Origin of the sequence: Hymenobacter psoromatis (genome assembly GCF_020012125.1) — a bacterium.
In the GTDB taxonomy this organism is placed as follows: Bacteria; Bacteroidota; Bacteroidia; order Cytophagales; family Hymenobacteraceae; genus Hymenobacter; species Hymenobacter psoromatis.
In genome coordinates this window covers 1,378,037-2,293,135 of the sequence record NZ_JAIFAG010000001.1, presented here as the reverse complement: position 1 = coordinate 2,293,135, position 915,099 = coordinate 1,378,037, and the positions used below count along the sequence as shown (strand labels likewise).

At 61.1% G+C, this 915,099-nt stretch carries 790 protein-coding genes, 4 tRNA genes, 7 pseudogenes and 1 CRISPR repeat array (2 of these 802 only partly in view); of the genes and pseudogenes, 371 read left to right on the top strand and 430 right to left on the bottom strand.

What is annotated here, in order from left to right:
• The 6 genes from greA to LC531_RS09875 form a co-directional block, all read left to right on the top strand.
• Positions 1-428, top strand: partial view of a transcription elongation factor GreA gene (gene greA, locus LC531_RS09905; protein ID WP_223650132.1) — the 3' portion only. Its footprint begins 46 nt before the window's first position; 428 of the gene's 474 nt are visible here — the last part of the coding sequence; its start codon lies off the left edge, out of view; its stop codon occupies positions 426-428.
• 179 nt (positions 429-607) lie between these two features.
• Positions 608-1,465, top strand: a complete 858-nt coding sequence (locus LC531_RS22900; RefSeq protein WP_332874885.1) for a nuclease A inhibitor family protein — start codon at positions 608-610, stop codon at positions 1,463-1,465.
• Between the two features lie 12 nt (positions 1,466-1,477).
• Entirely contained in the window at positions 1,478-2,233 is a 756-nt protein-coding gene (locus LC531_RS09890) for an enhanced serine sensitivity protein SseB C-terminal domain-containing protein (RefSeq protein WP_223650131.1), read from the top strand.
• Positions 2,234-2,273: 40 nt separating this feature from the next.
• Positions 2,274-3,902, top strand: a complete 1,629-nt coding sequence (locus LC531_RS09885; RefSeq protein WP_223650130.1) for a M28 family peptidase — start codon at positions 2,274-2,276, stop codon at positions 3,900-3,902.
• 64 nt (positions 3,903-3,966) lie between these two features.
• Positions 3,967-4,317 carry a hypothetical protein gene (locus LC531_RS09880; RefSeq protein ID WP_223650129.1) on the top strand — a complete coding sequence of 117 codons (351 nt, stop codon included), beginning with the start codon at positions 3,967-3,969 and terminating at the stop codon, positions 4,315-4,317.
• Between the two features lie 85 nt (positions 4,318-4,402).
• Entirely contained in the window at positions 4,403-5,236 is an 834-nt protein-coding gene (locus tag LC531_RS09875; RefSeq protein ID WP_223650128.1) for an alpha/beta hydrolase, read from the top strand.
• Positions 5,237-5,298: 62 nt separating this feature from the next.
• Here LC531_RS09875 and LC531_RS09870 read toward each other — a convergent pair whose 3' ends face one another.
• From LC531_RS09870 to LC531_RS09820, 11 genes and pseudogenes are all read right to left on the bottom strand, one after another.
• Complete coding sequence (locus tag LC531_RS09870) at positions 5,299-5,703, bottom strand: hypothetical protein (RefSeq protein WP_223650127.1); 405 nt, start codon at positions 5,701-5,703, stop codon at positions 5,299-5,301.
• Positions 5,681-6,448 carry a class I SAM-dependent methyltransferase gene (locus LC531_RS22695; RefSeq protein ID WP_262903278.1) on the bottom strand — a complete coding sequence of 256 codons (768 nt, stop codon included), beginning with the start codon at positions 6,446-6,448 and terminating at the stop codon, positions 5,681-5,683. The genes LC531_RS09870 and LC531_RS22695 overlap by 23 nt, the downstream gene beginning before the upstream one ends.
• Positions 6,436-7,179, bottom strand: coding sequence for a DUF2071 domain-containing protein (locus tag LC531_RS09860; protein WP_223650126.1), 744 nt, complete (start codon positions 7,177-7,179; stop codon positions 6,436-6,438). Before LC531_RS09860 ends, LC531_RS22695 begins: the two co-directional genes overlap by 13 nt.
• Complete coding sequence (locus LC531_RS09855) at positions 7,179-7,556, bottom strand: DoxX-like family protein (RefSeq protein WP_223650125.1); 378 nt, start codon at positions 7,554-7,556, stop codon at positions 7,179-7,181. Before LC531_RS09855 ends, LC531_RS09860 begins: the two co-directional genes overlap by 1 nt.
• Before the next feature lie 142 nt (positions 7,557-7,698).
• Positions 7,699-9,180: a DNA/RNA non-specific endonuclease gene (locus LC531_RS09850; protein ID WP_223650124.1), complete on the bottom strand. Its 1,482-nt coding sequence runs from the start codon at positions 9,178-9,180 to the stop codon at positions 7,699-7,701.
• Positions 9,181-9,362: 182 nt separating this feature from the next.
• Positions 9,363-10,676 carry an NAD(P)/FAD-dependent oxidoreductase gene (locus LC531_RS09845; protein WP_223650123.1) on the bottom strand — a complete coding sequence of 438 codons (1,314 nt, stop codon included), beginning with the start codon at positions 10,674-10,676 and terminating at the stop codon, positions 9,363-9,365.
• A 159-nt stretch (positions 10,677-10,835) separates the two neighbouring features.
• The gene (locus LC531_RS09840) at positions 10,836-11,093 is read right to left on the bottom strand and encodes a Txe/YoeB family addiction module toxin (protein ID WP_223650122.1); all 258 of its coding nucleotides are present in this window, start codon (positions 11,091-11,093) and stop codon (positions 10,836-10,838) included.
• A 25-nt stretch (positions 11,094-11,118) separates the two neighbouring features.
• Positions 11,119-11,406, bottom strand: coding sequence for a type II toxin-antitoxin system Phd/YefM family antitoxin (locus LC531_RS09835; RefSeq protein WP_223650121.1), 288 nt, complete (start codon positions 11,404-11,406; stop codon positions 11,119-11,121).
• Between the two features lie 172 nt (positions 11,407-11,578).
• Positions 11,579-12,430 (bottom strand): SH3 domain-containing protein, encoded by an 852-nt coding sequence (locus LC531_RS09830; protein WP_223650120.1) that lies wholly within the window; start codon positions 12,428-12,430, stop codon positions 11,579-11,581.
• 130 nt (positions 12,431-12,560) lie between these two features.
• Positions 12,561-13,451 (bottom strand): hypothetical protein, encoded by an 891-nt coding sequence (locus LC531_RS09825; RefSeq protein WP_223650119.1) that lies wholly within the window; start codon positions 13,449-13,451, stop codon positions 12,561-12,563.
• Between the two features lie 70 nt (positions 13,452-13,521).
• Positions 13,522-13,740, bottom strand: a pseudogene (locus LC531_RS09820) (hypothetical protein); the annotation flags it as partial.
• A gap of 85 nt (positions 13,741-13,825) precedes the next feature.
• On the opposite strand from LC531_RS09820, the gene LC531_RS09815 reads away from it, so the two are divergent.
• Entirely contained in the window at positions 13,826-14,749 is a 924-nt protein-coding gene (locus LC531_RS09815; protein WP_223650118.1) for a DNA-methyltransferase, read from the top strand.
• Here LC531_RS09815 and LC531_RS09810 read toward each other — a convergent pair.
• A pseudogene (locus LC531_RS09810) lies at positions 14,738-15,550 on the bottom strand (hypothetical protein). The gene LC531_RS09815 and the pseudogene LC531_RS09810 sit on opposite strands and share 12 nt — an antisense overlap.
• A 44-nt stretch (positions 15,551-15,594) precedes the next feature.
• Positions 15,595-16,563, bottom strand: a complete 969-nt coding sequence (locus LC531_RS09805) for a hypothetical protein (RefSeq protein WP_223650117.1) — start codon at positions 16,561-16,563, stop codon at positions 15,595-15,597.
• 285 nt (positions 16,564-16,848) lie between these two features.
• On the opposite strand from LC531_RS09805, the gene LC531_RS09800 reads away from it, so the two are divergent.
• Together LC531_RS09800 and LC531_RS09795 are read left to right on the top strand one after the other, a co-directional pair.
• A complete protein-coding gene (locus tag LC531_RS09800) occupies positions 16,849-18,606 on the top strand; it encodes a DUF885 domain-containing protein (protein ID WP_223650116.1) in 1,758 nt (585 codons plus the stop codon).
• A 65-nt stretch (positions 18,607-18,671) separates the two neighbouring features.
• On the top strand, positions 18,672-19,025 hold the full coding sequence (locus LC531_RS09795; RefSeq protein ID WP_223650115.1) for a thioredoxin family protein: 354 nt from the start codon (positions 18,672-18,674) through the stop codon (positions 19,023-19,025).
• Positions 19,026-19,184: 159 nt separating this feature from the next.
• Here the strand turns inward: LC531_RS09795 and LC531_RS09790 are convergent, their stop codons facing one another.
• The 8 genes from LC531_RS09790 to LC531_RS09755 all read right to left on the bottom strand — a co-directional run bounded on the left by LC531_RS09790 (position 19,185) and on the right by LC531_RS09755 (position 35,354).
• Entirely contained in the window at positions 19,185-21,296 is a 2,112-nt protein-coding gene (locus tag LC531_RS09790; protein WP_223650114.1) for a glycoside hydrolase family 97 protein, read from the bottom strand.
• Between the two features lie 65 nt (positions 21,297-21,361).
• Entirely contained in the window at positions 21,362-22,750 is a 1,389-nt protein-coding gene (locus LC531_RS09785) for an alpha-amylase family glycosyl hydrolase (RefSeq protein ID WP_223650113.1), read from the bottom strand.
• 143 nt (positions 22,751-22,893) lie between these two features.
• The gene (locus LC531_RS09780) at positions 22,894-24,087 is read right to left on the bottom strand and encodes a T9SS type A sorting domain-containing protein (protein ID WP_223650112.1); all 1,194 of its coding nucleotides are present in this window, start codon (positions 24,085-24,087) and stop codon (positions 22,894-22,896) included.
• A gap of 100 nt (positions 24,088-24,187) precedes the next feature.
• A complete protein-coding gene (locus LC531_RS09775) occupies positions 24,188-26,686 on the bottom strand; it encodes an alpha-amylase family glycosyl hydrolase (protein ID WP_223650111.1) in 2,499 nt (832 codons plus the stop codon).
• Between the two features lie 260 nt (positions 26,687-26,946).
• The gene (locus LC531_RS09770; protein WP_223650110.1) at positions 26,947-28,572 is read right to left on the bottom strand and encodes a RagB/SusD family nutrient uptake outer membrane protein; all 1,626 of its coding nucleotides are present in this window, start codon (positions 28,570-28,572) and stop codon (positions 26,947-26,949) included.
• 183 nt (positions 28,573-28,755) lie between these two features.
• A complete protein-coding gene (locus LC531_RS09765; protein WP_223650109.1) occupies positions 28,756-31,839 on the bottom strand; it encodes a SusC/RagA family TonB-linked outer membrane protein in 3,084 nt (1,027 codons plus the stop codon).
• Positions 31,840-32,239: 400 nt separating this feature from the next.
• Positions 32,240-33,886 (bottom strand): DUF6377 domain-containing protein, encoded by a 1,647-nt coding sequence (locus tag LC531_RS09760; protein ID WP_223650108.1) that lies wholly within the window; start codon positions 33,884-33,886, stop codon positions 32,240-32,242.
• A gap of 70 nt (positions 33,887-33,956) precedes the next feature.
• Positions 33,957-35,354, bottom strand: coding sequence for an NAD-dependent succinate-semialdehyde dehydrogenase (locus tag LC531_RS09755; protein ID WP_223650107.1), 1,398 nt, complete (start codon positions 35,352-35,354; stop codon positions 33,957-33,959).
• A 209-nt stretch (positions 35,355-35,563) separates the two neighbouring features.
• Between LC531_RS09755 and LC531_RS09750 the strand changes: the two genes are divergently transcribed.
• Entirely contained in the window at positions 35,564-36,124 is a 561-nt protein-coding gene (locus LC531_RS09750; RefSeq protein WP_223650106.1) for an RNA polymerase sigma factor, read from the top strand.
• A gap of 13 nt (positions 36,125-36,137) precedes the next feature.
• On the top strand, positions 36,138-37,007 hold the full coding sequence (locus LC531_RS09745; protein ID WP_223650105.1) for an anti-sigma factor: 870 nt from the start codon (positions 36,138-36,140) through the stop codon (positions 37,005-37,007).
• 95 nt (positions 37,008-37,102) lie between these two features.
• Here the strand turns inward: LC531_RS09745 and xseB are convergent, their stop codons facing one another.
• Both xseB and xseA read right to left on the bottom strand, forming a co-directional pair.
• Complete coding sequence (gene xseB, locus LC531_RS09740; protein WP_223650104.1) at positions 37,103-37,414, bottom strand: exodeoxyribonuclease VII small subunit; 312 nt, start codon at positions 37,412-37,414, stop codon at positions 37,103-37,105.
• A 169-nt stretch (positions 37,415-37,583) separates the two neighbouring features.
• Positions 37,584-38,966: an exodeoxyribonuclease VII large subunit gene (gene xseA / locus LC531_RS09735; RefSeq protein ID WP_223650103.1), complete on the bottom strand. Its 1,383-nt coding sequence runs from the start codon at positions 38,964-38,966 to the stop codon at positions 37,584-37,586.
• A gap of 175 nt (positions 38,967-39,141) precedes the next feature.
• Between xseA and LC531_RS09730 the strand changes: the two genes are divergently transcribed.
• Together LC531_RS09730 and LC531_RS09725 are read left to right on the top strand one after the other, a co-directional pair.
• Complete coding sequence (locus LC531_RS09730; protein ID WP_223650102.1) at positions 39,142-41,199, top strand: M13 family metallopeptidase; 2,058 nt, start codon at positions 39,142-39,144, stop codon at positions 41,197-41,199.
• 188 nt (positions 41,200-41,387) lie between these two features.
• Complete coding sequence (locus LC531_RS09725; protein WP_223650101.1) at positions 41,388-43,448, top strand: M13 family metallopeptidase; 2,061 nt, start codon at positions 41,388-41,390, stop codon at positions 43,446-43,448.
• A 152-nt stretch (positions 43,449-43,600) separates the two neighbouring features.
• Here LC531_RS09725 and tssD read toward each other — a convergent pair whose 3' ends face one another.
• The gene (gene tssD, locus LC531_RS09720; protein ID WP_223650100.1) at positions 43,601-44,440 is read right to left on the bottom strand and encodes a type VI secretion system tube protein TssD; all 840 of its coding nucleotides are present in this window, start codon (positions 44,438-44,440) and stop codon (positions 43,601-43,603) included.
• Between the two features lie 143 nt (positions 44,441-44,583).
• On the opposite strand from tssD, the gene LC531_RS09715 reads away from it, so the two are divergent.
• A complete protein-coding gene (locus LC531_RS09715; RefSeq protein WP_223650099.1) occupies positions 44,584-45,714 on the top strand; it encodes a zinc dependent phospholipase C family protein in 1,131 nt (376 codons plus the stop codon).
• A 159-nt stretch (positions 45,715-45,873) separates the two neighbouring features.
• Complete coding sequence (locus tag LC531_RS09710; RefSeq protein ID WP_223650098.1) at positions 45,874-46,602, top strand: peptidylprolyl isomerase; 729 nt, start codon at positions 45,874-45,876, stop codon at positions 46,600-46,602.
• Between the two features lie 101 nt (positions 46,603-46,703).
• Here LC531_RS09710 and LC531_RS09705 read toward each other — a convergent pair whose 3' ends face one another.
• Positions 46,704-48,008: an amidohydrolase family protein gene (locus LC531_RS09705; protein ID WP_223650097.1), complete on the bottom strand. Its 1,305-nt coding sequence runs from the start codon at positions 48,006-48,008 to the stop codon at positions 46,704-46,706.
• Between the two features lie 114 nt (positions 48,009-48,122).
• On the opposite strand from LC531_RS09705, the gene LC531_RS09700 reads away from it, so the two are divergent.
• The 3 genes from LC531_RS09700 to LC531_RS09690 all read left to right on the top strand — a co-directional run bounded on the left by LC531_RS09700 (position 48,123) and on the right by LC531_RS09690 (position 50,440).
• The gene (locus tag LC531_RS09700) at positions 48,123-48,992 is read left to right on the top strand and encodes a sterol desaturase family protein (RefSeq protein ID WP_223650096.1); all 870 of its coding nucleotides are present in this window, start codon (positions 48,123-48,125) and stop codon (positions 48,990-48,992) included.
• 55 nt (positions 48,993-49,047) lie between these two features.
• On the top strand, positions 49,048-49,302 hold the full coding sequence (locus LC531_RS09695; protein ID WP_223650095.1) for an acyl-CoA-binding protein: 255 nt from the start codon (positions 49,048-49,050) through the stop codon (positions 49,300-49,302).
• 91 nt (positions 49,303-49,393) lie between these two features.
• The gene (locus tag LC531_RS09690) at positions 49,394-50,440 is read left to right on the top strand and encodes a hypothetical protein (protein ID WP_223650094.1); all 1,047 of its coding nucleotides are present in this window, start codon (positions 49,394-49,396) and stop codon (positions 50,438-50,440) included.
• Between the two features lie 290 nt (positions 50,441-50,730).
• Here LC531_RS09690 and LC531_RS09685 read toward each other — a convergent pair whose 3' ends face one another.
• The 3 genes from LC531_RS09685 to LC531_RS09675 all read right to left on the bottom strand — a co-directional run bounded on the left by LC531_RS09685 (position 50,731) and on the right by LC531_RS09675 (position 53,999).
• Positions 50,731-52,542 (bottom strand): class A beta-lactamase-related serine hydrolase, encoded by a 1,812-nt coding sequence (locus LC531_RS09685; protein WP_223650093.1) that lies wholly within the window; start codon positions 52,540-52,542, stop codon positions 50,731-50,733.
• Between the two features lie 633 nt (positions 52,543-53,175).
• Entirely contained in the window at positions 53,176-53,406 is a 231-nt protein-coding gene (locus LC531_RS09680) for a CDGSH iron-sulfur domain-containing protein (protein ID WP_223650092.1), read from the bottom strand.
• A 68-nt stretch (positions 53,407-53,474) separates the two neighbouring features.
• Complete coding sequence (locus tag LC531_RS09675; RefSeq protein ID WP_223650091.1) at positions 53,475-53,999, bottom strand: GNAT family N-acetyltransferase; 525 nt, start codon at positions 53,997-53,999, stop codon at positions 53,475-53,477.
• 147 nt (positions 54,000-54,146) lie between these two features.
• Here LC531_RS09675 and LC531_RS09670 point away from each other — a divergent pair, with 147 nt between their 5' ends.
• Positions 54,147-54,659, top strand: coding sequence for a hypothetical protein (locus tag LC531_RS09670; RefSeq protein WP_223650090.1), 513 nt, complete (start codon positions 54,147-54,149; stop codon positions 54,657-54,659).
• On the opposite strand, the gene LC531_RS09665 is transcribed toward LC531_RS09670, so the two are convergent.
• Positions 54,656-55,090: a hypothetical protein gene (locus LC531_RS09665; protein ID WP_223650089.1), complete on the bottom strand. Its 435-nt coding sequence runs from the start codon at positions 55,088-55,090 to the stop codon at positions 54,656-54,658. The two genes, LC531_RS09670 and LC531_RS09665, sit on opposite strands and share 4 nt — an antisense overlap.
• 88 nt (positions 55,091-55,178) lie before the next feature.
• Here LC531_RS09665 and LC531_RS09660 point away from each other — a divergent pair, with 88 nt between their 5' ends.
• Positions 55,179-55,802 carry a deoxynucleoside kinase gene (locus tag LC531_RS09660; RefSeq protein WP_223650088.1) on the top strand — a complete coding sequence of 208 codons (624 nt, stop codon included), beginning with the start codon at positions 55,179-55,181 and terminating at the stop codon, positions 55,800-55,802.
• Between the two features lie 122 nt (positions 55,803-55,924).
• Here the strand turns inward: LC531_RS09660 and LC531_RS09655 are convergent, their stop codons facing one another.
• The 7 genes from LC531_RS09655 to LC531_RS09625 all read right to left on the bottom strand — a co-directional run bounded on the left by LC531_RS09655 (position 55,925) and on the right by LC531_RS09625 (position 66,765).
• The gene (locus LC531_RS09655) at positions 55,925-56,599 is read right to left on the bottom strand and encodes a DUF2461 domain-containing protein (RefSeq protein ID WP_223650087.1); all 675 of its coding nucleotides are present in this window, start codon (positions 56,597-56,599) and stop codon (positions 55,925-55,927) included.
• A 154-nt stretch (positions 56,600-56,753) separates the two neighbouring features.
• Positions 56,754-57,599 (bottom strand): MOSC domain-containing protein, encoded by an 846-nt coding sequence (locus LC531_RS09650; protein WP_223650086.1) that lies wholly within the window; start codon positions 57,597-57,599, stop codon positions 56,754-56,756.
• Between the two features lie 42 nt (positions 57,600-57,641).
• Positions 57,642-58,637 carry a YitT family protein gene (locus LC531_RS09645; RefSeq protein WP_223650085.1) on the bottom strand — a complete coding sequence of 332 codons (996 nt, stop codon included), beginning with the start codon at positions 58,635-58,637 and terminating at the stop codon, positions 57,642-57,644.
• Between the two features lie 105 nt (positions 58,638-58,742).
• On the bottom strand, positions 58,743-60,527 hold the full coding sequence (locus LC531_RS09640) for a S8 family peptidase (RefSeq protein ID WP_262903276.1): 1,785 nt from the start codon (positions 60,525-60,527) through the stop codon (positions 58,743-58,745).
• Between the two features lie 210 nt (positions 60,528-60,737).
• On the bottom strand, positions 60,738-60,956 hold the full coding sequence (locus LC531_RS09635) for a PID-CTERM protein-sorting domain-containing protein (protein ID WP_223650084.1): 219 nt from the start codon (positions 60,954-60,956) through the stop codon (positions 60,738-60,740).
• A gap of 130 nt (positions 60,957-61,086) precedes the next feature.
• Entirely contained in the window at positions 61,087-64,938 is a 3,852-nt protein-coding gene (locus LC531_RS09630) for a DUF4331 family protein (protein WP_223650083.1), read from the bottom strand.
• Between the two features lie 33 nt (positions 64,939-64,971).
• Positions 64,972-66,765 carry a DUF4331 domain-containing protein gene (locus LC531_RS09625; RefSeq protein ID WP_332874886.1) on the bottom strand — a complete coding sequence of 598 codons (1,794 nt, stop codon included), beginning with the start codon at positions 66,763-66,765 and terminating at the stop codon, positions 64,972-64,974.
• An 84-nt stretch (positions 66,766-66,849) separates the two neighbouring features.
• On the opposite strand from LC531_RS09625, the gene LC531_RS09620 reads away from it, so the two are divergent.
• Positions 66,850-67,068, top strand: coding sequence for a hypothetical protein (locus tag LC531_RS09620; RefSeq protein WP_223650082.1), 219 nt, complete (start codon positions 66,850-66,852; stop codon positions 67,066-67,068).
• A gap of 311 nt (positions 67,069-67,379) precedes the next feature.
• Here the strand turns inward: LC531_RS09620 and LC531_RS09615 are convergent, their stop codons facing one another.
• The gene (locus LC531_RS09615; RefSeq protein WP_223650081.1) at positions 67,380-71,000 is read right to left on the bottom strand and encodes a UvrD-helicase domain-containing protein; all 3,621 of its coding nucleotides are present in this window, start codon (positions 70,998-71,000) and stop codon (positions 67,380-67,382) included.
• A 28-nt stretch (positions 71,001-71,028) separates the two neighbouring features.
• On the opposite strand from LC531_RS09615, the gene LC531_RS09610 reads away from it, so the two are divergent.
• Positions 71,029-71,514 carry a hypothetical protein gene (locus LC531_RS09610; RefSeq protein WP_223650080.1) on the top strand — a complete coding sequence of 162 codons (486 nt, stop codon included), beginning with the start codon at positions 71,029-71,031 and terminating at the stop codon, positions 71,512-71,514.
• 3 nt (positions 71,515-71,517) lie between these two features.
• On the opposite strand, the gene LC531_RS09605 is transcribed toward LC531_RS09610, so the two are convergent.
• Positions 71,518-71,937 carry an acyl-CoA thioesterase gene (locus LC531_RS09605; RefSeq protein ID WP_223650079.1) on the bottom strand — a complete coding sequence of 140 codons (420 nt, stop codon included), beginning with the start codon at positions 71,935-71,937 and terminating at the stop codon, positions 71,518-71,520.
• Positions 71,938-72,092: 155 nt separating this feature from the next.
• Here LC531_RS09605 and LC531_RS09600 point away from each other — a divergent pair, with 155 nt between their 5' ends.
• The gene (locus tag LC531_RS09600) at positions 72,093-72,290 is read left to right on the top strand and encodes a cold-shock protein (RefSeq protein ID WP_223650078.1); all 198 of its coding nucleotides are present in this window, start codon (positions 72,093-72,095) and stop codon (positions 72,288-72,290) included.
• A 439-nt stretch (positions 72,291-72,729) separates the two neighbouring features.
• Positions 72,730-74,745, top strand: a complete 2,016-nt coding sequence (locus LC531_RS09595) for a DEAD/DEAH box helicase (RefSeq protein ID WP_223650077.1) — start codon at positions 72,730-72,732, stop codon at positions 74,743-74,745.
• Positions 74,746-74,955: 210 nt separating this feature from the next.
• On the opposite strand, the gene LC531_RS09590 is transcribed toward LC531_RS09595, so the two are convergent.
• The 3 genes from LC531_RS09590 to LC531_RS09580 form a co-directional block, all read right to left on the bottom strand.
• Complete coding sequence (locus LC531_RS09590) at positions 74,956-75,408, bottom strand: PA2169 family four-helix-bundle protein (protein ID WP_223650076.1); 453 nt, start codon at positions 75,406-75,408, stop codon at positions 74,956-74,958.
• Between the two features lie 126 nt (positions 75,409-75,534).
• Complete coding sequence (locus tag LC531_RS09585) at positions 75,535-76,830, bottom strand: BaiN/RdsA family NAD(P)/FAD-dependent oxidoreductase (protein WP_223650075.1); 1,296 nt, start codon at positions 76,828-76,830, stop codon at positions 75,535-75,537.
• Positions 76,831-76,861: 31 nt separating this feature from the next.
• The gene (locus tag LC531_RS09580; RefSeq protein ID WP_223650074.1) at positions 76,862-77,722 is read right to left on the bottom strand and encodes an NAD(P)-binding domain-containing protein; all 861 of its coding nucleotides are present in this window, start codon (positions 77,720-77,722) and stop codon (positions 76,862-76,864) included.
• Positions 77,723-77,901: 179 nt separating this feature from the next.
• Between LC531_RS09580 and LC531_RS09575 the strand changes: the two genes are divergently transcribed.
• The gene (locus LC531_RS09575; RefSeq protein ID WP_223650073.1) at positions 77,902-78,750 is read left to right on the top strand and encodes an SDR family oxidoreductase; all 849 of its coding nucleotides are present in this window, start codon (positions 77,902-77,904) and stop codon (positions 78,748-78,750) included.
• A gap of 7 nt (positions 78,751-78,757) precedes the next feature.
• Here the strand turns inward: LC531_RS09575 and LC531_RS09570 are convergent, their stop codons facing one another.
• From LC531_RS09570 to LC531_RS09540, 7 genes are all read right to left on the bottom strand, one after another.
• The gene (locus tag LC531_RS09570) at positions 78,758-79,759 is read right to left on the bottom strand and encodes a LysM peptidoglycan-binding domain-containing protein (protein ID WP_223650072.1); all 1,002 of its coding nucleotides are present in this window, start codon (positions 79,757-79,759) and stop codon (positions 78,758-78,760) included.
• A 283-nt stretch (positions 79,760-80,042) separates the two neighbouring features.
• Positions 80,043-80,534: a YkvA family protein gene (locus LC531_RS23005; RefSeq protein WP_416138909.1), complete on the bottom strand. Its 492-nt coding sequence runs from the start codon at positions 80,532-80,534 to the stop codon at positions 80,043-80,045.
• 83 nt (positions 80,535-80,617) lie between these two features.
• Complete coding sequence (locus tag LC531_RS09560; RefSeq protein ID WP_223650071.1) at positions 80,618-81,808, bottom strand: hypothetical protein; 1,191 nt, start codon at positions 81,806-81,808, stop codon at positions 80,618-80,620.
• Between the two features lie 67 nt (positions 81,809-81,875).
• Positions 81,876-82,718: a type 1 glutamine amidotransferase gene (locus tag LC531_RS09555; protein ID WP_223650070.1), complete on the bottom strand. Its 843-nt coding sequence runs from the start codon at positions 82,716-82,718 to the stop codon at positions 81,876-81,878.
• An 85-nt stretch (positions 82,719-82,803) separates the two neighbouring features.
• Positions 82,804-83,907, bottom strand: coding sequence for a carboxylate-amine ligase (locus LC531_RS09550; RefSeq protein WP_223650069.1), 1,104 nt, complete (start codon positions 83,905-83,907; stop codon positions 82,804-82,806).
• Between the two features lie 102 nt (positions 83,908-84,009).
• Positions 84,010-85,164, bottom strand: a complete 1,155-nt coding sequence (locus LC531_RS09545) for an ATP-grasp domain-containing protein (protein WP_223650068.1) — start codon at positions 85,162-85,164, stop codon at positions 84,010-84,012.
• A 93-nt stretch (positions 85,165-85,257) separates the two neighbouring features.
• Positions 85,258-85,962: an alpha/beta fold hydrolase gene (locus LC531_RS09540; protein WP_223650067.1), complete on the bottom strand. Its 705-nt coding sequence runs from the start codon at positions 85,960-85,962 to the stop codon at positions 85,258-85,260.
• A 114-nt stretch (positions 85,963-86,076) separates the two neighbouring features.
• Between LC531_RS09540 and LC531_RS09535 the strand changes: the two genes are divergently transcribed.
• A complete protein-coding gene (locus tag LC531_RS09535) occupies positions 86,077-87,603 on the top strand; it encodes an alpha/beta hydrolase-fold protein (RefSeq protein ID WP_223650066.1) in 1,527 nt (508 codons plus the stop codon).
• 539 nt (positions 87,604-88,142) lie between these two features.
• On the opposite strand, the gene LC531_RS09530 is transcribed toward LC531_RS09535, so the two are convergent.
• Positions 88,143-88,769: an RNA-binding domain-containing protein gene (locus tag LC531_RS09530; protein ID WP_223650065.1), complete on the bottom strand. Its 627-nt coding sequence runs from the start codon at positions 88,767-88,769 to the stop codon at positions 88,143-88,145.
• Between the two features lie 236 nt (positions 88,770-89,005).
• Positions 89,006-89,437: a DUF3127 domain-containing protein gene (locus LC531_RS09525; RefSeq protein ID WP_223650064.1), complete on the bottom strand. Its 432-nt coding sequence runs from the start codon at positions 89,435-89,437 to the stop codon at positions 89,006-89,008.
• 269 nt (positions 89,438-89,706) lie between these two features.
• On the opposite strand from LC531_RS09525, the gene LC531_RS09520 reads away from it, so the two are divergent.
• Complete coding sequence (locus tag LC531_RS09520) at positions 89,707-90,648, top strand: isoaspartyl peptidase/L-asparaginase family protein (RefSeq protein ID WP_223650063.1); 942 nt, start codon at positions 89,707-89,709, stop codon at positions 90,646-90,648.
• A gap of 92 nt (positions 90,649-90,740) precedes the next feature.
• Here the strand turns inward: LC531_RS09520 and LC531_RS22895 are convergent, their stop codons facing one another.
• From LC531_RS22895 to LC531_RS09505, 3 genes are all read right to left on the bottom strand, one after another.
• On the bottom strand, positions 90,741-93,185 hold the full coding sequence (locus tag LC531_RS22895) for a T9SS type A sorting domain-containing protein (RefSeq protein WP_223650062.1): 2,445 nt from the start codon (positions 93,183-93,185) through the stop codon (positions 90,741-90,743).
• Between the two features lie 230 nt (positions 93,186-93,415).
• Positions 93,416-94,300 (bottom strand): cyanophycinase, encoded by an 885-nt coding sequence (locus LC531_RS09510; protein ID WP_223650061.1) that lies wholly within the window; start codon positions 94,298-94,300, stop codon positions 93,416-93,418.
• Positions 94,301-94,408: 108 nt separating this feature from the next.
• Complete coding sequence (locus LC531_RS09505; RefSeq protein WP_223650060.1) at positions 94,409-96,220, bottom strand: M1 family metallopeptidase; 1,812 nt, start codon at positions 96,218-96,220, stop codon at positions 94,409-94,411.
• A gap of 299 nt (positions 96,221-96,519) precedes the next feature.
• On the opposite strand from LC531_RS09505, the gene LC531_RS09500 reads away from it, so the two are divergent.
• From LC531_RS09500 to LC531_RS09490, 3 genes are all read left to right on the top strand, one after another.
• A complete protein-coding gene (locus tag LC531_RS09500) occupies positions 96,520-98,271 on the top strand; it encodes a L,D-transpeptidase family protein (protein WP_223650059.1) in 1,752 nt (583 codons plus the stop codon).
• Between the two features lie 315 nt (positions 98,272-98,586).
• Positions 98,587-99,327 (top strand): helix-turn-helix domain-containing protein, encoded by a 741-nt coding sequence (locus LC531_RS09495; RefSeq protein WP_223650058.1) that lies wholly within the window; start codon positions 98,587-98,589, stop codon positions 99,325-99,327.
• 1,039 nt (positions 99,328-100,366) lie between these two features.
• Positions 100,367-100,543 carry a hypothetical protein gene (locus tag LC531_RS09490; RefSeq protein WP_223650057.1) on the top strand — a complete coding sequence of 59 codons (177 nt, stop codon included), beginning with the start codon at positions 100,367-100,369 and terminating at the stop codon, positions 100,541-100,543.
• Between the two features lie 182 nt (positions 100,544-100,725).
• Here LC531_RS09490 and LC531_RS09485 read toward each other — a convergent pair whose 3' ends face one another.
• Both LC531_RS09485 and LC531_RS09480 read right to left on the bottom strand, forming a co-directional pair.
• Positions 100,726-101,199: a hypothetical protein gene (locus LC531_RS09485; RefSeq protein WP_223650056.1), complete on the bottom strand. Its 474-nt coding sequence runs from the start codon at positions 101,197-101,199 to the stop codon at positions 100,726-100,728.
• A 199-nt stretch (positions 101,200-101,398) separates the two neighbouring features.
• The gene (locus LC531_RS09480) at positions 101,399-102,817 is read right to left on the bottom strand and encodes a DEAD/DEAH box helicase (RefSeq protein WP_223653919.1); all 1,419 of its coding nucleotides are present in this window, start codon (positions 102,815-102,817) and stop codon (positions 101,399-101,401) included.
• Positions 102,818-103,026: 209 nt separating this feature from the next.
• Here LC531_RS09480 and LC531_RS09475 point away from each other — a divergent pair, with 209 nt between their 5' ends.
• The gene (locus tag LC531_RS09475) at positions 103,027-103,542 is read left to right on the top strand and encodes an NUDIX domain-containing protein (RefSeq protein ID WP_223650055.1); all 516 of its coding nucleotides are present in this window, start codon (positions 103,027-103,029) and stop codon (positions 103,540-103,542) included.
• Between the two features lie 61 nt (positions 103,543-103,603).
• Here the strand turns inward: LC531_RS09475 and LC531_RS09470 are convergent, their stop codons facing one another.
• The gene (locus tag LC531_RS09470; protein WP_223650054.1) at positions 103,604-104,179 is read right to left on the bottom strand and encodes a hypothetical protein; all 576 of its coding nucleotides are present in this window, start codon (positions 104,177-104,179) and stop codon (positions 103,604-103,606) included.
• A gap of 151 nt (positions 104,180-104,330) precedes the next feature.
• On the opposite strand from LC531_RS09470, the gene LC531_RS09465 reads away from it, so the two are divergent.
• The 4 genes from LC531_RS09465 (at position 104,331) to LC531_RS09450 (ending at position 108,191) form a co-directional block, all read left to right on the top strand.
• A complete protein-coding gene (locus tag LC531_RS09465) occupies positions 104,331-104,600 on the top strand; it encodes a hypothetical protein (protein ID WP_223650053.1) in 270 nt (89 codons plus the stop codon).
• Entirely contained in the window at positions 104,600-105,493 is an 894-nt protein-coding gene (locus LC531_RS09460; protein ID WP_223650052.1) for a UDP-2,3-diacylglucosamine diphosphatase, read from the top strand. The genes LC531_RS09465 and LC531_RS09460 overlap by 1 nt, the downstream gene beginning before the upstream one ends.
• A gap of 62 nt (positions 105,494-105,555) precedes the next feature.
• Positions 105,556-106,596, top strand: a complete 1,041-nt coding sequence (locus LC531_RS09455; RefSeq protein ID WP_223650051.1) for a glycosyltransferase family protein — start codon at positions 105,556-105,558, stop codon at positions 106,594-106,596.
• A gap of 110 nt (positions 106,597-106,706) precedes the next feature.
• On the top strand, positions 106,707-108,191 hold the full coding sequence (locus LC531_RS09450; protein ID WP_223650050.1) for a GH1 family beta-glucosidase: 1,485 nt from the start codon (positions 106,707-106,709) through the stop codon (positions 108,189-108,191).
• On the opposite strand, the gene LC531_RS09445 is transcribed toward LC531_RS09450, so the two are convergent.
• Positions 108,157-108,780 (bottom strand): hypothetical protein, encoded by a 624-nt coding sequence (locus tag LC531_RS09445; protein WP_223650049.1) that lies wholly within the window; start codon positions 108,778-108,780, stop codon positions 108,157-108,159. The two genes, LC531_RS09450 and LC531_RS09445, sit on opposite strands and share 35 nt — an antisense overlap.
• 168 nt (positions 108,781-108,948) lie before the next feature.
• Positions 108,949-109,953: an SAM domain-containing protein gene (locus LC531_RS09440; RefSeq protein WP_223650048.1), complete on the bottom strand. Its 1,005-nt coding sequence runs from the start codon at positions 109,951-109,953 to the stop codon at positions 108,949-108,951.
• Positions 109,954-110,157: 204 nt separating this feature from the next.
• Here LC531_RS09440 and LC531_RS09435 point away from each other — a divergent pair, with 204 nt between their 5' ends.
• The 4 genes from LC531_RS09435 (at position 110,158) to LC531_RS09420 (ending at position 115,216) form a co-directional block, all read left to right on the top strand.
• On the top strand, positions 110,158-112,506 hold the full coding sequence (locus LC531_RS09435) for a TonB-dependent receptor (protein ID WP_223650047.1): 2,349 nt from the start codon (positions 110,158-110,160) through the stop codon (positions 112,504-112,506).
• A gap of 3 nt (positions 112,507-112,509) precedes the next feature.
• A complete protein-coding gene (locus LC531_RS09430; RefSeq protein WP_223650046.1) occupies positions 112,510-113,337 on the top strand; it encodes a DUF4249 domain-containing protein in 828 nt (275 codons plus the stop codon).
• Positions 113,338-113,511: 174 nt separating this feature from the next.
• Positions 113,512-114,291, top strand: a complete 780-nt coding sequence (locus LC531_RS09425; protein ID WP_223650045.1) for an NIPSNAP family protein — start codon at positions 113,512-113,514, stop codon at positions 114,289-114,291.
• A 46-nt stretch (positions 114,292-114,337) separates the two neighbouring features.
• Entirely contained in the window at positions 114,338-115,216 is an 879-nt protein-coding gene (locus LC531_RS09420) for an alpha/beta hydrolase (protein WP_223650044.1), read from the top strand.
• Positions 115,217-115,256: 40 nt separating this feature from the next.
• Here LC531_RS09420 and LC531_RS09415 read toward each other — a convergent pair whose 3' ends face one another.
• The 5 genes from LC531_RS09415 to katG all read right to left on the bottom strand — a co-directional run bounded on the left by LC531_RS09415 (position 115,257) and on the right by katG (position 119,501).
• Positions 115,257-115,712, bottom strand: coding sequence for a VOC family protein (locus LC531_RS09415; protein WP_223650043.1), 456 nt, complete (start codon positions 115,710-115,712; stop codon positions 115,257-115,259).
• 77 nt (positions 115,713-115,789) lie between these two features.
• Positions 115,790-116,041: a DUF3601 domain-containing protein gene (locus LC531_RS09410; protein WP_223650042.1), complete on the bottom strand. Its 252-nt coding sequence runs from the start codon at positions 116,039-116,041 to the stop codon at positions 115,790-115,792.
• Between the two features lie 5 nt (positions 116,042-116,046).
• Positions 116,047-116,634 (bottom strand): TMEM175 family protein, encoded by a 588-nt coding sequence (locus LC531_RS09405; RefSeq protein WP_223650041.1) that lies wholly within the window; start codon positions 116,632-116,634, stop codon positions 116,047-116,049.
• 8 nt (positions 116,635-116,642) lie between these two features.
• Positions 116,643-117,131, bottom strand: a complete 489-nt coding sequence (locus tag LC531_RS09400; protein WP_223650040.1) for a hypothetical protein — start codon at positions 117,129-117,131, stop codon at positions 116,643-116,645.
• Positions 117,132-117,290: 159 nt separating this feature from the next.
• Complete coding sequence (gene katG / locus LC531_RS09395) at positions 117,291-119,501, bottom strand: catalase/peroxidase HPI (RefSeq protein WP_223653917.1); 2,211 nt, start codon at positions 119,499-119,501, stop codon at positions 117,291-117,293.
• A 432-nt stretch (positions 119,502-119,933) separates the two neighbouring features.
• On the opposite strand from katG, the gene LC531_RS09390 reads away from it, so the two are divergent.
• From LC531_RS09390 to LC531_RS09375, 4 genes are all read left to right on the top strand, one after another.
• On the top strand, positions 119,934-120,692 hold the full coding sequence (locus tag LC531_RS09390) for a nucleotidyltransferase domain-containing protein (protein WP_223650039.1): 759 nt from the start codon (positions 119,934-119,936) through the stop codon (positions 120,690-120,692).
• 61 nt (positions 120,693-120,753) lie between these two features.
• The gene (locus tag LC531_RS09385) at positions 120,754-121,842 is read left to right on the top strand and encodes a DNA polymerase beta superfamily protein (RefSeq protein ID WP_223650038.1); all 1,089 of its coding nucleotides are present in this window, start codon (positions 120,754-120,756) and stop codon (positions 121,840-121,842) included.
• Between the two features lie 176 nt (positions 121,843-122,018).
• A complete protein-coding gene (locus LC531_RS09380; protein WP_416138919.1) occupies positions 122,019-123,005 on the top strand; it encodes an acyl-ACP desaturase in 987 nt (328 codons plus the stop codon).
• Between the two features lie 173 nt (positions 123,006-123,178).
• Positions 123,179-124,024 carry a cupin-like domain-containing protein gene (locus LC531_RS09375; protein WP_223650037.1) on the top strand — a complete coding sequence of 282 codons (846 nt, stop codon included), beginning with the start codon at positions 123,179-123,181 and terminating at the stop codon, positions 124,022-124,024.
• 106 nt (positions 124,025-124,130) lie between these two features.
• On the opposite strand, the gene LC531_RS09370 is transcribed toward LC531_RS09375, so the two are convergent.
• Entirely contained in the window at positions 124,131-124,412 is a 282-nt protein-coding gene (locus LC531_RS09370) for a DUF427 domain-containing protein (RefSeq protein ID WP_223650036.1), read from the bottom strand.
• A 139-nt stretch (positions 124,413-124,551) separates the two neighbouring features.
• Between LC531_RS09370 and LC531_RS09365 the strand changes: the two genes are divergently transcribed.
• The 3 genes from LC531_RS09365 (at position 124,552) to LC531_RS09355 (ending at position 127,590) form a co-directional block, all read left to right on the top strand.
• Entirely contained in the window at positions 124,552-125,661 is a 1,110-nt protein-coding gene (locus LC531_RS09365) for a vWA domain-containing protein (RefSeq protein ID WP_223650035.1), read from the top strand.
• Positions 125,662-125,794: 133 nt separating this feature from the next.
• Complete coding sequence (locus LC531_RS09360; RefSeq protein ID WP_223650034.1) at positions 125,795-127,312, top strand: sigma 54-interacting transcriptional regulator; 1,518 nt, start codon at positions 125,795-125,797, stop codon at positions 127,310-127,312.
• A gap of 5 nt (positions 127,313-127,317) precedes the next feature.
• Positions 127,318-127,590, top strand: a complete 273-nt coding sequence (locus LC531_RS09355; protein WP_223650033.1) for a CPCC family cysteine-rich protein — start codon at positions 127,318-127,320, stop codon at positions 127,588-127,590.
• Positions 127,591-127,645: 55 nt separating this feature from the next.
• Here the strand turns inward: LC531_RS09355 and LC531_RS09350 are convergent, their stop codons facing one another.
• Complete coding sequence (locus LC531_RS09350; protein ID WP_223650032.1) at positions 127,646-128,110, bottom strand: peptidylprolyl isomerase; 465 nt, start codon at positions 128,108-128,110, stop codon at positions 127,646-127,648.
• A gap of 162 nt (positions 128,111-128,272) precedes the next feature.
• On the opposite strand from LC531_RS09350, the gene LC531_RS09345 reads away from it, so the two are divergent.
• On the top strand, positions 128,273-128,908 hold the full coding sequence (locus tag LC531_RS09345) for a fasciclin domain-containing protein (RefSeq protein WP_223650031.1): 636 nt from the start codon (positions 128,273-128,275) through the stop codon (positions 128,906-128,908).
• A 68-nt stretch (positions 128,909-128,976) separates the two neighbouring features.
• Here LC531_RS09345 and LC531_RS09340 read toward each other — a convergent pair whose 3' ends face one another.
• From LC531_RS09340 to LC531_RS09320, 5 genes are all read right to left on the bottom strand, one after another.
• Entirely contained in the window at positions 128,977-129,864 is an 888-nt protein-coding gene (locus LC531_RS09340; protein WP_223650030.1) for an NAD(P)-dependent oxidoreductase, read from the bottom strand.
• 83 nt (positions 129,865-129,947) lie between these two features.
• Complete coding sequence (gene rsgA / locus LC531_RS09335) at positions 129,948-130,874, bottom strand: ribosome small subunit-dependent GTPase A (RefSeq protein WP_223650029.1); 927 nt, start codon at positions 130,872-130,874, stop codon at positions 129,948-129,950.
• Positions 130,875-130,935: 61 nt separating this feature from the next.
• Complete coding sequence (locus LC531_RS09330; protein ID WP_223650028.1) at positions 130,936-132,189, bottom strand: 3-deoxy-D-manno-octulosonic acid transferase; 1,254 nt, start codon at positions 132,187-132,189, stop codon at positions 130,936-130,938.
• Positions 132,190-132,420: 231 nt separating this feature from the next.
• On the bottom strand, positions 132,421-132,999 hold the full coding sequence (locus LC531_RS09325; protein WP_223650027.1) for a peroxiredoxin: 579 nt from the start codon (positions 132,997-132,999) through the stop codon (positions 132,421-132,423).
• Between the two features lie 126 nt (positions 133,000-133,125).
• Complete coding sequence (locus tag LC531_RS09320) at positions 133,126-134,418, bottom strand: aspartate kinase (protein WP_223650026.1); 1,293 nt, start codon at positions 134,416-134,418, stop codon at positions 133,126-133,128.
• 95 nt (positions 134,419-134,513) lie between these two features.
• Here LC531_RS09320 and fbp point away from each other — a divergent pair, with 95 nt between their 5' ends.
• Positions 134,514-135,521 carry a class 1 fructose-bisphosphatase gene (gene fbp / locus LC531_RS09315; protein WP_223650025.1) on the top strand — a complete coding sequence of 336 codons (1,008 nt, stop codon included), beginning with the start codon at positions 134,514-134,516 and terminating at the stop codon, positions 135,519-135,521.
• Positions 135,522-135,595: 74 nt separating this feature from the next.
• On the opposite strand, the gene LC531_RS09310 is transcribed toward fbp, so the two are convergent.
• The 3 genes from LC531_RS09310 to yihA all read right to left on the bottom strand — a co-directional run bounded on the left by LC531_RS09310 (position 135,596) and on the right by yihA (position 137,322).
• Positions 135,596-136,099 (bottom strand): DUF5606 family protein, encoded by a 504-nt coding sequence (locus LC531_RS09310; protein WP_223650024.1) that lies wholly within the window; start codon positions 136,097-136,099, stop codon positions 135,596-135,598.
• Positions 136,100-136,186: 87 nt separating this feature from the next.
• The gene (locus LC531_RS09305) at positions 136,187-136,645 is read right to left on the bottom strand and encodes an energy transducer TonB (protein WP_223650023.1); all 459 of its coding nucleotides are present in this window, start codon (positions 136,643-136,645) and stop codon (positions 136,187-136,189) included.
• Between the two features lie 59 nt (positions 136,646-136,704).
• Positions 136,705-137,322, bottom strand: a complete 618-nt coding sequence (yihA, locus tag LC531_RS09300) for a ribosome biogenesis GTP-binding protein YihA/YsxC (RefSeq protein ID WP_223650022.1) — start codon at positions 137,320-137,322, stop codon at positions 136,705-136,707.
• A gap of 411 nt (positions 137,323-137,733) precedes the next feature.
• Between yihA and LC531_RS09295 the strand changes: the two genes are divergently transcribed.
• From LC531_RS09295 to LC531_RS09280, 4 genes are all read left to right on the top strand, one after another.
• The gene (locus LC531_RS09295) at positions 137,734-139,965 is read left to right on the top strand and encodes an OmpA family protein (protein ID WP_223650021.1); all 2,232 of its coding nucleotides are present in this window, start codon (positions 137,734-137,736) and stop codon (positions 139,963-139,965) included.
• Positions 139,966-140,105: 140 nt separating this feature from the next.
• On the top strand, positions 140,106-140,834 hold the full coding sequence (gene ubiE / locus LC531_RS09290; protein WP_223650020.1) for a bifunctional demethylmenaquinone methyltransferase/2-methoxy-6-polyprenyl-1,4-benzoquinol methylase UbiE: 729 nt from the start codon (positions 140,106-140,108) through the stop codon (positions 140,832-140,834).
• On the top strand, positions 140,831-141,610 hold the full coding sequence (porT, locus tag LC531_RS09285; RefSeq protein WP_223650019.1) for a type IX secretion/gliding motility protein PorT/SprT: 780 nt from the start codon (positions 140,831-140,833) through the stop codon (positions 141,608-141,610). Before ubiE ends, porT begins: the two co-directional genes overlap by 4 nt.
• A gap of 87 nt (positions 141,611-141,697) precedes the next feature.
• Positions 141,698-142,441: an SDR family NAD(P)-dependent oxidoreductase gene (locus tag LC531_RS09280; RefSeq protein WP_223650018.1), complete on the top strand. Its 744-nt coding sequence runs from the start codon at positions 141,698-141,700 to the stop codon at positions 142,439-142,441.
• A gap of 6 nt (positions 142,442-142,447) precedes the next feature.
• Here LC531_RS09280 and LC531_RS09275 read toward each other — a convergent pair whose 3' ends face one another.
• The 3 genes from LC531_RS09275 to LC531_RS09265 are packed head-to-tail and all read right to left on the bottom strand — an operon-like array spanning position 142,448 to position 144,825.
• Complete coding sequence (locus tag LC531_RS09275; protein ID WP_223650017.1) at positions 142,448-143,125, bottom strand: alpha/beta hydrolase; 678 nt, start codon at positions 143,123-143,125, stop codon at positions 142,448-142,450.
• Between the two features lie 6 nt (positions 143,126-143,131).
• Positions 143,132-143,800 carry a YggS family pyridoxal phosphate-dependent enzyme gene (locus LC531_RS09270; protein ID WP_223650016.1) on the bottom strand — a complete coding sequence of 223 codons (669 nt, stop codon included), beginning with the start codon at positions 143,798-143,800 and terminating at the stop codon, positions 143,132-143,134.
• A gap of 11 nt (positions 143,801-143,811) precedes the next feature.
• On the bottom strand, positions 143,812-144,825 hold the full coding sequence (locus tag LC531_RS09265; RefSeq protein WP_223650015.1) for a VWA domain-containing protein: 1,014 nt from the start codon (positions 144,823-144,825) through the stop codon (positions 143,812-143,814).
• A 195-nt stretch (positions 144,826-145,020) separates the two neighbouring features.
• Between LC531_RS09265 and LC531_RS09260 the strand changes: the two genes are divergently transcribed.
• Positions 145,021-145,692 (top strand): HAD family hydrolase, encoded by a 672-nt coding sequence (locus LC531_RS09260; RefSeq protein WP_223650014.1) that lies wholly within the window; start codon positions 145,021-145,023, stop codon positions 145,690-145,692.
• On the opposite strand, the gene LC531_RS09255 is transcribed toward LC531_RS09260, so the two are convergent.
• Both LC531_RS09255 and topA read right to left on the bottom strand, forming a co-directional pair.
• Entirely contained in the window at positions 145,689-146,528 is an 840-nt protein-coding gene (locus tag LC531_RS09255) for a DUF4846 domain-containing protein (RefSeq protein WP_223650013.1), read from the bottom strand. The two genes, LC531_RS09260 and LC531_RS09255, sit on opposite strands and share 4 nt — an antisense overlap.
• Positions 146,529-146,635: 107 nt before the next feature.
• Positions 146,636-149,131 carry a type I DNA topoisomerase gene (topA, locus tag LC531_RS09250; protein ID WP_223650012.1) on the bottom strand — a complete coding sequence of 832 codons (2,496 nt, stop codon included), beginning with the start codon at positions 149,129-149,131 and terminating at the stop codon, positions 146,636-146,638.
• A 231-nt stretch (positions 149,132-149,362) separates the two neighbouring features.
• Here topA and LC531_RS09245 point away from each other — a divergent pair, with 231 nt between their 5' ends.
• The 7 genes from LC531_RS09245 to LC531_RS09215 all read left to right on the top strand — a co-directional run bounded on the left by LC531_RS09245 (position 149,363) and on the right by LC531_RS09215 (position 158,595).
• Positions 149,363-153,115: a methyl-accepting chemotaxis protein gene (locus LC531_RS09245; protein ID WP_223650011.1), complete on the top strand. Its 3,753-nt coding sequence runs from the start codon at positions 149,363-149,365 to the stop codon at positions 153,113-153,115.
• Positions 153,116-153,273: 158 nt separating this feature from the next.
• Positions 153,274-153,858, top strand: coding sequence for a chemotaxis protein CheW (locus LC531_RS09240; RefSeq protein WP_223650010.1), 585 nt, complete (start codon positions 153,274-153,276; stop codon positions 153,856-153,858).
• A 63-nt stretch (positions 153,859-153,921) separates the two neighbouring features.
• Positions 153,922-154,302 (top strand): response regulator, encoded by a 381-nt coding sequence (locus LC531_RS09235; protein WP_133657333.1) that lies wholly within the window; start codon positions 153,922-153,924, stop codon positions 154,300-154,302.
• A gap of 188 nt (positions 154,303-154,490) precedes the next feature.
• Entirely contained in the window at positions 154,491-156,146 is a 1,656-nt protein-coding gene (locus tag LC531_RS09230; RefSeq protein WP_223650009.1) for a chemotaxis protein CheA, read from the top strand.
• 84 nt (positions 156,147-156,230) lie between these two features.
• On the top strand, positions 156,231-156,857 hold the full coding sequence (locus LC531_RS09225; protein WP_223650008.1) for a chemotaxis protein CheC: 627 nt from the start codon (positions 156,231-156,233) through the stop codon (positions 156,855-156,857).
• Between the two features lie 217 nt (positions 156,858-157,074).
• The gene (locus tag LC531_RS09220) at positions 157,075-158,202 is read left to right on the top strand and encodes an agmatinase family protein (protein WP_223650007.1); all 1,128 of its coding nucleotides are present in this window, start codon (positions 157,075-157,077) and stop codon (positions 158,200-158,202) included.
• 54 nt (positions 158,203-158,256) lie between these two features.
• Positions 158,257-158,595: a phage holin family protein gene (locus tag LC531_RS09215; protein ID WP_223650006.1), complete on the top strand. Its 339-nt coding sequence runs from the start codon at positions 158,257-158,259 to the stop codon at positions 158,593-158,595.
• Positions 158,596-158,661: 66 nt separating this feature from the next.
• Here LC531_RS09215 and LC531_RS09210 read toward each other — a convergent pair whose 3' ends face one another.
• The 4 genes from LC531_RS09210 to LC531_RS09195 form a co-directional block, all read right to left on the bottom strand.
• A complete protein-coding gene (locus LC531_RS09210; protein WP_223650005.1) occupies positions 158,662-159,543 on the bottom strand; it encodes a DUF4349 domain-containing protein in 882 nt (293 codons plus the stop codon).
• A gap of 484 nt (positions 159,544-160,027) precedes the next feature.
• Positions 160,028-161,335, bottom strand: coding sequence for a UDP-N-acetylglucosamine 1-carboxyvinyltransferase (gene murA / locus LC531_RS09205; RefSeq protein ID WP_223650004.1), 1,308 nt, complete (start codon positions 161,333-161,335; stop codon positions 160,028-160,030).
• Between the two features lie 75 nt (positions 161,336-161,410).
• Complete coding sequence (locus tag LC531_RS09200; protein ID WP_223650003.1) at positions 161,411-162,160, bottom strand: DUF4290 domain-containing protein; 750 nt, start codon at positions 162,158-162,160, stop codon at positions 161,411-161,413.
• Between the two features lie 84 nt (positions 162,161-162,244).
• Entirely contained in the window at positions 162,245-164,491 is a 2,247-nt protein-coding gene (locus tag LC531_RS09195) for an ATP-dependent helicase (protein WP_223650002.1), read from the bottom strand.
• Positions 164,492-164,719: 228 nt separating this feature from the next.
• Here LC531_RS09195 and LC531_RS09190 point away from each other — a divergent pair, with 228 nt between their 5' ends.
• Positions 164,720-165,289 (top strand): DUF3109 family protein, encoded by a 570-nt coding sequence (locus tag LC531_RS09190; protein ID WP_223650001.1) that lies wholly within the window; start codon positions 164,720-164,722, stop codon positions 165,287-165,289.
• A gap of 45 nt (positions 165,290-165,334) precedes the next feature.
• Here LC531_RS09190 and LC531_RS09185 read toward each other — a convergent pair whose 3' ends face one another.
• Positions 165,335-166,690 carry a Gfo/Idh/MocA family protein gene (locus LC531_RS09185; protein WP_223650000.1) on the bottom strand — a complete coding sequence of 452 codons (1,356 nt, stop codon included), beginning with the start codon at positions 166,688-166,690 and terminating at the stop codon, positions 165,335-165,337.
• 125 nt (positions 166,691-166,815) lie between these two features.
• Positions 166,816-168,198, bottom strand: a complete 1,383-nt coding sequence (locus LC531_RS09180; RefSeq protein WP_223649999.1) for a 3-keto-disaccharide hydrolase — start codon at positions 168,196-168,198, stop codon at positions 166,816-166,818.
• A gap of 244 nt (positions 168,199-168,442) precedes the next feature.
• Between LC531_RS09180 and LC531_RS09175 the strand changes: the two genes are divergently transcribed.
• The 5 genes from LC531_RS09175 to LC531_RS09155 all read left to right on the top strand — a co-directional run bounded on the left by LC531_RS09175 (position 168,443) and on the right by LC531_RS09155 (position 172,196).
• Positions 168,443-168,880, top strand: coding sequence for a helix-turn-helix domain-containing protein (locus tag LC531_RS09175; protein ID WP_223649998.1), 438 nt, complete (start codon positions 168,443-168,445; stop codon positions 168,878-168,880).
• Positions 168,841-169,482: a transposase gene (locus LC531_RS09170; protein ID WP_336245532.1), complete on the top strand. Its 642-nt coding sequence runs from the start codon at positions 168,841-168,843 to the stop codon at positions 169,480-169,482. Before LC531_RS09175 ends, LC531_RS09170 begins: the two co-directional genes overlap by 40 nt.
• A 251-nt stretch (positions 169,483-169,733) precedes the next feature.
• Positions 169,734-170,336, top strand: coding sequence for a TetR/AcrR family transcriptional regulator (locus LC531_RS09165; protein ID WP_223649997.1), 603 nt, complete (start codon positions 169,734-169,736; stop codon positions 170,334-170,336).
• 101 nt (positions 170,337-170,437) lie between these two features.
• Complete coding sequence (locus tag LC531_RS09160; RefSeq protein WP_223649996.1) at positions 170,438-171,283, top strand: alpha/beta hydrolase; 846 nt, start codon at positions 170,438-170,440, stop codon at positions 171,281-171,283.
• Between the two features lie 76 nt (positions 171,284-171,359).
• Entirely contained in the window at positions 171,360-172,196 is an 837-nt protein-coding gene (locus tag LC531_RS09155; protein WP_223649995.1) for an amidohydrolase family protein, read from the top strand.
• A gap of 214 nt (positions 172,197-172,410) precedes the next feature.
• Here the strand turns inward: LC531_RS09155 and LC531_RS22685 are convergent, their stop codons facing one another.
• On the bottom strand, positions 172,411-172,791 hold the full coding sequence (locus LC531_RS22685; RefSeq protein WP_262903274.1) for an IS5 family transposase: 381 nt from the start codon (positions 172,789-172,791) through the stop codon (positions 172,411-172,413).
• 8 nt (positions 172,792-172,799) lie between these two features.
• Entirely contained in the window at positions 172,800-173,165 is a 366-nt protein-coding gene (locus tag LC531_RS22680) for an IS5 family transposase (RefSeq protein WP_262903273.1), read from the bottom strand.
• Positions 173,166-173,196: 31 nt separating this feature from the next.
• Between LC531_RS22680 and LC531_RS09145 the strand changes: the two are divergent.
• Positions 173,197-173,319 (top strand): annotated as a pseudogene (locus tag LC531_RS09145) (succinyl-CoA--3-ketoacid-CoA transferase); the annotation flags it as partial.
• Between the two features lie 110 nt (positions 173,320-173,429).
• Here the strand turns inward: LC531_RS09145 and aspA are convergent.
• Positions 173,430-174,839 (bottom strand): aspartate ammonia-lyase, encoded by a 1,410-nt coding sequence (aspA, locus tag LC531_RS09140; RefSeq protein WP_223649994.1) that lies wholly within the window; start codon positions 174,837-174,839, stop codon positions 173,430-173,432.
• A 249-nt stretch (positions 174,840-175,088) separates the two neighbouring features.
• Between aspA and LC531_RS09135 the strand changes: the two genes are divergently transcribed.
• The gene (locus tag LC531_RS09135) at positions 175,089-177,509 is read left to right on the top strand and encodes a glycoside hydrolase family 31 protein (RefSeq protein ID WP_223649993.1); all 2,421 of its coding nucleotides are present in this window, start codon (positions 175,089-175,091) and stop codon (positions 177,507-177,509) included.
• Between the two features lie 80 nt (positions 177,510-177,589).
• Here LC531_RS09135 and LC531_RS09130 read toward each other — a convergent pair whose 3' ends face one another.
• Positions 177,590-179,413: an alpha-amylase gene (locus LC531_RS09130; RefSeq protein WP_223649992.1), complete on the bottom strand. Its 1,824-nt coding sequence runs from the start codon at positions 179,411-179,413 to the stop codon at positions 177,590-177,592.
• Between the two features lie 408 nt (positions 179,414-179,821).
• Here LC531_RS09130 and LC531_RS09125 point away from each other — a divergent pair, with 408 nt between their 5' ends.
• From LC531_RS09125 to LC531_RS09100, 6 genes are all read left to right on the top strand, one after another.
• A complete protein-coding gene (locus LC531_RS09125) occupies positions 179,822-180,544 on the top strand; it encodes a pirin family protein (protein ID WP_223649991.1) in 723 nt (240 codons plus the stop codon).
• A 17-nt stretch (positions 180,545-180,561) separates the two neighbouring features.
• Positions 180,562-181,260 carry a GAF domain-containing protein gene (locus tag LC531_RS09120; protein ID WP_223649990.1) on the top strand — a complete coding sequence of 233 codons (699 nt, stop codon included), beginning with the start codon at positions 180,562-180,564 and terminating at the stop codon, positions 181,258-181,260.
• A gap of 205 nt (positions 181,261-181,465) precedes the next feature.
• On the top strand, positions 181,466-182,416 hold the full coding sequence (locus LC531_RS09115) for an alpha/beta hydrolase (protein ID WP_223649989.1): 951 nt from the start codon (positions 181,466-181,468) through the stop codon (positions 182,414-182,416).
• A 139-nt stretch (positions 182,417-182,555) separates the two neighbouring features.
• Entirely contained in the window at positions 182,556-183,008 is a 453-nt protein-coding gene (locus tag LC531_RS09110; protein ID WP_223649988.1) for a peroxiredoxin, read from the top strand.
• Between the two features lie 48 nt (positions 183,009-183,056).
• The gene (locus tag LC531_RS09105; protein ID WP_223649987.1) at positions 183,057-183,362 is read left to right on the top strand and encodes a SemiSWEET family sugar transporter; all 306 of its coding nucleotides are present in this window, start codon (positions 183,057-183,059) and stop codon (positions 183,360-183,362) included.
• Between the two features lie 342 nt (positions 183,363-183,704).
• On the top strand, positions 183,705-184,511 hold the full coding sequence (locus tag LC531_RS09100) for an XRE family transcriptional regulator (RefSeq protein WP_223649986.1): 807 nt from the start codon (positions 183,705-183,707) through the stop codon (positions 184,509-184,511).
• A 132-nt stretch (positions 184,512-184,643) separates the two neighbouring features.
• Here the strand turns inward: LC531_RS09100 and LC531_RS09095 are convergent, their stop codons facing one another.
• A complete protein-coding gene (locus LC531_RS09095; protein WP_223649985.1) occupies positions 184,644-186,380 on the bottom strand; it encodes a phospho-sugar mutase in 1,737 nt (578 codons plus the stop codon).
• Between the two features lie 123 nt (positions 186,381-186,503).
• Between LC531_RS09095 and LC531_RS09090 the strand changes: the two genes are divergently transcribed.
• On the top strand, positions 186,504-186,980 hold the full coding sequence (locus LC531_RS09090; protein ID WP_223649984.1) for a Uma2 family endonuclease: 477 nt from the start codon (positions 186,504-186,506) through the stop codon (positions 186,978-186,980).
• An 11-nt stretch (positions 186,981-186,991) separates the two neighbouring features.
• Here LC531_RS09090 and LC531_RS09085 read toward each other — a convergent pair whose 3' ends face one another.
• From LC531_RS09085 to LC531_RS09075, 3 genes are all read right to left on the bottom strand, one after another.
• Positions 186,992-188,257 carry a T9SS type A sorting domain-containing protein gene (locus LC531_RS09085; RefSeq protein WP_223649983.1) on the bottom strand — a complete coding sequence of 422 codons (1,266 nt, stop codon included), beginning with the start codon at positions 188,255-188,257 and terminating at the stop codon, positions 186,992-186,994.
• A gap of 24 nt (positions 188,258-188,281) precedes the next feature.
• A complete protein-coding gene (locus tag LC531_RS09080) occupies positions 188,282-188,785 on the bottom strand; it encodes a hypothetical protein (protein WP_223649982.1) in 504 nt (167 codons plus the stop codon).
• A gap of 113 nt (positions 188,786-188,898) precedes the next feature.
• Positions 188,899-189,330, bottom strand: a complete 432-nt coding sequence (locus LC531_RS09075; RefSeq protein ID WP_223649981.1) for an OsmC family protein — start codon at positions 189,328-189,330, stop codon at positions 188,899-188,901.
• 164 nt (positions 189,331-189,494) lie between these two features.
• Here LC531_RS09075 and LC531_RS09070 point away from each other — a divergent pair, with 164 nt between their 5' ends.
• On the top strand, positions 189,495-190,985 hold the full coding sequence (locus LC531_RS09070) for a GH3 auxin-responsive promoter family protein (protein ID WP_223649980.1): 1,491 nt from the start codon (positions 189,495-189,497) through the stop codon (positions 190,983-190,985).
• A 136-nt stretch (positions 190,986-191,121) separates the two neighbouring features.
• A complete protein-coding gene (locus tag LC531_RS09065; RefSeq protein ID WP_223649979.1) occupies positions 191,122-191,529 on the top strand; it encodes a VanZ family protein in 408 nt (135 codons plus the stop codon).
• Between the two features lie 33 nt (positions 191,530-191,562).
• On the opposite strand, the gene LC531_RS09060 is transcribed toward LC531_RS09065, so the two are convergent.
• Both LC531_RS09060 and LC531_RS09055 read right to left on the bottom strand, forming a co-directional pair.
• Positions 191,563-193,239 (bottom strand): glycosyltransferase family 39 protein, encoded by a 1,677-nt coding sequence (locus tag LC531_RS09060; RefSeq protein WP_223649978.1) that lies wholly within the window; start codon positions 193,237-193,239, stop codon positions 191,563-191,565.
• A 118-nt stretch (positions 193,240-193,357) separates the two neighbouring features.
• Positions 193,358-194,083: a glycosyltransferase family 2 protein gene (locus LC531_RS09055; RefSeq protein WP_223649977.1), complete on the bottom strand. Its 726-nt coding sequence runs from the start codon at positions 194,081-194,083 to the stop codon at positions 193,358-193,360.
• Between the two features lie 395 nt (positions 194,084-194,478).
• Between LC531_RS09055 and sppA the strand changes: the two genes are divergently transcribed.
• From sppA to LC531_RS09040, 3 genes are all read left to right on the top strand, one after another.
• Positions 194,479-196,263: a signal peptide peptidase SppA gene (gene sppA / locus LC531_RS09050; protein WP_223649976.1), complete on the top strand. Its 1,785-nt coding sequence runs from the start codon at positions 194,479-194,481 to the stop codon at positions 196,261-196,263.
• Positions 196,264-196,397: 134 nt separating this feature from the next.
• Positions 196,398-198,275, top strand: coding sequence for a M1 family metallopeptidase (locus tag LC531_RS09045; RefSeq protein ID WP_223649975.1), 1,878 nt, complete (start codon positions 196,398-196,400; stop codon positions 198,273-198,275).
• A gap of 158 nt (positions 198,276-198,433) precedes the next feature.
• The gene (locus LC531_RS09040; RefSeq protein WP_223649974.1) at positions 198,434-199,249 is read left to right on the top strand and encodes a purine-nucleoside phosphorylase; all 816 of its coding nucleotides are present in this window, start codon (positions 198,434-198,436) and stop codon (positions 199,247-199,249) included.
• Position 199,250: 1 nt separating this feature from the next.
• Here the strand turns inward: LC531_RS09040 and LC531_RS09035 are convergent, their stop codons facing one another.
• The 3 genes from LC531_RS09035 to trxA all read right to left on the bottom strand — a co-directional run bounded on the left by LC531_RS09035 (position 199,251) and on the right by trxA (position 202,954).
• Entirely contained in the window at positions 199,251-200,183 is a 933-nt protein-coding gene (locus tag LC531_RS09035; RefSeq protein ID WP_223649973.1) for a DUF4249 domain-containing protein, read from the bottom strand.
• A gap of 12 nt (positions 200,184-200,195) precedes the next feature.
• Complete coding sequence (locus tag LC531_RS09030; RefSeq protein WP_223649972.1) at positions 200,196-202,538, bottom strand: TonB-dependent receptor; 2,343 nt, start codon at positions 202,536-202,538, stop codon at positions 200,196-200,198.
• A gap of 110 nt (positions 202,539-202,648) precedes the next feature.
• Positions 202,649-202,954 (bottom strand): thioredoxin, encoded by a 306-nt coding sequence (trxA, locus tag LC531_RS09025; protein ID WP_223649971.1) that lies wholly within the window; start codon positions 202,952-202,954, stop codon positions 202,649-202,651.
• A 111-nt stretch (positions 202,955-203,065) separates the two neighbouring features.
• Between trxA and LC531_RS09020 the strand changes: the two genes are divergently transcribed.
• From LC531_RS09020 to LC531_RS08975, 9 genes are all read left to right on the top strand, one after another.
• Positions 203,066-203,815 (top strand): polysaccharide deacetylase family protein, encoded by a 750-nt coding sequence (locus LC531_RS09020; protein WP_223649970.1) that lies wholly within the window; start codon positions 203,066-203,068, stop codon positions 203,813-203,815.
• Between the two features lie 46 nt (positions 203,816-203,861).
• Positions 203,862-204,443 carry a Crp/Fnr family transcriptional regulator gene (locus LC531_RS09015; RefSeq protein WP_223649969.1) on the top strand — a complete coding sequence of 194 codons (582 nt, stop codon included), beginning with the start codon at positions 203,862-203,864 and terminating at the stop codon, positions 204,441-204,443.
• A gap of 87 nt (positions 204,444-204,530) precedes the next feature.
• On the top strand, positions 204,531-204,872 hold the full coding sequence (locus LC531_RS09010; RefSeq protein ID WP_223649968.1) for an EthD domain-containing protein: 342 nt from the start codon (positions 204,531-204,533) through the stop codon (positions 204,870-204,872).
• A gap of 41 nt (positions 204,873-204,913) precedes the next feature.
• The gene (locus tag LC531_RS09005) at positions 204,914-206,140 is read left to right on the top strand and encodes a glycosyltransferase (protein ID WP_332874887.1); all 1,227 of its coding nucleotides are present in this window, start codon (positions 204,914-204,916) and stop codon (positions 206,138-206,140) included.
• A gap of 18 nt (positions 206,141-206,158) precedes the next feature.
• Positions 206,159-206,596, top strand: a complete 438-nt coding sequence (locus tag LC531_RS08995) for a GNAT family N-acetyltransferase (RefSeq protein ID WP_223649967.1) — start codon at positions 206,159-206,161, stop codon at positions 206,594-206,596.
• Positions 206,597-206,701: 105 nt separating this feature from the next.
• On the top strand, positions 206,702-207,475 hold the full coding sequence (locus LC531_RS08990; protein WP_223649966.1) for a TatD family hydrolase: 774 nt from the start codon (positions 206,702-206,704) through the stop codon (positions 207,473-207,475).
• A 74-nt stretch (positions 207,476-207,549) separates the two neighbouring features.
• Complete coding sequence (locus LC531_RS08985; protein WP_223649965.1) at positions 207,550-208,635, top strand: asparaginase; 1,086 nt, start codon at positions 207,550-207,552, stop codon at positions 208,633-208,635.
• A gap of 55 nt (positions 208,636-208,690) precedes the next feature.
• Positions 208,691-208,781, top strand: a tRNA-Ser gene (locus LC531_RS08980).
• 60 nt (positions 208,782-208,841) lie between these two features.
• Positions 208,842-209,666 (top strand): DUF4468 domain-containing protein, encoded by an 825-nt coding sequence (locus LC531_RS08975; RefSeq protein WP_223649964.1) that lies wholly within the window; start codon positions 208,842-208,844, stop codon positions 209,664-209,666.
• Between the two features lie 125 nt (positions 209,667-209,791).
• On the opposite strand, the gene LC531_RS08970 is transcribed toward LC531_RS08975, so the two are convergent.
• From LC531_RS08970 to LC531_RS08940, 7 genes are all read right to left on the bottom strand, one after another.
• Positions 209,792-210,085, bottom strand: a complete 294-nt coding sequence (locus LC531_RS08970; protein WP_223649963.1) for a hypothetical protein — start codon at positions 210,083-210,085, stop codon at positions 209,792-209,794.
• Between the two features lie 89 nt (positions 210,086-210,174).
• Complete coding sequence (locus tag LC531_RS08965; RefSeq protein WP_223649962.1) at positions 210,175-210,759, bottom strand: TetR/AcrR family transcriptional regulator; 585 nt, start codon at positions 210,757-210,759, stop codon at positions 210,175-210,177.
• 66 nt (positions 210,760-210,825) lie between these two features.
• Positions 210,826-211,503, bottom strand: a complete 678-nt coding sequence (locus tag LC531_RS08960; RefSeq protein WP_223649961.1) for a cytochrome b/b6 domain-containing protein — start codon at positions 211,501-211,503, stop codon at positions 210,826-210,828.
• Between the two features lie 37 nt (positions 211,504-211,540).
• Complete coding sequence (locus tag LC531_RS08955) at positions 211,541-212,794, bottom strand: pyridoxal phosphate-dependent aminotransferase (protein ID WP_223649960.1); 1,254 nt, start codon at positions 212,792-212,794, stop codon at positions 211,541-211,543.
• Positions 212,795-212,950: 156 nt separating this feature from the next.
• Positions 212,951-213,580, bottom strand: coding sequence for a bifunctional nuclease family protein (locus LC531_RS08950; protein ID WP_223649959.1), 630 nt, complete (start codon positions 213,578-213,580; stop codon positions 212,951-212,953).
• Positions 213,581-213,757: 177 nt separating this feature from the next.
• A complete protein-coding gene (locus LC531_RS08945) occupies positions 213,758-214,735 on the bottom strand; it encodes an electron transfer flavoprotein subunit alpha/FixB family protein (RefSeq protein WP_223649958.1) in 978 nt (325 codons plus the stop codon).
• 84 nt (positions 214,736-214,819) lie between these two features.
• The gene (locus tag LC531_RS08940; protein WP_223649957.1) at positions 214,820-215,560 is read right to left on the bottom strand and encodes an electron transfer flavoprotein subunit beta/FixA family protein; all 741 of its coding nucleotides are present in this window, start codon (positions 215,558-215,560) and stop codon (positions 214,820-214,822) included.
• Between the two features lie 148 nt (positions 215,561-215,708).
• On the opposite strand from LC531_RS08940, the gene LC531_RS08935 reads away from it, so the two are divergent.
• The 3 genes from LC531_RS08935 to LC531_RS08925 all read left to right on the top strand — a co-directional run bounded on the left by LC531_RS08935 (position 215,709) and on the right by LC531_RS08925 (position 218,302).
• The gene (locus tag LC531_RS08935) at positions 215,709-216,044 is read left to right on the top strand and encodes a tetratricopeptide repeat protein (protein ID WP_223649956.1); all 336 of its coding nucleotides are present in this window, start codon (positions 215,709-215,711) and stop codon (positions 216,042-216,044) included.
• A gap of 118 nt (positions 216,045-216,162) precedes the next feature.
• Complete coding sequence (locus tag LC531_RS08930; RefSeq protein ID WP_223649955.1) at positions 216,163-216,846, top strand: response regulator transcription factor; 684 nt, start codon at positions 216,163-216,165, stop codon at positions 216,844-216,846.
• A gap of 73 nt (positions 216,847-216,919) precedes the next feature.
• A complete protein-coding gene (locus LC531_RS08925; protein ID WP_223649954.1) occupies positions 216,920-218,302 on the top strand; it encodes a sensor histidine kinase in 1,383 nt (460 codons plus the stop codon).
• A gap of 43 nt (positions 218,303-218,345) precedes the next feature.
• Here LC531_RS08925 and LC531_RS08920 read toward each other — a convergent pair whose 3' ends face one another.
• On the bottom strand, positions 218,346-220,361 hold the full coding sequence (locus LC531_RS08920) for a T9SS type B sorting domain-containing protein (RefSeq protein WP_223649953.1): 2,016 nt from the start codon (positions 220,359-220,361) through the stop codon (positions 218,346-218,348).
• Between the two features lie 514 nt (positions 220,362-220,875).
• Between LC531_RS08920 and LC531_RS08915 the strand changes: the two genes are divergently transcribed.
• The 7 genes from LC531_RS08915 (at position 220,876) to LC531_RS08885 (ending at position 234,414) form a co-directional block, all read left to right on the top strand.
• Entirely contained in the window at positions 220,876-222,567 is a 1,692-nt protein-coding gene (locus LC531_RS08915; protein ID WP_223649952.1) for a TolC family protein, read from the top strand.
• Positions 222,568-222,671: 104 nt separating this feature from the next.
• Positions 222,672-223,775, top strand: a complete 1,104-nt coding sequence (locus LC531_RS08910) for an efflux RND transporter periplasmic adaptor subunit (protein WP_223649951.1) — start codon at positions 222,672-222,674, stop codon at positions 223,773-223,775.
• 81 nt (positions 223,776-223,856) lie between these two features.
• Positions 223,857-226,964, top strand: coding sequence for an efflux RND transporter permease subunit (locus LC531_RS08905; protein ID WP_223649950.1), 3,108 nt, complete (start codon positions 223,857-223,859; stop codon positions 226,962-226,964).
• A 273-nt stretch (positions 226,965-227,237) separates the two neighbouring features.
• Positions 227,238-228,581 carry a TolC family protein gene (locus LC531_RS08900; protein ID WP_223649949.1) on the top strand — a complete coding sequence of 448 codons (1,344 nt, stop codon included), beginning with the start codon at positions 227,238-227,240 and terminating at the stop codon, positions 228,579-228,581.
• A gap of 129 nt (positions 228,582-228,710) precedes the next feature.
• Entirely contained in the window at positions 228,711-229,808 is a 1,098-nt protein-coding gene (locus LC531_RS08895; RefSeq protein WP_223649948.1) for an efflux RND transporter periplasmic adaptor subunit, read from the top strand.
• 156 nt (positions 229,809-229,964) lie between these two features.
• Positions 229,965-233,117 carry an efflux RND transporter permease subunit gene (locus LC531_RS08890; protein WP_223649947.1) on the top strand — a complete coding sequence of 1,051 codons (3,153 nt, stop codon included), beginning with the start codon at positions 229,965-229,967 and terminating at the stop codon, positions 233,115-233,117.
• Between the two features lie 58 nt (positions 233,118-233,175).
• Complete coding sequence (locus LC531_RS08885; protein WP_223649946.1) at positions 233,176-234,414, top strand: hypothetical protein; 1,239 nt, start codon at positions 233,176-233,178, stop codon at positions 234,412-234,414.
• A gap of 98 nt (positions 234,415-234,512) precedes the next feature.
• Here the strand turns inward: LC531_RS08885 and LC531_RS08880 are convergent, their stop codons facing one another.
• The 5 genes from LC531_RS08880 to LC531_RS08860 all read right to left on the bottom strand — a co-directional run bounded on the left by LC531_RS08880 (position 234,513) and on the right by LC531_RS08860 (position 241,047).
• Positions 234,513-235,448, bottom strand: a complete 936-nt coding sequence (locus LC531_RS08880) for an alpha/beta hydrolase (RefSeq protein ID WP_223649945.1) — start codon at positions 235,446-235,448, stop codon at positions 234,513-234,515.
• On the bottom strand, positions 235,448-236,107 hold the full coding sequence (locus LC531_RS08875; protein WP_223649944.1) for a pseudouridine synthase: 660 nt from the start codon (positions 236,105-236,107) through the stop codon (positions 235,448-235,450). The genes LC531_RS08880 and LC531_RS08875 overlap by 1 nt, the downstream gene beginning before the upstream one ends.
• Before the next feature lie 444 nt (positions 236,108-236,551).
• Positions 236,552-238,630 (bottom strand): VWA domain-containing protein, encoded by a 2,079-nt coding sequence (locus tag LC531_RS08870; protein ID WP_223649943.1) that lies wholly within the window; start codon positions 238,628-238,630, stop codon positions 236,552-236,554.
• 245 nt (positions 238,631-238,875) lie between these two features.
• On the bottom strand, positions 238,876-239,556 hold the full coding sequence (locus LC531_RS08865) for a response regulator transcription factor (RefSeq protein ID WP_223649942.1): 681 nt from the start codon (positions 239,554-239,556) through the stop codon (positions 238,876-238,878).
• 3 nt (positions 239,557-239,559) lie between these two features.
• Positions 239,560-241,047 (bottom strand): sensor histidine kinase, encoded by a 1,488-nt coding sequence (locus LC531_RS08860; protein WP_223649941.1) that lies wholly within the window; start codon positions 241,045-241,047, stop codon positions 239,560-239,562.
• A gap of 138 nt (positions 241,048-241,185) precedes the next feature.
• Here LC531_RS08860 and LC531_RS08855 point away from each other — a divergent pair, with 138 nt between their 5' ends.
• Positions 241,186-241,884: a hypothetical protein gene (locus tag LC531_RS08855; RefSeq protein ID WP_223649940.1), complete on the top strand. Its 699-nt coding sequence runs from the start codon at positions 241,186-241,188 to the stop codon at positions 241,882-241,884.
• Between the two features lie 237 nt (positions 241,885-242,121).
• Positions 242,122-242,664: a helix-turn-helix domain-containing protein gene (locus LC531_RS08850; RefSeq protein ID WP_223649939.1), complete on the top strand. Its 543-nt coding sequence runs from the start codon at positions 242,122-242,124 to the stop codon at positions 242,662-242,664.
• 30 nt (positions 242,665-242,694) lie between these two features.
• On the opposite strand, the gene LC531_RS08845 is transcribed toward LC531_RS08850, so the two are convergent.
• From LC531_RS08845 to fabG, 3 genes are all read right to left on the bottom strand, one after another.
• Positions 242,695-243,246, bottom strand: coding sequence for a YiiX family permuted papain-like enzyme (locus tag LC531_RS08845; RefSeq protein ID WP_223653911.1), 552 nt, complete (start codon positions 243,244-243,246; stop codon positions 242,695-242,697).
• Positions 243,247-243,382: 136 nt separating this feature from the next.
• The gene (locus LC531_RS08840) at positions 243,383-244,168 is read right to left on the bottom strand and encodes a DUF4262 domain-containing protein (RefSeq protein WP_223649938.1); all 786 of its coding nucleotides are present in this window, start codon (positions 244,166-244,168) and stop codon (positions 243,383-243,385) included.
• Between the two features lie 2 nt (positions 244,169-244,170).
• Positions 244,171-244,920: a 3-oxoacyl-[acyl-carrier-protein] reductase gene (gene fabG, locus LC531_RS08835; RefSeq protein WP_223649937.1), complete on the bottom strand. Its 750-nt coding sequence runs from the start codon at positions 244,918-244,920 to the stop codon at positions 244,171-244,173.
• A 97-nt stretch (positions 244,921-245,017) separates the two neighbouring features.
• On the opposite strand from fabG, the gene LC531_RS08830 reads away from it, so the two are divergent.
• Entirely contained in the window at positions 245,018-246,271 is a 1,254-nt protein-coding gene (locus LC531_RS08830) for an NAD(P)/FAD-dependent oxidoreductase (protein WP_223649936.1), read from the top strand.
• A gap of 34 nt (positions 246,272-246,305) precedes the next feature.
• On the opposite strand, the gene LC531_RS08825 is transcribed toward LC531_RS08830, so the two are convergent.
• Positions 246,306-247,118 carry an ABC transporter ATP-binding protein gene (locus LC531_RS08825; protein WP_223649935.1) on the bottom strand — a complete coding sequence of 271 codons (813 nt, stop codon included), beginning with the start codon at positions 247,116-247,118 and terminating at the stop codon, positions 246,306-246,308.
• A 102-nt stretch (positions 247,119-247,220) separates the two neighbouring features.
• On the bottom strand, positions 247,221-247,952 hold the full coding sequence (locus tag LC531_RS08820) for an MlaE family ABC transporter permease (protein ID WP_223649934.1): 732 nt from the start codon (positions 247,950-247,952) through the stop codon (positions 247,221-247,223).
• Between the two features lie 87 nt (positions 247,953-248,039).
• Between LC531_RS08820 and LC531_RS08815 the strand changes: the two genes are divergently transcribed.
• On the top strand, positions 248,040-248,750 hold the full coding sequence (locus LC531_RS08815) for an SDR family oxidoreductase (protein WP_223649933.1): 711 nt from the start codon (positions 248,040-248,042) through the stop codon (positions 248,748-248,750).
• Between the two features lie 109 nt (positions 248,751-248,859).
• On the opposite strand, the gene LC531_RS08810 is transcribed toward LC531_RS08815, so the two are convergent.
• On the bottom strand, positions 248,860-249,639 hold the full coding sequence (locus LC531_RS08810; RefSeq protein WP_223649932.1) for a GIN domain-containing protein: 780 nt from the start codon (positions 249,637-249,639) through the stop codon (positions 248,860-248,862).
• A gap of 22 nt (positions 249,640-249,661) precedes the next feature.
• Between LC531_RS08810 and LC531_RS08805 the strand changes: the two genes are divergently transcribed.
• Positions 249,662-250,357, top strand: coding sequence for an SDR family oxidoreductase (locus LC531_RS08805; RefSeq protein ID WP_223649931.1), 696 nt, complete (start codon positions 249,662-249,664; stop codon positions 250,355-250,357).
• Positions 250,358-250,381: 24 nt separating this feature from the next.
• Here the strand turns inward: LC531_RS08805 and LC531_RS08800 are convergent, their stop codons facing one another.
• Positions 250,382-251,608: a hypothetical protein gene (locus LC531_RS08800; protein ID WP_223649930.1), complete on the bottom strand. Its 1,227-nt coding sequence runs from the start codon at positions 251,606-251,608 to the stop codon at positions 250,382-250,384.
• A gap of 198 nt (positions 251,609-251,806) precedes the next feature.
• Here LC531_RS08800 and gldA point away from each other — a divergent pair, with 198 nt between their 5' ends.
• The 4 genes from gldA (at position 251,807) to gldG (ending at position 255,719) form a co-directional block, all read left to right on the top strand.
• Positions 251,807-252,715, top strand: coding sequence for a gliding motility-associated ABC transporter ATP-binding subunit GldA (gene gldA / locus LC531_RS08795; protein WP_223649929.1), 909 nt, complete (start codon positions 251,807-251,809; stop codon positions 252,713-252,715).
• Positions 252,716-252,729: 14 nt separating this feature from the next.
• Positions 252,730-253,095 carry a hypothetical protein gene (locus tag LC531_RS08790; RefSeq protein ID WP_223649928.1) on the top strand — a complete coding sequence of 122 codons (366 nt, stop codon included), beginning with the start codon at positions 252,730-252,732 and terminating at the stop codon, positions 253,093-253,095.
• An 8-nt stretch (positions 253,096-253,103) separates the two neighbouring features.
• On the top strand, positions 253,104-253,832 hold the full coding sequence (gene gldF / locus LC531_RS08785; RefSeq protein WP_223649927.1) for a gliding motility-associated ABC transporter permease subunit GldF: 729 nt from the start codon (positions 253,104-253,106) through the stop codon (positions 253,830-253,832).
• Between the two features lie 135 nt (positions 253,833-253,967).
• The gene (gldG, locus tag LC531_RS08780) at positions 253,968-255,719 is read left to right on the top strand and encodes a gliding motility-associated ABC transporter substrate-binding protein GldG (protein ID WP_223649926.1); all 1,752 of its coding nucleotides are present in this window, start codon (positions 253,968-253,970) and stop codon (positions 255,717-255,719) included.
• Here gldG and LC531_RS23000 read toward each other — a convergent pair.
• Together LC531_RS23000 and LC531_RS08770 are read right to left on the bottom strand one after the other, a co-directional pair.
• Positions 255,716-255,913, bottom strand: coding sequence for a type II toxin-antitoxin system RelE/ParE family toxin (locus LC531_RS23000; RefSeq protein ID WP_416139062.1), 198 nt, complete (start codon positions 255,911-255,913; stop codon positions 255,716-255,718). The genes gldG and LC531_RS23000 overlap by 4 nt on opposite strands.
• A 95-nt stretch (positions 255,914-256,008) precedes the next feature.
• The gene (locus LC531_RS08770; protein ID WP_223649924.1) at positions 256,009-256,188 is read right to left on the bottom strand and encodes a hypothetical protein; all 180 of its coding nucleotides are present in this window, start codon (positions 256,186-256,188) and stop codon (positions 256,009-256,011) included.
• 132 nt (positions 256,189-256,320) lie between these two features.
• On the opposite strand from LC531_RS08770, the gene LC531_RS08765 reads away from it, so the two are divergent.
• Positions 256,321-257,223 carry a hypothetical protein gene (locus LC531_RS08765; RefSeq protein WP_223649923.1) on the top strand — a complete coding sequence of 301 codons (903 nt, stop codon included), beginning with the start codon at positions 256,321-256,323 and terminating at the stop codon, positions 257,221-257,223.
• 88 nt (positions 257,224-257,311) lie between these two features.
• On the opposite strand, the gene LC531_RS08760 is transcribed toward LC531_RS08765, so the two are convergent.
• Positions 257,312-258,625 carry a peroxiredoxin family protein gene (locus LC531_RS08760; RefSeq protein WP_223649922.1) on the bottom strand — a complete coding sequence of 438 codons (1,314 nt, stop codon included), beginning with the start codon at positions 258,623-258,625 and terminating at the stop codon, positions 257,312-257,314.
• Between the two features lie 226 nt (positions 258,626-258,851).
• On the opposite strand from LC531_RS08760, the gene LC531_RS08755 reads away from it, so the two are divergent.
• From LC531_RS08755 to LC531_RS08740, 4 genes are all read left to right on the top strand, one after another.
• Positions 258,852-261,134 carry an aconitate hydratase gene (locus LC531_RS08755; RefSeq protein ID WP_223649921.1) on the top strand — a complete coding sequence of 761 codons (2,283 nt, stop codon included), beginning with the start codon at positions 258,852-258,854 and terminating at the stop codon, positions 261,132-261,134.
• Positions 261,135-261,287: 153 nt separating this feature from the next.
• Positions 261,288-262,283, top strand: a complete 996-nt coding sequence (locus LC531_RS08750; RefSeq protein WP_223649920.1) for an aldo/keto reductase — start codon at positions 261,288-261,290, stop codon at positions 262,281-262,283.
• A 63-nt stretch (positions 262,284-262,346) separates the two neighbouring features.
• Positions 262,347-263,072, top strand: coding sequence for a class I SAM-dependent methyltransferase (locus LC531_RS08745; protein WP_223649919.1), 726 nt, complete (start codon positions 262,347-262,349; stop codon positions 263,070-263,072).
• Positions 263,073-263,173: 101 nt separating this feature from the next.
• Positions 263,174-263,872: a TIGR02117 family protein gene (locus LC531_RS08740; RefSeq protein ID WP_223649918.1), complete on the top strand. Its 699-nt coding sequence runs from the start codon at positions 263,174-263,176 to the stop codon at positions 263,870-263,872.
• A 100-nt stretch (positions 263,873-263,972) separates the two neighbouring features.
• Here LC531_RS08740 and LC531_RS08735 read toward each other — a convergent pair whose 3' ends face one another.
• From LC531_RS08735 to LC531_RS08725, 3 genes are all read right to left on the bottom strand, one after another.
• Positions 263,973-264,662 carry an SIR2 family NAD-dependent protein deacylase gene (locus LC531_RS08735; protein WP_223649917.1) on the bottom strand — a complete coding sequence of 230 codons (690 nt, stop codon included), beginning with the start codon at positions 264,660-264,662 and terminating at the stop codon, positions 263,973-263,975.
• An 82-nt stretch (positions 264,663-264,744) separates the two neighbouring features.
• The gene (locus tag LC531_RS08730; protein WP_223649916.1) at positions 264,745-265,635 is read right to left on the bottom strand and encodes a hypothetical protein; all 891 of its coding nucleotides are present in this window, start codon (positions 265,633-265,635) and stop codon (positions 264,745-264,747) included.
• Positions 265,636-265,688: 53 nt separating this feature from the next.
• Complete coding sequence (locus LC531_RS08725) at positions 265,689-266,597, bottom strand: DUF58 domain-containing protein (RefSeq protein WP_223649915.1); 909 nt, start codon at positions 266,595-266,597, stop codon at positions 265,689-265,691.
• 74 nt (positions 266,598-266,671) lie between these two features.
• Between LC531_RS08725 and LC531_RS08720 the strand changes: the two genes are divergently transcribed.
• The 4 genes from LC531_RS08720 (at position 266,672) to LC531_RS22890 (ending at position 270,043) form a co-directional block, all read left to right on the top strand.
• Positions 266,672-267,058: a DUF4296 domain-containing protein gene (locus tag LC531_RS08720; protein ID WP_223649914.1), complete on the top strand. Its 387-nt coding sequence runs from the start codon at positions 266,672-266,674 to the stop codon at positions 267,056-267,058.
• Positions 267,059-267,114: 56 nt separating this feature from the next.
• Positions 267,115-268,044, top strand: a complete 930-nt coding sequence (locus LC531_RS08715; protein WP_223649913.1) for an RHS repeat-associated core domain-containing protein — start codon at positions 267,115-267,117, stop codon at positions 268,042-268,044.
• Positions 268,045-268,074: 30 nt separating this feature from the next.
• Positions 268,075-268,452 carry a hypothetical protein gene (locus tag LC531_RS08710; RefSeq protein ID WP_223649912.1) on the top strand — a complete coding sequence of 126 codons (378 nt, stop codon included), beginning with the start codon at positions 268,075-268,077 and terminating at the stop codon, positions 268,450-268,452.
• 253 nt (positions 268,453-268,705) lie between these two features.
• Positions 268,706-270,043, top strand: coding sequence for an FG-GAP repeat domain-containing protein (locus LC531_RS22890; RefSeq protein ID WP_223649911.1), 1,338 nt, complete (start codon positions 268,706-268,708; stop codon positions 270,041-270,043).
• Positions 270,044-270,046: 3 nt separating this feature from the next.
• On the opposite strand, the gene LC531_RS08700 is transcribed toward LC531_RS22890, so the two are convergent.
• From LC531_RS08700 to hemG, 7 genes are all read right to left on the bottom strand, one after another.
• The gene (locus tag LC531_RS08700) at positions 270,047-270,379 is read right to left on the bottom strand and encodes a tRNA-binding protein (RefSeq protein ID WP_223649910.1); all 333 of its coding nucleotides are present in this window, start codon (positions 270,377-270,379) and stop codon (positions 270,047-270,049) included.
• A 32-nt stretch (positions 270,380-270,411) separates the two neighbouring features.
• Entirely contained in the window at positions 270,412-270,978 is a 567-nt protein-coding gene (locus tag LC531_RS08695; RefSeq protein ID WP_223649909.1) for a DUF922 domain-containing protein, read from the bottom strand.
• 131 nt (positions 270,979-271,109) lie between these two features.
• Complete coding sequence (locus LC531_RS08690; RefSeq protein WP_223649908.1) at positions 271,110-272,516, bottom strand: MATE family efflux transporter; 1,407 nt, start codon at positions 272,514-272,516, stop codon at positions 271,110-271,112.
• A gap of 182 nt (positions 272,517-272,698) precedes the next feature.
• On the bottom strand, positions 272,699-273,655 hold the full coding sequence (egtD, locus tag LC531_RS08685; protein WP_223649907.1) for an L-histidine N(alpha)-methyltransferase: 957 nt from the start codon (positions 273,653-273,655) through the stop codon (positions 272,699-272,701).
• Between the two features lie 64 nt (positions 273,656-273,719).
• The gene (locus LC531_RS08680; protein WP_336245503.1) at positions 273,720-274,691 is read right to left on the bottom strand and encodes a TerC family protein; all 972 of its coding nucleotides are present in this window, start codon (positions 274,689-274,691) and stop codon (positions 273,720-273,722) included.
• 104 nt (positions 274,692-274,795) lie between these two features.
• Positions 274,796-275,569: a polyprenol monophosphomannose synthase gene (locus tag LC531_RS08675; RefSeq protein ID WP_223653906.1), complete on the bottom strand. Its 774-nt coding sequence runs from the start codon at positions 275,567-275,569 to the stop codon at positions 274,796-274,798.
• 84 nt (positions 275,570-275,653) lie between these two features.
• Positions 275,654-277,000: a protoporphyrinogen oxidase gene (hemG, locus tag LC531_RS08670; RefSeq protein WP_223649906.1), complete on the bottom strand. Its 1,347-nt coding sequence runs from the start codon at positions 276,998-277,000 to the stop codon at positions 275,654-275,656.
• A gap of 125 nt (positions 277,001-277,125) precedes the next feature.
• Here hemG and LC531_RS08665 point away from each other — a divergent pair, with 125 nt between their 5' ends.
• Positions 277,126-277,629 (top strand): D-glycero-alpha-D-manno-heptose-1,7-bisphosphate 7-phosphatase, encoded by a 504-nt coding sequence (locus LC531_RS08665; protein WP_223649905.1) that lies wholly within the window; start codon positions 277,126-277,128, stop codon positions 277,627-277,629.
• Between the two features lie 79 nt (positions 277,630-277,708).
• Here the strand turns inward: LC531_RS08665 and LC531_RS08660 are convergent, their stop codons facing one another.
• From LC531_RS08660 to LC531_RS08650, 3 genes are all read right to left on the bottom strand, one after another.
• Complete coding sequence (locus LC531_RS08660) at positions 277,709-278,617, bottom strand: TIGR01777 family oxidoreductase (protein WP_223649904.1); 909 nt, start codon at positions 278,615-278,617, stop codon at positions 277,709-277,711.
• A gap of 121 nt (positions 278,618-278,738) precedes the next feature.
• The gene (folE, locus tag LC531_RS08655) at positions 278,739-279,422 is read right to left on the bottom strand and encodes a GTP cyclohydrolase I FolE (RefSeq protein ID WP_416138954.1); all 684 of its coding nucleotides are present in this window, start codon (positions 279,420-279,422) and stop codon (positions 278,739-278,741) included.
• Positions 279,412-279,825, bottom strand: coding sequence for a 6-pyruvoyl trahydropterin synthase family protein (locus tag LC531_RS08650; RefSeq protein ID WP_223649903.1), 414 nt, complete (start codon positions 279,823-279,825; stop codon positions 279,412-279,414). The genes folE and LC531_RS08650 overlap by 11 nt, the downstream gene beginning before the upstream one ends.
• 247 nt (positions 279,826-280,072) lie before the next feature.
• On the opposite strand from LC531_RS08650, the gene LC531_RS08645 reads away from it, so the two are divergent.
• Both LC531_RS08645 and LC531_RS08640 read left to right on the top strand, forming a co-directional pair.
• The gene (locus tag LC531_RS08645) at positions 280,073-280,753 is read left to right on the top strand and encodes a DNA repair ATPase (RefSeq protein WP_223649902.1); all 681 of its coding nucleotides are present in this window, start codon (positions 280,073-280,075) and stop codon (positions 280,751-280,753) included.
• A 206-nt stretch (positions 280,754-280,959) separates the two neighbouring features.
• A complete protein-coding gene (locus tag LC531_RS08640) occupies positions 280,960-281,367 on the top strand; it encodes a hypothetical protein (RefSeq protein WP_223649901.1) in 408 nt (135 codons plus the stop codon).
• Positions 281,368-281,467: 100 nt separating this feature from the next.
• Here the strand turns inward: LC531_RS08640 and LC531_RS08635 are convergent, their stop codons facing one another.
• Positions 281,468-281,989: a hypothetical protein gene (locus LC531_RS08635; protein WP_223649900.1), complete on the bottom strand. Its 522-nt coding sequence runs from the start codon at positions 281,987-281,989 to the stop codon at positions 281,468-281,470.
• Here LC531_RS08635 and LC531_RS08630 point away from each other — a divergent pair.
• The 5 genes from LC531_RS08630 (at position 281,988) to LC531_RS08610 (ending at position 285,996) form a co-directional block, all read left to right on the top strand.
• Positions 281,988-282,182, top strand: a complete 195-nt coding sequence (locus LC531_RS08630) for a hypothetical protein (protein WP_223649899.1) — start codon at positions 281,988-281,990, stop codon at positions 282,180-282,182. The genes LC531_RS08635 and LC531_RS08630 overlap by 2 nt on opposite strands.
• Positions 282,183-282,214: 32 nt before the next feature.
• Complete coding sequence (locus tag LC531_RS08625) at positions 282,215-282,574, top strand: hypothetical protein (RefSeq protein ID WP_223649898.1); 360 nt, start codon at positions 282,215-282,217, stop codon at positions 282,572-282,574.
• A gap of 43 nt (positions 282,575-282,617) precedes the next feature.
• Positions 282,618-283,499 carry a PAS domain-containing protein gene (locus LC531_RS22885; RefSeq protein ID WP_223649897.1) on the top strand — a complete coding sequence of 294 codons (882 nt, stop codon included), beginning with the start codon at positions 282,618-282,620 and terminating at the stop codon, positions 283,497-283,499.
• Between the two features lie 227 nt (positions 283,500-283,726).
• The gene (ispG, locus tag LC531_RS08615) at positions 283,727-285,709 is read left to right on the top strand and encodes a (E)-4-hydroxy-3-methylbut-2-enyl-diphosphate synthase (protein ID WP_223649896.1); all 1,983 of its coding nucleotides are present in this window, start codon (positions 283,727-283,729) and stop codon (positions 285,707-285,709) included.
• 8 nt (positions 285,710-285,717) lie between these two features.
• Complete coding sequence (locus tag LC531_RS08610; RefSeq protein ID WP_223649895.1) at positions 285,718-285,996, top strand: hypothetical protein; 279 nt, start codon at positions 285,718-285,720, stop codon at positions 285,994-285,996.
• A gap of 3 nt (positions 285,997-285,999) precedes the next feature.
• Here the strand turns inward: LC531_RS08610 and LC531_RS08605 are convergent, their stop codons facing one another.
• From LC531_RS08605 to LC531_RS08575, 7 genes are all read right to left on the bottom strand, one after another.
• Positions 286,000-286,188: a type II toxin-antitoxin system HicA family toxin gene (locus LC531_RS08605; protein WP_223649894.1), complete on the bottom strand. Its 189-nt coding sequence runs from the start codon at positions 286,186-286,188 to the stop codon at positions 286,000-286,002.
• A gap of 6 nt (positions 286,189-286,194) precedes the next feature.
• Positions 286,195-286,404, bottom strand: a complete 210-nt coding sequence (locus LC531_RS08600) for a type II toxin-antitoxin system HicB family antitoxin (RefSeq protein ID WP_223649893.1) — start codon at positions 286,402-286,404, stop codon at positions 286,195-286,197.
• An 87-nt stretch (positions 286,405-286,491) separates the two neighbouring features.
• Positions 286,492-287,019, bottom strand: a complete 528-nt coding sequence (locus LC531_RS08595) for a protein kinase family protein (RefSeq protein ID WP_223649892.1) — start codon at positions 287,017-287,019, stop codon at positions 286,492-286,494.
• Between the two features lie 61 nt (positions 287,020-287,080).
• Complete coding sequence (locus LC531_RS08590) at positions 287,081-288,685, bottom strand: DHA2 family efflux MFS transporter permease subunit (RefSeq protein ID WP_223649891.1); 1,605 nt, start codon at positions 288,683-288,685, stop codon at positions 287,081-287,083.
• 211 nt (positions 288,686-288,896) lie between these two features.
• Positions 288,897-289,541 (bottom strand): hypothetical protein, encoded by a 645-nt coding sequence (locus LC531_RS08585; RefSeq protein WP_223649890.1) that lies wholly within the window; start codon positions 289,539-289,541, stop codon positions 288,897-288,899.
• Between the two features lie 149 nt (positions 289,542-289,690).
• The gene (locus LC531_RS08580; protein WP_223649889.1) at positions 289,691-291,037 is read right to left on the bottom strand and encodes an HlyD family secretion protein; all 1,347 of its coding nucleotides are present in this window, start codon (positions 291,035-291,037) and stop codon (positions 289,691-289,693) included.
• A gap of 140 nt (positions 291,038-291,177) precedes the next feature.
• A complete protein-coding gene (locus LC531_RS08575) occupies positions 291,178-292,947 on the bottom strand; it encodes a TolC family protein (protein ID WP_223649888.1) in 1,770 nt (589 codons plus the stop codon).
• 299 nt (positions 292,948-293,246) lie between these two features.
• Here LC531_RS08575 and LC531_RS08570 point away from each other — a divergent pair, with 299 nt between their 5' ends.
• Together LC531_RS08570 and LC531_RS08565 are read left to right on the top strand one after the other, a co-directional pair.
• Positions 293,247-293,423, top strand: coding sequence for a DUF6728 family protein (locus LC531_RS08570; protein WP_223649887.1), 177 nt, complete (start codon positions 293,247-293,249; stop codon positions 293,421-293,423).
• A 15-nt stretch (positions 293,424-293,438) separates the two neighbouring features.
• Positions 293,439-293,789: an MmcQ/YjbR family DNA-binding protein gene (locus LC531_RS08565; RefSeq protein WP_223649886.1), complete on the top strand. Its 351-nt coding sequence runs from the start codon at positions 293,439-293,441 to the stop codon at positions 293,787-293,789.
• A 153-nt stretch (positions 293,790-293,942) separates the two neighbouring features.
• Here the strand turns inward: LC531_RS08565 and LC531_RS08560 are convergent, their stop codons facing one another.
• Both LC531_RS08560 and LC531_RS08555 read right to left on the bottom strand, forming a co-directional pair.
• The gene (locus LC531_RS08560; RefSeq protein WP_223649885.1) at positions 293,943-296,570 is read right to left on the bottom strand and encodes a M14 family metallopeptidase; all 2,628 of its coding nucleotides are present in this window, start codon (positions 296,568-296,570) and stop codon (positions 293,943-293,945) included.
• Between the two features lie 158 nt (positions 296,571-296,728).
• Positions 296,729-298,225, bottom strand: coding sequence for an amidase (locus tag LC531_RS08555; RefSeq protein ID WP_223649884.1), 1,497 nt, complete (start codon positions 298,223-298,225; stop codon positions 296,729-296,731).
• A 241-nt stretch (positions 298,226-298,466) separates the two neighbouring features.
• Between LC531_RS08555 and LC531_RS08550 the strand changes: the two genes are divergently transcribed.
• Positions 298,467-300,521: a S9 family peptidase gene (locus tag LC531_RS08550; protein WP_223649883.1), complete on the top strand. Its 2,055-nt coding sequence runs from the start codon at positions 298,467-298,469 to the stop codon at positions 300,519-300,521.
• Between the two features lie 400 nt (positions 300,522-300,921).
• On the opposite strand, the gene LC531_RS08545 is transcribed toward LC531_RS08550, so the two are convergent.
• From LC531_RS08545 to LC531_RS22835, 3 genes are all read right to left on the bottom strand, one after another.
• Positions 300,922-301,452, bottom strand: a complete 531-nt coding sequence (locus tag LC531_RS08545; RefSeq protein WP_223653902.1) for a transposase — start codon at positions 301,450-301,452, stop codon at positions 300,922-300,924.
• Between the two features lie 71 nt (positions 301,453-301,523).
• Positions 301,524-301,943: a helix-turn-helix domain-containing protein gene (locus LC531_RS08540; protein WP_223649882.1), complete on the bottom strand. Its 420-nt coding sequence runs from the start codon at positions 301,941-301,943 to the stop codon at positions 301,524-301,526.
• Between the two features lie 516 nt (positions 301,944-302,459).
• Positions 302,460-305,432 carry a class I tRNA ligase family protein gene (locus tag LC531_RS22835; protein WP_269808157.1) on the bottom strand — a complete coding sequence of 991 codons (2,973 nt, stop codon included), beginning with the start codon at positions 305,430-305,432 and terminating at the stop codon, positions 302,460-302,462.
• A 487-nt stretch (positions 305,433-305,919) separates the two neighbouring features.
• On the opposite strand from LC531_RS22835, the gene dnaG reads away from it, so the two are divergent.
• The 4 genes from dnaG (at position 305,920) to LC531_RS08510 (ending at position 311,988) form a co-directional block, all read left to right on the top strand.
• Positions 305,920-307,986 (top strand): DNA primase, encoded by a 2,067-nt coding sequence (dnaG, locus tag LC531_RS08525; RefSeq protein WP_223649881.1) that lies wholly within the window; start codon positions 305,920-305,922, stop codon positions 307,984-307,986.
• Between the two features lie 167 nt (positions 307,987-308,153).
• Positions 308,154-309,521, top strand: coding sequence for a phage tail sheath family protein (locus LC531_RS08520; RefSeq protein WP_223649880.1), 1,368 nt, complete (start codon positions 308,154-308,156; stop codon positions 309,519-309,521).
• Between the two features lie 120 nt (positions 309,522-309,641).
• Positions 309,642-310,667 (top strand): potassium channel family protein, encoded by a 1,026-nt coding sequence (locus LC531_RS08515; RefSeq protein WP_223649879.1) that lies wholly within the window; start codon positions 309,642-309,644, stop codon positions 310,665-310,667.
• Positions 310,668-310,752: 85 nt separating this feature from the next.
• Positions 310,753-311,988, top strand: coding sequence for a glycosyltransferase family 4 protein (locus LC531_RS08510; protein WP_223649878.1), 1,236 nt, complete (start codon positions 310,753-310,755; stop codon positions 311,986-311,988).
• Here LC531_RS08510 and LC531_RS08505 read toward each other — a convergent pair.
• Entirely contained in the window at positions 311,976-312,737 is a 762-nt protein-coding gene (locus tag LC531_RS08505; protein WP_223649877.1) for an FkbM family methyltransferase, read from the bottom strand. The genes LC531_RS08510 and LC531_RS08505 overlap by 13 nt on opposite strands.
• Positions 312,738-312,879: 142 nt before the next feature.
• Between LC531_RS08505 and LC531_RS08500 the strand changes: the two genes are divergently transcribed.
• From LC531_RS08500 to LC531_RS08490, 3 genes are all read left to right on the top strand, one after another.
• Positions 312,880-314,067 carry a glycosyltransferase gene (locus LC531_RS08500; RefSeq protein WP_223649876.1) on the top strand — a complete coding sequence of 396 codons (1,188 nt, stop codon included), beginning with the start codon at positions 312,880-312,882 and terminating at the stop codon, positions 314,065-314,067.
• A 161-nt stretch (positions 314,068-314,228) separates the two neighbouring features.
• A complete protein-coding gene (locus LC531_RS08495) occupies positions 314,229-315,464 on the top strand; it encodes a bifunctional 3,4-dihydroxy-2-butanone-4-phosphate synthase/GTP cyclohydrolase II (protein ID WP_223649875.1) in 1,236 nt (411 codons plus the stop codon).
• Between the two features lie 229 nt (positions 315,465-315,693).
• Positions 315,694-316,158: a BLUF domain-containing protein gene (locus LC531_RS08490; protein ID WP_223649874.1), complete on the top strand. Its 465-nt coding sequence runs from the start codon at positions 315,694-315,696 to the stop codon at positions 316,156-316,158.
• A gap of 29 nt (positions 316,159-316,187) precedes the next feature.
• Here the strand turns inward: LC531_RS08490 and LC531_RS08485 are convergent, their stop codons facing one another.
• Positions 316,188-317,990 carry a M14 family zinc carboxypeptidase gene (locus tag LC531_RS08485; RefSeq protein WP_223649873.1) on the bottom strand — a complete coding sequence of 601 codons (1,803 nt, stop codon included), beginning with the start codon at positions 317,988-317,990 and terminating at the stop codon, positions 316,188-316,190.
• 59 nt (positions 317,991-318,049) lie between these two features.
• Between LC531_RS08485 and surE the strand changes: the two genes are divergently transcribed.
• The gene (gene surE, locus LC531_RS08480; RefSeq protein WP_223649872.1) at positions 318,050-318,901 is read left to right on the top strand and encodes a 5'/3'-nucleotidase SurE; all 852 of its coding nucleotides are present in this window, start codon (positions 318,050-318,052) and stop codon (positions 318,899-318,901) included.
• Between the two features lie 94 nt (positions 318,902-318,995).
• Here the strand turns inward: surE and corA are convergent, their stop codons facing one another.
• Positions 318,996-320,195 carry a magnesium/cobalt transporter CorA gene (gene corA / locus LC531_RS08475; protein WP_223649871.1) on the bottom strand — a complete coding sequence of 400 codons (1,200 nt, stop codon included), beginning with the start codon at positions 320,193-320,195 and terminating at the stop codon, positions 318,996-318,998.
• Between the two features lie 125 nt (positions 320,196-320,320).
• On the opposite strand from corA, the gene LC531_RS08470 reads away from it, so the two are divergent.
• From LC531_RS08470 to LC531_RS08460, 3 genes are all read left to right on the top strand, one after another.
• Positions 320,321-321,316 (top strand): hypothetical protein, encoded by a 996-nt coding sequence (locus LC531_RS08470; RefSeq protein ID WP_223649870.1) that lies wholly within the window; start codon positions 320,321-320,323, stop codon positions 321,314-321,316.
• A gap of 94 nt (positions 321,317-321,410) precedes the next feature.
• Entirely contained in the window at positions 321,411-322,646 is a 1,236-nt protein-coding gene (locus LC531_RS08465; RefSeq protein ID WP_223649869.1) for an MATE family efflux transporter, read from the top strand.
• Positions 322,643-323,599 carry a glycosyltransferase family A protein gene (locus LC531_RS08460; RefSeq protein ID WP_223649868.1) on the top strand — a complete coding sequence of 319 codons (957 nt, stop codon included), beginning with the start codon at positions 322,643-322,645 and terminating at the stop codon, positions 323,597-323,599. Before LC531_RS08465 ends, LC531_RS08460 begins: the two co-directional genes overlap by 4 nt.
• Here the strand turns inward: LC531_RS08460 and LC531_RS08455 are convergent.
• The 4 genes from LC531_RS08455 to LC531_RS08440 form a co-directional block, all read right to left on the bottom strand.
• Positions 323,557-323,955 (bottom strand): sugar 3,4-ketoisomerase, encoded by a 399-nt coding sequence (locus LC531_RS08455; protein ID WP_223649867.1) that lies wholly within the window; start codon positions 323,953-323,955, stop codon positions 323,557-323,559. The genes LC531_RS08460 and LC531_RS08455 overlap by 43 nt on opposite strands.
• Before the next feature lie 96 nt (positions 323,956-324,051).
• Complete coding sequence (locus tag LC531_RS08450) at positions 324,052-325,143, bottom strand: OmpA family protein (protein ID WP_223649866.1); 1,092 nt, start codon at positions 325,141-325,143, stop codon at positions 324,052-324,054.
• 212 nt (positions 325,144-325,355) lie between these two features.
• The gene (locus tag LC531_RS08445) at positions 325,356-326,414 is read right to left on the bottom strand and encodes an aldo/keto reductase (protein WP_223649865.1); all 1,059 of its coding nucleotides are present in this window, start codon (positions 326,412-326,414) and stop codon (positions 325,356-325,358) included.
• Positions 326,415-326,568: 154 nt separating this feature from the next.
• A complete protein-coding gene (locus tag LC531_RS08440) occupies positions 326,569-327,609 on the bottom strand; it encodes a Fic family protein (protein ID WP_223649864.1) in 1,041 nt (346 codons plus the stop codon).
• A gap of 202 nt (positions 327,610-327,811) precedes the next feature.
• Between LC531_RS08440 and LC531_RS08435 the strand changes: the two genes are divergently transcribed.
• Positions 327,812-328,144, top strand: a complete 333-nt coding sequence (locus LC531_RS08435) for a type II toxin-antitoxin system HigB family toxin (protein WP_223649863.1) — start codon at positions 327,812-327,814, stop codon at positions 328,142-328,144.
• Between the two features lie 8 nt (positions 328,145-328,152).
• Positions 328,153-328,614 carry a helix-turn-helix domain-containing protein gene (locus tag LC531_RS08430; protein ID WP_223649862.1) on the top strand — a complete coding sequence of 154 codons (462 nt, stop codon included), beginning with the start codon at positions 328,153-328,155 and terminating at the stop codon, positions 328,612-328,614.
• Between the two features lie 106 nt (positions 328,615-328,720).
• Here the strand turns inward: LC531_RS08430 and LC531_RS08425 are convergent, their stop codons facing one another.
• The 12 genes from LC531_RS08425 to LC531_RS08370 form a co-directional block, all read right to left on the bottom strand.
• Complete coding sequence (locus LC531_RS08425; RefSeq protein ID WP_223649861.1) at positions 328,721-329,023, bottom strand: helix-turn-helix domain-containing protein; 303 nt, start codon at positions 329,021-329,023, stop codon at positions 328,721-328,723.
• Positions 328,998-329,141 (bottom strand): type II toxin-antitoxin system RelE/ParE family toxin, encoded by a 144-nt coding sequence (locus tag LC531_RS08420; RefSeq protein ID WP_223653898.1) that lies wholly within the window; start codon positions 329,139-329,141, stop codon positions 328,998-329,000. The genes LC531_RS08425 and LC531_RS08420 overlap by 26 nt, the downstream gene beginning before the upstream one ends.
• A gap of 3 nt (positions 329,142-329,144) precedes the next feature.
• On the bottom strand, positions 329,145-329,348 hold the full coding sequence (locus LC531_RS08415; protein ID WP_223649860.1) for a type II toxin-antitoxin system RelE/ParE family toxin: 204 nt from the start codon (positions 329,346-329,348) through the stop codon (positions 329,145-329,147).
• Positions 329,349-329,511: 163 nt separating this feature from the next.
• Positions 329,512-330,402 carry a DUF4145 domain-containing protein gene (locus tag LC531_RS08410; RefSeq protein WP_223649859.1) on the bottom strand — a complete coding sequence of 297 codons (891 nt, stop codon included), beginning with the start codon at positions 330,400-330,402 and terminating at the stop codon, positions 329,512-329,514.
• Between the two features lie 238 nt (positions 330,403-330,640).
• Entirely contained in the window at positions 330,641-331,003 is a 363-nt protein-coding gene (locus LC531_RS08405) for a hypothetical protein (RefSeq protein WP_223649858.1), read from the bottom strand.
• 203 nt (positions 331,004-331,206) lie between these two features.
• Positions 331,207-331,380, bottom strand: coding sequence for a hypothetical protein (locus LC531_RS08400; RefSeq protein ID WP_223649857.1), 174 nt, complete (start codon positions 331,378-331,380; stop codon positions 331,207-331,209).
• A gap of 106 nt (positions 331,381-331,486) precedes the next feature.
• Complete coding sequence (locus LC531_RS08395; RefSeq protein ID WP_223649856.1) at positions 331,487-331,918, bottom strand: hypothetical protein; 432 nt, start codon at positions 331,916-331,918, stop codon at positions 331,487-331,489.
• A 5-nt stretch (positions 331,919-331,923) separates the two neighbouring features.
• A complete protein-coding gene (locus LC531_RS08390; RefSeq protein ID WP_223649855.1) occupies positions 331,924-335,343 on the bottom strand; it encodes a methylmalonyl-CoA mutase family protein in 3,420 nt (1,139 codons plus the stop codon).
• Between the two features lie 130 nt (positions 335,344-335,473).
• The gene (locus LC531_RS08385; RefSeq protein WP_223649854.1) at positions 335,474-335,782 is read right to left on the bottom strand and encodes a hypothetical protein; all 309 of its coding nucleotides are present in this window, start codon (positions 335,780-335,782) and stop codon (positions 335,474-335,476) included.
• A gap of 52 nt (positions 335,783-335,834) precedes the next feature.
• Entirely contained in the window at positions 335,835-336,410 is a 576-nt protein-coding gene (locus tag LC531_RS08380) for a Uma2 family endonuclease (protein ID WP_223649853.1), read from the bottom strand.
• A 116-nt stretch (positions 336,411-336,526) separates the two neighbouring features.
• A complete protein-coding gene (locus LC531_RS08375; protein WP_223649852.1) occupies positions 336,527-336,934 on the bottom strand; it encodes a GlcG/HbpS family heme-binding protein in 408 nt (135 codons plus the stop codon).
• 78 nt (positions 336,935-337,012) lie between these two features.
• The gene (locus tag LC531_RS08370; RefSeq protein ID WP_223649851.1) at positions 337,013-337,858 is read right to left on the bottom strand and encodes a hypothetical protein; all 846 of its coding nucleotides are present in this window, start codon (positions 337,856-337,858) and stop codon (positions 337,013-337,015) included.
• Between the two features lie 89 nt (positions 337,859-337,947).
• Here LC531_RS08370 and lepA point away from each other — a divergent pair, with 89 nt between their 5' ends.
• The gene (lepA, locus tag LC531_RS08365; protein ID WP_223649850.1) at positions 337,948-339,735 is read left to right on the top strand and encodes a translation elongation factor 4; all 1,788 of its coding nucleotides are present in this window, start codon (positions 337,948-337,950) and stop codon (positions 339,733-339,735) included.
• A 61-nt stretch (positions 339,736-339,796) separates the two neighbouring features.
• Here lepA and LC531_RS08360 read toward each other — a convergent pair whose 3' ends face one another.
• On the bottom strand, positions 339,797-340,168 hold the full coding sequence (locus LC531_RS08360) for a DUF805 domain-containing protein (protein ID WP_223649849.1): 372 nt from the start codon (positions 340,166-340,168) through the stop codon (positions 339,797-339,799).
• Positions 340,169-340,346: 178 nt separating this feature from the next.
• On the opposite strand from LC531_RS08360, the gene LC531_RS08355 reads away from it, so the two are divergent.
• From LC531_RS08355 to LC531_RS08330, 6 genes are all read left to right on the top strand, one after another.
• Positions 340,347-342,737 (top strand): mechanosensitive ion channel family protein, encoded by a 2,391-nt coding sequence (locus LC531_RS08355; protein ID WP_223649848.1) that lies wholly within the window; start codon positions 340,347-340,349, stop codon positions 342,735-342,737.
• A 179-nt stretch (positions 342,738-342,916) separates the two neighbouring features.
• Positions 342,917-343,813, top strand: a complete 897-nt coding sequence (gene folD / locus LC531_RS08350; RefSeq protein ID WP_223649847.1) for a bifunctional methylenetetrahydrofolate dehydrogenase/methenyltetrahydrofolate cyclohydrolase FolD — start codon at positions 342,917-342,919, stop codon at positions 343,811-343,813.
• Positions 343,814-344,034: 221 nt separating this feature from the next.
• Positions 344,035-344,616, top strand: coding sequence for a 7-carboxy-7-deazaguanine synthase QueE (locus LC531_RS08345; protein WP_223653896.1), 582 nt, complete (start codon positions 344,035-344,037; stop codon positions 344,614-344,616).
• A gap of 187 nt (positions 344,617-344,803) precedes the next feature.
• Positions 344,804-346,762, top strand: a complete 1,959-nt coding sequence (locus LC531_RS08340; RefSeq protein WP_223649846.1) for an OmpA family protein — start codon at positions 344,804-344,806, stop codon at positions 346,760-346,762.
• A gap of 394 nt (positions 346,763-347,156) precedes the next feature.
• Complete coding sequence (locus tag LC531_RS08335; protein ID WP_223649845.1) at positions 347,157-347,522, top strand: hypothetical protein; 366 nt, start codon at positions 347,157-347,159, stop codon at positions 347,520-347,522.
• Positions 347,523-347,594: 72 nt separating this feature from the next.
• On the top strand, positions 347,595-347,798 hold the full coding sequence (locus LC531_RS08330; RefSeq protein WP_223649844.1) for a DUF4177 domain-containing protein: 204 nt from the start codon (positions 347,595-347,597) through the stop codon (positions 347,796-347,798).
• 67 nt (positions 347,799-347,865) lie between these two features.
• On the opposite strand, the gene LC531_RS08325 is transcribed toward LC531_RS08330, so the two are convergent.
• Both LC531_RS08325 and mnmE read right to left on the bottom strand, forming a co-directional pair.
• Positions 347,866-349,161: a citrate synthase gene (locus LC531_RS08325; RefSeq protein ID WP_223649843.1), complete on the bottom strand. Its 1,296-nt coding sequence runs from the start codon at positions 349,159-349,161 to the stop codon at positions 347,866-347,868.
• Positions 349,162-349,365: 204 nt separating this feature from the next.
• A complete protein-coding gene (gene mnmE, locus LC531_RS08320; protein ID WP_223649842.1) occupies positions 349,366-350,847 on the bottom strand; it encodes a tRNA uridine-5-carboxymethylaminomethyl(34) synthesis GTPase MnmE in 1,482 nt (493 codons plus the stop codon).
• A 213-nt stretch (positions 350,848-351,060) separates the two neighbouring features.
• On the opposite strand from mnmE, the gene LC531_RS08315 reads away from it, so the two are divergent.
• A complete protein-coding gene (locus LC531_RS08315; protein ID WP_223649841.1) occupies positions 351,061-351,702 on the top strand; it encodes a TIGR04282 family arsenosugar biosynthesis glycosyltransferase in 642 nt (213 codons plus the stop codon).
• Between the two features lie 125 nt (positions 351,703-351,827).
• On the opposite strand, the gene LC531_RS08310 is transcribed toward LC531_RS08315, so the two are convergent.
• Positions 351,828-352,388, bottom strand: a complete 561-nt coding sequence (locus tag LC531_RS08310; RefSeq protein WP_223649840.1) for a dihydrofolate reductase family protein — start codon at positions 352,386-352,388, stop codon at positions 351,828-351,830.
• Between the two features lie 295 nt (positions 352,389-352,683).
• Between LC531_RS08310 and LC531_RS08305 the strand changes: the two genes are divergently transcribed.
• Positions 352,684-353,211, top strand: coding sequence for a rhodanese-like domain-containing protein (locus LC531_RS08305; RefSeq protein WP_223649839.1), 528 nt, complete (start codon positions 352,684-352,686; stop codon positions 353,209-353,211).
• A gap of 26 nt (positions 353,212-353,237) precedes the next feature.
• Here the strand turns inward: LC531_RS08305 and LC531_RS08300 are convergent, their stop codons facing one another.
• Positions 353,238-353,852: a DUF6134 family protein gene (locus LC531_RS08300; protein WP_223649838.1), complete on the bottom strand. Its 615-nt coding sequence runs from the start codon at positions 353,850-353,852 to the stop codon at positions 353,238-353,240.
• Between the two features lie 54 nt (positions 353,853-353,906).
• The gene (locus LC531_RS08295; protein WP_223649837.1) at positions 353,907-354,695 is read right to left on the bottom strand and encodes a DUF547 domain-containing protein; all 789 of its coding nucleotides are present in this window, start codon (positions 354,693-354,695) and stop codon (positions 353,907-353,909) included.
• A 45-nt stretch (positions 354,696-354,740) separates the two neighbouring features.
• Here LC531_RS08295 and LC531_RS08290 point away from each other — a divergent pair, with 45 nt between their 5' ends.
• From LC531_RS08290 to LC531_RS08280, 3 genes are read left to right on the top strand one after another with little or no spacing between them, the layout of a single operon-like run.
• Positions 354,741-355,493, top strand: coding sequence for a TIGR04283 family arsenosugar biosynthesis glycosyltransferase (locus LC531_RS08290; RefSeq protein ID WP_416138968.1), 753 nt, complete (start codon positions 354,741-354,743; stop codon positions 355,491-355,493).
• Positions 355,493-356,506, top strand: coding sequence for an NAD-dependent epimerase/dehydratase family protein (locus LC531_RS08285; protein ID WP_223649836.1), 1,014 nt, complete (start codon positions 355,493-355,495; stop codon positions 356,504-356,506). The genes LC531_RS08290 and LC531_RS08285 overlap by 1 nt, the downstream gene beginning before the upstream one ends.
• Positions 356,496-357,323 (top strand): SDR family oxidoreductase, encoded by an 828-nt coding sequence (locus LC531_RS08280; protein ID WP_223649835.1) that lies wholly within the window; start codon positions 356,496-356,498, stop codon positions 357,321-357,323. Before LC531_RS08285 ends, LC531_RS08280 begins: the two co-directional genes overlap by 11 nt.
• 8 nt (positions 357,324-357,331) lie before the next feature.
• Here the strand turns inward: LC531_RS08280 and LC531_RS08275 are convergent, their stop codons facing one another.
• The 3 genes from LC531_RS08275 to LC531_RS08265 form a co-directional block, all read right to left on the bottom strand.
• Complete coding sequence (locus LC531_RS08275; RefSeq protein ID WP_223649834.1) at positions 357,332-357,991, bottom strand: metal-dependent transcriptional regulator; 660 nt, start codon at positions 357,989-357,991, stop codon at positions 357,332-357,334.
• A gap of 127 nt (positions 357,992-358,118) precedes the next feature.
• Entirely contained in the window at positions 358,119-359,138 is a 1,020-nt protein-coding gene (locus LC531_RS08270; RefSeq protein WP_223649833.1) for a 3-oxoacyl-ACP synthase III family protein, read from the bottom strand.
• Positions 359,139-359,253: 115 nt separating this feature from the next.
• Positions 359,254-360,420 (bottom strand): glycosyltransferase family protein, encoded by a 1,167-nt coding sequence (locus LC531_RS08265; RefSeq protein WP_223649832.1) that lies wholly within the window; start codon positions 360,418-360,420, stop codon positions 359,254-359,256.
• Positions 360,421-360,636: 216 nt separating this feature from the next.
• Between LC531_RS08265 and LC531_RS08260 the strand changes: the two genes are divergently transcribed.
• Both LC531_RS08260 and LC531_RS08255 read left to right on the top strand, forming a co-directional pair.
• Positions 360,637-361,488, top strand: a complete 852-nt coding sequence (locus LC531_RS08260; protein WP_223653891.1) for a 2,3,4,5-tetrahydropyridine-2,6-dicarboxylate N-succinyltransferase — start codon at positions 360,637-360,639, stop codon at positions 361,486-361,488.
• A 51-nt stretch (positions 361,489-361,539) separates the two neighbouring features.
• The gene (locus LC531_RS08255; protein WP_223649831.1) at positions 361,540-361,782 is read left to right on the top strand and encodes a hypothetical protein; all 243 of its coding nucleotides are present in this window, start codon (positions 361,540-361,542) and stop codon (positions 361,780-361,782) included.
• A gap of 210 nt (positions 361,783-361,992) precedes the next feature.
• Here LC531_RS08255 and msrA read toward each other — a convergent pair whose 3' ends face one another.
• On the bottom strand, positions 361,993-362,532 hold the full coding sequence (gene msrA / locus LC531_RS08250; protein ID WP_223649830.1) for a peptide-methionine (S)-S-oxide reductase MsrA: 540 nt from the start codon (positions 362,530-362,532) through the stop codon (positions 361,993-361,995).
• A gap of 116 nt (positions 362,533-362,648) precedes the next feature.
• Positions 362,649-363,536, bottom strand: coding sequence for a 3-hydroxybutyryl-CoA dehydrogenase (locus LC531_RS08245; protein ID WP_223649829.1), 888 nt, complete (start codon positions 363,534-363,536; stop codon positions 362,649-362,651).
• Between the two features lie 204 nt (positions 363,537-363,740).
• On the opposite strand from LC531_RS08245, the gene LC531_RS08240 reads away from it, so the two are divergent.
• Positions 363,741-363,911: a lmo0937 family membrane protein gene (locus LC531_RS08240; protein WP_223649828.1), complete on the top strand. Its 171-nt coding sequence runs from the start codon at positions 363,741-363,743 to the stop codon at positions 363,909-363,911.
• Positions 363,912-363,996: 85 nt separating this feature from the next.
• On the opposite strand, the gene LC531_RS08235 is transcribed toward LC531_RS08240, so the two are convergent.
• Positions 363,997-364,821, bottom strand: a complete 825-nt coding sequence (locus tag LC531_RS08235; RefSeq protein ID WP_223649827.1) for an SPOR domain-containing protein — start codon at positions 364,819-364,821, stop codon at positions 363,997-363,999.
• Between the two features lie 98 nt (positions 364,822-364,919).
• On the bottom strand, positions 364,920-366,542 hold the full coding sequence (locus LC531_RS08230) for an ABC-F family ATP-binding cassette domain-containing protein (protein ID WP_223649826.1): 1,623 nt from the start codon (positions 366,540-366,542) through the stop codon (positions 364,920-364,922).
• A 198-nt stretch (positions 366,543-366,740) separates the two neighbouring features.
• Between LC531_RS08230 and LC531_RS08225 the strand changes: the two genes are divergently transcribed.
• The gene (locus LC531_RS08225) at positions 366,741-367,238 is read left to right on the top strand and encodes a DUF4199 domain-containing protein (RefSeq protein WP_223649825.1); all 498 of its coding nucleotides are present in this window, start codon (positions 366,741-366,743) and stop codon (positions 367,236-367,238) included.
• A gap of 144 nt (positions 367,239-367,382) precedes the next feature.
• On the opposite strand, the gene coaD is transcribed toward LC531_RS08225, so the two are convergent.
• The 3 genes from coaD to LC531_RS08210 all read right to left on the bottom strand — a co-directional run bounded on the left by coaD (position 367,383) and on the right by LC531_RS08210 (position 369,402).
• Positions 367,383-367,847 (bottom strand): pantetheine-phosphate adenylyltransferase, encoded by a 465-nt coding sequence (coaD, locus tag LC531_RS08220; RefSeq protein WP_223649824.1) that lies wholly within the window; start codon positions 367,845-367,847, stop codon positions 367,383-367,385.
• 39 nt (positions 367,848-367,886) lie between these two features.
• A complete protein-coding gene (locus LC531_RS08215; RefSeq protein WP_223649823.1) occupies positions 367,887-368,735 on the bottom strand; it encodes a DUF3822 family protein in 849 nt (282 codons plus the stop codon).
• Between the two features lie 157 nt (positions 368,736-368,892).
• On the bottom strand, positions 368,893-369,402 hold the full coding sequence (locus LC531_RS08210) for an NUDIX domain-containing protein (protein ID WP_223649822.1): 510 nt from the start codon (positions 369,400-369,402) through the stop codon (positions 368,893-368,895).
• Between the two features lie 86 nt (positions 369,403-369,488).
• Here LC531_RS08210 and LC531_RS08205 point away from each other — a divergent pair, with 86 nt between their 5' ends.
• The 4 genes from LC531_RS08205 to LC531_RS08190 all read left to right on the top strand — a co-directional run bounded on the left by LC531_RS08205 (position 369,489) and on the right by LC531_RS08190 (position 372,316).
• Complete coding sequence (locus LC531_RS08205; protein WP_223649821.1) at positions 369,489-369,923, top strand: PaaI family thioesterase; 435 nt, start codon at positions 369,489-369,491, stop codon at positions 369,921-369,923.
• A 107-nt stretch (positions 369,924-370,030) separates the two neighbouring features.
• A complete protein-coding gene (locus LC531_RS08200; protein WP_223649820.1) occupies positions 370,031-370,273 on the top strand; it encodes a hypothetical protein in 243 nt (80 codons plus the stop codon).
• A 4-nt stretch (positions 370,274-370,277) separates the two neighbouring features.
• Positions 370,278-371,714 carry an ATP-dependent DNA helicase gene (locus LC531_RS08195; protein ID WP_223649819.1) on the top strand — a complete coding sequence of 479 codons (1,437 nt, stop codon included), beginning with the start codon at positions 370,278-370,280 and terminating at the stop codon, positions 371,712-371,714.
• A gap of 173 nt (positions 371,715-371,887) precedes the next feature.
• The gene (locus LC531_RS08190; protein WP_223649818.1) at positions 371,888-372,316 is read left to right on the top strand and encodes a DUF1573 domain-containing protein; all 429 of its coding nucleotides are present in this window, start codon (positions 371,888-371,890) and stop codon (positions 372,314-372,316) included.
• A gap of 76 nt (positions 372,317-372,392) precedes the next feature.
• Here LC531_RS08190 and LC531_RS08185 read toward each other — a convergent pair whose 3' ends face one another.
• Together LC531_RS08185 and LC531_RS08180 are read right to left on the bottom strand one after the other, a co-directional pair.
• A complete protein-coding gene (locus LC531_RS08185) occupies positions 372,393-372,770 on the bottom strand; it encodes a DUF423 domain-containing protein (RefSeq protein WP_223649817.1) in 378 nt (125 codons plus the stop codon).
• A gap of 172 nt (positions 372,771-372,942) precedes the next feature.
• Complete coding sequence (locus tag LC531_RS08180; RefSeq protein WP_223649816.1) at positions 372,943-373,458, bottom strand: cytidine deaminase; 516 nt, start codon at positions 373,456-373,458, stop codon at positions 372,943-372,945.
• Positions 373,459-373,547: 89 nt separating this feature from the next.
• Between LC531_RS08180 and LC531_RS08175 the strand changes: the two genes are divergently transcribed.
• The 3 genes from LC531_RS08175 to LC531_RS08165 are packed head-to-tail and all read left to right on the top strand — an operon-like array spanning position 373,548 to position 376,618.
• The gene (locus LC531_RS08175; protein ID WP_223649815.1) at positions 373,548-374,945 is read left to right on the top strand and encodes a saccharopine dehydrogenase family protein; all 1,398 of its coding nucleotides are present in this window, start codon (positions 373,548-373,550) and stop codon (positions 374,943-374,945) included.
• A 21-nt stretch (positions 374,946-374,966) separates the two neighbouring features.
• The gene (locus LC531_RS08170; RefSeq protein WP_223649814.1) at positions 374,967-375,911 is read left to right on the top strand and encodes a hypothetical protein; all 945 of its coding nucleotides are present in this window, start codon (positions 374,967-374,969) and stop codon (positions 375,909-375,911) included.
• Between the two features lie 11 nt (positions 375,912-375,922).
• Positions 375,923-376,618: an ABC transporter ATP-binding protein gene (locus LC531_RS08165; protein WP_223649813.1), complete on the top strand. Its 696-nt coding sequence runs from the start codon at positions 375,923-375,925 to the stop codon at positions 376,616-376,618.
• Positions 376,619-376,688: 70 nt separating this feature from the next.
• On the opposite strand, the gene LC531_RS08160 is transcribed toward LC531_RS08165, so the two are convergent.
• The 6 genes from LC531_RS08160 to LC531_RS08135 form a co-directional block, all read right to left on the bottom strand.
• The gene (locus LC531_RS08160; protein ID WP_223649812.1) at positions 376,689-377,411 is read right to left on the bottom strand and encodes a tRNA1(Val) (adenine(37)-N6)-methyltransferase; all 723 of its coding nucleotides are present in this window, start codon (positions 377,409-377,411) and stop codon (positions 376,689-376,691) included.
• Positions 377,412-377,428: 17 nt separating this feature from the next.
• Positions 377,429-378,346, bottom strand: coding sequence for an ABC transporter substrate-binding protein (locus LC531_RS08155; protein ID WP_223649811.1), 918 nt, complete (start codon positions 378,344-378,346; stop codon positions 377,429-377,431).
• Between the two features lie 584 nt (positions 378,347-378,930).
• Positions 378,931-379,386 carry a ribonuclease HI gene (gene rnhA, locus LC531_RS08150; protein WP_223649810.1) on the bottom strand — a complete coding sequence of 152 codons (456 nt, stop codon included), beginning with the start codon at positions 379,384-379,386 and terminating at the stop codon, positions 378,931-378,933.
• Positions 379,383-380,471 carry an aminotransferase class V-fold PLP-dependent enzyme gene (locus tag LC531_RS08145; protein ID WP_223649809.1) on the bottom strand — a complete coding sequence of 363 codons (1,089 nt, stop codon included), beginning with the start codon at positions 380,469-380,471 and terminating at the stop codon, positions 379,383-379,385. Before LC531_RS08145 ends, rnhA begins: the two co-directional genes overlap by 4 nt.
• Positions 380,472-380,560: 89 nt before the next feature.
• Positions 380,561-382,657 (bottom strand): matrixin family metalloprotease, encoded by a 2,097-nt coding sequence (locus LC531_RS08140; protein ID WP_223649808.1) that lies wholly within the window; start codon positions 382,655-382,657, stop codon positions 380,561-380,563.
• A 167-nt stretch (positions 382,658-382,824) separates the two neighbouring features.
• Positions 382,825-383,304 carry a type II 3-dehydroquinate dehydratase gene (locus tag LC531_RS08135; protein ID WP_223649807.1) on the bottom strand — a complete coding sequence of 160 codons (480 nt, stop codon included), beginning with the start codon at positions 383,302-383,304 and terminating at the stop codon, positions 382,825-382,827.
• Between the two features lie 165 nt (positions 383,305-383,469).
• Between LC531_RS08135 and xerD the strand changes: the two genes are divergently transcribed.
• The 6 genes from xerD (at position 383,470) to LC531_RS08105 (ending at position 393,128) form a co-directional block, all read left to right on the top strand.
• Positions 383,470-384,369: a site-specific tyrosine recombinase XerD gene (gene xerD, locus LC531_RS08130; protein WP_223649806.1), complete on the top strand. Its 900-nt coding sequence runs from the start codon at positions 383,470-383,472 to the stop codon at positions 384,367-384,369.
• Positions 384,370-384,729: 360 nt separating this feature from the next.
• Positions 384,730-386,490: a DUF6044 family protein gene (locus LC531_RS08125; protein ID WP_223653886.1), complete on the top strand. Its 1,761-nt coding sequence runs from the start codon at positions 384,730-384,732 to the stop codon at positions 386,488-386,490.
• A gap of 102 nt (positions 386,491-386,592) precedes the next feature.
• A complete protein-coding gene (locus LC531_RS08120) occupies positions 386,593-389,481 on the top strand; it encodes an FtsK/SpoIIIE family DNA translocase (protein WP_223649805.1) in 2,889 nt (962 codons plus the stop codon).
• A 244-nt stretch (positions 389,482-389,725) separates the two neighbouring features.
• Positions 389,726-390,370: an outer membrane lipoprotein periplasmic chaperone LolA1 gene (gene lolA1 / locus LC531_RS08115; protein WP_223649804.1), complete on the top strand. Its 645-nt coding sequence runs from the start codon at positions 389,726-389,728 to the stop codon at positions 390,368-390,370.
• Positions 390,371-390,510: 140 nt separating this feature from the next.
• Entirely contained in the window at positions 390,511-391,830 is a 1,320-nt protein-coding gene (locus LC531_RS08110; protein ID WP_223649803.1) for a DUF2851 family protein, read from the top strand.
• Positions 391,827-393,128 carry a hypothetical protein gene (locus tag LC531_RS08105; RefSeq protein WP_223649802.1) on the top strand — a complete coding sequence of 434 codons (1,302 nt, stop codon included), beginning with the start codon at positions 391,827-391,829 and terminating at the stop codon, positions 393,126-393,128. The genes LC531_RS08110 and LC531_RS08105 overlap by 4 nt, the downstream gene beginning before the upstream one ends.
• 75 nt (positions 393,129-393,203) lie before the next feature.
• Here the strand turns inward: LC531_RS08105 and LC531_RS08100 are convergent, their stop codons facing one another.
• On the bottom strand, positions 393,204-394,055 hold the full coding sequence (locus LC531_RS08100; RefSeq protein ID WP_223649801.1) for a coiled-coil domain-containing protein: 852 nt from the start codon (positions 394,053-394,055) through the stop codon (positions 393,204-393,206).
• Positions 394,056-394,213: 158 nt separating this feature from the next.
• Positions 394,214-395,122, bottom strand: coding sequence for a hypothetical protein (locus LC531_RS08095; protein WP_223649800.1), 909 nt, complete (start codon positions 395,120-395,122; stop codon positions 394,214-394,216).
• Between the two features lie 131 nt (positions 395,123-395,253).
• Between LC531_RS08095 and LC531_RS08090 the strand changes: the two genes are divergently transcribed.
• The 3 genes from LC531_RS08090 to LC531_RS08080 all read left to right on the top strand — a co-directional run bounded on the left by LC531_RS08090 (position 395,254) and on the right by LC531_RS08080 (position 397,903).
• On the top strand, positions 395,254-395,886 hold the full coding sequence (locus tag LC531_RS08090; RefSeq protein ID WP_223649799.1) for a DapH/DapD/GlmU-related protein: 633 nt from the start codon (positions 395,254-395,256) through the stop codon (positions 395,884-395,886).
• 97 nt (positions 395,887-395,983) lie between these two features.
• Positions 395,984-396,925, top strand: a complete 942-nt coding sequence (gene trhO, locus LC531_RS08085; protein ID WP_223649798.1) for an oxygen-dependent tRNA uridine(34) hydroxylase TrhO — start codon at positions 395,984-395,986, stop codon at positions 396,923-396,925.
• Positions 396,926-397,033: 108 nt separating this feature from the next.
• The gene (locus LC531_RS08080; RefSeq protein WP_223649797.1) at positions 397,034-397,903 is read left to right on the top strand and encodes a nucleoside phosphorylase; all 870 of its coding nucleotides are present in this window, start codon (positions 397,034-397,036) and stop codon (positions 397,901-397,903) included.
• Positions 397,904-398,004: 101 nt separating this feature from the next.
• Here the strand turns inward: LC531_RS08080 and LC531_RS08075 are convergent, their stop codons facing one another.
• Together LC531_RS08075 and LC531_RS08070 are read right to left on the bottom strand one after the other, a co-directional pair.
• Entirely contained in the window at positions 398,005-398,307 is a 303-nt protein-coding gene (locus tag LC531_RS08075) for a hypothetical protein (protein ID WP_223649796.1), read from the bottom strand.
• A 76-nt stretch (positions 398,308-398,383) separates the two neighbouring features.
• The gene (locus LC531_RS08070) at positions 398,384-399,400 is read right to left on the bottom strand and encodes an acyl-CoA reductase (RefSeq protein WP_332874888.1); all 1,017 of its coding nucleotides are present in this window, start codon (positions 399,398-399,400) and stop codon (positions 398,384-398,386) included.
• Positions 399,401-399,530: 130 nt separating this feature from the next.
• Here LC531_RS08070 and LC531_RS08065 point away from each other — a divergent pair, with 130 nt between their 5' ends.
• Positions 399,531-399,881 carry a 4Fe-4S binding protein gene (locus LC531_RS08065; RefSeq protein ID WP_223649795.1) on the top strand — a complete coding sequence of 117 codons (351 nt, stop codon included), beginning with the start codon at positions 399,531-399,533 and terminating at the stop codon, positions 399,879-399,881.
• 164 nt (positions 399,882-400,045) lie between these two features.
• Here LC531_RS08065 and aat read toward each other — a convergent pair whose 3' ends face one another.
• On the bottom strand, positions 400,046-400,699 hold the full coding sequence (aat, locus tag LC531_RS08060) for a leucyl/phenylalanyl-tRNA--protein transferase (RefSeq protein WP_223649794.1): 654 nt from the start codon (positions 400,697-400,699) through the stop codon (positions 400,046-400,048).
• A 471-nt stretch (positions 400,700-401,170) separates the two neighbouring features.
• On the bottom strand, positions 401,171-402,004 hold the full coding sequence (locus LC531_RS08055) for an IS982 family transposase (RefSeq protein ID WP_223649793.1): 834 nt from the start codon (positions 402,002-402,004) through the stop codon (positions 401,171-401,173).
• Between the two features lie 334 nt (positions 402,005-402,338).
• Between LC531_RS08055 and LC531_RS08050 the strand changes: the two genes are divergently transcribed.
• The 5 genes from LC531_RS08050 to LC531_RS08015 all read left to right on the top strand — a co-directional run bounded on the left by LC531_RS08050 (position 402,339) and on the right by LC531_RS08015 (position 411,044).
• Positions 402,339-404,969, top strand: coding sequence for a valine--tRNA ligase (locus LC531_RS08050; protein ID WP_223649792.1), 2,631 nt, complete (start codon positions 402,339-402,341; stop codon positions 404,967-404,969).
• A 191-nt stretch (positions 404,970-405,160) separates the two neighbouring features.
• Complete coding sequence (locus LC531_RS08045; RefSeq protein ID WP_223649791.1) at positions 405,161-406,087, top strand: SPFH domain-containing protein; 927 nt, start codon at positions 405,161-405,163, stop codon at positions 406,085-406,087.
• A 350-nt stretch (positions 406,088-406,437) separates the two neighbouring features.
• Entirely contained in the window at positions 406,438-408,078 is a 1,641-nt protein-coding gene (locus tag LC531_RS22830; protein ID WP_269808156.1) for an OmpA family protein, read from the top strand.
• Between the two features lie 177 nt (positions 408,079-408,255).
• A complete protein-coding gene (gene gatB, locus LC531_RS08020; RefSeq protein WP_223649790.1) occupies positions 408,256-409,716 on the top strand; it encodes an Asp-tRNA(Asn)/Glu-tRNA(Gln) amidotransferase subunit GatB in 1,461 nt (486 codons plus the stop codon).
• A gap of 203 nt (positions 409,717-409,919) precedes the next feature.
• Positions 409,920-411,044 carry a TlpA disulfide reductase family protein gene (locus LC531_RS08015; protein WP_223649789.1) on the top strand — a complete coding sequence of 375 codons (1,125 nt, stop codon included), beginning with the start codon at positions 409,920-409,922 and terminating at the stop codon, positions 411,042-411,044.
• Positions 411,045-411,190: 146 nt separating this feature from the next.
• On the opposite strand, the gene LC531_RS08010 is transcribed toward LC531_RS08015, so the two are convergent.
• From LC531_RS08010 to LC531_RS08000, 3 genes are all read right to left on the bottom strand, one after another.
• Entirely contained in the window at positions 411,191-411,910 is a 720-nt protein-coding gene (locus tag LC531_RS08010; protein ID WP_223649788.1) for a hypothetical protein, read from the bottom strand.
• Between the two features lie 14 nt (positions 411,911-411,924).
• Positions 411,925-412,404: an acyl-CoA thioesterase gene (locus LC531_RS08005; RefSeq protein WP_223653879.1), complete on the bottom strand. Its 480-nt coding sequence runs from the start codon at positions 412,402-412,404 to the stop codon at positions 411,925-411,927.
• Positions 412,405-412,546: 142 nt separating this feature from the next.
• Positions 412,547-413,284, bottom strand: a complete 738-nt coding sequence (locus LC531_RS08000) for a protein-L-isoaspartate(D-aspartate) O-methyltransferase (RefSeq protein ID WP_223649787.1) — start codon at positions 413,282-413,284, stop codon at positions 412,547-412,549.
• A gap of 255 nt (positions 413,285-413,539) precedes the next feature.
• Between LC531_RS08000 and LC531_RS07995 the strand changes: the two genes are divergently transcribed.
• Together LC531_RS07995 and LC531_RS07990 are read left to right on the top strand one after the other, a co-directional pair.
• On the top strand, positions 413,540-414,958 hold the full coding sequence (locus LC531_RS07995; RefSeq protein WP_223649786.1) for a sugar transferase: 1,419 nt from the start codon (positions 413,540-413,542) through the stop codon (positions 414,956-414,958).
• A gap of 281 nt (positions 414,959-415,239) precedes the next feature.
• Positions 415,240-415,848 (top strand): riboflavin synthase, encoded by a 609-nt coding sequence (locus tag LC531_RS07990; RefSeq protein ID WP_223649785.1) that lies wholly within the window; start codon positions 415,240-415,242, stop codon positions 415,846-415,848.
• A gap of 35 nt (positions 415,849-415,883) precedes the next feature.
• Here the strand turns inward: LC531_RS07990 and LC531_RS07985 are convergent, their stop codons facing one another.
• The 3 genes from LC531_RS07985 to hemF all read right to left on the bottom strand — a co-directional run bounded on the left by LC531_RS07985 (position 415,884) and on the right by hemF (position 419,228).
• Positions 415,884-417,125 (bottom strand): DUF418 domain-containing protein, encoded by a 1,242-nt coding sequence (locus LC531_RS07985; RefSeq protein ID WP_223649784.1) that lies wholly within the window; start codon positions 417,123-417,125, stop codon positions 415,884-415,886.
• Positions 417,126-417,632: 507 nt separating this feature from the next.
• Positions 417,633-418,214 (bottom strand): phosphatase PAP2 family protein, encoded by a 582-nt coding sequence (locus LC531_RS07980; RefSeq protein WP_223649783.1) that lies wholly within the window; start codon positions 418,212-418,214, stop codon positions 417,633-417,635.
• Positions 418,215-418,331: 117 nt separating this feature from the next.
• On the bottom strand, positions 418,332-419,228 hold the full coding sequence (gene hemF, locus LC531_RS07975; RefSeq protein ID WP_223649782.1) for an oxygen-dependent coproporphyrinogen oxidase: 897 nt from the start codon (positions 419,226-419,228) through the stop codon (positions 418,332-418,334).
• Between the two features lie 209 nt (positions 419,229-419,437).
• On the opposite strand from hemF, the gene LC531_RS07965 reads away from it, so the two are divergent.
• On the top strand, positions 419,438-421,615 hold the full coding sequence (locus LC531_RS07965) for an alpha-ketoacid dehydrogenase subunit alpha/beta (RefSeq protein WP_262903268.1): 2,178 nt from the start codon (positions 419,438-419,440) through the stop codon (positions 421,613-421,615).
• 130 nt (positions 421,616-421,745) lie between these two features.
• Here the strand turns inward: LC531_RS07965 and LC531_RS07960 are convergent, their stop codons facing one another.
• The gene (locus LC531_RS07960; protein ID WP_223649781.1) at positions 421,746-424,580 is read right to left on the bottom strand and encodes a BamA/TamA family outer membrane protein; all 2,835 of its coding nucleotides are present in this window, start codon (positions 424,578-424,580) and stop codon (positions 421,746-421,748) included.
• Here LC531_RS07960 and LC531_RS07955 point away from each other — a divergent pair.
• A complete protein-coding gene (locus LC531_RS07955; RefSeq protein ID WP_223649780.1) occupies positions 424,571-425,326 on the top strand; it encodes a TrmH family RNA methyltransferase in 756 nt (251 codons plus the stop codon). The two genes, LC531_RS07960 and LC531_RS07955, sit on opposite strands and share 10 nt — an antisense overlap.
• A 110-nt stretch (positions 425,327-425,436) precedes the next feature.
• Here LC531_RS07955 and LC531_RS07950 read toward each other — a convergent pair whose 3' ends face one another.
• From LC531_RS07950 to LC531_RS07935, 4 genes are all read right to left on the bottom strand, one after another.
• Complete coding sequence (locus tag LC531_RS07950; RefSeq protein ID WP_223649779.1) at positions 425,437-426,564, bottom strand: porin family protein; 1,128 nt, start codon at positions 426,562-426,564, stop codon at positions 425,437-425,439.
• Positions 426,565-426,652: 88 nt separating this feature from the next.
• Positions 426,653-427,663, bottom strand: a complete 1,011-nt coding sequence (locus LC531_RS07945) for a hypothetical protein (RefSeq protein WP_223649778.1) — start codon at positions 427,661-427,663, stop codon at positions 426,653-426,655.
• Positions 427,664-427,676: 13 nt separating this feature from the next.
• On the bottom strand, positions 427,677-428,216 hold the full coding sequence (locus LC531_RS07940; RefSeq protein WP_223649777.1) for an RNA polymerase sigma factor: 540 nt from the start codon (positions 428,214-428,216) through the stop codon (positions 427,677-427,679).
• A gap of 166 nt (positions 428,217-428,382) precedes the next feature.
• Positions 428,383-428,745: a CoA-binding protein gene (locus tag LC531_RS07935; protein ID WP_223649776.1), complete on the bottom strand. Its 363-nt coding sequence runs from the start codon at positions 428,743-428,745 to the stop codon at positions 428,383-428,385.
• Positions 428,746-428,914: 169 nt separating this feature from the next.
• Between LC531_RS07935 and LC531_RS07930 the strand changes: the two genes are divergently transcribed.
• Entirely contained in the window at positions 428,915-429,499 is a 585-nt protein-coding gene (locus LC531_RS07930) for a Crp/Fnr family transcriptional regulator (protein WP_223649775.1), read from the top strand.
• A 169-nt stretch (positions 429,500-429,668) separates the two neighbouring features.
• Here the strand turns inward: LC531_RS07930 and LC531_RS07925 are convergent, their stop codons facing one another.
• Positions 429,669-430,580: an NAD-dependent epimerase/dehydratase family protein gene (locus LC531_RS07925; RefSeq protein ID WP_223649774.1), complete on the bottom strand. Its 912-nt coding sequence runs from the start codon at positions 430,578-430,580 to the stop codon at positions 429,669-429,671.
• Positions 430,581-430,735: 155 nt separating this feature from the next.
• Between LC531_RS07925 and LC531_RS07920 the strand changes: the two genes are divergently transcribed.
• Positions 430,736-430,885 (top strand): hypothetical protein, encoded by a 150-nt coding sequence (locus LC531_RS07920; protein WP_223649773.1) that lies wholly within the window; start codon positions 430,736-430,738, stop codon positions 430,883-430,885.
• A gap of 167 nt (positions 430,886-431,052) precedes the next feature.
• Here the strand turns inward: LC531_RS07920 and LC531_RS07915 are convergent, their stop codons facing one another.
• On the bottom strand, positions 431,053-432,621 hold the full coding sequence (locus LC531_RS07915) for an NAD(P)/FAD-dependent oxidoreductase (RefSeq protein ID WP_223649772.1): 1,569 nt from the start codon (positions 432,619-432,621) through the stop codon (positions 431,053-431,055).
• A 143-nt stretch (positions 432,622-432,764) separates the two neighbouring features.
• On the opposite strand from LC531_RS07915, the gene LC531_RS07910 reads away from it, so the two are divergent.
• From LC531_RS07910 to LC531_RS07890, 5 genes are all read left to right on the top strand, one after another.
• Positions 432,765-433,676, top strand: a complete 912-nt coding sequence (locus LC531_RS07910; protein WP_223649771.1) for an HNH endonuclease — start codon at positions 432,765-432,767, stop codon at positions 433,674-433,676.
• A 36-nt stretch (positions 433,677-433,712) separates the two neighbouring features.
• The gene (locus tag LC531_RS07905; protein ID WP_223649770.1) at positions 433,713-434,990 is read left to right on the top strand and encodes an MFS transporter; all 1,278 of its coding nucleotides are present in this window, start codon (positions 433,713-433,715) and stop codon (positions 434,988-434,990) included.
• A 550-nt stretch (positions 434,991-435,540) separates the two neighbouring features.
• The gene (locus LC531_RS07900) at positions 435,541-436,083 is read left to right on the top strand and encodes a DUF2911 domain-containing protein (protein WP_223649769.1); all 543 of its coding nucleotides are present in this window, start codon (positions 435,541-435,543) and stop codon (positions 436,081-436,083) included.
• Between the two features lie 72 nt (positions 436,084-436,155).
• A complete protein-coding gene (gpmA, locus tag LC531_RS07895) occupies positions 436,156-436,842 on the top strand; it encodes a 2,3-diphosphoglycerate-dependent phosphoglycerate mutase (RefSeq protein ID WP_223649768.1) in 687 nt (228 codons plus the stop codon).
• A gap of 150 nt (positions 436,843-436,992) precedes the next feature.
• Positions 436,993-440,640, top strand: a complete 3,648-nt coding sequence (locus LC531_RS07890; protein ID WP_223649767.1) for an AAA domain-containing protein — start codon at positions 436,993-436,995, stop codon at positions 440,638-440,640.
• Between the two features lie 4 nt (positions 440,641-440,644).
• Here the strand turns inward: LC531_RS07890 and LC531_RS07885 are convergent, their stop codons facing one another.
• The gene (locus tag LC531_RS07885; protein ID WP_223649766.1) at positions 440,645-443,209 is read right to left on the bottom strand and encodes a DUF4132 domain-containing protein; all 2,565 of its coding nucleotides are present in this window, start codon (positions 443,207-443,209) and stop codon (positions 440,645-440,647) included.
• A 103-nt stretch (positions 443,210-443,312) separates the two neighbouring features.
• Positions 443,313-443,711: a hypothetical protein gene (locus LC531_RS07880; protein ID WP_223649765.1), complete on the bottom strand. Its 399-nt coding sequence runs from the start codon at positions 443,709-443,711 to the stop codon at positions 443,313-443,315.
• Positions 443,712-444,130: 419 nt separating this feature from the next.
• Here LC531_RS07880 and LC531_RS07875 point away from each other — a divergent pair, with 419 nt between their 5' ends.
• Positions 444,131-446,689 carry an ATP-binding cassette domain-containing protein gene (locus LC531_RS07875; RefSeq protein WP_223649764.1) on the top strand — a complete coding sequence of 853 codons (2,559 nt, stop codon included), beginning with the start codon at positions 444,131-444,133 and terminating at the stop codon, positions 446,687-446,689.
• Between the two features lie 134 nt (positions 446,690-446,823).
• On the opposite strand, the gene LC531_RS07870 is transcribed toward LC531_RS07875, so the two are convergent.
• The 5 genes from LC531_RS07870 to LC531_RS07850 form a co-directional block, all read right to left on the bottom strand.
• Positions 446,824-449,967 carry a DUF6493 family protein gene (locus LC531_RS07870; RefSeq protein ID WP_223649763.1) on the bottom strand — a complete coding sequence of 1,048 codons (3,144 nt, stop codon included), beginning with the start codon at positions 449,965-449,967 and terminating at the stop codon, positions 446,824-446,826.
• Between the two features lie 44 nt (positions 449,968-450,011).
• Positions 450,012-451,352, bottom strand: coding sequence for an SWIM zinc finger family protein (locus tag LC531_RS07865; protein ID WP_223649762.1), 1,341 nt, complete (start codon positions 451,350-451,352; stop codon positions 450,012-450,014).
• 164 nt (positions 451,353-451,516) lie between these two features.
• Complete coding sequence (locus tag LC531_RS07860; protein ID WP_223649761.1) at positions 451,517-451,906, bottom strand: ribosomal maturation YjgA family protein; 390 nt, start codon at positions 451,904-451,906, stop codon at positions 451,517-451,519.
• A gap of 29 nt (positions 451,907-451,935) precedes the next feature.
• Positions 451,936-452,766, bottom strand: a complete 831-nt coding sequence (locus tag LC531_RS07855) for an oxygenase MpaB family protein (RefSeq protein WP_223649760.1) — start codon at positions 452,764-452,766, stop codon at positions 451,936-451,938.
• 294 nt (positions 452,767-453,060) lie between these two features.
• The gene (locus tag LC531_RS07850) at positions 453,061-455,373 is read right to left on the bottom strand and encodes an efflux RND transporter permease subunit (RefSeq protein WP_223649759.1); all 2,313 of its coding nucleotides are present in this window, start codon (positions 455,371-455,373) and stop codon (positions 453,061-453,063) included.
• A gap of 142 nt (positions 455,374-455,515) precedes the next feature.
• On the opposite strand from LC531_RS07850, the gene LC531_RS07845 reads away from it, so the two are divergent.
• From LC531_RS07845 to LC531_RS07825, 5 genes are all read left to right on the top strand, one after another.
• Positions 455,516-455,764, top strand: coding sequence for a hypothetical protein (locus LC531_RS07845; RefSeq protein ID WP_223649758.1), 249 nt, complete (start codon positions 455,516-455,518; stop codon positions 455,762-455,764).
• Between the two features lie 92 nt (positions 455,765-455,856).
• The gene (locus tag LC531_RS07840) at positions 455,857-456,627 is read left to right on the top strand and encodes a hypothetical protein (RefSeq protein WP_223649757.1); all 771 of its coding nucleotides are present in this window, start codon (positions 455,857-455,859) and stop codon (positions 456,625-456,627) included.
• Between the two features lie 42 nt (positions 456,628-456,669).
• Positions 456,670-457,464, top strand: coding sequence for a thymidylate synthase (locus tag LC531_RS07835; RefSeq protein WP_223649756.1), 795 nt, complete (start codon positions 456,670-456,672; stop codon positions 457,462-457,464).
• Between the two features lie 124 nt (positions 457,465-457,588).
• Positions 457,589-458,104 (top strand): hypothetical protein, encoded by a 516-nt coding sequence (locus LC531_RS07830; protein ID WP_223649755.1) that lies wholly within the window; start codon positions 457,589-457,591, stop codon positions 458,102-458,104.
• Between the two features lie 278 nt (positions 458,105-458,382).
• Positions 458,383-458,568, top strand: coding sequence for a hypothetical protein (locus LC531_RS07825; RefSeq protein WP_223649754.1), 186 nt, complete (start codon positions 458,383-458,385; stop codon positions 458,566-458,568).
• A gap of 19 nt (positions 458,569-458,587) precedes the next feature.
• On the opposite strand, the gene LC531_RS07820 is transcribed toward LC531_RS07825, so the two are convergent.
• From LC531_RS07820 to LC531_RS07805, 4 genes are all read right to left on the bottom strand, one after another.
• Entirely contained in the window at positions 458,588-459,397 is an 810-nt protein-coding gene (locus LC531_RS07820) for an aminotransferase class IV (RefSeq protein ID WP_223649753.1), read from the bottom strand.
• 176 nt (positions 459,398-459,573) lie between these two features.
• A complete protein-coding gene (gene dprA / locus LC531_RS07815) occupies positions 459,574-460,701 on the bottom strand; it encodes a DNA-processing protein DprA (RefSeq protein ID WP_223649752.1) in 1,128 nt (375 codons plus the stop codon).
• Positions 460,702-460,857: 156 nt separating this feature from the next.
• Positions 460,858-461,214: a MerR family transcriptional regulator gene (locus LC531_RS07810; protein WP_223649751.1), complete on the bottom strand. Its 357-nt coding sequence runs from the start codon at positions 461,212-461,214 to the stop codon at positions 460,858-460,860.
• 25 nt (positions 461,215-461,239) lie between these two features.
• Entirely contained in the window at positions 461,240-462,304 is a 1,065-nt protein-coding gene (locus tag LC531_RS07805) for a glycoside hydrolase family 53 protein (protein WP_223649750.1), read from the bottom strand.
• 195 nt (positions 462,305-462,499) lie between these two features.
• On the opposite strand from LC531_RS07805, the gene alaS reads away from it, so the two are divergent.
• Positions 462,500-465,241 (top strand): alanine--tRNA ligase, encoded by a 2,742-nt coding sequence (gene alaS, locus LC531_RS07800; RefSeq protein ID WP_223649749.1) that lies wholly within the window; start codon positions 462,500-462,502, stop codon positions 465,239-465,241.
• Positions 465,242-465,406: 165 nt separating this feature from the next.
• A CRISPR array of direct repeats spans positions 465,407-470,963; the repeat unit is 29 nt; unit sequence ATTTCAATTCCACTCGGTCCAATTGAAGC.
• A gap of 202 nt (positions 470,964-471,165) precedes the next feature.
• Here the strand turns inward: alaS and cas2 are convergent.
• The 7 genes from cas2 to LC531_RS07765 form a co-directional block, all read right to left on the bottom strand.
• The gene (gene cas2 / locus LC531_RS07795; RefSeq protein WP_223649748.1) at positions 471,166-471,429 is read right to left on the bottom strand and encodes a CRISPR-associated endonuclease Cas2; all 264 of its coding nucleotides are present in this window, start codon (positions 471,427-471,429) and stop codon (positions 471,166-471,168) included.
• Positions 471,430-471,455: 26 nt separating this feature from the next.
• Positions 471,456-472,466 (bottom strand): type I-B CRISPR-associated endonuclease Cas1b, encoded by a 1,011-nt coding sequence (gene cas1b, locus LC531_RS07790; protein WP_223649747.1) that lies wholly within the window; start codon positions 472,464-472,466, stop codon positions 471,456-471,458.
• Positions 472,467-472,527: 61 nt separating this feature from the next.
• Positions 472,528-473,037 carry a CRISPR-associated protein Cas4 gene (gene cas4, locus LC531_RS07785; protein WP_223649746.1) on the bottom strand — a complete coding sequence of 170 codons (510 nt, stop codon included), beginning with the start codon at positions 473,035-473,037 and terminating at the stop codon, positions 472,528-472,530.
• 64 nt (positions 473,038-473,101) lie between these two features.
• Positions 473,102-474,283: a CRISPR-associated protein Cas7 gene (locus tag LC531_RS07780; RefSeq protein WP_223649745.1), complete on the bottom strand. Its 1,182-nt coding sequence runs from the start codon at positions 474,281-474,283 to the stop codon at positions 473,102-473,104.
• A 30-nt stretch (positions 474,284-474,313) separates the two neighbouring features.
• Positions 474,314-475,633, bottom strand: a complete 1,320-nt coding sequence (locus LC531_RS07775; protein ID WP_223649744.1) for a hypothetical protein — start codon at positions 475,631-475,633, stop codon at positions 474,314-474,316.
• A gap of 15 nt (positions 475,634-475,648) precedes the next feature.
• Positions 475,649-477,865: a CRISPR-associated helicase Cas3' gene (gene cas3 / locus LC531_RS07770; RefSeq protein ID WP_223649743.1), complete on the bottom strand. Its 2,217-nt coding sequence runs from the start codon at positions 477,863-477,865 to the stop codon at positions 475,649-475,651.
• Positions 477,862-478,407, bottom strand: a complete 546-nt coding sequence (locus LC531_RS07765) for a hypothetical protein (RefSeq protein WP_223649742.1) — start codon at positions 478,405-478,407, stop codon at positions 477,862-477,864. Before LC531_RS07765 ends, cas3 begins: the two co-directional genes overlap by 4 nt.
• 67 nt (positions 478,408-478,474) lie before the next feature.
• On the opposite strand from LC531_RS07765, the gene LC531_RS07760 reads away from it, so the two are divergent.
• The 3 genes from LC531_RS07760 to LC531_RS07750 all read left to right on the top strand — a co-directional run bounded on the left by LC531_RS07760 (position 478,475) and on the right by LC531_RS07750 (position 480,073).
• Entirely contained in the window at positions 478,475-478,894 is a 420-nt protein-coding gene (locus tag LC531_RS07760) for a helix-turn-helix domain-containing protein (protein ID WP_223649741.1), read from the top strand.
• A complete protein-coding gene (locus LC531_RS07755; protein WP_336245530.1) occupies positions 478,855-479,496 on the top strand; it encodes a transposase in 642 nt (213 codons plus the stop codon). Before LC531_RS07760 ends, LC531_RS07755 begins: the two co-directional genes overlap by 40 nt.
• A gap of 283 nt (positions 479,497-479,779) precedes the next feature.
• The gene (locus tag LC531_RS07750; RefSeq protein WP_223649740.1) at positions 479,780-480,073 is read left to right on the top strand and encodes a hypothetical protein; all 294 of its coding nucleotides are present in this window, start codon (positions 479,780-479,782) and stop codon (positions 480,071-480,073) included.
• Between the two features lie 373 nt (positions 480,074-480,446).
• On the opposite strand, the gene LC531_RS07745 is transcribed toward LC531_RS07750, so the two are convergent.
• From LC531_RS07745 to LC531_RS07730, 4 genes are all read right to left on the bottom strand, one after another.
• The gene (locus LC531_RS07745) at positions 480,447-481,115 is read right to left on the bottom strand and encodes a CRISPR-associated endoribonuclease Cas6 (protein WP_223649739.1); all 669 of its coding nucleotides are present in this window, start codon (positions 481,113-481,115) and stop codon (positions 480,447-480,449) included.
• Between the two features lie 202 nt (positions 481,116-481,317).
• Positions 481,318-481,390 (bottom strand) — tRNA-Thr (locus tag LC531_RS07740).
• A gap of 110 nt (positions 481,391-481,500) precedes the next feature.
• Complete coding sequence (locus tag LC531_RS07735) at positions 481,501-483,939, bottom strand: DUF349 domain-containing protein (protein WP_223649738.1); 2,439 nt, start codon at positions 483,937-483,939, stop codon at positions 481,501-481,503.
• Positions 483,940-484,017: 78 nt separating this feature from the next.
• Positions 484,018-484,572, bottom strand: a complete 555-nt coding sequence (locus tag LC531_RS07730) for a YqgE/AlgH family protein (protein ID WP_223649737.1) — start codon at positions 484,570-484,572, stop codon at positions 484,018-484,020.
• Positions 484,573-484,702: 130 nt separating this feature from the next.
• Here LC531_RS07730 and pdxH point away from each other — a divergent pair, with 130 nt between their 5' ends.
• The 4 genes from pdxH (at position 484,703) to LC531_RS07710 (ending at position 489,330) form a co-directional block, all read left to right on the top strand.
• On the top strand, positions 484,703-485,362 hold the full coding sequence (pdxH, locus tag LC531_RS07725; RefSeq protein ID WP_223649736.1) for a pyridoxamine 5'-phosphate oxidase: 660 nt from the start codon (positions 484,703-484,705) through the stop codon (positions 485,360-485,362).
• Positions 485,363-485,408: 46 nt separating this feature from the next.
• A complete protein-coding gene (locus LC531_RS07720; protein WP_223649735.1) occupies positions 485,409-486,758 on the top strand; it encodes a DUF1015 domain-containing protein in 1,350 nt (449 codons plus the stop codon).
• A gap of 111 nt (positions 486,759-486,869) precedes the next feature.
• On the top strand, positions 486,870-487,454 hold the full coding sequence (locus LC531_RS07715; RefSeq protein WP_223649734.1) for a Maf family nucleotide pyrophosphatase: 585 nt from the start codon (positions 486,870-486,872) through the stop codon (positions 487,452-487,454).
• 76 nt (positions 487,455-487,530) lie between these two features.
• On the top strand, positions 487,531-489,330 hold the full coding sequence (locus LC531_RS07710) for a hypothetical protein (protein WP_223649733.1): 1,800 nt from the start codon (positions 487,531-487,533) through the stop codon (positions 489,328-489,330).
• On the opposite strand, the gene LC531_RS07705 is transcribed toward LC531_RS07710, so the two are convergent.
• The 3 genes from LC531_RS07705 to LC531_RS07695 are packed head-to-tail and all read right to left on the bottom strand — an operon-like array spanning position 489,293 to position 491,193.
• Positions 489,293-489,718 (bottom strand): EamA family transporter, encoded by a 426-nt coding sequence (locus tag LC531_RS07705; protein WP_223649732.1) that lies wholly within the window; start codon positions 489,716-489,718, stop codon positions 489,293-489,295. The two genes, LC531_RS07710 and LC531_RS07705, sit on opposite strands and share 38 nt — an antisense overlap.
• Positions 489,715-490,197, bottom strand: a complete 483-nt coding sequence (locus tag LC531_RS22995; RefSeq protein WP_223649731.1) for an HAD domain-containing protein — start codon at positions 490,195-490,197, stop codon at positions 489,715-489,717. The genes LC531_RS07705 and LC531_RS22995 overlap by 4 nt, the downstream gene beginning before the upstream one ends.
• Positions 490,198-491,193: an NAD(P)H-dependent glycerol-3-phosphate dehydrogenase gene (locus LC531_RS07695; protein ID WP_223649730.1), complete on the bottom strand. Its 996-nt coding sequence runs from the start codon at positions 491,191-491,193 to the stop codon at positions 490,198-490,200.
• Between the two features lie 159 nt (positions 491,194-491,352).
• Between LC531_RS07695 and LC531_RS07690 the strand changes: the two genes are divergently transcribed.
• The 4 genes from LC531_RS07690 to LC531_RS07675 all read left to right on the top strand — a co-directional run bounded on the left by LC531_RS07690 (position 491,353) and on the right by LC531_RS07675 (position 496,700).
• On the top strand, positions 491,353-492,012 hold the full coding sequence (locus LC531_RS07690) for an HD domain-containing protein (protein WP_223649729.1): 660 nt from the start codon (positions 491,353-491,355) through the stop codon (positions 492,010-492,012).
• Positions 492,013-492,173: 161 nt separating this feature from the next.
• Complete coding sequence (locus LC531_RS07685) at positions 492,174-492,431, top strand: hypothetical protein (RefSeq protein ID WP_223649728.1); 258 nt, start codon at positions 492,174-492,176, stop codon at positions 492,429-492,431.
• A 283-nt stretch (positions 492,432-492,714) separates the two neighbouring features.
• Positions 492,715-495,315, top strand: coding sequence for a DNA gyrase subunit A (gene gyrA / locus LC531_RS07680; protein ID WP_223649727.1), 2,601 nt, complete (start codon positions 492,715-492,717; stop codon positions 495,313-495,315).
• 188 nt (positions 495,316-495,503) lie between these two features.
• Positions 495,504-496,700 (top strand): tetratricopeptide repeat protein, encoded by a 1,197-nt coding sequence (locus tag LC531_RS07675; protein ID WP_223649726.1) that lies wholly within the window; start codon positions 495,504-495,506, stop codon positions 496,698-496,700.
• Positions 496,701-498,492: 1,792 nt separating this feature from the next.
• Here the strand turns inward: LC531_RS07675 and hisIE are convergent.
• From hisIE to mnmA, 19 genes are all read right to left on the bottom strand, one after another.
• On the bottom strand, positions 498,493-499,182 hold the full coding sequence (gene hisIE / locus LC531_RS07670; RefSeq protein ID WP_223649725.1) for a bifunctional phosphoribosyl-AMP cyclohydrolase/phosphoribosyl-ATP diphosphatase HisIE: 690 nt from the start codon (positions 499,180-499,182) through the stop codon (positions 498,493-498,495).
• A 72-nt stretch (positions 499,183-499,254) separates the two neighbouring features.
• The gene (locus LC531_RS07665; protein ID WP_223649724.1) at positions 499,255-499,662 is read right to left on the bottom strand and encodes a VOC family protein; all 408 of its coding nucleotides are present in this window, start codon (positions 499,660-499,662) and stop codon (positions 499,255-499,257) included.
• A gap of 26 nt (positions 499,663-499,688) precedes the next feature.
• Entirely contained in the window at positions 499,689-500,474 is a 786-nt protein-coding gene (gene hisF, locus LC531_RS07660) for an imidazole glycerol phosphate synthase subunit HisF (RefSeq protein WP_223649723.1), read from the bottom strand.
• A gap of 344 nt (positions 500,475-500,818) precedes the next feature.
• A complete protein-coding gene (locus tag LC531_RS07655; RefSeq protein WP_223649722.1) occupies positions 500,819-501,541 on the bottom strand; it encodes an HAD family hydrolase in 723 nt (240 codons plus the stop codon).
• A gap of 9 nt (positions 501,542-501,550) precedes the next feature.
• Complete coding sequence (locus LC531_RS07650; RefSeq protein ID WP_223649721.1) at positions 501,551-502,279, bottom strand: 1-(5-phosphoribosyl)-5-[(5-phosphoribosylamino)methylideneamino]imidazole-4-carboxamide isomerase; 729 nt, start codon at positions 502,277-502,279, stop codon at positions 501,551-501,553.
• 58 nt (positions 502,280-502,337) lie between these two features.
• Entirely contained in the window at positions 502,338-503,018 is a 681-nt protein-coding gene (gene hisH / locus LC531_RS07645) for an imidazole glycerol phosphate synthase subunit HisH (protein WP_223649720.1), read from the bottom strand.
• Positions 503,019-503,077: 59 nt separating this feature from the next.
• Complete coding sequence (gene hisB, locus LC531_RS07640; protein ID WP_223649719.1) at positions 503,078-504,181, bottom strand: bifunctional histidinol-phosphatase/imidazoleglycerol-phosphate dehydratase HisB; 1,104 nt, start codon at positions 504,179-504,181, stop codon at positions 503,078-503,080.
• A 175-nt stretch (positions 504,182-504,356) separates the two neighbouring features.
• The gene (locus tag LC531_RS07635) at positions 504,357-504,584 is read right to left on the bottom strand and encodes a hypothetical protein (RefSeq protein WP_223649718.1); all 228 of its coding nucleotides are present in this window, start codon (positions 504,582-504,584) and stop codon (positions 504,357-504,359) included.
• Positions 504,585-504,592: 8 nt separating this feature from the next.
• On the bottom strand, positions 504,593-505,657 hold the full coding sequence (gene hisC / locus LC531_RS07630) for a histidinol-phosphate transaminase (protein ID WP_223649717.1): 1,065 nt from the start codon (positions 505,655-505,657) through the stop codon (positions 504,593-504,595).
• Between the two features lie 83 nt (positions 505,658-505,740).
• Positions 505,741-507,045 (bottom strand): histidinol dehydrogenase, encoded by a 1,305-nt coding sequence (hisD, locus tag LC531_RS07625; RefSeq protein ID WP_223649716.1) that lies wholly within the window; start codon positions 507,043-507,045, stop codon positions 505,741-505,743.
• A gap of 126 nt (positions 507,046-507,171) precedes the next feature.
• Positions 507,172-508,023, bottom strand: coding sequence for an ATP phosphoribosyltransferase (gene hisG, locus LC531_RS07620; protein WP_223649715.1), 852 nt, complete (start codon positions 508,021-508,023; stop codon positions 507,172-507,174).
• Positions 508,024-508,572: 549 nt separating this feature from the next.
• Complete coding sequence (locus tag LC531_RS07615; protein WP_223649714.1) at positions 508,573-509,256, bottom strand: alpha/beta fold hydrolase; 684 nt, start codon at positions 509,254-509,256, stop codon at positions 508,573-508,575.
• A gap of 165 nt (positions 509,257-509,421) precedes the next feature.
• The gene (locus LC531_RS22655; RefSeq protein ID WP_262903267.1) at positions 509,422-509,556 is read right to left on the bottom strand and encodes a hypothetical protein; all 135 of its coding nucleotides are present in this window, start codon (positions 509,554-509,556) and stop codon (positions 509,422-509,424) included.
• 200 nt (positions 509,557-509,756) lie between these two features.
• Entirely contained in the window at positions 509,757-512,270 is a 2,514-nt protein-coding gene (locus LC531_RS07610; protein WP_223649713.1) for a TonB-dependent receptor, read from the bottom strand.
• A 101-nt stretch (positions 512,271-512,371) separates the two neighbouring features.
• Entirely contained in the window at positions 512,372-513,121 is a 750-nt protein-coding gene (gene rpe / locus LC531_RS07605; RefSeq protein WP_223649712.1) for a ribulose-phosphate 3-epimerase, read from the bottom strand.
• Positions 513,122-513,213: 92 nt separating this feature from the next.
• Positions 513,214-513,537: a hypothetical protein gene (locus tag LC531_RS07600; RefSeq protein WP_223649711.1), complete on the bottom strand. Its 324-nt coding sequence runs from the start codon at positions 513,535-513,537 to the stop codon at positions 513,214-513,216.
• A gap of 200 nt (positions 513,538-513,737) precedes the next feature.
• Complete coding sequence (locus LC531_RS07595; protein WP_223649710.1) at positions 513,738-515,444, bottom strand: S8 family serine peptidase; 1,707 nt, start codon at positions 515,442-515,444, stop codon at positions 513,738-513,740.
• Between the two features lie 131 nt (positions 515,445-515,575).
• The gene (locus LC531_RS07590; RefSeq protein ID WP_223649709.1) at positions 515,576-516,349 is read right to left on the bottom strand and encodes a hypothetical protein; all 774 of its coding nucleotides are present in this window, start codon (positions 516,347-516,349) and stop codon (positions 515,576-515,578) included.
• An 86-nt stretch (positions 516,350-516,435) separates the two neighbouring features.
• Positions 516,436-517,602 carry a tRNA 2-thiouridine(34) synthase MnmA gene (gene mnmA / locus LC531_RS07585; protein WP_223649708.1) on the bottom strand — a complete coding sequence of 389 codons (1,167 nt, stop codon included), beginning with the start codon at positions 517,600-517,602 and terminating at the stop codon, positions 516,436-516,438.
• A 209-nt stretch (positions 517,603-517,811) separates the two neighbouring features.
• Between mnmA and LC531_RS07580 the strand changes: the two genes are divergently transcribed.
• From LC531_RS07580 to LC531_RS07560, 5 genes are all read left to right on the top strand, one after another.
• Positions 517,812-518,444: a beta/alpha barrel domain-containing protein gene (locus tag LC531_RS07580; protein WP_223649707.1), complete on the top strand. Its 633-nt coding sequence runs from the start codon at positions 517,812-517,814 to the stop codon at positions 518,442-518,444.
• A gap of 328 nt (positions 518,445-518,772) precedes the next feature.
• Positions 518,773-519,633 carry a redoxin domain-containing protein gene (locus LC531_RS07575; protein ID WP_223649706.1) on the top strand — a complete coding sequence of 287 codons (861 nt, stop codon included), beginning with the start codon at positions 518,773-518,775 and terminating at the stop codon, positions 519,631-519,633.
• 186 nt (positions 519,634-519,819) lie between these two features.
• The gene (locus LC531_RS07570; protein ID WP_223649705.1) at positions 519,820-520,188 is read left to right on the top strand and encodes a hypothetical protein; all 369 of its coding nucleotides are present in this window, start codon (positions 519,820-519,822) and stop codon (positions 520,186-520,188) included.
• A 223-nt stretch (positions 520,189-520,411) separates the two neighbouring features.
• The gene (locus LC531_RS07565; protein WP_223649704.1) at positions 520,412-520,588 is read left to right on the top strand and encodes a hypothetical protein; all 177 of its coding nucleotides are present in this window, start codon (positions 520,412-520,414) and stop codon (positions 520,586-520,588) included.
• Positions 520,578-521,216 carry a TMEM175 family protein gene (locus tag LC531_RS07560; RefSeq protein ID WP_223649703.1) on the top strand — a complete coding sequence of 213 codons (639 nt, stop codon included), beginning with the start codon at positions 520,578-520,580 and terminating at the stop codon, positions 521,214-521,216. The genes LC531_RS07565 and LC531_RS07560 overlap by 11 nt, the downstream gene beginning before the upstream one ends.
• 14 nt (positions 521,217-521,230) lie before the next feature.
• Here the strand turns inward: LC531_RS07560 and trmB are convergent, their stop codons facing one another.
• The 8 genes from trmB to LC531_RS07520 all read right to left on the bottom strand — a co-directional run bounded on the left by trmB (position 521,231) and on the right by LC531_RS07520 (position 532,808).
• A complete protein-coding gene (gene trmB / locus LC531_RS07555; RefSeq protein WP_223649702.1) occupies positions 521,231-521,896 on the bottom strand; it encodes a tRNA (guanosine(46)-N7)-methyltransferase TrmB in 666 nt (221 codons plus the stop codon).
• Between the two features lie 181 nt (positions 521,897-522,077).
• Positions 522,078-523,418 (bottom strand): bifunctional folylpolyglutamate synthase/dihydrofolate synthase, encoded by a 1,341-nt coding sequence (locus tag LC531_RS07550; protein ID WP_223649701.1) that lies wholly within the window; start codon positions 523,416-523,418, stop codon positions 522,078-522,080.
• Positions 523,419-523,567: 149 nt separating this feature from the next.
• Positions 523,568-524,485, bottom strand: coding sequence for an energy transducer TonB (locus tag LC531_RS07545; RefSeq protein WP_223649700.1), 918 nt, complete (start codon positions 524,483-524,485; stop codon positions 523,568-523,570).
• A gap of 69 nt (positions 524,486-524,554) precedes the next feature.
• The gene (locus LC531_RS07540; protein WP_223649699.1) at positions 524,555-524,965 is read right to left on the bottom strand and encodes an ExbD/TolR family protein; all 411 of its coding nucleotides are present in this window, start codon (positions 524,963-524,965) and stop codon (positions 524,555-524,557) included.
• A gap of 103 nt (positions 524,966-525,068) precedes the next feature.
• The gene (locus tag LC531_RS07535) at positions 525,069-525,776 is read right to left on the bottom strand and encodes a MotA/TolQ/ExbB proton channel family protein (RefSeq protein WP_223649698.1); all 708 of its coding nucleotides are present in this window, start codon (positions 525,774-525,776) and stop codon (positions 525,069-525,071) included.
• A 143-nt stretch (positions 525,777-525,919) separates the two neighbouring features.
• Positions 525,920-527,539, bottom strand: coding sequence for an HU domain-containing protein (locus LC531_RS07530; protein ID WP_223649697.1), 1,620 nt, complete (start codon positions 527,537-527,539; stop codon positions 525,920-525,922).
• A 130-nt stretch (positions 527,540-527,669) separates the two neighbouring features.
• Positions 527,670-529,421: a TonB-dependent receptor gene (locus tag LC531_RS07525; RefSeq protein ID WP_223649696.1), complete on the bottom strand. Its 1,752-nt coding sequence runs from the start codon at positions 529,419-529,421 to the stop codon at positions 527,670-527,672.
• Between the two features lie 186 nt (positions 529,422-529,607).
• A complete protein-coding gene (locus tag LC531_RS07520) occupies positions 529,608-532,808 on the bottom strand; it encodes a tetratricopeptide repeat protein (RefSeq protein ID WP_223649695.1) in 3,201 nt (1,066 codons plus the stop codon).
• 371 nt (positions 532,809-533,179) lie between these two features.
• On the opposite strand from LC531_RS07520, the gene LC531_RS07515 reads away from it, so the two are divergent.
• Positions 533,180-535,501, top strand: coding sequence for an RCC1 domain-containing protein (locus LC531_RS07515; protein WP_223649694.1), 2,322 nt, complete (start codon positions 533,180-533,182; stop codon positions 535,499-535,501).
• A gap of 82 nt (positions 535,502-535,583) precedes the next feature.
• On the opposite strand, the gene LC531_RS07510 is transcribed toward LC531_RS07515, so the two are convergent.
• Positions 535,584-536,504 carry a helix-turn-helix transcriptional regulator gene (locus tag LC531_RS07510; RefSeq protein WP_223649693.1) on the bottom strand — a complete coding sequence of 307 codons (921 nt, stop codon included), beginning with the start codon at positions 536,502-536,504 and terminating at the stop codon, positions 535,584-535,586.
• Between the two features lie 101 nt (positions 536,505-536,605).
• On the opposite strand from LC531_RS07510, the gene LC531_RS07505 reads away from it, so the two are divergent.
• Genes LC531_RS07505 through LC531_RS07490 form a run of 4 tightly spaced genes read left to right on the top strand, consistent with a single transcriptional unit; the run spans position 536,606 to position 539,669 of the window.
• On the top strand, positions 536,606-537,538 hold the full coding sequence (locus tag LC531_RS07505) for a helix-turn-helix domain-containing protein (RefSeq protein ID WP_223649692.1): 933 nt from the start codon (positions 536,606-536,608) through the stop codon (positions 537,536-537,538).
• Between the two features lie 9 nt (positions 537,539-537,547).
• Positions 537,548-538,285, top strand: a complete 738-nt coding sequence (locus tag LC531_RS07500) for an SDR family oxidoreductase (RefSeq protein WP_223649691.1) — start codon at positions 537,548-537,550, stop codon at positions 538,283-538,285.
• Positions 538,286-538,304: 19 nt separating this feature from the next.
• Positions 538,305-539,180, top strand: coding sequence for an NAD(P)H-binding protein (locus LC531_RS07495; RefSeq protein ID WP_223649690.1), 876 nt, complete (start codon positions 538,305-538,307; stop codon positions 539,178-539,180).
• A gap of 48 nt (positions 539,181-539,228) precedes the next feature.
• Entirely contained in the window at positions 539,229-539,669 is a 441-nt protein-coding gene (locus LC531_RS07490) for a luciferase domain-containing protein (RefSeq protein WP_223649689.1), read from the top strand.
• Positions 539,670-539,735: 66 nt separating this feature from the next.
• Here the strand turns inward: LC531_RS07490 and LC531_RS07485 are convergent, their stop codons facing one another.
• Entirely contained in the window at positions 539,736-540,596 is an 861-nt protein-coding gene (locus LC531_RS07485; protein WP_223649688.1) for an aldo/keto reductase, read from the bottom strand.
• A gap of 229 nt (positions 540,597-540,825) precedes the next feature.
• Here LC531_RS07485 and LC531_RS07480 point away from each other — a divergent pair, with 229 nt between their 5' ends.
• From LC531_RS07480 to LC531_RS07455, 6 genes are all read left to right on the top strand, one after another.
• On the top strand, positions 540,826-541,788 hold the full coding sequence (locus tag LC531_RS07480) for an ATP-binding cassette domain-containing protein (protein WP_223649687.1): 963 nt from the start codon (positions 540,826-540,828) through the stop codon (positions 541,786-541,788).
• Positions 541,789-541,873: 85 nt separating this feature from the next.
• The gene (locus LC531_RS07475) at positions 541,874-542,524 is read left to right on the top strand and encodes a CatA-like O-acetyltransferase (RefSeq protein WP_223649686.1); all 651 of its coding nucleotides are present in this window, start codon (positions 541,874-541,876) and stop codon (positions 542,522-542,524) included.
• A gap of 68 nt (positions 542,525-542,592) precedes the next feature.
• A complete protein-coding gene (locus tag LC531_RS07470) occupies positions 542,593-544,164 on the top strand; it encodes an ABC transporter permease/substrate-binding protein (protein WP_223649685.1) in 1,572 nt (523 codons plus the stop codon).
• A 196-nt stretch (positions 544,165-544,360) separates the two neighbouring features.
• Positions 544,361-545,707, top strand: coding sequence for an MFS transporter (locus LC531_RS07465; protein ID WP_223649684.1), 1,347 nt, complete (start codon positions 544,361-544,363; stop codon positions 545,705-545,707).
• Between the two features lie 100 nt (positions 545,708-545,807).
• The gene (locus LC531_RS07460; RefSeq protein WP_223649683.1) at positions 545,808-546,398 is read left to right on the top strand and encodes an HdeD family acid-resistance protein; all 591 of its coding nucleotides are present in this window, start codon (positions 545,808-545,810) and stop codon (positions 546,396-546,398) included.
• A gap of 65 nt (positions 546,399-546,463) precedes the next feature.
• The gene (locus LC531_RS07455) at positions 546,464-548,773 is read left to right on the top strand and encodes a GH92 family glycosyl hydrolase (RefSeq protein WP_223649682.1); all 2,310 of its coding nucleotides are present in this window, start codon (positions 546,464-546,466) and stop codon (positions 548,771-548,773) included.
• Positions 548,774-548,798: 25 nt separating this feature from the next.
• On the opposite strand, the gene LC531_RS07450 is transcribed toward LC531_RS07455, so the two are convergent.
• The 3 genes from LC531_RS07450 to LC531_RS07440 form a co-directional block, all read right to left on the bottom strand.
• Positions 548,799-549,410 carry a hypothetical protein gene (locus tag LC531_RS07450; RefSeq protein ID WP_223649681.1) on the bottom strand — a complete coding sequence of 204 codons (612 nt, stop codon included), beginning with the start codon at positions 549,408-549,410 and terminating at the stop codon, positions 548,799-548,801.
• 11 nt (positions 549,411-549,421) lie between these two features.
• Positions 549,422-549,838: a hypothetical protein gene (locus tag LC531_RS07445; protein ID WP_223649680.1), complete on the bottom strand. Its 417-nt coding sequence runs from the start codon at positions 549,836-549,838 to the stop codon at positions 549,422-549,424.
• 309 nt (positions 549,839-550,147) lie between these two features.
• A complete protein-coding gene (locus tag LC531_RS07440) occupies positions 550,148-551,008 on the bottom strand; it encodes a DUF6615 family protein (protein ID WP_223649679.1) in 861 nt (286 codons plus the stop codon).
• 108 nt (positions 551,009-551,116) lie between these two features.
• Between LC531_RS07440 and LC531_RS07435 the strand changes: the two genes are divergently transcribed.
• Entirely contained in the window at positions 551,117-551,686 is a 570-nt protein-coding gene (locus LC531_RS07435; RefSeq protein ID WP_223649678.1) for a tetratricopeptide repeat protein, read from the top strand.
• A 4-nt stretch (positions 551,687-551,690) separates the two neighbouring features.
• Complete coding sequence (locus LC531_RS07430) at positions 551,691-553,097, top strand: phospholipase D-like domain-containing protein (protein ID WP_223649677.1); 1,407 nt, start codon at positions 551,691-551,693, stop codon at positions 553,095-553,097.
• Positions 553,098-553,356: 259 nt separating this feature from the next.
• Here LC531_RS07430 and LC531_RS07425 read toward each other — a convergent pair whose 3' ends face one another.
• Positions 553,357-553,548 (bottom strand): hypothetical protein, encoded by a 192-nt coding sequence (locus tag LC531_RS07425; RefSeq protein ID WP_223649676.1) that lies wholly within the window; start codon positions 553,546-553,548, stop codon positions 553,357-553,359.
• A gap of 172 nt (positions 553,549-553,720) precedes the next feature.
• Here LC531_RS07425 and LC531_RS07420 point away from each other — a divergent pair, with 172 nt between their 5' ends.
• Positions 553,721-555,442, top strand: coding sequence for a M28 family metallopeptidase (locus LC531_RS07420; RefSeq protein WP_223649675.1), 1,722 nt, complete (start codon positions 553,721-553,723; stop codon positions 555,440-555,442).
• Positions 555,443-555,544: 102 nt separating this feature from the next.
• Here the strand turns inward: LC531_RS07420 and LC531_RS07415 are convergent, their stop codons facing one another.
• Positions 555,545-556,249 (bottom strand): PA2169 family four-helix-bundle protein, encoded by a 705-nt coding sequence (locus tag LC531_RS07415; RefSeq protein WP_223649674.1) that lies wholly within the window; start codon positions 556,247-556,249, stop codon positions 555,545-555,547.
• Positions 556,250-556,336: 87 nt separating this feature from the next.
• The gene (gene holA, locus LC531_RS07410) at positions 556,337-557,389 is read right to left on the bottom strand and encodes a DNA polymerase III subunit delta (RefSeq protein ID WP_223649673.1); all 1,053 of its coding nucleotides are present in this window, start codon (positions 557,387-557,389) and stop codon (positions 556,337-556,339) included.
• Positions 557,390-557,589: 200 nt separating this feature from the next.
• Here holA and LC531_RS07405 point away from each other — a divergent pair, with 200 nt between their 5' ends.
• On the top strand, positions 557,590-559,761 hold the full coding sequence (locus LC531_RS07405) for a M3 family metallopeptidase (protein WP_223649672.1): 2,172 nt from the start codon (positions 557,590-557,592) through the stop codon (positions 559,759-559,761).
• Positions 559,762-559,879: 118 nt separating this feature from the next.
• Positions 559,880-561,187, top strand: a complete 1,308-nt coding sequence (gene tyrS, locus LC531_RS07400) for a tyrosine--tRNA ligase (RefSeq protein ID WP_223649671.1) — start codon at positions 559,880-559,882, stop codon at positions 561,185-561,187.
• 232 nt (positions 561,188-561,419) lie between these two features.
• Here the strand turns inward: tyrS and LC531_RS22880 are convergent.
• Together LC531_RS22880 and LC531_RS07390 are read right to left on the bottom strand one after the other, a co-directional pair.
• Positions 561,420-561,596 (bottom strand): annotated as a pseudogene (locus tag LC531_RS22880) (histone H1); the annotation flags it as partial.
• A 259-nt stretch (positions 561,597-561,855) separates the two neighbouring features.
• Positions 561,856-563,094, bottom strand: coding sequence for an aminotransferase class I/II-fold pyridoxal phosphate-dependent enzyme (locus LC531_RS07390; RefSeq protein ID WP_223649669.1), 1,239 nt, complete (start codon positions 563,092-563,094; stop codon positions 561,856-561,858).
• A 321-nt stretch (positions 563,095-563,415) separates the two neighbouring features.
• On the opposite strand from LC531_RS07390, the gene accC reads away from it, so the two are divergent.
• Positions 563,416-564,921: an acetyl-CoA carboxylase biotin carboxylase subunit gene (gene accC / locus LC531_RS07385; RefSeq protein ID WP_223649668.1), complete on the top strand. Its 1,506-nt coding sequence runs from the start codon at positions 563,416-563,418 to the stop codon at positions 564,919-564,921.
• Positions 564,922-564,954: 33 nt separating this feature from the next.
• Here accC and LC531_RS07380 read toward each other — a convergent pair whose 3' ends face one another.
• Positions 564,955-565,539, bottom strand: coding sequence for a hypothetical protein (locus tag LC531_RS07380; RefSeq protein WP_223649667.1), 585 nt, complete (start codon positions 565,537-565,539; stop codon positions 564,955-564,957).
• Between the two features lie 44 nt (positions 565,540-565,583).
• Here LC531_RS07380 and LC531_RS07375 point away from each other — a divergent pair, with 44 nt between their 5' ends.
• On the top strand, positions 565,584-565,802 hold the full coding sequence (locus LC531_RS07375) for a hypothetical protein (protein ID WP_223649666.1): 219 nt from the start codon (positions 565,584-565,586) through the stop codon (positions 565,800-565,802).
• A 29-nt stretch (positions 565,803-565,831) separates the two neighbouring features.
• Here LC531_RS07375 and LC531_RS07370 read toward each other — a convergent pair whose 3' ends face one another.
• Entirely contained in the window at positions 565,832-566,896 is a 1,065-nt protein-coding gene (locus LC531_RS07370) for a LacI family DNA-binding transcriptional regulator (protein WP_223649665.1), read from the bottom strand.
• A gap of 335 nt (positions 566,897-567,231) precedes the next feature.
• Here LC531_RS07370 and LC531_RS07365 point away from each other — a divergent pair, with 335 nt between their 5' ends.
• The 5 genes from LC531_RS07365 to LC531_RS07350 all read left to right on the top strand — a co-directional run bounded on the left by LC531_RS07365 (position 567,232) and on the right by LC531_RS07350 (position 571,846).
• Positions 567,232-568,215 carry an arabinan endo-1,5-alpha-L-arabinosidase gene (locus tag LC531_RS07365; protein ID WP_223649664.1) on the top strand — a complete coding sequence of 328 codons (984 nt, stop codon included), beginning with the start codon at positions 567,232-567,234 and terminating at the stop codon, positions 568,213-568,215.
• A 122-nt stretch (positions 568,216-568,337) separates the two neighbouring features.
• Positions 568,338-569,480 carry a transaldolase gene (gene tal / locus LC531_RS07360; RefSeq protein ID WP_223649663.1) on the top strand — a complete coding sequence of 381 codons (1,143 nt, stop codon included), beginning with the start codon at positions 568,338-568,340 and terminating at the stop codon, positions 569,478-569,480.
• 163 nt (positions 569,481-569,643) lie between these two features.
• A complete protein-coding gene (locus tag LC531_RS22650; protein WP_262903266.1) occupies positions 569,644-570,000 on the top strand; it encodes a family 43 glycosylhydrolase in 357 nt (118 codons plus the stop codon).
• 32 nt (positions 570,001-570,032) lie between these two features.
• Positions 570,033-570,542: a family 43 glycosylhydrolase gene (locus LC531_RS22645; protein WP_262903265.1), complete on the top strand. Its 510-nt coding sequence runs from the start codon at positions 570,033-570,035 to the stop codon at positions 570,540-570,542.
• A gap of 143 nt (positions 570,543-570,685) precedes the next feature.
• The gene (locus tag LC531_RS07350; protein ID WP_223649662.1) at positions 570,686-571,846 is read left to right on the top strand and encodes an MFS transporter; all 1,161 of its coding nucleotides are present in this window, start codon (positions 570,686-570,688) and stop codon (positions 571,844-571,846) included.
• Positions 571,847-571,865: 19 nt separating this feature from the next.
• Here the strand turns inward: LC531_RS07350 and LC531_RS07345 are convergent, their stop codons facing one another.
• Positions 571,866-573,917, bottom strand: a complete 2,052-nt coding sequence (locus LC531_RS07345) for a glycoside hydrolase family 127 protein (RefSeq protein WP_223649661.1) — start codon at positions 573,915-573,917, stop codon at positions 571,866-571,868.
• Between the two features lie 327 nt (positions 573,918-574,244).
• Between LC531_RS07345 and LC531_RS07340 the strand changes: the two genes are divergently transcribed.
• The 3 genes from LC531_RS07340 to LC531_RS07330 are packed head-to-tail and all read left to right on the top strand — an operon-like array spanning position 574,245 to position 576,624.
• Entirely contained in the window at positions 574,245-574,922 is a 678-nt protein-coding gene (locus LC531_RS07340) for a response regulator transcription factor (protein WP_223649660.1), read from the top strand.
• 25 nt (positions 574,923-574,947) lie between these two features.
• Positions 574,948-576,213, top strand: a complete 1,266-nt coding sequence (locus tag LC531_RS07335) for a sensor histidine kinase (protein ID WP_223649659.1) — start codon at positions 574,948-574,950, stop codon at positions 576,211-576,213.
• Between the two features lie 42 nt (positions 576,214-576,255).
• Complete coding sequence (locus LC531_RS07330; RefSeq protein ID WP_223649658.1) at positions 576,256-576,624, top strand: hypothetical protein; 369 nt, start codon at positions 576,256-576,258, stop codon at positions 576,622-576,624.
• A 17-nt stretch (positions 576,625-576,641) separates the two neighbouring features.
• Here LC531_RS07330 and LC531_RS07325 read toward each other — a convergent pair whose 3' ends face one another.
• On the bottom strand, positions 576,642-577,004 hold the full coding sequence (locus LC531_RS07325) for a winged helix-turn-helix transcriptional regulator (protein ID WP_223649657.1): 363 nt from the start codon (positions 577,002-577,004) through the stop codon (positions 576,642-576,644).
• Between the two features lie 158 nt (positions 577,005-577,162).
• Between LC531_RS07325 and LC531_RS07320 the strand changes: the two genes are divergently transcribed.
• From LC531_RS07320 to LC531_RS07300, 5 genes are all read left to right on the top strand, one after another.
• Entirely contained in the window at positions 577,163-578,170 is a 1,008-nt protein-coding gene (locus tag LC531_RS07320; RefSeq protein WP_223649656.1) for a zinc-dependent alcohol dehydrogenase family protein, read from the top strand.
• A gap of 180 nt (positions 578,171-578,350) precedes the next feature.
• Positions 578,351-579,373 (top strand): Atu2307/SP_0267 family LLM class monooxygenase, encoded by a 1,023-nt coding sequence (locus LC531_RS07315; protein ID WP_223649655.1) that lies wholly within the window; start codon positions 578,351-578,353, stop codon positions 579,371-579,373.
• A gap of 205 nt (positions 579,374-579,578) precedes the next feature.
• Positions 579,579-580,331 carry an SDR family oxidoreductase gene (locus tag LC531_RS07310; RefSeq protein WP_223649654.1) on the top strand — a complete coding sequence of 251 codons (753 nt, stop codon included), beginning with the start codon at positions 579,579-579,581 and terminating at the stop codon, positions 580,329-580,331.
• 132 nt (positions 580,332-580,463) lie between these two features.
• Complete coding sequence (locus LC531_RS07305; protein WP_223649653.1) at positions 580,464-581,804, top strand: beta-propeller fold lactonase family protein; 1,341 nt, start codon at positions 580,464-580,466, stop codon at positions 581,802-581,804.
• A gap of 123 nt (positions 581,805-581,927) precedes the next feature.
• Positions 581,928-582,308 carry a phosphatase PAP2 family protein gene (locus LC531_RS07300; RefSeq protein ID WP_223649652.1) on the top strand — a complete coding sequence of 127 codons (381 nt, stop codon included), beginning with the start codon at positions 581,928-581,930 and terminating at the stop codon, positions 582,306-582,308.
• Positions 582,309-582,341: 33 nt separating this feature from the next.
• Here LC531_RS07300 and LC531_RS07295 read toward each other — a convergent pair whose 3' ends face one another.
• From LC531_RS07295 to LC531_RS07285, 3 genes are read right to left on the bottom strand one after another with little or no spacing between them, the layout of a single operon-like run.
• Positions 582,342-585,527, bottom strand: coding sequence for an efflux RND transporter permease subunit (locus tag LC531_RS07295; protein WP_223649651.1), 3,186 nt, complete (start codon positions 585,525-585,527; stop codon positions 582,342-582,344).
• A 26-nt stretch (positions 585,528-585,553) separates the two neighbouring features.
• On the bottom strand, positions 585,554-586,465 hold the full coding sequence (locus LC531_RS07290) for an efflux RND transporter periplasmic adaptor subunit (RefSeq protein WP_223649650.1): 912 nt from the start codon (positions 586,463-586,465) through the stop codon (positions 585,554-585,556).
• A 36-nt stretch (positions 586,466-586,501) separates the two neighbouring features.
• Positions 586,502-587,836, bottom strand: a complete 1,335-nt coding sequence (locus LC531_RS07285; protein WP_223649649.1) for a TolC family protein — start codon at positions 587,834-587,836, stop codon at positions 586,502-586,504.
• Between the two features lie 369 nt (positions 587,837-588,205).
• Here LC531_RS07285 and LC531_RS07280 point away from each other — a divergent pair, with 369 nt between their 5' ends.
• The gene (locus LC531_RS07280; protein ID WP_223649648.1) at positions 588,206-588,961 is read left to right on the top strand and encodes a COG4705 family protein; all 756 of its coding nucleotides are present in this window, start codon (positions 588,206-588,208) and stop codon (positions 588,959-588,961) included.
• Positions 588,962-589,053: 92 nt separating this feature from the next.
• On the opposite strand, the gene LC531_RS07275 is transcribed toward LC531_RS07280, so the two are convergent.
• The 15 genes from LC531_RS07275 to parS all read right to left on the bottom strand — a co-directional run bounded on the left by LC531_RS07275 (position 589,054) and on the right by parS (position 611,256).
• Positions 589,054-590,760, bottom strand: coding sequence for a GH39 family glycosyl hydrolase (locus LC531_RS07275; protein WP_223649647.1), 1,707 nt, complete (start codon positions 590,758-590,760; stop codon positions 589,054-589,056).
• Positions 590,761-590,919: 159 nt separating this feature from the next.
• A complete protein-coding gene (locus tag LC531_RS07270) occupies positions 590,920-592,761 on the bottom strand; it encodes an NPCBM/NEW2 domain-containing protein (protein ID WP_223649646.1) in 1,842 nt (613 codons plus the stop codon).
• 4 nt (positions 592,762-592,765) lie between these two features.
• A complete protein-coding gene (locus tag LC531_RS07265; RefSeq protein ID WP_223649645.1) occupies positions 592,766-594,256 on the bottom strand; it encodes an alpha-L-fucosidase in 1,491 nt (496 codons plus the stop codon).
• Positions 594,257-594,445: 189 nt separating this feature from the next.
• Positions 594,446-596,515 carry an alpha-L-arabinofuranosidase C-terminal domain-containing protein gene (locus LC531_RS07260; RefSeq protein ID WP_223649644.1) on the bottom strand — a complete coding sequence of 690 codons (2,070 nt, stop codon included), beginning with the start codon at positions 596,513-596,515 and terminating at the stop codon, positions 594,446-594,448.
• A 199-nt stretch (positions 596,516-596,714) separates the two neighbouring features.
• Positions 596,715-598,202 (bottom strand): L-arabinose isomerase, encoded by a 1,488-nt coding sequence (gene araA / locus LC531_RS07255; RefSeq protein WP_223649643.1) that lies wholly within the window; start codon positions 598,200-598,202, stop codon positions 596,715-596,717.
• Positions 598,203-598,304: 102 nt separating this feature from the next.
• Positions 598,305-599,003: an L-ribulose-5-phosphate 4-epimerase gene (locus LC531_RS07250; RefSeq protein WP_223649642.1), complete on the bottom strand. Its 699-nt coding sequence runs from the start codon at positions 599,001-599,003 to the stop codon at positions 598,305-598,307.
• A complete protein-coding gene (locus tag LC531_RS07245) occupies positions 599,000-600,757 on the bottom strand; it encodes a ribulokinase (protein ID WP_223649641.1) in 1,758 nt (585 codons plus the stop codon). Before LC531_RS07245 ends, LC531_RS07250 begins: the two co-directional genes overlap by 4 nt.
• A 177-nt stretch (positions 600,758-600,934) precedes the next feature.
• On the bottom strand, positions 600,935-602,143 hold the full coding sequence (locus LC531_RS07240) for an aldose epimerase family protein (protein WP_416139008.1): 1,209 nt from the start codon (positions 602,141-602,143) through the stop codon (positions 600,935-600,937).
• Positions 602,144-602,160: 17 nt separating this feature from the next.
• Positions 602,161-603,843 (bottom strand): family 43 glycosylhydrolase, encoded by a 1,683-nt coding sequence (locus LC531_RS07235; protein WP_223649640.1) that lies wholly within the window; start codon positions 603,841-603,843, stop codon positions 602,161-602,163.
• Between the two features lie 85 nt (positions 603,844-603,928).
• Positions 603,929-605,461, bottom strand: a complete 1,533-nt coding sequence (locus tag LC531_RS07230) for a RagB/SusD family nutrient uptake outer membrane protein (protein ID WP_223649639.1) — start codon at positions 605,459-605,461, stop codon at positions 603,929-603,931.
• Positions 605,462-605,582: 121 nt separating this feature from the next.
• Positions 605,583-606,026 carry a hypothetical protein gene (locus LC531_RS07225; protein ID WP_223649638.1) on the bottom strand — a complete coding sequence of 148 codons (444 nt, stop codon included), beginning with the start codon at positions 606,024-606,026 and terminating at the stop codon, positions 605,583-605,585.
• Entirely contained in the window at positions 605,920-608,739 is a 2,820-nt protein-coding gene (locus tag LC531_RS07220) for a SusC/RagA family TonB-linked outer membrane protein (RefSeq protein ID WP_223649637.1), read from the bottom strand. Before LC531_RS07220 ends, LC531_RS07225 begins: the two co-directional genes overlap by 107 nt.
• A 464-nt stretch (positions 608,740-609,203) precedes the next feature.
• Positions 609,204-610,193, bottom strand: a complete 990-nt coding sequence (locus LC531_RS07215) for a fatty acid desaturase (RefSeq protein WP_223649636.1) — start codon at positions 610,191-610,193, stop codon at positions 609,204-609,206.
• A 94-nt stretch (positions 610,194-610,287) separates the two neighbouring features.
• Entirely contained in the window at positions 610,288-610,749 is a 462-nt protein-coding gene (locus LC531_RS07210) for an RES family NAD+ phosphorylase (protein WP_223649635.1), read from the bottom strand.
• A 63-nt stretch (positions 610,750-610,812) separates the two neighbouring features.
• Entirely contained in the window at positions 610,813-611,256 is a 444-nt protein-coding gene (parS, locus tag LC531_RS07205; RefSeq protein ID WP_223649634.1) for a type II RES/Xre toxin-antitoxin system antitoxin, read from the bottom strand.
• 195 nt (positions 611,257-611,451) lie between these two features.
• On the opposite strand from parS, the gene LC531_RS07200 reads away from it, so the two are divergent.
• From LC531_RS07200 to LC531_RS07185, 4 genes are all read left to right on the top strand, one after another.
• Entirely contained in the window at positions 611,452-612,465 is a 1,014-nt protein-coding gene (locus tag LC531_RS07200) for an amidohydrolase family protein (protein ID WP_223649633.1), read from the top strand.
• Between the two features lie 96 nt (positions 612,466-612,561).
• Positions 612,562-613,932, top strand: a complete 1,371-nt coding sequence (locus LC531_RS07195; RefSeq protein ID WP_223649632.1) for a sigma-54-dependent transcriptional regulator — start codon at positions 612,562-612,564, stop codon at positions 613,930-613,932.
• Between the two features lie 345 nt (positions 613,933-614,277).
• Positions 614,278-616,044: a sensor histidine kinase gene (locus LC531_RS07190; protein WP_223649631.1), complete on the top strand. Its 1,767-nt coding sequence runs from the start codon at positions 614,278-614,280 to the stop codon at positions 616,042-616,044.
• A 46-nt stretch (positions 616,045-616,090) separates the two neighbouring features.
• Positions 616,091-618,124 (top strand): KUP/HAK/KT family potassium transporter, encoded by a 2,034-nt coding sequence (locus LC531_RS07185; RefSeq protein WP_223649630.1) that lies wholly within the window; start codon positions 616,091-616,093, stop codon positions 618,122-618,124.
• Between the two features lie 60 nt (positions 618,125-618,184).
• Here the strand turns inward: LC531_RS07185 and bshB1 are convergent, their stop codons facing one another.
• On the bottom strand, positions 618,185-618,910 hold the full coding sequence (gene bshB1 / locus LC531_RS07180) for a bacillithiol biosynthesis deacetylase BshB1 (RefSeq protein ID WP_223649629.1): 726 nt from the start codon (positions 618,908-618,910) through the stop codon (positions 618,185-618,187).
• Between the two features lie 171 nt (positions 618,911-619,081).
• Between bshB1 and LC531_RS07175 the strand changes: the two genes are divergently transcribed.
• Positions 619,082-619,378: a hypothetical protein gene (locus tag LC531_RS07175; RefSeq protein ID WP_223649628.1), complete on the top strand. Its 297-nt coding sequence runs from the start codon at positions 619,082-619,084 to the stop codon at positions 619,376-619,378.
• A 137-nt stretch (positions 619,379-619,515) separates the two neighbouring features.
• Here the strand turns inward: LC531_RS07175 and LC531_RS07170 are convergent, their stop codons facing one another.
• The 7 genes from LC531_RS07170 to LC531_RS07140 all read right to left on the bottom strand — a co-directional run bounded on the left by LC531_RS07170 (position 619,516) and on the right by LC531_RS07140 (position 627,515).
• Positions 619,516-620,616: a peptidoglycan DD-metalloendopeptidase family protein gene (locus LC531_RS07170; RefSeq protein ID WP_223649627.1), complete on the bottom strand. Its 1,101-nt coding sequence runs from the start codon at positions 620,614-620,616 to the stop codon at positions 619,516-619,518.
• A 106-nt stretch (positions 620,617-620,722) separates the two neighbouring features.
• The gene (gene trxB, locus LC531_RS07165) at positions 620,723-621,652 is read right to left on the bottom strand and encodes a thioredoxin-disulfide reductase (protein WP_223649626.1); all 930 of its coding nucleotides are present in this window, start codon (positions 621,650-621,652) and stop codon (positions 620,723-620,725) included.
• A gap of 129 nt (positions 621,653-621,781) precedes the next feature.
• A complete protein-coding gene (locus LC531_RS07160; protein WP_068333804.1) occupies positions 621,782-622,645 on the bottom strand; it encodes a sigma-70 family RNA polymerase sigma factor in 864 nt (287 codons plus the stop codon).
• 172 nt (positions 622,646-622,817) lie between these two features.
• Entirely contained in the window at positions 622,818-624,956 is a 2,139-nt protein-coding gene (gene pnp, locus LC531_RS07155) for a polyribonucleotide nucleotidyltransferase (protein WP_223649625.1), read from the bottom strand.
• Positions 624,957-625,159: 203 nt separating this feature from the next.
• Positions 625,160-625,435 carry a 30S ribosomal protein S15 gene (rpsO, locus tag LC531_RS07150; RefSeq protein ID WP_223649624.1) on the bottom strand — a complete coding sequence of 92 codons (276 nt, stop codon included), beginning with the start codon at positions 625,433-625,435 and terminating at the stop codon, positions 625,160-625,162.
• Between the two features lie 106 nt (positions 625,436-625,541).
• On the bottom strand, positions 625,542-626,987 hold the full coding sequence (locus tag LC531_RS07145) for an LptF/LptG family permease (protein WP_223649623.1): 1,446 nt from the start codon (positions 626,985-626,987) through the stop codon (positions 625,542-625,544).
• A 114-nt stretch (positions 626,988-627,101) separates the two neighbouring features.
• Positions 627,102-627,515 (bottom strand): START-like domain-containing protein, encoded by a 414-nt coding sequence (locus tag LC531_RS07140; RefSeq protein WP_223649622.1) that lies wholly within the window; start codon positions 627,513-627,515, stop codon positions 627,102-627,104.
• A gap of 127 nt (positions 627,516-627,642) precedes the next feature.
• Here LC531_RS07140 and LC531_RS07135 point away from each other — a divergent pair.
• A tRNA-Met gene (locus LC531_RS07135) sits at positions 627,643-627,716 on the top strand.
• Between the two features lie 201 nt (positions 627,717-627,917).
• Here the strand turns inward: LC531_RS07135 and rplT are convergent.
• The 5 genes and pseudogenes from rplT to LC531_RS07110 form a co-directional block, all read right to left on the bottom strand.
• A complete protein-coding gene (gene rplT, locus LC531_RS07130; protein ID WP_068333791.1) occupies positions 627,918-628,262 on the bottom strand; it encodes a 50S ribosomal protein L20 in 345 nt (114 codons plus the stop codon).
• A 166-nt stretch (positions 628,263-628,428) separates the two neighbouring features.
• Positions 628,429-628,623 (bottom strand): 50S ribosomal protein L35, encoded by a 195-nt coding sequence (gene rpmI / locus LC531_RS07125; protein WP_068333789.1) that lies wholly within the window; start codon positions 628,621-628,623, stop codon positions 628,429-628,431.
• A 186-nt stretch (positions 628,624-628,809) separates the two neighbouring features.
• Positions 628,810-629,367 (bottom strand): annotated as a pseudogene (gene infC, locus LC531_RS07120) (translation initiation factor IF-3); the annotation flags it as partial.
• 198 nt (positions 629,368-629,565) lie between these two features.
• The gene (gene thrS, locus LC531_RS07115) at positions 629,566-631,503 is read right to left on the bottom strand and encodes a threonine--tRNA ligase (RefSeq protein ID WP_223649621.1); all 1,938 of its coding nucleotides are present in this window, start codon (positions 631,501-631,503) and stop codon (positions 629,566-629,568) included.
• A 180-nt stretch (positions 631,504-631,683) separates the two neighbouring features.
• Complete coding sequence (locus tag LC531_RS07110) at positions 631,684-632,814, bottom strand: tetratricopeptide repeat protein (RefSeq protein WP_223649620.1); 1,131 nt, start codon at positions 632,812-632,814, stop codon at positions 631,684-631,686.
• Positions 632,815-633,135: 321 nt separating this feature from the next.
• On the opposite strand from LC531_RS07110, the gene LC531_RS07105 reads away from it, so the two are divergent.
• The 5 genes from LC531_RS07105 (at position 633,136) to LC531_RS07090 (ending at position 637,951) form a co-directional block, all read left to right on the top strand.
• Complete coding sequence (locus LC531_RS07105) at positions 633,136-633,813, top strand: response regulator (protein ID WP_223649619.1); 678 nt, start codon at positions 633,136-633,138, stop codon at positions 633,811-633,813.
• Positions 633,814-633,898: 85 nt separating this feature from the next.
• Positions 633,899-635,314, top strand: a complete 1,416-nt coding sequence (locus LC531_RS07100; RefSeq protein WP_223649618.1) for a sensor histidine kinase — start codon at positions 633,899-633,901, stop codon at positions 635,312-635,314.
• A gap of 146 nt (positions 635,315-635,460) precedes the next feature.
• The gene (locus LC531_RS22875; RefSeq protein ID WP_332874889.1) at positions 635,461-636,045 is read left to right on the top strand and encodes a SulP family inorganic anion transporter; all 585 of its coding nucleotides are present in this window, start codon (positions 635,461-635,463) and stop codon (positions 636,043-636,045) included.
• A gap of 32 nt (positions 636,046-636,077) precedes the next feature.
• Positions 636,078-637,070, top strand: a complete 993-nt coding sequence (locus tag LC531_RS22870) for a SulP family inorganic anion transporter (protein ID WP_332874890.1) — start codon at positions 636,078-636,080, stop codon at positions 637,068-637,070.
• A gap of 128 nt (positions 637,071-637,198) precedes the next feature.
• Positions 637,199-637,951: a carbonic anhydrase gene (locus LC531_RS07090; RefSeq protein ID WP_223649617.1), complete on the top strand. Its 753-nt coding sequence runs from the start codon at positions 637,199-637,201 to the stop codon at positions 637,949-637,951.
• A gap of 69 nt (positions 637,952-638,020) precedes the next feature.
• On the opposite strand, the gene LC531_RS07085 is transcribed toward LC531_RS07090, so the two are convergent.
• The 3 genes from LC531_RS07085 to LC531_RS07075 all read right to left on the bottom strand — a co-directional run bounded on the left by LC531_RS07085 (position 638,021) and on the right by LC531_RS07075 (position 644,225).
• Entirely contained in the window at positions 638,021-638,968 is a 948-nt protein-coding gene (locus LC531_RS07085; protein ID WP_223649616.1) for a tetratricopeptide repeat protein, read from the bottom strand.
• Between the two features lie 135 nt (positions 638,969-639,103).
• The gene (locus tag LC531_RS07080) at positions 639,104-641,830 is read right to left on the bottom strand and encodes a DNA gyrase/topoisomerase IV subunit A (RefSeq protein WP_262903365.1); all 2,727 of its coding nucleotides are present in this window, start codon (positions 641,828-641,830) and stop codon (positions 639,104-639,106) included.
• A 484-nt stretch (positions 641,831-642,314) separates the two neighbouring features.
• The gene (locus tag LC531_RS07075) at positions 642,315-644,225 is read right to left on the bottom strand and encodes a DNA topoisomerase IV subunit B (protein WP_223649615.1); all 1,911 of its coding nucleotides are present in this window, start codon (positions 644,223-644,225) and stop codon (positions 642,315-642,317) included.
• Between the two features lie 205 nt (positions 644,226-644,430).
• Here LC531_RS07075 and LC531_RS07070 point away from each other — a divergent pair, with 205 nt between their 5' ends.
• Together LC531_RS07070 and LC531_RS07065 are read left to right on the top strand one after the other, a co-directional pair.
• A complete protein-coding gene (locus LC531_RS07070; protein ID WP_223649614.1) occupies positions 644,431-645,693 on the top strand; it encodes an AI-2E family transporter in 1,263 nt (420 codons plus the stop codon).
• A 112-nt stretch (positions 645,694-645,805) separates the two neighbouring features.
• On the top strand, positions 645,806-646,267 hold the full coding sequence (locus LC531_RS07065) for a ferritin-like domain-containing protein (protein ID WP_223649613.1): 462 nt from the start codon (positions 645,806-645,808) through the stop codon (positions 646,265-646,267).
• Positions 646,268-646,548: 281 nt separating this feature from the next.
• Here the strand turns inward: LC531_RS07065 and LC531_RS07060 are convergent, their stop codons facing one another.
• Positions 646,549-647,244 (bottom strand): hypothetical protein, encoded by a 696-nt coding sequence (locus LC531_RS07060; RefSeq protein WP_223649612.1) that lies wholly within the window; start codon positions 647,242-647,244, stop codon positions 646,549-646,551.
• Between the two features lie 330 nt (positions 647,245-647,574).
• Here LC531_RS07060 and LC531_RS07055 point away from each other — a divergent pair, with 330 nt between their 5' ends.
• Both LC531_RS07055 and LC531_RS07050 read left to right on the top strand, forming a co-directional pair.
• Complete coding sequence (locus LC531_RS07055; RefSeq protein ID WP_223649611.1) at positions 647,575-649,053, top strand: exonuclease domain-containing protein; 1,479 nt, start codon at positions 647,575-647,577, stop codon at positions 649,051-649,053.
• A gap of 869 nt (positions 649,054-649,922) precedes the next feature.
• On the top strand, positions 649,923-653,888 hold the full coding sequence (locus LC531_RS07050) for a non-ribosomal peptide synthetase (RefSeq protein WP_223649610.1): 3,966 nt from the start codon (positions 649,923-649,925) through the stop codon (positions 653,886-653,888).
• Here LC531_RS07050 and LC531_RS22865 read toward each other — a convergent pair.
• The 4 genes from LC531_RS22865 to sdaAB form a co-directional block, all read right to left on the bottom strand.
• Positions 653,885-654,721, bottom strand: coding sequence for a phosphatase PAP2 family protein (locus LC531_RS22865; protein ID WP_223649609.1), 837 nt, complete (start codon positions 654,719-654,721; stop codon positions 653,885-653,887). The genes LC531_RS07050 and LC531_RS22865 overlap by 4 nt on opposite strands.
• A 65-nt stretch (positions 654,722-654,786) precedes the next feature.
• Positions 654,787-656,181: an efflux RND transporter periplasmic adaptor subunit gene (locus LC531_RS07040; RefSeq protein ID WP_223649608.1), complete on the bottom strand. Its 1,395-nt coding sequence runs from the start codon at positions 656,179-656,181 to the stop codon at positions 654,787-654,789.
• A gap of 115 nt (positions 656,182-656,296) precedes the next feature.
• The gene (locus tag LC531_RS07035; RefSeq protein ID WP_223649607.1) at positions 656,297-657,850 is read right to left on the bottom strand and encodes a TolC family protein; all 1,554 of its coding nucleotides are present in this window, start codon (positions 657,848-657,850) and stop codon (positions 656,297-656,299) included.
• A 189-nt stretch (positions 657,851-658,039) separates the two neighbouring features.
• Positions 658,040-658,717 carry an L-serine ammonia-lyase, iron-sulfur-dependent subunit beta gene (gene sdaAB, locus LC531_RS07030; protein WP_223649606.1) on the bottom strand — a complete coding sequence of 226 codons (678 nt, stop codon included), beginning with the start codon at positions 658,715-658,717 and terminating at the stop codon, positions 658,040-658,042.
• Between the two features lie 194 nt (positions 658,718-658,911).
• Between sdaAB and LC531_RS07025 the strand changes: the two genes are divergently transcribed.
• On the top strand, positions 658,912-659,907 hold the full coding sequence (locus LC531_RS07025) for a tryptophan 2,3-dioxygenase family protein (RefSeq protein WP_223649605.1): 996 nt from the start codon (positions 658,912-658,914) through the stop codon (positions 659,905-659,907).
• 150 nt (positions 659,908-660,057) lie between these two features.
• Here the strand turns inward: LC531_RS07025 and LC531_RS07020 are convergent, their stop codons facing one another.
• The 4 genes from LC531_RS07020 to LC531_RS07005 form a co-directional block, all read right to left on the bottom strand.
• Positions 660,058-660,951, bottom strand: a complete 894-nt coding sequence (locus LC531_RS07020; RefSeq protein ID WP_223649604.1) for an SDR family oxidoreductase — start codon at positions 660,949-660,951, stop codon at positions 660,058-660,060.
• Positions 660,952-661,012: 61 nt separating this feature from the next.
• Positions 661,013-662,314: a family 1 glycosylhydrolase gene (locus LC531_RS07015; protein WP_223649603.1), complete on the bottom strand. Its 1,302-nt coding sequence runs from the start codon at positions 662,312-662,314 to the stop codon at positions 661,013-661,015.
• A gap of 213 nt (positions 662,315-662,527) precedes the next feature.
• A complete protein-coding gene (locus tag LC531_RS07010; RefSeq protein ID WP_223649602.1) occupies positions 662,528-663,226 on the bottom strand; it encodes a DUF421 domain-containing protein in 699 nt (232 codons plus the stop codon).
• A gap of 185 nt (positions 663,227-663,411) precedes the next feature.
• Positions 663,412-664,101 carry a DUF421 domain-containing protein gene (locus tag LC531_RS07005; RefSeq protein ID WP_223649601.1) on the bottom strand — a complete coding sequence of 230 codons (690 nt, stop codon included), beginning with the start codon at positions 664,099-664,101 and terminating at the stop codon, positions 663,412-663,414.
• 198 nt (positions 664,102-664,299) lie between these two features.
• Between LC531_RS07005 and LC531_RS07000 the strand changes: the two genes are divergently transcribed.
• Positions 664,300-664,827: a hypothetical protein gene (locus tag LC531_RS07000; RefSeq protein WP_223649600.1), complete on the top strand. Its 528-nt coding sequence runs from the start codon at positions 664,300-664,302 to the stop codon at positions 664,825-664,827.
• Between the two features lie 23 nt (positions 664,828-664,850).
• Here LC531_RS07000 and LC531_RS06995 read toward each other — a convergent pair whose 3' ends face one another.
• Positions 664,851-666,728 (bottom strand): M61 family metallopeptidase, encoded by a 1,878-nt coding sequence (locus LC531_RS06995; protein WP_223649599.1) that lies wholly within the window; start codon positions 666,726-666,728, stop codon positions 664,851-664,853.
• 129 nt (positions 666,729-666,857) lie between these two features.
• On the opposite strand from LC531_RS06995, the gene LC531_RS06990 reads away from it, so the two are divergent.
• From LC531_RS06990 to LC531_RS06980, 3 genes are all read left to right on the top strand, one after another.
• Positions 666,858-667,454, top strand: coding sequence for a C40 family peptidase (locus tag LC531_RS06990; protein WP_223649598.1), 597 nt, complete (start codon positions 666,858-666,860; stop codon positions 667,452-667,454).
• 628 nt (positions 667,455-668,082) lie between these two features.
• Positions 668,083-668,526, top strand: coding sequence for a DUF2147 domain-containing protein (locus tag LC531_RS06985; protein WP_223649597.1), 444 nt, complete (start codon positions 668,083-668,085; stop codon positions 668,524-668,526).
• 146 nt (positions 668,527-668,672) lie between these two features.
• On the top strand, positions 668,673-669,308 hold the full coding sequence (locus LC531_RS06980) for a hypothetical protein (RefSeq protein ID WP_223649596.1): 636 nt from the start codon (positions 668,673-668,675) through the stop codon (positions 669,306-669,308).
• An 88-nt stretch (positions 669,309-669,396) separates the two neighbouring features.
• Here the strand turns inward: LC531_RS06980 and LC531_RS06975 are convergent, their stop codons facing one another.
• Together LC531_RS06975 and LC531_RS06970 are read right to left on the bottom strand one after the other, a co-directional pair.
• Positions 669,397-669,822 carry a hypothetical protein gene (locus LC531_RS06975; RefSeq protein ID WP_223649595.1) on the bottom strand — a complete coding sequence of 142 codons (426 nt, stop codon included), beginning with the start codon at positions 669,820-669,822 and terminating at the stop codon, positions 669,397-669,399.
• A gap of 135 nt (positions 669,823-669,957) precedes the next feature.
• Positions 669,958-671,937 (bottom strand): M1 family metallopeptidase, encoded by a 1,980-nt coding sequence (locus LC531_RS06970; RefSeq protein WP_223649594.1) that lies wholly within the window; start codon positions 671,935-671,937, stop codon positions 669,958-669,960.
• Between the two features lie 160 nt (positions 671,938-672,097).
• Here LC531_RS06970 and LC531_RS06965 point away from each other — a divergent pair, with 160 nt between their 5' ends.
• Entirely contained in the window at positions 672,098-674,407 is a 2,310-nt protein-coding gene (locus tag LC531_RS06965) for a T9SS type B sorting domain-containing protein (protein WP_223649593.1), read from the top strand.
• 138 nt (positions 674,408-674,545) lie between these two features.
• Here LC531_RS06965 and LC531_RS06960 read toward each other — a convergent pair whose 3' ends face one another.
• From LC531_RS06960 to LC531_RS06950, 3 genes are all read right to left on the bottom strand, one after another.
• Positions 674,546-675,202, bottom strand: coding sequence for a cytochrome c oxidase subunit 3 (locus tag LC531_RS06960; RefSeq protein ID WP_223649592.1), 657 nt, complete (start codon positions 675,200-675,202; stop codon positions 674,546-674,548).
• 77 nt (positions 675,203-675,279) lie between these two features.
• Positions 675,280-675,627, bottom strand: a complete 348-nt coding sequence (locus LC531_RS06955) for a hypothetical protein (protein ID WP_223649591.1) — start codon at positions 675,625-675,627, stop codon at positions 675,280-675,282.
• Entirely contained in the window at positions 675,620-675,871 is a 252-nt protein-coding gene (locus tag LC531_RS06950; RefSeq protein ID WP_223649590.1) for a hypothetical protein, read from the bottom strand. The genes LC531_RS06955 and LC531_RS06950 overlap by 8 nt, the downstream gene beginning before the upstream one ends.
• A 250-nt stretch (positions 675,872-676,121) precedes the next feature.
• On the opposite strand from LC531_RS06950, the gene LC531_RS06945 reads away from it, so the two are divergent.
• Together LC531_RS06945 and ligA are read left to right on the top strand one after the other, a co-directional pair.
• A complete protein-coding gene (locus LC531_RS06945) occupies positions 676,122-676,322 on the top strand; it encodes a hypothetical protein (RefSeq protein WP_223649589.1) in 201 nt (66 codons plus the stop codon).
• A 154-nt stretch (positions 676,323-676,476) separates the two neighbouring features.
• Complete coding sequence (gene ligA / locus LC531_RS06940) at positions 676,477-678,489, top strand: NAD-dependent DNA ligase LigA (protein WP_223649588.1); 2,013 nt, start codon at positions 676,477-676,479, stop codon at positions 678,487-678,489.
• Positions 678,490-678,606: 117 nt separating this feature from the next.
• Here ligA and LC531_RS06935 read toward each other — a convergent pair whose 3' ends face one another.
• The 6 genes from LC531_RS06935 to LC531_RS06910 all read right to left on the bottom strand — a co-directional run bounded on the left by LC531_RS06935 (position 678,607) and on the right by LC531_RS06910 (position 689,300).
• Positions 678,607-680,352, bottom strand: coding sequence for a S41 family peptidase (locus LC531_RS06935; protein WP_223649587.1), 1,746 nt, complete (start codon positions 680,350-680,352; stop codon positions 678,607-678,609).
• A gap of 28 nt (positions 680,353-680,380) precedes the next feature.
• Positions 680,381-681,586 carry a lactonase family protein gene (locus tag LC531_RS06930; RefSeq protein WP_223649586.1) on the bottom strand — a complete coding sequence of 402 codons (1,206 nt, stop codon included), beginning with the start codon at positions 681,584-681,586 and terminating at the stop codon, positions 680,381-680,383.
• A 192-nt stretch (positions 681,587-681,778) separates the two neighbouring features.
• Complete coding sequence (tkt, locus tag LC531_RS06925) at positions 681,779-683,866, bottom strand: transketolase (protein WP_223649585.1); 2,088 nt, start codon at positions 683,864-683,866, stop codon at positions 681,779-681,781.
• 171 nt (positions 683,867-684,037) lie between these two features.
• On the bottom strand, positions 684,038-685,354 hold the full coding sequence (xylA, locus tag LC531_RS06920; RefSeq protein WP_223649584.1) for a xylose isomerase: 1,317 nt from the start codon (positions 685,352-685,354) through the stop codon (positions 684,038-684,040).
• Between the two features lie 159 nt (positions 685,355-685,513).
• Complete coding sequence (locus LC531_RS06915; RefSeq protein WP_223649583.1) at positions 685,514-686,989, bottom strand: xylulokinase; 1,476 nt, start codon at positions 686,987-686,989, stop codon at positions 685,514-685,516.
• A 118-nt stretch (positions 686,990-687,107) separates the two neighbouring features.
• Positions 687,108-689,300 carry a glycoside hydrolase family 3 N-terminal domain-containing protein gene (locus LC531_RS06910; RefSeq protein ID WP_223649582.1) on the bottom strand — a complete coding sequence of 731 codons (2,193 nt, stop codon included), beginning with the start codon at positions 689,298-689,300 and terminating at the stop codon, positions 687,108-687,110.
• Positions 689,301-689,564: 264 nt separating this feature from the next.
• On the opposite strand from LC531_RS06910, the gene LC531_RS06905 reads away from it, so the two are divergent.
• Positions 689,565-690,743 (top strand): LacI family DNA-binding transcriptional regulator, encoded by a 1,179-nt coding sequence (locus LC531_RS06905; RefSeq protein WP_223649581.1) that lies wholly within the window; start codon positions 689,565-689,567, stop codon positions 690,741-690,743.
• 19 nt (positions 690,744-690,762) lie between these two features.
• Here the strand turns inward: LC531_RS06905 and LC531_RS06900 are convergent, their stop codons facing one another.
• A complete protein-coding gene (locus LC531_RS06900) occupies positions 690,763-691,704 on the bottom strand; it encodes a polysaccharide deacetylase family protein (RefSeq protein WP_223649580.1) in 942 nt (313 codons plus the stop codon).
• Positions 691,705-691,785: 81 nt separating this feature from the next.
• Between LC531_RS06900 and dapA the strand changes: the two genes are divergently transcribed.
• On the top strand, positions 691,786-692,649 hold the full coding sequence (gene dapA, locus LC531_RS06895) for a 4-hydroxy-tetrahydrodipicolinate synthase (protein ID WP_223649579.1): 864 nt from the start codon (positions 691,786-691,788) through the stop codon (positions 692,647-692,649).
• 62 nt (positions 692,650-692,711) lie between these two features.
• On the opposite strand, the gene LC531_RS06890 is transcribed toward dapA, so the two are convergent.
• The 8 genes from LC531_RS06890 to LC531_RS06855 form a co-directional block, all read right to left on the bottom strand.
• Positions 692,712-693,563, bottom strand: coding sequence for a cupin-like domain-containing protein (locus LC531_RS06890; protein WP_223649578.1), 852 nt, complete (start codon positions 693,561-693,563; stop codon positions 692,712-692,714).
• A gap of 120 nt (positions 693,564-693,683) precedes the next feature.
• Positions 693,684-694,433 (bottom strand): (Fe-S)-binding protein, encoded by a 750-nt coding sequence (locus LC531_RS06885; RefSeq protein WP_223653869.1) that lies wholly within the window; start codon positions 694,431-694,433, stop codon positions 693,684-693,686.
• Entirely contained in the window at positions 694,433-694,942 is a 510-nt protein-coding gene (locus tag LC531_RS06880; protein WP_223649577.1) for a hypothetical protein, read from the bottom strand. The genes LC531_RS06885 and LC531_RS06880 overlap by 1 nt, the downstream gene beginning before the upstream one ends.
• 2 nt (positions 694,943-694,944) lie before the next feature.
• Entirely contained in the window at positions 694,945-695,808 is an 864-nt protein-coding gene (locus tag LC531_RS06875) for a hydroxymethylglutaryl-CoA lyase (protein ID WP_223649576.1), read from the bottom strand.
• Between the two features lie 258 nt (positions 695,809-696,066).
• Positions 696,067-698,355 carry a patatin-like phospholipase family protein gene (locus LC531_RS06870; protein ID WP_223649575.1) on the bottom strand — a complete coding sequence of 763 codons (2,289 nt, stop codon included), beginning with the start codon at positions 698,353-698,355 and terminating at the stop codon, positions 696,067-696,069.
• 112 nt (positions 698,356-698,467) lie between these two features.
• On the bottom strand, positions 698,468-699,055 hold the full coding sequence (locus LC531_RS06865; RefSeq protein WP_223649574.1) for a hypothetical protein: 588 nt from the start codon (positions 699,053-699,055) through the stop codon (positions 698,468-698,470).
• Positions 699,056-699,167: 112 nt separating this feature from the next.
• On the bottom strand, positions 699,168-700,751 hold the full coding sequence (locus LC531_RS06860) for a carboxylesterase/lipase family protein (RefSeq protein ID WP_223649573.1): 1,584 nt from the start codon (positions 700,749-700,751) through the stop codon (positions 699,168-699,170).
• A gap of 83 nt (positions 700,752-700,834) precedes the next feature.
• Positions 700,835-701,305, bottom strand: a complete 471-nt coding sequence (locus tag LC531_RS06855; protein ID WP_223649572.1) for a hypothetical protein — start codon at positions 701,303-701,305, stop codon at positions 700,835-700,837.
• Positions 701,306-701,783: 478 nt separating this feature from the next.
• Here LC531_RS06855 and LC531_RS06850 point away from each other — a divergent pair, with 478 nt between their 5' ends.
• The gene (locus LC531_RS06850) at positions 701,784-703,007 is read left to right on the top strand and encodes an AraC family transcriptional regulator (protein WP_223649571.1); all 1,224 of its coding nucleotides are present in this window, start codon (positions 701,784-701,786) and stop codon (positions 703,005-703,007) included.
• A gap of 509 nt (positions 703,008-703,516) precedes the next feature.
• Entirely contained in the window at positions 703,517-704,851 is a 1,335-nt protein-coding gene (locus LC531_RS06845) for a M23 family metallopeptidase (protein WP_223649570.1), read from the top strand.
• A gap of 134 nt (positions 704,852-704,985) precedes the next feature.
• On the opposite strand, the gene LC531_RS06840 is transcribed toward LC531_RS06845, so the two are convergent.
• The 3 genes from LC531_RS06840 to LC531_RS06830 all read right to left on the bottom strand — a co-directional run bounded on the left by LC531_RS06840 (position 704,986) and on the right by LC531_RS06830 (position 708,277).
• Positions 704,986-705,540, bottom strand: coding sequence for a hypothetical protein (locus LC531_RS06840; protein ID WP_223649569.1), 555 nt, complete (start codon positions 705,538-705,540; stop codon positions 704,986-704,988).
• 177 nt (positions 705,541-705,717) lie between these two features.
• Positions 705,718-706,434: a hypothetical protein gene (locus tag LC531_RS06835; RefSeq protein ID WP_223649568.1), complete on the bottom strand. Its 717-nt coding sequence runs from the start codon at positions 706,432-706,434 to the stop codon at positions 705,718-705,720.
• A gap of 4 nt (positions 706,435-706,438) precedes the next feature.
• Positions 706,439-708,277 (bottom strand): S8 family serine peptidase, encoded by a 1,839-nt coding sequence (locus LC531_RS06830; protein ID WP_223649567.1) that lies wholly within the window; start codon positions 708,275-708,277, stop codon positions 706,439-706,441.
• Between the two features lie 153 nt (positions 708,278-708,430).
• Between LC531_RS06830 and LC531_RS06825 the strand changes: the two genes are divergently transcribed.
• Positions 708,431-709,270 carry an OmpA family protein gene (locus tag LC531_RS06825; RefSeq protein WP_223649566.1) on the top strand — a complete coding sequence of 280 codons (840 nt, stop codon included), beginning with the start codon at positions 708,431-708,433 and terminating at the stop codon, positions 709,268-709,270.
• Positions 709,271-709,340: 70 nt separating this feature from the next.
• On the opposite strand, the gene LC531_RS06820 is transcribed toward LC531_RS06825, so the two are convergent.
• The 3 genes from LC531_RS06820 to LC531_RS06810 form a co-directional block, all read right to left on the bottom strand.
• The gene (locus LC531_RS06820) at positions 709,341-710,738 is read right to left on the bottom strand and encodes a M20/M25/M40 family metallo-hydrolase (RefSeq protein WP_223649565.1); all 1,398 of its coding nucleotides are present in this window, start codon (positions 710,736-710,738) and stop codon (positions 709,341-709,343) included.
• 223 nt (positions 710,739-710,961) lie between these two features.
• A complete protein-coding gene (locus tag LC531_RS06815) occupies positions 710,962-712,026 on the bottom strand; it encodes a DivIVA domain-containing protein (protein WP_223649564.1) in 1,065 nt (354 codons plus the stop codon).
• A 115-nt stretch (positions 712,027-712,141) separates the two neighbouring features.
• A complete protein-coding gene (locus tag LC531_RS06810) occupies positions 712,142-713,077 on the bottom strand; it encodes a WD40 repeat domain-containing protein (protein WP_223649563.1) in 936 nt (311 codons plus the stop codon).
• 92 nt (positions 713,078-713,169) lie between these two features.
• Here LC531_RS06810 and LC531_RS06805 point away from each other — a divergent pair, with 92 nt between their 5' ends.
• Together LC531_RS06805 and LC531_RS06800 are read left to right on the top strand one after the other, a co-directional pair.
• Positions 713,170-713,871: a 4'-phosphopantetheinyl transferase family protein gene (locus LC531_RS06805; RefSeq protein ID WP_223649562.1), complete on the top strand. Its 702-nt coding sequence runs from the start codon at positions 713,170-713,172 to the stop codon at positions 713,869-713,871.
• Positions 713,872-713,928: 57 nt separating this feature from the next.
• On the top strand, positions 713,929-714,492 hold the full coding sequence (locus tag LC531_RS06800) for a thioredoxin domain-containing protein (protein ID WP_223649561.1): 564 nt from the start codon (positions 713,929-713,931) through the stop codon (positions 714,490-714,492).
• Between the two features lie 78 nt (positions 714,493-714,570).
• Here the strand turns inward: LC531_RS06800 and LC531_RS06795 are convergent, their stop codons facing one another.
• Both LC531_RS06795 and poxB read right to left on the bottom strand, forming a co-directional pair.
• Positions 714,571-715,434, bottom strand: coding sequence for a transglutaminase-like domain-containing protein (locus LC531_RS06795; RefSeq protein ID WP_223649560.1), 864 nt, complete (start codon positions 715,432-715,434; stop codon positions 714,571-714,573).
• Positions 715,435-715,639: 205 nt separating this feature from the next.
• Entirely contained in the window at positions 715,640-717,367 is a 1,728-nt protein-coding gene (gene poxB, locus LC531_RS06790; RefSeq protein ID WP_223649559.1) for a ubiquinone-dependent pyruvate dehydrogenase, read from the bottom strand.
• A 469-nt stretch (positions 717,368-717,836) separates the two neighbouring features.
• Between poxB and LC531_RS06785 the strand changes: the two genes are divergently transcribed.
• Complete coding sequence (locus LC531_RS06785; protein ID WP_223649558.1) at positions 717,837-718,295, top strand: hypothetical protein; 459 nt, start codon at positions 717,837-717,839, stop codon at positions 718,293-718,295.
• A 352-nt stretch (positions 718,296-718,647) separates the two neighbouring features.
• Here the strand turns inward: LC531_RS06785 and LC531_RS06780 are convergent.
• Positions 718,648-719,559: pseudogene (locus LC531_RS06780) on the bottom strand (IS481 family transposase).
• A gap of 21 nt (positions 719,560-719,580) precedes the next feature.
• Between LC531_RS06780 and LC531_RS06775 the strand changes: the two are divergent.
• The 12 genes from LC531_RS06775 to LC531_RS06720 all read left to right on the top strand — a co-directional run bounded on the left by LC531_RS06775 (position 719,581) and on the right by LC531_RS06720 (position 733,250).
• The gene (locus tag LC531_RS06775; protein WP_416139026.1) at positions 719,581-720,759 is read left to right on the top strand and encodes an ISKra4 family transposase; all 1,179 of its coding nucleotides are present in this window, start codon (positions 719,581-719,583) and stop codon (positions 720,757-720,759) included.
• Between the two features lie 178 nt (positions 720,760-720,937).
• Positions 720,938-721,276: a hypothetical protein gene (locus tag LC531_RS06770; protein WP_223649556.1), complete on the top strand. Its 339-nt coding sequence runs from the start codon at positions 720,938-720,940 to the stop codon at positions 721,274-721,276.
• A 157-nt stretch (positions 721,277-721,433) separates the two neighbouring features.
• Positions 721,434-722,330, top strand: a complete 897-nt coding sequence (locus tag LC531_RS06765; protein ID WP_223649555.1) for an NmrA family NAD(P)-binding protein — start codon at positions 721,434-721,436, stop codon at positions 722,328-722,330.
• 70 nt (positions 722,331-722,400) lie between these two features.
• On the top strand, positions 722,401-722,988 hold the full coding sequence (locus LC531_RS06760; RefSeq protein WP_223649554.1) for an alpha-ketoglutarate-dependent dioxygenase AlkB family protein: 588 nt from the start codon (positions 722,401-722,403) through the stop codon (positions 722,986-722,988).
• Positions 722,989-723,000: 12 nt separating this feature from the next.
• Positions 723,001-724,071, top strand: a complete 1,071-nt coding sequence (locus LC531_RS06755; RefSeq protein ID WP_223649553.1) for a DNA-3-methyladenine glycosylase family protein — start codon at positions 723,001-723,003, stop codon at positions 724,069-724,071.
• Positions 723,962-724,591, top strand: coding sequence for a TetR/AcrR family transcriptional regulator (locus LC531_RS06750; RefSeq protein ID WP_223649552.1), 630 nt, complete (start codon positions 723,962-723,964; stop codon positions 724,589-724,591). The genes LC531_RS06755 and LC531_RS06750 overlap by 110 nt, the downstream gene beginning before the upstream one ends.
• 192 nt (positions 724,592-724,783) lie before the next feature.
• Positions 724,784-725,839: an efflux RND transporter periplasmic adaptor subunit gene (locus tag LC531_RS06745; protein ID WP_223649551.1), complete on the top strand. Its 1,056-nt coding sequence runs from the start codon at positions 724,784-724,786 to the stop codon at positions 725,837-725,839.
• A gap of 22 nt (positions 725,840-725,861) precedes the next feature.
• Complete coding sequence (locus tag LC531_RS06740) at positions 725,862-728,996, top strand: efflux RND transporter permease subunit (protein WP_223649550.1); 3,135 nt, start codon at positions 725,862-725,864, stop codon at positions 728,994-728,996.
• A gap of 133 nt (positions 728,997-729,129) precedes the next feature.
• Complete coding sequence (locus LC531_RS06735; RefSeq protein ID WP_223649549.1) at positions 729,130-730,404, top strand: TolC family protein; 1,275 nt, start codon at positions 729,130-729,132, stop codon at positions 730,402-730,404.
• Positions 730,405-730,470: 66 nt separating this feature from the next.
• Positions 730,471-730,743 (top strand): acyl carrier protein, encoded by a 273-nt coding sequence (locus tag LC531_RS06730; protein ID WP_223649548.1) that lies wholly within the window; start codon positions 730,471-730,473, stop codon positions 730,741-730,743.
• Positions 730,744-730,853: 110 nt separating this feature from the next.
• Positions 730,854-732,095: a putative sensor domain DACNV-containing protein gene (locus tag LC531_RS06725; RefSeq protein ID WP_223649547.1), complete on the top strand. Its 1,242-nt coding sequence runs from the start codon at positions 730,854-730,856 to the stop codon at positions 732,093-732,095.
• 246 nt (positions 732,096-732,341) lie between these two features.
• Complete coding sequence (locus LC531_RS06720; protein WP_223649546.1) at positions 732,342-733,250, top strand: oxidoreductase; 909 nt, start codon at positions 732,342-732,344, stop codon at positions 733,248-733,250.
• Between the two features lie 170 nt (positions 733,251-733,420).
• Here LC531_RS06720 and LC531_RS06715 read toward each other — a convergent pair whose 3' ends face one another.
• Positions 733,421-734,290 (bottom strand): IS3 family transposase, encoded by an 870-nt coding sequence (locus LC531_RS06715; protein ID WP_262903263.1) that lies wholly within the window; start codon positions 734,288-734,290, stop codon positions 733,421-733,423.
• Entirely contained in the window at positions 734,287-734,607 is a 321-nt protein-coding gene (locus tag LC531_RS06710; protein WP_223649544.1) for a transposase, read from the bottom strand. The genes LC531_RS06715 and LC531_RS06710 overlap by 4 nt, the downstream gene beginning before the upstream one ends.
• A gap of 214 nt (positions 734,608-734,821) precedes the next feature.
• Between LC531_RS06710 and LC531_RS06705 the strand changes: the two genes are divergently transcribed.
• The 7 genes from LC531_RS06705 to LC531_RS06675 all read left to right on the top strand — a co-directional run bounded on the left by LC531_RS06705 (position 734,822) and on the right by LC531_RS06675 (position 745,944).
• A complete protein-coding gene (locus LC531_RS06705; protein WP_223649543.1) occupies positions 734,822-736,150 on the top strand; it encodes an McrC family protein in 1,329 nt (442 codons plus the stop codon).
• Between the two features lie 59 nt (positions 736,151-736,209).
• On the top strand, positions 736,210-736,614 hold the full coding sequence (locus tag LC531_RS06700) for a phospholipase D-like domain-containing protein (protein ID WP_223649542.1): 405 nt from the start codon (positions 736,210-736,212) through the stop codon (positions 736,612-736,614).
• 141 nt (positions 736,615-736,755) lie between these two features.
• Positions 736,756-739,062, top strand: coding sequence for a helicase-related protein (locus LC531_RS06695; RefSeq protein WP_223649541.1), 2,307 nt, complete (start codon positions 736,756-736,758; stop codon positions 739,060-739,062).
• A 68-nt stretch (positions 739,063-739,130) separates the two neighbouring features.
• A complete protein-coding gene (locus tag LC531_RS06690) occupies positions 739,131-740,594 on the top strand; it encodes a DUF3375 family protein (protein ID WP_223649540.1) in 1,464 nt (487 codons plus the stop codon).
• Between the two features lie 212 nt (positions 740,595-740,806).
• The gene (locus LC531_RS06685; RefSeq protein ID WP_223649539.1) at positions 740,807-741,394 is read left to right on the top strand and encodes a DUF4194 domain-containing protein; all 588 of its coding nucleotides are present in this window, start codon (positions 740,807-740,809) and stop codon (positions 741,392-741,394) included.
• The gene (locus LC531_RS06680; RefSeq protein WP_223649538.1) at positions 741,378-744,815 is read left to right on the top strand and encodes an ATP-binding protein; all 3,438 of its coding nucleotides are present in this window, start codon (positions 741,378-741,380) and stop codon (positions 744,813-744,815) included. Before LC531_RS06685 ends, LC531_RS06680 begins: the two co-directional genes overlap by 17 nt.
• Complete coding sequence (locus LC531_RS06675) at positions 744,808-745,944, top strand: Wadjet anti-phage system protein JetD domain-containing protein (protein WP_223649537.1); 1,137 nt, start codon at positions 744,808-744,810, stop codon at positions 745,942-745,944. The genes LC531_RS06680 and LC531_RS06675 overlap by 8 nt, the downstream gene beginning before the upstream one ends.
• A 175-nt stretch (positions 745,945-746,119) precedes the next feature.
• On the opposite strand, the gene LC531_RS06670 is transcribed toward LC531_RS06675, so the two are convergent.
• Genes LC531_RS06670 through LC531_RS06655 form a run of 4 tightly spaced genes read right to left on the bottom strand, consistent with a single transcriptional unit; the run spans position 746,120 to position 748,867 of the window.
• Positions 746,120-746,851: a hypothetical protein gene (locus tag LC531_RS06670; protein WP_223649536.1), complete on the bottom strand. Its 732-nt coding sequence runs from the start codon at positions 746,849-746,851 to the stop codon at positions 746,120-746,122.
• Positions 746,841-747,230: a GntR family transcriptional regulator gene (locus tag LC531_RS06665; protein ID WP_223649535.1), complete on the bottom strand. Its 390-nt coding sequence runs from the start codon at positions 747,228-747,230 to the stop codon at positions 746,841-746,843. The genes LC531_RS06670 and LC531_RS06665 overlap by 11 nt, the downstream gene beginning before the upstream one ends.
• A gap of 4 nt (positions 747,231-747,234) precedes the next feature.
• Positions 747,235-748,020 (bottom strand): hypothetical protein, encoded by a 786-nt coding sequence (locus tag LC531_RS06660; RefSeq protein ID WP_223649534.1) that lies wholly within the window; start codon positions 748,018-748,020, stop codon positions 747,235-747,237.
• Entirely contained in the window at positions 748,004-748,867 is an 864-nt protein-coding gene (locus tag LC531_RS06655) for an ABC transporter ATP-binding protein (RefSeq protein ID WP_223649533.1), read from the bottom strand. The genes LC531_RS06660 and LC531_RS06655 overlap by 17 nt, the downstream gene beginning before the upstream one ends.
• Before the next feature lie 324 nt (positions 748,868-749,191).
• Here LC531_RS06655 and LC531_RS06650 point away from each other — a divergent pair, with 324 nt between their 5' ends.
• Both LC531_RS06650 and LC531_RS06645 read left to right on the top strand, forming a co-directional pair.
• Positions 749,192-750,505 (top strand): family 1 glycosylhydrolase, encoded by a 1,314-nt coding sequence (locus tag LC531_RS06650; RefSeq protein WP_223649532.1) that lies wholly within the window; start codon positions 749,192-749,194, stop codon positions 750,503-750,505.
• Positions 750,506-750,641: 136 nt separating this feature from the next.
• Complete coding sequence (locus LC531_RS06645; RefSeq protein ID WP_223649531.1) at positions 750,642-751,379, top strand: SDR family NAD(P)-dependent oxidoreductase; 738 nt, start codon at positions 750,642-750,644, stop codon at positions 751,377-751,379.
• 105 nt (positions 751,380-751,484) lie between these two features.
• Here LC531_RS06645 and LC531_RS06640 read toward each other — a convergent pair whose 3' ends face one another.
• Entirely contained in the window at positions 751,485-751,889 is a 405-nt protein-coding gene (locus LC531_RS06640) for a SpoIIAA family protein (RefSeq protein ID WP_223649530.1), read from the bottom strand.
• Between the two features lie 219 nt (positions 751,890-752,108).
• Here LC531_RS06640 and coxB point away from each other — a divergent pair, with 219 nt between their 5' ends.
• The 7 genes from coxB to LC531_RS06605 all read left to right on the top strand — a co-directional run bounded on the left by coxB (position 752,109) and on the right by LC531_RS06605 (position 758,930).
• Entirely contained in the window at positions 752,109-753,041 is a 933-nt protein-coding gene (gene coxB, locus LC531_RS06635) for a cytochrome c oxidase subunit II (protein WP_223649529.1), read from the top strand.
• A gap of 193 nt (positions 753,042-753,234) precedes the next feature.
• Positions 753,235-754,905: a cytochrome c oxidase subunit I gene (gene ctaD / locus LC531_RS06630; RefSeq protein WP_223649528.1), complete on the top strand. Its 1,671-nt coding sequence runs from the start codon at positions 753,235-753,237 to the stop codon at positions 754,903-754,905.
• On the top strand, positions 754,895-755,467 hold the full coding sequence (locus LC531_RS06625; RefSeq protein ID WP_223649527.1) for a cytochrome c oxidase subunit 3: 573 nt from the start codon (positions 754,895-754,897) through the stop codon (positions 755,465-755,467). Before ctaD ends, LC531_RS06625 begins: the two co-directional genes overlap by 11 nt.
• A gap of 50 nt (positions 755,468-755,517) precedes the next feature.
• Entirely contained in the window at positions 755,518-756,369 is an 852-nt protein-coding gene (locus tag LC531_RS06620; protein WP_223649526.1) for a cytochrome c oxidase assembly protein, read from the top strand.
• A 150-nt stretch (positions 756,370-756,519) separates the two neighbouring features.
• Positions 756,520-756,738: a cytochrome c oxidase subunit 4 gene (locus tag LC531_RS06615; RefSeq protein ID WP_223649525.1), complete on the top strand. Its 219-nt coding sequence runs from the start codon at positions 756,520-756,522 to the stop codon at positions 756,736-756,738.
• A complete protein-coding gene (locus LC531_RS06610) occupies positions 756,731-757,330 on the top strand; it encodes a QcrA and Rieske domain-containing protein (RefSeq protein ID WP_223649524.1) in 600 nt (199 codons plus the stop codon). The genes LC531_RS06615 and LC531_RS06610 overlap by 8 nt, the downstream gene beginning before the upstream one ends.
• Before the next feature lie 208 nt (positions 757,331-757,538).
• On the top strand, positions 757,539-758,930 hold the full coding sequence (locus LC531_RS06605) for a cytochrome b N-terminal domain-containing protein (RefSeq protein ID WP_223649523.1): 1,392 nt from the start codon (positions 757,539-757,541) through the stop codon (positions 758,928-758,930).
• Positions 758,931-758,971: 41 nt separating this feature from the next.
• On the opposite strand, the gene LC531_RS06600 is transcribed toward LC531_RS06605, so the two are convergent.
• From LC531_RS06600 to LC531_RS06580, 5 genes are all read right to left on the bottom strand, one after another.
• Entirely contained in the window at positions 758,972-759,271 is a 300-nt protein-coding gene (locus LC531_RS06600; protein WP_223649522.1) for a HigA family addiction module antitoxin, read from the bottom strand.
• Between the two features lie 34 nt (positions 759,272-759,305).
• A complete protein-coding gene (locus LC531_RS06595) occupies positions 759,306-760,166 on the bottom strand; it encodes a DUF5694 domain-containing protein (RefSeq protein ID WP_223649521.1) in 861 nt (286 codons plus the stop codon).
• Between the two features lie 71 nt (positions 760,167-760,237).
• A complete protein-coding gene (locus tag LC531_RS06590; RefSeq protein ID WP_223649520.1) occupies positions 760,238-761,866 on the bottom strand; it encodes an acyl-CoA carboxylase subunit beta in 1,629 nt (542 codons plus the stop codon).
• Positions 761,867-761,955: 89 nt separating this feature from the next.
• Positions 761,956-762,978, bottom strand: a complete 1,023-nt coding sequence (locus LC531_RS06585; protein WP_223649519.1) for an MlaD family protein — start codon at positions 762,976-762,978, stop codon at positions 761,956-761,958.
• Positions 762,979-763,117: 139 nt separating this feature from the next.
• Positions 763,118-763,933, bottom strand: coding sequence for an N-acetylmuramoyl-L-alanine amidase family protein (locus tag LC531_RS06580; protein WP_223649518.1), 816 nt, complete (start codon positions 763,931-763,933; stop codon positions 763,118-763,120).
• Between the two features lie 176 nt (positions 763,934-764,109).
• On the opposite strand from LC531_RS06580, the gene LC531_RS06575 reads away from it, so the two are divergent.
• Entirely contained in the window at positions 764,110-767,142 is a 3,033-nt protein-coding gene (locus LC531_RS06575; RefSeq protein ID WP_223649517.1) for a putative LPS assembly protein LptD, read from the top strand.
• A 537-nt stretch (positions 767,143-767,679) separates the two neighbouring features.
• Here LC531_RS06575 and LC531_RS06570 read toward each other — a convergent pair.
• Genes LC531_RS06570 through LC531_RS06560 form a run of 3 tightly spaced genes read right to left on the bottom strand, consistent with a single transcriptional unit; the run spans position 767,680 to position 772,039 of the window.
• Positions 767,680-770,040, bottom strand: coding sequence for an FtsX-like permease family protein (locus LC531_RS06570; RefSeq protein WP_223649516.1), 2,361 nt, complete (start codon positions 770,038-770,040; stop codon positions 767,680-767,682).
• Between the two features lie 22 nt (positions 770,041-770,062).
• Positions 770,063-770,746, bottom strand: a complete 684-nt coding sequence (locus LC531_RS06565) for an ABC transporter ATP-binding protein (protein ID WP_223649515.1) — start codon at positions 770,744-770,746, stop codon at positions 770,063-770,065.
• A 33-nt stretch (positions 770,747-770,779) separates the two neighbouring features.
• The gene (locus LC531_RS06560) at positions 770,780-772,039 is read right to left on the bottom strand and encodes an efflux RND transporter periplasmic adaptor subunit (protein ID WP_223649514.1); all 1,260 of its coding nucleotides are present in this window, start codon (positions 772,037-772,039) and stop codon (positions 770,780-770,782) included.
• 480 nt (positions 772,040-772,519) lie between these two features.
• Here LC531_RS06560 and LC531_RS06555 point away from each other — a divergent pair, with 480 nt between their 5' ends.
• The 4 genes from LC531_RS06555 (at position 772,520) to LC531_RS06540 (ending at position 777,419) form a co-directional block, all read left to right on the top strand.
• Complete coding sequence (locus LC531_RS06555) at positions 772,520-773,542, top strand: DNA-methyltransferase (protein ID WP_223649513.1); 1,023 nt, start codon at positions 772,520-772,522, stop codon at positions 773,540-773,542.
• The gene (locus tag LC531_RS06550; RefSeq protein ID WP_223649512.1) at positions 773,539-774,474 is read left to right on the top strand and encodes a hypothetical protein; all 936 of its coding nucleotides are present in this window, start codon (positions 773,539-773,541) and stop codon (positions 774,472-774,474) included. Before LC531_RS06555 ends, LC531_RS06550 begins: the two co-directional genes overlap by 4 nt.
• A gap of 235 nt (positions 774,475-774,709) precedes the next feature.
• Positions 774,710-776,071 (top strand): sigma-54-dependent transcriptional regulator, encoded by a 1,362-nt coding sequence (locus LC531_RS06545; protein WP_223649511.1) that lies wholly within the window; start codon positions 774,710-774,712, stop codon positions 776,069-776,071.
• Entirely contained in the window at positions 776,061-777,419 is a 1,359-nt protein-coding gene (locus LC531_RS06540; protein ID WP_223649510.1) for a sensor histidine kinase, read from the top strand. The genes LC531_RS06545 and LC531_RS06540 overlap by 11 nt, the downstream gene beginning before the upstream one ends.
• A 587-nt stretch (positions 777,420-778,006) precedes the next feature.
• Here LC531_RS06540 and LC531_RS06530 read toward each other — a convergent pair.
• The 3 genes from LC531_RS06530 to LC531_RS06520 form a co-directional block, all read right to left on the bottom strand.
• Positions 778,007-778,546, bottom strand: a complete 540-nt coding sequence (locus LC531_RS06530) for a 2'-5' RNA ligase family protein (protein WP_223649509.1) — start codon at positions 778,544-778,546, stop codon at positions 778,007-778,009.
• Between the two features lie 92 nt (positions 778,547-778,638).
• Positions 778,639-779,658, bottom strand: coding sequence for an SMP-30/gluconolactonase/LRE family protein (locus LC531_RS06525; RefSeq protein ID WP_223649508.1), 1,020 nt, complete (start codon positions 779,656-779,658; stop codon positions 778,639-778,641).
• A gap of 189 nt (positions 779,659-779,847) precedes the next feature.
• Entirely contained in the window at positions 779,848-782,304 is a 2,457-nt protein-coding gene (locus LC531_RS06520; RefSeq protein WP_332874891.1) for an alkaline phosphatase family protein, read from the bottom strand.
• Positions 782,305-782,689: 385 nt separating this feature from the next.
• Here LC531_RS06520 and LC531_RS06515 point away from each other — a divergent pair, with 385 nt between their 5' ends.
• Positions 782,690-783,751 (top strand): DUF3089 domain-containing protein, encoded by a 1,062-nt coding sequence (locus tag LC531_RS06515; protein ID WP_223649506.1) that lies wholly within the window; start codon positions 782,690-782,692, stop codon positions 783,749-783,751.
• 233 nt (positions 783,752-783,984) lie between these two features.
• Here the strand turns inward: LC531_RS06515 and LC531_RS06510 are convergent, their stop codons facing one another.
• The 10 genes from LC531_RS06510 to LC531_RS06465 form a co-directional block, all read right to left on the bottom strand.
• Positions 783,985-785,748 (bottom strand): HAMP domain-containing sensor histidine kinase, encoded by a 1,764-nt coding sequence (locus LC531_RS06510; RefSeq protein WP_223649505.1) that lies wholly within the window; start codon positions 785,746-785,748, stop codon positions 783,985-783,987.
• Positions 785,749-785,832: 84 nt separating this feature from the next.
• A complete protein-coding gene (locus LC531_RS06505; protein ID WP_223649504.1) occupies positions 785,833-787,002 on the bottom strand; it encodes a sensor protein KdpD in 1,170 nt (389 codons plus the stop codon).
• A 174-nt stretch (positions 787,003-787,176) separates the two neighbouring features.
• Positions 787,177-788,361, bottom strand: a complete 1,185-nt coding sequence (locus LC531_RS06500; protein WP_223649503.1) for a porin — start codon at positions 788,359-788,361, stop codon at positions 787,177-787,179.
• Positions 788,362-788,419: 58 nt separating this feature from the next.
• Positions 788,420-790,411: a KUP/HAK/KT family potassium transporter gene (locus LC531_RS06495; protein ID WP_223649502.1), complete on the bottom strand. Its 1,992-nt coding sequence runs from the start codon at positions 790,409-790,411 to the stop codon at positions 788,420-788,422.
• A gap of 200 nt (positions 790,412-790,611) precedes the next feature.
• Positions 790,612-792,069 carry an outer membrane beta-barrel protein gene (locus tag LC531_RS06490; RefSeq protein ID WP_223649501.1) on the bottom strand — a complete coding sequence of 486 codons (1,458 nt, stop codon included), beginning with the start codon at positions 792,067-792,069 and terminating at the stop codon, positions 790,612-790,614.
• A 147-nt stretch (positions 792,070-792,216) separates the two neighbouring features.
• A complete protein-coding gene (locus tag LC531_RS06485) occupies positions 792,217-793,566 on the bottom strand; it encodes an outer membrane beta-barrel protein (RefSeq protein ID WP_223649500.1) in 1,350 nt (449 codons plus the stop codon).
• A gap of 79 nt (positions 793,567-793,645) precedes the next feature.
• The gene (gene kdpC / locus LC531_RS06480; protein WP_223649499.1) at positions 793,646-794,206 is read right to left on the bottom strand and encodes a potassium-transporting ATPase subunit KdpC; all 561 of its coding nucleotides are present in this window, start codon (positions 794,204-794,206) and stop codon (positions 793,646-793,648) included.
• 90 nt (positions 794,207-794,296) lie between these two features.
• A complete protein-coding gene (gene kdpB / locus LC531_RS06475; RefSeq protein ID WP_223649498.1) occupies positions 794,297-796,345 on the bottom strand; it encodes a potassium-transporting ATPase subunit KdpB in 2,049 nt (682 codons plus the stop codon).
• A 203-nt stretch (positions 796,346-796,548) separates the two neighbouring features.
• Entirely contained in the window at positions 796,549-798,249 is a 1,701-nt protein-coding gene (gene kdpA / locus LC531_RS06470; protein ID WP_223649497.1) for a potassium-transporting ATPase subunit KdpA, read from the bottom strand.
• A gap of 93 nt (positions 798,250-798,342) precedes the next feature.
• Positions 798,343-798,465, bottom strand: a complete 123-nt coding sequence (locus tag LC531_RS06465; protein WP_223649496.1) for a potassium-transporting ATPase subunit F — start codon at positions 798,463-798,465, stop codon at positions 798,343-798,345.
• A 383-nt stretch (positions 798,466-798,848) separates the two neighbouring features.
• On the opposite strand from LC531_RS06465, the gene LC531_RS06460 reads away from it, so the two are divergent.
• Positions 798,849-799,160, top strand: coding sequence for a hypothetical protein (locus tag LC531_RS06460; RefSeq protein WP_223649495.1), 312 nt, complete (start codon positions 798,849-798,851; stop codon positions 799,158-799,160).
• A 30-nt stretch (positions 799,161-799,190) separates the two neighbouring features.
• Here the strand turns inward: LC531_RS06460 and LC531_RS06455 are convergent, their stop codons facing one another.
• Complete coding sequence (locus tag LC531_RS06455) at positions 799,191-800,561, bottom strand: sigma-54-dependent transcriptional regulator (protein ID WP_223649494.1); 1,371 nt, start codon at positions 800,559-800,561, stop codon at positions 799,191-799,193.
• Positions 800,562-800,721: 160 nt separating this feature from the next.
• Here LC531_RS06455 and LC531_RS06450 point away from each other — a divergent pair, with 160 nt between their 5' ends.
• The gene (locus LC531_RS06450; protein WP_223649493.1) at positions 800,722-802,629 is read left to right on the top strand and encodes an ABC-F family ATP-binding cassette domain-containing protein; all 1,908 of its coding nucleotides are present in this window, start codon (positions 800,722-800,724) and stop codon (positions 802,627-802,629) included.
• Positions 802,630-802,975: 346 nt separating this feature from the next.
• On the opposite strand, the gene LC531_RS06445 is transcribed toward LC531_RS06450, so the two are convergent.
• From LC531_RS06445 to LC531_RS06435, 3 genes are all read right to left on the bottom strand, one after another.
• On the bottom strand, positions 802,976-803,530 hold the full coding sequence (locus LC531_RS06445) for an SMI1/KNR4 family protein (RefSeq protein WP_223649492.1): 555 nt from the start codon (positions 803,528-803,530) through the stop codon (positions 802,976-802,978).
• 150 nt (positions 803,531-803,680) lie between these two features.
• Positions 803,681-804,583 (bottom strand): alpha/beta hydrolase, encoded by a 903-nt coding sequence (locus LC531_RS06440; protein ID WP_223649491.1) that lies wholly within the window; start codon positions 804,581-804,583, stop codon positions 803,681-803,683.
• A gap of 370 nt (positions 804,584-804,953) precedes the next feature.
• Positions 804,954-806,045: an acyltransferase family protein gene (locus tag LC531_RS06435; protein WP_223649490.1), complete on the bottom strand. Its 1,092-nt coding sequence runs from the start codon at positions 806,043-806,045 to the stop codon at positions 804,954-804,956.
• Positions 806,046-806,169: 124 nt separating this feature from the next.
• Between LC531_RS06435 and LC531_RS06430 the strand changes: the two genes are divergently transcribed.
• Positions 806,170-807,510 (top strand): type IX secretion system plug protein, encoded by a 1,341-nt coding sequence (locus tag LC531_RS06430; RefSeq protein ID WP_223649489.1) that lies wholly within the window; start codon positions 806,170-806,172, stop codon positions 807,508-807,510.
• Between the two features lie 242 nt (positions 807,511-807,752).
• Complete coding sequence (locus tag LC531_RS06425) at positions 807,753-808,001, top strand: hypothetical protein (RefSeq protein ID WP_223649488.1); 249 nt, start codon at positions 807,753-807,755, stop codon at positions 807,999-808,001.
• 66 nt (positions 808,002-808,067) lie between these two features.
• Here LC531_RS06425 and LC531_RS06420 read toward each other — a convergent pair whose 3' ends face one another.
• Positions 808,068-808,907, bottom strand: coding sequence for a polyphosphate kinase 2 family protein (locus tag LC531_RS06420; protein ID WP_223649487.1), 840 nt, complete (start codon positions 808,905-808,907; stop codon positions 808,068-808,070).
• A gap of 176 nt (positions 808,908-809,083) precedes the next feature.
• Between LC531_RS06420 and LC531_RS06415 the strand changes: the two genes are divergently transcribed.
• The 13 genes from LC531_RS06415 (at position 809,084) to LC531_RS06355 (ending at position 822,120) form a co-directional block, all read left to right on the top strand.
• Positions 809,084-810,055 carry a M48 family metalloprotease gene (locus tag LC531_RS06415; protein ID WP_223649486.1) on the top strand — a complete coding sequence of 324 codons (972 nt, stop codon included), beginning with the start codon at positions 809,084-809,086 and terminating at the stop codon, positions 810,053-810,055.
• 105 nt (positions 810,056-810,160) lie between these two features.
• The gene (locus LC531_RS06410; RefSeq protein ID WP_223649485.1) at positions 810,161-810,985 is read left to right on the top strand and encodes an Fpg/Nei family DNA glycosylase; all 825 of its coding nucleotides are present in this window, start codon (positions 810,161-810,163) and stop codon (positions 810,983-810,985) included.
• 162 nt (positions 810,986-811,147) lie between these two features.
• Entirely contained in the window at positions 811,148-812,227 is a 1,080-nt protein-coding gene (locus LC531_RS06405) for a 2Fe-2S iron-sulfur cluster-binding protein (protein ID WP_223649484.1), read from the top strand.
• Between the two features lie 253 nt (positions 812,228-812,480).
• Positions 812,481-813,548 (top strand): AI-2E family transporter, encoded by a 1,068-nt coding sequence (locus LC531_RS06400; RefSeq protein WP_223649483.1) that lies wholly within the window; start codon positions 812,481-812,483, stop codon positions 813,546-813,548.
• Positions 813,549-813,643: 95 nt separating this feature from the next.
• The gene (gene paaA, locus LC531_RS06395) at positions 813,644-814,597 is read left to right on the top strand and encodes a 1,2-phenylacetyl-CoA epoxidase subunit PaaA (RefSeq protein WP_223649482.1); all 954 of its coding nucleotides are present in this window, start codon (positions 813,644-813,646) and stop codon (positions 814,595-814,597) included.
• Between the two features lie 158 nt (positions 814,598-814,755).
• Complete coding sequence (gene paaB, locus LC531_RS06390; protein WP_223649481.1) at positions 814,756-815,043, top strand: 1,2-phenylacetyl-CoA epoxidase subunit PaaB; 288 nt, start codon at positions 814,756-814,758, stop codon at positions 815,041-815,043.
• Positions 815,043-815,846, top strand: coding sequence for a 1,2-phenylacetyl-CoA epoxidase subunit PaaC (paaC, locus tag LC531_RS06385; protein WP_223649480.1), 804 nt, complete (start codon positions 815,043-815,045; stop codon positions 815,844-815,846). The genes paaB and paaC overlap by 1 nt, the downstream gene beginning before the upstream one ends.
• Positions 815,847-815,860: 14 nt before the next feature.
• Complete coding sequence (gene paaD / locus LC531_RS06380) at positions 815,861-816,355, top strand: 1,2-phenylacetyl-CoA epoxidase subunit PaaD (protein WP_223649479.1); 495 nt, start codon at positions 815,861-815,863, stop codon at positions 816,353-816,355.
• Between the two features lie 118 nt (positions 816,356-816,473).
• Complete coding sequence (locus LC531_RS06375; protein ID WP_223649478.1) at positions 816,474-817,256, top strand: enoyl-CoA hydratase-related protein; 783 nt, start codon at positions 816,474-816,476, stop codon at positions 817,254-817,256.
• A gap of 129 nt (positions 817,257-817,385) precedes the next feature.
• Positions 817,386-818,546 carry a 3-hydroxyacyl-CoA dehydrogenase NAD-binding domain-containing protein gene (locus LC531_RS06370; RefSeq protein WP_223649477.1) on the top strand — a complete coding sequence of 387 codons (1,161 nt, stop codon included), beginning with the start codon at positions 817,386-817,388 and terminating at the stop codon, positions 818,544-818,546.
• The gene (locus LC531_RS06365) at positions 818,543-818,989 is read left to right on the top strand and encodes a PaaI family thioesterase (RefSeq protein ID WP_223649476.1); all 447 of its coding nucleotides are present in this window, start codon (positions 818,543-818,545) and stop codon (positions 818,987-818,989) included. The genes LC531_RS06370 and LC531_RS06365 overlap by 4 nt, the downstream gene beginning before the upstream one ends.
• Before the next feature lie 165 nt (positions 818,990-819,154).
• Entirely contained in the window at positions 819,155-821,215 is a 2,061-nt protein-coding gene (gene paaZ / locus LC531_RS06360; RefSeq protein ID WP_223649475.1) for a phenylacetic acid degradation bifunctional protein PaaZ, read from the top strand.
• 149 nt (positions 821,216-821,364) lie between these two features.
• A complete protein-coding gene (locus LC531_RS06355; RefSeq protein ID WP_223649474.1) occupies positions 821,365-822,120 on the top strand; it encodes an enoyl-CoA hydratase/isomerase family protein in 756 nt (251 codons plus the stop codon).
• A 180-nt stretch (positions 822,121-822,300) separates the two neighbouring features.
• Here LC531_RS06355 and LC531_RS06350 read toward each other — a convergent pair whose 3' ends face one another.
• Together LC531_RS06350 and LC531_RS06345 are read right to left on the bottom strand one after the other, a co-directional pair.
• Positions 822,301-822,804 (bottom strand): DUF695 domain-containing protein, encoded by a 504-nt coding sequence (locus tag LC531_RS06350; RefSeq protein ID WP_223649473.1) that lies wholly within the window; start codon positions 822,802-822,804, stop codon positions 822,301-822,303.
• Positions 822,805-822,839: 35 nt separating this feature from the next.
• Positions 822,840-824,651 (bottom strand): ABC transporter ATP-binding protein, encoded by a 1,812-nt coding sequence (locus tag LC531_RS06345; protein ID WP_223649472.1) that lies wholly within the window; start codon positions 824,649-824,651, stop codon positions 822,840-822,842.
• Between the two features lie 184 nt (positions 824,652-824,835).
• Here LC531_RS06345 and LC531_RS06340 point away from each other — a divergent pair, with 184 nt between their 5' ends.
• Positions 824,836-825,120: a hypothetical protein gene (locus tag LC531_RS06340; RefSeq protein WP_223649471.1), complete on the top strand. Its 285-nt coding sequence runs from the start codon at positions 824,836-824,838 to the stop codon at positions 825,118-825,120.
• Between the two features lie 114 nt (positions 825,121-825,234).
• On the opposite strand, the gene LC531_RS06335 is transcribed toward LC531_RS06340, so the two are convergent.
• Both LC531_RS06335 and LC531_RS06330 read right to left on the bottom strand, forming a co-directional pair.
• Positions 825,235-825,663, bottom strand: coding sequence for a hypothetical protein (locus LC531_RS06335; protein ID WP_223649470.1), 429 nt, complete (start codon positions 825,661-825,663; stop codon positions 825,235-825,237).
• 108 nt (positions 825,664-825,771) lie between these two features.
• On the bottom strand, positions 825,772-826,062 hold the full coding sequence (locus LC531_RS06330; protein WP_223649469.1) for a hypothetical protein: 291 nt from the start codon (positions 826,060-826,062) through the stop codon (positions 825,772-825,774).
• Between the two features lie 462 nt (positions 826,063-826,524).
• Here LC531_RS06330 and LC531_RS06325 point away from each other — a divergent pair, with 462 nt between their 5' ends.
• The 3 genes from LC531_RS06325 (at position 826,525) to LC531_RS06315 (ending at position 828,969) form a co-directional block, all read left to right on the top strand.
• On the top strand, positions 826,525-826,932 hold the full coding sequence (locus LC531_RS06325; protein ID WP_223649468.1) for a hypothetical protein: 408 nt from the start codon (positions 826,525-826,527) through the stop codon (positions 826,930-826,932).
• 132 nt (positions 826,933-827,064) lie between these two features.
• On the top strand, positions 827,065-828,600 hold the full coding sequence (locus LC531_RS06320) for a dihydrolipoamide acetyltransferase family protein (protein ID WP_223649467.1): 1,536 nt from the start codon (positions 827,065-827,067) through the stop codon (positions 828,598-828,600).
• 153 nt (positions 828,601-828,753) lie between these two features.
• Positions 828,754-828,969 (top strand): hypothetical protein, encoded by a 216-nt coding sequence (locus LC531_RS06315; protein ID WP_223649466.1) that lies wholly within the window; start codon positions 828,754-828,756, stop codon positions 828,967-828,969.
• Between the two features lie 113 nt (positions 828,970-829,082).
• Here the strand turns inward: LC531_RS06315 and LC531_RS06310 are convergent, their stop codons facing one another.
• Positions 829,083-831,209 carry a S9 family peptidase gene (locus LC531_RS06310; protein ID WP_223649465.1) on the bottom strand — a complete coding sequence of 709 codons (2,127 nt, stop codon included), beginning with the start codon at positions 831,207-831,209 and terminating at the stop codon, positions 829,083-829,085.
• A 343-nt stretch (positions 831,210-831,552) separates the two neighbouring features.
• Between LC531_RS06310 and LC531_RS06305 the strand changes: the two genes are divergently transcribed.
• From LC531_RS06305 to LC531_RS06280, 6 genes are all read left to right on the top strand, one after another.
• A complete protein-coding gene (locus LC531_RS06305) occupies positions 831,553-832,752 on the top strand; it encodes a BamA/TamA family outer membrane protein (RefSeq protein WP_223649464.1) in 1,200 nt (399 codons plus the stop codon).
• Between the two features lie 201 nt (positions 832,753-832,953).
• Positions 832,954-833,406, top strand: a complete 453-nt coding sequence (locus tag LC531_RS06300) for a MarR family winged helix-turn-helix transcriptional regulator (RefSeq protein WP_223649463.1) — start codon at positions 832,954-832,956, stop codon at positions 833,404-833,406.
• Positions 833,407-833,428: 22 nt separating this feature from the next.
• Entirely contained in the window at positions 833,429-833,863 is a 435-nt protein-coding gene (locus LC531_RS06295; protein WP_223649462.1) for an organic hydroperoxide resistance protein, read from the top strand.
• A gap of 97 nt (positions 833,864-833,960) precedes the next feature.
• Positions 833,961-834,959, top strand: a complete 999-nt coding sequence (locus LC531_RS06290; protein WP_223649461.1) for an NADP-dependent oxidoreductase — start codon at positions 833,961-833,963, stop codon at positions 834,957-834,959.
• A 36-nt stretch (positions 834,960-834,995) separates the two neighbouring features.
• The gene (locus LC531_RS06285; RefSeq protein ID WP_223649460.1) at positions 834,996-835,307 is read left to right on the top strand and encodes a putative quinol monooxygenase; all 312 of its coding nucleotides are present in this window, start codon (positions 834,996-834,998) and stop codon (positions 835,305-835,307) included.
• Positions 835,308-835,378: 71 nt separating this feature from the next.
• The gene (locus tag LC531_RS06280; RefSeq protein WP_223649459.1) at positions 835,379-836,059 is read left to right on the top strand and encodes a type 1 glutamine amidotransferase domain-containing protein; all 681 of its coding nucleotides are present in this window, start codon (positions 835,379-835,381) and stop codon (positions 836,057-836,059) included.
• 189 nt (positions 836,060-836,248) lie between these two features.
• Here LC531_RS06280 and LC531_RS06275 read toward each other — a convergent pair whose 3' ends face one another.
• The 6 genes from LC531_RS06275 to LC531_RS06250 all read right to left on the bottom strand — a co-directional run bounded on the left by LC531_RS06275 (position 836,249) and on the right by LC531_RS06250 (position 842,372).
• Positions 836,249-837,712, bottom strand: coding sequence for a chloride channel protein (locus LC531_RS06275; RefSeq protein ID WP_223649458.1), 1,464 nt, complete (start codon positions 837,710-837,712; stop codon positions 836,249-836,251).
• Between the two features lie 727 nt (positions 837,713-838,439).
• Entirely contained in the window at positions 838,440-839,150 is a 711-nt protein-coding gene (locus tag LC531_RS06270) for a VIT1/CCC1 transporter family protein (protein ID WP_223649457.1), read from the bottom strand.
• An 18-nt stretch (positions 839,151-839,168) separates the two neighbouring features.
• A complete protein-coding gene (locus LC531_RS06265; RefSeq protein ID WP_223649456.1) occupies positions 839,169-840,443 on the bottom strand; it encodes a DUF3570 domain-containing protein in 1,275 nt (424 codons plus the stop codon).
• 137 nt (positions 840,444-840,580) lie between these two features.
• The gene (locus tag LC531_RS06260; RefSeq protein ID WP_223649455.1) at positions 840,581-840,814 is read right to left on the bottom strand and encodes a DUF4266 domain-containing protein; all 234 of its coding nucleotides are present in this window, start codon (positions 840,812-840,814) and stop codon (positions 840,581-840,583) included.
• Positions 840,811-841,908: an FAD:protein FMN transferase gene (locus LC531_RS06255; RefSeq protein ID WP_223649454.1), complete on the bottom strand. Its 1,098-nt coding sequence runs from the start codon at positions 841,906-841,908 to the stop codon at positions 840,811-840,813. The genes LC531_RS06260 and LC531_RS06255 overlap by 4 nt, the downstream gene beginning before the upstream one ends.
• A 5-nt stretch (positions 841,909-841,913) precedes the next feature.
• Complete coding sequence (locus LC531_RS06250) at positions 841,914-842,372, bottom strand: thioredoxin family protein (RefSeq protein ID WP_223649453.1); 459 nt, start codon at positions 842,370-842,372, stop codon at positions 841,914-841,916.
• A gap of 274 nt (positions 842,373-842,646) precedes the next feature.
• On the opposite strand from LC531_RS06250, the gene LC531_RS06245 reads away from it, so the two are divergent.
• The 5 genes from LC531_RS06245 (at position 842,647) to LC531_RS06225 (ending at position 847,556) form a co-directional block, all read left to right on the top strand.
• Positions 842,647-842,802: a hypothetical protein gene (locus tag LC531_RS06245; RefSeq protein ID WP_223649452.1), complete on the top strand. Its 156-nt coding sequence runs from the start codon at positions 842,647-842,649 to the stop codon at positions 842,800-842,802.
• A 141-nt stretch (positions 842,803-842,943) separates the two neighbouring features.
• Entirely contained in the window at positions 842,944-843,681 is a 738-nt protein-coding gene (locus LC531_RS06240) for an RNA polymerase sigma factor (protein ID WP_223649451.1), read from the top strand.
• The gene (locus LC531_RS06235) at positions 843,678-844,820 is read left to right on the top strand and encodes a FecR family protein (RefSeq protein ID WP_223649450.1); all 1,143 of its coding nucleotides are present in this window, start codon (positions 843,678-843,680) and stop codon (positions 844,818-844,820) included. Before LC531_RS06240 ends, LC531_RS06235 begins: the two co-directional genes overlap by 4 nt.
• Positions 844,817-846,238 carry a hypothetical protein gene (locus LC531_RS06230; protein WP_223649449.1) on the top strand — a complete coding sequence of 474 codons (1,422 nt, stop codon included), beginning with the start codon at positions 844,817-844,819 and terminating at the stop codon, positions 846,236-846,238. The genes LC531_RS06235 and LC531_RS06230 overlap by 4 nt, the downstream gene beginning before the upstream one ends.
• Before the next feature lie 286 nt (positions 846,239-846,524).
• Entirely contained in the window at positions 846,525-847,556 is a 1,032-nt protein-coding gene (locus tag LC531_RS06225; protein WP_223649448.1) for a YncE family protein, read from the top strand.
• A 97-nt stretch (positions 847,557-847,653) separates the two neighbouring features.
• On the opposite strand, the gene LC531_RS06220 is transcribed toward LC531_RS06225, so the two are convergent.
• From LC531_RS06220 to LC531_RS06195, 6 genes are all read right to left on the bottom strand, one after another.
• Positions 847,654-848,064, bottom strand: coding sequence for a hypothetical protein (locus LC531_RS06220; RefSeq protein ID WP_223649447.1), 411 nt, complete (start codon positions 848,062-848,064; stop codon positions 847,654-847,656).
• Between the two features lie 212 nt (positions 848,065-848,276).
• Positions 848,277-848,534: a hypothetical protein gene (locus LC531_RS06215; RefSeq protein WP_223649446.1), complete on the bottom strand. Its 258-nt coding sequence runs from the start codon at positions 848,532-848,534 to the stop codon at positions 848,277-848,279.
• A 150-nt stretch (positions 848,535-848,684) separates the two neighbouring features.
• On the bottom strand, positions 848,685-849,209 hold the full coding sequence (locus LC531_RS06210; protein ID WP_269808155.1) for a VIT1/CCC1 transporter family protein: 525 nt from the start codon (positions 849,207-849,209) through the stop codon (positions 848,685-848,687).
• Between the two features lie 104 nt (positions 849,210-849,313).
• Positions 849,314-850,549 carry an efflux RND transporter periplasmic adaptor subunit gene (locus tag LC531_RS06205; protein WP_223649445.1) on the bottom strand — a complete coding sequence of 412 codons (1,236 nt, stop codon included), beginning with the start codon at positions 850,547-850,549 and terminating at the stop codon, positions 849,314-849,316.
• 107 nt (positions 850,550-850,656) lie between these two features.
• On the bottom strand, positions 850,657-855,168 hold the full coding sequence (locus tag LC531_RS06200; RefSeq protein WP_223649444.1) for a CusA/CzcA family heavy metal efflux RND transporter: 4,512 nt from the start codon (positions 855,166-855,168) through the stop codon (positions 850,657-850,659).
• A 251-nt stretch (positions 855,169-855,419) separates the two neighbouring features.
• On the bottom strand, positions 855,420-855,836 hold the full coding sequence (locus tag LC531_RS06195; RefSeq protein ID WP_223649443.1) for a hypothetical protein: 417 nt from the start codon (positions 855,834-855,836) through the stop codon (positions 855,420-855,422).
• Positions 855,837-855,977: 141 nt separating this feature from the next.
• Here LC531_RS06195 and LC531_RS06190 point away from each other — a divergent pair, with 141 nt between their 5' ends.
• Together LC531_RS06190 and LC531_RS06185 are read left to right on the top strand one after the other, a co-directional pair.
• On the top strand, positions 855,978-856,610 hold the full coding sequence (locus tag LC531_RS06190; protein WP_223649442.1) for an LON peptidase substrate-binding domain-containing protein: 633 nt from the start codon (positions 855,978-855,980) through the stop codon (positions 856,608-856,610).
• Positions 856,611-856,883: 273 nt separating this feature from the next.
• Positions 856,884-859,805 carry a DUF4394 domain-containing protein gene (locus tag LC531_RS06185; RefSeq protein ID WP_223649441.1) on the top strand — a complete coding sequence of 974 codons (2,922 nt, stop codon included), beginning with the start codon at positions 856,884-856,886 and terminating at the stop codon, positions 859,803-859,805.
• A gap of 79 nt (positions 859,806-859,884) precedes the next feature.
• Here the strand turns inward: LC531_RS06185 and LC531_RS06180 are convergent, their stop codons facing one another.
• The 3 genes from LC531_RS06180 to LC531_RS06170 are packed head-to-tail and all read right to left on the bottom strand — an operon-like array spanning position 859,885 to position 861,779.
• Entirely contained in the window at positions 859,885-860,385 is a 501-nt protein-coding gene (locus LC531_RS06180; RefSeq protein ID WP_223649440.1) for an XrtX-associated membrane protein, read from the bottom strand.
• Positions 860,382-860,930, bottom strand: coding sequence for an exosortase X (gene xrtX / locus LC531_RS06175; RefSeq protein ID WP_223649439.1), 549 nt, complete (start codon positions 860,928-860,930; stop codon positions 860,382-860,384). The genes LC531_RS06180 and xrtX overlap by 4 nt, the downstream gene beginning before the upstream one ends.
• A gap of 33 nt (positions 860,931-860,963) precedes the next feature.
• Positions 860,964-861,779, bottom strand: coding sequence for a M48 family metalloprotease (locus LC531_RS06170; RefSeq protein ID WP_223649438.1), 816 nt, complete (start codon positions 861,777-861,779; stop codon positions 860,964-860,966).
• 214 nt (positions 861,780-861,993) lie between these two features.
• On the opposite strand from LC531_RS06170, the gene LC531_RS06165 reads away from it, so the two are divergent.
• Positions 861,994-862,404: a hypothetical protein gene (locus LC531_RS06165; protein ID WP_223649437.1), complete on the top strand. Its 411-nt coding sequence runs from the start codon at positions 861,994-861,996 to the stop codon at positions 862,402-862,404.
• Between the two features lie 58 nt (positions 862,405-862,462).
• Here the strand turns inward: LC531_RS06165 and LC531_RS06160 are convergent, their stop codons facing one another.
• A complete protein-coding gene (locus LC531_RS06160; RefSeq protein ID WP_223649436.1) occupies positions 862,463-862,813 on the bottom strand; it encodes a hypothetical protein in 351 nt (116 codons plus the stop codon).
• 130 nt (positions 862,814-862,943) lie between these two features.
• On the opposite strand from LC531_RS06160, the gene LC531_RS06155 reads away from it, so the two are divergent.
• Entirely contained in the window at positions 862,944-863,657 is a 714-nt protein-coding gene (locus LC531_RS06155) for a 16S rRNA (uracil(1498)-N(3))-methyltransferase (protein ID WP_223649435.1), read from the top strand.
• Here the strand turns inward: LC531_RS06155 and LC531_RS06150 are convergent.
• From LC531_RS06150 to LC531_RS06130, 5 genes are all read right to left on the bottom strand, one after another.
• The gene (locus tag LC531_RS06150) at positions 863,650-864,102 is read right to left on the bottom strand and encodes a hypothetical protein (protein ID WP_223649434.1); all 453 of its coding nucleotides are present in this window, start codon (positions 864,100-864,102) and stop codon (positions 863,650-863,652) included. The two genes, LC531_RS06155 and LC531_RS06150, sit on opposite strands and share 8 nt — an antisense overlap.
• A 176-nt stretch (positions 864,103-864,278) precedes the next feature.
• The gene (locus LC531_RS06145) at positions 864,279-865,700 is read right to left on the bottom strand and encodes an RtcB family protein (protein ID WP_223649433.1); all 1,422 of its coding nucleotides are present in this window, start codon (positions 865,698-865,700) and stop codon (positions 864,279-864,281) included.
• A 79-nt stretch (positions 865,701-865,779) separates the two neighbouring features.
• Entirely contained in the window at positions 865,780-865,941 is a 162-nt protein-coding gene (locus tag LC531_RS06140) for a hypothetical protein (RefSeq protein ID WP_223649432.1), read from the bottom strand.
• Between the two features lie 286 nt (positions 865,942-866,227).
• Positions 866,228-866,950 carry a DUF6939 family protein gene (locus tag LC531_RS06135; protein ID WP_223649431.1) on the bottom strand — a complete coding sequence of 241 codons (723 nt, stop codon included), beginning with the start codon at positions 866,948-866,950 and terminating at the stop codon, positions 866,228-866,230.
• Between the two features lies 1 nt (position 866,951).
• A complete protein-coding gene (locus LC531_RS06130) occupies positions 866,952-867,860 on the bottom strand; it encodes a DUF4433 domain-containing protein (RefSeq protein ID WP_223649430.1) in 909 nt (302 codons plus the stop codon).
• 185 nt (positions 867,861-868,045) lie between these two features.
• Here LC531_RS06130 and LC531_RS06125 point away from each other — a divergent pair, with 185 nt between their 5' ends.
• Positions 868,046-868,711, top strand: a complete 666-nt coding sequence (locus tag LC531_RS06125; protein WP_223653867.1) for a DUF4159 domain-containing protein — start codon at positions 868,046-868,048, stop codon at positions 868,709-868,711.
• 83 nt (positions 868,712-868,794) lie between these two features.
• Here LC531_RS06125 and LC531_RS06120 read toward each other — a convergent pair whose 3' ends face one another.
• The 4 genes from LC531_RS06120 to LC531_RS06105 all read right to left on the bottom strand — a co-directional run bounded on the left by LC531_RS06120 (position 868,795) and on the right by LC531_RS06105 (position 872,486).
• Complete coding sequence (locus tag LC531_RS06120) at positions 868,795-869,367, bottom strand: 1-acyl-sn-glycerol-3-phosphate acyltransferase (RefSeq protein ID WP_223649429.1); 573 nt, start codon at positions 869,365-869,367, stop codon at positions 868,795-868,797.
• A gap of 183 nt (positions 869,368-869,550) precedes the next feature.
• Positions 869,551-870,411: a patatin-like phospholipase family protein gene (locus LC531_RS06115; protein ID WP_223649428.1), complete on the bottom strand. Its 861-nt coding sequence runs from the start codon at positions 870,409-870,411 to the stop codon at positions 869,551-869,553.
• Between the two features lie 126 nt (positions 870,412-870,537).
• A complete protein-coding gene (locus LC531_RS06110) occupies positions 870,538-871,386 on the bottom strand; it encodes an MBL fold metallo-hydrolase (RefSeq protein ID WP_223649427.1) in 849 nt (282 codons plus the stop codon).
• A 152-nt stretch (positions 871,387-871,538) separates the two neighbouring features.
• Entirely contained in the window at positions 871,539-872,486 is a 948-nt protein-coding gene (locus LC531_RS06105; RefSeq protein ID WP_223649426.1) for an acetyl-CoA carboxylase carboxyltransferase subunit alpha, read from the bottom strand.
• A 293-nt stretch (positions 872,487-872,779) separates the two neighbouring features.
• On the opposite strand from LC531_RS06105, the gene LC531_RS06100 reads away from it, so the two are divergent.
• A tRNA-Asp gene (locus LC531_RS06100) sits at positions 872,780-872,853 on the top strand.
• Positions 872,854-873,162: 309 nt separating this feature from the next.
• Complete coding sequence (locus LC531_RS06095) at positions 873,163-873,663, top strand: hypothetical protein (RefSeq protein ID WP_223649425.1); 501 nt, start codon at positions 873,163-873,165, stop codon at positions 873,661-873,663.
• A gap of 34 nt (positions 873,664-873,697) precedes the next feature.
• Here the strand turns inward: LC531_RS06095 and LC531_RS06090 are convergent, their stop codons facing one another.
• The 5 genes from LC531_RS06090 to LC531_RS06070 form a co-directional block, all read right to left on the bottom strand.
• On the bottom strand, positions 873,698-874,279 hold the full coding sequence (locus LC531_RS06090; RefSeq protein WP_223649424.1) for a hypothetical protein: 582 nt from the start codon (positions 874,277-874,279) through the stop codon (positions 873,698-873,700).
• Positions 874,280-874,497: 218 nt separating this feature from the next.
• Positions 874,498-874,764: a hypothetical protein gene (locus LC531_RS06085; RefSeq protein ID WP_223649423.1), complete on the bottom strand. Its 267-nt coding sequence runs from the start codon at positions 874,762-874,764 to the stop codon at positions 874,498-874,500.
• A gap of 29 nt (positions 874,765-874,793) precedes the next feature.
• Positions 874,794-874,952 carry a hypothetical protein gene (locus LC531_RS06080; RefSeq protein WP_223649422.1) on the bottom strand — a complete coding sequence of 53 codons (159 nt, stop codon included), beginning with the start codon at positions 874,950-874,952 and terminating at the stop codon, positions 874,794-874,796.
• 2 nt (positions 874,953-874,954) lie between these two features.
• Positions 874,955-876,286, bottom strand: a complete 1,332-nt coding sequence (locus tag LC531_RS06075) for a transposase (RefSeq protein ID WP_223649421.1) — start codon at positions 876,284-876,286, stop codon at positions 874,955-874,957.
• 184 nt (positions 876,287-876,470) lie between these two features.
• Complete coding sequence (locus tag LC531_RS06070; RefSeq protein WP_223649420.1) at positions 876,471-877,658, bottom strand: DUF4394 domain-containing protein; 1,188 nt, start codon at positions 877,656-877,658, stop codon at positions 876,471-876,473.
• 272 nt (positions 877,659-877,930) lie between these two features.
• Here LC531_RS06070 and LC531_RS06065 point away from each other — a divergent pair, with 272 nt between their 5' ends.
• The 4 genes from LC531_RS06065 to LC531_RS06050 all read left to right on the top strand — a co-directional run bounded on the left by LC531_RS06065 (position 877,931) and on the right by LC531_RS06050 (position 880,086).
• A complete protein-coding gene (locus tag LC531_RS06065; RefSeq protein WP_223649419.1) occupies positions 877,931-878,437 on the top strand; it encodes a hypothetical protein in 507 nt (168 codons plus the stop codon).
• Positions 878,438-878,459: 22 nt separating this feature from the next.
• Positions 878,460-878,768 carry a hypothetical protein gene (locus tag LC531_RS06060; RefSeq protein ID WP_223649418.1) on the top strand — a complete coding sequence of 103 codons (309 nt, stop codon included), beginning with the start codon at positions 878,460-878,462 and terminating at the stop codon, positions 878,766-878,768.
• A 42-nt stretch (positions 878,769-878,810) separates the two neighbouring features.
• Entirely contained in the window at positions 878,811-879,338 is a 528-nt protein-coding gene (locus LC531_RS06055) for a WG repeat-containing protein (RefSeq protein ID WP_223649417.1), read from the top strand.
• Between the two features lie 172 nt (positions 879,339-879,510).
• Entirely contained in the window at positions 879,511-880,086 is a 576-nt protein-coding gene (locus LC531_RS06050) for a hypothetical protein (RefSeq protein WP_223649416.1), read from the top strand.
• 233 nt (positions 880,087-880,319) lie between these two features.
• Here the strand turns inward: LC531_RS06050 and LC531_RS06045 are convergent, their stop codons facing one another.
• A complete protein-coding gene (locus tag LC531_RS06045; RefSeq protein WP_223649415.1) occupies positions 880,320-881,162 on the bottom strand; it encodes a DUF6843 domain-containing protein in 843 nt (280 codons plus the stop codon).
• A gap of 36 nt (positions 881,163-881,198) precedes the next feature.
• Complete coding sequence (locus LC531_RS06040; RefSeq protein WP_223649414.1) at positions 881,199-881,795, bottom strand: hypothetical protein; 597 nt, start codon at positions 881,793-881,795, stop codon at positions 881,199-881,201.
• 241 nt (positions 881,796-882,036) lie between these two features.
• On the opposite strand from LC531_RS06040, the gene LC531_RS06035 reads away from it, so the two are divergent.
• The gene (locus LC531_RS06035) at positions 882,037-882,582 is read left to right on the top strand and encodes a hypothetical protein (RefSeq protein ID WP_223649413.1); all 546 of its coding nucleotides are present in this window, start codon (positions 882,037-882,039) and stop codon (positions 882,580-882,582) included.
• 104 nt (positions 882,583-882,686) lie between these two features.
• On the opposite strand, the gene LC531_RS06030 is transcribed toward LC531_RS06035, so the two are convergent.
• The 4 genes from LC531_RS06030 to LC531_RS06015 form a co-directional block, all read right to left on the bottom strand.
• Positions 882,687-883,418, bottom strand: coding sequence for a hypothetical protein (locus tag LC531_RS06030; protein WP_223649412.1), 732 nt, complete (start codon positions 883,416-883,418; stop codon positions 882,687-882,689).
• 23 nt (positions 883,419-883,441) lie between these two features.
• Positions 883,442-884,500 (bottom strand): hypothetical protein, encoded by a 1,059-nt coding sequence (locus LC531_RS06025; RefSeq protein ID WP_223649411.1) that lies wholly within the window; start codon positions 884,498-884,500, stop codon positions 883,442-883,444.
• On the bottom strand, positions 884,500-885,318 hold the full coding sequence (locus LC531_RS06020) for a fatty acid desaturase (RefSeq protein WP_223649410.1): 819 nt from the start codon (positions 885,316-885,318) through the stop codon (positions 884,500-884,502). The genes LC531_RS06025 and LC531_RS06020 overlap by 1 nt, the downstream gene beginning before the upstream one ends.
• Positions 885,319-885,483: 165 nt before the next feature.
• Positions 885,484-885,783 (bottom strand): hypothetical protein, encoded by a 300-nt coding sequence (locus LC531_RS06015; RefSeq protein WP_223649409.1) that lies wholly within the window; start codon positions 885,781-885,783, stop codon positions 885,484-885,486.
• Between the two features lie 203 nt (positions 885,784-885,986).
• Here LC531_RS06015 and LC531_RS06010 point away from each other — a divergent pair, with 203 nt between their 5' ends.
• The 7 genes and pseudogenes from LC531_RS06010 to LC531_RS05980 all read left to right on the top strand — a co-directional run bounded on the left by LC531_RS06010 (position 885,987) and on the right by LC531_RS05980 (position 891,434).
• On the top strand, positions 885,987-886,568 hold the full coding sequence (locus LC531_RS06010) for a hypothetical protein (protein WP_223649408.1): 582 nt from the start codon (positions 885,987-885,989) through the stop codon (positions 886,566-886,568).
• 14 nt (positions 886,569-886,582) lie between these two features.
• The gene (locus LC531_RS06005; protein ID WP_223649407.1) at positions 886,583-887,401 is read left to right on the top strand and encodes a hypothetical protein; all 819 of its coding nucleotides are present in this window, start codon (positions 886,583-886,585) and stop codon (positions 887,399-887,401) included.
• Positions 887,398-888,147, top strand: a complete 750-nt coding sequence (locus tag LC531_RS06000) for a hypothetical protein (RefSeq protein WP_223649406.1) — start codon at positions 887,398-887,400, stop codon at positions 888,145-888,147. The genes LC531_RS06005 and LC531_RS06000 overlap by 4 nt, the downstream gene beginning before the upstream one ends.
• Positions 888,148-888,445: 298 nt before the next feature.
• Complete coding sequence (locus LC531_RS05995; RefSeq protein ID WP_223649405.1) at positions 888,446-888,940, top strand: hypothetical protein; 495 nt, start codon at positions 888,446-888,448, stop codon at positions 888,938-888,940.
• A 265-nt stretch (positions 888,941-889,205) separates the two neighbouring features.
• Positions 889,206-889,565 (top strand): annotated as a pseudogene (locus tag LC531_RS22990) (hypothetical protein); the annotation flags it as partial.
• A gap of 34 nt (positions 889,566-889,599) precedes the next feature.
• The gene (locus LC531_RS05985; RefSeq protein ID WP_223649404.1) at positions 889,600-890,457 is read left to right on the top strand and encodes an RCC1 domain-containing protein; all 858 of its coding nucleotides are present in this window, start codon (positions 889,600-889,602) and stop codon (positions 890,455-890,457) included.
• A gap of 254 nt (positions 890,458-890,711) precedes the next feature.
• A complete protein-coding gene (locus tag LC531_RS05980) occupies positions 890,712-891,434 on the top strand; it encodes a porin family protein (protein ID WP_223649403.1) in 723 nt (240 codons plus the stop codon).
• 354 nt (positions 891,435-891,788) lie between these two features.
• Here the strand turns inward: LC531_RS05980 and LC531_RS05975 are convergent, their stop codons facing one another.
• The 3 genes from LC531_RS05975 to LC531_RS05965 all read right to left on the bottom strand — a co-directional run bounded on the left by LC531_RS05975 (position 891,789) and on the right by LC531_RS05965 (position 897,595).
• A complete protein-coding gene (locus tag LC531_RS05975; protein WP_223649402.1) occupies positions 891,789-894,605 on the bottom strand; it encodes an alpha/beta hydrolase family protein in 2,817 nt (938 codons plus the stop codon).
• Between the two features lie 90 nt (positions 894,606-894,695).
• The gene (locus tag LC531_RS05970; protein ID WP_223649401.1) at positions 894,696-895,214 is read right to left on the bottom strand and encodes a DUF4112 domain-containing protein; all 519 of its coding nucleotides are present in this window, start codon (positions 895,212-895,214) and stop codon (positions 894,696-894,698) included.
• Positions 895,215-895,321: 107 nt separating this feature from the next.
• Positions 895,322-897,595: a heavy metal translocating P-type ATPase gene (locus LC531_RS05965; protein ID WP_223649400.1), complete on the bottom strand. Its 2,274-nt coding sequence runs from the start codon at positions 897,593-897,595 to the stop codon at positions 895,322-895,324.
• 257 nt (positions 897,596-897,852) lie between these two features.
• On the opposite strand from LC531_RS05965, the gene LC531_RS05960 reads away from it, so the two are divergent.
• Positions 897,853-898,059 carry a heavy-metal-associated domain-containing protein gene (locus LC531_RS05960; RefSeq protein ID WP_223649399.1) on the top strand — a complete coding sequence of 69 codons (207 nt, stop codon included), beginning with the start codon at positions 897,853-897,855 and terminating at the stop codon, positions 898,057-898,059.
• Between the two features lie 82 nt (positions 898,060-898,141).
• On the opposite strand, the gene LC531_RS05955 is transcribed toward LC531_RS05960, so the two are convergent.
• On the bottom strand, positions 898,142-898,603 hold the full coding sequence (locus LC531_RS05955; protein WP_223649398.1) for a hypothetical protein: 462 nt from the start codon (positions 898,601-898,603) through the stop codon (positions 898,142-898,144).
• Positions 898,604-899,405: 802 nt separating this feature from the next.
• Between LC531_RS05955 and LC531_RS05950 the strand changes: the two genes are divergently transcribed.
• Together LC531_RS05950 and LC531_RS05945 are read left to right on the top strand one after the other, a co-directional pair.
• The gene (locus LC531_RS05950) at positions 899,406-899,765 is read left to right on the top strand and encodes an Imm51 family immunity protein (protein ID WP_223649397.1); all 360 of its coding nucleotides are present in this window, start codon (positions 899,406-899,408) and stop codon (positions 899,763-899,765) included.
• Positions 899,766-900,385: 620 nt separating this feature from the next.
• Positions 900,386-901,594: a glycoside hydrolase family 27 protein gene (locus LC531_RS05945; RefSeq protein WP_223649396.1), complete on the top strand. Its 1,209-nt coding sequence runs from the start codon at positions 900,386-900,388 to the stop codon at positions 901,592-901,594.
• 171 nt (positions 901,595-901,765) lie between these two features.
• On the opposite strand, the gene LC531_RS05940 is transcribed toward LC531_RS05945, so the two are convergent.
• Positions 901,766-902,905: a major royal jelly family protein gene (locus LC531_RS05940; protein ID WP_223649395.1), complete on the bottom strand. Its 1,140-nt coding sequence runs from the start codon at positions 902,903-902,905 to the stop codon at positions 901,766-901,768.
• A gap of 164 nt (positions 902,906-903,069) precedes the next feature.
• Between LC531_RS05940 and LC531_RS05935 the strand changes: the two genes are divergently transcribed.
• The 4 genes from LC531_RS05935 to LC531_RS05920 all read left to right on the top strand — a co-directional run bounded on the left by LC531_RS05935 (position 903,070) and on the right by LC531_RS05920 (position 907,656).
• Positions 903,070-904,491: a glycoside hydrolase family 125 protein gene (locus tag LC531_RS05935; RefSeq protein ID WP_223649394.1), complete on the top strand. Its 1,422-nt coding sequence runs from the start codon at positions 903,070-903,072 to the stop codon at positions 904,489-904,491.
• Positions 904,492-904,928: 437 nt separating this feature from the next.
• Positions 904,929-905,138, top strand: a complete 210-nt coding sequence (locus LC531_RS05930) for a helix-turn-helix domain-containing protein (RefSeq protein WP_223649393.1) — start codon at positions 904,929-904,931, stop codon at positions 905,136-905,138.
• A gap of 173 nt (positions 905,139-905,311) precedes the next feature.
• Entirely contained in the window at positions 905,312-905,581 is a 270-nt protein-coding gene (locus tag LC531_RS05925; RefSeq protein ID WP_223649392.1) for a DUF7710 domain-containing protein, read from the top strand.
• Between the two features lie 80 nt (positions 905,582-905,661).
• Positions 905,662-907,656 (top strand): IGHMBP2 family helicase, encoded by a 1,995-nt coding sequence (locus tag LC531_RS05920; RefSeq protein WP_332874844.1) that lies wholly within the window; start codon positions 905,662-905,664, stop codon positions 907,654-907,656.
• Positions 907,657-907,711: 55 nt separating this feature from the next.
• Here the strand turns inward: LC531_RS05920 and LC531_RS05915 are convergent, their stop codons facing one another.
• The 4 genes from LC531_RS05915 to LC531_RS05900 all read right to left on the bottom strand — a co-directional run bounded on the left by LC531_RS05915 (position 907,712) and on the right by LC531_RS05900 (position 912,427).
• Positions 907,712-908,152 carry a hypothetical protein gene (locus LC531_RS05915; protein ID WP_223649391.1) on the bottom strand — a complete coding sequence of 147 codons (441 nt, stop codon included), beginning with the start codon at positions 908,150-908,152 and terminating at the stop codon, positions 907,712-907,714.
• A gap of 4 nt (positions 908,153-908,156) precedes the next feature.
• Complete coding sequence (locus tag LC531_RS05910; protein WP_223649390.1) at positions 908,157-909,248, bottom strand: carboxypeptidase-like regulatory domain-containing protein; 1,092 nt, start codon at positions 909,246-909,248, stop codon at positions 908,157-908,159.
• Between the two features lie 87 nt (positions 909,249-909,335).
• The gene (locus tag LC531_RS05905) at positions 909,336-910,664 is read right to left on the bottom strand and encodes an alpha/beta fold hydrolase (protein ID WP_223649389.1); all 1,329 of its coding nucleotides are present in this window, start codon (positions 910,662-910,664) and stop codon (positions 909,336-909,338) included.
• A gap of 170 nt (positions 910,665-910,834) precedes the next feature.
• Complete coding sequence (locus LC531_RS05900; protein ID WP_223649388.1) at positions 910,835-912,427, bottom strand: S8 family peptidase; 1,593 nt, start codon at positions 912,425-912,427, stop codon at positions 910,835-910,837.
• A gap of 634 nt (positions 912,428-913,061) precedes the next feature.
• Here LC531_RS05900 and LC531_RS05895 point away from each other — a divergent pair.
• The 3 genes from LC531_RS05895 to LC531_RS05885 form a co-directional block, all read left to right on the top strand.
• The gene (locus LC531_RS05895; protein WP_223649387.1) at positions 913,062-913,442 is read left to right on the top strand and encodes a hypothetical protein; all 381 of its coding nucleotides are present in this window, start codon (positions 913,062-913,064) and stop codon (positions 913,440-913,442) included.
• Positions 913,443-913,538: 96 nt separating this feature from the next.
• Positions 913,539-914,978, top strand: a complete 1,440-nt coding sequence (locus tag LC531_RS05890; RefSeq protein WP_223649386.1) for a hypothetical protein — start codon at positions 913,539-913,541, stop codon at positions 914,976-914,978.
• Between the two features lie 71 nt (positions 914,979-915,049).
• Positions 915,050-915,099, top strand: partial view of a hypothetical protein gene (locus LC531_RS05885; protein WP_223649385.1) — the beginning only. 1,555 nt of this gene lie beyond the right edge of the window; 50 of the gene's 1,605 nt are visible here — the first part of the coding sequence; it begins with the start codon at positions 915,050-915,052; the stop codon falls past the right edge of the window.

The window sequence follows — 915,099 nt, the reverse complement described above, 5'->3', positions numbered from 1 at the left end:
AAGATGAACTTCAGGACCTCAAAGTCCGGGGCCGGGCCAAGGCCGCCGAAGACCTGCGCGAAGCCCGCGACAAGGGCGACCTGAGCGAAAACGCCGAGTACGACGCCGCCAAGGATGCCCAAGGCCTGCTGGAATTAAAAATCTCGAAGCTTGAAGAAGTTCTAGGCAACGCCCGCGTCATTGATGAGACCAATATGGATTTCAGCAAAGTACTCATTATGAGCAAAGTGAAGCTGAAAAACCTTAAGAATAACATGGAGCTAAACTACGTGCTCGTGGCGGAGGAAGAAGCCGACCTGGCCGCTGGCAAAATCTCCGTAAAGTCGCCCATTGGCAAGGGCTTGCTGGGCAAAGAAGCCGGCGATGTGGCCGAAATCACGGTGCCCGCCGGCAAGCTGCAATTCCAGATTCTGGAAGTAGGCAGATAATTGATGTGCTGATATGCAGCATTTTTGCTTGCATTCATGAGCGATGAGCAAAGAAAAAGGTATGGCGTAAGCCATACCTTTTTCTTTGCTGTTACCTTGCCGGTCGGGTCACTTCTTTGGTTGCCAGCGCAACCGGAGCCATAGCACACCAGCACATCAACAAACTAGCAAATCAACCCATGCCATCCATCTTTTCCCGCATCGTATCGGGCGAGCTGCCCGCTTTCAAGGTCGCCGAAGACGCTGACCACCTGGCCTTTCTCGATAGTACGCCCTTGGTGGAGGGCCACACGCTGGTCATCCCGAAGCAGGAGATTGACTACATTTTCGACCTCACGCCGCAGGCGCTGGCGGCGCTTCATGTCTTTGCCCAGCGCGTGGCCAAGGGCGTGCAAGCGGCCGTGCCCTGCCAGCGCATTGGCGTGGCCGTGATTGGGCTGGAAGTGCCGCACGCCCACATCCATCTCATTCCGCTGAACAAGGTGAGCGACATGAACTTTGCCAACCCCAAAATCAAGGTGCCCGACGACCGGATGCGCGCGCTGGCCACCGCTATCGCGGCTCAGGTGCCGGGCGGCAGCGGCCTGCCTACCCCCGAAGGCGCAGCCGATGCCAACCGTGCCGCCGCGCCCGCCGCCGACCCCAACGATGCCACCCTGGCCCAGCTACAAAAGCTGACCCAGGGCCTCAATTTCATCAGCGAGTCCGATGCGCCGCTCGAAGCCGTGAGCTACGCCGCTCCTACCGGTGCCCTCCCCGACGCGCAGCTGCTCCAAGTGCTGGGTGAGCCCGCCGGCACCCCCGTCGCGAAAACAGAGTTGACCGATTTCCTAAGCAACCACACCGCCGACAACGGCGTGACGGGTAGCGTTGCCACCGCTAACCGCTTCAAAGCCTTGCAGCTGTACTTAAGGCAGGAGCTGGACGGCACGCAGGTGTACCGCGTGGGAAAGGGTTCGCAAACCCGCGCCTACGCCCTGGGCCGCGACGTGGCCGGCCGGCTGGCGGGGTTTAAAACGGTTGTGACGAGCACCTAGGCAGCCACTGCAATGGGAATCTTTGACTTCCTGAAACCCAAACCAGCCGCTTCGCCAGCGCCGGCCGCCACGCTGGAAGAACTACTGGCCCAGGCCGCCGCCGACCCGGCCTACCAGCCTGAATTTTACCGCCGCCTGCTGCTGGAGTCTTTGTTTTTCTACTCCACCGGCACCCCGGATACTACGAGAGAGAATAACCCGATGCTGATACCTTATTTGACAGACGGTCGGGTTCCGATTTTTACCAGCCCCGCCCGCATTTTTGACAAGGGAATAGTAACGTTTGCGGTGGCGCAGTACCAGATGAAAGGCCGCGACCTGCTCGAAATGCTACCGGGTAAAACGCTTATGCTCAATCCCTATTCTGATTTTGGGAAGGAGTTGCTGCCAGCCGAGATAGCGCAAATTTTGGCTGGGACAATACTAGATACCGGTACCCGCCTAACGGTGGAAAAGGCCACCACGGTGCGCATCGGCCAGCCCGCAGCTTACCCCACCGACATGGTGCAGGCCCTGGCTCGGCTGCTGAGCCAGCAGCCCCGCGCGCGGGCCGCCTACCTAGCCTGGATACACGACCCCGCCGCCCCCGAGCCGCCGCACTACATCATTTGCCTCGATGTGGAGGGCGAGATGCGGACCATTTCGCAGCAAGTCGGCTTCGTGGCCCAGCAGTTTATCGGCAAAAGCGACATTATCGACATCGTGCAGGCCGACCAGAGTAGCCTGACCGATTATTTCCGGCAAACCAAGCCGTTTTACGAGGGGTAGTAACTACCTTTTTCAGCTGAATTTAACGCCTGTTTTCCGCGTGCGCTGCCTCTTTTTTCTCCTCGTAAGCAGCCAACTGGTCGCCGCCCAGTCCATCGCGCCCGCTGCCCTGGCTGCCCTACCCCTAGCGCGGCCCGCCGCCCTCGAAGCGCACGTGCGCTACCTGGCCGACGACCGCCTACGCGGCCGCCTGCCCGGCACGCCTGGCTACCAGCTGGCCGTAGACTACGTGGTAAGCCAGCTGAAAAAGAATGGGGTAGCGCCGGCCGGCGAGCGCGGCACCTACACGCAGGCCGTGCGCCTGCGCCGGGCCTTTATAGAGCCAGGCGCGGTGGCCAGCTATCAGCCAGCCGCCGGCGCGGCCCAGTCGCTGGTCGTGGGGCCAGCTATTACCTTTTACCCCAATCCCGGCCAGGCTGAGGTGGCCGTGGCCGATGCGCCGCTAGTGTTTGCCGGCTACGGCATCTCGGCCCCGGAGCTACACTACGATGACTACGCCGGGCTCGACGTGCGGGGGAAGGTGGTGGTCGTCACGCGCCAGCGCGCCCGGCAGTTTGCCGATAATGAGCGCCAGTATTTCGCCGACTTGCGCACGGTGCTCGAAACGGCCGCCCGCCACGGCGCGGCGGGTGTGCTATTGGCTGCCGCCCACGCCGAGGCTAAGCTGCCGGAGTTTCCGAAGGGACTCGTGAGCGCGCTCAGTCCCGACGGTCAGGTGGCGGTGTCGCGGAGCTACGCGGCGGGGCCGGCGCAGCTGGTGGGCAGCCTCAGCGCGGTGGCCGTGCAGCAGCTATTCACTGGCGCGGCCCGCGATACGGGGCAAGTAATGAGTACGTTGCGAGCCGGCCAGCCCGCGTCCCTACCCCTGCCCGGCCGCCTGAGCGCCCGTTACGCTAGCCGCTACCACGACGTGGACAGCTACAACGTGGTGGGCAAAATCATGGGTTCGGACCCCAAGCTGAAAAGCGAGTACGTGGTGCACAGCGCCCACCTCGACCACCTGGGGGTAGGGCCAGCTATCAACGGCGACTCGATTTATAATGGCGCGCACGACAACGCCACCGGCGTGGCCAGCGTGCTGGAAATCAGCCGGCTTTACGCGAGTTTGAAAACGAAGCCGAAGCGCTCCCTTCTATTTGTGCTGATGACGGGCGAGGAAATGGGCCTGCTCGGCTCGGCCTATTTTGCCAAATTCCCGACCGTGCCGCCGGGCGCGCTGGTGGCCGATATCAACACCGACATGCCCACGCTCATCGCGCCGCTGCTGAGCATGGTGCCGCTCGGGGCCGACCATTCTTCGCTGATGCAGGAAGTGAAAACGGCCGCGGACTACCTCAACATCAGCCTGGAGCCCGACCCCGAGCCGGCGCAAAACCGCTTTATTCGCAGCGACCAGTACAGCTTCGTGATGCAGGGCGTGCCGGCGCTGCACCTCAAGTACGGCAACAAAACCGCCGACGGCCGCAACAACCTCAGCGAAACCGTGCAGCAGTGGCGCGCCATTACGTACCACCAGCCGCAGGATAATTTTGCGGGCGGCACCTTGGACTGGGAAGCCGGCGCGCAGTACGTGCGCCTCAACTTCCTCATCGGCTACCAGGTGGCGCAGGGGGTAGGGCGGCCGACCTGGAATAAGGGCGACTTTTTCGGGGTGCGGTTTGGAAGGTGAGATGCAACCCTTTCACTGCCAAGGGTATCTACTGACTATTCAACTACCTGAAAATTAGCCAGCCATGAAGAAGCTTACCCTCTTACTACTGCTGGCCGCGACTGCCGGATGCCAGAAACACGACCCAGCTACCGATGAGTTTGAAGTGCAGACGCAGGGACGCAACTATGACTGCGGCAAGGCACAGGTAGTGGTGAAAGACCCGGAAAAGGTAGCCCGAGTGGTAGGCGAATCTCTTCTTAGAGGGAATACTTATTTAGCTCTGAAACTGGACACGGCGCTTTGGCTACACCAGAACCAGACGCTGCTGCTGCGAATTCGCCGCCCCACGGATGATGAGTCACTATTTATTTGCCACGCATTGGGGCCTGCCTACCCCGCGCTCACGGTGGTGAGCGCCCGCGTGAAACCCTAGCGCGCTGCAACCCGCCACCGGGCCGGTAGTCTATGAAAAGCCAGCGCATGTCGCGCTGGCTTTTTACGTTTTCAACCCGGTGATAATGCTTCGCTTAGCTCTCCTTGGCTTGTTGCTTTTTCAGGTGTTTGCCGCCAGTGCGTTGCGGCCGGTGGCCGCGTGGTGGGCCCGGCCCGATACGCTGGGTCTGCGCTACCAGCAGCTGAAAATCACCACCGCCGACCATGTAAAGCTGGTAGCCTGGCTGATTGAGCCCGCGGCCCAAGCTCCCGACCAGTACACAACGGTAGTAGTGGCTGGTGGCGATGCCTACAACATGTCGGGCAGCATCTACACGGCCTGGGCGCTGGCCGAGGCCGGCTACCGCACGCTGCTGTTCGACTACCGGGGCTTCGGCCACAGCCAGGCGTTTGCCATTGACCCACAACGGCTTTATTACGAAGAGTTTACCCTTGACCTGCGCGCTGCTCTGGCCGAGGCGCGCCGTCAGGCCCCGCGCGACCGGGTGGGCATTTTGGGCCTGTCGATGGGCGGCATTCTGGGGTCGGAAGTGGCAGTCCGCGCCCGCCCCGACTTTCTCATAACCGAGGGCTACCCCGGCAACCTGCCGGGCATCGTGGCCTACCAGCAAGCTGCTGGCAAAACTGTGACGCTGCCCGCCGAGGCCGCCGCCTACCCCCGCGTAGCGGCGCAGGTCAATTGCCCCTGGCTGCTCATCGCCGGCACCCAGGATAAAAACACGCCCCTGGCCGACTCGGCCGCCGTGGTGCGGGCCGCCCGCCGCCGCCAGCACCGCCAGCTGCTGACTGTAGACTGCGGCCACCTGGGCGCGCAGGAAAAACTAACGGAGAAGTTCTTCGCCGAGGGCTACGCGCGGGCCATCAGACGCTTTTTGAGTGGGGGTAAGGCGGCGGGGTAGGGGGCGAGAAACCGGCGGAGGGCGGCCGCTAGAATGGGGGGTAGGGCCACCCATCAAAACCCTCATTTTCCTAGCCCGACCAGCAGGAATACCGCGCTGACATACGTCCACAGCACCGAAAACAGGACGTGAATAATCGTCTCAAACCGCTTGCCGCGCCACAGCGCCGCCGAGTAGCCGAAAAACTGCGCCAGCAGCCGCGCCAGCCAGAACAAGCCCAGGCCCAGCGCCACCCGGCGGCCCAGCGGCGTGCCCACCAGCTCGGCGGCCGAGGTGAGGCAGAGTACGCCCATTAGGCCCACGGCCAGAGCCACAAAAAACGTGTGCACGTGCATTAGCTGGCGGTTGATAAGGCTGAGCGGGGCCAGCTCGCGCCGCCAGTGGAAGTATCGGCCGAAGCCCGCGTGCAGCAGCGCCAGCGCCACCAGCAAGCCCCCGATAAGCTCAAGCTGAAGCTGCATCATCATGCAAAATAAACGCCGATACGAACGGCGTGAGCTTGATTTCCTGCGTCAAATGCAGGCCCGCCGCCCGGAAGGTGGCCAGCCAGGCGCGCCGCGAGTGAAAGTGGAAAAAGCCGATGGTATAGGCCAGGAAATTGGCCGCGTCGCGCAGGTGTTCCACCACCACGATGGGTCCGCCGGCCCGCGTCACGCGCCGGATTTCGCGGAAAAAAGCGGCGCGCTCGGCAGGGTCGCGGATTTCGTGGGCAACCATGAAGGCCAGCGCCGCGTCGGCGGCGTGGTCGGGCAGGGGTAGGGCTTCAGTCGTGACGGGCAGCGCGCCGGGCGGCGGGGGGTAGGCTCGCCGCGCTCGCGCGATGGATACCTCCGTGTGGCGGGCCGGGTCGTAAAAATCGAGGGCCAGCAACTTTCCGGCCGGGTAGCGCTGCCGCAGTAGGGGGCTGATTTCGTCGAAGCCCGCGCTCACGGTGAGCAGCGTGCGGCCGGCGGCCGGCCCCACGCCCGCCGGCAGCCAGCCCAGCGCGTAGAGGCCCGCGCCATCGTACACGTAGGCCGACACCGCCAGCGAGACGACTACTGGAGCCAGCACCAATACCAGCCCTGCCCCCGCCCAACGCCCGAATGGGGCCGGGGCCAGCGCCGCCGCCAAGCCCAGCGCCAGCCCGGCCCCCAGCGCTAGGGCGTAGAAGTGCCAATTGAAGCGCACGATGTTGCGCAGGCCCTGGAGCGGTTTTCTTACGGGTGCCATAATTCGGTGCGGCCTTTTTTCCAGGAATACGGCACGTCGCGCAGCAAAAAGGCATTGGTCAGCACCAGCTTACTCAGCGGCAGCGCTTCCAGAAAACCCACTTGTGCCCGCGCCACGGCCACGGCCTGCGGCTGCCAGTGCGCGCGCACGCCCTCCACAATGACGACGCGCCGCCGCTCGGCCTCCACCGCAAACGTGAAGGGTAGGGGCCCGGCAAAGCGCCGCGCCTCGGCCCAAGTGGCGAAGGGCGAGCCAGCCGGCAGCGCCACCGCCGCATCGGGCGCGCCCACAGCGACATCAAAATTGCCCCGGCGCGACGAGGCCGCCAGGCCCCCGCCCGGCGTATTGGTCAGGCTCAGGTCAACGTGCGCGTAGCCGTAGTGGGTGAACGCGTTGCCAAGCAGCACCATGCGCCGGCGGTCGGTTTCGGAGCGCAGAATGTAGAGGCCGCGCAGGCGTTTGCCGGCCGGCGTGACGTAGCGCACAAAGGCCCGGTAGCCCACCAGGCAAAAATCCTGACCCAGAAAAGCCGGGAAACCCTTGGGCCGCAGGGCGCGGGTTTCTACCAGTGCCACGGCCAGAAAGGCCCACTCATCCTGCCAGGTATCGGCCACGAGCGGGGCGGGCAGCAGCGCCTGCACCTCGGCGGCCGGCGCGGCAAACGTGAGTACCAGCGAGCGCGTAAAAAACGCCTCGACTGCGAACGGATGAGTTTTCAGCCAAGCCAGCATCAGCGCAGGGGGGTAGGGGTAGGGCGGGGCAGCACGAATTCGTAATAATACAGCAGCAGCACGAACAAGCCAGCAAACACGGCGTTGAAGCGGCCCCACAGCAGCAGGTCGGGAGCCAGTGCGAATTCCAGTGAGTTCATACTCGCCACCAAAACTATTTGTGCCAGCACGCACCAGCGCCGCCGAATGCCGCTCAGTAGCCACACCGCCATGCCGATTTCGGCCAGCCCGATGAGGCGCGTGAGTAGCCCCGCGTGGGCCGGCCCCAGAATGCGCGCCACAATGGCCTCGTGGCGCGGCACCAGGCCCAGTACTTTGCACAGCAAGCCGTTAATCAGCCAGACCGAGGCAAAAAGGTAGGTTAGCAAGCGGTACATGGGGTAGGTAAGGGAGTATTGTCCTTGCGAGCGCAGCGCGGCAATCTTTCCTTGTCGTTCGCATCGTTGGGTTTACTACCCCTGACGGAAGGAAAGATTGCCGTGCTGCGCTCGCAAGGATAAATGATTTTTATTGCCGCTCCTAGCGCGCGCGCCCGCTATCCACTCCGCTTTGCAGCTGCGCCTGCGTGGCGGGGGGTAGGGCGCTGAGAATATCCAGGCCCGAGGCGGCCTCAATCTTATCCACCGAGGTCAAATACTGCGTCCACTGTGGGTTGATGCTGTTGTCGTTGGGCGTGTCGATGGCCACCACGCGGGCCTGGCCGGCGATGATGCGCTGGAGGTCGTTGTCGCCTTCGGGCAGGAAGACCACCACTTTCCAAATGCGGGCCGGTACCGACACGCGGCCTTGGTCGAGGGTGCTGGCGGGGCCGTTTTTGCCGGTGCCGCCGCGGCCGTAGCTGCCCATAATGACGTAGGCTTCCTGGCCGTTTTCAACCTGGCTGCGGGTGTATTCTTCGAGGTGCGCCCAGGTTTGCTGGTTGTTTTGCGGAGCCTGGGGCACCATGTTACTCATTAGGAAGGTGGCCGAATTGTTGTCCAGCGAGGACGTGCGGTCGCCGCTGGGACAGTTGTGACCCTTGTCGAAGCCCGAGCCGGCGTAGCTCTGCGGCGATACCTGGTAAAACTGCCGGGGTAGGCCGGGGTCAGCCCGAAAGTCGTTCTGGCGCGGTGCGTTCTTGGTGAGGTCGGCCTGGCCCACGTGCCAGCTCGTCCAAACCGGCGTGCCGCGCTGGGCGTTGTAGCCCGTCGTGTACTGCGGGTGGATGTAGAGGTAATTGGTCGGGTTGTTCGGGTCGGAGGTCGCGCCGCTGGGGTTACCGAGCAATAGGTTATCGGCGGTTCCCGATTCCTGGCCGCTGGCTCCGGGTTGTTGGTTCCGGGTTGTCGGTTCCTGGTTCCGGGTCCGGGGCTCCTGGCTCCTGGTGGTTGGGTTGTTCCGGTTCTTGAAGTAGTCATTGGCCGGGGTGGGGGGGGTAGGGGCAGGAACCGGCAGGCCCGCCGGCGCAACCGCTACCGCGCCGCTGGCCGTTTCGAGGCTGATGTCATCGAGGTTGAGCCGGCCCTTGCCCGCGTCGGTTTTGCGAATTTCCAGGCGCAGGGGCTCGGCGGCTACCCCCTCAAACACGGCCGGCCGCAGCGCGGGGCCGCTAGTGGTTTGGGGCTGGCCGTTGCGCTGCCAGGTGCGGCCGTGGTCGCGGCTCACCCATAGCTCCCAAGTGCTGGGGCCATCCTGCCCGTAGGAAGCCGCCAGCAAACTGATTTTGCGCACTCCGGCCGGCGCGTCAAACTGCATCGTGAGCTTGCCATCGGCCCGCAGGCGGGCGGCGTGCGCGCCGTCTTTGTGGTCCTGCTCGGTGCTGCCAATCAAGGCATTGGTAAATAGCCACGGGCCGGTAGCCAGCTGCTCATCCGCGGTCTCATAAGCGCCCTTGTGGCCCGTCTCAAAGGTTTCGGGAAAGGCGCTGGCCGGGGTTTGGGCCGCCGTGGTTGTAGTTGCCGAAGGCGAAGAGGTGCAGGCTAATAGCCCGAAAGTGGCCAGCAGGCCGAGCGAGAAGCGCATAAGAGAGCGGTAAGTGAGTTAAGGGTTAAGATGTAGAAGTTAGAAATTAAAAAGAACGTCATGCTAACGACGGGAAGCATCTCGCTCACGCATGTAAACCTACTACTTGAGGTTAGTTACGCGAGCGAGATGCTTCCCGTCGTTAGCATGACGTTCTTTTTAATTTCTAACTCCTTCCTGCCCTACACGAGCTGCTTCACCCCGCGCTCGCTGTTAGTTTCGACAATTACGCGGGTGCCGCGCTGGTGCGTGAAGAGCCGATAGGTCCAGTTGGCCGTCACGACCAGCTTGTTGCGGAAGCCCGACAAGTAATAAATGTGCACCGTGAGCCAGGCAACCCAAGCTAGCAGGCCGCCCAGGTGCCGCCCGCCTGGCAGGTCGGCCACGGCGCGGCCCCGGCCCACAATGGCCAGCGTGCCCTTGTCCCAGTATTCAAACGGAGCCCAGACCTCCGACCGGCGCTCGCGGGCCAGGTTCTGGGCCAGGTGCGTGCCCTGCTGCATGGCGGGCGGGGCTACCTGCGGGTGGCCCTTGGGGTAGTCCTTGGTTTTCATCAGCGCGATGTCGCCGATGGCAAATATATGCTGGTAGCCCTTCACCATATTATACTGGTTCACCAGGTAGCGACCGTGCTCCACCCGGTCGTCGGGCAGGCCCGCGATGGTGCTGCCCGTGACGCCCGCCGCCCATATCAGGGTGCGCGTTTCGAGGGCCTCGCCGTCCTTGAGCTTCACCGTCTGCCCGTCGTAAGAATCCACCAGTTGCTGAAGCTTCACGTTGACGCCCAGCTCCTGCAGGTACTGGCGTGCGTGCTGGCCGGCGTAGTCCGACATGGGCGGTAGCACCCGGCCTTCACCCTCCACCAGGTAGATATTCATCTTCGTAATATCCAGGTCGGGGTAGTCTTCGGGCAATACGTGCGTCCGCATCTGGGCCAGGGCCGCCGATAGCTCCACGCCGGTGGGGCCGGCCCCGGCAATCACGAAGTTGAGCAGCCGCTGGCGCTCGGCGGGGTCCTGGGCCAGGTTGGCCAGCTCGAAGCAGCGTAGCAGCTGGTTGCGCAAGTCCACCGCCTCGCCAATATCTTTCAGCGGGAAGGCGTTTTTCTCAATCTTAGCATTACCGAAGTAATTAGTTTTGGTGCCCGTGGCCAGCACCAGGTAGTCGTAGGGCAAATCACCCGCGGCGGTGTGCACGAGGTGCTTATCCGGGTCCAGGCTGTCCACGCCCACACTACGGAAGTGAAAGTCGTGGTGCCCATCGAAAAGCTGGCGCAGCGGCTCGCCCACCGACTCCGACTCCAGCCCCGCCGTGGCTACCTGATATAGCAGCGGCCAGAAGCCGAAGTAGTTGGTCTTGCTCAGCATCACCACCTGATACTGGTTGCCGGGCAGGCCCTGCACAAAATTGACGGCCGCGAAGCCGCCACCGACCACTACCACGCGGGGCTTGGTCGTGTCGGGGATATTTAAGCTGAGTTGGGGGGTAGCGGGCATCACGTTAGGAATTAGTGCAGCCCGGCTATACGAGAGTTACGCGGTAGGGTGTAGGGCTTGCCCCCGCCCGGCGTTGCTGGCCCCTGGTACGCATCGTTCACCGGCGGGCGGGGACTAGCTCCGTACCTTATCCCAGCGCGACGGAGAAAAGCTGACCGTTTACTTCCGCTGGTCGTAGTGAAAGCGGGCCGACAAAAATTGAATTCTTTCGCCCACCACGCGGTACACGAGCCGGTGCTCCTGCAAGATGCGCCGCGACATGTAACCGCTGCCCAAATGCTTTAGCAGTTCTGGCTTGCCAATTCCGCCTAGCGGGTCGCGGCTGGCCAGCTCTATCAGCGTCAGCACTTTTAGCGCCGTCGCCCGGTCGGTAGCTACCCAATGGGCGAGGTCGTTCAGGCAAGCGGGTAGGAGCACGATTTGCCGCGCCGCAGGCGGCGGCTTACTCATCGGCGGTCAGGCCCAGCTGTTGCCGCAACTCCGCCACCGAGGCGAAGACCACGCCCTCGCCGCGCTCGGCGGCATCCATTGCATCGAGCAGGGCGCGGGTATTGGCGCGGGAGCTGAATAGGTGCAGCGTCTCTTGCATAGCGCTTAGCTCGGCCGCCGGCAGCAAGGCCATCGTTTCGCGGCCGGGCCAGACCACTTCGGCCGCCGTGCCGGTGCGGGCTACTTGTTCCCAAATGGCCCCCAGGTCGGGCTGCATGGGGGTGAAAGAGGTGGATTGCATACGCTAAAGATAGGGCCTAGGGGATAAGTCAGACGCCACGAGGAAGCAGTTATTAGCCGGCCGCAGCGGCGACTGCGCGGCCAAGGCATCCACAAGGCGCATGGTTTCTACACTCACCGTGGCCACCCGCGCCAATAGTTTAATTGTGGTTAGTACGTAGAAGCTACCTACTTTACTGGCGAACAATATCCAGCACTTTCAAGACTGTGTGATGTACGGAAGGGTTGCCAAAGCTGCCGCGAAAAGTCGTTTCAGTTTGCAGCTTAATTCGTAGGTAATCGCTAGGGCGAAAGTCTACTCTCCCCTCGTGAAAGTCTTCTAGCCAGTCGTTATCTGCCATTTTCGCCATGATGGTATGACCCTTTAATACCAGTTCCCACATAGATTCGCCCATAAAATCGGGGCGCTTGGCTTTGACGAGGTATTCGCTTTCGCTATTTTGGGTTTCGGTAATAAGTAGAGACTGCAAATTATCGGTATTAAAATGTGGGTTGAACCGTGCATTGCCTGCTGCTGAGCGGTACTCAATATATTCCTGGCCGCGTAGGGCGGCTACCGCCCTAGTCATTTCCTCCATAAATACAACCAGTTTATCAAGCGGAATTTGCCCTGGTACCAATAATGGATTGGTAGAAACTACCGCCGCTTCTGACTCAAGCGCGGCTTGCAGGTTTTTCAACTCATCTGCGTTATCAATACCCGATTTATTTTCCAAAAACTTAATAAAGCTTTGCAAACCTTTATTTAGAAAATGCCCGATTAGTTTCTTCCAATCAAAATTCTTAACTGCCTCTTCTGGAATGCTACGTAAAAAAATAGCGAGTTTGGCTCGTAGTGAGCCGGTTGCGATATCTTCTAGTATTAGCTCAGCCCGAAACTCCGGGTCGGCAGTTTGAACCAACAAGCTATCAAACTTGCCTAATACTACCAGTAAATCAGCAATAATTTTAAATACTCTTTGCGGGGAGTGGCTTTGTTTCTCGAAGTCAAAATACAACTCAAATTCGGCTACTGCTACATCCATGAGAAAATTATGCTAAGGCATTAAAATTTGGGACAGCTTACTCACGCCTCCGGCCACAGCGGCGACTGCGCGGCCAGCGCATCCACGATACGCATGGTTTCGATACTAACTCCGCCCGCCGGGGCCGGGGCTATGGTTCCTGGCCGGTTTGGCGGGCATGGTTTTCGGCCTGCACCCGCTGGGCGTGGGCTAGGTCGGCGTAGTACTGGCGCAGGTCGGCGGTGTCGGTGTAGCAGGCGGGGCGGGCAATGACGCGGCGGATGAGAGCGGAGTAGGCGCGGTTGTTGGCTTGGTTGCGCAGGTCGGCGTTGCAGCGGCGGCGGGCCGCGTCGAGGCTGTCAAGCAGGGCCTGGCAGGGTTCGACCCGCAGATGGCCGAGGTCGCCGTCGTACTCCCGCAGGTCGGTACTGTCGGTGTAGCAGCCCCTGGCCAGCACCCGCCGCAGGAGGCCCACGTAGGTTTGGCGGGCTGCCGCGTCGGAGAGGTTGGATTCGTGGCGGGTGCGGGCCTCGTGCAGTGAGTCGAGCAAGGCTGCACACTGCCGGCCGTGCGCCCAGGGGCTATCGTCGTTGGTCAGCACTACGAAGTCGCGGGGGTAGTCAGGCAGGTAGCGGGTGCCGAACTTTTCGCCCTGGCCGGGGTAGGTGCTGGACCACCGGTTGGGGTAGGCGGGGAAGGACATATCGTTGAAGGTGGTTTCGAGGGTCTGGCCCTGGGCGGTGTGCAGCAGTACGCGGTAGCCCATTACGTTGCGGTAGTTGACCTGGGTGGTGGTGGCGTAGGTACTCACGACTTCGCCCGTGCCGACAATGCCGGCCCCGTATACGAGGCGCGAGGCCAGGCCAGGGCCGAAAAACAAGTTGAGTACGCCCAGCCCCAGCAGCAGAAACAGCAGCCTATACACCCAGCGCGGAGCGTTTTTGAATAGCAGAAACGTTAGCGGAATGGCGGGGGTCGCCAACGTGGCCAGCAAAAAGGGGTGGCTGCTAAACCAGTAGCAGAGGTGGACCAGAAGCTCCATACGATAAGGGCGGCCGGGTAGCCGGTGGCGTGGGCTTACGGGCCAGGTGGGAGGGGGTTGGCTGCCGCCCTCATGCCCCCGGCCGCAAGGGCGACTGCGCGGCTAGGGCATCCACAATCCGCATGGTTTCGACGACCGTGGCTACCCGTGCCAGCAGCTCCGACACGGCGGCCACGTGGTCGGCCAGGCGATATGTGTCGAACTGCGCGCGGATGGTGGGGTCCTTGGGGGTGCGCTCCTTGTACTGGTCGAGCACCCACTCCAGGGCCGAGCGGTTGCCGAGGCGGTAGCGCCAGGCGTGAAGTTAAAGCAGGTTTTAATGAAAGCGGAAGTTTGCCCCACGGCGTAACTTGCGGATAAATCAAACTTACCTGATGGACCTTTTTCTGCCCGGCCTTTCCCCCAGTGAAATACTTACTTCACCTCCCAATGTCCAAAGTGGTAGCGAGGAAAATTCAATTCTGAAACAAGCGGAGTGCCGCGTGTTGGAAGGTGATGCGCTGACTGTTCTCAAAACCCTGCCGGCCGACTCCTTTCACGCCTGCGTAACTAGTCCGCCGTATTGGGGACTGCGCGATTACGGTATTGAGCATCAAATTGGGGCCGAAATGCAGTTGCAGGATTTCATTGCCAATCTGACGGCGGTATTTGAAGAGGTTAGGCGAGTGTTGCGACCTGACGGTTCTTTGTGGTTGAATATCGGGGATTCCTACACGAGTGGTAACCGCACATGGCGGGACGGCGATAAAAAAAACCCGGCCCGCGCCATGAGCTATCGCCCACCTACGCCCGAAGGCTTGAAACCTAAAGACCTTATCGGGGTGCCTTGGCGCTTGGCGTTCGCCCTGCAAGCCGCCGGTTGGTATCTACGCTCCGACATCATTTGGTACAAGCCCAATTGCCAACCTGAATCCGTGAAAGACCGGCCTACGCAATCGCACGAATATCTTTTCCTACTAACCAAGTCGCAGAACTATTACTACGACCACGCGGCCGTGCTGGAACCCACGCAGGATAATAAAACCAAGCGCAACCGCCGCACGGTGTGGTCCATCAACACGGAACCTTATAAGGAAGCTCACTTTGCCGTGTTTCCTCCCAGCTTGGTAGCCCCGTGCATTCAAGCTGGTAGCCCGGAAGGTGGCTTGCTATTAGACCCTTTTTTCGGCTCAGGCACGGTGGGCGAAACGGCCTTGCGTCTCAACCGAAGCTGCGTAGGCATCGAACTGAATCCGGCCTACGCGGCTATCGCTGCCAAAAGACTGGCCGCTCATCGCCGGCCTACGCTACTCAGCTAGCTCATCCAACTCCTGAATGATGAACGTCCACTCAGCATGGACCATGCACAGGTCTTTGCGGATGTTCTGCACTTTCAATTTGCGCTCAGTGCCGCCGTCAAAATAGAGGCGAAACAGCAACGAGCCGCTCTCGTCCTCGACGTAACAATAGCCGGGTTTGGGCATCTGAATGCTGTCCTGCATCATCTCATAACGGCCGGTTTTCACTTGTTCGAGTAAGGTAATGGGAATTTCCACCAACTCGTATTTCCAGTACGGAACGGCCGGCGTGGGCTTGCCCGTGTTGCGCAACACCAAAATTTGGTCATACGCGACCAAGTGAGCCAGAAACTGGTCGGTTAGCCGAAGTAAGTCGGCTGGGTTATTAGTCCATTGCCCCCGGCCTAATTCCATGAATTTATGTAATTGAATTAAGCCGGTGCGCAGCCCTTTATCCGCCTGTGTTTTTAGCGATACCTTGCTGGAGCCAATAGTTATATCATGGCCAGGATTGTTGCGCTTTTCCAGCGAGGCGCGTTGGCCGCACTAATTAGAAACGCTAACCATCGTGTACTCGAATTTGTCCTTGGTAAAAGCCTCGTCAGAGAAGCAATGATAAATGCGCAGCGCGTCACCGAAGTCTTCCAGAAAGCATTCACTGATAAGTGGGCTGCCAGGATTACGCCAGAAGCTTTTGGCTCTTCTAAACTGGTCTATAATCCGTTCAATCCACCGCAGTTGACCATCGCGTAAGGAGGGTAGATATTCAACTAGCTTTTGAATGCGCCCTTTGATGCGTGCGGTGGTTTCATCAGGAGTCATGGGTAGTTTTAGTAAGAAGCACTGAAAGTGAAACGAAGGTAGCCTTACGCATATTCGGTGCTCTCCATCATAAAGCGCACCACCTCATTAGGCGTGTACACGATGCCCAGGCGGTCGGCCCCCTTGGGATTGTAGGCCCGGTAGAAGTTCTCGTACACCACCTTCAGAAACTTCTGCTTCTCCATGTGGCTGGCAATGCCCGACGCCTGCGCATTAATGACGTCGAAAAACGGCCGGATGCGCTCCAGCGTATCGCGCCGGGTAGGGCCGGTGAAGAAGGTATTAATCACCTGCTCCAGCTCGTGGGCAATGTTATTCTCGCGGTGAAACTGCGTTTCGTCGAACACCCGGTTGAAGATGTCCTCCGTGAGAATGTGCTGAATCATCATCTCCCGCGCCTCCGAGGTGCCAAAGTCGGGGTTGATGCTGGCCTGGCCCAGCACCACGAAGTCGGCGAGCCGGGCGTTGAATTTTGGGTTGTCCGTTTCGGCCCGCTCAATGGCCTGGCGCAGGCTCTCGACCACGCCCGGCAAGTCGTGCCGAAACTGCGCAATGGCCTGGCGAAAAGTGCGCACCTCGGGCCGCTCGTAGTGCAGAAACTGCGTGAGCAGGCGGTCGGTGGCCGCGTCGTCGTCCAGGGCCACGCGCCCGGCCTCGCTGCCCGCCTGAATGAGCACGAGCGTGATAGAATCCTCGAACAAAATATTGTCCTGGGGGTAGCCTTTGGCGAATTTCTTCTGGATTTCCTCGTCCAGGTTGTCGTGGCTGTCCTTGCTTTCCCAGTAGCCCCAGCTCAGGCGCAGGGCATCCTTCACGGTGCCGTCCGGGTACACGGTGTTGCCCTTGGGGGCGCGGTAGTCCAGCTCCGGCACCAGCAAAAAGTCCTTCTGCCGGCAGTAGTCATTGAGCAAGTTCTGAAACGCCCCCCGAATGGCCGTTTCCTTGGTGCTGCCTCCATAGTGAATGAGTTGGGCGATTTCGTTTTGGTAGCGTTGAACAGCCTGGCGGGACATGGGGGGGTAGGGAAGTAGGGGTGGCAAGATAGGGCTGGGTGATGGGTGGGGTGGGGCGGGGGGCACCTCACGAGACCCCTATGGGGCATAGCCCCCTCTCCAAAAGAAGAGGGGGGACTAGTTTCTAGCTTTAGCTTTAAATCCTGAATCATTAAAAACTAGAACTAGCGCTAGTTCCCCTCTCTTTTGGAGAGGGAGCTATGCCCCATAGGAGTCTCGTGAGGTGCCCGCGATGGGCGACCGACCGCACTACTTTTGGCAGTATCATCCTCCACCCCACCCTCCATGAAGCTCCGCTACCTCCCCTTGCTGCTACTGGCCCTACCCGCCTGCACCAGCCCCGATACCAAAACCGCCGCCCCCACCGCCGATGCGCGCTTCGACCGCTTCAAGCAGCAGTTCATCCAGGATTTCTGGCGGCAGAACCCGGAGTATGCGTCGTCGGTGGGCTTTCATAAATACGACTCGCTGCTGGTGATTCCCAACGAGGCGCAGCGGCGCAGCGATGCCGCGTTCGTGGCTCGCAACCTGGGCACGCTGGGCGGCTTTGGGCTGGATAGCCTCTCGCCCGGCAACCAGATTGATTTGCATTTGCTTACCAATGAGCTGCGCTCGGAGCGCTGGTACGCCGACACGCTCAAAAACTGGCAGTGGAACCCGGCCCTGTACAACCTGGGGGCCAGCGTGGGCGACCTGCTCAATGGCCGCCATTACCCGCTGGCGCGCCGCCTGCGCAATATTTCGGATAAACTAGCCGGGGCGCAGGCGTATTACCAAACGGCGCGGGCCAACCTCAGCCACCCCACCCGTGAGCACACCGAGCTGGCCGCGCAGCAGAACGAGGGCGGCTTGGCCGTGCTTGGCGCCGCGCTGGCCGACTCGGTGCGCCGCTCAACCCTCCCCGATGCGGAGAAGCGGCTGCTCACCCAGCGCATCGCCGGGGCCCGCACGGCCATCGATGGCTACATCGGGTATTTGCGCAAGTCGATGCCAGTGGGTAACCAATACCGCTCGTTCCGCATCGGCAAGGCGTTGTTTGACCGGAAATTCGCCCTCGATATTCAGTCCAGCTACTCCGCCGACCAGGTGTTCCAGCTGGCCCAGCAGCACAAGGCGGCGCTGCTGCACGACATGGGCCGGCGGGCGGCGCGGCTCTTCCCCACCTACTGCGCCGGGCAGCCGATGCCGACCGACACGATGCGGCTCATTCGCCAGGTCATTGACCAGCTAACCCTGAAGCACGCCCCGCGCGACGGCTTCGTGGACGCGGTGAAGCGCCAAATCCCCACTCTCATCAAGTTTGTGAACGACCACGACCTGCTGACCCAGGACCCCAGCAAGCCGCTGGTGGTGCGCGAAACGCCGGGCTACATGCGCGGCAGCGGCGCGGGGGCCAGCGTGAGCGCGCCCGGCCCTTATGACACCAAGGCCAACACGTACTACAACGTGGAGCCCCTACCCCCCACCTGGACCGCCGCCCAGGCCGAGAGCTACCTGCGCGAGTACAACGACTACACCCTGCAGATTCTCAACATTCACGAGGCCATTCCGGGGCACTACACGCAGCTGGTATACGCCAACCGCTCGCCCTCGCTGGTGAAGAGCATTTTCGGCAACGGGGCTATGATTGAGGGCTGGGCCGTGTACGCGGAGCGCATGATGCTGGAAAACGGCTATGGCAACAACTCCGACGAACTGTGGCTGCTCTGGGACAAGTGGAATATGCGCTCGACCCTGAACGCGGTGGTGGATAACCTCATCCAGACCCAAAACGCCAGCGAGGCCGACGTGGTGCAGCTGCTCACCGGCGCGGGCTTCCAGGAGGAAGCGGAGGCCCGCAACAAGTGGCACCGCGCCACCCTGAGCCAGGTGCAGCTCAGCTCGTACTTCACGGGCTACACCGAGATTATGGCCCTGCGCGAAGAAGTGAAACAACAGGAGGGTAGTAAATTTAATCTTAAGAACTTCAACCAGCAATTCCTGAGCTACGGCAGCGCGCCGGTGAAATATATCCGCCAATTGATGCTGAACCATAAGCAGTAGCCGTGCGGGCCGAACTTTTAAGCTCAGCCGCAGGTTACGCGCCCGGTTTTCCTACCCCCCTTATCATGACCGAAGAAGCCCGCCCGCCCGTCGTGGATGCCGACGACGAGCAGCTGCGCCGCCTCATCCACGAGCACCTAAAGGTATTCGCCAAGTTCACCTCCGATAATTGCCCGGCCTGCGCCGCGCTGGCCCCGCCCTTCGCCAAGTTCGTGGACGCGCCCGAAAATGCGGACATCTTCTTCGTGCGCCTCGACTCGGACCAGAACCCGGTGGCCCAGCAGCTGATGAAGGAGCGCATTGCGCCCTTCTTCGTCAGCTACCACCAGGGCCGCCTGCTGGAATGCGACGCGCTAACGGAGGAGGGGGAGGTAGTGGCGCAATTGGCGCGGTTGCGGGCGTTTGAGCCGGTGAGGTAGGGGAGTTAAGAATTGAGAGTTAAGAAGAACGTCCTGCTCATCTGGCGTCCGCTTGTCGAAGCATCTCTCCCGAACGACACCCGAACGGTGCAGGAGAGATGCTTCGACAAGCGGACGCCAGATGAGCAGGACGTTCTTTTTTAACCTTTAACTCTCAACTTATTTCACCGGCTTAAACGATACCGCCGCGCCGCCGCCCGGAGCCAATTCCAGCGTGAGCGTCGAGCGGCTGGTGACGACCTTCTTCGTAATCTGGTATGCCTCCGGGTTCTTCTGCCAATCAGCGTTCTTCGCGTCGGCGTAAATCGTGGCTTCGTAGCGGCGGCCGGGGGTAAGGAACGTTAATTTCAGGGGCTGTTTGCGGGGCTTTTCGTTGCTGATGCTGCCCAGGTACCACTCGTCCTTGCCCTTGGCCTGGCGCACGGTGGTAATGTACTCGCCCGGCTCGGCGGCCAGGATGCGCGTGTCGTCCCAGTCCACGGGCACGTCCTTGATAAACTGAAAGGCATCAGGGTGAGCCTCGTAGTTTTCGGGCAGGTCGGCCGCCATTTGCAGGGGCGAGTAGAGGGTCACGTACAGGGCTAATTGCTTGGCCAGGGTGGTGTGCACCTGGCGCTCGGGCGCGCCCACGGCGTAGCCTTTGAGCTTGAAAATGCCGGGCGTGTAGTCCATCGGGCCGCCCATGAGGCGGGTGAAGGGCAGGATGGTTTCGTGCTCGGGCGGGTTGCCCTGGTCGGTGAAGGCGTTGTACTCGTTGCCGCGAGCGGCCTCGCCGGCCAGCCAGTGGGGGTAGGTGCGGTGCAGGCCGGTGGGGCGCACGGGCTCGTGCATGTCAATCATCACCCTGGAGCGGGCCGCTACCTCGGCCACGCGGTTGTAGTGGTTCACCATCCACTGCCCGTCGTGGTGCTCACCGCGCGGAATAATCCTGCCCACGTAGCCGGTTTTCACGGCCGGGTAGCCGTAGCGGTTCATAAACTGATAGGCCGAATCCAGATGCTGGTCGTAGTTGGTAGCCGAGCCCGAGGTTTCGTTGTGCATTATCAGGCTCACGCCCTTGCTCTTGGCGTAGCTGGTGAGGCCCGGCACGTCGAAGTCGGGGTAGGGCGTCACGAAGTCAAATACGTACTCCTTCCAGTACCCGAACCAGTCTTCCCAGCCCGTGTTCCAGCCCTCTACCAGCACGCCCGGAATATCATTTTTAGCGGCGAAGTCAATGTAGCGCTTCACGTTGGCCGTGTTCGCCGCGTGCCGGCCGCTCGGGATGAGCTGGCCCTGCGCGTCGAGCGTGTCGGCGCTGGCAGCGTAGCTCCAGGTACTGTGGCCGGTCTGCATCTCCCACCACACGCCCACGAACTTCATGGGCTTTATCCAGTTCGTCTCGCCGATTTTGCTCGGCTCATTGAGGTTGAGAATCAGCTTGGAAGCCAGCATATCCGGCGCATTATCGCTGACGATAATCGTGCGCCAGGGCGTGTGAAACGGCGCGTGCAAAAAGGCCATACTACCCACCGCATTGGGTACGAGGCTGGCCTTGAGGCGCAGGCTGGCCCGGTCTACGTGCAGCTGCATGGCGGGGTAGTCCACCAGCGCCGCCTCGTGAATATTTACGTACAGCCCATCATCAGCCTTCAGCATGAGTGGGGTGGCCACGGCCTGCGGGTCGGGGGCCACGCGCACGGCAATGTTGGTCGAGTTCTTCACCATTGCCGCGTTGTCCACTTCGCTCAGCCGCGAGCGGGTGTAGATGTACTCGTTGGTGTCGTAGTCGCCCGGAATCCAAAACGCCCGGTGGTCGGCGGGCATCGCAAACTCGGTCAGCTCGTCGGTCACCACGAAGTAATCTAAGTGGGGCTGGTGCGGGAACTCGTAGCGAAACCCTACCCCATCAGTAAAGACCCGAAACACTACGTCGAGCTGGCGGCCGGGTGCGGCGGGCTGGCGCAGGTGCACCGTCAGCTGCTGGTAGTGGTTGCGGATGCTTTTGACCTCCCCCCATACCGGCTGCCAGGTGTCGTCCACATCCTTAATATCGCTGCCCGTCACTTCCAGCGGCCCATCAAAGCCGCCGCCTTCCTGCAAGGCCAGGCCCAGCCGCGAAGCATTCACGACGGGCCGGGTGCCGTAGGCCACGGCGTAGGTCGGGTGCCCGGCCGCATTGAGCGCAAACGTGAGCTTCACCCGCCCCTGGCTGGCCGAGAGGGGGGTAGGGCCCTGCGCAGCCGCCGAGTAGGCGGCCGCGAGCAGCGTTAGAAGCAGGTATTTTCTCATTAATGAATAAGCTGGTTATAGTAGGGTGCGGGGGCAAGCCCCGCACCCTACAATTGGAAAGCTGGCTAGTGGCGGGCGCTAACCGGCTGGTTGCGTAGTACAACGTACTCAAACGGCCGAAGGGTCAGCTTCTCCTTCAACGCCGGGGCCGCGCCGCCAAAGGCATTGTGCCAGCGGGTGCGGGCCAGGGCGGCCGGCACCGCGTAGGGCACGGAGGCATTACGCAGGTTCACCAGTACCAGCACCTGCTCGCCGCCCTGGGTTTTGGTAAAGGCGCACACGTCGGCGCTGCTGTACGAGGCCAGCGTGCCGGTGCGCAGGGCCGGGCTAGCGTTGCGCAGGCCAATGAGCTGCTTGTACGCGCGGGTTACGGCCGGCTTGGGCGTCCAGTCCACCGGCTGGCGCGGGCCCATAAACGGCACGCGCTTGGCGTAGCCCACTTCCTGGCCGTTATAAATCATGGGCACCGCCTTCATGTAGGCGGCCACCACAAACACGGCCATCGCCCCGCGCTCGCCGCCGAATAGCTCCTGCGGCGGCCCCTCCGAGCTGTTAATGTCGTGGTTGGACGTATAGCGCACCATGCGGGCCCCGGCCGGCGCACCCTGGTACTCCACGGCATTGAGCGAGTCGAGCAGCCGCACGCTCTTGCCGTGCTCCAAAATGGCGTGCCGCATTACTTGGATGAAGGGGAAATCGTAGTCGAGCTGAAAGCCAACCTGGAAGAAATACTTCTTCTGGTCGCCCTCGGCCAGCAGCAGTAGCTTGTGGCCCTTGATGGATTGGAGGCTGGCCAGCGCCTCAACCCAGAACTCACGGGTTGGCCCATCGGCGTAGTCGCAACGAAAGCCGTCAATGTTGGCCGCGAACACCCAGTAGCGCAGCGCGCTAATCATGGCCGCCCGCAGCTCCGGGTTTTGAAAATTGAGCTGCGCGATGTCCTTCCAGGACGGTATCGGGTTGATAATCTCGCCCTTAGCATTGTGCACGTACCAATCGGGGTGCGCCTTCACCCAGGCGTGGTCCCAGCTGGTGTGGTTGCCCACCCAGTCCAGTATTACCGCCATCCGGCGGGCGTGAATGGCTTCTACCAGCATCCGCAGGTCGGCCAGGGTGCCGAACTCCGGGTTCACGCTCACGTAGTCGCGCACCGCGAAGGGCGAGTCTACGGCCCGCTCCTGGCCAATGGGAAAGATGGGCATCAGGTACACCACGTTCACCCCCAGCGCCTTAATGGAATCCAGCCGCGCCAGCACGCCCGCAAAATTGCCGGCCTGGCTGAAGCCCCGCATATTCACTTGGTAGATAACCGCGTCGGGCGCGTCGGGCACCGCCGCGAAGGGCTGGCCGTACTGCGCCGGGTCGGGGGGGGTAGAAGCCTGGCCACGGGCGGGGGGGGTAGGGGCCAGTAGCGCCAGCAGGGGTAGCAGAAAAAGGAGTGCGGTTTTTTTCATGGAAAAGTAAAGTCGGCTCTGGCGGACAGCAGAGGCACCGTCCTTGCGAGCGAAGCGCGGCCATCGCACCCACGCGATGGCCAAACGATTACGTTCTGACGCGATTGCTTCGCGTTGCTCGCAAGGACGATTAGGGTGTATGCCTACCGGCTCACGGCCAGGCGGCGGGTAGCTACCTTGTCGCCTACCTGCACTTTTATTAGGTAAGTACCCAGGGCCAGCTCGCTGGTGGGCACGGTCAGGTCGTGAAAGCCGGGCGTTTGCTTGGTGTCGAGCAGGGTGCGCACGTCGCGGCCCAACAGGTCAATTACGCGTACGGCCACGGGCTGGGTGGTGTTCTGCACCTGGTAAGTAATGGTGGCCTGGCCCTGCGTCGGGTTCGGAAACACGCTCATGGCTACCACCGCGTCGTCGGCCTGGCGGCTGCTGAGCACCACCAGGTTAATGGCCGCCGCCTGCGTGCCGGGAAAGTTTGTCGCGTCGGTGAAGTCGGGGCTGTAACCGAGGTTGTTGTTGCCGCCGGTAGCACCGGGGGTGTTGTAGGCTTTGCCATTGCCCACCGATTCGGGGATAAAGTCTGACGACCAGTAGGCGTCGCCGCTGACGTAGGCCACGAACACGCGCACAATGCTCGCGCCCGAAGGCAGGCCCAGGGCTTTGCCGTCAAACTCATACTCCAGGCCGGTGGAGCCAGCCCCGCCGCCGTTGGCCGCACCGGGGTTGCCGGTCATGCCGAGCAGGCCGCCATCCGGCGACTGCTTGTAGGCCACGCGGGTATTGGCAAAGATGGCGTAAGCGCCCGTCGCGTCGTACAACGGGTTGGGGACACCATCGCTAGTGATAGCTGCCCCGCCGCCCAGCGACTTTGCCTGGCCGGTAGTAGCCGTATAAATGGCCGCCTGCACATCGAACTGCCCAGTAGTGGCAATCGCCGCGTCGGCTTCCAAATCCAGCTTAGTGCCACCGATGCTACCCCCGGCAAATGTGCCGAACACCGTGCCTGACCCCGCGATAGTGGGCAGGCCCGTGCCCACGGGCACGCCGCTCTTGTTCGGCAGGTCCATGTAGAGCTGAAAGTTATTATTGCCTGACGCAATGGTGCCGGCGATACCTACGTAGAGCTTGCCGTTCGCATTGGCTCCGTACATCTGGAGCAGGCCGGCGTTGCCGAAGCCCTTGCCGGGGTCGTGGGGGGTAGTAAACTTGCCCAGCGACACGTAGTTGCCGGCCCCGATTTCAGTGGCCGAGATAACCCCGTCCAGGGTTATCTGGGCCTGCGCGTTCAGCGCGGCTCCGACTAGCGTGGTAGCCAAAGCCAACGTAGAAAGTTTTTTCATGAGAAGAGAAGGGGGAAAATGGGTGGAATGGATGAAAAGCTCTCGGGTTTTTTATCCGTCATTGCTGCGCTTTGCTCACAATGACGGATAATTCAAAGGCTTAAAAAACACTAACCTTGCTGACGTAGGTAGTGCCGCCGCTGGTAGCTTGCAGCAGGTAGATGCCGGGGGCTAAGCCGCTGATTTCCAGGCTAGCCTGGCCATTGGCTACGGCGGCTTCGCGCGCCAGTACCAAGCGGCCCTGGCTATCCAGCAGCCGCAGCTGGGCGCTGGCGGCCGGGCCGGGTAGCCGCACCGTCAGCCGGCCCTGGCCGATGGGGTTCGGGTACACGGCCAACGCTGAAATGGCAGCCGGGCCGGCAGCGGCTAGCGCGGTACTACCACGCAGCTTGAGCACCGCGTAGCCATTGGCCGGCAGCAGGGGGTAGGGCACCCAGCCGGCGATGCTGCCGTCGGCGGCCACGGTTAGCGGGGCGGCCGCCGCGGCGCTGGGGCTCAGCAGGTTGTCGGCGGCGTAGGTACCGGCCGCCAGGGTCGAGGGAGGTAGGGTCAGCGTGACATTGCGCTGGCCCAGGGGGGCAAAATTCAGCACCACCACTACGGTTTCGGAGCCGTTGGTGCGGGCAAAGGCGTACACGCCGGGCACGCTGGTAGTCAGGGTCTGGTAGCTGCCGCGCCGCAGGGCGGGCTGCGCCGCGCGCACGGCAATCAGGCCGCGGTAGGCGCTTAGGATGGAAGCCGGGTCGTTCTGCTCGCTGGCTACGTTATAGGTGGCATAGTCCGCGCCTATCGCCGCCCAGGGCGTGCCGGTCGTGAAGCCCGCGTTGGCCGTGGCATCCCACTGCATGGGCGAGCGGGCGTAGGTCGAGCCAATGCCGATTTCGTCGCCGTAGTACACGAACGGCACGCCGGGCGCGGTCAGCAGCCAGGCGGCGGCCAGCTTGGCCTGCGCATCCTTATCGCCGCTCACCCGGTCCTTGATGCGCAGCGGATTGGTATTGCCCGAGCTGCGCAGGTACAAGTCGTGGTTGGAGGCAAACACCCCAAATTGCAGGAAGGGGTAGTACTGCAGGGACTGCTCCACCGGGTTTTGCAGGAAGAGCTTGTTGCCCTTGTTCAGCGCATCTTCCAGCCCAAAGGCGATATCGAACTGAAAGCCAATGTCGAAGCCCTGGTACACGTAGCGCGCCGCGCCCGGAATGTCGCCCTGCAACCAGGTTTCACCCACCGAAAAAGCCTGCGGGTTGGCGGCCTTGATGTGGTCGCGCCAGCCGCGCCAATAGGCGTAGGTGGCGGGCAGGTTCTGCTGCTGCGCATCGGTGAGGGCGTTGCCGGTTTCGTACAGGAACATGGGCGCGTCGAGCCGGAAGCCGTCTACATTGCGCCCCAGCCAGTAGCTGCTGATATCCTTCACGGTGTTGCGCACCGAGGCATTGTAGTAGTTCAGGTCGGGCGTGTCGGGCCCAAACTTGCCGAAGAAGTAGTTGAAATTTGGGTTGGTGTGGCTACTTGGATTGGGCCGCCAGTTGCCGCCGGGGTTGTCGCTCCGAAACACGTAGTAGTTGTCGTATGGCGAGCCGGTGCCGGCTGCCGCCGTCGTAAACCACGGGTTTTGGGTGGAGGTGTGGTTGAATACCATATCCAGAATTACTTTCATGCCCCGCGCGTGGGCCGCCGCCACCAGCTGGCTAAAGTCAATGGAAGTGCCGTACTCGTAGTTGATTCCTTTATAGTCAATCACCTCGTAGCCACCCAGGTAGGAGTGGGTAGCCGGGTGCACCGGCATTAGGTAGAGGGCCGTCACACCCAGGTCGGTGGTCGTGGCCGGGTTGCCGTCGTTGAGGTAGTCGAGCTTGCGCAGCAGGCCCGCGAAGTCGCCGGTACCATCGCCGTTTGAGTCGAGAAAGCTGCGCGGGTAAATCTGGTAGAAGATGGCATCGTTCCACCAGCCCAGCGCGCTGTCGGGCGGCCCCACACGCACGGTCAGCGTCTTAGACGTCGTGCTGCCGCTGGCGTTGGTGGCCGTCAGCGTCACGGCGTAGCTGCCGGGCGCGGTCCATACCACGATGGGGTTGGGAGCCGTAGAAGTAGCCGGGCTGCCGCCCGCAAACGTCCAGCGCCAGCTCGTGGCCGCCCCGCCCTCCGAGCTATCCGTAAAGCGTACCGCCTCGCCCGGAATCGGGGTCAGCGTGGAGGCATACAGCTTAGCGTAAGGGTAGGGCGGCGGCTGGTCGTTGAACCAGTCCGTCAGCACGTTGGCCGCCGAGGTAACCTGCACCACGTAAGGCCGGGCGGGCACGGTTTCGTTCACCGCCGCCCCGCCGTGCGTAAAGCGATAGTTGTAAGTTAATTGAGCGTCTTCGGGCTGGTTCGGCACCGTGGCCGAATATACCTGGTCGCCATCGGGGTCGCTTAGCGCTACGCCCGCCGCCGAAAAGCTGCCGAATACCATCACCTGGTCGGTACCGGCCACGAAATTGCCCTGCCGAATCTGGAACTGCATGTTCACGCTGAACGTGACATCGGCCGCCCGCGCCGCGCCCGCGCCCAGGCTCAGCAGAAGGATTACTAACCAAGAGTAGGGTAGGGAAATCTTCATTAATAAAAACTTAATAAGGCACAGACAATCAAAGCAATAGACTGCTTGTACTCACCGTCAAAAAAATAAAGCTTGGTACTTAGGACCAGGGTTTACCCGGTTGGCTGGTTACACTGGTGCCGCACGGCGCTGCTGGACGCCCCACGGTTTCCCCACCCGGTTTCCTCACCCGCCGGCACCCGGCCCTAAGTTTCAAGCCTTCTTTGAAGTATGAATTTTTACAAAGTAGCAAAGAGGCTACTTCGTAATTTATAATTATTTTAATAGCCAGGGTTTTGCGTGAGACTAGGGTTGGCTACGAGGTCAGTAGAAGGCAGCGGGAAGATGCTGCGGAAGTCGGCGATGCCCGCACCATCTTGGGTAGCGCCGCCCTTCCAGGGCCAGAGGTAAGAGGCACTGGTATACTTGCCGAATCGCACGAGGTCGGTGCGGCGGCTGGCTTCCCAATACAGCTCGCGGCCCCGCTCATTGAGGATAAAGTCGGGGGCAGTTAGGTCGGTGGCGGTGATGCGGCCGCTCTGGTTGCCGTAGGCGCGGTCGCGCAGGGCGTTTACGTAGGCCAGCGCCTGGGCCTGGGTACCGCCCGCGCCGCCGCGCAGCACGGCTTCAGCATACATCAGGTACACGTCGCCGAGGCGGAAAAGTGGAAAGTCCGTGTCCGCGAACGTGCCCGTGGGGTCCGAGCCGGGCTGGCCGGTCGAGGTAACGTTCTTCCACTTCGTCACGGCGTAGCCGTTGGTGAAATCCGTCAGGTCCTTGATATCCAGGGTCTGGCCGTTGGTGAAGAACATGGCCCGTTGGTCGTCGGTGCTGGTGAACAGGTTAGGCAGGTTTTTGCGGGTGCGGTTGCCGGCCCAGCCACCGTTCACCCCGAAGTTGCTGCTCAGCATCTTACCCCCGATGGAGGCGTGCACCAGGTAGGTAGTGCCGCCGTAGCCCTGCTCGGCCAGCCCGTCGGCGGTAATCGGGAAGATGATTTCCGAGGCCGACGTCACGTTGTTGTCAGCCAGAAACAGCAAGCGGTACTCGGGGGCCAGCTTGTAGTCGGCGGCCAGAATCTTGTTGCAGTACGTGAGGCAGTCGGTGTTGCGGTCGGTGCCCACATACACCTGCGCGTTGAGGTAGAGCTTGGCCAGCAGCGTCCAGGCCGCGCCCTGGTCGGCCCGGCCGTAGGGGGCACGGTGGGCGGGCGTCATCAGCGGCTCAATGGCCTTTAGCTCCGACTCGACGTAGGCAAACAGGTCGGCCCGCGAAATCTGCTTGGGCAGGTTCTTGCTCGGCGCGTCGGCCTCGGTCACGAAGGGCACATTGCCGTATAGGTCCAGGGCGTGGTAGTAGGCTAGCGCCCGTAGGAAGCGCGCTTCGGCCCGTTGCACCCGCGCCATGTCGGCATCGGCCCCACTGATGCCGTTACTGCTGAGCTGGCCATCGCTGGTTTGCCGGATAAACTCGTTGCACGCCGCTACTTCGTAAAAAATGCGGGTGTACATGTTGTTAACCAAGTCATTGCTCGAAGTCCAGGTGGCGCGATTCAGCTCCTGGAGCGGGCCGCTATTCCAGGCCACTACCGCCTCGTCGGTGGTCAGGTCCTGTAAGTACCAGTACGCACGCAGATAGGAGGTTTCGCCCTCATCCTTGCCCTGCCCAGCAAACACGTCGGGCGAGCCGGTGGTATTTTGTCCGCTCAGGTTGTAGCCGGCGTAGAGCTTGGCCAGCACCTTGATGTAATTGGCCGGGTCGGTGTATACCGACTTGGTATTGAGGTCGTAGAAGGGCGAGCGGTCCAGGTCTTTGGTGCAGCCCGCCAGGCCGCCGGCGGCGAGCAGCAGGGAGATAGTGGCCAGCTTGAGGTTGCGGCGCAGGGTAGGGGTAGGGCGGGAGGTCATGGGTAGGAATATTTTTTGCTTGAAACTGGCTGCCATTGCGAGCATGTTGCGCATTAAGCGAGGACGCGTCAATCGCACTAGGATGAAGTCGTTCGGGTATCGTTCGGATGCGGTTGACGCCGCTTGCTGCGCGGAATGCGTTGCTCGCAATGACAGACGTTGACTTAAAGCGCTGATAAAAAACTAAAAGCCCACGTTCACGCCCAGCGTCACGGCGCGGGGGCGGGGGTAGAACTGATTGTCGATGCCGTCGGCGTGCTCGGGGTCAAGACCTTTGTATGCCGTGACAACCAGCAGGTTCTGGCCGGCCAGCGTCAGGCGCAGGTTCTGCACGCCTTTGATAACGCCGCCCAGGTCGTAGCCCAGCGTCACGTTCTGCAAGCGGCCAAACGTGGCGCTGTGCAGGTAGTAATTACTCAGCGGCTGCCCGGCCGAGAAGCCGGTATTGTACACGTCGGGCACTACGTTGGCTGAGTAGCCCAGGCCCGTGTTCAGGCCGTAGTAGTTGCCCTGGCCCGCGTCCACGGCGTTGTAGATAGTGCCGCCCAGGTTGGCGCGCATCGTGAAGGCCAGGCTGAGCTTGCTGTAGCTGATGTTAGAGCTGAAGCCCAGGAAGGCCTTCGGCGCGGGGTTGCCCGCATATACCTTGTCGCGCTCGTTGATGATACCGTCGTTGTTCTGGTCCACGTACTGCGTGGTGCTAGCGCTCTGGTTCGGGCCTTGCAGCGGCCGGCCGTTCTCGTACTTCTGCTGGTAGAGGAAGAAGGTGTTGGGCGCATAGCCCACCGAGTTTATCTGCACGAACTGGAAGTTACCGATATTGCCCACCGGCGTGCCTTGGTAAGTAGGGTCTTGTACCTGCAAGAGTTTGGTAATCTTGCCCCGGTTCATGGTGGCGTTGAAGTTTACCGACCAGTTCAGCTTCTGGCCCCGCACCAAATCGTAGTTCAGCGACAACTCAATGCCCTTATTATCCAGACTACCCACGTTGGTCAGCAGCACGTTGGTTAGGTTGCTGCCGGCGGGTAGCGGAATCACGGCCAGCAGGTTCGAGGTCTGGCGCAGGTACAGGTCCAGTGAGCCGGTGAGGCGGTTGCTGAAAAAGCCGAAATCCAGGCCCGCGTCGTAGGTTTTGGTTTGCTCCCACTTCAGGTTGCTATCGTAGCCGGCCGGCCGCAAGGTCTGAATGGTGTCTTTTCCGAAAATCTGGCGCACCGTACCCGTGCCCACGTTGTAGAGCGACAGGTAGGGGTAGTCACCGGCTACGCTGGTTATATCCTGCTGGCCCGTTACGCCGAAGCTGCCCCGTAGCTTCAGGTTGGAAATGAAGGTTGAGGAAGCCAGAAAATCCTCCTGATTAATACGCCAGGCCACCGAGGCGGCCGGGAAAATACCGCTACGGTTGCTTGGGCTAAAGTGCGACGAGCGGTCGTTACGCAACGTGCCCGTGAATAGGTAACGGTCTTTAAACGAATAGTTTACCCGGCCATAATACGAGAGCAGGGTATACTGCGTCTTGTACGGGTTGCTCGGCAATGCATTGGGGTTGAGCAGGGTGCCGGCCGCCGTGGGAGTGAAGAAGAAGGGTGAATACGTGTAAAAATCCTGGAACGAATAGCCGGCGATGGCCTCTATGTGATGGTTACCCACCTGCTTGGAATAGCTGAGGTAGGATTCAAACAGCTTATTATCTTTCTCCTGCTTGTACTGGCTGTTCTGACCCTGCGCGGTGTAGGCGATGGACGACGAAGCCGGAATAAAAACGCTGCCCTGACTGCGCGACACGTCGTAGCCCACGTTTACGTTGGCGTGCAAGTCAGGAAAAAAGTGCAGCTTGTAATCGAGCTGAATGTTGCCAATGCTGCGCTTCACCGTGCTGCGGTCGCGCTTATCCAGGAGCAGCGCCACCGGGTTGCGGTCGGTCAGCGGATTGGGGTTTTTGCCCGTCTGCCACTCAAAGTAGCCATTGTAGGGGCTAGTCGGGTCGTAAATGGGCTGCGTGGGGTTGAACCGTATGGCCCCGCCGATAGCTCCCTGGTCGGCAAAGCGGTAGTCGGCCCAAGTGCCCTTCACGTTGATGTTAATGCGCAGGTGGTTGTCAAACAACTGCGGCGACAGCCCGATGGAAGCCGAATTACGACTTAGGTTGCTGGTTTTCAGCGTACCCTGCTGCTCCAGATAGCCAATGGAAACGCGGTAGGGCAGGTTTTTGGCGCTGCCCGTCACGCTCACGTTGTTGTCGCTAGTCCAGGCGCTCTGGTAAATGGCGTCCTGCCAGTTGGTGTTGGCTGTCCCCAGGTATTGAGAATTGCTGGCCGGAATGGTGCCCGCCGCGATGGCCTGATTCGTCAGGGCGCGGTAGGCGGGGCCGTCAAGCACGTTGATGTTTTTGTAGTTCGTGGCCCGCGACGTCTGCGAGCTGACGCTGACGTGCGTTGCCTCGCCATTCACACCCTTCTTGGTGGTAATCAGAATAACGCCGTTCGAGGCGCGCGAGCCGTAAATGGCCGTGGCCGAGGCGTCCTTGAGCACCGTAAAGCTCTCGATGTCATTGGGGTTTACCAACGTGAGCGGGCTGCCAGCTCCGGCAATGCCATTGTTATCCACCGGCACGCCGTCAATCACGATGAGTGGGTCGTTGCTGGCGTTCAGCGACGACCCCCCGCGGATGCGGATGGTAGAAACCTCACCGGGCGCGCCGCCGCCGCTGGTTATTTGCACCCCCGCCAGCTTGCCCTGAATCAACTGCTCGGGCGAGGTTACCTGGCCCTTCACAAAGTCTTTGGTCGTCACCGTGGCGATGGAGCCGGTCACATCCTGGCGGCGGGTCGTGCCGTAGCCTACTACTACCGCCTCAGTTAGCGCGGTCGCGTTTTCGGCCAGCGCCACGTTCACCTTTATCGGCTGCGCGCCAGCCGTTATCGGGCGGCGCTCCGTGCTGAAACCAACGAAGGAGATGACCAGCGTGTGCGGCCCGGCCGGCACGTTTTGCAGCATGAAAGAGCCGTCGGCGTTGGTCGAGCTGCCCAGCGTGGTGCCTTCAACGAGCACCGTCACGCCGGGCAGGCCCTGGCCTTTATTATCAGTGATGCGGCCGCTCACGGTGCCATCGGCCACCGGGGTGGGGGGGTAGGCCACTACCCCGAGCAGCAGCTGGCCGGCCGGCCGGGCCAGCGCGGGCCCGGCAACCAGGAAACCCAGGGTGGGAAAAAGCAGGCCGCCGGCTAGGCGTCGGGCAGCGGGTATAGACGGTAGCAGTACCGGCATTGGGTGGGACTATAGAGGTGGGAGGGGGGTAGGGCCGGTGAGCTGCCGCCGCGAATAAGCTCGCAACGTGATGCCCGGCAAATGCGGGCCCTACTCGAATGCCACAAAGGAAGAAGCGCCCCTCAGCAACCAGAATTAGTCAAACCGTAATCAAGAAAATAAAGCCAATAATTATTTTTAGTTGCTTGGATTATAGATGGTTAGATTAAAAATGCGCTAGCCAAAATCAAGACCGAATCCACGGCGAATAGCGGCTTAGCGGGTGTGTTTCTGGTCGTGGCCCACGGGTAAGTAGGTGGTTACTCAGCGGCGGGTGGGGTAGGGGCAGCTGTCGCATACCGGGGATAGACGCGAAGGGGCGCGTCGCCACAGTCTCTCGCCCGGTTGCCAGGCCCTGCCGCTACGCTGCCTGAATGGCCCGCACGCGGCCCTCAAACTCCTCGCTGGGGTAGCATGATTTCTTTTTCACCCGCGTCTTGTAGGTGTAAATCGTGCTGATGGTGTAGCCCAGAATCTTGCTGATACGTTCGCTGTCATCAATGCCCAGCCGGATGAGGGCGAAAATGCGCAGCTCCGTATTCAGCAGCTGGTCTTCGGGCAGCTCAAGGCGCTCTTCCGGCCGCAGCAGGTCATTGAAGGCGGCTACGAAGTTGGGAAACAGCTTCAGAAACACGGAGTCGAAGCCCTTGAACAGCTCGTTGCGCTCCTTCTTGATGTTGAGGCTGTCGACTATGCGTTGCGTACTGGCGTATTGTTTGGTAGCCAGCGTCTTGTCCATCAAGTTCTTAAAACGCTCAATCTTATCAATGTACTCGGAACTGACGCTGAAATAATACCCGATGTACTCGTCCTTGATGTGGTTGGCCTCGTTGAGCCGCTGGTTGAGGCTGCTCAGCTCCTGATTAAGCTGGCTTAAGTGCTGGTTATTGTGTTGCAGCTCCTGGTTGATGGTCGAGATGAGCGCGTCAGCAGCCTGCAACCTTCTGAGCTGTCGAAAGATAACCACCGCGAACCCGATGACGAACAGCACGAGCGCCGTCGTCGCCACGGCGTAAATAGTCAGCCGGCGGCGCTGCTGCTCAATCAGGTTAATGCGCTGGCCTTCAATGAGCGAGAAGATGCTGCCCATTTGCACCTGCCGCAGGCGGGAGTCGTAGTACGTCGCGTCGGCCTGGGCCTGGTTGATGAAGGTGTAGGCGTTCTTCAAATCGCCCCGGCGGTAGCACAAGTCCGAGAGTTTGAACAGCGCCACGGTCTCGGTAGTAGCGGTTTTCACGTCCGCGATGGCGGCCTGGGTCAGCAGCTCGAAGCTACGCTCCGGCTCGCCCGATAGCTCCGCGACCCAGGCCGCCGTACTGGCCGTGATGGCTAGCTGGTGCGGTGTGAGGGTGGGTAGGCGCAGCAGCCGGGCGTAGATGGCCCGGCTGGCGCGCACGTCGTTGCGCTTCAGCGCCCGGAAGCCCTGGATGGACCAGTACTCGTAGGAAGCCGGCCGGCAGTAGCGCAGCGCCGTGTCGGTGCAGGCAATGGCCTGGGCGATGTAGCCGGGCCGGTAGTAGTTGCCGGCATTATAGTCGGCTAAGTCGCTGAAGCTGCGAGCTTTGGTAAAATAAAAATCTACCTTATCAGCGGTGTCGAGCCGGGCCGGGCGAATGCTGGCCAGCGTCTCAAAGGTTTCCTTGAACATGCCCGACGACAAATCGATAAAGGCCAGGTTCAGCTTGGCAATTTCCTGCTTTTGCGGGCTGTGGAGCTGGTCGGCCAGTTGCCGCACGCGCTGCGCGTAGGCAAAGGCCGAGTCGTACTTAAAGGAGCGGTACTCCTGGTAGATGCGTAGCCCGAGGCGGAACTTAGTTTCGTCGGCGGGCCGGTGGCTATTGAACTCGCTCGTTAGCAAGGCAATACGGTCCAGCCGCTGCTTAAAATACTGTTCTTTGTGAGCCAGCGCCTGGTTTAGCTCGTCCAGCAGCTTATCGGCCCGGCCGGCTACCCCGCACAGAGGCAGGGCCAGCAACACGAGCAGGATAAACGTCGAGCAGAGCTTCACGAAAGGGTAGGCCAGCCGCTGGTGGGAAAGCCGGGCCGGCCGCCAAAGATAGAAGGTGACGCGAGCCGCCCTACTCCGCGCGGGCCAAGCCGGGCCGGGCCGCTGGGGCCACCCACACCGCCTGCTGGTTCACAAACTCCAATATTCCCGCCCGGCCCAGCTCGCGGCCGTAGCCCGAGCGCTTCACCCCGCCAAAAGGCAGCTCGGACATGGACTTCACCAGGCCATTCACGAACACGGCCCCGCATTCGAGCTGGCGGCCGATGGCCTCACCCCGCGCCGCGTCGCGGGTCCACACGGCCGCGCCCAGGCCGAAGTCCGAGTCGTTGGCCAGCAGCACGGCGTGGGCCGCGTCGCGGGCGGTGAGCACCAGCGCCACCGGCCCGAACAGCTCCTCGGCGTAGGCGCGCTGGCCCCGGCGCACGTTGGTCAGGATGGTGGGGTCGAAGCGCGTGGCTCCCGGCTGGGGTTGGCCGCCGGCCAGCGCCACCCGCGCCCCACGGGCCACCGAATCTGCCACCTGAGCGCTGAGCTTATCGGCCAGGTCGGGGCGGGCCAGGGGGCCGTAGTCGGTGGTTTCGGCCAGCGGGTCGCCGTAGCGCAGGGCCTGCAGGTGGCCTTTGAGGAGGCGCACGAACTCGGCCTGCACCGGCCTCTCCACAATGAAGCGCTTGGCGGCGATGCAGCTTTGGCCGCTGTTTAGCATCCGGGCCTGGGCGGCGGTGCGGGCGGCCAGCGTCAGGTCGGCATCAGCCAGCACGATAAACGGGTCGGAGCCGCCCAATTCCAGCACGGTTTTCTTAAGGGCCCGGCCGGCGGCGGCGGCCACCGCCGCGCCCGCCGCCTCCGAGCCGGTGAGCGTGACGGCCGCCACCCGGTGGTCGGCAATAAGCTTTTCCACCAGGTCAACTTCGATAAATAAGGTTCGGAACGCGGCGGGGGGTAGGCCGGCATCGTGCCAGATGCGCTCCAGGGCCAGGGCGCACTGCGGTACGTTGGGGGCGGGCTTGAGCAGGGCCACGTTGCCGGCTATAAGCGCCGGGGCGGCGAAGCGCACGGCCTGCCAGAAGGGGAAGTTCCAAGGCATCACGGCCAGCACCACGCCCAGCGGCGCGTGGCGCACGTAGCTGCGGCCGGCATCGGTCGGCACGGCCTCATCGGCCAGGAAGGCCGCGCCGTGGTCGGCGTAGTACTCGCAGCAGGCGGCGCACTTCTGGGCTTCGGCGCGGCCGTCGCGCAGGGGCTTGCCCATTTCCAGGGCCAGGAGGCGGGCCAGCTCGTCTTGGCGCTCGCGCAGCAGGGCGGCGGCCCGGCGCAGCACGGCCGCCCGGTCGGGGAGGGGGGTAGCAGCCCAGCCGGAGGCGGCGCGCCGCGCCTGGCCCAGGATGCGCTCGGCCTTCACCCACGAAAAAGCCACGAAGCGGTGCAGCCGCCGGCCGCTGTACGGATTGACAGATTCAAAAGCCATAGTTTGCAAGTTAGCCTGCTTCTGCCTACCTGAGTTCGCCGTTCCCGTCCGCAAACCGTATAGGGAGCTAACGGGTTGTGCCTATGCTGCCCATAACCTCCACGGGCGGACTCATATAGTCTATCGTTCCTAAGCCCCTACATTCGTAGCGAATTGCCGGTAGCCCCGCTGCCAGCGCCGTCGGTTTAGCTCATTCTGCTTATAGCCCCGTGTCTGACCAACCCCTTATATCCACCCCTACCGCCGCCGAAGCGGTGCTGGTCGAGCGCCTGCGGGCCCGCGACCAGTCGGCCATGACCGAGTTCTACGACCGCTACTCAGCGGCCCTGTTCGGCGTTATCCAGCGCATCGTTAAGGACGAGGAAGAATCGGAAGACGTGCTCCAGGAAGCGCTGGTCAAAATCTGGCACTCGATGGCCAGCTACGATACCTCGCGGGGCCGGCTTTTTACCTGGGTCGTGAACATCAGCCGGAATTTAGCGATTGATAAAATCCGCTCGCGCCAGCACCGCGTAAGTTCTCGCACCCAGGGCCTCGACGATAGTCTGGCCGCTCAACGCCAAGCCGCCCCGGATTCTTTTCGCCCCGAGCACGTGGGCTTGCTGGAAATCACCCGCAAGCTCGTGCCCGAACAGCGTCAGGTTATCGACCTGCTCTACTTTGGGGGCTTCACCCAGAGTGAGGCCGCTGAAGAACTCAACCTCCCGCTGGGAACGGTGAAAACCCGCGCCCGCACCGCTTTGAAAATATTAGCTAAGCTTATCCGCTAATACCAGTACTTCCGTGGAAGATTACCAAACTTATCTCGAATCAGGCCGCCTGGAGCAATACGCCCTTGGTGAGCTAGACCCCGCCGCCCGCGCGGAAGTGGAAAGCTGGGCCGCCCGCTACCCCCAGGTGCGCCAGGAGCTAGACGAATTGCTGACCGGCCTCGACGTGTATGCCGAAGCCCAGTCCCGGACGCCCCCCGCCGGAGCCCGCGAGCGCATCTTGAGCCGCGTGCTGGCCGAAATTGGCTCCGCCGACGTGGCCGCCCCTGCCCCTGCCCCCGCCGTGCCTACCATGCGGGTGTCGGCTTCCAATCCGCACCTGGCCACCGCCCCTACCCCCCCCGTGGCGGCGCGGCGCGGCAGCGGCTGGGCCATTGCGGCCTCGGTAGCCCTGCTGCTGAGCCTGGGTGCCAACGCGCTGCTCTACAGCCGCTGGCAACAGGTTAGCACCGACTTAGTGGCCGCTCAAAACAGCCAGGCCCGCTTTGCTCAAACCTCCCAGGTAGTGGAGCACCGCCTGCAAGGCGCTGAAAGCCAGCTGCAAGTGCTGCGCTCGCCCGAGTACAAATTGGTGGCCCTGGCCGGCACGCCGGCCCACGCCACGGCCCGCGCCCGCGTGCTCTATAACGCCGCTACCCACCGCGTATTCCTCGATGTGCAGGCGCTGCCCGCGCTGCCCGTCGGCAAGCAGTACCAGCTCTGGGCCCTCGACAAAGGCAAGCCCATCGACGCGGGCGTGCTGGCCGCCAACACGGCCACCGGCGAAGGCTTGCAGCAAATGAAGGACATCGCCAGCGCCCAAACCTTCGCCATGACGGTAGAGCCCACCGGCGGCAGCGTAGGCCCCACACTCAGCACTATGACGGTGGTAGGAAATATTTAAATTGATTTCCTCAGAAGTTTAAGCCCATAAAAAAGGCGCTCCTTCAGCCGAAGGAGCGCCTTTTTTATGGGCTTAAACTTCTGAGGAAAACCGGGCTAAAACAGACGGGGCGCGGCTGGCCGGCCGGGGCCGCCGGGGCGGTGGTCATCCTCATCAGCTTCCTCGTCGTCGTCATCTAGTTCGTCTGCGTCGTCCGTTTCAGCTTCCGCCGGCTCGTCTTCGTCCTCATCAAGTGAGTCGAATACGCGGTCGAGCGAGGCTTCGGCGTGCCGCAGCTTGTGGCGGCAAAGGCGCACTAACTCGGCCGAGCGCTCGGCGCGGGTCGTGAGGTCGTCTACGTCTACTTGGTCGGTTTCGAGGCTGCGCAGAATGGTTTCCAGTTCCTGGATGGCTTCGTTGTAAGTCAAAGTGAGAGGTAATTAAAAAGTAGTAATTATGCTATTAGGCTCGTTGTCATGCTCATCTGGCATCCGCTTGTCGAAGCATCTCTACCGCGTAAGTAACCTCTGACGTTAGGATTACTTACGCGGTAGAGATGCTTCGACAAGCGGATGCCAGATGAGCATGACGTTCCTTTTATTTTTGAAATGATAAATTAATACGCCGTAAAAGCTGATTTTCGCGCCGTAATTCCGCCACTTCTACTTCCCCGATTTTTAATTTATACTTAAAAATTTTTAATTCAAACGCCCGACGCACCAAAAACTGCTGCCGCAATAATTGCTCGCGCCGCCGCTGATGGTGGCGCGTGAAGCGGCGCAGCACCGTGCGCGAGCGCTGGCGTAGCTGCTGCTCCTCGTGGCCGAGGGTGCGGCGAGTGGCGCGGAGTAGGGTGTAGCGAAAGCTTTCGAGGTGCTGGCTTAGCTGGCGCAGGTGCTGGCGCGGGGCCTGGGTGGCCTGGCGGCTGCGCTGGTCCAGCGTCGTTTGGGCGCGGCGCAGCTGCTGGTGGGCAGCTTCGCGGAGCTGGTCGGTGCGGCGCAACAGCTGTTGCTGGTGGCGGGCCAGGTGCTGGCGGCTGCGGTCGGCCACGCGCTCGGCCAAGTCGAGCACCAGGCTTTCGAGGCGGGCCAGGCGCTCGACCAAAAAGGCCGCGACGGCGGTGGGCGTTTTGAGGGCGCGGTAGGCCACTAGGTCCACCACTGCCTCGTCGCGCTCGTGGCCGATGCCGGTGAGAACGGGTAGCGGAAACGAGGCCACGGCCGCCGCCAGGCCATATTCATCAAAGGCCAGCAAATCCGTTTTGGCCCCGCCGCCGCGAGTGAGAATAACGACCTCAAACTGCCCCCGGCGCGGCCGGATAGCATCGAGCGCGGCCCGGATGCTGGCCGGCGCGCCCTCGCCCTGCATGAGCGCCGGGAAGAGCGTGAGAGCGAAGTCGTAGGGCGCTTCTTCGAGCTGGCGCACGAAATCCTGAAAGCCCGCCGCTGTGGGCGAGGAGATGACCGCCAGTCGCTGCGGGGCGAGGGGTAGGACCAGCTCCTGCTGGCGCTCCAGCAGGTCTTTTTCCTGCAATTTGCGGAGCGTGGCCAGGCGCTGGCGGGCCAGCTCGCCCACAGTGTAGCTGGGGTCGAGGGCCAGCACGTCGAGCGAAAAGCCGTACTGCTCGTGAAACGTCACCTTTACGCGCAGCAGCAGGCGTAGGCCGGGCCGCAGTTCCTGCCCGGTGGCCTCGGCGAAGGCCGGCGCGAGCTGCTGGTAGCGGCTGCCCCAGAGCGTAGCCCGCGCCTGGGCCACAAAGCCCAGCGCTTCTGCCCCGGCCGCCGGCTCGGTAAGGGTGAGGTAGCAGTGGCCCCCGGCCTGGCGCGGGCGCGTCATTTCGGCCACCTCGGCCACTACCCAGTACGAGTCGGGGAAGCGGTGATGCAGGGCGGCGCGCACCTGCGTCAGCAGCGCGCCCAGGCTGAGCGGCGCGGCCGGCTCGGCGGGGGTAGGGGCGGCGCGGCGGGGATAGAGCGGCATAGAGGGGGTAGAGAATTATCAGCAAGCAGTTCAAATCGTTTGTCCTTGCCGCGCTTCGTTCGCAAGGACAAACGATTTGAATAACCGGGTAGGATGCAAAAGTACCTTGCCGCCGTGCTAAAGCCGGCGCGGCCCGTAACTTGCCGGCCTCTAACCCATCCACTTTTCCCTTTTCATGCCTACCAAAAATCGCTACCAACGCAGCGCGGCCTTGGCCGTGGCGGCGCTCGGCCTGGCCGCCGCTACCCCGGTCCTGGCCCAAACTACCGCCCAGGCGGGCGTCGGCATCAATCCGGCTAATATTGATAAGTCGGTGCAGCCCTGCGCCGATTTCTTTCAGTATGCTAATGGCAACTGGCTCAAAAACAACCCCGTGCCGGCCGCCGAGAGCCGCTGGGGCAGCTTCAACGAGCTGGCCGACCGCAACTACGCCACCCAGAAATCGATTCTGGAGGAGCTGGCCGGCAATGCCGCTACCGCCAAGCCCGGTACTAACGCCCAAAAGGTGGGCGACTTCTACGCCGCCGCAATGGACACGATGGCGATTGAAAAAGCCGGTCTTACGTACCTCAAGCCCTACCTAGACCGCATCGCGGGCCTCAAAACGCTGGCCCAGATGCAGGCTTTCCTGGGTGACCCGCACGCCCACGCTGGCAGCGTGTGGTTTAATTCGGGGGTAGGGCAGGATGAGAAAATCAGCACCCAGTACGCAGTGCAGTTTTACCAGGGCGGCCTCACGCTGCCCGACCGCGATTATTACCTGAAGGAAGACGCGCGCTCCAAGAACATCCGGGCCGCCTACCAGACCTATTTGATAGGCACCTTCACGCGCCTCGGCGACACCCAGGCCCAGGCCACGGAGCACGCCGCCGCCGTAATGGACCTCGAAACCAAGCTCGCCAAGGCCAGTAAAAGCCGCGTGGACCTGCGCGACCCGCAGGCCAACTACCACAAGATGACCGTGGCCCAGGCCGCCAAGGAGTTTCCGAGCCTCAACCTGCCGCTGATGCTCAAGGAAAGCGGCCTCGGTACGGCTAAGGAGGTTATTGTGGGCCAGCCCGAGTTTTTGCAGGAAGTGAGTAAGCTGCTGGCCAGCACGCCGCTGGCCGTGCAGCGCGAGTACTTGCGCTTTCACTTGGTGAGCAGCGTGAGCGCGGCTTTGCCCAAAGCCTACGGCGATGCAGCCTTTAAATTCTCGCAGGTGCTGAGTGGGGCCAAGCAGCAGCAGCCCCGCTGGAAGCGCGAGCTGCGCGCCACCGACGGCGCGCTGGGTGAAGCGTTTGGCCAGCTTTACGTGGATAAGGCCTTCAGCCCCGACGCCAAGGCCAAGGCTAAGGAAATGATTGAGAACCTGCGCAAAGCCTACGCCGAGCGCATTATGGCGACCGACTGGATGAGCGCCGCCACCAAGAAGGAAGCCTTGGTGAAGCTCAACGCCTTCACCGTGAAAATCGGCTACCCCGACAAGTGGAAGGACTATTCCAAACTGAAAATTACCCGCCAAAGCGCGCTGCAAAACGTGCTGGCCGCCCGCACCTGGGCTGCCGAGGACAACCTTCAGAAATTCGGTAAGCCGATTGACCGCACCGAGTGGGGCATGACGCCGCCCACGGTGAATGCCTACTACAACCCGCCGATGAACGAGATTGTGTTCCCGGCCGGCATTTTGCAGCCGCCCTTCTACGACCCCAAGGCGGACGACGCGGTGAACTACGGCGGCATTGGCGCGGTCATTGGCCACGAAATGACCCACGGCTTTGATGACCAGGGCCGGCAGTATGATGCCAAGGGTAACCTGCGCGACTGGTGGACCAAGGAAGACGGTGAGAAATTCAACACCAAAGCCGCGATGGTGGGCAAGCAATACGACGCCTTCTCACCCCTCGACTCGGTGCACGTGAATGGTAAGCTGACGATGGGTGAAAACCTGGCCGACATCGGCGGGCTCACCATCGCCTACCAGGCCTTCCAGAAAACGGCCGAGGCCAAGAGCGGCACCAGCCTCGACGGCTTCACGCCCGACCAGCGCTTTTTCCTGGCCTGGGCGCAGATTTGGCGCACCAATATTCGGCCCGAAGCCGCCCGCCAGCAGGTGCAGGTAGACCCGCACTCGCCGGCCCAGTTCCGCACCAACGGTCCGCTGATGAATATGCCCGAGTTCTACAAAGCTTTCGGCTGCACGCCTACTGATAAGATGGAGCGGCCTACCGCCGAGCAGGCCCGCATCTGGTAGGGTAGGGAAATCGATTAATTAAAAAAAGAACGTCAGGTGCCAGATGCGCCTGACGTTCTTTTTTTAATTAATCGATTTCCCTACCCCCGGTTTTCACTTTAAGCCGGTGTGATGCAACGGTTAAGCGGCGGTTCCCGCTATTACCCTTACTTTCGCTTTTCTTCCTTTTCTCCTAACCAATCTTCTTCATGTCCTCCACTACCACTATGTCGCGGCTGGCGCTGGCGACCCTGGGCCTTGGTGGCCTGGCCGCTACCACGGCTTTCGGGCCACCCAAGAAGCCTACCCCCCCGCAGCAGGGCGTAGGCATCAACCTCGCCAACATTGACCAGTCAGTGGCCCCGTGCGAGGATTTTTACCACTACGCCAACGGCAACTGGATAAAGAGCAACCCAGTGCCGGCCGCTGAAACTCGCTGGGGGGCTTTCAACGAGCTGGCTGACCGCAACATTGCCGTGGAAAAGCGCATTTTGGTGAAGGCCGCCGCCGACCGCGCGGCCAAGCCGGGTACCAACGAGCAAAAGGTGGGTGACTTCTACGCCGCCGCGATAGACTCGGCCGCCATTGAGGCCGCCGGCCTGAAATACTTGCAGCCGCGGCTGACCCAGATTGCCGGGCTTAAGAGCCTGGCGGCCATTCAGCAGTACATGGCCGACCCGAAGTCGTTTTCGGTGGGCTGGTACGGCATGGGCGTGGGCCAGGACAGCAAGAACAGCACCCAGTACGCGGTGCAATTGCGCCAGGGTGGCCTCGGCCTTGGCGACCGCGACTACTACCTCAAGGAAGATGGCCGCTCCAAGACCATTCGCGCCGCCTACAAGGCGTACATGACCAGCATTTTTCAGCTGTTAGGTGACGCGCCGAGCCTGGCCGCGACCAATGCGGATGCCGTGATGGCCCTCGAAACCAAGCTGGCCCAGGCCAGCCGCAGCCGCGTGGACCTGCGCGACCGCCTCAAGAACTACAACAAGGTGCCGGTGGCCCAGGCCGCCAAAGACTACCCCAACCTGAACCTGCCGCTGCGCCTCAAGGACGCGGGCCTGAGCAGCGCCCAGGACGTAATTATCGGCCAGCCCGAATTTATGGCGGCCGCTAATGAGCTGCTGGCCAACACGCCCATTGCCGACCAGCAGCAGTACCTGCGCTGGAACCTGGTGTCGGACGTGACCCCGGCCCTACCCAAAGCCTACGGCGACGCGGCCTTCCGCTTCCAGCAGGTATTGACCGGGGCCAAGCAGCAGCAGCCCCGCTGGAAGCGCGCCCTGCGCGCCACCGACGGGGCGCTGGGCGAAGCCTTCGGCCAGCTCTACGTGGATGAGGCGTTCAGCCCCGCCGCCAAGGCCAAGGCCAAGGAGATGGTCGAAAACCTGCGCCGGGCCTACGGTGAGCGCATTATGGCGACCGACTGGATGAGCGCCGACACTAAGAAAGAGGCTATTCAAAAGCTCAATGCCTTCGCCGTAAAAATCGGCTATCCTGACAAGTGGAAGGACTATTCCAAACTGAAAATCACGCGCCAGAGCGCCCTGCAAAACCTGTTTGCCACCGCTGAGTGGCGCCGGGAGGACAATCTTCAGAAGTTCGGCAAGCCGATTGACCGGGGCGAGTGGGGTATGACGCCGCCCACGGTGAACGCCTACTATAATTCGAGCATGAATGAAATCGTGTTCCCGGCCGGTATTTTGCAACCGCCCTTCTACGACCCCAAGGCGGATGACGCGGTGAACTACGGCGGGATTGGCGCGGTCATTGGCCACGAGATGACCCACGGCTTCGACGACCAGGGCCGCCGCTCCGATGCCAAGGGTAACCTGCGCGACTGGTGGACCAAGGAGGACAACGACAAGTTCAACGCTAAGGCCGACATGGTGGGCAAGCAATACGACGCCTTCTCACCCCTCGACTCGGTGCACGTGAACGGCAAGCTGACGATGGGCGAAAACCTGGCCGACATCGGCGGGCTCACCATCGCCTACCAGGCCTTCCAGAAAACGGCCGAGGCCAAGGCCGCCAAGAAGATTGACGGCTTCACGCCCAACCAGCGCTTCTTCCTAGGCTTTGCCCAAATCTGGCGCGCCAACCAGCGCCCCGAAGCTATGCGCCAGCAAATCCAGACCGACCCGCACTCGCCCGGCCAGTACCGCACCAATGGCCCGCTAATGAACATGCCCGAGTTCTACGAAGCCTTCGGCTGCAAAGACGGCAACAAGATGGTGCGCGCCACGGCCGACCGTTCGCGCATTTGGTAGAGGGTAGGCGACTGCTCTTCAGAATAAAAAGTCTGGCCGCAAGGTCAGGCTTTTTTTGTGAGTGCGGAGCTGCCTACCCCCACGAAAAAGCCCAGCCTCCTGGGTAGGAAGCCGGGCCTTGTAATCGCTACAGCCAGAGGCTTTACGAAGCCTCAAAACGAAGGGGACCGCGCAGGCGCTAGCCAGAAGGGCGGGAAGAAATCAGCATAGGAAAGGGGAAGAGGGTGGGAGGGAAAGATAGACCATGTACGCAAACCCCGATAGAAAGGACGACGGGAAAAGGTGTAAGATTCGGGTATTTTGGAGCAGGAGCTGGGGCGGCGCGCAGGGGGTAGGGGCGTCAATACTTCCCCGTCGTTGAGCTTTTCGTGGCCCTGGGCGCGCATGTAGGCGTCACTAATGTGCTCGCCGTATACGCCTGTCTCGCTGTTGCTGCGCAGGGCCGGCGGGGCGGTTAGGGTAGGGGCTTCCACCGTAGGCACGCGCTTGGGGGCGGGTAGGGCGGCGGCGATGGGCAGCTGGGTCACCTCGTCGCCGAGCATCCGGGCGTGGCGGCGCACCTTCTCGGGGGCATGCCAGGGCAGCACCGAATGGCACTCCGCGGTGACGCCATCCAGGGTGAGAGCGGCGGCCGAAAGGTACAGCACCAGCACCTCGTTGGGCCAGCGGGTGGCCGCGTCGCCGGGGGCAAAGTACCCGCGGTAGCCCACGCAGTACGTCGCCTGAATGTGCAGCTGGTGCAGCCGGTGCCCCTGCGGGTGGCGCTGCACCAGGGTAGAGGTGGCCCGTTGGTAGGGGTCAAACATGCAGGCAATCAGGCGGGCGTCTTCGTCGGCGGCATCGAGCACCAGCCGCACTAGCTGCGGGCGCACCCTGGTGCTAGGCCGGCCGCGGGTATCCACGAACTGCTCAAAGCCATACTGCGCTTGCAAGGGCACGTAGTCCCGGCCTTTAAACCTCCAGGTGGCGAGCAGGGCGGGGGTAGCGGGCATAGATAGGGAGCAAACGAGAAAAGAATATAGCGGACCGACTGCAGACCGCCCCCGGCCCCCGGCACGATATATGCGCGCCCGGCCCGACCTTCGACTCCCTTGGCCCCGAGTAGGAGCCGGGCCGACTTATTTCTTTACGTGATATGAAAAAACTATTCCTCACCCTGGGCCTGGCCGCCGTGCTGCTGGGGCCGGCCGCGCCCGCCGCGCGGGCCTGGGGCTTTTTGGGGCACCGCGTTATCACGCAGGTGGCCGTGTATGAGCTGCCAGCGAGTATGCAGGCGTTTTACTTTCGGCACATGGCCGAGCTGGTGCGCCTGAGCACTGCTCCCGACGAGCGCCGCGGCAAGGACCCCGATGAGGGCCCCCGGCATTTCATCGACATGGACCACTACGGCGAGGACAACCCCTTCGCCAGGGTGCCGCGGGACTATGAGGCGGCGGCCACCAAGTTTTCGGCCGATACGCTGAAGAAATACGGCACCGTGCCCTGGGCCGTGCTTGATGCCAAGCAGAAGCTGGTAGCCGCTTTTCAGCAGCGCGACACGCTGGCCATCGTCAAGTACTCGGCCGAGCTGAGCCACTACACCGCCGATGCCTTCGTGCCGCTGCACACCACTGTGAACTACGACGGCCAGCTTACGGGTCAGACCGGCCTGCACGCCCTCTGGGAAAGCCAGCTGCCCGAGCGCTTTCTCGATGTCTATAAACTCAATGGCGACGAAGGTAAGGTACTAAAAGACCCGCTGGCCAGCATCTGGACGGTGGTGCAGAACAGCTACGGCTTCCTGGCTTCCACCTTCGACCTCGAAAGTAAGGTGGCCAAGAATTTCACACCCGCGACTAAATACACCTTCGCGCATCGCTTCGGCAAAACGCAGCGCCGCTACTCCGATGCCTTCGCCGATGCCTACGAGCAGGAGGTAGGGGGCATGGTAGCTTTCCGCCTCAAGGGGGCGTCGCCGATGGTGGCCTCCATGTGGCTCACTGCCTGGCAGGAAGCCGGTCGCCCCGACCTCAGCCAGCTGATGGCCCCACCCAAGCCCAGCAAGGAGGAAAAGGAGCGGCTTGCTACCCAGCTCCAAGCTTGGCGGGCCAATACCCTGGCCACCGGCAAGCTCCTGCTGGCTCAGCAAAAAGAGAAGAAAATTATTGACCCCGATGAAATAAAAGCTGCCGACGGAGAGGCCGCTCCGCCGCCCCCGCCCGAGCCCGCCGCCCCTACCCCCGCCGCCCCGGCCGAGGTGAAGGTTAAAGTAAAAATAAAAAAGTAGGGGAGAGGAAGAAGAAAAAGAACGTCATGCTGAACGCAGGTAAGCATCGCTGCCGCGTAAGTAATCTCTGGCATCAGAAGTTAGTTGCGCGGTTGAGATGCTTCCCTGCGTTCAGCATGACGTTCTTTTAGTACTCATTACCCATTGCCTATTTACCGCATGAAGTACTGCCCTTTCGCCCTGCTGCTGCTGGCTGGCTGCGGCCCCGCCGACCAGCCCGCCGCCACTACCCCCCCGCCCAGGCCCAAGCCGCCGGGGCCCGACATTGCGGCTCTCACCGACAGCGCCGCGCCGGCCGCGCTACTGGCCTACGGCCGCGCGCACCCCGGCTCGGAAGTGTTATTTAAGACTCGGCTGGGTACTATCCGGGTGCGCTTGTTTGAGGATACGCCCATTCACAAGGCCAATTTTCTGCTGCTGACCCGGCGCGGGGTATTTGATGAAACGGTGTTTAATCGCGTCGTGAAGGGCTTTGCCGTGCAGGGTGGCCAGACGAGCGGGCCGCGCACCATCCGCTTGCATCGCTACCGCCTACCCCCCGAAATCCGGCCCAACCACTTCCACGTGAAGGGCGCGCTGGGCATGGCCCGCTACGACGACGAGCAAAACCCCGGCCACCTATCGTCCAACACCGATTTTTACTTCGTGGTGGGCGAAAAGCTGACGCCCTACCAGAGCCGCGCCGCCGCCGGCCGGCCCCTCACCCCGGCCCAGGTGCGGGCCTACGCCACCCAGGGCGGCGTGCCCTCGCTCGATGGCAAATACACGGTGTTTGGCGAAGTTATCGAGGGCCAGGACGTAGTAGATAAAATCTCCCACGTGAAAGTAGACCCGCAGGATAAATGGCCGATTGAGGACGTAGGGATGAAGGTGGAAGTAGTGAAGTAGCGCGAAGTCTCCACTTCGTGTGCGAGCACAGCGAGCATGGTTGCGCGCGCCGCCCGGTTCCGCCTGCTCGCTGCGCTCGCGCACGAACTGAAAAGTTCGTGCTACTGGCCCACGTACACCTTACCTTCTTTCATCACGAATTTTGGCCGCATCAGCGTGGAAATATCCTGTAAAGGGTCGCCCTCCACGGCCACGATGTCTGCGTACTTGCCGGCTTCGAGAGCGCCCAGGTTCTGGGGGTCGCCGAGGAGCTCGGCGGCGTTGAGGGTGGCGGTGCGGATGGCATCAAGCGGGCTCATGCCGGCCTCAGTCATGTAGCCGAATTCCAGCGCGTTCTGGCCGTGGCGATACACGCCCGCGTCGGTACCGAACGCCACCCGCACGTGCTGCTTGATGGCCCGCCCAAAGGTGGCCTGTATCTGCGAGCCGATGCTGAGGGCCTTGGCCGCGATAACGGGCGGAAAGTAGTCGGGGTGCCGCCGCGTGGTATCGGCTACCGATTTGCCGGCGATGATGGTGGGCACGTACCAAGTGCGGTTTTTGACCATCAGCTGCATGGCTTCGGCATCCATCAGCGAGCCGTGCTCGATGCTGGTGACGCCCGCCCGCACGGCCCGCTTGATGCCCTCCGCGCCGTGGGCGTGGCAGGCCACGGGCAGGCCCAGGTCGCGAGCCGTTTGCACGATGGCCCGGATTTCTTCCTCCGAATACTGTGCGCCACTACCATCCTTGCTCAGGTCGAGCACGCCGCCGGTGCTGGCGATTTTGATGAGGTCTACGCCGCGCCGAAACTGCTCGCGCACGGCCTGGCGGCACTGGTCGGGGCCGTTGGCTACCCCCTCGGCGGGGCCGGGGTTGAGCTTCTCCATCATGTAATCGCTGAGGCCGTCGGTGGGGTCCATGTGCCCGCCGGTGCTCGAAATAGCCGTGCCCGCCGAGTAGATGCGCGGCCCCGGCGCCAGGCCCTGGGCTACGGCCTTGCGCAGGGCCGTGTTCACGCCCGAGCCCCCGCAGTCGCGTACCGTGGTGAAGCCGGCCCGCAGCGTCGTCAGGGCGTTGGCCTGGGCGCGATAGGCTACGTCGGCGGGGTTAAGGGTAAATTGTTCCCGAAAGCTATTGCGGCTCGGCGTGGATTCCAGGTGCACGTGGCAGTCGATGAGGCCGGGCAGCACGGTCTGGTTTTCGAGGTTAATCACCTGGTCCTGCGGCCCACCAGCCGTGGCGTAGCCGCTCTGCACGGCCGTGATGCGACCACCCTCCACCACAATAGTTTGCTGAGTGAGCACGCGGCCGGCGCGCACATCGAGCAAGCGGCCGCAGTGCAGCAAGGTTTTTTGGGCAAAGGCGGCCGGGCCGGCGAGGCCCAAGGCAGCAAGTAGCAATAGCGAGCGGGTAGCGGTGCACATGAAAAAGGGGGGTAGGGTGGGAGCTAAAAAATCAGGCGCAAGCTACGCGCCACGCCGGCTCGCCCCAACCCTACGGCCCGTCGGCTGTTTCACCAGTCAGTAATTCTCCTACCCATGCCTGCCCCCCCCGCCAAGCTACTTAAGCGCTTCGACCTTTGGGCGGCCCCCGCGCTGGGGGCGCTGGCGCTGGCCCTGCTGCTACTCGAAGCCCGCGCCCCGCTGCGCCGCCGCACCCGCCCGCGCCCCGAGCGCTGGGCCCGCAACCTGGTGCTGGCCGCGCCCTCGCTGCCCGCCATGCGCGGCACGCTGCTGCCCGCGATGGTGCATCTGGCTAGCGCCGTGGCCCCGCGCTACCGGCTGCTGGCGCGCCTACCCCCTCCCCTGCGCCTGGCGGCCGAGGTGCTGCTGCTCGATTACCTGGCCTACACCTGGCACCGGCTGTTGCACGCGCCGCTGCTGTGGCGGCTGCACCGGGTGCATCACTCCGACCTCGATATGGATATTACCACGGCCTGGCGCTTTCACTTTGGCGAGATGCTGGCCAGCGTGCCCTACCGGGCAGCGCTGCCGGCGCTGGCGGGCGTGCGCCCGGCCGTGGTGCTGGGCTACGAAGTGGTTTTTGAAGCCTGCACGGCCTTTCAGCACAGTAACTGGCGGTTGCCGCTGGCCGTGGAAAGGCCCCTGGCGCGGCTGCTCATCACACCCCGCGCCCACGGTATTCACCACTCGGTGGTGCGCCGCGAAACGGATAGCAACTTCGGTATCGTACTCAGCATCTGGGATTACCTGCACCGTACTCTCCGCCTGAACGTGCCGCAGAGCGCCTTAACCATCGGCGTACCCGCCTACCCTAATCCTGCCGCCCAAACCCCTGCCGACCTGCTGGCTCTTCCCCTGGCCCCGCCAGAGCCCTGGGCCTGCCCCGATGGTTCGGTGCCTACCCGCCCCGCGCCCGCTAGTCCGCTCACCGAGCTGGCCTATTGAATGGGTAGTAGGTAATGACGTTCTTTGTCCCCATTACCTACTACCCATTACCTCCATGACCACCCAGCAGGATTTTGAAATCGCCGCCCAGCGCGCCCAGCAGTTGCCCGCTAAGCCCAGCAATACGGTGCTGCTTCAGCTTTACGCCCTCTACAAGCAGGCCACGGAAGGCGACTCCACCGGCCCGCGCCCCGGCGGCTTCGACTTCAAAGCCATCGCCAAGCACGATGCCTGGTACCAGCTCGCCGGCCTCAGCAAAGACGCCGCCCGCCAGCAATACGTGGAGCTGGTAACGGAGCTGGTGGGATGATTTTCAATTATCATTTATCAATCACAAATTATCAGAAAACGTGTGATGGTTGCTTACAGGTAAATGATAACTGATGATTGATAACTGATAAGTGGATATTTCCCGCAAAAAGCCGAGCTACCCGCTCACGCCGGCGCTACGCCAGTACCTGCGCGACTACGACCGCGAGGCCCCGCTGCCGGTAAGCTACGCCGATTTACTGCGTTTTAGCAACTCGTTTGCGCTGCTCGACCGGGCGGGTAAGGACACGCTGTGGCAAACCGTGTTCTACGAGCCGCAGCACATGCACGAGCTGAGCCAGGGCCTGGTGCAGGTGTATGCGCTGCTCAAAACGGCCGGCGACCTCAGCTTTGCCGACGACCTGCTGGCCGACCGCATCGACTACTGCCGCTTTGGCAACTCGCATCCGTTTCGGGTGCGCATCCTCAATCAGCTCAACGATAACTACGACTACTTCTACGTGAAGCAGGCCGATGCCTCGCGCCTGTATGGCTTGGAATTAGAGCATCTGCTGTCGCCCAACTCCATGAACTTCCTGGTGGATACTGGTAATACGCTCATTGAGGAGCACATTGCCGGCATTCCGGGCGATGACTTTATCCGGCTGCGGCTCAACCAGCCGCACCTCAACCAGGTGCGCATCGCCAAGGAGTTCGTGAAGTTCAATGAGCGCTGCTTTGCCCGGCTGCTGGGCGATATGCGGGCCTATAACTACGTCGTTGACGTGACGCCCGACTTCGAGGATGAGCAGTACCGGGTGCGGGCTATCGACTTCGACCAGCAGAGCTACGAGGGCCGCCGCGCCATGTACCTGCCGCAGTCGTTCCCGGATAATCAGCCCGTGGTGGCGCTCTGCGCCCGCCTGCTCAAAGCCTCCACCCTGCGCCAGTACCAGGCCGAGGAGCGCACCCTGATGGCCCGCCGCGCCCGCGCCGAGCGCCACCGCCTCAAAGCCCTGCTCGACGTGATGCGCCGCCAGCTACTGGCCCCCGCCGAGAAAGTGGACGAGTTGAAAACCGCCCTCAACCGCTACCACCGCACCCATAAATTCGACCACTGCGACTCAATGGGCGACGTGGTGCGGCTGAATCTGTGGCTGATGCTGGGACCCAGGATGCTGGCTAGTGTAATGCTATAGCCTAAATAACGATAAACCCTGCTATTACTATTGTTACTGGCTTTCACCCTTCTTTTTATGGTTAACATTGAACAGTAAGGCGATACGATGCTGTTTAGCATGAATGCCTGGCACCAGCTGGCCTTCTTATAGCAGCGGGGGGATAAAATTACGCTAAGCTTGACCTTGGTTAAAAGTTTGCCCCAAAAGTCGCGCTTAGTTTGATAATCTGTTAGGTAGGAAGAAACTCAGGAAATGAAAAATATAGTACGCGCAGCGAAATTATTCCAAGTGCGTTGGGTTGGCCAGCGCTACTTTTTCGATAATTCCAGTAGCATTTTAGTGGCGTTACTGTTCTGGGGGGCTAGGGCCAACGAGCGCGCATAGTTGGCGCGGGCCTGCTCCTTGTTACCGCTGTGCAGGTAGGCTTCGGCCAAGCTGTCGAAGGCATTGCCGCTCTGCGGATAAAGCAAGGTAGTTAGGGTGAATACGCGCAGGGCCTGAGCCATTTGGGTTTCCTTCAGCAGTTGGTAGCCGACTTGGTTGAGGTGCCCTTCCTGTAGAGCGGCTTCCGCAGGATTGCTGGTTTTGACTTGTTGGTAGGCCGACACGGCTTGCTCGAACGAGCCCCGGATGAGCCAGTCGAACGGCACTTGTTCGCCCGGAGCCAGCCGGGCATGCTCGTAGCGCGGTGGGGTGTGTGGAAGCTGTATGACTAAGTGGGGAGTAGCATCGGCCGGGTTCACTACTAGCTGCACGGGCGCATCCCAACCGAGGCGCATAAATGTCTGGTCCGCTACTTTGAACAGCTCCACTGGGTCTTCGGCCACCTCTTTTAAAAAGAGGTGCGCTCCATGCCCCACCACTTGCAGCGCCTCCAGGGGCCCCGCCCGATAGCGGCCGTTTAGCGGTACCGTGTCGGCAGCGGTCAGCGGCTGGCGCTGGTAGCGGGGAGAGCTGTAATTGGCCCACTGGTAGGTTTCGGCTACGGCTCGGATGACTTCGTTGACAAACAAGGGTTGGTTGGCGTTGGTAAGCACGACCACGCCGTAGCCTTTGTCGCGGTGGGCCACGAACTGGCTCGAAAAGCCTTCGTTCCAGCCGCTGTGCTCAAAATAGATGTCCTGTTTTTGGTCTCCGTACTGGCGCACGAAGGGGCCAGGGGCGGCGTAGTCCGTTAGCACGGGCGTAAGCCAGGTGGCGGCCATCGCGGGCGAGAGCACCCGGTGGCTTTTGCCCTGTAGGGTGCGCTGCACCTCTATCGGGAACCGGGCCAGGTCGGCGGCCGTGGTCCACAGGCCCGCCGGGCTCATTTCGGGGTAGGTATGCCAGCGGCCCGCTACGGCCGCGCCATCGAGGCCGTAGCCCGTGGCGGCCAGGGGCTGCCAGGTGGCAGGCAGGGGCTGGGCATACGTACTGGCTTTCATGCCCAGCGGGCCTAGTACGAGTTGCTGCATCAGGACCGCAAAGTCGGTGGTGCTCGCTGCATCAAGCATCAGCTGTTGCGCAATGCAATACCCACCGCCCGAGTAGCGAAAGCCGGTGCCGGGTACTTGCTCGACGCGTACCGGCCCCGTATTGGCCGGGGCTTCCCCCTCCAGAATCTGGCGTAAGGTAGGGATGGGCGCGGTGGCGGCATACCCAGGAAAGCCGTCTACTCCGACGCCCGCCGTGTGGCTGAGCAGGCGGCGCAGCGTCACTTTCTGGGTTTGGGTGAACGCATTATCGGGCAAGTGCCAGGTGCGCAGCTCGTCGTTCACATTGCCGTCTAAGTGCAATTGGCCCTGTTCCACTTGCCGCAGCGCCGCATAGGCAGTTACCGCCTTGCTGATGGAGGCGGCCTGGAACAGCGTGTGAGTCGTGACAGATACTTTACTGGCGCGGTCTACAACGCCGTAAGCTTTCGCCCAGATAACTTTTGAGTCATATATGACGGCAATACTCACGCCAGGAACCCCGTAATGTTTCATGCGTGCGGCCATCGTCCAGACAGAATCGCCCACGAAGCGCACGCTGGGTAGCAAGCCCGTTTCGACCCGGCGGATTTGCTCGGCGCGGGAAGGGAAGGTTTGCGCCCGTAGTGGCTGGCCCGCATCAAGTAGTAGGAAGGGCAGGCCCAACATCCATGCCCAACGGGAAGCAGTACACGGTAAGTATTGGGTTGGAAAATAAGTCATTATCCTGTTAATCAATACGTAATAACAAAGTGCTTTGCTTCGCGCCTGGTCTTGCTACCCCAGATGCTGGCTTAGGTGCATCGGTTGCCTGTGTCCGTCTGCTCCGTTGCTACTTGTCAACCTAAGTGCAACTTTTAGAGCAAGCTTTTAACTAAGGCCAAGCTTAGCGTAATTTTATCCCCACACTGCTATAAAAAGCCCAAGCTCTGGGCTTTACGCAGTGAGCTGCGCATCCCGCGCAAACACATCAAAAGTGCCTGGCGCGACCAGCAAGCCGCGCACGCGAATGGCTTATGGCTACCTGGCACACACGTGCCAGGCCTGCTGAAGGCCGGCACGTTCTAGTTGACCAACTCACTCGATGGCAAGCCCTCTTGCATAGACGTGCGGCACGATGAAAACACCATAGTAGTTGAATTGGCCGATGAGGAGTACAACCGCCTCATCATTGAACGTAGAAGACCCTGCCGCGGCCGTGGCGCTACTCACCCATCTCGCTACCCCGGCTGATTAAAACCAAAAAGGCAGTTGCTCCGAGCCGGAGCAACTGCCTTTTTTTACGAGTAAACGCAGCCGCAGCTACACCACCGGCTTCGGCGCGGGCAAATCAAACGCCGTGGCATCGTGCTCAAAATGACCCTTGTGCGAGCCGTCGCAGAAGGGCTTTTGCGCGCTCAGCCCGCAGCGGCAGATGCTGATGCGCTGCCGCCCCCCGAGGCCGTAGGCATTGCCTTGGGCATCAACGAGTTCGATATCTTCGCCCTCCACGCGGAGCGAGCCGTTGGAAAGTACTGTCAGTTTGGTAGCCATTTTTTGGGATTTAGGGGTTAAAAATCGTCTATCATTGCGAGCAACACGCAGCAAGGACAAAAATAGACTTACAGCTCTTTGCGCAGCACGTAGTCGTTCATCCAGTACGGGCCGATGGCAATGTCCTCTTCACGGTGCTGTGCGAAGCCCTGGCGCTCGTAGAAAGCCAGGGCCGGGTTATGGCGGTTTACGTTCAGCTCCAGGGCTTTGCCGTCGGCTTCGCGCACGGCGCTCACCACGGCCTGCACCAGCTGCTGGCCCAGGCCCAGGCCCTGGTGCGAGGGCAGCACGTAGATTTTATGGAGGTGATACACGCCCGCCGGCTTCTCCGAGTACGAGGCGAAGCCGCTGGGCTGCCCCTCCACGTAGGCCAGCAGAAACTGGTGGTGCTGCTCGCGCATCTGGCGGCGCAGCGAGGCCGGCGTGTAGATGACGCGGTACATGTAATCAATCTGCTCTTTCGAGATGATGAAGCGGTAAGTGGGCTCCCAGGTAGCCTCAGCCAGCGTGATAATGGTGGGAATATCTTGCTCGGTGGCGGGCTGAATGTGTAGGGGCAAGTCCGGGTTGGGCAGGGTAGGGGGGGTAGGCATAAGCAGGGAAGAATCAGGCGAAGGTCGGCCAAAAAACCGACTCGTGAGTTGCCCACGCATACGCAGCGCGCCCGCTTTCCGTTAAAGCCAGGTTCCCCGTCCGAAATAGACCAGGCTGCCGGCGTTTCTCTACCAGACTTTATACCCATGAAAAACCTGCTCTCTACCCTGCGCCTTGCCGGAGCTGCCCTGCTGCTGGCCACCACCCTGCCACTGCTGGCCACCCTGCCGCTACTGGTCGCCGCCCAGCGCTCAACCCAAGATAGCCTGTTGCGCCGCGGCGAGCTGGCCGGCGGGCGGCCCACTACCAGCGCGCCGCGCCCGGCGGCCCCTACCCCCCGCTACCGGGCCAGCGCCGACCCCGGCCTCACGCGGTTTATGCACGAAAGCATCGACCTCAACCAGCTGCCCGCTAATCAGATACCTGGCGTATACGAGCGGTTTCTGGACGCTACCCGCGCCCAGCGCCGCCAGTGGGGCACCCCGGACTGGGATGAGGCCAGCGCCACGCTCGGCCGCCTCAACGCCCGCTACGAAGCCGTGCGCCTCGACCTGCCTCTCAACGACCGCCTCAGCGTGCGCGCCGCCCAGGGCGAGTTTCGCACCCTGCAAGGCGCGCGCAGCATGAAAGAGCGCCTCGACGACAACAAGGGCCGCTAGCCACGCGTGAGCCAGTGCCAGGCCGGGCCCAAATGTCGAAAGGGCTGCGCGCGCAGCTCCTGGGCCACGGCCGCCACAAATTCGGTGCTGTTGGGGTAGTGCAACAGGCGGCTGGCAGGGTCGTGCGAGAGCACGTAGGCTACCTGGCGCACGCCCCGCTCGGCGGCCGTGGGCAGCCACTCGTAATGCAGCCAGGGCAGGGCCTCGCCCCATTCGCCCGAAACCTGGCTGTGGTCAGTAAGAATTCGGCTCGGCAATAGCTGGTGTTCAAATAGATGCATGCCGGCTTGCACGCCGCGCACCAGGCTGTCGGCGGTGAGGTGGCCGTGCCAGCGCACGTGCAACAGGTCGAGGTGGGGGTAGAAGTCAAAATCGGCCAATAGAGCCCCGTGTTGGTCGGGTAATCGCAGCAGCTGAGTGGTAGCAGCCATAGTTGTCATAGCGGGAAAGGCAGAGTAGGGAATAATAGTAGGCTTACCTTTGGCGTCCGAATTTTGTTCGCCACTTGTTTTAGTAGTTATGCATATCGCCATCGTCGGCAACATCGGGGCCGGCAAAACGACGCTGGCCCACAAGCTGGCTCAGCATTTTCGTTGGGAAGTCTTCCTGGAAGAAGTAGATGACAACCCGTATCTTAAAGACTTCTACGCAGATATGCCCCGATGGGCGTTTCATTTGCAGGTATATTTTCTGAATAGCCGCTTTCGCCAAACGCAGCATATCCAAGCCTTAGTACAAGCAGGTAAAAGCGTTATTCAGGACCGCACGATTTACGAGGATGCGCACATCTTCGCAGCTAATCTGCACCAGTCGGGCCTACTGGCCGAGCGCGACTATAACAATTACTACGCCCTGTTTGAGAGCCTGATAAGTCTCGTCAACCCGCCCGACCTGCTGCTCTACCTGCGCGCCGACCTACCCAAGCTCATCGGTCAAATTGAGAAACGAGGCCGGAATTACGAAAATTCCATCAGCATCGAGTACCTCAAAAACCTCAATGAGCACTACGACCAGTGGATTGCCAGCTATAAGTATAGCAAGCTCCTTACCATCGACGTGAACGAGCTGGACTACGTGCGCAACCCCGAAGACCTTGGCACTATCATCGAGCGCATTGATAATAAGCTGTTTGGCTTATTTTAGAGTTTTTAGTTACAGCCATTTGTCCTTGCGAGCGCAGCGCGGTAATCGCCCTAGAACGACCCCCAAACGATTTCGTTCTGAAGCGATTGCCGCGCTGCGCTCGCCATGAAAACCGGCTTTAATTAAGAACCCTCCAGCGCTTGATTGAGAAACCCGACCCAGGGCCGGGTGGCCCGGATGCCGGCCAGTACTTGGGGTAGGAAATCGGGCGAGAGCACCTCGGTGTCGGTAAAAAGCCGGCTTACGCCGAAGCTCTTGAGCTTGAGAACGGGCAGGTTGGGGTCGTCGGCGTGGTAGCCGCGGGGTGGGCGGCTGAGTTGCTCGCCGCTTATATCCAGGCCGTTGGGGAATTGGCGCAGCAGCGCTTCGTCGGCCAGCACGCGGTGAAAGCCTGCGCCATCGTAGTGAATTTCCTGGCGGATGGCAGTCAGCTCGGCCGGGCCGGGGCTGAAGCGGCCGGCCCGCAGCCACGAGCCGCCGCCCGGCATCAGGGCCAGGAAGTAGCCGGCCTGTGGGGCGTGCCGCCCGCCCGGCACCAGCCCCGCGCCCAGCCGGTGCTTGTAGGGCTCGGGGTCGGTCTGGCTCCGGTCGTTCTTATGTAATCGAAATATGGCCTGGGCCGGCGTGAGGCCCGCCAACTCGGGCGCATCGGGCGTGGCCTGGCGCAGCACTTCGGTGATGAGCGCGGCAAACGTGTCGCGGGCGCGCAAGTAGTCGGCGCGGTGCGCCTGCATCCAGGCCGTGTTGTTATTTGCCGCCAGGCGGCGCAGAAAATCCAGGGTAAAAGCGAGGTCCACGGAGTAAGGGATAATGGGCAACGAGCAAAAGAACGTCATGCTGACGCAGGAAGCATCTCGCCCGTGTTACTAACCTCAAACGTTAGGATTACTTACGCAGGCGAGATGCTTCCTGCGTCAGCATGACGTTCTTTCACTGCTCACTGCTCACTGCTCACTGCTCACTGCTCACGACCCTTACCGCGTCGCCGACGCGCAAATGGCCGGCGGCGGGGCCAGTTACGTTCTGACCGAAGAGGATTTTGCGGCCTTGCTGGCGGTAGGTAGCCAGCGTGCGCAGCGGCTCGCCAGCAGCGTTGCGGGCGGCCGTATCCTGGTCGATGGTCGTGACGACGCAGCGGCCGCAGCCGCGCACCGAGCGGAAAGCCAGGCCATTAATCTGGAAATCCGTCCATGCCAACTCGGTATCGGCCGGGGCACCGCGCACCACCAGGTTGGGCCGAAAGCGGTTCATGGGTACGGGCTCGGTTAGCTGCGCGTTGAGCTTAGCCAGCGATTCTTCGGTGACCAGCAGGTAGGGGTAGCCGTCGGCGAAGCTGACGAGGGTGCCGGGCGGGTTTAGCTCGGGCTTGTCGGGCTCTACCTCGCGGTAGGCCATATCGGGCATATACACCAGCTTGCAGAGCTGGCCCAGGGCCTTGCTCAGCCACTCATCGGCGGCCGGGGTGCCGCGCCAGGCAAATACGAGGTCGTCCCAGATGCTGACAAACAGCGTTTTATCTGGCTCCGCCGCGAAGGGTACGTAGAGCGGCGGTAGCTCGGGCTGCTGGCGGTGGCGCAATAAAAAACCATTGTGGGCAGCCTCCATGGCCAGCAGGGCCATCGCGGGGTGCTCGCGCTGGGTCAGGAAGCGGTTGCGCTCGTCTACCAGCAGCCAGCGGCGGTCGTGGCGCAGGCCTCGCGCCGTGAGGTCGGCCGCCGGCAGGCTGATGCCGCCCAACGACTTAACCGGATAGATAAAAAGGCCCGTAAGGGTAAGCGAAGCAGAAGAGGCAGACATAGCCGCAAAGGTAGCGCGCCGCCTCGGTGCCCTACCCCCTTGCTAGTGCAAGGCCCGCTTTTTTACCATGCCGCCCCTGGCGTCGTTAACGCTTTGCATAATTACAAAGGCCTTGGGGTCAAGCAGGTTGACTTCGTGCGTGACCTGGCTCACTTCCAGCCGGGTCACGACCGTGAACACGATGTCGATGGCTTCGGGCTGCTCGCCGCGCGAGCCGTAGCCGCGGTGCCCGGCGTACACCGTGACGCCCCGGCCCAGGCGCTCGGTAAGCGCGCGCCGGATGGCATCGCCATGCGCGGAGATGATGGTGACGCCGGTATATTCTTCGATGCCATTGACCACGAATTCGATGGTTTTGGAGGCGGCCAGGTAGGTTAGAATAGAGTAGAGCGCCGTCTGAACGGATAGCACCAGCGCCACCACGATAAAGATTAAGATATTGAGTACCAGTACGAAATCGCCCATGCTCAGGCTGGCTTTGCGGCTCAGGTACACAGCCAGGATTTCGGTGCCATCGAGCACGCCGCCGCCGCGCATGGCCAGCCCGATGCCCGCCCCTAGGAAGAAGCCGCCAAACACGGCAATCAGCATTTTATCCTGCGTGATGACCGGGAACGGCACGAATACCAGTACTAGCGCCAGCCCCAGAATGGCCGCCAGCGCCCGAATAGCAAAATCCCGCCCCAACTGCCGGTAGCCCAGCCAGATAAACGGCAGGTTAAACACCACCAAAAACAGCGATACGAACTGCGGCTGGTGGGTAAGCCGGGCGGCCAGCAGCGAAATACCCGTTACGCCCCCGTCAAACAACCCATTGGGCAGAATGAATGCCTCCAGCCCCAGCGCCGCTGACCACACACCAGCCACTAGGTAGCCGATGCTGATGAGCAGCCGCCTACCCCCCCCGGCCGGGACAGGCGGTGCGACGGAAGCCGGCTCATCCGCCAGCGCCGGATGCCCCGCCAGGCCGGGGGGGGTAGGCGGCGCGGCAGCGCGCAGGCGGCGCAGGCGTTCGAGGATGAAGAGTTGCGGGAGCATAGCGAAGGGTTTCGGTTTAGCGCACGGAGAGAATGAAATTAAAAGGCCGGTCATGCTTCGACAAGCTCAGCATGACCGGCCTTTTAATTTCATTCTCTCCGTGCGCTATTGCTTCTTCGCGTCGGCTTCCTGGGCGGCCAAGCGCACGGCTTCATAAAGGTCTACTACCCCGCCGCTAATAGAAAGAGTGCTGAAATCGGCCTTTTTGCCGTTTTCGCCGGGCACCAGCACCTGGGTGTGGTGCACCTGCGCCGACTGCCGGATGATGCGCTTGAGGTCTACGGCGGTGAGGCTGGGGAAGTACGACTTGAGCACCGCCGCTACCCCCGCCGTGACGGGCGAGGCCATGCTGGTGCCGCTTTCCATGCCGTATTTATTGTTGGGCAGGGTGGAGAAAATGCCCACGCCGGGCGCAAACACGTCCACCTGCTTTTTGGAGTAGTTGGAGAAGCTGGCGGGCAGGTTCTCATCGTCCTGGGGGCCCGAGGCGCCAATAGTCAGCAGGTTGGGCGGCACCGTGCCGTTGAGGTAAAAGGCGGCGGGGTAGTGAGCCGTCACGTCGAGGTTATCGTCCTCGTTGCCGGCGGCGTGCACCAGTAGCACGTTCTTGCTGGCGGCGTACTTGTAGGCGGCTTCTACGGCGGCGCGCTGGGGCGAAAATTCCTTACCGAAGCTCATGTTGATAATCTGCGCGCCATTGTCCACGGCATAGCGAATGGCGTTGGCCACGTCCTTGTCGCGCTCGTCGCCGTTGGGCACGGCGCGCACGCTCATCACGCGCACCGGCGTGGCGGCAATGCCCTGCACGCCGATACCGTTGTCGCGCACAGCCGCGATGATGCCTGCCACGTGGGTGCCGTGCAGGGCATCGGGGCCGGTTACGTCGTTGTTGCCGTAGTCGCGCTGGTTCACGTCATCGGGGTTGTCGCCTACTATTTCGGCGCGGGCGTTAAATTTGGTGTTCAAGCTGTAATCGAGCTGCTCGCGCTGGTCCTTCATCTCGGTATCCAGCTCGGCCAGTAGGGCGTCGGTATCGCCGATGCCGCCCTGCTTCATATTCTGGTAGAGGCTGAGCAGCGCGCCCTTGAGGTCGGCGCTGGGCATGTTGGCGGCGGCTACGCGCAAGGTGGTGGTGTCCACTTTTGCTACCCCCGCTTTTTCCTTGATGGCGGCGCTGAGCTGGGTGATAAAGCCCTTAGTCTGGTCGAATTGTCCCACTTCGCCGGTTAGCTCCTGGCGTTTGGCGTCGTAGGCCTTCTTGGCGCGGAGATACATCCGGTAGTCGGCGCGCTCGGCGGGCTTAATCTGGGCGCTGGTTTTGCCCGCGAAGCGCGGCCCGTACTTAGCTACCACACGGGTCGATTCCAGGGTTTCGACCGAAATGTTGCGCCCGTCCTTGCCGCCCAGAAAATTCCAGCCGTGCACGTCGTCCACGTAGCCATTGTGGTCATCGTCAAGGCCATTGCCCGGAATCTCACCCGGATTGCGCCAGATGATGGACTTTAAATCCACGTGGGCCGTGTCGATGCCCGAATCAATCACGGCCACTAGCACGGGGCTGGGCGTGCGGCCCTTCAGCAGTTCGGCGTAGGTGCGGGTGGTGCCGGTGCCGGGCGTGTTGTCGAGCTTGGGGTCGCGCAGATACCACTGATTTTGCGCAGCCTCGGCCACGGTGGGGCCGGCCGGGGGGGTAGGCACGGGCACCGCGGCGTTGGGCACCACCACGGCCGGGTCGGCGGGGGCGGCGGCCACGGCGGCAGCCACCGGGGCGGTTTTAGCGGAGTTGGTGGCGGAGGTTTGGGCCACGCGGCAGCTCGTGGCAGCTAGCAGCAGGGCGGCGGCCAGCGTCAGGCGCGGCCGGGTAGTGGGGTAGGAGGGAAGCGAAAGCATCAGGGGAAAATAAGTCGGCGCAAAAGTCGGCCGCGACTAGCTATAGACGGGGCCGGGCGGGCGGGCGTTGCGGCCGCCGGCCAAAGGCGGGCCAAAAGAGAATGGGTACTACCCGTCCGTGGTGGGGTGAGTACGTAAAGAAAGCCAAAAAGCCGGCCTTCCCGCAAGTGGGGAAAGCCAGCTTCTCCTTAAACGCTGGGCCGCGCAAGCTTAGCGGGCCTTGCGGCGTTCGCGCAGCTTCTTGAGGCCGAGGGCCACGCCGCCGGCCAGCAGCAGCGAAGCGCCCCCATCAATGGGTACCTCAGTAGCGGGCGGATTGGTGGGGGTAGGGCCGCCCGAGGTGCCATCCTGAGCTAGGGCGGGGGTAGCAGCCCCAAACAGGCACACGGCAACGGTAGCCAAGGCGCTCGCAAAAGTATATTTTTTCATGGAAGTAAAAGTTAGGTGGGTTTTCAGCCAGTAGCGCTCGCCAGCAAGTCCCTGGCTACTGGCCCCCGCGCCACGGCGCGGGAGCCAGCAAATCAAGAACCTAGCAGGTTAGGACCAACAAGGTAGTAAGTTAATTAGCTACTACTACGCGCTTCACAACTTGGTTGCCGTCGGCCTTCAGCTGGAGCGTATACACGCCCGGTGCTAGATACGACACGTCGAATTGCGCGGTGGCCCCGGCGGCGGTCATGGGCAGCTTCTGCTGCGCCACTACCTGCCCCAGCTGGTTGAAGAGCACGGCCGAAACCGAGCCGTGGCCCAGCTCGGCGGGCACTACCAGCGTGAAGCTGGCGTGGGCCGGGTTGGGATAGAGCTGCACTTGCTGCGCCAGGGCGGCCGGGGTAGCGGCCAGCGGCGCGGCCGGGCCGAACGACAGGACAAAGCGCCCCGTCAGGGACTTCGTGTCCGCCGTGAAGCTGTACAGCGGCTGCTTGCTGAGGTCGATGCGCGCTCCGGTCTGGTTGTCGAGCAAGTACACTTGGTTGCTGCTGTCGAAGTGGAGCAGGTCCAGCGCGTTCAGGCTGTAAGTGCCGGTGGCGGGCACCTGCACGTTCAGAGGCACGGTGGTGGTCGTGCCCGTCAGCGGGGCCAGGCCATTCACCGACAGCTCGTTGGCCGAAATGAGGCTGCTTACGCTCAGGCCCGACGAGTTGGGCAGCTTGAAGGCATCAAACTTTGGGTCGAAGCCGGCCGTGGCCCCTTGCTCGAAGTATACGAAGGCTTCGTCGATGAGCGGCGTGCTGCCCTGCAAGCGCAGGCGCACCAGGGGCCGGGTGTCGGCCGCCGTGCGGTTAAAGCTCGGCGTGGTGGCGAAGGTGGTCACGCGCGAATCGTTGGTGAGGGCGAAGCTGGCCGTCTGGCTGGGGTCAGTGGCCCGCTTGAAGAAGCCCTGCATCGCCGCTATCTGCGGGCTGCCGCCCACGCCGTTCACGTAGCTGCGATACGCGCCCACGTACTGGCCGGTGCTCTGGTACACATATACTGCCGCGTCCATGTTGGTGCTGGCAATACCCACCGTCTGGCTGAAGTCAACCGGCGAGGGGTAGGGGTTGCCCAGCAGCTGCCAGCCGCTTTGCAGTTGGGTGCCGCGCGTCAGGTTGGTAATGGTTACCGGCCCGGTGTTGAGCGTACCCATCAGGTCCACGGTCGAGGTGGCCGCGATGTTTAGGTCGTAGCCCCGCAACGGGGTCATCACGTCGCTGGCCTGCGGTACGAAGAAGCCCTCATCGAAGTCGATAGAGCCGCCGCTACCGCTGGTCGTCACGCGGCTTTGGTCGTAGGCATACACGTTGGGGAAGGGTACCACCGCGTTGGGCGTAGTCGAGGTGTTATACGCCTGGTTGAATATCGGCGAGAAGCCGGGGGTAGTGGTCAGGTCGGTGAGCGTGGTGCTCACCATCGGCGAGCTGTAGTGGCGGTAGCCGGGCCCGGCGTTGAAGGCGGGGTCGATGGCGCGTTGCATGGTAGCCGGACCGGTCACGGCCCCGTTGGTGTTCACGACCAGGGCCGTGCCATTCGTGGGGGTCGAGAGCAGCGTCAGCATCTGGCTGGCGCTGGTGGTCAGGTTGCCGTTGGTCAGGGCCACGGTCTGGGTCACGGCCACACCGCCATTATTAAGGGTCAGGCCGCCGCCGTTCACGGTCAGACTGCGCACCTGGCTGGGCAGGCCGGTACCCGAAGTCTGGGCATCGCCGCCGGTATAGGCGTAGTTGGCATCGTTGCTATACGTGCGGGTGCCGGTGAGCTGAATAGCCCCACTAGCGCCCGTGGCAGCAATACCATCGCTGGCGCACACGCGTAGCGTAGCGCCGGCCGCCAGCGTGAAGGTGCCGCCGCCCGTGACGGGCAGGCAGCTGGTAGCCAGCACGCCCTGGGTGCTCAGCACGCCGCCCGCCTGCACGGTGAGGGCACTGTTTACCACGATGGGGCCGTTGAACGAGGCCACGCCGGTGCTGGTGATGGTGATGCTATTATACGTGCCCGACTCCACCGGCATGGCGGTGCTCACCGTCAGGTCGGGGTACACGATGGTGTTGGTGGGGCCGCCGGCCGCGCCGGTGCCGCTCCAGGGCGTCTGCACGAAGGGAAACGCGTCGCGGATGGTCGTGTCGTTGCGCTCCACGCCCGTCGTATAAAACAGCACGTTGCCGAGCTGCGCCGTTACGGGGCTAGTGGAGGCCGTGGTGAAGTCGTCGTACCACAGGCCGACGGCGGCCAGTACCACGCCGCTCACGGCCTTCAGCTCAATCTGGTCCACGGCATCCTCCAGGCGGCGGCCGTTGGGAAAACCATCCATGTTGGGGATGGCTTGCAGGCTGGCATCGCCATTGAAGCGCGGGTCGGTGAGGCCCAGCACAGCGGCCTGCAACAGGCCCTGGTTGCTGAAATCCTTCGAGGTGCGCGGAGTAGCGGGCACGGCCATGTTCAGGCGCAGCATATCGCCGACAATAGGCAGGAAGTTGTTGATGAACGGCTTACCGGCCGTGAGGGGATTTACGCCCGAGCCACCGGCAATCGGCGTCTTACCCGTAGCCAGCTGGTACGGAATCAGGTTGGGCACGCCGGTATGGAAAATGGGCTTGATGTCCACCGAGCGGGGCGAGCCCGCGGTGCCGCTATTCAGCAAATACTCGCCAAAGCCGGCCGGCGAAGGCGCGAGGGCCGTGCCTGCATAAGCTCCCGGTGTGGCGCTATACAACGCGCTCAAACCCGCCGCCCCGTTGCGGAAGTCGAAGCCATTGCCGAAGCCCGGCTGGCCCGCCAGCGACTTGGTCTGGATGCGCAGGGGCGCGATGTTCGGAATAGCCTCGCCGAAATACGTTTGGCCGGCAGGCTTGTCCGCCGCGCCGTTCATGGGCGTGTTGTCGGCCATGTACAGGCCCAGCTCGGGGTTCGAGAGGTAGCCATCGGTAGCCGCCGACTCGGTGTAGGGCGTGCGGGCGTTCCAGGCATCCTTATCCCCGATGGGGCTGATAACCTCGTTGGTAAGCGGCATTCCCAGGCGCGATACCTGCACCCAGTTGCCGCTGGCACCCTGGCCGGTGGTGGGGTCGAAGGTTTGCAGCTGCGGGCGGCTGGCCGAAGCCCACACCCCAATCACGTAGGCGGGGTCGAGGATGTTGGCGGCCGCGGCCGCCGTTTTGCCGCCGCTTTGCAGGCTGGCCACCGGAATGCTGAGCGCAATGGAGTGGCAGTTCTTGTGCGACAGGCCATCGGTGGGCGTGCCGCCCTTGCCGGTGGTACCCCGGATGCTGGCCAGGTCAAAAATGGCCCCCAGGTCGGCAAAGAACGGGTCGTCGGACGGGCCGCAGAGAATCTGCTCGCCGGTCGAGGCCGTGGTAATGGCGTTGGTACGCAGCGTTTCGTAGGGCGTACCAGCACCCAGGTTGAGGCCAGCCGGGCCATTGATGGAGCGCGGCCCGATGTTGTTGGGCGGCACCACGCCAGCCGTGATGATGTCGGTGAAGGTCATTCCGCCATCGGTGCTTTTCGAGCACGTGTAGGTGGTCTTCAGGTTTTGCGCGCCCAGCCGGATATTGAAGAACGTGGTAGGGTCGCCGTTGGTGCGCGTAAACACGAACCGGTAGGTAATGTCATCGGCCGTTTTGTTGGTGGCGGCCTGGTTTTTTATGTGCACCTCGTAGCGCACATTCTCGCCAAACGTGGAGTAGTTGGGCCCGCCCTGCGGCAGCTCAAACGGAATGTAGTTGGCAATGACGACGATACGCTCCGCGTTGTTGGGGTCTTTAAACGCGTAGAGGTCGGTATTATCGGCCACCGGGTCGTCGGCAATAAGCGGAGCCTCGCGGTGCGAGGAAGCCTCCAGGGGGGTGTAGTGCAGCTGGCTCCAGGTGGAGAAGCCGACTACCGCCGCCGCCAGCACGGGCAGCGCGACGTAGGTGCGTACTTGTTTAGATGTCATTTTAGTAAGACGATAGCAAGCTGAGACAATGAGTTAGCGGCGGATGCGAGTACCCTGCCACGGCGTCTGCACGTAGGGAAAGGAGGTGCGGAACGTGGTGTCGTTCTTCTCGACCCCGGCCGTGAAATTCAGCACTCCCTTCAGCTGCGGCGTGGCCGGCGAAGGTGTGGTGCCGGGCGTGTAGTCGTCGTACCACAGGCCAATGGCCGCCAGTACTGCGCCACTCACGGCTTGTAACTCAATCTTCACTACTTCGTCTTCCAGGCGGCGGCCGTTGGGGAAGCCGTCCATGTTGGGGATGTTCTGGATGGTCGTGTTGGCATTGTAGCGCGGGTCGGTGATGCCGAGCACGGCGGCGGCCAGCAGGCCCTGATTGCTGAAGTCGGGCGAGGTGCGCGGGGTAGCGGGCACGGCCATGTTCAGGCGCAGCATATCACCCACCACGGGCAAGAAGTTGTTGATGAACGGCTTACCGGCCGCCAAGGGGTTGCCATTCTTACCCGTGGCCAGCTGGTACGGAATAGCATTGGGCACGCCGGTGTGGAAAATCGGCTTGATATCCACCGAGCGGGGCTTACCGGCTACCAGCAGGTAGGGGCCGTAAGCGCCTTCAAACACGGTACCGGCCCGTTGGGCAGCGGTGAGGCCCGAGAGGCCCGCGGCCCCGTTGCGGAAGTCAAACGCTCCCAGCGACTTGGTCTGGATGCGCAGCGCGTTCAGCGCCGGTACGGCCTCGCCGTAGTACGTCTGGCCGGCGGGCTTGGCTGCCGCGCCGTTCACGGGCGTGTTATCGGCCATATACAGGCCTAGCTCGGGGTTCGAGAGGTAGTCGTCGGTCACAGCGGCTTCGGCACCGGGCTTGGCGCGGTTCCAGGCATCCTTGGCCCCAATGGGGTTGATGGCCTCGTTCAGCAGCGGCATGCCCAGGCGCGATACTTGGGTGTAGGTCATGTTATCGGTAGTAGCGCCCCCGGTGGCACTGAGCGTGCGCATGGTGGGGCGGCTGGCCGAGGCCCAAACCCCAATTACATAGTTGCCATCCAGAATGTTAGTGGCGGCGGCAGCCGTCTGGCCGGCCATTTGCAGCGTCGATACCGGAATACTCAGGGCAATCGAGTGCACGTTGTACTTGGCCAGGCCATCGCGGGCACCGTTGTTGGCGCGCAGCCCAGCCAAGTCAAAAATGGCCCCCAGGTCTACGTAAAACGGGTCGTCGGACGAGCCGCAGAACACCTGCTCGCCCGCGCCGCCCGAGGCGGTAGCTATGGTGCCCTGGCGGTAAGCGGTGTAGTTGGCCTGGGCCAGGCCCACGCCCGAGTTGATAGAGCGCGCCCCGATATTATAGGCCGGCACCACGCCGTTGGCTACGATAGTGGTGAAAGCCCCGCCACCCACGCTCTTCTCGCAGATGTAGGTGGTTTTCAGGTTCTGCTTGGCCAGCCGAATGTTGAAAAAGGTACTAGGGTCCTGGTTAGTGCGCGTAAAGGTGAAGCGATAGGTAATGTCATCGACCGTGGGGTTGGCCGTCTTGTTTTTAATGTGAATTTCGTACCGGATGTTCTCGCCGAAAGTCGAGTAGTTGGGCCCACCCTGCGGCAGCTGAAACGGGATGTAATCGGCAATGAGTACGATACGCTCCGGGTCGTTGGGGTCCTTGAAGGCGTACACGTCGGTGTTGTCGGCCAGCGGGTCGTCGGCAATAAGCGGGGCTTCGCGGTGGCTACTGGCCTCCAGGGGCGTGTAGCGCGCAACGCTCCAGACCGAGAGCGCCGTCACGGCTAAGGCCCCCGCCAACCACTGCGAGGGTTTGGTTAACATGTGTTTCATGAGAGAAATGAAAAGGGGTAAAAGTGAAAAAACCAAGCGCAACCACTAAAAAACAAAAGACAATAGACTACCCTTGAGCAGTTTGTGAAAAAACTACAGGGCGCAGCCAAACCGGCAGAAATTGCCGGAAATACCAGAAAAGCTATCGGAAAAAGAGACCCGGCCGCCCATAGCGTGCGGCCATCCAGCCTCTACTGCGGTGAATTAAAAAAGGGCTTGCTGGCCGGAGTATCGAAGGCACCGCGCCCACGTAAACAGAGCGAAAGCCAGCCAGAACGATGGGTTTTCAAAGCGAAATTGTAATCAGATACTAGGATGGATTACTTTAGTCTTTCGACAAGCTTTCAGCAAACGTATCAGGCAGAGCTACGCTACCCGTAGTACTTTGGACTTATAAAAGTGAACTATTTTTTGAAAGTCCTAAATTCATTATTTCCAAGTCCTTTCCAGCGCTATCGTTGGGCTCAGCAAGCCAATAATCCCCGGCTGAGAGTTCAATTTCTGCGGCCCGCCCTACCCCTCCCGCTGCCCCGGTTACCCAGCGAGCACGGGCTACCGGACCGCGTTTTCGCGGCCTGGCAAATACCCTAACTAGCTTCAACAGCTAACTCAGCCTACACCTCCACTACCTCGCCCGAGCCGAAATAATAGATAAGCCCGTGCACGTCGGCGTAGCCCAGCTCCCGAAATAAATTTCCGTAGTCCCGCAGCCGAATTTTATGAATATCCAGCGGCGGCGGCAGCTTAAAATCGAGCATTGTCACGGTTTGCTCTGCCCGGCTCGCGCCGGTGCCGAATACGATGCGGTCGGGCTTGTAGGCGCGCTGGGTGCGGCCGCCCACCAATATTTCGCGCTCCGTTTCCACGGCTAGGTTATCCGCAAAGTATGGGGCCAGGCGTGGGTCGTGCAGCAGTTGGCGCAGGCCGGCTTCGAGGGCGGGCTTTTCCTGCTGGTTGATAAGCCCTTCGGCCACAAGCTGGCGTAGTGTGCGGCCCAGGTCGCGGGCCGATAGCAGCCGGCGCAGGGCGTAGTGCAGCTTGCGATTCAGTTCGCCCAGCTGCTCCTGCTCATCAAATTCAAACACGGCCGTGGCGTGGCGGCGCAGCTTCAGGCGCTCGGGCCAGGGCGTGGAAGCCAGGTTAGTGAGCGGAAATTTGGTTTTTGCAGCCTGGTTTTTGGTATCTGATGCCTTCGGCGTGCCTTGGCTAAGCACAAAGCTGGTCGTATCGGGCTGCCAGCGACCGAGCTCGCGTAGGTAACCAGCCAGTAAATCGGCCACGTCGCGGGCCGGCCCCTGGTCGGCCGCCGGCAGGGGGGTAGGGCTAGGCGGCAGTTCGCTGGTGGTTTTGCGCGCTTCGGCGAGCGCTTTGCTCAACACGTAAAGCCGGTGCCGGGGCCGGGTAAACGCCACGTACAGCGTGTTGAGGCCGTCGAGTAGCGTTTTTTCGCGCTCCTCGGCATCCTGCGCCGCCAGGGGCGTGTGGCTGAGCGTTTTGTTGAGGCGCACTACGGCCACGTCGGGCAGCTCGGGCAGGGGCTTATCGGCTGCGGCAAGGCGGCCCCAGAGCAGCGTGTCGGTACGGGGTACCAGCGCCCAGTCCGCAAACGGCACGATGACGATGCCATATGCCAGCCCCTTAGCCTTGTGCACGGTCGTAATGGTAATGGCATCGGCCCCGCCCGGCGCGTTAATGCTCAGCGTGCCCTTGCGCTCCTCCCAATGCGTCAGAAAATTACCTAGATTATTTCCGTATTTCAAGCTAAATTCCAGCGTCAAATCCAGAAACCTGAATAAATAGTCACTCTCCGAATTAGCGCCCAATAATTTAAAAATTCCCAGTAGTTTCTCCGTTAATTCGTACAAGCCCAAATTACCGATTTTATCTTCCTCGACATTAAAACCTAATTCGCGTAATTCATTGAAAAACGGCTTGCTACTTTCCTTTTGATTTGCCACGTCGGCAATGTGTCGGGCGCGCGCCGGGGTGGGGGGTAGGCGGCGCACCACGCGGTCCACGAGCAGCAGCGCCTCGGCCCGCGCCAGCGTGTCGCTACCCTGGTGCAGCACCCGCATCACGGCCACTACCAGGTTCACCACCTCCGCAAATTGCAAGGCCAGTGAATCAGCCGAAATTATCGGAAACCCGCGCTCCTTCAAGAACTTAGCCAGCAGTCGGCTCTGGGCGCGGGTGCGGCACAGCACGGCCACGTCGCGCAAGTGGTAGCCCTCGGCCAGCGCCTGCTCCACTAGCTGCAAAGTCAGATAGCAGGTACTTTCCGGGTAGTCGAGCGTGGCATCGGGTAGGTAGCCGGGCAGCGGCGCATCGAGGTATTGGCCGGGGGTAGGCGCGTAGCGCCGGGCGGGCGCGTCGTCGTGGGTGAAGAGTAATTCGACGTGGCCGCCAACGATTACCTCACCCCCTAGCCCCCGAAAAAATGCTTGATGCGCATTTTCCAAAAGAGAGGGGGAACTAGCTTCTAGTAATAGACTAGCGCTAGAATTAAAAGCTAGTCCCCCCTCTCTTTTGGAGAGGGGGCTAGGGGGTGAGGTGTTGCCGGGCGCCGCCTGCCGAAACCCCGGCTCGAAAATTCCCTGCACTACCTCGTGCTCCCCACTGCGCTCTCGCACGTAAGTGAAAAAATTATTATTAAAGCTAATTATCGCCGGCTCACTCCGGTAATTAATCGCCAGCGAACGCGGCTCCAGATTCTGCCGCAACGCATAATAACGCTCCTCCAAAATACGCTGCATATTGGCGTCGCGGGCGCGAGCCGCTAGCGCGTCGGTATTACCCTGATGCAACCGCAGAATTTGCTCCAGCTCACCGCCGCGCCAGCGGTAAATGGCCTGCTTGGCATCGCCCACGGCAAGCGAAAGCCCGCCGTTGCCCACCGCATTTTCCACGAGGGGTAGCAAATTATTCCATTGCAAAACTGACGTGTCCTGAAACTCGTCAATTAATAAGTGGCGGTATTTTTCGCCCAGCCGCTCGTAAATAAACGGTACCGGCTCGTTGAGCACGATAGTCGCAATACGTCGATTAAATTCCGAAATCAATACCACGTTACGCTCGCGGCTGATTTCTTCTACTAGTTTATTTAATTCACTCAGCAGCGAGGTATGGAATAAAAACGGCTGCACTGCGCCCAGCAGCACGTAGCCCGGCAAGTACTCCTCGCGCAGCGCCAGCAGCTCACCAAAGGCATCTTCCAAGGCGGGCTGGGCGGCCTCAATAGCGGATACCAGACCGGCTTTCTTACCCTTTTCGCTCCACCACTTGCCGCTTTCGATGGTTTTGCGGGCCGTCGCGGTCGGGAAAATCCCGTCCTTGTCGGGCGGATTCAACCAGCGCTCCCACTTCATGAAGTGCCCGTAGATGCCGCTGCTACCGCTGGCCAGGTGCTCGGCCTCGATGCCGCCCGCCGCCAGCACGGCCAGCGCGTGGTCGGCCTGCGCCTGCACCGCTGCCTCGGCCGCCCGCTGCCGGGTACGGATTTCCTGGTCCAAAGCTCGAAAATCGGCCATCGTTTTCTGGCTCAGTTGCGCCACAGCCTCGTGCACGCTCTCGTTGAAAAGCGCCCGGCCGAAGTCCAGCAACTCGTCGGGCAGCTTGTTCCAGTTGCGGCCCTGCTCGGCTTGGCCCAGCGCGTAGTCGGCCAGCGTCTGGCTCAGCAGCTTGCTTTGCGGGTCGCGGTTTACCTTGTCAATCAGCGCGGCCACCGCCGAGCGCAGCACGCTGTCGGTATCCAGCTCCACCTCAAAGGCAGCGGGTAGGCCTAGCTCCCGCGTAAAAGCCGTCACGATGCGCTGCACAAACGAGTCAATCGTGCTCACCGCGAAGTCGGCGTAGTGGTAAAGCACCAGCCGAAACGTGGCCGCTGCCCGCCGCCGCACCTCGCGCTGCCACTCGGCCGGCGTGCGCAGGTGCGGCGGCAATTGTTTTTCCTGCGCCAGCTCGGCCGCTACCTCCGCCAGTAAATCATTGGGCTCATCCTCCGCCTCTTGTGCGAAGCGCCGCAGCGCGCCCACGATGCGCTCTTTCATCTCGCCCGCCGCGTCGTTGGTGAAGGTGATGGCTAGAATGCTCTTGAAATAGCTCGGGTTAAAGAACCGCTCGCCCGTGGGGTCGGCCGGCTGGGGGTAGCCCAGGGCCAGCTTCAGGTATTCTTTTGTTAATTGGTACGTCTTGCCGGAGCCGGCCGAGGCGGAATAGATGCGGAATGGGGCAGGCATTAAGTAAAAAGATAAATAAACTCAAACTATGACAAATAATACTCGAAAAGCCGCTTTGATTTTTTGTGCAGTTATAATGGGTACCCGAGCATTCCCGGAGATTAACCACTATAAGCCACAAGGGTATAGCACGTGCACTGAATCTGATGAAATAACCTATGAGTATTATGAACTCCCATCCGATATACAACTGACTCAGACTGAATTTGAGGCCATGAAAATGCTTTTATCAAAAGCGGTTTCTAGATACAATCATCGGGTATCCTATAAGTATAAGCAAATGAAGATTTTATCGGGTAACTATGGAATACAATATGAAGCTAAACTCGATAAAAAGGGAAATAAAATAGTTGAAATAAACGCGTTCGCTAAAGAAGAAGGAGAGCAAAAAGAATACAAAGAATTGACTACTAAACGGTTTGTTGTATTCGACGGTGGCAGCAGTTATTTTAACACCGTCATTAATTTGAAAAGAAAAAAGGCCGCCCCAGTTTTTATTCACGGCTTCGCCTAGATGTTAACCAGACAGCAACAATTCCGCCCATTCCCCCGGCACCCGCACCGGCCGGCCACTTCCCGCATCCAGCAACACCCACTGCGTTTCGGCGGCGCACAGCAGCTGCCCGTCGGCCACGCGCTCGATGCGGGTGAGGCGCTTGGAGCTGGCTCCCTTCACGTCGGCTACCCAGGTGTAGGCGCGCAGCTCGTCGCCGGCGTAGGCCGAGCGTAGATAGCGCACGCGGTGCTCCTGGATTACCCACACCTGGGGGGGTAGGGCCTCAGTGGGCGGGAAGAAGTGGTGCCAGTGGGCGGCGGCCACTTCCTGCACCCAGCGCACGTAGGCCACGTTGTTGGCGTGGCCGAGCTGGTCGATGTCACTAGCCTCGACGGTAAAGACGTGAGCGTAAGCGTGGGTAGGGGCCGCGGGCGTGTCCATAACTTTTTTTTGGGATGGACGAAGTTCGGGAATTTTGTCTATCTTTGGCGCAACTCAAGGCTCTGTGGTGCTGTTCCGGTCCGCTCCGGTGTATTTGCATCTTAGGTCCCCAGCTTCCCGCCGGGTCTTGATGACACCCAAATATTTTTTTTATTATGCCGACCGGAACGGTAAAATTCTTCAATGAGACCAAAGGATTTGGTTTCATCAAAAACGACGATACTGGCCAAGACATCTTCGTTCACGTCACCGACCTCGTAGACGCTAAGTCGCTACAGGAGAAAGACAAGGTTCAGTACGAGGAAGCCCAGGGCCGCAAGGGTCCGAACGCTGTAAAAGTGTCGCTGCTCTAAGCAAAAGCACTTTTCGTAACTGCCAGAAGGGCGCCTTTCCAGCCGGAAAGGCGCCCTTCTTGTTTGTGGAATTTATGTCCAACTGCTTCGTTCCTGCGTGAGAGACGCGATGGGTCGCGTCTCTACGGCACGGATGTAACCAAACGATATCATAAATAAAAAATAGCTTTTATGAGAAAAAATACGTACCTTTGCACCCGCATTTGAGAATGGCCCCATTGAGTGGCCGGGGTGGCCCAGAGTTAAGTAGTTGGCTGCCGAGTAGTTCCCGTTTAGTTCGGTCGTATTTTTTCCGCCTTGTCACTGTCAGGAAAGGTTGAGGAGGGAAGAAGCGCCGCCGCTGTTGAGCCGGCTGTTTTCAGAGCGTAAGTCTCTTTTCCCTTTATGCCACCCCGGTTTTGGAAAACCAGGTGGCCCTAACCCCCTTTCAGTTCCGATTATGGATACCGAACAAGTAGAACAAACGGCCCCCAAGGCGGCCGAAAAGGCCAAAGTGCGCTTCGACGAACTAAACCTCTCGCCCGAAGTACAGCGCGCCATCACCGACATGGGCTACGAGGAAGCCTCGCCCATTCAGGCGGCCGCTATTCCGGCGCTGCTCGCTGGCAAAGACGTTATTGGCCAGGCCCAGACGGGCACCGGCAAGACGGCCGCCTTCGCCATTCCGGCCATTGAGGGCGTAGACGGCGAGAGCCGCGACGTGCAGGTTATCGTGCTCTGCCCTACCCGCGAGCTAGCGGTGCAGGTGTCGGGCGAAATCCAGAAGCTGGGCAAGTACAAGAAAGGTCTGGCCGTAGTCCCCATTTACGGGGGTAGCAGCTACGACCGGCAGTTCCGCGCCCTGGAGCGCGGCGTGCAAATCGTGATTGGCACACCCGGCCGCGTCATGGACCATATCGAGCGCGGCACGCTGAAGCTCGACAAGGCTACCAAAATCATTTTGGACGAAGCCGACGAGATGCTCGACATGGGCTTTCGGGATGATATCGAGTTCGTGCTCAGCAAGATGCCGCAAGACCACCAGACGGTATTCTTCTCGGCCACGATGAGCAAACCGATTATGGAGATGACCAAGAAGTACCAGCGCGACCCGCAGGTAGTGAAGGTCAACCACCAGCAGATGACGGTCTCGAACATCGAGCAAAGCTACTTTGAGGTGCGCGGCCCGCAGAAGAAGGACGTGCTCACGCGCATCCTCGATATGTATAGCCTCAAGTCAACCATTATTTTCGCTAATACGAAGCGCATGGTGGATGATATCGTGTCGGACCTGCAAGCCAAGGGCTATTTCGCCGACGGCCTGCACGGCGACATGAGCCAGGCCCAGCGCCAGAACACGCTCGACAAGTTTCGTAAGAACACCTTGGAAATCCTGGTAGCCACCGACGTAGCCGCCCGCGGCATCGACGTGGACGACGTGGAGGCCGTGTTTAACTACGACCTGCCCGCTGACGAGGAGTATTATGTGCACCGCATCGGCCGCACGGGCCGCGCCGGTAAGAGTGGCCGCGCCTTCACTTTCGTGAGTGGCCGCGATATTTATAAGCTGCGCGACATCATGCGCTTCACTAAGGCCGATATCAAGCTGGAGCAAGTGCCCTCGTTTGCCGACGTGTCGGAAGTGAAGACGACCCTCTTCCTCAACCAGATAAAGGAGGTAGTGGAAAAAGGTAACCTGGATAAATACATTGGCCGCGTGCAGCGCCTGCTCGACCAGAGCGAGGAAATTACTTCGCTTGACATCGCGGCGGCCCTGCTCAAAATGACGATGAAAGAGGACAAGCGCAACGAGCAAAGCCTCGATGCCAGCCGTGAAAAAGGAGCCTCGCGCCCCGGCTACACGCGCCTCTTCATCAGCATGGGCAAAAAGGACCGCCTGCACCCCCGCGACGTAGTGGACTTGATTGCCGAAAACTCCAACCTGCCCGGCAATAAAGTTGGCGATATCGCCCTCTACGACAAGTTCAGCTTCGTGGAAGTGCCCAACGAATTTGCGGAGGACATCGTAGGCCAGCTTGGTCGCAGTAGTATTCAGGGTCAGCCCGTTACGTTCAGTATCGCTACCCCGGTGCAAGATGCGGCGGCCAAAGAAGAGGGCCTGAACCGCCCTGAGCGTCGCGAAGGCGGCTTCGGCGGCGGCGACCGCCGCGAAGGTGGCCGCCCGCCCTACGGCAGCGGTAACAACCGGGGCGGTAGTTACGGCGACCGCCGCGAAGGCGGCAGCAGCTACGGCGGCGGCTATAAAGGTGGCCAGAGCGGCCAGGGCGGCCAGGGTGGCCAGGGTGGCCAGGGTGGCGGCAGCAGCTACGGCAACCGCGGCGGGGGTAGCAGCTACGGCGGCAACCGCGAAGGCGGCAGCAGCTACCAGCGCGGCGGCTACAAAGGCGGCCAGGGCGGTCAAAGCAGCCAAAGCGGCGGCGGCTACAAGGGCAAGCGCGAGAGCTTCGACGAATAGAACCACTGATTTTAGCGGATTTCACGGATTTTGTGGACGACGTTTTTCGGGTAATAAGCAAGGGCTACCCAATGGGTAGCCCTTGCTTATTACTTAAATGCCGAACCAGAATATCTCATGCAAAAAAAGAGAGGCTGCTTGTATAGCAGCCTCTCTTCTCTACAGAAAGCGTCGTCTACAGAATCTGTGCAATCTGCTAAAATCAGTGGTCTATTTGGACGAATCGCGCAGGCCGCGAATCTCGTCGTGGGCGGCTTTTACACCCTGGGCTTGCTTTTCAATAATTGACTTAAGAGCACTAGGTAAGTCCTGCGCCTTACCAGCTACTTCGTAAGCCTTTTTGGCTACGTCTTCGCCGCGCTCGCACTCGGCCAGGATAGCGTGGTTGTCGTGGCCGGTTACGGCGGCTTTCAAATCAATCCAGGCGTGGTGAATGGTACCCGTGATGGAAGAGCCCTCGTTGGTATCGGGCTTAAGGTCCAACTTGAACATCTGGTCTTCTAGCTCCGTGACGTAACTGGCACGCTGGGCAGAGTACTTCTTGAACAGGTCCTTGAGGTGTGCGTCTTTCACGTCCACCATCGCGTCGGCGTAGCCTTTCTGGCCATCCTTCAGGGTTTCGATGAGTTCGTTGAGCAGGGTTTGCGTGGCTTTGGCTTCCATGATGGAATGTAATTTTAGATGGAGAATACGGACAGGTTTACTAGCCAACGGCCCGCAGGGTTACGGCCGAGCTTAAAGAAGCCGAAATTTTGGTTGCCCCCACGCCCGTAATTCCTGTACGGCCGGCTACCCAGCCAAGAGGGGGATAGGGACGGCCACCGCCATTGCGCGCCCCGCCAGGAAGCCCGTCGTCCAGGCCGCTTGAAAATTAAAGCCGCCCGTAATACCATCAATATCAAGTACCTCGCCGGCAAAATAAAGTCCTGGCACGCGGCGGCTTTCCATTGTAGCCAGATTTACTTCGCTGAGCGGGATGCCGCCGCAGGTTACAAATTCGTCCTTGTGGGTAGTCTTGCCCTGCACCTGCAAGGGTGTGCGTAGCAGTAGCTCTAGTAGGCGGCTCTGGGCTTTGGCGGGCACCTCGTTCCACCGCAACTCGGGGCCAATGCCGGCTTCGGTCGCCAGCGTGCGCCAGAGGCGGGTAGGGAGGCCAAATTGCGGGTGCGCGGCCACCTGCTTCTTGCCGTTATCGAGGCGGAAAGTCTGCGCCCAGGGGCGGAGCGTTTCGTCGGTGTGGGTGGGCACCCAGTTGATGAGCGCCGTACCGTGGTAGCCCAGCTCGTGCAGGCGGCGCGCCCCCCAGGCCGAGAGCTTGAGCACGGCCGGGCCGCTCACGCCCCAATGCGTCACGAGTAGCGGGCCTTCGTATTGCAGCTTTTCGCCGGCCAGCACCACCCGCGCGTGGGGCACGCTCACGCCCGGCAGCTCGCGCAGCGGCGAGGCCGGCACGTTGAACGTAAATAGCGAAGGTACCGGCTCGGCAATGGTATGGCCCAAGGCACGCAGCCAGTCGTAGGACCCTGATTTGGGGCTGCCGCCCGTGGCCACTAGCACCCGCGCCACCCGCAGCTCAGAGCCTAGGGCCGCGCTACTTTCCCCGCTGATTTTCAGGGTGAAGCCGCCGTCCGGCAGGGCCGTTATCTCCTCGGCGGCAGTGCGGGTGAGTACCCAGACGCCGGCGCGGCGAGCCGCGTCTTCGAGCGCCCGCGCAATGGTTTCGCTGCTGTCGGTGGTCGGAAACATACGGCCATCGGCCTCCGTCTTGAGCCCTACCCCCCGCTTGGCGAACCACGCCACCGTATCGGCCACACCAAACTGCCGGAAGGCTTCCTTGAGCTGCCGGCCGCCGCGGGGGTAGTGCTGCACCAGCTGCGCCGCCGATTCGCAGGCGTGGGTTACGTTGCAGCGCCCACCGCCTGAGATGCGCACCTTGCCTAACAGTTTCAGGCTTTTCTCCAGTAAAAAAACCGGCTGGCGCGGGTTGGCTTCGGCGCAGGCAATAGCCCCGAAAAAGCCCGCTGCGCCACCGCCCAGCACAACTACTGGTAGCGGTGGCGCAGCAACTAAAGGAAGCGTAGGCATACGTAAAGATACGCCCGCCGCCGGGGTAGGCTTAGCAGTATGGTAGTGCGGCCAGCACGTCGTCGTGCACGAACGGGTAGGGTACTAGCCCGCGCAAGCGGCTCGAATCAATGAGTTTGCCGCCTTGATTTTCAGGCAAAAATGTTGGCGACTCCAATTCTAGAGAAATAGCGGCAGCAGGGTAGAAGTCGCGCCGCAACGGGTGCGACTGCGCGCACACGTTGAGTGTGTGCCCCCAAATATTCTGGCTAATGATAGTGCTGAGTACGCCCACCGCATCGGTCAGGTGCAGCAGGTTGGTGGGGGCGTCGCCCTGTGGCAGGTTGCGCCGGCCCGCCAGAAAGCGCCCCGGTGGCCGGCCCGGCCCGAAGAGGCCACCCAGCCGTACCACCGTGCTTTGCCACTGGCCGTAGCGCGGCACAAAATGCCCCTCCGTGCGCAACACGTCGGAGGCCGCGTCGCGGGTACTAACAGCATCGGTTTCGCGCATCAGCCGGGGCTCGTCTGGGTATACGCCGCTGGTAGAAACGAACAGCACCGACCGGGTGCGAGCCGCCGCCACGGCCCGGTGTAGCGGGCGTAGTAGTTGCGGGTAGCCGCCCGCCACGGCCGCCCGCGGCGGAATATTAATAACCAACGTATCGGCCTGGCGCAGCCATTCGGTGAAGCTTTGCTCCTCGGCCGAGCTAAAGTCGCTACCCAGTTGCAACAGCCGGGGCTCGATGCCCGCGGCCGCCAGCACTGGTAGCTGCTCGGGGGTAGTAGTAGTACCCAGCACCCGGCAGCCCTGCGTTAAAAGATTCATTGCCAATGGCATTCCCAACCAGCCACATCCTACCACGGCTACCGTCGATGCTCCGGCAGCTAAACTTATATTGGGGGTAATGGACATAAAAACTATTCTCGAATGCTACTTAGCTATGTTAAAAAACGGCAGGCCACCTATCTAGTGCGGCAAGCTACCCCCTATGTTGGCTATTTGCTCCGACCAGCTACTTACCTTCGGGCATTCATCATGCCAGTAATACTGGTTTAGTCAAGTATCAGATGTTAGCACCTTTCGCGCAACCCATGCTTCGAGATAATGCCTTGGCGGGCAAAACGATTATTGTGACCGGCGGCGGCACCGGCCTGGGCCGGGCCATGACCACATATTTCCTGCAATTAGGGGCTAATGTGACTATTACCAGCCGCAAACTCGCTGTACTGGAGCAAACGGCGGCCGAATTGCAACAATCGACGGGTGGACGAATCCTGGCCCTGGCCTGCGACGTGCGGAAGTATGAGGAAGTGGAGGCCATGCTGGCGCGCACCTACGAGGAATTTGGCCGCGTAGATGTATTGCTAAATAACGCGGCAGGTAATTTTATCAGCCCTACCGAGCGCCTGAGCCACAAAGCCTTCGACGTGATAGTGGATATTGTGCTGAAAGGCAGCTATAACTGCACGCTAGCCGTGGGCAAGCGCTGGATTGCCGACCAGCAGCCCGGCACCATCCTCAATATTGTAACTACCTACGCCTCTGTGGGCTCAGCCTTCGTGGTGCCTTCGGCGGCGGCCAAGGCGGGCGTGCTAGCCCTCACCCGTTCGCTGGCCGTAGAGTGGGCCAAGTATGGTATCCGCTCCAATGCTATCGCGCCCGGCCCGTTTCCGACCGAAGGAGCGTGGAGCCGCTTATTTCCCGAGCCGCTGGCCAGTCAGCTCGACCCCGCCGCCAGCGTCCCACTTAAGCGGGTAGGGCAGCATCAGGAACTAGCTAATCTGGCCGCCTACCTCGTGTCTGACTTTTCGGCCTACGTCAACGGAGAAGTCGTCACCATCGATGGCGGCGAATGGCTCAACGGGGCCGGCGAGTTTAATAAGTTGCAAGCCCTGTCTCCCGACATGTGGGACCAAATCGAAAAAACCATGCGCCGCTAAGCAGTAGTCAGAGGTTATAGCCGGGAAAATTCCTGGCAAACTCCGTTGCCGGAATAGGCTGATTAGCTACTACGTTTAGAAACGTGTATTTTTCAAAAATACCTCGTTCATCGTATACCGTAACGGAGGTTGGCAGGTAGGTTTTTGCATTGATTACTAAAATAACCCGGCTGCCGTAGGCATTAGGAACCTGCAAAACCTGACCCTCTTTCAATGTAGCATCCACAGCGAGATTATTGCGTTCTAAGATGCGATATTCGCCGCAGCCGAAACGGTCTGCAATAGAGGTAATTGTTTCACCGCGCCCTACTCGGTAAGCCACGTACCGAAACTGCGGATAATCGGAGCGCATTACGTAACAGGGCTGTCCTTGCAGTACGCTATCGCCCGCGTAGCGAAACGTGTGGGTATACGTCGCATCCGAATGGCTATCCATTGCCAGCAGTTTGCCAATCGTGTCGTAGCCAACTTGCAATACTGTGTAATGTTGCCCCTTGCGCATCAGCGAGCCATTGGGATTGAGACTGAGGGTGAAATAGGGAAAAGCAGCCGGGTTTACCCAGGCATCCCCGTCATTCTGCCCTGCTACATAGAGAACCTCTATCGCTTTCTGCGTTTTAAGATATACTCGTAAAGGGCTGCTGGTCAATTTTACCGCCGTTGTACCCAGCACATGCTTCGTACCAATGCGCTCATCGCCAGCTATCACGCAGCGCAACGTTTTCAGCGATTCGATGGCGGCATTCAGTCGGGCTTTCAGCTGTTGGGTAGTGAGCGGCTCGACTGGCGGCACTAGTCGCGCGTGGCCAACACCACTCGCTAAAAAAAGAGAGCCAATCAGCCAATAGCGAAGCGAAGGCATCACGCATGAGTTCTTAAAGCTACCAACTAGTAAAGTCAGAAATTTATTTAAGACTAATGGATGGAAATTGAGCAGCCGCGCTGTCGAAAAGAAGGAACTCATCAATTTCAATCCTGCTAAAATATTTATGAGGCGGAAACTATTCAAGTAGGCTTATAATTTCCTCCTCATTATTAGCCCGCAGCGTTATCTAGCCACATCTACGGTTCGCGCTGCAAGCGTAAGATTCCAAAGCATGCTTGGCAAGCAATTTAGCAACCAAGACCCGATGGGTCAGAATAAGGAAAAGAATTCCTCATTAAGATGAGTAGGTAAACAAAAGGATAAATGCTGGCATGGATAAGAGTAATAGGAAATTATTCTTGCCACGCACATTACTTTGCTTTCTTACTCACTCACTCAAACAAAAAGCAGCCTTGCCACCAGAGCCCTATGAATGACCTAGCTCCGCGACGGGGGGTAGGGACTGGTCGCCACGCGCTAGGGCCGACGCGGTTAACTGGGCCGTACGCTGCTCCCACTCTCGAAAGCGAATAAGCTCTCCCTGAAATTTACTCAAAAACCAACTCACTAAGCTCAAATCATCTAAAAAACCAACCACCGGAATAAAGTCAGGCACAAGGTCGATTGGCGAGAGGACGTACAGCAATACAGCTAAGCCAGAAATAATGGTATTGGTTTCAATCGCCCGATATTCACCGGTGGCGTAAGCCCGAACCAAGCGCACCAACGTAAGCGCGACGTCAAATAACTGCTTAAACTTATTATCCTTGCTCTCCTCGCTCTTTAGTTTGTCAGCCGTTTCATTAAGGATGGTAATAATTTTAAAGGGGCGGCCTAATAGTTTAGTCGCACGATTTATAAAAAGGCTAAAAACGGCGTTTTTAGAAATTCGGAGGCCACGTTTTGTAAGGGATGACATGCAACGAAGGGGAGATGAAGCTGACCTGCTATTACGCCAGGGCCGGCAACTTTGTTCCCTATATCTAAGTCAGTGTTCTACCCTCAGCGCTCAAACAAGGGGGTAGTGCCACCCACCCAATCCTTATTTTTATTGAAGTCAACGCCAATCATTTCGCCCCGGCTAAGCCGAGCTAATCCTGCTACCAACTTGGGATACGCAGCGGCCTGTGGCCAGGTATACAATAGCCTGATTTCGCACTTAACCAAGCCATCCGGCGATTGAATGACGGGGGCATAAGTAACTTTCCGCTGTAATAGATAATTATCTTTGTCCGTAATGGCATCTAAATCCGCAGATGTAATATGCAGCTTTACTCCCGCCCCAGCAAAAGAATACAGGGGCTTCAGCACATAATTTTCCAGGTCAGCAGGATACGTAGTCAAGTCCTGCAAATAAAAGCTAGAAGGCGCATATTGGCTCTTAATAAGTGGCAGGGTAAATTTACTGATGCGAAAAAACCAGTTTGGGTGGCCCACCCAGGTAATATCTACCTCATCCAGTAGATTAAACGCAGGCCGCAAATTGGGGTAACGTGCCAATTCATCGAAAATAATGCGGTTGTAGATTCGCTTAATCTGAATTTCACGTCCATCTTTTATGTAAAATAATTGGCGGCCGCGCTTAATAACGTCTGGCAATGAAACAGCCTCAATTCCAAAGTATTTCTTAGTCAGCGCAAAATCTATTCTGGTTTTTTGCTGCTCAGGAAATAGCTCCAGCAGAATAACATGAGCCGGGTCTTCGCCACCCAGCAGTAGCTCTTTTAATTCAATTAAGTAAGCAGCTTGGTCGGTCACTTTCAAAAAGGGCGAAACTGTAGCCGCAATAGGATAATGGCGACTAAATACTTCCGGTAGATAAGCTTGGAAAGCGTAAAGCGAAGGAAAGCCCTGCATCTCAATAAGTTGCGGCTCCAATTCGCCTTGCTCATCGCGGCAAACGGCGAAGTCAAAAGTCAAAAATTCGGCGTGCGCATCTTCGTCCGGAACGCGCTGCCCCGCCGGAATAGCCGCCTCCGTTAACTGCTTGAAATCAGGCTCTTGTAGTACCTGTATAATGTCCTGCCCGGCCTTTATTAATCTATCGCGTAGTGCGGCCGGTACGAAAACGGGTGTTTCGGCTACTCTGAATTCTAATTGCCCAGGTAATTGCTGGTCAATATCCGCCAGCATTTGTTGGTAGCGCGCCGGCGAAAAAGCGGCATTAAATTGCTGGCGGGGCTCAGGAATCATAAGGGCTAAAAAAAGGGCGCGAACCTGCAGGATTCGCGCCAGTTTACGCATGCATGTTCGACAATAGCTAGCTTGCGAGAAGGTCTGCGCTAACCGCGGGCTCACGCAATGCCGCTAGCGCCCGCCGCAAAAATGTCGGGATAATAATGGACTCCGTTAGCTCAATAGTAGTAGGGTCGGCTAGCAGCCGCACCATCTCATCGTATTTATCCTCGCCGTAAGCAGTAATAACCTGTTGCTTACGCTCGTCCGTGAGCATGTAGCGCAACATACCCTCGCCGTCGGCCTCAGGATGAAACTGTGTGCCAATTACTTCGGGCGAAAAGCGTAGGCTCATAATTGCGCGGGCCAGTGGCACGTGCGGCCGCTCTTTTTCCAGGCACAATACTTTTATACCTAGCGTAAGTAGCCGTTCAGGGTGTAAATCAGTGAGCTGGTAATCACGCGAATCAACTACGAAAAATGGTTCTGGTAGCCCTGCAAAAACCGGCTCGGCCTGACCAGCCTCAGTCAAATGCACGGGTAGCACCCCAAAGGAAGTAGACTTACGCCTGCTCACTTCCCCAAGCCCTAAGTGCCGGCTTACCAACTGGAAAGAATGGCAGATGAGAAACAACTGCTTTTTGGACTCGGCCTGCTGATTATAGGTAAATAGCTCGTCAATAAAATTAAAATAAAGTGCCTCCCACGGCTCCCCTGAGGCCAGGGGGCTGCCAGGGCCACCACTCGAAATATAAATGTCGTAATCGAGCGTTGGTACGGCATTTTCTGCGCGCACATTAAATGTATGAACTAGAAAATCAACTTGATTATCGTCCGCTGCCCGTCGCAGCAATTGACGAATACAACGCATTCCTTCGTTAGGGAAATTATTATACATGTCTAAAATAGCAACCTTAAAATTATTCATAAATATAACTTAAAATTTGTCGAATTATCCGCGTTTTTTTGCGAAACGAAAGACAAAATTACGAACAATACTTGACTTGCGCTTTTTATAAGCCGTGCGTCGTTTCACTTAGAATATAATCTACCACTTTCGTTAGGTCGCCGGTTTGGTGGAAGACGGCCAGTTGGCGGTCAGCTCCCGTCCCCATTTCCAGCATTTTGAGCACGTATTCCACCTCGTGGCGGCTACCAAGCTCATCTACTACGTCGTCCACAAAATCGAGTAGTTCCAGAATAAGCTGGCGGGCCGGTTTTTCCTCTTCTGTACCAAAATCAATAAGCTGGCCATCAATCCCGTAGCGAGCGGCGCGCCATTTATTTTCCTTAATGAGCGAGCTACGGTAAAGCCGGAAGTTTAGATTTTGGCACTTGAGCTTATAAATTTTAGCCACTAACGCCTGCATTACGGCCGCTACCGCGATAGTTTCGTCGGGGCGCATCATCATATCGCAGATGCGGTATTCAATAGTGTCAAAAAACGGGTGCAAACGTAAATCCCACCAAATTTTCTTGCCGTTGTCTATGCACCCGGTTTTTATTAGCAGTGCAATAAACTCGTCGTATTCTGAAGCACTGCTAAAATAATCGGGAATACCTGTGCGTGGAAAACGTTCGAAAATCTTGGTTCTAAAAGACTTATAACCAGTCTCTCGGCCTTCCCAAAAAGGGGAGTTCGTGCTGAGTGCGAACAGGTGGGGTAGGAAATACCGCAGCGCGTTCATCATATACACGCCTATGTCGCGGTTTTCAATTCCCACGTGCACATGCATCCCAAAAACCAGGTTAGAGCGGGCAGCCTCCTGCAATTCTTCCACAATTTTATCGTAGCGGGCATCGGGCGTGATGGGCTGGTCCTGCCAGCGTGAGAATGGGTGAGTACCGGCCGCCGCTATTTTCAGCCCTACCCGGTCGGCCAACTCAATTACCTGGCGACGCAGGTGAAGTACCTCATGCCGGGCCTCCTGAATATTACGGCAAATGTTGGTGCCTACCTCCACCACGGCCTCGTGCATTTCGGCCTTCACCTGCTCGTGCAGCGTAATCTTGCCGTCTTCCACAATTTTCGACATGTGCGAGCGCAGTTCGCGCGTAACCGGGTCGATGGTCTGAAACTCTTCCTCGATGCCGAGGGTGAAAACGGGCTGGGACATATTGTAACGAAGGCTACGAGCTAGGAGCGGTTGGCTACTGGCGGTTAGAAGAATCGAAACCCCAGCAGCCAACCGCTGCCCAATTTAAGTGGCTGCTACTACTCATTCCTTTGGTTTGGGGGCTGCCTTTTTGACCTTAGCCGGCGCTTTGGCGGCTGGAACAGCCCCCGTAATGGGTTGGGCCTTGGGGCCGGCTGCTTTTTTGGGCGCGGCTGCCTTCTTAGCGGGTTTGGGTGGATTAGTGCCTAGGTCATTGGTTTCGTGCACCGCGTCGCCAACCTGCACGGAGCCGCGCCCGGCGGGTGCCGGGTGCCGGGCCGACTTCTGCACGAACGTGCCCCAGGTCAGGTTATCGTGGCCGGGCTGCTGGGCCTGGGCGCGGGTAATGGCCAGGTTAGCGGCGTGTTCCACTACCCACTCAAAATTCTCAGGTCCTACCGAGTTGATGTCAGCATCGGGGGCGGGGTTGCCAAAATCAATGGCGATAGGTACGCCGCCGCGCACTGCAAATTCCACCGTATTAAAGTCATAGCCCAGGCCCTGGCACAGCCGCAGGGTATAGTCCTTGACGGTAGCGAGAAGCTTTTGGCCGGCTTCGCCTTGGGTTTTCATCTCCGTCTGGTAGCGCTGGTGAGGCTCGTTGCGCGGCTCATAAGGCATGATGAGCACATCCTTACCACCCAGACAGTAGCAGCGGAAGTAGTCGTCAAAGTCAACCGCCTCCTGGTAGAGCATTACCAGTTGGCCGGTTTCGTCGTAGGCGCGCCAGGCTTCGTCGGGGTTATCCACTTTGTACACGCTTTTCCAGCCGCCACCCGAGTGGGGCTTCATGAAGGCCGGAAATCCGATTTTCTCAAACGCTTGGTGCCAGTCGAACATGCCTAGGTTGCGGAATGAGTTCTCGTTGGTATCGTTGGGACGGGCCTTGCTGGGTAGCAATAACGTTTTGGGCACCGGCACGCCTAGTTGCACGGCAAGGGCATTATTGAAGAATTTCTCGTCGGCGCTCCACCAGAACGGATTGTTAATCACGGCCGTACCCGTGAGAGCGGCGTTTTTGAGGTAGGCGCGGTAGAAGGGTACGTCCTGCGAGATGCGGTCGATAATGACGGCGTAGTCGGTAGCCACATTTTGCTCAACTTCCGCGATGCTGACAAACTCGGCCGTAATACCATCCACCGCCTTCTGGTTAACGCGGTCCACGAAAGCCTGGGGAAACGAATTTTCCTGGCCGAATAAGATGCCTATTTTTTTCATAATCTGAGTTTGGAACAGAGGTTCTAAGGGGTTGGAAGAGGGTAGGGGCCCAGCCGAACGGCCCAGGCTTTATGCTTTTACGGTGGCAACTGCCTAAAAGATAGTCGAAATGTAATCCGGGAACATGGCGCGCCACACGGGCCAGTCGTGGGTGCCAGGCCGCACGTCGAGGCGGTGCGAAATTTGCTTGTGCGAAAGAATGTCCGACATCTGGTAGTTAGAACCCTTGCAGAAGTCGTGCTCGGCAGTGCCCAGCACGATATTCATGCGGTGGAAATTATCATCCTGGGCATTGGGCATGTAGTCGAGCGGATTGTGGAAATACGCCTGCTCGTCGTAATGACCATTTAGAAACATACGAATGTCGAAGGCCGCGCCCATCGAAAACATATGCCCTACCTGATTGGGATGCCGAAAGGCAAAGTTCAGCGCCTGATAACCACCTAGCGAGCAGCCCGCTACCCCTATCTTATCCACCTGGCACTCTTGCTGCAAGCGCGGCACCAGCTCGTCGCTCACCATGCGGTCGTAGAGGCCGTGGTTGTGCACGCGGGTGCCGGGGTGCAAATGCTTAGCGTACCAGCTCCACTTGTCGCCGCTATCAATGCAAATAAGCTTGAGCAGGCGGTTTTCGATAAACCAGCGCACCGAGTCCACCAAGTGAAAATCTTTGGCCTCGTAATAGCGGCCGTTCGAAGTCGGGAAAATGAGGACGGGGTAGCCGTAGTCGCCCACAACCAACATTTCCAGTTCGGTGCCCAGGTGCTGGGAATAGAGGCGGCGGTATTCTTCGTGCAAAAGGCAGGGCCCGGTGGGGGAAGCGTGCGCGCCGGAACCGACCGCAAACTAAGCAGAAAAACCGAACAGCCCAGTAGCCCGCGAATGCGGCCGGGCGTGTTTATTTGCGAGCTAATGGCAGTTTTCCGGTTTCAGTCGCCGCGTGGGGCCACCGTGGAGGTGCGGCGCGATGAGTATTTATTTTCAGTGACCCTGGGCCGCCTCGTGCGCCTGGATGTGGTGTTGCCGCCGGGCTTTTCGGCGCGGGCCGCCGCGCCCTACCCCATCTTGTATCTGCATGATGGCCAGGACCTAGGGCGGCTGCGTCTGCCGGCCACCCTCAACCAGTTGTACCGGCGCGGCGAGCTGCGGCCTTTCGTGCTGGTGGCCGTGCACGCCGCCGACCGCCTCCAGGAATACGGCGTGGCAGCCCGCCCCGATTACCTGGGCCGGGGTAGCCGGGCGGCTCGCTACACCAACTTTATGCTCAAGGAGTTGCTGCCCTACGTGCAGGCCCATTACCACGCCACCGCCGACCCCGCCGAAGCCGTGGTGGCGGGCATGTCACTGGGCGGGCTCACGGCTTTCGACCTGGCTTGGCACCATCCCGAGACGTTTGGGCGGGCGGGGGCCTTTAGTGGCTCATTCTGGTGGCGGGGTAGGGGACTGCAAGATGGCTATACCGAGGCCGACCGCCTGATGCACAGCCTGGTAGCGGCGCGCCCGGCCCGGTCCGGCCAGCAGTTTTGGCTGCAAGCCGGCACCCACGACGAAACCAACGACCGCAATGGCAATGGTATCATCGATGCCATTGACGATACCCTGGACCTGCTGGCCACCCTGGCCGGGCAGGGCCTACCCCCCGCCGCCGCCCGCTACGTGGAAGTGCCCGGCGGCCACCATCACCCCGACACCTGGGGCGGTATTATGCCCGATTTTCTGCGTTGGGCATTCGGTACCAAAGAGTTAGTCGCACCCGAGCGGGCCGCCACCGAAAAGCTGCCGTTGCGCTGGCGCACGGGCGGGCGGCCCCTCACGCGCCGCCCGCGCGGGGCCGCGCGGCTCCACTTTCAGTATCTGCGGCCGGCGGCTACCTTTGCCGCCATGCCTACCCCCCCCTCGGCTACCCAAGCCCGGCCCGCGCCCGGTACTTACCTGCCTTATACCCAGGCGTATATCGACCTTGTGCCCCCTGGGATAGACCCGCTGGCCCAATTGCGCCAGCAGGCTGCTGAACTGCACCGCGAGCTGGCTAGTCTCAGCGAAGGTCAGACGCTGTTGCGCTACGCCCCCGGCAAGTGGACGCCCAAGGAAGTGCTGGTCCATCTCATGGATGCCGAGCGCATTTTTACTTACCGCGCCCTGCGCTTCGCCCGCGCCGATGCCCAGGAGCTACCCGGCTTCGATGAGAATGAGTTTGCTACTAACAGCGAAGCTAATGACCATTTAATGAGTGATTTGCTTACTGAGTACCACGCCGTGCGCGCCGCTACTTTGGCCTTCTTTGGGGGTCTGAGTGGCGGGCAGCTCGACCGGGCCGGGCGGGCAAATGGCGGCCCGGTGGCCGTGCGCGCGTTGCTTTACATCGTGGCTGGCCACGAGCAGCACCACCTGCGTATTTTGCGTGAGCGCTATTGGCCTGCCCTACCCTCACCTAAGTAACGAGCTGTTAGTTGACAGCTTTTATGCTAAGATTAACAGTGTTTTGCTGCCAGCATGATGACAGTTTAATTTCGAACGAACGCCCAATTCGCTGATTACCCCGGTGAACGCATAGCAAACGCACAACATTAGCCCCAAAAGCTGCGTTAGCTCGTCGCCCGCATAGTTTTCGCGTTCTTCATCTTCCTCCACCTTTACCCATTTTCACTCATGGCCAAAGCGCAAGACGCCCGCAAAGAAAAAAAGAAAGAGCCCGTTAAATCGACCAAAGAAAAAAAGGCTGAGAAAGACGAAAAGAAGGCCACTCGTGCCCGCAAGCAAGAATAGACCGCAGATTCAAGCGGATTTAGCAGATTTCACGGATACGCCGCTAGAGCGGCTGGCGGTGCTGACTTGCAATTTCTAAAAAATGAAAAGCCGCTTTATAAAGCGGCTTTTCATTTTTTAATGCGATGACGCAACGCCCGTAAAGAATGGCGCGTAGTCATCTGCTTTAGCGGCGCACCCATGAAATCTGCTAAATTCGCTTGAATCTGCGGTTATAGGGTATAATATGGCTCCTGCTCCTTGTCGTGGTAGCGTAGGTAGCCGTGCAGCGTGAGCTTGATGAGAGTGCGGTAGGCGCGGCGTCGGCTCACGTTGAGAAGTTTGGCGTATTCGGCTACCGTGATGCGCGGGTGCTTGGTGCGGAGGTAGTCGAGCACGCGCAACTCGTCTTTGCTGAGGGGGATTTTTTCGAGGTGGTCCTCGGGCTGCTGGGCCAATAGTTTTTCGGTGAGGGAGCTGGTTTGTACGCTTTCGTCGCGCACGCGCACGTAGCCGCGCCACTCGCCGGGGGCCACCTGGGCGCGGTGCGGCTTATTTTGGCTCTCGGGTACGCTCACTATCAGCACGATATGGTTGTCTTCGGTTTCGACTTCGCGGAAGTGAAGCGTCAGGGGTGGGTCTATGTAGTGGGCGGCGGCTTCGCGGAGCAGGTACATTTCCTCTTCGGCGTCGCGCACGCCCACTATCCGGCCATCGTCCTCCACGCCCACCAGCACCTGCCCGCCGTGCGTATTGGCCAGCGAAGCCAGCGTACGCGCGATGCGGGTTGGGTGCGTGGTCTTCTTCTTAAATTCGAGCCGCTCGCCTTCGCCTTGACTGATAAGTGCGCGTAAATTCATGGTTGGAAAGCCGTAGAGGCGCGACCCTTCGCATCTCTCACCGTTGAACACCAGTTCGTGGTTCTTGCGCCAAGAGATGCGAAAGGTCACGTCTCTGAGCGAATGGTTTTAGTGCCGCCCAAAGCACAAATGTGCCGCCTTCCCAACAGGAAAGCGGCACATTTGAGATAGTGCTTAAGGTTGTTCACTGAGTGAACGGAACAACACTACTTGCTAAACCTTACTTAATTAACCACTTAAAAAGGCAGGTCGTTGTCGTCGTCGCCGGCGATGGGCTGGGCCGTGGGCTGCGCACGCAGGTTGGGGTTCTGATTTTGGGCGGCGGGGCGGGCAGCCGCCTGCTGCTGGGGCTGGCTATACGAGCCGCCACCGCCGGCGGGCGCACCACCCGTAGCTGGCTCAATGCGCCAAGCCTCTAGGTTGGTGAAGTATAGCATCTGGCCGTTCTTGTTGAAGCCCCGGCCGCGCAGGTTGAAGGTCACTTTCACCTCGTCGCCCATCTTATAGGGGTCAATGAGGGCAGTTTTGTCCTGCACTAGCTGAAACTTAATTTGCTCGGGATATTGGCCATCCTGCACTTCAAGGACGAACTCACGCTTGCGGAACTTGTCGCTTACCTGCTGTTCGTCAAAGATTTCGTGCAGGCGGCCGGTTACGTCGTATGCCATCGGAAAGGGGAAATTTGGAATGAAAAAAACTAGAAGTCAAACCTACGAAAAAAAACCGAAGCCGGCCAGGTTTACGTTCGCCACGGGTGCGGGGGTAGGGTTATTTTCAAGTAGTTACTAGGGTGCTGGCTAAAAAAAATAGTGTTCAGCTGGCCCGGTGAGCTGGTGGGTTTGAATAGGTTAGCCGGGACCCGACTACTTTCTGGCCCCGGCTCAGCTGCCGCGTAGCGTTCTTGCGGCCGAAACGCACTTTATCAAGCCCTAAACAGATGTTCGCACTTGCTTTGCACGGCGGGGCCGGCACCATTGCCCGCGCTACCCTCACGCCCGCGCTCGAAGCCGACTACCGGGCCGCGCTGGCCGCCGCGCTGGTCACCGGTACGGCGCTGCTGGCCCAGGGCGCGCCCGCCCTCGATGCCGTGGAAGCCACCGTGCGCTACCTCGAAGACTGCCCGCTCTTCAACGCCGGGCGCGGGGCCGTGTTCACCCACGACGGCCACCACGAGATGGACGCCGCCCTCATGGACGGCGCTACCCGCCGGGCCGGGGCCGTAGCCGGCGCGCGCCAGGTGCAAAACCCCATCCGGGCCGCCCGCCTCGTGATGGACCAAACTGAGCACGTATTGCTGGCCTACCCCGGTGCCGACGAGCTGGCCCGCGAGCACGGCCTGCCGATGCAGCCGCCCGCGTATTTTTTCACCCAGCCGCGCTTCGACCAGCTGCAGGAAGCCATCCGGGCCGGCCGGATGCAGCTCGACCACGCCGCCAGCCCTACCCCCTCCGCCGACCCCAACTGGAAAAAAGGTACCGTGGGAGCCGTGGCCCGCGACCAGCGCGGCCATCTGGCTGCCGCCACCAGCACCGGCGGCATGACCAATAAGCGCTACTCGCGCATCGGCGACACGCCGCTCATTGGGGCGGGCACCTGGGCCGACGCGCGCTGCGCCATCAGCTGCACCGGGCACGGCGAGTTTTTTATCCGGGCTGTGGTGGGCTACGACGTAGCCTGCCTGATGGAATATAAAGGCTTGAGCCTGGCCGAGGCATGCCGGGTAGTGGTGCACGACAAGCTGGCCCCCGTGGGCGGCGAGGGCGGCCTCATTGCCGTGGATGCGGACGGCCATCTGGCCCTGCCCTTCAATTCGGAAGGCATGTACCGGGCCAGTCGCAACGCGGCGGGAGAGGAGCAGATTGCCATTTACGGCGACTGAGTGTGTAGCGCGAAGTTTCCACTTCGCGCTACTACGCGGCAAGGGCCGGTCAGCACTGCTGACCGGCCCTTGCCTTTCTCTTAAAACCAGGCTTATTGCTTATTCACGCGCACTACCTGCGGACCGTTGGCCGTGGCCAGGCGCACCAGGTACACGCCGGCGGGCAGGCTGCTGAGGTCGAGGGCTACCTGGGGGGTAGGCTCGGCCAGCTGCTGCCTGAGCACCGAAGCGCCCAGCACGGTGAGCACCTCGGCCTGGGTCACGTTGGCCCCGGCCCAGATGGTGACCAGCCCAGTCGTGGGATTCGGCACGGCCACGCCAGTCGCCGAAGTTCCGCCCGCTAGGGCTTCTACGGACACTACGGGCGAGTACGAGGCGGTACCATTCAGGTCAAGCTGGCGCAGGCGGTAGTAGGCCGTGGTGGTGGGGGCGTGCGCGTCCAGGAAGGTGTAGGCGCGCGTCGTGGCCGCAGTGCCCGCCGCGGCTACCATGCCCAGGGTAGCGAAGGTGTGGCCATCGAGGCTGCGCTCCACGTCGAAGCCGCGGCTATTGACCTCGCTGGCGGTGGTCCAGGCGCAGCGCACGGCCGCGCCGCTACGCTGCGCGCCGAAGCTCGTCAGCACGACGGGGAGGGGGCCGGCGGGCTGCGAAGAAACCCCGAACGGCGAGAAGGAGGTGATGTTAGAGCGCTTCACCACGAAAGGCCCAGCGTTCGGGCCCGTCACGCCAACCTCCGTATTGTAGCTATCCCAGGCTCCACCGGTGTAGTGGTTTATGTGGGCCGTGGCAGTTTTAAAGTTACCGCTGTTTTCGCTCATATTCCACTGGGTGGTCATGGTGACGTTGGCCGCGTTGGCGGGCACTTCTTTGCTCACGAGCCAGGTTTTATTCACTACCTGATTGGTAATGGCCGGGCCGTTAGGGGTATAGCTGGCATCGTAGCTGCTGTATACGTTATCAATCACCCGCACCTCAAACACGTCGTCGCTGTTACTCGTCGTTTGTTGCAGCGTTACGGGGGTGTAGGAAGTAAAGCTGCTACCTACCGGGAAGGCCACTTGCGTGCCCAAAGCTGTGGAGCTGGCGCGCGGCACTAGCATCCGTAGGCGGCCCTTGCCGCTGGTTACTACGTAGCCCGTAGCCGAGCCCGTAATACTACCCGAGCTGATGACTGTCAGGTCGTAGTCGCCTAGCACCAGGTTCGAGCCGCCACCCACCATGAGTATACCAGTCACAATGGTGCTGTTGAATAGGTTCTTAGGATTAGTACTAGGGTTGGAGCCACTGCCCGTAACCTTTAGGTTACTGTATTGATTAGGTTGAATAGAATGCGAGGTAGAGCCGCTATTATATTCTACAGTGCTGGTACTGGCCAGCGTCCCTAGGGTAAAACCAATTGGGCCGTTCGCAAGGGTGCGGCGAGTAACGAATAAGGAGCCTGGCGAAACATCGATTACACCGGCAATATTCTTTGTATAGTCTACTAATAGCGTTGCCGGGGCGCTTGCAGTACCAACCACTATTTTAGAGTTCGCACCGCTCACAGTCCAACTCGCCGTAGTCGGCGACGCTGTAGCGCCAATGCGGTCGGCGGTTGCATTAGAGCTAGGCGCAGCAACATAAGCCGGGTTGGTGCCGGGGCTGGCGCTCATAACGTAGAATATCTGATTGTCAGTGGTAAAGCTGCCAGGAGCCGTACCCGTGCCATCCATATTCTGGCCCCAGGTACCCAGAGCGCTCAGGTCGCCGGTCGTTTTAGAATAGAAGATACCCGTTTCCGGGGTCACTACCACGTCATCAATGCTGAGGCCGTTGCCGTTCGTAGTCGAGTTAAGCGCGTAGGCCCAGCGAATCATCACTTCCTGGCCCGGAGCCAGGTTGATACCCATAATGGTAGTAGAAACCAGGCGGCGGTTGGCGGCCGAGTTGCCATCGCGGCTGGTGAGAGCCTTAGTGGTGGTAGAGGGGGCCTTTACTTGCAGGGCGGGCACGCTGACCCAGGTGCCGGTAGCTTGCAGCAGGCTAGTTACCGAGGAGCCCGCCAGGTACGATACATCTACCTGAGCGGCATCCTGGCGGCCCGAATTGTACCACTGCTCCATCGCGTACTGCACCTCCAGGTTCTGGATGGTAACGCTCGACGCGTTCTTGAAGCGGATGCCTGCGTAGCCAATGCCATTCGCGGTGCTGAGCGCGGCGATGCCCCCAAAGGACCGGTCGCTGGCCCCCGCGCCGCTGGCGTAGCCGAAGTGATAGTAATTACCCGTGGCGTTGGAGCCGTCATTGGCAGAGATAGTGCCTGGCGCATAGTAATTGTTGGGCGCTGGATAGCCCGGAAACTCGGCCTCGGCATAAACCTCGGACGGGGAGTTGAGGTGGTTGCTCGTGAGTGCGACGTTGCCCGAAAGCGTATTAAAATCCTGCTTGTAAGAGCTGAGTCCACCAGCCGCATCGTTAAAGGTATAGTACTGCGCCTGTGTCGGCCTGGCTAGTAAGCTGGCGGCAATAAATAGAAGAGAAGCGTATAGTTTTTTCACGTAGAGAGGGCGATTCAAAAATGTTAGCTGGGTATAAGCTAAAGTCACCTCGAACTTGGGGCCATTCTCCGAGTTTCTTATTTAAAAAGTTATAAATTACATTTTTTTATAAGATAAGTACAGCAAACAGAAAAATTGCATCTATCTTAGATGAACATGGTATTAAAAAGCGTGGTCTCCCTAGCTAGGGAAGCCACGCTGTGCCAACAGGGGGTAGGGGGCCGGGGGGGCTACGCAACGGGTACGGCCGCCTCTTTACTGACGTAGAATTTGCGCTTTGTCATGCAGTACACGTTGCCCTTGGCCAGCACGTGCATCCGAATATTTTCGATAGACAGCGCGGTGCCTTTATGGGCGGCGGCAGCATTGTTGTGCGTAATATCGAAACCGTCTAATATAATCACTAGGTTCGACCCGATGGTTTCAACCAAGTGGCCATCGGTGATGAGCACGCCGGTGTCTTCGCCCAGTCCAATGCCGATGAGCTTGGGGTAGAGTGCCACCGCCTCAATAAGGCGGCCGAAGCGCCCGCGCTTCACGAAGTGCGAGTCTACGATGGCGGCGGGCAGCAGGCTCAGGCCGGTACCCATCTTCACAGCTCCTTTAAGCAGGGAATCGGGCACCGAGCCGCCGCGTATCATGTGCTGCGACATAGCCATCGCCCCGGCGCTGGTGCCGGCTACGACGAAGCCCGCCTCCTCGTGGTAGCGGCGCACGAGCAGCTGCAAAAAGTCGGTATCGCTGAACATCTCGCGCAGGCGCGACTGGTTACCCCCCGAAAACATCACTACGTCGGCCGCTTGCAGGCGGGCCAGGTAGTCGGGCTGCCGGGCATCGGTGGGCGTCCGAATATCCATGATGCCCACGTTGTGGCAGTTGAGCATGGCGAAGGAAGCCGTATAAATCGGGGCTACCTCGTGCGGAATCATCGAAGCCGTAGTCACGACCTCAATGCGCGGGTCTTCCTTGCCCGACTCGGACACGACGCGCTTTAAAATTCCCAACTCAAAAAAATTCAGGTAGTACTGGCGCTTGCTACGAACGGTGGGGTAGGTGCCCTTGTCCTCGTTGCCCCCAATGGCGATAAGCTTGCCGCGCGGAATAAGTTGTTTCAATGGTATAAGCCAAGCTGATTAGAAGAAGACAAAAGTACTACCGCAGGAGAGAGGGGTAGGAACTAGCAGTGCTTCGCGTTGCTCGTAATGACAGTTCCTACCCCTCCTTTACTCGTTCACCAGTTCGTCGAGCGTGCTCGTGACCACCGAGTGGTAATTGGGTCGCGCCTGCTGGTAGATGGCCCGCGCCCGGCCGCCCGGCGTGGCCAGCAGGGCGCGGTAGAGCGGTACCAAAAATTTGCGCCGGCCCACGTGCCGCAAAAAGTGTTCGAGTGCTGCGTCGGCCGGCGTATAGCCTGCGCGCAGCGCCAGCGGAAACCAGGCGGCCAGCAACTCGGCATTGCCGGAGGTAGTGAAGTGAAAGCTCTCGTCGAGCAGGGCCAGGTCGTCGGCCGAAAGGGTAGGGGGTAGGCCGCGCAGAAAGTGCTCCCACTCTTGGCTGACCCACTCCTTAGTTATAGGGCGTAGCGCGGCGGGCATAGCGCCAGCTGCCAGCCGGGCCAGCACGGCATCTACCGCCGCGAGGCGGGCCGACTGCGCCACGGGCGCGCCAGGCGGTAGGCCAGGGCTGTCGAGCCAGGCGGGCAGGTCGAGGTGGGCGGCCTCGGCGGGCGTGAGCAGGGTAGTGGGGAGGTAAGCTGCGAAGCGGTCGGTGCTCATGGCCTGAAACGCGAACCGGGCGAAGTACTCCTTGATAAATACATCGAGGCGCGGGCGGCCCACCAGCCCTTCAATAGTAAGGAGCAACAGACAGCCTTTTTCATAAGCGATGTCGTTCAAGCCGTCGTCGGGGTCGCGGCCGGCCAGGTGCAGGCGTAGGTGCGTGTCTGGGCTCTCAGGCCTCAACTCCTGAATGGTATGAGCTAGGTCGGCCTCGCCCAGCGCTTGCAGCATCTCGGCGTATGGCTGGCCGTAGAGCTGCCCCATAATGCGGCGCTCGAAGTACACCGTAAAGCCTTCGTTTAGCCAGAAGTCGTTCCAGGTAGCATTGGTTACCAGATTACCGCTCCACGAGTGCGCCAGCTCATGCGCGATTAAGCTGGTAAGGCTGCGGTCACCGGTGAGAATCGTAGGTGTTACAAATGTTAAGCACGGGTTTTCCATTCCGCCAAACGGAAAACTGTCTGGTAACATAAGTAAATCATAGCGTCCCCATCGATAAGGTCCATACAATTGTTCGGCGGTAATTACCATTCGGTCTAGCTCGCCAAATTCATAAGTAGCGCGGGGTAATGTAGCCAGCTCGGCGTACACGCCCGTGCGCTCGCTCAGCGGCGCGAAGTCGAGCCGACCCACGGCCAGTGCCAGCAGGTAGGCCGGCACCGGTTGCGGCTGCTGAAAGCGATAACGGCCATCGGGCGCGGTGGTCTGCGGGTTTTCGGCACTCATCAAGGCCAGCAATTGGCCGCGCTCTGTACCCATAAGCTCAATCTCTGCCTCGTAGGTGAAGCGCAGGCCCGGCGAGTCGGGGCAGGGCAGCCAGGTGCGCGCCAGGATGGCCTGCGATTGCGTGAATAGAAAAGGGTGCGTACCCGCCGTTTGGGCGGGCTCCAGCCATTGCAGCGCCGCCGCCTCGGGTGCGGTACAGTAGCTGACGCGCACGGCCGCTGTGCCCGCCGGCACCGCTATGCGCAGGGCCTGTCCTAATACTGAATCGGCGGGCCCCAGCTGGTAGCGGGCGGCCGGGCCATTGGGAGCGGCGCCCAGTTGCACGCCCTTAATCAGCAGGCCGCGGGTATCGAGCACCAGCTCGGCCGGGGCGGGGGTAGGGCCCCCGGCAAGCAGCCAGGTAGCGCTGCCGGCCAATGTGCGCTGCGCAAAATCAACGGTGAGTGCCAGGCGCAGGTGTTCGGCGCGCAGTGGGCTATCGGCGGCGTAGCTGTGCGGGTCGGGGGGTAAGGCGGGGGTAGGGAAGTCCATGAAAAAAACAATTCAAAAAGGAAACTGACTGGCTGGGCTGCGTCGCCTGGCTCAGGGGCTTGGCCCCGCCACCCAGGTCGTGGCCAACCCAGGGCTGCCAAAAAATACGGGAATCTGCCTGGCTCGGCCACATTGGATACCCCGGCTTCCGTCCGTTCTTTGCGCAGGCGATACGGACCCCAGTATAACCCACCCGGTGGCGGTTCAGTACAACCCGTATATTTCTTGCTGCCCTAGCGGGCGGGCCGTCAGTATTCGCCGCCCGGCTCATTGGCCATTTTTCCTTCCTAATGCCGCTTTTGCTCCGACTTCATTTTTTCTCCGTTACTCTCCTGCTGAGCCTACTCGGTGTGCCGGGCCTACTCGCCTCGTGCGGTAGCAATCAAACGGGCCAGGCCGACCAGGCCAGCTCTAAAACCGGTACGCGCGCCACTGCCGATACTGGCGGCCCCGAGCCGCACGTCGATAGCATATTCGTTACCCGAGCCATGCAAGCCGATGCCCGCTTCCGAGTGCAGGAACGCTGGGCGCGCAAATTTTACCGTGAGCGCCAGTTTCGGCTGGGCTGGTTTAAGCAAAATCAGCTCGTGCCTCAGGCCGCTACCTTCCTCACGGTGGTAGCTAAAGCAAAAGATGACGGTCTGGACCCTAAAAAGTATGATACCAAGCAGATAACTGATATAATGGCCGCGCTGAAAAGCGTAGGTCCAGACACCGCGCGCCGCAATCAGTTGGAGCGCAAGCTCGACGTTACGTTGTCAGGTAGCTATTTTACCTGGGCTTCGGACTACTATCGGGGCGTGGCCAACCCCCGCGATACCAAGAACGACGCCTGGAAAGTCAAACGTAATAAAATTAAGCTCGACCATGCCTTGATGACCATCTTGCGCGAGCGCGAAAGCACCTATCCTTACTACGATTTCGCCCCGCTGCACCCCGAGTATACTCACCTCAAAAAGGCGCTGGCGCTGCTACGCGCCCGGCAGGCGGCGGGCGGTTGGCCCGCACTGCCGGCCGCTACCAGCCTCAAGCCCGGCGCGGCCTCGCCCGCGGTGGGCCTGTTGCGCCAGCGCCTGCTGGGCGGCGAGGCCACCGGCCAAACGCCGGCCACGGTGGAAGCCACCGCCCGTCCCGTTAGCAACGTGACGGCCGCCCCGGCTGCCACCACCTACGACCCCGCGCTGGTCGCCGCCGTGAAAAACTTTCAGCGCGACCTCGGCCTACCCCCTACCGGCCTAGTGAGCGGCGAAACCCTGCGCCAACTCAACGTGCCCATTCAGGCCCGCATCAACCAGGTTATCCTGAACATGGAGCGCTGGCGCTGGCTGCCCAAAAAGTTTGAGCCCGATTATTTGATTGTGAACATTCCCGAATACCGCCTGCGGGTGTTTGAGGAGGGTAAGCAGGCGCTGACCATGCGGGTTATCGTGGGCAAAACACTCACCGCTACCCCCGTCTTCTCCGACAAGATGGAGTACGTGGTGCTGGCTCCGTACTGGAACGTGCCGTATAGCATTATCGACAAGGAGCTGCGCGCCAAACTCGTGACTAATCCCCACTACCTCGACCACCTCGATATGGAAGTAGTGAAGGGCTACGGCCGCCGGGCAACCAGCATCGACCCCACCAGCATCGACTGGGCCAACGTGACGCAGGCCAACTTCAAGTACACTGTGCGCCGCCGCCCTGGCCCCAAAAACGACTTAGGCGACGTGAAGTTTATTTTTCCCAACTCCGACGACATCTATCTGCACGATACGCCCCACGGTGAGCTTTTTTCGCAAACCAAGCGCAACTTCAGCCACGGTTGCGTGCGGGTGGAGGAACCTATAAAGTTGGCTACCTACCTACTGCGCAACAACCCCAACTGGGACCTGACCAGTATCCAGGATACCATTGCCGAACACCACGAGAAGTACATTACGCTAAAGGAAAAGCTGCCTGTTTACCTGGTCTACTTCACCGCCTGGGCTGATACCGACGGCCACGCGCACTTCCGCGACGATATCTACGGCCACGACAAGGCGCTCGCCAAAGAATATTTTGAGTAATCATAGTTTTTCGCCTCAACTGAGTATCCAGCTTTATCGGCTTCCCATTAATTCAAAAGCCTCACCATCCTCTTGGTGAGGCTTTTTTGTGCTAACAAATGATGAGGGACTAGGGAAAATTACCGCTAATAAAGTTGAGTTACAATTGTATGAATGGTTAATTGACTAGGTTCGTCAGCGAAGTAAATCTATTCTTTTTAGGAATGTAAACAGAATAGATTTACTCATTATATTACTTTTGTAATTAGGTGGATGCGACTGGGTAAAAACCAAACGAAGGTAACGTACCGTACATTTGTGAAACAAAAGCATAGTATGGTAACTCGCATTCGGCAACTGCTGGAAGAAAAGCAGCTAACTCCCACCCAGTTTGCCGACCTTATCGGCATTGGTAGGCCCGTCGTAAGCCACATCCTGAGCGAGCGCAACAAACCCAGCCTAGAGGTAGTGCAGCGAATTATTGATGCTTTTCCCGGAATGTCCCTACCCTGGCTACTCAGAGGTACCGGCCCGATGCTGGTCGAGGGTGGTAATACTCCTATACCACCCACTTCCTCTAATAAGGAGGCCGCTGAGCCGGCGGCCGAAAAGGCAGCAGCTACTGCTGCTCCTACCCCGCCAATTGAAACCTTGCTAGCTACGCCTACCCCCACGGTAGCGGCCAAGCCAAGCAGTCAGGCAGCGGTGGTACCAGCGCCGAAGACTAACGCAGCTAGCTTCCCGCCGACTTTTTTCGCGGCAGCTGCGGCTCCGCCAGCTATCCCCAGGCCCTTTCGGGTTGCTCCTTCAATACCCACGGCAGTCTGGGCACCACCTTCCGCCGTGCCGGTAGCCCCTTTGCAGGGCGCGGGCGAGATGCTTACCCCCGCAACTGGGACTCGCGCTCCTACAAGGTTCTTACCGGAGCCGGGGGGGGTAGCCAGCCCGGCAGTTGCCTCGGCCGGCCCACCAACCGCGGCTCAGCTACCCTTTCCTGTGGAGTTAGGGAAGGGTATCCGGCGCATCGTTATCTTTTATCACGACGGCTCCTTCACCGACTATCAGCCCGAGGCATAGCCGCACCCGCTTGACATGGGAGGCGGCTCGCCTTCTGGCATAGGGCTTGCTCCTTAGTATGCAGCTACCCATTTGCCAGGTTATTGCTAAACGGGTTTGATGCGAAGCAGCTTTGGTCCCGTCCTAGCTGCTTAGGCCATACCGGCGTTAGTCACAGCAGAATTAACGCCAAACGGACTCAGCAGTAGGGCTTCCTGTTGCCTCCAACTGCTGCTAATGCGACTAGCGATACTCCCTAACCTTGGTAGCAGTCTATTTTAGCAGGCACAAGCGCTCCGCTAATCGCTTTTGCTTGCACTTTAAACGGAATAATGCAACTTATGGCACTAAGAATTTTATTGGATTAGCAAGTATAAAAACAGCAGCTGGGTGGCCCCGTAACCGTCCTATAAAAATAGGTTTAGTAATGTTACTGGGTGCGAGGTTAAAAGAAGCTTTTTATTTTTATTTTTATTAATTAATCTGTTGTATTTCAGTTAATTAATTTATAAAGTATCAAGAAGAAGTTAACTTAATTGACCATCCCTAAAGTTACCGTTATTTATTCCTTAAGTACAATGTGTATTTAATGAAATTTCTAATGATTATGATGCCCCTTGTTACTAAAAGTATTAACTAACAACTGACTGTGATAAAGTCAATATTCTGCCGCTAATACAATGAGCGCCATTTGCCGATGCAGGCTCATTTGGAGTGCTTGAAACCCTACTCAATTGGCCGAAAGCTTGCTTTTCTAGCCAGCTAGCCAGCATAGCACGTAGGTAGGTGCCAGACAGATTGAAAGATAAATGGCCGGCTGGCCAACAGGAGGTCCTAAGGAGAAATTGAAAATTATTAACCAATTGTAAATAAGGGGCGCGCTGGTTACTGGTCTACCTGGCGGGCACGGCTGAAGTGGTGCACTAACTGGGGCCGCGTATTAATAAGTGGGTTTCGCGAGGCTAGCTCAGTAAAAAACTTATTAAAAAAGTAGGGAGGATAGGTCGTTAAATAGCGGGGTGCCTTTTAGCGTTAGCCTCGCCGGCCGTACCTTCGCAGTATGAAAAGCCTGCGCACCTACTCCCTATTGCTAGCCGCCAGCACGGCCTTGTTTCTAACCGCTGCCTGCTCCACAGGCCCCGATGCCGAGAAAGACCCCAGCGCCGATGCCGCCTACAAGCGGAGCCATCGGACTGATGAGTACCGCAAAGCCCAGCGCAGCGACGTCAACTACTAAGTGAAGGGTACGCTACCCGCGCTCCCACCAGTATACTAACCTTTTCAACGACCAAGCCCCGGCTACGCACATTGCGTAGCCGGGGCTTGGTCGTTGAAAACAGTAGGGTAGGCTTTAAGAGTCCGCACGGGCAAAGGCCAAGGGACTTCCCGGCTCGGACCGCGAAAATTCTGCGTTGCTATCTAAGCCTCAGCCAGGGCCGGCTCGGCGAAGTTGGGGAGGGGTAGGGCTTCCACGAGCTGGCGCTCCAGCAGGTCAGCCCAGGTACGCAGGTACAGCACTACATCGTCGCGCTGGTTGTGGCGCAGGGCGTTGCGGCGCTCAAACGGAATGCCGTGGCGCACGGCCGGGTCGCCGAGCTTTTCGAGGTGCGTCAGGTCCTCGCGCGAGAAGCCCAAGGCTAGCATCTCATCAATGGTCTGGTCGAAGGGTAAGCCGCTGGTGGGGCAATAGTCCACAAGCTGGCGCTCCCAGTCGCCATAGCGTTGCAAAGCCTGGGTGTGAATCTCGGCCTTGGTGAGGCGCGTGACGGTCTGGGCCAGGTGGCCGCAGTTGCAGCTGCCCATGTGGCCCCACTGGTAGGGAGCTTCGGCGGCCAAGCGGCGGGCGGTGTCGCGCAGGGCCTGAATGAGGGATAAGGAAACGCGGGAAGTCATAAATAGGGGTCTGAAAAACGGCGTTAAGTTAACACGTCAAGAACTACTTAAAAAAGCCCAACGAGCGGATTTTTGTTTCCTCAATAACTCAAAAAAACGGAATTCCCGCGCCATTTAGTGGCACGGGGATTCCGTTTTTTTGAGTTGGCGCATTAGCTGGCAGTCGAGCCGGCCTTGGCAAACCGGCTACTACTGTCGGTTAGCTAGGGCGGCGGCCGCCGCCCTCACTGCGCCGGCCTTGATACGAGCCGCCGCTGCGCGCCCCGCCGCCCGAAGTCGAGCGCTCGCCGCTGCCCGCCGCTTGCGGCCTACCCCCGCTGCGGTGCTCGCCGCGCCCGCCGCCCGAAGGGCCGCCACTGCGGCCCTGGCTACTGCCGCCGCGCCCGTCGCGGGCCGGCCGGCCCGCCGGGCCTTTGGGCCGGATAATGCGCTCATTACCTGTTAGCGAAACAGGAGCAACGCTGTTTGTAGTAAAGGGGTGCTCCTTATCGATGTCGAGCTGCTTGCGGATAAGCTTCTGAATATCTTGTAGATACGCGCGCTCTTCTTCCTCTACAAATGTAAACGCGGTGCCGAAGGCTCCGGCCCGGCCGGTGCGGCCAATGCGGTGCACGTAGGTTTCGGGCTCGTTAGGCACCTCGTAGTTGATAACGTGAGTCAGGTCGTCCACGTCGATGCCGCGGGCGGCGATATCGGTGGCTACCAGCACGCGGGTGGTGCCGGCCTTGAAGTTGCTGAGTGCCCGCTGGCGATGGTTCTGGCTCTTGTTGCCGTGGATGGCCTCGGCCGCAATCTGAGCCTTCTCCAGCGTTTCGGTCACCTTATTGGCCCCGTGCTTGGTGCGGGTAAAGACCAGCACACGCTTGATAGCGGGGTCTTTCAGGACGTGGCGCAGCAGGGCCGGCTTGTCGTTCTTATCCACCAGAAACACCGATTGCGTCACCGTATCGGCGGTGCTCGACACGGGCGTAACAGCCACCTGCACCGGGTTGGGGCGTAGGATGGTGGCCGATAGCTCCTTAATGACGTTCGGCATGGTAGCCGAGAAGAACAGGCTCTGGCGGCTGGCCGGCAGCTTGGGCAAAATCCGCTTAATGTCGTGGATAAAGCCCATGTCCAGCATCCGGTCGGCCTCATCGAGCACGAAAACCTCGACGTGCTGCAAGTTGACGTAGCCCTGGTTCATCAAATCGAGCAGGCGGCCGGGCGTGGCCACCAGGATTTCGACCCCGCGCTGCAAGGCTTGCACCTGGGGATTTTGCCCTACCCCCCCAAAAATAACCGTCGAGCGCAGCTGCGGTAGGTGGCGGCCATAGGCCTTAAAGCTCTCGCCAATTTGAATGGCCAACTCACGGGTGGGCGTCAGCACCAGGCAGCGAATGCGGCCGCGCGGGCCCTGGCCGGCCTTCTGGGTCAGGGAAGTTTGGTGCAGCGTCTGGAGAATGGGCACCGAGAAGGCAGCCGTTTTGCCGGTGCCCGTCTGGGCCACGCCCAGTAGGTCGTGCCCTTCGAGCACCTGCGGAATGGCCTGCTGCTGAATGGGCGTGGGGGTGGTGTAGCCTTCCTCGCTCAGGGCGCGCAGGATGGGCTCAATCAGGTTGAGTTCGTTGAAAGTCATGGGGGTAGGAGCCACCCGCCGGTGGGCAGTGGCCGGGGCGGAGGCCATCGGCAGCCCGCGCTAAAGCAAGAAAAGAAAGGGAAAATTGCCTGCGCCGGGCGTTCAAACAACGCCGCGGCGGGCCGGTGGCCGTATACTTACGGCCAGCAGCCGGTCCGATTTGCCGGGCTGCCTTCGGCGGCAAAGGTACCGCTTAAATCCCCAACCCCATGCAAATAGTTCACCGCGCGGTCGCTTACGACGGCCACTTTAAGCTCAACCAGCTCACGATTAAAACCGACGAAGGCAAAGAATTACCCCGCGAGCAGTTCGCCCCTGGCCACGCCGTGGCGGCGCTGGTCTACGACACGCAGGCGCACCAGTACCTGCTTACCCGGCAGTTCCGGTTCGGGGCCGAGCGCGAATTACTCGAAATCGCGGCCGGCATGATTGATAAAAACGAGAGCCCCGAAACCGCCGTGCGCCGCGAGATTCATGAGGAGTTGGGCTACGAGATTGACCAGCTAATTCCCATCGTCACCATGTGGCCCTCGCCCGGTACCAGCGCCGAAACCATCGCCGTATATTACGCCGAGGTGAGCCGCCAAACCGGCCCCGGCGGCGGCCTGGCCGCCGAAAACGAATCCATTGAGCTAGTGCGCCTCTCGCGGGAAGCCTTGTTGAAAGAGCCGTTGCAAGATGCCAAAAGCTTATTAGCCGTTCAGTGGGCGCAGCTACATAAGTGACTAAAATAAAAAAGGACGGTCATGCTGACGAAGGAAGCATGACCGTCCTTAAAAGTTCGCCTTACTGCGGCGTAAGCTGGTATTCAAACTGCTGGCGCAGGCGCGTATCTGTAATCACGAGTGTGAGCGGCCCTGCGGCCGGGTCAAGCTTAATAAAGGGGATAAGCTGCTGATTCTGATATAAATCGCGGCCGTAGAAGCGGCCGGTGCCGGGCCGGGGCGTGGCCGTGAATACTTCCTTGCCATCCTTGGTACGGGCCGAGAGGGTGAGCAGCGACGGGTCGGCGTTTTTGGGACCCTGGCGGCGGATGTTGAGCACCAGCGCGCCGCCGGGGGGTAGGGCGGCCAGCCGGCGCTGGTAAGTGGAGTCGGCCCAATTGTGGATTTTGCGCAACTCGCTGATTTCAAATAGCATCTCGGCTGGCGAGCGGTAGCAGACGTGGGTGTAAGTGCCCGTGATGTCGGCATCCTCATCCGTGTTCTTGGTAATATTAGCCACCACCGGGCACTCTGGGTTTTTTTGGGCAAACATGTAGCGCTTGCGGGCCGGGCCGTTGGGGCTTTGGGCGTGGGCCGCCGTGGCCCCGCCCAGCAAAGCCAACACGAAGCTGGCGCGTAGAACAGTATAGAATTGCATTTTAATGAGAAAATAAATCAGCTAATGAAGATGGCTGAATCAGGACGGTACAAAGAACGGTCAGCTTTCGCAAAGGTCCAGCTTGCCCCCGTAAATTGGGCTAATACCGTAGAAATTGACAAAAAAGTAACGTGGCCGTAACGCCTGCGTGATGCTGCTCGGCGAGCTTTGGGCCATGCTAAAATACGTGGAATCGAAGCGCTCGCTATTGGACTGGCAGCTCTCCGGCGCGGGGCTGGCCTGGCTGCTGGCCCTGGGCTGGTGGCTGGTGCTGAGCTGGCCGCTACGGCGCACCCTGCGCTCGGCACTCGGCGGCGCAGTGGCCGGCTGGCCGGCGGCCGGGCCGCCCACCAAGCCCCGTCGCCCCAAGGCCAGCCCGCGCCACGGCCGCTCGCACCTGCCCTACCCCTCGGCCGCCTGATGCCGGCCGCCCTACCCCCCGCCCGCCCGCGCAAGAAGCGCCCTTTAGCCGTGGCTGTGGTCAGCGATGTGCATCTGGGCACCTATGGCTGCCACGCGCCTGAGCTGCTGCGCTACCTCAAGAGCATTAAGCCTAAAGTATTGGTGCTCAACGGCGATATTGTGGATATTTGGCAGTTCTCCAAGAACTACTGGCCGGCCTCGCACATGCGGGTGGTGCGCTACTTGGCCGGGTTGGCGGCCAAGGGCACTGCCATTTATTACCTTACCGGCAACCACGATGAGCTGCTACGCAAGTTCGCGGGGCTGAAGCTGGGGCATTTTCGGCTTGCCAATAAGCTGGTGCTCGACCTGCCCCACGGTCGCACCTGGCTCTTCCACGGCGACGTATTTGACGTGACTATGCGGCACTCGCGCTGGCTGGCCAAGCTCGGCGGCCAGGGCTACGACCTGCTAATTTTGATTAATCGGCTGGTTGACTTTCTGTTGCAGAAAGTAGGTCGGCCCAAGGTGGCGCTTTCTAAAGCCGTAAAAAACCGAGTGAAAAGCGCTGTGAGCCTGGTCAGTGACTTCGAGCAGACGGCCGCTAACATTGCCGCCGACAATGACTATCGCTACGTGGCCTGCGGTCACATTCACCAGCCCGAAATCAAAACCCTGACCACGCCCCAGGGCGAGGTAACGTACTTGAATTCGGGTGATTGGGTCGAAAACCTCAGCGCCCTCGAATACACCGCCGCCACCGGCTGGACTCTCTACCGCTACGCCGATGACCCCCGCACGCAGCCCCAGCCCGGCGAAACCCCCGACGTACCTGATGCCGAGGAGCTGGCCGCCGATGCCGGCCCCGCTGCGTTGCTCGAAGGGCTGCTGGCCGAATTTAAGTTGAAATAGCGTAAAATAACGTCATTGCTGCGCAGGCTCGCCATCACAGGATACTTGTAAACAATCAAAAAATGAACATTCTTTACGCCATTCAGGGTACCGGCAATGGCCACCTGATGCGGGCGCTCGATGTGGTGCCGCAGTTGCAGCAGCGCGTGGCGGCCTTGGGCGGGCAGCTGGATATCCTGGTGAGTGGCCCGCCGGCCGACCTGCCGCTGCCCTTCGCGGTGAAGTACCGGGTAGGAGGCATGGGCTTTTTGTTTGGCAAGAAGGGCGGCATCAACTTCGTCAAGACCTTCCGGCAGTTCAACTCAGCTGACTTTCTGCACGACATTCGCCACCTGCCGGTGGAAAGCTACGACTTAGTTATCAACGACTTTGAGCCGGTGTCGGCCTGGGCCTGCCGGCTGCGCCACCGCCCCTGCGTGGCCCTGAGCCACCAGAGCGCCGTGCTGCACCCCGCCGCGCCCCGGCCCGATGACGAAGACCCTACCGGCCGCGCCGTGCTGCGCCACTACGCACCCCACACGGCGCAGTATGGCTTTCATTTTCAAGCGTATGCGCCCGGTATCAGCACGCCCGTTATCCGGCAGCAAGTGCGCGAGCTGACGCCCACCGACGAGGGCCACTACACGGTGTACCTGCCCGCCTTCGCCGAGCAAACGCTGGTCGAGCGCCTGCGCTACCTCAGCCGCACGGTGCGCTGGGAGGTGTTTTCCAAACACAGCGCGCAGCCCGCCACCTACGGCAACGTGCTGGTGTGGCCAGTGAGCGGCGACTTTTTGCAAAGTCTGGCCCGCGCCCACGGCGTGCTTTGCGGCGCGGGCTTCGAAACGCCCGCCGAGGCGCTGTACCTGGGCAAGCGCTTGCTGGTGGTGCCCATGAAGCAGCAGTACGAGCAGCAGTGCAACGCCGCCGCCTTGGCCAAGATGGGCGTGCCCGTGGTGCGCGGCCTCAAGGACAAGCACCTCGACCGCCTCGACGATTGGCTGCACCGCGGCCGCCCCGTGCCCGTAGACTATCCCGACCGCACCGGCGCGGTGCTCGACCAGCTGCTGGCCGAGCAATTGGGAGTAAAAACGGCCGATGTTGTTATGAAAAGTCAATTATAAACATTTATAAACAGGACTTACGCCGAAAACCTTTGTCATTGCCGCACTGCGCTCGCAATGACAGACGATTGCTCAAGTCCAAATGAGGTTGCTTAAGCCTATCTACTATAATGTCCGACAATTCTATCCTAACTATCCAGCGCCCGCTGGCCCTACCCCCGGCTTTCTTCCCAGCTACCACACCGCCCACGTATTCGCGCCGGGATTTTGGCTCCGCTTTTCACTGGGGTGCGGCCTGCGCGGCCTACCAGGTGGAAGGGGCTTGGCAGCAGCAGGGCAAAGGCCCGAGTATCTGGGATGAGTTTACGCGCCGGGAAGGAGCCATTGCACGGGGCGAGCACGCGCGGGTCGGCACCGATTTTTTCACCCGCTACGAAGCTGATTTGGATTTGGCCCAGGGCCTGGGGCTGACCGATTTTCGTTTTTCGGCGGCCTGGGCGCGGGTGCTGCCCGAGGGCACGGGTAGCATCAACCGGCGCGGCCTTGACTTCTACGACCGCCTCGTGGATGCCTGCCTGGAGCGCGACCTGCGTCCCTGGCTCACCGTGTACCATTGGGATTTGCCGCTGGCTTTGCAGCAGCGCGGCGGCTGGACCAACCGCGCCGCCGTGGACTGGCTGGCCGACTACGCGCAGGTGCTGGCCCGCCGCCTCGGCGACCGGGTAGGGCACTGGCTGGTGCTGAACGAGCCGATGGTGTTCGTGGGCGCGGGCCACCTGCTGGGCGTGCACGCGCCCGGCCGGCGCAGCCTGCCGGCGTTTCTGGCGGCGGCCCACCACGCCACCCTGGCCCAGGCCGAGGGGGGTAGGGCGCTGCGGGCGGTGCTGCCGGCCACGGCCCGCATCGGCACCACGTTCTCGTGCTCCTACGTGGTGCCTGCCCGGCCCGGCCACGCGGGCAGCGAGGCCGCCGCCCGCCGCGTCGATGCCCTGCTCAACCGCTTTTTCGCCGAGCCGGCCCTCGGCCTGGGCTACCCCACGGCCGAGCTGCCGGCCCTGGGCTGGCTGCTGCGCCGCTACCACCAGGCCGGCGACGACCAGCGCATGCAGTTCGGCTTCGACTTCTGGGGCGTGCAGAACTACACCCGCGAGGTAGTGCGCCGCGCGCCCTGGCTGCCGCTGCTGGGTGCGGCCCTGGTGCCGGCCAAAAAGCGCGGCGTGCCCGCCTCGGAAATGGGCTGGGAGATTTACCCCGAATCGGTGTACGAGATGCTGAAGCAATACGCCGCCTACCCCGGCGCGCCTGAGCTGGTCGTCACGGAGTCGGGCGCTGCCTTCGTGGATGAGCCCCGCGCGGGCCGCGTGCCCGACGTGGCGCGCCGGGCGTATTTGCAGGCGGCCATCGGGCAGGTGCTGCGGGCGCGGCGCGAAGGCATCCGGGTCAACGGCTACTTTCCGTGGAGCTTCACCGATAATTTTGAGTGGGCCGAGGGCTACCGCCCGCGCTTCGGCCTGGTGCACGTCGATTATGAAACCCAGGAGCGCATTATAAAAGACTCGGGGCGCTGGTACGGCGAATTTTTGGCCGGCGCGCCGGTTGAGGTGGCACCTTCAGCCGCCGCTAGCGCGTCAGCAGCAGCTCCCGGCAGCTCATAAACTCGTCAATCAAGCAGTTGGGCTGCTGGTCGCTGAACTCGCCGAAACCCAGCACGAAGGCCGGCGCGGGCTGCACAAACCGGATGGCCTCGGTCACGGCTTCGAGGTAGGGCTGCACGCGTTCCGGGTCGCCCTGGGCGGCCGCAAACTCGGTATCCCAGCGCAGCGCGGCCGGGCCTTTGCGCACCAGAAAGGGCAGTATAAACGGGATGTAATGGCTGAAAACCGGGTTTTCGGCGCTGGTCAGCCGCTCGTCGGGCCACACGTGAAACTCGCTGAACGAGGCCGGCGGGGCCACCACGAAGCGCGCCCGCTCATCGGCCAGCGCCCCGAACAGCTCGGCGCGGTTGGGCTGGGCGTAGAGCTGGGCGTAGGCCGCGTACCAGGCCGTTACGCCCGTCGAGTTCACGAGCTGGTAGGGATGAAACGAGCTACTGAGGCTTAGTCCGCCGTGGTCGCCAATAACCAGGTTATACAGCTCGCTAAACTTCGCTAAATCAGTTGATTGGCGGTAGGGGTTATCCGTCAGGCCGTATAGGTAGAAGCTGGCAAACTCGGTAAGGGGGGGTAGGGCGGTAGAATCGGACACGGTAAGGAAAATTATTGGAGTCAAGGCCCAATGGTCCTTGCGAGCATATTGCGCATCAAGCAAGGACGCGGCAATCCTTCTTTCACTAAAGGAGTAGTAATCCAACGATTAGGAAAGATTGCCGCGTCCTTGCTTGATGCGCAACATGCTCGCAAGGACAAACGAGGGCTAATTAACAGCTTGTAGATATAAGAGCGTAGTGCGGTACGGCCGGGCCGGCGAGTATTTATCATTGATAATAAAATACCCGCCACGATAAGCCGCGATGCCTTCCCAATTGTAGCCGCGGTACCGCTCGGGAAATTCCCACAGCGGCTGCCAGGTGAAGGCCGCGCCCTTTCGCTCAACGGTCACCAGCCGGCAGTAATTGACGAACTGCCCGTTGCGCCGGATAAGTCGGGCGCTGGCCGTGTCGGTGGCCGGGGTGCGATACACAGCATCGCCGCCTTCACCCTTGAAGAAATAATTGATGCCCGTAAAGCGCTCAAAACCAGTGGTAGTAAGGTCAGTAAGGCGAAACGGCACCTGGCTGAAGGCTAAATGCTTCAATTGGCTGGTATTGCTTAAATGCTTGGTGTCAAGCTGATAAGCAGAATTGCGGCCCGCAAAAGAATTATACTCAAAAAAGGCCACAATATCCTCGCCCGACTTGGCCAGGGCCTCAAAGCCCGCGTTGTAGATATGGCTGCCGTCTGGGGCCAGCGGTTTGGGGAGGGGTAGGAGAAAGGTAGTGTCGAGCACCACGGCGGCCGCTTGCAGGCGGCCCCGCAGCAGATAGCAGTTGGCGGCGGGCGTAGCGGTTTCGACCGAGAAATACACGGTATCCTTATCAATCAGCACGGCTTCCAGGCCCTCGTAGCTGTCCATGCGCGCGCGCAGGGCGGCCAAGTGCTGAATGGGCAGCTTCTGGTAGGGCAGCACGTAGGCCGAGTCGGTGAGTTGGCGGTCGAGGTCGGTCAGCCGCACGGCGTAGAGCTTGGCTTCGGCGCGGTCCTGGAGCCGGCTCTCCGACATCAGCAGGAGCCGCTCGCCGCTGATAGCCAACCCGGAAAACTGATTGTCGTAGAATTCCAGCTCTTTGGGCAGGGTAATAGCGCGCGGGGCAAAGCGTGGCTGCTGCGCCAGCGCCGGCAGGCCGCCGATACTGAGCAGTAGGTAGAGCAGGTATTTCATGGGGGGTAAAATTACAGCTACTCTTTCGCCAAACCTTTTATTTCGTCGCTTCGAGTGGGATTGCGAAAAGCGGGAGAGTCTGCACAATTATCGGCACTTAAACTTCCTGAATCTTCTAAACTATTTTAGTAGCTCTCGCCTACCCCAACCCCGCCGTACCTTAGCCTTCCCAATTTATGCCAGGCCCGTTTTCGGGCCTTTTATATGCTGAAGACATTCTGTATTACCGGCCGGTGGCTGCTGTTACTATTACTATTCTGGGGGCCGGCGGCGGCCCAAACCCACATCACGCTCAGTGGCACAGTGCGCGACGCGGCCACCGGCGAGAGCCTGACCGGGGCCACCGTGCGGGTGCGCGAGCTGCCCGGCGTGGGCACCGGGGCTAATGCCTACGGCTTCTACTCGCTCACGGTGCCGGCGGGGGCTTATACGCTGGAAGCCAGCTTCGTAGGCTACGCGACGCAGACGCGGGCGCTGACCGGAGCGGGCAGCCAGCGGCTCGACTTCCGGCTCAAGCCGGGGGGTAGCGAGCTGGGTGAGGTGGTGGTGACCGGCCGTAGCGCCGAGGCCAATATCAGCAAGGCGCAGTCGGGCGTGGAAACGCTGGACATGAAGCAGATAGCCAAGGTGCCGGTGCTCTTTGGCGAGAAGGATATTATCAAAACGCTGACCTTGCTTCCGGGTATTAAAACGGCGGGGGAGGGGAGCAGCGGATTTTCGGTGCGCGGCGGAGCCGTGGACCAGAACCTGATTTTGCTCGACGAAGCGCCGGTGTATAATGCCTCGCACCTGCTGGGCTTTTTCTCCACCTTCAACTCCGATGCCGTGAAGGACGTGACGGTGTATAAGGGTGGGATGCCGGCGCAGTACGGCGGCCGGCTCTCGTCGGTGGTGGACGTGCGGATGAAGGACGGTAATAACCAAGCGCTGCACGGCAGCGGCGGTATCGGCCTTATTGCCAGCCGCCTGGCGCTGGAAGGCCCCATCTCGAAGGGGAAGGGCTCGTTTATCGTGACGGGCCGGCGCACCTACGCCGACGTGTTTCTGAAGCTCTCCCACAACGAGACGACCCGCAATTCGAGCCTATACTTTTACGACCTGAACGCCAAGGCCAACTATACCCTGGATGAGCGCAACCGGCTCTACCTCAGCGTGTACCTAGGGCGCGACGCGCTGGGACTGGCTAATACCTTCGGGCAATACTACGGCAACCGCACGGCCACGCTGCGACTTAACCACCTGTTCTCGAATCGGGTATTTTCCAATACCTCGCTCATTTACAGCAAGTACGACTACGAGATTGACATCCTGGCCAACGCCCTGAATTTTCAGATTCTTTCCAAAATTCAGGACCTGAATCTGAAGCAGGATTTTGAGTTTACGCCGAGCACGACCCAGACGCTACGGTTCGGGGCGCAGGCCATCTACCATACCATCACGCCCGGCTACGTGGTGGCCAACGATGGCTCGGGGGTGAATGGTACGGCCGACCGCACCAACTATTCGCTCGAATCGGCGGCCTACGTTTCGCACGAGTGGCAGGCCGCGCCGCGCCTCAACTTCACCACCGGGCTGCGGCTGTCGGAATTCAGCCTGCTGGGGCCGGGTACCTACTCGACCTACGACGCGCAGGGCGACGTGCTCAGCTCTACCACTTACCCGACCAAGGACAAGTTTCTGAAAACCTACGTCCGGCTAGAGCCGCGCCTAGCGGCCAGCTACGAACTCACCGAGGCCAGCACCTTGAAGGCCAGCTACGCCCGCAACGTGCAGAACCTGCACCTGCTCAGCAACAGCAGCACCTCGCTACCCACCGACCTTTACGTGCCCACCACCTTCAACGTGCAGCCCGAGGCGGCCGACCAGGTGAGCCTGGGCTACTACCGTACGCTAGGCACTGATAAAACGTATTCATTGACCGTAGAGACGTATTATAAAGCGCTTTACAACCAGATTGACTACCGCGACGGCACGGAATTGCGCGGTAATTTCGACGTGGAGGCCAGCCTGCTTTACGGTAAGGGCCGGGCCTATGGTGTCGAGTTTTTGTTACGTAAGGACCTGGGCCGCTTCACGGGCTGGCTGGGCTATACCCTGAGCCGCTCGGAGCGCCAGTTTACCCAAATCAACGCCGGGGCCTGGTTCCGGGCCCGGCAGGACCGGCCGAATGACTTGTCGGTGGTAGGCATCTACCAGCTTAATCCGAAGTGGAGCTTCTCGGGTACCTTTCTGGCCAGCACTGGCAACGCGGCTACCTTCCCGGTAGGTAAGTACCAGGTGGCCGGGCAGGTAGTGAGTTACTATGGCCTGCGCAACGCCGACCGCCTACCTGACTACGTGCGCCTCGACCTGGGCGCAACCTACGAAAAGCCCCACCAGGAAGGCCACCGCTTCCGCAGCAGCTGGGCGTTTTCCATCTACAACGCGCTGGGCCGCGAAAACCCGTATAGCATCCGCTTCCAGGCCGACCCCAACGACGCCAGCCGCACTCAGGCCGTGCAGACGGCGTTGTTTAAGCGGGTGCCCTCGGCCACGTATAATTTTAGCTTTTAAGCCATGCGGTATCTTCCTACCCCCCTGCGCCTGGTCGCCCTGGCCCTGCTGCTGGCCGCCACTGGCTGCGAGAAAGTTATCAACCTGAACCTAAAAACCTCGCCCTCGCAGCTCGTTATTGAGGGCAACCTGGTGGACGACGGCCGCCCCTGCCAGGTGAGCCTGAGTACTTCTACCAATTATACCGATGCCAATACGTTCGCGCCCGTCAGCAAAGCGGTTCTCACGCTGAGCGACGACGCGGGCGGCCTCGAAACACTGCGCGAAGCTACCCCCGGCCAGTACGTGGGCGCTACCCTGACGGGCGTGCCGGGCCGCACCTACACGCTGCGCGTTGAAACCGGCGGCGTGGCCTACGTGGCCCTTTGCAAACTGCCCGCGCCGGTGGTGCCATTCGGGCAGCTCAGCACTCAGCTCAGCGCTTTTGGAATGGATAATGTTCAGGCCGTGGTGGATTTCAATGACCCGCCGGGACTCGGCAACAGCTACCTGTTTCGGCAGTACCGCAACGGCCGGCTCAATCCCGCCTTATTCCCACTAAACGACAAGTTTACCGACGGCAAGCACGTCAGCCAGTCGCTGCGCGCGCAGGGCGGCGGGGCCGATGACCCCAACGACCTCAACAAGCTGGTCTCGGGCGACAGCCTGCGGGTAGAAATGCAGAATATTGACCCCGCCGTGTATGAATATTTCCGCACCCTTAACCAGATTGTAACCGCGGGCGGTGCACCGACTACCACGCCGGCCAATCCGGCCTCCAATTTTTCGGGTGGGGCGCTGGGGTATTTTAGCGCCCACTCGCGCCGGGTACTCACCATCAAGGTGCCGTAGGGTAGGGCGGGCAGGCAGAGCGGATTACCGGCCACCGTAGAGACGCATCTTTGCGTCTCGGCGTTGTTTAAATCGCTCAGCAATCGTTCAATGCGGAGACATAAATCGTTCAACGCCAAGACGCAAAGATGCGTCTCTACGGTGGTTCGTACTGCCTTTTTTTAGCTCTTATCCATGAAAAAACAATTCCTGTTCCTCCTCTTCCTCGCTTGTTGCGTCCGGCTGGCCGGCGCTACTCCCCCGCCCGCCGAGCGCCCCGCGTACCTGGAGCTGAAGGTGTACCACCTCAAAACTTCGCGCCAGGAAGCGCTGATTGACAGCTTTTTGCAGCATCAGTACCTGCCCGTCATGCGGGCGGCGGGCATTGCACCCGTCGGCGCGTTCAAGCCCATTGGCAACGACACGGCCGCCGACCGGCGCGTGTACGTGCTCACGTCCTACGCATCGCTGAAGCAGTGGGAGCAGGTGCAAAAAACGGCCGTGCCCAAGCTGCTGGCCGCCGGCGGGGCCTACGAAAACGCGCCCTACAACAACCCCGCCTACACCCGCCTGGAAACTATTTTTATCAAGGCTTTTGATGACATGACCGGCCTGCTGGCTCCCAAGCTCGACGCGCCCAAAAGCGAGCGCGTGTACGAGCTGCGCAGCTACGAGAGCGCAAGCGAGAAGATATTTCGCAATAAGGTGCAGATGTTCAACGCGGGCGGCGAAATTAAGCTTTTCGACCGGCTCGGCTTCAACGGTATTTTCTACGGCGAAGTCCTGCTCGGAGCCCACATGCCGAACTTAATGTACATGACTTCCTTTGCCAATATGCCGGCCCGCGAGGCGCACTGGAAAACCTTCGGGGCCGACCCGGAATGGAAAAGGCTCTCGGCCCTGCCCGAATATCAAAACAACGTGGCGCACATCGACATCGTGTTTTTGCACCCTACCCCCTATTCGGGGCTGTAAGGTCGTCAACCAGACTAATTCGCTGGTTTTTTCACCTACTTATTTCATGCGCACGCTCTTGGTTGTTTGGTTGGTGCTGATAGGTGCGTGCCCGGTGACGTGGGCGCAGTCCAAGCCACTGGTGCTGCCCCTGTGGGCGGGCGGCGCGCCCGGCTTCGAGAGCCGGCGCAACGAGCCCGAGCAGGCCAAGGACTACTGGGTCAAAAATATTCACAACCCGTCCATTACCGTTTTCCTACCCCCCAAGGAGAAGGCGACGGGCGCGGCGGCGGTTATTTGTCCGGGTGGGGGCCACCGCGAGCTGGTATATACGGCCGAAGGCGTGGAGCCCGCCCAGTTTTTGACCAGTATCGGCGTGGCGGCTATCGTGCTCAAGTATCGGCTGAGCCGCGAAGAAAACTCGCCCTACTCGCTCGACAAACACCCCCGGCAGGATGCCTACCGCGCCATGCGCCTGGTGCGCAGCCACGCCGCGGAGTGGGGCATCGACCCGAACCGCGTGGGAATGCTGGGCTTTTCGGCCGGCGGCGAAGTGGTGGCGATGGTAGCCTACGCCGATGGGAAGGGCGATGCCCAGGCCAGCGACCCCATCGACCGCCTTCCCGGCAAGCCCAATTTTCAGCTGCTCATCTACCCTGGCCCCCTGGGCATTCCCGACGCGGTTGATGCCTCGGCTCCGCCCGCTTTTTTGCTGGCCGCCAACAACGACGTTTGCTGCTCGCCGCCCATCGTGAAGCTGCTACAAGCCTACCGCCTGGCGCACGTGCCCGTGGAGGTGCATCTCTATGCGCAGGGCAGCCACGGGTTCAATATGGGCTACCGCTCCAAGCTGGCTTCCCTGCGGGCGTGGCCGCAGCGCATGGCCGACTGGCTGGCTGATAACAACTTCCTGGATACCGACCCGGCCCACCGGCACCAGGAATAAGCGGGCGTGCTACGGCTGGTAGTGCAGGCTGGTTCGGGCCTTAAAACTTGTCGTCGTTTACCTCCAGCCAGAAACCATCGGGGTCCTGTAAGTAAATCTGATTCACGCCATCGGGCCGGGGCGTCGTTTTATGCGGCTCGCTTTTCCAGTTGCCGTAGCGCATGCCGAGCTTATCGAGGTGCGCCATGAAGCTGGCCAGGTTGGGCACGCTGAAAGCCAGGTGGGTATTAATGTCGTGGTCCTGCGGCTTATTCCCTTGAATGATATGTAGTTGGCTATGCGGCCCGATGCGCAGCCACACGTGCCGACCGTCCTTGAAGGGCTCCGGTATCTCCGGCAGCAGCAGCGCTTTTTTGTAGAAATCGGCGCTTTTCTGCAAGTCCACCACGTACAGCGCAATGTGGTTGAGCACGGCTGGCGTTGGGGCCTGAGCGGCGGCTTTTCTGGGAAGGGCCGTGCTTAGCAGCAGGGCAAGTAGCAGCAGGTAGTTGCGCATGAGAAGCTGGGTAGGAGCAGGAAAGGGGGTAGGGCACCGGAACCGCGAGCCAAATGAATAAAAGCTGCCCAATGGCCTCAGCAGGGAACGACGAAATCGGTAAAATTTTCAATGAGCGCGGCCTGTTCTTCGGGCCGTTGTTGCAGCCGGTATACCACTGGTAGGCCGTTGGCAATTACGTGCAGCGTCAGCCCATCCTCGTAGGGTAAGAAGTTGGTGCATTCAAACGTCCAGGTTTCGCCGATGGGGTGCAGTTGGCGGTCGTAGTCAACAAAGGCTGCCACTACCCGGTAGCGCTTTCCTGACGTAAGTGTTTGTGCGGCAGGCATAGTAGCTAAGGATGCGGAGTTTCCAGCGTGCGCTCCATGCGCCGGTCGGGTACCAGCCACGCGAGGGCTACGGCCACGTAGGCCGCGCCCGCCAGCCAAGGTAGCACGAAACTGCTGGCGATACCCACCACGTAAAGTACTGGGGATAACTTGCCCTTCCAGTCGCGCCCCACGGCGTGGGCCAGCGGCGAGTCGGGGCCGCCATTAACGGCAATCAGCCGGTTTTGCAGCATAAAATAAGCGATGGAGGAGCCCAGTAGCACGCCCCCGTACACGGCCAGCGTAGCTGGCGCAAAGTGGTTTTCGCCCATCCAGCCGGTGGCAAACGGCGTGAGCGACAGCCAGAATAACAAATGCAGATTGGCCCACAGCACCCCGCCGGTTATCTGCTTAGCACTGCCCAGCAAATGATGATGATTATTCCAATAAATGCCCACGTACACAAAGCTCAGCACGTAGCTCAGCGCCACGGGTAGCAGCGGCCGCAACGCCGCGAAATCCGCGCCGTGCGGCACCTTTATTTCCAGCACCATAATGGTGATAATGATGGCGAGCACGCCGTCGCTAAAAGCTTCGAGGCGGGTTTTTTGCATAGGTTAGGCTAGGGTCGTTGGGAAAAATTGCGTGTGCGGTCTTCAAGGGTACGCTGAAAATCAAACGACCGAACAACGCCAAGCGTTGTGTCCAGCCGCACTTGGTTGTCGGCTACAATCTGTAGCCGTACATGCTCGTTTCCTGCTGGTGCGATGGTAGCCCGTACCAGTTCCTGGCTAGCACATTCTAATTGAACCTTGCCCAATTCCTTGTCGAACCAGAAAGGTCGGCGCTGATAAAACGTCAGGCTGTAACCGTGCGACACCATCGTAACGAAACCGTATCCCTGCCGTGTAAAATAGTAAGCGTCATCGATAGAAATGTTAGCAATAGAGTAGGCATTAGCCGGGTCAATAGCGCTGCCGATAAGTGGTGGTAATGCGCACCACAAACAGCCAAGTAGTGCCGCTAAATAAGCAAAACCCACTGAGGTAATGCGAATTACGTCATTATGTATTCGATACGCCACCAGTGCCTTGAAAACCAGCGCGGCCACTATTGGTAACAGCAGTAGTGATATAAGTATTAGCAGAACTATTATGCAGCAAATAAAACTAGTAGTTAAACTTGACCCAATATCGCGCTTACTCAAAGAACCACGTAAGAAAGCACCACCCCGTTGCCAGGGTGGTGCTTTTTGCTTGCAGTTACGAGCCTAGTTTTTCACTAAATCGAACCGGTCCAGGTCCATCACCTTGGCCCAGGCGGCCACGAAATCCCGCACGAACTTCGGCTCGGCCTTATTCGTGCCGTACACTTCAGCAATGGCGCGCAGCTCCGAGTTCGAGCCGAAAATCAGGTCCACGCGGGTGCCGGTCCACTTCACCAAGTTGGTTTTGCGGTCACGGCCCTCGAAGAGCTGGTCGGCCTCGGAGGTGGCCTGCCAGGTGGTGCCCATGTCGAGCAGGTTCACAAAGTAGTCGTTGCTAAGTACGCCCGGCCGGTCGGTAAACACGCCGTAGCTGGAGTGGTCGAAGTTGGTATCGAGCACCCGTAGGCCGCCCACCAGCACCGTCATTTCGGGGGCGGTGAGGGTCAGAAGCTGCGCGCGGTCGATGAGCATGGCCTCGGGGGCCGCCTCATGCTTGGCCGCCAAGTAGTTGCGGAAGCCATCGGCGTGCGGCTCCAGGGCCTCAAACGACTGCACATCGGTCTGCTCGTGCGTGGCATCGGTGCGGCCGGGGCTGAAGGGCACCTGCACCTCGTGGCCGGCTTCGCGGGCCGCCTGCTCGATGCCGACGTTGCCGCCCAGCACGATAAGGTCGGCCAGCGACACGCGCTTGCCGCCCGTTTGCGCGGCGTTAAACTCCTTCTGGATGCCTTCGAGCGTGTCGAGCACCTTGGCCAGCTCAGCCGGGTTGTTGGCTTCCCAGTACTTCTGCGGAGCCAGCCGGATGCGCGCACCATTAGCGCCGCCTCGCTTGTCAGAGCCGCGGAACGTAGAAGCCGAAGCCCAGGCCGTGCGGATGAGCTGCGCGCCGGTTAGGCCGCAGGCCAAAAGCCGGTCTTTCAACGTGTTGATATCCTGCTCATCAATCGGTGCGTAATCGGCAGCCGGTAGTGGGTCTTGCCAAATAAGTACTTCGGTCGGCACCTCGGGGCCTACGTAGCGCGAAAGGGGACCCATGTCGCGGTGGGTGAGCTTAAACCAGGCGCGGCTGAAAGCGTCGGCAAACTCTTCGGGATTCTCGTGGAAGCGCCGCGAGATTTTCTCGTAAATCGGGTCCTCGCGCATGGCGATGTCCGAGGTCAGCATAAACGGCTGGTGCGACTTATTGGGGTCGTGGGCATCGGGAATCATACCCGCGCCGGCATCACCCTTGGGCTTCCACTGCTTGGCCCCGGCCGGGCTCGTGGTCAACTCCCACTCAAAACCAAACAGGTTATTGAAGTAGCCGTTGCTCCACTTGGCGGGCGTGGCGGTCCAGGCCCCTTCAAGGCCGCTGGTAATGGTATCGCCGGCGTTGCCGGTGCCGTAGGTGTTTTTCCAGCCCTTGCCTTGCTCAGCGATGCCCGCCGCGGCCGGCTCATGCGCAATGTACTGGGCGGGGTCGGCCGCGCCGTGGGTTTTGCCGAAGGTGTGGCCGCCAGCAATTAGGGCCACGGTTTCTTCGTCGTTCATGGCCATGCGGCCGAAGGTTTCGCGGATGTCGCGGGCCGAGCCCAGCGGGTTGGGGTTACCGTTGGGACCTTCCGGGTTCACGTAAATCAAGCCCATCTGCACGGCCGCCAGCGGGTTTTCCAGCTGGCGGTCGCCGGTGTAGCGCTTGTCGCCGAGCCACTCTTTTTCCGAGCCCCAGTAGATTTCATCCAGCGGCTCCCACACGTCGGCGCGGCCGCCCGAAAAGCCGAACGGCTGCAGGCCCATCGATTCCAGCGCGCAGTTGCCGGCCAATATCATGAGGTCAGCCCAGGAAATCTGCGGGCCGTATTTCTGCTTCACGGGCCACAGCAACAAGCGGGCTTTGTCTAGGTTAGCGTTATCGGGCCAGCTATTGAGCGGTGCAAAGCGCTGCATCCCGGAGCCCGCGCCGCCGCGCCCGTCGGTAATACGGTAGGTGCCGGCGCTGTGCCAGGCCATGCGGATGAAGAACGGACCGTAATGGCCATAGTCGGCTGGCCACCAGTCCTGCGAGGTCGTCATTAACTCAAACAGGTCCTGCTTGACGGCGTTCAAGTCGAGCTTCTGGAATTCTTCGGTATAGTTGAAATCCTCGCCCATCGGGTTCGACAGGCCGGAGTGTTGACGCAGGATGTTGAGCCGCAGCTGGTTGGGCCACCAGTCGCGGTTGCGGGTGCCGCCGCCGGCGGCTTGCTCCATCTTGCCACCTAGGAAAGGGCACTTGGCCGCCGACAGGTCGTTCATGAAGAACTCGGTGGTATTGGAGGCGGGGTCGTGCGGGTTGTGCTGTTGCTTATTGGTTTCTTCAGCCATGAGTCAGGTCTTTAAGTGGTTATCAGTCAGGTTATAAATGTCTGGAGTGGCCAGGATAAAAGAGTCGTGGTAGCGTGGCAAGTTGGGCAAAGTACCAACTACCGCCGCGTGGGTTTGCGGGCTGCAGTCGAAAATAGTAGCTTTGACCCAAAAAAGTAGCCAGCTTACTTAGCAAGGCTAACCCGGTATGCCGGAACGTTGGTTGCTAAGAAAAGAGCTGCTTATTTTGTTTAACAAAAGTAGCATATTTTTTGAGAAAACTGCTTATCAAGGGCTTTAACGCCCGTATTTTGTTTAAGCTGTTGGGTAATAACCCTACCGACCCTAACTAGCTGACAACGCAAATCTGGCCTTTTTTATTCCATGACCGCCCGCATTTCGGCCGCCCTGGCTGCGCTCGAAGCTGAGCGTGGCATCCGCATTGTCTACGCCTGCGAGTCGGGTAGCCGGGCTTGGGGCTTTGCCTCGCCCGATTCCGACTACGACGTGCGCTTTCTCTATTGCTACCCCTCGGCCTGGTACCTGCGCCTCGATGAAGGCCCCGACACGCTCAGCTTCCCGATTGATAACGAGCTGGACCTCAGCGGCTGGGAGCTACGTAAGGCCCTGCGCCTGCTGCGCGGCTCCAACGCGGCCCTGTTCGAGTGGCTGCAATCGCCGGTGGTCTATCACGAGAACTCCGGCTTCCGGGCCAGCCTAACCCCGCTACTACCCCTCGCTTTTAACCTGAAGGCCGGCCTGCACCACTACCTGGGCCAGCTGCGGCGCGGGGTAGAGGAGGAGATGGTGGGGCCTGAAGTACGCCTCAAGCGCTTGTTCTACGCCCTGCGCGCGGCTCTGGCCGCCCGCTGGATACGCGAGCGGCACGCGCTGCCGCCAATGGAGTTTGCGTTGCTGCGCAAGTTGCTACCAACTGATTTAGAGGGGGTAGTGACTGAATTATTAGCCCAGAAAACACTTGCCACGGAAAAAACAATGGTAGGCTGCCCGGTGGCATTGACCGCGTTTTTGGCCGCCGAGTATACGGCCGGGCAGGCGGCGCGGGAGGCGCTGCCAGTGGCGCGAACCCAGGAGCTGCTAACGCAAGTGCTGGATGAGCTGCTGCGGACGTGGGTCGGGTAGCCGGAGGCTAAGTAATCCAGGCAGCTTTTGGGCAGCAGCTTCGCGCCACTATTTTCGCCCCATGACCATCGCCGACCTACGCCAGCAGCACCTGATTTTGTTCGAGGCCGTGAGCGGTAGCCGTGCCTACGGCACCGATTTGCCCCACTCTGACACTGATTTGAAAGGCGTGTTTATACTACCCGAAAAAGCGTTTTTTGGTCTGAATTACATCCCGCAAATTGCGAATGAAACCAACGACGAGGTGTTTTACGAATTGCGGCGCTTCGTTGAGTTATTGCTGAAAAATAATCCGACTGTACTCGAACTACTTGGTACGCCGGCCGACTGCATTATGTATCAGCATCCGCTTTTTAATAATTTTCGGGCTACCGATTTTTTGTCAAAGCTTTGCCGCCAGAGCTTTGCCGAATATGCCGTGGCGCAGATTCGTAAAGCTCAGGGCTTGCACAAGAAAATCAATTATCCTGAACCGCCGGCCCGCAAGTCAGTACTAGATTTTTGCTACGTCACGGTAGGAGCCGGAGCTCAGCCGATAGCTACCTGGCTAACCCATCAAGACCTTGAGAGTGAGCAATGTGGCTTGGCTAGAGTGCCACACCTTACCGACCTATACGCCCTGTTTGTAGACCGCTCGCCCTCTCGGCTGCTTGGCTACCAGGGCCTGGTACGCCACTCTGATACCTCACAGGATGTGCTACTTTCAGCTGTGCCGAAAGGGGAGGAGCCGGTGGCTTATCTGTCCTTTAACCGCAACGGCTATAGTGTGTATTGCCGCGCCTTCCGGGAGTATTGGGAATGGGTAGAGAAGCGTAATAAAGAGCGCTACGAAAATACCGTGCAGCACGGCAAAAACTACGACGCTAAAAATATGCTACACGTATTTCGGCTGCTGCAAATGGCCGAAGAAATCGCCCGCCTCAGCGACATTCGGGTGCGCCGTCCTAACCGGGAATTTTTACTACAAATTAGGCGTGGCGAATTTATGTATGCTGAGTTGATTGCGGAGGCCGAAAAGCTGGTAGGGCAGGTTGAAGCAGCCTTTGCAGCTTCGGCCCTACCCCCCGTGCCCGACACCGACGCGGCCGAAGCTACCTTGCGACGGGTGCGGCAAGCGTTCTATGCGGCCCGGCCCGAAACCGGGGCGTGAGCGGACCGGCTGGGCTAATGCCGCAAAACCAGCAAGGTAGCTAAACCGTAGGTGATTTTTGACCGTTGCAGACCCCCTAAATGCGGGAAAGCCATAATATTGTACCCATTAAACCCAACTAAAAGCCGACCTTCGCGTGTTCATTCACCGGCCGCTCATTGGCGGCACTCTTCCGTATGATGCTCACTAACGACCTTCTCATCTCGCGCGGCGAGGTGCTCCAACAGCTTGAAGGTTATCTAAAAGATAATATTTACACCTTTCTCAAGAAGGTGGAAGATAGCTGGCAGCCCGCCGATTACCTCCCCGATTCGCGCCGCGATACCTTCTTTGACGAAGTGAAAGAACTGCGCGAAAAAGCTGGCAGCCTCAGCTACGACCTGTTGGCCGTGCTCATCGGTGACACCATTACAGAAGAGGCGCTGCCTAACTACGAAGCATGGTTTCATGAGTTGGACGACCTGAACCGCGACCGCAATAACGGCTGGGCGCAGTGGATTCGGGGCTGGACGGCTGAGGAAAACCGGCATGGTGACCTACTCAATCGCTACCTCTACCTCAGTGGCCGGGTCAATATGCGTGAGTTTGAGTTTTCGACTCAGCACCTGATTAATGACGGATTTGACTTGGGCACAGCTCACGACCCGTACCGCGCTTTCGTGTACACGAGCTACCAGGAAATGGCCACTAACGTGTCGCATCGCCGCGTGGGCCAGCTGGCCCGCCAAGCCGGTGACGATGGCCTAAGCAAAATCTGCGGTATGATTGCTGGCGACGAAAACCGCCACGCCCGCGCCTATAAAACATTTGTGGAGAAGATTTTCGAGTTGGACCCTAGCGAGATGATGCTGGCTTTCGAAGACATGATGCGCAAGAAGATTGTGATGCCCGCCCATTACATGCGCGAGCTGGGCATCGATATGGGTAAGACGTTCGGCCACTTCACCGATGCCGCCCAGCGCATCGGCGTGTACACCAGCGCCGACTATACCGACATACTTGATACGCTCATTAGTGACTGGAAAATTGAGCACATCACCGACCTTACCGGTCCCGCCGAAAAGGCCCGCGACTACGTGATGGCCCTACCCGCCCGCCTGCGCCGCGTTAGCGACCGCATGACGGTGCCTAAGCTGGAGTATAAGTTTAAGTGGATTAGCTAGTCGGTGGCCCCGCAGTTCCCTACCTCCCTTAACCAATAAAGCCCCCTAGTGGGGGCTTTATTGGTTAAGGGAGGTAGGGAACTGCGGGGCTTATTGCATCTGTGGCAAGATGTTGCGTATTATTGTGCCCGACGTTTTCACTCACACATTGTTCTCTTAAAATCTCATCAGCTATGGACATCACGCGGGTAGGTGACATCTCTCACCAAGAGTTTATGGCCGAGTTCTACGACCCCGGCATTCCGGTTATTTTTACCAGCGCTTCCAATGCCTGGCAGGCTAAAAACCTGCTTACGCCGGATTGGTTGGTCGAAAAATTCGGGGACCGCACGACCGAGGTAAAGGGCAAAAAATATACGATGCGTGAGCTGATTGCTCTGATAAAGAATAGTAGCTCGGAAAACCCCGCACCCTACCCCTGCATTTTTAATATTCCGGGCTCTCTCCCCGAGCTTTTGCCGCTGGTAGAGCCGCTGGACTTGAATTATGCTAAGCCTAACTGGCTGCGACATAAGATGTTTGAGCGGGGGTATTGGGGTAGTGCTACCGAGCTTTTCATTGGCGGTCCCGGCGGAAAATTCCCGTATCTGCATCTCGATTATTACCACCTGAATGCCTGGATAACGCAGCTGTACGGCGAGAAAGAATTCACTGTATTTCCCCGCGGACAGGAACATCTGCTGTACCCGAATCCAGATAATACCTGGCAGTCAAACCTCAATTTATTTGAGCCAGACTACGAGAAATACCCTCTTTTCCGGGAGGCAACGCCGATTAAATTCACGATTGGCCCCGGTGAAACGCTCTTCATTCCGGCTGGTACTTGGCATTCCGCTTATTCTACTACGCAGACGCTTTCGGTCGCATTCGACCAGCTCAACAGCAAAAACTACCCTGACTTTATGCAGGACGTGTGGGAGTTTAAGAAACGAGAGGGTAAGTTAAAAGCCGTAGCTCTATACGGCTATGCCTGGGTAGCCGGGCAGGTGTGCCGGCTGGGCGAAAAACAGCCAGCCTAAAGCAAGCGAAATTTCTGCCTATGCATACAATTAACGACTCAGCCCGTTGCCCGGCTACCCTACCATAGGGCAACCGGGCAACGGGCTGAGTCATTAACCAAGTGACCTACTTCTCAATCTTAACGCCTTTCCAGAATGCCACGCGGTCTTTAATATTGGCGGCGGCAGGACTGGCTTCAGGGTAGTACCAGGCCGCGTCCTTATTTAGCTCACCATTAACGCGCAGTGAATAGTAGCTGGCGCGGCCCTTCCACGGGCAGGAGGTATGGGCGATGCTGTCCTCAAAAAACTCCTTTTTAAGAGAATTGGCCGGGAAATAGTGGTTGTTCTCAACTACTACGGTGTCGTTGCTCTCGGCCACAACGGTGTTGTTCCAGATGGCTTTCATAAGATAAGGGGGGTAGGGAAGTACATCAAAAAATGCGGAAAACACTGAATGGTAACCAACTGGCAGTAGCTACCCGTATAGCTTTGAACATTGCCGAACCGGGCGTTGTTTTCCTGGCCACTACCATTACGTAGGTTTTATGGCTATTGGCGTTCGCTTTCATGATTTCGTGCCTGATGAAAACTCGGGCGACAAAGGGTTTGAGCAGCTGTTTAAGCTCTTTATGCAGCTCATTACCATTACCAGCGGCGACGTGGGAGAGGCCTTGCAGTGGCTCAACGAGCTGGACAAGCAGTATGGCCTTACCGACAATGACTACGGAATGGGCAATTTTATTGAGGACCTGAAGAAAAAAGGGTACATTGATGAAAATGAACAGGAGCGGGGCGAATTGAAAATTACGCCCAAGACGGAGCAAAAAATTCGGAAATCGGCGCTGGAGGAGGTATTTGGAAAGCTCAAGAAGAGCAGTACCGGTAACCACCGCACGCCCCACACGGGGCAGGGTGACGAGCAGAGCACTGACTTGCGCGAGTTCCGCTTCGGCGACTCGCTGGAGCAGATTCAAATGACCGAATCTATCCGCAACGCCCAGCTTAACCACGGCATGGAAGACGATAATTTTATGCTGACTGAGGGCGACCTGGAGGTACGCGAGAACGAGCATAAGTCGCAGACCAGCACGGTGTTGATGATTGATATCTCGCACTCCATGATACTTTACGGCGAGGACCGCATTACACCCGCCAAAAAGGTAGCGATGGCCCTGGCCGAGCTGGTGAAGCAGAAATACCCCAAAGATTCGCTCGACGTGATTGTGTTTGGCAATGATGCCTGGCAGATTGAGGTGAAAGACTTGCCCTACCTACAAGTAGGCCCCTATCACACTAATACCGTGGCGGGCCTGGAGCTAGCGATGGATTTGCTGCGCAAGCGTAAAACGCCTAACAAGCAGATTTTTATGATTACCGACGGCAAGCCTACCTGCCTAAAGGAAGGTAATGGCTACTATAAGAACTCGTTTGGGCTGGACCGCAAGGTGGTGAATAAGACCCTGAACTTGGCCGCTGCTGCCCGCCGCATCAAGATTCCGATTACTACTTTTATGATTACCTCCGACCCGTATTTGCAGAAATTCGTGGAGGAGTTTACCGAAGTCAACCAAGGTAAGGCCTACTACTCGGGCCTGAAGGGCCTGGGCCAGCTGGTATTTGAAGACTATAAGAAAAACCGGCGCAAAAGCCTCTAAAAAGACCAGTTATGAGCGAAAGGCTCTTGCGGGCGCGCTAGTCGCGCCGCAGGAGCCTTTTTGTACGTAGCAGGGCTTAAAACTCCCTTTTCTCAAGCTGAACCTCCACCGCCCCCGGCGGGTTTACTCCTCAATGAAGCACGAAACTATCCGCACCCTGGGCCAATTGCGCGCCAGCGGCTATCAGCCCCGCACCGTCAAACAAGAATTGCGGGATAACCTCATTCAAAAACTTAAAAACAAGGAAGACGTGTTTCCCGGTATTTTCGGCTACGAGGAAACCGTGATACCGGAGTTGCAACGCGCTATTCTGGCCGGGCACCACATCAATTTGCTGGGTTTGCGCGGGCAGGCCAAAACCCGCATCGCGCGTCTGCTCATCAACCTGCTCGACGAATACGTACCGGTAGTAGAAGGCTCGGAATTGAATGACGACCCCCTGCAGCCGCTGTCGGTATTTGCCCGCAACCTGATTGCTGAGAAAGGCGACGCTACCCCTGTATCGTGGATGAGCCGCCTCGACCGCTACACCGAGAAGCTGGCTACGCCTGACGTGACGGTAGCCGACCTCATTGGCGATGCCGACCCGATTAAAGCCGCCACGCTCAAACTGCCGTATTCGGATGAGCGCGTAATTCACTTCGGCCTAATTCCGCGGGCGCACCGGGGCATTTTCGTGATTAACGAGTTGCCCGACTTGCAGGCGCGCATTCAGGTGTCGCTGTTCAACATTTTGCAGGAAGGCGACATCCAGATTCGTGGCTTTAAGGTGCGCCTACCCCTCGATATTCAGTTCGTGTTCACGGCTAACCCTGAAGACTATACCAACCGCGGCAGCATCGTGACGCCGCTCAAGGACCGGATTGACGCGCAGATTATCACGCACTACCCCAAGTCTATTGAGGTTGGTAAGCGCATTACCAAGCAGGAAGCGCGCATCAAAGAGGAGCAGCGCGGCCTGGTGACGACCAACGAAATCGTGCACGACTTGGTGGAGCAAATCGCCATCGAAGCCCGCGGCTCGGAGTTCGTCGATGCCAAGTCGGGCGTATCGGCCCGCCTTACTATCTCGGCCTACGAGCAGGTAGTAGCCGCCGCCGAGCGCCGGGCACTGATTAACGGTGAAAAGAAAACCTACGTGCGCGTGTCGGACTTCGTGGCCGCCGTGCCCGCCATCACGGGCAAGGTAGAGCTGGTGTACGAGGGTGAGCAGGAAGGCGCGGGCATTGTGGCCGAAAAGCTCATGGGTAAGGCTATGCGCACGCAGTTTCTCAATTATTTTCCCGACCCCGATAAAGCCAAGAAGCTTAAAGGCCGCCCTTCCCCCTATAAAACGGTGCAGGAGTGGTTTGGCAACGGCAATACGCTGGACCTACTCAGCGATGCGCACGTCAACGACTACCGCGCCGCCCTTGATAAGGTGCCTGGCCTACGCGACATCGTGAAGGAACTGCACGCTAAAGAAGATGCCGAAACTACCTATTTCCTCATGGAGTTTCTGCTCTACGGTTTAGCCGAGTATTCGCTCATCTCGCGCAATAAGCTCACCGGCGGCGCGCAATTCAAGGACCTGCTGGCCAGCATGTTCACCATGCCGAGCTTTGGGGAAGATGATGACGAGGAGGATGAGAAGCCCCGGAAAAGGCGGTAGGCGTTATGCATGCTCAGAATAAAGCTGGCTGGTTTCAGTGTCCGTGTTGCAAGCATTTCACCTTACCTGAGGGAAAGGGTAACACATTTGAAATTTGTCCGGTTTGTTTTTGGGAAGATGATGGCATTCAAAGCAGCGACCCTACCTACTCAGGTGGGGCCAATGAATGCAGTTTGAACGAAGCACAAAGCAGTTTCTGCCGTATTAGCGCGAGTGAAGCAGTGTTTATTCAAAGTATTCACGCTCCATTTCCTGATGAATTACCGGACGTAATATAAGAAAAGCCCCGCGTACCAACTGGTACGTGGGGCTTCTTAGTGGGCAGAGTTTCGGTTACGCCACCTCGTCCTTCACCACAATCTTGGTAATCTCGTCGTTGCCGCGAATCTGGTCAATCACGTCCATCCCTTCCGTTACTTTGCCAAATACGGTGTGCACCCGGTCGAGGTGGGCGGTATTCTGGCGGTCATGCACGATGAAAAACTGCGAGCCGCCGGTGTCCTTACCCGCGTGGGCCATACTCAGCACGCCACGCTCGTGGTGCTGGTTGCTGCCGCTGGTTTCGCACTTTATTTTGTAGCCGGGGCCGCCGGTACCGGGCTGGCCTTTCGCGCCGGGCTTGGTGTTAGGGTCGCCGCCCTGAATCATAAAGTTGGGAATGACGCGGTGAAACTTGGTGCCGTCGTAGAAGCCTTTTTCGGCCAGGTCGAGGAAGTTCTTGACGGTATTAGGAGCATCCTGCTCGTAGAACTCGACTTTCATAACGCCCTTAGGCGTGTGAATTTCAGCGGTTTTCATCGAAAAATAAGCTGTGTATAGGGTGAAAAAAGCCACTGGCTATCTGGCCAAGGCACTACGAAGGTAAAACAGCCGGCTGCCGGCCGGGTTCGGCATAACCGAAAGCCTCGGCGGTTACGTAAGGGTAAGCTGGTAATTCTTCACCCTTTCCCCTTTTTCTATATGCAGAGGATTTTCTTTCCCCTCGCTACCCTGGCGCTCGCCGTGGGCCTCACCAGCTGCGGCAGCGACAAAACCGCCGAAACTACTAATACTGCCAAGATGAGCACTACGAACCCGGCCGACTCGATGGCCGCGATGGGTGGCGACTCGGCCCGCATGGCTAAGCCGGGCGGCGTAATGGTGGATGGCGTAGCCATGACCGCTGATAAAAATATCGTGCAGAATGCGATGGCCGCCAAAAGCGTGAGCACGCTCGTGGCGCTAGTGAAGCAGGCCGGCTTAGTACCGACGCTGGAAGGCAAGGGCCCGTTCACCGTTTTCGCCCCCACCAACGCCGCCTTCGATAAGCTGCCCAAAGCGGCCGTAGCCGCCCTGCAAACCCCCGCCGAAGCTGCCAAACTCAAAGGGGTACTGACCTACCACGTTATCGCCGGCCGCCTGCTGGCCGCCGACCTCAAAGACGGTCAAGAACTGACCACCGTGAATGGCGAGAAGCTGCACGTAATGGTAAAAGATGGTAAAGTAATGGTTGGCAACGGCAAAGACGCCCCCGCCACTGTGCAAATAGCCGATGTAGTTTCGAGCAATGGGGTTACCCACGTTATTGATACCGTGGTACTGCCGCTGGCGAAGTAGAAATGAAGAAGTAGCAAGTAACAATTCCTCTTTAAAAAGAGCGCTGGCTTCATCGGCCAGCGCTCTTTTTATGACATGCCCGCGTCGTCCGAGACGCGCTGGGCGAAGCTGGCCCAGTCCACGTTGGGCTCGTTCAGGGCCACGGTGGCAGTGAGGCGGTCGCGGATGATGTTGGCGAAGGGCATGGGTACCGCGTTTTTGTAAGCCTCCTGCACTACCAGGTTCATGTCTTTGCGGATGATGGCGGGCGGTGCGCCCACCGGCTGGTAGTGCTGCTCGGCAATGAGCTTGCCGTAGCCCTTGTAAATAGGGTTGTTGAAGAGTGTGTTGGTCAGCATCTCGTAAAAATCTATGCGGTCCAAGCCGCACTTTTCGGCCAGCGTCAGCGCTTCAGCCAAGCCCTCAATCACAGTACCGAGTAGGAAATTACCGCAGAGCTTGGCCACGCTGGCCGCGCCGGGGTCATCGCCAAAATCGTGGGTGCCCTGGCCGATGGCCGCTTGCGCAGCTTTAAGCTTTTCGCGCGCCGCAACTGGCCCCGACGAACCTACCCAGAGCTTACCCGCCACTGCCACATCAGGCTTACCAAACACGGGCGAGGCTACCAGTGTCGAGCCGTAGGCCGCGTGCGCGGCGGCTAGGCGGCGGTTGGTATCCGGGGCTACGGTGCTGCACGAGGCATGAACCGCGCCGGGGGGTAGAGCGCTCAAAATACCCTCGGGTCCAGTCGTGATTTCCTCCAGCGCGTGGTCGTCGGTCACCATTGTAAACACGATGCTGGCCTCGCGCACGGCCTCGGCGGGGGTAGGGGCCACCGTCGCGCCTTGTCGGTGTAAGGGCTCGGCTTTATCGGCGCTGCGGTTATATACGGTGAGCGGAAAGCCGGCCCGGAGCAGGTTGGCGGCCATTGCGGCCCCCATGCTGCCCAGACCCAGGAAAGCAATTTTATCAGCCATAAAAAGTAGAAAATACGCTACGGGCCGGGTGTACGCAGAAAGTAGGGGGTAGGGCCGGGCGCAGCATGAAACGAGTAGCGCTGCTAGTGCCGGTTATCCTCGTCGGCCAGCATACTCAGGTAGCTTTCGTAGCGCGGCACGGCTAGCCGGCCCTGGTCTGCAGCCACGATGACGGCGCAGCCGGGCTCGTGCACGTGGCGGCAGTTGTGGTAGCGGCACTGGCCCAGCAGTGCCCGCATCTCGGGAAAGTAGCCGGCCAACTCAGCGGCGGGCACATCCACGAGGCCTAGCTCCTTGATGCCGGGCGTGTCGATAAGGTAGGTGCCGGGCACCACTTCCAGCATTTCGGCGAAAGTGGTGGTGTGCTTGCCCTTGTCGGAAAAAGCGCTGATTTCGGCCGTTTTCAAATCCAGGTCTGGCACCAGGGCGTTAATAAGCGTGCTTTTTCCTACCCCCGAGTGGCCCGAAAGCAGCGAGACTTTATTGGGCAGCATCGCCGCTACCTCCGCGATATTCTCCCCCGTTTCGGCCGCGCACAGCACGCTGGGGTAGCCCACGCTCGCGTACATGCCGGCAATTTGTCGCTGGTAGTCCAGCGTATCGGTATCGTACAGGTCGGCTTTATTGAAGATAAGCTGCGCCGGTAGGTGGTACGCCTCGGCCGTGACCAGAAACCGGTCGATAAACCCAAACGAGGTAGCCGGCGATACCAGCGTTACCACCAGCAGCGCCTGGTCGAGGTTGGCGGCCACGATGTGGGCGTGCTCACTCTTATGCACCGAGCGCCGGATGATGTAGTTGCGGCGCGGCGCAATGGTATGAATCACGCCCGCACCTTCCGCCTGTTCTGGTAAATCGAAGCTTACCCCGTCGCCCACGGCCAGCGGGTTGCTCACCTTCAGGCCTTGGTTCTTGAACTTGCCCCGCAGCCGGCAGCGGTGCAACTGACCCGTGGTAGCATCCCGCACCACGTACCACGAGCCGGTAGATTTTATGACAATTCCATCCATTTTTTCAGGTATCAATCAGCAGTTATTAATTACCAAACCTGGCTGGTCCTTTTCACCGCCTTCACAGTTCACTACCGCCCGCTTTAGTAGGTGATAATTGCTGCTTAATACCTGATAACTGAGAGAGGATTCTCGCCGTCGCGCCCGCGTGCTGGTGCACGTAGTCGAGGCTGATGTCCTGGACTTTAAGCCGGGCTTCCTCATTATAAAATAATCGGTCAAAAGCCGTTTCCAGCTGCGCGGCCGACCGCACCGGGAAGGCGCAGCCCAGCGCCACCAGCGCCACCGCTTCCTGAAACCGCTCGTAGCGCGGCCCGAAAAATACCGGTAGCCCGAAGGCCGCCGCTTCCAATGTATTGTGCAGCCCCGCCCCAAACGCGCCGCCCACGTAGGCAAACCGCCCGAAGCGGTAGAGCTGACTGAGCAGCCCCACGTTATCGATGAGCAGCAAGCGGGCCTCGGCCACCGTGGCGGGGGTAGCGCGCGAGTAGCGCACCGTGAGGCCGGGAAGGGCGGCCTCCACTTCGCGCAAGTGGGCCTCGCTCACCTCATGCGGGGCCACGATGAAGCGCATCGTGCGGGCGTGCTTGCGCAGTAGCGGCGCCAGCGTAGGCAGGTCTTCGGGCCAGATGCTGCCGGCAATCAGCGTCGGCGCGCCATCGGCCACGAAGGCTTCGGCCAGGGGCAGGGGCCGAGCCGGGGCCAGGGCGGTGGCCGCTACGGTATCAAAGCGGGTGTCGCCAGCCACGCTCACCCGCGTCAGTCCCAACCCGCGCAATAGCTCGGCCGAGGCTTCATTTTGGGTGAAAATATGGCTGAGCTGCGCCAATATTTGACGAAAGAAACCGCCCCAGGGCCGGAAGAAAACTTGCGTCGGCCGAAAAATTGCTGCCACTACCACCGCCGGAATTCTTTGCTGCCGCAGCTCGCGCAGGTAGTAGTACCAGAATTCGTACTTCACGAAAATAGCCAGTCGGGGCCGCACTACCGCCACGAAGCGCCGGGCATTGGTCGCCGTATCGAGAGGTAGGTAAAATACGTAGTCGGCCCCCGGCCAATTCTTGCGCACCTCGTAGCCCGAGGGCGAAAAGAACGTGAGCACGATTTTATGGTCGGGATACTGCCGCCGCAGCCCCTCGATGAGCGGTCGGCCCTGCTCAAACTCGCCCAGCGACGCGCAGTGCACCCATAGGCGGGGGGTAGGGTCGTTGGCTAGCGCCTGTTCCACGCGGGCCAGCAGCCCGTGGCGGCCCGCTACCCAGGCGGCAGCCTTCGGCACGAAGGGAGCCAGCAGGCGCAGCAGTAGCGCGTACAAAAAAAGACCTACGGAATATAAAATGCGCAAAAAAAGGCCGCGCCCGGTATAGCGTAAGCCCGGCGTGGCCTCAAATTTACAACTTTCGCGGTCGCGAAGAATTTCTGGTAAAGCCGCTTGTTATTGCGAACAAAGCGCAGCAATCTTTCCTCCCACCAGGGTAGCAAATCCAACGATGCGAACGACAAGGAAAGATTGCTGCGCTTTGCTCGCAATGACAGATGCCTATAGCTACGAATCTGCCTCCCAGTTGGCGGGGCAGGTTTCGCCGTGCTCCTCAAAGTGGCGTAGGGCATCCACCATGCGCAGGGAGTCGGAGATACGGCGGCCCAAGGGCCGGTCATTCACGAGCTGATGGCGCACGATGCCGTCGCGGTCAATCAAAAACAGCGCCCGGTACGCCTGCGGATGGCCCACGAAGACCATCTCGCCGGTTTCGCTATAGTCGAAGTGGCCAGCCAGCACGTCGTAGTTGGCCGCAATGGTTTTGGCGTTATCGGCCACCAGCGGGTAGGTTACGCCCTCAACACCACCTGCGCTGATGGGCGTGCGCAGCCACGCCTGGTGTACCTGGCGCGAGTCGGTGCTACACCCAATTACGGCCACACCCCGGCGCTCAAACTCGGGCAGCAAATCTTGAAATGCTAGCAGCTCGGTAGGGCAGAGGCTCGAAAAATCGGCGGGATAGAAAAAGAGCAGCACGTAGCGCTTACCCAGGTAGCGGTCGAGCGAAAAATCTTCCTCCACCTGCTGGCCAATAACGGCCGGAGCCTTGAAAGCAGGCGCGCGCTTACCAACGAGAACGGACATTTTTTAGTGATGAATGAGTAGTGATGAATGAGTAGCGCCGTCAGCTTCCGCGGCTTCCGCGCAAATCTTCCGCGTCTTCCGCGGTAAATGATGTTAGCACCTACTACTCCAAAAGCGCCGCCGTAGTTATTCGCGCACTAAAAACTGAAATGTGCTGCGCGTGCGCTGCTCCACTAATAATTTGCGCCCGGTCGTGAGCCGCGCAATGCTACCCTCATCATAATTCTTAATCGTGAACAGCGTGAGCCCACTATTATACTGCACTCGAAACTGCCCCCGCAACGCGTCCAGCAGCCGTTGTAGCCGCATTTCATCAAAGTCCACGACCACCGAAAAGCTGATGGCCGAATTTTGCATCACGTTAATTTTGAGCCGCGCCAGCGCCAGCGCCCCGAAAATAACTTCCAGGTTTTCCTCCGAAATAAAGGCAAAATCCTTGCTCTCAAAAGAAACCAGGCATTGCCCCGCTTTGCGGATAAACGCCGGTACCAGCGGCGCGTGCTGGCAGTCGTGGATGAGCGTGCCCGGCGCGGCCGGGTCCAGAAACGAGCGCACCCGCAGCGGAATGCCGCGCTCGGCCAGCGGCTTCAGCGTTTTGGGGTGAATGACGCTGGCCCCGTAAAACGCCATCTCAATCGTTTCCTGGTAGCTAATTTCGGGGTAGAGCACCGTGTCGGCAAACAGCTTGGGGTCGGCGTTGAGCAGGCCCGGCACGTCCTTCCAGATGGTCACCGACTCGGCCCGCAGGCAGTAGGCGAAGATGGCCGCCGAGTAGTCGGAGCCCTCGCGGCCGAGGGTGGTGGTAGCGCCTGAGGCAGTGGAGCCGACGAAGCCCTGCGTGACGACTGGACCCTTGGCTAAAAGGGGAGGTAGGGCCTGCGTAATTGCTTGCTCAGTAACTGGCCAGCTCACCCGGCCTTCCCGCCAATTTTCATCAGTACGAATTAATAAACGACAATCTATCCAGCGCGTTTGTTGAGCATCATTCAAGACATGTGCTACCATCTCTGAAGCGAGTAACTCGCCAAAGCTCACTACTTGGTCGTATTGCTCGTCGTAATCGCGGTTAACATTGACAGCAGCCAACTGCTCACTTAACTCAAAAAAAGTCTCAATTAGCATCACGTTAATATCAGATGCTAGGTGCGGGCTGGCATTAATAATTAACTCCTGGGCGGTATTATGGTGAAATGATTCCAGTACCTCTAACGGCGCAGTATAATCCTTCCCAGCATACGCCAGCCCGAAAATCTCCTCCAGCGCATTCGTCGTTTTGCCCATTGCCGAAACCACGATGAGCAGCGGCCCTACCCCCCCGTATTCCTTTACAATGCGGCAGAGATTCAAAATCGCCGCCGCGTCCTTCACCGAGGCCCCGCCAAATTTGTAGACCTGCAAGCCAGCCAATTCCTTTTCCATAGGCCCCAAAACTAGGGGGTAGGGCGCGTTTGGGCGGCGCGGCCCGGTAATGGTAGCTTTGCGCTAGCGCCACTTACGCCCCTCAGCTACGCCTTATGGACCACAACAAACTCGCCCTGCCCGTCGGCACGACGCTCGACCGCTTCATCATGCGCAAGCAGGAAGATTTTCCCTACGCCACCGGGGAGCTGTCGCAGCTGCTGCGCGATATCGCGCTGGCTGCCAAGATTGTAAACCGCGAAATCAACCGCTCGGGCCTCATCGATATTGCCGGGGCCTACGGCAACCGCAACGTGCAGGGCGAGGACCAGCAGAAGCTCGACGTGATTGCCAATATCCGCTTTATCCGGGCGCTGCGCAACGGCGGCGAGGTCTGCACCATCATCTCGGAAGAGGACGAGGATATTATCCAGACCGGCAATAACCAGGGCAAGTACGTCGTAGCCATTGACCCGCTCGACGGCTCCAGCAACATTGATGTCAACGTCAGCATCGGCACCATTTTCAGCATCTACCGGCGCATCTCGCCCACCGGGCGCGAGGGTAGCAGCGCCGACTGCCTCCAGCCCGGCACTCACCAAGTGGCGGCTGGCTACATCATCTACGGCTCCAGCACTATGCTCGTATACACCACCGGCAACGGGGTCAACGGCTTCACCTACGAGCCTAGCTTAGGCGAGTTTTTTCTCTCGCACCCAGACATCCAGACGCCCGCGACCGGCACCGTCTACTCCATTAACGAAGGCTCGTCCGACTCGTTTTCGCCGGGCGTGGCGGCCTTCGTGCGCTACTGCAAGGACCAGCAGTTTTCGGCCCGCTACATCGGCTCGCTGGTCGCCGATTTTCACCGCAATCTGCTCAAAGGCGGCATCTATCTCTACCCCGCTACTGCCAAAAACCCCGAGGGTAAGCTGCGCCTGATGTACGAGTGCAACCCGCTGGCCTTCATTGTGGAGCAGGCCGGCGGCCGCAGCTCCAACGGCCAGCTGCGCACCCTCGAAATCGAGCCTAAAGCCTGCCACGAGCGCTGCCCCGTCTTCATCGGCAGTAAAGACCTGGTAGCGCAGGCCGAAGCCCTGTTGGCTCAGGAAAATGCCGGGTAAGCTTTAGCTTGCCGCCACAAAAAGAGGCCGTTTCTGCAAACAGGAACGGCCTCTTTTATCTCGGATGAAAACGCTTACTTCGTCACTTCCGGGTTGCCGGAGGGGGTAGGGGCCTCATCAATTTCGCCAATCACGCCGCCCGTGCTCAGCGGCTCGTCGGTAGTAGGCTCGGCTTCGGCCGCCGCCGCGTAGGGCACGTGCTGGCTCACGATGCCGTACCAGCTCACCAGTTTCTTAATATCCGAGGTATACACCCGCTGGCGGTCGTACTCGGGCATCACCTCGGCTAGAAAGCCGCTCAGCTCCGTTTCCGGCGACTTGGCCGAAACCGGCAGGGTAGCCTCGTAGTGCTGATGAATACGGTCAAAAACGTCGCTCAATGATACTGTTTCGTCCGAGTCCTGGGCGTAGATGCCGATTTCACTCAGCAGCGATACCTTATTGCTGGCCGGGGCCAGCGAGCGCGTCGCCTTTGCATCCAGGCTTTCCACTAATACACCGTGGCGCGCCGGGCGCACCAAGCGGTAGAGGCCAGGCTGGCCGCTGATGGCCGCCAGTTCTTTCAAATCGTAGGGCATTCTTTTTACAATGAACAGTTAATAATGAACAGGGAGCAATGGGTAGTAAAACAATTTTTGTTGTTCACTACCCATTGCTCCCTCGTTTTAATTTCCCACCGTGTTCGTGCCAGTTACGCCCAGCTTGAAATCGATGGGTAGGCTGGTCAGGACGGGATATTCGGGCTTCTTGAATTTGAGCAGGCGCACCACGCGGGCTGCCTCTTCTCCGGTGCCGCCACCTACTTGCTTCACGATGCGCAGGCCCTGAATAGTGCCCTCGGGATTCAGCGTGAAGCTGATGATGCAGCGGCCCTGCATCCGGTTGTGCTTGGCCGTTAACGGGTACTTCAGCTCCTTGGCAATAAAGGCGTACATGGCCTCCTGCCCACCCTCATAATAGGCGGCCACTGGAATCTCGGCGCTCACGTGGTTGAGGCCCGCGCCCTGCTCGGTCGGGGGCTGGTCCTTGGGCATGGGGGCCGTGTTGGGCTTGGCCGTTTGGGCGTGGGCCGCCGGCAGCAGGCAGCACAGGGCCAGGCCGGTCAACAGATTTTTTTTCATCATATCAAAAAAGGGACTAACAACGCCGGCCGGCGCGGGGGCAATTGGTGGGCCAAAAGTACTCAAGCGCCTGCCGCTTCGGCGGCTGCCTGCCGGTTCACTTCCGCGATAAAGTCCAGTACTTCGTCGCGGCCCAGCCCGGTTTCGGCCGAGGTTACGAAGTAGCGGGGCAGCTCATCCCAGGTTTCACTCATCTTAGCCAGGTAGTTGGTTAGCAAGGTTTTAGTTTGGGTACTCGACTGCTTATCAGTCTTCGTAAACAGCATCACGAACGGAATGCCGTCCTCCCCCAACTTTTCCATAAAAGCTAGGTCCGCAGATTGGGGCTCGTGGCGCGAATCGAGCAGCACGCATACGCAGGTCAGGTTTTCGCGGCGCATGAGGTAGGCGTTTATCATCTTGCCCCAATCGGCACGCGCGCTTTTGCTCACCTTAGCGTAGCCGTAGCCCGGCAGGTCTACCAAATACCACTCGTCGTTAATATTGAAATGATTGATAACCTGCGTTTTGCCAGGAGTGCTCGATGTTTTGGCCAGGCCATTGCGGCCCGTGAGCATATTTATCAGCGACGACTTGCCCACGTTGGAGCGCCCAATAAAGGCGTATTCGGGCCGGTCGGGGGCTGGGCAGGCAGCTACCTGCGTATTGCTGGTCAAAAAACTTGCTTCGCGGATGAGCATAAATGGGTTACCTAGCAGGCAGTATGGGTACAAAGATGGGGCAGATTGCGCGTGCCACCCGTTTTGGGGCGGCCCGGCCAGCACTAAACCCTTGTCTTTCAAAACCTGCCACTATATTTGTGCGGTTTGCTACCCGTTCCTTTGTTTTATAATAAAACTACTCCAGACAGCAGCCAGCCGGTTTTAGTGCCATTCGATGTTCTATAGACCCCGGCCTGGCAGGTATATTTGCTGTGATAAGCCGCTTCGCGGTAGTGTTTTTCTCCGCAAGCTGCTGGCCGACCGGGCCAACCCTATCGCTGAATTTTAGTATAAGTCGCCAATAATGAGCGGCTCCGCGCCCCTAGGCTAATCTATACTGCGTATTAGTTTCCGCCCTCCTTTTAAAATTCTCCAAACACCCTTTTTTCAATGGACAACGTATCCAAAAGGCTGCTGAAAGCTTCCTGCGCGCTGGCCCTGACCGTCGCCGTAGCTACCTCGGCCCAGGCTCAGAGCACGCGCAAGGACCTGCAAACCGGCAACAAGATGTTTAATCAGGAAAACTACCGGGCTTCCATCCCCTTCTACGAGCGGGTGTTAGCTAAGGACCCTAATAACGCCACCGCGTTGTTTCGGGCTGGGGTAGCATATCTGTCCTTTGACAAGGAAAAAGCTAGCGACTACATCTATAAGGCGCAGAAGCTGAAGCCTAAAGTTTCGCGGGATATTGAGTACTGGCTGGGTCGCGTAGACCACCTGAACTATAATTTTGACGAGGCTATCACGCACTACCAGGCGTATAACGCGACCCTGAAAAAGCGTAACGATACTCGCCGTGAGGAAGTAGCGCAGCTGATTCAGCACAGCAAAAACGCGAAAATTCTCTTCAACTCGCCCAAGGATATCTTCGTCAAGAACCTAGGCCCGACGGTAAATACGCAGTATTCGGAACACAGTCCGGTTATTTCATCGGATGATAAGACGCTGATTTTCACGACTCGCGCTAATCCAACCGATATTCCGGGCCTCGATTCTAAGAGCCGGGGCAAAACAGCGGCCGATGGGGAGTACTACGAGGGTATCGTCGAAACCCATCGCATCGATGCCGACAACTGGGAAAAGCCCCGCTCGCTGTCGGCAGCGCTCAACAGCAAGGGTCACGACGCCTCGGACCAGCTGTTTGACAACGATACTAAGCTGCTCATGTACCGCAGCGATGAGGACGGCGACATATTCGTGGCTTCAAAGCAAGCTAATGGCGAGTGGGGCTCGCCCACTAAGCTCAACAGCAACATTAACTCCAAAGCTTACGAGGGAGACGCTTATATCACTCCAGATGGCCTGACACTCTACTTCTCGACCGCCCGGTATTCGGAAGATGGTAACCTGGACCTTTATTACAGCACCCGCACTGCTGGGGGCGACTGGGGACCGGCAAAATCACTGGGTAGCGTCATCAATACCAAGTATGACGAAGATAGTCCCTTCATCAGCCGCGACGGTAAGACGCTGTTTTTCAGCTCGCGCGGTCACAACACGATGGGCGACTACGACATTTTCCAGTCGAAATACGATAGCATCGGCCACAAGTGGGGCCGGCCCGAAAACATGGGCTACCCCATCAACACGCCCGATGCTGACTCGTATTATCGCCTTGCCCCCGATGGCACCTATGCCTACCTCAGCTCATATCGCATCGGCGGCTACGGTGAGAAAGACCTTTATACCATCAGTTACATCAAGAACATTATCGTGAAAGGCACGGTGTTCTCGAAGCGCGATAGCACCCAGGCTATTCCGGGTGTAGAATTGGTATTTAACGGCACGCAGGCTGATAAAACAGCCATCAGTTTTCGCGACGTGACCAAGGAAGATGGTACCTACCAGGTGAAAGTGCTCTCAGCCCGTACGTATCAGGTAGCCGTGAACAAAGACGGTAAGAATATTGAAACCCAGGAATTTGCGGTGCCGATTTCGCTGAATGACTCGACGAGTATTACCAAAAATTTCTACGTCGATTACATCGATACAACGGCCCTGGCCAGTTCGCGCTTCGCTAAAATTTACTTCGACACCGACAAGTACAAGCTACGGCCGGAGTCTATCGTAGCGCTCAAAAACACGGCGGCTATTTTGAAGGCCAACGCTGGGATAAACATCTCGATTGAGGGTAACTGCGACTCGCGCAATACTGACGAGTACAACATGGTGCTCGGCCAAAACCGCGCCGACGCGGCCAAGAACTACCTCGTGAAACAGGGCGTAGCCAGCGCCCGCCTCACCACAGTAAGCTACGGTGAGCGCCGCCCTGCTGCCCCCAATGACTCGCCCGAGAACATGCAGCTTAACCGCCGCGATGAGTTCCGGGTGGTGTTGAAGGAAGGCGAAAAGATGCCTGTTATCACGGAAACGGTGACCGAAACCATCGTGGAAACGGTGCCTGTTACCCCCGGCCCGCCGCTACCCGGCAAGAGCAAAGTGCGCATGGCCGATGGTACGAAGGTGAAAACTAAAGTGGACGAGAACAGCGACAAAGTGAAGGTGAAAACTAAGGACGCGGCTGGCGCGAAGTCAAAAACGGTTTCCAAGGACGGCGAGATTGACTCGAAAGCCAAGGATGCTGACGGCCAGAAAGCCAAAATGAAAATTAAGCCCGAGTAGCACGGGTGACTTTTTCAAAAAAAGCGAACGGCCGGACGAACAGTCCGGCCGTTTTTTTGTCCTGCTAGCTGGCGGGAGCGTTTAGCTAAACGCTCCTCACGCAATTTTCGCGGCGCGCTGCCGTTCTTTGCACTCCCCCTATGGCCGTAGTACCCTACAAAGAAGACGCCGCTGACAAGAAATCGCAGGTGGCCCGCATGTTTGACAACATTGCCGGCAAATATGATTTCCTGAACCACTTTCTGAGCGCGGGCACGGATATCTACTGGCGCCGCCAGGCCGTGAATAAATTGAAAGAGTTACGGCCAGCCCGCATCCTGGATATCGCCACTGGCACGGCCGACTTCGCCATTGAAACGCTGCGTGCCGCCGCACCCGATGCCCAGGTAACGGGTGTGGACATTTCGGCTGGCATGCTGGAAGTGGGCCGCCAGAAGCTAGCCGCCAAAAAGCTCGGCCATCGCATCCGGCTGGAACTGGCCGATTCAGAAGACCTACCGTTTGCGGACGATTCTTTCGATGCCGTTACGGCTTCGTTCGGGGTGCGCAACTTTGCGCACTTGGAGCGTGGGCTATCCGAGATGCGCCGCGTGCTACGGCCGGGTGGCAAGCTCGTAATTCTGGAATTCAGCAAGCCCACGGCGTTTCCGCTCAAGCAAGCTTACAATTTTTACTTTAGCCGGGTGCTGCCGGTCTTTGGCAAAGTTATTTCCAAAGACCAGAGCGCGTACACCTACCTGCCCGCGTCGGTGCAGGCTTTCCCCGACGGTGCCGAGTTCGTGGCCATTCTGGGTCGCGTCGGCTTTATCAATCCTGCATGGCAACCCCTTACGTTTGGTATCAGCTCCATTTACACGGCCCAAAAGTGAGGGCGTCCGGCCGGTGGGGGGGGGTAGGGCTACTACTGGTACTGCTGCTGGTGGCGGGCCCGGCGCTGGCCCAGCGCAAGCGTAGCGACGACATTGACCGCGGCCATAAAGGCAAAATCAGGGGTATTACGGTGGATAACCTGCCTAACTACAACGACCGGTTTTTTCGGCCTGGCATTTATATCGCGCCCAACTTCTCGCGGTTTTTCATCGAGCAGTCGAATGCCTATTTCACGGCTGCCCAGCAGGGCCGGGGCGTATCGGCCAATTCCATTATCAGCCCGGGTTTCGGAGTTGGGTTTATCGGTGACATTAGGCTAGGTAATCCTGGTACGCCCTTTCACCTGCGTTTCACCCCTGGGCTCACCTTCCTGACCCGCCGGGTTGAGTTTAAGAGCGTCGGCGCGGGCCAGCCCGACACCATTCGCACGCAGGAGGTAGGTACCACGCAGCTGGAGTTGCCGCTGCTGCTCAAGTACCAGTCGAACCGCCGCCGCAACACGCGCTTTTATATGATTGGCGGCCTGAAATCCAGCACGGCCGTAACGCAGCGCCAGAATACGCCGGCCATCAACCAACTCAACGTAGTGCGCAACGACCTGCTGCTGGAATACGGGGTAGGGCTCGACTTATTTTATCCGTACTTCAAATTCGGGCCCGAGCTACGTTTCTCGCACGGCCTGCGCAATGTGCTGGACCCGCGCAACAATCAGTACAGCAATAGCCTGCAAAGCCTGCGCACGAACACGGTAACGCTGTACTTGAATATTGAATAGAAAATTTTAGTTGTTAGCTGATAGCTATCGGCTGACAGCTTCTTGTTGAATGACGCTACTAGTTACTGGCCAATAGCTTAAATCCATATGAAAACTGCATTTGTTACGGGCGCTTCGTCGGGTATTGGTCGCGCTACGGCCGTGGCTTTGGCCAAAGCTGGCTTTCAACTAGTTATTACTGGCCGGCGCGGCGAGCGGCTGGCTGAGTTGGCACAAGAGGTAGCGCCTACCCCGGTGCACCAGCTGACCTTTGATGTGCGCGACCGGGCTGCCGTGGAGGCTGCCGTGGCCGGGTTGCCAGCCGAGTTTGCCCACGTAGACGTGCTCATCAACAACGCCGGTAATGCCCACGGGCTGGCCTCGATTCAGGACGGCGACCCGGCCGACTGGGATGCCATGCTCGATGGTAACGTGAAGGGCCTGCTCTACGTGAGCCGCGCCGTGTTGCCGCGCATGGGCGAGGGTGGATTCATTGTCAATATTGGCTCCATTGCTGGCCACGAGGCTTACGCCAACGGCAATGTGTACTGCGCTTCTAAGGCTGCTGTGGCTATGCTCACGCGCACTATGCGGCTCGACTTGCTGCCCCGTGGCATCCGGGTAGCCGAGGTAGCCCCCGGCATGGTTGAAACCGAGTTTTCGGAAGTCCGCTTCAAGGGTGATGAAGACCGGGCCGCCAGCGTCTACAAAGGCTTGCAGCCCCTGCAAGCCGCTGATATCGCCGACCTGATTCAGTTTATAGTCACGCGCCCGCCGCACGTGCAGATTGCCGAGGTCATCATATTCCCGGCCGCCCAAGCGGCTGCCACCACCGTAAAGCGGACTCAGTAAGCGCGCTCACGGCTCCGTAGAGGGGGTAGGGCCTGTGTGCAGCTGGCGCAGTAAGTCGGCGTGCAGTGTGTGCCCGCCCACAAATGAGTGCCGGCTGACCCGCGCGCCGTGCGCTTGCAGTACCGCCGCCTGCGCGCCTGCCACCGCGGCGCTCACGTACTCGTCCTGCTCGCCGCTCACCAGCGCTACGGGTAGGCCAGCTAGCAATTGCCGGGCATTATCTGCTTCAATATCAGCTGGAAAGTCGCCGGCCCACAAAATAAGTCGCTCCGGCCGCCAGCGGTTCACCGCCCGCGCCAGCCAGCGGCTCGCCGTGGCCGTGCCCTGCGAAAAGCCCAGTACCGTTAGCCGAACAGCAGCCGGGGCCACTGCCAGCAGGTGGCCGAGCAGCGCGTCCAGGTAAGCGGCCTGGTCTTCGATTTCAGCCAGGCGGTCGGCCCGGGTCATCCACGAGGCTCCCACGCGCCCGCCGGTGCCGGAGAGGTAGAAGCGCGAAAGCGCTTCCGGGGCCACGATAACCGTACCGGCCGGGTCGGCGGTGTGCAGCGCCGCGAAGTGCCGAATAAAATATTCGGCCAGCTGCCCATAGCCGTGCAGCACCAGCCACAGCTGGGTAGTGGTGGGCGATAGCTCACCCAGCTGCTGGTAGCGCGCCGTGCGGCTAACGGTAAAATGCTGCTCCAAAACTACTTAACCACGACTACCGAAAATGGCGCTTCCTACCCGAATGAGTGTGCTACCCTCGGCCAGCGCCCAGGGGTAGTCGGCGCTCATCCCCATCGAAATTTCCCGAAACTCCTTATCTTGGGCAAAATAAGTTGTCTTTAAATGCTCAAAATACTGGCGCAGCTGTTGAAATTCACCGCGCACCAGTGTCTCATCCGGCGAGTTGGTGGCGATGCCCATCACGCCGGTCAGGCGCACATGACGCAGCGCTTGGTAGGCAGTTGATTGCAAAATTTCCTCCGCTTCGGGCAGCGAGAGTCCGGTTTTGGTTTCCTCCTGCGCAATGTGAAATTGCAGCAGGCCCCGAATAACCCGGTTGTGGCGGGCAGCCTGCCGGTCCAGTTCTTGCAGCAGGCGCAGGCTATCCACGCTTTCCACGGTGTGCACGAAGGGCGCGAGGTACTTCACCTTATTGGTTTGCAGCTGGCCAATCTGGTGCCACTCCACGTCGGCGGGCAGCTCGGGCTGTTTGGCGGCCATTTCCTGCACCCGGTTTTCGCCAAAAACGCGCGCCCCGGCCGCGTAAGCCTCGCGCAGCTTTTCCACAGGGTGGGTTTTAGTGACGACGACTAAGCGGGCAGTGGTGCCGGCTAGCTTTTGCTCGAAAGCGGCGATATTTTCAGCGATAGACATTTATTTACTATTTAATCTTCTAGTACATTACTCATAAACGTGCTTTTTGAGGCCAGCCAGAGCAGCCAGAACAAGATGCCCCAGCCTAGGTAAGGTCGGTAAAAATCCTGTACGCTACGGTAGCGCTGAGTGCGAATATCAGACTTTTCGAGCCGGTCAATCTCCCCAAATACCTGCTTGAGCGCGGCGTTGTCGGCGGCCCGAAAAAAGCGGCCATCGGCGGCCTGGGCCAGCTGGCGCATGGTCGTTTCGTCGAGGCGGGTTTGCACGTAGCGCGGCTTGCCGGTGAGCGAGTCGCGGCCGTAGGGCACGAAGCCATCTTCTCCTAAGCCAATGGTATAGAGTCGAATACCGTAAGCGTGGGCCAGCTGTGCAGCCAGCAGGGGGTCGAGGCTGCCCGCGTTGCTCTCGCCATCGGAGAGCAGCACGCACACCCTGGATTTGGCCCGCGACTCGCGCAGGCGGTTAATGGCCACGCCCAGTGCCGTGCCAATGGCCGTGCCGTCGTCGGCAATCAGGCCGGGGCGCAGGCTGGCCAGATTAGTAAGTAATAGGTCGTAGTCCGTGGTGAGCGGCACCAGCGAATAAGCCTGCCCGGCAAAGGCTACCAGGCCCAGGCGGTCGCCAGCCCGGCTGCGCACGAAGCTGGCTGCCAGGCGCTTGGCTGCCGCCAGACGGGTAGGCTTCAAGTCCTCAATTTCCATGCTGCCCGATACGTCGAGCGCCAGGATGATATCAATGCCGCGACCGGTTTGGGTCAGGTGCTCGCTGGGGCGCTGGGGGCGGGCGGCAGCCAGCACCAGCAGTGCCAGGCTCAGGCTTAGCACCAGGGTAGGCACGAAGCGTAGGCCCGCCCGCCAGTCGGGCCGCAGGCCGCCCGACCCGAAGGCTACCACTACCTGCCGCCGCCGCCGGGCCAGCAGCCCGCGTAGCAGCGGCAGCAGCAGCACCAGCGCCAGCAGCAGCAGTAGGTGCGGGTGCTGCCACTCGTAGCCAGCCAGGGTGGCATAGGAAAATAAATTCATGCGGCGCAGAATAGAAATTAAAAATGATAAATTAATACTTGAGGGTGGTTAGGCAATGACAAGCAATTTTGCATGAGCCCCCGTTTAATTTCTCATTTTTACTACTCTCTTGAGGCCGCAAATTACGCTGTCTACCCAAGTCTGGCCGCCGGCCCGGTACCTTTGCCCCAACTCATGGCCCCCGCGGCCGGCCCTATGATTCGCACCGTAATCTTCGACATGGATGGTGTCATTATCGACACCGAGCCTATTCATCACCAAGCGTTTCTCACGCACTTCGCCGAGTTGGGCATTGACGTTCCTAAGGCCGAATATGATTCCTTCCTGGGCTCGTCTACGCGCAACGTATTTCAGCAGCTTAAGCGCGAATATGGCCTAGCGGCCGACGTAGAAAGCCTGCTGCTGCGCAAGCGGGCGTTGTTTAATGAGATTTTTGACCACGACCCCAACCTGGATTTGCTACCCGGCGTGCGCGTCCTCCTCGAAGATTTGCGCGCCCACGCTGTGCAGCTGGTGCTGGCTTCCTCGGCCTCCAAGGCCACGATTGCGCGGGTCTTCAGCCGCTTTGAGTTGGCTCCATACTTTGCGCACGTGGTGAGCGGCGAAGACTTCGTGCAATCCAAGCCCAACCCGGCCATTTTCCTGCACGCGGCAGCGCTGGCCGAAACGCCCGTCACGCAGTGCATCGTTATCGAAGACTCGGCCAACGGCGTGGCCGCCGCCAAAGCGGCCGGCATCTACTGCGTGGGCTACGCCAGTCCGCACTCGCCAGGTCAGGATTTGCGCTTGGCCGACCGCGTAATTCAGGATTTCTCGGAGCTAACGGCGGCTGGCATTCAGGCAATCAAGGGGGGTAGGGGTCGCTAGTCGAAGCGCCCTAGCTCGGTGCTGGCAAACAACCACTCGGGCGTGGCGAATTCCCTTGCGGCTGGGTTTGGCACGGCAAACCACGCGCCCAGCGTCGGCTGGTCTACATTGCGCAGCAGATGAATGCTTTGGGCCGGCATATAACTCTGAACCAGCAGCAGGTAGCGCTGGCCGGTGCGCGGGTTGGTGGCCACGTCGGCTACCAGCACGGCGTGGCCGGGGTAGCCGCCGTGCACCAGCACATCGCCGGGCTGCACCTCGGCCAGTGGCACCGGCTGCACCTCGCGGCTCAGCGACAGCGTACCCGCGTAGCCGAACACCGGCAGCAGGTAGCGCATCAGCGCCGCGTGGGTAGGGGGCTCGGCCGGCTTGGGGGCGGGCAGCACCTGCTCGCCCTTCACCCGAAATGTGCGTCCGGCCACGAAATCCGAAAACCAGGCATCGTAGCCGGTCGTCAGGTGAAAGTGAATTTTAGCAGGATGAACGCTGAATAAATACTCGGCCCGCAGGCGCATCACGGCATCGGCGCACTGCTGCAAGTCCTTGGTGCCGGGGTCAATATCCACCACGGCGGCCACTACGGCCTGGTTGGTTTTCAATTGCCCGTTGTATAGCCTCGCTGGGGTGCCCGCAGCCCGTAGGGGTAGCCCGCGCAGCCACTCGCCCCACGAGCCCGGTGCCAGGGCTACGCGCCGGCTGCCCGGCGGCGGGGCCACACGCTGCGCCAGCCGTTGCGCTGGCGCGGGCGGCGTCGCCAGCCACGGATAAACCGGGCCAGGGGGGGTAGGGGCAAGCAATAAAGCCAAGCCGGCCAGCGCCAGGCGAATAGTAAGCATAGGGCTAAAGTATAACTGCCCACTCAACGCCGAATTAACGCGAAGTTATACACCAAGAAATCCCGCCGTTTCGGGCGGGATTTCTTACTTAACACTGACGATTTAAGCTACTTGCTGGCGGTTGCTTTCTTGGGCGCGGCCTTCTTCGCGGCCGTTGCCGGCTTCTTCGCCGGAGCCTTTTTCTTGGCTGCCGCCGCTTTTACGGTGGGCGCTTTAGCGGCTTTTTTGGCTGGGGCGTCGGCTTCTTTTTCGGGCTTTTCGGCGGCGGCTTTTTTACCGAAGCGGCCGCCCTTAGTGGGCTTGTCGGGGGTAGCGGCGGCCAGCTCCAGGCAGCGCTCCAGGGTGAGGTCGACGGGCTCTTCGCCCTTCGGAATCTTCACGTTCTTTTTGCCAGCCACGATGTAGGGGCCGAAGCGCCCGTTCAGTACCTGAATATCCGGGTTTTCGGCGAAGCTCTTAATGAGGCGCTCCGCGTCGGCCTTACGCTTGGCCTCGATGAGAATCACAGCTTCCTCGCCGGTGATAGTATGCGGGTCCTGCTCCTTAGTGAGCGAATAAAATTTGCTGTCGTGGCGAACGTAGGGGCCGAAGCGACCGAGCGCGGCCGTCATATCCTTACCTTCGTGCTCGCCCACCACGCGCGGCAGCTTGAACAAATCCAGCGCCTCTTCGAGGGTAATGGTTTCGATAAACTGGCCTTTGCGCAGGTTGGCGTAAGCGGGCTTGGTTTCGCCTTCGGTATCGCCGAGCGCCACGTAGGGGCCATATTTGCCGAGGCGGGCGGTTATTTTTTCGCCCGTTTCGGGGTGCAGGCCAATCTCGCGGGTGCTGCTGAGCGTGCTACGCTCAATTTCCTGCCCGCGCTCCACGCTGGCGTGAAACGGCTCGTAGAAGCCGGCCAGCATGTGCCCCCAGTCCTCGCGCCCGTTGGCAATCTGGTCAAACTCGTCCTCCACCTTGGCCGTGAACTGAAAATCCACGATGTCCGGGAAGTGCTCGACCAAGAAGTCATTAACTACCAGCGCCGTATCGGTTGGAAAAAGCTTGGCTTTATCCGCACCGTAGGTTTCGGTACGCTGCTCGGTTTTTACCTGGCCATCTGCCAGCGCCAAGGCATAAATCTTGCGTTCTTTGCCATCCCGCGAGTCTTTCTCCACGTAGCCGCGCTTCTGCACCACACTGATGGTGGGCGCGTAGGTACTGGGCCGCCCAATGCCCATTTCCTCCAGTTTCTTTACCAAAGAAGCCTCGGTGTAGCGGGCCGGCGGGGTTGAGAACCGCTCGGTGGCAGTGAGCGTTTGCAAGGGTAGCGGCTGCCCTACGCTGAGGGGGGGTAGGCCCCGCGAAAACGAGCTTTCGCCATCGGCCGGCTGGTCGTCGTCGTCCTTGCTTTCGGCGTAAGCTTTCAGGAAGCCCTCAAACGTAATGACCTCACCAGTAGCCGAAAACGTGAGGCCCGGCTGGGTGCTGATGCCGATAATAGCCGTGGTGCGCTCCACTTGGGCATCGGCCATCTGCGAGCCCATCGCCCGCTTGCGGATGAGGTCGTAGAGGCGCTGCTCCGAGGCATCGGCCCCGGCTTTCACCAGCGTAAAATCGGTGGGCCGGATGGCTTCGTGCGCCTCCTGGGCCGAAGCCGACTTGGTTTTGAACTGCCGCTCCAGCGCGTACTCGGCTCCATAGGCGGCTGTGATGGCTTCCTGCGCGGTGCGGCGGGCCTCCTCCGACAGGTTCACCGAGTCGGTACGCATGTAGCTGATGCGGCCAGCCTCGTATAGCTTCTGGGCCACGGTCATGGTCTGGGCCACCGAAAAGCCCAGCTTACGCGAGGCTTCCTGCTGCAAAGTGCTGGTCGTGAAGGGCGGTGCGGGGCTGCGCTTACCCGGCTTTTTATCCAGGCTATTAATACGGTAGGTGGCCCCGATGCAGGCGGCCAAAAAGGCTTCGGCCTCCTCGCGGGTTTTATAGCGGGTTGGCAGCTCGGCTTCCAGCGTAGTGCCCTGGCCGGCATCGAAGCGGGCCATCACCCGGTAGGCGCTGGCCGATTTGTGCTGATTGATTTCGCGCTCGCGGTCCACCACCAGGCGCACGGCCACGCTCTGCACGCGGCCTGCCGAGAGGCCCGCCTTCACTTTACGCCACAGCACGGGGCTCAGCTCGAAGCCCACTAGGCGGTCAAGCACGCGGCGAGCTTGTTGGGCATTTACCAAATTAAGGTTAATCTGGCGTGGATTAGCAATGGCGTTGAGAATAGCGGGCTTGGTAATCTCCCGAAACACGATACGCTTCGTTTTTTCAGCCTTAAGGTTAAGGGTTTCCGACAAGTGCCACGAAATGGCTTCGCCCTCGCGGTCATCGTCACTCGCCAGCCACACCATCTCGGCTTCCTTCGCTAGCTTTTTAAGCTGCGCAATCAGCTCGCGCTTGTCGGCGTCCACCACGTAGGTCGGCTTGAAGCCATTAGCTACGTCCACGGCGTTATTGTCCTTAGGCAAGTCGCGGACGTGCCCGTAGCTGGAGCGCACCACGAAATCCTGGCCGAGGTAGCCTTCAATGGTTTTGGCCTTAGCGGGCGATTCGACGATAACTAGATTTTTGACCATGCGGCGGCAGAAGAGGCGGGGAAAGGCAAGCGACAGTGGCTACTGAACGCGGGCCCCGCCCGAAAAGTTGAAAACGGGGACAAAGATGCACGACTTGGGCTGAGTCGGGCCGACTTGGGTCGGCAAGCTACCTTCGAGAAGGATTGCATTGCCGGATTGCCCCGCAGGCCTACTTTTGCTACGCATCCCTCGCGAGCCTCCGCTTGCCCCACTCTTACTGCTCCTACCTGCATGGCTACCGCCAAGAAAATAGCCGTTTCTGACCCCGACCTCAACGGCACGGCCGCAGCTAACGCGGACGCCATCTCTGATGGCAACATGAACCAGACCCGTAAGCGTGGGACCGGCCGCAATATCGAGCTGACCGATACTGACTACGTGAACGAGCAGCTCAACCGGGTGCTCTTCGCCCTCGATGCCTTTAAGAAGGGCGACGTGAGCGTGCGCCTGACCAAGCAGAACGACGATATCTTCTCCGAAATAGCCGAGGCGTACAACTCGATGGTGGTGATGATTGGGGGGGTAGGGGGCGAGGTGTCACGCATTTCGAAGGTCGCCGGTGTAGAGGGTAACCTCAAGGCCCGCGCCTCGGCCGATGGAGCATCAGGCTTCTGGCGCGACATGATTAACAACATCAACGGCCTGGTAGACAGCATCGCCGTGCCGGTGCTGGAAGTGGGCAAGGTGCTGAAAAATATCAGCCGCGGCAACCTCGACGAGAGCTTCCAGATTCCAGTGTCGGGCGACTTTAAGGTGATGGCCGAAACCATCAATCGCACCATTGACAACCTCAACGTGTTCGCGGGCGAAGTGAGCCGGGTGGCGCAGGAAGTAGGTACCGAGGGCCGGCTCGGCGGCCAGGCCGTGGTGCCCAACGTGGGCGGCGTGTGGAAGGAACTCACGGACAACGTGAACACGATGGCCGCCTCGCTCACCAGCCAAGTGCGCGACATTGCCAACGTGACCACCGCCGTGGCTCGCGGCGACCTCAGCCAGAAAATGACGGTGGACGTGAAGGGCGAGCTGCTTCAGCTCAAGCAGAACCTCAACCAGATGGTAGACTCCCTCAACCTTTTCGCCGGCGAGGTAACGCGGGTGGCGCTCGACGTGGGTACCGAGGGCAAGCTGGGCGGCCAGGCTGCAGTGCCGGGGGTAAGCGGCGTGTGGAAAGACCTGACCGACAACGTGAACAATATGGCTGCCAACCTGACTAGCCAGGTGCGCGACATTGCTAACGTGGCCACCGCCGTGGCCCGCGGCGACCTCAGCCAGAAGATGACAGTAAACGTGAAGGGCGAAATTCTGGATTTGAAAAATATCCTGAACCAGATGGTAGACTCGCTGAACGTGTTCGGCGACGAGGTGACGCGGGTGGCCCGCGAGGTAGGCACCGAGGGTAAGCTCGGCGGGCAGGCCGTGGTGCCGCGCTCGGCCGGCACCTGGAAGGAGCTGACTGACAACGTGAATACGATGGCCGCCAACCTGACTTCGCAGGTGCGCGATATTGCTAACGTAGCCATTGCCGTGGCCCGCGGCGACCTTTCGCAGAAGATGACGGTAGACGTGCAGGGCGAGATTCTGGATTTGAAAAACATCCTGAATCAAATGGTGGACTCGCTGAATATCTTCGCTGGCGAGGTAACGCGGGTGGCCCGTGAGGTGGGCACCGAAGGCATCCTCGGCGGGCAGGCCAACGTGCCCAGGGTAGGCGGCGTGTGGAAAGACCTGACCGACAACGTGAATACGATGGCCTCGAACCTGACCAGCCAGGTGCGCGACATCGCTAACGTGGCGACCGCCGTGGCGCGGGGCGACCTGAGCCAGAAAATAACCGTGAACGTGCGCGGCGAGCTGCTGCAGCTCAAGGAAAACCTGAATCAGATGGTGGACTCGCTGAACGTGTTCGGCGACGAGGTGACGCGGGTGGCCCGCGAGGTGGGCACCGATGGCAAGCTCGGCGGGCAGGCCAACGTGCCGGGCGTGAAAGGTACTTGGAAAGACCTGACTGACAACGTGAACACAATGGCTGCCTCGCTCACCAGCCAGGTGCGTGACATTGCCAACGTGACCACCGCCGTAGCGCGCGGCGACCTTTCGCAGAAGGTTTCGGTGGATGTGCGGGGCGAGCTGCTCGACCTGAAGGACAACATCAACCAGATGGTGGACTCGCTCAATATCTTCGCCGGTGAGGTAACGCGCGTGGCGGTGGAGGTAGGTACCGAGGGCCAGCTTGGCGGCCAGGCCAACGTGCCGAACGTGAGCGGCGTGTGGAAAGACTTGACTGACAACGTAAACACGATGGCTACCAACCTCACCACGCAGGTGCGGGGCATCGTCAAAATTGTGACGGCGGTATCGCAAGGCGACCTGACCCAGAAACTGATGCTGGAAGCCGCCGGCGAAGTCGCTGACCTGGCCCAGACCATCAATCGGATGGTGGACGACCTCAACCGCCTGGCCTCCGAAGTGAGCCGGGTAGCGCGGGTGGCCGGGGCCGAGGGCAAGCTCACCGAGCGCGCCACGGTGGGCGGCGTATCGGGCTCGTGGAAAGAGCTGGTGGATACCCTGAACGCCCTGATTGAGAGCATCGCCCTGCCGGTGCTGGAAGTAAGCCGCGTGGTGCGCGCCATCTCGGAAGGTGACTTGACCCAGATGGTGGAAATTCAAACGGCGGGCGACATCACGGCCATGTCGAACTCCCTTAACCTGGCCGTGGAAACGCTGAACGCCCTGCTCGGCGAAATCAATGATTCGGCGCAGGTAGTGGGTACTTCGTCCGAAGAAATGGTGGACAAAGGCCAGGAAATGAGCCGGGTAACGGTTGACGTGGCCCTGGCCATGCAGCAAATGGCTGAGGGCGCACAAAACCAGGCCCTCAAAACCGACCAGGCTTTCAAGCTCATCGAAGAAATCATGACGGCCACCAAGGAAACGGCCAACAAGGCCGACGTGGTCAACAAGTCGGCCATCATGGGGGAACAAACCTCGCAGCAGGGCCTGAAAACGGTGGCCGAAGTGGTGAAGAATATGGAGGAAATCTCCAGCGCGGCCACCCAGACCTCGCGTACTATTGAAGTGCTGAGCACCCGCTCGCAGGAAATCAGCAAGTCGTTGGGCGTGATTACCGACATTGCCTCGCAGACCAACCTGCTAGCCCTCAACGCTGCCATTGAGGCGGCTCGCGCCGGCGAGGCGGGTAGGGGCTTCGCGGTGGTGGCCGAAGAAATTCGCAAGCTGGCCGAAGGCTCGCGCAAGTCGGCCAACGAGATTGCGACGCTGGTGGAGGACGTGAAGAAGGATACGACCAGCGCCGCCAGCGCCATCAGCGCGATGGAAAGCCGGGTGCTGAAGGGGAAGAATGCTACCTTCGAGGCCAGCGCGGCCTTCAAGAACATTGCCACCAGCAGCGGCGAAACGCTGCGCACTTCCCGCGATATTCTGACGGCCACGGCTTTGCAGCAAACCTCCATCGGCGATGTGGTGAAGTACGTGGAAGAGGTAGTAGCTATTGCCGAGCAAACGGCCACCGGCACCCAGCAGGTAGCCGGCACTGCCCGCCAGCTCTCGTCCTCGATGCAGGAGCTGACCAGCTCCTCGCAACGCCTCTCCGACATTGCCGACGACCTACAGGACGGCCTCGAAACCTTCCAGCTCTTCGACTACCTACCCGAGCCCGCGCCAGAACCCGCGCCCGTACTTCAACGCCGGGTAGCGCGCCGGGCCGCGCCGGCTACCAACCCAGCCCCAGCTACGCCTGCCCGTCGGCCGGCCCCAGTTCGGCGGGCAGCCAGCGCTACGCCAGCCGAAGCGCTCGCCCCATCCCAAAGCCCCACCAGCCGAATTCGTCGGCCAGTCACTAGCCCGACTCCTACCGCCCCAGCTGCCTCGGCCAAGGCCAGCCGCCGCGTTCAAATCCTGCCGGCCGCTGGGCCCGAGGTCGCGCCTACCCCCCCGGCGCGCCCCAAGGCCCGGCGGGCTAAGTAAAGCTAAAAGTGCAGAGTTGGGGAGGGTCATGCTGACGAAGTAAGCATCTCCACTGCACAACTAATCCTACACATTTACTTGCGTGGTAGAAATGCTCCTTTCATCAGCATGACCTTCCTCAACTCTGCACTTTTAACTCTCAATTTTTAACTGATTTTATGGCTGATTCTGCTACCGGCCGGCCGGCCCCGGCCGCGCCCGAGGCCGTTGTCCAGCTGATTGTGTTTTGCCTGGGCGATGAGGACTATGGCATCCGTATCGAGCAGGTGAAGGAAGTAACCATTACCCCGGAGGTGGTGCGCATGCCCAAGACGCCGCCCTTCATCAAGGGTATTGCCAACCTGCGGGGCGATATAATTGCCATCGTGGACCTGGAGGAGCGATTTCAGCTGCGGCCAGCGGGCCGGCCGGTGCCCGAGCTATCCTACACGCTGGCCGTGGAGGCCCCTGACTACACCCTGGGCCTGATGGTGCGCGAAGTGCCCCGCCCGGTCACCATTCCGGTCAGCCTCATCGAGCCGGCTCCCGAGTTTGTGCAAGACAGTGGCCAGCGCGAAAAATACTTAGAAGGTATCGCTAAGCTTCCCGACGGCCAGGGCATCATTATTGTGCTGAATATGCCTAAGCTGCTTACCCCCAGTGAGATAATGCGTTTGCCAGGCAATACTGCCGTGGCGGCGGGCAAGGCCCCTAAAATCTCGGCACCTACCCCCGATGCACCCGCCGATGCGCGAAAGCCGTAGACGAGCCAGCCGGTTATCTGTGGCAACCTTCCTTTTCTTTTAACTTCCAGTTTTTACTTGTACATGAATAAGCGCATTCTCATCGTCGATGACTCGTTCTACATGCGGACGATGCTCAAGAATATGCTCACCGATGCCGGCTACGACGTGGTAGGCGAGGCCGCCAACGGGCAGCAAGCCCTCGAGATGGCCGTTGCTACCAACCCCGACCTCATTACGCTCGATGTTATTTTGCCCGACAACACGGGCCTCGATGTGCTCAAAGGCATCCGCCAGCAGCAGCCCGACGCAAAAGTGGTGATGTGCTCGGCCGTAGGCCAGGAAACCATTGTGAATGAGGCTATTGAAAATGGCGCGCTGGCCTACATCGTCAAACCCTTCTCGGAAGAGCGAGTGCTTGAAATTGTGGGGAGTGCCCTGCAAGGCGACGGCTCGCTGGCTTAGGCAGCCTACCCCCTGGCGTGGGCTCCGGCCCACGTCATCCGGTTTTTTCCCCGCTCGCTAACTTTTCCTCGCTTGTCTTTACGTTTCCCCTTCTTAGCTAATGCTTGGCCCACGGGCCCCGCTTCAGCAATGGCTGGCCGGTACCGAGGGGGTAGGGAGCATCGTAGTCACTTGTTAGCCGTTCAGCTATGAAATCACGCGAGCAGGAGTACCGGGAGCTTTTTATGGCCGAGGCGTTGGAGTATTACGACGCCATGTCGCGCCACCTCAGCGAGTTGGAGCGCAACCCGCAGGACGCGGCGGCGCTCAACGAACTGTTCCGGCTCATGCACAACCTTAAGGCGAACGCCCGCGCGATGGGTTTCGTAGACATGGGGGAAGTGGCCCACAAGATGGAAACGCTTTTTGGGCAGATTCGTGGGCAGGAGCGCACTTTCACAGGTTCGCTGGTCGCCCTCACATTTCGGGCCGTTGACACGCTTGGTGGCATGATTCGGGCCGTGGGCGCGGGCCAGGAATCGGACAACGCCCAGCTGCTACTCGACAACCTGGAGCGCCTGATAAAAGGCGAGGAGCCTAAAGTCGAGCAAGCCCACGTAACGGAAGAAGAGTCGGAGGCCGATGCTTCCCGCAAGCTGGAATTGTCGGAGTTGGTGTCCATTCCGGTCAAAAAGCTCGACAACCTACTCAACCTGGTGGGCGAGCTGGTCATCGACCGCGACCGCATCCTGACACTAGCCGCCGAGTTGAACCACCCGGCCCTACAAGCCACCGCTCGCCATTTGTTCCGCATCTCCGACGACCTACAATACTCCGTCATGGACGTGCGGCTGGTCGGGGCCGGGGTGCTGCTCAATAAATTTCCGAGGGTAGTGCGCGACGTGGCCGCCGCCGAAAACAAGCAAGTGGAACTGGCCCTGAGCGGCCAGGACGTGCAGATTGACCGCAACGTATTGCAGCTTATCACCGACGCGCTGCTGCACATTGTGCGTAACGCCGTGAGCCACGGCCTCGAAGACCCCGCCACCCGCGAGGCTGCTGGCAAGCCCGCTACCGGGCAGCTACGCATCTCGGCCCTGACCGAACGCGACGACGTGCTGATACAAGTGCGGGACGACGGCCGGGGCATTGATACCGAGGCTGTGCGCCAGAAGGCCATCCGCAAGGGGGTAGTAACGGCCGCCGCCGCCGCCGACCTCGACGAGCAGGACGTGTGGGCGCTGCTGTTTGAGCCGGGCTTTTCGATGGCTGAGCAAGTAACCGATATTTCGGGCCGCGGCGTGGGCCTCGACGTGGTGAAGCTGGCCATCGACTCGCTCGGTGGGCGGCTGCGCGTCGATTCGCGGCTGGGCCAGGGCACCACGTTTACGCTGGTCCTACCCACCTCCATTGCCGTGAAGGGGGCTCTGCTCATCGAGCTGGATGCCCGCGCCTATGCCGTGCCCTTACTGCATACCGACACCGTGCTAGCGCTAGCCAACGACCAGATTTTTGCCGTAGGAGGCCTGCTGATGACCCGCGTGCAGGAAGAGAACGTGCCACTAGTGCCCTTGCGCCAGCTCCTCTATGCCGAGGGCGATGAGCTGCTACCCCGCGCCACCCGCGCCGACCTACCCCCCGCTGAGGACCTGCACCAAGTGCTGGTAGTCAGCTACAACAACCGCCGCTTAGGTCTCCTCATTGACCGCTTTCTGCGCCAACAGAGTATCGTAGTGAAGTCTTTGAGCAAGCCACTCGACACCATTGACCTGTTTGGAGGCGTCACCCTGCTGGGCAGCGGCCAACTGTGCCTGGTACTCGACGTGCCGGCCCTAACAAGGCTTTTCCTGGCCAAACGACCTTGAAGCTACCTGCCTGCCGTCTTTTTTCGTATTACCTTGCCGGCCCCGGCTGCCACCGCTACGTACTAAGCTGTTATGACTTTATCAATGAATGAGTTAGAACGCGACATCATTCGCGAAATTCTGAATATTGGACTGGCGCGCGCGGCTGACAGCTTTGCGGTTATTGCCCAGGAGCGGGTGTTGCTGGAAGTACCTAACCTCGACCTGCTGCCCAGCGCCAGTATTATTGAGCGCGTGCGCGAATATCAGACGCGCTACGTAGCCATTCAGAGCGACATTCGGGGTGATTTCAACGGCTCAACCTTCATGTTCTTTTCGGGGCAGCATATCCAGCGGCTGTCGCGGGTGTGCCTGCGAATGCAGGTCACGGACTCGCTGCAACTCACGGAGCTGCAAGAATCGCTACTACTCGAAATCAGCAATATTATTACGGGAGCTTTGGTAACCCAATTGGCTAACATTCTGAAAGCCAATATCTATGGTGCCCCCCCCAAAGCTCCAACCGGCGACTTGGCTACGGCCTTGCACAGCCTGCTCCCCGACCCCGATGCACTTCAGCCCCTTATTTTTTCCGTTATTACCCAGTTCTCTGACAAGGAAAATTCGGTTGAGCTGCCACTGATGCTGTTTTTTGACCGGGCTACGTTCGAAAAAATCCTGGAGATTATCCGCACATATGACTTTTTGGGCAAGACTCAATCGGCCGCATAGGAATGAACCCTCAATTACTAAAGGTTAATTGAGGGTTCAAAAAATAAATAATTACGTCATATTAATTTGGCGTCCGCCTGTCAAAATATTTCTGCCATTTCGTTACAGCGGTATTAACTACTTGGGCGCTAGCGGTGCTTTACTCAGCAGGTTATTTTTTATTCAAATACTTTCTTCAATCCACCAAGTGCCCGGCGCTTGGTGTTCTTTTTTACTCGTGCTTACTTCCTCACTCGAACAAAAAATAGCCAATTTTGACCCTAATGCGCTCGGTGATGCCGCCGGGGGGCTGTTCGGCCTACCCTTTACGCCCGAAGAAGCACAGGTTGTCGTGGTCCCCGTGCCTTGGGAAGTAACCGTGAGCTACCGGGCGGGCACCGCTGAGGGGCCCGCCGCCATTCGCGAGGCTTCGCTGCAGGTAGACCTTTACGACTCTGACCTGCCCGATGCCTGGAAACTGGGCCTAGCGATGGAGGAGCCCGACGAAACCATTGCCCAAATCAGTCGCGACCTGCGCCCCATTGCGGCCGACTACATTGGCTGGCTCGAAGCGGGCCAGCCGACGGCCGGCGCGGCCGAGCACGACACCGCGGCCGCCCGCGTCACGGCTGGGGGCGACCAGCTTTTGCAATGGCTGAAGGCTAAAACCGGCGCGCTGCTCGATGCTGACAAGGCCGTAGCCGTGCTGGGCGGTGACCACAGCACACCGCTGGGCTTTTTGCACGCGCTGGCCGAGCGCCACCCCGATGGCTTCGGCATTCTGCAAATCGACGCGCACTGCGACCTGCGGCCGGCTTATGAGGGCTTTCGGTACTCGCACGCCAGCATCATGTACAACGCGCTGGAGCTACCGGCGGTGAAAAAGCTGGTGCAGGTTGGCATTCGGGATATGTGCCAGCAGGAGGCCGACTTTATCGAGCGCTCGGTGGGTAGGGTAGCTATTTTTGGCCAGCGGTTTATGAGCGAGGAAAAATTCGCCAAGAAATCGTGGAAGAAAGTATGTGGCAAGATTATCGCCCAGCTACCCCAGAAAGTATACCTCAGCTTCGATATCGATGGCCTCGACCCCAAGCTGTGCCCTGGCACCGGCACGCCCGTGCCCGGCGGCCTGGAGTTTGAAGAGGCTGTGTACCTGCTGCGCGCAATCGTGCGCTCGGGGCGTACTATTATCGGCTTGGACCTCAACGAAGTAGCCCCCGGCGATACGGAGTGGAACGCGATTGTAGGCGCCCGCCTGCTCTACCAGCTTTGTAACTGGATGGCTGTGTCGCAGGGCCGCCTCGCGGCCAAAGGCCTGGGAGCTACTGAAGAAATTAATGCCAAGAAGGGTAAAGGCGCTAAGTAAGGAATTTCGCGCCTTCTTTCCAGCTAACATTCGCACTAAAATCTCCTTATTGATATGGGTAAAATACTTATCAAATTCATTCTGACGGCCGTGCTCACCTATGGCCTGGCGCAGCTACTGCCCAACGTGCGCCTAGATGGCGTAGGTAGCGCCGCCGTGCTGGTCATTGTTATGGGGCTGCTTAATGCAACGGTAAAGCCTATTCTGAAAATAATCGGCTTTCCAATTACGGTGCTTACACTGGGTATCTTCCTCCTGGTTATCAACGTTATCATCGTCAAGCTGGCTGACTACCTGATGAATAGCTTCTCAGTAACGGGCTTTGTGAGCACGCTAATTTTTAGCTTGGCCTTGTCGCTGGTAACTATCATCGTGGATATGGTAGTGGAGTAGGTTGCCTCGGCTCCGGGCTAAAAGTACAGGGCCCCGCTGAACGGCGTTCAGCGGGGCCCTGTACTTTTAGCCCGGAGCTTGCGTTTTTGGTGGCTGTGGCTTCGGATTATCTTTCCGTCGGCGCCACAGCCACCAGCCGCTTATGCCAGCCACCAGCACCAGTGGCCACAGCGTAAGCGTGCCCAAAAGCAGGGAAATAAAGAGCTGCCAGCCACCGTAAAAAGCCTCCACGGTGCGGCTCCCCAATGATATGATGGGCGCATCGGGTACGGTTTGGGGTACAGGCTGGTACAGCGTGAGCGTAATGGTAGAATACGCTACCTCGTCGTTCAGGATGTTGAATCGGCTTTCGGTGGCTTCGATTTCTTCGCGCACCTCGCCTAGCTTCTCCTCAATAGCAAGGATATCTTTAATTTTCTGGGCTCTGGTGAGTAGCGCCGTGTATTGGCGCTCTACGGCGCGCTTGGCTTGCAGGCGAGCCGCCACATCGGCGTGCTCGGCCGTGACATCAGTGGTAGTGAGCTTCTTCTCTTCTACGGTGCCCAAGTCCGCCAGGCCACTCAGCAGTGCCTGAAACTGGCCAGGGGGTACCCGAATGGTACTTTCCTCTCGCCACTCGCCGTCGATGTGGGTTTCGTTAGCGGCACTCAGGTAGCCACCGCTACGCCGTACCAGGCTATCGAGGCTGGCCGTGGCGCGGGGCATGGCAGCCGTTTTGAGGCGCACATCGGCCTGGTAGATGAGCAGGCGCGAGGTGGCTGCGGCCACCAGGGCGGGCGGGGGTAGGGGGGCTGCACTACTGCTTGCTACTGCTTCGGGCCCGGCAGGGGCAGCTTTTGACGTGGCCGAATCAGTGGTTGCGGCTACCTCGCCGGCTGCCGGCTGGTGGCTGCACCCGGTTTGCACGAGTAGCGTTAGCCCCAAAAATATGGCAGCTATTATCTTCATAATCAAGTTAATAAAGAAATAAAGCTCTGCGCTATACCAGTTAATGCAACTGCGCATTAGTCGGTAAGCCCTTCTACTAAGAAAGATGCCGGACGTAGCGCTTCCGCACATAGCCCACGCAAATTGCGGCGACCGCAAGCTTTCCATCCGCCCTTACTGGCCGCCGAGCCGGGCTCTGTTGGCGCGCTGATAATAAGCTGAGCAGCAGCTATTTCAGCCGGAAATTTAGAAAGTGTCGCTTGTTTGGCTTAGCTATACCCTACCAGCCCCAGTCCGAACAGGATAGGATGAATTAAGTGTTTTATCAGAAAAGTGGGGGAAAGGCTGAAAGAAAAAAAATCAGCGGCGCAGCTGCCTCTTTATGCGGCTCCCTGATACGGGTAACCCATATCTCCAGCAAAAAGCCCAGCCTTTGCAGGCCGGGCTTTTAGGTACTATGGGATTATATGTAATTAACTAATTGAAAATGAATTATTTATAAATACTACACCCGGCGAATATCCGCTCCCAGGGCATTCAGGCGCTCGTCAATATTTTGGTAGCCCCGGTCAATCTGCTCCACATTGAGGATGGTGCTCTTGCCTTCGGCGCTGAGCGCTGCAATGAGCAGCGCCACGCCGGCCCGGATGTCGGGCGAGGTCATGGTGATGCCGCGCAAGGCGGCGCGCTTGTCCAAGCCAATAACGGTGGCGCGGTGCGGGTCGCAGAGGATAATCTGCGCGCCCATGTCGATGAGCTTATCAACAAAAAATAGGCGCGACTCAAACATCTTCTGGTGAATGAGCACTGTGCCCCGCGCCTGAGTGGCGATAACGAGAATAATGCTCAGCAAATCAGGCGTGAAGCCCGGCCAAGTGTGGTCGCTCACCGTAAGGATGGAGCCATCGAGGTAGGTGCCAATCTGGTAGTGGTCCTGGGCCGGAATATGAATATCATCGCCGCGAAATTCCAGTTGGATACCCAGCTTGCGGAAGGTGTCGGGAATAATTCCCAGCTCCGGAATCTGGCAGTCTTTGATAGTAATCTCGGAGCCCGTCATGGCCGCCAGGCCGATGAAAGAGCCGATTTCAATCATATCAGGTAGCATGCGGTGCTCGGTGCCCCCAAGGACGGCTACCCCCTCAATAGTGAGTAGGTTGGAGCCAATACCTTGAATAGTAGCGCCCATGCGCACCAGCATGCGGCAGAGCTGCTGCAGATAGGGCTCGCAGGCTGCGTTGTAGATGCTGGTAGTACCCTCGGCCAGCACGGCGGCCATCAGGATGTTGGCAGTGCCGGTCACACTGGCCTCGTCGAGCAGCATGGAGGTGCCCTGTAGCTTACCACCGGGCACGGTGAGGCGGTAAAAGTCGGGTCCTTCCAGCGTGAGGTGCGCACCTAGCTTTTCGAGGCCCACGAAGTGCGTATCGAGTGGCCGGCGCCCAATTTTATCACCGCCGGGCTTGGGCAGCTGGGCGCGGCCATAGCGCGCCAGCAGGGGGCCGAGTATCATAACCGAGCCGCGCAGCTCGCGGGCCTGGGCCACAAATTCGGGCGTATCCAAGTAGTCGAGGCGCACATCCTCGGCCTGAAAAATATAGGTGTCGGGAGCCAGCTGGCCTACTTTCACCCCCAGGTCGCGCAGTAACTCAATGAGCTTGTTGACGTCCCGGATGTTGGGCACGTTGCTGATGGTAATGGGCTCGGCGCTCAACAACACCGCGCATAAAATCTGAAGCGCCTCATTTTTAGCGCCTTGGGGAATTATTTCTCCGTGCAGCTTACGCCCACCGCGTACTTCAAAAGCAGCCATTCTTCTTCGATTAACAATTAACAGTGAGCAATTGGCGTAGGAATAAGCCCCCGAGGGTCCAATTAGACCACAAAGCTACTGCGGCGGCTGCTGAGCCTCGGAGCGAAATTTCTTGCTGCGCTTCTTATCGCGCTTTTTACCGTTACCATTACCGCCGCCTTCGGGGCGGTCGGCGCGACGCTCGCGGCTGCCCTCAAAGCGGCTGCTACCCCCCGGCTGGCCGCCGGTGGTGCGGGCCGGTGCGACGGTTGGCGCGGTTGCTGCCGGTAGCTCAAACAAGCCCTGGTCGGCTATGAGCTGCGCATCCAGCTTCAACTGCCCGCCCGATAGCTCGGCTAGGTGCCGGATGATGGTCACGTCCTTGGCATTTTCCTTGTTGTGCTGGCGGTATAGAAATTTCATCGTGCGGCCAATCTGGGTGGCGGCCTGCTCGCGCTCGGCAGCATCGGGTAAGGTCAATGCTTTGGCAATGAGCGCTTCCACGCCGCGGCCGTAGGCCTTCAGCTTGGGGGCCTGGCGCGGGTACTCTACGCGTTGGGGCTTGGCCTGGTAGAGGCGCGGCGGCGCGAGGGGCACGGGCGCGTCGAGGGCCACCTCAGTGCCCGCGAGCGCGTGCAGGTGGTTCCAGAGGCGCGTCTGAATCTCCGGCACCTCGCGCAGGCTGGGGCGCAGGCGCAGCATCAGCTGCACGATGCCAGCGGCGCGGCGCGTGCGCTCGGTCACGTCCTCAATCTGGGCCAGGCCCTGAATAAGTTGGTAGGTGCTTTGCCCATATTCACGCACCAGCAGTTGCAGGTGAAAGGGTAGGGGGGGGGTAGGGGTCATTGTTTCGAAAGTATTTCGCACGGGATTCACGGAAGTACGCGGAGTGTAAATTCTGAGAATCCCCGCGAACTCAGCGCGAAAAAATTATAACACGCGCAGTTTCGCAAAGCTCAGGAGCAGCGTTTTTTCGCCCACTTCCTCAAAATTAATAATCGCCTTCACGGTGCCGTTCTGTTTTTCCAGGGTAGCGACCTGGCCAAACCCGAATTTGGCGTGCTCCACGCGCTGGCCGGGCTGCAAGTTACTCGTGTCGGAGGGTTGAAAGTCGGCCGGGGCCACGTACTTGGTGGCTACCGTCTTACGCGGGGGGGTAGCAATCAGGTTTGAGCGGCGCTCGAAAACGTGCTGAAACGGCGAATCGCTCACCGCCGGGCCGGACGCAAATTTTACGTTAAGATATTGGGGGTCAATCTCATCTAGGAAGCGCGACTTCTCGCACGAGCGCAGGGTGCCCCACTGGTAGCGCGAGGTGGCGTAGCTGAGCGTCAGCTTTTTCTCGGCACGGGTAATAGCTACGTAAAACAACCGACGCTCTTCCTCCAGGTCGGCCCGCGAGGTTATCATCATCTGACTCGGAAAGAGGTTTTCCTCCATGCCCACGATGTATACGTTACGGAATTCCAGGCCTTTAGCCGAGTGAATAGTCATCATCGTCACGGCCTCGCCTTCCTGAGCCGCGTCCTTCAAGTCAGAATCGGTAACGAGCGCGATATCCTGCAAAAACGCGCCCAGCGACTTGTCTTCGCGCTCATGGTCGTCCACGTATTCCTTGATGCCGTTGAGCAACTCCTGAATGTTCTCGTAGCGCGACAAGCCCTCAATACTTTTATCGGAGTACAACTCCTCAATCATACCCGAGTTTTTAGCGATGAATTTCGCCGCTTCAAAGGCATCTTCTTTGGCCGCTACGGCGGTATAGCTCTTGATTTTTTCGGCGAAGCCCACCACCGAATTGCTCACCCGCGCCGGCAAAAACTGGTCAGCATTGCTCACCACTTCCCAGATAGTGTGGTTGGCTTCCTCAGCCGCGTTAATTAATTTGCTAATCGTAGTGTCGCCGATGCCGCGCTTCGGATAATTAATTACCCGGCGTAGCGCTTGCTCGTCATTCGGGTTCACCGTGAGGCGCAAATAAGCCACTAAATCCTTGATTTCCTTGCGCTGATAAAAGCTCAGGCCACCCACAATTTTATAGCGGATATTTAATTTGCGCAGCGCTTCTTCCATTGCCCGGCTTTGGGCGTTGGTGCGGTAAAGAATGGCAAAATTATCGTAGGAAAGATGCTGATTCATCTTGTCCTCGTAAATAGACTGGGCAATTAATTTGCCTTCCTCGTTGTCGGAGGCGGCTTTAATCAACTCAATTAAATTGCCCTCCTCGTTAGCTGAAAAAACGTCTTTACGTAATTGCGCCTGGTTATTTTTAATCACCGAATTAGCGGCCCACACAATATTCTTAGTAGACCGGTAATTCTGTTCGAGCTTAAATACGTTCAGCTCAGGATAGTCTTTCTCGAAATTGAGAATATTGGTGATATCCGCGCCGCGGAAGGCATAAATACTCTGCGCGTCGTCGCCTACCACGCAAATATTTCGCTCCTTGGCCGCCAACTTGCGGGTAATTAGATACTGCGAATAATTGGTGTCTTGGTACTCGTCTACCATCACAAATTTGAATTTGTTCTGGTATTTATTTAGTACGTCGGCGTGGTCGCGGAAGAGGACGTTAGTTTGAAACAGTAGGTCGTCGAAATCCATCGCGCCGGCCTTTAAGCAGCGGGAGGCGTACTGCTGGTAGAGCACCCCGATTTTGGGTCGCATGGCCGCCTCGTCATCTTGCTTAATAACGGGGTCGTTGAGGTACTGCTGCACCGAGACGAGCTTATTCTTGGCCGCCGAGATGCGACCGAGCACCGTAGCGGGCTTGTAGAGCTTATCATCCAGCTCCAACTCCTTTATAATCTGGCCGATGAGTGTGCGGCTGTCCTGGGTGTCGTAGATAGTGAACGAGCGCGGATAGCCGATTTTATCGGCCTCGGAGCGCAGAATTTTGGCGAACACCGAGTGAAAAGTGCCCATCCATAGGTTTTTGGCATTGGGGCCGACGACTTTTTCAATGCGGGCGCGCATTTCCTTGGCGGCCTTGTTGGTGAAAGTCAGGGCCAGGATGTTGAACGGGTCTACCCCCTGCTCCAGCAGGTGGGCGATGCGGTAGGTAAGCACCCGCGTCTTGCCCGAGCCTGCGCCGGCGATAATCATGCAGGGGCCTTCCGTTTGGAGCACGGCGGCGGCCTGCGAGGGGTTTAAGAGAGCGTGATAATCTAAAGCCATCTAAAATAAGCGGTTAGCTAGTAGCTGCCAGCCGCTAGCTTTTGGGAAAATGCGGACCGCAAGGCTAAAGCGACCCAAAACTGCCCGCAGTACCGAGGCACGTCTAGCAGACAAAGATAAGTTGGCGGGGGGTAGGGCGGTATCTTTGTGCTACCGTTTTTAGGAAAAGCCCGCGCATGACGGCGCTTTACTAATTACCTGCTCTCGCTGATAAATTCGCGCCTTGTCATGATTATTATCCAGAATACCGTTATCTCCGACGACGTGGCCGAAAACTTCTTCGTCTGCAACCTCGATGCCTGCAAAGGAGCCTGTTGCGTGGAGGGTGACCTCGGCGCGCCTCTGGAGCTGGAGGAATTGGAAATTCTCAAAAATGAGTACCCCAAAATTGAGCCTTTCCTGACCGAAGCCGGCAAGCAAGCCATTACGGCCCAAGGACTTTACATTGAAGACTGGGAGGGTGACTATAGCACGACCACGATTAATGACCGCGAGTGCGCCTACGCGCTCTACGACGAGCGAGGTATCCTAAAATGTGGCATTGAGCAGGCATATCTGGCTGGTGCGACGACTTTTAAGAAGCCCATCAGCTGCCATCTTTACCCCATCCGGGTGACGAAGTACGAGGGCTTTGAGGCGCTGAACTACGACCGCTGGGATATTTGCTCGCCGGCCTGCTCGTTTGGGGCTAAGCTGGGCGTGCCGGTGTATAAGTTTTTGCAGGAGCCGCTGGAGCGTAAGTACGGCGCGGCCTGGTACGCGGAGCTGGCGCGGGAGATTGAGCAGCCATCGGTATAATTCAGTAGATATAGGTGAAGATGCTCTGTTTGCTACAGGGCGTTCTCAGTACTGGAACACCCTACCCCCTACCATTACCTCCTGCGTCTGGGCATCAAAGGTGGCTTTGAGGCCGGTGTGAGCGGCAGCGGTGGTCATGATGTTGGCGATGGAATGGCTGTAGCCGGCCTCGACGGGCGCGTGGGGCTGCTGGCGGCTGCGCACGCACGCCATCCAGTTGCGGATGTGGTTGGAGGTGAGCACGTCGCCGCCGGTATTGGCGGAAGCTACTGCGGCATCGGTACTGGCCAGGCTGAACTCGGGCAGCAGGTTGGCTGGCAGGTGCATGGCCTCGGCGTGCTGCTGGGTGAGGCCGCCAGTGGGCGATACGCGGTTAGTATTCAGGTTCAGCTCGCCACCGTTGGAGTAATATATTTCGGCCGGATGCTCATCGCCGTTGTCCATCCGCGAGGCAAACGTGACCTGGAAGCCGGTGCTTGGGTCGGCGGCCGGGCCGTAGTCAAACACCGCCGTGAGGGTGTCCCAGTTGCGCCGCCCGTCCTTCCACATATAAATGCCGCCGTTGGCCACCACGCTGCGCGGGTGGGGTAGGCCCGTAAACCAGTGCACGGTGTCAATCTGGTGGCTCATCCACTGACCCGGCAGGCCCGAGGAGTAAGGCCAGAACAGCCGATATTCCAGGTACTTGCGCGGGTCGTAGGCTTCGGCAGGGCGGTTAAGCAGGTAGCGCTGCCAGTCGGTATCGGCCTCGCGGAGCTGGGCTACCAGCTCGGGGCGGCGCCAGCGGCCGGGCTGGTTCACGTTCCAGGTCAGTTCCACCATTGTGATAGGCCCGAATTTGCCCGACTTAATGAATCGCTCAGCGGCTTGGTAGTTGTCGCCACTGCGGCGTTGCGAGCCGATTTGCACAATCTGCTTCGAGCCCCTAATAGCCTTTAGGGCGGCCCGATTATCGGCCATTGTCTCGGCGAAGGGCTTCTCCACGTAGGCATCGCAGCCGGCCTGCACGGCCTCGATGGCATGCAGCGCGTGCTGAAAATCGGCGGTGCCAATGAACACGGCATCCACGCTTTTGCTGGCGTATAGCTCGTCGTTGTTGCGGTAGGCGGCCACGGGGTGGCCGAGCTTTTCTCGCCACAGGGCCGCGCCTTCCTCGCGGCGCTTACTCCAGATGTCGGATACGCCCACTATATCGAAGTTCAGCGCTTTATAATGCTGCAAAAAGCTGGGCATGTGCGAGTTGCGGTGGCGGTCTGAGAAGCCCACTACCCCCACCCGCACCCGGTCATTGGCCCCGATAATGCGCTTGTAGCTGCTGGCCGACCACGTAACGCGGGGTAGCAAAGCGCCCGCGCCGGCCAAGGCCACTTGCTGAAGGAACTCACGACGAGGCTGCGACATGGGAAGGAAAGCTAAGAAAAGTAGGGTGCGGGGCTTGCCCCCGCCCATTGTTGAATGAAATCTGCGCTTCGTTGACCGATACAAACGCGCATCGTGCAACGACGGGCGGGGGCAAGCCCCGCACCCTACAATTGCTTGAGCTTGATGCTGCGAAACGACACGCGGTTGCCGTGGTCTTGCAGCAGCAGGTGACCGGCCGGGGCCTCCCCAAAGTTGGGCCACACGTGATATTTGCTCTGGGCTACCAGCTCGCGGAAGGCGGGCGAGCCGCGCTCGTACTCCAGCACTTTGGCTCCGTTGAGGTAGTGCTCGACGTGGTTGTTGGGGTAGACCACCACGCGGCCCACGTTCCACTCCCCGATGGGGTGTACGAAGCGGGCAGGTTTATCGGCCGTTTTCAGGTCGTAGAGCGAGGCCAGGGTGCGGTCGCCGTCACGGCCCAGCTTGGCATCGGGGTGCAGGGCATCGTCGAGCACCTGGTATTCGAGGCCGATGGCCGAGCCGTCGGTTTTTTCGGCCAGCGTCACGAAGTACTTCACCCCACTGTTGGCCCCCGGCGTCAACTTAAACTCAAACGATAAGTCAAATGCTTGGTACTCCGCCTTGGTCACGATGTCGCCGCCGTTGGCCGCTTCCTTGCCTTCGGAGGGTAGCACGGTTATCATGCCATCGGCAATCTGCCAGCCCGCGGCGGGGAAGGTGGGACTTTTGGCACTGCGCCAGCCCTGGCTGGTTTTGCCATCAAAGAGTAATTGCCAGCCGTGCTGCTTCTCGTAGGCGTTCAGGTAGTTAGGTACGAAATTGACCACGTAGATATCGGCCGGAAACGGGCTCGGGGTCAGGTTTTTCGTTTTGATGCGGATATTTTTGAAGTAAACTTTGTGGCCGGCCTGCGCCGCATCAGTCACGGCGTGCACCTGCAAGCCAATGAAGCCCTGGGGGTCGATGGGGTCCACCACGTAGGCCACGGGCACGCCGTTGACCCACGTTTTCAGCTCGTTACCGAGGCACTCTATTTGGAGGTGGTTGTACTGACCCACCTTGAAGGCTGTTTTGGCCTGCGGGTGCAAATCGAGGGGGTAGAGCCACTGGCGGCGCGCCTCGTCGTAGACGCCGCCCGACCAGCTGCGCGCCGATGGGTCGATTTCGACCTGCCGGCCGTAGACCTTGCCCGGCTGCGCGGCCGCGTCGAAGTGACTGCGCGTTTGCACGCCCGAGTTGCCGGCCGGGTCGTCAATTTTAACGTCCAGCTCCAAGTCGAAGTCGCCGTATTCCTTATCCGTGACCAGAAACGTATTGCCCGAACCTGCCACGCTCGTGCCCACGATGGCCCCGTTTTCGACCTGGTATTCGGCGGTGCCGCCCAGGCGTTTCCAGCCCGTGAGCGTTTTGCCGTCGAAGAGATTTTGCCAGTCATCGACTACCCGCACCGGCCGCAACTGAAACGAGCTAAGGAGCAGCGTGAGCGCGCCAGTGGCCAGCAAGGCCGTCTTGCGAAGGGAGTTCATGGGCGGGAAAAGGGATGGGGTAACCAGCAGGTAGGTAAAAGTAATCGAAGCGGTTTAAATGCCTCGTAGCATACCGGACGAAAGGTAAACCTTATCATTCCCTAATAACATTTGTCAGTAGCATTAAAAGTCTCATCTAGTATTGCTGGCCATTATTACCCGAACTGAAAACCATCATTTAAATTCCGCCCTTTGGTCGATGAAGCAGGGGTTAAGTACTTGTTGCTAATTAGTTTATATTATAATGATTAGCTTTGTATCATGTCAAGAGTTAATACCCCCCTTACTGAGTAAATCTGAAAAGTCAGCCTTAGAACAAGGAGCTAGAACGGGAAAGACGCCCTGTTTTCGTGCTAGATGCGAAGTGATTTTATTAAAAGCTATCGGGCTCACCTCAGAACAAGTAGCCAAGTTTACGGCTATGACTTATGTAAGTGTTAATGGGTGGACAAAACGCTATCAAGAGGAGGGTATTGAGGGACTACAAACAAAGACTGGACGCGGGCGCAAAGCAGTAGTAAGCGTAGTGGAGGATAAAGAGTCTGTTTTGCAAGCTATCAAAGCGAATAGACAACGTATTGAAACGGCTAAAGCGGAATGGGAACAGGAAACTAACAAATCGGTTAGCTTGAGCACCTTTAAATCTTTTTTAAAAGTCTTGACGGACGATATAAGCGAATAAGAAGGCGCTGTAAAGGCAAGCCCTGCCCGGATTTATATGCCTTAAAGAAGGCGCAATTAACTGAATTAGAGATACTTTGCGAGCAAGGTTTTCTAGACTTATTTTACGGAGATGAAAGCCATGTGTGCAGTACGGGCTACGTGCCCTACGGGTGGCAGTTTCTAGGAGAAGAAGTTTTCATACCAGTTGAGCAAGGCTATAAAATCAATATTTGGGGACTTATTAGCCGACGCAATCAAACCCATTGGTTAACAACGGAAACGACTATTAGCGCAAATTTTATCTTTACACAACTAGAAGAATTATCTTTTAAGATTCGAAAGCCAACAGTAATTGTGGTAGATAATGCAAGTATCCACAAAGCGCAGCTAATCCAGCAGCAATTACCTTTTTGGGAAGCACGCGGATTACGTGTATTTTATTTACCTACTTATTCGCCACACCTCAATATTGCGGAAACACTTTGGCGTAAATTGAAGAAAGAACAGCTTGACCCAGGTGACTACTTTAATAAGGATACTCTTTTCTACGCAGTTAATCGTTGCTTAGCGCAAGTAGGAAATTTATGGAGAATAAATTTCTCAAAATTTAACATAAACTAATTAACCACGGGTACTTACCTGGTAGGAGTAGGCGGCTCCTACCGGGCCTGGCTACGGCTACCTATACTTGCACGGTCAGCAAAGTACGTCCCGTGCGTAATTCCTGTTAATTTTGGAGCGGGGACAGATAATTAGAAAAGTTAAATTAATTCTCTGGTCTGGGCGCAGCCATTTTTCTTATCGTTAAAAGCCACGCGAAAAGCTATTAACCAGAACCAGAGGCGGTCATTCTGCACCGTCCCGCGCGTTTTATGAGCCAGTCACTACGCGAAAAGCTTTCGGCCGAAGAACAATTGAAAGAGGCGGCCCGGCGCATATTTCTGCGCAAGGGCTACGCCGCGACCCGCACCCGCGACATTGCCGAGGAAGCCGGCCAGAATCTGGCCCTGCTCAACTACTATTTCCGCAGCAAGCAAAACCTCTTCAACCTCGTGCTGCGCGAAAATACCCAGCAGTTTTTCGGGGTCGTTGCGCCGCTCTTTCACGATGCGGCCACGACGCTGGACGAGAAAATCGAACTCATTACCAGCCAGTATATCGACCTGCTGCTGCAACAGCCCGAGATGCCGATGTTCGTGCTGAGCGAGCTGCGGGCCAACCCAACCTGGTTCAGCCAGCAGGCCCCGTTGATGCAGCAGCTGGCTCATTCCGCGTTTGCCCGGCAGCTGGTGGAGCGGCAGCCAGCGGCCGAGCCAGTGCAGGTGTTCCTGACTTTTATCGGGATGCTGCTGTTTCCCTTCATCCTCAAGCCCGTAGTGCAGGCCGCCGAGCCGCTCGGTGAGGCCGCATTTGCCCAGCTCATGCACGAGCGTAAGGCGCTGGTCGTGCGCTGGATGAGCCTGATAATTGAGTGAGCGCTTTTTTTGACCGGCTTTTAATCATTTGACTAAATCAGCTGTATAAACACTGCTTTCATGACGAACCGCCTCCTTTCCACTTTCCCTTACTAACCCGCATGGATACCCCCCAAATCCCATCCGCCCCGCCAGTCGCCGGCCAGTACCTCGATGTGCCGGGTGCCCGCCTTTACTTCGAAACCATCGGCGCGGGGCCGCTGCTGCTACTGATTCCGGGCGCGAACGGCGACGCGAACATCTTCATGCCCATCAAGCGGTTTCTGGCCGGCCAGTACACGGTGGTGACCTACGACCGGCGCGGGTATTCGCGTAGCGAATTGGTAGGCCCCCAGGACCTGCCCTACAAGCGCGAAGCCGATGCCGACGATGCCCAGCGCTTGCTGGCCCACCTCAGCCCGGAGCCGGCCACGGTGTTTGGCACCAGCTCGGGGGCCATCGTGGCCCTCACGCTGCTGGCGCGCCACCCCGCCGCGGTGCGCACTCTGGTGCCCCATGAGCCCCCGCTGCTGCAAGTGCTACCCGAGGCAGGCGACTTTGCGCACTTCTACACCGACTTGCAGGCCACCTATAAGGCAGAAGGCATGAAGGCCGTGATGCAGAAATTTGCCGCCGAGCTGGTGAGCAAGGCCGATGCTCCGCTCATGCAGCGTGAGCGCGACGCGGCCGCGATGAAAAATAGCGTGTTCTGGTTCGAGAACGAGGCCAGCGCCTACCCCCAGGCGCACTTCGATATGGCCCAGTTGGCCAGCTATGCCGACCGCATAGTACCGGTGGGCGGGTTGGAATCGCACGGCACCATGCCCTATGAAGCCGTGCAGGCGCTGGCCGCGCAGCTGCACCGGCCCCTGCTGGAGCTGCCGGGCGGGCACGTGAGCGGCTACGTACTGCACCCCGCCGAATTTGCCCAGGGCCTGCTGGCCGCCCTGGCTAAACTAAACCACTAACTGCGCATATCCATGAGTCAGAACCTGAGCCAGAATTCCCTGGAACGCATTGACTTCATGTGCATTACCTGCCCCCGTGTACCGCGAGGCGGCCCTGGCGGCCGGCCACAGCCAACCCGATGGGATACCCGCCCTACCCCAGTGGAGCGAAGCCGCCGCCCTAGCCCAGATGGATAAGTTGGGCGTACGGAAAGCTTTTTTGTCGGTTTCCTCGCCGGGCGTGCATTTCGGCGACGATGCCGCCGCGCGCCAACTGGCGCGGGCGGTCAATGACGAGGGCAGCCGCCTCAAAGCCCAGTACCTAGAGCGGTTCGGCTTCTACGCGGCGGCACCGCTGCCCGATTTCGACGGGGCGCTGGCCGAGCTGCGCTACGCTCTCGATGTGCTGCACGCCGACGCGGTAGTGTTTGAAACCAACGCCAACGGCGTGTATCTGGGTGACGAGCACCTCGACCAGATTTTTGCCGAGCTGGACCAGCGCGGGGCGGTGGCGTTTGTCCACCCCACCTCGCCCTCCTGCGAGTGTTGCCTCGACCTGGCCCTGGGCTACCCCCAGCCCATCTTGGAGTTCTTGTTTGGAATGACCCGCTCGGTGACCAACTTGGTGCTGCGCGGCATCACCACGCGGTTTCCGCGGGTGCGCATCATCGTGCCACACGCCGGGGCGGCGCTCCTGGTGGTGGCCGACCGGGTAGCGGGCTTCGCGGGGCTGCTCGGCCTCACGCCCACGCCCACCGACGACGAGCTATTCGCGGCCTTCCGCAGCTTGTATTACGACCTGGCCGGCTTCCCGCTGTCCCGCCTGCTGCCCACCCTGCTCACGATAGTCGACCCCACGCACATTCTCTACGGCAGTGATGCGCCCTTCACGCCCGCCCCGATAGTCGAGCAGGTGCTCGCGAAGTTGGACTAGAGTATTCCGCCCGAATATTTGACGGCGTTTATGAGCGGCAATGCCCGGCAGCTGTTTGGCTTGTAATGAGTTAATATATATTTTCCTGTATTCCAAGCATCGTTACGTTCTGGCTTAGTTATCCACCAACGACACTTCACCCCCTGGCTCCCTCTCCAAAAAAGAGGGGGAACTAGCTTCTAAAATCTAATTCTAAAACTAGAACTAGGAAGTGTTAACAGTCACGTAGCCAGAGTACGGTCGCGGCTAGCTGAATAAAGTCCAGAAAATGCGTATCCGACTTGTCATGGCGGGTGGCCACGCGCCGAAACTGCTTTAAGCGGCTAAAAAGCCGCTCCACGAGGTGGCGCTGGGCATACCGGGCCGCGTCGTAGGCGCGGGGCGTGCGGCGCTTGCGCCGGGGCGGAATCACCGCGCAGGTGCCGCGCGCCGCCAGGGTGGCCACGAGCGGGTCGGAATCGTAGCCGCGGTCGGCGAGGAGGTAGGCCGGGGCCAAGCCTTCGAGCAGGGGCAAGGCCTGCGGAGCATCAGGGCGCTGGCCCGCCGTCAGGCAGCCGCGTACGAAGTGGCCGCGAGTGTCGGCCACGACGTGCAATTTACTGGTCAGTCCCCCGTGGCTGCGCCCCAGGGCTTGCGGCCCGTTTTTTTGCGCGCCCCGCTCGCGTATTGGTGGGCGCGTATGGTGGTCGAATCGAGCAGCAGCGTGTGCAAGGCATCATGTTGCTGCACCGCCGCCAGCACCTGGGCCCATATGCCCGCGGCGGTCCAGCGCTGGAAGCGGGTGTATGTGGTATGCCAGTTGCCCCACGCGACCGGCAAGGCCCGCCAGCGGCAGCCGTTACGCATGAGCCACAGCACGGCCTCGACAAAGCGCCGGTTGTCTTGGCCCCGCCCGCCTTCCGTACCAACCCGGCCCGGTAGCAGCAGCGCGATACGTGCCCACTGCGCGTCGGTCAACAGATACTCCATTCCCGAACCTACTACCTACTGTTAACACTTCCTAGTACCCGCTGGCACCCTCGACCCCAACCAGATTCACACGCCGGGCATTTTCGTGCAGCGCATTTTTGAGGGTAAAGGCTATGACAAGCGCATTGAGCAGTGCACGGTTATAACCACCTGAATCCAGGTTAGGTAAACAGCAGATTGGCCAATGCATCGCTCGCGAGCGGCCACTTTATCCACTGCATCAGAGAATATAGGGTAGGCGCTGCACCAAATAGAAGTTTGGAATTATTGAATAAACACCGGCCGAATGAGGTTTTCAAACGTGAAAATCCCGTCCCATTTCTCCTGGGTCAATAGCCCGCGCTCGGTCACTGCTATGTCATGGACCGACTTGCCGGTGGCCAAGGCCTCCTTGGCGATGCTGGCGCTGGTTTCGTAGCCGAGCACGGGATTGAGCTGGGTCACGATACCGATGCTATTATAAACCAGATTAGCGGCGTGCTCCACGTTGGCCGTGATGCCGAGCACGCACTTTTCGCGCAGCGTGCGGCAGGCGTTGGTCATGTAGGAGATGCTGGTGAAGAGCGCGAATGAGATAACCGGCTCCATTACATTGAGTTGGAGCTGACCGGCCTCGGCGGCCATCGTCACGGTAAGGTCAGCCCCGATGACGTAGAAGGCCGTCTGGTTCACCACTTCGGGTACCACCGGGTTCACCTTGCCGGGCATAATGCTGCTGCCGGGCTGCAGGGCGGGCAGGTTGATTTCGTTGATGCCGCAGCGCGGGCCGCTGCTCAGCAGGCGCAGGTCGTTGCATATCTTACTCAGCTTCACGGCCGTGCGCTTGAGCACGCCCGAGAGCTGCACGTAGGCCCCGGTATCGTAGGTAGCCTCGATGAGGTCGCCGGCCAGGCTGAGGTCGAGGCCCGTTATCTGGCGCAAATGCTTGGTTACCAGTCCCGCGTAGCCGGGCGGCGTATTGATGCCGGTGCCAATGGCGGTAGCCCCCATGTTGATTTCGGCAATGAGCCGGCGCGAGTCGTCGATGCGCAACAGCTCCTCGCGCAGGTTAGTGGCGAAGGCGTTGAACTCGTCGCCCATGCTCATCGGCACGGCATCCTGGAGCTGAGTGCGGCCCATCTTGAGCACGTTCTGAAATTCCTGGCCCTTGGCAAAAAACGCGTCGGCCAGCTGCGAGAGCGTGTCGCGGTAGCCGACTAGCTTGTTATTCAGGGCTATGCGAAAAGCAGTGGGGTAGGCGTCATTGGTGCTCTGCGAGCAGTTGACGTGATTATTGGGGTGGCAGTATTGATACTCGCCCTTCTGGTGGCCCATCATTTCCAGGGCCACGTTGGCAATTACCTCATTGGCATTCATATTCACCGAGGTGCCGGCCCCACCCTGAATCATATCGGTCAGAAACTGATTGTCGAACTCGCCGCTGGCTACGCGGTCGCAGGCTTGCGCAATGTAGTCAGCAATAGCGGGGTCGAGCACGCCTAGCTCCTTATTGGCCAGGGCCGCGCCCTTTTTCACGAAGGCCAGCGCCTGCACAAACAGCGGCTCTACCTTAATCGGAATGCCCGTGATATGGAAGTTTTCCAGCGCCCGCAGGGTCTGGATACCGTAGTAAGCATCGGCGGGAATGGGCAATTCGCCCAGGAAATCGTGTTCGAGGCGGGTGGATGAGTGCATGCGGGGAAAGGGAGAGCGTGAAAAGTACTCGTTTTACGCAAAGCTGCGCTAGGCAGGCCGTATGCGCCGCCGCGGGGCGGGCCAACTGTGGTGGTAGCCAGCTAATACTATCTGAGCCGATACTATTTAAACCGATACTAGGCAGTCTTACCAGTTACGACGCGCTACCACGCGCATTCCGACTTACTTCGCCTTTGTAAGCGCGCTTCAAACTGCTGGTTCCCAATTTTAACTGCTTATTTCCCACCCATGTTTTTAAAAATACTGCTCCCTCGCCCCGGCCTGGTTGGCCGGGCTACGCTGCTGGCCGCCGGCCTCGCCTCGATTGCCAGCGCCCAGGCTACCGTTATCTCCTACGCCCAGGCCGGGGATAACGTCACGTTTAAGCTCGACAAGGGGCTAATGCGCGTGCGGGTGTGCCGGCCCGACGTGGTGCAGGTGCAGTACACCATTTTGCCCGCGTTTCCGGCCAAAACCTCGCTGGTGGTCAACAACCCGTGGTCGGCGACAACGCCCTTCAAAATAGCCGACCAGAACGGGCAAATCGCGATTACTACCGCTCGGCTGCAAATCCGGGTCAACAAAGCCACTAACGCGGTGGCGTATTTCGACCTGCGCGGCGCGCCCATTGCGGCGGAGGCCGCGCAGGGTAATAAAACTATGACGGCCGCCACCATCGCCGGCATCGCTACCTACAACTGCGCCACCAGCTTCCAGTCGCCGGCCGATGAGGGTCTTTTCGGCCTGGGCTGCCACCCCGAAGACACGCTCTCCATCAACTACAAGGGGCGCAACCAGGAAATGCTCATCAAGTATATGACCGGGGCCATTCCGGTGCTGCTTTCCACCAAAGGTTACGGCTTGCTGTGGGATAACTATGCGGCGTCGAACTTCTACGGCGCGGAGCAAGGGAATACGCGGTATAAGTACGTGTCGGAGAGCGGAAAGCAGGTCGATTATTACTTTTTCTACGGGCCTGATTTCGACCATATTATTAATCAGTACCGGGTAGCGACCGGTGCGGCCCCCATGTTTCCGAAGTGGTCGCTGGGACTGTTTCAGTCGCAGGACCGCTATAAAACCCAGGCCGAGGTACTCTCGGTGAAGGATGGCTATCGCCAAAACCACATTCCGGTTGATGCCATCGTGCAGGACTGGTTTTACTGGGAGCCGCAGCCCATTGGCTCGCACGTGATGAACCCTACCCGCTACCCCGACCCCAAGGCGATGGTAGACGCGCTGCACCAGGCCAATATCCACGCCATGATTTCCATCTGGCCGGTGTTTGGCAAGGGCACGGCCAACTTCGATGCCCTGCAAAAAGCCGGTAACCTGACCAGCATCACCTGGGATAATTTCGTAACCAAAACCTTCGATACTTACTACGATGCCCACAGCCCCAAGGCCCGCGACATGTACTGGCAGCAGGCCCGCGACGGCCTCATCCAGAAGTACGGCTGGGATGCCTGGTGGGTAGACCAGTGCGAGCCCGATAACGGAGCCCTGCTCGACGAGCGCCGCAAGGCCGATTTCGCGGTGGGCAAAGGCATCGATTTTTTCAATACCTACTCCCTAGAGCACACCAAGGGCCTCTACAAGGGCTGGCGCGCGGACGTGCCCGACAAGCGGGCGTTTTTCCTGGTGCGGCAGGCGTTTGCGGGGCAGCAGCGCAACGCCGCCACGCTCTGGTCGTCGGATATTCTGACCACTTTCCGAGCCTTCAAGAGCCAGGTGCCGCAGGGCATCAACGCCTGCGCGTCGGGCATCCCGTATTGGACCTCCGACATTGGCGGCTACAAGTCCAACACCGCCCCCGAGGGCATCCCGAACTGGGCCGACCCGCAGGCGCGCGAGCTGTTCACGCGCTGGTTTCAGTTTGGGGCGTTCAGCCCAATTTTCCGCATCCACGGCAAGGGCGAGCGGGCGCTGTTTTCGAGCAATTGGGACGCGGCCACCAAGGCTACGCTGCTCAAATATGATAAGCTGCGCTACCGCCTGTTGCCCTACATCTACTCGCTGGCCGCCCGCGTCACCCGCGAAAACTACACCTTGATGCGGTCGCTGGCGTTTGATTTCCGGCAGGATAAAAACGTGTACGGCATCCCCGACCAGTATATGTTCGGGCCGGCTTTCCTGGTTAATCCCGTTACCGAGCAGCTGTATTCCGGTCCCAAGGCCCGCACTACGGCCGGTACCCGCCCGGTGTACCTGCCGGCCGCCGCTAAGTGGTACGACTTCTGGACCGGCCAGTCGCTGGCCGGGGGCCAGACCATTGCCGCCGCCGCGCCCCTCGAAACCCTACCCCTCTACGTGCGCGCCGGCTCCATCGTGCCGCTCGGCCCCGAGGTAGAGTACGCCACCCAGCCCACCACCGGCCCCACCGAGCTGCGCGTCTACCCCGGTGCCGACGGTGAGTTCACGGTGTACGAGGACGAGGGCGACACCTATAATTACGAAAAGGGTGCCTTTGCCACCTACCAGCTGCGCTGGAACGACAAGCTGCGCCAGTTCAGCATCACCGCCCGGCGCGGCAGCTTCCCCGGCATGGCGGCCAGCCGCACCTTTAGCGTGGTGGTGGTGCGGCCCGGTCACGGCACCGGCGGCGAGGCTACTGCCCAAGTCGAAAAAACCGTGACCTACACCGGCCAGGCCCTAGCGGTCAGCTTGTAGGAGGCGGAATTTAACTAAGCGATTAGTAGCGCGAACCTTTCAGTTCGTGCTACTAATCGCTTCCTTTTTGGACAGGATACTTAGTGCCAGGTATCGGTCACGCTCTGCGTGCTGCCGCTGGGCGTGAGCGAGTTATTGGGGTCATTTTCCCAGAGGATATTACCCGAGCCATCCTTACGGAAGTACTTGTAGAGCACGTTGGTACCGCTGGTGAGGGGCACGGTTACGGTCCAGTTGGGGTAGGCCGCGCCGCTGAGCTGAATAGCGTTGGCCGTATTCCAGGAGCCGAGCTGGGCGGTGCTGCCCACTATGTACAGGTTTTGGCCGCTCACGGTGTTGCTGTAGTTGATGGTGAATTTCACCGCCGTAGTGCTGGTAGTGCCGCCGCCGCCCGTGCCGCTGCCGCTGGGTACCCACACGGCGTAGGAGCGGGCATTCACGGAGAAGGTGCCATTGCCGTTGGCGTCGGTGGTGACGGTGCCGGTAGTATTGCCAGTGAGGTCGGTGAGGGTGGCGTTTTTGAAGGGGGTAGCAAGGGCTTTGCTGGCGGCATTGCTCCCGTCGTTCAGCAGCTCCAGCAGGCCGGTGTGGCTGGCGTCGCCAGCGCGCGAGTAGGCATACACGTCGGCGTCGTCGGCGCTGGTGTACTCGTAGCCCGAGCCGAAGCCGTGCGCCTGCCGAATGCCGATGAGTGTCTTCAGCTGCGCGCCCAGGCCGTAGTTGTAGTAGTCTTTGTAAAATACGCAGGGGTAGCCCTTCTCGCGGGTCAGGATGTAGCTGTAGGCCAGCATCTTGAGATTGGCCACCGGTGAGTAGAGCGCGCCGCCCGTCTGGTCGGTATCGTGGTTATCGACGAAGGAAACCGACAGCGCGCCGTTGGCCTCCGTGAAGCCCGCGAATTGCAGCCCGCGCATGTCCCAGGTACCGTTGCCGTTGCTCATGGCGGCAAAAGTGTAGTGCAACGGCACGTCAAATAGGCTCGTGCGGCCGCCCGTAGAAGAAGCGTAGTTGTTGAGGTCGCTCAGGTTCTGAAACCACGCCTCGCTCACCGCGAAGCGGCCGCTGCTACCCTTCACGTTATCCAGCCACGAATTCACAAACGAGGTAAGCATGTGCTTAGTCGCGTCGAGCCGGTAGCCGTCGAGGTTCAGCGTGGTCGTCATCCAGTTGCCCCAGCTAATGGTTTCGTTCACCTGGTTCTGGTCGGCGTAGCGGATTTCCGAGCCCAGCAAATTATCGTAGGCGTCGCCATTGGCGTAGGGCTGAAAATCCCAGGCATTCCACTGGTACCAGCCGTTATTAGGTGCCTGCTGGGTGCCGTTAAAATTGTAATAATGCCACTGGTAGGTGCTGTATTTATTGGCCCGGCCGGGGTAGGTGAAGCTCGTATACACGTTGTAGCTCGTGCCGCCCACCGTGAACTGCTCCTGCGCATCGGCTGAGGTCAAGTGGTTCATTACCATGTCTTCATACACTTGAATGCCCTGGCCGTGCAGCGCCCCAATGCAGCTTTGCAGCTGTGCCAGCGTGCCGTAGTGCGTGGCCACGGTACCCTTCTGGTTGAACTCGCCCAGGTCGTAGCGGTCGTACACGCCGTAGCCCACGTCGTTCGCGCCGCTGCCCTTGTAAGCGGGGGGTAGCCACAGGGCCGTGATGCCGGCGCTTTTCAGCTCACTGGCTTTGCCGCCCAGTACCTGCCACCACGTCTGGCCGCTGGTGGTCTGGGGCACGTCCCAGTAAAAGCCCTGCATCAGCACGCCGTTGGCGGTGGTGGCATTGCTGCTAGCACTTAGCAGCGACGGGGTAGGGGTAGCGGGGGCAGTAGCGTTTTTGGCGCAGCCTGCGAGCCACAAAAGGGCCGCCGCGCCAGCCAGGCGTGCGGTTCCGCGAAGGGGGTAGGACATGAGTTGGAGGGGTGGGAAATAGACGCCGCAATGTTAGGCCATCTTCTCCTCTCCGAACGAACGTAATTTAGGCTTTTTCTGAGATAATAATAAAATAAACTTACTTTTAAGTACGACTTGTGACAAAATACTAACAAGGTAAATAGTCAAAAAAACCCTAAAAAAGACTCATTTACTCGCTTTAATTATTTATTTAATCCGCAAACGTTTGCGGTAAGTTGCGTCGCGTACTTTTGCCAGCAGTTGGATTAATTGAAGTAAGTAGCTCGCCTTGGCAGAGGCAGGTAGTCGCCAGCAAGGGCGGGCGAGGGCAACCTAGCCTGCTTATTCCTAGTTTTAAGACAGGCGGCAGACTCGCGCCGCGCGCGTAGCTGCCGCTTACCTTCACTTCCATTCTTTCACTGCCTTATGCTCGCCTACATTTCCGCCGCCGACCGCCACCATGCCGCGCCTACGTCCTGGCTCAGCTCCTATTTTTTGTTCTCCTTCGCCGATTATTTTGACCGGCACAACCTGCATTTCGGGCCGCTACGGGTGTTCAACGACGACACCATCGCGCCGCAGAATGGCTTTCCGCAGCACCCGCACTCCGAGATGGAGATTATTACGCTCGTGCTCGAAGGGGAGGTAAGCCACGAGGATACGCTGGGCAACCGCACCACCATCCGAACCGGCGAGGTGCAGCGCATGACGGCCGGTACCGGCGTGGCCCACAGCGAGATGAACCGCCAGGACCAGCCCCTGCATCTCTATCAGCTCTGGTTTATGCCCAGCCAGAAGGGGCTGGCTCCCAGCTACGAGCAGAAAGACCTGGGCTTTCTGAAAGGCCATCACAACGAGCTGGTGCCCCTGGCCACCGGCCAGCGCGTGCTCGAAGACGTGGTGTACCTCAACTCGAACAGCACCATCTATTGGAGTAATCTGGACAGTGGAAAGACCCTGGTTTTCAAGACTTTCCCATTACGACTTACTTTTATCTACGTGAAAGAAGGAAGCATCACGGTCAATGGTACGGAGCTAGGCCCTAATGACCAGGCCCGCCTTGATGCCGAAGACGTACTCGAAATAACGGCCGCCCGTGACTCTCAGCTTATTTTGATTGATTTGCCCGGTAGTGAGGCAAATTACTGATAATTAACATTTTACCGATGGCTACTATTTTTCCTGCTAGGCTAATACCCGCCGACGATGCCGCCCGGCTGCGAACGCTGCATCGGTACCAGATTGTGAATACTACACCCGAGCTGGTGTTTGACGACTACGTGGCTTGGGCCGCGCGGCTCTTCGGCGTGCCCATCGCCCTTATTTCGCTCGTCGATTCGGAATACGTCTGGTTCAAGGCAATGGCGGGGGGTAGCGCGCCGGGCCTGGCGCGCGGCGAAAGTATGTGCTCGGCCGCCATCCTGGTGAGCGATGAAGTAGTGGTATCGGACTACAAGCCCGAAAGCTGCAGCCTCATCAAGCCCGACGTGGCGCAGGCGGTAGGCCTTAATTTTTACGCCGGTGCTGCCTTAGTAGCCACCGACCACGCCCGCCTGGGTATGCTGGCCGTTATCGACAAGGAGGTGCGGGGCTTCACCGCTACCGAAGCGGGCCTGCTCACCCGCCTCGCCCGCCTCGTAAGCCGCACCATTGAGCTGCGCTACCACTACCTGGTGACAAGCCAGCCGGCCGAGTGGGAAGATGCGCAGCACGAGCTGGCCCAGGCGCTGGACGAAAGCTCGACCCTGGCCCGCTACCTGGCCAGCCGCAGCCAGGGCCTCGACCTGAGCGACCCAGAGGTGTGGCAGCCCGTGAGCCGCTGCCTCGAAAGCGTGGCGCGGGTGTTGGACAGGCGTCTGGAGTAAGACACTGGGCTCACAAAAAAAGGGGGTAGACGCTAGTGCCTACCCCCTTTTTTTGTGAGCCCAGTGCTCATGGCAGGTAGCCGCCCGCCAGCAGTAGTCAAAACGAAATTCAGGATTGCTCGTTTTCATGTCGGAAAGGCAGGTAGCTGCGCGCGTCAGGCCTGCCTATTGCTGGCCCGCACCTTTTTCACTGAGTCAAAATTTTATGAAAAAAGCCATTTTGCTTCTCGCCTTGGGTATTGTCTGCTCTACTATGCCTGGCCGCCTGCGGGCTCAGGCCACCGTGGCCGGCACGCCCGCGCCCGTGCTACCCCTCTACAGTGGCGCTATCCCCGACTCGAAGCCTAGCCAGCTGAAGGAAGCTACCACCGGCCAGGGCGCTAACACCAGCGTAGCCGACGTGGTGCAGCCCACGCTCACCGTTTTTATGCCCGCACGGGAAAAAGCTAACGGCACCGCAGTCATTATTTGCCCCGGTGGAGGCTACTCGCGGCTGGCCATCGACAAGGAGGGCTACGCCGTGGCCCAGCGCCTCAACGAGTTGGGGGTAGCGGCCTTCGTGCTGAAATACCGCCTGCCCAACGACCAGAGCCAGCCCGATAAAAGCATCGCGCCGCTGCTCGATGCCCAGCAGGCCCTGCGCATGGTGCGCCAGCTGGCCCCTAAGTACAACCTCAACCCCGAGCGAATTGGTATGATGGGCTTTTCGGCGGGCGGGCACCTGGCAGCTACTGCGGGCACGCACTTTGCCCAGCCCGCCGGCCCAAACCCCGGTCCGGCTTCGGTGCGGCCCGCGTTTTTGGTGCTGCTGTACCCGGTTATCAGCTTCGCCGACAGCATTATGCACAAAGGCTCGCGCGATAATTTGTTGGGGATGAACCCCAGTCCCGAGCAGCAGCGTCTCTATTCCAACGAGCTCCAGGTAACCAGCCAAACGCCGCCTACCTTCCTCGTGCAAGCCGAGGACGATAACGTGGTGCCCGTGCAAAACAGCCTCGTATTTTACCAGGCCCTGCACCACCACCAGGTACCCGCCGAGCTGCACATTTTTCCTAAGGGCGGCCACGGCTTCGGCCTCACCAACCCCACTACCCCCACCCAGTGGGTAGACTTGCTCAAGAACTGGATGGCCGCCAACGGCTGGCTAAGCAAGTAGTTTCAGTTAACATAGGGCTTCTGCACAAGCTCTGCTAACAATAACCTCCTCGGCACGTTGTGTAAGCATTCAGAAGTTCATCCTGGCAAGCGGCTGTTTGTCGAAGAAAAGCTGTTAACTGATAAATGGTAATTATTAAATGAAACTAGGCGACCAAGCCCCCGATTTTACCCTGCCTACTGATAAAGGCGACACTTTTCATCTGGCTGAGCAGCGCGGCCGGCCAGTAGTACTCTACTTCTACCCCAAAGACGACACACCCGGCTGCACGGCCGAAGCCTGTGCCTTCCGTGACCAGTACGCCGATTTCCTGGACCTGGGCGCGGTTGTGGTCGGCGTGAGCTCAGATAGTGAGAAGTCGCACCAGAAATTCAGCCAGAAGCACCGCTTGCCCTTCCCGCTGCTGGCTGATAGTGGCGGGCAGCTACGCAAGCAGTACGAAGTGCCCCGCGCCCTGCTGGGCTTGCTGCCCGGCCGCGTCACGTTCGTGATTGATAAGGAGGGCAAAATTGCCTACATCTTCAATTCGTTGAGTGGGGCCACCGACCACGTGCGCAAAACCAAGGAGGTACTGCGCGAGCTGGCCAAATAAGGGGGGTAGAGGCACGACCAACCGGCGCGTTTTGGCGTATCGGGTAGCATGAGCATTCCCCTCTCGCCTACCCTCATCAGCGACATTGGGCTAGTAGCGGCCGCGCTATCGGCCCTCACGTTTTTTCCGCAGGTGGTGCATACCTGGCAAACGCGCTCGGCCGCCGACCTGAGCGGCCCCATGTTGGGGGTAGGAGCCAGCGGAATGGTATTATGGCTCGTGTACGGAATGGCGGAACACAATCTTCCCATCCTGCTCGGCAACGCCATCAATCTGTTTTTCACGGTGCTGCTCATATTCTTTAAGCACTATTTCGCAGCACCCGGCCGGGCCGCCCCTGGCAAGGCGGGGTAGGACGATAAAACGAAGAACGTCATGCTAAGCTTGTCGAAGCATCTCTACCGCAGTCATTGGAATTACTAATTCTCTCGGCGCAGTAGCGGTGCTTTGACAGGCTCAGCATGACGTTCTTCGTTTTATCGGAGACATTTGCAAGCATTATTAAGCTCAACCACCGTTCTGAGCCAGAACGGTTTTTTTGGGCTTTTTCGATAAAAAAACGGCCGCGCCCAACAATTCTGACGCTAGCAGCGTTGGCAAGTCTAATGGAATTAGTAACTTGCGGCCAGTGTTGCCGAAAAGTGTGCGTCGCGTGCCCGCCGCGTTGGGCTTTTTCTCCCTTCGTTTTCCTTCATTATGATTAATACCAACCTCAAATTCTGGCGCCGCGAGCTGAGCCTCACGCAAGCGCAACTAGCTGATAAGCTGAACATCAAGCGCTCTCTGGTAGGGGCCTACGAAGAAGGCCGCGCCGAGCCACGTCTGGCCACGCTCGTTAACATGGCCCGGCTCTTTAACATCCCGCTCGACTCGCTGGCGACCACCGACTTTACGAAGCGCAAGAACGCCAAAACCGCCGCTGCCCTGCGCGAAGCCGGCCCCCTCACCGATGAGTTGCCCGAAGAGAAGCCCCTGCGCGTACTAGCCTTCACGGTTGGCTCCGATAATAAGGAAAATATTGAGCTAGTGCCCCTGAAAGCCGCCGCCGGCTACCTCAACGGCTACGCCGACCGCGAGTTTATTGAGGAGCTACCCCGCTTCCGGCTGCCCATGCTGGCCAGCACCGGCACCTACCGGGCCTTCGAAATCGCGGGTGACTCGATGCTACCCCTCGCCAGCGGCACCACCATCGTGGGCCGCTACGTGGACGATTGGAGCAACATCAAGGATGGTACGCCCTGCATCGTGGTGAGCCAGAAGGACGGCATTGTGTTCAAGCGCGTCTTCAACAAGCTCAAGCAGAGCCACTTATTTGCCCTGCACTCCGACAACCCCGTGTACTCGCCCTACGACCTCAAAGCCGAGGACGTGCTCGAAATCTGGGAAGCTAAGAGCTATATCAGCAGTGCATTCCCCATCGGCGGCGTATCGTTGGAGCACCTAGCCAGCATGGTGCTGGACCTCACGCAGCAGGTGAAGCAGCTGCAAATGCAGCGGGCGTAAAGTACTTAATGGTCATAGCGAGCGCAGCGAAGTGAAGCGCGACAATTTTTCCTTCACGTTGGATTAGTAACCCTAACGTGAAGGAAGGATTGTCGCGCTTCACTTCGTTGCGCTCTCCATGACCAGTAGCGCTTATTTCAGCTGCATTTCCTCGATAATCTGCTTAATCTTGGCTTCCGCTTTCTGGTGGGTAACCTGGTAGTCAGCAATAGAGGCCAGCGGTTCCTTCACGCTGAAGTAGAACTTGATTTTAGGCTCAGTGCCGCTGGGGCGGGCGGAGATTTTGTCGCCGGCGGCAGTAATGAATTGCAGCACATTGGAGCTTTCCACGCCGGTACCTCCCGATTGGCCGGTGGTGAGATAGTGAATTTTTTCGGTCTGGTAGTCGCGGATTTCAACTACCGGCGAGCCAGCTAGCATCTTGGGCGGGTTTTTGCGCAAATCCACCATCATTTCTTTGATTTCTTCGGCCCCACGTTGGCCTTTCTTAGTCAGTGAGATGAGGTCTTCCACGTAGAGGCCGTACTCGGCGTACATCTGCTGCATTTCCTGGTACAGGGTGCGGCCCTGACCTTTGGCTACGGCGGCCATCTCGGCCACGAGAGCGCAAGCCGTTACGGCATCTTTGTCGCGCACGAAGTCGCCGATGAGGAAGCCGTAGCTTTCCTCGCCGCCGCACACGTAATTTTCCTGCCCCGCCAGCTCCCGAATGAGGCCCGCGATGTACTTGAAGCCCGTCAGCGTGCGGTAGTACTTCACGCCGTAGCGGTGCGCAATGTCGCCCAGAATATCGCTCGTCACAATGGTGTAGACGATAAAATCGTTGGGCTGCGCCTTGCCGGCCTTGGCCCGTGCCGACAGAATATAGTGCGTTAGCAGCGCGGCGGTCTGGTTGCCGTTGAGCAGCACCCACTCGCCATTTTCATCCTTCACGCCTACCCCCACGCGGTCGGCGTCGGGGTCAGTAGCCAGCACGAGGTCGGCGTTCTGGGTCTTGGCTTGGTCGAGGGCCATTTGCATGGCGGCTTTTTCTTCCGGGTTCGGCGACTGCACCGTGGGGAAGTTGCCATCGGGCTGGTCCTGGGCCGGTACCACGCTCACATTGGTAAAGCCGAACTCGGCCAGCGCGGGCGGCACCAGCTTAATACCCGAGCCGTGAATAGGCGTGTACACGATGCCCAAGTCGTGCTGCTGCTGAATGGCGGCGGGATTGATGCTCAGCTTCTTCACCTCGGCCAGGTAGGCATCGTCCACCTCTTTCCCAATGATATGAATCAGGCTGGGATTAGCCTCAAATTTTACCTCTGTGGGGCTGGTAATTCGGTTTACCTCCGTAATAATATTCTTGTCGTGGGGAGAAACTACCTGCGAGCCATCGTTCCAGTACACCTTGTAGCCGTTGTACTCCTTGGGATTGTGCGAGGCCGTGATGACGCAGCCGCTCTGGCAGCCCAGGTGCCGGATGGCGAAGGATAAGACGGGGGTAGGGCGCAGGTCGTCAAAGAGATACGTCGTAATGCCGTTGCCCGAGAAAATGGCGGCTACCGTCTCGGCAAACAGGCGCGAGTTATTGCGCGAGTCGTGGGCGATGGCCACTTTAATTTCCTGATTAGGAAAGCTCAGCTTCAAATAATTGCACAAGCCCTGGGTAGCCATGCCCAGCGTGTAGCGGTTCATGCGGTTCGAGCCCGCCCCCATAATGCCGCGCAGGCCCCCGGTCCCGAATTCCAGCGAGCGGTAAAATGCATCGTTGAGCTGGTCGTCCTGCTGCGTATCAACTAAATGTTTGATTTCGGCTTGGGTATCAGCATCGTAGGCGGGCGTGAGCCAGGTATTGATGCGCTGCTGAACGTCGGGGGAGAGAGGCATGAGAAAGAACAAATAAGGAATGGTGAAGCTGTAAAAATAGGCGCGGCGGCCGGTTGCGGCCGTGCTTCCTCTTACGAAACGAATTGTGGCCGGGCTGGTTATCTTTGAAAAAACCAGGTACCTATGGAAGCGCTGCAAACCCATCTTTCCGATTACGAACTCGAACGCGGCAAACCTATGCCTAGCTTTAATCACAGTATTGTGCAGAGTAATTTAATTACCGAGCTTAATAACCGCCTACGCCGGACGCACACCATCACATCTGAGTTAAATCTGGAATTAAACGGCAAAAAACTGGTGCTGGACTTAGCCATTTTTCCAAAGCTTACGCCCGATATGCAGCAGGATATTTTGTGGGTAAAGGAGGCCCCGCTGACGACCATCGAGATTTTATCGCCCAAGCAGGATTTAGATTCGCTACTCGAAAAAGCCCGGCTTTTTCTGGCGGCCGGGGTGCGCTCGTGCTGGCTGGTGCTGCCAGCAGTGGGAACCATCGCAGTGTTTACTGGTCCCACGGCTTACCACTCTTTCGCCAGCGATAGCGCCGTGTTGGATGCGGTGCTAGGCGTAGAAATCCCGCTGGCTGACATCTTCGGCTAACGGCCGCTACCCTACGGCACCACCAGCTTTTGCGTGTGCGTGCGGCCGCTCAACTGCACTTCAAGGATATATACCCCTTCTGAGAGGCCCGCCAAGTCCAGGTCCTGCTGCCGGGCCTCGGCCGCCAGCGTATCAGCCAGCACCTCTTGGCCCTGCATGTTGAGGATGCGGACTTGCGCCACGCCCGCCGCGCCGGCCGAGCGGGCCAGGTGCAGGCGCTGCCGGGCGGGATTGGGGGTAGCTACAATGCCCACGTCGGTACTGCGCGGCGAGGTCGTGGCCAGGGCTGTACCTGGCAGCCAGCGCCCCACTGCCAGCCCGTAAAGCTGGGCCGGCACCGTCACCAGCGCGTTGCTCAACTGCTCATTGGAAATAAAAAGTTGGTCGCGGCCCGCGAAAGCCAACCCCTCGACCTGCCCTACCCGCAAGACGCTGGGTAACTCGATACGCCGCTTGTTGCCGCCCAAAAACGCCGTGCTTTTAAAATCAGACAGCAGCCACGCGAAGGCCGCGCCGTTGCGCGTGTCGTAGCCCAGCAGCGCGGCCACGGTGCCGGCGGGGTTGATATCGGCGGCCGTTATCAGCCCGTTCACGTCAAAGGTGGCTTTGAGGTGAGCCACGTAGCTGCCCGGCGCGGCCGGCACGGTGTAGTAGCGGGTTTTAAAATCCACCCAGTCTTTGGTAAACAGGTGCAGTGAGTCGTGGGCAAAAAACATCGCCTCGCAGTCGAAATTATGCTGGTTGAGGCGCGACGTAAAATCCGTCTGGTCGGGGTAGCGGAAGGCAATAACCTGCGCGCCGGCCGAATCAGCGGCGGGCCCTAGGTCCGCGAGCGCCACCCGCAGAATGCGCAGGTCGCGGCGGTTGCCGAAATTATTGCCGAAGTCGCCCACGTACAGGTAGGTAGCATCAGCGGCCAGGTCCTCCCAATCCACGTTGGCTGTGCCGTGCAGGCGCACCCGCTGCATAGTACGCCCGCTGGCCGAGTCTACCCGAAATAGCACCGGCGCATTGCCGCTGTCGTTATGCGACCACAGGCCGCCGCTCGCCACCTGCAAGCCCGAGCTTTCGTTCAGCTCCGGGTTCAGCGCAGCTTTGGGGGGTAGGGCCGTGCCGGTAATCGGGTACTGGCACGAGCCATCGTTGCGAGTTGCGGCCGGGTTGTAGTTGCTGGCCTGCGGGTCGGGGCAGCCACTTTGGGCGCGCGCCGGCCGGGCGGCGGCCAGGCTCAGCAGCAGAAGTAGCGGTGGCAGCGAGAGCCCGCGAAAGCATTTCATGGCGCGCAAGCTACTCACCCGCAGCTATTTTGCTTGGCTCTTCGCCGTAGGCAGGTCTTCGCGCAGCGCCACGCCGTAGCGCGTAGCGAAGTTTTCGAGCAGCGCCCGTAGCACGGCCAGGCGGCGGGTACCCTTTACTTCACGCATGTTTAGCACGTGAATATCGCCGTCCTTGAGGCGCACCCGCAGCTGGCGAGGCAGCAGCTCCAGCATACTCATGTTTTCGGCCGCAAACACCTGCTTGGCCCGAAACAGGCCCGCCTTGTGCACCAGGTAGCCGGGCGCGAACTCAAAGTAGCTCTGCGTACCAAACACCGGCGCGTTGTGCACCAGGATAAACCCCAGATATACCAGGCACAGCGCTAAAAAAACGTAGCTCAGCCAGTAAAAATTCTGGGTGCTGGGCGAGTTGCGCAGCATCAGTACCGCGTAAATAATGGCAAATAAGGCCAGCGATACCTGCACCCCAAACGAGAGGCGCGACGAGTTGGCAGGGCGGAGGCGAATGCGGGTAGTACCAGTGGGCATGGGGCAAAATTAGTGATTAACGTTTAGTGATTAGTGATTAAATGGCAACGGTCTTATTATCAATGTCTTGTTGAAAATCACGACGTTAATCACTAATCACTAAACGTTAATCACTACACAAGCTTCGCTTCCAGCGTCATTTCGGGCACGGCTTTCAGAAGCTGCGACACGGGGCAGTTTTCTTTGGCGAACTCGGCGTGCTTTTGAAAATCTTCGGGCGTGATGTTGCCGCCGGTAACTTTGCCCTCGGTGCTGACGTGGATTTTGGTAATTTTGGGCGGGTCCTGGTCAGGGTCCAGCGTCACGGTTGAGGTCGTGCGGATGGTATCTACGGTGTGGCCGTGCTTGCCCAGGATGTTGGTTAGAAACATGGTGTAGCAGCCGGCGTGGGCTGCGCCAATCAGCTCCTCGGGGTTGGTGCCCTTCTGGCCCTCAAAGCGCGATTTAACGGAGTACTGCGCCTGCACCACGCCGCTCTTGGTTGTGATGTCGCCGTGGCCGTGAATGTCGCCGTGCCACTCGGCCTTGCCAAATTGGTCAATCATAGGAATATAAAAAAATGCGGGCAGTATCGCCCGGCGCTTGTCCTTACGGGCAAACAGGGGGCGGGCGTTGTGGGGGTAGGTTTTTCGCGTCTTTCGAGGTCGGAAATTGCGCTCACGGGAGAGGCGCGAAGGGTCGCGTCTCCACAAGCTTACTTTTGCCCTTCATGGGAATCAAAGCCGCCCTGAGCCGCCCGCTGGCCGCCTATACCGTGTACCGCTACCGCCAGTGGCAGGCGCGGCCCGCCGCCACCCAGCTGCGCCTGTTGCGCGCATTGGTGGGGGTAGGGGCCGGCACGGCCTTCGGCCGGGCCCATGATTTCGGGACCATCCGCACGCCCGCCGACTTTGCCGCCCGCGTGCCCATCCGCGACTACGAGGCCCTGCGGCCGTATTTCGACCGCATGAAAGTAGGCGAGCCGGATATCCTCTGGCCCGGCCGGCCGCTGTACCTGGCCAAAACCAGCGGCACCACCAGCGGCGCGAAGTACATTCCGATTACCCAGGCCAGCATCGGCAACCATATCAGCGGGGCCAAAGACGCGCTGCTGCACTACGTGGCCGCCACCGGCCGCAGCCGCTTTCTGGATGGCAAGCTGATTTTCCTCTCCGGCTCGCCCGAGCTGGAGAGGGTAGGCGGCATTCCCACGGGCCGGCTCTCGGGCATCGTGAACCATCACATCCCCCGCTACTTACGCCGTAACCAGCTGCCCAGCTACGCCACCAACTGCATCGAGGACTGGGAAACCAAGCTCGATGCCATCGTAGCCGAAACCCTGGGCCAGCCCCTGACGCTCATCTCCGGCATTCCGCCCTGGGTACAGATGTATTTCGACCGCCTCGTGGCCCGCGCCGGCCGGCCGGTGGGCGAGCTTTTCCCGCAGCTCGACCTCTTCGTGTCGGGCGGCGTGAGCATGGAGCCCTACCGCGCCCGCCTGCTCGAAAGCATTGGCCGGCCAGTGAATAGTATCGAGCTATTTCCGGCATCCGAGGGCTTCCTGGCCTTCCAGGACCAGCCCGGCAACCCCGGTCTGCTGCTGCGCCTCGCCAGCGGTATTTTCTTCGAGTTCGTGCCCGCCGAGCGGTTTTTTGAAGCTAACCCGCCCCGCCTCTCCATCGCCGACGTAGAGCTGGACCAGCAGTACGCCGTGGTGCTGACCTCCAACGCCGGCCTCTGGGCCTATTCGCTCGGCGACACCGTGCGCTTCGTGGATTTGCACCCGCACCGGGTGGTGGTTACGGGCCGCATCGCGCACTTTCTCTCCGCCTTCGGCGAGCACGTCATTGGCGAGGAAGTGGAAGCTGCCCTGCGGGAGGCGGTGCGCCAGCACCCCGAAACGGAGGTCACCGAATTCACCGTAGCCCCGCTCATCAGCGCAGATAAAATGCAGCCCTCGCGCCACGAGTGGCTCATCGAATTTGCCTACCCTCCTACTAATGCCCCGGCCTTCGCCGCCGCCCTGGATGCGGCTTTGCGCCAGCGCAATACCTATTACGACGACCTGCGCCAGGGTAGCATCCTGGCTTCGCTGCGGCTTACGCCGCTGCCGGCCGGCGCGTTTCAGCGCTACATGAAAAGCGTGGGCCGGCTGGGTGGCCAGAACAAGGTGCCGCGGTTGGGCAATGATAGGGGGGTAGCGGATGAATTAGGCGCTTAGTTTCTTTCTATTAGCTTCAACACGATGGCTCCCATTACCGACATCGCGCAGCTCGACCCCCGCTAGCAGACTGGGCCGGTATATTTGCGGAGAAAATTAACTACCCCGCGCCCAACCTTTACGTAAGGGGTAGCCAATGCTAAAAAACCTTTTTTTCTACGGCCTGCTGCTGCTGGGGGCGGGCCTCGTGCTGTACCTGAGCTGGCTGCCGATGCCCAAAATGGGCCTCGTATGGTTTATTCCGAGCGGCGTGGCCCACTGGGCCGACGAAAACCGCAACGATACTATTCGCACGGCGGTGCCGCTGGTGGGGCTGGGTTGGCTGATGGGCGGCTGGCTGGCGCTCCAAAACCGGCCGTGGCGGCACTGGCTGATGGCCTTCGCCGGGCTGGCCGGGCTGGTGGTGCTGGCCGAGGTAGGCCAGCTTTTCCTGGCCAGCCGCTCGTTCGACCTCGACGATATTGGCTGGGGTATAGTCGGCGCGCTGCTGGGCCTGGGCACAGTGGCCGCCCTGCGGCAATTATACCTGGTTGTGAAGCGGTAGCGGGGCCACGCCGTCCGGCCGGAACAGCACTGTTTATGGGCAAAGCGTAGCGCCTGGAAGCTGGCTGGCCGGCAGCACCTGCGGCCCGTAGCAGCTCCAGCACGCCTCATCGGCTTGGGTAGGGGGGGTAGGGGGCAGCGGAAACGTGGCCGCTGCGAAACGGGCCGCCCGGCGGGCATCGGTGAGGTCGTAGAGCTGGGCGTAGGCCACGGGATAGTCCAGAATAACGGGCGGCCCCTGGCTACGGGCCAGCAGCCGGGGCCCGCGCCGCCCGATGCTGTCCAGGTACCGGGTCAGGGCCTGGGCGTCGGGGGGATTGAAATGCACCAGCACTACCCACATCCGGCGGCCCCGGAAGGCATCTACTTCCCGCAGGTACTGGCGCGCGGCATCGGGCTGCTGGCGGTAGCAGTGGCCCAGGCGGTAGGTGGCCGGCCCCAGGCCCAGCTGCGGCCCGTACCAGCGTAGCGACTGCCCGGCCCCGTAGTAGGCATACATGGCCTCGCCGGGCCGGCGCGCGCGCGCCAGCTGCGCGTACAAGCCCTTGGTATCCTCGGCACAGTAGGGTGGCAGGTCGTGGTGCCCGAGGCTGGCGAGGATGGGCACCACCCCGAGCGCCAGCAGGCCCCGGCCCAGCGGCCGGCTCCGGCGGGCCACCCACCCGGCCAGCGCTTGCCAGCCCGCGAAGAGAAACAGAATCAGGCTGGGCACCAGAAAATCCATGAGCCGGGCGCGCAGCGGGAATTGCTGCAGTACCGAAGCTAGCAGTGCCACCAGCCACGGGGCCAGCAGCAGCAGGGCCGCCTCGCGCTGCCGCCACCACAGGCACCCGGCCCCGAACAGCGTGAGCGCTACCCAGATACCCGCCGGGTGGGGCCAGCCCAGGCCGTTGGCCCAGCGCTCGGCCAGCTCGCCGGCAAAAACTAGGGGTAGGCGGGGCGAAAGCTGCAGCAGGCCATCGTGCCAGAAAAAGTGCATGAAGGCGCGGGTCGGGGGCGTGAGCGTGGCCTCGCCCAGCAGCAGGCTCAGGCCGCAGCCCACGGCCCAGCCGGCCACTACCCCCGCCGTGGCCCGCAGCCGGGGCCGGCCCGCATCGAGCGCCGCCAGCAGCACCAGCGCCGCGCCGCAGCCCGCCAGCACCAGCACCGCGGCCTGCGAGTAAAACGGCACAACCAGCCCCGCCAGCGCCGCGCCCACCCCAAAGCGGGAGGTAGGGGGCCGCGCCTCGCGCAGCCGCAGCGCCAGCCACTGCACCAGCAAGGCGGCGGCCACGTCGCCGGCGTATTGCTTCACCTGCGTGCCGTAATAAATAAAGGTGAAGCCGACCGCGAACGTGAGCAGCGCCAGCGGCACCAGCGGCGCGGCCAGCATCCGCCGCGCCACCGCCCACAGCAGCGGCAGCGCCACCAGGGCCGCCAGCAGCGCGGGCAGCCGCAGGGCCAGCTCCGAGCGGCCCAGCAGCGTCAGGCAGGCTTTTTCGGCCAGTAAAAACAGGGGCGGGGCTACCTGCGCATCGGCCAGGGGCTGGCCAAGGAGCTGGGCGGCCGGGCGGCTGGCCAGGTTATGCAGCACGGCCAGCTCATCCAAAAAAAAGCTGGTGCCCCGCTGCCACTGCCACAGGCGCAGCCCAGCGCCCAGCAGCCCGGCGGCCAGTGCCAGCCAGCCCCACCACGTGCGGCGGGTGGGGGTAGTTTGCTCATTAGTAAGCATTTTTAGAGGCTTTTAGCGGTCGGCTCGAACGGCTTGTGCTGGGGGAGGGGTAGCAACTCAGGCTAAAACGGCAAGCCGAAGCTTGCCACGCATTCCTTACGACAAGCCAAAACCTGCCTTACGCGCCCAGCAGGCCATATTTGAGGATGCAGTAGATGGCCCGGAAGCCGTCGCGCCAGCCGATTTTCTTGCCCTCGGCGTAGGTGCGGCCGTAGTAGCTGATGCCCACTTCGTAGAGGCGCACGCCTGGCACCCGCGCCACTTTGGCCGTGACTTCGGGCTCGAAGCCGAAGCGCTTTTCCTCCAGTTTCAGGCCCTGAATAATATCGCGCCGGAAGAGCTTGTAGCAGGTTTCCATGTCCGTCAGGTTCAGGTCCGTGAACATATTGGAGAGAAACGTGAGCACGCCGTTGCCGATGCTGTGCCAGAAAAACAGGATGCGGTGCGGGTTGCCGCCCATGAAACGCGAGCCAAATACGACGTCGGCAAAGCCCTTTAGAATGGGCTTGAGCAGCAGGTTATACTCCTCGGGGTCATATTCCAGGTCGGCATCCTGCACGATAACGTAGTCGCCGGTGGCCTGCCGGATGCCCGTGTGCAGGGCCGCGCCCTTGCCCTGGTTCACCGGGTGCTCCAGCAGGCGCAGGCCCAGCTCGGGGTAGTGCGCGGCGTAGGCCCGAATGACGGCGGCCGATTCATCGGTCGAGCAGTCGTTGACCAGAATAATTTCCTTCCGAATGTGATTGGTCAGCTCCAGTTCGCGCAGCAAATCCAAAATCTGGTGAATGGTGCGCGCCTCGTTATAAACCGGAATGACGATGGAGAGCGTGTCGAACTTAACCAAAATAGCGGTTGGTTGATGAATGATAGGACCGCGAGCCCCTACGCAAGGGCTTACTAATCAGTTGGCTTTGGCCTGGTACCCGGCGGGGTTGCGGTGGCGCTAGCTCCGTGCTCCCTACCCCCCAAACCCGACCATAAGCCTCGGCACAGGGCTGTTGCTGAGCAATTCAGGCCGCAAGCTGCGAAGGAAACGGACCTGGTAAATTTCCCCCTGTATTTTCTTATAAAAAATATCAGAATAAGCTAATCCCTAAAAATGGTCCCGTCGGCCTTTTCGCTCCGGTTTGCCTCAACTGCCCGGCCCGCCTCGGTCCGGCTTGTATCTTGCCGCGCGTTTTCCGCCCGGTGCCTTCTCGCGCCGCCCGCATCTGCGAAATTCGCTTAATCTGCGATTCTATGAGACAATTCTTCAAGTTCGTGCTGGCTACCGTCGTGGGTCTGCTCGTGTTTTCGGTGCTGGGCTTCGTGCTGCTGGCCGGGCTGGCGGCGGCCATCGATAGTAGTGGCCCCAGCAAAACGGTGGCCGCCAACTCGGTGCTGGAGCTAAAGCTCGACAAGCCGATTTCGGAGCGTAGGGAAAGCGCCGACCTAAACCCCCTCGGCGGGGCGCAGGCCACAATTGGGCTGGTAGAATTGCGCGACGTCATTCGCCGGGCCAAAACCGACGACGACATCAAGGGTATTCTGCTCAACCTGCAAGTGGTGCAGGGCGGCATGGCTTCGCTGGAAGAAATCCGCGACGCGCTGCTGGACTTTAAGAAGGGCGGCAAGTTCATCGTGGCCTACCACGAAATCGCGTCCGAGAAAAGCTACTACCTCTCGTCGGTGGCCGACCAGATTTACCTGCACCCGCAGGGCACGCTCGAATTCAACGGCCTCAGCTCGGAGGTGATGTTTTATAAGCGGCTGTTCGACAAGGCCGGCATCGAGCCCTACATTTTCCGGGTGGGCTCGTTCAAAAGCGCCGTGGAGCCGTTCTTTCGGGAAAATTTCTCCGATTCGGCCCGCTACCAGACCGTTACCTACCTCCACGCCCTCAACGACCACATGCTGAGCCAGGTGGCCGCCAGCCGCCAGATTCCGCTGGCCCGCCTGCACGTCATCTCCGACTCGATGCTGGTGCACAACGCCCCCGACGCGCTCCGGCTAAAACTGGTGACCAAGCTCGGCTATTTTGATGAGGTGCAGGACTACCTGCGCGGCAAGCTGGGCCTGAAAGCCGACAATAAGCCCGGCCTCATCACCCTCGGCGACTACCAGGACCAGGACGGCAAAACCGACTCTGAGGGCCAGAGCAGCGGCAACCGCATCGCCGTCATCTATGCCGAGGGCGATATCGTGACGGGCCGCGGCTCGGACGATAATATCGGCAGCGACAAGTTTGCCGAAGCCATCCGTAAGGCCCGGCTCGATGATAAAATAAAGGCCGTGGTGCTGCGCGTAAACTCGCCCGGCGGCTCGTCGCTGGCCTCCGATATTATTTACCGCGAAGTGGTATTGACCAAAAAGGTGAAGCCGATAATTGCCAGCATGAGCGACGTGGCAGCCTCGGGCGGCTACTACATCAGCATGGCCTGCGATACCATTGTGGCCCACCCGAACACCATCACGGGCAGTATTGGCGTGTTCGGGGTGCTGCCCAACATTCAGCCGCTATTGGCCGATAAGCTCGGCATTACGGTGGACCGCGTGAAAACCGGCCTATTCTCGGACCTGCCCACCATCACCCGCGCCCTTTCGCCCTACGAGAAGCAGCAGCTGCAACTGGAAGTCAATACTATTTACGCCGACTTCACGACCAAGGCCGCGCAGGGCCGGCACATGCCCGTCGAGCGTTTGCGCCGCATCGCCTCGGGCCGCGTGTGGAGTGGCACTGAGGGTAAGAAAATCGGCCTCGTGGACGTGCTCGGCTCGTATGAGGACGCGCTGAAAATCGCCGCCGCCCGCGCCCACCTCAAGCCCGGTGACTATCAGGTGCAGCGCCTACCCCGCCAGAAAACAGCCGTTCAAAAGCTCCTCAGCCGCTTTACGGGTGGTGACGACGACGACCAGGCCGCCGCGCAGGCCCGCGCCCTGCAGGCGCAGCTCGGCCCGCTCTACCCCGCCGTGCGCCAGTATCAGCAGCTGCTGCAGATGCGCGGCGTGCAGGCGCGGCTGCCGTATGAGCTGGAAATAAGATAAATGCTGATTGTCATTGCGAGCAAAGCGAAGCAATCTTTCCTTGTCGTTCGCCTCGTTGGAGTTACTACCCCCGGCGGGAGGATTGCTTCGCTTTACTCGCAATGACAAACGATTCTCGTTTTTACCTTGCCAGCATGAAAAAAATACTTTTCGCAGCCCTTTTCCTCCCCGCCCTTACCCCCGTCGCCCGCGCCCAAACGCCGCTCTATCAGCCCCGCGACATCAAGCGGGCGTTTGAGAAAGGCACCCGCGCCGCCGACGGCCGCCCCGGCCCCCACTACTGGCAGAACCGCGCCCGCTACGACATCACGGTGCAGGCCCTACCCCCCGCCCGCGACATCAAGGGCCGCGAGACGATAACCTACTTCAACAACAGCCCCGATACGCTCAAAAGCCTGGTAATTAGGCTGATTCAAAATATTCACCAGCCCGGCGTATCCCGCGACGGCGACGCCAGCCCCGATTACCTAACCACCGGCGTGGCAATTGATTCCTTTGCCGTGAATGGGCAGGCGCGGCCCTACGCCGCCCGCGGCGGGGCCACCGCCCAAACCGTGGCATTGCCCCGGCCGCTGCTGCCCCACGACTCGGTGCGGCTGGCCTTTAGCTGGCACTTCCCCATTTCGCTGGAAAGCGGCCGGGAGGGTATGCTGGATAAAACTACATTTTTCCTGGCCTACTTCTACCCCCGCGTATCCGTCTACGACGACTACAACGGCTGGGACCGGCTGCCCTTCGTGGACAGCAAAGAGTTTTACAACGACTTCAACGACTACACCTTGCGGGTGCGGGTGCCGGCCAACTACCTCGTGTGGGCCACCGGCACGCTGCAAAACCCGAAGCAGGTGCTCCAGCCCGCTTTCGCTAAGCGCCTGGCCAAGTCCATGACCAGCGAGGAGGTGCTGCACATCGCCACCGCCGCCGATTTGGCCAGGAAAAACATCACCGCCCAGCAGCCCACCAACACCTGGGTCTGGACGGCCAACGACATCTCGGACGTGACGCTGGCGCTTAGCGACCACTACGTCTGGGACGGGGCCAGCGTGGTCGTGGACCCCGCCACCAAGCGCCGGGCCAGCGTGCAGGCCGCCTACGTGGACTCGACGGTTGATTTCCGGTCCTCCGTAAAGTTCAGCCAGAACGCGCTGGGCTGGTTTTCGCGCAACTGGCCGGGCGTGCCCTACCCCTTCCCCAAGATGACGGTGGTGCAGGGCTCGGCCGATATGGAGTACCCGATGATGGTGAACGACAGCCCGCAGAAGGACCTGAAATTCGCGCAGTTGGTGCAGGACCACGAGATTGCGCACACGTATTTCCCGTTCTACATGGGCATCAACGAAAGCCGCTATGCCTTCATGGATGAGGGCTGGGCCACTACGTTTGAGTTGCTCATTGGGCGGGTTGAGAACGGCGACAAGGCGGCTGATGACTTCTACCGCCGCTTCCGCGTGACGCGCTACATCAACGACCCCAGCACGGCCGAGGACCTGCCCATCATCACGCCCAGCAGCGAGCTAAAGGCCGGCTACGGCAATAATTCCTACGGCAAAGCCTCACTCAGCTATCTGGCGCTCAAGGATATGCTGGGCGATGAGGTGTTCAAGCGCAGCCTGCACGCCTACATGGACCGCTGGCATGGCAAGCACCCCATTCCCTGGGATTATTTCAACTCGATGAGCAGTGCCTCGAACCAGGACCTAAACTGGTTTTTCCAGAACTGGTTTTTCACGAATAACTACATCGACCTGGCCCTGACCAAAGCCGATAAAACGGCCCAGGGCACGGTTATTACCATCCAAAATGTAGGCGGCTTCGCCGTGCCCGTGGACCTCAAAGTGACCTACGCCGACGGCAGCACCGACACCGTGCACCGCACCCCGGCGCTGTGGCGCGACAACCAGCACCAGGCTACCATCACCGTGCCCGGCGGCAAGGCCGTAGCCAGTGTGGCCCTTGACCACGGGTTGTATCTGGACGCGAATACCAAAGACGATAGATTGGCCGTACAGTAGAAAACGTCATAGCGAGCCTGCATTCCGCGCATCAAGCGGCGTCACTCGCACCAGAACGAGCCGTTCGGATATCGTTCTGGTGCGAGTGACGCCGCTTGATGCGCGGAATGCAGGCTCGCCATGACAGACGATTTTAGTCCTCTATACTCCCTACCCCCTTGCAAGTCATCCAAGAAGCCGTTGCCTACATTCAGGCGCATTCCGCTAATTTTCAGCCCACTACCGGGATTATTCTCGGCACGGGCCTGGGCGCGCTGGCCCAGGAAGTGGAGGTAGCGCACGAAATCAATTACGCCGATATCCCGAACTTCCCGGTTTCGACGGTGGAAAGCCACGCGGGCCGGCTGTTGCTGGGCACCCTGGCCGGGCAGCCGGTTGCCGTGCTGCAAGGCCGCTTTCATTATTACGAGGGCTACTCCATGCCGCAGATAGTGCTGCCGGTACGGGTTCTTAAGCTGCTGGGCATCAGGCAGCTATTCGTGAGCAACGCGGCCGGCGGGCTGAACCCCGAGTTTGCCATCGCGGATTTGATGCTCATCGGCGACCACATCAACCTGCTGCCCGGCAATCCGCTCATCGGCCCCAATGATGGCCGCCTGGGCCCGCGCTTTCCCGACATGTACGCGCCCTACGACGCGGCCCTGCTGGCTCACGCCCGCGCGGCGGCCGTAGCGCTGGGGCAGGGTGGCACTACCCAGCGCGGCGTGTACGCGGCCGTGCCCGGCCCCATGCTCGAAACGCCCGCCGAGTACCGCTACCTGCGCACCATCGGGGCCGATGCCGTGGGCATGAGCACCGTGCCCGAAGTCATCGCCGCCCGCCACCTGGGCCTGCCCGTACTGGCCGTATCGGTTATCACCGACCTCTGCTACCCCGGTCAGCTTAAGCCGGTCGTTATCAGCGATATTCTGGCCGCCGCCGCCCTGGCCGAGCCCCGCCTCACGGCCCTCCTGAAGGCCGTGCTGGCGGGCTAGCTTACTTCAAAACCACCCGGCGCTGGTCGCTCACCAACACCGTGAACACGCCTAGGCCGCCCTGCACGGTGCTGTGGATGGCCGAGGGCTGCGAAAAGGGGTTGCCGTTGGCGTTGCGCGCATCGCGCACCGAGAGCCGGAAGGCATAGTATAGCGAATCGACGTGATAAAGCGTGGCCGTCACGGTATCGCCCGGCGCGAAGCGGTAGGACGTGACCTGCGCGTAGGGCTGGCCGTTGAAGAGCTGGTCGGAGATATCGCTGTCGGTTTCGGAGTTGTTGGCGGGCTTGCCCTTGTGCAGCATCAAGCGGTAATAGTCGGTAGTCGCGCCGGGGTCGGTCCATTTAGTCATAAAATACGCCTTTTTATTGGTCCCCGTCAGGTCATTAAATTTGTACTTTACCGAGTCAATAGGGATGAGCGTCGGCACCAGCGTAGTAGCCGTGATGTGCCGCCCGCGCTTGTCCTGCGCATCAAAGCCGAACTGTTGCCCGGCCTGTGCCACCAGTGGCGCGGTGCCGACGTGGGTGTAGTACTTGCCCGTGATGCTGTCGAGGCCGGGCCGGAAGCGTAGGGGTAGGGGCCGCCCGCCGGGCAGCATCAGCGTCACGGTCACATCGGTGGGTAGCTGCACGTTCTGGCCGTTCGAGAGTTTAAGAATCTGCGAACCTGCTGCAATGGCCTGACCATCATCCAGGTACGGTACCGACTCGGTAATGGTTAAGCGCGGTATCTCGCCATTTTGCAGGTAGCATTCTACCACGAGTTGATTGGCGTAGTAGGGCAGGGGCACGTTCACGTCATTCTGCAGCTTGCTGCAACCCGCCAGTAGCCCTGTCCCCCCGGTTAGGGCCAACATGCACATCCACTTATTAACCTTCTTACTAATCATATCCCCTAAAAAATAATCGTCCACAAAATCCGTGAAATCCATGTTAATCAGTGGTCAGAACTTAAAATTGTACGTTACCGAGGGAATAAGCGGGAACAGCGATACTTGCTGCGCCCGGTAGCCCGTCACCTGGTCGGTGGCTTTGTTTACAACTTGGTCGAAGTAAATAAAGTACGCATTGCGCCGGTTATAAGCATTATAGATGCTGAATGTCAGGTCGCGGTCGCCGTTGATGTGCGTGGGCCGCAGCTTATACACTAGGCCCAAATCGAGGCGGTGGTAGGGGATGAGGCGGTACGAGTTGCGGTCGGGGTATACGGGCACGGCCCGGATGCTACCCTGGTAAATATCCTGAATGGCGAAGCGGCCCAGCGGCAGGGTCGTGGGTGCGCCGCTCGTGTATACGAAGCTGGCTGAGAGGCTGATGCGCGTATTGAGCTGATGAATTACGACCACCGTCAGGTTGTGGCGGCGGTCGTAATTCGGGTAGAAATCTTGGCCGTTGTTGATGCCCGTAGTGCCGAGCTGCGGCGGAAAATTGCGCTTGGTCCAGGCCAGGGTGTAGCCGACCCAGCCGGTGGTTTTGCCGGTTTTCTTCTCTAAGTACAGTTCGTTGCCATAGCTCCAGCCGCGGCCGAAGAGGAACTCCGAGGCCAGGTTGGGGTTAGCAAAAATCTGCGCGCCGTCGCGGAAATCAATCTGGTTAGTAGCCCATTTGTAGTACACCTCATCGGTGAGCAGAAACTTGCCGCCGCCCAGCAGCCAGCTCAGGCCGGTGCTCACTTGTTGTGAGCGCTCGGGCCGCACCGACTGCCGCGACGGGTACCAGATATCGGTGGGGAGCGAAGCGCCCGAGTTCGACACCAGGTGAACGTACTGGTACATAAGGGCATAACTTCCTTTTAGGGCCAGGTTGTCGGTGAGCGAGTACCGCACAGCGGCGCGGGGCTCCAGGCCGCCGTAGTGGTTGGTGCCGCTCTGGAAACCCGACAAGCGCAGGCCCAGCTCGGTTTGCAGCCGGTCATTGACCTTGATATTATCGGTGGCGTATACGCCGCCCTCCAGGCCGGTGTAGTTCACATCGGAGTTAACGTTGAAGCTGTTATCCTGCGCGCTGCGCTGCAAGCGGCCCACCCCGAAGTTGTGGTGCGTGAGCAGCGCCCCGAATTTAATAGCGTGTCGGTCGTTGGGCAGGTAGTCGGCATCGACGTGGGCGGTGTAGTCTAGGATATTGGAGCCCAAATTAAAGCTGAACTCGTCCAAGCTATTGCCCAAATTGTACTTGTACGAGGTGACGGAGGCCGACGTATTCAGCGTAAGTTGGGGTGAGAAGACGTGCTGCCAGCGTCCTACCCCCAGTGTATTGCCCCACGTAAAGGCGGCCTTGAAGCCATTGGGCGAAGTAAAGCCGAAAATATCGCGTCCCAGGTAGCCCGTAAAAAACAGCTGGTCCTTCGCGCCGAGTGTATAATTAGCTTTGACGTTGAAGTCGTAGAAATAGTAATCCGGGATGGGCGAATAGTCTTCCTTGTGAGCGTTGGCCCGGTTGAGGGCGCGGGTAAAAATGTCGAAGTACGTGCGTCGCCCGCTCACAATAAACGAGCCTTTGCCCTTGGCAATCGGCCCCTCGAAGCTGAGGCGCGACGAGATGAGGCCGATGCCGCCCGTGGTCACGTATTTCTGGCGGTCGCCCTCGCGCAGCTTCACATCGACCACCGACGAGAGCCTACCCCCGAACTGCGCCGGGAAGCCCGATTTGTACAAATCCACGCTCTGCACGGCATCGGAGTTAAAGACCGAAAACAGCCCGAACAAGTGGTTAGGGTTGTATACCAGCGCGTTATCCACGAGCACCAGGTTTTGGTCGGAAGAGCCGCCGCGCACAAACAGGCCGGTAGTGCCCTCACCACTGCTCTGCACGCCGGGCTTGAGCTGCAGGGTTTTCAGGATATCGACCTCGCCGAAGAGCGCTGGCAGCAGCTTGGCCTCGCGGATGCTGAGGTGCTCGACGCCCATCTGGGTCGATTGTAACTTTTCGCGCAGCGTTTGCTGGCCCTTGACGACGACCTCGCCCAGCTCGCTGGTGGCCGGGGCCAGGGTAAAGGTATGTTGCTGATTGTGACGCAGATTAACGCGAAGCGTCTGGCTAGTGTAGCCCACGAATGACACCGCCACCTGCTGCGGTCCCTCGGGCAGGCTCAGGCTAAACCGGCCATCGGCCTCGGTGGCGGTGCCCAGGCCTAGGGCAGGCACGGACACGGTAGCGCCGGGTAGCACCGTGCCATCGGCCCCACGCACCAACCCGGTCAGCACGTGTTGGGCTTGGCCGAAGGTGGGGAAGAGTAAAAATAAAGCGCTAAATACTATAAAATTGCGTACTAAAATAGCTCGGGTCATAGCGCAAAGGAAAGGCCGGCGGGCAGGTTTTGCGCCAACGTCGGCCTCCGCGCTTTAGTTTGTCGGGCGGCGTATTAGTGGGTAATGCCCCGCGCGCCCTACCCCCCGCTTTATAAGTAAGCGCCCAGGGCCTGCGTTAGCTGCGGGGCGGGCACCACGCCCGCTTGCCGCCACACCGGCTGGCCCTTGTGAAAGAGAATGAGGGTAGGGATACTCTGCACCTGAAACTGCTGGGCCACGGCCTGGTTCTTATCCACGTCAATCTTAATGATGCGCAGCTTGCCTTCGTGCTGGGCCGCCACCTGCTTCAGAATCGGGGCCATCGTTTTGCAGGGGCCGCACCAGTCGGCATAAAAATCAACCAGCACGGGCATGCCGGGGCTGTTGATGAGGTCGGAGAAGGACTTGCGGGGCATGGCTTTTTGAAGTAGGAATTAAAAATGACGAATTATGCATTGAAGCGGTAAGTTTGCACGCCAGCGTTAAAGCTTTCTGGTTTACCCCTGGTTATTCCTTTCGGTTACGTTTTGTTGTTTTCTAATCCGCTCACGCGCCCGCCGGCCTGGCTGCACCCGTTGTTTCCGGGCAGCGAGTGGCGGGGCGCGCCGGCCGGCCCCACGGGCCGGCCGCGCCTCTACCTCACGTTTGACGACGGCCCCGTGCCGGACGAGACGCCCTGGGTGCTGGCGCAGCTGGCCGCTTACGGAGCGCGGGCCACGTTTTTCTGCGTGGGCGATAACCTGGCGCGCTACCCCGAAATCACCCGCGCTACGCTGGCCGCCGGCCACCGCCTCGGCAACCATACCCAGCACCACCGCAGCGCCTGGAATACGCCCCGCGCCGCTTACCTGGCCAGCGTGGCCGAGTGTGAGGGAAGTTTAGAATTGGCAAGGAGAAGTGGAGAATTGATAAGGCTGGTGTCCGCCTCAACAGCCATTGGCAATACTGTGACCGCTGCCGAAGTAGCTCCTCCTTCCTCCTTCCCAATTCCCAATGCAGCGCAGCTCTTTCGCCCACCCTACGGCCGCCTCACCTGGCCGTTGCTGCGGGCGCTGCGGGCGCGGGAGTACCGCGTCGTCATGTGGTCCTTATTAACCCGCGACTACGACCCCGGCCTACCCCCCGAACGCGCGCTGCGCCTGACGCTGGCCGCCACCCGGCCTGGCGACATCGTGGTGCTGCACGACTCGCGCAAGGCCAGCCGCTCGCTGCGGTTTTTGCTGCCCCAGCTGCTGGCATATTATACCGAGCTGGGCTACGAGCTGGCGGCTTTGTAAAGCTGATGCGGCGGCGGTAGTGGCGCGCCAAGCTACCTTACCGGCTATGCACCCGCTGCACGCTTTCTTCAACGGGCTCTGGCCCGTGTCTGACCAGGATTTTGCCCGGCTGCTGCCGCACGTGGAGCCGCGCGCCGTGGCTAAGGGCGCGCATTTGCTCGAAGCGGGCCAGGTGTGCGAGGCCGTTTTTTTCGTGACGACCGGCTTTTTTCGGATGTACTACGTGGGTCCTGATGGACACGAGGTGAACTGCCGGTTTACCGGGGCTAATGGCTTTTTGACTGATTTCCAGAGCTTCCTGACCCAGCAGCCCTCGCGCTACGCCTGGCAGGCCGTGCAGGCGGCCGAAGTGCTGGCCCTACCCCACGCGCTGGTGCAGCAGCTCTACCGCAAGTCGCCCGCCTGGGAGCGCGTAGGCCGCCTGATGGCCGAGCGCGTGTACCAGCAGCTCAACGAGCGGGTGGAGCTGCTGCAATTCTACACCCCGACGCAGCGCTACGAATACGTGCGGCAGCAGTATCCCGAATTGCTGACCCAGATTTCGCAGGCGCAGCTGGCCTCCTACCTGGGCGTGCAGCCCGAGTCGCTGAGCCGCATCCGCCACCGGCTCAGCCAAAAGAAGGGGTAGGCCGGCGAGCGTTCTTAACCAACGTCAACGGTAGGGCGGGCGGGGCGGGCGGACCTTTGCGATGGTTATCACTCACTCAGTATCAGCATGATTAAATTCACCATTCTCCTGCGTAAGCGGGCGGACCTGAGCCACGAAGAATTCGTGCAATACCACCAAACCAAGCACGCGCCCCTGTTCATATCGATACCCGCCGTGCAGCAATACGTGCGCCGCTACGTGCAGGGCCACACGCTGCCGCTCGACCTGCCCGGTCTGCCGCCCCCCGCCTACGACGGCACCACCGAGCTTTGGTTCAACACCCCCGAGGACATCGGCAAGGTCTTCACCGACGCGGAATACCTGCGCGTTATCCGGCCCGATGAGGCTAAGTTCCTGGACCTGACCGGCTGCGGCTTCCTGGTGCTGGCCGAAAACCCGGTGCATTAGCCGAAGTTTTCCCGCTAAAAAAGGACCCACCCGGTTACCGGGTGGGTCCTTTTTTTTTCAACTATACCAACCCGCTCTTCACGTTGGCGGGTAGGGCGAGCGGCGGCCGGGCGGGTGGCCGGCTACCTTTGCCCGCGTTCTCGCGCCTCTGGAAAGTGCTGATTTTTGCTTCCTGTTACTGTCTGCTCTGGCTGCTGCTGCTGACCTACGCCACCTGGCGGCTGGCTACCCGGCGCGGCACGCCCGCCCCGGTGGTGCCGCCTACCCCCTGGCCGCGGGTGAGTATCCTCATCGCGGCCCGCGACGAGGAAGCCGCTCTGCCGCGCTGCCTGGCCAGCGTCCGTGCCCTGGCCTACCCCCCCCACCTGCTGCAAGTGCTCGTCGGCGACGATGCTAGCACCGACCGCACCCGCGCCGTGGCCGAGGCCGCTATGCAGGGCTTCGCGGGTGATTTTCAAGTCATCCCCATCACCGAAAACCTAGGCCAGGCCCGCGGCAAGGCCAACGTGCTGGCCCACCTGGCCCGCCTCGCCACTGCCGATTACTTGCTCATTACCGATGCCGATATTGCCCTACCCCCCACCTGGGTGGCGGGTCTGCTGGCCCACGCCGCGCCCGGCGTGGGCACCGTCACGGGCCTCACGGTGGTGGCTGGCCCCAGCTGGCTGGCCCGTTTGCAGGGCCTCGACTGGCTGCTGGCGCTGGCCCTCATCCAGGTGGGCACCGAGGCCGGCCAGCCCCTCACGGCGATGGGCAACAACATGCTCGTGACCCGCGCTGCCTACCGCGCCACCGGCGGCTACGAGGCCCTGCCCTTCTCCGTCACCGAAGATTTTGCCCTGTTTGAGGCCGTAAACGCCCGTGGCTTTGGCTACCGGCAGCTGTTTGGGCCGGCCGTGCGGGCGGTGTCGCTGCCGGCTGGCTCGTGGGCGGCGCTGGTGCGGCAGCGGCGGCGCTGGCTGCGGGGGGTAGCGGCGCTGCCGGCGCACGTGCGGGCGGGGCTGGTGTTTTACGGCGGTTACTGGCTGGCGGTGCTGGGCCTGGCGCTGGCCGGCCGGCCGGGCCTGGCGCTGGCGGCGATGGCCCTGCGGGTGGCTGCTCACTACGCGCTGGCGCTGGCTGCCAGCCGCCGCGCCGGCCAGGCCGCGCCGGCCGCCTGGCTGCTGCCGGCGTTCGAGCTGTATTCGCTGGTGCTGCTTATTAGCTTGTTTAGTAAAAAGTTAGTTGGTGAGCAAGGTATAATCTGGAAGGGACGGCATTTTGACTAACCACTCAACTACATCCGCATGAGCCCACCGCCGGCAGCAATTATCATTCAGCCTCTCGAAGCGGCCCAAACCTACGCCCTGCGCCACGCCGTGCTGTGGCCCGATAAGCTACCGGCCTACGTGCACCTGCCCGACGACGACGCCGGCCAGCATTTCGGGGCCGTGGTGGGCGGCCAGTTGCGAGCGGTAATTTCGCTGTTCATCGGGCCCGATGGCACGGCGCGCTTCCGCAAGTTTGCCACTGAGCCGCTTTGGCAGGGTAGGGGCCTGGGCACGGCGCTGCTGCGGCACGTGCTGGCCGTGGCCCGCGCCCAGGGCGCGCACACTCTCTGGTGCGATGCCCGCCACAATACCCTGCCTTTTTACCAGCGCTTCGGCCTGCTACCCGCGGGCGAGATTTTTTACAAAGGTGACATCCCGTACCAGCGCCTGAGTTGTGGGCTAGTTGCTTACTGATTATTGACAGTTAATTATTAATTAAATAGTTAATAATTAACTGTCAATAATCAGCAAGCAAATACTACTAATTAACAATCAGCAATAAGCTAGTAATAATCAATAATGAACCTCATCGAAACCCACGCGCATCTCTATTCCGAGCAGTTTCGGGCCGACCAGGCCGAGGCGCTGCACCGGGCCGTGGCGGCCGGGGTAGGCACTATTCTGCTGCCCAATGTGGACCACTCGACCATCGAGGCCATGCTGGCGCTGGAGGCCGCTGCCCCGGCCACCTGCTACGCCATGATGGGCCTGCACCCCTGCTCAGTGGGGCCGAACGTTGAAAAGGACCTGCAAGAAGTGGAAAGCTGGCTCGCCCAGCGGCCCTTCGTAGCGGTGGGCGAGTGCGGCATCGATTTGTATTGGGACAAAACCTATCTGCCGCAGCAGCAAGAAGCGCTGCGCACGCAGCTGCGCCTGGCCAAGCAGTACGACCTGCCCATCGTACTACACACCCGCTCGGCCTTTGAGGAAGCCTATGCGCTGGTGGCCGAGGCGCAGGATGGCACACTGCGCGGTGTGTTCCACTGCTTTTCCGACGGCCTGGCCGAGGCTGAGCGCGTTATCGCGTTGGGCTTCAAAATGGGCATCGGCGGCGTGGCCACCTTCAAAAACGGCGGCCTGGATAGGGTACTGCCGCACGTAAGCCTGGAGCACCTGGTACTCGAAACCGACTGCCCCTACCTCGCGCCCGTGCCCTACCGCGGCAAGCGCAACGAGCCCGCTTACCTGCCCTTAGTGCTGCACCGCGTGGCCGCGCTACTGGGCCAGTCGCCCGAGGCCGTGGCCGAAGCCACCACCCGCACCGCCCGCGAGCTGTTCCGGCTGGAGCCATGAATGAGGAATTTTGGAAGGAGGAATTATTCCATCCGGTCCTTGCCGCGTTTTTACCTCTTGTTTCTTCATTCCCTATGAGCGCCGAATCTGCCTTACCTCTGCTGACGTTGCCCACGGCCGCGGCCACCGATGCGGCGGCTCCGCGCCTGCTCATCCTCTACACGGGTGGCACGGTGGGCATGGCCATCAACCGCCAGCAGCAGCTGGTGCCCATGCACTTCAGCCAGCTGGGCCGCCGCATGCCCGAGCTGCGCAAGCTGCCCTACCACCTGGAGCTGCTGGCCCTGCCTCAGCCCATCGACAGCAGCAACGTAACGCCCGCCGACTGGCTGCGGCTGGCCCGGCTCATTAGCGAGCATTATGCTAATTTTAACGGCTTTGTAATTCTGCACGGCACCGATACGATGGCGTACTCGGCGGCGGCGCTCAGCTTTTTGCTTGAACACCTGGGTAAGCCCGTCGTGTTTACCGGGGCGCAGGTGCCGGTGGGTCGCACCCGCTCCGATGCTACTCGCAACCTGCTCACAGCCTTGGAGATAGCTGCTGCCCGCCACCCGCGCGCCCATACCGTACGCCTGCCCGAGGTGGGCGTGTTTTTCAACGACGTGCTCATCCGCGGTACCCGCGCTAAAAAGGTGGAGAGCCAGCAATTTGCCGCGTTCAAGAGCGAAAACTACCCGCCGCTAGTTCGCGCCGGCATCAGCCTCGATTTTAACGATAAAAACATTCGCCTACTGCCCGCCGCCCGCCTGCGGGTGCACCAAAACCTGGAGGAAAAAGTGGCCGTACTGCGGTTGTTTCCGGGCATTACGGAGGCCGTGGTGGGGGCCGTGCTGGGCGTGCCTGGCCTGCGCGGCTGCGTGCTCGAAACCTACGGCTCGGGCAACGCGCCCACCGCGCCGTGGTTCCTGAGCTGCCTCGAAAAGGCGTATGCTCGGGGGGTGTACGTGCTCAACGTGAGCCAGTGTGAGGAGGGTAGGGTAGTGCAGGGCCGCTATGAAACCAGCGCCGGCCTGGCCAGCCTGGGCGTGATAGGCGGCGACGACATCACGACCGAAGCGGCCATTACCAAGCTCATGTTCGTGCTCGGCCTGGGCCTGAATGAAACCGAAACCCGCCAGCTACTCAGCCAGAATTTGCGCGGTGAGATTACGTTGTAGAGCTTACGCTGCACTGCCCTTTCCTGCCTATCTTTGCAGCCCCACTACCACAAAAAGAGAGGTGTCCGAGTGGTCGAAGGAGCACGCCTGGAAAGTGTGTATAGCCCAAAAGGTTATCGTGGGTTCGAATCCCATCCTCTCTACCAGAACCCCCATTTCCGGCCGGAAACGGGGGTTTTTAGCTATTTGCCCATCCGGTTTTTCGTATGAAACTATGCTTGCTGCTCGGGGTGCTGCCGCTGGCCGCCGTCGCCCAAACGCCAGCGCTCATCTCGCCGCCCCTCACTTACCATGTAGGGCCGCAAAGAGCGCCGCTCTACCGCTCGTATGCCGACACGGCCCGGCGGACCAGCCTTTATTTGCCTAGCCAAGCCGAAGCCGACGTGGTGCAACAGCTGTCGCCCCGGTGGGTCGTCATCAAGCGGGAAGGCTTTTTGTACACGATGCCCACCGCAGCCCTTACCGACTACGACCCCGCCGATGCTGACCCACTACCCCTCGACCCGCAGACCCAGCGTATTACCTACGAGGGCGTAGTACCGGTGCCGGGCGTGGAGGAGGCCGACCTTTACGCCCGCGCTGCCGCCTGGGTAGCCAAAACCTATACCCCCGCCGATACCATTGCGCGGCAGCCGGCCCAGGGTGAGCTGCTGGTTCACGGGGCCCGCCCCGCCGTGGTCTACCGGGACTTCCAGGGGGTGCCGCGCCCCGTGTACGCGGGCGCGGTCCGGCACACACTCACGATTTACGTTAAGGACGGACGCTACAAATACCAGCTTACCAACCTAATGCATACCGCTGGCGGCACGCTCAACATGAAAGCCGGTGGCCCCCTCGAACAAGAGAAAGCTAACTTATTCGGCTACGCAGGCCTGGGTAGCCAAAAGCCCTGGACCGACCTGAAAATAGCCGCCACCCGCGACGCACGCCACCTGATGGCCGACCTGCAAGTATCCATGACGGGACAAAAAGTGGTCGCCCCTGAGAAAAAGAAGCTAGTCAAGCCTGTCAAAGACCCTCACGATTTTTAGGATAACAAAACACGCCACTGGTCCGGCCGCCGCTCGCGAGGAGCCGCGACCGGACCGGTGGCGTAAAAATGGTCCGCTAAAGCTGGTAGTAAAGCCGACTTTAGCAGTTGGCAGGGGGTAGGTTATTATTCCGACTTGGCTTTCATCTTGCTCTTGTCGTCCGACATCGAGTCGTTGCCGTGCTTGCGCATTTTCATGTGCTTGTGGCTCATGCTTTTATCGCCCGTGTTGTCTTGGGGCGCGCCTTTGGTAAAAACCTGGCCGGGGCTTACAGCTCCGTTGGGGTCAGCGGCCTGGGCCGGCATGCCGCTGGGTACGGTGCTAGGGGTAGCCGTGCCCGGTGAGGCCGGGGTAGTCTGGGCCGAGGCCGCGCTGATGGTGAACAAACCAGCAGCCAGCAGCAGGAAGGAGAATTTCATGGGAAAAGGAAAAAATGGTTTCCGGCTATGTACCCCATAATTCCCAATAAGGTTGTGCGTAAGCCAATTATCAGCTGTGCTCCAACCGCTTAGCGCTGCTCTAGGCCGCCCAGCAGCACGGTCAGAATATTGCTTTCCAACTCCTCGGCGCTCAGGCCGCGGCCGGGGCGGTACCACAATTCCACCCAGCGCACCGCCGACAGCACCGTGAACAGTGCCACCGATACGTTGATGGGCCGAAATTCGCCTGTTGCGATGCCCGCCTCAATCAGCGAGGCAAACCCCTTTTCGTAGGTCTTGCGGGCCTGCTTGAACTCGGTGAGGCGAGGTTCGAGCAGGTATTTCCAGTCGTGGTTGGCCACTGATACGGCCGCGCCGTCTTCCACCATCAGCCGAATGTGAAGCCGCACCAGCGAGCTAAGCTTCTCACTGAAGGGAATGCCTTGCTGCTCAATATCTTGAAGCTGCGAGATGTACGTGTCCGAGATGCGAAAGCAGATGGTATCCAGCAACTCGTCCTTCGACTTGATGTGGTTATACATGCTCGCTGCCTCCATGCCTACCTGCCCGGCCAGGTCGCGCATCGACGTGCCGCTGTAGCCCCGGTCCTTAAAAAGCTTGGCTGCTTCGGTCAGAATCAGCTCGCGCTTAGCCGATTTTTTCGTTTTGAGCATGGCGGGTGGGAGCAGGGAGAGCCGCAAAGTTACTCCGGCCTTTGCCAACCTAACTAGCGTTTGTTATTAGTCTTGCGGGGTTTGCGCACGTTCCGCGCCACTCACCATGCGCGATACTAAGCCGTATTCGCCAGTCACCTCCGACCACACTACCCCCACCACGTGTAGCACCATGTAGCCAATAATGCAGTACATCGTTACGTTGTGAATCTCCTTGGTTGTGTGCTCAATAGTATGTAAAAACGGCACGTCATCGGCGAAAACCAATACCAGCCCGGTCACGACCATAATCGTAATAAACAGGTAAAAAGCCGCGTAGGTCAGCTTAGCCAGGAGGTCGTGCCGGGCATCGGCGTGTTCGGCCGGGGCGGCTAGCTTGTAGCGCCGCGCCGCCGCTACTAGTCGCGCCCCGAAGCGCCGACCGGCCGGGTCCAGGGCCTGCATCACCGTCCAGAACAGCCAGAAAGCGGCCAGCGTTACGCCTATCCACACGTGCCAGGTCCAGATGCGGTCGCTGATGACGTGCGCCACGGCCCGGCCCTGCTCCGGCGTCAGGCTACCCCCGCTCTTGGCCAGCGCCGCCTGCAACTCGGGCACCGCCCCGCGCGCGTTCACGATAACCTTCAGAAACAGAATGGTGAGCAGCTGCCCCGATACCAACGCGGCATTGCCCCAATGCCAGATGCGCATGGCGGCCGAGTAGTCGTGGGTAGCGGCGGCGGGCGGCGCAGTGGTGGTTTGCATGGGGGGTAGGGATGACAACCATCCTTTTAGGAGTTAATTAATTTGCCTCCGGTAAGCTGAAGCTGACCGCGGGTTCCGTCAGCACTTCTTCCGTCAGCGTGCGGCCGGGGTAGGCCAGTAGCGCATATTCCAGGCAGGTCAGGGCCGCGTCGAGGTCGCGCAAGTTCAGGATGTAGGCTAGGCGCACCTGCTGGCAGCCCAGGCCGGGCGTTTGGTAAAAGCCATTGGCCGGCGAGAGCATCAGCGTCTGGTTCTGGTAGCTGAAATCGGTGAGTAACCACTCGCCGAAGCGCTCGGCATCATCCACGGGCAGCTCGGCCATCACGTAGAACGCACCGCCCGGCACGGGGCAGCGCACGCCGGGCATGGCTTGCAGGCGGCGCACCGTGAGGTCGCGGCGGGCCTGGTACTCGGCCCGGTTCTCGTCGAAGTAGCTTTCGGGCAGTGCCACGGCAGCCTCGCCCAGCAGCATGCCCAGGCCGGGCGGACTAATGCGCATCTGGGCGAAGCGGTAGGCGGTCTGGAATACGTCCGGGTTGCGCGTTACCAGCGAGCCTACCCGCGCCCCGCAGGCGCTGTAACGCTTGGAAATCGTGTCCAGCACTACCACGTAGTCTTCGCCGCCCGCCAGGTTGAGCGCGCTCGTGGCGCGCGCGCCATCGTAGCAGTACTCGCGGTACGCCTCATCCGAGAGCAGAAATAGCTGGTAGCGCTGGCACAAATCCAGTAGGTCTTCCAGCTCGGCGCGGCTATACACATAGCCCGTGGGGTTGTTGGGGTTGCAGAGCAGAATGGCCTTCGTGCGCGGCGTAATAACCGCCTCAAAGTCGGCCAGGGGGGGTAGGGCAAAGCCATCGTCGATGCTGGCCGTGACGGGCACAATCGTGACGCCCGCCGCAATAGCAAAGGCCGAGTAGGTACCGTAAAACGGCTCCGGCACTACCAGTTCATCGCCAGGGTTCAGGCACGTAAGCAGCGCAAACAAAATGGCTTCGCTGCCGGCCGTCGTCACCAATATCTCTTCCGTACCGACCTCGATGCCCGCGCGGTGGTAGTACGCGCGCAGTTTCTGGCGGTAGCTGTCGGTGCCCGCGCCGTGGCTGTAAGCCAACACTTTAATATCGGCCTGGCGCACGGCTTCAAACAAAACCGGGGGGGTAGCAATGTCGGGCTGGCCAATATTGAGGTGAAACACATGCCGGCCCCGCTGCTTGGCAGCCTCCGCAAAAGGAGCCAGCTTGCGAAACGGGGATACGGGCATGTCTTGCCCACGCTGCGATACGGATAACATATTTGATGTGCTAAGGTGCTGACTGGTTGAGATGCTGACTAAATGGGGCGCTAAGGTACTGAATGCGGAAATGTGCTGATAAAAGGTGTCCCCTACCACTGGTAAGCGACCTTCCTCTCATCAGCACATCAACTAATCAGCACCTTAGCACCTCAATCAACCATTGCGCTTATTGAGCTCGTCGCGGATTTTGGCGGCTTTCTCGTAGTCTTCTTTTTCGAGGGCCTGGGCCAGCATCTTGGTCAGCTCATCGAGCGACACCTGGCCGCTGGGGTCGCGGGCCTCGGTGGCGCGGGGGGTGGTAGGGCGGGGCGCGTCCTCGTCGTCGTCCTCGTCGCGGTCGTCATCATCGTCCTCCTCGCTGGCTTCGTCCATGTCCGAGAGGATGATGCCGGCTTCGCTCAGCACGCTCTCGACCGTGAAAATCGGCACCCCGAAGCGCAGGCCGATGGCGATGGCATCGGAGGGCCGGGCATCAATCTCAAACGTGGTGGCCCCGTCGGAGCACACGATGCGTGAGTAGAATACACCTTCCTTCAAATCGGAGATAACTACCTCAATAATAGCCACGTGCACGTGCTCAGCGAAAGCTTTGAACAAGTCGTGGGTGAGGGGCCGGTTAGGGCTGATTTTCTCAATCTGAATGGCAATACTTTGCGCCTCAAACATACCAATGATAATTGGTAGGCGGCGGTTGCCGTGCTTCTCACCCAAGATGAGGGCAAAAGAGCCAGACTGTGACTGCGAGGAGGACAGGCCCAGAATTTCGAGCGGTATTTTTTTCAAGGGTCGCAAGGACGGTCAGGTCCGGGAAACGGGATAGGATAGGATTCTCTACGGCAAATAAAGCAACGATAGCCGAAAACGGCTCCTGAAACTCCTGGAATGTACGGTAAAGATGAAAAATAAGAACGCCATGCCCCGACCAGCGCGGCATGACGTTCCGGGCTTGGCAAAAGCTGCTTAGTTCAGGGCCTTCACGGCCGCCGTAAGCTTGGGCAGCACCTCGAACACGTCGCCCACAATGCCGTAATCGGCCGCTTTAAAGAACGGAGCCTCCGGGTCTTTATTAATGACCACAATCACCTTCGACGAGTTGACACCCGCCAAGTGCTGAATGGCTCCCGAGATGCCGCAGGCAATGTACAGGTTGGGCGATACCGTGATGCCCGTCTGGCCCACGTGCTCGTGGTGAGGCCGCCAATCCACGTCGCTCACCGGCTTCGAGCAGGCCGTGGCCGCGCCCAGCGCCTTGGCCAGGTCCTCGATGAGGTTCCAGTTTTCGGGACCTTTCATGCCCCTACCCCCACTCACCACCAGCGCGGCCTCGGGCAGCAGCACGCCGCCGGCCTGGTCCTGCATCACCACCTGCTTGGGCGCGTCGGCAAAGTCAGCGTCGGTGAGCTGAGCCGAGAAATCGGCTACCGTGGCCGTCTGGCCGGCCTCGTGCTTGGCCTCAAGCGAGTTTTTCTTCACAGCAATAATCTTGCGCTCGCCGCTGAGCACCACGTCCGAAAACGCCTTACCCGAAAACGCGCCGCGCTTTACCACAAACTGCCCACCCTCGGTGTGGGGCAATTCTACCACGTTGGTGGCCAGCGAAGCTTGCAGTCGCACCGACAGGCGCGAGCCCACGGCCGCGCCGATGTTGCTGTTGGCCAGCACTATCACCTTCGCATCTTCCTGCTGGGCCGCCGTGGCAATAAGCTTGGTATACGCATTGTTCACGAAGTCCTTCAGGCGTGGCTCCTTGTCGTAAAGCACCTTCGCGATGCCCTGCTCGCCGAGCTGAGCCAGGTTGGCTTCGGTGGCTTCGCCCACGGCGATGGCCGTGGCCGTGGTACCAAGCTGCGCCGCGAGCTGCGCGCCGTAGGTCGCCACTTCGAGCGAGGACTTTTTCACCTCGCCCTTATCGCATTCTACTACTACTAAAACTGACATATCGTTGGGGTTATGAGTTAAAAGTTATGAGTTGAAAAGCGCGAGTCCGGGAGTGCATAGAAACAACTCTTAACTCATAACTCCTTAAATTACCTTGGCTTCGTTGCGGAGCAGCTTAATTAGCTCGCCGGCGTTCTCAGCATCAATGAGCTTTACGCCCTGTTTCTTGGGGGGTAGGGCATACGCCTGCACCTGGGTGCGGGGCGCGTCGGCGGTAGGGGGCACCACTTTCAGGGGCTTGGTGCGGGCTGTCATGATGCCGCGCATGTTGGGGATGCGGGGCTCGCACATCGGCTGCTGGCACGAGACTACAAAGGGGGTAGTCACCTGCACAATCTCCTTGCCGCCCTCAATCTCGCGCTCCAGCGTGGCGGTGTTCCCGCTCATGTCCAGCTTCATAGCGGGCGCTATCGTCGGGATGCCGAGCAGCTCGCCCACCATGCCGTGCACCTGAAAGCCGTTGTAGTCAATGCTTTCCTTGCCCATTAGCATCACGTCGTAGCCACCATCTTTGGCAACGGCCGCGATTTGCTCGGCCACGAAAAAAGCATCCTTCGGCGCAGCGTTCACCCTAATGGCATCGTCGGCCCCGATGGCCAGCGCCTTACGGATATTAGGCTCCGTATCGGCCTCGCCCACGTTGAGCACCGTTACGGTGCTGCCGGGGTTAGCCTCCTTCAGCTCGATAGCACGGGTCAGGGCGTATTCGTCCCAAGGATTAATAACGAACTGCACCCCGGCCTTATTAAACTCTTTGTTATCAGGCGTAAAAGTGATTTTGGTAGTCGTGTCGGGCACGTTGGAGATGCAAACCAGAAACTTCATTTAGCAGGGGTAGGGTGAGGGGAATATGCGAAAGTAGTCGGCTTGCATAACAGTTGCTAAGCCTAAAAAGGTCGTTCGACCCCATTGATAACCGGAATGCGCCCCGAAAGTCGCAATTTTGTCCCAAAGATAGTTTAAAGTCCTTTCCATGAGTGCCCCTAGTCGCCTCCAACAGCTGTTAGCTTTTTATGAAGCCGACCCCACCGACCCGTTTACTATCTACGCCCTGGCCACCGAGTACCGGGCCGACGAACCCCTACGGGCCTGGGATTTTTACGAAAAGCTGCTGACCGAGCACCCCGACTACGTAGGCACCTACTACCACGCCGGCAAGCTGCTCGAAGGCTTCGGCAAAAAGGACGAAGCCGAACAGGTGTATCGCAAAGGCTTGGTAGTGAGCCGAAAAGCCGGTCAGCTGCACGCTGCCAGCGAGTTGCAGCAGGCTCTCAACAGCTGCCTCGGCCTGGATTATGAAGACGACTAAAGATGGAGGGTAAGCTTTAGCTTGCCGGGCGTTATTAAAAATTACTTACAAAAAAGATGCTAGGCGCAGCGCAGTAAATACGCTTAGCGGCAAGCTAAATCTTACCCTATACCCTAGCATGTCAACCAAAATTTTAGTGGTCGAGGACGAGCCCAAAGTGTCGGCCTTCATTCGGCGGGGGCTGGAGGAGGAGGGCTACGAGGTAGAAGTGGCCTACGACGGCATTTTTGGCCAGCGGCTGGCGCTGGGTCAGGCGTTCGATTTGCTTATCCTGGACGTTATCTTACCCGGCCAGAGCGGCCTGGAGGTGCTGCGCGCCGTGCGCGCCCACGACCAGGAGCTGCCCGTGCTGATGCTCACGGCGCTGGGTGCCACGCAAGACAAGCTGCTGGGCTTTGATGGGGGGGCCGACGACTACCTGGTGAAGCCCTTCGACTTTGTGGAGCTGTTGGCGCGGGTGCGCGCCCTCACCCGCCGCCGCGACCGCCGCTCGGTTAAGGGCAACCAGCTCATCCTGGACGACTTAACGGTGGACACGGCCGCTAAAACCGTGACCCGCGCCGGCCAGCCTATCAAGCTTACGGCCCGCGAGTTTAACCTGCTGGAGCTGCTGTTGCGCCATCAGGGCCGCGTGCTGGGCCGCAGCGAAATTGCGGAGCATACTTGGGAGGATTCCTTCGATGCGGGCTCCAACGTGATTGACGTGTACGTGAACTACCTGCGCAATAAGGTGGACAAGGGATTCTCTAAAAAGCTGATTCACACGGTAGTCGGCATGGGCTACGTCATGCGGGAAGAATAATTTCTTTGATGTGCTGATTGGCTGATGTGCTGGTTGGTAAGAGGCATCTCAAGTAATCAGCACGTTGACAAATATGACTATCCGCAACCGGCTGACCTGGCTCTTTTTAGGTATTGTGGCGGTGCTGCTTTTGGGAGTGCTGGCCAGCGTATTTGTGTTGCAGCTAACCGCGACGCGGCGCGAGTTTCAGCAGCGGCTGCGCGAGCGGGCGCAGGTAACGGGCTACATCTACCTGGAAAAGGACGAGATGCGGGCCGGCGCTTTCCGGGACTTTGAAAAAAAGTACTTGCAGTCGCTCAGCAATGAGATTTTACAGGTATACGATGCCGCTGGCCGGGTGCGCTTCGTGGCCGAAGATGAGCGCGTGCGGCTCTCCGACGCGGTGCTGGCGCGCATCGTGGCCAATAAGGAATACTATTTTCAACTGGGCCAGCGGCAGGCGATAGGAATATTTTACCAGGATAACCAGGGCGATTACATTATAGTGGCCGCCGCCGAGAACGTGTACGGCCGCCACCGGCTGCAAAGCCTGGCCACGATAATGGGCATAATTTTCGTGGTGAGCCTGCTCGTTATCTATGGGGTAGGGCGGGTGTTTGCGGGCCGGGCGCTGGCCCCCATCGCGGCCCTAAACGACCAGGTGGACCGCATCACGGCCCAGGACCTGCACCAGCGCGTGGACGAGGGCACGCTGCGCACCAGCGAGCGCGACGACCTCACGCGCCTGGCCCGCACCTTCAACCGGCTGCTGGCGCGCCTCGAAGCCAGCTTTGAGGGCCAGCGCACCTTCGTGCGCAATGCCTCGCACGAGCTACGCACGCCCCTCACGGCCAGCATCGGTGAATTGCAGGTGCTGCTGGCCCGCGAGCGCGCGGCCGAAAGCCTGCGCGAAGGAGCGGCCTCGGTACTAGTGGAGTTGCAGCAGCTCAAAGTACTGATTAACAATATGCTGGACCTGGCCCAAACGGAGGGCGGCGTACCACTCACCGACGAGGTGCGCCTCGATGAGTTGCTGTGGGAGGTGCGCGAGGGGGTAGCCCCCGCCCAGCGCGCGCGCGTGCAGGTAGACCTGGGCGAGCTGGCCGACCTGCCCGCCGACCCCGCCGCCTTCGTGGTACCGGGTCACCGCGCCCTGCTGGTCCGCGCCCTAGGCAACCTCGTGGATAATGCCCTCAAATACTCAGCTGACGACCAGAAGGTATTCCTGAGCCTGCGCTGCGCGCCGGTCGGGCCCTGCACGGTGCGCGTAGCCGATGCCGGCATCGGCATTGCGCCCGAGGACCTGGCACTGGTGTTTCAGCCGTTTTTCCGGTCGGCGGCGGTGCGGGGGGTAGGGGGGCACGGGGTAGGGCTGGCGCTGGCCCAGCGCATTGCCACGCTGCACGGCGGCACGCTCGCCCTGCGCTCGGAGCTTGGCCGGGGCACGGTGGCCGAACTGGCTTTAGGAGGTGGGTAGAATAGTATTAAAGCGCTCAAAAGACAGTCAGCTACTTGTTTAGCTAGCGGGCCACCTCTACCCAGCCGGTGAGGCGCTGGCTGGTCGTGCTATTGATTAGCCGGTAGTAGTACAGGCCCGCTGGCTGGTCGGCAGCGTTCCACTCGTTGTGGTAGGTGGGTTGTTGGTAAACCAACCGGCCCCAGCGGTTGAAAATCTGCACGTCCCAGTGGCTAGGGTCTTGGTCTGGCAGCACGAAAGTTTCGTTCAGGCCGTCGCCATTGGGCGTAATAATGTTGGGGGGCACCAGGGCGCAGTCTATCCGCCGCAGGGTGATGCTGGCCCGCGCGCTGCATCCTTGCGCATTGGTTATCTCTACCTGGTAGGGGCCGGGCTGGCTGGCTAGCAGCGCCGGCCCCGTGCTACCATCTGACCACCGATAGGTAGTGCCCACCGGCTGGAGGCTGAGCGTGAGTAGCTTATGGCCGCCGTAGCAGAGGGTAGAGTCGGGCACCAGCAGCGCTACTACCGGCGCGGGCTGCACCTCTACTATCTGGCTGGTAGTGAAAACGCGGCCACTACTGGCCGTTACGCGCAGCGCCACGGTGTAGCGCCCCGGCTGGCGGTAGAGGTGCGCCGGGGCCTGCCCGGCCGCGGTATTGGCCCCGGCCGAAGTGGGGTCGCCAAAATCCCACGCGTAGGCCGTAGCCGTCACGAATGGGCTGAGCGAAGAGCTAAACTGCATGGGGCCACCCGCGCAACTGGCCGCGTTGCTCACCCCGCCGGCATCGGTGATGCTGACGGGCACCAGATTGAGGTCGTTGGTGGCAAAGGGTAGAGCGTCCCCGCTATTGCCGCTCAAGGCTACCGCCGCCTCGCGGTAGGTGCTGCCGGTGCCCACCGCGTTGGGCAACTCAAAGCGGCCCAGATAGTTGCGGCCGTCGGCTACGTAAATACGGCCGTCGGGGGCCAACTGCAAGTTGGACCCGTGGCTTATTTTGGTGCCTTGTAGGCGCGCCACTACCGTCCGCGACGCGGCCACCGCCGCCGACGAGCCTGCCAGCAGGTCGTACTGCCACACCTCGCGGCTGCCCAGCGTATCAACGTATAGCCGCGAGCCGTCAGGCGAAAACTCTACCCCCCCTACGCCATTTAGGTACGAATACTGATTATTAACAATCCGAATGCGCCCCCGCGGGTAGATGTCCGGAATCACGTAGGAGTCGGTAGCCCGGCCCGACTCGGGTTGAAAGCTGGTGATTTCGTGGTAGAAAATGGACGTGGTGGAGGTGGCGTTAAAGGTGGCTTGCGTATACTCATGCGTACTCATCGCTAGCGTTTTGCCATCGGCGGTGGCCTTCAATAAAGCTATGGAAATGCCATCGTTGACCACGGAAGCCCGCACGCCCGGACTAAACACGGGCTGCTGTTGCAGCCCGTGCGCAGTGAGCAGCAGGCTCACGGTCTGCCGCCCTATATTTTGCCCCACAATCCAGAGGTCGCGGCCGTTGGCATGGCGCACGGCCACGAGGTTGGTCAGCAAAAACTCGGCATTGCTGCTGGGGCGAGTGGGCAGCGCCACGGTGCTGTCGGTGCTCAGTACCGCGCCCAGCCCGCCGCGCTGCGCCATATCGACTACCGCGTAGGTAAAGCCAGGCTTGAAATCCTGGTGCACCCAATTGAGATTGGTGAAGATGTAGTAGCGCCCCGCCCGCCCCGGCTGAGGCACGGCCAGCACGGTGGCGCCGGTCACGCTGTTAATGGGACCGATGCTGCTACCCCCAGCCATCACTTGGCCGGTGCGGTCCCACACCTGCACCCCATTAGTAGTAAACTGGTAGTTCCCCACTTTATCAGACAGGCAGGCCGGGGCATTATTTCCAAGCGAGAGGGTGCCGTTGGTCAGCGCCTGGGGGCCGGTTAGAAAGGTGAGGCCGGCGCGCTCCCCGAAGTACCAGTTGTAGTACTCCCGCTGGGCCTGGGCGCAGTGGGCCAGCAGCAGGAAGCCCGCTAGCCTAATTAGTAGCCAGCAGTGCCCGTAGTTGGCAGCGGCCCGGCAGGTGCGTAGAAGTAGGAACATAAGCGGCGAGCAAGGTGGGAAATACAACGAAGAGCCCCGGCACGGTAAGTTGGTTGCACGGGAATATGCTGATTGGTAGGAGTGCCTAAAGCAGTTTTGGAGTTTGTAGGAAAGAAGAGCTTAGGTAGGGTTTCGTCAGAGCATCGTGCTTCCCTGCGTGGACGCCAGATGAGCATGATGCTCCTTTTGATTTTTTTTGAAATCCTAAACAGCTTTCTTTTTTAATTCTTAAATTCATTCCAAAAAAGCATATAATTTTTGAGTTGCAATAATTACCTGTTGACTAATATGAATAGTGAATTAAAAATGGCTGCCAGCTAAGTAAAAATTGTTGGAGAAGCGGGTCATCGCTATTTTTTTTGAAAATATTCATCTTTCTAACCCATCTCTAATTCACCTCTAATAGGGCCCTAATGTGCGTGGGGGAGCTTTGTAGCATCTTTTTGACCCCTGCTTTTGCTAGTTGCCCCGCCGCGTGCTGCGGCGCGGCCGCCAGCCGGCAGGTTTGCCCGTTATGCTTCTTAAAAAATATGTTTTCCGCACCCTGGCCTTGGCCGGGGGCCTGAGCCTGACAACCCTGGCTGGCTGGGCCCAGATGCCGATGCCCAACGCCGCCCGCCCCGCCACCGGCGCGCCGCTACCCGCTATGCCAGCCCCGGCTACTGCCCCTGCCACTACCACCGGCCAGGTGCCCGGCCCCAAGGGAGCCATTACCCCGGCGCAGCTGCCTGGCCAGCCCACCGCTACGCCCACGTTTGGGCAGCCGGGCGCGCCGCTCACTAGTCCCGGCGGGGCGCTAAGCAGTCCGGCCGGCGCGGGCACTCCAGCTGGCGCGGGGGGGGTAGGCACGCCCGGCGCGCTGGTGGCCCCCGGCACGGCGACTGCCGGCGCCGCGGTGCCGGCTACCCCCGCCGCGGCGGGTAAGTTCGGCCAGTACCCGATTGCGATGGGCTTGGCCCAGGGCGTGGCGCTATCGCCTACCCCCTCCGATACGCTGCACGTTACGCTCGACCAGGCCCAGGCGCGCTTCATGCAGGCCAACTTCCAGCTGCTGGCTCAGCATTTTAACATTGATGTGGCTAATTCGGCCATCCGGCAGGCGTTGTTGCGCGACAACCCCAACCTGCAGATGGAAATCAACGCCTACAACCCGAACACGAGCACGTTCTTCCCGCTGAAAAAGCAGACCGACCCGCAGAACCCCACGGGCGGCACGTTTGTGGCTCAGCTGCAGCAGCTGCTTGATATTTCGGGGCGGCGCAGCAAGCTGGTGCAGCTCTCGCGCACGGGCGTAGCGGTGCAGCAGGCAGCCTTTGAGGACCTGCTGCGGCAGGCGCGCTTCCAGCTGGTGCAGTCGTTTTACAACGTGGTGGCCGAGCGCCGCCGGCTGGATTTTACCGACCAGGAGCGCACCCAGCTGGGCCGCCTGCTGGCCAGCTACCGCGAGCGCCTGCGCCTGGGCACCGTGGCCTCGTATGAGGTGACGCGCCTGGAGCTGGAGCAGCAGAGCCTGGAGCGCGACCGCAGCGACCAGCTTAACCAGCTGACCCAGGACCAGGCTACGCTGCGCGTGTTGCTGGCCGCCCCCGGCACAGTATTCATCTCCCCCGAAGGCAGCGAGTTCCTACCCCCCGCGCCGGCCGTGGTACCGGCTCTGGCCGACCTCCAAACCCAGGCCTACGCCCTGCGCCCCGACTTACGCGCCGCTACCGAGCAAACTGCCTATACCCAGCAAAACCTGGCCGTGCAGCGCTCGCTGGCCGTACCCAAACTGCTAGTAGGGGCCGACTACGCCAGTCAGGGCAATACCTACGTGCACTACTTCGGTCTGCAATCGGCCATCGACCTGCCGGTTTTCAACCGTAACCAGGGCAACGTGCAGGCAGCCAAAATCGGCATTCAGCAGTCGGGCTTCGCCCTGAATGGGGTGCATTTGCAGGTAGAGCAAGACGTAGCCAGCGCGTATGAGCAGCTGCAGCGCGCCATCATGCTGCGCCAGAGCATCACGCCCGACTACCTGGCCCGCACCGCCAGCGTGAGCCGCGATGCCGTGGCCGACTACAACCGCCGCCTCATCGACCTGGTGAGCTTCATCGATAAGTTCCGGGCCTACAAGGAGGCGCAGCTCGGGCTGATTGATATCAGCAGCCGCCTGTTGCAAGCTGAGCAGCAAGTCAATTTTGCCACTAACGCTAAAGTGTTTTAATTAAAAATTAAAAATTATGAATTAAAAATTGTAAAGGTCTCACGAGCAGGTTTTCTGACTGACAATTTTTAATTTTTAATTCATAATTTTTAATTCAATCCTTTATGAACATCTCCAAAACGACCTTCCGCCTGCTCATCGCGGGCCTGCTGGCTGCCCCGGTCCTGAGCCTAACCGCCTGCGGCGATAAGAAAAACGAGCTGCCTCTTAATACCAAAGACACCGAATCTACTTACCGCACCGATACCGTGCAGACCCGAAATCTGGCGCAGGACCTGCGCTTTACGGGTAAGGTGAGCTACGACCAGCGCCGCGTGGACCAAGTGTTTCCGGTGGTATCGGGCACGGTGCTTAACGTGAGCGCTACCCTTGGGTCGCACGTGACGCAGGGCCAAGCCCTGGCCACCGTGCAGAGCGCCGATGTGAGCGGCTACCTCAACGACTACAACGCTGCCCAGAGCGATTTCGCCGTGGCCAAGCGCACCGCCGATAACACCGAGCAGCTCTACAAAACTAATTTCGCCTCGGAGTCGGACCTCATCGCGGCTCGCCAGGGTCTGATTAAGGCGCAGTCGGCTCTGAACCGCACGCAGCAGATTCTTAAACTCTACGGGGCCAGCGGCGGCAGCACGGCGCAGCCCGTCTACCAGGTGAAAGCCCCGGTGAGCGGCTACGTGGTGGCCCGCAATATCAACCCCAATACGCAGCTGCGGCCCGATAACGCGACTCCGCTCTTCACGATTTCTGACCTGAGCCGGGTCTGGATTCTGCTAAACGTGTATGAAACCGACGTGGAGGAGGTGAAAGTAGGTGAGCCGGTGACTATCACCGCCTTAGCCTACCCCGACAAGCAGTTTACGGGCACCATCACCAACATCTCGAACGTGGTGGATGCCGATACCCGCGTGCTGCAAGCCCGCGTGGAGCTGCCTAACCCCGACGGGCTGCTCAAGCCCGACATGTTCTGTACCGTGGCCCTGCACCTCGAAGACTCCGGTGAAGGCCTAGCGCTGAACCCAAAGTCGGTGATTTTCAGCAAGGATAAGTACTTTGTAGTGAAGCAGGAAAGCCCCGGTAAGTACCGCTTGGTGCCGGTGAAAGTGGTCCGCACTACCTCGCAATATACTTACGTGACCGGCGACCTGCACGATGGCGACCAGGTAGTGACGGAAGGTAGCTTGCTGCTGTTCAATGATTTAACTGATTAGCTGGCTTCCGGTCCTTGCTTGATGCGCAACATGCTCGCAAGGACAAATGGCTTATAAACGCTGATTATTAACTAGTTTCCCGTGAATAAATTCATCAAAGGTCTCATCGGCTTTTCGCTGAGACATCCCTACATCGTGTTCTTTATCACCGCCTTGGTGGTGGTGGCGGGCGCAGTGAGCTTCTACTATACGCCCGTGGAAGCCTACCCCGACGTGACCAACACGGAGGTGGTTATCATCACGCAGTGGTCTGGCCGCTCGGCCGAAGAAGTGGAGCGTTTCATCTCTATTCCGATTGAGACGGAGATGAACTCCATCAGCCGCAAAACGGTGATTCGCAGCATCAACCTGTTCGGGCTCTCGTTCATCAAAATCGTGTTTGAGGACGGCACTGACAACTTCAATGCCCGCATGGAGGCCGCTCAAAAGCTGGCCAACGTAAACCTGCCCGATGGCGTGGACCCCGAGGTGCAGCCGCCCACCGGCCCCACCGGCGAGATTTACCGCTTCACGCTCACGTCCAAGACCAAAACCGCGACCGACCTTAAAACCCTGGAGGACTGGGTAATTGAGAAGAACCTGAAGGCCGTGCCGGGGGTAGGCGACGTGGTGAGCTTTGGGGGTAAGGTGAAGACCTATGAGGTGGCCGTGACGCCCCCGCTGCTGGCCAAGTATGGCCTCACGGCGCTCGATGTGTACCAGGCCCTGCAACGCGCCAACGTGAACGTGGGCGGCGATATCCTGAGTGAGGGCCAGCAGGCATTCGTGGTGCGCGGCATCGGCATCGTGAAGAACGTGGCTGATATCGAGAAGATTATCATCAAAAACGTGAACGGTGTGCCGGTGTTGGTGCGCAACATCGCCAACGTGCACACCTCCAACCTGCCGCAGCTCGGCATTGTGGGCCGCGACGACCACGACGACGTAGTGGAGGGCATCGTGCTCATGCGCAAGGGCGAAAACCCTGGCGCAGTGCTACCCCTGCTCGAAGCCAGGGTCAACTACCTGAATACTACCGTGCTACCCGGCGATGTGCGCATCAAGGTCTTCTACGACCGCACCGAGCTGAACGAGCACACCCTGCACACGGTAGGGGAGAATGTGGTAATGGGCATTACGCTGGTAACCATTGTGTTACTAGTATTTTTGGCCGATTGGCGCACCACCGTGACGGTGGCGATGGTCATTCCGTTGGCGCTGCTCTTCGCCTTCATTCTGATGCGCTGGAAAGGCATGACGGCCAACCTATTGAGTATCGGGGCCATTGACTTCGGCATCATCATCGATGGCGCGGTGGTGATGGTCGAGGGCTTGTTCGTGATGCTGGCCCACTGGGCCGAGCACGAGGGCATGGAGAAGTTCAACAAGCGCGCCAAGCTGAGCAAGATTCTGGCCACTGGCACCGAGATGGGCAAGTCCATCTTTACCTCTAAGCTCATCATTGTCACGGCCTTGATTCCGATTTTCTCGTTTCAGAAAGTCGAGGGTAAACTGTTTTCTCCGCTGGCCTACACGCTGGGTTTCGCGCTACTGGGGGCGCTGCTGCTGGCCCTCACGCTGGTGCCAGTGCTCTCGTCCATCTTGCTGAACAAGAACGTGCGCGAGCGCCATAACCCGGTCATCGAGTTCCTAAACCGCAACTACTCGCCGTTGCTCGACAAAGTGATGGGCCACCCGCGCCGGGCAATGGGCGGCGCGCTGATAGCGCTGCTGCTGGGGGTAGGGGCCTTCCACTTCGTGGGCACCGAGTTTCTACCCCACCTCAACGAGGGCAGCATCTACGTGCGAGCCTCCATGCCGCTGAGCATCAGTCTGGAAGATTCGTATCATTTCACTAAGCAGTTCCGGCAGGATTTTGAGCAGTTCCCGGAGGTGCGGGGTGTGATTTCGCAAACCGGCCGCCCCAATGATGGCACAGATGCCACGGGCTTCTTCAACCAGGAGTTTTTCGTGGACCTCTACCCCGCCGACCAGTGGAAGCGCAAGGTGACCAAGGATGAGTTGATTGCCGAAATGCAGCGCAAGCTGGCCCATTACCGGGGCGTGGACTTCAACTTCTCGCAGCCGATTTCCGACAACGTGGAGGAGGCCGTGTCGGGTGTGAAGGGCTCGATGGCTGTCAAAATCACCGGTGACGACTTGTACTTTCTGGATAAAAAGGCGGATGAAGTGTATGCCCTGCTCAAAAAAGTGCGCGGCATCGAGGATTTGGGCGTATTCCGTAACCTGGGCCAGCCCGAGCTGCGCATCACCCTGGACCCCGACAAAATGGCCCAGTTTGGCGTAGATGCCGCCGATGCCAACGCCGTCATCGAGATGGCCATCGGGGGCAAGGCCGTGAGCCAGGTATTTGAGGGTGAGCGCAAGTTCGACTTGCGCCTGCGCTACGACCAGCCCTACCGCTCTACCCCCGACCAGATTGGCAACCTGACCGTGCCTAACCTGAGCGGCGGCAAAATAAAGCTGCAGGAAATCGCTACTATCGGCAACGTATCGGGCCCGGCTTTTATCTATAGGGAGAATAATTCGCGCTTCATCGCTATCAAGTTTTCGGTGCGGGGTAGGGACCTGGGCTCCACTATTGCCGAAGCGCAGCAGTTGGTGAAGAAGCAGGTAGCCATGCCCAAAGGCTACGCTACCCAGTGGAACGGCGAGTTTGAGAACCAGGAGCGGGCGCAACGCCAGCTCTCCATCGTGGTGCCCATCAGTATTTTAGCTATTTTCTTCATCTTGTTCATTTCCTTCGGTAATGCCCTGGATTCGGTGCTGGTGCTGCTCAACGTGCCGTTTGCCCTTATTGGCGGCATTGCGGCACTGCTGCTGACTGGGGTCAACTTCTCGATTTCGGCGGGGGTAGGGTTTATCGCCCTGTTTGGGGTAGCGACGCAGGACGGGGTAATTCTGGTTAATAAATTTCGCCAAAACCTGCGCGAAGGCATGCCGCTGGTAGTCGCCATCAAGGACGGGGCGCGCTCGCGGCTCCGCCCAGTGGTAATGACGGCCCTTATGGCTTCACTTGGACTTTTACCAGCCGCCCTCAGCCACGGCATTGGCTCCGAAACGCAGAAGCCGCTGGCCATTGTCGTCATCGGCGGCCTCATCACAGCTACACTATTGTCGCTCCTTATTCTGCCCGCCGTATACGAGTGGGTATACAGCAGCCGGCAGGAGCGCGAGCGTCATAAGTAAGTTCTTAATCCTGAGTATTCTAAGCTTACCCCCGGCCGCATTGGCCGGGGGTTTTTTTGGCTCATTTAAATTAGTTTCTAATGCTGTTCTAAGTTATTTTTAATCCTCTTCTAATTCAGTATTAATGAGGATATAATGAACATGTGCATTAGCTGAATGAAGTATGCTTCCTTGTTATTAGCTTTGTCTAAATGCCTGACAAGTTTTTAAGATAAAAAAGTGATTTTACGAAGAATATCAGGCATGGCTACTGGTCGCCCGCTGCCATGCTTGATGCAAGTTGCCTGGCAATGCCGGAGCTTCCCGCTGCTCCGTGGCGCAGCGCTGCTGGCTGCCAGCCTGAGCCTGGCCTTGGCAGCCCCCGCGCAAACCCTGCCCACGGGCCCTACCCCCCTGCCCGTAGACACGGTGCGCCTGACGCTGCCCGACGCCGAGCAGCGCTTCGTGCAGAACAACTTGCAGCTGCTGGCCCAGCGCTACAATATTTCGGCGGCGCAGGCCCTGGCCGTACAGGCCCGCCTGATTGATAATCCAACCATTCAGCTCGACCAGAACGCCATCTTGCAGACCGTGCACCAGCGGCAGCTGGACGGTAGCAGCGAGGCGGCTCCCAACCAGTACGGCTTTCAGGTGCAACAGCTGTTTTCGCTGGCCGGGCGGCGGCGGGCGGCCGGCAAGGCTGCCCAACAGGCCGCTGTGGTCGAAACCTATAACCTCGAAGACCTGGTGCGCAACCTGCGCTTTCAGCTGCGCACCACGTTCTACGACGTGTATTTCCGGCAGCAGACGCTGCGCGTGTATGACAACGAGATTCCGTCGCTGCATCACACCGTGGACCTTTACCAGAGCCAGTACGAAAAGGGCAACATCGCCCTCAAAGAAGTTATTCGCCTGAAAGCCTTCTTATTCACCCTCGAAAGTGAGCGGCTGGGGCTGGTAACCGAGCAGGCCAGCGCCCAAGCCGACCTGCACATTCTGCTGCGCGACTCGACCCGCTCGGCTTTCCTGCCGGTAGTGGATAACCGCCGCGTGCGTGACCTCTCGCTGGCCGCCTACCCGGAGCAGCAGCTTACTGATACGGCCGTGGTGCGCCGCGCCGACCTGCTGGCCCGCCGCGCCGAGGTGCAGCGCCAGCAGCTGAACCTGCGCCTCCAGCACGCCGTGGCCACCCCCGACTTGGCCCTGGGCTATTCTTACGACCGCTTTGGCTCCTACATCAACAACTACAACTCGCTCACGGTGGGTCTGGCCGTGCCGCTGTTTAATCGTAACCAGGGCAATATTCAGGCGGCTAAAGCGCAGATAGGCCAGGCGCAGGCGCAGGCCGCCGAGCAGCAGCTAGTGGTGCGCCGCGACGTGCACGAAGCCTACCAGGTGGCGCTGCGCCAGGATGACCTCTACCAACACACCAGCCGCGACACGACCCCCTTCGCCCGCCTCATTGACAACATCGAGCAGAGCTACACCAAGCGCCTGATTAGCATCGTGGAATACCTCGATTTCTACGAGGCTTATAAGAACAATGTCATTCAGCTCAACACCTTGCGCGCCAATCGGATGCGCGCCTTTGAGAGCCTCAACCTGGCTACCGGCCGCACGTTCTTTCGGGCGGAATAGGACTTGCACGCATCGGTTGTCCTTGCGAGCGCTCCATCTCTGCTTGATGCGCAGAATGTTGCGCTCGCAAGGACAACCGGATTTTAGCGCAATCCCTGTCACTTAAAAGAAAATAATAAAATATTCCTAATGAAAAATTATTTGTTGCTAATAAGCCTGGGTTTGAGCCTGGGAGCCTGCTCCAAGCCGGCGGAAACCGCGAACGCGGAGGAAGCCAAAACTGCCAAGAAATTCTCCCTTTCTGACCAGACCCTCAAGGAGTTGGCCTTCGATACCGTGCGCCTGGAGCCAGTGCGCAGCGAGCAGTCTTTTTCGGGGCAGGTGGTGACCAACGGCGACAAAACTGCCAAAGTGGTGCCCTTGGTGGGCGGCATCGTGGAAGACCTGAAAGTGGAGCTGGGCGACCACGTAACTAAAGGCCAGGTGCTGGCCGTAGTGCGCTCGGGCGAAATCGCCGACGTGCAGAACCAGAACAGCAACGCTGGTACCGACCTGGCCATCGCCCGCAAAAACCTGAGCGTGGCCGATGACCAGTTTAAGGCCGGCCTGGCCGCCGAGCGCGATGTAGTGCTGGCCCGCGAGGAGCTGCGCAAAGCCCAGAGCAACCTGGGCAAAACCAACAAGCAACTCGGCATCTACGGCGTGTCACAGGATGGGCACTACACCATTAAGGCTCCTATCTCGGGCTTTATTACGGAAAAGAACGTGACCGAGAATATGCAGTACACCACGGCCAGCGCCGATAGCTTTTTCACCATCGCCGACCTCGACCAGGTGTGGGTGCTGGCCAACGTGTTTGAGGCCGACATCGCTAACGTGCAGGTGGGCTACCAGGCCGACATCACTACGCTTTCCTACCCCGACAAGCATTTTAAGGGCGTGGTAGACAAGGTATTCAACGTGCTCGACCCCGACAGCAAGGCGCTCAAAGTCCGCATCCGCCTGCTCAATCCCGGCTACCTGCTCAAGCCTGAGATGTACGCCCAGGTGCGCATCCTCAACACCGAGAAGCAAAAGGAGCTAGCCGTGCCCGCCAGCTCGGTCATTTTCGACAAGGACCAGCATTTCGTGCTCGTTTTTAAGAACCGCACCGACGTGGAAACCCGCCCCGTGCGCGTCACCAAAACTGTGGGTAACGAAGTGAGCTACGTGACCGGCAGCCTCAAGGCCGGCGACGTTATCGTGACCAAGAATCAGCTGCTGCTGTACGACGAGCTGAATGACTGATTCTAAATCCATCTGTCATTGCGAGCGAAGCGCGGCAATCCTTCCTTCATGTTAGGATTACTAATCTGATGAAGCGAACGATAAGGAAAGATTGCCGCGCTCCACTGCGTTGCGCTCGCAATGACGAACGATTACAACTAACTCAGCAATAGAGAAGTGAATAAATTTATTCAGGGCATTATTGCCTTTTCGCTCAAGAACCGGGGGTTTATCTTCCTGCTCACGCTGGCGGCGATTATCGCCGGGATAGTGAGCTACCGGAATACGCCCATCGAGGCGTTTCCGGACGTGACGAACACCGAGATTACCATCATCACGCAGTGGCCCGGCCGCTCGGCCGAGGAGATTGAGAAATTCGTGACCGCGCCCATTGAAATCGCGCTCAACCCGGTGCAGAAGAAAACCAGCGTGCGCTCGACCACACTCTTTGGCTTGTCGGTGGTGAAGGTGATTTTTGACGACGGCGTGGACGATGCCTTCGCCCGCGTGCAGGTCAATAACCTGCTGGCCGGGGCCGACCTGCCCGAGGGGGCCGACCCCGAGGTGCAGCCGCCCTACGGCCCCACCGGCGAAATATATCGCTACACGCTGGCCAGCAAAACCAAAAGTACCCGCGAGCTGAAAACCATCCAGGACTGGGTAATTGAGCGCAACCTCAAGGCCGTGGCGGGGGTAGCCGACGTAAACAGCTTCGGCGGCGAGGTGAAAGCCTACGAGATTGCGGTGGACCCCAGCAAGTTGCAGAGCTTCGGCCTCACGCCGCTCGACCTCTACACGGCCGTGCAGCGCTCCAACATCAACGTGGGCGGCGACGTGATAAACGAGGGCCAGCAGAACTTCGTGGTGCGCGGTATTGGCCTACTCAACAATATTTCGGATATTAATAATACCGTCGTTAAGACCGTCAATGGCGCGCCCATCCTGGTTAAGGACGTGGCGCAGGTGGCCGAGTCGGCCCTACCCCGCCTGGGCAAGGTGGGCCGCGGCCTGAACGACGACATGGTGGAAGGCATCGTGGTGATGCGCAAGGGTGAAAACCCGTCGGAAGTCATCCAGCGGCTGCAAGCCAAGGTGGAGCTGCTGAACGACAAGATTCTGCCGCCCGACGTGAAAATCAGCACCTTCTACGACCGCCAGCAGCTGATTGACTTCTCGACCGAAACCGTGATTCACAACCTCACCGAGGGCATGATTTTCGTCACGGTCATCGTGTTTTTGTTCATGGCCGACTGGCGCACGACGGTCATTGTCAGCATCATCATTCCGCTGGCCTTGCTGTTTGCCTTTATCTGCCTGCGGCTGCGCGGCATGAGCGCTAACCTGCTCAGCATGGGAGCCATTGACTTCGGCATTATCATCGACGGGGCCGTGGTGATGGTGGAAGGGCTCTTCGTGGCCCTGGACCACAAGGCGCACGAGGTGGGCATGGAGCGCTTCAACAAGCTCGCCAAGCTGGGCATTATCAAGAAGACCGGCCGCGATATGGGCAAGTCTATCTTCTTCGCCAAGGCCATCATTATCACGGCGTTGCTGCCGATTTTCTCCTTCGAGAAAGTGGAGGGTAAGGTGTTCAGCCCGCTGGCCTGGACGCTGGGCTTTGCCCTGCTGGGCGCGCTGATTTTCACGCTCACGCTGGTGCCGGTTTTGGCGTCCATTCTGCTGCGCAAAAACGTGCGGGAGAAGGATAATATCCTGTTGCGGGCCATCAATAAGGGCGCGAAAAAGGTGTTTGATTTCACCTACGCCCGCAAAACGGCCAGCCTCATGGCGGCCGCCGTGCTGGTGGTGGCGGGCATCGGGATGTACCAGTTTTTGGGCACCGAATTTCTGCCTGAGCTGAACGAAGGCTCGATTTACGTGCGGGCGCAGCTGCCGCTGAGCATCTCGCTCGATGCCTCCAATAAGCTCTGCAACGAGATGCGGCGGGTATTTATCAGCTTCCCCGAGGTGAGCGACGTGGTGAGCCAGACCGGCCGCCCCAACGACGGCACCGACCCCACGGGCTTCTATAATAACGAGTTCCTGGTGCAGATTAAGCACACCGACGCGGTGCAGAAGAAGATGAAATCCAAGGCGTACCGCGAGGACCTCATCGGGCGGATGAAGGAGCAGTTGAACCGCTTTCCGGGGGTAGACTTCAACTTTTCGCAGCCCATCACCGACAACGTGGAGGAGGCCGCCTCGGGCGTGAAGGGTAGCATCGCGGTCAAGATTTACGGTACCGACCTCAAGCTCATGGAGGGCAAGGCGCGCCAAGTGTACGAGGTGCTGCAACACGTGGATGGCATTGACGACCTGGGTTTGCTGCGCAACATTGGCCAGCCCGAGCTGCACGCCGACCTCGACGAGCGCCGCATGGCCAGCTACGGCGTGAGTAAAAGCGATGCCAACGCGGTGCTCGAAATGGCGGTGGGCGGCAAGCAGGCCAGCCAGATGTACGAAGGCGAGCGCAAATTCCCCATCCGGGTGCGCTACGAGTCGCAGTTTCGCCAGAGCCCAACTGAAATTGCGGCCCTCATGGTGCCCACGCAAAGCGGTAAAACCGTGCCCCTGACCGAGATAGCCGACATCAAGCAGGTCACCGGTCCTAGCCTGATTTACCGCGACGACAACACCCGCTTCTCGGCCGTCAAGTTCTCGGTGCGGGGTAGGGACCTCGGCTCGGCCATCGCCGAAGCCCAGGAAAAGGTAGATAAAGTGGTGCAGCTGCCCAAAGGCTACTCTATGAAGTGGACCGGCGACTTCGAGAACCAGCGCCGCGCCTCGCAGCGCCTGGCTCAGGTAGTGCCCATCTCGCTGACGCTCATCTTCTTCATTCTCTTCATCTTATTCGGTAATTTGAAGGATGCCGGCCTAGTGCTGCTCAACGTCCCGTTCGCCCTCATCGGTGGCATCGCCATGCTGCTGATTACCGGCACTAACTTCTCCATCTCGGCCGGTATTGGCTTTATCGCCTTATTCGGTATTTGCATTCAAAACGGGGTTATTCTCATCAGCGTGTTCAAGCAGAACATGCTGGCCAAAATGAGCCTCGACCGCAGCTTGTCTGAGGGGGTAGCGTCCCGCGTGCGCCCGGTGGTGATGACGGCCCTCATGGCCATCATCGGCCTTATGCCGGCCGCCCTCAGCACCGGCATCGGCTCCGAAACCAGCAAGCCGCTGGCCATCGTTGTCATCGGCGGCCTGCTCACGGGCACGGTGCTGACGCTCTTCATCTTCCCCCTGATTTTTGAACGCGCTTACCGCGCCGAGCACACGCATTATACTGATGACCGCGCTATGCCGCCGGCGGCAGTGCTGGTGCATTAAGGCTAATCAGAGGATTTGAAGGTGCCGCATTACCTTGCGGCACCTTTCTTTTGCAGGTATGTTCCGCTTTTTAAGCTTATTGCTTCGCTTGGCTACGTTGGGCTTGGCTGCATTAGTCATCCAGCCTGCCGCCGCCCAGGATAGCACCCTTACGCGTCTCATTCGGCGCAACCAGTATGCTTTTGCGCCAAGCGGCACACAATTTAGCGGTCTCGGTTGGGAGCGATTGCTGACCGACGTGCGCAAAAGTCACTTTGTATTAGTGGGCGAATACCACGGCTTGGCCCAGATTCCGCTCTTCACGGCGGCGGTGGCGCAGGAGTTTAAGCCGACCGTGTACGTAGGGGAGGTAGACCCCTATGTAGCCCGCAAACTGACCGAGCTAACTGCCCAGCCAGGCGAGCCGACCGCTTACGTGCGTCAGTATCCGGGAGCGCTGTGCTTTGCTACTATGGCCGAGGAGTTTGAGTTGATTCGTAGTCTGCGAGCGCAACATACACGCATTATTGGCATAGACCAGGTGTTTGCCGCGACGGCTGCCTCGTTCTACACTCAACTGGCTGGCGAGGTGAAGCACCAGGCGGTGAGGGCTTATCTCACCCAGCAGGCCGCTCGCTACCAGATTCAGGACCAGTTGAATAAGCAACAGCGAAACCCTTATTACGCCCTGCTCAAGCAAACGCCCGGTAGTGTCGACAGCCTGATTGCCTTAACCCAAGCCGAGAGCCCGACCGCGCGGCAAATGGCTCAGGATTACGCAGCTAGCTACCAAATCTATATTGGCAAGGGCGGCAATCACCAGCGCCGCCTCAACCTGATGAAGCGTAACCTACTGCAAGCCTTGCAACGCTATCAGACGGCTACTGGGTTGAATATTCCGCCCACACTGGTGAAGATGGGCGGCGTTCACCTGGCACGGGGGCTTAGCCCCATTCGCTTCGGCGAGTACTACGATATAGGCAACCTGATGCAGAATCTAGCCGATGTGCAAGATAAAAAGTCGCTGCATGTATTGGTGCTGGGCAAACAGGGCCACAAGCTGGCAACGCTCAACCCAGAAAACATCGAAAAATTAAGCATTCCCTATACAGAGGCCGACTACGACGATGAAGCCCCCATCAAAGCCTTTACCGACCAGGTAAGCGGACCAGCTTGGGCCATCTTCGACCTGCGTCCCCTGCGCAATGCCCTCACGGCGGGCAAGTTGCAACTGGCTAAGCCTGCCTTGGAGCGTATCATGCTTGGTTACGACTACTTGGTAATTATTCCAGAGACCACCGCCAGCCACCCGATGTAGCTTAGCTATCCCACCTGCTCGCCGCCGAACTATTTGCGGCCTGAGGTGGGGTAAATAGTGCCTGCGAAGGTATTCGAAAGTCAGGCGCTCGTCGCGACTTAATGTCTCTCCAGAAACCGCCCTACTACCCCCTGCCACTGGCGTGGGTGCTTGTGCCAGTACGGCTCGTGGCCCGAACCCACAAAATCTATCCGCTGCTTCGGCCCCGCTAGGTGGGCAAAAATGGTATCCGTTTCAGCGCGGGTCACGCGGGGGTCGGCGGTGCCCCAGAGCAGTAGAGTGGGAGTAGGTACGCCCCTGGCGTACTCGCCCGCATTCAGGCCGAAAGCCCAGTAGCCATTCTCTACGCTACCCCAGAATACCAGCAGGTTGGCCAGCGGAAAGGGGGGTAGGCGCATGGATACGAAGCGGTTACGGGCCGTTTGGAGCATACTGCCGTAGGGGCATTCGAGGATGTTGGCGGCGGGGCGCAGGCCCAGCTTGGCTTCGGCCCGCAGAATGGCCACTGCGCCCATGCTCACGCCGTAGAGCACCACCGGCGCGCCCGGCTGCCGCGCCTGCGCCCAGCGAAAAGCCACCACCACGTCATCAGCCTCGCGGTAGCCGACGGTGGTCTGGTAACCCGCTGACGCCCCGTTGCCGCTGAAATCGAGCAGCAGCACCGCGTAGCCGAGCCGCCGGAAATACCCCGCCTCGGGCCGCAGTCGCGAGCGGTCGCTGGTGTAGCCGTGGCACAGAATGACGAGGCCGCGCGCTGCTGGCAGCGGGCCGTACCAGGCGGCTAGTCGGCCGTTGGGGCCGTGCAGCGTCACATTTTCGTAAGGAAAAGCGGGCGGCGCGAGGTTGACGGGCTTAGGGTTGGCCAGGCCCGTGAGCACCACCTTAATTTTCTGACTGGTCGGCAGTTGCTCCGGGTTGCGGGTGCGCGGCCCGGCGTCGGTGGTAAAGTGCGTGAAGCGCCAGGCGTGCAGGGCTACCACCACGTTAAGCAAGAGGAAACCCAGACTCAGCGCCCAAAGAAACCGACGTGGCATCAGGGGCGCTGCCGACGCGGGCCGGGCCGGTAAGCGGAGGGCAAGGAGGCGGGCCGCGCCGGGCGCGGGTGGCGCACGTCGGCCCCGGCCAGACCGCGCAGCGCAGCCACCTCTTCGGCCGTGAGGTCGCGCCACTCACCGGGCGCTAAGCCGCTGATTGACAGGCCGCCCAAAGCCTGGCGCACCAGCCGCAGGCAGGGCAGGCCCACGGCGGCGCACATCTTGCGTACCTGCCGGTTCATGCCCTGCGAAATGCGGATTTCCAGCCAGCTCGTCGGGATGCTGGCCCGGTAGCGGATGGGCGGATTCCGCGCCCACAGCGCTGCCGTGGCGTCGGGGGGTAGGGCAGCCGCCTCAGCGGGCAGCGTGAAGCCTTCCTTGATTTGCACGCCCTCCCGCAATTGCTCCAAAGCCGCCGCGGGGGGTAGGCCCTCCACCTGCGCCCAGTAGGTTTTGCTCACTTTATAGCGCGGGTCGCTGAGGCGGTGTTGCAGCTGCTTGTCATCGGTGAGCAGCAGCAGGCCCTCGCTGTCGAAGTCGAGCCGGCCCACCGGGTACACGCCCGGCACCGCCACGAAGTCCTTGAGCGTGGCCCGCCCGTGCTCGTCGGTGAACTGCGTGAGGACTTCGTAGGGCTTGTTGAAGAGGAGGTAGCGCATAGTTAGGGTAATAGCAGCTACTTCAATAGCCATTTGGCGGCTATCCATGGACTACTGTATAAGCTGATTAATAAGATGAAAGCCAAAGAATTTGCCAATGTATTTTTTGTCCAGCTATAAGTAGAAAAAGCGTCCCTATATGCCTGATAGCCAACCGATTTTAGCAAACGTTTATTTACCCAATAAACAAATGCGAATCCAGTTAAGCCAATGATAACCAGGCATAATTCAGTAGAGGCTGATGTCACGGAGTTGCTGAAATAAGGCGTTTTTAACAGGAGTAGCACGCCTACAAATACCCAATTTGACCACACCAACACCATGGTGCTAGCGGTGGCCTCTGTCAGGCTTTCCCGCCGCCGAAACCTTATCCACTGCCTGCTCCATTGCATTGCTCGCCAAACCTTAAAAAGCAAGAAATAATAAGTCCGCATAGCAGTAAAGCTACACGCCGCCCTGATACTTGCGCGTGGCCCACTCCGCCGCCAGCAGCGCCAGCAGGGCAAAAAACAGCCACTTCAGGTTTATCAAATCCTTCAGGTCTTCCTCACTGCTTAGCGTCGGCTTAAAATTCGCCTTTTCAATATCCTGCGCCAGCTTGTCTAATTGCGCGGGGTAGTAGAGCCGGCCGCCGCTGCGGCGGCTGAGCTGGGCCAGCAGCCGGTGGTCGGCCTGAGATTCCTGGGCTTCGAGCGGTTGGTTTTGCACGAGTAATTCGCCGCTGGCCTGCTGGGCCTGGCCGCTGAGCGTGGCCAGCGCCTGGTAGCGGTAGAGGCCAGCCGGCAACGGCCCCAGGTGCAGCGGCGAGCCATCGGCCGCATTAGCAAAAGTGATGGTGCGCGCCTTGCGGGCCGAATCGGTGAGCGTGAGGGTGATTTTCTGGTCGTAGATGCGCTCGAATACCGCGTTATACGTTTCGGCGCCCAGCGTCACGTCATCCTGCGTGCCAAAGACATCCTGGGTCGGGTACACGTCGAGGCGCTTCTTGTGGGCGTTTTGGGTTAGTAGTTGGAGCGTGCGGCTGATAAGGCGGTCGTAGGCTTCGGGGTGGTCGTCGTGGGCCACGGCTTCTTGCAAACGCCATTGCCAGGTGTTTTCGGCCAGCAGGGTGGCGGCGCGGGGGGTAGCCGTGGCGCTGCCAAACACCAGCAGCGGCTTTTGGGTGGGGAGGCGGCCCACCTGCTGCCACAGCGCCGCTTCGGCCCCCGCACCCAGCCGCAAGTCGCCGAAGGGTACCGGCACCGGCGGATACTGCCCAAAGCGGCGGCGGCTTTCCTCGTCCACGGGCAGGCGCGCAAAGCCGGGGTTGGACAGCGGCGTCACCTCGTCGGTCTGCGCCCCGCGCGGCTGCACGCTAAGGCCGGCATTCAGTTGATTATAAGCGGTATAATCTGACTGCGACCCCAGCACGAACAGCACCGGCACCTTGGCGGCGCGCACCCGCGCCAGCAGCTCCTGGCCCAGGCCACCGCGGGCCGGCAGCTGGTGCAGCACGGCCACGTCGAAGCTCACGGCGGGGGGTAGGGGCGCGCCCACGCCGGCCACGGCCAGCGTCAAATCAAAGTTATTGTTGGCCAGAATGGCGGCCCGCAGTGCCTTCAGGTCGGGGTGCGGCGCGGCGCCGGCCAGCAGCACCCGCAGCTTGCCCTTCACAATCTCCATAAAGGCCGTGCGAACGTTGTTCAAATCCGTGAACTCGCCGGCCTGGGGCACCACGTGCACCTCGTAGCGGCGCTTGCCGGGGACGGGCGCGGTGAGCTGAAACGTAGTGCGGACCCGCCGCCGGCCGGGGGGTAGGGCCACCCGGCGCGACTCCAGCACCCGGCCGCCTTCGCGTACCTCCACCGTGGCCGCGCCGCCCGCGTAGCCCTCGTAGCCAATTTCGGCTTCCAAAGGAAATTTATTGCCGCTGAAAGCCACCCGGTTATACACCAGGTCGGTGAGGCGCAGGTCTTTCTTGGCAACGGTATCACCCAGGGCCACGCTGAAAATGGGGAAGTTGAACTCCGAAAACTGCGGCTCCTGGCCCTGGTTTACGAGGCCGTCGCTCACGAGCACCACGCCGGCCAGGTTGTGGTCGGCGTTGGCCTCGCGGCTATCGGTTAGCAGCTGGTTGAGGTCGGTGCGGCTGGCGGTGAAGCGCAGCGAATCGGGGTTAGCGCCGGGCTGGGTGAGCGTGCGCGTTTCAACCCGAAAGCCTTTTTCGCGCAGCGTAGCCGCTAGTCGGGGTAAGCCGGTGGTAAGTTGACTCAGTGCCGGCTGCGGTGTAAATAAGCTAATAGACTGCGAATTATCCACGGCCAGCACCACTGTAGGTGCCTCGGTGCGGGTAGTAGTCGTTTTAATAAACGGCGAGAGTAGCAGGAAGCACAAAAAGCTCACTACTACGAAGCGCAGCCCTGCCAGCGCGTAGTTGATGGCCCGGCTCCACGGTGCCCGCCCCGAGTAGAGCAGCACCGCGTAGCCCGCGCCCACGGCCAGGCAGAGCAAAATAAACCAGGGAGAATAAGCAGTAGATAGCAAGAGCAGAAGCGCGCCTATCAACCAGCGCGGAGCAAGAAACGAAAAAACCCGCCAATTGGCACGCGCCCGCAAAGATGCGCGCCAGCCGCAGTAGCTGCGTGCCTAACGGCCGGGCCGCCGCAGTACGTTCCGAAAGAAAACCGCGCGAACGATTTGTAATTGTAGGGTGCGGGGCTTGCCCCCGCCCGGCGTTGAACGATTGATACCAAATTCGCTCAATGCTGGGCGGGAGCAAGCCCCGCACCCTACGTAATCAGTTTAAACCCTACGCCGCGAATATTCAAAATTTCCAGGCTCGGGTCCTGCGCCAAGCGCTTGCGCAAGCGCGACACATACACATCCATCGAGCGGGCGGCGAAAAAATCGTCATTGCCCCAAAGCTGGCGCAGGCAGGCGCGGCGGTCGAGCACGCCGTTGCGGTGCTGGGCTAGTAGCAAAAGCAGGTCATTTTCGCGGGCTGAAAGCTGGGCCACGCACTGCCCGGCCAGCCACAGCTCCTGCCGTAGCGGCCGAAACTCGAACTGGCCCAGCCCGATGGCTTCGGCCGGCGGCGGGGGGGTAGGGGCCTGGCGGCGCAGCAATTCGCGCACGCGCAGCAGCAATTCATCGAGGCTGAAGGGCTTTTTGAGGTAATCGTTGCCGCCGGCCTCGAAGCCCCGCACCACGTCGGCGGGCGCGCCGCGCGCCGTGAGAAACAGCACCGGTAGGTCGGGCAGCGTGCGACGCAACTCGCGCACCACCGCGAAGCCATCGAGGCCAGGCAGCATCACATCGGCCAACAGCAAATCGGGCGGCGCGGCTTGGGCGGCGCGCAGGCCCTCGCGGCCATCGGCGTAGGTCGCCACGGCGTAGCCCGAGCGCGTGAGTGCGTCGGTGAGCAGGCGAGCCAGGGCCGGCTCATCTTCCAGAATCAGAATATGGAGCATCGGCTACGGGGCCAGGGGTAGGGACAGGGTAAACGTGGTGCCGCGCCCCGGCTGGCTGCACAGCGTGAGCGTGCCGCCGTGCGCCTGCGCCACCTGCCGGGCGTAGTGCAGGCCCAGGCCGTAGCCCTTCACGGCGTGCAAATCGCCGGTCGGCACCCGAAAAAACTGCTCGAATACCCGCGCCTGGTATTCGGCCGCGATGCCGGGGCCGTCGTCAGTGAGGTGCAGCGCCACGGCGGTGGGTAGCAATTCGCTGCGCAAATCCACCCGCTGCCCGCCGTATTTCAGCGCGTTGTCGAGGAGCGTGGCCAGGGTGTTGGTGAGGTGCGCGGCATCGCCGAGCACGGTAGCGGGCAGCAATTGTTGCCAGCATAATTGCCGCCCGGCCTGGGCAAATTGCAGCTGCTGCCGGGCCGCCAGCTCGGCCACCAGCTCGGCCCAGGCCACCGGCTGGCGGCGCAGAGGTAGGGCGGCCCGCTCTAAGGCCACGCTCTGCAAAATGCGGTCGATGAGCCCACCCAGCCGCGTCGCCTGCTCGCCGATGAGCGCCGCGTATTCGGCGCTCGTGGCCGCATCCAGCGCGAAATGCCGCAGCGAGTCGGCCGCCAGCTGAATAGAGGCCACCGGCGTTTTCAGCTCGTGCGTCATGTTTTGGGTGAAATCTGCCTTGAGGGCGGCCAGCTTTTTCTGGCGCTGCATGGTGCCCACCGCGTAGGCCGTGCAGCTCAGCACCAGCGCCAGCAGCGCGCCCGAGGCCAGCAGCACGCCTTGCAGCTGGCCCCGCACCACGCCGGGCGCGGCCGGCAGCCACACCTGCGCCACTTGCCCCAGGTGATTGCGCACGCCAAAGCCCACGGGCTCCAGGGCCAGGGAGTAGGCAGCCGGGGCTGAGCGCAGTGAATCGGGGTCGGCCACGTCGCGTAAATACAGGCGGAAAGGCAGGGCTAATAATCCGCGCCGCCGCAACTCCACCGCCAGCACTTGGCGAAACTCGGCGGGGGTAGTGTGGCTGTGCGCCATCGCTGCGCTAAGCTGCTGCCCCAGCCATTGGGTATGAAAAAAGATGTAGCCCCGCGTCAGCTCATCGCGCACGGTACCGCCCACGAAACGCTTGATAAAGTAGGCCCTGGCGGCCGGCGTGAGGTGAGCCACCCGCGGCTTGAAATCCTCAAAGCTCAACTCAGTTTGGTCCCCTTTGCGGGCGGGTACCCCGGCTAATTTAAACTGGGTGCGGCCGTCGCGCTGGTTCACGCGGCAGCTCAGGCGCACGTGGGTCGTGTCTTGCAGCCACCGCGCGTACTGGATTAGCAAGCGCTCGTTTTGGGTCGCCACGGCTTGTTGGGTGGCTACCACCAGCGCCGCCTGGCTGTCTTGCCGCAGCCGCCAGCTCGCTTGCCGATAGGTCTGATACGTCCAGTAGCCCTGGAAAGCCAGCACGCCCAGCGCCGCCAGCAGCAGTAGTCCCGTGGCCAGCCAGATGCGCCTTTTCATGCCGCCAAGGTAGGGGTAGGGCAGCGGGCTTCGGCCAATTTTAACACTCATTAACACTGCTTAACGGGCGTTAACGCATTCGGGAAAATGGCGCGGCGTGCTTTGTACCCGTCATTCACCCTACCCCCCTTCTTCTCGATGAAGCTGCTGCTTGCCACCCTCCCGTTCGGGCTATTGGCCCTGTTCCACGCGCCGATTTTACCTGTGGCTAAACCTAACCCCGCCACCCGCGCCCTACCCCCCGACAGCACCACCGTGCGCCTGCTCTATGGTGCCGAGAGCGCCGACCTTACCGAGCTAATGGGCCGCGTGCTGCACGTCGAAAAGCACCGCCTGGAGTTGCGCGACCGCCGCCTGGCCGGTCGCCACCTGCATCTCACCCTGCAAGAATATCGGTACGGCGTGCCCGGCCCCGAAAAGCTCCTCGACTCAGACGTCAGCCTCACTCAACTCGATTCCGCGGGCCGCCTGGCCATTACCATTTATGCCCGTCAGGCATCAAAGAACAAGGTAGAAAACACGTTTATTCTGCCCCGCGCGGCTATGCCCCGCACTTTCACTGCCGTGCCCGGCCAAGCCGATAAGTACAGCTTGCGCTTCGATATCCACCCGCTGCGCCGCTCGCCCGACCAAACCGGAACCGCTCCCAATAGCCCCGCCACGGAGTTCAAGCTCCCCATCGGCCCCGCCGCCGTGCTAGCCGTGTATACTCTACCCTACGAAAAAGACGGCTTCTCCTATTATTGCAACCTCGCCCAAAGCCGCGTGCCCGTGGCCGAGTGGTACAGCCGCTTCAAGGTGCCGCATTTCATAGTGTACCGCGCGCGGGTGGAGTAGGGGCGAGGATTTCAGGCACGGGGCGGGCTGCCGGCTTTTTAGCCGGCTGTCCGCTCGTCGTCAGAATAAGCGGCGCGCCCGACGAGCGGGCTGCCGGCGAAAAAAGCTGGCAGCCCGCCCCACCTGACTTTTTGAAACAGCAATTTGGTAAGAATAAAAATCGTTTACAATAATACTTGCCAGCGCTGGTAAGTATTATTGTAAACGATTTTTATTCTTACCAAAGCCTTTTACTTCATGCCCCGCCATGCTGCTTACTCTTCCTCGCCGCTGGCCGTGCTGCGCCGCCATTTCGGGCTCCCGCAAGACACGCTGGCCTCCTTTCTGCGCGTGACTCCGGCGCAGCTCAGTCGCCTCGAAGCCGGCCACCGCAGCCTCAGCGCGGCCGTGATTGCGCGCCTGCTGCCCCTGCTGCAAGTCCTGCCCGACCCCGCCGCGCCCCCCGCCCCCGAAGACCCCGCCGCCCACCTGGCCCCGCCCACTGCCGCCCCGCTGGCCGCCCGCCTGGACCAGTGCCAGCACCAGGCCCACCAACTGCGCCGCGAGCTAGCCGCCCTCACCACCACCCTCACCAGCGCCCGCCGCTGGCAGCTGGCCCTACCCCCTCTGCTAACCACGGCCGAAGACGAGCGCGCCCGCGCCTGGCTGCTGCGCCGGCAGGAGCAAGCCGCCGCCGACCTCGACGGCGAAACCGCCGCCCGCTACCACCTGCTGCGCCTGCGCCTCGCGGCGCTGGAAGCCGAAGCCGCCGGGCTGGCCGCCCTCCTCCGCAAGGACTAAACGCGCCCAACTACCCAGTTCGCAGCGGCTCTACCGGCTAACCACCGTTACCAGCTCCGCGCTGTTGAACACGCTGGCCGGCGAGATAACCGGCTCGTCCAACGGCAGCTGGTCGCCGTAGCGCTCGTGCAGCTTGGCCTGCACGGCGGGGTTCGTCAGGTCGAAATCGCGTAGCTGCTGCAACTGCCCCAGCTGCCGGTGCAGCCCCCGGTCATACACCTTCCAAATCAGCTCAGAGCAGTAAATCTGCTGGTCCGACCAGTTAAAGGCCAAATCATAATCGCGCCCCAGCATAGGCTGGCCGGCCGCCCGCAGCCGCGCCAGCGCGGCCGGCGTGAGGGCCGTGGCCGCATCGCGCAGCCGCTTCACCACGAAATGCTGGCCCTGCCCCCGCGCCACCCAGCTACTCAGCGGCGTCAGCTTCACCGGCTGCACCGCCTCAAACACCTGCCACTCGCCACCGCTTTTATACAGCAGCCCGCAGTGGCTGTAAGGCGAGTGCGTAGCCAGCTGAATGGTCCGGCTCTGCGCCGATTGCGAGGTGTGGAAGATGAGGTCGCCCTCGTGGAGGGTAGGGGCCAGCGGTGTTATGGTGGCCGTAGCTTGGCGAGTCGCTTGCTAGCGGTGGAGTTTATTGGTTAGGCGGGGGTAGGCGAGGAGGCTAGCAGCGCTAGCTATCACGAGCGAAAAAGACAGCAGCTTATTTGGCAGCAACATATTAGTTGTCGGTTTCTTCTTCCTCGTCCTCTTCTGCTGATTCGTGCTCCTCTTTTTGCCACTCAGAGGCTGCGACTATTCGCCGAGCTTGCCAGCCGTAATTAAGTTGAAATAATTCGTTCACTGTCGGGTCACGTTCTGTTATCTCATCCAATCTTATCACCTTTAGGTCGGCAATGTCGTAGCTGGTATCACACAAAAACTGCCAATCACCATCGGCTTCGTGAATGACACGCAAAATGGGTGAACCCTCTAAAACCTGCCGGGTAGTAAAAACCGCTACGTTTCGCTCTTCCCGAAACTTGAAATTGCTGTCCCGGTCCAGAAGTGGTTGAACAGTTTTCCAAGCAATATTAAATCCTTCATCCCAAGGGTAAAGTGCCTGCTTATCTGGCCACACAATCTGCAAAGCGGGAAAGTCCCAGCTTTTATAGAACCAACCGGCGTAGCCGAAGTAATCGGGGTAACGGTCTTCGTCAACGGTAATAAACCGGACATCAAAACCTTCCAAAAAATCGGGGTAACCAACGTTTGGGTCTGGCTTGGATTGCTTGTCTAGTAATCTTTTGCCTTCCCAAAGTACTGAATGCAACAACTCAAGGCTAAACCCAAAGCAGATAAGTTCTGGGTAGTCATAAGTTTTATGCAACCCAATTGTGTGCGCAAAACTGGGAGAGTAACCATCGCTCTTGTACAATGCGATATGAAACCCGTGCTCCTTTACGTCGCTGAGAATCCGCTTCTCAGATTCCGCATCGTGCGCGGTGTGTTCCTCGAGCGTAATCATTTCTACGTCAGCATCCCGCCATCCACTTGCAGCACCTGCCCGGTGATATACGCCGAGTCATCTGAGGCCAGAAACGCCGTGGCTTTGGCCACATCCTCGGGCGAGCCGCCGCGCTTGAGCGGGATGGCCTTGCGCCACTCCTCCACCTGCTTTTGGTCGAGCGCGTCGGTCATTTCGGTTTCGATGAAGCCGGGGGCGATGGCGTTGCAGCGGATGTTGCGCGAGCCCAGTTCCAGGGCCACCGACTTGGTGAAGCCGATAATGCCGGCCTTGCTGGCGGCGTAGTTGGCCTGCCCGGCATTGCCCTTAATGCCCACCACTGAGGTCATGTTGATGATGCTGCCGGCCTTGGCGCGCATCATGGGCTTGGTGGCGGCCTTGGTAAGGTTGAATACCGATTTTAGATTAACGTTGAGTACGTTATCCCACTGTGCCTCGCTCATACGCATGAGCAGGCCGTCCTGGGTGATACCGGCGTTGTTGACCACGATATCGAGCTTGCCGAACTCGGCCACCACATCATCGACCAGCTTTTCGGCCTGGGCGAAGTCGGCGGCGTCGGAGCGGTAGCCCTTCACCTTGGTGCCGTGGGCGGCCAGCTCGGCTTCCAGCGCCTGGCCCTTCTCCACCGACGACAAATACGTGAACGCTACCTGCGCGCCCTGCTGGGCAAACAACGTGGCAATGGCGCGGCCAATGCCCTTCGAGGCCCCCGTGATGAGGGCTACTTTTCCGGCGAGAGTCTGATTCATGGGGCGAAAGTAGCGTAGGGTACGGGTTAGCCTGCCGTTCTTTGAGCTAAAACAAAAGATTAGTCGGCTATGCCGGCAAGTGAAAGTATCCCCTACAATGCTTGATATCTGTATTCTGGGCGCGGGGCCGGGCGGGGCCTTGGCGGCGCTGCACCTGGCGCGCGCCGGCCAGGCTTGCCTGCTACTCGACAAGGCCACGTTTCCGCGCGATAAAATCTGCGGCGATGCGCTCAGCGGCAAGGTGCTGGCCGAGCTGCGCCACCTGGGCGGCCCGCTGCTGGGCCGCCTAGCCGCTGCTGCCTTACCCAATGCCAGCAATGGCATCGATTTCTACGCGCCCAACGGCCGGCAGCTCCACATCCCCTTCAAGCCGCAGCGCGACCCGGCCAGCCCGCCCGATGGCTACGTGGTCAAGCGGATTGACTTCGACAACCTGCTCATCGAGGAGGTGCGCCAGCAGCCGCTTATCGACTTTCGCGAAAATTGCGAGGTGGCCCGCACCGAGCGCACGGCCACCGGCTGGCTGCTCTTCAACAAGGGGGGTAGGGAGCTGGCCCAGTGCAAGCTGCTGCTAGTGGCCAGCGGCGCGCAGTCCGCCTTTGTGCGGCAGGTGGCGGGCCATGCCCTGGAGCCCGCCCACTACTGCGCCGGGCTGCGCGCCTACTACCGCGGTGTGGCCGGCCTCAGCCCCGACAACTACGTGGAGCTGCATTTTCTGCCCGAGCTGCTGCCCGGCTACCTCTGGGTTTTTCCGCTGCCCAATGGCGAGGCCAACGTGGGGGTAGGCATGCTGAGCAAGGATGTGGCCAAGCACCACGTCAACCTACGCGAGAAATTCCAGCATCTATTGGCCACGCACCCGGCCTTCCGCGAGCGCTTTGCCCAGGCCGAGGGGGTAGGGCCGCTGCGCGGCTGGGGCCTGCCGCTGGGCTCCAAGCGCCGGGTTATTTCCGGTGATAATTACCTGCTGCTCGGCGACGCGGCCTCGCTCATCGACCCCTTCACCGGCGAAGGCATCAGCCACGCGATGGTGAGCGGGCGCCACGCCGCCGACTGGGCCGGCCGGGCGCTGGCGGCCCCCGATTTTTCGGCCAACTTCCTGCGTGGCTACGACGCGGCCGTGTACCGCCGCCTGGGCCAGGAGCTGCGCCTGAGCACCTTTATGCAGCGCCTCATTCGCTGGCCCAGCATCTTCAACTTCGTGGCCAACCGCGCCGCCCACAACCCTACGCTGGCCGAAACGCTATCGCAGATGTTTCTGGACCTCGACCTGCGGGCGCGCCTCAAACAGCCCAAATTCTACGTGCAGCTGCTATTTGGTGGCCAAAAAAGAACCCCGCTCAAGTCCTGAGCGGGGTTCAACTGAAAAGCGGGGGGTAGGGCGGCTACAGGTCGGAGAGCGGCTCGGCGGCCAGATGCTCCAGGCCGCGGGGGCCGTCTTCCTGCTCGATGCGCTTGGCGGCGCGCACCAGCGACGAGCTGAAAATAAACTCGCGCAGCTCCGGTACTTCGGCGTTCAAAATCTCATCCTTATTGCCGTCCCACAGCTTTTTGCCCTGGTGCAGAAAGATGATGTGGTCGCCGATGCCCACCACCGAGTTCATGTCGTGGGTGATAATGGCGGTAGTGATATTGTACTCGTGGGTAATTTCCGAAATCAATTCGTCAATCTTAATGCTCGTGGCCGGGTCGAGGCCCGAGTTGGGTTCGTCGCAGAAGAGGTAGGTGCAATTAGGCGCAATGGCACGGGCAATGCCCACGCGCTTCTTCATGCCGCCCGAAATCTCGGAGGGCATCTTGTTGCCCGCGTTTTCCAGGCCCACGCGCTTCAGGCAAAACTCCACGCGGTCGGCGCGCTCCTCGGCGCTCATATCGGGCGTCAGCATTTGCAGCGGAAACTCCACATTTTTGGCCACCGTCATCGAGTCAAACAGGGCCGAGCCCTGAAACAGCATCCCGATTTTGCGCCGGATTTCCTGCCGGATGTCCACTTTATTATTGGTAAATACCGTACCGTCGAAAGTAATGGAGCCGATATCGGGCTTCATTAGGCCCACCACGCACGAGAGCAGCACGCTTTTGCCCGTGCCCGAGCCGCCGAGCAGCAAATTGCACTTGCCCGTTTCGAGCGTGCAGCTAATGCCTTTCAGCACCTGGTTGCCATCAAATGACTTCTCGATGTTAGATATCTCAATCATAATTTCACAAGTAGTAAATGGCTAAAGTAGTAAATGGCCGAATGGTTTAAGGCGTACTTAGGACGCTCCGCCCATTTACCCACTCTTCCTTTCACCCATTGGCTATAAAAGGATGGCCGCCAGGATGTAGTCGGCGAGCAGGATGGCGATGATAGAGTTGGTAACGGCTGCCGTGCTGGCCGCGCCTACTTCCAGTGCGCCGCCCTCGGTGTAGAAGCCTTTATAGGCCGAAATGCCCGACACTAGGAAGGCAAAAACCACCGCCTTGATAAGCGCGAACACGATGTTATAGGGAATAAAATCGGTGCGAATGCCCTCAATATAATCCTGCGGGGCCATTACGCCCGAGAGCGTGCCGGCCAGGTAGCCGCCCAGAATGCTGAGCGCCATTGCCAGAATTACGAGCAGCGGAAACATGAACATGGCCGCCAGAATGCGTGGCAGCACCAGATACGACGTGGAGTTGATGCCCATTACTTCCAGGGCCGAAATCTGTTCCGTAATGCGCATCGTGCCCAGGCCGCCCGCAATAGACGAGCCTACCTTACCCGCCAGCACGATGCTGGTAATAGTAGGAGCCAGCTCCAAAATCGTCATCTCGCGCACCATGTAGCCGATAGTGGACTTCGGGATGAGCGGGTTGGTGAGGTTGTAGGCAATCTGGATGCAGGTTACGGCCCCGATGAAGGCCGATACGATGCCCACAATGAAGATAGAATTGACCCCGATGAGCGTAGCTTCTTCAAAAAAGCGCTTCCAGAGCACTTTCATCCGCTCGGCCCTCGCCACCATATTGTAGAGAAACAGAACGAAAGAGCCGAGAATTTTGAGCATAAAGCAGAAGGGTGAGAAGACCAGAACTTGGGTGGGCTGGCCGCGGCCGAGCATCTTTGCGCGTCATACGTATAAAATCAAAAAAGAGTGGCCGTACTAGTTGAGTTAATCGTGATAACGGGGGGTAGCCAGGGCATCGGGCGGGCCCTAGTACTGAGTTTTTTAGCCGCTGGCTACCGCGTTGCTACCTGCGCCCGCCGGCCCGAAGATTTGGCCGCCCTGGCCGCCGATTGCCCCGGCCGGCCCCTGCACACCCTGCCCGCCGACCTTAGCCAGCCCGCCGATTGCCAGCGTTTTGGCGCGTTCGTGCGGGCACTGGGCCCGCCGCTGGGCGCGCTCATCCACAACGCCGGGGCCTACGTGCCCGGCCGCTTCCAAAACGAGCCCACCGACGGCTCGCAGCTGCGCCACATGCTGGCCGTGAACCTGCTCAGTGCCTACGACCTGACCCAGGCGCTGCTGCCCACGCTGCTGCGGCAGGGTAGGGGCCACGTGTTCACCATCTGCTCCACGGCTAGCATTACGCCCTACCCCAACGGCGGCTCCTACGGCGTGGCCAAAGCCGCACTGCTGGCCTTCACCAAAAACCTGCGCGAGGAAGTAAAAGCCCAGGGCCTGCGCGTGACGGCCGTGCTGCCCGGTGCCACCCTCACCCGCAGCTGGGAGGGGGTAGGGTTGCCCCCGGAGCGCTTCATCGACCCTGCCGACGTGGCCCAGGCCGTTCTCAGCGCCTATCAGCTCTCGCCCCACGCCGTAGTCGAGGAGCTGCTTATTCGCCCCCAGCTAGGTGATATTTAAGTAGAGACGCGACCCTTCGCGTCTCTCGGCTTACAGTTAGAGACGCGACCCTTTGCGTGTCTCGGCGTTAGGGGTCGTTCTCACGTGGGAGCCGTGAAGAGTCGCGTCCCTATTCCCGCACCAGATGCCCCGGATTTTTTCCCTGCGCGACGATGAGCCCCGGATTACCGGTATAATAAAATGTGCCCGTGCCGTCGAGCACGCCCCCGATATTCTGGCTCACCCGCACGTGGGCATCGCCAATCCAGGTGGGGAAGGTGTGGAAGTAGCAGTAGCGCGTAGTGAGTGCGCTGGCGAAGAGAAAGCCATTGCTGCCCAGGTTGGGGTGAAATTCCTGGGCCGTGCCCCGCAGGGTCATGTCGCCCGCGTCGTAAATGTCAATGAATAAGTACACGCAGTTGACATTCAGGTTGATATCGCCAGTACCCGACGAGTGCACGAACAGGGTATCCTGCCGAAACTGTCCGTCGGTCGTAACCAGGCCGTAGCCACGCTGCTCCACGTCTTTGAGGTAAGGCAGGTGCAGGCGTACCTCGCGCGGGGTGTCGTAGCTGCGCACCCAGTTGCAGCGGCTGGTGTTGCGAATGAGCAGGCGCTTCGGCCCCTGGTACTCGAAGGTGATGTCGTTGCGTACGTTTTCGCCGGCCCGCACCTCGGCGTAAGTGGCCGTGTCGGGCACAATGGTCACGTCCACGTTGTCGTAGAGCACCACATCGGTGAGGCCGCGCGTGATGGCGCGGCGCTCCGTGGTCACGGGGCCGTTGCTTTTGAGGCAGTCCGCATCGTGGCTGGCTCCGCAGGCGGCCAGCGCCAGGCCGCCGGCCAGCAGGGCTGCCGCCCGGCGCAGCCCGGCCAGCGCGTTACTTTGTAGCGGTATTCGTAGTCGCATCCGTCAAATTTTACCTGAAAGTATGAACCTGAGTGGGAAAGTTGCCATCGTTACGGGCGTGAGTAGCGGCATTGGGCGCGCTACGGCCGAGGCTTTGCTGGCCCGCGGGGCCGCCGTGGCCGGCTGGGGCCGCACCGCCCCTGAGGGCCTGAACCACGACCGTTTCCAGTTTTTCGAATGCGACGTGCGCGACGAGCACGCCGTGGCCGAAGCCCTGACCAACACGTTGCGCGAGCTGGGGCCCGAAATTCACGTGCTGGTCAATAACGCGGGGGTAGGGAAATTCGGGCCCGTGGACGGGTTCAAGTCCGAAGACTGGCACGTCCTGTTCGATACCAACGTCAACGGCCTGTTCTATTGCACCCGCGCCGTGCTGCCCGCCATGAAAAAGCAGCACGAAGGCCACCTCATCAACGTCGCCTCGCTGGCCGGCACGGCTGGCACCGCCAACCTGGCTGGCTACTGCGCTACCAAGTACGCCGTACGCGGCTTCTCCGACGCCCTCTTCAAGGAAGTGCGGCCCGACGGCATCCGCGTCACGTGCGTGATGCCCGGCTCGGTCGAAACCAACTTCGGCGGCATGGAGCCCGGCCAAAAGCCCGACCCACACAAGATGCAGCCCGAAACCATCGCCGCCGCTATTATCCACGCCCTCGAAGCGCCGGAAGCCACCATGATTTCGGAAATTCAATTGCGCCCGGCGAACGTTAAAAAATAATATCGCTTATCAATCAGCTGAGTTTTAATCAGCCAACGTAGCCCAATTGGCTTCCAGCCGGCCGCGATGCAGGCGCATATAGAGGGTGTCGCCGCGTTGCTTCTGATTATAATAATCTGAGCTAACTGCTAAGGCTGGGGGGTCGTTTACTGGCCCCCAGGGTGTGACATGCAAATGATAACGATAGCCTTTACCCTGGGCTATGTATTTATCGTTGACGTGCGTGAGGTAGCGCGCCGTGTACTGCTCACGCCAAGCCACGTTGTAGGTCGTGGCCGCCGCCAGCCCGTAGGCCGCCGCCAGCACTAGGGCCACGGGCACCACCACCAGTAGCCGGGTCGACTGGGCCAGGCCGCGCCGGCTACCCAGCAGCAGCAGCGCCCCAAATACCAGGCTAACGCCCACTGCGACAGGCCACAGTGGCTGCCAGGAAAGAAAAGGGAAATTGATTGCCAGTTTCAGCACCAGTACCAGGGTAGGGGCCGCAATGGCCGTTAGCATATTGGCGTGCGGGTCGTCGGCATTAGGGATAAACTGCATGAGACCCTGGTTCCCCCATAAAGCTGCTACCGCCACCAGCGGCACGGCCAAAGCTACTACCGCCACTAACTCCAGCGGATGTGGGTAAAACAGAGTCCACGTTGCTATTAAAATAGCCACTACGTTTAGCCAGATAGTAGAATTTTCGCTTTGGCGCAGGGAGGCACTGCGGATGCTGGTGGTGGCACCCAATCTGCTGTCTTGTAATAGCTTGTCGGTGGCCTGGGCGCGTGCCTGTAGGCGGCGCGTGCGTTCGGATGCGTCGAGGTCCGGTACATGCGCGGCCAGCAACGCTCTTACTTGTCTATAATTTTCATACGTTTTTTCTATCAGGATATCACCACCCATATCGGGAAGTGCTTCTAGGAGGATATAGCTGCTATTCTTGGTAAAATGCTCCGAGAAGCCTTTTATTTCGCTGTAGAGCAGCGTATACGATTTCCCACCTATCTCCTTGGTTACCTGCCCCGGCCCGATGGTCAGGCACGTAATAGAATGGTCGCCGAGGACCTTTATCAGTATCCACACAAAAGCTGCTTCGGCCAATGCAAAGCCAAGATGCGCGCCAACTGCGTGCACGCCCGGCCACCAAATGGTTACCAAAAAGCCACTAAAAAAGAAAAAAACGAGCCAGGGTGCCATGTGTTTGCCGAACCAGGAAGTTGATGGCGGGTAAAACTTGTGCTCGAAGGTATCGGGAGCGGGCTGCATATGGAAAGAGGAGAGCGTTTGCGAATAAAAGTAGGAGATGAGAATGTTGCAGCATAGCCACTTGCGGCAGGAAGGCAGCGGGCCTACCCTTCCAACCCAGGTCCGCTTCAACCTCCCAAAGAAAGGCGTTTGAGAGAATACCACTAACTAGCGCGAACTTTACCGCCGGAGCCGGAGCTTGCCGGCTGCCTACCCTGCATGGTTGAAGTAGAAAACTTAATCAAAACCTACGGTGCGCAAAACGCCGTGGACGACATCAGCTTCCAGGCGGCGAAGGGCGAAATCGTGGGCTTCCTGGGTCCCAATGGCGCAGGCAAGAGCACGACCATGAAAATCGCGCTCGGCTACCTGCCGCCCACGGCCGGCACGGTGCGCATCGGCGGCTTCGACGTGCGGCAGGCCCCGCTGGAAGTGCGCCGCCGCGTGGGCTACCTGCCCGAGCATAACCCGCTCTACCTTGACATGTACGTGCATGAATACCTCGAATTCATCGGCGCGGTGCACGGGCTGCGGGGTAGGGAATTGCGCCAGCGCGTGGCCCACTTAGTGCAGAAAGTCGGCCTCACCCGCGAGCAAAATAAGCAGCTCGGCGCGCTCAGCAAGGGTTACCGCCAGCGTGTGGGCCTGGCCGAAGCCCTGGTCCACGACCCCGAAGTATTGATTCTGGACGAGCCCACCACTGGCCTCGACCCCAACCAGATTGGCGAAATCCGCCAACTCATCCGCGAGCTAAGTGCGGATAAAACGGTCATTTTCAGCACCCACATTCTGCCTGAAGTCACGGCGCTGTGCTCCCGCGTGGTCATCATCAGTCGCGGCAAGCTGGTGGCCGACGCGCCCGTGGCCGAGCTGGCCGCCCGCGCCGCCGGCGAAGCTGTGCTCCGCGCTGAGTTTGAAGGCCCCGTGGCCACCGCCCCGCTGGCCGCCCTACCCGGCGTGCGGGGGGTAGAGGCGGCCGGGCCGGACGTGGTACTCATCCGCACCGCGCCGGGCATCGACGTGCGCGCCGCTGTGTCGCGCCTGGCTGTGGAGCAGGGCTGGCTGCTGCTGGGCCTGCGGCAGGAGCAGCAGAGCCTGGAAGCGGTGTTTGGGGAATTGACGAGGTGAGCATACTTCTGAATATGAAACCAATTTTTCTTAAGAGAAGAAACCTACTTGTGCTTGGTAGTGAAAGGTCGGATATGATAATGATTATTTTGATTTTTGGTGTAGCCTCATTTTTTATTATCCGCCAAAATTTTATAGACGCAGAAAATTTGCGCAAAAACGGTATTCCAGTTAAAGCAATAGTTTATAATAGTCAATATGTAAAAGGAACATACACTTTTGATATTAGATTCTTGCACAAAAATAAAATTGTTTCTAACGAATGTCGAAGTCGACTAAGTTATGCGATAGGAGACTCAATAAATGTGAGAATTGATTCGAAAAAGCCATCAGGAGCTTGCCGAATTATTTACTCAAAGAGTGACAGTTTAAAATTGTAAAGCAGTAAATGCTCACCATCCTTCAAAAAGAATTCAACGCCTTCCTTAACTCGCCCGTGGCTTACGTCGTCATCGGCGTGTTTCTGGTGGCGACCGGGCTGTTCGTGTGGGTTTTTCCCGATAGCAGCGTGCTCGACTACGGCTACGCCGACTTGCAGTCGCTATTCAACCTCGCGCCGTGGCTGTTTCTGCTGCTGATTCCGGCCATTACCATGCGCAGCTTTGCGGAGGAAAAAAAGGCCGGCACGATGGAATTGCTGCTCACGCGCCCACTCACCGATGGGCAAATTGTGGGGGGCAAGTACCTGGCCTGCTTGTTGCTGGCGCTGCTGGCGCTGGTGCCTACGCTGCTCTACTACTTCTCGGTGTATCGGCTGGGCTCACCGCCCGGTAACATCGACTCGGCGGCTACGGTGGGCTCGTATTTGGGGCTGGCGCTACTGGCGGCCGTGTTTACGGCGCTGGGCGTGCTGGCCTCGGCCCTCACCCGCGACCAGATTATTGCCTTCGTGCTGGCCGTGGTGGCGTGCTTTCTGGTGTACACCGGCTTCGATTCGTTGGCTTCCGTCCTTGATGGCGCGCCGGCCTACTACGTGAGCCAGCTCGGCATCGCGGCTCACTACCGTGACCTTAGCAAGGGTCTCATTGACTCGCGCGACGTACTATATTTTCTCACCGTGGTGGCCGTGGCCCTGCTGGGTACGCGGCTGGCGCTGCGCAGCCGCAATTGGGCGTAGTTCTTAGCTATTATGTCCATCACGCAGTAGGGTGCGGGGCTTGCCCCCGCCTGTCGTCGAACGGAACCGGCGTGCATCGTTCAACGGCGGGCGGGGGCGAGCCCTGCACCCTACTGCACAAGGAGAATAGCTTTTTTGGTAAAAATATTAGATAAGTCAGTGATTAACAACGAAGAGCAATTAATAATCAGCCAGCAGCCAGCAGCTAAAAAACGCGATTTGCTGCGCTTCGCGGCCATCGTGGGCGTGCTGCTAGTGCTCAATTTTGTGGCCCAGCGCTTCTTCTTTCGCGTTGACTTAACGGAGGAAAAGCGCTACACAATGTCGCCGGCTACCAAGCAGCTGCTCAGCAACTTGAAAGAGCCCGTGACCGTCACGGTGTACCTGGCCGGCGACTTCCCACCCACGTTCCGCCGCCTGGAGCAGGGCGTGCGCGAAACTCTGACCGAGATGCAGGTGTACGCGGGCGGCAACCTGAATTTTATTTTCATTGACCCGAGCGCGGCCGGCACCGAAGCGGGCCGCAACAAGTTTTACGAAACGCTCTTCAAAAAGGGCCTGAAGCCGACCAACCTGGGCGCGAACGAAAACGGCAAGCGGGTCGAGAAAATCATTTTTCCCTGGGCCGTGGTGCAGGCCGGCGGCCAAACGCGCAACGTGCTGCTGCTGCGCGGCAGCCAGGTAGCCGCTCCCGAGGAGCGCCTTAACCAAAGCGTGGAGGGCCTGGAATATGAGCTGGCCAGCACCATCCGGCAGGTAGCGCCGCCCGGTGGAGCCAAGCGGCGGCTAGGCATCATCGCGGGCCACGGCGAGCTGACAAACGTGGAAATGGCTGATATCCTCACCGCCTGGAGCCAGAACTACGATGTATTTCGGGTGAACCTGACCCAGGTGAAAGACCTGCGCGGCAACCTCGACGCCGTAGTCATCGCCAAGCCCACCGGGCCCTATTCGGAGCTGGAAAAATTCCGGCTCGACCAATTCATTACCCACGGCGGACGGGCGCTGTTTTTCGTGGATGCCCTGCGCGTGGACCTCGACAGCGTGAGTCGCAACGGCGCGGCCCTGGCCACGCCCTACGACCTGAACCTGGACGACCTCTTCTTCCGCTACGGCGTGCGGCTGAACCCCAATTTATTACTGGATTTAAATAGCGGCCAGATTCCGCTGGTGACGGGCATGACCGGTAACAAGCCCAAAATCGAGCCGCTGCCCTGGCAGCTCTACCCCCTCATCAACCGCTTCAGCACCAACCCAATAACTCGCAACCTCGACGCGGTGTATCTGAAGTTCGCGGGCAATATCGACACGGTGAAGGCGGCCGGCATTCGCAAAACCTGGCTCATGACGACCTCGCGCTACACCCGCGTGCTACCCGCGCCGGTACCCATCAACTTCAATGATGCGCGCCTGGAACCCAACCCCAAACTCTATAAAAGCGGCTACCAGCCGGTGGGCTACCTACTCGAAGGTAAGTTTCGCTCGCTCTTCGCCAACCGCGCCGTGCCGGGTACCACGCAGTACCAGCCCGACCAGAACCCCAATGCCCAGCCCAGCAAGCTGGTCGTGATTTCGGATGGTGATTTTCTGCGCAACGACGTGGACCCTAAGTCGGGCCGGCCGATGCGCCTGGGCTACGACCGCCTTTCCAGCACCGAGTTTGCCAACCGCGAGCTGATTCTCAACGCCACCGACTACCTGCTCGACGAAACCGGCCTCATCGCCGTGCGCGGCAAGCAAATCACGCTCCGGCCTCTGGATAAGGTGCAGCTCGCCGACCACCGCCGACCGTGGCAGCTGCTGAACCTGGGCGCGCCGCTGGTGGTGCTGGCCGCCTTTGGCGCGGTGCGCGCCTGGCGGCGCAAGCGGCGGTACGCGCGTTTTTAGGGGGTAGGGTTACCGCAAAATCTCCAGGGGCGTGCGCTGGAGTGAATACGCAGGATGTCAATGCGTTCGGATGAAATGATGCGGTAAACAATACGATAATCATTTTTCAAGACTTCCCTAATCGTTGGGCGACCTATTTCCGGTACTATGCGTCCTGCTTCGGGAAAACTTTCCAACATATGGGTAGCCTTGATGAGTTACGTAGTAAGCCGGTCAGCATAAGCTGCCGAATAAGCTTCGGCGTATTGCTGGATGGCTTGCAAGTCATCCATCGCCTCATTTGTCCACCTTACTTGCGCCATGACCGTACTCGGCGCGCTACTTCTTCCTGGGAAATGGTTTCGCCCGCTTCACTTTGGCGCAAGCCTTCTTCCACTTTCTCGATAAAAATAAGCCGTTCCATCAACGCATTGAATTCCATCGGCTCGGGCATCGCCTGCACGGCGGCCAGGATAGTTTCTTTAGTCATGGCAAAATAGCTGGTAAAAAGAGGGCGGGGTAGCCCACGGCTAAGATAAGCGGCGCGCCGGGTTGCGGGTTCCGGCGGCGCGGGGCGCTTTCGTCAATGGCGTAGCTTTGTGCTTCATTCTGCCCTTGTGCCATGCGTTTTGCTTCCCTGCTCCTGACCCTACCCCCCGCCGTGCTGCTGGCCGGCTGCACCCAAAAGGCCACGCCCACTGGCGCAGCAGCCGTGCCGGCTACCAAGTCGGTCAGCCACTTTATTGCCACGCCGCCCACTATCGACGGGCAGGCCACGGAGTGGACCGACTCGCTGCAATACGACGCCAACAGCCACTTGCAGTACCAGATTCTCAACGACGACCGCATGGTGTACGTGCGCCTCAAGGCCAACGACGCGCCTACCCAGGCCAAGATGGTGTACCTGGGCACAGTGGTGTGGCTCGACTCGACGGGCCGCAACCAGCAGCAACTGGGCGTGCGCTTCCCGCTGGCCGTAGACCTAAACTCGCTCAAAGGCAGCGCCGAGCGCCCGGCCGGCGCAATGGGGCCCAGCGCCGCTGAGCGCCAGGCCGAGCACGTCGCCCGCCTGCGCTCGGTTATCACCGGGGCTCGCGAAATGGAACTGCTCAACTATCGCGGCAGCAAGGAGCCCGTGCTCACCGACTCCGAATCGAAGCTCGGGGTGAAGGCGGCTATCGGTCTCGATGCCCGCAACAATATTATTTATGAGCTGGCCGTGCCGCTGCGGCTCATCTACCGGCACGTGCCGGCCCTGGCCGCCGGGCAGCCCGCCGTGGTAGGCGTGTGGGTAGCCGGCCAGAAGCCCAAAGTACCCGCCGGGAGCCAGTCGGCCGACAACAGCGTGGTAGGCCCGCAGGGTGGCGGCATGGGCGGCATGGGCGGCGGGTATGGTGGGCGCGGCGGTGGGTACGGTGGCGGCGGCTACGGTGGTGGCGGCGGCTACCGGAGCCGGGGCGGCGGTGGCGCTCCCAGCTTCCAAACCTTTTCGCTGCGCACTAGCGCGCAATTGCTCGGAAAGTAGGGGGTAGGACAAGAGGGAGTATAGAGGGTGAGTTAAAAATTTGACAGTCAAATTTTTAACTCACCCTCTATACTCCCTCTTAACGAAGCTATTCCTTCAGCAGCTTGTCCACGGTGCGGTTGAAGTGCGCTTTCTCGTCCTCATAATATTGCCCCGTGCCCGGCCCCGAAAAGCCCGTCCGAATGCTGCGTACCACGCCCTTCTTATCGAGGAAAATTGTGGTTGGGAAACCCAGGAATTTTGCCAGCTGCGGCAGCGAAGCGGCCACCGAGTCTTTGTCGGAAGTGCCGGCCACAGCCAGGTCGTAGCCAATATGGTAGCGCTCCTTCAGCTTGCGCAGGCGCGGAGCGGCCTTGTCGTAGTCAGCGCTGCGCTCGTAGCCCAGGCCGATGACTTCGACACCGCGCGCCTTATTCTGCGCGTACCAGGGCGCGAGGTAGGCAGTTTCGTCCATGCAGTTGGGGCACCATGAGCCCAGGATTTGCACCACTACTACCTTGCCCCGATACTTGGGGTCGGTAGGGGAGATGCTGCTGCCCTGCACGATGCTCGGGAATTTGAAATTCAGCCGCGACTCGCCCTTCTTGAGGTAGGTGAGTGTGTCGGCGTCGGGCAGCTTGGCCTTGGGGTCGAGGGTAGCGGTCCAGGTTTCGTGGCCCGATTTGCCGGAGTAGTAGTCGCCTTTAATTTTAGTGTAAACCTGGTCGTTTAACGTGTCTGCTATGCCCTGGCTATTATTTGGTTTTCCTATAAACAGGAAAGCATGACCTCCATCAAATGTACTAAACCGCATGGTAGAGCCATCCATCTGTCCAGCTAAGTAGCGGTAGTCTCCGGTAGTGGTTAAAAACGTGCCGGTTACGTCCCTGCCAGTTTGCTTAAAAATACCAACGGCCGGATACGACTTGCCAGTTTTATCTTTAAACTCTGTTTTCCATGTTCCACTGAAAGGTGAACCTTTAGCGGCAGTACTCTGGAATAGCGGCTGCTCGCCCGCCGTAGCTACCAGCGGCACCCGATACGGCGTTTTCGAGTCGTATTTCACCCACGCGCCTCGCAGCTTGCCCTGCCCGTCGGCGCGCACCACCAGCGCGGCATCGAAGACGTGTAGCTTGATGGTGGCCGAGTCGCCGGCCGCCGAAATCTCGTCGCAGCGCAGACGTTCCTCGCCGTTCAGGCCCTTATTAATCAGGTAGACTACGGGCTTGCCAGCTTCCGTTTTCACTTCAAATAGAAACGGAATTTTCTGGCCCTGCGCGGCCAGTTCGCCGCGCCAGGGGCCGGGCGTGAGCAGGGCGGCGGCCGAAGCCGTGCCCGCGCCCGCTTGCGCCGTATCGGTGGTAGTAGCCGATTGGCAGCCAGCCAGCAGCACCGCGCTCAAAAGAAGGGGGTAGGCTTTCATGAAGAAGCAAAGTAGAAGCCTCAAAACTAGCGCCGCGCCTGTTTAGTTATCACCCCCTTCGCTACCTTTTCTGCGTAAACCTCCGCGCTCGCAGGGTTCAAACCACCCGCGTAGTGCCCCGAACCATCCTTTATCTGGACCGGTTCTAAGTATGCGGCTAAACTACCAACTTGCCTGCCGTGCGAAGTACTTTTGCGCGTAAGCTAACAACCCCACTCTCCCTCCTATGGCGTTTGACCTTGATATGATTCGGGCCGTGTACGCGGGCCTCGGCTCGCGCATTGAAGCGGCCCGCACGGCCGTGGGCCGCCCGCTCACGCTCACCGAAAAAATCCTCTACGCCCACCTCTACGGGGGCAAAGTTGGGGAAGCGTACCAGCGCGGCGTGAGCTACGTCGATTTTACCCCCGACCGCGTGGCTATGCAGGATGCCACCGCCCAGATGGCCTTGCTTCAGTTTATGCAGGCCGGCCGCGACAAAACCGCCGTGCCCAGCACCGTGCACTGCGACCACCTCATCCAGGCCCGCGATGGGGCCACCGAGGACTTGGCCCTGGCCAACGAGGAAAACCGCGAAGTCTACGATTTCCTAGCTTCGGTATCCAATAAATACGGCATTGGCTTCTGGAAGCCGGGCGCGGGTATCATTCACCAAGTAGTGCTCGAAAACTACGCTTTTCCGGGCGGCATGATGATTGGCACCGACTCGCACACCCCTAATGCGGGCGGCCTGGGCATGGTGGCCATCGGCGTGGGCGGTGCCGATGCCGTGGACGTGATGGCCGGGATGCCCTGGGAGCTGAAATTCCCGAAGGTGATTGGCGTGAAGCTGACCGGTAAGCTCAGCGGCTGGACCTCGGCCAAGGACGTGATTCTGCGGGTAGCGGGCATCCTAACCGTAAAGGGCGGCACCGGGGCCATTGTGGAATATTTCGGCGAAGGTGCGGAGAACCTGAGCTGCACCGGCAAGGGCACCATCTGCAACATGGGCGCGGAAATCGGGGCCACGACCTCCGTTTTTGGCTACGATGAGAAGATGGGCGACTACCTGCGCAGCACCGACCGCGCCGATATCGCCGACCTGGCCAGGGGCGTGGCCCAGCACCTGCGCGCCGACGACGAGGTGTATGCCAACCCCGCCGATTTCTACGACCAGCTCATCGAGATTGACCTCAACACCCTGGAGCCCTACGTGAACGGCCCGTTCACGCCGGACGCGGCCTGGCCGATTTCGGAGTTTGCCGCCGCCGTGCGCGCGCACGGCTGGCCCGAGAAGCTGGAAGTGGGCCTCATCGGCTCGTGCACCAATTCGAGCTACGAGGATATTACCCGCGCCGCCAGCATCGCCAAGCAGGCCGTGGATAAGGGCCTAACCGTCAACGCCGAATTCACCATTACGCCTGGTTCGGAGCAGGTGCGCTACACCGTGGCCCGCGACGGTCTGCTCGATACCTTCGCCGAGATGGGGGGGGTAGTGCTGGCCAATGCCTGCGGTCCGTGCATCGGGCAGTGGGCCCGCCACACCGACGACCCCAAGCGCAAAAACTCGATTATTACGAGTTTTAACCGCAACTTCGCCAAGCGCAACGATGGCAACCCCAATACCCACGCTTTCGTGGCCTCGCCCGAAATCGTGACCGCCTTTGCCATTGCCGGCAACCTCACGTTTAACCCCCTCACCGACACCCTGCCCGGCCGTAGTGGCGCGGTGAAGCTCGACGAGCCCGTGGGCGTGGAATTGCCCCCGGCCGGCTTTGCCGTGGAAGACGCGGGCTTCCAGGCTCCCGCTGCCAATGGCAGCGGCGTGCAGGTGCTGGTTGATAGAAATTCCGACCGCCTGCAACTACTGGAGCCCTTTAAGCCCTGGGAAGGCAGGGACCTGCTGGGCCTGCGCGTGCTTATTAAGGCGCTAGGTAAGTGCACCACCGACCACATCAGCATGGCCGGCCCGTGGCTCAAGTTCCGCGGTCACCTGGATAATATTTCCAACAACATGCTCATCGGCGCGACCAACGCCTTCACCGGCGAAACCAACGCCGTGAAAGCCAGCGGTATCCAGGGCAACCCCTACGTGGCCGTGCCGGTGGCCGCTCGCACGCTCAAAAGCATGGGCGTCGGCAGCATCGTGGTGGGCGATGAGAACTACGGCGAAGGCAGCTCGCGCGAGCACGCCGCGATGGAACCCCGCCACCTGGGCGTGCGCGCCGTGCTGGTGAAAAGCTTCGCCCGGATTCACGAAACCAACCTCAAGAAGCAGGGAATGCTGGCCCTCACTTTCGCCAACAAGGCCGACTACGACCTGATTGAGGAAGACGACCAAGTGGATATTTTGGGCCTCACGAGCTTCGCGCCCGGCCAGCCGCTGCAAGTGCGCCTGCGCCACGCCGATGGTGATACCGACCTGCTCACCGTCAACCACACGTATAATGAGGGTCAAATTGGCTGGTTCCGGGCTGGCTCGGCCCTGAACCTGATTAAGCTGGAAACGGGTGGGGTAGGGGCGTTCTAAACGCAATTTTTGCTACTGCTGAAACGGCCGTCTCGGGAAACCGGGGCGGCCGTTTTGTGTGCGGGGTTGGCTCGCGCCCGGCATTAACTGCACCCAAACGCAACCCGCGCCTGCCGGACGGGGTAGGAGGAATCTCCAATCCTTCCTACCCCCATGAACCACCGCACCCTCGGCAAAACCGGCTTTTCCATCTCTGAAATTAGCCTTGGCACCTGGCAGGTGGGCGGCAAGTGGGGCGAGCCCTTTAGCCCCGCTAACGCTGACCGCATTCTGGATGCCGCCGTGGACGCGGGTATCAACTTCATTGATACGGCCGACGTGTACGGCGACGGCGACGCGGAGAGCGAAAAGGCCGTGGGCCGCCTCGTGCGCCGCTGCGCCGGCGAGCGCATCTACGTGGCCACCAAGTGTGGCCGGCGCATTCAGCCCCACACCAACGAGGCCTACCAGCCGGCCGCCCTGCGCGGCTTCGTGGAAGACAGCCTGCGCAACATGCAGCTCGATACCCTCGACCTGGTGCAGCTGCACTGCCCGCCCCCGGCGGTGTACTACCGCCCCGAAATATTTGAGCTGTTTGACCGGCTCAAGGACGAGGGTAAAATTCAGAACCTGGGCGTGAGCGTGGAAAAAGTGGAGGAAGGGCTGAAAGCCATCGAATTCCCGAACGTGACCACCCTGCAAGTGATTTTCAACATGTTCCGGCAGCGACCGGCCGAGCTGCTGTTTCCGGAAGCCGCGCGGCGCAAGGTGGGCCTGATAGTGCGGGTGCCGCTGGCGAGCGGGCTGCTCACAGGCAAGTTTTCAACCCAAACGACCTTCGCGCCCGACGACCACCGCCACTTCAACCGCGACGGGGCGGCCTTCGACCAGGGTGAAACTTTTTCGGGGGTGGACTACGAAACCGGCCTGGCGGCGGTGGAAGAGCTGAAAAAAGTGCTGCCCGGTCCCGCTAGCCTGGCGCAGTCGGCCCTGCGCTGGGTGCTGATGTTCCCGGAGGTGAGCTGCGTTATTCCGGGCGCGTCGCGGCCCGAGCAATTGGTCTCCAACATCCAAACGGAGCGAATGCCGGCCCTGACCGCCGCGCAAATGACCGCCGTGCGCGCTATCTACGACCGTCATATTCGGCCGCAGGTGCAGCAGCGGTGGTAGGGGCTGGTGCGCCGGCGGGTATATTTGCCGCCCTACCCCTATCTCCATCAATAGCCTGCCCTAATGGATTTAAAAGAGCTTGAAAACGGCGTCAACCCCGACGTGCACTGGTATTACCAAAGCAAGAAGCTGCCCCTGTTGCGCTATACCCAGCGAGCCCTGGCGGCGGGCCAGCCGCTAACCATCGTGGATATTGGCTCGGGCTCGGGCTTTTTTGCCTTGGAGCTGGAGAAAAAATTCGGCGACAAGCTGCGCAAAATTTACCTGGTCGATACCGGGTATTCGGCGGAGGAAATGGCCGCTACCCAGGGTCAGAAGGTGGAGAAGGTACACGCCATTCCGGCTCGAATTGAGAACGGCCTCGTTATTATGATGGACGTGCTGGAGCACTTGGAAAGCGACTTGGCCATGCTTCAAAGCGTAAAAGCGGCCTGCGTAGGCGATAATAACTACTTCTTCATCACGGTACCCGCGTTTCAGTCGCTGTGGAGCGGGCACGACGTGTTTCTGGGCCACTACCGGCGCTACCGCATCCCGATGCTGCGTGGCGTGCTGCGGCAGGCCGGCTTCCGCCAAATCAGTAATTATTACCTCTACGGCGGGCTGTTTCCGCTGGTGTGGTCGGTGCGCCAGTTCAACAACCTGCGCGGGCAGGATGCGGCTTCCAACATGCGGCCCTTCCACCCGCTGGTCAACCGCATTCTGCTGGGGCTGACTTCGCTCGAAATGAAAATAGCCCCCGCCAATAAGCTGTTTGGCGTGACCTGCGTGGGTCAGGGCAAGGTGTAGCCTGGTCCTACCCCCCTTCGGGCAGGTGGAGGGGGGTAGGGCGGCGGCGCGGGTTACTTTTGGCAGAATCGCGTACTTGCGGGTAAAAATAACTTCCCTTTATGGCACGCCTGCTGCGTAAAAGTCTGAAAATAGTTGCCTATTCCGTTGGGGGCCTGGTAGGAGCCGTGGCCGGGTACTGGAGCGTGGCCCAGGTATTCTCGCGCATTCCGGTGGCCAAAGCGCCGACCGATGAAGCTGCTACCATTCCCTTCTTCATCCATTCCAACGGCGTGCACACCGACCTGGTGGTGCCCCTGCAAACCAGCTACATCGACTGGACCCGGCAGCTACCCCCCGGCAATACCCAGGCCCACGATACCACTTACCACTACGTGGGCATTGGTTGGGGTGATAAGGGCTTCTACCTCGAAACCCCCACCTGGGCCGAGCTGAAGCCGCGCACCGCCGTGCGGGCCGGTTTCTGGCTGAGTACCACGCTGATGCACACCACCTACTACCGCGAGGCCGACCTGCGCCCTGGCCCGCTCTGCGTGCCGCTGCGCCTCACGCCTACCCAGTACCGGCACCTTATCGCCTACATCGAAAAGAGCTTCCAGCGCGACGCAACCGGCCAGTTTAACTGGGTGCCCGGCCACAGCTACGGCGACCATGATGCCTTTTACGAAGCCAACAGCCGCTACAGCATCCTCAATACCTGTAATACCTGGGCCAACACGGGCCTCAAAGTATGCGGCCAGCGCGCCTGCCTCTGGACGCCCTTCGACACGGGCATTCTCTACCAGTACCGCGACCGGTGAGGGGGGTAGGGCGTAGAGACGCGACCCCTCGCGTCTCTCCCCACGCACACGATTGTTCAGTAAAGAGAGCCGCGAAGGGTCACGTCTCTGCGACCGGCTACTACTTCATTGTCAGCTCCTTCAGCACCCGCGGTACGCCGGTGCTGGCGGGCTCTGCCACGTAGCGCACGCCGCGCCGGCCGCTCACCTCGGGCTGGTGCGGGTCGATGACGTAGACCGGGCAGCCGGCCGGCGCGTAGTGCAGCAGCCCGGCGGCCGGGTACACTTGCAGCGAGGTACCGACGACCAGCAGCGCATCGGCGGTCGCCACTAGCTCAGCGGCTTCCTCAATGGCCGGCACCATTTCACCAAACCACACGATGTGCGGCCGCAGTTGCCCGCCATCGGCGGCCAGGTCGCCCAGCGCGATGTCGCCGGGGCAGTCGAAGATGGCGGTTTCGTTTTTCACCGAGCGCATCTGGGTGAGGCTGCCGTGCAGGTGCAATACGTGGGAGGAGCCGGCGCGCTCGTGCAGGTCGTCCACGTTCTGAGTAATGAGGCTGACCGTCCAGCCAGGGGCGGCCTCGAAGCCGGCCAGGGCCTGGTGCGCGGCGTTGGGCTGCACCTGGCGGGCCTGGGCGCGGCGCTGGTTATAAAAATCAAGTACCAGCGCCGGGTTGCGGGCAAATGCCTCGGGCGTGGCTACGTCTTCCACCCGGTGCTCCTCCCACAAGCCATTGGTGTCGCGGAAGGTCCGAATGCCGCTTTCCGCCGACACGCCCGCGCCGGTAAGTACTACAAGGTGAGGCATGTTTATTTAGGAATTAAGGGTTAATACATGGAAATAGCAGATGAGCACGACCGTTCTTTTAGTACTTATTGCCCGGTGCCGACTACCCAATACTTATTAAAGCGTACTGCTGCTCGGCAAAAGCGCGCAGGCGCAGTAAGGCCGCGTCAACCTCCTGGGCGTCTTCGCTAAGCAGGTTGCCATACACTACGCGGTCGGTGGCGCGCAGGGCGCGGCGCACGTCCTCATCATTATTAAAATACTGAGTTAACTCTTTAGTAGTTAAAGAGTTAAGATTACTATTTTCGAGGCTCGACAAGTAATTTTTCCATAACGACACCGTGCGCTCCACCACCGCCGCCGAGCGCGAGAGCGTGAAACGCTCGGTGTTGCGAGCAAACTGCGCCAGAAAGTATACGTGGTTTTTGCGGCGCTTGTAGCGACTGTAGCGCTGCCGCCAGCGCCGGCCGTAGAGCGCCCACGCGCCGCCGCCCAGCGCCAGCCCGCCCGCCAGCCCCGCCAGCCAGAAGGGGTAGTCGAAGGCCGGAGTCAACGGTAGCCAGCGGTAGCCCGTGCGCAGCGCGGGCGGGCCGCTGGCCCCGGCCGGCAGGGTAGGGGCCATGCGCAGCAGCCGCACCTGCGCCGCCGGGGGTAGCAGGCGCAGCGTATCGCGGGGGCCACGCAGCACCAGCACCGGCACTTGCAGGGCCTGCACCGGAGCCAGCGAAAACGTGCGCAACTCATATTCTACCCGGTCGAGACTGCGGCCGTCCTGGGTGCGCGTGGGTAGCCAGCGCCTCCCCGCATACTCGAAGGGCGCGAAGTTGGCCAACGAATCGGGAAAGATGACTTCTTCGGCCGGGTCGTGGGCGTAGCGCAGCTCGTAGCGCAGGGGTTGCCCTACCCCCACGGCCGCCCGCGAGAAGCGCCCCACCGGCCCGCCGCCCTGGCCACTGCCGGCCCGGCCCGGCCCGGCCAACAACAAGCTAAACAAAAAGCTGATTGCTGGTATTTTGCGAAAAAAAAGTACGTAGTGCCGCATCCCACTCATTGGTTGCGCCGGCGAAACAGGCCAACCAGCTGGGGCACGAAGTCTTCGTCGGTGCGCAGGGTGAGCAGGCTCACGCGCTGGCGGCGGCAGAGGGTGCGCAACGCCTGCTGCCGGACTAGCAGCTGCCCCGCGTGCTGCGCCCGGAAGGCCGGGGCCGAGGTATCGACCCAGCGCAACAGGCCCGTTTCGGCGTCGCGCAGGGGTACGATGCCCAGCGCCGGAAACCGGGCCTCCTGCGGGGCCAGCAGCTGCACCACCACCAGCTCGTGCCGCCGGGCCAGCATGGTCAGCTCGCGCTCGTAGCCTTCATCAATAAAATCTGAGATGAGCACCACCAGGCTGCGCCGCCGCACCAGCCCCAGCAGCTGCCGAATGCCTGCCCCCACGCTGGTATGCGGCGAGGCCGGCACCAGGTCGTAGAGGCGCTGGAGCAGGGCGTAGGCCGCCCGCAGGCCTTTGGTGGGGGGGAGGTACAGCTCTTTTTGGTCCGAAAAAGCCAGCAGGCCCAGCGCGGCATCCTGGCGGGCGGCGCTTAGCGCCAGCACCCCGGCCAGGTCGCGGCCCAGGTCGAGCTTGCTCGGTGCGCCGCCTACCCCGCCGCCCACCCGCTGCGAGGCGCTCACGTCGAGGGCCACCAGCACCTGCTGCTCGCGCTCCTCCTTGTAGGTTTTTACGAACGTGCCGTGGCCTTTGCTGCTCACCGCCCAGTCGATGGCCCGCACCTCATCGCCGTACTGGTAGAGGCGCACGTCGTCAAACTCCAGCCCATTCCCCCGAAAAACCGACCCGAAATTGCCTTGCAGCTGCGCCTCCACCGCCTGGCGCATCCTGATTTCGAGGTGGCGCAGGCGGCGCACCAGCGCCGTGAGGCGGGCGGGCAGGCGGGCAGGGGTAGGGGGCGGCATAAGTAGGATGAGCTTTAGCTTGCCGGCAAGCGGGGGCGGGTAGGCGAAGCTACGGCGCAGACGTATTTTTGGGGGTGAGATTATCGTTCATCCCCCGCGGCCTGCTGCTGGCGCTGCTGCTGGCCGCCCCCGGCTGCGAGCGCCCCGAGCAGGTACCCAAGCCGCCCCACCTGCTCACCAAAGACCAGATGGAGAGCCTGCTCGTACAAATTCACCTGCTCGAAAGCCGCATCGAGGGGAGCCGCCTGTCGCCCGATTCGGCCCGTGCCTTGTTTTTGAGCGAGCAGCGCGAGCTTTTCTGGCGCAATAACGTGCCGCCGGCCGACTCGACTTTCGAGCGCAGCTACCGTTACTACGCCGTCCATGCCAAAGACCTGGATGAGATTTACGTGGTCGTGGTTGACTCGCTAGCCGCGCGCGCCAAGAAAATGGGTGGTACCGGCGTGCCCCGCCACTACTAGTGCGCTCGGCTGCCGTAGCAAACCGGAGCAAGGAGTAGTTTAACGACGGCTCGCCCTTGCAGGATGAGCTGCTGGGCACGGAGGCCGGAATTTACAGCACGTTCTACCGCAGTTACGACCCAGCTACTGGACGCTTTACGGGGGTGGACCCACTGGCTGATACTACGCCTGATTGGACTCCCTATCAGTTTGCGCTCGGTAATCCAATCGCAGCTAATGACCCAACAGGGGCACTGTCGGAATTCAGTTCGTGGGGTGAATTAATTGATGCCTTTTTTAATGGTTCTGCGGACGAAGGGAGCTATAGCAGTGGGGGTGGAGGCGGAAGCGATGGGGGTATCACCAAAAATTCTGATGTAATGCAAAGAAATGGGATTTGGGGCTCTTTTTCTCAAACCAACAGATATGATAATTCATCGGAGCGAATTATTGGCAATAACGTAAACCTTGGTAATTTCTCGGTTATTGCTACATTTAATGCATTACCTAAAGCTTTTCAATTAGGACTAAATTTCAATAGTGGTTTTAGAGAAGGTGACCCTGCTTTTGGTGAAACGTCTCTTTCAGCATCTGGTGGCGTTGGCTTATTAAGTCTTGAAGGAACGGGAGTTGATTTAGCACTCAAACATAGTTATGGAGTTGAATCATTGCGCTCTTTCGCAGAGCGAAGAACATTAGGGATTTCTAGTATAATTGGTAAGTCTTTAGGACTTGTAGGAGCAGCAGCCACACTCATTGAGAGTGCAAATGATGATAATGGTCTTACTTATGGTGATGCAGCTAAAGTAGTTCTTGGCCTTGCCTTTACTTTTTGCCCACCATTGGCAGTAGCAGGAATAGTATTTGCAGTAGCTGATATTGGTGTGCAACTTGCATCTGGTAAATCTATCTCCGATAGGCTTGGCACTGGCATTGATGCCGCAATTGAAGGCCAAGGTTTTAACTCAAATATTAAAGAATCAGTAGTCAGTGCATTTCCTCATTAATGAAGATTATTACTTATAAGTAATATTTATATGAGTAATTTATTTAACTATGTTTTTTATAGAATAGCTAAATTTTACTACAAATGGGATGGTAGTGATTCAAGTACTGCTATTATTGCAATTAGTGGAATTCAAGTACTGTATGTTGCTCTTTTATTTTCTACACTCATCAGAGTTAATTTTACACGTCATCAAATTAACCCATATTCTAAAAGTATAGAAATAGTTGGATTTTTTTCAATTTTAATACTAGTATATTTAAATAGTAAAAAGTATGAGGGTCTTTATAATTTATTAAGAAATAAATGGATAAATGAAACATATACTCAAGGTTTTTTTCGTGGGCTGGGAGTGTGGGTAATAGCATTATTTCCCTTGTTAGGAATGTTATTTTTAGCTATTATTTAAGTTATACCCATAATCCTATTTGCTGGTTCGGGATTAGTGATTACAGATATCATTAACTCCAGCTAAGATGGTCGACATGACATTGCCCTATTTTATTTTTTATTTTGTTAAACGCAATTGTATCAAGAAATTATAATAAATGGTTAATTTTTTTAATATGAAATTTTTTGTGCTGCACCTATTGATACTACTTAGGTTAAGTACTGCTAGCGCTCAAACTGGCCCGGCTGTTCGCTTACAAGCAGATGCTGTAGTGACGCTACCACCCGGTGCTGGCCTGAGTGCCCTAGCCACTAACGACTTCAACCACGATGGCCACCGCGACATCGCCGTGTGCGAGCGCAGCCTGGGCCAGGTGGCCCTCTATATGCGCTCGGCCGCTGGCACCTACCCCAAAGCTAAATTCACCTACGACGTAGGTCAATCACCCAGCGGGTTGGTTTCCTTCGGTCGGAACCGCAACGTCTACAGCGCCGACCTGATGGCTCTGAGCGGCCCCAGCAGCCAGTGGACGATGCTGCGCGACGACCAGGATACCACGGGCAACCTCGTACGCCGGGTACTGACCCCTGGCTTTGGTGCGAGCGTTCCTAGCCCGCGCCCCGTGCTGACGCAGGCCGACGTGGACCAGGACGGTACCCCCGATTTCGTCTACATCTACCCGGCCTATTTCGGGAGCTACATGGCTTACGACAGTTATTACAACGATACCTACATCCCCATTCCCCATACTTACCGCCAGTACTCGGCTGCCTATTTTAATCGGACGGCCAACGCCTCCATGAACCTGGCGCTGGCTGACTTCGACCTGAATGGCTTCCTGGACGAAGTAGTGGCTGACTCGACCGATAATACGGTGCACATTATCGCCAATTTCCAGCTGGAACTGGCTTCCATCCGCTCCAGCGCCCGCGGGCCGGTGCACACCAGCGCTCAGGATATTGATAATGACATGCTGGCTGACCTGGCCATTGCTTACGCAGGCAGTAACGAGGTAGTCGTGCTGCGCACCGCGCCCAACTTCGTCTTCAATCGGGGCTACTCCTACACTCTACCCGCCTCGCCCCGGCGGGTACTGCTGGCCGACCTTAACCGCGACTCCTACCCCGAGTTACTGGTCGTAACAGCGGATAACAAGCTACGCGTTTACCAGCATGACGGCTCAGGTTCTGCTCTTAGCTACGCCACGATTCCCCCTGTGGTGCTGGCCACGGGAGTCAATCCATCGGTCTTGCAAGTGGCCGACCTCAACAACGACTCATACCCCGATATCATCGTGGGCTGTGCGGGTGACAACACGGTGCATACTTACCTGAACCGTTCCAGCACCGTTACGGCCAGCCGAGCCAGCCAGTTGCTGGCGGACGTTGAGGTGTACCCAACCCTGGCTACCGACCACGTAACTATTCACGCACCTACTGCCCAGCCCTTGGAGGCTGCCCTGCTGGATGAAGTGGGTCGCCCGGTGTGGCAGCAGCAGCTGACCGGTACGACCAACTTAGTACCCACGGGTGACTTACCTCGCGGCCTATATCTATTGCGGCTGGTCGGTGCGGAGGGCATCCGTACTACCCGGCTGGTGCTTCGCTAAGTGCTAGTGCACCCGGCTGCCGTTGGGCACGGGGCCGGCCACCGCCAGCAGCACCGGGTGGCCGGCGGCATCGGGTGCGGCCAGCACCAGCACTTCGGAGCGAAACGGGCCGATTTGCTTGGGTGGAAAATTGACCACGGCCAGCACCTGCCGCCCCGCCAGCGTGGCCGGGGAGTAGTGGCGCGTGAGCTGGGCACTCGATTTTTTGAGACCGATTTCGGGCCCAAAATCCAGTACCAGCTGGTAAGCCGGGCGGTGGGCCCGCGCAAATTCGCGCGCCTCCACGATGGTGCCCACCCGAATATCAACGCGCGCAAACTCGTCCCAGGTCAGCATAAGCAGGGGTAGGGGGTAGGGCCAAAAGTAACTCAGGCGTCTTCTTCGGCAAAGTCGGCCAGGTCCAGCAGCTGCTGGTGCACCTGGGCTTCCCACTGCGCCTGGCGCTCGTGCTGCAGGCCGTGGTTGGTGTCGAGGTCGTAGTCGTCCTCTGCCTTCTGCCAGGCCGCGTAGGCCGCCTGGCTGAGGCGGTTGAAGCGGTCGCCGAGCTGGTTGCAGGGCAGGCGCAGGGCGGCCAGCTGCTGGCGCAGGCGGCGCGCGTACACTTCCGCGATGTCGAAGTGCAGCTGCTCGTGGCGCAGCAGCGCGGGTGTCAGGCGGGCCGGGTCGCGCACCCAGGAGGCAGTCGGGGTAAAGCTTGCCTGCGCAGTGCCCACGAAAATATTATCGCGGCAAATGGCCCCGGTGTTGATATTGGCCGAAGTGAGGGCGGCGTGCGTTTGGCCGGGCCGGGGCCGGCCCTGAAAGTCGGTCACCCGCAGTGGCCGGCCAGCCGACCAGCGAATGGACCCCGCCGGCAGCGGCACGGCAGCCTGCGCGAACGCTGTTTTAATGGATAATAAGCTTACTACTAAAATAATTGCCGAAAGAAAGCGCATCGGAATAATTAATGGGGGTAGAAATAATTAAAAACCCGTTTGTCATGACGAGCGAAGCGCGGTCATGACAAACGATTTTCCGTAAATCTTATTTCTATCTAATTCCCATTCGCCCCGGCAAGTTCCGCCACTTAGCCGGCCGGCTGGCCCAGAATGGCCATCTCCTCGGCGTGGGCGAAATCTTCGGCCGGGGTTTCTGCGGCCGGGCCCGCGCTGCCCGGCGCGCTCAGGCGGCGAAAGCGGCGCAGTAGCACGCCCGCCACCACCGTGAGGCCCGTGAGCAGCCCCAGCCACACGCCCGGCGCGCCCAGCTTCAGCCCAAAGCCCAGGCCGTAGCCCAGGGGTAGGGCCAGCGCCCAATAAGCCAGCAGGGCCACCACCGAAGGGATTTTTACGTCTTCCAGGCCCCGCAGCGCGCCCAGGCCCACTACTTGCAGGCCATCCGACACCTGGAACGCCGCCGCGATGGCCAGCAGCGTGGCCGCTTGCGCCACTACGGCCGGGTCGGTATTATAAAATGGTGGAATAAAATGGCGAAACGCTACCAGCAGCAGCCCCATCGCGCTCATAAACCCAAACGCCAGCCAGTAGGCCGCAAAACCGGCCTGTCGCGCCCCCACCAAGTCGCCGCTGCCGCGCAGGTTACCCACCCGAATGGTGGCTGCCGCCGCGATGCCCGTGGCCGCCATGTACGTCACCGAAGCCACATTAATCGCAATCTGGTGCGCCGCCTGGGGCGTAGTGCCCAGCCAGCCAATCATCAAAAATGACAGGCTGAACGCGCCCACTTCCAGCATCATCTGCATGCCGATGGGTAGGCCCAGCGCCAGCTGGCCACGCAGCTCGGCCAGGCCAGGCCGCAGCCAGGCCGCCGCCACGGCCGGGCGCTTGGGGCCAAGCTCGCGGTTGCGCAGCACGAACTGCGCCATCAGCAGCGCCATGCCCAGGCGCGAGATGAGCGTAGCCCAGGCCGAGCCCATCAGCCCCATCTTTGGCGCGCCAAAGTGCCCGAAGATGAGCGCATAGCACAGCAGTGCGTTCAGCACGTTGGCCGCGATGGAGAGTTGCATGGCCTGGCGGGTGAGCCCCAGCCCCTCGGCCCACTCCCGGAAGCCCTGAAACACCATCAGCGGCAGCAGCGACAGGCCCACCAACCGCACCCAGGGCGTGGCCAGCGCCACCACTTCGGCCGATTGCCCCAGGTGGGGTAGGGCCAGTGGCAGCAGCTGGCTCAGGGCGGCCAGCAGCGTGCCTACCAGCATGTTAACCCATACCGTGCCCACCAGCAGGCGGCCCAGCGCCTCGTCGTCGCCGCGCCCATTGGCGGCCGCCACCCGCGGCACCGCCCCCATGCTAATGCCCAGCCCCAGCACCAGCAGCAAGGAAGTAGTGCTCACGCCCATACCCACCGCATCGAGCGGCAGCTTGCCCAAATGCCCCACCAGCACCGAGTCGGTCACGCCCACCAGAATGTGGCCGAGCTGGCTCAGCACCACGGGGTAGGCCAAAAGAATAGTCGGGCGGAGGTGGGATTTCACAGGTTAATTACTGATTGCTAGCTTTATACAAGTACAAGCGCGTCCTGCTGACGCGGAAGCATCTCGCCCGCGTAACTAACCTCAAGCGTCAGAGATTACTTGCGCAGTAGAGATGCTTCGACAAGCGGACGCCAGATGAGCAGGACGTACTACTGAATTTTAACAGCCTCAAAATTACGGCCCTACCCCTCCACCGCCAGCACCACATCGGCAAAGTCGCCGGCCTCGTCCTGGAAAACCTCGACCACCCGCAGGCCCGCCGTAGCGGCCAATTCAGTTATCTGGGGGAGGGTAAATTTATAAGAGCTTTCGGTCTGAATGGCCTCCCAGGCGGCTATTTCGAAGGTTTGGCCGGCCAGCGCGGCTACCTGCACGGTCTGGGCGCGGCGGCTCACCAGCCACGAGCGCATAGCCCCGGTGCTGGGGTCGTAATCGGGAAAGTGCTGCCACTGTGCCAGGTCAAAGTTGGCTCCGGCCTCGGCATTGAGTCGGCGCAGCAGGTTAAAATTAAACTCGGCCGTGACGCCTTGCGCATCGTCGTAGGCTGCCCGGATGCGGCGTGGGTCCTTGCGCAGGTCGAAGCCCACCAGCAGGCGGTCGGCGGGCGTGAGCGGCCGGGCCAGCGCCCGCAGAAACTCCGCCTGCTCGGCCGGCGCGAAGTTGCCGATGTTCGAGCCCAGAAAGAGCACCGCCTTAGCTTCGGGCCGCTCGGCCAGGGCCGTGAGCGCGGCCCCGTACTCGGCGGCCAGCGGCGCGGTGGGCAGGGCCGGCAGCTCCTGCCGTAGCGAGGCCACCAGCTCCTCTAAAGCCGAGGCCGAAATATCCACTGGTACGTAAATGATGGATAGGGTTTGGCCCAGTAATTCGCGTAGCAATAGCTTGGTTTTTAGGCCATCGCCCGCGCCCAGCTCTACCACGTCCAGTGGCTGCCCGGCCGCCGCACCTGCCGCCAGCGCCCGCCCAATAGCCGCGCCCTGCGCCCGAAAAATAGCCAGCTCTGTGCGGGTGGGGTAGTACTCCGGCAGCCCCATTATCTGCTGGAAAAGCCGACTGCCCGCTGCATCGTAGAAATACTTGGAAGAAAGCGTTTTCGGCACCTGGGCAAAGCCCGCGGCCAAGTGTTCGGCAAGGTGATTCAAAGGAGTGATTAGTGTTTAGTAATTGGTGAGTAGTGACTGCTAATTAAGCACTACTCACTACCCGTTATGCATTATTTTTCGGCCGTAGCAGCGAGGCGACTACCGCGCCCAGCAGCAGCGCGCCCACCACGCCCAGGGAAACCGGCACGGATAGCTCAAAGTTGAAGTGTTCGCGTAAAAAACTTTCTGTCAACAATTTACCGCCGATAAAAATTAGAATGAGCGCCAACCCGTAGTGCAGGTAGTGAAAGAGCACCATGAGGCGCGCCAGGGCGAAATACAGCGCCCGCAGGCCCAGCAGCGCAAATACGTTGGAGGTGTACACGATAAACGTATCGCGGGTGATGGCCAGGATGGCCGGAATCGAGTCGGCGGCAAAAACCACGTCAGTCGTCTCAATCATGACTAGCACCACCAGCAAGGGGGTAGCGAAGCGCACGCCTTCGCGCCGGGTAAAAAACCGGCCCCCGTCGAGCTGCCGCGTAATGGGCAGGTGCCGGCTCAAAAACCGCACGACAATATTGCCGCTCGGGTCAATTTCGGGCTCGCCGTCGCCGCTGAGCGCCATGCGCGCCCCCGTATACACCAAAAATGCGCCCAGAATATAGAGTAGAAAGTGAAACTTGGCCAGCAGCGCCGCCCCGGCCACGATGAACACGCCCCGCAGCACCAGCGCCCCCAGCACGCCCCAGAACAGGATGCGGTGCTGGTACTCGGCCGGCACCTTAAAGTAGGTGAAAAGGAGTAGGAACACGAACAGGTTGTCCACGCTCAGCGCCTTTTCGATGAGGTAGCCCGTCAGCCATTGCAGGCCGGCCGCGTGGCCCATCATGCGGTATACCAGAAAATTAAAGCTCAGCGAGAGCGCTATCCAAAAAGCGCTCCAGCCCAGTGCCTCGCGCATGCCCACGGCGTGTGCCCGGCGATTAAATACCAATAAATCGAGCAACAAGAGCCCGATTATCAACAGGTTAAATAGAATCCAGAAAAGGGGAGTGGCTTGCATCCGGTAGCGTTGTGCTTTCTCAGTACGCAAAAATGCCAGCCTAGGGTAAGCTTTCGCTGGCCGGGGAGTGGAATGGGAGGTAGGGTTCGGCTGGCCGTTTTAGCCTCTTCGACGGGCAACCGGCCAGCGAAAGCTTATCCTAGGCTCACGCTTGGTTGGCCCTGCGGTGCGGTATCGGTGCGGCGCGGCGGGTGCACCCAGCTGCTGAGCTTCATTTGCACTACCCCTACCAACGCCTCCCGGAAGATGCCTTTCGACATCTTGGACTGCCCCCGCGTGCGGTCGGTGAAGATAATCGGCACTTCCTTCAGCCGGAAACCCAGGCAGTAGGCCAGCCACTTCATCTCAATCTGGAAAGCGTAGCCCACGAAGTGAATCCGGCTCAGGTCGATGGCCCGCAGCACCCGCGCCGAGTAGCACTTGAAGCCCGCCGTGGCATCGTGAATGGGCATTCCGGTCACGAAGCGCACGTATTTGGAGGCGAAATACGACATTAGCACCCGGCTCATGGGCCAGTTCACCACGTTTACGCCGTCGCTGTAGCGCGAGCCGATGGCCAGGTCGTAGCCCTGCACGGCGCAGGTGTCGTAGAGGCGCAGCAGGTCCTGGGGGTTGTGCGAAAAGTCGGCATCCATCTCAAACACAAAATCGTAGCCTCGCGCCAGCGCCCAGCGAAAGCCAAAAATATAGGCCGTGCCCAGGCCCTGCTTACCAGCCCGCTCCTCCAGAAAGAGCCGGCCCCCAAACGCTGGCAATAGCCCGCGCACAACCGCGCCCGTGCCGTCGGGCGAGCCGTCGTCAATTATCAGGACGTGAAACTCTTTCGGCAGTCCCAGTACTGCCCGAATAACAAGCTCCACGTTATCCCGCTCGTTGTACGTCGGTATTAAAACTAAGCCGGCAGCCACTTTACTCATCGCTCACAAAGATAACGCGGGTAAGGATTGGGTTGCGTAACTGACAAGTTGAAAGGAGAAAGGAGGAATTTTATTTCAACAGCTACTTCTTCCCTCCTCGTTCCCCATTTTTTCCGCTACCTGCCGGGCGTACTTCACGCAGTCGGGCACGCTCACGCCGGCCTGCCAGTTGGCCACCGCCACGATGCCCTGCGCCGCCAGCGGGGCCACGGCCGCCCGCGCCGCCGCCAGGTGCGCGCCAAACTGCGGAATGCTGCGCGCCCAGTAGTAGCGCCCCTGCCAGCGCGGCGCTTCGCTAATAGCGTAGAGGCGGCGCAGCTCCGCATCCACGGCCGCCAGCTGCGCGGCTTCCGGCTCTTGGGCCTGCCGCGCAAACTGGCTACCTCCCACAAAGCTGGTAAACAGCACCTGCCCGGCCGGCACCCGGTCCGGGAATAGCGAGCTGGTCCAGATGGAGCCCGCCGAATACGTGCCCTCCACCCGCGGATTCAGCGCCCCGAAGCCCGCCAGCGGGTGCCCCACGGCCGCCCGGTCGTAGGCCGAGTACACGAGCGTCAGGGGGGGGTAGGGCACGGCCGCCAGCGCCGCCGCCGCCGCCGGGTGCAGCGGCCGCAGCAGCTCGGCCGCCGCGTAGGCGGGCAGCGCCAGGGCGATGTTGGTGTAAGTAGTGTTGCTCGCTGTTGGTTGCTTGCTACTTGCTACTTGATACTTGTTGATTGCCAGTTGCTTAATCGCGCTGACAGCCGCGCCTGAATGGTAGCTGCTGAGCCGGGCGGCCAGCGCATCGGTCAGCGTTTGCACACCGCCGCGCAGCGTAATGGTGCGGCGGCGGGTGGCTTTGGGGCCTTTGGCCAAGCCGCGCAGCAGCGAGCCGTGCCGCGCCTCCAGGGCCGCCAGCTGCGGAAACGTGAGCGAAAGCAGCAGCTCGGTCGGGTCGCCGGCGTAAATACCCGCCACGAACGGGTTCACGGCGTACTGCACCACTTCGGGCCCGAAGTGACGCGCAAAAAACGCGGCCACCGTTTCGCCCGGCACGGGGGGGGTAGGGCGGCGCAGCAACTCGCCCAGTAGCCGCAGCTTGGTTTTCCAGCTAAAAAAAGAGCTGGCCAGCAGCGCCGGCGGCGAAGCCGGCAGCGCCCGGTACTGGCCCCCGCGCAGCACGTAGCGGTGCTGGCTCACCGGGGCCGCTTCCTGAATCTGGTCGGCCAGGCCCAGCTCGGTCAGTAGTTCTTCAAGCTCGGGGCTGAGCAGCAAGGAGTTGGGGCCGGCTTCGAGCTGGTAGCCGGCAAGGGGGTAGGGCGAGTGCAGGTTGCCACCCGCCCGCTCGCTGGCCTCAAACAGGTCGTAGGCCACGCCGGCTTTTTGCAGATAGTAAGCCAGCGTGAGCCCCGTAAGGCCCCCGCCGATAATAGCAATGCGCATGGTTGGTTGTTGATTGGGGAGGGTTACTTGGTGATTGGGGGGTAGGAACGCGCAAATAGTGAGAGCTTTGCGTTTTGCTGATTCAACAATCAACTAGCAGCCCTCAACCATTAGCCAGTCAACCTATGAACCGCGCCATTTTTCTGGACCGCGACGGCGTACTGAACGAGGAAATGGGCGATTACGTCTGGACGCCCGCGCGCTTCCGCATCTGCCCCGGCGTGCCCGAGAGCCTGGCCCGCCTCAAGGCCGCCGGCTATTATTTAATCGTCATCACCAACCAGGCCGGCATTGCTAAAAGGCTTTATACGAGCGCCGACGTGCGGGCCTGCCACGAGATTCTGCAGCAAGCCTGCGATTATCAGCTCGATGCGCTGTATTTCGCCGCCAGCCATCCCTCCGTCAGCGAGTCCATCTTGCGCAAGCCCGACTCCGGGATGCTCGAAAAAGCGGTGGCCCGCTTTCGTCTCGACCCGGCCTGCTGCTGGCTGGTAGGCGACCGCGCCCGCGACCTCGAAGCTGGGGCCCGGCTCGGCGTGCCCGGCATCCTGGTGGGCTATGCCGAGCCGTTGACCTATGCCCCCCGCGCCGCCGACTTGCGGGCGGCAACGAAAATAATTTTGCAGTAGTGTGGACTCTGCGAGTCCGCGCGTGGTAGCGTTGAACAACTTTTCTATTGTGCGGACTCTGCAGAGTCCACGCTACTACTCATTCGTAAAAAGAGGCCAGCGCCGCCGGCAGTTCTGGGTATTCGTAGGTGAAGCCCTGGCTGAGCACCTTATCGGCGCTCACGCGCTGCGAGCCCAGCACGATTTCGCTCATCTCACCCATCGCCAGCTTCAGGCCAAAAGCGGGTACCTTGGGTAGCAGCAGCGGGCGGTGCATGGCCTGCGCCAGCGTTTCGGTAAACTCTTGGTTGGTAACCGGATGCGGGGCCACGGCGTTGTACTCGCCCTGCCAGAGTGGGTCTTCCAGCATCCGCGCCAGCAGGCGGCACAGGTCATCGAGGTGAATCCAGCTCATGTACTGCCGGCCCGAGCCCAGCGGCGCACCCGCGCCGTAGCGCACGGTTTTGGCAATCGGCACTAGCGCCCCGCCCGCGGGGCTGAGCACGATGCCAATGCGCGGCAGCACTACCCGCGGCCCTAGCTCGGCCACGCGCCGGGCGGCGGCCTCCCATTGAATTACCACGTCGGCCAGGAAATCATCGGCCGGGGCCGCAGTAGGCGAGTCCTCGTACAAAAGCTCGTCGCCCCGGTCACCATAAATGCCAATGGCCGATGCCGATAACAGCGTCTGCACGTGGTGGCCGGGCTTAGCCAGCTCGCGATGCAGCAGTTCCAGCCCATCGAGGCGCGAGCGCAGAATCTCGTGCTTGCGCTCGGCCGTCCACTTGCCCTCGGCCACGCTGCTGCCCGCCAGGTTCACGATGCCATCGGCGTAGGGCACGGCGGCCGGGTCAACAGTGCCCGCCTGCGGGTCCCAGCCAAAGAGCCGGAAATGGCTGGCTCGCTGCGGCTCGCGCGTGAGCAGGGCCACCTCGTGGCCGCCGTCCAGCAGCAGCTCGGCCAGCCGCTGCCCAATCATACCCGTGCCGCCAGTGATGAGGATTTTCATGGTTTTCGTTTTTCGTTGCTCCTTATGTCCGTTTTTCGTCGCTCGTTTTTCGTGTTGCTGGCCAGCAGCGCACTAGGCTGCTAAGAAAGGAAAAGGAAAACGAGCAGCGAAAAACGAAATATTACTTGCCAATCTGGCGCAAAAAATCATTACGCAACGTACTGTCTTCTAAGAACCTACCTCCATATTCGCTGGTGATAGTCGAACTGCTGGTGTCGTTCACGCCGCGGCTCATTACGCAGAGGTGGTCGGCTTCAATGAGCACGGCCACGTCGTCGGTGCCCAGGCTTTGGCGCAGGTGCTCGGCTACCTGGCGCGTGAGGCGCTCCTGCACCTGCGGGCGGCGGGCGTAGTATTGCACTACCCGGTTAAGTTTACTCAGGCCAACCACATGGCTACCAGGCAAGTAGGCCACGTGGGCCTTTCCCACGATGGGCACGAAATGATGCTCGCAACACGAAAACACCGTGATGTCGCGCTCTACTAGTAGCTGCTGGTACTGGTAGCGGTTCTCAAAAAGCCGCACCTCGGGGCGGTGGGCTGGGTTTAGGCCGTTAAACCACTCTTGAACGTACATTTTGGCCACCCGGCGCGGGGTGCCGGCCAGGCTGTCATCGGTTAGGTCGAGGCCCAGCTCCTGCATAATAGCCCGAAAGTGGCCCGCGATAGCGGTAATCTTCTGCTCGTCGGGCTCATCGAAGGCGTCGGGGCGTAGCGGCGTGCGCAGGCCAGGGGGTAGGTGGTCATCCGGGTGGTCGGCCACCGGCATGGGGCTGGCAGCAGGTACGGCAATGTTATTCTCCATAATATTCCACAAAATTACGGTCTGTTTCGTGCAGCGTCACGGCCAGCGTGAGCGTGGGGGGTAGGGCCGCCCGCAGCCGCCGCCAAATCACCACCGCGATATTCTCGGCCGTAGGGTTTAGCGCCCGAAAATCCTCTGTGTCCAGGTTAAGATTGCGGTGGTCGAACCGATTGATAACCTGCTCTTTCACAATGTCACCGAGCTGTTTGAGGTCAAACACGTAGCCCGTTTCGGGGTCTATTTCGCCGGTCAGGCGCACAGTCAGGTTGTAGTTATGGCCGTGATAGTTGGGGTTGTTGCACTTGCCAAATACGGCTTGGTTGCGCGCCTCATCCCAAGCTGGGTTGTGCAGGCGGTGGGCGGCGTTAAAGTGCTCGGCTCGGCAAATAGTAAGTTGGGGCATGAGGTTTGTAACCGTCGAAAACTGGTTTTGTTAGGCTGGCATGAGCGAGTGGGTTTGTGGTACTTAAACAAGAAAAAATAAATTATCAAAAAAAAAGTACTACTGCCTGTTTCAATTGCCAATAAGTCCTTAAATTTGGCCATCCAGAAGGTTATAGAACCACTTAACATTGCACTTTTTATAGTTTAACCTTTCTTTTACCCTGCTTTATTTTGTAACAATGAAACGAAACGTACTACTACTATTTATGCTCCTGCTTGGAGCCTTGCACGTGTCAGCCCAACGCTCACCCGTGGACGAGGCGGACCAGAATATCAATAACATTCCCCGTAAAGGCCAGCGCGTGAGCATGCAGCTCGACAATAAGCGCGTAGAAACTGCCTGGCTGAAGCAGCTCAACGACCAGTTTCCGGGGAAGGTCAAGAATAACAAGGGCACCATTACGATGGATGGGGTCACGATTACTGATATCTCGCCCACGCCCGTTCGCGTTATCAGCCGCGTCGATGCCCTACCCACTGGCACCGGCGTATGGTGGAGCATCGACCTGGGTAACGCCTACCTCGGTCAGGCCGCCACGCCTACCCAGTGGAAGGCCGCTGAGAAGTACCTCAAAGACTTTGCCCGCGCTATGTACCGCGAAGACCTGGTAGCCCAGATTACGGATGCCGAGAAGGCACTCGTAACCTCGCAGAACAACCACGTGGCCGTTATCGCCAAGGCGGACGCCGTGAAGAAGGAAATCGAAAAGAACAAGGCCCGTAAGCTTGAAATTCAGCAACTGCTAGGGGCCAATGCGGCAGAGCTGCAGCAGCTTAACAACCAGGTTGACACCAACTTGAAAGAGCAGGAGGCCGCTCGCGCCGACATCGTGAATCAGCGCGTGGCCCTGGAGGCCGTGAAGGAGCGCATGGGGAAAATTGAGTAGATTTTGGGGAGGTAGAAGGTAGGAGTTGAGCGTCAGGAGTTAAAGAATAGGGGACGGTACATGCTTGCTAGCGTGTCGTCCCCTGTTTTTTTAACTCCTGACGCTTAACTCCTAACCTCAAAAAAGCTAACTTCTACCCGCTGCCTTGCGTTGGATAGCCGGACGGGCCCACCACGGGCCTACCCACCCACTTTCTTACCTGACTCATGGAAAAGACCGAAGTTCAACACCAAGTACACCTCGAAGGGGCTATTAAGCTACTGATGGGCGACCTCCCGGAAGAAGCCAGTCGCGCCGGCCTCGACAACCACCTGCAGCGGTGGGTTGAGGACCTGAAAGCCGCTGGTAACCCAGAGTTTCACCAGTTGGTGGTAGACTTGCAGGCGTTGAAAGCGCTGCTGCACGGGGGCACTTACGATGGCAGCCAGGTTGGCACCTTGCTGCACCGCTTGGGCAATGAAACTGCCCGCGCTGCCACCTTGGCCGAGGGCAATACCCGCCCGCACGTGGAGAAGCTGAGCAGCGCCCTGCTGGCCGCCGCCGGCCAGCTGCAAGGTTCGGACACAACCCCCACGGAAGACCTCAAAAATGACAACAAGGGGCAGAAGAGCTAACGCTGAATAATACTTACTCAGCGGCGGGGCCGCGCGGCACACTTGGGCTGCGCGGCCCCGCTTTGTTTTTTGCGGTAGGGCGCGGGGCCGGCTCCGCGCCCTACTTGCCGCTTCCCAGCTCCTTTACCGGCTCTTGGAGCAGTGCGGCGGCTTCGGCATCGGTGAGAACGCGGGCCTCGGAGTCGCCATCGGGGAAGAGCAAGCGGCTAGCGGCGTGGCGCAATTCGTCGAGGCGGCCCAGGGCGTCGGCCACGGTGGGGTTGGCTTCGAGGCGGGCGAGCAGGCCGCTGGCGCGGGCCGCTTGAAATAGTTTTTCGAGCACAAAGGGTAGCACCCAGCCCGCCACGTTGGTCATGAATGCCCCGCGCAGGCCCAGGCGCAACAGCATGCGGGCGGCCATGCGCTCGAGCAGCAGGGCGCGGGCGGCGGGCAGGGCCTTATCGGCCAGAAAATCGGCGACCAGGCGGGCGTGGCCGCCCTGAATTTCGGCGCGCAATACCTCCTGCACTGAGTCGAGGGCGCGCTGGGCCAGCTGCCGAAACAGGCGGCCCGTTTGCCAGGTGCGCAGGCCGGCCTGGCGAGCGGTCGCAGCTAGGTGAGGGGGTAGGGAAAAATAATTCATGCGGGACAAAAAAGAAGCGCGCGGCACGCGCGACGAATTGACAGCCAAAAGTACGATGCGCCAAAAGCGCCGCTGGGGCCAGAAAATGAAAACCCCAGGCTGGCTCACGGAGTTAGTATGCGGCTACGTAAAGATTAGTATTGCGGACGCTGGCCGTACCTTTGGCCAACAATCTTCTGAGTTTCTATTTTAGGGGAAATTCCTATTCTGGTTTATTCTCATTCTATGTCCGATTTACTACTCGACATTAATCTTCAGCAAGTACCTGATGCCTACCTGAGTGGTGCCTGGCGGGTAGTGCATCGGGTCATCAACCGGGCCGACCCGACCAGCCTGTTGGCGCAAGCTACCGGAATTTTGCTCGGCGAGCAGGAATTGCGACTAGAGGCCCCCGCCCTCAACGAGACCGGCTACTGGGCCGTGCAACGCGATGAATTGCTTAATCGCCCATACCTGAGTCTCAGCTTTCCGACCGAAGACCTGCGGGCGCTGGTCACGCGCCTGCGCCGCACCGCCGACGGGGCCCGCAGCCAGCTTAACCTATACTTTAGCTCGGGCCTGGAAATGCAGCTCGACCGCCCCTAGCACGGGGCTTTATTTTAGCCTATCATTCGCCTATTTTCCTGCCGTGACTGACGAAGCTGCTTCCGCGCCCATCCAAAAAACTGAGGACGAATTTCAGTTTTTCGCTGATTTTATTCCGCAACTGGTTTGGATAACTGATGCTACCGGATTCCATACTTATTTCAACCAGCGCTGGATTGACTATACGGGCTACACCCTGGCCGACAGTGTGGGCTCCGACATGTGGAATAACCTGCTGCACCCCGCCGACCAGGCCCGTGCCCGCCGGGTGTGGGGCCACTCGCTGGCCACCGGCGACGACTACGAGATTGAGTACCGCTTCAGAGGCAAAGACGGCAGCTACCGCTGGTTTCTGGGCCAAGCGCTACCCCAGCGCAACGCGGCGGGCCAGGTGGTGACCTGGTTTGGTACCTGCACCGACATTCACGACCAGAAGCTGGCCGCCGAAGCCCTGGCCGAGCGCGAAGCCGAATTTACTATCTTGGCCGATAATATTGCTCAGCTCTGCTGGATGGCCCGCCCCGACGGTCATATCTACTGGTACAATAAGCGCTGGTACGACTACACGGGCACCGACCTGGCCGCAATGGCGGGCTGGGGCTGGGACAAAGTGCACCACCCCGATTATGTGCAACAGGTAGTAGCAGCCGCCCAGCAAGGCTGGGCGAGCGGGCAGCCCTGGGAGCTGACTTTCCCGCTGCGCGGCCAGGACGGCGCATACCGCTGGTTCCTGACCCGTATCGAGCCCATGCGCGACGAGCAGGGGCAGCTGGTGCGCTGGCTAGGTACCAACACCGACGTAACCGAGATGCGCCAGCTGCAAGAGCAGCTCCAAAACTCCTACACCGACCTGGAGGCGAAAGTCACCTTCCGCAACCTGGAGTTGGAGCACGAGGTGCAGCGCCTGCGAAAGAAAGTAGGGTAGGGGCTAACTAACTGTGAGAAAAAGAACGTCCTGCTGACGAAGGAAGCAGCTCGTCCGCGTAACTAACTTCTAACGTCAGGAATTACTTACGCAGGCGAGGTGCTTCCTTCGTCAGCAGAACGTTCTTTTATTACCTGCTACTATTGTTTACTACGCCTACTTCTCCCTACCCGTACCTTTGCGGGCGGGCGGCAACTTTCGCCGGCCGGCGTAGTCTTATCTAGGTGATGAATAAAATCTATTGCCCCAGCCTGACCGAGTATAAGCGCCGCGTGGCGCGGGTGGTGAACATTGGGGGCGTGCCGTTGGGCGGCGACTACCCCATCCGGGTGCAGAGCATGACCACCGTGGACACGATGGACACGCAAGGCTCGGTGGAGCAGACACTGCGCATGGTAGCTGCTGGCTGCGAGTACGTGCGCATCACGGCGCCCAGTGTGAAAGAGGCGCAGAATCTCTTGAAAATTAAGCAGGAACTGCGGGCGCGCGGCTGCAACGTGCCGCTCATCGCCGACATCCACTTCACGCCCAACGCCGCCGAGCTGGCCGCCCGCATCGTGGAGAAAGTGCGCGTGAACCCCGGTAACTACGCCGATAAGAAAAAATTTGAAGAAATCGAGTACACCGACGCTAGCTATGCGGCCGAGGTCGAGCGCATTCGCGAGCGCTTCCGGCCGCTGGTGAAGATTTGCAAGGAGTACGGCACGGCCATGCGCATCGGCACCAATCACGGCTCGCTATCTGACCGAATATTAAGCCGCTACGGCGACACACCGCTGGGTATGGTGGAATCGGCGCTGGAATTTTTGCGCCTTTGCGAAGAAGAAAATTACTACGATGTGGTGCTGAGTATGAAGGCCAGCAACACCCAGGTGATGGTGCAGGCCTACCGCCTGCTGGTGCAGAAGCTCGATGAAGAAGGATTGCAGCCCTACCCCCTCCACCTGGGCGTGACCGAGGCCGGCGAGGCCGAGGATGGCCGCATTAAGAGCGCCGTGGGTATCGGCACGCTGCTGGAAGACGGCCTGGGCGACACCGTGCGCGTCTCACTCACCGAAGCGCCCGAAGCCGAGGCCCCGGTGGCTAAAATGCTGATTGACCGCTATGTAGACCGCGCCGCCTTGGCCCGGCCCATTGAGCCCCTTATTACTCCCGAGCCGCTGAACCCGTTCCAGTACCACCGCCGCGCTACTCACGAAGTGGCCAACTTTGGGGGTCTGAACGTGCCCCGCGTGGTGGCCGACATCTCGCGCCTACCCCAACTGGAGTACGCTGATTTGCGCGCGGCCGGGCACCTCTACTCGCCGTTTCTGGATAAATTTCAGATGTCGGACCAGGGGGCAGATTATATCTATACCGGCGAGCGGCCGGTGCCCTTTATGCTGCCCAACGGCCTGAAGGAAATCGTGAACTACACCGCCTGGGCCGACGCAGGCCGCCGCCCGCACCACTTCCCGCTGCTGACGGCCTTCACTTATATAAACGATGAATTGCGCCACCCGCAACTCAACTTCTTGATGCTGAGCCTGCTGGAGCTGGATGCGAAGATGCTGCACGCCCTGCGCGCCGATACCACCGTGGTGCTGGTGCTAGTGACCCAGAATGCCCAAGCCATGCCCGAACTGCGCCGCGCCTACTTCAAGCTGCTCGACGCGGGCGTGACCTGCCCCGTTATTAACTGCCGGGCCTACGGCGACCAGCCGCTGGCCCAAACCCAGCTCGATGCCTCCACCGACATCGGTGGCCTGCTCATCGATGGCCTGGGCGACGGCATCGTGCTGGGCACCGAGCACTACGCGGCCTGCGGCCAGGAAGAATGGCTGGAACTGCTGAGTAATCTTAACCAGCTGAGCTTCGGCATCTTGCAGGCCGCCCGCACCCGCATGAGCAAGACCGAGTATATCAGCTGCCCCAGCTGCGGCCGCACGCTCTTCGACTTGCAGGAAACCACGGCCCTGATTCGCCAGCGCACCGACCACCTCAAGGGCATCAAAATCGGCATCATGGGCTGCATCGTGAACGGACCAGGGGAAATGGCCGACGCCGACTACGGCTACGTGGGGGTAGGCAAAGGTAAAATTGCCCTCTACCGCGGCCAGGAAGTCATCAAAAAAGCCGTGCCCGAAGCCAAGGCTGTGGATGAATTAATTGAGCTGATGCGCGAGGACGGGAAGTGGGTGGAGAAGGAAGTGGTACCAGCGCAATTTTAACTCTAAATATGCTTGACTTCTTCTTCATACACGACGAGCAGGCTAATAATAGTAATCAAATAAACCTCGCTGGTGGCATCGAGTACGAGGAATTTATAGAAGCGCAGGGATTAAAAATTATTGAAAAGCACCTCGATTACTACGGCAAGTTCAGATGGATAAGTCAGAACGTGCAACAAAAGCGAGTAATGCTGACGCCTGCTGTTACGGCAGTTATTCCTAGTTTAGCTTCGATACTAAAACAAGCTTTTGCAGCAAACTGCGGTCTAATAGCTTTTGGCGATTAGCGACTACTGTACCTTCGGTATCCCAAGTTGCTTGCAGATTTCCCGGCATAAGTCTTCGTCAATATCACCGTGGCGGGGAACGCTGGTGCGCTTGCCGGTTACTTCGTTTTTGTAGATATCGTGCCGACTGCTGTGCCGGTGCAGCGGGCAATTGTTTGCCTCCAAATGTTTGATGAATTTGCCGCGTTTCATTACTAATTAGGCAAACTCTACTTCCTCTTGGGCAATAATAGCATCACCACCTTCGGCGTCATCCTCGCGTATGTCTTCCAGGTAAAGCGCCAGCGCAGCCTGAATATTCTCCTTCACTTCGGCTACTGTCTGGCCCTGCGTCAGCACACCGGGAATCTCTTTTAGTTGGCCGATAAGTTGGGTTTTGCCTTGGCGGATAACTAGCGTAAATTTCATGATATGTAATTTTAGGGGGTAGGCAAAGTAACAACCAACTTCTAGGTTTTGAATGTTTCGTGGTGGTAATAATCGCACTACTGCCACTCACCGCCCCAAAAAGAACGCCCCAAACCGCGCCAATTCTGCCAGTTCCCGCTGCACGTAGGCGTTGAAAAACGACTCGCCTACCTGCCGGCGCAGTACCGAAATACCAGTGTCAATCAGCCGTAGGCCCTGAGCGGTGAGGAGGATATTGTCGAAGCGCTCGCCGGGCAGGTTGCTAGGCCGTTGCAAGTCGTGGTGGACAAAGCCGGCGGCGTGCAGCGCCCGCAGCTCATCGGTGAATACGTCGAGCCAGATTTCGCGCATTTCCACCTCGTGGGCGCGGAAATCGAGGGGGTAGAGGCGCTCCATGACTAGCATATCAACGCCTAAGAGTTCGTTAGTTTCTAAGCGATGAAAACTGACAACTAGGCTGTTGACCTTATTGGCAAAGCGCATTTTCTCGGCTTCGGAGCCAATGTCAGAGCGCGTGTCAGCGCTGAATAGCTTGCCGACTTCGGTTTCCGAAAGGGCGATAACGGCGTTATTGGCCCCGCGGGAAAGCTGGCGGGGGTAGCGTTTGGGTTCCATGCGACGGCGAGAGGGGGGTAGGGTCGAAGATACGCGGGCGCTCCCCAGCCCGCGTATTTGCCTACGCCGCTGCGCTGTCGCCTTCGCTTTCGCCGGGCTTGTTGGCTTTCATGAAAAAGACCAGACCGATGGATACAACGCAGACGATGGTCAGCAGGTAAAAAGCGTCGTCGTAGGCGATGGTGGTGGCTTGCTGAATAACGCTTCGGTAAATCACTCCCTGGGCCTGCTGAGTCGCATCAACCGCGCTGCTGTTGACGTGGCCGAACACGCCGTTAGCAATCTGGCGCAGGCCGTTGGCATAGTCGGGGTTGGTAAAAGTGAGGTGGTCGATGATACGGCTCTGGTGAAACTGCGCACGCCGGGCCAGCACGGTTTCGATGGCCGCGATGCCAAAGCTGCCGCCCAGCGTCTGGAAGAGGTTGATGAAGGTGGCTGCCTGGTTGGTTTTGGACTTGGCCAGCCCCACGTAGGCGGCCACGTTGATGGGCACAAACAGGAAGCCCAGGCCGATACTCTGGAAGACCCGCGACTTTGCCACGGTCGTAAAATCGATGTTGATGGACAGGATATGGGCGTAGTAGTAGCACGAGCACGCGCTGACAATCAGCCCGAACATTATCAGCCAGCGGGCCTGAATCTTGCCCGTGAGCCAGCCCACGATGGGCATGAGAAAAATGAGCGCTATCCCGCCCGGTGTGATGGCCAACCCGCTATCCACGGCCCGGTAGCCGAGAAACGTTTGCAGAAACTGCGGTAGCTGCGTGGTGGTGCCGTAGAGCAGGGCCCCCACCACGAACATGACCGCGATGGAGGCGGAAAAAGTCCGGTTGCGGAACAAGCTCAGGTCGAGGAGCGGATTCTCGGTGTACATCTCCCACACGATGCCGGCCACCAGCAGGACTACAGCCACAATGGCCGGGTAGAGAATGGTGTTGGAGCTGAACCAGTCGAAGCGCTCGCCGCGGCTCAGCACGTATTGCAGGGCGCTGAGGCCCACGCCCAGCAGGCCCAGCCCGATGTAGTCGATGCTGAGGCCCTTGGCCCAGGCGGCGGCTTTGTCCTTGATTAATTCCGGCGGGTCTTTCACCAGCGCCGTCACCAGAAAAGCCGTGAGCAGGGCCACCGGTACGTTCACGAAGAAGACCCAGTGCCAGCTGTAATTATCTACCAGCCAGCCGCAAAGCAGTGGGCCCACCGTGGGCGCTACTACCGTGGCCACACCATAGAGAGCAAATGCCTGCCCGCGCTCCTCGGCCGGAAAGGCATCTTTGAGAATGGCCTGCCCGATGGGTGGAATAATGCCCCCGCAAACGCCCTGCATGGCCCGCATCGCCAGCAGCATGGGCAGCGATGACGACAGCCCGCACAGCAACGACGATACCCCGTAGGCTACCAGGGCGATGGTAAATAGCCGGGACCGGCCCACGACCGTGGCCAGGTAGCCGGCCGTGGGCAGCGTCACGGCCTTGGCTACCAGCAAGATAGTAATCACCCACGTTGCGTCGTCCTGCGACGCGCCGAGGTTACCGCCAATGTATTGCAGCGCCACCGACACGCTGGAATTGTCCAGCACGTCCATGAACGTGCCCAGCGCCACCGTAATGGCAATGGCCCACTTCAGGTTGCCGGCTCCGGCGGCCGGCTGAGATAGGGCTTGCGCCATATTTAATTAGGAGTGTTGAATTATAAAGTATGAATTGATAAGTACCCGTTAGTAAATAACTTATGTTAAAGTAGGCGGTCATGTTTATCTGGCGTCCGCTTGTCGAAGCATCTCTGCCGCGTAACTAACTCTAAATGTGTAGATTACTCTCGTGGTAGAGATGCTTCGACAAGCGGACGCCAGATAAGCATGACGTTCTTTTAACACATTTTTAGCTTTTAACCTCCGGCTCCTCCGTCTTATGCAGCTGGGTGCGGGCCAGGCCGATAGCTTCTTTATAATGCTGCACGAAATCATTTAAGATTTCCTCGCGCGTAACATCCTCGATGCGGCGGCTGTCCTTCCAGGTGCTGAGAACTTCCATCGTTTTGGTGCGGGTCGGCTCCGCGGCCTTCTTTTTCTCATCGCCCCCGGCCTGGTCATCACCGCCCTTATCGTCGGGTTTGTCGCCGCCTTTCTCATCGGGCTTGTCGCTGTCTTGGTCAGCGGGCTTTTTTTCGGGCTGGCCCTGCTGCTGGGTAATCTCTTCGGCCAGTTGGTTTTCCTCAAACCAGCAGTGGATGTAGGGCGTCACGGCCTCAATGCGCACCTCGGCCACCACGGCGTACTGAAACTCGATTTCGCCCGTCAACTGCCGCACAATGAGGTAGACGCGCTCCGGGTCGAGGCCAGCTTCGCAAGTGCGGGCGTGGGCGCGCAGGGCCTGGGCGGCGGCTTCCAGGGCGGGTAGGGCCGCGTCGCGGTAAAAAGCGGTCTGCCGGCCCAGGTTGTCGGTAAAGGCGTGGTTCTCGCGGTCGAGAGTGGCAAACAGGTTGTCTAGGTCGGCCTGCCAATTGCCGGAAGTGGAGTGGTCCATGTTAATTTAAGTCGTTTTAATACGTTAGTCACAAGGTCGTCTGTCATTGTGAGCGCAGCGCGGCACTCGAACGATGAACGATGCCCGCGCCGCTCATTCGTTCATCGTTCGAGTGCCGCGCTGCGCTCGCAATGACAACTGGTTCAGTCTTACTTCTTGTCTGGGGCTACCTTGCGGCGGGCGGGGTAGTCGGTGATGCGGGGTAGGGCTTCGCGGTGGGCAGCCTCCACGTCTTGCTGAGTGGGGGCGATGGTGATGGCCACTTCCGGCGTCACCGACATGCCGGGGGCCAGCAGGCGCAGGTCGGGCTGGCCGTCGAACACGATTTTGACCGGAATTCGCTGCACCACCTTCACGTAGTTGCCGGTAGCATTTTCGGCCGGCAGCAGGCTGAAGCGCGACCCGGTGCCGCGCTGGAAGCTCTCGACCCGCCCTGAGAATTGCTCACCCGGATAGGTATCCACCACCAATTGCACGGGCTGGCCCACTAGCATGTGCGTCAGCTGCGTTTCCTTGAAATTGGCTGTTACCCACAGCTGCCCATAGGTAATGAGCAGTAGTTGCTGGCCCACCGAAACGGTCTGGCCCTCGTCCACGGCCTTGCCGGTGATGCGGCCGGCCTCAGAAGCGTAGATTTTAGTATAGGAAAATTGCAGTTTCGCCGCATCGGCCTGGGCCTGGGCCTGCTTAATTTGAGCGTCATTGACGCTGATTTGCTCCTTAGACTGCTGGTAGTCATTGCGGGCCTGGCTCACCACGGCCTCCGCCTGAATGGCCTGGGCCTCTGTGGTTTGGGTGCGACGGTGGGCCGCGTCGGCCTGGGCGGCCGAGGCGCGGGCGGTGGTCAGGGCCTGGTCGTAGCGCTGGCGCGATACGGCATCGGTTTTATACAATTCGGCGTAGCGCTGCTCGTCGCGGGCATCATTGGTGGCCTGGGCCTGGGCGGCGCGCTCCTCGGCGGCGGCCTGCGCTTGGGTAGCCTCGGCGGCGGCGGCCTGGGCACGCTGCTGGATGATGACGCTGGCTCGCGAGCGAACGGCTTGCTGGGCGGTGTTGCGCTGGGCGCGGGCGCTAGTTACGGCCGCCTCGGCCTGGGCCAGCTGCGCCTGGTAGTCGCTTGGGTCCAACTCCAGCAGCAGCTGGCCGGCTTTTACCTGCTGATTATCCCGCACGTACACCTTCAGCACCTGGCCGGCCGCGCGCGGGCTCACCCGCACGGCGTGGCCCTCCACAAAGGCATCGTCGGTGGTTTCGTGGGCGCTGGCGTAGCGGTAGTAGCGAACGCCCCAGATTATCAGGCCAATCAAGAGTAGCGCCGCCCCAATCAGAAACCAGGTGCGCGTGTAGATGGGCTTATCGGCAACTATGGCCGGGTCGTCTTTGGCCTTGGGCACGGTACGCCGCTCGGGGCCGGAGCGTTGGTCGGGCGCGTCGGAAGGGGCGGCAACCCGCCGCCGCACCGGGCTGGCAGCGGGAGATGTTGAGTTATCGGCCATTGCAAATATGTTTTTGAATTCTTATTAGCAGTTTGTCTTGGGAAGAACGTCATGCTGACGACAGGAAGCATCTCTACCGCATCGTTGAACAGCACGGAGGAAGCAGTAGAGATGCTTCCTGTCGTCAGCATGACGTTCTGCTACAAGCGAAAAGACTGCGCCGTGCCGGTGGCGGCGGCAAAATTGAGGCGAGCCGCACCGTACTGGGCCAGGGCTTGCACGCGCAGAGCGCGGGCGTTGGCCAAGCCGGCCTGGGCTTGCAGTACCTCGAGGTTGTCGGCCACGCCGGCCCGGAATCGCTGGGTAGCCAGGGCCAGCTCACGGTCGGCAATGCTGAGCTGCTCATCGGCCGACTGCACCTGGGCCAGCGATAAGTTCCAGGCCAGCAGGGCCTGACGTACATCCTGCTCTACCTGGCCGCGGGTGTTGCCGAGCTGTAATTCGGCCTGGCGCTGTTCGCTCAGGGCCGCTTTCACCCGCCCTCCGATGTAGCCACCGTCGAAGATGGGTACGCTCAGTGTCACGCCGTAGGTGCGGGTAGCGCGGTCGTTTTTAAAGGGCGTCACGGCCGACTGCCCGTAGTCGGCGGCGGCCGTGACCACCGGCACGCGCGCTGCGCCCCGGCTGCGGCGGTCCATAATGCGCTGCTCAATGGTTTGCTCCGCCACGCGGGCATCCAGGCGAGCGGTCTGGGCGGCGGGCAGGGCGGTAGCCACGTCGGGGATGGCCTCCGCACGGGCCGCCAGCGTATCGGTGAGCACCGTGGCGCTGCCCTGGGGTAGGCCCACGGCGCGCTCTAGGTCAAGGCGGTCCTGCACGGCGCTGGCCTCGGCCTGCACCACCCGCAGGCGCTGTTGCGCTACCCTGGACTCGGCCCGCACCACGTCGATGCCATTGGCCACGCCCACTTCGCGCTGCTGGCGGGCTAGCCGCAATAGGGCTTCGGCCAACACGAAATCGGCGCGGGCGGCTCGCACGTCGAGGTTGCCGCGCTGGGCCGTGAGGTAGGCTAGAGCCACGAACGTAGCCACCTGCTCACGGGCCAGCCCGGCGGTGAGGTCGGCCACCTGCACGGCGGCCTGGGTGCTCTTATATTGGCGTAAGGCACTGAGGTTCAACAATGCTTGCGAAAAGTTGAGCCGGGCATCAAACGTATTAAACGGTCCCACGAAGGATGGGATACTCGCGGCTGGGCTGCCGCCGCCGGGCATTCCCCCGCCGCCCATGCCCCCGCCCATGCTGCCCATATCCCCGCCGCTGGGCACTAGGCCCTGGGCTACTAGGTTGAGCGTCCGGTTTTGCTGGTACGCCGTGCCGAACAGGTTGGGCAGCAAGAACGAGCGGATTTGCTGCCGCATGGCCCGCGCCTCCACGGCGCGCTCGTCAGCCAGCAGGGTCGTTAGGTTGTTCTGAATGCCGATGTTTATGGCTTCGGGCAGGCTTAGGGTGGCCGGAGCCACGGCCAGCGTACGGGCCGCGCCGGTAGCCTGGCCCGCGCCAATCATGCCGCCCGCGCTCGGCGAGCCACCAAACTGCGCCTGCTGGGTAGTGGTGCCGGTGGGTTCGCCCACCGTGCCGGTGCCGCCCGGCCCCGACTGCGGTGCCCCCCCGCCCTGGCTACCCATGCTGCCCTGCCTGCCCGCGCCCGGTACCGGGCTGGGCGGCCCGGCCGGCATTTGCGGCGGCATACTCTGCTGGATTTGCTGCTGGCGCTGCTGCAATTCCTGCTGCTGCTGCTGGCCCACGGGCGGCCCCCCGATGCCGCCCTGTGGGCTGCTTTGGGTGCCGGGCCGGGTGGCGGCGGGTGTGTTGGTTTGTGCCGCCGCGCCCAGTGTCGCGGCCAGCAGCCCTACCCCCGCTACCGTGGCCCGGCAGCTGGCCCAAGCCAGTGAAGGGTACCTATTGTGCATAATTGCCTAAGTCCATTTTTTGATAGCTAGGTTGAACGCAAAAACCCGGAAATTGGCTGGACTGTTTTGAAATAAGTAGTATCCGTTGCTAATAAGCTGGACCGTGACAAGTACTCCTACCCCCTCACCCTCACCTGAAAAAGCGGCCGGGCAAAGGGCGCAGGCAGTGTGGTAAAAGTAGGGTGGTAGGGCCTTGCTGGTCACGTGTTGGAGGCCAAATAAGCAGCAAGAAATTCGGCGTTTCGACAATCTTTCCGGCCCCATGAGTGTTACTTTATCGCATCCAAACTCCTCTCGTCATGAACGGCAAAAACCTGTTTAACTTCGGTCCCGCTCTCGGGTATTTCTTTCGCAAGAATGACCCCAACCGCCAATCCAACTTCAACCTGCGGACCATGCACTTTATCAATAAGGTAAGCATGGCCATGTTCCTGGTGGGCCTGTGCGTGCTGCTCTACCGCTGGTTCCTGCGCTAAGAAGGGGGTAGGGCCGTGCATATCGAAGACTTCCGCGACTTCTGCCTGAGCCTGTCCGGCACCACCGACGAAATGCCCTTCGGCCCCAATACGCTGGTCTTTAAAGTTGGGAGTAAGATATTTGCCCTCACTGACTTGCAGACCTTCGCCAGCTTCAACGTCAAATGCGACCCCGAGCGTGCCGCCGAGTTGCGCGAGCGCTACGATTACGTGCTCCCCGGCTTTCATATGAATAAAAAGCACTGGAACACAGTGCTCATCGGCACCGGGGCTACTGATAACCAACTCCGCGAGTGGCTTACGCACTCGTATCAGCTTGTGGTGGCCGCGCTGCCCAAAGCAGTGCGGGCGGAGTTGAATGGATAGTAAGTAATGGGTACTAAAGAACGTCATGCTGAGCTTGTCGAAGCATCTCTACCGCGTAACTAACTCCTGACGTTAGAATTACTTACGCGGTAGAGATGCTTTGACAAGCTCAGCATGACGTTCTTTAGTACCCATTACTTACTATCCATTGCCCTACTGCCCCACCAAAAAAACGGCGTTGCCGAACAGCAGTTTGCCGCTTTGCCAGAAGGCGCGGAATAAAGGGTTGTCGCCGAGGTAGATAACCTGGCCGCGGCCCAGGTCCTGCTCGCCCAGCACGAAGGTATCGACCAGTTCCTTGCGGGCCTTGGTACCTGCGAAGCCGGCGTAATAGCCGTTTTTCTTGATAACGCCCACATTCCAGCCGCCCTTGCCCAAGAACTTGTAGCTGAGCGGCGTGCGAATGAGCGCCGAATACGTGTCGCCGTAGCCAAAGGCCAGCGGGTGGGTATTGTCGAGCTGCACGCGGTAAATGGTGCCCAGGGCCAGGTCCTCGGTGTTTTCGCGGTCGGCGGTACCGTAACGGCGCAGGGGCAGGTAGGGGTTGGCGGTCGCCGTTTTCTTGAGGGCCAGCGAGTCGGTGGCCTTAGTCTTCAGCAGGAAATCCTTCTTATTGGCCAGAAACTGCATGGCCCCTTCCAGGGCGATGAGCTTGCCGCCGCTGCGCACCCAGTCCTTGAGGCCATCGAGGGCGCGGTCGGAGTAAATACCGCCGTAGTTGCCATCGGGCAGAATGAGCACGTCAATCTTGCTCATATTCACCCGGCTCAGATAATCGGTGCCGAGCACCGTAATCGGGTAGCCGAGCTGCTGCTCAAAAAAGTGCCACACCTCGCCAAAGGCCGTGGCATCCACGCCCGGCCCGGCCACTACGGCCACCGTGGGCCGCTTCACGAAGTGCACCGTGCCGGAGCCCAAATCGTGCCCGGTGGTCGAAAAGCCCGATTTCACGGCCTGCACCACCGTGCCCGCCGAGTCGGCCTGCGCCCGCACCAGCTGGTCGAGCCGGTCGCCGAGCGCCTCGTTGCCGGTGCGCGTGATGATGAGCGTGCCGGGCGCGTACTTCTGCCCTTCGGCCTCAAATGCCTGCTCGGCAAAGCGCACTTTCACCTTCTGCTGCAGCAGCTGGCCCAGGAAGCGCACGTCCTGCAGGTTGTTCCAGCGGGCGAGGTAGGCGTAGGGCTTGGCGGTGGGCGCGGCGGCGCTGCCCTTCACCACGGCCGGGGTGGGGGTAGGGCCGCTGGCGTCGAGGCGCTGGGTCAGGGCGTAGGCCTTCACCCCAAACGAGTAGGGTAGGGCCCACGAGGTGATGTCGTAGGTGAGTGAGTCTTCGAGCTGCGGCTTGGGCTCGAAGAGCACCTTCACGAGCGTCGACTTGGGCTGGTACATGCTCACCAGCACGTCGTGGGGCTGCACGGTCACGGCTTCGGTTTTGCCGCTGGCGTAGCTGTAGCCCTTGGTTTTGAGCTGCTTGGGCGCGAAGCCGTAGCGGATATTCTGGCGCTCCAGGTACTGCGTCAGTAGCCGGAGCTGGCCGGGGTCGTTGCCGGAGGCCAGCACGTAGGTTTTGTAGGTGCCGCCGGGCTTGGTTTGGGCGTTGGTGAAGTAGGCCTGGAACTCGCGCAGCAGGTCGTCGTGGCGCTCGGCGGTGGCCTGAATGGTGGCCCGGCTGGCGGCGACGTGGTGCGCAATGCGCTGGCTGAGGGTTAGCGTGTCGCCGTCGGGGCGGGCGTAGGCCACGCCCGCCACCCCGCCGCCGCCCTGCTCGTAGGTCATGCCGATGGCGCCGTTGAAGCTGGGCCAGGTATCGCCGTAGGTGGGGGCGAACAGGTCGTAGGTTTCGCGGGTGAAATACAGCCAGTTGTTCTTGTCGAACGTGGCCCGGTTGTAGTCGCCGATTACGTTTTGAAACTGCCGCTGCCAGGGCGTGATGTCGGCGTGGTAGGGCTTGGCGGCCGGCGAGAAGTAGTACGAGTTGTTGGGCCCCATCTCGTGGAAGTCGGCGTGTACCTGCGGCATCCATTTGTTATACAACACAATGCGCTGGCGGCTTTCCTGCTGGGTTTGCCAGGCCCAGTCGCGGTTCAGGTCGAAGTAGTAGTGATTGTAGCGCCCGCCCGGCCAGGGCTCGTGGTGCTCCCACGAGTCGGGGCCGGCGTTGGGCGTCTGGTTGCGCACGCGGTTGTACCAGTTCACGTAGCGGTCGTGGCCGTCGGGGTTCACGCAGGGGTCCACCACGATAACCGTGTTTTTCAGCCAGCCCTGCATTTGCGCGTCCTGCGGGTTGGCCAGGTCGTAGAGCACTTGCAGCACGGCCTCGCTGCTCACCGCCTCGTTGCCATGCACGTTGTAGCTGAGCCAGCACACGGCCGGCAGCTGGCGGCTGGCCGCGCCGCTTTCCAGGCTCGCCAGCCGCCGGTCATTCTGCTGAATATCAGCTAGTCTGCCAAAATTCTCGGCGCTGCCAATCTCCACCACTTCCAGCGGGCGGTGCTCGTAGGTCTGGCCGTAGGGCGTCACGCGCATCCGGCCGGGCGCGTGGGCCGCTACGTGGGCGGCGTAGCGCAGCACGTCGGCCTGCGGCGTGAAGCGGCTGCCCAGCGGGTAGCCCAGAAACTGGTCGGGTGTGAGCAGCGGCCCCGCCGCGTCGGCGGCGCTGGTAGGGGGTAGGGCCGTTTGGGCCGCGCCAGCCAGCGGCAGGGCCAGGCCCAGCAGCAGCCCGCGGCTCGCCCGACTAAGGGTACGCGCTACTTGCTGCCCGCGAAAAAGTAGAGAATTCATTAAGTAAAAAAAAGCTGATGATACGTGAAAAGGCGGGGGTGCTTGGCGCAAAGATGCGGGCCACTCGTCGGCTTACCCACTGTTTTACCCTCATATTAGCATTAAAGTCAGCTTTTTTTGGAAAAAGAGGCTATTTTACCTAGTCTGTCCAGCGCTCCCTACCCCACTAAAAGTGGCCGGCGGCTGAACCACGGCTGCGCCCGCTCCAACTGCCCGGCCAGCCGAAACAGCACGTCCTCGGCCCCGAGCCGGGCGATGAACTGTACGCCGCAGGGCAGGCCGTCGGCGGTCCAGTGCAGGGGCACCGACATGGCCGGCTGGCCCGTGAGGTTAGCGAACTGCGTGTAAGGGGTCTTTTCCAGGTTTTGCTCAGCCAGTTTTTCCACCAAACCCGAGCGGCGTACGAGGCCGCCTAAGCCGAAGGTATTTACCACTTTAAGCAGCCGTTGCTCTAATGGCTTGGGTTGCAGCTCGCCAATGCGCACGGGCGGCGTGGCCAGGGTAGGGGTCAGCAGTAGGTCGTAGGTTTGGTGAAATCGACCCATCCGGCGGGCGTGGTCGTTCCAGGAGTGGCGGGCGACCGCGAAGTCGGCGGCCGAGTAGCTGCGGCCCAGCAGCCCCAGCAGCCAGGTGGTGGGCTCCACGTCGGCGGGCCGCGCCGGGCGGCCCAGCACCGCTTTTAGCCCCGCGATGGTGGCCCCGGTTTCGCCAAAGTACAGCATCATAAACGCCGCCGCCACGGCCCGGCCATCGAAGGGGAGGGGCACTTCGGTTACCTCGTGGCCCAGGCTTTCGAGCAGCTGAGCCGCGGCGTGCACGGCGGTGGCGCATTCGGGGTGCAGGGGGCGGCCCAGCGGGTGGTCCAGCGAAAAGCCGATGCGCAGGCGGCCGGGCTCCCTACCCACCTCTTCCAGGTAGGGCCGGGCGGGCGGGGGTAGGAAATACGGCACGCCCACGTCCGGCCCTTGGGTGGCGTCGAGCAGGGCGGCGCTGTCGCGCACCGAGCGGGTGAGGGCGTGCTCCACGGCCGCGCCCTGCCATTTTTCGCCCTGTTCGGGGCCGGTGGGCACGCGCCCGCGGCTCGGTTTCAGCCCAAACAACCCGCAGCACGCCGCCGGAATGCGGATGGAGCCGCCGCCGTCGCCCGCGCCCGCCACCGGCACGATGCCCGCCGCCACGGCCGCCGCCGCCCCGCCGCTGCTACCCCCCGGCGTGCGGCCCAGGTCCCAGGGGTTGCGCGCCGGGCCGTAAAGTATGGGTTCGGTCACGCCCATCAGGGCAAACTCGGGCACGTTGGTTTTACCCAGAATATTGAGGCCCGCCGCCTGCCAGCGGCGCACCAGCTCGGCATCTTCGGCGGGCACGAAGCGGCGCAGTGCCCGGCTGCCCCCGGTTTGCGGCGCGCCCGCGTAGGCTGCCCCAAAGTCCTTTAGCAAGAACGGCGCGCCGCCGAACGGCCCGGCCGGTAGCCCCGCCGCCGCCCGCTTCCGCGCCTGCCCAAACAAGTTGAGGATGATGGCGTTGAGGCGCGGATTCACGGCCTCGGCGCGGGCAATGGCGGCCTCGGTCAGCTCGGCGGCCGTGAGCTGGCCCGTGCGCACGAGGTCGGCCATGCCCAGGCCGTCGAGCTGGTCGTATTCGGTGGGGGTAAGCATGGCGGTAAGATAGGGGCGAGCGGCGTTTGCTTGATGAACGGGGGTAGGGCGCGTAGCTTGGGGCTTAATTCAAGAAATAGTTTGACGAAAAAAAGAATGGCCTGCTAATAAACAGGAAGTAGCTTGGTTGCTTCTTTTGAAATCATCCCTCAATGGCGTGATAGACACGCTTCCTGTCGGGATGCCAGCTAAGCAGGCCACTCTTCTTTCAGAACGTTACCATTTATTATTCTGCTCAGTCATGAAAAAACTCCTACCCCTCCTCGGCGCTTTGGTCCTGCCCCTGGCCAGCTCCGCCCAAACGGTCCCGCGCCCGCTCAACCTCACCGACCTGAACCGGATGCGCGACGTGGCTGACCCTAACCTCTCGCCTGATGGCGCGTGGGTGGCCTACACCGTGAGCCGCGTGGACACGGCCACCGACAAGCGCGACGCCGACGTGTGGATGGCCCGCACCGACGGCTCGCAGAATATCCGCGTCACGACCAGCCCCAGCGGCGAAACCCGCCCGCGCTTCAGTCCCGATGGCAAGTACCTGAGCTTCATTTCGGGCCGGGGCCAGGACGATGGCGGCGACGCCCAGCTCTGGCTGCTGAACCGCGCCGGTGGCGAGGCCGAAAAGGTGACCAAAATCAAGGGTAGCGTGTCGGACTACGTGTGGAGCCCCGATGGGCAGCGTATTGCGATGATTATTCGCGATGCCGACCCCGACTCGCTCACCGCTGCCCAAAAGACCAAGAAGAAAACCGCGCCGCCCATCGTCATTGACCGCTTCCAGTTTAAGAAAGACGTGGACGGCTATTTGAACAGTCAGCGCCAGCACCTCTACGTGTTCGACGTGGCCGCGCGCCGCCTCACCAAGCTCACGCCCGGCGCGTATGACGAGTACCTGCCCTCCTGGAGCCCCGATGGCAAGCAGCTGGCGTTCAGCAGTAAGCGCGGCCCCGACCCCGACCGCCACGACAATTTCGACCTCTTCCTTATCGATGCGCAAGCCGGCGCTACCGCCCGGCCGCTGCTGGCCACCGACGTGCCCGAAAGTGCGCCCAACTACGGCAGCCGCCCCGCCTGGAGCCCCGATGGTCGCCGCATTGCCTTCGTGCAGGGCGGCCCCAAGGAGCAGCTCGTGTACGCCCTGCACCAGCTAATGGTAGTGGATGTGGCCGGCGGCCCCGCCCGTCCGCTCACCGCCGGCCTCGACCGCAACACGACCCAGCCGCAGTGGAGCGCCGATGGCAAAAGCGTGTATTTTTTGCTCGAAGACGACCGCGCCGAGTCGCTGATGCGCGTATCCGCCACCGGCGGCAAGCTCGAAAAGGTGCTGGCCGGCCCGCGCCAGGTAGGCGATTTCGACATGGCTAGCAAGGGTACGACGGTCGTGCTCAGCAGCCAGCCCCAGCAGCCCACCGAGGTGTTTGCGCTCGATAAAAAAGGGAGTCTGCTACCCCTCTCCAAGCAAAACGACGCGTGGCTGAAAGGCGTTACACTGGCTGCCGTGGAGCCGATGCAGGCCAAAAGCAAGGATGGCACGCTGGTAAGCGGCTTTAGCATTAAGCCGGTGGGCTACCAGGTGGGCCGCAAGTACCCGACTATTCTGCGCATTCATGGCGGGCCGGTGGCGCAGTTTGGCTACGGCTTTTCGTTTGAGTGGCAATACTTTGCGGCCAATGGCTACGCCGTGGTGGTAGCCAACCCGCGCGGCAGCTCGGGCCGGGGCCTGGAATACAGCAAGGCCATCTATGCCGACTGGGGCAACAAGGACACCGACGACGTGCTGGCCGTGGTAGACTACGCCGTGGCGCAGGGCCTCGCCGACCCCGACCGCCTCGGCGTGGGCGGCTGGAGCTACGGCGGCATCATGACCGACCAAGTGATTGCCCGCGACCAGCGCTTCAAGGCGGCCGTGAGCGGTGCCAGCATCGGCAACGTGCTGGCCGGCTACGGCACCGACCAGTACATCCGCGACTACGAAACCGAGCTGGGCACGCCCTGGAAAAACACCGACGTGTACCTGCGCGTGTCCTACCCCTTCTACCACGCCGACCAGATTAAAACGCCTACCCTCTTCGTGTGCGGCGAAAAGGACTTCAACGTGCCCCTGCTCAACACCGAGCAGATGTACCAGGCCCTGCAAAGCCTGCACGTGCCCACGGAACTCGTTATTTATCCCGGCCAGTTTCACGGCGTTACGACCCCCAGCTACGTGAAGGACCGCTACGGGCGGTACCTGAGTTGGTATAATAAATACCTGATGCCCAAGGGCACGGCGCAGGCCGGCGCGGTAGGCGGGCAGTAGCTGCCGCCACTGCCGAAACTTCGTTGGCTAGCCTGTTTGTTGAGGAGGCGCAACCCTGTAACTTTGAAGCTATGGACCTGATTGTAACTGTGCCCGACGGAAAAGCGGCTTTCTTCAAAAGGCTTTTTCGGGAATTGAACCTGCCTTGCAAGGTAATAAAAACCAAGCCGGTCAAAACTATCAAGCCGTAGTGGCGCAAGGCTGCACCCGTTACGAAAGAAGCTTTAAAGTGACGGGTAGAAGTTCTTTTTGGTCACCTCCCCAGGCTAATTCATTAATATCTTGCAGCATGAGCCAGGTTATTCTTACTGTACCCGAGGAGCAGCTTGCTCCCTTACTAAAGGTGCTAAAAGCCCTTCCCTTTACTATTAAAGTAAAGGTCATAAGTACCCGTGGTTAATTAGTTTATGTTAAATTTTGAGAAATTTATTCTCCATAAATTTCCTACTTGCGCTAAGCAACGATTAACTGCGTAGAAAAGAGTATCCTTATTAAAGTAGTCACCTGGGTCAAGCTGTTCTTTCTTCAATTTACGCCAAAGTGTTTCCGCAATATTGAGGTGTGGCGAATAAGTAGGTAAATAAAATATACGTAATCCGCGGGCTTCCCAAAAAGGTAATTGCTGCTGGATTAGCTGCGCTTTGTGGATACTTGCATTATCTACCACAATTACTGTTGGCTTTCGAATCTTAAAAGATAATTCTTCTAGTTGTGTAAAGATAAAATTTGCGCTAATAGTCGTTTCCGTTGTTAACCAATGGGTTTGATTGCGTCGGCTAATAAGTCCCCAAATATTGATTTTATAGCCTTTCTCAACTGGTATGAAAACTTCTTCTCCTAGGAACTGCCACCCGTAGGGCACGTAGCCCGTACTGCACACATGGCTTTCATCTCCGTAAAATAAGTCTAGAAAACCTTGCTCGCAAAGTATCTCTAATTCAGTTAATTGCGCCTTCTTTAAGGCATATAAATCCGGGCAGGGCTTGCCTTTACAGCGCCTTCTTATTCGCTTATATCGTCCGTCAAGACTTTTAAAAAAGATTTAAAGGTGCTCAAGCTAACCGATTTGTTAGTTTCCTGTTCCCATTCCGCTTTAGCCGTTTCAATACGTTGTCTATTCGCTTTGATAGCTTGCAAAACAGACTCTTTATCCTCCACTACGCTTACTACTGCTTTGCGCCCGCGTCCAGTCTTTGTTTGTAGTTCCTCAATACCCTCCTCTTTATAGCGTTTTGTCCACCCATTAACACTTACATAAGTCATAGCCGTAAACTTGGCTACTTGCTCTGAGGTGAGCCCGATAGCTTTTAATAAAATCACTTCGCATCTAGCACGAAAACAGGGCGTCTTTCCCGTTCTAACTCCTTGTTCTAAGGCTGACTTTTCAGATTCACTCAGTAAGGGGGTATTAACTCTTGACATGATGCAAAGCTAATCATTATAACATAAACTAATTAGCAACGAGTACTTAGCTCCGTCAAAGCCTAAGTAGGACACGCCCGTGTAACAAGAGTGGTTTGATGATTTTCGCGAGGTGCTCCATCGGGTGGAGCTGTATTAACAGAAAAAAATAAAATCGTAAACTGCTGAAGAATTTCTTGGTTAATTCTGAATGAATAAAAATTAACGTCCTATTCAAATCTAAAATCAATGGGCGAATTAGCGTTTGAAATAATTTCTTGATTTTTATTAGCTTGTCTGCGTTGGCTTTGCTCGTTTGGAAAAAAGCAATTTTCGGCTTGCCTCGACCCCGACATAGATAACGCTGCTGTTCTGATGTCATTATTAATTTGTCTAATACTAATAGTAGGATTCGCATTGATTCCGCACCAATAAACAAACAAGCCCGTTGTGAAAGCAACGGGCTTGTTTGTTTATTAGTAAGTAGCGCGACAAACTCAGCATGACCGTTCTTTTTGCGCTATTTGCGCGAATAGCCTACACCACCACGTTCACCATGCGCCCTGGCACCACCACCACTTTCTTGGCTGATTTCCCTTCGCCGAAGCGGGTCAGGAAATCCGATTCCAGCACGGCGGCTTCGATTTCGGCGGGGGTGGCGGTGGCGGCAAACTGGCGCTGGTCGCGCACCTTGCCGTTGATGGCCACGGGGTAGGTCACGTTGGCTTCCACCAGGTATTCCTCGCGGAACTCAGGGTAGGCGGCCTGGCTGATGCTGCCGGGCGCGTGGCCCAGCTCCTCCCACAGCTCCTCGGCGAGGTGGGGGGCGAAGGGCGACAGCAGCACCACCAGCGGCTCCAGAATGGCCCTTTTGCGGGTGCCGAGGGCCGTTAGCTCGTTCACGGCAATCATGAAGGTGCTGACGCTGGTGTTGAAGCTGAACTTCTCCACGTCCTGCGCCACCTTCTGGATGACTTTGTGCAGGGCCTTCCATTCCGGGGGACTCGGGGCCTCGTCGGTCACGGCCAGCGGGCCGTCTTCGGGGTGGAAGAGCCGCCAGAACTTCTTGAGGAAGCTGGCCACGCCGCTGATACCGTTGGTATTCCAGGGCTTGAACTGCTCCAGCGGCCCGAGAAACATTTCGTAGAGGCGCAGCGCATCCGCGCCGTATTGGTCAACTAAAACAGCAGGTTCAACAATATTATACTTGGACTTCGACATCTTTTCGATTTCCGTACCGCAGATGTACGTACCGTCCTCTTCAAGAATAAATTCTGCATCTATTAATTCAGGCCGCCATTTCCTGAAATTTTCGATTTGAAGAATGTCGTTTTTAACAAGTTTTATATCGACGTTCCAAGCTACAACTGCTTTATCATTTTCGCCCCACTCTGACCTTAAAGCAAGGCTTTCATAAATGAAGTCAGGGTGCTTCGGTGCAAAAATCTTCAGTATTCCCTCTAGCTTTTGACTAATATAATCGGGGTCCTTGAGTCTAAAGTCATCATCAAAATAGTGGCGTGAAATATAAACCTCTGGTATAGGAGCCTGACGATTCTTATCGCTTGATGAGTTGCTACGCTTTACTTGAGTAACAGTATGTGCAAGGCGATATACGAAATTAGACCGGCCCAAAATCATCCCCTGATTTATCAGTTTCTGGAACGGCTCGCCGTGCGTAACCAGTCCTAAATCCTTCAAAAACAGGTACCAGAAGCGGGAGTACAATAAGTGGCCGGTGGCGTGCTCGGCCCCGCCCATGTAGAGGTCCACCTGGCCCCAGTATTTTTCGGCTTCCTCCGACACGAAGCGGTCGGCGTTGTGCGGGTCCATGTAGCGCAGGTAGTACCAGCTGGAGCCGGCCCAGCCGGGCATGGTGCTCAGCTCGAAGGGGTACTGGCCCTTGTAGAGCCAGTTTTGGGCGCGGCCCAGGGGCGGCTCGCCGGTTTCGGTGGGCCGGTACTCGTCAATTTCGGGCAGCACCAGCGGCAGGTCGGCTTCGGCCACGCCGTAGGCCGTGCCGTCCTTATAGTAAATCGGAATCGGTTCGCCCCAGTAGCGCTGCCGGCCAAAAATGGCGTCGCGCAGGCGGAAATTCACCTTGCCCTTGCCGAGTTTCTTCTCTTCGAGAAAGGCAATCAGCTTGGCCGTGGCTTCCTTATAGCCGAGGCCGTTGACGATGCCCGAGTTGAGGTAGCGGCCCTCCTTGGTGGGGTCAGCCTGTTGGTCGAGGTCCTTTTGCGCGTCCGAAATGGCCGGGATGGGCAGGTCGAAGTGCTTGGCAAAGAGGTAGTCGCGCTGGTCGCCGCTGGGCACGGCCATCACGGCGCCGGTGCCGTAGCCGGCCAGCACGTAGTCGGCCAGCCAGATGGGCACCGGCTCATCGTTGACCGGATTTAGCCCATACGCGCCCGTAAACACGCCCGAAACGTGCTTCACGTCGGCCATGCGGTCGCGCTCCGAGCGGCGCTTGGTGGCGGCGATGTACTCGTCCACGGCCGCCCGCTGGGCGGGGGTAGTGAGCTGGTCTACCAGCTCGTGCTCCGGGGCCAGCACCAGGAACGTAGCCCCGTAGATGGTATCCACGCGGGTGGTATACACTTTAATATCAGTCCCTTCGTGGTGCTGCACCGGGAAGGTGACTTCGGCCCCGATGCTTTTGCCAATCCAGTTGCGCTGCATCTCCTTCACGGCGTCGGGCCAGTCGAGGGCGTCGAGGCCGGCCAGCAGGCGGTCGGCGTAAGCGGTGATGCGCAGGTTCCACTGCGGCATGAGGCGGCGCTCCACGGGGTAGCCGCCGCGCTCCGAAAGGCCGTCCTTCACCTCATCATTGCTGAGCACCGTGCCCAGGGCGGGGCACCAGTTCACGTAGGTATCCTGCTGGTAGGCAAGGCGGTAGGGAAGCACGGCGGCCAGCTTCTGCCGCTCGGTGTAGCCCTGCCACTGCCCGGCCGTGAAGTCGTGGCGGTCGGCCTCATCGCCGGCGGCGCGGATGCCGGCGCTACCCCCTTCGGCAAACTTGGCCTGCAAGGTGCGGATGGATTCGGCGCAGTTGGTGTCGAGGTTGTACCAGCTATTGAACAGCTTGAGGAAAATCCACTGCGTCCACTTGTAATAGTCGGGGTCTGAAGTCCGCACCTCACGCTCCCAGTCGTAGCTAAAACCCAGCTGCTGAAGCTGCCGGATGTAGGTTTCGATGTTCTTATCCGTGGTCAGGGCCGGGTGCTGGCCGGTCTGGATGGCGTACTGCTCGGCGGGTAGGCCAAACGAGTCAAACCCCATCGGGTGCAGCACGTTATGGCCGCGCAGGCGCTGGTAGCGGGCCACGATATCGGAGGCAATATAGCCCAGCGGGTGCCCCACGTGCAGCCCCGCCCCAGAGGGGTAGGGGAACATATCGAGCACGTAGTATTTGGGCTTGCTGGAGTCGTTGTCGGCGCGGAAGGTATTATGCTGCTGCCAGTGGTCTTGCCACTTCTTTTCGAGGTCTTGCGGGCGGTAGGCGGGCATTTTCTTGGCTGGTTGAATCGGGCAAAGGTAAGTAGATGGGTAGCGCGGACTTTGTGAGTCCGCGCTACTTTTGCTGCGTTGTGCGGTAGTCTCCCGCCGCCACGGCATCGCTTTTCGGCTTCGGCCAAAACGAGCGAAGCCCGTGGCTGGCCGGCCACGGGCTTCGAAGTGGGTGTTTTTCTTCTCCTAACTCTCGAAACTCATGGAGAAAAAACCAAACAGCGGCGGTGATTACGTAGTAATCACCGTCAGGCTCCCGATTAAGCTGCTCGCGCGGCTTAGCCGGTGGTTGCTGGTAGCGGGCAGCATGTACGTGCTGCTGCGCCACAAACCAACAGCCGGCGGGGAGGGTTCGCGCCCTTCCCGCTTGGAGGTGATACTAGGTTCAGCCGCCGGGAGTTACGCAAAGATGCAACATTTTTAGCGAAAAAAATTGACGGCGTTGGGGGCGCAGGCAGGCGTAAATTTGAGCCTCTAAGCTGAATCCGTGGCCCGCATCCCCAAAGAAACCGTTGACCAGATTATCCACACCGCCGACATTCTGGAGGTGGTGGGCGACTACGTGGCCCTCAAGCGCAAGGGCCAGAATTACTGGGCCTGCTGCCCGTTTCACAACGAAAAGTCGCCCTCGTTCTCGGTCAATCCGAGCAAAGGCTTATACAAGTGCTTCGGCTGCGGCAAGGCGGGCGGCATCATCCAGTTCGTGATGGACATCGAGGGCAGCTCCTACCCCGAAGCCCTGCGCGCATTGGCCAAAAAGTACGGGGTAGGGGTGCCCGAAGAGGAGGAGCGCACCCCCGAAGAGCAGCTGGCCCAGAACGAGCGCGATTCGCAGTACATCGTATCTAACTGGGCGAAAGACCACTACCACAAGCTGTTGCAAGATACCGAGGAGGGTATGAGCATCGGCTACGCCTACCTGCGCGAGCGCGGCCTGAAGCTGAACACCATCCAGACCTTCGAGCTGGGCTACTCGCTCGACCAGTGGGACGACCTACTGAAGGCCGGCGAGAAAGCCGGCTACCAGCTCAAATACCTGGAGAAAACCGGCCTCGTCATCAAGCGCGAGGACGACCAGGGCCAGGATACCGGCCGGCGCTACGACCGCTTCCGGGGCCGCGTCATGTTCCCGATTCACAACGTGAGCGGCCGGGTGGTGGGCTTCGGGGCGCGCACGCTGAAGCGCGACGATAAGATGGCGAAGTACCTCAACTCGCCCGAATCAGAGATTTACCACAAGTCGGACGTGCTCTACGGGCTGTTTCAGGCGCGGCAGCCCATCCGGCAGGAGGAGCTGTGCTACCTCGTGGAGGGCTACCTCGACGTGCTGAGCCTGCACCAGGGCGGCATTAAAAACGTGGTGGCCTCGTCGGGTACCTCGCTCACGGAAGGTCAAATCCGGCTCATCAAGCGGTATGCCGATAACGTGACGGTGCTCTACGACGGCGACGCGGCGGGCATCAAGGCCAGCCTGCGCGGCATTGATTTACTGCTCGAAGGCGGCCTGAACGTGCGCGTGGTGCTCTTCCCCGACGGCGACGACCCCGACAGCTACATTCGCAAAGTGGGCGACCAGCGCTTCGCCGAGTACATCGAGGGCCAAAGCCAGGACTTTATCGCCTTCAAAACCACCCTCGTGGCCCGCGAGGCCAGCCAGGACCCGGTGAAAAAGGCCGAGGCCATCCGCGAGGTGCTGCAAAGCATCGCCAAAGTGCCCGACGGCCTCAAGCGCCAGGTGTTTTTGCAGCAAACAGCCAGCGTGTTCGGCTTTGAGGAGCAGGTGATTATCACCGAGTATAATAAGCTGCTCAAAACGGGTAGTCCGGCCAAGGCCCGGCCCGAGGAGGGGGGTAGGGGCTCCGGCCCCAGCGCCGCATCCGGCCCTACCCCCCCCGCCGCGGCCAGCCGCCCCCTCACGCCCGAGGAGGAGATTGAAATGGCCATGTACGGGGCCACCCACGGCTCGGAGGCGGAGAAATCCCAACTTGCCGGCCCCACCACCGACCCTGATGCGCTGGACCACCCGCTCGACGTGCTGCAACAGTGCGAGCAGGCCGTGCTACGCCTGCTGGTGCTTTATGGCCCCCACGAGGTGCAGCCCGAGGTGACGGTGGCGCATTATTTATTGAGCCAGCTGGACGGCACGCCGCTGCGCACGCCGCTCTACGCCCAGCTATGGGCCGAATGCCGCGAGGGGTTTTTGCAAGGCCAGCTACCCGACCTGCGCCTGCTGGCCCACCACGAGGACGCGCCCATCCGCAACTTGCTGGCCGACTTTGCCACCGAGCGCTACGACCTCAGCCCCAACTGGCGCATTAAGGATATTTACGTGCCTACTGAATTGAACCTCATTCAATTAGCCTGCGATAATGCCATCCTGCGCCTCAACAAGTGCCACGTGCAGCGCGAGCGCCAGCAGTGCCTGGCCCAGCTCAACGACCCGCGCCTCGATGAGAATGAGAAGCTGAACGCGCTGCTGCGCTATAATGAGCTAACCAAGCTGGATAATCAGCTAGCGCAACTATTGGGGACGGTGGTGGCGCGCAATGCGTGAGGGGAGGGCCGATTAGAGATTTAGGGTTGATTTTCAGTGACTTTCGCGTAGTTTCGGCGCTTCACTTACCCAGCCACCCATCCCCTCTAAAACACATGGTACCGACCTTTCACACGCCAGGGGTGTATAGCGAGGAAATTTCTGGATTTCCGCCCTCGATAGCGTCCGTGGCAACCGCTGTTCCGGCCTTCATTGGGTACACGCAGCAGGCCCAGAAGCTCATTGCCAACGATTTGCACCTGCTGCCGACTCGCATCAAGTCGCTGCTGGAATATGAGCAGCTGTTTGGCGGGCCGCAGCCCGAAACTGGCCTCACCGTCACCATCCGGGAGCAACAGGATGCGGCCGGACACCCACTGGCGCTGAGCGCGGCGGCTAGCCTGGCGGTGGCCGACCGTTCACGGTACTTGCTGCACTACGCTTTGCAGCTATACTTCGGCAATGGGGGCGGCCCGTGCTACCTGGTGTCGGTGGGCGCGTACCAAGCGCTGGGTACTGCCTTGGTAGCCAGCGAGCTGGTAGCGGGACTGCAAGCAGTGCGGGCGTTCGATGAGCCCACGCTGCTGGTATTCCCGGAGGCGCAGCTTCTCGCGGATATTGCCGACTTTAAGTTGCTGCACGACCTAGCCCTGGCGCAGTGCGCGCAGCTACAGGACCGGTTTGTGGTGCTGGACGTGCACGGCGGCGACGTGTCGCTGCTCAACCCGGAGGCTAGCTTGCTGACTGCCATTGGCAATTTTCGGGCGCACGGCGTGGGCACCGAGAACCTGAGCTACGGCGCGGCCTACGCACCCAACCTGGATACCGCGCTGCCCTTTTTGGTGGACGAAAACCAGACCGACGTGCAGTATTTTCTCCACACCAACGCGGCCGTTACGACCAAGCTTAGTGCGCTGGCCAGCAGCAATCCCCCACGGTATCAACAGGCCCTTACTGCTATCCGTGGCCTGCCTTGCCGGCTGCCGCCCAGCGCCGCCCTGGCGGGCATTTACGCCGCCGTTGATAGCCAGCAGGGCGTATGGAAAGCGCCCGCTAACGTGGCCATCAACTACGTTACCAAGCTGACCCACGCCCTGACCGATGCCGAGCTGACCAAGCTGACCGTGGACGCGGCGAGCGGTAAGTCGGTGAATGCCATCCGGGCCTTCGCGGGCAAGGGCACGCTAGTGTGGGGCGCGCGCACCCTGGCCGGCAACGACAATGAGTGGCGCTACGTGAGCGTGCGGCGGCTGTTCCTGTTTGTGAGAGAGTCGGTTCAGAAAGGCATCGCGTCCTTCGGGTTCGCGCCCAACGATGCCGCTACCTGGATGCGGGTGCAGGCCACGGTTGAGAATTTCCTGAACCTGCTTTGGCGGCAGGGCGCTTTGCAGGGCGCGAAGCCCGCGCAGGCTTTCTACGTGGTGGTGGGGCTGGGTAAAACCATGACGGCCGCCGACATCCTGGCGGGCCGCCTGGTGGTTGAAATGGGCCTGGCGGCCGTGCGGCCCGCCGAATTCAGTATCATCCGGATTATTCTGCCCCAAGCGGCCTTCTGACCGGGGACGGGGCGGGGTTGTCGGCCGGAGCGCAGTACTTTTCGGATTGAAAGCCGGTGGACCCGTGCGGCGTAAGCTTGCCCATTGGTTTTACCCCCGCCCAAGTACCGCCCTGGTTTAATGCTTAAGCAGCTCAATCTTACCCGCCTGTGGCTGGCGCTGGCCCTGCTGGTCCTCAGCTTCACGGTGGGGGTAGGGGGCTTCATGGTGCTGGAGCATTTCTCCTTTCTCGATGCCTTCTACATGACGGTGATAACCGCCTCCACGGTCGGTTTTGGAGAAGTGCATCCGCTGTCGGACGCAGGGCGGTTGTTCACTTCGTTTTATATTTTGTTCAACCTGTTGGTGGTGGCCTACCTCGTGTCGGTGCTTACGACCTACATTTTTGACGGCGAATTGCGCCACCTTTTTCGCATGATTCGCACCGACCAGGAAATCAAGAGCTTTCGCAATCACGTCATTGTCTGCGGTTTCGGGCGCAACGGCTACAAGGCTTACGACGAGCTGCGCCACAGCGGTACCCGCGCCGTGGTGGTGGAGCAAAACCAGGCCCTGCTGGTTGCCGCCAACGACCGCCTGGCCCGCGACCAGCAGATTCCGGCCGTCTTCGGCGACGCTACCCTCGATAATACCCTGCGCCAAGCCGGTATTGAGCACGCCCGCGCCATTATCACGGCCTTACCCAAAGACGCCGACAACGTGTTTGTGGCCCTCTCGGCCCGCGAGCTGAACCCGCACATTACTATCATTGCCCGTGCCAGCGCCCGCAGCAGCGTGAGCAAGCTGCTCTCGGCGGGAGCCAGCTCGGTAGTGCTGCCCGACGAAATCGGCGGCTCGCACATGGCCAACCTCGTCATCCGGCCCGAAGTCATCCGGTTTCTAGACATGATTTCGGGCCTCGACCCCAACAAGCTGCGCCTTGAAGAATTATCCTTCGGCGAGCTGCGCCCCAGCCTGCGCGGCCAGAGCATCCGGGAGCTGGACGTGCGCTCGCGCACCGGGGCCACGGTCATCGCCCTGCGCCGCGGCGAAGGTGGTGAGCTCGAAGTGAGCCCCGCCGCCGACTACCGCCCCGCCGCCGGCGATGTGCTCCTGGTACTCGGCAACGAGGAGCAGATTCAAGCCATTCATCAACAATATAAGTAGTTAGTAATTATTAATGAACAGTGAGCGATTAGAGAACGGAGCAGATAATTGCTCACTGTTCTTTGCTCATTGCTTAGTACCTCCCATGCACATCCTGCAAGTCAGCCCGCGCATTCCCTACCCCCTGCACGATGGGGGCGCGATTGGCATCTACAACATCACGGCGGGGCTGCTGCGGGCGGGGCATCGCGTCACGATGCTGGCCATTAACACCCCCAAACACCATCAGCCGGCCGACGTGCTGGCGCATTTGGGGCCGAATTTCCGGCTCGTGACGGTGGACGTGGATACCACCGCTCGGCCGCTGAAGGCGTTGTGGAATCTGCTGTTTTCTCGCCGGCCCTACAACATCGCGCGGTTTATTAATTCGGATGTCATCGGCGTGCTAGTGCCGTTAATTCAGACCGAAAGCTTCGACGTTATCCAGTACGAGGGCACCTACGTGGCGTGGTATCACGAATGGCTGGACTCGGAGGATTTAACTCCTGAAAGAGCCGTGAGCATACTGCGGGCACATAATATCGAGTACGTTATCTGGGAGCGACTGGCGCAGGGTGAGAAAAATTTAGCGAAGCGTCAATACCTGAACCAGCTAGCTGCCCGGCTGCGCCGCTTTGAGAAAGAATACCTGTGGTGTTTCGATGGGGTAGCAGCCATTACGAAGGAAGACATCGTGCGCCTCCGAGAGCTAGGCTGCCCCGAACCGATTGCCCTCGTGCCTGCCGCCGTGGAGATGGCCAGCTTCCAGCCCGACCCTAGCATTAAGCCCCAGCCGCGCACCATTTTTATGATTGGCTCCCTGAACTGGCTGCCCAATCTGGAGGGACTGGAATGGCTGCTGCGCGAGGTGTGGCCCGCCCTGCACGCCGAGCTGCCCGACCTAGAATTGCACGTGGCCGGCGTGGCTCCGCCCGCCCACCTGCTGGTGCCGCGGCACGACAACGTGTTCATCCACGGCTTCGTGGAGTCGGCCGCCGCCTTCATGCGGCAGTACGAGTTGATGCTGGTGCCGCTGCTGAGCGGCGGCGGGATGCGCGTCAAAATCATCGAAGGTATGGCTCTGGGCAAAGGCATTCTGAGCACCAGCATCGGGGCCGAGGGCATTGAGGTGCGGGACGGGCACGACATCATCCGGCGCGATGGGGCCGCCGCCTGGCAGCAAACCCTGCGTGACTACTACCACGACCGCTTGCCGGTGGCTGCCATCGGCGGCACCGCCGCCATTACCGCCGCCGCGGTCTACGCCAACGACCGCGTGACGGAGCGTTTCGAGGCGCTGTACGCGCGAGTGGGGGCCGGCCGGGCCGTTCAGGCGGGGTAAGCGATGAAGTAGTAGTTGAGCCGCTGCTCAAACTCGCGCACCAGCTCAGCGCGGCTCAGCGCCGGTTGTCCGGCCAGCCAGCGCGCCATCGTGGAGATGCTGAGGCCGATGGCGGGGGCCGTCAGCAGGTCGTATACCTGCTCGGGGCGGGTGCCGTAGTGGTCCGAGCCGCCGATGCCGTGCTCAAAAATAATGACCGGCCGGCTGGCCGCCAGTAGCCTCTGCGCGCCTTCCAGCACTTGCAGCTCGCCGCCTTCCACGTCAATTTTTAGCAGGTCTACGAGGGTGCCGGGGGGTAGCACGTCGTCGAGCCGCGCCCGCCGCACCGTAATGAGCGTGTCTTCCTCGTGGGCCCGGTCGTAGGTGCGCTTCACGAAGCCGCTGTACGCCGGGTTGCTCACCACATAGTTGAAAGAAACCTCGCCGGGGGTGGCTCCCAGCCCCAGCTGGTAGAAGTGGCAGTTGGGCCGGCTGGCAAAATTGACCGTTAATTGCTGATAAAGTACCGGAATGGGCTCGAAGCCAAAATGCTGGCCCTGGGGCGCGTAGCGCAACATTTGCAGCAGCACCTCGCCCTTGTGGCAGCCCACGTCTACGCAGCTGGAGCGCGGGCGCAGCACCCGCCGCAGCACTTGCTGCGTCTGGCGGTCGTAGCGCTGGTTTTGGGTAAAGGCAATGGGTAGGCTTTTGATTATTTTCTTGAGAAACTCTTTCATTACAAACACCTCGCAGGGGGCAGTTGGCTTCAAAGGTATAGCAAGAGCGTGTAGGGTACGCCTTAGCTAGTCGTGAATGGGGTAGGGTAGGGTTTAGGCTGCCGTTGGCGGTTTACTGCTCCTTCTCCTGGCAGGCTAAAGCGTACTCCGCACTCCCAATTATCTTTGCGCCCGCATGAAACTGCTGGTGCTGCTCTCCCGCTTTCCCTACCCCCTCGACAAAGGCGACAAGCTTCGGGCCTTTCACCAGCTGCGCTACCTGGCCGGGCGGGGCCACGAAATTTGCCTGCTGGCCCTCAGCGATGAGCCTGTGCCGGCCGCCGCGCTGGCGGCCGTGCGGCCGCTGTGCCGGGGTGGGCTGCACCTGCACTACCTGGGCCGGCTATGCCGGGGTAGGGGCCTGGCGCGGGCGCTGGCCACCACCGGGTGGCCGTTGCAGGTGGGCTATTTCTACGAAGAAAAAGCGCAGCGCCTGGTCGATAAGCTGCTGGCCGAGTTTCGGCCGCAGCACGTGTACTGCCAGCTTATCCGCATGGCCGAATACCTGCGCCCCCACGCCGGCCGCTACCCGATGACGCTCGATTATATGGACGTGTTTTCGGCGGGCATGGCGCGGCGGGCGGCCACCGCCCCGGCCTGGCAGCGCCCCGTGCTGGCCCTGGAGGCCCGTCGCCTGGCCGCCTATGAGGCAGCGGCCTTCGACTGGTTCGGGCACCACACCATTATTAGTGAGCAGGACCAGCAACTCATTCAACATATTCAGAAAGAAGTAATTACCGTTGTGCCCAACGGCATTGACTTCACCTGTTTTCAGCCCCGGCCGGAGGCCGAAAAAACCTGCGACTTGCTCTTTTGCGGCAATATGGGTTACTACCCCAACGTGGATGCCGCCTGCTGGCTGGCCGAAGAAATCCTGCCCCTGGTGCGCCAGCGCCAGCCTCAGACCCGGCTGCTGCTGGCTGGCACCACGCCCAGCCCCAAAGTGCGGGCCCTGGCTACCCGGCCGGGGGTAGCGGTGAGCGGCTGGCTGCCCGACATCCGCACTGCCTACGCTGGGGCGCGGGTGTTCGTGGCCCCCATGCGGGTGGGCACGGGCCTGCAAAACAAGCTGCTGGAGGCGATGGCCATGCAGCTGCCCTGCGTGACTACCCCCCTGGCCCACAACGCCCTGGGTGGCGCGCCCGGCCGCCACCTGCTGGTGGCCGAGGGCGCGCCCGCCCTGGCCGAAGCGCTGGCCGGCCTGCTGGCCGATGCGCCCGCCGCCGCCCGCCTGGCCGCCGCCGGTCGCACCTTTGTGGAAGAAACCTACGACTGGGCCGCCGCCACGGCGCGCCTGGAGAACTTGTTTCGGGATAATTGTTAAAGCTTATTGAACCCCATCCATCATTGCGAACGCCACGAAGTGGAGCGCGGCAGTCTTTCCTTGTCGTCCCTATCGCGGAGTTAGTAATCCTGCACGTGGAGGAAGGATTGCCGCGCTCCACTTCGTGGCGCTCGCAATGACAACGACTTACTATTAGTATTATGCTTGACTCCATCGAATCCGCCATTGAGGACATTCGCACCGGCAAGGTCATTATCGTCGTGGACGATGAGGACCGCGAAAATGAGGGCGACTTTATCTGTGCCGCCCGCTCGGCCACGCCCGAGGTCATCAACTTTATGGCCACCCACGGGCGCGGGCTGGTATGCGCGCCCCTCACCGCCGAGCGTTGCGACGAGCTGGGCCTCGACCTGATGGTGGGCCGCAACACGGCCCTGCACGCTACGCCCTTCACCGTGTCGGTTGATTTATTGACCAACGGCGTGACCACCGGCATCTCGGCCTCCGACCGCTCCAAGACCATCCTGGCCCTCATCGACCCCGCCACTAAGCCCGAGGACCTGGGCAAGCCGGGCCACATTTTTCCGCTCAAAGCGCGCAAGGAAGGCGTGCTGCGCCGCGCCGGCCACACCGAGGCGGCCGTGGACCTGGCCCGCCTAGCGGGCTTCGAGCCGGCCGGCGTGCTGGTCGAAATTCTCAAGGAAGACGGCGAGATGGCCCGCCTGCCCGACCTGCGCAAAGTGGCCGAGCAGTGGGGCCTGAAGCTGATTTCGGTGCAGGACCTCATCAAGTATCGCCTGGCCCAGGAGAGCCTCATCCAGCGCGAAATCACGGTGAAGCTGCCTACCGCGCACGGCGATTTCGACCTCTATGCCTACACCCAGCGCTCGAACGGCGCCCAGCACCTGGCCCTGGTGAAGGGCGATGTCTCCGGCCCCGAGCCGGTGCTGGTACGTGTGCACAGCTCGTGCGTGACCGGCGACATCTTCGGCTCGTGCCGCTGCGACTGCGGCCCCCAGCTGCACCAGGCAATGGAGCAGATTGAGCGCGAAGGCCGCGGCGTCATCGTCTACATGAACCAGGAGGGTAGGGGCATTGGTCTCCTTAATAAGCTGAAAGCCTACAAGCTGCAGGAGGCCGGCCGCGATACCGTGCAGGCCAACGAGGACCTGGGCTTCCGGGGCGATGAGCGCGACTACGGTGTGGGCGCGGCTATTATCCGTGACCTGGGCATCCGGCAGATGCGCCTGCTCACCAACAACCCCAAGAAGCGCACCGGCCTGCTCGCCTACGGCTTGGAAGTGGTCGAAACCGTGCCCATCGAAATCACCCCCAACCAGCATAATCAGTCGTATTTAACGACGAAGCGCGACAAAATGGGGCATGATATCTTGCAAGCGATGAAGCCAACGGGAAAAGCTGGTGAAGCGGCGTAGGGTAGCTGCTCATAACCTGCCTTTTATAGGCTAGCTACTCGTCTATTCAGCGGGATGTGCTACGACCCTGAGAGCGGGCACTTCGTGGAAAGCTAGTGAGCTGGCTGCGGCAGTCGATGCTGCCAGCGGGGGCGTGGCTAGTGAGAACGCGGCTACTCGGCAGCCGCGCCGAACTGTTTGGGCGCTCGGCTGCGTATAAAAAGCGAAGTTTATCAAGTTTGCCACCCGTATGCTTGCCCATCAGCCGCTATATCGAATTATCTACCATAGCCTGGCTACGGGTGCCGGCCTGCCGCCGGAAGAGCTGGCCGGCCTGCTGCGCAAGGCCCGCGCTTACAACCAGCACTGCCGCCTGACGGGCCTGCTGCTCTACGCCGCCGATACCAAGGAATTTGTGCAAGTGCTGGAGGGCCCGCGCGATGAAATCAATGCGCTTTACGAGCGCATCGCGCGTGACCCGCGCCACAAGCACGCCTTCGTGTTGCACGAGGGCGAGGCGGCGAGCCGCATGTTTCCCGATTGGCGGATGGGCTTTGCCCTGGCTGCCGCCCAGGACCTCCGCACCACTACCGGCTATTTCCCACTGGTGCCGGAGCCCGGCTACGCCCTTCCGCCCGGCCTGGTCGTGCACGCTCCCGAGCAGCTACGCCGCTTCCTGGCCGATTTTACTACCCCCCTGGCCACGGACGAGTAGCCGATACGGGTGCTGGCCCGCCCCGCACCCTACTGAATTTTCCCCAGCCAGCGTTGCACCGGGTAGCGGCGGTAGCCCGCCTCGGCGTAGGGCGAGTGCTGGTACACCCATTCCAGCTGGGCGGGGCCGCTGGCGGCCAGCGCCGGGTCGGCTTTTTTGGCGGCATCCAGCTGCTGGCGCACGACGGGGTTTTGGGTCAGAAACTCGGCGGCCAGGTCCTCAAACACGTAGTCGGAGTAGTGTTCTTTCTGCTGCAAGATGCTGTCGAAAAAGCCCCAGGCGAAGAACGAGTCGGTGGCCTGCGGTTCTAGGGCTTCCACGAGGTAGCGGCGGGCGGGACCCTGCTCGGCCAGCACGGCCAGCCAGGTGCCGGGGGGTAGGGTGCTGAGTGGAGCGGTAAGCGGTAAGAGCTTGACCTGACTGTGCAGGTAGTGGCCTTCGTAGGGCTTGGCAACTGTTTTGTAGTCTTCAATGCTGTATGTTTCGGCGGGGCCAGTGAGGGGCGCGGTTAGCTGGCGCAGCACCACGCCGTTGCGCCGCAGGTTGTCCAGCACCTCGCCCCAGGCGGCTGGAATGGCGTAGGCCACCGGCGCGGCGGCGCGGGCCATGGCGTGGGCCGCGTCGTAGAAGGGCACCGGGCGCTGGTAGGGCCGCTGGCGGTCGTAGTAGAGGCGCGGCTGGCTGCTCACGGCGCTGGGCCGGTGCCCGGCCTCGTAGCCCCGAAACTCGACCGTGCCGCTGGGCTGCTCGTTGAGCGCCCAGGCCAGCGGAAACTCAGTTTGGGTGGCTAGCGCCTGGTCGGCGGCGGCGCGGGCGGCGAGCAGGGCGAGGGCCTGAGTAGCGGTAGTTTCGAGGTAGGTCAGCAGCAGGTCGTAGGTGGCCCGCACGCGCGGTCCGAACGCCTTCAGCATGTGCGTTTCGGGCATAAAGCCGAGGCCGTTGAACAGCGCCGCGTAGCCGGTGGAATAGCGCGGGCTTTCCAGAAAAGCGCGCAGGCCGCTCTCCGGCGTTTCGCCTTCGAAGTCCACGTACGGCGTCATGGCCCACTTTTTCCGGGCCATGCCGACATAGAGGGCGGGTAGCAGCTTCTCCCGCAGGTACGGCCCCAGCACTGGTCCCAGCTTGTCGGCCTGCGTCGGAATGAGCGTCATCGTGTATTGATAATCAGCGCCGTTGGAGGTGTGGGTATCCACAAAAATCTCGGGCCGCCACTTCCCAAATAACTCCGCGAACGAGCGCGCATTGCGCGAGTCCTGCTTCACGAAATCACGGTTCAAATCGAGGTGGCGCGCATTGCCCCGGAAGCCATATTCACGCGGGCCGTTCTGATTCGCGCGGGTAGTAGAGTTGCGGTTCAGCATCCCGCCGATGTTGTAAACGGGCACGATAACTACCGTCACCTGCCGCAGCAGGGGTAGGCGCTTTTTATCGCTTAGCAGGTCGCGGGCCAGCAGCATGCTGGCGTCAATGCCCTCGGGCTCGCCGGGGTGAATGCCGTTTTGGATGAATAAAACGGGCCGGCCTAGCGCCCGGCTGGCGGCTGGCTCAAAGGTGCCATCGGCCGAGAGCACGACTTCGGTCAGCGGCTCGCCGCTGTCGGTGGGGCCGGCCTCGCGCAGCCGCACAGTGGCGGGGTAGGCAGCGGCCAGCGCTTTATAAAAAGCCATACACTCGGCGTAGGTGGTCGTAGTGTTGTGTTGCGGGTCGCGCTCAAAAGGGGTGGTGAGCAGCGGGGGGGTAGGGGCGGGGGACATGAGCGCGGCGGCGAGCAAAAGCGAGGCGAAGAACATGGGCGCGAAGGTACCTTTGGGGGTGTTCGCGCCAGTTGTCATGGCGAGCGAAGCGCGGCCATGATAACTGGCGCGAACGATTTTTCCCATTGACCTTCCCCATGCCAACCCGTCCCCTCATCCTAGTTTCCAACGACGACAGCCTCATTGCCCCCGGCATCGCGCACCTGGTGCGCCTTATGCGCGAGCTAGACGCGGAAATCGTGGTGGTGGCCCCCGCCAGCCCGCAGTCGGGCATGGGCCACGCCATTACCATCGGCCACCCGCTGCGGCTGGATAAGTCGGCTATTTTTGGCGAAGACGTGGCCGCCTACGCCTGCACCGGCACCCCGGCCGACTGCGTGAAAATTGCCAAGCACTATTTGCTGAAAGACCGCCGGCCCGACCTCGTGGTGTCGGGCATCAACCACGGCTCCAACTCCTCGGTGAACGTGCTGTACTCGGGCACCATGTCGGCGGCCATCGAGGCGGCCATCGAGGGGCTGCCGGCCATCGGCTTTTCGCTTTGCGAGTATGGCGACGCCGCCGATTTTTCGCACGTCGGCCCCTGGGTGCTGGACATTTGCCGGCAGGCGCTGGCCCACGGCATTCCGGCCGGCACGGCCCTGAACGTGAACATTCCCAAGCACGCCAGCGGCCCCATCCAGGGTATCCGGCTGGCCCGCCAGGCCCGCGCCAAGTGGCAGGAAACCTTTGAGCAGCGCCATGACCCCTACAAACGCCCCTATTACTGGCTACTGGGTGAGTTTTTGAACCAGGACCGCGGCCACGACACCGACGAAGCCGCCCTGGCTGAAAACTACGTGTCGATAGTACCCTGCCAATTTGACCTCACCAACTACCAGGCCCTCACTGAACTAGCTGAAGCCTGGCAGCTGCCCCTACCCCCCGCCGGCCCCGGCATTGCCCCACCCCAGCCCATCGCTAATCAGGATTACGGACCAGCGAATTAGCGGGGTAGAGGGCGGGGCCTGCCCCCGCCCGTCGTTGAACGATGCCAAAGCGAGACGTGCAACGGCGGGCGGGGACAAGCCTCGTCCCCTGCTTCTAATCACTATTCAACCAGCCCTTGCGCCAGAAATAATACACCTGGCCCAGCACGATTAGCAGCAGCGCGCCGAGCAAAATGGGGTAGCCCAGCGGCTCGTATAGCTCGGGCATGTTGAGGGGCAGCACGTGGCCGTGGGCGTCTTCGTGCTGAAAATTCATGCCGTAGAGGCCCACCACGAAGCTGAGCGGGATGAAGATAGAGCTGATGATAGTCAGTACCTTCATCACCTCGTTCATGCGGTTGCTCTGGTCCGAAAGGAAGAGGTCAGTGAGCGAGGAGATGTTGTCGCGGTAGCTCTCAGCCAGGTCCAGGGCCTGGATGGCGTGGTCGTAAGCATCACGGTAGTAGACTTTTATTTCCTCGGGCACCACTTCTTCGGGCAGGCGCAGAATTTCCGACATCTTGTCGCGCTCCGGGTACACGAGGCGGCGAAAGCGCACCACGTCCTTCTTGATGCGCAGGATGCGGCTCAGCAGCCGGCGCTCGCGCTGGGTGTTGAAGATGCTGCTCTCCAGCTCCTCAATATAGTCGCCGATGGCGGCCATCGTGGGGTAGTAGTGGTCGAGCACCACGTCGGTGAGGGCGTAGGCGAGGTAGCCCACGGGCTTGCGCCGCAGCTGGCTGAAATTGGCCCGGATGCGGTTGCGCAATACATCCAGGCAGTCGTCGTAGGTATCCTGAAACGTGAGCACGTAATTCGGCCCGGTGAAGATGGAGAGCTGGTCGTCGCTCACCGTGAGCTGGGCCGTAAACTCGGTCATGCGCGACACCAGAAACAGCCGGTTGTCGTCAAACACCTCCACCTTGGCCCGCTGGTAGTCGCCGAGCACGTCCTCCATCTGGAGCGGGTGCAGGCCGAACTCCTGCATGAGATTTTCCATCAGCGGCAGGTCGCCGTAGCCGCGCACGTCTACCCAATGTTTCAATTCGGGGTGAGCGCGCAGGTAGGCCAATAGCTCCTCGTAGCGGTCAGAGTATTCGCCTTCCTCGCAGCTGTGCTCGTCATAGGAAAGCAAAAACAAGCGTGGCTTGAGCGCCCCCGGCTGCACGTGCAGCGTGCCGGGGCGCTGGCCCACCTGCTGGTAGAGGGCCTGGCGGCGGGCCTCCCGGTCGGGGTCGGGGGGTAGGGCATTGCCGCGGCCGGGCGCGGGAAGGGCAGCGGGTGGGGGGGTAGGAAACGCGCTGGCGGAACTCATGAAAAGCAACGACTAAAAACGAAAATGACCGCAAGGTGCGGCAAAAATAGAAATGCGGCCGGCGGCTGCCGTACTTTGCCGGCGGGTCGCCCCGCCCCTTTTTTTTCGCTAATTCTTTCCCGAGCTTGCCCGTTGATTCTGCTTTGCCGCCCGGCTGGGACGTATACGTAGCCGCCACCCCGGCTGGCCAGCCCCCAGCCGCGCCCCGGCTGCCGCTGGCTTTTGAGCCGTTTTTATACTTGCAGCCCGCCCACCAGGCGTTGCAGCGGCAGCCGGGCCCGGTGCTGGCGTTTTTTCTGGAAGATGCCGCCGCCGGCCGCACGGTAGCTCAATTTTACGTGGTGCCCGATGCCCAAGGGCCCGGCCTGGCCCGCTCCCCTGGGCAAGCCAGCTTTGGGGGCGTGCAGCTGGCCGCGGGCCTGCCCGTGGCCGCCCTGCACCCGTTGCTGGCCGAGGCCGAGGCTACCCTGCGCCGCTACGGCCAGCGCCGGCTCGAAGTGCGCGGCTACGCCTTCTGCTACGACCCCGCTGGGGCGGCTACCCTGGCCGAAGCCCTGCGCCAGCGCGGCTACGAAGTAGTGCTGGCCGAGGAGAATTACCACCTTGATACCCAGCGCGACTACGAAGCCCACCTGCACCGCTCCGAGCGCCATTACCTGCGTAAGTGCCAGCGTGCGGGTTTTGTGCTGGAGCAGGAGCCGCCGCTGCTGCTACCCCTGGCCTACGACTTCCTGGCGGCGTGCCGCCGCGAGCGCGGGCGGTCCTTGTCGTTGCCATTGGCGCGGGTACAAGAGCTGTTCAACAGCTTCCCGCGCCAGCACCTGTTGCTATCGGTGCGCGAGCCGTCGGGCGATTGGGCGGGAGTAGTCATCGCCATTGTGGCCAGCCAGCGGGTGCTATACGACTTTTATCTCGCTACCCCATTGCGCCTCAATAAGCTGAGCCCGGCGGTGATGCTACGTGCCGGATTGCACGATTTTGCTCGTACTAATGGCCTGGCCGTAGTGGACCTGGGCATTTCGACGCTGCATGGGCGCGAGCCGCACGTTTCGCTGCTCAACTTTAAGCGCCACCTGGGCGGCCTGGCCGGCTTAAAGCTAACCTGGCAGAAGCCGCTTTAGGTAACGTACCGCTTTCTCACTTTTTTTTAGCTGCTCCCTGTTCAAGCTCCGCCTACCCCTGGCCCGAGAAGATACCGCCCACCTGCGCTCGTTTGTGCGCGGGGCCGCTGGCACGGGGGTGGCGGTGGGCGCGCGGGCCGCCGGGGCCTTGCTGCTGAATAAGCTGGTAGCCCTCTACGGCGGGCCCGGCGGCCTCACGCAGCTGGCGCAGTTTCAGAACCTGATGGCTCTGTTTGGGGCCCTGCCCGCCGATGGCGTGCAGGTTGGGGCCACCACGTATCTGGCTCCCCTGCGCCCTGGCACGGCGCGCTACCGCCTCTACCTGGGGGCTGCGCTGTGGCTCACGGCTGGGCTGGTGGTGGTGGCCGGCGCGCTGCTGGGGGGGCTGGGCGGCGCGGCGTGGCCGGTGGGCCGCACCGTGGCTTTTACGGTAGCAATGGGGCTCGTAACGGGGCAGGCCCTGCTGGGTGCGGCCCTGCTGGCGGCCGGCCGGCGCGGGGCCTACGTAGCCCTGGCCACGGTGCTGAGTGCCGCCGGGGTGCTGGCCGCGGGTAGCCTGCTGGCGCTGGGGCGGCCCATGAGCCAGGTGCTGCTCGGCTACGTGGGCGGGCAAGCCCTGTCGGCGGGGGTAGGACTACTGCTGGCGCGGCGGGCCGGGCTGCTGCGCGGCGGGCCGGCGGCCCGGCCCAGCCGCGCGGCCGTGCGCGCCCTGAGCCGGTTTCTGTTGATGGCGCTGGGCGGGCTGCTGTTTGACCGAACCATAGACTATGCGGTGCGGGCCTACCTGATTGCGCACTTTGTACCGGCCGCCACCGACCAATGGCAGGCCGTGGCCAAGCTCTCGGATAACTATACGCTGGTGGTAGGGGCCGTGCTAAGCACGGTATTTTTTCCGCGCCTGGCGGCGCTGGCTCCGCACCCGGCCGAGCAGCGTCGCTACGTGGGTACGGTAGCCGCGCTGCTCGCCGTAGGCCTAGCGCTGGGTTTGGGGTTGGTGTATGGGCTGCGGCGCGAGGTGCTGGCGCTGTTGTTTGCGCCGCGCCTGGCGGCGGCGGCCTCGCTCATGGCCCCGCAGCTGCTCGGCGACTGGGCCAAGCTGGTGAGTTGGGTGTTTCTGTACGTGCTGCTGGTACGGGCCCGCCCTGGGCCTTACCTGGCCTGGCAAGCCTTTGCCGCCGTGCTCTACGTGGGCCTGGTGGTGGGGCTGCTACCCGCGCGCGGCCTGCCGGGGCTGGTGCTGGCCCACGCGGCTCACCACGGCGTGCTGCTGGTGCTGTGCCTGGGTTGGTTTTGGCGTCCGTATTTTCGACCTTCAAAAAAGCGCCGTTGACCAGCCTCGCTCCGCCGCCTCTCGTCACCATCGTGGCCCTGTGCCACAACCATGCGCCGTTTCTGCGGGCGGCCCTGGATTCCATTCTGGCCCAGGACTACCCCCGCCTGGAAGTCTGGCTCGTGGATGATGCCAGCCACGACGGGAGCCCGGCCATCCTGCGCGAATACGCCCTGGCCCAGGCTGGCTGGCACCTGCTGCTGCTGCCCGCCAACGTGGGCAACTGCCGGGCTTTCAACCTGGCGTTTTTTCAAAGCCAAGGCGAATTTGTGGTTGATTTTGCCACCGATGATGAGCTGTTGCCCCAGCGCCTGAGCCAGCAGGTGGCGCTGTTTCAGGCCCTACCCCCCACTTACGGCGTGGTGTATTCCAACTGTGAGCTGGTGACCGAAGCCGGCCAGCCGCTGCGCCTGCACCAGCGCCCCGACCCGCGCCACCCCGGCCAGCTGCTGCCGCGCCCGGCCAGCGGCTGGGTCTTTGCCGATGTGCTGGGGCGCTACTTCATCAGCCCGCCTACCGTGCTCATGCGGCGCGCTACCCTGCTGGCCCTGGGCGGCTACGACGAAAGCCTGAGCTACGAGGACTTTGACTTCTGGGTACGGGCCAGCCGCGACTGGCAGTTTTACTACCAGGATGCCGTGACGACCCGCAAGCGCCTGCATCCGCGCAGCAAAAGCGCGCAGACAACCTTTTACCGCGACCCCTACCTGGCCTCGACCATCCAGGTGTGCCGCAAGGCCCTGGCCCTGTGCCGCACCGCGCCCGAGTTGGCCGCCCTGCGCGTGCGCCTGCGCTACGAGCTGCGCCACGCCCTACCCCGCCGCCGCCTGTCCGAAGCGCGCGAGCTGGCCCAGCTCCTCGCCCAAACTCACCCGCCCGGCCTGCCCGACCGCCTGCTGGCGCTGCTGCGCTACTGGCCGGCGCGTGCGTTGCTGGCCGGCTCGCGCTCGTAGTCGGCCTCGTCGTATTCCTGCGAGGCCAGGCACAGCAGCACCGCGCCGGCCCCAAACTGCACCTCGCGCCACGAGCCGGCCGGCACGTACAGCGCCTGGCTGGCCTGGCTTAGTTCAAACGTGTGGCGGGCGAAGCCGGGGCATTCCACCGTGATGCGCAGCGTGCCGCTCAGCGCCATAAACACCTGCTCCAGCGTGCGGTGCGTGTGGCGGCCCCGCACTTGCCCGGCGGGCACGTCCGTTATCCAGTAAGCGCGCCGCACGGCGAAGGGTAGGGTCGTCGCCTCGGCCACCGTGAGCCAGCCCTCGGCGGCCGCGCCGTGGGTAGGCAGCGAAAAAAGGTAAGGAAGCGTCATGCAGCGAAACTAGCCGGCAAAGATAGGGTTTTTGGTTGCAGCCATTGGTCCTGGCCGCGCGGCGCGCGCCATGATGAGCTTTTCAATCAGAGACCCTTATAACTGGCTGACTTCTACGCGGCGGTTGCGGGCATCGGGGGAGGGGTAGAGGGGGCGCGTATCGCCGTAACCCACGGTTTCGAGGCGGTCGGCGGCGATGCCGACGCGCACCAGGTAGGCCTTCACGGCGGCGGCGCGCTGCTCGCTAAGTACTTGGTTTTTATCAGATTCGCCCACGCGGTCGGTATGGCCGGCTATGCGCAGGCGCAGCGCGGGCCGCGCGCGCAGGGCAGCCGCCAGCTGGTCGAGGGCCGGGCTGGCTTCGGGCAGCAATTCGGGTTTGCCCAGCTTAAACAGCACCGTGGGCAGCACCACCGGCGCGGCCGAAATGACCGGCGCGCTGGTCAAGGGGTCCTTCAGCGTATCGGGGGGGGTAGGGACCACAGGCGGGACACTGACTACTGGCGGCGCGGGCCGCGCCGGGCGGCCCGGCTTAGCCCCGCTTACCTGAATGGTAATGGGCACGGCCGCGCTTTCTACCGAGGGGTAGTAACCCTGAGTGATATAAAAAGTAGTGGCCTTGCTGAGTTTAGTGCGGTAGATATTGCCGGTGGCCACGGGCTGTTTCAGCTCGGCATCGGCAAACCAGTGCACGTCGCGGCCCGATACGCGCAGATTGGTGGCCGCGCCCGCCGGCACCGTAGCGGCCGACTTGAGCCTGACGCGGTAGAGCGTGAAGTCGCCCGTGTCGCAGTCGTTTACGGGGTCGTAGGTGGCGTGGCCGGTCAGCTTTTCCAGCGCCGGGTCGTAGGTAAAGGCGATGCTGCCATCGCACCAGTAGCTGAGGGGCGAGCCACCCGTCTCATTAAGCTTGCGCACGTGGTCGAGCCGCAGCCGCGTGCCCGTGCGCGTGCCCTGCATCTGGAACGTGACCGATACCTCGGGCTGGCCGCCCACTTCCTGGTACAGCACACCGAAAAGGGCGGTGCCCTTGCCGGCCTGCACCCGCAGCACCGCCGGCCAGTAGCGCGGGTCGCCCTTCTCGGCTTCCACGCCCTGCCAGGTGCCGGCCAGGCTCTGGGCCGATGCCCGTAGGGGCCCAGCCAGCAGCCCAGCCACGGCCAGGCCATACCAAACGCTGAGTTTCATGGGTCTAAACTAGTAGCCGCCCGATTATTTCGCCGCCGCCGCCATTTGCTGCCCGGCCCCGGCGCGCTCGGCTACCTTGACTGTCAATGCTATTAACTACTCGTTATCATATACTTTTATGAATGGTAGCTGCCTAAATTCGTGAAGGTAGCGCGCCGGGTGGGGTAGGGCGTTACTAGGCAGTGCACGACCGGGCCCCGGCCGTGGCTTCCCTACCCCAGAAAAGCCATGTCCTCGGTACTCAGCTCAATGTCAGCGGCTTGCAAATTCTCGCGCAGGTGTGCCAGCGACGATGTGCCCGGTATCGGCAGCAGCATAGGCGACTTGTGCAGCAGCCAGGCAATGTTGAGCTGAGCCTCCGATACGCCGCGCCGCTTGGCTAGCTCGGCCATTTTATCGCCGGCTTTGGGCAGGCCATGAACGAGCGAGAAAAACGGCACCAGCGGAATGCCGTGCTGCTCGCACAGGGCCAGTACCTCTTCACCACCGTGGGTTTCGCCGTGGGCCTCGCGCAGGGTGGTGCGTTGGGCGTAGCCGTACATATTCTCGACGGTCGCAATCTCGCCCAGTTTAAGGCCGGCTTCCAGCTCCTCGGGGCTCACGTTGCTCAGGCCCACGTGCTGGATTTTACCTTCCTTTTGCATCTCAAACATGGCTCCGAGCTGCTCGGCCAGCGGTACTCCGCCGTGGCCCATCAGCCGCAGGTGCACCAGCTGCACTTGCTCTTGCTTGAGCGTGCGCAGGTTGTTTTCGATGCTTGTGCGCAGGTTGGCGGGCGTGTTGAAGGGCACCCAGCTGGCATCGGGCCGGCGGGTGGCACCCACCTTCGTGCAGATAACTAAATTGGCGGGGTAGGGATGCAGTGCTTCGAAAATCAGGCGGTTGGTCACGTCGTCGCCGTAATAATCGGCCGTATCCAGAAACGTTACGCCACTTTTGACGGCGGTTTTCAAAATATCGAGCGCTTGGGGGCGGTCGGCCGGCTCGCCCCAAATCTGGGGGCCGGTGAGGCGCATGGTGCCGTAGCCCAGGCGGTTGACAGTGAGCGGCTGGGCCGATTGGGGCGCGATGGTGAGCGTCATGGGGGGTAGGGCTGGTAGAATAATCAGCCTAGTAACCCCCGAAGCCGGCGCGGGGTTGCGCCGGCCAGCCGCGGCCGCTTCCAGACTGCCGCCGCCTTTATCCCAGTTGCAGCACCGAATACGGGTTTCGTTCAGTATTAACGAGCAGTATGGCAGGGTCACCTGCACGGTATGCACGCGCTCTATCATACCGCGGAGCTTAGCGCACCATCCGTGCCGTGATACAATTTGAGACGATTCGAGACGATAGCCTCCCCGCCCCCGCGCCCCCCACCGCCGCTGCCGAAGCTGGGAGCGGCTTGGGATAGCTGTGGGGCGGGCCGCGTGGGTGTACGAAAAAAATCTAGGGTAGCGTATAGTTGAGGCCTGGACCGCTGCCGTGCCGCGCAATTAGTCCCCGCTCTACCAAAATGGCGAGTATTTTTTTAACCGTAGGGGCAGGAATGGCCAGGCGTTTGGCAATAACCCCCGACCGGCAGCCGGGGTTATTTTCAATAAATAGTAGAATGGCCTTTTCGCGGGGCAGTAGTTGGCTTTCCGCACCGTCGGCCGTCAGCTTCTGCAATAATTGCTGTTGCACGTTGCCCAAAGCACTGAAAAAGAAGGTGAGCCACGACGAAACATTCTCGCCCGGCCGTTGCGACTGGCACCGCTGCAACTCGCGGTAGTACTCGGTTTTGCGGCTCTCTATCTCGTGCTCCAGGCTCACGTACTGAATCCAGACGTAGCCTTGTTTCAGCAGGAGCAGGGTGGCCAGCAGGCGACTCAGCCGCCCGTTGCCGTCCTGAAACGGGTGGATGCTCAGAAACTCGTAGCAGAACAGGGCGCATTTCACCAGCGGGTGCGTGGCTGCGTCCTGCGCATACCAGGCCAGCAGCGCCCGCATGGCATCCTCGGTGGCGATGCCCGGCGCGGTGGTGGCAAACACCAGCCGCTTGGTGCCATCGGGCAGGCTGGCCTCTACGGAGTTGGGGTGCTGCTTGTAGTTGCCCCGGTGCCACTCGTCCTTGCGGCTGAAACGCAGCAATTGGCTGTGCAGCCCTTTCAGGCTGTTTTCGGTGAGGTCAATGTCGGCGTAGGCGTCCGCAATCAAGTCCAGGGCCTGAAAATAGCCTACTACTTCCTGCGAGTCCCGGTCTTCCAGCTTGGTAATGTTGGTGTTGCGCAGCAGCACGTCCACCTCTGCGTCGCTCATGCGCGAGCCCTCAATGCGCGTCGAAGCGCCCACGCTCCGCACCGTGGCAATGGCCTTGAGCTGCTTCAGGCTCTGGCCCTCGCGCCGCTCAATGGCCGTCCACGAGGCATCGAACCTATCGAGCTTGCTCACCGCCGCCAGCAACCCCCAATCCAGCGTGACCGCCACCGTGTGTACCTGCGTTTCCATGCCGCAAAAGTACGCGCCGCCCGCCGCCCCAGATACGGTACGATACGATAGGAGCTAGTAGCGATACGATATAACGGCGCTTGCCTCGCCTGCCCCTAGGGCCCCCGCCGCCGCTTGCCGTGGCGGGAGGAGCATTTTAAAAGCATGTCCCTTTATTAGTTCGCATAATGCGAACTTTTGAATTAACTTTGGCGTATCAATTATGAAAGTTCACCTTATCAAACGGCAAACCGTCGAAGACTATGCGGCCCGCCACGCCCGCAGCCGCAGTTACTTCGCGCTGTGGCTGGCTGCAGTGAAATACGCCGACTGGAACACGCCCGCCGACATCCAGCAAACCTTCGGCGCGGCCGATTTACTGGGCAATGGCACCAGCCGCGTAGTATTTGATATTGGTGGAAATAATTATCGGCTCATTGCCAGCTATGCCTTTGGGCAGCACCAGGTTCATTTGTTCGTGTGCTGGCTCGGCACCCACGCCGAATACGATAAACTTTGCGCTAAAAATCAGCAGTACACCGTTACCCTATACTGATGCGGATTATGGAAACCCTGAAATACACCGTCATTAAGGACGCCCAGCAATACGAAGCGTATTGCACCCAGCTCGAACAGCTCGTTATCGCGCCCCAGCTCACGGCCGCCGCGCTGGACGAAATCGACCTGCTCACGCTGCTCGTCGAAACCTGGGACCAGACACACGCCACCCTGTCCGAAGCCGACCCCATTGAGCTGCTGCGCTCCCTCATGGCCGGCCGCCAGCTGCTAGCCAAGGACCTGGTAGCCGCCCTGGGCCTGAGTAAAGGCGCAGTATCGGATATCCTCAGCCGCCGCCGGGGCCTGTCTAAAGAAGTAATCCGCCGCCTCGCCAGCTACTTCCACGTTTCGCAGGAAGCCTTCAACCGGCCCTACGAGTTGGCCGCTCCCGCCGCCACGCTACCCCGCAACGCGCGGCTGGTGCATAAAGGCAGCGCAAAAGGAGCGTTGGCCCGTGATACGATTTGATACGATTATATCCGATACTGATACGATAGTAAAAGCTCCCACCCGCCCCCAGGGCCCCCGCCGCCGCTTGCCGTGGCAGGGGCCCTGAGAGTTACAGCGCTGTAAATCAGTATTTGATGGAAAACTCCAGATGCCCGCCCAGCCCATCGGCAATGATGCGCTGCAACGTGGAGAGCCGCACGTCCTTCAAGTCGTTTTCCAGCTTGGAGATGTAGGCCTTATCCGTGCCGGACAATTCGGCCAGCTGCGCCTGCGTCAGCCCTTTGGCCCGGCGGGCCTGCTGGAGCATCATCCCCAGCTTAAACGTCTCGTAGCCAGCCTCAAATTCCTCGCGCGGCTTGGTGCCGGTAGCGCCGTGCTCCTGCTCGATGAACTGGTCGAGGCTAGTTAGGTTTTCGTTGGCTTGCATAGTATTCGGCTTTGACTTGGTGGGCTTTGGCTAACTCAGCTGGCGGGGTTTTCTGCGTTTTCTTGGTGAAGCCGTGGCCGACTACCACCAGGTTGCCCGCATCGAAGAAGCAGAAGATGCTTCAGCTATCGCTCCCAACCTGCACCCTGATTTCATACAGGCCATCGGTGCCGGTCAGGTGTTTGAAATACAGCTCTGGAATCTGGTCCAGGTCCTCCACTACGCGTAGCGTCCACAGAATCTTCTTCTTGACCTTCTCGCTCTGGCTGGCATAGAAGTCCCGGAAATAGCTTTTGAAGAAAAACAGCTCGCGCTTTTTGGCCATCGGGCAAAAGTAAGCCCGGTTGTCCAATCAGACAACCGGGTTTCTCGGTGGTTTGTTCCCCGCCCGCCCCCAGGGCCCCCGCCGCCGCTTGGTGTGGCGGGGGAGGTAGTTAGATGACAGGCACAAATCCAACACGGTTGAATGATTCACGCCACCCGTACTTTTAGACTAGTGTAAAGTGTTGAAATGTTTCAGTGGTATTTGTGCCAAAATGTTTTACAGTCCCAACTTGTAGCCTTTTGAATTCTCCAGAAGTAATTCCGGCAATTAATTGACTTTCAAAAACGTTGATATGGCCATTTAGCCGCCTTACATCCTTGCCAAGGTATTTTGCTAAAGGAAGGTCATCCCCAGATTTGAATAATTTCAAATTTTTGAGTAGCAAGTCTTCAAAATCATCTTGAGTATTTATAAATGTATTCAAAACCGGCTTTGCATGATGGTCTATAATATAGAGATTGCTGAGTAAGTGCTCGATTATCTCTAATAAGACGTGCAACGCTTTCTCTTTAGGAACTGACATGTCATGGACAGAATCGTTGCCCATAAATCGAACGGTATGAAGACGTTCAGATTCTTTGTCTGTAATAAATCTATTGCGTGCCAAGCTGTTTATCTTAGCTGCTAAATCTCTGCCAGTTATATTCTTGTCAAGGCAAATAGCTTCAACTACTGCGCGAAACCCTACACCAGCCAGGAGGTGACAATTTGCTTTTAGGGCATTAATTGTTTCGTCATACACCGTTTTTATCTGCGGTGGAAGCAAATAGGTTTCGCTTATGGTTCTGTGATTCTGAAGTGGATTAGGATACAGATAGGTAGTGATTTCGTGGGTCCAGTTATCGAATTCATCGGGATATGAAGATTCGTAGTCATGATTCTCCTGCCTAAATGAAACATGCTCACAACCCATGCACTGAACTGTTATGTATTTGGTCGCATAATTATAATCAGGGTCGTCACCGCTTTGAGTTTTGGCAAAGAGAACTTCATGGTTTGTCGTATTTTGATAATTACCGCAGTAGTTTTTGATTTTTTTTGCTTCAGTGCTCATGGGTTGAATGTGGTCTTGCGAAAGGACTGTTGTTAGCGGGTGAATTGATAAAGAATAAGCCTACATATTTCGCCGATACTGCCCGCCGACCTCAAACAGCGCGTTCGTAATCTGGCCGAGCGAGCAATATTTCACCGTTTCCATTAGCTCGTCAAACAGATTGCCGTTGGCGACGGCGATTTGCTGGAGCTGCTGGAGGCGGGCCGGGGTTTCGGCGGCGTTGCGCTGGTGCAGCAGGCTACGACGTAATGCGGGGTAGGGGTAGAAAGTATCCTTTGATGCAGTCGAGGTTGCGGACGCAGATTTGAATGTGGTTCTTTTCGCGGAAGCCAGCGGTGGGATAAATCTCTTTGCCTTCCCAGAATACCCCACGCACCGAGTCAAATTCAGGTAGCATTTCCTTGCGTAGCGAATTGTGCAATGCCTCAATTACCGCACAATCTAAGTCTCGTTGCAGCAAATCACTCGTCTTGCCTTTGTTTACCGGAATGCCTATTTCCGCGTCGGCCGAGGTAGCTTGCAGCAGCTCGTAACCATCCTTCAGGAAGACCAGGTTTTTGTAGTCAAGCAAGTCCAGGCAATTGCCCAAATCCAGTATCACACCTACGACGGCGGGCTGGGTAATATGGCTATTGAGCTTGCCACTCAGTTCTATTGCCCAATCCAGCGCTCTACTAGGGCTATTATCCCAGAAATATATTCCGTGCCCTAACCAATCGTGTTTGTTGTCACGGGGTTTTAACTCGGCCTGGCCATTGATTACGGCATTAACGACTGATTGGTCAGTACCGTGAAAGCCCAGTGCTAAGCCGGTCCTCGCGGTATACATAGGTTCTGGTAAGATTCGGTTAGTTTGCCTTCGGGCGTGATGATGCCGGTTTCAACTAAGAACTTTTTAGAAGCCTCTTTGTCGCCAGCCAGGCGTTCGCGGAATTTGCGCAACTTTTCCAGCGTCCGTTCGATTTCTTTGTCGCTCATGGCTGCAAAATGTTAATGGTTAGTGCTGAGTCAGCTAATGTACTGCCAGTCCGTCAAATCAGTTCAAACCGCGCCCTACATATTGCGCCGATACTGCCCGCCGACCTCAAACAGCGCGTTCAGACTCTGCCCAAAGCAACTGAAGTTTATTCCAAGCCTCAGCGCCTAATGCTGCAATACGAATCCAGTCAGGGTCATTCAAGATTGCGGCATCGTTGTAATCATCATTCAACGGTGCAGAATACTTGTCAAGAGCATTATGCCATTCACTTAAAATTGCCACTTCTTGTTTACTTACCCATTTATCCTGGATGAGTAGTTTGTAATCTGAACCAAAAATTAAATCATCGAAATAGCAGCACATAAACTCCACATACGTGTAGTGTACGCTAGGTTTTGCTGCATCCATCCACGTCTTGCGTTGGTATTCGATGGAAGTTAGTTCTTCAATTGAAGACTTCCATCGAACCCTCCACATTTCTCGCAATTCCTCATCAGAAACAGAATCTGATGATGTTGAAGAATCTTCGGCGGCCATAGGAATTACATATTCCTTCTATACTGCCCACCGACCTCAAACAGCGCGTTGGTAATCTGGCCCAGCGAGCAATATTTCACCGTTTCCATTAGCTCGTCAAACAGATTGCCGTTGGCGACGGCGATTTGCTGGAGCTGCTGGAGGCGCGCCGGGGTTTCGGCGGCGTTGCGCTGGTGCAGGGCTTCGAGCATCGTAATCTGGTACTGCTTTTCCTCCTCCGTGGCGCGGATGACCTCGGCCGGCACCACCGTGGGCGAGCCAGTGGACGAGAGGAAGGTGTTGACTCCTATTATGGGGTACTCGCCGGTGTGCTTCAGCATCTCGTAGTGCATGCTTTCCTCCTGGATTTTGCCGCGCTGGTACATGGTTTCCATGGCCCCGAGCACGCCGCCGCGCTCCGTGATGCGGTCAAATTCGAGCAGCACCGCCTCTTCCACTAGGTCGGTCAGCTCCTCGATGATGAAGGAGCCTTGCAGCGGATTTTCGTTTTTGGCCAGGCCCAGCTCGCGGTTGATGATGAGCTGAATGGCCATGGCCCGGCGCACGCTCTCCTCGGTGGGGGTAGTGATGGCTTCGTCGTAGGCGTTAGTATGCAGGGAGTTACAGTTGTCGTAGATGGCGTAGAGGGCCTGCAACGTGGTACGGATGTCGTTGAAGTCGATTTCCTGGGCGTGCAGGCTGCGGCCGCTGGTCTGGATGTGGTACTTCAGCATCTGGCTGCGAGCGTCGGCGCCGTACTTCAGCTTCATGGCCTTGGCCCAGATGCGGCGCGCTACCCGCCCAATGACGGCGTACTCGGGGTCGATGCCGTTGGAGAAGAAGAAGCTCAGGTTGGGCGCGAAGTCGTTGACGCTCATGCCGCGGCTCACGTAGTATTCCACAAACGTGAAGCCGTTGCTGAGCGTGAGGGCCAACTGGGTAATCGGGTTGGCCCCCGCCTCGGCAATGTGGTAGCCCGAGATGCTGACGGAGTAGAAATTACGCACCTTCTCGGTGATAAAAAACTGCTGCACGTCGCCCATCAGGCGCAGGGCAAACTCGGTGCTGAAGATGCAGGTGTTCTGGGCCTGGTCTTCCTTGAGAATGTCGGCTTGCACGGTGCCGCGCACCTGCGTCAGGGTTTTGGCCTTGATGGTGGCGTACACATCGGGGGGTAGCACCTGGTCGCCGGTCACGCCGAGCAGGCGCAAACCCAGGCCGTCGTTGCCGGCCGGCAGCTCGCCCTGGTAGCGGGGGCGGGGCTGGCCCAGCGCCGCATAGATGCTGTCAATTTTGGCCTCTACTTCCTCAGTAAGGCCGTTTTCGGCGATGTACTTCTCGCAGTTCTGGTCGATGGCCGCGTTCATAAAAAACGCCGCCAGCGTGGCCGCTGGGCCGTTTATCGTCATCGAAACCGAGGTGGTCGGGGCGCTCAAATCGAAGCCCGAATACAGCTTCTTGGCATCGTCGAGGCAGGCGATGCTCACGCCCGCGTTGCCGATTTTGCCGTAGATGTCGGGCCGGTGGTCGGGGTCCTCACCGTAGAGCGTCACCGAGTCGAAGGCCGTGCTCAGGCGCTTGGCCGGCAGGCCCATGCTCACGTAGTGGAAGCGGCGGTTGGTGCGCTCGGGGCCCCCTTCGCCGGCAAACATGCGGGTAGGGTCTTCGCCCTCGCGCTTGAACGGGAACACGCCCGCCGTGTAGGGGAATTCGCCGGGGAAATTCTCCTGCATCGCCCAGCGCAGGCGGTCGCCCCAGCCGGTGTAGCGTGGCACCGATACCTTAGGTATCATGTTGCCCGACAATGACTTAGTGTGCGTCTTTACCCGAATTTCCTTGCCCCGCACCGAATACACGTACTCGGGGTTGCGGTAGTTTTGCAGGGTGTCTTCCCAGTTTTCCAGAATGGCCTGGCTGTCGGCATCGAGCCGGCGCAGCTGGGTTTGCTTGTTCTTGGTGAACTCCTCGATGGTGCCGGCCGGGCTGTTTTTATCGGCCCCGTAGTGCTCCTCCAGCTTGGCAAACGCGCCGGCCACCTCCGCGATGTGGGCCTGCTCGCGCACGCGCTGGTCGTAGGCGCGGTTGGTTTCGGCAATTTCGGAGAGGTAGCGCGTGCGGTTCGGCGGGATGATGTAAATCTTCTCCGAGTCCGAGGTGCTGGTTTCCAGGTGCGAGGCGAAGGTGGCGCCGGTCTTGGTTTCCAGCATCTGGAGCACCGCCCGGTACAGCCGGTTCATGCCGGGGTCGTTGAACTGCGAGGCGATGGTGCCGAACACCGGCATCGTGTCGGTGGGCGAGTCCCAGCGGTTGTGGTTGCGCTGGTACTGCTTGCGCACGTCGCGCAGCGCATCCAGGGCCCCGCGCTTGTCGAATTTATTCAGGGCAATAACGTCGGCAAAATCGAGCATGTCGATTTTTTCCAGCTGCGTGGCCGCGCCGTACTCGGGCGTCATCACGTAGAGGCTGGCGTCGGAGTGCTCGATAATCTCGGTATCACTCTGGCCGATACCGCTGGTTTCCAGAATTATAAGGTCGTAGTTGGCGGCCTTCACCACATCCACGGCGTCCTGCACGTACTTGCTGAGGGCCAGGTTGCTCTGGCGCGTGGCCAGGCTGCGCATGTACACCCGCGGCGAGTTGATGGCGTTCATCCGAATGCGGTCGCCGAGCAGGGCCCCACCGGTCTTGCGCTTGCTGGGGTCCACCGAAATAATGGCGATGGTCTTGTCGGGAAAGTCCATCAAAAAGCGCCGCACCAGCTCGTCTACAAGCGAAGACTTGCCCGCGCCGCCCGTGCCGGTAATACCGAGTATCGGTGCCTGGTGCCTGGTGCTTAGTACTTGATTCTGGGCGTTTTCACTAAGCTGAAATTCAGAAATCAAGTCGCCTTTCACCCGCTCAAACTCCTCCGGGAAATTCTCTGCCGCCGAAATCAGCCGGCCAATGCTGCGGGCATCTTTCTCCTTTACGTGGCCCGCTTCCCCATTCAAATGCTGTCCCGTCGGGAAGTCCGCCTGCTCCAGCAGGTGGTTAATCATGCCCTGCAAACCCATCGCGCGGCCATCATCGGGCGAGTAGATGCGGGTAATGCCGTAGGCCATCAGGTCGGCAATCTCGGTGGGCAGAATCACGCCGCCACCGCCGCCGAAGAGCTTGATGTGGCCCGCACCGCGCTCCTTCAGCAAATCGTGCATGTACTTGAAGTACTCGTTGTGCCCGCCCTGGTAGCTGGTGATGGCAATGGCCTGCGCATCTTCCTGAATGGCGCAGTCCACGATTTCCTGCACCGAGCGGTTGTGCCCCAGGTGAATCACCTCCGCGCCGCTGCTCTGGATGATGCGGCGCATGATGTTAATGGCCGCGTCGTGCCCGTCAAATAGCGCGGCGGCCGTAACGATGCGCACGTGGTTCTTAGGCTTATAAGGAGCAACGGGGGCGGGATGCATGGGGGAGGGGGTAGGGCGAGGGTGGAACGTGGCCGCAAGCGTTACTTTAGAAACCTGCGGCGGCGCTTTTAGTGTGGCAAAGGTACAAAAAAGCCCCAGCGAGGTTGGCCGGGGTGGGTAGGGAAATTGACTAACAGTATTCGGACTGTAAGTAGTCCAGAAACTCCGTCCACGTCCGCCCAACTATAATTGGTGTTTCTTCATCATGTCCGATATAAGGCGTTAGAACAAAATTGCCGCTAGCTTTCCCGATGGCAAAAGCCTCGCCGCCACCGTCCGAGCCGATTAGAAAATAGCCGGGATAGAATTCAGCAGCTTCGTGAGCGGAGTTGAATTGTAGTAATTCATCCGCTTCAATCAAATTAAGCACCGCCGAATTCGTAAGTACTTTCAGTAGCAAATAGATAGGCCAGGTATTCCTTGGGAGGAATAAAGTCAAGCGTATCTAAAAATTCTTGTTGATGTTGTGTAAGCATAGGAGTAATAAAGGATTATCTCAATTTTCGCAAATCTAGCCGAAACCCCGCCAGCACATCCTCGCCCGAAAGCTCCCGGTCGAAGCCCGGCACCGTTTCGTACCCGGCTTGCCCGGCGCGGAAGAGGTAGGCCGTTTCATCGTCGCAGAAAAGCAGCCAGCCCAGCGCGGCTCCGTTCGCCCGGTACTCTTCCATCTTCGCCAGCAGCACGTTTAGCAAGTCCGTTTTGGAACGCAGCTCCACCACGAACGGTGGGTAGAGGCGCGCAAATTTCTCCCGTTGCTCCGGGCTCAGCGCCTGCCACTGCGCGGCCGGCACCCAGGAAACATCAGGTGCGCGCACGGCCCCGTTGGGCAACGTGAAGCCGGCATTGGAATCGAAGACAAAGCCAGGCTCGCCGTTCGTGCTCCACCAATTGTAGAGCTGCCCGATGAGGCTGGCATTGCGCCGGCCGGTAATGGTAAACGTTGGTGCCATAAGTAGAATTTCCCGTTGCGCGTTGCGCTCGATGCGCCATTTGCGGTGTTGCTGGCAGAAGTCGAAAAACTCGGCTTCGCTCATCCGGCTCATGTAGGGGTTATCCAGAACCAAGGGTTCATCAGCAAAGAGCGCGTTTATGGCAAGGAGAGGGGGTAGGGTAGCAAGATACGAAAAACGTCCCGGCGGGGCAGCCGGGACGTTTTTCTGAGATGGCTGCGGCGGGTGGGCTACTTGCCCGCTACCGCCTGCACGCCCGCCTCGGCTACGGTGTGGTCGTCTTCCACGGTGCTGCCCGATACGCCGATGGCCCCAATAACGGTGCCGCTGCCATCTTTAATGGGTAGGCCGCCGGGGAAGGAGATGAGGCCGCCATTGGAATGCTCAATGCCGAAGAGTGGGCCGCCGGGCTGCGAAAGGCCCCCGATGGCCCCGGTGGGCATGTCGAAGTAGCGGGCGGTCTTGGCCTTTTTGAGGGCAATATCGAGCGAGCCGAGCCAGGCATCGTCCATGCGGGCAAAGGCCGTGAGGTTGGCCCCGGCATCGACGATGGCAATATTCATGTTGACGCCCATTGCCTGGGCTTTTTGCTGCGCAGCCTGCACGGCGGCCTGGGCTTGCTGAAGGGTGATACCCATGAGGATAAGAGGGGGTAGGGGGGTAGGGAAAAATGATTCTTCTGGCTAAACGCCGTCGCGGCCCAGAAGTTAGCCCGCCTACCGAAAGTGCACCCCGCTGCCCAGCGCCAGCCGCCAGGCTAGTAGGCCCAGTCCGGCCAGGCCCACCAGGCCCCAGGCTACGTGGGTGGGGTAGGGCAGAGCTTCTTTTTCGTTGAAAAACTCCTGCTGGCAGCCAATGGCCAGCGGTACCAGCAGCAGCAGCATGGTAGCGTAGTGCAGGGCCTCGTTCAAGCCCAGGTGCGGCAGCTTGCTGAAGGCCAGCAGCAGCGAGCCCACCAGCCACGGCCCCGCAATGGTGTACACCACCAGCTGCGGCCGCCGCTCAAACTGCAAAATGGTGTGCGAGTCCTGAGCCAGCAAAAACGGCACGGCCGCTAGAAAGCCCAGCGCCACCTGCCCCAGGCCAAAAAGCAGCCCCAGGGCCATGCTGGGCCAGGTGCCGCCCGCCGCCAGCAGCCAGTTGGGCACGAACCACGAGCCCGAGCGCGTCACCGTATCGGCCAGCAAGCCGCCGAGCACCGCGTTGGCGGCGTGGAAGACCAGCCACAGCAGCAGCAGCTTTACCAGGCCCCGGCGCTGCCGCCAGCCCCACCAAAACCAGCCGAAGGCCATTAGCCCTACCCCCAGTACCAGCGTCGGCCCCAGGCCGTATACGGCCAGCACCGTGTCGCGCCGCCAGCCGCTATCGGCCAGCAGGAAGCGCACGCCGCCCAGGTCCCAGACGCCCGGCACCAGCGCCCGCCGCGCCTCGGACACCTGCGTGGCCTGCCCGATAAAATTGACCACCAGCCAGGCCAGTAAATAGCAGGCTGTGGCGTTGAGCAAGAGCCGCGCGAACTTGCCGCGCGCCGAGGGGGTAGGGCCAGGTTCGGAGAGCTGCAAGGGGCGGGAGGTTAGGAGGAAAGCCAGCCTCAAACATACGCCCCGCCGCAAAAGGGCCGTATCTTCGCGTGGCTAAAAACCGCCCTCCGTTGAAGAATATAAGAAACTTTTGCATCATTGCCCATATTGACCACGGCAAAAGCACCCTGGCCGACCGGCTCCTGGAGTTCACGAGCACCGTGGCCAAGCGCGACATGCAGGCCCAGCTGCTCGACAACATGGACCTGGAGCGCGAGCGCGGCATCACCATCAAGAGCCACGCCATCCAGATGCAGTTTCCTTACAAGGGGGAAACCTACACGCTGAACCTGATTGACACCCCCGGCCACGTCGACTTCAGCTACGAAGTAAGCCGTAGCATTGCCGCCTGCGAAGGTGCGCTGCTGATTGTGGACGCTTCGCAAGGCATTGAGGCCCAAACGATTTCCAATCTCTACCTCGCCATTGGGGCCGACCTGGAAATCATTCCGGTGCTCAACAAAATCGACCTGCCGCACGCCATGCCGGAGGAGGTGACCGACGAAATTGTGGACCTGATTGGCTGCAAGCCGGAGGATATTATCCACGCCTCGGGCAAGGCCGGCATCGGGATTGAAGCTATTCTGAACGCCATTTGCGACCGCATTCCCGCGCCGAAGGGCGACCCGGCGGCCCCCTTGCAGGCACTGATTTTCGACTCGGTTTTCAATTCCTACCGGGGTATTGAGGTACTGTTTCGCATCAAGAACGGCACCATGAAGAAGGGCGATAAGCTGCGCTTCATGGCGACGGGCAAGGAGTACGGGGCCGATGAAATCGGCATCCTGGGCCTGCACCAGGAGCCGCGCCAGGAGATGAGCGCCGGCAACGTGGGCTACCTCATCTCGGGCATCAAGGAAGCCCGCGAGGTGAAGGTGGGCGACACCATCACGACCGTCGGCAACCCCACGGCTGACGCCATCCAGGGCTTCGCCGACGTGAAGCCGATGGTGTTCGCCGGCATCTACCCGGTGGATACGACCGAGTATGAGGAACTGCGCAGCAGCATGGAAAAGCTGCAGCTCAACGATGCCTCGCTGGTGTGGGAGCCCGAAACGTCGGTGGCGCTGGGCTTTGGCTTCCGCTGCGGCTTTCTGGGGATGCTGCACATGGAAATCGTGCAGGAGCGCCTGGAACGCGAGTTCAACATGACGGTCATCACCACCGTGCCGAGCGTGCAGTTCCACGCCATCGGCACCCGTGACCAGGAGCTGGTTATCAACGCGCCCTCCGAAATGCCGGAGCCGAACCTGATTAAGCTCATCGAGGAACCCTACATCAAAGCGCAGATTATCACCGCTTCGGATTACGTGGGGCCGATTATCACGCTTTGCATGGAGAAGCGCGGTATTATCAAAGGCCAGTCGTATCTGACTTCCGAGCGGGTGGAGATGAACTTTGAGCTGCCGCTGTCGGAAATCGTGTTCGACTTTTTTGACAAGCTCAAAACTATCAGCCGCGGCTACGCTTCGCTGGATTACGAGCTGATTGGCTACCGCGAGTCCGACATGGTGAAGCTCGACGTGATGCTCAACGGCGAGAAAGTGGACGCCCTTTCGGCCATCGTGCACCGCTCGAAGAGCTACGACTGGGGCCGCCGCCTCTGCGAAAAGCTGCGCGAATTGCTACCCCGCCAGATGTTCGACATCGCCATTCAGGCCAGCATCGGCCAGAAAATCATTGCCCGCGAAACCATCAAGGCCCTGCGCAAGAACGTGATTGCCAAGTGCTACGGCGGCGACATCTCGCGCAAGCGCAAGCTGCTCGAAAAACAGAAGGAAGGCAAGAAACGGATGCGCACCGTGGGCTCGGTCGAGATTCCGCAGGAAGCGTTTTTGGCGGTGCTCAAGATTGACTGATGCAAAAACGGCCGGCTTCCGCGAAGGAAGCCGGCCGTTTTTAATGATGTTAAGAACGCACCTAATAGGTAGCAGGTGGATTGCCAAGCGTATCCATAGCTGGAACAGTCGCATTCTTTGGATCGGGACCATATTGATTGGGTCCGCTAGTACCTTCGGTGCACACCAGAATAAGACTGTAAATAGGAATAAGAAGGTACCACCAATCTTTGTCAACGTCGTGCATCCGACGAACAGACACCGCAATACCCGGCACTAACAACGCCAAGCTGTAAATAACACCGATGAACGGGAAATGGATGAGCCGACCAACAAAGCCAAGTACAAGTGAGAAAATAATATTAAAGAGGAAGAATTGCCAGTACTCAGCTCGCCGGGACCGGCCGCTGAATTGCGCGTACTTGTTTTTCAACGTATCGAGAAAGTACTTCATGCTGTCATTCAGGGGTTTTTGGTGAAAAGAACGCGGGAAAGTTACGGGTTTATTACGAAAGCTGTTTCCTGAATGGTTGAGTTTTTATAAAAAAGTAGATGAAGCTGTTGCTTCCTTCTGATATAAGGCATAGGCTAGTCAGAGACTGGCATTCTTGCTTTGATTGTCATTCTTACTCATGCTGTCGTTTTCAAGCGTTTTTTCTCGTTGGCTCCTGTTCATTGGCGGGTGGCTTATCTGGCTGCTAGCAATTCAGGCCGGGCCGGTAGCGGCCGCGCCGCCTCGGCCCGCCGCCCGCGCCCGCCCTACCCCCCCCGTGCTCCCCGACTCGCTGGCCCAACTCATCGAGAAAGCCTACTTCACGCTGAGCCGCATCAACGGGGCGGCCCGCCGCAGCGTCGATACCCAGGACCTGAGCGAGGACCTGCCCCAGGTGGAGGAAAACCTCGAAACCATCCGCGATAATCTGGCCGAGTACGCCGACGTGGTGGACGTGAAGCAGCTCCAGATGTACCACGTGCTGCTGGCCGATATGCAGGAAAAACTCGGCGCGTGGCGCACTGCCCTGGCCGCCGGCAGCCAGCAGCTGCGCGCCACCCAGGCCCGGCTCGATACGCTGACCACCCAGCTGCGGCCCACCACCGCCCTACCCCCCGCCAACACGGCCATCGGCGGGGCCATCGGCCACCTGCGCACCAAGCAAGGCCGCGCCCAGGCCCTGCTGGTGCGCCGCCGCCACACGGTTACGGGCCTGCAAACGCGGGTGTCGGAGGCATTTATTCAGGGCCTGGAGCTGCAAGACGCCGTGCGCGAGCAGCTAGTGCGCTTCGGCCGGCTCAGCGACCAGGCCGAGCTGCCGCCGCTCTGGCAGCCCGGCCGCATCCAGACCAACGAGCAGGCGAGTGCCCTGGCCCGGCGCTCGTATGCCGCGCAGCGCTCGCTGATAGGCTACTACTTCCGTGAGCACTGGGATTACTGGGTGTGGATGGTGCTGCTGGCGGGCGGTTTTTTTGCCTGGGTGGCGGGCAATTTCCGGGCCCTGCGCCGGTCGGCCAGCGCGGGGGGGGTAGGGCCGGCCGCGCTGCCCGGGCCAGTGGCGCTGCCCGGCCACCGCCTGCACTATTTGCGGCCGGTGCCGGTGGCGGCGGCGCTGCTGGTGGTATTCAGCCTGGCCCCGTTCTTTGACTTGCAGCCGCCCGCCGCCTACACCGATTCGCTGCAATTGCTGCTGCTCACGGCGCTCACGGCGCTGGGCTGGCGCAGCTGGCCGCGGCCGCTGTTCTGGTACTGGGTAGGCATCGTGGCGGCGTTTTTCGTGCTCAATTTCGCCTATGCCCAGCGTGCGCCGGGGCTAAGCACGCGCTGGGCCATGCTGCTGCTCAATGCCGGCGCGGTGGTACTGGGCGGGCGTTTCTGGCGCTTTTTGGGGCATCACCGGCTGCTGGCTGGCTTCGTGCGGCCGGTGGCGCTACTCTTCGTGGGGCTGAATGCGTTGGCGCTAATCGCCACCGCCACCGGCCGCGTGAGCCTGGCCAAGCTGCTGACCACGGCGGCCATTTTCGGCCTCACCCAAGTGGTGGCGCTCGCCGCCTTCGTGCGCATCGTCACGGAGGCGTTTTACCTGCAAGTGCAGCGTAGCCGCGACGCGGACGGCCTGAGCGCCAGCCTCAGCTTCGGCAAGATGGAGCGCGGCCTGCGCCACGCGCTCACGGCCGTGGTGAGCGTGCTCTGGCTGATGCTCTTCACCGCCAACCTTAATTTATATAACCTCTTTTACCGCCTCATCGAGCGCCTGCTCACGACCCCGCACCGGCTGGGTAGCACCACGTTCACGGTGGGTAATATCTTGCTGTTTGTAAGCATCGTGTTCGCCACCATTCAGTTGCAGAAATACGTGGGCTACTTCTTCGGTGAAACGGAGGACGAGTTCAGCGTAGAGGCCGACCGCAAGGGCACCTGGATGGTGGCCATCCGGCTGGCGATTCTGGGGGTAGGGCTGTTTTTGGCCACGCTGGCCTCGGGTCTGCCGGTGGATAAAATCGCCATCGTGCTCGGCGCGCTGGGCGTAGGCATCGGCCTGGGCTTGCAGAATATTATCAACAACCTGGTGTCGGGCGTCATTCTCATCTTTGAGCGCCCGTTTCAGGTCGGCGACTTCATCGAGGTGAAGGGCCAGACGGGCCGCGTGAAGGATATCGGTATCCGGGCCAGCAAGCTCATCTCGCAGGCCGGCTCCGAGATTATCCTGCCCAACGGCGACCTACTCAGCAACTACGTCATCAACTGGACGCTCAGCAACAACCACATCCGCACCGAGCTGGCCCTCAACCTTGCCCCCGACATTGACCTCGATGAAGCCCGCCGCCACATCAGCGAGGAAATCCTGAGCAACCCCAACACGCTGCACAAAATCGCGCCCGAAATCCTGCTCAATAACGTCGCCACCACCGGCTACGACCTCAAAGTCCTGTTCTGGATAAACAACATCCGCCAGGAGCAAGCCCTGAAAAGCGAGCTGCTGGCCGGTATTTATCAGCGCCTCACGCGGGCCGGCATTGCTATGCGATGAATTAAAGATAGTTAAAGTAGAACGTCATGCGGAGCGTAGTCGAAGCATCTCTACCGCGTAAGTGACTAATGCCGTTGCAGAGAAGCGATAGAGATGCTTCGACTACGCTCCGCATGACCGTTCAGTGGTAATTGTTTAGCTTTAAAATAAGCTCAATTCTTCATTCCAAATTAAAAAAGATGCCCGCTCCGCACCTCATCGACGGCAAGCAAACCGCCGAAGACATCAAAGTTGAAATTGCCGCCGAAGTGGCGAAAATGACGGCCACCGGCCACCGGCCGCCGCACCTGGCCGCCGTGCTCGTGGGCCACGATGGCGGCTCCGAAACCTACGTGCGCAACAAGGTGCTGGCCTGCGAGCGCGTGGGCTATGCCAGCACCTTATTGCGCTTCGAAGACGACATCACCGAGGCTGAGCTGCTGGCCGTGGTGCGGCACCTCAACGACGACGACGGCATCGACGGCTTCATTGTGCAGCTGCCGCTGCCCCGGCACATCGACGCCGAAAAGGTCATCGAAGCCATCCGGCCCGAGAAGGACGTGGATGGTTTCCACCCTATGAACCTGGGCCGCATGGTGGCTGGCCTGCCCGCGCTGCTGCCCGCTACCCCCTCCGGCATCGTGGAGCTGCTGGCCCGGCAGGGCATTAAAACCAGTGGCCAGCACTGCGTAGTAATTGGCCGCTCCAACATTGTGGGCACGCCGGTTAGTATCTTGCTGGCTAAGAACTTGGAAACGGCCAACTGCACCGTCACTTTATGCCACTCGCGCACTAAAAATCTGCCTGAAATTGTGCGCCAGGCCGACATTATCGTAGCCGCCATCGGCCGCCCCGAGTTCGTGACGGCCGACATGGTAAAGCCCGGCGCGGTGGTCATCGACGTAGGTACGACCCGCGTCACGGATGCCAACAAGAAATCCGGTTACAGCCTGAAGGGCGACGTCAACTTTGCTGAAGTCGCGCCGTTGGCCTCGCGCATTACGCCCGTGCCGGGGGGGGTAGGGCCCATGACCATCGCCATGCTGCTGCTCAACACGCTGCGTGCCGCCAAGGGCGACGTGTACCCGAAGCTGTAGCGGGAGCTCTTGCGAGTTCGCGCGTGCGCAAGTCGTTCCACGTGCGGACTCGCAGAGTCCCCGCTACCCTTCGTAAATTTGAGCGACTGGAACCCCCGGTCGCGCCGCGGGCGTTGACATCGGTCGCGCCCTTTTTTTATTCGTTTATGTCTGCCGTATCTGATTTCCTCACCGCCCTACCCCTCGTCCATGCTCCAAAGGAGGTTTCGATGCTTCCGGTAATGGAGCAATTCTATACCATTCAGGGCGAAGGGTTTAATACGGGCCGGGCGGCCTACTTCATCCGCCTGGGCGGCTGCGACGTGGGCTGCGTGTGGTGCGATGTGAAGGAGTCGTGGGATGCCGACGCGCACCCCCGCCAACCCGTGGCCGACCTGGTGGCCGCTGCCAGCGCCTACCCCGGCCGCCACGTCGTCGTCACCGGCGGCGAGCCGCTGATGCACGACTGCCTACCCCTTACTAAAGCGCTGCAAGCGGCCGGCTTCCAGACCTGGATTGAAACCAGTGGCGCGCACCCACTCTCCGGCAATTGGGACTGGATTTGCGTGTCGCCCAAGAAGTTCAAGGCCCCGCGGCCCGACGTGCTGGCCCACGCCGACGAGCTGAAAATCATCGTCTTCAACGACAGCGACTTTGCCTGGGCCGAGGAGCACGCCGCGCTGGTGCCGCCCACCACGCGCCTCTACCTCCAGCCCGAGTGGAGCCGCGCCGCCCGCATGACGCCCGCCCTCATTGACTACGTGAAGGCTCATCCGCGCTGGCAGGTGTCCTTGCAAACCCATAAGTACCTCGACATTCCGTAGCCTGGCCGGTATTATGCCGGTAAAAGGTAGGAGATAACGACTAAAACCCCTGGTTTCAGCACGAAATCGGGGGTTTTGACTGTTAGGGCCTAGCTTTTGCCTGTTAATTTGCCCATCTGACGTTGGCGGCAGGCAACTGCCTTACTCCTTGGCCGCCAGGCAGTAGAATTCGCCCGCGTATCCGCTTATGTTGCCTAAATTCCTGCTTCCTGCCGCGTTGCTTTGCGTGCTGGCTGGCGCGCCCGCCCTGGCCCAGCAAGCGCCCGCGTCCGTCACCGACGGCAAAGCCCGTAGCCTCTATGAGAAGGCCCAGAGCCTGTTTTACCGCGACCGCCAACCCCAGCAGGCACTGCTGGTGTGGCAGCAGCTCACCGATAAGTTTCCCGACTACGGCGAGCCGTTTCTGCGCAAAGCTTCGCTGCTGACCATCCTCGGCGACCACCCCGGTGCGCTGCAAGCCTATCAGCTGGGCCTGGCCAAGCTGCCCGTGGAGCCCGCCCGCGCCAATGATTACCTCACCCTGGCCAAGCTGGCCGCCGAGGTCGGCGACTACGCCACCGTGCGCCAGGCGTATACCAACTACCTCAGCTTCAACCCGAACAACCCCAAGCAGGTGGCCGCGGCCAAGCTGCAGCTGCAAAACTGTGACTTCGCCGCCGAGGCGATGGCTCACCCCAACGGCCCGCTGCCCGAGCGCCTGCCCGCCCCACTCAACCAGCTGCGCGACCAATACTTCCCGGTGCTCACGGCCGATAACAAGTCGCTCATCTTCACGGTGCAGCGCAGCCCCGAGAAGTTTGGCCAGGAAAACGAGGACGTGTTCATCAGCACGGTGCTACCCGATGGCACGTTTGGCGCGCCGCAGTCCATCTCGCCCAACATCAACTCGCGCGAGAATGAGGGCACGGCTACCATCTCGGGCGATGGCAACACGCTGGTATTCACCAGTTGCGGCCGGCCGGGGGGGGTAGGCAATTGCGACCTATATATTTCGCGGCGGCGCGGCAAGGAATGGACCGCCCCGCGCAACCTCGGCCCGCTAGTCAATTCCAAAGCCTGGGACTCGCAGCCCTCGCTCTCGGCCGATGGACGCACGCTCTACTTTTCGTCGCAGCGCGGCGGCGGCCTCGGCGGCTACGACCTCTACGTAACTACTATCGGGCCTGATGGTAGCTGGACTGCCCCGCGCAACCTGGGTGCTCCCGTCAACACGCCCGGCGACGACCTGGCACCCTTTATCCACGCCAGCGGTACTACCCTCTATTATGCCACCAACGGCTTGGTGGGCCTGGGTAGCAGCGATATTTTTCGGGCCGAGCTGGACGACAAAGGCCAGTGGGGCACCCCGCGCAACCTGGGCTACCCCCTCAATACCTTCGCCAACGAGGCATCGCTCTTTATTTCGTCGGATAACAAGCGCGCCTACTACACCCGCGCCGAGCCGCCCCGCCCCGGCGAATCGCCCCGCATGGCCCCGCCCATTCTGCTCTACGGCAGCGAAGTGCCGGCCAGCGCCCGCGCCCGCGAAACCAGCACCTACGCCCAGGGCCGGGTGTTCGATGCCGTGACGAAGAAGCCCCTCAACGCGATGGTGCAGCTCTTCGACCTTGGCACCAATGCCCTCACCCAGCAGGTGTATTCGGATACCGAAACCGGCGAGTACACCGCCGTGCTCAACGAGGGCCGCGCCTACGCCATGTACGCCGCCGCACCTGGCTATCTACTTAAGAGTCTGAATTTTGACTACTCAGCCTCGCGTAGCTTCGACCCGCTTACCCTCGACATTTACCTCGAGCCCGCTAAAAGCGGCCGCAGCGCGGTGCTGAATAATCTGTTTTTTGATTCCAACCAGGCCGTGCTCAAGCCGCGCTCGCGCACTGAGCTGGACCGTCTCGTAGAGTTTCTGCGCCAGGATGCCAACCTGCGCGTGGAGGTGGCCGGCTACACCGACAACGTGGGCACGCCCGCCGCCAACCTCACGCTTTCGCAGCGCCGCGCTCAGGCTGTGCTGGCCTACCTCAGTGGCCACGGCGTGCCCGCCGCCCGCCTGCGCGCCAAGGGCTACGGCGCAACTAAGCCCCTGGCCGCCAACGACTCGGAAGCCCACCGGGCCGAAAACCGCCGCATCGAGCTGCGCATCTTGTAGCCTGCGGCCGTCTTTAATACTTCTATACTCCTTGGTAAAGGGCATCTCTTGCAGAGGTTTGCAAAGGAGCGCAGGAGTTCCGAACTTAAAGTAAGGCTTTAAGAACTGCGAAATTTAATAGGATTTTTCAAGCAAAATAAATAGCCCGCCTAAGCGCGGGCTTTTTTTATGGTCGAAGCTAAACTTTTTCTACTTTTCATAAGCGCTTGTGAATGAGGGGTAATTGAAATTAAAGTAAAATTCGTTAATTAAAAAAGTGCCAAACTCACTGGTTTTTGTGCAAAAAAAGAAAAGGGTGTAGGTTTGAAGCAGTTCCGGCAGCGACAGGGTGGTCCTGCGCCGGTTACCGGAACTGCCCAGCGCTTTTTCATTTCACCCCAAACCCTTTTTACCCATGAACTACCTGTTCGCCGCCGCTTGCTTTTCGGCCAGCCTCGCCCACGCTACCCCCGCCAAAACTCCCGGTGAGGACTACCCCAAGTCGGTGCAGGTGCGCGCCACCACGCTCACGCAGGCCCTGGCGCACCGCATTCACTTTAATGAGGGCCAGTACGTGCGTATCAAGCACCTGCACCTGCAGTTCCTGAACGAGCGCCGCGAACTGGAGCAGTCGCTGGCCGGTGCCCCGGCTGCCGACCGTGACGCCCAGCTGGCCGCCGCGCAGCTGCGCTATGAGCAGTCGCTCAGCGAGTTGCTGCAACCCGAGCAGCGCTTGGCCTACCAGCAGCTGCGGGCTAATTTTACGGCCCACCGCCTCTAGGTGGCTGGCTACGCTGCGTGCAGCCGCCCCGCCGCGGGTAGGGCGGCTGCGCCCAGGTAGTAAGTTTAGCGCATGAAAAAATTTGAGTACTACCTAGTGGAGGTGACCGACCACGCTACTAACCCGATTGATGCGGACGCGCTGACGGAAGAGCTGGATGCGCTGGGCCGCGAGGGTTGGGAAGTAGTGGCCGTGACTGACCGCGGTGGTAACTGGCGGTGGTGGAGCCGCGCCCATCTGCTACTCGTCACCCTCAAGCGGGAGCTGCCGGGGTAGGGTAGGGCCCAAAAAAAGGCAGCCCACCAAACGGCGGGCTGACCATAAAAAACTAAAAATTAAGAGCTTACTTGCGCGCGTCCATTGGCACGTAGTCGCGCTCGGTTTCGCCCACGTAAATCTGGCGGGGGCGGCCGATGGGCTCCTTGTTTTCGCGCATCTCTTTCCACTGCGCAATCCAGCCGGGGAGGCGGCCTAAGGCAAACATGACGGTAAACATCTCGGTGGGGATACCCAGCGCCTTGTAGATGATGCCCGAGTAGAAATCCACGTTCGGGTACAGCTTGCGCTCGATAAAATACTGGTCGGTGAGGGCGGCCTGCTCTAGCTCCTGCGCTATTTTCAGCAGTGGGCTGTCCTGCATTCCGAGAGCGCTAAGTACCTCATCAGCAGACTTTTTAATGATTTTAGCGCGCGGGTCGAAGTTCTTATATACCCGGTGGCCGAAGCCCATCAGGCGGAACGAGTCGTTCTTATCCTTGGCCTTGGCGATGAACTTGCTGGTGTCGCCGCCGTCGCGCTCAATGGCTTCGAGCATTTCAATAACCTCTTGGTTGGCCCCGCCGTGCAGCGGTCCCCACAGTGCGTTGATACCCGCCGACACCGAGCCGTAGAGGCTGGCATTGGCCGAGCCCACGAGGCGCACGGTGCTGGTAGAGCAGTTCTGCTCGTGGTCGGCGTGCAGAATCAGGAGCTTGTTCAGCGCGCTCACCACCAGCGGGTTGACTTCATACTTCTCGGTGGGGAAGCTAAACATCATGTACAGGAAGTTAGAGGCGTAGTCGAGGTCGTTGCGCGGGTAGTTGAGCGGGTGGCCCACCGAGTTTTTGTAGGTCCAGGCCGCGATGGTGCTCATCTTGGCAATCAGCCGCACGATGTTGAGGTCGGTATCAGCCGCGCTCAGGTTAGGGTTGATGCTTTCGGGGTAAAAGCCGGTGAGCGCGCAGGTGAGGCTGCTCAGGATGGCCATCGGGTGCGTGCTGCTCGGGAAGCCATCAAAAATCTTGCGCATATCCTCGTGCACCAGCGTGTGCTTGGTAATCTGGCCACTGAAGTCCGCCAGCTCCGCCGCGGTGGGCAAGTGGCCGTAAATCAGCAAATAAGCCACTTCCAGGAAGCTCGATTTCTCGGCCAGCTGCTCGATGGGGTAGCCCCGGTAGCGCAAAATGCCCTGCTCCCCATCGAGAAACGTGATGGCCGATTTGCAGGCTCCCGTGTTCTTGTAGCCGGGGTCGTAGGTAACGTAGCCGGTCTGGTCGCGCAGCTTGCCGATGTCAAAAGCTTTTTCGTGCTCGGTCCCTTCGGTGACGGGTAGGGAAAGGGCTGGGCCGCCCGCTAGCGTAAGTTCAGCAGTTTCTGCCATTGGTTGGGTAGGAAGAGGATGTAAAGTAGCCGCTTGTTGTGGGCGCGAAGCTACGGCCCAAGTGGTGCGCCGGGAAATATTTTCCGGCCCGCCCCGGCTATAGTACATACGAAGGCGAGCGCAGGTTTCCGTAACGCCCTCAGTTTGGCCCCGAAAGCTACCCAATAACGTTTGCGCGGTTTTTTGCTACCCCCGCCCCCGGCCCTACTTGCCGATGCAGAATTGGGTGAAAATACTCGTCAGCAGGTCATCAGATGAAATCTCGCCCGTTATCTCGCCCAGCGCGCCCAAGGCGTGGCGCAGGTCGGCGGCCAGCAACTCGGTGCCGCGCCCTTCAGTCAAGCCCTGGCGCACGGCCGCCAGGTGCTGGGCGGCCACTTCCAAGGCGCGGGCATGGCGCGCGTTGGTGACGATGGTGGCCGTGCCGGTGCCCGCCAGCCCCGCCCCCCGCACCCGCGCCAGCAGGGCCGCTTGCAGCTCCTCCAGTCCTTCGCGCCGCGCCGCCGAGATGAAAATGGGTTGGTTGCTGATTATTGGTTGTCTGGTTTCTGGTTCGTGAGTTTCGGTGGCTGGTTCCTGGTTTTCAGTCCCCGCCGTTTGCTTAATACCTGATACCTGATAAGTATTAAATGACCCCAAGTCTTGCTTATTGCCCACGGCCAGCACGGGCAGGTGGGGTAGGGTAGTGGTCAGTTCCGCGATGTCGGCCTGCACCTCGGCGGGGGTTAGCTCGGTGAGGTCGAAGAGGTAGAGCAGCAGCGCGGCCTGGCCGATACGCTCGCGGGTACGGCGCACGCCAATGGCCTCCACCTCGTCGGCGGGGTTATCGCGCAGGCCGGCCGTGTCCACGAACCGGAACCGCAGTCCTTCGATAATTACTTCATCCTCAATAAAGTCGCGGGTGGTGCCCGGCGTGGCCGATACGATGGCGCGCTCCTCGCGCAGCAGCGCGTTGAGCAGCGTGGACTTACCGGCGTTGGGCCGCCCGGCAATCACGGTCGTGATGCCGTGCTTAATTACATTACCCAGCTCAAACGAGCGCAGCAGCCCGGTTACTACCCCCTCCACTTCGGCCAGCAGCCGCGCCAGCCCCGTGCGGTCGGCAAATTCCACGTCTTCCTCGCCAAAATCCAGCTCCAATTCTAATAAAGCCGCGAACTTGATGAGCTGCGCCCGCAGCTCGCGCAATTCATCCGAAAAGCCGCCCCGCAGCTGGTTCAGGGCCACTTGGTGCGAGAGCGCCGAGTCGGCGGCGATGAGGTCGGCCACGGCTTCGGCCTGGGCCAAATCGAGCGCGCCGTTGAGGAAGGCGCGCTTGGTGAACTCGCCGGCTTCGGCCAGGCGCGCGCCCTGGCGCAGCAGCGCCGCCAGAATCTGGCTGGCCACGTAGTCGGAGCCGTGGCCGGATATTTCCACCACGTCCTCGCGGGTGTAGGAGCGCGGGGCGCGGTAGAGCGCCACCACCACCTCATCGAGCACCCGGCCGGTGCCGGGCTCACGCAGCGTGCCGTAGTGCAGGGTGTGGCCGGGCTGGTCGGCCAGGTTCTTCTTGGAAAAAAGCGCTTGGGTAATGGCAATAGCCTCGGAACCCGATAGACGCACTACCGCCAGCGCGCCCGCGCCCGGCGGTGTGGAGAGGGCCACCACCGTAGGCCACTGATTAGCACGGATTTTAGCGGGTTTCACAGATTTTGGGGACGATTGGGGATAGGGGATGCTAGGCCGGGTTGGGGGCGGCCGGCGGGGGTAGGGCGGCCGGCGGGGGCTTTTGCCGGGGGGCGAAGGTAGCGGCCGGCGGCGCGGTGGGGGGTAGGGCCGGGGGCAGCCAGGTGGGGCGGCGGGGCGTAAGTTTAAGCCCGCCCGCGCCGAAAAAGCTTCGCGCCCGCGCCTCCTTCGCGCATGAAAACTCCCGTTGATTCCCGCCCGCACCTGCTCATCTTTGCCCGCGAGCCGGTGCTGGGGCGCGTCAAAACCCGCCTGGCCGTCGGCATTGGGGCCGCGGCGGCCCTGGCCGTGTACCGCGAGCTGCTGGCTCTCACGGCCGCCGCCGTGGCCGCCGCCCAGGTGCCGGCCACCGTGTGGCTGGCCGAGGCCCCGGCCGAGATGACCGCCGACGAGGCCCTACCCCGCCCCGAATGGCCCGGCCTACCCTGGCGCGTGCAGCCGCCCGCCGACTCACTGGGCGCGCGCATGGCCCACGCCTGCGGCGCAGCGTTTGGGGCCGGGGCGGGGCGGGCCGTCATCATCGGCACCGACTGCCCCGGCCTGAGCGCGGCGCTGCTCACGCGGGCGTTCGAGGAGCTATTGACCCACGACGTAGTACTCGGCCCGGCTGATGATGGCGGCTATTACTTATTAGGAATGAATAAGTTAGAAGTCGAGTTATTTCAGAATAAAAGCTGGAGCACCGCCACCGTGCTGCCCGATACCCTGGCCGATACCGCCCGCCTGGGCCTGCGCGTGGCCCTGCTACCCACCCTGCACGACGTAGATTCGGTACAGGACCTGGCCACCTGGCGCGCGGCCAAAAGCCAGGCGTGAGCCAGCTTTCCAGGCACGTGCCGTAGCGCATGAGCAAGGCTTTAAACTCATCAAGCCAAGCGTTCAGCTGCGCCATAACCAGCCGGCGCGGTAGCGTTCGGGGGCTGGGGGCTATCGTTGCAGCTTCAGGTTTTTTGCAGCGAGCCAACGTGCCGATACGTGTTGATGAGCACGCCCGTGGACGTAACCTGCGTGCTAACGAAGGCGAGTTCGCGCGGGTCGGCACTGTCCGAAAAAAAGCGTTTGCCCCGGCCCAGCAAGACCGGGTAGACCAGCAGCAGCACCTCATCGACTAATCCCTGGTCGAGCAACACGGACGTCAGCGTGGAACTCCCCCAAACAATCAGGTCGGGGCCATCCGTTGCCTTAACGCCGCGAATACCCGCTAGAATATCCGCGCCTAAGTCCCCGACCGGGCCCCATTGGAGGCTGTCCGGCCGGTGGGTCACGACGTATTTCGTTGCCGCGTTCAGCCCGTCTGCCATCGGGCTATTCCCGGCTTTCGGCCAGAAGTCGGCCCAGGCATCGTAGGTGCGGCGGCCCAGCAGCAAATCGAAGTTGCTGCCCTGCGCCTCGAAAACGGCCGCTAACCCAGCCGGCGTGCGATAGGGATTCGTCCAGTTGCCATGCGCAAAGCTTTCGCCGTCTTCGTGCTGAATCACGCCGTCCAGGGAGATGTGTTCCATGATTCTGAGCTTTCTCATGTTGTTGGCTGCTAATTGAATAGTTGCGCAAGGTTACAACGGATGGCTCACCCGCATAAGGGGCAACCGTGATAAACAGGAGGACCTGATGCGACCATCCGTAGTTGTTTTTCAGCCTGTGCCACGCACTTCCTGAATAGCTTCAAATTAAAGAACTGACCGCCAATTTTTTAACTATACAGGTCACTGGTGCCAAATTGGAAACTACCGTTAAGGTTTGGCGTGCGTAAGGGGGGTAGAGCAACCAGCAGGGGCCGCGTCCGCGTATCTAAAATCGATGACTACCTGCTCCTTTGTCCGGTGGCTGGGGGGCGCACTGCTGCTGGCGGGCCTGGTGGCCGCCTGCCGCAGCCGCCCCGCCGCCCCGCCCACCACCAGCCGGCTCTACTCAGCCATGCTTAAGAGCTTACTCAAGGGCACCGTGCCCTTCGTGAGCGTAGCCCAGCTCAGGCACCAGCCCACGCCCGTGCTGCTCGACACCCGTGCGCCCACCGAGTTCGCCGTCAGTCACTTGCGCGGGGCGCGGTGGGTGGGCTACGACGAGTTTTCGCTGGCCGAAGTGCGTGATATTTCGAAGGATACGCCCATCGTGGTATATTGCTCAGTGGGCGTGCGCAGCGAGCAAATCGGGGCCAGGCTGCGGCAGGCCGGCTATACCCACGTGCGCAACCTCTACGGCGGTATTTTCGAGTGGGTGAATGAAGGCCAGCCGGTTTTTACGGCCTCTAATCAGCCCACCGATAGCGTGCACGCCTACTCGCCCGCCTGGGGCATCTGGCTCCAGCGCGGCCAGAAAGTGTATTAAGCTATTGGCTGCCAGTTTTTATGGCTCTACTGCTCCAGCCGGATAATAAAGTTCTTCAGCGGGTTCTTTTTAATGAGGGTAATCAGCTGGCCGTTAGCGTACTGGTATTCGTCCTCGCGGCCGTCGCGCACAGCCTGCCAGGCCCCGTTTTCCCCCTGGCTCAGGGTGAAGAAGTCGCCGAAGTACTCGGCGAAGGCCCGCGCCTGCCCGGCTGGCGGCTCGCCAAAAAACATGTTGGTCACGGCGTAGCGGATGGGCTGCGTTTCGGTACCCCGGTAGTGGTATTTATACTGGTCGGCCACGATGGCGTAGTGGTCGCCGAGCCATTCGGCCCGCGAGGCAAAATCGCCTTGGTTGGTGTGCGCCGCCACGGTCGAGAGCAGCAGCTGCCCGTTGCGGAAGTGGTTGATTACCTGGTAGTAAATGCGCAGGTGGTAGAACAGGAAATTCACCCGCACGTCGCTCACCAGCGAGTAGGTCACGTCGGAGCTGCCGGCCGGGGCCTGGCGCGTGGCCGTCATCGTGCCCACCCGCAAGCCCGCCACCTCGATGCCGTAGCGCCGCACCTCGGCCGCCGGGGGCGCTTGCGCCCGCGCGGCCAGGGGTAGGGCGAGGAGGAAGAATAAGGGGGATAGACGCATGAGCGTGAAGAAGTTAGGAATAGGAAAGAGCGGCCCGCGGCGGTTTATTCTCTTCTACTGCGTATTTAATCCCCAATTATAATCGAGGTAAGAAATTTTCGTAGCCCCGTCAATCTGGACGATGGAGTAGCGGTTGACCCACTGCACCACCGACTGGCCATTTTGCTCCCAATCGCCCTTATACCAGTCGAAATACTTCGAGAGTTGAGCCGCCGGCCTGCTGATTTTGTTCTTGGCCGGGTTGTTCAGAAAATCGTGGCCCTGGTCGGCGAGCTGGGCATCGAGCTGGGCGGCAGTATAGGCTTCGTTGCGGAGTCGGGGGCAGGAAAGCGAGGCGCACACCAGCGCGAAGTGAATGCGCGGGTCCTCAAACTGCTGGCGCAGCATGCCGTGCTCGATATTATCGAGGCTCATTGGCTGGCTGCCGATGCGGAAAAACTTATCCGCCCAGGGCGTAGTCAGAAACGGAATCTGAATGCGCGGCCCGATGTCCTTGATACTTTTTACCGGGTAGTGGTTGAGGATGAGGCGGATAGTATAGGCGTTATAAGCGTTTATCCAGTACGCCAGCTGGTCGTTGCGCGACCAGTTGGCGGCGGGCGGGTTCTGGCTCAGCAGCGCCAGGTACTGGTTGAAGGCGGCCTCGTCGGCCCGGAAGCCGGGGTAGTCCACGAGGCCCTGGGCGCTCACGTGCCGGCGCAGCAGCTGGTCGTAGGCCCCGTGGCTGATGAGCGCGCGGCTGGCGGTGTAGGGCAGGGTAGGGGCCGACTGGAGGTGCCAGGCCACCCCGGCTAAGGCGGCGAGCGTGCCGGCGGCCAGAGCCACTATGGCGGAGGTTTTCATAAATTTGCCCATCGGCAGCACATACGGGAAACGGAACTGGAAAAGATGCTGCCCGGCAAACTACCCGCGCCAGCGGCTTCGTATAGCCTTGCGCCGCCTTCCCTACCCATGCTCAGCGTCATCATCCCCACCTACAACGAAGCCGCCAACATCGGCCGCCTGGTGGCCGACCTGCGCCGCCACGCCCCCGCCGCCGCCGTGGAAATACTGGTGGTGGATGCCGGCAGCCCCGACGGCACTGCCGCCGCCGCCCGCGCCGCCGGGGCCACCGTGCTGGCCGCCCCCCGGCCCGGCCGCGCCGCCCAAATGAATTACGGAGCCCAGCAGGCGCGCGGCGCGGTGCTCTACTTCGTGCACGCCGACGTGGGCATTCACCCCGACTACGCGGCCACCATCGCGGCGGCCGTGGCCCAGGGCTACGCCGCCGGCTGCTACCGCTTCCGGTTCGACTCGCGCCACCCGCTGCTGCGCCTCAACAGCTACGGTACTCGTTTTAAGGGCATTATGAGCCGGGGCGGCGACCAGACCCTGTTCGTGACGCGGGCGCTGTTTGCGCAGTTAGGCGGCTTCAACGAGCGGTTCGTTATTATGGAGGACTTCGAGATTATCCAGCGCATTCGCCGGCTCAGCCCGTTCCTCATCGTGCCGCAGGAGGTCGTCGTGTCGGCCCGCAAGTACGAAACCAACGGCTGGCTGCGCGTGCAGCTGGCTAATTTGACGGCCTTTTCGATGTTCTTTCTCAAGGTGCCGCCGCCGCGCATTGCGCGCACCTACAAGGCCCTGCTCAACTACCGCTGATGCTGCCCCGCGTCCTCGTAACGGGTGCCAACGGCTTTCTGGGCCGCCACCTCGTGGCTGAGCTGCTGCGGCGCGGCTACCCCGTGCGGGCGCTGGTGCGGCCGGGCAGCGCGGCCAGCCCGGCCCTACCCCCCCTGCGCTCGCTGCCCATCGAGGTGTGCGAAGTGGATTTGGCCCGCGTAGTACGCAAGGGCGAGTTGGCCGCCGCTATTGACGGCTGCGGGGCCATTATTCACGCCGCCGCGCTGGCTCAAGTGAACCCCGCCCGTAATAGTGCCGTGTGGGCTGCCAACCTGGGCGGTACCGAGCAGGCGCTGCGCTTAGCGCGCCAGGCGGGGATAGGGCGCTTCGTGTACGTGGGCACGGCCAACGTCTTCGGCTTTGGCCCAAAAAACCGGCCCGGCGACGAAACCCGGCCCTACACCGGCCGCCGCTACAAGCTTGATTACATGGATAGCAAGCGCGCCGCTACCAGCCGCGTGCTGGCCGCCGTGGCCCGCGAGCAGCTGCCCGCCGTGCTGGTGCACCCCACGTTTATGCTCGGCCCCGGCGATGCGCGCCCCACCTCCGGCGCGCTGCTGCTGGAGCTATACCGGGGCCGCCTGCCCGGCTACCCGCTGGGCGGCAAAAACTACGTGCACGTGCGCGACGTGGCCGTGGCCACCGTCAACGCCCTCACCCTGGGCCGGGTGGGCGAGTCGTACATTTTGGGCAATGAAAACCTGAGCTACCGCGAAGCCTTCGCCCTGCTGGCCAAAGTACTAGGGGTAGGGCCGCCGCGCTGGCCGGTGCCGCCGCCGCTGGCTAATTTTTATGGCGTACTCTGCGACCTCCAAGCCCGCCTCACCGGCCGCCCCGCCCAGCTAAACGCCGCAATGGCGGCCGTGGCCAACGATGGCCATTACTTCACCCCCCACAAAGCCCGCACCGAATTGACCCTGCCCCAAACTTCCACTCAGCAAGCCGCCAGCGAGGCGTTTGCCTGGTTTAAAGCCCACGGCTATGTCGGGTAATAAAGCCGGGCCGCTGGCGGGCCAGGTGGTTCTGATTACCGGCTCCGAGTCGGGCATTGGCCGGGCCACGGCGCGGGCCTTCTGCCAGCAGGGTGCGGCCGTGGTGCTCAACGGCCGCCAGGCCGCGCGCCTCGAAGCCACCCGCCAGGCCCTGGCCGCCGAGGGCTACCAGGTGGCCGCCTGCCTGGCCGATGTCACCGACTACGCCGCCTGCGAGCACCTGGTAGCCACGGCCATCGCCCAGTTTGGCCGGCTCGACATCCTCATCACCAACGCCAGCATTTCGATGCGCGCCTACTTCCGCGACCTCGCGCCCGAGGTGTTCCGGCAGGTGCTCGATAGTAACGTCTACGGCTCGGTGTACCCACTCAAGGCGGCCCTACCCCACCTGCTAGCCGCCAGAGGCAGTGTCACGTTCATTTCCTCCATCTCGGCCCTGAACGGGATGCCCAGCGGCTCGGCCTACTGCGCCGGCAAGGCGGCCCTGGCCAACCTCGCCCACACCCTGCGCCTGGAGCTGGCCACCACCGGCGTGCACGTCGGGGTGGTGCACATCGGCTTCACCCAGAACGACCCCGATAAGCGCGTGCTCGACGCGGCCGGCCGGCCCGTGCCCATTGCGCACCGCCCCCTGCGCTGGCAAAAATCACAGGCCCAAGTGGCGGCCATCATCCTGCGGCACGTGCGGCGGCGGCGGCGGCGCACGGTCATCTCGGCCCTGGGCCGGCTCATTCTGGTGGTGCACGCTCTATTGCCCCGCCTCGGCGATTGGGTGGTGCTCACCAGCCAGCGCCGCCTGCGCCGGCTCTACGAGTAAGCGCCGCGCTACTCCGCAGTTACGAAAAGATTGCGACCTACTTCGGCCGAGATGAGCACGGTCTGCGCGTCATTTATACGTACCTCCAGCGAGCGGTCGAAGGTTACGATTTCCAGCACCCGCACCTGCGCGCCCAGCGGCAGGCCCACCTTATCGAGATACTGTAAAAAAGGGGCTGAAGTATCCTTCACGGCAGCCAGCGTGCCGCAGCCGCCTACCCCCAGCTCGGCCAGCAGGCGCTGGGCGGGGCGGCGAATGGCTCCATCCTCGGCCGGAATGGGGTCGCCGTGCGGGTCGAAAGCTGGAAATTTCAAAAAAGCATCAAGCCGGCGCATGAGCAGCGGCGACTGCACGTGTTCCAGCTCCTCGGCCACCTCGTGCACCTCATCCCAGGTAAAGCCCAGCTGCTGCACCAAAAATACCTCCCAGAGCCGGTGCTTGCGCACCGTGAGCAGCGCTACCCGCCGGCCTTCGGGCGTGAGGCGCACGCCCCGGTATTTCTCGTAGTCCAGCAGCTGCTTGTCGGCCAGCCGGCGCAGCATATCCGTCACGGAAGCGGCGCGCGTAGCAAGCGCCGCCGCAATGCGGTTGGTGCTCACATCCTGCCCCGGCTCGGCCTCAGCCAGCTTATAAATAGCTTTCAGATAATTCTCCTCGGCAACGGTCATTTATCAGTTATCAGTCAACAGTTATCAATTTTCAGGTGGCAATTATGCGGTAGTAGTGGCTGTTTATTGTGGCCAAGATGGCCAAATTCAGGCGAGATAATGACTACTGACTGATAACTGAAAAATCTCACCATTTAATCAATGCCGAAGCCCAGGTGAAGCCCGAGCCGAAGGCGGCCAGGCACAACAGGTCGCCGCGCTTGATGCGGCCTTCCTGCACGGCCTCGCTCAGGGCAATGGGGATGCTGGCGGCCGTGGTGTTGCCATAGCGCTGAATATTGCTGAAAACCTTGTCGTCGGGCAGGCCCATTTTCTGCTGCACGTACTGCGTAATGCGTAGGTTGGCCTGGTGTGGAATGAGTAGGTCGATGTCCTGCGCTTGGTAGCCGTTCTGGTCCAGCGCTTCCGTTATAACCTGCGGAAAGCGCACCACCGCGTGCTTGAACACGTTCTGGCCGTTCATGTAGGGGTAGAGGTCCTGCTCGTGGTCGAAGATGTACTGCGTCCGGTTTTCGCGGTTCGAGCTGGGCTCCTTCACGATAAGCTCCTCGGCAAACTCGCCCTGCGCGTGCAAATGGGTGCTCAGGATGCCGTGGCTTGCCTCGCGGGCGGGGCGCAGCACCACGGCACCCGCACCATCGCCAAAAATAACCGACACGGCCCGGCCCCGCGGCGTTTTGTCGAGGCCTGAGGAGTGAATTTCGGAACCCACCACCAGTACCGTATCGTACATGCCGGTACGCACAAACTGGTCGGCCACCGACAGCCCGTAGATAAAGCCCGAGCACTGGTTGCGTACGTCCAGAGCCGGCACGTTGCCGGTCATGCCCAGCTCACGCTGCATAAGCACGCCCGAGCCGGGGAAGAAGTAATCGGGTGAGAGCGTGGCGAATACGATGAGCTGCACGTCGTCCACGGTCAGGCCGGCCTGGGCCAGGGCGCGGCGGGCGGCCTCGGCCCCCATGCCGGCGGTAGTGTCCTTGCCCTCCTCAAACCAGCGCCGCTCCTGAACACCGGTACGCTCCTGAATCCAGGCATCGGAGGTAGCCATCATTTCCTCCAGCTCCGCGTTTTTGACCACGCGGGCAGGAACGTAGTGGCCAACGCCAGCAATTTCGGCGGCGCGCAAAGTGGTAGTAGCAGCCATAGAACGGGAGGGTAAGGGGTGGGAGGGGGGTAGGGCGAACGTGCGCGGTATTTAGCCTGCAAGTAAGAAAAAATTACCCGAACTAAGGCCGGGCTTGCTGCCCCGCCCCGTTCGGCTAGGTTAAAGGGGTCGCAAAGGTCGGCCCCAGGCCCAGGCTTTCCAGCAAATGCCCTAATTTTTTGCCCTCGCCCGCCCACAAAACCGGGCCGGTGGGCACGCCCGCGGGGTAAAAGCGCGCGGCCGGTAGGGCTGCTACCACGGCCGCCGCCGCCCGCGCCGGCTCGGCAAAATCGACTACCAGGCCCGCCCCATGCGCTCGCACTACGCTGGTCCAGAGTGGGTTATCAGGAATAAGAACAGGGAGGCCGTGGGCGAGGTACTCGAACAATTTAGTAGGCCGGCAGCGGGCCGTGCTGGGGTGCGGCTGGTAGGGCAGCAGGCCCAGGTGGGCGCTTCCCAGCGCGGCCACGATGCGGGCGTGCGGCACCAGTTCGGCCCCGCCCACCAGCGTGAGCCAGGCGCTTTCGGCCGCCGCCACGGCTTGCAGCTCGCGCAGCAAAGCTGGTTGTTGGCAAAAGCCGATGATGGTCAGCACCGCCCCGCCCCGCCACGTGGCTCCCAGTGCCCGCGCCAGCGATATCGCTTCCCATACCCCATTCAGCCCCGAGATGGTGCCCGAAAACAGTAGCCGCAGCGGCTCGGCGGCTGCTGGCATGGGGCGCGCCAGGGGGGGTAGGGCTTCACCGAGAGCGGGCTGGTACTTATTTTCGAGTACCAACACTCTGCTGGGGGGTAGGGCACGCAAAAAGGGTAGCTCGTCGGCGTAGCTGGCTTCGGCCAGCAGCACGGCCGCCGCCCGCCGCGCCGCCGCGCCTTCCACCCAGCGCAGGCCCGCCGCCAGCATCCGCCGCACCAGCCCGCGGTATACCCGTTGGGTACGCACGTTGAGCGCATAATTTTCGCGGATATCGTACAGAAATTCCCTGCCTCTCCCCAGCGCTCGCCACAGCAGCGTCAGCGGCAGCAGCTCCGGCGCGTGCACGATAACCAAGCCGGGCCGTAACTGCCGTAGCAAGCGCCAGTAGCGAACCTGCGCCAGCAGCCGCGCCAGGCTCAGCCGCGCGCCTTGAAAAATGGGATACTGCGTGATGCCCGCTCCCGGCTGCGCCTCCGCGCTGGCTTGCCCGGCCACAGCCACCCGCGCGCCCGCTTCAGCCAGGATGCGCGCGAACTTGCCCAGCATCCGGGTGTCGTCCACGGGCTTTAGAACGGAGGCGAGCAAAATCAAGCGAGCAGCGATTTAATTAAAAATTAGGCAACCGGAATTAATCGGGTAGAAAGGAAACAGATGCAGGCAGCCCGCGCAACGAATGCTGTTAATCTGCCCGTAAAGATGGTAGTTTTGCCCTGCTTGCCCGGTTCGTTGCCATCGGCATCGCCCGCCGCCGCGCAAACAAGCCACTACATCAGCACACTACTTAATCAGCACTTCAACCCAATGGCTACCCCCAACACCCTGCTCGACCGCTTTGCCGCCCAGGAGGCCATCGAACACGCCTGGGCCGACCGCACCCTGCTCGACCAGCCCGAAACCAAAGCCGCCATCGAGCACACCATCGAGGAGCTGGACAAAGGCCACCTGCGCGTGGCTGAGCCGTCCGCCGAGGAAGGCGGCGAGTGGACCATCAACGAGTGGGTCAAAAAGGCCGTTATCCTCTACTTCCCGCTGCGCCAGATGCACACCCAGGAGGTCGGCCCTTTCGAGTTTCACGACAAAATGGCCCTCAAGACCGACTACGCCGCCCAGAAAGTACGCGTGGTGCCGCCCGCCGTGGCCCGCTACGGGGCCTACCTGGCCCCCGGCGTTATCCTGATGCCCAGCTACACCAACATCGGCGCGCACGTGGGTGAGGGCACGATGGTGGATACCTGGGCCACCGTGGGCTCGTGCGCCCAGGTGGGCCGGCACGTGCACCTGAGCGGGGGGGTAGGGCTCGGCGGCGTGCTGGAGCCCGTGCAGGCCGCTCCCGTTATCATCGAAGACGGCGCATTTATCGGCTCGCGCTGCATCCTGGTCGAGGGCTGCCGCATTGGCAAGGAGGCCGTCATTGGTGCGGGCGTCACTATCACTGGCAGCACCAAAATCATCGACGTGACCGGCCCCGAGCCCAAGGAATATAAAGGCTACGTGCCGCCCCGCTCGGTCGTTATTCCGGGTACCATTCCCAAGCAGTTTCCGGCGGGAGAATACCAGGTGCCGTGCGCGCTGATTATCGGCCAGCGCAAGCCCAGCACCGACTTAAAAACGAGTCTGAATGACGCGCTACGGGATTTTGGGGTGAGCGTGTAGTTATAATTAGAACCATAAATGAGATTCGATATAAAATACCGGCTGTTACTCGTGAATCTACTGCTCGCTAATTTAGTGATGGTATTTCTCAGCCAGGTTTCTTGTGGTCGACATCATCAGGTCTCGGAGGCTACTTTACCAGGATTTCTATTGCTCATTAACGGCGGTTTTTTATTATTTTTCATCATTCAGCCGCCGCCCAGATTTATTCAAGTTGACAAAGAAGCGGGTATACTTACTTACTCTTTGCTCTTCCGTCAGCAACGAGTTGTACTGGATTGTAATCGGGTGTGAAGTGAGTTTACTACACGTGGCAGTCGATATGGTCCTGAAAAAGTTTGGTCTTTGTTTCTGGATGAGAAAGAGCTTTTTTGTGTGTCAATAGGCTATACAGGCTGGACTGAACGCCAATTAATAGAATTGAATAATTTGATTATTGATGCAGACTAAAAACAAAAAAGCCCGCTAATTAAGCGGGCTTTTTTATGAAGTGCAAAACAATAATTACGCTACACCTTCTTTTAATTTCTCGCCAAACAACGCTTTCACCTTATCTACTTTGGGCTTGGCTACAAACTGGCAGTAGGGCTCGTGGCCGTGCATATTAAAGTAGTTCTGATGGTAGTTCTCGGCCACGTAAAACTCCGGCGCGGCCGTGATTTCCGTTACCACGGGGTTGGGGAAAGCGTGGCCGTCGTTGAGCTTCTTTTTATACTCTTCGGCGAGCTGCTTTTGCTCGTCAGTGTTATAATAAATAACCGAGCGGTACTGCGTGCCCGTGTCGTTGCCCTGGCGGTTGAGCGTGGTCGGGTCATGGGTTTTCCAGAATATTTCCAGCAAGTCTTTGTAGGAAATAACGGCCGGGTCGAACGCAATATCAATTACTTCGGCGTGGCCAGTCATACCGCTGCACACTTCCTTGTAAGTGGGGTTTTTAATGCGGCCTCCAGCATAGCCGGAAACTACTTTTTCTACCCCCTTCAAATTCTGAAATACGGCTTCGACGCACCAAAAGCAGCCGGCCCCAAACGTTGCATGTTCCATAAAATCGCAGATTTACGCAGATTAAATTGAGTACGCTGATTTCAACGTCAGCACATTTTCCTTAACGATAATCGAGGGGGTAGCGTTCAGGTTTTACGCCCCGCGTCAGCGGCGGCTTAGTGCTGAAAGTGGCGGGCCACTACTAGGTCTTTTGAGCCGGGCGTGTACTGGTAAAAGCCTTCGCCCGACTTCAGGCCCAAACGGCCGGCCATGACCATATTCACCAGCAGCGGGCAAGGCGCATATTTGGGGTTGCCGAGGCCCTCGTGCAGCACCCGCAGGATGGCCAGGCACACGTCAAGGCCAATAAAATCGGCGAGTTGCAAGGGTCCCATCGGGTGGGCCATGCCGAGCTTCATCACGGTATCAATCTCCACCACGCCCGCTACCCCCTCAAACAGGCTGATAATGGCCTCGTTAATCATGGGCATCAGAATGCGGTTGGCCACAAAGCCAGGGTAGTCGTTGACCTCCGTGGGGGTTTTGCCGAGCTGGCGCGCCAACTCCATCACGCGCCGCGTCACGTCGTCGGAGGTAGCGTAGCCGCGAATAACTTCTACCAGCTTCATTACCGGCACGGGGTTCATAAAGTGCATCCCGATAACCTGGGCCGGGCGCTGGGTTACGGCCGCGATTTTGGTAATAGAGATGGACGACGTGTTGCTAGCCAGGATGGCTCCGGCCGGCGCGTACTTATCCAACTCGCGAAAAATCTGGAGCTTGAGGTCCACATTTTCGGTGGCGGCTTCTACCACCAGCTCAGCTTCGGCTACGCCCTCGGCCAGGCTCACGTGGGTGCACAGGCGGCCCAGGGTGGCGGCCTTGTCGTCGGCACTGAGGGTAGCCTTGGCTACCTGCCGGTCCAGGTTTTTGGTAATGGTGGCCAAGCCTCGGTCAAGGGCTGGCTGGTTGACATCGATGAGCGAAACGGCAAAGCCGTGCTGGGCAAAAACGTGGGCAATACCATTGCCCATCGTACCCGAGCCGATAACGGCAACGTGCATAGGGTGGGAGAAAAAGAGGGGGTAAGAGAATCGCGGGCCGGCGGGCCGCCAGCGCCCCGCAAAGCTACCCAAGCCAGCAAGTAATTGCCCTAGCGCGAATTCTTTTAACGCTCGTTCATCTTTTTCCCGCCCGCCCCGTACAAAGCCCTAGCAAGCCGGAAAGGTTTGTTTCAACCTCCCACCTCTCTTCTTTCTCTGTCACTCATGGGTAATCTGCTGTACATCATCGCCGTTATTCTCATCATCATTTGGGCGCTGGGTTTCTTCGGCGTTTTGGGCGCGGGCATCGCGGGCAATAGCCTGATACATATTCTGCTGGTAATTGCCATTATTGCCATCCTGCTACGGGTTATCAGCGGCCGCAACCCGGTGTAGCTTCTCTCTGGTAACTTACTAAGTAAGCACTAAAAAGCCCCTCCCGTTGAAACGGCGAGGGGCTTTTTAGTGGGGTTGTAACCTATTAATGGCCGATATTAAACAGGAAATTAAACCGAATTACCGGGTTGGGATAAATGCTATTGTAATTATCCTTAAAATTATACAGCAACACGATGTCGGCGGCGGCGCGGCGGCTGATTTGTGAGCGGTAGCCTACGCCCGCCAGCGGCGTTTGCACGGTGCGGCGCACGGTACCCGTATACACGTTGTTCTGGTCTACGAGCACAAATTGAGCGTTGGTAGATTCGTATTCGGCGTGAATAAAGAAATTATTAATTACCATCAACTGCCCAAATACCTTGAACCCGTAGCTGCTGGTGCTGATGCTACTGCTGGGGCCGCCGTAGGAGCCATTATCCTGCCCGTAGTAGTTATAGGTGTAGGTAATGCCCGGCCCCACCGACAGCCGGTCGTTGATGCGATAGCCCAACGCTGGCGAAATATTAAAGTTAAAGTTGCTGTATCCGTAGAAAGAGCTGTAGCCCAGGCCAATGCCAGAGTACACGAAAAGCTTGGTGTACTGGTCGGCATGCTGCTGCGCGGCCTTGCGAGTTTGCTCACGGCCGGGTAGCTCCAGACCCGAGGGGCTACCCTGGCTGGGCTGGGGCAGTGCCGCCGGGGTAGGGGTCGCCGGTGCTTGCTGGCCCACCGGGGCCGGCGTGTAGACCGGAATAGTAGGCGCGACGTTGGCCGTGTCGGCGGCCGGGGCCCGCTGCGCGGACCGAACCGGCGGCGGGGTAGTGCCGGGCGGAGCCGTATTCAGCGCGGGTTTTTGCTGGGCTAGGGCGCGGCCAGGGCCTAGCAGCGCGGTAGCACTTAGCAGTAGCGGCAAAAGCAGACGTTTCATGAGAAGAATTGAAAATCAAAAATTAGCAACTTCAGAGAGAAATTAAAAATCGCGACTGCGCAACACACGGACAATTCTCAATTTTTTTGTTTAGAACGCTACGCCAACTGATACATTTTCTGGCGCTGTGCCTTCAGCGTGTCATCGGCCAGGTACTCCTCATAATTCATGCGGCGGTCGATGATACCCTCGGGCGTGAGCTCGATAATGCGGTTGGCTACCGTCTCAATAAACTGCAAATCGTGCGAGGCGAAGATAAGCGAGCCGGTGAAGTCTCTGAGCCCGTTGTTCAGGGCTTGAATGCTTTCCAAATCCAAATGGTTCGTGGGGTCGTCGAGCACCAATACGTTGCCGCTTTCGAGCATCATCTTGCTCAGCATGCAGCGCACTTTTTCGCCCCCGCTCAGCACGTTGGGCTTCTTCTGCGACTCCTCGCCCGAGAACAGCATCCGGCCCAGCCAGCCGCGCACGAAGCTCTCGTCCTTATCGGTCGAGTACTGGCGCAGCCAGTCCACTAGGTTCATATCACCGGCCTGAAAGAAGCTGCTGTTTTCCTTCGGGAAGTAGCTGGGCGTGATGGTCGTACCCCAGTCGGCCTTGCCCTTGTCGGCCGTTGCTTCCTTGAATAAAATATCAAACAGCAGCGAAGCAGCCCGGTCGTCGCGGCCCACAATGGCGATTTTATCCCCCTTAGCGAGCGTAAACGACACGTTTTTGAGCACCGATTGCCCATCCACCTTTTTGCTTATCCCCTCCACGCTCAGCAGCTGGTTGCCGGCTTCGCGCTCGGGCTTGAAGGCGATGTAGGGGTAGCGGCGCGACGAAGGCTTGATTTCCTCCAGTGTCAGCTTTTGCAGCAGCTTCTGGCGGCTGGTGGCCTGCTTCGATTTGGAGGCATTGGCCGAGAAGCGGCGCACGAATTCTTCCAATTCTTTGCGCTTGTCCTCGGTTTTCTTATTCACGTCCTGGCGCTGGCGCAGGGCCAGCTGGCTGCTCTCGTACCAGAAGCCGTAGTTGCCGGGGTACATCGTGATTTTCGAGAAATCCAAATCGGCCATGTAGTTGCACACCGCGTCGAGGAAGTGGCGGTCGTGGCTCACCACGATAACCGTGTTCTGAAAGCCGTCCAGGAAGTTTTCGAGCCAGAGCACGCTCTCCGCGTCGAGGTTGTTGGTCGGCTCATCGAGCAGTAGCACGTCGGGATTGCCGAACAGGGCCTGCGCGAGCAGCACGCGCACTTTTTCCGAGGCCCCGAGGTCCGACATCACCGAGTAATGCTTGTCTTCGGTGATGCCCAGGCCACTGAGCAGCTCGGCGGCCTCGTAGTCGGCGTTCCAGCCTTCCAGGTCGGCAAATTCGCCTTCCAGAATGGCCGCGCGCTCGCCGTCGGCGTCTGAAAAGTCGGCCTTGGCATAAAGCGCATCCTTTTCGCTCATCACCGCCCACAGCCGCTGGTGGCCCTGAATCACGGTTTGAAGCACCTGCTGGTCGTCGTAGGCAAACTGGTTCTGCTTGAGTACGGCCAGGCGTTGGCCGGCGGGCAGCTCCACCGAGCCGGTGTTAGGCTCCAGCTCACCGGACAAAATCTTGAGAAAAGTCGACTTGCCGGCACCGTTGGCCCCAATCAGGCCATAGCAGTTGCCGGGCAAAAACTTCACTGTTACGTCTTCAAACAGCACCCGCTTGCCGTAGCGCAAGCTCACGTTGGTCGTGGAAATCATTTAATCCAGAATAAAAAACCAAAAAAACTACGCAAAAATACGCTACCGCTCCGCGTTGCTCTTCTTCAACGCGAGCGATTCGCTATTTGTGCCCTGGCAGCTTGCTATGCACAACATCGGGCCGCAAAAACCAGTATAGCCACCCAGGCCACCATGCTGGCTGTGTTGCCGCTCCTCCACTTCAGTACTTTTTCGTTTATGGCTGCCCGCCCGACCCCTATTTCTCAAAGCACCACGCAACCTACCCCCGAGCAAAACGGCGTCCGTTTTGGCCTAATAACGGCGACTGTACTCTGCGTTTACACCCTGCTTGCCGTGCTGACGGGCTTTTTTGCCCGTATCGAAGCCGGCAGCCTCGATGTGCTTATCCTGGTCACGGGCTCGGTACTGGCCATTCGCCACCTTAGCAAAGTGCGCAACGGCCAGTTGGCTTACTTGGGCGGCTACGGCACGGGCATTATTACGGCGCTGGTGGCCTCGGTCATTCTGGCTCTGTTTTTTATCGCCATCGACTGGATTTTTCCTAAAACAGTGAACCTGACGCAGGTACATAATCTATTTAATGTGGACCTATCGGTGCTGATTGCCGCCCTGGCTATCGTGCTAATGGGTGCCATGACGGGTGTTATCACCTCGCTCATTGCGATGCAGTACTACAAAGCTGAGCCGATTGACCCCCTGAAAATGACCCCTTAGTAGTACTTAGCCATTAGATTTTTGAAAAGCCAGATTTAACCACCTGCTTTACTTCTTCGAAAAGAGCCGCCTCCCACGTGGGAGGCGGCTCTTTTCGAAGAAGTAAAGCAGGTGGCGAAAAACTATCAGTCACTAGCTATCAGCTTACATAACCGGGGGTAGGGCGAAAGGCACGAAAAGCGACGCATCGCCCCCGAAGCGGTGCACGTCGCGAACGATGGTGCTGCTGATAGCCGCCAGCGTGGGCGAAGTCACGAGTAGCACCGTTTCCAGTTCGTGGTTGAGTTGGCGGTTGGCCTGGCCAATGGCGCTTTCGTACTCAAAATCAAGGGTATTGCGTAGGCCGCGCAGTAGGTAGCGGGCGCCAGTCTGGCGGGCAAACTCGGCGGTGAGGCCCTGGTAAGGGCGCACTACTACCCGCGGCTCGTCCTGAAATAAGGTTTCGAGCTGGGCCAGCATCCAGTCCAGGGGTAGGTAGCGCTGCTTACTGCTATTGGTACCGATGGCAATAATCAGTTCATCGAACAACTCCACGCCGCGCCGCACGAGGTCGAGGTGCCCGTTGGTAAAGGGGTCGAACGAACCGGGAAACAACGCGATTTTTTTCATGCGGAAGCGGCCCCGCGCGGCGGGCGCAGGAAGGGTAGGTTATGCTGCAAAAGCCAGACTAAACAAGTCAAAATGCCGGCAATCCGCGATATCATTCAGATAGTAGAAATACTGTACACCCGCCGGGCGCATGCCGAAACGCAAGTGCCGCACGTAGGTAGCAAGTAGGCTAAACGTCGCCGATTCGCCGGTCAACTCTCCCCAAATAGTGACCATGTCCTGGTCTGGATTAAGGCCCAGCTCCTGCATCACCAGGATAGTATAGTACGCTACATCCTCGGCCGTATGCACGGCATAGGTATTGCTGAATTCAAGCTGCGGGCCCAGCACCACCACGCTCAGCTCGTGGTCGGCCAGGCTCAGGTACAGCTGGCGCGGACCGGGACCAGGGCCGCGCTGGTGCAGCAAGCCAGCCAGCAGGGCGCTGGCCTGGGGTAGCAGGCGGGCGCTGGGGCCGTGCACGGTATTCAGCCATTCAGCCGTGGCGCGGGGCACGGCGAAAACGCTCACCAGGTCGGTAGCCGGCGTAGGTAGGGGTAGGGCGTAGGCCAAAGCATCCTCGGTAGAAGTCAACTCGTGGTGCAGGCTTAGGTAGGCGGCCTCATCACCGGGCCGGTAGAGGGGGGCCGGCAGCAGGGTACTGGCCCCGCCGGTCAGAGCCAGCCGCAGCCGCGCCCAGCCGGACTGGCCCAGCAGCTCGTGCCCGGCCAGGGCGGCCAGCGGGTCGGCAGCGGGTAGCGGCAGGTCGTCGAAGGCCACAATTTTCTGGCGCGCTACCTCCAAGGCGGCTACGCGCAGGCGGCGGGGGCCAGCCAGGGCATATAGGTGGTAAGCTATCGGGTTGGTGGGCGCAAAGGTGTCGTCGCGCAGGCGCACAGGAGTTGTCAAGCTTTCTGGTTTTTAGGTTCCTGGGTCTTGGTTCTTATAAGTCCCTGGCTCCTGGTTTTAGAGTTAGCAACTTGTATTCGCCGCCCAAAGGTTGCATAATTATTCCTTACCCACCAACCACAAGCTAGGTGCCAGCAACCAAGCGCTCAGTAAGAGCCTAAGAATCCAAAATGACCTGAGGAACGAAAACATCGTCGGTGCTGAGCAGACCGCGCAACACGGGGTGCACTTGGGCGAGGGGTAGGGCCAGCAGCTGGCGCGGCGTAAGCCAGGCCAGCTCGGTGAGTAGCTGCTGGTCGGGGGCATGCTCAGGGTCGTGGCCCAGGCAGGGGGTAGCGGTAGGGTCCTCGGCCGTTACTTCGAAGAAAATCTCCAGCGCCTGAAGCTGGTCGCGCCGAAACTCGTGCAGGTGCAGCTGCCGGCCCACCCGCACGGCCAGGCCGGTTTCCTCTTGAAACTCGCGCCGCAATGCCTCTTTTAAGCCTTCGCCGAAGGCCCAGCCCCCGCCCGGCGGCGACCAAAACGGCGCGCTACCCGGCAGCAGGCCCCGGTGGGCCGCCAGCAGAATGCCGCCCGCCCGTACCAGCAGTCCGCCCACCCGCACCCGCACTTTACCGGCATAAGGAGTTAATAATGAATTGTTTGGTGAAGAACAAGAATCTGGCATAAGTCAAGTGCTGGCCGGGTAGCCGGCTGCTTCTACGCAAATTTTGCGCACAGCGGCCGGGCGCGGCCGGTATCTTTGGCCAACTTATGCCCGCCGCTACCCCCGAAAACCCCGCCGACCTCGAAGCCCGCATCCGCGAAAAGCTAAAGCGCCAGCACTTTATGCACCTCATCGGGGCCGACCTCACCCGCATTGAGCCCGGCCGCGTGGAAGCCGAGCTGGCCCTGGGCCAGCAGCATCAGCAGCAGCGTGGCTTCGCCCACGGCGGCCTGGTGGCCACCATGGCCGACCTGGCCGCCGGTTTTGCCGCCGTTACGTTGGTGCCGGAGTGGGTAGGGGTGGTGACTTCTGATTTGAAGGTAAGCTACTTGAACCCCGGCGTAGGCCAGCGTATCAAAGCCATTGGCTGGGTGCTGAAGGCCGGCCGGCGACTGCACTTTTGCGAGGCCGAGGTGTGGTGTGATGACGTGCTGATTGCTAAGGCCTCGGCCACGATGGCGGTTATCGAGCCGATAGGGTAGTGGAGGGAAATAACTGCTTTTTAAAAATGAAGAACTTCATGCGTAAGCTTGCCGAATCATCTCACATGTTTCGCAGTGCAATAATTCTAAAGTCGGGCATCTAACTGATGGTTATAAACGAAGCAAGGGCTTTGCACGCAGTACATCGGTTAGTGCATCAAGGTCGTCAGTTAGCTGGTGAAGGAATGTCAAGTCAGGAATTATTTATCTTCTTTGACGAATTAGATGGGCTGATAGGATATATTATCGCCCATGCCGGCGATAAAAGTGAGATGTTCGAAAAAGAGTTGGAAAGAGTATGCATCAAGTTTGGTGCAGTACACATTTCTGACGGATTTAAAAGAAAATAATTACGTGCTTACTACCCGCTTTCCCTCCGTCCGCGATTATTTCCCCTTTGAGCCGACCGAGGACCAGGCGACCTTGTTCGCACAGCTCGATGAGTTTTTGCGCGACCAGCTGCCGGGGCGTAAGGTGTTTGTGCTGCGCGGCTACGCGGGCACCGGCAAAACGACCGTGGTGAGCGCCCTGGTGCAGTGGCTGGCCCGGATGCAGCGCCGCTACGCCCTGATGGCCCCTACCGGCCGCGCCGCCAAGGTGATGAGCGCCTACGCGGGCGTGCCGGCCAGCACCATTCACAAAAAAATATACCGCCAGACCAGCGGCGCGCCCGCCGAGCGCCTCAGCTTTCAGCGCCAGCCCAACCGCCAGGAGGAAACCCTGTTTATCGTGGACGAGGCATCCATGATTTCCGATGAGAAAGCCTTCGGCGAGAACGGCTTACTGGATGATTTAATGGGCTTTGTGTTTGAAAAAAGTACCAACCGGCTGCTGCTCATCGGCGATACGGCGCAGCTGCCGCCGGTGGGCCAGCTGCTGAGCCCGGCCCTCGACCCCGAACTGCTGGCCCACCGCTTCCGGGCGCGGGTAGAGGGCGTGGAATTGCGCCAGGTGATGCGCCAGGCCGAAGCCTCGGGCATTCTGGTCAATGCCACCGAGTTGCGCGAAGAGCTGCGGGAGGAAACGCCTAACATCCAGCTGCACACCAAGGGCTTTAAAGACATGTTCAAGATGGGCGGCGACAAGCTGGAGGATGGCCTGCGCTGGGCCTACCGGCACTTCGGGCACGAGAACACGACCATCATTTGCCGCTCCAATCGCAACGCCAACCAGTATAACCAGCTCATCCGGCGCACGTTGTTTGAGGCGGAGGAGGAGATTGAGGCCGGCGACTACATCATGGTGGTGCGCAATAATTATTTCTGGCTGCCGAAGGAGTCGGAAATCGGCTTTCTGGCCAATGGTGACTTCCTGGAAATCATGAAGATAGTGCGGCGCGAGGAGGTCTTTGGCTGCCGCTTCGCCCAGGCGCGGGTGCGGCTCGTGGACTACCCCGACGAGCCCGAATTGGAAGTGAAGCTGCTGCTCGACACCCTGCATACCGAAACGCCATCCTTGCCCCGCGACCAGAACGAGAAGCTTTATCAGGAAGTGCTGGCCGACTATGCCCACCTGACCAAGAAGGGCGAGCGCAACGCGGAGATGCGCAAGGACCCGTACCTCAACGCGTTGCAAATAAAATTTGCCTACGCTCTCACCTGCCACAAGGCGCAGGGCGGCCAGTGGCAGGCCGTGTTCGTGGACCACGGCTTCCTGAAGCCCGACGAGCCGGTGGGCGGCGAGTTTGCGCGCTGGCTTTACACGGCCATCACGCGGGCCTCGGAGCGGCTGTTTCTGCTCAACTTTCAGCGGCGGCTGCTGGCCAATGGCGAAGTGGTGGAGGAAGAGTAGCCGCGCTGGCCGAAATACGGGGGGTAGGGAATTGAAATGCCGCCGCTGGGGTTTGCCCGGCAGTACGCTTCATCTGGTTTCCAGCCAGCGGCGCTAATTTGGCCGTAGTTTTGCCAGCGCTGCCTCGGCACGTAAATTTGCTTTCATTCCTCAACTCTTTCTTACTCACTGTCATGACTAAAATGCTGCTGTTGGCCTTGGGCCTCACGTTTGCGGGTACCGCCGCCCACGCCCAATCCATGAAGCCGGCCAAAACCGCTAAGGCTGCCGGCCCCCAAATTGAATTTATGGAAGTGAAGTACGATTTCGGCTCCATTAAACAGGGCGATATTGTGGACCACGTATTCAAGTTTAAGAACACCGGCACCCAGCCGCTCGTAATTTCCAACATCGGCGTAAGCTGCGGCTGCACCACGCCTTCGTGGACCAAGGAGCCCGTGCAGCCCGGTAAAATCGGTACTATCTCGGCCAAATTCAACTCGGCTGGTAAGATGGGGATGCAAACCAAAGTCCTGACCGTGGACTCCAACTCGGCCGGCGGTACCACCACCGTTTCGCTGGTAGGCGAGGTGAAAGAAGCTGCCACGGCTTCGAACAAGTAATCCCTACCCCCTTTGAAAAAGGCGAGCCGACCACCAAGTCGGCTCGCCTTTTTTAGGAGTTGTTGCGAAGTAAATGCTACAGTTTACCTACTACGAAAAGTAGCCGTACCCAGCCCGCAATCAGCAGCAGGCCGCCCAGCGGCGCTACCGCCCCAAACTTGGTGATGCCCGTGAAGCAGATAACGTAGAGCGAGCCGCTGAAAATGACGATGCCCACCAGCCAGAGCAGCGCCGCCGTGTCGAGGCCGCGCAGGTCGGGCCGGGCGGTGGCCAGCACGCCCACCGCCAGCAGCGCCAGCAGGTGGTAAAACTGGTAGCGCACGGCGGTTTCGAAGGTTTCGAGGCGGCCGCTGGCTTCCAGCATGGGCCGCAGTCCGTGCGCGCCGAAAGCGCCAATGCCGACCGTGAGCGCCCCCAGGATGGCGGCAATTTGCAGAATAAGACGAGCTGACATGTAGGGAGTTATGAGTTAAAAGTTATGGGTTACAGCGAACGTCATGCTGATGACAGGAAGCATCTCTACCGCGTAACTAACCCCTGACGTGTAAGGTTACTTGCGCGGTAGAGATGCTTCCTGTCGTCAGCATGACGTTCGTTTAATGTACTGGTGGCAATAGCTGCGTAGCTCAAGCCCGCGGCGGCAGGTCCTCGGCGGAAAAGTGAAACGGCAGCAGGTCGGCCAGGCGCTCGAAGCGCAGCACCGTGCCTTGTACGCTGGGCAGCAGCAGCCAGATGGGCGCGCCCTGGCGCAATTCGTATTCCAGCATTACTTGGCGGCAGGCCCCGCAGGGCAGGGCCGCGCCAAACGCGCCGGCGGCCGGCCGGCCCGCCACCGCCATACCTACGAGGCGCGGGGGGGTAGGGCGGCTGCCCGCCAGCCCAAACAGCGCCGTGCGCTCGGCGCATAGCCCAGAGGGGTAGGCCGCGTTTTCCTGATTGGTGCCTTGAAAAAGGCTGCCATCGGCCAGCAACAGCGCGGCCCCCACGTGAAAGTGCGAGTACGGCGCGTAGGAAAACTCCGTGGCTGCGCGCGCCGCCTCCCAGGTGCGGTGCTCCTCGGGGCTCAGCTGCTCGGGGCCGGCAAACTCCTGGTAGGCCAGGCTGAGCTGGCGGCGGGTAGCGGAATAAATGGCAGGGGCCATGCGGGGGGTAGGGAAACGGGGCGGCGAAGATACTGGCTGGCTCCTGGTTCCTAAGTTTGTTGGCTGGCTTTTATAAACCAGCCGCCCGCATGAATCAGTCGCCCGCCACCAACAACCAGCAATCAAATACCCATAACCCTACCCGCCTGCTACTGCTCGGAGCCGGCCGCTCGGCCTCGGCGCTGCTGCAGTACCTCTTGCGCCACGCGGCGGCCGAGCGCTGGTTTTTGACCGTGGCCGATGCCCAGCCGGCGCACCTGGCCCCGGTGCTGGCCGCGCACTCGCGGTCGGCCCACGTGGTGCCCTTCGAGGTGCAGGATGCGGGCCGGCTCGACGCGCTGGTAGCCGAGGCCGATATTGTTATCTCGATGCTGCCGGCCACGCTGCACCCGCTAGTGGCCCGCGCCTGCCTGCGCCACCGCCGCCACCTGGCCACGGCCAGCTACGTGAGCCCCAACATCGGGGCCCTGCACGCCGAAGCGGCCGGCGCGGACCTGGTTTTTCTCATGGAATGCGGCCTCGACCCCGGCCTCGACCACATGTCGGCCATGCAGGTTATCAACGAGTTGCACGGGCAGGGCGCGCGGCTCACGGGCTTCCGCTCGTACTGCGGCGGGCTGCTGGCCCCCGAGAGTGAGGGCGACAACCCCTGGCGCTACAAGTTCACCTGGAACCCGCGCAACGTGGTGCTGGCCGGCCAGGGCGGCCCCGCCAAGTACCTCGAAAATGGCCAGGAAAAACTCATTCCTTACGCAGAGCTATTTGGCCGGGCCGAGACGCTGGCAGTGCCCGGCCACGGCCACTTCGAGGGCTACGCCAACCGCGACTCGCTCACTTACCGCGCAGTATATGGCCTGGCCGACATTGGCACGATGCTGCGCGGCACCCTGCGCCGCCCCGGCTACTGCGGAGCCTGGCAGGCACTGGTAACCTTAGGCCTCACCGACGATAGCACATCGCTGGGCAACCCCGCCAGCCTGCCCTGGGGGGCGCTCGTGGCGCAAGTAATGGGTGAGAAAATTCCCGCCGACCAGGTGGCCGCCCGCGTCGCGGCGCGCCTGGCCCTCGACCCCCACGGCCCGGAAATGACGCGCTTGGCCTGGCTGGGCCTCTTCACCGAGCGTTCTGTGGGACTGGCTGGTGCCACCGCTGCCCAATTGCTGGAGCATTTGCTGGCTGATAAATGGCAGCTCGGCCCCCACGACCGCGACCAGGTAGTGATGCAGCATCAGTTTGACTATGAGCTGAATGGAGAGTCGCGCCGCCGCACGTCTTCGCTCGTCGTAACCGGTACCGACGCCACCCACACCGCGATGGCCCAAACCGTGGGCCTACCCCTGGGCATGGCCGTGCGCCGCCTGGCACGGGGCGAAGTAGCCGGCCGGGGCGTCGTCATCCCCACCACGGCTGACCTCTACGTGCCCATTCTGCAAGAATTGGCGGCTGATTACGGCATCGCCTTCGCGGAAGAAGAGGGGGTAGGCTAAACCATACTTTTCGTTTCCCGAATGCTTCCCTACCTCACCTTACGCCTGCGCCTGCTGGGCCGGCTGCTGCGCGAGCTGGGCTGGCTACGGCTGGCGCTGCTGCTTATAATGTTGGCGCTGGTGCTGCTGCAAGCGCTGGCCGCGCTGCGCGGCCAGCCGCGCGCCGCCTGGCTGGTGCCGCCGCTGCTGGCCTGGCTGCTGCTAAGCGCCCACCGGCAGCGGACCGATACCCACTTGCTAGCCAGCGCCACGCCCGATTTCCGGCCCTGGCTGGCCGCTGAATATGCGCTGCTGGCGCTGCCTGTGGCGCTGCTGCTGCTAGCGGTGGGGGTAGGCGGCCCGGCGCTGCTGACCCTGGCGCTGGCCCCGCTCGCGGCCTGGGCTCCGCCCGCCCGCGAGGCGGCGGCCCGGCACCGGTGGCGTAGCTTATTTCGCAGCGAGGCGTTTGAATGGGTAGCCGGAATGCGGGCTGCTAACGGCCTGCTAATCTGGCTAGTGCTGGTAGGACTAGCTACCTGGCAGCGTGCATCGTCGCTGGCCCCGGTGGCGGGGCTAGTGGCCTGGCTGCTGGTGGTACTAGCCTGCTACGGCACCCCCGAGCCGGTGACGATGCTGGCGCTGGCGGCCCGCTCGCCCCGGCAATTCCTGCGGCGGCGGCTGGGGCTGGGGCTGGGCTACGCGGCGGCCACGGCACTGCCCTTCGGAATATTGCTGGGGGTAGGGCCGGCGGGCTGGGGCGCGGCGCTGGCCGTTAGTCTCTTCTGGCTGGCGCTGGTGGCCATGCTCATCCTGACCAAATATGCGTTTTACCCTAATATTAGCCATATTCGTACCACGCAAAGCTTGGTGCTGGCCCTGAGTCTGCTTGGGGCCGGGCACCCCGCCTACCCCCCGCTGATGCTGGTAAGCGCGGCCGGGCTGGTGTGGCAGAGCCGGCGGCGGGTGGGGCAGGTATTGGGTTTTTAGAAGTTTAAAACATGCTTGAAGTCAACGACCTGCACAAAGCCTACGGCCGCCACGAGGTGCTGCGCGGCGTGAGCCTGGCGGTGCGGCCGGGCACCATCCACGGGCTGGTGGGGGCCAATGGGGCGGGCAAAACCACGCTCCTCAACTGCCTCTACGGGCTGGAAAGCGGCTTCACGGGTACGGTGGGGGTAGGGGGCGACCTCCGCCCGGTGCGCGAGGTAACCGGGCTGGTGCCCTACGAGCCGTACTTCTACCCCCGCCTCACGGGCCGCGAGTACGTGGAGTTTTGCCTGCAAGCGCGGGGCCGGGCCGTGCCCGACCTGCGCCCCTGGAACCAGCTGCTGGAGCTGCCCCTCGACCAATATGCTACCGACTACTCGGCCGGCATGAAGAAGAAACTGGCTCTGTTAGCCGTGCTGGTGCAGCAGTTTCCCTACCTCATCCTCGATGAGCCCTTCAACGGCCTCGACCTCGAAGCCAACCTGCTGCTCAAGGCCATGCTGAAGCGCCTGCACGACCAGGGCACCGGCATTCTGCTCACCTCGCACATCCTGGGCACCCTCACCGAAGTGGCCGACGAAGCCACCGTGCTGGTGGCCGGCCGCGTGCAGCGCCACTACCAGGCCGCCGAGTTCGGCACCCTCGAAGCCGACCTGCTGGCTGCCCTGCACGGCGAAAAGCTGAGCCAGCTGGACGCACTGCTGTAGCGTGGACTTTGCGAATCCGCGCGTGGAAACATTGTTTCATGATACCACGCGCGGACTCGTAAAGTCCGCGCTACAACTCCAGATAAAAGCCCGCCAGCAGCGCCCGAAACTCCGCCGAATACATACCATCTGCGTCCTGAATACTTAGGCCGGTTTCCCTTTTTGCTGCCACTGCCCCGCGCCCAAACTGCCCAATAACCCGCGTAATGCGCCCGCCCGGCCGGTGCCGCACCGCCAGCTGCGCCTGGGGGGGTAGGCCCGCTACCGCCGCGGCCCGCGCGAAGTGCACTATCTCGGGCGGCGGCAGCAGCACCGTGAGCGTGCCCGCCGGCTCCAAAAAAGCCGCCGCAAAATCCGCGATTTCCTCGAATGTTAGTGATGCCTCGCCCGCGTGGCGGGCCGTGGCGCGGGCCGCGTCGGGCGGGGCCAGGCTGCGCCGAAAAAACGGCGGGTTGCAGATAATGTGGCTAAAAGTGGGGGGTAGGGCCGCCGCGTAGGCCGCCAGGCTCAGCGGCCGCACCCGGACGCGGGCCGCCCAGGGGCTGGCCGCCACGTTGCGGGCCGCCTGGGCCGCGGCAAGTAGGTCAATTTCAATGGCTTCAATCAGGGCGGCTGGCGCACGCTGGGCCACCATGAGAGCCAAAAGCCCGGTGCCGGTGCCAATATCCAGCACGCGGGTCGCGCCCACGAGGTTAGCGGCCGCGCCCAGCAGGCAGGCATCGGTGCTCACTTTTTGGGCGCAGTCGCTTTGGTCGATGCGAAACTGCTGAAACTGGAAGTAGTCGTTGGGCACGGCCGGGTGGGCGCGGGCTACGCTTCGCGCAGCAGCTCGTTGGTAAAAAGGGGGTAGGCTTTTATTTTTTCGTCTTCTAATTTATTGGCAATCAGCCAATCCAGAAAAGCCGCTACCCGCTCTTCCGTCATTGTGCCCCAGGTGGCCGCGTCGCCGTAGTAGGGCGCAGTGTAGTCCTGGCTGCGCCGGATATCCACCCGCGCGGCATCGCGCGGCGGCACGTGGCTGGTCAGGATGTCGGTGGCCCGCGCCGGGTTGGCCTGGGCAAATAGGTAGCCCTTTTTGGTGGCCTGCACAAACGCCCGGTAAGCATCCGCGTGCTGGTCGAGCAGCGGGCGGGTCGTGAGTAGCACCGGCGAGTAGCCGTAGGGAATGCCGTAGTCGCCGAGCCGGAATTTGGTCAGCTCCACTCCGTTCGTTTCCGCCTCCATGCCCTCCCAGTTATCAAAAATCCAGGTGGCATCGGCCGCGCCGGTCAGCAGCGTTTCCCAGATGCCGAGCTTCGGCGGGTAGCTTAGGCGCAGGTCGCCCGCGCCGCCGTCGTTGATAACCAGCTGCTGCACAATCTTATCCTCGTAGCGCGCCTGGTACGAGGCGTAGGTGCGGCCGTCGAGGTCGCGGGGCCGTGCCAGGCCGCTGCTTTTCAGTACCGCCACCGAGCTGATATCCGCTTGCAGCAGCGCGGCCACGGCTACGGCTGGTACGGCGTTCACTTTGGTGTTCAGGCTAATAACGCTCTCAAAGGGTGCGATAGCAAAATCGGCCGCGCCCGTTTCCAGCTGCTTGGCGGGCGTGGTGGCGTAGTTGTCGGCGGCGGGGGTTAGCAGGTCTACGAGCAGGTCCGCCGCGGCGTAGTAGCCCAGTTCCTGCGCCACGAAAAAGCCGGTGTGGTTGGTATTGGGCGTCCAGTCAAGGGCCACGGTGAGGGTCGGCATGAAGTGTAGGGCTGCAATGGTTCGCAGCAGCGAATAATACGATTTAGCCGCTGCTTCGGTAAATAGTGCCACTTGGCGAAGCTACTTTTGCTAAACGCGTTAGGTATGTCCCCCAGCTGTAACGGTTTCTCTTAAAAAGAGGAAACCCCGGCTGCTGCAAACAGACCGGGGTTTCAGAAGTGTGAGGGTTTTAGTGCAACCCTTTACTTCAGTCGAAACATGAGAAAGGACAGCGCGCATTCGGAGTTTAAATTAACATTTAAGCTCCGAATACCCTCCGAGCTAACTAAGTGGCTCGTGGGGCTTCTAATGAGTGGCGGTGCCATAACGGCCGCCGTTCATTGGATTAGTTAGGGTAAGGGGCTGGGTCGCAAGGCTCAGTCCCTTATTTGTTACAACTAGATTTGTAACAAATGTACGTAATCTTCTAAACTTTCGGATGATTGAATGGCTAGCTTGCAAAAGTAGTTATTGGCTAGCTGCTTGATAGTAAGAGTATTGTAGGGGACCGCCTGTTATTAGTTTACTAGTAGCACATGGGTCAATTTTCTAAATGTTTGGAAAATTAGCCCACCCATCCCCAATTACCCCAGCGCCTCGTACCCCTCATCCACCAGCAGCCCCCGGCCCAGCGCGCTTTGCACGGCCAGCACGTCGCAGCGCTCGTTTTCGGGGTGGCCGGCGTGGCCTTTCACCCATTTGAAGGACACTTTACGGTCCTGGTACACGCGCAAAAACCGCCGCCACAGGTCCTCGTTGGCTTTTTTGCCGAAGTCGGGCTTCTGCACCCAGCCGAAGACCCAGCGCTTTTCCACGGCATCGACCACGTACTTGGAATCGGTGACGACGAGCACCGGGATTTCGGGGCGCGTCACGGCTTCCAGGCCCACAATCACGGCCAGCAGCTCCATGCGGTTGTTGGTGGTGCGGCGGAAACCCTGGCTGATTTCCTTTTCGTGGGGGCCGTAGCGTAGGATGGTGCCGTAGCCGCCGGGGCCGGGGTTACCGCGGCTCGACCCATCGGTAAACAGCGTTATCATACCCGGATACTCTCAAAAAAACGCACCAGCGCCTCAAAAGCGGCATCCGGCACGGCTGGGAAATTGGCGATGCGCAGGCTCGTGGCCTTGTGGTCGCCGTAGCCCGAGCCCAGCTGCAGGCCGGCCTCGTCGCGGGCGCGGCGCTTCACTTCCTCAATAACCGCCGCCGGCCCTTGCAGGCCAATAACGGTAGTCGAGCGCGCCTCCGGGTTTTCGATGAGCGGGCGCAAGCCCAGCGGCTGCACCTGCTCGAAGTAATCGTAGAGCTTCTGGGCGCGCTCGGTGAGGTGCGGGGCCACGACTTTGATGGGCTCGCGGGCTTGCAGCACCCGGCTCAACAGGTAGATGCCCAGCACATTGGGGGTGTGGGTGGTCTGGTAGTTGAGCATCTGCTTCACCATCGCATTCAGACTGTTGTAGTGGGCGTTGTCGCCTACCTCGCGGGCGCGGGCCACGGCGCGCGGCGATAGCACCATGATTCCCAGGCCCGCTGGCAGGCCCAGGCACTTCTGCACCGAGCCGTACCACACGTCGGCCTTGATAAACTTGAGCGCTACCCCCCCCAGCGACGAGGTAGCATCGACGGCCAGCAGCGCCGGTCCCAGGCGGTTGAAGATATTGAGAATGAAGCTGTCGCGCAGCTGGGTGGCGGTGCTCGTCTCGTTCTGCGTGAGGCACACCAGGTCGGTTTCGTCGGGGCTGAAGGGCAGGGTAGCGGGGTCGGGCACGTCGTTGATATCGAAGCGCAGGCCGGTGCAGCCGGGCCGCAGGGCGCGGGCGTAATCAAACCACTTCTGCCCAAACGAGCCGTTGTAGAGGTGAAACGAGCGGCGCGGCGTTAGGCTCTGGGTCAGGATTTCCCAGCACTCGGTAGCCGACGAAGTGAACAGGATGGTATAGTCCTGCGGGATGTTAAGCTTGAGGCGGGCCTGCTCCAGGCACTGGCGCACCAGGGCCGTGAAGCGCTCGGAGCGGTGCGGTGCCGACAGCCAGCCTTCCTCAAAAGCGTCGGCCAGATACTGGCGTACTTCGGGGTACACGGCCGAAGGGCCCGGATTAAACGTGTAAGTCGGAAGGTTTGCCATAGGCCGGCAAAGGTATTATCAAGGAGCAATGAGCAGTGAACATAATGTCGCTCTACCAGGAGAACGACATTATGCGCACTACCCACTACTCATTGCTCAATCGCCAGCCGGAGGTAGCTGGGGCCCGCGCCGCCATCCCAGGCCAGCACGTAGAGGCCAGCGGGTATCCCGGCCAGCGGCAGGTCGAAGGCGGCCCGGCCGGCCGGCCCGCTGGTGCGCAGCAGGCAGCGGCCGGTGGCATCGAGCAGGCGCACCTGGGCCGTGGCCCCGGCGGCGAGCGGGCCGCTCAGGTGCACGAGGCCGGCGGCGGGGTTGGGGTAGGCGGCCAAGGTTAGGGTGGTGGCCGTTACGCTCACCACTGGCGAGTAGGCCAGGTGGCCGTCGAGGTCTACCTGGCGCAGGCGGTAGTAACGGGTGCCGGCCAGCGGGCGCGCGTCGAGGGCGGTGTACTGGCGGGGGGTAGGGCTGCTGCCGGCGGCGGCTACCCGCGTCAGCTCGGGCCAGGCCCCGCTGGCCGGGTCGTCCTGGCTTTCAACCACGAAGGCCTGGCTGCCCGTTTCGGTGGCCGTGGTCCAGGCCAGGCGAGTGCCCTCGCCGGCCACGTAGCGGGCCGTGAAGGCCGTGAGCACCACCGGCAACGGCCGGGAGCTGGTGCAGCCCGTGGGGCTGGTATTAGCCACGAAAGCATCTGCGTTGCCACACAAGTCAGCTGCCGGGCGGCTAGTGCTGTAGTCAATGACCTCCTTGGCCCCGGCAACATCCGTATCGGCATCGGGCGTGCGCCGCATCTGGCCGTTGGCAATGGAAAAATTCATGACGCTGGTAGGCGAGATGACGTGCTGAAGCTCCTCGCCGTGGCCCAGCTCGTGCAAGGCCACACTCTGGAAGTCGTACTGCGCGCTGGTGGGCGCGCCGGGGCCAAAGTTCCAGTTGGTGCCCGAGTCGAAGGTGTAGTCCGTCTCCACCAGCACCCAGTTAGTCGTGTTGTCGGCCGAGCTGCCGCAGCCAGCGTAGGTAAGGTGCGTGAGGCCCAGCACCCCCATCGGCAGCTCAGTGCCCACGTCGAAGCGCACCGCGTTGATTTGGTCATAAGCAACTTTATCCACCGGCGTATCCGTCCCCAGCGAGCGGTTCATGCCCGCGGCGCAGGCCCAGCTGCCCAAGGCCAGCTCGAAGGGAGCCCGCGCCGCGGCCGGAAAGCTGGGCGAGTATTGCAGTGTGTAGCCCCCATTATTATCCAAGCCGCCCAAGGCTCCGCGGTAGTTCTGGTCGGTACCGTTCTGGTAAGTGATGTTGTTGAGGGCGTAGGTTATGGTAAGGGGGGTAGGGCTGGTAGCCTGCGCCCCGCCGCTGGCCACCACAAAGTTGCCCGTACCCGCCGTATTACCCTGCGTGCCATTAATAGCGGTGCTCACCTGGCCCGACGATGACACCCGCACCTGAATCTGGGTGTCGGTCCAGCTGAGGTATTCGCTGGCCAGCGGCTGGGTATAAGTAGGGTTGGCGTCGGGGCCGGGGCTGTCGGCGTTGCGAAACTGCACGTAGCCATTGCCCTGGCTGCTGCCAAAGCCCGTACCATTGATAGTCAGCACCGCCTCGGTGCCCGCCGTGAGGGTAGCGGGCGTAAAGCTGCTGATGCTGACGGGAGCCTGCACGGCGGCCAGCCGCGCGCCCAGGCGCTGGCGGGCGGCGGCCAGGGCCGTATTGGGCTGCACCTGCTGGTAAGCTGCGCCGCTGGCGGCGGCCACCGCCCCATACAGGGCCTGCTCTACGCTGGGGTAGCGCCCAAACGGCTCGGTGGCCGCCAGCGTGGCCAGGTCGTACTGAATAAAGCCCTGCGGCCCGGCGTAGAGCCGGCGCTCGCCGGGCGCGGTGGGGTCGGGCTCCAGAAAGAACAAGCCCTGCGCGCCCACCGGCAGCACCGCCCCGCCCAGCACTACTTCCCGCCGCTGGCCTAGCGTGCCGCCCGGCGTGCACACGCTCAGCGGCCCGGCCGGCAGCTCCCCTTTGAACACCTTGAATACTTCCAGCTGCTGGCGCGTGGCCAGCCCGTGGGTGCCAGCCGCTTGCGCCACCTGCTGGCTCGTCACGCGGGCCTCCACTATCAACGGGGCCTCTTGCACCCGCTGGGCCAGCGCCACGGGTACCAGCGAACACGCCGACTGCCCCCAGGCGCAGGCCGGCATTAGCCAGGCTGCTGCCATCAAACATCTTAAATACCGGATACTAAAAGAACAAAGCTTAGGAATTAAAAAAGTCATAAATTATTGCTAATAACAGGGAGTTTATTACCGCAATAATACAAAATGATTCCCAAACCGCAAGCTCTCCACTCATTGGCCTACCCCCTTTTTTAGCGCTTAAACCCCACCGGCCGGGGCCGCTGATGCAGCAGGTAGTGCAGGGCCAGCCGGTAGCTTTCCAGCCCAAAGCCCGCGATGCTGCCCACGCAGTGCTTGCCGATGAAGCTGCGGTGGCGAAAGGTTTCGCGCCCCGCCAGGTTGCTCAAATGCACCTCAATAACGGGCAGGCCCGCGCCGGCCACGGCGGCCACGGCATCACCCAGCGCCACGCTGGTGTGGGTGTAGCCGCCCGCGTTCAGCACCACGGCCTGGCTGGCGGCCGGGCTGCCGGCCGGGCCCCAGCCGGCGGCCGCGTGCAGGCGGTCGAGCAGCTCGCCCTCGTGGTTGCTCTGAAAGGCGCTGAGCAGCAAGTCGGGAAAATCGGCCTGCAGCTCGGGCAGGAAGCTATCAAACGAGCGCGTGCCGTAGATGTGCGGCTCGCGGCGGCCCAGCAGGTTGAGGTTGGGGCCGTTGAGAAGTAGAATGTTCACGGGAAGAAAAAGGAATGAGTTTTCAGCAAAGAACGTCATGCTGACCGCAGGGAAGCATCGCTGTCGCATCGTTAGAACGGCGCGGCTGAAGCGGCCAAGATGCTTCTCTGCGGTCAGCATGACGTTCTTTGTTATCCTCCGTGTCCTCTTTTTCTTCCTACCCCCTTGACCTGGCCGCAAGCTAGTAAACAATTCGACGGCTACCTGCGCCTCGAAAAGTCGCTCTCGCCCCACTCGGTGGAGGCCTACGGGCGCGATGTGCGCAAGCTGTACCAGTGGCTGGCGCTGGAAAAGCTGCCAGCCGGGCCGCTGCAAGTGACTACCCGGCTGCTGCGCGATTTTTTGGCCGCGCTCGCCGGGCTGGGCCTTTCCAGCACCTCGCAGGCGCGCACGCTCTCGGGCATCAAGGCTTTTTATGAGTTTTTACTCATGGAAGACCTGCTCAAAATCGACCCCACCGACACGCTGGAGTCGCCCAAGGCCGGCCGCCACCTGCCCGATACGCTCTCTTACCCCGACGTGGAGGCCCTGCTGGCGGCCGTGGACCTGAGCACCGCCGAGGGCCTGCGCAGCCGCGCGGTGCTGGAAGTGCTGTATTCTTCCGGTCTGCGAGTAAGTGAGTTATGCGATTTAAAATTGTCCAACCTCTACTTCGAGCAGGGCTTTGTGCGGGTGCTGGGCAAGGGCAACAAGGAGCGGCTGGTGCCCATCGGGGGCGAGGCCGTGAAGCACCTGCATTTCTACCTGGGCGGCGTGCGTCAGCACCTGACGGTGCAGCCGGGGGCCGAGGACACCGTATTTCTGAGTATGCGCGGCCGGCCCCTGTCGCGCATCACGGTCTTCACGGCCATTAAAAAGCTGGCCGAGCTGGCCGGCCTGCGCCAGACTATTAGTCCGCACACGCTGCGGCACTCCTTCGCTACCCACCTGCTCGAAGGCGGGGCCGACCTGCGGGCGGTGCAGGAAATGCTAGGCCACGTCTCCATCACGACCACCGAAATCTATACCCACCTCGACCGCGACTACTTGCGCCAGGTCATCACCGAGTTTCATCCGCGGAGTTGAGTACCGGGCTTCTGGTTTCTGGTTGAATGGCTGGAAGCGCCGCTTGCTTCCGCGCCCTCTGCGAGCTAAAAACGCCTGAATTTATAAGTTAACCCTACCCAGCTGCCGAAAAAGCGGAGTCAGTTGGGGTCGAACCCCACCCAGCTTCCTAAAAAGAGGAGTCAGGTGCCTGAAAAGTGAAGCTGGCTCCGCTTTTTGGGCACTCAGGTAGGGTCCGACCCCACTTCGCTCCTCTTTTTCGGGAGTTAACTCCACTTTTTGGGCACTCAACTGAGGTCCGACCCCACCTGACTCCCCTTTTTGGGCAGCTGGCTACCTGTGGGCCCGCCATCCCATGCAGCGGCTCCCGACCTTTGCCGGATGCGAGCAGCGGCAACTTCCCAAGCACCAACCCCCAAACTCCAAGCACCCATAGCCCTGGCTTTGCTGGGGCTGGCCTTGTTTCTGCTGCCGCTGGTGGCCCTGGGGCCGCGCACGTTCATCCTGCTGCACGACAACCTCGACTCGGAGGTGGTGTGGCTCTACCTGCTGGCCAAGCTGCACCTGGCGCTGGCCAGCGGCCCCGGCGCGGTAGTGCAGCCCATTATGGACGGCCTGCCGCGCGACGCGCTACGCTCGGGCCTGAGCGTGACGGTCCTCATTTTCAATATGCTGCCCAATTCGCCGCTGGCCGCTTACCTCGTGCACGAAGCCCTGGTGCGGGTGGTGGCCCTGCTGAGCATGTACGGGCTGCTGCGGAGCTACGGCCTGCCGCGGCCCGCGCAGCGCGGGCTGGCGGCGTCCGTGGCGCTGCTCTGGGCCATGCTACCGATGTACAGCGTGTTTGGACTGAGCGTGCTGGGGCAGCCGATGCTGCTGTGGGCGGCGCTGCGGCTGCGGCAGGGGCCGGGCTCGTGGGCGGCGTGGGCGGTGTGCGCGGCGTTTCCGGGATGGTCGGCGCTGGTGCTGGTGGGGCCGTTCATCGCCGTGGCGTGGGTGGCAGGGCTGACGCTGGATGTGGCCCGGCGGGGGCGGGCCGCCTGGCCGGCCACCCGGCGGGGGGTAGGGGGCCTGGCGCTGCTGCTGGCCGGCTACCTGGTAGTCGAGTGGCATATGGTGTACAGTTTACTCATCGCCAAAGAGTTCGTAGCCCACCGCGAGGCCTTCGACCTGGCGCGGCTGCTACCGGGGCAGGGGGTAGGGGCGGGGCTGCGCGAGGCGGCGCGGCTGTTTTGGCTGGGGCACTACCACGCCAGTCCGTTTTTTAAGGGCGGCCTGGTGCTGGCGGCGGGGGTAGGGCTGGCGCGAGTGGCGGGGCCGGCGCGGGGCCGGCTGGCGCGGCAGCTGGGCGCGGGGCTGGCGGTGGTGGCGGCGCTGAGCTTGCTGGGGGCGCTGCTGCCGCTGCTCTCGGCGCGCTTGCAGGGACGGCTGCCGCTGCTGCACGCCTTCACGCTCAGCCGGTTCTACTTTTTACTGGCGCTGCCTTGGGTGCTGATGCTGGCCTTGGTGCTGCGGCAGCTGCCGGCCGGCCGGCTCGCCTATGGGCTGGTGGCGCTGCAAGTGCCCTTCGTGCTGGCCGCCAACCTGGAGTTTACCAACAATGCCCTGGCCCTGCTGGGCCGGCCCCGGCCCGATGCCCCCGGCTACGCGGCCTACGTGGCCCCCGGCCTGCTGGGGCAGGTGCGCAGTTTTATTATTCGCCGCACCGGGCAGCTGCCGCCCGCCTACCGGGTGGCCTGCCTGGGTTTGCCACCCGCCGTGGCGCAGCTCAACGGCTTCTACACCCTCGACTCGTACCAGACCATCTACCCCCTGGCCTATAAGCAAGCCTTCCGGCCCCTTATCGCCGGCGAGCTGGCCAAGAGCCCCGCTCTGGCCGCCTACTTCGATGCCTGGGGCAACCGCTGCTACCTATTTTCGGCCGAGCTGGGGCGCGATTTTATGGTGGGCAAGCGGCCGGCTCGGCCGGTGCAGCACTGGGCTTTCGGGGCGGCGGCCTTCCGGCGGCTGGGCGGGCGCTACGTGCTGTCGGCCGTGCGCCTAGCCGACCCCGCCGCGAGCGGCCTGCGCCTACTAGGCGTGTTTGACGACTCGCAAGCCTATTGGCGACTGCACCTGTATGAGGCGGTGCCGGGGGGGTAGGGAAGCGCTGCTTTAGAAAAAAGACGACCAGCTGGCAGCCCCCGGCCAACGTCCCAAAACCCCCGCCGCTGGCGTAGATTTGACTTTTCCGTTTGCCCGCGCATGGCTGCTAATAATTTCCGAAACCCACCGGGTGGCCCAGCCGCCACCAACCGCCCGGCCCCCGCCCCGGCCGACAACGGCCCCGTGCGCCCGGCGCGCGGCAACACGCCGCGCCCGGTGCCCGGCGCCGCGCCCGCCGCCCCGCCTACCCCCGCCGCCAAAGCTCCGCCCGGCCGTAACCGCCCGCCTGCCGCCCCCGCCAAGGCCGCCGCCCCGCGCGGCCCGCGCCGGCCGCTGCCCGGCCTGCACCAGCTGGGTGCGCTGCTGCGCGACCGCCGCTTTCACCTGCTCATCGGCTTCGGGCTGCTGCTCGGCTCGCTGTACCTGACGATTGCCTTCACCTCGTTTTTGCTCAGCGGGCGCGCCGACCAGAGCGTGGTGGCCGCCCTGGGCACCGTGCCGGTGAAAGAGGCCGGCCAGGAAACCGGCAACTGGCTAGGCTTGCTCGGAGCCTGGCTCGCCGAAAAGCTTATCTACCGGGGCTTCGGGCTGGCGTCGTACGCGCTCATTCCGATGGTCTTTTTTCTGGGCTATAAAATCGTGTTTCGGCGGGCGGCCGGCTCGGTGAGCTACTGGCTGGCGCTGGGCCTGTTTAGTATGCTGTGGGTGAGTACCCTGTTGGGCTACGTGGTGGTGCAGCAGGCGCAGCCCGGCCCCGACCCGACCCCCACCCAGGCGCACCGCCTCGACTGGCTCAGCGGCGGCGCGGGCTATGAGTTGGCGCTGTGGCTCGATTCGCTTATTGGCTGGGGCACGGTGCTGCTGCTGGCCTTCGGGCTCATCATGTTCGTGGTCTTCTTCTTCAATGTAACGAGCCTGAACCTCCACCTGGGCGGCACCGACGAGGATGACGACGAGGAGCTGGCCGAAGCTGCCGCCCCGATTGCTACCCACCGCCCCACTCCGGCCAAAGCCGCCGCGCCTACCCCCCCCCGCGAGCCCGAACCCGAATTTGAGCCCGCTCCGCAGCTAAATTCCAACCTCAGCCCACGCCCCAAATCCCAGGCCCTCAGCACCTCTTTCGAACTAACGAACGCCGACGAGCGGCCTCTTGAAATGGAGCCCGCCCCGCCGCCAGCCGCCGCGCCCGCGCCTACCGCGCCCCCAGTTAGCGGCCCCGCCTTTTCCTTCGAGCTGCCCGCCGCCGAGCCCGAAATGGCCATCGCGCCCGCCGTGGCCGCCAGCATCCCTACCCCCCTCTCGCTGGCCGACCTCGCCGACGGCTCCCTACCTCCAGCATCAAGCACTAAGCACCAGGCTTTAGGTACCAACCTGGAAATAACGGTGCCCAGCCGCGCCGACCTGGACCCCAACGCGGGGGCCGACATTGCGGCCGTGGCCGACGAGGACGCGGACGCGGACCAGATGCCAGATGTGAACTACGACCCCACCCTGGACTTGTCGCGCTACCAGTTTCCGACCCTGGACCTGCTCAACGACTATGGTGTGGCCAAGGCGCAGGTCACCAAGGAAGAGCTGGAGGCTAATAAAGACCGCATCGTGGAGACGCTGGGCCACTACGGCATCACCATTGCCAGCATCAAGGCCACCATCGGGCCCACGGTCACGCTCTACGAAATCGTGCCCGAGGCCGGGGTGCGCATCTCCAAAATCAAGAGTTTGGAGGATGACATTGCCCTGAGTCTGGCCGCGTTGGGCATTCGAATCATTGCCCCCATTCCGGGCAAGGGCACCATCGGCATCGAGGTGCCCAACGCCAAGAAGGAGATGGTCAGCATTCGCTCGGTGCTGGGCAGCGAGAAGTTTGCCCGCACCGAGATGGACCTGCCCATCGCCTTTGGGCGCACGATTACCAACGAGGTATTCGTGGCCGATTTGGCCAAGATGCCCCACCTGCTGATGGCGGGGGCCACGGGTCAGGGCAAGTCGGTGGGGCTGAACGTGATACTGGCCTCTTTGCTCTACAAGCGCCACCCGTCCCAATTGAAGTTCGTGCTGGTAGACCCCAAGAAGGTGGAGCTGAGCATCTTCAACAAGATTGAGCGGCACTTTCTGGCCAAGCTGCCCGATGTGGAGGAGCCCATCATCACCGACACCAAGAAGGTGGTGCACACCCTGAACTCGCTGTGCATGGAGATGGACCGGCGCTACGACTTGCTCAAGGAAGCGGGCTGCCGCAACCTGAAGGAGTACAACCTCAAGTTTGTGGAGCGGCGGCTGAACCCCAAGAAAGGCCACCGTTTCCTACCCTTCATCGTGCTCGTGATTGACGAGCTGGCCGACCTGATGATGACGGCCGGTAAGGAAGTGGAAACGCCCATTGCGCGCCTGGCGCAGCTGGCCCGCGCCATCGGCATTCACCTCATCGTGGCTACCCAGCGCCCGAGCGTGAACGTGATTACGGGCATCATCAAGGCCAACTTCCCATGTCGAATATCTTTCAAAGTGACTAGTAAGATTGACTCGCGCACCATCCTCGACACCGGCGGCGCGGACCAGCTCATCGGCCAGGGCGACATGCTGTTTTCGGCCGGCTCGGACCTGATTCGGGTGCAGTGCGCCTTCATCGACACGCCCGAGGTGGACCGCCTTTGCGACTACATCGGCGAGCAGCAGGGCTACCCCGACGCCTACCTGCTGCCCGAAGTAGCCGGGGCCGAGGGCGACGAAGGTTCCGGCCAGGAGCTGGACGATGGCGAGCGCGATACCATGTTTGCCGAGGCCGCTCGTTGCATTGTGCTGCACCAGCAGGGCTCCACGTCGCTCATCCAACGCAAGCTCAAGCTGGGCTACAACCGCTCGGGCCGCCTCATGGACCAGCTCCAGCAGGCTGGCATCGTGGGACCGTTTGAAGGGAGCAAGGCACGGGCCGTGCTTATTCCAGATGAATATCAGTTGGAGCAGTTGCTGAACACGCTGGCGAAATAGGGGGGTAGGGGTCGGCGCGCCGTTTGTCATGGCGAGCGAAGCGCGGTAATTTTTCTTAATCGTTGGGGTAATGAACCTGATATGCAGGAAAGATTGCCGCGCCTTGCTCGCCATGACAACGATTTTTGCATCCCAAATAATTACCAATCAATCCTGGATAATTGACTTTGGCCGACCTTTTGCACACGTTCGCCGTATCAAGCCCGCCCGGCTCCAAACCGCCGGGCCTTTTTCCGCAACCGTTATGACCAAGCAAGTTTCCCTGTTGGCGCTGGCCGTTACCCTGGCCCTGCCCGCCGCCGCGCAGCAAGACCCCCAAGCCGGCAAAATACTCGATGCCGTAAGCGCTAAGTACACCAGCCTCAAGTCGTTTCAGGCCGCATTTACCCAAACTCTGGAAAACCCCGCCGCTAAGCTCAAGCAGAACCTGAGCGGCGAAGTGACCGTGAGCGGCGATAAGTATCACCTCGCTACCTCAGGCCAGGAAATCACTAACGACGGCAAAACCACCTGGACCTACCTCAAGAACGAGAACGAGGTCAACATTACCGAGTCTGACCCCACGAACCAGGACATGTCGCCGGCCCAGATGTATAATATGTACAAGAAGGGCTATAAGTACCAGCTGCTCAAGCCGGTAAAGGATGGTGGCGTCACCTACGACCAGATTGAGTTGACGCCGGAAGACCGGAAGAACGACGTATTCAAGGTGGATTTGTTGATAAACCCAGCCGATAAATCTATTAAAAGCGTGAAGACTTTCAAGAAGAATGGTACCCGCACCACCTTCACTCTCAAGAACTTCAAGCCCAACGTGCCGGTAACGGCCACCTCGTTTGCATTCGATAAAAATGCGCACAAGGGCGTGAAAGTGGTGGACTTGCGGTAGGGGTTTGTTTTTCGTTGCTTTAACCAGCGAATTGCTTAAAAGGCCCGCTTCTGAGGAAGCGGGCCTTTTTGTGCGTGTAGCTAGCTATTCTCCGAAAAACGAAAAACAAATAACGAAAAACGAAACCTACTTTTGCCGCTATGCGCGAAGATTTCCTCCATTACGTCTGGCAGCATCAATACTTCGATAAAACCGACCTGCGCACCACGGCCGGCGAGGAAATCCAGGTCTTGCGCCCCGGCCAGCGCAACGCTGATGCCGGCCCCGACTTCCTCAACGCTCGCTTGCGTCTGGGCGAAGTGGAGTGGAATGGCGCGGTCGAAATCCATCTGCGCGCTTCCGATTGGCAACGGCATCATCACCAGGTAGATAAGAAATATGACCAGGTGGTATTGCATGTAGTGCACACCGCTGATGCCGACGTGTGCCGCACCAATGGCAGCCTAATTTCGGCGCTGGCGCTGGCCCCACGCCTGGCCCCCGACCTGCTGGCTCGCTACGAGGCGCTGGTGGCCGCCCCGCCCGCCGCCCCGCTGCCCTGCGCCCCGCTGCTACCCCAGGTGTCGCAGCTGGTGCGCATCCTGATGACCGAGCGCGCCCTGCTGGAACGGGTGGAGCGCAAGGCCGATACGATTGCCGAGCTGCACGCAAATTTGGGTGACGACTGGGAGGCTACCGCCTACCACGCATTGATGGCGGCTTTCGGCTTCCAGAAAAATAGCGAGCCGCTGGCCCGCCTGGCCAAAGCCGTGCCGCTGGCCGTGCTGCGCCGCCATCGCCACGATGTGCGCCAGCTGGAGGCGCTGCTGTTCGGGCAGGCCGGTTTTTTGGTGGAAAACGAGGAAACGGCGCAGGATGACTACATCCGCGACCGGCGGCAGGAGCACGAGTTTTTGCGCCACAAGTACGGCCTGGGCGAGGCTGCGCTAGCCGCCCACGAGTGGAATTATTTGCGGCTGCGGCCCGCCAACTTTCCGGCCGTGCGGCTGGGGCAGCTGGTGGGGCTGCTGCACCGCCGCCCGGCCCTGTTCGATGCCCTGCTCACGGCCCAAAGCGTAGCGGCGCTCACCGAGTTTTTTGCGGGCGCGCCGGCCCCCGACTACTGGCGGGCGCACTTCCGGCCCGGCCGGGGGGGTAGGGTGCCCAGTCTTGGTAAGAGCAGCATCGACCTGCTCATTACCAACGTGGTAGTGCCGCTGCGCGTGGCCTATGCCCGCCACACCGGCCAGCCCGCGCTGGTCGAAAGCAGTATTTCCCTGCTCACTGAGCTGCCCGCCGAGCATAATCAATACACCGACCTCTACCAGGACCTAGGCTTCGAGCACCGCACGGCCGCCGATTCGCAGGGGCTGCTGGCCCTGCACAAAGGCTACTGCCAGCCGCGCCGGTGCCTGCACTGCGCCATCGGGGCGCGGCTGGTGGGCGGGGGTAGTGAAACGCGCCTGCGCCTAAATCGATGAAATTAGCTATTGCTCTGCTAATCAATCTGCTGCTAGGGGTAGGCTTGGTGTGGTGGCTGCGACGCGAGCGGCGCCAGGCCCCGCTCAACCTGCGGCGCTGGCTGCTGCCGGCGCTGGCCGGGCGGCTGCTGCTCACCGCCGCCGTGTGGCGCTGGCCCAGCCCCGACGGGCAGTTTATACAGGAGTGGAGCCGGGGCCTCACCGCCGAGCTGGCGCAACACCCGGCGCTGGCCGGGGCGCTGCTAAATGGGAGCGAGGTGCACTTGAATGGCTATAATTTCCCATTTTATTCATTGTCCAATACCTTATTCTGCCTCAAAATCCTAGCATTGCTCAACTTCGCCTCGCTGGGAAGCGAGTGGTTGAATGCGCTATATATCAGCTTGTTTTGCTTCGTTGGCTGCTGGCTGCTGGCGCGCAATTGGCAGCGAGCGCTACCTGCCACGCCGCCCGCCGCGCTGGTACTGGCGCTACTGCTGTGGCCCTCGGTGGTGTGGTGGACGGCCGGCATCACCAAAGAAGCCCTGCTGCTGGGTAGCGAAACCGCCCTCTTGGCCTTGGTGCTGCCAGCACTCTACGGCCCGCTGCCGACCGTGCCGGCCGGCTGGCCGCGCCGGGTATCCAAACTATTGCTGGTCATGTTGTTGAGCTGGGTTTCTTTTAGAATACGCTACTTTTTCGCGGCCCCGCTGCTGGGCGGGCTACTGGCGCTGGCGGCCGGGCGCTGGGCCGGGTGCCGCGGCTGGCTGGGCAGCGGCTGGCGGCCGCAGGTCGGGGCGCTGCTGGCCGTGCTGGCTCTGGAGGCCGGGGCGGCAGTCGTGTGGGGCGGGCGGCACTTCGAGCTATCATACTTCAGCGAGGAAACTAATAAGAACTACCAGTTTGAATTGCGGCAATCGCGGGACCAGCCCCACCTGGAATACGCCGATTGGGACCCGAGCCCCGCCGGCCTGCTCCGGCACGCGCCGCAGGCGGCCCTGCAAACCCTGGCGCGGCCCTGGCTGGGTGAGTCGCCGCGGCTTTCTTACCTGGTCGCCGGCCTCGAAAACGCCCTGCTGCTGATGTTATTAGGGCTGGCGCTGGTAGCCGCCGTTCGGGGGGGTAGGAGCAGCCGCCAGCCCGTGGCTCTGGTTGTCTTCCTGCTGCTTTACTGCCTGCTGCTGGCCGCCTTCATCGGCCTGAATACGCCCAACCTGGGCACCCTGCACCGCTACCGCACCGCCCTGCTGCCGTGGTTACTGCTGCTGGCGCTGCCCGCCGCGCTCGCCCGGCCCGCCGCCCCCGTGCCGCTGGTTTAGCGGCCTGCCCGCACAAAAAAACGCCGGGCCATTGGCCCGGCGTTTTACGTTGTTTACGTTGCTTATTTGGCGACGTTAGTTGCGCGCCTGCAACGCTTTATCGCGCTGTACTTCGCGCTGGTCGCGGGCTTTTTCGAGGCGCTCGTGCGCCAGCTCCCGCTTGTCCATCGTTATTTCCTGGCGGTCGGAGTGGGCATCCTGCTTCTCGGTGTGCTGAGTTTTCTCGTTCATGGCCAGCTTCTTATCAGTAGCTGCGAGCTTGGTCTTGTCGGCCGTTAGCTTGGCCTCGTGCTTTTGGGCAGCCAGCTCATCATGTTGCAGCCGGTTTTTGTCGGCGGTGTGCTCCTTGGTATCGCGGGCCAGCAGGGTACGGTCCTGGTCGCGCACGCTCAGGTCGTGGGTCAACTTGTCCTTGGCGCTGGCCAGGGTCGTGCGGGCCTCCTGCAAGGCGTGCTCGTCGGCGTTGGTCTGGGTAGCCGATGCGCCGTCGGCCTTATCGGCCGTTACTTTGGCGGCATCGCCCTGTACGTCGGCGCGGTCGTTGCGCACCGTGCCGCGCTCCGTGTTGGCCGCCAGGTTATCCGCCTTCAACAGCGTGTGGTCGGTTTTTTGGTTGGCCCGGTCAAGCTTGAGCGCCGTGCGGTCGAGGCGGATATCCTTATGCTCCTTGCTGAGGTCCTGGCGCTGCGTAGCAATGGCTTTTTCCAGCATGGCCACCCGCTTTTCTTCGGCCTTGATGGTGGCTCGGTCGGCCGCGATGCTGGCATCGTCTTTCGTCAGGTCCGTTTTGGCCTTCGCAATGTCGGCCTCCAGCTTGGCAATCTCCTGCTTGGCGGCTTGCAAGGTCTGCTCATCCTGCGGCAGGTTTTGGGCATTGGCGGCTATGCCGCCCAGGCAGATAACCGCTGCCAAAAATACTTTTTTCATGAGAGTAAATTGAAAAGAAAGGGATGGGAAAGTAGCTGATTGGCTGCTCGTTAAGCAACCAGACTCCGCGCCGCGCACCGGTTCGCTGCCGAAGTATTCCTAAGAGCGCTATCCGGATTGGAGGTTTAACCCGGTCACGCTTTTTTGTACAATTCACTTTAAAAAGCGTAGCTGGCCGTGAGGCTGATGAAGCTTTTGTTGCTAAAGCCGGCATCGGCCGACTCGTGCGCTAACTGAATAGGAATGATGTAGTTATAAGTAGCGCCCGCCGTAAAATTGCCGATGCGCACCTTCACCGGTAGCGCCAGGTTCCAGCTCATCAGTCCAAAAGAGGTCAGTTCCATATCCACGGGCTGGCCAGCCTTCGCCGGTTTTTTGGCCTTGGTGACCTTGCTGACGGCCTTGCGCGGAAACACCTGGTAGACAATATTATCCGTGCCAATGGTGGCCGACAAGCTGGGGAGAATGAATAATTTATCAATAAAACCGAGGTTTTTCCAGGCCTTGTAGCCCGAGATAGAAGGTAGTAGCCGGTGCCCCGTCTGGCCGTTGCCGAAGAGCAGGGAGTAGGTGGTGCCTAAGCTTATCGGCCCCACATCGTAGCTCAGCAGCACGCTGCCCGCGTTGGTGAGCGTGCCCTGGCCGGCTTCGCTGAACACGTAATGGTCGTAGGAGAAATTATAGAGTAAGTTGTTGCCCAGTAAGTTACCATAGCCCGCCGTCAAGTCAGTCAGCAAATAATGCGGCGTCGAAACGCTGTAGAGGCTGCCCGACACGCCCACGTAGGCTCCGCTGCGATGGTAGTAGTTGAGTGAGGGCGTGGTGGTGCTTTGCCGCAGGCCGTAGTCGCGGCCGGCAAACAGTGTTTGGGGCGAGTAGCTCAGGCGCACGACCAGCTGCGAGGGCAGTACCGTTGGGGGGGTAGGCCGGGCAGCCGCCGAATCGGGCCGGACCGCGCCGGGCCGGAGTAGACTGACCTGGGCCAGGCCTGGCCGCGCCGCCAAGGCCAGCCCAACGGCCAGGCAGCCCACTACTAATTTTTGGCAACCAACGGAGCAGTAAGGCATTAAGCAGGCAATGAGGTGGGGTAGCAACTCGTTTAGAGCCGAACTAGGTGCCCGCGTTTAATGAGCGCCCGGAAAGAAGCTGCCTTTCCGGCCCAAGGGGTGAGCCGGCCCCGGCCGTACCTTTGTGGCTTATGGAAAACCCCGTTATTATTCTCGGTGCGCAGGCCGTGGGCACCGCCGCGCTGGATGCTTTTTTATCTAATGATGTGGTGGTGTACTGCATCCTCGACGACGACCCCAAGCTGCACAACACCGAGCTGCTCGACGTGCCCGTGATGGGCAATACCGACGACGGCGAGCTGCTGAAGCTGCTAGGCAAAAAATGCGAAGTTTTCGTGGCCACCGAGGATGCCGCCAGCCGCCGCAGCCTCACCCAAATGCTGCACGACGAATACCAGGTAGTACCCGTCAATAGCATTCACCAGCGGGCCAGCGTGTCGGTGCACGCCGAGGTGGGCCACGGCAACTACGTGGGTCCCAATGCGGTAGTGGCCGCCACTGCCAAGCTCGGCGCGGGCATTTTGATGGGTCCCAATGCGGTGGTCGAAGGCCAGGCCAGCGTGGGTGACTATGCGCAGCTGGGAGCCGGCGCGCAGGTGGGGGTAGGGGCCTCGGTGGGCCAAAATGCCTTCATTGGGGCCGGCGCGGTGCTGGTGGCTGGCGTTAAAGTGGGCGACAAAGCCCGCGTCGGGGCCGGCTCGGTGGTGGTGGCCGACGTGTCCGCCGGCCAGACCGTATTTGGTAACCCAGCGGTGAAAGTTTAATTTTAATTAGGAAGGAAGAAGGAGGAATGAAGCATTGCTCCCAGAGAGTTATTCCACCTAATTCCTCCTTCTTCCCTCCTCCATTCTAATTAAAATAATGTACCAAGTCCTGCTCTATTACTGCTATACGCCCCTCGAAAATCCAGAGCAATTCCGCGACGAGCATCATCGTCTGTGCCTTGACCTGGATTTACGCGGGCGCATTATCGTGGCCGCCGAGGGGCTGAATGGTACGGTGTCGGGCACGCGCGAGGCTTGCGCGACCTATAGGGCCACCGTCAAGGCTGACCCGCGCTTCGCTACCCTCGAATTCAAGATGGACGACGTGGCCGCTCACACGTTTCAGAAGCTGCACGTGCGCGTGAAGCCCGAAATTGTGCATAGCAGCCTGCCCCACGTGCGCCCCCACGAGCAAACGGGCCAGCACCTGAGTCCGTTGGAATTCAAGGCGTTGAAAGACCGTGACGACGTGGTGATAGTAGATGTGCGCTCGGACTACGAGTATAACCTGGGCCGCTTCAAAAACGCTGTGACGCTCGATATCGAGAATTTCCGCGATTTTCCCGAGCGGGTGGAACGGCTGCGCGAGTTTCAGGACAAGAAAATCCTGACCTACTGCACCGGCGGCGTGAAGTGCGAAAAAGCCACTGCCTTTTTATTGGAGCAGGGCTTCGAAAACGTGTATCAGCTGCACGGCGGCATTATTAAGTACGGTATTGAGGCTGGTGGCGAGGATTTTGAGGGCCAGTGCTACGTCTTTGATGGCCGCGTGGCGGTGGATGTTAACCACGTGAATCCCAGTATTATATCGCGCTGTCATCACTGCCAGCAGTCCTCGCCCCGCCTCATCAACTGCGCCAATCCGCACTGCAATGCCCACCTGCCGCTGTGCGAAAGCTGCGGCGAAATGCTGCAAGGCGCGTGCTCCCCGGCTTGCGCCGAGCACCCCGACAAGCGGCCGTATGATGGCACGGGCACGTACCCAAAGCAAAGCAACCATTATACCCCCGCGCAGGGTCTGGCTTCGTACAGGGGGTAGGGTAAGGTTTAGCTGCCGTTTTAGTACCAGGTTAACCCCCGGCAGGGGAAGCTTACCGCACATTTTTCTTTCTAATTTCCGGCAAGCTACCGCTTACCCTACACGGCTATGATTCCCGAATCTGAACTCATCCTGAACCCCGACGGCACGATTTACCACCTTAATCTGCTGCCTGACCATATTTCTGACACTATCCTGACCGTGGGCGACCCGGCGCGGGTAGCACAGGTGAGCCGGCACTTCGACTCCATCGAGTTTGAGGGCGTGCATCGCGAGTTTGTGACCCACGTGGGCTACTACCGGGGGAAGCGCCTGACGGTGCTCAGCACCGGCATGGGCACCGATAACATTGATATTGTGCTGAATGAGCTGGATGCGCTAGTCAATATTGACTTTATGTCGCGCACCGTGCGCCCGCCCGAGGAGCGGCTGAGCTTGCGCATCATCCGGCTGGGTACCAGTGGCAGCCTCCAGCCCGACGTGCCGGTGGGCGCGCTGCTGGCTACTCAGCACGCCGTGGGCCTCGACTCGCTGATGCAGTTCTACCCCTTGGTAGAAACTGGCCTGGAAACGCAGGTGGCCAATGACTTACAACAAAAATTGGGCCTGCCCTATGCACCTTACGTGGTGCGCGGCTCCGACCTGCTGCGCGAGCAGCTGGCCGCCGACCTGCTCCTCGGCAACACCGTGACGTGCCCCGGCTTCTATGGGCCGCAGGGCCGCCGCCTGCGCCTCGACCTGCGCACACCCGACTATATGCAGCGCCTACAGGACTTTCGCCACCAGAGCCCCGAGGGTGATTTCCGCCTCAGTAATTTTGAGATGGAAACCGCCGGCTACTACGCCTTGGGCCAGCTGCTGGGCCACGAAGTGCTGAGCCTCAACGCAATAGTAGCCAACCGCGCTACCGGCGAGTTTGCCCCCGATGCTGCCGACATTATGGACCGGCTCATTGCCCGCACGCTGGCTCTCATCTGACCGCTGATTAACACGAATTCTAACGGATTTGGTGGACGATGCAAAAGGACTGCTTGGTGAGCCCCCCTTTTGCATCGTCTACCAAATCCGTGAAATCCGTGTTAATTAAAGCCCAGTACGGCGCGCAGTGGTAGCAAAATGCCGGCTTTTAGAGTCAGGTAATCGGGGTGCGCACCCCACACGGCGGTTTGCACGCGTAAGGTTTGGCAGTCAGCAGTTTGAAAGAAAATATCCAGCTTGCCGTGGTAGGCGTTGCCGAGGCGAGCGGCACGCTCGGCATCGCGGTGGCGGCGCGCGGCGGCGGCCGGGTCGGCGGTCAGCACATCGTTGGGCCCGAAGCGCAGGGTAGGGATAAGCTCTTTGTCAATGGTTTGGATAGGCTGGTCGGCGGGAGGCGTGTACATGCGGGTTGGATAGCTGACTTTTTTGCTAATCTCTGACGCCCTTCGTTAAGCCCTAGTGAAGGGGATAGGCACAGTATTACAATTCAGCCGCCAAAAACTCCATCGTGTCAATGCCGTCGGCGTAGTCGGCCACGCCGGGGTGCTGGGCTTGGCCGAAGGATACGGACCCCGCGTAGCGCCCGCCCGCCGATACAAGGGCCTGCGTCTGGGCCGCCACGTTGGTGAGCTGGTCGAGCAGGTCAATTTCCTGCGCGTAAGTAGCATAGTGTACCACCGAAATCGGCGACACCAGCGCTGCGCTCTCGGTCAGCAGCAGGAAGCCGTTGTCGAAATGCGGCACCGCGTTCACCAGCATAATGCTCTTGTTGTAGTCGTAATTATTCTGAAACTTGTGCTGGTTCAGCACCGTTTGCCAGGGCTGCAGCGCATCGAGCAACGGCACGAAATCGTAGCCAGCGGGTACGTAGAGCTTACTCACGTTGCGGCAGCCCAGGCCATAGTACTGAAAAATATCGGCCCCGAGCAGCGTCATTTCCTCGCCTGTTTCGTGGCCCGTGAGCACGGCCAGGCTCGTGCGGTTGCGCCGGATGAGGTGCGGCCGGCTCTTAAAGTAAAACTCGAAGTAGCGCGCCGTATTATCCGAGCCGGTAGCGATAAACGCATCGGCCGCGTTAAGCCGCTCCATCACCTGTATCCGTTCGCCAAAGGCCGGCTCGATAGTCGTTAGCTCCTGAATAATCCACAGCATGAGCACGGTATCGTCCTTGCTGAGCTTGGCCAGCAGCGAGTGGCCGCTGAGCAGCACGCACAGCAAATCGTGAAAGCCCACGAGTGGAATATTGCCGGCCATCACTACGCCCACCTGGCGGGGGGTAGGGGGCTCGGCTCGGTAGCGGCTGGCCCAGTGGCTGAGGGCGGGCTCGGCCAGCAAATGGGCCACGCCGGCCAGGGCGGTGCGCACGTTGGGCAGGTCGAACCAGGCGTTTTGGTTGCGGGCGCGGGCGGCGAGGTCGGTAATCTCCGCGTCGGCAAGGGTAGCGAGGCGGCGGCCCAGCGCCGCGAAGGCAGCCAGGCGGGAAGCGTGATTCAGCATAGAAAACAAGAGCGAAAAGCCAGAATGAGCCGTACTTTTGGGGGTTCAAACCAGCCAGCGCCGGGCTTTTTACGTACAGCCGGGCAGCTTGAATAGCAAAATTACTCACTAGTATAAGGAGACGACGGCAATGGCCATCATGATAACCGACGAGTGCATCAACTGTGGTGCCTGCGAACCGGAATGCCCCAACACCGCCATTTACGAGGGCGGTGCGCAGTGGCGCTGGGCCGATGGCACCACGCTGAAAGAAGTACAAACCATCGACGGGCACCTGGCCGGCGGCACCGAGCCCCAGCGCCCGGTATCGAACGAGTACTACTACATTGTAACCGATAAGTGCACCGAGTGCGTGGGCTTCCACGAGGAGCCGCAGTGCGCCGCCGTGTGCCCCGTCGACTGCTGCGTCGATGACCCCGACCACCGCGAAAGCCGCGAGCGCCTGACGAACAAGCAGCAGTGGCTGCATAAAGCAGCGTAGTGTTAAATAAGCTTTAGCTTGCCGAGTGTAGTGTAATTACCAAGTTAAAAAGAACGTCATGCAGACCGAAGGGAAGCATCTCGCTCGAATCGTTAGGTTAGTAACCCAGCGGCGCGAGCGAGTTACTTCTCTGCGCTCTGCATGACGTTCTTTTTGCGGTGTTTTTAAAACAACTGCCGCCCTACCCCCTGCTCCGCCGCCAGCAGCGCCAGAAACTCGTCCCGCGATACCTCCTCCGAGCCCAGCACCGCCATGTGCGGCGTCAGCTGTTGAATATCGAAGAAGCTGGCCCCGCGCGCCCGCAGGTGCTCGGCCAGCGCCAGCACGGCCAGCTTGGAGGCGTTGGGCTGGCAATGAAACATGCTTTCGCCCGCGAACACGCCCCGCACAGCCACGCCGTAGAGGCCGCCCACCAAGGTGTTATCCTCCCACACTTCCACGCTGTGGGCATAGCCGGCCGCGTGTAGCGCCTCGTAGCCGCGCACCAGCTGCGGCGTAATCCAGGTGCCCGCCTGGCCGGGGCGCGGCTGCGCCTGGCACGCCCGCATCACCTGCCCAAACGCGGTGTCGAAGCTGATGCGCCACGGCGACTGCCGCTGCGCCCGCGCCAGGCTGCGGCCCACGTGCAGGCGTGCCAGCCGCAAAATGCCCCGCCGCGGCGGGCAAAACCAGGCCAGCGGCCAGCCATCCACCGGCCACGGAAAAATGCCCTGGCTATAGGCCGCCACCAGGTTTTCGACGGTGGGCTGGCCGCCGAGCAGCAGCAGGCCATCGAGGTCATCGCGCGCGGCGGAGGGGGTAGGGAAGGTGAGAGGCATGGGTGAGCAAACTAGCGGTCGGCAAAGTTCGCGCTACGGGGCTAGTCAAGTTACCTTTGCCTAGCTTTATACTTCTTTCATATTGATAATAATGAAAGTAGATTCAGATATTACTTCTGCATCCATAGTAATTGTCGTTTCTAGCGCACTTATGTATACAGGGTACTTAGGAATTTTTAAACCGATGAAAATAATCGACTACTATTCTAGTGACAATACTGCATTTATGCGACGCGTGAAAGCTGAAGGATTAACAGAAAAGGATTTGTTTCAGTACAAATTGAGCGGTATACTAGCAGTAATTATGGGCTCCCTAATCTTGTTTTTTAATTTAAAAAGTATAATAAATATATTTTTATAAAATATATTTACAATTTAGGTAATTTTATTGCAACAGGGCAAAATTTACAGCTCAACTGGCGCGAGTTTAGGCAAAGCCGTAACTCGTGACTACTTAACCCAAGTTGCGGACTAGCAACCGGCTTGGTCGAGGGTGTGGACAAAGATGAACAAGGCTAATTTGAGCACGAAGCCGGCGGCCGTCACGGCATGAATATGCTTCGGAAAGCAGGCGGTGAGTTGACTGAAGGCAGTTTCCACTCCTTTGCGAAAATACTGGAGCAGAAAACGTTGCGCAGGGGAGTGGGGACGTTTACTGTTTGCCTTACGGGCCGTGAACTGCTGGCCACCGGTGGCCTCGGCGAACACGTCTTCCAGCGCGTAATCAGTATAGGCATTGTCCGTATAGAGCAGGCTGCCGTCGGGCAAATCCACGGCCATCGCCCGTATGCCAGTACCATTGGCCTCGCTACCGGCGTGGATATAAAATTCAACCGGCACCCCCTCGCTGGTGGCGATAATCTGCACTTTAAAGCCGTAGAACCACTGCCGCTTGCTAGCCGAGCGGCCCCGATAGGTCTTGCCTGTCAAGAGCTTACAGCGGGGAATCCGAATGTTTTGACATACCGCCACGGGAAACGAGTCGATGACGTAGCGCGCCTCCGTGTGCAACTCTTTCAGGACCTGGCCGCAGGTGGCAAACAGGGCCAGTAACGTATCGGTGAGCGTGTGCAGGCGGCGCGTGAAACCGCTCTTGTCCAGCTGGTTCTGCCCCCAATGCTGCTCCATGTAATGGCGACCCAACGTCAGATTGCCGCCAAAAAAGCGTGCCGCCACCAAGGCCGTGGTCAACACCTGCGCGTCGGTCAGGCGACGGCGCGGGTCGGCTGGCAGCGGGCGCACGGGACGGGTTAGGGTCAGCAAATCATCAAGAAAGCAGTACATTGCAACGGTCTGTTCGCGCATGGGTAAGGGTAGATTGGGAGGTCAGATACCCAAACCTAGCCTGTTCACGCCGAACAGACTTTTTTATGCCCTCCCGCTACTCCGCAACTTGGGTTAATTATAAGTATGAGGTTGTACCTCATCTGCCGCATCGCGGCAGGCTACGGCTGGGTCGCTAGCAAGAGCCGAGCAATATCGACTTGCCGCTAGCGCGGCAGTGGAGGTGCAACCTCCACATCAAATCTGGTCACGAGTTACGCTGCGCTAAACTCGCGCCAGTAGTACTGCGGTAAGGAAAAGCGGCACCTTAGTGGTTTGCCGTACTTTTGCTACTTAGTAGCAGACCCCCGACCACATGTCCCTCGCCAAAACCTATTCGCCCGCCGACGTTGAAGCCAAATGGTACCAGCGCTGGCAGGAGCAGGGCTTTTTCCAAGCCAAACCCAACCCCCACAAGCAGCCTTACACCGTGGTGATTCCGCCGCCCAACGTGACGGGCGTGCTGCACATGGGCCACATGCTCAACAATACCATCCAGGACGTGCTGGTGCGCCGCGCCCGCATGCAGGGCAAAGAGGCCTGCTGGGTGCCCGGCACCGACCACGCCAGCATCGCCACCGAGGCCAAGGTAGTGGCCATGCTCAAAGAGCAGGGAATCAACAAGAAAGACCTGAGCCGCGAAGAGTTTTTGGGGCACGCGTTTGCCTGGAAGGAGAAGTACGGCGGCATCATTCTGGAGCAGCTCAAGCAGCTCGGTGCCTCGTGCGACTGGAGCCGCACGCGCTTCACGATGGAGCCCAAGCTGACCGAGGCCGTACTGCGCGTGTTCGTGGACTTGTACCGCAAGGGCCTGATTTACCGCGGCGTGCGCATGGTGAACTGGGACCCGCTGGGCGGCACCGCCATCTCCGATGAGGAAGTGATTGCGAAGGATACCCAGGCTAAGATGTACCACCTTAAATACGAGGTGGTGGGCCAGCCCGGCCGCTTCCTGACGATAGCTACCTCGCGCCCCGAAACTATCATGGCCGACGTGGCCGTGGCCGTGAATCCCACCGACCCGCGCTACCACGACCTGGCCGGGCAGCGCGTGCGCATCCCGCTGCTGGGCCGCGAAATCCCGGTTATTCAGGACGAGTACGTGACGGTGGACTTCGGTACGGGCGCGCTGAAAGTGACGCCCGCCCACGACCTCAACGACTATGAGCTGGGCCTGAAACATAACCTGCCGGTCATTGATATTCTGAACGATAACGGCACGCTGAACGAGAAGGCGGAGCTGTACGTGGGCCAGGACCGGTTTGCGGCCCGCCGCAACATCGTGAAGGATTTGCAGGAAGCCGGCTTTTTAGATAAGATAGAAGAATACGCTAGCATCGTGCAGACGTCGGAGCGCACCGGGGCCGTAATTGAGCCCAAGCTGAGCTTGCAGTGGTTCCTGAAAATGGAGCACCTGGCCAAGCCCGCGCTCGAAGTGGTCGAAAACGATACTATCAAGCTGCACCCGCCCAAGTTCAAGAACATGTACCGGGCTTGGATGGAGAACGTGCGCGACTGGTGCATCTCGCGCCAGCTGTGGTGGGGCCAGCGCATTCCGGCCTACTACCTGCCCGATGGCTCGTTTGTAGTGACCCAGAATGAGGCCGAGGCAGTAGAGCTTGCCCGCGAGCAAAGCGGCAACAACGACCTGCAAGCCAGCGACCTGCGCCAGGATGAGGACGTGCTCGATACCTGGTTTTCGTCGTGGCTGTGGCCGATTTCGGTGTTCGATGGGTTTGACGACCCCGACAACGCCGACATCAACTATTTCTATCCGACCAACGACCTCGTAACGGCCCCCGAAATTCTGTTTTTCTGGGTGGCGCGCATGATTATGGCCGGCCTGGAATTCCGCAAGGAAGTGCCGTTCAAAAACGTGTACCTCACTGGTATTGTGCGCGATGCGCAGGGTCGCAAGATGAGCAAGCAGCTCGGCAACTCGCCCGACCCGCTCGACCTCATCCGCGACTTCGGGGCCGACGCGGTGCGGACCGGGATGCTGTTTTCGTCGCCCGCCGGCAATGATTTGCTCTACGACCAGAAGCTGATTGACCAGGGCCGCAACTTCAATAATAAACTTTGGAACGCCTTCCGCCTCGTGAAAGGCTGGGAAGTCGACAACGCGCTACCCTTCGCCAACGCACAAGCCGTGAGCTGGTTTGAAGCCAAGCTGGCCGAAACCGTGGCGGTGCTGGATGAGCACTTCGAGAAGTTTCGGATGAGCGACGCGCTGCTGACGGTATACAAGCTGCTGTGGGACGATTTTTGCGGGCAGTACCTCGAAATGGTGAAGCCCGCCTACCAGCACCCGATTGATGCTGAGACGTTGCGCTCCACCGTGGATTTCCTCGAAACGCTGCTCAAGCTGCTGCACCCGTTCATACCCTTCATCACCGAGGAACTGTGGCACGAGCTGGCCGAGCGCGGTGCGCGTGACTACGTGTGCGTGGCGCATTGGCCCAAGGTCCCTACCCCCCCCAACAGCGCCCACCTGCTGGCCGGCATGGACAAGGCCCTGGCCATCGTGGCCGGCGTGCGCCACGTGCGCAACCAGAATAATATCGGCCCCATCAAACAGCTGGAGCTGGCGGTGAAAACCGACGACCAAACGGCCTTCGAAGCCTACGCGCCGCTGGTGCGCAAGCTCGCTAACCTCAGCGACTTATCAGTCGTGACGGAAACGCCGGCCGGGGCGGTTAGCTTCGTGCAGGGGGGTAGCGAATTTTTCGTGCCGCTCGATACGCAGGTGGACCCCGCCGCCGAGCGCGCCCGCCTCGAAAAAGAGCTGGCTTACACCGTCGGTTTCCGCGACTCGGTGCAGAAAAAGCTCAGTAATGAGAAGTTCGTGGCCAACGCTAAGCCCGACGTGCTGGAGCGTGAGCGCCAGAAGCTGGCCGATGCCGAAGCCAAAATCGCGGCCCTCGAACAAGCCCTGCGGGCCTTGTAGCGTGGCCAAAATGTAGAGACGCGACCCTTCGCGTTTCCCGGCGCGTGAACGATTGTTCAACGCTGAGAGACGCGATGGGTCGCGTCTCTACGTGTAATGCCCGGCGGTGAGCGATGATAAAGGCTTTGCACAAGCGGCCCGGCGCTTATCTTGCCGGCCGTTCAGCTTTTCACCCTGCCCTCATCCCCACTATGAGCTATTCCCTGGTTTTGTTGGCGCTCGCGTTGCTGACGTTATTTCTGAGCTACGTCATTGTGCCGCAGGGTACAGTGGCGGTAGTTACGGTATTTGGCAAGTACCGCCGGGTGATGATGCCGGGCCTGAATTTCAAGATGCCTTTCGTGGAGAATGTCTTCAAGCGAATCTCTATCCAAAACCGTTCCTTAGAGCTAGAATTTCAGGCAATTACCATCGACCAAGCCAATGTGAACTTTAAGGCGATGCTGGTGTATTCGGTGCTCAACCAAGCCGACGAAACCATCAAAAACGTGGCCTTCAAATTTGTGGACGAGCGCAGTCTCATGCAGGCGCTTATCCGCACGGTGGAGGGCAGCATCCGGGCATTTGTGGCCACGCAACGGCAGGCGGCGGTGCTGAGCTTGCGCGGCGAAATTGTGCTGCACGTGAAGGACCAGCTCGACGAAACCCTCGAAAGCTGGGGCTACCACCTGATTGACTTGCAGTTGAATGATATTGCTTTTGACGAGGAAATTATGCGCTCGATGGCGAAAGTTGTGGCCAGCAACAACCTGAAGGCCGCCGCCGAAAACGAAGGTCAGGCCCTGCTCATTACCAAAACCAAGGCCGCCGAAGCCGAGGGCAACGCCATCAAGATTTCGGCCGAAGCGGAGAAAATCGCGGCTCAGCTGCGTGGGCAGGGGGTAGCGCTCTTCCGCGAGGAAGTGACCAAGGGAATGGCCCACGCCGTGCAGGAGCTAACCGATAATAACCTGGACCCCAGCCTGGTATATTTTTCGATGTGGACCGAGGCCATCAAGCACTTTGCCGAGCAGGGAAAGGGCAACGTCATCTTCCTGGATGCCTCGAATGAAGGCTTGGAGAAGAACCTCAAGCAGATGACCGCCTTGCAGCACCTCGACCAGGGCACTCGCCGCTAGCCGCCGCTGAGGGGGGTAGGGGCCGGCTGGTTTTTCCCCGCGCAGGGCGTTATCTCTGCGTTATCATTTGCGCGCTTCTTAGCCTTTGGTAGGCGCTTCAGTCCCGCCCGGTGCAAGGGCTGGCTGGTCCGTTAGCGCTATCAGCTACTGGTCCGGCTAAGCCTGGCTTACCTAGCGAGGTAGCCAGGCGCAACCCCACTGACGCAACCCAAACCCCGGTTTTAGGGTAACGGGGCCTGGCTGGGTTACCTTTGCCCCCGGATGCGGGCCGTAGAGCCCCACCGTGCGGCGGGGCTCTACGGCCCGCATCCGACCTTCTTACCCCTTTTTTTTACCTTGCTTTCTTTCTAATGAAGCACTCCTTATTCACCACGGCCGTCGTCGGCCTGGGGCTGCTGGCGGCCGTGCCGCGCAGTCAGGCCCAGACAGCCGACCAAAAATTTGGCGTCAGCGGCTACGTGAGTACCCTGCAATACCGGGGCGACCTGGGCAGCAACTTTTGGGACTTGCGCCACGCCAGCTACGGTGGGGGCCTGACCCTGAGCCGCTACATCTCCAAGGGCTTTGATATCAACCTGTCGGGCAACCAAGCCGTGCTGCGCTACCCCGGCGACGGCAGTTCCTTTACCAACCAAAACCCGGCCCTGAGCAACGGCCGCCGCTTTTCGGCCAACGTCACGAACCTGGGCCTGGGCCTGAAGTTCAAGCTGCCCGTGAAGGATGAGTTTTTCGTGCATCCTTATATTCTGTTGCAGCCTGGCCTGGCCATCGTGTATACCGACCGCTACGCCAGCCCGACGGCCGCCAACAGCCGCACCAGCTTTGGCTCGTTTGACGGGCAGGTGGCCCTGGGTCTGGATTTCCACCTTACGCCCGGCTTCGGCGTTTTCGTGCAGGCCGGCCAGCACTATCTGGACCGCGACGACGACCGCCTCGATGGCGTGAACAGCGGCAGCAGCAACTTCTTTGATAAGTACGACCGCTACATGCAGTTTTCGGCGGGCCTAACCGCCGCCTTCGGCAAAGCCAAGGACACGGACGGCGACGGCGTGCCCGACCGCAAGGACAAGTGCCCCGACACGCCGACCGGTGTAAAAGTGGACGTGAACGGCTGCCCGCTCGATACGGACGGCGACGGCGTACCTGACTACCAAGACAAGTGCCCCGATGTGAAGGGATTGGCCGCCCTGCAAGGCTGCCCCGACGCGGACGGCGACGGCGTAGCTGATGCCGACGACAAGTGCCCCAATACCCCGGCCGGCGTGCGCGTCGATGCTACCGGCTGCCCGCTTGACTCGGACGGGGATGGCGTGGCCGACTACCTCGACAAGTGCCCCAATACCCCGGCTGGCGTGAAAGTGGACGCCACCGGCTGCCCCATTGATACGGACGGCGACGGCGTGCCCGACTACCAGGACAAGTGCCCCGACCGGGCCGGCCCGGCCTCCAACAAAGGCTGCCCCGAGATTAAGGCCGAGGACAAGAAAATCCTCAACGAGGCCACTAAGTACATCAACTTCGACTTCAACAAGGCCACGCTCAAGACGAGTTCGTACGCCAAGCTGAACCAGATGGTGCAGATTATGAACGACTACCCCGACTACAGCCTGAGCATTGCCGGGCACACGGATAGCAAGGGAGCCGATGACTACAACCTGCGTTTGAGCTACGAGCGCGCGGCTTCGGCCCGTAAGTACATGCTAGAGAAAGGCATCCCGGCCGACCGCATCGAGGCTCGTGGCTACGGGGAGACCAAGCCGATTGCCGACAACAAGACGGCGGCGGGCCAGGCCCTGAACCGCCGGGTGGACTTCGACCCCTACCTGACGGGGGACACGAACGCGGCGGAAGCCAAGTACGGCCCGGCCCCGACGATTGCCGATATCAAGGCGGCTGGCAACAAGCTGCCCGGCAAGAAGACCACCGGCACGGGGGCCCCGCGCAGCCGCAAGGCGCCCCTGAAAAAGGCCCCCACGAAGAAGCGTAAGTAAGCGCTTCGGCCAGTAGGCTGCATTAGAAAGCCGCCCGTTCCAGTCTGGAGCGGGCGGCTTTTTTGCGTGCAGGTAGGGGTAGGGCCGCGGCCGGCCACAACCCCGGCCGGGCAAATCGGTTTTAACTTGCGGCCGCCTCGCGCCGAAACCTGGCCGGGGCCGCTCACTTTTGCTTTTATGGACGACGCTCTCCTTGCCAGCTACCAGACCGTTATCGGCCTCGAAGTACACGCTCAATTGCTGACGCACAGTAAGATGTACTCTTCGGATGAGAATGAGTACGGCTCGCTGCCTAATACCAACCTCTCGGTGATTACCCTGGGCCACCCCGGCACACTACCCCGCGTAAACCGCACGGCCGTGGACTTTGCCCTCAAAATGGGTTTGGCGACCAACTGTCAGATTACCCGCGAAAACCTGTTTGCCCGCAAAAACTATTTTTACCCCGACCTGCCTAAGGGCTACCAGATTACCCAGGATAAGACCCCGATTTGCCACGGCGGCTACCTCGATATCCGGCTGGCCGACGGCAGCACGCGCCGCATCGGCATCACGCGCATTCACATGGAAGAAGATGCGGGCAAGAGTATGCACCTGGCCGGCGAAACCGAAACCCTCGTGGACCTGAACCGCGCCGGCGTGCCGCTCATCGAAATCGTGAGCGAGCCCGACATCCGCACCGAGGAGGAAGCCTACGCCTACCTGACCGAAATCAAGAAGCTGGTGCAGTACCTGGGCATTTGTGACGGCAATATGGAGGAGGGCTCGTTGCGTTGCGATGCCAACGTGAGCGTGATGAAAAAAGGCGCCACCGAGTACGGTACGAAGGTGGAAGTCAAGAATATGAATTCCTTCCGCAACGTGCAGCGGGCCATCGAGCACGAGGTGCGGCGGCAAATTCAGATTCTAGAAAACGGCAGCGAGGTGGATTCCGAAACCCGCGGCTTCGACGCGGCCAGCGGCACCACCAACGGCCAGCGCTCGAAGGAGACCCTGAACGATTACCGCTACTTTCCCGAGCCCGACCTACCCCCCCTGGTAGTGGACGATGCCTGGCTGCACCGCGTGCAAGCCGAGCTGCCCGCTTTGCCGCAGCAGCTCTACGCCCGTTTCACCGGCGAGTTGGGCCTGAGCGACTACGACGCCTCGGTGCTGGTGGACCAGAAGGACGTAGCCCTGTTTTTTGACGAGCTGGCCCGCCTCACGCCCAACGCCAAAGCCGCCGCCAACTGGGTGATGGGGCCCGTGAAGTCGTACCTCAATGAGCGCGCCCTCGACCTGGCCGATTTCCCCCTCGACCCCGGCCAGCTGGCGGGCATCATTGACCTGATTGACGCCGGTAAGCTCAACTATTCGGTGGCCAGCAAGCAGCTCTTTCCTTATTTATTGGAGCACCCCACGGCCAACGCCACCGGCGCAGCTGACACCCTGGGTCTGCTCACCCAAGCCGACGCGGGCGAGCTGGAAGCCCTCGTGCAGCAGGTGCTGGCCGCCAACCCGGCTAAGGTAGCCGAGTACCGGGCCGGTAAAAAGTCGCTCACTGGCATGTTTATGGGTGAGCTGATGAAGCTGACCGGTGGCAAGGCCGACCCCAAATTGGCCAACCAGCTGCTGCGCCAGGGCCTGGAGGCAGCGTAAGGAAACCCGCGGCGGCGCGTCTGCCCGCCCGGCGCGCCGGAACCCGGCGGGCGGCCCCGGCCGTTAGGGGGGTAGGGCCGCCAAGCTGCGCGGCTAAATCCCTGCACCCGCCGTTCAACGTAGAGATGCCAGCTGTTGCGGCTTTACTTCATTCAACTTACTAGTTAGCAGTCAAGAGCTAACAGCTCACTAAAATGCCTTATATGAAACCTACCCTTGTTGCCCTGGCCCTGCTCGGCCTCACCAATGCCTGCCAGAATGCCAGCGCCGCCGAGGGCTACGAAATCAGCGGCCAGCTGCGCAATGTACCGGCCGGTACCACGTTGCATTTATCGGAGCTAACCAGCAGCCAGTTTGTGGAGCGCGGCACGGCCAAGGTGGATGCCCAGGGCAAATTCGTTTTTAAAGGTACCATGCCCGCCACCGCGGCTGTGTACCAGCTCAAGGTGGACGAGCCCAACCAGGTGCTGCTGGTGCTTAACAACAACACCCACCTCACCTTGACCGGCGACGCCAAGCGCCTACCCACCACCTACGCCGTGAAGGGCTCCAAGGACTCAGAAGTGATTCAGCAGCTGACGCGTACGTTGAACGCCACCAGTGGCCAGATGGACCGGCTGAAGGCACGCTATAATGCCGCCGGCCAGGCCGGTCACACCGACTCGCTGGCCGTTATCGAGCAGAAATTCAATGACTTGTCGCAACGCACCGCGGCCCGTGCCAAGTCCATCATTCGGCACAACGCGACTTCGGTGGCGGCGGGCTTCGCCACGCTCAGCTTTGTGAATCCCGACGACGACTTTGCCTTCGCCGATTCCATTGCCACCGTGCAGCGCAAGGCCCAGCCGGCCTCGCCCTTCACGCAGGCGTTGGTCGAGCGCCTGGCCCCGCTGCGAGCCACGGCTATTGGCACCGAGGCCCCCGAAATTAACCTGGCGCAGCCCGATGGCAAAACGCTCTCGCTCAAGAGCCTGCGCGGCAAATACGTGCTCGTGGACTTCTGGGCCAGCTGGTGCGGCCCCTGCCGCCAGGAAAATCCCAACGTGGTGAAAGCCTACGAGCAGTTTAAGGGCCAGGGCAAAGGCTTCACCGTCTACAGCGTATCGCTGGACCAGAAGAAGGAAAACTGGGAGAAAGCCATCGCCGCCGACCACCTGGTGTGGCCCAACCACGTCTCGGACCTGAAGTTCTGGCAGAGCGCCGCCGCCTCCGCCTACGGCGTGCAGGCCATTCCGCAGTCCTTTTTGCTCGACCCGCAGGGGAAGATTATCGCCAAAAACCTGCGTGGCCCGGCCCTGCAGGCTAAGCTGGCGGAAGTGCTGAAATAGTGTAAGCTATTTTGAGCAGAACGTCCTGCTGACGAAGGAAGCATCTCGCCCGCGCAAGTAATCCCTAACGTTAGGGATTACTTGCGCGGGCGAGATGCTTCCTTCGTCAGCAGGACGTTCTTTTGGTTTTTAGCAAGTAGCTGCTGCTACTTCAAGAACATCCGCTGCAAGCCGGCCCAGAGGCGCTTTTTGAGGCTTACATCGTATTCAATCAGCTCGATTTCGGCTCCGGCCAGGTAAGCCAGGCTCACGGCCGGGAATTGCACGGGCTCGTAAATCTGGGTGGTGCGCACGGCCACGTCGAGCAGGTTTTTGCCGAAGGCCAGAATATGCGTAGCCGCAATTTCCTTGCGCAGAGTTGCAAGAGCCACGGGGTAGGGGCCGTCCACGTTCACCAGCACTACGTCGGCCATTACCAGGCCAATGGCTTGCAACAGCTTGTTCAAGAACACGTTGCGCGGTAGCTTCACGAACTGCGCGGGGGGTAGGCGCACCACTAGCACCACGCCCGCCGCGTTGTTGCCCAGCGTGTCGAAGGTCGTGAGCAGGTAGGGCGCGACGGGCGGCACGGATGCTGGATTTGGACTCGACGCCACTGAGGCGGGCATTGGTGCGGCCGTGGGGGGTAGGGGCGTACTAGCGAGCGAGGGCAGCTTGGCGGCCGGCGCGGGGGGTAGGGGAGCCGGCACGCTGGGTACGGGCACGGCTACTGGGGCCGCCACGACCACGGGAAGCACCGCTGGAGTAATGGGTACTGCCGCGGCCGCCGGCGCTGGCTCGGCGGCCGCGTGCGGCAGATAAAGCGTAGTGTTAGTGTAGAAGTTTTGCAGGAAGGCCAGGGTGCCGCTTTGCTCGTCCTCAGTCATATAAACCGGAAAAATCAGGGAAGTTCAAACAACGCTTTTAGCTCGCTGGCTTCGCCGGGCTTCATGCGGCCGGCTAGTACCAGGCGCAGCTGGCGGCGGCGCAGCGCGCCGTCGTAGAGGGCGATTTCCTCGGTGGTTTCGGGCACGGCCTCGGGCACGTCGATGGGCCGGCCCGACTGGTCTACGGCCACGAAGGTGAAGAACGCCTCGTTGGTTTTGAGCTTGGTACCGCTCGGAATATCCTCGGCCCACACGTCGATGTGCACCTCCATGCTGGAGCTGAACGCGCGCGTTACCTGCGCCTCCAGCGTTACGACGTTGCCCAGCCGGATGGGGTCGCGGAACGACACGTTATCGACCGAGGCTGTGACCACGATGCGATTGGAGTGCTTTTGGGCCGCGATGGCCGCCGCAATGTCCATGAGGTGCATCATGCGGCCGCCCATCAAATTATGGAGCGTATTAGTATCGTTGGGCAGCACCAGCTCGGTCATGATGACGAACGAATCGGAAACGGGACGTTGCTTTTTCAATTATCAGTTGTCAATTATCAGGTATCAAGCAAGAATAATGGGTGGGAGAGGGTAGGCAAAGGTAAGTTCGTTTGCTGCGGGTAGTGATGACTGAGAACTGCAATCACTGCCAGCCGGCCGCGCCGCGCAGGGGCACGAAGCGGCAGTCGCCCAGCTCCTCGCGGGTGAAGGTGTCGGGCCCCTCGCGGGTGATGCGCAGCAGCTGTTGCTGGCCGGGGTCGGCGGAGCCCACCGGCACCACCAGCCGCCCGCCCACGCGCAGCTGGCGCAGCAGGGCGGGGGGTAGGGCAGGCGCGCCGGCCGTCACCAGGATGCCGTCGTAGGGCGCGTGCGCGGGCAGGCCCAGCGAGCCATCGCCCTGGTGCAGGCCCGCCGTGGGCAGGCCCAGCGCCGCTAGTCGCTGCCGCCCTCGCTCGTAAAGAACTTGCTTAAATTCAATACTTTGCACGTGAGTTGTGAGCTGGCACAGCACCGCGAACTGGTAGCCCGAGCCGGTGCCGATTTCGAGTAGGTGGTGGCCGGGGCGCACGCCCAGCAGCTCGGTTTGGTAGGCCACGGTGCTAGGCTGCGAAATCGTCTGGCCCTCGCCGATGGGAAAAGCTTTGTCCTGGTAGGCGTGGGCCTCGAAGGCCGGCTCGAAAAACAGGTGGCGCGGCACCGCGCCCACCGCCGCCAGCACCCGCTCATCGCGGATGCCTCGCTGCTCGCGCAGGTGCGTGACCAGGGCCCGGCGCTGGCCCCGGTGGCGATAGGTATCGAAAGGCGTAATGGAATTAAGAGTTGAAAGGTGAGAGGTAAGCGTTGACGTTATACCGTCGGGAGTAGCGCAATTTCTGTGCATCGTGGCCCCGCGCCAGCAGGATAACGCTGCTTGACGCAAGGATACGATGTACAGAAATCATGCTACCAGCTAGCGCCGCTTTAACGAAGGTCCCGCGCGCAGCATGTGGGTAAGGGTTGAAAGCCAGCAGGTAAATGCTAAGAGTTAAAGCAGAAAATTATATCCTTTAACTCTTAATTTTATTTCATACCTTTTAACTCCCCCATTCCGCCCTATTTTTGCGGCATCCCACAAAACTACGCGCTACCCTCCTCCTTGCTGCTCCGCCGAATTCAGTATCTCAAGCTCGTAGCGGCCGATTTTGGCGCGGCGCTGCTAGCCTGGGTGGCGTTTTTCCTGCTGCGCAAGTACTTGCTGAGCGAAACGACGGGCTATCGCTTCAGCGAAGGGGTGCTGATTTATCTTTCGGGGGCGGCCGTGCTGGTAGCCTCCTTCTGGACGACGCTCTACGCGCTGCTGGGCGAGTACCGCGATATCTTTCGCAAGTCGCGCCTCTCCGAGCTGATTCGCTTGGCGCGGGCCGCGCTGCTGGGCACGCTGATTATCTTCTTTGCTCTGCTGCTCGACGACCAGGGCGTGAGTAATTACCACGCTTACTACAAGACCTTTACGGCCTATTACGTGCTGCATTTCAGCATCACGGCGGTGCTGCGCATCTGGGCCGTGAGCAGTGTGCAGCATTTGGTGCGGCGCGGCGTTATCTCGTTTCCTACCCTGCTTGTGGGCTCCAACCGGCTGGCCCTGAGCACGTACCAGGACTTACAGCGTACGGGCCGCCACCTGGGTCTACGGCTGGTGGGCTTCACGCCCATTGGCCCCACCACCGATGCCGGGCTGGCCCAGGCGCTACCCGTGCCCGGAGCTTACCAGCAACTGCCGGCCCTCATTCGCAGCTTGGCCATCGAGCAGATTATTATTGCCATTGAGCCCAGCGAACACCTGCGCATTCAGGAAATCCTGACGTTGCTGGAAGGCTCGCCGGCCCGCATCAGCATCTTGCCCGACTTGTACCAGATGCTGCTGGGTTCGGTGAAAGTCAACCACTTATTCGGTACGCCGCTCATCGAAATCAAGCAGGATTTGCTACCCGTGTGGCAGCAGGTGCTCAAGCGCGCGCTCGACGTGGGAGTATCGCTGCTGTTTATGATTCTGGCCTGGCCGGTGTATTTGTTTACGGCCCTCATGGTGCGCCTGTCGTCGCCGGGGCCAATATTCTACCGCCAGGCGCGGGTGGGCAAAAACGCGGTGCCATTCGCTATTATCAAATTTCGCTCGATGTACCTGAATGCCGAGCAGCTGGGCCCCGCCCTTAGCTCCGACCACGACCCGCGCATCACGCCCTGGGGCCGCTTCATGCGTAAGGTGCGGCTCGATGAGTTTCCGCAGTTCTGGAACGTACTTAAAGGCGATATGAGCTTGGTGGGCCCGCGCCCCGAGCGCCAGTTTTTTATCGACCAGATTGTCCAAATCGCCCCCCACTACCGCCACCTGCACCGCGTGCGCCCCGGCATTACCAGCCTGGGCCAAGTGAAATACGGCTACGCCGAAACCGTGGCCCAGATGGTGGAGCGCCTCAAGTTTGACATCCTCTACATTGAAAACATGAGTCTGGCGATGGACTTTCGGGTGTTGCTCTATACGCTGAAAATCATCGTGGAAGGCCGGGGCAAATAGACCGCAGATTCAAGCTGATTTACCGGATTTCGCGGATACGCCGCTGCGCGGCTAGCTGCCGCTTTGGCAGGTGGTTGCGTTTGGGTGGCTAGCGTATTTGCACGGGAGGCTGTTTGCGGATGTACTGCAAAATCCATAACTAATGGCCGCCCGTTTGTTATTCCTCATACCCAGTATGCGCTGCGTGCAGGCTACTGAAAAGTAAAAAGGCCAAAAAGCATAGCCAGCCGCGTAAGCGGCGTATCTGCGAAATTCGTTAAATCAGTTTGAATCTGCGGTTTATGTTTACTGGAATAATTGAAGCCGTCGGCACCGTGGTAGCTGTCGAAAACGAAGGCACCAACCGCCATTTTACCATCCAGTCGCCCTTCGCGGGGGAGCTGAAAATTGACCAGAGCGTGGCCCACGACGGCGTGTGCCTCACGGTAGTAGCCCTGAATCCGGCGGCCGGCACGCACGTGGTTACGGCTATCGACGAGACGCTGCGCAAAACCAACCTGGGCCAGTGGCAGCCCGGCCGCCACCTCAACCTGGAGCGCTGCCTGGCCGCCGGTGGGCGCTTCGACGGCCACATCGTGCAGGGCCACGTGGACGCTACCGCCGAGTGCCTCAGCGTGCAGGACCAGGATGGCTCCTGGCTCTTCCGCTTCCGCCACGAGGCCGGGCCGCAGCGCCTCACGGTGGAGAAGGGCTCCATCACCATCAATGGCGTGAGCCTGACGTGCTTTGACTCGACGCCCACCGAATTTTCGGTGGCCATTATCCCCTACACGTACGCGCACACCGGCTTTAACCAGCTGCAAGCCGGCGACCGCGTGAACCTGGAGTTCGACATTGTGGGCAAGTACGTGGCCCGGCTGCTGGCCAGCCAGGGCCTGCTGGTTGGGTAAGGGGCCAGGCGCGGTGCCCTACCCCCACTCGGGGGCTAGGCGGGGGCCAACCGCAGTGGCTGCCGCTGGCCCAGCGTGAGCGAACGCCAGGCCCACTCCACGGGCCCGAAGCGGAAATGTGCCAGCCACCAGGCACTAAAAGCCACTTGCAGCCCAAATATGGGCAGGCTCAGCAGGCAGGCCACCCAGAGCTGGCTGGTACCTTGCAGCCCCAAGCCATAGCCAAAAAATAGCAGCGAGCCCATTAGCGTCTGAAGCAGGTAGTTGGTGAGAGCCATGCGGCCCACCAGCGCCAGCACCGGCACGGCCCAGCGCCCGGCCCGGTACTGGAAGAATAGCGTCAGGCCGGCCAGGTAGAAGAGGGTAGTGGTTACGTTGCGGATGTCGTAGACCAGTGCGAACCCAGCCTGGGCCGGGGCGGTGGCCTGCCCCGCTGGCCCGTAGGCGTTGGTAAGCAGTACGATGCCGATTTTAGTAGCTACTAGCGCCAGCAGCGCCCCCAGCCCCAGCCGCCAGAACAACGCCCGCTTGTCAGCCAGCTGCTCGAACAGCCGCCGCCGGCCAGCGTACAGCCCCAGCAGGAAAAAGCCCAGCGTGTGATACACCCGACCGGTACCGAGCTGAAAATCAAGTAAGTGGCCAAACGAGTGAGCGTTGGCCACCACCGTGTCGGCGTAGCTGCCGTGCGTCAGCGTCTGGTAGTTGGCCAGGGCCTGCTGCTTCGCGATGGCTAGGGTTTGCGGGGAGAGCGGGGTAGCGGCCCGTGCGGCGTAGGCCCGGCCCAGGGTAACGGGCAGGTTCAGGGCCAAGAGACAGCCAAACGCCAGCACCACCCCGTTGGAGGCCCGGCTGAAGAGTAGCAGCAGCCCGCCCAGTACCGCGTAAATGAGCAGAATATCGCCCCGCCAGTGCAGGTAGTGCAACAGGCCGATGCCCGCCAGCACGCCCAGCCGCCGGGCGTAGCGCCGGTAAAATACACCCGGTGCCTCGTGCGAGCGGCCCAGCATCAGGGCGAAGCTCAAGCCGAATAAAAACGAGAAGATGGTGTAGAATTTATCCACCAGCAGCAGCTCTACCTTGCCGATTACCAGCGCGTTGAGGGCTCCCGCGCCGTGCAGCCGGTACAGCCGCGCGGGTAGCGCATCGGCCGTGAACCAGCGGCTGCAATGCACCACCAGAATGCCCAGCAGCGCTATTCCGCGCAGGGCATCGACTACGGGTAGGCGGGCGGCCTTGACCGGGGTAGGGAGTAGGGCTTGGGTAGTGGTTGGCAGCAAGTTGGTAGGTGTCAATGAGAAAGCTTGGTCGGGTTCGAATTCTTAACATTGCGGCAACTTACGTACTACAGTAAAAAAATGCTACCAAATTTTGCAATAAATGACGAATTTATGCAGGCTAAAACTGATAATTCACAGCATGCCTCCCCTATAGTAAGATAGCCTATGGCCTATTAGCCCAGTGGGGTTGAGCCCGGCCAGCAACCCGCCCCGCTGCGTTGATTTAACGCCATAAATTATTGCTTTTCCGCAAGGTGACATATTGTACGACGTACCATTGACCGGGCATAGTCCTGCCATCCCAAACAGTTGTTAATTGCAATTTTTCCCCTAAGCAACATGTTAATTTACAAGGTGTTCTCAATTAGCGCCGCGGTAAATTTTAGTTAAATGGGCAATCGCGCAGCCAGAGTTGGTGCGCAGATTAATTTCTTCATTAAAAATTTATTCTATTAGGATTTATTTAAATACGCCTACTAAAATTATGCTGTAATACTATAAACTTAATCAAACGCCCCTTACCCCATCCCACCGTCGAAATGCCCAGCCCGCGCCCGCGCCCAGCGCCGCGCCCAGCAGCCAGCCGGCCAGCACGTCGAGGGGGTAGTGGGCGGCTAAATACACGCGGCTGTACGAAATCAGCAGCGCCCATCCAAACACCCCGATTTTGAGGGCCCGGAAGCGGCCAGCCGGCAGCGTCAGCAGCAGAAACACGGCCAGCCCCATCGCGTTGGCGGCGTGTGACGACAGGAAACCATATTGCCCGCCGCAGCCATCGGGTAGGTAGAGCTGCGCGGCCAGGTCGGGGGCGTGGCAGGGCCGCGCGCGGGCTGCCCAGGGCTTAAACACGCGGCTGCTGATGCTATCGGCCAGGGCCACGGTGGCGGCCAGTAGCAAAAGTAGCCGCCCGGCGCGGCGGCGAAAATGGTAGATGAGCCAGCCCAGCAGCACCGCGTAAAATGGAAACCACACCTTAATCTGGGAGGCAAAGGTCATCACCGCATCCAGCGTCGGCGTGCGGGCGTGGTTGATGGCCAGCAGCACGCGGTGGTCGAAGTCAGTGAGGTGAGGCAGCGGGGGTAGGGGCATGGTGACAAAAGCCTGTCATGGCAAGGAGGAACGACGACGCAATCTTTCTTCTTCACACGACTGAAACCAATGATTAGGAAAGATTGCGTCGTCGTTCCTCCTCGCCATGACAAGCTATTACATCCACTCCACGCCCTTGCGCAGCCAGGCCAGGGTAGTGGCCTCGGGCGAGCCGGCCGCCGGCGGGGCGGGGTTGTAGGCCCAGCCGCAGCGGGGGGGTAGGCTCATGAGAATGCTCTCGGTGCGGCCGCCGGTTTCAAGGCCGAAGCGGGTGCCCCGGTCGAAGGCCAGGTTGAACTCGGCGTAGCGGTTGCGGCGCAGCAGCTGCCAGGCTTCCTCGCGCTCGCCGTAGGGGAGGGCGTGGTTTTCGCGCATCAACTCGGTGTAGAAGGGGCCAAACATCTCCGCCACGTCGCGCACGAAGGCAAATAGCTCTGCCACCGTCCCGTCCTGGCCCACGGTGAGGCGGTCGAAGAAAATGCCGCCTACCCCCCGCGTTTCGTCGCGGTGCGGCAGGTAGAAATAGTCGTCGGCCCACTGGTGAAAGCGGGAGTAGTAGGTAGGGTTATGGGCATCGCAAACCGCCTTCAGGCGCTCGTGAAAGCGCCGGGCCTGGGCTTCATTCACGTAAATGGGCGTCAAATCAATGCCGCCGCCAAACCACGCCTCGCCGTTGCCGGCCTCGAAGTAGCGCACGTTCATGTGGATGATGGGTACGCGGGGGCTGCGCGGGTGCAGCACCACGCTCACGCCGGTGGCGAAAAAGTGCGGGTCGGGCAGGTGCAGCTGGCGGGCGGCGGCCGGGCTCAACTCGCCTTCTACTGCCGAAAATCCTATCCCTCCCTTTTCCAGGATGTCGCCGCCTTCGAGCACCCGCGAGTGGCCGCCGCCGCCGCCCGGCCGCTGCCAGTCGTCTTGCCCAAAGCGGGCCGCGCCGCCGTCGGCGGCTTCGAGCTGGGCGCAGAGGCGGGTTTGAAAATCCTGAAGCCAGGCGGCGATGTCGGAGCGGGACATTTTTTTAAGGGGTAGTGGGGTAATCGTTTGTCATTGCGAGCGCAGCGCGGCAATCTTTCCTTGTCGTTTGCATCGTTGGAGTTACTACCCCCAGTGGAAGGAAAGATTGCCGCGCTGCGCTCGCAATGACAAACGATTACCCATTCAAAACTCAAAGGTCGGGCGGCGGCGTAATTTTACCGTTCCCACTGGCTCTTCCTACCCCGCCCATGCCCGCCGATGCTCCTGCCGCGCCCTCCGCGGCCCCCGATACCGTGCCCGAAACCACCCTGCTTGCCCGCGCTTACCTGCTCATGCACACGGCCGCCGCGATGGCCGACCTCTACGAGGACCAGAAGGCCGTGGCCGCCCGCTACGTCCACGCCACCGCCCGCGGCCACGAAGCTGTGCAGCTGGCCGCCGCCTTTCTGCTCACCGAGCACGACTACGCTACCCCCTACTACCGCGACGATGCCTTGCTGCTGGGCCTGGGCCTGCGGCCTTATGAGCTGATGCTCCAGCTCTTAGCCAAGCGCGACGACCCTTTCAGCGGCGGGCGCACCTACTACAGCCACCCCAGCCTGCGCCGGGCGGGCCTGCCCGTCATTCCGCACCAAAGCTCGGCCACCGGCATGCAGGCCATTCCGGCCACGGGCATGGCGCAGGCCATTCAGTATCTGGAAGCAATTAAAAACGATAAACTAAAAATTAAAAATGACGCTGGTGATAAACCCGCTCAGGCTAACGACGCAATTTTCAATTCTTCATCTTTAATTTTTAATTCAAACTCCAACCCGCTCGTGCTCTGCTCTATCGGTGATGGGGCCATGACGGAGGGCGAGGTGGCCGAGGCGCTGCAAATGGCCGTGCTGCACCGGCTGCCCATCGTGTACCTGGTGCAGGATAATGACTGGGGCATCTCGGCCACGGGCCGGGAAATGCGGGCAATGGATGCCTACGACTTCGCCGCCGGCTTCCCCGGCCTGCACCGGCTGCGGGTGGATGGGGCTGATGTCCTATCCTCCTACCGCGGCCTGAGCGATGCCTTTGCCCACGTGCGCGCCCGGCGCGGGCCGGTGCTGGTGCACGCCAAGTGCCCGCTGCTGGGCCACCACACCAGCGGCGTGCGCCGCGAGTGGTACCGCGGCGACGACCTGGCCGCCCACCAGCCCAACGACCCGCTGCCCCGCCTGCACCGCCGCCTGCTGCACGCCGGGGCCACCGAGGCCGAGCTGACCGCCCTGGCCGACCAGGCCCGCGCCACCGTGGCCGCCGACTGGGCCGCCGCCCTGGCCGCGCCCGACCCCGACCCCGCCACCTTTGCCGACCACGAGTTCGCGCCCCTCACCGTGACTGCCGAGGCCGGCGAGCGCGCCCCCGCCGGGGCCACCAAAGTGCTGATGGTGGAAGCCGCCCTACATGCCGTGGACGATATCCTGCGCGAGTTTCCCGAGGCCCTGTTCTACGGCCAGGACGTGGGCGGCGAGCTGGGCGGCGTGTTTCGCGAAGCCGCGCTGCTGGCCAAAAAATATGGCGACCGCCGGGTGTTCAACACGCCCATTCAGGAGGCGTACATTGTGGGTAGCACGGCGGGCATGGCGGCGGTGGGCGCGCGCCCCATCGTCGAGATTCAGTTTGCCGACTACATCTGGCCGGCTCTGAACCAGCTAGTGGAGGAGCTGAGCAAATCGTGCTACCTCACGATGGGTAAGTTTCCGGTGGCGGCGCTCATTCGGGTGCCCATCGGGGCCTACGGCGGGGGTGGGCCCTACCACTCGGGCTCCATCGAGAGCACGCTGCTCACCATCCGGGGCATCAAGGTGGTGTACCCGAGCAACGCGGCCGATATGAAGGGCCTGATGCGCGCCGCATTTCTGGACCCTAACCCGGTTATTATGCTGGAGCACAAGGGCTTGTACTGGGGCAAGGTGCCCGGCACCGAGGCCGCCAAAACCGTGGAGCCGGCCGCCGGCTACGTCATTCCGCTGGGCCAGGCCGCCATTGCGCAGCCGGCCGCGGCGGCCGAGCTGGCGCGGGGCGGCACGTGCGTGGTCATCACCTACGGCATGGGCGTGCACTGGGCCCTGGCGGCCAGCCGTGCCTACCCCGGCCGGGTGGAGGTACTCGACCTGCGCACCCTCAACCCCCTCGACTGGCCCGCCGTGCAGGCCGCCGTGGGCCGCCACGGTAAAGTGCTGGTGCTCACCGAAGAGCCCCTGCTCAATTCCTTTGCCGAAAGCCTGGCCGGCCGCATCCAAACCGAGTGCTTCCTGCGTCTCGATGCGCCCGTGCGCACCTTAGGTGCGGCCAACCTGCCCGCCATCCCGCTCAACGTGGCCCTGGAAAAGCAGATGCTGCCGAGCGCCGAAAAGGTAGGAGTAGTGCTGGGGGAGTTGCTTAAGTATTAATCCAGAACGTCATGCTGACGAAGGAAGCAGCTCGCCCGCGTAACTAACATCAACCGTTAGGATTACTTGCGCAGGCGAGCTGCTTCCTTCGTCAGCATGACGTTCTGGATTAATCACTGAACCCTAATCCCTAAAAAGGATAGCCCAACCCCACGTTTACCACCGTCTGGTTCGTGGTTGTGCGCAGGGCGCGGCGGATGAGCCAGGGCGCGTCGTCGGTGGGGTCGTAGACCTTGGTAGCGACATCGAAGCGCAGGATGAGGAAGGTAAAATCCATGCGGATGCCGAAGCCCGAGCCCACCGCGAACTGTCGGTAGAAGGAGTTGAGCTGGAAATCGGCTCCCGGCCGCTTGGCATCGGGCTGCAAGGCCCAAACGTTGCCAAAGTCCGTGAACAGCGCGCCCTTGATAAAGGAATAGACCGGGAAGCGGTACTCCGCCGAGCCTTCGAGCAGTAGCTCGCCGGGCTGCTCGGTGTAGTAGTCGCGCGAGCCGTCGGCGAAGCGCGTGGCGTAGGAGCCGGTGCCCAGGCGGCGGGCCGTCCAGGCGCGCACGCTGTTGGCCCCGCCCGCAAACACGTACTTGTTATAGGGTAGCACGTAGGGGTTGTCGAGCTGGTCGGGCGAGCGGGTGAGGGCATGCACTACCCCCCCATTCAGCCGCCAGGCCAGGTAAGTAGTGGGCGAGAGCCGGGCGTAGCGCCGGTAGTCGGCCGTAAATTTGGCGAAGTTGTACACTGAAAGTCCCGTTTTCTGGAACCACGGTGCCTCGCGGTAGAGCCCGCGGGTGAGGCCGCCCAGCTCCACGAACAGCCGCAGGTAATGGGCCGAGGCGCGGGTCTGGTTGAAATCGTTGGAATTATAGAGCGAGGTGAAGCTGAAGCTGGGCTCGTAGATGGGCTGAAACGAGCGGTAGAGCGGGCTGCCCAGCACATCGCGCAGGTAGTTGAGGCGGCGCTGGTAAAAGGGACTGATGCTGCGCGTGCGCACCAGGCCCAGGTCTATGGGCGTGAAGATGTACTGTTGGTAAGCCGAGGTACTCCACAGGTAATCAAACGTCAGCTCGGTATTGCTGCGCGTGTAGTAGGTGCTCGACGTGTAGGTGGTGGACAGCGCGAGGCGGGTGCGCGGCTGGTAGTCGCGCAGGAAGCCACCCAGGTGAAAGGGGGCCAGCACCTGGGGTAGCAGCAGCGAGGCCGTGCCCCCGAGCTGGACGGTGTAGGTGGCCGCGATATTGTTGCTGTCGCCCACCTGGGCCAGCTGGCCCTCCACGCCAGCGCGGGCGCTCAGCTCCAGCACCTCGGCCCCGCCGAAGGGGTTGCGCCACTTCAGGCGCAGGTTGCCGAAAGGCCCCAGCAGCCCCGCCACGTAGGTGCCGCCGGCCTCGGTGGTTTCCGAAAAGCGCGGGCTGGGCGAGGTCGTGATAATGGCATCGAGCAGGCCCGGCGCGGCGGCCGGGCCGGCACCGGAGCCGGGCGGGGGGGTAGGGGCCAGCTGCCGGCTGCTGTCGGCGGCTGGCCCATCAGGGCGCTGGCCGTTTTCCTCTACTTTGCGGTAGCTCAAGGTATTAAACCGAAACATATCGAGCCCCGACAGTTGGCGCTGGGTGCGCTGGGTGCGGGCCTGGCTGTAAAGCTGGTCGGGCCGCACGGTAATTTGCCGGGCCAGAATAGTGGGGTTGATGGCCAGCGCGCCCCGGCTCAGGAAGCGTATCGAATCGGCCAGGGTAGTGTCGCGCCGGGCCACGGGGCCGCCCGGCCGCCGCCGGGCCGCGAGCGAGTCGGCCACGGCGGCGGCCGTGACGCCGGCCGGCATGGTCGCCGTCGAGATGCGGCCGGTAGTGCCAGCCGCGGCCGAGTCGGCGGCCGGCGCGGCGCGCCGCGCCCGGCGCCGGCCGGGCCGGGTCGTGTCGCCCGAGGCCAGGCGTAGGGCGCGGGCCTGGCTCACGTCGGTGAGCACTAGCACGTTGCGCAGGCGGTAGGCGCGGTGGCCGCCGGGCGGGCTGGCCACTAGCAGCCGCAACCGCACCTGGCCCTTCTCAAAGCTGGTATCGGCCTCCAGGGTAATGTACTGGGCCCGAAAATCGTAGTAGCCCGCGTTCTTGAGGGTAGTTTCGAGGCGCTGGCGCTCCTGGCCGATGAGGTCCTCGTTGTACGCATCGCCCACGTGCAGCAGGGTGGCGCTGCGCACCCCTGCCAGCACCCGCGCCACCCCCGAGTCGGGGATGCTGCGCGTGAGGCGGCTCAGCGTAAAGCCGTGGCCTTCATGTACTTGGTACGTCACGGTTACGAGCCGGTGCAGGCGCTCGCCGGCCGAGTCGCGCAGCGGCACGGGGCGCACGGGCTGGCGCAGCCCCACGGCCCGCAGCGTTTTGGCAATCAGGCTGGGCTTGGAGCGCGCCGAGTCGGCGTAGCTGACTTTGGCCCGAAAAAAGCCCTGCGCGTGCAGGTAAGTCGTGAGCTGGTCCACGGTGCGCTGGCTCAGGCTGGGGTCGTAAATCACGGGCGGCTCGCCCAGGCGCATAATAGCGTTGCCTTTTTCCAGGACTTGGCGCTTGCGGGTCAAGAGGCGGTCGCGGTGGGCCAGCAGCTTGCTGGTGCGGCCCGAGTCGCCCTGGGCGGCCGCCAGCTGGGCCGCATACGTAGCCTTGATACCCGCAATTTTGCGCTCAATGCGCGTCGAGTCGTATACCGAATGGCCCAGCTGGTACACGGCCAGCTTCGGAATGGGCAAGGTGCGGTTGGGCTTTTGTTGCACCAGCGTCAGCATGCGCTCCTGCTGGGCCGGGCTCAGGCCCTGGCTTTCGACCTCCACCTTGGTCAGCAGGCGCTGCCGCGGCAGGAGTAGGCGCAGTGGCGAGCAGCCCACGGCCAGCAGCAGGGCAGCTAGGCCCGGCAGCAGCCCGGCCCGCAGGCGGCCCGGCCCGACGCGCGGCCGGTCGTTACTTTGTTGGTCTAATGGTCTCAAAAGCTCTCGCCAAATACGTTCGGTCGCTGCATCAGCGCAAATATCGGCAGCGCCACGCCGCCTTCCTGGTCGAAGGGGCTAAAAGCGTGCTGGAACTGCTCACCTCAAGCCTCGAAGTGGAGCACCTGCTGGCTACCCCCGCCTTCGTTGCGCAGCTGCCCGCCCCGCCCGCCGCCCCCTTGCACCTGGCCACCGACGAGGAGCTGACCCAGCTCGGCACCCTGCAAACCAACGCCGCCGCGCTCGCCGTAGTGCGCCGCCCGCCCGAAGTTGCCCTACCCCCCCAGCTGCCCGCCACCCGCCTCGTGCTGGCCCTCGACCACGTGGCCGACCCTGGCAACCTTGGCACTCTCTGGCGGCTGGCCGACTGGTACGGCCTGCCCGGCTTGGTGCTGAGCGAAAATTGCGCCGACCCCTTCACCCCCAAAGCTGTGGCCGCCAGCATGGGCGCGTTCGGCCGGGTGCCCGTGTGGGCCGACGTGGACCTGCCCGCCTGGCTGCCCACCCTGCCCGAGGGGGTAGGGATTTACGGGGCTGACTTAGCAGGCGATAATGTACATAAGCTGCACCTGCAACCAGCCGGCGTACTAATCATGGGCAGCGAAAGCCACGGCCTCAGCCCCGACGTAGCCGCCCGCCTCACGCGCCGCCTGCACATTCCGCACGGCCCAGGGGGTAGGGCCGAAAGCCTGAACGTGGCCGTGTCGGCGGCTATTTTAGTAGATAATTTCTTTCGAAACGCGTAGCGCGAAGTTGCCACTTCGGGCGCGAGCGCCGCGAGCATTGTCGTGCGCACCGCGCGGTGCCGCCTGCTCGCTTTGCTTGCGCCCGAAGTGGCAACTTTGCGCTACTGCCGCTAATGGAGCAGGCGCAGGCCGAAGCTCAGCGTTTGGGCTTGCAGGCCCTGGCCGTCGCGGAATAGCGGATTAAGACTATATTTGGCGAAGAATGTCAGCGTCTTAAAGCCGATTGTACCCTGCAGGCCATACTGCCAGTCGTTGAGGTTGTAGGAGCCGTAATCCTTATCCTTATAGGTTGTGCCCTCCTCAAAATACTTGAGTTTAGTCCAGCTGGCGAGGCGGTAGCCCACGAAGCCGCCCGCCCCCAGGCGAAAGTGACTGTGGCCGTGCGTGTTAAGTTGTAGCATCAGCGGCACAGTGAGGGTGGAAGTGGCCAGCTTGGTTTTCTGGTATTGCCGGCCGCTAGTTTCGAGCACCGTGCTAGTCAAGCCATTTTGATTCAGCCACTTGTAATTACCTTCCAGCATGTAGTTGTTGAAGGCAAACTCAGGGCCGACCGCCAGGTAGAGCGGGCTGCGCCGCCCGCCCAGCCGCTGCTGAAAATTAAGGCCAAAGCTGACGTAGCGCGAGCCGCCCGTGCGCAGGTCGGGCGGGGCGCTGCCTGGCTGGCCCGCCGCCCGCTCCACATGGTTGTTCACGAGCGCATTCAGCCCCAGGTCAAAAATAACGTGTGTTGAAGACGACTGCTGCTCATTCCGCGCCTGGCGAGCCGAGTCGCGCTCAGCCTGGCGGCGCTCGTCGCGGTGGGTCGAATAAGATTTTTTGCCATTCTCGTCAATCTCCAGCTTCAGCCCGAAAGCCTTGTCCAGGGCCACGTCCACGCGGTTGGTGCGAGCCGCCCCGCCCCGCTTGCGGGTCGTGATGCGGACCTCCTCGGGCAGACCCTGGCCGGGCTGGTCCTGGTTGGGGAAATACTGCACCGTCACGCGGTCGGTGCTGGCCTTTTGGGCCGCCTCGTCGGCCTGCTTTATATAGCCCCCGAGGCGCGCCACCAGCGAGTCGAGGTGGTACTGCGGCAGCTGGCGCAGCTGCTGGGCATCGCGCACTACCAGCGTCATCAGCACCTTATTAGGTAGGCGCACCACGATGGTATCGGTGGGCGAGGGGGGTAGGGCGCGGCCCTGGGCCGTAGTGGCGGCGGCCCCCAGCAAGGCTAGAGCGGCGGCAAAAAGAACGGATTTCATGATAAAAAAAGGTTGAGAAAGGGCTGTGACAGAGCCGGCTACCCCGGCGGGGGTAGGGCAACAAGTAGGTAAATCCGGGTCTAAAAAGTTAAAGCTGAATGGTTTTGCTGACCAGGCGGCCGCCGATGCGGGCCTGTACGGTCAGGCTTTCGGCCGGGCCGGTGGCGTCGGCCAGGCTCACGCCTTCACCGTGCGCCAGGCGGTCGGCCTGGCGCAGCAGGCCGCCGAGGCGCAGCCGGGGCCGCCGCTCGGGCCGGGGCTCCGTGGCGGCTACTGTGGGGGTAGGGGCCGGGCGGGTAGGTTCGGGGCCGCGTCGCACGTCTACCTCCACAATGCCAGCCGGGGCGATGGGTACCGCGGCGGCAATAGCTTGCGGGGGCGTTTCGAGCGAAGCCGGCGTTTCCGGGGCTACGCGGGGGGTAGGCAGGTGGGGCTGGCTGGCCGCGTTGTGCCGCCGCCCGGTGGTAGCCAGTGGACCGGCGGCCGCGTCCGGCTGCCGGCGTTGAGCAGAGAAGCTGCTAGCTACTTGGGGCCCCGCGGCGGTGCGGCGCGGCCGGGTAGTAGCGGCTATCGGGTGGCTAGATAGCACCAGGCGGCCAGCCGTTGCCTGGCGGGTCAAATTTTCCTGTTTTTCCTTTTCTGGCTGAGCTATAGTATTATTAGCTAGATTTTTATCAATAGGCTGGCTCGAAGCTGTTGGAGCAGCCGGCCTCGCGCTACTTGCTATCGAAGAGCCGGTGGCCAGCCGCACCGCGGGCTTGCCCACGGCAAGGCCGGGGCGCGGCCCCAGGTAGCCGCTGCGCCACAGGCCGCCGGCCAGCAGCGCCAGCAGCAGCATGGCCGCCGCCGATAGCTGCCACCAGGCCACTATCCCCCGCCGCCGGCGTACCGGCGGGTGCAGGTGCTCATCCTCCAGGCGCTCCCACAGCGCGCGGCGGGGCGGGGAAGCATGGCTCCCCAGCCCCGCCCGAAACAGGGAATCCAGGCGCTCGGCCTCGGCCAGCTCGGCCAGGTGGCGCTGCAAGTCCGCGCTCGGCGGCGTGGCGTGCGGGCCCAGCTGCTGGCGAAACAAGTCGTCGAGGTCGTTATCAGAAGCCATTAGAATAGGAGAGCTAAAAAGACGTGGTTTGCGGCGCTAGCTTGCGTTGCAGCATCGCCCGCGCCTTGCTGAGCTGCGACTTGCTGGTGCCCTCCGAAATACCCAGCAGCGCCGCGATTTCGGGGTGCGAATACCCTTCCACCGCATAAAGGTTGAACACGGCGCGGTAGCCGGGGGGTAGGGTTTGGAGCAGGGCCAGCAGCTCATCGGCTTGCAGCTGAGTATCGGCGGTGGCGGGCGTAACGGCCAGGCTTTCCGGCTGCGCAAAGTCCTCGAATGAGAGGTGCAGCGGCTCGCGGCGGCGCAGCTCCATCAGCGCCTCATTGACCATAATGCGCCGAATCCAACCCTCAAACGAGCCTTCCTGCCGGAAGGTGGGTAGCGCCCGAAACACCTTGGCAAAGCCCAGCAGCAGGGCTTCTTCGGCATCTTCGGGGCGCTTCAGGTAGCGGCGGCACACCGTCAGCATCAGCCCCGCGAACTGGTCGTAGAGCTGGCGCTGAGCGCGGGGCTCGGCCCGCAGGCAGGCGGCGATGAGGTCGGGCTCAGTCACGCGGAAAGGTAGGGGTAGGGCAGGGGCGAAAGAGTGTTTGGAGCGGTAGATGCGGGGCGGGGGGTAGGGGTTGCCTGGGCGAGTAGAAATTTAGAGAGAAGACCAAAAAAAGCTCCGGCTGTTGGCCGGAGCTTTGAAAATTAATGGATAAATTATTGATGGAAGGCTACTTATCGTATTGCCCCACGCTCAGCATTACCAGCGTACAAGCCTCCTCGGTCATAATGCCCTGGGCCTGGGCTTTTTGTTCCAATTCGGGGTTTTCGGTGCCGGGGTTGAAGATGATACGCCGGGGCTTGAGGCTCAGAATGTAGTCGTACCAAGCGGGCTGGTTTTGCGGACCCACGTAGAGCGTCACGGTGTCTACCCCTGCTTCCTGGGGCCGGTCGGTATGAATGGGTAGGCCGGCCACCTGGCCTCTGCGGATGCCCACGGGCACCACTTCGTGGCCGTGGCTTTTGAGCGAATGCACGGCCTTGTAGGCGTAGCGGTCGGGATTGTCGGTGGCACCGAGAACGAGGGTCTTCATAAATCGCAGATTTAAACGGATTTCGCAGATACGCCGCTGGCGCGGCTGGCTACGCGGGGGGTAGGGAGATTGTACGGTGGGGCTTACGCAGGAACGAAAGCTAGCAGCTAGGGGCCGCTGGAGGCGCTACTTTCGGTGGGTAAATTTACCGCCCACAACTTCTTTGCCCATGCATCCTCTGCGCGCTTACCTGCACCGCTTCGTGCCTACCCTGACCGATGCCGACTGGGAGCCGCTGGCCGCCGCCCTGCGGCCGCGGCAGCTGGCGCGCGGCGAGTACTTCGTGCGGGCGGGCGAGTACCGGCCCGAGTTGGCCCTGGTGCTGCACGGGGCCTGCCGCCTCTACTACCCCCGGCCCGATGGCGAGGAGCGCACCACCTACTTCTTCTTTGAAAACCACCTGCTGGCCGACTACCCCGGCTGCCTGCTGGCCCGGCCCAGCCAGTTCAGCATTCGAGCCCTGGCCGATACGGAGCTGGTTGTGTTCGACTACGCCGTGCTGCGGGGGCTCTACGACGAGCGCCCGGTGTACGAGCGTTTCGGGCGGCTGGTGGCCGAGTATCACCTGCTGGGCACCGACGAGCGCCTGACCGAGCTGCTGCTGCTCTCGCCCGAAGCGCGCTACCGGGCGCTGCTGGTCAGCGGCAAAACCAAGATTCTGGAGCGCATTCCGCAGCATCTGGTGGCCAATTATCTGGGCGTCACGCCCGTGTCGCTGAGCCGCATCCGGGCGCGGGTGGCGCGCGGGCACTGAGCCGGGAGGCCCGGGTTTTTTAGTAGCTGTTTGGGAATTCGTCAAACTGCGTGGAGCCTCCAGCTTTTACGTCCCGGCGCTGAACAACGGCGCGTGATAACCAACGACAAGCCGCAAAGCCGGAGGCTCTACCTCATTCCAATGCCGGTTGGCAGAATGCTAAGGCCGCCTAGACCGCTGCTTGCCGAATGCCCTCGGCGTAGGGCGTGGGCGCGAAGAACTGCCGCTCAAACTTGCTGCTGTCGAACACATACGGGTGGTCGTACTGATAAAACATCTCCACCGACTCGCGCACTGGCTCCACGAACAGGCCCACAGCCCGCATCAGCCACTTTGGCAAGCCGCTGATGCGGGCGCGGGTGCCATAAGCCGCCGCCGCCTGCTGCGCCACCTGCCGGGCCGTAAGGGCGGGGGCGGCGGTCGGTAGGTGCCAGGTCTGCCCAAACGCGGCGGGCGTAGTGGCGAGCAGGGCCGTGGCCCGGCCCGCGTCGGGGGTGAAGGTGAGGGAGTGGAGCAGGTCGGGGTTGCCGGGCCACTGGGCGGCCGAGCCTTTTTTGAGGTTGTCGAAAATAAGCTGGTTGGGCACCGCATTGGCAATGGCCGGCCCGTAGAAATCGGCGGCGCGGGCAATGAGCGCCTCGACGCGCCCCGCCTGCATGGCCTCCAGCAGCTGGTGGGCGATGCGGGCGCGCACCTCGCCTTTTTTACTAATGGGGTTGAAGGGCGTGGCTTCCGTCATGGGGCCTTCGACCAGGCCGTACATATACACGTTGTCGAAGAAAACCAACTTTGCCCCGTGCTGCTCGCAGGCGTTGAGTACGTTGGTCATGATGCGCGGCCAGTCGCGCTGCCAGGTAGCAACCTGGTAGGGCAGGCCCGCCACCAGATAGACGACCGAAGAGCCGGCCACCGCCCGCGCGGTTTGGGCCGGGTCAGTAAGGTCGGCGACCACCAGCTCATCGGTCGGATTCAGTTGTTGCGGCTGGCGGCTGACCAGGCGCAGGGGTTCGGCCGTGAGGGGCGGCAGGTAGCGGCCCAGCTCGCGGGCAATAGTACCGTTGGCTCCGAGAATGGTGTGCATGAGGCTAGGAAAAAATCAGGGATGATAAAGGAGGAGATGAGGCGGACCCGACTACCACAGTACCCGAAACTCCCGGCAAAGGTGGCGGTCCAGGGAGAGGCAAAACGTTAACATTCGCTAAGAAATGCCTGCCTGCTCTACCCCGTTAAAATTGGATGGCCACGGTGAAAGTGGCCGCTGCCGAAACCCGGATGCCAGATTTTCCCTGCGAAGTCGACCTCTACTACTTCGTCCTGGCGCAGTTACTGCCACGTTTGTTACCGGCCCAGGGTAAGCTGCGGCGGGGCCTGGACCGCGCCGAATGAAATTTCGGCCGCTGCCAGGCAGGCTGCTCGTGACCGGGGGCGAAAGGCGTTTCAGCGGGCGCTCGACCGGCTGCCCGGCTACGGCCGCTCGGCTACGGCCTCAAGTATGCCACCGGCTGCCAGGATACGCACCTCGGCCGGTTCAGCAAGGACCCGGTAGCTGTAAGCTACTCACCAAATACCGCTTCCGCCACGCGCTCGCCGTCCATCGCGGCGCTCACGATGCCGCCAGCGTAGCCCGCACCCTCGCCGCAGGGGTAGAGGCCGGCCACGGTGGGATGGCGCAGCGTTTCATTGTCGCGCGGGATGCGGATGGGCGACGAGGTGCGGCTTTCCACACCCACGATTTGGGCGGCGTTGGTGGCAAAATCGGGGATTTTGCGGCCGAAAGCGCGGAAGCCCTGCCGCAGCCGCTCGCTAAGGGCGGGGCCGAGTATGGCATCCAACTCTACGCTCACCAGGCCGGGCTGATAGCTGGTTTCGAGCAGGGTAGGGGACTGCTTTTTTTGCAGAAAATCGCCCAGCAGCTGGGCTGGAGCGGCCTGGGTGCCGCCCGCCAGCCGGCAGGCGGCCTGCTCTATTGCCTGCTGAAAGCGCAGGCCGGCCAGCGGGCCGTGGCGGGCCACGTCGAGGTCGACCAGCTCCACGGCAGCCACGATGCCCGAGTTGGCAAAGCGCGAGTCGCGGCGGCTGGGGCTCATGCCATTCACCACTATTTCGCCGGGTGCGGTGGCCGCTGGCACGATAAACCCGCCGGGGCACATGCAGAACGAAAACACCCCGCGCCGGGCCTCGCGCACCTGGGTTTGCTCCACCAGCGCGTAGCTGGCGGCCGGCAGCAGGCCCCGCTCGGGCCGCCCGTACTGCGCCCGGTCGATGAGTGCCTGCGGGTGCTCCACGCGCACGCCCAGCGCGAAGGGCTTGGCCTCGATGGCTACCCCCCGCCGGTGCAGCAGCTCGTAGATATCGCGCGCCGAGTGGCCGGTGGCCAGCACGGTGGCCTCCGCCTCAATGGCCTCTCCTGTCTGCGTGACTACGCCGCGCAAGTAGTTGTTCTCCAGGATAAAATCCTCGACCCGCGTCTCAAACCGCACCTCGCCGCCGGCCGCGATAATGACATCGCGCAGGCTCTGCACCACGGCGGGCAGCTTGTTGGTGCCGATGTGGGGGTGGGCATCGACCAGAATATCGGGGGTAGCGCCGTGCTGCACCAGCCGCCGCAGGATGCGCCCCACGTCGCCGCGCTTAGTGGCGCGGGTGTAAAGCTTGCCATCCGAATAGGTGCCCGCCCCGCCCTCGCCGAAGCAGTAGTTGGAATCGGGGTCCACCCGGTGCTCCTTGTTAATGGCCGCCAAATCGCGGCGGCGGGCGCGCACGTCGCGGCCCCGCTCCAGTACTATCGGCCTCATGCCCAGCTCGATGCAGCGCAGCGCCGCGAACAGCCCGGCCGGCCCCGCGCCCACCACTAGCACCCGGCGCTTCGCGTGGCGCACGTCGGGGTAGCTAAACCACGGCCCCAGCAGCGCGTGGGCCGGCGCGGGCTCGGCTCGGAGATAAATGTCAGCCCGCAGGCGCACTAGCGGGCGGCGGCCCCGCGCATCGAGCGAGCGCTTGCGGATGTGCACGAAATCGGCCTCGCCGGGGTGCAGGCCGGCGGCGGCCAGGATGGCGGCGTAGCGCGCCAACTCGTCGTAGGCCACCTCGGGGGGTAGGGCCAGGTCTAGTTCCAGGGGCATAAGCGGGGCGAACGGGAGTTAGCCGTTAAAGCCCGGCAAAGGTACGGCGGGGTGGGGGGGTAGGCAGTTTTTGGGCTGTGCTACTTCGTTGTGACTTATACTTGTGGATGTTATGCCGGTGGTGGTATGATAACAGCCATGATATGAAAAAACAGAATGACTATTATTATGATGCTAGGCAATTCGCAAGCATCTTAAAACAGGCAGAGTTTAGTGGTAAAATAAGTATTGGCAAATTTTTTCTGCCTGGTAAGAAGGGGGTTTCCGATAGTATCCAGTATAATCAGGCAGGGCTTGATATTCTTGATAATTTGCACGGGTATACCTTCCCAATACAAGATGGGGAGCTGCAAGTTTCTCTTCAGCTTTATGAAAACGTTAACAATCATTATAGGTTATTCTGTTATACTAAAATTGACAAAAAGCAGGGGATGACTTTTTCCGTTAATTTAACCACGGAAAAAGAAAGTGATAACGTTATTTACTTGACGCAGAAATTAAAATTTGCAGAGCAATATCAGGGTAGCTCTCAACTTGCTCAAGCTCACAGACGACAAAAGCAAATTGTATTTTGTGACTTGCTTAAGAAACTTGGGTTTGATGTGACAGAAAATAGTGACTTAATCCTTGGAATATTTGACCCGGTGGAAAAGCAGCTTGTGAATACGTCCATCGATAAATTTCTCAACGATTTTATTGTTGTTTCGATTTTGAAAGGCCACTTCCAAGGTAATAAAGGATATCAGCTTGAGATTTTACCGACTTATAATAAATTAGATTATATATTCACTGGAAAAGACGAAGGAATTGCAGATTTACCCTTGAAGCTTGTTGCTAATAAATCAAAGCGGGCAATTCCCTTGGGACTGCGCTATAAGGTTTTGAAAAAGGATGCTTTTAAATGCGTAGCCTGCGGACGAAGTGTTAATGATGGAGTTAAGTTACAGATTGACCATAAGATACCGTTTTCTCTGGGTGGCTTGACAGAACTAAATAATTTGCAAACGCTTTGCAATGAGTGTAACCTTAGTAAAAGTAACAGATTCATAGATTAATTAATAGCCGCCCGCCCGCCCGCTACCTTCGCGGCTATGCCCGCTTCCCCCCTGCGCTCCATTATTTCCGGCTCTATTGGCAACCTCGTGGAGTGGTACGACTGGTACGCCTACTCGGCCTTTGCGCTGTACTTCGCGCCCGTCTTTTTCCCGCAAGCCAGTCCCACGGCGCAGCTGCTGAACGCGGCGGCCATCTTCGCGGTGGGCTTTTTGATGCGGCCCATCGGGGCCTGGCTGCTGGGCACCTACGCCGACCGGCGGGGTAGGCGCGCCGCGCTGCTGCTCTCGGTGCGCTTGATGGCGGGCGGCTCGCTGCTCATTGCCGGCGCGCCCGGCTATGCCACCATTGGGCTGGGCGCGCCGGCGCTGCTGCTGCTGGCGCGGCTGCTGCAAGGGCTGAGCGTGGGCGGCGAGTACGGCACCTCGGCCACCTACCTGAGCGAGATGGCCGGCGAGGGGCACCGGGGCTTCTGGTCGAGCTTTCAGTACCTCACCCTCATGGGCGGGCAGCTGCTGGCGCTCATCGTGCAGCTCACCTTGCAGCAACTGATGACCCCGGCCGAGCTGACGGCCTGGGGCTGGCGCATCCCGTTCGTCATCGGGGCGGGGGCGGCGCTGGGGGCCTTGCTGCTGCGCACCCACATGCGCGAAACCGCCGCTTTCGAGCAGGAGCAGGCCGTTGAAGCTGCCAGCGCCCGGCCGGCCCGGCCTTCCGCCCTTCAGCAATTGAAAGCCTACCCCCGCGAAACGCTCACGGTGGTGGGCCTCACGCTGGGCGGCACGCTGGCCTTCTACACGTTTACTACCTACGCGCAGAAATTTTTGGTCAATACCAGCGGCTTTACCAAGGAGCAGGCCACCCTTATCTCGTTCGGGGCGATGGCCGTGGCGCTGCTGTTTCAGCCGCTGCTGGGGGCGGTTTCCGACGTGGTGGGGCGGCGGCCGGTACTGCTGTTTTTCGGCATTGGGGCCACGCTGGGCACGGTGCCGCTGCTGCGCACGCTGGCCCACACCAGCAGCAGTTGGGCGGCCTGGGGGCTGCTGGTGGCGGCGCTGCTGGTGGTGAGCGGCTACACCAGCATCTCGGCCATCGTGAAGGCCGAGCTGTTTCCGACCCACATCCGGGCCTTGGGGGTCGGGTTGCCGTTTGCACTTACGGCCGCCATTTTCGGCGGCACGGCCGAATACCTGGCCCTGCTGGCCAAGGAGCACGGCGTGGCCGAATACTTCTACTGGTACGTGACGGGCTGCGCGTTTATTTCGCTGCTCGTGTACTGGCGCATGGGCGAAACCAAGGCCAGGGGCAATATGTAGGTTTGAACTTTGGTTGGATGCACTATGAATGTGTTTGAAAAAAAGCCACTGTTGCTAAACGTAGTATTAGTATCGGGTTTCCTTCTGGTAATTATTGTATGTTACTATTGTACTGTTGCCTACCAAGAGAAAATTAAAGCGCACCCCAAAATGTATTGCTACGATACATTCAAGGGGCCGGCAAACTCCACTCTTTATATAACCAGCTTAAGGGACACTGCCGATTATCTTCGCTACTACCGAGAATGGCAGGCTGGAAAGATTCCAGTCGTGAATTTTCCGCTGAACGGCCTGCCTACAGATGTGCCAGTCTACGTTCAACGCTACATCGGTAAAAACGCTTCCTTAGCTGAAGTAGTGAGCTACGATGATAACCCTTCGAAGTCGAGACACTACTTTTTGAAGTGCTACGTGTACAGCCTAACGCTGCATATAAAACCGCCTGCTTATAAGCGCTAATATCAAGGAGTTAATGAGCTTTGCGGATGCCTTTAAACTAATTGCCTGCCTCCGCGCTTACCCACTCACACCCAACTTACCTTAAAATACCATGCGCTTCCTACCCCTTGCCGCGCTCGCCGGCGCGGCCCTGCTGCTGCAAACCACCACCGCCTTGGCCCAGGGCACTATGCCCGAAGACAAATCCAAGCGCCCCAGCCCGCCGGCCGAAGTCAAAACCACCGTGGGCAGTACCGACCTTACCATCGACTACAGCCGCCCCTCGCTGAAGGGCCGCGAGGCGTTTGGCGCGAAGTCGCCGCTGGCCCCTACCGGCGAGGTGTGGCGCACCGGGGCCAATGAGGCCACCACCTTCACGGTGAATAAGCCGGTGAAAGTCAACGGCCAGGCGCTGGCGGCCGGCTCCTACGCGCTCTTCACCATTCCCGGCCCCACCGAGTGGACGGTTATCTTCAACAAGACGGCCAAGCAGTGGGGTGCCTTTAAATACCAGGAAAAGGACGATGCCCTGCGCCTGAAAGTGAAGCTCAAAACCGTGGCCGCGCCCGTCGAGGAGTTCACTATCACGGCCGATAAGAGCGGCAAAGTGGCTATGATGTGGGGCAAAACGCAGGCCGATTTCGTGGTGAAGTAAGTGCTCGTAGCATACGCTTTAGCGTGTGCGGCTTAACGTTAACCCGCACGCGCCGAGGCGTATGCCGCTACTATGCTAAAACTCGTCTTGCTCCGCCACGGCCAGAGCACCTGGAACCAGGAAAACCGCTTCACCGGCTGGACCGACGTGGACCTCACCGACCAGGGCCGGCAGGAGGCCGCCCGCGCCGGCGAAGCGCTCAAAGCCCACGGCTACGAGTTCGACCGGGCCTATACGTCGGTGCTCAAGCGGGCCATCCAGACCCTGGACATTACCCTCGAAAAGCTGGACGAGCTGTGGCTGCCAGTCGAGAAATCGTGGCGGCTCAATGAGCGTTTTTACGGCGCACTGCAAGAGCTCAACAAGGCCGAAACCGCCGAAAAATACGGCGACGAGCAGGTGCACAAGTGGCGGCGCGATGCCCACGAGCGCCCGCCCGCCCTCCCCGCCGCCGACCCCCGCTTCCCCGGCCACGACCGCCGCTACCAGGCCCTGACCGACCAGCAGCTGCCCCGTACCGAAAACCTGCTGGATACAATGGCGCGGGTGCTCCCTTATTGGGAGGACACCATTACGCCCGCCTTGCGCGCCGGCCAGCGCGCCATCATCGTGGCCCACGGCAACAGCCTGCGCGCCCTGGTCCAGCACCTCGACCACTTATCGGATGAGGACGTTATCAACCTCGAAATCCCTACTGGCCAGCCGCTGGTGTATGAGTTGGACGAGGAGCTAAAGGCGATAAAGCATTATTATTTGTAAGGTGCGGGGCTGGCCTCCGCCCGGCGTTGCACGATTCGCCCGGTAATTGTTCTCTATCAAAGGAGGGTGCGGGGGCTTACCCCGCACCCTCCTTTTGTTGCGCGCTAAGCTAGTAGCTTCGCTAAACGAAAAACTACTAGCCCACCAGATTTGTCCGACCTGCCCCACGCCCGTCTCGCCGCGCTGGCCGACCCCCTCGCCGCGCCCGCCGACCAGCTGCCCCGCCTGCGCAAGCTGCTGGAAAGCCTGCTGCGGGCCGACTACAAGCGCCGCAAAGCGCCGTTCGGCAACCTGTTCCAGGCAATAGGCGGCGCGTGCTACGCCCTGGAACTGGCCCCCGGCCTGCGCGCCCGCCTGCAAGACCTGCGCGTGGCCGCCAACCTGGTGCTGCACGAAAGCTACCCTGGCACCGCCACCGAAGTAGCTACCGGCTTCGCGGCCGTGGCCGAATTGCTCGAAGCCCTCACCGGTGAGCCCTACGCCGGCCCTACCCCCCCTGCCGCGCCCGATGCGGCGCGGCTCGCCGGCCCTACCCCCCTCGTCGCGCCCGATGCCGCCGGTACTCCCGCCACCGACCCGCGCACCGTGTGGCGGGTGCAGGTACTGCACGCCGACCTAGCCACCGGCGTGCTGACCGTGGAGCTGAGCACGCCCGCCGATGGCCGCCCGCCCGGCCCCTTCCAGCTGGTGCTACCTGAAGCCTACGAAAGCCTACTACTGCCCGCCGCCGCGCTGCACCCCGCGCTCAACCTCATCGGCCCCGTGCGGCTGCCCGATGGCCGCGTGCGCCCTCGCCGCGTGGTGCTGGAGCCCGACTACCTCATCAGCGTGACGACGCTGGCCGAGTGCGCGCAGCGCGATGGCACCTTCGGCGAGCTGGCTTTGCTGAAGTCATTTTTGCCTGATGAAACCTCGCGCTCGCTGGTCGTCGGCAACCTCGTTAACCGCCTGCTCGATGAGGAGGTGAGCCACGCGGCTAGTCAGTTATCAGGTAATACTTATCAGTTATCAGCTGAAGACTTAGCGGCTGGGTCCGAGCTGGCCGCTACGGCTACTGAAACGCCTGAAAACGGACAACGAAAAATCAGCAACGAAAAACGAACCGAAGATTTCGACCTCGAACACTTTCTGACCAAAAAACTCTTTCGCGCCGAGCCGCTCACGCTGAGTACGTTGCCCGAGTTTCAGACTCGAACCGGGGTGCCCGAATTGCTGAACGACCTGCGCCGCCACCACCGCACACTGCGCCAGGCGCAGCGGCAGGGCTTCGTGGCAGGCTCGCGTAGCGGCTACCAGCAACAACCCCTGCGCCTGGCCGACTGCTTCCTCGAACCTACTTTTCTGTCGGCCACCTATGGCCTGCAAGGTCGCCTCGACCTGCTGCACGAAAGCCCTACCGGCTACGACCTGGTGGAGTTGAAAAGCTCGGTGAAAGTGCCCGTGGCCGAGCCCTGGACTAACCACGCCGCCCAGGCGCAGCTCTACCGTTTGTTATTAGAATCGGTGTTTGGGGCCGATGGCGAAACCGCCGGCCGGGGCCGCACCAGCATCTTGTATTCTAACGCGGCCGAGGACCAGCCCGCCGTGCGTCCGGTGTTGCAAAACCTGGCGCTGGTGGACCAATTGCTGGCCGCCCGCAACCAGCTCGTGGGCCTGGAATTGCAACTGGCCCGCGCCACCGGCCCCGGTCAGACGGCCGCCCTGCTGGCCCCCATGCTGCGCCCTAACCTGGCCGCCGTACCGCCCTTCAACCGCGAAAAAGCCGAAAAAACTGCCAACGTATGGGCCGCCGCCGACCGCACCGAGCGCGCCTACTGCCTGGAGCTAACCCGCTTCGCAGCCCGCGAAATGCGCCTGGCCCTGCTCGGCGACGAGGGCCGCCCCGGCGACGCCGGCGGCCAGGCCGGGTTGTGGCTGCTGCCGCAAGCTCGCAAGCATCAGAATTTCAGCCTGCTCGATGAGCTGGAATTAATCGAAGACCACAGCAACGCCCCCGATGACGCCCGCGACGGCCTTGGCCCGCACCTCATCTTCCAGCGCCCGGCGGGGGGTAGGGAGGTGAACTTCCGGGCCGGCGATACGCTGATTCTCTACCCCCGGCGGGTAGGGGCGGGGCTGGCCCCCGCCCCGGCGTCAGAACAAGCGGGGCCAGACGATAGCCAACCTGAACGGGCAACGGCGGGTGGGGATAAGCCCCGCCCCTACAGCTTATCCGTTCTCGACGCGCAGGTAGTTAAAGTGACGCTGGCCGAGGACCTGGCCACCGATGGCCGCGTGGTGCTGGCCGTGCGCAACCGCCGCCTGGCCCCGCGCTACCTGCTCGGCCACTCGCACTGGGCCCTGGAGCCCGATACGTATGATACCTTCCGGCGCGAGTGGGCGGGGCTGACGAGCTTTCTGAGCCTGCCCCCGGCGCGCCGCCGCCAGCTGCTGGCCCGCACCGCCCCGCGCCCGCCCGAGGGCTGGGATGCCGCCCGCCCTACCCCCGCCACGGCGGCCGAAGCGGTGATGGCCCGCGCCCTGGCTGCGCCCGACTGGTTTGTGCTCTGCGGGCCGCCCGGCACCGGCAAAACCCGCTCGGTGCTGCGCGAGCTGGCTATTCGGCTCGTGGCCGATGATAAAAACACGCTGCTGGCTGCCTATACTAACCGGGCGGTGGATGAAATATGTGAGCAATTAATTGCGGCCGGGCTGCCGTTTATCCGCATCGGCTCGCGGCTGGGCACCTCGCCCGCCTACCGGCCGTATTTGCTGGATAACATGATTCGGGACCTGCCCACCCGCCAGATGGTGAGGGCGCGGCTTACCAATACGCCGCTTTATGTGGGTACTATTAGTAGCCTGCTGGGTCGGCCCGAGTTGTTTCAATTGAAGAATTTTGACGTGGCCGTGGTAGACGAGGCCAGCCAGGTGCTCGAAGGCCCCATGCTGGCGCTGTTGGCGAAGGCGAAGAAATTTATTCTCATCGGCGACCACCGCCAGCTGCCCGCCGTGGTGACCCAGGAGGCCGAAACCAGCGCCGTGGCCCCCGCCGTAGCCGAGCTGCTGCGCGAGCAATTAGGCCTCACCAACCTGCGCAACTCCTACTTCGAACGCCTGTTTCGGCGGGCCGAGGCGCGGTGGCCCTACGCCCACGGCACGCTCGCCAACCAGTACCGCGCCCACGCCGACTTGGCCGCGCTCGTCAACGACGACTTCTACGGCGGCCAATTGTGCAGCCCCATGCCCTGGCAGCACGCCAGCCTCAACCCCAGCGCCTGGGTTCCGGCCGCCGATGCCTTTGGGGAGGCGCTGCGCCGCCAGCGGCTAGTGTTCGTGCCCACCCGCCGCCAGCCCGACGACTTTTCGCAAAAGGAATCGAGCCAGGAGGCCGAGCTGGCCGCCCGCGCCGCCCTGCAAGTAGCGCAGGGCTACGGCCCGGCCTTCGACCCCGAAGCCACGCTGGGCATCATCGCCAGCTACCGCAACCAGGCGGCCCGCATCCGCGCGCGCCTGGCTCAGCTGGCCCAGGCGCACGAGTTGCCCGCGCTGGCCCAGGTCAGCGTCGATACCGTGGAGCGCTACCAGGGCTCGCAGCGCGAGGTGATTATCGTGAGCTTCTGCTGCCACCACGAGCACCAATTAGAATTGATGGTCTCGCCCGACGAAAGCGGCCAGGTAGACCGCAAGCTCAACGTGGCCGTGACGCGCGCCCGCCAGCAGCTGGTATTGCTCGGCAATGAGCTGGTGTTGCAGCGGGTGCCGCACCACGCGGCGCTGCTGGAGCGCGTGCGCGCGGGCGGCGGCTGGGTGGGGTAGGGCGCTATTTCAGCTGCCGGATAATCGTCTCGTCGGTTATTTTATCGTCGTCCATCAGCAGCAGGGCTTTGCTCAGGATAATGGATAGCACGGTATCGCCCTCGAAGGGCAGAAATACCTCGGGCGCGCCCACTGCTTTGGTCGAGCGGTCGGGCACGATGCATAGGTACTGGTCATTGGGTTCCATGAGGATATTGCCGCTGCCGAGGTGAATTTTGTAGGTGTGCAGGTGGCCCTTCACTACTAGAAAGCGGTCGGTAAGGTGACTGACCTTGCCGATTTTGAGGCGAGGCACCAGGCGTTCCAGGGCCAGCCGGCGGGTTTTGGCTACCTCACTCAGCTCGCCAAAGCTGTAGCTTTCCCAGTAGTTGCGGTACTGCGCCAGGCCGCCGTTGTCGCGCCACAGCGGGTCGTTGCCCACGCTGGCCACGCCCACAAACAGGTCCACATCGCGCATTACCTCCGAAAAAACCAGGGGCGAAATCTCGGGTAGGGGCACCGGGGCTTCGCCCCGCACGAAGCGCAGCTGGTCGGTACTCACGTAGTTCCAGATGCCGGTATCGTTCCAGGCTCCGTCGGCGTTCACCTCGCTCACCCAGTATTCGGCCCGCAGGCCGCCGGGCAGGGCCAGGCTGGCCTGGTCGCTCTCGTAGCCTTTATCGTAGGCCCCCATCAGGCTGTAGCGCCAACCGCGCATCTTGGCTAAGGTGCTGAATTGATGCTGCTTAAGAATGTGCGCCGCCATGCGGTTACTGTAGGTGCGGGTGCGCTCCTCGGGCGGCGTAAGCAGGTACACCTCGCGGAAGGCCTGCTTAAGCGGCTGGCGTAACTGCTGGCTTTCCAGTAGCTTGCGCCAGGCCAGGGCTTCGGCAGCGGGCACCAGCACCGGGTGCCACAACTGGAGGAAGGTATCGGCGGTGGGGGGCAGCACGGGCTGCTCCAGGGCACTTTGCCACTGATTAGCCCGCAAAACGGCATCCTGCCACGAGCCATCGGCGCGGTGCAGCCGCCAGATGAGCGGCTGCGCTAGCTCGCGCAACAGGCCAGGGGCCAGGTAATACTGCTCGAACCAGGGCCACGCCAGGTACCGCTCCTCGATAAAGCTGCGGTCGAGGCGCTCGCGCTGAGCGGTGTAGGTCTGCTGAAGCTGAAGCTGGGTGGCTTTCAGCTCCTTCAGTTCGGCGGCGTGGGTGCTTTTGAGGGCGGCGGGCGCGGCTTTGAGGGGCTTGCCGGCCTTGGTCCAGTGCAGCTCCGCCTTACCCTCGGCCAGGCTCAGAGTGGCTGCGTACTCGCCCAGCTCGTGGCGGGCGTGGCCCGCCGCATCGAGGCCGAAGGTGGGCACGGCCATGTCCTCAATTTCGGCCGGGCTCACGCCAAGCTTGGCTGAGGCGTCGGCCATGTACTTGGCAATCAGGGCCTGGGTATTGGTTTGCTTCACCTGGGGGCGCACCTGGGCTAGGGCCGCCACGCCGGGCAGGCCGCTCTGGGCCAGGGCCAGCAGGCAGGCATTGCCGAGGCCCGCTGCCAGCGGCCCCCGGCCCGGTACCTTGCGGTAGCAGCGGGCGGCATAAGCAGCTAGCTGCCGCAGCAAGGCGGCATCCACCAGGGGCTGCAAGGTCCATATTAAGCCTCTGGCCAGCAGCTGGTTGGCCTCCATCAGGTACTCGTGCGTGGTGTAGATGTGCGCATGGTCGCCCGACTCGTAGCGGTGCTCGGTATCGACCACGGGCATCTTCCCCAGCAGGGCCAGCCAGCCGCTGCCCTGGCGGCGCACCGCCTCGGCCCCTACGGCGGCCGTGGCCGCGCCGAGCGCCTTGCGGCCCTTGGCCGTGGGCTGCGTGCCGCCGCTGGCCCCGGCCCAGAGCCGCAATAAATCGAGCCAGGGCCGGGTAGTGGGCGCGCCGGGGTCGAGGCCCACCGCAAAGGCGTGCAGGGCCAGCCCGAACGGGTCGCCCATGTCGAAGCGCAGGGTGGGCAGCGGGGCTGCTTCGCCGGGGGCGGTGCTGGCCAGGTTCAGGATTTCCTGGGCCTTCACGCGCAGCTTGGCTCCGTCGCGCACCTGGGCCGCAAGGTCGATGAGCCGGGTTAGAAACGCACGCGTGGCTTCTGCCAGCGGTGCTTTTTTGGCCAGGCGCTCCAGCTGGGTGAGCAGCAGCCCCGCCGGGTAACCCCAAAAATTCAGGTGCTTCTCGCTTTCCGAATAATTGAAATTCAGGCCGTTATCCGCGAATAGTTGCAGTACGTCGGCCTCGGTGAGCGGCAGGGCCGAGCGCAACAGGGCCGTTTGCAAGTCGCCAATCGCCCAGCCGATGCGGTAGTCGTAGGCCCGGTCGAGGGAGCGGTGTTGCAGGCACACCTGGCGGGCGGCGGCCAGGGCCAGCGCGGCGCGGGCCTGGTCGGGCGGCGCGAGCTGGCGCACGGCCTGGTAGGCGGGCAGGTCCGTAACCCTGACGTTGTACAGCTTGTCCAGCGTTTGCTGCACCAGCGGCCGCAGTAGCGGCACCAAGTCTTGCTGGCCGGCGGGTAAGGCGGCAAAGAGGTCGGCGGGTAGCTCCTGGGTAGCAGGCATGGGGTAGGGGGTAAGGTAGCGTAAAAGAAATGTGCGCGCCCTCCTGCTAAGCCGGCGAGGGCCGGACCCTACTAAGCGACCCCGCGCACCTGCGGGTAGAAAATTAGCCGCCTACCAGCGGGGTAAGCTTCACAAAGCTGGCGGTGGCTCCTGCGCCGAGCCAGATTTCTTCCTCGAGAGTTTCGGCCTGCCGGTTATTGACAAGCAGGAAAAAGCCGTTTTGCTGAAAGGCCGTGAGCGCCCGGTACACCTGCTGCTCGGCATCAATCTGCTTGGCATGGCGCAGGCGGTAGGTGTCGCCGTTGAGCAGGCGCTCCGAGTCGGTGGGCTGGATAAGACCCCGGAACACTCCGTTTTGGTGAGCGTTGTAGGCGGCCACCTCCTGGTGCACGCGCTGGGTAATCAATTCGCGCACGGTGAGTATTTCCTGGGTTATTTCCAGTTCCAGGCGGGTGAGGATGCTGCCCGTAGCAGTTTCATCCAGAATGGTGAGCAGGGCCATGTGAAAAGGATAAAAAAGTAGTCTTGAAAAGTGTGCTGCGTGTCGTAAAGGTAACCAGCTAAAATCTAATTTACTAATTTAATTAGCTAAATTAACTACCAATAATTTTAGTTTAAGTAAACCCGGCTTTACAGAAAGCCGACGGCTTGCCCGCGAGCCAACCGGAGCTTGGGTTGGGTGGAAGCCGCGTAGTGCTGGGTACTTGTTTTCAACGGTCAGCAGGAGTGCTTTTTCAGGCCTGGCCGGGTAACATCAAGTCACTGATAGCCGCTTGGTTGTTAAAGTTGCTCATATTGGGCCGGGGACAGCTAGTTGGCAAGCCCGCGAGTATTGGTTGAAAAACCGGATACCGGGGCGCGTCCTGCGTATAGCCCTACCAGCCTACCCCGCGGCCCCGCGATTTTCCTGCTCCTGCTACCATGATAAAGAGGTCTTTTCCAGCCATCACTACTGATTTTTCCGGCTTTGTGCGGGTGCGCGGGGCCCGCGAGCACAACCTTCAAAACATCGACGTCGATATCCCGCGCGATGCGCTGGTGGTGTTTACCGGCGTGTCGGGCTCGGGCAAGTCGAGCCTGGCGTTCGGCACGCTCTACGCCGAGGCCCAGCGGCGCTACCTGGAGTCGGTGTCGCCCTACGCGCGGCGACTGTTTCACCAATTATCGGTGCCCGAGGTTGATAGCATCGACGGGCTGCCACCGGCCGTGGCCTTGCAGCAGCAGCGCGGCGCGCCCACCACGCGCTCGTCGGTGGGCTCGGTCACGACGCTCTCCAACCTCGTGCGGATGCTTTACTCGCGGGCCGGCGATTATCCCAAGGGTCAAGGTATTATCTACGCCGAAGGCTTTTCGGCCAACACGCCCGAGGGTGCCTGCCCGCGCTGCCACGGCCTGGGCCGGGTATACGAAGTGACGGAAGACTCGATGGTGCCCGACCCGTCGCTCACCATTCGCGAGCGGGCCATTGCGGCCTGGCCCCAGGCCTGGGGCGGCCAGAACCAGCGCGATATCCTCGTGACGCTGGGCTACGATGTGGACCGTCCCTGGCACGAGCTGCCCCAAAAGGACCGCGACTGGATTCTTTTCACTGATGAGCAGCCGGTGGTGCCCGTGTACCCCGGCTACTCGCCCGCCGAGACGCAGCGGGCGTTGAAAAGAAAGGAGCAGCCTAATTACATGGGTACCTTTTCGAGCGCCCGGCGGCACGTGCTCTACACATTTGGCAATACGCAGAGCACGCTCATGAAAAAGCGCGTGTTGCAATACATGCTCAGTCAGGAATGCCCGCTTTGCCACGGCAAGCGCCTGCGGCCCGAGTCACTGAGCGTCACCTTCGCCGGCCTCGATATTGCCGACATGGCGCGCCTACCCCTCCAGCAGGTGGCAGCCCGGCTGCGGCCGTTTGCCGAGGGTACGGCCACTGCCCAAAAGCACGACAAAGCCCACCCCGAGCAGGCCGAAGTGACGCGCCGCATCACCCAGGACCTGTGCGCCCGCCTCGCCGTGCTGCTCGACCTGGGCCTCGGCTACCTGGCCCTGGAGCGCAGCACGCCCACGCTCTCGCCCGGCGAGCTGCAACGTCTGCGCCTAGCTACCCAGCTCTATTCCAATCTGTTCGGCGTAGTGTACGTGCTCGATGAGCCCTCGGCCGGCCTGCATCCCTCCGATACCCAGGCGCTGCTGAAAGCGCTCGACACCCTCAAAAAAGCCGGCAATTCACTTTTCGTAGTGGAGCATAACCTCGACGTGGTGCGCCGCGCCGACTGGCTCGTGGACGTAGGCCCCGCCGCCGGCGAGCAGGGCGGCCAGATTCTCTACAGCGGCCCGCCCGCCGGCCTGGCGGCGGTAGAAAATTCGCAAACGCGCACATTTCTGCTCGACCACGCGGCCTTACTCCCCCGCATTCCGCGCAAGCCGGTGGGCTGGTTGCGCCTGGCTGGTGCCACCCGCCACAACCTGCGCGGCCTCGACGCCGAGTTTCCGTTGGGAATATTTACAACTGTAACGGGTGTGTCGGGCTCGGGCAAGTCAACTTTGGTTAGCCAGGTGCTGGTAAAGTTGGTGCGGGAAGCGCTTGGAATGAAAACCGACGAAGCCGAAGCCAGCGTGGGCGAAACCGCCGAAGAAATCCTGGACCTGGCTGACCAGGGCGCGGCGGCCGAGGGCAAAATCACAGCTGACTTAGACCTCGTTAAGCGCCTCGTGCGCGTCGACCAGCAGCCCATCGGCCGCACGCCGCGCTCCAACATGGCTACGTACACGGGCTTGTTTGACCACGTGCGCAAGCTCTTCGCGGCCACGCCGGAGGCAAAAAAGCGCCGCTACGATGCCGGCCGCTTCTCCTTCAACGTGGCCAAAGGCCGCTGCGAAACCTGCCAGGGCGAGGGCTTTGTGATGGTCGAACTGCTGTTTTTGCCCAGCGTGTATTCGCCTTGCCCTACCTGCCACGGCGCGCGCTACAATGCCAAAACATTGGAAATCACTTATCAAGGAAAAAATGTGGCCGACGTGCTGCGCCTGACCGTGGACGAGGCTTTTGCCTTCTTCGAAGAAGAAGCCAGCGTGCGCCGCGCCCTCACGGTGCTGCGCGACGTGGGCCTGGGCTACCTGCGCCTCGGCCAGTCGGCCACCGAGCTGAGCGGCGGCGAGGCCCAGCGCATCAAGCTGGCCACTGAGTTGCAGCGCCAGGCCCGCGCCCACACCCTCTACGTGCTCGACGAGCCCACCACCGGCCTGCACCCCGCCGACGTCGAAAAGCTCCTCACCCAGCTCAACGGCCTGGTCGAAGCCGGCCACTCGGTGCTGGTGGTGGAGCACGATATGCGCGTGGTCGCCGGCTCCGATTGGGTTATCGACGTGGGACCCGGTGCCGGCGACGAAGGTGGCCGCATCGTGGCCGCCGGCCCGCCCGCCGAAGTGGCCCAAAACGCGGCCAGCCGCACTGCCCCTTACCTCGCCCGCTTCCTGGCGGAGGGGTAGGAAGTGTCTGCGGCAAAAAAGCACGTCATTCTGAGCTTGCCGAGGAATCTCGCCCGCGTCGTAGAACAATACCCGAGCGGCACGAGCGAGATTTCTCAGCAAGCTCGGAATGACGTGCTTTTTTGCTTATCTACTCAACTTGCTTTTTGAAGTAGGCTGACCGCCAACTTTTTCAGTGCGCCCGTTTGGCTCCACTCGCGCAGGCGGTCCTGCACGGCCGGCGGCACCGGCCGGCCGGTGCGGGCCCCGAGGTCGGCGTAGGTTTCGAGCAGCTTGCGCAGGTTGCGGAGCGGGGCGGGGGGTAGGGCCGGCAGCAGCGCGTCTAGCATCTGGGCCAGTGCGTCGTCCGTGACGGGCGAGATGGCGCGGAGCAGGGCCAGGTTGTCGGCCAGGCGAGCCAGGGGCGCATAGTCGGCGGCCAGCAGCCGGCCGAGCGCCGCGCCTAGGGCAGTCGATTCCAGGCGCTGCTGCCCCACGGCGCTCAAAACCACTTCCTGCGCCAGCGCCCGGCAAACGGGCGCGTGGTGCACCAGGCCCACGGCCAGCAGCAGGGTAGTACCCTCGGCAAACGAAGGGCCGGCCTCGACCAACGCCCGCAGTGCCTGGGCGATACTGTCGCGGTCTGCCGATTCCAGTTTGTCGGCCCAGCCCGCCGTGCGCACCACGTGCCAGTGCAGTGAGGTCGGATTGAGCGGTAGCAGCGCCGCTAAAAAGGGATAATCAGCGGGCAGAATCCAATTGGCGTGCCCCCTGCCTCGGGACTGCACGTGCAGCGAATACAGCAGCAGCGGAGAGGGCGGCCCCTGGGTGGTGTCCTCGCTGGGAAAACGCAGGTGCGTGGACCGGGGCGTAATTTCGGGCTTGCCTGGTTTCCAGGTTTTCACATAGATATTGACCTTGAAATCAACGTCCCAGGCCGGAACCCAGGGCTGCGCTATGCCCGGATATGCACGGGTGCCCGCAGGCAGTAGGTTGTCAAAAATAGGGTGGGAAAACTTGCTGCGGGCCGCTACCACCCACAGCCAGGGCCAGGCTTCGGCCAACGTGCCAGGAGCCGCCGAATGGCCCGGCAGGAGTTGGTGCAGCTGCTCGGTCAGGTGCTGGAAGAGTGGTTTTTTCTCGGTTGCATGGCGCGGGGGCTCCGTTGCCTCGGGTGATAAAAGCCAGTGGAGCAGCTCGCGCAGCTGGCTGTTTTGCAATTGCGGGAGCACGGCCAGGGCCGCTTGGGCGTCGGGCTCGTGGGCAAAAGCCAGGCGGGCCAGCGCAATCGCCAGGTCAGCCGCTACGGGCTCGACCTGCGCCGCTTCATAAGCCAGCAGCTTTTGCAAGAACGCAGTAGGGGCTACCCAATACGGTGCGTGGGTGGGCGTGCTAAGCAGCGGCAGGCCAGTGCGTTGCTGCAAATGCGTTTCCACGGCCGCCAGACGCGCTTTCTCCACCACTACCAACGGGTCTGAGGCGTCCGAGTCAACCTGCACTTTCACCCGCGGCACCCGCAGCGAAGTAAACCCCTGCGCCCAACTCAGCAGCAAGGCTTGCGCCAGCCCACTGTGCCCACGCAAGTCAATGTTGACCAGAATGGCCTTGGCCTGCTCGCCGCTCTTACCCTGCAAAAACGGCAGCACCTGCACCAGATACGGCTCTAACTGCTTGGCGTGGCCTTCGGGCAGTTGCCCATGCAGCCGCAGCAGGCCATCGAGCCAGCGTTCCAGGGCGGCGGGGGCATCGTGGCGCAGCACCTGGCCGGTGAGAAACAGCAGCTCGTGCCAGTCGGCCACCGGCGCGATGGCGGTAGCGGGCGAAATATCCGGCACGAACTGCGCGAGCGGCGCGTAGGTCGCGGTGGCTTCGGCGGTGGGCGCGGGGGTAGGGGCCGCCAGCCAGGGCGCCAGCACGGCGCGGGCGGCGGCGCCCAGCAGCTCGGCCTGGTGGGCGAGGGCATCCAGCGTTTCGGCCGTGTCGGCGGGGGGTAGGAGGGGCTTTTTGGCAGCCAGCAGGTAGGCCAGGGCCTTGGCGGCGCGCTCCTGCACGGCGGCGTCGGGGTGGGCGAGGGCGGCGGCCAGCAGCCGGGCCACGGCGGGCGCGTGGGCGGCATCGTGCCGGGGCAGCTTGGCCAGGCCTGCGAGCAGGGTTTTGAGGCCGGTTTTAAGGTCGGGCCGCAGCAGCAGGTTATCCGCCATTTGAAGCAACGGAGCCAGGGTAAACCCCGGCTCCGGCAACAGGTCCTTCACCTGCTCAATGGCAAAATTGACGACCAGCGGCAGCGGGTGGGCCAGCAGCTCCATCAGCTCGGCCTGGCGGGCCAGGCGCTCGGCCCGCGTGGGCTTCAGGCTGAGAAACAGCTCCTTGAACCACGTCAGCAGCGGGCGGCGGAAGTCGCGGCGCAGTGCCAGCAGGCAGCGCGTGAGGATGTCGGCCCGGTCGAGGTGGTGGGTGGCGGTGAGGCGCGCAAGCATATCATGCCACGTAATCCATCTCCTATCTATGTGGTTCACTGTCTGGGCAACTCCCCAGTTAATCTCTGTGTCAAACTCGAAAAACTGTGGAATAGCCCGTTCCAGTAAGGCCTTATTGCGCGTAATTCGTTCGAAAAGAAGGTCTTCGATAATAGGCAACGACTCACCTTCGCGGAGCGAGGGGAAAGCTTTGGTAAGCTGCGTGAAATCTGCTAATTGGCTAGCGGTAAGTTTAACGTTTGCCTTTAAATAGCCGTGCAGTTGCCATAATGCGTTAGCCTCTGTGCCGTAATTAGATAACTCATTAATCCCCGATAAAGCTAATAGCTTGTTAGTTGGTATAATGAGCGCATGGGATTCCAATTTAAGGAGTAAATCAAAATCCAGGCTTCTTAAAGGGCGGCTTTCCGCAGTGTTACCTAACCAGGTATCAAGCCATTCGGGCCGACGGTGAACGAGTAATTGACAGGCATAATCTACTAACTTATCGTGTGGTAAGTATTGACTTTTCCCACTAGAAAGCCGCGACTTGTTTAACTCCCATAGACTATTAGTGAAAGCGGGAGCTAGGGCTTCCTTTTTGGAATAGGTTGCCAAGCGAGTTAGAAAAAATAAAGAGCGCTGTAAGGGAGTGGGCCCTTTCTCCCAATGCTGTTCTCCTTTCTGCCGAATATCTTCTAATTCGCTCGCCAGTGTCTGGACCCGTTTGCGGATAGCTACAATCTTCTGTTTGTCCAGCCCCAATAAGAACGGTACTAATTCTTCGGCACCTTGATGGCGAATGATTTGCTCAAAAACTTCGATAGAATTTAGCGTCTCCATAAAGGAAGTTAGGGTAGTATATAAGTAAAATTCAACTTTATTCTCTACCCAAACCGCAGCTGCGCGGCCAGCACGTGCTTGCAGAGCCCGCGCTGGCCCTGGTGCTCGGTAAACCACTGGCAGGTGCAGCGCGGGGGCTCGGGGCCGCTCACCAGCACGGTGTGCCACACGTCGGTGCCGCGCACGCGGGCCTCGGTGCGGCCGCCGGGGCCGATGCCCACCAGCTGCACCTCGTCGGGGGCGGCGAGCAGGGCGCGGGCGTTTTTAAGGCGCGGGTTGAGTTGCCGGATGCGGTCGGTGCGGAAGGGTAGGCGGCGGTAGAAATACTGGTTTTCCAGCAGGTCGAAGCCCAGCAGGCCCATCGCCGAGAGGCTGGCGCAGAGCCGCGCCACGGTGCCGGGCGCCAGGTCGTGGGCCAGCCCAAACAGGGTGGGGTTGAAGGTTTCGTTGGCCCGAAACAGGCTATTGGCCCCCGCCAGCCATTCGGCGGGCAGCTCGTCCAGCAAGTCGCCCAGCTGGGTGCCCTCGCCCGAAAAGCCCCGGTTGGCCGCCGCCGACAGCGCCAGCAGAAACTCGTGGTCGCCCCCCAATTCCAGCACCACGGCGCTGGCCTGGCCGCAGGGGGTAGCGTACACGCGTGCGGCCTGGGTCAGCGGCAGCAGGCCATCGAGCAGGCGCAGGCGGTGCGCGCCGCCCACCCGCACGGCCCCCGGCATACTTACCAGCCCAAAATGCGGCCGCGCCCCGCGCAGCGTCAGAAAAGTATCGGCTTTGGCCGCGCCGGCCGGCAGACTGTGCAGCAGCTGGGCGGCCTGGGCGCGCGTGAGGCGCAGCAGTTCGTCCATCTGGGCCAGGTAGCCCTGGGCGGCGGTGAGGCCCTTGAGCCAGCGCAGGGGTAGGGCCACCTGGCGCTCGGTCACGGTGCCGGCGGCGCGGGTGAGGGCTACGGCCTGCTGGCCCACGGCGAGGCCCACCGGCTCGTGGCGGCCGATGCGGGCCAGCGCGTTCACCATCGGCTCGTTGAAATCGACGTTGGTGGTGCCGCTGGCCACCAGCTCGCCGTCGAGCGCGGCCGGCCCCAGGTCGAGGCGGGCGTACACGCCGTTGCACGACGAAAACGCCTCGAAGCGCAGCCGCGCCGCGCCGGCCGTCACGATGGGGTCGCGCAGCACCGCGCCCAGCGGCACGAACCGCGCGGCCACTACTTTGGCTAATGTGCTTAGCCCCCGCGCTGCCAGCCACGAGTCGCGTAGCTGCCCCCGAAAAAAGCAGGCCGCCCCGCCGGCCGGCGCGTCTTCGGCGTAGGCGGCCAGTTGCAAGGAATTACCTGCGGCGGTGGCTGTCAGGGTCGAAGACTGGGCGTAAGCGTAGGTTGATTCTGACATAGCTCAGAAAGGAGAAGGGGGTAGGGGAGTAAGCTGTTTTGGTTCGACAAAGATGGGTGAAAGAAGTGATAATTACTAAAATAATTGGCAAATTATTTTAGTAAAACTCTCCTGCCCTCTGACAACCTTATTTGGTAGTAGTTTTCCCCCTGATAGCCTCAAGGCTAGCCCAACTCCCGCGCCGTGTAGCGCCCGCGCACGTACCCCAGTCCCAGCACCACAGCCGCTCCCAACGTGTAAGCCAGTATATCGCCCCACTCAAACTGGCTGCCCAGCACCAGCCGCGCCGCCGGCGAATGCTGCCAGCCCAGCCAGCTAAGCAGGTGCGCCAGCTGCGCCAATTCGATGGCGTAAGAAACCAGCAGCGCTACTGCTACTACCCGGCCCGCCGGGGCCGGCCAGACGCTTTTCAACAGGCAGTACAGCAAGATAGTAGCCAGAAAATCGCCCACGTAAGGCCGCACGAAGCGGTCGTGGGCAAAGCGGGCGATGCCGATTTCCAGGCCCAGTAGCCCAGCCGCGAGCAGAAAATAGCGGTAGTAGAAGCGGGGCATTGGTAAGAGGCTATGAAGCTACCGGCACTTCAGGCGCGGGACGGGGGGTAGGCGACCGAAACTTCGGCTACCGGGGCTGGGGCGGGCCGCGCGTACTCGGCCGGTACCTCATCCAAGGCCCGGATGCGGGCCGCGTATTCGGCGGGTAGCATCAGGTTTTTCAGCCATTGGCTCACGGCCAGCTGCTTGGTAGCGCGGTAAAAAGCCAGCGCCGGCCGCAGCCACGCGCCCTGGCCCAGCCCCAGCTGCCGGCGCACAGTGGGCGGCACCACCAGGCCCTGCACCCCGCGCAGCAACCCGTAGCGCACGCCGCCCAGGTGTTTTTTATATTGGCGATATAAGTCAATGGTGCAAGGACTTACGGCCAGGTCGGCAGCCAGGTGGCGGGCGCGGTCGGCCTGCCAGGCGGGGTAGGTAGTGGGCAAATCGGGGATGCCCAAGCCCCGCCCTACGCGCCCGAATACTGCTACTATCTCTTCGCACTCGGCTGGCGTGAGGGGCCGTTCCAGCAGTTCAAACGCCCCGATGGAGTACGCAATGAGCAAGTACAGCACGTCGCGGTAGGCCCAGGCGGGGATGCGCTGCCCGCGGCTCGCCTCCACCGCGCCGTGGATGGCGGCAATGCTGGCAATGGCCCGCCCGGCCCCGGCCTGGTCCGAAAACAGGATGCGCCGGGAGTAGTCTACCGTCGAAAACAGCCGGCCCAGCGGGTCGGCCGGCAGCCGCCCGGTGAAGTAGAGCCAGTCCACAGCCTTATTGAGCGCAAATTCGGCCGCCGCCCCGGCGAAAATGAATAATACGATATCAGAAGTACCCCAGATTCGGCGCACGACGGAGTTTTGAGCAACGAAGGGTTCCATAAACGGGGCCAACAGCCAGCCGGCACGCTTGGTGCCAGTTGGGGAGGTAGAAGAAGCTTTGGGTTTTATTATACTTTGAGACGCAAAGTTAAGGTGTGAAAATGGTTAGCCCATCATGGAGTAGGGGGCAGGCCTTGCCCCCGCCCATCGTTGCACAAAACAACCGCGCATTGTTCAATGCTGGGCGGGGGTAGGGAATTAAAAATGATAAATTAAAAATTGGGCTGATGCCCTCTCATTTTTAATTTCCTACTCTCTCCTCGGGCAACGACGGGCGGGGGCAAGCCCCGCACCCTACTTGCCAGCCAGCGCCGGCACTACCCCCACCTCTTTGCGCCGCCGCCCATACACGCCCAAAATCAGCAGCGGCAGCAGCGTCAGCTCGGCCACTACCCCAAACAGCAGCGTGAGCCCAATCAGCAGGCCCACGTAAAACGTGCCATCAAACGACGAAAATAGCAGCGTGCCGAAGCCGCCCACCAAGATGAGCGAGGTGACGATAACCGCCTGCCCGGCCAGAATATACGTGCGCCGCACGGCCTTGAATAAGTCCGGCTCGTGGCCCATCGTAAGGCGCAACTTACTGATAAAGTGAATAGTATCATCCACCGCGATGCCGAAGGCAATAGTGAAAATGATGCTCGTACTAACCTTCATGCTCACGCCGGCCAGGCCCATCACGCCCGCCACTATCAGGATGGGTAGCAGGTTGGGAATCAGCACCACCAGCGTCATGCGTAGCGACCGGAAAAGTAGCAGCACGATAGCCGTGACCATCGCCACGTCGATGGCCATGCCCTGTATCATATTGAGGGTCAGGTTCTCGTTGTTTTTATCAATAAGGTTGGACGAGCCCGTGAGGCGGGTGCGTAGCACCGTCGTGTCAATACTGGTGCGTAGAAAGTGGCGCAGCGCGCCGTTGAGCGCGTCGGCCCTGATGCTGCCCACGTCCACCATGCGGCCGGTAAGCCGGCCGGCCGAGCCGTCGGGCAAGGCCAAGGCCCGAAACTCGGGTCGCTTGCGAAACTGCCGCAGCGGCCCGCGCAGCCGCGCCAAGCCGGCCGAATCGGGGGGTAGGCGGTATTCGGCCAGCCCGCCGCCGTGCAGGGCCTGGTGCACGGTGCGCACCAGCGTGGCCGGCGAGGCCGAAAATTTCAGGCCGTAAGTCGTGGCCAGGTAGCGCTCGATTTTCTCGGTTTGGGCCAGCACGGCGGGGTCGAAAATGTCGCGCCCACCGGCCGGCTTCAGCTCCAGCTCGAAGGGCCGCACCCCGGCGAAGTGTTCATTGAAAAACGCGAAATCCCGCCGCACGGGGTCGTTTTTCGACAAGTCATCGAGCAAAGACGAGTTAATCCGCACCCGTGCGGCCAGCCCAACGCTGGCCACCAAAATAATTCCGCTGAGCGTATAAATGAGCCGCCGCCGCCGCAACACGCCCACGAAAAGCCGGCCTAGTACACTGTCCCAATCGTGGCCATGCTGGCGTGGTTCGCGCAGGGCCGGCTTATTAAGCAGCACCAGCATGGCCGGCAACAGCGTGAAGCTTAAGAAGAAAGCCAGAATAACGGCAATACCCGTAAAGAGCCCGAAGTTGTGAATGGGCCTGATGGTGCTCGTCATCAGCGTAAAAAAGCCGATGCTGGTCGTGAGCGCCGAGAGCCCCGAGCCGAAGCCCGACTCTTTCATGGTGGTGCGCAGCGCGTGCTTTTTGCCCGCGCCGTAGCCCAGCTCGCTCACGTAGCGGCTGATAATGTGGATGGTATCCGACATGCCCACCACAAACAGCATCAGCGGCAGCAGGGCCGTCATCAAATCAATGCTGATGCCGCAGGCCCCCATCACGCCCAGGCCCCAGATAATGGCTCCCACCACCACCACCAGCGGCAGCACTACCCCCCACCAGGTCCGAAATGTGAGCCACAACAGCCCCATTACCAGCACGAAGGACAGCGACATGAAGATAATCATCTCCCGCTGCAAGCGGTCCACGAACACCGACTGCGCCACCACTTTGCCCGCAAAGTGCACCCGCGCCTCGGGCAGCCCCGCCCGCGCCAGCCCGGCGCGCAGCTCCGTCAGCAGCGAGTCGCCGGGCGGCTTTTTGAGGTCGGGCGTGGTTTGGATGACCAGCGCCACGTCGCGCGCATCGGGGCTGATGAGGTTGCCCACGAAGCCCGGCGTTTGGTAAATGAGGGTCGAGTCGGCGGCGCGGCGGCTAGGGTCGGCGCGGTACTCGGCCGGGTGCAGGTAGGGGAGGGTATAGGCCCCGAGGCCCTCCACCACGGTCTGGCTGAGCGTGGTGGGCGACACCACGTGTACCACGTCGCGCTGCCGCCGCGCCACGTGCGTCAGGCTATCAACTTGGGTGAGAAAGGCCGGCGAAAAGGCCGTTTGGCCCGGCCCAGCCTCCAGGGCCAGTAGCAGGTAGTCGTTGTCGTTGCCGTAGCGCCGGGTGTAGCCCTGGTAGTAGTCCAGGTCGGGGTCGCCGGCGGGGTAGAAGTCGTTGAAATTGTAGTTGAAGCGCAGCTGGGCGGCAAAGTAGCCGGCCAGCCCCGTGAGCAGGGCCAGCCCCAGCAGCGTGAGGTGCGCGATTCGGCGAAGCGACATAAAATAGGGAGCGCAAACTGGTAGTTCGCGGAGGTGGTGGGGACGGCGCGCACGCGCTTCGGGATGTCCGAAACCCGTTGTACTTTAGAAGCCGCAACAATCCCTAACCCCCTGGTTTTGCCAATTGTTTCTCTAAAGCGTTATGAAAAAATCCCTGCTCGCGTTCGCCCTGCTGGCTTCGGCCGCCACCACTTTTGCCCACGACGGCGACAAGCCCGCCAAAGGCAAAAAAGCCGACCACTGCACCGGCATGGCCGCCGCCAAGTGTGAGAAAGGCATGGCCGGCACCAGCATGGCCGGCATGCCCGCCTGCTGCCGCGCCAAAATGGCCGCCGCTAAAGCTGCTGCGCCCGCTACGCCCGAGGTAAAAACGGCTACTAAGTCGCTGTAAATCTCACATATAATCACAAATAAAAGTCCTGGCTTCAAGTGATGCTAGGACTTTTATTTGTGATTATAACTAATATAATATATAAATTTTATATGAACGAATTGATTGAATCTTGGCGCACTTGCGCCTTAACAACGTTGCCTTACGTACTCTCCGGCGATGGTGTACAAGGTGCGCAGTATGCCTCATATCAAGCTTTTGCAGATAGTAAGGATTTCGGCATCAACTCGGCTGAGTTTCAACTTGGTCTAATTCCCCAGCCATACATCGGTAATTTAGCCGAAGCTAAGGTTTTTTTATTCCTCCTCAATCCTGGTTTTAGTCCTGGCGACTACTATGCGCAGGAGCATAGTCAGCTCTTTCGACAAGCCCGCAAGGCAAATCTGCATCAGCAAAGTATGTCAGTTGACTATCCTTTCTTTTACCTTGACCCCGCTTTTGCCTGGACGGCTGGTGGACAGTGGTGGCAGAATAAGTTGCGCTCGGTTATCGAAGAACTGGCGAAGCATGAAAAGTTAGTTAGCTACTCAGACTCATTCAGGGCAGCCTTACAACACACTAGCAAGCATATCGCTTGCCTAGAGTTTTGCCCTTATTTTTCCAAAACTTATTCGTCAACAAAGAGACTTCTCCATTCGTCGAAATTGCTGCTAGCTTATGTGCAACACGAGTTAGAACAACGTTGCCAAAGCGAAAAAGCATCAGTAATTATTCTTCGCCAAGCTGACAAATGGGGACTGCCCAAATCAAACCGCATTATCGAGGTTGAAAAAAAACAAGCTCGCGGAGCACATTTGACGATGAATACCGCCGCGGGTCAGGTTTTGTACAAGGAGCTTGCAAGCCTCTTACTTGAAGCCTAGCAGGCGCAGGTACTTTTACTGCTTCGCCTCCCTTGTCCCATCATGCGCCAGTACCAAGCCCTCCTCCGCGAAATCCTCGACCACGGCACGCTCAAAACCGACCGTACCGGCACGGGTACGTTGTCTATTTTTGGGCCGCAAATGCGCTTTAACTTGGCCGAGGGCTTCCCGCTGGCCACAACTAAGAAGGTACACCTGAAGAGCATCATCCACGAGCTGCTGTGGTTTTTGCGGGGCGACACCAACATTGCCTACCTCAAAGCGCACGGCGTGAAAATCTGGGATGAGTGGGCCGACGAGCACGGCAACCTCGGCCCCGTGTACGGTTACCAGTGGCGCAGCTGGCCCGATGGCCACGGCGGCCACATCGACCAGATTTCGCAGATTATCAGCCAGTTGAAAACCCAGCCCGATTCGCGCCGCATGGTGGTGAGCGCCTGGAACGTGGCCGACCTGCCGGCCATGAAATTGCCCGCCTGCCACGCGCTGTTCCAGTTTTACGTGGCCGACGGCCGCCTCTCGTGCCAGCTCTACCAGCGCTCAGCCGACGTGTTTCTGGGCGTACCCTTCAACATTGCTTCCTACGCCCTGCTCACGCTGATGGTGGCGCAGGTGACGGGCCTGCAACCCGGCGAATTTATCTGGACTGGCGGCGATACGCACTTATATGTCAATCACTTAGAGCAAACCCAGCAGCAGCTGGAGCGCGCCCCGCGCCCGCTGCCCACCATGCGCCTCAACCCGGCCGTCACGGACATCTTCGGCTTCCACTATGAGGATTTTCAGCTGGAAAATTACGACCCCTGGCCGGCCATCAAAGCGCCTGTCGCAGTTTGAGACTCCTGGTTCTTCGCTGGTTCCGGGTTCCTGGCTCAGAAGTCATATTATGCAAGTAGATGAATGTTTGAAGCCAGGAACCAGAAAATAGAAACTAAAGAAGAACCCGCAGTAATTTAGGCGGATGAGAACCAGACTGGCCCTGCTGGGCGCGCTGCTGCTGGCCGCCGGGGCCGCCCAGGCGCAGGAAGGCTACGCGGCTCCCGGCTTCCCAATGCTGCCGCACCGCCGGCCCCTACCCCCCGCGGCCGATGCGCCGGTGCTGCGCTCGCCGGTGCTGCCGCGCTTCTGGCACGAACCCAACCCTGACAAGCAACTGGCGGGCCGCACCCGGTTTTTTGACTTCGTGATGGCCCAGGCGCACTTTCCTGACGCCGCCCGGCCCGGGCCCGGCCAGCCCGCCGCGCTGCTACCCACCGGCCGCCTCTTCGTGAGCGTGCAGGTGCGGCCCGATGGCTCGGTGCGCCAGCCCCCGCGCGTGACGCGCCGCGAGCTGACGCGCCCCACCGCCGACTACCCCCCCGCCGCCATTCAGGCCCTCGATGCCGAAGCCCTGCGCGTGCTCGGGGCGCTACGCTTTGCCCGCTCCCCGGCCGCGCAAGACTCGCTTGTAGTACCCATGCGCTTTATTACGCAGTGAGAACACCCGGCTGCTGGTTCGCCTTCGGCCAACGGCAGCCAGCACGCGCCAAGGACCAAAAGCGCGCGGGCAAATGGGGTGAGAAGAGAATAACTTCTTAGTAAAATTTTTTGATTTAACAATACAAAATAACGCGTAGTATTTTGCATAATTTACCTTAAAAAACGTTTTAAACCCTCTTTAAGCGCTTTTTTTTAGTTTAATTCAAATTCGAAGTTTGGCATTTAAATTGTATTCTAAGGCCGTCCCCATTCGTTGACTTTGTTACTGCTTCTGCCATGCGCATTTCCCCACTCTCTACCCTGCATCGCTCGCTAATAGCTTTCAGCGCGCTGCATTTGGGTTATGGCCCGCGGGCCGTGGTACTTGCCACTCACCAGGTTACGGAGGCCGACCTGCGCCACCATCAGTCCGACTGGCAGCGCCTGCAAGCCCTGCGCGCCGTAGAGCGCACCGCGCAGTAGCCCAAGAGTCGCTGAGTGCTTAAACTGCACCCAGCCGTGCCAGCAGGGCGGGGGCCGGAGCCGCGAAGCGATGGTTCCCTACCCCCCGCACGGCCCGCACGGCGGCCACGTTGGCCGTGAAAACTGCCTCGGCCCGCAGCAGGTCGTCCGCCGAAAAAAGTCCTTCGCGGCAAGTAAGGCCCGCCGCGGGGGCCGCCCGTAGCACGGCCGCCCGGCGCACGCCGGCTACGCAGCCGGTAGCCAGCGCCGGGGTATATAAAACATTGGCTTGCAGCCAGAAAATGGCTGCCGCCCCGCCTTCGGCTACGTGGCCAGCCGCGTCGCAGAGAATAATTTCAGCTAGTCCGCGCTGCTGCCGCTCGTGGGCGGCGCGCACGTAGAGCCAGGCCTGCGGCCCCTTGCAAAAGCTCAGGGGCGAGAAAACCGACTGCGTTTCGCGGGCAAAATTAACCTGGTGCAACGCCGACTCGTCGGGCACGTGGGGCTCGGCGGTGGCCAGCCACTCGGCTACGGCGGTGGGCGGGGTATAGCGCCCGCCGCCCGCCCGCCATACTTGCAAGCGCAGCCGGGCGGCGTTCAGGGCATTGGCCTGCGCCAGCCGAGCCAGGGTAGCGGCCAGCGCGTGGCTGGTGGCCAAGGTAGGGGGTAGGGCCAGGTGCAGGGCAGCAGCGGCCCGCTGCATTCGGGCGCAGTGGTCGGCAGCCAGGCGAAGGCGGCCTTCGGCAAAAATTAGGGTTTCAAAAAATCCGTCGCCGAAGGCCAGCCCACGATTGGGTAAGGGAAAGCTAAAGGCTTGCTCCTGAAGGAGCTCATCATTAAACAACAGCATGACAAGGGGGTAGGGGGCGGCCGGGGCGGGCTGCAGCTACCAACGTAAACCAATGCTACGCGGGCCTATTTAGCAACTTATTTCAAGAAATTTTGAAGTAAACTGGGAGGTCACAAGTAACGCTAACTCACTAATCCGTGGGCGAGCGCCAGTGCGCATGGTCGTTCGCACCGCGATTAAATCAGTACGAATTTCTTGCCCGGCAGCGCTCGCACCACCCCCCGAAATTCCAGGACCAGCAGCAGCGAGGCTACCTGGTGAATGGGCAGCTGCGCTCGCCAAGCCAGGTCGTCCATCAGGGCTTCTTTAGTGACTAGCAAAACGGTGATGAGCGCGAATTCTTCAACCGAAAAATCGGCGGGTGAGTAGGAGGGAGGCGGCTGAAATTTCCCGCTCTGGTACAGGGCGGCATCCCAATTCAGGAGCTGTTCCAAATCGGCGGGCTTGGAGTAGAGCGCGGCCTTGTTGGCTTTAATTAAATTGTTGCAGCCCGCCGACGCGGCCGACGACACATTGCCGGGCACGGCCAGCACGTCGCGGTCGTAGCTCAGGGCCAGCTCGGCGGTGATGAGCGCGCCGCCTTTTTCAGCGGCTTCTACTACCACCGTGCCATCGGCCAGGCCCGCGATGACGCGGTTGCGCTGCGGAAAGTTGTAGCGGTCGGGCTGCGTGCCGAAGGCAAACTCGGTGAGCAGGCCGCCAGTTTCGCGCATCTTTTCGGCCGTTTTGCGGTGCGCGGCGGGGTAAATGACGTCGAGGCCGGTGGCCATTACGCCCACCGTGGCCAGCCCTTCCTGCAAGGCAGCGCGGTGGGCCAGAATATCAATGCCGTAAGCGAGGCCACTGACGACCAATGGGTTGTGCGGCACCAGGCCGCGCACTAGGGCTTCGGTTTGCTCGCGGCCATACTCGGTGGCCTGGCGCGTGCCCACGATGGCCACGGCTTTGGGCGCGTTCAGGTCGGCCGGGCCCTGGTAGTAGAGCAGCACCGGCGCATCGGGGATGAGCTTGAGGCGGGCCGGAAACTGTTTGCTGGTGTAAAACAGAATCGCTACCCCCTCTTTTTCGGCCTTGCGCAGGCTGGCTTCGGCCTGCGCAAGGGCCTGGCCGCGGGCGGGGCCGGTCAGGATTTTGACGGTGGCTTCGCCTACCCCCGGTATGCGTCGCAGCTTGCCGGGCGGCAGTGAAAACACGTTTTTGGCCGAGCTGCCGTAGCTCATCAGCTGCCGCGTCAGCTGCGGGCCGATGCCGGGCAGCAGCGTCAGGGCCAGCTCGTGGTAGAGGTCGTCGGAATTATGGGGCATTAACGGAAACTATCCAAAAATAATAGACGGTCATGCTGAGCCTGTCGAAGCATCTCTACCGCGCCGTTTGAATTACTACCCAAACGGCGCGGTAGAGATGCTTCGACAGGCTCAGCATGACCGTCTATATCAAGTATTAAGATTCTCAAAAAATAGCTACTCGCCCTTTTGCGCGGCGTCGATTTCCTTCTTCAGATTCACTAAAAAGCCGCGCACTTTTTCCAGGCTTTGAATCACGTCAATCTTGTCTTTGAGCTGGCCGCCCTTCTGCTTCAGCATTTCGCGGGCGCCGGCGATGGTGTAGCCGCGCTCCTTAACCAGGTGATAGATAGTGCGAAAGGTGTCCACGTCGGACTGCGTGAAGAGGCGGTTGCCCTTCTTGCTTTTGCGCGGGTTCAGCTCGTCAAACTCCGTTTCCCAGAAGCGGATGAGCGAAGTAGCCACGCCGAACTGCTCGGCCACCTCGCCGATGGTGAAATACTGCTTGGTAATGTCGCGCTCTTTGTAGGGCATAATGGACGGGTAGGGGCGGGCGAAGTTACTGAATTTTATATTTCCGACTAATCTCATCGTAGAGCGGCAGCAGGTCGTTGGCGCGGCCCTGCTTGTCGAAGACGGCCTCCCAGGTATTGAGCGGCTCCCAGATGAAGCTGCCCTTGCCTTTGCCGCCGGGTAGATTGAAAACCACGTCGTTAACTTCCAGCTTGCGCTCCGAATACTCGACCACCACAATATCCTGGGGGTAGCGCCGGGCCAGCTGCGTGAGATTGGCCTTGAGGTCGGGAATGGTGCCGTGCCATTTGGGATAGTACGATTCGCCAATCACGTCAAAGTCCACTTTGCGGGCCTGCATCCGGTCGAGCCAGGCGTTGGAAAGCTGGGTCTGGCCGCCGAGCGCAATGTGCAGCATTACCAGCGTTTGGGGGTTCACCTCGCGCACGGCGCGGGAGCCAGCTTGCGCCAGCTGGGCCAACGTGTCATAGCGACTCAGGCTGTCAGGGAGTTGCACGCGGGCGTCGGGCCACAGCAGGCCGTGGTTGATTTCGTTGCCCACCTGCACCATATCGGGCAGGGTGCCCTGGGCTTGCAGGGCCAGCAATACTTCTTTGGTGTAGTCGTGCACGGCCTGGGCCAGCGCCGCGCCGTGCAGCTCTTTCCAGGCCAGGGGCTTGAACTGCTTCTGCGGGTCGGCCCAGGTGTCGGAGTAGTGGAAGTCGAGCAGCAGCTTCAGGCCGGCGGCCTTCACGCGCCTGGCCATGGCCAGGGTATGCGGCAAATCGCAAAAGCCCTTGCCGGGCGAGTAGCCGCTATCGGCCGCCGGGTTGTTGAAAATCCGCAGCCGGATGTAGTTGAAATGGTGGTCTTTGAGGATTTGGATGGCGTCTTTTTCCACGCCTTTGTCCGAAAACTTCAGGCCCCGCGCTTCCAGCTGGGGTAGGAAGGAGATATCGGCGCCCAGCACCTTGCCCAGGTGCGGCCGGGCGGCCGAGGTCGTTGCCCGCCTGGCCGGGGCCGATTGGGCGCGGGCTGCGTGGCCCAGCGCCAGCGCTAAAAAGCCCGGTAGCACTCGCCGTCCCAAACTGGCCAAAAAACGAAACGACATCACAAAATAGGGGCTAAGAATAAGAAGAAGGCCGGTTCAGCACCGCAAGATACACGGCTAGCCGCGCGCCGGTCCCTACCCCCCGGCCGGGGCCGCATGGGCCAGGGGTGAACGGCCGGTTTCGCGCGAGTGTTTACGCAGGCTACCTTTGCCCCGCCGCCGGCCCCGCTCCTTTGGGCCGATTTCAGTAAAGCCATGTCGCTCCCCACCGCCGCGCACGTTCGCCAGCAATTCCTCGATTTCTTCGCTTCTAAAGGCCACCACATCGTGCCCTCGGCCCCGCTCGTGGTCAAGGACGACCCCACGCTGCTGTTCATCAACAGCGGCATGGCACCGTTCAAAGACTACTTCCTGGGCAACAAGCCGGCGCCCTACAAGCGCATTGCTGATACGCAGAAGTGCCTGCGCGTCAGTGGTAAGCACAACGATTTGGAAGAGGTAGGCTACGATACCTACCACCACACAATGTTCGAGATGCTGGGCAACTGGTCTTTCGGCGATTATTTCAAAAAAGACGCTATCAACTGGGCCTGGGAACTACTTACGGACGTATTTAAGCTCGAAAAAGACCGCCTATATGTGACGTATTTTGCCGGTGATGCTGCCGACGGCACCGGCCCCGATACCGAAACGCAGGCCCTGTGGCGGCAGTACACCACCGACGACCGCATTTTGCCCGGCAACAAGAAGGACAACTTCTGGGAGATGGGCGACACTGGACCCTGCGGCCCATGCACCGAAATCCACATCGACCTGCGCTCGGATGAGGAGCGCGCCGCCAAATCGGGCCGCGAGCTGGTGAACGCCGACCACCCGCAAGTAGTGGAGGTCTGGAACAACGTGTTCATGGAATTCCAGCGGCTGGCCGACAAGTCGCTCATCAAGCTGCCCGCCCAAAGCGTGGATACCGGCATGGGCTTCGAGCGCCTGATGATGGCCGTATCGGGCGTGAAATCGAACTACGATACCAATGTATTTCAGCCGCTTATCCAGTTTATTGCCAAGGAAGCGGGGGTAGTGTATAAGGGCACCTCGCCGGCCACCGTCACCGACCTGCCGACCACCGAAGACGAGAAAACTGACATCGCCATTCGGGTGCTGGCCGACCACATCCGGGCCATCGCCTTCACCATTGCCGATGGCCAGCTGCCCAGCAACGTGAAGGCCGGCTACGTGATTCGGCGCATTTTGCGCCGGGCGGTGCGCTACGCTTTTTCGAGCCTGAACCAGAAGCAGCCTTTTCTCTACAAGCTCGTGCCGGTGCTGGCTGACCAGATGGCCAGCATCTTCCCCGAACTGAAAGCCCAGCAGGCGTTTGTGACGCGGGTGATTGAGGAAGAAGAAACTACTTTTCTCAGAACCTTAGAAGCTGGGCTTAATATGCTTGAGAGCCGGATTCATAGCCAGTATGAAGGCACAAAAAAGGCTTATCAAACGCGAGGCGAATCTATAGATGGCCTGGTTATCTATCTCACTGGTGAGGATGTCTTTATTCTATCTGATAGGTATGGATTTCCGAAAGACTTGACTCAATTAATTATTAGAGAGAGTTCTGACAGAGCCGAACTGCATACCAGTTGGGAGGTAGAATTCGATAAGTTACTAGCCGAGCAGAAAAACCGCAGCCGCAACGCCCAGGAAACTGAGCAATCGGACTGGGTGACCGTGACCGAGCACGACGCGCCCAACGAGTTTGTGGGCTACGACCACGACGAGGCCAACGCCCGCCTGCTGCGCTACCGCAAAATCGACAAAAAGGGCAAAATCGAGTACCAGCTGGTGCTCGACCAAACGCCCTTCTACGCCGAAAGCGGCGGCCAGACGGGCGACACCGGCTACCTCGAAAGCGACTTCGATAAGCTGCGCGTGATTGACACGAAGAAGGAAAACGACCTCATTATCCATACCACGCTAAGCCTGCCGCAGGAGCTAACGGCCGAGCTGCGCGCCCGGCCCGATGCGGCGCGGCGTACGCTCATTCGCAACAACCACACGGCCACGCACTTGCTGCAAGCCGCGCTGCGCCAGGTGCTGGGCAGCCACGTGCAGCAAAAAGGCTCGCTGGTGAATGAAAAGCTGCTGCGCTTCGACTTCTCGCACTTCACCAAAGTGACAGAGGCGCAATTGCGCGAAATTGAGGAGGTAGTAAATGCGCGCATCCGCCAGCAGATTCCGCTGGTCGAGCGCCGCAACGTGCCCATTGCGGAGGCCAAAAACCTGGGTGCGATGGCCTTGTTTGGCGAGAAGTACGGCGAGTTTGTGCGCGTCATCACCTTCGACAAAGAGTACTCGGTGGAGCTGTGCGGCGGCCTGCACGTGGCCAACACGGGCAGCATCGGCTACTTCAAAATAACGACTGAGAGCGCTGTGGGTGCGGGTGTGCGCCGCATCGAGGCCGTAACGGCCGGCGCGGCCGAAGCCTTCGTGGACCAGCAGATTGACTTGCTGAACCAAGTGCGCGAGGCCCTCGGCAACCCGCAGCACCTGCTGACTTCGCTGGAAAAGCAGACCGATGAAATTGCCACCCTGCGCAAGCAAATTGAGCAGTTTGGCCAGCAGCAAATCAACCAACAAAAGGCGCAGCTTGTGGGCCAGGTGAAGGACCTGGGGAGCGTGAAATTCCTGGCCGCTCAGGTGCAGGCCAGCAGCGCCGACGACCTCAAGAAGCTGGCCTACGACCTGCGCCAGGCCGTGCCCGGCCTCGTGCTGTTTCTCGGCGCCGACCTCGACGGCAAGCCTCAGCTGGCCGTGATGCTCGACGACGACATAGTTAAAGCTGGCAAGCTCAACGCCAGCACCCTGGTGCGTGACCTGGCCAAGGATATTCAAGGGGGAGGCGGGGGCCAGCCGTTCTTCGCCACAGCTGGCGGCAAAAACGCGGCCGGCTTGCCTGCTGCCCTGGCCCGCGCCGAGGCGCTGGTGGTGGCCAACTTTTAGCGGGCTAAGGTTCTGACACTGACAAAGTACAGGCCCACTGGCTTTGGTCAGCGAGCCTGTACTTTGTCAGCTAGAAAGTGATACGCTAAGTAATCGAAGCCTAATAATTCCACTCGGCCCAATGGAAGCGATTCTTATTTTCGAGGACTGTGCGCTGGGCTACGCATTTCAATTCCACTCGGTCCAATTGAAGCCAGGCCGAGGACGCACTACTCGACGACGACACCTAATTTCAATTCCACTCGGTCCAATTGAAGCGCCGGCCGGCGCGTCCGTGCCCACCAGGCTAAAATCATTTCAATTCCACTCGGTCCAATTGAAGCGGTCTTGGGTAGGCCAGAGCTGCGGCCGGGTGATGTATTTCAATTCCACTCGGTCCAATTGAAGCCAGGCGGGGACCTTGCAACGGCAACGGAACGACCACATTTCAATTCCACTCGGTCCAATTGAAGCTCCCGTTGCGCGGTCAAGCAGGCGGGGACCTTGCAAATTTCAATTCCACTCGGTCCAATTGAAGCGGCGACTGTCCCAATGGGCCACGTGGCCGTAAGCGTATTTCAATTCCACTCGGTCCAATTGAAGCCAGGCGGGGACCTTGCAACGGCAACGGAACGACCACATTTCAATTCCACTCGGTCCAATTGAAGCCTCCCGTTGCGCGGTCAAGCAGGCGGGGACCTTGCAAATTTCAATTCCACTCGGTCCAATTGAAGCCCCCCGCGTTCAGTTCCTTGCCCTTGAAGAGGAAGGTATTTCAATTCCACTCGGTCCAATTGAAGCGCCAGAGCCAGAAGCTCTTGTAGTCGTCCTCGTGGTATTTCAATTCCACTCGGTCCAATTGAAGCCGGGTCGGGGGTGGGCGCGTCAGGTGCGTCAGCTACATTTCAATTCCACTCGGTCCAATTGAAGCCAACGTGCAGTTCCGCAGAGAAAAGCGAGACTAGCAATTTCAATTCCACTCGGTCCAATTGAAGCCGGCCGTAGGGTCCGGCGGCGGCGCAACGTTGAGCAGATTTCAATTCCACTCGGTCCAATTGAAGCTCGGTGCCCATCCATTGCCAGAAATTGACCTCAGAAATTTCAATTCCACTCGGTCCAATTGAAGCCTTCTGGTAACGGGCTTGCAGGAATTTCCAGTCGTATTTCAATTCCACTCGGTCCAATTGAAGCCGCCCCCCGGACGGTCACGCGGCAGGCGGGCGAAGTATTTCAATTCCACTCGGTCCAATTGAAGCGGCCGCCAGCAGCCGTTCCGTAAATTCACGCAGAAAATTTCAATTCCACTCGGTCCAATTGAAGCGCCCAAGGCTAGCCGCGACACGCTGGTGCAGGCCTAATTTCAATTCCACTCGGTCCAATTGAAGCTCTCAGGCAGGTATTCTTCATACCAGTAGCGTAGTACATTTCAATTCCACTCGGTCCAATTGAAGCGGTGGCCGCGGCTACCGGCACCACGGGGCTAGTAGCATTTCAATTCCACTCGGTCCAATTGAAGCGCTTTGGCCACGTAGGCCAGGGCTAATAACAGAATAGATTTCAATTCCACTCGGTCCAATTGAAGCTGAAGGGGCTGGCAGCATTCACGCGGGTTGTCTTGTATTTCAATTCCACTCGGTCCAATTGAAGCGACCGCTGGCCAGCCACAGGCCGGCGGGGTCGAGTTATTTCAATTCCACTCGGTCCAATTGAAGCCCGCCCCCAACCCAGTACCGGGCTGCCTGGACCCATATTTCAATTCCACTCGGTCCAATTGAAGCGCAATTACAGCTACGTGCTGATACGGCTCCTCAACAAATTTCAATTCCACTCGGTCCAATTGAAGCCAGGACGGCTTTATCAGCCAGTGCGCCGGCTTCCCCAATTTCAATTCCACTCGGTCCAATTGAAGCCGATGAACTGCGGATGCACCGAGATGTCCCCGAATTATTTCAATTCCACTCGGTCCAATTGAAGCTTTGCTGCTCACCAGCCCCCTTATTTTGCCAATCCCATTTCAATTCCACTCGGTCCAATTGAAGCCCAAGCCATATCCACGGCGAACAGAATGGCCGAGAAATTTCAATTCCACTCGGTCCAATTGAAGCCTTGCAGTTTCATCAGCTTGCCGCCGCCGCTTGGTTATTTCAATTCCACTCGGTCCAATTGAAGCGCGCCCGCACGCTCAGCGTCCACAGTTTGAAGAAAATTTCAATTCCACTCGGTCCAATTGAAGCATTCTACCCCGTGGCGCGCTGGATTGACCAGAAGTAATTTCAATTCCACTCGGTCCAATTGAAGCGGGAACTAAGCAGCTCTCCCCGCATTTCAAGGAATATTTCAATTCCACTCGGTCCAATTGAAGCCTGGCGGCTTTTTTAAGCCAGGCCCAAACCAAAATAAATTTCAATTCCACTCGGTCCAATTGAAGCCAGGGGTAGGGACGTGGGCAAAGCCGGGTTATCATATTTCAATTCCACTCGGTCCAATTGAAGCGTCGGCCGCGTATTTGGAGGTCGAGGGGCCACGCTTATTTCAATTCCACTCGGTCCAATTGAAGCAAATAAAAGCACAAAGCACGAACCAAACACGAACAAAATTTCAATTCCACTCGGTCCAATTGAAGCTTGCAGCAGCGCGAAGCCCCTTTGCAGCCGCGCCAAATTTCAATTCCACTCGGTCCAATTGAAGCAGGAAGTAACGCAGCTTGCCGCTGTCCGCGCCAAAAATTTCAATTCCACTCGGTCCAATTGAAGCCAGGCGCTCACGGCTTCGGGGCTTTGTCGTTCAGACATTTCAATTCCACTCGGTCCAATTGAAGCATTGCCACTGTTGCGAAATCGAGTCGTTTGGCCTCGATTTCAATTCCACTCGGTCCAATTGAAGCGCTGCGCTGCGCTCACGCCCTCCTGGCTCTTTTTGCATTTCAATTCCACTCGGTCCAATTGAAGCTCGCCTGACGGTAAGACGATTGCGCGTGGCTTGTAAAATTTCAATTCCACTCGGTCCAATTGAAGCCACGGGCCGGGCGGGGGTAGGGCTAGGGGGTAGGGTATTTCAATTCCACTCGGTCCAATTGAAGCCACTGGCGTTGGGGGCCAGTAGGGCCAAGGCCGAGTATTTCAATTCCACTCGGTCCAATTGAAGCCGGGTACCCCGTCGAGCAGCAGCTGCGCGCCCGTAAATTTCAATTCCACTCGGTCCAATTGAAGCCCTGCTTCTCCAGCAGGTCATCAATCACTTTTTGGTATTTCAATTCCACTCGGTCCAATTGAAGCGTGCCAGTCTGTACGGTAATGCCAGCGTCAAGCAAAAATTTCAATTCCACTCGGTCCAATTGAAGCTGCAACGCCTGCCTTTCTCGTAGGTATAGGTATTCTATTTCAATTCCACTCGGTCCAATTGAAGCCCAATTCCGCTCGCCCCTGTTCGAGCCGCTGCACACATTTCAATTCCACTCGGTCCAATTGAAGCCTACATTCGCCCTGAGTGGCCCCGCGACCTTTCCTCATTTCAATTCCACTCGGTCCAATTGAAGCGAGCATGGTGGGCGGCAAGGTGCAATTCACGGTAGCATTTCAATTCCACTCGGTCCAATTGAAGCGGTCTTCCAGGGCCTGCTGGCGTTGCTTTTTGAGGTATTTCAATTCCACTCGGTCCAATTGAAGCCTGGGCAATCTCGCCGTTGAGGCGCTCGGCGGCATATTTCAATTCCACTCGGTCCAATTGAAGCGCGTGCAAGCCTACGCCTACTTGGTGGACAGCAATAGATTTCAATTCCACTCGGTCCAATTGAAGCCTCGATTAAAAGAAAACCCCGTTTCCAGCTCAGGAAATTTCAATTCCACTCGGTCCAATTGAAGCGCGCGACCCGGAACCCGAAGCGGAGGCCGACCCCACATTTCAATTCCACTCGGTCCAATTGAAGCCCGCCGGCTCGATTAGTGCCCTGCGGCTCGGGGGCCAATTTCAATTCCACTCGGTCCAATTGAAGCTCCAGAACCGTGGCCTGAAGCTACGCGACCGTAAAAATTTCAATTCCACTCGGTCCAATTGAAGCTTTGCCGCCGCCAGGCCGGCGGGGCTGCTGGCCTCGTATTTCAATTCCACTCGGTCCAATTGAAGCTGGCCATCAAACCTTCGACGGGCCGAATCTGAACAGATTTCAATTCCACTCGGTCCAATTGAAGCGGGCAGCAAAATCACCCGCGCCGCGCTCATTTCAAATTTCAATTCCACTCGGTCCAATTGAAGCGCTGGCTTTCATGATTCAGAACGCCATATACAAAAAATTTCAATTCCACTCGGTCCAATTGAAGCGCCCGGACCTGCGCTTTTCGGCTACCCGTGACGAAAATTTCAATTCCACTCGGTCCAATTGAAGCCACTTTTACCAATACCCTCGGCCCGCAAAACCAATATTTCAATTCCACTCGGTCCAATTGAAGCCAGCGTGCCGCGCTGCACCGCGTCGCACAGTACGTATTTCAATTCCACTCGGTCCAATTGAAGCCGGCGCTAATCAGGTCTATGCTGCTCACGCTCACCGATTTCAATTCCACTCGGTCCAATTGAAGCCGAGAACCAGCGGAGAAAGCGCCAGGAGCACCACAAATTTCAATTCCACTCGGTCCAATTGAAGCCAAGACATGGTATTGAGGAACAAAAGCGAGGACAAAATTTCAATTCCACTCGGTCCAATTGAAGCACCTTTAGGGGGCTCGTAGCCGAGCAATTTTAGGAAATTTCAATTCCACTCGGTCCAATTGAAGCGAGGTCGGGGTCTGCGTCCGGTTCACGGACATAACATTTCAATTCCACTCGGTCCAATTGAAGCAATCAAATTGTTTGTAGCCGCGCCGATGCCGGGCAAATTTCAATTCCACTCGGTCCAATTGAAGCCCGAAAACGACTGGCCGGGGTTCGTGGTAATGAGGCATTTCAATTCCACTCGGTCCAATTGAAGCTTGGCGCGTAACAGCTTAGGCGGAGCAGGGCCCGAATATTTCAATTCCACTCGGTCCAATTGAAGCAACAGGGCCGGCCGTAAAGTATTCGTGCGCCAGGTATTTCAATTCCACTCGGTCCAATTGAAGCCGACCCAGCTCACGCTGGCCGCGGGCCTGGCATCCAATTTCAATTCCACTCGGTCCAATTGAAGCAAGTACTATGTTAGTGGCATATACGTACTTTGGAAATTTCAATTCCACTCGGTCCAATTGAAGCCACCAGCTAAAGCAGCTCCTCAAGACCGCCTGCATCATTTCAATTCCACTCGGTCCAATTGAAGCAGTTTCCACTCAAACGCCTTGAAAATGGTCAAAGACATTTCAATTCCACTCGGTCCAATTGAAGCGCTAGTAACGACAGGAGGCGGCACCGGCAAGTAGAAATTTCAATTCCACTCGGTCCAATTGAAGCAAAAATTAGTAGGCGTGGGCGGTAAGTCCCACTCATATTTCAATTCCACTCGGTCCAATTGAAGCCTGGCCGCGCAGGCCCAGCAGGCGATTTCTTTACCGTATTTCAATTCCACTCGGTCCAATTGAAGCCGGTAGCCGGGTCGTAAAACAGCGTAACAGCCTGGTATTTCAATTCCACTCGGTCCAATTGAAGCTAGCTTGGCGCGCAACAGCGCGTAACCGGGCTCGTATTTCAATTCCACTCGGTCCAATTGAAGCTATGATAGCTTATCCACTTAGAGCCTTGATTGCGAAATTTCAATTCCACTCGGTCCAATTGAAGCCCGCCAAAACCAGCGCAATTATACGCGCTAGTGCTCGGGAAACCCACATGTTAATACTTTAAAAAACCTCGTGAGTCGTCGATGGCAAATAGTAGGATTTACCCTGGGGATAGACAACTCTGTAAATCAGATGGTTAGCGCTCTGCGTGGCATTTGGGGTCAGTAAAGGCCGCGCTGGTTAGCCGACCGACGATGCGGCGGCTCACAGGATGGTATCCAACGGGCTGCGCTCGCGGCCTACTACCTGCTTTTCCAGCCACTGGTGCGTGCGGCTCTTGAAAAGAATAACGCTGTCTTCCTCCTCCTTCAGAATGGTGCGCGCCTTGGCCAGCAGCTCCGCCAGCTTTACCTCGCTGATTTCGCCCTCAAAAACGGAGTTTTGAATCCAGTGCAGGTAGCGGCGGCAGAGCTTCAGCATCCGGCCCACGCGCTGCTGCTTCATATCGTAAACGAGAATAACGTACATGGTGTGGAAGGGGGGTAGGGGCTGGCCTACCACCAGGCTTTAAAGGGTTGATACTCTTCCATTGCCAGCAAGTGCTTGGTCAGCTTGTAGCACTCCAGCTTGATGAGGTGCTGGTAGCTGACGGTGCGGTTGAGGCGGCGGTGCTGAATGGTTTCCTTGAGGCGCTCCTCAAACACGCGCACGAACGTCTTGCGGCCGGTTTCCTTGAGCAGGCAGCCGTCCAGCTCGCGCACGAAATCGCGGGGCTGAATCTCCTTTTTATTGAGCAGCCGGAAGATGGTGCGGTCCACGAGCAGGGGCTTAAAAATCTCGGCCATATCCAGGGCCAGCGAGAAGCGGCGGCTGCCCGGCTCGTGCAAGAACGAGATGGTGGGGTTGAGCTGGGTGTGATAAATCTGCGAGAGGCAGGCCGCGTAGCAGAGCATGTTGCCGAAGCTAAGCAGCGCATTCAGCTCGTTCTGGGGTGGCTGGGTGCTGCGCTTATCAAACGTGAAGCCCGGCACGCGCACCAGCTGCTCGAAGCAGCGGTAGTACGTCTGCCGGATGTTGCCCTCATAGCCCATTATCTCGGCTATCGTCGTGGCGTGGGGTAGGGCGGCCACGTACAGCTCCATCTGCGCGATTTCGGCCCCTACCTCCCGGCCCCGGCTTTGGTAGTAGCGCAGGTTTTTGAGCAGGTTGAAGGCCGCGCCTTCCACCAGTTTGCGGGCCAGTACCAGGCGCTTGGGCAGGCTGGTGTAGTGGCCCGTTTGAGCTACCTGCAGGCGGCCGGCCAGCAGGTATTCTTTGGCCATAAAGGAGCCAGTGTAGTGCTCATAGTAGTCAAAGAAATGCACCGACACGCCGTTTTTACCCAGGAAATTATACAGCGCCGAGTTGGCATCGAGCGCGCCGAACACGTAGAGGTCGGCCACGTCCTCGATGGGTAGGAAGCGGGTCTGGCCCTCGGCTCCGGCCTCGTCGTAGGCCGTGTACTTGAGGGTATTGTCCTGGCGCGAGAGCCGGCCGGGATTAAAGAGGTAGTAGGTTTTTTTCACCGCAGATTCAAGCTGATTTAACGGATACGCCCGCTACGCGGACTGGCTGGGGGGTAGGAAGCTACTCGGCCACGTAGCAAAACTCATAGTAGGCGCATTGTTTGCAGAACGGCTTGTTGATAACGGGCGGGCAGGTAGTTTCATCGGCTAGCAACGTCCGCATAGCGGCTAGCTCGCCGGGGATGCGGGCGCGGTCCTCAGCGGTAAGGTCCACCGCCTGCGTCTGGCGCAGCTTCGGATATTCCAAGATGGCGGTAGGGCCTTCCACGCCGTGCGCCTCTAGCAGCCAGAGGTAGTACTTCACCTGCGCCACGTTAGAAGCTTCCATCTTGTTCGACTTCTTCAGTTCGTGTACCACCTTGCGCTGCGGGTCGTAAAAGTCAATCCGGCTGCCGCCGATGCTGATTTCGCGGTAGCGCTCGGCCCGCTGGGGGTAGGCTGTCTGGTGCAGCAGCTCGCCCGCCGCCACGGCCTCCGAAGTGTGTTCCATCCACACGTCGCGGTCGAAAAGCCACAGCTTGCGTTGGCACAGGTGGAAGTATTTGACGTGGGTGGCGGTGAGGGGCTTCATGGTTCAGGTCAGCATAAGCAAAAACGCCCGGCTAGCCCACACGGCCAGCTGGGCGCACAAAACGCTATTTCGCCGCCGGCTGCCCCTCGTAGTTGAAGCCACGCAGGCGCTCCATCAGATGCGCCGCGGCGCGGTCTAACGCATCGGCCGACTCGTCGTAGGTGCGGAAGTAGCCCGCCCCGGCCAGCGTCACGAATACTTCCGTGCCTGGCAGCTGCTCCACAATAGGTAGCGCCTTTTTCTCGTTTTCCGGGTCGAGCTTGGCCCGGATGGCCCCCGTGATGCGGTTGGCATTGTCGCTGATGGCCACGGCCAGCGTCTCCATCGGGCTGAACGTGCGGGCCTGGTTGCTGGTGATGCGCCAGTTTAGCAGCGCGTAAGCCAGCGCCGGGATGATGCGCTCCCGCTCGGCGGCCGGGCACACCAGGCACTCGCCAAACGCATTCTGCCCCGTCTGCCAGCCGTTGTCACGCAGCTGGGTCAGAATAGCCTTGGGCACCTCCGGCTCAAACGAGTTAGTGGACACGCAAAACAGCGTCCGCAGGTCGATGGCTACGTCGTGCACAAACAAGCCGCTGGTCCTGCCCGCATCCGGTATCCACTTCATAAACAGGCTCCGGTCCACGCCGTCCAGCAGGCCGGCAATGGCCTCCTCGGTCAGCGGCTTGCCATCGGTGCCCCGCACCACCACCTTGTTCTGGCCGGCGGTTTCGCGGCGGTCAAAGGTGAGGTTTTCCTTGCTGAAAGTGCCCAGCAGCGGGTGCAGGGGCCGCATGGCCGAAATAGATAACGGGCTTCGCCGTTTCAGAGTCCGCTCCTTTTTCTCACCACCCTTGTCCTGGTCGCCGGCCGTGGCCGAAGCGGCGCGGGCCGCCATCCAGCCGCCCAGCAGCTGGTCGGCGTAGCGCGGGTCGCAGGCCGAGAGTACCTCGCCTTCGTCGAGCGACTGCTTGCCTTTTTTCTCGCTCACATCGAACACAAACGTGGTGGGCGCGGGGGCCACCTGCAACTGCTGCCGCAGCGTGTCAAGCAACGAGCGTTTTACCTGCTGGCCGCTGGAGTATGGTACAGTGCGCTCAAATTGGGGGTCGTAGTAGCGCTTCTGCCCGTCCTGCACCGAAAACACGGTGTGGTCGGCGTGCTTGAGGCCGCGCAGGTAGAGGAAGGGCTGTTGCTCCACGGCTGCGTTAGCGGCGGAAGCGGGGCCGGCTGCGGCCGACGCATCAGGGAAAAGGTTAGGCTGCATAATATTGAAATTTAGCGGGTTGAAGATGAGTTAGCGGGCGAACTCGGCGTAGCGTAGGCGCACGAGAGTCAGGAAATACTGGAAGTTATCTTCGGGCAGCAGGTGCACGGCGTGGCAGAGGGCAATGGCCTCGGCGGGCGGGTTGCTGTCGGCCACTACTGGCTCCATCGCATCCTGAAACCGGCGGCGGTTGGTGGCTTTGAGCACGGCCTGCACCGCGTTGCCGCGCTTGGTATTAAGCTTGCCGGCCCCGGCCTCGTAGGCCAGCAGCAGGTGAGCCACTTTTTCAGATTCTTCCCAGAGTGAGTCGTTATTAAGCATTGCTAAGAGCCAGGTTTGGTAAGCGTGAAAAGAAATAACTTGGGTGTTGTCGGATTTGTCCAGCTTCGGCATTTTGCCCTCCTTGCCGTTGCCCGCATACGGCATCAGCCCCCGCAACCACTTGGGCTCCAGCGCTTGCACCCCAATGCTGCCCAACTGGCACGCCCGCCGAAAGCCAAAGGCCGAGCCGTAGATGGTTTCCAGCACCGGCCGGTCGCGGGCGTAGTCCAGCTCGCCAAAGAGCCGGCGGTACAGCTCCACCACGCGGCGCACGTCGGGCAGCAGCAGCGGCAAAAAGCCGATGGTCGTGTTCATCTGCCCCAGATTGTACACGTAGGCCACCAGCGGGCGCTGCCCCAGCCGCCGGGCCAGCCCAAAGAGCAGCTTGTTCCAGGCCACGGTTTGCACCCGGCCCTGGGTGGGGCCTTCGCTGGCCAGCCAGGTGTCGGTGCCGAAGCCCGCCAGCGGCTGGGCGGGGTTGTAGGCCGCGCCCAGCGCGTGGGCCAGCCAATGCCCGTTCCAGGAGTTCACCTGGTTGGGCGCGATGCCCTCGGTGGTGTTGAGGAAGTGCCGGTAGTGCTGCCAACCTTCTTCCAGCAGGTGCAGCAGGTCGGGGTTGGTGAATAACAGTTGGTAGCCGCCGTCCACGCCCACGCCCAGCCCGCCGCCCACCCACGAGAGCATGGCCTCATCCGTACTCACAGTTAGGCCCAGGTTGCTCACCTGTCCCGACGTGTTGGCCTCCGGGTCGCTGGATGGGTAGCCGATGGGGCTGGAACCGGCCGGGTCGGTTGCCAGCTTGTGGTAAAACTTGCCGATGCGCTCGGCTCGCTCCGGCGCTTCGGGCCGCGTCCCTTTCTTGAACTTAGGGTTTTCCAACGGCGAGTTGCCGCCCGGAATAAAGTAGTTCGGGTGGTCGAAAAACAAGGGTACGAACACCTCCCGAAAATACGCGTCGGGCGTATGTGCCTGGCCGTGGCGGGCGTTATGCTGGCGCAGAAATTCCTGGCCGATGGTGCTGGCTATCATGGCGATGTATGGAAATTACCAGATTTCAAAAAGCGGCCCGGTCTGGACCGTTATCTTCTCCGTTTGCAGCCCCAGCGCGTCGCTATACGCCGCGTCGGCCACCACGAAAGGCCGGTTCCCGTAGTCGAGCCGCTCCATTTTATTCATAATAAAGGGCTTGAAGGAAAGCGGAATTTCCAGCTGGGTTTGCGTCCCCACATCCTGCGTCCGGCAGGCCGTGCGGTAAGCCTCCTTATCCTGCTCAAGTACGCAGGCTACCGAGTCGATTTCGAGCAGCCCCAGCAGGTAGGAGCTGGCGCGGTGCGTGAGCAGGTGCTGGGTCCAGGCCCCGTTCTGGAAAATACTGTGCGCCTCCACATCCGTAAAGTCCACGCTCGGGTACACGGCGTCAATCAGCGCCTGCACGTCGTGCTCGTGCAGTATCGCACCGCCGTCGGGCAGAGACTGGTAGCTGGCGTTCACCACCTCCCAGTCGTAGGGCTTGGCGCTAGCCGCTTTGTCTGGGTCGTCTGCCGCCGGCGGGGCCAGCACGTAAATCGGCTTTAGCTGCCCCCGCGTGTCTATGGTTCGGCGGCGGTTCACGCGGCCAAACCGCTGCACCAGCGCATCGAGCGGAGCCGCTTCGGTCACCATGCGGTCGAAGCTGATGTCCAGGCTCACCTCCACCACTTGCGTCGCCACCACCAGGCAGGGGCCGACTACCGCTTCGGGGTTGATTTCGTCCAGCAGCCGCCGTTCCAGCTCGGCCCGCTGCCCGCGCTTAAAGCGGCTGTGCAGCAGCAGCTTGGGCACGTCCAGGAACTCCTCTTGTAGTTCCTTAAATAGCTCCTGCGCCCGCCGCACCCGATTGCACACTAGCAGCACTTTTTCCTTCGCAGCCACGGCTCGGCGCAGCATCGGTAGCAGGCTGATAAAGTCGCCGGCTTTGTGAATTTGGTGGCGGTCGTAGCCCCGCAGCTCCTCGTCGGTCAGCTTTATTTCCAGCACTTGCTCGCGCCCCAGCAGCGCCGCCACCCGCTCATAGAGCACGGTGGGCATGGTGGCGGTGCCCACGTGCAGGCGGCACCCGGCGTGGCTGAGCACTTCCACCAGCTTGAGCACCATCGCCTGCGACACCGCCGTGTAGGTATGAATCTCGTCTAGGATAATATCGCAGCCGCGCACGTCGAGCAGCAGCGTTTCGTAGCCGCGGGTGCCAAACGCCAGCCCCGCCAACTGATGCGGCGTCAGCACCTTCACGGCCGCCCCCACCTTGTCCTGCAACGCCTTTTCGGCCCAGGTGAGCTTGCCGCGCAGGTCGGTTTCGGGCCGCACCCGTGAGGCCGCGTGTAGCAGGCGCACATCGGCCCCGACAGGTTCTAATTCTTTCTGTAGCCGCCGGTGCATGGCGTTGATGGATGCCTGAAACGGTAGCACGTAGAACACCCGCCCCCGGCAGCGGCGCAGCAAATAGTCCGTTTTGCCTGCCCCGGTTGGGGCCGTCACCAGCGTGTGGGGCCGGCCCGAGTCGGCCGGGTAGTTAGCCAGCGGGTAAAGCCCGGTTCGGTCGGGCCGCTCGAAACAACTTAGGTCGGGCTTCTTGAATGCCTGGGCCATCGTAGCGGCCGTGTCATCCAGTAGCGCCGAAGCGTAATGGTCAGCCCCCACCAGCAGCCCTTTCCACGCCGAAGCGCCGTAGTGGTGCGTCGTCACCAGCGCCCAGCAGTCGGCCACGGCCTGCCGTAGCGCCGCCTCCGCCTCGGCGCGGGGCAGGGGCCGCACCCCGGCCACGCCCAGCGCCGCCAGCAGCGCCAAAGCTGCCGGTGCCCACTCGTCCCAGCGGTCCAGATGGAAAAGTACGGCCTCCTCATCGTAGTTGTCCAGGTCGAGCAGTCCCAACTCGCCCGCGTCCTGGTGCATGGATTTGTGATGCGCCACCACCATTTCCAGCACCGGCGTGCGCTGGGCGTGCGGCACCAGCGGCAGAAATAGCAGCGATGCCAGCTCGTGGCGAAACGGCTGTTCGCCCCGGCTACTCCGGCGCTTCGTCAGGCGCTCCTGAAACACCGGGCTGGCCTTGCCAATGTCGTGCAGCAAGGCCCCCAGCCGAGCCGTAGGCACGTCCAGCCTCGCATAACGGGCGAAGACTTCCGCCGCCGCCGCCACGTGCAGCAGGTGGTCGTAGAGGGTAGTGCCGCCGTTTTCCCGGCTTTTGGCCAGCAGGTGTGGGTGCGGGTTGGCGAGCACACTCATCGGCCCGCCAGCCGCACCGGCCGCCCCCCCACTTGCAGCCAGCCGCGCATCAACTCCCCGCCCGCAAAGCGGTTGTAGCCCACCGGAAAAGCCGCCGGATGCTCCGCCTCAAACCGCAACTCAAAGCCATCGAGTCGGTCGAAGTCGACCTCCTCAATAGTCTTGATTTCCGCTTGCGGAAACACCAGGTCCTCGTTTCGGCACAGGCACAGGTGCTGGCAGGCCGCCCGCCGCGCATCTTCCTCGTTACCAAAAGCCAGCCGCAGCGTCGGGTTCACCAGAATGCCCCGCGTCAATACGCCCGTGTTGCGGGGCCTGCCGCGCTTCCAGGCGCGGGCGTGTACGACCTCCTGCTGCATATCCAGCAAGTCATAGCTCAGCCGGTGCCGCAGAATCTGGGCCACGCTCAGCTTCTGCCGCATCCCCTCAATGACGGAAGGGGTAAGAAACTGCTGCGAGTAAGTCTCGCCGTCGCGCACCGCCGTCCAGGGTTTGAGGTAGCCGAAGGGACCCGTGTAGGTAACTATTTTCAATTCGTGCATTTGCCAGTTTATCAGAGGTAAGTACTCGTTGCTAATTAGTTTATGTTATAATGATTAGCTTTGCATCATGTCAAGAGTTAATACCCCCTTACTGAGTGAATCTGAAAAGTCAGCCTTAGAACAAGGAGTTAGAACGGGAAAGACGCCCTGTTTTCGTGCTAGATGCGAAGTGATTTTATTAAAAGCTATCGGGCTCACCTCAGAGCAAGTAGCCAAGTTTACGGCTATGACTTATGTAAGTATTAATGGGTGGACAAAACGCTATCAAGAGGAGGGTATTGAGGGACTACAAACAAAGACTGGACGCGGGCGCAAAGCAGTAGTAAGCGTAGTGGAGGATAAAGAGTCTGTTTTGCAAGCTATCAAAGCGAATAGACAACGTATTGAAACGGCTAAAGCGGAATGGGAACAGGAAACTAACAAATCGGTTAGCTTGAGCACCTTTAAATCTTTTTTAAAAGTCTTGACGGACGATATAAGCGAATAAGAAGGCGCTGTAAAGGCAAGCCCTGCCCGGATTTATATGCCTTAAAGAAGGCGCAATTAACTGAATTAGAGATACTTTGCGAGCAAGGTTTTCTAAACTTATTTTACGGAGATGAAAGCCATGTGTGCAGTACGGGCTACGTGCCCTACGGGTGGCAGTTCCTAGGGGAAGAAGTTTTCATACCAGTTGAGCAAGGCTATAAAATCAATATTTGGGGACTTATTAGCCGACGCAATCAAACCCATTGGTTAACAACGGAAACGACTATTAGCGCAAATTTTATCTTTACACAACTAGAAGAATTATCTTTTAAGATTCGAAAGCCAACAGTAATTGTGGTAGATAATGTAAGTATCCACAAAGCGCAGCTAATCCAGCAGCAATTACCTTTTTGGGAAGCACGCGGATTACGTGTATTTTATTTACCTACTTATTCGCCACACCTCAATATTGCGGAAACATTTTGGCGTAAATTAAAGAAAGAACAGCTTGACCCAGGTGACTACTTTAATAAGGATACTCTTTTCTACGCAGTTAATCGTTGCTTAGCGCAAGTAGGAAATTTATGGAGAATAAATTTCTCAAAATTTAACATAAACTAATTAACCACGGGTACTTAGAGCAGTGTTTTACTTGAACAATAGTACACTAAAGAGCCGATATGAGAGAAAAGTCGTTGGGGTGAGGGAAGTAGAAGTAATTTTTCTAGTTTACTGGCTTAGCTTCGCTTTGTTATTTTCGTTAAACCTCACTCATTTCAATAGAATCAGCTGAAATTGAAACACATGAGCGAATAGTCGGTGAGGCTATTAATCGGACTGTTTGGAATATTGGTAAGAGATTCACGTCTTCTGGTGGTCTAATTGCACTTCTTCTCCTCTTTTTATGGAAAACCTTAACCCTACTCCCGACCTCGACGTGAGCCAGCTCAGCGCCGTAGCACTCCAGCGGCTGGGTGTGACTGTGGCGCAGGTGCGGGCCGTGTATGCGGACCCGGTGAACGTATCAGCACCAGATACAACCTCGGAATTCCCAACTGTATGGCGTTTGTTCGGTTTCATGGGCAAGGGCATGTTTCTTTTCGTAGCTTTGGAATATGATGACACCACTGGAAAATTCGCAGCCCTCGGCATCAAAGTCGCCGGCACCGTCGCCGAAGTCCGGCGATACCTCTGCTAACCCCAAGCAGCCCAACCCATTCCAAGGCCCCGGCGCGGACGATGCCTGGCAACGTTTGCTGGCCACGCGGGGCACTGTCGTCACCCGTGAGGAGATGATTCGCCGCGTCCAGGAGCAAGCCGCTAAAAAGAGATAAGCCACGCGCAATGGCGAACTTGCCACCGAAGCCGAACTCGCCCGCTACTGGTGCCCCGGTCAACTTCCACAACTCGTTCGAAGACCGCGACCCCGCCGGGGTGTGGCGGGAGCTGTTGGCAGATGCTGGCTCACTCATCAGCCGGGAAGAAGCGATGCAACGCATGATAGAAGCGGACAAAAAGCGCCGAGAAAAAGAGTAATCCACCTAAAGCAGCCCCATCCGGCTGCTTTTTTACTACACCAGCGCCCCGCAGCCAATGCCTGTCGAGTGGCCTACCCCCACTTCCCAGGCGAACCCGATTTGCGCGCTGCTGCCGCTCACCAGCACCGGGCACACGCTGGCGCGGCACTGCACCTGCTGGTAGCGGAAGAGCTTGGTTTTGGCCGTGGCAATAAAGGCTGAGTCGAAGCGCACCGTCGCGCCCGTGTCGTCCAGGCCGGCCTGGCGCAGCTTGTGGCGCAGGGTAGCGGTCAGCAGCTCGTCGGCCAGCGGATGGCCGGGCAGCAGGTGGTCGGCGGGCTTGCCGCGCTCCGTTTCGTGTTTAATGAAGACCGGGCTGGCCACGCGAAACGCCTGCTCGCCAGCCGCGAAGTCGGGCGCGCGCTGCATCCGCGCGTCGGCCACGCGCAGGCCCAGGCCCAGGTCGGGGGCGCGCACCACGCCCGATACCAGCGCGTGAATCAGGGTTTCGTCGGGAGCTGAGATAAACCAGCTCGCGCCCTCCGAAAAGCGAATGACGCCGCGCCCGGCCCGGCCGCCGCGCAGCCAGGCGTAGGAGTAAAGCGAGAGGCCATCGTGCAAGCCCTCATCGTGGCCCGCCCAGCGGTGAAAGGCGCTTTTTAACGTGGGCAGGTAGTCGAAGGGAACCACCTGGTCAGCGGTCAGGTAGAGATGAAGTCGCAAGGGGCTTGGCTAAGTTTGGTGGGAAGAATAGGCTTGCTAAATGAAGTGGTCAAATGTAAGACAACTGCCATAAATTACCAAATCTTCCCCCAAAAATAGCAGCCCCTGAATTGTTTTTAAGCTCGTTCGCAACAGCGGCGGGGGCCACGCAAAAAAGGCACCTCCCGCCAATGCGAGAGGTGCCTTTTAATTGAGCAACCGGAGCCCCCAGTCGGACTCGAACCAACGACCCTCTGATTACAAGTCAGAAGCTCTACCAACTGAGCTATGGAGGCTTAATTGTGAGGCAAAAGTACGCCAAAAAGGATAACTGGCCAACCCGTGCCCGCGAATAAAAGAGGCCGCCCCTAGTGGGAGCGGCCTCTTTTAGCAAAATAAATCTGGCTTAGCTACGCAACTGCTTGAGTTGCTTCTTGAGCTTGTCGATGCGGGTGCGGGCCTCGGCCATGCGGCCTTCGTACTCCTGGCGCAGCTGGTCGGCGTTTTTGGAGCGGGCGAAGAAATCGAGGTTGGTTTGTAGGGTCGCTACGTCGTTTTCCAGTTCCTGAATCTCACGGCGCAGGCCGGTTTCCTTGCGGGTGAACGCCTGCTGGGCCTGGGGCCGGGCTTTGAGGCGGGCTACTTCCGCCCGGAAGAGCAGGTCCTCGCGGTCGGCGGGCGTGATGCCGGCAGTCTGGTCCAGGTACTTACCCAGTAGGGTCTGGAGTTGCTCCTCGCCCCGGTCGGAAGTGCCGGAGCCAGCCGCGTCGAGTTGGGCCCAATCGGCGAGCAGGTCGCGGAAGCCTTCGAGCGTGCCGGGGGCGTCGGGCGAGAGGGCGGCCACCCGCTGGCCTACCTCGTCCAGCTTGGTCGTCTGCTCGGCGCTGGCAACCGTCGGCTGGCGCTCCTCGCGGTCCCCACGGGCGGAGCGGGTGTCCTGCTTAGGGCGGTCAAATACGCTGTCGCAGGCGGCGCGGAAGCGCTTCCAGATTTTATCAGCCTGCTTCTCGGGTACCCGGCCGATGTCCTTCCACTCCTTTTGCACCCGCATCACCACGCTGCGGGCCTCGTCAAAGTCGGCGCTCTGCTGAGCGGCTTCGGCCTGCTCGATGAGGGCGTATTTGGCTTGCAGATTGGTATTTTTCTCTGAGTCGAGACTCTTGAAAAACTCGTTCTTGCGGTTGAAAAATGCCTTGTAGGCGTTCCAGTACTGTTTGTTGAGCTGGTCGGCCTGGGCGCGGGGCACGGGGCCGGCGGCTTCCCATTCCTTCTTGATTTCCTGCAGCTCATCGGTGCGCGAGCGCCACTCATTCACGCGCTCGGTGGCGAACTCGGCAAAGGGCAGCACCCGCGCCAGCAGGGCCTGCTTCACGGTCAGGTTCTGCCCCTCCTGGGCCGAGCGCACGTCCACGAATTCTTTGCGGCGCAGGTGCACGGCCTCCGAGGCGGCCAAAAAGCGCTGCCACAGCGGCTCGCGCTGCTCGCCGGGCACCGGCCCGATGTGCTTCCAGTCGTCGTGCAGCTTTTTGAGCTCATCCAGCGCCTTATTAATGCCGGGCGCAGCCTGCAGGGCTTCGGCGCGGCTGATGAGGGCTTCCTTGGCTTCCTGGTTGCGGCGGCGGTCCAGTTCTTTCAGCTCATAAAAGCGGCCCTGGTTGGCGTAGTAGCGGTCGAGCAGGCCGTGGTAGGTATTCCAGGTTTCCTGGCTATCGGTCTGGGGCACTGGGCCGGTAGATTTCCAGTCAGCTTGCAGCTGCTTAAGCTTCTGCGAGCTGTCCTTGGTTTCGGCGCTTTCCACCAGCTGGCGCAGCTGACTCAGCAGTTCCTGCTTGCGGGCCAGGTTCTGGGTGCGGCTCTGGTCTTCGGCTTTGGCATCGCGGGCGCGGCCCTCGCGAAACTCCTGGAGAGCTTTGTTGAGCTCGGCCTGGCTGGCCGGGGGCTGAAAGCTGAACTCCTGGGGGGCGTTGTGGTCTTCGCCCAGCTTCTGGCGCGAGGCGGCGCGGGCGCTGGCCACGTTGGCCTCATACTGGCGGGTCAGCTCCAGAATCTGCTGGCGGTTGCGGCGCGCATCGGGCCGGCGCAGCAGGTCGATGAGGTGGGCGGCCTGGCTGTCGAGGTCGAGCTGACTGAAATCCGGGGCCGGGGTTTCGGGCACGTAGTCGTCGGCTTCGCCCTCCCCTTCCGCGCTGCCGGCGGGCGGCGCTTCTTGCTCGTGCGCCTGGTGTGCCAGCTCGGCCTGATGGGCTTCGGCAGCGGTGTCGGTAGCGGAAGTGGGGAGGGTAGCTACTTCTGCCGGCGCCGCGTCAAGGGCCTCTGCCGAGGGTAGCTCGGCTACCGGAGCGGCCTCGGGTGCCTCGGCCGGCGCGGGGGGGGTAGGGGCGGCTGGGTCCTCACTTGCTGCTCCCGCCTCCGCTTCCGCTTCCTGGGTGGCCGGGGTCATGGCTTGGCCATAGTGGGCCACGGCGCGCGCCTGCGGGGCCGAAAGGTGCTCAGCCGCCACATCGGCGGAAACGTGCTGGGCGGTTTCGGCGGCCGCCGTGGCTTCGGGCGTGCCGGCGTCCGGGGTAGATGGGTTGGGTGCGTTCTCGGCCAGGGCTTCGGCCAGGCCGGGCTCTGAGAGCAGGGGGTCCACCTCGGTCTGGGTAGCGCCCCCGCTGGGGGGCACGGCGGCGGCGGGCGGCGTGTCGCTCAGGACTGGGGCGGCGGCGGTAGGCTCAGCGGCGGGCCGGGCGCGGAGCTCGGCCAGGCGGGCTTCGAGAATGCGCTGCGGGTCAGAAGCAGCGGTCGGGGCCGGGCTCTGCTCAGCGGGCGTGGGGGCGGGGGTAGGGGTTTCTTCGGGCAGCATAAAGCGAAGCAATAACCGGCGGCCAGGGCCAGGGGAGGGGGAGGAAAAAGGCCGCCGGAACGGGGGGCAGAAAAAAAATTAATTCAGGCGCGGGTCGAGCGGATAATTGGACAGGGCGCGGTAGCGTCCGCCTTTTTCACGCAGAATCGAGCGCCAGAACGCATCAGACTCCAAAGTAAACACTTTCCCGGCAGAGGCGGGCTGCCGAATCCAGGAGCCGCCCTCGATTTCCTGCTCCAGCTGCCCCGCCGACCAGCCCGAATAGCCCACGAACAGGCGCACCGTGGCGGCCGCGGCCTCGTCTGCCAGCCCCGCTAAAAACAGGTCGAAGTCACCGCCCCAGTACACGCCCTGGCCGAGGTCAGTAGCCCCCGGCAGCTCGGGCCGCTGATGCAGAAAGTGCAGCGTATCGGGCTGCACCGGGCCGCCCGCCAAGAGTGGCAGCCGCTGGCTGGCCGCGGGCGCGCCGGGCGGCAGGGGCAGCACATCGCCCAGCACCAGGGGGGTAGGGCGGGTCAGCACCAGGCCAAACGCCCCCTCTGCCGGACTGTAACGGCAGAGCAGCACCACGCTGCGCTCAAAGTTAGGGTCGCCCAAAAAGGGCTGCGAGATGAGTAGCGTACCGGATTTCATGCCCCTAGCTACGTAGCCGCCGCGCCGCGGTTGGAGGGTAGGGAGCCGCCCCGCCTACCTTTGTTGTTTAGCTGCTGCTTGCTGGTTGCTAATCAAAAATAATTCACTTACTCCTTTACTAATTCACCGCATGACCGACGCCGAACTAGCCGACCTGCGCCAGAGCTACACCCAGCGCACGCTGCTCGAAACCGACGTGCGGCCCGAGGCCGTGGCGCAGTTTCGGCAGTGGCTCGATGAGGCCGTGGCCGCCCAGCTGCCTGAGCCCGCGGCCCTGACCCTGGCCACCGTAGACGCGGCCACCGGCCAGCCCAGCCAGCGCGTGGTGCTGCTCAAGGGCCTGCCCGACGACGCGGGCTTTCTCTTCTATACCAACTACGACTCGCGCAAGGGCCACGAGCTGGCCAGCCAGCCGCGGGCGGCCCTCAACTTTTTCTGGCCCGGTCTGGAGCGTCAGGTGCGGGTGGAGGGGGTAGTCGAACGAGCCTCGGCCGAGGTTTCTACCGAGTATTTCCAGAGCCGGCCCCGCAGCAGCCAGGTCGGGGCCTGGGCCTCGCCCCAGAGCGAAGTCATTGGCAGCCGGGAAGAATTGGCAGCCCGCGAGCACGAGGTCGAAGCCCGCTTCCAGGGCCAGGCCCCCTTGCCCCGCCCACCGCACTGGGGCGGCTACGTGCTGCGCCCCACGCGGGTCGAATTCTGGCAGGGCCGCCCCAGCCGCCTGCACGACCGCCTGGTGTATGAGCGCGAAGAGGGGGGTAGGGAGTGGAAAATCAGCCGTCTGGCCCCGTGATTTCAGGTATCGATTTTGCTGGCCTTGATACTTGACACCTGATTTAATGGCTGAAATTCAACCCCTGCGCGGCTGGCGCTACAACCCCGCCCTGAGTGCCGAGATGGACGCGGTAGCCTCGCCCTTGTTCGACGTGGTGAGCGCCCGCCAGCGCGAGGCCCTCTACCAGCAGCCGCTGAACTCGATTCACCTCTCGGTGCCCCGCGCCGAGGGCGAGCTACTACCCCCCGAAGCCGCCGCCCACCGCCTGGCCCGCTGGCAGGCCGAGGGCGTGCTGCGCCAGGATGGCCTGCCGGGCATCTACGTCTACTACCAGTATTTCCGGCTGCCGGGCGAGGCCCGCGAGCGCTGCCGCAAGGGCTTCATGTGCCACATCCGGGCCTACGGCTGGGACGAGGGGGTAGTGCTGCGCCACGAAAGCACGCTGCCCGCCGCCGTCAACGACCGGGCCGAGCTGCTAGCCGCCCTGCGCCTGCAAACCAGCGCTACCCACGGGCTGTACCGCGACGCGGATTTTACCCTGGAAGCGCTGATGGATGAGGCTATCCGGGACCCGCTCTGCCAGACGGAGGAGGACTACCAGGGCGCACGCGATGTGCTGGCCGTGATTCAGGATGCGCAGGCCATCCGGCAGTTTCAGCGGGTGCTGGCGGGCCAGCCGGTGATTCTGGCCGATGGTCACCACCGCTACGAAGCCTCCGTGGCCTACCGCCAGGCCCGGCAGCTGGCCGCCGGCCCCGGCGGCAGCACCGGCCACGAGCCCTGGAATTACCACCTGATGTACCTCACCAACGCGGCTAGCGACGACCTGCGCATCCTGCCCACCCACCGCCTGCTGCGCGCGCTACCCGGCGGCCTCACCGACGAGCAGCTTTTGGCCCGCCTGGCACCCTACTTCACCATCCGCGCCCAGGTCGAGGCTCAGGACCTGCCCGAGCTGCTGGCCGGCAAGCGCTGGGCCCTGGGCCTGTACCTGCCCGGCGGGGCCGCCTACAAGCTGCGCCTGCGCCCCGAGGTGCATAGCCAGCTCGCCTGGGATACTACCCCCGAAGTCAAGGACCTGGACCTGACGGTGATGCATTACTTCGTTTTCCAGCAAGCCCTGGGCCTGGGCGATGCCGCCGCCCAGCGCCGCAACCCGACCTTGGCCTACGTGCGCGGCCTGGCCGAGTGCCTGCAGCAAGTAGACCGCGGCGAGGCCCGCGCCGCCTTCCTCACCAATGAGGTGACGATGGCCCAGGTTGAGGCCGTGTGCCGCTCGGGCGAAGTGATGCCGGCCAAATCCACCTTCTTCTACCCCAAAGTGCTGGCCGGCCTGCTTTTTTCGAGTCTGGCTGATGAGGTGCCGACGCCCTTCGAGCCGTATTTCTGGGCGGAAGCCACAAGCGAGGGGTAGGAAAAATTTCTACTTTAAAAATAAGCAGTTTTCGCGCTTAGCTACCAGAAAATGCAGTCGAAAAAAAGCTATCGGCTAAGACCCCGCTAATGGCGAACAGTTTAAAAAAATATGCGTCTGATTCTTGCCTCTAACTCACCCCGTCGCCGCCAGCTGCTCACGGATTTGGGCCTGGCCTATGAAATCCGGCTGCGCGAGGTAGCGGAAGATTTTCCGCCCCAGCTGCGTCGGGGCGAGGTGGCCGAGTACCTGGCCCGGCACAAGGCCGCCGCCTACCGCCCCGGTCTGGCCGAGGACGAGCTGCTGCTCACGGCCGACACCATCGTGTGCCTGGACGACGACGTACTCAACAAGCCCGCCGATGCCGCCGAGGCCCGCCAGATGCTGCGCCGTCTGCAAGGCCGCGCCCACCAGGTGTATACCGGCGTGTGCCTGCTGCCCGGCGACGGCCGCGCGCCGGTATCATTTGTTGACGAAACGACCGTGTATTTCGGCCCGCTTAGCGCCGCGCAGATTGATTTTTACGTGGAAAACTACCAGCCCTTCGACAAGGCCGGGGCCTACGGCGCGCAGGACTGGCTGGGCTTGGTGGGCATCGAGCGCCTGGAAGGCTCTTATTTCAACGTGATGGGCCTGCCCACTCACCGGGTGTGGGCGGAGCTGGTCAGGATGGAATATTTTGCGGTTAGCGACTAGCAACCGCACCGGATTACTTGTCTGCTTAATGACCTGCCTCAGACCGCTTTAGTTGGGAGCTGTTTTCTCGTGAGCTATGCGTTTTATTCTTCGGTGGCAGCTATATGGCTTGCTGGTAGCAAGCCTGGGCCTGCTGGTTTTATTTGGGACTACTTCTTACCCGGACCTGGTTGGCCGCCTCAGACGAGCCAACTACGCCCTGACGACCAGCTCGATTAAGCTGCCGTGCAGCCCGGCGCGATACGCGGCTTTGCGCGTGGGCCTGGCGGTGGTGGCGGCCGGGGCGGGGTTGGCGCTGGTGGGGGGGGTAGGGCGGCAGCCGCCGGCCCGGCGGCCGCGGGGGAGGGCCGCGTGGTGGGCTCCGCTGGCGGGGCTGAGTGGGCCCGAGCGGGTGCTGGCGGGTAGCCTGCTGCTGGCCGCGGCGGGTGTGCGGCTGTGGTATGCTTGGGACTACGCCTTGAATATTGACGAGATAGCTTCTTACGACTACTGGGTGCTGTTGGGGCCGGCCCACACGGCCAGTAGCTACTTATTGCCCAATAACCACGTGCTGGCCAACCTGTTGGCGGGGGCGGTGCATGGGTTGCTGCCGGCTGCCCCGCCCGTGGTGGCGCTGCGCCTGGTGCCGACTCTGCTGGGCTTGGCCTTGCTGCCCTGGGGCTACGCGCTGCTGCTGCGCTACGTGGGTTTTTTGCCGGCCACGGTGGGCTGGGGGTTGTTCTGCTTGTCGCCCCTGATGGTTTTTTACACAGTAGCCGGCCGCGGATACTGCCTGCTGTTGGCCGCGCTGCTGGCGGGGCTGGCAGCCAGCTTAGCGCTGCTGCGCCCCCAGGGCCTGCGCCGGTTTGCGCGGCAGCGCGCCTGGGCCGCTTTCAGCCTGAGCGCGGTAGTGGGCCTCTACGCCGTGCCGACCCACCTCTACGTGCTATTAGGGCTGGGCCTGGCGCTGCTTATCGGGTTTAGCCGCGGGCGCGGCCGGGCGCGGCGGCTAAAACTGCTCCACTTAGCTGTAATCACGGCGGGCATCGGCCTTACTGCTATGGTGCTCTACGCGCCCATTGGGGCAGTATCGGGCTGGAATATGCTGGTGGCGAACCCCTACGTGCGCCCGATGCCGGGGAACACTTTCTGGACTGGCCTGGGGCCTTTCTATCTGCTTGGCACGGCTAGTGAGCTGCTGGGCCAGCGGGCCATCAGTGCCGCGCTTTTTGTCGCCATTGCTAGTGCTACCCCCCTGGTTTTGCGCTGGGGAAAGCTGCCGGAGCCGGCCCGGCGGCTGGGTTGGCTGCTCTACGGGCAACTGGTGCTATGGCTGCCGCTGCTGCTGGTGCAGCGGGCCTACGTACCGGCGCGGGCGCTACTGGCGGTGCTTTTGGCCCTGCTGGTGCTGGGGGGGCTGGCCGGGCAGGTGGTAATGAATAAGCTGCGGGCCGCCTGGCGACCCGCCCGGCGCGTGGCCCCAGGCGCAGGCCTGGTAGCGCTGGCCCTGCTGCTGGGGGCCTATGGAAGCTACCGCCTGCACCGGGAGCGCCCCATTATGCGGTGGCAGGCGCAACGGCAGCAGGACTACGACCGGGCCTACGACTGGCTGCGGGCGCACCGCTGGCGGCGGGTCTGGGTCCTGGAATCGGCCAAAGCCGTGGCCCTGTGCTGGCAGCACCGCGTGCTGAGTGCGGGCCAGCCCCTGCTGCCGCTGGCGGTAGTAGAGGGCGACCAGCAACGGTTGATTACCCCAACGGGCCCCGCGGAATACGAAGTGTGGCTGGTGGCCCCACCGGGGGCTCAGCCAGCAGTTTTCCAAACCGCCGAGGTTGCCATCCTGCCCGTATCTACCCGCCCTACCCCCGCGCCAGCAGCCCAATCCCCCCCACGATGAGCGCCAGCCCACCCACCTGGCCCAGCGTGAGGCTTTCGCGTAGCACCAGTAGCCCCAGCAGCGTGGCCAGCAGCACCGAGCCGCCCACAATGACGGGCGTGCCCACCGAGGCCGGTACCCCGCGCCGAAACACCACGAAAGTCAGCATCTCGGCCAGCCCCACGCACAGGCCAGCCAGCGCCGCCAGCCCCAGCCCGCGGCCCGATACGGCCAGCGGCTGTCCCGCCAGCCACTGGCGCAGCAGCCACGCCGCGCCCAGCCCGGCCGCCACCAGCTGCAGCACCACCGCGCCCACGGCGGGGGGTAGGGAGTCGGCGGCCAGCTTGATAAAGAAGTTATAGCCCGCCAGGCACAGCGCCGTGAGCAGGGCCAGGGGGAGCCAGTTCATAGGGTAGTTGGGAAAGCGTTGCTACGCAAGATATGTAGCACCTGCTTAGTAGCGGTGGTATCCAGACCAACTAGCGGTTTAGTAAGTACGCACCGGCTTTTTATAGCTGGGGGTAGGGTGTGTAGCGAAAGGTCATCATCAACTACAACGTAGTTAGTGGTTGCACTCTGTCGCATTACCCAGGTTTCAATCTCACTAGCGCGGGAGCCGGCCTGGGGCAGCGTAGTGCGGTTATTCACCTTTGTGATAGCCGAAGGGAAAAGACTCCGTGCTTTAAAAATCGCTTCCCATTGCGTGACCGAATAGTTGATACGGTGCGAAGTCGTCAGTACGAAGGCCGCTTTAGTTTCGGCCAGAATAGCAGCTAGGTTTGTCGTGGCTCGCTCATTGAATTTGCAGAAGCCATCGGCCGCAGTTTCTACCGCCCGCCAAGCTGGCGTCGTGATTAATACGCCATCCAAATCGAGTAAAATTACCATCTACCTAAGTTTCTCTTTCAATATTTCCAGCTCCACGGCCGGCGCAATACGCTCGTAGAGAATATTATACGCCGCCGTGGTGATGGGCATGTTCACCTTCAGCTTGCGGTTTAGCTCGTGAATGCTTTTGACGGCGTAGTAGCCCTCGGCAATCATGTTCATTTCCAGCTGGGCCGATTTCACGGAGTAGCCCCGGCCCACCATGCTCCCAAATGTTCGGTTGCGCGAAAACTGCGAGTAAGAAGTTACCAGCAAATCGCCGAGGTAGGCCGAGGCCGAGAGGTCGCGCGGCTGGGGCGAGATGGCTTGCAGAAAGCGCCGGATTTCCTGCACCGCATTGCTGACCAGCACGGCCAGAAAATTATCGCCGTAGCCCAGGCCGTGGGCGATGCCGCCGGTCAGGGCGATGATATTTTTCATCACGGCGCAGTACTCGATGCCGTCGAGGTCGGCGGCCGGGTGAGCGCTCACGTAGCGGTTGCGCAGCAGCTGGCAAAAGGCCGTAGCCAGGCCCGGCACGTCGGGCGAGCCAATGGTAAGGTAGCTCTGCTTTTCGAGGGCCACTTCTTCGGCGTGGCAGGGCCCGGCTATCACGCCCAGGTGGGAGGGGGGTAGGCGGAAGCGCTCCTGTACGTAGTCGGTCACGAGCACATTCTTACCCGGAATCATGCCCTTGATGGCCGAGACGACGCCTGTTTTGTGGCGCAGCGCGTCGCGGCCTAGCTTGTCGAGCACCGGCTGCACGAAGGCCGCCGGCACGGCCAGCACCAGCCAGTCGGCCTCGGCTACGGCATCGGCCAGGTCGGCGGTCGGAAACACCCGGTGGCGGTCGAGCTGCACGGCCGAGAGGTAGCGCGGGTTGTGGCCGGTGCGCTGCAGGTGCTGCACGTCGTCTTTCGAGCGCAGCCACCAGTCCACACGGGCCCCGTTTTCGGAGAGAATTTTGGTGAGGGCCGTGGCCCAGGAGCCGCCGCCCAGCATGGCAATTTTTTCCAAGGTAAGAGTCGGGCTAGAAGGGGGGGGGTAGGGAATAAAGCCGCAAGCTAGAGCCGCCGCCCGCATCTTTGCGCGAAAGTCGCGTCAGAAAGGAAAGGCAGTAGCTGCTAGGCGGCTTAGTGCCGATTTGGCTATGCACTGATACTTAATAATTGGCAAATGATAATTGAAACCACCGCCGCTTTCATCGAAGAGAAATTCCGCGCCGAAGGCTCGGGCCACGACTGGCCGCACATCCGGCGGGTGTGGCAGGTGGCGCGGGCGCTGGCCGCCCAAACCCCCGGTACCGACCCCGAGGTAACCGAGCTGGCGGCGCTGCTGCACGACATTGCCGACTGGAAGTTTCACGGCGGCGACTACGAGGCCGGCCCCCGCGCCGCCCGCGCCTGGCTCCTGAGCCAGCAGGTACCGGAGGCCACTATCGCCCGCGTCGAGCAGGTTATTCGCGAGGTTAGCTTTAAGGGCCTGGGGGTCGAAACGCCCGTGAGTAGCCCCGAGGCGGCCGTGGTGCAGGATGCCGACCGCCTCGACGCCATCGGGGCCATCGGGGTGGGTAGGGCCTTCGCCTACGGCGGCCACAAGGGCCGCCCGCTGCACGACCCCGCCGTGCCGCCCGTGGCACACGCCGATTTTGAGCAGTACAAGCAAAGCACCACGCCCACCCTTAACCACTTCTACGAGAAGCTCTTGCACCTGAAAGACCGCCTGCACACGCCCGCCGCCCGCCAGTTGGCCGCCGTGCGCCACCACTTTATGGAGCAGTTCGTGGCGCAGTTTCTGGCTGAGTGGGAGGGCACCGACCTGCCGCCGCAACTGTAGGCAGACAAGCGTAACCTCGAAGCCCGGTCTGTTTGCAGCCGCCGGGCTTCTCTTTTTAGGGAGGAGCCGAATGGCTGGGAGGACTTACCACACGCGAGGTAGCGGCAAAGGTAGCCGCCGGGCTATCCACGGCCGGAAAGGTGGCCGTATCTTTGTCCCCTATGAAGTTGCGCCTACCCCTCCCTCCCAGCCGCAGGCTATCCTTCTTATTGCTGCTATGCATACTGGCCCTGGCTGGCTGCCGCACTTGTCCCATTGACTCGTGCCACATCCGCAAGGCCCACTACCACGAGGGGGTGAAGTACCGCGCCCGGCCCATCTGGCGGATGCAGTACCCGGCCATCGGCGAGCGCATCAAAGTGAACCGGCAGGGTAGCGACAACCACAAGGATAGCGACCGCAGCAAGCCGCTAAAATAAGCAGCGAAAGTGACCTGCGAAGTACTTGCATCGAATTACGCATTTTGAGGGGGGTAGGGCAGGGCAGGAGCTCGGTCTCGTCCACCTGACGAGCGCGGGTAAAAAGTCCCGCAAAAGCTAGAAAAACCGGGTTTTTCGCCGTATCTTGCGCGTGTATTATAGCGAGGGCTACTAGCGACGTTCTGGAATGGTTAGCCCAGGCTAATCGCCGGCCGCTAGGAGTCGTCGCCTTTCGTTGAACCCGAGCTACCAGCTAATCGCTAGTGGCTAACAGCTTAACCAGATGGCCGAAGGCGAAAAAATTATTCCGATTAACATCGAAGACGAGATGCGCGGGGCTTACATCGACTACTCGATGTCGGTCATCATCTCACGGGCGCTGCCCGACGTGCGCGACGGCCTGAAGCCCGTGCACCGGCGCGTGCTCTACGGTATGAGCGAGCTGGGCGTCTCGTATTCCAAAAGCCACAAAAAATCGGCTCGTATCGTGGGTGAGGTGCTGGGTAAGTACCATCCGCACGGCGACAGCTCGGTCTACGACACGATGGTGCGCATGGCCCAGGACTGGAGCCTGCGCTACCCCTTGGTGGACGGTCAGGGCAACTTTGGCTCGATTGACGGCGACTCGCCGGCCGCCATGCGCTACACCGAGGCCCGCCTCAAGCGCTTGTCCGACGAGCTGCTGGGCGACCTCGACAAGGACACGGTGGACTTCCAGCCCAACTTCGACGACTCGCTCGAAGAGCCCAGCGTGCTGCCCGCCAAGTTCCCGAACCTGCTGGTGAATGGCACCAGCGGCATTGCCGTGGGCATGGCCACCAACATGGCGCCTCACAACATGCGTGAAGTGGTGGACGGCATCGTGGCCTACCTCGACAACGAGGCGATTACCATCCCGGAGCTCATGCAGTACGTGACGGCCCCGGACTTTCCGACCGGTGGCATCGTCTACGGCTACGAGGGCGTGAAGCAGGCATTTGAAACGGGTCGGGGCCGCATCGTGCTGCGGGCCAAAACCAACTTCGAGACCCTGCCCAACGGCAAGGAGCAGATTATCGTGACCGAGATTCCCTACCAGGTGAATAAAGCCTCGATGATTGAGAAGACGGCCGCGCTGATTAATGACAAGAAGATTGAGGGCATCGCCGCCCTGCGCGACGAGAGCGACCGCGATGGCATGCGCATTGTGTATGAATTGAAGCGCGATGCCCTGAACACGGTGGTGCTCAATAACTTGTTTAAGTACACCCAGCTGCAATCCTCGTTCGGCGTCAACAACGTGGCCCTGGTCAAGGGCCGCCCGATGACCCTGAACCTGCGCGACCTCATCGTGTACTTCGTGGAGCACCGCGAGGAAGTCATCGTGCGCCGCACCCGCTACGAGCTGGCCGAGGCGCAGAAGCGGGCGCACATTCTGGAAGGTCTGCTTATCGCGTTGGACCACCTGGACGAGGTGATTCGCCTCATTCGCGAGTCGCGCGACCCGGAGGTGGCCCGGCTGGGTCTCATCGAGCGCTTCGCCCTGAGTGAGGTGCAGGCCCGCGCCATCCTGGACATGCGCCTGCAGCGCCTCACCGGCCTGGAGCGCGACAAGCTCGTGGCCGAGTACGAGGAGCTGATGCGCGAGGTGGACCGGCTGAATGCCATCCTGGCCTCGCCCCAGGAGCAGCGCGCCCTCATCAAGCGCGAGCTGCTGGAGATGCGCGAGCGCTACGGCGACGAGCGCCGCACCAGCATCAACCATGCGGGCGGCGACTTCTCGATGGAGGACATGATTGCTGACGAGGCAATGGTAATTACCGTGAGCCGCGAGGGCTACATCAAGCGCACCAGCCTCGATGAGTACCGCACCCAGAATCGGGGGGGGGTAGGGGCTCGCGGGGCCGGCTCGAAGCAGGACGACTTCACGGAGCATCTGTTCGTGGCTACTACCCACGAGTATCTGCTCATCTTCACGGAGCAGGGCCGCATGTTCTGGCTGCGGGCCTACGAGGTGCCCGAAACCGCTAAAACCACCAAGGGTACCCCGCTGCAAAACCTGATTGATAAGCCCAAGGAAGACGCTGTGCGCTCGGTGCTGAACGTGCGCAACCTGCGCTCGCCCGACTATCTGGAGAACACCTTCCTTATGTTCTGCACCGCCAAGGGTACGGTGAAGAAAACCCCCCTCGAAGCCTACTCGCGGCCGCGAGCGGCGGGTATTAACGCCATTACCATCAACGAAGGCGACCGCCTGCTCGACGTGCAGCTGCTGGCTGGCAACTCGCAGGTCGTGCTGGCTTCGCGTTCGGGCCGGGCGGTACGCTTTCCCGAGGAAAAAGTGCGCCCGATGGGCCGCACGGCGGCCGGCGTGCGCGGTATCACGCTGAGCGAGGACGAGCCTGACGACCAGGTAGTGGGCATGGTTTGCATCGCCGACTCCGAGCAGCAGGAGCTGCTGGTGGTGACCGAGCATGGCTACGGTAAGCGCTCGGCCCTGGATGGGGAGGGGGGCTACCGCGTCACCAACCGCGGTGGTAAGGGCGTGAAAGCGATGCAGGTAACCGAGAAAACTGGTAAGCTAGTGTCTATTCAGGCCGTAACCGATGCCGACGACCTGATGATAATTAACCGCTCGGGTCTCACCATTCGGCTGAGTATGAGTGAGTTGCGGACAATCGGCCGCGCCACGCAGGGTGTGCGCCTGTTTAAGGTGGCGGCCAACGACGAGATTTCCTCAGTGGCCAAGGTCGCGGCCGCCGAAGTAGAGCTAGACCCGTTGGCCGAGCTAGCGGAGACTGGTTCAGTAGGTGACATCACCGATGGGGTAGGGGGTAGCCCCGACGAGCCAGACCTGGCTCTGGCCGACGCGGAGGACGGCGAAGGTCCCGACGAGCAGGAATAAAAACCAACCTTGCTAGGAGAAGGCCGTCCGCGTAGCGGGCGGCCTTTTTTGGGCCTTTACTCACTCAATAGAACTTTAACCGGATGCGATGTAAACCAGCCGGGCGGCGCGCCGTAAAGCCCCGGTAGTATTCCTTTGCCGATTGGGCGTAGTTTTGCCCCATCACTCATCTTTTCTTTCTTTCTCCCATGAAAAAGACCTTTCTGACGCTAGCCGCATCGGTCGCCCTAACGGCCGCCGTTGGCTTGGCCACGCCGGCCCTGGCCCAGAATTCGGCCGTTACTAACGCTCTCCTTAGTCAAAAAGCCGGCCAGCTGGACAAGGCGTTAGCAAGCATCAACGAAGCCATTGCCAATGATAAGACCAAGGACAAGGCTAAAACCTGGTTTACCCGAGGCGAAATCTACTACCAGCTGCTGGACCCCAATACTCAAGCCCTCTTTGCCAAGTATACTAAAGATATGCAGCCGGGCGAGGCCCTGCAAAAAGCGGCTGAGTCGTACAAAAAGGCCCTGGAACTGGACGGCCCAAGCGGGGAATACGGTAAGCAGGTGCCTTCACGTTTACAAAACCTTTATGGCCAGGCGTTTAATGCCGGGGTAAAAAACTACAACGATAAAGATTTCGACAAGGCCATCGCCAATTATAAGCTGGCTTCGCAGCTTAACCCCCAGGATACGACTGCCGTGCTCTATACGGCCTACGCTGAGGAAGCCAAGCAAGACTTCGCCGGGGCTAAGACCAGCTATAACCAGCTGCTGGGCATGGACGCCTATAAGTCGAAGCCAGCCCCGGTTAACGTGTACACTCGCTTGCTCCAGATAGCGCACCAGCAAAAAAATGAGCCGGAGGCGCAGCAGGTTCTCAAGCAAGCATTGGTAGCGTATCCGACGAACAAGGCTTTTTTGATTGAGGACCTGAACATGTCTATGACGGGGGGCAATAGCGATGCGGCAATGGAAAAAATCAGCAAAGCCATCGCCGCCGACCCCACCAATGCCAACCTGTACGCGGTGCGCGGCTCGCTCTACGACGCCCAGAAGAAAACTGACCTCGCGCAGGCTGACTACAAGAAATCCATTGAGTTGGACCCGAATAATTTTGATGCCCAGTTCAATATGGGTATCTACAACTTCAACCAAGCGGCTAACATGTATACTAAGGCCAGTAAAATGGACCTGAAAACGTACCAGTTAAAGGGTAAGCCGCTGGAGACTCAAGGTAAGAAATATTTCGAAGCTGCGGTGCCGTACTTTGAGAAGTCGCTCGAAATTCAGCCCAATGATGCGGCCAGCATCAGTGCGCTTCAGAAGGTATATTTCCGCCTCGGGCGTAATGCCGATTCCAAGCGGATGGAAGACCGGCTACAAGCTTTGAAGAAATAATTTTACGCTGAGATTAAGTAGGTCAAAAATCCCCAGCCTGATGAAGGTTGGGGATTTTTTTGTCAGTTCCATGTTGGTAGAAGAGGAGAGGCATCTAGGGAAGGCTTTCCGTTATTTCGCTGCTTAATTTAACATAATATTAATTATAAGACAAATAATAGTGGTTGTATCTTTGAGTACTATTACCTGCGTAGTCTAGAAATCTCATCGACTAGTAGGCGCTTAATCTTATCTAGTAGATATGCTAAGTGTAAACTGGTCTGTCTGCGTACATGTAGTTGGTCAAGATGAGGTTGGTTTTGTGAAGTTGAAGTTGATTCCTAAGAACCACCAGCTACCCCAGCAGTTGCTTTTACTTGAGACCCGAGTTATTTGTGGAAGCTTTCCTATGTCAGCAAGTAGTTTTTTGAGTAGTTTTCTGGTTGCCATTGAAGTAGTAGTGATGGTGCATTAGTATAAGCGTTATTTATCAGCGGATAAGATTGATGAGCAAAGTAGGAAGAACTTCATAGTTGCTGAAGTATCTCCTATCCTGTTGGGGCTTTAGTTAAGTATAAAAAAGAGGGTTTAAAATTACAGACCAGACCAAAGTATACTAAAGTACAAAAAAGTTTAAAAATAAATATGGACTTTAAACTTTTTTGTACTTTAGTATACTTTATCATTCTTCCTTGTTTATACTTGTCTTCCTTTCGTACTCACCTCAGCATATCCACCTCTTTTATACTACTGCTTAAATGCCAAAACTTATAGATTATCCCCGCACTAGCTACAGTGGAGCCTGGGAAATAGCTGAAGTAGTAGACGATACGGGCGGCAAGTGCGCCCTAGAAACGTGCGCCCGTAAGCTAAATCGTAAGGTAAGTGGTTCTTTCAAGGCTATTGTGGGCTCAGCCGTAAAGTTTGGCCTCCTCACAAGCAAGCGAGAAATGCTTACTACTACGACACTCTTCCGACGCATAAAACATGCTTACGACAAACAGGAAGAACTACTGTTTCACCGGGAAGCCTTTCTTACCCCGCCGCTCTTCACACAGCTGTGCCGCAAATTTCGCAGCCGGGAGCTACCTGTTGCCATGCTCGACGTCTTACTGATGCGCGAGTTCGACGTAGAGGAAATAAATACCCAGAGCGTGGCCAAAGCCTTTATTGACGGAGCCCGGATGGTGGGGTTACTGGATGAGCACAACATACTGGCCGATATCGACCAGCTAGCAGCGCAACAGCCACCCAAGAGGGAACTCGCCAGTCCAAATCCTAGTCCCAATGTCTTCCGCCAAGTACCCGGCCCCGCGGGTCCCCCAACGACAGCCACTGAAGTTACGGAGGAACCAGTAGCGACCAGCCTTCCAAATAATCAACCCCGCGTGCCAGTAGCAATTCCCTTACCGCCACCCCGTTTAGCCCCCCCAGCTACGGCAGACGCAATTGCCAGCCTCTTCGGCCTCAACGAGCCGACGAACCCGATTTTCGCTTCACAGACACCGCCTGGCCCTGAACCAGCCCGTGCGTCCCGCTCAACAGCGGGTCCTGGTTTACCCCAGCCTACTACCCCACCAGCAATACTCTTTCGCATTCAGTTAGCGGGCCCTGGCGTTAATACCCAACTCGATGTAACCGACGTGGCAGACCTGGCCCTGGTGCGCGCCCTACTGGATAAGATTGAGCGCCGGCTGAACCAATAAAGAGGTGAAAATCAACAGGCAGTTTACTTATCTATTACTTATGTTAAGCTGGAATATCTCTCAACTTCTCGTCACTTTATTTAGCAGCGGGAAGGGAGCGGACTCGCTTATTCGGGCAGCGGACGGCGCTGCCCGGCGGCGATAGTCTGGTGGCGCTGACGCAACACGCCTAGCATTTCGTCCAGCGACGAGCCCGAGGCCCGCAACAACACCAGCAGGTGGAAGAGCAGGTCGGCAGCTTCCCCAGGCAAGCCTACGCGGTTACCCGCCATCGCGTCAATAACGGTTTCCACGGCCTCCTCCCCTACTTTTTGCGCAATCCGGGCCAAGCCTTTTTCAAATAAGCGAACAGTGTAAGAACCCGGCTCTTCCTGCGGCAGCTGCTGTCGGCGCTCGATGAGGCGGTCTAGCTCGGCCAGGAAGCCAACCGGGGGAGTAGGCAGCGCGGCATCGGTACTAGCCCCTACCTCCCCGGTTGCAGTTGACTGAGCTTCGAAGCAGCTCGTGGTACCCCGGTGGCAGGTCGGGCCGTCGGGCCGGGCCATTACTAATACTGTATCCCGGTCGCAGTCGATATGCAAGCTTACTACCTGCAGGAAATTGCCGCTGGTTTCGCCCTTGGTCCAGAGGCGCTGCTTGGAGCGCGAGAAGAACGTGACCCGGCCCTCGGCCTGGGTGCGTTGCCAGGCTTCGGCATTAAAGTAGCCCAGCATAAGCACCTGGCCCGTGGCGGCATCCTGCACAATGGCGGGAATGAGCTGGTCAGGCATTTTATCAAAATCTAACTCCGTATTCATTTGGAAAGGCAAAGCGGCGGGTAAGAACCGCCGGTAAGAGAAGAAATGATGAGCCAGCCGGCTTGAGCCAACTCAGGTAATGGGTGCGGGCTTAGGTTGCAGCAGGTCCCAGAGGTTGCCGTAGAGGTCGGCAAAAACGGCCACGGTAGCATATACTTCCTCGCGGGGCGTTTCCTGAAACTGCACGCCCTGCGCCATCAGGCGGTGGTAGTCGCGCCAAAAATCGTCGGTCGTTAAAAATAAGAACACCCGGCCGCCGGTCTGGTTGCCTACGTAGCGCAACTGCTCAGGGCCGTCGGCCTGGGCCAGCAGCAGCGCACTACCCCCCCCGGCGCCCGGCGGGGCCACCAGCACCCAGCGCTTACCGTCGCCCAAGGGCGTGTCGGCCACCAGGTGAAACCCCAGCTGATGCGTATAAAAGTGAATGGCCTCGTCGTAATCGCGCACGACCAGCGTGACATGGGCTAGTTGCTGCTGCATAAAAATCAGGTGCCAGGAAATTGCCCCTACCCTACCGGGCGCATGGCCACCCCTTCGGTCAGGAGATAATTTTTGAGGCCGGCCACCGAGAGGTCGCCGAAGTGAAAGACGCTGGCCGCCAGCGCAGCATCGGCCCCGCCAGGCCGCAGCACGTCGCGGAAGTGCGGAGCCGCCCCGGCCCCCCCCGAGGCAATAACCGGTATCCCTACCCCCGCCGCCACGCCCCGCGTGAGGCCCAGGGCGTAGCCGTCGCGGGTGCCGTCGTGGCTCATGCTGGTGAGCAGGATTTCGCCCGCGCCGCGCTCGGCAGCCTCGCGGCACCAGGCCAGGGCCTCGCGGCCGGCGGGGTGGCGACCGCCGTGGGTAAAGACTTCCCAGGCCTCGTCGGCCGCATGGGCGGCGGTTTCGTTGGTTTGGCGGGCATCAACGGCCACCACGATGCACTGGCTGCCAAAGCGGCGAGCTAACTCGTCAATGAGGCCAGGCTCGCGCAGCACCGAGGAGTTAAGGCTAACCTTATCGGCACCGCTTAATAGGAGCGCCTCCACATCGGCCACCGCCCCGATGCCCCCGCCCACGGTGAACGGAATATTGACCTCGCGGGCCACGTTGCGCACCAGCTCAATGAGGGTGCGGCGCTTTTCCACGGTGGCCGTGATGTCGAGCAGCACTAACTCGTCAATGCCCTCCTGGGCGTAGCGCGCGGCCAGGGCCACGGGGTCGCCGGCATCGCGCAGGTTTACGAAGTTGGTGCCCTTCACGGTACGGCCGTTCTGCACGTCGAGGCAGGCAATGAGGCGTTTGGTCAGCATCTCTTTTTCTTATTAAAATTCTTCGAACATACCCGTTATCCCTACCTTATGCAGGCATTGCCTAAGCGTTTGCAATACGGAGAGCTGTTGGGAATTGGTGGCGGAATAGAAACACACGTACCATCCCTGCCCATCAACCTCGATAACGAAATCTTCCGGCCACTTACTTCTAAAAGGAAGTGCGAAAACGTACTTTCTATAGGTCGGGTCAGCCTCAACAAGATATAGCCTCACTAAAGTCAACTGCTCCAAGCAGGAAGTAACCCGTTGGAAGTCCCCGGCATCACTGGCTAATTGAGCGGCCGACAAGACCAGCCTAAACTCGAAGCCCATCCCGTTGAGAGCTAGTGAGGCCCGATGAGTTGTTGGCATACGTCAACCAGCGGCTCCAGGCTGGCCAACTCCGCTACGTGGGCCAGCGGCCGGGCTACCCCCAGGCGGTTCAGCCAGACAGGCCGGATGCCCATGGCCAGCGCCCCCAGCACGTCGGCCTGCCAATTATCGCCCACCATCACCGTTTCGGCGGCCGTGACTCCCAAGCGCCGCAGGGCCACTTCGTAAATAGCAGGGTCCGGCTTGAGCACCCCTACCCCCTCCGAGGTAATCAAGGCATCCACGAACTCGCGCATGCCCAGGTGGCGCAGCTTTTCTTCCTGCTCGGCCGTGCGGTTATTGGTTACAATCCCAATCTGGTAGTCCGGCTTCAGGCATTTCAGCAGCGCCAACGCGCCCGCCACGGGCTGCCGCAGCCGCTGATAATGCCTATAGTGCTGCTCAGCCACCTGCGTAACTACCACCGCGGAGACGGCCGGCTCATACGGTGCCAGCAGCCGCTGAAAGCGCAGTTGCCGCGCCCCCAGGTACGAAAGCTGGCCCGTCATCACCAGCGGGTGCAACTCCTCCAGCAGCTCGCTGTAGCGCTGATAAAGCTCTTCTAATGGCACCTGCTGCAAGGCCGGCCGGATGGCCGCCGTGGCGGCCAGGGCCGCCCGCGCCGTAGCCATGTGGTCGAAGAGCGTATCGTCGAGGTCAAAAAGAACCGTGGTTACCGGAGTAGTTGGGAGCATGCCGTTGGGTTATACTTGTCCTTGTAGTTCAGCCCGCAACTCCACTTCCGTAATCTTACCCTCATAAATGGCCTTGCCAATGATGGCCCCGGCCATCCCCAGCTCGCGCATCGCCGCCAGGTCGGCCACGGTCGTAACGCCGCCACTGGCCACAAACTGCGCCGCCGGAAACTGCTGCCGCAATGCGGCGTAGGTAGCAGTGGCGGGGCCTTGCAACTGGCCGTCGCGGCTCACATCGGTGCAGATGAAGGTAGTAGCTCCAGCCGCCAGGTAGGCCCCGATAAAGTCGGGCAGACGCTGGGTGCTCTGCTCAGTCCAAGCGCTTACGGCGATAAAGTCAGCCTTAAAATCGGCCCCGATAATGATGCGCTTCGCCCCGAACCGAGCCAGCCACTCCCCTACTAATGCGGGCTCGCGGGCCGCGATGCTGCCCGCCGTGAGCTGCGCCGCCCCGGCCGCAAATGCCGCCTCGGCCGCCGCCGTGGTCTGAATGCCCCCACCAAAGTCGATGTGCAGCTTCGTGTGGCGGGCAATGCGTTCGAGCACCGGCAGCTGACGCGGCTCGCGGGCGCGGGCTCCGTCGAGGTCTACCAGGTGCAGGTGGGTAGCCCCCAACTGCTCGAAGTACTGCGCCTGGGCCAGCGGGTCGGCGGCGTAGGTGGTCTGGCGGGCAAAGTCGCCGCCCGTCAGGCGCACGCACGAACCGTTGATGAGGTCGATGGCGGGAATTATATTCATTTGGGTAATATGCAAATTGCGGCCTTGTTAAACGCAATTACATCATTTGTTAAAGGAACTAGGCAAGGTCAGCGGACAGAAAGTTCTTCAAAATCTGCTCGCCCACTGGTCCGCTCTTCTCCACGTGAAACTGCACGCCGTAGAAATTACGGTAGCGCACGGCAGCGCTGAATGGCACCCCGGCTGGGTAGCTGGCCTGGGCAATGGTATAGTCGCCCACCGGCGCGTAATAGCTGTGCACGAAGTACACATAATCGGCAGCCGTGGGCCGCCGCGACGGGGCTGGCGACTGGTTCAAATCCAACTGGGGGCTCCCCTCCGCTGGCCCGTGCAGCCCCGCAAACAACGGCGTTTGCAGGTCGTGCAGGTTGTTCCAGCCCATGTGGGGCACCTTGTGCGCCGCATCGGGCGGCGTGAAGCGCACCACATCAAAGGGCAGCATCCCCAGCATTTCGGTGCCGCCGGCCGGGCCTTCCTGGCTGTGGCGGCCCAGCAGCTGCATGCCGAGGCAGATGCCCAAGAACGGCTGCGTGAGCGTGGGCAGCACCTCATCGAGGCCGGCGGCGCGCAACGCCCGCATAGCCGAACTGGCCTCCCCTTCGCCCGGAAACAGCACCCGGTCGGCTTGGCGAATTAGGTCGGGGTCGGCAGTCAGCGTAGCGTTCATACCCAGGCGCTCCAGCGCAAACAGCACGGACTGCACGTTGCCGCCCTGGTAATCAATAACAGCGATGTTCATGTTAAAACATTTGGTTAATAAGGGTTTCTATCCAATTTTACCCAAATGATAAATAAGACTTACAAAATGCCTTTCGTGCTGGGTATCACGTGCTGCCCGGCCGGGTCGCGCACTAAGGCCATCTTAATAGACTTGGCTACGGCCTTGAAAATCGCCTCGATTTTGTGGTGCTCGTTGTCGCCCTCGCACTTGATGTTGAGGTTACAACGGGCCGCGTCGGAGAAGCTTTTGAAGAAATGGTAAAACAGCTCGGTGGGTACGTCACCCATCCGCTCGCGCTTAAAGTCGGCGGCCCAGACCAGCCAGGGCCGGCCCGAAAAGTCGATGGCGGTCTGGGCCAGGGCATCGTCCATCGGCAGCAAAAAGCCGTAGCGGTTCACGCCGCGCTTGTCGCCGATGGCCTCGTCGTAGGCCGCGCCGATGGCGATGGCCGTGTCTTCCACGGTGTGGTGCTCATCGATGTGCAGGTCGCCGTGGGTGCGCACGTAGAGGTCGCAGCCGCTGTGCTTACCCAATTGGTCAAGCATGTGGTCGTAAAAGCCCAGGCCTGTTTTGCAGTCGGTGTGGCCGGTGCCATCGAGGTTGAGAATAACTTCAATGCGCGTCTCATTGGTGTTGCGCATGATGTGGGCGCGACGCGGCGGGCGGCGCAGGTGCTCGTACACGGCGGCCCAGTCGGTGGTGCTGAGCGCGGCGCGCTCGTCGGCCTCGGCGTGGAGCAGGATGGCGCGGCAGCCCAGGTTCTCGGCCAGCTGCACATCGGTACCGCGGTCGCCAATCACGTAGGAGTGCGTAAGGTCGTAGCCGTTGGCCGGGTCGAGGTAGCGGGTGAGTAGCGCGGTGCCGGGCTTGCGCGTCGGGGCCGGGTCGTGGGCAAAGCTGCGGTCGATGAGAATCTCGCTGAACTCGACCCCCTCCCCTTTCAGGATGTCCAGCATTTTTTGCTGGTAGGGCCAGAAGGTATCCTCGGGGTAGCTGGCGGTGCCAAGGCCGTCCTGGTTGGTAACCAGCACGAGCTCGTACTCACCATCGCGGGCCAGCTGGGCCAGGGCCGTGATGGCACCGGGCACGAAGTCGAACTTATGCCAGGCATCAATTTGGTAGTCGGTCGGCGGCTCGATGAGGATGGTACCGTCGCGGTCAATAAAGAGTACTCTTTTCATGTATACATTAAATAGCTGGCGTTTTCATAGAAATCACAAGGTCTTTACAAATAATAAAGCCATCAAACCCCCAACCAGCTTCAATTGAGAAATAGCGAAATGATGCATCAGCCGCAATACTTTCCAGAACGCCAACTGATATATAATTTTTTCGACGCTCCAACCACTCGCCGTATCATTGCCAAAATTCTGTCGCGTCTGTTGCCTCTTCAATATCGTGGAGCAAATTGAATGTACCGAACTCCTTGAAATCCTGTAGCTCAACTCCAGTAAATAGAACGGCAATCTGTTCCAGTATTTCTCCTGCCCAACGCTCTAGCGAAATAGTGGTCTGTTTAGTCTTGAAATCCACTTCTAACTTCTGCACAATACCATCGCCAACCAGCTCGCTACGAAAACTCATTTTTCTGCTTAGTTAGCCAGTTTGAACTCCCCCAGCGCCGCCAGCAGCTTTTCATTCTCCGCCGGCGAGCCCACCGTGAGGCGCAGCGTGCCGGCGCAGCCGGGCTGGGTGGTGCGGTTGCGCACCACGATGCCGCGGCTCAGCAGGTACTCGTACACGGCGGTGGCGTCGGGGTAGAAGCGGACCAGCAGGAAGTTGGCATCTGAAGGAAACACCTCAGCCACGAGGGGCAGCGCAGGCAGGTGCTCGGCCAGCCAGTCGCGGCCGGTGAGCAGCTGCTGGCGCAGCTGCTCGAAGTGCGGGGCCGCCGCCAGGGCGGCCAGCGCGTGCTGCTGGGTGGCCTCCGAGATATTATAAGGGGGCTTGATTTTGTTGAGGTAGCTGATAATTTCGGGCGAGGCGAAAGCCATGCCCAGACGCAGGCCGGCCAAGCCCCAGGCCTTGGAGAACGTCTGGAGCACTACCAAATTGGGGAATTCAGCCAGGCGGGTCGTCCAGCTGGGGGCGGCAGCGAAGTCGGCGTACGCCTCATCTACCACCACCAGGCCAGGGAAGCCGCGCAGGATTTCCTCGATGGCCTCGGCGTGGAGCAAGTTGCCGGTGGGATTATTGGGCGAGCACAGGAACACCAGCTTGGCCGGGGAGGCCAGCACGTCGGCTACGATTTCGGGTGAGAGCTGGAAATCGGCCGTGAGCGGCCGGCGCTCGATGCGCACGTCGTTGAGGTTGGCAGCTACCTCGTACATGCCGTAGGTGGGGGGTAGCAGCAAAATGCTATCCGCGCCGCCGGGCGTGCAGGTAAGACGCACCAGCAGGTCAATGGCCTCGTCGGAGCCGTTGCCCAGAAAAATCTGGGCCGGCTCTACCACTTTCAGCTGGGACAACTCGACTTTAACGGCGCGCTGCTGCGGGTCGGGGTAGCGGTTAAACTGCGCGGGGCCAGCGCTCCCGAGGCTGTTCTCGTTGGCATCGAGCATCACCTGGGCCTCGCCCGTGAACTCGTCGCGGGCCGACGAATAGGGCTTCATGGCCCGGATGTTGGGGCGAATAAGGAATTCTAGGATGAAGGACATTTTTTCTTAGGCTGTAAAACGGAGTGGTACTCCGTTTGTCATTGAACGAGCTAAGGCACGCGGAAACGGAGTGCCACTCCGTTTTACATCTGACTCAAGGCTTCGCGGCGCAGGGCTACGGCGTGGGCGTGGGCGTGCAGGCCTTCGGCCTGGGCCATGGGCTCTACTACCGGGGCCAGGGCGAGCAGACCGGCGGGCGCGAGTTGCTGGAAGGTGATTTTCTTGTAGAACGAATCGAGCGACACGCCGCTGTAGGCGCGGGCGTAGCCGCCCGTCGGCAGCGTATGGTTGGTGCCGGAGGCGTAATCACCCACCGCCTCGGGCGTAAGGTGGCCCATGAATACGGAGCCCGCGTTGTAGATAGCGGCGGCCAGTTCCTCGGGGGCGGCCACAGCCAGGATAAGGTGCTCGGGAGCGTACTCGTTGCTGAATTCCAGCATGGTAGCCATATCGGGCAGCAGCAGGCCGCGGCTTTCGGTGAGGGCCTGGCGGGCGATTTCGGCGCGGGGCAGCAGCGGCAGCTGGCGCTCCAGCTCCGTGACCACTCCGTTTAATAAGACCTCCGAATCGGTGAGCAGGATTACCTGCGAGTCGGGGCCGTGCTCAGCCTGCGAGAGCAGGTCGGCCGCCACGAAAGCGGGGTTGGCGCTGGCATCGGCGATGACCAATACTTCGCTCGGGCCGGCAGGCATATCAATCGCTACCCCCCGCTGGGCGGCCAGCTGCTTGGCGGCAGTTACGTAGCGGTTGCCGGGACCGAAAATCTTGTCCACGGCCGGCACCGAGGCGGTGCCCACGGTGAGCGCGGCCACAGCCTGCGCCCCGCCGGCTTTAACAATAGTCGTCAGTCCCAGCTCCTGGGCAGCAAAGAGGATAGCCGGCGCAATGCGGCCGTCGCCCCGGCCGGGCGGCGTGCAGAGCACAATCTCGCGGCAGCCCGCCAGCTTAGCCGGGATGCCCAGCATTAATAAGGTGGAGAACAGCGGGGCCGAGCCACCCGGCACGTAGAGGCCCACCCGCGGCACGGCCACGCTGCGGCGCCAGCAGCGCACGCCGGGCATGGTTTCGACCTCGGCCTCCACGGCCGGCGGCTGCTGGGCGGCGTGGAACGTGGTGATATTCTTAATTGCCTGCCGAATAGCCGCTTGCAACTCGGCGGGCACCTGGGCGGCCCCGGCGGCCAGCTCCCCGGCACTCACGCGCAAGTCGACCAGCGCGGGCACGCCATCCAGCTGGGCGGCGTAGTCGCGCAGGGCGTCGTCACCGCGCCGGGCCACGTCGTCGAAAATCTCGCCGGCGCGGGCCAGGATGGCGTCATTGCTACCGGCCAGCGGGCGCTGCTGGAGCGCCGGCCACTGGGCGCGGGCGGGGTTGTGGAAAATCTGCATGGCAAAATTCGTTTGTCATGCTGAGCTTGTCGAAGCATCTCTACCGCGTAAGTAAACCCAACGATTGAGGTTAGTTATGCGGTAGAGATACTTCGACAAGCCTAGCATGACGTTTTTTTTAAATACCTACCCTACCCGCTTCTCGATGGGCAGCACCAAAATGCCTTCGGCCCCGATGGCTTGCAGCTCGCCGGCGATGTGCCAGAACTTATCCTCCTCCACCACCGACTGCACCGATACCCAGCCTTCTTCGGCCAGGGGCGTGACGGTGGGCGACTTGATGCCCGGCAGCAGCGCCTTCACCGCGTCGAGGGCCGCCACGGGAGCGTTTAGCACGATGTACTTCGAGCGCTGGGCGCGGCGCACGGCTTGCATTCGGAAGCGCAGCTGGTCGAGCAATTCCTGCTTTTCGGGGCTCAGGCTGGGGGCGGCGATGAGCACGGCCTCCGAGCGGAAGATGGTTTCGACCTCGCGCAAGCCGTTGCCGAGCAGGGTCGAGCCGCTGCTCACGATGTCGCAGATGGCCTCGGCCAGCCCGATGCTGGGCGCAATCTCCACCGAGCCGCTAATGGTGTGCAGGTGGGCCTGCACGCCCTGGCCAGCCAAGTAGTCGCCGAGTAGTTTGGGGTAAGACGTGGCAATGCGCTTGCCCTGCAGGTCGGCCACCGAGTTGTAGTCGGCCCCGCGGGGCACGGCCAAGCTCAGGCGGCACTTGCTGAAGCCCAGGGCTTCGACTTCGAGGGCGGCGCAACCGGCTTCCACCAGCACGTTCTGGCCCACAATGCCGAGGTCGGCCACGCCGTCCTGCACGTAGCCGGGAATATCGTCGTCGCGCAGGTAGAGGATTTCCAGCGGGAAATTGCTGGCCTCCACCTTGAGCTTATAAGAGGACGAGACGAAGCTAATGCCGCACTCGCGGATGAGCTGAAGGGAGTCCTCCGACAAGCGGCCGGACTTTTGAATGGCTAAACGCAGCATGAGAAAAAGAGCGCCGACGACCCGATAGGAGCCGAACGGCCAAACTGGACGAAGCCCCGGTAGCGCCTGGCCAGCCGGAAACTCCTCCGTAAATACCCAAACGAAGAAAAAGTTATTCCCGGCCCAAGGGCGGGGCGGCGGCGGAGACGCGAGCGGCTGGCACCGTAGGCTACAGCGTAGCGGCCAGCCCGGTTGCCCGGTCTCCTAGAGATGGTGATGGTGATGCTGGGGCGCGGCACCAGCGGGCTGCGTAGCCCGCCAAACCGTCGCCAGCCCCCTAACGGGAGCTGCAAGTGCGGAGCTAAGGGCAGACGTGCGGCAGCAAACGGGGGTCATCGTGGGGCAAAGGTAGGCAGAGAGGCCGAAATCCAAAGTTCCCTACGCAAAAACCACCCACCCGGCTACCCTCACCCCCTACCCGACTTCCTCGCGGCCCTCGCGTCGGGCCGCTAAGCCCGGCCCTGGCTACGGACGCGCGATGCTAGCCCCCGGCACCTGCTGCGCCAGGAGGCCCTACCCCCTCTGCCTCCCTGAACGCCGCAAGCTCCTTTAGCTTACTGCGTCCCTTTGTATCAAGAAATTCTGGATGGCGGCGGCCGTTAGCTCCGGGTAGAAGTAGTGGGCGAAATGGTCGCCGGGCAGCTCCACGAAGGGCTCGTCGGGTGAGCGCACGATGTGGTCGCGCCGGGCGTGCAGGCGCAGGTCGGGCGCGGTGGTGAGCGGCGGCACCGGCCCGAACAGCACTTGCAATTGCTGGTGCACGTAGCGGCGGCCCAAGTGCGGCATCCGGTGCACCAGCTGCGCGTGCAGCGCCCGCGACTCGTCGAAGGGGTAGCGCCGCCGCGAGTGCCAGCCGGCCAGGCGGCTTTGCAGCAGGCCCGAGCGGGCGGCCAGCGCCAGCAGCCAGGGCGTGCGCACGGCCGCCCGTATTTTGGTCTGGTCGGTGAAACCACTCAGCAAAATAGCCGTGCTCCCGGTCAGCTCTTTCACGTGCGCCGCCAACCAGCCGCCCATCGAGTGGCCGATGAGCACATCGGCGGGCCCGAGGTGGTAGCGCGCGGCCAGGTGCCCGGCCAGCGTGCGCGCGTTGACCCGCCCGCGCGGCTGCCAGCAGGCCAGCTCGGCGGCCAGGTCCGGCACGATGACCTCGGCAAAGGGGGGTAGCAGCGGCCGCAGGGGGTCAAAAATGGTCGGCTCCTCAGTATAGCCGTGGAGCAGCAGCAAGCGTTTCATGCGCAAAAAAGGGGCCGACGGGGATAACGGCCGCCCTGCACCGTAAATAAGCCGTTGCGAATCAAAAGCGTGCGTTACTACGTATATTTGCCGAGCCGGGCAATAGGTCGGGCTTCAAAAAATATAAAAAACAACGGCCGCCCCTCGCGGCGCGGCCGTTGCCACTTAGTGCAGCCAGTGGGCTACCGCCGTGGCGGCAGTACCACTCGCTACGATACCAATCAGCCAGCGAACCAGCTTATTGGACATGCGGAGCCTGAATGCTAGTTCAAACTCCGACTTCGCGCTGTCCTTTTTCATCTGCTCAGAAGTTGAAAGGGTAGCTTCATTACCCCCACACTTCTCGAAGCCCTGCACTGTTTCCGCAGTCAGGGCTTCTCTTTTTACAGAGGAGCCGTTGGGCTGGGGGACTTACCAAACGCGAGGTAAACAAAGATACCAACGGCTGGGCAAAAGCTAAAATTTTTAGCTAACCAAATCAGGCCTTATCCCCTACCCCCTCAAAACCGGGCCATGGCCCGCAGATTCACCACGCGCTGTGAGAGGTAGCTGGGCACGGCGTAGGTGCGGGCGTTCACGTCCTGCAGGTAGCTGTAGCTGGCCACGTTATTGGCCCCCAGGATGTTAAGAATCTCCAAGCTCAGCCACAGGCTTTCGAGCGAGTAGCGCGCCGGCGTGGGGGTAGCGCGCAGGCTCACGACCTTCGAAAAGCCGATATCCACGCGCTGGTAGGACGGGGTGAGCGCATTGGCACCGCGGTCCTGAGGCCGGCCGGGCGGGCTGAAGGGCAGGCCGGTGCCGAACACCAGGTTCACGTAGCCGCGCACGGAAGGGTTGTCGGGCAGGTGGTCCTGGAAGAAAATACTGGCCGTCAGGCGCTGGTCCTGCGGGCGGCGCACGTAGCCCAGCGTCTGGTAGCCGGTGCGCTTGCCATTAGCATCGTAGGTAGCGGTGGTGTCGCCCTTTTCCTGGGTGGTGAGCAGGGCCAGGCTCAGCCAGGACTCCACGCCCTTCACAAACTCACCGCTCAGGCGCGTCTCGAAGCCGGCGGCGTAGGCTTTGTCACTGTTGGTGGCGTAGTAGCGCAGGCGCACGTTATCCACCTCGTAGGGCACCACGTCGGTAAGGTATTTATAGTACGCCTCGGTGTTGAGCCGGAAGGGCCGGTCCATGAGGCGCACCTGGATTTCGCGGCCCAGCACGAAGTGCAGCGACTTCTGGGCCCGTAGCTCGGGGTTGAGCTGGCCGCGCATGTCGCGCAGCTCGCGGTAGAAGGGCGGCTGGGCGTAGAGGCCGGTGGCCACCTTCCACACGCGCTCGGGGTGGCGGCGGCTGCGGGTGGCAAACTGCGCCCGGGGGCTGAGTACAAACTGCTTATTCTCCGTCCAGTAGTGGCCGCGCAGGCCGTAGGTGAGGGTCGTGAGGCTGTCAATCTGCCAGGTGTGCTGCACGTAGCCCTGGGTGCGGGTCGTGCGCAGGCTCAGGTCGGCGGCGAGGCGGGTGCGGCGGGAATCGGGCACGTAGTCGGCCGAGTCGGCGAAGCTATACTCATCGAGCTGGTCGTGAATACTTTCGCGCCCGATTTTCGCGCCCCAGCGCACCTGGTGCCGGCCCAGCGGGTCGCCGCCGGGGTTCCAGCGGCCGCGCAACTCCGCCGTGTAAATATGGGCCGTGAGGTCGTTGCGGGCATGGTTGAACGAGGAGCCAATGTCGCGCTGGCGCACCGCCTGGTTGAAATCCGGGCTCGTGGGGTCGCGGTTCACGTCGGCGAAGGTGTAGGCCGCCTCCACGTCCCGAAACTCAAACTCGCGCGTCGTTAGGGCCGAGGCCAGCACCTCCATTTGCAGGCCAGGATGGAAGTTGTGGGTCAAGTTGAGGCCCGCCTGGTAGGTATCGTACTGGAGGCGCTCGCGGCCGTCGTAGTAGATATTGACCCTGGCAAACTGGTTGGTATTGGTCGAAAACGTGACCTGCCCGCTCACCGGTACGAAGCGATAGTCGTTGTGAGCCACCACGCCCAGCAGGCCCAGGCTGGTTTTCTGCAGGTCGCCGCCCTTGCGGCCCAGCCCGATGGTCACGTACGCCTGCCCGTCGTAGAAGGTCGGGTTGTAGTTGCCCTGGTTTTGCTTGAGAGCGTTGAAGACGTACTGCGCGTTCTTGTAGCGCACGCCGGCCAGGTAGCTCACCCGCTCGTTCGCGGAGCGCGCCTCCACGTGGGCCGTGCCGCCCACCAGGCTAGCTGAGGCCGAAGCCGCGAATTTGGCGGGCTCCTTATACTGCACGTCGAGCACCGAGGAGAGCTTGTCGCCGTACTTGGGCTGCCAGCCGCCGGTGCTGAAGGCCACTTTCTGCACCAAATCGGGGTTGATAAAGCTCAGGCCTTCCTGCTGCGCCTGGGTCACCAGAAACGGCCGGTATACCTCGAAGCCGTTGACGTAGATGAGGTTCTCGCTGTAATTACCACCCCGCACGTTGTAGGTACTCGTCAGCTCATTATTGCTCACCACGCCCGGCAGCGTCTTAAGAATGGCGCTGAAATCGCCGAAGGGTGAGGGAATAACCTTGGCCGTCTGGGGGTCGAGCTGAATGAGACTGGCCTGCTCGCGCTGGTCGGCCCCGGCGGCGCGGCCCCGCACGGTCACGCCGCCCAGCGCCGCCTGGGTGTCGGCTTGCAGGGTGAGGCGCAGCGGCTGGCGGGGCCCAGCGGGCAGCTGCACCACCAGGCGCAACGCCTGGTAGCCCAGGCGGCGGGCCACGAGCGTCAGGGCCGCGTCGGGCCGAATACCGGGGGGTAGGCGCAGCGTGAAGCTACCCTGCGCGGTGGTGGTAGCCCCGCCGGGATGGCCCTCCAGGCTGACGACAACCAGCTCCAGGGGTTGGCCCTGGGCATCGAGCACGAGGCCGGTGAGCAGAGCCGGGTCAGCGGTGGGGCCAGCCGGCGCGGGCACCTGCTGCGCCCAGCCGGGCCCGGCCGCCAGCCAGCTTGCTAGCAGGAGTAAGGGTAGATACTTCAAACGCGAAAACGGCAAGAAACTGGTGCTAAAGCTACGCCCCAAACCCGACCAGTGACGCAGCGTATTAACTCCCAAAGGGGCAGGCTCCGTATCAGGCGCACCTATTTTTTAGCTTTCTGGCCCGCCTTGTGGCCCTGCGCCGGCCCGCGCAGCTGCGCCCGCAGGCCGGCCAGCGCCGCCACCGGCCCGCCGGGCGACTTAAACACGAAGCTACCGGCCACCAGCACGTCGGCCCCGGCCTCCACCAGCGCGCTGGCGTTGGCCTCGCTCACGCCGCCATCTACCTCAATGAGGGCCGCCGAGCCGGTGTCCACCAGCAGCTCTTTCAGCTCGGCAATCTTTTGCAGCGTGTGCGGAATGAACGACTGCCCCCCAAAACCGGGGTTAACCGACATCACCAGCACCACGTCCAGCTCCGTGATAATATCCTGAAGCAGGGTGACCGGGGTAGCCGGGTTCAGGGCTACCCCCGCCGTGCAGCCCAGGCTGCGAATCTGCTCCACCACCCGGTGCAGGTGCCGGCAGGCCTCGTAGTGCACCGTGATGTTGGTGGCCCCCGCTTCCCGGAAGGCCGCCACGTAGCGCTCGGGCTCCTCAATCATCAGGTGCACGTCGATGGGCTGCCGGGCGTGGGGGCGCAGGGCTTCCAGCACGGGCAGGCCGAAAGAAAGGTTAGGCACGAAGCGCCCATCCATCACGTCGAAATGCAGCCAGTCGGCCTCGGCCGTAGAAAGCAGCTCCGCAGTTGCTTGCATATTGGCTAAGTCGCTGGCCAGCAGCGAGGGAGCCAGCAAGGGTTCGTGGCGGGCCGTCCCGGCCGCTGAGTAAGAGGTAGGCATCGAAGAACTCATTTTGGCAAAAGTACGCAGCCGGGCCAGCCGGAGGGGGTAGGGCGGGGCTGAAGGCAAATTAAATGCCAGCCGCCGGCCGGCCCCCTACCCCACTACTCCGCCTTTCGCTCAAACGGCCGCCAGTCCAGCTCGCCGCTTTCCTTGCGGCGCAGGAAGTAGGTCTGGTCGTCGTCCTCGCGCTTGCCAAAAGTCAGGTCGCCCTTGCAGTCGCGGCACTTCACGCTGGTATACCTAAACTTGCCCTGCGCCACGCGCGAGGTTAAATCCAGGTTGTCGGAGCCGCAGAGCCCGCAGGCCGCCACGTCCTGAAAGCTCAGGCGGTCGTACTCGGCCACGGCCTCGTGAAAGTTTTTGCCCTCCACCGTAAAGTGAAACTGGCGGCGCCCAATGCGCTTGGTGGTCATCAACTGAAGCATAATTCGGGATGTCTGAATGACGAGCTAAAGGTACGGCAATTTAGCAAATTAGCCAATATTTTTAGCTAAATAAAGCCAGTTAATTTAGCAGCAATGCAGGGTAAGCTTCAGCTTGCCAGGGCGAGTATGCAGTGAGCTTTAGCTTGCCGGGAGTAAGCCACGAGGGCTAATCCGGCAAGCTAAAGCTTACTGCAACTCCCTCATTCCCGCACGAAGCGTACGGTTTGGGCCCTACCCCCCCCCACGGGCTGCACCTGGCACAGGTAGGCACCCGGCGCGAGGCGGCGCGCGGACAAGCGCAGCGATACGCTGGCGGCGGGGCTGGCGGGCAGCTGCTGCTCGCTGAGCACGGCCCCGCGCACGTCGAGCAGGCGCACCCGTAGCACTTGCCCACGCAGGGCGGGGGGTAGGGCCAGCATCAGCTCATCGAGGCGGCTGGGGTTGGGAAATATCGTGAGGGCCGCCGCCGGGCCGGCGGCCGGCGTGGCGGCCAGCGGCGCGCCAGGGTGCACTAGGTTGTAAGCCGTAACGAAGCTGGCGATGCCGTAGCCCAGGGTATTGTCCGGTGCCTGGGCCTGAGACGCGCCGCGCTCGAGCGCGGCGATAACCTGCTGGGCGCTGAGCGTGGGGTTGGCCTGCCAGAAGCCCGCCACCAGGCCCGCCAGCTCGGGGCAGGCGTAGGAGGTGCCGGCCCCGCGCACCACCGTGCCGGCCGGCGTGAGCACGGCCGAGGCCACGCCCATCGCCGCGAGCGTGGGCTTGAGGCGGCCGTCGGCCGTGGGCCCGTAGGAGCTGAAGCCCGCGTGCTGGCGCAGGGAGTCCACGGCCCCCACCGTAATAATGCTGTCGGCATCGGCGGGCACGCCGATGTAGTGCCAGCCACTATTCCCATCGTTGCCGGCCGAGTTCACGACTATCATCCCGGCGCGGGCCGCACCCAGGGCGGCGCGGCTGCCAATGGCGGTGCGCCCGGTCAGGTCGGCGTAGGTGTGCGAGAGGGCCGGGTCGTCGAAGGTAGTGTAGCCCAGCGACGAGCTGATGACGTCCACGCCCGCCGAGTCGGCGTACTCGGCGGCGGCCAGCCAGTTGGCCTCCTCCATCGGCGACTCGCTGCTCACGTCCTCCGTAATACAGAGGTGGAAGGTGGCGCGCGGGGCCGTGCCCACGTAGTAGCCCGGCAGCTCGCCCCCGATGAGGCCCAGCGTGGCCGTACCGTGGCCGTTGCTCAGGTACACGCTGCGGCCGCCGCTCACAAAGTTGCGGGTGCCCGCCACCCGGCCCTGCTGCTGCATCGTTTGCAGGGCCATGAGGCGGTCGGCCCCCGGAAAGCCGGCGTCGAATACGGCAATCTGCATGCCTTCGCCGCGGTAGCCGGCCTCGTGCATGGCCACGGCCCCGATGAGCTGGTTCTGGGCGTAGGCCGGGCCGTAGGTGGCGCGGGGCGTGGTGGGGGTAGGCGGCGGGGCGATGGTGGCTACCCCCCCGGCGGCCGCTGGGGCCTGGGGCGGCCGCCGGCTCAGCAGCTGGGTGCTGGCCACGGCGGGCAGCTGACGCACGTTCGTCAGGGTAAGCGAGTCGCAGGCCAGCACGGCGCCGTTGAGCCAGCGCGAGGTGAAAATGAGCTGCGGACTGCCGCTCGCGGCGCGCACCTGGGCCAGGTAGGCGGGGCTCACGGGCAGGTCGCGGGGGCGCACCACTATGTTCTGGCGCGTGCGCCGGGCCAGCGCCCGCGCCGACAAAAACGCCTCCGGCTGGCCCACGGTGTAGGGCGTACCGGCTTTATCCTTGAAAAAAACGAAGTAGCGCTGCACGGGCGGCGCTGGGGGCGTAGCCTGCGCCCGCGCTACGGGCGGGCCCATCAGCAGGCAAGCCAATAGCGCGGCAGCGAGTAAGAAAGTATTTTTCATTTTTATGCTTAATTATTCGCGTAGAATTGTTTGTCCTGGCGAGTGTAGCGCGGCAATCGCCCCAGAACGAAATCGTTTGGGTGCAATTGCCGCGCTACACTCGCCAGGACAACCGATTTCCCCCTACCCCCTCAAAAACTCCCGGTCTCCACCAGCGTTTCGCGGCGCGAGGCCCCCATTTGGATGATGCCTTTATCCTTCGTATTCGTCTCCGAACCGTCGGGGTTAGTGTAGAAATAATAATAACTGTAGCGCCGCCGCAATACGCGGCCTACCCCCTGGGCGTACACCTGCTGGTAGCCACTCTGGCGACGGAGGCCGTCGTTGTCGTTGGCCGAGAAAATATCGTAGGTGACTACCGCGGCAGGGTAGATTTTGGCCGCCTGGCCGCCGGCGGGGGCGGTGGTGTAAGCCGCGCCCACGGCGCTGGTGTAGTAGCGGGAGAGGTTAATAATGGTATCGGGCGAGGCGCCGAAGGCGTTTTTATTCCAGCCCTTGCCCGCCACGGGCGGGTAAATCAGCTCCACGGTGCGCAGGTTGTTGGCCGTGAGCAGCAGGGCGCGGGGCAGGGGCTGCGCCACCAGCACGCTATCATCCACCCAGGCGTCGGTGGCGGTGGCGCGCCGCGAGCGCACGAGGCGGTAAGCGGGCTGGCCCGCCGCGTCGGCAAACTGCTCGGTCACGCGCTCGCGCAGCTGATAATCAGCTACCGTCAGCACCCGGTTTTTCCAGCTCGAATCAACTACGGCGTAGGTGCGGTAGGTGCCCACTACTACCGGGAAATAATCGGGGTAGGCGGGCACTACTACCACGTCGTGGCGGCAGCCGGCTAACCCCAGCGCCGCCACTCCCAGCGATAGGAGAGCTGCCTTAACTCGGCCAAAAGCACGAAAACGTAGATTCATACAAGAAATAATTGGCAAAAAAATACCTTATCGACTGCTTGAGTTACCAGCCGGCAAGGTACTAATTTTCAGAAACAAAAACCAGGCTAAACGGCGCTGGCCCCCGCCCCTACCCTCACCGGCTCGGGTACCTCGCCGATGACGTGGCGCGTAATCCAGCCGCCGCCCAGCACGTCGTCGCCGTCGTAGAACACGGCCGCTTGGCCGGGCGTGATGGCGTGCACCGGCTCGGTGAAGTAGATGTGGAGGTCGTCGCCCACCTGCTCCAGGAAAGCTGGGGAACCGGCGTGGTGGTAACGCACCTTCACCACGGCCGGCACCAGGCCGCGGCCTTCGAGGCTGGCTAGTTTGCCCATGTTGAGCTTGTGCACGGTGGTGCGGGTGCTAGCCAGCTCGTCGTAATTACCCAGCACCACTTCGTTGGTACCGGGCCGGATGGCCGTGACGTAGGCCGGGAAGCCCAGCGCGATGCCCAGCCCCTTGCGCTGCCCGATGGTGTAGAAGGGGTAGCCCTCGTGCGCGCCCAGGTCGCGGCCGTCGCGGTCCACGAAGCGGCCGCCGGCCACCCGCGCCTCCAGGCCCGGCACGCGCCGGCGCAGAAAGCCTCGGTAGTCGTTATCGGGGATGAAGCAGATTTCGTAGCTCTCAGGCTTGTTAACGAGGGCCGTGAAGCCCCGGCGGCGGGCCTCGTCGTAAATCTCGGTTTTGCGCATGGCCCCCAGCGGGAACAGCGTGCGGCTCAGGCTGGCCTGGCTCACGCCCCACAGGGCATAGCTTTGGTCCTTGTTCTCGTCTAGCCCTTTGCTCACAATGAAGCGGCCGGAGTCAGCATCCTGGCGGATTTGGGCGTAGTGGCCGGTGGCGATGAACTCGCAGCCCAGCATGTCGGCCCGGCGCAGCAGAGCGTCCCACTTGATGTGGGTGTTGCAGAGCACGCAGGGGTTGGGGGTGCGGCCGGCCAGGTACTCGCTGGTGAAATTATCAATGACGAAATCGCCGAATTCTTCCCGGATATCAATGATGTAGTGCGGGAAGCCCAGGCGCACGGCAATGTCGCGGGCATCGTTGATGGAGTCCAGCGAGCAGCAGCCGGTTTCCTTTTTGGAGCCGCCGGCCGTGGCGTAGTCCCAGGTTTTCATCGTCATGCCGACGACTTCGTAGCCGGCTTCGTGCAGCAGCACGGCGGCCACCGACGAGTCGATGCCGCCGCTCATGGCCACGAGGACGCGGCCCTTGGTGGGGGTAGGGTTCATGAGAAAGGCAAGCCACCCAGGGAAGTGAATGTTCCGGCTGGCACCTTTTACAAAGGTACTCTTTTCAGTTAATAATTATCAGTCGGCCCGACGAGCGGAATAAGTACCAAATGACCAGTCGGCCGCAACTTTGCGTGCTCGAACCAATCGGTAGCACGGCATCTTTAAGTCGCCGGCCCGACTGTTAACTGTTACTTGATACCTGTTAAATGTCCTTAACTCTTCCCGTGCTCGTGCGCGGCATCAATAATTTGTCGGACGCGCGCTACTGCGCCGGCATGGGGGCCGAGGGCCTCATTTTCACCCTCGACCCTACCCTGCCAGGCGCCGTGGACGCGGCCACCGTGCGGGAACTGGCCGGCTGGGTGGCCGGCGTGGAGTTGATTGGCGAATTTGGCTCCCTGCCCGCCGCCGAAATTAACCGCCTGGTGGCCGAGTGCGGCCTGAGCCGGGTGCTGCTGCGTTTTACCGCGCAAGCGGATGGCCTAGCCCGCACGCCGCTTTTGGTGCCGGCCTTAATCGAAACCCCGCAGTTTTCCACGTTTGATGGCGCGTATCGGCAGCAACTGACGGCCGGGCTCGGTGACGCACTGCCCGCGGGCTTTAGGTTATTGACGAAGGTGCTGAAACCTGATACGGACAGAACCCGGCAGCTGATGCGGACGGCCGCCGCCGCTACCCCCCTCTGGCTCAGCGGCGCGTTTGACCCGGCCACGCTGCCAGCCCTGGTAGCCGCCGTGCGCCCGGCCGGCCTCATCCTGGAAGGAGGCAACGAAATCAAGCCCGGCCTGCGTGACTTCACGGAGCTGGAAGCGGTGTTCGAGGCGCTGGAAGAGGACTAAAAAAGTGTAGCCAGCGGCCTTTACCCCTTTGACTGTCACTCCCTTGCCTAGGGTGCTGTACTTGAAGTAGGCTAAAGCTTTTCGGGTTAAATCCTGCTGTCTTGTCGATTGACCTAACCCAACCAAGTCGGACAATCGATTCGTAACTGTTTGAAATACCGTTTCTTTCACATCAATTTTCGTTTGATTCGCCCAGCGCGGGGCTTCATTGGGCGAGCGTTGGGTCCTTTGCGGGGGGTAGGAGCAAACCGGCGGCCGAAGACCGGACGTAGGTCGCCCGCATTCTTGCCAATAGCGTCACCTTCCAGCTGGCAAGCCTGCGCTTTCTATGCGCTATTTCTTTACGCTGCTGCTGCCCTGCGTGGCTACCCTGGCCGCGCAGGGCCAACCCTCTAAACCGAGCCAGGCCGCTCCCCTGCTGGCCATGCAACTGCCGCCGGCTACCCCAGCCGCGCCCACTAGCTATCACCTCACGGGCCGCGTATTCAACCCCCTGGGCCGCCCGCTGCCGGGCGCTACGCTCGCCGTAAAAGGGGCCGTGGCCACCACGGTGAGCACCGATGCCAACGGCCGCTTCGCGCTCGACCTGCCCGCCAAAATCTCCAATACCCTGGTGGTAGGCTACGCCGGCTATGGCGACCAAACTATCAAGCTCACGCCCAATCAGCCGGCGCTCACTGTGAGCCTGCGCCCGGTTTCGACCTATAACACCAAGGCGGCCAAGGGCGCGACGCACGCCCTGCAAACCGGTGACCTGGCCCCCGATTTTGCCCTGCCCACCACGACGGGCAGCATTTTCAAGCTCAGCGAGCACCGGGGCCACCCGGTAGTGCTGTATTTTTATCCGAAGGATGGCTCCTCGGGCTGCACCAAGGAAGCCTGCTCGTTTCGGGACCAGTACCAGGATTTTACCGACCTCGGGGCGGAGGTCATCGGCATCAGCTCCGACGATGAGCAGTCGCACCAGCAATTCACCCAGAAGTACCAGCTGCCTTTCCCGCTGCTGAGCGACGCGGGCGGCCAGCTGCGCAAGCAGTACGCCGTGCCCCGCGCCGTGCTGGGCCTGCTGCCGGGCCGCGTCACCTACGTGCTCGACGGCGAGGGCCGCGTCCGCTACGTGTTCAACTCCCTCAACGAAGCCGCCAGCCACGTGCTGAATGCCAAGGATATCCTGCGCGATATGAAGTAGGCTCCGCGACTTCACCGGGCTGGAAGCCGGGTTGGAGGCGCTGGCAGAAGCGCAAAACGGCAGGATTACTGGCCGGGAGCTTAAAGCTACTAGGTTTGCTGACAGCAAAGTACCGCGAACTGAGCTACAGGTTGTTGCTCACTGCCAGCCGACTACGTTCCGGGTTTCTGGCTTACTCCCCTCGCCATGCGCCTGCTCTGGCTCTTTTTGGGGCTGCTTTTTGCCCGGTCGGGCTTTGGCCAGATTAATGAGGCCGATACTACCCGCTGGCAGTACCGGGTGGCGGCGACGGGCATTTTGCTCAGCGGCAACGTGAATGACTTTATCACGTCGGCGCGGGCCGAGGTGGCCGAAAACGGGCCGCGCTGGGGCTTGTTTTCGGCCACCTCCTACGTGTATAAGCGGCGCGATAATGAGCTGGTTACCAGCGATGTGACCTCGCGCAGCATTCTCTACTACGGGCAGCGGCACCGAGTGTATCCGTTTCTGGAAGGAGCCGTGGCCAAGAGCCTGCAACGCGGCATCGATTTTCGCTACCAGGTGGGGCTGGGGTAGCGTATCGCCTTTATGCCAACCGGCGCAGCTACCCTTTATAAACAAAGCCGTTTTGAGGGCCACGAGTTTGAGAACTACGGCGGCACTTCGGCTAGCATTACCAAGTGGCGGAAGCAGCTGTTTCTGGCCGGCACCCAGGTAGTGCCCGACGGCCGCCTGCGCCTCAATTACGAGCTGAATTACCAGCCGGCTTTGCAGGGCCACAACCTGCTGCTGGCCGCCCGTGGGGGGCCTGGAGCTGCCGGTGGGCCACTACGTGGCCCTGCGCACCAACTTCCAGTACTCTTACGAAACCGTGGTGCTGACCGGGAAGCGGCAGGGCGACCTGCTGGTTACCTTCGGCCTTACCATTACCAACATATTCAAGCCCGAAAAAGAAGCCAGCGAAGATGAAGACTGACGAACCCGCCGTGCCCGTGCTGGAGGAAGGCACCGGCCGCCTGGAAGCTTTTAGCGACGGCATTTTTGGCGTGGCCATCACCCTGCTAGCCCTCGACCTCAAGGCCCCGGACCTGGCCCCCGTGACCAACCACCACCTGCTGGCGGCCCTGCTGGAGCGGTGGCCCGAATACCTGTCCGTGCTCAACAGCTTCGCCTCGGTGCTGCTGATGTGGATTTCACACCACGCCATGTTCCGGCTGCTGCGCAAAACCGACGTGCCCGTGATGCTGGCCAACGGCCTACTGCTGCTACTGGTGGTGGGGGTGCCCTACCCGGCCAGCGTGCTGGCCCGCTACATGCAGTCGCCGGCCGCGGCCTACGGGGTCATTTTTTACTGCGGCTATTTCGTGGCCGTCAACCTGAGCTTCAACCTGCTCTGGCTCGTTATCCGCTACCGGGGCCACCGCCTGAAAAGCGGGGTAACGCCGGCCATGCTCGCGCCTTTCGGCTACCTCTGGGTGTCAGCCCCGCTTTACCTGGGCATTGCGGTCGTGGCCCTGTTCTCGCCCTTCGGGGCCGTTTTCCTCACCAATGCCATGTGGGTTTACTGGGGCGTGGCTTCCGTGAAGATGCACCGGCCGGCCTGACTGCCCCTACCCCCTCAGCCCAGCCGGAACCGCACGTACTTAATGGGCACGCCCTGGGCGCGGTACTTGCCCTCAAAGTGCGTCTGGATGGCCTGGGCGGCGGCAAAGGCGGGGTCGGTTTCGGCGTAGAGGTCGCGGGTCAGCACCTCAATGTGCGCGCCAGGCCGGGCGGCCAGCGTTTCCAAGGTATAGTCAAACAAGCCCTCACTGTCGGTTTTGAGCTGGGCTACCCCCCCGGCGGCCAGCAGCGTCTGGTACATGTTGAGAAAGCGCGGCGAGGTAAGGCGGCGCTTGCGGTCGCGGTCACGGGGGCGCGGGTCGGGGAAGGTTAGCCAGATTTCGCTCAGCTCGCCGGGCGCGAAATGCGCGGTGAGCTGGTGAGCCATGAGGCGCAGAAAGCCCACATTGGCGAGGCCCAGCGCCTCGGCGCGGGTGCTGCCCCGCCAGATGCGCTCGCCCTTGATGTCGAGGCCCAGGAAGTTCTGGGCGGGCTGGCGCTGGGCCAGGCCCACGGTATATTCACCCTTGCCGCAGCCCACTTCGAGCACGAGCGGATTATCCTGCTGAAAGAAATCGGTGCGCCAGCGGCCAGCCAGCTGGCCGAAAGCGGGTTTGCCCGGCTCCACGATGTCGGGGCGGGTAGCGTTGTCGGCGAAGCGGTGGAGTTTGACGCGGGACACTTTTTCAGTTAGCAGTTAACACTTATCAGGGGGCTTGGTAGCCTGGCTGATATTCCTGGCTGGCCAGCCTGGGCCGCAAAGGGCTGCAAAACTACGGCTGGCCGCCAGGTAGCCACGCGGCAGTGAACAGGCGGCGCTACTCACGGCGCAACATGTTCAGCAAGGCGTGCTACTGAGCCATTCAGGCCCGCAGGCCCTCATCGTACAATTCTTCAACCTCAGCCACCACGAAGGTGCTACCCCCAATGAACACCACGTCCTCGGGGCTGGCCGCCGCCCGCGCCGCTGCCACGGCCGCCGGCACCGGGCCGTAGGCCCGGCCCGTGAGGCCGGCCGCCGCGGCCTGGGCGGCCAGCGCCTCGGCGGGGAGGGCCCGCGGAATGCTGGCCTGACAGAAATAATACGTGGCCGCGTGCGGCAGCAGGGCCAGCACCTTGGTCACGTCCTTGTCGTTTACTACCCCCAATACGAAGTGCAGGTGCTGGTGGGGCACCCGCGCCAGCTGGGCCAGCACCAGGCGCAGGCCGGCCTCGTTGTGGCCCGTGTCGGCAATCACCAGCGGGTGCTGCCCCATAATGCTCCAGCGCCCGCGCAGGCCGGTAAGGCGCGTCACCTCGCGCAGGCCCCGGCGCAGGGCACTTTCGGGAATGTCGAAGCCCTGGGTCCGTAGCTCATCGAGGGTGGCCAGCACGCCGGGCAGGTTCAGGCGCTGGTAGTCGCCGAGCAAGCCCAGCGCCACGTTTGCCAGGTAAGGCTGGCCGGCGCACAGCAGTTCCAGCACTTGCACCCCGGCCCTACCCCCCTCGGCGGCGTCGAAGCCGGCGGGAGGGGTAGGGCGGGCCACGTAGCGCGCATCGGCAAACAGCAGGGGGCTACCCTCCTGCCGGGCTTTGGCCTCAAAGACGGCGGCTACCTCGGGCTGGGTCTGGCTGACGACGACCGGCACGCCGGGCTTGATAATGCCGGCTTTCTCGCCCGCAATTTCGGGCAGCGTATTGCCCAGCAGCGCCTGGTGGTCGTAGCTGATATTGGTGATGAGCGATACCAGCGGCGTAATGATGTTAGTCGAGTCGAGCCGGCCGCCCAGGCCCACTTCCACCACGGCCACGTCCACTTGCTCGTGGGCGAAGTAGTCGAAGGCCAGCGCCACGCACATCTCAAAAAACGAGGGCTCGATGGTGGCAAAAAGGTCCTGGTGCGCGGCCACCCAGCTTACCAGGTAGTCGGGGGCCAGCTCCTGGCCATTTACCCGAATGCGCTCGGTGAACTCGCGCAGGTGCGGCGAGGTGTAGAGGCCCACCTTGTAGCCCGCGCTTTGCAGCACCGCCGCCAGCAGGTGCGAGCTGCTACCCTTGCCGTTGGTGCCCGCCACGTGCACACTTCTGAACCGGGCTTCGGGGTGGCCCAGGGCTTCGGCCAGCGCCTCCGTGTTGCCCAAGCCTTTCTTGAAGCCTACCATCCCTACCCGCTGATACATAGGTAGTTGCCCGTAGAGCCAGGCCAGGGTTTCGGAGTAGTTCATGGTAAATTTATACGTGTTAAATGGGAAATGCGCAATTGTCCTTGCGAGCGCAGCGCGGCAATCACACCCGCACGACGCCCCAACGATTTCGTTCTGGTGTGATTGCCGCGCTGCGCTCGCAAGGACAATTGCGCCTTCCTAATTAACCCCTACCGCACCGAGTACCGGAAATTGTAGTAGCCGGTGGCCCCGCCATCCTGGCCGTTAACATTGCGGAAGGTGGCTTTGAGCAGGGCATTGCGCACGGCCTGCGCCTGCTCGGGCGAGATGCTGCCCGATACCTTCGTGACCGATACCACGTCGCCATCATTGTTGATGATAATCCGAAACCGGGCCACGCCGGGATTGTCGTCAATCTTGGCAATCTCGGGCACGCTGCCGAAGTCCCAGCCGCTCATTTCCAGGCCGCTGCCCCCGCCGCTGCCGGGGCGCGTGCCGCTGCCGCCGCTCCCCGGCTCGCCGTAGAGGGCCTTGGCGTTGAGCGAGCCGCGGGGGTCGCCCTGGTCGCCCACGGTGCCGGGGTGGTCGCCGTTGCTGTTGCCGGTGGGGGCGCTGCTGGTGCCGTTCACGCCGTTGCCGCCGGGCGCACCGCTGGCGCTGCCCTTGGGCACGTAGAGGGTGCGGGGCTGCTCGCGGGGTTTGGGGGGGGTAGGCGCTTCGCGCACCGGCTCCACTAGTTTGGTTGTGGGCTTATCGGCGGGCGGGGCGGTAGCGCCGGCGTCTTCGGCCTCGCTGGTGATGACTTTTTGCTGGGCTTGCGGCTGCGGCGGGGTAGGCTCGGCGCGGGGCTGGGCGGGCTGGGGCGTGGGCTCGGGCCGGGTGGCGGCGGGCGGGCGCGAGTCTTCTTTATTGAGCGAGGCGTTGGCAGTCGCCATCGTTTGCACGTCGCCCCCGCCGGCCGCGTCGAGGCCGTAGTTCAGCTCCACGCCATCGCCGCCTATCTCGGTCAGGGGTGGGTTGGGGCCGGTGAATTTAATGAAAAAACACAGCAGCACCAGCAGTAGCAGCACGGCCGCCGTAATGGCCAGGGCTTCGCGCCGGTGCTCTTCGGGATAGTCGAGGGCCATTGGTTTTCGGGTTAGGAGTTGAGAGTTAAGACTGCATGACGTTCTCTTTAATTCCGTCTTCCATCAAATTTACCGTTGCGCCTGCGTTGCCATTACCATCTTCATTTTCAGACGGTTGCCGATTTCGAGCACGTCTACCAGCTTCTGCACGTTCAGGCCGGAGTCTACGCGCAGCACCACGGTGGGCTGGTTTTCGGGGGTAGTGCTGGCGGGCAGCAGGGCGCGCAGCTCGGGCTCCAGGGTGGTGGCGGTCACGGGCTTTTTGTTCACGAAGTACTCGCCCGCCGCGTTGATGCTCACCGTGATGGGCTGCTTCATTACCTGCTTGCTGCTTTTGGCATTGGGCAATAAGAGCTTGATAACGTTGGGGTTAACCATCGTGGACACAATCAGGAAGAACAGCATCAGGAAGAACATGATGTCGTTCATCGAGCTGGTCTCGACGTGGGAAGAGGCGTGGCGGCGGCGGGAGAGGTTCACTTTTTGAATTATAAATTAAAAGTTATGAATTAAAAATTGACCGTCTGGCTGAGCTGTAATGCCGCAACCTGAGGGGCAATTTTTAATTTTTAATTCATAATTTTTAATTATCCTGAAGGATATCCATAAACTCGATGGCCGAGTTTTCCATGCGAAATACCATGCGCTCGACCAGGATGCTGAGCCAGTGGTAGCCGATGTGGGCGATGATGCCCACGATGAGGCCGGCGGCCGAGGTCACCATCTTGGTGTAGAGGCCGCCCGCAATCTGGGTGATGCCGAACTCGCCGCTACTGCTGATGGCATAGAAGATTTTGATAACCCCGATGATGGTGCCCACGAAGCCCAGCATGGGCGCGATGCCGGCAATAATGCCCAGGATGCTGATGTTTTTTTCGAGGCGGGCAATCTCGATTTTACCCACGTTTTCGACGCTGGCCTCAATCTCGGTGATGGGCAGGCCAATGCGGCGCAGGCCCTTTTCGACCATGCGGGCCAGCGGCGAGGGGTTTTGGGCGCAGTAGAGCTTGGCCCCCTGCAAGTCGCCCTGCACCATGAGGGCTCGGATGCCGGTCATGAACGACTCGGGCTCGCCCCCGGCGCGGCGAATGGTAAGGTACCGCTCGGCGATGATATAAATCGAGACGAGCAGCAGCAGCACGATGGGGAGCATTATCCAGCCGCCCTTCAGCAGCAGGTCCACCAGCGAGAGGCCGGGGGCGGCGTTGGCCAGCGCGTTGGCGTGCGCGGCGGCCGTATCGGTGGCAATAGACGTAACGGGGGGAGCGGCTTGCAGCAGGAAAACGGACATTCAGCGGAAGGAGAGTAAGGAGTTAAAAGCGATGAGTTAAGAGGGAAGAATTAGGAAGTAAGAATTGGTAGAACTGCCGCGCCTTAACGGGCTGTTTTTTAATTCTTACCTTTTAACTCTTTCCTCTTAACTCAATTCTTAACTTAATAAGGAAAGACCGTGAGGCCCTGGTCGGCGTGGGGGGTTTTGCGCAGCTGCGAGGCCGCGAACTGCGCCATCGGCCGGTCGGCATAGTCGGCGGCCGAGAGGCGGAAGAAGCGCGTGCCGGGGTAGGGCACAATAATCTTGGCCCCGGCGTGGCCGGTAAGCAGCAGGTTGCGCAGGCCCTGTTGAGCGTGCGCCAGAGAGTTATAAGCACCTACCACCACGTAGTAACGGCCGGTGCGGGTATTAATTGTGGCCGCCGTAGCTGCCGCCGGGGCTACGGCTTTCGCTACCGGTACTTTAGCGGGCGTGGCAGCGGCGGCTTTCGCTAGTGGCGCGGCGGGCTTAGCGGCGGGATGCGCGGCGGGCTTAGTAACTACCGGATGCGCTACCGGCGCAGCGACGACCTTGGCGGTAACCGGGGTGGTGGTGGCGGCCTCCGGGGTCGGCGCGGGCTTAGGAACCGCGGGGGCCGCGTGGAGCGCCGCGTAGGAGGTGGCGAGGGCAGGGGTAGCCGCCGTGCGCTGAGCCATCGGCACGGGGCGGGCAATATTGCTTTCATTGGCCACGGCGATGGCGGCAGCGGCGGGCAGCTTGCGCTTGCCGCGGGGCCGTGCCACAATGGGGCTCGGCAGGGCGTTAGGCTGGGCCAGCAGGGCATCTACCGGGTCGGCGGCACGAGGCGCGGGGTGCACCGTGGCGACTGGTGTGGGGTCGGCGGGCGCAGAAATCACCGCGGCGGGGGTAGCGTGGGCGGGCGCGGCTTTTACAATTTTAGCGGGGGCCGCCTGCTTGGGCGCTGCCTGAGCCGGCGCGACCTGGACCGCTTCGGGGGGGGTAGGCTCCGGGTCGGTATCCCAGGTGCTCGCCGCGGTGGGCTCCGGGGCCAGCGCTACCGGCTCCGGCTCCGGGGCCGCCGCCACGGGGGTGGGGGCGGTGAAGCTGGGCTGGGCCAGCGCCGCCTGCTGCGCAGCTACTGGCTGGTTGGCCTGCTCCCAGCGGGGCAGGTGGCTTTGCCAGGCGGCGGGCAGGGTTTCGGGGTGCAGATTGAGGAGGTAGAGGCCGGCTACGGCCAGGCCGGCCAGCAGGCCGATGGCCGCGCCCGGCACCACGCGCCGCAGCTGCCAGCCGCGGCTGGCCGAGCGCAGGCGCGGAGCCAGCTGGGCCTGCTGCTCACGGGCCACGCGGGCATCGGTGGCGCGCACGGGGTGAGCTGTCAATTCAGGCAGGCCGAAGGCGGCGGGCAGCAGGTTTTCGGTGCCGGTGTACTCGAACTGGAGGCCGCGGCCGGCCAGCTGCCGAAACACGCCGATACCCGGCAGCTCGGTGCGCTGCCGGGCCGCCAGCTCGTGGGTGAGGGTGGCCACGGCCTGGCGCAGGGCCTCGCGGGCGGCGGCGGCCGTCAGGCCCAGGTACTGCGCCAGGGCATCTACCAGCAGGCCGTCGTTGCGGGTCAGGGCCTGGTTGAAGGCCACTGGGCGACTCGGCGGGCTCAGCTGGTGCCGGGTGCCGGGCTGCACGCGGGCCGGCGTGGTTTCGGCCACCAGGGCCCCGAAATCCGGGATTATCACGCAGTCGTGGTCGCGGAGCAGGGGGCGTAGGTGGTCGGCTAAATTCATGGCGGCAAGCTAATCTAATGAGGGCGGGCAGGGCGAAAAGCCGAAAGTTACTAACCGAAGCCGGACTACCCGCTACCCTATTGGCAGTGAGCGGCTAAACTCCAGTTTTATCTTTTCAGGCTGCTACTTCTTAGAACGAGTACGTGAGGCCGCCAATCGCGTTAATACCCTGGCTCTGGTAGTTCAGGTAGCGCTGGTAGTGGCGGTTGGCGAGGTTATTTCCCATTGCAAAGATGCTGAATTTTGGCGTAATGCGGTAATCCGCCCGCAGGCTTAAGTCCACGACGGCGTTAGTTTGGCCCGCGTTTATACTAAAAGCTGGGTCCCGGTTTACGTGAATTACGCCGTAATTAGGCGAGTAATAATAGAGGGTAGCCCCCAGAAGCAATTTGTTGGAGGCGTTATAAGTACCGTAGAGCGTACCAATGAAAGCTGGTCGGCCAAAAGCGTATTCTAATGATTTAACACTATACTTGTTATAATCAGCTTTAAGACCTACCCGCACCTTTTCGGCAGCACTATAGAGCGCCTCAGTGTGTAGGCTGAATACGCCGATGGCCGACTCATCATACACGAGGTCGAATTTAGAGAGGTCGTCGAGGTTGTTGCGGTAGAAATATAGGTTTTTAGTGCGGCTATAAGTGGCGCGGGCGGCCAACTCCAGCCCGCTGACCGGGGCGGCCGTGAAGCCGGCGTACACGGTGGGGCCGGCGTGGGTATCGGCCAGGGTTTGGCTGGGGGCCAGCCAGGGATTTTCCTGGCTCAAGTCGTAGCGCGTAACACGCTGGATGGCTCCGCCCAGCCCAGCGTAGAGTTGAAATTTTTCGGGCACCACCGCGTAGCCGACCCGCACGGCGGGGTTAAGCTGGCTCTTGCTGACGTGGTTTAGCGTATCGCTGGAGTAGCCATACGTCAGCCCTAGCGTCAGGCTAAGGCCGGTTTTACTGCGCAGCTCGTAGGCGGGCGTTACCTGGAAGAAATTACGCTTGCGGGTCGCGGTGCTGATTAAGCCGCCGAAAGTAGCGGGCTGCTGGTCGGAGATAAACGAGCCCTGCGCATCCACGGTAAGCCGGCTGGTTTCGCTCAGCGCGTAGCCGACCTTGCCATCGAGCAGCAGGTTATTCTCGCTCACGTCGTAGTGGTCGCCGAAGTGCCGGAACCCTACCCCCACCTCGTAGGTCAGCGGCGCGTCGGGGGCGCGGTTGCGGGCGTAGGCCCGCGCCCCAAAGCGATTGAATGACTGCCGGATAGCAGCCTGGTCGGGGCTCACGGCGAGCCGGGCGGCATCGTAGCCGTAGAAGTGGTACACGTCGTGGGCGTAGTTCAGCTCCGCGCCCACGGCGGCGGTGCCCAGGTAGTACTCGCCGGTGAGGGCGGCGCTGGTCTGGCTCGCGCCCGAGTTCTGGCCATCCACCGGGCCAGTGCGCGAGCTGTTGTGGCGCACGTCGAGGCCGTAGCTATACTGGCTGTTGCGCACCGCGTGCAGGTGGGCACGGCCATACACCGAGCCGTAATTCCCTACCCCCAGCTTGAGGTAGTTGCCGGTGAGGGGCTCCAGCTCTTCCTGCGCCACCGTAAGCACCTGCACCGAGGGGCTGAGGCGGGTGGCCGGCAGCCGAAAATCGGGGTAGGTGTAGGTGAGCTGCCGGGTGGGCTTGGGCGGCGGCGCGAGCCGGATTTTCTCGAAGTTGCGGGTGGCTTCGGGCAGGGTGTTCACCCGGTCCTTCACCACCTCAATCTCGGCATCCTGGATGGTACCGCGCGGCCGGCCCTTACCGGGCTGGCTCTGCGCCTGCGCGCCCAACGCCAGCCCACTCAGGCCGGCGGCCAGCAGTAATCGAGGGGTAGTAAAGCTTGATTTTATCACCTGTAAACGTTTCATTAAGCGAAGTTTATACCAGCGGGCTACTAACTGAGTGAGTTGATAACGCTTGTCATTGCGTGAAGCCGTTTGTCATTGCGAGCGTAGCGCGGCAATCTTTCCTGGTCGTTCGCTTCATCAGATTACTAACCCAACGATTAGGAAAGATTGCAGCGCTGCACTCGCAATGACAAATGGGTTTCTCACTTATTTAACTGGCTTGCGCACGGGCGCTTTAGGGGGGGTAGGCTTGGCGGGCGCGGCGGGGGTAGGCTTAGCAGGCGCGGCAGCCTTGCCCTTAGCCGGAGCCGCCGGGGCTGCCGCGTCGCCATCAGCGGGCAGGGCCTTGAGGCGCTGGCGGGCGGCCTCCACGATTTCCTGCACCGGAAATTTATTGTCAATCACCGAGTTCAACGTGGCGCGGGCCTGGAAGAAATCGCGCTGGGCCGAGTAGACATCGGCCAGCAGCAAAAAGGCCCGGCCCTGCCAGAGGGGGTAGGCCCCGTAGTTGGAATTCACTTTAAAGGCTTCCGTGATGGCCTCATCATATTTCTGCTGCTTGAAGAGCACTGCCGCCAGCGTGTACTGGGCTTCGGCCCCGGTCACGTCGCTGGGGGCGGCGGCCACGGCGGCCGTCAGCTCAGTGGCCGCCTGGTCGAGGCTGCCAAGCTGGAAATCGGCCTTGCCCTGGTAGAGCAGGGCGGTGTTGGTGGCGCTGGCCGTGGCCCCGGCCAGGCCGCTGAGGTCGGTGGCGGCGGCGCGGGCCTTGGCGTAGTCGCCGCTCTCGTAATAAGCGCGCAGCAGGCCCAGCGTGGCGGTGGCCACCTCGCGGCGGTTACTAGAGGCCTGCCGCAGCCGGTCGTAGTACTTGATGGCCTCGGGGTAGTTTTTGTTCTCTAGTTCGAGGTCGGCCACCCGGCCCACGGCGCGGGTCACGAACTCGCTTTTGTTCTCGGCCACCACGGCTTTGAGCAGGGGTAGGGCCTTGGCCGGGTCGCCGGTTTTGAAGTACGAGTCGGCCAGGATGAAGCGGGCGTCCGGGGCCAGGGCGTTGTCGGGGTACTGCTGCAAATAAGCCTGCACCCGCAGCAGCGCCTGGGCGTATTTCTCGGCCAGGTACAGCGACTTAGCCGCCTCAAACTCGACGCTTTCCGTAGCCTTGCTGTTGGGGTTCTGGGCCTTGAAATTGGCCAGCGCCTGGTCAAACTCCTCGTTGCGACCCAGCGCGGCCAGGCTTTCCTGCAAGTTGGAGAGGGCCGGCTGCGCGGCGGGGCTGCGGGGGTAATCGGTCAGTACTTTCTGGAAATCGAGCACGGCCTTGTCCTGCTGCTCCAGGTTGGCGTAGGCCACGCCGCGGCGCTGGTAGGCATCGGGCAAGAGGCTGGAGGTGGGCCGGTTCTGGATGAGGCGGGTGAAGCCCTCGGCCGCCGGGCCGTAGTCGCCGGCCTGAAACGCCAGCTGGGCCTGCTGAAACACGGCCTGCTCGGCGTAGCGCGAATCGGGGCTGCTCTGGAGCAGCGCGGCCAGGGCCTGCTTGGCCTCGTCGGGGCGATTTAGCAAACCCAGCGTCAGGCCCTTCTGGTACGCGGCGTAGTCCTTGTCGGGCGCGTTGGCCTGAATCACCTTGTCGTACTGCGCCAGGGCTGAGTTGTAATCCTTGGCCACGTAGTAGGTATCGCCCAGACGCAGCGTCGCATCATAATAGTTTGGTTCCGAAGGCTTCGCGGCCGGGTCATTCAAGTACGCCTGGAACTGCAGCTGGGCCTTGGCGTACTGCTTGGTGTTGTAATACGCGTAGCCCAGACCGTAGCGGGCCAGCTGCACGTACTGCGTTTCCTCGTCGCTCACGCCGCCCTGCCGGGCCGAGCGCGCGGCGGCGGCGTAGGCCGCGATGGCCTCGGGGTACTGCTGACCCACGGAGTAGATTTCGCCGCGCAGCACCTGGGCGGCGGCGCGCAGGGCGTCATCCTGCGGGTAGCGCAACGACTTATCGAGCAGCGGCAGGGCCTGCGAGTAGTCGTTGGCGTTATACAAGGTCGCGGCCTGGGCGTAGGCCACGCGCTGGTAGGTGCCGTTGAGGGTCGCGCCGCGGTCGCTACCCAGCCCTTCCAGGTAGGTCAGGGCTTGCTGGTAGTCGGTGCTTGATAAAAAAGCATCGCTCAGCAGCTGGTCCACCACGGGCTGGCTGGCCGAGCGCGGGTACTTGCGCCGGAAGTCGCGCAGGGCCGCAATTACCTCGGGCTGGTTGCCCAGCTCGTACTCCACCTGGGCGTACTTCACGGTGGCGTTCTCGGCCAGCTTCTGCTGAATGGTGCTCTGGCGGGCGGCGTCGAAGGCGGCCAGGGCCTGGGTTTTCTGGCCGGCCTGCAAGTAGCTCAGTCCGAGGTGGTAGGCCGCGTTCTGGCCCAGCGAGTCGCGGCGGCCGGCCACAGCCCGCAGGTTGGTAATGGCGCCGGGGTAGTCGCCCTCCTTGTAATCCGCAAAGCCAATTTTATACTGCAAATCAGGCTCAATCTTACCCTTGTGCGCCGTGGCGTACCGGCCAAAGTAGGTGCCGGCTTCCTTATAGTTCTGCTTCTGGTAATACGCATCGCCGGTCAGCAGCTCGATTTCGTCGGCGCTCTGGGGCGGCGGGGTTTGCTTCAGGGCCGTGGTAGCGTAGGCAATGAGGCCGTCGTAGTCGCCTTCCTTGTAGTAAATCTGGGTCATCACGGCCGGCACTACCCCCCGGTAGGCGTCGTTCTCGGCGGCGGTGGTCAGGTCGCGCCGGGCAGCGGCGTATTCGCCGGCCCGGAAGGCCAGGTAGCCCGCGTAGTAAGCACTGGCGTAGCGGTAGGGGCTGCTTTCCTGCTTGTTGCGGTCAAACAGCGGCCGGGCCTTGTCGTAGTCTTTGAGCTGAAAATAGCTGTAGGCCAGCTTAAAATCGGACTCCGCGCGCTGAGCGGCGCTGAGATTGACCGGGGCCACCCGCTGAAAATACGTGCTGGCCTGGGCGTAGTTCTGCTGGTCGAAGTAGAACTTGGCCAGCTCAAAATACGCCACGGCCGCCCGCGGGTGGGCCGGGTGGTGCTCGGCAAACGCCAGCATCAGCCCCTCGGCATCGGGGTGCAGCAGGTAGAGGCCGCTCACGGCGTAGTAGTACTCGGCATCGGCCAGGCGCTCCTGCCGGCCCGTGATGGCGGCCGGCCCGCTCTGCTCGCCCACGCGGGGCGGGGCGGCCTGCTGGTAGCGCCGCATGGCCTGCTGGGTGGCGCCGTACTGCTTTTTATCAAACAGGTCGAGCCCTTCCTGGTAGTAGCGCTCGGCGGCGGTGTTGGTTTGGGTGAGCTGGGCGTGGGCGAGCCGGGGCGCGGCGGCGGCCGCAAGCAGCAGGGCGGCGGCCAGCGTCAGCCGGGGGGGTAGCGTCATGGGCGAAAGAGCGGCGGTTCGGTGGGTGGGCGCGCCAGCCAGGGGCGGGTCCGGTTGCAGTCAAAAGTAGGGCGCAAATGCGGATGGGGGCCTTTGCGCGCCGGGCGGGGGGTAGGGAACGCGGGCCGGGGCGGGTTTGGTACGTGGGGGCGAGCCGTTGAGCAAGCAACCTCTTTAATTAGCGCTAAAGCAACTTACTCCGTTACCTTTGGAAAGTCCTCCAGAAACTCTCCTCAGTCATTTTTTTCATTTGATGCTACTCCCTACTTTTTTTCGCCCGTGGCTGCTGCTGCTGCTTGGGCTCCTGACCACTACGGTGCAAGCCCAGCGCTTGGCGGCCGGCCGCGACTTCAACCTCAGCATCCACACCGATGGCACGCTGTGGGCCTGGGGGGGCAAACGGCTCCGGGCAGCTGGGCCTGGGCAATCAGCAGTACCAGACCACCCCCCGGCGGGTTGGTTCCGATGCCGACTGGCAGCAGGTATGGGCGGGCCTCGACCACACGCTGGCACTTAAAAAGGACGGTAGTCTCTGGGCCTGGGGCGGCAACAGCGCCGGCCAGCTCGGCACCGACTCGCTGGCTACCCAGCGGCTCACGCCTCAGCGGGTGGGTACTGACACCTGGCGCAGCGCCAGCGCGGGTGCTTTCTTTACGGTGGCCGTGCGCCAGGATGGCACCCTGTGGGCTTGGGGCAGCAATAGCAGTAGTCAGCTCGGCACGAGCACCAAGAATTTATTTAATTATGTACCTATCCAGGTTAGCGCGGCCACCAACTGGGCCAGCCTGAGCGCCGGCGAGAGCTATGCCCTGGCGCTGCGCACGGATGGCACCCTGTGGGCCTGGGGCGATAATGGCAGCGGCCAGCTTGGCTTGGGCACCATCATCACCAGTCAGCCCATCCCCGTGCGGGTGGGCACCGCCGCCTGGCAAAGCGTGGCGGCTGGCCAGGAACATACGCTGGCCATCCGCGCCGATGGGACGCTCTGGGCCTGGGGTAGCAATCGAGACGGTGAGCTGGGGCTGGGCACCACTACCCAGCCGACCAGTCCCGCCCAGGTAGGCACCGCTACTACCTGGGTCAGCATTAGCGCTGGCTACAATTTTTCGCTGGGGCTGCGCCAGGATGGCACCCTGTGGGCCTGGGGCAATAACCGCTGGGGGCAGTTGGGCCTGGGCACCACTACGCAGCAAAACAGCCCGGCGCGGGTAGGCACCGCCACCTGGGCCAGCGTGGCGGCCGGCTACGCGCAGGTCGTCGCGTTGCACCCGGATAATTCCTGCTGGGCCTGGGGTGGCAATTATATTGGCCAGGCGGGCACCGGCACCGGCGGCCCCCAGCTGCTGCCGGCCCAAATTAATTCGGTACCCACCTGGCAAGCCGTGGCAGTGAGCTATCAGCAGGCATTGGGCCTCCGCACCGATGGCACCCTCTGGGCCTGGGGCGCGAATAGCAACGGCCAACTCGGCACCGGCGACGACCCCGACCACTACCTGCCCACCCCCGTAAGCGGCCCCGCTACCACTTGGCAAAGCGTGACGACCGCCGGCTCCGCAACGCTGGCTATTCGCACCGATGGCAGCCTCTGGGCCTGGGGGCCGAATGGCTCCGGCCAGCTCGGCACCGGGGCCAGTTTGCTCTACGGCACTACCACGCCCGTGCGGGTGGGCACGGCGGCTAACTGGCGCAGCGTGTCGGCCAGCTCCGGCCACGTGCTGGCCATTCGCACCGACGGGACCCTCTGGGCCTGGGGTAGCAATAGCTTCGGCCAGCTGGGCATTGGCACGGCCAGTTTCATGCCCGAAACCAGCCCCGTGCAGGTAGGCACGGCCACTACCTGGCAAAGCGTCAGCGCCAGCGTTTTTCACAGCGTAGCCCTGCGCACCGATGGGACGCTCTGGAGCTGGGGCAGCAGAATGAATGGCGTGTTGGGCGACGGCTCTAGCAATATTAACCCCCAACTCACGCCGGCCCAGGCAGGCACGGCCGCTAATTGGGCCAGCGTGTCGGCCAATGTGAGTCACAACCTGGCCCTGCGCACGGACGGCACGCTCTGGGCCTGGGGCGAGAACTCCGACGGGAAACTGGGCCTGGCTAGTACCGCTGGTTATCTGAATACCCCGGCGCAGGTGGGCACGGCCACCACCTGGGCCAGCGTGAGTGCCGGCCCCAACGGCTCCCTGGCGCTACGCACGGATGGCACCCTCTGGGTGTGGGGAAATAACTCTTATGGAGGTCTGGGCCTGGGGGCTGTCAATCAGCAAGATGCGCCCGTCCAGCGAGGCTCGGACACTTGGCTGAGCGGTGGCCTGGGCACTAACTACGGGGCCGGTATCCGAACCGATGGGAGCCTCTGGACTTGGGGCTATAACAATTTCGGCCAGCTTGGCAACGGCTTGCTTAACCTTACCACGCCCGGCTACGTGCTCAATGGCGGCGGCGCTCCCCTGGCTACCTCTCCCGCCGCCCCTACCCCCGCCTGGCAGCTCGCCCCTAACCCCTCCCACGGCACGGTGCAGCTCCTGGGCCTGCCCGCCGGCCTCGTAGCCGCGCAGCTATTTGATAACCAGGGCCGGCTGGTGCGCACCGTCCCTACCCCTACCATCGGGCTCGAAGGGCTGGCCCCCGGCCTCTACCTGTTGCGGGCCACGGCGGGCGCAACTACCCGCACCCTGCGCCTGGCAGTGGAATAGAGCGGGGCGTTATCCATCCTAAAAAAAGCGGCGGCCAGCATCTGGCCGCCGCTTTTTTGGTAAAGCCCCCTACCCCCACCCGCTAGGCCGACTGCCGGAATTCAGCCGGCGTGAGCCCGATTTTATCCTTGAACAAGCGGCTGAAGTACGACGGGTGCTCGAAGCCCAGGTGAAAGGCGGTTTCGCGGATGCTCCAGGACGTGCTCAGCAGCAGCTGCTTGGCTTTTTCGAGCAGCGCGGCGTGCAGGTGCTGCTGCGCGTTCTGGCCGGTGTGGGCGCGCAGCACCTCGCCCAGGTAGGCGGGCGACACGTGCAGGGCCTCGGCAAAGTGCTGCACGCTGGGTAGGGGCTGCTCGGCGGCGCGGTCCAGGTAGGCGGCCAGCAGCTCCTCAAAGCGGCTGAGCAGGTCGGGGCCGGTGGCCGGCGACGCGGGAAACTGCCGGTGGTAGGCCCGGCGGGCATGTTGAAGCAGCACGTCGAGCTGCGTGCTCAGCAGCTCCTGGCTGAAAGCGTCGGCGGGCTGCTCGCTTTCTTGCCGCAGGCTGGTCACAGCGGTGGTTAGTAGCTGCTCCTCGGCGGCCGAGAGAGCCAGGGCCTGCTGCACGCGGTAGGCGAAAAACGGGTAATTGCCCGGAAACGGACCGGGGGGGCGGCGGGCCAGCAAATCGGGGTGAAACGCGACCAGCCAACCCTGCGGCGCGGCCGGCGCGGGGGCCTCGGCCGCCGGGCAAAACCGCACGGGCTGGCCGGGCGCGAAAAAGCCCAGGGAGCCTTCCCGGTAGTCGTACTGCTGCTGCCCATAGGGAAGCTGACCGTGAAAATGCCGCTTCAATATAATGAGGTAAAGGTGGCGCAGGGCGGGCTTATGCGGAAAGTCGGCCACCGGGTACTGCGCCAAATCAATAACGGCCAGCAGCGGGTGGGTAGGCACGGCAAAGCCGTAGTGCCGCGTAAAATCGGCGACGGTATCCAGGACGGCGAAGGGAGTAGCGGCAGGTTTCATCGTGCGCGGATAAGCCGGAAAGCCCCTGCCTTGTTTGCGGCCGGGCAAACCCTCCACTTACGCCGTAGTTGTAGGAGCAACCTCTCCCCTACTTCTTGCTCATGCCCACGCTCCTTCGGCAGCCGCCGGTCCCTACCCACCCCTTTGAGCCCGACGCGGCGGCGGGCCTCGGGGCCTTCACGCTGGCCCGCTACGAAGGAAGCCTGAGCTACGAGGCCGACGTACTGCTACCGCACCGCAAGGCGTACTACATGCTCATATTCGTGCGACACAGCCAAGGCCGACACTGGGTGGATGGGCGGCCCTACGACCGGCAGGACAACCACCTGTATTTCAGCACGCCGGGCCAGGTGCTAGTGAAGGAAGAGCCGACGCCGTTCTGGGGCACCCGCCTCACGTTTACCAGCGAGCTGCTGGCCCTGGAGCAACACGCGGCCCTGCGCCAGCTGCCCCTCATCGCCAACCCGCAAAATGAGCACGCGCTGCGCCTGGACGCGGCCGACACGGCGCTGGTAGACGAGCAGCTGGCCCGGCTGGCCGCCGAGTACCACCGCCCCGGCCCGTGGCAGCTGCCCCTGCTGAGTGCCCACCTCACGGTGCTGCTCACGTACCTGAGCCGGCTCTACACGGAGCAGTTTCCGGCCGCCGTGCCCTCGGCCGATAAGCTGCTGCTCCGCGCCTACCAGGCCCGGATTGAAGCGTGTTTCCGCGAGCAGCACGAGCTAGGCGCGTATGCGGCGCAGCTGCACCTCTCGGCGGGGCACCTGAGCGAGGTGGTGAAGGCGCAGAGCGGCAAGCCGGCCATCAAGCACCTGCACGAGCGCCTGGTGCTGGAAGCCCGCCGCCTGCTGGTATACACCCCGCTCTCGCACAAGGAAATAGCCTTCGACCTGGGCTTTGCCGAGCCGTCTTATTTCAGCCGCTTCTTTAAGCGCGAAACCGGCCTGTCGCCGGCGCAGTACCGCCGGCGCAGCCGCGAAATGTACCAGACAGACCGGGAAATGGATACCAGCAGCGCTCCTTACGCCCGGTAATTTTGCCTGATGAAAAAAGCCCTCATCACGGGTGCCAATAAAAGCATTGGCCTCGAAACCGCCCGGCAACTCTTACGCCTCGGCTACTACGTGTACCTGGGCAGCCGCGACCTGCCAAACGGCCAGCGGGCCGCCGACCAGCTCCGGGCCGAAGGGCTCGACCAGGTAGAACCCCTCCAGCTGGACGTAACGGACCACGCCTCCATCGCGGCCGCCCGGCAGGCGCTGGGCCAGCGCACCGACGTGCTGGACGTACTCATCAACAACGCCGGCATCAGCGGCGGGATGTCGCAGCCGCCCCTCGGCACCGATGTGCAGGTTATTCGGGAGGTATTTGAAACCAACGTGTTTGGGGTGGTAGCAGTCACGCAGGCGTTTATCGACCTGCTGCGGGCCGCGCCGGAGCCCCGGATTGTCAACGTCACCTCGGGCCTGGGCTCGCTGACGCTGCACCATGACCCTTCGTGGAAATATTACGCCGTGAAGGGAGCCGCTTACGTACCCTCCAAAGCGGCCCTGAATGCCTACACCATTATGCTGGCCTACGAGCTGCGCGACACGCCCTTCAAAGTGAACGCCGTGGACCCCGGCTACACCGCCACCGACTTCAACCACCACAGCGGCCCCGGCAGCGTGGAGGCCGCCGCCGCCCGCGTGGTGAAGGCTGCCCTGCTCGGCCCCGACGGCCCCACTAGCCAGTTTTTCAGTGATGATAATGCCCCCGAAACGGGCATCAGCCCCTGGTAGTCTCTTCTTCAAAATACTCATGAAAATTATCCTCACCGGCTCCCTGGGCCACATCAGCCAGCCGCTGGCCCGCACGCTCGTAGGGCAGGGCCACGCGGTTACGGTTATCAGCAACAGCCCCGACCGGCGGGCCGCCATCGAGGCGTTGGGAGCCACGGCCGCCATCGGCTCGGTAGCTGACGCGGGCTTTCTGGCTACCACCTTCGCCGGGGCCGATGCCGTGTACGCGATGATACCGCCCAACCTGGCCACGCCCGACGTGCTGGCCTACTACCAGGGGGTAGGCCGCAGCTACGCCCAGGCCATCGGGCAGGCCGGGGTGGGCCGGGTAGTGCATCTCAGCAGCTGGGGGGCCGACCTCGACCACGGCACCGGCCCCATTCTGGGCTCGCACCTGGTCGAAGGCCTGTTGAATGAGCTGCCCGGCGTGGCCCTCACGCACTTGCGGCCCGGCTCGTTCTACTACAACCTCTACGGCTTCGCGGGCCTGATAAAGCACCAGGGTATCATCGGCTCGAACTACGGCGGCGACGACGTGGTGGTGCTGTCGGCCCCCGCCGACATTGCCGCCGCCGCCGCCCAGGAGCTGACGGCCCCCACCGGCCCGCCCGTGCGCTACCTGGCCAGCGACGTGCGCACCTGCACCGAAATCGCGCGGGCCCTGGGTACCGCCATCGGCCGCCCCGAGCTGCCGTGGCTCACTTTCAGCAACGAGCAGACCCAGCAGGGCCTGGAGCAAAACGGTATCCCGGCCAGCGTAGCCGCGTTGCTGGTTGAGATAGGAGCCAGCATTCACCACGACTCCATGCGGCAGGGCTACCTGCAAAACCCACCTTCGGCCCTGGGCCAGGTGAAAGTAGCCGATTTCGCCCGCGAGTTTGCGGCGGCGTTTTAGGCCCCGCCGCGTTGTATATTTCCTACCCCTTCGCTTTTCCCCCTGCCCATGACCCTTGCTGAAAAAGGCCCCCTGGCCCCGGTGCCCACGCTGGGCGCGCTACTCGAACCCATTTCCCAGGCCGTGCAGGGATGGCCCGGCATCGTGGCCGCCACGCACTGGGACTTATTTCGGGTGGGTGAAAAGGTGGACGGGGCCGATTTTTACGTCGGCGACCATGAGTTGGGCCACCTGCACCTCGACGGCGAGGCGCACCTGGCCACCAGCCCGGCGCTGGGGCGGGCGCTGGTATCCCACGGCCTGGCCCGGCCGCTGCGCTGGGGCGGCGCGGCCTACCGGGGCTGGACGGAGTTCAGCATCCGCACCGCCGCCGACGCGGCGCACGCCACCTGGCTCTTCCAGTTGAACTACCAGCGCCTGCAAGGCCGCCCCGAAGCCGAGCTAGTGGCGGAAATAGCCAGCCGCCACCCAGCGCAGGCGGCCGCCTAAGCGGCCGGGGGTGAAGACTGGATTAAAACGTAAAAGGCGGTTTCACAAGAAATCGCCTTTTACGTTTTAGCCCAGCGCGTTCAGCTCCTGCACATCCTCAGCGGTGAGCCGCACAGCGGCCGCGCGCATATTCTCTTCCAGATGCGCCATGCTGGCCGTGCCCGGAATGGGCATGATGTTGGGCGCGTGGTGCAGCAGCCAGCTCAGGGCCAGCTGCCGCGCCGACACCTGGTGCCGCGCCGCTACCTGCTCCACGTGGTTCATATCTTGCACCAGGCCCCCGCCGATGGGAAACCACGGAATAAAGGCAATGCTCTGCGCCCGGCAGTAGTCCAGCACGGGCTCGTGCTCGCGGTCGAAGAGGCTGTAACGGTTCTGCACCGAGGCCACCGGGAAGTGCTGCTGCGCCAGCTTAATATCATCCACCGATACTTCTGACAAGCCCAGGTGCCGCACCAGGCCCTGCTGCCGGGCCTCGGCCAGAAAAGTAAACGTGCGCTCGGCGGGCACGCGGGGGTCAATGCGGTGCAGCTGGTAAAGGTCGAACTGCTCCCGCCGGAGGCGGCGCAGGCTGCCGTGCAGGGCCTCGCTCAGGTGCTGCGGCGTGCCGTCGAGCAGCACGCCCTCGCGGCCGGGGCCGAAGCTCACGGCCCCGCCCTTGGTGCCAATCACCAGCCCGGCGGCGTAGGGATGCAGGGCCTCAGCAATCAGCTCTTCCGACACGAAGGGGCCGTACATGTCGGCCGTGTCAATAAAATTGACGCCCAGCTCTACCACCCGGCGCAGCAGCGCGAGCATGGCCGGGCGGTCGGTGGGCGGCCCAAAAATGCCGGGGCCGGTCAGGCGCATCGCGCCAAAGCCCAGGCGGTTGACGGGCAAGTCGCCGCCTAGTAAAAAAGTGGTGGCTGTTGACAATTCGTTGTCCATGAGAAAAATATGCTGAATGAGGAGCCGCCGCCCGGACGGGTAGCGGACAGTGCAAAGGTCCGAAACCCAGCCGCCGGCCGCGTGCCACGAATTCCGGTTTGTGTGCCACAAATCGCAGGACTGACCCGCTAAAGCAGTTTGACCGCCTGGCCCATCTCAGGGTAGGGAGTGGGGACAAGCCCCGCTCCCTACCCTGAGATGGGCCGTACCTTGCCTTGCCTTTGCCCCGATGCCCGCCCCTACCCCCCCGCCCGCCCTGCGCGTCGCGCACCTCACCAAGCGCTACGGCGCGCAAGTAATCCTAGACGACCTGAGCTTTGAGGTGGCCGAGGGCGAAACGCTGGTGCTGCTCGGGCCCAGCGGCTGCGGCAAAACCACGCTGCTCAAAACGCTGAACCGCCTCATCGAGCCCGACGGCGGCACTATTGAACTCAACGGCCAGGACGTGCGCCAGCAACGCCCGGAAACGCTGCGGCGCGGCATCGGCTACGTCATTCAGCAGGTGGGGCTGCTGCCGCACCTCACTGTGGCCCAAAACGTGGGGCTGGTGCCCGGCCTGCTGGGCCGCCCGCCCGCCGAAACCGCCGCCCGCACCACCGCCCTGCTGGAGCGCCTGCACCTGCCGGCCGCCCGCTTTGGGTCCCTGCTGCCGGCCCAGCTCTCGGGCGGGCAGGCCCAGCGCGTGGGCCTGGCCCGCGCCCTGGCCGCCGACCCGCCCGTGATTTTGCTCGATGAGCCCTTCGGTGCGCTCGACCCCATTACCCGCGCCGCCGTGCGCCGCGACTTCCGGGAGCTGGACGAGCTGCGCCGCAAAACAATGGTGCTCGTGACCCACGACGTGCCGGAAGCCTTCGAGCTGGCCGACCGCATTTTGTTATTAAATGAAGGCCGCATTCAGCAGCTGGGGCCACCCCGCGAGCTGCTGCGCCAGCCGGCTAGCGGCTTCGTGCGGCGCTTCTTCGAGGCCGAGCGCCTGGGCCTGGAGCTGCGCGTGACTACGCTGGCCGATATTCAACCCTACCTCCCCGCCACCGGCCCCGCCCCAGCCGCCCCTACCCTACCCCTCACCACCAGCGTGCACGAAGCCCTGGCGGCGCTGGCCGCCGGCCCCGCCGAGCGCCGGCTCGCCGATACTACGATTCCGCTCACGCGGGAAACGCTGCTGGTCGCCTTTGGCCGCAGCCTGGGGTAGTTTTGAAGGAGAAATGAGGAATTGAAAAATTCTATCGTCTGGTTTTTAATTCCTTATTTCTCATTTCTCATTCTTAATTCCCTTCATGAAGCAGCTTATTGACCTGGCGACGTGGCCCCGCCGCGAGCATTTCGAGTTTTTTACCCAGTTTGAGGAGCCTTTTTTCGGGCTGGTGGCCGAAGTGGATTGTACGCTGGCCCAGGCGGATGCCAAGCGGCTGGGGGTGCCGTTTTTCCTCTATTATCTCTACCAGGCGCTGGCGGCGGCCAACGCGGTGGCGGCGTTTCGCCTGCGCATCGAGGACGGACAGGTGTATTGCTACGACCAGGTGCACGCCTCGGCTACCATCGGCCGGCCCGACCACACGTTTGGCTTTTCGTTTTTAGAATTTCAGCCCACGCTAATGGAGTTTGTAACCGCCGCGCAGCCCGAAATCGCGGTCGTGCAGGCGGCCGGCGGCCTGGGCCTCAACGAACGCACCGCCCGGCCCGACGTGCTGCACTGCTCGGCTATTCCGTGGGTGCGCTTCACAGGCCTTACCCACGCCCGCAGCTTCCGGGTACCCGACAGCGCCCCCAAAATCTCCTTCGGCCAAGTGTATGCCGATGGCGCAGCCCGACGCATGGCCGTGAGCGTGAACGTGCACCACGCCCTGGCCGATGGCTACCACGTGGGCTTGTTTCTGGAGCACTTCCAGCAGCGGCTGGGCGCGCAGGGAGTTGAGAATGACAAGTGACGAAAGAACGGTCATGCTTCCTTCGTCAGCATGACCATTCTTTCGTCACTTGTCATTAATCAATAATCATGCACCTTCTCACCGACCTTTTCGCCTTTTGGCACGCGCAGGCGGGCAAGCTGGGGCAACAAACGCTTCAGCACGTGGCCCTGACGGCGGCGGCGCTGGGGCTGGGCGTGGCCGTGAGTCTGCCGCTGGGCATCTGGCTCACGCGGCACCGGCGCTGGCAAACGCCGGTGCTGGGCGTGGCCGGCGTGCTGCAAACCGTGCCCAGCATCGCGCTGCTGGGCTTTTTGATTCCGTGGCTGGGCATTGGGGCCGCGCCGGCCATTCTGGCGCTGCTGCTGTACTCGCTGCTGCCCATTATCCGCAACACGGTGGCCGGCATCGAGGGCGTGCCGCCGACCGTGGTGGAGGCGGCGCGGGGCCTGGGCTTCACCGATGGGCAGGTGCTGCGGCGGGTGCAGCTGCCGCTGGCGCTGCCGGTGCTCATGGCCGGTATTCGCACGGCCACGGTTATTAATGTGGGGGTAGCCACGCTGGCGGCCTACGTGGCGGCGGGCGGGCTGGGTGAGTTCATCTTCGGCGGCATCGCCCTGAATAACCCGGTGATGATACTGGCCGGGGCCATCCCGGCCGCCGGGCTGGCGTTGGCTTTTGATTTCGGCCTGGGTTTATTGGAACGGCTTTCGGCGCGGCACCTGCGGGCGGTGGGCGGCGGGCTGCTGCTGGCCCTACCCCTGCTGGCTGCCGGCTACTGGCTGCCGGCCGCCGCGGGCCGCCTGCGGGCGGGGTTCAGCCCCGAGTTTGTGGGCCGGGCCGACTGCCTGCCGGGCCTCACGGCCGCCTACGGCCTGGCCCATTTGCCGAGCGTGGTGCTGGCCCCCGCCCTGGTCTACGAGGCCGCCCGCGACGGCCACGTGGACGTGATTGACGGCTACTCCACCGACGGGCGCATCCGGGCCTACGGCCTGCGCGTGCTCCGCGACGACCGCCACGCCCTACCCCCCTATTTTGCCGCGCCCGTGCTGCGCCCGCAAGTGCTGCAAGCGCATCCCGAGCTGGGGCCGGTGCTCGACCAGCTCAGCGGTCAGCTCTCCGATTCGGCCATGACCAACCTTAATTATCAGGTTGATTATCTGCATCTGGAGCCTAAAGCAGTGGCCCTGAACTGGCTGCGGCGCAAGGGCTTATATAAAGAACCGCGCCCCCTACCCCCCGGCGCAGCTGCGGTGCGGCTGGGCTCCAAGATTTTTGCCGAGCAATATATTTTAGTGGAAATGTACGCCGCCCTCATCCGGGGGCAAACCGACCTGGCGGTGACTACCAAAACCGGCCTGGGCGGCACCACCATCTGCTTCGAGGCGCTGCGCGGGGGCGAGATTGATATGTACCCGGAGTACACCGGCACCGGCTTGCAGGTGCTGCTGCAGCCCTCGCCGGCCGTGCTCGACTCGCTGGGCGGCCGCCCGGCGGCGGTGTACGGTTACGTGAAAGCCGAGTTTGCCCGCCGCTACGGCCTGGAATGGCGCGCCCCGCTGGGCTTCAACAATGCCTATTGCCTGCTCATGCGGCGGCGGCAGGCCGGGCAGCTGGGCATCGCCAGCATTTCGGACTTGGGCGGGTATCTGGCCCGGTAAGGGGGTAGGGCCAAACATATCGCGTGGTTGCGGCTTTGCCAAACGGTCATGCTCATCTGGCGTCCGCTTGCCGAAGCATCTCTACCGCCCCGTTCGATGAAGCGGTAGAGATGCTTCGGCAAGCGGACGCCAGATGAGCATGACCGTTCCTTTTAATTCTTCTTAACTCTTCCCTTCTAACTTCTACCCTCCCCCTATGCCCGCTACCTCTACCGCGCTGGCCCCTACCCGCCCGCCCTTCACCGAGCGGCGCTACTTGCTCACGTTTTGCTTCGTGGTGTCGCTGTTTATGCTCTGGGGCCTGGGCGTGACGATGAGCGACGTGCTCAACAAGCACGTGCAGCAGGTGCTGCACGTGAGCAAGGCCAACTCGGCCTACGTGCAGGCCGCCACTTTCGGGGCCTACTTCGTAATGGGCCTGCCCGCGGGCTGGTTCATGAAGCGCTTTGGCTACCAGAAGGGCGTGCTCCTGGGCCTGGGCCTGTACGCTACCGGGGCTTTCCTGATGATACCGGCCGCCAATGCGGCCTCGTTCCCATTTTTGCTCGGGGCCCTGTTCGTGCTGGCCTGCGGCCTGGGCACGCTGGAGGCCGTGGCGCACCCGTTTCTGGATGGCCTGGGCGCGCCCGCCAGCTCCGACCGGCGCATCACGTTTTCGCACGCCATTAATGGCATTGGGGCGGTGTCGGGGCCGCTGATTGGGGGCTACTTCATTCTGCGCGGCACCCACGCGGCCGGCGACTTATCCTCGGTGAAGGTGCTCTACACCATTATCGGCACGGTGGTGGGTAGCGTGGGCCTGGCCTTCGCCTTCGTGAAAGTGCCGCAGCTCAACGAAGAGCACACGCCCGAAACGCGCCTGGGCGCGCCGGGCGAGTCGCCCACCAACCTGGCGGCCGACAAGCAGCTGTTCCAGCACAAGCACTTTGTGTGGGCCTGCGTGGCGCAGCTCTTCAACACGGCGGCGCAGGGCGGCACCTGGGCCTATTTTATCAACTACGGCACCGACTACATGGGCCTGAAGCCGGGGCCGGCCATTGAGGGATTCTGGCAGGTGGGCACCCTCTTCAGCCGCACCGTGGGCCTGGTGCCCGGCCTGCCGCACCTCGCCAACGAGGTGGCGGCTTACTTCTTCTCCCTGAGCCTGGTGGGCATGATGCTGGGCCGCTTTCTGGGCACCTACCTCATGCAGTTCATCGCCCCCAACCGGCTGCTGGCCTTCGCCGCGCTGGCCAATATCGGCATGTGCCTCATCGTGGCGCAGCACTGGGGCTGGGTGTCATTCGGGGCGCTCATCGGGCTCAACTTCTTCTTCAGCATCATGTTTCCCACCATTTACAGCCTGGGTCTCAAGGACCTGGGGCGGCATAAGCAGCTGGCTTCGTCGTTCATTGTGATGGGCGTGGTGGGTGCGGCGCTGTTTCCGCGCTTCGTGATGGGGCCGGTGGCCAATGCCAGCGTAGCGCACGCTTATTACCTGCCCATTATCTGCTACGCGGTGGTGTTTCTCTACGGCGCGAAGTTCTACAAAGTGCAGCCGTAAGTGTTGATTGATAATTGAAAAGGGGGGGCGCGCAACGTGTGGCGCACTGGGGCGTACAGTTGGGTAAATAACTCTAGATGAGCCTAATCCTGAACGCGCAATGAATCGCCCTTCCAATTCTCCTACCCCTACCCCACCGCCCAGGCTGGGCATCGCCGCGGCCAACTGGTGGGTTTTTGTCCTAACCGGCCTGCTGCTCATTGGGCTGAGCTTGTGGGCGTTCCGCAATCCCGGCGACGCATTTTTAGGGCTAACCATCTACTTCGCTGCCATCATTCTATTTAATGGGGTTGGCGGCCTCATCTTCGCCATCACCAACCGCGACCACCTGCCCGGCTGGAGCTGGCTGGTAGCCATCGGCATTATAGAAATTGTTTTCGGCTTTTTTCTACTCAATTCGCCCCTGTTCGCGGCCCAGGCGCTGGTCTTCTTCGTGGGCATCTGGCTACTGCTGCGCGGCGGCGCTACCGTCGCCAATGCCTTCGTGCTGCGCCGCCTGGGCTACCGTCACTGGGGCTGGACGCTGGCGCTGGGCCTGCTGGGCTTCGCGCTAGCCGCCCTGGTTCTAGCCGACCCCGCCGTGATGGCTCTTACTGCCACCGTATGGCTGGCGGTGGCCCTGCTGGTGCTGGGCGTGGCCGTGGGCTGGCTGGGTTTGCGCCTGCGCCACGCCGCCCCGGCGAGGGGGTAGGAATTCGCGCAAGGATAAACAGAACTGCCTAGACTCCAGTAAACCCCGCCGGCTTACTTTGCCGGATGAAGCATCTGCTGCTCACCCTACCCCTGCTGCCGCTGCTGGCGGCGGCCCAATTCCAAGCCCCTACCCCCGCCGAAAACCTGGTGCAGTACGCCCACCCGCTGGTGGGCACTGCCAAGATGGGCCATACCTACCCAGGGGCCACGGTGCCCTTCGGCTCGATACAGCTCTCGCCCGATACCGATACTATCAGCTACGAGCAGAACGGTAAGTACAACCCCGAAGTGTACTCCTACTGCGCGGGCTACCGCTACCAGGACCCCACCATCGTGGGCTTTTCGCACACGCACTTTAGCGGCACGGGCCACTCTGATTTGGGCGATTTTCTGGTGATGCCCACTACCGGGCCGCTCCAGCTGAACCCCGGCACGGCCGATAAGCCGCGCAGCGGCTATCGCTCAGTCTACTCGCACGCCACGGAAGTGGCCGAGCCGGCGTACTATAAGGTACGGCTGGCCGACCACGATATTTTGGCCGAGCTAACGGCCACGACCAGGGTAGGGATTCACCAGTACACGTTTCCTAAGGCCGAGGAGTCGCACGTCATCCTGGATATGATGGCCGGGATTTATAATTATCCCGACAAGAATGTGTGGACGTTCGTACGGGTCGAAAACGACTCGCTCGTGACCGGCTACCGCCAAACCAACGGCTGGGGCCGCACCCGCACGGTATACTTCGCGCTCAGCTTTTCCCGGCCCTTTAAAACTTATGGTAGCCGGAATTATGATAAGAAAGAAGTCTACCACGGCTTCTGGGGCCGCTTCGACCAGCAGCACAACTGGCCCGACCTGGCCGCTCACCAGCTGCGCCTGCACTTCGACTTCGGGCCCACCACGGCCGGCGAACAGGTGAAGCTGAAAATGGCCATTTCGCCCGTGAGTACGGCCGGCGCGCTGGCCAACCTGCGGGCCGAAGCGCCCGGCTGGAAATTTGCCGACTACCGGCAAAAGGGCCAGGCGCAGTGGCAGCAGGAGCTGCGCAAAATCGTTATTCAGTCGCCGCGCCGGGTGGATAAGGAGAACTTCTACACGGCCATGTACCACGCCTTTATCGGCACTACCATTTACCAGGACGTAGACGGGCAGTTCCGCGGCCTCGACCAGAACAACCACCTCGCCAAGGACTTCACCAACTACACCACCTTCTCCCTTTGGGATACCTACCGGGCGCTGCACCCGCTCTACAACCTGGTGCAGCCACAACGCAACGCGGATATGGTACAAAGTATGCTCACCCACTTCGACCTCAGCGCCGAGCATATGCTACCCGTGTGGGTGCACTACGCCAACGAAAACTGGTGCATGATTGGCTACCACGCGGTGCCGGTGCTCTGCGATGCCATCGTGCTCGGCAACGCGCCTTTCGACCAGAACCACGCCCTGGACGCCTGCGTAACCACCGCCCGCCAGCGCTGGTACGACGGCCTGGGCGACTATATAGATAAAGGTTACGTGCCCGAGGACAAAAGCGGGGCCTCGGTGTCGAAAACCCTGGAGTACGCCTTCGATGACTACTGCATCGCGCAGGCCGCGCAGAAGCTGGGCCGCAAGGATATTGAGCAGGAATTCCGGCAGCGGGCCACCAACTGGCAGCACGTGTACGATGCCCGCATCGGCTTCATGCGCCCGCGCCTGAGCAGCGGCCAGTTCCGCGATAAGTTTGACGTGCTGACGACCAGCGACCCGGCCTACATCGAGGGCAACGCCTGGAACTACAGCCTCTACGTGCCGCAGGACCCGGCCGGCCTCATCGCCAAAATGGGGGGTAGCAAAAATTTCGTGCCGCACCTCGACTCGCTCTTCACCATGAACCTGCCCGACAGGTTCTTCGCCGAAACCGAGGACATCACCCGCGAGGGCATCATCGGCAACTACGTGCACGGCAACGAGCCCGCCCACCACGTGGCCTACCTCTACAACTGGACCGACCAGCCCTGGAAAGCGCAGCCCCGCATCCGCATGATTCTCAACAAGATGTACCACCAGGGCGCGGACGGCCTCGGCGGCAACGACGACTGCGGCCAGATGTCGGCCTGGTACATCTTCTCGGCCCTGGGCTTCTACCCCGTCGCCCCCGCCTCGGGCGAGTATGCGCTCGGCAGCCCGGCCGTATACGGCGCGACGCTGCAAGTCGGCCAGGGCAAAACCTTCACGGTAACCGTTAAAAACCAGTCTGATAAGAACGTCTACGTGCAGTCGGCCCGTCTCAACGGCCAGCTGCTGACGCGCCCGTTTCTGCCGGTGCAGGCGGTGCGGCAGGGCGGCACGTTGGAGTTTGTGATGGGGGGTAAGCCGGCGCGGAAATAGTATAGGGCTAACTGTGTAAGTCCTACTAGCTCGCCCTATTTGCATAGGCTCGCAGGCGACCGGCCGCCGCTTGGAAACTGACCAAATACGCACAGCCTAAGGCTGATAGCTCAGCTCTTATTCCTGGCTTGCCAAAATCCTTCTCATTGCGCAAGACGAAAAGCTTTGGCGTATCGGTGGGCATACTCCGCAAACCCGCCAGTACGGAGGCATAGATTAGTGAATCTTGCGGGGTTAGGTTATAAAGCTGCGCCTTCTCAAACGCTTCCTCAATAACCGCTTGAGCCAGCGGCACTAACGTAGCTACTTGCGATAATTCGCCCGCGATGGCGTAAAGCCGTTGCGTTTGCGTGCGGGTCCTTTCCGAAAGCAACGTAGTGAGCGCCAGCGTTAAATCGTCCATCGCGCTGGCGTCACTCTCGGCCTCGCGGCGGTGCTGCGTGATTTCTTTCAGCAAATACTCCTGGTAGCGCTCCCACTCGTTGCGCAACGGCCGGAGCTTTTCAAATACTTCTGTGAGGGCGTAGTGCGGCAGCTGCAACGAATAGGCAGTGGATACAGCACCTTGCCGGATTTGTTCGCAAAAGGTATACTCAGCCTGTCGAAACGCTAACTCCAACACAAAATTAGACTCCACAAATACGTGCATCAGTTTACCTCGCCTTCCAGGTGAATATACCCACGATGAATTAGCGGCTGCAACCCGGTAGTTACCAGCCATTCCTGACCCGGCATTTTCAACAGGGTTTCGGCAGGCTTGAAAATAATGGAGCCCAACCACGAGTAAACCAGCAACGTAAACTCTCGTCCGCCCAACGTAGCCAAAGGCACCTTTTTCAGGTCGATGTACTGGGTAAGCAACGCTTCTGTGTCACCTTCATACGCGGGCACGGTGCCAGCAGGACTCCACACCCAGAATTTTTGGGTAGAGATAAATAGAAAAAAGCAAGCAGGGCTACTCGCTGCCACGAGCTCGCGCATGGCTTGTGCAGCTTCAGCCAGCTCTGGCCTTACGCTTCTTTTAACTTCTATTATCAGTTGCGTCGTGCCATCTTCCGAGGTCACGAATAAGTCGGCTAGCAGGCGGGCAGTTGTCGGGTACATTGGGCAGGCCAACCAGGTTTGTGTCGAACCCAGTCCTTAGTTTCAAATATACGCAACAGCCCAAGGTATCACCTATCCATACCAGCCGCCCACAACCCGCAGCCTCGGCCAGTTTCTAGGGCTTCTTGCGTTATACTTGCAGCCATGAACCCCGACCCTACCCCCTCCTACCTGCCCGCCCTGCTACCCCCCACCGCCGCCCTGCTCCACTAGACGCAGGCGGGGCTTTCTGCAACTGTGCGTATCAACTAGGAAAACGAGGTAAAAAGCCTAATGTGCTGAAAATTGTCGAGTTGTTACAACTCGACTTAAGGTATCTGACGAGTCATTATTGAAGCCAACGAATTTGTCAGAAGTTGCTGTTAAAGGCATATTTTTGCTGTCTATAAGTTTAGCAACGTAATTCGGTGGCGAGTCCAAAAGATATTGCACCTTACTTACTCTGTCAATAGCACCAATGTATTTAAGCACTGCCTCAATTTGTTCGACAATAGAGCCACCTTCTGCACTAAAAGAATTGCAAATTAAAGATTGAAGTGGAAGTAGGTGCGGAGCCACATCACACAAGTTTCTTCTATACGAGTTTTTCTTCTCGCCTTCTATATGACCACGCAACTTCTTTACCCTTATGGCTGCCATGATTGAACAACCCAGAATGCTTTCATTATAATTGGTTACGCAATCTAAAATTTTAGTTAATTTTTGCGGCAAAGATAACCAATGACAATAAAGAAGGTATAACGGAACGCGAGGATAATCGCGTTCATACTGAGATTGATTAATAAGCTTATCACATTGAGAAACTGACTTAGGGTTTTTAGGCCACGGGTAATGTAGGTGTTCAAATTCATGAGCTTTTTTCGAAATCACTTTCGCCTGAATTCGCATTCCAAGCCACTTTCCAGAACTACCTTGAAACCACCACTCCCAATCTGCTCCATTTTTACCTTCTTCGATTTTATTAAATGCCTTAATTTCGAAACCTGGCAACTGTAGCCTTAATAAATCACGAATTAATAAATCAGTCAGAGTTTCTTCGCCCAACCAGTAGGGAAGGTTTCGGCCTTCTTGTATGCGATGCCACGTATTAATGGCAACTTTACTGAAAGCGGTACATAGAGCGTTCGACACGAAAATTTAGTTATAAGGTTGCTAAATGGTGGGCTAAGACAACGAAAACTACTGATGCGTTTGTTACCTTGTTGCACATGAACCAAATTTTTCCTAATATTACACATTATGTCTGAAGAATTTCAAACTTTACTCTCTGAAGACGAAGGGTTACACTCGTCTACACCTGCAATAGTACCTTCAGTAAATCTAATATTACAACGGACACAAACTACTGTGGGCTTACTACGGGAGGTAGTGCAGGAAAGCTCGGCGGAGTACTGGTATGAACGAGGAAGAGCCAAATATGAACTAAAAGATGATTTAGGGGCCCTTGACGATTATGATAAAGCTATTGATATTGATAATAGCAAATCCGATTTTTACGCAGAGAGAGCTTCAGCCAAATGTTGTCTAGGTAACTATATGGGGGCTATCTCTGATTACGACACAGCCATTAGCTTAAATCCGCAAGATGCAGCGCTATATTTTTGGCGCGGAAATATAAAATCTTCTCTAATTCATAATAGAGAAGCTCTTAAAGAGGCAGTTATTGACATTAGCAATGCTATCGGACTTGGATACAAACGCAAATATGATGCTTATATGCAACGGGCATCTGTTAAGCATGAAATGGGAGATATTGCTGGCGCTGCCGCTGACAGTGCTAAAGCTAGAGAATTTGGTCGAAATAATTAGATAAATGCAAACCGAAGCCTTCTTCACCAATATCCGCGCCGTTATCCTGCGTGAAATCGGCCTCGCTAAGCAATCTATTCACGTCGCCGTGGCGTGGTTTACCGACCGCACCCTGTTTGCGGCGCTGCTGGCGCGGCAGCGGGCGGGCGTACCCGTGGCCCTGTGCCTGACGCGCGACGAGCACAACATCAATTTCCAGCCGGGCGGGCTGCCCTTTGCCGAGCTGGAAGCGGCCGGCGGGCGCGTGACGGTGGTCGCCGACCGGCTGATGCACCACAAGTTCTGCGTCCTCGACGGGCGCGACGTGCTCACCGGCTCCTACAACTGGACGCACCGCGCCGCCCACCACAACGAGGAAAACCTGGTGCTCACTACCGGCGATGCCGAGCTGGCCCGGCACTTCCTGCGCGAGTTTGCCCGCCTCACCGGACAGCCCGACGCGCCGGCCGCCGACCCGGCCGTGCAGCGGGTGCTCAAGCGCCTGGCCGTCATCGAGTCGCTGCTGACGCTCTCCGAAACCGAAGACCTGCCCAAGCACCTCGACCGCCTCGCCGCCGAGCCGCTGGCCGACCCGCGCCTGGCCGCCGTGCTGGCCGCCCTGCGCGCCCACCGCTACGCCGAGGGCACGGCGCTGCTGCACGCCTTCGTGGCTGCCCACGCCCAGGTGCGCCGCTGGGAAGACCCGCAGCTGGCGGCCTTGCTGCTCGAAATCCGCCGCCTCGAAGCGGAGCTGCTGGCCCTCGAAGCCGAGCGCGCCGAAGCGGGCCGCCTGCTCCTGGCCTTCGAGCTGTGGCACGAGCGCGAGCTGGGCGAGTTGCTGCAAGCCGTGCTGGCCCTGCGCCGCGACGTGGCCCGCTGCCACCGCCAGGAGTCGCCCTATTCGGAAAGCGAGTACCAGCGCGCCGAGCAGCGCTACCAGCAGCAGGCCCACGACCGCGAGCAGGCCCAAACCACGGCCGCCCACACCTTCGCCCTCGATGCCGACGGCCGCGCCACCCTCAAAAAGCTCTACCGCGAGGCCGCCCAGCTCTGCCACCCCGACCGGGTAGCGCCCGCGCACCAACGCGCCGCGACCGAGGCGTTTCAGCAGGTGCTCAGCGCCTACCAGCGCCAGGACGTGGCCGGGTTACAGGCCCAATTACTGGATTTGCGGCGCGGCATTTTTACGGCCGATACTACCGCGCCTACCTCCCTGGAAATACTGCAAGCCCGCCGCGACGCGCTGGCCGCCACACACGCCGCGCTGCTGCACGAGCTGGCCGAGCTGCGCGGTAGTGAGGCTTTTGCATTAGCCCAGGCCGACGAAGCCGGGCAGGCACTATATCTGAGTACGAACCGCGCCGCGCTTTTGGCCGAGCGCGACCGGCTGCAAGCGCAGCTAGCGGGGTTTTTGCAGCGGGCAGCCGTTTAGCGGGTGGTAGAATCAGCCATTTATGGTGAGTATGTTTAGGATTTCGTCAGACCGTCATGCTGAGCTTGTCGAAGCATCTCTACCGCATCATTGAATGGCTCACATGAAGCGGTAGAGATGCTTCGACAAGCTCAGCATGACGGTCTTTTAGCTTTTCTAAAATCTTAAACAGTTTCAACCGAGACCCAAAAAATCCCGGCTAACTTGGTAGATATACCAAGTTAGCCGGGATTTTGCAATCAGCGAAAGCTCGTCTGGCTTAATTACCGATGGCCTGCTTGCCTTTAGCGCGCTTATAGAGGTAGGCAGCCCCGGCGGCTAAGAGCGCGCCGCTCAGTACTTTGTGGGTGGAGGTGAAGCCGCCGCTGGTGGTGCCGTCGTCGTTGGTTTTGCCGCGGAACAGGCTGGTAATCATGCCGCCTAGGGTGCCGCTTGGTTGGTTATCGCTCATGGGTGAAATCAGGTTTAAGGTGAATACCCGCTTTTTACGGGGGTAGGGCGGGCGGCGTTCACAGCTGCACGGCGGCGGCGCTTTTTCTGCTGCTGGCCAGCGCCGGCTTTTACCACGTTTCGGGGCCTACATTCGCGGCCGCACCCGTTGCGTTTCACTTTAGCTGCTACTCATGCGTATTTCTTCCCTACCCCCCTGGCTGGCCCCCGTCGCGGCCGGCCTCTTGCTGGCGGGCTGCCAAAGCAACTCCACTACTGCCGAAACCGCCGCGGCCGGGCCGCCCACCGAGGCCACGCCCACCGACACGGCCAGCGTACCCACACCCAACGATGGCATCACGCCCGCCCTCATTGCCCAGCACATCCAGGTACTGGCCTCGGATGACTACCAGGGCCGGCGGCCGTTTACGACCGGCGAGGATAAGGCCACGGCCTACCTAGCGGGCGAGTTCAAGAAGCTGGGTTTGCAGCCCGGCGACAAAGGCAGCTACTTTCAGCCGGTGCCGCTGGTGGAAATTACCGGCCGGCCCGACTCCACAGCCACCATCGCGGGCCAGGGTAAGTCACTGACCCTGAAGTACCGCACCGACTACATGTTCCTGACCGAGCAGGAAAAGCCGACGGTCGAAATCAAGAACTCGCCGCTGGTTTTTGCCGGCTACGGCGTAACGGCCCCCGAGTATAAGTGGGACGACTACGCCGGCCTCGACGTGAAGGGCAAGACGGTGGTGGTGCTCATCAACGACCCCGGCAACGCGGGCACCGATAGCACCCTGTTCAAGGGCCGGGCCATGACGTACTACGGCCGCTGGATGTATAAATACGAGGAAGCCGCCCGCCACGGCGCGGCCGGCCTGATTATCATCCACGATACCAAGCCCGCCTCCTACCCCTGGTCGGTGGTGCAGAGCAGCAACGGCGGCGCCAAGCTGCACCCCCAAACGCCCGACCACGGTGCCAGCAAAGTGGCCCTCGAAGGCTGGATAACCCTCGACGCGGCCAAGCGGATGTTTGAGGCCGCCGGCCAGCAGTATGATGCCCTGTACGCCGCCGCTAACAAGCCCGGCTTTAAGGGCCAGGACCTGGGCTTGAGCCTGACCACCACGCTGCACAATAAAATTGTCTACAAAACCTCCAAAAATGTGGTAGCCGTGCTGCCCGGCACTACCCGGTCTCAGGAGTACATCATTTACTCGGCGCATTGGGACCACCTGGGCATCGGCCCGGCCATCAACGGCGACTCCATCTACAACGGCGCGCTCGACAATGCCAGCGGCTGCGCGGGGCTGCTGGCCATCGCCACGGCTTTCAAGCAAGCCAAGGAGCAGCCCCAGCGCAGTATCGTATTCCTGGCCGTGACGGGCGAGGAGCAGGGCCTGCTGGGCTCCGACTACTACGCCCAGCACCCGATTTTTCCGCTCAAAAACACGGTGGCCGATATTAATATGGATGAGCTGCTGGCCTTCGGGCCCATGCGCGACCTCACCATCACCGGCTACGGGCAGTCGGAGCTGGACGACTACGCCCGCGATGCCGCCAAGGAGCAAAACCGCTACGTTATCCCCTACCAGCACCCCGAAACGGGCAGCTTCTACCGCTCCGACCACTTCAGCTTCGCCAAGGTGGGCGTGCCCGCCCTCTACGCCAGCGGCGAGTTTGAGAGCCGCCTGCACGGCAAGGCGTTCGCCGAAAAAGAGCGTAAAGACTTTGAAACCAACAACTACCACCAGCCCTCCGACCAGTACAACCCGAAGTGGGACCTGCGCGGCGCGGCGCAGGATGCGCGCCTGCTCTTCCGCGTGGGCCAGAAGCTGGCCGCTACCCCCACCTTCCCGCAGTGGAAGCCCGGCTCCGAGTTTCTGGCCGTGCGCCTGAAAAGCCGGGTGAATCGGTAGCTGGCAGCTGTTACCCAAAAGAGAGGGGGTAGGGATGCAAAACCGCATCCCTACCCCCTCTCTTTAGTCAGATAATCCGTTGTCGGCTATCAGTTCAAAAACTTAGCCTTGCTTGGTCGTCAGCTCCTTGAGGCGCTTGTAGGTTTTTTTGGACTGCGAGAATTGCTTTTTGATGGCCTCGCGGGCTTCACCTTTAATGGCCTTGCGACGCAGGGCTTTTTTGTAGGCTTTGATGGCCCAGCGCTCGCCATACACGTTGGCGGCCAGGATGGACTTCTCGTCGCGGCCCGTCACGGCAGCCTGGGCATCCATAAACTTGCGGTAGAGTTTGCCCTTGAGGGTCGTGCCGGTTTCGCGCTCACCACCCTGGCGGGTCAGGTAGCCGTTGAGGCTGCTGGCAAACTGCTGGCTCTGGCTCACCAGCTGCTGGTAGTAGCCGCGCAGCTGGCCGTCCTTAGATTCAGCCACGGCGCGCTTATAGCCCTCAATGCGGTCGTTCACGAACAGCAGCAGCTCGTCGAGGGCGGCCACGGCGCGCTTCTTCTTGCCTTTTTTCTTGGGCGCGATGAGATAGCTGAGACCAGCGGCCAGCAGGGCCCCGCCCACGATTTTCTGGGTGGTAGTAAGCTTGTCAAAGGCGCTCAGCGTTTTATCGCCGGCATCCTTGAGCGTATCCGGCACGTGGCCCAGCATGTCTTTGCTTTTGCTGGCCGCCTCTTCGTACAGGTCTTTGGCCTTATCGGACGATTCGGTATACAGGTTCTTCGCCTTGTCGGCGGCATCGGAGATAGGTTCGGGCACTTTCATCGCGGTAAAATTCAGGGTTCGGGTAAATACACTCATTTTACGGTAAGCAGTGGCCGCGCGTTTAAATTCGGGCCGGTTTTGGCCCGCCTACCCTACCGCCGCTGCCGGCACGGGGTGCAGCAGCAGCCACACCAGCTCACGCAGAATCTCACCCTCGTCCATACTGCCGCTCTCGATGCCCTTGCTCTGCGCATCGGCCCTACGGATGAGGTGAATCACCTCGATGGTGCGCGCGGGGCTGAACTGGCGCAGCGCCAGCTGGTATTCCTTCTGGGCAAATTTCTGGATGCCCAGCTTTAGCAGCTCCGCATCCGAGGGGTTGGGACCCGCCTGGTGCAGGGCCAGCAGGCGGATAAAGAAATTGAAGAGCAGCGTCAGGTTTGGAATCAGCGGGTTGGCCTTGGGGTTGGCGGCGAAGTGCGTGAGGATGCGGTTGGCCTTGAGCACGTCGCGCTGCACCAGGGCGCGTTGCAGCTCAAATATATTGTACTCCTTGCTGATACCCACCAGGCGCTGCACCAGGTCTTCGTCAATGGCCTGGCCGGGCTTCACGTTAAGCAGCAGCTTATTCACTTCGTTGGCCAGGCGGCTCAGGTCGGCTCCAATGTACTCGGCCAGCAGGGCCGTGGCACCGGGCGTAATCTGCTGCTTGCGCTGGCGCACGTAGCCGCCCAGCCACGGCGGCACTTGGTTGTCGTAGAGCTTTTTGCTGGTGAGCAGCGCCGCGCCGGGGGCGGTGGCCAGCAGCTTGCCCAGCTTCTTGCGCGAGTCCAGGGTCTTGTGCTTGTAGCAGAACACCAGCACGGTGCTGGCGGGCGGGTTTTTGAGGTAGGCTTCTAGAAACGGCCAGGCCCGCTCGCTCTCCAGGTCGGCCACGGCCTGCGCCTCCTTCACGATGACGACCGTGTGGGCGCTCATCATCGGGAAGCGCTTGGCCTGGCCCAGCACGCCCGTCACGTCGGTATCCTTGCCGTAGAGCACCGTTTGGTTGAAGCTGCGCTCGCTCTCGGGCAGTACCGTAGCTTCGAGCGCATCGGCCACCAGGTCAATGAAATACGGCTCCTCGCCCTGCAAGAAGTACACCGGCTGAAACTGCCGCTGCGCCACGGCCTTGAGAATGGTATCGGTATCTTGCTGCAAGGGGGTAGGGACTGCGTGAAGGGGCGGCTGACGCCAGGGGTCAGGCCCCTGTCAGCAAAGATAAAACCGCTCGGGAGGAGACCCACGTGCCGGAGGTCCTGGCGCTGGCGCTGGCGGCGGGTAACGTTTTGACCTGGGCGATGGTATAGCACGCCACCCGACCAGGTTCGCGCCACCGCGCGGCCCGTCGGCTCTTGCCCATGTCTAATCCCTTGTTTTCCCGCACGCTGGCCCTGGCCCTGGCGGCCCTTACGGGGGCGTGCGGCAGCCCGGACGCCCCCGCTTCGCGGGCTACTACGGCCGGCCGGCCGCAACCGGCGCGGGGCAATCCGTTGCTGGTTGCCAGCTCCCTACCCTACCAGGCCCCGGATTTTGCGCACCTGACGGACCGCGATTTTCAGCCCGCGCTCGCAGCGGGGCTCCGGCAACAACGGGCCGAGCTGGCGCGGCTGGCGGACAATCCCGCCGCCCCGACTTTCGACAATACGTTGGTGGCCCTGGAGGGCAGTGGCCGCTTGCTAAACCGGGTAACGCTGATTTTCAACCAACTGCTCGATGCCCAAAGTACCCCTACCCTGCGCCAGACGCAGGAAGTGATGGCCCCGGAACTGGCGGCTAGTCAGGACGCTATTTACTTGAATCCTAAGCTATTTCAGCGGGTAGAAGCCGTCTACGCCCAGCGCGCCGAGCTGGCCCTGGACTCCGAGTCGGCGTTCCTGCTCACGTATTATCACCAGCAGTTTATGCTGGCCGGAGCCGCCCTACCCGCCCCGGCCCGGCAGCAGCTCCAACGGCTCAACCAGCAGGAAGCCCGCCTGATGGCCCGCTTCTCCCAAAAAGTAAGCGCGGCCTCGGCGGCGGGCGCGGTGCGGCTGCGCGACTCGGCCAGCCTCGCGGGTCTGTCTGCCAGCGAGCGCCGGGCGGCGGCACGGCCGGCCCGCGCCCACCAGGCGGCGAGCACCTGGCTGCTACCCCTGGAAAACTTCACGCAGCAGTCCGTATTACTGTCGCTCACCAAGCGGGCCGTCCGGCAGCGGGTATTTGCTGCCTCCTGGACCCGCGCCGAGCGGGGAGATTCCAACGACACGCGGACCACGATTGCCCGCCTGGCTGCGTTGCGGGCGGCTCAGGCTCATTTGGTGGGATTTAAAAACTACGCCACCTGGAAGCTGCGCACCCAAATGGCGCAAAGCCCCGCCGTCGTCGCGGCCTTTCTGGGGCAACTGGTGCCGGCCGCCACGGCCAAAGCCCGCCAGGAAGCCACCGCGCTTCAGGCCCTGGTTAAGCAGCAAAGAGAGGGCTTCCCGCTCCAGCCCTGGGACTGGCAGTTTTACGCGCGCCAGTTGCGCCAGCGGCAAGCGGCCGGCCTGTCGGACGACGCGCTAAAACCCTATTTGGAGTTAAATAACGTGCTGCGGAATGGCCTGTTCTACGCGGCCAATCAGCTGTACGGCATTACTTTCCGCGAGCGCCCCGACTTGCCCGTGTACCAGCCCGATATGCGCGTATTTGAGGTGCGGGAGGCGGACGGCCGGGGCCTGGGACTTTTCTACTGCGATTTATTTCAACGCGACAATAAGCGCGGGGGCGGCTGGTCCAACAGCTTTGTTGACCAATCGACCCTCTGGGGCACCAGGCCAGTCGTCTACATCTCGTGCAATTTTCCCAAGCCCCCGCCCGGCCAGCCGGCTTTGCTGACCCCGGACAACATCACGACCCTGTTTCACGAGACGGGACACGCGCTGCACCGGCTGTTTTCCAACCAGCGCTACCGCAGCCTATCGGCGGCCAACGTGGCCAGCGACTTCGTGGAATTTCCGTCGCAGTTCAATGAGCACTGGGCTTTTTACCCCGCGGTAGTCCAGCACTACGCCGTTCATTTCCAGACCAAGGCCGCCCTACCCCCCGCTCTGTTGGCGCGGCTCACGCGGCCCCCAACGTTCGGCCAGGGCTACGCCTTTACGGAAGCCCTCGCCGACGATGAGCTGGATATGCAGTGGCACACGCTGGCCGCCGGCCAGCCAGTCCAGCCCGTGGATAGCTTCGAGGCGGCCGCTTTGCGCAACACGCACGTTTATCTGCCCCAGGTGCCGCCCCGCTACCGCTCCAGTTACTTCCGCCACATCTGGGCCGATGGCTACGCCGCGGGCTACTACGCCTACGCCTGGTCCGAAATGCTGGACGACGACGCCTACGCCTGGTTTCGGGCGCACGGCGGCCTGACCCGCGCCAACGGGCAACGCTTCCGGGACTTGATTTTGGCGCGCGGCCACACCCGGCCCTACGGCGAGCTGTTCCGCGCCTTCTGCGGCCACGCCCCCACCATTGCGCCGCTGCTGGCAAACCGGGGGCTAACCGGCGGCCCGTGGTAGGACCTGCCGGGGCCTGGTAGCCAGCAAGTTTAGGAGCTGGCCTACCTTTGCCCTTTAGCCGCGTAGCCACTAAGCTGGCCGAGTGCAGCTTTTCACCCTTTTGCCGTCTATTTTTCGCTTGAACCTCCTTGAAGAACTCTCCTGGCGCGGCATCCTGCACGATGCCATGCCAGGCACGGCCGAGCACCTGGCCAGCACCCGGCCCGCGTCGGGCTACGTGGGCTTCGACCCTACCGCCCCGTCGCTGCACATCGGTAACCTAGCCGGCATTATGCTGCTGGTGCACTTGCAGCGCGCCGGCCACCGCCCCGTGGCCCTGGTGGGCGGGGCCACCGGCATGATTGGCGACCCCAGCGGCAAAAGCGCCGAGCGCAACCTGCTCGACGAGCCTACCCTGCGCGCCAACCAGGACGGCATCCGGGCGCAACTCGAAAAATTCCTGGATTTCAACGATTCGCCCACCGGCGCGGTGCTCGTTAATAACTACGACTGGTTCCAGGGCTTTGGCTACTTGCAGTTTCTGCGCGATGTAGGCAAGCACCTGACGGTGAACTATATGTTGGCTAAAGACTCGGTGAAGCGCCGGGTGGGCGGCAACGAGGAGACGGGTGCCGAAGGCATCAGTTACACCGAGTTTAGTTATCAACTTCTGCAAGGCTACGACTTCTATCATTTGTATAAAACGCTGAACTGCACCCTGCAAATGGGGGGTAGCGACCAGTGGGGCAATATCACGACCGGCACTGAGCTGATTCGGCGCATGGGCGGCCCGGAGGCCAAAGCCTATGCCCTCACCGGCCAGCTCATCACCAAGGCCGACGGCACCAAGTACGGCAAGAGCGAGAGCGGCGCGGTGTGGCTCGACCCAGCCCTGACCTCGCCCTACCAGTTCTACCAGTTTTTCCTCAACAGCACCGACGAGGACGCGCCCCGGCTCACCCGCGTCTTCACCCTGCTCAGCCAAGCCGAAATCGAAGCCCTCGAAGCCGAGCACGCCCAGAATCCCGGCCGCAAAGTGCTGCAAAAAGCGCTGGCCCAAGACGTTACCATTCGCGTGCATTCCGAGGCAGTTTACGAAGCGGCCGTAGCGGCTTCGGAGGTGCTCTTTGGCAAGGGCGGCGACCTCACCGCGCTCAGCGAAGCCACCCTGCTCGATGCCTTCGCGGGCCTGCCCCACCTGCGCGTGCCTCGCGCCGAAGCGACCACCCTACCCCTGGCCGTGCTGCTGAGCGAGGCCACTGACAAAAAGATTCTGCCCTCGCGCGGCGAGGTCCGCAAGCTTATCCAGGCCAACGGCCTGAGCCTGAACGGCCAGAAAGCCACTTCGCCCGATACCTTGGCCGCCGAGCTACCCCTGCTGCACGCTAAGTACGTAGTGGTGAAAAAAGGCCGGCGCGACTATTTCCTGCTGGAACTGACTACCTGACTCTAGCAAAACCAGGCCCGGCCCCACACACAAAAAGCCCCGTTGAATAACGGGGCTTTTTGCTGGGAAATCGACCACGAAAACCGCTCAACTTGAAAAGTTCGCCGGAATTCGTTCGTCAAGTCTACTTCTTCTTCGCAGCGGCGGGGGCGGCCTTCTTGGCAGCTGGAGCCGCCTTTTTTGCGGCCGCGGGGGCGGCCTTCTTGGCGACCGGGGCCGCTACCGTCTCCTTGGAAGTGTTCTTCTGGTTCTGAACGGCCAAGCGAATCTCCTGCGCCATGTTTTTCAGCTCCTGCATGCCCTTGCGGACGCGGGTGCCGGCGGCAGCGTTGTGCTTGTCATACGATTTCTCAAAATCGTCTTCCAACGAGGTAACGAGGTCCTTGAGCTTGTTATAGGGGTTAGCCATGAAAGGTAGTTGAAAATGGGTGAGAAAAAGGGGATTGTGCTTACGCGGCCCTAATATACAGGCACTTTCTACGCAAGCAACCTTTTTCGGTTTTTTTAAAACTGCCTTTACGGCCCTGGGAGGCAGTTTTTACGTAAAAACTATCTCCCAGGTGAAGTTTTTGACTTTCCATCCTCTTAGAAAAGTGCAAAAAAGCTGCGCCGACTGTTTCTAGAAAACGGTCGGCGCGGAAGAGTTAGGTTAGCTAGTTACCACGGCCTCAGGCAGTAGCGGGCTGCTTGCTGTAGAGCCCCTTGTCGAGCTTGGCAGCGATGGCTTCGAAAGCCGCGATGGTCTGGCGCACATCCTCAAGCGTGTGCACGGCCGTGGGGATGAGGCGTAGCATAATAACGCCTTTGGGCACTACCGGATACACCACAATAGAGCAGAAAACGCCGTGATTCTCGCGTAAATCAAAGGTTAGGGCCGTGGCGTCGGAAATCTGGCCGTTAAATAACACGGGCGTCACCGGCGACTCAGTGGTGCCGATGTTGAAGCCCTTTTCGCGCAGGCCGCTTTGCAGGGCACGCACGATGGTCCAGAGGTTTTCGCGATACTCGGGGTGGTTGCGAATCAGTTCCAGGCGCTTGAGGCCACCCACTACCAGGGGCATAGGTAGGGATTTGGCGAATATCTGGCTGCGCATGTTATAGCGCAAATATTCAATAACGCCCTCCTGGCCCGCCACGAACGCGCCGATGCTGGCCATGCTCTTGGCGAAGGTGCAAAAAATCAGGTCTACGCCCTCCTGCACGCCCAAATGCTCAACCGTGCCGGCCCCCGTGGCGCCCAGCGTACCGAAGCCGTGGGCGTCGTCAACGAAGATACGAAAGTTGAATTTCTCCTTCAACTTCACGATTTCGCGCAGCTTGCCGAGGTTGCCCGACATGCCAAACATGCCTTCGGTAATCACCAGAATGCCGCCGCCGGTTTCGTCGGTGAGGCGCTTGGCGCGCTCCAACTGCTTTTCGAGGCTCTCCATGTCGTTGTGGTTAAACACAAAGCGCTTGCCTTGGTGCAGGCGCACGCCGTCGATGATGCAGGCGTGCGACTCGGCGTCGTATACAATGGCGTCGTGGCGGCTCACCAGCGAGTCGATAATGCTCACTACCCCTTGGTAACCGAAGTTGAGCAGCAGGGCGGCGGGCTTGTTCACGAAGTCAGCCAACTCATTTTCGAGTTGCTCGTGCAGGGTAGAGTTGCCGCTCATGATGCGCGCGCCCATCGGGTAGGCCATGCCGTACTCGGCCGCGCCTTCCACATCGGCCTGCCGCACTTCGGGGTGATTGGCCAGGCCGAGGTAGTTGTTCAGGCTCCAGGTCAGCACCTCTTTCCCACGGAACATCATCCGGGGTTTAATTTCGCCTTCGAGCTTAGGAAAGGCAAAGTAGCCGTGGGCGTAGTGTGAGTGCGAACCCAGCGGGCCCCGATTGGCCGTAACGCGGTCGAAAATATCCACTGAAAACTAGGGGGAATAAGTTATGAGGGCGAAAACGGCGAGCCCAGCCGGCGCGCACGTCTTAAGATTAGCTAAATGACAAAGATAAGCCTCCGCAGCCTTTGTACATAATTTGGGCGTAGCTGCAAGGTAGGGATTACTTCTTTATTACCAAGGAAGTGATTTAAGGTTTTCTTTGTGGCTGCAAAACGCCGTAGCGCGAGCTTTCCAGTTCGTGCGCCAGCGCCAGCGAGCATGGTCGTGCACATCATTCGGTCGCCGCCTGCTCGCTGCGCTCGCGCCCGAAGTGGAAACTTCGCGCTACCTCTTTCCCACCCTCACATGAAGAAAATTGCTAAGCTCCTGGTTGCTAACCGCGGCGAAATTGCGCTGCGCGTGCTACGCTCGGCCCGCGAAATGGGCATTGCCACGGTGGCCATCTACTCGGAGGCCGACCGCCTCTCGCCGCACGTGCGCTACGCCGACGAGGCGGTGTGCGTAGGCCCGCCCGCCTCCAAGGACAGCTACCTGCGGGGTGATAAAATTATTGAGATTTGCCACCAGCTGGGCGTCGATGCCATTCACCCCGGCTACGGCTTCCTGTCGGAAAATGCTGGCTTTGCCCGCGCCGTGCGCGAAGCAGGGCTCATTTTTGTGGGCCCCAGCCCCGAGGCGATGGAGTTGATGGGTGATAAGCTCTCGGCCAAGCAAACGGTGAAGGCCTATAATATTCCGCTGGTGCCGGGCACCGACGAGGCCATTTCCGACGTGGAGGCGGCTAAGCAGATTGCCCAAGAAGTAGGCTTTCCGATTCTGATAAAAGCCTCGGCCGGCGGCGGCGGCAAGGGCATGCGCCTGGTGCACGGGGTGGACGAGTTTGAGGAGCAGATGCAGCTGGCGGTGAGCGAGGCCACGTCGGCGTTTGGCGACGGGGCGGTGTTTATTGAGAAGTTCGTGACCGGGCCGCGCCACATCGAGATTCAAGTTTTGGGCGATGAGCATGGCAACATCGTGCACCTGTTTGAGCGCGAATGCTCGATTCAGCGCCGCCACCAGAAGGTGATTGAAGAGGCGCCCTCGGCGGTGCTCACCCCCGAACTACGGGCCGAGATGGGCCGCTGCGCCGTGGAGGTGGCCCGCGCCTGCCAGTACGCGGGGGCCGGCACCGTGGAGTTTTTGCTCGATGACCAGCACCGCTTCTACTTCCTTGAAATGAATACGCGCCTGCAGGTCGAGCACCCGGTGACGGAGCTGATAACGAGCCTCGACCTGGTGAAGGAGCAGATTCGGGTGGCCGAGGGCCAGCCCCTGCCCTTCCGCCAGGAAGACCTGGCCATCAACGGCCACGCCCTGGAGCTGCGCGTGTACGCCGAAGACCCGCAGAACAACTTCCTGCCCGACATCGGCCGCCTCAGCACCTACGTGCGCCCCCAGGGCCCCGGCGTGCGCGTGGACGATGGCTTTGAGCAGGGCATGGAAATCCCGATTTACTACGACCCCATGATTGCCAAGCTGGTAGCCTACGGTGCCACCCGCGAGGAGGCCATTGCGCGGATGCTGCGCGCCATTGCCGAGTACCAGATTACGGGCATCGAAACCACGCTGCCCTTCGGCACTTTCGTGCTCCGGCACCCAGCGTTCGTGAGCGGCAATTTCGACACGAATTTCGTGCGCGACCACTTCAGCGCCGCCGTGCTGGCCCCCACCATGCCCAACGAAGGCACCGCCCAGGTAGCCGCCGCCCTGGTGGCCATGCTGCTGAGCGAGAAGCAGGCCCCTACCCCCCCGGCAACGGGCGAAGCAACCGGCACGCCAGCTTCAGCGTGGCGACGCAACAGGTTAGGGTAGGGTAGGTTGCCCCGGTCAAGTTTTTAACTCGGCTTAGCGACTCAATTTACTAAATAGCAAACCTCCTCCTGCATCAAGAACCGGTGCCCCACTTGCGTTAAATATTATATGCCAGACAAGCTTATTATCCTCTGGTTCAGCGGCGCTTAATATTAAATTACCCTTTTCAATTCGAGCTTGATAACGCACATTTTTCAATCCAGGCTCTACACTTAGCAGGGATGTAGTGTCATTTACCATAAGCGTAAATACTTCTTTACCATCGCTAGCCTTCCATATTCCATTTATTCCCTTATAATTACCTATTGCAATTGCAGGATTTTTAGATTCATAAAAAACAACGAAACGCAATAATAGTAGTGGGCTACCAACCACTATCAACTTGACCAACAGTCTTTTCTGCGCTATTATTTTCCCAATTAAAAACCCGATGAGTAGCCCAATTGGAGTGGTTATAAAACCAGCCACCGGTGAGAGCTCTTCCCCTATAAAATGCCCAGCCACCGCACAAGTAGCTGCTATTGCGGAAAACCATAATGCTTGGCTTTCAACAGGGTTTTTATGGCTAAACACGCAGGCAGAAGTAAGGTGATTGTTCAAAACGCGAATTACGGCCATACCGTCAAAAACCATATCAGACCAGCCAGACAATAATTTAGTGAATGCTCTACCACCTGTTCCCGGTGCTGGTGTTTCTGCACGCGCTGCTGGCGGGCGTGCCGCCCAATGATGGCCACGGGCGCTTCACCCGCCTGCGGTACTACCGGGTGGCGCGGCTGGCGCGCCTACCCCCGCCCATTGCCGAATGCTCGGGGCTGGCGGCGGCCGACTCGGCGGGGCAGGTGTGGGACCTACGGCGACAGCGGCACTTCATGCCCTGAACCCTGCTGGTGTAGTCGCCCTCCCAAAACTACCCTACCCCCTCGCCCTGGCGCGACGACTCGCGCACGAACAGCTCGGGCTGGAGCACCACCTGGCGCTGCAGGAAGGGCGCATCGGGGGCGGCGGCCAGCTCCAGGAATAGGCGCACGGCGGCCTGGCCCATTTCCTCGCAGCGCTGGTCTACGGAGGTGAGCTGGGGCTCGGTGATGGCCGTGAAAAACTCGTTGCTGAAGCCGGCCAGGGCAATATCCTGCGGCACGCGGATACCTTGGGCCTTCAGCACCTGGAGCGCGCCCAGGATGGCCGAGTCGCCGGCCGCGAACACGGCATCGATGGGATTAGCGAGGGCCAGCAGCTGGCGCATGGCCTGGCTGCCGTCTTCCAGGCTCATGTCGGAGCGGATAATCAGCGATTCGTCGGGGGCGATGTCGTAGGCGGCCAGCGCGTCTAGGTAGCCCTGGCGGCGGTGCTGGTAGATATTGAGGTGCGCGGGGCCGGCCAGGTGGGCAATGCGGCGGCAGCCCTGCTCCAGCAGGTGGCGCGTAGCCTGGAAGGCACCGTCGCGGTCATTAAGTACTACCGAATTGACCTGCTCGCCGGCCGGAATACGGTCAAAAAACACCAGCGGCACGCCCCGACTGCGCACTTTGTCGAAGTGGTGGTAGTCCTGGGTGTTGCGGGCCAGCGATACCAGCACGCCGGCCACCTGGGCGTTGAGCAGCGTCTCGACGTTGCGGCGCTCTAACTGCACGTCTTCGTGCGACTGGCACACGATGACGCTGAAGCCAGCCTTGCTGGCGGCCTGCTCAATCCCTTGAATAACAGAGGGAAAGAACTTCCCTTCGATGTACGGCACCACTACCCCCAGTAACCGGCTCTGGCCTTTGCGCAGGGCGGCGGCGAGGTGATTGGGCTGGTAGTTGAGCTTCTTGGCCAGCTTGAGCACGCGCTGCTTGGTGGCGGCCCCAATGCTGTGGTGGTCGCTGAGGGCGCGCGAAATAGTGGTCATCGACACGCCCAGCTCGCGGGCCAGGTCGGCCATCGAAACGGCGGGCGGGGCAGCGCCCGGCGTTTGTTTTTTGGGGGAACCCATTCGGAGAATAATCAGCCCCTTACCCAGACTAACCTGGGCGGGCATCCCGACAAATTTAGGCTAAACCAGTGTATGTAGCGGTGGCAGGCGGTGATATATTGCTTAGCTGGGGCTAAAGTAAAAAGCCTACTCGCTACCTGGTTTTTAGGCAGGAAATCAACTTTAGCCGAAGAAATACACAAACGTTTGCGCATGTTTGCTTAAGCTCAGCAAGGATTTAAACTAGAACACTTACTTTTTCGACCTGTTATGTGGGTTAGCGGCGTGAAAATGCCACGAAAAATGTCGTACTTGACGACGATTTACACAATCGATTATGTAATCGAATCCTGGTAATGAAAAACTTCGCTTTGGCTATCCTGCTGGCGGCTGGCCTGCCCGCCGGCGCTCAGACTCTCCCACCCGCCATCCCCATCCACGACCCGGTGCTGACGCGCCAGGGCGATACATACTACCTGTTTGGCACCGGCAACGGTATCACGGTGTGGTCGTCGCCCGACCGGCAGCACTGGACAGCCGAGCCACCCGTGTTCGCTACCCCCCCGGCCTGGGCGCAGCACGACGTGCCGGGCTTTAAGGACCACATCTGGGCACCCGATATCTCGTACCACGACGGGCAATACAGCCTGTTTTATTCGGTTTCGACGTTCGGCAAAAACCGCTCGGCCATCGGACTGGCCACTAATAAAACCCTGGATTCCAAGGCCAAAGACTTTAAGTGGGTGGACCACGGGGCGGTGCTGGAGTCGGTGCCCGGCCGCGATATGTGGAATACCATAGACCCCAACCTGGTGCGCGACGACAAGGGCACGCCCTGGCTCACGTTCGGCTCGTTCTGGAACGGCATTAAGCTGGTGCAATTGCGGCCCGACCTCACGGGGCCGGCCGAGCCGCAGCAATGGCGCACGCTGGCCCGCCGCCCGCGCAACGCCGCGCTCACCGACTCGCTGCCCGGCGACGGGGCCATTGAGGGGCCGTTTGTCTTCCGGCGCGGCGACTATTATTATCTTTTCGTGTCGTTTGATTACTGCTGCCGGGGGCCGCAGAGCACGTATAAAATGATGGTGGGCCGCGCCCGCGCCGTGACGGGCCCCTACCTCGACGAGGCCGGCACGGCGATGGAGCAGGGCGGCGGCACGCTGGTGTTGCAGGGCGATGCCGACTGGTACGGCGTGGGCCACAACGCCGTAGCCACTTTCGATAAGGTTGATTACCTGATATTTCACGGCTACGATGCCCACGACCGCGGCCGGCCCAAGCTGCGCATCGAGCCGCTGGCCTGGAGTCCCACCGGCTGGCCCACCGTGCGCAAACCCTAGCGTTTGTTGGCCAAGCTTAACCCTACCCCCGCCCAAACTGTTGGAACGTACGTAGTAACTATGCAGCCGGCCCGCTGATTCGAGGCCGCTACCCCCTTCGTTTCACCCAAGCTCCCCCAACCATGAACCCGTTAGTTGACATTCGCCGCTTCGACCAGAGCCTGTGGCTCGACTTTATCAGCCGCAAAGTTTTGCAGAATGGTGAGCTGAAGAAGCGCATCGACGAGGACGCCCTGCGCGGCGTGACCTCGAACCCCGCCATTTTTGAGAAGGCCATCGGCGGCAGCGCCGACTACGATGATACCATTAAGGAGCAGGCCCGGCAGGGCAAGTCGGCCGATGATATCTACATGGGCCTGGCCGTGGCCGACGTGCAGGCCGCCTGCGACTTGTTTAAGGGGCTTTATGACAGCCACGACAACTCCAGCGACGGCTACGTGAGCCTGGAAGTGTCGCCCAAGCTAGCCAATGACACCCAGGGTACCATCGCCGAAGGCCGCCAGCTGTGGAAGGCCGTGGACCGGCCCAACGTGATGATAAAAGTGCCCGCCACGCTCGAAGGCCTACCCGCCATTCGCACGCTCATCTCGGAAGGCATTAACATCAATGTGACGCTGATTTTTGGGCTGGACCGCTACAAGGCGGTGGCCGAGGCATTCATTTCGGGCCTCGAAGACCGGGTGAAAGCCGGCCAGCCGCTGGCCCGCATCGACTCGGTAGCCAGCTTCTTCCTGAGCCGCATTGACGTGCTGATTGACCCGCAGCTGGATAAAATTGTGGCCGCGGGCGGCGACAAAGCGCAGCTGGCGCAGCCGCTGATTGGCGAGGTGGCCATTGCTAGCGCCAAGGTGGCGTACCAGCTGTACAAGGAAATTTTTGCCGGGCCGCGCTGGCAGGCGTTGGCCGACAAAGGCGCACACACGCAACGCCTGCTGTGGGCCAGCACCGGCAACAAAAACCCCAAATATGACGACCTGAAGTACGTGGAAGGCCTCATCGGCCCGAAAACCGTGGATACGGTGCCGGTCGAGACGATGGCCATTTTCAAGGAGCGCGGCAAGCCGGCCGATACCCTGGAGCAGGGCCTCGACCAGGCTAAAAAAGTACTGGCCGACCTGCCCAAAGTTGGTATCGACCTCGATGCGCAGACGGAACAGCTTGAAAAAGAAGGCGTGCAGAAATTTATTGAGCCCTTCGGCAAGCTGATTGACTCGGTGGAGAAGAAGCGTCAGACCGCGGCCGGCGCGGCCAAGCAGCCCGCGTAGTCTCTCTCAGTTGACTAAAAGAACGTCATGCTGAGCTTGCCAAAGCATCTCTGCCACGCCGCTTGGATTAGTAACCCGGACGGCGTGGCAGAGATGCTTCGGCAAGCTCAGCATGACGTTCTTTCTTATAAACAACTATTGAACAGCTAGTTCCTACCCCTCTATGAGAATTTACTTTACTTACTTATCTAGCGTTTTCGGGCTGTGGCTGGCCGTTGGCGCGGCGTGGGCGCAGGCCCCTACCCCCCCGCCGGGCGGCAACCCCATCATCCGAAACAAGTACACGGCCGACCCGGCGGCGTTGGTGCAGGGCGGCACGGTGTACCTCTACACCGGCCACGACGAAGCGCCCGCACCGCAGGAGCGCTACGTGATGCACGACTGGCTGTGCTTTTCCTCGACGGATATGGTCACCTGGACCGAGCACCCGGTGCCGCTGAAAGTCAGCGACTTTGCCTGGGCCAAGGACGATGCGTGGGCCTCGCAGGTGATTGCGCGCAACGGCAAGTTTTACTGGTAGATGCGCGGGGTTCAGCCCTGATTACCAACGACATGACCAAGGCGGCCAGCATCAGCTGGGATGATATTGACCCGACGGTGATTATGGATAAGAAAGGCCAGGCCTATTTATTTTGGGGCAATACGGCCTGCTACTACGCCAAGCTCAAGCCCAACATGACCGAGCTGGCCGGCCCCATCCAGACCGTGAGCGGGCTGCCGCGCTACACCGAGGCGCCCTGGGTGCATGAGCACAACGGCTGGTATTACCTGAGCTACGCCACCGAATTTCCCGAAAAGATTGCCTACGCCATGAGCCGCAGCCTCGACGGGCCGTGGGTGTATAAGGGCATTCTGAACGAGCTGGCCGGCAACTCAAATACCAACCACCAGGCGATTATCGACTTCAAGGGCAAGTCGTATTTCATCTACCACAACGGCGGGGCAAATGCCGGCGGCGGCAGCTTTCGGCGCTCGGTGTGCATTGATTATCTGCATTATAACAAAGATGGCACGCTCAAGCGCGTGCAAATGACGACCGAGGGCGTACTACCCGCCAAGTAATCCGTAGAAGCCTCTTCGCCCTGCCTGCTGCCCACCCGAACTACCCTTAGCCACCTGGCCGGGCGTGACTCGGGTGGGTATTTTAGTGGACCGCAGTGGGCAAGCGGCGGTAATTTTGATAGTAGACGACAGTTTTTAGCTTTATGACGGCAATTACGAGGAGCCGGGTGGCGGTGAGCGCCTTCTTTTTCCTGCCCGGCCTGTGCTTTGCGAGCTGGGCTTCGCGCATTCCCGATATCAGCGCCAAGCTGGGCATGAACTCGGGGCAGCTGGGGCAGCTGCTGCTGGCTATTCCGGCGGGCTCATTGGTGTCGCTGCCGCTGGCGGGCTGGCTGGTTTCGACTTGGGGCAGCCGACGCACGGTGCTGCTGGCGTCGGTACTCTACGCCTGCTTTTTGCCGCTGCTGGGCTGGGCGGGCAGCTTCTGGACGCTGGCCCCGGCGCTGGCGCTGTTTGGGTTGGCAGGCAACCTGCTCAACATTTCGGTGAACACGCAAGCCATTGGCGTGCAGCAGTTTTACGGCAAGCCCATCATGGGTTCCTTTCACGGACTCTGGAGCCTGGCGGGGTTTCTGGGTGGGGCGCTGGGCACGCTGCTCATTGGCTTGCATCAGCCGCCGCTGCACCATTTTTTGCTGGTGCTGGGCGTGTGCCTGGGCATTGCGGCCTGGGCCTACGGCGACACGCTGCGCGAGGACGTGGGCGGCCAAACGACCGGCCTGAGCCTGCGCAAGCCCGACCCCTATCTGCTGCGCATCGGGCTCATCGCGTTCTGCGGCATGATGAGCGAGGGCGCGATGTTTGACTGGGCGGGCGTGTATTTCCAGAAAGTGGTGCGGCCCGACGCGGACCTGGTGACGGCGGGCTACGTGGCCTGCATGAGCACCATGGCGCTGGGCCGCTTTCTGAGCGACTATTTCACCCACCGCTTTGGCTCGATGCGGATGCTGCAACTCAGCAGCGCTCTCATTGTGAGCGGCTTGACTTTGGCGGTGGGCCTACCCCACCTGGTGCCGGCGGTGGGCGGCTTCCTGCTCATTGGCTTCGGCATTGCGTCGGTGGTGCCGCTTTCGTACAGCGCGGCGGGACGGGCCACGTCGGTGTCGCCGGGCGTGGCGCTGGCGCTGGTTTCGACCATCGGCTTCCTGGGCTTTTTGCTGGGGCCGCCACTGATTGGCTTTTTGGCGCAGCTTTTCACGCTGCGGGTGGCCTTTGGAATGGTGGCCCTCGTGGCGGCGGGCATCGGCGTGCTGGCCTCGCTGCCCAACCCCGTGCCGGTGCGGGCGGTGCCGGCGGCGGGATAAGCCGGGCGGCCCTACCCCCCTATTTCTGCTCGGTCACCTCGGCCGTGGCGGGCTCGCTGATTAGGTCGAGGTTGGTGAGGGTTGAGGGAAACCAAACCGTCATTTCGCCCTTGCCGCGGTTGGCCCAGGCGTAGTACGGAATGGCCAGCAGCGTGCGCGGCGTGGTGCTTACGCTCGTGCCATTGGCAGCGACCAGCACCACGGGCACGGTGGCCGTGAGCGTTTCCACGCCGTGCAGCAGCTGCGGCTGGTAGCTGGCCGCGAAGGTGGTGCCGGTCGGCACCACGATGTTGCTGGTTTTGCCGTTATTGTCGGCCCACTCGGCGCAGTACATCACCGGGCCGCGCTGCAGGGCTACCTTACCCAGGTCGTCTTTCACGAGCGGGTTGGCGTGCACGCGGCGCACTTCCAGTGACAGATTCACTTCTACCACGTCGTGCTTGTGCCACTTGCGGCTGAGTACGGCATAGCCATTTTGCAGGGGGTAGGCAACCAGCTTGCCGTTGATTTTGATGGTGGCCCGCTCGGCCGAGGGCTGCTCGAAGGTGTACAAATTAGACGGCATGGCCTCGTTGCGGGCCCAGCCGGGGATGCGCACCAGCAGGTCAAAATCGGCGGTTGACTTGGCCGGGTCTACCGTGAATTTCAGGTCGCCATCCCAGGGATAGTTGTTTTCCTGCGTGAGCTGCACCGGCTGCTTGTTCACCGTAAGGCTAGCCTTGCCACTCACGAACAGGTTGGCGTACAAGGCCCTACCCCGCTCGGCGTAGACGTAGCCGGGCAGCGCGGGCATGAGGCGGGCCAGGTTGGTGGGGCAGCACGAGCACTCAAACCAGCCCGCCCGCGCCGGCTCGGTCTGCGGAAAGCTGGCTGAGCTTTTTATCTGCATGGCATTGCTGTAAAAAAACGATTTGCCATCGAGCCCTACCCCCGAAATCAGGCCGTTATACAACACCTTCTCCAGCACGTCGATATACTTGGCGTCGCCGTGCAGCTGAAACATGCGCTCGTTCCAGAACACGTCGGCCACCGAGGCGCAGGTTTCGTTGTAGGCCGTGGTGTTGGGCAGCTCGTAGTTGGCCCCGAAGCGCTCGCCACCGGGCACCGCGCCGGTGCCGCCGGTCACGTACATCTTCTTGGCTACCAGGTTGTTCCAGATGGTATCGACGGCCGCCAGCAGCTGCTTATCGCCGGTGAGGGCAGCCACGTCGGTCATCGCCGAGTACAGGTACTCGGCGCGCACGGCGTGGCCTTCGGCCTCGGTTTGGGCCACCACGGGCTTATCGTCTTGCCAGTAGGAGCCATTTTTCCAGGTATCGGGACTCTTGGAGTCGTAGCCGGGGTAGTGGCCGCGGGCGTCGAGGAAAAATTTGGCCGTGCGCAGGTATTCGGGCTTGCCCGTGACGCGGTAGAGCTTCACGAGGCCCATCTCCACGATTTCGTGGCCGGGGGCCACGCGCAGCTTGCCGGGGCCAAACACCGAGCACACCAAATCGGCGTTTTTAAGGGCGATGTGGAGCAAGGTTTTCTTGCCCGTGGCCTCGTAGTGCGCCACGGCGGCCTCGTAGAGGTGGCCGGCATCGTAGAGCTCGTGGCTGGCATCGCGCTCCTGGCTCCAGCGCGTGGGGCCGGACCACGGGTGCGGATGCGCGGGGTCGATGGTGCGGGCCGTGTAGAGGTAGCCGTCGGGCTCCTGGGCCGCGCCGACCTTCGCAATCAGCTCATCCAAGTAGGCCGACAGCTTGGCATCGGGGTACACGCTGAGCGAGTACGACGCGCCCTCGATGGTCTTGTAGATGTCGGTATCGTCGAAGGGAAATTTGGTGGCGAACTCGCCCTGATGGGCCGCCGCCAGCTCAAAATTCTTCACCCGGTTGGTGCTTTCGCAGCGCGCAAACGACGCCGGAATGGTCACGTCCGTATTCGTTTTGAGGCGCGGCAGCCAGAAGCTATCCGTGAGCTTTACTTGTGTAAACGGCACGGCCTGAATGGGATAATCCAGCTTCTGAGCAGCGGCAGGCAGGGTCGCGCTCAGGCTAAGGGCCAGCAGAAGGGACTTGGTGGAAGGCATGGCGGGTGGGAATTGGAAGGTTTTGAGGCGGGCGCGCCGCCATTATTTCCCGCATTGGCTGGCGGAAAATTTGGCTTCGGGGCTGCTAGCCTGTTTCTTACCTGGTGAAGATAGGTGCCAAAATCGGACTGCTGTTGGGTGAGCAGGCGCTGTTTCTGACCGGGCATAAGGTTGACTTTGGTGAGCTGGCAGCGCCGGGCCCGACTACCGCACTATATACCAGAAGTAAACCAGACATCCAGTCGATTACTTCTCACCTGGCACGGGCGCTAGAATTACTTCAGAATTGAGCGGTTGCTTTGCGGTCGCCCTACCCCCTGGTTGCCGATGAAACTGCTTTTGGTTGAAGATGAAGCCGCCCTGCGCCAAACGGTAGTGGAGGCCCTGCGCCAGAGCGGCTACGTGGTGGAGATAGCCGTCGATTTTGCCCAGGCTTCCGAAAAAATCAGGCTCTACCGCTACGACTGCGTGCTACTGGACTTGACGCTGCCCGACGGCGACGGCCTGGATTTGGTGCGGGCGCTGAAGGCCGAAGGCTCGGCGGCCGGCGTGCTGGTACTCACGGCCCGCGACGGGCTTGACGACCGGGTGCGCGGCCTCGACCTGGGGGCCGACGACTACTTGGTAAAGCCTTTTCACCTCTCGGAACTGAATGCGCGGCTGCGGGCCATTATCCGGCGGCGGCAGTTTCAGGGGCAGCACCACATCGTGTTTCGCGACCTGCTGGTGTGGCCCGAGCAAAACGAGGTGCTGGTGCGCGGCGAGCCGCTGACCCTCACCCGCAAGGAATACGACCTGTTGCTCTACCTGCTGGCCAATCCCGGCCGGGTGCTTACCAAGGAGGCTATTGCCGAGCACCTCTGCGGCGACCAGGTAGATGCCGCCGATTCGTTCGACTTTATTTATACCCACCTCAAAAACCTGCGCAAAAAGCTTCAGGAACGCGGGGCCGATAACTACATCCGCACCCTGTACGGGGTGGGCTACAAGCTGAGCGTAGACTAGCCGCCAGCCGCGTCCTTTGCCCGCCATGAAGCTGCTCGCCGCCACCACCCGCTACTACCTACTGCTGACGGCCGGGCTGTTTGCCCTGGCCAGCGGCTTGCTCTACGTGGGCATTGAGCGGGCCCTGCGCCACGAGGCCGACGAGCAGCTGCGCAATGAGCAGGCCTACGTGCGGCGGCTGGTGGCGAGCGGCCAGCCCCTACCCCCCACCCTGCTGGCCTACCAGCTGAGCCGCAGCCAGCAGCCCCAGCGCACGGGGCTCCGCGACACAGTGCTGCTCGACCCCCTGGAGCACGAGCTGGTGCCCACCCGCCAGCTCACGTTTCGGCTGGCGGCCGGGGCCGGCCGGCCAGCCGAATGGCTTACGCTGCGCAAGTCGCTGGTCGAAACCCAGGACCTGCTGCGCGTGGTACTGGGCGTGATGCTGGGGGCGCTGGCCCTGCTGCTACTGGGCGTAGTAGGCCTGAACCGCTGGCTGGCGCGGCGGCTCTGGCGGCCGTTTCAGCAGACGCTGGCCCGGCTGCGGGCCTACGACCTGCACGAACACCAGCCCCTGGGCCTACCCACGCCGGCCATCCAGGAGTTTGCGGAGCTGAACCAGGCCCTCAACCAGCTGAGCGCCCGGCTGGTGGCCGACTACGAGAGCCTGCGCGAGTTCACAGCCAATGCGGCCCACGAAACCCAGACTCCGCTGGCCATTATGCAGGCCAAGATGGAACAGCTGCTGCAAGCCCCCGCCCTGGCCGAAGACGAGGCAACCATGACCCAGCTCGGCGAGCTGCTGCAAGCTACCCGGCGGCTTTCGCGCCTGCACCAGGCGCTCACGCTGCTCAGCCGGCTCGAAAACCACCAGTTTGCCCCCGCCCAGCGCGTGCCCGTGCGCCTCGACCAGCTGCTGCGCGACCGGCTGGCCCTGCTGGAGCCGCTGCTCGACGCGCGGGCGCTGCGCCTGACGGTGCGCGTGGCCGAGGGCCTACCCACCCGCTCGCTGCACCCCGGCCTGGCCGATTCGCTGCTGCACAATCTCTTGCAAAACGCCATCAAGCACAACCAGCCGGGCGGCGACATCGCGGTGGCGCTCACGCCCGAAGCGTTCGAAGTCAGCAATACCGGCCCGGCTATCGCGGGCGACCCGGCCCGGTTTTTTGAGCGCTTCCGCAAGCACAACGCGGCTTCCGACTCGCCGGGGCTGGGGCTGAGTATCGTGCAGCACATCTGCGCTTTTTACGGGTTTCGGGTGGGCTATGCTTACGCGGCCAGCCGCCACACGCTGCGCGTGGAGTTCACCTGACTGCCACCCGTACGCCATTCCTACCCCTGTTATTTAGTCTGAATGCGTAATTTAAAATTGGCGGCGGCGTGGCATCTGGTAAGCCGCCACCGCTGGCTGCTGGTGCTGCTGGCCGTGGTGGGGGGCGCGTGGGGACTGTTTGCCGAGGTGGCCCACGAGCTGCGGGAAGACCGCCGGCAACCCGACCACGGCTTTCCCTTCGACCGGCCCATCCTCAACTACCTGCATCAGCACCCGACCCCTACCCTCTGTACGCTGGCCGACCAGCTGAGCGCCCTGGGCGGCCCAGTGTGGCTGGGCGTGTACGGGCTGGCGGCGCTGGCCGTGGGCTGGCTGCTGCACCGGCGGCGCTACCAGCTGCTGGGCTTCAGCGTCGGCGCAGTAGGCGGCACCATGGAGTTCTTCTTTTAAAAGGGCGGATGTACATGCTAAGCCGTCATCGCCTCTGGTAAAGCACCGACGGGGCAGTCCTCCTGCACTGGGCTTTCCGCTGGTTGATTGGCGGCCAGGGCCCGGTGCTTGGTGCCCCAGTTGCTCAGCTCCAGGCAAATGGGCACCAGTTCTTTACCAATCGCGGTCAGCTCGTATTCCACCCGCGGGGGCACTTCAGCGAAGACGGTGCGGGTCAGGATACCGTCCGCTTCCAACTCGCGCAATTGCAGGGTGAGCATCCGCTCAGATATCTGGCTGAGGTTCCGCTTCAGTTCGCCGTAGCGCAACGGGCGCTTGTCGAGGCCGGCCATAATCAGCAGCTTCCAGCGGCCACCAATGAGCTGGACGGCGTAGGTCATATCGCAGGTAGTCAAAAACTTGCGATTATAATTGTTGGTCGAACCCTCTTTGAGCTTAGCCATTACGAACTTTTTTGTATGTACCACACAATTCGCTGTGCAGGATGCAAAGCTACGGGTAGTCGACTAATTTTGGGGCGCATTTAAACTACCCCGACATGAACTCTCCAAAAACAGCCAACGGCGTCCGATTCCACGAAGTGGGCGGCCCCGAAGTATTGCGCGTAGAAACAGTGGAAATCCCGGCCCCGGCCCCGCACGAAGTGCGGCTACACGTGAAAGCGGTGGGCATCAACCGCATGGACACCGTCATCCGCATGGGGCACTTTCCCATCCCGCCGGTTTTTCCGGCCCACCTGGGCTTCGAGGCCGCCGGCCTCATTGAGTCGGTTGGGTCCGACGTTACGAATTTCAAGGTGGGCGATAAAGTGAACGTCTTTCCGGCCTTCATGCCCAACGACTACGGCACCTATGGCGACCTGGTAGTGCTGCCCGCTTATGCGTTGCAGCCGTTTCCGGCTTTGCTTTCCTTTGAACAAGCCGCTGCCGTCTGGGCAACGTACCTGGTAGCCTACGGGATGCTGGTTAACAGCGCCCAGCTCCAGAAGGGTCAGGCGGTGCTCCTCAACGCGGCTTCCAGCAGCGCGGGCCTGGCCGCTATTCAAATTACCAATTCGCTCGGCGGCATTTCCGTTGCCCTGACTACCTCCCCGGCCAAAAAGGCCGCCCTGGTAGCGGCGGGCGCGCAGCACGTTATCGTTACCAGCGAGGAAGACATTGCCGGTCGGGTGCAGGAAATTACTGGCGGCAAGGGGGCCGAAATCATCCTGGATGCCGTGGGCGGCTCCCAGTTTGAGAAACTCGTAGCGGCCGCCGCCGAACGGGCGCAACTCTTTGCCTACGGGATGCTGGGGGCAGAGGCGGGGTCTTATCCGACGTTCCAGGTGGTGATGAAAATGCTCACCGTTAAGGGCTACAACATGATGGACCTGCTCAGCGACCCGGTCAAGAGCGCGGCGGCCGTGGCCTTTATTCAGCAGGGGCTGCAAGCCGGAACCCTGAAGCCGGTGGTCGGCCACACCTTTCCCCTCGAAAAAGTAGCCGACGCCCACCGGTTTGTGGAAGCGAACGGCCACGTGGGCAAAGTCGTGCTTAGCATCCAGTAGTTATACTGAAGCGGAGCAGTCGGGATTAGCGCCCTCGCAAGGGCCGAACCTGGCTGCTCCGCTCTGCTTATCCTCGTTACGAACTGCTTTGCGAGTAAGGTAGAACGGAGTGGCACTCCGTTTCCGCGTCAGCACACATTACCTACGCCAAACGGAGTGCCACTCCGCTTTACAAACCTTATGGAACTTGGAATTGACAGCTTCGTCTGGGCGATGGAAGGCCCCGATGCCGACCGCCGCCGCAACCCGGTGGAAGCCATGAGCGAAATGCTGGCCCGCATCGAGCGGGCCGATGAGGCCGGGCTCGACGTGTTCGGCATCGGCGAGCACCACCTGGCCGAATTTCTGGATTCGGCCCCGGCCCTGATTCTGGCCGCCGCCGCCGCCCGCACCCGCCGCATTCGCCTCACCAGCGCGGTGGCCGTGCTGAGCGCCGTCGACCCGGTGCGCCTGTTTCAGCAGTTTGCCACCCTGGATGTGCTCTCCAATGGCCGGGCCGAAATGGTGGTGGGGCGCGGCTCGTCCATCGAGGCTTTTCCGCTGTTCGGCTTCGATTTGCAGGATTACGATGCCTTGTTTGCCGAAAAGCTTGACCTGCTGCTGCGCCTGCGCGAGCAGGAAACCATTACGTGGGCGGGCAAATTTCGGCCGGCGCTCACGGGGCAGGGCGTGTACCCGCGCCCGGTGCAGGCGCAGCTGCCCGTGTGGCTGGGGGTAGGCGGCACGCCGGCCTCGTTTGTGCGGGCCGGCACGCTGGGCCTGCCCTTGATGGTGGCCATCATCGGGGGCGAAACGCGCCGCTTCCGGCCCCTGGTAGACCTCTACCGCGAGGCTGGCCGCCGCGCCGGCTTCCGCCCCGAGCAGCTGCGGGTGGGCCTGCACGCCTTTGGCTACGTGGGGGCCACTACCCCGGAAGCAGTGGAAGAATTCTATCCCGGCTACGCCGCCACCATGACGCGCATGGGCAAAATGCGGGGCTGGGGGCCCATCAACCGCGCCGGCTTCGACGCGGTGGCCAGACCCCACGGAGCCATGCTCATCGGCGGCCCCGCGCACGTAGCCGCCAAAATCAAGGCCCACAGCGCAGCTCTCGGCGGCGTTGACCGGGTAGTGTTTCAGATGGACTCAGGAGGGCTACCCAACGACCAGATTTTGCACAGTATCGATTTGATGGGCAAGGAGTTGGTGCCGTTGCTACGGTAAGCCCAAACCTGCCGCGCTGTTCCTGCCCGGACTTGCTGCTTTACGACAAGTAAGCCTATAAGCAGCAAATCAGGCGACCAGGGGCGGCGCGGCTTCTACGGCTACGTGGTTACCAGTGCCGGGGGGCGAGCGCCTGGCCGCCAACCTGCTGCCAACTCTGGTGCCCACCAATTACTTCCTACCCTCTCCATTCAACCTCTTGTTCATGAACCCCTCTTCCTCTCCCCAGAAAATAGCCCTCGTCACGGGTGCGGCCACCGGCATCGGGCGCGCTATAGCCATTCGCCTGGCCCAAGACGGTATTGCCGTGGCCGTTAATTACCTCGGCGACTCGGTCCCCGCCAATGAGGTGGTGCAGCAAATCAGGCAGGTCGGCGGCACCGCCAAAGCTTTTGCGGCCGACGTGAGCGTGGTAGCGGCTATCAGCGCCTTGTTTGCGGCGGTTATCGCCGAGTTCGGCGGGCTTGATATCGTGGTGGCCAATGCCGGCGTGGCCGTCGTCGGCCCCGCCATTGCCGACCTGACCGAAGCGGACTTTGACCGCCTCCAAGCCGTGAATTACAAAGGGACATTTTTCGTGCTGCAACAGGCGGCGCGGCACGTGCGCACCGGGGGCCGCATCATCCAGATATCGTCCTCCTCCACCCTTTACCCCGCCGCGGGCCTCGGCGGGTATGCCTCCAGCAAGGCCGCGGGCCGGGTGCTCACCGAGATTCTGGCGCAGGAGCTGGGTTCCCGGCAGATTTCGGTCAACAGCATCCTGCCCGGCCCCACCCGCACGCCGGCGCTCCTGCAAGAGCTGCCCCCCGAAGAAGCGGTCCGCATCACCGGGGCCAACGCACTGGGCCGCCTGGGCGAGCCGGAAGACATCGCCAATCTGGTCGCCTTCCTCGTCGGCCCCGATGGCGGCTGGGTGAACGGCCAGCAGCTCGTGGCCAACGGGGGCGGCCGCATTTAACGCTTTAGCTTTCTTTCGCAACCGGGGTTAGCTGCCCACTGCCCTACCTTGGGTGGCTTTTCAGGGGGTAGGGCAGGCTGCCTGTCCTCTTCTGCGCCGACTACCGGCTACTACCAGCTTTTCCTGCTCGCTATGTTCTTTTCCCCGCGCCTGTTGCTAGTGATTGGACTACTACCGCTGGGAGCCGCCGCGCAGGCGCTGCTCCCGGCCGCGTTGCCCAGCGATGCCTTTCAAGCCAAAGCCCTCCTCGCGCTCTCCGATGCCGACATGATTCCCGCCACCTACGTTACCGGCCAACTGGGCCCCCCGGCCGGTGCCGACGCGCTGACCGTGGTTGCCTTCGACGGGCACCGGGCGCAACCGGTCAGCGTCAAGACCTTGTCCATCAGCAACTCCGTGGTGGGACCGCCGGCCACCCTGGCCATTACGCCCGACGGGCGCTACGCCATCCTGGCCGAGGTGCTGGGGCCCCGCCCGACCGCCCAGGCTACCCTGGCCGACCTGCCCAACGGCCGGACCCTGACGGTGGTGGACCTGGCCGACCCGCAGCGGCCCCGCGTGGTGCAGCGCCTCACGGGGCCGGCCCGCGTCAGCTCCGTCTCCATCAGCGCCGATGGCGCGCTGGTCGCGCTGGCCGTCAATCCCAGGGGCGATGGCACGGCCACGCCGCTCTGGCTCTACCACCTGGCCCAGGGGCAGCTCTCGGGCGGGGTAGCGGTGGCCATTCCCGGCTGGACGGCCGGGGAGACGCTGGTGAACGCGCTTTTTCACCCCGGCCGGCCCTTGCTGGCGCTCACCAACCAAACCCGAGCGCGCGTGCTCTTCGCCGAAGTGCAGGCCGTGGGTAGCACCTGGCAGCTGGTGCCCTGGGGCGAGCCGGTTGGGCTGGAGCAGGGCCCCTTTCTGACCTGCTTTAGCCCCGACGGGCACTACTTTTTTGCCAATGCTACCTATACCGGGGGGGCCGCCCCGGCGCTGCCTTACCGCATGACACGGGGCGCGGTGGTGAGCGTGCGCCTGGATGCGCAGCGCGACGCGCACGGCCAGCCTGTGCACCTGGTAACGTCCCGCGCCCCGACCGGCATCCTGCCCGAAGGTCTGGCGGTGAGCCCCGATGGCCGGTTGCTGGTGACCGTGAACCTGGAGCAGACAACCGACCCCCTCGGCACGCCCGGCCGCAGCCGGTACGCCTCCCTGTCCTTGTTCGCCTTCGAGGCAACGACCGGGGAGTTGACGGCGGCCGGCGACTTTGCCTTTGATGGGCTACTGCCCGAGTCGGCCGTGTTTGACAACAGCAGCCGGCGGCTGGCGGTGGCCAACTTCGGCCAGCTAGATGACCCCGCCGCCGCCGGCAGCCTCGACTTCTGGCGCGTGGTGGGCGAGGTGCACGGCCCCGAGCGCCTGCAACTGGTCAAAACGAAGTACGCCCTACCCGTGCAGCGCGGCATAAATACCCTGGGCATCGTTCGCTAAGCCCGCCGGTCGTACCTTATCCTGAAGGGCCGTTTTAAAGCGGCTCTAAAAAGGGCACACTACCTCAATTGATATAACTATCAAAATCTGATAGTTGAGGTCTTAGCGTGTAAAATCGCCCTTTTGCAAGAAGCCCCCCTCAACCTGCTGGCCAAGTGCCACTTCGACCGCTTGTGGCCCGATTTTTACCAGCAGATATGCTTTAAAACCCCCACGCTGCTCCCCGACCCAAGCTTCCCGAGCGGGCACACGATGGCCTCGCTGGCGCGGGCCTGCGTGGTAGGCATCGGGTGCTGGCACACGCGCGGGCGCTGGCTGGCCTGGGGCGCGGGCCTGCTCTTCGCGCTGGGCGTGGCCTGGTCGCGCCTCTACCTCTCGGCCCACTACCCCTCCGATGTGCTGGCCGGCTGGCTGGCCACCGGGGCCTGGGTCAGCAGCCTCTACCTGGCTACCTCGCGCTACCTGGCGGAGCTGCGACGGTTGGGAAGGCGGCTGTGGGGATAGGGTAGCTAGCCAGTACCAAAACCCTACCCCCCTTTACTCCGCCAGCACCGTGCCATCGGGCGCAATGGCCTCCGGGGGGCGCACGGCGTGGTAAATCAGGCGCATGCCGGTGGGCAGCACGAACAGCAGCAGCGGCAGCGCCACCACGAAGCCGCCGATAACGGCCACGGCCAGCGGCTGCTGCATCTGCGCGCCGAGGCCGATGCCGAGGGCCAGCGGCGAGAGCGCCAGAATGGCCCCGATGGCCGTCATCAGCTTGGGCCGAATGCGTAGGGCGATGGCGTAGCGAATGGCGGTGTCCACGTCATTCGTCGTGCGCAGGGACTCGTAGAACTGATGCACCGTGAAAATGGCGTTTTCGGCGATGATGCCCACTATCATGATAATACCGGTGTAGCTGCTCACGTTCAGCGGAATGCCGGCAAAAAACAGCCCGAGTACGCAGCCCGCGATGCCCAGCACCGAGATAAAGAGCACCAGCAGCGAAATCAGCCACTCGCGAAACAGGAACAGCAAGACCGTGAACACCAGCATACTGGCCGTGAGCAGAATCAGCTCCAGCTCGCGGAACGAGGCTTGCTGCTCGGCGTAGGCCCCACCGTAGACGATGGTGTAGCCGGGGGGTAGGGCCAGCCGCCGGCCCAGCTGCTGCCGGATGGCCGCCACCGCCGAGCCGAGGTCGCGCCCGTCGAGGCGGGCCGTGAGCACGGCCACCGACTTCAGGTCCTCGCGGCGCAGCTCCACGTTGCCCGGCTCCACGGCAATGCTGGCGAAAAACGGTAGCGGCCGGGGCGAGCCGTTGGGCAGGAAGATAACCTGCTTTTCGAGCCGGGCCAGGCTATTTTGGCGGAAGTCCACGTGGCGCAGCAGCACCTGGCGCAGCTGCTCGCCGTCCTGCACCTGCCCCACCTGGATGCCGCCGAGCGAAGCCGCCTGGGCCGGCGAGATGCTGGCCTGGGTCGCGCTGCTGGCGCTCAGCACCTGCCCACCCACGAGGCTGCTGAGCTGGGCCTGAAAATCGAGGGGCGTGAGGCCGTAGCGGGCCAGCTTGGCCACGTCGGGCCGCAGCACAATGCTCGGGCCGGAGGGCACCAGCCCATCGTTGATGTCGGCCACGCCGGGCACCTGAGCCAAGAGTTGCCCGGCCTGGGCCGAGAGCTTTTCGAGGGTCGCCTGGTCGTCGCCAAACAGCTTGATTTCGATGGGCTTGGCGCTGCTCATTAAATCGCCGAGCAGGTCGGAGATGCGCTGGCCGAAGTCCACCGTCAGGGCCGGCTCGGTAGCCTCAATGCGCTGGCGCAACTGGTTGATAACCTGGGGCGTGGTCAGCTGATGGTCGCGCCGCAGCTGGATGGAGTAGTCGCCGTACTCGGGCGGGCGGGTGTCGAAGGCCAGTCCGATGCCGGTGCGCCGCGAATAACTCTGGATTTCGGGGTTTTTGGTGATGATATTCCGCTCGACCCGGCGCAGGATGCGGTCGGTTTCGGCCTGGCTAGTGCCGGGCGGCGCGTGGTAGTCGAGCACAATGGTGCCCTCGTCGAGGTCGGGTAGGAAACCGGTTTCGAGCCGGCTCGCCGCCAGCCAGGCCCCTACCCCCAGCCCCGCCACCAACGCCAGCGCCAGCAGCGGCCGGGCGAATAAATTGGTCAGCCAACTCAGCTTGCTCGCCTGCTCAGCGGCCACATCGTGGTGCGCGTGGGCCTGGGCATTTTTGCCCGGCCGGTAGCCGATGAGCAAGTGCAGCACCGGCAGCAAGAGCCAGGTGACCAGAAACGAGCAGACCATTGTAATCTGCATTGTATCCGATAATTCCTTGAAAAAGCTACCCGCTAGCCCGCTCATCAGCCGGAAGGGAAAGTGGATAACGATGGTGCTCAACGACGAGGCCACCATGGCCGGAAACAGCCCCGCGATGGCTAGTCGCACCACCCGCACGTTGCTGGCGCTCGGGTTTTCCTCGTGCCCCCGGTATATCTGCTCAATAATGACGATGGCATCGTCAATAATGAGCCCCACCGAGGCCGCAATAGCTCCCAACGACATGATATCCAGGGTTATCCCAAACAGGTAAAGTACCAGCAGCGTGAAGCAAACCGTGACCGGGATGGTGAGCAGCACCGCCAGGCTGGCCCGCCACGAACGCAAAAACACGAACATCACCAGGATGGCCAGCGCCAGCCCTTCCAAGATGCTGTGCAGCACGCTGTTGATGCTATCGCCCACGAATACCGACTGGTCGTAGTAGGGCCGCAAGCGCATACCGGGGGGTAGGAGGCGGCGCAGCGCGGCGGCCTTGGCGTAGGCATCATGGGCGAAGGTGGTGAGGTCCACGCCCTGCTGCTTTACCAGGTCAATAAGCACCGCGTCGTGGCCGTTGGCGTTGATGATGACGAACTCCTGCTGCTCCTCAATATCCACCGTGGCCACGTCGCGCACGCGCACCACGCGGCCCGAATCGGCGCGCACCACCACCTGGCGCAGGTCGTCGAGGGTCGCCAGGCGGGTGTCGGCCAGGGTGAGGTAGAGGCGGCGGAAGCTGGCCAGGTTGCCGGCCGAAAGCACGAAGTTGGTATTGGCAAACGCCGCTTGCAGCTGGGCCGGCGTGAGGCGCTGGCTGGCCAGCCGCGCCGCGTCGGGAATGACCACGAACTCCTTGGCCTTGCCGCCGCGCACCACCACGTTGGAGGCACCCGGCACCTGCGAAAACAGCGGCCGGGCCAGTAGATTGGCCGCGTCGCGCAGGGCAATGGGCGAGCGCGAAGTGCTTTCCAGCGAGTAGCCGAGCACCGGAAACAGCGACTGGTTCATGGCCTCGGTGGCGATGGTGACGCCGGCCGGCAGCAGCCCTTTTATCTCGTTCACGCGGCTTTCGAGCTGGGCTTTGGTGGCGTACACGTCCACGTCCCAATTCAGAAATACCTGAATCACGCACGAGCCGCGGCTGGTGCTGCTCTTCACCACCGTCACGCCTTTTACGCGCTTCACGGCCGCTTCCAGGGGCTTGGTCACGGTTATCATCATCCGGTCAATCGGCTGCTGCCCGGCATCCGCGATGAGTGTGATTTTAGGAAACGTGACCTCCGGGAACAGCGCCGTCTGCATCCGCGAGTAGGCAAACAGGCCCGCCGCCAGCAGCAGCAGCCCCACCAGCAGAATGGGCTTGCGGTAGGCTTGGAAGTACGACTGGTCGGCCGGGCCGGCGGGGATAGGGCGGGCCACGGGCGGCGCGTGGAGCAGGGGCTTACTCATCGCGTCAGCGTCACTTTCGCCGTGTCGGCCAGCCCGTAGTTGCCCGCGCTCAGGATGCGGGTAGTCGGGCTGAAGACCGGGCTTTTGATTTCAATCTCCTCGGGGTTTTGCACGCCCAGCGTCACCGCGACGCGCACGGCCGTGGAGTCGTTGACGAGCTTCATCACCCAAAAATGATGCAGCGTCTCGTCGGCCAGCACGCAGCTGGCGGGTAGGGTCTGGGCGCGGGGCTGGCGGGTTTGGGTGAGGCGTATCTGGGCAATAAGATTCTCGGGGATAACGCCTTGCGGGTTGAGCGGCTTCACCAGGTACACCTCCGACTGGCCCGGGCTCACGCTGGCCAGCGCCGACTGCACTACCCCCACCAAGCGGGTGCTATCGGGAAGCACGATGGTGCAGCGCGGGTGGCCCTGGGCCAGGGCGTGGTACTCGTAGGGCAGGTTGAGCTGAAACACGAGCTGGCTGCTTTCGGCCACGGTGGCCAGCGCCGTGCCTTCGAGCAGGTAGTCGCCGGCCTGCTGCACGTTGAGCACGCTCACGATGCCCGGCGAGGGCGCGGGCACCGCCACCAGCCCGAAGCCCTTAAGCGTGGGGTCGATGCGCTGAATGGAATTGCCGAGGGCGCGGCGCTCCTTGGTTTCGAGGGTGAAGAGCACCTGCCCGGCCGTTACGCGGTCGCCCAGCCGCACCTTTACGCCCGTCACGTAGCCGGCCACGGGGGCCGTCACGGTACTTTTGCGGGGGTAGGTGGAGGTGGCCGGAAAGGTGCGGTACTGGGTCAGGGGCTGGGTGCTCACCGCCACGGCCTGCACCTGGGCGCGGGGGGTAGGGCCGGCGGCCTCGTCGCCGTCGGCCGGGGCGGCGTGGCAGGCGGCGAGCAGCAACAGCAGAGGAAGCAGGTAGTTCATGGAAGGTTGGGACGTGGTGAGGTGCCACGCAGGACTTTACCACGTCCAGTAATTATATAAGTTCACCAGCAGCAGGCGGTTGTTTTCCAGCAGCACCAAATCGCGGGCGGCCACGGCGTAGTTTTTCAATACCTGCACGTAAAACACCACCGAGAGCTGCCCGGCAATGGTTTCGCGCTTATAAGAGTCGAGCACCTCGCGGTAGTTGGCTACCTGCGCACGAGCCAGGCGCTGGCGCTCTTCCAGCTGCCGCAGCTCATAGAGGATGCGCTGCTGGCGCACGGGGTTCACGGTGGCGAAGTTGCGCTGGTAGGCGCGGGTGGTTTCGAGCAGCACCTGGGTGCGGTCGCGGCTGGTTTGGCGCTGGTGGCCATCAAACAGGTACACGCTCAGGCTCAGCCCCGCGCTCACCCCAAAGCGGCGCGGAATATCGGCCAGGCTGATGGCATTGAGGCCGCCGTTGGCGAAGGCATTCACCAGCGGCTGGTAGCGCGTTTCAAACACGCGCTGGTTGGCGGCCAGCACCAGGCTGTCGAGGCGGTAGCGCTCGGTGAAGCCCGAGAGGCCTACCAGCGGCCCCGGCTGGCGCAGGGCCAGGCGCAGGGGCGGCAGCAGCACTTCGGCAGTGTCGCCGAGGCCGCACAACACGTTCAAATCCAGCAGGTCGCGGTGGTAGGCCGCGCGGTAGGTATTCAGGAAAATCTGCTGGGTTTCGACCTCAATATTAAGCAGCAGGTAGTCGGAGCGCTTGAGCAAGCTGGCATCCGCGAGCTTCTGCACCAACAGGCGCTGACGGCCCAGAATGTCGAGCAGCTCGCGCACGTAGCTGAGCTGGTCCAGGTCTTGCCGGCACAGGATGTACTGGTCGCCTACGAAGCGCTCCAGGTCGTGCAGCGAGAGGCGGGCCAGGTTCTGCTGGCTCAGGCCCAGGCCCTGGGCCTGCCGGGCATACGCCTCGAAGCGCTGCTGATTGAAGAGCGGCTGCGTAACCTGGGCGTAGCCCTGGTAGAGCGCGCCGTTGCTCAGGGCCAGGTCGTAGCCTACGTAGCGGTTGCTGGTGGCATCGGCCGAGTAGCTGAGCCGGGTGCGGCCGTTGTCCTGGTTGAGGATGGGCACGAAAGTGTAGTTGGCCACCAGCGTGCCCGTGGCCTTGGTATAAAAGGCGCGCAACCGCTCGGTTTCGAGCTGCGCGGCCTGGCCTTGGTTGCGCACGTCGTGCGTGAGGGGGCTGTTCTCGCGGGCCTGGGCCAAGTAGTAGTCCAGGTCGCGGGCGGGGGGTAGGGCCTGCGCGGCGGCCGGCGCGGCACGGCCGGCCGTGCCCAGCAGCAGCGCCAACCAAATTCCAGATAAGCGCGGTAGCTTGACTATCATTGCCTTACGCAAAGTGCCAGTAGTAGTCAACGTAGTACTTCAGAAAAAACAGCGTCTTATGCGGGTAATTGGCTGGCAAGCTAGCCACCAATTCTGTACAAAATCAGAAGTAAGCCGCGCCACTACCCTACTTACCTGGCCGCCAGCTTAGCAGCGACCCTCAAAGGAAAGTGGCAAGCTCTTTCAAACCCAGCGGCCGGCGCTGGCGCTAACCCAAAGGGTAGCGTTTGTTACCTATCTCCAATGGGCCACGTCCGGGCAAGATTGGGGGAATTTCAGATTTACGCCAGAATCGGCCACTAGATTTGGGGTAGCTTACTTCACGAAACTATCGCGACTGCCAGCGCTTACCTGCCTTATCCGCACTGTATGAAGAAGATACCCGAAGTTACGCTGCTGTTCTGGATAATGAAGATTTGTGCCACCACGCTCGGCGAAACGGGGGGCGACCTGCTGGCCCAAACCCTGAAGGTGGGCTACGCCGTCAGCTCGCTGCTGTTTATCGGGTTTTTTCTGGTGGCGCTGGCCGGGCAGCTGGCGGCCCGGCGCTACGTGCCGTGGCTGTACTGGGCCGTGATACTGGCCACCAGCACGGCCGGCACCACCATGTCTGACTACATGGACCGCACCCTGGGCCTGGGCTACGCCACCGGCTCGGCCATTCTTATCACCATCCTGGTGGTGGTGCTGGGTACCTGGCGGCTCAGCGAGAAGTCCTTGTCGGTCAGCGATATCAGTAGCCGGCGCGGCGAGTTATTTTACTGGACGGCCATCCTGTTTTCCAACACGCTGGGCACGGCGCTCGGCGATTTTCTGGCCGACGACTCGGGCCTGGGCTTCGGGGGCGGGGCCTTGCTGATTGGCGGCGCGCTGGCGCTGGTGGTGCTGGCCCACTACTTCACGCGCCTCTCGCCGGTGCTGCTGTTCTGGGTGGCGTTCGTGCTCACGCGGCCGTTCGGGGCCACGTTCGGCGACTTGCTCACCAAGCCCGTGGCCCAAAACGGGCTGGGCTTCGGCACCCAAGGCTCATCGCTCATCTTGCTGGGCCTGCTGGTCGGGCTGGTGGTCTACACCACGCTCCGGCCGCAGCCCGCGCTGCCCGTTTCGGCCGAGGAGCCGGGGTAGAGAAGAGTAAGGGCGTTGCCCCTACCCCCCCCTACCGAGGCGGCAGTAGCGCTGCGCTCATGCCGCGCGCCGGGGTAGGCGAGCGGGCGACGCTACCAGCTCAGGCGCAGCAGCGACACACCCTGGCGGGGCAGCGTGAAGTGCAGCACGGCCTGCCCATTTTGAGTGGTTATCCAGCTGGGCGAAGTGAGCAGGGCGAGCTGACCGGCCTGCGCTAATGCCGCCTGCTGGGCGGGGGTAGGCGGCTGCGGCGAGCCCAGCGCCTGCCAGGCGGCGTAGGCGTTGCTGTGGTCCTCGTCGATACGGTAGTGCTGGAGCAGGGCCTGGCTGGCCGCGATGCCTTGCAGGGTCAGGGCTACTTCGGCGGGGGCGGCGGGCAGGGCATCGTTGTGGTAGTGCCAGACCAGCACCGCGGCCGAGTGGTCGTCGGCCGTGGCCAGGGCCCCGATGTCGGGGCGCTGGCTCTGGGCCTGGGCCTGGGCCTGAATGTCGGGCACGGTGAGGGCCGTAGGGTTACTCACCGCCACGCGCGGGCCGCGCATCATCCCCAGCATCCGAAACACGTTGAGCACGGGCTTGTCCACGCCGTTGGTGGCCAAATCGCGGAAGCCGGCAAACCAGGGCTGGTTTTCAAACTCAAACGACCAGCTCACGGCCCCCTTAAGGTTGACCTGGTACTCGGCGGCCAGCTCGGAGAGGCGGGCGTAAACGGCGGCCGTATAGCTGGCGTAGAGCGTGCCATTGCGGTAGGCATTGGCGGGGTTGGTGCGCACGCCGCAGGCCGCGCAGCCCTCGGGGTCATTTTCGCCGATGATGATGGGCAGCCGCCGCAAGGTGGGGTAGGAAGCCACAATTTTGAAGCCCGCGATGATATCGTCGAACTGCGTGCCCATGTTCATGCGCACGTGGCCATCCACCACCTGGGGGCTGCCCTTGGCGTGGAAGGAGAGGTAGTCGAGGCGGGTGCCGGGCTGGCCGGTCACGTAGTTTTTGCCACTCACGCAGTGGTCCAGGAAGCCGCGCAAGTAGGTGGCAGCGTGCTCGTTGCGCGGGTCGGTGGTTTCGGGGCCGCCCAGGATGGCGGCGGGTAGGGCGCGGTGTACGGCCGCTTCCGAGTAGTCGTAGAGCTGGTAATACTCCGCGGCCGTGCCCTTCCAGTAGCTGATATCGGGCTCGTTCCACAGCTCCCAACGCCAGGTTTTCACCTCGGCCTCGCCGTAGCGGGCCACGCTGTGCCGCACCCACTGGTACACCAGCTCGCCCCACTTTTGGTAGTCTTTGGGGGGGTAGGCCCAGCCGGTATAAATCTGCTCGTAGGGCTGGCCGGGGGCCCAGTGGTGGCGGTAGGGCTGCGGGTGCGTGGAAAGGGCCTCGGGCATAAAGCCCAGCTGCGCAATGGGCTTCATACCCCGGCTCACGTAAGCATCAAAAATGCGGTCCACGATGCGCCAGTCGTACACCGGGCGGCCTTTTTTGTCCTCGGTGTAGGCGTTGGTCGAGCCCCACTTGAGGGCCGCCGAGCCGTCGCCGCTGGTCAGCAGATTATGGGCGCGCACGTACACCGGGGTCGGGCTCAGGGCCGCCAGCTCGGTGAGCAGCTTTTGCCCATCGGGCATGTAGGTATAGTTGGGCTCGTCGTAGCCGAAGTAGGCCCACACCGGCGGCAGCGGGCCCTGAGGCTTGGCCACCTCCACCGTAATGGCCACGGGAGCCGGCGCGGTTTGGGCGCAGGCGGCCGGGGTCAGGGCCGCCCACCCCGCGAAGCTAAGCCCAACTAAAAACCCGAAGAAATGTCGCATATACGCTGGTTCATTACTGGTAAAAAAGGAGAGAGCTGATAGTCGAGCCGCTCCCGCGCCAGCCGAAGCAGCCGCTGAAAGTAAGCAGTTAATTCAACTCCCATAATCATCAAATTATAAGCTACTTAAACAACCATAGCCAGCGACCAAAAGCCAGCCCTACCGCCGGTTTTTGGCTTTGGAGAGCCGGTAAAAGCCCGCGCCGTGGCGCCGGACGTAGGGCGCGAACTCGCCGCTGACGGCGCCCAGCGAGCGGCCGCTCCACAGGTCGCGCACGGTGGCCCCGCCAGTGAAGCCCAGCTCGGCCAGCGCCACCGGCACCCGCACCGAATCGGGGGGCGCGGGCTGGCAGGGAGCTTGGGTGAACACCAGCGCCTGGAAAGTGCCACCAGTATTTTGCCCCGCCGCGGCCTGGTCGAGCCCCACGGTAGCCGTGAAGCGCACGTAGCCCGCCGGCACGTCGTACTCGATAATCGAGTTGGCGTGGGTACCGATACCCGCCGCGTAGGTCTGCCCCGCCATGCTGAGCGGGCCGCCGCTCACGCTCTTGCCCACCGTGGCCTGGCCCCAGCCGGCGCTGGCGGCCCGCCAGGGCAGCGTATGGAGGGCCAGGGTTTTACCCGCCCCATCGCTGAGCGTGGGGTTCAGCCAGTCGGCGTGGTCCCAGGCGGTGCCGTCGCCGGCCTCGCGGATGGTCAGGTACAGCTTGTGTGCCCCGGTAATGTCCACGTCGAGCGCTGCCTGCGGGGCCTGGCGGCTGATGAGCGGGCTGGCCCCGGCGGCGGCGCTGGCGGGGGTAGGCTCCTGGTCTTGGGCATTGAAGAGGGCTAGGAATTTGTCGCCGGTTTGGGGGTCATCGGCCACCCAGCCCACCAGGTCGCCACGCCGGAACAGCTGGCGGTTGTGGGCGCTGGCGCGGCTCACGGCCAGCACGCGCGGGTTGGTGATGAGCGCCAGGGTAGCCGCGTTGTTGCTGGGCAAATCGCCGCCGAACATCAGCGGCGAGCGGAAAATACTCCACAAAGTCATGAGCGTGCGCTGCTCGTCGGGGGTGAAGCGCGACTGGCGGTCGTCGCCGCGCTCGGCCCGGATGCCCAGGCGGCCCAGCGGCAGCATGTCGGCATCGGGCCAGGCCCCGGCCATGCTGAATGGTGCCCAGCGCTCGCACACCGCGAAGTGCTCCTTGAGCTGCTCCCACGAGTCCCAGAAATCACCCACCGTGCGCCACATGTTGGCGTGCTGCTGGGCGTGGCGGGCGTCGGCCAGCGGCGTTTCGCCGGGCGACATGCTGAACACGATTTTGCGCCCCGTGCGGTCAATGGCCTTCCGAATTAGCTCAATCTCAGCCGTATGGTAAGGCTCCGAGAGGTCGTCAATCTTCACAAAATCAACGCCCCAGCTCGCATACAGCTCAAACAGGGAGTTGTAGTATTCCTGCGCACCGGGCCGCTCGGCCACCACCGTGTACATGTCGTGCAGCCACGCGGCCTGGCCCTGGGGGCTATAAATATCGGCCGCCGTAAGCTTGGTGCCTTTGATGGGCAGCCGGCGCTGCACGGCAATCACGGGCACGCCGCGCATGAGGTGAATGCCGAATTTCAGCCCCTGGGCGTGCAGGTGGTCGGCCAGCGGCCGGAAGCCCCTACCCCCCGCCGCCGATGGAAAGCGGTTGGGCGCGGGCACAAAGCGGCCGTAAGCATCCACGTTCCAATCGGGGTCTTTTTCGTTGTAGCCGTGCGCCGTATCGTTGCCCACGTACCAACGGATATCCACCACCACGTATTCCCAGCCGCTCTTTTTCAAGTACTTGGCCATATAGTCGGCGTTGGCGCGCACCTCCGCCTCCGTTACGGTGGGGCCGTAGCAGTCCCAGCTGTTCCAGCCCAGCGGGGGGGTAGCGGCCCACTGATGGAAGTCGGGCACGGGGGCAACCTTTTGGGCCTGGGCGGTGCCCGCCGCGCCCAGCGCCAACCCCAGCAGCAACCCGCGCGCACGCTGCATATAGCTAGGGCTTAAAGGTGATGTGGTAGCCCACGGCGTGGGCTGAGGGGTAGCTCGGCAGCGGCTGAATAACCAGGCCCTCCGCCTGTTGGTGCCACTTGAGGGGGGCGGTGCTGCCCAGCAGCCGCACACTGGCCACGCGGCCGTGGCCCGCCCCGGTGGCCAGGGCCTTGATGGTGGTAGGCCCCTGGGGCACGGCCAGCGCGAAGGCGTACAGGGCCGGGCCTTTGGTGGTAAAGCGCACATCCTGGGCTACATAGCCCTTGCTGGCGTTCTCGTTGAAGAGCACCTTGTCGTCGGGAGGGGGGGTAGGCCCCTCGCCCGACACCACCCAGGGCCGGGTGCCGTAAATGCCTTCGCCGTTCACAGTTAGCCACTGGCCCATGCTCAGCAGCACGGCCTGCTGGGCGGGGGCCAGGGTACCGTCGGGCCGGGGGCCGACGTTGAGCAGCAGGTTGCCGTTCTTGCTCACCACATCAATTAGCTCGTCAATCAGCTCGTTGGGGTCCTTGTTTTCTTCGCCCTCGATGTAGCCCCACGACTTTTTGCCCACCGAAGTATCGGTTTGCCAGGGGTACTTTTTGGTGGCCTTGCTGTTGCCGCGCTCAATGTCGTACACGGCCGCGCCGTCGGGGAAGGCATCGTCCTTGTAGTTGATAACCACGCCCTTATTCCAGGTGCGGGCCTTGTTGTAGTAGCTGGCGGCAAACTGCTGGCGGTAGGATTCCATCTCGGGCTGCTCAATCCACCAGTCGAAATACACCAGTTGCGGGTGATAGTTATCAATCAATTCATTGGTGCGGGCCAGCCAGTCGGCCATAAACGCGGGCGTTAGGCGGGGGTCCTGGGGCTTGCGCTTAAAGGGGTCGAGGTCGTGGGCCGGGCCGTAGAGGTCGGCGTACTGCGGGTCCTGCACGTCGGAGTCGATTTCCTGGCCGAAGCCAAAAAACCACCAGTGCTCGATGCGGTGCGACGACAACCCGAACACGAGGCCCTGCTTGCGGGTAGCCGCCGCCAGTTCGCCAATCACATCGCGCTTGGGGCCCATGTCCACGGCATTCCATTTGGTAAGCTTGGTTTTGCACATGGCAAAGCCATCGTGGTGCTCCGCCACGGGCACGATGTACCGGGCCCCCGCTTGCTTGAACACGACCAACCACTGGTCAGCGTTAAACTTTTCGGCCTTAAACAGCGGAATGAAATCCTTGTAGCCAAACTTGGTGAGCGGGCCGTAGGTGGCTACCTGGTGCTGGTAGGCCGGCGAGCCCGCGTGGTACATCTCGCGCGGGTACCACTCACTATAAAAGCCCGGCACTGAGTACACCCCCCAGTGAATGAAGATGCCGAATTTAGCGTCCCGAAACCACTCCGGGGCCTGGTATTTTTGCAGCGATGGCCAGTTGGCCTGGTAGGGCGGCGGGGCCTGGGCCGGGCAGCGGTGGCTCAGGCCCAGGGCCAACGCGGTGCCCGGCAGGGAGGAAGTCAGGTTTCTCATAATCAAGCAGATGAGTAAGTGACACGGGTTGGCCGAAGCCGCGCCAGCCAGGCAGGCAGACGCAAGGGAAAACCAGGACTGAGCAGAAGTTTTGGCGTAGCAGGCGCGGTAAAAACAGCGCGGCACGCGGCGACAAGCCCAGTATGCCGCGCCGTTGGCCGGCGGCCCTACCCCCTCCTACCCTACCCCTTATTTCTGGGCCGGCACGCGCAGCACCGTGAAGGAATTCGGGGCCAGCGTGTAGTTCAGCGTCGAGCCCTTCACGGTGAAGGTCGATTCCTGCGGGGCCAGCTTTTTAGGCTCCTTGAGGCTGTTCTGGGTTTGGAGGTCGGCGGTAGCCAGCACCTGGGCGCGGCCGGTTTTGCCGAGCTTTTTGGCCCCGGCCAGGCTAATGCTGACCGGGCGCGGGCTGCCGGAGTAGTTCACCAGCTTCAGCACCACGTCGCCGGTGGGCGCATCGACCACGGCGCTGGCGAAGAGGTTGTCGGTGCCGTTTTTGGCCCCGGCGGGCATGGTCACGGGCAGCACGCGGGTGCCTTTGTTCAGGGCGTAGAGCTTCTGCACGTAGTAGCTTGGCGAGCCATACGAGTTCAGATTGTCAAACCAAATCATGTCGGGGGTCCACTGCCAGGCGTCCACGTTGGCGAAGAGCGGGGCGTAGCTGGCCATACCTACCACGTCGGCGTTGCGCTCCAGGCCGGTCATAAAGGCGGCCTCCGAGATGGCGCAGTCCCAGGTGTTCCGGTTGTCAGGGCTGGCGATGGCCACGCTCTGAGCAGCGTACTCGCCGGCGAAGATTTTGGGGCCGCCGCGGGCGTAGCCGTCGTAGCGGCCCACGTTGGTCCGAAACCACTCGGGCTTGGCGTAGTAGTGCTCGTCGATGTAGTCGGCCTTGAGCTGGGTCAGCGCCTTGCTATCGGTGTCGAAGAGCGGGCCGTCGGGGCTGGGGCCGGCGCTGCTCACCAGCTCGATGGCAGGATATTTGGCCTTCAACGCCTTGGCAAACAGCTCGTAGCGCTCCAGGTACTGCGGCCCCCACTGCTCGTTGCCCACGCCTATCATCTGGAGGTTAAACGACGCGGGGTGGCCCATTGCCGCGCGCTTGGCCCCCCAGGGGCTGCTGACCGGGCCATTGGCAAACTCCACTAAATCGAGCGCGTCCTGAATAAAAGTATCAAGAGTCGGCGCGTCGTCGGCCGCCGCCACGGGGGCATTCGGGCCTTTAGCGGCGGAAATCGGGGCTAGCTCGGCCGAATTGTACTGGCAGGCCATGCCCACGTTGAGGATGGGTAGGGGCGCGGCCCCGATGTCTTCGGCCAGCTGGAAATACTCAAAGAAGCCCAGCCCGAACGACTGGTAGTAGTCGGGGGTAAATTTGTGCAAAAACTCAGTGTTCCAGCGGTTTATCAGTGACGGGCGGGCCGCCACCGCGCCAATGGTTTCCTTCCACTGGTAGCGCTGGGCCAGGGTGCGGCCCTCCACGATGCAGCCCCCCGGAAAGCGCAGGAAGCCGGGCTTCATATCGGCCAGCAGCTGCACCAAATCGGGGCGCAGGCCATTCTCGCGGCCCTTCCAGGTATCCTTGGGGTAGAGCGAGGCCACGTCGAGGTCCAGGGTGCCGGTGCCCTCCACGGTCAGCTTGAGGCGGGCTTTAGCGAAGGTGGCCGAGGGCCGCAGCACCACGCTGTACTTTTTCCACTCCGAAGTCAGGTCCGTGATGCGAGCCTGGGCCAGCGCCGGGCCAGAGGCGGCGGTTTCGGGGCCGCCGCTGGGCCGGCCGGGCTCTTCAAGCGTCACGTTCAGGGCCGCGATGCTACCAGGACCGCGCCGCAGATACACCGAAAACGTGTATTCGGCCCCCTGCTTCACGCCCATGCCCCGGAAACCCTCGTTGACGAAGCCCGCCTCGGGGCCGCCCACCTGGGTGCTGAGCCGCAGAAAGTGGTTGTTGGTGGGGCCGATGGGGCCGTCGGTCAGCACCACGTAGCTGGTCAGGGCCGCCCCACCGCGCAGCGCCTTCCAGCCCAGCAGGTGGTCGTCGGTCTCAAACGATTTATTCTTAACCAACTCCGGGTACAGCCCACCGTCGGCGGCGAAGTTGATATCCTCGAAAAACAGGCCGTACATGTTCTTATTCACGGCCGCGCCGGGCTTATTCACCTGCACGGTGAGGGTAGCGGGGGCCTGGGCGCGGATAGTCAGCGCGCCCAGGAGCGCGAGGCCGGTAGCCAGGGTGGAGAAGCGGGTGGGAATAGGCATAGGGAAGGGGTTAAAACCGATGTGTAGTAGGGAGGCGCAAGCGGGGCACCTCACCCCCTAGCCCCCTCTCCTACGGAGAGGGGGAACTAGTTTCTAGCTTTTTAGAACTAGAGCTAAAGGCTAGTCCTCCCTCTCCGCAGGAGAGGGGGCTAGGGGGTGAGGTGAACGTGAGGTGCCGCCAAGAATCGTTAGCGACCGCCTACCCCCGAAAAGCCACCTCATTGAACCGCAGCTCATTCTTGAATGTCCGCAGCTTAGTATCAGCATCAATAATCAAAAATTCAATTCCGGCCATTTCGGCGAAGTCTTCCAGGTACTCGGCGGTCAGGTTTTGGCTGAAGCCGGTGTGGTGAGCGCCGCCAGCCAGAATCCAGGCAGCCAAGCCGGTTTTCATGTCGGGCTTCACTTTCCAGAGGATGCGGGCCACGGGCAGGTTGGGTAGCTCGTGCTCGGGGGCTACGGCTACTACTTCGTTCACAATCAGGCGGAAGCGGTTGCCCATGTCCACGATGGTGGCGTTCAGGCCCTCGCCGGCGGGGCAGTTGAACACCAAGCGCACCGGGTCTTCCTTGCCGCCGATGCCCAGCGGGTGCACCTCGGCGCGCACCTTGCCTTCGGCGATGCTAGGGCAGATTTCGAGCATGTGCGAGCCCAATACCTGCTCTTGGCCGGGCGCAAAGTGGTAGGTGTAGTCCTCCATAAACGAGTTGCCGCCGGGTAGGCCGGCGCCCATCACTTTCATGGCGCGCACTAGGGCGGCGGTTTTCCAGTCGCCCTCGCCACCGAAGCCGTAGCCATCGGCCATCAGGCGCTGGGTAGCGATGCCGGGCAGCTGCTTCATGCCGTGCAAATCTTCAAACGTGTCGGTGAAGCCCTTGGCGTTGTGGTCGGTCAGGAACTTGCGCATGCCGGCCTCGATGCGGGCCGCGTCGCGCAGGCTTTCGCGCTTGGCGCCACCTTGCTTCAGGTCGTCGGCCAGCTCGTATTCTTTTTCATAAGTAGCGACCAGGTCGGCAATCTGCGCGTCGGTCACCTCATTCACCACGGCCACCAGGTCGCCGATGCCGTAGGTATTCACTTCGTAGCCAAACTTGATTTCGGCCTCTACCTTGTCGCCCTCGGTCACGGCCACGTAGCGCATGTTGTCGCCGAAGCGCACGAAATGCGCGCCCTGCCAGTCGGCCCAGGCGCAGGCCACGCGGCTCCAGATACCAAGGCGCTCGTGCACGTCGGCACTCTGCCAGTAGCCCACTATCACCTTGCGGTTCAGGCGCATGCGCGACACGATGAACCCAAACTCACGGTCGCCATGCGCCGATTGGTTGGTGTTCATGAAGTCCATATCGATGGCATCCCACGGAATGTCGCGGTTGTACTGCGTGTGCAGGTGGGCCAGCGGCTTCTGTAAGATTTTCAGGCCGTTAATCCACATCTTGGCCGGCGAGAAGGTGTGCATCCAGGCAATCAGGCCCACGCAGTTGGGCGTGGTGTTGGCCTCCTGCATTAGCTTGAAAATCTCGGCCGGGCCGGTAAGCACCGGCTTATACACTATTTTGATGGGCAGCTTGGTGCCCAGTTCTTTGGCGATTTCCTGGGAATGTTGCGCTACTTGCTCCAGCGTTTCGGGACCGTAGAGGTGCTGGCTGCCAGTAATAAACCAGGCTTCGTAATGCGAAATGTCAATCATGGGAATTAGAATGGATGTAGCGTGGACTCTGTGAGTCCGCGCGTAGGTAGTAAATGAGCCAACGGCGCAACGCGCGGACTCGCAGAGTCCACGCTACCTTACCTACTGCCCGTAGTAGGAATTAGCGCCGTGCTTGCGCTGGTAGTGTTTGTTAATCAACGCCTCCTTGAGGCGCGCTACCCCTGGTTTCAGCGTGCAGCTGAGGTAGGCTAGGCGGGCCACTTCTTCGAGTACCGCGCTGTGGTACACGGCCCTTTCCACGGTTTTGCCCCAGGTAAAGGGCGCGTGGTTGCCCACGAGTATCATCTCCACCTCGGCCGGCGAGAGGCCGCGCCTGGCAAATTCGTTGATGATTTGCCAGCCCGTTTCGTGCTCGTAGTCGCCAGCGATGAGCTCGTCGCTCATGGGCGGGGCGCAGGGCACGTCGGTGGTGAGGTGGTCGGCGTGGGTGGTGCCCAGGATGGGAATATCGAGCTGCGCCTGGGCCCAGGCCGTAGCGTAGGTGCTGTGCGTGTGCACGATACCGCCAATCATGGGCCACTCCTTGAAGAGCAGCGCGTGGGTTTTGGTGTCGCTGCTGGGGCGTTTGGTACCCTCCACCACGGTGTTGTCGAAATCGACAATCACGATGTCCTCCGGCCGCAGCGTGGCATAGGGCACGCCGCTGGGCTTAATGGCGAACACGCTCCGCGCGCGGTCCACCACGCTCGCGTTGCCAAAAGTGAAGAGCACCAGCCCCAACGCCGGTAATTGCATATTGGCCTCGTAGCAGGCTTGTTTTAGGTCTTGGTACTGGCTCATTGCACCGGCTGTAGCGTGGACTCTGCGAGTCCGCGCGTAGATGATTCCGAATCGTTCAAGCGCGGACTCGCAGAGTCCACGCTACTTTTCTCCACGAACTGGCCCAGGGCCTGGTATTGCGCGTAGCGGGCGGCATAGTCGGCCACGCGGGCGGGCTGCGGCGTGTAGGTTTCGGCAAAGCCGCTACCCAGCGCCTTTTGGGCGGTGAGCACATCAGGGTACACGCCTGCTGCCACGGCCGCGTACATGGCCGCGCCCAGCGCCGGGGCCTGCTCTGAGAGGGCAATTTTGATGGGCCGGTCGAGCACGTCGGCCAGCGTTTGCATCACGAAGGCCGATTTTTTTGCTACCCCCCCTATGCCAATCACTTGCTTGATGGGGATGCCTTCGCTCTCAAAGCGCTCCACAATCTGCTTTGAGCCGTAGCAGATGGCCTCGACCAGCGCCCGAAAAATCTGCGGGGCCGAAGTGCCCATCGTCAGGTTCATCAGGGCGCCTTTGAGGGCCTGGTTGGCGTCGGGCGTGCGGCGGCCGTTCACCCAGTCGAGGGCGATAACGCTACTCTCAGCGGGGTCCAATTCCGAGGCGGCCTGCGTGAGCTGGCGCAACAGGTTGTCGCTCAGCTCCTGCTGAAACAGGGCCAGCTGCTCGGCGCTCAGCACTTGCGAGTGGGCCAATGTGGCGGCCTGCAAGGGCCACTCCAGCATCTGCCGGAACCAGGCCAGCAAGTCGCCAAAAGCCGACTGCCCGGCTTCCAGCCCCAGCATACCCGGAATTACCGAGCCATCGACCTGCCCGCAGATACCGGCCACCAAATGGTCACCGACTTCGGCCGTAGGTGCTACTACAATGTCGCAGGTGCTGGTGCCCATCACCTTCACCATCGAGTACGACTCGATTTCGCCCGCCACGGCGCCCGCGTGGGCATCGAACGAGCCCACGGCAATTACGGTGCTGGTAGTCAGGCCCAAACGCGCGGCCCATTCGGCCGAGAGGTGCCCGGCCACCTGGTCGGCGGTGTAGGTTTCGGTAAACAATCGATTGCGTAAGCCGGCCAGCTTGGGGTCGAGGTGGGTCAGGAACTCCTCGGGGGGTAGGCCGCCCCAGCTGGCGTGCCACAGGGCCTTGTGGCCCGCGGCGCAACGGCTGCGCTTGAATTCGGCCAGCGGCTGGCCAGTGAGGGTCAGCGTGAGCCAGTCGCAGTGCTCCATCCAAGAGTAGGCGGCGTTGGCCACGGCCTCATCCTCACGCACAATGTGCATGATTTTGGCCCAAAACCACTCCGAAGAGTAGATGCCGCCCTCGTACTTCGTAAAGTCCTCACCGCCCCAGGTACGGGCCTTGTGGTTGATTTCGGCCGCCTCGGCCAGGGCCGTGTGGTCTTTCCAGAGGATGAAGAGCGCGTTGGGATTATCAGCGAATTCGGGTAGCATGCCCAGCAGCTGGCCCTGCTCGTTCACGGGGCCGGGCGTGGAGCCGGTAGTGTCGATGGCGAGACCCAGAATCTGCTCGGCGGGTACTTTCAGGGCCACTTCGCGCACCGTGGCTTCGAGGCCTTCGAGGTGGTCGAGGGGGTGCTGGCGAAAGCGGTTTTTAGCGGGGTTGCAGTAGTGGCCCTGCTTCCAGCGGGGGTAGTAATGCACGGCCTGCGCTACTTCGGTGCCGGTGCGGGCATCCACGAGCAGCGCCCGCACCGAATCGGTGCCGTAGTCGAGGCCAATGACGTAGGCCGGCGAGGCAGGTTGAGTTGGCACGTTAAGACGTAGTTATAAATTTAAAAAACGTTTGTCATTGCGAGCGCAACGAAGTGAAGCGCGGCAATCTTTCCTTCACGCTAGGAGAAGTAAATCCGATGAGACGAACGGTAAGGAAAGATTGCCGCGCTCTACTTCGTTACGCTCGCAAGGACAACCGAGTGATACTAGTCTGGCTTACTTCCGCACCCCAAACGTGTAGCTGGTAGTAGTGTGGTACGTCTCGCCCGGCTTCAAAATAGTGCTCGGAAACTTGGGCTGGTTGGGCGAGTCGGGGAAATGCTGGGTTTCGAGGCAGAAGCCGGCGTGCTTGCCGTACACTACCCCCCCTTTGCCGGTCAAAGTACCATCCAGGAAATTGCCGGTGTAGAACTGCACCCCCGGCTGGTCGGTGGTCACTTCCAGGGTGCGGCCAGTGGTGGGCTCAAACACGGTGGCGGCGCTGTGCTGGCCGGTGGTCTGGTTCAGCACCCAGTTGTGGTCGTAGCCGCCGGGCACCTGCGCAATGCGCTCGCCGATGGCGTGGGGGGTAGTAAAGTCGAAGGGCGTGCCCTTTACCGGCCGCAGCTCGCCGGTCGGAATCAGGTTGGCATCGACCACCGTGTAGCGGTCGGCCGGAATCGTCACCATGTGGGCCAGCACGTCCTTGCGCTGGCCCAGGGCCAGGTTGAAGTAGGCGTGGTTGGTGAGGTTGATGGGGGTAGCCTTGTCGGTGGTGGCGGTATAGTCGATTTTAAGGGCGTTGTCGGCGGTGAGGGTGTAGACCACCGTCACGGTCAGGTTGCCGGGGTAACCTTCCTCGCCGTCCTTGCTGAGGTACTTAAGGGTCAGGGTTTCGCCGTCGGCCGAGGTGCCGGGCTTGGCGGTCCACACCTTCTGGTTGAAGCCCACGTTGCCGCCGTGCAGCGAGTTGCCATTATTATTAATACCGACGTGGTAGGTCTTGCCATCAAGGGTAAATTGGCCCTTGGCGATGCGGTTGCCGTAGCGCCCGATGAGCGCGCCGAAGTATGGATTCGCCTTCTTAAACGCGGGGCTGAGGTAGCCGCTTACGTTATCAAAACCCAGGATAACGTCGCTCATCTTGCCGTCCTTATCGGGCACGAGCAGGCTGGTGAGCGTGCCGCCGAGGGTGCTGATGCTGGCCTTGAGGCCGTGGGCGTTGGTGAGGGTAAAAAGCTGGATTTCAGTACCGTCGGCAGTTTTGCCAAACGCAGTGGAAGTAGGCATGGTGGCGGAAGCGCTAGCGCCGGTCGCGGCCGAGTCGGCCGGGGCCGAAGTGGTAGCCGCTTCCTGGCTGGTGGTAGAATTGGACGAGCAGGCGGCCAGCAGCAGGGCGCTGCCGAAGCCGGCGGCAAGTACGCGAAGGCGTGGGGTGGTGAGCATGAACGAGGAGGGAAAGATTAAAAAACGGACACTTTTTGCGTAAATATGCCCCCTTCGCGGCGCACGCGCACCAAATAGATGCCCGCACTCAGGCCAGTTTCCACGGCCAGCGTCGTTTGCTGCGGGTCAAACTGCCGCTGGTACACCGCCTGCCCCTGTGAATTGACTACCTCTACTACCGTGCTGCCCCCTACCCCGGCCGCGCCGCCCAGCTCCACCGTGAAGCGGCCGGCCTGCGCCGGCACCGGGTAAATGCTGACGCCCGCCAGCGACTGCGCGCGGGCCGCAGCCAGTGGATTAGTCACCAGCGCCGGAATCCAGCGCTGGCAGCCAAAGCCGTTGTATGTCCACAGGCCCAGCTGCTGGCCGGGGGTAGTCGAGCAGTTGGGCACCTCCACCACGTTGTTGCCAGTGGCCGAGGTGAAGATGAACGTGCCATCGCTGGCGCGCTCTACCACGTACTGCTGGCACACGAGGCCATTGGAGGCATACAGCTGAAGCTTAGTGCCCGCGTCGGGCAGGCAGCCAATAACATCCGTGGCCAGGCCGCCGAGGGCGTTCGTGATTTTGTAGGCACCCGCGCCGAGCGGCGTCAGGTTCCACTGCTGGCAGGTGAGGCCGCTGGGCGTGCCCTGGGCCACCAGCTGGCCCGATACGCCGGTGCAGCCCCAGGCATCCCACACCAGGCCGCTATTCTGGTTTTTGAGGGTGTAGCGGCCGGCGTCCAGCCAGTCGCGGCTCACGGTGGGCCAGCCGCTGGCGGCCCAGGTCAGCTGCGCCAGGCCTAGCTTGGGGGCGCCGTTGTCGTAGCCATCGTAATAATGATGGCTGAAATACGTCACGCCGTTCTCCGTGAAAATACCGGTGTGACCCGGCCCGACGTAGCGGGCGGCGCTGCTCAGCAGCGTGGTGCCGCCGTTGGCATTCAGGTCCTTGCCGGTCTGGTCGAGGTAGGGCCCCGTAGGACTGGCCGAGCGGCCCACCTGAATATAGTAGGTGCTGCTGACGCCGTTGCAGCAGGTGCCGCGGTTCACAAAGAGGTAGTAAAAACCATTATTATACGCCACGTAGGAGGCCTCTACCCCCCCATTGGCCACCGTGTATTGGGTAGCAACGTTGAGCGGCTTGCCCGTGGTCGCATCAAGCTGCGTGATGCGAATGCCACCGAAGTACGAACCGTAGCTGAGCCAGAGGTTACTGCTAGCATCGGTAAAGATGGCTGGGTCGATGGCGTTGGCCACGGTGGTCGTATTGCTCGAAATCACCTCGCCCTGGTCGGTCCACTTGTACGCCGGGTCGGTAGCATCGAGCGTCGGGGTGGTGGCCAGCCCGATAGTCGATACCTGTGAGCCAAACGTGGAGCACGAGTAATAGAGGTAATATTTGCCGTTTAGATAGCGGCACTCGGGCGCCCAGAATGTGCCCGCGAAGCCCGGCACCTTGCCGTTAATCCAGCCGGGGTAGGCCGTTTTGGTATACACCGAGGGCGCGTCGGTCCAGTTGATGAGGTCGGTCGAGTATTTGCAGGCAATGCCGTCGCCGGTCCCAAACACCCAGTATTTGCTGCCACTTTTCACAATGGTCGAAGGGTCGTGAATACCTAGCGCACCTTGCAGCGCCAAGGCGGGAGTAACCAGCCAGCCAAGTAGCAGCACCAGTCCGGCCAAGCGCCCGGCGCGCAAAAGTAACGAATGGAGCATAGCGGGTGGGAATGGATGAGTAGAAAACCAGCACAGCCCCTACCCCCCCTTCTAAGCCAGACGAGGGGATAGGGACTTTTCTTAGTTAGTAGCCAGGGTTTTGCTTGATGGTGGGGTCGAGGTCGATGTCGGTCTGCGGCAGGGGTAGGAGCTTCGACTTGCCGAGCACGAAGTTGGTAAAGTCGGGGTCCCTGGCGATGAGGTAGTCGAGGCCCGCCTGGTTGTCGAGCAGGCCCCAGCGCACGATGTCGTACCAGCGCTGGCCTTCGCCGGCCAGCTCGCGGCCGCGCTCATCGCGCATGTAGAGGCGCAGCGCACTCTGGCTAGCTGCGTTGGCCATCGGCACGGGGCCCAGGCCCACGCGGGCCCGCACCTGGTTCACGAGCGGCACGGCGGCCGCCGTTTGGCCCAGCTCATTCAGCGCCTCGGCTTGCAGCAGCAGGATATCGCCGTAGCGAATCAGCCGGAAGTTGATGCCCGAAGTGAAGTTTTCGGGCGTGGTGCGGGTGCGGTCATTCAGGTATTTGCGCCAGTACTGCTGGCTGGGGTTATAGCCCAGCTGCACGAAGGTTTTGCCGTAGAATACGTCTGGGTTGAGCGAGCTGATAATGGAAATATCACGGCGCGGGTCGATGGCGTGCTTCTTGGTGCCGGGTACCAGCGCAGTCGTCGAGTCGGTAAACGAGGCCGTGAGCGACTGCCGGGGCTGCACGTCGGCAAACGAGTAGATGGGCGGCCCGAAGAAGTTGGGTCGGTCGTAGCCCTCCGAGGCGGAGGCAATATCCTGGCCCTGCCCCACGTCGAGCACTGCCCCCGTGTACTGCACCTCAAACAGCGACTCGCTGTTGTTCTCGTTGGCCTCGGTGAAGTTATCCAAGTAGCTGGGCACCAGCGAATACTTACCCGAGCTGATGATGGTCGTGAACAAGGCCGAAGCCTCCGTGTACTTGTGCTGCTGCATGTACATCTTGGCCAGCAGCGCCTGCGCTGCTCCCTTAGTGGCGCGGCCCAGGTCAGCGGCGGCGTAGGCCACGGGCAGGTCGGGGATGGCCGCCATCAGGTCGGCAATTACCTGGGCCTCTACCTCGGCCGGGCCCACCTGCTTCACGCGGGTCGTCACATTGGGCTCTTCCGTAATCAAGGGCACGTTGCCAAAAAACGAATCCAGGTCGTAGTACATCAGCGCTCGGATGAAGCGCGCTTCCGCGAGGTACTGCTTTTGCAGCGTCGCATCCATTGTGATGCTCGGAATGTGGTTCAGCGCCTGATTGGTGCGGAAAATAGTGCGGTAGTAGTCGTTCCAGGCAAAAGCCGAGATGAAGAAGTTATTGTTGGCCTGCACGAAGCGCGTAAACACGGCTAGTTCCACGTAGGGGCTCTGGCTGTATGTCTCGTCCGAGCGGGCCGCCATAAACTGCCAGCAGTGGTCGTACACGCCGTATTGCTGAATGCCTGAATAGGAGGCAATGATGCCCCTGTTCGCATCGTCGGCTGTGAGCCAGAACTGTGACACCGACAGCGTGTTGGGGTTGGTCTGGTTGAGTAAGTCTTTTTTACAGCCAGTGGCGGCCAAAAGGCTGCCCGCCAGCGCCAGGGTAAAGATTTTGTGGGATTTCATAAAAGAGGAGTAGTTAATGACTAGTGACCCGTGACTACTGACTACCAACCAGTGCCGAATGCTTCATTGGCCGCGCGGCGCGCTGCCCAAGCATTCGGCACCGGTCGTTCGTCATCCATCATTAAAAAGTGGCCTGCACGCCGCCCGTGAACGTACGCACGTTGGGGTAGGCGCTGTTATCGATACCCCGGCCGAAGAAGTCGGGATTCGAAATTTCGGGGTCGTAGCCCGTGTACTTGGTGAAGGTCACGATGTTGCGCCCCGTCACGTACACCCGCAGCGAGTTGATAGCCGGGGCCCAGCCCAGCAGATTCTTGCCGAAGGTGTAGCCCAGCTGCACGTTCTTCAGGCGCAGGTACGAGCCGTCTTCCAGCCAGCGCGTGGTGTTGTAGAGGGCATTCATCGAGGCCGAGTTCGAGTTAGCCCCGCCACCCTGCAGCAGACGGGCGTTGGAATTGCTAGGGTTGTCGGCCGACCACGGCAGCACGTTCAGCTCGTAGTTGCTGGGGCCGTCGTAGCGCTCCAGGGCGTACTTGGCGTTGTTGTAAATCACGTTGCCGTGCACGCCCTGCGCGAATATCGACAGGTCGAAGCCCTTGTAGCCCAGGCTCACGTTCAGGCCGTATTGCAGGGTAGGGAAGGGTGACCACGTGCACGCGGTCTTTAGAGTCAATCACGCCGTCGCCGTTGGTATCGGCATACTTCACGTCGCCGGGCGCGGCGTAGGGCTGAATCACCTGGCCCGCCGCGTTCTTGTAGTTCGCCACCTCATCCTGCGTCTGGAAGATGCCCGCCATCGGAATCAGGAAGAACGAGCCCACCGACGTGCCCACGCCCGTGCTGGTCAGGTTCTGGCCATCTATTAGTGTCTGGCCGGCGTTAGGTACCGCCGTCACCAGGTTTTGCAGCGTGGTTACGTTAGCGTTAACACTGTATCTGAATTCTCCTGCCGTGTTCTGGTAACCCAGGGCTAGCTCCAGACCTTTGTTTTGAATGTTGCCCGCATTCTCATATACCGGCCCAAAATTGCCGGTGTAAATAGGCACTACCACGGGGGCCAAGGCCTTGCGTGACTCCGACACGTAGTAGTCGGCCGTGAAAGTCAAGTGATTGTCGAATACGGCCAAGTCCAGACCCACGTCTTTCACGCGGCGCTCTTCCCACTGCAAGCCAGGGCTTGGCAATACCGTAGCGGTTCGGCCATTCGTGATGACCTGCCCGCTGCCCAGTACGTAGTTCGTGTTCTGATTAATAGTGGCGGTAGGCAGGTAAGCGCCGTAATACGGAATGTTAGCGCCGTTCAGCTGGTCGTTGCCAATGATACCGTAGCTGGCCCGCACTTTCAGGTTGCTCACCATCGGCAAGGCATTCTTAAAGAACTCCTCCTCGCTAATACGGTAACCGATGGACGCGGCCCCGAAGTTGCCGTAGCGGTTCTGCTCTACGAAGCGCGACGAGCCATCGCGCCGGTAGCTACCCGACAGCAGGTAGCGGTTCTTGTAGTCATAGGTAGCCTGCGAGAAGTACGAGCGATTCGTAACCACTACGTCAGCGCCCGTCACCACGCCAACGTTTTGACCAGCGCTCAACTGAAAATAGTACTGGGGCGTGGCGGTAAAGCCCTGGGTCTGGGCGCTGGTATTATGGTAGTCCATGTACCGCTCCGAGTAGCCCCCCAGCACATTCACGTGGTGGTCCCCAAAGCTCTTGTTGAAGTTCAGGGTGTTCTCGGCCATCAAAAACACGTCGTAGCCCTCATACTCCGTCAAGGATGACGTATTAATCTGCGTATTCTGGCGCAAAATGCCCAGCTGCTGCGCATCCGAATTGCTGTACATGTGCCCATCCATCGCCAGGTTCAGGCGGTAGGTCAGGAAGTCAAAAATGGAATAGTCGAACGTCATGTTGCCCGCCAGGCGGTTGTCCGACTGCCGGCGCGTCAGCAATTGCTGCGCGCCGACGGGGTTGGTGGCGAAGGTGTTGAGTTTGGTCGAGCCCGTGCCGAAGCCCCCCAGGTTGGCCGGGTCGTACACCGGAATGGTAGGCAGAAAAGTCACCACGTCAATAAACGGAAACCCATTAAGCAGCGTCGTGTTGAGGTGCGTGAGCTGGGCATTTTCCTGAAAGCGAAACTTTCCCTTGGTCATCCCCGAGTTCAGGCGCAGGCTGTAGCGCTTAAAGTCAGGACCCTTTACTACCCCCTGCTGGTGGAAGTATTCGCCCGAAATCAGGTAGTTGCTACCCGCGTTGTCGCCCGTAGTACCTCCCGAGAAGTTCACGTTGTAGTCCTCCACCCGGCCCGTCTGGAAAAACTCCTTCTGCCAGTCGGTATCCACGTTGGGGTTGAACGCGCCGCCGGCTCCCTTCACCGCGCCGGCCAGGCTATTCTGGCCCGCATTGAGCGGGTCGAGGCCGGCGTTGGCGTAGGCTTGCACGGCGCGGTCGGCCCATTGGCTGGCGTTGGTCAGCTGGTAGCGCTTAGACACGTTGTCGATGCCGGTATAGGCATTGATGCCAATGGTTGGCACGCCCGCCTTGCCCTTTTTGGTCGTTATCTGGATAACGCCGTTGGCCCCGCGCGCACCATAAATGGCCGTCGAGGAGGCATCTTTCAGCACGTTGAGCGTCGCAATGTCATTGGGGTTAAGGTCCCGGATGTTGTCCGTCCACAGGCCGTCAATCACGTAGAGCGGGGCACTGTTGCTATTGCCCAGGCCACCCGTGCCGCGCACAACAACTATTGGCGCGTCGCCGGGCCCGCCCGAGCCCGTCACCTGCACGCCCGCTACCTGCCCTTGCAGGGCCTGCGTAATGGTAGGCACTGGCATTTTGGTAGCCTCCTTCACGTTGAGCGTACCTACGGCGCTACTCAGGTTCTGGCGGTCCTGGGCCAGGTAGCCTACCACCACCACATCGGCCAGCGACTTGCTATCGGGCACCAGGGCTACGTCAATGCTGGGGCGGTCGCCCACGGCTACCTCCTGGCTCAGGTAGCCGATGTAGGAAAATATGAGCGTGGCCCCGGCCGGCGTCTCAATCGTGTAGCGGCCGTCCGCGTTGGTTTGCGCCCCCGTGCTGGTGCCCTTCACGATGACGTTGACGCCGGGCAGGCCGTTACCTTTTTCGTCCACGACGCGGCCGGTTACGGGGCCGGCAGCCGAGGCTGGGCGGCTCGTTTCGGTGGCGGCCCGGCTGTGGGCCAACAGGGGCTGGAGGGGTAGGCAGCTGAGGGCGGCTGGCACCAGAAGCCGCCCCATCTTGGGTACTGACTTTCTCATGAGCGAGAAGGGGTTGGGTGGGAAAAATGAAATGAGTTACGGGCAAACTTTACACAATCGATTGTGTAAGCAGCTTAAAAAAAACGCCATCAACTACCCGGCTTGCCTGGAAAGGCGCAGCCAACGTGATGCCGCTTTGAATCAGCGAGACAATAATACTGGTTTTTTTTAAAGATAACAAAAAGAAAATTGTCAATGAAAGCCGATTTACTATCAAAAACCTTATTGAAATCGCTTGCGAAGAGAAATATGGAGAATGCGGACCAAGAAAAAACTTCTTTTTAGCACCCAAAAAAGTTCACATTAACGATTGTGCAAAGCAGAAACCTAATTCTTCGGCCACCGTGACCGACTGCCAACGGCAGCACCTGGTGCACCGGGTATTAAAATACCCCCACCACCTGCCCGTCTGGGGCACGTAGTGGGGGTAGGGCCTACCCTGCTAGGGCGGCCGAAAGCGTTGGCTATTTGGCTACGGGTACCAAAAGGGCCACCTGGCTTGCCACGGTTTCGCCGCGCACAACGCGCGAGTAGAGCGATATTTCCTGGTCGAATAAAAAGCGCAGCAGCACCTTGGTGTAACTGGTGTGGTGTAGCAGCGGCTCGTAGAACTCGGGAGCCAGGCGGCGCAGCTCGGGCAGCTTGTTCCAGGGTACGCCGGGCAGGTCGTGGTGCTCGTTATGGTAGCCGATGTTGAGGTGCACGCCGTTGAGGCGGCCGTAGTAAGAGGTTGTTTCCTGCTCGGGGCTTAAGATGAGGTAGTGCTCCTGAATCCAGCGCGCACCCACCGGGTGCAGGCTCACCGAAAACCAGAAGCTAAAAAACAGGTACAGAAACGCCGCCGGTCCCAGCCAGAAGTAGATACCCACGTTGAAGGCAATCTGGGCTACCCAGTTGGCCGCGATGTACTTATCGAACGGCACCACGCTGCGGCAGCGAAACGTGCGCACCAGCTGAAAAATCGGGAAAAAGAACAACCACACGGCCTTGCCAATGGCGTAGTGCTGAATGAGCTTAGCCTCGTAGTGGTCGGGCAGGTCGGCATCGTGCTCGAAGTGGCCCAGCGCCGAGTGGTGCTTGAGGTGAAACTTGCGAAAGCTCATGGCCGTGGGCAGCACCATCGGTAGATTGGCCCCGATGCCCACCGCTGCATTAGCCCACTGGCCCTTAAACACTAAGTTGTGAGTAGCCTCGTGAATAATGACGAACAGCGTGTGGCACACGAACGCACCCAGCACGTAGGAGGCGGCCAGCGTCCAGTACCACGCCTGGCCGCGCAAAGCGTAGGCCACTGCCACTTGCAGGGCCACGCAGCCCACCGTAATGAGCGCCGTGGTGGCGTTACGCGTCATCAGGCGCTTCACCTCGGGGTGCGCCTTGAGCAACTGGCGGGCACGCACGTGGTGCGTTACCGGCTCGGCAGTAGGGATATAAGCGGTAGGGGCGGTAGGCATAGAAGGAAAAAAGACGATGCGAGACTACTCGGGGCCGCTAAGATACTTCCCAATCAATCTCGTAAGCTCGTAACAGCAGCCCGCCAACTTAGTTCTATCCCGGCTCCGGGGCCTTGATACGCGGGTCGAATGCAAAGTCCTCCCAGCCCGCAATATGTATTTGTCCGAAATCGGGGTGGCGGGTGTTGAGTACGTAGTTGTGCTCGTGGGCAATGATGGAGGATGGCACCCGCAGCACGGCGGCCGCCTGCCGACGATACCAGGCTGCTCCCAGCGGCTGGCAGCGGGCGTAGGCGCTGGTGGGCTGCCAATCGGGGGGTAGGTCGGCCAGGGTCAGCTCTTCAACCAACAGTTCATCCGACACGGCTATCCGTATGACTGTAAACAGGTTATTTAACCCCTCACCGCTGCGGTGCACCACATTTTCGAGGCAGGCCAGCGCCCGGCTGCCAGCGGCATAAATAACGAGTTGCCCACGCTCGTTCCAGCGGCCCGAATTACCGGAGGCTACCAGCTCACCCGCGTACTTGGTCAGGCAAATACGGTAGATTTCCACTAATGAATCTGGCTGGTATGCTGTGGGCTTTTTTCCTGAACGAAAGCTAAGTGCTTAAAAAAATCAGGCAAAGTCGCCGTAGGCAATGCGGCTTACTTCCTCGGCTACTAGGTCGATGCCGCCGCTGGTTTGGAGCAGGGCGAGGGGCGGCTGGTTGTCGAGGCCAAACGCGGGCTTGCCCAGCCAGCGCCGAAACGCCGTGGGCTCGCCAAATACTTCGCCGCCCTGCCGGGCCAGGGCCAACAGCTTGAGCACCTGCTCGCTGGCGGCCGGGGCCAAGCGCTTGTTGGCATCGCGGTAGGTGCGCAGGGTTTTGGTGGTGGTGTGCAGCAGGTCGGCCAGCTCATCGGTGCTCAGCAGCAATAAGTTAGCCACGGCGAAGGCCGATTTGGCAGGCACACCGGAGCGCGCCTCCATCACGAGGGCGAAGGAATCGGTGACAACGGCGGCCAGGCTGGTCAGCGCCGCCGGCAAGTGGCTGGAAACGTAGGTTGGCGTGACAAGCATCGGACAAGTAAAAGTGGACTAGACCCATACGACTGGGCAAAGACCCGGTAAAGATGGGAAATTTTTCTTTATGAAACGGAAATTTTTCCTTTTTGTTCCGCAATTATCTTTTGTTAATCAGCAAAGCCCGTAACGCTGGCAGCAAGCTGGCCGTTTGCAGCCAACTCCTTTTCCACTTTTCTACCCTGCTTTTTTATGCCGCCCCTACCCCTGCCCCAGCGCATTGTAGCGCTCGAAGAACATGTTTCGCTACCCGACATGATTAAGCGCATCAGCCCGGCTGCCCGGCAGCAGTCAGGTTGGCCCGCCGACGATGACCCAAACTCACCTGTGCAGCAACAGCAGCAAAAGCTGGCCGAAGTTGGCCCCGAGCGCCTGCGCCTGATGGACGAGGCCGGCATCACGATGCAGGTACTATCCATTTCGGGACCGGGGGCCGAGCTGCTGTCACCGGCAGAAGGCCCGGCTTTCGCGCGCGAGTACAACGACCGGCTGGCCGGACTCATTGCCCCGCATCCTGACCGTTTTGCCGGTTTTGCCCACCTGCCCACCACCAACCCCGAGGCGGCGGCCAGCGAGCTGGCGCGCACCGTGCGCGAGCATCATTTTCGGGGGGCGCTGATTAGCGGCACGGTTCAAAATCAATTTCTCGATAGCCCGCAGTTTGCGCCGCTGCTGGCGCAGGCCCAGGAGCTGGGCGTGCCGCTGTATCTGCATCCTGGGGTGCCGCCCGCCCCGGTGCGGGCCATTTACTACGAAAACCTACCCAATGGACTGGGCCAGAACCTGGCCATGGCGGGCTTTGGCTGGCACGCCGAAACCGCCATTCACGTGCTACGGCTCATCGTGAGCGGTACGCTGGAACGCTACCCCCGCCTCAAGCTCATCATCGGCCACATGGGCGAAATGCTGCCCGTGATGATGGCCCGCGCCGACCAGACGATGCCCCCCAGCCAGACCAAGCTGCCGCGCAGCATCAGCCAGACGCTGCGCGACCAGGTGTACATTACCACCAGCGGCATCTTCACGCGCCCGCCGCTGGAAGCCGCGCTGGCTACGTTTGGCTTGGATAATATATTGTTTTCCGTCGATTATCCCTTTGCCCCCAACACGGCGGGCCACGCGTTTTTGGCGGGCCTGCAATTGCCGCCGGCCGACATAGCCAAGCTGGCTTATCAGAACGCCGACCAGCTGCTGGGCTTGCAGTAGCGCGAACTTTGTAGTTCGCGTTCGCGCTTCGGTAGTTTACCGCCCAACTTGCGCGGGGATGCGAATTACGAGGTTCGTGCCGCTGCCCTACCCCCTATGTCCTCCCCGCCTACCCTGCTCCTGATTGAAGACGAAACCCGCCTGCGCCAGGTGCTGGCGCGGGTGTTGGAGCTGGAAGGCTACGCCGTGCTGCAAGCCCCTGACGCCCGGCGCGGCCTGCAACTGCTGGCCGAGCACGCCGGCGAAATCCTGGTCGTTCTCTCCGATGTGAAGCTGCCCGACGGCGACGGCGTGGCCCTGCTGCCACGCTACCAGGCCGCCGCCCCGCTGGCCGAAATCATCCTGCTCACCGCCTACGGCACCGTGCCCGACGGCGTGCGGGCCATGAAGCAGGGCGCGTTTGATTACTTAACGAAAGGTGATTCCGACGACCAGCTGGTGGTGGTGGTGGCCCGCGCTGTGGAGAAGGCCCAGCTGCGCCGCCGCGTGGCCGAGCTGGAAAAGCAGGTGGGCCAGCCATACACGTTTGAGGCCATGATTGGGCAGTCGGCGGCGCTAGGTAAGGCCAAGGCCCTGGCCGAGCGCGTGGCTCCCACCGACAGCACGGTGCTGCTCGAAGGGCCAACCGGCGCGGGCAAAGAGCTTTTTGCCCAGGCCATTCACCAGGCCAGCGCGCGGCGGGGCAAGCCTTTCGTGGCCGTCAATTGCAGCGCTTTTCCGAAAGACTTATTGGAATCGGAGTTATTCGGCTACAAGAAGGGCGCTTTTACCGGCGCGCTTTCGGATAAAAAAGGCTTATTAGAAGAAGCCAGCGGCGGCACGCTTTTTCTGGATGAAATCGGGGAGTTGGACCTGGCCGTGCAGGCCAAGTTTCTACGGGTACTTGAAACCCAGGAATTTACCAAACTTGGCGATACCCGGCCCACGAAAGTGAACGTGCGCCTCATCGCGGCCACCAACCGCAACCTGCGCCAGGAAGCTGCCGAAGGTCATTTTCGGCCCGATTTATACTACCGCCTTTCGGTGTTTGAGCTGGCGGTGCCGCCGCTCAGCGCCCGCCCCGCCGACGTGGCCCCGCTGGCCGAGCACTTTTTGCGCCTCTTTGCCGCCAAGCTGCGCAAGCGCCTGCCTGGCTTCGAGCCCGAAGCGCTGGCCCGCCTGGCCCGCTACCCCTGGCCCGGCAATGTGCGCGAACTCAAAAACGTGCTGGAGCGCGCCGCCATCCTGGCCGCTGACAATCAGCCCCTGACCGTGGACGACCTACCGCCTGAGTTTCAATACCTGCCCGCCGCGGCCCCTACCCCCCCTGACCCCGCCGACCGCAGCCTGCGCGCCGTGGAGGGCCGCCACATTGGCCAGGTACTGCGCGAAACCGGCGGCAACAAGATGGAAGCCGCCCGCCAGCTCGGCATCAGTGTAAAGACGCTCTACCGCAAGATTGAGGAATTTGGACTGGGTAGGGAATAGGGAGCAGGGAGTAGTGCGCATAGGATAATTACCTGTCATTACAAGCCTGCGAAGCAATTGCGCCAAAACGATAACCCGCACGACTTATTCTGGCGCGATTACTTCGCGTTGCTCGCAATGACAGGCTTTCTAGCCTCGTATTCGTGCCACTTTTTGACCTGGCCACCGGGTCAAAATGACTTGCCTAGCAGTTGAAGTGCTGCGTCTGGATTTAATAATATCAAATTTATTAAGCTGATTATCAGTCTAAAACCCATCCCTGCTCCCTACTTTTTCACGTAAGGCCCTTCATTCGCTACTGCTGGCTTACCGGCACCGCATCAGCGGCGCACACCGGTTGCCACTATGCGTTTGCACACCAAAATAACGTTGGGTTTCCTGGCTATGCTGGGGTTGTTGCTGGGCATTTCCTTTTACGCCTCCGTCACGCTGAGCCGACTCGACCGGGCCAACCGGGCGGTATTGCAGGATAATTTTTACTCGGTGCAACTGGGCCAGGGCATGTTGCAGGCTCTGGATAACCTCACCGCCGACCCGGCCGCCACGCCCACCTTGGGTCGCCTGCATAGCCTGCTGGCCCGCGAGGCCGCCAACATCACCGAGCCCGGCGAACGCCGCCTCGTCGATAGCCTTACCCAGGTGCTGAACGCCTACCCCGGCCCTAGTGCCGCCGCCGGCCAAGCGCAGCTACGCCAGCTCACGCACCGCGTGGTGGCCCTGAACCTGACAGCCCTGGCCCGCAAAAACGGGCAGGCTATGCACGCCGCCGCCCAAGCCAAAAATTATTTACTGCTATTCAGCGTGCTGAGCGCCCTGGTGGGCCTGATGCTGGTGGGCAGCGTGCCGCAAGCGGCCGTAGGCGGCCTGCGCAAGCTGACTGCCAGCCTCGACCACGCCACGCGTACCGACTTCGCGGCCACCGTGCCCATCGAAAGCAGCGACGAGGTGGGCCAGGTAACGGCCGCCTTTAACCGCCTGCTGGTGCACGTACAGGACGTGCGCAGCCACAGCCTGGCCGACGTGGTAACCGAGCGCAATCGCACCAGCGGCCTCGTGCAAACGCTGGGTGAGCCGATTTTCCTGCTCGACCCCAGCCGCCGCCTGCTCGTGGCTAACCCCGCCGCCTGCACCCTACTCAGCTTGCCCGAAAGCCGCGTGCTGGGTCGCCCGGCCGCCGAGCTGGCCCAGGAAAACCCGGTTTTTGCGCAGTTGCTGGCTCCGGCGCTGCTGCCGGTGGCCCAGCGGCCAGTGGGCCCGCAGCCGTTTTCGGTGGTAGGGGCCGATGGCGCGCCGGCGCACTACCAATTGGCGGTGCACGAGGCGGTGGCCTTTAATGAGGCGCGCGACCAGATGGAAGCCGTGGGCACGGTGCTGGCCCTGCGCAACGTGTCGGCTTTCCGGCAGCTCGACCAGACTAAATCGGACTTCCTGGCCACGGCCGCGCACGAGCTGAAAACGCCGCTTTCGAGCATCAACTTCAACCTCAAGCTCTTGCACGACCCGCGCGTGGGCGGCCTCAACGCCGAGCAGCAGGAGATTGTGGCGACCATTAAGGAAGAAAACCAGCGCCTGCTGCGCCTGGTGGGTGAACTGCTGACCGTAGCCCGCCTCGACGCCGGCCAGGGCATTGCCCTCGACCCGCGCCCGCTGGCCGTGGCCGACCTGGTGGCCGCCGCTACCGCACCGCTGCACTTGCAGCTGCGGGCCCGCCACCTCACCCTCGATACCCAGCTGCCCGCCAACCTGCCGGCCATCCGCGCCGACCATGAAAAAACCGCCTGGGTGCTGCTCAACCTGCTGGTGAACGCCGTGCGCTACTCGCCCGAGCAGGGCCATATTCTGCTCAGTGCGGCCCCTACCCCCGACCAGCGGGCCGTACGCGTGCAGGTGCAGGACCACGGCCCCGGCATCGCGGCAGCCGACCAGCAGCGCATTTTCGAGCGCTTTGCCCAGGGCCCCGCCCCTACCCCCCCCGGCGCGGCCGACGACCACGGTACCGGCCTGGGCCTGAGCATCTCGCGCGAGTTCATCGCCAGCCAGGGCGGCGAGCTGGGCGTAGAAAGCACCGCCGGCCAGGGCAGCACCTTCTACTTCACGCTGCCAGTGGCCTGAGCGTACCGGACTACTCCATTACTTATTACCCATCACCCATTACCTTATGTCTACCCTTCCTACTGAAGACAACATCCACCTGCGGCGCGTCACGGCGGCGGGGTTGCTGGTCACGCTAGGCATCATTTTCGGCGATATCGGTACGTCGCCGCTCTACGTGTTCCAGACCATCATCGGCGACCGGCCGGTGAGCGAGCTGCTGGTGTACGGCGGCGTATCGGCCGTGTTCTGGACGCTCACGCTCCAGACCACTATTAAGTACATCATGCTCACGCTGGAGGCCGATAACCACGGCGAGGGTGGCATTTTTTCGCTGTTCTCGCTGGTAAAAAAGCGCGGGCACTGGCTGCTGTTTCCGGCCATCATCGGGGCGGGCACGCTGCTGGCCGATGGCATTATTACGCCGCCCATCTCGGTATCGTCGGCCATTGAGGGCTTGAAACTTCTCTACCCTTCCCTCAACACCGAAACCATTGTTATCATCGTGATTGCCATCATCACGCTGCTATTCGCGTTTCAGCAGTTTGGCACCAAGATAGTGGGCGCGGCTTTCGGGCCGATAATGCTGCTCTGGTTTTCGGCCATTGCGGCGCTGGGCATCGCCCAGATTCTGCACTACCCCGGTGTGCTGGCCGCCCTCAACCCGGTGTACGCCATCCGGCTATTAACCGAATATCCAAAAGGCTTCTGGCTGCTGGGCGCGGTATTTCTATGCACTACCGGGGCCGAGGCGCTGTACTCCGACCTGGGCCACTGCGGGCGCAAGAACATCCGCACCTCCTGGGTTTTTGTGAAAAGCGCCCTAGTCCTCAACTACCTGGGCCAGGCCGCCTGGACGATGGGCCACGTGGGTCACTCGCTGGCCGGCAACCAGAACCCGTTTTTCATGATTGCCCCGCAGTGGGCCCTCGTGCCGCTCATCATCCTGGCCACGCTGGCCACCATTATTGCCTCGCAGGCGCTCATTTCGGGCTCCTACACGCTTATTTCGGAGGCCGTCAGCCTGCGTTTCTGGCCCAAGGTGCGGGTGCTGTTTCCCACCGACCAGCGCGGCCAGATTTACGTGCCCAGCATCAACTGGCTGCTGTGGTTTGGCTGCGTGTGCGTGCAGCTTTGGTTTAAAACGTCGGAGGCCATGACGGCGGCCTACGGCTTCAGCATCACGGTGGCCATGCTGATGACCAGCATCTTGCTGTCGCAGTACCTGCGCGGCGTCAAGCATTGGGCAGTGCCGGTGGTGGGGCTGCTCATGCTGGTCTTTTTCACCGTCGAAATGTCCTTTCTTATTGCCAACGTCACCAAGCTGCTCAACCGGCTGGGCATCCTGGTCTTCGAGTGGGGCCTGATTTTTATGATGTACGTGGGCTACCGCGGCCGCGAAATCAAGAACAGCCTGCTGACCCTGGTGTCGGTGGCCGGCACCAAGCCTACCCTCCTCGAATTGAGCCAGGATGAGTCGGTGACCAAATACGCCAGCAACCTCGTGTACCTCACCCACAGCAAGAAGCCCGGCGAGCTGGAAAACGAAATCATGTATTCCATCCTGCGCAAGCAGCCCAAACGCGCTGACCGCTACTGGTTCATCAACATGAGCATCCTCACGGACCCGTACTCGACCCGCTATTCGGTGGAAGAACTAGTGCCCGGCGTGGCCTACAAGATTAATTTTAAGCTGGGCTTCCGGGTGCAGCCGCGCCTTAATCTGCTATTCCGCCGCGTACTGGAGCAGATGGGTAAGGAAGGTGAAATCGACATTACCTCGCGCTACGACTCGCTGGCCCGCTACCAGATGCCTGGCGATTTCCGCTTTGTGGTGCTCGAAAAAGTGCTTAGCTATGATAATCAGCTTAGCTTCAAGGAGCGCTTTATCCTGAACGGCTACTTCTTCGTCAACCGCTTCGCCATCTCCGACCAGCAGCTCTTCGGTCTCGATACCAGCGATGTAGCCATCGAGAAAGTCCCGCTCACCGTTAAGCCCGCGACCGCTACCCACGACCTGCTGCGCGACCCGCCTGAGCAGGCCCAAGACCCCGTGCCCGTGGAAGCCATCCGCGCCGAGCGAGCCGCCGTGAAGGTGTAAGGCGCTACCCCCGTTTGTCCTGGCGAGCATGTTGCGCAACATGCTCGCCAGGACAAATGGTTAAATCAGGTCGCCCAGCTCCTTCACACCAATCGGCCGCTCCACGGTATAGCCTTCGCCAAACTCTACCCCAATCAGGTGCCCAAACTCGCGGGCGCGGGCTTCCATGAAGTGCGAAAACGTTTGGCCCGAGAGGTAGGTTACCGGCGCCGTAGGGTCGGCATTGGTATTGAAAAACTGCGTACCGTAGGCATTGATGCTAGCCCACTTGCCGGCCCAATGCGGGGTAATATCTACCACGAAATCGGCCGGAATCTGGCGGTCCTGAATGTAGTGATACACGTGTTTGGGCCGCCAGGCGGCCTGCGGCTGGCCATCTCCCCCGAGCGTCTCAATCATGCGCAGGCCGCTCAGAAAGCAGGCATCGGTGGCAAGCTGCGCGCCGCGGCCGTGGTCGGGGTGCCGGTCCGAGATGGCATTGCAAAGCACAATGTCGGGTTGGTAGCGCCGGATGGCCGCGATGAGCGGCAGCTGGTGCTCGCGGTCATTTTTGAAAAAGCCGTCGGGTAAGCCCAGGTTTTCACGCGCGCTGAGTTGGAGAATTTTGCTGGCCGCCGCCGACTCGGCCGCCCTGATTTCGGGGGTGCCGCGCGTGCCCAGCTCGCCGCGCGTAAAGTCCACGATGCCCACTTTCTTGCCCGCCGCCACGGCCGCCAGCAGCGTGCCTGAGCACGACATCTCTACATCATCGGGGTGGGCCCCCAAGGCCAGAATAGCAAGCTTCATAGTACAAATGCCAGCATATCGGCTGGTTGCTACAAAGGTATCGCTGCCACCGCCCGACAATTTTCCGTCCTAATCAGCCGGCAAAATAAATTTTGGGCCGGTAGCTTAAACTCTGATTGTATCCCTTCATCAAAACACTACAACCCAACCAACCACCATTTATCTTTTATCATGCAAAAGTTCCTGTTGCCGTTTGCCTGCGGACTCGCCCTGGCTTTCACTAGCCAAGCCCAGACGATTAACCAGCGTGTTGAAAATCAGCATAACCGCGTTGCCGCTGGCCGGGCCGACGGCCAGCTAAATCGCCGCCAGGCCCGTAAGCTGCGGGGCGAAGACCGTGGTATTCAAGCACAGGCGCACGCCGAGCGTCGCGCCGACGGAGGCCGCCTTACTGCCGGCCAGCGCCAGCAGCTTAACGGCGAACTGAATCACGACAGCCGCCAGATTCACCGTGAGCGAGTGCACTAGGCACTTAGCCTGTGCTTCACTAAATTGAATAAGTCCTAAGAAAGACGGTCAAATGACCGTCTTTCTTAGGACTTATTCAATTTAACATTTCTACCGCGAAATATAGCAGAAATACCAAATAAGCAATTACTAGATTATTACTTAACCCGCAGCTTCTTCCCCAGCTGAAGCTTGCCGCGCAGGCTGGGGTTCAGCCGCTTAAGCGTACTTACGCGCACGCCGTAGCGGTCAGCGATTTCGGAAAGCGTATCACCAGGGCGAATCTTATGGGTCGCTACCTGACGAGCGGCGCTAGGCTCGCCGCGGTGACTGCGGCTGCTACGGCCGCGGTGCAGGGCCTGATTATAGTAGTTGAAAAGCGACGAGGTGATGGTAAACGTTTCGCCTCGCAGCTGGTAATCGGGAAAGTCGTAGAGGTAAGTTGGATTGATAGGATTACCCTCGTAGCGCACCTCGTAGTGCAAGTGCGAGCCCGTGCTACGACCTGTGCTACCCCCCAGCCCAATCACCTGCCCAGCTCGCACGAAGGTACCTACCGGCAGCAGCGGCTTGCTCAAGTGCCCATAGAGGGTTTCGAGGCCATTATAGTGGCGCACAAGCAGATAATTACCATAGCCGCCGCCATCCCACTTGCTGATACGAATTACTCCATCGAAGGCCGCCCGCACCGAATCGCCGGTTTCTAGGTCCAGGTCTACCCCAAAGTGCCAGTGCCCCCAGCGAAAGGCAAAGCCCGACGTAATGGGAGTAGTTACCAGCGGCATCCGGGCGAAGCGCTGCCGGCTGGGGTCCGTGAGCTGCAGCGTGAGCGTATCGCGGATGCGGCGGCCATCCACCCGGTAGGGGTTGATATTGTGCGTATCCCAGATGGCGTAGTAGCCCGCCACCCTCACCCACGACGAGTCAATAAGCACCTGGTCCGACATCTCCACAATTTCCTGCCCACCCTCGTTGAGCGTGGTTGTGTCCTCGCTCACAATGCTGAGCTTACGGGCCGGGTTGAAGATAGACTTGGCGGCATCCGACTTCGCATCGGGCATCTCCTCCGTCTCCATAATGGTAGTCGTATCCGGCTTCACGTAGCGCATAGTTGGCGTGCGCACCCGAAAGAAGTCGCGGTTGCGCGGGGCCGCCGCTTTCTTGCGGTGTTGCGCCAGCGCGGGCGCGCTACTCCCCAGCCAGCAGGCAAGAAGCAGGAGTAGCGCGAGCGGGCGGGAAAAGTGCTTGGGGAAAATCAAACGAAACCCAAAATAAATAACCAGAACCGAGCGCGGGCTCTGGCTGCGCGTTAATGAAAAAAAGTCGCCTCTACGGGCAACTGGTTGCCCCCGCCCGCAGGAGTTGCTACCCGTGCAAACCGGCCAGGTAGCGCTCGGCATCGAGCGCGGCCATGCAGCCAGTGCCGGCCGCCGTTACGGCCTGCCGGTAGGTAAAGTCCTGCACGTCGCCGCAAGCAAACACGCCGTCCACGTTGGTTTTGGCCGTGCCGGGCAGGGTTTTGAGGTAGCCTTGCTCGTCGTGGTGCAGATAGTTCTGAAAAATCTTGGAGTTGGGCTCGTGGCCAATGGCCACGAAGAACCCATGAACGGGAATTTCGCGGGTTTCGTGCGTCAGCAGATTCTTTACCCGCACCGCCTCCACGGCGTGCTCGCCCAGGATTTCATCGGTCGCCGTATCGAACAGTACCTCAATCTTGGGATTGTTCAGTACCCGCTGCTGCATGATTTTAGAGGCCCGCATGGCATCCTTGCGCACCAGCATGTACACCTTCGAGCACAGGTTGGCGAGGTAATTGGCTTCCTCGGCAGCCGTGTCACCGGCCCCTACAATGGCTACGTCCTTGCCTCGGTAAAAGAACCCGTCGCACACGGCGCAGGCCGATACGCCCGACCCGTTGAGCCGCGCCTCGGAGGGTAGGCCTAACCACTTAGCCGACGCGCCGGTAGCCAGAATCACCGCATCGGCCGTCAATTCAACAGTTTCATCAATCGTCACTTTGTGCGGATGCCCCGAAAAGTCCACCTTTGTGGCGATGCCGTAGCGCACATCGGTGCCGAAGCGCTCAGCCTGTTTTTTGAGGTCTTCCATCATTTCCGGCCCCATCACGCCATCGGGGTAGCCCGGAAAATTCTCCACGTCATTGGTAATCGTCAGCTGGCCACCGGGCTGCAAGCCCATGTACATGACGGGCTGCAGGCCGGCCCGCGCCGCGTAAATGGCGGCCGTGTAGCCCGCCGGCCCCGAGCCAATAATCAGGCAATGAATATGTTCCATACGTAGGGTAAGCTTTAGCTTGCCATTTTCTAAAATATAATCTCTTTTAAGCATAGTAAGCTAAAGCTTACCCTACAAAAAACCCCAACCTCACGGCCGGGGTTTCGAGTTAACGAATTTACGTAGAAATTAACCCAAGTAAGGCTTCAGCGCCTTTGAACGCGAGGTGTGGCGCAGGCGGCGAATGGCTTTCTCCTTTATTTGGCGCACCCGCTCGCGGGTCAGGTTGAACTTCTCGCCAATCTCTTCCAGCGTCAAAGCCGCCTCGCCATTCAGCCCAAAATAGAGCGTAATTACGTCGGCCTCACGCTTGGTGAGGGTGGAAAGGGCGCGTTGCACTTCCTTGCGCAACGAGTCATTCATCAGACCCGAATCGGGCTTTTCCTCGTCCTCGTTTTCGAGCACGTCGAGCAGGCGATTTTCCTCGCCCTGCACAAACGGCGCGTCAACGGATACGTGGCGGCCCGAAATTTTCAGGGTATCCACCACTTCCGAAGTCGTCAATTCTAGCACTTCGGCGATTTCCTCAGGCGAGGGCTCGCGCTCGAACTTCTGCTCCAACTCCGAGAACGACTTACTGATTTTATTCAGCGAGCCAACCCGGTTCAGGGGTAGGCGCACGATGCGGCTCTGCTCGGCCAGAGCTTGCAAAATGCTCTGGCGAATCCACCACACGGCGTAAGAGATGAACTTGAAGCCGCGGGTTTCATCAAAGCGCTTGGCAGCTTTGATGAGGCCCAGGTTACCCTCGTTGATGAGGTCACCTAGGCTAAGACCCTGGTTCTGATATTGTTTTGCCACCGACACTACAAAGCGTAGGTTAGCTTTAGTCAATTTTTCCAGCGCTTTCTGGTCCCCATCGCGGATACGCTGCGCCAGCGTAACCTCCTCGTCGGGTGTCAGCAGGTCCACTTTGCCAATCTCCTGGAGGTATTTATCCAGCGACTGACTTTCGCGGTTGGTAATCTGCTTGCTGATTTTTAGCTGTCTCATCGGTAACGGCGCTAACTAGGTAGTTCTAAAGAAGTTATTCGGAAGGTAATAGAGTTTGTGAGCTTATTCCAATCTAACCGAAATCAACAAGGCTATACGAGCGAAAGTTCTTTCCGGCCACTTGGCAGGGGGTAGGCCGGCCGTTGGACCAGCCTACTCCCTTGCTCAAAAACTACGCCTGCTTTTCGAGCAGCACTTTGCGCGAGAGGCGATACTTACCGGTTTTTTTATCAATATCCACCAGTTTTACGTCAATTTCCTGGCCCACTTCCAGCACGCCTTCGAGCGAGGCGATGCGCTCGTGCGTCACCTCCGAAATGTGCAGCAGGCCATCCTTACCCGGCATAATCTCTACGAACGCGCCGTAGGGCTGAATGCTGCGTACCTTGCCTTTGTAAGTTTCGCCCACTTCCGGCTGCGCCGCGATGGCCCGGATGCGGTCAATGGCACCCTGCATATCGTTCTGATTAGCAGCGTAGATGCTCACGTGACCTTTCTCATCCTTCTCCTCGATGATTACCGTGGCGTTGGTATCCTTCTGAATCTGCTGAATGACTTTGCCGCCCGGTCCGATTATCGCGCCGATAAACTCTTTGTCAATCAGCATTTTGTGCGAGCGGGGCGTGTGCGCCTTCAACTCGGCGGCCGGGGCGGCGATGGTCTTGGCCATCTCGCGCAGAATGTGCAGGCGGCCTTCGCGGGCCTGGTGCAGCGCGGCGGTCAGAATCTCATTGCTCAGGCCCTGGATTTTGATATCCATCTGGCAGGCGCAAATGCCTTTCTCCGTACCCGTCACCTTGAAGTCCATGTCGCCGAGGTGGTCCTCATCACCCAGAATATCGCTCAGCACGGCGTATTCGCCGGTTTCCTTATCCTGCACGAGGCCCATGGCGATGCCCGCCACGGCGGCGCGCACCTTCACGCCGGCGTCCATCAGCGCCAGCGAGCCAGCGCAGACGGTCGCCATCGAGCTGGAGCCATTCGACTCCAAGATGTCCGACACGATGCGGATGGTGTAGGGATTCTCATCATCGGGCGGCAGCACGCGCTTGAGCGAACGGGCGGCCAAGTTGCCATGGCCGATTTCGCGGCGGCCGGCCCCGCGGTTGGGCTTCACTTCGCCGGTCGAGAAACCGGGGAAGTTATAGTGCAGCATGAATTTTGAGTAGCCCTTGGTCAGCGGCTGGTCCACAATCTGCTCATCCAGCTTGGTGCCGAGGGTAGCCGTGGTCAGGCTCTGGGTTTCACCGCGGGTAAAAATAGCCGAGCCGTGGGCACCGGGCAAATAGTTGATTTCCGACCAGATGGGCCGGATTTCGGTGAGCTGACGGCCGTCGAGGCGTACGCGCTCCTTCACCATCATGTCGCGAATAGCCTTCTTCTCCGCCGACGAATAGTAGCGGCTGAACTGCTTCATATCTAGTTCGGGCTGCTCGGCCACCAGCTTTTCTAGGAACGCCTTTTTTACGGCCGTAAAACCCTCTTTACGACCACCTTTGCTGGTATTGCCCAAGCGTGCTACGTCGTAGGCACCTTGGTAAATACCTTCGTGAACAAGCTTTTTCAGCGCCTCATTTTCCTCGTACTTGGGATACTCGCGGGGCTGTGACTCAGGCGTGCGGCCTACAGCCTCGGCCAGGTCTTTCTGCAACTGCACTTGGGCTTTGATGGCCTCGTGACCGAAAGCAATGGCCGCTACCATCTCTTCTTCGCTCACTTCATTCATCTCGCCTTCCACCATCGCTACCGAGTCGGCCGTGGCACCTACAATGAGGTCCATGTCGGCGCGCTGTAAGTCGCTGGTTTTGGGATTAATCTGGAACTGACCGTCGATACGGGCTACCCGCACCTCCGAAATCGGACCGGCAAACGGGATGTCCGAAATGGACAAAGCGGCCGAGGCGGCCAGCGCGGCCAGCGCGTCAGGCTGTACTTCCTTATCGGCCGAGATGAGGGTAATCATTACCTGCACCTCGTAGTGGTAATCCTTAGGGAACATGGGCCGCAGGATGCGGTCCACGAGGCGGCAAATGAGGATTTCGTAGTCGCTCAAGCGACCTTCGCGGCGCTGAAATGAGCCAGGAATCTTGCCGGCCGAGCCGAATTTCTCCTGGTAATCCACCGAGAGGGGTAGGAAGTCTACGCCTTCGCGCTGGCTGGGGGCCGACACGACGGTGGCCAGCAGCATGGTATCGCCGAGGCGCACGACTACGGCTCCGTCGGCAAATTTGGCCAGCTTGCCGGTTTCGATGGAAATCTGACGGCCGTCGGGCAGCGCCAGCGTTTTGGTAATCGCGTTTGGAGCGGGCATGGGGAAAAGAATTGGAGGGGCGGGGCTTGCCCCCGCCCGTCGTTGAACCGACTGCAACGGGTATCGTTCAACGGCGGGCGTTGGCCAAGGGCCAGCTTTCGGTTCAACGACGGGCGGGGGCAAGCCCCGCCCCTACTCAAAATGGGCAAAAAAAAGAGTAGGGAACCCTCGCTTGGAAGGCTCCCTACTCTCAAAAGGCGGGCTTACTTACGGATGCCCAACTCCTTGATAATGGCGCGGTAGCGATTAATTTCGCGGTGCTGGAGGTAGTCCAGCATCCGGCGGCGCTTACCAACCAGCTTCAGCAGGCCCAGGCGGGTGCTGTGGTCTTTTTTGTTGGTCTTCAGGTGCTCCGTCAGGTGCGTGATGCGGTGGGTAAACAGGGCGATTTGCGACTCTGCGGAGCCCGTATCGGTGTTTACTTTCTGAAGGCTGTTATTTTCGAAGATAACCTGTTTGGCCTCAGTCGAGAGTTTCATCGGCAGATAGGGAGAACCCGTCTTAGATTAAAAAATAGGAGAAATTAACTGCCCCATAGCTCGGGGCGGGTGCAAAGGTACGGAGTTTGCGCCAGCATTCCAAGCGTTATTCAGCCAAGGGCAGTGCCAGCCGCCGCAAGCGCGGAAACCGCGGCAGCCGCTGGGCCAGCCGCCGCCAGAAATCCAGCTCCAGCAGCCCCGAGTCGTTGTAGGCTTGGTAGAGAAAAAATACGCCGAACGGAAATAGTACGGCATTAGAAATCCACATCCCTACCCCCACGGGCAGTAGGAAGTCGCGGCCGTACTTCGAGCCCATCGTGTCGAGCACGTAGAATACGATAAAAAATAAAATCGACACCAGAATGGGTATGCCCAGGCCGCCTTTTTTGATGATAGCGCCCAGTGGCGCACCAATTAAGAACATGAGCAGCACAGCCGTCGATTGGGTATATTTGCGATATACCTCGATGCGAAACTCGGCCGAGTCGCGGGCAATCTCATAGAGCCGCTGCGTAGTGGCCGTGATGAACGAATTCACGTTGCGGGCCCGGTTGAGAGCCTGCTCCACATTGGAGGCGTTGAGGGGGGGTAGGCGCTTGGCCGGCACCTGCCAGGTGGCTAGCCGCTTGTTCTGGGCGCGGCCCGTCGTATCGAGGCGCAGGTAGGTGTAATAGCCCCCCAGGCGGGCGGGCAGTTGGCGGCGCTCCCGGCTCAGGGTGCGCTGAATGGAATCGGAGCCATGCTTGAGCTGCGGAATATTGAGCATCATCCGGTTGGTCTGAAACAGCTCCTGCTTGGTCCGGTCGAGGTTGAACGAAGCCAGCGAAAACGTTATCATGTTGCGCTTGAATCCCTCCCGCACAAAAGAAGCCGCCGAGCGATTTTGCGCGTCGGGCTGGTCTACGTAGCTGTGGCCCCGGAATAGCTCAAAGCCTAAGTATTGCCCCCCAAAGCGGGTAAACATGCGCCCCGAGTCGGCGAGCATCACGGTGGTATTACCCGATTTTTGGGTGTGGTCGTAAATCATAATACCCATCAGGATATCCTTTTCGGGTCCCAGCTTTTTATCTACCTTGATGGTGTAGCCCGGAATACCGTTGTAAAAAACGCCTGGCCGGATGTCCAGAGCCAGCTTTTTCTGGCGTACGTCCCACAGTAGGCTATACGCCTTCAGGTTAGCCTTGGGCACGATGCGCTCATTAAACCAGAACGCGCATGCGGCCAATACCAAGCTCACCAGCCACACCGGCCGTAAAATGCGCGTGAGGGCGATGCCGGAGGCTTTAATAGCCGTTAATTCGTGGTGCTCGCCCAGGTTGCCGTAGGTCATGAGCGACGAGAGCAGCACGGCCAGCGGCAACGAAATGGGCACAATTAGTACGCTGAAGTAGAACAGCAGTTGGAGCAGCACCCCCGTGCCCAAGTCCTTGCCCACGATATCATCCAGGTATTTCAACAGCGTATGCGTGAGCAGAATAAATTCTACCACCGCAAACGTGAGCAAAAATGGCCCGGCAAAGGCTTTAAGAATGAGTTTATCGAGCTTTTTCACGAAAGTGCAGGGTAAGCGTTAGCTGGCCGGTTTGTATCTTTTGCCTAACCAATTTTCTCGCGGCAAGCGCTAGCTTACCGCACCGTTTAACGCCATTACCCCCAAAGATGGTGCCTACCCCCCTACTTGCTCGCGTAGCTTGCCCACGAGCCCTTCCCACAATTCCAGCCGCTCCTGCTCATCCAGGTGCTCCGAATAATCAGTGACGCGCAGAAATACCTCGTCCGTAATCCGCGACGACTCTAAGGTAAAGTCCAGGTAGCTGGCATCACTTAGCGGGCGCTTATTCTCATCCAGAAATACGTAGCGGATGCTACGGCCGGGGCGCTGAGTCGCAATTTCGGCATAGTGGCTCTGCTTGTCCCACACCATATCGAGTCGGTGGTCGGGGTCGAGGCGCACATCGTCGCAAAACCATTGCGCGAGGCCGGAAGCCGAAGCGATGTAGGGAAACAGGATTTTGAGGGAAGCGTTTATCGCGTATTCCATCTCGAAACGATGCTTGGCACCGGTAGCGGGCATGGCCATAGAACTAGGGGGTAGGAGCCCGACGCTAATCGCTAAAAGCGGCTCTGCGGGCAAGAAAACAAGTATTTTTTATCAGTGGCTTGCAAAAAGCCCTTTTTTCTGTACCTTTGCGCTCCCAAACCACCCCGGCGGGGTAGCTCAGTTGGTTAGAGCACAGGATTCATAACCCTGAGGTCGGCGGTTCAAGCCCGCCTCCCGCTACGTTTGCAAACGCCGTTCCAACTGAGTTGGGGCGGCGTTTGGCGTTCGGGCCGGCCGAAGCTGAACGTTGGCACTCGCTAAACTGACTCGCGGGTAGCAAGTTGGTGCAATTGGTCCCGAAACGACAAAGCGCTTGCCTCCACGTCCGGGGGCAAGCGCTTTTCTGCATTAGTCGAGAGGCCGGAGCTAGCCCCGCACGTACTATTTCACTTTCTCAACGATACCCGCAAACGCGGCGGGATGGTTCAGGGCGAGGTCAGCGAGTACCTTGCGGTTCAACTCGATACCAGCTTTCTTAAGGCCGCCCATCAGCTGCGAGTACGAGAGGCCGTGCTCGCGGGCACCCGCGTTGATTCGCTGAATCCAGAGTGCGCGAAACTCGCGCTTCTTCACCTTACGGTCGCGGTAGGCATAGAGCAAGCCCTTTTCTACGGCGTTTTTCGCAACGGTCCACACATTTTTGCGCCGGCCATAGTAGCCTTTGGCGAGGCGCATTACTTTCTTGCGGCGGTGGCGCGAGGCCACGTGGTTTACACTCCTGGGCATAACCTAAGTTATTTTTGGCAGCCGGCGCGCTGTTTTTGCAGCAGCTTATGTTTCAGCCGGAAGCCTGGTGATTGAGTAATTTGAGTAATGGAAGTAATTTGAGTAATTAGGATGGCAGAGCATTGCTGAACAACATTACTCAAATTCCTCCCATTACTCAAATTGCTCAGATGTTCAGCATCTGACTCACCCGGTTCATATCGGCCGAGCTGACGAGGCCGCTGTGGGTGAGGGCGCGCTTGCGCTTAGTGCTCTTCTTGGTCAGGATGTGCGACTTGAAGGCGTGCTTGCGCTTCACTTTGCCGGTGCCAGTCAGCTTGAAGCGCTTTTTGGCACCCGACTTGGTTTTTACTTTGGGCATGGGTTGGGGTTGATTATTGATTGTTAGGTACTGACGCTGAACGAGATACTCATCCGGCAGCGGCAGCCATCAACAAGCGGGGTAATACTATTCGGTGGCGGCGGGCTCTTGGGCGGGCTTAGCCTCCTTGGGAGCTTTGGCAACTTTCTCTTTATCCGGCGCGGCGGGGGCCGGCTTGGGGGCCGCCTTGGCGACTACGGCCGCCTTGGGAGCCAAGTAGAGAAACATGCGCTTACCTTCGAGCTTGGGCAATTGCTCCACTTTGGCGAGTTCCTCTAGGGCCTGCGCAAACTTGAGCAGCAGGATTTCGCCGCGCTCCTTGAAGACGATGCTACGGCCCACGAAGTGCACGTAAGCCTTGATTTTGGCCCCTTCTTTCAGAAACTCCTGCGCGTGCTTGAGCTTGAAATCGAAGTCGTGGTCGTCCGTATTAGGGCCGAAGCGGATTTCCTTCAGCACGACCTTCGTTTGCTTCGCTTTTAGTTCACGGGTCTTTTTCTTCTGCTCGTACTTGAATTTCGAGTAGTCGATGACGCGGCAAACGGGTGGTACGGCCGTGGGCGAAATCTCCACAAGGTCCAGGTTTTGGTCCTGGGCCATCTTGCGGGCCTGGTCGGTAGGGTACACGCCCTGCTCGACGTTATCACCGACGAGGCGAACCTCACGGGCGGTGATTTTCTGATTGATTTTGAACGGCTCCTCCACCTGCTGGCGGGGCACGTACCGACGATTCGGGGTAGCTATGGCGAAAGTCCTCCTGCTAAAAGGTGACGAAAAATGATAGTAAAGCGCCCGCTCAGCTGATTAAGGCCAAACGTTCGGGGGGCAAATATCCGACTTTTTACCCGCAAATCAAAATAATGACGGAAATTTAGCAGGTAGCAGCCAGGAAGTAACTGTTGCTACCCCCTGGCTGCTACCTTTAAAACTACCCGCCTACCCCTACCCCATCGCCTCAGCCACTTGGCTCTGCACGCTTTTGATGAAGCCGTCAATGGGCATCGAGCCAATGTCGCCTTCGCCGTGGCGGCGCACGCTTACGATGCCATCCTGCACTTCTTTTTCGCCAACTACCAGCAGATAAGGCGTTTTGGCGATTTCAGCATCCCGGATTTTGCGGCCGATGCGCTCGTCGCGGGCGTCCACGGTACCGCGCAGGCCGGCAGCTTCGAGGCGGTTTTTCACCTCGTAAGCGTAGTCGGCAAAACGGTCGGAAATAGGGAGCACGATGAACTGCTCGGGCGAAAGCCAGAGTGGGAAGTTGCCGGCGCAATGCTCGATGAGCACGGCCACGAAGCGCTCCAGCGAACCAAACGGCGCGCGATGAATCATAACGGGGCGGGCACGGCCGTTTTCGGGCGTAACATATTCCAAATCAAAACGTTCGGGCAGGTTATAATCTACCTGCACCGTGCCCAGCTGCCAGCGGCGGCCCAGCGCGTCGCGCACCATAAAGTCGAGCTTGGGACCATAAAAGGCAGCTTCGCCCAACTCCGTAATGGTGGTGAGGCCCTTTTCGGCGGCCGCCTGGATAATGGCGCTTTCGGCAATAGCCCAGTTCTCGTCGGTACCGATGTATTTGGTTTTATTCTCCGGGTCGCGCAGGCTTACTTGGGCCGTGAAGTCACTAAAGCCCAGCGCTTTGAACACGTAGAGTACCAAGTCAATCACCTTTTTGAACTCCTCGATTACCTGGTCGGGGCGACAGAAGATGTGCGCGTCGTCCTGCGTAAAGCCGCGTACCCGCGTCAGGCCGTGCAACTCGCCACTCTGCTCGTAGCGGTACACGGTGCCGAACTCGGCGAGGCGCACGGGCAGGTCGCGGTAGCTGCGGGGCTTGGTGCGGTAGATTTCGCAGTGGTGCGGGCAATTCATCGGCTTGAGGAAGAACTCCTCGCCGGGGTTGGGCGTGCGGATGGGCTGGAACGAATCGGCCCCGTATTTCTCGTAGTGGCCGCTGGTTACGTACAATTCCTTGGCTCCGATGTGGGGCGTCACAACCGGCTGGTAGCCAGCCTTTACCTGGGCTTTGCGCAGAAATTGCTCTAAGTTCTCGCGTAGGGCCGTGCCTTTGGGTAGCCACAGGGGCAGGCCGGCTCCTACCCGCTCCGAAAAGGCGAATAACTCCAGCTCCTTGCCCAGCTTGCGGTGGTCGCGGCGCTTGGCTTCTTCCAGCCTTTCGAGGTACTCGGTGAGGTCCTTCTGCTTGGGAAACGTAATGCCGTAGAGGCGCGTGAGCTGCTTGTTTTTCTCGTCGCCGCGCCAGTAGGCCCCGGCCACGTTCATGATTTTGGCGGCCTTGATGGGGCCGGTATCTGGGATATGCGGCCCGCGGCAAAGGTCCGTGAAATTACCCTGAGTATAGAAGGTGATGCTACCATCGGCCAGGTTATCAATCATTTCCAGCTTATAAGGGTCTTGCTTCTCAGTGAAGTAGGCGATGGCTTCGGCCTTGGGCACGGCACGGCGCTCGAACTTGCTTTTATTTTTAGCCAGCTCCAGCATTTTCTTCTCAATGGCCGGGAAGTCATCACTCGAAATGGTACGGCCTTCCCCCAAATCCACGTCGTAATAAAAGCCGTTTTCGATGGCCGGGCCAATGGCCAGCTTCACGCCGGGGTAGAGGAATTCCAGTGCTTCGGCCATGAGATGGGCTGAAGAGTGCCAGTAGGCTTGCTTGCCGCCTTCGTCGTTCCAGGTCAGAATTTCGAGGGTCGCGTCGTCGGTTAGGGGGCGGTGCAGGTCGCGGATTTCGCCGTTAACCTTCACAGCCAAGGCATTACGGGCGAGACCTTCGCTGATGCTGGCGGCGAGGTCGTAGCCCGTCGAGCCGGCTTCGACCTGGCGAACGGAGCCGTCGGGGAGGGTAAGTTGGAGCATAACTAAGTAAACTATTGCCCGCGGTGAGCGCAAAGCAGCCGCAAGTTACGGCGGCGGCAAATGAGTAGGGGAGTAAAGGAGGCAGGATAATAGACAAGGCAGGGGTAAAGGAGCAAGTTATCATTGCCGCGCAGCGCACGCAATGATAACTTGCTCCTTTACCCCTTGCCTTATTTACCGTTAGCGTGGGGCGAGCGGGGCGATGGGCTGCGGCCGGGGGCCGGGCGCGCTGGCTGGGCGGGGATAGTACGCACGCGGCGGGCGCAGGCTGTCGGGCAGGGAGGCGCGCACCAGGTCGCCGATTTTCCAGACCTTATACGTCCAGTGCTGGTTGCTGGGGTTTTCGAGCACCAGCATTCGATATTGGCGCAGGGCCTCGGGCAGGCGGTGCTGGGCTTCGAGGGCTTCGGCCAAAATAGTGCGGGCCTGGGGCAAGCGCGGGTTCTGGCGCAGGGCGCGGATGAGATGCGGAATCACGCTGGCCGGGCGCTGCCCCCCAGCAGCAGCGGCCAGGGCCAGGCGGTAGTCGGCCCGATACTGAGTGGTGTCGAGGGCCAGGGCGCAGCGGTAGTAGCGCAGGGCGCTGTCGGGGCGGCCTTGCAGCTCCAGTTGGCGGCCAAAGTCGTAGTGCAGCGACCCAGAGGCGGAGTCGAGCCGCAGGCCCAGGGTAGCGTAGCGGGCGGCCTGGGCCGGCTCGCGATAGGCATTGAGCAGAAAGGCCAGCTGGTGCAGAATTTCGGGCTGGCGCGGGTCACGGGCCAGGGCGGCGCGCAGGTAATCGAGGGCCTGGGCGGTATCCTGAGTGGCGGCGTAGGCCAGGCCCTTGTAGAAGAGCGCAGCGGGCTGGTCGGGGTCGAGGCGCAGGGTGCGGTCGAGGCTGGCCAGGGCGTCGTCGTACTGGCGGGCGGCTAGGTGAGTCTCACCTTCGAGCAAGGGTAGCTCGGGCGAGTTGAAGCCATTAGCGGCGGCGGCGCGGGTGGCGGCAAGCGTCTGGCGCAGGCGGCCCAGTGCCCGGTAGGCGCGGGCCTGCAAGAAGTACAGGTCGCCATCCTGGTTATCAACGGCGAGCGCCCGCTCCACGTCGTTCAGGGCGGCGACGGGCTGGCCGGCGGCCAGGCGCAGGGTAGCACGGCGGGCCAGCAGGCCGGTGTTATCGGGCTGTTGCTGAATAGCTCCGTCCAGCTCGTCGGCCTGCACGCGGGGGCCGCTCTGCACGGTGGCCAGGTCCACGAGGGTATCGGGCCGCTCGGCGGGGGTAGCGTGGCAGGCAGCCAGCAGCAAAGCCAAAAACGGAAGAAGCCGGCGGGGCATGGAAGGAGGAGAGGGGAAGCTTTAGCTTACCGTAAAAGGAGTGTAGGGTTAGGAGTGAAGAGAGAGGTGAAGGGTCAAAAAGAACGTCATGCTCATCTGGCGTCCCGAAGGAAGCTTCTCTACTGCGTAACTAATCCCAACCGTCAAGATTACTTGCGCGGTAAAGATGCTTCCTTCGGGACGCCAGATGAGTATGACGTTCGACATTAATCATTCCCTCCTAACTCCCCCTCATCAGCCCCCAAAATTAACCCTGTGCTCCCGACCGGCCGCGCCGCTGCATTTTTGCAAGCCGCTAGCTAACCAGCTCCCCTAACCCGCATGAAAATTCTTCTCGTTGAGGATGAGCCTTCGGTGGCCGCCTTTCTGCACCAGGGTCTTACCGAGCAGGGCTACACCGTAGACCTGGCCGCCGATGGGATGCTGGGGCTGCACCGGGCGCAGAGCAAGCCCTACGACTGCCTGATTCTGGACCAGATGCTGCCTGGCCTCAGCGGCTTGGAAGTGTGCCGCCAGGTACGGGCCCACGACCCCGGCGTGCCCATCCTGATGCTGACGGCCCTGGGCGAGACGGACGATAAAATCCGGGGCCTCGACGCCGGGGCCGACGACTACCTGGTGAAGCCCTTCGCCTTTGCCGAGCTGCTGGCGCGGCTGCGGGCGCTAGTACGCCGCCGCACCGACGCCCCCGCCACGGCGGCAGCCCTGCGCCTAGCCGACCTCACCCTCGACCCCGCCACCAAGCGCGTGGAGCGCGCCGGCCAGTCCATTCAGCTCACCGCCCGCGAGTTTGCGCTGCTCGAATACCTGCTGCGCCACCAGGGCCGGGTAGTGAGCCGCGCCGAGCTATTGGAACACGTCTGGGATATGAATTTCGACACGGGCTCAAACGTAATTGACGTGTACATCAATTTTTTGCGCAAAAAAGCGGATAAGGGCTTTTCTACCAAGCTTATTCATACGCTGGTGGGGATGGGCTACGTGCTGCGCGAAGAGTGAGGAGTTAAAATAGTTTGTCATTGCTGCGCTCGCAATGACAAACTATTTTAACTCCTAATCCCCAAGTCCCTAATCACTAAACCCCATGTCCATTCGCTTACGCCTAGCCTTGCAGTTCGGGGCGTTGCTAGTCGTGACGCTGGTGTTGCTGCTGGCGGCAGTTTATTTTTTCACCTGGCAGTCGCGGCGCGAGGCGTTCACCCAGAGCCTGTTTAGCCGGGCCGAGGTGATGGGGCACGTGTATGCCGACGGCCAAGCGCGGGCCGATTCGGGCCAGGCAGCTTCCTACCGGCGCTATTTGCGGCAGCTCTACCGCACGCTGCCCGACGAGGAAGGCCAAGTGTACGATGCGGCGGGGCGGCTGGTATTTCGGGAGGGGCAACGGGCGGCCGGCCACCAGGTACCGGCCGCCTGGCTGCACGAGGTGCGCCGCGCGGGCCGGGCGGTGCTGGAGCCGGAACGTGATTTTCACGAAACCGTGGGCCTACGCTACGCCGACCCGCGCCTGGGCGAATTGATTGTGCTGGCTTCGTCGGTGGATGAAGACGGCCGTGAGCAGCTGCGCGGGCTGCGCCGGGTGCTGGGGGCGGGCCTGCTGGCGGCGGTGGTTTTTGCGGGGGTAGGCGGCTGGGTATTCGCGGGCCAAGCCCTGCGCCCGCTGCGCCGCATGGTGGGCGAAGTGGACGGCATCACGGCCACCGACTTGGGCCAGCGCCTAAGCCACGCCGCCGGCCCGGCCGACGAGCTGGGCCGCCTGGCCCAACGCTTCAACCAGCTGCTCGACCGCCTCGAAGCGGCGTTTGCCGGGCAGCGCACCTTCGTGCGCGATGCCTCGCACGAGCTGCGCACGCCCCTCACGGCCCTCACCGGCGAGTTGGAAGTGGCCCTGCTGCAAGCCGAGCGGCCCGCCACCGAGTACCGCCGCGTGCTTCAGCGCACACTCGACGCGGCCCGCCAGCTCACCAGCCTCACCAACGGCCTACTGCAAATAGCCCAAGCCTCGGGCGACCCCTCACAGTTACCCATGCGGCCCGTGGACCTGGGCGAATTGCTGCTGCTGGCCCACGAGCAGGTAGGCCGCCGCTACCCCACCAGCCGCGTGGACCTGGACCTGGGCGAAAGCGCCGAGGCCGGGGCCTTCGTAGTGCTCGGCAACGAGCCGCTGCTGCTCTCGGCCCTGCTCAACGTGCTGGACAATGCCTGCAAGTTTTCGGCGGCTGGCGGGCAGCCCGTCACGGCCACGCTGGCCCAGCCCGCCGGCCGCCCTACCCTGCTGGTAACTGACGAAGGGCTGGGCCTATCGTCTCCCGATTTGGAGCAGGTGTTCGTGCCATTTTTCCGGGCGGCGGCGGCGCGGGCGGTGCCGGGCCACGGCATCGGCCTACCCCTCACGGCGCGCATTATGGCCCTGCACGGGGGCACGGTGCGCCTGGCTAGCGAGCCCGGCCAGGGCACCCGCGTGTGGCTGCAATGGCCGGCTTCGCTTAAGAAATCTACTTAAATTATCTCTCACTATCAAGTGGTTATTAATTTTAATTTCTTTTTAACTTCACTTTAATTTCATCTTAATTGTGGGGTAGTAGTCTTGTGGCAGCAAACCCGGACCCGGTAATCGAGTCTATGACCAATTACCCATATATCACCTGCATGACTAAGGTTATTTCCGCACCGCAACCTGCGTGCGCTACCCACCCCGCGCCTACCCCCTCCCGCTTTAACAGCCTCGGCCAGGATGCGCCAGCGGGGCTGGTGGTATTTCTGGTGGCGCTGCCGCTGTGTTTGGGCATTTCGCTGGCCTCGGGCGCGCCGCTGCTGGCGGGGCTGATTTCGGGCATCGTGGGGGGCTTGCTGGTGAGCGTGCTCAGCGGCTCGGCGGTGAGCGTGAGTGGGCCGGCGGCGGGCCTCACCACCATTATGCTGGCGGCCATTTCGTCGCTGGGCTCGTGGCCGGCGGTGCTGGCGGCTACCGTGGTGGCGGGCGTTATCCAGCTGCTGCTGGGCGTGGCACGGGCGGGCGTTATCGCGCTCTACTTCCCGGCGGCCGTCATTCGCGGCATGTTGGCCTCCATCGGCATTATTTTGATAATGAAGCAGATACCTCACTTTCTGGGGGCTGACCGGGATTATTTTGAAGACCTGGACTTTTTGCAGCTCAACGGCGAAAATACGTTTTCGGCCATTGGTGCGGCGCTGGCGCACGTGAGCCCTGGCTCGGTGCTGGTGGGGGGGTAGGGCTAGCGCTGCTACTGCTCTGGGACAGCCCGGTGGTGCGGCGGCAGCCCTGGGCGCGGCTGGTGCCGGGCGCGCTGGTGGCGGTGCTGGCGGCAGTGGGTATCAACCAATTACTGCTGGCCGTAGCCCCTACCCTGGCTGTGCGCCCCGAGCACCTGGTGAAGCTGCCCGTGCTCTCCTCCTGGAGCCAGCTGGCGGGTACCATGACGTTTCCCGACTTCAGCGCCTTGCGCAACCCCGCCACCTACGGCGTGGCTTTTACCATCGCCAGCGTGGCCTCGCTCGAAACACTGCTCAGCATCGAGGCCGTGGACAACCTCGACCCGCAAAAACGCCATACGCCCACCAACCGTGAGCTGCTGGCGCAGGGCGCGGGCAACGTGGTGAGCGGCCTGCTGGGCGGCCTACCCCTCACGGCGGTTATCGTGCGCTCGTCGGCCAATATCGCGGCCGGCGGGCAAACTAAGCTCTCCGCCTTTATCCACGGCATCCTCTTGCTGATGAGTTTATTACTATTAGGTACGGCATTGAATTTGATTCCCCTGGCGGCACTGGCGGCGGTGCTGCTGGTAGTGGGCTTCAAGCTAACCAGGCCCGCGCTCTACCAGCAGCAGTGGCGGCTGGGTTGGGCACAGTTTGGGCCGTTTATTTTCACTATCATGGCGGTGCTGCTCACCGATTTGCTCAAGGGCGTGAGCATCGGGCTGGTGCTGGGTTTCTTCTTCATTCTCAAGGATAACGCCAAGGCGGGCTCCTACCTGCGGCGCGATGAATCGGCCCCCGACGCGGCTAATTTCCTGCACCTGCGCCTGCCCGAGCACGTCTCGTTTCTCAACAAAGCCAGCATCGTGACTACCCTCGAACAACTGCCCGCGGGCAGCCGCGTACTACTCGACGGCACCCGCTCCGATATGATTGACCACGACGTGCTGGAAGCCATTGAAGCCTTCCGGCGGGCGGCCCCGGCGCGGGGCATTGCGCTGGAGCTGCGCGGCGTGCGGGCGGTAGCGCTAGCCGGACATTAGAATTTCCGCTAGTAGCTTTATATTTTAATCAACAATACCTTACCAAAGGTGGGCCGTTATTCTACTTTTGGCCGCCTGCTTTCCCGTTCTTTACCATTCCTTTTGCTATCGCTACGCGCCTCGCACGTATGAAATCTTCCCCGCTCTCCTCTAAAAAATCTTCGGCTGGTATCCAAGACATTCTGGCCAATAACCGCAAGTGGGTGGCCGACCGCAACGCCGAAGACCCGCAATTTTTCCAGCGCATGGCCAATGGGCAGCAGCCGCGCTATTTATTTATCGGCTGCTCCGACTCGCGGGTGCCGGCTTCGGGCATCACCGGCACCGGACCGGGCGAGATGTTTGTGCACCGCAACATTGCTAACCTGGTGGTGCACACCGATATGAACCTGCTCAGCGTGTTACAATACGCGGTGGAAGTATTGGGCGTGCAGGATATTCTGGTGTGCGGGCACTACGGCTGCGGTGGCGTGGCGGCGGCGGCCAGCAGCAAGCAGTACGGCCTGATTGACAACTGGTTAGTTAATATTCGCGATGTGGTTCGCCTGCACGAAACGGAGCTGCTGCGCATTCCGGACGAAAAGCAGCGCCTACGCCGCCTGGTGGAGCTGAACGTGACGGAGCAGGTGCGTAACCTGGCCAAAACCAACATCATTCAGAACGCGCTGCGCGGTGACAACCCGCCCCGCCTGCACGGCCTCGTCTACGACATCGCCGATGGTGTGCTTAAAGACCTGGAAGTGAGCGGCACTACCGTTATCAACGACTTAGCGCATATCTATAATATGGAAGCGGAGCCCGCCGACCCTACCCCCCCCGCCGGGGCCGAAGCGAAGCCGGCTACCGGCCCCGGCCTGGTAACTAAGCTGAGTGAGGCATAGGCCATAAAAATTGAAACCCAAAAAAGCCGTTATCCTTCGACAAGCTCAGGATAACGGCTTTTTTGGGTTTCAATTTTTGATTTTTTTCTCCTTCCTATCACCCACCGCGCGCAGCCGCAGCTTTTCGCGGAGGCGGGCATTGCGGCTTTCGGCGCGCTGAAGCGGTTCCAACAGTTGCTGGCAGAGACGGTTTACGGCCAGGTCCTCGCTGGTGTAGGTGGGCAGCTTGACGGCAGCTTCGAGCAGGGCCAGGGCGCGGTGGCGCAGGCCCTCGTACTTATACACACGGGCCAGGTCGTAGTAATACTGAATGCGGGTGGGGTCGAGCAGACGGGCATGCTCCAAAGCGTCAACAGCTTTGCGCGACGTTGCGCCCTGCGGGTACCCACCCAGAAATATGCGTGAGAAGGTCTTTTCCAGCACGTTATAGTGGGCCACGCGGTAGTACCAACGGCCGAGCAGCTGCCAGGCTTCGGGCAGGTCGGGGCGCTGCTCGGTGGCCAGCAGCACGCGCGGGCGCAACTCCTTGAAGATGCGCAGCCGGTCGCGGGCGCTCAATAGGCTAGCCTCGCTAAACAAGGCCAGGGCCATCGCGTAGTTGCTCTCGCCCCCGGTGGGTTGCAGGGCCAGGGCGCGGTCGGCGTACTGCCGGGCGGCGTCAAAATAGGCTTTTTTGCGGGTTTCGTCCGAGTAGCGGTCGCCGATACTTACGCTCAGGCCAGCCGCCCGCCACAAGCTTTCGTAGTGCTGTGGGTCGAGCTTGAGCACCTGCTGGTATTGCGCCAGCGCGTCCGAATCCTTGTACTTGGCTTGCAGCGCGGCCGCCTGGCGCAAGTGCTGGCGCAGCGCTACCGAATCAGAGTTGTGGGAGGCGGCGGCCGGCAGCCGGCCCGGCAGCTCAGTTGCCTCTGGAATGGCGGGCTGCGAGGGCTGCGAGGTCGTGGTTTTTTGGGCCAGGGCCAAATGCGCGCTGCTCAGCAGCAACAGTAACGCACATTTTAGACGACCCAGCGGCATAAAACTCAGGTCTTATAATTGGTCGTCATTACGAACAGCGCGAAGCAATCGCACCAAAAATGAAATTCAAACGACTCGTTCTGACGCGATTGCTTCGCGCTGTTCGTAATGACAAACGGTTTGATTTCCTACCCCTCAAAACAGTCCCAGTTGCGCCTTGGGCCGCCGCAGCAGCGCCTGCGACTGCGCCACTTCCTCGTCGGTCACCTGCACGGATAGCGGGGGCTCAGGGGGGGGTAGGGCTTCGTCGCTACCCCCTTCCTCGGGCTTGGCGGGGCCGCGGCGCTTGGCCTCGCGGCGGGCGGGCTCGGGGCCTTCGTCGGTGAGCAGGGTCAGGGCGTGGATTTTGTAGTAGTTGAGCTTGTTGCCCATTGCTTTCCAGCCCTTTACCTCAATAAACTGGTCTAGGCGCAGGGTTTCGGTTTCCTTGTCGGCCTTTTTATCACGCTGCGCTTTGAGTTCGATTTCGGGCTCGGCGAAGGCAGTAACGGCCAGCAGCTTCGAGCCCTTGCTTTCCGAGATGAAGCTGAAGCGCTTGTCGAGGGTCGTGGTTTCGATGTGAAAACGCTTGACGTAGTGGGTTTTAGTATCGCCCTCCACGTACACGGCGCTGAGGGTTGTGTGAGGTTCCAGCTTGCGCAGCAGCACGATGTTGGGCACGTCGAAGCGCTTGGCCAGGTCGGGCGCGCTCAGCTCGTAGCTGCCATCCTTGAACACCACCAGCACCAGGTGCTCGGTGTCGAAGGTGCCCAGGTAGCGGCCGTGGCTGTCGTGGTTGAGGCGGCCCACCACACTGTCGAAGAATACCTCCCTACCCCCCAATGTACTGTCGCCCACCGACTTCTGCGTGATTTTCTTAATCGGCTGCTTGGTCACGATGTTGCCCATCGAACCCTTCCCCTTAATGGCCAACTCGGCAAAATCAAACTCAAACTGTTTGACCCGCGCCGGGGCCTTATCGCTGAGCTGCACCGTGATAATCTCGCTCTCCGAGTTCGGGTTAGCGCTGAGGTACAACGTTTTAGTACCCTTAGTACCCTTGGTGAGGTCGTAGGCTTTGTCGCGGGTGATGCCCGACACTAGAAAGCGCTTGGCGAAGCTGATGCCGCTCGCCCCGTCCACGTACACCATATTGTACACCAGCCGGTCGTCGTTCTTATTGTACACGCCCACGTGCAGCAAATCCTTGCCCACGAAGGTCTTTTCGGCGATGCGCGACACCACGAACGTGCCGTCGCGCTTGATGGCGATAATATCGTCCAGGTCCGAGCAGTCGGTCACGAACTCGGCCTTCTCGTCCTTTTTCAAACCATAGCCCACGAAGCCGTCTTGCCGGTTCACGTAGAGCTTCTGGTTAGCTACCGCAACCTTCTGAGCCGTAACTACATCAAAAGTTCGTAGCTGCGTTTTACGCTCGCGCCCTACCCCGTACTTTTTGAGCAGGTTCTCGAAGTACGCCACGGCGTAGCGCGTGAGGTTAGCCAAGTGGTCGGCTACTTCGGCCAGCTCGGCATCGAGCTTTTGCAGGTATTCTTCGGCCTTAAAACCGTCGAATTTGGAGATGCGCTTGATGCGGATTTCGGTCAGGCGCGTGAGGTCATCCTCGCTCACCGGGCGGCGGATTACCAGGCGCAGGTCGTTGGCCTTGAGCTTTTCGCCCTCCACGCGCACAAACTTTTTCAGGCCCGCATCGATGGTTTCCAGAATCTGCTCCCAGGTTTCGCACTCCTCGATTTTGCGGTAGATGCGGTTTTCGATGAAAATCTTTTCCAGCGAAGCCGAGTGCCAGCGCTCTTCCAGCTCCTGCTGCCTGATTTCCAGCTCGCGCTCCAGCAGGCGGCGGGTTTTGGCGGTGCTCAGGCGCAACATGTCCTCCACGCCCACGAAGCGCGGCTTGTCCTCGATGATAACGCAGGTATTGGGCGAAATCGAGATTTCGCAGTCGGTAAAGGCGTAGAGCGCGTCGATGGTGAGGTCGGGGCTGATGCCGGGCGGCAGCTGCACCTGAATCTCGACCTCGGCGGCGGTGTTATCCACCACCTTCTTAATCTTGATTTTATTGGCTTCGCTGGCCTTCACGATGCTTTCCATGAGCGCCGTGGTGGTGGTGCCGTAGGGAATATCGCGGATGATGAGCAGCGTTTTATCCACCTTCTCAATGGTGGCCCGCAGCCGGATGCGCCCGCCGCGCTGCCCACTCTGGTAATTGCTGATGTCGGCCAGGCCGCCGGTCGGAAAGTCGGGGTAGAGCTGGAACTCGCGGCCGCGCAGCACCGCGATACTGGCCTGGCACAGCTCGCGAAAGTTGTGCGGCATTATCTTGGTACTCAGGCCCACGGCAATGCCCTCTACCCCCTGCGCCAGCAGCAAGGGGAACTTCACGGGCAGCGTGGTGGGCTCGCGCTTGCGGCCGTCGTAGCTCATCTGCCACTCCGTGATGTCGGGGTTGAACACGACTTCGAGGGCAAACTTTGAGAGGCGGGCCTCGATGTAGCGCGGGGCGGCGGCCGAGTCGCCGGTGCGCGCGTCGCCCCAGTTGCCCTGCGTTTCGATGAGCAAATCTTTCTGGCCCAGGTTCACCATCGCGTCGCCGATGCTGGCATCGCCATGCGGGTGATACTGCATGGTCTGGCCGATGACGTTAGCCACTTTGTTGAAGCGGCCATCGTCCATCTCCTTCATGGCGTGCATGATGCGGCGCTGCACGGGCTTCAGGCCGTCTTCCACGGCCGGCACGGCGCGCTCCAGAATCACGTAGCTGGCGTAGTCCAGAAACCAGTTCTGGTACATGCCGCGTACGTTGTTCGCATCGTGAATTACCTCGCCGGGGGCAAACTTGGCTTCTTCCTCCACCGCTGCCAGGGCAGCTTCCTCAGGCGAGTCGGGCTCCGGGTCCACGGCAGCCGGGTCCAACTCAGTTTCTTCGGCCCCTACCCCCCCTTCCTCGCCAAGCAGCGCGTGCGTCACGGTTTGCGCAGCCTCGATGGCGGTTTCGGCCAGGTCGTCGGCTAAAGGGCCGGTTGGCGCGCGCAGGTCAAAATCCAGGGAGTCGCCCGGCTGCAAGAACTCAGCATCGGAAATAGGAGGAGTAGAATTAGCCACGGAAAAAGCGTAAAATCAGCAAGCTGCCACCAAAAGTACCGTAAAAATGGGGCCGTGCCCCAGCTTAGCAAACCGGGGCCGGCTCGAAAAGTTCCCAATAATATTAGTCAGATAGCACATCCCATCTACTAATTTAAATAGTAAATAGCCGGCTTCCCGGTTTGAAAACCCCACCCAGCAACCTGATAAGGCAAAGCTAGCGCAGGGGTAGGGCCGCTACACAGCCCTACCCCTGCTTGGTTACTCAGGCCAGCGCGATGTCGGCCACGGGTAATATATCGCTGATAACCAGGTCTTTCTCCAGGCGCAGGTTATCGATGATGAACTCCTGACGGGCGGGCGTATTCTTACCCATGTAGTAGGCCAGCACCTGCTGCACCGAGCGGTCCGATTGCAGGATAACAGGCTCCAGCTTAATGTTTTCACCAATAAAGCGACCGAATTCGTCGGGTGAGATTTCGCCCAGACCCTTGAAGCGTGTCACCTCGGGATTGCGGCCCAGCTTGTGCATAGCGGCCTGCTTCTCACTTTCCGAATAGCAGTAAATGGTTTCCTTCTTATTACGCACCCGGAAAAGTGGCGTTTCCAGGATGTAAACGTGGCCGTTGCGCACGAGGTCGGGAAAGAACTGGAGGAAAAACGTGAGCAACAGCAGCCGGATGTGCATGCCGTCCACGTCGGCGTCGGTAGCGATAACGACCCGGTTGTAGCGCAGCCCTTCCAGCCCTTCCTCAATGTTGAGGGCGTGTTGGAGAAGGTTGAACTCCTCATTCTCATACACGATTTTCTTCTTGAGCCCGAAGCAGTTGAGCGGTTTACCGCGCAGGCTGAACACGGCTTCCAGCTCCACGTTGCGGCTCTTGGTGATGCTACCGCTGGCCGAGTCGCCCTCCGTGATGAATAGCGTAGTGAGCGGCTCCTTTTCGGCCCCGTCCTTGGCGTTTTCACCCAGGTGAAAGCGGCAGTCGCGCAGCTTGCGGTTGTGCAGGTTGGCTTTTTTGGCGCGCAGGTTGGCCAGCTTTTTTACGCCGGCCATGTCTTTGCGCTCGCGCTCGCTCTGCTCGATGCGCTTCTTGAGCAATTCCTTGGTTTCGGGGTTTTTGTGCAGGAAATTGTCCAGATGCTCCTTCACAAAATCGAGGATGAAGCCGCGCACCGTGGGGCTTTCCGGCCCCATGTTGAGGCTGCCGAGCTTGGTTTTGGTCTGGCTCTCAAACACGGGCTCCTGCACCCGTATGGAGATGGCTCCCACCACGCTGGCCCGAATGTCGGCCGCGTCGTATTCTTTGCCATAATGCTCGCGCACGGTCTTCACCAACGCTTCGCGGAACGCGGCTAAGTGCGTGCCACCCTGCGTAGTATACTGGCCGTTCACGAAGGAATAATACTCCTCGCCGTAGTCGTTGCCGTGGGTCAGGGCCAGCTCAATATCTTCGCCCTGGAGGTGAATGAGGGGGTAGCGCCGGCTGGCCGGGTCGGTTTTGTCGGCCAGCAAATCGTGCAGGCCGTGCTCGGAAAAGAACTTCTGGCCATTGAAATAGATACTCAGGCCGGCATTGAGGTAGCAGTAGTAGCGAATCTGATTTTCCAGATACTCCGGGATGAAGCGGTAGTTCTTGAAAATCGTCTCGTCGGGCTGAAAGGTGACGAGCGTGCCGTTGCGCTGGCTGGTTTTCTGGGGGGTAGGGTCCTGCATAAGTTGGCCCTGCGAAAACTCGGCCGCCTTGAGCTGGCCGTCACGCACGCTTTGCACCAAGAAGTGGCTGCTGAGCGCGTTCACGGCCTTGGTACCTACCCCGTTGAGGCCCACCGACTTCTGAAAAACCTTGCTATCGTACTTGCCGCCGGTGTTAATTTTGCTCACCACGTCCACCACCTTGCCCAGCGGGATACCGCGGCCGTAGTCGCGCACCTGCACCTTGCTGTCCGAGATTTTAATCTCGATGGTGCGGCCGTAGCCCATCACGTACTCGTCGATGCAGTTGTCCACTACCTCCTTCACCAGCACGTAGATACCATCGTCGTAGCTGCTGCCGTCGCCGAGCTTGCCAATGTACATGCCCGGCCGCAGGCGGATGTGCTCGCGCCAATCGAGCGAGCGGATGCTGTCTTCGGTATAATTGTGGGCGGGCGGGGCGGGTAGGGTAGTACTCATGAAGTAAATTTCCGTAGAAGGCGCGGATAAGCGGGTAAAATAACGGCAGAAATAGCGGCGGCCCACCACCGGCCGGCCAGTCAGGTTAGCTTTTTCAGCCAAGCTACTTAGCCAACAGCCCGCCTACCCCCCCGGTTCACCCAGCCTCAAAGCGACCTCCCCCCAATTCAAAATTCCACCTTCATCATTCATAAATTACCAAAGAATGCTACCCCCTCCCAACCAGTTTAATGCCCCGCGCAACGTGCCCTCGGCGGCCAACATGCACGTGCCCACGCAGGTAAAGCAGCCGGCGGTTATTTACTTCACGTTTTTCCTGGTTGGTCTTTCGCTAACGGTATTTGTGCTGCACACCCTGGCCGATTTGTTTCTGCCCCTGGTGTACGCCATTCTGTTCTCGCTGCTGCTTATGCCCATCGTCACGCGGCTAGAGCGCTGGCACTGGCCCCGGATGCTGGCCATCGCGGTAGCCATTCTACTAGTGGCGCTGAGCGTGGGGCTGCTGTTCACATTTTTTGGCAGCCAAATAATCGGGCTGCGCTCCGAGCTGCCGCTCATCCAGACTAAGCTCGGGGTGCTCTTCAACCAGACGCAGCAGCAGCTGGCGCAACGCTTCCACTTCCAGCCCGTGAGCCGCGAGCAGGTGATTGACAAAACCCTGCTCGCCATTCGCAATGAGGGCGGCAGCTACCTCGGCTCCACGCTCGATACCACGCTGGGCGTGCTCAGCACGGTGGTACTGGTGCCCATTTACATGTTTTGCTTTCTCTATTACCGCGACCACCTGCGGCAATTCATGTTCCGCTTTGTGGAGCCCGACAAGCGCACCACCGTATTGCACACCGTGGATAATATTCAGAACGTGGTGCAGGGCTACATGGTGGGCCTGGCCACGGTCATCGCGGTGGTGTCGGTGATGAACGCCATCGGCTTGCTGGCGCTGGGGGTGAAGTACGCGCTGTTTTTCGCCGTGTTTGCCTCGGTGCTGGCCGTTATTCCCTACATCGGCATCACGGTCGGCTCTATCATCCCGGCCCTCATCACCTATGTCGAAACCGGCTCGCTGGTGCATGGGCTGGCCGTAGTGGGCGTGTTCATGTTCGTGCAGGTCATCTCCGATAACATCCTGTCGCCGCTCATCACGGCCTCCAAAGTCAGTCTGAACCCCCTCACAGCCATCATCGCCCTTATTCTGGGGGCGCAACTCTGGGGCACGCCGGGCATGATTCTGAGCGTGCCCATTTCGGCCGTTATCAAGGTAATGCTCGATGCTAACAAGTCAACTGAGCCCTGGGGCTTTCTACTCGGCGACGTGGGCGACGGCGAGGCTACGAACAAAGACCCCGCCGACGGCCGCGGCTTCGTGGCCAAACTCTGGGACCGGCTGCGCGGCAAGCGCCCGCCCGCGCCACCCGAGCCGCTGCTGCCGCCCGCCACAAAGGCGCGGCGCGTGTATGATGAAGCCTAGCGCGGGCCGTAACCCCTACCCCCCGCTTATCCGTACAAGGGAGCACAGCCGGGGAAGCAAAGCTACCCTGGCCGTACTCCCTTCCTTTTCCACAATACCTTTTTTACCCATCATGGCTAACGAAACAATTTCCCGCGCCCTCACCGACATTCTGAACCTGAACCGCACCTCGGTGAAAGGCTACCAGGAGGCCGCCGAAGAGGTGAAAAACCCCGAATTGAAATCCAAGCTGAGCCAGTTTTCGCAGCAGCGCGCCGGCTTTGTATCGGACCTCGAGGGCTTTGCTAAGCAGTACAACATTGATGCTCACGACACGAACACCGTGGAGAGCGTAGCCACCGATGCTGCCGCCGCCGTGCACCGCGGCTGGATTAACATCAAGGCCGCCATTACGGGCCAGGATGACTCGGCGGTGCTCGACGCCGCTGAAACCGGCGAAGCCACGGCCCTAAAAGCCTACGAAACTGCCCTTTCGGCTCAGGATATTCCGGCTGGCGCTAAGTCGGTGTTCCAGCAGCAACACGATGCCATCCTGCAAGCCAAAAACTGGCTGGCAATGAATAAGAATAAGTAAGTCAACGGCTTTGCCTGCAAGGCAGCTTCCAAAACGCCTGCCCCCACGGCAGGCGTTTTTGCGTTTTACCGGGTACTCAGACGCGGCTTGGACGCTAGAAGCTGCCAACCTGGGCAGCCGCATGGCCGGCAAAGCTCCGCGTTTTTCTCTGCGAACTCTGCACTAAATTCTCTTTGTGTGTTTCAACAGGCAGCGAAGTGACGATGAATAATCGCGCGCTGTTTTCTGCCTACCTTTTTTCTTCCTCTGAGGCTTTTCGCAGCGAAGGGGAGCGGGACTTATCAAATGGTATCGCTTGCCTCCGGGTAAGGGGTCGGCGTGTAGAGAGCATCAGGAATATCCACCTCGAAGTCGCGCGCCAGGAGGTAGCTCTCACCGTTAATAAACAATATCACGGGACGGGGCTGCTCCTGCGGCTCCCGGCGCACCTCATAGGGTAGCTGCTGCTCATCCAGTATCGTCCGCAATAGGTGAAACGGCGTATAGGGCAGGCGTAAGGCGTAGGTAGGATTACGCTGGAGCGCCGTTTGATTAGGGATATAACGGTACGCTTCAAGAGGCGAAAAAGTGTTGCCCAAGTCCGCTCGCATTCGGGTATTTAGCGCGGCCCATGCCGTCTCCTCGATGCCCTGCGGAAACGCGATTTGCCCGTCCTGCTCATATGCCCACTGACGGCTGTCGTCGGCGTCCACGTCGAAACAAAATTCCGAAATACCAGTGCAGGCATCCGGCGTGAGCCGAAATTCTAGCAGGTGCCGGGGGCGTATAATCACGTCCATTTGCCAGTTCCGCGTAAAAATATACTGGCGCGTTCCGCTGGCGTCCAGAATGGAAAATCCCAGTTCACGCTTATGATACAGCCGGCAAGTCAGGCGGTAAAAATTGTCTTCCCCCGGCTGCTGCAACGAATACGAGTGAAAATCTACCTCCTGAAAAGGCGTATCTATTCGGAGTTGGCTGTAGAGAAACGTGGCCATAATGCGATTTAGGAAGGGGCTGAGTTGGGCTGAAATCCGAATGACTTCCCTGGAGCGAGCGAAATTAGCGGTGCAACTCACCGGTTTTCTTTCTCCCCTGAAAATCATTTCCTAAAGATACTATCACGACTTGGTTGTCCCCACCCTGGCCGTTTCACTCTGGCGGCCGACGAGGGAAACGGCCCTAGTCGAGGCAGGTCGAAGTAGTAGAATATGGCCCGCCTGCTGAGGAGCGACGAGCCGAGCCGCAAGCAGGGCCACCGGGGCGGGGCGCAACCTTTCGGCAGACTAACTTTGTTAGCCCGCCATTAGCCTCGCTCCTACCCCGCCTTGTACGCCATTATTGACCTTGAGACTACTGGCGGCCAGCCCGCCAACGACCGCATCACGGAGCTGGCCATTTTTGTGCATGATGGCCAGCGGGTGGTTGATTCCTACACCACGCTCGTGAATCCGGGCCGCGCCATTCCGCCCTTCATTACCCAGCTCACGGGCATCACCAACGACATGGTGGCCGATGCGCCGCGCTTCCACGAGGTGGCGCGCAAGGTGGTGGAACTGACGGAGGGCTGCGTATTTGTGGCTCATAACGTGCGGTTTGACTATTCTTTTTTAAAAAAAGAGTTTGCTGACCTGGGCTATAATTATTCGCGCAAAACGCTGTGTACCGTGCGGCTCTCGCGCTCGCTCATTCCGGGCCAGCCGAGCTACAGCCTGGGCAAATTGTGCCAGAGCATCGGCATTCCGCTGGAGGGTAGGCACCGCGCTGCCGGCGACGCCGAGGCCACGGCCGTGCTCTTCGACCGCCTGCTGAAAATCACCCAGGCCAGCGATGCCGCCGAAGCCAGCGCCGCCGACGCCCTGGCCCGCGTGGATGCCCTGGCCCCCGCTGGCCGCAGCGCCAGCGCCGAGAAAAAACCCAGTCCGCGCCGGGTGGCGGCGATGGCGCAGGCCATCAAAACGGCCCTCCTACCCCCCCTCATCACGCCCGAGCAGGTGGCTGCCCTACCCCAGGAAACGGGCGTGTACTACTTCCACAACGAGGCCGGCGAGGTGATTTACGTGGGCAAGAGCATCAACATCTACAAGCGCATTCAGCAGCACTTTGCGGTGGATGTGAAGTCGCGCAAGAGCCTGGATTTCAAGAACTCCATTGCCGATATTACCTGGGAGCTGACGGGCTCCGAGCTGGTGGCGCTGCTCTACGAGTCGCACCTCATCAAGCAGTTGAAGCCAGCCTATAACCGGGCGCAGCGGCGAAGCGTGTTTCCGGCCGGCATCTACCTCAAAACCAACGAGGACGGCTATAAATGTCTGTACTACGGCCGCGCCGATGCGCGCAATTCCGAGATTCCCATTATCGCGCTCGGCAACCAGTACAAGGCGCAGGGCTTTCTGTATCATAAGGTTGCGAAGTATAACCTGTGCCAGAAGCTATGTGGCCTATATAAGACACAGGGCGCGTGCTTCGACTACCAGGTGCATCGCTGCCAGGGTGCCTGCCTGGGCCTGGAGCCGCCCGCGAGCTACAACCAGCGCGTAGACGATGCCATAGACAGTATCACCTATGAGCACGAGTCGTTTGTAGTCATTGGGGCGGGCCGGCGGGCCGGCGAGCGCTCGCTGGTAGTGGTCGAGAATGGCCGTTACGTAGGCTTCGGCTACGTGGACGAGACCTTTACGGCCCGTAAGCTGCACGACTTCCGCGAGGCCGTGCGGCCCTACGCCGATAACAAGGACGTGCAGCAGATTATTCGTCTGCACCTGCGCAAAAAGCACAAGGGCGAGCAGGTGAAGGTGTTTGGGTAGTGGCCACAGCCGGCTCAATCGCGGCAACCCCACCCTCAATTACTACGCAAAAACCACCACGCAATCTGGTTCAGCGCTTTCTGCGAACCTGGTTATGTAGTAGGTCCTGAATTCAGCAGGGTAGTTAGTAGCCGCGAGAGAAGCTCCCTAATTACTAAGCCCCTGAACATCTTACAGATGAGGTTTAGGTAGCATGCATAGTTTAGGCTTTTTCTATTTACTTTGTGGCATCCTTTTCGCGGGCCACTGCGTGGTTGGCCGGCCATTTCTTACTCTCTTCTATTGGCTTAATTAACTACACTGCCATGAGCTTGCCGGTACCCGTGACTAATTCACCGTTGTATCAGCTGGTGAAGCAGGCCGCGCCGGACTTCGTGCTACCACCAAGCCGTTGTCTACCCAGGCGGTAGGCTTGGCTGCGTGCGGCTGCATAAAGTTATTTTCCGGGGTAGCAGTGCGAAATTATTATGAGAAAAACCGGCTAACAACTCTGCTTTTGGAGCCTAGAATTTTGTCCTTTATATTCACAACGCCCACTCACTCTCTCAACTCACTATGAAAGTAGCTTATTCACTTGCTAACGCAGAAAAGATGTGTGAGCGTACCGCAGGTTTAAAACTACCCGGTACGGACCCGCGCTGGCAGCCGGGCAGTACGCCGGGAATTCAGCCCGCTAAACCCCGGCTTATTCTGGCGGGCGGGCGACGCGCGGCTGGTTTTTCGGGCTTTGGTGCGGCAGCCAGGTATTGGCGCAGCCAAGCGGCTCGGCGGCTCAGCCTCTACCTGCCAGCAGTAGCCAATTGAAGGTTATGGGAGAGCTCGCAACCCTAGCGCAGGCAACTTGGGAAGTTGCCCCGCCACCGCTCGCAGTGGACGCCACGCCCGTAGCGGATGATTTTGACCCCTTTGCGGGGCCGGCTATCTCGCATTTAATTCCGCTGACCGAGCCGCAAGTCGAAATCTGGACCGCCTGCCAGCTGGCCGGCGACGACGCCAGCCGGGCCTACAACGAGTCGGTGACGCTACGCCTGACTGGCGACCTCGACCGACCCGCCCTGACGCAGGCGGTGCAGGCGGTAGTGGCCCGGCACGAGGCCCTGCGCCTGGCTTTCAGCACCGAAGGCGCATACGGCTACGTAGTGGAGGAACTGATTCTGGAAATTGATTACCAAGATTTTACTGCCGACCCCGACCCGACCGGGCGGGTAGCAGCCTACGGGGCGCAGGAAGCCCAGCACGTGTTCGACCTGGGGCAGGGGCCGCTGGTGAAGGCCGCCCTGCTGCGCGTGGGCCCCGCCGAGCACCACTTCGTGCTTACCGCCCATCACCTGGTTTGTGATGGCTGGTCTACCGGCATCGTACTGCAAGAGTTGGGGACCTTGTATTCTGCTTTTAGCCAAGGCCGCGTCCCGCTCCTACCCCCCGCCGAAACTTACGCCGACTATGCTAACCAGCTTCAGCAGGCCAGCCAGCAGCCCGACTACCAGCGCGCCGAGCAGTACTGGGGGGCGCAATTCGCGGACTCGGTACCGGCCCTGACGCTACCCACCGACCAAGCCCGGCCTGCGCAACGCACGTACCGCGCCGCCCGCGCCGACTTCGGCCTGGAGCCCGCCCTGGTGGCCGACCTCAAGCAGCTGGGCCAGCGGGCGGGCTGCACCTTCGTCACGACGCTGCTCGTGGCGTTTGAGGCGCTGCTGTATCAGCTGAGCGGCCAGTCGGATATTGTGGTGGGCCTGCCCACGGCCGGGCAGCCGGCGGCGGGCCGGCCGCAGTTGGTGGGGCACTGCGTGAATCTGCTACCGCTGCGCAGCCAGCCCCGACCCGAGCTACCCTTTACGGAGTATCTGCGCCAGCGCAAGTCGGCCATTCTGGATGCGTATGAGCACCAGCAGCTGACCTTCGGCAGTCTGCTCAGGCAGCTGCGCCTACCCCGCGACCCGAGTCGGGTACCACTGGTACCCGTCGTCTTCAACCTCGACCTGGGCTTGCTGAATGACGTGGCCTTTGCCGGTCTGGCGTGCTCGCTGCGCACCAACCCGCGGGCCTACGAGGCGTTTGAGCTGTTCGTGAACGCCAGCGGCACGGAGCAAGATTTGACCTTGGAGTGGTCGTATAACACGGCCCTGTTCAGCCCCGCTACCATCGCGCGCTTCATGGCCACTTTCACGGCTTTGCTGGTGCGCATCGTGGCGCGGCCCGATACCAGCCTGGGCGAGCTGGCTACCACCCCCGGCGAGCTAGACCCGGCTTACCAGGCCCTCAACGCTACTGACCAGCCCTACCCCAGCACCCGGCTGCTGGGCGAGCTGCTGGCCGAGCAGGCCGCCCGCACTCCCACCGCCCCGGCGCTGGAGTTTGAGGGGCAGGTGCTGACTTTTGAGGAGCTGCACCACCAGGCGCTGCGCTTGGCCGGCTACCTACGGCAGCAGGGCGTGCAGCCCGGCGATGTGGTGGCGCTGGCCCTCAACCGCTCGCCTGCATTGCTGATAGCCTTGCTGGCCTGCGTGCACTGCGGCGCGCCCTACCTCCCCCTTGACCCCGCCTACCCTGCCGAGCGCCTGGCCTACCTGCTGGATGACTCGCAGGCCCGGCTGGTACTGGCCAGCGCCGCGCTGCCCTGCGCCAGCGCTGCTCCGGTGCGGCTGCTGGCCGAGGCTCAGCTAGTTGCCGAAGCCCTGCCGGCCGAAGCGCCGGCGCTGGACCTGCCCAGCAGCGCGCCACTCTACGTGCTCTACACGTCGGGCTCGACGGGCCAGCCCAAGGGCGTGGAAGTGAGCCACCGCAACGTGGTGAACTTCCTGTGCGCCATGCAGCTGGCCCCCGGCCTGACGAGCGCCGACCGGCTGCTGGCTGTGACCACCATCTCGTTCGACATCGCGGGGCTGGAGCTACTGCTGCCACTGCTGTGCGGGGCTACCGTAGTGCTGGCTCCGACCGAAGTTGTGCGCGACGGTCGTCTATTGCTGGACTTGCTGCGCCAGGGGCGCATCACGACCCTGCAAACCACGCCCTCGTGCTGGCAGATGCTGCTCAACGCGGGCTGGGAGGAGCCCCTACCCCAGCTCACGGCCCTCAGCGGGGGCGAGGCGCTGCCGCCCGCGCTGGCCGAGCGCCTGCTGGCCCGCTGCGGGGCGCTCTGGAACCTCTACGGCCCCACCGAAACCACCATCTGGTCGGCGGTGCAGCGTGTGCGGCCGGGCGCGGCCATCACCATTGGCCAGCCCATTGCTAATACGCAAATTTATCTACTCGATGCCCAGCGGCGCCTGGTGGCCCCCGGCGAGGTGGGCGAGCTGTGCATTGCGGGCGAGGGCGTGGCGCTGGGCTACCTGCGCCGCCCGGCCCTTACGGCTGAGCGCTTCGGCCCCGACCCGTTCGCAGCTGCGCCCGGCGGGCGGCTCTACCGCACCGGCGACCTCGGCCAGTTGCTGCCCTCGGGCGAAGTGCAGTGCCTGGGCCGCCTCGACCAGCAGGTGAAAGTGCGGGGCCACCGCATTGAGCTGGGGGAGATAGAACACGCTTTGCTGAGCCTGCCCCACGTGCGCGAGGCCGTGGTAACGGCCCTGGCCGGAGTTGAAGCCGGCGACGAGCGCCTGGTCGCCCACCTGGTGCTGGCCCCCGATGCCCCGGCCGAGCCAGCGGCCGCCCGCGCCGCCCGCTGGCAGGCCGCGCTGGCCCGCCAGCTGCCCGCCGCTCTGGTACCCAGCGAGTTCTGGTGCCTACCCGAACTACCTCGTACCCTCAATGGCAAAACCGACCGCGCGGCGCTGGCGGCGGGCAGTCCGGCCGCCGCCAGCGCCGCCCTACCCCCGCTCCCCGGCCCGGCCCCGGCGGCCGGCGACTACGTTGGCCCGCGCACGGCCATCGAGCAGCTGGTGGCTACCATCTGGCAGGACTGCCTGCCCGGCAGCGGCCCCGTGGGGGTTCACGATGATTTTTTTGCCGTGGGTGGGCATTCGCTGGCTGCCGTGCAGGTGATGGTGCGCCTGGAAAAAGCCACCGGCCAGCGCCTACCCCTGGCCGCCCTCCTGGAGCACCCCACCATCGCCCGGCTGGCCGTGCGGCTGGAGCCGGGGGCACAACTCCCCACCTGGCGGTCGCTGGTGCCCCTCAAGCCCAGCGGCTCGCGGCCGCCACTCTACATCGTGCATGGGGCCGGGCTCCACGTCTTTCAATTCAATAAATTAGCGAAATACCTGGCCCACGACCAGCCCGTGTACGGCTTGCAGGCGAAGGGAATTGATGGGGTAGAAGCCCCCCTGGCCACCACCGAGGAAATGGCGGCGCACTACGTGGCCGACGTGCTGGCTCACGACCCCACCGGCCCCTACGCGCTGGCAGGCTACTCCTACGGCGGCATTATTGCCTTCGAGATGGCCCGGCAGCTGCTCGCCGCCGGCCGCCAGGTAGCCTTTCTGGGGATGCTGGATACGTATGCCCACCAGCATTCGCCGCTGGCCCACGGCTGGCGGTGGCTGTTTTTTCGGGCTAAAAACCTGACTTACCGGAGTTGGCTGCTGCTACGCCTCCCGCGGCTGGTGCTACGCTACTACAGCCCCAATTTGCTGAGCGGGCTGCTGGCCCGCTTTCACGGCGCGGCCCAGGAGGCGTATCGCCTCGTGCCGCTGCCCCTGCACGTGCACCTGTTTCGTAACCTGGAGCAGACCTATCACATGGAGGATGAGAAGTTTCTGGGCTGGCGCGCCTTCGCGGCCGACGTGACGGTGCACGACATTCCCGGCACGCACTATTCCCTTTTTGACCTGCCTCACGCCCAAGGCTGCGCCCAAGTTATTCAGCGGGCCCTGGACGAAGCGATGCGGGCCGGCTAGTGGTTGAGCCAGCGAACGGTGAGCCCTACCCCCCCGCCGGGCAGCAGGGCCGGGAACCACTGCCAGGTGGGCCGGGGGGGTAGGGACGCGCCTACCCCCGGCCGGGCGGCCGGGCGGCGGCCCCAGCGGTAGCGGTGCGACAGGTAAGCCAGGTGCGCCGACAGAATGCCTACGCCCGCGCCGGCAAACACATCGGCTTCCCAGTGCTTGTTGTTGAGCATTCGAAACGCGCCCACGGTGGAGGCCAGCGCGTAGGCTCCTACCCCGTACCACTGGCTTTTGTCGCGTAGCTCGGTGTGCACAATGCTGGCCGCCAGAAACGCCTGCGCCGTGTGCCCCGACGGAAACGAGCGATAGTCCGACCCATCGGGCCGCAAATGATTGGTACTGACCTTCATGATGTAAACCGAGCCTAGCATCAGCGCCTCGGACTTAGCCAGGATAAGGGCCAGATTGGCGCGGTCGTTGCGGCCTTCGACTCCGAAGGCCAGCACCGCGCCCAGCTCCAGGTAGGGCGACCACTGCAAGTAGTCGTCGAGGTGGTTACTAAACCCCGGAAAATGGCGCTGAATGTCGCGCCGCGCATCATACGATGAGTAAAACCCGTGGCCATCGACCACGCTGATGCCGTAGCCGATGAGCACGGCCGGCACCACGCTGGCCCGCACCAGCTTGCCGCGGTACCAGGGCCAGGGCACCGCGCCGGGCGGCGTCTGGTACTTGTGCAGCGTCGAGTCGGCGGGCGGGGCGGGGGGTAGCACCTGTGCCTGGGCCACATGTGCTAGCAGGCTGAAGGCCAGCACGAAGCTTTTTAGGGCAGAAGCTTTGAACACTGAAAGAGATTGCGTTTTTAACAAGAGCGTCCTGCTTCGCTTACTCGCCGGGCCGCGCCCTACCCCTACTTGCTGTTGTTGTCGGCCAGGGCCTCTTTGCTGAGGCTATCGGCACTCTTCACGGTCACCAGGGCCCCGTCTTTCAGGGTCTTCGACACGGCGCGGAAGGGGCCGCTCGCCACCTGCGTGCCCGCCGAAATGCCACTTAGTATTTCAATGTTCTGGAAGTCGCTAATGCCGGTTTTCACGTGCGTAAGCACCGCTTTGCCATCTTTTAGCACGAACACCACTTCCTCAATCTTAGCCTTGGGCGCGGTAGCGGTTTGGTCTACTACCTGCGCGCGGGCATCAGCCCCCTCCACCTTCTGCTCGTTTTTGCGCACGGCAGCCGAGTCGGAGCGGGTGGTGACGGCGGCCAGCGGCACGCTTAGCACACCCGCCTTGCGCTCGGCGATAATGTCCACCGAGGCCGTCATGCCCGGCCGGAATGGCACGGTGCTGCGGCCGCCGGGGCCAGTTTTAACCAGGTGATTGTAGCTCTCGGGCAGCAGCAGCACGCGGACCTCAAACTCGGTCACGGCCTCGGCCGTGAGGGCGTCCTTGGCCGTGTTGGCAATGGCCGTCACGATACCCTTAAACTTCTCATTCTGCGTCGTGTACGAGTCCACCTCTACGTCGGCCGAGTCGCCGAGCTGCACCCGGATGATGTCGTTTTCGTTCACGCTCACCCGCACCTCCATGTTATTGAGGTTGGCGATGCGCATGATTTCGGTGCCCGCCATCTGGGTAGTGCCCACCACGCGCTCGCCGCGCTTCACGTTGAGCTTGCTCACGGTGCCGCTCACCGGGGCATAAATAGTAGTTTTGTTGAGGTTTTTCTGGGCTTCGGTCAGGCCGGCCTGGGCGCTGCGCACGCTGCTCTGAGCGGCCGTAATCTGCGCCCGGATGGCCTTCAGCTGCTCCTGCGAGGCGTTGTAGGCGGCCTGCGCGGCCTCGTAATCAGACTGGGAAATAACCTTTTGCTTGTACAGCGATGCCTGCCGGCGGTAGGTCAGCTCGGTTTGGTGGGAGTTGGCGGCCTGCTGCTCCAGCTGGGCCTGGGCTTGGCTCACGTTGGCGCGCTGAGTACCTACGGCGGCGCTCTGCTGGCTGACCACCGCCAAGTAATTGTCGGGCCGGATGCGCAGCAGCAGTTGGCCCTTCTTCACGGAGTCGCCCTCCTGCACGTACAGCTCGGTGATTTCGCCCGATACGTCGGGCGAAATTTTCACTTCCGTCACGGGCTGCACCTTGCCCGAGGCACTCACTTTCTCCAGAATGGTGGCCGGGCCCGCCGTGGCCGCGGTTATCTCAATGCCGGTAGACTTGCCCACCCAGCCTTGTTTTTTAGCAATCGCGTAGCCGCCGATAAGCACCACCACCACAGCCAGCAGAATATAGAGTAAACGGTTATTTTTCATTTAACAAGTAACATTTATCATTTAACAGTTCGCATTTGCTCTTCTTATCAGTTGACCGCCGTCTGCTTTGGTAAAAGCAAACGATTATTAAATGATAATTGGTAACTGTTAAATATCACAAAGTTAGCGGCTTACCTTCATAAAAATCCACCACCTTGCGACGGAAGATGAAGGTGTATTTGGCTTGCAGCTGATTGGAGATGGCGAAGTTGAGGTTATTCTTGGCGACGTTAAACTCGGTACCGCTGAGCAGGCCGTTGTTGAAGCGGATTTCCGAGTTGCGCTGCGTGAGGGTGAGCGCCGCCACCTGGCGGGAAGCAGCGGCGTATTGGAGCTGGGCGGCGCGGGCATCGGCGTAAGCCTGCTCGATGCTTTGGCGCAGGGTGAGGCGGGCCTGGTCAGCGCGCACGCTGGCCGCCTGCTCGTTGATAATGGCGCGCTGCACGCCCGTGCGCACCTGCAAGCCGTTGAGCACTGGAATGGAGAGGCCAAACTGGACGGCCTTACCATAATTGTTGCTTAGCTGGTCGAAAAAGCGCGAGGGCAGAATTTCAAAGTTGGGCTGCCGGCCGGTCGGAATCACGTAGGAAGAAGGCGCATAGCCGCCCCCCGGCCGGCTTTGCAGCACCGGAATGTAGTTGGCGGCCGTGGAGTCGCCGGTGAAGATGCGCGTTGATTGCGACGACGAGAAGACCGTAGACAGCGAGCCGTTGAGAAACAGGCGGGGGTAGTAGCCACCCTTCGCAATGTCGGTGCTGCGGCGGGCGCTGAGCACGCGCAGGTCAGCGGCCTGGATTTCGGGCTTGGTGCTGGCCGCCGCCTGGTACACCGCGTTCAGGTCCACCTGGTAGGGGGCTTCCTGGTCGGGGTCGGGCAGGTTAGGCACCTCAATTTCGAAGTTCTGAGCCATGGCCGGGTCGATGTTGAGCAGTTGCAGCAAGGCCAGGCGAGCCAGGTTATCCTGGTTTTGCGAGGTTATTACGCTCAACTCATCGGTCGCCAGCTGGCTCTGGCTGTCGAGCAGCGTGCTTTCCGGAATGCTGCCAGCCTTGAGCAGCAGCTTCGTGCGCGCAATCTGCTCCTGGTCGCGCTGCACGTAGAAGGTATTGGCGCGCACCAGCTCCTGGGCCAGCACCAACTGCAAAAATTGCGAGGCTATATTGAGGCTCAAGTCGTTGCGGGATTTCTCAATATCCTGCACGCTGGCCTCGTAGTCGAGGTCGTTGCGCCGGATGGTATTGCGCAGCACAAAGCCCTGAAAAATAACCAGCTGCCCCTGCCCCGCGAAGTTGTTGGAGCGCGTGGTCGCGTTCTGAAACTGCGAGGTTACCGGGTTTACGTAGGTGCCGTAGTTCCAGCCCTGGGTGGCGTTCAGGTTGATGGTGGGCAGCAATGCGGCCTTGCTCTGGCGCAGCACCTGGGCATTGCCCTGGGCCGTGAGCTGGTTGAGCCGCACGCCCAGGTTATTCGCCAGGGCGTAGTCTACGGCGCGCTGCAAAGTCCAGGGGCCGGTAGCGGCTGCCGCCGCCGAGGGCAGTGCTGCTGCCGGGGCCGAGGCCGGGCGGGCCGGCTGCGGCGCGGGCGCAATTTGGGCGGCTAGCGGCCCGGCGGCCAGCAGGCCGGCCAAGCCCAGGCCCAGCCGCAGGGGGGTAGTACGTAGTGCAATCATAGGAAAAGAAAGAGCGCGCGGACAGCAACAATAAAAAAGTACCCAAAGAAACGAGCCAGCGGGGCAGTTATTTTAGCCACCCGCCTGCGCAAGGGGGGGTAGGGCTCCGATTTTGTATCGTCGGCAGACGGGGAGCATTACAGTTCTTCATGTTACTTTCACCTGACAGTCAGCCCATAACGGCCGGGCTTATTCGAGCGTTGGAATGTAGGTTATGCGCTGCACCCAGCTTAATTGCCGCAAGTAAGCAAGGGTAAGGTCTTTAATCGGGCTGTCCATCTCGATAAACTGCCGGGCCGCATCGCGCTTCCCCTTGCGCGAGACGAACATGGTGGCAATGTTGCAGTCGTCGTGGGCAATAACCGAGGCGATGAACGCGATGGAGCCCGGCACGTCGTGCGCATCGATAATCAGCGTGTGCAGCCCGCCCGAAAAGTCGCAGCCGAAGCCATCCACCTCCACGATGCGGATGACGCCGCCGCCCCGGCTCTGGCCCACCACTTCCACGCGGTGCCCGTCGGGGCCGGTCAGGTTGAGCTTGATGGTATTCGGGTGCAGGGTCGAGGCGTTGCCCACGCTTTGAAACGTATACCTGAGCCCCGCTTCGGCGGCGTGCTCGAAGGCCGTGCGGATGCGCGCGTCGTCGGGGGCGTAGCCCAGCAGCCCGGCCACAATGGCGCGGTCGGAGCCGTGGCCTTCGTAGGTGCGGGCGAAGGAGTTGTAGAAAGTAATGACGGCCTCGGTCGGCAGCGCGCCCAGAATGCGGATGGCTGCCCGCGCAATGCGCACTACCCCCGCCGTGTGCGACGAGCTGGGCCCAATCATCACCGGCCCAATCATATCAAAAATGCTCGATTTTTCGGCCACGGGCGGTAAGTAGGTAGGTGAGTAGAACGATATAGAGACGCGACCCTTCGCGTCTCTCGGCGGCAGGGTTCGTTCACGCGGGGAGAGACACGAAGGGTCGCGTCTCTATATTGTTCTCAAAAGTAGCGGGTAAGCTACCAACGCCGCGCTCGGCGGGAGCGGCCGATATTTGCACTGCCTACTCTTCTTTATCAATGGCCACCTCGCCTACCCCCCCTACCGGCCCCGACGCCGAGTTTTCGCCCGCCGTGCTGGCCCAGCTGCGCCGCCTGCAAGGCCGCTACGCCCCCGATGGCCAGGACCTGGCCGCCTACCTCGAAGGGCTCTACCACGCCGAGTACGTGCACTACTGGGACTACATCGAACTGGAAACGCTGCTGAGTCTGCAACGCCCGCTCACCAAGTTTCCCGACGAGAAAATCTTCATCATCTACCACCAAATCACGGAGTTATACTTCAAGCTTTGCCTGCACGAATACGAGCAGCTGGGCGAGCTGGCCGCGCCTACCCTCAGCGAAGCGGTGCTGCGCCTGGGCCGCATCAACCGCTATTTTGATAACCTAATTGACTCGTTCGACGTGATGGTGGACGGCATGGAGAAGGCGCAGTTTCTGCAGTTCCGGCTCACGCTGATGCCCGCCTCGGGTTTCCAGAGCGTGCAATACCGCTACATCGAAATTGCCAGCACGGCCCTCGAAAACCTGGTGCCTGCCGAAAAGCGCCGCCTGCTCGGCGATGCCCCTACCCACGAGGAGTTCATGGGCTGCATCTACTGGCAGACCGGAGCCACGGTGGAAGAAACCGGGGCCAAAGCCCTGACCCTAACCGAGTTTGAGCGAAAATACACTGGCCAGCTCGTGGCCCACGCCCGCCACTACGAGCACCGCAACGCCTGGGCCGTGGTGCAGCGCCTGCCCGAGGCCGAGCGCCGCCACCCGCGCCTGCTGCGCGCCCTCAAGCAACTCGACGTAAACGTGAATGTCAACTGGCCCCTCATGCACTACAAATCGGCCGTGCGCTACCTCCAGCGCGACCCCACCAACGTACCCGCCACCGGCGGCACCAACTGGCGCAACTACCTGCCCCCCAGGTTTCAGCGCCGCATCTTCTATCCCCAGCTCTGGACCGAAACCGAGCTGGCCGAATGGGGTAAAGGCTGGGTAGAGAAGGTGCTGGAGGAGATGGGATAGGAAGTAATCGAAAAGAATCATCCGTTATGCTGACGAAGGAAGCCTTTCGCCTGCGCAGGTAATTTTAGCGGTTAAGGTTAGTTGCACGGGCGAGATGCTTTCTTCGTCAGCATAACGGACGATTTCATTTTTGCTAATTCAGAAGCAAGTCTACCCCACCAGAATAGCCGGCGGGTGCGGCAGGCTCAGCAGGTGCTCGTCTTCGAGGTGGCGATGCAGGCCGCTTTCCACGTCGGGCAGCAGGGGGCCGTGGGTACTGCCCAGCACGGAGTAGCGCGGGCGGCGGGCGGCCCAGCCGAAGCTGGCGGCCGGGCGGGCCTGCACGGCGGCCTCGTCGAGGCCGGCCACGCGCAGGGCTAGGCGGGCCAACTCGACCCAGGAATAGGTACCCTGGTTGGCGAGGTGCCAGCGGCCGTGCGCGCCGTCGAGCAGCAGGTCGAGGGCGGTGTTCACGAGGTCGGGCACGTAGGTGGGCGAGATGAACAGGTCATCGGCGGCGGCAAAGGGCTCGCCGCGCCGGGCGGCGCTGAGCGCGTGGTGCACGAAATTGTGCGCATCCCAGGCGCTGAAAAAGGCGCTGGTGCGCACCACGAGGGCGCTGGGCAGCCGGGCCAGCACGGCTTCTTCGGCCAGTAGCTTGCTGCGGCCATACGCGTTGAGGGGCCGGGCGAGGTCGCTTTCCAGGTAGGGGGTAGCCTGCTGGCCGTCGAACACGAGGTCGGAGGAAAACGTGAGCAGCTGCACGCCGTGCGCCGCGCAGGCGTCGGCCAGCAGGCGGGGGCCGGTGGTGTTTTCGCGGTGGCAGCGGGCAGCATCGGTTTCGGCGTCGTCTACGCGCACGTAGCCGGCGGCGTTCACGAGGGCCCAGGGCTGGTACTGGCGCAGAGCCTGGTCGATAGAAATAGCATCAGCAATGTCGAGGGCGGCGCGGTCGAGGGCCACGGCGTGCAGGCCCCGGATGCGGCACACCCGCCGAAACGCCTGGCCCAGCGTGCCGGTAGCCCCGGTAATGAGTACAGGGTTTGGGGATAGGTTGTTAAGCATCAACTTATCATTTCGAAATTTTATTTTCTAATTTCTTTTAACAACTCATTCCCCTACCCCCCTAAGCGGCCTCAGCGAGCCACTGGTAGCGGATATCGCGCTGCCACCAGCCGGGACTGGCTAGCACCGGATGCTCGTAGTGCCCCCGGCGGATGAGACTATGCACCAGCCGGTAGAGGGCCGTGGGCCGGGGCAGGCCACCGCGCACGTCGAACACGCCCGGCTCGTAGCTGGCCCCGTCCTGGGTGAGTAGGTTGTCCCAGTCGAAGGCTCCCAGCAGCGACCACACGGTAAGGGCACGCAGGTTCACGCCGCTGGTACGCAGGCGGTTGGCAATCTGCCAGCACTGATACAGCCAGCGCATCTGCTCCTCGCGGGTGCATTTGAGGTGGGCCTCCGTGATGGCCAGCGGCTGGTGGTAGCGGTCCCAGGCCTGATGCAGCAGGTTTTCGAGGCCCACCGGGGCCACGCCGGCCACGTGCAGCGCCGGCAGGTCTACGTAGGCCGGGTGGCAGCGCCCGCTAAGGGCCGGCTGACCGGGGTAGCGGTCCAGGCGCTCATCGAGGTAGCGCTCGCCGGTAGCGTAGTGATTGATACCCAGCACGTCGGGCGGCAGCGGGTCATCGCTGAACTCGCGCAGTTCGGCTTCAGTTGCCCCAAACTCCTGTAGATACCCCCAGAGCGGGTGGGACGGCGTGACATGGCCCGCCAGCAGGTCAAACGTCAGCCAGCGGCGCTCATTCTCAAATGCCACCTGCCCGGCCAGGGCGGGCGTGCCGTGGGCCTGGCCCAGGTCTTCGGTCTGGATGAGTTGGGCCGCGGGATTGACCTCGCGGATGGCCTGCATGGCCAGCCGGGTAGCCCGCAGCTCATTCAGCAAAATGCGCACGAAGGTGCGGTCATCGCGCCCGTGCGGGTACCAGAGGCCATAGAGGCCGCTGAAGCGAGCCGTGGTCAGGGGCTCATTCACGGGCGTATAGTGCGTTACCCAGGGGTAGCGCTCGGCCACCATCCGGGCATAGCGGGCCAGGCCAGGCGCGAAAGTATCCTCGTGCAGCGCCGTGTAGCGCGGGCCGCTGCCGTGGTGCACCAGGCCCACGATGGGCTCGATGCCCAATTGCTGCAGGCGCGCCAGGCGCTCATCGGCCCAGCGCCAGTCGGGGCAGTCGAGGCCATCGGGGGCTACGTGCTCCCAGAGCACGGGGTAGCGTAGGGTGCGCAGGCCGAGGTCGGCAAAGCGGTCGAGGTCGGCGGGGCGGTCGCGGTGGCCGCTGCGCGTGAGCTGGTCGGAGTAGGCATCGCCCACGCGCCGGCAGGTGGCTTCTACGCCGCCCCATATGTCTACGGTAGCTACTGGAGTCATTAGTTGGGAGTCTGGTTTAAGCCAATTCATCGGGCAAGCAACTTGGTTTTAGGCGGCGCACCACGCTGGCTTTTGCTGCTACTTACTACTCATTCAAGTAGCAGGTTACCAATCTCCTACCCTACCTGGTGCACCGGATGTGGTTAAGCTGCGCTTTACACCGGGCTTAGCCGCGCTGGCTCAGCGCCTCGCGCCGGCCCTGGCCCCGGCAGCTTATTTTATGACCAACACGGCGGGTTCCCACTTGCAGGCCTTGCAGTGCGGGCAGGGGGTAGGGGGAGGCTGCGGGGCGGCCTGCACTTGCCCACATTCCAGGCAGGCAAACTGGCCGGGGGCTACCGGCTGCGCTTGCCGAAAGTCCTTATCCCAGCCCGGAATCAGCGACAAGCCGGGCTTGGGCTCCTGGTCTTCCACCAGGCTAAAGGTGCCGTTGGCTTCCATGTAGAGGCGGTGCACCTGCCCCAGGTGCTCCAGGCTTTCGCTTCGCAGCTGGGCAAATAGTCGCTCCTGCGAGAGCACGGCGTGTTCCATCTCATCCAGCTGCAATACACCATCGGCCGCCACCGTGGTCAGGTTGCCCTGAAATAAGTGCTCGACGGTGGGGCGGCGGGCGGCCCAGCGCGCTACCCCCTGCTGCCCCGCCACCACCACGGCGGCAATCACCAGCGCCTCCACCAGGCCGCGGTCGGGCGAGAGGATAGGGATGCCAATGCCGGCGGCCAGCGCCACCAGCGCCGCCAGCTCGGTGCGGCTCAGCTGCCCGGCCATGCGCTTGCCCATCAGCCGCAGGCCCGCGAGCAGGATAATATAGAGTATCACCAGCCGCAAGCTGGCTTCCAGTAAAAAGCTCCAAGGCACATCGCCCATCAGGATGCGCATGTAATCAGTCAGGTGCGGGGTTTCAGGCTTCATCTAATATTTTTTATAAATCCTATAACTCGCAATACTCTGGTTGTCATCACGAGCATGTTGCGCAGTAAGCAGGGACGCGGTAGTCGCACCTGCACGATAGCCGAACGACCGGCGTGGGTGTCATTGGGGTACGATTGCTTCGCAGGCTCGCAAGAACCAACGGCTTTCGCACGGGTCCTGTAACCCTAAATGACCGAAGGCACCCAGTTGTCGGCTTTGCAGCGCAGGCAGTGGGTGCCGGCGTGGTCGGTGGGGGTAGGCAGGTAGCCGCAGGTGGCGCACACCTGGCGGCCCTGGGCGGGGCCATCGGCGGCGGGGGGCGGGCGGTCGGCGGGGGGTAGCACGCTCAGGCCGGGCTGCGGCTCGGGCAGCTTGTAGTAGCTGAGGCGGCCATTGGCTTCGAGGTAGGCGCGGCGCAGCTCACCAAGCTGGGCAATGCTTTGGTTGCGCAACATCCCAAAAAACTGCTCCTGCGACAGGGCGTGATTTTGCATGGTTTCCAACTCCAGGCAGCCGTTGCGCACCAGCAGGGCCACGTCGCCCTGTTGCACCAGCTCCGCCGGGCGAGACTTAAAAGCCAGCCAGTTGCTGAGCCGGTGCACGCCCAGCACGGTCAGCAGCACCGCAAAGCTGGGGAGCAGCCCGCCCGTGGGCAGGTGCAACGGCCCCGCGATGATGGCCCCCAGCGTCAGGATAATGGCCAGCTCGCTAATGGAGAGCTGCCCCTTCATGCGCCGGCCCAGCCAACGCACGATGAGCAGCATCGCGCTAAAAATGACCAGCGCCCGCAGCGCTGCTTCAAACGCGAAGGCCGGCGGGGCCGTGCCAAAGAGCCAGCGATGCCAATCGCTGAATATGATATCTTCCTTTTTCATGCGTGCTACGCCCGGCTACCGGGCAAGCCAGACTCAACGGCCGGGCGGGGGGTAGGGTTACGGCCCCACGTGAAGCGCGCATAAAGCTGGCAGCGTTGCGGTTAGCTCACGCAGGCAGTAAGCTCAACTAGCCATTTAGCGAAGCCCTTGACGCTCTACTTCCGTCCATTTGGCCCGGCCCGGCGCAACTTTGCACGCATGACCCGCGCTTTTTTTACTTTTTTGCGGCTGGCGCTGCTTGGCCCCGCCGTCTTGCTCGCCCAGGCCCTACCCCCCACCTCGCCCCTACCCCGCCTGCTGGCCGAGCGCCGGATGCTGACGCAACGTTATGCCGAGGCCCGCGCCCAGCGCCACGGCCTGCTGGGCCTCAGCCATAAGCCCAGCAAGCAGGATTTGCAGGAGGTAGTAACCGCCCTGCAAGGCATCGTGGACCAGGATGAACGCATTGTGGCCGTGCTCAATCAAACCACCCAGCAGGCGCAGACCACCACCGCTACGCTGCAAACCACCGGCCGCGACGACCGTAACCTCACCGCCCAGCGCCTCAGCGAATTGCAAAACCAACTGCAAAACCAGCAGGAGCGCCTGCGCCAAGCCACCGAGCGCCAGCGCGGCATCGCCGCTGAGCTGCGCGAGGCCCAGCAGAGCCGCCTGCTGCGTGATGCACTACTGGCCGGGCTGGCCGTAGCGTGTGTGGGGCTGTTTTTTTGGCGGCGTAAGAAGTAGGGGGCAAGCCCCGCGCCCAATCCCTATTTACCCAGCCACTTGGCCAGGAGGCGCTGCTGGTCGGGGGTAGGGCTGGCGGCGGGCTGAATCTGATAAACGAGGTCGGAGTCGGGCTGGAGGGTCAGGCTCAGGTCGTGGAGGTAGGCATTGTGCTTAACCTGCATTTTGAGGACCATGCCGGGCGCGCTGGCGAAGAGGGCCTGCTTCACGGCCTCGTCGGTGGGGGCCGCGCCGTTGAGCTGCATCAGTTCGTCGTTGACATTCAGACCGCCGTTCCAGGCGGTGCCGTCGCGCTTCACGTAAGTCACTACGTAGTGGCCGTTGCGGTTGGCGATGGTAGCCCCCAGGCTACCGTTGGGGCTGGCGGGCGCGCTGGCCAGGGTCAGGCCCACGTAGCCGAGGGCGGTGGCATAGTCGAGAGTGCGAGTGCCGTACACGCAATTTTGGAAGAAGTCGTCAAAGCGCCGGCCAGCCACTTCAGCTACGGCATCCTGGTATTCCTGGTCGGTGAAGCCGCGCTTCAGGCCCTTGTAATACTTATCGTAAAGCAGCCGGAACACGTCGTCCACATGCTTCTGGCCGTTGGTGGCCTGCACAATTAGCAGGTCCAGCATCAAGCCCACCATCTCGCCCTTGTCGTAGTAGCTGATTTCGGAGTTGCGCGAATTTTCGTCGGGCCGGTAGCCGCGAATCCAGGCATCGAAGCTCGACATGGCCACCGGCTGCAACTTGTTGCCAGGCTGGTTTTCTACCCCCGTCAGCACGGCGGCCAGCTGGTCGTAGTACTGCTGGGCAGTATAGAAGCCGGCCCGCTGGGCAATCTGGTTGGCCATGTATTCAGTCTGGCCCTCACTCACCCACAGCATGTGGGTGTAGTTCTCCTTATCGTAGTCAAACGGCCCCAGCGCGATGGGCCGGATGCGCTTCACGTTCCAGAGATGAAAATACTCGTGGGCTACCAGGCGCAGGAAATTCTTGTAGCCCACCTCACTGGAGTAGGTGCCCGGCCGCGCGCCCAGCGTGGTCGAGTAGAGGTGCTCCAGGCCGCCGCCGCCCGCCTCCAGGTGGTGCACAATGAAGAGGTAGTGGTCAATCGGGTTCTGGCCCACCACGCGCTGGGCCTCCGTCGTAATCTTCTGCATATCAGCCAGGAAGCGCGGCTCGTCGGGCAGCGTATAGGGGCCGTACATCGCCATCTGGTGCGGCGTACCGTTGGTGATGAAACTCAGCACTTTCTGGTTGCCGATTTCGATGGGCGAATCGGCCAGCTCATCGTAATCCGCGGATTTATACACGAATTTCTGCATGCCCGATGCCGGGCGCAGGGCGGTGCTCACAGTGGCCCAGCCGGCGGCGGGCTGCACCGTTACCTGGCTGGGCATGTTCTTATTAGCCGCCGGGTACATAAAGATGCTGCTGCCCAGCGCAAAGCCGTGGTCGGCATCGATGTAGCTTGTGCGCACGCTGATTTCGTAGGCATACACCCCGTAGTCAACCCGGAATGTGGCCTGGCCAGGGTGGTGCACGCGCCAGGTATTTTTATCGAGCTTCTCCACGCGCAGGGCCGGGCCGCCGGCCGCCTGGGCCGTCAGCCGCTCCACGTGCCGCTCAAACTCGCGCACCAGGTATGAGCCGGGGGCCCACACTGGCATCTTGAGGTCAGTATATTCTTGGTTGAAGCCCTGCAAATCCATCCGCACCTCGAAGTAGTGCGTTTGGGGGGCGGGCATGGCCAGCGTGTAGCGCAGGGTGCTGGCGGTCGGCGCGGCGGTGGCTACCTTGGTGGCAGCGCGGCCAGGCTTCAACTTGGTTTTAACTTTAACTTGGGCGGCAGCGGGCCCGGCAGCCAGCAGGCCGGCCACGACGGCCAGCCGGCAAAAAGTAGAGATAGGTGCAAACATGGCTGCAAAGTAAGCGCCCGGCCTGGCACGATTCGGCCCCGCGCGGCCGTTGGAGTTTTTTCCTACCCCCGCCAACTTCTGCGGAGCTACCGCCGTTTAGCGGGCCAGCCCCTGGCCCGAACCTCACTTATGCGCAGTATCTGGTTGATTTTCGGGAGTCTGCTCCTAAGCTTGCTGGGCTTAAAACTATACCTGGGCTCAGTTACCACCCCCCCGGCTACGGCGGCCCAGCCGGCCCCTACCCCCTTGCTGGTACGGCTGGTAGCCGAGCGCCGCCCGGCCGCCGCGCCGGTGCTCGCGCGGCCATCCTTCGTGCCCCGGCGCGACAGTATCGTAGGCTTCGCATTGCGGCAGGTGGGTAGCCCCTATCTCTACGCGGGCATGAGTCCGGTGAGCGGCTTCGACTGCTCGGGCTTTGTGAGTTATGTATTTGGGCATTTTGGGGTGCCTACCCCCCATTCCACCGCCCTGCTCATCGACGTGGGCCAGCCGGTGCCCCGCGCCGAAGCCCAGCCCGGCGACATCGTGGTTTTTACCGGCACGGCCGCCACTAGCACCACGCCCGGCCACGCGGGCATCGTCATCTCGGCCCTGGGCGAAACGCCCCTGCGCTTCGTACACGCCTCGTCCGCGCAGCGCGCCTCGGGCGTCAAAATCAGCCAGGTCGAAGGCAGCGGCTACGAGCGCCGCTTTATGCAGGTCCGCAGAGTAATTGCAAATGAGTAGATGCGTAATACCCCTATTCACCTACTCATTTATTAGCTTCATAAAAAGAACGATGCCCGGCTGGCCCACCGCGGCGCGCTTGCGTGCGCCATCGGGCCAGTCGGGCATCTAATCCTTCAAATCTTACCAAGCGGCAGCGCTGGGGTACAGCGCCGGCGTCTCACAGTAAGACCTGTCCAACGAGAGGGGCAACGATACCGTGGCACCCTCCGCCGAGCTGTGTGTTTTAGGCGAGTACGGCGGTGAGGCGTACTACATTGGACAGGCTCGGCAGGATTTGGTTGGGACTACTAGACATTTTGTACCTCCTTTCTTTATGGTTCCACATAACCTCAGGCGCGCTTCCCAGCAATTTAGGGCGGCTTGCCTGGGGCCGTAGCACTCGCTACTGGGGGTTAAAGTTAATTGCCAGCGCCGAGGTTCAAAACTTTTTGAGCTATTTCTACTAGTCCGGGCCATTATTCTTAGCATTCTCTTGAGAGTCAAGCTACTTAATTTATAGTCGCCGGGCTGTCTTTTTGGTAGTGCGCGGGCTTGCGCAACGGCTTTGCGGCAGCGCACACGCATTCTGGCCGTATAATTGCCTTGGCTACTCCATATTTTTCACCACTTCTTCACATTCCCCACAATGTATAAATCGCTTGCCTTCTTATTAGCTCTTTGGCTTGGCTTGGCTACCCACGCGGCACAGGCCCAAACACTGTCGCCGCTGGGCATATGGACTAATTCGGAAAAAAAGGCCACCTTTGAGATATATAAGTGCGGCGATAAGCTCTGCGGTAAAATTGTGACCCTGACCGTCCCCAACGACCCGGCCACAGGCAAGCCCAAGCTCGATACCCAAAACCCTGACCCTAAGCTGCGTACTCGCCCGCGCCTGGGTCTGGTGTTCATGCAGGGCTTCAGCTACGACAGTGGCAACAAGTGGGACGATGGCAAAATCTACGACCCCGAAAGCGGCAAAACTTATTCCTGCTATATGAAGCTGGAGGGCGAAAACACGATGGAGGTGAAGGGCTACATTGGCTTTTCGCTCATCGGTAAGTCGCAGACCTGGACGCGGGTGAAGTAACCTGGCCCGTGGCCGGCGCGGCGCCCCTTTCTGGTTGGAGGGGGCGCCGTTTTGAGGTAGCCTACCCCTATCCTACCCGCCAGCAGGAGCCGAAACTATTTGCCGAAGGGCGTGTTTTCGAGCTACCTGGCCCACCTAACCCTACAGTGTTACAATTTCTTCAACAGCTTTTTCAGCGGCGCGGCGGCGCGGCCGAGTGGCAGCCCGCCCTGGAGCCCACGCCCGCGCAAAACCACGCGCACCGGGCCTGGGTAGCCGAGCGCGTGTTTCGCAACTGGCTGGGGCCCTACTACAAAGCCTACCACCTGCGCAAGGGTGGGGCGGGCGGACGGCGGGGCTTTCGGGTAGACCTGTTGCACGAGGAGGGACGCCAGGGGGCATTATTCTTTTATGACCACACCATTGGGCCAGGCAATTTTGGGCACCTCTACCAGCTGCTGGGCGAGCGCGTGCAGGACCTGGGCTATCGCCGCGCCTGCCACGACGCGCGCCATCGCCGTCACCAGCAGCTGCGCGAGGCTACCGTGAAGCAGCTCTTCAAGCCCCTACCCACCGACTGCACCGAGAGCGGGCGTTGCAACCAGCGCTACGGCCTCATCACCCTCGATTTGGTGACCGTGAACGAACGACCACTCTTCATTCGCCTCAGCACCAACCCCGTGCGTGAAGACTATTTCACGCCGCCTCACTCCTTCGAGGCGCTGCTCAAAACAATATTTGACGAGCCCCTAGCCGATGAAACCATTGCCAGCAAGATAAGCGCATACTACGCTATGGGGTAATAGTTAGGTGCTGATTGTTAACGATTTATCCTGGCGAGCAGGTAGCGCCAGCACGCAAAACCGACTTAGAGCAAGCAGCCTTCAGCACTTAGCAGTTAATTTTACCGGCACGCGGCGCGGTGGTGCGTAGCAGCCACGCGTAGGCGGCTTCTACGTCGGTAAACGTATCTACGGCGGGCCAATTGGTGCCGACCTGGGCCATTACTTGGTTGACATCGGCGCGGGCGCGTAGGTCGAGGGGTAGCACCCAGGCTACGGCTGATATACCGTTGCTTGTCAGCCGGAGAAAGAAATCCTGACCCAGCCACCGGGTCACTTCGCTCCAGCCGTCGAGGTCCTGGCTGCTGTCGTTGAGCACGCAGGTGCTACCCGTAGCCCGGATTTTTTCCAGCAGCAGCCAGCAGTAGTGCATGGAGGCTTCGGGCGAGCGCCTCCCACGCCAGGCCGTGAGGAGCCAATCGTGGTCGGAGTCGTAGGTAATGGTCAGGTCGGAATCCTCGAATAGTGTTTGCATGCCATCGGTAGCAGGAGGTGGAAATTAACCATTCAACGCGGGCAAGTATAAGACTACCATTATGCCCGGACAAGCCTTTTGGGTAAGATTTTGTGCCCCTACTCCACCAAACGTATTTTCTTCCGTTACTCTGGCTTATTCCTTTCCAAAGCGACCCTGGCTGAGCACCTCGCCGGCGGGGCCACGCAGGCGCAGCAGGTAGAGGCCGGGGGTCAGCGCCTGAGTGCGCACCACCGGCTGGGCGGGGGGTAGGGCCTGGCGCAGCACCAGGCGGCCAGTGGCATCGTACACCTCGGCCGTGGTGGGCGTGGCTAAGTCATTGACCGTAAGCTCATCTTGGCACGGATTGGGGTAGAGCGCCAGTGCGGGGCGGGCAGCGGGGCGGGTGGCTAGCACCAGCGCGGGGTCGGGCAGCACGGTGCCGGGCAGGTCGGGCAGCCAGCCATCGGGGTCCACGGCCACGGCCGCCACGGGGCCGCTTACGGCCACGCTAAAGCCCTGGCTGGCCTGCGTCTGGCGCACGCGCACGCGCTGGGTAGTACCATCCTGCAAGGTCAGCGCATAATCCACTTCGGTTTGGAAAAAGGGCGTGCTAGCGGGCACGGAGGCTGTTTCGGCTACCTGCAGAAATAAATTGCTACCCACCTGATTCCAGCGGACATTGAAAGCCGGGAAGCCTTCGCCGCGGTACCACTGCTGAAAAAAGTAGTCGAGCGGCTGCCCCAGCTCGGCCTCAAACAAGCGCTGCAAGTCGAGGGTGCGGGCCGTGCGGCCGCTGAACTGACTTTGGTACTGGCGCAGCACGCGGTAAAAGCGCGCATCGTCGTGGCAGAGGTAGCGCAGCAGGTGAATGACGGCCGCGCCCTTTTTATAGCTCAGGTTAGAGTTGAAGATGCGGCGCACGCTGGTCGTATCGGGCACGCGCACGGTACCGGTCACGTTACTCTGGGCGCGAGCCTGGGCGTCGTCCATCCAGGCGCGGGCGGCGGCGGGCGTGCTAAAGGCCTGCAACGACAGATACTCGCCGTAGGAAGCGAAGCCCTCGTTGAGCCAGATATCTTCCCAGCTGGCGCAGGTCACGTTGTCGCCAAACCACTGGTGAAACAGCTCGTGGGCCACCAGCGTGAAGTCGAAATAGCCAAGCGTGGTCATGGTCTGGTGCTCCATGCCGCCGCCGATGGGGGCCATCGCGTGGCCGTACTTCTCATCGGCAAAAAAATATGTCCCAAATAGGTTGGAGTAATTCTCGATAAAGCCCGCCGTGCGGTCGATGTCGGTCTGATAGTACGCCAGCGACTCCGGGTCATACACGTAGCTGACGATGGGCACGCGCGGGCCGCCCGCGGGCTGGGCGTAGGTCAGGTACTCGACGTAGGGCGCCACGGCCACCGAAATGAGGTAGTAGGCGATGGGATGATGCTCGTGCCACTCGTAGCGCACCCGGTTATTGGGCAGCCGTACGGTGCGGGCCAGCACGCCGTTGGAGCCCACTTTATTGGGTAAGTCGGTGGTAATGAACACGGCCGAAGAATCGGCCTTGTCGGTGAGCACCTGCTTGCAGGGAAACCACTCGTGGGCCGAAAACGGCTCCGACAGGCTCCAGGTGACGTGGTAGGGGTAGTTTACGCCATCGCGCAGGTAGTGGTCGGCGCTGTTGAAGGCGTTGCCCACGGCGTTGGTGTTGCCGTGGGGCGCCGTGCCGTGGTAGTAGATGCGGGCATCGAGCAGCGTGCCGGCCGGCGCGGGCGCGGCCAGCGCGGCGGTGGCGGCCTGGCCCCGGCGCAGCACGCCGGGCGCACGCCTACCCCCGGCCACCACCGAGTCGATGACCAGCGTGGCGGCGGTGGGTAGCGAGTCGGGCGGGGCCTGGTACAGCTCGAAGGCCAGCGAGTCGAGGGCCTGCGCGCCCACCCGCACCCGCAGGAGCACCGAGCCGGCGATGGCCCGCGAGGTATTGCTGAGCGTGAGGTCGAGCTGGTAAAACTGCACGTCGTAGCGGTCCATCAGTTGGCGGTGGTGCGCCGACATGCCGGGCGCGGCCTGGCCGTGGGCCACCGAAGCGGCCAGTCCCCAGGCCACCAGCACCCGCCTAAACCAGCCGCTTTTTTCGCGCATTGCCGATACTAGCGCCGGCCCGGCCCACGTTGGCCTACCTGGCTACCCGAAGGTAAGTAGCTGGGGCAGAATACCCACTGCCCGGCCCTGGCGGCTACAAGCCGCGCGGATAGTATCTTCACTCGCGGGCCCCACAAGTAGGGTTTTTTGATTGTTTTTTATGATGAAAACTTACTACTTTCGGTTGTTAAGCTGGCTGGGCGGCGGGCCGCGGCGAGCCAGGCGGGGGCTGGTGCTCCTGCTGCTAGTACTGCTGAGCGCGCCGGTGGCGCGCGCTACGCACATCGTAGGCGGCGAGATGGATTTGCAGTACCTGAGCGGCAACACCTATCAGCTCACGCTCAATCTTTACTTTGACGCGGTAAACGGCAACCCCAGCGCGCTGGACGGAAGCCTGACGGCCGGCATTTTCGAAAAAGATACCAACCGCAAGCTGGGCTCGGTGCTGCTCCCCCTCATCAGCGACACGTTTGTGAACTACACCAACCCGGCCTGCGCGGTGGGCTCGCTCAGCACTAAGGCGCTCGTGTACCGGAACACGATTGAGCTGCCGCCGGGCACCTACGGCGCGAGCCAGGGCTACTACGTGGCCGTGGAGCGCTGCTGCCGCAACGTCACCATCAGCAATATCGTGGCTCCGCAGAACGCGGCCCAGACGTTCTACCTGGAGTTTCCGGCCGTGGTGCGCAACGGGCAGGCGTTTCGGGACTCGACGCCGCGCCTGTTTCCGGCGCTGGCCGACTACGCCTGCCTGGGCGAGCTGTTTACCTACGACTTTGGCGGCCAGGACCCCGACGGCGACTCGCTGGTCTACGACCTGGTGACGCCGCTCAACGGCCACGCCACGCCCATTGTGCCCAGCCCCGTGGCGGCCGGCGCGCCTTACGCCGAAATTACCTGGGCCCCCGGCCGCAGCCAGACCAACCAGATTCCGGGCACGCCGGCCCTGAGCATTGGGGTGCGCACGGGGCGGCTTCAGGTGCGGCCCGCCATGCAGGGGCTGTTCGTATTTGGGGTGCGCTGCCAGGAATTTCGGCAAGGGATGAAGATTGGCGAGACGCGGCGCGACTTTCAGGTGCAAGTGCTGGCGTGCCCCAAAAACAACCCGCCCAGCCTGGCCTTGCTCCCCACCCCCAGCGGCCGGGTCGTGTACCATGCCGGGCGCGATACGCTGCGCATTGTGCCCAGCGGCCCGCACTGCGTGCGCCTGCGCTTCACCGACCCCGACCCCAACTCGCGGCTCACGCTCAGTCTGCGGCCGGTGGACTACGCGGGAGCCCTACCCACCTTCACCACGGCCACTTCCGGCACGGTGCACCTGGCCGGCGCGCCCGATACGCTGGTGGCCTCGCTCTGCTTCGCCGACTGCACCAACACCCTGGGCAAGGTGGCCCACCTCGACGTGATAGTGGCGGATAATGGCTGCTCCTTGCCCAAGCACGACACGGTGCACGTGGCCTTTATCGGAATGCCGCCGCCCAACGCGCCCCCGACCCTCACCAGCACGGCCGGCCCTACCCTACCCCTGCACGTGCGGCCGGGCCAGACGCTGGCCTTCGACCTGACTGGCACCGATGCCGAGGCCGACCCCATCGTGTTTACGCTGGCGGGCAGCCCCGGCTTCGCGCCCGACGTGCTGGGCGCTACCCTCACCCCGCAGGCCCAGGTGGGTACTATGCGCCCGGCCCGCTTCACGTGGCCCGTCGATTGCCGGGCCATTACTGACCCGCCGGGGCAAGTGCGGATGCTGGTGTTCACGGCCACGTCTACCACGCCCTGCGGCGATAAGCAGGCATCGGCCCCGCTGAGCGTGCCGGTTATCGTGGATTATACTAACGTGCCGCCGGTGCTCACCTCTACCCTACCCCCCGCCGGGGCCGGGGCCGAACCGCCGCTCATCCGGGTGCCGCTGGGGCAGCCCTACGTGGCTACCCTGGCCGGCACCGACGCCGATAGCGACGTGCTGACGCTAAGCGCCAGCAGCCAGGGCTTCGACCTGGCGGCGGCCGGCATGCGGTTTGTGCCGACCGCTAGTCCGGCGGGCCGCGCCAATGCCACCTTTAGCTGGCTGCCCGCCTGCGATGGGGTAGGCGTGCGCGACGGCCAGCCCCAGGTGCTCACTGTCACGTTTCAGCTGCAAGAGGCTACCTGCCGGCCCCAGCCCCAGGCGCGTACCGTGCGCTTTGAGGTGGTAAACCCCGATACGGCGGCCTTCACGCCGCCCAATATTATCCTGCCCACCGGCTCCAACCAGGCCAACCGCGTGTTCACCATTGGTAGCCTACCCCCAGATTTTTGTGATACGCGCTTTACGGGCATCAAAATCTTCTCACGCTGGGGCCGGCTGGTGTACGAGTCGGGGGACCGCAACTTTGCCTGGGCCGGCGAAAACTCGGCTGGCACCTACTATTATTTGCTTACTTACACCACCGGCCGGCGCTATAAAGGGTGGGTAGAGGTGATGCAGTAGTCCAGACCGCGGATTTATCGGATTGGTCGGACTAGTCGGATTTTGTGGACGTAAAAAAGGCCGCTTGATGAGCGGCCTTTTTTACGTCCTGTCAATCGTGGTTCGCCCACGAAATCTGATAAATTCGTGGTTTGGACATCAATACAAAAATAGGAAAACTGCGAACAGCGCTACCCACAGCACGTCAATAAAGTGCCAGTAGGTGGTTAAGGCACGTAGCTGGCGCAGGTGGTAGGGGTTGCGGATAAAAACGAGCGCGCGCACGGAATCGCGGCTGGCGTGCAGGGTGCGGGTCAGCTGAACCAGCAGAAAAATGAGGCCGGCCGCTACGTGCGCCACGTGCAGCCCCGAAATCACGTACACGAATGTGCCGCCGCGCTCGCCCGTGAATAGCACGCCCTGGTGCACCAGCTCGCGCCAGCCCTGCACCTGCAAGCCGCTGAACACGCAGCCCAGCACCAGGGTAGCCCCCAGGCAGCGCGCCAGGCCGGGGAGGTCGTCGGCCCGGTACAGGCGGGGAGCCTGCGCCAGCGTGTACGACGATACCAGCAGCACCACCGTGCTCAGCGAAAAATAGCGCGGAAACGGGTGAACGCCACTCGGCAGGCTGCTTTGCGCCCGCGAGGACACATACATGGCCACCAGCGTCACAAACAGCATCGTGATGCCCACGAGCGCCACGTACAGCATCATCAGCAGCGGCGGCACCCGCTCGATGCGGCTAAAAGCCGAGCCACCGGCCGCGCGGCGGCCGGTGCCAGAGGGAGTATTACGGTCGTCGCGAGGAGCTAGCACGGGCAGAAGTTACGGCAAAAAGAACTCCTTATGGTAAGCTGAAAGTAGCATTTTTTGTTCGGCCAACCTATGCCGGCTCACTTAAAAAACGAACCGATTTTACCCAGCACCGCGTGCAGCGTAATCTTGGGGCTGTCGCGGTCAGCCAGGCCGAAGGTGACGTAGGTTTTGCCCGCCACCCGCAGGTCGAGCACCAGGCCCAGGCGGCGGGCCAGCTGGTGCAGCTGCTGCAAGGGGTCGGGGCCGGGCTTTTTGGGGGTCTTCGGGGTGCCGGGCGGCTGGGGCGGGCCGCTCGTAATCAGGTCGAGCACCTGCTGGCTGGGCACGTTAAGAATAAGGTAGGAGCCCGCCGCCGCCAGCTGAATTTCGTGCCCGCCCGGCCAGGTAAGCGTCAGCCGGGCCTCTACCTCCAGGCCGCTAGGCACGCGGGGCGTGGGGGTCGGGCAGGGGTGATACGATGGGCGCGCCGGCCGCCGGGGCCTCACCCTTGGTGCGGATGCGGAGCGAGCCGTTGAGCTTCCAGGTGGCGGGTAGGCCAGCGGGATTGGTCTGGTTAGGCACTTGTAATTCTACCTGGTCGAAGGCCAGATTCAGCTCGACACCGCCCGAAAGCTTAGTAAGCAGCGAAGCGGCCGTGTCGGCCCAGGAAGTAGCGGATTGGTCGGGCATGGTTTTCTGGTTTTAGATTATTGCTTGAAAACGTTTGTCCTTGCGAGCGCAGCGCGGCAATCGCCCCAGAGCGATAGACAAACTAGCTAGCAGAACGACCGGCGCGGGTGTCGTTCTGGGGCGATTGACGCGCTGCGCTCGCAATGACGAACGTTTTCAATTAGAAACGCCAACGGCAACCACCCGGCCAGGGTTGCTGTTGGGCTGGCAGGTGTATTTTTGTGCCGTTCTCCGTTTTTTCGTTTAGCTCATGAAGTTCTTCGCCTGGTTTGCCGTCGCTACCCTTGCTTTTCTGCTGATTGCCCGCTTCAAGCCGCAGTCGCCGGCCGAGCCAATAATTCCGACCGAGCTGAAGGAAGCTCAGGGCCAGCCGGGAGCCGACAACAACGCCCCGCCCGCCCGCACCGAAGCGCAGGGCGAGCGTGCCGCCCAGCAGGGGGGTAGCAAGTAGTCTTTTGCTCGCTATAAGCTAGTTGTCATGGCGAGCAACGCGAAGCAATCGCACCCGAACGATACCCACGCCGGTCGTTCGGGTGCGATTGCTTCGCGTTGCTCGCCATGACAACTTTTTCTAACTAGAAACCGGGAACTAGGAACCTAAAGAAATGGACTCGCAAGCCCGCATGCAGGCCCTCGCTCAGCGCCTGCACCACCTCAATACGCAATATTACCAGCACGATATCTCGGAGGTATCGGACCAGGAATTTGACACTTTGCTGGCCGAGCTAAACCAGCTGGAGCAGGCCCACCCCGAATTGGCGCAGCCCAACTCCCCTACCCAGCGCGTGGGTGGCACCATTACCAAGCAGTTTGCCACGGCCACGCACCGCTACCCCATGCTGAGCCTGGGCAATACGTACTCGGAAGATGACCTGCGCGAGTTTGACGAGCGCGTGCAGAAGGGCCTGGAAGGCGCACCCTACGGCTACGTATGCGAGCAAAAATTCGACGGCGTAGCCATGAGCTTGGCTTATGCAAACGGCGACCTGCACCAGGGCGTGACGCGCGGCGACGGCACCCACGGCGACGTGGTAACGGCCAACGTGCGCACCATTCGCACCCTACCTCTGCATTTGCCCGGCAACTTCCCAGCCGAGGTAGAAGTGCGCGGCGAGGTATTTATGCCCAACCAGGTTTTCAACGACCTCAACCAGGAGCGCGAGCAAAACGGCGAGGCCCTGCTGGCTAACCCGCGCAACGCCGCCAGCGGTGCGCTCAAGCTTCAGGATTCCAGCCAGGTGGCGGCGCGGCGGCTGCGCTTTTATGCGTATTCGGTGCTCACGCCGGGCCGGCACTTCGCTAGCCACAGCGAGAGCTTGGAGGCTGCCACGGCCTGGGGCCTGCCGGTATCACCCACCTGGCGGCGCTGCGCCAATTTGCAGGAAGTGCTCGACTACATCCACGAGTGGGAGCAGAAGCGCTTTACCCTGCCCGTGAATACGGATGGCATCGTGATTAAGGTCGATAACCTGCGCCAGCAGGACCAGCTGGGCCTCACGGCCAAGAGCCCGCGCTGGGCCATTGCCTACAAATACCCCACGGCGGCGGCCCGCACCCGGCTGCGCGAAATCATCTACAACGTGGGCCGCACCGGGGCCGTAACGCCCGTGGCCCTGCTCGACCCCGTGGCGCTGGCCGGCACCACCGTGAAGCGCGCCAGCGTGCACAACGCCAACCAGATAGCCCTGCTCGACCTGCGCCTCGGCGATATGGTGTTCGTGGAGAAAGGCGGCGAAATCATTCCCAAAATTACGGGTGTGGACCTGGCCGAGCGGCCCGCTACCGCCGTGCCGGTGCGCTTCCCCACCGAGTGCCCAGCCTGCGGCACGCCGCTGGTGCGCCCCGAGGGCGAGGCGCACTTCCGCTGCCCCAACGAGCGCGGCTGCCCGCCCCAGCTCAAAGCCCGGCTGGAACACTACGTGAGTCGCAAAGCGCTGAATATCGACGGCTTAGGAGCCGAAACGGTGGGCCGCCTCTTCGACCTGGGCTTGGTGGCTACCCCCGCCGATATCTACGACCTGCCCCAGCGCCGCCCCGAGCTGGTGGGCCTGGAACGCCTGGGCGAAAAGTCGATTGACAACCTACTGGCGGGAATTGAGAAGAGCAAAACCGTGCCCTTCGAGCGAGTGCTCTTCGGCCTCGGCATTCGCTACGTGGGCGAAACAGTGGCCCAGAAGCTGGCCCAGCACTACCGCACCATCGAGGCGCTCCTGGCGGCCTCGGCCGGGGAGCTGGCCGCCGTGCCCGAGGTGGGCGGCGTCATTGCCGACTCGATGGCCCTGTGGAGCCAGCAGCCCGAAAATCAGGAGCAGGTGCGTCGCCTGCAAGCCGCCAGCGTGCAGCTCGAAGCCAGCGGCGAGCCGCCGCAAGCGGCGAGCGACCGCCTGGCGAGCCTCACCTTCGTGCTCTCGGGCGTGTTCGAAAACTACAGCCGCGAGCAGCTACAAACCCTCATCCAGCAGCACGGCGGCAAAATCACGGGCTCGATTTCCAAGAAGCTGAGTTACCTCGTGGCCGGCGACAATATGGGGCCGGCCAAGCGCGAAAAAGCGCTGGGTTTCAAGGTGCCCATTATCTCGGAAAATGAGCTGCTGGCGCTGCTGCCGGTGGGCGAATAAGCACCGGCCGTTAACTCATTGAGAAGTAGGGTGCGGGGCTTGCCCCCGCCCACCGTTGCACGAAACAGCTACGAATCGTTCAACGCCGGGCGGGGGTAAGCCCCGCACCCTACATAGCTAGCCGTGGGGCTTGGTAATGAGTTCGATGGCCCGGTCCAGCAGCTCATCGCGCCCGGCGCGCAGGCCCGCTATCGTAGGGCGCACGGGCACGTCAATTGCGAGGCCGACCCGCTGAGTTTCGCGACCGTTGGGGTAGTACGCCCCAATGCCAGTCATCAGCGTTTTCAGGCCGCCGGGCAGCGTTATTTTTGTCGTATTGCCATCCGCGGCCGCCGTTTGGCTACCGAGCAGCGTGCCGTGCGGGGTAGCCTGAAAGGCCATTGCCGTGAACTCGGCCAAGCTTCGACTCTTTTCATTCACCAGCACCACCACCCGGCCGGTGTAGGGCGTCAGGCCCTGGGGTTTGATAGTATCGGGGGCCTGCCATAGAAATCGTCCCGGACAAGTAGGGTCACGTTGCGTGAACTTGGCGAAGGTTACTGGCTGAGCAAGTAAAAAGCCTGGCAGATAGGTTGTTACAAAATCACTCGGATAATTGCGCTGGTCTACCACAATTCCCTTCGCGTGGGAAAACGCCCGCATGATGGCGGGCACCTTGGCGGCCTTGATGCGAGCCATGTCGATGTAGCCGACTTCGGGGGTCAGAAACCGGTACATGCTATCGGCCGCGGCGGGCTGGGCGGCGGGCACCGTTCCCACTGCCACGGCGGGCACCGTCAGGCGCAGGGGCTGGCCCGCCCGCACTACCTGCACCGCCACCTGCGGCGTGGCGCAGTAGAGCAGGTTTACGGCAATGGTGTTGAGTTGGGCGGGCCGGTTGGAAGCGCCCGTTTCGGGCAGGCGCTGCCGCACCAGGTCGGCCACCGCCACGCCCGCGAAGTGGGTCAGCACGTCGCCCGGCTCCAATGGGGGGGTAGGCACCAGCTCATCGTGGCGCACGCTGGTCACTACCGCCTGGTCGTCGATAAACTGCACCTCGGCGGCCACCTGATACGCGCCCCGCTCGGCTTCGAGCAGCGGGTCGGGTGGGTAGAAGCGGGCGTGGCCGTCGTGCACGTGGGCAAACAGCGCCAGGGCCGCGTGCCGGTAGGCCAGCGGCGTACCAGCTTCGGCAAACCGGGGCAGCAACGCGGGCAGCACAGCGGACCACCTTTCATCCAGCACGTAGGGGTAGGGATAATAGTACTGGTACATGTTCCAGTAGCGGCACAGGCCCAGCAGGCGCAGCCCCTGCGTGGGCAGGGCCGGCTCGGCATAGGCTTCCTCGTGCGGAAAGAGCGTGGTAGAACCCAACTGGCCCACATAATAGGGCGCACCCTGGTAGCGGTTGGCCGCAATAAAGGCTAGCTGCTGCCGCAGCGGCGCGCTAAAGCGCCGCTTATCCTGAGCCCAGCGCAGGTCAGTGCGCAGGCGCACCGGCTTGGTCGGCGGCGCGGCGCAGGCCGGGCAAGCCGGCACCGCGCCCAAGCCAGTAATCCAAGCGCTGAGCAGGCGGCTGCGCTGCTCCCCCGACTGGCAGGCCAGCACTGCCGGCAGCTGACGCAGAAACTCAGCATCCCAATCACGTTGCCCGGCGGCCACGGCCGGGTGAAAGTACTTGAGCAAGCCCCAGACCTGCCCCAGCGCCGCCACGTTGTCCACCTGCCGCGGGGTGAGGGTGGTGAGTTGCGGCAGGGCCGCCGCCAGGGCTACCGCCACGGCCGGGTCGGGCGCGACCGGCGCGGTGGCCTCCACCTGGGCACACGCGGGCAGGGTAGCCCAACCTAGCCCGAAGACTAATAGACAAGAAACAAGTTTTGACATGGTGTAGGGCGTAGAAGCCAGCAAGCAACTACTTCGTAAAATCGGCCACCACCTCCACAAACATCGGCGAGGGCAGGCTCACTGACTGCTCGGTGGGCGTGAGCTTACCCGATTGCTTATCAACCCGATAGGTAAAAATATTATCCGAATTCTGGTTGGCCACCAGCAGCAGCCGGCCGCTGGGGTCAAGGGCGAAGTTGCGGGGCGTTTTGCCCTGCGTGCTCACGTGCTGCACCAGCGCGAGGCGGCCATCGGCCGGTGCAATGCTGAACACCGCCAGGCTGTTATCGCCCCGGTTGGAGGTGTAGAGGAAGCGCCCGTCGGGCGACACGTGCACGTCGGCCCCCGAGTTTTCGCCCGTGAAGCCCGCGGGCAACGTCGAAACCGTCTGGATTTCGCTAAATGTGCCGTGGTCCGCGTCGTAAGTCAGGGCCGTCACGGTCGAGTTCAGCTCGTTTTCGAGGTAAGCCCGGCGGCCATCGGGGTGAAAGGTGAGGTGGCGCGGCCCCGCGCCCGGCTTGGCCACGAAGGCGGGGGTAGGGAGCAGCCGCAGCTGCCCGGCGGCCGCATCTAGCTGGTAGCCATACACCTTATCGGTGCCCAGGTCCACGGCGAAGGCGTAGCGGTTGGCCGGGTCCGGAATGAAGCAGTGGGCGTGGGCGTGGTCCTGGTTTTTATGCGGGCCCAGCGGCGGCTGGTGCTGGTCGGTGGCGGCGGGCGGGGCCAGCGCGCCATCGGCGCGCAGCGGCAACAGGGCCACATTACCCCCTACGTAGTTGGCTACCAGGGCATCCTTACCCGTATGGTCGAGGCTGATGTAGCACGGCGACGCCCCCAGCGAAGGCTGCTGGTCGAGCAGCGTGAGCGCGCCCGTAGTGGCATTCACCTCAAACGCGCTCACGCCCCCGCTATTGGCGCGGCCCTGGAAGGTGCCGGTTTCGCTCACCGCGTAGAGGTGGCGGCGCGCGGCATCCATCGTCAGGTAGCTGGGCTGGCTGCCGCCGCGCTGCACACTCAGGGGAGTCAGCTCGCCGGTGGTAGCGTGCAGGCGGTAGAGGTAAATAGTAGAGGCTTGGTCGCCGCTCACGTTGGTGCCCACGTACACGAGGTAGCTGCGGTCGGCATTGGCCACGGCGCTGCTGGTGTTGGTGCCGGCGCAGCCGCCGAGGAGGGTAGCGAGGACTACCCCGGCGAAGGGGACTAGGAAAAACCGCGGGGTAAGCTGGCTGGGCATGAGGACAGTGGATTGGTCACCGCAAAGATGTCTTTGCCAGTTGGAAAACCGCTACCGCGGGCACTTTCATAATCTGCGATGCTACTGCTAACATGAATTGTGCAAAGGGAGGCAAAAATCAAAGACGCTGAATTAAAAATCTGCTAGCCAGATTTTTAATTCAGCGTCTTTGATTTTTGCCTCCCTTCTACCCTATACAGCGCCTTCGCTACCCTTGGCCACTAGCTGCTTCTTTTCTTCTTCCTGGCCTTCGTCTTCCGGATGGCCGGCGAGCACGCCCTGGGCGCGCTTCACCACATTCTCTACCGTGAAACCGAACTTTTCGAACAATTCTTCAGCCGGGCCCGACGCGCCGAAGCGGTTCATGGCGATAATGCCGCCCTCGTCGGTCGTGTACTTGTGCCAGCCGATGGGCGAACCAGCCTCGATGGCCAGACGCTTTTTAAGCGTCGGCGGCAACACTTTTTCGCGGTAGGCTTTATCCTGGTGCTCAAATAATTCCCAGCTCGGAAAGCTCACCACGCGGGTAGGCGTGCCGGCTTTTTGCAGTTCCGCTTGCGCGCCCATTGCCAGCTTTACTTCCGAGCCGGTAGCGATGAGGATGAGTTGCGGCTCGCCCCCGTCGGCTTCGCTCAGAATGTACGCGCCCTTGGCCACGCCCTCGCGGGCCGAGCCCAGCTTAGACTGGTCCAGGATGGGTAGCTTCTGGCGCGAGAACACCAGCACGACCGGCGACTTGGGCGTGGTCAGGGCAATGCGCCAGGCTTCGGTGCTCTCGTTGGCATCGGCGGGGCGCAGCACCACGATGTTCGGAATGCTGCGCAACGCCAGCACCTGCTCGATGGGCTGGTGGGTAGGGCCGTCCTCGCCCAGCCCAATACTGTCGTGGGTGAACACGAACGTGGCCGTGCTCTCAGCCAAGGCCGTAAGGCGAATGGCCCCGCGCATATAGTCGCTGAACGTCAGGAACGTGCCGCCGTAGGTGCGCAGGCCGCCGTGGTGCGCAATGCCGTTCATGGCCCCGCCCATCGCGTGCTCGCGCACCCCAAACCAGATATTGCTGCGCTCGGGGTGCAGATACTGAAACGAATCGTCGCCCGACTTATCCATCTCGTTCGACGAGGCCAAATCGGCAGAGCCACCGAACATGAACGGCACCGACTTTTTAATAACATCCAGGGCCTTGCCCGAGGCCTGGCGGGTGGCCAACTCGCCATCGGCGGGCGTGTAGGTGGGCAGGTCCTTGTCCCAGCCGTCGGGCAGCTTGCCGTCGAAAGAAAGCCGGAACATCGCCGCCTCATCTTTATTATTCTGGGCGTATTTCTCAAAATCCGCATCCCACTGCTTTTGCAGCTCGGCCCCTTTCTTACCGGGCTCACGCAGGTGGTCGTATACCTCTTGCGGCACCTGGAAGCTCTTTTCGGGGTCGAAGCCGTAGAACGACTTGGTGGCCTTCACATTCTCGGGGCCCAGCGGCGAGCCGTGAGCCTTGCTGGTGCCGGCCAGTGGCGAGCCGAAGCCAATAATGGTGCGCACCGCAATAATCGACGGCCGGTCCTTCACCGCCTGCGCCACCTTAATGGCATTCTCAATCTCGTCCAGGCTGTTGCCGTCCTGCACGTGCTGGGTGTGCCAGTAGTACGATTCAAAGCGCTGCATCGCGTTCTCGGTGTAGGCGAAGCTGGTCGGCCCGTCGAGCGATATTTTGTTGTCGTCGTAGAGATAAATCATCTTACCCAGCTGCAAGTGCCCGGCCAGCGAGGCCGATTCCGAGGCAATACCTTCCATCAGGTCGCCGTCGCTCACCAGCACGTAGGTGTAGTGGTCCTGCACCGGGGCCTGGCCCTCCTTGTTATAAAGCGCGGCGAGGTGCGCCTCGCTCATGGCCATGCCCACGCCGTTGGCGAAGCCCTGGCCCAGCGGACCGGTCGTCACCTCCACGCCGGGCGTAATGTGCGACTCGGGGTGGCCCGGCGTGCGGGAGCCCAGCTGCCGGAACTGCTTCAGGTCTTCCAAGCTTAAATCGTAGCCATAGAGGTGCAATAAGCTGTATAGCAAGGCCGAGCCGTGGCCAGCCGACAGTACGAAGCGGTCGCGGTTGGGCCACTTGGGGTCCTGGGGATTGAAGCGCAAAAAGCGCGACCACAGTACGTAAGCCATTGGGGCGCAGCCCAGGGGTAGGCCGGGGTGACCCGAATTGGCTTGCTGCACCATGTCTATTGATAATAGCCGAATGGTGCTGATACTCAGCTCGTCAATGGAGACTTTGGGGTTGCTCATGGGGGTAGGCGAAAATGATTGGTAACGCAAAGGAACGCGACCGGGCCGCTTTTTATCCTACGGATTTTCCGGCAGTATGTAGGGGCGGGGCTTGCCCCCACCCGTCATTTGCGCCGGCCCAACGGCACCGCCCAACGACGGGCGGGGACAAGCCCCGCCCCTACTGCCCGGCTAAATGTATGTATTGATAATACTTTCCAGCCACTCCTGCTTGCCGCTGCGGGGGGTAGGCTCGCCGCTTTCGTGGGCAATCTTGCGCAGGTCTTCCAGCGTCAGGCCGCCCTTGGCGAAGTCGGCACCGGGGCCCTGGTCAAACGAGGCGTAGCGCTCCTGCCGGAATTTCTTATACCCCGACTTTTGCAAAATGGCATCGGCCGTCACCAGCGCCCGCGCAAACGTGTCCATCCCCGCAATGTGGGCCACGAAAATATCCTCCAGGTCGGTCGAGTTGCGGCGCGTTTTAGCGTCGAAATTAATGCCGCCTTGCGTGATACCGCCCGCTTCCAGAATAATCAACATACTCTCCGTCAGCTCATTGATATTATTCGGGAACTGGTCGGTGTCCCAGCCGTTCTGGTAGTCGCCGCGGTTGGCATCCATGCTGCCCAGCATGTGGGCATCGGCCGCCACCTGCAGCTCGTGCTGAAAAGTGTGGCCCGCCAGCGTGGCGTGGTTCACCTCCAGGTTCAGCTGGAAATCCTTGTCCAGCCCGTGCTCGCGCAAGAAGCCAATGACCGTGGCCGCGTCAAAATCATACTGGTGCTTGGTGGGCTCGGCCGGCTTGGGCTCGATGAAAAACTTGCCCATAAAGCCTTGTTTACGCGCGTAGTCGCGGGCCAGCGTCAGAAATTGCGCCAGGTGCGCCAGCTCGCGCTTCATATCGGTATTGAGCAGGGTCATGTAGCCCTCGCGCCCGCCCCAAAACACGTAGTTCTCACCGCCCAGCGCAATGGTCGCGTCAATGGCGTTCTTGACCTGCGTGGCAGCGTGGGCCACTACCGCAAAATCGGGGTTGGTGCTGGCCCCGTTCATGTAGCGCGGGTTCGAAAACACGTTGGCCGTGCCCCACAGCAGCTTTACACCGCTGGCCTGCTGGTGCTGTTTGGCATAGTCCACAAGGGTGCTCAGGTTGCTTTCATACTCGCGTAGCGAGGAGCCCTCATCCACCAAATCAAGGTCGTGGAAGCAATAATACGGCGTGCCGAGCTTGGTGAAAAACTCGAACGCCGCGTCCATCTTATCCTTGGCCCGGCCGACGATATCGCCCTGCGCGTCCCAGGCAAACTTTTTGGTGCCCGGCCCGAAGGGGTCGCCGCCGGTACCCACAAACGTGTGCCAGTAGGCCACGGCGAAGCGCAAATGTTCCTTCATGGTCTTACCGGCCACTACGCGGTTTTCATCGTACCATTTGAAGGCCAACGGGTTATCCGATTCGCGGCCTTCGTATTTTATGTGCGGGATGTCTTTAAAAAATTCCTGGCTAGCCATGAGGAAGGGAGTGAGGGGTAGGGAAAATGATTAAGGAAGTAGGGTGCGGGGCTAGCACCCACCCGTCGTTGAACGATTTGCATCGGGTTCGTTCAACGACGGGCGGGGGCAAGCCCCGCACCCTACTTCGGGAATAACGACGGGATGATAATGACAGCTTTACGGCAGCAGGCGCTGCCAGTCTGAATACGCTTCCTGGTACTGCGCCTGCAAAGCGGGGGTAGGCTCCTCCACCCGAATGCGCCGCAGGCCCCGAAACGCCTCCGCAAAGCTGGCATACACGCCCACCCCGATACCCGCGCCGCGCGCCGCGCCCTGCGCCGCATCGGTGTCGTAGAGTTCCAGCGTCAGGTTACCGCAATTCACGAACGCTTCGCGGAAAACGGGGCTCAGAAACATATTGGCGTGGCCGGCCCGCACGGTTTGCGCCCGCACGCCGGCGGCGCGCATAATGTCCAGGCCGTAGGTGAGGGCGAACACGATGCCTTCCTGCGCGGCCCGGCTGAGGTGCGTCCGGTCGTGCACGTTGAATTGCAGGCCGTGCAGGCCGGCGGCGGCCGGCCGGTTTTCCAGGATGCGCTCGGCCCCGTTACCGAAGGGTAGGAAGCGCAGGCCCTCGGCCCCGATGGGCGCTTGGGCAGCCAGCGCGTTCATTTGGTCATAGGGCAGGTTACCCACGATTTTGCGCAGCCAACTATTGAGAATGCCGGTGCCGTTGAGGCACATCAGCACGCCGTTTTTGGGCTGCTCACGGGTGCTGTTGACGTGCACGAACGAGTTGACCCGCGAGCGTGCGTCGGCCGTGGCCGTTTCGTTGATGCCGTAGATGACGCCGCTGGTACCGGCCGTGGCCGCCACCTCGCCCGCGTTCAATACATTGAGCGAGAAGGCATTATTTGGCTGGTCACCGGCCCGGTAGCTAATGGGCGTGCCGGCCGCCAGGCCCAGCACCTGCGCCGCCCCGGCGGTGAGCAGGCCCTGCACGGCAAACGTGTCCACTACCGCGGGCAGCAGGTCGGCACTAATGTCGTAGTAGTCAAGCAGCTCTTGCGCAAGGGCCTGCTTTTTAAAGTTCCAGAACACGCCCTCCGACAAGCCCGACACGGTGGTTTGCAGCTCCCCCGTGAGCCGGTAGGCGAGGTAGTCGCCGGGCAGCTGAATTTTATGAATTTGGGCATAAATCGCCGGCTCATTTTCCCGCACCCACTTCAGCTTGGAAGCGGTAAAATTACCCGGCGAGTTCAAAAAATTCTCCAGGCAAAATTCCTCACCCAGTTCCGTAAACGCCTGGTTGCCAAGCTCCACGGCCCGGCTATCACACCAGATGATGGCGGGCCGCAGCACCTGCCCGGCCTTATCGAGCAGCACCAACCCGTGCATCTGATACGTGATGCCGATGCCGGCCAGCTGCGCCGGGTCGAAGGGGTAGGCGGCCCGCAGCTGCTGCGTAGCGTTCACGACTTCCTGCCACCAGCGCGCCGGGTCCTGCTCGGCCCAGCCGGGCCGGGGCACGCTGATGGCCAGCTCGGTAGCGCCGGGCGAGGTGGCCGCGGCCACGCAGCGCCCGGTGTCAATAGCGAGCAAAGAAGCTTTTATAGACGAGCTACCGATGTCGTAGCCAAGGAGGTATTGCATTGGTTTTAAGCTGGTAGGGTGCGGGGCTTGCCCCCGCCCGTCGTTAAACATCTCGGGTCAAATTCGTTCAACGACGGGCGGGCTTCGTTCAACGATGGGCGGGGGCAAGCCCCGCACTCTACTTCACGGTCAGCACCGCTGAGGCAGGCTTGGCCACCCCCAGCGCCAGGCTGCGGGCCGAGGGTAGGGAGCCGCCCACGTACACCGTAACCGGGCCGCGGGGGGCATAGGCGGCACCATTTTTATCTATCAGCGCCAGCTGCGCGGGCGTCAGCGTGAAGTTGACCTGGGTGCTGGTCCCCGGCTGAAGCATAATGCGCCGGAAGTTTTTGAGGGCGAAAAGCGGCGTTTGCGCGCCGACCTTGGGCGGGTGCGTGAGGTAGAGCTGCACTACTTCCTCGGCGGCCACGGTGCCGACGTTGGTGAGGGTAGCGGTAACTTCGGCCGACTCCTGCTGGCCGATTTTGGCCTTGGCCAGCTTCAAATTTGAGTACGTGAACTTGCCGTAGCTGAGGCCAAAGCCGAAGGGATACATGGGCTCGGCGGCGAGGTAGCGGTAGGTGCGGCCGGCCATGCCGTAGTTTTCGTAGGCCGGCAGCTGGTTCAGGCTTTTGGGAAAAGTGACGGGCAGCTTGCCCGAGGGCGAAGCCTTGCCGAAGATTAAATCGGCCACGGCGTGGCCGCCTTCCTCACCGGGATACCAGGCCAGGAGCACGGCATCAGCCAGCTCGTGCACCTCGGCCAGGTTCATGGGGCTACCCCCCGTGATGACGGCGACGATGGGCGTTTTGCTGTCTTTGCGCAGCTTGCGCAGGAAGTCAATCTGGTTCGCGGGCAGGTTGTAGTCGAGACGGTCGCCGGCGTGGGGCGAAGCGATGGCCTCGCCCTCTTCGCCTTCCAGCACCCCCGTGAGGCCCAGCACCACGATAATGGCATCGGTGGTTTTGGCATCGCCGGTGGTCCAGTCAATGGGATTAATATTGGCCCTGTCGAGCAGCGCGCCCTGCTTGTACTCTAGCTGACTGCCGGGCTGCACGGCCCCCGCTAGGCCCTCCAGAATGGTGGTTAGCTGGCCGTTTACGCCGTAGTAGTTGCCCAGCAGGGCATCCACGCTGGTGGCGTTGGGGCCGGTCACGTAGTACTTGCCCAGGTCGGGGCGCAGGGGTAGCACGCCGTTATTTTTGAGCAGCACCATCGACTTGAGGGCCACTTCCTTGGCCAGGGCGCGGTGGGCGGAGCTATTCACCACCTCCGGCCCCAGCTGGTCGTAGGGGGTAGCGTTTGCCCCGTCAAACAAGCCCAGCTTAAAGCGCGTGCGCAGCAGCATGGCCAGCGCGCTATCCACCTGGCTTTCCTTAATTAAGCCCTGGCGCACGGCCTCGGGCAGCTTGGCGTAGGTGTCGCCGCAGTTGAGGTCTACCCCCCGCGAGAGGGCCAGCGCGGCGGCTTCGGTCTGGGTTTTCACTACTTTGTGGCCCTCGTAGAAGTCGGCCAGCGCGCCGCAGTCGCTCACCACGTGGCCGCGGAAGCCCCATTCCTTGCGCAGCACCTCTTGCAGCAAAAAGGTATTGCCGCAGCAAGGCTCGCCGTTCACGCTGTTGTAGGCGCACATCACGGCCTCCACTTTGGCCTCCTGCACCAGGGCTTTAAAGGCGGGTAGGTAGGTTTCGCGCAGGTCCTGGGGCGAGGGTTCGGCGTTAAACTCGTGGCGCAGCTTTTCGGGGCCGCTGTGCACGGCGTAGTGCTTGGCGCAGGCCGCCACTTTGAGGTAGCGGGGGTCGTCGCCCTGCAAGCCCCGCACGAAGGCCACGCCCATGCGACTGGTGAGGGTAGGGTCTTCACCGTAGGTCTCCTGGCCCCGGCCCCAGCGCGGGTCGCGGAAGATGTTAATATTTGGAGTCCAGAAGGTTAACCCACCGTACTTCACGTAGTAGTTCTTGGCAATGGCGGCGTTGTACACGGCCCGCGCCTCGTCCGAGATGGCGGTGGCCTCGCGCAGGGCCAGGTCGTCATCAAACGTAGCCCCCAGCCCGATGGCCTGCGGAAACACCGTGGCCGGGGCCGAGCGGCCCACGCCGTGCAACGCCTCGTTCCACCAGCTGTAGGCCGGCATGCCCAGACGCGTAATGGCCGGGCTCTGGTCGAGCATCTGCTGCGCTTTTTCCTCCAGGGTGAGCTGCTTAATCAGGTCGTTCACGCGCACGCTGAGCGGCTGCTTCGGGTCGCGGAACACGGCCGTGGTCTGCGCCTGGGCGGTCAGGCCCGCCAGCAGCGCGAGGCCGGGCAGGAAGTGTTTCTGCTGAGCGGTCATCGGGGTGGGAAAGGAAGATGAGCTAAGAGGGCGGGGTAGACGGCGAGGAGACAACAGGCCAAATGTAGCGGCGGAAATACCATCCCCTGACGCCGGAAAAGCCGCATTTTAAGAAAAATAGCTGGTAAACCTATCGGCAACGTTTGCGCAAACGTTGCCGATAGGTAATCTTTACACCATATTTTTTGCCGGCTCAGCCCGGTAATTGGCCTCGAAGCTTGCCAGTCGCTGTGGTTTTACTCACCTTCCCTACCCCCCTGTCCTGTGCTTACCTGCGTTAAATGCGGCCTCGCCGACAAGGTGGTGCGCGCGGGCTTTGTGCGCGGGCGGCAGCGCTTCTGTTGCAACGCCTGCGCCTACCACTTCACGGCCGAGCGGCCGGCCGGCCCACCCAGCCGCAAGCGCCACCAGGCAACCATCGCCGATGTGGCCCGCCAAGTGGGGGTAGCCCCTTCCACAGTGTCGCGGGCGCTCAACGGCCACCCCGACATCAGCCCCGTGACGCGCCAGGCCATTCTGGACGCGGCCCGCCAGCTCAACTACCAGCCCAACCTATTGGCCCAGAGCCTACAAGGCCGCGCCACCAACACCATCGGCGTGGTGATACCCGACCTGGAGCGGCCGTTTTTCGCCACCGCCGTCAGCGGCATTCAGCAAGTAGCCACCGAGGCGGGCTACCGGGTTATGATTTGCCAGTCGAAGGAGTCGTATGCCACGGAGGTCAGCAACGTGCAGGCCCTGGTAGCCAGCCAGGTAGACGGCCTGCTCATTTGCCACTCGCGCGAAACCGAGAACTTCGACCACATGAGCCCAACGGCCTGCCGCGACATTCCCATCGTGCATTTCGACCGGGTGTTCAACCAGGAAAACGTATCGCGGGTGATGATTGACGACTGGAGCGGGGCCTTCGCCGTCACCGAGCACCTCATTCAGGAAGGTTGCCGGCGCATTGCCCTGCTGGCGGGGCCGGCCGCGCTGCTCATCAGCCAGCAGCGGCAGGCGGGCTACCTGGGGGCGCTGCGCAAATACGGCCTGCCCGTGGCCGACGAGCTGATAGCCCACATCAATTTCCGCACCGAGGCGGCCGTAGCCTGCCTCGATGCCTGGCTGGCCCTACCCCAGCCGCCCGACGCCATCTTCGCTATCAACTACACCAACGCCTTCGACCTGCTGCTGGCCCTGCGCCGCCGGGGCCTGCGCGTGCCCGAAGACCTGGCCATCGTAGGCTTCGGTGACGAGTTTCTAGCTGGCCTCATCGAGCCCGGCCTCACTACCGTAGACCTGCACCCCTACCGCATCGGCCAGCAGGCGGCGCGCTTGTTTCTGGAGCAGATACAGCTGCAAGAACGCTTCGAGCCTCGCACCTGCGTGGTCAAGAGCGAGTTGATTATTCGCCAGTCGTCGCGGCGCGGACAGGGCCGGGGGTTTCAGCTGGCTATTTAAGCCGCCGGCGGGGGTAGGGCTAGAAGCTCTGCACCATATTATTGTGCAGCGTGCGCGGGCTCCAGTAGCCGCTGGCGATAATGCGCCGGATGGTGAAGAGCGGGTCCTGCTGGTCGCGCTTTTCGGCCAGGCTGAAGGCGGCCACGAAGCCGCGCTGCTTCAGCTCGGGGAAGGCCGGGGGGTTCCAGAGGCCGAAGGGGTAGGCGAAGTACTTGATTTTCTTGCCTGTAATGTCTTCCAGCGTCTTGGTGGGCTTGTCTATTTGGGTTACCCAGTCCTGGCCCTGGTATTTTTTTACGTTGTGGTGGTCCCAGGTGTGCGAGCCAATCTGGTTGCCCTCGGCCGAGAGCTGCTTCACCATATCCTTGGTCATGTAGTGCGGGCGGCCCAGGCTCACCGTCATCACAAAATACACGCCCTTGTAGCCATACTGCGCCAGCGTGGGCCGGGCGATGGTAAACTGGTCGAGGTCAGTATCATCAAAGGTGAGCATCACGGGCTTGGGAGGTAGCGCCGCGCCGGTGGTGAGGTAGGCGTAGAGCTGGTCGGGCTGAATGCTGTGGTAGCCGCTGTCGGCCAGCATCTTCATCTGGGCCTTGAAGGCAGCGATGGGAATGATGTAGTCCTTAGCCCCTTTCGAGTCGCGGGCGGTCCAGTCCCGAATCTGGTGGTAGCAGAGAATGGGCACCTGCGGCCGGGCATAGATGGCGGCCGCATCGGCAGCTTTGGCCGCTGGGATGGTGCTGGGGTCGGGGCCGGGCTTGGCGTTGGCCTCCTCAGTGGCGATGGCGGCGTTGCCCGAGGTGGGCGCGGCTTCGTCCGTTTTGGCGGCCGCGGCCTCGCCCGTTTTTTCGCTAGTGGCCAGCGTGCGGGCTTCGCCGGTGGTGGCAGTTTTAGAATCGCAGGCGGCCAGCGCCAGGGTAGCCGCCAGCAGGCCGGCAGCGGGAAACAGGGTTTTCAAGAAAGGCAGTAAAAAATGCCGACGAGATACGGCGGCGAACGAAAAGCGTACTTTTGCACAAAGCAACAACCTCCACCGCGGATGAACAAATTACACGGCACCGGCGTGGCCCTGGTAACGCCCTTTACCCCCACCGGCGCGGTCGATGCAAACGCCTGGCGGCGACTCCTCGACTTTACCATTACGGGTGGCGTAGACTACCTCGTTATCAACGGCACCACGGGCGAGTCGCCTACCGTTACGCCCGACGAAAAGGCTGACCTGCTGCGCGTTGCGCGCGAGCACGTGGCCGGGCGCGTGCCGCTCGTATACGGCATTGGCGGCAACGACACGGCCGCCGTGGCGCGGCAGCTGCGCGAAACGGACCTGGCGGGCATCATGGCCATTCTCTCGGCCAGCCCGGCGTATAATAAACCCAGCCAGGCCGGCTTAGTCGCGCATTATCAGCACCTAGCCGATGCCTCACCCTTACCCCTGCTGCTCTACAACGTGCCCGGCCGCACGGGCTCCAACCTCACGGCCGATACCACGCTCACGCTAGCCCGGCACCCCAACATTATCGGCATCAAGGAAGCCAGCGGCAACCTGGAGCAATGCCTGGCCATTCTGGCCGGTAAGCCAGCCGATTTTCTGTTTCTGAGCGGCGACGATATGCTCACGCTACCCCTTATCGCCTGCGGTGGCCAGGGCATTATCTCGGTGATGGCCAACGCCTTGCCCCGGCAATTCAGCGAGATGACCCGCGCCGCGCTGGCCGGCGACCTGGCCCGCGCCCGGCAGCTGCTCTTTAGCCTACTACCCCTCAACCCGCTTCTATATGAGGAAGGCAACCCCGTGGGCGTGAAAGCCGCGCTGGCGCTGCAGGGCGTGTGCGAGCCCGCCGTGCGCCTACCCCTGGTGCCCGCCAGTGCGGGGCTGACAGCGCGCATTCAAGCGCTCTTATAGCCGTCCCCTGCCTCCAGGCCACACAGCTCGTGCGTCTCGGCGCGCTCTGCAGAAAGTGGCGGTTATTTGCTTTTACTCGTCGATTTCTCCATTAGCCTGCAGAGCGTCCCCAGCGCAGTGGCGATGCCACTGACGACAATACCCCGGAGCTTGCTTTTGCTGGCCGGATAATCGTACATATCCTTTTTCCAAGCCTGATAATTATAGCGGTTCAGCTGGTCAAAAATCAGGGATATGTTGTGGCCCACCGCGACGGTCGTGTGCCAGATGCCGTTGGGAATAAAGATGGTTTCGCCGGGCTTTAGCACCACGCGCAGGGGGGTAGCCGCCCGGTACTTCGGGTATTTCTCGTAATCAGGCTTCAGAATATTGATGGGCGAAATAAAGCCCAGGCCTATTGGATAAAGTAATTCCGCCTGCTCCCTGGGAAATAGCACGAATTCTTTTTCGCCATACAATTGCGTTATCCAGGCGTTGGTATGGTACATGTCCTGGTGCAGATTATATTGGTTGCCCCTACCGCCAATAAATAAGTGAATGCTATTTCCGAACCTTCCGTAAGGCATTAGTTTATTACCAAACCAGTTTGGCAAAGAATAATGCATGTGTACCGGCTCCAGCATTTCCAGCAGCTTGGGCAATTGGGTAGGCACCTCAAACAGCATCGGATACGGGGCCGGGTTTTCGGGCGTGCTCCGGGCAGTAATCTCCAGAATATCGCGCATGGAGTACGTTGTCCCGTCGTGCGTCGTACTATAATCGGCAAAGTGCTCCTGGAAGAAAGCGGGCGTAAACTGCGTGTTGGACTTCCAGCTGGCCGAGGCATCCGTCAGAATAACTGGTATTCCGGGCTTTAAATAGCGCTCCACGAACTGCTCGTAGGGCAGAGCGCTTACTTTTTCTAGCTGTTGCATAGCGGTCAGCAGGTTAGGTAGGTTGGGAGTTCAAGGTACGACTGGCGTAACCTAAATCCCAACAAGGCCCTTAGGCTGTTATCTTAAACTTAAAGACCAGCTAAGCCACCGCCCGGTGCTTTACCAGCCGCTGGCCAGCACGTCGGCAATGTGCATCGTTTTAATGGCCAGCTTTTCGCGGCGGATATACGCTTCCAGGTGCATCAGGCAGCTCACGTCGGTGCTCACGATATAGTTGGCCCCGGTGGCCAGGGCGTGCTCGACTTTCTGCTGCGCCATTGCCACCGAAATAGCCTCAAACTTCACGGCGAAGGTGCCACCGAAGCCGCAGCAGGTGCTGGTTTCGGCCATTTCGAGGCGCGCCAGGCCGGCCACGCCGTCGAGCAGCCGGCGCGGGGCTTCGCGGATGCCGCACTCGCGCAGCGCCGCGCACGAGTCGTGGTAGGTATAGGTGCCGGCCAGCGCCGCGCCGGGTATAGTGCTGACACCCAGCACATCTACCAGAAATTCGGTTAGCTCGTAGGTGCGGGGCCGCAGGGCCTGGCAGCGCGCCGCGTCGGACGTATCGGCGAAAAGCGGGGGGTAGGCGTTGCGCACCATGCCCACGCACGAGGCCGATGGGCTCACCACGTAGCGGGCTTCGGACCCGGCGGCGGGGGTAGGAAAATCATCCAGAAACTTGCGGGCAATGTCGCGGCTTTCTGCTTTATAGCCAGCGTTATAGGCGGGCTGACCGCAGCAGGTTTGGGCGGGGTTGTAATGCACCTGGCAGCCCACTTTTTCCAGCACCCGCACCATGTTCAGGGCGGTGTGCGGGTAGAGCTGGTCCACGAAGCAGGGGATAAAAATGTCAACCTGGGGACTGGGCATCAAACGACTTGTCGAGAATTATTTAATTGCTTATAAAATCCTACTGATGCAATTAATGTAAACAGAAATGCTAGTAGCCCAAACATGATAGCTAAATTCCAATGATGATGATGAGCATCAGCAATTGAGAATATGATTTCACTACCTTTTTGCACTTGATAGGTAAACAGGTTCACGTGCCTCTCGACGGTGGGACCAGTATCATCATAATATACAGTCAATTCGGTCCCATTTCTAAATTTAGAGGCAAGTTGCATAGCATCAGATTTTACTGCACCCAACAATATTCCTGGTCGGCTAGTAGTATTTGCTAAATTAAGCACTACATAATATGGTCTAGTCCGTCCCGTGCCTTGTTCAATAGTTACGGAGTCAAGCCAAGCTGTGAGCTTAGTTAAATCAGCTATGTTTTTAGTAGCTCTCACTACTGAAACAGCACAAAAACTCCATAAAACAATCCCAAAACTTACGGCAAGCACCCAACGCCAAGTAGTAATTGGTTTATTCATAGCTAGCTAATCATCAACTGCACCGCCGCTTGCCTCGCCTGTTCAAAGCTACTCCTATCCAGCCCCAACTCCTCCCCCACCCCCTCCAAGTACGCCACCAGGTTCTCGGTGGCCATGTTGCCGGTGAGCACGTCGGTGGCCATCGGGCAGCCGCCGAGGCCGCCGAGCGCGCCGTCGAAGCGGCGGCAGCCGGCCTGGTAGGCGGCCTGCACCTTTTCGAGCCAGGTGGTGGGCGTGGTGTGCAGGTGCGCACCGAACTCGATATGCGGGAAAGCCGAGATTAACTCTTTGAATAAGGGGGTAATAAGAGCCGGCGTACTCACGCCGATGGTATCGGAGAGGGCCACGTGGCGCACGCCCAGCGCGGCCAGCTTCGCGGTAAAATCGGCCACCACGGCGGGGCTGTAGGGGTCGCCGTAGGGGTTGCCAAAACCCATTGACAGATAAACCATTAGCTCTTTGCCGCGGCGCTCGCAGAGCTCGTGCATCGCGGCTACGTCGGCCAGAGCCTCGGCAATGGTTTGGTTGGTGTTGCGCCGCTGAAAGGTTTCGCTCACCGAGAGCGGGAAGCCCAGAAAGTGGATTTCGGGGTGGCCGGCGGCCTGCTCGGCCCCGCGCCGGTTGGCCACGATGGCCAGCAGCTTGGTGCGGGTGCGGTCGAGGTCGAGGCCGGCGAGCACCTCGGCCGTGTCGCGCAGCTGCGGAATAGCCTTGGGCGACACGAACGAGCCGAAGTCGAGCACGTCGAAGCCCACGGCCAGCAGCTGCTGGAGGTAGGCCGTTTTGACGGGGGTAGGGATAAATTCCGGCAGGCCCTGCAGGGCATCGCGCGGGCATTCGGTGAGGAGGACGGGGGGGGTAGGCATCGCAGCGCGAAGGTAAAGCGCCTGGGCCTGGCCTCTGCGCGTCCGCGCCCAGCCATGACCTGCTGGCAGCGGAATTTTACCAAAGTTGGAACAGAAAGTAGGGACCGGGCAAATCCAGGCGGAGCAGAGGTGGTTCAACTGGCAAAAAGCAGTCGGGCTGCGCCACCCCGCAGCCCGGCCCACTGGCATTTCTGCGGCACCTGGTAGTCAGGTTAGGGCACCGCCCGGAGCGCCTGTAGTGCCTGTGAATCCTCGCTCCTACCGGTAGCCGAAGGGAAACCCAATGTTGAAATAAGGCAGCAGCTTTTTCGTCGCGTCCGAATACATCAGGCTCACGTCGATGGGGCCCAGCAATGAATTGATACCCAGCGTGAGGGAGCCGCCGTATATCATCCGGGCCGGCTGCGGCCGGGCGGCATTGGCCACGAAATCGTGGTAGAGCGCGTTGGCTTTGGCGATGACGAAGATTTTGGGGGCCACTGCGTATTGATAGCCCACCAGCCCGACCACCGCGCTGCCGGTGTAGAGGCCGGCTTCGGGCAGCCCGGCGAACGTGAGCTGGTTGCGCAGCCCGCTGGTGAGGCCACCCACCACGAAATCGTTGGCGATGGCCTGCTGGTAGTGGCGGTTCAGGCCCGCCTGCGCTTGCAGCAGCAGCGTGGCCCGCTTGCTCAGCGGCAGGTAGTACTCGGCGTTGAGCCGGGAATGCTCATACGGCCGAAAGGAGAGGTTAGCCGATTGCTCGGTCCCGATAACGGTGGTGTCGTCCAGCACTTTAAAGGCCGGTCGCTGCTGATACGCCCAGCCGTACTCGGCGTCTATCTTGTGGCCGTGGGTGGGGTAGGCCACAGCATTGAGCGTGTTTTCCTCGTAGAATAAGTAGCTGTTGAGCAGGCTGATGCGGCCGTCGAGCTGGAGGCGCGAGGCGATTTCGGGGGCGAAACGGCCGTACTCGTAGCGGGTGCCCAGGCCCAGGCCCCGGTTGCGGCTGAGCAGCCGGAACAGCTGCGCGTTGGCCAGCACGTAGCTCTGCGTGTAGAGGCCCGCTTTTTTAAAGCTCGTGCTGTACGTGGTGATGCTGACCCGCTCGCCCTGCGCCAGCAGGCGCAACACCAGGCGCTGGTGCGCGGTGAGATACTGCACGTGCTTGAGCCGCAGCCGGGGGTTTTCGCCGATGTTGAGCGCTACCTGGCTCGTGGAGGCGGCCGCGAGCTTGTTCTGCACCGTCACGCTGCCAATGAGGCCAATGCCCGTAAACGAGTTGTAGTTCAAGCCCAACCCGATGCGCGCGGCCGGGCTGCGCTCCGCATCCAGCACCAGCCGGGCCGACGAATCAGTAGCGGGCAGCAGCGCGTAGGTGATTTTGCGAAACGCCCGCGTGCCAAACGCATCGCGCACAGCCGCCGACAGCTGCGGGCCGGAGTAGTAGCGCCCAGGGCGCAGCCGCAGCTGCCGCAACAGCAACGCCTCCGAGGCCGGCGGCAGGCCCCGCACCTGGTACCCGGCAATATACACGGAGTCGGCTCGGCGGGCTGCGGGGGGGTAGGCAGGTGCCGGGCCATAGCGCGCATCCAGCGAGTCGCGTAGGGCTTTCAGCTTCGGATACACGGCCCGGCCCTGCCGCAGCCCCAGCGCAATAATGGGCTCGGCGGCCGCAAAGCTGCCGCTGGAGTAGTCGCCCAGCGGATAGTCCACGTACAGACTGCACAGCGCTTTCTGCGCTTTGAAGTCGGCGTTGTCCTTGAACGAAGAAATCTGGAGCAGCACGTCCACGGGGCTGCGCAGGTTGGTTTCGGTGTAGGCCCCGGCCGATACGTTACTGCCGATGACGACGGCCGCACCCATCGCCTTCACTTCCGACACCGGAAAGTTGCGCACCACCCCGCCGTCTACCAGCTGGTGCCCCTGGTACTGCACGGGTGTAAACACCGACGGAATGGCCATGCTCGCCCGGATAGCCGCCACGATTTCGCCCGTGCGCAGCACTTCCGGCTCGCCGGAAATAATGTCCGTCGCCACGCACCGAAACCCCCGCGGGAAGCGCGCAAAATCCTTGGTGCGGTAGTAGGGCAGAAATAACTCGCTGAGCTTGAGCCACAACTCTTCCGACTCGATAACGCCGTTGGGAAATTGCAATTTGCCTTTTACCACCGGTAGCTCCAGCAGGTAGTGGCCAAAATCGTCTTTGCCGGGCAGCGTAATCGTGCTCAGCTGGGCCGCATTCGTGAGCAGCGCGTCCCAGTCCAGCCCGTGGGCCACCCGCTCAATCTCGGCCCCCGAGTAGCCGGCCGCGTACAGCGAGCCCACCACGGCCCCCATGCTGGTGCCCGTCACGTAATCGACCCGCACGCCAGCCGAGTCCAGGGCCTTGAGCAGCCCGATGTGAGCCAAGCCGCGGGCCCCGCCGCCGCTCAGCGTCAGGCCCACCCGCGGGCGCTGGGCCGGGGTTTGGCCCCAGGCCAAGCTGGTGGTGAGCAACAGCAAAACCAAGCCCAGCCAACGCTGATACAGAATGGGTTGGGCGGCCGGGCGGTGGGCGTGCTTCATAACGTTACGCAGCAAGGCCTGCGTGAAAACAGGGGGTAGGGTAATGAGCAAAAGCCTCCTGCTGACTTTTTAGAGGGTAGGGCAATGGGTAAAAGCCGGATGGCCAAAAAAGCTAGCGCAGACCCAGGATGGTCACGCTGACCGGGTTGAACAGCCCGCCGCCGCTGCTATACCAAAGGTCAACGCGGCGGATGCGGCGGCCGCCCAGGCGCTGCAGGCTGAGTGGGGGGCTGTCGTGGCCCGGCAGCAGGCGGTAGCGCAGGGGTAAGCTGCTGGCCGGCCCGTAGTCGTAGCTCACCAGCAGGTGGTCCAGGGTCAGGGGCCGGTTATTAACCCGGAGCTTGAAATAGCGGAAGCTGTGGTAGGCCCCGCTCAGTACCGCGCCGGCCTGCCCCGCCGGCTGCCGCACCGCAATAGTGGCAACGGGAATCCAGCCGCTATAGGGCGGCCGCGGCGGGTAGGGTGGCCGTGGGGGGTAGGGCGGTCGCGGCGGCTGAATAGCCGGCTGCGGGGGGCGCGGGGGGTAGGGCGGCCGGGGTGGTTGGATGGGTGGCCGCGGGGGCTGCGGCTGGATGGTAGGCTGTGGCGGCCGCGGCGGCTGCACCTGGGGCCGCGGCGGCGGCACCACCTCCTGCGCCGCGCCGGGCCGGGAAGCCAGCAACGCGCTCAGCAGTGCGCAAAAGCAGAAAAACTGGTTCATAGGCGGGCGGATAAGCCAGCGGCGGCCAGCGGTAATTGATTAAAAAATTAGCCGACAATAAAGGCTTTTTAGTAATCCTGACTGACTGGCCCCGTGCCCCTACCCCCCTTTCTCAGCGCACCCCATCCCAGGCCCGGAGCTCCTTCGCGTGCGGATTGGCTTGGAGCTGCCAGGTGGTGTTCAGTAACATAGTTTGGCGCTCGGCGGTGGTGTAGGGGGGCCAGCCGGGGCTGCCGGTTTTGGCAAACTCAACCCAGGCGTCCTGCATCTTTTCGGCCAGCTCGGCGGGGCCGCCAGCGGGGCCCAGCATCCCGCGCGGGCCCGTCTCCAGGGCGCGCTGGTTGAAGACGAAAGGCAGCGCCAGCCCGTGGTAGGCCCCGTAGGTGCCAGCCGCTACCGAGGAGGGCCAGGCAAATTCGTACATGTACGTTTTGCCGGAAAGCCGGGCGTGGGCATCGGCGTAGCGTATCGAAGGCAGCTGAAACTGATAGGCCGTGAGGATGGCTGAGAATAACTCGCCCCGCGTCTTTTTGGGGTAGGCCTGCCGGTACACCGCCACCAGCGCCGCCGGGGCCGGATGCACGGTTTGCGCGGCTTTATTGAGAATAAAATCGAGCTTGATTTTCTTCAGCAAGCCCGTTGGCACCAGGAAAGCATTCACCTCGTCGGTGTTGTAGCCCAGCAGCAGGTCATAGTTCGCACCGGCCCCCTTCAGTACGCTTTGCAGGGGTAGGGTGGGGATAATGTCGCCGTCGATGACCGGGAAGAACAGCGCCAGCCCACCGGTGGGGTCGGCGGCTTCCGCGGTTTCGAGCTTCACCATGCGGGGCGTTACTTTAGGCTGGGCGGCCAGCAGCTGCTCCGGCGTGAGGCGGGCGTAGGCCGCGCGGGTGTTTTTGAGGTGCAGCACCTTCCCAAACTTGCGGGTCACGCGGTCGGCCTGCTCGCCGGTGAGCACGGCCTGCCCCGAGCCACTCATCATAATGCTCCGCTGAAACAGGCCCTTCGCGGCCGGGCTCGCCAGCAGAATCCCCACGCTCATCGCCCCCGCCGACTCCCCAAAGATGGTCACGTTGGCCGGGTCGCCCCCAAAGTGGGCGATGTTGGCCTGCACCCACCGCAGGGCCGCCAGCTGGTCGCGGATGCCCAGGTTGGAGGGCACGCCGTTGATTTTGAGAAAGCCTTCAATACCCAACCGGTAGTTGAGCGTAACCAGCACGACGCCTTTTTGGGCGAAACTCGCGCCGTTGTAGAGCGGCACGTCGCTGGTGCCAATCACGAAGGCCCCGCCGTGAATGAACACCAGTACGGGGCGGGCGGGCCCCGTCAGGGCGGGCGTCCAGATATTGGTAGTCAGGTAGTCATCGCCCTTCACCCAGCCCGTGCCGAAGGCCGCGTCATTGTCGATGCCCGCGGCGGGCGGGCGATTAAACGGCGCGGTCGGGCCGCTGTGGGTAGCGTCGCGCACACCCGGCCAGGGCTGGTGCGGGGCCGGGGCCGCAAAGTGCAGCTCCCCCACGGGCGGGGCGGCGTAGGGGACGCTCTTGAAAACGAGCACGCCTCCCACGCGCTGCCCCCGAACCTGGCCCGCCGCCGTGGTGGCCACCAGGTCCCCGCCGTCGGCCTGGGCCGTGGCCGTGGGGGCACGGGCCAGTAGCAGGCTCAGGAGTAAGAGTGGGGTAGCTAATCCTTTCATAGCGCGTAAGAGTTGAAGGCTACATGAGCCCCATTGGGATAATTGGGAACGTGCGGCGGGAGTGTCCCGCCCAAAAACCCGCATCAGCGTTCGCCGAGTAAGACGTCCTTGTTGCGCAGCCACAAGGCCCGGTCCACTAGCTCGGTAGACTTTTTATTGAAGCGCAGGCTACTGAAATTGAGGCCAATACCGACCACCTGCAAGGCAATGCTGCCAGCGCGCGCATTCTTATTCAGCACCACGCTACCCACCAGCGCGGCCACGGACGTTATACTCAGCACGCGGCTCACCACCCGGTCGTGCCGGCCCTGCCGATACAGGTCGTTGGTTACGCCGGAGATAAATTCCGTCTTCAGCTTGCGAAACGGCAGCTGCTTGCCGCCCATAATGTACTTATCGCCATAGCCATAAATCGTGCGGCTGTCGTAGACCCGCACCAGCGAATCGCGGGATAGCCCACTGCGAAGCGGGGCCTGCGCGGCAGCGGGCGGAACCCACCCCAGCAACAGAAAAATCAACGGGGTCAAGCTAGCCTGAAAGAGTAGTTTGCGCATACTAAAAGGGGGGCCGGGGCCGCCAGGAAAAACCGTTTCTTATAGGAAGTGCCAGGACTAGCCCGGCTCGCAGGCCCTTGCTGCGTGAAGTCAACACTGCGCGGCCTGTAGAGCCCGCCGCTTCCGATAGCAATAGTAGAGGTGCCCATTCCGGTAAGCAAGGGGGCGGGGGACCATCCTGTTACATTTTGCAAAATGTAACAGGATAAGATTGGGCAAAAACAGATTTTTAGCATTAACTATTTGATTTTTAGCACATTATTTTTTAATTTCTCTTGACCTCTGGCCATAGTCCGGCGCGGTACCTGGCTAATTGCGGGGTAGGCTCGGCAGCATTAGTACTTCGGAGCAGGGCTTTAAAAAGTTTTATTGTATCTTGCTATAAGTCAACATAATATTGTGGTATGGCAACCGGCTATTCGGCTTTTGTTTATGGCCGACACTGGAAATGCGCCTGCGTCCCTAACGCTCCGCCCGCATGATACCCGTCCTGCCTTTGCTGGCCCACGCCGAGCTGCTGACCGTGTTCATGTTCCTGGGTGCCTTTATCGGCACGCTCGTTAGCCTCATCCTGGCGTTCGGGAGCCCGGTGCCGCGCCACGCCAACCGCCTACTGAGCGTTTCGCTCTTCAGCGTCGCCCTGTTTGCCCTGACCAGCGCGCTGCTCATCAATCACGCCATTTTTCTGGTGCCGCACCTGTTCCGGGTAAATATGCCGCTGCACTACCTGGTCGCGCCCTGCGCCTACCTCTACGTGCGGGCGGTGCTGTACCAGGAAACCCGGTTTCGCCGCTTCGACTGGCTGTTTTTTGTGCCCTTCGGGCTGCATACCCTGGAGCTGCTGCCGTTTCTGCTGCACGGGGCCGCCTACAAAGTTCACTATTTGCAGCGGCTGCTGGTGGATGTGGCGGGCGTTGCCAAGCAGCAGGAAGGGCTGCTGCCGGCCTACTACCACCCGGTGCTCAAGTTCGGCTATGGCACCGCCTGCGTGGTGCTGCAGTGGCGGCTGCTGGGGCAGTTCAGCCGCCGGGCCGACCGGGCCAGCCGTGGCGAAAACCACAGGCTATTGCGCTGGCTGCGGCTTTTTACGCTGCTCAACACCCTGCTTTACCCGCCCGTGCTGCTGGCAATAGTGCTGCCGGTGAGTGGTACCTACGCCACTATCTTCGCCGTTTGCGTGCTGGGCAGCTACCTACTGGTGACTTCCACGCTGTTGCTCTTTCAGCCCCAGGTGCTGTACGGCCTGCGCCCCGCGCCGGCAGCGGCGGCTGGTGCAGCCGAAGCTCCTGCACCCACCGCGCCAGCCGCCACTAAAAAGGCAGACCCGGCGCGAGCCTGTTTGCTGAGCAAAGAGCGCAAACAGACGTATTGCGCCCTGCTGAAAGGACATATGCAGCAGCAGCCGTTTCGACGCAAAGGGTATAGTATTAAAGACCTGGCAGCCGAAACCGGCATCCCGCCGCACCACGTCTCAGCTCTCATCAATCAAGAGTACCGGATGAATTTCAGCGACTTTCTCAATCGCTACCGGGTCGAGTACATCAAGGCGCGCATGGGGCAGCTCGACTGGCGGCACCTCACGCTGGAAGGCCTCGCGCTCGAAGCGGGCTTCAGCAACCGCACCACGTTTTTCCGCGCCTTCGTGAAGCTTGCCGGCTGCACACCCACCGAGTACCTGGCCCAGATTACGCCTTCGGCATAAGATTTAATCACTTATCTGATAGCAGCTTGACGGGTATTCTTTTTTCGATTACCTGCGTGAGGAAGCATAGCTACTACCGGGCGTCACATACCACCAGCAAATGAGGCAGTACAACTGCCTACTCCTCCTCGTTTGTATTTCTGAGGCAGGCACGGCGGCTTGCTTTCCTACCCCTAGAGCCGTTTCCAAGTCAGTGTACAGGGCGGGCTGCCGGCTTTTCGCCGGCTGTCCGCTCGTTGTGCGCGCCGGTTGTGCTGCCGACGAGCGGACAGCCGGCGAAAAGCCGGCAGCCCGCACCCAGCCAACGGTACAGCCACTCGGGAACGGCTATAAGCTGGCCTGCAAGTCTATAATACGCGCTGGCGATACCGGACAGAAAGAGCATCAAGCAGCGTAGGGCAAGCGGGGTCGTGCTGCCTGATGCTGATGCCCGCCACCACCCGCGCGCAGATTCGCAATGTCTCCGCTCCTACCCCGAACTTGCCTACGCGGGCCGGCGTTTCGGGGCCATGTACTTTCCTTTTTTGCCCGCTGGCCGGGCCGGCCGCCGCGCCGGAAGCGGTATTCTGCTGCTGCTGCTTGCCTCACTGGCCAGTTGCAGCAAGCCCCAAACCCTGGCGGCTTTGTTTCAAAAAACCACCCCGCACGAAGATTACGCCCGCGCCCTCGACCGCGCCGGGTTGCGCGAAGCCGCCTTGGGCCAGCAGTGGCAGCAAGCCGCCGAGCGCGCCCTGCACGACTCGCTGACCGTGACGCTGCCGGTGCTCGAAACCGGCTATTTCCGGGCCGAGGAACCCACGGCGGCCGGCTACCGCTACGTCGTGCGGGCCGGCGAGCTGGTGCACGTGCGCCTCACGCTGGCCCCCGGCCCGGTGCTGGCCCCGCGCGTGTTCGTCGATGCCTTTGCCCTACCCCCCGGCCGCGCCCCCGAGCCACTGCGTTGGACCGCCACCGACACCACCGCCGCCGGCTACGACTACACCTACCAAGCCACCGACGACGGCCAGCACCTGCTGCGCGTGCAGCCCGAGCTGCTGGCCGCCGGTCGCTATACCCTGCGCCTGTGGCGCGGGCCGGGTCTGGGGCTGTTTCCGGTGAAGGGCCGCACCGACCAAGCTATCATCAGCCGCTGGGGTGACCCGCGCGATGCCGGGGCGCGCCGCCACGAGGGCTTGGACATCAGCGCCCCGCGTGGCACGCCCGCCGTGGCCGCCACCGACGGCTATATCACCCGCACCGGCGAAAGCCAGCTCGGCGGCCGCGTGGTGTGGCTGGCTGATAATCAAGGTCAAACTCTGTATTATGCCCACCTGGATAAGCAGCTGGTGCGGCCCGGCCAGCACGTACGAGCCGGCGACACCCTGGGCTTGGTCGGCAACACGGGTAACGCCCGCACCACGGCGCCACACCTGCACTTCGGCATCTACCAGGCTGGGCGCGGGGCCGTGGACCCCTGGCCGTTTTTGCACCGCGAAGACGCCCTCCCTACCCCCCTTGCCGGCCCCGACCGCCGCGGCGAGTGGGTGCGCCCACGCCCGGCCGCGGCCACCCGGCAGCTGCCCGCCACCCTACCCCTACTGGTGCTGGGCCAGCGCGCCGGTTACCTGCGCGTAGCGCTGCCCAATGGCCAGCGGCGCTACGTGGCTGCCCGCGCCGTGGTGCTGGCCCAGCCGCTGCGGCGGCTGACGCTGGCCGCCGCCCACGAAATTCAGACCGTGCCCCAGCCCGGCGCGCCCGCCCTGGCTGCCTGGCCCCCGCGCACGCCGGTAGTGGTGCTGGGCGAAAGCGCCGGCTACGCCCTGCTGCGCGGCCCGGCCGGGCAGCAGGGCTGGAGCAAGATTTAGTAAGGTAATAACGCGGCAAAAAGAGCGGTCATGCTGACGAAGGAAGCATCTCGGCTGCGCAAGTAACGCTAACGGCAGGAGTTAGCTACGCGGCCGAGATGCTTCCTTCGTCAGCATGACCGTTTTTATCAGCTTTATTCTTCCTTCACTATCACCGCCCGCCCTGTTTGGCGCGAGTATACCAGGCGCTGGCTGGCGGTAGAGCCGAGGTAGTCGAAGCTCACGGCCGGGGCATCGGAGCCGACGGGCGCGGCGGACCGCTCAAAATGAGTATCGCTGAAAAACGTGTTCATGCCCCGCAGGATATTGATTTCGCGGTCGCGCACGGAGGCCGACTCGTTGCTACGCAACGTAGGGTCGGTGAGGAGCACGCTGGCGGGCAGCACCTCGCGGTGCAGCGTGTCGCCGCGGCTATTTAGCACGCTGAAGTACGCGCGGCTACTCAAAACGCGCGGGCCGCGCAGTTGAAGCACGAAGGTATCGGGGGCGCTGAGACTGGAAAAAACGTGGGCGACGCGCACGGTGTGCAGTACCGTGGCCCCGTTCACACGCTCGCCCCGGCCCCTGGGCGGCGTAAACTCAGTGTGCGGGCCTTTGGTCGCAGTAGCCGTTTCACGCTCGGTATTGAGGCAGGAAGTCAGCGTGAGTAGCAGCGCGGCGGTGGCGAGTAAGGGAATAGAAATTCTCATTAGAATGAAGGAAAAATTATTTTTATTAGTATTCATAAAAATCCGTTTGTCCTGGCGAGCGCAGCGCGGCAATCGCTCCAGAACGAAGCCCGAACGATTTCGTTTTGGGGCGATTGCCACGCTGCGCTCGCCAGAACAAACGGTTGTTTGTCAACACGAAAGCCAACAGCTAATAACTCACAGCCAGCCGATTTCCAGGCCCAGCAGCAGGCGCGGCGGCTCGGGGAGTGCGGGGCTGGGCAGCAGGGCGCTGAGGCGGTAGCGGCCCACCAGCGCCAGCGCGCCGCTGCCCACGCGCAGCCCTACCCCCCCCTGCCAGCGCGCCAGGTAGTCGGGCTGGTGCGCCACCACCTCTAGCTGCCCCCCGCTGGCCGAGGGCTGGCGGGTGGTGTAGTTGGTACTGAAAGCCCAGCCGCCGTAGCCGAGCAGGTCGAGGTAGCGGCCTACGGTATTGCCCCGGCGGCGGCCGGGGTTGAAGCGCAGGCTGGCTTCGGCCTGCGCCTGGTGAAAGCCGATGGTCTGGCTATCAAAGCCCGCGCCAAAGGGCAGCGGGCGCGGGGCATCGGGCGCCAGGCCGTAGCGCAAATAGGCGTAGCGCAAGTCGGTATTGAGGGCCAGATAGGGCCCCAGCCGCCGCTTGAGCCGCCCGCCCAGCTGCAATTCGGAAGAGGATAACCCACGCTGCACGCCCAGCGCGCTCGGGCCGGCGGCTAGGGCATAGCCTACGTAGAGGTGCCCGAAGTAGCGCCGGTTGGGCCCCGTGCGGGGGGGTAGGGTATCGGTAGCTACGTCGGTTTGCAGTAGCACCTGCTGGGCGCGGGCGGCCGGCGCGGCAGCCAGCAGGGCCAGCATTACCAGCGCGGCCCAGGGCCAGAAGTCTCGCGGGCATTGCACAGAATCATTCCGCATATTGGCCCGTATAACCTTGGTAATGAACGCGCAGCACGTCACCGCCCCGCGCCAGCCGGCGCGGCACCTGCACCACCAGTCGCTGGCTCACGGCGCGCACCTCGTAGCGGCGCAACACGCCGCGGGCGTTGGCCAAGTGCCAGTAGAGATGGGCAGGGTAGGCGGGGTAGGGCGGCAGCACGGGCGCAAAACCAGTGGGCTGCTCCTGGCCCACGGGCGGCACATTGGCGGCAGTGGCCGTGGGCGTGCCGGGCGGCCGGGCGGGGGTAGGCGGGGTAAGCCAGCTGGCCGTGGCGGGAGTCAGCTCGTCGGCCTCGGCCAGCAGGGGTAGGGGCACGGGCGCCGGCACGGTGGCGGCGGGCCGCAGCACCACGGCCACCAGCGAGTCGTGCACCACGAAGTCAAACGTTGGCTCCACGGCCGGCACCGGGCCTTGGAGGCGGGCCAGCAGGCGGCCGGCCTCGGGGCGGCCGTAGCCGTGGGCGTAGTCGTAGTACGGGTACAGGTCGCCGGCCTCGCGCACCCGCCGGAGCAGGTCCATCGCCGGGAGCTTGCCGCCGCCGGCTTGCTGGGCGCAGGCCGCCAGCCCCGCCACCAGCGGCGCGGCAAACGACGTGCCCTCGACCCGCTCGTAGCCACCGTTGGCGCTGGCCGTGAGCACAATACCAAAGGCCGATACGTCGGGCTTTACGCGGCGGTCGGCGCTGGGCCCCACCGAGCTAAAGGCCAGATGCAGCCCCGTGGCCGGGTCCAGGCCGCCCACGGCCAGCACCGAGTCAGCATCGGCGGGCGTGCCGATGCGCACCCAGTCGTCGTCGCCGTCGTTGCCGGCGGCGCTCACTACTAGTATTCCCTTACGGGCCGCCAGCGTGGCCGCCCGCCCAATGAGGGAGTGCCGCCCGTCCATCTGCTCCGGGAAATACCGCTGCTCGGTATAGGCCAACGACGAGCTGATGATGTCGGCCCCCTGCTGGTCGGCCCACTCCACGGCGCGCAGCCAGGCTTCTTCTTCGGTATAGCGCTCGCTGGCCAGGCTTTCGGTGCGGGCCAGCAGGTAGGTGGCGGCCGGGGCCAGGCCCAGGGCGGGGCCGCCTGCCAGGGTGTCGCGCCCGGCCAGGCGGCCCGCCAGGCAGCCCAGCACCTCGGTACCGTGCGTGCCGCCCCGAAACACGTCGGGCCGGTTTTTCAGAAAATCGTAGGTCGCCGCGATGCGCTTCTCGCGCCGCAGCGCCCGAAACGCCGGGTGCCAGTTGGTGCCCCGAAAGCCCACGTCGAGCACCGCAATGCGCACACCCTGCCCTAGCAGCCCCGCCCGCGCCAGGTCGGCCCGGCCTAGGCTGGCCGTTTGCTGGCGCGCCAGCTGGTAGTCAGCCGGGCTGATGGCGGCCAGGCTATTAGTTGGAGTATTATTTTTAGTATCAAGTAGATGTGCGGCTGGCCGTAGTCGGGCCACCACCGGCCAGGCCACTACTGCCGCCACGCCGGGCAGCCGGCGCAGGTCGGCGGCCTGGGCGGGGGTAGCGCGGCAAGCCACGCCGTTGAGCCAGCGGCTGACTACCGTAAGGGTATCGACGCGGCCGCGCACGGCGGCCAGGTAGTCGGGCCGCACGGGGCGGTCGGTGAAGTCGGAGGGGGGTAGGCCCTGGCGGCGGCGGCGGGCCCGCGCGGCCGGGCTGAAGTAGGTGGCCGGCGCAAGCCCTACCCCTTGCTTATCGCGGAAGCTGACCCAGTACCGGCTTTCGACCGCGGCAGGCACGGGGCGCTGCGCCCGGCCCGGCCAAGACCACAGCAGCCCCAGGCCGATAGTAAACAGTATAAATAAGCGCATAAAGGAAACGGGGAGCCGCCGGCTGGCGGGCAAAAGTACCGCCGCGCCGCGCACCGGCCTCCAGTCGAGGTAACCTGGCTTCCGGCTCCTGCGTTTAGCCAGGTAAGGCCGGCGCGAAGCTGGCTGTTTTCTACGACTTTACGTGCCTTATTCATGACCTTTTTCGGAAATAAATCCTTGTCCCTGGCCCCTACCCTACTGCTGGCCGCCGGCCTGCTGGTGCTGCCCAGCTGCAACAAAAAGGAAATCGCCGCCCTGCAACAGCAAAACGCCGACCTCACCCGCTCGCGCGATGACCTGTCCAAGTCGCGCAGCCAGCTGCAGGCCGAGAAAGATGCCCTGCTCCAGTCCAGCACCCGCACCCAGGCCAGCCTCAACGCCGATTTGATGAACAAGTCCAACCAGGTCAGCCAGCTCAATAATGCCCTCGGCACCACCGAGCAGGACCTGGCCGGTAAAAACGCCCGCGTGGCCGAGCTGCAACGGGTGCTCGATGAGAAGGAAGCCGCTACCAATGCCCTGCGCAAAAAAGTGGCCGACGCCCTGCTGGGCTTCAACGCCAACGACTTGCAGGTGAACATCAAAAACGGCAAGGTCTACGTGTCGCTCTCCGAGCAATTGCTCTTCAAATCGGGCTCGACCAAGGTAGACCCCAAAGGCCAGGACGCCCTCGTGAAGCTGGCCAACGCGCTGGCTAGCAATAAAGACGTTAACATTCTGGTCGAAGGCCATACTGATAATGTACCCATCAAAGGTGGCCTAAACAACGGGGCCAAGGACAACTGGGACCTGAGCGTGCTGCGCGCCACCGAAATCACGCGCCTGCTCACCGCCGCCGGCATCGACCCTACCCAGATTACGCCCTCCGGCCGCGGCCAATACCAGCCCCTGGTTGCCAACGACACGCCCCAGGACAAAGCCCTGAACCGCCGTACGGATATCATCCTGACCCCGAAGCTGGACGAGCTGTTTTCGATTCTAAACGCGAACTAGCACCAACTGATAACCTAGTCAAAAAGAACGGTCATGCTGAATGCATTCAGCATGACCGTTCTTTTTAGCTCTACAAGCCATATTTACCCAGCAGATAAATCAATGCGGCCATCGCCCCGCCGCCCAATTCCAGCTCGCGCTTATTAACCTTATCAAAGGTGTCGGCGGCGGTGTGATGGATATCGAAGTAGCGCTGCGAGTCGCAGTCGTAGCCGAATAGGGCGGTAGGGTGCACGGCAGCGGCCAGCGGCTCGATGTCGGTGCCGGCGTGGCCGGGCGTGAGCTGGCCGGCCAGGTAGGGAGCCAGCAGGGGTTTCCAGGCCGCTACTTTTTGAAACACGGCGGGGCTGGCCTGCACATTGAAGCCGCGGGGCGTGAAGCCGCCGCCGTCGCTCTCGATGGCGGCCAGGTGTTTTTCCTGGTTCTGCTGGGCCTGCGCAGCGTATTTATCGCCGCCGCGGGTGCCGTTTTCCTCATTCATGAAGAGCACCGTGCGCACGGTGCGCTCGGGGCGCAGGCCAGCGGCGCGCAGCAGGCGCACGGCCTCGATGCTCTGCACTACGCCGGTGCCGTCGTCGTGCGCGCCCTGGGCCAGGTCCCACGAGTCGAGGTGGCCGCCCACGGTGATAATCTGCTCCGGGTATTTGGTGCCGCGCACCTCGCCGATAACGTTGTAGCTTTTTTCGTCGGGTAGCTGCTGGCAGCTCATGGTCAGCTCAAATTCCAGCTTGGGGTCGGCTTTCAGCAGCTGGCTGAGCTGGTCGGCGGCGATGGTGCTGAGGGCCGCGCCGGGCACTTTGGTGGGCGTATCGCCGTAGTTGGTCGCGCCCGTATGGGGATAGTCGTCGTGGGCCGCGGTGAGCGAGCGCACGAGCGCGCCCACCGCCCCGCGCCGGCCGGCCTCGGCGGGGCCGCTGCGGCGCTGGTCGCCGGCCTTGCCGTAGGCCGCGCCCGGCTCCACGAGCGCATCATCGAAGGGCCGGTTGAAGAAGATGAACTTGCCGCGCACGGCCGCATCGGGCAGGGCTTTCAGCTCGTCCAAACCCTGCACCTCCACTACCCCAGCGCGTAGGGGCTTGCTGCCGGGCGTGGCCACCGAGCCGCCCAGCGCGCACACGGCGGCCGGCACGCCTTTGTTCTTATTGCCTATGATTTGGCCCTTCTCCCTGGCCCCGCGCACCCAGTGCGGCACCATACATTCCTGCAAGTACACCTTATCGTAGCAGCCGGCTTTTTCCATCGTCACCTTGCCCCACTCCACGGCCTGCGCGGCCTGCGGTGAGCCCGCCAGCCGCCCCCCAATGCGCTCACAGAGGTAGCGCAGGTTCTCGTAGCTCTGCCCGCGTAGCAGCGCCTCATCGTAGATTTTGCGCAGGTTGAGCGAGTCGGTTTTAAGAGCAGGCGCGGTTTGGGCGGCGGCCGGGCCGCTCAGCAGGCCAGCCAGAAGTAAAGAAGGAAGCAGGCGCATTTTTTAGGGGAGAAGAAGGACGTAATCGGCCAAAAATAAGGGGGTAGGCGTAACGGCTGGATTTTTAGCGCAACAAAAAAGGTCTTTTCGGTTAGAAAAGACCTTTTTACAGGTAGAACGTCCTGCTGAGATTGTCAAAGCATCACTACTGCGTGAATAAATCCAACGTCAGAATTTAGTTGCCCGGTAGAAATGCTTCGGCAAGCTTAGCAGGACGTTCTACTTAAATCTCGTCAAAAAACGACTTTTCCCCTACCGGCTCAGCCTGGGCGGCCATGCCGGGGTGGGTCATGGGTTCGGGCTGCTGAATATCGGGCCGGTCGGGGCCGATGGGCGTAATCTCGGGCCGGGCGGGCTCCACGTAGGGCGGGGGCGGCGAGGGCACAGTCTCGGGGCCGGGCTGGTCGATGCGCGGCGGCGGGGCAATGCCGGGGTTCTCGCGCGGGGCCTGGGGCCGCTCAATATCAGGCGAGGGGGCCTGGCCGGGGTCAGGCTGCTGGCCGGGGTCAGGCTGCTGGCCGGGCTTGGGGTTGTAAGCGGTGGGGCCGGCCCCGGTAGCCAAGTTAGGCGCGGCCGGGTGCATGGCGGGCGCGGCGCCAGCCGGAGCGGCGGGGGTAGGCGGCACGGCGGCAGCCGTGGGGCGGGCAGAAGCAGTTGATACGAGCATGGCGGGGGGGGTAGGGCTGGCGGAAGGTTCGGCGGGGGCCGCATCCGCGGGCCGTTTTACTTGTACGCTGGCCGCCCGCGAAAGGATGGCCGCCGGCCCGTTTTTGGGGCGCGCGCGGGCGCGCTCTACTTTTTCCAGGGCATCGGAGGCCAAGTGGTGCAGGTCGCGCACCAGGCTGTCGAGCTGCTGCTCTAGGCGCTGGCACTCCTGGCTCAGGCCGCCGACTTCGTGCTGCATATCGGCCACGGTTTTTTCGGCCGTCTGGTAGGCTTCCTCCACAATGGTGCGGGCGCGCTGGCGCGCCTCGGCCAGGGTCTGCTCGGCTAGTAGCTGGGCCTCGCGGCGGCGCAGGTCGGCATCGCGTTGGGCCTGCTCGGTAATGGAGTTGCCGGTATCTTCGGCCGTTTTGAGGGTGCGGTAGAGCGACGACTCCACCTCGCGCATCTTCTGCACGTCCTGCTGGGCGTGCTCCAGCTTGAGGCGCAGCTCGCGGTTTTCGTCGCCCATACGCTCCCACTGCTGCGACACCGTGCTCAGGAACGCCTGCACTTCGTCCTTATCCACGCCCCGAAAGGACTTTTCAAACGTCTTCTGCCGAATATCGAGGGCGGTTATTTTCATAAAATCAATGAGCAATTAGTAGTGAGCAAGGAACAGTTGCTCCCGTGAGGCTCGGTGGGGGAAATGGAATCGGAGCAAGAGCTTTCGCGCCGCGAACAAATCTGTTCACTGCTCATTATTCGCTGCTCACTGCTACTTGCCACACGGCCAGGCTGCGGTCATCGCTGCACGAAACTAGCCGCTGCTGCGCGCCCGGCCAAACCAGCTTGTTTACCGACGTGCCGTGGCCGGCCGCCCGCGCCCGGTCCAGCACCCGTAGCAACGCCAGGCTGGCCGGGTCCCAAAGCTTGATGCTTTTATCCAAAGAGCAGCTGGCCAGGTAGCGCCCATCGGCGCTGAAGGCCAGGTGATTAATAGCATACATGTGAGCCACCACGGCGTCGGCCAGGGGGTAGCCTGCGGTGGCGTGGTAGCGGCGCAGGTGGGCATCGCGGCCGGCAGCCAGCAGGTAGTCGCCGGCAGGCGAATAGGCCAGCGTAAAAACCGAGTTGGTGGCCTCGGTAAGCGTACTTTTCACGGCCAGCGAGTCGAGGTCCAGCACGTAGGTTTGCCAGTCGGAGCTGCCCACGGCCAGCTCGGCGCGGCCCTCGTGCAGGGCCAGGCAGCGCAGGCTCTTCTGGCTGAGGCGCAGCAGGTGTTCGAGCTGAAAATCACTGCCCCGCAGCACGGCCAGCGTGCCGTCGCCCAGGGCGCAGTACAGCCGCTGCCGGCTTTCGGCATACACGAGGTCGAAGATAGCAACGGGGGGTAGAGCCGTAGCAAACGCCAGCGTTTTGGTCTGTAAATCAAGGACCTGCACGCCCTGGAAGTTGTGCCCCAGCAGCAGCAGGCCCCGCGCCGGCAGCTCGCGCAGGGCGTACACCGAGTTCTCGACCTGCGCTAGCAGCTCGCCATCGGCTTCGGGGTCGGCGCTGTTCCAGCCCACCACCATCCCATCGGCGCTCCCCGAAAAAACCTGGTCGGAGCCCGGCCCGCCGGCCAGCGCGTACACCGCATCGCGGTGCCCGGCCAGCGTGCCGACGCGGGTGGCGGTGGGGCGGTGGAGCATCATATGGAAAAGGCAAAAAGAGAACCGACCGGTCAACGGCAGCCCGCCGCAAAGGTCGGCACTACCTTCGTCCCGCGCTTTGGTTCGCGCCAAAAATGCCCTTACACTCCCTCACGCCCCTGCCCGGCGGGGCCACGCTGGGCCGCTGGCACCTCACCGAAACGCCCGCCGCGCTGTGGCCCCTGCTAGCCGATGCCGCCGCCTACGCCCCGCTGCTGCCCGCCCGCGCCGACGGCCCGCGCCAGGCGCAGTGGCTGGCCGGGCGGGTGCTGGCGCAACGGCTGCTGGCAGCGGCCAGCCCCGCGCCCCTACCCCTACTGCGCAACGACGAGGCCGGCCGGCCCTGGCTGGCGGGGGTAAGGCCGCAGCCGGCGGTGTCGCTCTCGCACTCGGGCGAGTGGGTGGCGGCTCTGCTGGCCCCGCCTGGCACGGCCCTGGGCATTGACGTAGAAATGGTGCGCGACAAAGCCCAGCGCATCGCCCGCAAGTTTTTAAACGAAAAGGAGTTAGCTATTGCAGAAAAAATTTCCCTACCCCCCTGCCCCGGCCTCCATGCTGACCAAGAGCTGTTCAGCCTGCTTTGGAGCGCGAAGGAAACGCTCTATAAGCTGGCCGGGCAGCGGGGCCTTATTTTTCGCGAAAACCTGCTGCTCGACCTGCCCCCGCAAGCCTGGCCCATGCCTGGCACGCTGCCCGCCCGGCTGCGCCTGGGCAAGGCCGTTTCGCGGCACCAGATTTGTTACCTTCGGCCGGCGGCCGGCTACGTGCTCACCTACTGCTACCAGGTTTTTTCGTAAACAGCTTGCCTACGCGGCTTAATCCGCCTCTCTTCGTTGGTTTTTTCTACCCTTGCCATGTCTTTTCGCAAACTTCCGGGGCTGCTGGCCGCGGCCTTGCTGCTGGTTACCAGCACGGTAAGCGTTGCCCGCGCCCAGGGCACGGTCGGTGATTTCACGGTGCAAAAAAGCGGGGGGGGTAGCACTTCGCTCAGCGCCTATAGCGGCCAGAAGGCCATTGTCGTGGTTTTTATGAACCCGGCCTGCGCCTACACCCGCCTCTACCAGGAGCGCTTGGCCGCCCTCAGCAGCGCCTACGGAGGCCGGGGTGTCGAGTTCATGTTCGTCAATGTACCCATCAACCTCGACGCGGCGGAGGGTAGCGGCGGCTCGCTGGCCACCTTCACCGATACCGGCGCGGCCAGCACGGCTCTGGGCGTGGCCAAAACCACCGAGGCCGTGGTGCTGCAGCCGGCCAGCGGCTCGTTTGCGGTGCGCTACCGCGGGGCAATTGATGATAACCCGCAGGTAGCCAGCGGCGTGCAACAGCACTACTTGCAGCAGGTGCTCGATAACATACTCGCCGGCCGCCCCGCCGGCGTAGCCGACAAGCGCGCCGCCGGCTGCCTCATTAAGAAGTGATTGGGATTAACATCGTTCTATTGACCTGCTGAGCGACGCTAATTTCTACTCACTGAACCCTAACCCCTAATCTCTAAATTACTGTTCCTCATCCTGTTCCAGCAGCAGAGCCAGCAGCTGGGCTACTTCCTCGGCTTTGGCAGGCTCTTGCAGCTTTTCGAAGCCGACTTGCAGATTGCGCATGGCGCGGCGCACGATGTCGAGGTGCGTGCAGGGCTCGTAGAAGCCATCTTGCGAAGTGATGCCGAGCTGGCCCACGTAGTGCTCAATGTCGGCCTTGGAGAGGATGACGCCCCGGTTGTAGCAGTTAATGTAGAAGGGTAGTACGGCCTTGTCGTCGTCATCCTTTTGCACCAGGTAGGTCAGCACAAATAAGTTGGGTAGGTTAACGCCGAACACGGGCAGGTCGAGGCGCTGGGCCACCAGCAGGTAAATCACGCAGAGCGAGAGCGGGTTGCCGCGCTTGGTTTCGAGCACCCGGTGCAGCATCGAATTGGCCGGCGAGTGAAAGTGCTGGGTGTTGGCCGCGAACTTGTGGTTGCGGAAAATGACGTGGTTGAGCACCTGCACCTGGTCGGCGGGGTGCATTTCGGGGCGCAGCAGCGTCCAGGCTTCAAAGCGCAGCTGCTCAATGGCGCGGTTAAGGGCCTGAAGGTCAGCATCCGGGTACTGATAAGAATTCAGCAGCCACATGCCTTCGAGCAGGTCCTGCGCCCCGGCGTCGCGCCACACGCGCAGGCGCTGCTGCAAGCCCTCGAACTGCAACTGGTGAATCAGGTTTTCGAGGCGGCTCTGCTGCTGCGGGTCCAGGGTTTCCTCCCAGGATTCTTCTAAAAAAGGAATAATAGCCTCGCCCAGACTTTGAATTTCGCCCTGAATCTGGGGGGCAATTTCCGGGTCATCGAGCAGGGAGATAAGCGCTTTAATTTCGTTGGTCGTCATGAATCGCAGATTTTGCGGCTTAAGCAGCTTTCGCGGATTTTTAAGTGGCGCGCAGTAGCGCGTTGGCTTTAGTACTAAACAGCCCGCGCCCAAATCGTTCCCACCGACCGCAGGAAGCGCCCTGGCAAACTTAAAAAGCCCTTGGCAAACTCCACGCAGCCATTTAAATCTACGAAAGCTGCCCAATCCATAAAAATCGGCGATTTCAGCGGAAGAGGTTGGTTTTAGCCAAGTCCAGCAACTCACTACCCCGGCCGTTCATCAGCGCCTTCACGGCGTAAATACCGAAGCCCTTGGCCTGCGCGGCTTCAATGTGGGGCGGCATACTCAGCTCCTCGCGGTTGACGATGGCATCGACCACCACCGGGCCATCGTGGGCCAAGGCGGCCCGCAGCACGGTTTCCAGCGCGCCGGGGTCGCTGACGTGGTAGCCCTGCACGCCCGCCGCCGCCGCCAGCTGGCCGAAATCGGGGTTGTCGAGCCCGGTGCCGTATTCCAGGGTGCCGGCAGCCTTCATTTCCAGCTCCACGAAGCCGTAGGCGCTGTTATTGAAGATGACAACCTTGACAGGCACCTTCAGCTGGCGCAACGTCAGCAGCTCGCTCAGCAGCATGGCAAAGCCGCCGTCGCCGCACAGGGCCACCACCTGCCGGCCGGGGTAGGCCAGCGCCGCCCCAATGGCCTGCGACAGCGCCCCCGCCATGCTGCCATGAATGAACGAGCCCAGCAAGCGCCGCCGGCCGTTCAGGTGCAGGTAGCGGGCCGCCCAGATAGTGGGCGTGCCCACGTCGCAGGTGAAAATGGCGTCGTCGGCGCTCAGCTCATCCAGCAGGCGCGCCACGTGCTGCGGGTGCAGCGCGGCGGCTCCGGCCTCGCCGGTGGCCAGCTCGGCCAGGTGCTGCTCATCGTCTTGGTGGCGCTGCTGAGCCATTTTTAAGTGCGCGTCGTCGGTTCGGGGCCGCAGCAGGGGTAGGAGGCGCTGGGCGGTTTCGGCCACGGTGCCGTGCAGGCCCACTTCCACGCGGGTACGGCGGCCCAGGTGCAGCGGCCGGGTATCTACCTGCACCACGCGGGCGTCTTCGGGGAAGAACTGGCGGTAGGGAAAGTCGGTGCCTAGCATCAGAATACCGTCGGCATCCGTGAGGGCGTGGTAGCCGGCGGGCATCCCCAGCAGGCCGGTCAGGCCCACGTCGTAGGGATTGTTGGGCTCCACGCACTCCTTGCCGCGCAGCGCGTGCACCACCGGCGCTTGCAGCGCGGCGGCTAGTTGCAGCAGCTCGGGGTGCGCGGCGGCGCAGCCCACGCCGGCCAGAATGGTCACTTTGTCGCAGTCGTTGAGCAGGGCGGCGGCGGCGGCCAGCTTATCGGAAGCCGGCACGAGGGCGCTGTGGTGGCCCAGCGAGGCCAGCCGTGGCTCCGGCGCTTCGGCTTCGAGACGCGAGATGTCGCCGGGAATGACAATCACCCCTACCCCCCCCAGCCCCAGCGCCGCCTGAATGGCGCTCTCGATAATGCGCACGGCCTGCTCGGGGGTCGAAATCAATTCGCAGTAGTGACTGCAATCCTGAAATAGCCGGGTAGGGTGCGTTTCCTGAAAGTAACCGGTCCCAATTTCGACGCTCGGAATGTGGGCCGCAATGGCCAGCACCGGCACCCGCGAACGGTGGCAGTCGTACAAGCCGTTGATTAAATGGGTATTGCCTGGCCCGCACGAACCGGCGCACACCGCCAGGTCGCCGGTGAGGAACGCCTCGGCCCCGGCCGCGAAAGCCCCAGCTTCCTCGTGCCGCACCTGAATAAACTCGATGCCCTCGCGCGTCCGAATGGCATCGGTAATGCCGTTGAGCGAGTCGCCCACCAGGCCAAAAACCCGCTTGACGCCGGCGGCTTGCAGGGTGTCGATAATAATGTCGGAAACTGATTTTTTGGCCATATTTGGGCGTAGAACAGAATAAAACACTTGCGTAATTCTTCCTACGGTCTGCATCCCTTGTTCGTTCAGCTCGGCTCCTTGGTTACCTACCTCCGACTAACAGGCGATATAGCACGGCCAGCAGGCAGCTTCCATGCCTGCTTATCTGGCCCAGGCCCTTCTAGGCGCGGACCAGCGGCTACGCGGCCCGAGCGGCGCTAAGCTTCAAATTTTACTGGTACCGCCCAGCAAGGTATAAAGAGATTACACCCTAGCGAGGCATTGGGGGTAGTTTGGAAGACAGGGTGGCTGCGACTCAGCATTGCGCCCTCATATTAACTAATAGCTACCATATACCCTAATGACTGACCAACTAGTTGCCTATCTTCTTGGTGCTTACTGGCACGACAACAATCCCCGCGACCAGACGACTCGCTTCATTTAAAACGACATTTGGGAAAATGGCTACCAGGCCGAATACCTGGATTTAGTGAAAAGCATCACGGTTGGCAGCCCGGTTTTCATAAAATCGCTATTCTACCACAACGGTTTAAAGACGTCGGTGCTGCGCATCAAAGCCAAGGGCGTGGTGACTGCGAACCAAGACGATGGGCGGCATCTGACCGTTAATTGGAACAAGGATTTCAAAGAGAAAGATTTAACCGAAAAAGCAGTGCCGGGTATCGGGCGCTACTGGGACACGGTGGAGCGCGTTGTGGAGCCTACCCATTTGGCGGCACTGGTAGGTGGCAACCCAAGTAGCCAGAAATCTAAGCTGAACTTCCCGCTAAATCAAATTCTCTACGGCCCGCCCGGTACAGGCAAAACCTTTCATACTGCAGCACGAGTAGTAGGGCTAATTGAGAGATTGACAGAAGATACTGTCAACACAACTTACTCTAGGGAGCAGGTAGTAGCCCGTTTTGACAATTATCGTCAATCTGGGTAAGTAGGCTTCATTACGTTTCACCAAGCCTTTAGCTATGAAGACTTTGTTGAGGGTATCAAACCTGATTTACGAGAAGAGGTTAGCGGGTTGCAATACACGATTGAGCCGGGTATTTTTCGGATTTTGGCTGACCGGGCGCTAGCCGAATGGCAGCAGGCTAGCCAACCGCAGACCGTAGCTCAACTACCTTTTCAGCTCGTGTACGATGCCTAGCTGGCCGACATACAAGAGCGTATAGATGCCGGACATGGGCGGGCTACTCTGCTAACCGTGGAAAAAGTAAATATGTACGCTTCAAGCATTGGTAAAGATGGCAGCATATACATCTCACACGCTCAAACTCCTTCGCTTACTAGATGTATAGTCCCAGGGTGAGCTGGGTGGGGTCACGACTGAAGATAGTAGGATTTTTCTGCCACTGGGCGCAGATAAACTCGTGCGGGGTCAGGCCACGCAGGCGTTTGAGGCGTTTGGCGTGATTGTAGGCCAGCAAAAAGGCTTGCAAGTGTTCGTTCAGCTGGGCCGTAGATTCGTAGTGATAGCGCTGCACGGTCGCCTCTTTGAGGGTGCGGTTGAAGCGCTCGACCTGCCCGTTGGTCCAGGGATGGGCCGGTTTGGTGAGGCGATGCGCCACGCCGTATTCCCGACAAATACGGTCAAAACTGTGGCCGCCTGGTAGGAGTTGGTGCGGCTGGGGCGTGAGTTGCACCCCATTGTCTGTCAGTACTGTATGCACTTTATACAGCAATTTCTCCAGCACGCGCCGCAGAAAATTCGCCGTTACCACTCGTTTCGCTCTCGTAGGCAATTCGGCGAAGGCCACCTGGCTGGTGCGGTCGATGGCGACAAAGAGGCACTAACGGCCTTCTTCCGTAGGCACCTCGGCAAAATCGACGTGCAGGTAGCCAATCGGATAGTCTTTAAACTTTTTCTTTGGCGAGGACTGCCCGTCTTCGCTCAACGGTAGGCGACTCACGCCGTGGCGCTGAAAACAGCGGTGCAGCGCCGAGCGCGAAAGGTGCGGGATGGTTTCTTGCAGGGCCTATAGACAGTCATCGAGCGGCAGCAGCGTGTGGGGACGAAAGGCGACGGCAATAGCCTCTTCTTCGGTAGTAAGCACCGTCGAAACGGGCTTCGGCTCCATCGGGGCATCAGTCGTCGTGCGTTTACGCCACTTGGCCACCGTTTTAGGGTCGATGTTATGGCGTGTAGCTAGCGTTTGGAGCCCAGCGGGTTGCGCAAGAAGGGCAGCTACCCGCTCCAGCTGAAAACCTTGTTCAGGAATGTGACGGTCGACAGCCCGCGCTATTATTTGCTGCCCACCGAGGCGGGAGCCAAAACATTCAGCCCCCTCCAGCACCTATTTCCGCAGCACGTGACGCCGGAGCGGCTCTATTTGGAAACCAAGTGGGCCAGCCTGATTCCCTACCAGAAAACGGCCGATTTGCTCCACGACGTGCTGCCCCTGAGTGCGAGACTATCAGGTACGACCATCCAGCAGCACCTGCATGCCGTGATCGAGGCGCAGGAACAGCAGCTGCCGCAGGAAGTGGCCCCTTTTCACGGCGTTTGTCAGCGCGACCGCGAGGCCTTGCCGTGCCCGCCTCGCCCGCTGGTGGTCGGCCTGGACGGCGGCTACGTCCGGCACTGGCATAAAAAGGGCTGCTTCGAGGTGATTGCGGGCAAAAGCATTCCCGCCGAAGGGGATGCCAAATGCTTCGGCTTCGTGCAGGAGGTCGATACCAAGCCACGGCGGCGCGTGTTTGAAGTCCTGCGTTCGCAGGGGCTGCAGGCTAATCAGTCGGTGGAATTTTTCACCGATGGAGCCGCGGTTCTACGGTCGCTGACCAGCTACCTGAGTGCGGAGTCCACGCACATCCTGGACTGGTTTCACCTGACCATGCGCCTGACGGTGCTGCAGCAATACGCGCTGGGCTTCGCTCAGGTCGATACGGCTGGGGGAAAAGCGCTGCAAGACGGCTTGACCAGCATCAAATGGCACCTCTGGCACGGCAGCGCCGAGCGGGCGCTAGAGAAAATCCTGGACCTGGACGACGCGCTGGCCACGCACCAAGACGACCCGCTGGTGGCCCGGAAATACAGCAAGTACAAGCCGTTGGCTCGGCTACTGGCTGATTTTCACACCTATGTGGAGCAGAACAGCGCCTTCATCGTGGACTACTCGGAGCGCCAGCGCTACGGCGAACGGGTGTCTACGGGCTTTGTGGAGTCGGCGGTGAACCAAGTGCTGGCCAAGCGAATGGTGAAGCGACAGCAGATGCAGTGGACCAAAAAGGGCGCGCATCTGCTCGTAAAGGCCCGTACCAAAGTGCTCAACGAGGAATGGGAAGACTATTTCCGGCAACAGTACCCGGGCTTCCGGTCAGTGCCAGCAGAACCGATGCAGATGGCAGCCTACCCCCATTGCCCCACACTTTTTGATGCTCTTCAGATAGAACTATAAACTGCTAACTTATTCGTAGTCAGTATAAATACCTACTTAATGAAAATAAGTATGGCCATTTTATGACTATCAGTCATTTTTTGACTAAAAGTAAACCTTTTTAGTTTACCCGCGTTAATAGAGTCGGCAAGAAGGTCTTGCCTAGCTCATCATTTCGTTTACCCCAATCCCCATTACCATGTCGGATACCTCCGCCACCGCCCACCTCACTTCCACCATCGAGTCGCTTAGCCAGGGTCTGAGCCACGCCAAAGGTGGTGCTACCCGCAGCCTTCACAGCTGGGTAGAAACCCTCAACGGCAGCAAAGTACCGGCCCTGCACAAGCTGGCCGGCGAGCTGAAAGAGCTGGACACACTGCTCAGCGGCGACAACCTCTCGGGCCCGGCCCTGAAAAAAGCGCTGGCCTCCATCGGCCACCACACGACGGCCGCCGCCAGCAGCGCCGAAGGCGTTACGGCCGACAAAATCAAGCAAATCGGCAAGCTGCTGACCGACGCGGCGGGCAGCCTGAGCTAGCCCTGAGGCTCCGTTTGAATGGCCGCTCCCAGGCAACGGCTTGTTTCAGACCGCTCGCGGTACGGACAAGCCGTTAGCTGAGAGCGGCCATTTTTAGGCTTATTCGACCAACGTTCCCGGCCGAATTGAAAAAGTTACCCTCGTAAAAACAACTTCCATGAAAATTGTCATTACCGGCTCTTTGGGCCATGTGGGCCAGCCACTGGCAGAGAACCTAGTTGGACAGGGCCACGCCGTCACGGTTATCAGCCGCAGTGCCGACCGGCGGGCCACTATCGCGGCCCTGGGCGCTACCGCGGCCATTGGCTCGGTGCAGGACGCGGACTTTCTGGCCGCGACCTTCGCCGGGGCCGGGGCCGTGTTCGTGATGATACCGCCCAATTTTGGCGCGCCCGACCCGCGGGCGTACTACCAGCAGCTGGGCGGCAGCTACGCGCAGGCCATCGGTCAGGCGGGCGTGCCGCGGGTGGTGCACCTCAGCAGCTGGGGCGCGGACCTAAGCACGGGCACCGGCTTTATTCTGGGCTCGCACGACGTGGAGGGCCTGCTCAACGCACTGCCAAACGTGGCCCTGACGCACCTGCGGCCCGGTTATTTTTACTATAACCTGAACAACTACTTCGGGCTGATAAGGCACCAGGATATTATGGGGGCCAATTACGGCGGTCAGGATAAGCTGGTGCTGGTGCACCCCACTGACATTGCCGCCGCGGCGGCCGCGGAGCTAACCGCCCCAGATGCCGCCGGCCGCAGCGTGCGCTACGTGGCCAGCGACGAGCGCACGCCCGACGAGGTGGCGCGGGTGCTGGGCGCGGCCCTCGCCAAGCCCGCGCTGAAGTGGGTCACCTTCCCTGACGAGCAGGTGCTGCAAACCCTGGAACAGCGCGGTGTGCCGCCCCATATCGCCGCCCTGTCGGTGGACCTGGGCAATAGCATTCACAGCGGGGCACTGGGCGCGGACTATGAGCGGCACCGGCCAACTCAGCTAGGAAAAATTAAGCTGGAAGATTTTGCGCCGGAATTCGCAGCGGCCTACGAGCGAGCGCAAGAATGATGGCGCAATCTGTTAATAATCAAGGTTGTGTTTTATCTCATCAATTCGTCAACTCCAACCTAACGATGCCATGCCTACCCTGCTTGCCGCCCCCGTCGCGCCGCCCGTGGCCTTTTACCCCACCTTCCTGGGTCCAGCCGAAAGCCTGGACTGGTTTGCCCGGTCGCAGGCGCTGCCCTGGACGCGGGGCGAGATGAACATGTACGGCAAAAAAATCCCCGTGCCGCGCGAGGAATCCCTGTTTGGCGACGACTTCCGCTATGAATACCGGGGCACCTTGCTAAAGGCCGAACCGTGGCCCGATTTTCTGCTCGAAGCCCGCAACCGGATTCAGACGCTGAGCGGACTAACCTTCCACTTCGCGGTCGGCAACCGCTACGTAACCGGCAAAGACTCCATTGGCTGGCACTCGGATAGCTTTCCGCAAATTGGGACGCGGCCGGCCGTGGCTTCGCTGAGCTTGGGGAGCACCCGGCGGTTTAAGCTACGTCACAAGACCAGTGGCCAAGTAGTGGACTATGAACTGGAAAGCGGCTCGCTACTGCTTATGCTACCCGGTTGCCAGGAAGAATGGGAACACGCGGTGCTAAAAACCGCCCGCCCGGTGGGCGAGCGCATCAACTGGACATTCCGGCCCCACCGGGATGCGCAACTCTAAAGCGCCTTACTCATGCCCCTCACTACCCTCCACCTACCTTATACCGGCGATTACTCGCTGGCGGCCAGCGTGGCGCTGGCCGCCGGGGCCGCTTTCGTAGCCGCCCTGCGCCCGGAGCCGGGTGCCGGGGCCGACGTACTCGACCTGGCGCTGCTGCTGGAAGGCTCCTGGCTGACGGTGGGCGTGCGCCTGGACCAGCCCGTCCCGGCCGGCCCAGTGCGCGCCCGCGTGCTGGCTAACCCCGGCCAGGCCATACCCGACGACCTACGGACGCAGCTACTGCGGATGCTGTCGCTCGATACCGACGGGGCCGGTTTTGCCGCCGTGGCCGCCCACGACCAGGTGGTGGCCGAGCTGCGAGCGCGGCACCCTGGCGTACGCCCCGTGTTGTTTCCTACCCCTTACGAAGCGGCGGCGCGGGCCATTATCGGCCACCAGCTGCCCGTAAGGCAGGCGGCGGCCATCACCGCCCGCATAATGGAGGCCCACGGGGTAGCGGTGCAGTTGGATGACCAGCAGCTGTTTGCCTTCCCGACCCCCGACCAGCTGGCCGCGCTGCCCGCCGTGCGGGGGCTGGCCGCCCGCAAGGTGGAGCAGCTGCGGGTGCTGGGCCACGCCGCCACGGGCGACGGGCTCAGCAGCGCCCGCCTGCGCGCCCTGCCCCGTGCCGAGGCGCTGACGAAATTGCAGCAGCTACCCGGCATTGGGCCGTTCTCAGCCGAACTGGTCATGCTGCGGGGGGTAGGCGAGCCGGATGCCTTTCCGCTGACCGAGAAGCGCCTGCACCGGGCAATGGCCGCCGCCTACGACCTGGGCGATGACCCCGCCCTGCTGGCCCTTGAACGGGTGGCCGAACGCTGGCGGCCCTACCGCAACTGGGCCGGCCTGCTGCTGCGCAACTTCGCGGCGGGGCCTTCGCCGGCCAAATCCAGCGTACCTTTAGACCGTCAGTCAGAAAATGACATCTTAGTCAATGGGAGTAACCGAGCGCAAACAGCGGGAAAAAGCCTATCGCGAAACGTCCATTCTGGAAGCCGCCAAAAAGGTATTCCTGGCCAAAGGGCTGATAACAGCCACCATTGACGACATTGCCGCTGAGGCCGAGCTTGGCAAGGGCACCCTGTACCGGCACTACCGCAGCAAGGAAGATATTATGCTGGCTATCAGCGAGCAAGCTACGCAAGAGCTTCACGCTTTGTACGTTACGGCCACGGCGGGCGAAGGTTCCGGCCTGCAAAAAATACTGCGCATGATGCGTGGCTACTACGCTTTCGTGATAGCTAACCCAGCCTACTTTGGGTTTATCGCTTTCTTCGAATCTCCTTTTCCCACAACTAACGCGGGGGTAGTGTACGAAACCACCACGGCGATTAACGAACTGTTTCAGCGCGTGTTGCAGCAGGGTATCGCTGACGGGTCATTGCGGGCCGACCTGCGGGCCGACCTCATGTCTAACACGCTCTGGGCCTCCTCTTACGGCATGATGCAGTTTATCGTAAGCAAGGGCGGGCATCTGGCCCAGGAGCGGCACATTGATTCGCAGGAGTTGTTTGAAACGTTCTTGGCTTACCTGGAAGGTGGGCTGCGTAAGCCAAAGCAGTAGGCGAACCAAGAAAGAGCACCGTCTTGATTATTTTTTGGACTAATAGTCATTTTGTGAATGATATTTAATCCTTTAGCGTATTACCCTTGCCAAACTTTCTAGCAGCTTTGATGAAGTTGCTATTTTTTCATTCTATTTGGACTACTGGTCACTTTGTGAATAAAAATTCTATTCACGCTTTTTTCTTACCTCATGCGCCCATTCTTAAAACTCTTTTGGCTTACCCTCCCCTTGTTGCCGGGGGTAGTAGCGTGCTCGAAGTCCGCCGCCGAAAAAACGACCGACCAGCCGGCCGGCCCTGCCCCAGTGGCGGTGGAAGTGCAAGCGGTGGGCACGCTCACTGGCCCGCAAAACCAGACCTACAGCGGCACGATTGAGGCCGAAAACACGGCCAGCCTGGGCTTTATGGTGCCGGGCGCGGTGCGGCGGGTGCTAGTACGCGAGGGCGACCAGGTGCGGAAGGGCCAACTGCTAGCTGAACTAAATCCCGAAGAATACGCCAGCGGGCTGGCCGGGGCCAACGCCTCGCTGCTTGAAGCCCGCGACCACGCCCGCCGCTCCCAGCAGCTCTTTAAGGTGCAAACCCTAACCGAGCGCGAGCTGGTGCAGGCCACCACGGCCCTGCAACGGGCCGAAGCCGACGCGCAGGTGGCCCGCAAGCACCTCAGCGACACAAACCTGCACGCCCCGTTTGCCGGGCTGATTGCGGCGAAAATGGTGGAGCCGGGCGTGACGGTGATGCCCGGCAGCCCAGCCTTCAGCCTCATCAAGACCGAGCAGGTATTTGCGCGGGCGGTGGTGCCGGAAGCCGAGATTGGCCGGATTGCCAAGGGCGCGAAGGTGCGGGTGACAGTGCCCGCGCTGGGCCGCGACTACCCCGGCACGGTGCAGGTTATCAACCCGGTAGCGGACCCTACCTCGCGCACCTTCTACTTGAAGGTGCTGCTGCCCAACCCCGGCCTGCGCCTGCTGCCGGGAATGCTGGCCAGCCTCCGCATTCCGCTGCCGGCGGGCCAAAACCAAGCCGTGGTGGCCGTGGCCCCGCAGCTGGTGGTACAGGAGCCCGACGGGGCCAGCGTGGTGTACGTGGCCGATGCGGCCGGCACCACCGCCCGCCGCCGCCGCGTGGTGCTGGGGGCCGTGCAGGGCCAGCAGGTCGTCATCAAACAGGGCCTGAAGGCCGACGAGAAGGTCATTGTGGCCGGCCAGCAGCGGCTGAGTGACGGGCAGGCGATTCGGATTTTGTAACCCTCTACCCATTATTTTTTTTATGCAACCCCCAAAACCAAAGCGCCGCATCAACTTAATTGAGGCGGCCATGAAATACCGGCAGGTGACGTTCGGCTTCACGCTGCTGCTGGCGCTGGCGGGCGCGTGGGCCGTGTACAGTATGCCGCGCATGGAAGACCCCCACATCACCATCCGGCAGGGGCTGGTGCTGGCGGTGTATCCGGGGGCTAATGAGCTGGAAGTGGAAAACCAGCTGACCAAGAAGCTGGAGCAGCAGCTGTTCAGCTATAAGGAGATACGCAAGGAGAAAACCTACTCCACGACCAAGGCCGGGGAGGTGGTAGTAAACGTGACGCTGCAAGACTGGGTGACGGACACCGATAAGTTCTGGGCTAAGCTTCAGGACGGGCTCAATGCCAACCGCCAAGCCTACCCCGCCGCCGTGCAGGGGCCGTTCGTCAACGGCGAGTTTGGCGACGTGGTGGCTTTGATGCTGGCCGTGACGGCGAAAAACCGCAGCTACGCCGACCTCAAGGAGTACCTGGACCAGTTGGAAGATGCGATTAAAACGCTGCCGCAGGTGTCAAAAATCCGGCGCTACGGCGAACAGCGCGAGCAGGTCTACGTCACGACTTCGGCCGCCCAGCTGCGGCAATACGGGCTGGATGCCGCCCAAATCGGGCGGGTGCTGCAAGGCCAGAACAACGTGAACTACTCGGGCGAGCTGACGCTGCCCGATGCTCGGGTACCGGTATTTACTGAGGGGCTGTTCCGCTCGCAGCAGGAGCTGGCTAATCAACTGGTGTACAGCAACCCCGCGACTGGCAACCAGGTGCGGCTGCGCGACGTGGCGCAGCTGGAGCGCCGCAACGAGGAGTTGACCTCGCGCATCAAGATTGATGGGCAGTCGGCGGTGATGCTGACGGTGGAAATGCAGCCGGGCAACAATATGGTGTGGTTTGGCGATAAGCTCAGCGCCCGCATTAAAGAGGTGGAGGCCAAATTTCCGGCCGGGGTGAAGGTGCAGGAAATCGTGAGCCAGCCGCGGGTGGTGGACCATAAGCTGCGCGATTTTTTCGTGGAGCTGAGCATTGCCGTGGCCTCGGTCATTGCCGTGGTCATGCTGTTGTTACCTCTGCGCATTGCCCTGATTTCGGCCATTGCTTGCCCGCTGTCCATCCTCATCACGTTCGCCATTTTGAATATGCTGGGCATGGAGATTCAGCAGGTGTCGCTGGCGGCGCTGGTGATTGTGCTGGGCATGGTGGTGGACGATGCCATTGTGGTGGTGGACAATTACGTGGAGAAGCTCGACGAGGGCATGGACCGCTGGACGGCCGCCTGGCGCTCGGCCACCGATTTATTCGTGCCGGTGCTGGCGGCCACGGCCACCATCATTTTCGCTTTCTTACCCTCGGCCATCGTCTACACTGGCCTCACGCGGGAGTTTTCGCTGCACATTCCGGCCACGGTGGCGGTGGCCCTGACGGTCTCGTTCACGGTCTCGATGCTGCTCACGCCCTCGATGTGCTACTTCGCCATTCGCAAGGGCCTGCACGCGCCGCGCCCGGCGGGCGCACCGGCCCCCAAGCTCTCGGTCATTGACCGGGTGCAGGCGCGCTTCAACCGGGCCGTGGACTGGAGTTTTGAGCACCCCAAGCTGGTGCTGACACTGGGTTTTTCGTCGCTGATTTTCGCCGGCGTGTTCGGCTCGCAGGTCAAGTTTGAGTACTTGCCCTACTCGGAGCGCGACCAGTTCAACCTGGAATTGTGGCTGCCTGAGGGCACGCCCGAAGCCCAAACCGAAAAGGCCGTGGACCGCGTAACGGCCGCCATCAAGGGTAATAAGGGCATTGAGCAGGTCGTGAGCTTCATCGGCACCGGCTCGCCGCGCTTCTATTCGAGCTACGCCCCCGAGGCACCGGCCGAGAACTACGCCCAGATTTTCATCAACACGACCAGCGGCGAGGCCACCGTGGAGCTGGCCAAAAAGTACGCCCACTCGCTGCAAAAGCTGGTGCCCGAGGGCTCGGTGCGGGTGCGCCGCCTGAGCTGGAAGGAAACCAAAGCGCCGCTGGAAGTGCGCGTGGTGAGTGACGAAGCGGCCAATTTGCGCCGGGTAGGCCAGCAGGTGGCGCAGATTTTCGCCGCCACCCCCAATACCCACTTCGTGCGCGACGACTGGCGCAATCCCTACCTGGGCGTGAACGTGGAGGTGAAGCCCGATGAGGCCGACCGCCTAGGCGTGAGCCGGGAGGCGGTGGCCCAAACCCTGGGCGGTAACCTCAAGGGCCGGGTCGTTTCGACGCTCTGGGAGGGTGACAAACCCCTCGATATCGTGCTGCGCCTGGACGCGCAGGACCGGCAGCAACTCAGCGACATCAGCCAAGTGTACGTGACCACCGCCTATAACACCAAGGTGCCGCTACGCCAGGTAGCGGACGTGGTGCCGGCCTGGCACCTGAGCAACATCGTGCGCCGCAACGGCCTGCGCACCCTCACGGTGAGCAGCGACACGGATTTTGGCCGGGTGGCCAGCCAGATTCTGGCCGATGTGCGGCCCCAACTTGACGCGCTGAAGCTGCCGGCTGGCACCCACCTCGAATACGGCGGCGACGACGAGTCGGGCCGCGACGCCGCGCCCAATACCAATCTGGCGCTGGCGCTGAGCTTTTTGCTGATTTTCGTAACGCTACTACTGCAATTCCGCCACCTGGGCCGGGCGCTCATCGTGCTCTCCACGTTCTTCCTGAGTTTGCCGGGAGCCATGTTTGGCCTCTGGCTAACGGATAACCCGCTGGGTATGACCGCGTTTCTGGGCATCAACAGCCTGCTGGGCATCGTAGTGCGCAACGGCATCATCCTGGTGGATTACGCCGACGAGCTGGTGCGCGAGCATGGCTACTCGGTCAAGGAGGCGGCTATCGCCTCGGCCCACCGCCGGATGCGGCCCATCTTCCTCACCTCGTCGGCCGCGGCCGTGGGTGTTATCCCCATGATACTCAGCAAGTCGCCGCTGTGGTCGCCGCTGAGCAGCGTCATCGCCTTCGGCATTATGGTGGCAATGGTAATGACCCTGTTCGTGGTGCCAGTGCTCTACTACGTGTCGCTGCGCGGGCAAAAAACGCCGGTTGAGAACCACGAGGACGAGCCGGCGCTGGCCGTGGCGGGGTAATGGGGGTAGGGCAGTAGCCATCTAGGGTGTAGCCTGATAGCTGCCTGCGGTAAATGCTAGACTACACCTTGATTACCAATATAATACGTTGGACTAAAAAATTTAGTCCACTTGAAACCGTAGCTTTTTACTGATGAAACTCCTATTCTGCGTGGGCCTGGGGCTGTTGGTTCCGGGCCTCTACGCCCAAACCGTGCCCGCTGCTCCCGCCCCGCTGACTCTGGCCGAGTGCCGGGCGCTGGCCCTGAGCCAGAACCAGCGCCTGACCTCAGCCCGCCGCAAGCAGCAGGCCACCGAGGCCGCCTACCGCGCCGCCCAAACCAGCCGCCTGCCTAAGCTCGATTTCACCAGCACCGGCTACTTCGTGCGTGGCGTGCGCGGCACGCCCTTGCAGGCCCAGGGCATCACCGGCGGCCTGGCCCTGAACCAGCCCATCTACGCGGGCGGGCGGGTACGCGCCCAAATCGCCTTGTCGGGCCTTAATACGCAAGTATCGGCCGAGGACGTGCGCAAGACCCGGCAGGAATTAATCGTCGAAACCGACCAGACCTACTGGCAGGCCGTGGCCCTGCGCGAGCAGGTGGCGCTGGCCGCTGGTAACCGTGCCCAGCTGCAAGCCCTGGTGCGCGACCTCGACAACAAGTACCAGGCGGGCATCGGCTACAAGGCCGACCTGCTGCGGGCGCAGGTGCAGCTGCGCGATGCCGAAGTGCGCCTGCTGCGCACCCGCGACGAGCAGCGCCTGAGCCGGCTGGTGCTCAGCCAGCTCATCGGCCGCCCCGCCGAAGATTCGCTGCGCCTGGCCGAATCCATTGAGGGCGATTTCGCGCCCGTCGGCCCCGCCGACTATGCCCAGCGCGCCCTGGCCCAGCGGCCCGAGCTGCGCCAGCTCGCACTGGCCAACCAGACCGATTCGCTGCAAATCGTGCTGGCCCGCAGCGCCCGCCTACCCCAAATTGCAGGCAGCGTGAACGCGCTCTATTTGCAGCAGAAGCCGAGCTTTCTGCTGCCCGAAACCAGCTACACCCCCGCCTACGCGGTAGTGAGCCTGAACCTGCCCCTGGTGCACTGGCGGGAAAACCGGCTGCTCGAATCGCAACGCCGCTACCAGGCCCAGGCCAGCCAGGCCGACCTAGCAGAAGCGCGCCAGCAGGTGGCGCTGGAAATCAGCCGCGACCTGCTGCGCCTCAATCAGGCGGCCCGGCGCGTGGCGCTGCAACGCCTGAGCGTGGAACAAGCACAGGAAAACCAGCGCCTGAACGACAACCGCTTCCACGCCGGTCTGCTCGCGCTCCCCGATTTGCTCGAAGCCCAGACCGTAACCCAGCAGGCCGCCGCCGCGCTGGTCGATGCCAAGGCGGAATACCGCATTGCTGAGGCTGCGCTGGTGAAGGCCACCGGCGAGTAGCGGCGGGCGGGGCTACTGGCTGGCAGAAAGTGCCCGGCTCATTTTCACCCTTTTTTCTCTTGGCTTATGCTTTCGCATCAGTATTCTTCCGAAGCGGCCTTCGCTGCATTGATGCAGCAGGTACGGCGACTTATCAGCCAGCGCAAAGGCATCCGGCTGAACCACCTGCATCCTACCACCGACCTGCCGCGTGAGTTTGGCTTCGAGGCCATAGACATGGTGGACATCATTCTGGCCGTGGAAAGCCGCTTCCAGCTCACCATTCCCGACGAAGTGCCCCTGCGCACCCCCGGCGACTTTGTAGGCTTTTTGCATGAGCAAGTGGTGCCGAAAGCCTGACAAGTAAAAGCGGGTCATTAGGTCATTCACTTGCTGCTCAGCTTCAAGTAGTGCTGGTACTTTTCACCCTTAATCTATCTAATCCCGGCTCAACCCGTCGCTTTCGGAAGATGAAACTTCATTATTATCCCGGCCATTTGGCGACCGAGCTGCTGGTCCGCTGGCCGGCGGCGGCTAGCCCCTTACCACCGCTGCCAGAGCTAGAATCCTTTATTTCTGTCGCGTATCAGGCCAGCTTGCTGGTTGAGGAAGGCCAGCCGGTGCGCTGCCGGCTTATCTTAAGCGCGTTGGAAGACTTGCCGCACGCCCCGGAAAACAACGGCCCCTACGTGTTGGAGCTGGCCACGCCCCGGCCCTACGAGGCGCAGGAGATTCGTCGACTCGGTCCGGCGCTTCGCTCGCCCAGCAGCCTGCTGGCTGTCCGCGCTGATACGGCCGCCGGCTTACTCATCTGGGGCCTGCTGCGGAATCATTCGCCCTGGGGCCAGCCCGGGAAGGCCCGGCCCTTTGCGCCCAGTCCTACGCCGCCAACCCTGCTGCTCGAAATCTGCGGCCCCGGCAACCTGGTGTTTTATTACGGCCGCGACCGGGTGCTGACTTTGCAGTACGGCCACGTCGAAGGCCACGGCTTCGTGGAGTACCCGCTGGCCTGGTCGCAGGGCCGCTTCGCGGAAAATATTGACGTGCTCGGACCCCAGCTCGCGGCGGCGGGCCTCGCCGCGCCCCCCGACCTGATGCCCCTGCTCGCGGAGCTAGCGCACCACGTTACCCGGCGCGTGGTGGCGCGGGCGCGCGCCAGCGGCCACGGCGGGATGCTGGCCTACGTGCCCACCACCAGCGTGGCCCATTGCGTGGGGCCGGCCGCCACGCTGCGGCCCAAATATCCCGTGCGCCTGCCTACCCAGGCGCACTACTACAACGGCTTGCAAGTGGCCATCATCGCCCGCCTCGGCGAGCTGGGCGACATTACCTGGAGCCGCTACCGGCGGGCGGATGATGCCCGGCTGCTGGAGCTGGAAGCGGCCGTGAGTCAGTACGCCGACCTGCTGGCTGATTTAATGACCGTGGACGGGGCGCTGGTAGTGACCAAGCAGTTAGCCATCATTGGCTTCGGCATTGAGGTTTACGCCCCCAAGCTGGCCCTGACACATGTGTACCGGGCGCAAAACCCCGGCGCGACCCAGCTGCAAATGGAAGCCGCCGACCAGGGCGGCACCCGCCACCGCGCTGCCTACCGCCTGTGCTTAGCCGAACCCGAAAGCATGGCCATTGTCATTTCGCAGGACGGGGGTGTGCGGTTCGTGCAGGCCCAAAAAGGGAAAGTGGTCTTTTGGGAGCAGCTTACCCTGTAAGGAATCGGTTCCGGCAAGTTATGGGCCAGGTACTTGATTTTATTCCTCACTGCGTTAAGCAAGCCTGACCAACAGGCTGCCTGCCCCACGTAGCGACGGGTAGAAATCGCCCCGGTTAAAAGTTAATCCAAAAGTCGTATTTGCTAGCGTATTCACTTATGTCTAGCTACCCCAAAATGAGCCATTCAACAAACCAGCTCCCAACATTCGGCCCGACATTTGCCAAAAACTCAACGCACTTAATATATGTGGACCACGCAGCAGTTGCCGGACTTAGCTGGCAAAACGGTACTTGTCACCGGGGCTAACACGGGGATAGGTTACGAAACCGCCCTGGCTCTTTACCAGGCTGGCGCGCACGTGGTACTGGCCTGCCGCAACCTCGACAACGCTCAGCACGCGCAAGGGACCATGCAACAGCTTGGCGGTGCCGGCACGTTGGCAGTGGCGCACTTGGATTTGGCTAACTTAGGCCAGGTCCACCAGTTTGCTGATACCTTTCGGCAGCAGCATCCGCGGCTGCACGTATTGGTGAACAACGCCGCCGCAATGGTCCCGCCCGCCGCCAGTACCACCGCCGAAGGCTACGAGCTGCAATTTGGGGTAAATTTCTTAGGTCATTTTGCCCTGACCGGCCGCTTGTATCCGTTGCTCAACGCGATGCCCGGCGCGCGGGTGGTGACGGTGAGCAGCATGGGCTATCTGGACGGACGGCTCGACTTGACAAACCTGCGCTTGGAAAAAGACTACGACGCGCTGCGCGAGTACCGGCAAAGCAAGTTGGCTAACCTACTGTTTGCCCTCGAATTACAGCGCCGTATAACGGCCACGCATGGGCAGGTGCTCTCGATGGCCGCTCAACCCGGCGCGAACCGGACTTCGTGGGCGCTGGATATTAGCGCCGAGTACCTGGCGGCGGCCGAAGTGCGGTGGGGCGGCCCACCGATGGAACCCTGGCAAGGGGCCTTGACGGTGCTCTACGCGGCGGCGGCCCCCGAGGCCGCTGGCGGCAAACTGTACAGTCCCGACCAGAACGGGGGCTTTCGGGGCTATCCCGCCGAGGCCCCCATTGCGCCGCACGCCTTAGATGAAACCATAGCCAAAGAATTGTGGCACCTAGCCGAGCAGGCGACCGGCGTTTCCTTTCCAGCGTAGCGGCCCGCGGAGCAAGCAGCGCATTACGGGAGCGGATTAGGAATGGGTAAATGCGACTTTTGGACCAAACTTTTAACCAAGGCTAATATTGCTGGGGTAACACCGGCTTGTCTCCATACCTCAAATTTAAGCCACAGTACTGGGGTGGTCCAGTAAAAACGGACAATGAGCTAAGATAGGTTGAGTTTCAGGTCGCGTTCGAATTGGTGGGGCGAGCGGTAGCCGAGGGCGGAGTGGCGGCGGTCGAGGTTGAAGTAGGTATCGAGGTACCAAGAAACTTCCAAACGGGCTTCTTCGAGCGAGGCAAACGCAGTGCCGTGGGGCAGCAGTTCGGTTTTGAGGGTGCTCCAGCCGGCCTCGGCCTGGGCGTTGTCGTAGGGATTGCCCGGTCGGCTGAAGCTGGGCAGGGCCTTGGCCTTTTCGATGCGGGCGCGGCAGGCAACGCTGGTGTACTGGCTGCAGCGGTCGGCGTGAATAATCAAGCCCGGCGCGGGCTGGCGCAGCGTCAGGGCTTGTTCCAGGGCGTGGAGCACAAGTTCGGTAGGCATCTGCGCAGCCAGGTGCCCGCCCACCACCCGGCGCGAGCAGGTGTCGCGCCAGGTGGCCAGGTAGCACCAGCGGCCGCCCACGAGCGGCAAATACGTGATGTCGCCGACCCACCCTTGGTCGGGAGCGGTGGGCGCGGGCTGGCCGAGTAGCCGATTTTCGGCCACCACAGCGGCCGGGTCGGCCACCGTGGTGCGGGGCCGGTGCGGGCGGGTGCTCAGCGCCTGCAAGCCTTGGCCGCGCAGCCACGTGCGCAGGGCGTAGCGGCCCACGGCGTGTCCCTCGGCGTGCAACTCGGCCCGCAGCCGCCGGGTGCCGTAGCGCCGGGCGTGGCGCGTGAACGCCGCTTGCGCCGCTGCCTGCCACGGGGCCGGCGCGGCGGCCGGCTGTTGCCGCCACTGGTAGTAGCCGGCCGGGCTCACGCCCAGCACTCGGCACAGGAACTGCACCGGCCACGGCTCGGTGCAGGCCGCGACGAAGGCGTAGCGGCTCATAACTGGGGCGGTTGGGAGATAATGCGCTTCAAGCATTTGCTGGTCACGACTTTTTTTAACATATCGCGCTCCATTTCCACGCGCTTGAGCGCGGCCCGCAACTGCCGGATTTCGTCGCGCTCCGCGCTGCTGGGTACGGCAGCTTCCAAGGCCTGGCGTTGCCAGCGGCCCAGCAGGGCGGGCGAAATGCCCTGGGCACGGGCCACGTCGCTTTGCCGGGCCCCGGCCGCTACTTGGCGGACGCACTCGGCCTTGAAAGCCGGCGTGTATTTTTTTCGGGTGGAGGGAAGCCCTCCAAAATTCGATTTTTCAGTCATGGGCAGCGGAAGTTAAGACTTCTCGCTGTCCGTTTTAGATAGACCACCTCAATCAAAGTCAGCCAGCCAACTGAGCCGGGTCGCTATGCCCTGGCCAAGTTTAAGGGCTATGATGCGGCCAGGCTGCGCGAGCGCCCCGTATACCGGCTGGCCGAGGTGGCTACCCTGCCAGCCTAGGCTTTTCAGCAGATTTACGCCCCGGCCTAAGCTGCGCATGGCAAGCATCATTCGGGTTCTGGAGCACAGCCTCCTACCCATCGGCTACCGGCAAAACGGGACTGAGTTCACCCGCGCGCACTGGGATGCCCTGCTGCGCTACCACGATACCGGCGCGGGCCGGCGCTACTACGCTATTCAGCACCGCGCCATCCGGTTCAAGCACTACGTGGGCGTGCTGCAAGCCGGCAACCTCACCATTGAGGTATTGCCCAAGGCCGATGCCGTGCCTGGCCGCCCCCCGGAGACTGGGGAAAACTTTGACCGCTGGTGCCGCCTGCTGCTGCGAATGCTGGCCGAAGCGGGCCTGCTGCCCGTTGATTCGTTTAACACGGCCCTGCTGCACGAGCGCGAAAACAGCCTGCTCGACCTCTATCCGGCGCTGTTTCTGACGGAGGTAGAAGCGCTGCTGCACCGGGGCCTTGTGAAGCGCTACCGCCCGCACGAAGGCCAGGTGAAAGCCCTCAAAGGCAGCCTCCTCTTTAGCCAGCACCTAGTCCGCAATGTGGTGCATCAGGAGCGCTTCTATACCCGCCACCAGACCTACGACCCCGACCACCTGCCCCATCGCCTGCTGCGACAGGCTTTGGTACTGCTGCCGGCCCTTACCCCCTCGCCCACCCTGCATGGCCGGGCCGCCCGCGCCCTGCTCGCCTGGCCCGAGGTGGCGGCCGTGCGCCCTACCCCCGCCACCTTCGCCTGCCTGCGCTACGACCGCAAAATGGCCGCCTACCGCCCGGCCCTGCGCATTGCCCGGCTCCTGCTGCTGCGCCTAAGCCCCGAAGTCAACAGCGGCCCGCAGGAGCTGATTGCGCTGTTTTTCAACATGAACCACGTCTGGGAAGCTTACCTGCTGCGCACCTTGCGGCGGCTGGCCCCCGCCGGCTGGGCCATGCGCAAGCCGGCCAAAGTAGTGTTCTGGCAGGCTGAAAACGGCCAGCAAAGCCGGATGCAGCCCGACATCCTGCTCCAGCACCCCACCCACGGCAGCCTCATTCTGGATGCCAAGTGGAAGCGGCCCAACGGTTATCATGCCGAGAATGATTTGCGTCAGCTATTCGCCTACGCGCATCATTTTGAGGCCACGCGGGTGCGGCTGCTCTACCCCCAGGCAGGGGAAGAAACGGCCGTGGAGGGCGAGTTTACGCGGCCGCTGGTGGGGGCGGGCGGCGCGGGGCCGCAGGTTATCCGGGGCGGGGTTTCCTATATTCGGGTGGGGCAACAAACTAGTAATCACGACACGTCGGCGGCTACCGATATTGATTCGCAGACCGGATATTTGCGATGTTCCCTGAGTGCCGAATTATTGGCATGGCTGACATCTTGAATAAAAAGGAATAATTTGGTGGCTTGCTGTGACAATGAAGCTTTTTAGCCGCTACTCTTTTGGACCTCAAGGAACATTTTTTATTGGGTTACGATGCGGCCGACCAGCCCGCGTATGGAGCAGGCGCAGGGGTAGGGCTAGTTTTCGTTAAGCATTTTTTCCCCGCCGCCCAGCAAGTAGTGCGTATTGCTACGGCTTACTTCACGTTGCGCGGCTACAAGCTGGGAAGGGAGTTTATGCGGGATTCGGCGCAGCTGCGCATCTTGGTGGGACGGTCGGAAGAGGGAAGTGCGTATGAGGCAGTAGTTGATGAAATACTAACTGAGCTGGGGCAATGTGAGGCAGACCTGATGCCAGCCATGCTTGACTTAGTTATCCGCATAAAATCCGGCCAGTTTTTTATTCGGGAGGTGCGGTCTATGCAGGTACCATTTCATTGCAAAATCTATTTAATTGATGAGTAAACGGCCTGGCATGGCTCCTGCAACTACACTTACCGGGGCCTCGTAATTTCGGCGGAGCAAGCCAGTGCCAGCCACGACAAAATACAGGTTCACGCCCTGGTCAAGTGGTATGATGACATCGCCGCCGAAGCCCGCGACCTGTTGCAGGAACTACTAGAGCGCCTGGAAAAGTGGTGCTTGCTGGCCGAGCCTTTTGACGCATATTTAAAAATACTGGCCTCGCTCGACCACCTACCCGAATTACCCAAAAGGGCAGGGGCCTACGCACCAGTATTTTACCAACGGGGCGTTATCGCCCGCGCCCTGCGGCAGGAGCGGGCGTTTGGCGGGGCTCTTATTGTAGCGGCTACCGGGCTCGGCAAAACAATTATCGGCGCTGAGATAGCCGCCCACCTACAAGCCGATAAAATCATTAGCCGTACTATTCTGATTGCGCCCCGCGGGGTACAACCAGAATGGGCACAGCAGCTGGATGGCCGCGATGTGCTGTACAAATTTTTTACGCCGCAGGTAATTTTCCTGGAAAAATCGGAGCAGGTTAATCACCATATTTATAATCTGGATAAAGAGCTGCGGCAAGCCGACCGCCATACGCTACTCCTAATTGATGAGGCCCATTTTTATCGCAACCAATTGCTGGTTGATGAGTCGGATAAGCGTACCAGCCGGGTGTACGAGCGCCTTCGGCCGCTGCTGGCGGCGGGGGCTCGGGTAGTTTTGCTTACCGCAACTATTTATGGCACCAGCCTCCAAAATCTCAATAGCTTGTTGCGGCTATTACCCCCTAACGATACCTCGCCCGATGGCATCCAGCCTTGGAAAATCACCAGCGCCGCCAAGTTTGGTAGCCTGCCCCTGGTTACGGTACTCGGCCTGCCCCACGTTCTGAAAATGGCCAGGGAACGCGGCGATGTGGACGAGCAGGACCGCACATATATCCAGTTCGAGCACGAGCGGCGCTATTTGCCGGCCGTACTCAAACTGCGCACGGTACCATACCAGCTACCTATGCAGCCGGATTGGGAACGCGCGGTGGATACGCGCTGCTTCGACCAGCAATACAAGGTCCGGCAATCCTTTTTTGACGATGAGGCCCTGCAAACCAAGCAGGGCCTAACCGACTCGGTTTATAATACCACCATTGGCAGTTGGCTTAGCTCGCCGGCCGCCGCGCTTATCTCGTTGCGGCAAAATCTATCGTCGCGCGGAGCCGATGGCAGCCGGGGCGACTCAACGGCGAACGGCCGGGGCAAACCGCGCACCAAGGTATTCAAGCAGGCGTTGATTCTGAGCGCCGATGAGCGTCGCCGGCAGCTAGTCCCTATCCTAGCAGCCATTCAGCACCTCTCTATTGCAGAAGATGCTAAATACCAAGAGCTTGCGCATATAGTGCGGTATCACTGCCAGCAAGGAGGGGGCAAGGTAGTGGTGTTTGTCAACCGACTTTCTACCGCTTTGTATTTGCAAGATGCTTTGCAGCAGTTGTTTGCAGACGTGGTGCGCGTTGGCTGCACCGTGGAAAAAAGCAAAAATACTCCCAAGCTGAAATCCAGCGCCCAGCGCCGGGAAGTGCTGGTAGACTTTTCGCCCAATTCGCACGACCAGCCAGGACCGGGCAAGTACGACGTGCTGGTATGCACTGACGCTGATGGCCTTGGCATCAACCTCCAAGACTGCGCTACCATCGTCAACTATGACCCGCCGGGTGGGGCCGACGTGCTTTTTCAGCGCGTAGGGCGGGTGTTGCGCCTGACGACTGACCCCAGCCGCGAGGTATACGTGTACACTCTGGTCCCTACTATCATAGCGGCCGATGCCAACTCAAGCCGCGCGGCACACACCATCCGCCAGTTGTTTGAACGCATTACCCAGCGGCACGAGAAATCCAAAGGTATCATGGGCTCAACGGTTTACACTACGGCCGCGCAGCTCGATATTCCGCTCGCGGGCGATGTGGCTGCCACCGACTTCGTATGGCAGGATGATTTTCTATCCGAAATTGGCGGGTTGGGAGCCAAGTCATTTCTCACGCACAATGCTACGCTGGAGCGGCATCGTAGCCGAGCCATCGGGCTAACCGACCACTTACTCAGCGCCCGCGTCTATAGTGAGACCCGCCCGCGCATCGTGGTGCTTATTCGGTACCGTGAGCAAAAGCAGTTGATTTGCTACGATATTAAGAACCAATTACCTGATGATAAGTCGGATGTAGAAATTCTTGACTGGCTTGCCTGCGGCGAGGCGGAGCCTAAAGCGCCAGCGGCCGCCGCCCGCGTCGAGCACGCGGCTAATGCGGCAGTTCAACATTGGTGCCGCGTGAATCAAGCTAATATAGAAGCGGTCAGCAAACTGACGGCTGTTTATTTGTTACCGAAACGCACTAGAACCACCAGCGCCAAGCAGCTTCTTACCAGCGTTCAACAAGATTTGCGTCGCACGGGCAAATAGCTGTCTTCAGGGTAGAGATTCAGCACTTCTTATAATTTTGGTCTATTATTACTCCTCTTTTTACCCCCATGTCCTACCCCCTCTACCGCGGCCTCTTCAGCGCCGACCGCGCCCCGGCGGCGGTGCGGGTACTGCGCAGCCACGAGGCGGCGCTGGTGCTGTGCTTTTTGCAGGAGAATTTTAAGGCGGGCAGCTACGCGCCGGTGCGGGCCAACGACTGGCTGGCCGGGCAGCTGGCCGACTTTCTGGAAACCTGGGACGTGCGCGGGGACGACGACGCAGGCGACCTGCCGACGCTGGGCCTGTCGTGGGCCGAGCGGGCGGCCCGGCTGCTGCGCGACTGGGTGCGCAAGGGCTACCTCACGCTTTACACTGATGAGCAAGGCGCTGACCAGCATACCCTTACGCCCGAGCTGGAAAGCGTGCTCGATTGGGTGCAGTCGCTGCTGCACAAGCCCACGTTCGTGGGCACCGAGTCGCGGTTTCTGGATATTTTGCAGAAGCTGCGCGAGCTGGTGCAAAACTCGGCCGACGACTGGCAGGCCCGGCTGGCCGAGCTGGAAAAGCAACGCAGCGCCCTCGACGCGCAGATTCGGGAGCTGAAGCTGACCAAAACCGTGCGCACCTACGAGGATTACGAAGTCGCGGAGCGCTACCAGACGGTGAGCGGCGTGGCGCGGGGCCTGCTACGCGATTTTCGGGAGGTAGAGGGCAATTTTCGGGACATTACTCAGCGCATCTACCAGCAGCAGGCGGCGGCTGGCCACACCAAGGGCGGCCTGCTAGGTCTGGCCCTCGATGCCCTCGACGAGCTGCGCCTCACGGCCCAGGGCCGCAGCTTCGAGGCGTTTTACCGGCACCTGAACGACCCCCGGCAGCGCGCCGAGCTGGATGCACTGGTGCGCCAGGTGTTTGAGCTACTGACCGACCGGGGCCTGGAAACCGGCGACGAGTTTCTGCGCAAAATCCGCCCGTACCTGCTCGGCGAGGGGCGCAAGGTGAACGACTCGTTTTATGCCCTGGCCCGCAAGCTGGAAAAGATACTTTCGGAAAAAAACCTGCGCGACCGGCGCAAGTCGCTGGCGCTCATCCACGACATTCGGGCGCTGGCCTTCGCCGTGATGGATAATCCACCCACCGACCCGGCTTTTCTGGAGCTGGAGGGCCGCGCCGATTACCTCACCACCGAAAGCACGGTGGCCCTCAAGGAGCGCGAAAGTGCCATTGTGCCCCGCGTGCTGGCCGTGGCCCGGCCCGAAGAGCCCGAGCTGGCAGCCCTGGTAAGCCCGCGCGTGGTGGACAAGGCCCGCCTCGCCGCCAACATCAGCGCCCTATTGCGCGACCAGAGCCAGATAACGCTGCGGCAGGTGGTGGCCGCCCACGCCCTGCGGCACGGCGTGCCCGAGCTGATGGCCTACGGCAGCATCGCGGCCAATTCGCCCAAACACCTCATCAACCGGCAGCAAAAGGATATTTTTGACCTCGGCGACGGGCGCTGGTGCGAATTTCCCGAGGTTATTTTTTGCCGCTAGGTGGCTAAATGGAGTTAAACGAAACTATCAGAACGGTCATGCTCATCTGGCGTCCGCTTGTCGAAGCATCTCTACCGCGCAAGTAATCAATGCCATTACAGCGACGCGGTAGAGATGCTTCGACAAGCGGACGCCAGATGAGCATGACCGTTCTCTTTGTATAAATCTCTGATTACAAATCCATTATCACCTCATCAATTCCCCCTACCTCCATGCCCGCCCCCTACGCCTCCGTCATCATCAAGCTGCTGCAAAGCCACGCCCTTTACGATACCGACGACCGCGCGCACTGGCAGCAGCTGGAAACGCACGAGGCGGCCGTGCGGGCGCATTTTGCGCAGCTGGGAATGGTGCTCGACCTGAACCGGGCCGATGGCTACGCCCGCCTTACCCAGCCCGAACCGGCCGACGATGACCCTACCCCACCCCTGCGCCTGCTGCGCCGGGTGCCGCTCAGCTACGAGCAGGCGTTGCTGGGCGTGGTGCTGCGCGAATGGCTGGAGGAGCACGAAAGCAGCGCCCACGCCGCCAGCCCACACCTGTTTGCCACCCGCGAGCAGCTGCGCGAGCGGGTGGAGCTATTTTTCCGGCAGCAGCCCAACCAAAAAGCCTTTTTGAATAAGCTGGATGCTATTATTGAGCGGCTGACGGAGCACGGCTTCCTCAAAATGACGCACAAGGGCGACCTTCACCCCGACCAGACGCGCTACGAGGTGAAGCCGCTGCTGAAGGCTAAAATCAGCCTCGAAAAACTGAGTGAATTTTTAGAAAAACTGCGAAACCATGCCGAGTCTGTTTGAGGCGGTGGCCGGGCCGGCGGGCTACCGGCTCAAGCTGCTGGAGGTGTTCAACTGGGGCACGTTTCACGAGGGCGACGGCGGCCAGGATATCTGGCGGCTGGTGCCCGATGGGCAAAACACGTTGCTAACGGGCAGCAACGGCTCGGGCAAAACCACCCTCGTGGATGGCCTGCTGGCGCTGCTGGTAAACCACACGAAGCGGTTTTTCAACCAGTCGTCGGGGGCCGAAAGCCGGAGCGGGCGCAGCGAAGAATCGTACGTGGAGGGCCACTACGGCCGCACCCAGGACGAGGAAAAGCAGAACACCAAGCCCGAAAAGCTGCGGCCCCACCAGCGGCAGACCTACTCCATCCTGCTCGGCGTGTTCACCAATCCGCACAGCTTGCCCATCACGCTGGTGCAGGTGCGGTGGTTCGGCACGGGCGGGATGCAACGCAAGTTTTTGGTGGCCAAAGCCGAACTGAACATTGCCGACCACATTGCCTTTGGCACCAGCACGCCGTGGGTGAATGGGTTGAAGAAGCAGTTTGCGCCGGGCGCAGTGGAGGACTTTCCCACGTTTGCACCCTACGCGGCAGCGTTTCGGCGGCTGTTTGGCATGAAGGAAAAGGCCCTGACGCTTTTCAACCAGACAGTAGGCATGAAGGTAATCGGCAACCTGGACGATTTTATTCGGACCAATATGCTGGAGGAAAGCACCGCCGAAGTCGAATTCAGCAAGCTGATGGGCAACTACCAGACCCTGCTGCTGGCCCACCGGGCGCTGGAAAAAGCCAAAACCCAGCTCGCCCTGCTGCGGCCCGTACATGAGCGCAACCACGAATACGAGGACTTGCAACAGCGGCTGCGCCAGACGCAGGAAGACGAACGGCGGCTGGAACCGTGGTTTGCGCAGCAGCAAATTCGCCTCTGGACGGCCGAAACCGCCCGCCTCGACCGGGAGCTGGACCGCCTCGGCGGGCTGCTGGCCCAGCAGGAAGCCGACCTGGAAACCGCCGATGAGCAGCGCGTTCGGCTGGCCGGGCAGATTGACAACGACCAGATTGGCCGCGAAATAAAGGAGCTGGAGCGCCAGGTTCGCGAGCTGGAAAAGAGCAAAAGCACCAAAGAGCAGGCCCTGAACAGCTACAATCGCCTGGCCCGGCAATTGGAGCTGGTGGCCGACCCCGACGCAGGCCTATTCGAGGCCAACATTGCCCAGGCCGGGGCGGCCCGCCAGGCCACGCAGGCGCTTCAGCAGCAGCTCGGGGAGCAGAAATACGCCGCTCGCACGGCCCACGACGCGCAAAAAACTGCTTTTGAGTGGCTGGAAGCCGACGTGGCGCAGCTGCAAAAAAGCACGGGCAAGGTAACGGGCCGGGTAGCCGATATCCGGCAGGAAATCCTGGACGCGGTAGGGGCTAGTCCGGTCGATATTCCGTTCGTGGCCGAAATCATGCAGGTGAAGCCCGAGGAAAAATCCGTGTGGAACGAGGCGCTCGAAAAGCTGCTGCACAGCTTCGGGCGCGACCTGCTGGTGCCGGAGCATCTGTACGCGGCGGTGCGGGCGCACGTGCATCACGAGCGCGACCTGCGCGGCAAAGTCGTGTTTCACCGGGTGGAGGACAAAACGCCCCGGCCGATTTTCCCGGATGCGCGGACGGTGGTGGCTAAGCTCGATTTCAACCCCAAAAGCCCGTTTGCGGTCTGGGCAGAAAACGCCGTAGCGGCGCGGTTCGGCTACGTCTGCACCGAGGATTTCGCCACGTTCGAGCGGGCCGACAAGGCGGTGCTGCCGTCGGGCCTTATTCGCCATAAAAACCGGCACGAGCGCGACGACTCGGCCGCCCACCACCACATTCTGGGCTGGGACAACCGCGAATTATTGCGCGAATACCAGCGCCGGGGCCGCGAGTTGAGCGCGGCTATCAGCCAGGCGGAAAGCAATTTGCGGCGAATAGACCAAGAACTGGAACGCGCGGCGAAACGCGAAAAGGACCAGGATGCTTTCCTGCTTTTCAACCAGTTTCCGAAGCTGGACTGGCAGGCCGACGCGCACCACATTACGCAGCTGACGCGGCAAAAAGAGGAGTTGGAAAACAAAAATGCATCGCTTAAAACGCTGAAAGAACAGCTGGCCGCGCTCCGGCAAGCTATTGATAAACTGGGTAAAGACCGGGAGCGCACCCGCGACGAGTTCAAGGACACGGAGAAGAGCCTCCAGGCCCTGACGGCGGAGCAACGGCAGCAGCAGGACCTGGTCGCAACCTTCGACGCGGCTGACCTAGCCACGCCCGCCGCCAGCCTGGCCGCCCTGACGGAGCCCGTGCGGGAGGCGCTGACGTATGAGCAGTTTTTCGGGCAAAAGCAGCAGCTGGAACGCACGATAGCGCAACAGTTAGCCGACTTGCATCGGGACAAGGAAACGCAGGAAAAAGCCATTCGGGAGGCCATGCGGGGCTTTTTACTGCCGGGCGAGGAGGTGCTGAGCAAGTTCACGGACTGGCACAGCGACACCCGCGAGCTACGCAATGAAATGGACCAGCTGGCCGAATACCTGGACCGCTACGCGCAAATCCGCAACGAGCAGCTGGCGGAGCTGGAAACCCGCTTCCGCGACGAGTTCAACCGGGGCGTGACCAAGGCGCTGACCGACTACTGCCAGTCGCTGGAAACGCAACACGAGGCCATTTGCGACACGATAGACGAGATAAATCAGTCGCTGCGCGACATTGACTTCAACCTGAACCCGAATACCTATATCGAGCTGGTCCGCACCGACTCGCGCACGCCCAGCATCCGCACCTTCCGCGAAGAGCAGCTCAAAAGCTGGGTGCCGGACCTGACGCTGCTGGATTTTACCGCCGACCCCAAGGAGGCGCAGCTAGTGCATTTCGTGGCGCACATTCAGCCCTTCATTACTGAGCTGCAAGCCAGGGAAAACGAGAAGTGGCGGCAGCAGGTAACCGACGTGCGCAACTGGTCTACTTTCAAGGCCCGCGAGTATTACCGGGCCGATAAAACCCTGAAAAGCGTGTACGAAAGCTCGGGCAGCCTCTCGGGCGGCGAGGGTGCGCAGCTGGCCTACACGGTGCTGGGGGCGGCCATCGCGCACCAGTTCGGCATTGGGCGGCGCGCGGCGCAGGTGGCCCGCTCGTTTCGGTTTATCGTTATTGATGAGGCGTTTAGCAAGCTTGATGAGGATAAGTCGAAGTATTTGCTCAACCTCTGCCGCAGCCTGGGCTTGCAGCTAATGGTGGTGACGCCGCTTACCTCCCTACCCCTGCTGGAAAAAGATGTCGAAGTCATTCACTGGGTAACCAAGGGCAAGCCCGACACCCGCAAGTCGGTGGTCGTGGACGTGCCCATCGGGCGCTACGGGGAGCGCAAAGAAGCCTTGCTGGCCGAATCGGAAGCCGAAGAAGCCGCCGCCCATGATTAGCCTGCCCGAGCTACGCGCCAAGGCCCTGCGCCGCTACCCCCGCGTGCTGCGGGCGCACCTGGCCGGCGAAGTCCTGTTCCCGCTACTCATCCCGACCGATAAAACCCTGGACCGCGGCCAGGGCCACGAGCACATTCACGCCCAGCAAAGGGAGCTGCTAGCCCACGCGAAAAACCGCACGGGCCACGGATACTGGCTCACTACCAAGTTAAACCGCAAAACCGGCCAGAGTGAAATCAAGCGCGTTGAGTTTGAAACCCTAACTGACTACCTATCCTTTCTAAATAAGGCGGCCGAGTTCGCGGCTTTTGAAAGCAACGCGGCCCTAACGGCGGCTACCGTGCCCGCGCTGCTCCTGCTACCCCCCCTACCCCCCCTGCTGCTCGACTACGCCGCCGAATGGCCCGATTTGCTGCTGGTGTGCCAGTATTTTCAGCAACACCCGCAGCCCAATCAATACGTGCGCAACTTGCCGCTGGCGCTGCCTACCAAGTTCATTGAGCGGCACCAATCGGCCTTGCGCCAGCTGCTAGACTGGCTGGTTCCAGAGCACGTGCGGGCGGAAGAAACCGATTTTTTTCGGCGCTTTCATTTGCTACTGGAAGAGCCCGGCATCAAGCTGCGCTTCCTGGATGCGGCGCAGCGGCTGCACCCGGCCGTGTCGCAGTGCAGCCTGTGGGCCAGCGAGTTTCGGCAGCTAAATCTGGCCAGCCAGCGGGTATTTATTATCGAAAACCTGACGACGTTTCTCTCTTTCCCGCCCGTGTCGGATGCGGTCGCCATCTGGGGCGGCGGCTTCGCGGTGAGCCTGCTGGCCGGGGCCGACTGGCTGACTACCAAACAGGTACTTTACTGGGGCGATATTGACGTACATGGTTTCCAGATACTGGCCCGGCTGCGGGCGTACTACCCGGCGGCCCAGTCGCTGCTGATGGATACGGCCACCTTTGCCGCGCACCACCACGGCGGGCAAGGCGGCGATTTTCAGCCCGCCGAGCTACCCCAACTCACACCGACCGAGCAGCAGCTCTACCACACCCTGCTACGCACCAATGCCCGGCTGGAGCAGGAAAGGCTGCCACTAAGCTGCGTGGCAGCGGGTATCGAGCAGGCTATCGCCCGCCTGTAACCAGCCGGGCCTTAACCAGCTTTTTGACTACCGATTACTTTGTTTTTAGAGATTTACAAAATACTGATTTAGAGCGCTTTCCGGCGGGGCGCCTAGCTCTGGCGGCCGGCGCAACAGCGGGGTAGGGCACCAGCTACCGGGCCAGCCGGCACCCTACCCCCCGCATTTGGTCCAATCAGCGCAGGCCGCCGCGCAGCGCCCGGCCCGTGAGCGTCACCTTCGCACTGTCGCCATACTGGTAGCGCAGCTTGGGAATATCCACGTTATCAATAGTCAACTCGCTTTGGTGGCCGATGGTCAGGTTGGCGGCGGCAATGTGGTTATTTTCGGTCAGCGTGAGGCCGGCGTGGCTGCCAGGGGTAGGGCCGACCACAGCGCGCAGCAGGCCCAGGCGGTTGCCGGTCAGCTCCACGCGCCCGGCCAGGTCCTGGCGCACCAGCAGGCTATCCTGCGTGAAGCCCTGCACCAGCACCAGGGTATTGGGACCCCAACGCGGTAGCTTGTCGCGGTGCGGCTGGCCATTTAGCTGGTGCTCGCCGCCGGTAGTGAGCGCAGTTAGCTGCGGGCAGCTTATTACTACGGCATCGCCCCCGCCCAGGCCTTGATTCTCGGTGGGCAGGGCGGCCTCGACTATTAGTCGTCCGCCCTGCTGGCGCACCCGCACAAACTCGCGGGCATCAGGGTTCACGCGCACCCCAAACGGCCCGGCCATCACTTTAACGTTCAGCACGCTGGCAGCCGGAATAGCTACCTCCTCAAAGTTCTTAAAATCAAGTTTCGCGTAGCCGCGCAGCGGGTCTAGGTACGCGCCCGAGAGGTACTCGGCGCGCAGGGCCATGTTGTAGGCCGTGAGGGAAGCCAGCAGCACCAGGGCGGCGGCCAGCAAGAATTTGACGCTAGTTTTCATGCGCAGCAAGGGAGGGGGTAGGGGCCTGAAACTGGTCGTAGCGCTGCTTGATTTCGGCTAAGTCGATGCCCAGCAGCGAGATGGTGGCGAAAAAAGCGGGTAGCTCCTGCTGCAAAAACCGCTCGCGCCGGTAGGCGCGCACCCGCGCCGCGGCCTCGGGGGCCACGAAAAAGCCCAGGCCGCGCTTGTTGTAGATGGTTTCCTGGCTTTGCAGCAATTCGTAGGTACGCATCACGGTATTGGGGTTGACTTGCAGCGTGGCGGCAAGGTCGCGCACCGACGGGATTTTCTGGTCGGGTAGCCACTGCTGGCGCAAAATATGCTCACCCACGTACCCGGCTATTTGCAGGTAGATGGCTTCGTTTTCGTTGAATTCCATGCGCTTACAGTTGTTTTTCGGTGAGCCGGGCGTAGGCTGCCGCCCACAGCAGCGCCGCCAGCACGAGCGGCAGTGTCGCCAGGAGCTGGAGCTGGTGCGGCAGGTCAACTATCAAGAGATTATCTTTGCCACTCACAAAACCATCGCCAAACGGCACAGCGGTATGCACCTCCGTAGCCAGTAGCTTCCACATCCAGAAGTTCAGCACCAGCACCAGCACTACCCCACCCAGCACGGCAAAGCTGGTTTTGACGATGTGCAGACTTCGGAAATAAATGGCCCCGCATAAAGCCAGAGCGTGTACCAGCGAGTAGCTGGCAACCACCGTCAGCAGCGGCCGCCGGCTGCTGGTCAGGTCCAGTAGTCGGGGTAAATGATGGGGTAACTGCGGGTAGCTCTGGCCGGCCCATTGAAGCACCAGCGCATCAACGGCCAGAAATACGGCCAGGTAAACTACCAAAAACACGGGCAGCGAGCATAGCCAAACCACCAGGTATTTTTCGAGGTGCGACGCCGGCAGCAACAGGGCCGAAGCGGCCCGCCGCACGTTACCCATCTCCGCAAAAACCGTAGCCGTAAACGCCAGCCCAGCTGTCCATAGGCCAACCATAAAGAGCAGCGTTTGCAGCTCATTTTCCAATGGCCGGCGCGTGGCGTAAGTCAGGCCGCCCAGCACCACCACTACCCCGCCCAGCAGCACGGCGGCACTCATCAGATAGGTTCGGGCGTGTTCGCTGGCGTGCTTGCGCACTAAGCGCCCAAAGCGGGTCGGGTTAAAGAGCTGGCTCATGGTGCGGGTTGGTGAGGTAGGAAGCCACGGCCGTACTCGGGCCGGTGAGGGCATTAAAGAGCAGTTCTAAATCAACTTTGGTGTAGTGCTCGCCAGCAGTAAGATTGGGCCGGATGACCTGCTGGCCGCGCACCGAGGGCTCACTATAGAGCACGTCCGCGCCGGCTGCGCCGGCGGGCGCGCTGCCGAAGCTGAGCTTATCGGCCAGGTTATCAATGGTTTCGTTGAGCAGCAGGTGGCGCTGGTGCAGCACCAGCACGGTATCAATCAGGCTGTCGAGGTCGCGCACCTGGTGGGTCGAGATGATGACGCACCGCTCCTCGCCCAGCGCGCCGGCCACCAGCTTGCGAAACTGTGCCTTGCTGGGAATGTCGAGGCCGTTGGTGGGCTCGTCGAGTACCAGCAGGCCGGTATTAGTGGCCAGGGCGAAGGCGATGAGCGCCTTTTTCTGCTGGCCGTAGGAGAGCGCTGGGAGATGGGCGTGGGCCGGCACGTCCAGCTCGCGCAGGTAGTTCTGGAAGGCCGCCGCGTCGAAGTGGGGGTAGAAAACCCCCGTGCTCGCCGCCAACTGCGTGGCCGACACGGGCGGGGCCTGCACGTCTTCGGGCAGAAAAAACAGCTCCTGTAACGTAGCGGGCCGGCGGCGGGCGGCGGCGTAGCCCGCCACCTCGCACGTGCCGCTGAGCGGAAAGGCCAGCCCTGCTATGTTCTTGAGCAGCGTGGACTTGCCCGCGCCATTCTTCCCCAGCAGGCCGTAGATGTGGCCTTTTTCTAAATCCAGACTGAGGTTTTCGAGTTGCAGTACCCGGCGCGAGTACCCGAAGTGCAGGTTACGAATGCGGACCATAGGGAAACAATTTGGTGTATTAGTTTTCTAGTACACTGCAAATGTAGACTATCGCTTGTCAGTTGAAGAGCTCCCGGGGAAAATATTTTTCAGCCACTAGCCAGCCGGGCCAGCCCCTACCCCCCTTTAGCCTCGGAACGGTCGGGTGACGCTAGGCCACCGAGCCGCGCCACTGCATTCATAAAGGCTTCACAAACAAATAAGAAGCTTTTTATTTCAGTGGTAAGCGGACAACTTTTGCGCGAATTGCCAGTAAACCCCCGACAGTAACCGCGCCCTGCTTCTGCCGGGAAACTACTTTCCTTTTCCACTTTTTTGCTCTTTATGGCTTCTCAATTTCTGTTCGCTACCGGCATCGAAAACAGCTATCCTACCATCCAAAACGGCAAGGTGCGCCAGGACGAGATGGAAAAATGCGGCCACTACAAGTTTTGGAAGAAGGATTTTGACTTGGTGCAGGAGCTAGGCATTGAGTATCTGCGCTACGGCCCGCCCATTCATACCACTTGGCTGGGGGTAGGGAAGTACGACTGGTCGTTTGCGGATGAGACGTTCAACGACCTGCGGCGGCGTAATATCATGCCCATTGTGGACTTGTGCCACTTCGGGGTGCCCGACTGGATGGGGAATTTTCAGAACCCCGATTTCCCGGTGCTTTTTGCGCAGTACGCCGGCGATTTTGCCAAGCGCTTTCCGTGGGTGCAGCTCTACACGCCGGTGAACGAGATGTACATCTGCGCCGAGTTTTCGGCCCTGTACGGCTGGTGGAACGAGCAGCTGGCCAGCGACAAAGCCTTCATCACGGCCCTCAAGTACATTGTAAAGGCCAACGTGCTGGCCATGTACGCCATCCTGGCGGTGCGGCCCGATGCGCTATTTATCCAGAGCGAGTCGAGCGAGTACTTCCACGCCGAAAACCCAGCCGCCATCAAGCCCGCCGAACTGCTGAACGCCAAGCGCTTCCTGTCATTGGACCTGAACTATGGCCAGCGCGTAGACTCCGACATGTATGAGTACCTGATGGACAACGGGATGACCCGCGACGAGTATCATTTTTTTCTGAAAAATGACCTGCGGCACCAGTGCATCATGGGCAACGACTACTACCGCACCAACGAGCACCGCGTGCGCGACGATGGCAGCACCACGGCTTCGGGCGAAATATTTGGCTACCACGTCATTACTACGCAGTATCACAACCGCTACCAGCTGCCCGTGATGCACACCGAAACCAACCTCTGGCAGGGTCCCAACGGCGACGAGGCCGTGAATTGGCTTTGGAAAGAGTGGGCCAACGTGTTGCGCGTGCGCAACGATGGGGTGCCCATCGTAGGCTTTACTTGGTACTCACTCACCGACCAGGTGGACTGGGATACCGCCCTGCGCGAAAGCAACGGCAACCTGAACCCGCTGGGTCTCTACGACTTAAATCGCAACATCCGGCCCGTGGGCGAGGCGTACAAGAAGCTCATCAGCCAGTGGAAGCAGGTGCTGCCGACCCAAACCGCGTGCCTGCAAATGCCGCTCGTGATGCCCCAGGATAGCGGCGACGACTGGAGCAAGCAGCAACAAGCTACCGCCAAAGCCGCGCAGGCCGACATGACGACCACTAATGCCGGCCAACAAGACTCCCACTAATTTTTTCAAATGGGTAAGTGGGCAGGTAGGTAGTTTGTTAAGAATCAGTTAGCATCGACCACGGCTGGAAGCCGGATTCTGAAAGCTCAACCCCTATCCCACCAAACTACCTAAACCCTACTTTTCGCTTATCACCATGAGATTCAAGGATAAAGTTGTTATCATCACCGGCGGGGCCGGCGGTATCGGGTTGGCTACGGCCCAGCGCCTGGCTTCGGAGGGCGCGCGCATCGTGCTGGCCGATATCAGCCAGGATAACCTCGACCAGGCCCTGCCCGAAGTGCAGAAAGCCGGCGCGCCCGAAGTGCTGCTCAGCATCTGCAACGTGGCTAAGGAAGACCAGGTAATTGCCACCGTAAAGGCCACGCTCGACAAGTTCGGGCGGCTCGACTCCATCGTCAATAACGCAGGGCTAATGCGCTTCAAGGCCCTAGAAGAGTTGACTGCTGATGACTGGATGGCCACGCTAAATGTGGATTTACTGGGCGCGTTCTACTTCATCAAGCAGGCTTTCCTGAATATGAAGCCTGGTGGCACGGTTGTGAACGTAGCCAGCATTCACGCCATCGAAACCGAAGCCCTCGTGACGCCCTACGCCGCTGCCAAGGCCGCCGTGGTATCGCTGACGCGCTCGGCTGCTATTGAAGGCAAGCCTAAAGGCCTGCGCATCAACGCAGTACTTCCGGGCGCAATTGATACGCCCATGCTCTGGAATAACCCCAACGTGAAGTCGGGGGTAGAAAAAATTAACCCCAGCGATGTGGGTAAGCCCGAAAATGTGGCCGCTCTCATCGCTTACCTGGCTTCTGACGAGTCGGAGTTTGTGCAGGGCACGATGGTGCGGGTAGACGGCGGCCGGCTCGACCACTTGTAGGCTGCAAATAAGATGCGGGGTTTGCGTCCGCCCGGCGCTAAACGACTCGTAACGGGTCCGTTTAATGCCGGGCGGACGCAAACCCCGCACCCTGCGGCAGCTGCATTAAGCTGATTGGTACACCTGCTTGGTTGTCAGCTTAGTTGGGTCGGCTCCCAGGGCCCAGCGCAGGGCTTCGGCTTTCTGGTCGGTAGTGAAGTGCTTGACCTCGGCTGGGGTGATGGTATTCATAACGGAGGCGGCAGCTTTGAGCAAGGTACTATCGTCGCTAACCACGGCGGCGCGGTTGAAGTCGTTGAAGTGCTGCGCATCCAGCTTAACTTCCTCCCAAAGCGCGGGTAGCGTTACCGCGTCGAGGCTAGCGACTTCCAAGTACACATTAACTTTTCCGAAGCGCTGCACTTTCGCGTTCAGAATGGGTACCACGCTGGCGTAGTCTGCTTTGGTGAGCTTGCCGGCAATGGTAAAGCTTACTAAATTTTGGTCGGGATAATCAACGGCGTTGAACATGGCGGGAAAGAAGTAGGAGCAAGTAGTAAAAAATGGTCGGCCAACTGGTCTACCTGGTTTCATACCCGGAAATTCGGTGGCGGGTTGCTTTTCTTTCGGTCTAAAAGCCTAATTCACAAGGGCTTCATCTAACACTTTTCGGTTTGGCTGCTTTAACTTGGTAGGTAGCTAGCAACCCGCCAGGTTGCTGGCTCCTAGTTTTCGCGCTCTTCTCACGCTATGGGTTCCATCTTTTCCACTGCCACGGTCGAAGCCGAACGGCTCCACACGCTCGACTTATATTTCATTATCGCCGCGTCGGTGGTGCTGTTGACGGTGATAGGTGCTACCACATATTTCTCGTTGAAGTACCGTCACCGCGACCACGACGACCATGCCGAGCCGCTGCAAACCTCCAGCAACCTCAAGCTCGAATCGGTGCTAGTGGGCATTCCGGCGCTCATGGTCCTGGCTTTTTTCTTTCTCAGCTTCAACACGACCAAGGCCGTGCTGCCACCGGCCGGCGATAGCGTGCCGGCCGTGCGCATCACCGGGCACCAGTGGTGGTGGCAGGCCAGCTACCCCGGCACCGATGTACAAACTGCCAATGAGATTCACCTGCCCATCGGCCGGCACCTGCTCATCGAGGGCACTTCGGCCGACGTGATTCACGACTGGTGGGTACCCTCGTTTGGTGACAAGATGGACGTTATTCCCGGCCTGCACAACCACGTGTGGGCCACCATCAAGGAGCCCGGCGTGTACGAAGGGGCCTGCAACGAATTCTGTGGGCAGCAGCACGCTTGGATGCGCATCCGGGTAGTTGCCCATACTCCGGCCGACTATGAGCGCTGGCTGGCCGCCGCTGCCCAGCCCGCCGCCGAGCCCACTGACCGGCTGGCGCAGGCCGGCGCGCAAGTCTTCGCGCGGGCCGCGTGCAGCAGCTGCCATCAGATTCGGGGTACCGCCGCCCACGGCCAGCAGGGGCCCGACCTCACGCACTTCGGCAGCCGCGAAACCATGCTGGCTGGCCTGCTCCCTAACAACGAATCCAACCTGGCCAACTGGCTCCGCAACCCGCAGGCACTGAAACCGGGAGCGCACATGCCGCGGTTCATATTCGCGCCGGATACGATTAGGGCTTTAACGGCTTATTTAGCAGGGCTTAAATGATTAGCAGAAAGTTGCTTGGCAGTTGTCCTTGCGAGCAAAGCGCGGCAATCGCACTGGCACGACGCCCACGCCGCTCGTTCGTCCATCGTTCCGGTGCGATTGCCGCGCTGCGCTCGCAAGGACAGACGTTGAAAAGCGTATCAACCAATCCGCACATCAGCATATTATAAAAATGTCTCCGCCTCCCGTTCTCGTGCCCGAACCCGTTGAGGCCCTACCCGGCCTCAGCCTGGATACTGACCAGGGGCTACTCCAGTGGATTTCGTCCGTGGACCACAAGCAGCTGGGTATTATGTACTTGTGGACCGCGCTGGCGTTTATGCTGGTGGGCGGGGCCGAGATTCTGCTCATCCGCATTCAGCTGGCGGTGCCGCGCAACACGTTTCTGGGGCCGGAGATGTACAACGAGCTGTTCACGATGCACGGCACCACGATGATATTCTTCGTGGCCATGCCGGCCATTTTCGGCTTCGCGACCTACCTCGTGCCCCTGATGATTGGGGCCAATGATATGGCCTTTCCGCGCCTGAATGCGCTGAGCTTGTGGCTCACCATCTTTGGCGGCCTGCTGATGTATTTCAGCTTCCTGGCGGGCGGCGCGCCCAACGCGGGCTGGTTCAACTACGCGCCGCTCAACGGCTATAACTACTCCTCGCAGCCGGGCATCGACTACTATTGCGCGGGGCTGCTGCTGGGCGGCATCGGCACGGTTTCGGCTTCTATTAATTTGATAGTAACCATCTTACGGTACCGCACGGCGGGCATGGCCCTGCACAATATGCCGGTGTTCGTGTGGATGATGCTCGTGACGGCCTGCCTAGTGATAGCCGCCTTCCCGTCCCTGAACGCGGCGCTGGCCATGCTGCTGCTCGACCGCCGGCTGCACGCCCACTTTTTTGAGGTGCACGACGGTGGCTCGGCGCTGCTCTGGCAGCATTTGTTCTGGCTGTTTGGGCACCCGGAGGTTTACATCGTAATTCTGCCTTCGTTTGGCATTCTGTCGGAGGTTTTTTCGGTGTATTCGCGCAAGCCGGTGTTTGGCTACGTCTTCATCGTGGGCTCGGGCATTGCCATTGGGCTGCTGGCTTTTGGGGTGTGGGTGCACCACATGTTTGCGGTGGGGCTGGGCAACACGGCCAATAACTTCTTTGCGGCCAGCAGTATGCTGATTGGCGTGCCGACGGGCGTGAAGGTCTTCAACTGGCTGGCCACGATGCGCGGCGGCTCCATCCGCTTCACGACTTCCATGATGTTTGCGACTTCCTTTTTGGTGGAGTTTACCATTGGGGGGCTCAGCGGTATTGCCTTTGCCATCGTGCCCATTGACTTGCAGCTGACCGATACCTACTTCGTGGTGGCGCACCTGCACTACGTGCTCATCGGCGGCACGCTGTTCGGGCTGCTAGCGGGCTTGTTCTACTGGTTTCCGAAGATGAGCGGCCGGATGCTGAACGAGCGGCTGAGCAACTGGTTTTTCTGGCTGTTCGTCGTCGGCTTCAACGTCACTTTTATGATTCAGCACGTGCTGGGCACCCTCGGAATGCCGCGCCGCGTGTATACCTACCCCGACCTGCCGGGCTGGGGCACGCTCAATCTGCTGTCCAGCATCGGTGGTTTTCTGATGGGCGCGGCTATGCTGTTGCTGGTTTATATCATCGTGCAGGCGCTGCGCAGCGGCCCCCGCGCCGGGGCCGACCCCTGGGATGCCTACACCCTGGAGTGGACCACGACCTCGCCGCCGCCGCTGCAAAATTTCGACCGCGTGATTCCGGTGGCCAGCGTCCGGCCGTTCCGCGACTTCAAAATGCCCCACGATGCCGACCACAAGGAGGTTGGTAAAAGGAAAGGAATATATGGCAAATAGTGCCCTCGACACCCGGCTGCTGATGCGGCTGGTCGTCTTCACCGAATCGCTGTTTTTTATGGCCCTGCTTGTGGCCTTCGTGTTCTTCTCGCTTGCGCCGGGCTTCCGGCAGCAGCAGCTGGCCGCGCTGGACTTGGGCCGTACCGGCGCGTTCACGCTCGTGCTGTTCAGCAGCAGCTTCACCTATTGGCGGGTGGAGGCCAGCGCCCGGCGCGGCGCTACCGGCGCGCTCAAATTCTGGCTGCTGGCGACCATCGCCCTGGGCACGGTGTTTTTACTGGGCCAGGCCTGGGAGTTTCACGGGCTCTTCGGCCGCCACATCGATTTGGCCAGCAACACCTTCGGTACCAGCTTCTTCACCCTCACCGGCTTCCACGGTCTGCACGTGCTGATAGGGCTCATCATTCTGAGCATCCTCGCGGGCCTGGCCTTCGCGGGCGACTACGACCGGCCGGGCTCGTCCATTTTCCAAGCCATCGGCATTTACTGGCACTTCGTGGACATCGTGTGGGCGGTAGTGTTCACAGTCGTGTACGTGCTGCCGCATTTTAGCAGGTTTTGATGATGAGGTATCATTGAACGATTAGCCGCTAATTATAAATTCTTACCACTATGAATTCTTCTTCCCTCTGGCTGCAATGGGACCTGAACCCGGCGGCGCTGCTGTTGGCGGCGGGGCTGGCGGCGGGCTATTATTGGCTGGCGGGCGGGCGCTGGCAGCCGCGGGTGGGCTATTACGCGGGCGGGCTAGCGCTGTTTCTGCTGGTCGAACTCTCGCCGCTGCACTATCTGGGGATGCACGCGCTGTTCAGTGCCCACATGGTGGTGCACATCGTGGTGCTGCTGCTGAGCGGGCCGCTGCTGGTGCTGGGCCTACCCCCCCGGCCCGCGCCGAAGGCCGCCCGGTGGCTGAGCGCTTTTTCGCGCTGGCTAGGTGGGCACGTGGGGCTGGCCTGGGCGGCGGGGGTAGGCATCATGTGGCTGCTGCACGTGCCGGCCGTATTTGATGCGTCATTCGACGGAATGCACCAGGCATTCAGCCCCTGGCCGCTGCTGCACGCGGGCGGGATGCTGCTGACGGGCGTGCTCTTCAGCTGGCCAATATTCGGGCCGGTGCCGGCGTACCGGTTGCACCCAATGGCGGGGGTAGTGTACTTGTTTTCGGCCTGCGTGGGCTGCTCGCTGCTGGGATTGCTCATCACCTTCGCCCCGGCCGATACTTATCAGCACTACGCCCGCGCCGCCTGGTGCGGCACGCCTGGTCTGGCTCCCGATTTCGCCGCCAACCCCCTGGGCCTCACCCTGGCCGACGACCAACAAGCGGCCGGCCTCATCATGTGGGTGCCGTGCTGCTTCATCTATCTCACCGGCTGCCTGGTATTAGTAGCCCGGTATTTCAGCGAGCCGGAGTCGGTTGGAGAAACGATTGCTGAACGGGCGGAATTACCCCAAATGAGCCATTGATGATTACGTAAAACCAGTTGTCATTGCGAGCGCAGCGCGGCAATCGCACCGGAACGATACCCGCGCCGGTCGTTTGTTAATCGTTCTGGTGCGATTGCCGCGCTACGCTCGCAATGACAACCGATTCTTGGTAACCAATAAGTAGAACCCATGCCTACCCCCAATCCCCGCGCCGAACCGCAGCCCCTTGACTGGGCCAAGGCGCAGCCCGAGAAGCTACCCGCGCCCACCTACTGGCCGTTCGTGCTGGCGCTGGGGCTCACGTTCATGTTCTGGGGCCTGCTCACGACCTGGATTATCCTGGTGGCGGGCGTCATCATCTTTATTATTGCCCTCGCGGGCTGGATTAACCTGTTGCGCCATGAGTGAGGAAAAATTTCCTACCCCCCCCACCCCTACCCCCTCTCCCTCGCTCACGGAGCAGGCCGGCAACCCTAACGTGGACGCAGATGCCAGGGCCGAGCGCGAGGGCGAGCCGCGCCGCGATTTTCTGGTCAAGCTCACCTTTGGGCTGGGCGGCGTGGCGGCGCTGGCCATCGGCGTGCCCGTAGTAAGCGCCGTGCTGGCCCCGCTACTGGAACCCGACCCCCAAACCTGGCGCAAAGTGGGCACCTTGACCGATTTTGCGGTGGGCTCCACGCACCTGGTCAAGTTTGAGAATGCCGATTCCAAAGCCTGGTCGGGCCTGACGAGCGAGTCGGCGGCTTGGCTGCGGCGCGAGTCGGAGAAGGAGTTTATCGCCTTTTCAGTCAATTGCGCGCACTTGGGCTGCCCCGTGCGCTGGGAGCAGGGCGCGGGCCTGTTTATGTGCCCCTGCCACGGCGGCATTTATTACAAAGACGGCACCGTGGCCGCTGGGCCGCCGCCCCAAGGCCTCACGCAGTACCACATCCGGGTGGCAGGCAATAACGACGTGGAGCTATTGACCGCGCCGATTCCGATTACGAATATGACGAGCTGAGTGGTCTGTTGCAGCTTTATGGTTGGGGCGTGGGGCGGGCTGCCGGCTTTTTGCCGGCTGTCCGCTCTCTGAAAGAACAGATGCCGCGAACGACGAGCAGACAGCCGGCGAAAAGCCGGCAGCCTGTTCCAACGGCTTTATCAGCACAACATTCCAGCACTTTTTCCCTAAATCCCTACTCCTATATTCCTAGCCTATCCCGCAGTTTATGAGTTTTTTACAAAAAGCCGGGGCCTGGCTCGACGACCGGCTGGGCATCTCCGATACGCTGATGCCGCTGGCCAAGCACCTGGTGCCGCCGGGGGCCAAGTGGAGCTACGTGTTTGGCAGCGCCACGCTGTTTTGCCTCATCTTGCAGGTGGTGACGGGGGTAGCCCTCACGCTGCTGTACCAGCCAACGTCGGCGGCGGCCTATAAGTCGCTGGAATTCATTACCCACCAGGCAGTTTTTGGGCGCTTGCTGCGGGGCGTTCACTACTTCGGGGCGTCGGGCATGATAGTGCTGGTGGGCATCCACATGCTGCGGGTTTACATCACGGCCTCGTATAAGTTTCCGCGCGAAATGAGCTGGATAAGTGGGGTTTTCCTGCTCTTCCTGACTTTGGCAATGGGCTTTACTGGGCAGCTGCTGCGCTGGGATTCCAACGGCGTGTGGTCGGCGGTAGTAGCGGCCGAACAGGCAGGTAGGGTGCCAATTATCGGCACCTACGTGGCCCGGCTGCTGCTGGGCGGCGACACTATCGGCGGGCAGTCGCTGAGCCGGTTTTACTCCTATCACACGCTGCTGTTTCCGGCCCTGTTGTTCGGGCTGGTGGGCTTCCACCTGTACCTGGTGTTTCGCAACGGCGTGTCGGAGCCCGCTAAAGCGGGCCAGCTCGTGGACCCCAAAACCTACCGCAAGTGGTATCAGGACATGCTCAACAAGGTGGGCGTACCGTTCTGGCCCTACGCCGCCTGGCGCGACGTGGCCTTCAGCGTGGCCGTTATCATGGGCATTTTCACGCTGGCCCTCGTGTTTGGCCCGCCCGAGTTAACGCAGCCGCCCTCCCCGGCCACCATCTATACCAACCCGGCCCCCGACTGGTACATGCTGCCCATCTTCGCACTCTACGCTCTGATGCCGCCGGCCATCGAGTCCTACCTCATCATTATCGCGCCGCTGCTCACGGTGCTGGCGCTACTGGCCCTACCCTTTATTTCCAATGCTGGCGAGCGCAGCCCCCTGCGGCGGCCCTGGGCGGTGTTCGGCGCGGGCACGGTGGTGACGCTGGTGTTTGCCCTACTCGTGCTGGGCGAGCAAGCGCCCTGGTCACCTAAGTTTGATGCCAAGCCCTTGACCACCAAGCTCATCAACTCGCATAATCCGCAAATAGTGGCGGGCGCGGGCCTGTTTTACAACAAAGGCTGCATCTACTGTCACCTCGTGGACGGCCACGGCGGCCACCGCGGCCCCGAGCTAACGGAAGTGGGCCGCCGCCTCAAAACCGATGAACTGCGCATCCGCATCGTAAACGGCGGCGGCAACATGCCCGCCTACGGCGGCGTAATTTCGGAGAAGGAACTGGCGGACGTTATCGCGTTTCTGGAAACGCGGAAGTAGAATAAGCTTTAGCTTGCCGTCTGAACGTTTAGCTGAAAGACCTAGGCGATTCTGGGAATGAACACCTGAATACGCTCTAGCTCAAGAGTATAATTACGCTGTTCTTCTTCCAAATCATAATCATTTTGCAACCCTAGCCAGAACTTAGGTGAATTGCCGAAGTAGCGGCCGAGACGCAGTGCCGTGTCGGCGGTGATGCGACGCTTGCGTTTCAGGATTTCCGATAGGCGGGTTTGGGGAATACCTACGTCTTGTGCCAAGCGATAAGCAGTTAACTTAAGTTCATCTAAGAACTTCTCTTGGAGGACTTCACCAGGGTGAATATTAGGCAGTAAATCCATAATAATTACTGATAATGTAGGGTTGAAATATTTCTCATTTTTTCAAATACTTGCTAGCCTGTACTACTTGATAATCTGGGTCGTCAGTGAAAATATTGTTCAGAGAACCAATGTGGGCGGCCCCAAATAATGCCATAATACGCTTGGGCTTTACTTGCATAGCTCGAACTACGATATTGGAATAAATTTTATAATCTCGATTTTTAAAAACGGATATTAATTCTGCGCCAATGTATTTTGGATTCACAAAAACGGTATCCACCATGTTATCAGGATTTACGAACTTCCCGTTGATAACACGAGCAGGAGTTATATATCGCAACTGGTAGACAATATTGTATATCTTTGGCTGATTAATGGTTACCAGATAATCATATAGTGACAGGGTGCCATTTTGTAGCGCAGTTGATATTTCGGCTACTACTTTGCGCAGTTCGGTAGTGGCATTCTGGTACAGTTCAATATTATCACCCTTCTTCAGAATACTTTGCGAGGTGCCTCCGGGAGCATTAACACAGTATATCCTGGGCAGCTGTAGCTGTTTACCCAACCGGAAAGCGAGTTGGTATATTTCGCTCCGGCTGTCGGGCAACGTCATCAGATTTAGCTTGTCTTGCACGTACAGCAGGTAGAGACTATCTATCTCGGCTTGCTTTTCAGGTAAGCTTTCTACTACCAACATATCCGGCTTGTATCGGGCCAATGATGCCGTAAAGCGGGCCATTCCTTGTTGCCCTGTGGGTGTTAGCACGTCCGTATTTGGGTTGCCCTTTTTGTAAGTCTGACTAAAATGGTCAGACCCAACAATCATCATATCAGTTCGAGATGATTGAGCAAGGACAGTAATAGTGTAGCTAAGAGCAAATAAGATGGTCAACAGTAATTTCATTTTCATGCTTGAAATGGGAAAAATGATTTGAGTGGGTAAAGAATGATTTATCCTGTTGTATTCCAGCAGAATTATTATCACACCTGAATAACCCCCACATTATACGCCCGCTCAATCGGCGCATGATTCGCTGCGCTTATCCCCTCCGAAAGCACCCGGCGCGTTTCCGCCGGGTCAATCACGGCATCGACCCACAACCGCGCTGCGGCATAATAAGGCGATAATTGCTCCTCGTAGCGGGCTTTGATGGTATCCAGCAGTTCCTTTTCGGCTTCGGGGGTAATTTCCTTACCCTTCGATTTCAGCGAAGCCACCTGGATTTGCAGCAGCGTGTTGGCCGCCGCCGCGCCGCTCATTACGGCGAGCTGGGCGCTGGGCCAGGCCACGATGAGGCGCGGGTCGTAGGCTTTGCCGCACATGGCGTAGTTGCCCGCGCCGTAGCTGTTGCCGATGATGACCGTGAACTTCGGTACTACGCTGTTGGCCATTGCGTTGACCATCTTCGCGCCGTCTTTGATGATGCCGCCCTGCTCGCTGGCCGAGCCCACCATGAAGCCCGACACGTCGTGCAGAAACACCAGCGGGATGCGCTTCTGGTTGCAGTTCATAATGAAGCGAGCCGCCTTGTCGGCCGAGTCGGAGTAGATGACGCCGCCCATCTGCATCCCGGTTTTCTTGCTCTTCACGATTTTGCGCTGGTTGGCCACGATGCCCACCGCCCAGCCCTCGATGCGCGCCAACCCGCAGATGAGCGTCTGGCCGTAAAGGTCCTTGTAGGGCTCAAACTCCGAGTTATCGACCAGCCGGTTAATGATTTCCATCATGTCGTAGGGCTTGGCGCGGTCGCTGGGCAGTTGGCCGTACAGCGCGGCTTCGGGCAGCGCGGGGGGGGTAGGCGCGGCGCGGTTGAAGCCGGCGGTGGGGGTAGCGCCCAGCTTATCGAAGATGTTGCGGATGTGGTCGAGCGCCTCCTCGTCGGTGTCGAACTTATAGTCCGTCACGCCCGATACTTCGGAGTGCATGGCCGCGCCACCCAGCGCTTCATTATCAATGGTTTCGCCGATGGCGGATTTTACCAGGTATGAGCCGGCCAAAAACACCGAGCCGGTGCCGCTCACTATCATCGCCTCGTCGCTCATGATGGGCAGGTAGGCCCCACCCGCCACGCAGGGGCCCATAATGGCCGAAATCTGCACGATGCCCATGCTCGACATCACCGCGTTGTTGCGGAAGATTCGGCCGAAGTGCTCTTTATCCGGGAAAATCTCGTCCTGCATGGGCAGGTACACGCCCGCCGAATCCACCAGGTAGATAATCGGCAGCCGGTTTTCCATGCTGATTTCCTGGGCGCGCAGGTTCTTTTTGGCCGTGATGGGAAACCACGCGCCGGCCTTCACGGTGGCATCGTTAGCCACTACCACGCATTGGCGGCCCTGCACATAGCCCATTACGACAACTACGCCGCCCCCTGGGCAGCCGCCTTCTTCCTCGTACATGCCCTCGCCGGCCAGGGCCCCGATTTCGACCTGGGCCGCGCCCTTGTCCAGCAGGTAGGCGATGCGCTCGCGGGCAGTGAGCTTGCCCTTGGCGCGGTGCGCGGCCAAGCGCTTTTCGCCGCCGCCGAGAGCTACTTTTTCGAGTTTTTTGCGAAGCTGAAAGGTGAGCTGCTTTAGATGGTCTTCGTTGCGATTAAACTCAATATTCATAACCAACAGGCTGGGTGGGAGGGGTAGGGAACAAGAAAAAACCCGCCCTGGCGGGCGGGTTTCAAAGATACGACGGGCACTCGCCGGGCCTAGTTGGTAACGGCCGGGGGAGTCGTCACCTGCTTAGTTTCGGTCTTCACCGTGCCATCGGGACTCTTGGTGGTTTCCTTCTTGACTTTGTCCTTACCGCCGCCCCCGAACACCGAGAAATGCACGTAGCGCTTAGGGTTGGCTTGCAGGTCCTGAATCAGCTCATTGGAGCTGGCGGCCGTGGCGTTCAGATTGCGATAGAGCGTCGAATCGTTAATAAGCTTGCCTAGCGACCCCTTTTTATCGGTCAGCGCCGCGCTCACGCCCTTCAGCGAGGTTTGGGCTTCTACCAGCGTCGAGTTCAGGTTACGCAGGGCCGGGCCTACGGGCGCGCTCCTGAGCGAGTCGGAAAGCTGTCCAAAATTGCTAACGATGCGGTCGAGCTTACCAGTGGTCTTATTCAGCGCCTTGCTCATCTGGGCAAAATTGCGGGTTATCTCGTTGATATTAGCCTGGTTGGCCACAATGAGCTGCTGCAAGGCTACCGTGCTCGCGCGCGCGCCGACCAGCGTTCCCCGAATGTTGGTTTCGGCATCCTTATTAATAATACCGTTCACGTGTTGCAACGTAGAGTCCAGGCTGGAAATCAGGGGTAGGGCGCGGGCCTGCAAAGCCGCCGCGATGCCGGCGATACCCGCCGAAGAAGTCGTTTGCAAATCTTCGCCGCCACTGAACTTCTTGCTGTCGCGGCCCAACGTCAGGTTAATGGTTTTAGAGCCCAGCAGCGAACCGCCCAGCGAGGCCACGGTCGAGTCGCCGAGTTGCAGGCCCTTTTCCAGCTCCAGCGCGGCGCGCACGGTATTGTCGTGGGTGGGTTGCAGCTCCAGGTTCTTCACCTGCCCTACCTTGATGCCGTTGAGAATAACCGGGGCTCCCACGTTGAGGCCGTCCACGTTGGGATAAATGGCGTAGTAGGTGCGGTCGCTGGATAATAGGTTGCTACCCCGCAGAAAGCTGAACCCGACGGCCAGGGCTACCAACGCCACTACGGCCAACAGGCCCACTTTTATTTCTTTAGACACAGGAAAGTATATTTAAGCTGAAGTAAGCCAGTTACTGGATGCGCGGGCCACCCGGTTTAGTTGCATTAGGGCCCGGTCTATTGCCCTTAACGGCAAATCAGGTATGGATGTTGGGGCGGGCGCTAAGCCCAACTATAGCCTACTCGGCCGGCCCGCCCTCCAGGTCGCGCTTATACGCCCGAAAGGCCCGGTAGATGCCGCCGGCGATGGCTTGTTGTCCGGCCTGGTCGCGCAGGTACTTTTCCTCGCTGTGGTCGGTCAAAAAGCCCGCCTCCACCAGCACCGAGGGCATGGTAGATTTCCAGAGCACAATGAAACCGGCCTGCTTCACCCCGCGTGAGCTGCGCCCCACGCTACCGCGAAATTGCTGGTCGATACGCTGGGCCAGGCGCAGCGAGTTGGTGATGTAGGCACTCTGAAAAAGCGAGAACAGGATATGCGACTGCGGTGAGTGCGGGTCAAAACCGTTGTAGCGGCTTTTATAGTCTTTTTCTTGCAGAATAACCGAATTTTCGCGCTGGGCTACGCCCAGGTTGGCGGTGGTTTTGTGCAGGCCCATCGTCCAGACCTCGGTGCCGTGCGAGCCCTGGGGGCCGGCGTTGCAATGCACCGAGATGAAGAGGTCGGCGTGGTGGCGGTTGGCGATGGCAGCGCGCTCATCCAGCGGGATAAACACGTTGGTTTTGCGGGTGTAAATCACCCTTACGCCCGGCGAGCCGGCCTCAATCCGCCGGCCCAGGTCTTTGATGATGGCCAGCGCCACATCGGCCTCGTGGGTATTAAGGCCGTTGCAGCCAATGTCTTTGCCGCCGTGGCCGGCATCGAGCACCACCGTGCGCAGGCGGTAGCCTTTGCTAGGGCTGTTAGCTGTTAGCAGCTGGCTATCAACTTTTTCGTCGTCCTTAACGCTGTCTTCCACGGTTTGTAATTCTCCGGCCAATAGCCCTCTGCGCATAGGCACCGCGGGCAAGCTAACGGCTAGCAGCTGACAGCTAACGGCTAAAAAAAGCGCAATAATTCGCACGTTGGTCGTTGAGAAAAAACTGGCCGCAGGCAACCTTTGCTGGGGTAGGCAGCCTCTTATCTTTGTAGTAAGCCTCAAAAGTAATTCACCCGGTGGCTTTAGCTAACTTGCTTTTCTTTTATACATTTTTTGCGGGTCTTTTCGGCCGCAGCCGCTGGGGGCTGGCGGCGGCGGTGGGCCTGTGGCTGGGGCTGGGTTGCCTGGCTCCGGCCCGCGCTCAAACCCCGACGCAGACTTTCCCGGCCAGCGGGCCGCCCAGCGGGGCCACGCCCAGCAATCCCCAGCGGCCGGGCTCAGCCCCGACCCAGCCGGTGCGCGACCTCAACTTTGACCGCAACGCGCCCCAGAGCCCGCCCCCACCCGGCGTGGCCAACCCCGGCCAGCCGGCCCTACCGGGTGTGTCGCGCAAGCCCGCCCCAGCCATTACCCCCGACAGCACTGGCTTGCTGGCCGACACCAGCCGCCGCGTGCGCGACTCGCTCAACGTGGTGCTGCTCAAGCGCCGCAGCCAAGTCGAGACGACCGTGAAGTACGCCGCCAAGGACTCGATTCAGTTTAACGTGGACGAGAAAATAGCCAAGCTTTATAGCAAGGCGAGTGTGGATTACGGGACGATGAGCCTCAAGGCGGCCCTCATCACCATCAACTACGGCGATAACACGGTGCAGGCCGTGGGCCGGCGCGACACGGTGAAAAACCGCATGATGGACCAGCCGCTGTTCAAGGACGCGGAGGGGACGTACTCGGCGGGTAAGATTAACTACAACTTCAAATCCAAGAAGGGCAAAATCGCGGAGGTCGTGACCCAGCAGGGCGAGGGTTTTGTGCACGCCGAAGTGGTGAAGAAGCTGCCCGACAACGACTTCTACGGCCTGAACGGGCGCTACACCACCTGCAACCTGGCGCATCCGCACTTCTACATTCAGGCGAAGCGCATGAAGGTGGTGCCGGGCCAGAAGGTAATTACCGGGCCGTTTCACATGGTCATTGCCGACGTGCCGCTACCCATCGGGCTGCCGTTTGGCTACTTCCCTACCCCCCACAGTGGGCGCGGGTCGGGCTTCATTATCCCCACCTTCGGGCAGGGCGCGCAGCGGGGCTACTCGCTCACGAATGGCGGCTACTACTGGGCCCCCAACGACTACATCGGCGTGCGCATCACGGGCGACATCTACGCCGGCAATGCCGACCGCATCGGTGGCTACGGCCTTTCTACCGAGCTGACGTACCGCAAGCGCTACAAGTACCAGGGTAGCTTTCGCTTCACCTACGCCAACCAGCCGGTGGCTCCTATTCTCAGCAGCACTACGGTGGCGAATACGGAGTATCCCTACGCCAACTCCATTAATACCTTCTGGATAAGCTGGAGCCACTCGCCTACCCCCCTGCCGGGCGGCGGCACGTTCTCGGCCAGCGTGCAGGCGGGCAGCTCGTCGTATAATAAGGTGAACACGCTCAATGCCCGGCAACTGCTCTCGGCTAGCTTCAACTCGACGGTGAGCTACAGCAAGACCTCGCGCCGGTTGCCCATCAACTACTCCATCCAACTGGCCCAGAGCCAAAACGTGCAGACGGGCGTGATGGATTTCACCCTCCCCTCCCTCAACGTGGGCGTGGCCCGGCAGTACCCGTACCAGTGGCTGGGTGTTCAGCCGCACGGGGCCTGGTACGAGCAGTTTGCGGTGAGCTACAACCTGGTGGCCCAGAACCGTATCAGCAGCCTGGTGCCGGCCCGCACCCTGGCCGGCGACCTGCCCCTGCTGGGCGGCAGCAGCACGAGCTACACCATTCCGGTGGGCCTCAAAAGCATCGGCCAACTGCTGCGCAATGCTCAGAATGGCATCCAGCACCAGTTTCAGATAACCCTACCCTCGGCGGCGCTGCTGGGCCACCACATCCAGGTAACGCCCTCCGTCAGCTACGGCGAGACGTGGTATTTCCAGCGGCTCAACTATACATTCCGGGACCGGGCCAATGCCATTCGGATTGACACCATCTCGCCGAGCTTCGAGCGGGCGTACTCGTACTCGGGCAGCGTGTCGGGCACTACCAGCTTCTACGGGCTGGTGCAGTTCAAGGGCAACCACTACGTGAAGGCCATCCGGCACAAGGTGACGCCGAGCCTGAGCTACTCGTTTTCGCCCGATTTGGCCAAAAACTCGCAATATACCGCTTTTGGCAACGGTGATAATGCCAAGGGACAACTGGCGTTCGACAACCTCCAGAACGCTTATACTACCCGCATTCTGGACCCGCGGACCTTCTCGCGCTACCAGGGCTTCGTATACGGCACGCCCACCAGCGCCCGCGTGAGCCAGCTCTCGCTCAGCGTGCAGAACCAGATTGAGATGAAGGTGCGCAACAGCCAGGACACCACCGGCACCAACCCGTATAAGAAGGTGAGCCTGGCCGATGGCATCGACCTGAGCGTGGCCTACAACTTCGCGGCGGCCCTACCCTACCAGCGCCTTTCGCCCCTCAACCTGAACTACCGCGTGCAGGTGGCCAAAAAGCTCAACGTGGTGTTCAGCTCGGCCTTTGATTTTCACCAGCGCGACTCGACCGGGCAGCTGCTCGGCCGCTACCTGTTTCAGGACCAAGCCAACCTGAGCCGGCTGCGCCTGGCCCGCCTGCTGAACGCCAACCTGAACCTGGGCTACCAGTTTAACCCCGCCGCCCGCCCTAAGAGCAAGGCCAACGTGCCGCGAACCGTGGCCCCCAGCAACGACCCCGTGCTGGGTTCGCCCCTACCCCAGGCCATCTACGCCGACTACATCGACTTCAATATTCCGTGGGAGGCCACCATGAGCTACACGGCCAGCTACACCACGGCGGCGGCCCCTATTCGGCCCATTCTCTATGGCTCGCTGCCGCTGCTCTCGGGCAGCTCCGTTACGGCCAGCGGCTCGGTTAAGCTCACCACCAACTTGCGCCTGAGCACCACGCTCAACTACAATTTTACCCAAAACACGTTCGTCTACCCCAATGTCAACTTCACCCGCGACCTGCACTGCTGGCAGATTTCGGGCTTCTGGATACCGGTGGGGCCCTACCGGGGCTATAATTTCACCATCGCCGCCAAAAGCAGCCTGCTGCAAGACCTGAAACTGAACCGGAATAAAACGATTCTGAACCGGTAAACGGGTTGGGCTTTGGAAATTAGAAGCACGTCATGCAGACCGCAGGCAAGCATCTCGCCCGCATCGCTGGGGTAGGAACAGAAAGTATCGGTAGGCCAATTCGCTGAGTGACGTTTGGGGTAGTCCAGTAAAAACGGACAGCGAACTAAGGTAAGTGATTTAAGTACTACTTCCAACAGCAGCGCCGCCAGTTCAACGTGGGACAATTGCCTTGCCAGTTGCTCGAGCAAGTGCGTCAAATTGGCCGGCTCTTCCTGAGCGGGCAGTGGGCTCATCCGCACGTAGGGCTGCCCATCCTGCTTCAGCACTTGGAACGCGGTATTGTGAGGCAAATTTTAACTCATTTCCGTGTAGGCGGCCCGTAGCTGCGCTTGGAGCCGGGCCAGCTCCACGGCCGGGTCGAGTGAACGGTCCAAGGCGCGGGCTACCGACTCCCGCGCCGCCTCCCAGGCCTCACCTCGCAGCAGCTCCGCCCGAGAGTCGCCGAGATTGGTCGCCTAGCTTTTGGTAGTTCAGAGCGGCCATCCTATTCTTCTATCACTCGGCCCGCAGGCTCAGCACGGGATTGCGGCGGGCGGCTCGCCAGGCCTGCACGCCTACGGTGAGCCAGGCGATAAGCAGGGCCCCCGTGCCGGCTGCCGCGAAGTACCACCACTGCCACGCCACGCGGTAGGCAAAGCCTTCCAACCACCGCTGCAGCAGCAAGTAGCTCAGGGGCAGCGCCAGCGCGATGGCCACGACAACCAGCCCGGTCAGGCTGCTGGTCAACAACCAGACGATACCCAGCTCGCTTGCGCCCAGGGCCTTGCGGATGCCGATTTCCTTGCGCCGCCGCTCGGCGGTGAAGGCCGCCAGCCCCAGCAGGCCCAGGGCGGAAATGAGAATGGCCAGCCCGGCGAAGTAGCGGGCGAGCACCGCCACCCGCCGCTCGGCCGCGTACTGGGCCTGATAGTCGGCATCCAGAAACGTGTAGTCGAGCGTAAAGCCGGGGTTGTAGGCGGCGTACAGTTGCTGAAGCCGCGCAATCGCGCCCTGCTCCGCGTTGGGCTGGAGCTTCACTAGCACCGTGTTAATCTGGGGGTCGAGCCGCAGGAGAAGGGGTTTGATTTTTTCGTGCAGGGACTCGTAGTGGAAGTCGCGGACCACGCCCACGATGCGGCTCCCGTCGAGTTGTTGGCCCACGGGGTCCGGCATCCCCAGGCCGGCCACCAGGGTCTGGTTGACGATGATACCAGCGCTGTCGGCGCGGAACTGCGGCGCAAAGCTGCGGCCGGCGACCAGGTGCATGCCCATCGTTTCCAACAGGTCGTAGTTGACCAGCATCGTCGCTACCGGCAGGCGCTTCCCCCGCCAGCTCATCTCCGCAATGTGGCGCCCCCCCAGGAAGCCGCCCAAAACGCTGGACGCCTGCACGACGCCGGGCAATTTCTTCACTTCGCTCAGAAAGGCCGCCTGCTGGCGCGCCGCCTTGCCCGCCGTTTCAAAGCGGAGCACGTGGGCTTTATCGTAGCCCAGCGGCTGGCGCTGCACAAACGCCAGCTGCGCGTTGACGACCACCACGGCCACGATGAACAGCACCGAGAGCGTAAATTGCAGCACCACCAGGCCCTGCCGCGTCCACACGTCGCCGGCCCGGGTCGGCAGCTTGCCTTTCAGCACGGCCGCCGGCTGGAACCCCGACAGGTAGAACGCGGGGTAGCTGCCCGCCAGCAGCCCCGTGCCCAGCGCCAGGGCCAGGCCGGCTGCCACCAGCGGCCACTCCCAGTGCAGGGCCAACGGCTTGCCCGTCAGCGCGCTGAACTGCGGCAGCACGAGCTGTACCAGCCCCACGGCCACCACCAGGGCTAGCAGGGCCATCACCACTGATTCGGTCAGGTACTGCCCTATCAGCGCGGCGCGGCTCGCTCCCAGGGCCTTGCGAATGCCCACTTCCTTGACCCGCCGCGAGGCCTTAGCGGTGAACAGGTTCATGAAATTGATACTGGCAATCAGCAGAATGAGTCCGGCAATCAGGGCGAACAGCCGCACGTAGGCAATGCGCCCCCCGGTGGCGACGCCGTTTTCGTAGGTGCCGTGCAGGTACCCCGCCGCGAACGGCCGCACGAACAGCGTGCGCGCCTGGGCCTGGGCCTGCGCACTTTTGGTCCTCAGCAACCCCGCCAGTTTGGCTTGAAACTGCGCCGGGTCGGCCCCTTCCTTCAAGGCTAGGTAGGTGTTGTAGGGGCCGTCGTCGTCCCACTTGATGGTCTCGCTCATCTGCATCCGGTCCCTGAACGAGGCAAAGGGCAGCACGAAGTCAAACTGCTCGGACGAGTTGCGGGGTACCCCGGCAAACACCCCGGCCACCAGGCTGGTCTGCGTGCTATCGGCGGCCAGTTGCCATTTCACGGCCTTGCCCAGGCTGCGCTGCGGCGACCCGAAGAACTTGGTAGCCAAGGCTTCGGAGAGCACAATCGCGTGCTTGTCCCGCAGCACTGTGGCGGGGGTGCCCACCAGCAGGGGGTAGGAAAACAGCTGGAAGAAGGCCGGGTCCGCGTATTTGGGAACGGCGGTGAGCTGCCGGCCGCCCGCCGCCAGTGTGAACGGCGGGAAAAACGGGACCGGCGTGGTGGTGGCCACCAACTCAATCTCCGGCATTTCCCGCCGCAGGGCCTCAGCCAGCAGCGGCACGGTGCCGGTTTGGGTCTCGATGCCGGCGGCCGTGCGGCGGTTTTCCAGCACCTGGTAGAGCCGGCCGTCCAGGGCGTGGTAGCGGTCGAAGCTGCGCTCGTCGCTTATCCACAGGTAGATGAGCAGCGCGCAGGCCAGGCCGGTCGAGAGGCCAATCAGGTTGATAAAAAACGTGCTTTTGAACCGCTTGAAGTTGCGATAGAGGAGCAGCAGGGGGTAGGGAAGCATGGCCGAAAAGGGGGGTAGGCGTTCAGAATTGGCCGCGGCTATTTTCCAGCACCACCTGCCCGTCAAGCAGGCGGATGACGCGCCGGGCGTACCGGGCGTCGTGCTCGGAGTGCGTGACCATGAGCACGGTGGTACCCGCCTCGTTCAATTCGGTCAGCAGGCCCAGCACGTCGTGGCTGCTGGCCGAGTCGAGGTTGCCGGTGGGCTCGTCGGCCAGCAGGAGCGGCGGGGCATTCACCACGGCGCGGGCTACGGCCACGCGCTGCTGCTGCCCGCCCGAGAGTTGCAGCGGAAAGTGGTTGCGCCGGTGCAGCAGCTGCATTTTTTCCAGCACCCGCTCCACCCGCTGCCGCCGCTCGGCGGCCCCCACGCCGAGGTAGCGCAGGGGCAGCTCCACGTTCTCAAACACCGTCAGCTCGTCAATCAGGTTGAAGCTCTGAAACACGAAGCCCAGGCTGCGCTTGCGCAGCTCGGCCCGCTGCCGCTCCGAGTAGCGGCTGGTTTCGGTGCCCAGCAGTTGCAGGCTGCCGCCGTCGGGCTCATCGAGCAGGCCCAACAGGTTGAGCAGCGTCGATTTGCCGCAGCCCGAGGGACCCATGATGGCCACAAACTCCCCCTGCTCCACCGTCAGCGAAACGTGGTTCAGCGCCTTGGTTTGCACCTCCTCGGTGCGGTACACCTTTTCCAGGTTTTCGGTCTTAATCATGAGTTCCATGCTTTACTGGTCAATTTTAGTTGCCTAGGGACGGTCCTTATCCAGCACCAGCTCCTGCTGGTCGGCGTAGCCTTCGTAGCTGGACGTTACCACTTGGTCACCGGGCCGCAAGCCCGCCAGCACTTCGTAATAGTCAGGGTTCTGCCGCCCTAGCCGGATGGCTACCCGCTCGGCCTGGCTGCCATCGGCATCCAGCCGAAAGGCCCAGTTGCCCACCGTTTGCTGGTAAAAGCCCCCTCTAGGTAGCAGCACCGCCGGGGCTTTTGCACTCAGTGCCAGCCGGATGGGCAGGGTCTGGCCCCGCCGCAGGCCCGGTGGCGGGGTGCCGGTAAAGGCCAAGTCGATTTGCAGGCCTTTGGCCACCTGCGCGAAGATTTTGGTCACGCGCAAGGCATACGCCTGGCCATCCACCACCACTTCGCCTACCTGACCGGCTGCGATGCGGGCAATGTAAAACTCGTCCACTGCGGCGTGTAGTTTCACGCCCGCCAGCGCGTCAATCTGCCCCAGGCGCTGGCCCCGCGTCTTGGCCTCGCCCACTTCCGCGGCCAGCGAGCTGAGCCGCCCGCCCACCGGGGCCCGTAGCAGCAGGTCGTCCATCTTGCGTCGCATCAGGGCCAGGTTGCTGGTCATGCGCCGCACCGATTCCTGCATGGTGCCCAGCTGCTGCAGCATGGCCACCGAATCCTGGCGCAGGGTCTGCTGCGTGAGCTGCCGCCGGCGCAGCTGGTAGCGGTAGGTGTTCTGGCTTTGCAGGTAGTCCTGCCGCGCAATCACCTTCTGGTCGTAGAGCACCTGGTTGGTGTCAAACACCCGCCGGGCCTCGGCCAGTTGGAAGTCGATGTCGGCCAGCTGATTCTGGCGCAGGATGCGGTTTTGCAGCAGCTGGTTGCGGGTGTTGCGCAGGTTGTTCATCAGGTCGTACACGGCCGTTTCGCGGTTCACCATTTCCAGTTGCAGGTCGGGGTTGGCCAGCTGCAGCAGGGGCTGGCCCGCCGTTAGGGTGGTGCCTTCCTCTACCAGTACCTGCTGCACGGTGCCGGCCTCCGCCGCGTCCAGGTACACGGTGCGCAGCGGCTGCACGACCCCATCGATAGCTGTAAATTCCTGAAAATTACCCCGCGTGACGGGGCTGATGGTCAACCGGCTGGCCGCAACGTGCAGCCGTTGCCCCGGCCGGGGCCAGTAGCGGCTGGCCGCGCCCGTGCCCGCCAGCAGCAGGGCCCCCAGCCACCACCAGCGGACCACCCACGACCATCTTTTCTTCGGTGTCAGAATATCCATTCAGTTCGGCGCAGGCACTAGCTGCAAAAAGCTATTGACCAGAGGTGCCAAGAACAGTGCCTTACTCACAAACGCTTGCTAATCAGCAGTCTGCTTTTGAGTCCTGGTTGCCAGTTGCTGCCGAGCGTCCGGTTTTGATACAGTTGACCGTTCGGTTCTGATACAGTTCGAATCTGTTGACGGACAGAAAACGGCCTGGTCGACTGAAACCCAGTATTTTTCGAAGCCTGCACGATTTATGAGGTCCTCTCAGAAAACGGAGAATAGAGTACATTAAGGGCTAAAAGGGGGCTGCCAGGGCTAAGTGTCGAGTCGAAACCTCTAATTCGGAGGTTATGCCCTATCTGTTTAACAATACCCTTTCTAGGTGGGCCGTATCCGACGTGGTATTTTTCCGGTAAGATGCCCCTGTTTTCTTCGGCAGGCACTCACTTAAATTACCTACTTTAGTGGTTTGGAACAGCTTTCAGGTAAACTCTAGTGTCCTGTTCAGCTCTACACATTGCTCAAAAAGAGTTCTTGATGAAGGCAGAAACGAAAACATATTCCCGCAATAAATCCTCAAAACAACTTAATTCACCTTCCTTGTTTGCTGCTCCTGCCCCCAAAGGGCACCGAGTTGAAATAAACCCTGAAACAACCACACCTCAGCCTTTCTATCAGCACCTAAACGGCACCCTATGGCTGGGGGATTCCATCGCCTGGATGCAATCACTACCGGCTGAATCAGTGAACCTGATTTTTGCTGACCCGCCTTACAATATCAAAAAAGCAGATTGGGATACTTTTGAGAGTCACCAAGCCTACGTTGATTGGTCAATACTTTGGATTGAGCAAGCGGCGCGTGTGCTGCGGCCAAACGGTACGCTGTACATCTGCGGCTTCTCCGAAATTCTGGCCGACCTCAAAGCGCCCTCGATGAAGTTCTTCAAAGGGTGCCGGTGGATTATCTGGCACTATAAGAACAAGGCCAACCTGGGTAGTGATTGGGGAAGAAGCCATGAGAGCATCCTGCATTTGCGCAAGGGGAAAGACCACACGTTTAACATTGACGAAGTACGCATTCCCTACGGAGAGCACACGCTGAAGTACCCAACGCACCCCCAAGCGGAAACAAGCAACTTCGGCAAAGGCAAAGAGAAAAGTCATGTCTGGCACCCGCACCCTGATGGGGCCAAGCCCAAGGATGTGCTGGAAATTCCGACTACGTGCAACGGCATGCACGAAAAAACGCCCCACCCTACCCAAAAGCCCGAAGAGTTGGTGCGCAAGATTCTCCTGGCATCTTCCAACGTGGGCGACACGGTACTGGACCCCTTTTCGGGCTCGGGAACTACCGCCGTTTGCGCGGAGCAACTGAAGCGCCGCTGGTTGGCCTGTGACATTGCTCCCGAGTACCTGGGCTGGGCCGCCGACCGCCTGGAACTGGTGGAAGATTGGAGCATTGGAAAGTGGAAGAAATACGACTTTGACAACAATAAACGCCGCACCTCCATCCGATGACCATCAACCAGCTTACTACTAGAGCCCGAAACAAGGACAACTTCACCACCCTACAGGGGTACATTGATTTCTGCCAACACTACCTAGATTTTGTTGCAGCAGGGCACTTGCAAGCGGTTATTGTATCACAAAACGAGAATCATTACCGATTCTGGCAATACGACGAAACTGCTGGTTTTCAGATTACCCGGCCCATCAATTCCCAATTGATGTACCAGGCTGCGGAGTTCGGGGCCATTCGCGGAAATTTCATCTCTACTCTGCAAAACCTGCGGGACATAGAAGATAACGCTGGCCTGCGCAGCAGCCTAAACAACACCGTGTATAGCATTCAGCAGAGCATTGGCGCTGCCCTGGATGGCCTACCGGCTGGGGAGAGCAACACGGCCCGGAAGATTAACGGCGATTTATTCGAGCGGCTGATGCAGCTCATTTTGCAGGAAATGGGGGTAGCGGCCGTTTCGGGCACTGTCCGGGTGCCTGTCGTGGTGGATGGAGTGGAGCAGTTTAAGATGAACTACCAGCACGACCTGATTATCAGCTACGAAGGCGATGTAAAGGCCATTGGTAGCGTTAAGACTACCAGTAAGGACCGAATCGATAAAATATTTATGGATAAGTTCTTATATTCTAAAATCACTGGCAGCGACCTTCCGCACATCGCCATTTTTCTGAACGACGTGCAGCGCAAAGGAACGGCACCAAAATATGGCATCAGCTCAACGTTCCTACTGGGTCATTTCAAGGGCTACACGGTAAAGCTGAACCCATTGGATGGGGTTTATTACTGTGATATTCGCCCGAATATGAAAACGGAACCCATTGTCAAGGACCATATTAAAACCCTTGACCATCTGCTTTGCACTGATATTTGGTCCTTTCTAAGGCACGAAGATGCTGTTCCACTTGAAATTACCCCAACAGAAGAGTAGTAAGTTAACAGTCAATGCCTCAGCTATGCGGGGCATTGGCGTACTCTGGGTACTGTTAAACAGATAGGGCAAAATCTCCGAGTCGGAGGTTTTGACTCGACACCTAGTTCTGGCAGCCCCTTTTAACTCTTAACGTGCGCTATTTTCCGTTTTCTGAGAGCCCCCCCTGTATATGGCCTGGATTGGGACGGGTACCCGCCAGCTCCGACTTTTACGTTTTACCCAACCTTTTTTCATGATTCTCAAGCAGGCCCGCATCCTGGTGGTAGACGACGAGCCCGACGTGCTGTTCGCGCTTAAGCTGCTGCTCAAAACCGAGGTGCGGGAAGTTGTGACGGAGAAAAACCCGGAACTGCTGCTTTCGCTGCTCCGCCAGCAGCCCTTCGACGCCGTGCTGCTCGATATGAACTACCGCAGCGGCCAGGCGACGGGCAACGAGGGTTTTTACTGGCTGGGCCGCATCCTGGAGCACGACCCCACCACGGCCGTTATCCTGCTCACGGCCTACGGCGACGTGCGTACGGCGGTGCGCGCCCTTAAAGCTGGTGCCACCGACTTCCTGCTCAAGCCCTGGCACAACGACCAGCTGCTGCAAACGCTGGCCGCCGCCCTCCAACCTAAAACCAACAGCAAAAGTGGGGGCAGCCCAAAAAAGTCACCTGAGCCGGTCGCCACTACTGCCCTGCTGGGCGAGTCGGCGGCCATGCAGGACGTGCGGGCCATCATCGAAAAGGTCGCCCCCACCGAAGCCAACGTGCTGCTACTCGGTGAGAACGGTACCGGTAAAGAATTGGTAGCTAAAGCATTGCACGAGCAGTCGCGCCGCGCCGCCCGGCCCTTTGTGGCCGCCGACGTGGCCGCGCTCAGCGAGGGGTTGTTTGAGAGCGAGCTGTTCGGGCACACCAAGGGCGCGTTCACGGATGCCCAGGCCAGCCGCGTGGGCCGGTTTGAGGCGGCCACCGGGGGGACCCTGTTTCTGGACGAGATTGGCAACATTGGCCTGCCGCAGCAAGCCAAGCTACTCACGGCCCTGCAAAGCCGCCAGGTGGTGCCCGTGGGCAGCAACGTCCCCGTGCCGGTGGACATCCGGCTGCTGTCGGCCACCAACGCCCCGCTGCACGCGCTGGTGGCCCGCGGGGCCTTCCGCCAGGATTTAATGTATCGCCTCAACACGGTCGAAATCACGTTGCCGCCCCTGCGCGAGCGCGACGACGACGTGCCCCTGCTGGCCCAGCACTTCGCGCAGGTGTACGCCGCCCGCAACCGGCAACCCGTGCCGGAATTTAGTGCCGCCGCCCTGCGCAAGCTCCGGGCGCACGCCTGGCCCGGCAACGTGCGGGAGCTGCAACACGCCGTGGAGCGGGCCGTTATCCTGCGGGCTGGCTCCGTGCTGCACCCGGCCGATTTCTCGTTTCGGAACCCCGAATCGGCGGCGGCTGCGACCGTAGCGGAGCCGCCGCCGCCGTTGATGGAAGTAGAAAAAAACATCATTCAGCAGGCCATTGAGCGCCACCAGGGCAACCTCACCAAAGCGGCCAAGGAGCTGGGCCTCACCCGCACCGCCCTCTACCGCCGGCTCGACAAGCATGATATTTAATCGCATGGACGTGCGCCTGCTGAGGCGGTTAGTACTGCTGGTGGCCGCGTTGGCCGGGGGCGGGTACGCCACGCTGTACCACGCCTACGGGCTAGCTCTGGGGGCGCTGGTGCTGCTGATAGTTTTGGTCCTAGACCTGGCGCGCTACCTGACGCGCGGCCAGCAGGCCCTGGCCGACTTTACCCTAGCCCTCCAGTACCGCGACTTTTCGCGGCAGTACCCGACGCAGTCCGTCCCGGTGGCGCTGCGGCCCTTGCACGCGGCCTTCAACCAAGTCAACGCCACGTTTCGGGAGTTGCGGGCAGAGCAGGAAGGGCAGTTTCAGTACCTGCAAACCATCCTGGCGCTGCTCGATACCGGTATCGTATCCTACGACGCGGCGGGCACCGTGGCCTGGGTGAACGAGGTGTTCAAGCAGACGCTGCACCTGCCGTATTTGAAAAACATCAAGGGGCTACAATCCCGGCAGCCGGTGCTGTACGAAGCCATCTGCCGGGCAGTGCCCGGCCAGCCCGTGGTGGTGAAACTGACGGTAGGCCTCCAAACGGTGCAGCTGCTCGTGTCCGTCACCCAGTTTAAGCTGCGGGGCGAAGCATTTACTCTCCTGGCTTTCAAGAACGTGAGCCAGGCCCTGGCCGACACCGAAACCACTGCCTGGCAGCAACTACTGCGGGTGATGACGCACGAAATCATGAACTCGGTCGCCCCCATTGCTTCGCTGGCGGATTCGTTGGGCCGCCATGTGCAGGCAGCCCAGCAGTCGGATGCGAGCGCCACCGAACTGCTCGACGACGTGCGCACCGGCATTCGCATCATTCAGCAGCGCAGCGAAGGATTGCTGCGCTTCGCCCAGGTGTACCGCGACTTCAGTACCTTAGCCCCGCCGCAACGCACGACCCTCTACGTGCAGGAATTGCTTCAGACGACCCATCAGCTACTGGCGGAACAGCTGACCGCTCAAGGCATCGAAGTAGTTATCAGCGTGCGCCCCGCTCACCTCACGTTGCACGCCGACGGCCACTTACTGGAGCAAGTGCTCATCAATTTGGTGCTCAATGCGGCGCAGGCAGTTACCCAAACCCCCAACCCTCGCATTAGCCTGCTGGCCTGGCCCGATGAACAGGAACGGGTGGTTATGGAGGTGAAAGACAACGGGACTGGTATTCCCGCCGACGTACTGGACAGCATCTTTATTCCTTTTTTCACTACCCGTCCCAACGGCTCCGGGATTGGGCTGAGCCTGGCCAAGCAAATCATGCAGCTGCACCAGGGCAGCATTCAGGTCCATTCCGTAGAGGGGGCAGGCAGTGGATTTCAGCTGTGGTTCCCCCATGCGACTACCGGTTAACGGTTGTTGAGCGTAATCCTGCGTTAAAGACCAGGAACTACGCTCGTGCTCTCACCAGTAGAGACACTTAAATGCGCTAAGCAGCGGTAAACAGTGGCCCTGCCTATGCCGAGCAGCTGCCCGATTTCAGCTACTGTTCTGTCTTGCTGTAAGTGGAAAGTTTTAGCCGCCTGGGCTTTGGAAAGGACCTGTTTGGAGAGGACTTTGGGCCGCCCACCTTGGCGCCCCCGGGCCCGTGCGGCCGTCAGGCCGGCTTTGATACGTTCGCGGATAATGTCGCGCTCAAACTCAGCTCAAAAAGCATAATGCAGTATTCTTAATAATTATTAAAAATAATATGTATTTATTTATTAATTATAATAGTGAATCAGACAATTTCTCGTACCTAGTCATAGTGTGGAAGAGCCAAGCCGGGAGGTTTGCTAAAGCGTCCGTTTTTTGAGACGCCCGACCGTCCAGCTTTTTTCTACCGATACTTTTTGGTCCTACTCTAGTGCTGCCCCGAGTAATCCAACGATGCGGGCGAGATGCTTCCCTGCGGTCTGCATGACGTGCTTTTCTCCTCCTAACAACCGACACCCTACCCCCTACTTCCCGCCGAATTCAAACACCTCCTCGCGCACAAACATATCGCCCTCGGGGCGCAAAATGGCGAGGTTGCTGATGGCTAATTCCAGGTTAAACGTTTGATTGTTAAGAAATTGCAAAACGGGACCCAGTAGCTCGGGCGTGGTGTCGTGCAGGGCCAGCGACACGTGGGGCAGCCACAGGTCGGGGGCGCTGAACTTGTCGGTACGCGAGCACAGCGGGGCCGCGATGTTGAAGACCCGGTGGTGCAGCTCGTTGAGGGCATCCGAGCGCAGCACCGGGATGTAGATAACCGGCCGGCTGCCCGGAAACATGCCCAGCCCGGTGGTATGCGCCACAAATGAGGGGGTAGTGGCGGCGATGTCGCGCAGGGCCGTTTTAAGAGTATCCAAGTCGGCGGGCTCCACTATCTGGTAGGTGAGGTGGGGCTCGGGGGTTGCCTGCACGTCGGTGAGGCCAAACTCAGTTTCCAGGCTCTTGATGAGGGCGTTGATGTGGTCGGCGGCCGGCGAGGGCAGCAGCGAAGTAATGGCGAGCATGGAAACGGGCAAAAAGGAGAAACACGGATGCAGTCGGAGCTACCGGCCCTAAAGCTAGGGAGCCGGCCAGTTATTCGGGCCGGAGTGGCCGGCTAAAACGCCACTTTCGTGAGCTGAAACTGCTTGACGGGCGGCGTGAGCATGGCTTGCAGCGAATCGAGGTGCGAGTAGAGCACGTAGCTGGCCTGGCCCGCGCGCCGGCCCAGCGTGGTGGGGTACACCGCGCCGGTAGCGAAGCTACCCGTGCCGCTCACGGTCACAAAGTTGTCGGTGCTGGCCAGGCGGTACACCTGGCCCTGCGCGTTGCAGGCAGCCAGCAGGGTAGCATTGTCGAGGAGCTGCAAGCCATCGTCGCCACTCAGGTTGAGCGCCATTGTGCCCGTAGCCAGCAGCTTTACTTGGGCAAATTTACTGGGGCTGTCTAGCGGCACTTTAATAAGCGCGCCCACGTCCGACTTCGCCACGAGCAGGTAGCCATTCGGATTATACACAATGCCATTGAGGCCAAACATGCCGGCCGGCGCTTGCAGGCTGGGGTCTTCCAGAAAAACTGAAGCCACGCCCTTGGTATCAATCTTATAGATAATCGGGGCGTAGCTATCGGTGACGTAGGCATTACCATCCCCATCGACCGCAATGTCGTTGGCGAAGTGCGCGGGGTAGTTCGGGCGCAGGCCGCCGAGGTCCACGTAACCAGTTTTAGTCCCGGTGACGCGGTTGAAAATAGCCACGGCCGCGAGCTTACCCTTGGTGGCGGCGCTGGTGCGGGTGGCATTGTAGCCAGGGTCCGACACGGCCACGAGCAGGCGGCCGCCGGCCACGTCGAGGTGCAGCCCGATGCTCGAAATCAGCTGCGGGTCGTCGGCAAAGACCTTGTATTGAGCTGAATCATTCACCTGGCCCACGGCCCCGGCCGTCTGCGAGCTGACCAGAAAATGATGCCGGTCGTCGTCGTACTGCATCCCTTCGGGGTAGAGGCCGGGCTTAGTAAACGTCACGGCCGCCGGCAGTACGGTGGTGGGCGTGGTATCGCTGTCTTTGTCGCAGGCCGCGAGTAACAGGCCGCCGCCCAGCAAGCCCAGGCACGTCAGGCGGGAATAAGAGAGTAGCATGGAAAAGGAGCTGGGGGCTTCCTGAAAGGCAGAAGCTGGCTGCTTTACGGGCCGGCGGGGGGGTAGGGTTGGGCGGGCGTCGCGCCAACTCACCACGAAGTAGGGTGCGGGGCTTGCCCCCGCCCATCGTTGCCCAAAACCCGCCCAACTTGTTCAACGCCGGGCGGGGACAAGCCCCGCACCCTACTCTTAATCATCATCGCGCTTGGGCGTGAGCTGCAAAAACGCGCCGCGCCGGGGCGCGGGCATCGCCGAATTTTCGCCACGCACCGACTTCCAGACTACCTCATTAAGGTCTAAATCGGGCACTTCGTCTTCGTGGGCAAAGTCGAATTTGGCCGAGCGCTCGGCGCTGCGGTTCCAGGCGGTGTTGCGGGTATCGAGGGGCACTTGGTTGGGTTTGGCCTGGTAGGGGGCCGGGTTGGGGGTAGCTTGAAAGACGCCAAACAGCGGCCGGGCGGCGGCATCGTACTGGCTCATGGGGGGTAGGCCCAGCAGCAATTCTATCGTGCGCATCACGCCGGCCGTGGTGTAGAGGGTGTGGTCTACGGCCCCGTGCCGCACGTGCGGCCCGATGACAAAGGCCGGCGAGCGGTGCGCGTCGATGTGGTCGGGGCCGTTCTGGGCGTCGTCTTCCAGCACAAACACCACCGACTCGCCCCAAATGGCGCTCTGCGACAAGTGCTCCACCAGCCGGCCCAGGGCCAGGTCGTTGTCGGCCACGGCCGACGTCGGGCTCACCTTGCCCAGCCGCTGCCCGCTGGTGTGGTCGTTGCTGAGGCGGATGGTGCTGAACTGCGGCACCGCGTTTTTGGCCAGCAACGAGTCAAAATCCTGCGCCCAGACGCGCACCCGCTCCTGGTCGGTCACGTCCAGGTTGAAGCCCGGCGACCGGGCGCACACGTGCCCACGCAGCGACTTAAGCGGGGTTTTGCCGTAGTCCGCAAACTCGCCGTAGGTGCGGTAGCTCAGGCCCGCGCGCTGGCAGTAGTCCCAGATGAAGCCGTCGCGGGGGTAGGCCACTTTGCGGGTGCCCTCGAAGTCGTAGGTGCCGCCGCGCCCGCCGTAGCTGATGGGCCACGACTTCTCCACGTAGTCGGTGGCGTAGGCGGCGGTGCTCCAGTTGTGGCCGTCGGCGCTCACCTCGGCATTCACGTAAAAATTATCGAGCAGCACAAACTCGGCGGCCAGCGCATGGTGGTTGGGCGTCACTTTCCGCGGAAAAATGCACAGCGACGAGTCGCCCGCACCGGCCCGCACATCGCCCAGCATCTGGTCGTAAGTCCGGTTTTCCTTGATAATATAAAAGACGTGCTTAATCGGCGACGTTTCGCCCGCCCGGCGCGGCACCGGGTTGCCGGCCGCGCCCAGCGCCAGCTTTTCGCTTTCCTTGGTAAAGGGCGTGTTGGCGTACACCTGCCGGGTATACGCCTTAAGCCGGGTCGCATCGGGGGTAGGAATGAAGGAGAGCGTGCCCTTAAACAAGCCGCCGATGTACTGCACCTCGCGGTGCACGCCGCCCGACTGGTAGCCGCTGTCGTCGTTGCGGCGCACTGGCTGCGGCCCCTGCGGGTTCGCCAGACTCGACATGCCTTTGCCGTTGGCTACCAATATCTTACTACCTACCGTGCGCACGCAGGTCGGGTACCAGCCGGTCGGGATGAAGCCTTTGGCAGCGCTGTGGCCAGGCTGGCTCACATCGAACACAGCCAGGCAGTTGTTATCGGCATTGGCGATGTAAAGCGTCTTTTGGTCGGCTGAGAGGGCCAGCCCGTTGGTGGTCGAGCCGGTGAGGCGCGTGGGAAAGAGGCTGGTCGAGATGGTTTCGAGCACCCGAAAGCTCCGCGCATCTACCACCGACACCGAGTTATCGTTAGCATTCGCCACAAACAAATAGCGCCCGTCGCGGCGCTGAATCAGCTCATTCGGGTGGCTGCCGGTGGCCAGCGCGGCGCGTACGCGGCCGGTGGCGCGGTCGTAGGCCAGCAGCTTATCGCCGCCCCAAAGCGTGATGTACAGCGTCTTACCATCGGGCGCGAGCAGGCAGCCGTAAGCCTCTGCGCCGAGGGGTAGGCGGCGCACCACGCGCCTGGTCTGCAGGTCGAGCACGTAGAGCGCGCTGTCTTCCTTGGTCACTACATAGAGGCGCTGCCCGGCCGCGTCTACGGCCAGGCCGGTGGGGCTGATTTTGGCCTTTGGCCAGGGCCGGCCCAGGCGCAGTGTGTCGGGCGCGCCGAGTTTGCGCCCGGCCGTGGGGTAGGCCAGAATAATGTTGTCGTTGCCGCCCGAGGCATAGAGCTTATCACCCTTCGGGCCAAACGCCAGCCCGTACCACGCCTTGCCAATCACGCGCTCATCCAGCAGCTTTTCGCTCGCAGGGTCAATAAGTTGAATAGTCTGCGTACTCTGCCCGTTGTTGGTCACGGCCAGCATTTTGCCGTCCGGCGCGAGCTGCATGTTAAGCGGCAGGTCGCCGAGCGGCAGCGCGGTGCCGGCCGGGGTGAGGCTCCAGCCGTTGGGCAGCAGGATGTGGGCCGCCTGCGGGTCGTTGGTGGGAAGTTGGGCGTGGGCCGCGCTGGTGAGCAGGGCCAGCACGGTGGCGGCGGAAAGCAGGCGTTTCATAACGATTCGGGGTAAAATCAGCACGCCGCAAAGGTCGGGGTAGCGCGGGGCTTTTGCTATTATGCGAAGGTTACGAAACGAGTGAGGCGGCCAGCGCGGTTCACCTGCCCCCTCTTCACAGGAGAGCGCGAACAGCAAACAGGGTGGGGCAGCCGCATGAAGCGGTTATCAGGAGGAGGTCGCCGGCGGTGGGCAAGCGCTTAGTAGCCGCCACGGCCCCCTGCTTTCTGCTGCGCTCCAAAGGGAGCTGGTTGGAAGAAGAACCCCTATCTGAATCATCGTGCGGTTAATCGGGACAATGCCCTAGCTGGCAATGTTTCTGGCGCTGGTGGCGGCGCCGCCACCAGCGCCAGAAACATTGCCCCACGCCGGGGCTGTTTCACAGGTCAATTAATCACGTTCCTACCCCATGCGCTTGCTTCATTTCGTCTTGCTGAACCGCTTGGCCCGGTGGGGACTCCTGGTCCTGCTGCCGCTCACCTGCTGCGTCAACTTGTTGAAGCCCGCCCACGGGTTCCGGGCCCCGGCCCCCGACACGGCCCCCAACTATGCCCTTGAAAGCAACTGGGCCGCCCTGCCCACCCGCCGCGACTCGGCCGATGCCGTGCCCCGCGCCGCCGGCCTGCGCGATGGCCAGACCACGGCCGCTGCCGACGTGTTCTTCATCTATCCTACCACCTACTTCTGGCGCGGCCACTGGAACGCCGCCGTGGGCAATGTCCGCCTCAACCGCTTCACCGACCGCACCACTCTCTTCAACCAGGCCAGCGCGTTCAATGCGGCGGGCCGCATCTACGCCCCGCGCTACCGGCAAGCCACGCTCTACTCGTTTTTCGACAAGCAGGGCCCCGACGGCCAGCAGGCCCTCGACCTGGCCTATACCGACGTGAAGGCGGCTTTCCAATACTATCTCGCGCACTACAACCAGGGCCGGCCCATTATCATCGCCGGTCATAGTCAGGGGGCTACCCACGCAACGCGCCTGCTCCACGACTTTTTCGACCACGACCCCGCGCTGCGCAAACGCCTAGTAGCCGCCTACCTCATCGGCGGCCAGGTGAAAACCAACGAGTACCAAACCATCCGCCCCTGCCCCGATTCGCTAGCCACCGGCTGCTTTGTGGCCTGGAACACCTCCGAGCGCGGCTTCGATTATGCGCCCTACAACGGCTTGGCCGCCACCAACCCCCTCACCTGGACGCTCGACACCTTGCGGGCCCCCGCCGCCCGCAACCGCGGCGGCGTCGGTCCCCACATGAAGCGCATCGATGCCCACATCACTGATGCCCAAGTCCACGGCGGCCTGCTCTGGATTACCCCGCCCAACGTCCGCGGCTACCCCCGCCTCTTCGTCCCCGGTTACCCCGAGCTGCGCCACTCCTTCCACGCCGCTGACATTGGCCTGTTCTATATGAACCTTCGTGAGAACGCAGCGGCGCGGGTACGGGCGTGGCAACGGGCAAATCGGTAAAATTGCGCGGATAAGTTGGCCGCTGCCCGCCGTGGGCAGCGTACCTGAATTGGCTGCCCGGCTGAACAGGAGTCGGGTAGTAGGAGGGCAGCAAAAAGTGGGGGCCGTGGCGGCTACTAAGCGCTTGCCCACCGCCGGCAGCCTCCTCCCGATAATCGCTTCATGCGACTGCCTCCCACTCTCTGCTGCGCTCCGAGAGGGGGCTAGGGGTGAGATAAACCGCCGCGGACGACCTACCCCCCCACCGGCAGCGTGAAGTGAAACGCGCTGCCGCTACCCAGCTCACTTTCTATCCACAGCCGGCCGCCCTGCGTAGTAATGAACTCGCGGGCGATGCTCAGGCCCAGGCCCGAGCCGCCGGTGTAGCCGGCTTTGTCGGGCAGCTGCGCGAAGCGCTGGAAAATCTTGTCGTGGTGCTCGGCCGCGATGCCGGGGCCGCGGTCCTGCACCGTCACCTGCACGAACTTACCGGCGCGGGCGGCCCGCACCGCGATACTTTCGCCGGCCGGCGAGTAGCGGATAGCATTGGCCAGCAGGTTGATAAGTACCCAGGTTGTCTTCTCCACATCGGCGCGCACGGGCGGCAGGTCGGGGGGTAGGGCGGTTTGCAGGGTGAGCTGCTTATTAGCTAATTGCGCCTGCACAGTGGCCTCGGCAAAGCGCACCACCTCAGCGAGTTGGGTGGGCGCGAAGTTGAGCTGAATACCCTGGCCCGAATCGAGGCGCGACACGTCGAGCAGCTCGCTCACCAGGCGCTGCAAGCGCTGCGTTTCGCGCTGAATGCCCACCGTAATATCCTGGCGCTCCGCCTCCGGCAGGTTGTCTTTTTGTAATACCTTGAGACTAAGATTGATGCTAGAGAGCGGCGTTTTTAGCTCGTGCGACACGGTGGCCAGGAAATTCGACTTTACCTGGTCCAGCTTTTTGAAGTCCGACACGTTGCGCAGCGTCAGCAGCTGGCCTATGAACTCGGTTTTGTCGCTGGCCTCATTATAGGAAACCAGGTCCTGCACCGCCAGCCGGTAAAAGGCTTCCTCGCCGCGCTGCGTAATGGTGAGCAGCGGCGCTTCGGCCACGGCCTGCTCGCGGTTGGGCGCGTCGAGCGGTGCTGTCAGGGTTTGAAACAGGTCGTTTTCGAGGCGCACGAGGCTAGCCGGGCGGCCCACCAGTTTTTCGGGGGGTAGGCCCAGCAGCTCGCACATTACGGGGTTGGCCAGCAGTACGCGGCGGCTCTCATCCAGCACCAGCAGACCTTCATCCAGGGTATTGATGATGCTGGAAGCGCGGTTGCGGGCCGTCAGCAATTCGGCGGCGGTGGAGCTGCGAAACTCGCGCAGCTCGCTCAGCATCTTGTTGAAAGCCAGCGCCACCTGCCCAAACTCGTCGTTGCTTTCCTGCGGAATGGTAGCCGCGAAGTCGCGGGCCGTGGCGTGGCTCAGGGCGGCGCTCAGCTTGCGCAAGGGCTGCACCGCCGCCTCGGGCACGCTCGCCACGAAGCCCAGGCCCAGCAGCGCCGCCACCGTAATAAAGAGGATGAGGTTGCGGTTGGCCTGCTCGGCGTAGTGGTTAGCCAGGGTATTTTTACGGGTGAGGGCTGCCGTGTTCAGGTTCATCATGCGCAGGGTTTGGGCGCGCAAAGGCCGCCAGGCGGGGGGTAGGGCGCGGCCGTCGCGGCTCAGGTCGCCCTGGTAGGCAGCCAGCTGCTGCGTGAGGCTGTCCACTACCTCGCGCTCGCCGGGCTCGGTAATATTGCCGGCCTCCCGCGTCAGGCCCCGCTGCAGCTGCCGCAGGCCAGGAGCACTGCCGGGCTCCTCGCGCAGCGCATCCAGCCCGTGCAGCATCTGCTGCCCCAAATCCACGGAATATAGATTGTCCTTCAAGATATTGCGCGATTTCAAATCTAGCTGCCGCACCGTATAAAAAGCATAGCTGCCAATGCTGAGCAGCAGCGCCAGCATGGCCACGAAGCCGAGGGTAATTTTGGTCTTGAGAGTCATGATGAGGGAGTCTTTTGTAAATCGTCTGTCATTGCCGTGCTCCACTGCATTGCGCTCGCAATGACAGACGATTTATTCTGTTAGTCAATAAGTTATCAGATACACATCCAAATCACCCCCGTCGCGGGCCACGGCGCGCAGCAGGTCGTTGGTGATGCCGCGGCGGCTCAGGCGCTCCCACTGGCTTTTCTCGCGGGTGATGCCGCACACGAGCAGCGTCGCGCCCTTTTCCTGCGCCACCCGCCGGATGGCCGCCACCACGTCGTCGTCCTTCACCCGCAGAATCTGCCCGCCCAGCTCCACCGCCAGTTGCAGGTTGCGAAGCAGATGCCGCTGCGTAGCCAGCCCGATGCGGTCGGCGCTCTCGCGGCCGGTCTGCACGTAGAGCACGTACCAGGCGGCGGCCGAAAAGCGGTCGGCCAGGCGCGAGGTTTTGCGGATTATCTCCTTGGCGGCCTCGGCGTTGGAGTTGATGCAGGCCAGCAGGCGGTCATCGTTGCGGCGGGGGGTAGCGATGGCCGGCGCGCCGCCGGCATCACTTTCCACCTGCCGGCCCAGCAGCTGCGCCACCTCGCGCACGGCCAGCCGCCGCAGCTGCAACAGGTTTTCGGACTGAAAGAAGTTGGCCAGCGCGGTAGGCACTTTGGCCGGGTCATATATTTTGCCTTCCTCTAGGCGGGCGCGCAGCTCGCCCACGGTCAGGTCCACGTTCACCACCTCGTCGGCCTCGCGCAGCAGCTGGTCCGGGATGCGCTCGGTCACGTCGGTGCCGGTTATTTTCAGCACCTGGTCGTGCAGGCTTTCCAGGTGCTGCACGTTCACGGCGGTTATCACCGAAATGCCGCTTTTCACTAGCTCCTCCACGTCCTGCCAGCGCTTTTCGTGGCGCGAGCCGGGCACGTTGGAGTGGGCCAGCTCGTCCACAATCACTACCTGCGGGCGGCGCTTCTCAATGGCATCCAGGTCCATTTCCTCCACCGCGTGGCCCTTGTAAAACACCTGCTTGCGGGGCAGCAGCGGCACGTTGCGCAGCTGCGCCACGGTGCCGGCCCGGCCGTGGGTTTCCACGTAGCCGAGCAGCACGTCCACGCCGTTGGCGTGCAGGTCGTGGGCCTCTTGCAGCAGGCGATAGGTCTTCCCTACCCCCGCGGCCAGGCCCAGGTAAATCTTGAGCGTGCCGCGCCGCTTCTCCCGCACCAGGCGCAGGAACCGCTCGGCAGATTGGTCGCGCAGGTCGGCTTCGGCGGTAGACATAGCAGGGGAATAATAAGCTGTCAGCTTTTAACTATTCGCTTTTCCTGTTGATTAACAGGGCTTACGCAGCGGGTTTTATACATCTTTGCAGGCAGCGCTCACCAGTTGCAAGGGGGCCAGCCAGAACAGCCCCGTCGCTTTAAAGCCGCACCCGCCTGAACGACAGTAGGTAGCTCAGAAGGTGAGGCCAAGCAGCGTCGTCACGGCCGCATCGGTACGCTTGGGGGTTTTATCGCGGATGTACGCGTTGTTCTGGTCGATGAATTCCTTGAACTCGGCCCGCAGAATGACGCGGGGCACGGGCAGATAGTCGAAGCCCAGCGAGTAGCCGGTGGTGTTCAAGCCGCCCACGCGGGTAGTGGCCAGCACGCCGCTGGGGTCGTGGTAATACTCCACGCGGCCCACCAGGCCGGCCCGCGTCCACAGGCGGCGGCGCACGATGAGCGAGCCGCCCTGCCACTTGTCGTAGCCACCCCGGCCATCGAGTTTTTCCTGCCAGCCAGTGTCGAAGGCACCGGCTATTTTCCACTTTGGCGTGGGGTCATACGTAACGTAGAAGTCGTGGAAGTAGCGCAGGCGCACGCCCAGCGAGTCGGGCACGTTGCGGCCTTCGCCAATGAAGGTGCTCGAATTGAACAAAAGCTTGGGGGTAGGCCGAAACTGCACCTGCGTGCCCACCGCCTCGTTCTGGTTGCGGTCGCGGATAACCTGCCAGCCGTTGATGGTCAGCACCGAAAACAGCCACTTCTTGCCCGCGTCATACGTAAGCTTGGCCCCCGTCTCGTAGTAAGGCGAGTTTTCGGCCATAATGGAGCGGGTCAGCGTGAGGTCGTCGCGCGAGTTGGGGCCTTCCAGGCCAATGTGCGAGAGGAAGATTCCGGCATCGAGCCAGAGGTTTTTGGCCACCCGCACGCCGCCCCAGGCCTCGTAGATGTTCTTGAAGATGGCCGGCTCAGCGGCGTAGTTGGCATCGGGGTAGGTGCCGGTCTGGATGGCAAAAGTGCCCCGGATGCGGTCGCTGTTGTAGCGCGCGCCCAGCAGGGCAATGTTGATGGCAATCTGGTTGTGCAGATTTTCCGAGTAAATGAAGCTGGGCCGGGTGAGGCTGGCGGGGTTATTAAAATCGTAGCCGTAGTACACGCCCACGTAGCCAAAAAACTCGGGCTTGGGGTCGGCCAGCCGGGCCGTGTCGGCGGCCGCGGCGGCCGTAGTGGCGGCGGCCGTGGCCGTGGGGGCAGCGGGCGGCGCGGTAGTGGTGGTGGTAGTTGGCGCGGGCGCGGGCGTAGTTTGAGCGCGGGCCAGGCCGGGTAGCAGGCCCGCGCTCAGCAGCAGAGAAGAGAAGCGTACTGAATGGCGCATAGGTGCGTCGAAAAAGGTGGGGTAGGGAGGCTACCCGGCGGGCGGCCTGCCTAAAGAATTAGTCGCGGGTGAGCTGCAGCTCGGGCCGCTCGGGCGTGAGCAGCGGAATATTTTCGATGGTGAGCGAGGAGTTATCCAGCCCGAAGCTTTGCTGCTGACTGGAGCCCAGCCAGCGCAACGCGCCCGAGAGGCGGGCCACCAGCCGCTGCCAGCCGCTGAGCGACTGGGCATAGGGCAGGGTACGGTTGAGGATAACGAACTGAAAATCACCCACCATATCCTGGCCGCGCAGCGAGTCGTAGCGCGAGGTGATGTCGATTTCCTTGTTCTTCACCAGGTCGGTTACCACCTGCCGGAACATGTAGTTGATGGCGTGGTCAACCCGAAAGCCCAGTCGGAACTCGATGCGCACCAGGTCGTCGGCGAGCACAGTGGTGGCGTGGTAGGTCTTGGTGTATGGCTCGTCGGTGGTCGTGACGTGGATGAGGTAGTAGATATCGGCCCGCTTGGGGCTTTTGCGAAAAATGCTGTGGATAATGCCGTTCTCGACCATTTTGGGGTCTTCCGAATCGGTGAGGTACACCAGGTGGGTGGCAAACTTGGGCACCGACTCATCGGCGCTGAGCTTGCTGAGCAGGGATAGCCAGTCGGCCAGCGGCACGTACTTGGCCAGGTCGTTGCGCAGGCGGCGGCCCTGAATCCAGCTCACCATCACCAGCAGCAGCAGCAGCCCCAGTAGCACGCTGATGTAGCCGCCCTCGGGAAATTTGCGCAGGTTGGCAATCAGAAATGAGCCTTCCACGGTGAAATACGTCAGCAATAGCAGCCCAATCCACACAATGCCAACCCGGCGCAGGCGCAGGTAGTAGGCCAGCAGCACCGTGGTCATGAGCATGGTCACGGTCACGGCCAGGCCGAAAGCCGCCTCCATGCGGCTGCTCTCGCGGAAGTGCAGCACCACGCCCACGCAGCCGGCGCAGAGTATCCAGTTGAGCGAGGGCACGTAGGCCTGCCCGCGCAATTCGGTGGGGTAGGACACCTTCACCTTAGGCCAGAAGTTGAGCCGCAACGCCTCAATAATGAGCGTGTACGAGCCCGAAATCAGGGCCTGCGAGGCAATGATGGTCGCCAGCGTGCACAGTCCGATGGCCGGCAGCAGGCCCCATTGCGGTATCATTTCAAAGAACAGGTTGCGCTCGCCCAGGGGCGCGCCCTGGTGCTGGAGCAGCCACGCCCCCTGCCCCAGGTAGTTGAGCAGCAGGCAGGTTTTAACAAAAGTCCACGACACGTAGATGTTGCGCCTACCCACGTGGCCCATGTCGGCGTAGAGCGCTTCGGCCCCGGTGCTGCACAGAAAAATACTGCCCAGCAGCCAGAACGCGCCCGGCAGCCGGGTTATCATGTGCACCGCGTAGTACGGGTTCAGGGCCCGCAAAATGCTCGGCTCCTGCACCAGAAACCGGATTCCCAGCACGGCCAGCATCGAGAAAAAAACCACCATGACCGGCCCGAAGAGCTTGCCGATAATGGCCGTGCCGAACTGCTGAAACGCAAACAAACCCACCAGAATAACCAACACGATGGGCACCGTATTCAGGTCGGGCTTTATCATTTGCAGCCCCTCAATGGCCGAGGCCACCGAGATGGGCGGCGTAATGAGGCTATCGGCCAGCAGCGCCGCCGCCCCGATGATGGCTGGCAGGTAGAGCCACTTCAGCTTCAGCCGCCGCAGCAGGGCGTAGAGCGACAAAATGCCGCCCTCGCCGTGGTTGTCGGCCCGCATGGCAATAAAGACGTACTTAAAAGTAGTAAGCAGCGTGAGCGTCCAGATAATGGCCGATACGGTACCCAGCACCACTTCCTCCGTCACGGGCCGGTGCACGAACACGCCGCGCACAGTGTAGAGGGGCGAAGTACCGATATCGCCGTACACGATGCCTAGGGCGATGAGCGAGCCCGCGGCCGTAATGCGGGTGTGGAGGGTACCGTGGCCGCCCGGCTCGGGCGTAGGAATGGGAATAGTAGCAGCGGCCGTAGCGGAGGTCGGCATAGTCAGTGGCTTAGCGTAGCGAGGGAAACCGAAACCAGGAAGGGAAATAATGAGGGAAAAACTGTTTAGTAGGGCAAGTACAGCCGACCGACTAGTAAACTTGCCCTGCCGAATACTTACAGCAAGCAACTCAGGAAGCCCAACTTTAGCTGAGAGCAATAGTTGGGCTTCCTGAGTGCGGATAGAAGGACCGCGGAAACTTAAAAACGAAAAATAGTCGAGAAAATAATACGATTTTCGTCTTTCACCAAATCGGCTACGTAGCCGGTAGGGTCGCCGATGGGTGGGTTCCAGCCATTAGGAGAGGTTACGCCGCCGTGCCCGCTGAAATAAGGCACCGATGCGTGGCGTGTTACGTACTCTATGCCGAAGGTCAGGTAGTCGTTGGGCATATACTGCATGTTGGCCGAAGAGTCCCAGCCCTTGAACAGGTCGCCAGGATTTTGCGTGAGTACGCCGGTGCCGGTGGGCAACAGGGCCAGGTATCGGCCGGGGTTCGAAATAACGCCGCCGCCGAAGGTAGTGGCGAAGTGCTGCTTCGGGCCGTACCAGAAACGGTTGTAGAACATGGCGCTCAAGAAGTTTTGCTCCGGAATACCACCCTTGTTGCCGAAGGGCCTCACTATCCCGTCGCCACCCTCGAAGCCCAGGTCGCCGGTCAGCGAGAAGGCCGCTTTGGTGATGCCGGGGCCACCGGGGGCATTGTAATAGCGGGCCACAACGGAGTTGTCGGTGTGAAAGCGGTAGCGGTTAGGGTCGAGGGCCGTGTCGTGGCCGTAGTACGACGAACCCAGCACCGAAAGCCACTCCTTCGGGCGGTATTGTATTTGGAAGCCCACACCCGGCGATTCGTTAAACATCCCGTAGGTCTGCCATCCGTTCACAAGCCACAATTCTACTTTCAACTTATCAGTGGGGAACAGCTGCACTCGCGAGCCGGTAAAAAACCACGGCGTATTGTCAGAAGTGAAGGAGGGCTGGTAGTTCCAGTTCTCGAAGTTATTGTAAGACAGCAGGCCCACATACGACTTGAAGATACCAAAGTCGATGTTGATGCCGTGCATCTTGTTGATGTGAATGCCCGCGTAGCCTTCGGTCACGAAGCGCAGGGCCGTGTACAGGTCAAACTGGCCGCGCAAGGGCGTATTGTCGTTGCGCGGAATGCCAGTAGCGCGGGTGCCAAACTGCAAAAATAGCTTGGCCCGTGCTCCCGTCTTGGGGTCGTGAAACTCACCGCCCGCCTCGATATACGAGATGTTAAATTCGTTTGAACGGAATGTGGCCGTCGAACCGGAGTTAGTGTGGTCGATGGGCCGGGCAAACGAGTAGTTATAATTGCAGTCGATGGTAGTGCCGCCGGTGAAGTATTTGGAGTCGAGCAACGCTTTTTTCTGGCGATTAGCTCCCTGCACCCAGGTAAAGTCGCCCCAGGCAAAAGGCTCCGTGTACTTGCCAGTATCCGTCTTGGTTACCGTTAGGTCGTTGGAAATCACCCGGTTTGTAGCGGTGAGGGCTGCGCTGTCGCGCATTTCTTGCTTAATCTGGTTGATAATGGCCTGGCGCTCGGCCGGCGAGAGGGTAACCTGCGCCTGGGCGGTCGCATGTAGGGCCAACAGGCAGCCCGTAGCAACTAAAGTGGAGGTAAATTGCTTTTTCATAAAAAATGAATGGGGTGGTAATCAATACCTGGCCGACAGCCAGCGAGGCTGCCTATCACAGGTATTGAACAGGGGAGAGAAGAGTGATAATGGTTGATAAAGAATCGGCCGAGCCGGTAGCGGTGTCGACTACGCCAAAAAACAGCCTCAGAAGCGAATAACCGCGTCCGCCGCGACCTGAAACTGGTCGCGCTTCAGGCCATTGTCGTAGGGCGTGGCCCCGGCGGCGTAGGCCCGCTCGTAGCGCACTTCGGGCCGAATGCGTAGCAGCGAGTTAAAGGTGTGTACCAAGCCGATGGTATGGCTGGAATACGAAGTGGCGTAGCTGGTGCGGTTGCCCTGAGGGTCCATCAGCAGGTCGTTGCGGATGGAAAGGTAGTCTTTCGCGCCCAGCAGCACCTGGAAGTAGTTAACGGCCCCCACGGCGTGCGCGAGGCCGGGCGTGAAGGCACCAGCGCCGGTGTTTTCATAGAAGCGCTGGCCCGGCCCGTCGATGACGGTGCCGCCCATCAAGGAGTTGAACTGCCAGAGGTAATAGCCTTCGGTCATCATGTGCACGGTGCCGTTGAAGCGGTGGCCCCAGGTGGCCACGGCCATCTGCAGGTTATCGTGGTTGTTGCTATACTGGCCGCTGCCAACAGAGTTAATGCCGGCATACACCGAGTTGTTGTTGTTGCGCGATACCCAGCGGAACATCGCCAGCCCATTGAGGTGGGCCGAATTGCTCCATAGGGCCACGTCGTTGCCGCCGTGCACGCCCAGCTCAATCTGCCAGTAGGGGCTGAAGCGGATGGTGGCCTGCGCCCCACTAAAGGTGTAGGGGTCCACGGCAAACATGAGCGAGTGCGAGTAGAGATAATTATCAGGAGCCCACTGCGCCTCAATATCGGCCGGCGAGATAAAGCGGCCTACTTTCAGGAGCATTCCCTGCGCTATTTTAGGCAGATAGAGCAGGGCGTACACCTGGGTAGGGTCGTAGCCATAGAGGTTGTTTTTTTTCAGCAGCTGGTCGCTGAAAATTCCCTTGGCGATGGTGTAGCGGTAGTCAATGCCGTAGATATTATCCACCAGAAAGCCCCAGTCGGCGTGGTCGGTCTGCACGGTGTTGGGCTGGCGCTCCATGCGAATAATTACCTGGTCGAGCACCACCCTGTTGGGCACGAGGTTGTAGGCCGTGGGCGCGTTCGAGTTGTGCGAAGTACTCAGGTTACCCCCGATGCTGGCCCAGCCGTAGATTTTGAAGCGGCTTTTGGCCAGGCCCAGCGCCTTTTGCAGGGGGTAGTCGGTACCCTCGCTGGGCAAGCCAATAACGGGCGAGCCGTCCCACTCCGACACTGGATAAGGCCCTAAAATGGGCGATGGCAGGCAACGCCCGTTGGAGCCATCTACGACGGGTAGGCCGCCGTGGTGGGTAGTATCGGCCGGGGCCTGGGCCTGGCTGGCAAGGGGTAGGGCAAGCAGCAAAGCCAGCAAGCCGGTAGGTAAATGTATTTTCATAATAAAAGAGAGTTTCAACAAAAAACCTGCTCATACAAGAAATATGCTTTTATAGCTTCCCGCAGCCCGCCAGCGGGGCTTAGCGGCCCTTTAGCGCGTCCAGAGCCAGGTTCAGAGCCAGCACGTTTACCTTGTCGGGGCCTAAAATCCCCGGCGTGATATGCTGCTGCACCAGGCTGCGCACCTGCTCCGGGGCCAGGCCGCGGGCCCTGGCCACGCGGGGCACCTGCACCAGCGCGCCCTGCGGCGAGAGGTCGGGGTCGAGGCCCGAGCCACTGGCCGTGAGCAGCTCGGCGGGCACGTCGGCGCGGTTTACGCTGGGGTTTTTCAACAAAAACGTATCGAGCCGGGCCTGCACTACTTTCAGATAATCGGGGTTGCTGGGCCCCTTGTTCGAGCCGCCCGAGCCGTCGGCGTGGTAGCTGACCGCCGAGGGCCGCGAATTGAAATACTCAGGCCTGTCGAAGCGCTGGCCCACGTTGGCGAAGCCCACGAGGCGGCCGTTCTGGCGCACCTGCACGCCCTCGCCCCGTCCGGGTGCCAGCTGCGCGGCGGCCCACACCAGGGCCGGGTAAATACCGCAGCATAGCACCATAAGCACAAGGGTCAGGCGCAGGGCGGGGAGGAATTGGGATTTCATGGTTTTACTGGGTAAAACGGAGTAGTACTCCGTTAATCGTTGTTTAACAAGGTGCTACCGGCGCGAACGGGAACGGATTGCCACTCCGTTTTACAAAAACACGCCTACTATCAGGTCAATGATTTTGATACCGATAAAGGGCACTATTACCCCGCCGAGGCCATAAATGAGCAGGTTGCGGCGTAGCAGCGCTGACGCGCCCACGGCCTGGTAGGCCACCCCTTTCAGGGCTAGCGGCACCAGCGCCGGAATGATGAGTGCGTTGAAAATAACGGCGCTCAGAATAGCCGACTGCGGCGACTTCAGGCCCATCACATTGAGCGCGCCCAGGGCCGGAATGGCGACCATGAACAAGGCCGGCACGATGGCAAAGTACTTGGCCACGTCGTTGGCGATGGAGAAGGTAGTGAGCGTGCCGCGCGTCATGAGCAGCTGCTTGCCAATCTCCACTACCTCAATGAGTTTAGTGGGGTCGTTGTCGAGGTCTACCATGTTGCCGGCCTCTTTGGCGGCCTGGGTGCCGGAGTTCATCGCTACCCCCACGTCGGCCTGGGCCAGGGCGGGGGCGTCGTTGGTACCGTCGCCCATCATGGCCACCAGTTTACCGGCCTGCTGCTCGGCGCGGATGTACTTCATCTTATCCTCCGGCTTAGCCTCGGCGATGAAGTCGTCCACGCCGGCTTTTTCGGCGATAAACTTGGCCGTGAGGGGGTTATCGCCAGTCACCATCACGGTTTTGATGCCCATGCGGCGCAGGCGCTCAAAGCGCTCCTGAATGCCGGGCTTGATGATGTCCTGCAACTCGACTACCCCCAGAATGCGGTCGTCCTGGCTCACCACCAGCGGCGTGCCGCCGTTGCTGGCTACCTTGGCTACCTGCTGGGTGGTTTCGCTCGGAAACTCCTGGCCAGCGGCGTTGGCCAAGATGCGAATGGCATCGGAAGCGCCTTTGCGGATGCGCACGCCGCCGGCCAGGGTCACGCCTGAGCTGCGGGTTTCGGCCGTGAACTTGATGGCCTCGCTACCCTGGGCGCGTTGCTGGAGGTCGGCCGCATCTTGGCGGCGCACCTGCTGGGCCAGCTCCACAATGCTCTTACCCTCAGGGGTTTCGTCGTGCAGCGAGCTGAGGGTAGCGGCTTCCACCAGCTCGCGCTCGCTCACGCCGGGCGCGGGCCAGAAGTGGGTCGCCTTGCGGTTGCCGATGGTAATGGTACCCGTTTTATCGAGCAGCAACACGTCGATATCGCCGGCCGTTTCCACGGCTTTGCCACTCTTGGTGATGACGTTGGCCCGCAGGGCGCGGTCCATGCCCGCAATGCCGATGGCCGAGAGCAGCCCGCCGATAGTGGTCGGAATCAGACACACGAACAGCGCAATAAACGAGGCCACCGCAATGGGCGTTTTGGCATAGCGCGAAAAAGGCTCCAGCGTGACGCAGACAATCACGAACACCAGCGTGAAGCCGGCCAGCAGAATGGTAAGGGCAATTTCATTGGGCGTTTTCTGACGCGACGCGCCCTCCACAAGCGCAATCATCTTGTCCAGAAACGACTCGCCGGGGGCCGTGGTCACCAGCACCACGATGCGGTCGGAGAGCACCATCGTGCCGCCCGTGACCGACGATTTATCGCCGCCCGACTCACGGATAACCGGGGCCGACTCGCCGGTAATGGCCGACTCGTCGATGGTGGCCAAGCCCTCGATAATCTCGCCATCGGTGGGGATAATCTCACCGGCCTCCACCACGAACACCTGGCCTTTTTGCAGCTGCGCCGAGTTGACGCTCGTGAACGAGCCGTCGGGCTGGCGCACCTTGGCGGGCGTGTCCTGGCGGGTTTTGCGCAGCGAATCGGCCTGCGCTTTGCCCCGCGCCTCGGCAATAGCCTCGGCGAAGTTGGCAAATAAGAGCGTCATAAACAGCACGATAAATACCGTGAGGTTGTAGCCGAAGCTGCCCTGGCTGGCATCGGGCCGCACGAGCTGGCCAATGGTGACAATGCCCATGACCACGGTGCCCAGCTCCACGGTGAACATTACCGGGTTGCGGAACATGACGCGCGGGTCGAGTTTCACGAAGGCCTGCTTCGTGGCCTCCGCGACGAGCGCGGGTTGAAAGAGGGATTGGGATTGGGTTGCCATTTTAGGGTAGGAAGTCGCCCTCCGCGTTCACCTCACGAGACCCCTCTGGGGCCGGCCCCCTCTCCTGTGGAGAGGGGGAGCCCCAGCGGCGCAGCATACAGTAAGAGTGCAGAGCTTTTAAATAAGTAATCGTCAGGCTTCCCCTCTCCGCAGGAGAGGGGGCCGGCCCCAGAGGGGTCTCGTGAGGTAAGCCGGCCGCGTCGCTAGTACAGCGTGAAGTGCTCGGCCAGTGGGCCCAGCGCCAGGGCCGGGAAGAAAGCCAGCGCGGCGATAATCCAAATCACGAAAAAGACCATGATGCCGAAGGTGCCCGTGTCGGTGCGCAGGGTGCCGGCGCTTTCAGGGATGTATTTTTTGCGGGCCAGCAGGCCGGCAATGGCCACCGGGCCGATGATGGGTAGGAAGCGCGAGAGTAGCAGCACCACGCCGGTCGAGATGTTCCACCAGGGCGTGTTGTCGCCGAGGCCCTCGAAGCCCGAGCCGTTGTTGGCGGCCGAGGAGGTGTACTCGTAGAGCATTTCAGAGAAACCGTGGTAGCCGGGGTTGTTCAGCCAGGCGGCGTACTCGGTGGGGTTGCCGGCGTAGAGGTGGGTAGCCAGCGCCGTGCCAGCCAGTATCAGCAGCGGGTGCAATAGGGCCACAATGATGGCAATCTTCATCTCGCGGGCCTCAATCTTCTTGCCCAGAAACTCGGGCGTGCGCCCCACCATCAGCCCCGAGATAAACACGGCGATGATGACGAACACGAAGAAGTTGAGAAAGCCGACCCCTACCCCCCCGTAAAAGGCGTTAGTCATCATGCCCAGCAGCTCGCACATGCCCGAAATAGGCATGTGGGAGTCGTGCATCGAATTGACCGAGCCGCACGAAATAATGGTGTTGGTGATGCCCCAGTAGGCCGAGGCCGGCGCGCCCAGGCGAATTTCCTTGCCCTCCATCGCGCCCAGCTGCTGGTTGGCCCCCATGTGCGCGATGGCGGGGTTGCCGTGCATCTCATAGTATATAGTGGGGGCCAGCAGCATCAAAAAGCCGACGGTCATCACTCCAAACACCATGTAGGAGAGCCGGGGCCGCCGGATGTAGTAGCCAAAAGCAAACACCAACGCTATCGGAATCAGCACCAGCACGAAGTTCTCCACCATATTGGTAATGTAGGTGGGGTTTTCGAGCGGATGGGCCGAGTTGGCCCCGAAGAAGCCGCCCCCGTTGGTACCCAGCTCTTTAATGGCAATCATGGCGGCGGCCGGGCCGCGGCTCACGGCCGTGCTGTCGCCCTGCACGGTTACGAGGGCCGCTTTGCCCTGCATAGTCATGGGCGAGCCCTGGAACACCAGCACCAGCGCCACGAGGAACGAAATTGGCACCAGCACCCGCGTGATGCTCCGCACGAAGTAGGTGTAAAAATTGCCGAGCTTTTCGGTGCTGCCTTCTTTCAGGGCGTTGAAAACGACCACGCAGGCGGCCATGCCGGTAGCGGCCGACACGAATTGCAGAAACATAATGACCACAATCTGCGAGAGGTACGACAGGCCCGACTCGCCCGAGTAATGCTGCAGGTTGCAGTTTACTAGAAACGAGATGGCCGTGTTAAACGCCAGGTCGGGCGTCATGCTCGGGTTGTGGTCGGGGTTGAGGGGTAGGCTGCCCTGCGTGCACAGCACCAGCAGGGCAAAGAGAAACCATACCAGGTTGATAGCCAGCAGCGCCAGCATGTGCTGCTGCCAGGTCATCTCACGCTCGGGCCGCACTCCGCCGAGGCGGTAGAGCAGCCGCTCCAGCGGCAGCAGGAAGTCGGACCAACTTTTGTCGCCCCGGTAAATAGTGGCCAGGTAGCGGCCAAGCGGCAAAGCCAGCAGCACCGTCGCACCGAAAACGACGAGGATGCCGAGTAGTTCTTTATTCATTAGTAGTAGGGTTCAATGGCCTTAGGGATTAGGGTCTTAGGAGCTTAAATAGTAGCGACATAGAACTTAAGCGCTAATACCTAGAGTCCCAACTTAAAATTTCTCCGGTTTCAGCAGCACGTAACCGAGGTAGCCAAACGTGGCGATGGAGAGCAGCAGCAGGGCAAGCATCATGGCAGCAGTGGGGATAGGGTTAAATGTGGTCGAAAAAGTCAACTGACCAGCGGAAAAGCCAGAAGCCCGCCAGGCCAGCGGCAGTCAGCAGGGGAATCATCAGGGCGGGCGACATTAGTAGAAAGCTTGGCTCGTTCCCAAAAGCGGGGTTGCCCACCACTTGGCAAGCCTTGGCCCCGAATAGCATTTCTTATTATTTTTTTAGCTAAGAAATTGATAGTCAATAGTTAATTTTTACCACCCGGCGGTATTCCAGCGTGGGTAGCCTAAGGAGAGCTAGCGTTTCGCTAGCCTGCGTGTGCGTTTTGCTAGCCCGGTGCCAGGCGGCAAGTGCGCCGGGAACGCGCCTAATGGCCTTTTGGGGCGGTTGGCCCCGCGTTGGCTTGCTACCTGGAGAATTCCCTCTTCAGCTTTACTCCCGCGCTATGCCCGACCTGCTCGCCGAAATAACCCACGCCGCCAAGGCGTACTACGCCCAGACCACCGGTTTTACCCTCACGGCTACCGATTTTTTTGACTGGCTGGCCTCCCTACCCCCCTCCTACCGCGCGACGGTGCAGGCGCACGGCTTCGCTACCAGCCAGGCCGAGCCGGGCTTTCTGCGCTATTGCCTCGAAAACCGCGGCTACGCCATGCGCCTCTTCATGGCCGAGCGGCTGTCGGCCGTCGCCTTCGAGCTCTGGCTGCAACACGGCGAATTCAACGGCGACCTACCCGCCCACAGCGTGAGTCGGTAAGGCCAGCTACCCGTTGTTATTGACCCCTTACTACAACCCGTACTCCTGAATCTTGCGGTACAGCGTCGTGTGCGCAATGCCCAGCACCCGCGCCGCCTCGGCCTTGTTGCCGTTGGCTTCCAGCAAGATGCGCCGAATGTGCTGCATCTCGGCGTTGCGCAGGCTGCGTTCGTCCTCGTGGGCGGGGCCGGGGGCCGGGGCGGCGGCCAGCTGCACTTCGAGGGGTAGGCTGGCTACGTCGAGGGGCTGGCCGGGCGGCGTGAGGATGGCGGCGCGCTCCAGCACGTTGCGCAGCTCGCGCACGTTGCCGGGCCAGGGGTAGGCTTGCAGCAGCTGCAAAGCGGCCGCGGTGGGCACCAGCGCACTGCGCCGCAGCTTACCCGCGAAGTAGGGCAAAAAGCTGGCAACCAGCGCTGGCACATCGGCGCGGCGGGCGCTGAGCGACGGCACCGCCACCACAAACACGGAGAGCCGATAATACAAATCGGGCCGGAAATGCCCTTGCTCGGCCTCTTGCTTGAGGCTGCGGTTGGTGGCAGCCACGATGCGCACGTTGGCACGGGTCGGCCTGGTGTCACCGACTTTGATAAACTCCTGACTTTCCAGCACCCGCAGCAGCTTGGCTTGCAGGTTCAGCTCCAGTTCCCCAATTTCGTCCAGAAACAGCGTGCCGCCGTTAGCTTCTTCTATCAACCCTTTCTTATCGGTCATTGCGCCGGTAAAAGCACCTTTTTTGTAGCCGAATAGCTCGCTTTCCAGCAAATCTTTGGCGAAGGCGCTGCAATTGACGGCCACGAGCGGCTTGTTTTTGCGGGGGCTGGCCTCGTGAATGGCTTGGGCAAACAGCTCCTTGCCCGCGCCGGTGGGGCCTTCGAGCAACACCGTAGCCTCGGTGGGTGCCACCTGGCGGGCCAGGTGCTTGGCCGCTTCCAGGGCCGGCGCGTGGCCGATAATCGTGTCGAAGGTGGCGCGCTGGCCCACTTGTTTTTCCAGCTCGGCCACCCGGCGCTGGAGACGGGCCTTGGTCACGGCGCGGTCCACTACTACCACCAATTGGTCGTCGGAGTCGCCCTTGGTGAGGTAGTCGAAGGCCCCGGCCTTGATAGCGCGCACGCTGTCGGGCACGGTACCGTAGGCAGTCAGCAGCACCACTTCGGCCAGCGGGGCTTTTTGCCGGAAGCGCGGCAGTAGCTCCACGCCGTTGGCGTCGGGCAGCTTTACATCGCAGAGAATGAGGATAATATCGTCGGCGTGCTCGGCCAGCAGGGCCAGGCCGCGGTAGGCATCGGGGGCTTGCAGCACGGCGTAGCCCTCCAGCTCCAGCAGCCGCGCCGTGATGGTGCGCAGGTGATTTTCGTCATCAATCAGCAGAATGGTTTCGGAGGAAGCGGGAGCCGGCATGGCGCAAAGGTCGGCGAGTAAGGCGCAGCTTTCGCTTCGCGCTACGCCCCTGTCGGCCGTACCTTTGCGTTGCCACTCGTGCGCGGGCCGGCGGCTGATTTTCGCCCTACCCCCCGCACTCCGTCTCACCCGCTGTTCAGCGGCCCTACTCGGCTACACCATGATTTCCATTTCTGACCTCGACTTCCATTTCGGCTCGCGCACCCTCTACGACAGCGCCAGCCTGCACATCAAGCCCAAGGATAAGATTGGGTTGGTGGGCCTCAACGGCACTGGCAAGTCCACGCTGTTGCGCCTGCTGGTGGGCGAATACAAGCCTGACGGCGGCTCCATCTCAATGAGCAAAGAGGTAAGCCTAGGCTTCCTGAACCAGGATTTGCTGAGCTACGACACCCACGAGAGCATCCTCCATGTGGCCATGCAGGCGTTTGCCGAGGCGCTCGAATTGCAAAAGAAAATTGACGACATTCTGGTCAAATTCGAGACCGACTATTCCGACGATTTGGTGGATAAGCTCGCCAATTTACAGGAGCGCTTTGAGGCGCTGGGCGGCTACACCATGCAGGCCAAGGCCGAGGAAATATTGGAGGGCTTGGGCTTCAGCACCGACGACTTATCGAAGCCGCTCAAGACCTTTTCGGGGGGCTGGCGGATGCGGGTGATGCTGGCTAAAATTCTGCTGCAACAGCCCTCGCTACTGCTCCTTGACGAGCCCACCAACCACTTGGACCTACCCAGCATCAAGTGGATTGAAACCTACCTGGCCGGCTACGAGGGTGCGGTCATCATCGTGAGCCACGACCGCGAGTTCCTGGATGGCACTACCAACACAACCGTGGAAGTGAGCAGCGGCAAGCTCAATGCCTACGCCGGTAACTACTCCTTCTACCAGGAGGAGAAGGTGTTACGCACCGAGATTCAGCAGGGCGCTTACGATAACCAGCAGGCCGCCATCAAGCAGGCCGAGCGTTTTATTCAGCGCTTCAAAGCCAGCGCCAGCAAGGCCAAGCAGGCGCAGAGCCGCATCAAGGCGCTCGATAAACTGGACCGCATTGATGCCGTAGCGCCGGACGCGGCGAAGGTAAATTTCAAGTTCAACTTCACGCAGCAGCCCGGCCGCCACATCCTGCGCATGGAGCACGTGGGCAAGCAGTACGGCGAGAAGCTGATTTTTCGCGATACGAACGTGCACATCGAGCGGGGCGATAAAATCGCGCTCATTGGGGCCAATGGCAAGGGTAAGAGCACGCTCATGCGCTTGGTAGCCGGGGCCGAAGCGCCCACCGCCGGCAAGCATCAGCTGGGCCACAACGTCATAATGGCCTTCTACGCCCAGCACCAGCTCGAAAGCCTGAGCGTGGACAACGAGATTATTCAGGAGATGAACGAGGCGGGCTCCCGGCGCAACGAAATGGAGCTGCGCGGCGTGCTGGGCTCGTTTTTGTTCACGGGCGACGACGTGTACAAGAAAATCAAGGTGCTGAGCGGTGGTGAGAAAAGCCGCGTGGCCCTGGCCAAAACCCTGATTTCAGAGGCCAACTTCCTGCTGCTTGACGAACCGACCAACCACTTGGATATGCAGTCGGTCAACATTCTCATTCAGGCCCTGGAGCAGTACGAGGGCACGTTTATTGTCATCAGCCACGACCGCTACTTCGTGGAGAACGTAGCCACCAAAATCTGGTACATCGAGGATTTCCAGCTCAAGGAATACCCCGGCACCTACCACGAATACGAGCAGTGGCAGGACGAGCGCACCAAAGCCGCCAAGCTCAACGGCTCCGCCGCCCCTACCCCCAAGGCCGCGCCGAAGCCCGAACAGAAAGCTGATGCTACCCCCGCCAAAACGTCCTCGCCCGACCAGAAAAAGGCCCTGCGCGAACTAGCCGACGTGGAAGCCAGCATCGACAAGCTGGAAAAAGAGTTGGCCACCTACGAAAAGCAGCTGGCCGACCCCAAGATTTACCAAAATGCCGCGCAGCTCAAAGACGCGACGGTGAAATTCGAGCAGGTCAAAAAAGAGTTGGCCCGCCAGAACGACCGCTGGGAAATGCTGGCCGAAATGTAGAAAAACAACTAATGAGGAAGGCCTCACCGGAAGCAAGTCGCTTCTGGTGAGGCTTTTTTATGCAGAGGAGTCTGAGTAGCCAATAGCCCACCAAATGCCTGCTAGCCAGAGCCAGGCAGCAGCGCGTAGCCGGTATCCCCGCCGGGTAATTTGAACATGGTTTTTACCCCGGTTACCCACAGTTCGCCAGCGGCAAGCTGCTCTGTTATCTGCAGAATCATTAATTCCAGACTACGGACATATACTCCTTCATAGTGCCAAATAGCTCGTAGCTTCTCCCACGCTTACTCATTGATAAATAAGTCGACGTTCTGGCAGAACGAGTATCGGAGATATGGTTTTTAAGTTATTCAACAGTGAATTCTTGGGGATAACCGTCTATATTTTCAATTTGAAAATATTCATCAAATTCCTGCTTCTGCTTAGTATTATAGAAGTAATTTATTTTAGAAATAAATGCTTCCAGATTCGGCGCAATAATATTTCTGTCATTATCAGCGTGCCAAAATTCAAGTAGCTGTCCCTGCTGTCCCGTGAAGATTCCACCTAGGTCATAGCAGATATAGTCACCGCCACCATTGTGGAAAATTGGTATCCATTTTTCGTTCCACCAATTCTCAACTTCAAAATCGTACCCAATCATCGAAGTATTTTCCGCTGCTATCGCAAGCGCTTGTTCTAGTGGAATAAACATTGAGTTGTTCACAAACGACTCATAGCAATCAGATACCTGGCCATTTTTCCACTTGTAGAGTGCACTCAAATCACTAGGGATTTGCATTTTATACTTTTCCTCTAAACTATTAATTTCACTCTCAGCCAGGGGTTGTTGGAGACTTACGTAGAATTCTGGTCTTAAAGTAGATAATTTCTCATTTAGTTCTTTGATATTTTCTTTCATACTTATATAGGTAATTTCGTTTTTTATCATCATTACTAACATCTAAATTACCACTATTGTGCGACACGGCAAGTAGTAGTAACTCGTTCATAATTACGCATTTTAACAAGCGGACATCAGATGCGCGTGACGGCAAGGTAATACTCAACGCTATTTTTTGTCCAGAAACTTAAATATCTCCACGTAAGCGTCTTTTAACTCACTGGAATTGGGGCTATGAAGACCTTGAGGCAGAAAAAAAACTTCGTTCTTTTTCTTATCCTCGTTGAGCAGCCCCACGAATTTCTCAAAGGTTTCGGGCGGAACCTGGTCGTCTTTACCACCGTGCCAGATAAAGAATGGCGGGTCATTTTTATCAAAGTAAGTTATCGGTTCATACTTTCGAATATATTCTTTGGGTGCATAATCGGTAGTTGCTGGGAAAAGTGCGAAGCCAATTTCCTTCATAATGGGGACCTCGTTGCTCATAAAAACCTTTTCTACTACGTCTAATCCATCAACCGGGCCGGAAAAGTTGATAACCCCGGCAATCTTAATTCCTGCGGCCAGCTTGTTGGGATAAGTCGGGTCGTTGGCCGTAACTGCCACCATGCTGGCGATGTGTGCACCGGCCGAAAAGCCAGTAAGAACTACCCGTTCTAAATTCAGGTGGTACGTAGCGTTGTGCACTTTCAAAAAATTTAGGGCATATGTTAAATCTTCCGTGGCGATGGGAATCCCGCGTTTAATTCGGTAGTTCAGGTTGACTACATTCATCCCCTTTTTCAGATATGGCTGAATGTATCGTTCCTCACGCGACTTATCGCTGATATAATAGCCCCCGCCGTGTAAAAAAATGATGGTGTAATTTTTATTTTTTAATTTCTTTACATTTTCTGCAAGGTAAATATCCATATCCTGCTCCGCATCAACGCCATACGATACGTCTTTTGTTACTTTGTATGTAGTCTGTATTTGCTCAGTAGTTTCATCAGCTAGCGAAGCCAGTTTAACGGAGCATGAAATACATATTATCGAAACAAGCAGACTGAGAAGAAAAGCTTTTTTGTTCATAATAGGAAGGTATTGACGCAAGTTGTTAACTAGGAGAAGTGCTTGCCACGCGAGCAAGAGCAGAAGTAGTAGACATTTTTATCTGATACGCAGATTAGCGAGAGGAGGTGCGCATTTTTGCCGGGCGCGCTATCATACTAATCTTACATAGGCTCAACAATTGAATAACTTTATGTAATAATTATTTCTATGCAGTTAACCTACTAGAGCATAGCGCTAGATAACTTGCGCACGCTAGCTGCTAAGCCCTTCGTGCTTATAAAGAGCGCGCAGGGGCTATCAAGCAGCAGGGCTTTCCGCAATTTAGTTTCAATGAAGCTTTGGCGTAAGAGATGAGAATCATTGAGGTAGCGCATAATATTACTTAAAGCTAGGGGTTTTCGCTTTTTTTTAAATATCTCTTCAAGTAAGCACGAATTGGCACGTCTAAAAACTTCAATCCTGAGTACGCCAGCATAATTAAAAGGACCGCCGCTATTAGGATAATGAGTGTCATTTGGTTCAAACTAGGCTTATTTTTCTCTACGTAGCTCAAAAATATCCATAAAAAGGGGTAGTGAATCATGTAGAGTGGGTAGGAAATTTCTCCTGAAAAGCGACAGATGGCTTGGAGCGGTGCGGCCGCACTGGCTCCCGCGCCCAAGGCAACCAGAAAGGGGAAATAAAAAAGTACGATGAGAGAGTCGGCTAGCCAGTTTGTCTTAGTTGAGTAGGGAATCAGAAAGGCGATAAATAATAAAAAGCCAAGTGAAATAAAACCTAGCCGCGACTTAACAATCCAGTTGGAACGGTAGATGAGCATCCCGATAGGAAAGGAATATAAAATTCGGATGCCACCACCCCAAAAATTATCTTTGCCCCAGCCTACCCCCAAGTAGGTAACATGATGAGCTTCGTAACATAGCAGAAGTGCTGCGCAAGAGACTATTAGCCACAGTAGCTTATTAGATAGTTTGAATAAAATCAGCACGTAAAAAATATTGGCAATATATTCCCAGAATAGCGACCAGGTTGGCGGGTTGAGATGAAAAAGATTAGCAGAGCGTTGCAGTACTACCGGATAGGGAATCAATAGGCAGGAAGCCATGAACATCGTTACCAGCTGACTAGCGCTATACTTGGCGGCCAGGTTGCTATAAGGGTCAAGCAAGAAGAATATTAATCCTAAAACTGAACCAATAATAACGAGTGGATGCAGACGAATAAGCCTCAATTTGCAAAATTCCACCATTCCCATTGCATTTATTCGATTATCGTAGGCGTAAGCAATTACGAACCCGGATAAGCAAAAGAAAAAATCAACTGCGAGGTAGCCATGCGCGATAAAATTGTGCGTATAATCGGGAATGGCGAATTCCATAAAATGAAAAATGACGACGGCTACGGCCGCCACTCCCCGGAGACCATCCAATAATTCAAAGTGCTGCTTGGTTTTTAGCGGCTGCGTGGTACTTAATGCCATGCTAGTTTGGAGAATGCCGCAGTAGCGACCGACTTAATTGGCTTCGGCGTGAAATTACTAGGTTTCCTTTTCGGGTGAGGTACGGGCAGGGGCTAGACCAAGAGGCCGGCCGTACTTTCGCCCCATGCGCTTTCGCCTTCTCTCCTACCCCCTGGTGCTGCTCGCGGCGGCCTGCGTGCCGCTGGGCACGCCCATTACCAACCCCAACGTGCCGGTGAGCCAGCAGAAACCGGCCGAATACTACGCAGAGCGCACCCTGCGCTACCAGGACTACATCTATGACCCCAGCGTGCACAGCGTGCAGTGCTACGTGCCGACGGCGCAGGTCAACGATATTTTCCTACCCCCCATTGTGCCCCTGACCCAAGAGCAGCCCGTGACGCTGGAGTTTGACGTGCTGGGCGAGCAGGCCCCACGCCTCACGGCTAAGCTCGTGCACTGCGACCTGAGCTGGACGCCCTCGCAGCTGATTGATACGCAGTTTCTGGACCAGATAAACGAGTTTACGCTCACCAATTACCAGACTTCGGTTAATACCAAGGTGCCGTACTACCATTATACCTTGCAGGTACCGCGCGTGAAGCTCAGCGGCAACTACCTGCTGGTAGTGCAGAACCAGGCCGGCGCGCCGCTGCTCTCGCGCCGAATGCTGGTGTATGAGAACCAGGTTATTGCGCAATTACAGCCCGGTATTCTGGCCGGCGGCCTGGATGCGCGCTACGCTTACCAACAGCTCAATTTCAGCATCAATTATAGCGCCGTGGACCTGGTTAACCCGGCCGCCGAGGTAAAGGTGGTGCTGCGCCAAAACTACCGCTGGGACAATGCCCACTACAACCTGACTCCCACCTTCGTGCGCGATGCCGAGCGCGTGCTCCAATACCAGTATATCAACTATGAAAACGCCTTTCCGGGTCTGAGCGAGTACCGCTACTTCGATATGCGCTCCTTGCAGGCCGGCGGCCTGGGCGTGGCGCGGCTGCTGCGCCAGGGTACCCCTACCCAGGTCGAATTAGTACCCGAAGCAACCCGCAACGGCCTGGCCTACAACCAGTACGTGGATGCCAACGGCCAGCGCGTGTTTCAGAACCGCGAGTACGGCAACGGGGCCTACAATGCCGACTACGCCGAGGTTACGTTTAATTTGCAGGCCCCGCGGCCCGCGCTGGGCCCGGTCTACGTGTTCGGGGCGCTCAGCGACTGGCAGCTCAAGGACGAGTTCCGGCTGACATACGACTCGGTGCGGGCGGCTTACACGGGCCACGCGCTGCTTAAGCAGGGCTACTATAACTACGACTATGCGGTAGCCCCCGCGCGGGCCGGCGTCGCGCCCGATGAGATTTTCTTCGAAGGCACCCACCAGGAAACCGAGAATCAATACGACCTGCTGGTGTACTACCGCCCACCCGGCGTGCGCACCGACCTGCTCATCGCCTACCAGCGCCTCGACCTGAATCAGCGCTAAGCCTCACCCCTACCCCCCTTCACCGTGCCGGGTGGTCCGCAATCCGGGCCACCCGTTTTTGCGTAGTTAAGGCAAACAAAACTAACAGCTGTTAGCCAGCATTTTTAGTATATTCAGCTTCGCCCTAATTAATCGAAAAATCATCGTGCTAACGAAGCGGAGAGGCCAAAATTGTGTAGGTTTAGGCCTTATTTTTATTCCCAATATTTTTAGCTTTTCGCGTTTTCTTCGTATCTTTGACTATGCGTAAGACTCAGCTTCCTACCCCCCCGCCCGTGCAGCAGTTTGCCCGCTGCGTTGATGATACGGCCCGCCCCGCCGGCTTCGTCGGCGACTGGCCTACTGCCGGCCGCGTGTATCCGGTGCGCATGCTGCCCCACGCCCGCACTGGCCGGCAGCAGGTGCAAGTGCTAGGTTTTTACGCTGAGCGTCCCTACGGCGCGTTTGCCGCCCACCGCTTCGAGCCAGTAGCCACGGTGTGGATGAATTAGTAATGCGTATATTTAAGAGTAATTAACTAAGAACGTCATGCTTCCTTCGTCAGCATGACGTTCTTTTCACTTAATCACCTGCGCGGCTACGTCGAAGGTGGCGGCAGGGGGCTGGGGGTTCATGTCGGCCAGGGCAGCGACTACGATTTCGGCAATAGCCAGGTCGCGGGCGCGCTTACTGTTGGCCGGGATGATGTACCAAGGGCTGTCGAGGGTAGAGGTGGCGGCCAGGGCTTCTTGGTAGGCCACTTGGTAGCTATCCCAGAGGGAGCGCTCCTTGAGGTCGGCGGGCTCAAATTTCCAGCGCTTCTTGGGGTCGTCGAGGCGGGCTTGCAGACGCTTGGCTTGTTCTTCCTTCGAGATGTAGAGGAAGAATTTGATGACGCGGGTACCGCTACGGGTTAGTAATTGCTCAAAGTTGATGATGTCCTGATAGTGTTGCTGCCAGGTAATGGGCTGGATGAGGCCGTGCACCCGCGTGATGAGCACATCCTCGTAGTGCGAGCGGTTGAAGACCCCGATGCGGCCTTTGCCCGGCGTGTGCTGGTGAATGCGCCACAGAAAATCGTGGTCCAGCTCTTCGGCACTGGGCTGCTTGAAAGCCGCCACCTCAATACCGGCCGGGTTTACGCCTGTGAGCAGCACCCGAATGGTGCCGTCCTTGCCACCGGTGTCCATTGCCTGAAACACGAGTAAGAGGCTACGCCGGTGCTCGGCGTGGAGATTCACTTGGTAGTCGCTGAGTTGCTTGCGCAGTTCGCGCTGGCGCTCAAGCAGTTTTTTTTTGTGGCGGGAAAATGGCTCGGTATTACTCGGGTCAATGTCGGCGAGGCGAAACGGGATGCCGGGCTGCACGCGCACGGCGGGCGTGGCTGGGTCGGTGGCCAAGTGGGCGGTAGTAGTCATGAATGAAGGAAAAGGGCGGGGTAGCGGCGGCCACTGTTGGCCACCCATTCGTTAAACGAAAAAGGTCGACTGTAACGTTGTCTTTTTGATAGATTCCTGAAACCCGTTTGCCATTGCTTTGCTGTGCTCGCAATGGCAAACGGGTTTCAGCCCCTAATTACCAACCAAGCATCGCTATGCCCATTCTCCCCCGCGTTTTTCGCCGGCTGGCGGTAGCCGCCGGCCTGCCGGCCCTGTTGCTACTAGTGGCGGCCCCAGCCAGCCAGGCGCAGGCCCCTACCCCCACCGACGTGCCCGCCAGCCAGGCGGCCGGTATTATCCGCGAAATCACCGATGCGGTGGGTCTGCAGCCGCGCTTTGAGCTGCGCGCCACCACGCAGGTGGATAATGCGGCGGCCGTGGTGTATGATGGCCGACGCTATTTGCTCTATAATCCGCAGTTTCTGGCGGCCGTGAACCAGGCGGGCCACACCGACTGGGCGGGCATCAGTATTCTGGCCCATGAGATGGGCCACCACCTCAACGGCCACACGCTGCGCGGCGGCGGCTCGCAGCCGCAGGACGAGCTGGAAGCCGACGAGTTTTCGGGCTTCGTGCTGCGGCGGCTGGGGGCTAGCCTGGCCCAGGCCCAGGCCGCGCTAGCGGCCGTCGCGCCCGAGGCAGGCTCGGCCAGCCACCCCGGTCGCGCGCCGCGCCTGGCGGCCATCAGCCAGGGCTGGGGCCGTGCCAACGACCAAATAGTGGCCAGCAGCCGGGCCGGCAGCGCACAGCCTTCGGCCCAGCCTATTGCCCTGGCCCCTACCCCCCGCCCCGCGGCCGATGAGGCTGCCCAAAGTGATACCCACGCCCCATTAGCCCGCAACGCCAGCGCTGCGCCTGTGCGACTGGTGGGCCAACTCACGTTTCGCGCCAGCCCCGACGTGCCGTATTACCTCACCAGCGCCCTGAACGTGGTGCGCCTGACTGACGAAAGCAGTGCTGATGACGAGGCCGTGCGCGAGGCCCAGGTGGTGGGCCGCCTGCGCCGCACCGGTAACGCTAATTTCCCGTTCGTGCTCGAAGATGGCCGCCAGCACCAGCTTTTCGTAACGCCCGGCGGCGACGTGTATGACCAAGCCGGCCAGCGCGTGGCTAAGCTACACGAGTAATTTTTCAACTATTCGTTATTAGTCGTTTTAGCGGCACCCATACTGGACGTATGCTGTTAGAACGGCTGATAACGGATGATTGATAACTGATAACTGTAAAACAGGATGCCCGAGTTACCTGAGGTCGAAACCTACCGCCGCTTTATTGAGGAAGTAGCGGTGGGCCAGACAATTATCGGCCTGGAGGTGCGCGATGCGCACGTGCTGGCCGTGCCCGAAGCCGAGCTGCGCGCCGGCGTGGTGGGCCGCTGCATCACCGGCACCGGCCGGCTGGGCAAAAACTGCTTTGTAGAGCTGGACAACGGCCGGCTGCTGGTGCTGCACTTCGGCATGACCGGCGACATTGGGGCTTACCGCGACGCGCCCGATGCGCCCCGCTTCACGCGCGTGGCCTGGCAACTGGCCGACTCGGGCCTGAGCCTGGCCTTCATTGACCCGCGTAAATTCGGGCGCATTCGGCTGGCGGAGAGTGTAGAAGCTTACCAAAAAGCCAAGAAGCTGGGGCCCGACGCGCTGCAAATAGCGGCCGCCGAGCTGCACCAGAAGCTCAGCCGCCGCCGGGTGTTTGTGAAGCCGCTGCTGCTGGACCAGGGCCTCACGGCCGGCCTCGGCAACTGGATTGTGGACGAGGTGCTGTTTCAGGCCAAAATCCATCCTGAGCGGCCGGGCAATTCGCTTTTGGAGAAGGAAACCACGGCGCTGCACGGGGCTATTCAGCTGGTGCTCACCACGGCCATCCGGCACGAGGCCAATTACCGACTCTTTCCGAAGTCGTTTCTCATCCATGCCCGCGAGTGGGACGAGTCGGCTACCCCCGGCTCCGACGCGCACACGTTTTGCCCCCGCCATCCGAAGACGCTGATTGAGAAATTTTACGTGGGCGGCCGCGCTACGTACATCTGCCCCAAGTGCCAGCCCGCGCCGAAGTAATTTTGAAGCTGTTTTGATGCTTGTTAGAACGTCATGCTGACGAAGGAAGCATCTCTACTGAGTGAGTAGTCCTAACGCTTGGAATTACTTATGCGGTAGAGATGCTTCCTTCGTCAGCATGACGTTCAATGTTAGTTGTATTCCTACCTCCCTACCCCACCCATGAGCCGCTTTCACCCTTTAAAAATAAAAAGCATTACCCGCGAAACGGCCGACTGCGTGTCGCTGGCCTTTGAGGTGCCGATGGAGCTGCGCGAGACATTTCGCTACGAGCCGGGGCAGTACCTGACCCTGCGGCGCGAGCACGCGGGCGAGGAGCTACGCCGTAGCTACTCGCTGTGCAGCAGCCCGTTGGAGGACGAGTGGCGGGTGGCCATCAAACAGGTGCCGGGCGGGCGCTTCTCGACGCTGGCCGTGGCTGAGGGCCTGCGGGCGGGCGACATGCTGGACGTGCTGCCGCCGCAGGGCCGCTTCGTGGTGCGGCTGCACCCGGCGCAGGCCCGGCGCTACGCGCTGTTTGCGGCCGGCAGCGGCATCACGCCCATCCTGAGCATTGCCAAAACGATATTGCTGACCGAGCCGGGCAGCCGCGTGTACCTGGTGTACGGCAACCGGGGGCGCAACTCCATTATTTTCAAGGAACAGCTGGAGGGCCTGAAAAACAGGTTTTTGGAGCGCCTGAGCGTGCTACACGTGCTGAGCCGCGAGCAGGGCGAGAGTGACCTGCTGTTTGGCCGCCTGGATTACGCCAAAGCCACCGAGATTCTGCAAAAAGCGCTGCCTACCCCCAGCCTCGACGAGTGCTTCATCTGCGGGCCGGAGGAGATGATTCACGGCGTGCGCCTGGCCCTGGCCGAGGCTGGCGTAGCGGAGGAGCACGTTCATTTTGAGCTGTTTACCGCCGCTGCCAGCCAGACGCAGAAGCAAGCCCCTACTCCCCGCCCGGCGGGCGAAGACGACCAGAAAAGCCAGGTAAGCCTGCACCTCGACGGCCGCAGCTACTCCATGCCCATGTCCTTTTATGGCGACACAGTGCTCGATGCGGCCCTGGCCGCCGGCATCGACGCCCCGTATTCGTGCAAGAATGGCATGTGCAGCACCTGCCGCGCCCGCGTCACGGCCGGCACCGCCGCGATGGATGTCAACTACTCGCTTTCCGAGCGCGAAATAGCGCAGGGCTACGTGCTCACGTGCCAGGCCCGGCCCACCGCGCCCGCCGTAACGGTCGATTTTGACGCCTAATGCTGAGGCCAGTAGCGCAAAGTTTCTACTTCAAGCGTGCGCGCCGGGTAGTGCCGACTGCCCGCTGCGCTCGCACGCGAAGTGGAAACTTCGCGCTACTGGCCGCTGGCTTTTTACTTTTAATGCCGGATGAAAAATCCAAGCTGGCCGTAAGCATCGCGAAACTGGCTGAGTGTAGCCGCCACCCGGCATTTATCCGTACTGGCTGCTTACCTCAACCATTGTCGGCTGAGATTTTTTCCTCTGTCTTTTTATGAATCCAGCCCCTACCCCCCCATCCTCACCTGGTAGCGCCTACGTGTGGCGCGTAGGCGTTGCGGTAGGTATCACCCTCTTAGTCCTATTACTGACAGGCTTACTAGGCACGGCGTTCGGGGTTTTTTTGCGGGTGCTGGCGGCGCTGCTCATTGCCCTACCCCTGCGGGCGGGGGCCGACTGGCTGCATCGGCGCACGAAGCTGCCCACGGGGCTGGCGCTGCTAGTAGTGACGCTGCTAGTGCTGGGACTGCTGATGGGCATGGGCTGGCTGTTTTCGGACCGCATCAGCGAGCAGGTGCGCGGGCTGCAAGAGGAATTGCCGCGGGCCGTGCGCGACGTGCAGGCGCGGGTACAGGGTACCGAGTGGGGCCAGTGGCTGAGCCGCGAAAACATCGATTTTACCCACATCGCCGGGGGTACTTCGGCGTGGCTGGGCCGGGCCACGGGCATTTTTTCGAGCACACTCAGCGTGCTGGCCGATACCTACGTTATCGTGTTTCTGGCGCTCTTTATCGTCATTCAGCCCAAGCTCTACCGGGCGGGCCTGGTGATGCTGGTATCCAAGGCCCACCGCGAACGGGCCGACCAAGTACTTGACAAAATCAGTGATACGTTGGTGAAATGGGTGCTGGGCCGGCTGGTGTCGATGCTGGCCGTGGGCATGCTCACGGTGCTGGGCCTGTGGGCGCTGGGAATGCCGATGGCGGCAGTGCTGGGGCTATTTGCGGGGTTGGTGACGTTTATTCCCAATATCGGCCCCATCATTTCGATGGTGCCGGCGCTGCTACTGGCCTTCTTCAACGGCGGCCCCCACATGGCGCTCTACGTGCTGCTGCTGTACCTGGGCGTGCAAACGCTGGAAAGCGCGGCCGTGTCGCCGATAGTGCAACAGCGGCTGATTCTGATGCCGCCGGCGCTTATTTTCATCGGTCAGCTTATTATCGGCTCTTACACGGGGCTGCTGGGTCTTACGCTGGCTACGCCCATCATCGCCATTCTCATTGTGCTGGTGAAGATGCTCTACGTGCAGGACGTGCTGGGCGACGACTCGGTACAGGTGTGAGCGCGCTGTGCCCCTACCCCCCGGCCCCGCGCCGAAGCCGCTATTTTTGCGTTTCTTTGTTAAACTAACAACCGTTAGTTATCGTTGACCAGCTTATGGAAACTCCCAACCTCACCCCCGAAGAACAGTTTCAGGCCCGAATTGATGCCGACGTGCGCATCGAGCCCAAAGACTGGATGCCGGACGCCTACCGCAAAACGCTGATTCGGCAAATCTCGCAACATGCTCACTCTGAGCTAGTGGGGATGCTGCCCGAGGGCAATTGGATAACCCGCGCGCCGTCGCTCAAGCGCAAGTCTATCTTGCTGGCTAAGGTGCAGGACGAGGCTGGCCACGGCCTGTATTTGTACAGCGCGGCCGAGACGCTGGGTGTTTCGCGCGAACAGATGCTGAGTGATTTGCATTCGGGCAAAGCCAAGTATTCCAGTATTTTCAATTACCCTACCCTAAGCTGGGCCGATATGGGCTGCGTGGGCTGGCTCGTAGACGGCGCGGCCATCCTGAACCAGGTGCCGCTGTGCCGCACCTCCTACGGCCCCTACGCCCGCGCGATGGTGCGGGTGTGCAAAGAGGAAAGCTTCCACCAGCGCCAGGGCTTCGAAATAATGCAGACGTTGTGCGAGGGCGCGCCGACCCAAAAAGCAATGGCGCAGGAGGCCCTCAACCGCTGGTGGTGGCCCACGCTGATGATGTTCGGCCCCAAAGACAGCGAATCGCCCAACACGGAGCAAAGCATGAAGTGGCGCATCAAGCGCTTCACTAACGACGAGCTGCGCCAGAAATTCGTGGACATGATGGTGCCCCAGGCCGAGTTTCTGGGCCTGACCGTGCCCGACGAGCGGGTGAACTGGAACGAGGCCCGCCAGGCCTACGACTTCGGCGAGGTGGACTGGAACGAGTTCTGGAACGTGGTGAAGGGCAACGGCCTCTGCAACCACGAGCGCCTGCAAGCCCGCGTGCAAGCCCACGAAGAAGGCGCCTGGGTGCGCGAAGCAGCCCTGGCCCACGCGCAAAAGCGCGCGGCGCGGGAAGTGGCTGTGGCGGCGTAGAAAATGCGTTGCAACCAGTTGTCATTGCGAGCGCAGCGCGGCAATCTCTCCTTGTTGTTCGCATTGTTGGATTTACTACCCCTGGTGGAAGGAAAGATTGCCGCGCTGCGCTCGCAATGACAAGCATTTTGTACTGAAAATCAGCTAGTAATACACTAATGAACCAAGACGAATGGCCCCTGTGGGAGGTCTTCATCCGTAGCAAGCAGGGGCTCGACCATAAGCATGTGGGGAGCCTGCATGCCGCCGACGCGACAATGGCCGTGCAAAACGCCCGCGATGTGTACACCCGCCGCCAGGAAGGCGTGAGCATCTGGGTGGTGGAGTCGCGGCACGTGCACGCCTCTAACCCCGACGAGGCAGCCGAGTTTTTCGACCCGGCTAATGACAAAGCCTACCGGCACCCCACGTTTTACGACGTGCCGGCCTCCATCAAGCACATGTGATGATGCCCGACCTGGCCCCTACCCCGCCGCCGCCGGCCAATGCGGCTAATGCGGCTAACCCGCTGTTTCCGTTCGTGTTACAGCTGGCCGATACCAGCCTCATCCTGGCCCACCGCCTCTCGGAATGGTGCGGGCACGGCCCTGTGCTGGAGCAGGATTTGGCCCTGGCCAACATTGCGCTGGACCTGCTGGGCGAGGCCCGCAGCTATTACCAGTACGCCGCCGAACTGGAAGGCCGCGGCCGCACCGAGGACGACCTGGCCTACCTGCGCGCCGCCGTGGAGTACCGCAACCCGCTGCTGGTGGAGCAGCCTAATCACGACTTTGCCCACACCGTAGTGCGGCAGTTTTTATTCGATGTCTTTCACTACGAGCTACTTAGTGAGCTAAAGAGTGGTCCCGATGCGCAGCTGGCCGCCATCGCCGAGAAGTCGCTGAAAGAGGCCGCCTACCACCGCAAGTGGAGCGCCGAGTGGATGATTCGCCTCGGCGACGGCACTGCCGAAAGCCGCCGGCGCGTGGAAAAAGCCTTGGCCGTGCTCTGGCGCTACGCCGCCGAGCTGACCGCCCCTACCCCCCTCGAAATCGACCTGCACGGCCTGGGCCTAGTGCCCGACTACGCCACGCTACACGCCCGCGCCACCGCTTACGTGACCCACGTCTTTGCCGAGGCTACGCTGCCGGTACCTACCGCGGCCTTCGCGCAGCCCGGCGGCAAGTTGGGCCGCCACTCCGAGCACCTGGGCTACCTGCTGGCCGAATTACAGTATATGCAACGCACTTATCCCGGCCTCACGTGGTAGCTGTATCATCCTCCATGCCTACGGAAGCCCACATCTGGCAGCTGCTGGAAGAGGTGAGTGACCCCGAAGTGCCAGTGCTCAGTATTCTAGACCTGGGCATTGTGCGGGGGGTAGAGCTGGATAGTGAACAGATTACGGTTACCATCACGCCCACTTACTCGGGCTGCCCGGCCATGAGCGCCATTGCTACCGACATTCGGCTGCGGCTGCTGGCCGAGGGGCATACCAAAGTGATTATTAAAAACCAGCTTAGCCCGGCCTGGACCACCGACTGGATGAGTGCGGCCGGCCGCCAGAAGCTCGAAGAATACGGCATCGCGCCACCCGTGGACGGCACGGCCAGCGGCCACGTGCTCAACCTATTTGGGAAGGATACGGCCGTGCGCTGCCCGCTTTGCAAATCGGATAACACGCACCTGGTCAGCCAGTTTGGTTCCACGGCCTGCAAGGCACTCTACCAGTGCGATGACTGCCGCGAGCCGTTCGATTATTTTAAATGCCACGCTTGAATTAATGAGGGGGTAGGGTGCGGGGCCTACCCCCACCCATCGTTGCCCGAAACCCGCCCGAATTGGTCAACGACGGGCGGGGGCCAGCCCCGCACCCTACTTCCTCATTTCTAAAAATATGTCCGACAACTCCCTGCTTTACTCCTTCGCCGACGGCGTAACCACGCTCACGCTCAACCGGCCCGACGTATTCAATAGTATTCACAAACCCTTGGCAATGAGCTTACAGCAGCGCTTGCGCGAGTGCCAGGACAACCGCGAGGTACGGGCCGTAGTGCTCACGGGTACCGGCCGGGCCTTTTGCGCGGGGCAGGACTTGGGGGAGATAACCGGGCCGAATGCGCTCGATGTGGCCGACATTGTAACCCAGCATTACAACCCGATTGTGCTGCTAATTCGGGAGTTGGAAAAGCCGGTTATCGCGGCCGTGAACGGCGTGGCAGCCGGCGCGGGCACCAATCTGGCCCTGGCCTGCGACGTGGTAGTGGCCAAAGAATCGGCGGCGTTCATCCAGGCATTCAGCAAGATAGGGCTGGTGCCCGATAGCGGGGGCACGTACTTCCTACCACGCCTCGTGGGCTTGCAGCGCGCCAGCGCCCTCATGCTGCTCGGCGACAAGGTGAGCGCCACCGAAGCCGTGCAAATGGGCATGATTTACAAGGTTTTCGCCGACGAGGCTTTTGACCACGAAGTGGCCGCGCTGGCCCGCAAGCTTGCCGCGCTGCCCACCAAGGGCCTGGCTTACACCAAGCACCTACTCAACCGTAGCTTCGGCAACGACGTGGCCCAGCAGCTGCGTGCTGAGGCCGACTACCAGCTGCGCGCTGGCCAGACCGCCGACTACCGCGAGGGCGTCGCGGCTTTTCTGGAAAAGCGGCCGCCGATGTTTAGCGGGGAATAAATAAGTCGTCCGTCCTTGCGAGCAACGCGAAGTAATCGCACCCAAACGAGACCCGCACGATTTCGTTCGAGTACGACTGCTTCGCATTGCTCGCAAGGCCAAATGACTAATAATCAATACTAAACAAACATGACCATTGGAATTATTGGCAGCGGGGCGATGGGCGCAGGCATTGCGCAGGTGGCAGCCACGGCCGGCCACCCGGTGCGCCTGCTCGACCAGAACCCCGCCGCGCTTGAAAAGGCGCGGGCCGGCATCGAAGCCAGCCTGCGCAAGCTGATGGAGAAAGGCAAGCTGACGGCAGGGGCCGCCGCGGCTACGCTGGCCCGTCTGCACTTCACGAGCACCATGACGGACTTTGCCGATTGCGGCTTAGTCGTTGAGGCCATCGTGGAGGATTTAGCGGTTAAGCAGCAGGTTTTCAAGCAAGTGGAAGAAATTGCGTCGGCCGACTGCCTTTTGGCCAGTAATACTTCCTCGCTCTCGATTACAGCCATTGCGGCGGCTTGCCGGCGGCCGGAGCGCTTTCTCGGCATTCACTTTTTCAACCCGGCCCCGCTCATGCGGCTGGTCGAAATTGTACCAGCGGCGCAAACCCGCGCCGGGCTGGCCGAGGAGGTGAAAGCGCTGGTAACCAGCTGGGGCAAGACGCCGGTGCTGGCCCAGGATACACCCGGCTTCATCGTGAACCGGGTGGCGCGACCTTTCTACGGCGAGGCTATTCGGATTCTAGAGGAAGGCATCGCCGACGCGGCTACCATCGACTGGGCGCTGACTGAGCTGGGCGGCTTTCGCATGGGGCCGTTCGCGCTGATGGATTTCATTGGGCACGATGTTAATTTCCGGGTAACGGAGGCGGTATACGCCGGTTTTTTCTACGATTCGCGCTACCGGCCCTCCCTCACGCAGCAGCGGCTGCTGGCGGCTGGCTACCTGGGGCGCAAGGCGGGGTGGGGATTTTACGACTACGCGCCTGGCGCAGTGCCCCCTACCCCCCGCCGCGATGCTAAGCTGGGTTTGAGCATCTTACACCGCGTATTGGCGATGCTCATCAACGAGGCGGCCGACGCGCTGTACCTGCGCGTAGCCTCGCGTGAGGACCTGGAACTGGCCATGACGACCGGCGTGAACTACCCCCAGGGCCTGCTGGCTTGGGCCGACGCGCTGGGTCCGGCCCAGGTGCTGGCTACCCTCGACGGCCTCTACCACGAGTACCATGAGGACCGCTACCGCGCCAGCCCGCTGCTGCGCCGGCTGGCGCGGGATAATCAGACCTTTTTTTCCGTATGAGCCCTACCCCCGAATCGCCGAATTACGCGGCTACCGCGCAGCAGTGGCTGACGCAGCATGACCCGTTCAGCGCCTGGCTGGGGGTAGTGCTGGAAGAAGTGCGGCCCGGCTACTGCCGCCTGCGCCTGCCGGTGCGCCCCGAAATGCTCAACGGTTTCGGCCTAGTGCACGGCGGCATCACGTTCGCGGCGGCCGACACGGCGTTTTCCATCGCCTGCAACACCCACGGCCGCCAGAGTGTGGGCCTAGGTGCCACCATTGATTATTTGGAGCCCGGCCGGCCCGGTGATAATATCATCATCGAGGCCGAAGAAATGGGCCTCAAGCAGCGTATTGGCGTGTACGAGGTGCGCATCCATAACCAGGACGGGCTGCGGCTGGCGCTGTTTAAGGGCACGGCTTATCGCACTAGTCAGGAGAATAAGCTGTTGGCTGATAATTAGTTAGTTGTCCTTGCGAACATGTTGCGCGGCAATGGCATCCAAACGACGTCCGAACGACCGGCGCGGGTGTCGTTCGGAGGCGATTGCCGCGCTACGTTCGCAAGGACAGTTCCGCCTCCACCCCTCCCTACTACCCGCCTGCCCCCTCACCCTCCCACCCCAAACATGCTTACCCTCGAAAACTATATTCTCGGCCGCTGGACCCCCGGCGGCTCCGCTCCACACGAGCTGCGCGACGCCAGCACTGGCGAAGTTATTGCCCTGGCCAATACCGAAGGCTTTGATTTTGAGCAGATTCTGGCCTACGGCCGCCGCGTGGGTAACCCCAAGCTGCGCCGCCTGACCTTCCACGAGCGCGGCCGGATGCTGAAGGCGCTGGCTTTCCACTTGCAGGAAAAGAAGGAGCTTTTCTACGAGCTGAGCTACCGCTCGGGCGCCACGCGGGCCGACTCGTGGATTGACATCGAGGGCGGCATCGGCAACCTGTTTGCCAATGCTTCGCTGCGGCGCAAGTTTCCCGACAAGCCGTTTTACGTGGAGGGCGAGCCGGTGGGCTTGTCGCAGGGCGGCACTTTTATGGCCCAGCACCTGCTGGTGCCGAAGGAGGGGGTAGCGGTACACATCAACGCCTACAACTTCCCCATTTGGGGTATGCTGGAGAAAATCGCGGTAAACCTGCTGGCCGGCATGCCCGCTGTGGTGAAGCCCGCCGTACCCGGTGCCTACCTCACCGAGGCCGTGGTGCGCGAAATTATCGCCTCCGGCATCCTGCCCGACGGCGCGTTACAGCTCGTGGTGGGCTCGGGCCAGGGTATTCTGGACCACGTGACGTACCAGGATGTGGTCACCTTCACCGGTTCGGCGGCCACCGGCGCGAAGCTGCGCGCCCACCCGCGCATCATCAGCGAAGCGGTGCCGTTCACGCTGGAAGCCGACTCGCTCAACGCCGCCGTGCTGGGGCTCGACGCCCGGCCCGGCACGCCCGAGTTCGACCTCTTTATCAAGGAAGTACGCAAGGAAATGACGGCCAAGTGCGGGCAGAAATGCACCGCCATCCGCCGCGCCATTGTACCCGCCGACTTGCTCGAAGACGTGCAGATTGCCTTGGGTAAAGCGTTGGCCCAGACCACCATCGGCCACCCGCAAGCCGAGGGCGTGCGCATGGGTGCGCTGGCCGGCCGCGAGCAGGCCGAGCGCCTGCGCGAGCAAGTGCGCCAGCTGGTCAAGACTACCCCCATCGTGTACGGCGACCTCGACCACGTGGAGATTCTGGGCAAGGAGCGCGGGGCCGACGCGGCCAAGGGCGCGTTCATCTCGCCCATCGTACTACGCAACGACCAGCCATTCAAGCACCTGGATAGCCACGAGCTGGAAGCCTTCGGCCCCGTCGTGACGCTCATGCCCTACCACGACCCCGCTGAAGCCGTGGCCCTGGCCAACCTCGGCAAGGGCTCGCTGGTGTGCTCGCTGGCTACCAACGACCCGCGCCTGGCCCAGGAGTTTGTGCTGGGTGCGGCCACTCACCACGGCCGCATTCTGGTGCTCAATGGCGAGATGGCCAAGGAAAGCACCGGCCACGGCTCGCCCCTACCCCAGCTCGTGCACGGCGGCCCCGGCCGGGCCGGCGGCGGCCAAGAAATGGGCGGAATTCGGGGCGTCGAGCACTTCATGCAGCGCGTGGCGCTCCAAGGCTCGCCCAGCATGCTTACCGCCATTACGGAAGTGTACCAGACGGGCGCCAAAACGGTAGAATACGACAAGCATCCTTTCCAGCGCTACTTCGAGGAGTTGGAAATCGGCGAAACCTACACCACCCACAAGCACACCGTGACGGAGGCTGACATCAGCGCCTTTGCTGGTATTTCGGGCGATAATTTCTACGCGCACGTCGATGCTACTTCGCTGGAAGGCATGCTTTTCACCGGCCGCGTGGCTCATGGCTACTACATTTTGAGCAAGGCCGCCGGCATGTTCGTGGACCCGCGCAAGGGACCCGTTTTGCTTAACTACGGCCTCGACGAGTGCCGCTTCACCAAGCCCGTGTACCCCGGCACTACCATCGGCGTGACGCTCACGGTGAAGGAGAAAATAGGCCAAGAAAAGCGCGACGAAACCGACATCGCCAAAGGCATCGTGCGCTGGCTCGTAACCGTGACCGACGAAACCAAGGAAACCGTGGCCGTAGCCACAATTTTGACGATGGTGAAGAAGAAAAACCAGGAGTAATCCCTTATCAATCTCAATTGAAAAAGGAACGTCATGCTGAGCTTGTCGAAGCATCTCTAACGCTTCGCTGGGTTAGTAATCCTCATGGCGTGGTAGAGATGCTTCGACAAGCTCAGCATGACGTTCTTTTTAGTCTTTCCATACCCCCCATGAGCACCCTTACCGCCGGCCACGTCACCACTGCGACCGATGCCACTGGCATCACTACCATTACGTTTTTTCACCCGGCTCACAACTCGTTGCCCGGTACCATCCTGGCCCAGCTGGCCGCCGCTATCACCCAGGCCGGCCACGACGAAGCGACTAAAGTTATCATCCTACAAAGCGAAGGCGAGCGCACGTTCTGCGCCGGCGCCAGCTTCGATGAACTACGCGCTGTGGCCGATGCGGCGCAGGGACTAGCGTTTTTCTCGGGCTTCGCGCACGTTATCAATGCCTGCCGCACCTGCCCCAAGCTCATTATCGGGCGCGTGCAGGGCAAGGCCGTGGGTGGGGGGGTAGGGCTGGCCGCCGCCACCGACTACTGCCTGGCCACCACCCACGCCGCCGTGAAGCTCAGCGAGCTAGCCGTGGGCATCGGCCCCTTCGTGGTCGGCCCCGCCGTGGAGCGCAAAATCGGTTCCTCCGCCTTCGGCCAGTTGGCTATCGACGCCACGCAGTTTCGCTCGGCCGAGTGGGCCGCTGCCCGCGGCCTCTACGCCGACGTGCTGCCCGACCTCCCTACCCTCGATGCGGCCGTGCAAGCCCTGGCCCAGCGCTTGGCCACTTCTTCGCCCGAGGCTATGCGCGAACTCAAGCAAGTCCTGTGGGCCGGCACCGAGCACTGGGATACGCTGCTCGTGGAGCGCGCCGCCATAAGTGGCCGACTGGTACTAAGCGAGTTTACGCGGGTGGCCATTGGGTAATTCAACCGTGCGATGCGGCTATATCTTTGGCCTGTTGCACGGTTAATCCACCTCACCTCGGCAAGTCCCTAAAAAGACGAAACCCCGGCTGCGGAAACAACCGGGGTTTCAAAGAAGCAGGTGGTCAAGCACCTAACTTCTTTCTCCAACATGAGAGACAAACGTGCAGGAAGAATTAATCTACAAGCACTTAGCATTCGGCCCAAAAAAAAGTGCCACTCGGTCCCAACCTTTATCTTCCTTCATCTGATACTCCCAAGCTCTTGGTTGGCGCTTTTTAGTCAACTTAGTTAAAGCATCGTTCGCCTTCTCTGGGTCAGCTACAAAATAATACAGTTCTCGATAGCCTTTTACTGTTACGCGGCCCACATACTGGACAGCGCCCACCCGTTGCAGCGCCTGTGTAATAATATCCTCCGTTTCGTTTAGGACGGGGGCTTCCTCATGCGTGGGATGACCGTTTGGGTATTTATGGATAGTAGTTATATTGACTGCCAAGCACCAAGGAAAATCGGCTTTATAAGCGTAGTCTTTGTAGCCAAGGTTAGCTGTTATAAAAGCATCATTACCGCTTTGGTCAGTTACTTTTTGTATACACCAATTTTCTTTAGGCACCTTACTATCTTGAGCCACTGAGACTTGTATTTGCAAAGTAAAAATCACTAATAGTAAGATGAACTTCATCAGGTTGAAGTAAAAGAAGGATTTATTTAGCAAAGTTACAGCGCCGTGTCCAGCACCTCATCCCCATCATCGGCCATCGTCTTAGCTAATTTTTCGATGTTCAAACTCCGGGCGGAGGCGTCAAAAATCTCGCGGTAGGTGCCGCGCTTTTCGTAGAGTTCGGCGTGGGTGCCGCTCTCCACGGCTTCGCCTTTTTTCATGACGTAGATGCAGTCGGCATCCACGATTTGGGCGAGGCTGTGGGAGATGATGACTACCGTGCGGCCCTGCTTGATGGCGTCGAGGCTGTTTTTGATTTGCTCGGTGGCGATGGCGTCGAGGCTGGCGGTGGGCTCGTCGAGGAAGATGATGGGCGGGTTTTTGAGGAAGAGCCGGGCGATGGCGATGCGCTGCTGCTGGCCGCCCGAGAGCTGCTGGGCGTCGCTCTGGTAGCCCTTGGGCAGGTCCAGAATCTGGTCGTGGAGGTAGGCCTGGCGGGCGGCGGCTTCGATTTCGGCCTGGGTGGCGTGGAAGTTGCCGTAGCGGATATTCTCCTCGATGGTACCCTTGAAAATATGGTTTTTCTGGAGCACCAGCCCGATTTGCTGGCGCAGGGCGGGCGTGTCATATTCGGAGAGGGGTAGGCCGTCAAGAAACACGCCACCATTATCGGGGCGATAGAACTCGCACAAGAGATTGATAATCGTGCTCTTGCCCGCGCCACTGAGACCCACAAGCGCGGTGGTTTTGCCGGCCTCGATGGTCATGCTCACATCGTGCAGGGCGGCCGTGCCGCTGGGGTAGGTGAAGTTGACGTGGCGCAGCTCGAACGTACCATCCAAATGCGCGGGGCGCAGCGGGCCGGGGCGCTCGGTCTGGTCGTCGGCGTCGAGGATGGCGAAAAAGCCCTCGGCGTAGGTCAGGGCCTCGTTCATCTCGTCGTAGATGCGGTGCAGCTGCCGGATGGGGGCCGACACGTTGTTGAACAGCAGCACGTGGAACATGATGGCGCCAATGCTCATTTGGCCCACCAGCACGAGGTAGGCGGTGAGCACGATGATGGCCACCACGCCAATTTGCTCAAAAAACGACTTGAGGCCGTCGTAGCGGAAGTTGGTTTTGCGGGTCGTCAGCTGGGCTTCCTCCAGGCGGTTTTGCACGGCAAGCTGCTTGTCGCCTTCATAGGCTTCGCGCACGAAGCTCTTAATGACCACGATGCTGTCGATGATGCTGATGAGGCCGTGGTTTTTCTCCTCGCGCAGGCTGCGCAACATGCGGCGGGTGCCGTTGAGGCGGTCAGCCTGCCGGTAGCTCAGCCAGAAATACACGGGCAGGATGGACAGCGCCACCAGCCCTACCCACTTATTAGCCAAGAACATAACTACCAGCGCTACCAGCGCGTTGGCAAACAGCGGCAGGATGTCGATGAAGAAGTTTTGCACCAGCTTCATCAGGCTCTCTACCCCCCGGTCGATGCGCGTTTGGAGCTTGCCGGTCTGGTTGCCGCCTTCCGAGAAAAAGCCCAGCTCGTAGCCCAGAATCTTAGTCACGGCGGCCTCGGCCAGCGCACCCGACACGCTGATACGGATTTTCTCGCCGTAGTATTTCTGGCCGAATGTGATGCCCGTATTCAGTAATTCTTTGGCTAATAACAGCACGCTCACCCACACCAGCATGTGCCAGCCCTGGGCCAAACCCTGGCCTTTATTCAATAAATTCTGCACCGTATCGACGGTATAGCGCAACACGAAGGGGTTGACCTGAGCGGCCAGCGAGCCCACCAGCGTGAGCAATAACGTGCTGACGACCAGGCGGCGATACGGCCGCACGAAGGGCAGCAGGCGTTGAATTATTTGCCAAAGGCTCATGGGTGGGCGGGGCAATGGAAACAAGCACCTAGACGCACGTCATGCGGCAGGGGTTGTTTGCACGCCCTACCCCCCGCCCGGGCCGCGACCGGCCCGCCGCATACGATTTTGTGCCGAATGCCAGTTTAGAGCGCGGTGGCACGGTGCTGCCAACTGCTTCTCTCCTTTTTTCCGCAAAAAACTCATGTTGAAAACCGCTCTTTCTCTTTGCCTGCTCGGGCTCCTAAGCGTTGGCTCCGCGGCGGCCCGCCCGGCGAGCTGGCCCTTCTGGTTCTCCAGCCCCGAGCGCCACGGCCAGCGCAAGCTACCCGGCGACTACACTCACCACTATGGCACCTACCGCTACCACAGCCACCAAGACAACGGAGTGTTCAGCTTTCTGCACGGCAGTGGGCGCGCTTCGGCCCGGCACCAGGGGCCGCTGCACGCCCGCAAAAGCAGCCACCGGCGCACTACGGGGCTGTTTTAAAACCGCTATTTACCAGTGAAGTGTCAGTACTTCGCACTGCTCGTACTGACAAGCAATGAAAAAACAGCCGGCCGCGAGAGCGGCCGGCTGTTTGTGTTTCAGGCTAAACGCGGGTTACTGGGCAGTTTGCGGGTTGGCCTGCATCTGGCCCTGGCGCATGGCCTGGCCGCGCTCGCGGCGCTGGCCTTCGAGGGTCGTGTACTGCGTAAACTGCTCGGGGGTGAGCACGGCCTTGAGTTGGTCCTCATATTTAGCGCGCATCGTTTGCATCTGCTCGCGCATTTGCTTGCGGTCGCCGGTGCCAGCCTGCATCTGGCCGCGCATGGTTTGCATTTCCTGGTCGCGGGCCAGCATGATTTGCTGCACTTTAGTTGACTGGTCGGCGCTCAGGTTCAGGCGCTTGGCCAGACCCTGAGCTTGGCGGGCGGCCATTTCGTCGGGGGTGCGCTGGGGGCCGCCGCCTTGCTGGGCGGGGGCAGTTTGGGCCGAGGCGGCGGTGGCGGACAGGGCGAGCGCCAGCAGGGGCAACAGAAACTTTTTCATGGAACAAAAGAAGATTTAACGAGAAAAGAAGGGGGTAAGAAAAGTAGTTGGGGCCGGCAGTTGTAAGAACTTAGATGCCCGGCCGGCCGATAGGTTTAGTGCGACGAATTAGTAGCGGCGATACTGGGCTTCCCAGCGGGCGTGCTCCTCACGGCGTACACGGTAGTCTTGGGCGTAGCCGTAGTTGTGGCCCATTTCCCAGTGGCGACGCTCTTGCATCGACACGCGGTGGTCACGGTCGAAACCGTAATTCTGGTCGCGGTCGAAGCGGTCGTCGTGACGGTCGTACTCGTAGCGGTCGCGGCGGTCGTGGTCATTAGCGGGGGTAGGGGCGGCAAAAGCGCTGGTGCTGGCGAGCAGGGTGGCGGAAGCGAGGGCGGCAAACAAGAAGGATTTCATGACGAGGAGAAGATGGAAGGTGAGATGCTAACCGCGCCGGCGGCCTAGGCATCGGCGGCTGGTTGATGATGCTTTTGCAAACAGCCGGCCGCAAATACGCATTGCGGACCGCGGTAGCCCGTTCACCCCCCCAAACCCCGACCAACGCCCCAATTATGTCGATTGAGAGTCGCTAGACCAATCATGCCAACTCTACTTCGCTAACTGGTTAGCTCCGCTTTTCCCTTTTCACCTCTTTCGCAGTTTATAGTACGCTTGAATTTCAAATCTTATTTTCGGCTATTCGACACCGAAACTGCGGAGTGCGCTTGGCATGAATACTGCGCATAATTGAGGAAGAATGACTGGCCCGTAGGCAAGAGGGCGGCCGTAGTGGATGTACTGCGTAAGAAAACAATGGAAGAAGTTGTAAAGTCACTGTCAACTAGCTGGCGGCCGGCACGTTGGGTCGTTATCCCTTTTTTGCTCTTTATCTACGCTCAGGCTGTGCGTAATGAGCTACGCGCTCCAGCCACCATTTCACGGGGCGAGGCAGTAATTCTGTTAGTAGCTCCGGTTGGAATTTGGCTTGTTTACAGGGTAATTAACAGCAGTTTCGCTACTGCCTTTGATGCCAGCACTCTGTACCTGTACAAGAAGTTGGGTACGGAGCAAATTCCACTGAACCAAGTCAATAAAATTAAATTCACCATGTTCAGAGTAGGCTATCAGCATTACTGGAAAATAGGCTACTTCGATGCAGCCAACCAGCAACAGTCTGTGCGAATAATTCCCAGCGTTCAGCTACAAGCTTTTGAGCAAGCAGTGCGCCAGAAAAATCCTAGGGTTGAGGTCAGCAATTGGTCTCACTCATTTGACTTCGACCAGTAATCAAGCACTGATTTAGTTGACAACGCCCCCGCCCGCCCCGCCCGCGCGGGGGCGTTTGGCTGCTGCTTACCTTTGCGTCCCAATTCTCTTCCCTACCCCACCCTTCTTTTTTAAGACCCCCCGCCCCCGATTATGGCCCGAGTGGAAATGACGATGCCCAAGATGGGCGAATCCATCATGGAAGGCACCGTGCTGAAATGGCTCAAGCAAGTTGGTGATGCCATTGAGCAGGATGAGTCGGTGCTGGAAGTAGCTACTGACAAGGTAGATACCGAAGTGCCCGCCCTACACGCCGGTACCCTGGCCGAAATCCTGGTGCAGGAAGGCGAAGTGGTAGCCGTGGGCGCGCCCATTGCCCGCATCGAGACGGCGGCCGGCACGGCCCCTACCCCCCCCGAAAACCCCGACGAGCTGCAAGAAGCCAGCGCCGAGCCGCCCTTCACCGAGCCCGAGAATGTTCCGCCGCTGCACCCCGCCCCGGCCGGCGACGAAAGCGTACCCTACCTGCCCGGCCCCGGCGCGCCCATAGCGCCGACTAAGCCCGGCGCGCCGGCCACGATGCCGCCCGCCGCCGAGGCGCACCCGGTACTGCCCGGCCGCTTTTACTCGCCGCTGGTGCTTAGCATTGCCCGCGAGGAAACCATCGGCATGGCCGACCTGGAGCGCCTGCCCGGCACCGGCCAGGACGGCCGCGTGACCAAGCAGGACATTCTGGCCCACGTGACGGCCGGCAAGCCCGCGCTGGTGCCGGCCGCGCAGCCGGCTGCGCCGGCTCCTACCCCCCCACCGGCCGCCAGCCCCGCGCCTACCCCGGCCCTCAACGGCCAGCAGGCCCCGCAGCCGGTGGCCGCGCCCGCTCCGAAAACCGAACCCTCCGCTGCCCAAAAGGCGCAACCAGAAACCAGAGCCCAAGAACCAGGAACCCAAAAGCCAGAACCCAAAAAACCGTCCATCTCCGGCAACCAGGAATTGCTGGAGATGGACCGCATGCGCAAGCTGATTGCCCAGCGCATGGTGGATTCCAAGCGGATTTCGCCGCACGTGACGAGCTTCGTGGAGGCCGACGTGACGGAGCTGGTGACCTGGCGCAACCAGCACAAGGATGCGTACAAGAAGCGCGAGGGCGAAAACCTGACCTTCACGCCCATTTTCGTGCAGGCCGTGGCCCGCGCCATTCAGGACTTTCCGGGTATCAACGTATCGGTGGAGGGCGACTATATTATCAAGAAGAAGGATATTAATGTGGGCGTGGCAGTGGCCCTACCCTCCGGCAACCTCATCGTGCCGGTGATTCACAATGCCGACCGCCTCAACCTCAATGGCCTGAGCAAGAAGGTGAACGACCTCGCCAACCGCGCCCGCCAAAACAAGCTCAAGCCCGAAGACCTCGAAGGCGGCACCTACACGCTGAGCAACGTGGGCTCGTTTGGCAACGTCATGGGCACGCCCATTATCATGCAGCCGCAGGTGGCCATTATGGCCGTGGGCGTTATCAAGAAAAAGCCGGCCGTGATTGAGACGCCGCAGGGCGACTTCATCGGTGTGCGGCACTTTATGTTCCTGAGCCACAGCTATGACCACCGCGTGGTAGACGGCTCTTTAGGCGGCATGTTCGTGCGCCGGGTGGCTGATTATTTGGAGCAGTTCGACCCGAACACGACAGTCTAGCGGGTTGTTGATGCTGCAAAAAAAGAACGGTCATGCTGAGCTTATCGAAGCATCTCTACCACGCCGAGAAAGTTAGTAATCCTAACGACCGCGGTGGAGATGCTTCGACAAGCTCAGCATGACCGTTTTTTTATTCTTGTCTTTCAGTAAGTTATGAAAAATATCGCATTCATCGCTACCCTGGCCGTGTCGCTGGGGCTGATTATTTTCCTGTACTGGCGGCTCACCGTCACTCAAAACGCGCTGGCTGATGCGCAGCGACAAAGCGCGGCCTGCGAGCAGGTTACCTTTCAGCTGCAAGCCCAGCTGAGCGCCGACGAAAAAGACGCGGCGGCTCACACGACCACTGCGCCCTCTACGCTACGTTGATGTATACCCGAAGTAGGGTGCGGGGCTTGTCCCCGCCCGTCGCTGAACGACACCAACGCGAGTCGTTCAACGACGGGCGAGGACAAGCCCCGCACCCTACGGGGCGTACTATTTTACAGCGCCTTCTGGCCTAATAGCAGGAGCAGAAAAGCGTACTGCCGGGCCACGTCGTGCAGGGCCTTAAAGCGGCCGGAAGCGCCGCCGTGGCCGGCTTCCATGTCGGTATGCAGCACCAATAAATTGTGGTCAATTTTGGTAGCGCGCAACTTGGCGACCCACTTGGCGGGCTCGAAATACTGCACCTGCGAATCGTGCAGGCCGGTGATTACCAGCATATTAGGATAGGCCTGGGGCTTCACGTTGTCGTAAGGCGAGTACGAGAGCATGTAGTCGTAGGCGGGCTGGTCGGCGGGGTTGCCCCACTGCTCGTACTCGCCGGTGGTGAGCGGGATGCTGGCGTCCGACATGGTGGTAACCACATCCACGAACGGCACGGCCGCGATAACGCCCTTGTAGAGGTCGGGCCGCAGGTTTACAACCGCGCCCATGAGCAGGCCGCCGGCGCTGCCGCCCAGCGCGAAGAGCTTGGCGGGTGAGGTGTATTTCTCCTTGATAAGATACTCGGAGCAATCGATAAAATCGGTAAACGAGTTCATCTTGCGCAGCATACGGCCGTCCTCAAACCACTGGCGGCCCAGCTCCTGCCCGCCCCGAATGTTGCAGAGTACGTAGGCGAAACCACGGTCGAGTAAGCTCAGGCGGGCCGACGAAAACGTGGGGTCCATCGAGAGGCCGTAGGAGCCGTAGGCGTATTGCAGCACCGGCCCTTGGCCGTTTTTGTGGAAGCCCTTCTTATAAACAATGGCAATGGGGATGCGCTTGCCGTCGCGGGCGGTCACGAACTGGCGCTCGGTCACGTAGTCCTGCTTGTCGAAGCCGCCCAGCACCGGCTGCTCCTTGCGCAGGGCCAGCTGGTGGGTGGCCATGTCGTAGTCGTAGGTGCTGGCGGGGGTCGTGAAGGAAGTGTAGGTAAAGCGCAACAGCGGCGTATCAAACTCGGGGTTGGCCCCGATAAAGGTGGTGTAGGCCAGCTCGGGGAAATCCACCACGCGCCCTACCTGGTCCTTGAAATTGATAACCCGTAATTGCCGAATGCCTTCGGCGCGCTCGTTGAGCACCAGGTAGTCCTTAAACAGCTCCATCTGCTCCAGAAACACATCGGCGCGCGGCGGGATGACTTCCTGCCACTGGTCGCGGCCGGGGCTGGCGAGCGGCGCGGTCATCACCCGGAAGTTGGGCGCTTCCCAGTTGGTAAACACGTAAAACTTGCCGTTGGCATCCTGCACCTCGTAGAGCAAATCGGGGGTGCGCGGCGCAAGTATCTTGAACTCGCCGGTGGGGGTAGCAGCATCGAGGTAGCGGTACTCCGACGAAAAGGCGCTGCTTAGCTCAATGCCCAGGTACTGGCGCGACTTGCTGCGGCTGACGTGCAGGCCGAAGGTGTCGTCTTTCTCCTCGTACACGAGCACATCCTGAGCCGGGTCGGTGCCGAGCGCGTGGCGGTATACCTGGTAGGGCAAGAGCGTGGTTACGTCCTTTTTAGCGTAGAAAACCGTCTGGTTATCAGCGGCCCACGCGGCGTTACCTTCCACGTTGACGATTTTTTCGGGGTAGAGCTGGCCGGTTTTCAGGTTCTTGAAGCGCAGCGTGTAGAGGCGGCGGCTCACAGTATCGGTGCTGAAGGCCAGCAGCTCGTTGTTGTCGCTCACCTCGTAGCCGCCGATGGCGAAGTAGCTGTGGCCCTGGCCCATCTCGTTGCCGTTGAGCATGATTTCCTCCGCGCCTTGCAGGCTACCCGCTTTGCGACAATAAAGCGGGTATTCGCCGCCGGTTTCGTAACGGGTGTAGTAGTAATAGCCGTGGTCGCGGTAGGGCACGGACTCGTCCTGCTCCTTAATGCGACCCTTCATCTCGGTGAACAGCTTAGCCTCCAGCTCTTTGACCGGGGCCATCTGCTGGTCAAAATACGCGTTTTCATCCTTCAGGTAGCCGAGCACTTCGGGGTTGTCGCGCTCATTGAGCCAGTAGTAGTTGTCGGTGCGGGTGCCGTAGGGCGAAACAAGCGCCTTAGGCCGGCTCGTAGCAAGGGGGGGGGTAGGCATGGGAGAAGGCGGAGCGGATTGGGCCTGCGTGGCCAGCACCGCCAAGCTGAGAAGCCCAAAAGTAGCTAGTTGTTTCATAAGAGGTAGTGGAGAAGGCGAAGCCCAAATCAACGGGGTAATTCCCAGAAATTTGTGGGCTAATCTGGGTTCTCAGAGCTTGGCCTAAGGCGTTGGCCATCAAAACTAAGAGCGCGGCGGCTGGCGAACGAGAACCAGCAAGTGGTCCGCTAGCTTAGGCTGGCGGTTAGGGCCGGGCCATCGGGCAGGTATAGTCCTGCCTCTAATAAACGCGACCTTTGCGGCCCGCACTCTTTTTTGGCGGCCTTTTTTTGGCCATGCTCCCACTAAAACATCCAATCGGTAGCTGCGTCTGCCGCTTGAAGGGATAGCATACGAATTGATGATTGCCGAACGATTACGCTTGATACTGTGGCTGGCGCTGCTAGCCCTGCCGGCTTTCACCGCCCAAGCCCAGGCCCCCGACTCGCTGCCCCACCCCACCAAAGACCTGGGTGACCTTGTGCGCCGGGTGCTGCCGCGCCGCCGCCCGCGCCCTACCCCCCCTGATTCGGTCCGCCCGCGCCAGCCCAAGACGCACTCTATTGTGCCGCTGCCGGCCGTGGCCTACACCCTGGAGGCCCGCCTGCTGGCCACGCTCACGGCCAGCTACACGTTTCAGCGGCCCGCGGCCAACCTCTCGGCCCTCTCGGCCACGCTTACTTATACCCAGAACCGGCAGCTTATCCTGGCCTTCAACGGCCCGCTCTGGACCAGCCACAACCACAGCCTGTGGCTGGCCGACTACCGCCTGCTGCGCTACCCACAGCGGACCTACGGCCTGGGCAGCAGCTCGAACGTGGGCGATGCTATTGCGATGAACTACAGTTTTTTGCGCGTCCACCAGAGCTACTACCACCGCGTGGGGCCGGCGGGTAACCTCTACGTGGGCGGCGGCTATTTCCTGGATACGCATTGGAATATCGCAACCGTGAACGGCGACGGGCAGCAGGTGTACGCGGTATCGGGCTACCGGCCGGGGGTAGCGGGGCGCTCCACCTCGTCGGGGCTGGTAGTATCGGTGCTGCGCGATACCCGCGATAATCAGCTGCGCCCCGCTGCCGGCGAGAGCTACCTGTTTCTGGCGCTGCGGGCCAATATGCGGGCCCTGGGCTCGGATGCCACCTACCGCTTCGCGCAGGTGGACACCCGGCGCTACCTGCGCGCCGGGCCGCGCGGCAACGTGCTGGCCCTCTGGCTCTACGGCGATTTCGCGCTGGGCCAGGCCGCGCCCTACCTCGACCTGCCCGCCACCGGCTGGGATACCTATAGCGTCACGGGCCGGGGCTACATTCAGGGGCGCTTCCGGGGCACGAGCCTCGTGTATGGCGAGGCCGAGTACCGTTTCAACCTCGCGCCTTCGCGGGTGCTGGGGGGGGTAGTGTTCGTGAACGAGGAAACCGCCCGCAACCCCTACACCGGCTACGGGCGCGTGGCGCCGGGCGTGGGCACCGGCCTGCGCCTGTGCCTGAGCAAGAAAACCAGCACCTACCTGGCCGTAGACTACGCCTTCGGCATTCAGGGCTCACAGGGCGTATTTTTCAATCTGGGCGACGTGTTTTAGACCGCGCGGGGTGGGGCGCTTACGACTCTACCCCCGCTCCAGGCACTTAGCAACTCATCACGTTCTTCATCTACGTGCAACAACCGCCTACCCTCCCGCTGGTAGCGGCCCTGCCTGGGTATTGAACAGCTAGCGCAGATAGAAATAAATTGTGCACAATTAAACCTTATACAATCGAATGCCGTTTACCACCCGAACGCCATGACAACCATCCCTACCCCCCCCGCGCCGAACGACCTGCTGAAGCTGGAAAACCAGCTCTGCTTTCCGTTCTACGCCGTGTCGCGGCAGCTCACGAAGGCGTACCAGCCCTACTTGCTGGCGCTGGGCCTCACCTACCCGCAGTACCTGGTACTGCTGCTACTTTGGGAGCATGAGCAATTGACGGTGAAGGACTTGGGTGAGCGGCTGCTACTCGATTCGGGTACGCTCACGCCGCTGCTCAAGCGCATGGAGCAGCAGCAGTGGCTCAGCCGCCGCCGCGACCCGCGCGACGAGCGCTCGGTCGTCATCAGCCTGCTGCCGGGGGGTAGGGCGCTCGAAGCGCGGGCCTGCGACATCCCGGCCCAATTGCTGGATAAGCTAGGTCTTTCGCTAACCGAGCTGGCTGCTTTGCGCACCCAGCTCACGCAGATTCTCACCCGTCTGGCTTAGCCAGGCATTTTTTTATAAGACTATGAAAATCACCAAAGTATTTACCGCTCAGGCGAAAGCCATTGGGGGCCGCGACGGCCACGTTACCTCCGATAACCAGGTGCTCGACCTTACCCTGAGCACGCCCAAGGAGATGGGCGGCCCCGGCAAAGCCGGCGCTACCAACCCCGAGCAGCTGTTTGCCGCCGGCTACGCGGCTTGCTTTGAGGGTGCCCTCGGCGTGGCCGCCCGCCAGGCCCAGGTGAAGCTCACTAACGTATCGGTGGAGGCCTTTATCGGCTTCGGCCAGGCCGAAGATGGCGGCTACGGCATCTCGGCCGACCTGCACGTGAACCTGCCCGGCTTTGAGCAGGCGCAGGCCGAAAAGCTGGTGGAAGCCGCCCACGGCATTTGCCCCTACTCGCGCGCCACGCGGGGCAACATTGAGGTAAACCTGACTACCACGACCCACGCCTAAAGCCCGGTAACCGGCTTTATTGAAATAAACGCTCGGGCGGAGCCTGGGCGTTTTTATTTTCCTACCCCCATCCGGGGCGACTATAACTGCATTACTTATGACTACCAACACCATCTTACTAGCCAGCCGCCCCCAGGGCATGCCCACGGCCGCGCAGTTCCGCTTTGAAACCCGCGAGGTGCCTGCGCCCGCCGCCGGGCAGGTGCTTCTCAAAACGCTGTACGTGTCGGTAGACCCCTACATGCGGGGCCGCATGAGCGCGGCTAAGTCGTACGTGGCGCCCTTCGAGGTGGGCCAGCCGATGGCGGGCGGGGTAGTGGCCGAAGTCATCGCCAGCCACAGCGAGGCGCTGCCGGTGGGCAGCGTGGTGGTGGGCAGCCTGCCCTGGCAGGAGTTCAGCGTGGCCGACGCCACGGCCCTGACCCGCGTGCCGACCGATAAGGCCCCGGCCAGCTACTTCCTGGGCCTGCTGGGCATGACCGGTCTCACGGCTTACTTCGGGCTGCTCGACATTTGCCAGCCCCAGGCCGGCGAAACGGTGATAGTATCGGGGGCGGCCGGCGCGGTGGGTAGCATTGTGGGGCAGCTGGCCAAAATAAAGGGCTGCCGCGTGGTGGGCACCGCCGGCTCCGAGGAGAAGGTGGCGTATTTGAAAGAGTTGGGCTTCGACGAGGCCATCAACTACAAGACTACGCCCAACATTGCTAAGGCGCTGGCCGCCGCTGCTCCCAATGGCGTAGACTGCTACTTCGACAACGTGGGCGGGGTCATCACCGACGCCGTGTACGACCTATTGAACAAGCACGCGCGCATTGCGCTCTGCGGCCAGATTTCGACTTATAACGCGACGGAAACGCCGATGGGCCCGCGCCCGGAGAGTAAGCTCCTCAAAACCAGCACCAAGCTGCAAGGCTTCATCGTGAGCGACTACCTCAGCCGCTGGCCCGAGGGCGTAAAGCAATTGACCGCATGGTACGCGGCCGGCCAATTGAAGAGCGAGGAAACCATTACTGAAGGCTTCGCCCAAATTCCGGCCGCTTTCCTGGGCCTATTTGCGGGCGAAAACACGGGTAAGGCGGTGGTGAGAGTGGCCTAAGCCAGTAGCGCTAATATCCCTAAAATTAAGTTTACCATGTCCCCTACCCCCTCCGCTATCATTGCCGTGGCCGCCGAGTGGCGCGCGCAGGCCGGCCAGGAAGAAACCGTGCGCCAGCTCATGCTGCAAGCCACCGCGGCCGTGCGCCAGCACGAGCCCGGCAACCTGCTCTACCTCGGCCACCAGGACCCGGCCGACCCTACGCACTTTCTCTTCTACGAGCAGTACGCCGACCAGCAAGCGCTCGAAGCACACCGTGACTCAACTCATTACCAAGATATTGTGGTGAAGCAGCTAGTGCCACTGCTCACGGACCGCACCGTCACGTTTTACCAGCTGCTGGGCTAGCTGCCGGGCGCTGCTACCGGGCCCGCATTCGCGGCAACCCGTCTTTTTTAACCCATTTATTTCGCAAGATTATGAAAATTGCCCTCATTTTGACTTCGCACGACCAACTCGGCAACACGGGTCACAAAACCGGCTTTTGGCTGGAAGAATTTGCTGCTCCTTATTACGTTTTTAAGGATGCCGGTGCGACCCTTACCCTGGCTTCGCCGCTGGGCGGCCAGCCCCCGCTCGACCCCGCTAGCGACACACCCGATACCCAGACCGACGCCACCAAGCGCTTCAAGCAAGACCCCGCAGCCCAGCAGGCCCTGGCCCACACCGTGAAGCTCGACACCATTAAGGCCGCCGATTTCGACGCCATTTTTTACCCCGGCGGCCACGGCCCGCTCTGGGATTTGGCCGAGGATAAGCACTCCATCGCCCTCCTTGAAAAGGCCTACGCCGCTGGCAAGCCGGTGGCCGTGGTGTGCCACGCGCCCGGCGTGCTGCGCCACGTGAAGGCCGCCAACGGCGAGCCGCTGGTGAAAGGCAAGGCCGTAACGGGCTTCACCAACACCGAGGAAGAGGCCGTGCACCTCACCAAGGTAGTGCCCTTTTTGGTAGAGGACATGCTGAAGGAAAACGGCGGCACTTACTCCAAAAAGGCCGACTGGCAGCCCTACGTGGTGACGGCCGGCAACCTCATCACGGGCCAAAACCCCGCCTCGTCGGAGCTTGCCGCCGAGGAAGTGCTCCAGCAGCTGAAGAAGTAAGCGGATAGCCCGCTGGTGAAAAAGCCGCCCCGGCTGCCTCTTAGCAAGGGCGGCCGGGGCGGCTTTTTGCGGGCCGTAGCGCGAACTTTCCAGTTCGTGCGCGAGCGCCAGCGAGCAGCGTCGTTCGCGCCGGGCAGTCCCGTCTGCTCGCTGGCGCTCGCGCACGAACTGGAAAGTTCGCGCTACTCCCTAGTCGGCTGGCTGCGGCTTCATAGGCTTCACGTTTTCTTGCTCGTGGTCGCGCTCGTCATCATCTTCGGGGGGTAGGGCGGCGGCGTGGGGGCTTAGCTCCTGGGCCAGCGACTCGCGGATGAAGCCGTGCTTGAGGTGCTCGTAGAGCGAGTGCGGGTCTACGAGCGCCGCAATCCCCTGGGCCAGCAGCGCGCCCAGCAGCAGTTGAAAGATGGCCGAATGGCGGTCCGTCATTTCCAGCACCAGGATGGCCGCCGTGAAGGGCGAGCGCACCACGCCGGTCAGGAATCCCACCATGCTCACCAGTATCAGCAGGTTGCGGTCCATCACCGGCACGCCGGCCAGGCGGGCCAGGCCATCGCCGAGCAGCGCGCCCGCGCTCAGCGAGGTAGCAAACACCCCCCCGGCCCCGCCGCCGCTGTAGCTGAGCACCATGCCCAGGAAGCGCACCGGAAATAAGTAAAAAGGCGTGGTACCGCTGTTCTGAAACAGCAGGCGGTTGATAATCGGCTTGCCGGTGCCTACCCCATCAATTCCGACGAAATACGCCAGCACGGCTAGCACGAGGCCGCAGCCCATTACCCAGCCCACCTGCGCCCGCAGGGTGGTAAAGCGCTTGCGGTATTGCCCAATGGCCAGCAGCGCCTTGGCGAAGAACGCCCCGGCCAGGCCGCAAGCCATTGCGCAGCCCATTGCCAGCACCTGGTACCAGCCGCCCGGCGAGGTCACCTTCGGGTAGCCCAGGTAGAGGTAGGGGCCCAGAAACTGCTGGGCCGTGAGCCCGGCGATGATAACGGCCGCGAACACGGCCATGCGAAAGCGCGACAAGTGAATCTGGGTCAGCTCTTCCACCACGAACACGATGCCGCCGAGCGGGGTGTTGAAGGCCGCCGCCAGGCCGGCCGCCCCGCCCGTGACGAGGGCAATCTGGCGCGAGAGCTGGGGCCAGCCCTTGGGCTGCAAGCGATTGATAGCCCGGAAGATGGCCGCCGACACCTGGATGGTAGGCCCCTCGCGGCCAATGATGCCGCCGCCCAGCAGCAGCACCACGCTGCTTAGTATTTTCACGGCGGCCACGCGCAGGCTCAGCAGGTATTCGGTGTGGCGGTACTGGCTGGGGTTGGAGAGGTCGATGCCGGCCATCACCTGCGGAATGCCGCTGCCCCTGGCGGCCGGGGCCAGGTAGTAGACCAGCGCCCACGAGCTAAGAAAGGCCACCGGCGTGAGCCCAAATGCCATAAGCGGCACCTTACCGAGCCAGGTAAAGCTCACCTGCTCGGCCCAGACGAACACCCGCTCGTAGCCCACGGCCATCAGGCCGGTCAGCAGCGAGGCAATCCAGAAGGGAAAGCTTTGCAGGATGAGCCGCCGCACCCGCGCCGTGTAGAGCGGCCGAATCAGGTAGTGGTCGAGCCAGGCCAGGGCCTGCTCGTAGCGGGTAGTAAGCTTAGAATCGGCCATACGAAAGCACGCTACGGGGGCAGTTCTGAAAACCGGCCTCGTCGGGCAGTGGCTGGCTCCACCAGCCCGCTTGCCCGCACCAGCCCGCGTCGCGGCCGGCTTTGCCCCTGAAACCCAGGGTAGGGCGCGCTGCCGGTAGCGGGCAGTACCCGAGCGCGGCAGCAAGCCCACGGCGAAGGTAGCCCGCCAGCCCAGGGTTTCAGATGAAGCTTGGCCAAAGAAAAGCGCTGACCGGGCGGTTTGTAGCTGGCAACCAGTTCGTTTGCCGCAGGTTTAAATGTTCGAGGGTTATCTGCCTCCAAGGAAAATAAAACCTATAACTGGCAAAAATCTAAATATACCAATGCCTACTCCTTTGCTGAATCGCAGAAAAGCAGATTCATGCTGCCATTTAGCATCAAAAATTTCATAAACACTTTTATATTTTATAATGTTATATATTAAAATACATAAAAAAAATTGACATCCCTACCATACTAAACATTTTTGTATAAGGCCTTAAATATAATATATTTATGAAAAATCTTAAACCTCCCATTAATAAAAATCCAATGTATAGTGTTTCTAATAAAGAAACTGCGCTCACTGCAGTGGTCGCACGGTTACCATCCCACTTATGGTAAAACCTGGCAATTCTATAATAAATATAATCAAAAATCATATATTTTTTGAGCTTTGAATAATTTTTGAATTATACCTTTGTCCTTCCCTAGTTGCGTCTATTCTGCTACCCGTGGCCCTGCACCAACCGTGCCACGTAGAAGGCCGCCGCCGCCGCCGTAGCCCCGATGGCCGCCATCTTGAGGGCTCCCGTTACTGGGGCCTGGCCCGTCATCCGGCTCTTAAAATAGCCAAATACTAGCAGGCACACCAGCGTGATGAGGCCCGACCACAGCAGCCCCGCGTGGGGGGTGGCGGTCAGGAAATAAGCGCTAAGCGGAATGAGGCCGCCCACGGCGTAGGCCCCGGCAATGGTGAAGGCGCTCTTGAAGGCCTGCCGCGGGTCGGGCTCTTCGAGGCCCAACTCGTACTTCATCATAAACTTGACCCACTGCGTGGGGTCCTGCACCAGCTCATTAGTGGCCAGGGCGGCGGTGGGTTCGGAGAGGCCCATCGCTACGAACAGCTCCTGCACCTCGCGGCGCTCTACGGCGGGCACGGTGCGCACTTCCTCGTGCTCGCGGGCTAGCTCGGCCCCGTAGTGCTCCACCTCGGTGCGGCCGGCCAGGTAGCCGCCCAAGCCCATTGCGATGGAGCCGGCCACGATTTCGGCCAGCCCCGCCGTGATAACCAGGCCCGATGACTGCACGGCCCCGCTTAGCCCGGCGGCCAGGGCAAAAGGGACCGTCAAGCCATCGGAAAGCCCAATTACAATATCTTGCAGCATGGCCGAGCTGGTCAGGTGCTTTTCGGTTGGGGCGGCAGCAAGTGGATTCATAGGCGCAAAGAAAGAAGCTTACGGCATCACGAACGCCATATCGAAGCTAATGACATTGGCGGTGAGGCCGGTAGTTTGGCGGTAGTAGCCGTAGCGCACGTCCAGGGACTTAAACTTGGCCACCCGGCCACCAAACGGGGTCTTGAAGCGGCTCAGGCCGTAGAGCGGGGCGTAGCGAAAGCCCAGGCCCACCTTTTGGGCCGAAAAAGCCGCCAGGTCGTAGTCCGACGTGTAGTACTGGTCGGCCACGGAGTGGGCCAGGTAGGGCGCGAAGTAGTCGGCGGCCGTCTGGGTATGGTAGCGGTAGAAGGGGTAGAGCGTGAAAAAGGGTGTGACCTTCACCGGCGCTTCCAGCTCGAAGGTGTGGGCCTGCACGCCAAAATTGTCGTTGTAAAAGCGGTAGTAGCCGCGCAGCTGCACCAGGTCGGTGGCGTAGTAGGTGAGGCGCAGGCCCACGGGATACTTCACGCGCTGGCGCGGCAGCACCTCCGTTTTAGCGGTGCCCAGCTGGCCGGGCGCGAGGCCATCGGGGGCGTAGTCGAAGAAGTACACCCGCTGAAACGGCGTGCTCAGCAGCCCGTGCTGCACCACTGGCTCGGCGCTGATGGCCACTTGCAGCCGCTTGGTAAGCACCTGCGAATACACCACTGACACGTTGTAGCTCTGGCGGTTATCGAAGCCCGAGCCTCGGCGCTGGTTGGGGCCGGTACGCAGCTCGGCGGGCCGAATGAGCGTTACCCGGTCCAGAAACACCTGGCCGGCCACGCTCAGCTCGCGGTTGCCGTCGCGCGAGGTGCGCGTCCAGGAGCCCGCCAGGTTGAACGACAGGTAATCATACTCCACCGACACGCCCGCCCCTACCCCTACCTGGGTGAGCTTATCGGCCAGCTGCCGGGTAAGGCCGAAGTCGGCGTGCTCGCGCTGGGCATTGGCCGAAGGCGACGACAGCACCTGGTCGATGCGGTCGGTAGAGGCCGAGGCGTAGAAATCCACCCCCAGATTAGCCGTAAGGCGCGTCACCGAATCGAGGGGCACGTTGAGCAGAATGGCCGGCGACACGTCGGTTAGCTGCTGGGTGCCAATGCCGCCCTCCACGGCTGAGTGGTTGCCGTTCTGCTGGTAGTAGCTGCCCAGGATGTCCACCTCCGTTTCGCCGCTGCGGCTGGGCGCGGGCGGGGTCAGGTTGGTACTGGTTACCCCGTAGTGGTCAATGCGGTTGGGCGTGGGCGTGCCCTGGGCCAAGGCGGCGAGCGGAGCCGCCAGGGCCAGCCCAATTAAGAAGAGGTTTTTCACTGATACCAAGCGAGAAGGATTAGGAAGGAATGTCATACTGACGAAGGAAGCAGCTCTACCGCGTAACTACCTGCAAGCGTTGGGTTTACTCACGCAGTAGAGCTGCTTCCTTCGTCAGTATGACGTTCACTGATAATTCAATTGCAGCCGCAGCCACCGCCTACTTTGCCGCCGTTGGCCCCGCCGGCCCCTTCGCGGTAGCTCTCGAAGTTGACTTCCGGGCTTTCTACCTTCTTGGAAGCCAGCTTCATATCCTCATCGTTGAGGTATTGTTTCTGGTAGGCTTTAACCGACACGCAGGCGGGCAGCGCCAGGCTGCCGGCCAGCAGCAGGCCCAGCAGTACCGGGCGAAAACGGGGGGTAGGGCTCATGGCTTCGGCTGGGGGTTGGCGGTAGTAAGGGGGGTAGGAGTCGGCGCAGCGTCGGCGCTGTGGTAGGCGTTGAGCTTCATGCCGCGCGAAACCAGGGTCTGGCCCGCGTCGGTTATTACGGTGGCGTCCACGCCTTTGAGGCGGTTTATCAAAGCCAGGCCCGCCACGGGGCCGAGCACGAACACGGCATCATCGAGGGCATCGGCCAGCTCCACGTCGGGGCAAATGATGGTGACTGAGCGCAGGCCCGTGGCCGGGTAGCCGGTGTGCGGGTTAATGATGTGGCCGTAGTAGCGGCCGCCCACCGTGAAGTACTGCTCGTAGTTGCCGGCCGTGACCACGGCCAAGTCGCTGACCGTGAGCCACGACGACACGGAGTGCGGCCGGGCCGGGTCGCCGATGGCGATGCGCCAGCCGGAACCGTCGGGCTGCTTGCCCCAGCAGTACACGTCGCCCGAGCCATTAATGAGTCCGCCCGCGATGCCCATTTTTTTCATGATTTCTTCCGCCCGGCGCACGCCGTAGCCTTGCAGAATACCGGCCAGGTTGATGCGCATCCCCTTTTCGGGCAGAAAAACGGCGTGCGTGGCTGGGTCCAGCCGCACCTTTTGCCAGCCGATGCGCCGCACCGACGCGCGCACCGTGGCCGAGTCGGGCAGGCGGGCGTGCTCGGTTCTGTCAAACTGATAAATCTTGTCGCCGCTGGCGAAAGTGATGTCGAACGCGCCGCCGCTGAGCCGCGATATTTTGAGCGTGCGCTCGATGAGGTCGTACACCTCCTGGTCTACCACGACCGGCCGGATGCCCGCCAGGCGATTGATTTTGACCACCTGCGACGTGGAATCCCAGTATGAGAAGAGGTGGTCGATGCGCTGGGTTTCGCGCAGGCCCGCGCGCAGGGCGCGCCAGGCCAGCGAATCGTTGGCCGACACGGCCGTGAAGGTGAAGTGCGAGCCCATCAGGTGGGCCTCGCGGGTGTAGGCACGGGCACGGGGCGGAGCCAGCGGCTGGGCCGCCAGCCCGCTCACCAGCAGCAGGGCCGCCGCTAGCAGCCCTACCCCCCTTCTACGCAGCAACGTCCACGGACCAGGCATGAGTACTATTTCTTAGCGAGCAAACGCTCCAGGTACGTATCGTAGGCGGCGGCCCCGCCGGGGCGGTAGCCGGTGCGGGCCAGAATCTGGCCTTCGGGCGAGAGCAGCACCACGGCCGGAAACGAGCCTTCCTGGTTGAGTTTGGCTGCTGCCTCTTCGTTGAGCTTAGTTTGGGCGTCGGGCAGGCGGTTCTTCTTGGTGCGCGGGAAGTCGAAGCGAGCCAGCACGAACTTATCCTGGGCGAAGCCGGCAAACTCGGGCTGGTCGAATACTTCCTGCTTGAGCATCATGCAGGGCTTGCACCAGTCGGAGCCCGAAAACACGGCCAGCACCGGCCGCTGGCTGGCCTTGGCCTGCGCCAGCGCGGCGGGCAGTGACGAGTACCAGGTAGGAGCCGTGGTTTGGGCCAGGGCGGGCGCGGCGAGCAGACTCGCAGCCAAGCTACTTAACAGAAAAATACGCACGGCGAAAAAAAACGAAGGGAAGGATTTACTCGAACAGCTACCCGCGTGATGGGGTAGCGGGATGGAAGCTATTGACCAGCTTTGCTGACCCAACGGCGGGCGGGACTGTTTGTTGGTTGGCCAGGCAAGCTTTAAGCAAGTCTTAAGACAACCTTCTATTAAGCTTCTTGAAACCTGCCAACCAAGCCGCGGCCGCCTGGTGCGGTTACCGGCCCTTATAGCAGAAAAAATATTAAGTTATTGACAATCAACTATTTTATTATCATTTGGCTAAATGGCTGCCCGCCGGGCGGGGGTAGCCCGCTCAGATAAGATACCCCAAGGGGCAGCTACCCCCACGCGCCCCGGCGCTTATTTTATCCGGCGCGCCCAGTCTCGGTGGCCGGCGCGGCCCAAGCGCGTGGAGGCAGCTATTCCGAAGCCATTCTGAGAGCTACTTTAGCCACTGGTTGCGCCGCGAGTAGGTCGTGGCAACCGGTAACCTGGCGGCCTTTGGTCGCGGTAAGGAGCCGCAATAGCTTCGTTGCGGGACCGTTTCACGGGGCGGTAGCCTCTTTGTGAGCACTGATGTATGGCAAAGCCCGATGATAAAACCCTCGACGAGCACCTGACGCGGCTGCGCCAGGCCGACCCGGCGGTTTTTCTGGAGCAGTTATTCAAGGCGTTTTATGCGCCGCTGGGCAGTCTCGTATATCGGGTAGTGCCCGACCGGGCGGCGGTGGAAGATATTTTGCAGGACGTGTTTCTGCGGGTGTGGCAGGGGCTGGCCACGCTGCCGGCCATTGGCTCGCACCGCGCCTATCTCACGCGCATGGCCCTGAATGCCGCCCTGCGCTACCAGCAGCGCGCCCGGCGGCAGGTGGCCTGGGACGAGGCCCCGCCCGCCGCCGCCCCGGTGGCCCCCGATGCGCTGGCCGACCTGCACGCCGCCGAAACCAGCGCGGCCGTAGCCGCCGCCCTGGCCCGGCTACCACCGCAGTGCCGCATCGTGTTTGAGCTAAGCCGCTACGAGGAGCTGAGCTACCAGCAAATCGCAGAGGCGCTGGAAATTGCGCCCAAAACCGTCGAGAATCAACTGGGTAAGGCCCTGCGGATTTTGCGCCGGGAGCTGGCCGGCGTTCTCAAAAACCTGTACGGGCTGCTGGTGTACGTGCTGGTCAGCCACCCGTCGGCAGCGGGAGTATGCGCGCTCCCGCCCCCGGTGCCAGCCCGGTGGCCAGCTTATTTTGCGGGGCCGCGTGGGGGTAGCGCGCCCGGCGCGTATCTACCCCTGGAGGCCGCCGCCCGCCCCGCTCCTACCCTGCCATGACGCCCCGCTACGCCGCCGACCCGCCCGATGCGCCCTGGGCGCTGCTGGCCCGCCACCTGGCGGCCGAAGCCACCGCCGCCGAGCGGGCCGAACTACGCGCCTGGGTGCGGGCCGACCCGGCGCACCTGCAAATCCTGACCACCGTGACCCGCGCCTGGGAGCGGGCCGGGGAGGCCACGGCCGGCCCCGTGCTGTTTTCGCCAGCCGACGTGGAAGCCGCCTGGCAGCGCTTCCGGCCGCTACTACAGGTTCCGACTGCCGCCCCGGCCAAAGCGCCCGTGCCGGTGGTGCGCCCGCTTTGGCCGGGGCGGCGGGCCTGGCCAGCGGCGCGCTGGCAGCTGGCGGCCGGGCTGGCGCTACTGCTGGGCACGGCCTACGCGCTAACAGCGCATTTTTTAGTTAAACCTCTTACGCTCACCACTACCTATGCCAGCGGGCTGAGCCGCCACCTGGTGCACCTGCCCGATGGCAGCCTGGTGTGGCTCAACGCGCACTCGCGGCTGCGCTATACCGGCGGCGCGGCCGCCGGCACCCGCGCCGCAGCTCTCACGGGTGAAGCTTACTTCGAGGTTACTCCCAACCAGGCCCAACCCTTTGTGGTGAGCACGGCCGCGGCGCGGGTGCGGGTCACGGGCACGGCCTTCAACGTGCGGGCCTTCGCCGCCGAAGACTCAGTAGAAGTGAGCGTGACTAGGGGCCGGGTGTGGCTGCTGCACCCCGCCGCTGCCGACAGCGTGCTGCTGGTGGCTGGCACCCGCGCCACGCTGCGAGCCGCCGACGCGCCCGGCCGGGTAGCCACCGCCCTGCGCCGCTCGCCCCTGGCCAACACCAACTTCCGGGCCTGGCAGACGGATACCCTACGCTTTGCCGATACCCCAGTGGCGCAGGTGACGCGGGCGCTGCAGGCCACGTTTGGCACCACCGTGGCACTGGGTAGCCCCGCCCTGGGGCAATGCCGCTTCACGGGCACTTTCGTGCGCCCGCAGCCGGCGCAGGTGCTGGCGGTGCTGGCGGCCGCCACCGCCAGCCGCCTTACCCCCGACGGCCACGGTGGCTACCAGCTGCAAGGGCCGGGCTGCGCGCCGGCCGCGCTTTCACCCTCCGCGGCGGAGCCGGCGCGCGGCTCCTCTCGGCCGTGAGGGGGCCGGTTGCCCGATGTGGGCTGGCACTGCTGCTAGTCCTGGTGCTGCCCCTGAGCTTGGCCTGGGGGCAGGCCCCCGGGCCGGCGGCGCTCCGGCGGCGCGTGCGGCTGGCCCCCGGCCACCATTCTTTAGGAGCTGTATTGGCTGATTTATCGCGTCAGAGTGGGCTAACTTTCAGCTACAGCAGCTCGCTGGTGCCGCTGGGCCAGCCGTATTCTCTGTTGCCCGGCCCCCCGCGGCCAGCCGGCGAGGTACTGCGCGAGGTGCTAGCGGCCGGGCACCTCACCTACGGAATAGTAGGTGGCCAGCTCGTATTATGGCCCGCGCCGGCCGCCGCCCCGCCGGGCATAGCAGCGGTCGGGAGCCGGGTAGCTGGCCCGGCGGCCTCAGCCTTGCGCCCAACCGCCGGGCCAGTTGACCCACCCGCCGGCCAGCGGCCGGTTGACGCATCCTCGCCGGCTCAATTACGGTGGGCAGTCCGGCCCGCGCCATCGGCCGGGCCGCCCGCCGTAGTCGGGCAAAGCCGCTCAACCGTATTTACCTCGGCCTACCCCCCGTCCGCCGCCGGGCGATGGGCAGGCTCACCCAATAGAGTGACCACCTCCCTGCTTGATTTACCCAGCGCCCGACGGCGGGCGGCAGCTAGCCGGGCAACGGGCCGCGCCCTACCCCTCGCCAGCAGGTCGGAGGCGATGGCCAGGGCGGGGCGGGCCGTTACCGCTGCCGCACGCCTAGCTTACCAGGCCGAAAGCCGCTCGGCGGCGGGGCGCGAATCCTTGGCAATCCTGGCTTTACGGCCGGTTTTTCCCGCGCCAATAAGTACGCCAGCGGGCGGCATTTTGCCCAGCTCTGACTTGCTGAAGGTTCGCCCCGCGAGCAGGCCGCGGGCCGACTCCGCCGCGCCGAAGCTAGGGCAGACCCCGCGCCGGCCGCTCTACCTGCACGGCGAAGCTTGGGCTGCTGAAACCCTACCCCTCACCGTGGCTGGCAAGCTAGGCTGGCCGCGCCTGTACCTGGTGCTGGGCATCGCGGCCGGGCCCTTCGACTCGCGCGGCGGCTGGGCCTGGGGCGGCGGCCTGGGCACGGTGGGCCAGCCCAAAGGCCGCTTCACGCTCAGCCTCGATGTGCTGCACTGGGTGATAGCCGGGGGCGACCGCGACGACGGCCCGCGGGGCCACCTCACGCAGCTGCGGCCCGCGCTGGCCTGGCAGCTCAAGCGCGAGGGCCGCTGGCAGCTCGTAGGCGGCCCTACCCTCAACCTGGCCACCGCCCCCGACCCTGACTCCAGCCCCGGCCGGGCCGGCTTTAGTTCGCGCCACGCCCTGGGGCAAGGCCAGTGGAACTGGCTCGATACGGACGGGAACCGGGCCAACACTCGCCTCTGGCCGGGGGTGCAGGTAGGGCTGCGGTTTTAGCCGTTGGCCTGGCCAGTTTTTTAGCTGTTTTTAATAGGACTTGGACAAACGTCTTTTCTTTCGCGTAAGTCATAATCTATCCAACGCACGTATTCTGACTTGAACCGGCTGCAGATAAAAGCGGCGGGCTGCGTGAGTTGTGAGCGCGGGGCGACAAGCTTAGCCCAGGGCCTGGCCGGCGCGGGCTCTTTTGCTGTTTGCCTTCATCCGACGTTAATCTCCGCTACAGCTTCGCCCCAGAATTGGGGCGCACCTTGCGGCATTCGCTTTCAACTAACTCGCTGCCATGAGAAAACTACCCTTTGCCGCCGCCCTACTGCTGAGCGGCGCGGCCTCGGCCCAAACCGCCCCGGCCGCCGCGCCCTACCACCTGCTGCACACCATCACCATTGGCGGCGAGGGTGGCTGGGACTACCTCAGCGTGGACCCGTCCGGCGAGCGCCTCTACCTCTCGCACGGCACCCAGGTGGACGTGGTAGACTTGCAGACTCGCCAGGTCATCGGTACCATCCCCAACACGCCGGGCGTGCACGGCATTGAGGCGGCACCCGGCACGGGGCGCGGCTACATCACCTGCGGCCGCGACAACACCTGCGTGGCGTTTGATTTGAAAACCCTGAAGCCCATCGGCGAGCCCATCCCGACCGGCCCCAAGCCCGATGCGCTGCTCTACGATGCCTTCTCGAAGCGCGTATTTCTGTTCAGCAACAAGGGCGGCAAGAGCACCGTGCTCAACGCCACCACGGGGGCCGTGGAAGGTGCCGCCGAGCTGGGCGGCGACATCGAAGCCCCGGCCACCGACGGCAAGGGCCACATTTTTGCCAACGTGGAGGATAAGAGCGAGGTCGTCGAGTTTGATGCCAAAAGCCTGGCCGTCACGCATCGCTACCCCCTGGCCCCCGGCGAGGAGCCCACCGGCCTGGCCTTCGACCCGCGGGCCGGCCGCCTTTTCAGCGCCTGCCACAACGAGAAGCTGGTGGTGACCGACAGCAAAACCGGGAAGCAGGTGGCCGTACTTCCCATTGGCCAGGGCGTGGACGGGGCCGCGTTTGACCCCAGCACCGGCAACGTGATTACCTCCAACGGCGCGGCGGGCACCCTCACCGTCATCCACCAAGACTCGCCTACCAAGTACACCGTAGTGGCCACCATCCCCACCCAGCGCGGGGCGCGCACCCTGGCTATCAGCCCCACCACGCACCACCTCTTCACCTGCACCGCCGACTACGGCCCTACCCCCGCCGCCACCACGGAGAACCCGCGCCCGCGCCCCAGCATCATGCCCGGCACGTTTCGGGTGCTGGAGTTTGGGCAGTAAACTGGTCACCTGATTTTTTAACCCCCGGATTTTACACAAAAGCCCCCGCCGGCGTTCCGGTGGGGGCTTTTTGGGTATCGCGGAAGGGGCTAATTAGCTATTTAGCGGTAGTTGTGGTAGTCGCAGTGGGGTTCACGCTGATGCAGCCCAGCTCCACGAGCGGGCCGGCCGAGCAGCTGTCGCGCACGCCGCACTTCTTGCCAATGGCGTGGCCCCCGCGCTCGCCGGCGTAGCCTACCAGCACTTTTTCGCCGGCCGTAGCGTGAAAATTGGCCCAGGTGGTGCCGGTGGGTACCACGTAGGAGCTATCGGCCAGGTGCAGCACCAGGCCGCAGCCGGTGGTCTTGCTCAGGTCCACAACGGTAGCGGCGGTGGCGCAGGTGCCGCCCTGGGGAGTGCAGCTCTTCTTGTCTTCTTTGTCGAAGCAGCCGGTGAGCAAGGTACTGGCCGCCAGGCTCAGCAGGGGTAGGGCTGCCAGGGCAACGCCACGGGAAGAAAAACGCTTCATAAAAAGGAAGTAAGTGGGAAGATGACGAAATAAAAATTTATTAGCTAAGCAGTTACGCCTAAGCAGACAAGCCTATCATCTGCTGCGAAAGCGTTGTTAAACAGGTGCGCAGAAGCAGCCGTAGTCTTTCTACTGCTCGCCTCTACCCCGGCCGCCTTTCCTTTTTGGAGCGGGGCCGGAGGCTCTTTAGTCTTTAGAACGACCACGGGTATTTATGCGCGGCTACCTGACCGCGTGAATTCGGAACTACTACCCCCCGACTTACCAGCGCTTCCTTTCCCGCCGGGCAGGCTCCAGCCGGCTAAATCGCGGGTGAGTTCCCGCGTGGTCGCGGGTAGCGGGCTGGCCGGCAGCCCTGGGCCGGCGGCCCGGTAATACTGCCCATCAGCGTAGGCCGCCAGCCGCTGGAGCCCCGGCGATAAGCTGACCAAAGCTGCGAATGGGTAGTCGGCGCAACGGGCAAGGTACATGGCGGGGAAAATTGGAGTGGATATAACCGACGAGCCTCCGGCAGCCGGCCTACTAGCAAGACTCCCAATTCCACGCTTACCCCCACGCCGGGCAGAAAATTATTTTCAGCAACCCCCCAAACACGCTGCTTAACAACTAGTAATCAAGCGCTACCCCGCCGCCCCGATTTTACCCAGCCACAAGCCAATGGCGAACACGATGCCGCCCCCCACAATCACTTGAAAAACAGTAGGTAGCAGCGAGCCGCGCATGAAACGGTAGCGGATGTAGGCGATGAGCACCAGCTCGATGCCCACCACTACGTAGGCCACGTGCAGGGCCAGCGTAAGGTCGGCGAGTAAAAAGGGCAGGGTGTGGAGCATCCCGCCCAGGGTGGTGGCCCCACCGGTGATGAGGCCCCGCGTCCAGGGGTTGCCGCGCCCGGTCACGCTGCCATCGTCGGAGAGCGCCTCGGCTAGGCCCATGCTGATGCCGGCCCCCAAGGAGGCCGCCAGCCCCACGAAAAACGCCGCGTGCGGCGAGTGCGTCAGCTCGGCCGCCGCGAAGAGCGGGGCCAGGGTCGAAACCGAGCCATCCATGAGGCCCAGCAGGGCGGGCTGCACTTTTTGCAGCACGAAGGTGGCTTCCGCTTCAGCTTCGGCCGGGGTGGCCGGAGTAAGGGGGGTAGGGTTCATTACTTATGAAGTGTAAATTTCTTTATTCCTGAAAAATAATTATGAGTTAGCGCAAATAAGGCACTTAAAAGCCTCGCCATTAACAAATAGCCAGCAGCCAAAACCTAGTCTTCGCCCGCGCCTTTGGTCAGTTCGGCGTTCAGGAAGTAGGCACCCTGGCGCACGAGGCCGGTGGTATCGGGCAGCGGGTCGAGCACGGTGATGGGCACGTCGCCGTGTTGGGGCTGGCCAGCGCGCACCTTGAGACGCCGAAACACGACGCGGCCCGAGTCGCTACCCACCCGCTGGAAGATGTAGCTCAGCTCGCCGGCCTGGATGAGGGCGGCCTCGGGCAGGGTGCGCACGCGCTGGCCAGCGGTCTGGATGCGGGCGGCGATGAACTGACCAGGCAGCAAATCGGTACGCTCGGGCTCCAGGTGGGCGTGCACGCGCACGGTACGGGCGTTGTCGTCGAAGGCCTGGCCCACCAGAAACACGCGGGCGGTCAGCACCTCGTCGGGCCGGCCCGCGCCTTTTATTTGAAACAGAATTTTCTGGCCGGGATGCACTTGGGCCACGTCCTTCTCAAAGACCTTCAACTCCAGGTGCAGGTCGTCGTGATTAAGAACCTCAACTAGTACGTCTTGTGGCCCCACATACTGACCAGGATTAATATTAACAGCCTTCACGTAGCCCGCGATGGGCGTGGTGAGCGGCACGCTGCTCACAATCTGGCCGGTAGCGTCAAGGTGGGCCACCGAGATGCCCAGCAGCCGCAGCTGCGCGGCGGTAGCGCGCAGCGCGGCCTGCTCGGTGGCGTAGTCGGCGCGAGCCATTTGGAGCTTGCGCTTGGCGCCCACGTCCTCCACGTCGAGGATGCGCTGGCGCTCCAAATCTTCAGCCAGAAAGCCCACTTTGGCCTTGCTCTGCAGGTAGTTTTGCTGCAAGGTCAGGTACTCGGGCGAGCGCAGGGTCGCCACGGTTTCGCCGGTCCGCACGTGCTCGCCGGGCAGCACGGTCACCGTTTGCACGTAGCCGCCCATGATGGCGGTGAGCGACACCCGATTGCCGGGCGGCACCTCCACCGAGCCGTTAGCCTGCACTTCGGTACTCATGTTCTGCCGCTCGAAAGTGCCAAGCTGAATGCCGGCCGCTTTCTCCTGCGCAGGATTGATGGCGACCTGGTTGGGGTTAGTGGGGGGGGTAGGCTTTTTATTGCCGCCCTTGCCGTTGTCGGTTTTCGCGCAGTCCTTGCCGTCGTCGGCCATGTTTTGGGGGTTGGATTCGCCCCCTTTGGAGCCGCAGGCAGTGAGTAGCGCCAGGGCCGTAGCCAGGACGAATAGTTTTGGGATAAAAGACATAAGTAGGGTGCGGGGCTTGCCCCCGCCCGTCGTTGAACGGTTTCAAATGCGAAGAAATAAGGCGCGGCCGGGGCTCGCCCAGCGCCGGGCGGGGGCAAGCCCCGCCCCTACGGAATATCCGCCCCCGTGAGTGCCTGTACGCTCACTACCAGGTCATTATAGCGCTGAGCCTGGTCGAGGTAGTTGGCCTGGATTTGCCAGGCCGGGTCGGTGTTCACCACGTAGGTCACGTAGTCGATGTCGCCGGCGCGGAAGCTTTTTTCGGCCGTGGTCAGGATAAGCTGGGCCTGGGGCAGGGCCGTGCGTTGATAATAAGCCAGTGAGGCCGCCGCCCGGCGCAGCTGCTGGCGCAGGGTACGCAGCTGGGTAGCGAGCTGGCTGGTCGCGTATTGCAGCTGGCCCTGCGCCACCTGCTCGCCGAGGCGAGCGGCGGCCACCCGCGCCCGGCCGGCCCCGCCCAGCAGCGGCACTGCCACGCCTAACTGCCCCACGTTCAAAGACTTAAACTCGGGGTGAATGCTCTGCTGGAAGTAGCCGGCGCGCAGGTCGGGCAGGCGGCGCAGGCGCTCGACTTTCGTTTGCAGCTCGCTCACGGCCACTTGCTGGCGCAGCAGACCCAGGGTCGGGTTGCTTTCGGGCGAGAGGGCGGCCGTGTCGGCGGGCGCGAGGGGAGCCAGTAGTACCTCGGTGGTATCGATGGCGGCCGGCGCGGGGCTGCCCAGCAGTTGGCCCAACTGCATGCGCTGCACGTCGAGGTCGGTGAGCACGGTCAGCAGGCGGTTTTCCAGCTCGCGGGCGCGGGCTTCGGCGGCCACTTGTTCCAGGCGGTTGGTTTCGCCCACTTTATAGCGGATGAGGGCGGCGTGGGCAGCGCGGCGGTACAGGCTGTCTTGGCGGCGCAGCAACCCCAGGCGGCGGTAGGTCACCAGCAGGCCGTAGTAGCTGCCGCGGATGGCCTGCGTCAGGCTGCGCCGGCTGATGCGGGCCTGCTGCTCGGCGGTGGCGCTCTGGCCTTGCAATAGCCGCTGCTGCGCTCCGTAGTAGCCCGGAAAGGCCATTTGCTGAATAACGTTGAAGGTATGGTCGGTGTAATTGCTCGAAATCTGACCCAGCTGAAAGTCAATGATGGTGCGCGGGGCCTCGCGGCCAATACCTACCAGCGCCCGCTGTTGCGCCACTTGCAGGCCGGCCGTTTGCAGCGACTGGTTGCCGGTGCCCGCCGCTTGCAGCGATTGGCTTAGATTCATCGCCTGCCCGGCCGTGGAGGCCAGCGTGCTTTGCGCCCGCGCCGGGGTCCCTACCCCCCCCGCGCCTAGCAGCGCCAGCAGCAGGGCCAGGGCCACCCCGCCCCTACCCCCCGCCGGCCGACCAGCCAGCGCCAAACCGGGCTGAATGGCTGGGTCGGCGGCGGGGCTGTCATCGTGCCCGTTCACGGGCCGGTGGGCGGGACCGCTGCCGCTGATTTCGGCGGCGTGCTTGGCTTTTTCGGCGGCTTCGGCCTGCTTTTCGGGGTCGGACTCGTCGTCTTTGGTGAAGATGGAATAGAGCACCGGCAGCACCAGCAGCGTGAGCAGGGTGGCCGAAATCAGCCCGCCAATGACCACCGTGGCCAGCGGCTTCTGGACTTCCGCGCCGGCCGAGGTGCTCAGGGCCATTGGCAAAAAGCCCAGCGAAGCCACGCTGGCCGTGAGAATAACGGGCCGGAACCGCTCCTCGGTGGCGCGCAGCACGCGCTCACGCACCTTGCGCACGCCGGTGGCGGCCAGCTCGTTGAGGCTGGCCAGCAACACGATACCGTTCAACACCGCCACCCCGAAGAGCGCAATAAACCCTACCCCCGCCGAAATGCTGAACGGCATGCCGCGCGCCCACAGCGCCACGATGCCGCCGATGGTAGCCAGCGGCACGCCCGTAAAAATGAGCAGCGCCTGCTTCACCGACCGGAACGAGAGGTAGAGCAGCATGAAAATGAGCACCAGCGACACCGGTACGGCCACTTTCAGGCGTTTCAGGGCATGGTTCAGGTTCTCAAACTGCCCGCCGTAAGTGAGGGTGTAGCCGGGCGGCAGCTTCAGGCCCTGGCTCAGCTTGCCCTGAATTTCCTGTACCAGGCTCTGCACGTCGCGCCCCCGCACGTTGATGCCGATGTTGATGCGGCGGCGGGCATCATCCCGGGAAATTTGAATGGGCGCGTTGCGGTAGGCCACTGTGGCTACCTCATCGAGCGGGATTTTCTGGCCGCCGGGCGTGTCCACGTACAGGTCCTGGAGGTTGGTGAGGCCCGCGCGGTGCACGCTGTCGAGGCGCAGCACCAGGTCGTAGCGGCGCTCATTCTCGTACACCTGCCCGGCCACGCCCCCAGCGAAAGAGGCGCGCAGTATCATGTTCAAGTCGCTCACTTTCAGGCCGTACTGCGCCAGTTTCTGGCGGTTGTAGGTCACGCGCATCTGCGGCAGGGCCGCGATTTGCTCCACCTTCAAATCCCCTACCCCCTGCAAGGGCCGGATGAGGTCGGCGGCCTCGTTGGCTTTCTGGAAAAGGGTTTCGAGGTCGTCGCCAAAAATCTTGATGCTCACGTCCGACTTCACACCTGAAATCAGCTCGTTGAAGCGCATCTGGATGGGCTGCTGAAACTCCATGGTCACGCCGGGCACACCGGCCAGCGCGGCCTGCATCTTATCGGCCAGCTCCTCGCGGTTGTGGGCCGACGTCCACTGGCTGCGGTCCTTGAGAATGACCATTTCGTCGCTGTCTTCCAGCGACATCGGGTCGGTCGGAATCTCCGACGTGCCGCTCTTACCCACAATCTGCTCGATTTCCGGGAATTTGCTGCGCAAAATCTGCTGCACGCGCAGGTTGGTGGCAATGGTCTGGCTGAGCGATGAGCCGGGGGCCAGAGTTACGTTCAGGGCAATATCGCCCTCATCGAGCTGCGGAATGAACTCGCCGCCCATCCGCGAGAAGATAAAGCCGGCCAGCACCAGCAGCGCCACCGCGCCGCCCACTACCAACGCCCGCGCCCCCAGCGCCCAGCGAATAACGGGGTCGTAGCCGCGGTGCAGAAACTTCATAATGCGGTAGGCGATAGTGCCTTCCTCCTTGATATCGCGCTTCAGCGCCCACGCCGTGGCGGCCGGCACGTAGGTGAGACACAGCAGCATAGCCCCGATAATGGCGAAGCTCACCGTGAGCGCCATTGGCCGGAACATCTTGCCCTCGATGCCAGTGAGCGACAAAATGGGCAGATAGACGATGAGGATAATAAGCTGCCCGAACAAGGCCGACGACATGAGGCGCGTGGCGGCGCTCTCGGTCATGGCGTCCATCGTTTCGTGGGCGGCCTGCCGGCGCTGGTGCACGAGGTGAAAAATGACGGCCTCCACGATAATCACGGCCCCGTCCACAATCAGCCCGAAGTCCAACGCCCCCAGGCTCATCAGGTTAGCCGACACGCCGAAGATATTCATCAGCCCCAGCGCGAAGAGCATGCAGAACGGAATCATGAGGGCCACCACCACGGCGGCGCGCCAGTTGCCGAGCAGCAGCAGCAGCACCGCCAGCACAATCACGCCGCCCTCAATGAGGTTGTGCTCCACGGTGGCAATGGCCTTGTCAATGAGCTTGGTGCGGTCCAGAAACGGCGTAATGACCAAGCCTTTGGGGAGGGTTTTCTGGATTTCGACCACCCGCGCCTTCACGTTTTTGATGGTTTGCTCCGAGCTGGCACCTTTCAGCATCAGCACCACCGCGCCCACGGTTTCGCCCTCGCCATTGCGGGTCATGGCCCCGTAGCGCACGGCGTGGCCCATGCGCGGGGTGGCTACGTCGCGCACCAGCAGCGGCACGCCGTTGGCAGCCTGCTTGATGACGGTCGCGCCCAGGTCATCCAAGGAGTTAACCCTACCCTCGCCCCGGATGAAGAAGGCGTTGGGGCCGCGCTCGATGTACGCGCCGCCGGTGTTGGCATTGTTGTCCTGCAAGGCCTGGTACAGCTCGGCCATCGTCACGTTGTTGGCGGCGAGGCGGGCGGGGTCCACGGCCACCTCGTACTGGCGCAGGTAGCCGCCGAAGCTGCTCACGTCCACGATGCCCTGCACGCCGGCCAGCTGGCGCTTCACTATCCAGTCCTGCACATCGCGCAGCTTGGCCAGGGAAAACTGCTTTTCGTAGCCGGGCAGCACCCGAATGGTGTATTGGTAAATCTCGCCCAGGCCGGTGGTGATGGGAGCCATGCCGGGCACGCCGGTACCGGCGGCCAGGTCGGCCCCGGCAGCCTTGAGCTTCTCCGACACCAGCTGGCGGGTCTGGTAGGTGGTCATGTCGTCGGGAAAAACGATGGTAATCACCGATAGCCCGAAGCGCGAGATGGAGCGGATTTCCGTGACGCCGGGCACCGTGCGCAGCTGCAATTCCAGCGGAATCGTAATGAGCTGCTCCACTTCCTGGGCGGCCAGGTTATCGCTTTGAGTAATAACCTGGACCTGGTTATTGGTCACGTCCGGAATGGCATCGAGCGGGATATTGACCGCCGAGTAGCCGCCCCAGCCCATGAGCGCCACCAGCATGAGCGCCACCAGCAGCTTGTTGCGGACGCTGGCCGCAATGATTTTTGACAACATAAAAACGAAGGGATGCGGGGCTGAGGCCGGCACTACGTGGTGCGCCTACCCCCTCGCGCCAACGCAGGGCGCGCCGGGGGCTAGCAACCTCAAATCCAGAACAATAGCTTGGAACCTTACCGATATAGGCGGCCCGCCGGGAACGCATTCTCCTGGTAGCTAAACGGCTGTGAACCAGAAAGAAAGCTAACAGTTAGCAGCTAATGGCTAACAGCTCATTAGTCGCACGCTTCCCAGGGGCGACGCGGAGCTTAGGCTCGGGGCGGCTGGAGCAAGGCCGGGGCCTGCCCGGCGGGGTAGCGCGGGTGGGCAGCGGGCCGGTAGGTGGGGGCCGCCGCGGGCAGAAGCTGACGCCAGCGCAGGGGGGTAGGGGCCAGCAGCAGGAAAGCCACGTGGCCGTCGCAGGTGTGCTGGCCGTGCAGGGGCAAGCCCTGGTGGTCCTGCTGGTGCTGCGCCGAGCAGGTGTAGCCAAAGTGCGCCTTTTCGCCCGCGCCGTAGTGCTCGGCCAGAAACTCGGCCAGCGACAAGCCGCCGCCCGCCACTGAGTGGTGAAAGCGGTAGTGCTCCAGCAACTGGGGCAGCTTGCTCAACTCCGCCAAATCGTTTTGGGGAATGAGGCTGCCCACCAGCATCAGGCAGGCTAAGAAAAAGGCAAAGACCTGTTTCATGTTGCTCCTCGAAACGCCGGGGCCGGGTTAATGTTCGCGCCGGCCGGCGGTTTGCGTCAAATTTAAGCCTAATTTAAGTGAAGCGTTTAACCGGGCCGGGCCGTAAAACATTTAGCTTACTCGGCGTATTCTTGCCTGCGTATGCGTCTCCTTCCCTTGTTCCCGCTCAATCTGGTCGCCTTTCCGGGCGAGAAGCTCAATCTGCACATCTTCGAGCCGCGCTACCGCCAGCTCGTGCGCGACTGCTTCACCGACGACCTCCCGTTCGGCATTACGCCCTACCTCAACGACGCGGTGCAGGAGCTGGGCACCGAGATGCGCCTGCTGAGCGTGGAGAAAACTCACGCCGGCGGCGAGATGGATATTCGGACCCAGGCCGTTGGCATTTTTCGGGTGCAGAAATTCTACCGTCAGGCTCCTGGCAAGCTCTACGCCGCCGGCCAGGTAGAAGCCGTGACCCAGGACGACGAGCCCGACCCGGCGCTGCGGGGCCAGATAGCCGGGCAGGTACGCCAGCTCTACGAGGCGCTGGGCCTGCGCAAGCTGCTGCTGGAGCTGGACCCTGATTTTCGGATTTTCGACGTAGCCCACCACATCGGCCTCAGCACCGAGCAGGAGTACCAGCTGCTGGGCACCACCGCCGAGCAGGAGCGCCAGGAGCTGGTGCGCGAGCATCTGGAGCGCCTGCTGCCCGCCGTGCTCGAAACCGAGCGCCTCAAGGAGCGCGTGCGCCAGAACGGGCACTTCAAGCACTTGCAGCCGCCGCAGTTTTAGGGGCCGGCGGTAGGTGTAGCGCGAAGCTTATACTTCGTGAATTCATGCGCGCGCGCCGTGCGCATTCGTCGGGCGCGCCGCGCGGTACCACCTGCTTGCTCTGCTTGCGCACAAAGTGGCAGCTTCGCGCTGCGGCCTGACTGCGGTTAAAGAGTTAGGTATTTGTTAATTCAGGCAGTAAACCAGCCTGTTTTGAGGCGAATTGCGTACCTTGGGCGAAGCTTCGCCCAGCGGCGGCGATTTCATTTATTAATTCATGAAAATCAGTAATTTATGCAAAACTTCTTCCCCACCCAGTCTCTTCTGAAAAGCCTACGCCCGGTGGCCGTGGCGCTCGGAGTGCTGGCCGCACCGGCCGCGTTTGCCCAGGCTCCGACCAGCGTTTACGCGCTGGGTAATAACTCCTCCTCGGTGGCCTACCTGGGGGTTCCGGCCGGCGCGCAAACCCTTACCCAGTTCAACCCAAGCAGCTTTACCGTTGCGGACTTGGCTAATAACACGAAAGTGATTACCGGCATCATGGCCGGCCAGCAGCTGGTAGGCATCGACGTGCGCCCCAACACGGGGCAGCTCTATGCGCTGGGCTACAACAGCAGCGCCACTACGGCCAACGCGCAGCTGTACACGCTCGATTATGGCACGGCGGTGCTGACGGCCGTGGGCCCGGCCCTTACCCTGAACCTGGCCGACGATAACCGCGCCAATACCCGCGGCTACGTGCCCAACGTGGGCTTCGACTTTAACCCGCGCGTGGACCGCATCCGGGTAGTGGCTCCCAACCGCACCGATTACCGCCTCAACCCCAACACCGGCGCGCTTACTGCTGAGGACGGGCAGCTTACCTACGTAGCTGGCAACAACGTGGGCCACGACCCTTACATCGGCACGGCGGCCTACACCAACGCCGCCCCCGGCGTGTCGGGCACCACCCTCTACGACTTGGACCTGACGGCTAATAACGCGCTGCTCTCGACCCAAAACCCACCCAACGCGGGTACTCTTAACCCGCAGGCCCCGGTCACGTTTCAAACTAATACCGACCCGCAATACTTTCCCCTGACTTCGCCGACTGTTAACGCGGGGCTGGATATCTACTACGACCACACGGGCCGGCAGAACCTGGCCTACCTCTTGGTGGCGCGCTTCTCGGACCCCAAGAATACGGATGTCAGCCAGGGTTTTGCATCTAACTTTTACAGCCTGAACCTGACGACCGGCCAGGCCAGCGGCATGAACCTGTTTGGGAAGTCGCCCCTGTTTTTTTCGGATATTGCGGTGGGCGTTAATGCCCCCAAAGTCTGGAACGGCAGCGTGAACACCGCCTGGAGCAACGCAGCTAACTGGACCCCGACGGGCGTGCCGGCCGCCACCGACGACGTGTTTATTCCCGGCCCGAGCGCCACCATTCTCTACCAGCCCACGGTGGGCGATGCCGAGCAGGCATTTTCGGTGACGCTGGGGGCCGGAGCGGTACTCAATACCCAGAACGGCGGCATGCTGAGCCTGGGCGGCAACTTCGTGAACAACGACGGCACCGTGACGGGTGATGGCAACGGCACGGTGGCCTTCGTGGGCACGGCTACGCAGGAGATTTCGGGCCCCAACCAAACCAACTTCCGCAACCTGACCATCAACAACACGGGCGGCGTAACGACCAGCTCGGCAGTATCGGTGGAGCGGGCCCTGACGGTGAGCAGCGACCTGACCATCGGCACCGGGCTGGACTTTATTCTGTCCTCCAACTCTACCACCGGCGTGGCTTACGTGGTGAACAGCGGCGGGGTAGTGAACGGCACGGCTACCGTGCGGCGCTACATCACGCCTACCAACTCGGGCCTGGGCTACCGCCACTACTCGGCCCCGGTGACGAATACGACGGTCGGCGACCTGGCCACCAGCTCGTTCACGCCCATATTTAACGCGGCCTATAATACCAGCCCTACCCCCGGCACCACCACGCCCTTCCCCACGGTATTTGGCTACAGCCAGGCGCAGTACGAGGGCTCGCCGGCCACGACCATTACCCTTGATTTTGACAAAGGATTCTACTCGCCGGCCGGCGGCAGCGATGCGTGGCCCTCGGGCACGGGCTTCACGGCCAACCTGGGAGCTAGCGAGCTGGTTGATTTCGTGGGTACGCTGGCCAATGGGGCCATCAGCACGGTCGGCCAGGGCCGCAGCACCAAAGCCAACGCCGGCTGGCAGCTGCTGGGCAACCCCTACCCCAGCTCGCTCGACTGGGACCAGGTAACGGCCACCGGCCTCGCCAATATCGCGCCGTCGCTCTACGTGTACAAGAGCAGTGGCCAGTACACGGGCAGCTACGCCAGCTACGTGAATGGCCAGGGCACCAATGGCGGCACCAACGTGGTGCCGGTGGCGCAGGGCTTCTTGGTGCGCACTGCCGCGGCGGGGGCCACGGGCAATATCAACTTTGCTAACAGCCAGCGCATCACGACCGATGCTACGGCCCCCTTCCAGCGCACTGCCGCCGATACCCGGCCCCAGCTGCTGCTGGAGCTGAGCAACGGCCCGCTGGCTTCGCAAACGGATATCTACTTCGAGAGCGGTGCCACGGCGGGCCTCGATAATGCCTTCGACGCCCCGGCCCTACCCTTCCCCAATGGCCTCGTGCTGGCCTCGGAAGCGGGAGCCGACGTGCTGGCCATCAACGGCCAGCCGGCCCTGAGCGGCGCGGCCGTGACGGTGCCGCTGCGCCTGGCTGTGGCTACTGCCGGCTCCTACGCATTGCGCGTAGCCACCCTGGCCAACCTGCCCGCTGGCTACCACGCCTACCTACGCGATGCCACCCAGAACACCTACACTGACCTGGCTACTACCCCCAGCGTTAGCCTGAACCTGGCGAGCGGGGCAGCCACCGGGCGCTTTGCGGTGCTCTTCACGAGCGCCTCGCCGCTGGCTACGGCCCCGGCCACGCTGGCGGCCCTGGCCTCGGTGTTTCCGAGCCCCGCGCAGGGCACGGCTACGCTGGTGCTGCCGCAGGCGCTGCGCGGCACTGCTCCCAGCACGGTGCAGCTGCTCAATACCCTGGGCCAGGTCGTGCTGACCCGCACGCTGGCGGCCGGCGGCCCCGATAACATCGAGCTGCCCCTGACGGGCCTGGCGACGGGCATTTACACCGTGCGCGCTACTACGGCTGCCGGCCAAGTGGCTAAGCGGCTGGTAGTGCAGTAGTATCTCATCCGTAATACAACGCTCAAAACGCCCCGCTGCCAGCGCAGCGGGGCGTTTTTTTGCCCACCCTACCCCCCTCTCAACGCCCCGGCCGCCGCAGGCCTGGCCACAGTAGCGGCAGCAGCAGCATCACGGGTAGGGGCGACACCAGAAAATCAATAATGCGCCGGCTTAGCTTGAGCGCCCAAGGAATAGTGCCCCCTACCCTACCCAGCAGCAGCAGCAGCGCGTAGAGCCCCAGCAACCCCAGGTACACCTGCACCACCCAGCGCGTGCGCCGGGCATTGCGCAGCAGCAGGTGCAGCAGCAGCACGCAAGCCACCACGTAGAGCAGGCTATAGCTGACTACGGCCGGCAGGCTGCGGGTCGTGACCAGGTGGCTGGTGGCCTGCTGCCAGTGGGTCAGCGCCCCGCCCAGCCCCAGCGCGCTGAACACCGCCTGCCAGGCCCGCGTGAGCCAGCCGAAGACGGCCTCGGTTTCGGTTCCGGCCACAAAAAGCCCGCCCACTAGCAAACCCACCAGCGCCCAGCGGGCCGGCGTAAGAGGCGCTACGGCCGGAGCGGGGGGTAGGGGCCTCACGCCTCGGCGGCCGGCGAGCCGTACTGGCGCACCCACAGCATCCAGAGCAGGCAGATGAAGGCGTAAACCACGAACGAAAACGTGTAGTGGTGGTTGAAATCGACCGAGCGGTGGGCGTAGTGATGGTTGAGCGCCAGCGCCGCTACCCGCCCGATATTGAGCAGGTAGAGCGCCGCGATGCCCATCGGCACAAACCACAGCTTGGGCCGCGTCGGCCCTGGAAAGGCAATAATAAAGCCCGCGAATAGCGCGTATAGCACCAGTCCGTCGCAAGGAGCCCCGACGTACACAGCGGGTAGCCCGTCCATCGTGAGGAGCGTGGTGCCGGCCGCGTGGCCGGCCGCGAAGCCCAGCAGCCGCAACAGCCTAGCGCTGGCCGCCGCGATATTTACCGATAGCAGGGCATCAAAATGGCCCTCGGGACCAATAAAACCTTCATAGCCCACCAGCCACGCGAGGTAGAGGCCCGCCGCAACGAGCAAAAAGCGCGCGCGTGGGGCCAATCGGGGCCAGCCGGTAGCAGTAGCGGGTAGTTGGGGAAACATCCACAAATATATTCGCCGCGCCCCAACTCCACCCTACATCTTTAGGCCGGCGGGTAGGCCCTGCGGATAATCTTGCTTGATATCGGTTTGTAGCTCGCCAATGCGGTTGCCAGGGTCGGGGTGAGTGCTCAGAAACTCGGGCTGGCCGCCGCTACCCCCCTGCTGCTTCAGCATCTGCATCACATTTATCATGGCGTGCGGGTCGTAGCCGGCGGCAGGTGTAAATTTCACGGCAAAGTTGTCGGCCTCCATTTCGTCGTTACGGCTAAAGCGCAGGGTCACGAGTTTGGCAATCATGGCGGCGGCGGCGGCGCGGGCCACGCTGCTACCGGGGCTATTGGGGTCGTAGGTGGCGATGGCGGCGGCCCCGGTTAGGCCCTGCGTCAGCTGGCTCTTGGCTACCTGCTGGGCCGAGTGCCGGGCCACGACGTGGCCAATTTCGTGGGCCAGCACGCCGGCCAGCTCGCCCTCCGTTTTCAGGTTTTTGAGCAGGCCCTGCGTAATAAATACCTGCCCGCCGGGCAGGGCAAAGGCATTGATAGTCTGGTCATCAGCCAGCAGGTGAAAGCGATACTGATACTCCGTTTTCTGATTTAGGCCATTGGCCTGTACCAGTTGCTGGCCCACCTGCTGCACGGCGGCCACGGCGCGGGCATCCTGGCTTTCGCCGCCGTACTGCTGCTCCATTTCGGGCGCGGCCTGCACGCCCAGGGCAATTTCCTGACTGGCCGTCATGTCGACGTGCTGCTTCTCACCCGTTACGGGGTTGGTAGAGGTATTTAGGAAGTAGCCCAGCAGCGTCACCACCGTGATAACCAAGCCAATAATAACGCGAAGATTTAGGCGCATAAGGTGTAGAAATGAAGAGCGAGAGAAAGTAAAAGTGACCGGTGCAACTAAAATGAAGCCGCCCGGCCCAACGGCTTATAACGATACCCCGACTGCTAGGTTATAAGGCGGCTGGCCCTACCCCCACCAGCGCCGCGAACCGCGGCCGGGCGCTAGCTTCGCTCCGGCGGTTGGCTCCGCGCTCCCATCTTACCGGGCCCGGCATCCTTTTTCTATGACTTCTTGCACTTCTTTCTGGCGGCCGGTCGCGCGCCTGCTGCCGCTGCTGGCCGGCCTGACTCTGGCGGGCTGCGGCCATGCTCTCCCTAATATTGCAGGCTTTCAGGCGGCAGCCTGGCGCGCCGACCGCTACGCCTGCGCCGGGCAGCGCGCGGCGCTGCTACCGCCGCTGCTGGCGGCCCGGCCCCGGCTCTACGAGGCCCGCGCTAATGACGTAACGGCCCTGCTGGGCCGCCCCGACGAGGAAGAGCTGATGGCCCAGACCGAAAAAGTATACCACTACTACCTGGTGCCGGGGGCGCAGTGCGGCCCCCGCCACCCGCACTCCCCTACCCCCCGCCTGAGCATCCACTTCGGCCCGCTCGGCACCGTCACGGAAGTGCAGGCCGACCCGCTGGGCAACTAAGGTTGCTATTCGGAAGAATAGTAGCGCCAACTTTCCACCCAACTGCACACCGCGCTTGTTACCCGTTGCCCACGGGCGTCAAGCTTTGGTTTTCGCCCTGTTGCAGCTGGCTCAATTGAGTGGCCGACATAATACGGCCGCACTCCAGCTCGTACTGGTCTTGCAACTCGGCTAGCTGACTGGCGCGGGCCGCGGCATCGGCAAGGGTAGCCTGCTCAATCTCGCGCTGGCGGGTAAGGCGTATCCGATTTAGGGTCAGCAGCTTCACATACTGGCCTTCGTTAAGGCGAAGTCGCTGGCCCATCTCGCGGGTTTGCCCGGTCACGGTCTGGGGCGAAACCGTTTGGGCATAACCCGTCGAGGTTAAGAGCAGCGCAACCGGCAACAAAAGGCGTGAACCAACGAACATAAGCGGTATAGGTAATGTACAGTCTGGTCTTAGAATCTTACCAGATATGGCGCAAACTACGGCGCGTCAGTCAATAGTTCCGCTTACCCCTCTTTACCGCGACTTATCTTCGCCCGCTTCTTCTTTTTTCATGCTCACCTGTTTTGCCCCCGACCTACGCGCCGGCCAGCCCATTTACACGCTCTCCGAAGAGGAGAGCAAGCACGCCGTGCGGGTACTGCGCCTGGGCGCGGGCAGCCCGGTAGTGCTGGTGGATGGGCGCGGCAGCTTTTTCCACGCCACCATCACCGAGGCCAACCCCAAACGCTGCGCGCTAGCCATTAGCAGCCAAGAGGTTATTGCCCCGCGCCCCACTTATCTGCACGTAGCCGTGGCTCCCACCAAGAACCTCGACCGCATGGAGTGGCTGGTCGAAAAAGCCGTGGAAGTCGGCATCGAGCGCCTCAGCTTCCTACGCTGCGCCCACTCCGAGCGTCGTGAGCTGAAGCTGGAGCGCCTGGAGAAAATCGCGGTCAGCGCCCTCAAGCAGTCAGGCCAAGCATATTTGCCGCAGCTCGATGAGTTGATTGATTTCCCCAAGTTTCTGGAGGAAATAACGCCCGCCACCACCTTCATCGCCCACCTCGAAGCCGGCGAGCGCACCGCCCTGACCCAGGTTATCGGGGCCGCGCCGCGCTGCTGCGTGCTCATCGGCCCCGAAGGCGACTTCTCCCCCGCCGAAATTGCCCTGGCCCTGGGCCGCGGCGTGCGGCCCGTCACGCTCGGCGCCTCGCGGCTGCGCACCGAAACGGCGGCGCTGGCGGCGGTGTTTACGGCGCAGGTGGTGGCGGAAATGGCTATTTGAAGTAAGCGTAAAGCCGCAGGTTGTCCGATGTCCGCTCCAACGCAAACTGCCCGGTATCGTCAAGTACTTTTTGGATAACTTCCAAATCCTGCATTAGAGTAGCCTTTGTTTTACAGCTTGTTATCAAATGCGGAAAGTCAAGCCACTCAATTTCTTTATAAGCATACCATCCTCTGGGCTTTCCCGAAACCATTGATTCCATTGCGGTAGCGTAATAGTCGAAGTCATAATAGGTATTCTCGTCAAATAGCAATTCCCTAGTTGGCTCTTCCTCATCCCATATTGGCTTGACCAGACACTGCTTTATTTCAGCATGATTGGTAACTAACGCAGCAATTAGTCTAACCCATTTGCTGTCACTCATCAGCGAAGTAGTGAACTTCTGCTGAATAAGCTCGTCCAGGTAATTATCTTCCTGAAAATAAATTGGCGGATGATATTTCACTAGAGCTACTACTGTTTGTTGGTAAAGCGTTTATTTTTGAAGAACGTCATGCTGAGCTTGTCGAAGCATCTCGCTCGCTTCGTTCGGGTTTCGTCCGGCCGAAGCGAGCGAGATGCTTCGACAAGCTCAGCATTGACCGGCTGACTTGAAACTTATTGCTCAGCGATTACTCCACTTCACGTCGTCACAAACTGCTCCTCGCCGCCCGGCTCCTTGGCGGCTAGTTTGGCGCGGCGCTTGGCTTTCCAGGGCGCGTCGTGCTCCCAGTCGCCGGCCATGAGGCAGCCGTAGGGGCGGATTTCGTCTACTACGCGAGCCAGGCCGAACTCGGTAATCTGGCGCTTTACCTCTTCGGCGTCTTTGTAGGCGCTAGGCAGCTCCGATACGTCGATGCGGTTGAAGAAGAAGCGGGCGTCGATGCCCTGGGTTTCCTGGCGATAGATTTCCTCGTCGGTTTGGCCGGCTTGCTGGCGCTTGTGCTGGGTGCGGCTCAAGTTGCGGCCGGCCCCGTGGGGCGCGAAACCCAGGTTGCGGGCCGTCACGTCGCCCTCCACAATGAGGATGGGCTGGGCCATATTCAGGGGAATGATGCGGCGGGCATCCTGGGCATCGGGCAGGAAGTGGGCGGCCAGCGGGGTGGCGCCCTTGGCGTGGTAGTACACGTCGCCATCGCGAAACACGAAGTTGTGCTCGTTCCAGAACCGGGCGGAGGCCACCACGCCCAGCTGCGCGGCCAGGGCATCGTGTAGCACTTCGTGGTTGAGCTTGGTCCAGCGGCGCACGGTTTGCAGGGCGGCCCAGTACTGCGAACCCTCGGGCGAATCAGCTGGTATCCAGGCGTTGGCGGGCGCGGTTTCGGGCGAAAGCTGCTGGCGGAACCGCTCGGCCACGTGCATCCCCGCTTTGTAGAGCAGCGCCCCTACCCCCCGCGAGCCGTGGTGCGTCACCAGCACCGTGTCGCCGGTGCTGGCCTGGGTGCCCACGTACAGAAAGTGGTTGCCATCGCCCTGGGTGCCCAGGTGCTCCTGCGCCATTTGCAGGCCGCGCACCGAGTTCAGAAAGGGATTGGCGGCCATCTCAGCGCGCAAATCAGGGGGTAGGGCAAACTGCCGCTCGGGCGGCCGGCCACCCGGCCCGAAGTGCGTGAGGGCCTGCGCCGCGTCGAGCACGGCGCACGGGTCCTGCCGGCCCAGGTTGCTGAGCATCACCGAGCAGCAGATGTCGGCCGAGTGCATGCCGGGGTGAATGGCATTGCGCGTCGCCACCACGCCGCCCACCGGAATGGTACCCACCGGCCCGGCCGGGCAGGCGTCGGGCATCACCGCGCCGGCCACCACCGTGGGCACGCGCATGAGCTGCTGCATCGAGCGGCACACCTGCTCCACGTTCTGCTGCTCCACGGCCGAGCTGGCGCGGATATTCTCGTGAAACGCCAGCGGCTCGGAGCGCAGCGGCAGCAGCGCGGGCATCCGAAACGGGGCCACGTAGGTTTCCAGCGCTTCGCCCGCCAGGCCGTGGGCATTCGCGTGGGCCAGGATTTCCGGGAAGTGTTTGCCGGGGCGCAGGCCGAGGGCAATCAGGTCGTTGCCGGTAAGCATGGGGGTAGGGATGAAAAAAACCGTGACCAAAGTAGGCCACGGCTGATAATAAAGTAGGTGTAAAGGGCAGGGTTGAGTGCTAAAAAAGGTTTTTGTTTGGCAGAAGCTTGGCAGTTTTGAGCATTTTATTGGCTTTCGCTAACTTCTCAGGAAACATATTCTTGTCGCGGTATTCATCTAGTGCCGGGTCAATAATTACGCTGGGCCATTTTTTCACTGTCTGCGGTTGGTTGGTTTTCATAACTAAAAATTAGGAAAATTTATGTTCTGCCAGAAATTCATCATATTTCTGGCTATTCTTATAATCTTTATTTATAATATATCGTCCGGCTCTCACCGCCTCCACCTCTTGCGTTATTTCTTCCATAGTTAAGACATTAAGTTACTCCGCTTTTAGGCGGATTCGTTCAATCACCTGTTCAAAGTTATCGCTTTTCATTCAATTAATCGTAGATTGGATTCATACTATACAAATCTTAAAAAATTCTGGCTTTTCTTGGACTTAATTCGTATAATTTTCTAATTTTCTAATTTTTATTGAATAGGTCAAACTGCGCATCATCAGAAGATTTATTTTTTAGCACTTTGGGATTGGTATTTTTCGTTTTTACTGTCTTCGTTATTATTTCCTTGACTCTTGGCTTCTTCTTCTGCTTTTCTTGAGGCATTGCCATTACAGGTTTACTAAAGGTCAATGACGCTATTTCTGGATATTTCTTTTCGAGATAACGTTTCACTAAGGCCGCGTGAGATAATGGCTTTTTCGGGTCGTCAAGGTCCCCGTTTGTATCAAAGTCAAGAATTACTAAATCATTCTTTTCTGCCTCAGCTTTGAGTAATTGTATTGTTTCTTGTGCTTTATTATCAAGCATCCAGGCGTAAGATTTTAGATATATTTTATAACGAGCAGTGATGTAGTCAAGCAACTCACTACCATGAATCCCTTTTCTATGTCCAAGCGGCTTTCCAAATTTACGAAATGTCCGCTTAATACCTTTCATGTTTCCAATTTGAAATTTTGACGAGTCAACACCTTCTTTTTCAAACACTTTGAGTCCCTGCCAAATACCTTCGACTGAAACGGCGTAATGGCCTTCCGAGAATGGAATGGGAATATCACCGTGAGGATAAAAAGGGCTGACCTTAATCCAAGGCTCCTCACCTCTGGAAGTAACGTCGATAATTACCGCGTTTGGGTAACTCTTTTGAATTGTCTGCAAAGACTTCTTTTTACTTTCTACAAATATCATCTTAGAATTTATTTATGTTAGTGATGTATTCCAAAGGTATTCTCTCCAAAACCAAAACTTCTGCCTGATAGAAATGCTTCTCATCCTGCGGAATGTCGAAGTGATTTCTAAGCCTCACGAGGTCAAACCTTATCCTATTCAAATCCTCAATTTCCGAACCTTGTTGGTGTCCATTTTTTGTTGCGTTCATGTTGGAGAATCTTGTATCCTTTAACAAGGCAACTTCGACACTAATTTCAAGAATTACAGGATTCTGAATTCTACCATCTCCTTTAGCAATAAATAACATAGGATGATTTTTGGTGAAACAAAGGCGCACGTAATTTTCTAACTTGTATCGCCTATCTAAATCCCGCCCAAAGCCAACACCGCCCGGTTTAGGAATGTGAATGCCTTTTCGTTCTGCCGTTAACCAACTGTATAATCCGCCTTGCTGCTGAATTGAGGTAATATTTTCTCGGTCAGTGAAATGATAAAATTGAATAATATCATGTTGTCGTAAAACAGTTTGAAACAGATTCCAATTAGTCTTATAAGAAGCTATTTTTTCATCTTTTTTTGCTTGTTCACGTGATTTTTGTTGCTCCAAAAATAAGACAACTTCTTGTTGCCTTATCTGCTCTTCGTATTGCTGTTCTTTCCGTTCCTGTGATTTGCGTTGTTCTTCTTGTTCGGCAATTTCTTCCTGTTTCTTCTGTTCCTCTTGCTGCTTTAATCGCTCTTTTTCTGCTTGTTTCTGTTGCTCAGCCTGTCTTTGCTGTAATAATGAAGCTTGTCGCTCCCGTTCTGCTTGTTCATTTCGCAGTTGTACTTGACGTTGTTCCGTCTCTTTAGCAGTTGTTTTGCTGTTACTATTACTAATAATAGTAAAAACTATAAAAATAAAAATGAGCAATACTGCTATTATCATAAGTTTTTTTTAGTTTTTAAATTAGGTAGTATTATAAAATCACAGTTAACAAAGGTTGTCAGCACCCACAGTGGTATGCGTCACGAAAGTAACGCTCAGTTATGACACGCCCCTACCCCCTCCCCGAACTTTCCACCCCACCCGTTCCTTTGCAAAACCGCCGGCCTACCCCCGGCCGCTCGCCCATGCTGAAACCTCTGCTGCTCGCCGCCTCGCTGCTGCTGTCCACTGCCTTTGCGCCGCCCGCGGCCCCCAGCTTCCAGCTGGCCAAGCTGCACTACGGCGGCGGGGGCGACTGGTACGCCAACAAAACCAGCCTGCCCAACCTCATCGCCTTCTGCAACCAGGCGCTGCACACCACCATCGCGCCCGATGAGGCCACCGTGGAGCTGGACGCGCCCGAGCTACTGACCTACCCCTTCGTGCACATGACGGGCCACGGTAACGTGACCTTCACCGCCGCCGAGGCCCAGAACCTGCGCCGCTACCTCATCGGCGGCGGCTTCCTGCACATTGATGATAATTACGGGCTCGATAAATTCATCCGCCCCGAGATGAAGAAGGTGTTTCCCGAGTTGGAGTTCGTGGAATTGCCCTTCTCCCACCCCATCTACCACGAGAAATTTCCCTTTCCCAAGGGCCTGCCCAAAATACACGAGCACGACGGCAAGCGCCCGCAAGGCTTCGGCCTGCTCTACAAGGGCCGCCTGGTGTGCTTCTACACCTACGAGTGCGACCTCGGCAACGGCTGGGAAGACGTGGGCACCTATCCCGAGGACACGCCCGCCATCCACGAAGCGGCGCTGCGCATGGGCGCTAATCTGGTGGCGTATGCGCTCACGCAGGACTGATTACACCTTGCTAAAAGGCCAAAAGAACGGTCATGCTGAGCTTGTCGAAGCATGACCGTTCTTATTCATTCAATCACTTATTCCTACCGCACGCCTTTTTCCGGAAAGCGGCCGGTTTTGGTGCGGTAGAAGGCTTTGATTACTTCCAGGTCTTTTTCGTAATCGCCGGTAGGCCACACGACGGGCCCTACCCCCGCTTCGCGCTTCTTATAGTCGAGGAAGCCGAGCACGATGGGCACGCCGGCTTCGAGGGCGGCGTAGTAGAAGCCCTTGCGCCACTTGGGCTGGTAGGCGCGGGTGCCCTCGGGCGTGATGAGGATAACCAGTTCCTGGTACTGACCGAAGAGTTGCACCATGCCGTTCACGAGGCTATTGTTGCGGCTGCGGTTGACGGGTAGCGCGCCAATGGCCTTCACGAGCCAGCCCAGCAGGGGGTTTTCGGTCCACTCGCTTTTCACGGTGAAGCGCACGTCCACGTCCATGATATAGAAGGCGGCGCGGGCCATGATGATATCCCAGTTGCTGGTGTGGGGGGCCGCAATCATCATGCACTTCTGGATGTCGGGCGGAATCTGGCCGGTTTGCTTCCAGCCGGCCACGCCGAAAATAGCTTTAGCGATGTAGTACCAAAAGGTCGAGGTCTTGCGGGCGGGCATAAGGGGTAAGGTAAACTTTGGCTTGCCGCTTAAGGAGTACGCAGCAAGCCAATTATTCTCCAAAACTAGGCAGCAAAGCTCCTACCCCCACCGACAGGGCAGATACCATAGAGATGCGACCCTTCGGGTCTCTCTTGGTTGAACAATCATTCCAACGGCAGAGAGACGCGAAGGGTCGCATCTCTACGGTAGCAATCCGCGCAGAGCGGCGGCCTGGCTCAAGGTGTAGCGGTAGCCAATCTCGAACAGCTCGGCGGCCTTGCGGAAGTCGAGCGGGCGATACGCGCAGAGCCGCGGCGGCTCCAGCAGCAGGGTGCACTGCGCCTTGCGGGCGGTGGTATTGGCGCTGAGGGCGATTTGGAGCGTACGCTCCACCACCCGGCGCAGGGTCAGCAGCCGCGCCTCGCGGTTGATAGGGTTGCAGTGCACGCCCACGACGGGGGAGCCGTGGCCTAGCAGCGGCTCCACGGGCAGGTTGTTGAGCAGGCCGCCATCTACCAGCTGGCGGCCCTGGTATTCGACCGGCCGGTACATGATGGGCACCGCCGATGAGGCCAGTAGCGGCGGCAGCAGCGGCCCCGCGCTGAAATAAACCGACTCGCCAGCCTCCAGGTCGGTCGCCACCAGCGTGAGGGGTAGGGCCAGGTCCTCGAAGCGCACGGCCGCCCCCAGGTGCCGGGCCAATAGCTGCTCCACGGCTTCCAGGCCCAGCAGCCCGTTGCGCCCAAACACCGGCCGCGTCAGGCGCGGAATACTGGTGGCCTGCAGCAGGCGCAGAATCTCGCGCGGGGCGAAGCCGGCCGCGTAAAACGTGGCGGCAATGGCCCCCGAGCTGGCCCCCGCGAGCGCGCCAACCGGTAGTTGCAGCTCATCGAGCGCCGCCAGCACGCCCAGGTGCGCGATGCCCCGCGCCCCGCCGCCGGATAGAGCTAGGCTGAGATTTTTAGCTACTAGCGGTTGGCTGTTAGCTGCTTGCTGTTCGTTGTTGCTACTCACGTACTGTTTATTCGGCCGGTTTATACGGGAGTAAAGTAGAACAGTCATACTGAGCTTGTCGAAGCATCTCTGCCGCTTCATCCGTGCCGCTCAACGAAGCGGCAGAGATGCTTCAGCAAGCTCAGTATGACTGTTCTATTTGCATTACATAGTCTCTCTAAACAATACTCAAACTTACAACTCGTTGATACGCAGCGTTTCGCCCAGGCGCACGCCCTTGTCGGTGAGCTGCACGGTGCAGGCTTCGTGAGTGGGGTCGTGTTCGAGCAGTAGCACCCAGTTTTCCTCGGCGGCGCGGCGCAGCACGGCTTCTTTTTCGGAGAGCGTGACGAGCGGGCGCACGTCGTAGCTCATCACGTAGGGTAGCGGTAAGTGGCCTGTACTCGGCAGCAGGTCGGCCATGTAGGCCAGCGTGCGGCCTTTGTAGTGCATCAGCGGCACCATCATTTTCTCGGTGTGGCCATCGGCAAAAAGCAGCTCGCTGAACTGCGGCAGCGCGTCGGGCACGCCCGCGGCGGGGTCAATAAATTGCAGCTGGCCGCTTTCCTGAATGGGCAAAATATTCTCGCGCAGGAAGCTGGCCTTTTCGCGGGCGTTGGGGTGGGTAGCCCAGTCCCAGTGCGCGGCGTTGCTCCAGTAAGTGGCGTTGGCGAAGGCCGTTTGCAGTGCGCCATCGGGCCGGCGCACCACCGAGCCGCCGCAGTGGTCGAAGTGCAAATGGGTCAGGAAAACATCCGTCACGTCGGAACTGGTGAAGCCCAGTTTACGCAAGGATTTCTCCAGCGAATCGTCGCCGTGCAAATAAAAATGACCCCTAAATTTCTCATCCTGCTTCTCACCGATGCCATTGTCAACCAGCAGCAGCCGGCCGCCATCCTCGATGAGCAGGCAGCGCATGGCCCAGGTGCACATGTTGTTGGCATCGGCTGGGTTCAGCTTTTGCCACAACGCTTTAGGCACCACGCCAAACATGGCCCCACCATCAAGCTTAAATAAACCAGTATCGAGGGCGTGGATTTTCATGTGAAATTTAATGCAGTTTACACCAACCTATTTGTCCTTGCGAGCGCAGCGCGGCAACCTTTCCTAGGTATTCGCTTGATTAATTAGTAGTCCTAGCGTGAAGGAAAGCTTGCCGCACTGCGCTCGCAAGAACAAGTGGCGCTAAAACGGGGCTAATTGTTAAAAACCCCCATCGCCGAAAACTTGTCAATGCGCTGCGCAATCCGTTCTTCCGCCGGCACGGTGGCCAGCTCTTGCAGCGTTTTGAGCAGGGTTTTCTTCAGGGTTTCAATCATCGTTGGCGGGTCAGTATGCGCGCCGCCCAGGGGTTCCTGGATAATACCATCCACGAGACCAGCCTTTTGCATATCGGTAGCGGTGAGCTTCAGCGCCTCGGCGGCCTGCTCCTTATAGTCCCACGAGCGCCAGAGGATGCTGCTGCACGACTCAGGCGAAATCACAGAGTACCAGGTGTTTTCCAGCATCAGCACGCGGTCGCCGATGGCGATGCCGAGCGCGCCACCGCTCGCCCCTTCGCCGATGATGACGCAAATCACCGGCACCTTGAGCATAAACATCTCCTTGAGGTTGCGGGCGATGGCCTCGCCCTGCCCACGCTCTTCGGCCTCCAGGCCCGGAAACGCGCCCGGCGTATCGATGAGCGTAACAATGGGCACGTTAAATTTTTCGGCCAGCTTCATCAGGCGCAGGGCCTTGCGGTATCCTTCAGGGTTGGGCATGCCGAAGTTGCGAAACTGCCGCTGCTTGGTGTTGTGGCCTTTTTGCTGACCAATGAACATGACCGGGTGGCCATCTATCTCGCCCAGGCCGCCGACCATCGCCTTGTCGTCGGCCACGGTGCGGTCGCCGTGCAGCTCCACAAATTTCTCGGCCAGGCCCTGAATATAGTCGAGGGTATAGGGCCGCTCGGGATGGCGCGAGAGCTGCACGCGCTGCCAGCGCGTAAGGTTGGCGTAGGTTTCCTTCTTGAGCGAATTAATTTTAGCTTCCAGGGCCGTCACTGCCTCGGTTACGTCTACCTCGCTTTCGGCGGCAAGCTTCTGCATTTCCAGCAGCTTGCCTTCCAAAGCTGCAATTGGTTGTTCGAAATCAAGCAACATAAGTCAGGGAAAATATTCCTGTTTCTCAGCTTAGCAGGAAGTTTAGGAGGGACCGGGGGGGTAGGGTGCGATGCGTCTTCCCTACCCCCTCCTGCCGGGCCGCAAAGGTAAACCCAAACCCAACAGCCGGCTTACCCGAAATTTTTCGTCTTGAAAAACAACGCGCAAGCTCACCAGTCCCGGCTATTTCCAAGAAAAATTGGCCGGTTGTTTGCGCACGCCGATTTCCTTGCCCTACCTTTGCAGCACCAAAGCGGAAAACGGCTGTCAAATGTCCTTCCGCCAAGGCAAACGGTTTGGTAGTTCAGTTGGTTAGAATGCCGCCCTGTCACGGCGGAGGTCGCGGGTTCGAGTCCCGTCCAGACCGCGAATCGTTTATTGAAAAGGCCCTGTAAGTAGTTCACTTACAGGGCCTTTTGGTTTTACCAGAAATTTAGGGGACAAATCTGAAGGGTATTCTGTGGTAACATTAGCGAGGGTACAATATGGTTTATTTCGGGAGTAATTTCTGCTTGAAATTAGTATTTCGGCAGATACCAGCATGGGGGACAGCATTTTATGACAAAGGCCGGCCGGGTGTGGACAGGCCAGGCATTTGGATGCTCATGCCAATTACCCCGAGCCTAGCCCCTACATTGTCTGCGTGGTCGATGCCGATTTCGTTATGTAAGTTGCTATGCGCCTTTATTCTTCGCTTACCGAAGAATTCACGTCGCCACTGCCGCCCGCCGAACTGCTACGTCGGGTGCGCGACAGCGTGCAGCAACGGCGCGACTTTACGGGCCGCGTCGGAACGACTGGTTTTGCCGTTGAGCAGATTATAAATTACCGGAATTCCTTTCTGCCGCGCATTGAGGGCTGGGTGGCGGTTGGCCTAGCTGGGGGCAGCCGCCTGCGCCTGCGCCACCGCTTGAGCCCCTTTGTGCTGGTGTTTGGGGTGCTGTGGCTGGGGGTAGTGGGCAGCGTGGCGGCGGCAATGGGGCTGGACCTGGTGCAGGGGAATTTCCGCACCAACTTGGGCGAGTTCGGCTGGCCGGCGCTAATTCCGGTGGGGATGCTACTAGTTGGGCTACTGCTATTTACGGTGCCGTTTTGGGCGGAGGTGCGGCAGTCGCGCCCGCTGCTGGTGGCCCAGCTGCAACTACAGGCTACGCCGGAGCCAGCGGCTGGCCGCTAGGCGGGGGCCCTGCTGTTCGCGGGGTCCGATGCTGCTATTCCTGCACCAGTTCAAAGGCTTCGCCGTCGGGTGCTTCCAGGCGCAACAGGCCCACCTGCGGGTCCCAGGAGAAGCTGCGCCACTTGGCGGCCCCGTAGTCGAGGGCGTTTTGACCCGCCGCGAAATAAAAGGCGTGCGGATAGGCTTGCCCGGCCACGGTGCAGGGCTGCGGCAGCAGGGCAAAGTGGTGGGTGTCGTACTGCTCGTGGAAGTGGGCTTCCAGGCCCGCCACGCGGAAATCCAGCGTAGCGGGCTGCCGTTCGTCCCACTTTACTACGTACAGCGTGAGGTCGTGGGTGCCACCTTCGGGGTGCAGTACTGGTCGGAGCGTGACGTGGAAGTGCGCGGGCTGCTGCCGGCCGACTTCCAGCCAGTTGCAATCCAGGTTGTTATACGAATCAATGCGCTCGGCTACCGTGTAGCGCAGGGTGTGGTCCCGGTTGCTGCGCAAGGTAATCGTTTGGCCAATATGGGGGTAAGCGGCCGTCCAGATGCGGTCGGCCGCCGAGAGCGGCAACTGGTAGCAAGTGCCGCAGGCCGAAACAACCAGGGCCAGGAGGAGGTACAGAAGTTTCATATTCAGGCATTCGTTATCCCCCGCAAAAGCGGGCTAGGATGCCGTTAGCGCGGCGCGCGGCCGGTAACTCACCCCAGCCAGCCCGGTAAAACCAATGCAGGCCTGCGTTGTGCTGGCAAACACGCCGCCTACGTTTACTCAGTTGCCCAAATTACGACAATAGGCACTCTTATTCAACATATTAATCGAACACTCTGGCCCAGCGTGGCGGGCGGCGATTAGTCTTTTTTTTGAGAAAAATTAGCCGGCTGCCGGGGGTGGGCGCGGTTGCCCACCTGCGGGTCGTAGCCCGCCGCCGGGTTTTTAAAGAACGTGAAGCGCAACATCAGCAGCCCCACGAGCGTGGCCGCCAGCACGGCCAGCGTGGCCCCGCTTCGCAGCACCGTGGCCGAGCTAACCACCGAAATATTCCAGATGCGCAGCACCAGCAGCCCAGCCAACGCCAGAGTCACTACGCCGATGACACTACCTAACAGCTGTTTCATGGTGTTGATATAAAAAACGTTACCACTTGTCAATCCAGGCTTTTTTCTTGGCCTCGAAATCTTCGGCGGTGATGACCTTCGCATCGAGCAATTGCTTGAGAAGGAAATTTCCACAGCAGTACGCCCGACTGCGGCGCGGCCCACTGAATGACTTCGGCCAGCTGGCCGCGAAAGAAGTTGAAGGCCATAACTAATTGACGGTAACGGCCGGGCCGAGCTGGCCGGTCGGGCTCAGGGGGTAGGTGGTGCGGCCGGAGCCGATAATGAAGCCGCCGGGATAGCGCAGGGCCTGGTCGGGCGCACTGGCCTCGGCGGGCAGCGGGGTACTGAAGCGGATGGCGGCCGTGTGGGCATCCAGCGCCTGCACGATGCGCGGGCTGTTGGGGGCCGCCGTGGCCTGGAAGGTAAGCAGCACGCAGTCAGCATCCTTGTAAAGCACATCCGGGTTGAAGTAGTGGCGGCCAGGCGTGAAGTCGCGGAGCGACAGCACCCGGTCCTGGGCCATGTCGCTGGCGGTGAGGAAGCGCTTCGTGTGCGGGTCGGCCTCGGTAAAGCTCCCAAAGCCGCCGTAGTCGTCCTGCCACTGAAACCGGGGCGCATCCTGGGGCCCGCCGCCGTTGTCGCGGTACTGGTAGGTAATCAGCCGAATGGGCTCCTCGGGATAGTCCACCGAGGCATGGCTGAAGGCAAAGCCCGTGCGCGCGGGGCTACCCGGCCGCAGGGTACCGAAGCCGTGGGCGGCGCTCCACTGCGCGGCGTTGGTGTAGGTGCGCTGGATGAGCGGGTAGAGGTTGAGGTTGTGGCCGTCATTCGTGAACACGCGCAGGGCATCGTCGTCGTTGGGGCCGGGCTCGATGGTGGCCACGCCGCTGGCCAGGGCGGGCTGGTTGGCCTGCAAGTCGGCCGTGATGTCGCGCACGCCGGGCGGGGCGGCGCTTAACTGGTACGCGGCGTTTTCGCAAAACCCGTACAGCGTCCCGTCCGAAAGCTGCTTGAGCTTTACCTCGGCGGCGGTGGCCGGGGCCTTGCCGGGCAGGGCGATGAGCTGCTGCACTGCCCCGGTGCGGGCGTTGTAGAAGCCCACGGTGGGCGCAAACTGCTGGTGCCGGAAGCTGCCCCGGCTCCCGGCTACCACCAGCACTGGCTGCCCGTTGGCACCGGATAGCAGCGCGGTGTTCGCGTTGTTCCAGCTGGGCTGCTCGGCGGGCTCCCGGTAGCTGGGCACGAGGGTGACGGCGCTTTGCGTGGGCTTTCCCTCCATAAAATGCACGAGGACGAACAGCAGCACGAGGCTCCCCATTCCCAGCCCGACCAGCAGCCGGACAATAGGCAGCCGGCTGGCCGGCACCGGCACCGGCCGGGGTACCGGGTCCGGCACCTGCCGGATGTTGATGGTGATGTCGTCGTTGTCGAGGTAATACTCCGTGCCGCAGTTGTCGCAGCGAAAAGTATCGGGCCGAATGACCGTTTTCTGCGTGCTGCCGCACTTGGGGCATGCAATTGCTTTGATTTGCTTCGCCATGCCGGGACTCTGCCAGCGCCGTTGCGCGCCTGGGGCCTGCGGGGCATACGCGCCCGGCAGTGCGGAAGTTGGGGACGCCCGCCCGGTATACCAGCCAACTCTTTGCAGCCCACTACTGTCGAGCCGCCCCTACCCCCGCTTGGGGCGGGCACAGCGCTGGTAGCATGCGGGCCCCAAGCGCAGCTTATTCCAGGCGTTTGCGCTGGAAATCGCGCAGCTCCCGGCCGTCGGCCGCCAGCAGCACCACGCCGTGCACGTAGTCCAGGGCGGGGCCGCTGCGGTAGCGCAGGGCAAAGCCGTCGGGGGTGCGCACGGCCTCCTGAAAATCGTAGGGGCTGGCCGGGCGGCTCCACAGCACCCGGCCGGTGGCCGCGTCGAGCCGCTGCACCAGGTGCGGGCCGTCGGCCTTGGCCGTGGGGGCCGCCGCGATGAGCAGCGCATCGGCGGCCTGGTACAGCATGCGCGGCTCAAAAAAACGGCGGCCGTTGGTGAGGTCGAGCGGCGGGGCCCCGGCGGCGGGGTAGCGCAGCAGCTGGTACGGGGCGTCGCCGAGGCCGGGGCCGGAGGGCCGCTCCAGCAAAAAGTAGCGCCGGGGCTGGCTCGCCTTAGCTGCCTCATAAAAGGCCTCGCCATCGGCAAATACCTGGCCCGTGGCGGGCAGGTAGTAGCAGGTGTGCCCGTCGTTGGTGAGGATGCGCAGGGCGTCGTGCGAAATATCGAAATCCACCTGGGCCGTGCCGCTGCTGGCGGGGGCGTAGTTGGCCAGCAGGGTGTTGGTGACGTCCAGCAGCTGGTCGGCGCGGCGGTCGAGGCGGTACAGGCGCTGGTGGCCCAGCAGGTACACCTGCCCGTTGGCGAAGGTGTGCCACTCGTAGGTGTGGTCGTCGAGGCGGTGGCCCAGCGGCTCCAGCACCTGCTCGTGGCGGCGCTGGCCGGTGCGCGGGTCGAAAAAGTCGGCGTAGATGGTGAGCGAGTCGGAACCCCAGCGCGGGGCCTCGGTGCGCAGGGTAACGTACACGGGCTGCTGCCGGGCATCGGCGTAGAGGTATTCGGCGAGGTAAAAAATCGGCTGCATCACCGGAATGGCCGACGTGGGGCCCGCGCCGGACCCCCGCCCCCGCAGTCCCAGCCACAGCGCCGCCCCAATGGCCAACAGCACTAACAATGCCCCAGCGGCCAGCGCGCGGGCCGGGCGCGGCGCGGGGGCCGGCGCGGGCGGGGGCAGCTGGTGACGCACAGTCACGGTCACGTCGTCCGTGTCGAGGTAGTACTCGGTCTGGCAGGCGGCGCAGCGAAACAGGTCGGGGCCGAGCGTCGTCTTGTTGGGGCTGCCGCAGGTGGGGCAGCGCAGGGGGCGGATGGTTTTGGCCATGACCCAATAGTACGGCAAACCGGGGGGTAGGGAACGGCCGGTAGCCGCGTGGGGGGTCGGTCGGCTTCGGGCGCTTTCGCAAGCGGCATTATACGCGCTGCATTGGCGGATTAATTAACCAACAGCGCCTTTTTCAAAACGAACAATGCCACCCGTCTCCGGCACGTATTGCCAGTAGTTTGCTTCCCAAAGGCTGAAATTTCGGCCGGTGCGTAAGTCCTGCGTAAAGCCCACTTGCACAACCCGATGCTAACTTACCCGCCTACTACCTCATGCGGACCGCCTACCCCTCCTATCTGCTCCTGGCCGGGCTGCTGACGGCCGGCTGCCACTCCCCTACCCCCCCCGCCGCTCTGCGGGAAGCGGTGGGGACTTACCTACGCCAGCACAGCGCCGCCCCCGCCAGCTACCAGCCGCTGCGCTGGGGTCCCGTGCGCCATTGGCGGCAAGTAGATGCTGACTCGCTCACTATTCTGCGCCACCGCGACCACGAAGACTCGCTCCGTACCTGGTGGCAGCGCATCTATGCCGAGCGGGGGGCCACGCTGAGCCAGCACTACAAGGACAGCGTATACCACGTTCAGGACAGCCTCAACCTCGATGCCATCCGGCTCAACACCGTTGCGATGGCCTACGACACCACCCGCCTGGGTGCGCAGGTGGCCCACACCTGGCAGTGGCGCACGGCCACCGGGCGGCTCGTGCGCGACAGTGCCCGGTTTTTAGTATTGCGCCACGGGCTGGTGGTGCGACTACCCCGGCTTCGGCCATTGTATTAGCCAAGCTTAGTTTTCTTACGAAATGCCTTCCATTTTTCCCGTGCACCTGCATCTGCGCCGCCATTGGCTGGCGCTGGCCGTGGTGCTGCTGTACCTGCTGCGCTGGGCCCAGTACGTGGCCGAAGCGGCCGCTTACCGGGCGCAGCCCGCACCGGGCGGCCTGGGCGACGGGCTGGGTTGGCTCCTGATGGGCCAGCTGTTTTTCGCCGGGGCGCTGGCGCTGGGGCTGCTCGGCAGCGCCTGGTGGCACCGGGAGCATGGGCGCTTTTACCTGGGCCTAACCGGGGTAGTAGCATTACCGTTCTTACTCTTGTGGCTGTTGGAAAACTAACGACTGACTCCCATGCCCGCCAGCGCCCCGTATAGGCAAACTATGCGCAGCAAATTCATCTGCCTGGTGTTCGCCGGCGGCCTGCTGGCGGCCTGTGATTCAGCGGCTGACCGGCGGCCGCTGCGCCTGGTGGTGCGCCAGTCGGACGATGCCTGCGCCTACGTGGCGGCCAGCGGCGACACCGTTATTCCTTTCGGCCGCTACCCCATGTGCCAGACCGAGCGGTTCGACCGGCTGGCGCTGGTGCTGAAGCCCGGCGTGGGCTGGGTGGGCATCAACCGGCGAGAAGAAGTGCTGTTCCACGCATTTATTTATGATAACGGCCCCGACTATCCGCAGGAGGGCCTGATGCGCATTGTGAACCCGGCGGGCCTGGTGGGCTATGCTGACACTGCCACCGGCCGCGTGGTGCTGCCCCCGCGCTACGAGGCCGCCTTTCCCTTCGACAGCGGCCGGGCACAGGTGGGCCGCCGCTGCCACCTCGGCACCGACGGCGAGCACTCGTGGTGGAACTGCGCCGACTGGTACTACATCGACCACCGGGGCCAGCGGGTGGCCAAAGCACGGTAAGTATTTTCGCTCACATATAAAATACTTACCAAGAATTGGCAAGTATTTTCGTCTCATTCCTGAAATACCTACCAACTGTCCCGGCCGCGTTCCGTCAGCACGCGGCCTGTTTCTGGCAGCAGCGCGACGAACCGTTGGGCGAGTAGCCTCCCCGTATTCAAACTCTCCGATTATGCTGAAAAACTGGTTTTACCTCGGGTGGGCCGCGCTGCTAGGGGGTTCCGCGCTGGGCCTGGTGGCCTGCCAACAAAACAAGCCGCCCTCTGCTGTCGCCGCAACGCCCACCCAGGGCCCCGGTGCGCTACCGGGGGCCGCCCGTGGCACGCTCCCAGTAGCGCACCGGCTGGGTAAAACGGATTTCTACCTCGCTCTGCCGCCGGGGTTCGCCCTTAAAACCACGGAGGGGCCCGATTTTCTGGTGCATTACTTTGCACCAGCCGATACGACCGTGCGCGCCGATTTCACGGGTGGGCTCTACCTGGGCGGCTACCCGCAGGGCGACGCGACCGATACCACGGGGGGCTGCCGCACCCGCCGGGTAGTGGTCAAGTGGCAGGGCCATCCGGCCGCGTTCACCGTTCACCGCTGCGCCACGGGCTACACCGTCAACAGCGTCTTCGACAGCCACAGCGGCCGGGGCTGGGATGCACGGGCCAACGCGTTCGGCGAAGCCAAATCGGCGGCGGGTTTGCGCCAGCTGCTGGCCGTTTTTGCCACGCTTCGCCACCAGCCTCCGCCTGCTCGATAAGTATTTTTCTACCACGAGATTAATCCTAAGCCCGCTTTCACCCCTGAAACCAGCCAGTTGCCAGCCCGACCAGACCACTACCAACCCGGACGCCAGCCGCCCCGCACGCCCCGGCTGGCCAACGGCGGGCCCCGCCGTTGATTGCGCCTGCGCTTCCCCGCCTGTTACCTGGGCAAAATGCTTATTTTTAAGCTTTTAGCAACTACCTTTTTCTACTGCGCTACGGGACGGCCTTACTTCGCGGTTGAATCGAACGGCACGTCAAACGGGTTAGGCTTGGGTTTCCAGAGGCCCTGCGGCGGCTGCCCGCTGCGCACCCGGCAGCGGGGTAGCAGGCTATCGGCCAACGCCCGCAGGCGTAGCAGCGAGTGGGCGTTGTAGAGGCTGTCGTGGCGGTTCTGGGTGGCGATGGTGATGTACTGAAACACGAAGCCTATCCCGGAGGAATCGGGCTCCGACTCCAGCGGGGTTTCGTAAAACGCGGCTAGCTCGTCACGGTTCTCGCCAAACAGAGAAGTGGAGGTCTTGGGATTATCGCCTAATGTTCGGGCCCCGTGCAATTCCGTCAGCTCGCGCAAGCGGTGGCCCTGGCGGTCAACTACATAATACCGGTTGTCGGGCAGTTGGTAATACCCTTTGTTGGGCCAGTTGTAATACGGGTTGTCGCGGTTGGGCACGGTGTCGCGCGTAATGAGCAGGCCGTTGGCGGGCACGCGGTAAACCACCCGGCCGTTTTCCCGCCGGGGCGGCGGCGCACATTGCTCGTTCCTGATTAGCAGGATGGGGCCCTCAAACCCCGCCGGAATGAGAAAGGTGGTGGGCTGCTCGCGCGGGCCCAGCTCCCACACGCTCATCGCGAGGGCGACGGCGGCTAAAAACGGAAACAGCACGGCCAGGGCCTGGCACCACAGCGGTTGCCCGGACCGCAGGACCAGCACGAGCCCCAGCAAAAAAATGGGCACGCTGACAAGAAATAGAAAATACAGCAAGGCCGTGAGGGCCACCCCCACGCACATTAGCAGCAGCCCCACCCAAAGCAGCGGGCCGCGAGAGAAGGAGGCAGCAGGAGCGGGCATACGGAACAAAAAGGGCGCGCACCTTGGCTAACGCGGTTATTTCACGTTAGCTAACACCCAGTTCGACGTGTTGCGGTCGGAATCCTCGCTGGTGGGGGAAGGTGATTTCGTGCTCGTGCTCATGGCCATCGTCAGCACGCCGGTGGCCTTGTTCCAGGAGTAGAACCAGCCGTGCTGGGCCCCCATCTGGGCCGGGGTAGGCTCCTGGGCAGTGGTGGTGAAATGAATTTCTTTGATTTTACTCACCGGGGCCGTGTAATATTCGGCCCGGCTGCCGCTCAACGAACGCACCAGGTCGGTGCTGATAAACTCAATCACCTGCCACAGCTCCAGGTCGCGCTTTTCGGTCAGTTGTTGCGCGGCGGCCTCGGTCCAGGTGAACTTCACAGGCATTTTGTACTCGTAGCGCAACCGCCGGTAATACTGCGAGTTGGCGTGCTCGGCGTCGTCCTTGCTGGGCTGGGCAGCATCGGCCATCACGGCGCGGGCGTAGGCCTGCTCGTTGGCCGTGGTGTGGCCGCCGGAGGGGGGAGCATCGGCGACTTTGCCCTGGGCGTGGGCCGCCGCAGTAGCCAGGCAGCAGCAGGCCGCCAGGGCGGCAATCCGGCAGCGGGTGGGAATAGAAAACAGCATGGGCTTGGGTTGAAAGAGATGTGAAAGGAGGTGATTAGTTAGGCCCGTCATACGGGTGGGCGGGGGCAAAGTTCCGTTTCGGCGGGCCCTGCGGCTGAGTTTAAATAACTGTGCGGCACTGACTTTACGTAGACTACTTGCCGGGTTGCCAACTCAGGAGATATTTTGGGTTAATGGCAAGTTTCAATTGTCATTTCCTGTTCCGTTTCTTTCCCTTCCCAACCTAAAACACCTTCATAACATGCTGAAAAATACTTCATTGTGCGCCGCTTTAACTCTTGTTTTTGCGGCCAGCCTGACGGTGCCGGCCGTGTCCCTCGCGCAACAGCCCAAAGCCACGGCCCAAGCCCGCCCGGAAGTGAATCCGTTAGCCGAGGTATACCGCGACGACAAAAAACTGACCGTGACCGTGGTGCGCTACGGCAAACGCGAAAACAAGCAAGCCCTGGTGGAAATTGCCGACCTGGACCACCCCTGGAACCAACGCATTTTCCTGACCAGCGTGCAGGATGTGTCGCGCCGGGCTGGCACGATAGACAATTCGTATTCCATCCAGCTCGATGGCAAGCCCTGGGGCCTCGTGTTCAACTTACTTGACGGCGGCGGGCTGGTGCTCAACCTGCGCGAAAACGGCGACACCGGCAAGAACGTGCGCTACCCCATCTATTACTCCAAAGAGCTATCGGACCAAACCAGTTCTGAGTTTCTGCTCACCGCCTACCTCAAGCAGCAAAGCAGCCCGAAAACCTCCACCACGAAATACAACGGCAAACCGGCGGCTAAGTAGGCCGGCTGCTCCATCGTAGCCAGGGCCCTAACAACTGGAAGAAGGCAACCGGTGGGCTCCCGGCGGCCATAAGCCTTGCGGCCGCCGGCCCCGGATGACCGGGGTTACTTCGGCGGCGCGGTGATGTCGGCGGTGCCCCGGCCCAGATAGTAGCTGCCTAAGTAGCTGATGGCCCCGGACAGCAGCAGGTAGCCAACCGTTAGGTAGCCCCGCCACAGCAGGACTGGGGCCCCCAGCGCCGCGGCCCCGCACGCCCAACACAGCGCCCGGGCCAGCGGGGTGGCGTAGAACAGCGGCCGGGCCACGGTGCCCGGCCGCGCCCAGCAGGCCAGCCGCGCCGCTACCTCGTTGAGCCGCACGGCCCCGGGCGGGTAGTCGTCGGGCAGCACCCCCGGCCGGTCGGCCAGGCGCAGCACCCGGCCATCGGCCAACTCCAGGCGCAGGTAGTACTGGGCAAAAACCCGCGCCCGACTAACTTGCAGCCAGTGCTTGTAGGCCACAATGCTGGCCAGCGGGATGGTTTCGGCCTTTATCCCCTGGGCCACACTGCGGCCGGTGGGCGCGAGCTGCAGGCTCTCGCGGGTGAGGGTGAGCAGCAGCGGGTGGCTGCCGCGCAGGGCGGTCTTCCACACCAGAGCCAGCAGGCCCACGCCCAGCAGCAGCGTCAGGCCGCCCGCCCAACTCGCGCTACCGAGCAGCGCGGCCCCCGTGCCCAGCGCTAGCACCCCCAGCAGCAGCCCCAACGCGCCGACCACCGTGGCCCCCACCGATTCGGTGACCACCTGACTGCGTATGGCCGGGCCGGGGGCCGGCGTGCTGGGCGAAGGGAGGCTCATGGCGTTGGTGCGGGAACAAGTAATTACGGAGAAAACTCGCTTAGCTGCCCGACCATAGTTACCCGCGTCGGTGTGCCGGCGGCACCTAACTCAGCGGCCGGGTGCATGACGCGGTAGCTGAGCCACAGGCCGGCCCCAAACAACCCCAACCCTGCGAACGCCGGGGCCAGGTGGCCAAAATCGACGTAGCCAATGAGCGGATGCACGCCGATGGCCGTGGCAAAGCCGACCCCGCCCGCCAGGGCCAGCACCTGCCAGAGGCGGCGCGAAGGTGCCCCGCACCACACGCAAAAAAACATAGCAACCCCGCAGCTGGCCAGCGCCCCGCCAAAGCCCGCCCGGTCGTGGGCGATGAGCGGCACTAGATGCGGACTAAGCACGGTCAGTTGCTTGAAGGTCAGATTCATGTAGCGTAAATCCTGCGGCACGAATACGCGGGTCATGCCCACCACAACGATGGTGAGGCCGGCCGCTACCATGCCGAGCGCCATCAGCAGCAGGCTGGCGTGGCCCAGGCCTGCCCGCGAAGCCCACGCCCCCGCAAACGACGGCCGCAGCAGTGCTCGCAGGTGCCGGGGACCGCGCAAATGAGCATACGAACGCGCCAGGCCCAGCCCGAAAACGGGCAGCAGCAGGGCCGTGACCACGCCGTGCCACGCGTCGAAATAGCCGTAGCCGAGATAGGCGAAAAAGCTACTGAAACCCAGTAGACCGCTGAGCGCCAGCACCCACCACGCCCAGGCCTGCCCGTGCCGGAGTGGCCCCTGCGCCAGCCAGATGTACAGCAGGCCGGTAGCCACCACGGCCCCGCCGAAAGCAGCCCGGTCGTGAAACATAAAATGAACAATGCGGCCATCGCTAGCCCCGCATACCTGGCTGGCCGCCACGCCCAGGTAAGCCATGTCGTGGGCCAGCAAGTGGCGGGTAGCCGCCAGAAACAAGGCCGCCCCGCCGCTCAGCATCAGGCCGCTGCCCATCAAAGCGAGCAGCAGCCAGCCGTGGGCGCCGACGGCTAGTACTTCGGGCGGGCCCCAACGGGCGGGCGGCGGGCATATCGGCATGGCGGGCATTAAACTAAACATTAAAATAAAAGGGTGGTGGGCGGCACCCCCTGTTCCGCAAAATAAGGATTGAGGCGCCGGGCCAGTTCCGGCCAGTGGTGGTGCGGAATGGCCGGGTAGAGGTGGTGCTCCAGATGGTAAAGGTGCTCCATGGCCAGAACGGAGGCCACCCGGCCCCGGAACAGCCGTGTTTGCAGGAGCACGTTTTTCTCGCGCGGCCGGTGGGGCAGGTAGGAGGTCATGAGGGGCAGTAGCCAGCTGCCCAGAGTCATCAGGCCCACGTAAACCAACAGCACCGGGTGCCCCCGCCCGGCCAGCACCCCGGCCGCCGCCAGCACCAGCAGGCAGGCACCGCCCTCCAGGGGCACCCAAAACGGCCGCCGGGGCCGCCGCAACGCCCAGAAGTACAGCTTGAGGTTGTAGGTGAGGCCCTCGCGCAGGGCCCCCAGCAGCGACATACCCGCCGCCGCGCCCTCAATATCGTCGGGCGCGGGGTAACGGGCATGGTGGTGGTGGTGGGCCAGGCGGTAGGCATGGCCGCTCCGCAGGGCCAACAGCTCTATTACGCATAAAAAAAAGTCGTTGGTAGACTTGCGCAACCCTAGGTTAGCGTGAACCAGGTCGTGCGACGTGGAGCCGTAGGTCAGGAAGCTCAGGCCCATGAGCATGGCCACGGCGGGCACCCACCAGTGCAGGGCCGCAAAGCCAAAAAAAAGCGCCGCACAGCCAAACGGCAGCGCCAGCGTCAACACCCGTTGCCCCCAGGTCAGGGGCAGCAGGTCGGCAAAGTGGTGGGCGGCGGGCAGGCCGACGGCTGAGGGGTGATGCGAATGGAGCATAGCGGCTTATACGCTAGCGGCCAGGACCGGGGTTGAGCATCACCCGAACGCACAGTACCTGCTAATCAGAAAGGCAATAATATATTCCCCATATTCAAGTTAGCCGGGTGGGGTGCCAGTTCCCGCCTAGCCCACTGGTTGCGCGAAGGGAAGCGCGGCGGTACGTCACCAGAGTTTCCACCACGGCCGGCGTAGGCGGTCGGCCCGAATGGTGGCCAGCAGCTGCGTGTAAAATTCTTCTAGGATGTTGAGGGGTCGTCCGGCCGCGATGCGCTGCCGCACCTGCGCCAGGTTGTTGGGCGTAGGTAGTGGCCGGTGCGCGCCAGGGAGGTGGCCATTTCTTCGCCGGCCGCCGGGTTGGTCCCGCACACCGGGCAGGGCATCCAGGCCCCCACCGTTAACTCCCCACGGGCAAAACAGCCGGCTGTAGTCATCCGGAATAAGCGGGAAGCGGCGGAAAACCACCGGCCGGCTGCGCAGCCAAAAACAAGCAGGTAGCAGCCGTTGGCGAGTGGCCCCGCGCCGGGGCCCCGGTTGGCTAACCCTGGCCGTTGCGAATGCGTACCCAATCCGCAACCGATAGGTTGCCTGGCCGTTATTACTATCTTGTTGCTGCGCTTGTTTTTCCGGCTACTGGCCAGCCACGCTTGTTTTTCATTGTCCGGTCAGTGCATTTCTTCTTCCCTTGTTTTACGGTTCTGCTGGCGCTGGGGGCCCCGCTGCCCGCGCCCGCAGGCCCGCCCGCGCCGCTGCCAGCGGCCATCCGCCGGGTGCTGCCGACGGGCTACGCGGTGCTGGCCGCGGAGCCCGGCGACCTGAACCGCGGCGCCACTCCCGATTGGGTAGTGGTGCTCAACAAACCCGATGAAAAGCAGACTTCCGATGTGAACGGCCACCCTACCAAGCGGCCGCTACTGCTATTTGTGGGCGGCGCGGGCGGCACCTTCACCTTGGCCGCTCGCTCCGATAACGCCGTGTACTGCGTGGACTGCGGCGGCATGATGGGCGACCCTTTCCAGGGTGTCACCATTAAAAACGGCTACTTCACCGTGGAGCATTACGGCGGCAGCGCCCAGCGCTGGACGCGCTTCGTGACCTTCCGCTACGACCCGGCCGCCCGCACCTGGCTGCTGCACCGCGACGGCGGCGAGCAGTTCAGCGCCTCCGACCCGGCGCACGGCACCTCGTCGGGTACCACCGCCCGGAATTTTGGCCGGGTGTTGTTTACCCGCTTCGATATTTACCGCTAGCAAACCTTCTGCCCATGCCTCGTTTCCAACCAGATGTCCGTCAGATGGCGTTAGGGCTGCTGTTCGGCGCGACCGCCTGCCGCCCCGATACTCCCGCTACCCAGCAAGCTCCGGTGGCGGCGGCCCCGGTGACTCCGGCCAAAACTGCTCCGGCTACCTCGCCGAGCCTCGCCCCTACCGCGCTCCCTGATACTCTGCACCTGCCTGGCGGCCCGGTGCTGCGGCTGGTGCCCGGCACGGCCGCCGCGTTCGGCCAGGCGGCGGCCGACAGCCTGCCCGACCTCGATGCCGAATCGGGCGACCAGCACCTGGCCGCTACTCAGGGCCGCGTGCGCCGCCAGGGCCTGGCCCTGTTGCTAGCCCCCGCGCAGGGGCCGGCGGTACGGCTGATTTCCACGCCCCCGCCGGACTTTAAAAACGACTCGGCCTCGGTGCGCTACGTGTACCGGGGCAGCCTGCCCGCCGCCCACCAGTGGGTGGTGCAGGCCTGGTTCTGGGAATCGGACGTGACGGTGCTCGTTGACCAGCGCACGGGCCGCCAACTACTCGTGTACGGCTGGCCTGCCGCCTCGCCCGATGGCCGCTACGTGCTGGTTGCCAGCCCCGGCCTGGGCGGCGGCGACCAGGTAAACAGCCTGAGCCTGGTCGGGATTACCGCCGATGGTCCGCGCCTGCTCTGGCAGCGCTCCCCCAAAACCTGGGCCCCGGAGCGGGCCCGCTGGGCCGGGGCCGGCCGGGCGCTGCTTAAAATCGAGCGCGCCGATGCCAGCGGCCAGCTTCCGGCCCCGCCCCGGCCCTCCTACCTACTCTTTTCCTTGCCGGCCACCCCATGAAGTATTCCCGCCACTTGGCCGGGGGGCTGAGCGCCTGCCTGGCCCTGCTGGCCGCCTGCCAGCCGCCCGCGAAAGAAGCTCCGCTGCCCACGGCCCCACTGCTCGAAACCCTGCCCGCCAACTACCGGCCCCTCGACCGGCAAGACACGCTGACCAGCGACTACACGCCCGATTCGGGGCGCGCCGCAGGTTCGGTACGCCTCAGCGCGGCCCCGCGGCACCGGGTGCTGGTGCGGGCACAGTTCGTGGCGGCTTCGGCCATGCGGCGGGCGGGGCGCGACACGCTCACCTTCCGGCACACCTACAGCCCACTCTATGCGGACGACCACACGGGCTACGCCTGGCAATTCAGCTACTTGTGCGACCGCAGCTACGACCTGCCGGAAGATGCCGACGGGCTGCCGCTGCGCCTGCGCCGCCGCCTTACCACCCGCCTGGCCCTGGTCGAGTACCGCCGCCATCCCGAAAACGGGGCCGTGTACCGGGGCGACGAATACCTGCGGGACTACCCGTTTTACCCGGTGGCGCAGGCCATCGTTAGCGACTCGGTGCTGTACGTGCGGGCCTACGCCGTGCGGCCCGACGCGCCCCGGCCCGATACACTCGTCACGTATTTTCGCCACGGCCCCCACCAAAAGCGCGTTTCCTACGCCGCCGACCAGCTCGATACGACGCGGCAGGCCACCATCCGGTTCAGCTTTCGGCCGCTGCCAGCGGGCCGTAGGGTAGACAGACCCGCGCGGTGAACGCCACCGAATGCGCGTCGTGGTAGTGCAGCATCCGGCACAGGGTCCCGAGCACGCGGTGCCCCGGCAGCATCAGCCCCAGCAAGTAGTACCTGGCCGCGGCCGCACCGAAGCTCGTGAGCCAGAAAAAACGGCTCGCTTAAGCCTCCAGGGGCCCGGCTGATAAGGGGCGAAAGTACGTAACTACAATACCAGCCAGGGCGTTAGCAAGCTTGGCTTTTGCCCGCGCACAGCGGCCCGCTACCCCGCGCACCCGCCGGCCCTTAAGAGGGGAATGAATATACTTATTCCTAATTATATGATTACTTTTTCTCTCCCCACTGCCCTCCTGACCGTTGGTATCCTGGCCGCCCCTCCCGCCTACCGCACTTACCACAATGAGCGGTTCGGCTACCGCATCGACTACCCCACTACCCTCACGCCCCAGCCCGAAGCCGGCAATGGCGACGGTCGCCGCTTCGTATCGGCCGATGGCCATACCGTGCTCACGGTTTATGCGGCCTTCAACGTGTACGAGGCCAGCGACGGCGACGCGCTGACCCAGGACTGGCAGCTGGCCCAAAACACCTGGCAGCAGCGAGGGGCCACATTCAGCTTATCGCGCAAGCTGCCCACCGGCTACGTCCTGTCGGGGCAGGTTCACGGGCACATTTTTTACGAAAAAGCCGTGTTGCGGGCCAATACCTTCACCACTTTCTCCTGGGAATACCCGTCGGCCCGCAAAGCTGTGATGGACGCGGTTATTCAGCACACCCTCTGCACGTTGCAGCCCAGCGTAGCGGGTAGCAATTAGCGTCCGTTTGCCCTTGCAGCACATTAAGACAAGATATTACGGGCCAATACGACCGAATGAAGTTGCTACCCGGTGCTGCGCCGCCGCTCACAGCCGCGGGCCAAAACCTACGGCGTTTTCTAAGTCAGGGTACCCTTCGGGAATCAATTAAAAATGACGGATTAAAAATCTGACTGCCGAATTTTTAATTCCGCACGCTAACTTCAGAATTGCTTTAGTAAATGGTCAGAGCCTTGCGTAAACCAGTTTTCAGTCCATTTAAAGTATGAGCACTTTCTTATCGGCGCTTGCGGCCGGGCACTGGCGCTGGTGGGCTTTAGCAGGATTGAGCGCAGTATTAGCCAACTGCAACCTATCCGCCGAGCGCGCGCCCGGCGGCGCGGGCACGCGGAACGGGCCGGGCACCTTCGCCGCTGGGGGGCAGCATTCGGTGCGCATCGCGGCCAACGGCGGCCTCTGGGTGGCCGGCGACAACAGCGCCGGGCAGCTGGGCCTCGATTCGAGCATCTTGCAACGGCCTACCTGGGGCCGGGTGGGGCGCGATACGGGGTGGGTGCAGGTGGCAGCCGGCGGCCTGCACACCCTGGCCCTGCGCGCCGACGGGCGCTTGTTTGCCTGGGGCGACAATTTATACGGGCTCATGGGGGCCCGGGGCCCCCATGAGCCCGATAAGCCAGCGGGGCCACCCCCGGCTGGTGCTGGTGCCCGGCCACTACGCGCAGCTGGCGGCCGGCTACCAGTTCAGCCTGGCGCTCACCGCCGGCGGGCAGCTCTACGCCTGGGGCGAGGACCGGAGCGGCCAGCTGGGCCCCGGCCGCCAGCCTACCCGCCCCCTGGAGCCCGACCCCCACTCGCCCGATGCCACGCTGGTGCGGGTGCCCGGCCAGTGGGCGCAGGTAGCAGCCGGCAGCAGCCACGTGCTGGCCCTTACCCCTGATGGCCACCTCTTTGCCTGGGGCTCGAACCTGCGCGGCGAGCTGGGCCCCAACGCCCCGGTTGACGACGCGCCCCACCCCCGGCCCGTGCCCGTACCGGGGCGCTACCGCCAGGTGGCCGCCGGCATCAACTTTAGCCTGGCCCTCACGCCCGAGGGCCAACTCTACGCCTGGGGCGACAACCTCTACGGCCAACTGGCGACGCCGGCCAACAGCTGGCAAGCCACCCACCAGCAAAAGCCCCCGGCCATGCCCACCCCCCGGCTAATACCCGGCCGCTGGGCCAGCGTAGCCGCCGGCGCAGCTTTCGTGCTGGCCCTGCGGGCCGACGGGCAGCTCTGGGCCTGGGGCGGCAATGCCAAGGGCCAGCTGGGCCGCTCCCCCAACGCGGACAGCCCCGTGCCCGCGCCGCTGCCCGGCCGCTACGTGCGGATGAGCGCGAGCGGCGAGAACTGCCTGGCGCTGGGCCCCGACGGGCAGCTCTACGCCTGGGGCGACAACGGCACGGGCCAGCTCGGCAACGGCACCAAGCAGAGCTATTTCAACGACGAGCCCCACCCGGTGCCCACCGCCACGCCCTAGGTGTGAGAGGCGCGCCGCCACGTTGAACCAACTGGCTTAGCTGCTGGACGCGGGACACCTAAAGTAGGTAGTGACGAACTTATATGAGGGACTAAGAAACGACTTTCTGATGCTTATCACTTGCTAACATGGGCCGGAAAGCGGTTCTCTAAGTGAGGTAGCCTGGCGTTATTAGAAGAGGAGCTTACCTCAAATTGGCAAACCCGCGATTAAAGTGTTTATATTGTTGAACATACCAGCTACTTCGTCTGCTTATGCGCGCTCATCCTACTACTTTTTCTGCATTCATCCTGTTGGCCACTACGCTACTCACCGCTTCTGCTGTTCAGGCACAGGCGACGTTTAGTCTGGGGCCTTGCGTAGGCTTTACTATGTCCACTTTCCACTATAGTAGTAGTTATTTTGACTATGCTACCGACGCGCGCAGTGGCTACCGCCCCGGCTACGCGGCAGGCTTACAGGCTAGTTTGGGGGTAGGGCACTGGGTAGTTCAACCCGCCGTACTTTATGCGCAAATGGGCCATCGGCTGAACGGCGTAGATAGCTACTGGTCACCTCCTCAGCCAATCAGCCAAGAGGTAAGGGCCAACTACTTAGTTATTCCGCTCACCGTGGCCCGGACTCAACATCCCACGGGACAAGGGCTGCAGGTTTTCGCGGGGCCGTACCTGGGTATCCTCTTAGGCGGTCACGCGCAAGTAGAGAACCGTTATGGATTAACAACGGGCAACGTGGCTAATGCTCATCAAGACCACAACGACGGCAATTTCTATTCCCAGCGCTTTGACGGGGGCTTGCAGGCAGGCCTTGGTTATCGCCACCAGCAATGGCTAATCCGCGCCACCTATTGCCTGGGCCTGCATAGTATGGACGTCAGCTACGACCCTTCCCGAGGCGCTTCCCCCTATTACCAGACGTACTATTATAATCGGGCCTTTCAACTTTCGCTGGCTTACTTGGTCAGCTGCAAACAGTAGAACAACTCCCGTTGACTTAGCTTGCCTACCCGATAAAGCGGTCCACCGATGCCGCACAGGGTGAAAATGCGGATTAAAAGCGCGGTTTGAAGCGCGATTGGAATGGAGGTGGTCTGGCGAGAACGGGCAGAACAGGGACTTAATCAGGTGCCGAAAGGCGCACATTCCAGAATCACCCGTTGCACCGCCTGAAAGTAGCCTGAAGTCCGGTCCAAAAAGTGGGTTCAGTAGGTGTCGGAGCCAAGCCATATTTTCTGCGCCCCCTGTTGCCTCATCGGATTTACCCTCCAAAAACAGACGGTTTTGACGCTACTTTTTTACGCCCTACCCCCACCCACCGGGGCAACGCCGCCCTTACTGGCTACCAGACATTTCCAGGCCCCAGCTCCTACCCTTCTCCACGGCGGGCACGCCCTTCTCCAGCCACACCGGGGCGGGCGCGCCCTTGAGGTAGTGGTCGAAGAATTGCAGCTCGCGGATGGAAATATCCTTGCGGTTTTCGCGCTTCACCAGGTTGTGGGCCTCGCCGTTGTATTGCAGCAGCCACACCGGCTTGCCCAGGCGGCGCAGGTCCGTAAACATCTCGATGCCCTGGTACCAGGGCACGGCCCCGTCGGCATCGTTGGCCATGATGACGACCGGCGTTTGCACCTGGGGTAGGAAGAAGAGCGGCGAGTTGCGGATGTAGACCTCCGGTTTTTCCCAGAGCGTGCCGCCGATGCGGCTCTGGGTGCGCTCGTACTGAAACTGCCGGCTCATGCCCGATTCCCAGCGGATGCCGCCGTAGGCCGAGGTCATGTTCACGACCGGCGCGCCGGCCCAGGCGGCGGCGTACCTGTTCGTCTGGGTGATGAGGAAGGCCACCTGGTAGCCGCCCCAGCTCTGGCCTTGCAGACCAATATGCGCACCATCGACCCAGGCGTTTTTCTTCAAACTCTCCACGCCCGAGTTCACAAATTCTACGGCCGAGGGGCCGGGCTCGCCGATAGTGTAGCTGATATCGGGCGTAAAAACCAGGTAGCCGTTGCTGGCAAACAGCGCGATGTCGAGCCGCGAGGGGGTAGGCGCGGGCGCATGGTACTGGTAGAGGCCACTCGACAGCTTTTCGTAGAAATACACCACCATCGGATACTTTTTGGCGGGGTCAAAATTCTCGGGCTTATACAAAATGCCCGTGGCGGCGTGGCCCTTCGGCGTGGTCCAGTGCACCAGCCCGGCCGTGAGCCAGTTGTAGCCGGCCTGCTGCGGGTTGAGGTGGCTGAACTGGGTTTCATGGGTCAGGTCGCGGCTCAGGTAGAGGTCGGCCGGGTGGCTCACGTTGGCCTTGGTGTAGAGAAACACCGGCGCGTGCTTGGCCTGCATCAGCGGCGAGTAGCTAAACGGGGCCAGCACGACCCGCTGCGGCGCGGCGGCGCTGGCCAGCTTCTTCTTATAATAGCCCCATTCCTTGGTGGTTTCGTTCTGCGTCAGCAGCCACAGCTCGTCTTTCGCGCCGATAAACTTCTGCTTTTCCACCGGCAGGGAGTAGCGGAAAATCAGCTTATTACGCCTTCCTACCCCCTGCGTGAAGTTGAGGGCCGCGCCGGTCTGGGGGTTCACTTGCCAGATATCGTAGCGGTCCAGCAGCAGCACGGCTGCGTCGTCCTGGGCCCAGGCGGCCACGCCGTAGGGCTGCGGGTCGTCGGGCGAGTCGTTCTCCTCGTCGGCAAAGGCTACCCCCGTTTGCTTGGTGAGGTTGGTGGTTTGGCGGGTGGCGGCGGCAAACGAGAACCAGTTTTTCGCCACGTAGTCGTACCACACCACGTAGCGGCCCAGCGGCGAGAGTTGAAACTGCCCCTTACTGGCCTGCGGGTTGATGGCGATGCGCTCGCCGGTGCGGGTCGAAACCAGGTACGCCTGCTTGCGAGTGCCGCCCTCCCACTGCATGGCTACGCGCTTGGCCGTGTCGGTGAGGGCCAGCACGTACTCGGCATCGTTTTTCTCGGCCACCAGCGCGTCGCGCAGGTACTCGTCTTCCAGCTGCACAAACTTATTATGCTGCTTTGGATAAATGACAGCCAGGTAGTTACGCTGCAAATCCTTCTTCAACGTTTTCAGCTGCATGGGCTGCAGGTAGTCGTCCTTGTAGTTCCAGATGTCGAGCTTGGCGTGCTCAAAGTCCACCAGCGTCGTGTCCTGCGGCAGCGGGTCGGGTGCGGTGCCGAAAAACAGCTTCTCCCCATTATCACTGAAAAACACCTTGCCAAAGCCGCTCGGCGACCAGCCTTTGGGCAGCGCGCCGGCGCTCGGAGCCAGCGCCACGCGGGCACTATCGGCCCCAAAATCAGCGTAATACAAGCTAAAGGGTTTGACCAGCGCCTTTTCGGGCTGTTTCTCGGCGGTGAAGGCCAGCTGCTGGCCCGCATCGTCGAAAGCCAGGTTTTTGTACACGCCCCTACCCCCGCTCAACTGGCGTAAGCTGTTGGCTGCCACCTCATACACAAACAAACCCGACACCGTCTTACTCCCCTTGGCAGCCGCCACGGCGAAAGCCACCTTATTGCCCCGCTTGCTTACCTGGTAATCGGTCACGGCCTCGAACGTGCGCACGCGGCCCGTGGGCAGGTCAATTACCGTAAGCCGTGCGCCTTCCTTGTTGGTTTCGAGCAGCTTAGTGGTAATTTTCTTCACCGAATCCACGGGCGCTTTTTTAAGCGAGTCCTTCACCAGCGGCTTCACGCCCAAAAAAGCCAGTACCGGCGCTTCCTCGGCCAGCTGAAACGACTTCACATCGGCGTACTTGCTGAGCTGGCCGCTGGTTAGGGTATAGATACCCAGCGAGTCTTTGGGCATCTGGTCAGGCTTTTTCTTCTTGATGCGGGCCTGGCGCACGTCCTGGTAGCGCGGCTTGATGTAGAAGACTGCGAACCGCGAATCGGCCGAAAACTGCGCCGAGTCGCCGCGGCTTATCAGCCGCAGCGGGTGGTTGGCGGCCGTGGCCAGGTGCAGCATGCCGTCGCCCTGCTGGGGCTTCACCTGAAATAAAACATACTTGCCATTAGGGCTGATGCGCTGATTGGCAACGCTTTGCCAGGCGTCATACACTGTGTGGTCGAGCGGCTTTTTGGGGGCTTGCTGCGCCAGCAGGGGTAGGGCCGCCAGGCAGGCCAGCAGGGTCAGGTACTTGGGCATAAATTCTGGAAAGCAGTTGGGCAATCGGCGCGGGCGGCGCGGCCCGCGCCAAAGGCACAAGTTATCGGCTCCGGGCTGCTTGCCGCGCCCCTACGCCGCGCTCGTCATGGGGTGAGCTGCGAAATATATCCACGCCCAGTGCAGCAGCGCCACGCTACCCCACACTACCAGCCCCAGTGCGCCCAGCAACACCAGCACGATAACCACCACCAGGCCCCGGCCGCTACCCTTGTAGCGGCCCTCGGCGTAGTGGCGGCGCAGCAGGGCCACGTTGCGCTCGTTGCTTTTGAAGGTGAAGTCGAAGATATTACCCAGGATGGGAACGGCCCCTACTACGCTGTCAATCAGAATATTGAGGGCCATACGCACGGCCACCGCGCCGCTGGCTCCGTGGCGCATCATGGTCAGCAGCAGGGCCACCGACACGAGCGTGGTGGACAAGTCACCTACGATGGGCACCAGGCCCAGCACCGGGTCGAGGCCGAAGCGAAACCGGGTGCCCGGCAATCGAAACTGGCTATCCATCAGGCGTGCTACGTGCTCGACCCAGCGCAAGCGCTCATCAACAGCGAGGGGGGTAGGCACGGGCGGGCGAACGGGTTGCGGCATGGCGGAAAGATAAGACGGCGCTTAAATAGAATCGTCCGTCCTTGCGAGCATGTTGCGCATCAAGCAAGGGCAGACGATTTTGGCTTAACCAAAAGCAGCCCCGGCAGCTACGGCCGGAATCGGCGCAGGCGCAACGAGTTAGTCAGCACTGACACCGAACTGAGGGCCATTGCGCCGGCGGCCAGCATGGGCGAAAGCAACCAGCCGAAGACGGGGTAGAGCAGCCCGGCGGCCAGCGGAATGCCCAGCGCGTTGTACACGAAGGCAAAAAATAGATTTTGCCGGATGGTGCGCATGGTTTGGCGCGAAAGGTCGAGGGCCGTGACGACGCCCTGCAGGTCGGCGTGCAGCAGGGTGATAGCGGCGGCTTCCATTGCCACATCGGTGCCGCCGCCCATTGCCAGGCCCACATCGGCCTGGGCCAGGGCGGGCGCGTCGTTAATACCGTCGCCCACCATTGCCACGGTGCGGCCTTCGGCCTGTAACTCCTTAACCTTGGCAGCTTTATCGCCGGGTAGCACCTCGGCAAAGTAGCGTGTGATGCCCACCTCGGCGGCCACCTGGGCGGCGGCCTGGGGGTTGTCGCCGGTCAGCATTACCACGGTCAGGCCTCGCTTTTGCAGCTGCGCAATAGCCGCCACCGAGGTGGCGCGTAGCGTATCGGCTACGCCGAGCAGGCCCGCCGCCTGGCCATCTACGGCCACGTAGAGCACAGTTTTGGCCTGGGCTAATAGCTGGTCGGCCTTAGCGGCCAGGGCGGGGGGCAGGGCCACGCCGGCCTCGGCCAGCAGCCGGCGGTTGCCGATGAGCACTTGCTGGCCGGCCACGGTGGCCGCCGCGCCCTGGCCCTGCACGGCCCGAAAATCGGCAGCTTCTTGCTGGCTAGTGCCTTGCGCGGCGGCGTACTGCACTACGGCCGCCGCCAGCGGGTGCTCGCTGCGGCGCTCCACGGCGGCGGCCAGGGCCAGCAGCGGCCCGGCGGACCGGCCGGCGACGGGTAGGAAGTCCGTCACGGCCGGCTCGCCCTTCGTGATAGTACCGGTTTTATCGAGCAGCACGGTATCGACTTTATACGCTTTTTCGAGGGCCTCCGCATTGCGAATCAGCACTCCGTATTCGGCCCCCTTGCCGGTGCCCACCATAATGGCCGTGGGCGTGGCCAGGCCCAGCGCGCAGGGGCAGGCCACGATGAGCACGGCCACGAACGTGGTGAGCGCCAGCGGCCAGCGCGTGGCGGCCGGGGCCAGCCCGAGCCACAGCCCGAAGGTGAGCAGCGCGATAATGACCACGGTAGGCACGAATACGGCGCTCACGCGGTCGGCCAGCCGCTGAATGGGCGCGCGGCTGCCCTGGGCATCTTCCACCAGCTGCACAATCTGGGCCAGTAGGGTATCGGCCCCGATTTTAGTGACCGCGAAGCTGAAAGAACCGGTTTTGTTGAGCGTGGCTCCGAACACGGAGTCGCCGGCTTGCTTCTCCACGGGTAGGCTCTCGCCGGTAAGCATGGCCTCATCCACGGCCGAGCGGCCTTCCTGAATGATACCGTCGGTGGCGATTTTCTCGCCGGGCCGTACCCGCACTACGTCACCGACCCGCACTTGCTCCAGCGGAATATCCACTTCCTGGCCATTGGGGCGCAGCACGCGGGCCGTTTTGGCGCGCAGGCCCAGCAGGGCCCGGATAGCGGCCGAAGTCCGGCTTTTGGCCCGCGCTTCCAGCACCTTACCCAGCAAAATGAGGGCAATGATGGTAGCCGTGGTGTCGTAATACACGTCGGGCCGCAGCCCGTGCCGCGCAAAAAAACCGGGCAATAGAGTAGCCGCCAGGCTATAAGTGAACGCCGCGCCCGTGCCCACCGCAATAAGCGTATCCATGTTGGCGGAGCGGTGACGCAGGCCGTTCCAGGCCGACACGTAGAACTCGCGCCCACTGAATACCAGCACGGGCAGGGTTAGCAGTAGCAGCAAATAATTGAGCCACTGGCTATTCACGCGCTGCATCAGGGCCGGCCAGAGCATGAGCATACTCAGGGGCATGATGACAGCCGCCAGCCCGGCCGCCACCCAAAAGCGGCGCTTGAGCTGGGCGTAGGCGGCGGCTTTCTGCTGGTCGATTTCGGCTTGGCGGTCGGCGGCGCTAGTAGCGGGGGCGCGCTCGGCCACGGCGTAGCCGGCGCGCTCCACGGCTGCCTTGAGGGTGGCGGGGCTGGCGGGACCGGCCTCATACTGCACAGTGGCCTGCTCGGTGGCAAAATTGACCAGGGCGCTGCGCACGCCCGGCGCGCGGCTCAGGGATTTTTCGACCGCCGCCGCGCAAGCGGCGCAGTTCATGCCCTCAATATCAAGGGTCGCGGTTTCGGTAGTAGTATCAGAGGTGGGCATAATACCCATAAAATTACCGCTGCCACCCCGCTAGGCTGGTACGTAATCCGGCTCCTAACTTACAGGATTTGTCGGGCCTGACCATCGGTCTATACTAGTAGCCGGCAGGTTTCTGGCTGACAAACAGTGTCTTATTCTAAATAAAGCCAGCGGCCGCCAACTAGCACCTACTAGCCCGAACTGGCACGGTTTGCTAGCTTTAGCGGTTGTAAACGCAGGGCCGCCACAGTAGGTCGCCCTACCCCTACCCTTTTGCCATGCCAACCCTGACTTTCAAAACCAATATCAACTGCGGCGGCTGCCTCAAGGCCGTTACGCCCACCCTCAACGGCGAGCCGGCTATCCAGCACTGGCAGGTAGACACCGCTAACCCCGATAAGACCCTGACCGTGAGCACCGACCTCAGTGCCGAGGCGGTGCGCGCCCTGGTCGCCCACGCGGGCTTCGAGGCGCAGCCAGCCTAGCCCCGCCTTTCTAAAGGAGTTGTTTGGGGAAAACGCCGGCGCGTGCCGGCGTTTTTTTTCGTGCCGGCGGCCGCGCCAAATCTTACGAAAATTTGCCGGCGCGCTCATAGTCCGGCCCTACCCCCTCCGCGTGCATGCGCGCTTGCCAGGCGGTAAGCCAGGCGTTGGCTGCGCCCTCGTCGAGAAAGCGGGCAAAGCGCACCTCCGCGTCGGGCACAGCGGCCGCCGCGCGGGGGCACAGGCTGCGCAAATACTCGGGCAGCACCAGAAAACACACGCCCAGCGGCCCGCCCAGCTCGCGCTGTACCTGGGGCAGGAAGTGCTCGGTAACCCAGGTGGGGCCGTTGAGGCTGCGGTTGGTGCGCCGGCGCGAATCGATGAGCCAGCAGCCACACTCATAGTACAGGGCCGCCCGGCGCAGCAGGTCGTAGCCCTGGTGCAGCTCGGCCTCCGTCACGGAGTGCAGCCAGCGGCCAGCGAGCTGGCCCAGGTCGGCGCGGTAAGTGATTTGCAGAAAGGTGGTGGAGTAGGGGTCGGGAGACATAGGCGACAGCAGATAAGGACAGCTAGAACTACGCAACTAAAATAGTCGTCGGTTTTAGCACATTTACTATAAATTTGACCTATTTTGGGTTAGTAAATGAGCCGATTTATCCCATTTTAATAAGCTCTGAATGGGTTTTTTACGCAATGTGATTTTTAACCAGATATAGTACAAAAATTGGATGAATGGGGATTAATAAAGCGTAGAATTCCCACCCTAATTAGCTCGAATAATTGCACTTTACCGATTAGCGGCTGGCACGGCTCCTTCTATTTTCTACCAGCCGGGCTGGTAGACAGCCCCGTAGCCAGCCCGGCTGGCGGCCCTACCCCCCGAAATCCTGAGCACCTGCCGGCAGCCCACAGCACGCGTGGGTAGAGTAATGCGGCCGCGCACGTTGGTAAGAAGTTTGCATCTACTACCCGCAGTGCCAGGCTACTAAGTAAGTTACCAGGCTTTCTTGCTTCTGTGCTTTTTGCGCATCATCCACCCTTTTTTTCTGCCTTCGTGAACACTTTTTCTGGTAAACTCCTCGCCCGCCGCCGGGGGTTTCATTTGTTGGAACGGCTATTTTTAAGCGAAGCGCGTAAAAATTTTAGCTCCTTTTTTTCGCCCCCAAGCCCAGCCACTTTGCGTTGACAGTATGCGTTGGCAGCCCGCGGGCGTTAGGCGGGCTACGAAGCCGCTAATTTCTTATTCTTTTCAACGCCTTTTAGTTCGCGACGGGTTGGGGAGCGCCCTACCCTTTATTTAAGCTTCGACCATTCATTTTCTATTCACCTATTTTCTTATTCTACCCTTCATGACCTCTACTTTCCCTTTTAAGATAGCTGCCGCCAGTGTCCCGGCCGACTCAGCCCGCCAGTTCGTAATAGTAGCCGAGGTAGGCGAGCTGGACGATTATTTTCAGCTCTTTGAAGACTTTGGCTACGGGGGCGATGGCCTCTCGTGGCGCGAGCACATTGAAACCATTATCGAAGAGTACGAGCCCGAACTGCTCGACCACCTGGAGTTTGAGGAGGTCGGCGAAACCTTCCTGGCCTACGCCGATGGCCCCGACGCGGTGCGGCAGTTTATGCATTATGTGCTGCCCTATTTCGGCGATTTAGGTAAGCTCAAGAAGTACCTCAGCCAGGCCGACCCCAGCGATTTCTTCGCGTAGGTTGTTGGGTGCTACTTGGTATGAACGCACCTGATTTTTAACTAGCAATCAATCAGCAGTGATTGATAGGGTAGAGGCGTAGCTCATTGTCGCCACCAGGTTATTACGCCAGGCGCAGTGGTCCGGGCCGCAACGGCGGCCCGGACCACTGCGCCTGGCGTGTTAGTAGCATCTATCTTAATTACTGCCGTTGCGCAGTGCCTGCCCAGCGGCAGCTAATTATCAGTCAGCAACTGGCTACTACCGGGCTAGTCTAATCAGCAGCGCGGTGAGTCGGCGCAGCCACCCCGGCAGCTTACTGCGCCCGAAGTTGAGCGCATGCTTGGCTTCGGGCGCAACTGCCGGCGCCAGGGCCTTGGAAGGCGTATGGGCCCGCCCAGGCGGCGGGGCTCCGCCGGGCGTAACCGGAACGGAGAGGGGTAGGCCGCCGGGCCGGGCGCTGGTGGGCCGTATTTTCAGGAAAATTCAGCTTGGGGCACGCCGGCAAGGGCGCTGGCAGGGTGCTGGTTCGTGCGCCTGGCCCGCTAACCACCGCTGACGGCGCGGCCGGGCCGAACCCACGGCCTTTTTTAATAGGCTTTATGCAGCAAAAAATGATGTTAAATTTCCCTTCCCTATCCTTGAAAACCGGCCTGGCCGGCCTTGGCCTGCTGATGAGCGTGGCCAGCGCGCAGGCCCAAAAATTCACCCGGCTCGCCCAAACGCCCCCGATGGGCTGGAATAGCTGGAATAAGTTTGCCTGCGACGTGGATGAGCAGAAAATCCGTCAGGTGGCCGACGTGATGGCCACCAACGGCATGAAGGCCGCCGGCTACGAGTACATCGTGATTGATGACTGCTGGCACGGCAAGCGCGACACGTTGGGCTTCATTCAGCCTGATAAACAGCGCTTTCCATCGGGTATGAAGGCGCTCGTGGACTACGTGCACAGCAAGGGACTCAAGTTTGGCATTTACTCTGACGCAGGCAATACTACCTGCGGCGGCCGCCCCGGCAGCCGCGGCCACGAGTACCAGGACGCCACCACCTACGCGCAGTGGGGCGTCGATTATCTGAAGTACGATTGGTGCGCCACCGACGGCCTCAAGGCCGAGGGAGCCTACTCCACCATGCGCGACGCGCTGGGCCACGCCGGGCACCCGGTGGTATTCAGCCTGTGCGAGTGGGGCACCGCCAAGCCCTGGCTATGGGCCAGCAACGTGGGCCACCTCTGGCGCACCACCGGCGACATTTATAACTGCTGGGACTGCGTGCACGACAACGGGGGCGACTCAAAATCATTTGGGGTGCTGCGCATTATCGATATGCAGGAGGGCTTGCGCCAGTACGCCGGCCCCGGCCACTGGAACGACCCCGACATGATGGAGGTCGGCAACGGCAAGCTCACGCCCAGCGAGGAGCGCGCGCATTTTGCCATGTGGTGCATGCTGGCCGCCCCGCTCATTGCCGGCAACGACTTGCGCCAAATGAACCCCCAGACGTTGAGCGTATTGACTAATAAGGCTGTTATTGCCGTGGACCAGGACCCGCTCGGTGTGCAGGGCTTTCGCCTGGCCACCAAAGACAGCGTGGACACCTGGGTAAAGCCCCTGGCCGAAGGCGACTGGGCACTCTGCTTTTTGAACCGGGGTAGGAAACCCCAGCCCATCACGTTTGACTGGAAAACCCAGCCCATTCACGACGACATGGCCAAGCGCGACCTCGCCGCCGACGGCACCCGCTATAAAATCCGCAACCTGTGGACCGGCCGCGAGGCGGGCACCACCGCCAAGCCCTTCCGGGCCGAAGTGCCGGGGCACGATGTGGTTATGATAAGGCTGAGTAAGTAAGTCGTTAAGGGCTGACCAGCCTGTAAAGAACGTCATGCAGACCGAAGGAAAGCATCTCGCTCGCGCCGTTGGGATTACTGTCCAACGATTCGAGCGAGATGCTTCCCTTCGGTCTGCATGGTGTTCTTTTTGCTTTACTTAATAAATATGTTTGTTAGTGAGGCTCTTACCTCAATCTCGGAATGGCTGAGCGCCGATGGGCATTTTGGATAGATGCACGGGAAAGGCAACCGTCTCTACCCCCTTCTGGAAGCCGGCCGTGCGGTTCATCTGCGGTACCGGAATCCAGAGGTTGCCGGCGTGGTCAATCCACAGGGCATCGGCCCAGACGAGGCGCGGGTCCTGCACCAGCACACTGCTCTTAGCATCGGGCGTCACTTTGAGGATGCGCTTTTCGTTGGCATCGGCTACATAGATATTGCCGGCCGCGTCAATGGTGGTGCCGCCGCAAGTGGGCGAGTTGAAGAAGTATGTTACCTGCTTGGCCAGGTCGGCCGAGCTGATTTTGGGGTCGTCCAGGTACTTGGTTTCGACGCGGTACATGGGGCCGGCGGCGGTCTGAAAATAGTAATATTTACCATCGGGCGACACCTCCATTTGGTCGGCGTGCAGGGCAACGTCGCTGCCGTCGGGTTTTACCATCTTTTTGCCCTCGCCATACATAGGGCGGCGGGCGGTAGTAGTCGTGTCGCCGTCGAGCAGGCGGCGCCCTACCCCCGTTTTTTGGTTGAGAAGAATGAGGCCCGGCGCGCCGGCATCAGTCACGTAAATCATGTCGCCGTGGAAGCGCAGGTCATCTACGAAGCTCTTGCGCTTCACGTACTTATCGAGCGGAATAGACTTCACCAGCTGGTTTTTAGCAATGTCGAAGGCCAGCAGCTTGGGGCCATCGGTGATGGGCGGGGCGTCACTCTTGGGCGTGCCGGTGTCCACAATCCAAAGCAGGCCATCGGGGCCGAAACGCAGGGAGTTGGTGCGCACGAACGCCTGTTTGGCGGGGTCGCCCTCCTTGGTCCAGGCATTCCAGGCGCGGGAGGGGTAGGGCGTCACCTTCCCATTTTTCAGCTCGCCGATGCGGGTGCCAGGGTGGCCTTCATTGTGCGGAAACAGCACGAATATCCGGTCGTTATCGCTGACGGCCACGCCGTTCCAGATGGTATCAGACGTGGCCACCGACACCAGCTTTTTGGCGCTTTCGGAAGTGGAGACGGGCGGCGGGGTGGCCACGCTGGTCGATTTTTCGGTGCCGGTACCGCCGGTGCAGGCGGCCAGCAGCCCGGCAATGGGCAGCAGGGCAAGAAGGGTACGCATGATGAAAGTGGAAAAGGAAGAAGAGGTAGAAAACGCCTTGCTTTACTTTCCAGACGCCTAAAAAGTTAGCTGTCCTTCTCAAATTCCGCCATTTTGCTCCTCAATGCAGGGAGCAGTGGTGCCAGTAGGCGCATCTTTGCCCACATTTTCTTGCTACGCTGCGTATGAATCGTCGCCTGTTTGTGCGGGATGCGGGCCTGCTGACTGCCGGCTCTTTCTTCGCCCTACCCCCCTTGCTGGCGGCCACGGTGCCGGCTTTCCCGGTGGTGCGGCCGGCGGCGGGCCAGCGCCGCTTCCGCAGCCGGGCGGTCGAAAACGCCATTACCGAGTTTCAGCGGACGGTGAAAGACCCGGAGCTGGGCTGGCTCTTCGGCAACTGCTTTCCGAATACCCTGGACACCACCGTGACGCCCGGCACCCGCGCCGGCCGGCCCGATACCTACGTCATCACCGGCGACATCGACGCCATGTGGCTGCGCGATTCATCGGCCCAGGTGTGGCCCTATTTACAGTTTGTGGCCCAGGACGCGGCGCTGCGCCAGCTGGTGGCGGGCGTGATTAACCGCCAGGCCCAGTGCATCTTAAAAGACCCCTACGCCAACGCGTTTTACAATGACCCCGCCAAAGTGGGCGAGTGGAAATCGGACCACACCGCCATGCAGCCCGGCGTGCATGAGCGCAAGTGGGAGGTCGATTCGCTGTGCTACCCCATCCGGCTGGCGTATCACTACTGGAAAACGACCGGCGACACCCAGCCCTTCGACGCCGACTGGCGCCGGGCTATTACGCTGATTGTAAAAACGTTCCGCGAGCAGCAGCGCAAAACTAGTCCCGGTCCCTACCACTTCCAGCGCGAAACGCTGACTTCGGCCGACACCCAGCCGCTGGCCGGCTACGGCTACCCGGTGCGGCCCTGCGGCCTACTTGCCTCGGCCTTCCGGCCCAGCGACGACGCCACGCTGCTACCCTTTTTGGTGCCCAGCAACTTCTTCGCCGTGGCCAGCCTGCGCCAGGCCGCGCTCATGCTCAATGATATCTACCACGACGCGGCCGACTACAAAGAGTTGATGGCCTTCGCCGATGAAATCGCGGTGGCCCTGCGCCAGCACGCGCTCGTTACGCATCCCGATTTCGGGCAAGTGTATGCCTATGAGGTAGATGGCTTCGGCGGGCATATCCTGATGGACGATGCCAACGTACCCAGCCTGCTGGCCCTGCCCTACCTCGGGGCCATCCCCCTCAACGAGCCCATTTACCAAAACACGCGCCGGCTGGTGCTCTCGGCCGCTAACCCGTTCTTTTTCAAAGGCTCGGCGGCCGAAGGCATCGGCGGGCCGCACGTGGGCCTGAACATGATTTGGCCCATTGCCCTCACCATGCGCGGCCTCACCAGTACCAACGACGCGGAGATAAAGGCCTGCATTCAAGCCTTGAAAACCACCCACGCCGGCACTGGCTACATGCACGAGTCCTTTAATAAAGATGACCCCGCCAAGTTCACCCGCGCCTGGTTTGCCTGGGCCAACACGCTGTTTGGCGAGTTTTTATGGAAGACGTACCGGGAGCGGCCGGCGCTGCTGGGGTAGGGCAGCGTAGAGTAAGCTTTAGCTCGCCGAATTAAAGGGTATTCTTGCAAAAGCATCTGAACGTAGCTTATCAACAAGTATAAGACAAACCATAATATCAGCACAATGGCTAACCAGATTAATCCCTTTCGACGCTGCCCCATCAATAGCGCCTGAATTCCTGCTATCCATAAGTAGAAGGCCGGAATTCCAACTAAAAACAGTAAGCCCCCAAAAGCAAGTGCCAGAAGCGCCTGATTACGAACGACGCCTGGTTTAGTCAGAAGAAAGGCCATGCTTAACACGAGGAGCCACACTTAACCCATGCCGACAAGTGACCTTTTACGGTATCTTGTAATGCGCATCGTGAGCGCGAGTAGGCCGTTGCGTAACCAAGCAAACATGTACAAAACTAGAGTCGATTTTAGTGAACGCTTCTTAGTTGGTGGCTCTACCCTATGAATTCCATCAAACCAATTCGCTCCGAAGCCGATTACCAGGCAACACTTACCCGCCTGAAAACTATTCTGCAAGCCCAACCTGGCGACCCTGAATTTGATGAGTTGGAAATCCTGGCTATTCTCCTTGAAGCCTACGAAGCCCGGCACTACCCCATAGCCGACCCCGACCCTATTGAGTATATCAAGTATAAGATGGAGGAGCAATGACTATTGCAACGTGATGTTGCACAGTGGTTTGGCGGCGAGAACCGAGTGAGCGAGGTGCTGAATCGCAAGCGCAAGCTCACGGCTAAGATGATGAAGGCACTGCACGATAACCTGGGGCTATCAGCGGAAGTATTGTTGGCTGCAGCTTAACTCAGCGCAATTTCTTATCACAGATGAACGAAGTTTGGGTATTTCACGGGGCTGGCGGCCGGTTTACCAGCAGCGTTTTTGCTTCGCAGGCGCAAGCCGAAGAGTTTATTCAGCGCTACCGGCTAACCGGCTGCCTGACTAAATACCCCGTTGGAATAAGTGTCTACGATTGGGCCGTGAAGGAGCAACTATTTGAACATAAGAAGCCTGCGCACTATGAAGCTGGGTTTATTCAGCGCTTCACTACCGCCAGTCAGGAGCATTATTATTACGACCCTGACGACTTAGGCTGACGTTCACCTATTCATCGCCTCCGGCCACCTATTTTCTCGTTTTGTTGTTACTTCTGCAACGAAAATCAATCCGCTTTCTTTTGTCGAACGAACTCCCTACCCCCCACGCCGAGCCTTACGCTATTGAGAAGGAATTGCGCCGCGTGCAGGCCATGCTCAAGCTGGAGCAACAAGAAGATTTAGAGCAGTTTAAGCTGAAGAATGCCAAGGCCACCGTGCAGGAGCGCCAAAAGCGCGGGCTGACCTGGTACCCGGTCACGATTACCAAGGAGGACGTGGGCTTTGGCGGCAAAGTCGTGATTGAGCTGGAGCGGCCGGCCGGGCAGCAGGGCTTGCACCTGTTTCAGGTGGGCAAAAATGCGGCGCTGTTTGGCAACATTCCGGGGCGCTCGGCCACCGACCGGCCTACGCTAAGCGGCGTGATTACCAGCGTGCGGCGTAATAAATTGCTACTCGCCACCACCAAGGAAGACCTGCCCGACTGGGTGAGCGAGGGCGGCAAGCTGGGCATCGACCTCACCTTCGATGAGGTGAGCTACCGCGAGATGGACTACGCGCTGGGTAAGGTAATGGGCGCCCACGGCGACCGCCTGGCCGACCTGCGCGACATCCTACTCGGGGCCAAGCCCGCCCGCTTCCGCGCCGAGAAGGCCGACGATATTTTCTACCCCAGCCCGCTCAACGAGAGCCAGCTGGCGGCCATCCGGCACGTGATGGCGGCGCAGGACGTGGCCATTATTCACGGCCCGCCCGGCACCGGCAAAACGACTACGCTGGTGCAGGCCATTCTGGAAACCATCCGGCGCGAGCGGCGCGTGCTTGTCTGCGCGCCCTCTAACACAGCCGTGGATTTGCTGACCGAAAAGCTGGCCGAGCGCGGCGTCAATGTCATTCGGATGGGTAACCCCTCGCGGGTATCGGACCTGCTGCTGGAGCACACCCTCGACGCCCAGGTGATGGCCCACAAGCGCTACGGCGAGCTGCGCTCGATGCGCCAGACCGCCGAGCAGTACCGCGAAGAAGCCAGCAAGCACACCCGGCAGTTTGGCTGGGAAGAGCGCGAGCAGCGCCGCTTATTGAAAGAAGAAGCGCGGGCGCTACACCAGGAAGCCGACGGCCTGGAGCGCTACATTACGGAGGACTTACTCGAACAGGTGCAGGTGATTACCTGCACGCTGGTGGGTGCCAGCAACCGCAATATTCGCCACCTCACCTACGAAACGGTGTTTATCGACGAGGCGGCCCAGGCGCTGGAGCCGGGCTGCTGGATTCCCATTGCCAAGGCGGGCCGGGTGGTGCTGGCCGGCGACCACCAGCAGTTGCCGCCCACCGTGAAGAGCGAAAAAGCCGCCAAGGAGGGCCTGCGCGAAACGCTGTTTGAGAAGTGCATTACGCGGCAGCCCGACGCCAGCCGCATGCTGACTGTGCAGTACCGCATGCACGAGCAGATTATGCAGTTCAGTTCCAAGCAGTTTTACGAGGGTAGGCTGGTGGCCGCGCCCACCGTGGCCCACAGCGGCCTCGATGCCTACGATATTCGCTTCGCGCCCGACCTGCCGGTGGAGTTTCTGGACACGGCCGGCTTTGGCTTTGAAGAGATTACCATCCCGGAGAGCCGCTCCACGGCCAACCCCGAGGAAGCCGACCTGCTGCTGCGCCGCCTGGCCCAGCTGCTGGAACCCTACGACGCGCCCGACCACGAAGCCGACCCGCTCAGCATCGGCGTGATTGCGCCCTACCGCGCCCAAATCAACTATTTGAAGGATGCGGTGGAGGAAAGCGACGAGCTGAGCGGCCTCCTGCTGCACCGCCAATTGAGCGTGGGCACCGTTGATTCCTTTCAGGGGCAGGAGCGCGACATTATCGCTATCAGCCTCACGCGCAGCAACTCGCACGGCGAAATCGGCTTCCTGTCCGATATCCGGCGCATGAACGTGGGCATGACGCGGGCGCGCAAAAAGCTGCTGCTCGTGGGCGACTCGTCCACGCTGGGCTCACACCCGTTTTACAAGGCCTTTCTGGCGTATGTGGAGGGGGTAGGCGGCTACCGCACGGCCTGGGAATTACAGGATTAATCGGCGACTCTTTAGCAAAACACGTGAGGCTGCACATGATGCAGCCCCACGTGTTTTAGTTCTGTTTGAGAGCTACGCTTTTCACGAAGAAAACGCCTAGCGAGTACGACACAAGTCCTTGAAAAACGGTGAGATAAATCTTGGAATTATTCAGCAATTCAAGCATCGTAAGCTGCGCTATGTTCTGCGCGAATGGTGCGGCCAGCACCGTGGCAAAAAGTGCCAGCAGGTAGAAGAGCGAGATGTAATAGCAGACGCGGTAGTGGAAAATATCAACCGGCGGGGAAGTGGCTTCCTCCTGGGTGGAGGCCGCGTAGAAGCTGCCCACAATGAGCGTGAGGGTAGGCACGGTATTCTGCGAATACCACTGCCAGGCCTCCGTATCGTGGGCACCGAAGCGGTTGAGCACGGTGAAGGCGATGAACAAAACGGCCAGCAGGGCCGAGCTGATGAACCACAGGGCCGTCAGCCGTTTCTGAGCGGCAATTTTAGTCATCTGCTCAAGGAGTTAGCTTGGGAAGGCCGGCCATAATCCGCGACTTGGTCAGGTGCGTGGTAGCGTCGAGCGCCCCCGACACATCCAAAGAGCCCGTGAGTTCGGCAGCTTGTTTAAACTCGTAGATGAGGGCCGTGCAGTGGTAGCCGCGGCCGTAGGGCAGCGCGCCCACGTCGGGGTCGAGCTCATTGGCCCCTTGCTGGAGCCACACGCGGGCCTCGTCCTCCTGCGGAGCAGGCCGGTACGTGGTAATGGGCTGGTCGGTAACCGCGAAGGCGATGACGCGGAAATGACCGACGGTCGGAATAAACAGGGCTTTGAGGTATCTGACGAGGGAAAACCCGATACTATCGGGCACATCGGGGCTCCACCGTTCCTTACCGGGTAGGGCCACGCCGTCGTCATTAATTTGCTCCACGCGGGTTATCAGCACAAACCCGTTGGGGGCGGCGTAGTAGCGCAGGTCGTCGTAGGTAGCCGAGCTCAGGGCATTATACAGAATATCATCGACGTCGCTCAGCGTGTGGGCCTGGGCAAAATACCGGTTGCTCAGCCTTTGCAGCGTTGAGCACTGGGGCGGCGGCCAAAAAGCCTGCTGGCTGACCGGAGTGCCGCTGTGGCGCCTGGCCGAGGGCCTGGAACCAGTAGCCGGCAGGATAATGTGCGCCGATTCCATTTTATAAATTGTCGGTCGCAGACGGAAAAACACAGTGGCCAGGACGGCCTTTTTTAGCTTGATAGTCTGCGAGTTGCACCCGATGGCCGTTGCTACCACGGCTACGCTATCGGGCAGGGCAGCCAGGTTGGCCTGCGACAGGGTTAAGCTGAATTTTCCGTTCGTATCCGTTCGGGTATGCAGCGGGCCAGTGGGCAGCGGCACCGATACCATCGCGCCCGGCAAGGGCACGCTGCGGAGCAAATCGACGCGCCGCACCTGGCCGGATAGCACCATTTGGGCGAGCGGCGGGGCCAGCAGGCGGCTATCGGCGCGGGCGGGCAGCACATTGGGTTGCACGCGCAGCACTTGGGGGCTGGGTTTTTTCTGGGCCAGGGCAACGTGCCCGGCCACTAGCGCGAGCAGTAGCATCGTTTTCATGAACTCAAGCCGGCGGATAGCCGGGTTTTAGGGTGAATGCTTGTAGGCTGAATTAGCAACTTCTACTACTTCCCTACCCCCCGCTGGCTAGGCCAAGGCGATGGCCTGCTGCCAGGCGTAGGCTACTTCGGGGTGGCAGATGTCGGAGTGCTCCTGGATGATGGCATCGGCGTTAAGGTTGAAGACCCGGCTCTGGGCAAAGACGTAGGGCGAGCCCACGGCCCCCATCGGCTCCTCGGTGGCTTCGGGCGTTTTTTGAGCCCCGTTGCGGCCCATGCCGCCGTATTTGTCGTGGGCATCGCCGAGGGCCGCGCCCACTTGGTGCGCCAGCATGGAGGCCAGCGGGTACATGGTACCCACGGCCGAATCGTGTGCCGAATGGGTAATCAGGATGGGACCCGACACGGCCTTTTCGGTGAGCACGCGCCGGAAAAAACCCGCGTGGGTGCCATCGTAGCTATCCGAAAAGCCGTAGTGAGAAAACGCCGCCTGGAGCAGCGTAAGGCTATTGACCGGCAGGGGCAGCTGGCCGGCCGGCCCGGCGGCGGCGGCCGTGGCCACACGCCCCCCAAAGCTGTGGCCCGCCAGGTGCAGCCGCAGCGTAGGCAGCTGCTGGCGCACGGCTTGCAGCACGGTGCGCAGGCCGCCGCTGCCCACGCTGCCGGCGCGCTCCTTCATCTGGTAATAGGTGGTATAGTTCAGCAGGTTGAGGGCGCCCGCCTTGATGCCGCCGAAAAGCTGACCCAGCCCGGCCTGCTGCCCGCTGGTGGGGCCCCCTACCCCCCCGGCCGGGCCCGAAGCGGCCGGGCGCGGCAGCAGCACGGCCGGCAGCGGCTTGCTCAGCTGCGCCAGCAGCTGCTGGCCCGGCAGGGCGAAGAAATCGTGGCTGGCATCGATATCGGGGGAGGTTTCGATGGGCGACACTACCGAGCGCAGCAGGCGGGCAAACTCGGTCTGGGCGGTAGGTTGGTCTTCGAGAACAGGCAGCAGCTTCTTGGCCGCGTCGAGGGCCTGGTCGGCACCGGGCTGGTCGAAGGTGCCGTGCAGGCGGTCGAGGGCGGCGGCCAGCAGCGCGGTCGTCACGGGCGACCCTACCCCCGCCGCGCCGCTCGGAATGAGGTTAGTGTCGGCAAATTTCTTGGATGGCCACAGCACGCCCAGCACGGCAAAGGTGCGCCCGGCCAGCGCCGCCCCTGCGTGGGTGGCCAGCACCTGCTTGAACTGAGCCATCAGTCTATCGTAGAGTGACTTGGCATCGGCCATGTCGTTGTTCCAGCCGTGCGATAGTACGAGCAGGTCGGTGGGGGCCGCTTGGCGCAGGCCCGCGAGCAGGGCCGTCTGCTGGGCGGGGTTGGACACCTGGCCGTCTTTGGTGAACTCGAGGGGGAAGTAGGGGTAGCCTTGCAAGGTTTCCATAGGAGAGTGTGGGGGTTATAAAAGCAGAATAGCAATCGTCTGTCATTGCGAGCCTGCGAAGCAATTTTTCCTGGTCGTTCGCCTTCATCATATTACTACCCCTAGCGGAAGGAAAGATTGCTTCGCAGGCTCGCAATAACAGATGATTCTATTAAATTTATATATAATACCTACACCGATTGAATGGCGCGCATCAAATCGACCAGGCCACTGCCCTGGAAGTAGCGCTCGCGCTTGAGGTCGGTGGCGGAAGTGAGGAAGATGTCTTTTACCTTTTCGGGCTCGCCGATGAATTCGCGGCGGATGGAGAGGAAGGCTGCGATGGCACCCGACACGTGGGGCGCGGCCATGCTGGTGCCGCTGTCTTCGAGGTAGTCGCATGGCAGGCCTTTATCGGTCATTTCCTGGCGCTTATCACCGGCGGCGCAGGAGAGGATTTTTTCGCCGGGAGCCACGAGGTCGGGTTTCGGGCGGCCGTCGCCGGTGGGGCCTTTGGACGAGAAGTAGGACACGCCGTAGACGTGGGGCATGTCGCGGTGCGTCGAGCCCACCGTGATGGCCAGGTCGGCGTTGCCAGGGTCATTGATAGTCAGGCTCATGCCGGCCGAGATGATGCCGTTGAACTGGCTCTGGGCCACGCCGTAGCCGGTGTTGCCAGCCGCCACCACCACAACTACGCCCGAGCGCACCAGGCGGTCTACCTCCACGCAGAGCGGGCTGCGGCCGCAGGCAAACCACTCGGGCTCAAAGTCATAGCCCACGCTCATATTCACGCCGTGAATGAGCAGGCGGCGGCCGTAGCCGTTAATTTCCTGAATGAGGCCGATGGCGGCAATCAGGCTGCTGGCCTGGCCCTGGCCCTGGGCATCCATCACCTTGAGGCTGACCAGCTTACACTGGGGCGCAACACCGCTGATAACGGGCACGGCCACCGGCACGTAGGTGATGGTGCCCTGCTCGTCGCGCTGCCGGTTGTAGGCCTGCGGGGGCGGGCCGGCGGGCCACGCGCCCGCGATGATGCCCGCCACGTGGGTGCCGTGGCCGGTACCATCCTGCAGGGCTGGGTCGGGCGCCCCTACCCCCCCGGCGGCGGCCGGAGCGCCGGTAAAGTCGGCGTGGTGCAGCGGCAGGCTCAGCTCCAGGTTGCGGTAGGTGGCGAAGTGCGGGTGGCTGGCATCGATGCCCGAGTCGAGCACGGCCCACACGATGCCGCTGCCCACGGCCGCGTAGGAAGCGTGGGCCGCATCGCCCTTCACCGTGGCTAACGACTTGTTGAGCAAGGGCTTGATTTCAAAGTCGGGCCAGATGTGGTAGATGGCCTTGGGGCCGGCCGGGCCCTGGGTGGCGGGGCGGGGGGTAGCGTCGTTGCGCTGCTTGTCGCGGACCACCAGTGCCTCAATCACGGCGGCTTCGAGGCGCACGAACAGGTACTGCTGGCTGTACTGGTTTTTGGGGTGCTGGTCGGCATTCAGGCCCGCCGCGCGGTGGGCCTCGGTGGCCGTGAGCGGCGGCACCAGCTCGTTGAGGGCGTCTACTACCCACTGCATAGCGCCGGCCCGGCCCCCTGGGTAGTCCAGGTTGAGGTCGATGACCACGCCCAGCAGGCGGGGTAGCGGCGGGGCGGCGGGGGCTTTGGCGCGGGCTTGGGGTGGGCGCAGGCGCTGATGCTCCTCGGCCAGCTGCTGCAGCAGGGGGAGGGCGATAACCGTCTGGGTCAGGTTTTCGGGCTGAAACACCCTGGGGGCGGGGGGGCGGGTAGCCATGAGAACAGGCTGGGTAAGAAGCTGGCAAACACGCGGGCACGACGGGAAAGCGGCCGCCCGCGCAAACCGCCGCGGCCAGGCACCTCCTCCCTACCCCCCTCGCCAGCCCGGACGTGGCCACGCGGCCGGCACTGCTTATTTCCTCCGCTTCCTATCACTCGCCGGGCAGTTGGGGGCAGGCACAAACGTAGGCCAACGCCCCGGCGGCGGCATCAGTGCCAGCACTGAAATTTAGCCCCCAATGCCCCCTTCTAGGGCGTAAAAATTCTCGATAAGCTGGTCTTTTTATTTTAATTAGCTTATTGATTTTAAAATTATTACAAATACTATTTAGTCTTCTGGGTCAGGTAAAATACCTACGGGTAGGTATTGGTTAGCTGCGTACTATTGCAGACCTTTGGCCAGGCCGAAGCCACCGTGGAAGGGAGGAAGGAGAAGGAGGGTGGCCAGGAAAGATTTTGAAGAATTGGCGCGGAGTACTCGCGCCAGAAAAACGGGGAAGCAAGGCCTGGCCCTACCCCACGCTACCTACGCAATGTGAGGCAGGAGCCCAGCCCGAAAGCTGGCGCATGGAGAGAGCCCGCGCGAACGCGGCTGGTGAAGCGGAGTGAAAACGTACCCCACAAGGACACGTGTGATGCCGGAAAGCAGGGAGGAAGAACAGGCCAAAGCTGAGCAGTACAGGGGCCTGCTGTACACGACCACAGAGGAAACCGACTCCCTGACGCAGCAGCCCCGGCTGGTGCGCACCCCTACCCCCCTGCGCCAGGCCTACGACGCGGGCAAGCTGGCCTATGAGGCCGCCGCCCAGCGCTACCAGGCCCTGCGCCTCGACGCCAACACCACCAACGACCCCCGCACGGTACTGGCTTTTGCCCAAAACGCGCCGCTGCACCGCCAGCCCGTGCAGGCCGCAATGGCCGACTGGTTGACGAACGGCTTCAAAAACGAGGTCGAAATGATGGAAGCCTATATCGCGCAGGTAACGGGCAGCGCGGCAGCCTCCCAGCTATAATTCAGCCATTAAAAGCCTCGCCAGCTGATTTTTAGCTCTTCCTTTTTAACTGCCTTTCCTACCCCCCTTTCATTTTTCCACTTTCCCTTTTTCGTCATGGCACTGTTTCAATCCGAAGACATCATGAAGGCCTTGCTGGCCAAGCTGTACTCCATCGTGAATGGGGGCGACGACTTTGCGCCGGCCAACAAGAACAACTTCGTTTCCTGGGTGATGCCGGGGATGCCCATCAGCCCCGACGACCTCACGTTTCTGGCCAAGGGCTTTAATGGCAAGGATGCCAGCGAAACCCGCGATTTGGTGCGCAAAGCCGCTGATTTTGCGCTCTTTACGGACCTGGTGCCCGACCCCACGGCAGTGTATAATATGAAGCAGGGCCAGACCATTGACCGCAATAGCCAGGAGAGCCTGAGCCGGATTTATGGCAATATTCTTAAGTTTGCGAAGGTGACAAACCTGGAGCCGACCGCGGCTGAAAAGGCCAAGCTGGACAAGTTTCAGAAGCTGCTCTACGCTATTCAGACGGATACTGACCCCATTACGGACGAGCAAACCACGCACTCCGTGCCTACCCCCCTCATGCAGGCCTACACGGCCGGCGAGCAGGCCTACGAAGACGCGGCGCTGCTCTATAATGGCAAGCGCATTAATGCCGTGGCCAGCGACGATAAGGCCGCCGTAATAGATTTCGACACCAACGCCGGTATTTACCGCAACAAGGTGAAATCGGCGATGAATGCTTGGACGAGCGCCGGCCACAAAAACGACGTGGAGGAAATGCAGGCCTACATTGCCCAGGTGACCGGGCGCAGCATGGCCTCGTGGTTTGCGGGGCTGCGCGACAACTACGACAAGGCCGTTTACACGGAGGGCGACCTGGATATCACCTTTTACCCGGTGCGCATATTCCCGCCCAACTTTTACAGCCAGCCCTGGCAGAACTTCTACTTCAAGGACAGCTCGATGGCGACGCACACCGACTCGTCGTCTACGGCCTGGGGCGTGAGCGGGGGCGTCAATTTTGGGCTCTGGAAGGCCAGCGCCGGGGCCAGCGGCTCAACCGACCGGCAAAATGCCAACTTTAAAAGCTCCAGCTTCAACATCAGCTTTGACCTGGCGCAGGTAAAAATTCTGCGGCCCTGGTTTGGCACCGAGCTGTTTTCATGCCAGGGCTGGAAGCTGGACCCCGGCACCTGGAAGTTTGGCGACCCGCAGCTCTCGAACGGGAAAACGCCGCCCCAGGGCTCGTTCATTGCCTACTCGACCAACATGATTTTCATTCGCAACCTGAAAATCGACTTCGACAAGGCGACCTGGCAAAGCAGCGATGTGCACAAGCAACTGGCTACCAGCGCCAGCGTGGGCTGGGGGCCTTTTACGCTGAAGGGCAACTATTCGAGCAACAGCGCCAGCCACGACTTCCAGTCTACTGACACGGGCAGCGGGGTTTCGTGCGCCGGCATGCAGCTTATCGGCTTCGTGAACCGCCTGGTGGGTACCTGCCCCAACCCCGACCCCAAGGCCAAGTTCGACTAGGCAAGCGGCAAAGGGCGTGCTGGCACCCGCCAGCCCGCCTACCCCCCTTCTCACCTCTTACTTTCTTCCTAATGAACCCTTCGGTAGCAGTGGCCTTCATGACCAAAATGAAGCTGATTTT

What these genes read in the sequence shown, in the direction of transcription:
- LC531_RS22900 (WP_332874885.1), top strand. Translation starts at nt 608, where the DNA reads ATGCCATCCATCTTTTCCCGCATCGTATCGGGCGAGCTGCCCGCTTTC.
- LC531_RS09890 (WP_223650131.1), top strand. Translation starts at nt 1,478, where the DNA reads ATGGGAATCTTTGACTTCCTGAAACCCAAACCAGCCGCTTCGCCAGCG.
- LC531_RS09880 (WP_223650129.1), top strand. Translation starts at nt 3,967, where the DNA reads ATGAAGAAGCTTACCCTCTTACTACTGCTGGCCGCGACTGCCGGATGC.
- LC531_RS09875 (WP_223650128.1), top strand. Translation starts at nt 4,403, where the DNA reads ATGCTTCGCTTAGCTCTCCTTGGCTTGTTGCTTTTTCAGGTGTTTGCC.
- LC531_RS09870 (WP_223650127.1), bottom strand. Translation starts at nt 5,703, where the DNA reads ATGATGATGCAGCTTCAGCTTGAGCTTATCGGGGGCTTGCTGGTGGCG.
- LC531_RS22695 (WP_262903278.1), bottom strand. Translation starts at nt 6,448, where the DNA reads ATGGCACCCGTAAGAAAACCGCTCCAGGGCCTGCGCAACATCGTGCGC.
- LC531_RS09860 (WP_223650126.1), bottom strand. Translation starts at nt 7,179, where the DNA reads ATGCTGGCTTGGCTGAAAACTCATCCGTTCGCAGTCGAGGCGTTTTTT.
- LC531_RS09855 (WP_223650125.1), bottom strand. Translation starts at nt 7,556, where the DNA reads ATGTACCGCTTGCTAACCTACCTTTTTGCCTCGGTCTGGCTGATTAAC.
- LC531_RS09850 (WP_223650124.1), bottom strand. Translation starts at nt 9,180, where the DNA reads ATGCGCTTCTCGCTCGGCCTGCTGGCCACTTTCGGGCTATTAGCCTGC.
- LC531_RS09845 (WP_223650123.1), bottom strand. Translation starts at nt 10,676, where the DNA reads ATGCCCGCTACCCCCCAACTCAGCTTAAATATCCCCGACACGACCAAG.
- LC531_RS09835 (WP_223650121.1), bottom strand. Translation starts at nt 11,406, where the DNA reads ATGCAATCCACCTCTTTCACCCCCATGCAGCCCGACCTGGGGGCCATT.
- LC531_RS09830 (WP_223650120.1), bottom strand. Translation starts at nt 12,430, where the DNA reads ATGGATGTAGCAGTAGCCGAATTTGAGTTGTATTTTGACTTCGAGAAA.
- LC531_RS09825 (WP_223650119.1), bottom strand. Translation starts at nt 13,451, where the DNA reads ATGGAGCTTCTGGTCCACCTCTGCTACTGGTTTAGCAGCCACCCCTTT.
- LC531_RS09815 (WP_223650118.1), top strand. Translation starts at nt 13,826, where the DNA reads ATGGACCTTTTTCTGCCCGGCCTTTCCCCCAGTGAAATACTTACTTCA.
- LC531_RS09805 (WP_223650117.1), bottom strand. Translation starts at nt 16,563, where the DNA reads ATGTCCCGCCAGGCTGTTCAACGCTACCAAAACGAAATCGCCCAACTC.
- LC531_RS09800 (WP_223650116.1), top strand. Translation starts at nt 16,849, where the DNA reads ATGAAGCTCCGCTACCTCCCCTTGCTGCTACTGGCCCTACCCGCCTGC.
- LC531_RS09795 (WP_223650115.1), top strand. Translation starts at nt 18,672, where the DNA reads ATGACCGAAGAAGCCCGCCCGCCCGTCGTGGATGCCGACGACGAGCAG.
- LC531_RS09790 (WP_223650114.1), bottom strand. Translation starts at nt 21,296, where the DNA reads ATGAGAAAATACCTGCTTCTAACGCTGCTCGCGGCCGCCTACTCGGCG.
- LC531_RS09785 (WP_223650113.1), bottom strand. Translation starts at nt 22,750, where the DNA reads ATGAAAAAAACCGCACTCCTTTTTCTGCTACCCCTGCTGGCGCTACTG.
- LC531_RS09780 (WP_223650112.1), bottom strand. Translation starts at nt 24,087, where the DNA reads ATGAAAAAACTTTCTACGTTGGCTTTGGCTACCACGCTAGTCGGAGCC.
- LC531_RS09775 (WP_223650111.1), bottom strand. Translation starts at nt 26,686, where the DNA reads ATGAAGATTTCCCTACCCTACTCTTGGTTAGTAATCCTTCTGCTGAGC.
- LC531_RS09770 (WP_223650110.1), bottom strand. Translation starts at nt 28,572, where the DNA reads ATGACCTCCCGCCCTACCCCTACCCTGCGCCGCAACCTCAAGCTGGCC.
- LC531_RS09765 (WP_223650109.1), bottom strand. Translation starts at nt 31,839, where the DNA reads ATGCCGGTACTGCTACCGTCTATACCCGCTGCCCGACGCCTAGCCGGC.
- LC531_RS09755 (WP_223650107.1), bottom strand. Translation starts at nt 35,354, where the DNA reads ATGGCTTTTGAATCTGTCAATCCGTACAGCGGCCGGCGGCTGCACCGC.
- xseA (WP_223650103.1), bottom strand. Translation starts at nt 38,966, where the DNA reads ATGCCGCTCTATCCCCGCCGCGCCGCCCCTACCCCCGCCGAGCCGGCC.
- LC531_RS09730 (WP_223650102.1), top strand. Translation starts at nt 39,142, where the DNA reads ATGCCTACCAAAAATCGCTACCAACGCAGCGCGGCCTTGGCCGTGGCG.
- LC531_RS09725 (WP_223650101.1), top strand. Translation starts at nt 41,388, where the DNA reads ATGTCCTCCACTACCACTATGTCGCGGCTGGCGCTGGCGACCCTGGGC.
- tssD (WP_223650100.1), bottom strand. Translation starts at nt 44,440, where the DNA reads ATGCCCGCTACCCCCGCCCTGCTCGCCACCTGGAGGTTTAAAGGCCGG.
- LC531_RS09715 (WP_223650099.1), top strand. Translation starts at nt 44,584, where the DNA reads ATGAAAAAACTATTCCTCACCCTGGGCCTGGCCGCCGTGCTGCTGGGG.
- LC531_RS09710 (WP_223650098.1), top strand. Translation starts at nt 45,874, where the DNA reads ATGAAGTACTGCCCTTTCGCCCTGCTGCTGCTGGCTGGCTGCGGCCCC.
- LC531_RS09705 (WP_223650097.1), bottom strand. Translation starts at nt 48,008, where the DNA reads ATGTGCACCGCTACCCGCTCGCTATTGCTACTTGCTGCCTTGGGCCTC.
- LC531_RS09700 (WP_223650096.1), top strand. Translation starts at nt 48,123, where the DNA reads ATGCCTGCCCCCCCCGCCAAGCTACTTAAGCGCTTCGACCTTTGGGCG.
- LC531_RS09695 (WP_223650095.1), top strand. Translation starts at nt 49,048, where the DNA reads ATGACCACCCAGCAGGATTTTGAAATCGCCGCCCAGCGCGCCCAGCAG.
- LC531_RS09685 (WP_223650093.1), bottom strand. Translation starts at nt 52,542, where the DNA reads ATGTTGGGCCTGCCCTTCCTACTACTTGATGCGGGCCAGCCACTACGG.
- LC531_RS09680 (WP_223650092.1), bottom strand. Translation starts at nt 53,406, where the DNA reads ATGGCTACCAAACTGACAGTACTTTCCAACGGCTCGCTCCGCGTGGAG.
- LC531_RS09675 (WP_223650091.1), bottom strand. Translation starts at nt 53,999, where the DNA reads ATGCCTACCCCCCCTACCCTGCCCAACCCGGACTTGCCCCTACACATT.
- LC531_RS09670 (WP_223650090.1), top strand. Translation starts at nt 54,147, where the DNA reads ATGAAAAACCTGCTCTCTACCCTGCGCCTTGCCGGAGCTGCCCTGCTG.
- LC531_RS09665 (WP_223650089.1), bottom strand. Translation starts at nt 55,090, where the DNA reads ATGGCTGCTACCACTCAGCTGCTGCGATTACCCGACCAACACGGGGCT.
- LC531_RS09660 (WP_223650088.1), top strand. Translation starts at nt 55,179, where the DNA reads ATGCATATCGCCATCGTCGGCAACATCGGGGCCGGCAAAACGACGCTG.
- LC531_RS09650 (WP_223650086.1), bottom strand. Translation starts at nt 57,599, where the DNA reads ATGTCTGCCTCTTCTGCTTCGCTTACCCTTACGGGCCTTTTTATCTAT.
- LC531_RS09645 (WP_223650085.1), bottom strand. Translation starts at nt 58,637, where the DNA reads ATGCTCCCGCAACTCTTCATCCTCGAACGCCTGCGCCGCCTGCGCGCT.
- LC531_RS09640 (WP_262903276.1), bottom strand. Translation starts at nt 60,527, where the DNA reads ATGCTTTCGCTTCCCTCCTACCCCACTACCCGGCCGCGCCTGACGCTG.
- LC531_RS09635 (WP_223650084.1), bottom strand. Translation starts at nt 60,956, where the DNA reads ATGAAAAAATATACTTTTGCGAGCGCCTTGGCTACCGTTGCCGTGTGC.
- LC531_RS09630 (WP_223650083.1), bottom strand. Translation starts at nt 64,938, where the DNA reads ATGACATCTAAACAAGTACGCACCTACGTCGCGCTGCCCGTGCTGGCG.
- LC531_RS09625 (WP_332874886.1), bottom strand. Translation starts at nt 66,765, where the DNA reads ATGAAACACATGTTAACCAAACCCTCGCAGTGGTTGGCGGGGGCCTTA.
- LC531_RS09615 (WP_223650081.1), bottom strand. Translation starts at nt 71,000, where the DNA reads ATGCCTGCCCCATTCCGCATCTATTCCGCCTCGGCCGGCTCCGGCAAG.
- LC531_RS09610 (WP_223650080.1), top strand. Translation starts at nt 71,029, where the DNA reads ATGACAAATAATACTCGAAAAGCCGCTTTGATTTTTTGTGCAGTTATA.
- LC531_RS09605 (WP_223650079.1), bottom strand. Translation starts at nt 71,937, where the DNA reads ATGGACACGCCCGCGGCCCCTACCCACGCTTACGCTCACGTCTTTACC.
- LC531_RS09600 (WP_223650078.1), top strand. Translation starts at nt 72,093, where the DNA reads ATGCCGACCGGAACGGTAAAATTCTTCAATGAGACCAAAGGATTTGGT.
- LC531_RS09595 (WP_223650077.1), top strand. Translation starts at nt 72,730, where the DNA reads ATGGATACCGAACAAGTAGAACAAACGGCCCCCAAGGCGGCCGAAAAG.
- LC531_RS09590 (WP_223650076.1), bottom strand. Translation starts at nt 75,408, where the DNA reads ATGGAAGCCAAAGCCACGCAAACCCTGCTCAACGAACTCATCGAAACC.
- LC531_RS09585 (WP_223650075.1), bottom strand. Translation starts at nt 76,830, where the DNA reads ATGCCTACGCTTCCTTTAGTTGCTGCGCCACCGCTACCAGTAGTTGTG.
- LC531_RS09580 (WP_223650074.1), bottom strand. Translation starts at nt 77,722, where the DNA reads ATGTCCATTACCCCCAATATAAGTTTAGCTGCCGGAGCATCGACGGTA.
- LC531_RS09575 (WP_223650073.1), top strand. Translation starts at nt 77,902, where the DNA reads ATGCTTCGAGATAATGCCTTGGCGGGCAAAACGATTATTGTGACCGGC.
- LC531_RS23005 (WP_416138909.1), bottom strand. Translation starts at nt 80,534, where the DNA reads ATGTCATCCCTTACAAAACGTGGCCTCCGAATTTCTAAAAACGCCGTT.
- LC531_RS09560 (WP_223650071.1), bottom strand. Translation starts at nt 81,808, where the DNA reads ATGATTCCTGAGCCCCGCCAGCAATTTAATGCCGCTTTTTCGCCGGCG.
- LC531_RS09555 (WP_223650070.1), bottom strand. Translation starts at nt 82,718, where the DNA reads ATGAATAATTTTAAGGTTGCTATTTTAGACATGTATAATAATTTCCCT.
- LC531_RS09550 (WP_223650069.1), bottom strand. Translation starts at nt 83,907, where the DNA reads ATGTCCCAGCCCGTTTTCACCCTCGGCATCGAGGAAGAGTTTCAGACC.
- LC531_RS09545 (WP_223650068.1), bottom strand. Translation starts at nt 85,164, where the DNA reads ATGAAAAAAATAGGCATCTTATTCGGCCAGGAAAATTCGTTTCCCCAG.
- LC531_RS09535 (WP_223650066.1), top strand. Translation starts at nt 86,077, where the DNA reads ATGGCAGTTTTCCGGTTTCAGTCGCCGCGTGGGGCCACCGTGGAGGTG.
- LC531_RS09530 (WP_223650065.1), bottom strand. Translation starts at nt 88,769, where the DNA reads ATGAATTTACGCGCACTTATCAGTCAAGGCGAAGGCGAGCGGCTCGAA.
- LC531_RS09525 (WP_223650064.1), bottom strand. Translation starts at nt 89,437, where the DNA reads ATGGCATACGACGTAACCGGCCGCCTGCACGAAATCTTTGACGAACAG.
- LC531_RS09520 (WP_223650063.1), top strand. Translation starts at nt 89,707, where the DNA reads ATGTTCGCACTTGCTTTGCACGGCGGGGCCGGCACCATTGCCCGCGCT.
- LC531_RS09505 (WP_223650060.1), bottom strand. Translation starts at nt 96,220, where the DNA reads ATGGACTTCCCTACCCCCGCCTTACCCCCCGACCCGCACAGCTACGCC.
- LC531_RS09495 (WP_223650058.1), top strand. Translation starts at nt 98,587, where the DNA reads ATGGTAACTCGCATTCGGCAACTGCTGGAAGAAAAGCAGCTAACTCCC.
- LC531_RS09490 (WP_223650057.1), top strand. Translation starts at nt 100,367, where the DNA reads ATGAAAAGCCTGCGCACCTACTCCCTATTGCTAGCCGCCAGCACGGCC.
- LC531_RS09485 (WP_223650056.1), bottom strand. Translation starts at nt 101,199, where the DNA reads ATGACTTCCCGCGTTTCCTTATCCCTCATTCAGGCCCTGCGCGACACC.
- LC531_RS09480 (WP_223653919.1), bottom strand. Translation starts at nt 102,817, where the DNA reads ATGACTTTCAACGAACTCAACCTGATTGAGCCCATCCTGCGCGCCCTG.
- LC531_RS09475 (WP_223650055.1), top strand. Translation starts at nt 103,027, where the DNA reads ATGCAAATAGTTCACCGCGCGGTCGCTTACGACGGCCACTTTAAGCTC.
- LC531_RS09470 (WP_223650054.1), bottom strand. Translation starts at nt 104,179, where the DNA reads ATGCAATTCTATACTGTTCTACGCGCCAGCTTCGTGTTGGCTTTGCTG.
- LC531_RS09465 (WP_223650053.1), top strand. Translation starts at nt 104,331, where the DNA reads ATGCTGCTCGGCGAGCTTTGGGCCATGCTAAAATACGTGGAATCGAAG.
- LC531_RS09460 (WP_223650052.1), top strand. Translation starts at nt 104,600, where the DNA reads ATGCCGGCCGCCCTACCCCCCGCCCGCCCGCGCAAGAAGCGCCCTTTA.
- LC531_RS09455 (WP_223650051.1), top strand. Translation starts at nt 105,556, where the DNA reads ATGAACATTCTTTACGCCATTCAGGGTACCGGCAATGGCCACCTGATG.
- LC531_RS09450 (WP_223650050.1), top strand. Translation starts at nt 106,707, where the DNA reads ATGTCCGACAATTCTATCCTAACTATCCAGCGCCCGCTGGCCCTACCC.
- LC531_RS09440 (WP_223650048.1), bottom strand. Translation starts at nt 109,953, where the DNA reads ATGAAATACCTGCTCTACCTACTGCTCAGTATCGGCGGCCTGCCGGCG.
- LC531_RS09435 (WP_223650047.1), top strand. Translation starts at nt 110,158, where the DNA reads ATGCTGAAGACATTCTGTATTACCGGCCGGTGGCTGCTGTTACTATTA.
- LC531_RS09430 (WP_223650046.1), top strand. Translation starts at nt 112,510, where the DNA reads ATGCGGTATCTTCCTACCCCCCTGCGCCTGGTCGCCCTGGCCCTGCTG.
- LC531_RS09425 (WP_223650045.1), top strand. Translation starts at nt 113,512, where the DNA reads ATGAAAAAACAATTCCTGTTCCTCCTCTTCCTCGCTTGTTGCGTCCGG.
- LC531_RS09420 (WP_223650044.1), top strand. Translation starts at nt 114,338, where the DNA reads ATGCGCACGCTCTTGGTTGTTTGGTTGGTGCTGATAGGTGCGTGCCCG.
- LC531_RS09415 (WP_223650043.1), bottom strand. Translation starts at nt 115,712, where the DNA reads ATGCGCAACTACCTGCTGCTACTTGCCCTGCTGCTAAGCACGGCCCTT.
- LC531_RS09410 (WP_223650042.1), bottom strand. Translation starts at nt 116,041, where the DNA reads ATGCCTGCCGCACAAACACTTACGTCAGGAAAGCGCTACCGGGTAGTG.
- LC531_RS09405 (WP_223650041.1), bottom strand. Translation starts at nt 116,634, where the DNA reads ATGCAAAAAACCCGCCTCGAAGCTTTTAGCGACGGCGTGCTCGCCATC.
- katG (WP_223653917.1), bottom strand. Translation starts at nt 119,501, where the DNA reads ATGAACGACCTGTCGGCGGCCAAGTGCCCTTTCCTAGGTGGCAAGATG.
- LC531_RS09390 (WP_223650039.1), top strand. Translation starts at nt 119,934, where the DNA reads ATGACCGCCCGCATTTCGGCCGCCCTGGCTGCGCTCGAAGCTGAGCGT.
- LC531_RS09385 (WP_223650038.1), top strand. Translation starts at nt 120,754, where the DNA reads ATGACCATCGCCGACCTACGCCAGCAGCACCTGATTTTGTTCGAGGCC.
- LC531_RS09380 (WP_416138919.1), top strand. Translation starts at nt 122,019, where the DNA reads ATGATGCTCACTAACGACCTTCTCATCTCGCGCGGCGAGGTGCTCCAA.
- LC531_RS09375 (WP_223650037.1), top strand. Translation starts at nt 123,179, where the DNA reads ATGGACATCACGCGGGTAGGTGACATCTCTCACCAAGAGTTTATGGCC.
- LC531_RS09370 (WP_223650036.1), bottom strand. Translation starts at nt 124,412, where the DNA reads ATGAAAGCCATCTGGAACAACACCGTTGTGGCCGAGAGCAACGACACC.
- LC531_RS09365 (WP_223650035.1), top strand. Translation starts at nt 124,552, where the DNA reads ATGGCTATTGGCGTTCGCTTTCATGATTTCGTGCCTGATGAAAACTCG.
- LC531_RS09360 (WP_223650034.1), top strand. Translation starts at nt 125,795, where the DNA reads ATGAAGCACGAAACTATCCGCACCCTGGGCCAATTGCGCGCCAGCGGC.
- LC531_RS09355 (WP_223650033.1), top strand. Translation starts at nt 127,318, where the DNA reads ATGCATGCTCAGAATAAAGCTGGCTGGTTTCAGTGTCCGTGTTGCAAG.
- LC531_RS09350 (WP_223650032.1), bottom strand. Translation starts at nt 128,110, where the DNA reads ATGAAAACCGCTGAAATTCACACGCCTAAGGGCGTTATGAAAGTCGAG.
- LC531_RS09345 (WP_223650031.1), top strand. Translation starts at nt 128,273, where the DNA reads ATGCAGAGGATTTTCTTTCCCCTCGCTACCCTGGCGCTCGCCGTGGGC.
- LC531_RS09340 (WP_223650030.1), bottom strand. Translation starts at nt 129,864, where the DNA reads ATGGCTGATAAAATTGCTTTCCTGGGTCTGGGCAGCATGGGGGCCGCA.
- rsgA (WP_223650029.1), bottom strand. Translation starts at nt 130,874, where the DNA reads ATGGATGGAATTGTCATAAAATCTACCGGCTCGTGGTACGTGGTGCGG.
- LC531_RS09325 (WP_223650027.1), bottom strand. Translation starts at nt 132,999, where the DNA reads ATGTCCGTTCTCGTTGGTAAGCGCGCGCCTGCTTTCAAGGCTCCGGCC.
- LC531_RS09320 (WP_223650026.1), bottom strand. Translation starts at nt 134,418, where the DNA reads ATGGAAAAGGAATTGGCTGGCTTGCAGGTCTACAAATTTGGCGGGGCC.
- fbp (WP_223650025.1), top strand. Translation starts at nt 134,514, where the DNA reads ATGGACCACAACAAACTCGCCCTGCCCGTCGGCACGACGCTCGACCGC.
- LC531_RS09310 (WP_223650024.1), bottom strand. Translation starts at nt 136,099, where the DNA reads ATGCCCTACGATTTGAAAGAACTGGCGGCCATCAGCGGCCAGCCTGGC.
- LC531_RS09305 (WP_223650023.1), bottom strand. Translation starts at nt 136,645, where the DNA reads ATGATGAAAAAAAATCTGTTGACCGGCCTGGCCCTGTGCTGCCTGCTG.
- yihA (WP_223650022.1), bottom strand. Translation starts at nt 137,322, where the DNA reads ATGCTCATCCGCGAAGCAAGTTTTTTGACCAGCAATACGCAGGTAGCT.
- LC531_RS09295 (WP_223650021.1), top strand. Translation starts at nt 137,734, where the DNA reads ATGGACAACGTATCCAAAAGGCTGCTGAAAGCTTCCTGCGCGCTGGCC.
- ubiE (WP_223650020.1), top strand. Translation starts at nt 140,106, where the DNA reads ATGGCCGTAGTACCCTACAAAGAAGACGCCGCTGACAAGAAATCGCAG.
- LC531_RS09280 (WP_223650018.1), top strand. Translation starts at nt 141,698, where the DNA reads ATGAAAACTGCATTTGTTACGGGCGCTTCGTCGGGTATTGGTCGCGCT.
- LC531_RS09270 (WP_223650016.1), bottom strand. Translation starts at nt 143,800, where the DNA reads ATGTCTATCGCTGAAAATATCGCCGCTTTCGAGCAAAAGCTAGCCGGC.
- LC531_RS09265 (WP_223650015.1), bottom strand. Translation starts at nt 144,825, where the DNA reads ATGAATTTATTTTCCTATGCCACCCTGGCTGGCTACGAGTGGCAGCAC.
- LC531_RS09260 (WP_223650014.1), top strand. Translation starts at nt 145,021, where the DNA reads ATGATTCGCACCGTAATCTTCGACATGGATGGTGTCATTATCGACACC.
- LC531_RS09255 (WP_223650013.1), bottom strand. Translation starts at nt 146,528, where the DNA reads ATGCTTACTATTCGCCTGGCGCTGGCCGGCTTGGCTTTATTGCTTGCC.
- topA (WP_223650012.1), bottom strand. Translation starts at nt 149,131, where the DNA reads ATGGTCAAAAATCTAGTTATCGTCGAATCGCCCGCTAAGGCCAAAACC.
- LC531_RS09245 (WP_223650011.1), top strand. Translation starts at nt 149,363, where the DNA reads ATGGCTACCGCCAAGAAAATAGCCGTTTCTGACCCCGACCTCAACGGC.
- LC531_RS09240 (WP_223650010.1), top strand. Translation starts at nt 153,274, where the DNA reads ATGGCTGATTCTGCTACCGGCCGGCCGGCCCCGGCCGCGCCCGAGGCC.
- LC531_RS09235 (WP_133657333.1), top strand. Translation starts at nt 153,922, where the DNA reads ATGAATAAGCGCATTCTCATCGTCGATGACTCGTTCTACATGCGGACG.
- LC531_RS09230 (WP_223650009.1), top strand. Translation starts at nt 154,491, where the DNA reads ATGAAATCACGCGAGCAGGAGTACCGGGAGCTTTTTATGGCCGAGGCG.
- LC531_RS09225 (WP_223650008.1), top strand. Translation starts at nt 156,231, where the DNA reads ATGAATGAGTTAGAACGCGACATCATTCGCGAAATTCTGAATATTGGA.
- LC531_RS09215 (WP_223650006.1), top strand. Translation starts at nt 158,257, where the DNA reads ATGGGTAAAATACTTATCAAATTCATTCTGACGGCCGTGCTCACCTAT.
- LC531_RS09210 (WP_223650005.1), bottom strand. Translation starts at nt 159,543, where the DNA reads ATGAAGATAATAGCTGCCATATTTTTGGGGCTAACGCTACTCGTGCAA.
- murA (WP_223650004.1), bottom strand. Translation starts at nt 161,335, where the DNA reads ATGGCTGCTTTTGAAGTACGCGGTGGGCGTAAGCTGCACGGAGAAATA.
- LC531_RS09200 (WP_223650003.1), bottom strand. Translation starts at nt 162,160, where the DNA reads ATGACCCCTACCCCCCCCCTACCCTTTCACCTGCAACTGCTGGTGCGT.
- LC531_RS09195 (WP_223650002.1), bottom strand. Translation starts at nt 164,491, where the DNA reads ATGGCTTTAGATTATCACGCTCTCTTAAACCCCTCGCAGGCCGCCGCC.
- LC531_RS09190 (WP_223650001.1), top strand. Translation starts at nt 164,720, where the DNA reads ATGATTATTATCCAGAATACCGTTATCTCCGACGACGTGGCCGAAAAC.
- LC531_RS09185 (WP_223650000.1), bottom strand. Translation starts at nt 166,690, where the DNA reads ATGTCGCAGCCTCGTCGTGAGTTCCTTCAGCAAGTGGCCTTGGCCGGC.
- LC531_RS09180 (WP_223649999.1), bottom strand. Translation starts at nt 168,198, where the DNA reads ATGAACTCCCTTCGCAAGACGGCCTTGCTGGCCACTGGCGCGCTCACG.
- LC531_RS09175 (WP_223649998.1), top strand. Translation starts at nt 168,443, where the DNA reads ATGATTAGCTTTGTATCATGTCAAGAGTTAATACCCCCCTTACTGAGT.
- LC531_RS09165 (WP_223649997.1), top strand. Translation starts at nt 169,734, where the DNA reads ATGAGCCAGTCACTACGCGAAAAGCTTTCGGCCGAAGAACAATTGAAA.
- LC531_RS09160 (WP_223649996.1), top strand. Translation starts at nt 170,438, where the DNA reads ATGGATACCCCCCAAATCCCATCCGCCCCGCCAGTCGCCGGCCAGTAC.
- LC531_RS22680 (WP_262903273.1), bottom strand. Translation starts at nt 173,165, where the DNA reads ATGGAGTATCTGTTGACCGACGCGCAGTGGGCACGTATCGCGCTGCTG.
- aspA (WP_223649994.1), bottom strand. Translation starts at nt 174,839, where the DNA reads ATGCACTCATCCACCCGCCTCGAACACGATTTCCTGGGCGAATTGCCC.
- LC531_RS09135 (WP_223649993.1), top strand. Translation starts at nt 175,089, where the DNA reads ATGTTTTTAAAAATACTGCTCCCTCGCCCCGGCCTGGTTGGCCGGGCT.
- LC531_RS09130 (WP_223649992.1), bottom strand. Translation starts at nt 179,413, where the DNA reads ATGTCCTACCCCCTTCGCGGAACCGCACGCCTGGCTGGCGCGGCGGCC.
- LC531_RS09125 (WP_223649991.1), top strand. Translation starts at nt 179,822, where the DNA reads ATGCTCGCCTACATTTCCGCCGCCGACCGCCACCATGCCGCGCCTACG.
- LC531_RS09120 (WP_223649990.1), top strand. Translation starts at nt 180,562, where the DNA reads ATGGCTACTATTTTTCCTGCTAGGCTAATACCCGCCGACGATGCCGCC.
- LC531_RS09115 (WP_223649989.1), top strand. Translation starts at nt 181,466, where the DNA reads ATGAAAAAAGCCATTTTGCTTCTCGCCTTGGGTATTGTCTGCTCTACT.
- LC531_RS09110 (WP_223649988.1), top strand. Translation starts at nt 182,556, where the DNA reads ATGAAACTAGGCGACCAAGCCCCCGATTTTACCCTGCCTACTGATAAA.
- LC531_RS09105 (WP_223649987.1), top strand. Translation starts at nt 183,057, where the DNA reads ATGAGCATTCCCCTCTCGCCTACCCTCATCAGCGACATTGGGCTAGTA.
- LC531_RS09100 (WP_223649986.1), top strand. Translation starts at nt 183,705, where the DNA reads ATGATTAATACCAACCTCAAATTCTGGCGCCGCGAGCTGAGCCTCACG.
- LC531_RS09095 (WP_223649985.1), bottom strand. Translation starts at nt 186,380, where the DNA reads ATGCCTCTCTCCCCCGACGTTCAGCAGCGCATCAATACCTGGCTCACG.
- LC531_RS09090 (WP_223649984.1), top strand. Translation starts at nt 186,504, where the DNA reads ATGGAAGCGCTGCAAACCCATCTTTCCGATTACGAACTCGAACGCGGC.
- LC531_RS09085 (WP_223649983.1), bottom strand. Translation starts at nt 188,257, where the DNA reads ATGAAATGCTTTCGCGGGCTCTCGCTGCCACCGCTACTTCTGCTGCTG.
- LC531_RS09080 (WP_223649982.1), bottom strand. Translation starts at nt 188,785, where the DNA reads ATGCCCACTGGTACTACCCGCATTCGCCTCCGCCCTGCCAACTCGTCG.
- LC531_RS09075 (WP_223649981.1), bottom strand. Translation starts at nt 189,330, where the DNA reads ATGATTGACCAATTTGGCAAGGCCGAGTGGCACGGCGACATTCACGGC.
- LC531_RS09070 (WP_223649980.1), top strand. Translation starts at nt 189,495, where the DNA reads ATGGGAATCAAAGCCGCCCTGAGCCGCCCGCTGGCCGCCTATACCGTG.
- LC531_RS09065 (WP_223649979.1), top strand. Translation starts at nt 191,122, where the DNA reads ATGCTAAAAAACCTTTTTTTCTACGGCCTGCTGCTGCTGGGGGCGGGC.
- LC531_RS09060 (WP_223649978.1), bottom strand. Translation starts at nt 193,239, where the DNA reads ATGCTTACTAATGAGCAAACTACCCCCACCCGCCGCACGTGGTGGGGC.
- sppA (WP_223649976.1), top strand. Translation starts at nt 194,479, where the DNA reads ATGAGACAATTCTTCAAGTTCGTGCTGGCTACCGTCGTGGGTCTGCTC.
- LC531_RS09045 (WP_223649975.1), top strand. Translation starts at nt 196,398, where the DNA reads ATGAAAAAAATACTTTTCGCAGCCCTTTTCCTCCCCGCCCTTACCCCC.
- LC531_RS09035 (WP_223649973.1), bottom strand. Translation starts at nt 200,183, where the DNA reads ATGGATTTCACGGATTTTGTGGACGATTATTTTTTAGGGGATATGATT.
- LC531_RS09030 (WP_223649972.1), bottom strand. Translation starts at nt 202,538, where the DNA reads ATGACCCGAGCTATTTTAGTACGCAATTTTATAGTATTTAGCGCTTTA.
- trxA (WP_223649971.1), bottom strand. Translation starts at nt 202,954, where the DNA reads ATGCCCCGCAAGTCCTTCTCCGACCTCATCAACAGCCCCGGCATGCCC.
- LC531_RS09015 (WP_223649969.1), top strand. Translation starts at nt 203,862, where the DNA reads ATGCACCCGCTGCACGCTTTCTTCAACGGGCTCTGGCCCGTGTCTGAC.
- LC531_RS09010 (WP_223649968.1), top strand. Translation starts at nt 204,531, where the DNA reads ATGATTAAATTCACCATTCTCCTGCGTAAGCGGGCGGACCTGAGCCAC.
- LC531_RS08995 (WP_223649967.1), top strand. Translation starts at nt 206,159, where the DNA reads ATGAGCCCACCGCCGGCAGCAATTATCATTCAGCCTCTCGAAGCGGCC.
- LC531_RS08990 (WP_223649966.1), top strand. Translation starts at nt 206,702, where the DNA reads ATGAACCTCATCGAAACCCACGCGCATCTCTATTCCGAGCAGTTTCGG.
- LC531_RS08985 (WP_223649965.1), top strand. Translation starts at nt 207,550, where the DNA reads ATGAGCGCCGAATCTGCCTTACCTCTGCTGACGTTGCCCACGGCCGCG.
- LC531_RS08975 (WP_223649964.1), top strand. Translation starts at nt 208,842, where the DNA reads ATGAAACTATGCTTGCTGCTCGGGGTGCTGCCGCTGGCCGCCGTCGCC.
- LC531_RS08970 (WP_223649963.1), bottom strand. Translation starts at nt 210,085, where the DNA reads ATGAAATTCTCCTTCCTGCTGCTGGCTGCTGGTTTGTTCACCATCAGC.
- LC531_RS08965 (WP_223649962.1), bottom strand. Translation starts at nt 210,759, where the DNA reads ATGCTCAAAACGAAAAAATCGGCTAAGCGCGAGCTGATTCTGACCGAA.
- LC531_RS08960 (WP_223649961.1), bottom strand. Translation starts at nt 211,503, where the DNA reads ATGCAAACCACCACTGCGCCGCCCGCCGCCGCTACCCACGACTACTCG.
- LC531_RS08955 (WP_223649960.1), bottom strand. Translation starts at nt 212,794, where the DNA reads ATGTTATCCGTATCGCAGCGTGGGCAAGACATGCCCGTATCCCCGTTT.
- LC531_RS08945 (WP_223649958.1), bottom strand. Translation starts at nt 214,735, where the DNA reads ATGTCAGTTTTAGTAGTAGTAGAATGCGATAAGGGCGAGGTGAAAAAG.
- LC531_RS08940 (WP_223649957.1), bottom strand. Translation starts at nt 215,560, where the DNA reads ATGAAGTTTCTGGTTTGCATCTCCAACGTGCCCGACACGACTACCAAA.
- LC531_RS08935 (WP_223649956.1), top strand. Translation starts at nt 215,709, where the DNA reads ATGAGTGCCCCTAGTCGCCTCCAACAGCTGTTAGCTTTTTATGAAGCC.
- LC531_RS08930 (WP_223649955.1), top strand. Translation starts at nt 216,163, where the DNA reads ATGTCAACCAAAATTTTAGTGGTCGAGGACGAGCCCAAAGTGTCGGCC.
- LC531_RS08925 (WP_223649954.1), top strand. Translation starts at nt 216,920, where the DNA reads ATGACTATCCGCAACCGGCTGACCTGGCTCTTTTTAGGTATTGTGGCG.
- LC531_RS08920 (WP_223649953.1), bottom strand. Translation starts at nt 220,361, where the DNA reads ATGTTCCTACTTCTACGCACCTGCCGGGCCGCTGCCAACTACGGGCAC.
- LC531_RS08915 (WP_223649952.1), top strand. Translation starts at nt 220,876, where the DNA reads ATGCTTCTTAAAAAATATGTTTTCCGCACCCTGGCCTTGGCCGGGGGC.
- LC531_RS08910 (WP_223649951.1), top strand. Translation starts at nt 222,672, where the DNA reads ATGAACATCTCCAAAACGACCTTCCGCCTGCTCATCGCGGGCCTGCTG.
- LC531_RS08900 (WP_223649949.1), top strand. Translation starts at nt 227,238, where the DNA reads ATGCAAGTTGCCTGGCAATGCCGGAGCTTCCCGCTGCTCCGTGGCGCA.
- LC531_RS08895 (WP_223649948.1), top strand. Translation starts at nt 228,711, where the DNA reads ATGAAAAATTATTTGTTGCTAATAAGCCTGGGTTTGAGCCTGGGAGCC.
- LC531_RS08885 (WP_223649946.1), top strand. Translation starts at nt 233,176, where the DNA reads ATGTTCCGCTTTTTAAGCTTATTGCTTCGCTTGGCTACGTTGGGCTTG.
- LC531_RS08880 (WP_223649945.1), bottom strand. Translation starts at nt 235,448, where the DNA reads ATGCCACGTCGGTTTCTTTGGGCGCTGAGTCTGGGTTTCCTCTTGCTT.
- LC531_RS08875 (WP_223649944.1), bottom strand. Translation starts at nt 236,107, where the DNA reads ATGCGCTACCTCCTCTTCAACAAGCCCTACGAAGTCCTCACGCAGTTC.
- LC531_RS08865 (WP_223649942.1), bottom strand. Translation starts at nt 239,556, where the DNA reads ATGCTCCATATTCTGATTCTGGAAGATGAGCCGGCCCTGGCTCGCCTG.
- LC531_RS08860 (WP_223649941.1), bottom strand. Translation starts at nt 241,047, where the DNA reads ATGAAAAGGCGCATCTGGCTGGCCACGGGACTACTGCTGCTGGCGGCG.
- LC531_RS08855 (WP_223649940.1), top strand. Translation starts at nt 241,186, where the DNA reads ATGAAGCTGCTGCTTGCCACCCTCCCGTTCGGGCTATTGGCCCTGTTC.
- LC531_RS08850 (WP_223649939.1), top strand. Translation starts at nt 242,122, where the DNA reads ATGCCCCGCCATGCTGCTTACTCTTCCTCGCCGCTGGCCGTGCTGCGC.
- LC531_RS08840 (WP_223649938.1), bottom strand. Translation starts at nt 244,168, where the DNA reads ATGATTACGCTCGAGGAACACACCGCGCACGATGCGGAATCTGAGAAG.
- fabG (WP_223649937.1), bottom strand. Translation starts at nt 244,920, where the DNA reads ATGAATCAGACTCTCGCCGGAAAAGTAGCCCTCATCACGGGGGCCTCG.
- LC531_RS08830 (WP_223649936.1), top strand. Translation starts at nt 245,018, where the DNA reads ATGCTTGATATCTGTATTCTGGGCGCGGGGCCGGGCGGGGCCTTGGCG.
- LC531_RS08825 (WP_223649935.1), bottom strand. Translation starts at nt 247,118, where the DNA reads ATGATTGAGATATCTAACATCGAGAAGTCATTTGATGGCAACCAGGTG.
- LC531_RS08820 (WP_223649934.1), bottom strand. Translation starts at nt 247,952, where the DNA reads ATGCTCAAAATTCTCGGCTCTTTCGTTCTGTTTCTCTACAATATGGTG.
- LC531_RS08810 (WP_223649932.1), bottom strand. Translation starts at nt 249,639, where the DNA reads ATGCGACTACGAATACCGCTACAAAGTAACGCGCTGGCCGGGCTGCGC.
- LC531_RS08805 (WP_223649931.1), top strand. Translation starts at nt 249,662, where the DNA reads ATGAACCTGAGTGGGAAAGTTGCCATCGTTACGGGCGTGAGTAGCGGC.
- LC531_RS08800 (WP_223649930.1), bottom strand. Translation starts at nt 251,608, where the DNA reads ATGCAGCCCGCTCCCGATACCTTCGAGCACAAGTTTTACCCGCCATCA.
- gldA (WP_223649929.1), top strand. Translation starts at nt 251,807, where the DNA reads ATGGTTGAAGTAGAAAACTTAATCAAAACCTACGGTGCGCAAAACGCC.
- LC531_RS08790 (WP_223649928.1), top strand. Translation starts at nt 252,730, where the DNA reads ATGAAACCAATTTTTCTTAAGAGAAGAAACCTACTTGTGCTTGGTAGT.
- gldF (WP_223649927.1), top strand. Translation starts at nt 253,104, where the DNA reads ATGCTCACCATCCTTCAAAAAGAATTCAACGCCTTCCTTAACTCGCCC.
- LC531_RS08770 (WP_223649924.1), bottom strand. Translation starts at nt 256,188, where the DNA reads ATGACTAAAGAAACTATCCTGGCCGCCGTGCAGGCGATGCCCGAGCCG.
- LC531_RS08765 (WP_223649923.1), top strand. Translation starts at nt 256,321, where the DNA reads ATGCGTTTTGCTTCCCTGCTCCTGACCCTACCCCCCGCCGTGCTGCTG.
- LC531_RS08760 (WP_223649922.1), bottom strand. Translation starts at nt 258,625, where the DNA reads ATGAAAGCCTACCCCCTTCTTTTGAGCGCGGTGCTGCTGGCTGGCTGC.
- LC531_RS08755 (WP_223649921.1), top strand. Translation starts at nt 258,852, where the DNA reads ATGGCGTTTGACCTTGATATGATTCGGGCCGTGTACGCGGGCCTCGGC.
- LC531_RS08750 (WP_223649920.1), top strand. Translation starts at nt 261,288, where the DNA reads ATGAACCACCGCACCCTCGGCAAAACCGGCTTTTCCATCTCTGAAATT.
- LC531_RS08745 (WP_223649919.1), top strand. Translation starts at nt 262,347, where the DNA reads ATGGATTTAAAAGAGCTTGAAAACGGCGTCAACCCCGACGTGCACTGG.
- LC531_RS08740 (WP_223649918.1), top strand. Translation starts at nt 263,174, where the DNA reads ATGGCACGCCTGCTGCGTAAAAGTCTGAAAATAGTTGCCTATTCCGTT.
- LC531_RS08735 (WP_223649917.1), bottom strand. Translation starts at nt 264,662, where the DNA reads ATGCCTCACCTTGTAGTACTTACCGGCGCGGGCGTGTCGGCGGAAAGC.
- LC531_RS08725 (WP_223649915.1), bottom strand. Translation starts at nt 266,597, where the DNA reads ATGCCGCCCCCTACCCCTGCCCGCCTGCCCGCCCGCCTCACGGCGCTG.
- LC531_RS08710 (WP_223649912.1), top strand. Translation starts at nt 268,075, where the DNA reads ATGAGTAATTTATTTAACTATGTTTTTTATAGAATAGCTAAATTTTAC.
- LC531_RS08700 (WP_223649910.1), bottom strand. Translation starts at nt 270,379, where the DNA reads ATGCTGACCTGGGACGAGTTTGCGCGCGTTGATATTCGGGTGGGCACC.
- LC531_RS08695 (WP_223649909.1), bottom strand. Translation starts at nt 270,978, where the DNA reads ATGCGCTTTCTTTCGGCAATTATTTTAGTAGTAAGCTTATTATCCATT.
- hemG (WP_223649906.1), bottom strand. Translation starts at nt 277,000, where the DNA reads ATGCGCATTGCTATTATCGGCGGGGGCCTTACGGGGCTCACGCTGGCT.
- LC531_RS08665 (WP_223649905.1), top strand. Translation starts at nt 277,126, where the DNA reads ATGAACCGCGCCATTTTTCTGGACCGCGACGGCGTACTGAACGAGGAA.
- LC531_RS08660 (WP_223649904.1), bottom strand. Translation starts at nt 278,617, where the DNA reads ATGAAAATCCTCATCACTGGCGGCACGGGTATGATTGGGCAGCGGCTG.
- folE (WP_416138954.1), bottom strand. Translation starts at nt 279,422, where the DNA reads ATGGAGAATAACATTGCCGTACCTGCTGCCAGCCCCATGCCGGTGGCC.
- LC531_RS08650 (WP_223649903.1), bottom strand. Translation starts at nt 279,825, where the DNA reads ATGCCCCAACTTACTATTTGCCGAGCCGAGCACTTTAACGCCGCCCAC.
- LC531_RS08645 (WP_223649902.1), top strand. Translation starts at nt 280,073, where the DNA reads ATGCTCCTGCTTGGAGCCTTGCACGTGTCAGCCCAACGCTCACCCGTG.
- LC531_RS08640 (WP_223649901.1), top strand. Translation starts at nt 280,960, where the DNA reads ATGGAAAAGACCGAAGTTCAACACCAAGTACACCTCGAAGGGGCTATT.
- LC531_RS08630 (WP_223649899.1), top strand. Translation starts at nt 281,988, where the DNA reads ATGCGGGACAAAAAAGAAGCGCGCGGCACGCGCGACGAATTGACAGCC.
- LC531_RS08635 (WP_223649900.1), bottom strand. Translation starts at nt 281,989, where the DNA reads ATGAATTATTTTTCCCTACCCCCTCACCTAGCTGCGACCGCTCGCCAG.
- LC531_RS08625 (WP_223649898.1), top strand. Translation starts at nt 282,215, where the DNA reads ATGTCCGATTTACTACTCGACATTAATCTTCAGCAAGTACCTGATGCC.
- ispG (WP_223649896.1), top strand. Translation starts at nt 283,727, where the DNA reads ATGAATAAAATCTATTGCCCCAGCCTGACCGAGTATAAGCGCCGCGTG.
- LC531_RS08610 (WP_223649895.1), top strand. Translation starts at nt 285,718, where the DNA reads ATGCTTGACTTCTTCTTCATACACGACGAGCAGGCTAATAATAGTAAT.
- LC531_RS08605 (WP_223649894.1), bottom strand. Translation starts at nt 286,188, where the DNA reads ATGAAACGCGGCAAATTCATCAAACATTTGGAGGCAAACAATTGCCCG.
- LC531_RS08600 (WP_223649893.1), bottom strand. Translation starts at nt 286,404, where the DNA reads ATGAAATTTACGCTAGTTATCCGCCAAGGCAAAACCCAACTTATCGGC.
- LC531_RS08595 (WP_223649892.1), bottom strand. Translation starts at nt 287,019, where the DNA reads ATGGAACCCAAACGCTACCCCCGCCAGCTTTCCCGCGGGGCCAATAAC.
- LC531_RS08590 (WP_223649891.1), bottom strand. Translation starts at nt 288,685, where the DNA reads ATGGCGCAAGCCCTATCTCAGCCGGCCGCCGGAGCCGGCAACCTGAAG.
- LC531_RS08585 (WP_223649890.1), bottom strand. Translation starts at nt 289,541, where the DNA reads ATGGACCACTCCACTTCCGGCAATTGGCAGGCCGACCTAGACAACCTG.
- LC531_RS08580 (WP_223649889.1), bottom strand. Translation starts at nt 291,037, where the DNA reads ATGGCCGATAACTCAACATCTCCCGCTGCCAGCCCGGTGCGGCGGCGG.
- LC531_RS08575 (WP_223649888.1), bottom strand. Translation starts at nt 292,947, where the DNA reads ATGCACAATAGGTACCCTTCACTGGCTTGGGCCAGCTGCCGGGCCACG.
- LC531_RS08570 (WP_223649887.1), top strand. Translation starts at nt 293,247, where the DNA reads ATGAACGGCAAAAACCTGTTTAACTTCGGTCCCGCTCTCGGGTATTTC.
- LC531_RS08560 (WP_223649885.1), bottom strand. Translation starts at nt 296,570, where the DNA reads ATGAATTCTCTACTTTTTCGCGGGCAGCAAGTAGCGCGTACCCTTAGT.
- LC531_RS08555 (WP_223649884.1), bottom strand. Translation starts at nt 298,225, where the DNA reads ATGCTTACCCCCACCGAATACGACCAGCTCGACGGCCTGGGCATGGCC.
- LC531_RS08550 (WP_223649883.1), top strand. Translation starts at nt 298,467, where the DNA reads ATGAAAAAACTCCTACCCCTCCTCGGCGCTTTGGTCCTGCCCCTGGCC.
- LC531_RS08540 (WP_223649882.1), bottom strand. Translation starts at nt 301,943, where the DNA reads ATGTCAAGAGTTAATACCCCCTTACTGAGTGAATCTGAAAAGTCAGCC.
- LC531_RS22835 (WP_269808157.1), bottom strand. Translation starts at nt 305,432, where the DNA reads ATGCCCGCCTACCGCCCGCAAGACCTCGAAAAGAAGTGGCAAGACCAC.
- LC531_RS08515 (WP_223649879.1), top strand. Translation starts at nt 309,642, where the DNA reads ATGCTTAAGCAGCTCAATCTTACCCGCCTGTGGCTGGCGCTGGCCCTG.
- LC531_RS08510 (WP_223649878.1), top strand. Translation starts at nt 310,753, where the DNA reads ATGCACATCCTGCAAGTCAGCCCGCGCATTCCCTACCCCCTGCACGAT.
- LC531_RS08500 (WP_223649876.1), top strand. Translation starts at nt 312,880, where the DNA reads ATGAAACTGCTGGTGCTGCTCTCCCGCTTTCCCTACCCCCTCGACAAA.
- LC531_RS08495 (WP_223649875.1), top strand. Translation starts at nt 314,229, where the DNA reads ATGCTTGACTCCATCGAATCCGCCATTGAGGACATTCGCACCGGCAAG.
- LC531_RS08490 (WP_223649874.1), top strand. Translation starts at nt 315,694, where the DNA reads ATGCTTGCCCATCAGCCGCTATATCGAATTATCTACCATAGCCTGGCT.
- LC531_RS08485 (WP_223649873.1), bottom strand. Translation starts at nt 317,990, where the DNA reads ATGACAACTGGCGCGAACACCCCCAAAGGTACCTTCGCGCCCATGTTC.
- surE (WP_223649872.1), top strand. Translation starts at nt 318,050, where the DNA reads ATGCCAACCCGTCCCCTCATCCTAGTTTCCAACGACGACAGCCTCATT.
- corA (WP_223649871.1), bottom strand. Translation starts at nt 320,195, where the DNA reads ATGAGTTCCGCCAGCGCGTTTCCTACCCCCCCACCCGCTGCCCTTCCC.
- LC531_RS08455 (WP_223649867.1), bottom strand. Translation starts at nt 323,955, where the DNA reads ATGACGCTTCCTTACCTTTTTTCGCTGCCTACCCACGGCGCGGCCGCC.
- LC531_RS08450 (WP_223649866.1), bottom strand. Translation starts at nt 325,143, where the DNA reads ATGAAACTCAGCGTTTGGTATGGCCTGGCCGTGGCTGGGCTGCTGGCT.
- LC531_RS08445 (WP_223649865.1), bottom strand. Translation starts at nt 326,414, where the DNA reads ATGATAGAGCGCGTGCATACCGTGCAGGTGACCCTGCCATACTGCTCG.
- LC531_RS08440 (WP_223649864.1), bottom strand. Translation starts at nt 327,609, where the DNA reads ATGGAAACGCAGGTACACACGGTGGCGGTCACGCTGGATTGGGGGTTG.
- LC531_RS08435 (WP_223649863.1), top strand. Translation starts at nt 327,812, where the DNA reads ATGAAAGTTCACCTTATCAAACGGCAAACCGTCGAAGACTATGCGGCC.
- LC531_RS08430 (WP_223649862.1), top strand. Translation starts at nt 328,153, where the DNA reads ATGGAAACCCTGAAATACACCGTCATTAAGGACGCCCAGCAATACGAA.
- LC531_RS08425 (WP_223649861.1), bottom strand. Translation starts at nt 329,023, where the DNA reads ATGCAAGCCAACGAAAACCTAACTAGCCTCGACCAGTTCATCGAGCAG.
- LC531_RS08415 (WP_223649860.1), bottom strand. Translation starts at nt 329,348, where the DNA reads ATGGCCAAAAAGCGCGAGCTGTTTTTCTTCAAAAGCTATTTCCGGGAC.
- LC531_RS08410 (WP_223649859.1), bottom strand. Translation starts at nt 330,402, where the DNA reads ATGAGCACTGAAGCAAAAAAAATCAAAAACTACTGCGGTAATTATCAA.
- LC531_RS08400 (WP_223649857.1), bottom strand. Translation starts at nt 331,380, where the DNA reads ATGAGCGACAAAGAAATCGAACGGACGCTGGAAAAGTTGCGCAAATTC.
- LC531_RS08395 (WP_223649856.1), bottom strand. Translation starts at nt 331,918, where the DNA reads ATGGCCGCCGAAGATTCTTCAACATCATCAGATTCTGTTTCTGATGAG.
- LC531_RS08390 (WP_223649855.1), bottom strand. Translation starts at nt 335,343, where the DNA reads ATGCATCCCGCCCCCGTTGCTCCTTATAAGCCTAAGAACCACGTGCGC.
- LC531_RS08375 (WP_223649852.1), bottom strand. Translation starts at nt 336,934, where the DNA reads ATGGGTATCACCCTTCAGCAAGCCCAGGCCGCCGTGCAGGCTGCGCAG.
- LC531_RS08360 (WP_223649849.1), bottom strand. Translation starts at nt 340,168, where the DNA reads ATGAAGTACTTTCTCGATACGTTGAAAAACAAGTACGCGCAATTCAGC.
- LC531_RS08355 (WP_223649848.1), top strand. Translation starts at nt 340,347, where the DNA reads ATGCTGTCGTTTTCAAGCGTTTTTTCTCGTTGGCTCCTGTTCATTGGC.
- folD (WP_223649847.1), top strand. Translation starts at nt 342,917, where the DNA reads ATGCCCGCTCCGCACCTCATCGACGGCAAGCAAACCGCCGAAGACATC.
- LC531_RS08345 (WP_223653896.1), top strand. Translation starts at nt 344,035, where the DNA reads ATGGAGCAATTCTATACCATTCAGGGCGAAGGGTTTAATACGGGCCGG.
- LC531_RS08340 (WP_223649846.1), top strand. Translation starts at nt 344,804, where the DNA reads ATGTTGCCTAAATTCCTGCTTCCTGCCGCGTTGCTTTGCGTGCTGGCT.
- LC531_RS08335 (WP_223649845.1), top strand. Translation starts at nt 347,157, where the DNA reads ATGAACTACCTGTTCGCCGCCGCTTGCTTTTCGGCCAGCCTCGCCCAC.
- LC531_RS08330 (WP_223649844.1), top strand. Translation starts at nt 347,595, where the DNA reads ATGAAAAAATTTGAGTACTACCTAGTGGAGGTGACCGACCACGCTACT.
- LC531_RS08325 (WP_223649843.1), bottom strand. Translation starts at nt 349,161, where the DNA reads ATGGCAGAAACTGCTGAACTTACGCTAGCGGGCGGCCCAGCCCTTTCC.
- LC531_RS08315 (WP_223649841.1), top strand. Translation starts at nt 351,061, where the DNA reads ATGAAAACTCCCGTTGATTCCCGCCCGCACCTGCTCATCTTTGCCCGC.
- LC531_RS08310 (WP_223649840.1), bottom strand. Translation starts at nt 352,388, where the DNA reads ATGGAACACATCTCCCTGGACGGCGTGATTCAGCACGAAGACGGCGAA.
- LC531_RS08305 (WP_223649839.1), top strand. Translation starts at nt 352,684, where the DNA reads ATGACTACCTGCTCCTTTGTCCGGTGGCTGGGGGGCGCACTGCTGCTG.
- LC531_RS08300 (WP_223649838.1), bottom strand. Translation starts at nt 353,852, where the DNA reads ATGCGTCTATCCCCCTTATTCTTCCTCCTCGCCCTACCCCTGGCCGCG.
- LC531_RS08295 (WP_223649837.1), bottom strand. Translation starts at nt 354,695, where the DNA reads ATGAAAACCTCCGCCATAGTGGCTCTGGCCGCCGGCACGCTCGCCGCC.
- LC531_RS08290 (WP_416138968.1), top strand. Translation starts at nt 354,741, where the DNA reads ATGCTGCCCGGCAAACTACCCGCGCCAGCGGCTTCGTATAGCCTTGCG.
- LC531_RS08285 (WP_223649836.1), top strand. Translation starts at nt 355,493, where the DNA reads ATGCTGCCCCGCGTCCTCGTAACGGGTGCCAACGGCTTTCTGGGCCGC.
- LC531_RS08280 (WP_223649835.1), top strand. Translation starts at nt 356,496, where the DNA reads ATGTCGGGTAATAAAGCCGGGCCGCTGGCGGGCCAGGTGGTTCTGATT.
- LC531_RS08275 (WP_223649834.1), bottom strand. Translation starts at nt 357,991, where the DNA reads ATGACCGTTGCCGAGGAGAATTATCTGAAAGCTATTTATAAGCTGGCT.
- LC531_RS08270 (WP_223649833.1), bottom strand. Translation starts at nt 359,138, where the DNA reads ATGGCTGCTACTACCACTTTGCGCGCCGCCGAAATTGCTGGCGTTGGC.
- LC531_RS08260 (WP_223653891.1), top strand. Translation starts at nt 360,637, where the DNA reads ATGGCTACCCCCAACACCCTGCTCGACCGCTTTGCCGCCCAGGAGGCC.
- msrA (WP_223649830.1), bottom strand. Translation starts at nt 362,532, where the DNA reads ATGGAACATGCAACGTTTGGGGCCGGCTGCTTTTGGTGCGTCGAAGCC.
- LC531_RS08245 (WP_223649829.1), bottom strand. Translation starts at nt 363,536, where the DNA reads ATGCACGTTGCCGTTATCGGCTCGGGTACGATGGGCAATGGTATTGCC.
- LC531_RS08240 (WP_223649828.1), top strand. Translation starts at nt 363,741, where the DNA reads ATGGGTAATCTGCTGTACATCATCGCCGTTATTCTCATCATCATTTGG.
- LC531_RS08235 (WP_223649827.1), bottom strand. Translation starts at nt 364,821, where the DNA reads ATGAAACGTCTGCTTTTGCCGCTACTGCTAAGTGCTACCGCGCTGCTA.
- LC531_RS08230 (WP_223649826.1), bottom strand. Translation starts at nt 366,542, where the DNA reads ATGATTTCCACGACCAACGTGAGCTTGCGCTACGGCAAGCGGGTGCTG.
- LC531_RS08225 (WP_223649825.1), top strand. Translation starts at nt 366,741, where the DNA reads ATGGCTGCCCGCCCGACCCCTATTTCTCAAAGCACCACGCAACCTACC.
- coaD (WP_223649824.1), bottom strand. Translation starts at nt 367,847, where the DNA reads ATGAAAAAAATCGCGTTGTTTCCCGGTTCGTTCGACCCCTTTACCAAC.
- LC531_RS08210 (WP_223649822.1), bottom strand. Translation starts at nt 369,402, where the DNA reads ATGCCAGATTCTTGTTCTTCACCAAACAATTCATTATTAACTCCTTAT.
- LC531_RS08205 (WP_223649821.1), top strand. Translation starts at nt 369,489, where the DNA reads ATGCCCGCCGCTACCCCCGAAAACCCCGCCGACCTCGAAGCCCGCATC.
- LC531_RS08200 (WP_223649820.1), top strand. Translation starts at nt 370,031, where the DNA reads ATGGTTATAAACGAAGCAAGGGCTTTGCACGCAGTACATCGGTTAGTG.
- LC531_RS08190 (WP_223649818.1), top strand. Translation starts at nt 371,888, where the DNA reads ATGACTAAAATGCTGCTGTTGGCCTTGGGCCTCACGTTTGCGGGTACC.
- LC531_RS08185 (WP_223649817.1), bottom strand. Translation starts at nt 372,770, where the DNA reads ATGTCAGCTCGTCTTATTCTGCAAATTGCCGCCATCCTGGGGGCGCTC.
- LC531_RS08180 (WP_223649816.1), bottom strand. Translation starts at nt 373,458, where the DNA reads ATGGCCCCTGCCATTTATTCCGCTACCCGCCGCCAGCTCAGCCTGGCC.
- LC531_RS08175 (WP_223649815.1), top strand. Translation starts at nt 373,548, where the DNA reads ATGAATCAGTCGCCCGCCACCAACAACCAGCAATCAAATACCCATAAC.
- LC531_RS08170 (WP_223649814.1), top strand. Translation starts at nt 374,967, where the DNA reads ATGCTTCCCTACCTCACCTTACGCCTGCGCCTGCTGGGCCGGCTGCTG.
- LC531_RS08165 (WP_223649813.1), top strand. Translation starts at nt 375,923, where the DNA reads ATGCTTGAAGTCAACGACCTGCACAAAGCCTACGGCCGCCACGAGGTG.
- LC531_RS08155 (WP_223649811.1), bottom strand. Translation starts at nt 378,346, where the DNA reads ATGCCGACCCTCACCGTGGCCCTTGACTGGACGCCCAATACCAACCAC.
- rnhA (WP_223649810.1), bottom strand. Translation starts at nt 379,386, where the DNA reads ATGATAACGCTGTTTACCGATGGGTCGAGCCGCGGTAACCCCGGCCCC.
- LC531_RS08145 (WP_223649809.1), bottom strand. Translation starts at nt 380,471, where the DNA reads ATGGCAAACCTTCCGACTTACACGTTTAATCCGGGCCCTTCGGCCGTG.
- LC531_RS08140 (WP_223649808.1), bottom strand. Translation starts at nt 382,657, where the DNA reads ATGCCGGCCTGCGCCTGGGGGCAGTCGGCGTGTTCGCTGGTACCCGTG.
- LC531_RS08125 (WP_223653886.1), top strand. Translation starts at nt 384,730, where the DNA reads ATGCGAGCAGCGGCAACTTCCCAAGCACCAACCCCCAAACTCCAAGCA.
- LC531_RS08120 (WP_223649805.1), top strand. Translation starts at nt 386,593, where the DNA reads ATGGCTGCTAATAATTTCCGAAACCCACCGGGTGGCCCAGCCGCCACC.
- lolA1 (WP_223649804.1), top strand. Translation starts at nt 389,726, where the DNA reads ATGACCAAGCAAGTTTCCCTGTTGGCGCTGGCCGTTACCCTGGCCCTG.
- LC531_RS08110 (WP_223649803.1), top strand. Translation starts at nt 390,511, where the DNA reads ATGCGCGAAGATTTCCTCCATTACGTCTGGCAGCATCAATACTTCGAT.
- LC531_RS08105 (WP_223649802.1), top strand. Translation starts at nt 391,827, where the DNA reads ATGAAATTAGCTATTGCTCTGCTAATCAATCTGCTGCTAGGGGTAGGC.
- LC531_RS08100 (WP_223649801.1), bottom strand. Translation starts at nt 394,055, where the DNA reads ATGAAAAAAGTATTTTTGGCAGCGGTTATCTGCCTGGGCGGCATAGCC.
- LC531_RS08095 (WP_223649800.1), bottom strand. Translation starts at nt 395,122, where the DNA reads ATGCCTTACTGCTCCGTTGGTTGCCAAAAATTAGTAGTGGGCTGCCTG.
- LC531_RS08090 (WP_223649799.1), top strand. Translation starts at nt 395,254, where the DNA reads ATGGAAAACCCCGTTATTATTCTCGGTGCGCAGGCCGTGGGCACCGCC.
- trhO (WP_223649798.1), top strand. Translation starts at nt 395,984, where the DNA reads ATGTACCAAGTCCTGCTCTATTACTGCTATACGCCCCTCGAAAATCCA.
- LC531_RS08080 (WP_223649797.1), top strand. Translation starts at nt 397,034, where the DNA reads ATGATTCCCGAATCTGAACTCATCCTGAACCCCGACGGCACGATTTAC.
- LC531_RS08075 (WP_223649796.1), bottom strand. Translation starts at nt 398,307, where the DNA reads ATGTACACGCCTCCCGCCGACCAGCCTATCCAAACCATTGACAAAGAG.
- LC531_RS08070 (WP_332874888.1), bottom strand. Translation starts at nt 399,400, where the DNA reads ATGCTGAATCACGCTTCCCGCCTGGCTGCCTTCGCGGCGCTGGGCCGC.
- LC531_RS08065 (WP_223649795.1), top strand. Translation starts at nt 399,531, where the DNA reads ATGGCCATCATGATAACCGACGAGTGCATCAACTGTGGTGCCTGCGAA.
- aat (WP_223649794.1), bottom strand. Translation starts at nt 400,699, where the DNA reads ATGCCTCTCACCTTCCCTACCCCCTCCGCCGCGCGCGATGACCTCGAT.
- LC531_RS08055 (WP_223649793.1), bottom strand. Translation starts at nt 402,004, where the DNA reads ATGCGCGAACAGACCGTTGCAATGTACTGCTTTCTTGATGATTTGCTG.
- LC531_RS08050 (WP_223649792.1), top strand. Translation starts at nt 402,339, where the DNA reads ATGTCCCTCGCCAAAACCTATTCGCCCGCCGACGTTGAAGCCAAATGG.
- LC531_RS08045 (WP_223649791.1), top strand. Translation starts at nt 405,161, where the DNA reads ATGAGCTATTCCCTGGTTTTGTTGGCGCTCGCGTTGCTGACGTTATTT.
- LC531_RS22830 (WP_269808156.1), top strand. Translation starts at nt 406,438, where the DNA reads ATGAAGCACTCCTTATTCACCACGGCCGTCGTCGGCCTGGGGCTGCTG.
- gatB (WP_223649790.1), top strand. Translation starts at nt 408,256, where the DNA reads ATGGACGACGCTCTCCTTGCCAGCTACCAGACCGTTATCGGCCTCGAA.
- LC531_RS08015 (WP_223649789.1), top strand. Translation starts at nt 409,920, where the DNA reads ATGAAACCTACCCTTGTTGCCCTGGCCCTGCTCGGCCTCACCAATGCC.
- LC531_RS08010 (WP_223649788.1), bottom strand. Translation starts at nt 411,910, where the DNA reads ATGACTGAGGACGAGCAAAGCGGCACCCTGGCCTTCCTGCAAAACTTC.
- LC531_RS08005 (WP_223653879.1), bottom strand. Translation starts at nt 412,404, where the DNA reads ATGACCGAGCTGGTGCTGCCCAACGATACTAATACGCTCCATAATTTG.
- LC531_RS08000 (WP_223649787.1), bottom strand. Translation starts at nt 413,284, where the DNA reads ATGCACAGAAATTGCGCTACTCCCGACGGTATAACGTCAACGCTTACC.
- LC531_RS07990 (WP_223649785.1), top strand. Translation starts at nt 415,240, where the DNA reads ATGTTTACTGGAATAATTGAAGCCGTCGGCACCGTGGTAGCTGTCGAA.
- LC531_RS07980 (WP_223649783.1), bottom strand. Translation starts at nt 418,214, where the DNA reads ATGCCCCTACCCCCGCTGCCTCACCTCACTGACTTCGACCACCGCGTG.
- hemF (WP_223649782.1), bottom strand. Translation starts at nt 419,228, where the DNA reads ATGTCCCGCTCCGACATCGCCGCCTGGCTTCAGGATTTTCAAACCCGC.
- LC531_RS07965 (WP_262903268.1), top strand. Translation starts at nt 419,438, where the DNA reads ATGCCCGCCGATGCTCCTGCCGCGCCCTCCGCGGCCCCCGATACCGTG.
- LC531_RS07955 (WP_223649780.1), top strand. Translation starts at nt 424,571, where the DNA reads ATGGTCTCAAAAGCTCTCGCCAAATACGTTCGGTCGCTGCATCAGCGC.
- LC531_RS07950 (WP_223649779.1), bottom strand. Translation starts at nt 426,564, where the DNA reads ATGAAATCCGTTCTTTTTGCCGCCGCTCTAGCCTTGCTGGGGGCCGCC.
- LC531_RS07945 (WP_223649778.1), bottom strand. Translation starts at nt 427,663, where the DNA reads ATGGCTTCTGATAACGACCTCGACGACTTGTTTCGCCAGCAGCTGGGC.
- LC531_RS07935 (WP_223649776.1), bottom strand. Translation starts at nt 428,745, where the DNA reads ATGAAGACCCTCGTTCTCGGTGCCACCGACAATCCCGACCGCTACGCC.
- LC531_RS07930 (WP_223649775.1), top strand. Translation starts at nt 428,915, where the DNA reads ATGCATCCTCTGCGCGCTTACCTGCACCGCTTCGTGCCTACCCTGACC.
- LC531_RS07925 (WP_223649774.1), bottom strand. Translation starts at nt 430,580, where the DNA reads ATGCACACCATTCTCGGAGCCAACGGTACTATTGCCCGCGAGCTGGGC.
- LC531_RS07920 (WP_223649773.1), top strand. Translation starts at nt 430,736, where the DNA reads ATGGCCACGGTGAAAGTGGCCGCTGCCGAAACCCGGATGCCAGATTTT.
- LC531_RS07915 (WP_223649772.1), bottom strand. Translation starts at nt 432,621, where the DNA reads ATGCCCCTGGAACTAGACCTGGCCCTACCCCCCGAGGTGGCCTACGAC.
- LC531_RS07910 (WP_223649771.1), top strand. Translation starts at nt 432,765, where the DNA reads ATGAAAAAACAGAATGACTATTATTATGATGCTAGGCAATTCGCAAGC.
- LC531_RS07905 (WP_223649770.1), top strand. Translation starts at nt 433,713, where the DNA reads ATGCCCGCTTCCCCCCTGCGCTCCATTATTTCCGGCTCTATTGGCAAC.
- LC531_RS07900 (WP_223649769.1), top strand. Translation starts at nt 435,541, where the DNA reads ATGCGCTTCCTACCCCTTGCCGCGCTCGCCGGCGCGGCCCTGCTGCTG.
- gpmA (WP_223649768.1), top strand. Translation starts at nt 436,156, where the DNA reads ATGCTAAAACTCGTCTTGCTCCGCCACGGCCAGAGCACCTGGAACCAG.
- LC531_RS07885 (WP_223649766.1), bottom strand. Translation starts at nt 443,209, where the DNA reads ATGCCTGCTACCCAGGAGCTACCCGCCGACCTCTTTGCCGCCTTACCC.
- LC531_RS07880 (WP_223649765.1), bottom strand. Translation starts at nt 443,711, where the DNA reads ATGGCCCTGCTCACCATTCTGGATGAAACTGCTACGGGCAGCATCCTC.
- LC531_RS07875 (WP_223649764.1), top strand. Translation starts at nt 444,131, where the DNA reads ATGATAAAGAGGTCTTTTCCAGCCATCACTACTGATTTTTCCGGCTTT.
- LC531_RS07870 (WP_223649763.1), bottom strand. Translation starts at nt 449,967, where the DNA reads ATGGAGACGCTAAATTCTATCGAAGTTTTTGAGCAAATCATTCGCCAT.
- LC531_RS07865 (WP_223649762.1), bottom strand. Translation starts at nt 451,352, where the DNA reads ATGTCAGAATCAACCTACGCTTACGCCCAGTCTTCGACCCTGACAGCC.
- LC531_RS07860 (WP_223649761.1), bottom strand. Translation starts at nt 451,906, where the DNA reads ATGCCCCGCTTCTACTACCGCTATTTTCTGCTCGCGGCTGGGCTACTG.
- LC531_RS07855 (WP_223649760.1), bottom strand. Translation starts at nt 452,766, where the DNA reads ATGGAACCCTTCGTTGCTCAAAACTCCGTCGTGCGCCGAATCTGGGGT.
- LC531_RS07850 (WP_223649759.1), bottom strand. Translation starts at nt 455,373, where the DNA reads ATGTCGCTTCGCCGAATCGCGCACCTCACGCTGCTGGGGCTGGCCCTG.
- LC531_RS07845 (WP_223649758.1), top strand. Translation starts at nt 455,516, where the DNA reads ATGAAAAAATCCCTGCTCGCGTTCGCCCTGCTGGCTTCGGCCGCCACC.
- LC531_RS07840 (WP_223649757.1), top strand. Translation starts at nt 455,857, where the DNA reads ATGAACGAATTGATTGAATCTTGGCGCACTTGCGCCTTAACAACGTTG.
- LC531_RS07835 (WP_223649756.1), top strand. Translation starts at nt 456,670, where the DNA reads ATGCGCCAGTACCAAGCCCTCCTCCGCGAAATCCTCGACCACGGCACG.
- LC531_RS07830 (WP_223649755.1), top strand. Translation starts at nt 457,589, where the DNA reads ATGAGAACCAGACTGGCCCTGCTGGGCGCGCTGCTGCTGGCCGCCGGG.
- LC531_RS07825 (WP_223649754.1), top strand. Translation starts at nt 458,383, where the DNA reads ATGCGCATTTCCCCACTCTCTACCCTGCATCGCTCGCTAATAGCTTTC.
- LC531_RS07820 (WP_223649753.1), bottom strand. Translation starts at nt 459,397, where the DNA reads ATGCTGTTGTTTAATGATGAGCTCCTTCAGGAGCAAGCCTTTAGCTTT.
- dprA (WP_223649752.1), bottom strand. Translation starts at nt 460,701, where the DNA reads ATGCCCCATAATTCCGACGACCTCTACCACGAGCTGGCCCTGACGCTG.
- LC531_RS07810 (WP_223649751.1), bottom strand. Translation starts at nt 461,214, where the DNA reads ATGCCCTACAAAGAGCGCGACATTACCAAGCAGTATTTCACCATCGGC.
- LC531_RS07805 (WP_223649750.1), bottom strand. Translation starts at nt 462,304, where the DNA reads ATGTCGTTTCGTTTTTTGGCCAGTTTGGGACGGCGAGTGCTACCGGGC.
- alaS (WP_223649749.1), top strand. Translation starts at nt 462,500, where the DNA reads ATGTCGCTCCCCACCGCCGCGCACGTTCGCCAGCAATTCCTCGATTTC.
- cas2 (WP_223649748.1), bottom strand. Translation starts at nt 471,429, where the DNA reads ATGTACGTTATTCTCGTTTACGATATGAAGCAGCAGCGCGTGGGCCGG.
- cas4 (WP_223649746.1), bottom strand. Translation starts at nt 473,037, where the DNA reads ATGAAGCCCCTCACCGCCACCCACGTCAAATACTTCCACCTGTGCCAA.
- LC531_RS07780 (WP_223649745.1), bottom strand. Translation starts at nt 474,283, where the DNA reads ATGCAGCCTAACCTTTTCCCTGATGCGTCGGCCGCAGCCGGCCCCGCT.
- LC531_RS07775 (WP_223649744.1), bottom strand. Translation starts at nt 475,633, where the DNA reads ATGATAGCCAGCACCATCGGCCAGGAATTTCTGCGCCAGCATAACGCC.
- cas3 (WP_223649743.1), bottom strand. Translation starts at nt 477,865, where the DNA reads ATGAGTGTGCTCGCCAACCCGCACCCACACCTGCTGGCCAAAAGCCGG.
- LC531_RS07765 (WP_223649742.1), bottom strand. Translation starts at nt 478,407, where the DNA reads ATGCACGAATTGAAAATAGTTACCTACACGGGTCCCTTCGGCTACCTC.
- LC531_RS07760 (WP_223649741.1), top strand. Translation starts at nt 478,475, where the DNA reads ATGTCAAGAGTTAATACCCCCTTACTGAGTGAATCTGAAAAGTCAGCC.
- LC531_RS07750 (WP_223649740.1), top strand. Translation starts at nt 479,780, where the DNA reads ATGGAAAACCTTAACCCTACTCCCGACCTCGACGTGAGCCAGCTCAGC.
- LC531_RS07735 (WP_223649738.1), bottom strand. Translation starts at nt 483,939, where the DNA reads ATGCTGCCCGAAGAAACCCCTACCCCCGCCCCCACGCCCGCTGAGCAG.
- LC531_RS07730 (WP_223649737.1), bottom strand. Translation starts at nt 484,572, where the DNA reads ATGAAATCCGGTACGCTACTCATCTCGCAGCCCTTTTTGGGCGACCCT.
- pdxH (WP_223649736.1), top strand. Translation starts at nt 484,703, where the DNA reads ATGACCGACGCCGAACTAGCCGACCTGCGCCAGAGCTACACCCAGCGC.
- LC531_RS07720 (WP_223649735.1), top strand. Translation starts at nt 485,409, where the DNA reads ATGGCTGAAATTCAACCCCTGCGCGGCTGGCGCTACAACCCCGCCCTG.
- LC531_RS07715 (WP_223649734.1), top strand. Translation starts at nt 486,870, where the DNA reads ATGCGTCTGATTCTTGCCTCTAACTCACCCCGTCGCCGCCAGCTGCTC.
- LC531_RS07710 (WP_223649733.1), top strand. Translation starts at nt 487,531, where the DNA reads ATGCGTTTTATTCTTCGGTGGCAGCTATATGGCTTGCTGGTAGCAAGC.
- LC531_RS07705 (WP_223649732.1), bottom strand. Translation starts at nt 489,718, where the DNA reads ATGAACTGGCTCCCCCTGGCCCTGCTCACGGCGCTGTGCCTGGCGGGC.
- LC531_RS22995 (WP_223649731.1), bottom strand. Translation starts at nt 490,197, where the DNA reads ATGGTAATTTTACTCGATTTGGATGGCGTATTAATCACGACGCCAGCT.
- LC531_RS07690 (WP_223649729.1), top strand. Translation starts at nt 491,353, where the DNA reads ATGATAATTGAAACCACCGCCGCTTTCATCGAAGAGAAATTCCGCGCC.
- LC531_RS07685 (WP_223649728.1), top strand. Translation starts at nt 492,174, where the DNA reads ATGAAGTTGCGCCTACCCCTCCCTCCCAGCCGCAGGCTATCCTTCTTA.
- gyrA (WP_223649727.1), top strand. Translation starts at nt 492,715, where the DNA reads ATGGCCGAAGGCGAAAAAATTATTCCGATTAACATCGAAGACGAGATG.
- LC531_RS07675 (WP_223649726.1), top strand. Translation starts at nt 495,504, where the DNA reads ATGAAAAAGACCTTTCTGACGCTAGCCGCATCGGTCGCCCTAACGGCC.
- hisIE (WP_223649725.1), bottom strand. Translation starts at nt 499,182, where the DNA reads ATGAATACGGAGTTAGATTTTGATAAAATGCCTGACCAGCTCATTCCC.
- LC531_RS07665 (WP_223649724.1), bottom strand. Translation starts at nt 499,662, where the DNA reads ATGCAGCAGCAACTAGCCCATGTCACGCTGGTCGTGCGCGATTACGAC.
- hisF (WP_223649723.1), bottom strand. Translation starts at nt 500,474, where the DNA reads ATGCTGACCAAACGCCTCATTGCCTGCCTCGACGTGCAGAACGGCCGT.
- LC531_RS07655 (WP_223649722.1), bottom strand. Translation starts at nt 501,541, where the DNA reads ATGCTCCCAACTACTCCGGTAACCACGGTTCTTTTTGACCTCGACGAT.
- LC531_RS07650 (WP_223649721.1), bottom strand. Translation starts at nt 502,279, where the DNA reads ATGAATATAATTCCCGCCATCGACCTCATCAACGGTTCGTGCGTGCGC.
- hisH (WP_223649720.1), bottom strand. Translation starts at nt 503,018, where the DNA reads ATGAACATCGCTGTTATTGATTACCAGGGCGGCAACGTGCAGTCCGTG.
- hisB (WP_223649719.1), bottom strand. Translation starts at nt 504,181, where the DNA reads ATGAAAAGAGTACTCTTTATTGACCGCGACGGTACCATCCTCATCGAG.
- LC531_RS07635 (WP_223649718.1), bottom strand. Translation starts at nt 504,584, where the DNA reads ATGAGTTTTCGTAGCGAGCTGGTTGGCGATGGTATTGTGCAGAAGTTA.
- hisC (WP_223649717.1), bottom strand. Translation starts at nt 505,657, where the DNA reads ATGTCCTTCATCCTAGAATTCCTTATTCGCCCCAACATCCGGGCCATG.
- hisD (WP_223649716.1), bottom strand. Translation starts at nt 507,045, where the DNA reads ATGCAGATTTTCCACAACCCCGCCCGCGCCCAGTGGCCGGCGCTCCAG.
- hisG (WP_223649715.1), bottom strand. Translation starts at nt 508,023, where the DNA reads ATGCTGCGTTTAGCCATTCAAAAGTCCGGCCGCTTGTCGGAGGACTCC.
- LC531_RS07615 (WP_223649714.1), bottom strand. Translation starts at nt 509,256, where the DNA reads ATGAAACGCTTGCTGCTGCTCCACGGCTATACTGAGGAGCCGACCATT.
- LC531_RS22655 (WP_262903267.1), bottom strand. Translation starts at nt 509,556, where the DNA reads ATGAAAAAGGACAGCGCGAAGTCGGAGTTTGAACTAGCATTCAGGCTC.
- rpe (WP_223649712.1), bottom strand. Translation starts at nt 513,121, where the DNA reads ATGAGTTCTTCGATGCCTACCTCTTACTCAGCGGCCGGGACGGCCCGC.
- LC531_RS07600 (WP_223649711.1), bottom strand. Translation starts at nt 513,537, where the DNA reads ATGCTTCAGTTGATGACCACCAAGCGCATTGGGCGCCGCCAGTTTCAC.
- LC531_RS07595 (WP_223649710.1), bottom strand. Translation starts at nt 515,444, where the DNA reads ATGAAAAATACTTTCTTACTCGCTGCCGCGCTATTGGCTTGCCTGCTG.
- LC531_RS07590 (WP_223649709.1), bottom strand. Translation starts at nt 516,349, where the DNA reads ATGAATCTACGTTTTCGTGCTTTTGGCCGAGTTAAGGCAGCTCTCCTA.
- mnmA (WP_223649708.1), bottom strand. Translation starts at nt 517,602, where the DNA reads ATGAACCCTACCCCCACCAAGGGCCGCGTCCTCGTGGCCATGAGCGGC.
- LC531_RS07580 (WP_223649707.1), top strand. Translation starts at nt 517,812, where the DNA reads ATGTCCTTAACTCTTCCCGTGCTCGTGCGCGGCATCAATAATTTGTCG.
- LC531_RS07575 (WP_223649706.1), top strand. Translation starts at nt 518,773, where the DNA reads ATGCGCTATTTCTTTACGCTGCTGCTGCCCTGCGTGGCTACCCTGGCC.
- LC531_RS07570 (WP_223649705.1), top strand. Translation starts at nt 519,820, where the DNA reads ATGCGCCTGCTCTGGCTCTTTTTGGGGCTGCTTTTTGCCCGGTCGGGC.
- LC531_RS07560 (WP_223649703.1), top strand. Translation starts at nt 520,578, where the DNA reads ATGAAGACTGACGAACCCGCCGTGCCCGTGCTGGAGGAAGGCACCGGC.
- LC531_RS07550 (WP_223649701.1), bottom strand. Translation starts at nt 523,418, where the DNA reads ATGAACTACTCCGAAACCCTGGCCTGGCTCTACGGGCAACTACCTATG.
- LC531_RS07545 (WP_223649700.1), bottom strand. Translation starts at nt 524,485, where the DNA reads ATGGCCCTCGACTATCCCGAAGAGCACCGGCGCGAAGCCCTGGCCATT.
- LC531_RS07535 (WP_223649698.1), bottom strand. Translation starts at nt 525,776, where the DNA reads ATGTCCGTTTTCCTGCTGCAAGCCGCTCCCCCCGTTACGTCTATTGCC.
- LC531_RS07530 (WP_223649697.1), bottom strand. Translation starts at nt 527,539, where the DNA reads ATGAATTTAGCCGACCACCTACGCCCCCTGCTCCGCGACCACGACTGC.
- LC531_RS07525 (WP_223649696.1), bottom strand. Translation starts at nt 529,421, where the DNA reads ATGAAACGTTTACAGGTGATAAAATCAAGCTTTACTACCCCTCGATTA.
- LC531_RS07520 (WP_223649695.1), bottom strand. Translation starts at nt 532,808, where the DNA reads ATGACGCTACCCCCCCGGCTGACGCTGGCCGCCGCCCTGCTGCTTGCG.
- LC531_RS07515 (WP_223649694.1), top strand. Translation starts at nt 533,180, where the DNA reads ATGGCACGCTGTGGGCCTGGGGGGGCAAACGGCTCCGGGCAGCTGGGC.
- LC531_RS07510 (WP_223649693.1), bottom strand. Translation starts at nt 536,504, where the DNA reads ATGAAACCTGCCGCTACTCCCTTCGCCGTCCTGGATACCGTCGCCGAT.
- LC531_RS07505 (WP_223649692.1), top strand. Translation starts at nt 536,606, where the DNA reads ATGCCCACGCTCCTTCGGCAGCCGCCGGTCCCTACCCACCCCTTTGAG.
- LC531_RS07500 (WP_223649691.1), top strand. Translation starts at nt 537,548, where the DNA reads ATGAAAAAAGCCCTCATCACGGGTGCCAATAAAAGCATTGGCCTCGAA.
- LC531_RS07495 (WP_223649690.1), top strand. Translation starts at nt 538,305, where the DNA reads ATGAAAATTATCCTCACCGGCTCCCTGGGCCACATCAGCCAGCCGCTG.
- LC531_RS07490 (WP_223649689.1), top strand. Translation starts at nt 539,229, where the DNA reads ATGACCCTTGCTGAAAAAGGCCCCCTGGCCCCGGTGCCCACGCTGGGC.
- LC531_RS07485 (WP_223649688.1), bottom strand. Translation starts at nt 540,596, where the DNA reads ATGGACAACGAATTGTCAACAGCCACCACTTTTTTACTAGGCGGCGAC.
- LC531_RS07480 (WP_223649687.1), top strand. Translation starts at nt 540,826, where the DNA reads ATGCCCGCCCCTACCCCCCCGCCCGCCCTGCGCGTCGCGCACCTCACC.
- LC531_RS07475 (WP_223649686.1), top strand. Translation starts at nt 541,874, where the DNA reads ATGAAGCAGCTTATTGACCTGGCGACGTGGCCCCGCCGCGAGCATTTC.
- LC531_RS07470 (WP_223649685.1), top strand. Translation starts at nt 542,593, where the DNA reads ATGCACCTTCTCACCGACCTTTTCGCCTTTTGGCACGCGCAGGCGGGC.
- LC531_RS07465 (WP_223649684.1), top strand. Translation starts at nt 544,361, where the DNA reads ATGCCCGCTACCTCTACCGCGCTGGCCCCTACCCGCCCGCCCTTCACC.
- LC531_RS07460 (WP_223649683.1), top strand. Translation starts at nt 545,808, where the DNA reads ATGAATCGCCCTTCCAATTCTCCTACCCCTACCCCACCGCCCAGGCTG.
- LC531_RS07455 (WP_223649682.1), top strand. Translation starts at nt 546,464, where the DNA reads ATGAAGCATCTGCTGCTCACCCTACCCCTGCTGCCGCTGCTGGCGGCG.
- LC531_RS07435 (WP_223649678.1), top strand. Translation starts at nt 551,117, where the DNA reads ATGTCTGAAGAATTTCAAACTTTACTCTCTGAAGACGAAGGGTTACAC.
- LC531_RS07430 (WP_223649677.1), top strand. Translation starts at nt 551,691, where the DNA reads ATGCAAACCGAAGCCTTCTTCACCAATATCCGCGCCGTTATCCTGCGT.
- LC531_RS07425 (WP_223649676.1), bottom strand. Translation starts at nt 553,548, where the DNA reads ATGAGCGATAACCAACCAAGCGGCACCCTAGGCGGCATGATTACCAGC.
- LC531_RS07420 (WP_223649675.1), top strand. Translation starts at nt 553,721, where the DNA reads ATGCGTATTTCTTCCCTACCCCCCTGGCTGGCCCCCGTCGCGGCCGGC.
- LC531_RS07415 (WP_223649674.1), bottom strand. Translation starts at nt 556,249, where the DNA reads ATGAAAGTGCCCGAACCTATCTCCGATGCCGCCGACAAGGCGAAGAAC.
- LC531_RS07405 (WP_223649672.1), top strand. Translation starts at nt 557,590, where the DNA reads ATGTCTAATCCCTTGTTTTCCCGCACGCTGGCCCTGGCCCTGGCGGCC.
- accC (WP_223649668.1), top strand. Translation starts at nt 563,416, where the DNA reads ATGAAGAAAATTGCTAAGCTCCTGGTTGCTAACCGCGGCGAAATTGCG.
- LC531_RS07380 (WP_223649667.1), bottom strand. Translation starts at nt 565,539, where the DNA reads ATGGCCGTAATTCGCGTTTTGAACAATCACCTTACTTCTGCCTGCGTG.
- LC531_RS07375 (WP_223649666.1), top strand. Translation starts at nt 565,584, where the DNA reads ATGCTCTACCACCTGTTCCCGGTGCTGGTGTTTCTGCACGCGCTGCTG.
- LC531_RS07370 (WP_223649665.1), bottom strand. Translation starts at nt 566,896, where the DNA reads ATGGGTTCCCCCAAAAAACAAACGCCGGGCGCTGCCCCGCCCGCCGTT.
- LC531_RS07365 (WP_223649664.1), top strand. Translation starts at nt 567,232, where the DNA reads ATGAAAAACTTCGCTTTGGCTATCCTGCTGGCGGCTGGCCTGCCCGCC.
- tal (WP_223649663.1), top strand. Translation starts at nt 568,338, where the DNA reads ATGAACCCGTTAGTTGACATTCGCCGCTTCGACCAGAGCCTGTGGCTC.
- LC531_RS22650 (WP_262903266.1), top strand. Translation starts at nt 569,644, where the DNA reads ATGAGAATTTACTTTACTTACTTATCTAGCGTTTTCGGGCTGTGGCTG.
- LC531_RS22645 (WP_262903265.1), top strand. Translation starts at nt 570,033, where the DNA reads ATGACCAAGGCGGCCAGCATCAGCTGGGATGATATTGACCCGACGGTG.
- LC531_RS07350 (WP_223649662.1), top strand. Translation starts at nt 570,686, where the DNA reads ATGACGGCAATTACGAGGAGCCGGGTGGCGGTGAGCGCCTTCTTTTTC.
- LC531_RS07345 (WP_223649661.1), bottom strand. Translation starts at nt 573,917, where the DNA reads ATGCCTTCCACCAAGTCCCTTCTGCTGGCCCTTAGCCTGAGCGCGACC.
- LC531_RS07340 (WP_223649660.1), top strand. Translation starts at nt 574,245, where the DNA reads ATGAAACTGCTTTTGGTTGAAGATGAAGCCGCCCTGCGCCAAACGGTA.
- LC531_RS07335 (WP_223649659.1), top strand. Translation starts at nt 574,948, where the DNA reads ATGAAGCTGCTCGCCGCCACCACCCGCTACTACCTACTGCTGACGGCC.
- LC531_RS07330 (WP_223649658.1), top strand. Translation starts at nt 576,256, where the DNA reads ATGCGTAATTTAAAATTGGCGGCGGCGTGGCATCTGGTAAGCCGCCAC.
- LC531_RS07325 (WP_223649657.1), bottom strand. Translation starts at nt 577,004, where the DNA reads ATGACCTACGCCGTCCAGCTCATTGGTGGCCGCTGGAAGCTGCTGATT.
- LC531_RS07320 (WP_223649656.1), top strand. Translation starts at nt 577,163, where the DNA reads ATGAACTCTCCAAAAACAGCCAACGGCGTCCGATTCCACGAAGTGGGC.
- LC531_RS07315 (WP_223649655.1), top strand. Translation starts at nt 578,351, where the DNA reads ATGGAACTTGGAATTGACAGCTTCGTCTGGGCGATGGAAGGCCCCGAT.
- LC531_RS07310 (WP_223649654.1), top strand. Translation starts at nt 579,579, where the DNA reads ATGAACCCCTCTTCCTCTCCCCAGAAAATAGCCCTCGTCACGGGTGCG.
- LC531_RS07305 (WP_223649653.1), top strand. Translation starts at nt 580,464, where the DNA reads ATGTTCTTTTCCCCGCGCCTGTTGCTAGTGATTGGACTACTACCGCTG.
- LC531_RS07290 (WP_223649650.1), bottom strand. Translation starts at nt 586,465, where the DNA reads ATGAACTACCTGCTTCCTCTGCTGTTGCTGCTCGCCGCCTGCCACGCC.
- LC531_RS07285 (WP_223649649.1), bottom strand. Translation starts at nt 587,836, where the DNA reads ATGATAGTCAAGCTACCGCGCTTATCTGGAATTTGGTTGGCGCTGCTG.
- LC531_RS07280 (WP_223649648.1), top strand. Translation starts at nt 588,206, where the DNA reads ATGAAGAAGATACCCGAAGTTACGCTGCTGTTCTGGATAATGAAGATT.
- LC531_RS07275 (WP_223649647.1), bottom strand. Translation starts at nt 590,760, where the DNA reads ATGCGACATTTCTTCGGGTTTTTAGTTGGGCTTAGCTTCGCGGGGTGG.
- LC531_RS07270 (WP_223649646.1), bottom strand. Translation starts at nt 592,761, where the DNA reads ATGCAGCGTGCGCGCGGGTTGCTGCTGGGGTTGGCGCTGGGCGCGGCG.
- LC531_RS07265 (WP_223649645.1), bottom strand. Translation starts at nt 594,256, where the DNA reads ATGAGAAACCTGACTTCCTCCCTGCCGGGCACCGCGTTGGCCCTGGGC.
- LC531_RS07260 (WP_223649644.1), bottom strand. Translation starts at nt 596,515, where the DNA reads ATGCCTATTCCCACCCGCTTCTCCACCCTGGCTACCGGCCTCGCGCTC.
- araA (WP_223649643.1), bottom strand. Translation starts at nt 598,202, where the DNA reads ATGATTGACATTTCGCATTACGAAGCCTGGTTTATTACTGGCAGCCAG.
- LC531_RS07250 (WP_223649642.1), bottom strand. Translation starts at nt 599,003, where the DNA reads ATGAGCCAGTACCAAGACCTAAAACAAGCCTGCTACGAGGCCAATATG.
- LC531_RS07240 (WP_416139008.1), bottom strand. Translation starts at nt 602,143, where the DNA reads ATGCTCACCACCCCACGCCTTCGCGTACTTGCCGCCGGCTTCGGCAGC.
- LC531_RS07235 (WP_223649640.1), bottom strand. Translation starts at nt 603,843, where the DNA reads ATGCTCCATTCGTTACTTTTGCGCGCCGGGCGCTTGGCCGGACTGGTG.
- LC531_RS07230 (WP_223649639.1), bottom strand. Translation starts at nt 605,461, where the DNA reads ATGAAATCCCACAAAATCTTTACCCTGGCGCTGGCGGGCAGCCTTTTG.
- LC531_RS07220 (WP_223649637.1), bottom strand. Translation starts at nt 608,739, where the DNA reads ATGAGAAAGTCAGTACCCAAGATGGGGCGGCTTCTGGTGCCAGCCGCC.
- LC531_RS07215 (WP_223649636.1), bottom strand. Translation starts at nt 610,193, where the DNA reads ATGCCTACCGCCCCTACCGCTTATATCCCTACTGCCGAGCCGGTAACG.
- parS (WP_223649634.1), bottom strand. Translation starts at nt 611,256, where the DNA reads ATGCTTGTCACGCCAACCTACGTTTCCAGCCACTTGCCGGCGGCGCTG.
- LC531_RS07200 (WP_223649633.1), top strand. Translation starts at nt 611,452, where the DNA reads ATGCCGCCCCTACCCCTGCCCCAGCGCATTGTAGCGCTCGAAGAACAT.
- LC531_RS07195 (WP_223649632.1), top strand. Translation starts at nt 612,562, where the DNA reads ATGTCCTCCCCGCCTACCCTGCTCCTGATTGAAGACGAAACCCGCCTG.
- LC531_RS07190 (WP_223649631.1), top strand. Translation starts at nt 614,278, where the DNA reads ATGCGTTTGCACACCAAAATAACGTTGGGTTTCCTGGCTATGCTGGGG.
- LC531_RS07185 (WP_223649630.1), top strand. Translation starts at nt 616,091, where the DNA reads ATGTCTACCCTTCCTACTGAAGACAACATCCACCTGCGGCGCGTCACG.
- bshB1 (WP_223649629.1), bottom strand. Translation starts at nt 618,910, where the DNA reads ATGAAGCTTGCTATTCTGGCCTTGGGGGCCCACCCCGATGATGTAGAG.
- LC531_RS07175 (WP_223649628.1), top strand. Translation starts at nt 619,082, where the DNA reads ATGCAAAAGTTCCTGTTGCCGTTTGCCTGCGGACTCGCCCTGGCTTTC.
- trxB (WP_223649626.1), bottom strand. Translation starts at nt 621,652, where the DNA reads ATGGAACATATTCATTGCCTGATTATTGGCTCGGGGCCGGCGGGCTAC.
- LC531_RS07160 (WP_068333804.1), bottom strand. Translation starts at nt 622,645, where the DNA reads ATGAGACAGCTAAAAATCAGCAAGCAGATTACCAACCGCGAAAGTCAG.
- pnp (WP_223649625.1), bottom strand. Translation starts at nt 624,956, where the DNA reads ATGCCCGCTCCAAACGCGATTACCAAAACGCTGGCGCTGCCCGACGGC.
- rpsO (WP_223649624.1), bottom strand. Translation starts at nt 625,435, where the DNA reads ATGAAACTCTCGACTGAGGCCAAACAGGTTATCTTCGAAAATAACAGC.
- LC531_RS07140 (WP_223649622.1), bottom strand. Translation starts at nt 627,515, where the DNA reads ATGGCCATGCCCGCTACCGGTGCCAAGCATCGTTTCGAGATGGAATAC.
- rplT (WP_068333791.1), bottom strand. Translation starts at nt 628,262, where the DNA reads ATGCCCAGGAGTGTAAACCACGTGGCCTCGCGCCACCGCCGCAAGAAA.
- rpmI (WP_068333789.1), bottom strand. Translation starts at nt 628,623, where the DNA reads ATGCCCAAAGTAAAAACCAAGTCGGGTGCCAAAAAGCGCTTCAAGCTG.
- thrS (WP_223649621.1), bottom strand. Translation starts at nt 631,503, where the DNA reads ATGCTCCAACTTACCCTCCCCGACGGCTCCGTTCGCCAGGTCGAAGCC.
- LC531_RS07110 (WP_223649620.1), bottom strand. Translation starts at nt 632,814, where the DNA reads ATGCCCCGCCGGCTTCTTCCGTTTTTGGCTTTGCTGCTGGCTGCCTGC.
- LC531_RS07105 (WP_223649619.1), top strand. Translation starts at nt 633,136, where the DNA reads ATGAAAATTCTTCTCGTTGAGGATGAGCCTTCGGTGGCCGCCTTTCTG.
- LC531_RS07100 (WP_223649618.1), top strand. Translation starts at nt 633,899, where the DNA reads ATGTCCATTCGCTTACGCCTAGCCTTGCAGTTCGGGGCGTTGCTAGTC.
- LC531_RS22875 (WP_332874889.1), top strand. Translation starts at nt 635,461, where the DNA reads ATGACTAAGGTTATTTCCGCACCGCAACCTGCGTGCGCTACCCACCCC.
- LC531_RS07090 (WP_223649617.1), top strand. Translation starts at nt 637,199, where the DNA reads ATGAAATCTTCCCCGCTCTCCTCTAAAAAATCTTCGGCTGGTATCCAA.
- LC531_RS07085 (WP_223649616.1), bottom strand. Translation starts at nt 638,968, where the DNA reads ATGCCGCTGGGTCGTCTAAAATGTGCGTTACTGTTGCTGCTGAGCAGC.
- LC531_RS07075 (WP_223649615.1), bottom strand. Translation starts at nt 644,225, where the DNA reads ATGAGTACTACCCTACCCGCCCCGCCCGCCCACAATTATACCGAAGAC.
- LC531_RS07070 (WP_223649614.1), top strand. Translation starts at nt 644,431, where the DNA reads ATGCTACCCCCTCCCAACCAGTTTAATGCCCCGCGCAACGTGCCCTCG.
- LC531_RS07065 (WP_223649613.1), top strand. Translation starts at nt 645,806, where the DNA reads ATGGCTAACGAAACAATTTCCCGCGCCCTCACCGACATTCTGAACCTG.
- LC531_RS07060 (WP_223649612.1), bottom strand. Translation starts at nt 647,244, where the DNA reads ATGGCCACGTTTCTCTACAGCCAACTCCGAATAGATACGCCTTTTCAG.
- LC531_RS07040 (WP_223649608.1), bottom strand. Translation starts at nt 656,181, where the DNA reads ATGAAAAATAACCGTTTACTCTATATTCTGCTGGCTGTGGTGGTGGTG.
- LC531_RS07035 (WP_223649607.1), bottom strand. Translation starts at nt 657,850, where the DNA reads ATGATTGCACTACGTACTACCCCCCTGCGGCTGGGCCTGGGCTTGGCC.
- LC531_RS07025 (WP_223649605.1), top strand. Translation starts at nt 658,912, where the DNA reads ATGGCCACCTCGCCTACCCCCCCTACCGGCCCCGACGCCGAGTTTTCG.
- LC531_RS07020 (WP_223649604.1), bottom strand. Translation starts at nt 660,951, where the DNA reads ATGCTTAACAACCTATCCCCAAACCCTGTACTCATTACCGGGGCTACC.
- LC531_RS07015 (WP_223649603.1), bottom strand. Translation starts at nt 662,314, where the DNA reads ATGACTCCAGTAGCTACCGTAGACATATGGGGCGGCGTAGAAGCCACC.
- LC531_RS07010 (WP_223649602.1), bottom strand. Translation starts at nt 663,226, where the DNA reads ATGAAGCCTGAAACCCCGCACCTGACTGATTACATGCGCATCCTGATG.
- LC531_RS07005 (WP_223649601.1), bottom strand. Translation starts at nt 664,101, where the DNA reads ATGAAAAAGGAAGATATCATATTCAGCGATTGGCATCGCTGGCTCTTT.
- LC531_RS07000 (WP_223649600.1), top strand. Translation starts at nt 664,300, where the DNA reads ATGACCCGCGCTTTTTTTACTTTTTTGCGGCTGGCGCTGCTTGGCCCC.
- LC531_RS06995 (WP_223649599.1), bottom strand. Translation starts at nt 666,728, where the DNA reads ATGTTTGCACCTATCTCTACTTTTTGCCGGCTGGCCGTCGTGGCCGGC.
- LC531_RS06990 (WP_223649598.1), top strand. Translation starts at nt 666,858, where the DNA reads ATGCGCAGTATCTGGTTGATTTTCGGGAGTCTGCTCCTAAGCTTGCTG.
- LC531_RS06985 (WP_223649597.1), top strand. Translation starts at nt 668,083, where the DNA reads ATGTATAAATCGCTTGCCTTCTTATTAGCTCTTTGGCTTGGCTTGGCT.
- LC531_RS06975 (WP_223649595.1), bottom strand. Translation starts at nt 669,822, where the DNA reads ATGCAAACACTATTCGAGGATTCCGACCTGACCATTACCTACGACTCC.
- LC531_RS06970 (WP_223649594.1), bottom strand. Translation starts at nt 671,937, where the DNA reads ATGCGCGAAAAAAGCGGCTGGTTTAGGCGGGTGCTGGTGGCCTGGGGA.
- LC531_RS06965 (WP_223649593.1), top strand. Translation starts at nt 672,098, where the DNA reads ATGATGAAAACTTACTACTTTCGGTTGTTAAGCTGGCTGGGCGGCGGG.
- LC531_RS06950 (WP_223649590.1), bottom strand. Translation starts at nt 675,871, where the DNA reads ATGCCCGACCAATCCGCTACTTCCTGGGCCGACACGGCCGCTTCGCTG.
- LC531_RS06945 (WP_223649589.1), top strand. Translation starts at nt 676,122, where the DNA reads ATGAAGTTCTTCGCCTGGTTTGCCGTCGCTACCCTTGCTTTTCTGCTG.
- ligA (WP_223649588.1), top strand. Translation starts at nt 676,477, where the DNA reads ATGGACTCGCAAGCCCGCATGCAGGCCCTCGCTCAGCGCCTGCACCAC.
- LC531_RS06935 (WP_223649587.1), bottom strand. Translation starts at nt 680,352, where the DNA reads ATGTCAAAACTTGTTTCTTGTCTATTAGTCTTCGGGCTAGGTTGGGCT.
- LC531_RS06930 (WP_223649586.1), bottom strand. Translation starts at nt 681,586, where the DNA reads ATGCCCAGCCAGCTTACCCCGCGGTTTTTCCTAGTCCCCTTCGCCGGG.
- tkt (WP_223649585.1), bottom strand. Translation starts at nt 683,866, where the DNA reads ATGAGCAACCCCAAAGTCTCCATTGACGAGCTGAGTATCAGCACCATT.
- xylA (WP_223649584.1), bottom strand. Translation starts at nt 685,354, where the DNA reads ATGGCTAGCCAGGAATTTTTTAAAGACATCCCGCACATAAAATACGAA.
- LC531_RS06915 (WP_223649583.1), bottom strand. Translation starts at nt 686,989, where the DNA reads ATGCAATACCTCCTTGGCTACGACATCGGTAGCTCGTCTATAAAAGCT.
- LC531_RS06910 (WP_223649582.1), bottom strand. Translation starts at nt 689,300, where the DNA reads ATGACCGCTCAGCAGAAACACTTCCTGCCCGGCCTCGCGCTGCTGGCG.
- dapA (WP_223649579.1), top strand. Translation starts at nt 691,786, where the DNA reads ATGAACAAATTACACGGCACCGGCGTGGCCCTGGTAACGCCCTTTACC.
- LC531_RS06890 (WP_223649578.1), bottom strand. Translation starts at nt 693,563, where the DNA reads ATGCAACAGCTAGAAAAAGTAAGCGCTCTGCCCTACGAGCAGTTCGTG.
- LC531_RS06885 (WP_223653869.1), bottom strand. Translation starts at nt 694,433, where the DNA reads ATGCCCAGTCCCCAGGTTGACATTTTTATCCCCTGCTTCGTGGACCAG.
- LC531_RS06880 (WP_223649577.1), bottom strand. Translation starts at nt 694,942, where the DNA reads ATGAATAAACCAATTACTACTTGGCGTTGGGTGCTTGCCGTAAGTTTT.
- LC531_RS06875 (WP_223649576.1), bottom strand. Translation starts at nt 695,808, where the DNA reads ATGCCTACCCCCCCCGTCCTCCTCACCGAATGCCCGCGCGATGCCCTG.
- LC531_RS06870 (WP_223649575.1), bottom strand. Translation starts at nt 698,355, where the DNA reads ATGAAGCACGCCCACCGCCCGGCCGCCCAACCCATTCTGTATCAGCGT.
- LC531_RS06865 (WP_223649574.1), bottom strand. Translation starts at nt 699,055, where the DNA reads ATGAACCAGTTTTTCTGCTTTTGCGCACTGCTGAGCGCGTTGCTGGCT.
- LC531_RS06860 (WP_223649573.1), bottom strand. Translation starts at nt 700,751, where the DNA reads ATGAAAGGATTAGCTACCCCACTCTTACTCCTGAGCCTGCTACTGGCC.
- LC531_RS06855 (WP_223649572.1), bottom strand. Translation starts at nt 701,305, where the DNA reads ATGCGCAAACTACTCTTTCAGGCTAGCTTGACCCCGTTGATTTTTCTG.
- LC531_RS06850 (WP_223649571.1), top strand. Translation starts at nt 701,784, where the DNA reads ATGATACCCGTCCTGCCTTTGCTGGCCCACGCCGAGCTGCTGACCGTG.
- LC531_RS06845 (WP_223649570.1), top strand. Translation starts at nt 703,517, where the DNA reads ATGTACTTTCCTTTTTTGCCCGCTGGCCGGGCCGGCCGCCGCGCCGGA.
- LC531_RS06840 (WP_223649569.1), bottom strand. Translation starts at nt 705,540, where the DNA reads ATGAGAATTTCTATTCCCTTACTCGCCACCGCCGCGCTGCTACTCACG.
- LC531_RS06830 (WP_223649567.1), bottom strand. Translation starts at nt 708,277, where the DNA reads ATGCGCTTATTTATACTGTTTACTATCGGCCTGGGGCTGCTGTGGTCT.
- LC531_RS06825 (WP_223649566.1), top strand. Translation starts at nt 708,431, where the DNA reads ATGACCTTTTTCGGAAATAAATCCTTGTCCCTGGCCCCTACCCTACTG.
- LC531_RS06820 (WP_223649565.1), bottom strand. Translation starts at nt 710,738, where the DNA reads ATGCGCCTGCTTCCTTCTTTACTTCTGGCTGGCCTGCTGAGCGGCCCG.
- LC531_RS06815 (WP_223649564.1), bottom strand. Translation starts at nt 712,026, where the DNA reads ATGAAAATAACCGCCCTCGATATTCGGCAGAAGACGTTTGAAAAGTCC.
- LC531_RS06810 (WP_223649563.1), bottom strand. Translation starts at nt 713,077, where the DNA reads ATGATGCTCCACCGCCCCACCGCCACCCGCGTCGGCACGCTGGCCGGG.
- LC531_RS06805 (WP_223649562.1), top strand. Translation starts at nt 713,170, where the DNA reads ATGCCCTTACACTCCCTCACGCCCCTGCCCGGCGGGGCCACGCTGGGC.
- LC531_RS06800 (WP_223649561.1), top strand. Translation starts at nt 713,929, where the DNA reads ATGTCTTTTCGCAAACTTCCGGGGCTGCTGGCCGCGGCCTTGCTGCTG.
- LC531_RS06795 (WP_223649560.1), bottom strand. Translation starts at nt 715,434, where the DNA reads ATGACGACCAACGAAATTAAAGCGCTTATCTCCCTGCTCGATGACCCG.
- poxB (WP_223649559.1), bottom strand. Translation starts at nt 717,367, where the DNA reads ATGGCCAAAAAATCAGTTTCCGACATTATTATCGACACCCTGCAAGCC.
- LC531_RS06770 (WP_223649556.1), top strand. Translation starts at nt 720,938, where the DNA reads ATGTCGGATACCTCCGCCACCGCCCACCTCACTTCCACCATCGAGTCG.
- LC531_RS06765 (WP_223649555.1), top strand. Translation starts at nt 721,434, where the DNA reads ATGAAAATTGTCATTACCGGCTCTTTGGGCCATGTGGGCCAGCCACTG.
- LC531_RS06760 (WP_223649554.1), top strand. Translation starts at nt 722,401, where the DNA reads ATGCCTACCCTGCTTGCCGCCCCCGTCGCGCCGCCCGTGGCCTTTTAC.
- LC531_RS06755 (WP_223649553.1), top strand. Translation starts at nt 723,001, where the DNA reads ATGCCCCTCACTACCCTCCACCTACCTTATACCGGCGATTACTCGCTG.
- LC531_RS06750 (WP_223649552.1), top strand. Translation starts at nt 723,962, where the DNA reads ATGGGAGTAACCGAGCGCAAACAGCGGGAAAAAGCCTATCGCGAAACG.
- LC531_RS06745 (WP_223649551.1), top strand. Translation starts at nt 724,784, where the DNA reads ATGCGCCCATTCTTAAAACTCTTTTGGCTTACCCTCCCCTTGTTGCCG.
- LC531_RS06740 (WP_223649550.1), top strand. Translation starts at nt 725,862, where the DNA reads ATGCAACCCCCAAAACCAAAGCGCCGCATCAACTTAATTGAGGCGGCC.
- LC531_RS06735 (WP_223649549.1), top strand. Translation starts at nt 729,130, where the DNA reads ATGAAACTCCTATTCTGCGTGGGCCTGGGGCTGTTGGTTCCGGGCCTC.
- LC531_RS06730 (WP_223649548.1), top strand. Translation starts at nt 730,471, where the DNA reads ATGCTTTCGCATCAGTATTCTTCCGAAGCGGCCTTCGCTGCATTGATG.
- LC531_RS06725 (WP_223649547.1), top strand. Translation starts at nt 730,854, where the DNA reads ATGAAACTTCATTATTATCCCGGCCATTTGGCGACCGAGCTGCTGGTC.
- LC531_RS06720 (WP_223649546.1), top strand. Translation starts at nt 732,342, where the DNA reads ATGTGGACCACGCAGCAGTTGCCGGACTTAGCTGGCAAAACGGTACTT.
- LC531_RS06715 (WP_262903263.1), bottom strand. Translation starts at nt 734,290, where the DNA reads ATGAGCCGCTACGCCTTCGTCGCGGCCTGCACCGAGCCGTGGCCGGTG.
- LC531_RS06710 (WP_223649544.1), bottom strand. Translation starts at nt 734,607, where the DNA reads ATGACTGAAAAATCGAATTTTGGAGGGCTTCCCTCCACCCGAAAAAAA.
- LC531_RS06705 (WP_223649543.1), top strand. Translation starts at nt 734,822, where the DNA reads ATGGCAAGCATCATTCGGGTTCTGGAGCACAGCCTCCTACCCATCGGC.
- LC531_RS06690 (WP_223649540.1), top strand. Translation starts at nt 739,131, where the DNA reads ATGTCCTACCCCCTCTACCGCGGCCTCTTCAGCGCCGACCGCGCCCCG.
- LC531_RS06685 (WP_223649539.1), top strand. Translation starts at nt 740,807, where the DNA reads ATGCCCGCCCCCTACGCCTCCGTCATCATCAAGCTGCTGCAAAGCCAC.
- LC531_RS06680 (WP_223649538.1), top strand. Translation starts at nt 741,378, where the DNA reads ATGCCGAGTCTGTTTGAGGCGGTGGCCGGGCCGGCGGGCTACCGGCTC.
- LC531_RS06675 (WP_223649537.1), top strand. Translation starts at nt 744,808, where the DNA reads ATGATTAGCCTGCCCGAGCTACGCGCCAAGGCCCTGCGCCGCTACCCC.
- LC531_RS06670 (WP_223649536.1), bottom strand. Translation starts at nt 746,851, where the DNA reads ATGAAAACTAGCGTCAAATTCTTGCTGGCCGCCGCCCTGGTGCTGCTG.
- LC531_RS06665 (WP_223649535.1), bottom strand. Translation starts at nt 747,230, where the DNA reads ATGGAATTCAACGAAAACGAAGCCATCTACCTGCAAATAGCCGGGTAC.
- LC531_RS06660 (WP_223649534.1), bottom strand. Translation starts at nt 748,020, where the DNA reads ATGAGCCAGCTCTTTAACCCGACCCGCTTTGGGCGCTTAGTGCGCAAG.
- LC531_RS06655 (WP_223649533.1), bottom strand. Translation starts at nt 748,867, where the DNA reads ATGGTCCGCATTCGTAACCTGCACTTCGGGTACTCGCGCCGGGTACTG.
- LC531_RS06650 (WP_223649532.1), top strand. Translation starts at nt 749,192, where the DNA reads ATGGCTTCTCAATTTCTGTTCGCTACCGGCATCGAAAACAGCTATCCT.
- LC531_RS06645 (WP_223649531.1), top strand. Translation starts at nt 750,642, where the DNA reads ATGAGATTCAAGGATAAAGTTGTTATCATCACCGGCGGGGCCGGCGGT.
- LC531_RS06640 (WP_223649530.1), bottom strand. Translation starts at nt 751,889, where the DNA reads ATGTTCAACGCCGTTGATTATCCCGACCAAAATTTAGTAAGCTTTACC.
- coxB (WP_223649529.1), top strand. Translation starts at nt 752,109, where the DNA reads ATGGGTTCCATCTTTTCCACTGCCACGGTCGAAGCCGAACGGCTCCAC.
- LC531_RS06625 (WP_223649527.1), top strand. Translation starts at nt 754,895, where the DNA reads ATGGCAAATAGTGCCCTCGACACCCGGCTGCTGATGCGGCTGGTCGTC.
- LC531_RS06620 (WP_223649526.1), top strand. Translation starts at nt 755,518, where the DNA reads ATGAATTCTTCTTCCCTCTGGCTGCAATGGGACCTGAACCCGGCGGCG.
- LC531_RS06615 (WP_223649525.1), top strand. Translation starts at nt 756,520, where the DNA reads ATGCCTACCCCCAATCCCCGCGCCGAACCGCAGCCCCTTGACTGGGCC.
- LC531_RS06610 (WP_223649524.1), top strand. Translation starts at nt 756,731, where the DNA reads ATGAGTGAGGAAAAATTTCCTACCCCCCCCACCCCTACCCCCTCTCCC.
- LC531_RS06605 (WP_223649523.1), top strand. Translation starts at nt 757,539, where the DNA reads ATGAGTTTTTTACAAAAAGCCGGGGCCTGGCTCGACGACCGGCTGGGC.
- LC531_RS06600 (WP_223649522.1), bottom strand. Translation starts at nt 759,271, where the DNA reads ATGGATTTACTGCCTAATATTCACCCTGGTGAAGTCCTCCAAGAGAAG.
- LC531_RS06595 (WP_223649521.1), bottom strand. Translation starts at nt 760,166, where the DNA reads ATGAAAATGAAATTACTGTTGACCATCTTATTTGCTCTTAGCTACACT.
- LC531_RS06590 (WP_223649520.1), bottom strand. Translation starts at nt 761,866, where the DNA reads ATGAATATTGAGTTTAATCGCAACGAAGACCATCTAAAGCAGCTCACC.
- LC531_RS06580 (WP_223649518.1), bottom strand. Translation starts at nt 763,933, where the DNA reads ATGCGCAGAGGGCTATTGGCCGGAGAATTACAAACCGTGGAAGACAGC.
- LC531_RS06570 (WP_223649516.1), bottom strand. Translation starts at nt 770,040, where the DNA reads ATGCTTCCCTACCCCCTGCTGCTCCTCTATCGCAACTTCAAGCGGTTC.
- LC531_RS06565 (WP_223649515.1), bottom strand. Translation starts at nt 770,746, where the DNA reads ATGATTAAGACCGAAAACCTGGAAAAGGTGTACCGCACCGAGGAGGTG.
- LC531_RS06560 (WP_223649514.1), bottom strand. Translation starts at nt 772,039, where the DNA reads ATGGATATTCTGACACCGAAGAAAAGATGGTCGTGGGTGGTCCGCTGG.
- LC531_RS06550 (WP_223649512.1), top strand. Translation starts at nt 773,539, where the DNA reads ATGACCATCAACCAGCTTACTACTAGAGCCCGAAACAAGGACAACTTC.
- LC531_RS06545 (WP_223649511.1), top strand. Translation starts at nt 774,710, where the DNA reads ATGATTCTCAAGCAGGCCCGCATCCTGGTGGTAGACGACGAGCCCGAC.
- LC531_RS06540 (WP_223649510.1), top strand. Translation starts at nt 776,061, where the DNA reads ATGATATTTAATCGCATGGACGTGCGCCTGCTGAGGCGGTTAGTACTG.
- LC531_RS06530 (WP_223649509.1), bottom strand. Translation starts at nt 778,546, where the DNA reads ATGCTCGCCATTACTTCGCTGCTGCCCTCGCCGGCCGCCGACCACATC.
- LC531_RS06525 (WP_223649508.1), bottom strand. Translation starts at nt 779,658, where the DNA reads ATGCTACTCTCTTATTCCCGCCTGACGTGCCTGGGCTTGCTGGGCGGC.
- LC531_RS06515 (WP_223649506.1), top strand. Translation starts at nt 782,690, where the DNA reads ATGCGCTTGCTTCATTTCGTCTTGCTGAACCGCTTGGCCCGGTGGGGA.
- LC531_RS06510 (WP_223649505.1), bottom strand. Translation starts at nt 785,748, where the DNA reads ATGACTCTCAAGACCAAAATTACCCTCGGCTTCGTGGCCATGCTGGCG.
- LC531_RS06505 (WP_223649504.1), bottom strand. Translation starts at nt 787,002, where the DNA reads ATGTCTACCGCCGAAGCCGACCTGCGCGACCAATCTGCCGAGCGGTTC.
- LC531_RS06500 (WP_223649503.1), bottom strand. Translation starts at nt 788,361, where the DNA reads ATGCGCCATTCAGTACGCTTCTCTTCTCTGCTGCTGAGCGCGGGCCTG.
- LC531_RS06495 (WP_223649502.1), bottom strand. Translation starts at nt 790,411, where the DNA reads ATGCCGACCTCCGCTACGGCCGCTGCTACTATTCCCATTCCTACGCCC.
- LC531_RS06490 (WP_223649501.1), bottom strand. Translation starts at nt 792,069, where the DNA reads ATGAAAAAGCAATTTACCTCCACTTTAGTTGCTACGGGCTGCCTGTTG.
- LC531_RS06485 (WP_223649500.1), bottom strand. Translation starts at nt 793,566, where the DNA reads ATGAAAATACATTTACCTACCGGCTTGCTGGCTTTGCTGCTTGCCCTA.
- kdpC (WP_223649499.1), bottom strand. Translation starts at nt 794,206, where the DNA reads ATGAAATCCCAATTCCTCCCCGCCCTGCGCCTGACCCTTGTGCTTATG.
- kdpB (WP_223649498.1), bottom strand. Translation starts at nt 796,345, where the DNA reads ATGGCAACCCAATCCCAATCCCTCTTTCAACCCGCGCTCGTCGCGGAG.
- kdpA (WP_223649497.1), bottom strand. Translation starts at nt 798,249, where the DNA reads ATGAATAAAGAACTACTCGGCATCCTCGTCGTTTTCGGTGCGACGGTG.
- LC531_RS06460 (WP_223649495.1), top strand. Translation starts at nt 798,849, where the DNA reads ATGCCCGACCTGCTCGCCGAAATAACCCACGCCGCCAAGGCGTACTAC.
- LC531_RS06455 (WP_223649494.1), bottom strand. Translation starts at nt 800,561, where the DNA reads ATGCCGGCTCCCGCTTCCTCCGAAACCATTCTGCTGATTGATGACGAA.
- LC531_RS06450 (WP_223649493.1), top strand. Translation starts at nt 800,722, where the DNA reads ATGATTTCCATTTCTGACCTCGACTTCCATTTCGGCTCGCGCACCCTC.
- LC531_RS06445 (WP_223649492.1), bottom strand. Translation starts at nt 803,530, where the DNA reads ATGAAAGAAAATATCAAAGAACTAAATGAGAAATTATCTACTTTAAGA.
- LC531_RS06440 (WP_223649491.1), bottom strand. Translation starts at nt 804,583, where the DNA reads ATGAACAAAAAAGCTTTTCTTCTCAGTCTGCTTGTTTCGATAATATGT.
- LC531_RS06435 (WP_223649490.1), bottom strand. Translation starts at nt 806,045, where the DNA reads ATGGCATTAAGTACCACGCAGCCGCTAAAAACCAAGCAGCACTTTGAA.
- LC531_RS06430 (WP_223649489.1), top strand. Translation starts at nt 806,170, where the DNA reads ATGCGCTTTCGCCTTCTCTCCTACCCCCTGGTGCTGCTCGCGGCGGCC.
- LC531_RS06425 (WP_223649488.1), top strand. Translation starts at nt 807,753, where the DNA reads ATGCGTAAGACTCAGCTTCCTACCCCCCCGCCCGTGCAGCAGTTTGCC.
- LC531_RS06420 (WP_223649487.1), bottom strand. Translation starts at nt 808,907, where the DNA reads ATGACTACTACCGCCCACTTGGCCACCGACCCAGCCACGCCCGCCGTG.
- LC531_RS06415 (WP_223649486.1), top strand. Translation starts at nt 809,084, where the DNA reads ATGCCCATTCTCCCCCGCGTTTTTCGCCGGCTGGCGGTAGCCGCCGGC.
- LC531_RS06410 (WP_223649485.1), top strand. Translation starts at nt 810,161, where the DNA reads ATGCCCGAGTTACCTGAGGTCGAAACCTACCGCCGCTTTATTGAGGAA.
- LC531_RS06405 (WP_223649484.1), top strand. Translation starts at nt 811,148, where the DNA reads ATGAGCCGCTTTCACCCTTTAAAAATAAAAAGCATTACCCGCGAAACG.
- LC531_RS06400 (WP_223649483.1), top strand. Translation starts at nt 812,481, where the DNA reads ATGAATCCAGCCCCTACCCCCCCATCCTCACCTGGTAGCGCCTACGTG.
- paaA (WP_223649482.1), top strand. Translation starts at nt 813,644, where the DNA reads ATGGAAACTCCCAACCTCACCCCCGAAGAACAGTTTCAGGCCCGAATT.
- paaB (WP_223649481.1), top strand. Translation starts at nt 814,756, where the DNA reads ATGAACCAAGACGAATGGCCCCTGTGGGAGGTCTTCATCCGTAGCAAG.
- paaC (WP_223649480.1), top strand. Translation starts at nt 815,043, where the DNA reads ATGATGCCCGACCTGGCCCCTACCCCGCCGCCGCCGGCCAATGCGGCT.
- paaD (WP_223649479.1), top strand. Translation starts at nt 815,861, where the DNA reads ATGCCTACGGAAGCCCACATCTGGCAGCTGCTGGAAGAGGTGAGTGAC.
- LC531_RS06375 (WP_223649478.1), top strand. Translation starts at nt 816,474, where the DNA reads ATGTCCGACAACTCCCTGCTTTACTCCTTCGCCGACGGCGTAACCACG.
- LC531_RS06370 (WP_223649477.1), top strand. Translation starts at nt 817,386, where the DNA reads ATGACCATTGGAATTATTGGCAGCGGGGCGATGGGCGCAGGCATTGCG.
- LC531_RS06365 (WP_223649476.1), top strand. Translation starts at nt 818,543, where the DNA reads ATGAGCCCTACCCCCGAATCGCCGAATTACGCGGCTACCGCGCAGCAG.
- paaZ (WP_223649475.1), top strand. Translation starts at nt 819,155, where the DNA reads ATGCTTACCCTCGAAAACTATATTCTCGGCCGCTGGACCCCCGGCGGC.
- LC531_RS06355 (WP_223649474.1), top strand. Translation starts at nt 821,365, where the DNA reads ATGAGCACCCTTACCGCCGGCCACGTCACCACTGCGACCGATGCCACT.
- LC531_RS06350 (WP_223649473.1), bottom strand. Translation starts at nt 822,804, where the DNA reads ATGAAGTTCATCTTACTATTAGTGATTTTTACTTTGCAAATACAAGTC.
- LC531_RS06345 (WP_223649472.1), bottom strand. Translation starts at nt 824,651, where the DNA reads ATGAGCCTTTGGCAAATAATTCAACGCCTGCTGCCCTTCGTGCGGCCG.
- LC531_RS06340 (WP_223649471.1), top strand. Translation starts at nt 824,836, where the DNA reads ATGTTGAAAACCGCTCTTTCTCTTTGCCTGCTCGGGCTCCTAAGCGTT.
- LC531_RS06335 (WP_223649470.1), bottom strand. Translation starts at nt 825,663, where the DNA reads ATGAAAAAGTTTCTGTTGCCCCTGCTGGCGCTCGCCCTGTCCGCCACC.
- LC531_RS06330 (WP_223649469.1), bottom strand. Translation starts at nt 826,062, where the DNA reads ATGAAATCCTTCTTGTTTGCCGCCCTCGCTTCCGCCACCCTGCTCGCC.
- LC531_RS06320 (WP_223649467.1), top strand. Translation starts at nt 827,065, where the DNA reads ATGGCCCGAGTGGAAATGACGATGCCCAAGATGGGCGAATCCATCATG.
- LC531_RS06315 (WP_223649466.1), top strand. Translation starts at nt 828,754, where the DNA reads ATGAAAAATATCGCATTCATCGCTACCCTGGCCGTGTCGCTGGGGCTG.
- LC531_RS06310 (WP_223649465.1), bottom strand. Translation starts at nt 831,209, where the DNA reads ATGAAACAACTAGCTACTTTTGGGCTTCTCAGCTTGGCGGTGCTGGCC.
- LC531_RS06300 (WP_223649463.1), top strand. Translation starts at nt 832,954, where the DNA reads ATGACAACCATCCCTACCCCCCCCGCGCCGAACGACCTGCTGAAGCTG.
- LC531_RS06295 (WP_223649462.1), top strand. Translation starts at nt 833,429, where the DNA reads ATGAAAATCACCAAAGTATTTACCGCTCAGGCGAAAGCCATTGGGGGC.
- LC531_RS06290 (WP_223649461.1), top strand. Translation starts at nt 833,961, where the DNA reads ATGACTACCAACACCATCTTACTAGCCAGCCGCCCCCAGGGCATGCCC.
- LC531_RS06285 (WP_223649460.1), top strand. Translation starts at nt 834,996, where the DNA reads ATGTCCCCTACCCCCTCCGCTATCATTGCCGTGGCCGCCGAGTGGCGC.
- LC531_RS06280 (WP_223649459.1), top strand. Translation starts at nt 835,379, where the DNA reads ATGAAAATTGCCCTCATTTTGACTTCGCACGACCAACTCGGCAACACG.
- LC531_RS06275 (WP_223649458.1), bottom strand. Translation starts at nt 837,712, where the DNA reads ATGGCCGATTCTAAGCTTACTACCCGCTACGAGCAGGCCCTGGCCTGG.
- LC531_RS06270 (WP_223649457.1), bottom strand. Translation starts at nt 839,150, where the DNA reads ATGAATCCACTTGCTGCCGCCCCAACCGAAAAGCACCTGACCAGCTCG.
- LC531_RS06260 (WP_223649455.1), bottom strand. Translation starts at nt 840,814, where the DNA reads ATGAGCCCTACCCCCCGTTTTCGCCCGGTACTGCTGGGCCTGCTGCTG.
- LC531_RS06255 (WP_223649454.1), bottom strand. Translation starts at nt 841,908, where the DNA reads ATGCCTGGTCCGTGGACGTTGCTGCGTAGAAGGGGGGTAGGGCTGCTA.
- LC531_RS06245 (WP_223649452.1), top strand. Translation starts at nt 842,647, where the DNA reads ATGGCTGCCCGCCGGGCGGGGGTAGCCCGCTCAGATAAGATACCCCAA.
- LC531_RS06240 (WP_223649451.1), top strand. Translation starts at nt 842,944, where the DNA reads ATGGCAAAGCCCGATGATAAAACCCTCGACGAGCACCTGACGCGGCTG.
- LC531_RS06235 (WP_223649450.1), top strand. Translation starts at nt 843,678, where the DNA reads ATGACGCCCCGCTACGCCGCCGACCCGCCCGATGCGCCCTGGGCGCTG.
- LC531_RS06225 (WP_223649448.1), top strand. Translation starts at nt 846,525, where the DNA reads ATGAGAAAACTACCCTTTGCCGCCGCCCTACTGCTGAGCGGCGCGGCC.
- LC531_RS06220 (WP_223649447.1), bottom strand. Translation starts at nt 848,064, where the DNA reads ATGAAGCGTTTTTCTTCCCGTGGCGTTGCCCTGGCAGCCCTACCCCTG.
- LC531_RS06215 (WP_223649446.1), bottom strand. Translation starts at nt 848,534, where the DNA reads ATGTACCTTGCCCGTTGCGCCGACTACCCATTCGCAGCTTTGGTCAGC.
- LC531_RS06210 (WP_269808155.1), bottom strand. Translation starts at nt 849,209, where the DNA reads ATGAACCCTACCCCCCTTACTCCGGCCACCCCGGCCGAAGCTGAAGCG.
- LC531_RS06205 (WP_223649445.1), bottom strand. Translation starts at nt 850,549, where the DNA reads ATGTCTTTTATCCCAAAACTATTCGTCCTGGCTACGGCCCTGGCGCTA.
- LC531_RS06200 (WP_223649444.1), bottom strand. Translation starts at nt 855,168, where the DNA reads ATGTTGTCAAAAATCATTGCGGCCAGCGTCCGCAACAAGCTGCTGGTG.
- LC531_RS06195 (WP_223649443.1), bottom strand. Translation starts at nt 855,836, where the DNA reads ATGAAACAGGTCTTTGCCTTTTTCTTAGCCTGCCTGATGCTGGTGGGC.
- LC531_RS06190 (WP_223649442.1), top strand. Translation starts at nt 855,978, where the DNA reads ATGCGTCTCCTTCCCTTGTTCCCGCTCAATCTGGTCGCCTTTCCGGGC.
- LC531_RS06185 (WP_223649441.1), top strand. Translation starts at nt 856,884, where the DNA reads ATGCAAAACTTCTTCCCCACCCAGTCTCTTCTGAAAAGCCTACGCCCG.
- xrtX (WP_223649439.1), bottom strand. Translation starts at nt 860,930, where the DNA reads ATGTTTCCCCAACTACCCGCTACTGCTACCGGCTGGCCCCGATTGGCC.
- LC531_RS06170 (WP_223649438.1), bottom strand. Translation starts at nt 861,779, where the DNA reads ATGCGCCTAAATCTTCGCGTTATTATTGGCTTGGTTATCACGGTGGTG.
- LC531_RS06165 (WP_223649437.1), top strand. Translation starts at nt 861,994, where the DNA reads ATGACTTCTTGCACTTCTTTCTGGCGGCCGGTCGCGCGCCTGCTGCCG.
- LC531_RS06160 (WP_223649436.1), bottom strand. Translation starts at nt 862,813, where the DNA reads ATGTTCGTTGGTTCACGCCTTTTGTTGCCGGTTGCGCTGCTCTTAACC.
- LC531_RS06155 (WP_223649435.1), top strand. Translation starts at nt 862,944, where the DNA reads ATGCTCACCTGTTTTGCCCCCGACCTACGCGCCGGCCAGCCCATTTAC.
- LC531_RS06145 (WP_223649433.1), bottom strand. Translation starts at nt 865,700, where the DNA reads ATGCTTACCGGCAACGACCTGATTGCCCTCGGCCTGCGCCCCGGCAAA.
- LC531_RS06140 (WP_223649432.1), bottom strand. Translation starts at nt 865,941, where the DNA reads ATGAAAACCAACCAACCGCAGACAGTGAAAAAATGGCCCAGCGTAATT.
- LC531_RS06135 (WP_223649431.1), bottom strand. Translation starts at nt 866,950, where the DNA reads ATGATATTTGTAGAAAGTAAAAAGAAGTCTTTGCAGACAATTCAAAAG.
- LC531_RS06130 (WP_223649430.1), bottom strand. Translation starts at nt 867,860, where the DNA reads ATGATAATAGCAGTATTGCTCATTTTTATTTTTATAGTTTTTACTATT.
- LC531_RS06125 (WP_223653867.1), top strand. Translation starts at nt 868,046, where the DNA reads ATGCTGAAACCTCTGCTGCTCGCCGCCTCGCTGCTGCTGTCCACTGCC.
- LC531_RS06120 (WP_223649429.1), bottom strand. Translation starts at nt 869,367, where the DNA reads ATGCCCGCCCGCAAGACCTCGACCTTTTGGTACTACATCGCTAAAGCT.
- LC531_RS06115 (WP_223649428.1), bottom strand. Translation starts at nt 870,411, where the DNA reads ATGACTGTTCTACTTTACTCCCGTATAAACCGGCCGAATAAACAGTAC.
- LC531_RS06110 (WP_223649427.1), bottom strand. Translation starts at nt 871,386, where the DNA reads ATGAAAATCCACGCCCTCGATACTGGTTTATTTAAGCTTGATGGTGGG.
- LC531_RS06105 (WP_223649426.1), bottom strand. Translation starts at nt 872,486, where the DNA reads ATGTTGCTTGATTTCGAACAACCAATTGCAGCTTTGGAAGGCAAGCTG.
- LC531_RS06095 (WP_223649425.1), top strand. Translation starts at nt 873,163, where the DNA reads ATGCGCCTTTATTCTTCGCTTACCGAAGAATTCACGTCGCCACTGCCG.
- LC531_RS06090 (WP_223649424.1), bottom strand. Translation starts at nt 874,279, where the DNA reads ATGAAACTTCTGTACCTCCTCCTGGCCCTGGTTGTTTCGGCCTGCGGC.
- LC531_RS06085 (WP_223649423.1), bottom strand. Translation starts at nt 874,764, where the DNA reads ATGAAACAGCTGTTAGGTAGTGTCATCGGCGTAGTGACTCTGGCGTTG.
- LC531_RS06080 (WP_223649422.1), bottom strand. Translation starts at nt 874,952, where the DNA reads ATGGCCTTCAACTTCTTTCGCGGCCAGCTGGCCGAAGTCATTCAGTGG.
- LC531_RS06075 (WP_223649421.1), bottom strand. Translation starts at nt 876,286, where the DNA reads ATGGCGAAGCAAATCAAAGCAATTGCATGCCCCAAGTGCGGCAGCACG.
- LC531_RS06070 (WP_223649420.1), bottom strand. Translation starts at nt 877,658, where the DNA reads ATGGCCAAAACCATCCGCCCCCTGCGCTGCCCCACCTGCGGCAGCCCC.
- LC531_RS06065 (WP_223649419.1), top strand. Translation starts at nt 877,931, where the DNA reads ATGCGGACCGCCTACCCCTCCTATCTGCTCCTGGCCGGGCTGCTGACG.
- LC531_RS06060 (WP_223649418.1), top strand. Translation starts at nt 878,460, where the DNA reads ATGCCTTCCATTTTTCCCGTGCACCTGCATCTGCGCCGCCATTGGCTG.
- LC531_RS06055 (WP_223649417.1), top strand. Translation starts at nt 878,811, where the DNA reads ATGCGCAGCAAATTCATCTGCCTGGTGTTCGCCGGCGGCCTGCTGGCG.
- LC531_RS06050 (WP_223649416.1), top strand. Translation starts at nt 879,511, where the DNA reads ATGCTGAAAAACTGGTTTTACCTCGGGTGGGCCGCGCTGCTAGGGGGT.
- LC531_RS06045 (WP_223649415.1), bottom strand. Translation starts at nt 881,162, where the DNA reads ATGCCCGCTCCTGCTGCCTCCTTCTCTCGCGGCCCGCTGCTTTGGGTG.
- LC531_RS06040 (WP_223649414.1), bottom strand. Translation starts at nt 881,795, where the DNA reads ATGCTGTTTTCTATTCCCACCCGCTGCCGGATTGCCGCCCTGGCGGCC.
- LC531_RS06035 (WP_223649413.1), top strand. Translation starts at nt 882,037, where the DNA reads ATGCTGAAAAATACTTCATTGTGCGCCGCTTTAACTCTTGTTTTTGCG.
- LC531_RS06030 (WP_223649412.1), bottom strand. Translation starts at nt 883,418, where the DNA reads ATGAGCCTCCCTTCGCCCAGCACGCCGGCCCCCGGCCCGGCCATACGC.
- LC531_RS06025 (WP_223649411.1), bottom strand. Translation starts at nt 884,500, where the DNA reads ATGTTTAGTTTAATGCCCGCCATGCCGATATGCCCGCCGCCCGCCCGT.
- LC531_RS06020 (WP_223649410.1), bottom strand. Translation starts at nt 885,318, where the DNA reads ATGCTCCATTCGCATCACCCCTCAGCCGTCGGCCTGCCCGCCGCCCAC.
- LC531_RS06005 (WP_223649407.1), top strand. Translation starts at nt 886,583, where the DNA reads ATGCCTCGTTTCCAACCAGATGTCCGTCAGATGGCGTTAGGGCTGCTG.
- LC531_RS06000 (WP_223649406.1), top strand. Translation starts at nt 887,398, where the DNA reads ATGAAGTATTCCCGCCACTTGGCCGGGGGGCTGAGCGCCTGCCTGGCC.
- LC531_RS05995 (WP_223649405.1), top strand. Translation starts at nt 888,446, where the DNA reads ATGATTACTTTTTCTCTCCCCACTGCCCTCCTGACCGTTGGTATCCTG.
- LC531_RS05985 (WP_223649404.1), top strand. Translation starts at nt 889,600, where the DNA reads ATGAGCCCGATAAGCCAGCGGGGCCACCCCCGGCTGGTGCTGGTGCCC.
- LC531_RS05980 (WP_223649403.1), top strand. Translation starts at nt 890,712, where the DNA reads ATGCGCGCTCATCCTACTACTTTTTCTGCATTCATCCTGTTGGCCACT.
- LC531_RS05975 (WP_223649402.1), bottom strand. Translation starts at nt 894,605, where the DNA reads ATGCCCAAGTACCTGACCCTGCTGGCCTGCCTGGCGGCCCTACCCCTG.
- LC531_RS05970 (WP_223649401.1), bottom strand. Translation starts at nt 895,214, where the DNA reads ATGCCGCAACCCGTTCGCCCGCCCGTGCCTACCCCCCTCGCTGTTGAT.
- LC531_RS05965 (WP_223649400.1), bottom strand. Translation starts at nt 897,595, where the DNA reads ATGCCCACCTCTGATACTACTACCGAAACCGCGACCCTTGATATTGAG.
- LC531_RS05960 (WP_223649399.1), top strand. Translation starts at nt 897,853, where the DNA reads ATGCCAACCCTGACTTTCAAAACCAATATCAACTGCGGCGGCTGCCTC.
- LC531_RS05955 (WP_223649398.1), bottom strand. Translation starts at nt 898,603, where the DNA reads ATGTCTCCCGACCCCTACTCCACCACCTTTCTGCAAATCACTTACCGC.
- LC531_RS05950 (WP_223649397.1), top strand. Translation starts at nt 899,406, where the DNA reads ATGACCTCTACTTTCCCTTTTAAGATAGCTGCCGCCAGTGTCCCGGCC.
- LC531_RS05940 (WP_223649395.1), bottom strand. Translation starts at nt 902,905, where the DNA reads ATGCGTACCCTTCTTGCCCTGCTGCCCATTGCCGGGCTGCTGGCCGCC.
- LC531_RS05935 (WP_223649394.1), top strand. Translation starts at nt 903,070, where the DNA reads ATGAATCGTCGCCTGTTTGTGCGGGATGCGGGCCTGCTGACTGCCGGC.
- LC531_RS05930 (WP_223649393.1), top strand. Translation starts at nt 904,929, where the DNA reads ATGAATTCCATCAAACCAATTCGCTCCGAAGCCGATTACCAGGCAACA.
- LC531_RS05925 (WP_223649392.1), top strand. Translation starts at nt 905,312, where the DNA reads ATGAACGAAGTTTGGGTATTTCACGGGGCTGGCGGCCGGTTTACCAGC.
- LC531_RS05915 (WP_223649391.1), bottom strand. Translation starts at nt 908,152, where the DNA reads ATGACTAAAATTGCCGCTCAGAAACGGCTGACGGCCCTGTGGTTCATC.
- LC531_RS05910 (WP_223649390.1), bottom strand. Translation starts at nt 909,248, where the DNA reads ATGAAAACGATGCTACTGCTCGCGCTAGTGGCCGGGCACGTTGCCCTG.
- LC531_RS05905 (WP_223649389.1), bottom strand. Translation starts at nt 910,664, where the DNA reads ATGGAAACCTTGCAAGGCTACCCCTACTTCCCCCTCGAGTTCACCAAA.
- LC531_RS05900 (WP_223649388.1), bottom strand. Translation starts at nt 912,427, where the DNA reads ATGGCTACCCGCCCCCCCGCCCCCAGGGTGTTTCAGCCCGAAAACCTG.
- LC531_RS05890 (WP_223649386.1), top strand. Translation starts at nt 913,539, where the DNA reads ATGGCACTGTTTCAATCCGAAGACATCATGAAGGCCTTGCTGGCCAAG.